This is a genomic window from Candidatus Palauibacter sp., assembly GCF_965222475.1.
Taxonomy (GTDB): domain Bacteria; phylum Gemmatimonadota; class Gemmatimonadetes; order Palauibacterales; family Palauibacteraceae; genus Palauibacter.
Map to the genome: position 1 here is coordinate 288,358 of NZ_CBDCUB010000001.1, position 704,143 is coordinate 992,500.

Sequence of the window (704,143 nt, forward strand, 5' to 3'; positions counted from 1 at the left end):
GCACGCGGCCCGTCACCGTCGACGACTCCTGGGCAGCCAGGGCCACCGGCGCGAGACACATCGGTGGGAGACACAATGTGACCGCCGCGACGGACACGGAGCAGACGGCCGACCACCGCCCGCCATTGGCGCGCCGGACATTGCAGCGCCGGGCATTACGGCTAATGTCGTCAAGTGCAAGCACGCCCCTACCCTGCCGCACTCCGAGGTGCGTCGGACGGCGTAGCGCGCAGCAACTGCTCCACGCTGTCGACGTACCTCCGCAACGCCATTCGCCCAGTGTCGGTGACCCGGTAGCGGGTCAAGGGCTTCCGTTCCACGAAGTGCTTGGTGACATGCAGATATCCGGCCTCCTCGAGTCTGCGCAGGTGAGCGCCCAGGTTGCCATCGGTGGCCTTGACCTGCTCCCGCAGGTACGTGAACTCGGCGTCGTCGACGCTGACGAGGATGGCCAGTACCGAAAGCCGGATCCTCGAATGGATGAGCGGGTCGAACTGGCGGTAGTCGTAGTTCGTCATGCGGTCACATGGAGCCGAGGGGTTGTACGGCGACGCGCTCGCAGCACCAGCCCGGGCATGAGCATGAACAGGATCGGCGCGCAAACGAACACGAAGTTCGATCCCAGAGAGGGACGGACCAGCAACGCGCTGCCCACGATCCACCACGCGGCCGCAAGCGCCCAGTAGGCGGTCCGGTTGAAGAGCGGAGCCGATGCGAAGAACGCGCACCCGATGATGACACTCTTGGCGCCCGGCGTGACCGCAGACGGCAATGACCCGGGGCCTGCTCCGAGGAACCCCACGAGCGTCAGCGAAAGCCCGCACCCAACCCAGATGGCAGCCAGAACCCGGTTCACGAGCGAGTTGACCGGAGCGCTCTTTTTCAAGCGGCGTGCGAGCAGCCAGGAGCCCGCAAAGCCGATGCCGACCGCCACGGCCCAGATGGCACTGATGGAGACGTCGAAAGCACCTTGACGCACCAGGTATGCCAGAATTGCGGCGGTGGCCTGGAGGAACCCCCACAGAATCAGGTGCCCGCTATGGTCGACCTCCGCCTCCCGCGCGCCTTCCATCAGGCGGCGAATGAAAGCCAGGTCGTCTTCGGGATTGGGCTGCGGGTCCGTTTGGATCATGCTCGGCCTCGGCTTTCAAGGACAGTAGAGTACTCTTGAGAATAGAGTACCGTGATTACCAGAACCGGTCAAGCCACCCAAAGGTGGGTCCGCGGAACGCCTTCCCGCGCTGGTCTCCCCTCCGCAGCCCGTTGCGCCCATCCGTCGGCCGCCGTCCGATGTACCGGAGTCGGGGGCCGCGCCACGGGCTCGCGGTGACCAGGGGGGTGAGGGAAGCGTGAGCAAAAGCACGAACACGCGAAGGCCGGTCGAGCGGGGGGTGCCCGCGTTTTTCATCCCTCTTCTCTTCATGGCCTGCGCGGGTCCGGCGAGCCAGGAGGCAGGGCCCGCTTCGGGAGACAATGCGGCGGCCTCCATCCCGGTTGCTCTCTGGCAGGACGCGACCGCGGAACTCCTCCCGCCTACCGCGGAGTGGACCAACAAGGTGGAACTCGCCGACCTGGACGGAGACGGGCGCGTCGACCTCCTGTTCGCCAACGGGGGCAACTACTCCGAGCCCGGCGAGCCCGAGCCCAACCGGGCCTTCCTGAACCGCGGCCCCGGCCGGCCCTTCGAAGAACGGAGCGCCGAGGTCTTCGGCCCCGCGCCCGACCTCGCCCGCGTCATCAAGGCGCGCGACTTCGACGGAGACGGGGACACCGACATCTTCGTCGGCGCCACCTACCAGACCCAAAGCCGCCTCTACCTGGGCACGGGGGCCGGCACCGGCGGCGGCGCCTTCGAGGAACGCACGGACACCCATCTTCCGCGGCTTCCCCTCAGTCTCGGAGACGCGGAGCCCGGCGATGTGGACGGGACGGCGATCTCGATCTCGTCCTCGCCGACTGGGGGCCGGGGAACAACATGACGAACGCGGGCGGGCGCACGCGGCTCTGGCTCAACGACGGGGCGGGGCGGTTCACCGACGCGACCGACGGGCGCATGCCGGCCACCCTCGTGCGTTTCTCGTGGGATCTGGAACTCGTCGACGTGGACAACGACTTCGACCTCGACGTCCTCGTTTCCTGCAAGCGGTGCGCGGGGAGCCTCCTCTTCCGCAACGACGGGACGGGCGCCTTCGAGGAGGACCCGCGCGCGCTGCCGCAGTACACGAACAACTACGAGTTCGAGGCCATGGACCTCGACGGGGACGGCTTCCTGGACCTCGTGACCGCCAACGACGGCGACATCGTCGGCGAACGCGGCTCGAGCCGGCGCGAACACGTCTTCCGTAACGACGGCGAGGGGAGCTTCCGCGACGCGACCGACGCCTGGTGGCCCGACTCCGAGAACATCGGCGAGGATGACAACGTCGTCGCCTTCCTCGACTTCGACGCCGACGGGGACGCGGATTTCCTCATCGGTTCCCTGAGCGGCCCCGACCGCCTGCTGGTGAACGACGGCGCCGGCCGCCTGCGCGCCGCGCCGGAGGTGTTCGAGGGCGAGGACACCCCGGGCACGCTGGGCATGGCCCTCGCCGACCTGGACGGCGACGCCCGCCTCGACGTCGTCATGTCCCAGGGCGAACACCCCACCGCCGCCGACGAACGCATCTTCCTCGGCCGCGGCCTCCCCCCGGACACCGCCCCGCCGTCCCTCGGCCCCCTGCGCGCGGTGCGAGAGCCGGGCGCGATCCGAATCGAGGCCCGCGTCCACGACCGCAAGAGCCCCACCCTGGAAGCCGAGTGGCAGCACGTCGAGATCAGGTGGCGCGCTGCGGACGGCTCAGGGCCTGCGGGAGGGCCGGGCGCCGCGGCGGGGCAGGGCACCGTCCCCATGAGCTGGTACGGCGAATACCTGTGGCGGGCCGAGATCCCGCCGGATGCGACGGAGGCTACGCTCTGCGCCGCCGACGCCGCCGGCAACGAGACTTGCGCGGAACTCGAGCTTCCGCCCCGATAGGTCCGGAGGGAGGTTTCGCCCGTGGACATCAGAAGCATCGTGCAGAACTCCGATACGGCGGCCGGCCGGCTGTTCGACAAGTGCGTCATGTTTCTGATCCTGGCCTCGCTGGTGTCGCTGTCGCTGTCGACGGTTCCCGACCTGCCGCCCGTGTGGAACACGCTTCTCGCCACCGTCGAGACGGCGATCGTCGTCCTCTTCACGATCGAATACGCGCTCCGGATCTGGACTGCGGAAGACCGGTGGGGCTACGTCAGAAGCTTCTACGGTGTGGTGGATCTCCTGGCGCTGGTCCCGTTCTTCCTCACCCTCGCGTGGCCCGCGATGATCGACCTCCGCCCGGTACGGGGTCTTCGCCTGCTGCGCGTGTTCCGCGTCTTCCGGGTGGTGCAGTACAACGCCGCGATGGCTCGACTGGCCAAGGCCGTGCAGTACGCGCGCGACGAGGCGCTGGTCTTCCTGTTCGCGACTCTGGTCCTCCTCTACATCGCGGCCATGGGCATTCACCACTTCGAGTACGAGGCTCAGCCGGAGAAGTTCAAGTCCGCGTTCCACAGCCTCTGGTGGGCGGTCGTGACCCTCACCACGGTGGGATACGGCGACGCGTACCCAGTCACCCTGGGCGGCAGGATCTTCACCTTTCTGGTCCTCATCTGCGGCATGGGGATCGTCGCCGTCCCGGCAGGCTTGATCGCCAGTGGCCTGACGCGCGCTCTGGAAGACGAACGCGCCGCCCGAGAATCCCGGCCCGGAGCGGAGGGCTCTTAACCGCGACGGGGATGTGGTTCTCCAGCGTGGCTGGTTCGAGAGCTCCGTGAGCAGCTTCGGCGGGACGATCCGCGCTTCTCGCTGCGGCAGGTGGCCAAGCGCGTCGGGATTGAGCCCGCGTACCTGAGCAAGATCGAACGGGGAGAGGTCTCGCCGCCGTCGGAAGCCACGACGGTTCGGCTGGCGAACGAACTCGGTGTCGACCGGGACAGGCGGGCCAGCACCTCGCGGCGGTCGGTTTCAGCCTCGCTCCTCGCGGAACTTCGTCTCGTCGGGCGCCAGCCTGATTGCGTTGGCATAGGCTTCGTCCACGGCGGAGGCCGGTTCGCGCAGCCAACGGCGAACCCGGCCGAGTTCGCGCCAGGCCCAGGCATGCCGCCGCGGCGCGGCGTCCATTCCGAGAAGACGTTCCAGAAGCGCGCGCGCATCTTCCAGAAGCCGGAGATTATCGCTGGCGTGTCCCTCGCGATGCGCCTTGACCGCGAGCCACAGCTTGTTCTGGCCACTCTCCAGCAGCGCCCGGGGATCGTCGAGAATCACGGGTCCGGCGGCGTTGAAGAGTCGGGCGGCCAAGTCCTCGTCCCTGAGGCGTCTCGCGACGATCGCAGCCCCGACCGCCTCGCGCGCGGAGAGCCTTGAAGATTGTCCCTCCAGGAAGCGTTGCGCTCGCTCCCGCTGTCCGTCCGCGATCAGCGCCTCGAGCCACGGCACGACGACGTCGGGACGCTCGATGTCGGTGGCCAGATGCAGGTTGGTTCCAACCACGGGCTCGGCGCGGTCGAGGTCTCCCAGCGCCACGCACTGTCGCACGAACTCCTCGGCGAGAACGAGCGAATCTCGATGGGCGCGCCATGCGGTCTCGAGCTTCGCCAACGCCTCCTCCGGTCGGCCGACGGCCCTCAGTTCGCCGGCCTCGCGAATCGCCGCGGCCGCGCTCCGCCAGGCGTGGGCATGGAGAGTGGCCTGGAAGAACGTGCGCTCCTCGTCGAAGTAGAACTCCGGGGGCGGCGAACCGTTGCGTTCCATCGCCTTGTAGACCTTGTCCAAGCCCGTCAGGCGCTTCTCCGCCAGTCCGATTTCCTTGAACAGCTCGCCGACGCGCGGGTTCCGCGGTGGCACCAGTTTCGGGGTTGCCTCTCGGACGAGTGCGTCGCGGCCGACCCCGGCTACGGGCCCCGGCGTGCTTCGGATGTCGATTCGGTCCGACGTGATCCGAACCAGTGTCGTGTGCGGCGAACCCTCATCGTAGCCGCGGTGATAGAGCGCGTTCACCAGCACCTCGCGCAGCGCCTCCTCCGGGTAGCTCGGCCGGCGCGACGCCCGGACTCCGTTCGCGGGCTTGTGTATCGCCGACCCGATGACCTCGCGCCGGAGATAGGCCAGACACGCGCGGACCTGCTCCGCGAGACCTCCGCGGAAGTCCTTTTCCTCCAGCACATCGCCGCTCGCCCCGGAGCGGAGGATGCTGGTCTCGATCCTTGCACCGGAAAACCAGCGCCCCGGCTCGCGCGAGAAAAAGAGGAGTCCGACGTTGCGCGGCACTTCGTAATCGTTGATGCGCCGGACGATGTCCATCTTTCGGTAGATCGTTCGCGCGTCCGGCTCCTCCACGAGCGCGCTGCCGGAAGCCCGCAGGTGCTCCCGAACCAAGGTCTCGCTGAGGTCGTCGACCGTCGCGCCCTCTGCCGCCCGGGCATCCCACGGCACGACGGCGGACTGGTTCAGCAGTTGAGTGAGAAGCCCGCTATGCTGTGCATCCACCGTCCTCTGGTCGATTCGCACCCAGTACTTCCTGTCACCCTTGTCTCCGTCGGGCGCCTGGTGCGGCGGCGTCTCGCTCGCGGGCACCCAGACGACAAGGATGCTTCGGCCATCTACCTCTTCGTGGGAGATTCGGGGGACGTACCGCGGGACGATCCGGCGGCAGTTTCCCGAGATCCACTTGCTGGCATCGTCTAGCTGCTCGGGACTCAGTCCCCTCGGCGGAAGGTCGGCCCTGCCGTCCTTCTCCGCGACGCCCAGAATCACGTAGCCGCTCCCGTGCCTTCTGAGGTCGTTTGCGAACGCGCAGATGGTCTTCAATACCTGGTAGCCCGTCACCTTCCGGTCCCATGTCGCCTTGAACTCGATGCGTTCGGACTCGACGGTCCGGGCGTGGAGCAGGTCGTCCAGGTTGATTCGGAGGTTGCTCATCGCCTCGCGGGTCGGGGGTTACCGGTGCCGACGGTCGTGACTGCCGGGCCAGCGCGCACGGAAACTAACGAACCGCGGCAGAGACTGGCAGCCGTGGCGGTCTGGCCGAGCCGGTGGTCGGCCGGCACTCAGCCCTGTTCCTCGATTCGCTCTTTCAACCGCTGCATGGCGGCGGGCCCGTCCGTTACGCGGTCGTCTTCGACCTCGCGGAGGGCGGTTTCGGCAAGTTGGCGAAAGTGCGCTCTGACGCGCTCCAGGAGCGCGGGCGGGACCCGGGCCCTTTCCTCTTCGCTGAGCCCCTCATAGAGCCACTTCTCGAGGAGCCTCCTGTGCTGCGCTTCCTCCAGCAGGCGCAACCCGTGCCGCACGACTTCGCTCGCCGTACGGTAGTGTCCCCGGGAGACCAGGCGCTCGATGAACGCGTCCTGTTGCGGTGGAAGCGAGATGTTTCGCGTTTGCCTGGTAGCCATGCTGCAAGGTCGCACGATCGGAGGTCTGTAGCAACAGATGCCACAGTATGCGGGTGAATCCCGCTAAGGACGTTCCCGCGGGAACGTTTCGGCGGGGAGAGGCCCTCTTGCTGAACGACTTGGGGAACGTCGACCGATGAACGAGACGCTTAGGGACGAACTTCTGGAGATGGCCCGGCTGGACCGGACCGTTCGCGCCGAACTCGCGGCCTCGGGCGAGCTCTTCGACGTTGGCTACGAACCCCGGATGGCCCGCGTCCACGAGCGGAACGCGAGGCGTCTTCTCCGGATCATGGAATCGGTCGGCTGGCCGGGAACGGACCTCGTCGGTCCCGACGGGGCAGAAGCCGCCTGGGTCGTCCTCCAGCACGCGATCGCGGAGCCCGATCTGCTCCGGCGAGCGCTGCCTCTCCTCCAGACCGCCGCGCGCGAAGGAAGGGCGTGTCCCCGGCACGCGGCGCTGCTGGAGGACCGGATCCGATTCTTCGAGGGCCGGCCGCAGCGCTACGGGACGCAGTTCGATTGGGACGCCGAAGGGAATCTGTCGCCGGGCGAAGTGGAAGATCCGCAGCAGCTGGGCGAGCGGCGGCGTGCCGTCGGACTCCCGCCACTGGCCGAGCAGATGGAGGAAGCGCGCATCCGGGCGACCTCCGAGGGAGACCGGCCGCCGGCCGATTACGAGGTGTACGCAAGAGCCCGCGACGAGTGGGCGGCAAGCGTCGGATGGCGCGCCGACTGAATGCCCGACCTCGATCGGAGTCCGCTCATCACGTTCCCGCGGGAACGTCTTCTTGCGGCGCAGATGTCGGATCGGTTGCGGTGATGGCGGATGCTCCCATCGAGGCTAGATTGAACCAACGCCCGACCGCAGATCTTGGAGGTGGCGAATGAAATATCGGGTGGCGCTCGAGGAGTCCGAAGAGGGGTTCTACGTGTGGGTTCCGGGTCTTCCGGGCTGTGTGTCCCAAGGGACGACGGAGGAGGAAGCCCTAGCCAACATCGCAGATGCCGTCCGCGAGTATATGGAGGTGGCGGCGGAGAATACGGCCGGCATGATGATCCGGGAGATCGAGGTCGGCGCATAGGCCGTGCCGAAGATTCCCGGTGTCAACCATGTCCGGGCCGTGCGGGCGCTTGAGAGGGCAGGCTGCCGCGTCGCGCGCTAGGGGAAGCACATCGTCATGACCGATGGCGAGCGTATCGTCACCGTTCCCCGCAACAACCCGGTTAACGCATTTACCATGGGCCGCATCGTCCAAGACGCCGGCCTTACGGAACGCGAGTTCCGGGATCTCCTCTGACACGAATCCGCAACTTCCATGGATAGCGAAGCATTGCTGGCGCGCGCGCCGGACCGCATGGTGAGGCGGAGCGTAGGGACTGGCAGGCGAGCACAGCCCGGACAGGGCTGAACGTGTACCAGCAATCCGGAGGAGCCTGACGTGGCAGCTTACATAGTGATTCGGACGAAGGTTCATCCCGGATCCTGCATTGGCGGATAGTCGTGGGCCGGGGGCGTGATTATGACCGGCGGGTGCGGCGGTTCGGTGCCGGGAGGGGCATTTTCGAGGCGGCCGCGGGCGGCGGGGACGGCCCGGGGGCACTCGGGGAGCGTCCCCGGCGGCTCGCGGAGACACGGGGAGTGGGCACCGCCGCGCGGCGCCTTCGGAAGGCCGGGGCCGGGACCGGTCAGGCGGGTGCGGGCGGCGCGAGCCCCGTCGCGATGGTTCGGAGCGCCCGCCCAAGGAGGCCGAGGGCCGGTTCGGCGCGCGCGAACCGGAGCGAGGTTCGGCGGGCGTGGGAGGTGATCCTGGCGGGGGCGCGCAGCAGGCGCAGCCGGATGCCGCGCGGCTGCACGGCGCGCCAGCGGCCGCCGAGGCAGTTCGCGCGCAGGATGTGGAGGAGTTGGTAGGCGAGCACGGCGAGGCTCCACAGCAGGGCGTTGCCGCCGAGATCGTCCACCGCGGTGCGGCCGGCCGAGAGCTGGCCCAGCTCGCCGATCCGCTGCTCGACGACCGCCCCCGCGTTGTAGGCGCGCCACGCCTCGACGGGGCCGATGCCCTCGATGTCGGTCGGAACGTCGGCGCTCATCGTGGTCTCCCACGCCGCGAGATCGAGTTCTCCCTCGTCCGGCCCGACCCGTCTCCGCCTCTCGACCGAGAGAAGCCGCGTCCCCCACAGATCGCCGGAGGCGGTCCTCAGCTCCCGGCCCTCCGCCTCGTCCGCGGCGGCGGTCTCCCAGGCGCCCCGGAAGCCGCCGAGCCAGGCGTGCCGCGGCACCTTGAGCGGATAGGACACGCCGAGCGCCTCCATGCGCCGCGCGATGGACTTGGAGAAGAACCCCTTGTCCAGCCGCACGGCGATCCGCCGCACCCCCGCCCCCCTCAGGCGGGCCACCAGCCCGGCCAGCCACGCCTCCGCCCCCCGGGCCGTGTGCGCGCCCCCCGGCCGCCAGCGCACCCCGAGGCAGTCGCCCGTCTCCAGGACGTAGGCCAGCAGGGGGTGGTGCGAGGGACGGCCCGGCTTCTTCGGGTTGTAGCCCCGCTCCGCCCCCGCCTGCTTCAGCCCGTAGCGCACCACGACGGTCGAGTCCATCACGATCGTCGCCGACCGGGGCGCCCCGCCGGCCATCTCCCAGCGCCGCCGCACCATCCGCCACAGCAGATCGTCGAGCAGGGGGGACATCACCGCGGCCGAGCACCGCGGCCAGCGCCCGAACGTGGCCGGGTGCGGCACCCGCGCCCAGCCGAAGATGCGGCGCACGCCCCGCCGCTCCAGAAGCGGCAGGTCGTCCATCGCCCCGCCGCCGTACAGGAGCGGCACCACCCACGACTCGACCATCAGCGACGGCCGGTAGCGGCCGGGGACCTCCCGCGCCCGGTCGTCGATCCAGCCGCCCAGCCCCAGCGCGTCCCACAGCTTCCGCACCACGACGAGGCCGCCCGCGTCGGTGATCCGCCCGCCGCCCCCGCGGACCCTCAGCGCGGCCGCCGATCCTTGCACGTGCGGCCGCGGTCCGGTATAGTCGTTTCCACGCACCATTCGGGTGTCCTCCGTTCCGGGGTGAACTCTCGTACAGTCCCCCTGAACGTAGGGCCCCGGGCGGTGCTTTTCCATAGTCCGGCACTATGTTTCCAATATCCCGTCCCCGGCCGCGGCCACCCTCCCCGGGCCAGCCCCGCGCCGACGATCGCAGGATCCGGGTTCATGATCCCGAGGCGCATGGCGCATTCACGGCGGCGGCGACGGCGCTGTTTGCGCAATCCGACGGTGAATTCGTGGTTCGGGCGCGCGAGTGCGAGACGCTTGAGGGCGAGACGCCCGATGTCGTCGTCGTCCAGCGTTTTCCCGACGCCGCGTCCGCGCAGGCGTTCTACGACAGCCCCGGGCATCAGCAGGCTCTGAAGAGCGCCGGCGGAGCCTTTACCCGCGAGGTCGTGATCGTCGAGGGAGCCTAGCCCCCGCAGGACTTCGCCGATGACGGATGACCGGCGTGCGTTGAAGGTCGCACTGAGAGTGGCCGGTCATCTGGCAGCCATCGTGCTCATCTATCTCATGTTCTCGTTCTCGCTGTTTCTTGGGCTCCAGGTCAGCGTGACATACGGGAACATCGGCATGGCCGTAACAGCCGGAGCAGCCCTGGTCTACGTCCTTCGGTGTATCCGAAGCCGTTGACGTATTCCTGAAACCCGGACTCCGCCCTCCCCGTCCGGTTCTACTATAGTCTCCGCACGCGCCTCGATCCCGGCGCTGGGACCAGCCTGCGAACGAAAGGCGGCCGACGCCATGCTTGAGATCCGGAACCTCGTCAAGGTCTACCCCGGCCCCGTTGCCGCCCTGCAGGGGGTGTCGCTCGACGTCGGGCAGGGGATGTTCGGGCTCCTCGGCCCGAATGGGGCGGGGAAGACCACCCTCATGCGCATCGTCGCCGGGCTGCTCGAGCCTACCTCCGGCACCGTCCACTTCGACGGCGAGGACATCGTCGCCGATCCGCGCCGCATCCGGCGGCAGCTGGGCTACCTGCCGCAGGACTTCGGCTTCTACCCGCACCTCACGGGCGAGTCGATGCTGCGCTTTCTGCTCGTGCTCAAGGGGGTGGAGGCGCCGCAGGGGGTGAAGCGGCTCGCCGCGGAACTGCTCGACCGCGTGAACCTCTCCTACGCCGCGAAGCGCAAGGTGAAGGGCTACTCGGGCGGCATGCGGCAGCGGCTCGGGATCGCGCAGGCGCTGGCGGGCGACCCGCGGCTGCTGGTCGTGGACGAGCCGACCGCGGGCCTCGACCCGGAGGAGCGGCTCCGCTTCTACCGCCTGGTCGCGGAACTGGCCGAGGACCGCACCGTCCTCCTCTCCACGCACATCGTGGACGACATCTCGGTGCTCTGTCCACGCGTCGCGATCATGTACGGCGGCCGCTTCGTGGCGGACACGACGCCCGCGGAGGCCCGCAACCGCCTCGCGGGCACGATCTACCAGGGCGCGGTCGAGAAGGAGGACCTGCCCGCGGTCGACCGCGACTACCGGGTCACGCAGGCGATCCTCATCGAGGGCCGCAACCAGGTCCGCATCCACCTCCCCGAGGGCCCGCCCCCGGCGGGCTTCGAAGCTGCCGGCCCCACGCTCGAGGACGCCTACCTCCTGCTCGCGCAGGCCAATGGCGCCCAGGCGAACGGCGCCGGGGGCGACGCCGCTGAGGAGGGTACGGCGTGAACGCGTTCACGCGGTGGTGGGAGGTCACCCGCCGGGAATTCCTGGCGGCGTTCCGCCGCCCGGCCCAGTGGGTCCTCCTCGTGATCCTCGCGCTCATGGCCATCGGGCTGGCCCAGGGGTCGGTCGTCATGTCCACGGGCAGCTTCGTCCCCGGCGCCGAGCGGCCCCACATCACCTCGGTCTACAACCAGAGCATGATCCAGGGCATCGTCATGCTCGCGATCGCGGCCTGGTTCCTGGCCATCTCGTGCGGGATGGTCGTCATCCGCGACCTCGAACTCCAGGTGACGGAGGTCTTCCACTCCACGCGACTCACGCCACGGGAGTACGCGTGGGGCAAGTTCTGCGGAGCGGTGGGCGCGTTCGCGGCCGCATGGCTGCTCTTCCTCGTCTTCCTGAGCTTCTTCGCGCACATCGTGCGGGGGTCCGGAGGGTCCGAGTACATCGGCCCCTTCTCCCCCTGGAACTACCTCTTCCCGACGCTCCTCTTCGGGGTGCCGCAGATTCTGCTCTTCGGGGGCGTCGCCTTTTTCCTCGGCACCTGGACGCGCCGTCCGATCATCGTCTTCGCCTTCCCCATGGCGTCGCTCCTCGTCACCCTCACGTTCCTGGCCACCTGGTCGCCGGACTGGCTCTCGCCGGACGTCAACCGGGTGCTCATGCTCATCGATCCCTCCGGCTTCCGGTGGCTGGACGAGACCTTTCTTGCCGTCGACCGGGGCGTGGAGTTCTACAACACTCAGCCGCTGCGGCCCGACGCCGGATTCGTCATCAGCCGGGTGGTCGTCGCGCTGCTGGGACTCGCGGCCGTAGCGGGCGCGGTGCGCAGCTACGCCCGCAGGATGCTGGCCGGCGGCGTGGAGTTCCGCTTTTTGCGCCGGCTTCGGCGCCGAAAGGCCCCCGTCGCCGCTTCAGCCGCCGATCCCGTTCTGACCCCGAGCCAGGCGGCGGCGACAACCCTGACGGACCTCGAGATGACGACCCGCCCCATCGGCTTCCGGAAGGGGGCCGGCGTCATTGCGCGGGGCGAGATCCGGGACCTCGTGGTGCGGCCGGGGATGTACCTCTTCGTCCCCCTCATCCTCTTCACGGCGGTCAATGCGACGCTGTTCACGATCGGTCCCTTCAGTTCCCGTCTCCTCTACACGCCGGGCGCGATGGCGGAAGCCCAGCTCAACACGCTCAACCTCCTCCTCTGCTTCCTGCTCCTCTTCTACACCGTGGAGTCGCTGCACAAGGAACGCAGCCGCCGCATGCACGAGATCTTCGCCGCCACGCCCGTCGGCACCGGGGCCGTCCTCCTCGGCAAGACGCTGGGGAACAGCGTCATGGCGGGTTTCATCCTGCTCATCATGCTCGTCGCCAACGCGGTCGTCCTCCTCTACCAGCAGATCTTCGGCGGGAGCCCCGTGGGGTCCGACATTTTCCCCTTCGTCGTCGCGTGGGGGGCCGTCCTCATCCCCACCTTCATCTTCTGGACGGCGCTCGTCACCGCCCTCTTCTCGCTGCTCCGCAACCGGTACGCGGTGTACGCGCTCGGGGTCGGGCTCATCTTCTACACGATATTCGACGTGCGGACGGGCGACGGGATGACGTGGGTGACCAACTGGCTGGGCTGGGGCGTCCTCAGCTGGAGCGACATGGGTACGTTCACCCTGCACGGGACCCCGCTTCTCCTCAACCGCCTCCTCTACCTGAGCCTCGTGCCGCTCCTCGTCGGGCTCTCCGTGAAGTGGTACGGGCGCCAGGACTTCGACGCGGTCGGGATCATCCACCGCCTCCGCCCGAAGCCGCTCCTGCTCGGCGCCCTCCGCCTCCTGCCCTTGGGAATCCCCGCCATCGTCTTCGCCTCGATCCTCGCCGCCGGGGGCGAGCGGGGCTACCAGGGGGACGCCGCGGGGGAGTGGGCGGAGGACTACTGGGAGCGGAACACCGCCACCTGGACCGACTTCCGCATGCCGTCGGTCTCCCGCGTGGACCTCGATCTCGACTTCGAGCCGAGCGAGCGCTCCGTCGCCGTGAAGGGGGAATACACCTTCTTCAACCACCGCGACTACGCGTACGAGCGGTTTCCGATCACGGCCGGGCCGTGGGATCCCATCGAATGGACCTTCAACGGCGAGGCGTACGAACCCGAGGACCGCGCGAACCTGTTCATCTTCACGCCCGAGGAGCCGCTGGCGACCGGGGACACGCTCACGATCGGCTTCGAATACGACTTCGTGTTCATGGAGGGCATGAGCCAGGGGCCCGGCGGGGCGGGGCAGTTCATCCTCGAATCGGGGATCGTGCTCACGGCCTTCGGGCCGAACTTCGTGCCGGTGCCGGGATATCTGCCCGGGATCGGCGTGGACGAGGACAACTCGGCCGAACCCCGCGACCAACCCGACGACTTCTACGAGGGGGAGACGGAGCCGATGTTCGGCTGGGGCGGCGGGCCGTTCACGGTGCGGACGCGGATCACGACGCCCGAGGCCTTCACCGCCAACGGCGTCGGCCAACTGGTGAGTAGCGAGGTCGCCGACGGCCGGCGCACGGTGGTGTGGGAGACCGACCATCCCGTGACCCTGTTCAACGTGATCGCCGGCAGGTACGAAGTGATCGAGGGGGACGGCACCGCCATCTACCATCACCCGGAGCACGACTACAATATCGAGGAGATGTCCGCCGCCCTCGACGCGGCGCGCAGGTACTACTCCGAGTGGTTCTATCCCTTCCCGTGGGACCTGCTCAAGATCTCCGAGTTCCCCGACTACGCGGGCTACGCCCAGGGCTTCCCCACGAACATCTCGTTCAGCGAGGGGATCGGGTTCCTGGCGAAGAGCGACCCGGTCTCACACGTGGCGTTCTTGGTCGTCGCGCACGAGGCCGCGCACCAATGGTGGGGGAACCTGCTGGTGCCCGGCGACGGCCCCGGCGGCAACATCCTCTCCGAGGGCATGTCCCACTACGCCACCATGCTCCTGCACGAACAGGTGTACGGCGACCGCTACCGCATCGAGTTCGGCAAGCGGACCGAATCGCAGTACGGCTTCCGACGCTTCGTCGACTCGGAGCGCCCGATGGTGAGGACGGACGGCAGCCGCGCCGGCGACGGCACCGTCACCTATGAGAAGGGCGCCTGGGTGATGTGGATGCTCCAGCAGGAGATGGGCCGCGACAACATCCTCGCCGGCCTCCGCGCCTTCATCGAGAAGTACAACCCGGACCCGGACTTCCCGGTGCTCCAGGACATGCTGGCCGTCCTCCGCGGCTTCGCGCCGGACACGGCGAGGTTCGACGCCTTCGCCGACCAGTGGTTCTATGACGTGGTGGTGCCCGAGTACGAGTTCGAGGACGTGACGAAGACCCTTGAGAGCGCCGGGGCGGGCGCTGGCGGCGGCGAGGACGTGTGGGTCGTGCGGGGGACGATCCGGAACGTCGGCAGTGGGGAGCTGACGGTGGAGGTGGCGGCGACGGCGGGTGACCGCTGGTCCGACGAGGGAGACGACCGGGAGCGCTCTGTAGTCGCGGAGGGCTACCGCGACGCGCGCACCGAGGTGACGCTGGGTGCCGACCAGTCAGCCGAGTTCGAGATCCGCGCCGGGTTCGACCCCGAGCGCGTGCTGGTCGACCCGGACGTGGGGGTCCTGCAACTCAACCGGGACGCGGCCGTGTTCGACTTCTGAGGAGGGATCCGCCCGAAGTCAGCCCCCGGAAGCTGCGCCAGCGCATGCGCGCGGGTATGGAGTGGGCGGTGGCGATGGACCTTCGGCCCGACAACCCCTGCGCCTCGGCGAAGTGGCGTCGGCGATCCGCAGCGTGCGTGCGTCGAACGGGCGGCCCGTGGTGAAGCTGGCCTTCGAGTTCCTGGTGCTGACGGCGACGCGCTCCCGCGAGGTCCGCGGGGCGCTGTGGAGGGAGATCGACCCGGACGGACGCTCGGTCGGGGCAACCGGCTTGTGTTTCCGGGTTTGCATGGAACGCCGCTCGGGCGCACAGCAATCTGGGAATTGCTCAGGGCGTGTAAGGTTCGAGACCCGCAGGTTGTCAGTTTGACGCGACCAGGGCCCGGTACTCCCCCACGTCCCTGAGGCCGTAGTCCTCTCCCGTGACCTGGAGGACGCGGACCCGGTACCGGGCGAGCTGGCCGCGGTCCGGCACCCGGAAGCGCAGGAGCGGGCCGTCCTCGAGCGAGCCCGCCACGACGATCCGATCGCGCCCCGGCGCGGCGGAATGGTAGAGCTCGAGACCGGGAGCCCCGACGACGGCTTCGATGCCGGGACCCTCGAGCTCCAGCAGAACGCCGGTGGCGCGGCCGGCCGCCGGTGCCGTCCACTCGACGGTCAGGAACCCGGGACCCGCCTCGGCGGTTGCCGGGGAAGGCTGCTCGACGGCCGGAGAGCCCGGATCCCGCTCGGCGGCGGCTGGCCCCACCAGATCGCCGGTGCACGACCACGCCGTGGTGGCCGCAAGCAGCAGGGCGAGCGCGCAGGCGGCCCTGCGCGCCGGGCGGGGCTCGGAGCCGCGCCGTCTCGGGCGCCTGGGGGTCCGGCGGCGTCCGGCCGCGGCGAGCCCGAGCAGGGCGGCGGCCGAAGCGGGACCGCGATCCGTGGGAGCTCGTCCGCAGCGTGCCTCACCCCGCCCACAGCGATCTCTCCAGGAGAGCACGTCGCCGAGGTCGTAGCGGCCGTTCCGGTTGCCCAGGCGGTCGAGCGCCTCCAGTTGGGCCTCGCCGAGGGTCCGCTCGCCGACCAACGCGGCGGCGGCGTGATCCGGGGTCACGCCGTCCAGGACGTCCAGCGCGTCGTCTAGCGGATCGTCTGCCACGTCCCCGTTGGCCGCGTCGCCCGCGCTCGACGAGGCCGCGTCGACGACCTTCGCCGACAGCGAGTGCGACAGCGGCCGGTCGTCCTCGGTACAGATCGCGTCAACCGCGTCGCAGTCGGTCGTCTCCGGCAGCGTGATGATCACCGTGTCGTTCGCCGAAGTCGGCTCGACCGTGATGTTCCATGCCAGGTTGCTGCCCCGCTGTTGGCGCTGGGCCTCCCGCACCTCGCCACCCGTCACCGCGAACGCGGTGTCGCGCAGCGTCACGTAGCCGACCTCGACCTCTTCGCTGAACGCCAGCCCGAACGTGAACTCCCCGCCCGTGTGCGAGGCCGGCATGTCGCTGAAGCTCGCCGTCAGCGGCGGCAACGCGTCGTCGTTGTCGTTGATCGTGCCGGTGGCCGTCGCGTCGCCGAGCGTCGCGTTCGCCGGGCTCGACAACGTGAGCGTGAAGGTCTCGCTCTCTTCTGCCACCGAGTCGTCCGTCGTAGCAACCTCAACGGTCTTCGAGGTCTCGTTGGCCGCGAACGTCAGTGTTCCCGACGCCGCCGCGAAGTCGGCCCCGCTCGTCGCCGTGCCGTCCGATGTCGCGTACTCGACCGTCACCTGCTGGCTGCTCGCCGCCGACAGCGACACCGTGAAGGGGACCGCATCGCCCTCGGCCGCGCTCGCGTCGGACACGCCCACCGTCGGAATGATCACCGGTCCCGCGACCACGTTCGACAGCGAGTGCGACAGCGGTCGCTCGTCCCCGGTACAGATCGCGTCAACCGCGTCGCAGTCGGTCGTCTCGGGCAGCGTGATCGTAACGGCGCCCTGGCCGTCTGGGTCGACCGTGATGTTCCATGCCAGGTTGCTGCCCCGCTGTTGGCGCTGGGCCTCCCGCACCTCGCCACCCGTCACCGCGAACGCGGTGTCGCGCAGCGTCACGTAGCCGACCTCGACCTCTTCGCTGAACGCCAGCCCGAACGTGAACTCCCCGCCCGTGTGCGAGGCCGGCATGTCGCTGAAGCTCGCCGTCAGCGGCGGCAACGCGTCGTCGTTGTCGTTGATCGTGCCGGTGGCCGTCGCGTCGCCGAGCGTCGCGTTCGCCGGGCTCGACAACGTGAGCGTGAAGGTCTCGCTCTCTTCTGCCACCGAGTCGTCCGTCGTAGCAACCTCAACGGTCTTCGCTGAACGCCAGCCCGAACGTGAACTCCTCACCTGCTGGTGTGCGAGGCCGGCATGTCGCTGAAACTCGCCGTCAGCGGCGCCGCGGCCTCGGTGTTCCGGATCGTCCCCGTCGCCTCCGCATCGCCGAGGGCACGCGGTGTCGCGCAGCGTCACGTAGCCGACCTCGACCTCTTCGCTGAACGCCAGCCCGAACGTGAACTCCTCACCCGTGTGCGAGGCCGGCATGTCGCTGAAACTCGCCGTCAGCGGCGCTGCATTGTCGTCGTCAAGGATCGTCCCCGTCGCCTCCGCATCGCCGAGGGCGGCACCCGAGGCGTTGCTGAGGGTGAGCGTGAACGTCTCCCCCCCGTCGACCTCCGTGTCGTCCGTGATCGGCACGGAGATCGTCTTCCTTGTATCGCCCGCCGTGAACGTCAGTGTGCCGCTCATCGCGGTGTAGTCCTCTCCCGCCGTCGCCGTGCCGTCCGACGTGGCGTAGTGCACCGTCACCGTGTCGCTCGCGGCCGGGGTCAGCGTCACCACGAACTCCAGCGCGGCGTCCTCTTCCTCGGTCGCCTCCGCGTCGGCCACCGACAGGCTGCTCGAGTCCCCGCTCGGACCGGGGATCGTCCACGCCGCCGGCACCTGCGTCAGCACCGTCCCGCCGGCCGTGCAGATGCCGCCCGAGGCGCACGCCGCGTCCGCGACCAGCGCAAACGTCACGTCGCTGTTCCCGTCCGGTGTCATGAAGAACATGTAGGCGTTCTCGAGCCCGTCCTCCGTGTGTGCCTGAACCGACAGCGCCGACGCCCCCGTCACCGTCACCGACGGCGTGTTCCTATCGAACGACGCCACCGGCTCGCTGAACGTCACCACCACCTGGGGGCGGTCGTCCGATCCCGCGTGCCGCTTCGAGGTGAACGCGCTCTCGGGGAAGTCGGCCGAGAGTTCGGCGGCGGTCTCGGTGTCCCGGATCGTCCCCGTCGCCTCCGCATCGCCGAGATCGGCGCCCGAGGCGTTGCTCAGGGTGAGCGTGAACGTCTCGCCGCCGTCGTCCTCCGCGTCGTCGGCGATCGACACGGAGATCGTCTTCGTCGTATCGCCCGCCTGGAAGGTCAGCGTGCCGCTCGTCGCGGTGTAGTCCTCTCCCGCCGTCGCCGTGCCGTCCGACGTGGCGTAGTCCACCGTCACGGTGTCGCTCGCCGCCGGGTCGAGCGTCACCACGAAGTCCAGCGTGCTGTCCTCCTCCTCGGCCGCCTCGATGTCGGCCACCGACAGCACGCTTGAGATGGCCACCGCCACCGGGTCCGTCGCGGCGCTGACGCGCGTCTCCCGCGAGCCGCCGTCGTCGGTAAACGTCACCCGCACCTTGACGGTCTTGCCCGCGTCCGCCGGAACCGGCGTGTAGGTCGAGTCCGTCGCGCCCTCGATGTCGGTGTCCGCGCCCCCGTCGTTCGACAGCCACTGGTAGGCGAACGTCGCGTTCTCAAGACCGTCCTCGTCCTCGATCCCGTCCACCGACGCCGTCAGCTTCTCGCCCACCCGCGGCGTTCCGTAGATCACCGGCAGCCCGGTCGTCGCCGTCTCGTCCCCCTCCTTCACCGTGAACGACACGGTTCGCGTTCCGAGCGCCTCCCCTGCGCCGTCCGCCTCCGTGTACGCGGTCCCGCTCAGCGTGTAGCCGCCGGCCGGCAGCGCCTCGCCCTCGACCGTGCCGCCGCCGTCGCCGTAGAGCGAGTACGGCGACGCGTTGTCGGTGTGCGCGACCGACTTCGCGCCGGTCAGCTCGAGCCGGACGCTGCCGATCCCAGGCGCGGCCTGGGCCACGATGCCGTAGCGCCCGTTCGCCGGATCGGCCAGCGTGACCTCGGTCCCGTCCGCGAGCGATCCGACATCCGTGCCCGACGCCGCGTCCACCAGCGTGAAGCCCGCGACCACGTCCTCATGGTTATAGATCCAGCCGCCTGCGTACTTGTCTCCGAGAAGCGCGCCAGAGACGTTGCTCAGCCGCAGCCAAAACCACTCGCCGCTGTCCTCCACCGCGTCGTCGACGATCGGCACCGACACGGTCTTTTCCGTCTCGCCCGGCGCGAAGGTCAGCGTCCCGTCCGTCGCCCGATAGTCCGCGGGCGCGGTCGCGGTGTTGTCCTCGGTGCGGTAGTCCACCGTCACCGTCGAGTTCGCGGCCGGGTGGAGTTGCACCGAGAAGTCGACAGTCGCGTCTCGGCCTTCCGCCCCCAAGGCCCTCCAGGTTCGGATCGTCGGGTTAGCCGACACCGCCGTCGTGCCGTCGACGCTCCCCGCGCGGCCGTTGCCCACCGCGTTCACCGCGCGCACCTCGAAGGTGTATTTCCTCCCCGCATCCGAGAGCCCGCTGCTGTGCGTGTAGCTCGTCGTGGTCGGCCCGCTGCCCCGGATATTGGACCAGGCGGTGAAACCGGGGCTGGCTCTCGTGCGCCGGTACTGGTACTTCGTGATTGCCCGGCCGCGGTTGCCCGGCGTCCTCCACGTCAGCGTGATCGACCGGTCGCCGGGCCTCGCGAAGAGCACCGGCGCGGACGGCACGTCCGGCGTCGTCGCGCTCCGGCTCGCCGCCGCGGAGCGCGACGTACCGGCCCGGATCCGCAGCTCGACCGTGTAGGCGGTCCCGTTGGCGAGGCGGCTCACGGTGTGGCGGGTGGTCGTCGCGTCGCTTCCGGCAATGTCGGTCCAATCGCTCCAGGTGTCGCCGGCGTCGGTGCTCAGCCGGTACTGGTACGCCTCCACGGCCACGGTCGAGGCCGCCGCCGTCCACGCCAGATCCACCTTGCGGATGCCCGCCGTCGCCGTGAGGCCACTCGGTGCGTCCACGGGCAGGGCCTGCGTTGTCGCCCTCCGCTGGGCAGACGCCCCGGCGCCTTCGGGATTCACGGCCCGCACCTGGATGTCGTAGGGGGTCTCGTCCGCCAGCCCGGTCAGGGTGTGGCTGGTGGTCCGGTAGTTGCTGTTTGGAATCCTCGTCCAGGAGGTGTAAGGCTGCTCACCCGATCGATAACGCACTTGGTAGTAGTCGATACGGTTGAAGGTGGCCCGCGGCGTCTCCCACGACAGCGCCACGCGCCGGAAGCCGCCCGCGGCGACGAGCTCCACGGGTTCGTTCGGCCGCCCCTCGTCGACGGACGTGAAGGTGATCGAAGCGCGCGGTCCAGCTTGGGTGTTCACCGCCCGGACCTCGAAGGTGTAATCGTCACAGGCGAGGGTGCCCAAGGTCACGTAAGTGAGAAGCGGATCACCCAAGTCGGAAGACCGGGAACCGAAGGATCCATTCCGTTTCCTGTAACGGAACTCGTACTTCGTGATCGCCTTGCCGCCATTCGATGCCGGGGCCGACCAATACAGGTCCACGTGACAGCTGTGCGATAGCGTCACCCTGAGGTCGGTGGGCGCGCCGGGCGCGCCCTTGTAGCCGCTCGGCAGGTTGTTCGTTCTCGCGGTGGTTCTCGCCGCATCGGAGCGCACCGAACGGGCCCGCATCCGCAGTTCGACCGTGTACCCGGTCGCGTCGGGAAGGTCGCTTATGGTGTAGGCGGTGGTCGAAACGTCGCTGCCGGGGATGTCGGTCCAGAAGCTCCAATTGTCGCCGCCGTCGGTGCTCAGCCGGTACTGGTACCGCGCCACGGTCACGGTCGAGTCCGGCGCCGTCCACGCCAGGTTCAGCTTCCGGAAGGCCCCCGTCGCCGTGAAGCCGCCCGGTGTCTCGACGTTCGGGATCAGCGGCCCGTGCTTTATGTATTGACCCGGACCGAAGCCGACGTTGTTCACGGCCCGTATCATGAATGTGTACTCCTGCCCGTCGCTCAGACCGGTCACGATGTAGGTGCGCGCGGCCGCGCCGCCGGGAACATCCTCCAAGACGATGTCCAACGGCGAGTTGAGGTAGTAGCCCCACTGGTACTTCGTGACGGGCGGGGTGCCCGAAACCGCGGGCCAATCAAGTTCCACGCGGCCGATGCCAGCCCGTGAAAGCAAGGCCACCCCGTCCACCGTCGCGGTAAAGGGGTTGTCGACGGAAAAGTCCGTGAACGACAAGGTCTCGTTGCCCGCCGCATCCTGCAGCGGGTTCGTCGCGGGCTTCGTGTAGGAGACCGTCACCGTCTTGCCGGCGGATACGAACTGGGTGAGGTGGGTCTGGATCGCTATGCAATCCCGGCCGCAGAAACCAACTTCCCTCGCGGGGCGCGCCGTGCCGTCGATCTTGACCGTGAACGCAGACGGGTGCGGCAACGAGGTCCGATCGAGATCTTCGTCGGTATACAGGCGCAGAACCCTCTCGATATACACCGTCGCACTCGCCGGCCCCGGCGGGGTGTTGTCCTGCGCGGAGGCGCCGGGGGCGGCCACGAGCAGCACGGCAGCCGCGAGAGCGCCGGTGCGAGAGGCGATGGTCCCGACCCGGCCGGTGAACCCGGCTCTCCGCCCGTCCCGCCTGCCCGGCCGTGCTTTCAACCGCGCCATCCGGCCGGGCCCGGCGAGGGAAGCGCCGGCGCCCGCGGAGCAGGCCCGGAAGGGCCGGAAGGTCGAGGGCTTGGATCTGCTCGCGTGGCGAGGTGATCGTGTGGACATGGTCGCTACTCGCTGACTCGGGAGGACGGTGTCGGCGGCGCGGCCTGGACGGGCGTGCCGACGGGACCGGTCTCGAGCCCGCGCTGCGGGGGGCGCGGCGGAAGATGGCGGTGGGGCAGGTCGGGAAGAGGCGTCCCGCGCGCGGGGCATCGTCATGGCCTCGGCGCGGCGTAGAGTGGACACCGCGAGAGCGCGCGCGAGGCGCGAACGCAAGAAGGCGTACCGGGGCCGGGCGGGGGCGGAGGCGCGGCGACCCCGTCGGGTGGCGACGGGAGCCGCAAGGCGGGGGACAACCCGCGCCGCACGGCCGGCCGCGGCGCGGGAAGCGCCGGCGCCCGCGGAGCGGGCCGGACGGGCCGGACGGTCGAGGGCTGTGGATCTGCTCGCGTGTCCAGGTACTCGTGTGGACAAGGTCGCTCCTCGCTGACTCGGTGTGGAGTCGTCCGGTTGGCTTTCGGCGTTGCCGTGCTTGACCGCGCCCGATAACTGGAGCCATCGCGAGCCGAACGCTTCCGATGCCCAGGGCGCGATCGACTCCAAGCGCGTCCCATTCCCGCATCGGAACGCAGTCTCCTGCCGAAAGGACACGGGGCGCGGTCTCCCGCGCGGCGCGCACGTCGGGGGGCCATCCTAGCCGAAGGCTTCAGTGCAACTGCAACGTGATCACGGCCCGGTACTCCCCGGGGTCCCTGAGCGCGTAGTCCTCGCCCGTGACCTGCACGACGCGGACCCGGTAAAGGGGCAACTGGCCGCGATCCGGCACCTTGAACTGCATGAGGGGACCCGACCGCAGCGACCCCGCCACCACGACCTGATGCCGCCCGGGCGCGCTGGATTCGTACAAGTCGAGACCGGGAGCGCGGACGGTCTCGATGCCGGGACCTTCCAGCTCGATCAGAACGCCGATGTCGCGAGCGGCCGCCGGCCCAGTCCACTCGACGGTGAGGAAGCCCGGACCCCGCACGGCGGCGGCCGGGGCGGCCGGCCCCACCGAACCGTCGGTGCAAGACCAGGCCATGGTGGCGGCGAGCAGCATGGCGAGGGCGTAGCCGGCCTTGCGCGCACGGCGGCGCATGCCCCGGACCGGTGACCGCCCGCGGCGCCCGGAGTCGCCCCGTTTCGGCTGCTTCGAGGTTCGCCGCCGTCCGGCCGCTGCGACGCCGAGCAGGGCGGCGGAGGAAGCGGGACCGGGATCCGTGGAGGATCTTCCGCAGCGCGCCTCGCCCCGCCGGCAGCGCTCGATCCAGGAGAGCACGTCCCCGAGGTCGTAGCCGCCGTTCCGGTTGCCCAAACGGTCGAGGGCGGTCAGTTGGGCCTCGCTCAGCCTCCGCTCGCCGAACAGCGCCTGGGTGGCCTCCTCCGGGGTCACGCCGTCCGCCACGGCCAGCGCGGCGTCTAGCGCGTCGTCTGCTACGACTCCCTTGGCCGCGTCCCCCGCGCTCGACGAGGCCGCGTCGACGACCGTCGCCGACAGCGAGTGCGACAGCGGCTGGCCGTCCCCGGTGCAGATCGCGTCAACCGCGTCGCAGTCGGTCGTCTCCGGCAGCGTGATGCTCACCGTGTCGTTCGCCGAAGCCGGCTCGACCGTGATGTTCCATGCCTGGTTGCTGCCCTGCTGTTGGCGCTGGGCCCTCTTCACCTCGCCACCGGTCACCGACGAACGCGGTGTCGCGAAGCGTCACGTAGCTGAGCTCGACGTTTTCGCTGAACGCCAGCCCGAACGTGAACTCCGCGCCCGTGTGCGAGGCGGGCATGTTGCTGAAGCTCGCCGTCAACGACACGTCGTCGTCGACGATCGTGCCCGTGCCCGTGGCGTCGCCCAGCGTCGCGTTCGCCGGGCTCGACAACGTCAGCGTGAAGGTCTCGTCCTCCTCATCGACCGAGTCGTCCGTCGTCGCAACGCTCACGGTCTTGGAGGTCTCGTTCGCCGCGAACGTCAGCGCCCCGGACTGCGCCGTGAAGTCGGTCCCGCTCGTCGCCGTCCCGCCCGACGTCGCGTACTCGACCGTGACCTGCTGGCCGCTCGCCGCCGACAGCGACACCGTAAAGGCAACCGCATCGCCCTCGGCCGCGCTCGCATCGGACACGCTCACCGCCGGAGTGCTCACCGGGCCCGCGACCAAACTCGACAGCGAGTGCGACAGCGGCCGGCTGTCCCCGGTACAGATCGCGCCGCTCGCGGCACAGTCGGTCGTCTCCGGCAGCGTGATGGTCACCGCGTCGTTCGTCGAAGTCGGCTCGACCGTGATGTTCCATGCCCGGTTGCTGCCCTGCTGCTGGCGCTGGGCCGTCTGCACCTCGCCACCGGTCACCGCGAACGCGGTGTCGCGCAGGGTCACGTAGCTGAGCTCGACGTCTTCGCTGAACGCCAACCCGAACGTGAACTCCCCGCCCGTGTGCGAGGCCGGCATGTCGCTGAAGCTCGCCGTCAATGGCGTTGTTGCCACGTCATCGTCGTTGATCGTGCCGGTCGCCGTCGCGTTGCCGAGCGTCGCGTTCGCCGGGCTCGACAACGTCAGCGTGAAGGTCTCGTCCTCCTCCTCGACCGAGTCGTCCGTCGTCGCGACGCTCACGATCTTCGAGGTCTCGTTCGCCACGAACGTCAGCGTCCCGGAGTGCGCCGTGAAGTCGGTCCCGCTCGTCGCCGTGCCGCCCGACGTTGCGTAGTCGACCGTCACCTGCTGGCTGCTCGTCGCCGAGAGCGACACCGTGAAGACCACCGAATCGCCCTCCGCCGCGCTCGCGTCCGAGACACTCACGGCCGGCGGCTCCGCCTGGTCCTCGGTGTTGCGGATCGTCCCCGTCGCGACGGAGTCCGCGATGAGCACGCCGGCCTCCTCCGAGCCCCACGCACGACTAGTCCGGTTGTACGGGGGATCGGCGTTGGACAGCCGCAACGTGAGCGTTTCCGGGGTGTCCTGCACCGTGTCGTCGATGACCGGCACCGAAACCGTCTTCGCCGTCTCGCCGGACGCGAAGGTCAGCGCGCCGCTCGTGTCCGTGTAATCCGAGCCCGCCCGCGCGGTGCCGTCATGGGTCGCATAGTCCACGGTCACCGTCCATGCCGCCGCCGGCGCGAGCGTCACCACGAAGTCCAGCGACGGGTCCTCGCCCTCCGTCGCCTCGGCGTCGGCCACCGCGAGCTGCTTTACGACGCCGACGCCGGATGACTCGATGTTCACACCGATCGTACCGTATGCTGGGCCGCTGTTCACCCACTCCTCCCCGCGGAACACCATGAACGACATCGTCTCCTGGTCCTCCTCCTGGCCGTCGGCAAGCACCTTCACGGTCACGTCCAGGGAAGTTGAACCGACCGGCACCTCCAGGTCGAAGTGCTGCGCGGGGAAATCGCCGCCGTAGTTGAGGAACGTGATGTCCTTCGTGTATCCCTGTACGTTGTTGCCGTCCACCCGAATCTCGTAGTCTTCGGGATCCGCCCCTTCGATGGTCGTGGACGCGAACTCGATCTGGCCTATGACCGCCAGGGTCAGCGGCTCCGGCGCCGAGTAGAAGCCGACCGCGTTGCTGGTGGCGATGCCCAGCGTCACGTCCTCACCCTCGTGGACCGAGCGCCGGTTCGTCGACACCGACCAGCGCGGCGCCTCCGGGGTCTGCCGAATCTCCGCCGCCCTCCCGAAGCCGCTGCCGCCGCGGCGGACGCGGAGCTCGAACGCGTAGCGCGTCCCGTTCTCGAGCCCGGTCACCGTGTGGCTCCGCGCGTTCGGTCCGCCGGGGATGTCCCGCCACTGGCCGTACTCCCCGCCCTCCGCCCCGTAACGGAGCTGGTAGGCGAGGTCGGGATCGCCCGGCACCGCCGCCGGCGGCTCCCATTCCAAGTGTACTTCGCCGTCGCCGCGGCGCGCCTTCAGCGAGCCCGGCGTGCCGGTGGCGTAGGTCACGGTGATCGCCGCCTCGTCGCCGTCGCCGTAGCCGAATGTGAGGCCGTTCACGGCGCGGACCTCGAACGTGTACTCCGTCCCTTCGGTGAGCCCGGTCACCGTGTGGCTCGTCGTGGTCGGCCCGCTGCCGTCGATGTCCTCCCACGTCGTCAACGCGGAAACGGACGGACCCGCCTCGTGGCGCACCTGGAATTTCGTGATGTCGTCGCCGTTGTGCCACGGGGTCTCCCACGTCAGGTCCATCGCGCCGACGCTGGCGCCGGGTCTGGCCGCGAGGCTCCCCGGCGCCTCCGGGGCGGTGGGGGTGAGGTTGTTGTACACCTCGATGTCGGTGAACGACGCCACCTCGTTGTCCGACGCGTCCTTCAGCGGGTTCGACGCGGGTTTCGTGTAGGAGATGCTGAGGTGCTCGCCGGGGCGCAGATACGGGTCCGTGCTGAACCCGACGAACACCACGTTGTCGCTGATCGTCACGCTGGTGACGGTGATGGTGAAGGTGCGCACTGTTACTTCGACCGTGACCGTGAATTGCGACTTGTCCGGCACCGAGGTTTGGTCGAGGTCCTCGCTGAAGGTGAGTGCCACCGTTCTACCGAAAATTAGGACCGTACCACCGTCCAGGTCCAGCGTCGGCGCGGTGGTGTCCACGAGGCTGACGGCCGTCCCGAGCACTTCGGCGATGCCGTTGCCCAGCACGTCCGTGACCGCGTCCGCGGCCAGATCCACCGTGATATCGGTGTCGGTACTCAGCAGGGCCGTCATCAGCGTGATCTCGACCCTGGTGCTGTTGGTCGAGTTGATCGCGGCCCCCGTCGTGGTCTGGTCCGTGCCGCCCTTCTTCACCGTGATCTTGGTGTTGTCGACCGTGCCGATGGCCTCGCTGAAGGTCAGGATCACCTTCGTGCCGTCGGCCGAGGTCGTCGGCGCATCGGTTCCGGTGGTGACGAGCGTCGGGCGGACGCCGTCGACCTTGTGCCCGGCGTCGATCGACACGGCGCTGTGGTCGAGGTCGGCGGCGGTCGTGCTGCCGGTGGCCGTGATCGTGCCGCCGTTCAGCGTCAGCGCGTTCGCGGGGACCCAGATCCCGTCCGTGTCCTCGTTGCCCGCCGCCACCTCGTAGTCGAACTGCAACGTCTGGGTGCCGCTGCCGCTCGCGTAGTTCGCCTGCAGCGTATCGGTGCCGATCTCCAGCCCCAACTGCGGCGTGCCGGTCACCGTCACCGCCGCGCTGAACGTCACGTTCACCGATATCGTGTCACCGAGGTTGTACGTGCTGTCTAGCGAGACCCTGCTTATTGCGAGGACCCTCTCCGCCGTCTGGGCGGAGGCGTCGCCGGGGGCGAGCAGCGCCATCCCGGCGAGGACGGACAGCGCGAGAGCGCGCGCGAGGCGCGAACGCGGGAAGGCGTACCGGGGCCGGGCGCGGAACGCGCCGGCGCCCGCGGAGCGGGCCGGGCGAGCCGGAAGGTCGGGGGCTGTGGATCTGCTCGCGTGGCAAGGTGATCGTGTGGACATGGTCGCTACTCGCTGACTCCGTGTGAGGTCGTGCCGTGGGCTCTCGGCGTCGCCGTGCTTGACCGCGCCCGACAACTGGAGCCGTCGCGAGGCGAACGCGCGCGATGCCCACGCGGTAGAACCGTTGCTGATCCTCGAGCGGAACCAGAGGAGGATGCCGTCCCAGTGCTTCCCGATGGTCTTCGCCGCGTCGATCGGGACCGCGGTGTGGTCGAGGTCGGCGCTGACGGTCGTGCTGCAGGTGGCCGTGATGGTGCCGCCGGTAAGCTTGTTCACCGTGATCGCGATGCCGTCCGGGGCCGAGTCGCCATCCGCCACCGTGTAGCTGCACACCATCGCGGTCGTGTTCGTGGCGGCCGCGCAGGCTGCCGCTTTCGCGGTGCCGTCAAAGTCCAGCTCCAGCTGCGGGGTGCCGGTGATGTCGACCGCCGCGTCGAAGGTCACCGTCGCCTCGACCTCGACATCTTCGCCGCGGTGGTAGGCGGTGTAGACGGGGGTGGAGGTCAGGGCGATGCCGGGTCACCGTGGGGCGGTCTGGATGAATTTTCATGACTATGAATGAACGGATGGGGGCGAGGATTTCCAGATGGGTTTTTCCCTGGCTCTAGTGTCACGTCACACATCAAACGTCGGATAGAGACGCTTGAGCTTGACACGTGCGTCGTCCGTGGTGAATTGCCAGTTGACCTTGGCTTGGATTCGGTCTCTGGCCGCCTGCCAGGCGGCGACTTCGGCGCGTAGGGTGTCGATGGAGTCGATGCGGCGATTGAGGCATTGGCGGATCATGACGTTGAGTTCGACCTCGGCGACATTCAGCCAACTGCCGTGCTTGGGAGTATGGACGAACTCGAAGCGATCCCAAAGCGCCTTGGCCTCGGCGGGTTCGAAGGTTTCGTAGAGCGCGCCGGGGCGGTGCGTGTTGAGGTTGTCCATCACCAGCGTGATTCGGGTGGCGTCGGGGTACTGCGCGGCGATGTCGCGCAGGAAGCGGGCCCAGTCGGTTTTGGTCCTGCGCTCGGTCACCTTGGTCTGGCGTCGGCCGGCCAGTGGTTCGGTGGCCATGAACACGTTGCAGGTGCCGAGGCGCCGGTACTCGTAGTCTTCGCGGGCCGCCCGCCCCGGTGCCGGCGGGACGGGCGTGCGCGTCTCGCCGATCAGCTGGCGCGGCGTCTCGTCCATGCACACCACCGGGAAGTTCGCATCGTACGGACGCCGGTAGACGTCGAGCACCCGCTCCATGCCCGCTGCGAAGTCGGCATTGCGCCGCGGCGGGATCACCCAGCCGACGCGCCGCCACGGTTTGAGGGCGTTTTTTTTAGCACCCGCCGCACCGTCTCGTGCGAGACGCTGTCGATATAGCCAAGTTCCACCGCGCGGTCCGCCAACAGGCGCAGCGACCACTGCGCGCGCCCCTCGGGCGGATCGCCGCAACTGAGCGCGACCAGCCGCGCCTCGAATTCGCCGTCCGCCTTGCGAAGGTATTTCGCGCGACGACCCTGCCGGCCCCCAAGCGCCGCATCCAGACCGTCCTCCACAAACCGCTTCTTGACCCGGTCCACCCTGCGCGCGCTGATCCGCAACACCCCGGCGATCGCCCCGCCGGTCGTGCGCCGCTCGTTGAACTCGCCCTCGTCGCAATTGAGCAGAACCAGCGCGTTGATCACCTTCCGCGAACGATGCGAACCCTTGCGTGTCATCGCCGCCAACGCCTCGCGCTCCCCCGCTTCCAACTCCACCGAATACCGTTTCATGCCAGCCTCCCCGCCATCGTGAACCGGCAAGAAGTCTATCACGATCCTTACGACATATCACGTGTGACATGACACTAGGAGCAATTCATTTCGGGGTACGGCGCGATCGATTCGGGGGGCGCGTCCCATGCCCGCATCGGAACGCGGTCTCCTGCCGGAAGGACACATCGAGGGCGCCTTCAGGGGGCGACGGGTCGGGGTGTCGAAGGCGCCAGCGTGCAGCCGGCCGTCGCTGCGGCCCGACGCCCTCAGCCGTAGCCCTGGCCTCGCGCGGCGGGCTACCCGGCCGCATCGCTCTTTCGCGTCTCGGCCCGGAGCCAGTCCAGAAACGCCCGCGCCTCGGGCTTCTCCCCGGAGCCGGGAGCGATGGCGAGGAAGTAGCGCGCCGGGGCCGCTACGGGCGGCTCGAACAGCGCCACCAGCGTTCCGCGCTCGAGATAGGGCGCGATCAGCAGGGAGTGACCGAGCGCGACGCCCATGCCCTCGAGCGCCGCCTGGACCATCATCGAGTACAGACGGTATCCCGACGCCCGGGACATGTCCGGCGCGCCGGCCTCCCTGCAGGCCAGCCAGTGCGCCCAGTAGTCCTCCCAGGCCAGGTCGTACAGCAGCGGCCATCCATGCAGATCGGCCGGGTGTACGGGCCGCCCCTTCGATGCGAGCAAGCCCGGGCTGCACACCGGGACGAGTGTCTCCTCGAACAGCACCTCGCTCTGCACGGTGCGCGGGACCCCGGCGACGAATGCGATCCAGACGTCGAACGCGCGCCGTGCGGGATCGACCTCATGGTGATCGGTCTCGAACTCGATGACGATCTCGGGGTGTGCGCGTCGGAACGCGGCGAGCCGCGGCATCAGCCACAGTTCGGCGAAGGCCTCCACTGCGACGAGCTTCAGCGCCCCGGCGTTCGCGCCGGCACGAAAGCGCTCGGTGGCGTTGTCGAGGGCGGAGAGGGTGTGCTGGACCTCCACGAGGAACGCCTGCCCGCGCCTGCTCAGGGCGACCCCTTGCGGTTGGCGTTCGAACAGCTGCTCCCCGAGGTAGTGCTCGAGCGTCCTGACACGATGGGCGACGGCGCCGGACGTCATGCCGAGTTCGCGTGCCGCCTTGGCGAAACTCTGGTGCCGCCCGGCCACGTCGAAGAAACGAAACACCTCGAGCGGCGGCCTGCCTGCCGCCTCATCCATAATGCCGATCCCGGCTCCCGCTCAGACAACTCCTCTCTGCCAGCACTCGCGGGCCCAACCACGCGGGAACTTGTTCAACCCACTCAAGACATCTTGAACGGGTAGTCTGAGGACTTCAAGATGGTTGTTCTTCTAGCCCTAGGCGCAAGTTCATTCCGGGCGCGGCACGATCGATGCCGGATTGCTCCACCACGTAGAGGAGGATCTCCTCGAGTTCGTCCTCAGCGGCGTGGCTGAGCCGGTAGCCCGCCGGCACTCAGCCCTGTTCCTCGATTCGCTCTCTCAACCGCTGCATGGCTGTGGGACCCTCCGTCACACGGTCGTCCGGGACTTCGCGAAGAGCGGTGTCGGCGAGTTGGCGGAAATGGGCTCGGACACGGTCCAGGAGTACGGGTGGGATCCTGTCCCTTTCCTCTTCGCTCAGCCCCTCGTAGACCCATTTCTCGAGGAGCCTGCGGTGCTCCGCTTCCTCCAGCAGGCGCAACCCGTGCCGCACGACTTCGCTTGCGGTGCGGTAGTGCCCCAGCGAGACCAATCGCTCGATGAAGGCGTCCTGCTGCGGTGGAAGCGAGATGTTCGTCTCCTATTCCCCGTTCGAAACATCGACCCCCCGCAACGACGTCCATACTCTCCACACCCACTCGACCCGCAATGGGAAGGGGATTTCGTGCGCGGACTGCGTTCCATCCCGCTGGCTCTCACATGCGCGCTCCCGCTCGCGCTCCCGGCGCAGGAGCCGGAGCCGGTGGCCCGGCCCCCGGGAGTCGTCACCGTCGACATCGAGGATCTCACGGCCGAGATCCGGAAGATCCTCGACGAGAACCGAATCCCCGGCGCCTCGATCGCGCTGGTCGACAGGGACCGGACGATCTGGGCCGGCGGCGTCGGAAAGGCGGACGTCGCGACCGGAGTCGACGTGACGGCGGACCACCTGTTCCGGGTCGGCTCCATCTCGAAGAGCTTCACGTCGCTGGCGGTGCTGCGGGCCGTTGAAGGGGGTCTCCTCGACCTCGACACGCCGGTGCGCGCGCTGGCCCCCGAGGTCGGCTTCAGCAACCGCTGGGAGGCGACGCACCCGGTCACCGTGGCCACGGTCATGGAGCATACGGCGGGGTTCGACGACATCCACTTCCGCGAGTTCGCGAAGGTCGATGATCCCGGGATCACCCTGTTCGAGGGCCTGGCCTACAACCCCAACTCGCGGATCAGCCGCTGGCGGCCGGGCACGCACATGTCGTACAGCAACTCAGGCCCCGCGATCGCCGCGTACATCGTCGAGAAGCTCACGGGGGGGAACTTCGAGGACTACGTGCGGGAGCAGGTGTTCGACCCCCTTCGCATGGAGAACTCGACCTTTCGCCTTCCGGACGATCCGGCCCTGCTCGCGAAGGGCTACGGGGCGGACGGGGTCACCGAGGCGAACTACGACCACATCATCCTCAGACCGTCCGGCGCGTTGAACACGTCCGCAGCGGAGATGGCGCGCTATCTGCGCATGATGATCAACCGGGGAACGCTCGACGGCGTCCGGCTGCTCGCCCCGGAGACCATCACGCGGATGGAGACGCCGACGACGACGCTCGCCGCGCGCGCGGGCTTCACCTACGGCTACGGACTCGGCAACCGGGCGTTGATCGTGAACGGGCACGTGTTCCACGGCCACGGCGGGGGCATCACGGGGTTCTCATCGAGGAGTGCCTATTCTTCCGATCTCGGCGTCGGGTTCTTCGTGTCGGTCAACAGACCGAGCGGCGGGATCGGGGACATCTGGGACCTCCTCGCCGAGCGGCTGACCGAGGGGTTCGAGAAACCCCCCGGCGCGGTCGCGGCACTCTCCGACGAGGAACTGCGAGCGATGACCGGCACGTATCAGAACGTGACGCCGAGGCTCCAGCTGACGTATGTCCTCAGTCGCTTCTTCGACATCCGGCGCGTCACTCTCGAGGAGGGAAAGCTCTTCATCCAGGGAATCGGCGGCGACCGGAAGAGAGAACTCGTTCCGGTCACGGCGAAGAGCTTCCGGTACGAAGATGAGCCGGTGGCGAGCGTATTCAGCGTCGTCGATGAAGATGGACATCAGGTCCGCCAAGCCGGACCCAACGACCGGCGGGTCTCCGCCGTCTGGCCGGCCTTCCAGCTCTCGGCCGCCGGGACGACGCTGGCGCTGCTGATCTCGGCCCCGCTCTTCGCGCTGGTGTGGGTGCCCGCCAGGTTCCTGGGCCGCATGAAGACGATCCCTCTCCGCACGTTGCTCCTGCCGCTGCTGGCGACGCTCGCGCTCGCCGTCTCGTTCATATCGTTCATCCTGCCGTTCGCTGTGGGCGGCGTGAGCGAGGCCTTCGGCAAGTTCTCGGGGGTGTCTTTCGGGATCTTCGTCGGGTCGCTGGGGTTCGTGGCGCTCACGGCGCTGAGCCTCTACGTCTCGTTCCGCTCGCCCGCTGCCGAGACCGGGCGGTTCGTCCGGCTACACGGCAGGCTCGTGAGCCTCGCCTGCACCGTCGCACTGATCTACCTGTGGAGCCACGGATTGATCGGCCTCCGGACCTGGGCGTACTGAGTCGGCGTCGCGGCGTTCCCGCGGGAACATTTCCGCAGTCGGCGTGTTGACAAAACGCACACAATGTGTGACTAATGGCACATGGCCGTGGGCTTCGATTGGAACCTGGAGAAGAACCAACAACTCGCCGGGCAACGGGGCATCTCGTTCGAGCGGGCCATCTCCGCGATCGAGCGAGGCGGCCTGGTGGACGTGCTGGAACACCCCGACCAGAGGCGGTATCCGGGCCGGATGATCTACGTCGTGGACATCGAACGGTACCTCTATCTCGTGCCGTTCGTGACCGCCGCGGACGGCACGCGGTTCCTGAAGACGATCATCACCAGCCGGAAGGCGACGCGGGACTATCAGAGGAGGCGATCGCCATGAGCGACCAACTGAACCAGGAAGAGCGGGAGATCCTGGAGAAGTTCGAGCGGGGTGACTTGCGCCCCGTTTCCGGCGTCGAAGTCGAAATGACGACCGCCCGTGACGCGGCCCGCACGACCTTCAAGAAGACCCGGCGCGTCAATCTTCGGGTGACCGAACGCGACTTCGACCTCGCCTACGCGCGGGGTCGAGAGGAGGGAATCCCGTACCAGACGCTGCTCTCAAGCGTGATCCACAAGTACCTGTCCGGTCGCCTGACCGAGGAGAGATAGCCGTGCCGCCGCCGACAGTCACCTACCAGCTCAGAGTCGTCCTGAAGGGGACGAGCCCTCCGATCTGGCGCCGTGCACCGTTCGCGTGCCGTCTTCCGGGCAGTGTGTACAACGTCGAGTATGGTCACTGCCTGGGCGGGTTCGTCAACGAAATAGTAGAGGACGTGCCTCATGACGAATCGCCCACGGATGTCCTCTTCCTCGAAATTGCCCACCACAGGGAACGCATGCGGATGAGTTTCGAGCGTAGCCACGCAGCGCATGATCTTCGCAAGCCAATCGCCGGCGCGGCCGCGACCGGCATCCTGCGCGATGTAGTTGGTGATCTCGCGAAACGAAGCAAGCGCTCTACGTGAGAATGCGACTTCGTAGCGCGTCACAGCTACACGTCGAGTTCATTCGCCAGCCGTTCGATAGCTTCCCTCGCGGGGATGCCTCGCTCGCCTGCCCTGTAGGCTCGGAGCGCCTCGCGCCACAGGTGGCCACGCTCGACCGAATGGATCAGGAAGTCGTAGCGCTCCGGACTCATGACGACCATCGCGGCTTCGCCGTTCTGGGTGATGGTCTCGACCCGCCCATCCCGGATCCGCTTCAGATGTTCGCTTGTGCGCTGCCGGAAATGACTCAACGGGTACGTGTCTTGAGTGCGGTGCACGGTTCCTCCATACGTTATTCATACTGAATTCAGTATGGTAGGAGTTGAGCCGCGCGTCAACCCGGGAGAGGTGCCAGACGCAGCCGGCAAGCCGAGCACGTTCCCGCGGGAACGTCTCCACGAGGTCGCTTCGAGACTCGTCAGCTGGGGCCCAGCGACTTGTGCGAACCGTGTGCTCGCCCGCAGGGTCCACGAAGCTCGGGCTCTGGCATGAGCCGAGCCCCGACACCGACAGCCCCTGAGCGGAATCGCGGAAACGGAGTAGTGATGTCCCGAGCTTTGCAGGGTCCCGTCACGGCGGTCCTGGCGGCGGGCCTTTCCGTCGCCAGCTTCGGTTGCCGCCAGGCTCCTCCGGGGGCGGCATCCCCCCTGGTCACCGTCGATTCGGCGGGGGTGGAGATCCTCCGCCTCTCCGATCTGCACGCCCTGGACCTTCCTTCGATCGAGGCGCGCCTGGTCTACTCCACGGCGGCGGACGTTGAACTCGCCAGCGTAGCGGGCGCGGTCTTCCTCCCGGATTCGTCGCTGGCCATTGCCGACCGCCAATCCGCCGAGATCGTCTTGCTCGAGCCGGACGGACGTGTTCGCGCGCGCTCCGGCCGGGAGGGGGAAGGGCCGGGAGAATACACCTTCATCGAACGGATCGGCGTCGGCGCGGATGGAACCCTCTTCGTCTACGATCGACGCCAGCGGCGCTTCACATTTCTCGACTCCCGGGGCGAGCTGACCGGCGTCCAGCAACTCGAACAGGGCACGGGGCTCGGAGCGGCCGTGCCCCTCGTACGTCTGGCAGGCGGGGAGGTTCTCGCCGCGTTCGAGACGCGGCCACCTCTACCCCCGGGGTTGCAGCGGGCCCCGGTCTTTCTCGTGTTCGCCGACGCCGCGGGGGTGATCGTCGACACTTTGGCGCAGCGGGCCGGCAAGGAGCGCCACGTCACGCGGGACGGGTGGAACCCGGTCATGTTCGGGGCCACGGCGCTCTTTGCGGGACGCGGAGTACACGCGCTCATGGGGACGAACGATTCACTGGACGTGACCCTCTACCGGGGCGTGGAGCCGGTGACCCGGATTCGCGGAGCGTATTCCCCTCGCACGATCACCGCCCCGGAACGAGACGCCTTGACCGAGCGCTCTCTCGGAAGGTTCCCGGAGGAAGTTCAGGCCAGCTGGCGTCGAAGGCTGGATGAGTCGACCGAGCGCGAGGCGTATCCGGCCTACGAGGCGCTCGCCGTGGATCCCGCGGGCAGGATCTGGATCGGAGATTATCCCCCGCCGGCCGATCCGGAGCGCCGATGGACGGTTCTGGAACCCGATGGGCGTCCGGTGGGTGTCCTCCGTCTCCCCGTGCTGCACGCCAGGTGGGGGCCCCTGGAAACCGTCGCCATCACGAGCGAGCCGCACGAGCTGGTGGACGTCGCCCACGGCCGCATCGCCGTCCTCCGCCGCGGCGAGTTCGACGAGGAGTTCATCGAGGTGTACGAGGTCGAGCTTCCCGGGTAGGCAGGACACCGTCGCCCGACGGCGTCCCCCGCCGCTGTGCTCCCCAGGGGTTACATTCGCATCGTCCGATTCGCCAGTTCCGAGAGGAAACGAGGTTCGAGGCAACATTGAACACGAACGCGATACATCGTTGGATCCCCCCCTCCATGCTGGCGGTGCTGGCGGTCGCGCCCGCCATGGCGTGCGGCGGGTCGGATGGAACCACACAGCCGATCGCACCTCCGCCGGTCGTACGGAATCGCCCCCCGACGGCGGTCACCATCCCGACCCGGGAAGTGGTCGTAGGCGACACGCTGCGCCTCCCCGCCGCCGACTACTTCACGGACCCGGACGGGGACCGGCTCAGTTACCAGGCATTCACCTCGAACGATGAAGTGGCGGTCGTCCGGGTCGAAGGTGACTTCCTCGTCATCGAGGCGCTGGCCCGCGGGCGTGCCGTGCTGGCGTGGTGGGCGGAAGACCCGTCCGGCGCGAGCGCGAGTACGCAGTTCGTTCTCCATGTGGTCCTGCCGCGCTCGGAAGACCATGCCGTATTGGTCGCGCTCCACGAGGCGCTCAACGGCCCGGAGTGGGGACGCACGGAGAACTGGCTGAGCCATGAACCGATCAGCGAGTGGGAAGGCGTGAGCACGGACGGCGACCGGCGGGTCACGAGCCTGTGGCTGTCATACAACAACCTGCAGGGCGCCTTCCCGTCCGAGATAGGTCGGTTGACCGGACTTCAGTCCCTCGGCCTGGCCGGAAACAAGTTGACCGGTACCCTCCCCGAGGTACTGGCCAACCTGCCGGGCCTCCAGTCGTTGTCCATTAACCACAATCAGATGAGCGGGGATCTGTCGGTGCTCGACAGGCTCGACCAGTTGACCGATGTCAACGCGCGCAGCAACTCGTTCACCGGCCCGATCCCCGAGTCGTTTACCAGGCCCCGCAACATGTGGGCCATCGACCTGGGCAAGAACCGCCTTACCGGCTCGATTCCCGCCGGCCTCGGCAACCTGAGCAAGACGCACACGCTGTACCTGGACGGCAACGAGTTGACCGGCCCCATTCCGCCCGAACTCGGGCAGTTGCCGCTACTGTCCCAACTGGACCTCGGAGACAACAACCTGACGGGTCCGATCCCGCCCGAACTCGGACAATTGTCGTTCCTCTATACGCTGGACCTCGGCGACAACAACCTGACGGGTCCGATCCCGACCGCGCTGGGGAGCCTGCCCCGGATCTGGGACCTGTTCCTCGGCGGAAACGACCTGGAAGGAGGCGCGCCGGCGGAACTCTCCTATCTGCGGGGTTCGCTTGAAGTGCTGGATATCTCGCGGAACCCGAAGCTCACCGGTCCCATCCCGTCTTCATGGACGGACCTTCGTCTCCGGCGCATGATGGCGAACGACACCGACCTGTGCCTTCCGTCCACGGAAGAGTTCCGTGAGTGGCGCATGTGGACGCCGCGCGTCATGGTGCGGCCGTGCGGGGCGGGCGCCTTCCCGCTGTACCTGACACAGGCGATCCAGTCGTTCGACTACCCTGTACCGCTCGTCGCGGGTGACTCGGCGCTCCTGCGCGTGTTCCCGACCACGGACGGGGATGGAACCTTCCCCGCGGTCACCGCGCGCTTCTACCTGGATGGCGCGGAAGTCCATGTGGTCGACATCCCCTCGCGCGCCGACCCGATCCCCGCGCGAGTGGACGAGAGCGACCTGTTGAACTCGGCCAATGCCGTGATTCCCGCCGACGTCATCCAGCCGGGGCTCGAGGTCGTGGTCGAGGTCGACCCGGACGGCGAAGCCGATGCGTCGCTGGGGGTGACGCGACGCATCCCCGAGACCGGCCGCATCCCCGTCGACGTACGCGCCATGCCGGCGTTTCACATGATGGCGGTTCCGTTCATTGTCGACGCCGCGGACGACGCCCATATCGCGCAACTGGTCCAGGACCTGCACCCCGATCACGACTACCTGTGGCCGATGCGGGACCTGATGCCGATCGGCACGGTGGAGATATACCGGCACGATCCCGTCCAGGTATCGGCCCCGAGCGTTTGGCAACTTCTCGATGAGATAGAAGTCATCCGCGTCCTGGAAGGGACGAAGCACTACTACGCGGGGTTCGTGAACGCCAACGGCAACGGGATCGCGTGGATCGGGGGCAAGGCCTCGGTCCAGGACCCGGAGAAGCCCGAGGTTCTCGCGCATGAAATCGGGCACAATTTCAGCCTGAATCATGCGCCCGCGTGTGATGCGCCGAGCGTCGATCGCGCGTACCCGCATGTGGACGGGACTACGGATGTGTGGGGCTACGATTTTCGTGCCGACTCCCTGCGCCCTCCCGACTGGCCCGACGTGATGGGCTATTGCGAGTCCAACTGGGTGAGCAGCTACCACTTCGCCAACGCCATGGCGCATCGCGGGCGGGTCGAGGCTTGGGACAGCGCGTCTCCGGCGCGCGTAATCCTCGTGAGGGGCGGCGTCGACGGAGAGGGCGCGCCGTATCTGCGCCCCGTGTTCGATCTCGAGGCGTATCCGTATCTGCCGCGGGAAGACGGACCCTACACGGTCACCGGCTACGCGGCGGATGGCGCGGCGCTGTTCTCGTACCGGTTCGACATGCAGCGCGCGGCGGACGGCGGCGGCGCGGGTTTCGCGTTCGCGCTCCCCGCCGAAGCCCGGCGGGGTGGCCGGCTGGCGCGGGTCACGCTCTCCGGGCCGGAAGGGACCGTGACGCTGGACGGTGCGACCGATCGGCCCTCGGCCATCGTGCGCGACCGGTCCACCGGCCAGGTCCGTGCCATCCTGTCCGAACGCACTCGAGGGTCGCTCGCCCGATCCGTGGACGCGCTCCTCCTCGACGACCCGACACTGGACGTGACCCTGAGCCGAGGCATCCCGCGCTGAGCAGGGGCATCGATGCATAGTCGCCTGGCCGCAGTCCCCGTCCTCGGGATATGGCTCGTCACGAACGGCTGCCAACCCGGCGACGCTCCGATCCACAGCACCTTCCTCGTCCGCGACAGCGCCGGAATCGAGATTGTCGAGAGCACGGCACCGGAGTGGACCGGCGATGCCTGGCGACTTTCCGACACGCCGAGTCTGGTCATCGGGCGGATGGAGGGAGATGAGCGCTATCTCTTCGGGAGGGTCGCCGGGGCCATGGTGCTGCGCGATGGCCGGATCGCGGTCCTCGACGGACAGAGCGCTCTGATCCAAGTGTATTCCCCCGAGGGGGAGCACATCGAGGACTGGGGAGGACAGGGGGAGGGCCCGACGGGCGACGAAGAGGGGCCGTCCTCCATGACGGAGTTCTTCGTCTTCGGCGGCGATGGCCGGCACCCGGGCGTCGTCGAAATGCACAGGAATCTCCGGGTGTTTCAAATTGGAGCGGAGTTCATTCTCGGGGCGGTGAGGGACGATCTCGGTGTGGACTACGTTCACATGTATCGGATAGAAAAAGTGAGGCGGGCGGATTTGGAGCTTCGCGACGGTTGGCTCGGGACCATGCGACGGGAAGGCGGGAGGAGCGCGCTTCTTCTCAAGGCGGCCGTCTCGCTGACGCTGGCGATGGGGATCCCGCAACCCGTGGCGGCGCAAGATGCGCCGTACCGGATGGGGTGGGTCACGCCGGAAATCGTGTGCCGCGCCGGGCCCTCGTATTCCACGGATGCAACGTCCTGTCAAGCCGCAACCGGGGGCACGCTGAAGTCGTCGAGGCGTCAGCCATCCGTCGCGGTGGATCTGGTCGCGACGCTCGCCGGAGTGAGCGATGAAGACAAGGCGCCGCTGGTCCATGCCCTGGGCGCACTGGAGGCGTGTGCGGCGACCATGCGATCGCGCCCCGGACCAGAATCGGACGGGGGAGTGGGAGGCGTGATCCCCCTTCGCTGACGCGGGGCGAGGGGTACGAGCTAAGCTAGTTCACCTGGAACGTCACCCACTGCGAGACCCAGACCGCCGTGACCCTGTCGCGGTTCATGGCGGGACTGAACGTCATCGTCGGGGCCACCTTCCGCGCCGCCTCGTCGAGCACAGGGTTACCGGAAGACGCCTTGATCTCGACCTTCTCGACGATTCCGTCCTCCGTCAGGTACAGCCACAGTTCGACGCGTCCTTCGATCCCGGCTTCCTTCAGCGTGCGCGGGTATTCCCGTTCCAGCACCCGCAGTACCTCAGCCTGATTGAGCAGGACGGGGTTCGTGTCGTAGGGGATCACCGTCGGGCGGTCCGCCGGATCGGCAGCCGCGGGCGCGGGGGGAGGAGGCCCCTCCGGGAAGTAGTCGGGGGTCGTGGGTGCGATCGTGATGTCCGGGGAGATGTCGACCCGGGAGACCCTGGGCATGGCCGGACGTTGGATCGCCTCCGGCGGAGGCGGCATCCTGACCTCCGGCGGGAGATTGATCGACTCCATTTCCGTAACGACGACGCCCATGTCCGCGGCCTCGAACGGCTGCACGAGGACGAAGAGCCCCAGGTGAAGAAAGACCGCGACCAGCAAACCCACGCGTGTGCAGTGCGGGCTTGCCATCTTGAACCTGTCGTTCGCGGTGAGACGAATGCCGGTGCCTTCCATCAGAATCACCTCCCCGGTTTCTTGGCGGGCCCCCGCATAGCCCGTCGGCTTACGGGAGATCGGCTGGTTCAGAGACCGGCCGGCGCCGCCCTTGCCCGACATTGACCCAGACTCCCGGCGGGCGGCTCGGGTCACATCCGATGGACGCGGCCCCCGCTCAGACAGCCTTCGCGTTTCAGCGCACGATCTCGTAGCGGACCACATAGGGGATGTCGAGCGCGTCCCTCTCCATCACCCGGCATTCGGATGGGTTCGCGAACGCCACATACGAGCGGGAGGGAAGCCGAAGCCGGCCAGCCGCCGATCCCGAGCCGTCCAGAACTCCCGCAGAGCGTCCGGTGGGTGTCCTCCGTCTCCCCGTGCCGCACGCCAGGTGGGGGCCCCTGGAGACCGTTGCCATCACGAGCGAGCCGCACGAGCTGGTGGACGTCGCCCACGGCCGCATCGCCGTCCTCCGCCGCGGCGAGTTCGACGAGGAGTTCATCGACGTGTACGAGATCGAGCTTCCCCGATAGGGCGGGACGACGGTCCCGCCTCGGGATCTTCCCGCGCACTCTTCGGTAGGACACCCGATTGCGCCACCACTCGGCCCTGACGCGAAACCACGGAGGGAGACGATCTCATGCGAGACGAGCGCAGGCCCGTGCTCGGAGTACTCCTGCTGGCCATGGCTTCAGCGACGATTCACGGCGAGGCCGGCGGCCAGGGCGTCGCGGGCACTGCGGGCGACGCACCGAACTGGACGGTGAGCCCGGAAGCGGAGCGCGTACACGGCTGGATGGAGGGAGAGCCGGACAGCGATTTCTCGGACATTGTCGGCGTGATCCATGGCCCGGACGGAAGCATCGCCGTAGCGGATCGTCTGCTGGCGCGGATCACCGTCTTGTCCGCCGGCGGGACGGTCCTCGCCGCGATGGGGCGCGAAGGTGATGGGCCGGGAGAATTCCGCAGCCTCTCGGGGCATCGTCGTGGACGGAGAGGGTCGGCTCTTCACGTTCGACGACATGCATCAGCGGCTCTCGGAATGGACCTTCGACGGCACGTTGGTGAGAGATACGCGACTCAGTCGCGAGGCAACTGCCTGCTGGCCGGTGCCAGCGACGAACCGGTTCTTCGGATCTTCGACCCAACCGGGGCAGCGCTCGGTGAGTTGCGCCTCGAGATCCGGGTGGATCGTGCGACGGAAGACCACCGACAGGAGTGGGTCTCGGAGTCCATCGCGTCGTTCGCGCGTCTGTTCGGGGACGAGGTGGGTCCCCAGCAGCGCCAGATGATCGAGGGGATGGGAGAAGCAATGGGGATGGCCGAGCGGATCCCGTTCGCCCACGACCTCATCGTGGACGACCTGGGATATGTGTGGGCCCAGCCTCATGAACTTCCCGATGGCCCGGGCAGTTCCGAATGGCGGGTCTTCGCGGAGACCGGCCAGGCCATCGGCACCGTTCACCTGCCCGTGGGTCTTCGCGCGCTGGCCATATCGACGGACGCCGTCGTGGGCGTCCGGACCGATGATCTCGGCCGACAGTTCGTGCAGGTCCACGCCCTGGACCGCCGCGGCGATGTCGAGAGCCGCCCGCTCCCCCCGGGGTGTGGCTGAGCCCGTAGCCCGCCGACGCCCCGGAGGACGTTCCCGCGGGAACGTTTTCTGTTGACAAAACGCACACAATGTGTGACGATTGGCTATGAGCGTTGGCTTCGATTGGAACCCGGAGAAGAACCGGCAACTTGTTGAGCATCGGGGCATCTCGTTCGAGCGCGTCATCTCCGCGATCGAGCGAGGCTGCCTGGTGGACGTGCTTGAACACCCCAATCAGGAGCGGTATCCGGGCCAGTTGATCTACGTCGTCGACATCGAACGATATCTCTACCTCGTCCCGTTCGTGACCGCTGCGGACGGCACGCGGTTCCTGAAGACGATCATCCCCAGCCGGAAGGCGACGCGGGACTATCAGAGGAGGCGGTCGCCGTGAACGACCAACTGAATCCGGAAGAACGAGAGATCCTGGAGAGCTTCGAGCGGGGCGAGTTGCGCCGCGTTCCCGACGTTGAAGGCGAAATGGCGACCGCGCGTCACGCGGCCCGCACGACCTTCAAGAAGACCCGGCGCGTCAATCTTCGGGTGACCGAACGCGACTTCGACCTCGCCCACGCTCGGGCGCGTGAGGAGGGGATCCCGTACCAGACGTTGTTGTCAAGCGTGATCCACAAGTACTTGTCCGGTCGCCTGACCGAGCCGAGATAGCCAGGAGCGGCCCAGCCGCCGCGGCCAGGCCCCGCAGGTGCATTGTCGCGGACTCACCACGCCCCAGCCCAGTATGGAAGTACCGGGAGCCGCCATGTCGAACGTCGGTCCGGCAGACAGCGAAATCACACTGACGCTGCCCGACGGCTCCCGGCGCACCGTCGCGGCCGGCACGCCCGCCGCAGCGGTCGTCCGCTCGATCAGCGAGGGGCTTCTGCGGCACGCGCTCGCCGTGGATGTGGACGGGGAGGTGCTCGATCTCGTCACCCCCCTTCGGAAGGGCGGCGCCTTCCGCGTGCTCACGGCCAGGGACGCGCAAGCGCTCGCCGTCCTCATGAACCCTTCACGCCGGCGGACCTCGAGGCGGTCGAGGAGGAGATGCGGCGCGTTTCCGCGGAAACGTGTCCCTTCGAGCGCGAGGAGTTGAGCCTCGAGCGGGCGCGCAGCCGCATGGCCGACGACCCCCTCAAGGTCGAGCGTATCGCCGACTTCGATGCGTGCTCGGAAAGCGGCTCAACCTCTTCCACTTCCATCCGTCCGCGCCGGGCGCCGTCTTCTGGACGCCCCGGGGCACGGTGCTCTACCACACGCTACTCGGGTTCGAGCGTGCGCTCCAGCGGCGGGATTTTCTCGAGGTCAAGACGCCGCTCATGTACAACAAGGCGCTCTGGGAGACGCTCGGATCTCGTCCACGCTCCCGATCGTCACGACGCGGCGGAGGGTCCACTCCGGTGGCTGGCCCGGGACCTGGTCAGGCGCCCCCGAGCCGCCGCACGCGAGAGCGAGCCCCGGAAGGAGGCACGGGAGGAGGGATTCGATGGTCCGTCGCGCTCGCGTGGCGTGGTCGCCTGTCACCGCACGTTTCCGCGGGAACGCCTCGGCAGCCACCGGCCGACCCGCTCCCTGTAGGCCGCGTACTCGTCGCCGAACTTCCGGGTGAGCTGCGGCTCTTCGTAGAAACGCACGAAGAGGGAGAAGATGACGAACCAGGCGGCCGCGTACGCCGCGAGGATGCCGGCCCCGAATAAGACCGCCCACCCCGCGATCACGCTCAGCACGCCCACGTACATGGGATTTCGCGAGTAGCGGTAGAGCCCCCGGATCACGAGCCGTTTCGGCTGGTCGATCGGCGCCGGCGTCCCCTTGCCGGCCACCACGAAATCCCACGCGCAGCGCAGGAAGATCGCGGCCCCGAGCGCGAGGAGGAGGAGAGCCGCGCCCAGCGTCACTCCGCTGGCGGCCGCGCGCCCGCGGACGATGAGGAGCGGGAGGAACACGGCGACCATCCCGGGCGCCACGACGGAAAACAGCGCGGTCTTCAGGAACAGCTTCGTGTTGTGCTTCATACTCCGTCACCCTACGCGACGGAGCGTCGGGTCGCACGCTACCGGCACGCTACGGGCAGAGACGGGCGGTCCCTCGGGCCGGCTTCCGGGGGAGGCGGAGGAAGTGCCCGCCCCGGAACCTCGGTCGCCGGCGATTCGTCGGAGATCTCGATCTGGGGATCCTGGGGGCGGCCGGCCGGGCGATCGCTTCCGGCGGAGGCGGGATCCTGACCTCCGGCGGGAAGTTGATCGACTCGATTTCGTTGGCGCCGCCCCCCAGGTCCGCTGCCTCGAACGGCTGCACGAGGACAAAGAGCCCGAAGTGGAGACAGACCGCGACCAGCAAGCCGACCTGTGTCCATTTCGGGCTTGCCAACTTGAACCTGTCGTTCGCGGTGCGCCGAATGCCGGTGTCTTCCATCAAAATCGCCTCCCGGTTCCTGGCAGCGCCGCGCAAAGCCCCTGCTGTGTTCAAGGTTCAAGCGGCGGCTTCCCGACTATCCCGGAACGGACCCCGCCGGCTCGTGTTTGTTTCGCCCCGGCGCTCACCGAGGCCGGTGGAAGAAGACGGTTTCGGCGATCCGCTCGAAGAGGTCCCAGCCCAGGAGTCCGGCTTTCAGCGCCCGAGCCACGGGGAGGTGGTCGAAGCCCCAGCGCGCGGCGCGTTTGAGGGCGAGGTTGGGATACGCGCGGCGAAGGACGGCGCCGGGGTGGGGCCCGCCGTCCAGGTGATCCGCGAGCGCGTCCGCGGCGAGCTTGCCGAACCGATAGGCTTGATGGATGCCACCGGCGGTGAGGGGTGACACCATGCCGGCCGCGTCCCCGACGAGCAGGACGCGGTCCGCGTAGAAGTTCCTGAGCAGGCCGCCGACCGGGATGACGCCGCCGCGTTTCTCCAGCACGCGTCGCCCGGACAAGCCGAACAGATGGTCGATCTTCGCGCTGAACTTCTGCACGTCCGCCCTGCGGTCGCGATAGACGGCCAACCCCACCTGGGTCGCCGAGACGCCGGGCACCACCCACCCGATGTAGCCGGGCGCGCACTCCGGATCGATGAAGCAGTGCAGGCAGTCGCCGTCGCCGCTCCGGGGTTCGTACTCCCACTCCACTCCCTTGAGAAGCCGGCGGTTGCGGTCGAGGCCGAAGCTCTCGGCCACTCTGGAGCGCGCGCCGTCGGCCCCGACCAGGAACCGGCAGGTGACGCCGGGACTGTCGCCGGAACTGACGCCGGAAGCGGCGCCGGAACCCGCGAGCGTCAGCGGAATCCGTCCCGGCTCCACGCCCTCGTAGAGTGCCCCGAACCGGACTTCGGCGCCCGAGCGCCGGGTCTCGTCGACCAGGTGTCGCATGAGCCCCGCGGTGTCCGTGGCCATGAAGAAGTAGGCGTCCCGCTCCAGTTCCACGAAGCGGTGGCTCGGGTCGTAGACTCGCACGCGGCTTATCCTGCGGACCAGGGACTGAGGTGCGGCCCATTCGTCCCACGCCTCCTTGACCAGGATCCCGGTCGTGTGGATGCGCTCCCCCGGCTCGGACTGCCGCTCCACCACGAGCACGGAGAGGCCGCGCTCCGCCGCCCGCCGGGCGCAGGCGAGCCCCGCGAATCCGGCCCCGACCACGACGAGATCGTAGTCGGCGGACTCCTGTAGCGGGCCGATTCCCGTCAAGGTCCGTCTGGTTGTCTCAGGAATCGTTCTTGCGGGAACGTCGGGGCCGCTGGCTCTCGGCGGGCGGCCAATCGGGCATCGCGCGCAACATGTACCGATCAAACATTGGGACGGTGAAGGCCGTGAGTCCGTGTGAAGGGCTCCAGATCATCCCCTTGGCAATCAGGCCGGTCCGGCGGGGCCCGGCGGAGGTGACCGCAATGCCCAACTCTGCCGCCACCTCCCCTGAACGGTGCGGACCAGGGCCCAACTCCGCCATCGCTCTCAGGTACTCCTGCTCTTTCGGCGTCAAGCGATCGAAGCGAACGCGGAAGAAGCTCGCATCCAAGGCCGCCACGGCCTTGGTGCCGGCCGAGACAACGTCCCGGCGAGTGATGCGTGATTCGGGCGCGGCGTCCCAGGAATGCGCTCCCCACTCCTGGAGGAAATAGGGATAGCCTTCGGTACGTGCACCGATCTCCGACAGAGCGTCATCGCTGATGCTGGCGCCCGCCTCCTCGATCGGAACGCGAATGGCAGTCTCTATGGAGCTCTCATCAAGCGGACGGACGTTGGGGAAAGCGAAAAGACGTTCCGCATAGCTCTTGGCCTCTCCGGACACGGCCGCGAGCTGCGGCAAGCCCGCTCCGAGCATGATCAGGGGCAGTGCCCTCTGACTGATTCGGTGAAGCGCCACAATGAGGGCACTCAAGTCTTCGTCGTTGAGATATTGAACCTCGTCGATCAGGATGGCCGTCGGCTGATCGGCGGCCTTTGCGGCCTCCCCAACCAGGATCAGGAGGTCCGTCAGATCGGTTTCGAGGTCTCCCGATGAGGCCAAGCCGGGCTCGGCATTCACGCCGACTTCCAGCCCCGCGTAGGATACCTTGAAGGCGCTGGCGAAATTGCGAAGGGCGCCAAGGGCCTGGTTGGAAAGGATCCGGGCCTTCTCGCTGCGGCTGAGCCGGTAGAGCAGGCTGCGAAGCCGGGGGACGAGGAGCCCTGCCAGGCGGCGCTCCTCCGGAGCCTCGATCAGGGCGGTCGCGTAGCCCGTAGCTTCTGCGAGTTCCCCGATCCGGACCAGGAGAACCGTCTTCCCCACGCCACGGAGGCCGAGGAGCATCATACTCTTCGCGTGGCGTCCAGCCTGGATTCGTCGCAGGGCGATGTCAGCCGCTTCGAGCAACTCGTCGCGACCGGCCAAGGCAGGGGGCCTCGATCCCGCCCCGGGTGCGAAAGGGTTGGCAACCGGATCCATCGAACCTCCGCAAGAAGTTAGGGGAAGTTATGCACATCTAACGCAGTATTCTCCATAACAACCCCTAACTCTGTCAAGAAACGGGCCCGCCCGTCGGTGAGGGAGGTTCACGGTGCCGGGGATGTGCTCGCGCGCATAGGTTTCCGCAGAACGGCCGTCGGCCACGACCACGGGCTCGCCCCCGGACAGAGCTTCGTGGACGTCCCACGCGTCGGTCTCGAAGGCGAGTCTCTGCTTGTAGTGGTTCATCTGATCGGTGTTCATGTATCGCCCCGATTCCTCCTGGAATGGTGTGGAAGGGGACCGGATCCCGGCAGTTGCCGGCGCCTCGCTCACGGCGGAAGCGCCAGCCAGCTGCGGGGCGCCACGCTCGTTGTACCGTAACGGACGACCCAGTGTAGATGGGGGCCGGTGACGCGGCCCGTCGCTCCCACGAGGCCGATGGGCGTTCCCGCGGGAACGTGTTGCCCCGTCTCCACAAGTTGCTGGCTGAGGTGAAAGTAGCCGCTCAGCAGGCCGCCCCCGTGGTTGAGGTAGACGATGTTCCCCGCCAGCAGGAACTCGTCGACGAGGGCCACGATCCCGTCCGCCGCCGCCGTGACGGTGTCTCCCCAGCGCCCGGCGAGGTCGAGCCCCATGTGACGGCTCGAGATCTGGCCGTTGAACTCGCGGCCGGTGCCGAAGGCGCTCGTCACGCGGGAGTCGCGAGGGCGCCGTACCTCGGATCCCCACAGGCGGGGCGTGGCGTGCGCGCCGCCCGCGACCCAGCCCGCCTTGAAGCGGTCGCGCCGCAGCCGCACCTGGTCTTCTTCGTTCGGAGGAGATCCGAAGCGGGGGGCGACGGTGAGCCGCTCGTGTTCGTACTCGCCTTCGAGCACGGGGATGCGCAGCGAGTCCGTCTGCGTGCGACCGTCCTCGTAGGTGGCCGTGACCCAGGCGTCCACCGTGTCGGTGGCGTCGATCGGTACGGCGGCGAGGCTCTCCAGAATCGTCGCAACTGAGTCTGCCGATGTGGCCGACTCCGGCGCGTCGGCCGGGGCGCCGGGGTCGCCTGGGCCGCGGGTGTCGCTGGAGCCGCCGCCGTCGCTCGCAACCCGCGAGTCGACGCGATGGAAGCGTAGCGTCTCTCCTCCCGCGCTCCCGGTCGCCGACGCGATCCCCGATCCCGGCGGAAACGTGGCCCGGATGAGGAAGAGGTGTCCCTGCACCGGCTCAGCCGGCGCCCACGACACCTCCAGCGGAGGCAGGGGAGGGGGCGGCGGCGGCTCGCAGCCGATCGCCAGCGCCGCGGCTGAGGCCAGCACGCCGCTTGCGGCCAGCCGGGTGAGGGCAGGTTTCAAGTCGAGGAACCCCGGGGTGATCCGTTCCAATAGTGATGTCGCGGTCGACACGGGCGACGACTCACGGCGCGATCATGATGGCGCCGCGGGCGTCCGAATTCCACCGACACTCCACTCGCCGGGCCGAGGGATCGTCGTGTCAGGACAGGTTGACCTACCTCACCCGCGACCTGCTGCCGGACACGATTGTGCGGATTCCCGGGATCGCACGCGAGGGCGCGTCGCTGGGAGAGGACCTTCTGCTGAGAATGACTCTCACGGCCGAGCGCCCCGTGGGCATTTCGCGGTTCGTAGACCGGCCCCGGCTGTTCCATCGCCTCGCGGGAAGCGAGGTGGCGTGGAGCGCGTTCCGCCTGCCGTTCGTGCCGAGGGAGAGATCGTACTGGCGTTCGTTCGTCTGGTTCCCCTTCGCCGTGGCGGGCGACTCCATCTACGTGGCGTCTTCGTTCCGATACCCGGTCGTCATCCTGAGTGCCGCCGGCGATTCGATCGGAGAGATCGGCGCGCCGTCCGCCGCGTACCGGCCGTTCCCCGTTCTTGAGCCGGGATCCCTCTCGCCTGGCAGGTACGCGGAGCAGCTTCCCAGGCTGTTCGGGGGCAGCAACACGCTCACGAGGATATCCGTGCTGGGTTCCCGTCTCGTTCTCACGCACGGGGGTCTTCCGATATCCGAGTGCCTCCGACGCCTTCACCGCCTTCGGGTCCTACCACGCGTCGCTGGACATCTACGACCGGCACACGGGCACGAAGCTGTATGAGGACATCCCGCTGCCGGAGGGATCGAGGGTTCTGGGAGGCGGCCGCTACCTCCATGTGCTCGACGACCGCGGTTTCCCGCCATGGCGGATCACCAAGCTGAGCTTCCGCGAGACCCCTGCGGACGGCTGAAGCGGTAGCTTGCCGTACCGAGAGTGGCGCTTCCGGCAACGGCTACCGATCTCAAGCTCACGGTTTCCCGGCGGTCACCCCGGCTGCGGGTGAGACGTTCTCGGATGGGATCGAAGCGACTCGGGCGAGTCGTCGGTGCGGCCACCTACGGGAGCGATCGAAAGATGCAGCCTGCCAAACCGGCGGTCAGGATGACCGGTTTCTGTCTACTCGCGGGATTTCCGGTCGGCGGTTCGTCGGCCTGCGGCGATCTCGCCGTGGAGTCGGAGGCAGTGCGGATCAGCCCTGAACCCCTGATCGAGATCGGGGAGATGGAGGGCGCCGAGGAGTACCTGTTCAGTTCGATCGGTCAGGCGTTTTTCCTCGAGGACGGACGCCTCGTCGTCTCGGACCAGGGGGTGAACGAGATCCGGGTGTTCGACCCCGACGGAACCTTCCTGAACACCATCGGTCGAAGCGGTGAGGGGCCCGGAGAGTTCAGCGATGTCACGGGACTGTGGCTCACGCCCGAAGGCCTGATCGGACTGTGGGACGCCGGGAACCTGCGGATCTCCGCCTTCCGCGCGGACGGCGAACTCGTGAGCGCGGGCCGCGTGCGAGTGGAGGAGGAAGGGGAGTATTCCGCGCCCCCCGAGGTCCTGTTCGGCTCCTTCGGGAACGGCGACATCGCGCTTGCGTCGCTGGAGTTCGGAGGACCGCCGGACACCCCGGGGGCGATCCCGGACCGCTGGGTGCTCGCGCGCTTCGGTCCCGACGGCGAGCCGCGGGGCGCGCTGGGAGACCTCCGGGGGATGCGGCGGCTGCGCGGGCAACCCCTCCCATTCACTCCGCTGCCGCGCGTTGCGGTGCTCGGCGACTCCCTCTTCGCGGCGGACGGATACGAGGCCGGGATCGACGTGCGGGGGCCGGACGGGGGCGTCGGACGCACGATCGCCCTGCCGGCGGTCGATCGCTCGGCGGACACGGACGCGGTGTGGTCCGCGCTCGAAGACGAACTCCGCGCCCGGAATCGGGAGATGTACCTTGGGATGCTGGAGCGCCTGCCCCGGAGCGACGAGTTCCCGCAGATCGGCGGCCTCCTCGCCGACGACCGAGGCCTTCTGTGGGTCAAGCTCTACGACGTCCCGGGCGACGCGCTCTGGCTCGGTCAGGCCATGCGCCCCGGCGCCGGCGGAGAGTGGCGCCTCGTCCGCCCGGACGGCGAAGTCCTGGGCACGGTTCGGATGCCGGACGGGCTGAGCCCGCTCCACATCACCGAGGAGCGCCTCGTCGGAGTCCAGCGCGACGCCCTCGACGTGGAGCGCCTCGTCGTCCACGGCCTCGAGCGCTAACGCCCCTCGCTCCCGGACGGCTCCGGGTTCGACTCACCCATGAGGACGCGGATGGTTTCTCCGGCGGGGGCGCCTGGCTCCGAAACGGGGTGGGCCCGGATCGCGTCGCGCAACAGGCGACCCTGTTCGTCTCGATCCGGCCGCTCCGTAGGCGCTTGAGGTGTTCGCGGGTGTGCTGCCGGAAGTGGCTCAGCTTCATCTCCGGGATTGAGAGACAACTTCGTAGCGATAGAGCCGGTCGAGTTCCCGGAACTCCACACTAACCGAAGATTATGCAACCACTTCCATAGACGGCAGCAATCCCCCGCCGGCTTCGCCGAAAGGGCGCCCGCTCTGGCGTTCACCGGGTAGCCAATGGCAAGGCTGCCGCCTAATTTTTTGGGGGAGGGGGAGGGGGATCCTGTCTCGGCGTCCTGCCCGTGGCGAGGACGGGCCCTTCTTCCGCACCTTCGGCCGCTGCGGTAAGACACTTCAACCAAGGAGGCACTATTTGTCGGCGCTTCTCGCTCTTCCGGTCTTGACCTCGCTTGCCCTCACCCCGGCCCAGACCCCGTGCGAGGGTTGGACGACCGAGGAGTTCTGGGAGGCGGTAGATCCGACGACGGTAAGAGAGTGCGTTTCCTACGGGTACAGCGTTGACGATCGGTCCCCCCTCAGGAACGCAACGCCGCTGCACTGGGCAGCGGCGTTCAGTGATAATCCCGAGGTGATCAGCGTGCTGATCGAGGCGGGGGCCAGCCTGGAGGCTTCGTCGCACGACGTTCGAACGCCGCTGCATTTCGCAGCTCGGAGCAACGGGAACCCAGAGGTGCTACGCACGCTCCTCCAATACGGGGCTGACGTCTACGCCAAGAACCCCAGGGGCCGTACACCCCTGCACCTTGCGGCCTTGTACAACGACAACCCCGCCATCGTGGCAGAACTCGTCAGGGTGACCCACGTAAACGTCAGAACGAGGGCCGGAGAAACGCCGCTGCACGACGCTACCAGGAAAAGAGGGTTTCCCTCAATCGGAGACCCGAACCCGGCCGTGGTGGCAGTGCTGCTTCGGAACGGCGCCGACCTCTCGGCGGCGGATAACGATGGTGCTACCCCGGAGCGTTGGGCCGAAGACAGACGTGTGGTCGAGATGATCCGGGAAGAGGGAGTACGCAGGGAGGCGATACGGGAGCGGTTCCTTCAGGACGTGACGACCAGAGTGGCCGTGGGAAGCCTCGTGCTCGGCTTGCTGGGGTACCTGTTGGAGCGCCTCTGCGGAGCCCGACGAAGACTCTCTGACGCCTGAGCCGCGGAGGGCTCGGAGAGGACCGATTTCTCCACTCGATGTTGCGGCATCTTGCGGAGAATTGTATGTAAGTGTTCAAGATATCTCATGCCTCTACCTATCGAAGGGTTCATGACGAAATCGATCTACAAGGAGTTGGTGGCGGCCTCTTCGCGCCCGATGGTGCTGTCCATCCTGGCCGGCGGAGACCAGTACGGCTACGAGATCATCAAGCAGGTGAAGCGGCTGTCCGGTGGCGACCTGGAGTGGTCCCCCGGGATGCTCTATCCCCTGCTGCACCGGCTGGAGCGTGATGGGCTTGTCGCAGGCTACTGGGAACTCACCGACGAAGGGCGACGGCGCAAGTACTATCGGTTGACCGCCCGCGGTCAGCGGCAGATGTCGACGGACAGGGAGAGCTGGCGCTCGGTTCACGAAGCCTTGGAGATATCCTGGCGAGGCGGCGGTGTTTCAACTGGATGACGAAGTCCGGCGGTGGCGAAGTCGTCTGGAAGATCGGGGATGGTTCTCACCGCTCGAACTGGATGAACTCGAGGATCACCTGCGGGCCCACGCCGCTCTGGAACTGGAGTCGGGTCCCGCGCCGACCTTCGCCCGCGCCTTCGAAGGCGCCGCCCGTGAAGAACTCGGCGAGCCGACCGCACTCTTTCGGGAGTTCGCGAAGTCGGAGACGCCCGGGTGGAGGCGTCTCCTCCTGGCGGGCTGGGGGCTGTACGCGCTGTCGCTTCTTCTCCCCGGGTTCGGCGCCGTGGGGTTTGAGGCGTCCCCCCCGCACTTCGGGACGTCGCTCTCGGGATACGAGTCTCTGCGACTCGCGCTGACAAATGGCTGGATCCTGGCGCTCTTGCCGAACCTGGCGATGGTCATGGCCTTCCCGGCCCTCGGGCGCACCCGACGCTCGATCGATGCGTGGCTGTGGCGCGTGCTCGGAGCCGTAGGTGCTTCAGCCCTTGGAATCGGATTGTTCAGTCTCCTTCGCCCGCTCCCGATCACGGTCGCTGGCGATCTCGTCGCGCACGGACAGCTGGGTCTCGCCTACTGGGTGTGGTCCGCAGCGTTCGCACTGGCGGCCGCCGCCCTGTGGCTACGTGACCGCGAGTGGACCTCCGCCCGCCCGACGAAATCGGTGGCGTAGCCAGCGAGCTTCCGCCGCCGTTCGGTCGCCGAATCGGAGACTCAAATGGGAATGATCGGCATTTTCGCGGGCACGCTTGACGACGCGGGGCTCATAAGACGGGCGGCTGGAGGCGTCGCTCGCGTCATCCACACAGCGAGCGAACTCGCGGCCGACGACCTCGACATCGATTGTCTGGTGTTCAGCAGCCGCAGCCGGGTCCTTGTGGAGAGGATCGCTCGCCTGCACGAGTTCGAGCGGCAACTCCCGTGGGTTCCGGTGATTCTCGTGACGGACCGCGAAATCGCCATCGCGCGCGTCCTGAGCAGGGTGCAGGTGGCGGATCTCGTCTGGTTCGAGGACATCGAGAGTCAACTCGCCGCGTGCATCGAGTCCGCGTGCGGAGCGTCCGCGTTAGTGCAACTGGCGGAGAAGATCCGGCGATCGACCGCGCCGCCGGCCCTCCGCTCCGCCCTGGTGCACAGCCTCCGCGAGGCGCGACGCACGCCGGTCCGCAACGTGCAGGCCCTGGCGGCGGCGGTAGACTGCTCCCCCGTCACGCTGTTCCAGCAATTCCGCGCCCGCGCCGGGGACCGGACGACGTTCAGCCGATTCCTGGGCGCAATCGCCGTCTTGAGAGCGCGGCAGCTTCGGGCCACGGGTGCGACGTGGAAGCACGTGAGCGCGAAGCTCGGATCCCCACGCGGAACTCTCGGGCGGAAGTCGAAGAGGTGGCCGGGCTGCACTCTTTCGGAACTCGAGCGCATTGCCCCGGACCAACTCCTCGCCGCCTTCGCCTCGGAGCATTTCGCCCCGCTGCTCGACGCGTCGCCCTCCGACGCCGACCGCCTCCACTGGTTTGGGCACGATCTGCCCTCTCCCTCTCGCTGAGCGATCATCGGAGTCGTCCCCAAACCGTCTGATGTGCCTTTCATTCATATAGTTACGCTCTTTCCCCCCACCTCGAACCGGGCGCAGATTGGAGCGGACGCCGTCCAGCAGTTCTCCTGTGTAGCGCAGCGAACAGGGACTAACCGGAGGGTGAAGCCATGAAGCACTCCCGTTGGCTCTCTGGACTTCGGTGGGGGATCGCCCCCTGCTCGCGGTGGCCGTCTCCAGGTCCCGATCTCCAGGGCCAGACCCTCGTGGCGGCGGAAACTCGCCTCGCCGAGGCCGTCGCCCCGCCCCCGTCCGTCCAGGCCAGCCAGTTCTTGGCGACACCGGTCGGCGCATGGGGTGGGTTGGCGCTGAATGACACCCGGGAACCGACCCTTGAGTCGCATCTCGCGGCGCAGGATGGCGAATCGTGGGTGGACTGGGGGTTGGTGTTCATCATGACCCTGGCCGGAGCCGGGGCCGGTTACTTCAGTTGCCATGACGAGGAGGCGCGAGAGCTTGGAACTCCGCCCCGTCGCCGGCCGTAGGGAGGGACCACCTGTCTTGCGGCCGACGCCCACCTTCAGGGGACGGGGGGACGGCCGAGGGTTCGAGCGCGCAAGGAGCTTTCTCATGACCGGAGATTCGATCCGGATCGGGATCTGGGGCGCAGTCCTTTTCTCGACCGCGGCCTGCGCCGGAGGCGACGCGCCCGCGCCGGAGGCCGATGTCCCCACCTTCGAGGGGACGGTGGACCTCGAGATCGGCGAACTCGAGGGGGAGGACGCGTACCTGTTCAGCCGGATCGCCTCGGTCGCGGCGGATCCGCTCGGGCGGATTCTTGTCGCGGACCGGGGGGTGAGCGAGGTTCGCGTCTTCGACCCCGGCGGCCTCTTCCTCTTCCGGTTCGGCGGGGAAGGGGATGGCCCCGAAGAGTTCAGGAATCCGTGCTGTCTGGGGTTCTCGCCCGAGGGCGAACTGTGGGTGCGCCAGGAGGCGCGCTACACGGCCTTCGAACTGGGCGACGCGGCCGCCATCTATCTGCGCGTCCAGAGGCGGCTCTTCGGCGGGCAGGGAGGCGCCGCCCCCGTCACCTTCGACGCCGCCGGGCGGCTCGTCGATATCGGCTCGCTCCCGGATTCGGACGGAAGGTTCGCCTACGGCCGCCTCCATGTGAACGCGGACGGGAGCGCGGATACCGTTGTGCTGCGCGAACCGGAGGCGGCGGCGCAGGGGCACAGGACGGTGGCGATCGAGTTCAATGGCTTCCGGGGGGAACTGTACCTCTATCAGCCGTTCGGGCCCCTCTGGCAGCACGCGCACGGGCCCGGGGGCGCATGGGCCAGCGCTGCGAGCTCCACCTACGCGGTCGAACTTCACGGGGCCGACGGTTCCGCGATGCAGATCACGGGCGCGCCCGGCGCGGGCCCGCCCCTCAGCCCCGAGGAGCAGGAGGACGCCCGGGGCCGCCTGGAGCGAGACATGGAGCGCGGCAACCTCGACGAACCCGCGTTCGAGATACCGGAAACCAAGGCGCCGCTCGCCGATCTCTTCTTCGATCAGGCGGGGCGGCTGTGGATCGAGAAGTCGGCCCCGGACGGAGAGGGGATGGTCGAGGCGGACGTCTACGAGGGGACGACCCTCGTCGCGCGCTACCGCTGGCCGAGCCGAGTGAACCCGGGGTCCGTGCCCTGGGCCACGGAGACGGCCCTGTACGGCACGACGACGGACGAACTCGGCGTCGAGCGGGCCGCCCGCGTACGCTTCGATCGGAGCCCGTGACTCCGGCCGGGCCGTAACGACCGCACGAGGAGACCAGTGAGCAAACGACGACCAAGCCGAGTCGGAACGTGGAGTGCGATCCTCTTCTGCACGGGGGCCTGCGCCGGGGGCGACGCGCCCGCGCCGGAGGCCGATGTCCCGGCTGTCCCGACCTTCGAGGGGTTCGTCGACCTCGAGATCGGGGAAATCGATGGGAATTATATCCTTCGCTTGACAAACCGCTCTCAAGTGCTTATACTTCAATAGGATGAGAAACGGAGCGGAGGCCCCAAAGATGACCGAAACGAACGAACTGAAGACTCCCCACACCGGCCCCGGCAAGTCGCACCGCAAGGGCATCACGCTGGCCCAACTCACGCGGATGTTCCCGAACGAGGCAGCGGCCGCGGAGTGGTTCGAGGGCGTGATCTGGGCGTCTGGGCGGTTCTGCGGCAAGTGCGGCTCGGTCAACACGCACCGGGTCAAGAGCGGCAAGCCGATGCCCTACCGCTGCCGGGATTGCCGGGGCTACTTCTCGATCCGCACCGGAACGGTGATGTCCCATTCGCATATCAGCCTCCAGAACTGGGCGTTTGGGATCTACCTCGAAGTGACGAACCTGAAGGGCGTCTCCAGCATGAAGCTGCACCGCGATCTCGGGATCGGCCAGAAGGCCGCGTGGTTCATGCTCCACCGCATCCGCGAGACGTGGGACCACAACATCGCGCCGTTCGTCGGCCCGGTCGAAGTGGACGAGGCGTACTTCGGCGGGTTGGAGAAGAACAAGCACGCTAACAAGAAGCTCAACGCCGGTCGAGGGCCGGTCGGCAAGACTCCGGTCGTGGGCGTCAAGGACCGTGCTAGCAACAAGGTAGCGGCCCATGTGGTGGACCGGGTGGACGGCGAGACCTTGACGGGGATCGTCCTAGCGCATACCGAAGAGGGGTCAACCGTCTACACCGACGAACACGGCGGCTACGAGCAACTCGGGGGACGCTACGAGCACGAGACGGTCAAGCACTCAGTTGGCGAGTACGTCCGGGGCATGGCCTCGACCAACGGCGTCGAGTCGTTTTGGGCCATGCTGAAGCGCGGCTACCACGGCGTCTACCACCAGATGAGCCCCAAGCACCTTCAGCGCTACGTCAACGAGTTCGCCGGGCGTCACGGGCAGCGCGACCTCGACACCATCGACCAGATGTGCGCCGTCGTTGCCGGGTTCATGGGCAAGCGGCTCACATACCGGGAACTGGTCGCCAAGTGACGCCGCTCACCGTTGAGCGGAAGATCAAGATCCGCGCGGCCGTGAACGATTGGATATCGCGGAGCTTCCCGGTTCACCGGAAGCAGTTGCTTCATGGCCAACCGGAGTACAGTCCGGATCGCGATGCTTGGGCGATCCAGATCGAGACCAGACCCAGTGGTAGGGTGTCGGTAATCCTTGGACACCTTCTCATCACTGCCGATGCCACCCTTGTGGAGGCTACAGAACCGGAGCGGGTTGTCGAGCGACTGCGATCAGCCCTTCGCAACGCAGACGAGCCCGTGCCGGTCGGTGCGGCCAATCTCATTGGAGACAGCTATGAGTTTCGACTAGGGGACGGGCTGGTTGGCACGAGCGAGCTAGACCCTCTTTCCGTTGACCTGTTGCTCACCGATCCCCCCTACGGCATTAGTCGTCCGTACACCTGCGAGAATCAAGTACCCCGCAGGCTACGAAAGAACGGCGCGGATTTCATCATGCCCAAAGGCTCGTTTGGCGACTGGGACGGCGCGGTTGATACGTCATGGCTCGACGCAGTGCTCCCAAAGGTGCGGGGCTGGGCCGTGACGTTTTGCGCCCAGGCGCAGATCGGCGAATACTCGGCCATCCTCAAGGATCATCGCTTCGTCGCTGTTGGAACACTCGTGTGGCAGAAGACGAACCCGGTCCCATTCAACCACAAGTACAAGCCGATCAATGCGTGGGAGGCGCTGGTTGTCGGTAAGCGATCCGGTACGAAGTTCAATGGCCGTGTTGTGCATAATGTTTTCAGATATAAGTCGCCCGCGCCGCAGCACCGGATTCACCCCACGCAGAAGCCCTTGCCGTTGATCGAGAAGTTCATCTCGCTATTCAGCGATGAGGACGATCTTGTGTTCGATCCGTTCGCTGGAAGCGCAACGACCGTCCTCGCAGCGCGAAATCTGCGACGGCAAGCTCTGGCATACGAGAAAGACCCGACGATCTATCACAGCGCTTGCGCGCGGATCGTCAACAGCGTGAGCCTCATCCCGTGATGGGGTTAGATGAGTTCGCGGCGACGTTTGATACGGAAACCAAGATCTACAAGGTGTTCCGCATTCTCAAGGATATGGAGTGGCATTGTCGAGGATGCGAGTACGGCCACGTCCGCACGACACAGATAGCGGGCGGCTCTGGAATCCAAGGCTTACAGCGCGGGACGATTAGTCGGCCCGGAATGGTCATCTCAAGCGATGACCATCTGTGCATCCAATGCGATAAGAAGACGCGGCAAGACAAATGGGAAGGGGCTTGGCATCCCAACACGACTGGGGCAGGGATGCCGACGGCATTCAGACGCCGGGTAGTGGCGTTGTTGGGGAATCGCGATATCATTGAGCAGACGGAACGAACCCCGGCTCAACTCACGGTTGACCACAAACTCCCGATGATACGGTGGAGCCCCGATACCGTCGCTGATCTGACACGCTACGCAGACATGACCGATGGGGATGTTCAGGCTAACTTTCAGTTGCTGAAAAAGTCAAATGGTAGCGTTAGCCATAATCTTCTCAAGAGCCGCGCGTGCGAGCGATGCTATCAATCCGGCAAGCGCGGCACTCCATTTGGCATCCGCTTTTTCTACGCCGGTTCTGATAGATGGGAACCGGACAACAAGCAAGACGCCAAAGGCTGCGTCGGCTGCGGGTGGTACGATTTCGACACTTGGCGCGAAGGCCTGAACCAAACATTGACGGAATCCGGAAATGACGAAGCCAACTAAGAACGATGAGCCTTCCAGCAACCCGCGCTATCTGGGCCGGACGCCCGAGGAGGTCGCGAAGGTCATCATGACCCCGCGCCCGGCGAAGGATAACGGCAAGCCGCTCCAGCGGGCCCCGCCCACCACGAAGTGACGCCACCCCCAAGCAGGATTTTGGTGCCGTGGCCGGGTCGCTCCCGGCCCATGCTCCGTCAAGCGAAGGATATAATTCCCAAATCGATGGGGATGATCCCTACCTGTTCAGCTACATCTTCTCCGTGGCCGCCGATCCGCTGGGGCGGATTCTGGTGACCGACAGTCGTGCTCATGAAGTGAGGGTCTTCGATCCCGATGGGAACTTTCTCTTTCACCTCGGCGGTGAAGGGGACGGGCCTGGCGAGTTCAGGTTCCCATGCTGTGTCGGCTTCTCACCCGACGGCGAGTTGTGGGTGCGCGAGCGGCCACGCTACACAGTATTCGAGTTGGAGGATTCCGGGGCGCGCTACGTGCGCGCCGTGAGGCGACTCGCTGCCGGGCAGTTGGGCGCGTACCCCGTCGCCTTCGACGCCGATGGGCGGATCATCGATCTGGGCTTGCTGCCGGGGTCGGACGGACGGTTCGTCGAGGGGCGCCTTCACATCAATCCCGACGGGAGCGCCGACACGGTCGAGGTGCTGGAACCCGCGGCCGCTGCGGAGGCGCGAAGGACCGTGGAGACCGAAAGCAACGGCCGTTCAGGTTTCCTGTTCTTCTATCGGCCCTACGGGCCCGAGTGGCTGCGGGCGTACGGCGGTCCGGAGGGCGTGTGGGCGACCGCCGCGAGTTCCGCGTATGAGGTCGAACTTCACGGTCCCGATGGTGCCATCTCGCAGCTTACCGGTCCGCCCACGCCGGGCCCGCCCCTCAGCGCGGACGAAATGGAATATGCTCGGGGACGCCTGGAACAGGATATGGAATACGGCAACGTCGACGCGCCGATGTTCGATGTCCCGGACAGCAAACCGCCGCTTGCCGCGCTCTTCTTCGACCGCGTGGGTCGGTTGTGGGTTCAGAAGACAGCGGCGGACGGGGCCGAGATCATCGAGGCGGACGTCTACGAGGGGGACACGCTCGTGGCGAGGTACCGCTGGCCGAGCCGCGTGCGGCCGGGGCCGATCCCCTGGGTTACGGAGACGATGCTGTACGGCACGACCACGGACTCGCTCGGCGTCCAGCGCGCGGCTCGCGTGCGTTTCGAACAGAGACCGTAACTCAAGCCAACCTCGTCGTAGGCGTACTCCTTCCGGCTCATTGCGCCGCTTCGTGCGAATCCGTACGCTGTGGGTCACATTAACTGCGAGACTGTGTCCATGAGGAATATTACCGTATCCGTGGATGAGGAGACGCATCGGCTGGCGCGCATCCGGGCCGCGGAGTTGGATACGTCGGTTTCGGCACTCGTGAGGGAGTACCTGAGAGATCTTGCCGGGGAGCGTGGTGCGTCCGTCGGCCGGACGTCCCAGGTCGCGGAGACGCCCCGCGAGCGCAGCCGAAGGATCCGAGAGGAACTGCTGGACGACATTCGCGCCACGCGCGGCGGATTCCGGGCGTCGGACAACGTTTCCCGCGAAGAACTCTACGAGCGTCGTGCGCTTCGTTGATACGAACGTTCTGATCTATGCGGTAAGCCCCTCTCCCGGGGAAGACGAGAAGTGTCGTGCGGCCAACGATCTATTGGACCGCAAGGACCTGACCCTGTCCGTGCAGGTCCTGCAGGAGTTCTACCATCAGGTTACCAGACCCAGCCGGCCACAGGCCCTGACACCCTCGCAGGCGTTGAGGTTCATCGAATCGCTCGAACGTTTTCCCATCCAGGAGATCACGTTCGACCTGTTCCGCGCCGCCGCCGGCATCAGTCGGCGCTTCCAACTGTCGTACTGGGATGGCGCGATTCTGGCCGCGGCCCGCGCCCGCGGCTGCGATGTCGTGTACTCGGAAGACTTGAGCGCCGAACAGGACTACGGCGGTCTGCGAGTCATCAATCCGTTCGCCGAAGCGCGCTGAATGAAGCTCGGCCCGGGCGGGCGCATCCTCATCGGCATGCTCGCCGGCGTCGCCCTGGGCGCGGTCCTCGGTCAGCGCGCCGCCGCGATCCAGCCGCTCGGCGACCTGTTCATCACCCTTCTGGTCTTGGCCGCCGCGCCGCTCGTCTTCTTCAACCTCCTCGCGGGGCTGACTTCCCTCGCCGACACGCGCACGCTGGGGCGGCTCGCCGGGAAGACCATCGGCTACTTCCTCGCGACGGAACTCATCGCTCTCTCTCTGGGGCTGGGGGCGGTCGCCCTCCTCCGCCCCGGCGACGGGATGCGGCTCACGGGGTCGGCGGCGGAGCAGGTCGCGGGGCCGGTGGGCGAGGCACCCTCCGTGGCGGACGTCCTTCTCGACATGATTCCGACGAATGTGTTCCGGGCGTTCGGCGACGGGAACGTGGTGCAACTGGTCGTCCTCGCGCTGCTGCTGGGCGTCGCGACGCTGGCGCTGCGGGAGGGCCCCCGCGAACGCCTTGCCACCTTCTACGAGGACGCGGCGCGCCTCTTCCGGCGGCTCGTGTACATGATCCTCTGGACGGCCCCGATCGGGATCGGCGCCCTCGCCGCGGTCACGGTGGGCCGCTACGGGGCGGAATTGATCGGCCCCATGGCACGCTTCCTCGCGGGACTGTGGGGCGCGCAACTCATCATCGTGGCCGGGTACATGCTCCTCCTCAGGTTCTTCAGCGACTTCCGCCCCGCGCGCTTCCTGCGCGCCACGGGCTCGCTGTGGGCCACGACGGCCGCCACCACGTCCAGCCTCGCCTCGCTCTCCGCCGGGATGGAGACGGCCGGTCGGCTGGGGCTCCCGCGCGGCGTGTATTCCTTCGCCCTCCCGTTGGGGGCGCAGCTCAACAAGGACGGGACCTCGGTCATGCTCGGGGCGGTCCTTCTCTTCACGGCGCAGGCGGCCGGCGTCGCGTTCGCACCGGCGGACTTCGTCACGATCCTGCTCCTTGGTCTCCTGCTCTCGCACGGGACTGGCGGGGTCCCGGGCGGCGGTTTCGTGGTCGCGCTCGTCTACGTGCAGGCGCTCAACCTCCCCATCGAGGTCGCGGCGATCGTGGGCGGCATCTACCGTCTGGTGGACATCGGCAACACGACCGTGAACATCATGGGCGACATGGTCGGCGCGTCGATCGTCGCCCGCTCCGAAGCCAGGCGGAGCTGAGGCCCGCCCCGAGATGAACCCCGAGGCGTTATGAATCCGGAAGTCAGAGCCCTGTTCCCCGGCGCGAGCGAGCAGCCCTACTTCGACATCTCGGCGAATTCTCTGATGGCCGTGCCCGTGCGAGCGGCCACCGAGCGGCACCTGGCCGGGCGGACATCGGGCCGGGGCGACAAGGCCGAGATGGTGGCGACCGTCAATCGCGCGCGGTCCTCGTTCGCGTCGCTGATCGGCGCGGAGCCGGAAGAGGTCGCGATCACCAAGAATGTCTCCGACGGCCTCAACCTGTTCGGCGCGAGCCTCCCGTGGCGGGCCGGGGACAACGTGGTGCTGTGTCCCGCGCTGGAGCACCCGAACAACATCTATCTCTGGTACAGTCTGGCCCGCTCGCACGGCATCGAGGTCCGGTCGGTCGCCCCGGAGGACGGGCATATCCCGGTTGCGGCGATGGGCGCGGCGATGGACGAACGCACCCGGCTCGTGACGCTTCCCAGCATCACGTTCGCCCCGGGATTCGTGACCGACATGAAGGCGATCGCGACGGCGGCCCGGAAGGTCGGGGCACTGACGCTGGTGGACGCCGCGCAGTCGATCGGGGCGCACCACACCGACGTCGGCGAGTTGGGCGTCGACGCACTCGCAGTCGCGGCTCAGAAGGCCCTCCTGTCGGTGTACGGGTTCGGCTTTCTGTACGTCCGGCGCGAACTGGCCGAGACGATGACGCCCGTGCATGTGGCGCGCTTCGGGATCGAACTCGACGGGGCGCACGAAACGGCGTACTCGGAGGACGAACTCCGCTTCCGGACCGGCGCCCTCCGCTTCGATGTGGGCAACTACAACTATCTCGGCGCGGCGGCGACGGCCGCGGCCCTCGACCTTCTCTTCGACTGGGGCGTCGAGCGCGTCGAGGCGCACGTACGCGGTTTGGCGGCCGACCTGGCGAGCCGACTGCTTGAACTCGGCCTCCCGGTGGTCGGAGGACGACCCGGGCCCCACCTGGCGCACATCGTCTCCGTGGGAGAGAGCGGCGGCGGACGCCACTATACGGCCGACGACCCCGCCATGAACTCGCTCTACGATCACCTCACCGCCGCCGGGATCCGCCTCGCGATCCGCACCGGCATGCTCCGCTTCTCCATCGGCGTCTACAACGACCAGAGCGACATCGGCCGTGTCGTCGAGGCGGCGCGAGACTGGCGAGCGAGGAGGGGCTATCTTGCGAAGGTCAGTACTCGATACTTGTGAAGGCTACGGGGCCGGCGCGGTCCAGCGGCCTTGCTCCGGAGTCTACGCATTCTGTCGATGGTGACCAGTACATGAGCACGATTCTTCCGTTCAACCCTGACGATCTCCTCCGTTTTCGGGGCGTCGAGTCAGAGCGAGTGGAGTTCAAGGCGTCGTGGGATCCGGATCGCACCGGCCCTCAGGTGCTGCGGACGATCTGCGCCTTCGCGAACGACTACCACAACCTGAACGGCGGCTACGTTGTCATCGGGGTCGAGGAACACGATGGCCGCGCGGTCCTCCCTCCGCGTGGCCTTTCCGATGAAGCCGTCGACGCCGCACGGAAGTGGATACGCGGCCAGTGCAACCGTCTCGACCCTGCCTTCCAGCCTGTTCTTTCTCCAGAGATGGTCGACGGCCACCTGATCCTCGTGATATGGGCGCCGGGGAGTGACATGCGGCCCCATCGGGCACCCGCTAGAGATGGGTCGCGCCGATATTGGGTCCGTCTGGGCGCCGAAACTGTGGACGCCGAACGGCGGACAGGCTTGCTCCAAGGGTTGATTGAGCAGACTGCTCGCGTCCCTTGGGATGACCGACGTGCTCCCGATGGGAGGATTGACGATCTGCGCGAGGCAAAAGTCCGCGAGTACTTACGGGAGATAGGAAGCGGCCTGCTGGAAGAAGGAAGCGAGGCGGACATCTATCGGCGGATGCGGATTACTCTCAAGGTCAACGATCACGAGACGCCCCGAAACGTGGGGCTGCTGTTTTTTTCGAGAGACGCCGGCCGATGGTTCCGCGGGGCGAAGATCGAAGTCGTCCACTTCGCAGCGGATCGGGCCGGAGATGTGCAGGAGGAACGCACATTCGGCGGCGGTCTCGTCGACCAGGTTCGAGACTGCCTGAACTATCTTGAGAACCTTTCCACCTACCATCTGAAGAAACAGCGAGACCGCAGCCAGGTGCGTGGCTGGGTGAGTTACCCGCTGCAGGCGTTCCGCGAGACACTTGTGAATGCGGTCTATCACCGCAGCTACGACCAGGACCAGCCGGAACCCACCAAAGTCCATCTCTATCCGGGACGAGTGGAGATTATTAGCTACCCAGGGCCGGTCCCGGGAATTGAACTGCGGCATCTGCTCCCAGACGCGGAGGTTCGACCGGTACCGGCCCGGAATCGTCGTATCGGAGAGTTCCTGAAAGAGTTGGGGCTTGCGGAGGGTCGGCTTACGGGATTGCCGAAGGTGTACCGGGCGATGGAGGCCAACGGTTCGCCACCGCCGAGATTCGATTTCGACGAGCAGCGGACTTTTTTCCGCGCCACGCTACCTGCTCACCCGGAGTATGCTGCGCTGTCCGCCATCCGTGATGCGGCCCACCTGCGAGGACTCGGGGAACACGCAGAAGCATTCCGGCGCATCGAAACCGCGTGGCGTTCTCAGCCCGCATCCGCAGTCCTGGCGTCGGAACTGATAAGGGGCTATGCCAGACGCGGCGAGGTACGCCGGGCGGAAGATGTTCTTGACTCCTTCTCGGAGGAGGGACCGGCAAGCGCCCTTGCTCATGTCGCGAACACGCTCGTCGAAGTACTGCTTGAGGCCGATCAGGATGAGAAGGCAAAACAACTGCTTGCTCAGAGAAAGGGTGTTTGGTTCGGCCAGGACGCGATCGACGCTGCCATTCTCGCTCGGCGCGCAAGGGACTCGCGGACTGCTCACCGCTACTTCGAGAGCGCGGGAGATGCAGTGTATGCCGACCCTCGCGCGCTCCTCGAGTTTGCCCAGACCAAGATCTGGCTGGCGGGCGAAGCGCATGAGAGGCATCGGCGAGATTCGCGCCGCAGATTCCTCACGGAGGCCCGGGAACTGCTGGAGCGAGTCATTCGACTCGACGCCTCGCCGATTCGCCATGCCTGGGCCTGGAGGGAACTCGCTCGAACCCTCCGGTTCCTGCAGATGCCGAATCGAGATGTGGAGGAGGCCTATCGAAGGGCTGTCGCGCTTGCTCCCGACGAGCCGAGGTTCGCCGAGGAACTAGAGCGATTACGAGGACGGGGCCGATGACGTCTCCCACCGGGGACCTCGTCAGCGATGCCGGGATGACTGGAGTTTTGGGGCCCGAAGGCCAAGAACGTATCCTCAAACAGGCGGGACTCGGACCGATGAAGTTGCATTGAAATACGCGGCCGTCATCGAGAAGACCACAAACGGTTACTCCGGCTATGTGCCTGATCTGCCCGGATGCGTGGCCGCTGGAGACTCGTGTGCGGAGACGGAGAGACTGCTCCGTGAAGCGTGTAGGCCCACTCCCTCCGGGCGCACATCGCCTCGCTGGGCGACCGCTGCGGGCTGCCCCCTGCTCGGCGATTGCTCCGCTTCCACTCAACCCTCATGCTTCGGGACCAACCAACCGGCATAGGGGGTGACGCGGTGTCCAGGAACGATGCGAGAGACTCCATGACTCCGGGCGCCGCGCCCTTGGATCGCCGCGCCTTCATGGCGTCGCTGTCGGCGCTGGGGCTGGGAGGGACCGCGCTTCCGGCGGCGCTGTGGGCGCAGACCAACGGGGCGCGGGACGCCGTCACCCGGGCGGACATCGCCGCCGCCGTGCGCGTCGCCGGGCTCGACTTCAGCGACGAGGAAGTCGACCTCATGGTGGAGGAAGTGAACGGGATGCGGGAGCGCTACGCCCAGCTCCGGACGATGCGGATGCCGAACTCCGTCGTGCCGGCGCTCCACTTCGAGCCCGTGCTCCCGGGGACATCCTACCCGGCGCCATCGGCGTCGACCGTCTTCCGCTACACGCGGCCCCGGGGGCTCGAGCGGCCCGCCGACCTCGAGGAACTGGCTTTCCGGCCGGTGACGGAACTGGCCGAACTCGTCCGCGCCCGGCAGGTGACGTCGACCGAACTCACGGAGATGTACCTCGGCCGGCTGAGCGCGCACGGCGACACGCTGCTGGCGGTGATCGCGCTCACCGAGGAGCTCGCCATGCGGCAGGCGGCCCGCGCCGACGCGGAGATCGCGCGCGGCTACTACCGGGGTCCGCTGCACGGGATCCCCTGGGGGGCGAAGGACCTCCTCTCGGAGGACGAAACCCTCACGACGTGGGGCGCCAAGCCGTATGAAGACCAGTACATCCCCGAGGATTCCACCGTGGGACGCCGGCTCGAGGAGGCGGGCGCCGTGCTCGTCGCGAAGCTCACGCTGGGGGCGCTGGCCCGCGGAGATGTCTGGTATGGCGGACTGACCCGAAACCCGTGGAACCTGGAGCAGGGGTCGAGCGGGTCCTCCGCCGGCTCCACGGCGGCGGTCGTGGCGGGGCTGGCCGGGTTCGCGATCGGGAGCGAGACGCTGGGCTCGATCGTCTCTCCCTCCACCCGCTGCGGCGCCTCCGGGCTCCGGCCCACCTTCGGGCGCGTGAGCCGGGCGGGGGCGATGGCCCTCTCGTGGTCGATGGACAAGCTGGGGCCGATCTGCCGCAGCGTGGAGGACTGCGCGATCGTTCTCGACGCGATCCAGGGCTCGGACGACCAGGATCCGACGGCGCGCGACGTCGCCTTCGACTGGGACCCGGAGCGGCCGCTCTCCGACCTGCGGGTCGCGTACGTGCCGTCCGCCTTCGCGGAGGAGCGCGAGGATGAGGAGTGGAAGGCGTTCGATGAGACGTCGCTCGAGATCGTGCGCGGGCTCGGGATCGACCCGGTGCCGCTCGAACTCCCCGATGATCTCCCCTACGACGCGATGCGGATCATCCTCAGCGCGGAGCAGGGGGCGGCCTTCGACGACCTCATCCTGAGCGGACGCGAAGACCTGCTCGTGCTGCAGCCCAACGCGCGGCCCAACACATGCGCACCGGCGGATGATCCCCGCGGCCGAATACATCCAGGCGAACCGGGCGCGCACGATCGCCATGCACCGCTTCGCGCAGGCGATGGAGGGGATCGACGTCGTGGTCACCCCGAGTTTCGGGGGATCGATGCTCCTCCTCACGAACCTCACGGGGCATCCCCAGGCCGTGATCCCGAACGGATTTCGCTCGGAGGACGGGACGCCGACGAGCATCTCCTTCGTCGGAGGGCTGTTCGCCGACGCGGAGACGCTGCGGCTCGCGAAGGCGGTCCAGGACGCGACGGACCACCACCTGCGGCGCCCGCCGCTGTTCGCCACGTGAGCGCCGGGGCAGGGACCGTGATCGACCTCCGCAGCGACACGGTGACGCGGCCCACGGAGGCGATGCGGGCGGCGATGGCCGCGGCGCCGGTCGGGGACGACGCGTACGGCGACGACCCGAGCGTCCTCGCGCTGGAGCAGCGGACCGCGGAATTGCTCGGCAAGGAAGACGCGGTGTACGTCCCGACGGGCACCATGAGCAACCAGATCGCGCTCCGGACGCACACCGAGCCGGGCGACACCGTGCTCATCGGCCCCGGCGCGCACGTCTGGTTCGGGGAGGCCGGTGCGCCGTCGCCGATCTCCGGGGTCGTCGTCCGCCCGCTCGAGGGCCCGCGCGGCATGTTCGGCGCCGCCACGCTGCGCGCCGCGCTCAACATCGACATGGGGCCCGTGCGGGCGCGCATGCAGTCGCCCGTGCGGCTCGTGTGCGCCGAGAACACGCACAACGGCGCGGGCGGCGCCGTGTGGCCCCTCGACCTGCAGCGCGAGATGCTCGCCGCCGCGCGCGAGGCCGGCCTCGCCACGCATCTGGACGGTGCCCGCCTCTGGAACGCGACCGCCGCCACCGGGATCCCCGAGGCGGACTTCGCGGCGGGCTTCGACACCGTCAACGTCTGCTTCTCGAAGGCGCTCGGCGCCCCGCTGGGCTCGGCCCTGGCCGGCCCCCGCGATCTCATCGAGCGGGCCCGGCGCTTCAAGCAGCTCTACGGCGGCGGCTTCCGCCAGGCCGGCATCGTCGCGGCCGGCGCCCTCTACGCCCTCGAGCACCACCGCGCCCGCCTGCCCGAGGATCACGCCCGGGCCAGGACCCTCGCCCGCGGTCTCGCAGAAATCCCCGGTCTGGCGGTCGATCCGGAGGCCGTGGAGACGAACATCGTCCGCTTCCGGACCACGGCCGTGGCGGCACCCGACTTCGCGACTCGGTGTCGGACGGGGAATGGCGCGGGCCGCGTTCTCCTCAACGCCTACAGCCGGAGCGACCTGCGCGTCGTGCCCCACCTGCAAACGACGGACGAGGACGTGGAGCGCGCACTCGACATCTTCCGCTACGCCGCCGCGGCGTAGACGGCTCCACGTAGAGGGCTTCCGGGCGTGGTCTACGCGTCGCCGGATCGCCCCATGGCGAGGGCGACCTCCGCGTCGATCGCGGACGTGATCTCGTCGGAACGCTCGGAGCCCAGCATGACGGCGATCCAGCGCGTCGTCTCGCTCGTCCCGAGGACGATCCGGAACATCACGGTGAGGGGCACCGAGAGCAGCATCCCCACCGGTCCCAGCACCCAGGCCCAGAAGACGAGCGAAGCGAAGACGACGAGCGTCGACAGGCCCACGCTGTACCCCAAGACCCGGGGCTCGACGACGTTGGCCCAGAAGATGTTGATGACGAGGTAGCCGGCGGCGGCGGCGAGCGCCGTGCCGAGCCCGATCTGTAGCCACGCGAGAAGCACCGCCGGCACCGCGGCGATGAAGGACCCGATGTTGGGCACGTAGTTCAGCAGGAACGCGAGTACGCCCCACAGGATCGGGTAGCTGATGCCCAGGAGCGCCGTGAGTCCCATGACGGAGAGGCCGGTCGCGAGGCTGATCACGGTCTTGAGCCCGACGTAGCGACGGACCGCCGTCCCCACCTTCCCGAAGTTGGCCCGCGCCTCGGTCGCCTCCGCCTCGCCGAACGCGACGCGCATCTTGGTGGGGAAGCTCGAGACCTCGAGCAGCATGAAGACCATCGTGAGGATGATCAGGAACCCGTTGGCGAGGATCAGCCCGAGGTTCTCCACGAGTTGCCGCAGAAAGCCGAGCAGCCAGCTGGGAGAAAGGAGTTCGCCGATGTCGATCTGGCGCGCCTGGAGCCCGAAACGGGCCAGCCAGGCTCCGAGCGTCACCTCCAGCGCCTCGACCTGCTCCGCAAAGAGTCTGTCCAGCTGTGCTTCGGTGCTTCCGAGTTCGACGACGAGGGTCCCGAACAGGCCCCCGATTACGGTTCCCACGGCCAGGATCACGAGGACGAGGCTGAGGACGGCGACGAACTTGGGCACCTTGTGGTCCGTCATCCACCGCAGGGGCGTCGAGCACAGGACGGCGAGAAACAGCGCGAGCAGGAAGGAGACGAGGAGCGCCGAGGCCGCTCGCATCCCCGCGATGATGATGACGAAGGCCGCCAGGTTGAGAAGAATCCGGTGTACTCGTGTCGCGTCGTCGCGCATGGAACGAGGGTGCGGCAGGGACGTGCCCGAAGCAAGTGGGGCGATGCCCCCGATCCTCGTTGCAGGCCGCGCCGTTGCGCCGATACCTTCGACGCGTCCCCAGGAGACCCCGAAAACCGAGGGAGAACGCTTGATCGAGCGGAAGATCCGGGTGCTCGTCGCGAAGCCGGGTCTGGACGGCCACGACCGCGGCGCGAAGGTGATGGCGGCCGCCCTGCAGGACGCGGGGATGGAGGTCATCTACACCGGACTCCACCAGACGCCCGAGATGATCGCCGCCACGGCGCTGCAGGAAGACGTGGACGTGGTCGCGCTCTCGATCCTCTCCGGGGCCCACATGACGCTCTTCCCGCGGGTGAGGGCGCTGCTCGACGGGCAGGGCCAGGCGGAGGTTCTCGTCACCGGGGGCGGGATCATTCCCGGCGAGGACATGGAGGCGCTCCAGGAGGGGGGGGTCGGCCGTCTCTTCGGCCCCGGGACCGCGACCTCCGAGCCCGTCCGGTACATCCGCGCCTGGTTCGAGGAGCACCGGCGCGAAGCGGCCGAGCCGAGGGGATAGCCGCCGACTCGTGAGCGAGAGCCGGATGGGCGCGCTGGTCGCGGAACTGCGTGAACTCGAGGCCCGGATTCAGCGCGGCGGGGGCGAGAAGCGCGTCGCGCGGCAGCACGCGCAGGGCAAGCTCACGGCCCGCGAACGGGTCGATCTCCTCATCGACGACGGGGGCGGCTTCCTCGAGATCGGCCTCCTCATCGCCCATGACCGGTACGATGGCAAGGCGCCCGCGGCGGGCGTCGTCACCGGGGTGGGGGAGGTGTGCGGGCGCGAGGTCGTCGTCGTCGCCAACGACCAGACGGTGAAGGCGGGCAGCTGGTGGCCGGAGACGATCACCAAGATTCTCCGCGCCCAGGAGATCGCGATGCGGTGCCGCGTGCCGATCGTGTATCTCGTCGACTCGGCCGGCGTGAACCTCCCGTATCAGGGCGGCGTGTTCCCGGGCCAGTACGGCGCGAGCCGCATCTTCTACTACAACTCGATCATGCGGCACTACCTCGAGGTGCCGCAGCTCTCCGCCGTCATGGGCCAGTGCATCGCGGGCGGCGCCTACCTGCCGGCGCTCTCCGACGTGATCGTGATGGTCGAGGGGACGAGCTTCATGGGGCTCGGCGGGCCCAACCTCGTGAAGGGGGCGACGGGGCAGGAGGTCGAGGCGGAGGACCTGGGCGGGGCGCTGATGCACAACCGGGTGAGCGGTGTCGCGCACTACCGGGTGGCGGACGACCCGGCGTGCATCGAGAAGCTGCGCTCGCTGGTGGAGGGGCTCCCGCCCGCGGGCCGCACGGGTCCCGCCGTCGAGCCGCGGGATCCGCCGCGCCCCCCCGAGGAGGCCTACGCGCTCCTCCCCGGCGACCATCGCCAGCCGTTCGACATGGAGGCGGTGCTCGCCACGATCCTCGACGAGGGGCCGTTCGAGGAGTTCCAGGCGGACCACGCGCCGGAGATGGTCACGGGCACGGGCCACCTCGACGGCTTCCGGGTGGGCGTGATCGCGAACCGCCGCGGCATGTTCATGGGGGAGGCGGGTGAACCTCCGAAGTTCGGCGGCATCGTGTATACGGAGAGCGCGGAGAAGGTCGCCTACTTCATGGATCTCTGCGACCGGCACGACACGCCGCTCCTCTTCGTGCAGGACGTGAGCGGGTTCATGGTGGGCCCGGAGGCGGAGCAGTCGGGGATCATCCGGGCGGGTGCACGCATGGTCGAGTCGATGGCGACGGCGCGCGTGCCCAAGCTCGTGCTCACGGTCAACCACGCGAGCGGGGCGGGGTACTACGCGATGGCGGCGCAGGGGTTCGACCCGGACTTCATCTTCACCTGGCCGACGGGACGGATGGCGGTAATGGAGGGGGAGGCCGCCGTGCAGGCCGCCTTCGGCCGCAAGCTGGCGGAGGCGGCGGAGGGCTCCGGCGAAGGGCTGGACGAAGAGACGGCGGCGGCGATCGAGCGCACGCGGCAGGACTACGAGCACCAGCTCGACGCGAAGTACGCCGCCGCGCGCGGGTTCGCGGACGCGATCCTCTCGCCCGAGGACACGCGGCCCGCGCTCTCCCTCGCGCTCCGCTGTTCGCTCGGCAACCCGGGCCCGCACCTCGGCCCCTTCACCCTCCCCGACACCCTGTGACCGGGCGGCGCATGGCGGACGGCCCATGACCGAGTCGGTGGTGCTCGAAGCGGACGCGGCCGCGGTGGCGCTCGAGGAGCAGCCGCTCCCGGCGCGGATCGGGCTCGGGGAGGACCGCACGGTGCGGGTGGCCTCGGGGCAGGGGTTCTGGGGCGACTGGCAGGAGGCGCCCAAGCTGCAGGTGCGCCGGGGCGCGATCGACTACCTGATGCTCGACTACCTGGCCGAGATCACGATGTCGATCATGCAGAAGCAGCGGGCCCGCAGCCCGGAGGCGGGGTACGCGCGCGACTTCGTTCTCCTCATGGATGACCTCATCGAGGACCTCATCGCCGGCGAGATCCGGGTCGTATCGAACGCCGGCGGCGTGAACCCGGAGGGGTGCCGGAACGAACTGGGGTTCGCGTTCGCGGACCAGTCGCTCCCGCGCAGGCCCCGCGTGGCCGTGATCACGGGCGACGATCTCATGGACTCGCTCGATGACCTCATCGCGGCGGGGCACGGGTTGCGCCACATGGAGACGGGCGCCCCGCTCTCGACCGTCCGCGACCGGGTGGCCGCTGCGAACGCCTACCTTGGCGCCGAACCGATCATCGAGGCGCTGGAGCAGGAGGCCGACATCGTCGTTGCCGGCCGCTCGACGGATACCGCGCTCACCTACGCGCCCCTCATGCACGAGTTCGCGTGGGCCTCCGACGACTGGGACCGGCTCGCGCACGGGGTCGTCGCCGGACACATCAACGAGTGCGGCTGCCAGGCCTCCGGCGGGAACTCGCTCGTGGACTGGCGCGAGATCGATCTCACGCTCCCCGGATACCCCATCATCGAGGCCGAGGCGGACGGTTCCTTCGTCGTGACGAAGCACCGGGGGCTCGGCGGGCGGGTGACCCGGGCCACGGTCACCGAGCAACTCGTGTACGAACTCGGGGACCCGCGCGAGTACATCACGCCGGACGCGATCGCGGACTTCTCGACCATCCGGCTCCGCGACCTCGGTGGGGACCGGGTCCGGGTCGAGGGTGTGGCCGGCCGGCCCCGCACGGACCAGCTCAAGGTCTCCATCGCCTACCACGCCGGCTACAAGGCGGTCGGCACCCTCACCTACGCGTGGCCGGACGCGGTGGAGAAGGCGCGGCGCGCGGACGAGATCCTGCGCGGGCGCCTCGCGCACCTCGGACTCGTCTTCGATGAGATCCGGACGGAGTTCGTCGGGGCGGGGGCGTGTCACGGGTCGCTGGCGGGCGAACCGCCGGAGGACCTGCCCGAGGTCACGCTGCGGGTCGGCGTGCGCAGTCCGGACCGCCACGCGGTGTCCCGCTTCAGCCGCGAGATCGCCCCGCTCATCCTCGCGGGCCCACCGAGCGTGACCGGGTTCGCGGGGGGCCGCCCGAGGGTGCAGGAGGTCGTCGCCTACTGGCCGGCGCTCATCGACCGGGAGGTCGTCGAGAGCCGCGTCCGGGTGGAGACGATCGAGCTGTGAGGGTCCGCCTGGCGGAGGTCGCGTATGCCCGCTCCGGCGACAAGGGTGACACCGCGAACGTCGGCCTCATCGCCTTCGATGAATCTATTTATCATGTTTTAGTGAAGGAAGTTACGGCAGAACGTGTCAAGGATCACTTCAAGGGAATCTGCGAGGGCGAAGTGGAGCGCTTCGAGCTTCCGAACCTGCGCGCGCTCAACTTCCTGCTCCACCGTTCGCTGGGCGGGGGCGGCACGGTGTCGCTCATGCTCGACGCGCAGGGGAAGACGTTCTCCACCGCTCTCCTGAGGATGGAGATCGAGATCCCCGACGGCGCGGGGCGTCCGGAGCCCGACTGAGGTACCCATGTTCGAATACCTCGACATAGACATCGACGAGCGGACCGGTGTGAACCGGATCCACCTCGACCGGCCCGAGCGGCGCAACGCGCTCAACGGGGCGCTGGTCGCCGAACTCAAGGAGGCGCTCGCGCTCGCCGACGCGGACGAGCGGGTGCGCGTGATCGGGCTCGGAGGGCACGGCCCGGACTTCTGCGCCGGGGCGGATCTGGCCGAGGTACAGGCCTCGGTCGAGGAAGGCGTCCTCGCGAGTCTGCGGGAAGCGGAGGCGCTGGGGGAACTGTTCACCCTCCTGCGGAGACTCTCGAAGCCGGTCGTCGCGGTCGTGCACGGTCGCGCGCTCGCCGGCGGGTGCGGGCTCGCCACGGCGTGCGATCTCGTGCTAGCCGCGGAGAGCGCCCGCTTCGGCTATCCCGAGGTGCGGCTCGGCTTCGTCCCCGCCATGGTGACGGCGATCCTGCGCCGGAACGTGGGCGAGAGGCGCGCCTTCGAACTGATGGCGCTCGGAGACACGATCGACGCGCGCGAAGCGGCGCGGCTCGGCCTCGTGAACCGGGTCTGCGCCGACGCGGCGTTCGAGATGGAGACCGCCGCGTTCCTGGCCGAACTCGCGGGCCGGAGCGCCTCGGCGCTCGCCTTGACCAAGCGGCTCCTGTACGGCGCCGACGCGCAGAGCTTCGAGGCCGCGATCGCGGCCGGCGCCCGCGTGAACGCGCTCGCCCGCATGACCGACGATTGCCGGGCGGGCATCCGCAAGTTCCTCTCCCGCGACAAGAAACAGGACGACAGGAAACAGGACGAAGGGAACACAGCATGAGCGACAGCGACGTCGTTTCGCGGCCGGGTTCGGCGTTCCTGTGGCGGGCGGGGGCGCTCGCCTCGGGCGCGGCGGGCCTCTTCCTCCTCACCACGGGCGGGGAGTCGCTCAGCGTCGCCGTCCTGCTGCTCGTCGTCGCGCTGGCCGCGGCGGGCGTGCTGCTCGGCGGCGGGGCGCACGGCCCCGCGGTCGAAGGCCGGCTCGACCTGAGCGCCCGGCTCGGCCTCGGGCTGCTGGGCGGGAGCCTCGCGGCCGCCGTCTCCGCCGCGGCCCTCTCGGTCTTCGCGGCGATCGGTCTCACGGGCGCACTGGGCGTGGGGCTCACCTCGGCGTGGAGCGGGCCGGAGTTCCTCGCGCACCTGGGGAGCGGCGCCGTGTGGGGCATGGTGCTCGGGATCCTGTACCGCGAACTGCCCGGGGCATCGCCAGCCGCGCGGGGCGCGCTGTTCAGCCTCGTGCCCGCGCTCTACCTCCTGCTCAAGGTGTATCCCGTCGACCGAGACCTCGGCCTCTTCGGCGTCGAACTGGGGGCGCTCACCTTCGTCTTCGTCCTCGGGCTCAACTTCCTGTGGGGGATGATCGCGGGGTCGGTCATCGGCTGGGGCGAGGCGGGCGACGAGACGCCCGTCGCCCGCCCGATCGACGAGTAGACCCGGGCCGCGCGTGGAGACCGAGACGCCAGCGGAGACCGGGCCGCAAGCGGGAGCCGGACCGCCGCCGGACGCCGCGCCCGTGGACGAGGCCACCGAGAGCCGCGGCTGGTGGCTCAGGCTGCAGCTGGGACTCGGCCTCGCCGGGGGTGCCGCGTGGTTCGCGGGCGCGTTCATCGAACAGGACTTCCTGGCCGGCGCGGGGTGCGGCCTCATCCTAGCCGCGCTCGTCCTCAGACTGGGCCGGAGGAAAGCCGACGCCGACTGACTCCGGCGGGGGCTGACTCCCGCCGAGGTCCGGCACCGGAGCCCACCCGACCGGGACGTTTGATACGCCGTTGATCGGGCGGGGCATCTCGCGGGTGTGAGCACCCTGCAGCAGGCCCGCGACCTCCTGAAGGCCCGATTCGGCTACGACGACTTCCGCCCGGCCCAGTCGCGCGTCGTCGAGGCGGTGCTCAGCGGGCGCGACACGCTCGCCGTGCTGCCGACGGGGTTCGGGAAGTCCGTCTGTTTCCAGATTCCGGCCCTGCTGCGTTCGCGGCCCACGCTCGTCGTGTCGCCGCTCATCTCGCTCATCGACGACCAGGTCGGAGGGGCGGGGCGGCGGGGCATTCAGGCCCTCGGCTGGACGAGCGCCACGCCCCGGGACGTCGTGGACGAGGCGCTCGAGCGTGCGCGGCACGGCGGTCTCGATCTCCTCTACCTCGCGCCCGAGCGGCTGGAAAACCACGCCGTCTGCGAACGGCTGCGGAGGATCGGCCTCGGCGGGATCGCGGTGGACGAGGCGCACTGCGTGTCGCAGTGGGGACACGACTTCCGGCCGGCCTACCTGGGGATCGGCGTGGCGCGCGAACGGCTGGGGAACCCGCCGCTCACCGCGCTCACGGCCACCGCCACGGCGCGCACCCGGCGGGAGATCGAGCGTCTCCTGGGGATGGACGGGCCGATCCGCGTGTTCGTGTCCAGCGACCGGCCGAACCTGCGCTACTTCGTCGAGTCGGCACCCGACCTGAGCGCGGCGTACGAGCGGGTCCGGCAGGAGGTCACGGCGTGCCGCGGATCGGCCGTCGTGTACGCGCGCACGCGGGGGCTGAGCGCCCAACTCGCGATCGCGCTGTCGCGGTCGGGCGTCACCGCCGCCCCCTACCATGCGCGCCTGCCGATCGAGCGCCGCCAGGTGACGCAGCGGGCCTTCCTGGACAGCCGCATCCGCGTGGTCTGCGCCACGACGGCCTTCGGGATGGGGATCGACCACCCGCACGTGCGGCTCGTGGCGCACCTGGGCGCTCCCCAGTCGCTGGAGGAGTACGTTCAGGAAGCGGGTCGCGCCGGACGCGACGGCGAAGCGGCGCGGTGCGTGATGGTCGCGGTGCGCGCCCCGCGGCGCGGCGTCCTGCGGTTCGTCCGGCGCGAGCGGGCCCGGCCGGGCGGCCCCCCGGGCGGCGTGCGCGGCGAGGAGCCCCTCGACCCGGAACGCGCCGCGGCCGAAGCCGTGCGCCGGGCGGCCATGCGCGCCTACACCGAGACGGCCGGGTGCCGGCGCGCGGCGATCGCCGCCTACTTCGGGGAGCGGGCCCCCGCGTGCGGCGGCTGCGACAACTGCAAGCGCGGCCGGGCCGGCCGCGCGCCCCGGCCGGCCCGGCACATCAGAACGACCACGCCACGCCGAGCACGGCGATCAGCGGAAGGGAGCCGAGCGGCACGGGGTGCGTGACCGCCTCCTCCGGCCCCGCCCGGTAGAACAGGGCGTCCCGGCGATCGAGCGCGTTCAGCACCCGCACATAGGGGGCGATGACGAGCGGGGAATCGCCCAGGCTCGCGACCCAGCGCCGGGAGACCTCCGCGTCGACCCTCAGATACGAGTCTTCCGGCGCCCCCGACAGCGTGGGCACGGGATCGTCCCCCGTCACGGCCCCCTTCGCGTCCCGGGTCACGGTCGCAAACGGGAGGCCGGCCCCATAGGCGAGCCGGATACCGAAGTCGAAGTCCTGCGCCTCCGTCGAGAGCCCGCCGCTCAGCAGGTGCCGGCCGACGAACGGCGTCTCTTCCTCCGGGTCGTTCGTCCATACCCAGGCGATCGAGTAGCCCACCCAGCCGCGCACCGGGCCTTCCTTCGCCTGCACCCACACGTCCAGACCCGAGGAGAAGAGGTGATCGGCCGTGTTGGGCAGGTCGTCGAAGGACTTGAAGTAGCCCTCGACGCCGACGTCGATCCCGTTCTCGAGCGCGTTCGAGAACCCGACCACGACGTGTGATGCGCCCGCGACGTTCGACGCCGCGTTCGGGGTGGGAGGGGTGGAGTCCCCCGCGGGGAGAATTCGGCCCACGGTGGGTCCGGTGAGGTCGCCGGAGAGGATGGACTCGGGGCCTCGCACGACCTGGAAGAATCTCCCCGCCGAGAGCCGAAGGTCCGCCGCCTCCGTGATGTGCCAGGTCACGGTGGCCCGCGGGGCGAACTTCGCGCGCCCGGCCGGGGCGAAGTAGCTGGCCCGGAACCCGCTCCTCACCTCCAGCTCCGGCGCCACCTGCCAGATGGCCTCGCCCCACGCCGCGGTCACGTTGGCCCGGGTGACGGCGTGGGCCAGCAGGTGCGACGTCTGGCCTCCGAGCACGTTCCGCTGGTCGAGCGTCGTCTCGTGCGTGTCGAAGCCGCCCCCCGCGGCCCAGCGGATCTTTCGGCCGCCCGATTCGAAGAAGGCCTCGGCCCGCGACCGGGACGTGCGTCCGAGCGCGTCCGCGAAGAAGACACGGGCGTCGAGTTCCTTGTCGCGGGGCAGCGGGAGCCCGGTGTCGAACCGTCCGTACGCACCTCGAAGCGTGATCGTCCCCTCGCCCACGGCAAGACGATAGCTCAGCGAACCCGCCAGGTTGCCCCAGTAGGCCGACTCCACCGCCCCGGTGTCCTCCAGCCGCCCGATGTCGAGGAGGACGGACTCGCGGTTCCAGAACCCCGTTCCGGACAGTGTCCCGGGCCCCAGCCGGTAGTCGATGCGACCCAGGACGTCGCCGTACTCGTACGGCATCTGCCGTTCGTCCGTGATGAACCGATACCCCAGCCCGTGGAGCGCCCGTCCGCTCACGAGTACCCGTCCCGCGCGACCGATCGGGCCCTCGATCCGGCCTCCGCCCCCGAGGAGGTCGGCCGAGCCGGCGGTCCGAAAACGTTCCGCGTCGCCCTGGCGGGTCTCGAGATCCAGCACGTACGAAAGCCCCCCGTCGTAGCGGGCCGGCGTCCCGCCGATGTAGAGCGACGCGTCCTGGAGCACGCCGTCGGGAAAGGCGTCGAGCAGGCCGCTGAGATGGAAGGGCGCGTATACGGGCGCGCCGTCGAGGAGCACGAGCTTCAGGTCGGACGCGGCCCCGCGCACGTAGAGCACGCTGGTCGGATCGTTTGGGTCGGTGCCGCGCCCGTCGACCGTGAGGCCGGCCTCGGCTACGCCCGGGGACGAGTCGAGCGCGCGGAGTTCCGTCTCCCCTTCTTCGCGGAATCCGTCACGGGTCATTCCGGGCACGGTCAGCCGCCGGGCGGCGACCTGGGCGAAGAGGCCCGGCATGACGACGGGCTCTCGCTCGAGCGCCAGATCGAGCGGGACGTCGCCGCCTGCGGGGACGACGACGCCGGTCTGGAGCGGCGCGCGGTCGAGCGCCCGGGCCAGGACGAGCACGGGCCCCGGCGGGAGCCCCGACACCCGGTACGCGCCGTCCGCGTCCGTGATCACGAACCAGGTGGTGCCGGGGAATCGGATCTCGACGGACGCGCCGTCGAGCGGTATCTGGGTTTCGGCGCTCAGCACCCGGCCGTGGACACCGCCGCTGGCGGGTCGGTCCGGCTTCGCCTGGGCGAAGGCCCGGGGCGTGGGAAGCAGGACGAGACCCAGCAGGCAGAGGAGCGCGCCGCGCGATGCCGCGCCAGCGCGCGGTCCCGTGGGATGGGAGACGCGCCCCGACCTGCGGTGCATGGGGTTCGTCATCCCGGGACCCGCCTTCGAGGCTCGTTAGATCTTCGCGTCGCTACCCGTCGTCCGCCGCGACAGCCCGCTGCTACCCGTCGGTGCCGAGAAGGATCTGCACCGGGCTCGCATCGGCCGATGCCGTGCGGCGCAACTCACCGCCTTCGAGACGGACGACTTCGCTGTCGTCGATCATTACAGAACCCGAAGCGGCCCCGCGAGGCAAGGTCACGAGGATCTCATCCGCCGCGCCGGTGATTTCGATGACGCCCGGTTCCACGTGGAAGTTCGCGTCGCGGGCCCGCACCGAGGCCTGCTCCCCGTCGGTGAGCCGGATCGTGAGCCGCAGGCCTTCACGCCCGCCCGCGACCGCGACCCGCACCGACCCGTCGTCCGGCTCGACCGACACCTGGCTCGGCCCGGCCTGGCCCGGCCCCTCGGGTCCGCCCGCGATCCACGCCGCGAGGGTTTCGATCCCGTCGTCGACCCAGCCGCGGACCGGCGACCCGGGAACGGCGTAGGCTCCCGCGGCCAGCAGGAGCGTCAGGCCGGCGGCCACCGCGACGGAGCGGCGGCCCATCCACCCGATGCGCCATCCGCTGCGCGCCGCGCGGGCGCTTGCGAGCGGGACGGGCGCGGATCGCGCCGCCTCGCGCAACGCCTCGGGCATCTCGACCCAGGCGGCCGGTACGTCGATGACCTCGAGTGCCGCCGTCACCCGTCGCGCCGCGAAGCGCAACTCATCGCGCCGCGCGGCGCAGACCGCGCAACCCGTCGCGTGGTTCTCGACGCGTCGCCGCTCCTCGGCGGAGAGTTCCCGGTCCAGGAGCGCGAGCAGCGCGCCGTCGTCGACATGCGGATTTCTGTGGTGGCTCATCTTCACGACCTCCCAACACGTCCTTCTCACTATCGTTCAGTCACCGCCGGGGGAGCATCACCCCCCGCGACGGGCCTCGTCCTCCGCGATGCGCGGGTCCAGCGCCTCCACGAACCGGGCCAGAGCCCGCGCGAGCAGCGTCCCGACGGATCCCGGCGCGACCTCGACCGCCTTCGCGATCTCCGCGTAGCGGAACCCTTCCTCCCTCATCAGTAACAGCTGCCGGTCGCGCTCGGGCAACTGCGCCAGCGCGGCGCGCACCGCCGCGATCCTCTCCGATCTCACGACCGACCGATCCGGAGCCTCCAACGACTCGCCTGTCAGCTCCGACTGCTCATACTGCTGCGCCAGCAACCGCCGCCGCCGCGCGGTCATGCGCGCGTCGTCCCGCACCAGATTCGTCGCGACCGTGAACAACCACCTTCGCACCTCATCATCGGGAATGGCCTGGTCGAGCAGCCGCACAAACGACTCCTGGGCGACATCCGCCGCCAGATCCGAATCGCCGACCAACCGGTCGACGTACCGGAAGAGGGGCACCCAATGGCTGTTATACGCCGCCTCGAAGTCCACGGTTCTCCCATCCACACCGTTTCCGGCACGCGCAGAGCGCCGTGGGCCAAACCCCTGCCACTCATACGGTCAACGCGCGCGGAGCCCGGATCGTGACGTGTCCGGCATGATCCGGACGTTTCGGCGGGATGCCCGCCTCCGGTAGGTTAGGCGCCCGGCGCCCGGCGGGATACTGCCGTTGGAGAACGCGTGCGGCGCCGGGTGTGGCGACACCTGCGGAAAGGATTCGATGGGCGGGTCGAACTATCAACTGGAAGACCATCACGAGATGATGCGCGATCTGGTGCGCGAATTCGCCGAGGCGGAGATCGCGCCGATCGCTGCGGAATACGACGAATCCGAGGATTTCCCGTGGGAGACCGGCGCGCGGATGGCCGAACTGGGCCTGTTCGGCATCCCGTTCGAGGAGGAGATCGGCGGGGCGGGGATGGACCTGCTGGGTGCGGCGATCGCGGTGGAGGAACTGGCCCGCGTGGACGCCAGCCACTCGATCATGATCGGAGCGCACACCTCCCTCGCCGCGACGCCGATCCACCGCTGGGGCACGGAGGAACAGAAGGAGCGCTTCCTGCGTCCGCTGGCGAGCGGACAGGTACTCGGCGGGTTCGGGCTCACCGAGCCGGGATCCGGTTCGGACGCCGCCTCCATGCGGACGACGGCCCGCAAGGTCGGCGACCGGTGGGTCCTGAACGGGCGCAAGACCTGGATCACGCACGGCGGCGTGGGCGAGGTGTTCGTCCTCGCCGCGCTCACCTCGCCCGAGAAGGGCTCCCGCGGCATCACCGCCTTCCTCCTCACGAAGGAGACCTGCGACCTGGCCGATGCCGAGCGCGTCGGGTTCGGACACTCGCCCGACCTCGAGCCGATGCCGGGGTTCGTCACGGGAGAGAAGCTCCGCAAGCTGGGCTGGAACGCCTCCGACACGCGCGAACTGGTGCTGGAGGACGTGGAGGTCCCGGACGAGAACGTGCTCGGCGAGGTGGACCACGGTTTCCCGATCTTCCTCGACACACTCGACGGCGGTCGGGTGGGGATCGCGGCGCACGCGATCGGCATCGCGCAGGGGGCGCTCGACCAGGCGGTCGGCTACACGGCCGAGCGGAAGCAGTTCAACAAGCGGATTCAGGACTTCCAGGGCGTCCGCTTCATGCTTGCGGAGGCCGAGACGCGCATCCACGCCGCGCGGCTCATGATGCATTACGCCGCCCGTCTCCGGATGTCCGGAGGGAGGCACAAGAAGGAGGCGGCCATGGCCAAGCTGTTCGCCTCCGAAACGGCGATGGACGTGACCTCGATGGCGGTGCAGCTGCACGGCGGGTATGGCTATTCGCGCGAGTATCCCGTCGAACGGATGATGCGCGACGCGAAGATCACGGAGATCGGCGAGGGGACGAGCGAGATCCTCAAGATCGTGATCTCCCGCGAGATGCTCCGCGAGGCGGGCACGCTCGCCTGAATTTCCCGCGGGACCTGCCGCCGGCCGACGCCAGCGTGGCCGGCGACGGGCTGTTATCTTGGATCGCAGCCGATCGTACCCATCGTAACCGAAACCACGCCGTACGATCAGATACATGGACGCCCGGCCCCCGGCCGACCCGTCCACCTGAAAAGACGCGAACAACAGGAAGTCGATCCTCTGCTAACGCAATCGGGGACGGCGGCCACGCGCGCACGCTGACGGCTTGCGCCGCGAGATCGTCGTCAACGCCACGACCCGCGAGAAACGGGTCGCGATCCTGGAAGACCGCCAGCTCGTCGAGCTCATGTATGAGCGGCCGGACGAGCGCCGCATCGTCGGGGACATGTATCTCGGCGTGGTCGAAGCGATCGTGCCCGGTCTTCAGGCCGCGTTCGTCGACATCGGGGCCGAGAAGTCCGCCTTCCTCCACGCCTCCGACCTGGAGCCCGACGAAGACGAAGACGAGGACGAGGCCACGGACGCGAACGGGGCCGGCGGAGGCCGGCGGCGAAGTCGGGACCGGTCCCATCCTCCGATCCAGGACCTGCTCTCCAAGGGCCAGTCGCTCCTCGTCCAGGTGACGAAGGAGTCCATCGGCACGAAGGGCCCTCGCATCACCACCCAGATCTCGCTTCCGGGCCGGTTCCTCGTGTATCTCCCCGGCTCCTCTCATATCGGCGTCAGCCGCAAGATCGCGGAACGGGAGGTGCGGGCCCGCCTGCGCAGGATGGTGCGGGAAATCCTCGGGGATGAGGGTGGGGTCATCGTCCGCACCGTCGGCGAGGAGATGACGAAGGAGGCCTGCACGGGGGAGCTTCGCGCCCTGCGGAAGGCGTGGACGAAGATCCGCCGGAAGCAGAGGGGTGTGAAGGCGCCGGCCCGCGTGTACCAGGACGCGCGCTTCACGTCCGGCGTGATCCGGGATCTGTTCTCCGACCGGATCGACCTCCTGACCGTGGACTCGGAGGATCTGCATCACGAGATCAAGTCCTACCTGGGGCAGGTGGACCCCGGCGGGCTCGACCGGGTGCGGCTCTACGAGGATTCGAAGCCGGTCTTCGACGAGTTCGGCATAGAAGAGGAGCTCCGGCGCGCGTTCCGGCGCAACGTTCGGCTCCCCGCCGGCGGCCACGTCGTCATCGAGCAGACCGAGGCGCTGGTGTCGATCGATGTGAACACCGGGCGCTATACGGGTCGCCGGGATCCCGCGCAGACGATCCTCAAGACGAACCTCGAGGCGGCGACCGAGATCGCGCGCCAGCTCCGCCTGCGCGACGTCGGCGGCATCATCGTGATCGACTTCATCGACATGAACGACGAGGAGTCGCGCCAGAAGGTCGTGCAGCAGATGCGGACGCTTCTGGGCCGGGACCGCGCCCGCACGAAGGTGTTCGGCCTCTCCGAACTCGGGCTGCTCCAGCTGAGCCGGCAGCGGGTGAGCCCCAGCCTGCACCAGCGCATGATGGAGATCTGTCCGTGCTGCGAGGGGGAGGGGAGGATCCTCGCCTCCGAGACGGTCGTGCGCCGGGTCGAACGGGCGCTGGACCGCGTGGCCGCCGCCGGCAAGGAGCGGGGGATCACGATCCTCGCCCACCCGGTCATCGCCCTGCACCTCCTGGAGCGCGAGCGCGAGTTCCTGAACCGGAAGCGAGCCAGCGCCGGGATCCCCCTCGAACTGCGCGACAACCCGCTCCTCCGCCTCGACGAGTTCCGGCTCCTCGCCCACCCCGCCGAGTCCGACGTCACGAAAAAGTACATTTCCAGCGCGTAGCCTCCCACCGCCGTGGGTCGAGGGGCGCGGACGGCGATTTATATTGCTAATTTAACATATAACGTTAGATTAGCGCGCATGATCGAGCGGAATCACAAGCACCGAATAGGACGGAGCCTCGAGGAGGCCCCCGCCGTGGTCCTGCTGGGTCCGCGCCAGATCGGGAAGACTACGCTCGCGCGCGAGATCGCGTCTGAGTCGCCCGGCAGCGTCTACCTCGACCTGGAAGACCCCGCGGACGCGGCTCTCCTGTCGGATCCCGGGCGGTACCTGGATCTGCACGCGGGCTCTCTGCTGATTCTCGACGAAGTCCAGCGCGTGCCGGGCCTGTTTCAGGTGCTGCGAGGCCGGATAGATGCGCGCCGCCGCGAGGGCCATCGTACCCGGCAGTTCCTCCTCCTGGGCTCGGCGTCAACGACCCTGCTGAACCAGTCCGCCGAGTCTCTGGCCGGACGGGCCCTGTACTACGAGTTGCCCGGCCTGGACGCGACCGAGGTCGGCGGCAGGCGCGATGCGCTGTGGGTTCGCGGCGGGTTCCCGGACGCGTTCACCGCCGCGAGCGATGCCGGCTCCGGGCGCTGGCGGCTCGCCCTCATCCGCACCTATCTGGAGCGGGAGATCGCTCTGTTCGCCACGCGCCTTCCGGCCGAGACGCTCCGCCGTTTCTGGACGATGCTGGCGCACCGACAGGGAGGTCTGCTCAATGCCTCCGCTCTCGCGCAGAGCCTGGGCGTTTCGTCTCCCACCGTCTCCCGCTACGTGGATCTCCTCGTCAACCTCATGCTCGTGCGCCGCCTCCAGCCCTATTTCGCGAACGTGGGAAAACGGCTCATCAAGACTCCGAAGATCTACATCCGCGACAGCGGTATCGTTCATTCACTGCTGGGTTTGCGCACCCTCGAAGATGTGCTCTCCCACCCCGTGGCGGGGCCGAGCTGGGAGGGATTCGTGGTCGAAAACCTTCTGTCGGCGGCCCCCTTTGGTACCGATGCGTGGTTCTACCGCACTCGCGCCGGCGCCGAGATCGACCTGCTGCTCGCCCCGCCGGATCAGCGGCTGCGGGCAATCGAGATCAAGCGGTCCTCCGCACCGAGAACGAGCAAGGGCTTCGAGATCGCGACCGGAGACCTTGACGTCACGGAGCGGTTCGTCGTCTATCCCGGCAACCGGGAGTTCCCTCTGTCCGCCCGGACGCTCGCCATTCCACTCGAGGCCCTCATGGAGCGTCTCGCCTACCCGGATTTTGTTTGACACATCCGCTGCGCGCGGATAGACTCGTCGGTCCGTCTTCCTTCGTTTTTTCGGTGATGGTCTGACGATATGTACGCGATTTTCAAGGCCCAGGGGAAACAGTTTCGCGCGGTGGAGGACGCGGTGCTCCGCATCCCCTCGCTCGAGGCCGAGCCCGGCGACACGGTGACGTTCGGGGAGGTGCTTCTCCTCGAGCGGGAGGGCGACGTTCAGGTGGGAACCCCGTCGGTTGCGGGGGCCTCCGTGGCGGCCGAGGTGGTGAGCCACGGCCGCGGCGACAAGATCATCGTCTACAAGATGAAGCGGCGGAAGGGCTACCGGCGGAAGCAGGGCCACCGACAGGGCTTCACCGAGATCCGCATCCTCGGCATCGACCTGTCGGACGGAAAGCAGGCGGCCGCGAAGCCCAAGGCCGCGCCGAAGCCGGAAGCTGCGGCCCCCGCGGCCGAGCCGGAAGCCGCCGCGCCTCCGTTCGACATCACCGACGCGGCGCGTGAGTTGGCCGAGGCCCACGGTCTCGACCTGGCCGCGATCGAGGGGACGGGCAAGGGCGGCCGCATCCTGAAGAAGGATGTGGACGCGGCGATCGCGGCGGCGGAGGGAGACGACTGATGGCACACAAGAAAGGTGTCGGATCCAGCCGCAACGGGCGCGACTCGAACCCACAGTACCTCGGCGTCAAGCGCTACGGCGGCGAGCGCGTGGTCGCGGGGCATATCCTCATCCGGCAGCGGGGGACGCCCTTCCATCCGGGCCGGAACGTCGGCCGGGGGAAGGACGACACGCTGTTTGCGCTCTCCGACGGCGTGGTGGAGTTCCACCGCCGGCGCGGGCGCCGCTTCGTCAGCGTGGTGACACCGGGGGCGTAACCGCCACCCAGAGCCGGCCACGGCCAGCACCCGGCGCAGGCTGCCAGCCGCACCGCCACCGGCTGCCAGCCCCGCCGGGCACACCCCCGGCGCTATTCCCTCCAGGGGTCCCGTCAGGAGCCTCTGAACTCGGGCTTTCGCTTCTCCAGGAAGGCGCCGACGCCTTCCGCCATGTCGTCCGTCGAGAAGAGGAGCGAGAACCAGCTCCGCTCGAACTTCAGCCCCTCGTCCAGCGGCATCCGGCGCGCGGCCAGGATGGATTCCTTGGCGGCCTGAAGGGCGAGCGGGCTGCGGCCGGCGATCTTGGCCGCCAGTTCCATCACGTGGCCCTCCAGCTCCGCAGGGGCCACGGCGGCCTCGACGAGCCCGATCTGCTCCGCCTTCTCGCCGGAAATCAGCTCCCCGCTCATGATGAGCCGCATCGCCCAACCCTCGCCGACGAGCCGCGGAAGCCGCTGCGTACCGCCCGCGCCGGGGATGAGTCCCAGGTTGATCTCGGGCTGACCGATCCGGGCCGCCGTCGACGCGACCCGCATGTCGCACGCCATGGCGAGTTCACACCCGCCGCCGAGACAGAACCCGTTGATCATGGCGATCACGGGCTTGGGGAAGCTCTCGATCGCCCCGTAGATGTCGCCGCGCTGCATCGCGCGGTACTGCTCGACGGGCCGCGCGTCCTTGAACTCCGAGATGTCGGCGCCCGCGATGAACGCGCGGTCGCCCGCGCCCGTGAGCACCACGACGCGCACATCGTCGTCCGCCCCGAGGGCGTCGAGCGCGCCGAAGACGGCGCACCGCACCTGGCCGTTCAGCGCGTTCAGCTTGTCCGGCCGGTTGACCGTGATCCTGGCGATATGTCCGTCGAGTTTCTCGACGAGAAGGACGTCACTCATGGCCACTCCGAGGCTTCACGTTGGCTGGTTTCGGGCGTTTCCGGGGGTCCCGGCGGCCCGCCGGTCGAACGGTATCACCCGAGACTCCACCGTGCTATGCGCCGGCGTCCTCGCCCCTTCATCAGATCACCAGCGCACGACGGAGGGCTTCTTTCACCGCGATGCCATCTTCCTCCGGCAGCCTGCCGATTCTGCGTATGATCAGGGACTCGTCGAGGGTGAAGAGCTTGAGGCGAACCTTGCACGGCACATGAAGACCGGCTTCGCGCCAGCGCCGAATCGGTACATCGCTGGACCACTCCGCACGCGTCGTCGTGATCATCGCCAGGATCGATTGCCGATGCCCGGCGTGAAAGCTCTTCGACGAAACGACGAGTGCCGGCCGCCGCCGCGATGTGCCTCTGTCCGTGAACGGGAAGGGAACGATGACCACGTCGAGTGGCTCAGAGGTCACGCCATGCTTCCTCGTCTTCCGGTGAGGCCCATTCCGTCATGGTCTCCGAGAGACTGCGCAGGTAGCCATCGGGACTCGGTGCCACCTTGCGAACGATCAGGTGCTCACCCGCGATCTCGAAGGCGAGTATATCGCCCTCGATCAACCCCGCCTCATCGCGGATCTTCTTGGGAATAGTTGTCTGACCACGCGCTGTGATCCTGGAGAGATTCATCTGCGTACCCCCGCTGCGTACCCCGCTAACGTTTCTGATTCGTCAGAAAATAAGAAAATCTTATCCGGGACGCACCTGCACACGGATGCAAACCGACACCGAAGCTACGGGGTTTGGGCCCGTCTCCCGCCCGCAGCGCGCAGGTGGGCGACCTTGCCGAGGAGGTCGAACCAGAAAGGCGCTCCAAGACTGACGGCCGAGATCGTGATCAGCCAGCCGAGCACGCGCGCAATCCAGTCGAGGAAGCTCCAGTCACCGAGGCCCGGGCCGTCGCCATCGTGTCGGGCTCGATGTGGGACGGCAGTTTTCCGTCCCTGGCGAGATTGGCGATCGGCGGATGCGCGTAGACCTTCTCCGCGTACTCCTTCCCCAGCGGCGTCTCGACGCCCGCCCGAAGGTTCTTCGACCGGAGTCCGAGCAGAGCCGATATCCACTCCGTGATCGCCGACGCCGCGAGGCTGAGGACGACGTAGAGCAGCGCCAGGCCCAGCGCGACATCGACGACCGGTTGATCCAGCATCCGCCCCCCTGTGGGCTCAGGCCTCGTGCGTCGTGCGGCCGCCGACGACGGTGCGGACGACCTCTATCTCCTTGATGGCGTGGGGATCGGTCGTGTGCGGGTCGGCGCCGAGGATGACGTAGTCCGCCAGCTTCCCCGCCGTGATCGAACCCTTGAGGTCCTCCTCGAAGGAGGCGTGGGCGCCGTTGATCGTGCAGATGCGGAGCGCCTCGGGGACGGAGATCTTCTGGCTCGGGCCCCACTCCCGGCCCTGCATGTCCGTGCGCGTGACCATGCTCTGGATCGCCATCGGCGCCTCGAACGGACCCGGCGGATAATCGGACGCCCCGGCCACCGGAATGTCATAGTCGAGGAACCTCCGGTGCGCGAACATCCATTCCATCTTCTCGGGCCCGTATTCGCCCCACTTGTTTCCGTGGAAGTGGACGTACGTGTAGAAGGGCGTGGGGATGGCGCCGATGTCCTTGATGCGCTGGAGGAGCGGGTCGTCCACCAGGGAACAGTGCTCGAGGCGGAAGCGGGGGTCGGCCTGCGGCATCTCGCGCTGAGCCCGCTCGTAGGCGTTGAGGCACATGTCGATCGTCTTGTCGCCGTTGGCGTGGATCCCGATCTGGAACCCGGCCCGGACGGCGTCGTCCACCGCCTCGTGGACCTCCTCCTGGGTCATGGTGAGGATGCCGTAGTCGTCGGGGCGGCCGATGTACGGCGTGCGCATGGCCATCGTGCGCTCCGAAGCCGAGCCGTCCGCCCCGTACTTGACGGCCCCGATGCGGAGGTTCTCATCGCCGAAACCGGTCCGGATCCCCGCCTGCTTGAGCGCGCTGAACAGTCCGCCGCCCCCGGAGGGGAAGTAGTACATGCGGAAGCGGAGGTCCCCCGCGTCGTAAGCGTCCTGCAGCGCGGTCAGCCCCTGGCTGCTCCCGCCCGTCTCGTGAACCGAGGTGATGCCGGCGGCGGACATCAGTTGCCCGATGAGGGCGACGCCCTCCGCCCGCTGCTCGCGCGTGCTCTCGCTGGGAACGAGGCGCTGCAGGGGGCGGCGCGCGCGTTCGGCCACCTTGCCCGTCAGGTCGCCGTCCTCGCGGTAGAAGTGCCCGCCGGGCGGATCCGGCGTGTCGACCGTGATCCCCGCCAGTGCGAAGGCCTTGGAGTTGTAGACGCTCGTGTGCCCGCCCCGGTGCGTGACCTGCACGGGGTGGTCGGATACCGCCTCGTCGATGTCCAGGCGGTTGAGGGGCCGGCCCTCCTCGATCTTCGTGTCGTCGTAGAGGAAGCCGACGACCCAATCGCCCGGGGGCGTGTTCTGGGCCCGCTCGCGGAGGGCGGACTTCATCCCCTCGATGGTGCGGATGTTCATGTCCACCTGGGTGAGGTGCCGCATGCCGGCCGAGGAGGGGTGGTTGTGCGAGTCGATGAATCCGGGGACGACCGTGCCGCCGCCCGCGTCGATGCGCTCGGTGCCCGGCCCGACGAGGTTCGCGATGTCGCTGTTCGAGCCCACGGCGAGGAAGCGTCCGCTCTTCACGGCCAGCGCCTCGGCCCGCGGGTTGTCGTCGTCGACCGTGTAGATCGTGGCGTCGGTCACGACCTGGTCCGCGTGGCCGGAGCCGCCCCCGGAGGATCCACCGCTCCCGCCCGGCGCTGCACAACCCGCCAACGCGGCGCCCCCCGCCGCCAGTCCCGACAGCGCCACGAACTCCCGGCGATTGACCTCGCTCATCCTCGTCTCCCTCATCTCAGGCTTCCATCTCAGGCTTCGTACGTCGTTCGTCCCCCGACGACGGACCGCACGATCTCGATCTCCTTGATCGCGAAGGGATCGGCGGCGTGCGGGTCGTCGGCGAGGATCACGAAGTCGGCCAGCTTGCCCGCCGTGATCGATCCCTTGATCCCTTCCTCGAACGCCGCGTGCGCGCCGTTGATCGTGCACACGCGCAGCGCTTCCTCGACGGAGATCTTCTGGCTGGGGCCCCACTCGCGCCCCTGCATGTCCGTGCGCGTGACCATGCTCTGGATCCCCATCAGCGCCTCGAAGGGACCGGGGGGATAGTCGGAGGCGCCCGCCACCGGGATCCCATAGTCGAGGAAACGGCGGTGCGCGAACATCCATTCCATCTTCTCGGCGCCGTATTCGCCCCACTTGTTACCGTGAAAGTGGACGTAGGTATAGAAGGGGGTCGGGATCGCGCCCACGTCCCGGATCCTGCGCAGGAGGTCCTCGTTCACGAGCGAACAGTGCTCGAGCCGGAAGCGGGGGTCGGCCTGCGGCATCTCGCGCTGTGCGCGCTCGAACGCGTTGAGGCACATCTCTATGGCGAGGTCGCCGTTGGCGTGGATCCCGATCTGCCACCCGTTCCGCACCGCGTCGTCCACCGCCTCGTGGATCTCCTCCTGGTCCATCGTGAGGATCCCGTAGTCGTCGGGACGCCCGACATAGGGCGTGGACATGGCCATGGTCCGCTCCGAGGCGGAGCCGTCGGCCCCGTACTTGATCCCGCCCACCTTCACCCACTCGTCCCCGAAGCCGGTGCGGATGCCCGCCGCCTTGAGGGCGGGGAAGAGACCGGATTCGTCGCCGCCGTTGGGGAAGACGTAGGCGCGGAAGTGAAGCTCGCCCGCGTCGTAGGCATCCTGATAGCTGACGAGGTCGTTGCCGGCGCCGGTCTCGTGGACGGACGTGAGGCCGGCCGCGGCCATCCGTTCGCCAATGAGACGGATGCTCTCCTGCCGCTCCGCGCGCGTGGTGCCGGCGGGGATCAGGCTCTCGAGCGGTTCCTTGGCGCGTTCCGCGACGCGCCCCGTGAGTTCGCCGTTCTCACGGTAGTACATGCCGCCGGGCGGGTCGGGCGTGTCGGCGGTGATCCCGGCGAGTTCGAACGCCCGCGAGTTGTAGACGCCGGTGTGGCCGCCCCGGTGCGTGACCGAGACGGGGTGGTCCGGGACGGCGTCGTCGATATCGGCCCGCGTCAGTGGCCGTCCGTCTTCGAGCTTCGTGTCGTCGTACAGGAAGCCCTGCACCCACTGCCCCGGCGCCGTGTTCTGGGCCCGCTCGCCGAGCGCGCTCTTGATGGCCTCGATCGAACGGACGTCGAGGCTCACCTGCTTGAGGTGCTTCGTGCCGGAGTAGAAGGGATGGTTGTGGGCGTCGATGAAGCCGGGGACGACGGTCATCCCGCCGCCCTCGATGACCTCGGTGCCGGGGCCGATGAGGTTCGAGACGTCGTCGCTCGAGCCCACCGCGAGGAAACGCCCGCTCTTGACCGCGAAGGCCTCGGCCCGGGGAGTGTCGTCGTCCACCGTGTAGACGCTCGCGCCGCGGACGACGATATCGGCGTGGCCCCCGGCTGCCCCACCGCTCCCCGCGCGGCTGCCGCCTCCGGGTGAGCAACCGGCCGCGACCGCACCGCCCGCGGCAAGGCCGGAGATCGCCATGAAGTCACGCCGCGTGAAGTCGCTCATGTTGCCCTCGCTACTTTAGTTCGACGAGTTGATCGGGGTCCACGCGCACGACGATGTAGGTGATCGTCTCGGTGATCTCGCTGAACCCGTGCGGCGAACCGGCCGGGATGATGAGCATGTCGCCGGGGCCGATCTCCTGACTCTGCCCCCCCACGATCCCGCCCACGGAACTGGGTCCGGTGAGCGTCCGCACCGTCTGCCCCTCCGGATCCAGATCGCGTGCGTCGGAAAGATCGCCGCCCGTCACGAGCGTCCCGCGCCCGGAGACGACGTAGTAGACCTCGGTCTGCCTGTGGTGCTGGATCGCCCCGAGCGACGTGGTCGGCGGGCGCTGGACGACGCCGACGCCGGCGTTGTGCCCGCCCGCGTCAATATGCCGGATCTGCTGGTCGCTGACCCGGCTCTCAGGCGCGTTCTCGATCGTGGCGAGGATGTCGGCGGCGGAGATGTACGTGGCCGCCGGGTTGTCCTGCGTGCCCTCAGGCGGGTCGGCGGGCATACCGCTCCAGAGAGTCCCCACCGCGAGGACGGCGAAGGTCAGCTTCGACATGGTCTGGCTCCGGCGTTATCCGAGTCCGTAAGCGTTCGTGGGCGACCCGCATCTTATGGGCAGTGCCATCGAGGGGTCCACTGCTTGACAGGCGATGAACCGGTTCCTGGACACCGTGGTCGTCTGTCCCGTCACGACGACGCTGCACCCCCAATGGCGGTCTCGCGTCCAGATTCGATGTGCCGGGAAGGATGCCGAGATCGCCGTAGACCAGATCCGTGTCATCAGAAAGCAGCGCCTCAGAAACCGGCTGGACCGGCTGACCGCGGAGGAGGCGGCCGCGCTCCGCCGCCTCATCACGGAGATGTACGGAGAGTAGCCGGCTTCCGTACTCCCGGGCGACGTTCCCGCGGGAACGCCTCCGGGCCCGCCGCTGTACCGCGGACAGGTTTCGGACGTACGTTCCGAGAGTCTGTGACGGGCCGAAAACGAGAGGGATCAGGAGGACCGGATGCACGCGTGGAGCCGCCGTAACTTCGTCAAGACGACCGCCGCCGCCGGACTCGCCCTGCCCGCCGCGCCGGCCCTGGCCGCGACCGACCGCGGGGCCGCCGCCGAGCGCGTCGCGGGCCCGATCCCAGGCTCGCGTTCGGACGATGATCCCTTGGGGATCCGGGGTCAGTTTCCCGTCACCGAGGAACTGGCGTATCTGAACACCGCCTCCACGGGGCCGGCGCCGCTTCCGGTGCGCGAGGCGCTCGTCGCCTACGCGGATGAGAAGATGACGTACCGGGATCCCGGTAGCCGCAGGCGGGCCGTGGACCGGGCGCGGAGCCGCTTCGCCTCGCTGTTCGGCGCGGACGAGGACGAGATCGCCTTCCTCTTCAACACGAGCGACGGCGAGAACGTCGTGGCCAACGGGATCGACTGGCGGCCGGGCGACAACGTCGTCATCGACGAACTCCACTTCGTCACCGCCTTCGTCGTCTACCGCGAACTGGAGAAGCGCGAGGGCGTCGAACTCCGGATCATCCCCCCGCGCGAGGGACGCGCCCACCCCGAGGACTACGACGCGTACACCGACGACCGCACACGTCTCATAAGCGTGGCGTGGGTCTCGAATCGGAACGGGTTCCGGCACGACCTCCCGACGCTGGCCGAGATCGCGCACGCCCGGGGCGGATATCTGTTCGCCGACGGGATCCAGGCGTTCGGCACGTTCCCGACGAACCTCCACGCCGAGGGCGTCGATTTCGCTTGCGGCAACGGCTACAAGTGGCTCCACGCCGACTTCGGGTGCTCGATCCTGTACGCGCGGCGCGAGCACCACGACTGGATGCAGCCCGACCGCTTCGGCCACGCGCAGGTGGCCGAGACGCTCCCGGAGCACCAGTACCGGCTGAGGACGGACGCCCGGAAGTTCGAGCACGGAAGCCTCGCCCTGGGCCCCGTCGCGGCCATGGACGCCGCGCTCGGGTTCATCGGCGAGGTGGGGCTGGAGCGGATCGCGGAGCACACGCACGCGCTCGCCGGCGAACTCCGCGAGGGCGCGGCGGGGCTGGGGATGAAGCTGTTCACGCCGCCGGCGAATCCGTCCCCGATCGTGAGCTTCTACCACGGGATGGACCCGCAGGAGCTTTCCGACGCGCTCAACGCGGAAGGGGTCCGGTTCACGTACCAAGAGGGAGGAGAACTCCTCCGCGCCGCCGTCGCGATGTTCAACAACCGCGACGACGTCGACCGCCTGCTCGGAGGGATCGCCGCCCGCGTGTAGAGGTCCCCCCGCCGGACCCGGCAGCCGTTCGCGCATTTCCCTGGCCCGCGGCCATTCCTGCCGCTGATGGCGCGCTATTGCTGTCGGTGAAGTTACGCCATTTCTGTCGGAATGCGCACGGTAACGACGGTCCGTTTCTTCGGCGTCATATCGGTGCTCTCGGGCCGTAACTCCGTGGGACCGACTGTTCCCGACGCTACGCCAGCGGATCGATCACGCTGAGGAACGGGAAGCGCCCAAAACCGGCGTCGCGGGTGCAAATGCGACTGATTCCATGCTCGCGCATCAGGACGGCGGTGTGCAGATCGTGCATCTGGTTGCCGCGGACCCCCGGAAGCTCCGCAACCGTCTGCGCGAGGACGGTCGCGTGACGCCGTGTCGCAATCAACAGTTCGACCCCGGGCGATTTCAGTAGTGCCGAAAGAAAACGCCACGCGTCCGGAGGTCGCTGCGGTGACGGCATCACACGCGGGTGAGTGGTCACCCGCAGAAATTCGTAGCAGACGCTCCATGTGAGGAAAGTCGGCGACGGGCCGCGACGTGCGTCGTCCAGCTGTCGGCGGCAGGGGAGATAGAATTCCGAATCTTCGTTCGCCGCGTACACGAGTACGTTGGTGTCGAAGACCACCTCACTCTTCCTCCATCACGCGGTAGAGCGCGTCCCGGTCGGAGATGTCGACCAGGGGTTGACCGCCCCGCCAGGAAGGAAGAGGTGCGAGCGCAGGCGCCGCGTCCACAGCGAGTGGCTCGGCCAGCACGCGCCTGAGTCCCTCCTCCGCGAGTTTGGACATGGTGGTCCTCCGCCGCGCCGCCTCATCGCGCAGGCGCCGCATCACGCCGTCGTCGATGTTCAGCGTTGTTTCCTCATAGGGCGCCCGTCTCTCCCGCACTGACGGGAGTCCGCTGCTCCCTTCACGAGATCCGGGTGCATCGTATGGATCGACGCTGACTTCATCCTGGCGTCTCCGGATCCGGGCTATGTCATAGGACGTCTGCATTCGCATCAGCGTCTCCATCGGCACGCCGAATGCCTTCTCCATGCGCAGCGCCATCGTGCCGGACAAGTCCGAGCGACAGTTCAGGAAGGCCGACAACGCAGGGCGCGAGACGCCGAGCGCCGCCGCGGCCTCGACGACAGTCAAGTCACGGGGCTCGATGATCTCCGTCCTCACGAATTCGCCCGGGTGGGGCGGATTCGCCATAGTTCCGCGGATCATCCGTAAATCGTAGCGTTACGGGTAACGTCCGTCAAGCGGAGTAGGCCAGTCCACATGCTGTCGGGATTCGGAGTCCGCAAGCGTTGTCCTCTTGAAGCTCGGCGCCAGAGACACACCCGGCAGGGGGCAAGGGGAGGAACGCATGAAGGCCGTCGCGCTGCTCCTGGGACTCGGATCGTTGGCGGCGGCCCCATCGGCCGCAGCGCAGGAATGTGATCCGGCGTCCCTGTTTGGTCCTCCGGAGAAGTCCATTTTCGGGGAGGGGGAGATAGATCGCTTTCGCACCTGCCTTACTGCCGGGCTGGACGTGCGGGCGGTCTTCGATCCAGAGGGACGCACCGTGCTGCATGCTGCGGCAGCCAGAGCTCACAGTGCTGCCTCCATCAGATTCCTCCTGGAGGCAGGCGCGGATCCCAACGCCAGGGACGCGAGCGGCGAGACACCGCTGTTCGATGCGGCGCAACACAACCACAACATCGCCGTGGCGGAGGCGCTGCTGGAGGCGGGCGCGGACCCGAGCACGAAGGACGACTACGGTTACACCCCCATGTACTTCTCGGTACGCAACGAGAACCCGGGAGTCCTGCTCGCTCTGGTCGAGGCGGGGGCGGACCCAAACGAGGCGCACGGCTGGGACCGGATGAGCCTGCTGCACCGCGCGGCCCTGTGGAACGGGGGTCCGGCGACTGCTCGCGCTCTACTCTCGGCCGGTGCGGATGCGAAGGCGAGGGCTTCCGACGGACAAACTCCCATACACTATGCCGCGCGGAACATGAGCAAGCCCGCTGTGGCGGACCTCCTGTTGGAGGCAGGCGTGCCGGCGTTGCCGCTCCACGCCGCCGCGCTGACCGGCGATGCGGCCACCGTGGCGGCCCTGCTCTCGGATGGTACCCATCCGAATCTCTCGGACCGGGCCGGGTGGTCCCCGCTGCACTTCGCGGCCACGAGGAACGAGACCGAGATCCTCGCTCTGCTGCTTTACGCGGGTGCGGATCCAAATGCGAAGGTGCCCGAGTTCTTGAACGCCACGCCCCTGCACCTCGCGGTGCTCACTCGTACGGACGTCGATGTCGTCCTCGAGTTGCTGAAGAGCGGAGCGGCCCCCAACCAGGCGGCGGCCGGGGGTAACACGGCGCTGTATTTCGCCGCCTGGATGGGGCAGGACCCCGCGGTGGTGGAAGCGCTCCTGGATGCGGGAGCGGACCCGGCCATCAGAGGCAGCAAGGGCTACAGCCCGGCGGATCGGGCCAGGAACAACCCTGCGATCAGTGAGTCCGACGTCTTCGAACGGCTCCGTTCCGGAGGCAGGAAACCGCCGCGCTCGCCCCCAAGCCTCTAGCGAATCTCATCGCGGATCGCGGCGAGTTCCTCCGCCGCGCCCTCGGGCGCCTGGGTGAACAGGCTCACGCCGATCGTCACGGCGAATCCCGCGGCGAAGCCCGGCAGCATCTCGTAGAGGTCGTAGAAGCCCTCCTTGAAGAGGACGACCCACAGCATCGTCACGAGGAAGCCGGCGATCATGCCCGCCACGGCGCCGGCGCGGGTCGTGCCCGCCCAGAAGAGCGAGCACAGCACGACCGGGGCGAACGCCGCCGCGAGGCCGGACCAGGCGAAGAGGACGAACCAGAAGATCGCGCGCTCGGCGGTGAGGGCGAGCAGGAGACCCGTGATCCCGAGCACAACCGTCACGGCCTTGCCCAGAATGGAGAGAGCGCGCTGCCGGGCGTCGGGGCGGAAGATCTTCTGATAGACGTCCCGCACCGCCGCGGAAGAGGCGAGGATCAGCAGCGAATCGGCCGTCGACATGATGGCGGCGAGGACGACGACGAGGACGAGCCCCGTGAACAGATCGGGCAGCAGCCCGGACGCCATGGCGGGGAGCACCGTCTCCGGGTCGGCGAGCCCCTCGTACAGCACCCTCCCCGCCATCCCCGTGAACACGGCCCCCAGGTCGAACACGATGATGCAGCCGACGGCGATCGGGCCCGCCTTCCGGATCTCGCGCTGGTCCCGCGCCGCGAGGAAACGCGCCAGAAGCTGCGGGGCGCCGAGGAACGCGAGTCCGACGCCCACGAACCCGGCCGCGCTCGCGATCCCCAGCGGGGTGAGCCCGAGCCCGCCGTCCAGCCGCAGGAGGTCGGCCCCGGCTGCCTGAAGCCCCTCGAAAGCGGCGAGCGGTTCGGCCGCCCGCAGCCCGTCCATGAGCGCGCCCCAGCCCCCCACCGCGCTGATCCCGACGAAGGGGAGGACCAGCAGGCACGTGAACATGAGCACGCCCTGGGCGAAGTCGGAGTACGCCACCGCCTTGAACCCGCCCACGACGGTATAGAAGAGGACCACCGCGAGTCCCAGGAAGACGCCCGCGTGGTAGCCGGTGCCGAGGAAGGCGTCGAACGCCTTCCCGGTGGCCGTGAGCTGCGCCCCGACGTAGAAGGCGACCATGGAGAGGACGATGACCGCCCCCACGATGCGGAAACTGTGCGTCTTGTCCCGGAAGCGGTCCTCGAGGTAGTCGGGGACGGTGATCGAACCGTACCGGTCGGTGAACGCCTTGAACGGCCGCGCCACGTAGGCCCAGGCGAGGGCGACGCCGAGCACCTCCCCGAGCACGACCCACAGCGCGTGCATGCCGAGCGCGTAGCCGATCCCCGTGAGCCCGAGCAGGAGCCAGGCGCTCTCCCCGGTCGCGTTCGAGGAGAAGGCGAGCACCCACGAGGGGAGCTTCTTGCCGGCCGCGTAGTAGCCCTCGACGTCGTGCGATTCCTTGCCGCCCCACACGCCGATCACGAGGAGGAAGAGGAGATAGGCGACGACCACGCCGATGATCACGGGCGACATCCTATTCCTCCCAGCCGGAGTCGACGGCGGCGACCATCTCGAACGGTCCGGCCGGCCAGCGGTAGCAGTCCTTCAGCAGCCGGTCCACCTGTTCGGGCGTGGCCACGCCCTCGGCCACGATCTCGCGCGCCTCGCGAAGCGCGGCCGAGAACACCCGGTTCGCGACGAAGCCCCAGGCCAGGGGCTGGTCCTGCACGACCTCGGGGTTCTTGCCGCAGCGGCGGGCGAGGGCCACGACGGCATCGCGCACCGCGTGGGCCGTCCCGCGGTGGACGACGATCTCCGCCACCCGGATGACCGAGGCCGGCGTCGCCCAGTGCCACCCGATGACGCGTTCGAGCCGGTCCGTGGCGCCGGCGAGGGCCCCGATCGAGAAACCCGAGGTGTTGGAGGCGAGGATGGCGTGGGGCGGGGCAGCGGTGTCCAGCCGGCGGAAGAGGCGCGTCTTGAGCTGGAAGTCCTCGTACACCGCCTCGATGACGAGGTCCGCGTCCGCCACGGCTTCGGAGAGGTCGGTCGTGCGTGAGAGGCGGCCAAGCGCGGCCTCGGCGACGGCGGGGTCCACCTTTCCGATCTCGACGCCCTTCCGGATGCCGAAGCGCCCGTGCTCGATGCGCTTCGCGGCCCGGTCGAGCGCCTCGTCGGAGAGATCGTTCATCACGACCTCCAGCCCGCCGAGCGCGAGCACCTGCGCGATCCCCGCCCCCATGAGCCCGGCCCCGACGACGGCCGCGCGCCGGATGGTGTCGACCGTCACGTCCCCGGCCCCGGCCTCCTGCTCGGCCGCCCTCGTCTGGTGTACGCGAATCCCCGCCAGTGGATCACTCATGGGCTTCCCCGGTGTCGTCGTCGAGATCTGATCGGCGCCCGGTCGGCACCTCGGCAGCAGCAGGCTCGCGGCTGCGATCGTCCGGCGTCGGAGGATGCCACGCCGTCCCGCTCCCCGGAAAGGCTGTCACTCGGACTCGCCCCTTCCGCGGATCCCGTTCCGTTTCCGCGCAACCCTCCCCATCTTGGGTCTGTCTCCATACCGGAGACGCTGCGCGGACGGCCACAGGAGCGACATCGATGAAACGGTATCTGGCCCTTACCGGGGTGAGCGTGATGGTCCTCGCGGCGTGCGGCGACGCCCGCCCGCACGCGGAACTGATGGCGGACGCTGCCTCGGACGTAGAAGCCATCGAACTGGAGCGGGCCATGGTCCGCTACGACTCGGCCCGGACACGATCTCCAGACGATGCCGAGGCGCACCGGCAGTATGCCACGCTGGCCAACTACTTCAGTCTCAACTCGGAAGCCGCGCAGGCGTGGGAGCGGGCGCTCGAACTCGAGCCCGACGACTCCGCTGCCTGGGAGGGATACGTCCACGCCCTCCGTTGGGCCGGCATCTTCGAGACGGACCGGAGGTATGGGGAGAAGATCCTGCGGGTTCTCCCCGAGGCACTCCGCCACGCTCCGGACCGCCCCGTCATCTACGACGATGCGGAGGAGGCGGCGTCGGATCTCGGACAGCTCGAGGCATACGGCGCGATCCTCGCCGAGTACCAGGCCACGCGGCCGGACGACCAGATCCTGCTCCACTCCCTGGGAGCGCTCCACGTCGCACTCGCCAACCAGGAGGAGGGCGACCGGGGCCAGGTCGTGAGGGACTCGATCGGGGTCGCGCTCGACGCGCTCGCGGCCGAGACCGAAGGCGATCCGAGTGTTGCGGCGCCCGTTCTGTACCGGCTCGCGGCGGGATACGACTTCCGCATGCTCCGGCGCGAAGACGATGCGGACCGCTGGCTGGAACGTCTCGAAGCGGCTCCCGATCGCGGAGTCCTGGCGGACGACCTGCGGTACTGGGATCTGGCCATCGACTGGCAGGACGCCTTGTACGGCGATGATGCAGGGGACCGGGCGGTCGAAGTGTCCCGTCTCGTAGCCGAGGGACTCAAGTCAAAGCAACTTTCGGAACGCGCCGCATGGTTTGTCCGGCGCTACGCGACGGTACAGGCGGAGGTGATCGCCTCCCTGGATCCGGAGCCGTCGTCATCCGAACTGAACTACCCGCGCATCGCGGCCGAACCGCCGGGTCCGGCGCTCGATCCTGAGGTCGCCGAGTCCCTGTTCACCGCCGTGATGGAGGAGATCCAGTGGCAGGACGGAGTCTACGGTTCCAGGCTCGCCACGCTGCTCTACTTCGGCATCCGGCCCGAGGTCGTGCTCGAGAAGGCGGTCGCGCTCGAGGAGGCGCTCCGCGCGCACCGCCCTGGATACCTGTATCCGGGAAGCCGAGGCCAGGAGCGGGAGACGTCACGCCGGAGCTTCATCGATCAGGCCCTCGTGATTCAGGCCCGTGCACTCACCCAGCTTGGCGAGATCGAGGCGGCCGGAGCACTGTTCGAGGAGCTTGCCACCGAGTCGCGCCGCAGCTGGACGCTGGCGGAATACGGGCGGCACCTCCTTCGCGAAGATCGGCTGGAAGAGGCGCTCGACGCCTTCGTGGAAGCCACCGCCTTCCGCGGATGGTACCGCCCCGCCGCCGTGGAGACCGCCGCGGCGACCGGCCTGTCCGAGGAGGCCGTGGAAGAGCGACTCGCAGTCCGCGGTCCGGCAGTCGAGAGAGAACTGGAGTTGCGCGAACTCGGCCAGCGCATCGAGCGCGAGGCGCCCGAGTTCGCGCTCGCGGACCAGACCGGGGTCGAGTGGCGGGTGAGCGAACTCGAGGGGAAGATCGTCGTGCTCAAGTTCTGGGCGACGTGGTGCGGCCCCTGCATCGAGGAGTTCCCGCACTTCGTCGAACTCCTGAAGACGTATGAGGACGATGAGGAGGTCGTGTTCCTCACCGTCGCCACGGCGGGGTCTCCGCGGGACCAGGTCGCCGAGCAGATCGAGGAGGGCGGCTTCACATTCCCCATCCTCTTCGACGAGCAGGGCCTCGCCCTGGACTACGAGATCCTCGGCTATCCGACGACGCTGTATCTGGATCGGGAAGGGATGATCCAGTTCAAGCGCGAGGGCTTCGAGGAGTCCGGCTACGAGGCCGGCGTCGCTCGCCGCATCGACGCCCTCCGCGGGGAGGATTTCTAGAGTTCCACTACCCGCACGCTCTTCCGCACCTCGCCGGCGGGCGGGCAGAAGGGGTCGGTGCTCTGGAGCACCACGCTGGCCACGATCCAGACATCCCTTGCCTCGGCCGGGGCGCGGTAGACCACACGGTGGGTCCCGTCGCCGACACCATCGAGCTCCCCGTACCTTCCGAGCACGCGGTCCCGACCGGTGTAGTACCATGAAACGCAATCCGACGACGTGGGCCGATCCGTGTTCCGGCCGCAGAGCCACCAATCGACGTTTCGGGGTATTCCTCCCTCGAGTGCGTAGATCGCCTCCCCATTGACCTGCACCGTGTCCGGTCCCTCGACGCTGTACGGCACGAGGGTCGTGACATCCCTGCAGCCGTCGAGGACAAGCTCTTTGTCACATCCCGAAGGCAGCAGCGCCAGCAGCAGTATCCGCTTCATACCGTTCTCCGTACCCGCACGGGTCCATCCGGGGTCCCGGGGTCGTCCGAAGGCGTTCCCGCGGGAACGCCTCTGGGAGTCGGTCAGTCGTTCCGACTGCCCGTGTGCTCGGCGACGATGGCACTGCGGCGGATCTTGCCGGATTCGTCCCGGGGGAAGGCGGCCACGAGTTCGAAGCTCTTCGGCACCTTGTATGAGACGAGCCGCGCGCGGCAGAAATCCTCCAGTTCGGCCGCTGGCGGGGAGGTGCCGTCCACGGGGAGGATGACGGCGTGGACGCGCTTGCCCCACTCATCGTCGGGCAGGCCGATCACGGCGACGTCGCGGACATCCGGGTGCTCGGTGAAGACGGCCTCGACTTCCTGGGGGTAGACGTTCGCGCCGCCTGAGATGATGAGGTCGGTGCGACGGTCGGCCGGGAAGAGATACCCCTCGGCATCCACCCAGCCGAGGTCGCCGACGGTGACGAACCCGTCGGGCGTCGTGGGCGCGGGCGGAGAGCCGCGATACTCGTAGGCCGGGGGCTCCCGCGAGGCGAGACGAAAATGGAGTTCGCCCACTTCGCCGCTCGGAAGTTCACGTCCGTCTTCGCCCAGGACGCGGATTTCGCAGCCGGCGGGACGGCCGACGCTCCCTTCGCGCGCGAGCCACTCGTCGCCGCGGATGATCGTCGCCCCGATCGCCTCGGTGGCGCCGAACGCCTCGAACACCTTCTCGGGCCCGACGAGGTCCATCCAGCGCCGCTTGACCCAGGGCGGGCAGGGCGCGGCCGTATGCATGAGCCCCTCCAGCGCGGAATAGTCGTGCTTCTCGATCCCTTCGACCCGCGCCATGCGCAGCATCATGGTGGGGACGAGCGTCGTCCACCCGATCCGGTGCCGCTCGAGGAGGTCCAGGGCCAGCGCGGCGTTGAAGCGCTCCATGAGGACGACGGTCGAGCCCTCGAACAACGCCCAGTGCGACCAGCAGTAGGGCGCGTTGTGGTACAGGGGGCCGGGGACGAAGACGTTCTGCCCCTCCCGCATGCCGACGCGCCCGCCCAGGCCCCGGAAGGTGTCGCCTGGTTCGGCGGCCCAGGGGCGGGGGTCGATGATGATCTTCGGGCGGCCGGTGGAGCCGCCGGACCCCACCGCCTTCCCGGGATGGGAGATGCGGTCGGGAAGGGGCCCGGCGTCGAGGGCTTCGGCGGCCTCGAGGTCGGCGAGCCCGAGCCTGGGCCGGTCCTCGCGATTCGACTCCGCGCGATTCAAGTCCGGGAGATCCCAGTCCGCGACGACGAGGGCGGGGTCGGCGAGCGCGAGGAGTCCATCCCGCTCCGCCGGCGGGAGACGCGCGCTGAGCGGGAGGACGCAGGCGCCGAGCTTCCACCCGGCGAGGGTGGCGAGGGTGTGCTCGGGACAGTTGTAGAGGCCGATGACGAGCCAGTCGCCCTCCCGCAGTCCGTGCGCCGCGAAGAGGCGGGCGAGGCGGTTGCTCGCGCGGTCGAGTTCGCGCCAGGTGTAGCGGCGTTCTGTCCCGTCGCGGCGCGCGAAGACGAGGGCGGGGGCGTCGGGTCGCTCGCGGGCGAGGTCGCCCAGCCGCCGCCCGTACGAGATCGCGTCGGGTGAAATGGCGCCTTCGACGTCACCCACCGCGCGGCCTCCGGGGGCTCAGTAGAACTCCGCCATCCACGGGACGGGGCCGGCGAAGGCGTCGCGCAGCGTCCGGCGGGTGTCCGCGTCGACGCCGGGGAGCAGCCCGGCCCGGGCGGCCGTGTCGGCGGTCAGCTGCCCGGTGAACAGCCCGGCCAGGACGCGGACGTCAACGCGCGCGGCCGACCGGCCGGCCCGGTCGGCCGGCCCGGCCGGGGAGCCGTCTCGCGCCGGGCCGCTCACGCGGGCCCGCCCGTCCACGATGCGGACGGCGATCGGACCGGCGTTGGCGGGCAGCACGTCGTCCTCGATCCACAGGTACAGGTCGGCCCCCACGTCCTCCGGATAGCCGCGCGCCGCCAACGCCGCCGGCACGTCGACGAGCCGGAACATGCCGGCCATCCGCCGGGCGACGGGCGGCGCGAGCCCCGTGAGCACGAGTTCGATCGGATCCGAGGGCGGGCCCGGCCACAGGAGCCGCTGTCCCATCCCCGCGTGGCCCCGGACGAAGTTAAGCAGCGCCGCCAGGGCGGCAGGCCCGTCCCAGTAGAAGTCGCGGCAGTCCAGATCGAAGCCGTACGGCAGCGTCCCCGACGACGGTTCGTGCGTGTAGACCATGTAGCCGCACACCTCGCCCCCCGACCGGGCCAGGTACCGGTACGGGGTGCGGCCGGAGCGCGGGGCGAGGACGCGCTCCTCCCACCATGCCTCGTCCCGGTCGAAGGGCCCGTTCTCCCCCGCGGCCCGGCTCCGGTAGAAGGCCGACACCGCCTCGAGATCGTCCTCCTCGAACGGCTCGACGCTCACCTCGGCGGTATCCGGCGCACGCCGCCACGCCAACTCGGAGATCGCCAGAGCCCGTCGCTGGTGGGCGAAGGCGAACTCCCACCCGTAGCGCCGGTACACGCCGCCGTGGACGGGGAAAAGGCTGGATGCCGCGACCCCCTCGGAGCGCAGCGCCTCCAGCACCTCCCCCAGAAGCGCCCCGCCGTATCCGCGCCCGCGGGCCTCCGCCGCGACCTTCACGGAAGAGATCGCCGCGCACGGCACGGCGCGTCCGCCGAAGAACTGCCCCAGCTTCTGGACCCGGAGGGAACCCTGGACCGTTCCCCCGTCCTCCACGACCCAGCCCTGCTCGAGCGGATAGTTTCCGGCGATCGCGATCCGCTCCGGGGGGAGCATGAACGCCTGCTGCTGCAGGTGCGCGACCCGCGTGCGGTCGCCTTCCGCCAGCTGTCGGACGATCGTCACGGAACCAGGGCTCGTCGCTCGGGACACGGCCCGCCCCCCGCTCCGTTTCGGGGGGACGATGAACGGGGCACATTACCGAGGCCGGACGGACGCCGCACCCGCGCCCTCCGCCGCAGGCCGCAGTTCACGCGGGAGAGTTGATGTCGACGCTGGGACCTGTCACCAAAGCGCACCGCTTCGACGAACGCCGCCTCGCCGACTACCTGTGCGCGCAGGGTCTGGACGACTTTCGCGGCGGACTAACGGCGCTCCAGTACCAGGGCGGACAGTCCAACCCCACCTTCCGCCTCGAAGGCGGCGGGCGGCACTTCGTGCTCCGGAAGAAACCGCCGGGCGACCTCCTCCCCTCCGCGCACCTCGTCGAGTGCGAGTACCGCGTGATGAAGGCGCTCGCCGACACCGGCGTCCCCGTGCCGGGGACGCGCCTCCTGTGCGAGGACCCCGCCGTTCTCGGGCAGACGTTCTTCGTCATGGAACACGTCGAGGGGCGCGTGCTCCCCGCCCCCGACCTCCCCGAGGCGGCGTCTCCCGCCGAACGGACGGCGATCTACGACGCGATGAACCGAACGCTGGCGCGGCTCCATTCGGTCGACTGGCGAGCGGTCGGCCTGTCGGACTTCGGAAAGCCGTCCGGCTACGTGGCGCGCCAGATCTCCCTCTGGACGAAGCAGTACGAGGTGTCCCGGCACCGGGAGGTGCCGGCCATGGAGGCGCTCATCGAGTGGCTCCCGGCGAACATCCCCGACCGCGGCGGGGGTGTCGGCAGCGGTGCGGGACCCGCCGGCAGCGGTGCGGGGCCCGCCGCCGCCGGCGCGGGGCGGGAGGAGACGACGATCGCGCACGGCGACTATCGTCTCGACAACATGATCCTCCATCCGACGGAACCGAGAGTCGTCGCCGTCGTCGACTGGGAACTGTCGACGCTGGGCCATCCCCTGGCGGACCTCGCCTACAACTGCATGACCTATCACCTGCCGGAGGGTCCGCTGTGGAAGGGGCTGGGCGGGGCGGACTGCGAGGCGCTCGGCATCCCGTCGGAGGAGGATTACGTGGCGGCGTACTGTCGGCGAACGGGGGGCGACGGGGTGCCGGACTGGAACTTCTTCATGGCCTTTGGACTCTTCCGCCTCGCCTCGATCTGTCAGGGCGTGTACGCGCGCGCCATGCAGGGAAACGCGAGTTCCCGGAACGCGCTCGAGATCGGCCGGAAGGCGCCCACCCTCGCCGAGACGGGGTGGCGCATCGCGCGGAGCCAGGCGGGCGGATCGAGTGGTCGCTGAGGCCCGGCTGAACAACGCGAGATCTCGAGCCATTGTGGGCGTCTCGGTGCCCCTGTGTCGGCCTATGCCAATTGAAAATCCGACTTTCGATTGGCATAAGGGTTCGCAGGGTTTCCAGCAACACCCCCAACGCCTCGCGGAGCTACGCGTTGCTCGGCGCGAACGGGTGCTCGGCGCGGGCCGGTCGCTCGGGCGCGGGCGGGTCGCTCGGCGCGGCCGGGTGCTCAGCCTCTCAGTTCGAGCTTCGCGATCGCCTCCAGGTGGACCTCGTCAGGGCCATCGGCGAGGCGCAGGGTGCGGGAGTGGGCGTAGGCGGCGGCGAGCCAGATGTCCGGGCTCACGCCGAGCGCGCCGTGGACCTGGATCGCCTGGTCCAGCACGCGGCACGCCATGCGCGGGGCCACGACCTTGATCATCGCGATCTCCCGCCGCGCCGCCTTGTTCCCGACGGTGTCCATCATGTGGGCGGCGTGCAGCGTGAGGAGGCGCGCCTGTTCGACCGCGATGCGGCCCTCGGCCAGCGCGTGCCGGAGCGCGCCCTTCTCGGCGAGGGGGCCCGAGAAGGCGACGCGCGTCTTCGCCCGCTCGGCCATCGCCTCGAGCGCGCGCTCGGCGACCCCGATGAGCCGCATGCAGTGGTGGATCCGTCCCGGCCCCAGCCGTCCCTGGGCGATCTCGAACCCCCGCCCCGGGCCGAGCAGGATGTGATCCTCCGGCACCCGCACCCCGTTGAACCGCACCTCGCCGTGGCCCAGCGGTGCGCTGTCGTATCCGAACACGTCCAGGTGGCGCACGACCTCGACCCCCGGCGCGTCCCGCGGCACGAGGACCATCGACTGCTGCAGATGGCGGGCCGCGTCCGGATCCGTCTTCCCCATGAAGATGAATATCCCGCACTCGGCCCGGGGCGCCTGCGTGGCCCACCACTTGTGCCCGTCGATCACCCACTCGTCCCCCTCGCGCACGATCGACGAGCGGATGTTCGTGGCGTCGGAGGAAGCGACGTCCGGCTCCGTCATCGCGAACGACGACCGGATCTCCCCCGCGAGCAGCGGCTCCAGCCAGGTCGCGCGCTGCGCCTCCGTCCCGTAGCGGGCGAGCGTCTCCATGTTGCCGGTGTCCGGCGCGTTGCAGTTGAACACTTCCGGCGCCCATTCCACCCGCCCCATCGTCTCGCAGATGAGCGCGTACTCGAGGTTCGAGAGGCCCGCCCCGTAGCGGGCCTCCGGGTCGTCGCCGGGCTCCGCGTCAGGGGGGAAGAAGAGGTTCCACAGTCCTTCGTCCCTCGCTCGCCCCTTGAGTTCCTCGAGGATCGGCGGGGTCGAGAACCGGTTCGTCGCCGTCTCGAGCTGGTGCTCGAAGGTGGTCTCGTGGGGTTGGATCCACGCCTCCATGAATGCGCTCACACGCGCCTGGAGTTCGAGGGAGCGTTTCGAGAAGAGGGCCGGAGCGTTCGATTCGGCATTCGATTCGGCGTTCATCTGTGGGCGGGACTCCCTTCGGACGCGAGGCACGGGGGACGACGACCGTGACAACGTCACGGCGTGCGCCGAAGATTAGCGCGGTCTCCGTCCGAGACAATCGCGACCATCGCGACCATCACGGGGACCCACCCACGCGGAAGCGCTCGACACGGAATGAACGAAGGGCACGAGCGGCACCTGGGACTCTACGGCGCGACCGCGCTCGGCGTGGGCGCGATCGTGGGGGGCGGCATCCTCGCCCTCGCCGGGGTCGCCTTCGCCACCGCGGGCGCCGCCGCCATCGTGGCCTTCGGCCTCAACGGCGGGATCGCGTTCCTCACCGCGGTCAGCTTCGCCCGACTGGCGCGCCGCTTCCCGGAGTCCGGGGGCACCTACACCTACGCGAAGCGGGTCCTCTCGATCGAGGTCGCGTTCGTGGTGGGCTGGGTCGTCTGGTTCGCCTCGATCGTGGCGGGCGTCCTCTACGCCCTCGGCTTCGCCGCCTTCTCCGTCGAAGGGTTGCTGCGACTCCTCCCCGGGCTCGCGGAGTCGTGGAGCTGGGTCGGGGACGGACGCGGGGAACTCGTCATCGCTCTCGCGGCCATCGGGGTCTACTCCTGGTTGCTCGTGGAGCGCACGGCGGGCGGCGGCAACGCGGCCACGATCGGCAAGGTCATCGTCTTCATCGTGCTCCTCGGCGGGGGCGCGTGGGCGTGGGTCGCCGGCGCCCCCGCGGAGGCGCTTCGCCATCTGAGTCCGTTCGCCCCGGCGGGCTCGCTCGGCGTGCTGCAGGCGATGGGCTACACCTTCATCGCCCTCCAGGGGTTCGATCTCATCGCCGCCGTGGGAGGCGAAGTCAAGGACCCGCGGAAGACCCTGCCCCGCGCGATGTACCTCTCCCTCGGGATCGCGCTCGTCATCTACATCCCCCTGCTCATCGTCATCGCCACGGTGGGGGCGCCCCCCGGCGGGATCCTCGCCGCGGCGGAGGCGAATCCCGAGGGGCTCGTCGCGGGGGCCGCGGAGCGGTACATGGGCGTGGCGGGCTACTGGCTCGTGATCGGGGCCGGACTCCTCTCGATGCTGTCGGCGCTGCACGCGAACCTGTTCGGGGCCTCCCGGGTCGCCTTCTCGATGGCGCGCGACCGGACCCTCCCGCGGCGCGTGGGGGAAATGCGCGGGCGGACGGGCACGCCGGCGATCGCCGTGGTCACGACCGGCGCCATGATGGCCGTCATCGCGCTTGCGGTCGGCAACGTCGCCGCGGCGGGCGCCGCCTCCAGCCTCATCTTCCTCGTCTCCTTCGCGATGGTCCACTGCACGGCGATCCTCGCGCGTCGCCGGGCGGGCGACCTCCGCATCCCGTTCGTTCCGGTCGCCGGAGCCGTCCTCTGCCTCGGGCTGGCGGTATTCCAGGCGGTCGCCGTCCCCGCGGCGGGGCGCGTCGCGGTCGTGTGGCTCGGCGTCGGGATCGCCCTCTACCTGATGGTGCTCGCCCCCGGGGCGCGGCAGGCCGACGCGAGCGCGGAGGCCCGGGATCCGGACCTGGCCCGGTCGCGGGGACGGAGTCCGCTCGTGCTCGCCCCGATCGGGAACCCGGCCAGCGCGGCGAGCCTGACCGACGTGGCCGCGACCGTGTGCACGCCGAACGTCGGCCGGGTCCTCCTCCTCTCGGTGCTGCGCCGGGACGCCGTTCCGGACGACGCGGCGATCCGCGACGCGCAGGACATCCTGTCGGAGTCCATGGGACGGAGCCTCGAGAGCCCGGCGCGCCCCGAGACGCTGTTCACGATCGCGACGGATGTGTGGAGCGAGATCGCCCGGGTCGCGGACTCGCACCGCTGCGAGACCGTACTCGTGGGCCTGCCCCACATCACGGAACCCGGCGTCGAGGCCCGGATGGAGGGGTTGATCTCGAACATCGAAGCCGATGTGGTCATCGTCCGCGCGCCGCTTCGCTGGAGGATCTCCGAAGCGACGCGCATCCTCGTGGCGGTGCGGGGGCGGCCCGAACACAGCCACCTGCGGGCTCGCCTGCTCGCCAGCCTCTCGCGTTCCACCGCTCCGACCCTGACCTTCGTGCGGGCCCTGCCCTCGGGAACGGGGGCGGAGACCCGGCGCAGGTTCGAGCGCGACCTCCATCGCCTCGCGCGGGATGAGGCCGCGGGTCCATATCGGGTGGAACTCGAATTCACGGATGACCCGGTCGATTGCATTGCGCACCGCGCGGAGGCGAACGACCTCGTCGTGATGGGGATGGAGAACCGCGGCCGGGAGAAGCCCTCCATCGGCCGCTTCGCGCTCGAGGTTGCGAGGAAGACGATGGTCCCATTGATCCTGCTCGGGCGGCGCGCCGACGCCGGCTCCTTCGCGGCGCGGGGCATCGCGCAGGCTGTATCCACGATCCAGAGGCCGATCCGTTGAACGAGACATGTTGAACGCCGACGTCTTCATCGTCCTCGCGATCATCGCGGTGGCGGTCGTCCTCTTCGTGACCGAGTGGGTCCGCTACGACGGCGTGGCGCTCATCGTCCTCCTGGCGCTCGCGATCAGCGGCGTGATCCCCATGTCCCGCGCCATCGAGGGGTTCGCGAATCCGGCGGTGGTGACGATCGCGGCGGTGCTCGTGCTGAGCGGGGGGCTGTACCGGACGGGCGTCGCGAACCTCGTCGGGGCCCAGGTGATGCGCCTCGCCGGAGACTCGCCGGTGCGCGTGACCGGGCTCATGATGCTCACCGCCGGGCTCATGTCCGGCCTCATGAACAACATCGCCGCGACCGCGCTTCTCCTCCCGGTGGTGCTGGACATCGCCCGCCGCCTCGGGATGCGGCCCTCGCGGCTCCTCATCCCGCTCTCCTTCGCCGCCCTCCTCGGCGGGATGACGACGCTCATCGGGACCGGACCCAACATCCTCCTGTCGACCGTCCTCGAGCGCTCGGGCGAGGGTTCGTTCGGCCTCTTCTCGTTCACCCCCGTCGGTGCCGCCGCACTGGTTCTGGGCGTGTTGTACATGATCCTCGCCGGACGGCATCTCCTCCCGGATCGGCCCACCGATGGCGACGAGGGTGCGGGCGACGTCGACCTGCGCGGCCGCTACGACCTCGGCGAGACGCTCTTCTCCCTGCGGATTCCGCGCGGCTCGGCGCTCGACGGGAAGTCGCTGATACAGGCCCGCCTGGGTCGGGCGCTGGGGATCGACCTGCTCGCCGTCCGCCGGCACGGACAACTGCTGCGCGCCCCGGAGCCCGAGTTCCTCCTCGCGAGCGGTGACATCCTTATCTTCGAGGGTCGCCGGGATGCCGTCGACGGTCTGCGCGCGTGGGGCCACCTCGCGAACCACGAAGAGTCGGAGGACACCCTGTGGCGGCTGGTGGAGGACGCCACGGCGCTTGCGAAGATCGAGATCGCGCCCAGCTCCGGCCTCATCGGGAGCACCGTGCGGAGTCTGGATTTCCGCAACCGCTTCCAGGCCCACATCGTGGCTCTCCGGCGAGGGGATGAAATCCGGAGCGCGTCCTTCCAGGAAACCCGCCTGGAGGCGGGCGACACCCTCCTCCTCCTCGGACGGGAAGACCGGCTGCAGCAGTTGCGCTACGAGGACGAGTTCTCTTCGCTCGGCTGGACCGACATCGGGACGGCCACGCGCGAGTACGACCTCCAGCGCTGGCTGATGCGACTCCGGATCCCTGAAGGATCGGCTCTCCACGGCCAGACGCTCGCCGAGTCTCGTCTCAGTCACGCCTTCGACCTCACCGTCCTCGAGATCCAGCGCGAAGGAGGATCCGGAAACGGGAACATCTTCCTGCCCCGGGCCTCCGATGTCCTGAGATCGGGCGACGGACTGATCGTCGAGGGGAATCCGGAAGCCTACGCCGTCCTCGACGCGCTCCAGGCGCTCGAGCCGCACGACGCCCCGCCTTCCCTGCGAGAACTCGAGTCGGAACGCGTCGGATTCGGCGAGGTCACGCTCGCCCCCAGTTCGAACATCGTGGGGAAGACGCTGGGCGAGATCTTCTTCCGGGAGTCCTACGGCCTCACGCTCCTCGCGATCTGGCGCGGCGGCCAGACCATCCACTCCAACATCCGCCTCGGCGAGACGCGGCTCCAGTTCGGAGACGCCCTCCTCGTGTACGGCGTGCGGAAGAAGATCCAGCTGCTGGCGCGCGACCCGCGTTTCCTGGTGCTCACGGCCGAACTCCGCGAGGTATTCCGGGCCAGGCGGGCGCCGGTCGCGAGCGCGATCATGGTCGGCGTCATCCTCGCGGCCTCGCTGAACCTCCTGCCGGTGTACATCGCCGCGCTCCTGGGGGCGCTGCTCATGGTGTTCAGCGGGTGCCTCAAGTGGAACGAGGTGTACCCGCTCATCGAGTGGCGCGTCGTCGTGCTCCTGGGCGGGATGCTGGCCCTGGGCCTGGCGATGGAGGAGTCCGGCACCGCCGAACTGCTCGCGCGCGAGGTCGTCGGGAGGGCGGCGGAGGCGGGTCCCCGGGTGCTGATCGCGACCCTTTTCCTTCTCTGCGCCCTCGCGGCGCAGTTCGTGCCGACCTCGGCGGTGGCCGTGCTCGTGGCGCCGATCGCGCTCAGCACCGCGACCGAACTCGACATCTCCGCCCGGGCGCTGTTCATGGTCGTGGCCGTGGGGTCGTCGTGCGCGTTCCTGAGTCCCTTCGGCCACCCGGTGAACCTCCTCGTCATGGGAGTCGGCGGGTACAAGGTGACGGATTACACGCGCGTGGGCGCGCCCCTCTTCCTCCTCCTTCTCCTGCTCGTCGTCTTCTTCCTGCCCGTGGTGTGGCCGATATGAGTGCGTCGCTCTCGTGAGTGCGTCGCTCTCCTCGCGGCCGGTCTACATCGCGGGCGTCGCGGAGACGGCGCTGGGCGAGGTGTTCGACCAGACGGAGATGTCGATGGTCGCGCTCGCGGCGCGCGAGGCGCTGGGCGAGGCGGGACTGAAGCTGGCCGACGTGGACGGCCTCTTCGTGAACTACATGGGAGAACAGGGGAGCGTGCAGGTCGGCGAATACCTCGGGATCCAGCCGCGCTACGCGGACTCGTCGGACCTCGGGGGGGCGGCGTTCGAGGCGTTCATGCACCATGCCATGCTGGCCGTCGCCGCCGGCCGCTGCGAGGTCGCCCTCATCGCGTACGCGTCGCGCCAGCGCTCGAAGCGCGCGCGCCGGCTGTCGGTCTCGAGTTCGGGGAGCGGGGCGTACGCGCCGGACCCGTACCACCTCACGGACCAGTTCCAGGCTCCGTACGGGATGCTCATGCCGATCGGGCCCTTCGCGCTCGTCGCGGCGCGGCACATGCACGAGTACGGGACGACGCGCGAGCAACTGGCCGAGGTCGCCGTGGCGGCGAGCCTGTGGGCCGAGCTGAACCCGAAGTCCTGGCGGCGCACGCCGCTCACGCCGGCGGAGGTGCTGGGCTCGCGCCCGATCTCCGAGCCGCTGCACCGGCACGACTGCTGTCTCGTCACCGATGGGGGCGGGGCGATCGTCGTCACGCACCGGGACCGCGCCCGGGACGCGGCGAAGGCCCCCGTGCGCGTGCTCGGCGCCGGCGAGAGCCACGCCTTCTGGCATGTGTCGGAGGCCCCCGGCCTCACCCGCTCGGCGGGGTATCTCGCCGCTTCCGAGGCGTTCGGGATGGCCGGCGTGTCGCCCGCCGAGGCGGACTTCTTCGAGGTCTACGACGCGTTCACGATCAACGTGGTCACCCACCTCGAGGAACTCGGACTCTGCGGTCCGGGGGAGGGGGGACCGTTGATCGAGGGCGGTGCCCTCCGCCCCGGGGGATCGATCCCGGCCATGACGTCGGGAGGCGGGCTCTCCTACTGCCATCCGGGCGCGCTCGGCCTGCTGCTGTTGATCGAGGCCGTACGCCAACTGCGCGGGGAGTGCGGCGAGCGCCAGCTCCCCGATCCCCGGATCGGCGTCTGCCACGGGATGGGCGGCGTCTCGGTCCGCTCCACCGTCGTCCTGGGGCGCGAATGAGCGGCCGGGGCGGCTCGGGCGCGCGGGGCGGCGGGCCGGACGGCGGCGCGGCGCCGCACGAGATGGGCTACGGGGACGCGCTCAGCCGGCCCTACTGGGCAGCCGCGGCCGAAGGACGGCTCCTCGTCCAGCGGTGCACGGTGTGCGGCGCGCACCAGTTCTATCCGCGCCCCTTCTGCCTTGCCTGCCAGGACAAGGTCGAGTGGGTCGAGACCAGCGGCCGCGGCAAGATCTACTCGCTGACCACGAACCACCTGAAGACGACACCGGAACTGGAGCCCCCGTACTACGTGGCGCTCGTCCGGCTGGAGGAGGGCCCGGTCCTCCTCACGCGCATCGTGGACGCCGCTGGTGCCCCGCTCGCCGAGGGCGCCGCGATCGGCGATGAGGTCGTGGTGGCTTGGCACCCGCGCGAGGACGCCCCCCCGCTCCCCGTCTTCACGATCATCCACCAGCGTGATGGCACGGCGTCCACTTGAACGAAGAAGGGGCCGACTCGTGAACCGCTGCGCCTCCATCGCCCTCGTGGCCCTGACCTCCGCCGCCTGCGGACAGGAGGGGACAAGAGTGCCGGCCCCCAGGGTGGAGATACGAGACAGCGCCGGAATCCGGATCGTCGAGAATCCCCGTCCCGCCGAAGGATCCCGCCTGGCGTGGCGAATCGGTCCGGAGCCGCTGGTTTCGATCGGCGTCCTCGAGGGCGAAGAGGCGTACATGCTTTACGGGGCCCTTGACGCCACGCGGCTGTCCGACGGCCGGATCGTGGTCGCCAACCTGGGCACGAACCAGCTGCGCGTCTTTGACGCGTCGGGGACCCACTTGGAGAATTGGGCGGCGGAGGGGGAGGGGCCCGGCGAGTTCACCAGCCTGAGCCGTGTCGAACCCTGGCCGGGCGACTCGATCGCCGCCTGGTGGACCCGGACCGCGGGCATCTCGGTCTTCGATTCGGACGGGAACTACGGTCGCACGTTTCGACTCGGCGGCAACGACGAGGATCCGAAATGGCTCGCCCTGCGCCCGCAGGCGGCCACGAAGGCGGGATCCGTCCTCGCAACATGGCGTTGGCGGGATGCCGACACGATCGTCGTGCATCTCAGGGACGGCGAAGGTGATCTCGCGGCCTCGCTCGGTACTCATCCGGGTCCTGACCTCCACTGGGCGGATCTGGGGAATGGCCGGTACAGGACCTGGGAGAAGATCTTCGGTCGGAGGCTCGTACACGCACCGTGGGGCGATCTCGTGGCCATCGGCGTGACGGAGCGGTACGAAGTCAAGGCGTTTCGCGATGATGGCGCGCTGGCACGGATCGTTCGGCGGCAGCACGACCTCCGGCCCCCGGGGCCGGCGGACGTCGAAGCTCACATCGAGTTGGTGGTCTCCTACGTACCCTTGGGGCTGTCTCCGCAGGAGAAGGAACGGTATCAGGAGGACCTGCGCCGGGAGCTTGGGGCCGTGCCGGTGGTCGAGCACCTGCCGGCTCTCGACTCCATGATGGTCGACGCGCTGGACCATCTCTGGGTGAGGGAGTTCGAGTCCCCCGCGGACGTCAGGCCCGGGATTCTGTGGACCGTCTTCGACCCGGAGGGACGCGTGCTCGGATTCGTAGAGACACCGGAGGAACTGAACATCTACGAGATCGGGGGCGACTACATCCTCGGTCATTCCGCGGACGAACTCGAGGTGGAGTCCGTACAGCTGTGGCCCCTGGACCGGCGACCCGCCGCCGAACCCGGCTGACCGACTCGTCTAATTCAGGCGGGTGAGTTCCGTTTCGACTTCCTCCCAGGCTTCCATCAGTTCTTCGAGTTCCGCCTGTCGGGCCGTGCGCTCGGTCTCGAGTCGGCGAACACCCTCCGGAGCGGTGCGGTCGTAGAAGGCGGGGCCGGCGAAGATCGCGTCGATCTCGGCGATCCGGGTCTCGGCGGCTCCGATGCTGGCGGTGATCCTGTTACGCTTCGTGCGGAGAGCCCCGCCCCGGTAGCGGTTCCTGTTCCCCCTGGGAGTGGCCGTGCCGGCGTTGCGCCGCCCCGCGGACTCGCCCGGAGGGTCGCTGGCGCCGCGAGTTTCGGCCGCCGAAGCGCGGGCCGCCCGCTTTTCCCTCCGAGCCCGGAGCACGACCGTGTCCACGTCGAGGTGGTCGTCCCCGCAGTAGTGGACGTATTCCTCGTAGCTGCCGCGGAAGTCGCGGATCCCCTCCTCGGATATCTCCACGATCCGCGTCGCGAGTTGCGAGACGAACCAGCGGTCGTGCGAAACGAGGACGACAGTCCCGTCGAACGACCGGAGCGCCTCGACCAGCGACTCGATGGACTCGAGGTCGAGATGGTTGGTGGGCTCGTCGAGGACGAGCACGTTGGGCCGCTCGATCGCCATGCGGCAGAAGACCAACCGCGCCGCCTCTCCCCCCGACAGCTGGCCGAGCCGCTTCTTCGCGTCGTCGCCGGAGAAGAGGACGCGCCCCATCTCGCCGCGCACGAAGCCGAGGGTCCGCCCCGCGCAGAAGCCGGCGATCCAGTCCTCCGCCGTCTGTCCCGGTGACTCGAAGCGGGCCTCCTGGTCCTGCGCGAAGTAGCCCGGCCAGGTCTCGTAGCCCCACGCCACCCGGCCCGCGTCGGATGCGAGTTCGCCCATGATGATCTTGAGCAGCGTGGACTTGCCGATCCCGTTCGGTCCCATGATCGCGAGGCGATCGCCGCGATCGAGCGTGAGGTCGACGCCGTGCAGAACTTCGTTGTCGCCGAACGCCTTCTTCACCCTTTCCACCTCGATCACGGTGCGCCCGCTCGGGCGCCGCGACTCGAAGCGGAACCCCGGATAGCGGCGCGAGCTGACCGGGAGCGGTTGCAGCGTCCCCGCCTTTTTCTCGATCAGCCGCAGTTTGCTCTGCGCCTGCCGCGCCTTGCTCGCCTTGGCCCGGAAACGGTCCACGAACTCGCGGTGGTGGGCGATCTCCCGCTCCCGCTTCGCGAGTTCCTTTTCGCGCCGGTCCCGGTCTTCTTTCTTTCGAATCAGATAGTCGTCGTAATTCCCTGGATAGACGGTGACTGTTTCATAGTCGATGTCTAGAATATGCGTCGCGACATTGTCCAGGAATCGGTGGTCGTGGGAGATGACGACGATCGCCCCCTTGAACTCGCGCAGGAATTTCTCGAGCCAGCGGATCGAGAGGATGTCGAGGTGGTTCGTGGGCTCGTCGAGGAGGAGGACATCCGGCGCGCCCGCGAGGATCTGCGCCAGCAGCACCCGGAGCTTGAAGCCGCCGGAGAGGGTCGAGAGAGGCCGGCGGTGGATCTCGCTGGGGAAGCCGAGGCCCTCGAGGATCTCGCCGGCGCGAGCCTCCGCGGTGTAGCCGTCGTGTCGCTGGAAGGTCTCCTCGAGTTCCGAGAACCGGTCGGCGTCGAAGGCCCCGTCTTCCTCCGCGATCAGAGCCTCGCGCTCGACCATCGCCCGCCAGAGTTCGGGGTTTCCCATGAGCGAGACGCCGAGGATCGGGTCGTCCTCGTACAGGAAGTGGTCCTGCCGGAGGACGCCGAGCCGGAGTCGCTTCGGCACGCTGACGGAGCCCTCGGTCGGATCTTCGGTGCCGCCGAGGATGTTGAGCAGCGTCGTCTTGCCGGAGCCGTTGGCGCCCACGAGTCCGTAGCACTCGCCGGGGTTGAGCAGAAAGGTCGCGTCGCCGAAGAGGACCTGGCCTCCGAACGCCTTCCCCAGGCCCGAGACGGTGATCATCGACGGCGAGAGGTTGCCGGCGGCTCCCGCCGCCCGCGGACGGAATCCCGGTTCAGCAGGACACGCAGTTGTGGTTGTTCTTCGAGCCGAGGCTCTCGAGCAGCGCCACCGCCTCCGGGAAGGGCTGCGTGCGCTGGTAGGGGCCGTTCGCCATGTCGGCGGTCGTCTGGCCGACGCGGCTCACGGCGGTGACGTCCGCGCCGTGTTCGACGAGGAACCGAATCACCTCCAGGTCGCCGCGAGAGGCCGCGTTGTGGAGCGGCGTGTAGCCCTCCTCGTCCCGCTGGTTCACGTCCGCGCCCAGTTCCTCGACGAGATAGCGCACGGCGGGCAGCCAGCCGTCGGGGACGTACCGGTGCGCGTTGCTGGGGAAACCCTGGCCGTAGCCGATTCCGGTCGCGGCATGAATGGGATAGTCCGCCGGCCCGCCCACCGGAACGGGCGGCACTCCGGACAGGTCCCGCTTCTCGCGGTCCCAGGCGGGGAGGCTCCGAGGCGGCACCCTGATCGTGGCGAGGTCGGGGTCCGCTCCGTACTCGACGAGCAGCTTCATGGCCTCCACGTCGAGCGCGTAGGCGGCGCGCCAGAATGCGGTCGCGCCCTTCAGGTCGATCTGGAGGAGGTCGAAGTTGTAGGAGACCCACCACAGGTGCTTCTCGAGGCGCGCGTCGGGGTCGACGCCCGCGTCGAGCAGGCGCCGCATGACGTCGAGATAGCTGTGTCGCTGCTGGCCGTAGGCGTGCTGCTGCGGATAGCGAGACTTCGGCGCCCATTGGGCGTTGAGGGCCGCGAACAGCGGCGTCGTGCCGGCCGCGGAGGCGAGTCCGGGGTCGGCGCCGGCCTCGAACAGCTCCATGGCGAGGTCGAAGTGACCGTTGATCATCGCGATGAGCATGGGGCTCGTGTGGTCGCCTCCGCTCGCCTGGTTGATGTCCGCCCCGCCCTCAAGCAACGCGCGGACGGTGCCGGCGTGGCCCTCGCGCGCTGCGTGGAGGAGAGCGGTCATCCCGCCGTGACCGCCGATCAGGTCGCCGTAGCCGAGGGGTTCGGGCTCCTCGATCGGGCGCTCGTAGTCGTTCTCAGCCTCGTCCGCCTCGAGGCGCGCGCCCGGGGCGTCACGCCCCGCCGCCAGCGGCCGGTCGGAGGGGGCGGGGCGGGGCGGCACCTCGGGCGCCTCCTGCCCGCGCATGCGCGCGCTGCGGGCGCGCCGGTCCGCCTGCGACCACTCTGCCATGGCCGTGATGTCGGTCACCCAGGTGGCGAGGTTCGGGTCCGCGCCGCCCTCGAGGAGCGCCCGCACGGCCTCCTCGCGGCCGCGGGCCGCCGCGTACATGAGCGGGGTCTGGCCCCAGCGCCGTTCGCGGGCGTCGGTCTCTCCGTCGTGTTCGAGCAGGAGGCGGACGGCTTCCGCCGCGCCGGCCCCGGCCGCGAGGTGCAGCGGGGTCGCGCCCCCGACGTCCTCGGTCGTCGCGGTCTGGCGTGCGCCGGCGGCGAGGAGCAGGCCGACGACCTCGGCGCTCCCGACTTCGCTCGCGAGGTGGAGCGCCGTGTAGGCCCCGATGCGCGTCGTCGCGGCCACATCCGCGCCCGCCCCGAGAAGCAGGTGGGCGAGCGCGACGTTCGAGGCGCGCGCGGCCCAGTGGAGCGCCGTCATCCCGTCGCCCTGCGGCGCGCTCACGTCCGCGCCGTCGGCGAGCAGCGCCTCCACCCGCGCCATGTCCCCCGCCATCGCCGCGTCCGCGACCGGTGAGTCCGGCGCATGTCCCGCGGTCAGCAGCGTCGCCAGGAGCGCCGCCAGGAGCCCGGCCGCCGGCAGCCGCACCGCCGCGCCGTGCCGCACCCGCTCGCCGCGCCGCACCCGCTCGCCCCGCCTCACGATCCGGCCGCGCTCGTGTCGGGAGCGGAGAGCGACAGCGCCCCCGTGCTGTCCCCGAAGTGGTCGGCGTCCTCCACCCCGAGCGCGTGCATGAGCGAGAGCATCGCGTTCGCCATCGGCGTGCCGGGCGCGGCCCGCACGTGCATGCCTCCGTCCAGCTTCCCGTTCGCCCCGCCCGCCACGAACAGGGGGCAGCGCTTGTGGTTGTGCACGTTCGGGTCGCCCATCGGCGAGCCGTAGACGACCATCGTCTTCTCGAGCAGGTCCGTCTCCCCGTCCATCGTGTTCCGGAGCCGGTCGAGCAGGTAGGGGACCATCGACACGTGGAAGCGGTTGATCTGCGCAAAGTCGTCGATGTTCCCCTCGTCGGCCCCGTGGTGGGAGGCCGGGTGGAACGGCTTGTCGACGCCGCTCTCCGGGAAGACCCGGGCCGAGGAGTCACGCCCCAGCTTGAACGAAAACACGCGCGTCATGTCCGACTCGAAGGCGAGCGCCTGGAGGTCGAACATCAGCTGCACGTGGTCGACGAACGAGTCGGGCACGCCGGCCGGCGCCTCGGGCAGCGTCCGCTCCTCACCGCTCCGGTTCTGCGCCTCCACGCGCTGGATGCGGCGCTCGATCTCCCGCACGTTCTCGAGGTAGCGGTCCAGTCGATTGACGTCGTTCGGGCCGAGTTCCCGGCGCAGTTCGCCGATGCGGCCGGCGATGAAGTCGAGCACGCTGCGGTTCGCCCGCCGCCGCGCGGCGCGCTCTTCCGAGCTCCCCCCGGCCCCGAACAACTGGTCGAAGGCGATCCTCGGGTCGCGGATCATGGGGAGCGGCTCCGTGGGCGACTTCCAGCTGATCGTGTCGGTGTACACGCAGGCGTACCCGTACGCGCAGCCACCCGACTGGTCGACGTTCTCGATGCAGAGCTGCATGGAGGGGATCGGCGTGTCCTGCCCGAACCGCTGCGCGTAGATCTGGTCCAGCGACGTCCCGGCGAAGATGTCGGAGCCTTCCGTCTGCCGCGGGTGCGACTGGGTCAGGAAGGTCGCGCTGGAACGGAAGTGGTCGCCGCCGATCTCCTTCGGGATCCTCGCCTCCGCCGACGCCACGTCGGTATCGCTGATGATCGTGAGCCGGTCGCGGAACGGTTCGAGGGAGGCGAGCGCCCCCGTGCTCAGGTCGAAGTCTCGTCCCGCCTCGAGCGGCGACCAGTAGCCGCGCGACGCCCCGTACGCGGTCGAACCGGCGGCGCCGTGCACCATCTCGATGCAGATGAGACGCGTCGGATCGTTCGGGCGGATCGAGCCCCAGAGCCGTCCCGCGGGAACCATGGCGTCCAGCATCGGGAGCGCCATCGTGGCGCCCACTCCCCGAAGGAAGGTCCGGCGCGGAATGTATTTCCCCGTGATGATGTCCATCGGCTCCTCTAGTTCCCGCTGCCGGCGTCCGGTTGTTCGATCCCCTGCTCGACGACGGCCCCGCTCCGGCTCATGAGGAACGCCGGGCTCTGCGCCACACCGAGGATGAAGGCGGACATGCGATAGTCATCGGCCTCCGCGCGCCGTGTGATCTGACGGATGGTCGGCATGTCGAAGTACTCGACCCGGCGCCCCAGCGCGTAGGCCATGAGATTCTCGGTGAACGTCCTCGCCAGCGACTCGCGCCGGGAGAGGAGGGCGGTCCGCAGGTCCGCGGGGCCCGACAGCGGCGTGCCGTCGTACAGTTCGCCGCTGGGATCGACGGCGCGCCCGCTGTCGTTGATCCGGTGGGCACCCGTCACGTCGAAGTTCTCGAGCGCGAGCCCGAGCGGATCGATGACGCGGTGGCACGACCGGCAGGCCGGGCTCGCGCGGTGCATCTCCAGCCGCTCTCGCACGGTCAGGAAGCGGCCCTCCTCCGCCTCCTCGATCGCCTCGAGATCCGGTACGTCCGGTGGCGGCGGCGGCGGCGGCGTCCCGAGCAGCACCTCCATGACCCACTTGCCGCGCAGCACCGGCGAGGTGCGGTTCGCGTGCGAGGTCGAGGTCAGGATGCTCCCGTGCCCCAGCACGCCGCGGCGGCTCTCGTCGGGATAGGCGATCTTCCGGAAGTGCGTCCCGGCCACGCCCGAGATCCCGTAGTGCCGCGCGAGTCGCTCGTTCACGAACGTGTAGTCCGCCGTCAGCAGCTCGAACACGCTGCGGTCCTCGCGCACGAGGTGCTCGAACAGCAGTTCCGTCTCGCGCCGCATGTCGGCGGCGAGCTGCTCGTAGAAGTCGGGGAAGCGCAGCGCGTCCGGGTGCACGTTGTCGAGGTCCTGGAGGCGCAGCCACTGCGCGGCGAAGCGCGACGCCAGCCCCTCGGCCCCGGGGTGCGCGAGCATCCGCCGCACCTGCGTCTCGACCCCCGCCTCGTCGGACAGCCCGCCCGTCCGCGCGGCTTCGATCAGCGCGTCGTCGGGCGGCATCCCCCACAGGAAGAAGGAGATCCGCGAGGCGAGGTCGAGCGGCGCGATCCGGTACAGGCCGTCCGCCGCGTCCCCCGCCTCTCCGGCCGGCGGTTCCTCGAAGCGGAAGATGAAGTCCGGGCTGGCGAGGATCCCCTGGAGCACCGTGCGCACCCCCATCTCGAAGCCCCCGTCGCCGGTCCCCGCTTCGTACAGGGCCATGAGCGGATCGATGTCACCGGCGTCGACGGGCCTGCGGTACGCCTGGCGCGCGAGCCTCTCCACGATCTCGCGGGCGCAGCGCGCTTCCGCCTCGGGGTCGCTCGCTTCGGGGTCCCCCGCTTCGGGCCGGCAGGTGAGAATCCGGGCGCGGGTCGGGGTCTCGGAGATCCCGGTGACGCCGAACGGGCCGCGGACCGTGAGGTCGCGCAGGTGGGCGACGACCGTGATCCCGTGCGAATAGCCGATCTTCTTGTCCGCGAGGCTCCATTCGTGCGGCGACACGAGGTCTTCGATCGGCCCGTCGAAGCGCTTGATGAAGGCGGCCGCCACCCGGTGCGGGCCCGCCGTCACGTGGATCGGCTCCGTCTCGACCTGGACCCCGTTCGGGTCCTGGCGGTGCATCCAGCGGTCGATGTCGATCAGGGCCATGCGTTCGCCGTCGATCGAGAGTTCGACCTGCTCGTCGAACGGCGTCGTCTGTCCGAAGAAATTACCGGTGGACTCGTGCTGGAAGGCGAGGCGGAAGACGTAGTCGCCGTCCGCCACGAAGTTGTGCACGACCGCGATCCCGCCCCGCGTGCCGATCGGCGTCCCCGGGACGTGCTGCCGCTGCTCGGCGTAGCGCGACACCTCGTACTCGGTCTCGCTCGGCGTCAGGGAGAGGTCCCCGAGCGCCAGCCGGCTGATCTCGCCCGCCGCGGTCAGATACCCCTCGAGCAGCGTCGCGGAGAGGTTCTGCACGTCCGCGATGTTGTCGAAGCCCGCGCTGATCGTCTCGTTCGGGAGGTAGGCGGAGGCGTCGACCTCGAGCCCCAGCAGGGCGCGGATCGAACGCTCGTATTCCGCCCGGTTCAGACGCTGGAAGGAGCGGGCGCCGGGGTCCGGGCGGGCGGCGGCCGCGGCGTCGACCCGCGCCTCGAGCGTCATGGCGAGTTCGAGCAGGTCCTCTGCGGGCGGGCGCTGGATCCCGGGCGGCGGCATCATCCCCGCCCGCAGCTTGCGGATCATCTTCTCCGCCGTCTCCGCCTCGAGGTGGGCCGTCTCCACGACGAACCGTTCGAGAGACATGTTGCCCAGCAGCCGCCTGTCGTTATGGCAGTTCGTGCAGACCTGGCTCACGATCGTCTGCGGGATCGTGTCCGGGACGAGGCCATGCGCGTGCGCCACCGGAGGGGCGAAGCACGACCACCCGCCGGGAAGGGCGGCGATCAGCCCCCAAAGCGCGACGCAGGACAGCGCAACCAGGAGTTTCTTCATGTGATTCGCCCGTCCCTCTCGGCCCCGACGCGACCTAACCCTTCAATATAGGACGGCGGACGCGATCCCGCCCTAGCCGTCGCCGCCCCCGGCGGACCCGCCCCGCGCGGCCGAGGCCCGCTTGCGGAGGCGATACATCCCGAGCGTGAGCAGGGGGAGGACGAAGATGAAGAGGAAGGCCCAACTCAGGGCGCCGAAGCCCGTGGCGATGAGGTCGATGATCCCGAATCTGGAGAGAGCGGAGGCGAGGAGCAGGAGGATGACGGCGACCGCCGGCCGCACCGCCGCCGGCATGTGGGCCTTCCGCGCCGCGAACACGCCGTCGATCCGTTCGTTGAAGGCGTGGATCAGGCCGGTCCCGGACTCGATGAGGGTGCCGAAGAGCACGACCTGAAACGCGATCTGGAACCCGCGGGACCCGAGCAATTCGAGCAGGTGATTCGCCGGCACGGGACGGTCCAGAATGCCCGGGTACTGCCCGCTCATCGCCACGAAGAAGAGAATGGCGGGGATCATCGCGATCGGCCCCGTCAGCGCGCCCGCCCACAGCGCCTCCCGTCGCCGCCGGATGTGTCGTGTGGCGAAGAGCATCGCCGGCACGAGCGAGAGCTGGAGCACTCCGTACCGGAATCCCGACAGCGCCCAGCCCTCGCGTACTTCGCCCGACCCCAGCGCGGCTCCGATGCTGCCCCCGAAACGGCTGATCGCCCAGGCGAAGAAGACGATGTAGACGCCGTACAGGAGGAACGACCAGCCCGAGAAGAAGCGCTCGATCGTTCCCGTCCCCCGGAAGACGAGGAAGCCGATGGTGAGGAGGAGTCCGACGACCCCCACCCAGTACGGCAGGCCGAACGTTTCGAGAAGCAAGGTCCCCGCGGCCGATCCGATCACGGCCAGGATGAGGAGCACGGCGCACAGGAAGCCGATCTCGTAGATGAACCAGCCGCGCCCGAGCAGCCGCTGGAAGAAGGTCCGGTAATCGTACGTTCCGAAGACGCGCACGAACTCGAACGAGGCCATCGACGTGAGGCTCACCAGAAGCATCGACGGGAGGAGCATGCCGAGCAGCCCACCCAGCGGTCCGAAGCGGAGGAAGAACTCGACGAGCTCCCGTCCCGTCCCGTAGCCCCCCGCGATGATGATGGACTGGAACACGAACCCCGGCAGCAGGTACCGCCGAAACCACGAAGTCATCCGCTCATCCTGACCTTCCAACGTCCTGAACCTGGCCACGAGGGTGCCGGAGCGGCTCACGGCGATACTCGACCAGCGCCGACCGGCCGACGATCTCGAGTGCCCGGATCCAACGCTCGCTCCCGTCGCCGTCCTCCAGGTGAAGTTCAGCGCCCGGCCGAATGTACACCGACCGCTGCAGTTCCCCAGTGACCTCTCCAGTGACCTCTCCATTGACGGCGATATTCTCCGCCCGGATGCGTGCCGCGCCGAGCGCCGTGTCGAACGGCGCGACGAACGCGGACGAAGAGCCGCCGCCAGTGATGGTCAGACGCCCCGCCAGGCCCGGAATGTCACCGGAACCCTGCGGGAAGATGACGCCGCCGCCTCCCGGGAGCCGGGCGAGGTCGACGGCGATCGCCCGCTCCGCCGGGAGCCATTCGCGCTCCAGCCGTGCCTCGAAGCCGGGAGCGGCCACGAACAATGTCAGTGGCAGCGTCAGCGGCAGACTCGGTAGCAGATGACGAGCGTCCAGGTCGAGGATCGCCTCGCCCCGCGCATCGGTCCTCGCGGACTTCCACCTCACATTCGGATGATTCGGAGACACCACAAGGATGTCCGCAGCAGCGACAGGCCGCCCTCCCGAGAGTACTTGAACGACGCCGGCCCCATCACGCAGGGCCGCGGCCCGGACCATCCGCCACGGCAGGAGTTCGCCATCGGCCCACCGCTGGCGCTCATCGCCGCCGTACACGACGACGGGATCGCTGGCGGGCGGCTCCGGGAGGTGGTCTCGCACGCGCCGGACGGTGCGCAACATGTCCGGTGAGGGCGCACCCGCGGCCCTCGCCTCGAGCAGGGTTCGTCCCCTCGCGTTCTCGATCACCAGATCCGCCTCGACGCCGTTCCGGTCCCGATAGAAGGTCAAGCCCCGCTGTCCCAGACCTAGATTGGTCCGGTTCTTCAACGCTTCCGAGACTACCCAGGTCTCGAAGATGGGGCCGCGCAGCGGATGGGTACGAAGCTGGCGCAGTTCGTGGATCCCCAGGAGCCAGCAGAGCAGGCCGGTGTCGCAGAAGTAGAGCTTCGGTGCCTTCACGAGACGCTTGCGGATGTTGCCGTGGAACGCGGGCAGACGGAAGACGATGACGCTCGTCTCGAGGACGTCGACCCACTGCCTGGCCGTCGGCCGGGATATGCCACAGTCGTTGGCAAGCGAAGAGTAGTTGAGGAGTTGGCCCGTGCGGCTTGCGCACGATCCGACGAATCGTTGAAACGTCGCGAGGTCGCCGACGTTCAAGATCGTTCGAACGTCGCGCTCCAGATACGTACCGATGTACTCGCGGAGGAAGGCAGTCGGATCGAGTGCATGATCGAGGATTCGCGGATAGCCCCCGGTGAAGATCGCTTCATCGAGACTGGCGGGGGGGTGGGCGAAGCGTCGGATTTCTCCCCATGTCAGCGGCAGCAGTTCGTGTAGTTCGGTGCGCCCGGCCAGCGATCGGCTGATGGACTCCAGGAGGAGCAGGTCCTGGGAGCCGGCGAGGATCCAGCGGCCGGGCGCCGGGTCGTCGTCAACGATGCCCCGCAGGTGGGACAGCAGGTCCGGCGCGCGTTGGATCTCGTCAATAACCGCGCCCTCCGGGAGTTCGCCGAGGAAGCTGCGTGGATCGTCGAGCGCGAAAGCCCTCGCGTCCGGCCCTTCGAGCGTCCGGTAGGCATGCCCGGGGAACAGAGCCCGGCACAGCGTCGTCTTCCCACTTCGCCTCGGCCCCGTGAGCGTGACGACGGGCGTGGTCGCCGCGGCCCGTCTGAGCAACGGCGCGAGATCTCGAGCGATCATGGGTGAGTCAGCGCCCCTGTGTCGACTTATGCCAATTGCAAGTCTGATCTTCAATTGGCATAACGCTCTACAGGGGGTCACGCAACACCCACGGGCACGAACCACACTCGCGTTCGCTCGGGTTGCCCCTCGGTTGCCGGGCGGAGCGGCTACCCCGGGCCCGGCTTTGCGAGTCCGTCGCGCCAGGTCGCGAGCGGGATTGGACTCGGCCGTCGCTCGCGTATCGAGGAGGACAGCAACTCCAGCACACGCATCGAGATGCCGCCCAGGCGCTCGCGCCACCGCTGGCGGCGTTCCTCCGCCGGCTCTCGGCAGCGCGCGAGATCGGGCTCGAGTATGCGCTCTCCGATCTCGCGGACGAGACCGGGCGCGCTCGTGATGAGCACGACCTCCGGCTGCATGCGAAAGCTCACATAGTCGAAGTTCGCCGAACCGAGCACGACCGAGTCGTCGATCCGCATCACCTTGGCGTGCGTCATGGGTCCGGGCAGCATGAGGACCTCGAAGCCTTCGCGTCGCGAGGCGTCGAGCGTGCCCCATTTCATCACGGCCCGGTTGTGCGCCTCCGGCATCATCACCGTGACGTGTACGCCGCGGCGCTGCGCCCGGCCGAGGGCGCTCCAGAACGGCTCGCTGACATACGGGCACTGGACGACGATCCGGTGCGTCGCCCGGTCGAGCGCGCGGGAGACCGCGTCGCGCAGCCCGGCATTGCCCCGGCCTTCTCCGATCACGATCTCATCGCCGTCGATCTCCGCCGCGGCCACCCGGTCGTCTCCCCGCCACGTGTGCTCGAAGTCCTCGCGCAGGAACGCGGCGACCCCCGGGCTTTCGATGCGGATCATGAAGTCGTGCCAGGCGAAGTTGTGGTCGCTGAAGTTGATCCCGCCCAGGTAGGCGATCCGGTCGTCGATGGCGATGAGCTTCTTGTGGTTGCGGGCGATGAGTCGGTGAAACCGCCGGCCCACCGGCCAGGTGAACCTCACGGGCACCCCGCCGCGCTCCAGCCGGTCACACATGTCGCCGGTGGCCGCGACCTCACGCTGGAGGACCGCGTCGCGGCGTGCGGCCGGCAGACCGATGAAGCGGTCGTTGATCAGGTACTTCGTCACGGCGTCCACGACGATGCGCTTTCGGGGCGCCGCGCAGGCCAGCAGGGCCTCCGCCAGACCCAGCCCGGCCGCGTCGCCCTCGAACGAGAGCGTCTGCACGTAGACATAGTCCCGCGCCGCGCGGATGTCGCGTTCGAGGTGCTCCCAGAACTCGCGGCCGCCGAGGCAGAGTCTCATCGAACGAGATGTGGGCTCGCCCGTCCCTTTCGCGCCGCCCATCCCATTCACGTCGCCCACCCGTTCACGCAGCCGCGCCTTTCTCGTCCGCTCGGACGCCATGTACGTGTCGCCGCGCCTCGACGAGCAGCACGAACGCTCCCAGGATCGTCCCGAAAAACGTCGTGAGCAGCCGCCAGCCGACCACCCACAGCACCGTCACCTCGGCGAGCAGCACCCGATTCATCAGAAGCCCCGTCGAGGCCTCGGCGATGCCGGAGGCACCCGGCGTCGGCGAGAAGTAGAGGACGATGTGCTGAAGAAGCTGGAGTCCCATGAAGGAGAGATCGACCGGCCCCTGGAGCGCCGTCGCGAGGACGTAGCCCATGAAATATTTGTTGAGGAAGAGCAGGGCGGTCGCGGAGCACACCCAGACGAGCGTCACTTTCCCGCGCGACGCGACCGCCCGGATCCCGCAGGCCAGACGCTCGACCTCACGGCTCAGTAGACGTCGGCCCGCCGCCGCCCAGCGCCGGACCCGCGTTCCCCGTCTCGAGACCGCGCTGAGGGAGCGTCGAATCAGCCGAACCGTACCCCGCTGCGCGACGACGGCCGAAGTGAGCAGACCCGCCAGCGCCGTGATGACCGCCACCGTGATGACGAGCGCGACCAGCACGCCTCGGGACAACGCCTCGGGCGGCACGCACGCCAGAGCGGCGAGACCGCCGAGCGCGAAGAAGAGCAGCGTGGCGACGAACGTCAGGATCGAGGCGAGAATCGCTTCGGACAACCGCGCCCCGCGCCTGCACAGCACGTAGAACTGCGCGGCACCGCCGCCCGTCTGCGCCGGCGTGATCGCGCCCAGCAGCATGTTCGCCCAATTCGCTCGCATACAGTGCCAAAGCGAGACGTGCGAAAAGACACGGCCGTCGAGAAGCAGTCGATACCGGAGGCCGCCGAGCGTGAAGTCGACCGCCAGCAGCGCCAGCAAGGCAATGACGAAGGCCGGCGTGATGCGGGCGAGGATGCTGCCGAGTTCCAACGGAGGGCGCCATCGGATGAGCGCCGCGAACCCCAGCAGCGTGAGCCCGCCGAACGTGAGGCCGCCAACGATCAGCTTGCCTCGCGTCGGCATGGTGGGGCTTGGTTGGGGACTCGCCACTCGTCCTTCTTCTTCTGCTGCCGTGGTTTATGCGCGCACAACACTATCGGCGCGGGGGCCGGCGGGGGAGGGCCGTGACATTCGGCGGGCGGGTCGTGAGCCGCGCGGCGTGGCCGCTCGCTTCTACATGCCGGCGCGGCCGATCGACTCGCGGATCTTCTCGACCGTCAGAGCGGTCCGGTAGGCCTGCAGCTTGCGGCCGATCTCGATCGTCTTCTCCTTCGGGGCGATGGGAACGCCGTTGATCTTCGCGAGTCCCGCCTTCACGCGCTGCTCGTAGCGGACGACGGTGGGGTCGACGGTCATCATCAGGCTCGTGATCCCGAAGCTGTCGTGGATCCCATCGTTCTCCGTCTCCACGATCCCCAGCTCGGATTCGAGGAAGTCCCCGCCCCCGTAGCGGTAGTACTCGGGGATGTGGTGGGCGTGCGCGTCGTCCCAACGCTCGTTGAGACGGGCGGCGACGTTGGCCATCCCCTGCACGTTCCCGCCGCTGTCGCCGATGAAGATGATGTGCTCGAAGCCGTGCGCGCGGAGGCTGGAGGCGACGTCATCGAGCACGGCCTCGAACGTCTCCTGTCGGAGCGAGATCGTGCCGGGGTAGCGCATGTGGCTCGACGGCTCGTCGATGTCCCCCTCCGGGACGAGCTTCATGATCGGCGCGCAGAGCGCCTTGCCCAGTTCGCGGGCGATGGCCTCGCACGTCCCCTGGAGGACGTAGTTGTGCTTGCCGGTCGCGACGTAGGGTCCGTTCTGCTCGATCCCGCCGGTGGAGACGATCGCGATGTTGTAGCCGTCCGCCATCATGTCGCGGACTTCCATCCACGTGAGTTCCTCGATCCAGATCGAGTCGAACATCTCGATCGGCCGCTCGGAGACGAGTTCGGTGTCGATCCGGGCCTCGTACTCGGCCATGACGCGGGCGCGCTCCTCCGGCGTCATTTCGCGGTTCTGGGCCGCGCCTCCTGCGGGGAGCGCCAGGGAAATCGCCGCGATGGTGAGAAACACGGTCAACGCGGTCAATACAGGGCGGGCGTCCTTCATCGTCCTCCTCCTGTTTCTTTTCGCCGGACCACCAACCATCGACAGCGGAAGCCAGGGGCCCGAGCATGAGCGGCGGTCCGCACGCGCCGCCGGAGAGCGAATGTCCGCCCGACGGAAGCACGCGGGCAAGGGTGCAGCTAGGGTCCGAGGATGAGGTCGAAGGCGTCGAGCGGGTCCACCAGCTTGTCCCGCAGCGCCTCGGCGAGCGCGGAGGGCGTCAGGTCGCCGTCGGAGCTGGCCTCGAAGGCGACGCGCGGGAGCTCCAGCACCCGGACGCGCCGCCCGGACACGTGGAACACCTGGTTCCGGGCGGGGCAGCCGGTCTCCGCGAGCCACGCGACGAGATGGGCGATGTGCTCGGGCCCGAACGGGTCGTACCCCGTCTCGTCGGGTCCGCCCAGCTGATCGGCGCCGGACATGCCCGCCACCATGCGCGTGCGCGCCGAGGGCGAGATCACGTTGGAGCGCACGCCGTAGGGGAACCCCTCGATGGAGAGGACCCTCGAGAGGCCGACGACGCCCATCTTCGCGGCTCCGTAGTTCGCCTGGCCGAAGTTGCCGCACAGGCCGGAGGAGGAGGTCGTGTGGATGACGGAGGCCCGGCGCGGCCGGCCCGCCTTCGCCTCGGCACGCCACCAGGCGAGCGCGTGCCGGCTGGGCGCCGCGTGTCCCTTGAGGTGGACATCGACGACCGCATCCCATTCCCGCTCGGACATGTTGAAGAGCGCGCGGTCGCGGAGAATCCCGGCGTTGTTCACGAGGATATCGAGCCCGCCGAAAACGTTGACCGCGTGCGAGATCAGATCGCGGGCCTCATCCCAGTTCGAGACGTCGTGCCCGCTGGGGACGGCTTCGCCGCCGGCCGCCCGGATCTCCTGGCACACGGCCTCGGCGGGTCCGCCATGCGCGCCCTCGCCCGCGATGTTCACGCCGAGGTCGTTCACCACGACGCGCGCGCCGCCCGCCGCGAGGGCGAGCGCGTGCGCCCGTCCGATGCCGCGGCCCGCACCCGTGACGATCGCGATGCGCCCCGCCAGGCGGCTCACCGCGCGTCGTCCCGCCGAGTCACCGAGCGGCCGCGGGCCATCAGCCGTCGATCCGCCGGCAGGCGGCTCCGAAGCGGCGGATCCCTTCGTCCAGTTCCTCCTCGGTGATGAGGAGGGAGGGGCCGATCCGGATCACCTGTCCGTTGAGTCCGCCCCGGCCGATCAGGAGGCGCTCCTCGCGCGCGGCTTCGAGCAGGGCTCCGGCGCGGTCACCGTCCGGCGTCTTCCTTGCGCGGTCCGTCACGAGTTCGACGCCCTGCATGAGGCCCAGGCCGCGCACGTCGCCGATCCAGGTGTGCGCGCTTCGCAGCGCCTCGAGCCCGGCCCGCAGTTGCGCCCCGCGTTCCGCGGCGCGGGCCGGGACGTCCTCGCTCCTCATCACCCCGAGCGTGGCCCGCAGCGCCGCCATCGAGATCGAGTTCCCCCCGTAGGTCGAGATCGACGGGCCCTGCCACGCCTCGGCGATTTCGGGGCGGGTGACGGTCGCTCCGACCGGATAGCCGTTCGCGATCCCCTTGGCCATCACCATGATGTCCGGCTCGACGCCCCAGTGCTCGATCCCGAACCAGTGCTCGCCCGTGCGGCCGAACCCGGCCTGCACCTCGTCGCCGATGAAGAGGCCGCCGTAGCTCCGGATGACCTCGGCCGCCCGCTGGAAGTAGTCCGGCGGCGGCACGATGACGCCCGCCACGCCCTGGATCGTCTCGGCGAAGAAGGCGGCCGGCTTCCCGCCGGTCGTCGTCTCGATGACCTCCACGAGGTCGTCGATGAAGAAGTCGGTCGCCTCCGGGCCCCCGCCGACCGGCGACCGGTAGGCGTACGGGGAGCGGGCGTGGACCACGCCGTCGGTGCCCCCGCCCGGAAGCCGCCACGCGCCCTGCGCGGTCATGTGGCTGGTCAGCGTGCTGCGCCCGGAGTACGAGAGCCGCAGCGCCACGATCTCGTGCCGGCCCGTGTACAGCCGTGCCGTCGCGACCGCGGCCTCCACCGCCTCCGTGCCGCTGTTCGTGAAGCAGGTCGTCCTCAGCGATCCCGGCGTGATCTCGGCGAGCGCGCGCGCGGCCTCGATCTGGCCTTCCGTCACGTAGAGGGCGGAGGTGTGTCCGAGCCGCTCCATCTGGTCGCGCACCGCGTCCAGCACGGCCGGGTTACAGTGGCCGACCGACGTCGTGAGGATGCCCGCGAACAGGTCGAGGTATTCGTCCCCATCCACGTCCCGCACCCACACGCCCTCTCCCTCGGAGAGCGCGAGGGGCTCGCTGTAGTAGGGACGGACCCAGGGGAAGAGATAGTCGGCCTGCGCCGCGGTCAGGGCTCGGGCTCGGGACTCCGTTTCGGGGGCGGTCTGTACGCTGCTCAAGGGACTCTCCTGCGCTGTTCGGTCAACTCCATCGTCATCGTCATGTCAATCTTCAATCTTCCCTACAATCTTAATCTTCGCGCGCGCGCGAGGCGCCGCCGCAGGCGCCGATTCTACCAGATCCCGGCGCTGGCGCGCCACGGGGGAACGGTCGTGTCAGCCGTCCTTCCAGTCGTAGAAGCCGCGGCCGCTCTTCTTCCCCAGGTGGCCCTCCGCCACCATGCGTTCGAGCAGGGCGGGGGGCTCGAACACCGGCGACTTCAGTGTCTCGTACAGATAGCGTGCGATGTCGAGCCGAACGTCGAGTCCGACCAGATCTCCGAGCTTCAGCGGGCCCATGGGATGGCGGTAGCCGAGCCTCATCGCGGTGTCGATGTCCTCGGGGCTCCCGACGCCCTGCTCGACCATGCGGATCGCCTCGAGTCCGAGTGCGACGCCGAGCCGCGAGGAGGCGAAACCGGGCGAATCGGCGATCACGATCGGCGTCTTCCCCATCCGTTCGGCGGCCTCGCGGGCGCGGGCGACGGTCTCGTCCGAGGTCTCGGCGCCGCGCACGATCTCGACGAGCGCCATGATGTGGACAGGGTTGAAGAAGTGCATCCCGACCACGCGCTCCGCAGATGGGAGCCCATGCGCGAGGTGGCTGATGGAGAGGGAGGAGGTGTTCGTCGCGAGCACGGCGTGATCGGCCGCAGCCTCCGTGCAGGCGAGGAGAATCTTCCGCTTGAGATCGGGCTGCTCCGGCACGGCCTCGATCACGATGTCGACCTCGTCGGCCGCTTCATTCAGGTATCGGGTGAAGGAAAGCGCGTCGAGGACACGCTCCCGTTCATCGGGCGTCACCTTCCCGCGCTGGATCCCCTTCCGGAGATTGGCATCGATCCTGTCTCGCGCCGCGTCGAGCGCCTCCGGCAGGATGTCGAAGAGACGCGTCTCGTAGCCGGCCATGGCCGCGATCTGGGCGATCCCGTGGCCCATGGTGCCGGCCCCCAGGACGGCGAGCGCGGGGCGGAGGGCGGGGGCGTCGGGCCGGGAGGCCACCTCAGTCCTCCCAGTTCGTCGTCGGTTCGGGGCGGAGCGGGTATCGGCGCACGACCTCGATCGGCTCGAAGCCGAGGTCGTCGGCGACCGCGTTCGCGATCAGGTTGTCGGCCCCCAGGAACAGCCGGACCTCGTCGATATCCCAATCCGACGCCCACTCGAAGGTGGCCTGAAGGAGGCGCCGCAGATAGCCGCGCCGCCGGACTTCCCGTCTCACGAACGGGGTCTGAATGCGGACGTAGCGGGGGGGATCGAACATGGGTTCGTTCTCCTCGACGGAGCAGACGATCATGCCGTCGAGGCCGCCTTCTGCCGCCGCCAGCACGAACACGGCGCTCGTGGCCTCCTCGATATGCCGCCGAAACATGCGGCGGCGAGTCTCGAGCGCGTCGGTTCGGATCCGCCGGTACGCGGGGTTGAGCGCGTGCACGCGCATGTACTGGGTCCACATCGCGACGAGTTCCTCGATGTCCCCGATCACCGCCTTCCGTACGACGATTCCGTCAGACATGTCTGTCGGCCTCCGCTGGTCTTTCCGCCGGTCTTTCAGTTGGTTTTGCGCCGAAGTCGGGTTTGCGCTTCTCGACGAACGCGCGAACCCCCTCGAGGGCGTCGTCGGACGCGAAGCAGGCCCGCTGCGCGGCGGTCTCGTAGTCGAGCATCTCCTCGAAGCTGGCGGCGAGGGAGCGCCGGATCGCCTCCTTCGCGAGCCGCAGCGGGAGGGCGGGCTTACGCGCCAGGCGCCGCGCCCACTCGCGGGCCAGCGGCATGAGTTCATCGGCCGGGACGACGCGGTTCACGAGGCCCATGCGCTCGGCTTCCGCGGCAGGGATCATCTCGGCGAAAAAGAAGAGTTCCGCGGCGCGCGCGGGGCCGGCGAGCCGGGGCACGACGTAGGTGCCGCCCCAGTCGGGGTGGAGCCCGATGCGGTTGAAGGTCTGGCCGATGGTCGCCGTCTCGGAGGCGAGCCGGAGATCGCAGGCGAGAGCGAGATTCGCGCCCCCGCCCGCCGCCGGGCCGTTGATGGCGGCGATGACGGGCTTCGGCATGGCCCGGATCGCGGTGGCGACCTCGCGGCCCCCCTCGACGAGGGCGAGGGCCTCTTCGACGTCCTGTCTCTCGATGAGGCCGGTCATGTATTTCACGTCGGCGCCGGCGCAGAAGGCGCGGCCGGCCCCGGTGATGATGACCGCGCGTACGGCGTCGTCCGCGCCGAGCGCTTGGACGCCGCGGGCGATCTCGGTCCGCATCTCGCCGATGAAGGCGTTGAGCTTCTCCGGCCGGTTGAGCGTGAGCGTGCCGACGCCGTCTTCGATATCGAGGAGGACGTGCGTCGCGCTCATGCCGAACCCGCCCGTGTCATGTCGTCTCCGCGTCGCGGTGCACGAGGAGGGCGATCCCCTGGCCGACGCCGATGCACATCGTCACGAGGCCGTGGGATGCATCGCGCCGCCGCATCTCGTGCACGAGCGTCGTGATCAGCTTCGCGCCGGTGCAGCCGAGCGGGTGGCCGAGCGCGATCGCGCCGCCGTTCACGTTCACGCGGTCCGGGTCGAGTCCGAGTTCGCTGATGCAGGGGAGCGACTGCGCCGCGAACGCCTCGTTGAGTTCGATGAGGTCGATATCCTCGACGGTCAGCCCCGCCCGCCGGAGCGCCTTGCGCGTGGCGGGCACGGGTCCGATCCCCATCCGGTCCGGGTCCACGCCCGCGATCGCGGAGGCCCCGACCTCGGCCATCGGCTCGAGGCCGAGTTCCTCGGCGGCGGCCCGGCTCGTCATGAGGACCGCGGCCGCGCCGTCGTTGATGCCGGAGGCGTTCCCGGCCGTCACCGTGCCGTCGGCGCGAAACGCCGCCCGCAGCCGGGCGAGTTGCTCCGCGGTCGTGCCGGGGCGGGGGTGCTCGTCGCGCGCCACCCGCACGGGGTCGCCCTTCCGCTGCGGGACCTCGATCGGCGCGATCTCGTCGTCGAACCGCCCGGCCTCGATCGCCTCGGCGGCGCGCCGCTGGCTCTCGACCGCGAACGCGTCCTGGTCTCCCCGCCCGACGCCGTGCTCCTCCGCCACGACCTCCGCCGTCTCGGCGAGCGGGATCGTCCAGCGCTCGGGCATGGCGGGGTTCGCGAAGCGCCACCCGACGGTCGTGTCCGCGATGTGCGGAGGGACGCGCGAGAAGGCCCGGTCGGTCTTGAGCATCACCCAGGGGGCGCGGGACATGCTCTCGACCCCGCACGCGATGAAGGCGTCGCCCTCGCCGGCCCGGATCGCGTTCGCCGCCGTGACGGCGGCCTGCACCCCGGACCCGCACAGGCGGTTCACGGTCTGGCCGCCGACCTCGACCGGAAGGCCGGCCAGCAGCCCGGCCATCCGGGCCACGTTGCGGTTGTCCTCGCCCGCCTGGTTCGTGCACCCGGCGATCACGTCCTCCACGCGGCCGGGCGGCACCCCGGTCCGCTCGACGAGGGCGCGGATGGCGTGGGCGAGGAGGTCGTCGGCCCGGATCGAGGAGAGCGCGCCGCCCGCGCGCCCCACGGGCGTCCGGACGGCGTCGATGATGACCGGGGTGCGGTCCGCGTCGTTCACCGTGTCTCCCTCACCGCGTCTCCCACCGTGCCGGCGCGGCCCGAAGCGTCTCCGGCACGCCTGCCGCCGATCCCGCCACCCCTACCGCCCGGCGAACTCGGGCGCGCGCCGCTCCACGTAGGCGGCGAGGCCCTCGCGCGCGTCGTCTCCCTGGAAGAGGAGTTGCTGCAGTTCGCGCTCGATCGCGAGACCCTCCGAGAAGGGCACCTCGACCCCGCTGCACACCGACCGCTTGATGCGGCCCACGGCCCGCGACGCCTTGTGGGGCGGCGTGAACTGCCGCGCATATTCCATGATCTGGGCGTGGAACGACGCGTCGTCTCCCTCGAAGATCTTGTTGACGAGCCCCAGCTCGAGCGCCTCGTCGAAGCCGAACGTGCTCCCTTCCGCCATGAGTTCGATCGCCTTCGACTTGCCGAGCAGACGGCCGAGCCGCTGCGTCCCGCCCGTCCCCGGAAGCACGCCGAGGTTCACTTCCGGCAGCCCGATCTTCCCCGCGTCCGCCCGGGCGATCCGGATGTCGCAGGCGAGCGCGATCTCGAGCCCGCCCCCGACCGTATGTCCGTTGAGGGCGCCGATCACGAGCTTGGGCGTCTGCTCGAGGCGCGACAGCGTCTCGTTCGCGTGCAGGCAGAAGAAGTACTTGAAGTAGGGGTCCGAGGTCTGGAGCATCTTGATGTTCGCCCCGGCGGAGAAGAACCTGTCTCCCTCGCCCCGGATGACGATGACGTGTACGCCCTCGTCAAAGCGCGCGCGCAGGATCGCGTCGTCCAGGTCGCGCATCATCTCGTACGTGTACGTATTCGCCGGCGGGTCGTCGATCGTGAACACCGCGACGCCGTCCGCGACCGCATATCGAATCAGTGTGTCGGGCATCGTGTCGGGCATCGTGTCGGGCATCGTGTCGGGCATCGTGTCAGCCATGGATTCCTTCCTCTTGAGAACCACCCTGAAGATGACGTGCGAGAGGCCTCCGCGCGGGGGGGGTCCCCGGCTTCCGGCGGAGGGTCAAACTATCCCGGCTCACACCCGACGGACAGTGAGTTCGCCGACGGGATCGACCCCGCTCCGAACCGCAACGCGAACATCGTCCGGGGTGTCGTCACCACTGCGTCCTCGCGAACATGGAGCGTCGCGGTCGAGGCCCCGGCTGAAACGCGCGGGGCACGCTCCGAGGAGGAGAAGATCGGCTTGAAGCACGGGATGACCATCAGAACCGCATGCTGAGACGCGCCGGGCTCGGCGTCCTGTTCGGGACGGTGATGGTGGACATGATGGGCTTCGGCATCGTGCTCCCTCTGCTCCCGTTCTACGCCGAGGAACTGGGCGCCTCGCCGCGCTGGGTCACCCTCATCATCGCCTCGTTCTCCATCACGCAACTCGTGTCGGCCCCGATCTGGGGAAGGTTCTCCGATCGACTGGGACGCCGGCGTCTGCTCCTGATCGGGCTCTTCGCCTCGGCTCTCTCCTACCTCCTGTTCGCGCTGGCGGACAACCTGTGGCTGCTCCTGGTCTCGCGCGCGACGGCCGGCGCCGCCGGCGGGACGCTCGGGATCGCCCAGGCCTACGTTGCCGACTCCACCGAGGGGGAGGAGCGGGCCCGGGGTCTCGGCTTCATCGGAGCGGCGTCCGGTCTCGGCATCATGCTGGGTCCTGCCATCGGAGGGGCCTTCAGCCGCTTCGGACTGGGGGTCCCGGGCTTCGTCGCCGCCGGCCTGTGTCTGCTCAACCTGACGGCGGCCATGGTCCTGCTGCCGGAGTCGCGGCATTTCCGCTCCGGCCGGGCCGACGCGTCGAAGGGGGAGGCCGCGACCTTCAAGCTGTGGCTGCGGTCGCTGAGCCGCTTCCCGCTGCGCGTGCTGCTGGTCGTCTATCTGCTGACGATCGCCTGCTTCACCTCGATGACGTCGGTCCTCGCCCTCTACACGGAACGCGTGTTCGCGATGACGGCGGCGGACATGGGTCTCGTGTTCACCCTCGCGGGCGGCGTCACCGTGATCGTCCGCGGCGGGCTCGTGGGACGGATCGTGAAGCGGTTCGGCGAGCCGTCCACCGTGCGCGCCGGATGCCTGCTGCTCGCGCTCGGGGTGGGGGCGATCCCGTTCCTCTCCGACCGCTGGCAACTGTGGGTGCTCGTGCCGAGTTGGGCGTCGGCGACGGGGCTCATCTTCCCATCGCTCCACGCCCTCATCTCGCGGAACACGGACGAGCACTCGCAGGGTTCGGTGCTGGGAGGGAGCCAGGTGGCTGGCGGCCTGGGCCGGGTGGTGGCGCCACTCGCGGCGGGTTGGCTGTTCGAGTTGTACTCGATCAAGAGCCCGTTCCTGGTCGGGGCCGCGGCGTCGGCCGTTGCCCTGTGGCTGGCGCTCCGGATCCCCGCGGCGGTCGTCTCCAAGGCGGCTGAGAAGCTCGATCCCACCGATCGCTGGACCGGCCCGGTCGCCGCACACGAACCGCGCGACCAGCCGGACACCAAGTCGCCGTGACTCCGGCCGCGTCGTGAGCCCGCGGCCTCCCCGTGCCGCCGCCGGTGTCGGGCCGACGCACCGCTTCGCCGAGCAGGCGCAGTTCGTCTCGCTGCGCTGGGGGGAAGTGTCGGCGCTCCTCGTCCGTCCGCGCGAGCCACGGGCGATGCTCGCCTTCGCGCACGGGGCGGGGGCGGGGATCGAGCACGCCTTCATGTCCGACATGGCGCAGCGGCTGGCGGGGCGGGGGATCGCCTCGTTCCGGTACCACTTCCCCTACATGGAGGCGCGGGCTCTCTCCGGGCGCCGCCGGCCTCCCGACCGTCCGCCGGTGCTCGTGGAAACGGTGCGGGCCGCGGTAGCGAAGGCCGCCGCTCTGGGTAACGGGCTACCTCTCCTTGCTGGCGGAAAATCGATGGGCGGCCGAATGACGTCGACCGCCGCCTCCGAGGCCCCGCTCGCGGGCGTGGCCGGTCTCGTCTTCTTCGGCTTCCCCCTCCACGCCCCCGGCCGCCCGGAGTGCGCGGCCGAGCGCTCGGCCCACCTGGGTGACGTCTGCGTCCCCATGCTGTTCCTGCAGGGGACGCGCGACGCCCTCGCCCGCTGGGATCTGATCGAAGAGACGTGCGCTTCGTTAGGACCGCTCGCCACGCTGCACCGGCTCGAGGGCGCCGACCACTCCTTCCGCGTCCTCAAGCGAAGCGGCCGCACTAATGAGGATGTGGCAGACGACGTTGTGGCCCACGTGTCCGCTTGGGCTTGCCAGCTCGGCCCGGAGGAATAGCAGAGAGGCGTACCCTATTCTGCTAGAGCGCGAACGACCGCCTCCGGTTCGCGGTCGATGACGGTGAGCAGGACACGGGCCGCGCGGTCCGGGACCCGCCGCCCTTGTTCCCATTCCTGCACCGCCCGGACATCGAGCCCGAAGCGATCCGCGAACTTCTGGCGGCTCAGCTTCAATCGCTTTCGGAGCGCCACGATGTGCTCGGCGGCGGGGTCATCGACGATTCGGCAGGGAAGCGGCGTCGTGCCGCGCACATGAGCGAGCACTTCGCCGAGAGCCGCTTCCACCTCGCGCCCCACCTCCGTTCGCCGGGTCGTCATCGGTCTCGTTCCTCCTCCTTGATCGCGGCCGCAAGCCGCGATAGCACCTTTCTGTCCGCTGGACTCAGGTCTTCCTGATCCGCCTTCGCGTAGGCGGTCAGCAGGTAGATCGCGTCCGGACCCGCTTGACGGAAATAGATCGTGCGGATTCCACCCCGCTTGCCCCGTCCCGAGCCCGCCCAGCGCAACTTGCGAAGCCCTCCGGTTCCCCGGATGACGGGCGCGGCTGCCGGGTTGGCGACGATAGCCGCTTCCATCGCCCGCCGGTCTGCCTCTGGCAAGAGTTTGCGGACGGCGCGTTCGTAGGTTCGCGTAGTGAAGATTCGCATCGGCGAATGTGCGGCACTGCCGCATGGCTTGCAAGCAAGAATATGTCGGCTCCGGCGTCGAAGAATCCCTTCTGCCTCCAGCGACGCCGATGTGGCCGGCTCCCATAACCCATTTTCGAGTATACGTCCAGGTTATCAACGGCACGTATACGTTCAGCCGGGAGCTGAGGAATGAAGACCAAACTGACGATCACGATGGACTCCGACGTGGTCCGGGCCGCCAAGCGATACGCGCACGGTCGGCGTGTCTCCCTCTCATCGCTCATCGAAGCGTCGCTCAAGGAGATGGTGGAGGACGAGGATCCCTGCTTCACAGAGCGCTGGAGAGGACAGTTTCGAGCCGCGAGTCATGACGATCCCCGGTACAAGGCACTCGTCCGGAAGTACGTCTGATGGCCCCGGACACGGAGACCGTCGAACTCCTGCTACCTTGAGACCCCCGGCGCGGGGGTCCCGATGCCCGACTTCGACCTGTCCGTTGACGCTCGCGTCTGGTAGCCTCTTGCCCGTGGGGCAAGGCGACGGCCTCGCAGTGGGATCACACGGGTCGAGACCGAAGAGGCGCCGACCTGCACGATGACGTTCCCGCGGGAACGCCTTGTCACGACGCAATGCGATGCACGACTCCGAGAGGAGGAGCAGTGATATGAGCAAAGTGATGCTCGTCACCGGAGCTTCGGCCGGGATCGGCCGGGAGGTGGCGATCCTGCTGGCTCGGGAGGGCCACACGGTGTACGCCGGCGCCCGCCGGCTGGCCCGCATGCAGGATCTGACCGAACACGGCATCGCGCCCTTCCAGATGGACGTCACGAAGGAGGACGACAACGAGCGGGTCGTGAGCCGGATCATCGAGAGCGAAGGACGGATCGACGTCCTCATCAACAACGCGGGCTTCGGCCTCTACGGGCCCGTCGAGGACATTCCGCTCGAAGACGCGAGGTACCAGTTCGAGGTGAACCTGTTCGGCCTCGCCCACCTCACCCAGCTCGTCCTGCCGCACATGCGGGCGCAGCGCTCGGGCCGGATCATCAACGTCTCGTCCGTGGTGGGGAAGATCTTCGTGCCTCTCGGGGCCTGGTACGTGGCCACCAAACACGCGCTGGAAGGCTGGTCGGACTGCCTCCGCCTCGAGACCGCGCCGTTCAACATCCAGGTCGTCCTCGTCGAACCGGGCGCGATCAAGACCGAGTTCCTCGACGTGACCAGGGTGCGGTTGAACGAGTACTACGACGACACCGCGTACAAGGCACAGTTCGAACCGTTCTTCAAGATGTTCGACGATTCGAAAGCCATGGGCCGGAGCACCAGGGCCCACGTACTTGCCGAGGTGTTACTCGAGGCCGCGATGGCCCCCAGGCCCCGCCGGAGGTACGTCAAGGGCTCGATGGCGCGGCCCGCGCTCTTCATCAGGAAGTGGCTCGGCGACGGGATCTACGAATTCCTGCTGCGCCGCGCGTTCCGCTGACCCATAGGTTGGGGTTTTTGGTGCGACACCACCCGACCATCGAAAAGGGCGCGGAACCAATGGCGATCTGGAAAGCTGGAACCGGGACTTCGGGTCCTCTGTTGATGGCGGTGGCGGTCGTACTCGCGGGGTGCGGAGGTTCGACACCCGCGGACGAAGCGTTTCTCACCCGCGCGGAGCGCACGGAGTATCGCGAGACGAGTTCGCACGCCGATGTCGTGGACTTCCTGGAGCGCGCCGCGGCGAGCGATGTCGAAGATCCGAGTCCGGAGGCCGTCCGGCTTCCGGCAAGACGGTGGTCTACCTGCAGGGCAACATCCACGGGGGCAAGGTGTGCGGGAAGGAGGCGCTCCAGATGCTCCTGCGCGACCTCCTCGCCGGCCGGCACGGAGAATGGCGGGAGTCGATGGTCCTGCTCATCGCGCCGATCTACAACGCGGACGGGAACGAACGGGTGAACCTCGTGAACCGGCGGAGGACGTGCGGCGCATCGTCGCCGATGCCGATGCCGCCGGCGTGGCGGGGGATTCGCTCGCGCTGCGCGCCGCCCCCGAGCGCTCGGCCGCACCGGTCGACATCCTCATGGGCGCCACGTCCGAGGAAGCGCACCCCCCCACCGGGCGCCCGCTGCTCCTTCGGAGCGATACGCAGTACGTCGAGCCCATGTACGAGTACGGGACGTTCGCGCCGACGTTACGCGGGCGCGTGCCCGAGGCCTACCTGATTCCCGCCGGTCTGGGGGATGTCCTGACCCGGCTCGCGGCGCACGGCATCGCGCTCGAACCGGCCGGGGCGGCGCCCGTGGATGTAGAGGCGTTCCGCATCGATTCGGTGGGCACGGCCGAGCGACCGTTTCAGGGACGGAACGAGCAGACGCTCTTCGGCGCCTACGAGTCGAACCGAGTCGCGCCGGCCCCGGGCGACATGCTGGCGCGAACCGACCAGCCGCTCGGTTCCGTCTCCCGCTCAGCGATCTCCGGCCGGAGCGGACATACGGCTGGCGCTCAGCCGCTGGAGTCCGGGCTCGGCAAGTAGTAGGTGCGGGTGTCGAAGTCCGTCGTCCAGGATCCGTCAGCCGACGGGGACGACGACTCCCGCATGGATCGCGACGAACCTCGTGCCCTTGTAGCTCGAGAGCGCCGTCAGCCCGTGATAGGAGACCGCGTCCACGCCGATACTCAAACGGCCGGAGACCGCAAGTTCGACACCTCCGCCGACGGCGACGCCGGCGTCCGGCATGTCGGCGTTGAAGCGACCACATCTCCCGTCCACTCCCCGGCCGTCCTCTCCGCACCACAGCCGGATCGCAACCCACGGGCCGAACAGGATGCCCACCGACAGCCGACCGGAAGTGCGTGCGCGCAGAAGTGACGAGAGCTGCAGGTAGCTCGGGGAGACCCGGCCGCGCAGAGGCTCGCCGTTGGCGGCGCGCCCAACCGCGGCGCCCCCCTTTGCGGCGTACGTAGCGCCGACCCGCATTTCGACAGCATCCGAGAAGATTGGGACGCCAGGTCCGCTCCGAAGGTGAACGCACGCGCGGAATCGGTGAGGAAGCCGGGGCAGTCACTGTTTGGCGGACATGGTCCGAACACGACATCGTCCGTCACGACCATCCGCGCACTGCCCATCCCGGCGCGGAGGCCAAGGGTCGTCTGCGCGGCCGCAGGCAGCGCCATGGGGAGCAGAACCAGAGCAACCGCGATTCTGCGCAGGAGAACTCCCTCCCGCCGTCTGGAGAAGGGGACCGAGAGCTCGGGCCGCCCTCTCTTCAATTCGTCCCGTGCCGCCGCCGCGGAGCGTTTCAGGTATGACACGCGGCTCACCCGGGGGAGGGAGACATGGCGACGAGAAAGGCCGGGCTGGCGGTGCTGGCGCTCGCCATGCTGCCGGGCGGCTGCCTGGATTCGATCGGGCCGCACGTTCCGAATGAGGAGGATCTCCAAGGTGTGAGGGCACAGGCGACGGTCGCCATCCTCACGGAGACTCCGCCCACGGTCCGCGTCAGCGTGGATCTCCACAACAAGGGAACCGATCCGGCGATCTACCACTACTGCTCGATCACGGCGCGCGCGTACCGTGAGGGAGCCACCCGGCACAGCTACGAGGAGACTCCGTGGTTCGGCTGTACGTTCGGGCGCGGCCGCCGCACGCTCCAACCCGGGGCAAGCGTGAGGCTCAGGATCCAGCCCGTGGTGGAACTCCCCCCATTCCGCGGCCTCCCGCGGACCTACGTCGTCACCGCCTACCTGTCACGCCTCTACATCGGGCGCTGGGTGCGGGAAGAAATCGAACTGCATGCCGGTCGCGTGACCGTGGAGGAGCCTGGCGGGGGCTGAACGCCCGACCGAGACGGTCCAGCGCCGCTAGGGATCGCGCGCCAGGGACCTGAGCAGTCCGGCGATCATGAACAAGAGCACGACGCCCACGGGCAGGGCGGCGGCCATGGCTGCGGTCTGCAGGGCCTGGAGACCATCGGCAAGCAGGAGCACGGCGGCCACCACTCCCACGCCGAGCCCCCAGACGATGCGGAAACGCCGCGGGGGGTGAGGGTCGCCCATGCTCAGGAGGGTGGTGATGACCAGAGTGCCGGAGTCCGAAGACGTGATGAACCATGTCGCCAACAGGAGCGTGGCCACAGCGGACATGGCCCAGGCGAGCCAACTGATGTCGCTCATCCGGTCAATGGTCGCGTAGAGCGCGGCTTCGTAATTCGCACCCCGCACCAGTTCGATGATCCCGGCCGTTCCGACGCCGCCCGGGGCGTTGAGTTCCAAATGGATGGCGTTGCCGCCAAAAACCCCGATCCACAGCAGCGCCAGGCCAGTCGGGACAACCATCACGCCCAGGATGAACTCGCGCAGCGTGCGCCCGCGGGAGATGCGGGCGATGAACGTGCCGACGAAGGGCGCCCAGGAGATCCACCATCCCCAGTAGAAGATCGTCCAGGCGTTCTGCCACGCGGCGTGCCCCGGATCATCGGCGATCCACAATCCCATGGGCACCACGCGCCACAGGTACTCGCCGAGGGAGGTGGCAAGGAATTCGACGAGCCACGTGAAGGGGCCAAGAAACAGGAAGCACCCCAGCAGGAGAACGCTCAGACCGATGTTCCACTCGGACAGGATGCGGATCCCGCGGCTCACTCCGGATACCGCCGACAGCGTGGCCGCCAGCGAGATGGCGGCGATGAGCGCGACCTGCGTGACGAGACCCGGATCAACGCCGAGCAGCACGTCGAGTCCGGTGGCCATCTGGCTTGCCCCGAGGCCCAGGGAGGTCGCAATGCCGAAGACCCCGCCGAACACCGCCAGCAGGTCCACGAGGTCACCGATCGGGCCGTAGATTCGCTCGCCGATGAGCGGATACAGAGCAGAGCGCGGCGTCAACGGCAGCTTCTTGCGAAATCCGAAGTAGGCCAGACACAGTCCGACCACGACATAGACGGCCCATCCGTGTATGCCCCAATGGAAGTAGGCGACGCGCATGGCGTGCACGGCGCGCCGCTCGTCCAGCAACACGGCGCCCGCCAGGTCGGCGCCTGGGTTGTTGGGGTAACCCGCGGCATGGCTGTTGTCGAAATAGAAGATCGGTTCAGCGATGGAGAAGAACAGCAATCCGATCCCGACACCTGCCGAGAACAGCATGGCGAGCCAGGAGGACGTGCGGAACTCGGGTGAGGAAGCCTCGTCGCCGAGCCGGATCCTGCCGAACCGGCTGCAAACCAGGAAGAGGCAGGTGAACACGCTGGCGCAGACGGCCAAGACATAGAACCAGTCAAGCGTGCCCTCAATCCAGGCGCGGACGCGGTCGAACACGGCGCCAGCGGCGTCCACGTCCCAAACGGTGGCAAGGACGAAGACCAGAACGAGGCCCTTGGCGGCCAGCGCCATCCGGGGATTCAGCCCCTTCCACGGCCCGGCATCCGCCGTGGCTCGCCGGTGCCGCCCCCGGCTCATGGGTCCACGGTCGACGCGCTCACCACCTGTTGAAGATCAGTCCCTTGTTGACGCATCCCTGTACCGTAGCCAGGCGCGGGTGCAAGGGGAATCCGGCAGCCGCGGGAGAGCGCGATCCCGAAGCCGCCGAAAGCTCAGCCGGACGTTCCCGCGGGAACGCCCTCCGAGCTTGCGGTGCGGCGCTGTCATAATGAAGCCGATTCCAATACAATACGCCTTCATCGCGACGCTGGCGCAGGGGGACGACACTTGGGAGTACTCACGATCCGGAACGTGGACGACGACGTGATCGTCGCGCTCAAGCGGCGGGCCAAGGCCAACCATCGCTCGCTGGAGGGCGAACTGCGCCACCTGCTGGCCCGTCACGCGATCCGGCAGCCCACGCTCGGGGTCGTGCGCGAGCGGGCCCGGATGGCCGACGGCGGAGGATGGTTGGGGGCCATGAGCGACGTCGGTGAGATCGTCGGCGACATCGTCTCGCCGGCAGCCGATCCCTCCGAGTGGGCCGCACTGCGCCCCGAGGCCGCCAACCCGGACGACGATCAGACGCGGTGAAGCTGCTCCTCGATACCCACATCTGGCTCTGGAGCCTGCTGGATCCGGACCGGCTCTCCGCCCGGGCCCGCAGCGCCCTGGCCGACCCGGCGAACACCCTGGCGCTGTCCCCCGTAAGCGTCTGGGAGGCGTTGGTGCTCGCCGAGAAGGGACGTGTGCTTCTCCAGCCCGATCCCTGGAGCTGGATCCGTACGGCCCTCACCGTCCGGCCCGTGCACGAAGTCCCCGTGACATTCGAGGTCGCGTTCGGCAGCCGCGGCATCCGCCTCGGGTATGGGGATCCGGCCGATCGCTTCATCGCCGCCACCGCCAGGATACACGGCCTCACGCTGGTCACGGCGGACGCGTCGCTACTGCGGTGTCCCGACATCGGAGTGATCCCGGGCGCCTGACACCTTCGCTGCAACTGATAGGTTGGGTTGATCGTGTGACAGGATCCGACCTATGGAAAAGCGCGCGGAACGCATGGCGGCATGGAAGGCTGGAGCGGCGACTTCGGGTCGGCTGGCGGCATACACGGCGGTCGCGGCCGTACTCACGGCGTGCGACGCCGCCGCGCCCCCGGACACTGCGTTTCTCACGCGCGCGGAGCGCACAGAGTATCGGGAGACCAGTTCGCACGCCGATGTCGTGGACTTCCTGGAGCGCGCGGCGGCCAGCGATCCGTCGGTCCACTACACCACATACGGCTATACGAACGAGGGACGGGCGCTTCCCCTGGCCGTAGTGGCCGACGTCGAAGATCCGGGTCCGGCGTCCGTCAGAGCTTCCGGCAAGACCGTCGTCTACCTGCAGGGCAACATCCACGGCGGCGAAGTGTGCGGGAAGGAGGCGCTCCAGATGTTGCTCCGCGACCTTCTCGCCGGCCGCCACCGCGAATGGCGGGAGTCGATGGTCCTGCTGATCGCGCCCATCTACAACGCGGACGGCAACGAACGGGTGAGCCTCACGAACCGCGGCCGTCAGCACGGGCCGATCGGCGGGATGGGTCAGCGGCCGAACGCCCAGGGCTATGACCTGAACCGCGATCACATGAAGCTCGACTCGCCCGAAGCGCGGTCGGTGGCGCGGTTGTTCAGCGAATACGATCCGCACGTAGCCATCGATCTGCACACGACGAACGGGACGCGGCACGCCTACCATATCACGTACTCGCCCCCGCTCCACCCGAACACGCCGGCCGCGATCGACGACTTTCTCCGGGAGGGACTACTTCCCCACGTGACCGGGGAGATCCGGGCCAAGCACGGCTGGGAGTACTACTACTACGGGAACGCGTCCGCGCGCGGTGGGGACGCGCGCGGCTGGTACACCTTCGACCACCGCCCGCGGTTCAACAACAACTATCTCGGTCTCCGCAACAGGATCGGGATCCTGAGCGAGGCCTACGCCTACGCGAGCTTCGAGGAGCGCGTGCTCTCGACGCTGTACTTCGTCGAAGAGATCCTGGACTATGTGCATGAGCAGGCGGACGAGGTCCGCCGAATCGTCGCGGATGCCGATGCCGCCGGAGTGGTGGGCGATTCGCTTGCGCTGCGCGCCGCGCCCGAGCGCTCGGCCGCGCCGGTCGACATCCTCATGGGCGCCACGACCGAGGAAGCGCACCCCCTCACCGGGCGCCCGCTGCTGTTGCGGCGTGATACGCAGTACGTCGAGACGATGTACGAGTACGGGACGTTCGCCCCGACCCTGCGCGGGCGCGTGCCCCGGGCCTACCTGATTCCCGCCGGTCTGGAGGAAGTTCTGACACGGCTCGCGGCACACGGCATAGCGCTCGAGCCGGCGGAGGCGACGCCGATGGATGTGGAGGCGTTCCGTATCGATTCGGTACGGACCACCGAGCGGCCGTTCCAGGGGCGCAACGAGCAATCGCTCTTCGGGCGCTACGAGCCGGGCCGAGTCACCCCGGCCCCCGGAGACATGTGGGCCAGGGCCGACCAGCCGCTGGGACGTCTGCTGTTCAGCCTGGTGGAGCCGCAGTCCGACGACGGCTTCGCGAACTGGGGGTTTCTTGCGGACCGGCTGCGCGCCGGGGAGCTGTATCCGATTCTGCGGGTCCCGGGCGGCTGACGAGCGTACGCCAGTTACGGCAGACGGCATTAGCCACGATTATCCATCCGTGGATAACTATCCATTCGTAACTAAACCCGGATAACGACTAGCCCCTCCCAGCCCTCCGTTTCGCGCCTCGGCAGCAGCTCCGTCTGGGCCCGGCCTCGCTTCGGCACGTCGTGGCAGCGGCGGCAGCGCGCCTCGTAGGACTCGGAGCCTCCCACCTGGATCGTCGGTCCCTCAGCGGGCGCCGGCTTCCCGTCGATGAGGCGCTGGTTCCTCGTCGCCGGATCGCCGCACACGACGCAGATCGCGTGCAGCTTGTCGATCCGCTCCGCGCGCGCCAGGAGCAGACCCATGGGGCCGAAGGGCTCGCCGCGGAAGTCCATGTCGGTGCCGGCCACGATGACGCGCATCCCGGCATCCGCCAGCGCATCGGCAACCTCGCAGACGCCGTCGTCCAGGAACTGGGCCTCGTCGATGGCGATGACCTGCGTCGCCGGGCGAACCTTCTCGGCGATCTGCACGGAGTTGGACACGGGCTCGGCGTCGATCTCCCGGCCGTCGTGGGACGAGATCTGGAACTGGCCGCCGTAGCGGTCGTCGAGATGGGACTTGAAGAGCTGAACGCGCCGGCCGGCGATGAGGGCGCGCCGTACGCGCCGGATCAGCTCCTCGGACTTTCCGCTGAACATGACGCCGGCGACGACCTCGATCCACCCGTGTCTCGCCCTGTGCAGCATGGCTATTCCCGCCTACCGGTCATGGAATCCCTTCCCATCAAGCAGCCCCGCTTGTTCGACTTCGATCGCTTCACGCGTGTAGGCTTTAATCCTCTCTGCCATCCGCGCGACGTCCTCACCGCTGGTGAAGCGCATGCGGAACCCGGCACGAGAGTTGGGCCCCTGCCTCTCGAGAACGCCGTCCGGGTCTCTCAGCAGTGCGCCCTTGAAGAACAAGAGCGCGAGGAAGTCCTTCATTCTCTGGATGATGCAGATGTTCCTGCCGTCATGGGCGTAGCAAGGATTCCCCCACTTCAACTCTTCGGTCAGGCCGCATTCCAGGAGGATCTCTCGCAGCTGATCCGCTTCCTGCCGCCAACGCATGGCGTTGCTGAATGCCTTGTCGACCTCGGGGTTTCCGGCCATCGCTTTCGCCCCTCCGTGTTTCAGTTCTTCCGGATCTCCCCCAACGCTAACATCGTGTCGACGCCCTCGAACATGAACCGGGTACGGGCCGCGGGCGCGAAGGCGGCACGAGCCGAGAGAAGGAGCAGCGCCATGCACAAAGTCATGCTGGTCACCGGAGCATCGTCCGGCATCGGCCGTGAGGTCGCGATCCTGCTGGCTCGGAAGGGTCACAGCGTGTACGCTGGCGCCCGCCGTGTGGACCGCCTGGAGGATCTGGCCGAACACGGCATCACCCCCGTCGAGATGGACGTCACGAGGGGCGACGACAACGAGCGGGCCGTGAGCCGGGTCATCGAGAGCGAGGGATGCATCGATGTCCTGATCAACAACGCGGGCTTCGGCCTCTACGGGCCCGTCGAGGACATCCCGCTCGACGACGCCAGATACCAGTTCGAGGTGAACCTCTTCGGCCTCGCCCACCTCACCCAGCTGGTGCTGCCGCACATGCGGGCGCAGCGCTCGGGCCGGATCATCAACGTCTCGTCCATGCTGGGCAGGGTCTTCGTGCCCCTCGGGGCCTGGTACCACGCGACCAAGCACGCCCTGGAGGGCTGGTCGGACTGCCTCCGCTTCGAGACCGCACCGTTCAACATCAAGGTCGTTGTCATCGAACCGGGCGCGATCAAGACCGAGTTCGGCGACGTGATGAGAGCCCAGATGAGGAGATACTCCGGCGACACCGCATACAAGGCGCAGGTGGACTCGTTCCTCAAGCGGATGGACGACCCGCGCGCCATGGCACGCGGGACCGAAGCGGAGGTATTTGCCAAGGTGTTGGTCAAGGCCGCTACGACCGCAAAGCCCCGCCGGCGATATGTGGGCGGAGCGATAGCGCGGCCCATGATGTTCCTCAGGAGGTGGTTCGGCGACGGGATCTACGAATTCGTGCTGCGCCGTGCCTTCCGATGAAGTCACGGCCGCCACGGGAGAGGTCGCCGAGCCGACACACGTCTCGACACACGTCCAAACGTATGATACCATATCACTATGTCACGTGATACTACAGTTCGAGAATCCAGCCCCTCAGGCCGCTTCGTGCTTCGTATCGACCCCGGCCTGCACGGTGCGCTGCGCTCGGCGGCGCGTGCCGCGGCCACGTCGCTCAACGAGTACTGTGCCCGCAAGCTGGCGTCTCCCGGTGCGTGGCTGGACGAGGAGGCCTCCGACCTGATCGGGCGAGCGGCAAGACTGCTCGGCGAATCGCTGGTGGGTGTCGTCGCCTTCGGCTCATGGACGCGCGGCGAGAGCCGAGCGGCTTCGGACTTCGATGTGCTGTTGATCGCCGAGGAATGTGTCCCGATTACGAGGGAGCTGTATCGACGTTGGGACAGCGAGCCGGCACTTCATTGGCGCGGTCACGAGGTCGAGCCGCACTTCGTCCACCTCCCGGCGGAGGGAGCCGTACCTTCCGGTACGTGGGCGGAGGTGGCGACCGACGGCGTTGTGCTGCATGAGCGGGGTCTGGAGGTATCGGAACGGCTCGCGGGTATCCGCGGAATGATCTCGGCAGGCCGGATCTCCCGCCGCCGCGCCCACGGACAGTCGTATTGGGTGAGGGCCGGTTGATGCGGAACGTCGGGCTGGCCGCGGACTATGTCCGGCGGGCGAAGATCCGGCTCGGGGCCCTGGACGTGCTGTTCCGGGAAGAAAGCTGGCCGGACGTCGTTCGGGAATCGCAAGAGATTGTGGAGCTGGCGCTGAAGGGGCTACTGCGTTGGTGCGGTATCGACCCGCCCCGGATCCACGACGTCTCGGACGTGCTACTCACAGCGAAGGATCGCTTGCCGGCGGACCTGGCCCGCGAAGCCGAGGCACTGGCGGCAGCGTCCCGCCACCTCCGCAGGGACCGCGAACTCGCCTTCTACGGGGCCGAGGACCTGACGCCGAGCGGATTCTACTCGAGGGCGGACGCGGTGAGCGCTCGCGACGACGCGCGCCGAACGGTCGACGTGGTGTATCCGCATGTGATGGAAGGAGAGGGTTGACGCCGCCACAGTCCCGGCGGATGGTCGCGCCGATCGTGGGTTGACGAACTCAGGATGTGGTATCATGGTGTATGTATCATGATGACACGAACGCAACTCTCGTTTGAATCGGAGATGCTGCACGAAGCGCGTCGTCGCGCGCGCCGCCTCGGGATATCCCTGGCCGAGTACGTGCGACGGCTCGTGGCTGCGGATCTTGGCGGGGACGAACCGGCGGCGGACCCCAGCGCGGTCTTCAACCTCGGGCGCTCGCAGGGTTCCGATATCGCCCGGCGCAAGGACGCGATGGTCGCCGAGGCGTTCTCGGGCCAGCGGGAGTGACGCTCTTCGTTGACACCTCCGTCTGGTACGCTGCAGCCGACGCCGGGGATGAGAGCAACGCACGGGCGCGGGAGCTTCTCGGCACCGGCGAGCGGCTTGTCACCTCCGATCACGTTCTCGTGGAGAGTTGGACGCTCCTTCGGTTTCGCATTCACCGCGCTGCGGCCGAGACATTCTGGGACGGCCTGCGGAGCGGGATCGCACGGATCGAGACCGTGGGGCCCGCCGACCTGCACACCGCCTGGGCCGTTGGGCAAGCCTTTCCGGATCAGGATTTCTCACTCGTCGACCGCACCAGCTTCTCCGTGATGGAACGCCTGGGTGTCCACCGCGCCGCATCCTTCGACAACGACTTCGCGGTCTACCGCTTCGGCCCCCGGCGCGCCCGGGCCTTTCAGGTAGTGCGCTGACCCGGCCCGGTTGCGTCAAGCACCCCGCGAACCGTTACGAGGTGCTGGCCAGGAAGTACTCCCGCGCGTTGTGCCGACATTCCCGCGGGAACGCCTCGACGTCGACCCGCCACGGCGCCGCGCTCAACAGGCGATGCGCTGGGGCCGGCAGCCCGGGATTGCCGTTCTGCGTACGTAGCGGGCCACCTCGCCCATTCCGTCGACGCCGATTCGGGCTCCCAGCGTCTGGTTGTAGTTCGTCGTGCCGTTGATGTCGTACGTGTAGCGGTGGCCCCACGCGTCCCGCACGTATTCGATGCCGGCGATCTCGATCCCCTCCTCGTTGCAGAGCCGGATGTACCGCTGCACCAGCGGGTCATCCTCCGCGACCGGCGAGGGGTTGAAGAGACCGGGGCCGGTCGGGCACACCTGGAGCTTCTCTTCCTCGTCCCTCCCGGAGGGCATCGGATTGCACGCATCCGAGGGGCAGAGCTCGAACCCGCCGACCGTGGAACTCCGCATGGCGAACACGAAGCGGCCGCCCACGATCTCCACTCGCGTGATGAACGGTTCCGGGGCGCGGATGTACTGCTGGAGGATCATCCGGGCGCCGGGCCCCGCGTCAAAGCCGTCGCCGTCGAGATGCCCCTCGAGTTCACCGGCGTCGTGGAAGAGATGGATCCCCAGGCCCTTGCCCCCCTGGTCGTGCTTCGTGATGAACGGGCCGTCGAAGGTGGCGGCCGCTTCGAGCAGGTGCTTCCTCCCCACCGCCAGCACCGTGCGAGGGGTCCGGATCCCGTGCCGCCGCAGGACGAGGTCTTGCCGGAGCTTGCTCATCTCCAACTCGAAGGCGCCGAGCCCGTTGATCACGCGGCGGCCGTGGGACTCCAGCCAGTACAGGAACTGCCGCGCCAGCTCCACCGTGTGGACGTGGCCCCGCGTGTGCGACGATGGGCTGATGCGGTTGATCCAGACGCCCTCGGGAGGAGGTTTGGCCGGGTCGACGAGCCCCTCGTTCACATGCACGAGGCGGACCCGGAAGCCCTCCCGCGCGAGCGCCTCCTGAAGGGGCGGAATCCAGGCCGGGTTTTCGTACAGGACATGTATCTTCGGCAGAACGGGGCGGATCATGGGTTTTCTCCCAGGTTGAACCGGTTGAACAGGTTGAACAAGCTTCGGGACGAGGCGGAAGACGACGGCGGGCGGCGCATCAGGGCACAAAAAAACCGCCCGGGTCGGCGGACCGGGGCGGCTCGAAAACGGTTTGAGCTAGAGGCTCAGCGCATCAACACACCCGGATCCACGCGTCGTGGAGACACGAACACATACAGGTACAGACGCAGGTCGCTCCGCGGGCGCGGAGAGGTCGGATGTCGGGCGCGTGGATCATGGCGCGAGAAGATGCGTGGGTGGGCATCGCGGAGCAACTTTTTGGCAGCAGGAGGATGAGTCATGGTCCCGTGGGTTGGTAGCGCTGGACCGCGATTTCACTCGTGCGGGCCCGCATCCGCGCGGCGTCGTGCCACGCCTGCATCCGCAGCAGCATGTCCATGCTCACGCCGAACGCCTTCTCAATGCGCAGCGCCATCTCCGGGGAAAGCGCGGCCTTGCCGTTCAGGAGTGAAGAGAGCGTCGCTCGCCGCACGCCGAGGATCCCGGCGGCCTTCGTCACGTTCAAGCCGAGTTCATCGATGACCTCGGTGCGAACGAACTCGCCGGGATGGGAGGGAGTCATGTTCACCTTGATTCCGCGATCAGACATCAGTGGTACTCCTCTCCGCCCGCTCGCCGTGCCTGTGCGAGTTCATAGCTTGCCTGCATCCGCATCCAGTGATCCGCGCTGCCCCAGCCGACCGCCTCCAACGCCAGGGCCATTTTGGCGGAAACGCCTGCCCTGCCGTTGAGCAGCCGCGACAGCGTCCCGCGCTCGCACCCCAGACGGGCCGCCGTCTCGGTCACATTCCATCCGACCTCTTCCATGCTCTCTCCGATCAGCTCGCCCAGGTGCGGGGGACTTGGCATCGGCGCCACGCGCTCGCTGTTGACGTCGTTCATGCTCTGTTCTCCCTTCCGGGCTGTTGGAGCCAGCGTGTGCGCACGCGACTACGCGAGTCCTTGGCGATGCGGACCAAAGCTTTCCCCAAGCAGTCGCAATATCGTTACCTTGGAACTTGCGGCGACTCCGCCGAGGCGACGACCCTGGCCGGCGGTGTGGCGGCCGAAACTGGAACTCCGATGGACAGGTTGAACAAGCCCATGAACTGGCGAGACCACATTACCGTCGATCCCGAGATCTGCCACGGAAGAGCCTGCATCACCGGCACTCGGGTCCTCGTGACGACCGTACTCGATAATCTAGCGGCGGGACTGGATTCCCAGGCAATCGTCGAAAGCTACCCTTCGGTCACACCCGAAGCCGTCCGCGCGGCGATATGCTACGCCGCCGAGCTGGCCAAGGAGCGGGTTCTCTCGTTCTCCGGCTAGGAGATCCAGCGTGAAGTACAAGCTGGACGAGAACCTTCCTCGGGATCTCGCTGCGCTGTTCCGTGATTCCGGACATGACGCGGTGACGGTTCTCGACCAGGGACTGAGTGGAGCGAGCGATTCCCGGCTCGCGTCGATCTGTGTCTCGGAGGATCGTGCCATCGTGACGCTCGACAAGGACTTCTCGGACATCCGCGCCTACCCGCCAAGCCGGTTCGCCGGGCTGGTGGTTTTTCGACTTCAAAACCATGCACGGGACCATGTGCTCAGGATCGGTCGCCGATTCCTGCGGGCGGTGCAAGACACCGATCTCCAAGGCCAACTCTGGATCGTGGAAGAAACGAGAATTCGCGTAAGAGACTGACCCGCCGAAGTGCGTCCGGCGTAGCGCGGAGAGCATTGTGAATCGGAGCTTAGTGAGCGACGAATGGTGACGATCCCATGAGCGTCCGTCTGGTGCCCGGCTTCGTCCGCATTGCGCATGGCGGTACGGGAGATGTCGAATTGACTCTGCGAGCTCCCCAGGATCTTGTACGCGCGCAATCCCTACTTGACAGGAGCTATCACGAGGCGGGGGAGAGCCTATGACCCATACGGAGATCGTCAGCTTCATCTGGGATGTCGCGAACCTGATTCGGGACACCTTCAAGCGGGGGAAGTACCAGGACGTGATCCTCCCGCTGACCGTGCTGCGGCGGCTCGACTGCGTGCTCGCGCCGACGAAGGCGAAGGTGCTCGCGCGGAAGGCCGAACTGCGGGGGCTGGGCCTCGAAGACATGGACGCGCAGCTCAAGAAGGCCTCGGGGTTCGCCTTCTACAACACGTCGCGATACGACTTCGAGCGCCTCCTCGGCGACGCGCCGCAACTGGCCGCGAACCTGCGCAACTACATCGTCGGGTTCAGCGATGACATGAGGGAGGTCATCGAGCGGTTCGACTTCGACAACACGATCAGCAAACTCGACGAGTCGCAGCTGCTGTACCAGGTGGTGGAGCGGTTCGGGACGCTGGACCTCCATCCCGACGCGATCGACAACGCGACCATGGGAACGATCTTCGAGGAGCTGATCCGGAAGTTCAACGAGGCGCTGGACGAGAACCCCGGCGAGCACTTCACGCCGCGGGACGTCGTCCACCTCATGGTCGAGCTGATGCTGGCGGGAGACGAGGAGGAACTCTCGCGCGTGGGCACCGTGCGCAGCGTCTACGACCCCTGCTGCGGCTCCGGCGGCATGCTGATGATCGCCAAGCAGCGCATCCTCGAGGGCAGGGAGGAGAACGGCGAACTCCTCCGGCGTCCGATCAATCCCGATGCGGACATCCACCTGTTCGGGCAGGAGGTGAACCCCGAGACGTGGGCGATATCGAGGTCGGACTTCTTCATGAAGGACCCGGAGGGCCACGACGCCAAGAGGATCGCCTTCGGCAGCGTGCTCTCCAACGACCGGCACGCGGGCCAACGCTTCGACTACCTGATCGCCAATCCTCCCTACGGAAAGGACTGGAAGCGCGACAAGGACGCGGTCAAGGCGGAACACGAGCGCGGGGCCGCCGGCCGTTTCGGTCCCGGACTCCCGAGGATCAGCGACGGGCAGACGCTGTTCCTCCTGCACATGCTCGCGCGCGCGAAGCCGCCGGAGAAGAGCGGGACGCGGATCGCGATCATCATGAACGGCTCGCCGCTCTTCACCGGCGACGCGGGCAGCGGCGAGAGCGAGATCCGCCGTCACATCCTGGAGAACGAGCTGCTCGAGGCGCTGATCGCGCTCCCCGAACAGCTCTTCTACAACACCGGCATCGGCACCTACATCTGGCTCCTCACGAACCGCAAGGCGCCGGAGCGCGCGGGCAAGGTCCAGCTCATCGACGCCACATCCTTCTGGTCGCCGCTCAAGAAGAGCCTCGGGGACAAGCGGCGCGAGATCCCGCCGGAGGCGGCGGTAGACATCCTGACGCTCCTGCGGGGGTGCGAAGACGGCGATACCCGCCCCGTGCCCGGCGACGATGGCGAAGAGGACGTGACAGTCAGCCGCGTCTTCCCGGCGACGCGATTCGGGTTCCGGAAGATCACGGTGGAACGCCCGCTGCGGCTCAACTTCCGGGCGAGCGGGGAGCGGATCGCCCGGCTGGACGAGCAGACGACGTTCGCGAACCTGGCCAAATCTCGAAAGCGCGGCGAGGCGGGGAAGCGCGAGGAGGCGGAAGGCCGGGCGCTGCAGGCATCGATCAAGGCGGCGCTCGGGACGCTGCCGGACGCCCTCTACAAGAATCGGGAGGCGTTCGCCGCCGAACTGGACGGGGCCATGGAAGGGACGGGGATCAAGCTACGGGTTCCCCTGCGGAAGGCGATCCTCAAGGCGCTCTCGGAACGCGACGAAACGGCGGAGATCTGCCACGCCGCGAACGGCGATCCGGAGCCCGACCCGAAGCTTCGGGACACCGAGCGCGTCCCGCTCCCGGATGGCGACGACCCGGTGGACGACGACGGGATTCCGGAAAGCGTGCGGGAGTTTTTCGATCGAGAGGTCAAGCCGCACGCGCCCGACGCGTGGATCGACGCGACGAAGCGCGACCGGCACGACGGGAACGTCGGTATCGTGGGATACGAGATCAACTTCAACCGCTACTTCTACCGCTTCAAGCCGCCCCGCCCGCTCGAAGAGATCGAAGCGGATATCGGGACAATCGGAGCCGAGATCGTGGAGATGCTGCGGGAGGTGGCGCGGATTCCCTACACCCCGGAGGCCTGACCCGCGCCGGCGTCAACGGAATTGTTGACAACGAATCTGTTGACGACGCGCCTCCTCCCGCGAGGCAACCTTCGCGGCGACCGTCGCTCCGTCACCGACTCGTCTCGGATCGCACGGCTGATTTCAGCCGTTTCAGATCCGCAAGCTCCCGCCGGATGTCCTCCGCCACCTCCCGGACCTCGATCGCGACTCTCGGTTCCAGGCCCATCTCAAGTTCGAGAGCGGTCGTGAGAGGAAGAAGTAATGTGGACGACGGGGATTCCCGGATGAGAGCGGCCATTTGGTCGAAGCCGAGAACCGGGCTCGCGGACACCACGTCCCCGATCAATCCCTCGGGAAAGCCGTCTAGCTGTGGGAGGATTCCGAGGACGGTCCGGATGTCGCCGACTGCTGATGGATATTCGCCCAACCGGATGCATGCCTGAAAGCGAAGCATGTGTACGTGAGCCCGCTGGTCCAGCGCATCCATCCTCCGGCGCTCGGGACACTCGCCCGCTTCGGCAAGTCCATCGGTCTCGGCCAGGCGTCGCAACATTTCATCATACGTCACGCGCTGCTCCAAACCACGGTTCAGGCTGCTGAATACAGTCGCCTTCAGAAAAAGTCCGTAGGCCACTACGTCTCTTATGTCAGCGACCGAACTGTCTCCGAAATGCTCCACGAGTTTCTCGAGTTCCGCGATCGATTCGTCCGGGCGCTCCAGATTGAAAAGGTGTTCCGCGTTGAGGACGCGCGCTTCTGCGAGGAGACCGCGCGCGCGGGTCGTGAGTTCGTCGCCGGACCCAAATCGGCGCTCGAGCTTACCATAGACTTCCACCTCCTCGGCGGTTCTTTCCATCTCGCGCAGCACGCGCGCGCGCGTGATCATCGCGACCGCCACCGCCTCGGCGGGATCATTCCTGTCGAACCTACGGATCAAATCGTCGCAGGCTCCGAGGGCTTCGTCCGATCGCCCCAGCTCGTGCAGGCAAAGTGCCTTGCACTGCAAGACGGCAGCGAACTCGTCGCGAAGCGCGGCGGATGTCTTCGTCGCGTGACGCCCGATCGCCTCCCACTCGTGCAGCACGCCGTCCCAGATCTCGAGCGCGCGAGCCGTATCGCCCCGTTCAAGCGCTTCCGCAGCTCGGTCCCGACGCTCCGCGGCCGCCTCGATGGCCTCCGTCACATCGTCGTCCGCGTATCGGGGGTGTTCCCGAACAAAATGCGGCGCCAGCAGGGGACTTCGACCCAGGCGGCGTAACGTGACATCGTGGAGGCCTTGGACGGCCGAATCCAGGGTGGGTGCGTCCGCCATCATCCGATCCACGAGCCCTTCCAGTTCTCGTTTCGCGTAGTACGCCTCCATGAACGCCACCAGCGCCTGGGCCAACCCGTCCGTCCCTCGGCTTTGGCGGAGCAGATAATAGATGGCGTAGAGACGCTCGCTGACGTAGTACTGCTTGCGACGGGCCGTTCCGCCCGCCTCCGACACCACACCGCGCCCGATCAGGCGCCTGAGCTGGGCGCTGCACGCGCTCGTTTCGATTCTGGCGCGCTCCGCGGTTTCCCGGGCCGTCGACGGCTTCCATAGTTCGAGGAGCGCCAGGTAAACTCGGCGTTCCTGGGCGGGCAGTGATTCCAGGTGGCTCTTGAAATAGGCGGTGTGTTCGTCGACCAGATCCAGAAGATCGGCCATCAGGGCGCCGAAGGACGTCTCCGCGGCGAAGCGTGCCATGATGGCCAGCAAGCGGGGGCTTCCGCCGGTAATGATCTGAAGACGACGGGCGGCGCCGGGCTGCACGGGCCGGCCGGCGACCGTTTCGCACAACACTGCGCTCTCCTTCCGGTCGAGCGGGCGCAGCGTCAACACCCGAAAGAGGTCGTATAGCGCCCGGTCGGGCCGGTCGATCTCGCCGAACCTGCTCGTCGCGCTGCCAACCAACATGATCTGCGGCTCGGTCTGGAGCGTCTGCCTCAGGCACCATCCCGCGTCGCGGTCCGTCATGTCGGAGAACATCATATTGAGGTTCTCCACGCCCAGCACCAGCCGCTTTCCCTCGCGCTCGGCGAAGTCCAGCACTGCGCCGAGGCACCGTTCGCGCAGCCTGCGGTCATCCCGCTCCTTCCGCAGATCCTCCAGGCTAAGGGAGAGATTCACCCCGCCCCTCTCACCCGGTACCTGGCGGGAGAGGTGGGACAGACACTCCAGCCAGAACTCGCCGCAGGTGCCGACTCCGTAGCTTTCCTCCGCGAACACGATCGGATACAGGCGGGAGGAGAGTTCGGGATCGGACCGGATCTCCGACGCTACGCGCAAGAGGAGCATCGTCTTTCCGCTCCCGCGCGGGCCGATCACGATGACGTGCTGGTTGGAGGCGCGCGTGTTCTCGCGAAGGGTCTCGATGATCGACCGGAACTCGCCCGTCCTGACGCAGAACGTCGCCCTCAGGTCGGCGTCGGAGAGGAAACCCGGATTGTAGTTCTTCGCCGCGATGCCCATGAGTCGAGCCTCCTCTCTAGTTCAACCGCCGGTCGAACGGCACGAAGCCATGTGAGTGGCGACCCCTCCACCAGTCCTCCACCAGCCCGGAGACGAAGCGGTAGCCGTCTTCGAGCCGGGCGAGGTATCCATCGTGTTCCAGCACGTGAAGCACATCTGCGACTCGGACCGTCACGCGGTCGGGCAGGGAAGAGAGGTACGCGCCGCACTGCGCGATTGACTGCTCACCGAGCACCCCGCCGCCCGCCGCGGTCTCGGTCAGGAGATCGATCGCGACACTGTAGCCTTCATCGCCCAGGACCATGCGCAGGCGACTCTCGTAGTGTTCGAGGTGGATTTGCCCCCGCACGCCGAGCATCTCCTGTGAATACACTTGGGACACGTCATCCGGTGTTGCTTCGCGGCGCCCGGCCCGGCGCAGATACTCGTGGAACTTGTCGAAGAACTGCTGGACATGCTGCGGGACGCAGCAGCGCAGCCGGCGGCACATCCTCCGGCACACCTCCTCCGGGAGCTGGAGATCGTAGGACCCGGCCAGTGCGCCCAGGCACTCGATCGCCGTCTCCTCATCCCACGGCTTGAGGTCGAAGGGAGCGAAGATGTTGGCGTGAGCACTCAACTCGGCCCGCTTGAGGATCGGTTCGAGACCCACGCTGCCGGACACGATCATCGGGATCCGTCTTCCGTGCGCCTGCCCGTTCTTTCGGAGCCAGCTCAGGAATTCATCCGCGTCTCTCCTGCGCTCGGGCGTCATTTCGAAATCGTGGCCCTGCAGCAGCCGATTCACGAGGATCGGGAGTTCATCGATCGCGAGGACCACGGGTCTTCCGCTCTCGGCCAGCGACGCAAACACCGCGTCACCCTTCGTACGCCAATTTCCCGCGTCGACTCGAGCGCGCAGCTTCACCCTGAGTTCGCTCATACCGAGTTCTTCGATACGGTCCACCGCCGCGCTCGAGGACTGCCCGATCCAATCCGTCATGCGGCCCCAGGTGCTCCGAACCCCCCTCGCCGCCGCAGCGATCTCCACGACGGCGTCCGCGGCCGTCACCGCATCCTCGAGATCGACGAACACCGTCGCGAAGTCGCCTTGAACCCGCAGGCGTCGAAGGAGTTCTCGGACCAGACTCGTCTTGCCCATCCGGCGCTGGGCGGTGACCAGCGTATGGATCCCGTCCCCGACGCGCTCCATGAGCGCCTCGATCTCGACTTCCCGGTCGAAGAAGCGGTCGCCCTCGACCCAGTTTCCTCCCGCCTTCCTCAGGTTCATATTTTTCTCCCAGCAACATTGTTGGAAACAAAATTGTTGGCAACAATACCGTTGGGGACCGGACGTCGCAAGGGGGCGAGCGGCATGTCGCCGGAAGCCGACAGCTTCACGCTCAAGGGCGTGACGCTTGACTCGAAGTCCATACGCAAGAAATTGTCAGCATTGGTTTACAGTTGCCGACTTTTTTTGACTCTGGTTGCCCGATGATCCCAAAATCCCCGAACGACGAGCGCCTCTCCGAGACGGGTCTCGGTACGTTCTTCCGTCCTTGCGACGCGGAAGCGGTCGGCATCGGCTACCACGAGCTTCGGCGCCTGGAGGACCTCGGTCTGGTCGAGCGCGAAGGTTGGGGCCTCTACCGGCAGACGCGTGCCGACATCACGAGCCACCATACAATCGCGGCCGTGTGCGCACGGGCGCGGCAGGCAGTCGTTTGCCTGCTCACGGCGCTGGAAGTCCACGATATCGGAACGCAGATGCCGCACCAGGTCTGGATCGCGATCCCCCACAAATCGCGCGTCCCGGCGCTCGGGAAGCTGCCGGTTCGCATCACGCGCTTCAGCGCGGCGTCCCTCACGTACGGTGTGGTGGATACGGAATTCGACGGCGTGCGCGCGAAGATCACGACTCCGGCGCGGACCGTGGTGGACTGCTTTCGGTTCCGAAGCAAGGTCGGACTCGAACCCGCGCTCGAGGCATTGCACGAGGTCCTTGATGACGGCAAGGCTACGCCCGATCAGATATGGCGAGCCGCAGAGATGTGCGGTGCCCGCTCACTGCTCCGACCGGCGCTGAGAATGCGGACGTACTGATGCGTCACAGGCCGATTACGAGTTCCCGCACTTGAGAGAAAGGAAGCATCGACACGAATGAGTGAGAATCGCGCTGCACCCCCGCCGTCCGCGCCGCGATTCGAACGCTATCGCGAATACCGCGAATCCGGCGTCGGATGGCTGGGGGAGATTCCGGCGCACTGGGAGGCGAAGAGGACGAAGTTCGCGGCCACGCTGCGGTCGGGGCACACTCCAAGCCGACAGAAGGCCGAATACTGGCAGGACTGCACGATTCCGTGGTTCAGCCTCGCGGATGTCTGGCAGGTTCGCGACGGACGAGTCGAGTACGTACACGAGACGGCCGAGAAGATCAGTGAGATCGGACTGGCGAACTCTTCGGCGAGGCTCCTCCCGGAGGGCACGGTGGTTCTTTCTCGCACTGCATCCGTAGGGTTCTCGGCGATCCTCGGCGGTGACATGGCGACGACGCAGGACTTCGTAAACTGGGTTTGCGGACCATCGCTACGGCCCGAATACCTGCTGTACGTCTTCCGTGCGATGGGGCCGGAGTTTCGGCGCCTGACGATGGGCTCGACCCATCAGACCATCTACATGCACGACGTCGGTGGTTTTTCGACGCCGGTCCCGCCCGTTCCAGAGCAGGACCAGATCGTCGCCTTCGTCCGCAAGGAGATCGGCAGGATCGATGCGCTGGTCGCGAACCAGGAGCGGCTGATCAATCTACTGCGGGAAAAACGCACCGCGCTCATCAGCGACGCCGTGACGAGGGGCCTCGACCCGGATGCGCCGATGTGGGACTCCGGCCACGAATGGCTGGGGGATGTCCCCGAAGGCTGGAAAGTTCTGCCTCTCAAACGGCTTGCTCTGATTCGCTATGGACTGGGCGAACCACCGCCCGAGCTTTCCGACGGGCTCCCTCTTATCCGAGCGACCGATATCTCCAATGGGCGGATTGCCGCGAGCGGCATAAGACGGATAGATCCTAAACAAATACCGAGGGATCGCGAGGTAAGACTCGAGGCCGACGATATCATCGTTGTTCGGAGCGGGGCGTACACGGGGGATTCGGCAATTGTGCCAAAGGCTCTTGAACATGCGATTGCCGGATACGATATGTTCATGCGCGTACGCAACGCCGCCCCAAAGTTCATCGCTTGGGCGCTGCTCAGTCGTCCGGTGCTGAACTCACAGATCGACCTGATGCGAGCACGCGCCGCCCAGCCCCATTTGAATGCGGAGGAGTTGGCGTCCGTAATGATTGCGGTTCCGCCGTTGGACCAACAGGCAGCGATCGTGCTGTTCTTGGACCGAAGTGTGGCGCGGATCGAGGAGGCGGTCGCAAAGGTGGACGAAGCCATTGGCCAACTTAGGGAGTACCGGACGGCTCTCATTTCAGCCGCGGTTACCGGCAAGATTGATGTTCGCAATCACCGTGACGGCCGGACCGTCACTGACCTCGGTCAACCAGGGCTGATGTTGTGACCCCCGTGACCGTGTCCGAACGCGTTCTCGAGGAGGTGATCGAGTGTGCGCTGCTTCGCTGGGGGCCTGACGCATGTGCCGAGAGCGGCCACGCCGTCCAAGAGAGCCCATCGGGCCCGTACGGCAATGGCTTTGCGCCCGGTGGCTACCTGCGGCGTGACTCCAAAATCCACTACGACCGGGACCTCTGCCTCCTTCTGCCGGATGTCATCGATTTTCTCGTTGCTACGCAGCCGCGCATGTGGGCGCGGCTGAAGCAGCACCACGGAGATGAGGTTCGGGACCAGTTCCTAAAGCGTCTATCGAAGGAACTCGAGCGGCGGGGGGCACTCGATGTGTTCCGCAGGGGCGTCAAGGATTCGGGGTGCAAGTTCCAACTGGCGTACTTTCGGCCGGCGAGCGGACTCAACGAGGAGACTGGCCGGCTCCACGCGGCGAACATGTTCTCCGTTGTCCGACAGCTCCGCTACAGCACCAAGAGCGAGAGGAGTCTCGACCTAGCGCTGTTTCTGAACGGCATCCCCTTCTTCACGGCCGAACTCAAGAATCCGCTCACCGGGCAGAACGTTCAGGACGCGATCCGACAGTACCGGCACGACCGGGATCCCCGCGAACCGCTCCTGACGCACGGGCGTTGCCTCGCACACTTCGCCCTGGATCCGGAGCTGGTGTACGTGACCACGCGGCTCGAAGGACCCAGGACCCGGTTTCTGCCCTTCAACCAAGGCAGGTTCGGCGGCGCTGGTAACCCACCCGTCGCTCCGACGCAGAACGGATACGCCACGGACTACCTCTGGAACGACGTGTGGGCCCGCGACAGCGTCCTCGATCTGATTCGGCAGTTCATCCACCAGGTGGAGGATGAGGACGGCGCGGGCCAGAAGACGAAACGCCTGATCTTCCCCCGCTACCAGCAACTCGATGCGGTACGACGCATGGTGTTCCACGCCCGGAGCCATGGAGCGGGAGAGCGCTACCTGATTCAGCACTCCGCCGGGAGCGGGAAGAGCTACACGATCGCGTGGCTCGCACATCAGCTCTCCACGCTCCACGACGCGGAAGATCGCTCGGTGTTCGACTCCATCGTCGTCGTCACCGACCGCCGCGTCCTCGATCGTCAGCTTCAGCAGGCCATCACCCAGTTCGAGCAGACGCTCGGCGTGGTCGAGAAGATCGACAAGGATTCGAAGCAGCTCCGCGGGGCGCTGGAATCCGGCAAGCGGATCATCGTCACGACGCTCCAGAAGTTCCCCGTGATCGCCGAGGAGATCGGTTCGCTTCCCGGGCAGCGCTTTGCCGTGATCGTCGACGAGGCGCACTCCTCCCAGTCCGGCGAGAGTTCGAAGAGCCTCAAGGCGGTGCTCGCCGCCGGGAGCCTCGAGGCGGCGGAAGAGGAGGAGGCTGGCGCCGCGACGCCGGAAGAGGAACTGGAGGCGGCGGTCCTCGCCGAGATGGAGAAGCGCGGGCCCCTGCCGAACCTCTCCACCTTCGCGTTCACGGCGACGCCCAAGGCGAAGACGCTGGAGTTGTTCGGCGTCAAACGGGCGGACGGCCAGTTCGAGCCGTTCCACCTGTACAGCATGAAGCAGGCGATCGAAGAGCGCTTCATCCTCGATGTCCTCGCCAACTACACGACATACTCGGCCTACTGGCGGCTCTTCAAGACGATCGAGGACGACCCGCGCTACGAGAAGGGCAAGGCCGCCTATCTGCTCAAGTCCTTCGTCGAACTGCACCCGCACGCGATCGGACGGAAGGTCGAGATCATGGTCGAGCACTTCGCCGGGCAGGTGCAGGACAGGATCGGCGGCAGGGCCAAGGCGATGATCGTCACCCGCTCCCGCCTCCACGCCGTACGCTACAAGCTCGCCGTGGACGCCTATCTGGCCGAGAAGGGACATCCCTGGAAGTGTCTCGTCGCCTTCTCCGGCAAGGTGAACGACGAAGGCAAGGAATACACCGAACCCGGCATGAACTCGGCCGGAGGACCGCACCTGATCGGAGAGCAGCAGACCGCGGCCGAATTCGCCACGCCCGAGTACCGGTTCCTGGTCGTGGCGAGCAAGTTCCAGACGGGCTTCGACCAGCCGCTCCTCCACACCATGTACGTGGACAAGAAGCTGGGCGGCGTGAACGCCGTGCAGACGCTGTCGCGCCTGAACCGGACCCAGCCCGGGAAGGACGAGACGGCGGTCCTCGATTTCGCCAACGAGACCGACCACATCCGCGAGGCGTTCGAACCCTACTACGACACGACGCTGCTCTCGGAGGCCACGGACCCCAACCTGCTCTACGACCTCCAGGGTGAGCTTCTCGGTTTCCACGTCTACACCGAGGCGGAGGTGGACGCCTTCGCCCGGGTCTACTTCGGCGAGTACGCCACGCAGGACCAGCTGTACGCCCTGCTCGCCGAGCCTGTGCAGCGTTCCCGTGACCTCGAACCCGAAGCGCGGTCGGAGTTCCGTGGCGGGCTGCGGAAGTACACGCGCCTGTACTCATTCCTGGCGCAGATCCTGACCTTCAAGGACGCGGATCTCGAGAAGCTGCACGTCTTCGCCCGCTACCTCCGGCAACTCTTGCCGGCGGATGGAAGCGAACTCCCGCGCGAAGTACAGCGGAACATCGACATGGAGTCGTACCGCATCCAGCAGACCGGGAAGGGAGGAATCACGCTGCCCCGGGGTTCCGGCACCATCGATCCCCGGAAGACCGGCATCCAACCGGGAGCGGCGCAGGAAGAGATCGAGGCCCTGTCACGGATCATCGCGGAGCTGAACGACCGCTTCGGCCTCAACCTCGGACCGGAGCACCGCGTGACCCTCACTCAGCTGATGGACAAGCTCGAGGACGACGCCGCGCTCGCCGCCGCGGCCCGCGTGAACACTCGAGAGAACGTGCGCCTGACGTTCGACCACAAGGTCGAAGAGGTGATCCAGGGCATCGTCGACTCGAACTTCGACCTCTACAAGCGAATCACCGACGACCACGCGTTCGGCGAACTCGTGAAGACCCTCCTCTTCGACCAGTACCTGCGCGGCCACCGGAACGCCGAGGAACTCATCAAGCGTGGGGAGTCGAAGACGCTGGAGTTCAAGTCGACCCTACGCTGGAACCTCAAGGAGGACCGCAAGGACAACCGCGTGACCCACGCCGCCCTGAAGACGATCGCGGCCTTCCTGAACACGGAGGGTGGCGATCTCCTTGTCGGCGTCACGGATGATGGCTCGGTCGTCGGCATCGAGCGCGACGGCTTCGACAACGACGACAAGTTCATGCTCCACCTGGTCCAGGTCGTCCGAAACGCGCTGGGTGATCGCGCGGGGACGTGCATCGACCCTAGGGCCCAGATCCTGAACGGAGCGACGGTCTGCGTCGTAAGCTGTCAGCGAAGCCCGGAACCCCTCTTCCTTCGGTGGAAGGGCTTCGAAAGCGCCGAGGAGGGCGACTTCTTCGTACGCAGCGGCCCCGGCACCGTGAAACTATCGGCAGAAAGCACCCAGAAATACACTCGCACGAGGTTCGAGCGCGCTCGTGGCTAGGAACGGATCTGAACTCCACGAAGCTATGGAACTCGGAGGCAGCCGGAACTCCGCTCGTACCGCCCCGCCGCGCCAGTGACCTTGGATGTGGCGGGCAGATCGTCACGCGTCGGAGCTGACTTCGGGTGGTGGGGTGGACTCGGTCCCGAGTCGTCGAATCTCGCGCGCCACGTAGGGGAACGCTCGCTCGACTTGGCGGAGACGCCCGTGCGTCTTGAACCTCGTGAAGTGAACCTCTCGCGCCGATAGCCAGGCGGGGCCATTGAGGTCCAGCCTGCTGATCGTGGCCTTGATCCTCGCTTGGAGGCACGGGTTCAGGTTGGGATTGGGGAACAGTCGGAATTCCACGGGCTCCATGTGGAACCACGCCTCGCCGTTAGCGTCGACTTCGAAGGGGTCCAAGACATCCTCGGAATCGCCTTTGCGATGATTCAGTATCTTGCAGGCGAGCCGCAGGTTACTCCACTCGTACACCAGTCGCCAATTCTTCGACTTGGGCACCATATGGTCGATTGTCAGACGGTGATCGTCCGTCGGCGGACAGGGAGTGCTCACCCGGAGGCCCGAGAAGGCGCACGTCTGATCGTACGTTCGCAGTAGATCGTTTCGCGCCCGGCGCCAATGCGAGCGTAGGTGCCTGCCCGGAATGCTCTCGCGATCGGGGAAGGTCTCATCGGGGTTCATCCGTCCTTGGCCGGGCAACGGGTCTTCGCCGACCAGCTCGGCCATGTCGCTCAAACCGGGCCTTCGCACGATTCGGTCGAAGGCCTCCGGTTCCGTGCGCAGCGCCACGCGCATCACTTCCGCTCTGTCCGCCTTCTCCGCCTCACGTCGTCGACAAAATACCCCCACCGGGCAAGGAACGGATCGTTTACCTCCAGTTCCCGAACAAGCTCTTCGTTCAGGGACTCCACGTCGTCAGGTTCGAGTTCCGCGATGTCGCGGACCAGCAATTCCCGCGCCTTCAGGATCATGGCCTCGGCGTGTGTGTTGCCCCGATCCGTGGGCAAACCGAAGGCATCATCTCTTGCCAGCCAGTGCCCGACGGTGCCCAGGCGCTCGAAGGGAGGGCTCCGCAACTCGACGAAGTCCGGCTGGCCGCCGGAATCCGGACCTTTAGCGAGCGCGAGGTCGAACCAGCGGTCCTTGTTCTCGTCAAAGAAGCGTTCGGCAGCGGACATAACCAGAGGTGAGTGGGTAGTCACGACCACCTGCATGTCGAGTTGTACGCCGAGTTCGGACACGGCATCGACCGCGATTGGGAGCGAATGGAGGATCATCCGCTGCCAGCGCGGGTGTAGGTGGCTCTCGATCTCGTCCACGAGGAGAACGATCCCCTCGCAGGCGTCGCGACCGAGGCGCCGGGCCGCCAGGCGGTGCTCACGCCACGTCAACGCGAGCATGTAGGCGAGGCTTGCGACCCGACGCACCCCCGCCGACGCGTGGAGGATGGGCACGGGACCGGCATACCGGGTGATGATCGTGGGGATGTCGCGCGAGTCCGAGAGCGATATCCTCGTCGGCTCGCCAACCTGGACCGGACCGAGAAAGGCTTCCTCAGCCACCGCGTTGAGCACGGCCATCATCCGGTCGTGATCGCGGTTTCGGGCCGCGGACCATTTTACCCAGTCGCTGATCAGGCCGTTGCACAAATGCACCGTCTTGCCCCGCTCCTTGACCGAGGACCCGTTGTACACCTCGTCCGGGGTGAGGACCAGGGCCGGTCGTCGCTGCGGGCGGCCGTCCTGGCGCGGCGGACCGTGCCGCAACGGGTCCCACGAGGAGAACGACCCGTCGGCGTGGGCGTAGACCACCAGGTTGGTGGCGAACGGCTCCTTGAAATCAACGTGGAACGGATCGACCGATTGGTCCGGCCGCACCTCAATGGTGCCCTCGCTCGAGGCCGGTATCCAAGCCTCCTCCGAGGGTTTGTACGTTACCTCGAACGCCGCACCCCGTTCAGGCTCTCGAACCCACGCCGTGATGCTTGCGGTCTCGGTCGGATCGCGCGGCTCGGCCATGTACCCGGTACCCATCCCGCTATTGACCTGCTGCGGCCAAGTGCGGGTCAGCACCCACCAGATCACGTCGAGAAGGAAGCTCTTCCCCAGACCGTTGTCACCGGTGACGATGTTGAACCGAGGAGCTAGCTCCATCACCATCCGGGGAGCGGGCCCGACGTTTTCTAGGCGGAGCTTTCGAACCAACCGCCGGCTCTTTGCTCCATCGGAACTGTGCAAGGTCTGGACTCCTCATGGCTGCGGGACGCGGGTGCCGCAGTTTCCGTCGATCATCATCACCGCGGGGCCCGAATCCCGTCAAGGTCGGCGCATAACCTCGTCGCCCCGCATGTACACCGTGAGCAACACCAATACCGCAGAAAAGAAATGATACGAGGCAACTTGGTGCTAGTGGTTGGTGTCGCGACCCTGTCGTACCGCAGTAGAAATGTCCTCCCTTAGCGCAGTAGAAATGTCCTCTTACGGTCCATGTTCGGTTTGGGGGCTTCGAACATGGTCCGGGAGAGGAGCTGATGGAGTTGAGTCTGAGGGAGAGGGACCGCGTGTCGGTACTTCGACAGGTGAGCGAAGGCGTGCTGACGGGAGCGGCCGGGGCGGCGCGGCACGGGGTGACGCCTCGTCACTTCCGGCGTCTGCTTCGGCGGTTCGAGGCGGAGGGTGACGCCGCGGCGGTGCACGGCCTCAAGGGGCGGCCATCGAACCGGTCGCTGCCCGCGGCGGTGCGGGAGCTTGCGCTGTCGGTGGCGGCCGATCCGCTGTACGCGGACTTCGGCCCGACGCTGCTGGCCGAGCACCTCGGGCGGCGCTGGGCGAACCGGGACAGTGGGACAGCTCCGCGCACCCGTGGCTGGAGGAGAGGTCGCCGGGGAGCCAGACGCTGATCTCGATCCACGACGACGCGACGAGCCGTCTGCTCATGGCCCGCTTCGTGGCGCGCGACAACGGGGCGGAGAACCGGCGGGCGATCATCGAGTATCTGGGGCGCCACGGCCGGCCCGTGGCGGTCTACACCGACCACGCGGGGCACTTCGGGCAGTGGCTGTCGAAGCGGGAGGAGCGCACGGACACGATCATTTCGCGCGCGCTGGGCGAGCTGGGCGTCGAGGTGATTCTGGCCGGCTCTCCCCAGGCCAAGGGACGGGTCGAGCGGAGCTTCGGCACCGCGCAGGACCGGCTGGTCAAGGAGATGCGGCTGGAGGGGATCGCCACGCTGGAGGCGGCCAACCGCTTTCTGGAGGACTACTGGGTCCCGTTCTGGAACGAGCGCTTCACCGTCGAGCCCGCCGATCCCCGCGACGCGCACCGCCCGCTTCCGGCCGGCGTGGACCTCGAGGCGCTCTTCGCCGAGACGGAGAGGCGCGTCGTGGCGCGCGACTTCACCATCCGGTTCGCCAAGCGGCGCTGGCAGATCCCGGAGCGGGAGGCCGGCGGCATCGTCCCGTCCGCCGAGATCGTCGTCGAGCGCCGCCTCGACGGTGAGGTCCGCTTCCGCTTCGGTGAGCGCTACCCGGAGGTCGAACCCGTATGCCAAGCCTCCGCCGCTTCCCCCAACGACGCGCCCGCCAAGCCGGTAAAGCCGCGGTCCGCACCTCCGAAGCCCGCTCCGGACCACCCCTGGCGCAAGCACTTCCAAGCCAGTGCCCAACAGGCCATCGCGCGCCGGAACCTCCGCCGCGAGAGAGAAGGGATATCCAACGAAAACGAACGGCCCCGCATCCCCGAAGCGACCGGAGCCGGGGCCAAAACCGGAACCCCCGGGGAGGACATTTCTGTTGCGCTCTAACCCCGGACATTTCTATTGCGGTTTGACACCCGTCGGGAAATGTTCGGATGTTGTCCTACTCAAGGGCAGCTTCAGGAGTCGGAGGGCGACGTGGACGGCCGCGGCACTCTCCGGGGGTTCGCGACACCGTATGCTGGTGGTCGACGCTGGGGCTAAGGCGTGGCCGAACCGTAGGGCAAAAGGGTCCGATCCACGGAGGTCGTGCGGCGGGCATGTGGGTTCGAAACCCCACCCCTCCGTACCTAGATTATGTTCGGGCGGCCTCGTCTTGACAGCCGTGGCCTGTTTACTCTTCTCCCGTCACCCCGCCGCTTGAGGGGACTGCACGGCCGTAGCCATCTCAACGATCCTTGGGCTCCCCACCCTCCCTTACTCGGCGACGCCCTTCTCGTTCAGGACCTCCCACACCCGGTCGGGGGTGATCGGGATGTCCATGTGCGTAACGTCCAGTTGGGCCAGCGCGTCCACCACCGCGTTGGTGATCGCCGCCGGCGCCCCGACCGTCGCCGACTCGCCGACGCCCTTTGCGCCGAGCGGGTGGTGCGGTGACGGGGTGACCGTGTGCGCGGTCTCCCACGCGGGCGTCTCCATGGACGTCGGGACGACGTAATCCATGAACGAGCCGGCCAGGTTGTTGCCGTCCTCGTCGTAGGGGATCTCCTCGAACAGGGCGGGCCCGATGCCCTGTGTGAGGCCGCCGTGGATCTGCCCCTGCACGATCATGGGGTTGATGATGTTGCCGCAGTCGTCCACCGCCACGAAGCGGCGCACCGTGACCTCACCGGTGCTGCGGTCGATGTCCACGACGCAGATGTACGTCCCGAAGGGGAAGGTGACGTTGGGCGGGTCGTAGTAGTTCGTCGCCTCGAGCCCCGGCTCCATCCCCGGCGGCAGGTTGGTGTAGGCGGCGAAGGCGCAGTCCGGGATCGTCACCGACCTGTCCGGCGCGGTGTCGGTGTCGCCATCATCAACTCGCTCGTCGAGGCCGCCAAGGCCAGAGCCCACGGTTATTATGGCAGCCCCGCGCCGCCAATCGGGACCGCTCGCCCGTTCTCCCGGGGGCTCCCCGACCCTCAACCCGGCTCTGCTGCCCCGGCGCCCATTTCCTCCAAGTGATTCCGACCCGCCGAGGTGAGCCGGAACCGCTGGTTTCGGCTGCTTGGTTTTTCCGGGATCGTCATCTCGATCCAGCCCTCCTGGAGACAGGGCCTCAGATATCTCTCTCGCAGATTTCCCACATCCCGGAGTTTGAGGGCGGTGAGGAGTTCTTGTCGGCTCATTTCAGCGGAGATGGCCAGTAGCAATCTGTCCGGAGACTTGGCCGCGGACGTTCGTGCAGCGGACTCCGGCACATGCCCGACGGTGCAACTTTCGGGCTCGTCCACGCGGTCCTCGCGCACTTCCCAGTTCTCGGCCAGCGGAAGGTGGTACTGTCCGGATTCGGGTCGTGAAGGCGGTGCGGGCGCTTGGGCTCGCAAAGGGCCGGCGCGAAGAATCCGTCGCAATACGTCCGGGGTCTTTGGGTTCGTCCAGGCTTCGGCACCGCGACCAAGCAGGTCCTCAAGGCCCTTGGAGCGCTCGCCGTCGGCGCGAGCGTATACAGGCACGAATCTCAGCTTGTCCAGCTGCTCCGTCGCGCCCGCCCATGTGCCGCCACGCCCTCGGTCCGAGTTCACACCAGGGCCGCGTCGGACAGCGCGTAGATGAGCTTGTTGCGCTGCATGGCATGGCCCACCAGGAACCGGGCCGCGGGATCGTAGGGACAGACCAGAACGAGCCGTCCGTCCATCAAGAAGTTGCGATTGCCTCGGTTCAGGGCCGCCCGTTCGAGGCCGTTGGCCAAGACGCCGACGGACCGGCCGCCGGCCTCCAGCGCGCCTCTCATTGCGGCCTGGTCCGTTCCGCGCGCGCCGCCCGAGACAATAGCCATCTTCGCTCCCGCGGCGAGCCGACCCACATCCTCCGCATACTTGATGAGGTCCTCGTTCACTTCGCGCGAACCGACCACCGCCAGTCCGCCACCGTTCAGAATCGTGCGATCGCCGCAACCGTAGAGAACTGGGGGCGCGTTTTCCCGCAGCCGCACCTTGAGCTGTTGCGGATAGTCGGGATCGGCCCGGGTCGTGATCCACAGAGCGCGAGCCCGCCAACGCTCGACCGCCTGCGCCAGGAGAAACCCGCGCCCGAGGAGCCGCCGGATTCTCTCCCTGTCCAGGTTGGTGCCGGATGCGCACAACGTTTCCGTCGCGTCGCTACCGAGCAGGTCGGCGGGTTCCCGCTGGACTGCCCGTAGCCGGCGGGCGAAGTCACGGTACTCGGCAGCGCTCAACGGCTTCAGATTCGGGGGTGGGGCGCGTTTCCCCCCGGTCTGCGGTCTCTTGGAACGCCTGCGCCCGCCCGCAAGGCGCGGTCAAGAAAAGGATTGCCTGCGCGTTCGGACTGAAGTCCGCGTTCATCCGCTTCTGCTCTGCGTGCTCCCCGGTCTGCCCCAGAACCGCTTCGGCACCAAGTCGCAGGGCCAGATCTCATCGTCCGGAATCTCGTCACGTGGACGGGCCTCGAATATCATGCCGCCAGATCGCTGAGGGGGCACGCCGGATCGAAGAGCTTCACGGTCCAGGGGCTGCCGGTGCCCAAGGATCGGCGTAGTCGAACGATTCCGGGCGATCCGATCACGCCCGTCAGCTTCGTGCCGGTGCTTCGCACCGTCCTGGATACCGTCCCGGGTCCCGGAGGAGCCGGTTCACTCAAGGCCCCACTGCGCGCGCAGCCAGTCCGCCCACTCCCGGCCGCGCTCAAGATCTCTGCCGGTTATCGCCGGAAGGTCGAGGAACACGATCTGCGACACGCGTCGCCGGGTGCCGCCCACGGACCTCTCGTAGCCGATCACCCAACGGAAGATCGATCCGGGCTTCATCTTCAGCCGGTCCTCGTCCGAGACCTCCTCCAGAGGGATGACCGCATCCTCGCGCTCAACCGCATCTCCGGCGGTCAGGTCCAACAGACGCGCTCCGAATTCCTCGTCCCCGATATCGGTGACGTATCCCTCCCACTCCTGGAGGGCGTGAAGCGACGCGGCCGGAACCGGCGCGACGAGCCGCCGCAGGATGTCGACTCCGCCATTTCGCGGAACACGGATTCCCTGGCCCTCGCTGTGAGTCGGCTGCACGGGGGCGTTGGCCGAGAGCCCGAAACGGTCGGCCGTGGGCGAACCGTCGGCCGCGGGTGCCCAAATGGACCGAAGGCCTTGCTTGTGCACGGATCCCCCGGGGATGGCGCGCGATACGTCCGCATCGGAGGTAGGAGATGCTTCAAGCGGTTTCACCGTCAGTTCAACACTCACCGCCACCTGATCAGCCTCCCTGTCTCCCCGGTGCCGCGAGCTCGCAGGGTCTCCAATTCCTGGTCCAATGTCGGTCGGTCTGCACGTGACCGATGCGAACGCTCTTGCAAACGTTGTCCCGGAACTCCTTCGCCGGGAAGCGTCGCGCCAAACGCAACACGACACCCTCGCGCTCCCCGCCTAGCACGGACGGCTCGCGGTGGGCGTGCTCCACGAAGGCACGTGCCTCTCTCACCGAGGGGAAGACTCCCTTGAAGAGGACAGGCACCACGGGAATCGCCAGGCGCTTCGCGTACGCCTCCACATCCGCAAAGGCAGCAAACGCGCCGTCGCCGTCGCGAAGCGCAAACGCACGGAACGTCTCGTGCTCTGCCACGGGCTCGTAGGTGATGCTGTGCACTCCGTAGATATCCTCCCCGTAGAGGTAGACATCCGCCTCATCGACCTTCCATGCGTGGTGCTTCTTGACCATCGCCATCCACTTACCGCATGAGGGCGCCGCGATGCTACGCGAGTAGACCTCGCCGGCATGCAGCAGCGTGTTCCCTCCGTCGAGTTTTTCCGTCACGACCACGGATTCACCTAAGAATCGACCGGGATTGGAATGAACGGCGTCTGCGCGGCCCAAGCTCGGCGACCACGGCCAGTAGGGCGTGCCGGGGTACTTCAGCCCCCGCGGAACACCGGAATCCCTCTTCACTCGTCGTGCTCGCCTCGCCCCTTCGAGGCGTGTTGTGGACAAAGTTGACTGACCTCCACCCCCAACGCGTCCAGCAACCGGTCGTGTTCATCCCAATCGCTGTCCGTCGCATTCAGAACGACCGCGCGTGCGACCACCGCGACCGCAAGGAACTTCCGATCCGACGGGTCGAACGCATTCTCGGGTAGGACGTCGAATCCGCGGCGATCATCATCCGATGGAGTCACCTCAACCATCCTGACCCGATCATCCCGATACTGGTGGTTCAGTATATGTTTGTAGAACATGTCACCCACGCCAGGCATTCCCGACGGTCTCAGGTGTCGTCTATACTCATTCAAGATCGCGTGCCCGTCGTCGATCGCAACGATCTCCCGCGCGACCACCGATTCAAGCTTCTCCACGCAGGTCAACCGACACCTTCTGTCGGCGTGAGTTCCACGTCCGTTGGCCGCGATCGCGACGTTGGTGTCCACAACGTAAGGTGTCATTCCGTCTCTTCAATCTTGCGTTTCAGAGAGGCCTTGGAGATCGCCGCGATCTCGCCCATTTCGTCGCCAAAAAACTTGTCGGGCCAGTTCTCGATTTCACCCCACTCGTTGAGGAGCAGATCGGAAACCCGCGCTTCGCCTCGATGCGCGGAAACGAAGTACAACTTGACGTCTTCGGGCGAGGCCTGTCGTTCAGCCACTCGACGTTGCAGCCGCCGCATCAGGTGCTCGCTGTGGCTCTCGACCACGATCTGCACGTTTCGTGCTTTCGCGACGTTCAACATGAGGTCAGCCAAGCGACTCTGCACCGCCGGATGGAGATGGATTTCGGGCTGTTCCATCAGCACCGTTGAACCCTCCGGAACGTAATAGAGTAGCACTAGCACTGGAAGCACTTGAGAGACACCGAACCCAACATCGGTCAGTGATGTCGGCACACTCCAACTAGATGCTTTAGCCATCGCCCGATACAGATTAGTTCCCTTGGCAATCTCTTCCAAATGGAACTCGCGAATCAGTCCCAATCTGTGGAGCCAGTATGCGATCATCTCCTGGAACGTCTTTTTCCTCCTCCTGTATCCGAGACTCCAGTTTTTCCCTTGAAGCGTGGCGGCCAGCAGCGCGTCTATCGTACGCTCCCCACGCTGACCCACATCTTCAGGGCGTGAGCCAGCCCAGTGATATTCCCGTTTCGGATACTCGCGGAGGGGACCGAGGTAGTAGATCGAATCCATGAGGTTCTCATATGCCAACTCGAAATCACCCAGGAAAGCCGTATTCTGGTAATAGCTCCTTGCCTGAGTCGGGAACAGATGCGTCTTGACCGGTCGCGGTAATGGCCAGGCGCGGCCAGGGTTGCGAACAAACGAGAAAGTTGGCGTGTCTGCTAGAAGCCTGAACTTTTGTTTCGAGCTAGCCATTGGCTGCAGGAGGAAGTCGACATCATCGAATCGGTATCCCAGTTCACCGGGCAACAAGCGAGCCTTTTCGAAGCCGACTTCATACCGCGTCTGAAGCGTGTCGCCTTCGAAGAGGGGCGTGGAGGGTCGCCTCAACGGGTCTCGGATCGTCAACGTCTTGGGCAGCTTCCATTCGAGGAGCCAACGGATCACCTTGGCCTCGTCGTTTCGGTGAACGACGTCCGCGAAGGTTCCCAAGTTCACCAATTCCGTCTGGCCACCGAAATCGAGAACGACGTTTCGGTCAGTGGCATTCTTGGTCTGCTTGAGTAGCAGGAGCAAGTGGAAGAGGCTGCTCTTCCCGGCGCTGTTGGCTCCGAACAGGCCGGTCACTTTGCCGAACGTGAGATCGGCTTCTCGCCAGGCCTTGAAATTCTCCAGCTTCACGCGTGTCAGCATTCTCGTTGCTCCATTAAGGGACTCCATAGCCCGAACACGGGCCAGCGTCCGTGCGGCAGTGCAAGCGCTGGATTTCAGTTGGTCGCGACGGCTCGATGCGGGGCGTCGATCAAGGCACCGTTAACAGGTTGCGCCAAGCCTCTCACTGCTCGTCGGCGATCCGCGGGGGGCTCGCCGAGAACCGCAACCGAACTACTCGGCGACCCCCTTCTCGTGGAGTACCTCCCACACCCTGTTGGGCGTGATCGGGATGTCGAGGTGCGTCACGCCGAGGTGGGCGAGCGCGTCCACCACCGCGTTGGCGATAGCCGGCGGGGCTCCCACCGTCGCCGACTCGCCGACGCCCTTGGCGCCGAGCGGGTGATGCGGTGAGGGCGTGATCGTGTGCCCGGTCTCCCACGCGGGGGTCTCCATGGCCGTGGGGACGAGGTAGTCCATGAACGAGCCGGCGAGGTTGTTGCCGTCCTCGTCATAGGTCATTTCCTCGAACAGGGCGGGGCCGATGCCCTGCGTGAGGCCGCCGTGGATCTGGCCCTGCACGATCATGGGGTTGATGATGTTGCCGCAGTCGTCGACCGCGACGAAGCGGCGCACCGTCACCTCTCCCGTGCCGCGGTCGATGTCCACGACGCAGATGTACGTCCCGAAGGGGAAGGTGAGGTTGGGCGGGTCGTAGTAGTTCGTCGCCTCCATGCCCGGCTCCATCCCGTCGGGGAGGTTGGTGTAGGCGGCGAAGGCGCAGTCCTGGATCGTCACCGACCTGTCGGGCGCGCCCTTCACCGAGAACTTCCCGGGCTCCCAGTCGAGGTCCTCCTCGCTCACCTCCATCAGGTGCGCGGCGATCTTCGCGGCCTTGGCGCGGATCTGGCGCGCCGCCATGACTCCCGCGGCGCCGGCGGTCGGGGTCGAGCGGCTGGCGTAGGTGCCCAGCCCGTAGGGCGCGGTGTCGGTGTCGCCCTCCTCGACCTGGACGTGCGCGGCCGGGAGCCCGAGTTCCTCGGCGATGATCTGCGCGTAGGTGGTCTCGTGGCCCTGGCCCTGCGACTTGGTGCCGAAGCGGGCGATCGCCTTCCCCGTGGGATGCACTCGCACCTCGGCCGAGTCGAACATCTTGATGCCCAGGATGTCGAAGTCCTTGGACGGTCCCGCGCCCAGCACCTCGGTGAAGCTGCACACGCCGATTCCCATCAGCTCGCCGCGCTCGCGCTTCTCGGCCTGTTCCCGGCGCAGGTCGTCGTAGCCGATCATCTCCCTGGCCTTGTCCATCGCGGCCTGGTAGTCGCCGCTGTCGTACTCCCAGCCCAGCGGCGAGTGGTAGGGGAAGGCCTCCTTCGGGATGAAGTTCTCCTCGCGCAGCTGCGCCGGATCCTTTCCGATCTTGTGCGCCAGCGTGTCCACGACGCGCTCCAGGCAGTGCACGGCCTCGGTCACGCGGAAGGAGCAGCGGTAGGCGACCCCGCCCGGCGGCTTGTTGGTGTAGACGGCGTCGACCTCGGCGTACGCCTGGTCCATCTCGTAGGAGCCGGTGCAGATCGAGAACAGGCCGGCGGGGAACTTCGAGGGCGCGGCCTGCGCGTCGGCGTAGCCGTGGTCGGCGAGCGTCTTGATGCGGAGCCCCCGGATCCGGCCGTCGGCGTCGGCCGCGAGTTCGGCGTCCATGTGGTAGTCGCGCGCGAACGAGTCGGCCTGGAGGTTCTCCATCCGGTCCTCGATCCACTTGACCGGCTTGCCCAGCACGACCGAGGCCGCGATCGCGACCACGTAGCCCGGATAGACCGGCACCTTGCCGCCGAAGCCGCCCCCGATGTCCGGCGACACGACGCGGATCTTCTCCTCGGAGAGCCCCACGTGTCCGGCCACGAGCGCGAGCACGGTCCGGATCGCGTGCGGCGCCTGCGTCGTCATGTAGACGGTGAGGTGGCCCTCGACGGGGTTGAAGTCGGCCACGCAGCCGCACGTCTCGATCGAGGCGACGTGGATGCGCGGCACGTGCATGCTCTCGCGCACGACGACGTCCGCCTCCTCGAAGACCTTGTCGGTGGCCTCTTTGTCGCCGGCCTCCCAGTGCCAGATGCGGTTGTCGGTCTGGCCCTCCTTGTCGGTGCGGAGGACGGGCGCGTCTTCCTCGAGCGCCTTGAAGGGGTCGATGACGGGCTTCATGGTCTCGTAGTCGACCTCGACCGCGGCGACCCCGTCGGCGGCCGCATAGCGCGAGGTGGCGATGACGGCCGCGACCTCCTGCGCCTGGTACATGACGGTGTCCGTCGGGAGCACCATCTGGGTGTCCGACATGAGCGTCGGCATCCAGTGCAGGTTGTACGCCTCGAGGTCCTTGCCGGTGAGGACGGCGAGCACGCCGGGGACCTCCAGCGCCTTGCTCGAGTCGATGCCCTTGATCTTCCCGTAGGCGATCGGGCTGCGCACGATGTCGAGCCACAGCATGTCGGGAAGAACGATGTCGTCGATGTAGTTGCCCTTGCCCTGCAGGAAGCGCGGATCCTCCTTGCGCTTCATGGAGTGCCCCATGCCGCAGATGTCGGCGGAAGTCTTCGGTGCCATCAGCTGTCCTCCCCCGCGTCGGCGGCGGTAGCGGCGAGTTTGTCGGCGGCGTATTGGACCGCCTTCAGGATGTTCACGTAGCCGGTGCAGCGGCAGAGATTACCGGAGATGGCCTCGCGGATCTCGCCCTCGCTCGGGCTCGGGTTCTCCTCGAGCAGGGCCGCGCCGGTCATGAGCATGCCCGGCGTGCAGAAGCCGCACTGGAGGCCGTGCTTCTCCCAGAAGCCCTCCTGGAGCGCGTGCATGCCGTCGGCGCCGGCGAGTCCCTCGACGGTGCCGATCTCGGCGCCGTCCGCCTGCACGGCGAGGACGGTGCACGACTTGGTCGGCTTCCCGTCGAGCAGCACCGTACAGGCGCCACAGTGGGTCGTGTCGCAGCCGATGTGGGTGCCGGTGAGCCGGAGTTCGTCGCGGATCAGGTGGACGAGCAGCGTGCGCGACTCGACCTCGGCCGCGTGCGCCTCGCCATTCACGGTGACGCTGATCTGATGTGTCGCCATCGCTCTATCCTCCCGCTCGCGCGAGCGCTTGACGTATGGCTCTCGCCGTCAGCACGCGGGCCATGTTTCTCTTGTACTCGACCGAGCCGCGCCGGTCCTCGACGGGCTCGGTGACGTCGGCGGCGGCCTGGGCGGCGGCCGCGATGATGTCGTCCGCGTCGGGCGCGTTCGTGATCGCGTCGCGGACCCTCTCGATGGCGCCCCGCAGCCCGCCCGCCGGCACGAAGTCCGCGCCGAGGAGCGTCTCTTCGGCGGCGGTCGCGCGGATGGGGGCGAACCCGAGATTCGTGAGCCCGACGCCGGCCTTCGTCACCACACCGTCGTCGTCGAGGGTGAGCTGCACGGCGGCGCCCGCCACCGCGTAGTCGCCCACCTTCCGCTCCAGCTTGACGTAGGCGCCGCCGCTGTGGGCGGGCGGGACCGGGACGTGGATCTCGGTGAGGATCTCGTCCTCCGCCAGGGCCGTCATGAAGAGGCCGTGGAAGAAGTCGTCGATGCCGATCGTGCGCTCCCCGCCCGGCCCCGTGGCGACGACATGGGCCCGCAGCGCGAGCATCGTCGCCGGGTGGTCGTTGGCGGGGTCGCCGTGCGCGAGGTTGCCGCACACGGTGGCGCGGTTCCTCACGAGCGGGTCCGCGATCACGCGGGCCGTGTCGAGGAGGATCGGATAGCGCTCCGCCACCGCCGCGGATTCCTCCAGCTGGGCCTCGGTCACGAGCGCCCCGATGCGCAGACAGCCGTCCCTCTCCTCGATCGTGTCGAGTCCGGGGATGCGGCCGATGTCGATGATGTGGGCGGGGGAGGCGAGACGGAGCTTCAGCATCGGGAGGAGGCTCTGGCCGCCCGACATCACCTTGGCGTCGTCGAGTTCGCCGAGCAGGCCGAGCGCCTCGTCCAGCCCGCCCGGCGCGTGGTAGTCGAACTGCGGGGGAATCATGCCTCTGCCTCCTTCGCCTGGTCCGTAAGCGCGCTGGTGAGTCTTCCGACGAACTCCTGTAGCATCCGTTTGGACACGACCTGGGTCATGCCGCGGCCGAGCTGCGCGAGGATCCCGCTGACGGTGACGTCCGAGTCCATCGTCACCTCGCTCCCGCCGTCGGGAAGGGCCGCCACCCGGCTGTTCATCGTCATTTCGGCGGTGCCCATGCCGGCCTTGCCCTGGCCCCGCGCGCGGACGACCGCGGACAGCTCGTCCTCGTTCAACACGAAGGATACAGTGCCGGTGTACGCCGCCACGAGGGGTCCCACCTTGACGGTCATGCCGCCCTCCCAGGTGGTGTCGTCGATCCGCTCCGTGATTTCCGCCCCCGGCAGGAGTTGCGAGAGCTGTCTCGGGTCGGAAAGAACCGCCCACACGTCGGCGGCCGGCGCGTCGATCGTGAACCCTTCCTCGATTCTCATGCGGACTCCTCGGTGGTCGTCAAAGGGTCTTCGTCAACGACTGGGGCTGGTACCGCTCGACGTTGATCCGGTCTTCGCCCTTGCGCGCCTGCACGAGGTCGTAGCTGCTCTGCCGCCGCAGCCAGAACTCGGCATTGGACCAGCCCGCCTTCTCCAGCCGGATGGCCATCTCCGCCGAAATCGCCGCGTGACCGTTCAGGACGCGAGAGAGGGTGTGGCGGGCGACGCCGAGCACCCGGGCCGCCTGGGTGACGTTCAGGCCGAGAGGGTCCAGGCAGTTCTCCCGGATGCTGCGACCGGGATGAGGAGGACTCTTCATCGCCATGTTCACTGCCTCCGCTAATGGTAGTCGACCAGGTAGACATGACTGGCATCGCCAGCGTCGAAGCGAAAGATCATGCCGAGTCCCTCCGGGCTAGGCAGTGAGCATGGGAAGTACGGCTTCCAGCGATTCCGCATTGTGCGCGGAGACCAGCCGGTCGACGTGGGGCAGGGCGGCCTTCATGCCCTTCGCCTCCGGTCGGTAGCGGGGGTCTCCCATCAGGGGATTGAGCCACAGGACCCGGCGGGCGCGCCGCCGGATAGTGAGCAGGGCGGTCTCCAGGGACTCGATGTCACCCCGGTCGAGTCCGTCGCTCAGGATGAGCACCGTGGTGTCGGCGCTCACGGTCTCGCGCAGGTAGTCGTCGGCGAAGGCGAGCAGGCACTCGCCGATGCGGGTGCCGCCGGACCAGTCCTCGACGTTGCGGGCGAGGCGCTCCAGCGTGGCCGGGATGTTGCCGGTGGTGATCCAGGGCGTGAGCCGCGTCAGCGACGTATTGAAGGCGAAGCTCTCGACGCGGCCGGTGATGCGGCGGAGAGAGAGCACGAAGGTGAGAAGAAAGCGCGAGTAGGCATCCATGGAGCCGCTCGTATCGCAGAGCACGACCAGGTGCGGCCATTCGACCGCCCGGGCGCGACGCGCCAGTTCCATGAACTCGCCACCGCAGGCGAGCGAGCGCCGGAAGCTGCGGCGCATGTCCACGACCGCGCCGCGAGGGGCCGGAACCATACGGCGGCTGCGCCGCGTGGCGATGCGGCTCGCGAGTTGCGCGAGCAGGCGCTCCATCTCGGCGAGATCCTCCCGGGTACATTCGTCGAAGTTCTTGTGGCGCAGCAGCGCGCGTGGGCTGTAGCCGGGCCGCTCGCCCTCCGTCTCGGCGGCATCCGTATCCTGATCCTGTCCCGCCAGGCTGGCGTCCAGCTGGCGGCGGATGCGCATGATCGGCGGTTCGCTGTGCTCGTCGCCCCGCCAGCGTGTCCGCGGTGGGCGGTCCCCGCGGTCGTAAGCGGCGTCGGGGGACGCGGCGCGCCGCCAGAGCCGGTCGAACAGCAGGTCGAAGTCGGTCCACCAGCGGTAGGGGATCTTGAGCGCGGTGCGCAGTGCGAGCCGGACCTCCCGGGGGTCGCCGATGTCCACGAAGCGGAGGGCGCCGGCCGCATCGATCTCGTCGCGGAGCCCCACGGGCACGCCGAGTCGCCGCAGTTCGCCGGAGAAGCGGACCAGATGGGCGACGATCTCTCTCCTGGCCTCCCTCTCGGCCGCGGGGGCGGTCGCCGGCATCAGCTCGCCCGCGCCGCGGCCACGAGCGTGTCGATCTCGGCCGCGCGGAACTGGCCGCTGTCGTGGTAGTCCTTGACCAGACAGCCCAGCGTCTCGGAGACGATGTCCGCGTCGAGGTGGTCGCAGTGGAGGGTCACGAGCGCGCGCGCCCAGTCCAGCGTCTCCGCCACGCCGGGCGGTTTCATGAGACGGCGCCCGCGCAGTTCCTGCACGAGCCGCGTGATCTCGTCGGCGAGCGCTTCGGAGACGCCGGCCACCTTCGTGCGCACGATCTCGACTTCCTTCGCGAAGTCGGGGTGCTCGATGTAGAGGTAGAGGCACCGGCGGCGCAGTGCGTCGCCGATCTCCCGCGTCCGATTCGACGTCAGCACGACCAGCGGGCGGTGCGTGGCGCGGATGGTGCCCAGCTCGGGGATCGTCACCTGGAAATCGGACAGCACCTCGAGAAGGAAGGCCTCGAACCCCTCATCCGCCCGGTCGATCTCGTCGATGAGCAGCACCGGCGCCGCGTCGGGATGGGTGATGGCCCTCAGCAGCGGGCGCTCCAGCAGATAGCGGCGGCCGAAGATGACGTCTTCCAGCCGATCCGCGCTTCCATCGCCTCCATCGCCTCCATCGCCGGCTTCCATGCGCAGCCGCAGCAGCTGCCGCTGGTAGTTCCACTCGTACAGCGCGGTGTTGGCGTCGAGGCCCTCGTAGCACTGAAGACGGATGAGTTCGGTCTCCATGACGGCGGCCATGACCTTGGCGATCTCCGTCTTGCCGACGCCCGCGTCCCCCTCGACGAGGAGCGGCTTCTCCATCGAGCGCGCGAGGTGAACGGCGGTGACGATGGACGGCTCGGCGATGTAATCCAGGCCGCGCATCGCCGCCTGCAGCCGGCGGACCTCGGGCCTCACGCCGAGCCTCCCGCGGGGCTGGAGGCGTAGGCTTCCGGCGTCGCCTCGAAGCGGGTTCGGCAGCCTTCGCAGCAGAAATGGACCGGTTCGCCCTCGAAGACCGAGGAGGGCGCCCCGGCGACGGAGACCGTCATGCCGCATACCGGGTCGATGGCCCGCGCTTCGGAGGGGGCAGCATCGGCCTCGGCGGAGGGCTCGGCTGCGTCCCGCTCCCGCTGCCCCGCCGCCAGTTCGACGATTTCGGCGAGGATGCTGACGGCGATCTCCTCGGGGCTCTCCGCGCCGATATCGAGGCCGGCCGGTCCGCGCACGCGTGCGATCTCCTCTTCGCCCAGCCCCTCGGCGGCCAGGACGCGGCGCACCTCCTCCATGCGGGTGGGGGAGGCGATCACGCCCAGGTAGTCAGGTTTCGCGGCCGCCAATTCGACGAGCGCGCGCTCGTCGCTCCGCCCCATCGTCGCGACGAGCCCGCACAGCCTCGCTCCCCCGGACCGTCCGGCGTACCGGCCGGCGGCCCCGGCGAGATCGTCCAGAACTTCGTCCGCCGCGTCCGCGAGCGCCTCGTCTTCCGGCGTGGCGGCGACCGTCGTGTATCCCATCGCGCGCCCGAGACGTACCAGGACCAGGGCGATCGGAGAACTGCCCGCCACGAGCAGGACGGGGGGCGGCAGGACCGGATTGATGTGCACTTCCACCTTCCCTCCGCTGCTGCAGGACATCGGTACCTGAACGACGTCGTCGGGCCGCCCGGATGTCGAACCGAAGGCGAGCAACCGGGCCTCCCCGCGATCGAGCGCCTCCAGGGCGTGGCGGATCACCTCCGACCGGGTACAGCTGCCGCCGATCCAGCCGTGCATGCCTCCGCGCGCCGTGATCAGCGCCGTGTTGCCGGGCTTGCCGCTGGTGGGACTCTCGCTGCGCACGACCGTCGCGAGGGCGTACGGCCGGCCCTCCGCGCTCAGGCGCGCCGCGAGATCCACCAGATCCCTACGCATCGGCGAGTTCCCGCCGGGCAGACTCGTATTCGTCCGGCCGGTCGAGGTCCCGCAGCCGGCCGGCCGGCCAGTCCACGTGGACCGCGCGCTCCCGGTGCCGGCGCACGACCTCGCGCCCGCACCCCTGCTTCATGAGGGCGACTTCGTCGAACAGAGTCCGGTCATACAGGATCGGAGGCGCGCTGACCTCGCCGCCATAGGTCGACACGACCAGCGGCGCGTTCGTCTCTCGATAGCGCGCGACGAGCGTGCGCACCATGCGACCTGTCACGAATGGCATGTCGGCCAGCATCACGACGGCCGCCTCGGCATCGCCCGCGACCGCGGCGACCCCGGCCGCCGCCGAGGTCTGGATGCCGGCCGCATGATCGGGATTGAAGACCGGGACACAGGCGAGGTCCCTCACCTCCCGCTCGACCGCCTCCCGGAAACGTCCCGTGACGAGGATGACGGGATCGAGGTCTGCTTCCCCGGCCAGGCGCACGGCGCGCCTCACGAGACTCTCGCCGCCGATCTCCAGCAGGAGTTTGTTACGCCCCATGCGGGTCGACGAACCGGCGGCGAGGACGATCCCCGCGACCCGGCGCGCGTCCGGCGCCCGGGGGCTCACTCCTCCGTCTCCGACGACGTCCCGGCCTTCCGGAAGTGTCCGCAGGCGAAGATGCCCGGGATCTCGAACGGTAGCGGACCCAGTTCCCGGGCGTACCGTTCGCCGAGGTCCATCATCGCGATGCCCTCGACCGTGTCGAAGCCGGCCGCCGCCATCAGCGCGCTCATCCCGGCCAGACTGAACTCGGAGACCATCGGCTCGCCTCTCTTGGCCACGTATGCCTCCAGCGCCGCGCGCTTGCCGCGGTGCTCGGGCCACGCCGACGCGTCGTCGAGCATGTGGTCGAGGATGACCTCGGAGCCCGCCACCACACCCTCCGCGATGGAACCGGCGGTCGTCGCGATGACCTCCGGCGTCAGGTAGTATGTGAGGCCCAGGAGCGAGAAGAAGGCCCGCCGCCCGGGGTCGAAGTCCGATCCCGCCAGCGCCGCCATGACGGGCAGCTGCGCGAGATCCGCCGCCACGAAGTGCAGCCGCGGCGGCACCTGCAACCCAGCCCGCGCGAGCCGCTCCCGCTTCACCGCCTGCATGGCCGGAAGGTCGATCTCGAACACGTCGAGGTGCTCCATGAGGTCGGAGCGCCGGAGCGCGAACGAATCCAGCCCGGCGCCGATGATCACGTACTGGGTGATCCCGTCGCGGACGGCCGCCTCGAGCGCCTGCTCCGCATGACGGGCCCGGATCAGCACCCCGAGGATGGACGGCTGCAGGTCCCGGAGGAGCCAGCGGGACGCGATCCACGCGGCGGGGCGGATCGTCACGAGGAGGCGCAGGGGACGGCCGCACAGCCGGAGAGCGTAGGGGTCTTCCACGAGGCGGACGCGATCGTGCTGGTGATGGGCGCGGGCCGCCGCCACGAGTTCGGCCGTCGTGGCTCGTGTGTTCATCACTTGCCGATATCCCTCACGCTCACGCGCTCACGCGGATTTCCGTCGCCGGCGCCGGGGCAGCCCGCGCGCCAAGGCCACCCCCGACAGGATGACGGCGGCCCCGATCAGTTGCTGCCCGGTGGGCGTTTCCGACAGCCACAGCCACGCCGTCGCGAGCGCGATCACCGGCACGAGGTTCTGGTACACCGCCGTCCGACTCTGTCCGATTGTCCGCACGCCGCGCGACCAGAGCAAGTAGGCGAGCGCGATCCCGAACACCCCGGTGTACGCCGTCCCGAACCAGATTCCGGCCGGCATCGCACCCCAGTCGGCCCGCAGAAGGTCGGGGATTCCGGCGAGGACGATCACTGGCAGACCCGCCCACAGCGTCCACGCGGTCACCTCGAGCGCCCCGCGGCGCTTCGTCATCCGACGTCCGAACACGGTGTACGCGGCCCACGACACGGCGGCTCCGAGTACGAGCAGATCTCCGAGCCCGGCGCCGCCGACCTCCCGGTTTCCGCCCATGACGAGAATGGCCATCCCCGCCAGCGCGGTCACCGCGCCGCACAGGATCGCGAGGCTGAAGCGCTCCCTTCCCAGCGCGGAGGCGATCGCGAGCACCCACACGGGACTCGTGGAGAGGAGGAGCGCCGCGTTCCCCGTGAGCGTGGCGTCGATCCCGAAGACGAACAGGATCTGGAACGCGACGTGGCCCACCAGACCCAGCGCCGCCACCCGGCCCCATTCCGTGCGTGGCGGTAAGGCAGAACGCCCCGTGGCACGCAGCAGGACCAGGACGGCGAGCGCCGCGAACGGGAAACGCAACGCGTTGAAGCCGAGTGGGTCCATGTGCCCGAGGATGAGTTTCACGACCGAGAAGTTGATCCCCCAGATCACGGCCGTGAGCAGCAGGCCGAGATCAACCGTCAGGCTGTGTCGACGCCGCCGGACGGGCCGGTCACCCATCGAGTTCGTCAATCGCGCTCGCCGTAGGGATGGGGACGAGGGGGCCCCGGCCGAAACCCGGGGCGGGACAGGAAGAGTATATTCGGGGAGTACTCCGGGAGTCGAACGCACACCCTTTGGCGAAACGAGCGTCCCGATGAATGACGAGCTCATGACGCGGGCCATAGAGCTGTCGGAACGCAGCGTGGAGGCGGGCGGCGGGCCGTTCGGCGCCGTCGTAGTGAAAGACGATAAGATCGTTGCCGAGGGAACGAATCGGGTCACACTGGACAACGATCCCACGGCCCACGCGGAGGTTCTGGCGATTCGAAACGCCTGCGATCGTCTGAACACGTTCGATCTCGGCGGCTGCGAGATCTACGCCAGCTGCGAACCGTGTCCGATGTGTCTGGGGGCCATCTACTGGAGCCGGATGCGTCGGGCGTACTACGCGAACACCCGGGAGGACGCGGCGCGCATCCGGTTCAGCGACGAAGACATCTACGACGAATTCTCCAGACCCTTGCAGGAGCGCAGGATCGTCTCGCTGGTGCGGATCCCCTCCGACAGGGCGCTGGATGCGTTCGACCGCTGGATCCGCAAGCGGGACAAGACGCCGTACTAGAGATCGGCGACTTCCGGCGTTTCGAGAGCCCGGCCGGCCGGCGATAGGGAGATCTCCGCTACGGGCGCTCGCCCACTCGCCCATGAGTTGACATTCGACGGCCACCCCCGTAAGACTGCCCTGTACGACAACTCATCGAGACCGGCTGAGGGACAGGCCCTTTGACGCCGGGGCAACCTGTGGGAAGTGGCATTCCCGCAAAGGTGCCAACTCCTGCGGTGGACTCGCCGTCCACCGTAAAGATGAACCGCCCGCCGCCTTTCAGGTGGCAGCCAGTAGTAGCAGGGTGTCGAATCTCCGGAGTCCGATGAGGCAAACTCGAGACTCGGAGAGGTCATCATGGCCAACTGCTCTTCCGCTCGCGTTGCCTCGCATGCTGCGCTCGCCTCGCATGCTGCGCTCGCGCCAATCGCGCCCGACTCGACGACGCACGTTCGTGCGGGCGTCGTACGCTCCAGCATACGCTTCGATCACCTCGGAGCGCGTTCCGTGTCGATCGCGTACGAGGCGCAGGGGCCGGCCGGCGCACCGGCAACCGTCGTCCTCGGTGGCATCTCCGCGGGCCGTCACCTCGCGCCCACGGCCTCCGATCCTTCCCCTGGATGGTGGCCCGGCGTGGTGGGAGAGGGCGCAGCACTCGACCCGGCGCGCCATCTGCTCGTCGGCATCGATTACCTCGGCGGGAACTCGGAGGATGGCCTCCTCCGCCCCGTGACAAGCCACGACCAGGCGCGAGCCATCGCGGCCGTGCTCGACGAGCTCGGCATCGCCGCCGCCTCGATCGCGGGCGCCTCATACGGCGGCATGGTCGCGCTGGCCTTCGCCGAACTCTTCCCGGCACGCGTGGCGCGGCTTGTCATCCTCAGCGCCGCCCACCGCACGCACCCCATGGCGACTGCGATCCGCTCGGTTCAACGTTCGGCCGCGGAGCTGGGGGTCGCCACCGGACAGGCGGCCCGGGGCCTCGCGCTGGCCCGCGCCCTCGCGATGACCACCTACCGGAGCACGCGGGAATTCGAGGAGCGGTTCGAGTCCGGCCCGCTCAGCGTCGGCAAGCCGGGGCAGTCGCCGTCGTACTTTCCCGTCGAGCAATACCTGAACGCGCGTGGCGCCGATTTCATCCGGCGGTTCGACACCGAGCGCTTCCTCGCCCTCTCCGAGTCGATCGACCTGCACGCCACCGCAGCCGCATCGCTGCTGCCGCGGACCAGTCTGGTGTCGTTCGACACCGATGTTCTGGTCCCGCCCTGGCTCGTCGATGAGCTGGCCGCGCGTAGCGGCAGGTGTCCGAGACACATCACCGTCCCGTCCATCTTCGGGCACGACGCCTTTCTCAAGGAAGTCGACGCCGTAGCGACTCTCCTCGAGGCGGGCATCCCGGAGGTAGTGCGATGAGCAAGCTGAACCGTCCCCGTCCTTCCACGTCCCCCGTCACCCGCGCCGTGCGGGCGGGGCTCGGCGCCGACTCGACCCATCGGGCCGTCATGCCGCCGATCCATCTCTCCACCAACTTCTTCTTCGACGCTCCGGGCGTGTGCGGGACGTACGACTACACCCGCACGGCCAACCCGACGCGCGACCTCGCGGCCGAAACCATCGCCGAACTCGAGGGAGGGTGCGGTGCCGTGGTGACCTCTTCCGGGATGTCGGCGATCGCCGTGGCGACGCGCCTGCTCTCGGCGGGTGATCTGCTCCTAGCGCCCCGCGACTGCTACGGAGGCAGCTACCGCCTCTTCTCCGCCGAGTCGAACCGTGGCACGTATCGCGTCCGGTTCATCAGCCCGTGGGACCCCGAGTCGCTCGAACTCGCCCGCCAACTCCGGCCCCGGATGATCTGGATCGAGACGCCCAGCAATCCGCACCTGCGCATCACGGACATCGCTGCGTGGGCGGCGGTGGCGCGCGATATCGGCGCCATCTGCGTGGCCGACAACACCTTCCTCTCACCCGTCAACCAGCGTCCGCTGGAGTTCGGCGCCGACCTTGTCGTGCACTCGACGACGAAGTTCCTGAACGGGCACAGCGACGTGGTGGGCGGCACGGTGGTGGCGGCCGATGAAGACCTGCTCGAGGAAATCGCCTGGTGGACCAACGCCATGGGCGTATCGGGGGCTCCGTTCGACTCGTATCTGACGCTCAGGGGCATGCGGACCCTTCACGCGCGCAGCCGCGTACACGAGGCGAACGCGCTCCGCATCGTGGATCTGCTGGACCGCAGCGACATCGTCACCCGGGTCCATCACCCGAGCCTGCCGAATCATCCGGGGCACGATATTGCGCGGCGGCAGCAGACGGGGTGGGGCAGCCTCGTCTCGTTCGAGCTGCGCGGAGCACGGGTGGCAGTGGATGCTTTCGTGGACGGAATCGAGCACTTTGCACTGGCCGAGTCGCTGGGCGGTGTGGAGAGCCTGGTCACGCACCCGTGGACGATGACGCACGCGTCGATGGACGAACCCGCGCGCCTGGCGGCGGGGATAGGCGAGGGACTGCTCCGGTTGTCGGTGGGGATCGAGGCATCCGAGGACCTGGAGGCCGATCTGAACCGGGCTCTCGCGCGCGCGCAGGCGGCCGCCGGGGCAACCCGCGGAGCAGCGGCCCGGACAGCCCGGGAAGCGGCCGCAGCGGTGACGGCCCAATGAAATCCGTGCTGAAGCGCTCGGTTCGCGGTGCCCCCCATGGCTTGCCCGGGGATCCCGTCCATGTGCTCAAGTTCGGCTCTTCGGTCCTGGCTGGCCCGCAGGACTACCCCGGTGTAGCCGAGATGATCGGACGCAAGGTGGCCCGCGGACGCGCGGTCGTCGCGGTGGTCTCCGCCATGGGCGACACCACCGATTCTCTCCTGGCGGCGGCCCGCTCGGTGGCCACGGCATTGCCCGACCGTCTGATGGGTGCGCTGCTTGCGACCGGGGAGGAGGCGTCGGTGGCACTGCTGACCCTGGCGCTCGCGGGTCGGGGCGTGCGTGCCGTGGGATTCAACACGTGGCGCCTGCCCGTACGCACGCAGGGGTCGTTGTGCGATGCCGATCCGGTCGCGGTGGATGCGGCGCAGATCCGCGCGACGCTGGCCAGTCACGACGCGGTCGTGTTTCCCGGCTTCGTGGGAGTGGACCTGACGGGTGTTCCCTCACTTCTGGGACGCGGCGGATCCGACCTGACAGCGCTTTTCCTCGGTGATGCCCTGGGTGCCGCGGAGGTCCGGCTGGTCAAGGACGTGGACGGCATCTTCCCCGTGGATCCACGTTGCCGGGGCCCCGGTCCGCACCTTTCCGATGGTCCGGGTGCGCGCCCCGCGGAAGGCCAGGCCCCCTGCTCCCAGCTGACCTGGGCGCAGGCGCGTACCATCGGCGGGGGAGTGGTGCAGTCGAAGGCCATCGACTTCGCGGAGCGTCGGAAGCTCGACTTCCGGGTCACGGGGCTGACGGGACAGGGGACACGAGTAGGAAGACCAGGCCGATGGGCGGCAGCGCGATGAGCGGCGGCGTGATGAGCGGATCGGACGGATCCCCCACCATACCGGTTGCCGTCCTCGGCGCGACCGGCATCGTTGGCCAGCGGTTGGTGCGGATGCTCGACGGGCACGCTCTCTTCCACCTGGAGGAGGTCGTCGGTTCCGAACGGCGCGCCGGGCGGCACTATGCGGGAGCGACGCCGTGGGCCATCGGCGGCGATCCTCCGCCGGGTGCAGGAGCGCTCCGTCTCCTGGCTCCCGGCGAGCCGCTGAGGAGCCCGTTGGTGCTCTCGGCGCTACCTGCGGCCGTCGCGAAGGAGACCGAGTTGGCCCTCGCCCGCTCCGGGTACGTCGTGTGCACAAACGCTTCGGCACATCGAATGCGAGCCGATACGCCGCTGATCGTCCCGGAAGTCAACGGCGAGGCGATCAGCGCAATTGCGGCGCAGCCATGGTCGCGGGCCGGCGGAGCGCTCGTCGCAAACCCGAACTGCGTCGTCGTGGGGCTGGCGATGGCGCTCGCCCCGATTCAGAGGGCGTTCGGCATCGAATCGGCGACGGTGGTCACCCTGCAAGCGCTCTCGGGGGCGGGGCTCAGCGGCCTCAACGCGGTGGAAGTCGCGGGGAACGTCATCCCGGGCATCCGCGGGGAGGAGGAGAAGATCGGTCCCGAGCTCAACAAGATCCTCGAGGCCGACATCGAAGTGTCCGTGGCGGTGAATCGTGTGCCGGTCCTCGATGGCCACACCGCGCATGTCTTCTGCAAGCTGCGAACGCCGACCACCCATCTGGACGCAGCCCGAGTGCTGCGTGACTTCCGGCCGCGCCTGGAACCGGGTTCGCTGCCGACGCTCCCGGCGCGACCGCTCGCGGTCCGAACCGAGCCCGACCGTCCCCAACCCCGCCTGGACGCGAACGCCGAGGGGGGCATGGCCGTCACCGTCGGGCGGATCCGGGCGGCTTCCCCGCCGCACGACCTCGCGCTGGTGGTGGGCGTCCACAACGGGATACGGGGCGCGGCGGGGGCCTGCCTCGCCAACGCGGAACTGTGCCTGGCCCACCGGGGCGCGGGCTCGCTAATTGTGCGTAACAAGGACGTTGGTGACCGGTAGCTCCACGAGACGCTGGAAGGGAGTACGGCGTCCAATGCGCGTATGCCGCCGCCCATCTGCCGCCGCCCATCTGCCAGCGCCTGGCACCACCCGAGGGAGCAACCTGAGGTACCCGGGGGTTCCTGGGAGTCCCTGTGAAGTGTTAAGCCAATTGAAGATTGAACTTTCAATTGGCTTAAGCCGATGCAGGGGCGCTGACTCCTCCCACGAGTGCTTGAGATCTCGCGCCGTTGCTCAGGCGGGCCGCGGCGAACCATGCCCGTTGTGACGCTGGTGTGAGGTCCTTGCCGGAAGCTCTCTTCCTACTCGTAGATTCGGTGAACAACGATCCTGAAATCCAAAGCTAATGACGTAATTCGCGAGCACGACCAGGTGTTCGGCGGGTCACCCCCCGGCGTCCGCCAGCGCCTCCAGCACCACGCCGGCCAGCTTCGGCAGGTGGGTGCGCATCTGCGATTCGTCGGAGTTGATCTGAATCGAGACGGCCGCGCCGTGGTCGGGGTAGTACGCGACCAGCGAATTGTATCCGGGCCAGAAGCCCCCGTGGCCGTAGGTCAACCCGTGTTCGCTCTCGGCGACGGACACCGCGAGGCCATATCCCAGGTGAGGCTTCGTGCTGTCCGTCGGAAAACCCACTTCGAGCAATTGGGGAAGGTCGTCCCCCTCGATCGCGTCGCCCTCGTACAGCAGCTTCGCCCAGCGCACCATCGCCTGGGGATTGTTCACGAGGCCGCCTCCCGTCCACTCCTGAAGGGGATGGAGGATGAACTGGCCGTCCACGACGACTTCGAGCGGCGTTCCGTAGAGTCGCGAGCTTGCGTGCGCATAGCCCTGGGCCAGTCCCGGCAGGTCGCGCCGGTCGGCCGCAAGCGTGAGATCGAGATCGAGCGGATCCAGGAAGAACTCGTCGAGGAGGTCGTAGTAGGCGCGGCCCGTCGCCTCTTCGATGGCCAGGCCCGCCAGCGTGTAGTGCACGTCGCTGTAGTGGTATCCCCCGCCGGCGGGGAAGAGCGGCTCCGCGTCCAGGACCGTCTCGGCGATGAACTCTTCCGGGGTCATGTAGGCGTCGGGATCGCTGAACACCTCGCCCAGTCGCACGGCGAAGTCGGGGTCCTCGAAGTACGGCTGGATCATGCCGGCCGAGTGGTTCAGGAGGTTGCGCACCGTCAGGTCCGCGTGATTGGGGACCCGGGAGAACCAGTCCTCGTCGCCGAGCCAGGTCGAGACCGGCGCGTCGAGATCCAGATCCCCGTTCATCGCCAGCTGCAGGGCGACTGCGGCGACGTAGGTCTTCCCGATGCTGCCCGAGCCCATGCGCAGCTCCGGGGTCATCGGGATGTCGTCGTCCATGTCCGACTCCCCCGTGGCGAAGCCGAACACGCGCCCGTCCGGGAGGATGAACGCGGCGGTCGCGCCCGGGAAGTTCTCGTCGGTCTCCCGGGCCTGCGCCCAGGCCGCGTCAAGCTCGGCCTGAAAGCTCTCCACGAGTGCCGCGGTGGCTTCCGGAGACAGGGAAGGCTCCGCCTCGGCCGCGCCATCCGAGCCGGAATCCGGCGCTGGCCCGCAGGCCACAGTGAGGCAGATGCCCAGCCAGGCCAGGCGCAGGTCGAAGAGTCGAGCAGTGCATGGAGACATCTTTTCAACGCTCCTGGAGACATTTTTGCAACGCAAACAGGAACAAGATATCAACACGGCCAGGAACAGACATTCGACGAAGCGACGGCGGTGAGGGACCGCTCGCGCCCTCGGCCCGGGGTCCCGGTGTATTGCGCGGGTATCTCCGCAGTGCAGTTTGCGGGCGGAAGCCCGTCATCTTCCCGTTTCCGAGGCAGTACCATGAAAGCAGCCCGAGTTGTTGCGCTCTCAGCGGCCGGTCTCCTCTTCGGCGCCGCTGCCGGCGCCGCCCAGTCCGCGCTCGAGACGGCCCTCTCCCATCTCGAGTACCGGGAGATCGGTCCTGCCCTCATGGGGGGAAGGATCGCCGACATCGCCGTCGTCGAGGCGAAACCGCAGATCTTCTATCTGGGCACGGCCACCGCCGGTGTGTGGAAGACGGAGAACCACGGCACCTCGTGGACCCCTCTCTTCGACGACCAGCCGACGAGTTCGATCGGGGACGTGACTCTGCACCAAGCCAACCCAAACCTCGTATGGGTCGGGACGGGCGAGCCGCAGAACCGCCAGTCCTCCCCGTGGGGGAACGGGGTCTACAAGTCGACGGACGGTGGAAACACGTGGGCCCACAAGGGGCTCGAGGGGACGAAGCACATCGCCCGCATCCTCATCCATCCGCGGAATCCCGATGTCGTCCATGTGGCGGCGGTCGGCGACCTGTGGGGGTCGAACGAGGACCGGGGCGTGTTCCGGACCCGCGACGGCGGGGATTCCTGGGAGAAGGTCCTCTACATCGACCAGCACACGGGCGCGATCGACCTCGCGATGGATCCCGCCGACCCGAACACGATCTTCGCCGCCATGTACCAGCGGCAGCGGACCGGGTGGGGCTTCAACGGCGGCGGGCCCGGCAGCGGCCTCTACCGGACGGTGGACGGGGGCGAGAACTGGACCGAGCTCACCGAGGGTCTGCCGGAGGGGGAGAAGGGCCGCATCGGGATCGACATCTACCGCCACGACGGGAACCTCGTCTACGCGCTCGTCGAGGCCGATCCCCGCGAGCCGGGTCAGGGGTTCCGCGGCGGCGGAGGCGGTCCGCGCCAGGGCGGGATCTTCCGCTCCACGGACCGGGGCGAGACGTGGGAGAAGATGTCGGACACGAACCCGCGTCCCATGTACTACTCCCAGGTCCGCATCGATCCGGGCAACCCCGACCGCATCTACGTCCTCGGGACGCAGCTTTCGATCTCGGACGACGGGGGGCGGACCTTCCGGGACGATGGCTCCGTGCAGATTCACGTGGACCACCACCAGCTGTGGATCGACCCGGCGGACTCCGACCACCTGATCCTGGGCAGCGACGGCGGGGTCACGGCGACATGGGACGGGACCGCGCACTGGCGCATGTTCGACAACATCGCGCTCGGCCAGTTCTACGCGATCGGGCACGACATGCGGACGCCCTACGCGGTGTGCGGGGGACTGCAGGACAACGACGCCTGGTGCGGGCCCTCGGACACGCGCTCGTTCCACGGCATCCGGAACCAGGATTGGTACGAGACGGCCTATGGCGACGGCTTCTTCACGATCGTCGACCCCACCGACTCCACGATCGTGTACTCGGAGTCGCAGGGCGGGAACATGAACCGCTACGACCTGACGACGGGGGAGAAGATCCCCATGCGTCCCATCGTCGGGCCGCGGGCGGACGGCGACACGACGAAGGCGTACCGCTACAACTGGAACTCGCCGCTCCTCCTGTCGCCGCACGATCCCGCCACCGTCTACCTGGGTGCGAACTACCTGCTGCGCTCGCGGGACTACGGGATGTCGTGGGAGGAAGTCGGGGGGCTCGACCTCACGAAGCAGATCGACCGCGAGGAACTCGAGATCATGGGCGTCCCCGGCTCCGAGCCGCAGATGTCGCTCAACGACGGGATCTCGACGTACGGGAACCTGACCTCGGTCGAGGAGTCTCCGCTCGTGCGGGGGCTCATCTACGCGGGGACGGACGACGGGAACCTGCAGGTGTCACGCGATGACGGCGCCACGTGGGAGAACGTGGCCGACCGCCTCCCGGGGCTGCCGGAGCGGACGTACGTGAGCCGCGTGGAGCCGTCGGCGCACGCGGAGGGCCGGGTGTACGCGACCTTCGACGGACACCGCAACGGCGACTACGCACCCTACGCCTACGTGAGCGAGGACTACGGCCAGAGCTGGCGTGCGATCGCGAACGGGCTTCCCGACGGGTGGTCCGTGAACGTGATCGTCGAGCACCAGCGGGCGCCGAACCTCCTCTTCATCGGAAACGAGGTCGGCGTCTTCGTCTCCGTGGACCGCGGCGAGAGCTGGGTGCAGGTCAAGAACAACCTGCCGACGGTGCCGGTCGACGACATCCTCGTACACCCGCGCGAGAACGATCTCATCGTCGGTACGCACGGGCGCAGCGTCTGGATCCTCGCCGACGTGACGCCGCTCGAGCACCTCTCCGGGGGGATGCTGGCCGACGCCGGGCGGGTGTTCGGCGACCATTCGATCATGTGGACGGAGCGCGGGGACTGGCCCTTCTACGGCGCCACGTACAGCGCGCCGAACCCGCCGCGCGGGGCCCGGATCCGCTACTACCTGCGCGACGCCGAGGACGAGGCGATGGCCGAGGACGAAGAGGAGGGCGAGCACGAGGACGGCGATGGCGACGACGACGGCGACGACGACGGCGACGATGACGGTGACGACGACGGTGATGACGATAGCGAGGGCGAGGAGGGTGACGACGAGGACGACGAGCCGTCGTTCGCCCTCACGATCACCGATGCTTCCGGTGCGCACGTGCGGACGCTGGAGGCGCCGCGGGAGCAGGGGATCAACGAGGTGATCTGGGACTGGCGCTACGACGCGCCGTATGAGGCCGAGGACGGCGGCGGTCCGGGCGGTGGCGGCGGCGGCGGGTTCTTCGGCGGCGCGCCGCGGGGGCCGATCGTCCTCCCCGGCACGTACACGGTGAGCATGGAGGCGGGGGGCGAGACGTTCTCGGCCGAGGTCGAGGTCGTCGCGGAGCCGCGGCGGCCCATGAGTGCGGCCGACCGGATGGCGCGGCAGGACGCGCTCATGAGCCTCCACGCGATGGCCGGTCCCATCTACGAGGCCGGGCAGGCGGCGAACGCGCTGGACGAGCAACTCTCCGCGGCGGAGGAGCTGATCGAGGGCGCGGACGAGGCGCCGGAAGGGCTGGAGGAGGAGCTGGACGCGATCGAGGAGGAACTCGAGGAGATCCGCGAGAAGCTCGGGGAAGCCCGGGGGAACGCGGGCGTGGCGAACGCGATCCAGGGCTCCTCGACGGTGCCGACCGACGACCACCTGTGGCAGGTGGACGAGGTCTGGAACGTGATGCCGGAGGTGCTCGACCGGCTCAACGCGCTGATCGAGACGCGGGTGCCGGCGCTGAACGCGCAACTCTACGCCGACGCCGTGCGTCCGCCCGCGGGCGAGCCGGTCGCGATGCCGGAGAGGCCGGGCGCCTGACCCGCGGCGGCGTTAGGTTGCCGACCATGGCGAACAGACAGTTGGTGTCCGGAACGCTGGGGTTGCCCGGGCTCGCGCTTGTGCTTGTCGCGGTGTGGGCCCCGGGGGGCTCCCCGGCGCCGGGCGCGTTCGCGGCGCCGCTCGCGCAGGCGGCGCCCGGAGTCGTCCGCGTCCCGATCACGGGCACGATCGAACTGGGCGTGGCGCCCTTCGTGGCCCGCGCGCTCTCCGAGGCCGCCGCGGCCGGGGCGTCGGCCGTGATCCTCGACCTCGACACGCCCGGCGGCCGGGTCGACGCGGCCTGGAAGATCATCGACGACCTCCGCGACGCCGAGGTGCCGGTCTACGCCTACGTGAACCGGCGTGCGCTCTCGGCCGGCGCGATGATCGCCCTCGCGGCGGACCGGATCTACATGCGGCCGGGCTCCACCCTGGGTGCGGCGACCCCCGTCACCGGCGACGGCGAGAAGGCCTCGGAGAAGATGGTGAGCGCGATGCGGTCGGAGTTCCGGGCGCTCGCCGAGGAGCGCGGGCTCGACCCGCGGATCGCCGAGGCCATGGTCGACGAGAGCGTGGAAGTGCCCGGGGTGAGCGAAGCCGGGAAGCTGCTCACGCTCACGACCGAGGAGGCCACGGCGCTCGGGGTCGCCGACGGCGAGGTGCGGGACCTCCTCGAACTGCTCGAGGTCATCGGACGGCCCGCCGCGGCGGTGCGGGACATCCAGCCCAACTGGGCGGAGGCGATCGTCCGCTTCCTCACCAACCCGGCCGTCGCGCCCATGCTCCTCAGCCTCGGATTCCTGGGCATCCTGATCGAGATCAGGACGCCGAGTTTCGGGATAGCCGGCGCGATCGGGCTCGTCGCGCTGGCCGCGTTCTTCGGCGCGCACCACCTCGTGCACCTCGCGGGACTCGAGGAGATTCTTCTGTTCGGCGCCGGCGTCGTGCTGATCGGGCTCGAGATCCTCGTCATCCCGGGATTCGGGGTCGCCGGGATCCTGGGGACGGGGGCCGTGCTCTCGGCGGCGGTCCTCGGCATGGTGGGCCAGGTGCCGACCTTCGATCAGGTGTTCAACGCGGCGGGGCTCGTCGCGCTCTCCATCATCCTCGTCGGGGTCGCGGGGTGGGCGCTCATTCGCCACCTGCCGCGCAGCAACCGTCTCACGGGGCTCTTCCTGCGCGATTCGACGAGCCGCGAGACGGGCTACATCTCCGCGCCCGAGCGGGAAGATCTCATCGGAAAGCTCGGCGTCGCGACGACGGACCTGCGGCCGGCGGGCGTGGCCCGCGTGGGCGACGAGCGGATCCATGTCGTGACCGAGGGACCGTGGCTCGAGGCCGAAACGGCCGTCCGCGTGCTCGAGGTGGCGAGCGGCCGGGTTCTCGTACGCCGCGCCGGCGAAACCAATACTTTGGAAAACAGGAACGAGGCCTGATATGGAACCACTCGCGGGAAGCGGCATCATCCTCCTCATGGCCATCGCGCTCGGCCTTGTCCTTCTGTCATGGATCATACCGGTCCGGCTCTGGATCACGGCGATGGCGTCGGGCGTGCGCGTCGGGCTCGGGAGTCTGGTGGGGATGCGCCTGAGGAAGGTCCCTCCGCCCCGGATCGTCTATCCCCTCATCAGCTCCTACAAGGCGGGGCTTCCGCTCGACACGAACGAGCTGGAATCGCACTTCCTGGCGGGGGGCGACGTGCAGCGTGTCGTGAACGCGCTCATCTCGGCGGACAAGGCCAACATCGAGCTGCCGTTCCGTCAGGCCGCCGCGATCGACCTCGCGGGCCGGGACGTGCTCGACGCAGTGCAGGTTTCGGTGAATCCCCGGGTCATCCAGACGCCCAAGGTCGCCGCCATGGCGAAGGACGGGATCCAGCTCATCGCGACGGCACGCGTGACGGTGCGGGCGAACATCAACCGCCTCGTCGGCGGGGCGGGGGAGGAGACGATCCTGGCCCGGGTCGGCGAGGGGATCGTGTCCACGATCGGGTCGGCGGTATCCCACAAGGCGGTGCTGGCGGACCCGGACAACATCTCGAAGACCGTGCTCGCCAAGGGGCTCGACTCCGGGACCGCGTTCGAGATCCTCTCGATCGACATCGCGGACGTCGACGTCGGGAAGAACATCGGTGCCGAGTTGCAGACCGACCAGGCCGAGGCCGACAAGCGCATCGCACAGGCGAAGGCGGAGGAACGCCGCGCCATGGCGGTGGCGTCGGAGCAGGAGAACCTCGCGCTGGTCCAACAGATGCAGGCCGACGTCGTGAAGGCGGAAGCGTCAATCCCCCTGGCCATGGCAGAGGCGTTCCGTGAAGGAAACCTCGGGATAATGGATTATATGAAGTACCGTAACATCCAGAGCGATACTCAGATGAGGAAGTCCATCGCGAAGCCGCCGGAAAAGGAGAGCTAAACGCCATGACTGGCGGATCGCGAGTGCGGGAGGGGCCTGATGCCTGATTTCGAGGGCGTACTTCCGCTCATCGCGATCATGATCTTCCTGTGGATACGGGCGATGGGCGCGGCGAGGAAGCGGAGTCGCCAGCGGCAGGAGCAGGCGCTGGCCGAGGCCGATGGAGGATTCGAGGGTGTGCCCGCGAGCCCGGAGGCCGAGGTCGGGGCGGCTCCGGGGGCGAGGCGGCCCGGCCTCCGCGAACAGCTGCGCGACATGGGCCGGCAGTTGGAGCAGCAGATGCAGCAGGCGGCGGAGGAGGGTCGCCCGGGCAGCATGGTCGGACATGTGGAGCCCGGGGAGACGCCGGAGACGCCGGGGATGCTCAGGCCGACTCGATCCGCCCCGCGACCGCCGGCCCCGAAGCCGTCAGCGAGGCCGGCTCGTCCGGTTCGTGCGGCGTCCCGTGGTACGGCTGCCGAACCAGCCCTCGAGGTGGCTCGCTCCCGGGGAGGGGCGCAGCCGCTGGCACGGCTCGAGCGCTACTCCCCGCTCGCGCGCGCCGTGATCCTGTCCGAGATCCTCGGTCCGCCGCCGGGCCTCCCGCGGGAACCGGAGAACTGAGGTAGCGGGCCGAGGCCCGCTACCCCGTTCGGCCCGTCACATGTCGGTCCGTCACATGCTGTGCAGAGCGAACCCGGCTCCCTGAGGGTCGATGCCGTGCAGGATGTACTCCTCGTCGCCCGGGATCTTCATGGGCGGCGTCACGATCGTCCCGCCGAGAGCCTCGATCACCTCTACCGACGCGTGCACGTCCGGCACGTGCATGTAGAGGAACCAGCACGGCGGGGGCATCTCCGGGCTTCGCGTCATCATGCCGCCCAGCGGCCGGCCCTCGCGGCCGTACATCTGGTAGATGCCGTGGCCGCCCATGTCCATCTGCTCCGTCTGCTCCCAGCCGAAGAGTTCCGAGTAGAACGGCCAGGAGATCTCCCAATCCGCGGAGATCAGTTCGTGCCAGGAGCACTCGCCGATCGCGGGCGGGCCGTCATGTCCGGGGGTGATGCCGGAGGGTTCGTACGCCGTGAAGACGGCCCCGCCGGGATCGGCCACGATCGCGAGGCGACCGATGTCGGGGAGTTCCATCCGGTGGTGTATCCGGCCCCCCAGGCGCGCGGCCTGCTCCGCCGTCGCGTCCACGTCCGGCGTCGAGATGTAGGGCAGCCAGTGCGGCGGTACGCCGTTGGCGAGAGCGTTGTCCGGAAGCGTCATCACGCCGCCGATCGGAGTGCCGGCGTTGATCCAGGTGATGTAGGGCGGGCCTTCTCCCTCCCAGCTTCCCGTCTCCCAGCCGACGACCTGCCGGTAGAACTCCTGCGCGCCTTCGAGGTCCGTCGTGAGAAGCTCGTACCAGCAGAAGCGGCCCAGGGGCGTTTCGGACATTGGTTTTCCTCCGATCTTAGAGGGTGAATGGTGGGTACCGCCGGCTCCTACTCGCCCTCGTCGAGGTCGTCCAGGAAGGGCGATTTCCTGGGTTGAGGCTTGTAGTCGTCCCCGAAGGGGGAAGCGCCCGATCCCTTTCTCTGCGTCCGGGTCTCGGGGGTCGCGCTGCCGAATATCGTCTGAAGCTCCTGCTCGCTGAGCTCGAACGGGTCGTCGCCCGCGTACAGCGGCGGACGTACGCGGCAGGGCGGGTTGGGGTTTCCGGGCAGGGGTTCGAACCGCCACTCGGCCCGCGACGAGACGCGGATCTCCCAGCGGTTGCCCCCGCGGTCGGAGAATTTTCGATGACTCACGATGTCTTGCTCCCGGACGACGCCTTCCCTCCCGGCGGCGCCCTCCCGATGGACGAGGATCGAAGGAGAATCGCCGTCCCGCCCAGCGCGATGACGGCGAACGAGAACCATTGGATCGCGTAGGAGAGGTGCGGGCCGGCATCGGTCTCGACCGCCCGGGCGGGCCCGAGGGCGGCATCCGGGGGCGGGTCGTCGGCGCGCAGCACATGGGGGGTGGGGTCGAGCGCCGTCTCCTCGCGGATCAGCGCGAGGTCGAGGCCGGCGATCGCCAGATGGGCCCGGCCGGCGATCTCGACCCGGAGCGGCTGGCCTCCCCGGCCGTCGCGCGAGGAGACGAAGACCCTCGACCCGAGCCGGCGGATCGGCGTCGCCGGCGCCGATGGCGGGTCGGTCCAGGCGGCGGCCAGGTCGGGGCGCAGGCCGTCCGGCGCGGGCAGCCAGCCGCGCAGGACCATCACGACCGGCCCGGACTCGCCGCCGACGAGGAACGGGGTGAGCAGTTCCGCGCCGGCCCGCCCGTCCAGGGTGCGGCTCCGGAGGACCACCTCGGCGGCCCGGTCCCAGCGGCCGATGAGCCGAGCGCGGCGGCCGATGAGGCCGGCCGTGTCGGGGGGCACGTCGCCGGGTCGGGTCCACTCGAGCCGCGGGGCCTCGGCGCGCTCGGCGCGCCCACGCAGCCCGGCGCTCCGCTCGCCGTGCCGGTCGATTTGCCAGAACCCGAGCCGGACGAAGAGCGCGCTCAGCGCGATCGCCACCGCGCACAGCAGGATCTTTCGGCTCAGGCTCAAGGCATCCCCGGGGGTTGGCGCCGCTCCGGCCGCGACCCGCCGCCCTTCGGCGGGTGGTCCGGCGCTCGGCCCACGAGTCTATCGGGTCGGCGGGGGCGGCGCAGCCACGCGCGCGAGCGCCCGCCGTCTTGCCGCGTCCCGGCTGGTTCGCCGATCTTCCCGCGTCCGTCACGGGCGGGGGAAGCCGCCCGCATTGCCGAACCGAAAGACGCCGCCATGATCTTCGAGAGTCCGCATCCGCCGATCACCGTCCCCGCACAGTCGTTCTCCGACTATCTCCTGGGCTCGCTGGGCGACCGGCGCGACAAGCCCGCCTTCATCGAGGGGCCGACGGGCCGCGTCGTGACCTACGGACAGCTCCGGGACCAGGCGCGGGCGGCGGCGCGGGGGCTCGCGGCGCGGGGGCTCGGGCGGGGCGGCGTGGTGGCCATCTGCAGCCCGAACCTGCCGGAGTATGCGACGGCGTTCCACGCGGTGGCGATCGCCGGCGGGTGCAGCACGACGCTGAACCCGCTGAGTACCGACGACGAACTCGTCGAACAGCTGAACGACTCGGGCGCGCGCTGGTTCATCACCATCCCCCCGCTCCTGGAACGAGCACGGTCGGTCCAGGCCCGCACCGGGATCGAGGAGATCATCGTGTTCGGCGAGGCCGAGGGGGCGACGGCCTTCGCCGACCTCATCGCCGAGGGGCGGGGAAGCGACGCGGAGTTGGCGGGCGTGGCGGACCCCGCGGAGGATCTCGTCACCCTCCCGTATTCGAGCGGGACAACGGGCCGCTCGAAGGGCGTCATGCTCACGCACCGCAACGTCGTCGCGAACATCGAGCAGTTCAGCGCCTTCGGGCTCGTGAAGCGCGACGACGTCGTACTCGCGGTCCTCCCCTTCTTCCACATCTACGGGTTGGTCGTGATCATGAGCGGTGCGCTGCGGGAGGGCGCGACGGTGGTCACGATGCCGCGCTTCGATCTGGCCGAGTTTCTGGACACGATTCAGCGCCATCGCGCGACCTCCCTCTACGTCGTGCCGCCGATCGTCCTCGCCCTCGCGAAGCACCCCGTGATAGACAACTACGACCTCTCCTCCGTGAACTGGATCATGTCCGGTGCGGCGCCGTTGGGCGAAGAGACGGCCATCGCCTGCCAGGAGCGGATCGGGTGCCGCGTCTTTCAGGGTTACGGCATGACCGAGGCGAGCCCCGTGACCCACCTGTGTTTCGGCGAGGACGAGGACACCGGGAAGATCGGGACGGTGGGTCCGACGATTCCCGGCACGGAGATGATGATCGTCGACCTCGAATCGGGCGAACCGCTGGGACCCGGTGAGGAAGGGGAGGTGTGGGTCCGCGGACCGCAGGTGATGAAGGGCTACCTCAACAACCCCGAGGCCACGGCGGACACGGTGGACCACGAAGGCTGGCTCCATACCGGCGACGTGGGGCGGGCGGACGAGGACGGCTACATCACGATCGTGGACCGGGCGAAGGAACTCATCAAGTACAAGGGCTACCAGGTGGCCCCGGCGGAACTCGAGGACCTTCTCCTGTCCCATCCGTCCGTCGCCGACGTGGCGGTGATCCCGGTTCCGGACGAGGAAGCGGGGGATATTCCCAAGGCGTTCATCGTGCGCGCGGGAGACGTGGACCCGGAGGCGCTCATGGACTACGTGGCGGAACGGGTGGCTCCGTACAAGAAGGTCCGTGTGGTGGAGTTCCTGGACGAGATCCCGAAGTCGGCTTCCGGCAAGATCCTCCGGCGGGTCCTCGTCGATCGCGAGCGGGCCCAGGTCGCGGCCGACGCGGAGGGGGCCGCCTGAGGAGGGCAAGCGAGCCCGTGAAGGAAGGCGAGGCGACGTGAGCGAGGCGCTGCAGGAGAGATACGCGGCCGAGTCCATCTGCTTCGGGTGTGGTCAGGCGAACCCGGAGGGGCTCCGGCTGCGGACGTTCCCGGATGGCGACGAGGTCGTGGCGGAATGGACGCCGGGGCCGAACCACCAGGCCTTCCCCGGTGTCCTGAACGGCGGGATCATCGGGACGCTGCTCGACTGCCAGTGCAACTGGTGCGCGGCGCACTACTTCATGCGGACGCGCGACCTCGATCATCCTCCCGTCACGGTGACGGCGGAGTATCGGGTCCGGCTGTTCAGGCCGACGCCCTCGGGGGAACCGGTACATCTCCGCGCGCGGATCGCCGAGGGGGGTGAGCGCAGGGTCGTGGTCGAGGCGGAGTTGAGTTCGGGCGGTGAGCGGACCGCCGCCTGCTCCGGGACGTTCGTGGCGATCCGCGAGGGGCATCCGGCGCATGGGGCGCGGTAGCGTGCGCGGGCGCGGACCCCGCGGGAGAGCGGCCGTCTCCGAGGTCGCCGCCGCGCGCGTCGTCGCCGCGCTGGCCCTGGGCTGGCTCGCGGTGTCACCGGCTCCGCTCCGCGCCCAGACGCCGGGCGATGACGCGGCGGCGGGCTTCGACGTCGCGGAGGCCTCGATCCCGGAGCTTCAGGCGGCGCTGGAGTCGGGTCAGGTGACGTCCGTCGACCTGGTGGACGCCTACCTCGCCCGGATCGCGGCCTACGACCGGTCGGGGCCGATGCTGAACGCCATCGTACGCGTGCATCCGGAAGCGAGGGCCCAGGCGGAGCGGCTCGATCTGGAGCGCGTCGAGGGCCGGGTACGGGGGCCGCTGCACGGGATTCCGATCCTCCTCAAGGACAACTACGATACCTTCGACATGCCCACGACGGGGTCGACGCTCGCCCTCGCGGGATGGGTGCCGCCGGATGACGCCTTCCAGGTGCGGAAGCTGCGGGAGGCGGGGGCGGTCATCCTCGCCAAGACGAACATGCACGAGTTGGCGGCGGGGATCACGAGCATCAGTTCGCTCGGCGGGCAGACGCGGAACCCGTATGACCCGGCCCGGAACCCGGGCGGGTCCTCGGGCGGGACGGGCGCGGCGGTGGCGGCCAGCTTCGGCGCGGTGGGGTGGGGGTCCGACACCTGCGGTTCGATCCGGATTCCGTCGTCGGTCCACAATCTGGTCGGGCTGCGGCCGACGAAGGGGCTGTCGAGCATCGACGGGATCATCCCCCTCTCGCACACGCAGGACACGGGCGGGCCGCTCGCGCGTTCGGTCGTGGATCTGGCGATCGCGCTCGATGCGACGATCGGCGCGGACGCGGCGGATCCCGCCACGGAGGCGATGCGGGACCGCGAGCCGATGGGCTTCCGCGCGTCGCTCGACGCGGGGGCGCTCGAGGGGGCCCGCATCGGCGCACTCACGGAGTGGCTGGGGGAGGGGGCGGACGCGCCGGTCACCGACGTGGTCCGCGCCGCGCTCGACGCGATGGCCGCGGCGGGGGCGGAGATCGTCGATTTGGAGATTCCGGACCAGGACTCGCTGCTCGCGCGCACGAGCGTCATCGGACTCGAGTTCGCCCTGGACCTCGCCGATTATCTCGCCGCCGCGGGCGGCGCGCCGGTCGCGTCGCTCGGAGAGATCGTGGCGCTGGGGCTGCACCACGAGCAGCTGGACGGCACGTTCCGCCGCCGAAGTGAGGCCGGCCCGCGCGATGAGGCCGAGTACGCCGAGGCGCTGGAGCGGCGGGGGGCGCTGCGGGAGGCGATCGTGGCCTTCCTCGACGAACAGGGCCTCGACGCGATCGCCTACCCGACCCTGCGGCGGGATCCGGCGCTCATCGGCTCCCCGCCGGTCGGCGGAACGTGCCAGCTCGCGGCGCACAGCGGGCTGCCGGCGATCAGCGCCTCGGCGGGCTTCACGCGGGCCGGGCTGCCGACCGGCGTCGAGCTGATCGGCCGCCCGTTCGACGATGCCCGGCTGGTCTCGTTCGCCTATGCGCTCGAACGGGCGATCCAGCCGCGCCGCGCGCCCCACCGCACGCCCGCGCTCGTGGACGGCCGGGCCCCGGCTGCGCTCCGGTTCAGCGTCGCCGGCGACGGCGGATGGGCCGGGCGGCCCGCCGCCCCTCGGCTCGAGGGCAGCTTCAGCCTCGACCTGCCGCGCGGCACCCTGCACTACGTCATCTCCACCGCCGGCATCGGGGCGGCGGGCGTCCACGCCATCGTGCTCCGGCGCCGGGGCAGCGGGACCCGGCCGAACGCGGTCGTGCGCCGCCTCTCCGGCCCCGGCCTCGCGTCGGCCGAAGGGACCCTCGCGCTCAGCGCCGCCGACCTGGACGACCTGCTCGGAGGACGTCTCGAACTCGCGCTCTATACCGCCGATCGGCCCCTCGGCGCGGTCCGGCTGCCCCTCGACCCGGGGGGCTGAGGGGCGGGGCCCCGAGGCGCCCAACGAGGGGAGCGGGCGGCCGCAGCCCCCGGGGTCAGCGAACCTCGGCCGACAGCCTCCGCACGACCACGCGCGGCACATCGAGTTCGTCGAGCTCGATGAACGCCGCGAGTCCGTCCGGGCCGAAGGCGTCCGGCATCTCGGTCGCGCCGACCGCGTAGGTGCCGACGTACGCCCCTTCCGCCGTCAGGACATCGATGGGTCCGTCGCTTTCCGGTTCCTCGCCGCGGCGTTGCACCCAGATGCGGCCCTCCCATGTGGTCGCCAGGCCGCGCAGCACGGGAATCTCGTGGTAGTAGCTCTCCTCCAGCTCGAAGGTGGCCTGCGGCCGGGGATTGTTCCCCTCGGCTGCTCCGACCAGTTGGAGGCGCCTCGGCCCGCCGGTCCCGCCGAGTGCGCGCCGGGCGGCTGCCGTCCTCTCCTCGTGCGCCTCCTGGACCGCCTCAGTCACGGGCTCGGGCTCGAACGGCCGCCGGATGATGCGTGCGACGCCCTGTGCTCCCGGCGGAGTGACCTTGAGTGCGTACGCCGATGAATCGGAGTGAACGATGCCGCCATCGGGAAGGACGCCCACGAGGAACCCGGGCTCGAACACGGTGGGCATGGCCATGCCGCGAAGCATGGCCCGAAGCTCGGCGGGGGCCGGGCTCGTCGCGAGATCTTCGAGATCGGTTTGTGGCGGCAGCCAGCCCTCCGCCACCGTATCGGCGCGCACGACCTCGCCGTCGAGGCCGACCCGCAGCACCGGGCGGGAGGTGGGCGGATCCGCCGCTCCGCCCGCCCGCATGTCGATGGAGCCCGCGCTCCCACCGGCAAAGACGGCTCCACCGCGCGGGTCCGGCTGAATGTCGTGGGCTCGGATCGCCACGGCGTCGGGCCCCTCGTCCGCCCGGACCATGCGCTGAAACTCGCCGGAGGCGTCGAAGAGCTGGTAGGCGCGGTGGCCGACATCGCTCACGACCACGGTGCCGTCCCGCAGCACCGCGAAGCCCATCGGCTGGTTGAACTCGCCGGGACCTCCGCCCGAGGAGCCGAATTCGCGCACGAACCGCCCTGCCGCGTCGAACACGAGGACCCTCATCTCCCCCGAACGCACCAGACCGACCCCCCCGAACCGCGTCATGCCGCCAGTCCCGTCGAAGACGTAGAGGTTGCCCTGCGCGTCGAAGGCCACCTGGGCGACCTCGGCGAACATCTCCCAGGACTCGCCGTCGACGACGCCGACCCGGTACACCTCCTCGAACGCGGGATCGATCAGCCGGTCCCGGCCCGTGACTTCGATCACCTCCTGGGCCAGGAGGGCCGGCACCGCGAAGGGGGAGTTCGCGAGACCGAAGACGATCCCCAGGGCGAGGCGGCTCAGTCGAGTCTTCGTCATTCTGGATTCTCCTCAGAGAGCTGACGTGCCACGCGTGTGACAGCCACAACTAGGCCGTTAGTTGCCCGCCAGGTCTGGGATTTCGCGAGCCATCATGGGAGTGTCGGTGCCCCTGCGTCGGCCTATGCCAATTGAAGGTGTGACCTTCAATTGGCATAAGGCTTCACAGGGACTTCCAGCAACAACCCCCAGGCAGGAACCTCGGGTCGCGCTCGTGATGAGGACGATCCGGCCATGGGGCGAAGATCGGCCAGCTCATGGCCGACAACGGAGCTGTGTACGTACCGCCTATCGGCCCGAGACCCCGGGAAGGCCGTTCGGCTCGTCGTCCCACCACCACAGGGGAGCCAGGGGGCGCTGCCGGGGATAGACCTCGTCGAGCGTGTCGCCGTCGTACAGGCGCCCGTTCATCATCACCTGCTCGACCGCGTTCGTGTTGCGCAGATCATCGAGTGGGTTCGCGGCGAGGATGACGAGGTCGGCGAGCTTGCCCGCCTCGATCGAACCGAGATCCTGGTCGAGCCCGATGGCCTCCGCGCCGAAGATCGTGGCCATGCGCAGCGCGTCGTGCGCGTCCATGTCGTCGGCCGCCATGGCCCACAGCTCCCAGTGGTAGCCGAGTCCCTGCAACTGCCCGTGGCTCCCCACGCCCGCCTTGCCGCCCGCCTCGACCAGATCCCTCACGAACGCGCCGTGCCGGGAGAACACGTGCTGGTCCTCGCGGAACCACTGCGGCCGGCGCAGCGTGCGCGAGTCGACCTCATCGTGCGGGATGAAGCGGCGCAGCTTCGGATCGTCGTGCGGGTTCTCGCGCGAGTAGAAGTAGTTCTCCGCCCACGGTCCTCCGTAGGAGACGAGCAGCGTCGGCGTGTAGACGCGCCCGGTCTCCGCGAAGAGCCGCACGTAGTCGCCGTACACCGGGAAGATGGGGATCGAGTGCTCGAGACCGGGATACCCGTCGACCGTCTCCGTGAGGTTCTGCCGGATGTTGAGCGATCCCTCCGTCGTCGGCATGAGGCCCAGTTCGCGGGCCGCCATGATGATGTGCTGCCGGCCCTTCCGCGCCGCCGCGACGTACATCTTGATCGTCTTGGTATCGAAGTAGTCGGAGTAGCGCGAGAGGACGTCCTTCGCCTCCTCCGCGGTGTCGATCCCGTCCTGCCAGAAGACGCCGGGTCCGGTCGAATAGACCCGCGGGCCGAGGACGCTCCCGGTGCGGACCATGTCGGCGTAGGAGAGGACCTCCGTATTGCCGGTCTGTGGGTCCCGCGTCGTCGTGACCCCGTACGCGAGGTTGGCGAGGTACGGCCACACGTCCGTCCGGTGGAGCCGATCCCGCGCCCGCAGGTGCGCGTGGGTGTCGACGTACCCCGGCACGACGGTGCGGCCGCTGATGTCGAACTCGACCGCGCCCTCCGGAACGGTCACGGAGCCGCGCGCGCCCACCGCCTCGATCCGGTTGTTCCGGATCACGATGTCCGCGTTCTCGATCACCTCGTCCCCGTTCATCGTGATCGCCCGCCCGCCCCGCAGTACGGCGACTCCGGTCGGACTGTCGCGCGGCGCCTCGATGAGGATCCGATGCTCGACCGCGCGGTATCCCTCGTCCTCCTCTTCTTCGTCCTCCGCCTCTTCCGCCTCTTCCGCTTCTTCCCCTGCTTCCTCCGCTTCCTCTTCCTCGTCCGTCTCCGTCTCCTCGGCCTCCGCCGCCTCGACGCTGTCCTCGTACGCCTGGGCGGCGTCGAGGTCGTAGGCGAAGTGCGCGTTGCCGAGCGAGAAGTGGACCATCCGCCCGTCGCCGCTCCAGGCCGGGAACTCGCCGCCGATGTCCGTCACCTTGCGGGCCGGGAAGGAGGCGTTGTCCGGGTTGGAGACGTTGATCGTCGGTGTGACCCCGGCCCGCGGGACCGTGACCGTGTAGATCTCGCGCTGCAGTTCCACCAGCGCCTGGTCGCCCCGGGGCGCCATCTGGATGTTCGAGGGGGAAAGCCCCTGGCTCGAACCCTGAAGCGTGGCCCCCCGCACCTTCACATGCTCCTTCTCATCCGTCCCGTCCCAGCGGATCGAGACGAGCGCGTCGGGGAACCGGAAGAGGTGGATGCGGTCGTTCCCCTCCACGAAGTGGGGGTTGGCGCGGCCGTCCGTCGGTGCGATCGGCGTCGCCGGTCCGCCCTCGGAGCCATCGGGGTCAGCGGACACCCACACCATTTCCGTTCCGGGCGCGCCCCCTTCGCCCTGCGTCTCGTAGGCCCGGACGAGTCCCCGCACCGCCACGATACGGTCGCCGGGACCCCAGGCGGGGGCGAAGTACGTCGCCGCGTCGCGCGTGAGGCGCACGGGGTCTCCGCCACCATCGGAACGGGTCTTGTAGAGGTGTCCCTCGTTCCCGTCCCAGGTCGAGTAGGCGATCCACTCGCCGTCCGGTGACCAGACCGCGAAGTGCTCGGACATGTCCGCGTCGGTGAGCCGCTCGGGGTTCGACCCGTCGGCCGCCGAGACCCAGAGCCGGTCCAGCGCGGTGAAGGCGAGCCGGTCGCCGACGGGGGAGGGCGCCGCGTCGCGGATCTGCCGCACGGTGAAGGTCCGCGTGTCCTCGATGGGATAGTCGAAGTCGACCCTCGGCCCGAGCGCGAGGTCGAACTGGACCCGGAAGGGGATCTCCTCCGCCTCGCCCCCCTCGACGGGGAGCTTCCAGATCTTTCCTCCATAGGAGGCGACGAGGAGTCGGGAGTCGGGCGTGAACGACATGCCCGGGAGCACGTCCAGCGTGGCGCGCGACTCCTGGTCGTCGTGCTGCACCGGATAGGCGAGCCAGCGCTCGTCGCCGCTCTCCAGATCGCGGAGGACGAGCCCGGTGTGGTCCTCGTGACGGGTCCCGAAGGCGAGCCAGCGCCCGTCCGGAGAGAGCGTGGGCCGGATGGCCGAGCCGTAGCGGGACGACCTCGTGTAGCGCTCGCCCGTGTCCCGGTCGTACGCCTCGAGCTGGTACTGGGGGAACTGCGCGTTGTAGGTCCAGTCGCCGGTGCGACGCGCGTACCAGATATACCGGCCGTCGGGGGAGACCGCGGCCCCGAGCATCTTCAGGTTGTCCGGCTCCGAGACGAGTTCGATGCCGCTCCCGCCGTCCACGTGGAACATCTTCAGCTTCGGCAGCCCGCCCCCGCGGAAGCCGCCCATGGACGCGACCACGTAGTTACCGTCCGGCAGCCACTCGGGCGACTCGGCGCGATTGGCGGAGCCCTTGGAGATCTGCGTGGTGTCGGATCCGTCGAGCGAGCGGATCCAGATGTTCTGCCCGCCGTCGTAGTCCGAGCTGTAGACGATGCGCGTCCCGTCAGGGGAGAAGCGGGGCTGCGCGTCGAACGCCATCCCCGAGGTGAGCTGCGTCGCCGCCCCGCCTTCGATGGGGATCGTGAACAGATCGCCGAGGTAGTCGAAGACGATCGTCTCACCGTCCGGACTCGCGTCGAGCGAGATCCAACTGCCCTCCGTCATGTCCATGGCGACGGTGCGGTCGACGGAGAGCGGCAGGTCTTCGTTCTCCGGCTCCTCACCTTCCCCGGTACTCTCCTGGCTCCGGACGCCTCCCGCGGTCGCGAGCAGCAGTCCCAGCGAGAGAGTGTACGGAGTGACCACGAGCATGACGCGGTTCATGAACGAAGACTGTTTCATCTGACGACTCCTGGAAGTGTTGCCCGGCGCCTCGCGTACGTCGGTTCTGGTACTGAAGTGGTACGGCGAATACTTCCGTCACGAAACCGCGGGCCGCATGCCCTGGGTGTGCCCCACAGGAATCCGGTGCGCTGCGGCGTGCCCGCGGGAACGTCGCTGAGGGCCGAACAGGTTGCGGTTTGCGCGGCGTCTCCCCGCTGCGCACTCTCCGGCCCATGACACACCCTGTGGCCGCGCCTCCGACCTCGAACGCACCGCGGATCTCCATGCTTGCGATGGCGGGCAGCCAGCGCCGCCGCTCGTTCAACCGCGCGCTCCTCCGTGCCGCGCTCGAACGCATACCGGAGGGCGTCGAGAGCCGGGAGTTCGATCCGTCCCGGCTCCCGTTCTACGACGGAGACCTGGAGGCGGCCGGCGACCCCGATCCGGTGAAGGAACTCAAGGAAGCGGTGCGTGCGGCCGACCTCGTGCTGCTAGTGACGCCGGAATACAACGGCGGCCTGCCCGCGGTGTTGAAGAACGCCGTGGATTGGGGGTCGCGTCCCCCGCGTCCCCAGGCCTGGGACGGAAGACCCGTCGCCATCATGGGCGCGACGCCCGGCCGCCTGGGGACGGCGCTGGCGCAGCGCTCTCTGCGTGAGTCGCTCGCCGGCCTCAACGCGCGCGTCATGCCGCAGCCGCGCATCCTCCTCGCCGGAGCCGGCGCCCTGTTCGACGGCGATCTCAGGCTGGCCGACGAGGCGATCGGACAGCGCCTCGACAAGTTCATGTCCGCGGCGGCGGAATGGGCACTCCGGTTCCGGTAGAGGGGAGGGGAGGGGTCTTGTCCGACACCAACGGGGCCAGGATCGTGTTCGAGAAGCTGGCGCCCGATGTACGGGTTCCCACACGCGCCACGGAGCAGTCGGCCGGCTACGACATCCGGGCGCACCTCACGTGCGGCCCTGTCCGCATTCATCGGGGCGAGAGCCGCGAAACCGTCTCCGTCACCGCGACTTCCGGTGAAGACGGCCCACCCTCGATCGTGCTCGAGTCCGGCGACCGGGCGCTGGTGCCGACGGGCTTCCGGGCCCGCCTCCCCGACGGCTACGAAGCACAGATCCGGATGCGATCCTCGCTCGCGTGGAAGCGCGGGCTTACCGTGCCCAACGCACCCGGCACGGTGGACGCCGACTACCCGGACGAATGGTTCGTCCTCGTACTCAACGCGGCGCCGCACTCCATCCGGATCGAGCACGGCGAACGGATCGCCCAGGCGGTGCTCCACAGGTACGAGGTTGCGCGCTGGGAAGAGGGGGCGGTCACGATCTCGACGGACCGCGCCGGCGGGCTGGGCAGCACCGGCGAGCGATAGCCGGCCCATCACCACCAGGGAGAAGAATCAAGGAGAAGACGAGATGCCCGAACTGAAGGAGTGGTTGCTCGCCATTCCCGTGCTGATCACGCTGGTCGTCATCTTCCTCGTCGAGGTCACGGAGCGTTGACATGACCTCCCGCGGGGGGTTCTGCCTGGGGCCGCTGGCGCTCGCCGCCACGGGGCCCCGCCTCGCCGCGCAGGAGATCTTCGCGCAGGGGCTGAACGGACACGTCTGGATGTCCGAACCTACCGAAACGGCTCCGGGTGCACGCGCTCCACCGGTTCCGTCTCCTCCAGGCGGTCCACCTCGATAGTGTCCGCCTGCGGGCAGGCGACCGAGCGCGACGCGGTGCCTTCGACGATCAGACTGTCCCCGGTCTGTGCGTCTTCCAGGTCGCCCGTCAGCGTGTAGGAATAGCCGTCGAGATCCTCGAACATGACGCACCCGTTCTCCTGCTCGACGATCGTTCCGGTCCTCTGCACCCGGCCGCCGGTATCGGTGACGTGGAACGGATCGGAGAGCCCCGTCGGCGCGAAGTTGCCGTTGAAGATGATGAAGACGACCGCGCGGTCCCACGCCGCCGTCTCCGGTACCCGCACGGTGGCGCCGATCTCGCCGAACTCGCCCTGATCGCCGGTCCCCAGTTCCTCGAAGCCCGTGCCGATGGCTCCGAGGCCGACGACGACCCTCGCCTGCAGGGGGATGTTCTCGGTGTAGAGGCTCACCTCGGTCCCGGGCGGTCCCATGCGGGGCTCCATCATCTGGATCTGGCGGAGCGAATCGGGCGTGGCGGGGTTCGGGTGTGCCTGGGCGAACGCGGAGCCGGCGGTGAACATCAGGAGCGGCAGCGCGCCGACGCCCGACAGGACGCGTCGTTTGCGGCATCGATTCATGGTGGCCTCCCGGCGAAGTTCCTCACCCCATGCTGGCCCCGCGGCCGTGCCGCCCGCAAGGCGAAACGCCCGCCCGCGGGGGCGAAACAGCCCACTCTTCTGCCCCGCCCGCCGCCAAGGCGTTAGCTTCCCGGTCCCGCAGCGCGCGCCGGGGTGGCGAAACTGGCAGACGCATCGGACTTAAAATCCGAAGGGGTTCATCCCCGTGTGGGTTCGAGTCCCACCCCCGGCATCCGAATCACCCGTCCGGGGCGCGGGGGCCGCTCACGCCCCCGCGCCCACGGTCACGGGCTCCCCGGCCGCCAGGCTAGAACGGGCTGAAGTCCCAGCGCAGCCGGGCGAGGATCACCCGACCGATCGCCGGCGCGCCCACCATGCTCTGGTACGCCTTGTCGAACACGTTCGAGACATCCACCTGGAACCAGAGGTCGTCGTACCCCGGGACGCGGAAGCCGAGATTCGCATCCAGCGACGTGACGGCTTCCAGATCGCCCACCCACGGCCCGGAGTCGAACGGATAGGCGTTCTGCGCCCGGAACCGCAGGCCTCCGTTGAAGCCGGCGTCATCGTTCCGGTATGTGAGCGACGCCGTCCCTCTCACGGTCGGCGAGTTCAGCGACACCTGGCGGACGAGTTCTCCGGCGGTCTCGAAGCTGTTCCGGTTGATCAACGAGAGCGACGTGGCCAGCTCGAGCTGATCGCTGAGCAGGAAGCCGGCGCCCAGTTCGCCCCCCATGACGTCGAACCCTCCGACGTCCTGATATCCGAGCACCATCGCCGCTCCGGTGCCGCCGGCGCTCGTGGGCGACACCGTGCCCAGCGGAACCTGGCCGGCCAGGCCGGCGATGAACTGGGCCGTGGCGAGCGCCACCGGCTCGTTGGGGAAGGCGACCCCGACCAACTGCCGGAACACGCCCTCCAGGTACGGCCGCAGCTGCGCGCCGTTCAGGAAGATGTTGGGCGAGAGCAGGCGCAACGGCGAGATGTAGCTGTCGTAGCGGGTGAACCACGCGTTGGCGCCGAAGGACCCCCGGTCCCCGAACACGCCCTTGTAGCCGACCTCGAGTGTGTTGCTCACGGTCGGACCGAGCGCCTCGATGTCCTGAAGGGCGGCGAGGTCGACGGCCTGGCAGAACGGGGGCGCCACGCAGTCCGGCGGCGGCGCGCCGCCGCCCGCAGTCTCCGTGTCGAGGAGCAGGGCCAGGAAGCCGACCTGGTCCGCGGACGGGGCGGGGATCAGGGGCGCCAGCGCCGCCAGTTGCGGATCGGCGGCACTGAGCAGCGCCATCGCCGTGGACCAGAGCTGGGCCGTGGTCGTGGGCAGGAACTCCCGCGGGCTCCCGCCCAGCAGCACGTTGAAGGGAGACAGGTGCATGGGGATCCCGTTCGAATCCCTCATGTACATGTACCCGTTGCCACCGGCCCCGGTGGCGCGGAGGTCGTAACGGAACGGCAGACCCGGGATCGGGATCGTCCCGCCCGAAATATCCAGGAACTGGTTCGTGGACGACGGGGTGGAGAAGGCGCGGTTGAAGGTGACGCGGAACGAGTTCGCCGCGTTCGGCTTGTAGACCAGCGCCGCGCGCGGAGAGAAGACGGGATCCGCGAGGCTGCTGTTGTAGTCGTACCGGAACGCGGCGGTGAGGTCGATCTTCGAGTTCAGCGCCCATTCCCACTGGACATAGCCACCGACTTCGGTCGTCTGGTCGTCGTCCTCGAACTGTCCGTTGATCGACCCCTTGCTGTCCGGATTGGTCCCCAGATAGTCGACTCCGTAGATGACCCGGTGCGCCGAGCCGAACCGCGACTGGTACTGCAACTGCCCGACGAGCAGCGACGAGTTGTCGAAAAGCGGGCGGCCCGAGCGGAGGAGGAAGGTCTCGTCGTTCGTGTTGTAGTTGTAGAACACCTGCGCGAACAGATCCCTGTGCCGGAAGCGCGCCTGCCCGTAGGTGACTCCCCAGTTGGTGACGTTCGCCGCCCCCAGGCCGGTGAGGTTCGTGGCTTGCGCGGCTACGTTCCGCCCCGCCGCGAGGACGAGCGATGTCCCCGGGGACGGCTCGAAGTCCATGCGGGCGTCCACGCCCCAGTTTCGGTGGCCGGAGTCCCGCCCCATGGCCACGTTCTCGGCCGACTGCTGCAGGATGCCCTGATCCGTCGGGTTCGTCAGGTCGAGTCCCGCGGTGAACGCCTGGCAGGGCGCGGCGGTGAGGTCGAACCCGGCCCCGACGCATGCATGCCCCGCGTCCCGCGCCTGCGCCTCGACCACATCGTCGAAGACGTATTCGGTCGCGTCGAAGTATTGTCCCGAGATCTTGAACCCGAACTTGTCGCTCGGGGCCACCGCGATTCGCCCGTCGAACTGGAACAGCCCGGCGTCCTCGCCCTGGACGGGGAGGCTGCCGAGGCCCGGCTCGTTACCCTGCTGCCGGAGGCCGCCTCCCACCGAGAAGCTCGCCCCGGGCGAGCGAATGGGTGACTTCGTCAAGTAGTGGATGACGCCGCCCGCGGCGTTCGGTCCGTAGAGGGCCGATCCCGGGCCGAGGACGGTCTCCACCCGTTCCATGTCGAGTTCCGACGTCGGGTTCAGGTAGAAGACGTTGACCCGCAGCGAGGCCACGCGCGCGATCCGGTTGTCGGTCATGAACAGCGTGCGGCCCGAGAAGATGTTGTTGAAGCCGCGCAGCACCGCGTAGCGGCCGCGGATCCCGGTGCGGGACACGTCCACGCCGGGCTGCTGCTCCACGTGCTCCACCGGAGAGGTCACCTGGCGTTCCGCGATGTCGCGCGCGGAGACGACCTCGACCGCCGCCGGCGCATCGAGCGCCTTCTCGAACGTGCGGGAGGCGGTGACCGTGAGTGGGTTGAGCGCGAAGTCCTGCGCCGTCATGGTCGTGGAAACGCTACTCGACTGCCCGGAGACGGCGGCCTGCGACTCCATGACCACGGTGCTCCAGCCCGGCGATGAGAACCGGATCGAGTATGTGCCGGGCGCCACGCCGTCGATCTCGTACGCTCCGCCGGGTCCGGTGGTCGCCCGCGCGACGACCGTGTTGGCCGCATCGGCGACCTCGACCAGCACGGCGGCGAGCGGCGTGCCGGTGTCTTCGTCCGTCACCATACCCACGATCCGGGCCTGGGCCCAGACGGCGCCGGGGATCGCCCCCAACGCGATCGCCGCCGCCAATAGCAGACCCCCGAACCTCGCGCTCCGGCCGACACGCACCCCGAGTCCATTCATCTCGAACTCCCTCCTTGTGACTCCGTCCCGCTGGCCAACCCCTGGTCCTCCCTCACCCGACGCAAGCTAAACCCGGGTGCCGATCCTGTCAGCGGCGCCGTCCGCTTCACCGGACCCGGGCGAAGCGGACGTCGCGCGTTCGGACGTTCGACAGATAGAAGCCCACCACCTGTCCGTTGCGGTCGCGCTCGAACGAGAACGAGAAGCTGCCGCCCGAGAATTCGTCCTCCTCCCCCGGCGTCAGCGTCGCCCGATCCAGCCGCCGATGGTGGAACGCGAGTTCCTCACCCTCCAGCACGATGTCGTAGAACGTCTCCAATTCCTCGCTGTAGAACCGCCCCTCGAAGGCCCCAAGTTCCCCCGCCGCCGGCGCCCACGCCTCGGCCGCCTCGCCCTCGAGACGAGTCGCGTGGTTGTCCCCGTTCTGGTGCATCGTGAGCCCCTCCACCTCACCGTCCTCCCCGCGGAGGAAGGTGACGGACGCCTCCACGGCCAGCAGCCGGAAGGTGGAGTCCGAGGTGGGCACGATCTCGAGCCGCTGCTGGCCCGTGGCCTGGGTATGGAAGGTGTCGTCCTCGCGGGTGAAGGTGAGGATGAAGTCTGGCGCCGCGTCGAGCGCGTAGCGGCCCGCGAACTCGTCGAAGTCCTCGGCGTCGTACGCCGCGGGATCGAACTCTCCGGCGTCCGCGGCCGGCACCTCCTCCTTCAGGGCGTCCTCGAAGAACGCCGAGGCCAGTTCGTAGGCCACGCCGCTGTTGAACTGGGCGTGGTTGCTCTGTGTGGTGAGGCCGGCGTTGATCTCGGGGAGGTAGACGAGCATCGAGCGGTGCGCCACATCCGCGCCCCCGTGGCTCACCCGCTTGAGCCCGCCCTGCTCGCCGACCGAGAGTCCGTACCCGTAACCCGTCTCCTCACCGTCGTTGAGCACGAAGGAAGTCATCATTTCATCGATGCTCTCGCGCGTGCCGACGCGAGGGTTCGCGTAGTTCTCGACCCAGGTCTGAAGATCCGCGATCGTCGTGTAGACCGTCCCGGCCCCGACCGCGCCCCCGAGGTCGCCGATCTGGCGGTATCCGTCCGGGCCGGGCGTGTAGCCCTCGGACATGTCCGGGACGATGTGGCGGTTGGAGGGCCGCACCATCGAGCGGGTCATCCCCAGCGGACCGAACACGTTCTCCTGCATGAACAGGTGGAAATCCACCCCCGAGGTGCGCTCGACGATGACCGCGGCGAGGCCGAAGGCCGTGTTGTTGTAGTTGTACTCCGCGCCGGGGACGTTCTGGAGCGCGGGCTGGCGCTGCACGATCTCGATGAGTTCCCTGCGGTCGATCCAGTCCCCGTGATCGGTGCGGCGTCCGGTCATGCGCAGGAGGTTGAGAAACTCGCGCAGCCCCGAGGTGTGCGTGATCAGGTGCCGGACCCGGATCGTCTGGTCGAACTTCGGCAGTTCCGGAATGTGCTTGCGGATGTCGTCGTCGAGGGAAAGCAGGCCGCGCTCCGCCTGCAGCATGATCGCGAAGGCCGTGAACTGCTTGGAGGTGGAGCCGATGTTCGTGCGCGTGTCCTCCTCGAAGGGGATCCCGTAGGCGAGGTTCGCCATCCCGTAGCTCTTCGAGAAGAGGGTGCGGCCGTCGCGCCACACGCGGACCGCGGCTCCGGGGGAGTCCTCGCCGTCGAAGCGCGCCATCAGCTGATCCGTGAGCCGGCCGGGGTCCGCGGCGACGGGTTCGTGCCGCACCAGAGTGATCTCGAACTGGCCGCCCGGGCCGCCGCCGTCATCCTCGTCCCGCGGGGCCGCGAATACCTCCACGGTGTGGGTGCCGGCCGCCGCAGTCCGCCCCGCGATGCGTTCCACTCCCTTCCCGAGTCCGCCGAACATCCCCAGTTGCGCGCCGTCGGGGCCCAGGACCCGGATGTTGACGTCCACGGAGAGCTGGTTCACCTCTCCGAGCAGGAACGTCCCTTCGTCCGCGTCGATCGTGTAGCGGACGGTGTCTCCCGAGGCGAGGCTGCCCGGGACCGTGCGGCCCCGCTGCAACTCCGCCGCCTGGGCCGAGATCTCGCCGGCCGCGACGAATGCCGCGACAAGTGCCGCGACGAACGCCCCGAGGGGCGCGGAGGTCGGAAGACGGAAACGGAGACGGTCGAAACGCGGGTTCATGGGATGACTCCGGTCGAGGCGCAGCGATGCAGAGGGTCGAAAAACGTTACGACGGGCCGGCGCGGATCAGCAACGGCGCCACGTGCTCGAGAAGGGCACGCCGTCCCCGCTCGCCAGGGAGAGCGACGAGGAGGCGGGCGGCGGCGGCGACGAAGCGGAGGCGGGTGAGGCCGACTCGGGGGACGTCGTCGTGAACATCGATTTCGACGGGCTCGATCAGCGCATCCTCGCCCTCCCGCCGCCCGAGGCCGGCTATGCGAACCTCCAGCCCGGCGACCCGGGGCAACTCTTCTACATCAGGAGCAACACGGCGAGCGGCTTCGGGAGTCCGGGTTCGGGACCCGGCCTGCGCCGTTTCTCGCTCTCCGACCGCGAGGAGCAGTCCGTGGTCGAAGGGACGCGCTTCTACGATCTGTCGGCGGACCGCAAGAGCGTGCTCTACGCGACCGCGGGCGGCTGGTTCATCGGCAACGCCGGCGGCACGGACATCGGGTCGGGGGCGGACCGGCTGGCCGTGGGCGACGTGGAGATCCGGATCGATCCGCGGGCGGAGTGGCGGCAGATCTACGACGAGGCGTGGCGGATCAACCGGGACTACTTCTACGACCCGAACATGCACGGGGCGGACTGGCCGGCCCTCAAGGAGAAGTACGCCGTGTTCCTGCCGCACCTGGCCACGCGCGCGGACCTCAACCGCCTTCTGATGTGGCTCCATTCGGAGATCGCGGTCGGACACCACCGGGCCGGGGGAGGCGACTTCCTCCACGACGCGGAGAACGTGCCCGGCGGCCTGCTCGGCGCGGACTTCGTCGTCGACCAGGGGCGGTGCCGGTTCGAGAAGGTGTACGGCGGGCTCAACTGGAACCCGGGACTCCGGTCGCCGCTCACCGAGCCGGGGATCGAAGTCGAAGCGGGCGAATATCTGCTCGCGGTCGAAGGCGCCGAGTTGCGCGCGCCCGAGAACGTCTACGGCCGGTTCGAGAACAGGGCGGGGAAGATCGTCTCCATCACGGTGGGTCCTTCGCCGGATGGAGCCGGCGCGCGCACCGTCGACGCGGTGCCGGTGGCGAACGAGGGGGCGCTGCGGAACCGGGACTGGATCGAGGGGAATCTGGCCCGCGTCCGCGAGGCGACGGACGGGCGCGTGGCGTACGTGTACGTGCCGAACACGGCGGGGGCGGGGCACGAGTACTTCAAGCGCTACTTCTTCCCGCAGACGAACCGCGAAGCCGTGATCGTCGACGAGCGCCACAACGGAGGCGGCCAGATCGCGGACTACTACATCAACATCCTGCGCCGGCCGTACGTGTCGCACTGGGCGATGCGCTACGGCGCCGACCTCATCACGCCGCAGGGGGCGATCCCCGGTCCGAAGGTCATGCTGATCGACGAAACGGCGGGATCCGGGGGCGACATGCTGCCGTGGATGTTCCGCAAGCTCGGTCTGGGCACGCTCATCGGCCGACGCACGTGGGGCGGGCTCGTCGGTACTCTGGGGTTCCCGATCCTGATGGACGGCGGGTCCATCACCGCGCCGAACCTCGCGATCTGGACCGAGGACGGGTTCATCGTCGAGAACGTGGGGGTGCCGCCGGACATCGAGGTGGAACAGTGGCCGGCCGAGGTCATCGCGGGGAGGGACCCGCAACTGGAGCGGGCGATCGAGGTCGTCCTGGAGCAACTCGAGGCGTCACCGGCCAAGCAGCCGGTGCGGCCGAACTTCCCGATCCGGGTGCGCCGACCCTAATCCGACCTGGCGGGCCGGGGCCGGCGCGGGGGTCTCCAGCATGAGGGACCCCCGCGCCCCTGGGTCATAGATCCTGCCGGGTCAGCGGCAGGTCTCCGGGTCCACCGCGACCGTCACGGCCTCGGCGCTGAGCGAGTTCCGGGTCTGCCGCCAGTTGACCAGCGCGTTGGCCCCCAGCCGCCTCGCATCGGCAAGGATCTTCTCGAGCGCTTCACGGAACTCCCCGCTCCGGATCAACTCGGTGGCGCGGTCCCGTTCGTTCGTGTCGTCCGAGAGGGCAGCCTCGGCCGCGCGCGAGGCTCCGGAAATCGTCGCCTGGACCTGTCCGAGCTCCTCCTCCTTCGGACAGCGATTCAGTCCCTGCCAGCCCGGGTCGCAACGAAGGAGCCGCGAGTACGTGAGGTTGACCGCGTTGTCGTCAACGCCGAAGCAGGCCCAGATCCGGTCGTCATCGTTGCCGCCCCCGGCCGCGCCGGCGAGGGAGAAGACGAGGTCCATCCGCGTGATCGGATCCGTGAGGCTGGCCGCCGTCACGCTCCCGCCGGCGTTCCCGAACGTCGGCTGCACCGCCAGCTCCACCTCGAGTGGCACGTAGCAGAGCACGTAGCCGCCGTCGAATGCGGTCTGGCCTTCCGTGCGTCCCGCTTCCCCGTCCGCTTCCCACGTCACGACGACGCCCGCGCCAGGGAGCCCCATCTCGCCGTCCTCGTCCATGACGGCCCCCCACAGGGCGCCCGTGCCATCGGGCGAGTCCGGACAGACTTCGTTGAGTTCCTGAGCCATCGCGGTGGGTACGGCGCCCGCCAGCGCGAACGCGCCCGCCGCGACTCCCAATCCGAATCGTCTCATCGTCCTCTCCTGCGGCAATGGTACATCGCTTCCGCGCAGATCAGTTGCGCGTGTACTTCGTCAGCCCGCCCTCGGCGGCCTGGCGCGAGTTCGGGCCCTCGGCGGCGTAGACGTTTCCGTCCGCGTCGACGGCCACACCCTCGCCGGCCTCGCCCTGCGGATCCTCGGACTCGTGCGGTGGGATGAAGGCCGTCACCACATCCTCCGACGCGTGGCCAATGCGGACTCCCGTCAGCCAGTCGGAATGCTGGTTGGGGTTCGACTCCGAGTCGATCGCGTACACGTTGTCCTCGTCGTCGATGAACAGCCCGCTGACGCGGCCGTACTGGTAGTGCGTATCCAGCAGGTTCCCGTCCTGGTCGAAGATCTGGACGCGGTGGTTGCCGCGGTCCGCCACGAACAGCCGGCCCTGCGAGTCGAACTCCAGCGCGTGCGGCGTCCGGAACTCGCCCGGCCCGTCGCCGATCACGCCCCATTCCATGACGTACTCGCCCTCGGGCGAGAACTTGATGATGCGGCCCGTGGAGCCTTCCGGCGGGTTCGCGTTCTGCCCGCTGTGCCCATCGGACACGAAGATCGACCCGTCGGGGGCGATGATCACGTCGCACGGCTCGTTGAAGAAGGTGCCGGGCTCGCTCGAGCGGACGCCGGTCTGACCCAGCGTCATGAGTACCTCGCCCTCGGGCGAGAACTTCACGACGGTGTGGCCCTTGTCCTCCGTGCCCTGGGAGTCGGTGATCCAGACATTCCCGTCCGCGTCAACGTGGATCCCGTGCGGAAGCACGAACAGGCCGGCCCCGAAGCTGGCCAGGATCTCGCCCGTCTCGCGGTGGAACTTGAACACCGGATCGACGATGTTCTCGGCGCATCCGCCCGCGAGCGCGATCCCGCCGCAGCGGTCGTAGGCCCAGATGTGGCCATCGATGGGATCGATATCGATGCCCGCCGTGGAGCCCCACTCGCGGCCGTCCGGGAGCTGGGCCCAGTCCTTCGTGACGACTGGATTGGGATTCGGAAGTCCCGCCGCCGCCGGATCCACGACATCCGCCGGATCCATCATCTCCACTTCGGCGGCATCTTCTCCCGCACAGGCCATGATCCCGAGGAGCGCCGCCACCATGGGGACGCGCGCCAGTCTCGCTACGCGCAGGCTCTGCATGTCTCCTCCGTAACGTTCAGTGTTGCGGAACCCGACCCGCACCGCGCCGCCCATTCCTGAATGTGTCTCTCCCGCCCCGATCTGGCCAGACAATAGACCGGGTCGCAGTTTCGGTCCGGTCCACACGCAAGCACGAAAGTGCAACGAACCCGGAGGTCGATGCCGATGGCGAGCGTCTGCAGAAAACGCGGCTCCCGGTGCGAGAGGGGAAGGATTCGAGGCGGGCGCCGCAGCTCGTTCGGTCTCCTCGTGCTGGTGCTCGGGGCCGGCGGCGCGTGCGCGCCCGATGACGGCATCCCGCGGACCCCATCCGGCCGCCCCGACTTCAACGGCATCTGGGCCGCCCTCGGCAACGCCTACTGGGACATCGAACCGCACATGGCCCGTCCGGCGCTGGCCATGCAGGAAGGTCCCGTCGTGCCCGTCCCCGCGAACGAGGTCGTGGGGCTGGGCGCCGTCGGCTCCGTGCCGTCCGGCCAGGGGATCGTCGTCGGCGGGCGGATCCCGTACCTGCCGGAGGCCCTCGCGCGCCGCGAAGAGAATCGCGAACAGTGGCTCGAGCGGGATCCGGAGATCCGCTGCTACCTGCCCGGCGTCCCGCGCGCCAACTACATGCACCTCCCGTTCCAGGTCTTCCAGAGCGACTCGAAGTTCTTCATCGCCTACGAGTACGCGGGCGCCGTCCGCGACATCTATCTCGAGGACCCCGGCCCGCCGCAGGTCGATTCGTGGATGGGCCAGTCCGTCGGCCGCTGGGAGGAAGACACCTTCGTCGTCACCGTGAACGGCTTCAACGGCCGCACCTGGTTCGACCGGGCCGGGAACCACCACAGCTACCAGCTCGTGGTCACGGAACGCTGGACGATGCTGGGGCCCGACCACCTCATGTACGAGGCCACGATGGAGGACCCGGAGACGTTCTCGGAGCCGTGGACGATTCGCCTGCCCCTGTACCGCAACGTGGACCCCGACGCGCGGCTGGGGCAGTTCAAGTGCGTCCCCTTCGTGGAAGAACTGATGTACGGCCACCTGCGCAAGAACCCGATCCCGCGCTAGGAGAACCCGCATGAACTCCGTGAGCTGCCGGAGATGGATCGCGACCGGGTGGCTGACCGGCACCGCTCTCGGATCAGCCGCCTGCTCCACGGGCGACGAAGCCCGGCGCGGAGACGGGGACGGCTGGGTCGTGCCGCGGACCCCGGATGGCCGGCCGGACCTCCAGGGGGAATGGACGAACGGCACCATGACCCCCCTTCAGCGGCCCGAGGGCGAGCCGCTGGTGCTCACGCCGGAGCAGGTGGCCGAGCGCGAGGGCCGGCGCCAGGAGCATATCGACGAGCGAAACGCGCCCAGCGACCCCGATCGCGAGGCGCCCCCCGTCGGGGGCGACGGGTCGACCGGGGCCGCGGGCGGCGTCGGCGGCTACAACTACTTCTGGATCGACGCGGGCGACCGCGTCGCCGTGTTCAACGGAGAGCCCCGAAGCTCGCTCATCACGCATCCCGAGGATGGCCGGATCCCCGCCCTGACGCCCGATGGCCGGCAGCGCCGGATGCGGGCGTTCGCGCGGCTGGCGGGAGAGTTCGACAACCCCGAGAACCGGCCCGTCGGCGAGCGCTGCATCCTTTCGTTCGGCTCCAACGCCGGCCCGCCGATGCTCCCCAACTACTTCTACAACAATAGTTACACGATCGTTCAGACCGCCGATCACGTCATGATCATGACCGAGATGGTGCACGATGTCCGCATCATCCGCATGGGCGAGCCGAAGCCGCTCCCCGATGGCGTGCGGCCGTGGATGGGCGATTCCCGGGGCCGCTGGTCGGGCGACACCCTCGTGGTCCGCACGACGAACCTGAACCCTGACCAGATGGCGGCGTACGCCTATCTCTTCGCCCCGGGCTCGGAGAACATGACGGTGACGGAGCGCTTCACCCGGGCCGATGAGCACACGATCAACTACGAGTTCACGGTCGAGGACCCCGGCACCTTCGAGAGCGGCTGGCGCGGGGAAGTGCCCTTCACGCGGCTCGACGGCCAGCTGTACGAGTACGCCTGCCACGAGGGCAACTACGCCCTCTCCAACGTCCTCAGCGGCGCCCGCGCCCAGGAGAGCGCCGCGGCTCGCGCATCTGGTACCGAAGGCTCACCGTAATTACTTTGTACTTACAGGATAACGATTCGAGGGCGGGCAAGGCATGGAAACGCGACTCATCCAAATCGGTAACTCCCGGGGCATCCGGATCCCGAAGGCTATGGTCGAGGCGGCGCGGCTGGACGAGCCACTCAGGTTGCGCGTGGTGGATTCGGGCTTGCTCATCGAACGTGTGAACGAACCCCGGGCCGGCTGGGCCGACGCAGCGCGAGAACTTGCGGACCGGGGGCACGACGGACTGATTGACGATCCGGTGCCTACCGCCTTCGATGAATCCGAGTGGGAATGGGGGTAGGGGAACCGAGGCGCGGTGACGTCTACCTCGTGGCGTTGGATCCCACCCTCGGCTCCGAAATCAGGAAGACCCGGCCGTGCGTCATCATCTCGCCGGATGACCTGAACCCCTCACTGGGGACATACCTCGTGGCGCCGATGACCACCGGCGGCCGCGCCTATCCGTTCCGGATAGCCTGTCGATTCCGGAATCGCGATGGATACGTGGTCGTGGATCAACTGCGTGCCGTCGACCGCGTCCGCCTGGTGCGACGCCTCGGGCGGCTGTCTCGCAAGACCATGGCCGACGTCCTCAACGTCCTTCAGCGAATGTTCGCTCCGTGACCTGAGGTCGCGGAGCTTCCCTCCTGTTTGTTACCTTGCGGCAAGCACTGCTGACCGGCGTTTTCGCGCCGGACTGTTGAACGAAACCCGGGTGAGACCGATGCGGAAGCTGAGCTTGTATCTCCTGGCGGGCGGGGTCGCGCTGGCTGCTGCGGCGCCGCTCATCGCGCACCACGCCTTCGGGGCCGAGTTCGACCGAAACGCCCCCATCCGGCTGCAGGGTGCGGTCGTCATGCTGGAATGGGTGAACCCCCACACGTGGATTCACCTCGAGGTCGAGACCGACGCGGCGTCCGAGGTCTGGATGGTCGAGGGCGGGACGCCCAACACCCTCCTCCGGCGCGGCCTCCAGCGGGACTGCCTCGCGCCCGGCACCGAACTCATCGTCGACGGCTACCAGGCCAAGGACCACTCGCTGAAGCGCGCCAACGGCCGCGACGTGACCTTCACCGATGGCACCAAGTTCTTTATGGGTTCCTCCGGCGCCGGCGCCCCTCCCGGCGGTGCTCCGAGGCCGAACGAGCCCGGCTACCAGAACAATCCCTGCCAGCCGCCCCCCGGCTGGGAAGGCGAAATCCTGGACGTCACGAGCCACAGCATCCTCGAGGAGCACGACTAACACGAAATGCTTGGCCCAGGGTGAAGAAGTTTCGGTGGATCAGCGCTTGGGTCGTCGTACTTCTGGCCGCCTGTGAAGGCGGCGGCACGATGGTCCCGCCCCCCCCTCCCGTAGCACCCCCCCCGCCGCCGCCCATCGCAGCAAGCGTGGTCATCGAGACACGGAAGATCATTAAGGACTACCTGAGTGACGTCGTGCTGGACTTCAACGAGTGGGTGAGCGCGGACACCTTGATCATCCGTCCCGGCCTCACCTCCCCGGTAATCCGCGTCACGGCCAAGCAGGAGGACGGGAACCCCGTTACCGATGTGGAACCGGTAGTAAGGTTCTCAACGGGCACAGATGCGGTGACGTATCGCACGCTTGTCGGTGACAGCCTGAAACAGATATCGCTTCAGCGGGAAAGCCACCAGTACTGGACCATCTTTGACGGCGGAACTCCCGCCGAGACGCAGATTCTCACGGTTACTGCAAGGCTGGGGGATGTAGCTAACAGCCTCGTGGTGGTCTACCCGACCACGCTGGATGTCGCTACGGATCCACAGACACTGCCCGAAGGCGTCAGCCTGGACGACGTAGGGGAGCGCGTGTCCACGCCGCTTAACTGGTTTACCTCGCGCGCGGGTGCCGCTGAAATCTCCTACGAGTTCCATGTAGGCGAGACTCCGGACGACGACGACAGTGGTCCAGCGATCCTCGACGTCATGCAGAACGGCAACGGTGAGCTGGAGATCGCGGCGGTTGGGCGAGGGAGACGCTACTTGCACTACCGGGCGCTATCGTCCGCCTTCGAGCTGCGCACGGGGCGGATCCTGACGGCGGTCGATGACTGCTACCCTCCGGAGCTGGAGCGCCGCCCCGTCTACGACCGCGCCTCCACGGGGTTTCGGGTTGATCTGGTGTACGAGGAGCCGGAAAACTGGTCGCGGTGCGCCAAAGTGTTGATGGATCACGCGGTAGGATTCTTCGAAGCCGCGTTGAAGGACAACACCAGCCCTCCGGATTTCCGGGTCTTCGTGTTCGACGGGGTCGAAGACTGCGCGGGTTCAGCGTGCGGCGGACCGCGAGGAACCCTCGTGGACCGAGGGGAAGGTGCCGGGGTCTACTTCCCCGCTGGCGGACTCTACTGGCCCGTGGAACGCCCATACGCCCCGGGGCCGTTCGGCCGCGTCCCGGACAACGTCACATACGAGACGATGCTGCACGAGCTGGCCCATGCGTTCGGCATCGGGACGTATTGGTGGTACTCCGGCGTCGTGCAGGTTGTGAACCTCCCCAGCGGGGGGGGGACAAGGGATACCCATTTCCCGGGACCGAACGCCGTTGCCGCGTTCGATGAGGCTGGCGGGAGCGGTTACCTCGGTGGGAAGGTGCCGTTGACGAACTACCCCGACGATACCGGCGGGCATTGGCGCGCTGTTTTGTGCGGTGAGATCATGACCCGAGGCTACTGCCCGGTGACGGAGCTGAACTTCGTTTCCGCCATCACGTTGGCAGCACTCGCTGATTTCGGGTGGGTCGTGGACATGTCGGTGGCCGAGGACTACACGCTCCCCTCCAGGGACATGGCCGCGTCGGTTCAGGCCGATACGGTCAGCGGTCACGACGATGTACTGATTCGAGTAGAGCCCCGCGATAGGCGCTGAGAAGCGCTTCAGGCGGAGAATCCGATCCAGCGCCCGGCGGCCGCGACCGTAAACCAGAGCCCCAGGGAAATGAAGGCGATGAGCCGCGTGCGCCAGTTCGCGCCACTCGGGGCTGCGGCCACCACCCACTTCCGGGCCCCGAAGGTGAAGCCGAGTGCGAACGGGAGCGATATCATCTTCACCCAGAAGGACGTGTTGTAGTAGCACTTCACGGCTTCCGACAGGAACAGCGGGATCCCGGTCAGAAACATCAGCGCTACCCCCGCCATGAGCCACGGACGCCCGTGCCGCACCACGGCGGAGATCGGCTGCCGCGTGAGCCCGGTCCCCCACAGCCGGAGATCCACCAGGAGCAGCGCCCCTCCGAGCAGCCCCAGCCCCAGCAGGTGGACCGCCTCGATGACCGGGAAGGCCCAGATCGATTCGCGGACGACGATGCCGAGGGCCGTGTTCTCCAGCCGCTCGAAGAAGGGAAGCCACGCTTCCGGGGCGAACTGGCGGCCTCCCATCAATGCTCCCCTCCGTTATTGCGTCTCATGGCGTTTACCTTCGGAGAAGTTGGTCGCACGGAGCGTCGTAAACGGGCTGGCGATCGTCAAGCGCCACGCCGCCCGATCGGGCGGATGGCGTATGGTATCCCGGGTGTGTTCTCCCCTATACTCGGGGCGTCGACGCCCCGCCGCGGGCGTGCACGGGAGCCAAACTCACGGAGATTGGGGATGTTTCGCTTTGGGATGCGCTGGCTCGTCGTGTCGGGCTTCCTGTCGGCAGCGGCGGCAGAGGTTCACGCGCAGACGCTGTACTCGGAGAACGGGATCGAGGTGCGCGCGTCGGCGAGAATCATCGAATACGGTGCCGAGAGGTGCCAGGTCCTCGAGGAGCACGAATCGGCGGCGTCATACAGGCGGAAGAGGGGAAACGAGGGCCAGCCGATCGACATCTGGCAGATGGACTACTCCGTGTACAACGGGTCCGAAAGGCCACTCGGTGAATTGACCGCCGTCTACCGGGTCGAAGCGCACGAGCCGCCGTGTACGCTCTGGGGCCTGCGCGCGAGCCGGAACCTGCCCGGTCCGGTCCGGCTGAAGGCCGCGTTCGGCGAAATCCTGCGCGCCGCGGGCGACGACCCGCTGCCTCCCGGCGAAACCCTGACGGCGACAAGCTACGTGTACGTGTTCCGCGGACACCGTGCCTGGTTCGCCAACTGGAACGTCAATTACCAGTTCGCGGCGGTCCCGGTCGTTGTCCAGCGTGCGCCCGCACCGGTCCGGGCGCCTGAAGGAGCGACCCCCGCGCAGCCTCCCCCGACGCCCGCGGTGCCGGAATTCGTCCCGCCGGACATCCCCCCGGTGGCCCCGGCGAATGTGTTCAGCGACTGCTCGGGGTGCCCGCAGATGGTGAAGGTGCCGGCAGGCACGTTCACGGTGGGCTCTCCGGCATCGGAGAGAGACCGGGGCGACGACGAGGGCCCGCTGCACTCGGTGACGATCGGGGCCCCGTTCGCGGTGGGGATGTACGAGGTGACGTTCGCGGAGTGGGACGCCTGCGTGAGGGCCGGGGGCTGCGACTACGAGCCGGACGATGAGGGTTGGGGCCGGGGGGACCGTCCGGTGATCAACGTGAACTGGCCCGACGCCCAGGCGTACGTGCGGTGGCTGTCCCGGCATACCGGGCGGCAGTACCGGCTTCCGAGCGAGGCGGAGTGGGAATACGTGGCGCGGGCGGGCTCGCAGACGGCGCGTTACTGGGGCCAGAGCCGGGCGGGCCAGTGCCGGTACGCGAACGGGGATGATGATTTCGCATCGTGTACGGATGGGCATGAGTACACGGCGCCGGTGGGGTCATTCGCCCCGAACGCCTTCGGCTTGTACGACGTGATCGGGAACGTGGCCGAGTGGACCCGGGATTGCCGGAACGACGACTATTCCGGTGCGCCGACCGACGGGGGCGCCCGGGAGTCGGACGATTGCACATATCGGATCCTGCGCGGCGGTTCCTGGCTGAACGACTCGCGGGACCTCCGCTCAGCGCGGCGGGACTGGAACAATGCCGCTTACCGGTTCAGCAGCTTCGGTTTCCGCGTCGCCCGAACGCTGAATTGATCCAGCGGGGGACCGGCATCAGCGCAGAGGTGCCCTCGCGACATACGGCACGTCCAGCTCGTCCGCGATCCAGGTGTAGATGTGGCCGTGGCGGACCCGGAGGGGCCCGGCTGCCTCGAACCCCAGGCGAACGGAACCCAGGTAGTCGCCGTCCTCGGAGAACAGGTCGTAGAACGCGGGGGCATCGGCAGGAGTGACCCTTCGCACCCAGAGCCGTCCCTCCTCGTCCACGAACAGACCTCCGAGGATCGGCTTGACGTCCGGCATGAGCGATGCGACCTCCTCGGCGTAGCGCCGCATTTCCGGGGCCCCCTCGGCGATCCCCTCGACGTACGCCGCCGGGAAGGATACGCGTGGGGTCCGCTTTGGCGGCGAGTCCTGAGAGACGCATGGATCGACCTTCCCTTGCCCTTCAGTCCCCCGCCACGGGGCAGCCGGCCGCCCAGTTCACCCAGTCCGGCTGGCCGGGGATGTCACAGTCGAACCAGTTGTAGGCGATGAGTCGGCCGGAGACGATGATCAGCGCCCACGCCGCGAGTGAGATCGCGCCGGCCGCCCGCGCCCGCCCCGGGAGGACGGGAGAGCGCTCCCACTCGAGCACCCGGCGGTGGATCCCCCGATGAAAGACGAAGGCGTTCAGTCCCGCGACTATGAACAGAATCACTTTCAATCGAAAGAATATATTGTGGTAATAGCGAACGGGGTTGGAGTAGAAGATAAGAAGTCCGGTGATGACCATGATCGTGAACCCGATCCGGGTCCACGGGAGGAGGCGGCCGGTGACCTCCGAGACGGGGACGCGCCGCATGGTCCAGCCGAGGAGCCGGAGGTCGTTCATCATCACGGTCCCGAAGAAGAGCGCCACCGCGAGGACGTGCGTGGACTCGATCAACGGCCACGCCAGCGTGGACTCCAGCAGGGCCACGCTCCAGGGCGTGCTCCCGAGCCACTCGAGGAATCGTTCCATTTGCGCCTAGCGGCTCCCCTGATCGTCCGTCGTATCGCCGGTCGACGTGTCTTCGGCCACGGCCCCCAGGGAGTCGGCAGGCGCGGTGCTGCGGGGGTCGCTCGGCCTGAGAGTCTCGGCGGCGTATCGGGCGTGGCAGTCGCGGCAGGCGTAGTAGACCTCCGCACCCGCGTCGAACACGGCGCCGGCGTCTCGTCGGTCGACCGCCTCGAGCGCCAACCGGCCCGCATCGACCATGTCGCGGGAATGGGCCATCCAATCCCCGCGGTCCCGCACGCGCCCGTCCATCATCAGCAGGTTGCCCGACTCCGCCAGGATGAACGCCGCGTTGCGGAGCGCCGTCCAGTCGTCGTCGGTGAGCGGGCGGATGAGGTGTACGCCCTCTTCAACGAGGATCTCCCCCACGCCGTCCCAGTAGGTCTCGGCGGCGGGTTCGAGCACGGAGATCATCAGGTCCGTCACGTCCGCGACCGCGACCGGCCGTTCCGGGGCTTCCCCCGAACACGCGGCGGCCAACCCGGCGGCGAATGCCACGGCCGCGAGCGAGATGCCCGTGAGGCGAACCCGTCCTTCGGTTTCCTTGGGAGAATTCGAGATCTTCATGGGCGGGGAACCTATTCCTTCGGAGCGGCCCGCGCCCCTCGCGGCTAACCCCGCGACCGGCCGATGTCGGTGTCCCGCCACGCCCGATCCGCCGGCTCATCGGGATCGGAGCGCAGGAACCGGATGAGTTCCGCATGGAACGGCTCCGGGATCTCGAACTGCGGCGAGTGGCCCACTTCCGGGAAGATCACGAGTTCGGCGTTCTGCAGTTCCTCTGCCACGTTCCGCGCCAGCGCCGGATAGTCGGCCACCAGCCGGTCCTCCGCGCCCCCGATGACGAGCGCCTTGGTCGCGATGTGCTGCCACTCGTAGACGACGGGGTCCTCGTACAGGATCTGTCGCTGCGCCGCGCGCACCCGTGCCATGCGGGGCCAGTCGCCGCTCAGCGTGAGGCCGTACTGGACCTTCACCCACTCCAGATACTCCGGCCGCCAGCCGTTCGGGTAGTAGCGCATGTGCCCCCGGAGGACCGATTCGTACGTCGTCCCGGTGAGGACGGATTGATACGTCTCCGCGGGGTCGGTCCACGCCCGTCCCGGCCGCGAGTCCGCGAGTCCGATCTGGTTCACCATGGCGACGTGCGTCGTGGTCTCCGGGTACGTGGACGCGAAGCGCGTCGCGACCATGCCGCCCCTCGAGTGCCCGACGATCGCGGCGCGCTCGATTCCCAGCGCGTCCAGCAGCCGCTTCGCGTTCCTGGCCGGAATGTGGAGGTTGTAGTGGATGATGGGCTTCGAGGACCGGCCGAACCCCAGCCGGTCGATCGCGATCACCCGGAATCCCTCGTTCCGCAGGGCCTCGATCGTGGGCCGGAACCCCCCCGCGAAGAAGTTCATCCCGTGGAAGAGCACGACGGCCTGTCCGTTCGCGGGGCCGGCGGGGGGCACGTCCATGTATGCGAGCCGATAGGGGTCTCCATAGACCTCGACATCGAGGTACGACACCGGGTGCGGGTACGGCACGTTGCTGTAGTCGATCGCCGTGGCTTCCCAGTCGGCGGGCGGGGCCGAAGGCGGCTCCGTCTGGGCCGAGACGGGCACGGCCGCAAGCGTGAGAACCGCTGCAGCGCGGGGCGCGAGGCCTCGGTGCACGGCGACTCTGCGGGCTTGCCGACGGAGGCCGGGGTGGCGGGCATTCGACATGGCGATCCTCCCTTCCGGACGGTTGCGGTACCACCGTGAGCGAACCTACGGTGCGCAACAGCGGATGTCCCCTCAACGACCGGCCGTCACCAGGCTCGGCGCTGCTCCCTGGAGGTTGTCCATGCGCACGCGTTCCTTCACTTCATTCCGCGTCGCCGCCGCCGCGCTCTGGCTCGGGGCTGCCGTGCTCAGGCCCGGGGCTGCCGTACCCGCGCTCCAGGCGCAGGAGGCCCCCGCCCGGGACGACCCGATCGCCTCCCTCGTCGGCCGGCTGACGCTCGACAACTACAAGACGACCCTCAAGGGGCTGACCCAGTTCGGCGACCGGCGTCAGGGGACACAGCGCAACCGCGACGCGGTCGACTGGATCGAAACACAACTCCAGGCGTTCGGCTGCACGAACACGGAGCGCATCTTCTACACCTATCCGCCGCCGCCTCCGCCCGACGCGGCGCCTCGCGGGACACCGCCTCGGGGGGGCGGCGTCCGCCGCCGGCCCGGACCGAACGAGGGCGACCTGACCACGGCGACCGGCGGGCTGGTGGGCCGGCGCGGCCCGGGCTCGGGCGGCAGCACGCTCTTCGGCTACCGGGGCCCCACCGGCGTCAACCGCGACCTCATGGCCCAGCCCGACGAGCGCATCCGCGAACTCAACCGCGAGGAGCCCGTCGACGGCGAGCGCTCCGAGGTCTACTGCACGAAGGTGGGGACGACGCGCCCGGACGAGATGTACATCATCGGCGCCCACATGGACGGCCACGGCGTAAACGAGGCGGTGAACGACGACGGCTCCGGCACGGCCCTCGTCATGGAACTCGCGCGCGTGTTCAGCGCGCCGGACGTCGAGACCGAACGCTCGATCCGTTTCGTCCTCTGGAACAACGAGGAGACGGGCCTCAACGGGGCACGGGCCTACGTCGCCCAGCGCCAGGAACTGCAGGGGATCGAGAATCCGCCCGGTTCCGGCCAGTATCCGGAGCCGCGCTGGGTCGGGATGGTGCAGCACGACATGATGCTGTGGGACCACGGCGCCCCCGGCCCGGACGGCCTGGTGAGCCGGAACCAGCGGCCCGAGGCGGACGTGAACATCGAGTTCCAGTCGAACTCGGAGATGGCGGACGAGTCAATGAAGCTCGCCTTCTTCTTCAAGGCCGCGAACGAAGACTACGCGACGGACTATCCGGCCGCGGTCGGCCCGCACATGACGAACACCGATTCCACGCCGTTCATGGACATCGTGCCGGCGATCAGCCTGCGCGAGAACGAGCGGGGGGCGCAGGTCGGCGCCGGGTGGGATCCCAACTGGCACCAGCCGACGGACGTCTGGACCACGTACTCGGACGACGACTTCCGGCTCGGCCTCAACGCCGCCCAGACGACGCTGGCCGCGCTCGCCCAGCTGACCGCCGCCAAGCTCGACAACTGACCGCGCCCATGGCCGGGGGCATGTACAAGACCTGCCTGTTCTGTAACAGGTCGCTCCGCAGCAACGAGGTGGTGGAAGCCTTTCCGGTGGGTCGGAGGCTCGCCTTCGATTCCGCCAAGGGACGACTGTGGGTCGTGTGCCGGCATTGCCAGCGCTGGAACCTGACGCCGCTGGAGGAGCGCTGGGAAGCCATCGAGACGTGCGAGAAGCTCTTTCGCAGGACGCGGGTACGCACGTCGTCGGACAACATCGGACTCGCGCGCCACCCCGAGGGCCTGGAACTGGTTCGGATCGGGGAGCCCCTGCGCCCCGAGTTCGCCGCGTGGCGATACGGCGACCAGTTCGGGAGGCGTCGCCGACGCCAACGGCCATCAACATGTGGAGAGCGGTGGCACAGATCGCCCGTTTCCCCCACTCCGACGGCAGCCCGCGAATTCTGAATCAGGCCGTTCGCAGTACGACGAGAGTGGCTCCCGTGGATGACGAGATAGGCTTTCGCGTGGAGACCCACCTCGGCAAACACCTGCGCCGGGGCGACGGTCGGTTCTGGGCCGACAAGAGAGAGTGGTACGAAGGCGAGGACGCGCGCCGTGCCATGAACAGCATCCTCTCGTTGATCAATTTCGGAGGCGGGCGGTCCCGGGACGTGGCGCACGCCGTGTCCCGGATCGAAGACCATGGGCACTCACAGCGGTTCCTGACCGCCACCGTGGAAGAGCAGGAGCGATACGCGTCGAAGGGGATTCCGGGGTGGATCCACAAGATGCCCAAACCGACCCGGCTCGCGCTGGAGATGGCCGTCCACGAAGAGGATGAACGCCGCGCGCTGGAGGGCGAGCTGTGGCGTCTGGAGCGGGCATGGCGCGATGCCGAGGCGATCGCGGCGATCGCGGACAACCTGGTGCTGCCGAAGGGCGTGGCCGAGTCCGAGGCCAGGCTCAAGGCTACGGTCGGCGATGAAGCCGACACTCGCTGAGGCGGCGGTACACTGGATGTGCGTCACAAGGACATCGGTGACGCGTAACTCCACGAGGCGCCGGAAGGGGGTCGCCGCTCCGTTGTCGGCCATGAACTGGCCGATCTTCGCCCTATGGCCGGATCGTCCTCGTGATGAGTGCGCCCCGGCGTTCCTGCCTGTGGGTGGTTGTTGGAAGTCCCTGTGAAGCCCTATGCCAATTGAAGATCACACTTTCGATTGGCATAGGCGAACACAGGGGCGCCGACACGCCCACCACGGCTCGAAATCTCGCGCAGTTGCTCCGCGGGCCGTGGCGACCAGGCCCGTTGTGACGGGAGGGAGGCTTGCGTCCGCGCCCTGGAGTTGGGAGCGTCGGTTACTCGGCCTTCTCGTGAACAACCATCGTGGCATTTACAGCTAAAGGCGTCGGCTACTCCTTGCGTTGGACCCTCACGACCCGCACCGGGGGCGTCAGTTGCTGCGCCTCATAGGGTGCCCGGTGGATCGCCAGCACCACATCCATTCCGTCCACCACCCTCCCGAAGGCCGCGAAGCCCTGCCCGTCGGGGTTGCGCATGCCGCCGAAGTCGAGCGACGGCTGGTCGCCGATGCAGATGAAAAAGCTCTGCGTGGCGCTGTCGGGGCCGCCGCGCGCCATCGAAACCGCCCCGTCGACGTGCAGGATCCCGGTCTCGCTGGTGCGTTCCAGCGGGATGGGCGGGAAGGACTCGGCTTCGGTGTCCGGATTCCGTCCCCCCTGGACGACCGCGATCCGAATCGAGTCATTGGGCTGGTTCTCCGCGTGCACGGTCCGGAAGAAGGTGCCGCCGTCGTAGAACCCGCCGTCGACATAGCGGAGGAAGTTGGCGGCGGTGACGGGTGCCCGGTCGATATCCACCTCCAGTTCGAGGGCGCCCACCTCCGTCTCGATGACGACCCGGACGGGGTCCTCCGCCGGGGGCGGGTGGGCGCGGCAGCCGGCGGCCCCGACGCCGAGCGCCAGAAGAATCGCGGTTAGCACGCATCGAGTTCGCACGCTTGCCCCTCCTTTTGCCGACCTGATCGGCACAACCTTACGTTTTCGAGCCAGCCCGGGGCGACCTCGCCCGCGAACCGGCGGCCTGAATGCACTCCCAGCGTGAGCGACAGTGATGAGCGAAACGAAGTCTGGTCCCACGTCACCCACCGCCGGTAGCCGGCGGAAGTTCGTCAAGTCCGTAGCGGCCGGCTCGCTGCTCGCGGCGGGCGTGCCATCGCGCCTGGCCGCGTCGGATTCGGCGATCCGCCGGACGATGGCCCGCCGGACCCCGGGGCGGCGGGTCGCACCCTCCGACAGCATCGGACTCGGCATCATCGGCGCTGGCGGGATGGGCATGGCGGACGTATCGACCGCGCTGCGCATTCCCGGAGTGGAACTGGTGGCCGCCTGCGACGTGTTCGACGGACGTCTCGAGGCCGCCCGTGAGCGCCACGGAGACATCTTCACCACCCGCGACTATCGGGAGGTCCTGGCCCGCGACGACGTGGACGCCGTCATCGTGGGCACGCCCGACCACTGGCACCAGCCGATCTCGGTCGACGCGCTGCGCACCGGGAAGGCCGTCTACTGCGAGAAGCCGATGGTCCACCGGATCGAAGAGGGGCACGACCTGATCCGCGCCGAGCAGGAGTCCGGGTCCGTCTTCCAGGTCGGGAGCCAGGGGATGAGTTCGCTCGGCAACGAGAAGGCGAAGGAACTGTACGAGGAGGGGGCCATCGGCGAACTCAACTACGCCGAGGGCTTCTGGGCCCGCAATGACCCCATCGGCGCGTGGCAGTATCCCATCCCGGCCGACGCGTCCGAGGAAACGGTCGACTGGAAGGGCTTCCTCGGGCCCGCCCCCGACCGGCCGTACGACCCGCTGCGGATCTTCCGCTGGCGCAACTATCGCGACTACGGGACCGGCGTGGCGGGAGATCTCTTCGTGCATCTCTTCTCGAGCCTCCACTTTGTCGTGAGTTCGCGCGGCCCCACCCGAATCCAGGCCGCCGGAGGTCTCCGCTACTGGAAGGACGGCCGCGAGGTGCCGGACGTCCTGCTCGGCGTGTTCGACTACCCGGAGACCGAGACACACCCCGGCTTCAACCTGTCTCTGCGCGTGAACTTCGTGGACGGGACCTCCGGCAGCACGTTTCTGAGATTGGTGGGGAGCGAGGGGGCGATGGACGTGACCTGGACCGAGGTCGTCCTGCGCAAGAACGTCGCCGTCGACCCGATGGACGCCTTCTCTCAGGAGAAGATGGCCGAGGCCGCGGCGTCTGCGGACGGGCTCCCGCCGCGGGTCCGCATGCTCCCGCCGGCCGAGGCCCGGTACGAGGTCGAGCGCGGGTATCGGGGGGCTCACGTCGACCACTTCTTCAACTGGTTCGAGGCGATTCGTGGCGGGCCACCCGTGCTGGAGGACGCAACCTTCGGGCTCCGCGCGGCCGCGCCGGCGCTCGCCTGCAACCTGAGCTACTTCGAGGACCGCATCGTGCGCTGGGATCCCGACACCATGAGGCTCGTCTGATGCGCGCCCCGCGAAGGACGCGACGCGCGACGGGATTCGCTCCCCTGCTCGTCGGGGCTCTGGTGCTCGCCTGCTCCGAAGCCCCGGAGACTGCCCCGGAAGCCTCGCCGGACACGGCGGAGACGCCGCCCAACACCCTCACGGATGCCGAGCGCGAGGCCGGCTGGCGCCTCCTCTTCGACGGCGAGACGACGGCGGGCTGGCGCGGCTACAACCGCGAGGCGTTTCCCGACACGGGCTGGGCCGTGATCGACGGGGCGCTCGTCGTGGGCGCGACCGCCACCGACCCCGACGTGGCGGTCGGCGGCGACATCGTGACCACCGAGTCCTTCACCGACTTCGACCTCAGGTTCGAGTTCATGCTCTCGGAGGTCGCCAACAGCGGCGTCCTCTACCGCGTGATCGAGGAGGAGAGCGCCGCAATCTGGTACAACGCGCCCGAGTATCAGGTGCTGGACGACCCGGCGTACATCGAGATGGGCACGATGGACATGCACACGCACCTGACCGGCGACAACTACGACCTGCACTCAGCGGGCGAGACGACGCTGCATGGGCCGGGCGAGTGGAACGAGGGCCGGATCCGGATCCAGAACAACCTCGTCGAGCACTGGCTGAACGGGGAGAAAACGGTCGAGTACGAACTGGGGTCCCCCGAGTGGGAGGCGCTCGTCGCGGCGAGCAAGTTCGCTCCGTATCCTCGCTACGGCCGCGCCGCCTCGGGGCCGATTGGCCTACAGGACCACGGGCGGAACGTCTGGTACCGGAGCATCCGGATCCTTCCTCTGGAATCCATCTCAATCTTCAACGGCGAGAACCTCGACGGCTGGCGCGTGCACGGGACCGAGCGCTGGTACGTGGAGGAGGGGGAAGAGGGCGGGGAACTGGTGTGCGAGAGCGGGCCCGACGCGGCGTACGGCTATCTCGTGACCGAGGAGACGTACCGCGACTTCGACCTCACCGTCGAGTTCAAGCAGGAGGCGGACGGAAACAGCGGCGTCTTCCTGCGCTCGAGCGTGGAGGGAACGACGGTGAGCGGCTGGCAGGCCGAAGTCGCGCCCCCGGGCCTCTTCACCGGCGGCATCTACGAATCCTACGGCCGCGGCTGGCTCGTGCAGCCCGACCCGGCCCTCGACGCCGCGCTCCGCATGGGCGACTGGAATACCATGCGGATCCGGGCGGATGGCGACCGGGTCACCACGTGGCTGAACGGCACGATGATGGTGGATTTCGAGGATGAGAAGATTGGACAGGCGGAGGGATCGATCGCGCTCCAGATCCACGACGGGGGCGGCATCAGGGTCCGCTGGCGCAACCTTCGACTCACGAACCTCGGTAACTGAGTCGAACCTGCGGGTCTCGCGGGAACTCGGAGTCCGCAGGTGCGTATGTCACGCAGTGTCGACCGCCGCCCAGGAGGCGCCATAACGTTCCGCGCAGGTCCCTGTCTGTTGAACGCTATCCTCCTTTCTGCCTCCATGAGTGTTCCCGCCCGGGCCCAGGAGGTGATCGATCTCCCCGGCGTGGACCGGCCGCTCGCTGCCGATTTCGAGGAGGTCTATCGCATCGGCTCGATCGCGGCCGAGGGCTGGGATGCGTTCACGGAGATCGCGGGCCTGGCGTTCGACGCACGAGGCTACCTGTACGTCCTCGATCACTCCGATGCGGAGGACCGCGTGGTCGTGGTGAACGCAACCGGAGGATTGGCGACCGAGTTCGGCCGCTCCGGAGGGGGTCCGGGGGAATTCCTCGACGTGGAACACTTTGCGGTGTGGCCGGACGGCAGGACGGTCATCGTCGACGCCGGACACGGCGCCTACCAGATCTTCGGCCAGGACGGGGAGTACGAGCGCCACGTAAGGATTGCTGACCGGCGCGCAAGGGGTTTTGCGTCCTCCGTGAGGGCCGCCCGGGACGGCGAAGCCGTCTTCCTGACCCGCCAGCCCGTTGTGAATCTGAGCCACGCCGAGTTGGAGGTTGATCTGGGCGACCGCACAATCTATCGCGTGCCGCTGCTCGAAGAGGTTGCCGTCGGTACGTCTTTTGCCGAGGGCTGGGTGCCCCGCGGAAGAGATCAGCGGTCGGTCGAAGTCCGCGACCCTAAGGAGGCGTTCGCTTCAATGGGCAACGCGATTACGTATTTCGAACCGCGTCTCCTGTTCGACGTCCTCCCAGATGGTGGCGTGGTCTATTCGGATTCCTCCGGCTACGCGATCAAGATCCAAAGCCAGCCGTCGTCCCGGAGTCTGATCCTGCGTCGGCCGCTGACACCCGAAATCGTCACGGACCGTATACGTACCCGTGTGCGACAAATGGCTCTCGAAGTCTTCGAGGAAGAACTCGAAGTCGATGGCGCTGGGGTGGACGGGCTGCCTCCGCGAGCTCGGGCGGAGGCGCAGGCTCTGATCCGGTCCATGGTGGATGGCTTGAGGGCGACTGTGGAGCAGGCGCCTTTCATGCCCGAGGTTCCGGTCGTGCGAGATGTGAGGACCACGTGGTTGGGCACGATATGGGTGCAGCGCCGGGCGGCCGATCCCGTGAAGGAAGCCTCGAGCATATTGAGGCGGGCCACGGAGGGACCGGCTGGGCCGATCGATATCCTTGCCCCGGATGGGCGCTACGTCGGCACGTTCGCGCCGGACGAGACACCCATGCCGAGGGCTTTCGGGCCTGGCGGCTTGGTCGCCTTCGTCGAGACGGACGAATTCGATGTCCCGACGATCATTGCCAAGAGGCTACCGCAGGCCGTCCGCTAAGGGGGCTGTGCCGCAAAGCACCGGTCGTGGTGGTCAAGTGGGTCGATCCCCGGAGACGGGCTGTTCACCGGCGGCAACAAGATTCGGTCGCGAAACCTGCGGATCCCGGACCCGATAAGACGCGATCGACTCGGGAGGCTGATTCATGAGATTTCGTTGCGCTGTGTTCGTGACGCTGCTGGCGGCCTGCGGCGGCGAAACCGACGGCGGGTCCGCTCCGCCGGCGGGTAAGGACCGTCCGCTGGAGGCCGATTTCGAGGGGGTGTACCGGATCGGCGGGATCGCGGCGGAGGGGTGGGACGCGTTCACGGAGATCGCGGACCTGGACTTCGATGCGGGCGGCCGGCTCTACATCCGCGACGAAGCCGGATCCTCGACCCGCATCGTGGTCGTGGACGCGGTCGGAGGCCTGGCGGCGGAGTTCGGGCGCATGGGCGACGGCCCGGGCGAGCTCCGCGACGTGGGGCACATGGTGGCCCGGCCCGGGGGCGGGGTCGTGATCGTTGACGACGGTCACGGCGCGTATCTCCTGTTCGGCTCCGATGGGTCGTTCGAGAGCGCGATCCGTTTCGCGATCGAGGGGGCCTCCGAGACCGCTTCGGCGCAGACCGTGCGGTCCGCCCGGGAGGGCGGAACGCTGTTCCTGACCCGAAGTCCGGCCGCGCGCTTCAGCAGCGGAGAAGTGTCCGTCGAGACCGGTGACCGCACCATCTACCGCATGTCGCTCGCCGAGGCGGAAGAGGCCGCCGCGGTGCCGTTCGCGGGGGGGTGGGAGGCGCGCCCGGAGCGGGCGGTCAGGATGGAGGCGGAGGATCCGTCGGAGATGTTCGGTGCTCTCGGCGAGGCGTTCACTGGATTCGTGCCCGACCTCGTGTTCGATGTCCTCCCCGGCGGTGGCGTGGCGTATTCGGATTCCTCCGCATACGCGGTCAAGATCCAATCTGCCTCCGGCGCCCCGGCGCGCATCGTAGGCCGCCCCCTCCACCCCGAGCCTGTCACGGAGCCGCTGCGGGAGCGCGCCCGGGCTCGGATGATGGAAGCCATGGAGTCCTCGGCTACGGGAGACGTAAACGGGCAGTCGCTGGACGATCTTCCGCCAGCCCTTCGCGCGCAGGTCGAGGCCATGATGGAAGAGATGCTGGCCGGCATGCGCGACGCGTTGGCGAATGCGAGCTTCATGCCGGAAGTGCCGCTCGTGCGGGACCTTCGGACGACTTGGGACGGGATGATCTGGGTCCAACGCTGGGGGAGCGATCCCTTGGCGCAGATCGATGCGCAGACGGCGCTCGCGGGTGGAGACCCGGAGGGGGAAGAGGCTGCCGACGGCTGGATCGATGTCCTCTCGCTGGAGGGCGAGTACGTGGGCACCTTGTCGCTGGAACAGACGCCTATGCCCGACGCGTTCGGGCCCGGCGGCCTCGTGGCCTTTGTCGAGACGGACGAATTCGATGTCCCGACGATCATCTTGAAGCGGCTGCCGGAGACCGTCCGCCCGGAGCTGGGGTCGCCGACTTCGGGCGCCGGTCCCACGCAAACGAGCGCCTTCCGTGATCGATGACGGCTCGTTACGGCGTTGAACAACTGACTTCGATCCGCTGAGCGCTCCTTTCGTCGCTTATGGAGCACTGCAGCGTATGAGTCGTACTGAAGTCCTCGTCATACACGACTCTCACCCTGGTGACGTCCTCCGGCGGTTGGGGCGTCGCGCCGAAGTTGAAATCCGCCAACTCCACGCGACCTTCGTCGGCTGTGATGGGCTGATCGTTGGTGAATTCCCAGGTGGCGGCGTCATCCCCGGTGATGATGTAGACCTCCAAGTCGAACTCATCGGCGAAGAACGTGGGATCGGCCAGCACCCTGAAGGCATCGTTCGGACCCTGTGAAGGCTCGATTCGAAGGTCCACTTCGAACGCGGGAGGTGGTGGCTGGTCCTCGACGGTCACCGCCGCGCTCTGCGCCGCCGTCAGCCCTCCCGGGTCGGCCGCCGTCACCGTGACCGTCGCGCTCCCCTCGGCCACCGCCGTCACCGTCAGGCTGCTGCCCGACGCCGCGGCCGCGACCACGGCCGGGTCGCTCGACGCCGCCTCGTAGGTCAGCGCGTCCCCGTCGGGATCGGCGAAGAAGGAGGAAACGTCCAGCGTCACCTCGTCGCCCGCCGTCATCGTCCGGGCCGGAATCGTCCCCACCGCCTCCGGCGCCTGGTTGGCCGCCTCGACGGTCACCGCCGCGCTCTGCGCCGCCGTCAGCCCTCCCGGGTCGGCCGCCGTCACCGTGACCGTCGCGCTCCCCTCGGCCACCGCCGTCACCGTCAGGCTGCTGCCCGACGCCGCGGCCGCGACCACGGCCGGATCGCTCGACGCCGCCTCGTAGGTCAGCGCGTCCCCGTCGGGATCGGCGAAGAAGGAGGAAACGTCCAGCGTCACCTCGTCGCCCGCCGTCATCGTCCGGGCCGGAATCGTCCCCACCGCCTCCGGCGCCTGGTTGGCCGCCTCGACGGTCACCGCCGCGCTCTGCGCCGCCGTCAGCCCTCCCGGGTCGGCCGCCGTCACCGTGACCGTCGCGCTCCCCTCGGCCACCGCCGTCACCGTCAGGCTGCTGCCCGACGCCGCGGCCGCGACCACGGCCGGATCGCTCGACGCCGCCTCGTAGGTCAGCGCGTCCCCGTCGGGATCGGCGAAGAAGGAGGAAACGTCCAGCGTCACCTCGTCGCCCGCCGTCATCGTCCGGGCCGGAATCGTCCCCACCGCCTCCGGCGCCTGGTTGGCCGCCTCGACGGTCACCGCCGCGCTCTGCGCCGCCGTCAGCCCTCCCGGGTCGGCCGCCGTCACCGTGACCGTCGCGCTCCCCTCGGCCACCGCCGTCACCGTCAGGCTGCTGCCCGACGCCGCGGCCGCGACCACGGCCGGGTCGCTCGACGCCGCCTCGTAGGTCAGCGCGTCCCCGTCGGGATCGGCGAAGAAGGAGGAAACGTCCAGCGTCACCTCGTCGCCCGCCGTCATCGTCCGGGCCGGAATCGTCCCCACCGCCTCCGGCGCCTGGTTGGCCGCCTCGACGGTCACCGCCGCGCTCTGCGCCGCCGTCAGCCCTCCCGGGTCGGCCGCCGTCACCGTGACCGTCGCGCTCCCCTCGGCCACCGCCGTCACCGTCAGGCTGCTGCCCGACGCCGCGGCCGCGACCACGGCCGGATCGCTCGACGCCGCCTCGTAGGTCAGCGCGTCCCCGTCGGGATCGGCGAAGAAGGAGGAAACGTCCAGCGTCACCTCGTCGCCCGCCGTCATCGTCCGGGCCGGAATCGTCCCCACCGCCTCCGGCGCCTGGTTGGCCGCCTCGACGGTCACCGCCGCGCTCTGCGCCGCCGTCAGCCCTCCCGGGTCGGCCGCCGTCACCGTGACCGTCGCGCTCCCCTCGGCCACCGCCGTCACCGTCAGGCTGCTGCCCGACGCCGCGGCCGCGACCACGGCCGGATCGCTCGACGCCGCCTCGTAGGTCAGCGCGTCCCCGTCGGGATCGGCGAAGAAGGAGGAAACCTCCAGCGTCACCTCGTCGCCCGCCGTCATCGTCCGGGCCGGAATCGTCCCCACCGCCTCCGGCGCCTGGTTGGCCGCCTCGACGGTCACCGCCGCGCTCTGCGCCGCCGTCAGCCCTCCCGGGTCGGCCGCCGTCACCGTGACCGTCGCGCTCCCCTCGGCCACCGCCGTCACCGTCAGGCTGCTGCCCGACGCCGCGGCCGCGACCACGGCCGGATCGCTCGACGCCGCCTCGTAGGTCAGCGCGTCCCCGTCGGGATCGGCGAAGAAGGAGGAAACGTCCAGCGTCACCTCGTCGCCCGCCGTCATCGTCCGGGCCGGAATCGTCCCCACCGCCTCCGGCGCCCGGTTTTGCGGGGGCGGGGTTGGCGGGGGCGTCCTGGGTGTCGGTGCTGTGCCGTCCGTCCCTCCGCAGCCGATCAGTGAACCCAGTAACGCTAGCGCGGCTCGTCTCATGAGTGTCTCTCCAAATTCCGGCGGTCAGCTCAACCGGTGAACGCAACGGTCCTGGCGAAGACCTGACATGGTTTCAGCCATCCGAGCGTTTGTCGAGGGCGACCCGTTGGGCTCAGGAATCGATCGACTGGGTCCAATACCCGAATCGCCGCTCCGATCTCGGCCTGTGTTTGCCCGCCCCTGATCCGTTTTCTCGACCTTGAGCCGGTCCGCTTTGTCCAGTCTCCAGTACTTCCGGACGGGGCCGCGGGAACGCCTTCGGGGTGAAGCACGACCGCGCGCGCCTGGACCGGCGGAGATCAAGCGGCGCTCTGGCTGTCACGTGCCACCGCGCTGAGTCGTCTCCTCTCTGTATCCCGGCTCCTTGCCCGGCTACCGTTCACGACACGACCGGGGGCGACAGCATGACCAAACGCAAACGTCCGGATCCGACCGATCGCGTGCGCTACGCCGCGCGCCGCCTCCGATCCTCCGTTTCGGGAGCCCTTCTCCTGTTGGCTCCAGCCGGGTGCGGAGAACCCTTCACCGGTCCGTCCGGCGGTGTAGACGAGATCACGCAGCTTCCGCGCGCGTTGAGCGCCGCGGAGATCGAGCTCATCGCGGCGAACAACCGTTTCGCCTTCGGCCTCCTCGCGCAGGCCAACCGCCCCGGCGCCAATCTCTTCCTTTCGCCGCTCTCGGCGTCGATGGCGCTCGGGATGACCATGAACGGAGCGGCGGGGGAGACCTGGAACCAGATGCGCGACGCGCTCGGGTTCGGGAGCCTCACCGAGGAAGAGATCAACGCCTCCTACGAATCCCTGCTTGAACTCCTCTCCGGCCTCGATCCCGCCATCGAGACCGCGGTCGGGAACTCCGTGTGGACTCGGCAGGGCTTCCCCGTGCATGCGGACTTCCTGGACGCCGTGCGGGAGGCCTTCGACGCCGAGGTGGCGGAACTCGATTTCGCGCACCCTTCGGCGTCCGAGCGGATCAACGAGTGGGTCGAAGCTGCGACGCGCGGCCGAATCGAGGACATGGTTCCCGCCGCGATTCCCAACGCCGTCGTGATGTACCTGATCAACGCAATCTACTTCAAGGGTTCGTGGACCCTCCGTTTCGATCCGTCCGACACGCGATCCCAGCTCTTCCACCTGGACGACGGTTCCACCCTGACGGTTCCACTGATGACCATCGCGACAGACCTTCCCTATCAGGAGAACAGCCGATTCCAGGCCGTGGACCTGCCATACGGCGGCCGTGCTTTCTCGATGACCGTGCTCCTTCCGAAGCAAGGCGTGAGCGTGGACGCTCTCGCGGCATCCCTGGACGCCGGGGAATGGGAGGATATCGCCGCCGGCTTTCGCGAGACCGATTTGCAGCTCTTCCTTCCACGCTTTCGGATGGCCTACGAACGCACGCTCAACGACGACCTCGCCGCCCTGGGCATGGTCGACGCGTTCGATCACCGGGCGGATTTCACAAGACTCTCGCCGGTCGGCGGCCTGTGGATCTCCGAGGTGAAGCAGAAGTCCTGGGTGGATGTCAACGAGGAGGGTACCGAGGCGGCCGCCGCAACCGTGGTCTCGATCGTTGAAAGATCGGGTCACGTCGTTCGCGCCGACCGGCCCTTCCTCTTCTTCATTCGGGAGCGCCTCTCGGGCACCATCCTCTTCGCCGGCAAGCTCTCGAGCCCTCCGGGGGACTGACGGCCCCGGGCACCGATGTCGGCGCGTGCCATAGTCGGCGACGGCGTCTCGGGGATCCGTACCGGATCGGACCGGTCCCTGTTTGACCGACTGTCGCTTCCTCGCGTACCCTTCGCGTGAGAGTCCCTCGCAGACCGCGACCTCACCGACGCCGAGCGAGTCGCTTCCTCGCGTACCCTTCGCGTGAGAGTCCTCTCACAAGGAGCCATGCGATGCCGCACGCGATGCGGACCCCATCCTTTGCCGGGAGACTTCTGGTCTTGGTCGCCGTTTTCCCGGCCGCGGTCGCCGGTCTCGCGGGGCAGAACGGCGAGCCCGTCGCCGCGGCCCGCCACATGGCGGCCCCCGCGAGCGCCGATGGAGCCGTTGACGTCACGTTCAGCCGCGACATCGCGCCCATCCTGCAGCGGGCCTGCGTCCGCTGCCACCGGGAAAACGGCGTCGCTCCGATGCCGCTCGTCACCTACGCGGACGTGCAGCCGTTCGCGAGCATGATCGCGCGCCGCACGCAGATCCGGGACCGGGCCGGGGCCATGCCACCGTGGTACGTCGAGAAGGGCATCGGGATCCAGCACTTCAAGGACGACATGTCGCTCGACGAGTGGGAGATCGAGGCGCTCGACGCGTGGCGCCGCGCGGGCACCCCCGAGGGCGACCCGGCCGACCTGCCGCCCCCGCTCGAGTTCAACGACGACATCCTGTGGGCCGCGGGGGAACCCGACCTCATCATCCGCCTCCCCGGGGTTCTGGTTAAGGACGACGCCCCCGACTGGTGGGGCGATATCGAGAACGTCCCCACCGGCCTCACCGAGGACCGCTACGTGAAGTCGGTCGAGATCCGCGAGGTGAACGACGTCCCGCAGCGGTGGGACGGAGAACACGGGGGGCGGCACACGGTCGGCGGCCGCTTCGTCGTGCATCACATGATCTGGAGCACGCGCGTCATCGAGGGCCAGGAGACGGGGCCCGGGTCGGACCGCGCGGCGACGGACACCGGCTGGCCCGTGCACGAGGTCGGCCGCGAGCCCGATCTCTTCGACGAGGACGCGGGCCGGCTCCTGCGCGCGGGCTCCTCGGTGGTCTCGAACTCCGTCCACCTCCATTCCAACGGCCGCGACACGCGCGCCCACCTCGAGATCGGCTTCCGCTTTCATCCCCCGGACTACGAGCCGAAGTACCGGCGCTCCATCCTGGGGCTGGGGAACGGGAGCGACATCGACATGCGGCCGGGCGCGGCGGGACAGGAACTCCACGCCTACAAGGTGCTGAACCAGCACACCAAGCTCGTCACCTTCGAGCCGCACCTCCACGCGCCGGGGATGCGCATGTGTCTCGAGGCGATCTGGGGCTTCAACGTCGAGACGCTGAACTGCGTCGGCTACGACCACAACTGGGTGCGCGGCTACACCTACGCGCAGGACCACCAGCCGCTCCTCCCGAAGGGGACGATCCTCCACATCATCGGCTACATGGACACCTCCGAGGCGAACCGGAACGTCCCCGACACGCGCAACTGGCAGGGCTCGGGGAACCGCTCGGTGGCGAACATGTTCATCGACCTCGGCATGCGGGTGGAACTGTCCGACGAGCAGTTCGTGGAGGAGATGGCGATGCGGCGGCACCGGCTCGCGCTCGGCCCCAACGACCACGTGATCGGCTGCCCGCTGTGCATGGTCATCCCCGAGAACGGCGATATGAGCTACTTCGCGGACGCGGAGTGGTGGCAGCCCGACGCCGCCACCGAGGCCGACGCCGATTCGTCGGAATCGTCGGAGGAGTCCGGCGACCGGGGCGGTTCGCGCGGCGGTTCGCGGGAGCGCTAGAGGTGTCGGAAGGGCCTTCCCGGCCGCGGGTCGCGCCGCTCCTGGCGCTGATCCTCGCCGCGTCCGGGCTCCCCACCGACTCCCATGCCCAGACCTACGCCCGTGGCCAGAACGCGGCGCCGGCGTTCGAGGGTTGGGAGAAGAACGACGAAGGCTCGTTCAACTTCCTGTTCGGGTACATGAACCGGAACTGGCTCGAGGAGATCGACGTCCCCGTGGGCGAGGACAACATGTTCTCGCCGGGCCCTGCCGACCGGGGGCAGCCGACCCACTTCCTGCCGCGCCGCAACCGCTTCGTGTTCAAGGTCCGCGTCCCGGCGGACTGGGGCGACAGGGAACTGGTGTGGACGCTGACGAGCCAGGGGGTCACCGAGCACGCCTACGCCCCGCTGCGGCCCGACTACATCGTGGACAACACGGTGATCATGTCGGAGACCGGGGCGCTCGGCGCGGGCTCCAGCAACGCCGAGATGCGGGCCAACGAGCCGCCCAGGATCACGCTCGAGGGGGAGCGCACCCGCGAGGCGATCGTCGGCCAGCCGGTCACCGTGACCGTTCTGGTCGAGGACGACGGCCTGCTCAAGCCCCGCCGCCGGCGCACGCCGCAGCCCCCGGATACGGCGGAGGACTCCGCCCGGGTCGACTCCATCGCCCGCGCGCACCCCAGCCTCAGCCGCCGGCAACTCACGGCCCCTTCCCGGGTGACCGTCCAGAAAGTGAACGGCCTCTTCATGTCGTGGTTCGTCTATCGCGGCGAGGGGGAGGCGACCTTCGACCCGCCGCAGGTGAAGGTGTGGGAGGACACGCGCACCGGCGCGAACTCGCCCTGGGCGCCGCTGTGGCGTCCCCCGGAATCGCCGGAGGACGACCGCTGGACGGTGACGGTGACGTTCTCGCAGCCCGGGACCTACATCCTGCGCGGCCGCGCCGACGACGGCGGCCTGTTCGCCGACGAGGAGATCACCGTCGTGGTGCGCCCCGCCGCCAGCTAGCTCGGCGGCTCTTCGGGACTAGGCGCGCTTGCGCCAGTAGCGGACGAGGCCCCACCAGGAGTCGCGGGCGCCGAACGCGTTGATGTAGGTGTCGACCGGCTCGGCCGGCATCCGGGCGCGCAGGTCTTCCTCCACCCACGCCGCGAACTCTCGGGCCCGCGCGGCGTCGGCGCCCGTGTCGGGGTTCGCCGGATCCTCGCCCGCCAGCGACGCCCGCACCTGCTCGGCCCAGTTCGCGAGTTCCTCGCGGAGTTCGGCGAAGTGCGCGGCAGGATCGTCCACGGCCCCGAAGTGGGTCGGGACGATACGATCCGGGCTCCACTCCATCACCCGGGCCATGGTTCCGTTCCACGCCTCGACGTCGACATCGGGCGGGGGGGTGACCGGGATCACGCCGCCGGGCGGGATGCGGATGCCGGCGTCGTCGCCCACCCAGGCCGTGCCGGTGTCCTCCTCGAAGTAGGCGACGTGGTGTTTCGCGTGGCCGGGCGTGTAGGCGACGCGCAGCGTGCGGTCGCCGAGTCGCACCGTATCGCCCTCGTCCACTTCGGTGACGGAGTCGGCGGGCACCGGAAGGAACTCGCCCCACAGCGTCTCCATCTGGTCGCCGTAGATACGGCCGGCGGAGGCGAGGAGCCGCTCGGGCCGGATCATGTGGATCGCCCCGATCGGGTGGACGTACACCCTCGCCTCCGGCACCTCGCGCACGATCGTGCCCGAGGCGGTGGCGTGATCGAGGTGGATGTGCGAGAGGAGGATCGCCCGCACGTCGGAGAGTTCGAACCCCGCCTCCGCCAGGCCCGCCTTCAGCGCCCCGAGGCAGGTCGTGGGACCGGGGTCGACGAGCGCGATGCCGTCGCTGGATTCCAGGACACCGGTACCGATGGCGAGGTCGAATCCCCGGAATTGCAGGTCGACGATCGTCGTTCGCGCGTCCAGCGTATGGTTCCTCATTCCCTCTCCTCCCGATTCCACGCCTCGGCGTCCGGGATACCGCTGCTGAACAGCACCTCGAGGCCCGGTTCGGGCGAACGCGCGGCGACGGTGTCCACCAGGGTCGAAGCGGACCCGCCGAGGTCCCGCAGGATGCCGCGAACCCGGCCACTCAGGGGGTCGCGCAGGATCACGGCCGGAAGATCGCTGTCCGCGTCCAGCGTAACCGATCTCCGGGGACCGAGGAGCGTGATGCTCACCAGGTTGTCCTCCCAGTCCGGGCCAACGGGCAACACGAACGCGAAGCTTGAACTCCCGTTGCCATCGATCGCTTCGGACATGCCGGCGCTCAAGCTGAACAGTTCGCTCCCGTCTCTCGCTCGACCGCTCAGCCGATAAGGGCCGTCCGTCCGCGGCAGCGCCGGCGGCGCTTCGACTACGAACGCCGGTTCCAGAAAGGGTACGCTGTCGGCGGCCACGCCGCCCCACAGGAGGAGCGATTTCTGCGGTGCGGCCACGACCGAGGCGTCGGTCTCGACTTCATCTTCGAGTCTGTAGCGGAGAGCGTTCGAGAAGTGATAGTCGCTGATCCACTCGTACTCGAAGGTGCAGTAGGACATCAGGTCACGCACATTGGGCGGAACCAGGCGTTCGGCCTCGAAATCATATCCCCAGGCGCCGATCCGGCCGTTCGCGTGAGGGTAAGCGTAGTCGGGGTTACCGGCCCGGCAGCCCTCGGGATGCTGGAGGCTCATGTTGTGCCCCAGTTCGTGTGCGATGACGAACTCCGATCGCTCGCCCTTGTCGATCTTCGCGAAGCTTGTTCGGGACCCAATCCCAAGTGCCAATCCATCAACTCCCCGGAACTCCCCGGTCATCGTCCCCACGTAGTGGCCCCGTTCGCCTTCGAGCACCCGAATCGCTTCGGTCTCGAAGATCAGCGCGCGGGAGCTGTTGTGCGAAGTGATCACAGGTTCATGTGCCGTCACCGCGAGCTCCCCGATCGGCAGAAGCTCCCGGGTCATTCGGAGTAGTTCGTGGCCGTCCGGGTCGTCGGCCATCGCCTCCACAAGATCGAGGACCAGGGAATCCGGCCGAGGACTCCACAGGAACGGAATCATGGTCAGCTCGAGCGTGGGCATGACCTCCACGTCCACTGCGAGGCGGCCCGTCTCGGGGATTCGCCCGGCGACCCCCAGCCCCGGGTCCAGCGTCCCCTCCGGGTCCACCTCGATCACCATCTCAAGCCCCGGCCGCACGACCGATCCCGGGACCTCGACGTTGGCCGAGTTCGAGAGATTGCCCTCGGATACCTCGGTCGGAATCGGCCCGGACGTGCCGGGGACGTTCGCGACGTGAGCCTCCCGGTCGTCGATGTAGAACCGTGCGCGGACCGGGGGAATTCCGGCGCTGGTGGTTCGAGCGGCCGTGGGGAACACGCGCAGCAGGGCCTTCGCGCCCGCGACGAGCGGCACGGGGAACTCCAGGGACTGCACCGCCTGCGTCAGATACGCCGCCGCCGGTTCCGCCTCCGCGCACATGGTGATGCGGCGCTTGCGGATACCGCCCAACCATGCGAGGACGGTGGGATCCATGGGCGCGCAAAGGCCGGTGCCGCCCGCCAGCAGCGTCTCGAGCAGGCCCAGAGCCGTAAGGCCGTCCGGGAGCGGACCGTCCAGCGCCTCGTTGTTCGAGAGGATCAGCGCCCGGAGGCTCGTGAGCGCGGCGAGTTCCGGGGGCACGGAGCCTGACAGGTCGTTGTTGCCGAGAAGAAGTTCCCCGAGCACCGACAGACTACCGAGTTCTGGCGGGATCGGGCCCGTGAGATCGTTGGCCTCCAGCCACAGCGTCCCCAGGCTAGTGAGGTTGCCGAGTTCCGCCGGAATGGGGCCCGTGAGATCGTTGAAGCGAAGGTCCAGCCACCTCAGGCTGGCGAGGTTGCCGAGTTCCGCCGGGATCGGGCCCGTGAGATCGTTGGCGCCGAGCCACAGCAACTCCAGGCTGGTGAGGTTGCCGAGTTCCGCCGGGATCGGGCCCGTGAGATCGTTGGTCTCCAGCCACAGCGCCCCCAGGTTGGTGAGGTTGCCGAGTTCCGCCGGAATGGGGCCCGTGAGATCGTTGAAGCGAAGGTCCAGCCACCTCAGGCTGGCGAGGTTGCCGAGTTCCGGCGGGATCGGGCCCGTGAGATTGTTCCCGGTCAGCTGCAGGTTGACCACCCGGCCCTCGCCGTCAATAAGGACGCCGAACCGCTCCCCCAGCGGCGCGTCGGTCAGCCAGTTGTCGTTGTTGGTCCAACTCGGTCCGCCGGTCACGTCATAGAGGACATCGAGGATGTCGCGGTCCGACAGGGGCGCGCACTCGACCCCCGTGCCCGCGTGCGCCGGAATGGTGTTCAGCCATGCCTGAAACGCTTCCTCGACCGGGACGCACAACTCGGTTTCCGCGTACTCGAACTCGACGAGTGGAAGACCGGCCAGACGAGTCGGTAGTCGGCCCGAGATCTCGTTGTCCCCGATCCGTAGTACGGTCATTCGGGTCAAATCGCCGAGCGTCGCCGGAAGCCGCCCCGCAAGGCTGTTGCCGTGTAAGTCGAGCTCGGTCGCGTTACCGAGGGAATCAGCCGTGACCCCATGCCATTCCTCGGGAACATGATCGCTGAGCCATCCGCGAGACTCCGTCCAGCCGCTTCCACCGGTGGCTTCATACAATGATCTCAAGGCCGTAACATCGGCTGCGTTGCACCACTGGGATGCCTCGGCATCATGTAATTGGAGTCCCTGCAGCCACGCAGCGAAAAAGGACGTCCCGGGCACGCACAGTCCGGTGAACTCGATACTGAGAGCCTGAAGCCTCCCAAGTCTCAGGAAGCTCGACGGAATCGGCCCCCAAAGACCGGTTTCCTTTAGGGACAGCGACTCCAGGCTGGCGAGGTTGCCGAGCTGTGGAGGGATGGATCCGACCAGGTCGTTCGCGCTGAGTCTCAGCCCCCTCAGGCTGGCGAGGTTGCCGAGTTCCGCCGGGATCTCGCCTGTGAGGCTGTTCCGGGAGAGTTGCAGCTGCTCCAGGTGGCTCAGTTCGCCGAGTTCCGGTGGGATCGGGCCCGTGAGATCGTTGAGCCCGAGGGACAGCCACCTCAGGCTGGCGAGGTTGCCGAGTTCGGGCGGGATCGGGCCCGTGAGTTCGTTGCCCCCAAGGTACAGCTCCGTGAGGCTGGCGAGGTTGCCGAGTCCTGTGGGGATCGGGCCCGTGAGATCGTTGGTTCCAAGGTCCAGCCGCGTGAGGCTGGCGAGGTTGCCGAGTCCGGGCGGGATCGGGCCCGTGAGTTCGTTGAGCGCAAGGTCCAGCCGCGTCAGGCGTCCCTCGCGATTCGTCGTCACGCCAAACCACTCACCCAGCGGCGCGTCGGTCAACCAGTTCTCGCTGTTGTGCCAGTTCGGACCGTCGGTCGCCTCGTAGAACGCCGCCAGCGCCGCCCGGTCCGGGTTGACAACGGTGATCTCGGACGTTCCCCTGGCGCTCCCCGCCGTGGCGGCGATGGTCGCCGTCCCCTCGGCGACACCCGTCACCAACCCCGCCGCGTTCACCGTGGCCACCGAGACATCGTCCGATGACCAGGCGAACGCCGCACCTCCGACCATGTGCCCGTTCGCGTCGAACGCCGCCGCGACAAGCCGGAGCGTGTCGCCTGGCGCCACCGTGTCGGCTGGTGGCACCACGACGACCGATCCCGCCGACTGCATCACACTCACCAACGCTGCGCCGGATGCCTCGCCCGCCGTCGCGGTGATCGTCGTCACGCCAGCGCCCGCCGCCGTCACCAGCCCTGCGGAGTCGACCGCCGCGACGGTCGTGTCGGCGCTCGACCAGGACACGGCTACGCCCTCCATCACGCGGCCGGCCTGGTCGCGCACCTCGGCGGCGAGTTGGGCGGTCTGTTCCAGAGCCGTCAGCGCCACCGTGTCGGGCGTGATCGCCACGGTTGTCGGCGCCGGAGCCACGACCGTGAGTTGCGCGCGGCCCGTGATCCCCGCTGCGGTGGCCGTCACCTGCGCCTCGCCCGCGCTGACAGCGGTCACCAGGCCGGAGGTGTCCACCGCCGCCACCATCGTGTCGCTCGATGTCCACGAGAACTCGGTCCCCGCGACGGGATGCCCGTTCGCGTCGGTGGCCTCGGCCGTCAGGCGCAGCGTGTCGCTGCGGACCAGCGTGTCGGCGGCGGGCGAGACAGCGACCGAGTTCGCCCGCTGCATCACGGTCACCGATGCCGTGCCGGTGGCCGGCCCCGAGGTTGCCGTGACCGCCGTACTTCCGTTGCCAGCCGCCATGACCAACCCGGAGGCGTTCACGGTCGCGACTGCGGGGCTGTCGCTGGCCCACGCGACGGTTGCCCCGGCCATCTCCCGCCCGTTCTGGTCCCGCACTTCCGCAGCGAGACGAACTGTGTCGCCCAGCGCCACGAGGGAGACGTTCGCCGGAGTGATCGAGATGGATGTCGCTCGCGGGGTTTCCGGACGAGGAGGAGGGGGTGGTCCGGTGCTTTCCTCGCCGCCGCAGGCGAGCAACATGGCCGCGGCCAATCCCATCGACCCGAGGGCGGCCGGGGCGAAGGGCAGGCGATACGCCTTCAATCGCTCCCGGAGGGTCGCAGCTCGATCCACAGCCCGCCGGCGTTTCCGAGCACGATGTTGTCGGAGACCGATCCGGGGCCGCCGCGGACGGTGAGCGACACGACGGGCGCCGAGCCGGGGTCGGCGAGCCACAGGAGCGCGTCCACGATGTACACGGTCCCGCCCCGGATCCCGACGGCCCGGCCGTAGAGGTGTTCGGGGTGGCGGGACGGGCCGCAGTCGCGGGCCCCGAACGCGAGGAGGAAGCGGGTGAGGCGCTCTGGATCTTCCACCATGACCCAGACAGCCTCCAGGCCCTGCGCCCCATTCGCGTGGTCCGGCGTGCCGGGGGGCTCCGGTCGTTCCCGGTCGGGGTCGACGAAGAACACCGCGTGCAACGGATGGTCCGGAGGGAAGGCGGCCCGGCTGGGCGCATCCGTCTCGGCGACCGCGAGTTCCGGCTCGAGGTCCGCCGCAAGGACGAGGACTTCGTCCAGGCCGGGCCCGGAGACGGCGAGGTAGGCCCCACCTCCGCCATCGGCAATCAGATCCATATATCGCCCGGTCTCCGCGACGCCGGGCCCGTCCGGATCAGCGGGGCCCTCGACCGTCTTGAGTTCGAGGTGCGTCCCGTCGCCGAATGCGATCTCCGCCGTCTCCAGTCCGTTTGCGTCGCGCCTCCCGGCCTGGACCTGGAACCCGAACTCGTCGGTGAGCCGCAGGGACAGGGCGTCGAGATCGCCCACGGCGACCGGCACATGGTCAAGTCGCAGCGAGGAGCCGGGCGCCACGCACGTCGCCGGCGTGTCCTGTGCCAGCGCCGCCGGGGCCGCCCCGAGCAGAACGAAGGCGGCTCCCGCGAGGGCGCGCCACGGCAAGGCCGTCACCCTGCGGCTCCCGCGCCGTCCTCTCGCTTTCGTGTTTCGGGTGGGGGATCGTCGGCCGATCATGGCGCACAAGATGACGCGGCGACCCCGAGGTCGATAGCTTGCCCGCCATGAGACGCCCCGGACCTGACGAACACGCCGATTACTACGCGCAGTACATCGACCGCGTACCTGCCGACCGGCCGCTGATCGACGTGATGCGGGAAGCGCCCGACGCGCTGGAGCGTCTCCTCGCGGGGCTGCCCGCGGAACGCGAGACGTTCGTGTACGCGCCCGGCAAGTGGACGTGTCGGGAAGTACTGGGCCACGTGATCGACGCCGAGCGCCTCTTCTCCTACCGCGTCCTCCACATCGCACGCGGAGACGGTGCCGAACTGCCGGGCATGGACCAGGACGAGTGGGCCGCCGCCTCGAACGCGGGCCAGAGGTCCGTGGCCGACCTGCTGGACGAGTTCCGGGGCCTGCGCGCGGCCAACGCGGCGCTCTTCGCCTCGTTCGACGACGAGACGCTGTCGCGCCGGGGGACCGCGAGCGGCTTCGGGTTCACGGTGCGGGCGCTCGTCCACATCATCGCCGGGCACGAACTCCACCACCGGGGCGTACTCAGGGACCGCTATCTGACGTAATCCGTCCCCTGACGGGGACCCGCCGGCAATCCAGGAGGCCGCAGTGACCGAGGTTTCGCTCTTCTACCAGCGCCCGGGCTGAACGAGCTGCAAGCGCACCCGGGCGGTGCTCGACGACACCGGAGCCACGATCGCCGCGGAACGTTCCGCGACGAAGGCTCCGCTAACGGATGACGACGTACGGGAACTCCTCGCGGTCGCCGAGAGGGTGGTCATCGCGAAGGGGAGGAGCCGGCGCGACCTGGATCCGGCGGAGACCGATCTCGATGCGCTGAAGGGACCCACCGGGAAGTACCGCGCGCCCATCCTCCTCGCGGGCGGCACGCTCCTGGTCGGCTTCAACGCCGAGGCGCTGGCCGAACTCAAATCGTAGGCCGGCCGCACGATTACGGGCAGATGCCCACGGCTTGAGCGCGGGCGCTGGCCTCACCGCCCTCATCACGGGCCTGATCGCAGGGCGTGCGTCCTTGCGCGTCCTTCGCCTGCGGATCGGCCCCGGCGCCGAGGAGAATCTGGAACATCTCTTCCGAGACGCCGTCCGCCGCCGCGTAGTGCAGTGCCGTCCTGCCCCACCGGTCCGCGAGGCTCGCGTCAGCCCCGGCGGCCAAGAGCTTCGCCGCGATCTCGGGCTGGCCCAGTGACACCGAACGGCTCAGGGGAGTATCTCCCACCCGGCTGGAGAGGGCGTTGGGGTCGGCACCGGCCCCCAGCAGAGCGTCAAACAGCAGTGGGTCGCGCTCTGCCCACGCTGCCCACGAGAGCACGGCATAGAGGGCGGTATCTCCCACTTGGTCGCCAGCTTCCAGATCCACGCCGGCCGCGACGAGGGCTTCGAACAATGCGAGGCGCGGATCGAAGACACTCATCCGGACAATGCGGTGGAGAAGCGGCTCTCCGTCGGGATACCGCAGATCGGGATCACCCCCGGCCTCGAACAAAGCCAGCAAAGCGTCCGGTCGCTTCCTCGAAACGGCACGGTGGACCGGTGTCTCACCCTCTTTGTCGGTCGCCCCAAGATTCGCACCCGCCTCGGTTAGCACGCGAATGACTCGGCCTGCGTCTTGGGGCTCCCCGGCCGCCAAGTGGAGCGGCGTGGCGCCTTGACCATCGGTGGCATTCACATCCGCACCCGCCTCCAGCAGAGCGCCCGCGATCTGGTCCTGCCCTCGCTCCGCCGCACCGTGGAGCGGTGTCGACCCCTCGCCGTCGCGGCTGTTCGGGTCGACGCCGGCGTCGAGCAGGAGCCGAACCGTTCCGGCATCTGCCCACTCGACTGCGCGCCGGAGCGGAGTCTGGCCATCTTCGCCGGTCACCGCGAGGTCCGCGCCGGCGTCGAGCAGGATCCTGACGAGGGCCGAGTCAGGCGAGAACGCACGCACGGCGTAGTGAAGAGGCGTGTATCCGACAGTGTCTCGCGCGTTCACGCCGGCGCCCGCTGCCAGGAGAAGCCGGGCCGCCAGCGCGTCCGCTCCGTGCAGCGGTGTGCGATCGTCCTCGGCGCGGGCGTAAGGATCCGCGCCCCACTCGATCAGCACCCGGGCATGACCGCCCGAAGCCGCAAGGTGAAGGGGTGTTTCCCCGTTCTCCGACCGCGCCTCGATGCTGGCCCCGGCCTCGAGAAGCACCTGCGACACGCTTCCCTCCGGATCGGCCTCCCTGCTGTCCGTCGCGACCCGATGAAGAGGCGTGTATCCGTCCTCGTCTACGGAGGCCGGATCGGCACCCGCATCGAGGAGGGCGCGGACCACCGAAACACCACCTCGGGCAGCGCCGTGGAGTGGCGTTGATCCCCGGTCGTCGCGCGCTTGGACATCGGCCCCTGCTGCGAGCAGGACGGGTACCGCGCGGGCGCGACGATCGTACCGTGCCGCCGTGTGCAGCGGGGTCTGGCCCTGATGATCCCGCGCATCAAGCTCCGCCCCCGCAGTGAGCAAGGTCGAGATCAGCGATTCGTAGTCGGTGTCCTCGCCGCCAAAGAGCGTGTAGCCGTGGCCCGGCTCCGCGTACGGCCTCATGTGGAGCGGCGTACGCCCCAGAATGTCGCGCGCGGTGGCGTCGGCACCGGCGTCAAGGAGGAACTTCACGACCTCAACATCCCCCGGCAGTGCCTCGTGGAGTGGCGTGCGGCCCACGAGGTTTCGGCCGTTGGGGTCTGCGCCCCCCCGAACCAATGCGCGGACGATTCGGAACGACCGGTCGAGAAGCTCACTCGCGTCCAGCAGATTTGCAACAACCGCCTGCAAGCGGGCCGCGATGATCAGGGGTGTGTTTCCTCGCTCGTCGCGCAGGTCGAGATCCGCCCCCGCCCGCAGGAGGGCGCGGACCAGGCCGAGATCGACGTCGGGCCCGGCCGCCCGATGGAGCAAGGTCCCGCCTTGGGCATCGCGAGCGTTCACGTCGCAGCCGCCGGCGACCCCTGGCGCGACAGCGGCGGAGTCGACGCGACCCGCCCAGCACGGCTCTGCCGCGACCGTGCCTCCCTCGGCGTTCCGTGCTCCGGGGGTCACGCCGGCCTCAGCCAACGCCCTGGCGATCTGGCGGTATCCTCTTCGGTTGGCAACGTCAAGCGGCGTTGCACCCGCCTCGTTCCGCGCGGTGGCGTCGGCTCCTCCCTCGAGCAGGAGGATCGACGCGATACTCTCCCGCCCCAGCCCGACCTGGTGATGGAGGGGCGTGTTCCCGGCGATGTCCCGAGCCTCCGGGTCCGCACCCGCCTCCAGCAGGGCGCGGGCCGCAGCCTCCAGGTACGGAACGAAACCACCACCGACGATATGCACATCGCCCACCTGATGTCTGGCCAGGTGGAGTGGACGCCTGCCGTCGGAGTCGGGGACCGAGGGGTCTGCGCCGGCCCGAAGAAGCAACTCAACGACAGCGGTGTCGCCGAGCGCGGCCTCGTGAAGTGGGGTGCGGTTGTACACGTTGCGGGTGTTCGGATCGGCCCCGGCCCCGAGGAGAAGCCGGACCGTCACCTCCTTGGAAAAGTCGGCTGCCCTGAACAGGGGCGTCTCGCCCCTCTCATCCTGGACATCGGGGTTCACGCCCGCGTCGAGCAGAAAGCGCGTGATGGCCCCGTCGCAGTCCCGGGCCCGGGCTGCTCGATGCAGCGGCGATCCGCCCACATCGTCTCTGGCGTTCAGCTGGGCTCCCGCGCCGATCAGCAGCGACGCAGATTCGATGCTGCACCGTCCCGCAGCGAAGTGCATAGGCGTGCTCCCGTCGTCCGCCTCCGCGCCGGCGTTGGCCCCCGCCCGCAGAAGGAGCTCAACCGCTTGTGGGTCGCCGATGTCCGCGGCGCGGTGGAGAGGAGTCCAGCCCTTCCGATCCCTGACCGTTACATCGCAGCCGGCGGACAGCGAGGCGCTAACGGCCTGCGCATCGAGCGTACCCTCCCAGCACGAGGAAGCCATCGCCCGGGCATCGTCGGGCCGCGTTGCGGGCTCCTGGCCCGCGACAGCACCTGCAGCGACCGTGAGCAGTGAGACCAGCACCTCTCCCGCCAGATATGCGAGGTTGCGTTTCATGGGCACGTACCGGAACTGGGAAGGGAAGCGTAGGCCCGGGATCTGAGAGTCCCAATGGGAACACCGGACCTCCTCAATGCTCCACGCACCCGGACAACGTGCGGAGCCCGGTTCATCGGACAGGTCGGACTAGGGCGTGGAGCGCACCGTGAAGCCGAAGTCGCCGCGGATCGTGTGGCCGTCCTGCGCCATGGCGCGCCACATGACCTGATAGTCGCCGTCCGCGAGCGTCTCGCTCACGTCGAGCACGACGACGGCGGGGTCGTCCTCCTGCGCGGTCGCCGCCTCGAGTTCGAGCGGCTCGCCCCCCTGCGGCAGGAGACGGACGGACGTCCCGGCCATCTGCGGGGCCTGCGTGAACCAGAGCGTGACGATCTCGGGGCTGGCGTTCACCGTCTCGTCCTTCTTCGGAGAGGACTCCTTGAGGGCGAGATGGGGGCTCGCGGCGGCGCCCATCGCCATGATCCCGAGCATGACGGCCATCGCCACGACCGGCCCTCCGCTTCGAATCCACCTGCTCACTGGTCTCTGCCTCCTGGCATTCGCTTACCGGACCTTGTGCCGTCCCTGCGCTGATCCGAGGCCGGACGACTGCGGATCCACCGTCCGCTCCCCCGAGGACAATCCCGGAACGCTACCCGTTTAAACTTGCGTGGCAAGACACCCCAGGCTGGACAGACGGCCGGACAGGAGCGCTTCTTGACTGCCCCTGCCGCCCCCGCGCAGCTTGAAGGCCGATCTTGAGTGCGCTGTGAAGGCACCCGGCATGTACTCTGGCGGCATAGCCTTGAAGCCGATTTCTCCTCAGCTGCGGGATCCGCGCCGGTTCGGCGTTCTGGCGCTCGTCCTCCTGCCGGCGGCGATTTTCGCCGTCCTGCCGGCGGCGGATGTGGTGCTTGAGGCCGGAGCCGGGAACGCCGGCGCTCACATGGCGCACATCGAAGGGGAACACAGCGAGCACTGCGACCCCGGCCACAGCCACCTGCTGTGCCAGTTGTCTCGCACGGTGTCGCTGGGGGTTCCCCCGCTGATCCTGTCCGATCTGCCGCTGGTATCCGAAGCCAGCCCCGACGCCCCGACCGCGACCGACTGGCGTCGCCGCCCGATTCCGCCCGGCGGGAGCGGTCCCAGGGCCCCTCCTCCAGCCTGACCCGCTTCCGGGCAACTCGTCCCGGAAGCTCCCCGACCGCCCCGCGAGCGGCGGATCGCACGCCACCCGAAACACACGTTATCCGCTCAAGCACTCGCTGAGCCGTCCGCTGAAGCAACTCGGCGAGACGCGCCACGCTGCTTGATCGGGAGCGGTCACTGGTGGGTCTCGAACAAGGCTGTGCATGGAGACTAGGCGTCTGGCCGGTTTCGTCCCGGCCGTACTGGCAATGGCTCTTGGAGCCGTCGGCTCGTCCGCGCAGGTTGAGCACGCGGGCGAGATCGAGGGTGTCGTACGCGATGTCGACTCCAAAGAGCCTCTCGCCGGCGCCCTCGTCTCCATCGTAGCGTCGGGTGGCAGGGCGGTCTCGCACGGTGACGGCACATTCCACATCCCGGTGCCGGGTCTGCGCACCTACGCGGTTCGGGTCGAACGCCTGGGCTACCGCACGGTTTCGCTGGAGGTGGATGCGTCGAGGGAGGAGATCGTGGTGGTGGAGATGGAAGCCAATCCCATCTCCCTGCCGGACCTCGTGGTCACCGGATCGGTGGTGGCGCGCGCGGTAAATGAAGTGTTGCGCCCAACCAGCGTGTTCGCGGGAGAGGATCTCCAGCGTCGCCTGGCCGGAACCCTGGCGGAAACGCTGTCCTCCGAGCCTGGACTGGCGGTGAGCAGCATGGGGCCGGGCTCCGCGCATCCGGTGATCCGGGGCCTGAGCGGAGACCGCATCCTGATGCTCGAGGACGGGGAACGGGTCGGCGACGAGTTTGCGAGCGGGTCCGACCACGCCACGGCGCTCGACGCATCGTCGGCGCGTCGCGTCGAGGTGATCCGCGGACCGGGAGCGATTCTGTACGGCAGCAACGCACTGGGGGGCGTCATCAACGTCGTCCGCGATGACGTGCCCTCCTCGGTGCCGCACCATCTTACGGGCGCGTTCCACCTTCAGGGTCAGAGCGTCAGCAACGCAGCGGGCGGAAGCCTGAATCTCACGTACGGCCTGACGGATCACATTCCCGTGCGGCTGGAGCTCTCGCGTCGCAGCAGCGGCGACCTGGAGACCCCGGTCGGATCCCTGGAGAATACCAGCACGGATATTCGGGAGATTTCCGGCGGCACTTCGTGGGTGGACGACTGGGGCCATGCCGGCGCCACCTTCCGCTACTACGGCAACGACTACGGCATCCCCGGAGGATTCGTCGGAGGTCACGAGGCCGGGGTTCGCGTGGAGATGGAGCGGACGGCAACCAGGCTGCGCAGCGTACTCCGGCCCCGGGGGGCCTTCGAGAGCATCGAGATCGATGCGGGACACACCTGGTACGAGCACAGGGAGATCGAGCCCCCCGACATTCTGGGAACGCTCTTCGAGCGCCGGACGGTGAGCGGCGAGATCCTGGCCCGCCACGGCGGCTGGGGCCCTTTCTCCTCGGGAGGAGTGGGGACGCGGACTTCCTGGGAAGACTTCGGATTCGGGGGCACACTCTTCACCCCGAACTCCACGCATACCTCCTTTGCCGTATTCGCGCTGGAAGAGGTCGATCTGAATCCGATCCGCCTGGAAGCGGGCCTTCGCTACGACTGGGCACGCGTGCGGCCCGATCGGGAAGACCCCACATCCGAAATCGGCCACATCCGCGAGAGATCTTTCGGCGCGGCATCGGGATCATTCGGGGCTCTGGCACAGCTGACTCAGAACCTCACGGTGGGCGGCTCCGCCGCGCGGGCCTTCCGCACGCCCAGCGTCAACGAGCTCTTCTCGGAAGGTCCTCATCTGGCAGCCTACGCCTTCGAGGTGGGGAACCCGTCGCTCGAGATGGAGCGCGGGACCGGTATCGACCTGTTCGTCCGGCTAACCGGGAATCGGCTGAACGCCGAGATGACGTGGTTCCACAACGCCATTGCGGACTACGTCTTCCCACTCGAAACGGGAGAGCTGAGCCGCGTGCGGCTGCCGATCTTCCAGTTCCAGGGAGAAGACGCGGTGCTCACCGGATTCGAGAGCGCGCTCGAGTGGGCGATGGTCGGGGATCTGACCGTGGAGGCGGTGGCTTCGTACGTCCGGGGCAGGATCAAGGCGACCGACGAACCGCTTCCCCTGATCCCGCCGCTGCAGGGGCGCTTCGCCATCGGCTACGCCCCTCGCAACTGGTTCGTCGAAGCCGAAACACGGGTTGCGGCTCGTCAGGACAGGACAGGTCCCTTCGAGAGCCCGACTGATGGATATGCGGTTTTCGATCTCTCCGCCGGAATACGGATCACGGTCATGGGGCGGCTGAACGTGATCACCGTCCGGGGAGAGAATCTTGGCAATACCGAATACAGAAACCACCTGTCGCGCGTGAAGGAGATCATGCCCCAAGCGGGGAGATCCATCAGCGTGGCATATCGCGTCGTCTTTTAGCTTCGCGCCGCGAACAACAGACACATCAACACAACGAGGTGAAGAAAAATGAGACACTTCAAGCCGAAACTGCCCATTGCCCTGCTGACCGCGGGAATCCTGGTACTCTCAGCTTGCGGCGACAGCGCCACTGAACCCGATGACGATCACGACGATCACGGCGGAGAGGTGGAGGGCGTGACCCTGACACTGAGTGGCCAGACCGTGGCGTCCTACGATGGAGATGATGGAGCCTGGACCGGAGAACTGGAGGTCGAGCCCGGCGAGGAAACCGCCCACATCTCCGTGCAGTTCGTGGACCACGACGGGAATACGGTTCGACTCGACAGCGACTTCTACCTGCAGGTGGACGTCGCGAACGAATCCGTCGCGGAGTTCGAGCAGGACACCCCCGGTGAGTTCGGAGGACACCTGCACGGGGGGATGGAGGGCGATACCGAGATCACCTTCAGCCTGATGCACGGCGCGGTCGGGTCGGGACACGCGGACTTCGTGACCGCACCACTCCACGTGCATGTGCACGACTAACGGAACTCAACCCGTTTCGTGAGTGAGAGCAACCCCTCCCCGGAGCGATTGCCGGGGAGGGTTTTTCTTTGCTCGCGAGGCAGGTCTCACCCGCGGGCCCCGTCGCTTGACCGCCGGATTGGGCGCGGCTCATGTTCAGCGCCCGTGTGCCGCCGCCCGTCCGCGGCCACGTCGACTGTCCCCCCATATGAGAGGTCTCGATGAGCAGAGCGCGCTCAACATCCCCTGCGCCGCCGTCCGTATTCCGCGGTGTCCCCCTCCTGCTCGCGCTCGGCGTCGCCGTCGCGGGCTGCGCGGAAGGTGGCGGGAGCGCGGCGGATGACACCGAGTGGAAGAACATCGCGGGCAACGACATGGGGCAGCGGTACTCGTCGCTGGACCGGATCGACGCGGAGAACTTCGAGAACCTCGAGGTCGCCTGGACCTGGGACGGGTCGGACTACCCGGCCGTCAACGCGCGCGCGACGCCGATCTACGTGGACGGTATGCTGATCTCCGTGGCGGGCGAGAAGCGGCATACCTACGCGATCGACGCGGGCACGGGCGATAAGATATGGGAGTACGTAGAGCCCGAGACCTTCCGCTGGGAGTACTCGATGCGGAAGAACCACGGGAAGGGCGTCGCGTACGGCGAGATCGACGGGCGCGCGGTCGTCTACATGGTGAGTCCGGCCTTCTTCCTGCACGCGCTGTGGGCCGATACGGGGGAGCACGTGGAAGGCTTCGGCGGGCCTGTCGGCGTGGACGGGTTCCCGGACTCCGGCGTCGTCGATCTGCTCGCGGGGCTGGGCCACGAGTACGACCCGTACGACGGCATCCCGCTCGAGACGGGCTACATCACGAGTTCCTCACCGGCGATCGTCGTCAACGGCGTGATCGTGGTCGGGAACTCCGCCGAGCAGGGCTACAACCAGTCGCGCCACGAGAACGTCCCGGGCGACATCCTCGGCTACGACGCGTGGACGGGCGACTTCAAGTGGAAGTTCAACGTCCTCCCGGGCCCGGGCGAGTTCGGGCACGAGACGTGGGAGAACGATGCCTGGTCGTGGACGGGCGACATCTCCTCGTGGGCACCGCTCTCGGCGGACGAGGAGCGGGGGATCGTCTACATCCCCACCAACGGGGCCACGCAGGACTTCTGGGGCGGCTTCCGGCCCGGGGACAACCTGTTTTCGACGAGCCTGATCGCGCTGGATGTCCAGACGGGAGAACGGGTTTGGCACTATCAGCTCGTGCACCACGACATCTGGAACTACGACACGCCGCAGATCCCGGTGCTCATGGACGTGACGGTGGACGGCGAGGAGATCCCGGCCGTCGTGCAGGTCACGAAGCAGGCCTTCGCGTACGCGTTCAACCGGGAGACGGGCGAACCGATCTGGCCGATCGAGGAGCGGCCCGTGCCCGAGGGATTGATGCCGGGAGAGGCGCTGTCGCCGACGCAGCCCTTCCCAACGAAGCCCGCGCCGTACGACATGCAGGGGCTCACGCACGACGACCTCATCGACTTCACGCCCGAGCTGCGGGAGGCCGCGATCGAGGCGCTCGACGACTACGTGATCGGACCGCTGTTCACGCCGCCGCTGCACCGGGACAACGACCTCGGCAAGGTGGCCTCGCTGTGGTGCCCCGGAGACGTGGGGGGGACGAACATCGACGGCACGCCGGCGGCGGATCCGGAGACGGGGATCCTCTACGTGACCTCGCAGAAGGGGTGCGGGTCGCGGATCATGGTGCCGGGCGCCGAGCGGGACGCGCGGGAGGACGCACCCACGGGAACGACGATCAGCAAGTTCGCGGTCGGCGGTTTCGCGGGCGTGCGGCGGGTGCGGGGCCTGCCGCTGTTCAAGCCTCCGTACAGCCGGATCACGGCGATCGACATGAACACCGGCGAGCACCTGTGGTGGATCCCGGTGGGAGACACGCCGGACCGGGTGCTGGAGCACGAGGCGCTGGAGGGGATGCACATCCCGAACACCGGGACGGGGCGGCAGGCGGCGCAGATCGTCACGAGCACGCTGCTCATGTACACGGGGGAGGGCGGCGATGGGACGTCCTACCTGTACGCCGTGGACAAGGCGACGGGCGAACGGCTGGGTCAGGTGGCCCTCCCGGCGCTGCCGCGGTACGGGATGATGACCTACATGCACGAGGGGAAACAGCACGTCGTCATCCAGGCCCCGAACACGCTGGTCGCGTTGCGCCTCGCCGACTGAGCCCGGGCGGAACGTCCTCGACGCGCTCGTGTGACGTTTCGCCCCTCCGGGGCGTCCAACAGGCATGGTGAACTCCGCTCGGACCTGGTGCGCGGTGGCCGTCATCTGCCTGGGATGCGCGTCTTCCGCGGCGGCCCAGACGATCAGGGGCACGGTGCGCGAGACGGATGGCGGCCCGCTCATCCCCGGCGCCTTCATCAGCCTGCTGGACAGTTCGGGCCGGACGGTGCGGGCCGACTTCACGACGGTCGAGGGCGCCTTCTCTTTCGCGACACCCGGCCCGGGCGAGTACCGCCTCCGCGTGGAGCGTATCGGCTACGCCACCTGGGTGACCGAGCCCTACGCACTCGCGGCGGGGCAGATCCTTCCCGTCACGGTCGAAGTCCCGCCGCGGCCCATTCGGCTCCGCGATCTCCGCGTAGAGGTCACCGGAGCCTGCTTCGACGATCCGAATCAGGGGCATGCGTTGGCGACGGCCTGGGAAGAGCTGCGCAAGGCGCTGGAGACCGCGGTGTGGGCCGAGCGGCGGGGCGAACTGAGGTTCAACTTCACGCGCTGGGAGCGCATCCTCGAGCCCCGGACCCTCGCGGTCCGCGAGGCGACGAGTCGCATGTATCGGCACAGACCGCTTCCGCCCTTCGAGAGCGTGCCCGCCGATCAACTCATGGAGTCCGGCTTCGTCGTCCAGGTGGCGGACTCGTCGGAGTACCGCGCGCTCGACGCGAACGTCCTGCTCTCGCGGGAGTTCCGGGCGGCTCACTGTTTCGGCCTGCAACGGGCGACGGTCGGGGGCGTGCCCAAACTCGGCATCACGTTTCGCCCCCGCGAGCGGCGGCAGGTCGTCCAGATCGAGGGAACGCTGTGGCTCGACGAGGAGAGCGCGGAACTGGACCGCGTTCAACTCTCCTACCGCAATCTCCCGGTGGCGCGCCGCGTAGACCGTCGATTGATCGGTGCCGAAGTCGTGTTCGACCGGCTTCCGGACGGTCCGTTCTACGTGAGGGACTGGTGGATCCGCTTCCCGTTCCACGAGGACGGGTCCTTCACGGGCTACAAGCAGGGCGGCGGCGCGGTGAAGCGCGCCTCGGGGGGCGGCGTTGCCTGGGAGATAGGGCAGGGAGTGGTGGCCGGCATCGTACGCGACAGCGTAAGTCGCGACCCGCTACCGGGGGCGGATGTGATCCTCCGAACCTGGGAGGCCGCGGCGGCCTTCCTTCCGCCGCCCGATCCGGCGGATACGCCATTCAGCACGATTGCCGACGATGACGGCCGGTTCGTTGTGGGCGGACTCCCGGACGGGATCTACGCCCTGCGTGTGGATCACCCGAGGCTTTGGACGGTCGGCGTGCGGCCGAACGAGACTCGCGTGGTCATCGAAGATCGGACTGTGGTTGAGCTGGAGGTCTGGACGCCGTCCGCCGAGACCCTCCGTGCGCGGCTCTGTCCCGGTTCGTCCCTGTCCGAAGGCGTGGGCGCCGTGGTCGGAATCACGCGTGAGGAAGCGACGGGCCTGCCGGTTCCGCGAGCCGAGATCGAGGCCGCATGGAGCGTGCGCCTCGGACGGAGAATCGCGCGAGGCGTCTACGAGTCTGCCGTGTCGGACGAGCAGGGCCGTTTCGCCATCTGCGGCGCTCCCCTGGGGGAGACGATCCAGTTGCGCGCACCGGGTGCCAGCGACGCCCTGACGTTCAAGCAGGACGCCGCTGTCGTCTGGCGAGACGTGTCTGTAGTGCCCGATCAGTCGGTGGACGGCCGGCGCGACTTCAGGTAGTCGAGCAGCAGGTTGGACATCGCCCGCATGCCGATCGATATCGAAGCGTCGTCCGCCCGGAAGTCGGGCGTGTGGTGACCGCCCGAGCCGAGTTCCGGGTTCACCGAACCCAGTCGGTAGAAGAACCCCGGTACCTCGTTCGCGAAGTAGGCGAAGTCCTCGCCGCCCATCGTGGGGTCGATCACGAGCACGTTCCCCTCGCCCACGATCTTCGCGAGCGTCGGCGCCATCTGCGCGGTGAGGCCCAGGTCGTTGATCGTCGCCGGCGTGCCGCGATCGTAGTCGAGGACGTAGCTGCCGCCACCCGCCCGCGTGATCCCGTCGAGGATCTCATCCATCCGCCGTTCGACGGCGTCCCTCACGTCGGGGTTGTACGTCCGGACCGTGCCCTCGAGCCACATCTCCATCGGGATGATGTTGAAGCGCTCGCCGCCGCGCATGACACCGACGGTGACCACGCTGGGTTCGAGCGGCGAGAGGTTGCGCGAGCGGATCGTCTGGAACGCGGTCACCGCCTGCGACGCCATCACGACGGGGTCGATGCTCGTATGCGGCTGGGCGCCGTGCGCCTGCTTGCCGATGATCCGGATCTTGAAGTGGTCGACCGCCGCGAGCGCGGGCCCCGGCGTGTAGCCGAGCGTCCCCACGTCCAGCCCGGAGAAGGTGTGGAGTCCGAAGATGGCGGACGGGACGATGCCCTCCAGCGCGCCCTCACGCACCATCATGTCGGCGCCGCCCTCCTCGCCCGGGGGCGGTCCCTCCTCCGCCGGCTGGAAGATGAACTTGATCGTGCCGGGGATCTGGTCGCGCATGGAGGCGAGGACCGACGCGACTCCCAACTGGACCGCGGTGTGCACGTCGTGGCCGCAGGCGTGCATGACGCCGACTTCCTGGCCGCCGTACTCGGTGCGCACGGTCGAGGCGAAGGAGTATCCGGTGTCTTCGGTCACGGGGAGGGCGTCCATGTCGGCCCGCACCGCGACCACGTCTCCGGCGAGACCGCCCTTGAGGATCCCGATGACTCCGGTGTGCGCGACCCCCTCGATCACCTCGTCAAAGCCCAGCTCTCGCAGGTGTTCCGCGACCATGGCCGCGGTCTCGAACTCGCGGTTGCCGAGTTCGGGGAACCGGTGGATCTGATGGCGCATGCCGGTGATCTGGTCGATCACGCGATCGACCGCCGCGTCCACGGCGGGATCCTGCCCCGCCAGCGGGGTGGCGAGCGCGCCGGCGAAGAGCGAAACGGTCCACAGCGTGCAGCGTGTGCTTCGAGACGTGCGCATGTTCTGTCCTGGTTGCGGATTCACACGGGTCGGCCGCCGGGGCCCGGGCCCCGGAACGGGGCGATGAACGTTGTCCGTCGCAGGCAGCCAGGCAACGGCGCCCGGTCGCTGGCGGCGTCGACTGCCAGGGGCGAAACTTGACGCGCGCTACGGAGGTCCGGTTTGGGAGGTGTTTCGTGCACAAGAAAACCCGCCATCGCGTCGGTCGGGGGTTCGCGGCCCTGGTGGTGTCCGCGGGGTTCGCGGGGTTCGCCTCATGCACCTCGTTCACCGTGCGGCCGGGAGAGCCGGGGCCGGAGGGCGATCGTCTCCCCATGCCCATCGTGGCGCCCGCCACGGAGCCGGGAGCGGACCCGCGGATCACGACGAGCGGCGACATCGGCGTAGAGCCCCGGAATCCGCGCGACTTCGCGATTGAAGCCCTCCACGAACTGCTACGGCTTCAGGACTCGTATCATCGGCGGCACGCCCGGTACTCGAGGTTCCTGGAGGACCTGGACTATCGCGGGAGTCCGGGCGTCAGCGTGCGGATTGTGCGGGCGACCCGCGACGGTTGGTCGGCCATCGCGAGGGTGACGCAGGTCAGGCTGGAGTGCGCGATCTTCCAGGGACGGGTGTCGGCGCCGCGGCCGTACGCGAGCCGCGCGGGTGTGCCGGCCTGCCCCCCGTGATCTCGCCGCCCCCCGCTCCGATCTGAACGCCGTCCACTCTCTCGCTTGCGTCCTTCTGTCGTCTCGTTCGTCTTACAGGGCAGAGGACGACGACAGAAAACGAACTCGAGTGAACAACCCAGGGAGACTGTGACATGCGACTGCAACTCGCCCTCAACGTGAGGGACATCGACGAGGCGGTGGACTACTACGGCAAGCTCTTCGGCGCGACGCCGCACAAGCGCCGCCCGGGGTACGCGAACTTCGCCATCGATGAGCCGCCGCTGAAACTCGTGCTGTTCGAGAAGCCGGACGCGGAGGAGCGTCTGAACCACCTGGGCGTGGAGGTGTTCGACGACGCGCACGTCCACGAAGCCGGCGACCGACTGGACGCGGCCGACATCCTCACGGAGGTGGAAGAGGAGACGGTGTGTTGTCATGCGACGCAGACGAAGGTCTGGTCTCATGAGCCGCAGGGGCTCCGCTGGGAGTGGTACGTGGTGACCGACGACGCGCCGGATGGCGAGGCTCTGATCGCCCCGGCGGCGGTGGCCTGCGGCGCCGCCGGGGATTGCTGTGCCTGAGGTCGCGTCCGGGCGGGCCATGCCCACGTGGTCGGAGTTCCAGACCCGATTGCGGCGCTACGTGGGCGGTCGCGTCGATCCGTCCTGGGTGGATGATGTGACGGGGGACATCCTCCTGCGGCTGCTTCAGCGACAGGACAGTCTCGCGGAGGCGCGGGACCCGCTCGCCTGGCCCTACCGGGTCGCGGCCAACGTCATCGCCGACCACCACCGGCGTCGCTCCGTCGAGGTCCGCGCCTTGGAGCATCTGGGGGCGGAGGCCGCTGCGCCGGATCCGGCCCCGGACGAGAAGGACCACGAAGCCCTGCGGCTGGATCTGGAGGCGTGTCTGCTGCCGTTCGCGCTGAAACTGCCGCCGAAGTACGCCGAAGCACTGCTGCCGACGTCCTTCCAGGGAGTCAGCCAAGTCGAGGCCGCACAACGACTTGGATTGAGCGTCTCGGGCATGAAGTCTCGGGTCCAGCGGGCGCGGGCCATGCTGAAGGGACGACTCCTGGACTGCTGCGATTTCGAGCTGGACCGGCGGGGCGGGGTCATCGACATGCGACCCCGCGGCGCGCCGGGAGAGCCGAGGCCCGCCGACGCCCGATGCCAGTCGGCCGCTCGGTGAGGGTCGCCGTCGTCGGAGGCGGCGTCATCGGGCTGTGCGTCGCGCACTACCTCGAACGCGGAGGAGCCGAGGTCATCCTCATCGAGCGGGCCCGGGTCGGCGGCGGCTGCTCCGACGGAAACGGCGGCTGGGTGTGCCCCTCGATCTCACGGCCGCTCCCCGCGCCGGGTCTGACCCTGACCTCGCTGCGCTGGCTGCTGCGCTCCGACAGTCCGCTCTATATCAGGCCGGCCGCCATCCTGGATCTCGCGGGCTGGCTGTGGGCCTTTCGCGGCTACTGCAACGCGGAGAGCTACGCGGCGGGCGTCGCGGCGCTCGCCGCGCTCAACGCGACGACGGATTCGCTGTACCGCGGCCTCGCGGAGGAGGGGGTCGAGTTCGAGCGCGCGGAAGCCGGCACGATCCTCGCCTATGACAACGAAGCGGAACGCGATCAGGCCTGTGCGCTGCTGGCGAAGCTGGGGGAGGAGCGGGTCGGACGGGTCGACCTGCTCGACTCCCGGGCGCTGAGGGAGGCCGAGCCGGGTCTGCGCGGCGACCTGATCGGGCTGCACGTGCGCGGCGATACGCATGTGCGCCCGGAGTCGCTCTGTGCCGGGCTCGCCGCGAGCCTGGAGGCCCGCGGCGTCCGCATCCTGGCGGGCGTGGAGGTCGTCGGTTTCGCCCGCGAAGGCCGCCGCGTCCGGATGGCGCTGACGGCCGGTCCCGCCACGGAGGGAGCAGCGAGCGGCCGGCAGCCGCGCGAGCCGATCGAGGCGGACCTCTTCGTCGTGGCGACGGGCGCCGAGGCGGGTGCCCTCCTGGGCATGCTCGGATGCGCGCTTCCCCTGCAGGCGGGGAAGGGGTACAGCATCACCGTACGGGACGCGCGGGCCCGCCTGAGGCAGCCCGTGCACGTGGCGCCCGCCAGGATCGGTTTTACGCCGTTTCGCGGCGCGCTGCGCATCATCGGCACGATGGAGTTCTCGGGCATCAACCGGCACCTCGACCGCCGCCGGGTCGCCCTCCTGGAGCGGGCCGCGCGGCGTTACGTGCCCGGCGCCCTGGACGGAGGGGAACGCGTCGACTGGGTCGGCATGCGCCCGGTCCTGCCGGACGGCCTGCCGGCGATCGGCCGGCTGCCCGACATGGACAACGTGCATGTGGCTACGGGGCACCAGATGCTCGGCGTCACCCTCGCCCCGTCGACGGGGTGGGCGCTGGCGCAACTCGTGCTGGAAGGCCGGTCCGACATCGACCTCACCCCCTTCGATCCGGCCCGCTTCGCCTGACGTTGGGCCCCGCGGGTTCACAGCCCCCGGGTTGACCGCCCGCGCCACCCGACGAACACTATCCACCGATTGACGGATCCCCCGCACCCGGGTAGCCCGAGTGAGCAGATTCAAAGACCTGCGCGCACACCTGAGAGCGATCCGCACCCTCATCAGGGGCGTAGCCCGCGGCCTCCCGACACTCGAGGCGTCGGGCGATCCCTACGAGCTGTTCGGCCACTGGTTCGAGGATGCCGAGGGATCGGGGCTGCTGCTCCCGGAGTCGCTGGCGCTCGCCACGGCGAGCGCCGATGGACGGCCTTCCGCCCGCATGATCCTGCTCAAGGGCGTGGGGCCAGACGGCTTCCGCTTCTTCACGAACTACGGGAGCCACAAGGCGGCTGAACTCGACTCGAACCCGCAGGCAGCGCTCTGCTTTCACTGGTCCGTGCTCGAGCGGCAGGTGCGGATCGAAGGTCGGGTCGAGCGCCTCTCGACCGAGGAGTCCGCGGCGTACTTCGCGACCCGGGGGCGCGGAAGCCAGATCGGCGCGTGGGCTTCAGACCAGAGCCGTCCGATCCCCGACCGCGCAGAGCTGCAGGCGCAGGTGGCGGAGATCGAAGCCCGGTTCGCCGGGAAGGACATCCCGCTGCCCGACTTCTGGGGGGGATACCGCCTCATCCCCGATCGCTTCGAGTTCTGGCAGGGCCGCGCCAACCGGTTGCACGACCGCCTCGCCTACACACCCCGAGACGGCGGCTGGGAGATCACCCGGCTCCAGCCGTAAGCCGGGCTCCTGCCGCGGCGGGCTAGCCCAGCAGTCCGAGGCCGGCCAGTACGACGAGCCCCACCGCGACCGGAACGAGGAAGCGCATGACGGGGCCCCACGCGCCGGTGATCCGGAAGCGGCCCGCGCCCTGATTCGTCTCCGCCCGAAAGCGCTCGAACCCCCACGCGGTCGCCACATAGAGCGAAATCAGGAGCCCGCCCACGGTGAGGAAGAGGTTCCCCGACACGTAGTCCGCGAGTTCGAACAGCCCTCGGCCGCCGATCCGGACCGCCGCCCACGGCCCGCCTCCGAGCGCGATCGGCACGCCGGCGAGCAGGATGATCGCCAGTACGGCCCACGCCGACCGCCTGCGGCTCCAGCCGAACGAGTCCATGGCACTGGCCGCCAGCGCTTCCAGTAAGGCGAGGCCGGACGTGAGGCCGGCGATGAAGACGAAGAAGAAGAAGAACGCCGCCGCGACATCGCCCGCCGGCAGACGGCCGAAGAGCCCGGTCATGGTGACGAAGAGCAGCCCCGCGCCCTGGTCCGGCTCCAGTCCGAACGCGAATAGGGCGGGGAACATGACGAAGCCCGCGAGGACCGCGGCGAGCGTGTCGAGGGCCACGATCGTGGCGGCGCTCCCCGGAATGTCGCTCTTCCGGGGGTGGAGATAGCTCCCGAACACGAAGGCGCCCATCATCCCCACCCCAATCGAGTAGAACGCCTGTCCGAGCGCCGCGAGCCAGGTCTCGGGGCCGATGGCCGAGAAGTCGGGCGCCAGGTACCACCGGACCCCCTCCCACGCGCCCTCGAACTGGAGCGAGACGATCCCGAGCCCGATGAGGAACAGGAAGAGGACGGGCATCAGCAGCCGCGCCGCGCGCTCGATCCCGCGCCGCAGCCCCCGGGTGATGATGAAGCCCGAGAGCAGCATCACCGGGATCGTGTAGGCCAGGACCAGGCCCGGGCGTCCGGTGAAGGCGGCGAACGACTCGGTCGCGGCCTGCACGCTCCCGGCCCCGTACCCGCCCTGGAAGGCGCGGATGAAGTAGGCGGCGATCCAGCCCATGATGAGCTGGTAGTAGGCCATGATGAGGAACGCGGCGCCCAGGCCCAGCCAGCCGATGAGGCGGAAGGGACTGCGCCCCGCCAGCTTCCGCATCCCCGCGAGCGGCGTCGCCTGCGCGCGGCGCCCGAGGCTCATCTCGGCCGTGAACAGGGGGATCCCGATCAGCACGGCGAGGAGGACGTAGATGAGGAGGAACGCCCCGCCGCCGTTCTCGCCGACGAGATAGGGGAACCGCCAGATGTTCCCGAGACCCACGGAGAATCCGGTCGTGGCGAGGACGAAGCCCAGACGACTTCCCCAGCGTTCGCGGACTGCCTTCATGGTATCACCCGTTGGCGCATCGCCGTCGAAGTCGCAAGACATGGCGGAGTTGCCCGCGCTCGGGGGCGCTCCCAGAGTAACCTGTCCACGAGGAAGTGTGCGATGGCGGGAAGGAGGGGCCCCTGAAATACGACCTTCGTACGCTCCGCGGAGATATCTTCGGTGGCCTCACCTCGGCGGTCGTCGCGCTGCCCGTGTCGCTGGCTTTCGGCGTCGCGTCGGGCCTCGGAGCCGCCGCGGGCCTGTACGGGGTGATCGCGGTCGGCTTCTTCGCTTCCGTGTTCGGCGGCACGCGCTTCCAGATCTCGGGCCCCACCGCTCCCATGACCGTCGCCATGGCGGTCATCGTCACGACACACGCTTCCACGCTCGGCGAAGCCTTCACCGTGGTCGTGCTGGCGGGACTCATGCAGGTGGTGCTGGGGTTTCTGGGGGCGGGCCGTTTCGTCGTCTACACCCCGTATGTCGTGATCTCGGGCTTCATGACCGGGATCGGGATCATCATCATGCTGATGCAGGCGCTGCCCTTCCTCGGCGCTCCCACCGCGACGGGAGGGGCCATGGGCGCGCTCCGGGCGCTCCCCGATGCGATCGGCACCATGAACGTGAGCGCGGTCGCAGTCGCTGCGGCGACGCTCGTGGCCGGCGTCCTCTGGCCCCGGCGGCTGTCGCGGCTCCTCCCCGGGCCCCTCGTGGCGCTCGTGGTCGGGACGCTGCTCGGCGTGCTGTGGCTGACGGACGTGCCGATCATCGGAGAGATCCCGAGCGGCCTGCCGGGGATCCAGTTGGGTCTGCCCTCCGTCGGCTTCCTCGCGAGCGCACTGCAGCCGGCGCTCATTCTCGCCCTGCTCGGATCCGTCGACAGTCTTCTGACGTCCCTCGTGGCGGATTCGCTCACCGGCACGCGGCACAACTCGAACCGGGAACTCGTGGGGCAGGGGATCGGAAACATGGTCTCCGGGATGTTCGGCGGCCTCCCGGGCGCGGGTGCCACGATGGGTACGGTGGTCAACATCCGCGCCGGCGGCCTCACGCGGGCTTCCGGAGCGTTGCGTGCCGTCTTCGTCCTCGCCGTGCTGCTGGGGCTGGGCCGGCATCTCGAACCGATCCCCCACGCCGTCCTCGCCGGCATCCTGATAAAGGTCGGGTGGGACATCATCGATTGGCCCCTCCTCCTCCGCATCCACCGGATCCGGCGCGACCACCTCTTCGTCATGGTGATGACCCTGGGCCTGACGGTGTTCGTGGATCTGGTCACGGCGGTGGCGATCGGCCTCATCATCGCGGGTATGGCGCACGCGCGGCAGCTGGAGGGTCTGGAACTCGACAACGTGCTCTCCGTCCCCCTGCTGGACCGGACGTTCTTCGCCGGACTCGAGGGCGCATCCACGATGGACGAGTACTCGGCCAGGGTCGGCCTCGTCCAACTTCGGGGCGCCTTCACCGTCGCATCCTCCCACAAGCTGGTCGGCGTCATCGGAAAGGACATCAGCGAACACGAGATCGTCCTGTTCGATTTCTCCAAGGCGACGTACCTGGACGACAGCGCGGGCATGCTGATCGGACAGCTCCTCGACGTGGCGGCGAAGGGGGACACCGAGGTCATCGTGACGGGGGTGTCGGGCGCCATCGCGAAGACCCTGGAAACTCTCGACTTCCTCTCGGCCGTACCCGAGGGTCAGGTCGTCGACACGCTGGATGAGGCCCGGGAAGTCGCCCTCGGCCTCCTCAGAGCCTGATCGCCGGAATACCCCCGTCTTCTCGGGCTCACTTGAAACCCTTCCGGTCGGTCCTACGTGATCGGTAGGGAGCCGAGGCCGAGTCCCGCTACGCCGAGGAGAGAGCAAGGACGATGACTGCCCTGACTACGGCTATCCAGCAAGCAGAAGCTGCCGCATCTCCCTTCTCCGTAATCGACGAACTGGTACGGCTACTAACAATCGGCGCGTACGCAGTCATCGTGTCTTGCGTTACTACCGTAGTCCTGCTCGTCCTCATTCTGCGGAATTGCGTATTGCTTCGAAAAGCTATGACGACCGAGTAACATGCGTCCTCGACTGAAGGAGTTGTCGCGATGGGAAAGATTCTCTTCGGAGCGGGCGTGCTCACCGGCATCTTCGCTGCCGGCCACGGTCTACAGGGTCAGGATGTTCCGCTGTCGGCCGACTTTCCCGAGGTATACCGCGTGGGCGGATTCGACGCGCCGGAGTGGGCGGAGTTCAGCGGGTCGCCGTCCGTGAACTTCGACGGGGCCGGTCGGCTGTACGCGCTGGACGGCTCCGCGGGGCACGTCGTCGTGATCGACCCGAGCGGGTCGCTGGTCCGCATCGTCGGCGGGCCGGGGGAGGGACCGGGAGAGTTCAACCAGCCCCAGGACTTCGTGGTGTGGCCGGATGGGCGCCTCGCCGTCTCCGATGTCGGCCACAATGCCTTTCAGGTCTTCGGCCCGGACGGCGAGTTCGAGCGCTTCGTGCGCATGGGTAGCGGGAACGACCTGTTCAGCGGCATGTCCAACATGCGCTCCAGCCTTCGGCCCGATCCGGCCGGTCCGGCTGTCGTGGCCCGGGGTCTCCGATCGCAACTCGGCGCGTTCACCAGCCTCCTCGGTGAACTCGCCGGCGCGGAAGCTGCGGAGGAGGGGGGCGTGGACGACAGGGGACTTGAACGGCTCTCTCTCGGTGGCGAGGAGGTAGTCGCCGAGACGATCCTCGAAGCGTGGCGCCCACCCGTCGAGGGCGACGAACCGGAGGACCTGTCGCTGTCCGATCTGACGGACCCTGCGTCGATGTTCGGCATGATGATGGGCGGCGAGAGATGGTTCGAACCGGACCTCCTCTGGGACCTCCTGCCGGACGGCGGGATCGCCTACTCGGACTCCAGCGCATACAAAGTCAAGGTGACGGATCGTACGGGGCGGGTGACGCGAACCCTGGGCCGCCCGCTCGTCCCGGAACCCGTCACGCGGCGGATCCAGTCGGCCATGCGCGCTCACGAACTGCAGAGCCTGGAGGAGGGGTCAGGCGGGGGCGTTTTCGGCGGCCTGGGCGCGGCGGGGGCGGAAGGGGCACCGTCGTCTTTCCTGGATCAGATGAAGGAGGCGGCCCGCGAAGAGATCGAGAACCGCGAGTTCTTCGAGGAGATCCCGGTACTGTCCGTACTGCGGGCGACGTGGGACGGAACCCTCTGGATTCAGCGGCGCGGGGAGGAGCCGTGGGACGCATCCGGCCCCATCGATGTGATGCGCGTGGACGGCGAGTACGCGGGGACGTTCGCGGCCGGCGCCACCGAGATGCCGGCCGCGTTCGGGCCGGACGGCCTGGTCGCCTTCATCGAACTCGACGAACTCGACATCCCCAGCATCGTGGTCCGGAGGCTGCCGGCCGCCGTTCGGTGAACTCGGTCGCTACCGTGACCGCGGGGCGTTCGAAACGCCGCATGAGTCGGGTCAGAGGATCGGTGCCGACTCCGTGACGGCCACGACGCCGCAGTTGGTCAGAAGGCGCTGGGCGTCGGCCTTCCCCGAGTCCGAGGGGGCGATCTGGTTCTCGCCCTGCTCCTCCTCGTCGTCGAGGCCGCTGATGAGGCCGATGTCGTGGTCCGCGACCCGTGAGGCGACGACCCTGATGTGGGTGTTCCCCGTGGCCGGGTTGTCGAACACGCTCGCCGTGAGGATGTCGTGGTGGGCGGCACCCGTGAAGAGTTCCTGCACGACGCCCGAGGTCTGCTTGCGGCCCCGGATGAAGCCGGCCTCCAGATTCCCGTCCTCGATCGTGTAGTCCATGAGGTTGAGTTGCGCGACCGCGCACCGATACGCGGTCTCGAGACCGGGCGGGGCGACGCCCTGGAAGGAGACGGGCGCGGTAGCGCAGCCCGCCAGCGCAACGACGGCCAGGATCTGGACGGATATCTTCATGACCCCGCAACTTCGGAGTGTGCCGTCCTCATCGCCAGTCGCAGCCGGTCACACGTCCGAAAGAGAGCCATCGACCGCATGACGCCCCGATCCCGCCGCATCGTTCTGCCCGCCGCCGCGCTGTCCGCGGCCCTCGCTTTGGTTCCGGCTCCGAATGCGACCCACGCGCAGGGGACGCCGAAGATCCTCTTGATCGGGATCGACGGCGTGCGCCCGGACGTCCTGGCGGAGGTGCCCACTCCGGTCATGGACTCGCTGGCCGCGAGCGGCTGGTACACGGCGGGCACCCGCACGACGACCCCGTCCGTGAGCGGACCCTCATGGTCCTCCATGCTGACCGGCGTCTGGCCCGCGAAGCACGGCGTGACCGACAACGGCTTCGAGGGGCGGCGGTACTCGGAACACCCGGATTTCCTGACGCTGGTCGAGCGGGAACGCCCCGAACTCACGACTTTCGCCGCCGTCGACTGGCTCCCTCTCGCCTCTCTCGAAGGAGGCGGTCCGGCGCTCTCGATCGCGATCGATACGCTGGTCGCCGTGGACGGATATGAACTCGGGTGGGCGGCAGCGGACAGCGTCGTCGCGGCGCGCGCGGCGCAACATCTCGCCTCGGCATCGGCGGATGCCGCCTTCGTCTACCTTGGAAACCCGGATGAGACGAGCCACCGGCACGGATCGATCGGGGTCGAATACCGGGACGCGATCTCCCTCTCGGACCGCCACGTCGGCTGGCTGATGGAGGCTTTGCGGGCGCGGCCCGCCTGGGAGGAAGAAGACTGGCTCGTGCTCATCAGCACGGACCACGGGCGACGCGAGGATGGCGGCCACGGCGGGGACTCGCCCGAAGAGATGACGACCTTCATCCTCGCCAGCGGAGGGGCGACCGGGAGTTGGCCCGTCGCCGGGCCGACCTTCATCGTCGACGTCGCGGCCACCGCGCTGCATCACCTCGGCGTGCCGAGCGAGATCGCCGCGGAGCTGGACGGACGATCCCTCGCCGCCCCCGGCGAAGGACGCCCGATCCGCTAAGTCCCGCCCGCCGTCCCGACGGGCAGAAGCTCGTACAGGACGAGGCTCTCCACGCCCAACTCATCCCTGAACACGCCCAGCGCGCGGCCCTGCGCCACGTCCAGGAGTCGGACCCCTTCCGGTGCCCGCACCTGCCCGAGCCAGGTCCCGTCGGGGGCGAGGATCGAATAACCCGACACGCCGCTGACCTGCGCGCCGACGGTGTAGTGTCCCAGCCACAGCCGGCCCTCCCGGTCGCCGAACGGCCGGGTGAAGAGGGGGAGAGGCTCGTCCGGCGCGAACTCGTACCGGGACAGGACCCTCCGCATAAGCTCCTCGAGCTCGGCCTCGGACTGGATCTGCGGGTTCGCCGGACGGAGCAGGGTTCGGGTCGAGGACTCGAACAGTTTCCAGTCCTCCTCGTCCGGATAGGCCGGAGGCGAGCGCCACCGCACGATCTGGTGCATCGTCCCGTCCGGATTCCGCCACACCACCTCGGGCCGGTCGGTGCGCATGTACACGAACCTCCCCGCCACCGCGGCCACGAGGCCGACCGTCCCGAACGGGTTGACCGGGCCCTCTCGGGGCGAAGCAGGCACCCAGTCGTACGCCGCGACGGTATCAGCGACGACGGAGTCGATGTCGAAACGGACCATGTGTCCCCGCAGCCAGGGCTCCGGGAACCCGGGAAGGTAGGAAGAACTCGCCATCAACAGGCGCCCGGCCGAATCAAGCCCCAGCACCCGCAGACTCCGGTTGAGAGAACGCGTATCGACCTCGCGTGCGACGGCGCCGCGGCCGAAGAAGGTGAGTCGCGCGTGGCCGTGGTCGTCCACGAGAAGCGTGTCTCCGCCGAGGGAGAACACGCTGCTGGGGCGATCGAGTTCACCGGGACCGTCTCCGCGACCCGCGAGCAGCCCCCGGAACATTCCGTCCGGTGCGATGAGAACGATTTCCGCGCTCAGGGCATCGATCACCGCCGCGCTCCCGTCCGCGAGCAGGGCGCCCCGCCAGATGCTCTGAAACGGATAGTCTTCCGGTCCGGCGCCGTACCGGTAGAGAGGCTGGGAGGAGAAGACGAAGGGGGTCGCGAGTTCCGGCACCGCACCGTATTCGACGATCCTGATGCCCGCGCTGTCTCGCGCCGAAACCTGCGATACGGGCGCCGAGTCCACCTGGCAGGCGGTCAGCGCGGAGAACAGGAGACACGTTGCGGCGCGGGCTTTCATGCAGCCTCCTCAAGCTTGTCGAGCGGTCGGTCGCACGGTCGACACCGCGATGTCTTCCGACAGTTGCACGGCCGCGGACACCGACTCCGCCCGGATGCTGGCGGGAGGCACCGATGTCGCGCCAGTTTGGGGCAGGAAAGACTCACACCAGCCAACGGGGGATGAGATGTCCGAGATGAATCGTCGCGGTTTCATCGGCCGGGGCCTGAGCCTGGGCGCGGCGGCGGCCGTCGCGGGGTCCGTGCCGGCGCGGCCAGCCAGCGGGGCGGCGCCATCGCTCCGGTCGAGCGGGCGGGCCAGAACGCCGATGATGATCACGAGCCATACTAACGACACGGGCCGGCGCGCGGCCACGGCGGCGTGGGAGGTTCTGTCGGGCGGCGGCGCGGCGATGGACGCGGTGGAACGCGGCGCGAACATCGTCGAACTCGACCCGGACGGAACGGGTGTGGGCTGGGGCGGTCTGCCCAACGCCGCTGGCGTGGTGCAGCTCGACGCGTCGGTCATGGATGGGGCGACGTACAACGCGGGGTCGGTGGCCGGCATCGAGGGGATCCGGACCCCCGCCTCGGTCGCCCGTCTCGTGATGGAGCGCACCGATCACGTCATGCTGATCGGGGAGTACGCGCAGCGCTTCGCGGTCGGCTTCGGGTTCGAGGTCCGGGACCTCATGACGCCCAAGTCGCGCGAGATCTGGCTCCGCTGGCGGGAACGGCTCTCCGACACGGACGACTGGGGGCCCCCGGACCATCTGCGCCGCCCCGGTGGCGGCTCCGGTGGCGGAGGCCGCGCGGATGCCGGCTTCGGCGGCTTCGGAGAGGACGCGATCCGGCGCGAGGCCGAGGAGTGGGCCGAACTGCTCGACCTCCCCGGCCGCGACGGTCGGGACCGAGACTACGTCCTGGCCGAGGCGCTGATCCACCGCTACGGGACGACGAACGTCCTCGCCGTGGACGCGCAGGGGAACGTCTCGGGCGTCACGACGACGAGCGGACTCGCGTGGAAAGTCCCGGGCCGGGTCGGCGACTCGCCGATCATCGGCGCCGGACTCTACGTCGACAACGATGTCGGCGCGGCCGCAGTCACCGGGCGCGGCGAGGACGTGATCAAGTCCTGCGCCGGCTACTTCATCGTCTCCCGCATGGGTGCCGGCCGCACCCCGCAGCAGGCGTGCGAGGACGCGGTCGGGATGATCCGGCACAAGTACCGGAACGTGGCCCCGGACTTCATCCCGTCCGAGAAGTTCGTCGCGATCAACAAGGACGGCGACTACGGCTGCGCGTGGATGCCCTTCCGCGACACGCCGCCGCGCATGACGGTGGCGAACGAGGACGGAATCCACACCTACGAGGGCGTCAGCGTCGCCGACTGACGGCTCCCGCGGCTCGATCCTCGCGCCCGGCGTGATCGTCAGGGAAGCGGCACTCGAGGACATCGGCCGGCTCGCGCCCCTGTTCGACGGCTACCGACAGTTCTACCGGCAACCGTCGGATCCGGAGGGCGCGCGCCGGTTCCTCGCCGAGCGCCTCGGCGCCGGAGAGTCGCGCGTCTTCGTGGCGGAGACCCCGAAGGGAAGGGCGGTGGGTTTCGTGCAGCTCTTCCCCTCCTTTTCCTCGGTCTCGATGAAGCGGCTCTGGATCCTCAACGACCTCTTCGTCGTGCCGGAAGCGAGGAAGACCGGGGTAGGGCGCGCCCTCATGGAGCGAGCGCGGCAACTCGCGGTCGAGACCGGAGCCAAGGGCCTGATTCTCGAGACCGAGTCCCACAACGCGCCCGCGAAGACGTTGTACGAGGACCTCGGCTGGGAACTGGACGGCACCCACCACTACGAGTTGCGGGTCTGAGCTCGGCTGGCCGGGTGCGCACCGGACTTACGTTTCCCGCCTTCGTGCCGCTGGCGTGCCTGATGGCCGCGCTCTCCACGCAGGATCTGCGCCTGGCTCTGTCGCTGGGAGAGGCACCCCCGACCGCCGGCACGCCCATCGCCCTGGAGCTGACCGCCACCAACGATGGCGAAGCTCCGCTCGTCCTCGACTTCCCCGACGGGCAGCGCTACGACTTCGAGGTGTTCTCGGAGCACGGCGCCTCCGTCTGGCGTTGGGCCGAGGGCATGTTCTTCGCCCAGATGCTGGGCCGGGAGACGCTCGAGCCCGGGGCCTCGCTGCGCTGGACCGCACGAATCGAGAGCGGGTTGCCGGCCGGCGTCTACCGCGTGGTGGCCACGCTCACTACGGTGGCGCCGCACACCGTCGAGGGCACCCTCACCGTGGTCCCGTAGGAGTCCTGCCGACCTTGCACGAGAAGAAGAGCACGACACGAAGAGAAGGAGATCGACACACATTGAATGAGATGACGCTGGCCGCGGGTCCCGCCGCGCTCGAACCCGACCTCCTGGATTCGGTCTCCTTCGACGCGGGCTGGGCGATGCTCGAGCGGTTCTCGACGCTGGTGCGCGAGTCCGGGAGCGAGGACGAACACGTCGCGGCCGAATACATCGCCGCCGAGTTGACCCGGATGGGCGTGCCGTTCGAGATGCACGAGCCCGACCTCTTTCTCTCGCTCCCCCGCGAGTCCTCGGTCGAATGGAGCGGGGGCTCGATGCGGGCCAAGCCGCCGTCGTTCGCCGTGCCGACGCCCGACGGAGGGCTGGAGGCGGAACTCGTGTACGTCCCCGCGGCGGCCGCGACGGGCCAGCGGGACCTGTTCGCCCGACGGCTCGGCGGCGACCTGCCCGATGTGGCCGGCAAGATAGTGCTCAGCGAGGGCTACGCGATGCCCGGCATGGTGTCGGCCTTCGAAGAGGCGGGGGCGGCGGGCCAGGTCTTCATCAACCCGGGGACGAACATCCACTGGGGGATCTGCACATCCATCTGGGGGACACCGACCACCCGGAACCTGCCGTCGAAGCCCTCGACGCCGGTCGCAGCCTTGAACAACCCGGACGGAGAGCGCCTGAAGGCGGCCGCCGGCGAGCGCGTGCGGATCGAGGTCCGGACGGAGGAGGGCTGGTATCCGTGCAAGCTTCCCGTGGCCCACATCCCCGGGGCCTCGGACGAGTTCATGCTCGTGCACGGGCACTACGACTCGTGGGACGTCGGGATCGGAGACAACGCGGTGGGGGACGCGACGCTGCTCGAACTCGCGCGGATCTTCCACGCTCAGGCGGAGAGCCTGAAGCGGTCGTTGCGCATCGCCTGGTGGCCGGCGCACTCGACCGGGCGCTACGGCGGCTCGACCTGGTATGCCGACGCCCACGCGCTCGACCTGCGCAAGCGCTGCGTGGGGGCGATCAACATCGACTCCCCCGGCTGCTGGCACGCGACGGAGTACGACGACGTGATGTGGATGGCCGAGGCGGGGCCGCTCTGCGCGCGGGCGATCGCCGACGTGACCGGGAAGACCGCGAAGCGACTGCGGCCGCTGCGGGCGGGCGACTATTCGTTCAATCAGATCGGGCTCACGTCGTTCTACATGCTGCTCTCGAACATTCCAGCCGACGAGCGCGAGGCGCTGGGCTTCTATCCGACCGGCGGGTGCGGCGGCAACATCGCGTGGCACACGGAAGACGACGTGATGGACGTGGCCGAGCGCGCGAACCTCGAGCGCGACCTCGGCGTCTACGTGGCGTCGATCGCGCGGGTCCTGAACGCGCGGGTGCTGCCGTACGATTTCCGGGAGACAGCGGCGGAACTGTCGGGCTTCGTCGACGGCTACGTGGAGGCGGGGGGTGGACAGCTCGATCTGGGCGAGGTGCGGGGCGAGCTTGACGACCTCGCGGCTGCACTCGGCGATCTCTACGCGACGATCGAGTACCTGGACCTCGATGGCTCGGAGGCGGACGGCGACGTGGACGCCCTGAACGCACTGCTCATGGAACTCTCCCGCATCCTGGTGCCGATCGGCTACTCGGAGGGTGGGCCGTTCGACCACGACCCGGCGCTGCCCCGGACGCCGATCCCGCGGCTGGCCCGTGTCGGGGAGCTGTCGAGCCTCGCCGAGGCGGGGTCGGAGCTGCTCCCCTTCCTGCAGAATGAGCTGCGCCGCGAGGCGAACCACGTGGCCAACGGGTTCTTCGAGGCCGCGCGGGCAGTGCGCCGCGTCCAGACACGGCTGGCGGCATCCGGGGCCGCGGGCTGACGCGCGTGCGACGCACCGGGGCGCGACCGGCGGGGCTGCGTACCCTCGCGGCGGCGCTCACGGCGCTGGCCGGGCTGCTGATCGCGGCCCCGGCGGCGGCACAGACGACGGACACCGTGTTCGTCGAACTGCGTACCGACGCGGCCCACGTGCGGCAAAGCCTGATGCCGGACAGCGGCGCCGTGCGGGCCGTCGCCATGCGGCTCGACGAGCAGACGCTGTCGCTGACCGGGGCGACGCAGGACGGCGAGCCCATCGCCGGCATCGAGGTCGCTCCGACCCCGGAGGGCTGGGCCTACCGGATCGATGTCGCATCCGCGGCCCCCGTCGTCATCAACTACACGGTGCGCGGGCGGCTGGACCGGATTCCCCTCTTCGTGGCGGGGGGGCGGGCCGAGCAGACCGTCGTGCACAAGGCCGCCGAACCGTGGCTCATCCGCGTGGAGGGCGATCCGGCCGCGCTCGACGGGCTTGACCTGTCGACGAGCCTGCCGCGCTTCACCCGGGCCGGCGAGGGCGCCGTTACGGCCACCCTGTCGAGCGTGCCGGGGCTGCTCCGGCTGTCGCGCGGCGGCGCGCTCTCGTTCGCGCGCGTCGCCGACCTGGTGGTCCTCGCGCTGCTGCTGAGCGCCGCGATCTGGACGTGGCGGAACGCGCGAGTCCGCCGCGAGGGCAGCGAATCCGGCCGATGACGATCATCCTGATCGCGGCGGGCTTCTTTGCCCTGGGCCTCACGATGGTCTTCCTGTTCCGGTCGGCCGTGAACAGAGACGACGAACTCGACCGGCGCTGGGCCGAAGTCGTGGGCCAGCGCTCGGAACGCGAGAGGTCGCCGTCCGCGGACGGGTCCGCCGCGCGACCCGCAAGCCACGGCGCCGGAGAGGATGCCGCTCCGCGTTCGGCGTCCGGGACCTCGGACTCAGGCGAAGACCCCGGATGAGCGGCGTCTTCTTCGTCGTCCTCGGGGTGTACATCGCCGTCATCATGGGCATCTCGATCTGGAGCTACTTCCGGACCGAGACCGAGGTCGACTTCCTCGCTGCGGGCCGCTCGATCGGCCCCATCGTCGGCGGGGCCGTCCTCGCGGCCACCCAGATCTCGGCCGGCACCTTCGTCGGCACGGCCGGCCGTCACTATCTGGCCGGCGTCTCGTGGGTCTTCCCCTGGCTCGGACTGTGGACCGGGTGGCTCGTCTGCGCCTTCTTCGTCGCCCCCAAGCTCCGGCGCCTCGGCGCGCTCACCGTCCCGGACTACATCTCGGCCCGCTTCGGAAGTCCGCTGGCCGGCGCGCTCGCGGGCGTCCTCATCGTCGTCGCCTACACGATCTACCTCGTGGCCCAGTTCCAGGCCGGCGGCGAGGTGGCGGAGGTCGTGTTCGGGATCCGCCCGCTCACCGCGATGCTCATTATCGTAGCCTCGACCGCGCTGTACACTCTCCTCGGCGGGGTCCGCTCCAGTTCGTACATCGACTTCCTGCAGACGATGATCATGATGGCGGCGCTGGTCGTCGCGGTCCCCGTGCTCCTCAACCAGGTCGGGGGCGGAGATCCGCTCGCGGCGGTCCAGCGTTCGCTCGGCTTCCTCGACACGCTCGACGATCGCCTGGTGGGCTGGTACTACAGACCCCGGGAGTTGCTCGCGTTCGCGATCGCGTTCGGCCTCTCGATCGCCGCCGCCCCCTACGAACTCACCCGCTTCTACTCGATGCGGGACGAGCGCACCGTGCGCCGCGCGATCTTCATCGCGATCGGGTTCCAGGTAGTGATCGCGACCTCCATCATGTCGATCGGCATGCTTACGCGGGTGCTGTTCCCGAACCTCCCGTCCCAGGACCAGGCGACGGCGACGATGGCGCTCCACGTGCTGCCTCCGGTGGTCGGGGCGCTGCTCCTCGTCGCGATGCTCTCCGCGATCATGTCCACGGTGAACTCCGTCCTCCTCGTGACCGGCGCCGGCGTCGCCCACGACCTGTACGGGAAGTTCATCCGGCCCGGCGCGAGCCAGAAACACCTCGTGAACGCGAACCGGGTGGCGATCGTCGTCCTCTCCATCATCCCGCTCTACTTCGCGCTCCAGAAACTGGGGGACGTGCAGGGGATCGTCCTCGAGCAGGCGAAGTTCATCGCCTCCTTCTTCTTCGTCCCCATCGTCATCGGCCTCAACTGGAGGGGAGGCACGGCGAAGGGGGCGGTCGCGGCCATGATCGGGGGGTTCCTGGCGTGTCTCGTCTGGACGCTGTTCTTCCAGGAGCATTACTTCCCCCTGTACGGGATCGATTCCGTCGAACCGGGCGTCGCGGTCAGTCTCGTGCTGTTCATCGTCGTCTCGAAGCTGACGAAACCGAATCCCGGCCAGAAGCTGGAAGTGTTCTTCGCGGAGCAAGAGAAGGCACGGAAGAAAAAACATTAGGAAAAGAGGAGAAACGCCTGATGTCCGATGTACTTACACGACTCGTTGAAGAACTGAACGCCGGAACGGTGCGGGTGGTCGATCTCACGATCCCCCTCGGCCCGGATACCGTCGTCATCGATCTGCCGCCCATGTTCGCGTCCTCGAAGGGGGTGACGATCGAGCGGATCTCGAGGTATGACGACGACGGCCCCGCCTGGTACTGGAACAACCTCACGCTCGGCGAACACACGGGGACGCACTTCGACGCCCCGATCCACTGGATCACCGGGAAGGACCTCCCCAACGGGACGACGGACACGATCCCGCCGCGGAAGTTCGTCGGGCCGGCATGCGTGATCGACGTGGAAGCGGAGGTTGAGGCGGACCCCGATTTCCTCCTCACTCCGGCGGCGCTCGAGGCGTGGGAGGCGGAGCACGGGCGGGTGCCGGAGGGGGCCTGGGTCTTCCTGCGCACGGGCTGGAGCCGGCGCGACGGGAAGGAGGCGTTCCTCAACGTGGGGGAGGACGGGCCGCACTCGCCCGGCTTTCGCCAGGAGACGTCGGCCCTGCTGGCCCATGACCGCGCGGTGCTCGGGGTCGGCGTGGAGACGGTCGGGACGGACGCGGGTCAGGCGGGGACGTTCGATCCGCCGTTTCCCAACCACGGGACCATGCACGGGGCGGGGAGGTTCGGACTCGCGAGCCTGTGCAACCTCGACCAACTGCCCCCGACGGGCGCCGTGGCGATCGCCGCCCCCCTGAAGATCGTCGAGGGGAGCGGGAGCCCGCTGCGCGTCATCGCCCTGGCCCCGGCGTAGCGGCGGGCAACGGGGAGGGAGATCGCACGATGGACCGTGCCGAGCGGCAGCGATCCGCTTACCGAAAGGTCCTGGAGGCGCTGGACGAGGCCATCTTCCGGCTGGGGCGGGTGTCGGCTGCGGATCCTGATGACGACGGTGCCGAGCGGCAGGGGACTTTCCGCCTCGGAGAAGCGGGAGGGATCGCCTTTTCCGCCCATTTCCCGGGAACGAACTCGGGGGCCCTCTTCGACGAGATCTCGGACGCTGCCGAGGCGGAGGATCTGGACAGGCTCCGCCAGGTTCGGAGCCTGGTCGAGTCGAGGCTGCGCTCGGGCGAGGACGCGGATGGGGGAGCTTCCGCGCAGGATGCTCTCGACTGGGATGCGGGCTATCTGCAGGTCCTCGCTGTCCTGAACGAGACGCGGCAGGCCCGGGAAGAGGGCGACGCTCACCGATACTGGATCATGACAGGTTTCCTCGCCGGCTTCCTGCACTGGGACACGAGACGGGGACCATACGAGCCCGGATCCCTGCGAGACGAAGTGATCGCCGCCTGCAATGAGGGGTTGGGGGCGACCCTGTGGACGGAATGGGAGGCGATCCAGGAAGAGTGGTTGGCTGACGACTCGCCGGAGTCGCCGCAGGACCCGGATCTTCTGCTGAGGTGGTTGGGCCTGCGCCTGGCCGCCGCCGACCTGATGACCGATTCGCTCTCTCTCAGCCGCGTCGGCGGGGCGGACGACGAAGGGAGCGAGGAGGCGTCGGATGAGAGGGCGTGCTTCCTGCGGTGCGAACGCTCGACCCGGCGCGCGCAGAACTTCGGCAGGAGACGCGCCAGCGGCCCGCGTTGAAGCTGGCGGGCCTGCGGGTAGAGGCGTACGCGGCCTTCGGGTATCCGGCCTTGTTGCAGTACGTGGTCGGCGCAGTGGAGGTCGTGGCCGGCCTCCTCCTGTTCGGGAGGGTCAGCCGTTTCTACGGCGCGATTCTCGTGATCCTCTTGATGGTCGGGGCCATCTTCACGTTGGGGCGTGAGGGCGAATTCGCGCAGATCGCCGTGCCGCTGGTGTGGCTGCTGCTCGCGCTCTTCGTCTGAAGGCATCTCGTCGGGCCTGAGAAAAGTTCCCGACGCGAACCGGGACGTTCCCGCGGGAACGTCGAAGCCGGCGGTCTGGCCATGGACGAAGGACGAATCAAGGTTCATGAAGCGGCCCGGAGCCGGGCCACGTACCCCAACGGGAGGAGCGCTCAGTGGTGACCGACGGAAACGCAGGCAAGGCCGTAAAGGTGGCGTCGATCCTTCTGGCACTGCTCTTCCTTCTTAACGGCGGCATGAAGGTCGCCGGGATGATGGTCGATCAGTTCGCCATGTGGGGATACCCCGCCTGGTTCCAGTACCTGATCGGCGTCGCCGAAGTGCTGGCGGGGGTCGCGTTCCTGCGGCAGAGCACGCGGTTCCTGGCGGCCGTCGCCGTGATCCCGATCATGGCGGGCGCGATCTACACCCTCGTGAGGGCGGGCACGGCGGCGAATTCCGTGGTCCCGGCCGTGGCGCTGCTGCTCGCGCTCTTCGTGGCGAAGAAGTCGCGGTAGAAACCGCCGCGGCTCGGCGCAGGGGTTCCCGCGGGAACCCCCCGGCACTGTCCCGGAACGGCTTCAGTTGATGTCGGCGGTCTCCAGCAGCTGGTCGCCGACGAGCCGGACCACGCGGACGCGCTGAATGTCGAGTTCGTCCCGGTCGATGTAGGCCAGCAGGCCATCCGGCCCGAACGCGGCCGGAATACGGAGTCCGTCGGGGGCGATGGTGCCGAAGTACTGCCCGTCCGCGGTGAGAATGTCCGTGGGACCGGGCTCTCCCATCAGGGCCGAGCGCTGGACCCAGATGCGGTCGCTCCAGTCCACCGCCAGTCTCGAAATGACCGGGACCTCCTCCGGGAAGGCCATGTTCTCGATCCGATCTTCCCGCATGCGGCGCATCGCGTCCGGGTCGGGACCGCTCGGGCGTCCGCCGCCCGCTCCGGCCGAAACCGTGCCCGAGATAATCATGGTGGTCGCGCCTCCGCCCCCTCCTCCTCCGCTCCCGCCCTCGGCCAGGGCGGCGAGCCGGCGTTCGCGCTCCGCATCCCGGACCTCGTCGGTCACGGCGACCGGCGGGATGGGCCGCTCGAGCGTGCCCGTCGCCTCCCCCGAGCCATCGAGGATCTTGACCCGATAGCCGACCGAATCGGCCAGGACGACGCGGCCATCCCGGAGTACGCCGAAGCTCAGGGGAAGGGGGAAGGCCTCCATCCCCGACATGATGATCCGCACGTCTCCGGCCTGCGCGTCGGTGTCCTCGACGGGCGGCCCTGCCCAGGCCGAGTGGAATTCGTCCTGCGTCCCGTCGAGCCGATACCGGCCGATGGGTCGGCCTTCCGGCTCCTCCTCTTCCTCCTCCCCTCCCAGGAGCGCGCCGAACGAACGGGTGACCATCCCCGCGGAGAGGAGGCTGTGGTCCGGCATGGCGAACATCCGCGGGCCGGGCATCCCGGTCTGGAAGGTGAAACCGGCCTCCTGGAGTGATTCACCCTCGCGGCTGAAGACCTTTATCCCCCGATTCATGTCGTTGACGGCGATGCGCCCATCGCCGAGCACCGCCAGTCCCACCGCCTGGTTGAGTTCCCCGGGCCCCTCGCCCTTGTTGGAGATCGTGCGCACGAACTGGCCCGCCGGATCGACGACGACGACGTGCCCCGCGTCATTGTCGAGGATGAAGAGCGAGCCGTCTTCCCCGAAGGCGACGCCACTCACGCTGCCGAACATCTCCCACGCGGCGCCATCCAATACACCCACGGTATAGACCTCCTCCACGCCGGGCTGGAGGGGGATGTCGGGGCTGTCGAGCCCGGCGGTGGCGGGATCCCCGTCCCCGCCGCAACCAGCGGCCGCAAGCGGAGAGGCGATAAGGACGACGTGACGCGTGCGGTTGCGGATGTTGCGCATGAGGCTTCCTTCCATGTGACGGGGGCGACGCCGGTGACGGCGACGAATCCGGGCGCGGGCCGGACATCGGGTGTGACAGTGGAGGCCGGGGCAACGGTTGTCCACGGCCGGCATCATGGGGCGCCCTCCAGCAGTGCGCCCGCCGCGAGCCGGACCACGCGGACGCGCTGGACGCCGAGTTCATCGGTCTCAATGTAGGCCAGCAGGCCGCCCGGCCCGAACGCAGCGGGGATCCGCGGGCCCTCGGGCGCGATCGTTCCCAGGTAGCGTCCATCTGCGGCGAGAATGTCGGTGGGACCCGGTTCGCCGGGAAGCGCCGTGCGCTGGACCCAGATCCGGTCGCTCCAGTCCACGGCGACCCTCGCGATGACCGGCACTTCCTCGGGGAACACCATGTTTCCGACCTGCCGCCGGTACGTGTCGCGCAGGGACGCTTCCAGGGCCGCTGGATCGGGTGGACCGGAGGATCCGCTCGGGGGCCGGATGAACACCGTGGCAATGCCCTCCATAAGCACGTCCTGGGACACTTCCTCGGAATCCAGCAACGCAAGCCGCCGTTCGCGTTCGGCATCGCGGACCCGTGGCGTGACCTCGGCCGGAACCAGAGGGCGCTCGAACGTGGTGACCGCTTCTCCTGCCGGGCCAGCCGGGGCGAGGATCTTGATCCGGTATCCGACCGAGTCGACGATGACGACTCGGCCATCCCGCAGCGCGCCAAGTTCGAGCGGAGGCGGAAAGGCCTGGATCGGGCGCATCTGCAGGAAGATCGCCCCGGATTCCAGGTCTTCGAGTCGTGTGTCGTCAATCGGAGGGCCGGGCCAGGCCCCGTAGAGCAGCTCGCCGCTCCCGTCAGGTCGGAAGCGCATGATGGGCCGGACTTCGCCGGATCCATCCTCCTCCACGGAGCGGCGAAAGACCTCAGCCGTCACGACGCTATGGTCGGGCAGCGCATGGAAGGGGGCCCCCGGGATCCCCTCCTCGGTCGCGAATCGGATCCCTTCCAGGAAAGCGCCGTCGCGACTGAACAGCTGCAGCCTGACCTTCGCGTAGTCCATGACGCCGATTCGTCCGTCGGAAAACACGGCCAGACCTGCGGGCCGGCCCAACTCCCCGGGTCCCTCGCCCTCGTTCGAGACTGTCCGCACATACCGGCCCGCAGTGTCGATCACGACGATGTGCCCGGCCCCCTCGTCGAGGATGAACAGGGTACCGTCGGCATCGAACGCGAGGCTCGATACGCTCCCGAAGGTCTCCCACGGTTCGCCCACGACGGCGCCCACGGTGTAGACGGCCTCCACGGCTGGCTCGATGGAGAAATCGGGACTGTCGAGCCCTGCCGAACCAGGCGAACCATCGCCGGAATCGACCCCGCAACCGGTGCAGAGGAGTATCGCGGTTAGACCCACCCGAGGGGTTGGTGGGCCCATGGCGGCCAGACCGTGGGAGGGATCAGGCAACCGCATGGGCTCCGCTCCATGGCTGAATCGTGCGACAGTCGGCAATCCCGGGATGGAGCAGAAGCTACTATTCGGTTAGTAGCACGAAAAGTCCCACGACGGGATCCTACCGTCCGCTCTCCAGGAGTCTGCCATCGGCGAGGCGGATGACCCGGACGCGCTGGACGTCGAAGGCGTCCCGTTCGACGTACGCCAGCAGCCCGTCCGGTCCAAATGCGGCAGGGATTCGCAGGCCATCCGAGGGGATGGTGCCGAGGTATCGCCCGTCCGCCGTGAGGACGTCCGTCGGGCCGGTCTCGCCCGCAAGCGCCGTTCGCTGAACCCAAATGCGGTCGCTCCGGTCCACGGCGATGCTCGCGATGACCGGAATCTCCTCGAGAAAGATCATATCGCGGATGCGATCTTCCGCCCGGCGCATCGCCTCCCGCAGCGCGTCCCGCATCGCCTCCGGACTGACATCGCCGGGGCGCCCGCCGACTTGCTGGACGGATACGGGCACGCTCCCATCCTGCGATCTCAGCGCAGCGATCCGCCGAGCGCGCTCCGCCGCGCGTATCTGCTCGGTCACGCCGATCGGCGTCAGGGGCCGTTCAAGGACGTCCATCACCCGACCCGACGAATCCAGAAGCTTGATCCGATATCCGATCGAATCGACCAGCGCGATGCGGCCATCCCGGAGCACACCGAGGCTCAAGGGCGGACGGAACGCCTCCATCGGACTCGCCACGACCCTGGCCACCTGCTCCCTCGCCCCGCTCTCGAGCGCCGCTGGAGGCGGGTCGTCCCAGGCGGCGTAGAATACCTCGCGGGTCCCGTCGAGGCGGAAGCGCGTGATCGGCCGACCCTCGTCCGCTCCAATCATGGTGGAGACCGAGACCCCGATCAGTTCGGGTGAGAGGAGGCTGTGGTCCGGCAGGGCGTAGGTCGGCGATCCGGGCATGCCCTCGGCGACGCTGAACGGGACGGCATCCAGAAAGTCACCGTCACGGCTGAAGAGCTGCAGGCCCCGCTTCGCGAGATCGTTGACGCCGATCCGGCCGTCGCCGAAGACAACAAGTGCGATCGGCTGGCCAAGCTCGCCGGGCCCGTCCCCATTGCGCGAGATCGTTCGGACGAAGTCGCCGGCGGAATCGATGACCACGATGTGCCCGGCGAGGTCATCGAGGATGAACAGCGTGCCGTCGGCGTCGAATGCGACATCCGAGATGTGGCCGAACATCTCCCACGCGGCGCCTTCGACCACTCCGACAGTAAAGATTGTTTCGACAGCGGGGGAGATGGGCCTGTCAGTGTCGGCGACCTGCGCCGCGACGGGGCCGCCGCCCGGGCCCGCTGCGGCGAGCGAGAGCGGGACCAAGGCCACCCGACAGATGCGGCCGTGAGCACGATGCATGGTGCCACCTCACCGTACAGGGGCGACCTCGACGCCCGGAAGGATCTCCCGGCACCGGTCGGACGTTTCTGGGACAGACGAAGCTGCGTGGTTGGTTGTCCTTGATCCGCTAGAGGCGGCGGGCTAGCGCGTCTTTCCGAGTTCGAGTCCGGGGATGAGCGCCGGCGTGCTCGCCTGGTATTCCCGATAGGCAGGGTATTTCTCCGCGGAGATCGACTCGGTGAGGCGCATCGACGGGATGAGCAGCGCCGTGAGCAGGATGAAGCCCAAACCCGTCCAGTGGATCCACTCCCCGGAGGCCGAGACGGCGAACAGGTAGAGAACCCACCACATGCCCAACTCGCAGAAGTAGTTCGGATGGCGGCAATAGCGGAACAGCCCGGACGTCATGAAGGGTTGCGCGACCTCTTCCCCGGCCGCGATCCGCCGTTTCTTGTCCTGCTGGAAGCGCCACATCTGCTCGTCGGCCACGGCTTCACCGACGAACAGGGCGAGGAACAACGCGGCTGCCGTGAAATCCAGCCAGCCGAGCGGGGTCTCGTTCCACTGCGCGGCCTGGTGCACCGGGGAGGTGAACAGCCAGATCAGCAGCATCTGCCCGAAGCTGACGAAGGTGACGTTCAGAAGCTGAAACCTGACCGGCCCGAGCTTCTCACGGACGGCGATCCAGCGGTAGTCCACGTGACCCGGCCGGAAGGCCCCCTTGCGCACGGCGTTGAAGGTCAGGCGCGCCGCCCAGAGGACGATGAGCAGGGTCATCAGGTTCACGCGCCGCGAGCCGAAATCGAGCGCGGCGGCCACCATCACGCAGTACACGGGCGGACACAGCGTCCACAGGCGGTCCACCCAGGAGTAGTCGCGCGTCAGGACCGACACCAGCCACGCCAGGGCGGCGAGGATCAGGCACAGGTCGAGCGCGGTGCCGAACGGCGTCCCCGTCAACGGGTGCGGGATCAAGTTCACGTGGGGATCCCGCTCACGTCGCGCTCAGGCGGCGGACGAGCGCCTGCAACTGCTCGGCGACCGCCCGCACCTCCTCCTGAAGTTCCTCGTGGCGCGCGTAGGCGTCCGCGCCGGGCGCCTGGTCGGCCCGGGACGTCATGCCCGCGAGGTAGTTGAGCTGACTCAGCAGCATGGGCCGGGGATAGCTGCCCTCCGCGTCGTTCACCTGCGCGTCCAGCGCCTCGAGGTCCGCCGCCAGTTCGTCGAGCGTACGGTTTCCGCCGCCCCCGGCGTCCGCGCGCCCCTCCGCGATGCGCTCGCGCAGGTCGTCGATGCCGTTCGCGACCTCTCGGGCCGCCGCCTGCGTCTCCCGCACGGCGAGGTTGAAGCGGTACTGCTCCTCGAGGTCGGCGACGGTCACTCCCTCGGCCGCGACCCGCGGATCGATCCGCAGTTCGAGCCCGGTCTCGGCCGTCGCGTTCCCCGCCGAGAGGCGAACCGTGTAGTTGCCCGGCGGCACGATCGGCCCGCCGCGGCCCTCTCCCTGCGAGCGCATATCCCACCGCAGCCGGTGCATGCCGGGGGCGCTCGAGACCGCAGCCATGCCGCCGCCGCGTGGGGCCATGCGCTGCATCGCCGGCCCTCCCGCCCGGCCCGCGCCGCCGCCCGCGCCGCTGGCATACGAACGGATCACGTCACCGTCCGCGTCGAGGACCTCGATCTGCACCGCCTCGTCCGGGCCCGGATCGGGTGAGATCCAGTAGCTGATGTCCGCGCCGCCGCCGCGGTACTGAGGCCGCGCCGTGTTCGAGGACCACTCGAAGCCCGAGTTCCGTCCCGGTCGCGTCCGGTACTGCGGCCGCCCGTCGAACAGATGGACCGAGCCCGCCCCGGCGACCGTCCCGTCCGCGTCGATCTCGTGCAGCGGCGTGACGTCATCGAGAACCCAGAACCCCCGGCCCATCGTCGAGAGCGCGAGATCCTGCCGGTACACCTCGATGTCCGTCACCGGCGTCACCGGAAGATCGAGCTGGAACGACTGCCACGTCGCCCCGTCGTCGAACGAGATGAAGAGCCCGAACTCCGTCCCCGCGTAGAGGAGCCCCTCGCGGTCCGGATCCTCGCGCACGACCCGCACCGGGAAGTCGGCCGGGATCCCGTTCGTCCCGTCCGCGAGCAGCGTCCACGTCTCGCCCGCGTCCTCGGTGCGGTAGACGTAGGGCCGGAAGTCGCCGAGCAGGAGACGGTAGCCCGCCACGTAGACCTTGTCCGGGTCGTGGCGCGAGATGTCGATCGAGTTCATGCGGCCCTCCGCCGGCATGTCGGGCGGCGTCACGTTCTCCCACGACTCCCCGCCGTCCATCGTCACATGCACGGGGCCGTCATTCGCCCCCGCCCAGATCACGTCCGGGTCGTGCGGCGACGCCTCGATCACGTACAGCGTGGAGTAGTGCTCCTCGCCCGTCGCGTCGCGGGTGATCGGCCCCCCCGACACCATCTGCCGCTCGGGGCGGAACGCCGTGAGGTCGGGCGAGATCCGATCCCAGGTGCGGCCGCCGTTCGTCGTCCGGTGCACGTACTGGGAGCCGTGGAAGACCAGATCCGGGTCGTGCGGCGAGACCTCGATCGGCACCACGCGCTGAAACCGGTAGGGCAGGTTGGCGGGGTTCGTTCCGTAGATGTTCACCGCGCCGACGTAGTACTGCTGCTCCTGTCCCGTGCGCTGGTTATAGACGCCGAAGCGTCCCTTGCAGTTCGCGTAGACGATGTCCGGGTCACCCGGTTTGGGCACGGCGGGTCCCGTCTCGCACCCGCCGGGCGAGCGCCAGTAGGCATCCGGACCGCCCGGGGCCGACAACGACGGCTGCCGGCTGGGCACGGAGACCGTATAGGAGTCGTCCTGCTGGCCCGCGTAGAGCCAGTACGGGAAGCGGTCGTCCACATCGACCTGATAGAGTTCGGCGGTCGGCTGATTATTGACCGGCGACCACGTCTGCCCGCCGTCCAGCGTGACGACGCCCCCGCCGTCGCTCCCGTGGACCATGATCCGCGAGTCGTCCGAATTGATCCACAGGTCGTGATCGTCCCCGTGGACGTTCGGGATCGTACTGAAGGTGCGGCCCCCGTCCGTCGACTTCCAGGTGGAAAGGTTGAGGACATAGACGACGTTCCCGTCCGTGGGGTCCGCGGTGACATTCGTAAAGTAGAAGGGCCGGTGCATGAGCTGGTTGCGCGGGTCGTCGTTGATCAACCCCCACGTCTCACCCGCGTCGTCCGACCGGTACAGGCCCTCGATCGGCTCCGGCGCCTCGACAAGCGCGTAGACCCGGTCGGGCATGTCCGCCGAGACCGAGAAGTCCACCTTGCCGATGAGTCCGTCCGGCAGCCCCGCCGTGACCCGGCGCCAGGTGTCGCCCCCGTCCGTCGTCTTCCAGATTCCGTCTTCCTCGCTCGACCCCGAGATAATCGACCAGGGCTGCCGCTGGGCCCGCCACATCCCGGCGTAGATGACGTTGGGGTCCGCGGGATGAAACTCGAGATCGACCGCTCCGACGGAGTCCGAGGTGAAGAGGATGCGCTCCCAGTCGAGACCGCCGTTAGACGAGCGATAGACGCCGCGCGTCTCATTGTTGATGAACGGGTTTCCCATCGCGGCCGCGTAGACGAGATCAGGGTTGTCCGGGTGGGCTTTCACGGAAGCGACCTGCCCCCCGTCCTCGAGCCCGACGTGTTCCCACGTCTCGCCCGCGTCCGCGGACTTGTAGACGCCCTTGCCGATGATGATGTTCGAGCGGATCCCGTCCGAACCCGTCCCCACATAGATGATATTCGGGTCCGAGTCGGCCACCTCTATGTGTCCGATGGAGGGGGAGGCGAAATATCCGTCGGAGATATTTTCCCAGCTCATTCCATAGTTCGTCGTCTTCCACACGCCGCCGCCCGTCGCCCCCTGATAGAAGGTGTGGGGGTGCGAGCGATGGCCCTCGACCGCCGTGACCCGCCCGCCGCGCGAGGGGCCGACGAAGCGGAACGAGAGACCGCCGAAGAGACTCGGGTCGACGGTGTCCGCGGTCGGGGCCGGCGCCTGAACGCCGGCCGGGAGTCCGCTCTCGGCCGGGAGGGCGCCGCCGGCCCCACCGTCCTGCGCGGCGAGGGACGACGCGGGGACGACGAGCGCCCCGGGCACGAGGAGAGAGACGAGAACGGCCCGTGTGCCGGGCACTGGAACGGGGAATCGCATGGTGACTCCTGGTTTCTTTCCGTCGGCCGGACGGTCAGCGCGCCGTGACGAGCGCTTCGCCGGCCAGAGCGTCCGTGAAACGGCCTGCATCGATCGCGAGCGTCCCGTTCACGAGGGCGTATTCGACCCCTTCGGCGAGGCCGTGTGGGTCTTCGTAGGTGGTGGTGTCGCGGAACCCGTCGAGGTCCACGACGAGGATGTCCGCGAACGCGTCGGGCTCGATGACGCCGCGGCCCTCGATCCCGTAGATGCGGGCGGGGAGCGCGGTCATCGCGTGGATCGCCTGTTCGAGCGTTGTGACGCTTTCCTCCATGACGTACTTCCGGATCCGGCGGGGGAAGGCGCCGAACCCGCGCGGGTGAGGGTGTCCTTCGCCCGGCACCCAGAGCGAGCCATCGGAGGAGGTCATCATCCAGGGCTGCGACATGAGGCGCTCGATGTCCTCGTCGTTCATGTTGAACGAGGTGAGTCCGGTGCCGCCGCCTCCGTCGCGGGCCTCCACGAGGAGGGCGAGCGCGGTTTCGACCGCGTCCATCCCGCGATCGTCCGCCACGTCCTGGAGCATGCGGCCGCCGTGGGGTCCGCCCTGGAGCATGAGCCGGTCGGCGCCACCCCGGCGGTCGAGGTTCTCCCACATGTCCGCCACGAGCCGGGCGCGCTCCTCCGGATTCTCCATGCGCGCGTAGAGGGCCCCATCCTCGCCGGCGAGCGCCCAGCGCGGGACGAGGGCCCCGACGATGCTCGTACCCGAGGCCTCGTACGGGTACTGGTCCGCGTAGACGGCGAGACCTTCGGCCCGAGCGGCCTCGATGTGGCGGACGACGTCGGCGGACTGGCCCCACACCCGGGGCCCGAGCGCCTTGATGTGCGTGACGACGCCCGTGATCCCGGATCCCCGCGAGATCTCGATGACTTCGTCCACGGCGCCGAGCAGGCCGATCGAATAGTCCGACTCGTCGCGGATGTGGCTCTGGTACACGCCCCCGAACTCCGCCGCCACCTTCGCGAGTTCGACCACCTCGCCCGTGGGCGCGTACGAGCCGGGGGAATAGTAGAGACCGGAGGAGAGGCCGAATGCGCCGCCGCTCATGCCGTCGCGGACGATCGCCCGCATGCGGTCGAGTTCTTCAGCGGTGGCCTCGCGCGCCTGCATGCCGAGTACCGCGCGGCGGACGCTGCCGTGCCCGACGAACGCGCCCACATTGACCCCCACGCCGGGATCCCGGATCCGCGCCCGCTGGTCGGCGAGGTCGACCGTGCCTCCCCCGTCGGGGTTGGCGAAGATCGTCGTGATCCCCTGCGCGAGGAGCGGCCGGGCGGTCCGCAGTTCGTCGCGGAGCAGCGCGGGCATGGCGTGGGAGTGCGTGTCGATGAAGCCGGGGAAGACGTGCCGGCCGGTCGCGTCGATCACCCGGTCGGCGGTCGCCGCGCCGAGGTCGCCCACGGCTGCGATCCGCGCGCCATCGACCGCGACATCGTCGGCTCGGGCCTGTCCGCCGGAGCCATCGACGAGGATGCCGCCGCGGATGATGAGGTCGTAGCTCTGCGCCGCGGCGGGCCGCGCCATGGACACAGCTCCGGCGAAGAGGGCCAAGGCGAAGAGGACGCTGAACGCCCGCCCGGCGTAGCGGGACGAGATCGGGAAAAGCATGTTGTATCGCATGCGATCGAATCTGTCGGCCCGGATGGGAACCGCACAAGCAAAGCTCACGCAGGCACGCTCATCGGAGGCACTCATGCGCCGGTATCGTCTTCCGCTCTCGCCCCTCGCCGTCGTCGGACTTCCGCTCGCCGGCCTCACGCTCGCCGGGCTCGCCCTCGCCGTGGGCTTCGGCCTCGCCACGCCGACGGCGCTCGAGGCCCAGTCCTTCGAGGATACCCGCGGGAACATGTCGATCGCCCTCGCGGGCGACGCGATCATCTCGCGGAAGATGTCTCCCTACCGGGAGCCCGAGTTCCTCGCGCTGCGCGACATCATCCGGAACGCGACCGCCGCGTTCGTGAACCTCGAGATCCTCTTCCACGACTACGAGGACGACGTGATCCCGGCCGCGGCGAGCGGCGGCACCTACATGCGGGCGGAGCCGGAGATCGCGCACGAACTCGCCTGGTTCGGCTTCGACATGGTGAGTATCGCGAACAACCACACGATGGATTTCGGCGCCGGCGGGGCGCGGCGTACGGTGGAGGCGACCGAGGCGGCGGGCCTCGCGATCGCGGGCTTCGGCGAGAACCTCGCGGAGGCGCGGGCTCCGGTGTACGTGGACACGCCCGGGGGGCGGGTGGCCCTGATTTCCATTGCCTCGACCTTCAACGATGCGATGCGGGCCGGCCACCAGCGCCCGGACATGCGCGGGCGTCCGGGGCTAAGCCCCATCCGCTACGAACGGCACGTGACCGTGACGGCGGACCAGATGGCGGGCCTCCGCGACGCGCTCTCGGCGGCGGGGCGGGGCGGCGGCTCCGGACCGAGGCTGAACTTCGGCGGCATGACGTTCATGGTGGGCGACAAGCCGGGCGTGAAGACGATGCCGCACGCCGGAGACCTGGCGGAGATCGTCGAGGTCGTGAAGGAAGCGCAGCGTCAGGCGGAGTGGGTCATCGTCACGAGCCACACGCACGAGGGTGCGGACCGGCGCGAGGTACCGGCCGACTTCATCGTCGAGGCGGCGCGGGCGTTCATCGACGCGGGCGCGGACATGTTCGTGGGCCACGGCCCCCACATCCTGCGCGCGGTCGAACTCTACCAGGGCAAGCCGATCTTCTATTCGCTGGCGAACTTCGCCATGCAGAACGAAACGGTCGAGCTGCAGCCGCAGGACAACTACGAGGCCCAGGGACTGGGGTACGAGGATCTTCCGGGCATGTTCCAGGACGTGCGGATCGAGCGCATGGGCGCCGGTTCCTTCCCCGCGGGGAAGGGGTTCTGGGAGAGCGTCGTCCCCGTCGTCGAGTACGAGGGCGGGATGCTGACGGAGATCAAGCTCTACCCGATCACCATGGGCTGGCAGTTGCCGCGGCCGGTGCGCGGGCGGCCGATGATGGCCGACGACGCGCTCGGGAAGGAGATCCTCGAGGGTCTGGCGCAGCTATCCGCCGAGTTCGGGACGACGATGACGATCGAGAACGGCGTCGGCGTCATCCGGCCCTGAGCCGAACCGCCCGCTCCGTGCCTGAGGTGCGGCCCCGCCGCGCGGGATCAGACCGGGGCTGGCTGGATCTTCTTGCGGGGCGGGGGATAGGCGCGCGGGGACGGCCGAACGCCCGTGGCCGCGAACGATTCTGCCGCCTTGAGCGCCGCGAGCACCGGGTTGATGACCGGCACGCCGAGCCGCTCCGAGAGCGTCCGGGCCACGTCCAGGAACCCCATCGTCATGCAGCCCAGGACGAGCGTGTCCGCCCCCGCCCGGAGCGCCGCGTGCGCTTCGATCTCCATCGTCTCGAGCACTTGGTCCGCGCGTTGCCTGAGTTCGAGTACGGGCACATCAACGGCCCGGATGTCCGCCACGAGTCCCTCGAGCCCGTAGCCCCGCATCTGGCGGCGGATCGCCGGGACGACCTCCTCGACCACCGTGACGATCGCGAAGCGCTGCCCCATCTGCGCGGCGGTGAGCGCCCCCGCCTGGCCGGGACCGATGACGGGGAAGTCCACGAGTTCGCGTGCCGGGGCCAGCCCGGGGTCGCCGAAGCAGCCGATGATCATCGCGTCGAACCCTTCCGCCTCCAGCCGCGGCGCCGCCTCCAGGATGCCGGGCACCGAGAGATATTCCTCTGCGGACGACTCGACGGATGCAGGGCCGTTCTCCGTCTCGCGAACCTCGACCTCCGTCCCGTGGAATGCGTGCTGGTTCAGGAACGCTTCACGCCGGACGAGCTCCTCCGGCCCGAGTGGGCCTCGGGACATGGGTCCGGGGAGGAAGTAGACAATGCGCATGGTCTTGCCCGCAGTCTGGAGCCTGGTCTCGTCGTCGGGCGGAATATAGCAGCATGAAGAGCGTTCGTCTGGACAGGCGGGCTGTCGCGTTGCTGGCCGGGGAGGAAGGGGAGGGGACTCGGCTTGCCATGTCGATTCTCGCACGTATGGCCGAGGTGGTAGGAGCGCGAGAACTGCTCGACATCACCGCGGCGCACATCGATTCCTCGCTGTATCAGGGACCCGCAACGCTCGAGTTTGCCGAGCGCCTGGCGGAGGGCGGGGCGCGGGTCCGCGTGCCGACGACCCTCAACGTCTCGGGGGTGGACGAACACGGCTGGCGCGACTGGGACGTGCCGGAGACGTGGGCCGAGCCGGCACGGCGGCAGATGGAGGCGTACGAGGCCATGGGCTGCGAGCCTACGTGGACGTGCGCGCCATACCAGACACAGCCCCGACCAGCCAGGGGAGAGCAGGTGGCCTGGGGCGAATCGAGCGCGATCGTGTTCGCGAACTCGGTGCTCGGTGCGCGCACCGAGCGCTATCCGGACCTGCTGGACATCTGCTGCGCGGTCACGGGCCGGGCTCCGGCCGCCGGGCTGCACCTGACGGAGAATCGGGCCGGAGAGGTCCTCGTCGACCTGTCCGGGGTTCCGGAGGCGTTGTCGTCGGAGCCGGCGCTCTATCCCGTGTTGGGGCACTGGGTCGGGTTGCGCGTGCGCGGGCAGGTCCCGGTATTCGACGGACTGCCGGCGAGGCCGGGCGAAGACGACCTCAAGGCGCTGGGGGCCGCGATGGCTTCGTCCGGCGCGGTGGCGCTCTTCCACTGGATCGGCCTGACGCCGGAGGCACCGGATCGAGCCACGGCGTTCCAGGGGCGTGAACCCGCGGAGGTGCTGAGCCCCGGACCCGCGGAGTTGCGGGGGGCGCGGGACGAACTCGGCTCCGGGCTCGTGGATGCGGACGGTCTCGACCTGGTCGTACTCGGGAGTCCGCACTTCTCGCTGTCGGAGTTCGCGGCGCTCGCGCGGCTTGTGGAGGGGCGGCGCAGACACCCGGGTGTGCGACTGCTCATCACGACCGGGCGGGCGGTGCGCGAACTGGCGGGGAGAGCCGGCTACCTGGGGGCGATCGAAGCGTTCGGCGGGGAACTCACGGTCGACACGTGCATCCTCACGACGCCCATGCTGCCGGACGGGATCCGGCGGCTCATGACGAACTCGGCCAAGTACGCCTGGTACACGCCGAGCCTGCTCGAGCGCGCCGTCGCCTTCGGGAGTCTGGCGGACTGCGTGGACTCCGCCGTCGCCGGGCGCGTCACGCGTGACGACGGCGCCTGGACCGCCGAGCCGTGAGCGACGAACCAACCACCCCCGGCTCCGATCCGCTGATCGGCCGAGCGCTCGTCGCGGGCGCTGCGGAAGGCGCCGTTCTCTACTCGTCCGAGCCGCTCAGCTTCTGGGGCGGCTACGACGCCGAGACCGGGGAGATCATCGACCGGCGCCACCCGCTGGCCGGCCGAACCGGCACGGGCCGCATCATGGCCATTCCGGCGACCCGCGGGTCCAGCACCACGACCGCCGTCCTCCTCGAGGCCATCCGCCGCGGCACGGCCCCCGCGGCATTCCTGACCCGCGGCCCCGACACCTTCCTCGCGCTCGCCGCCATAGTGGCCGCTCAGCTCTACGGCCGGACTCCGCCCGTCGTCGCCCTCTCCCCCCGTGACTTCGAGACGCTTCGGGCAATCACGCGCATCCGGCTGGAAGAGACCGGCGCAATATTCGCCTACTGACGCATCAAATCCAGAGTGAGCTCACGCGCGCTTGAACGCCCGGCCACGCGATCGTCGCCCCGGGTTCGATGTACACCGGGCACCGTCCACTTCAGGCGGGCGGCCGTCCATGCGTCCCCCAAATGGGGGATGGCGGTCTCCGGACCCAGGCTGTCGAAACCCGGACCCAGCCTTATGTGGGGAGCGGAACCGAAATCGCGGGCGACTCCGAATTCCTCCACAGACTGCGGATGCTGAGCCGCTATCCCCAAGGCGTCGACGATCAGCTGCTTGCCCGCCTCGAAGCGACGTACGGCGAGATGGAACGATACTCCGGTGGAAGGGGGCTGGCTCTGCGGTTACAACCGTAGCCGCAGTCCGACGCCCACCGCAGGGTGCCCACCGCTGCCCCTCAGGTCGAGAATTGGACTGAAGGCGGGTTCGGTACCGTCCGGCGGCATGAGTTCCCACCGTTCCCCAACCCGGAGCAACGCCCCAACCGCCAGGCCGAGTCCGGCCCCGGCAAGGGCCCCGCCCGCGGCGAAAAGCGGGGTGTAAGGGTTTATCTCTGTCGGGCAGCCTCCGATGCAAATGTTGGCCAGGCCCGCGCCGAACAGCCCCCCCAGAACGGCGAACAGCTTCCAGAACGACCTCGTCCCGCGGCTCCTCTCCAGACGGAGGATGTCGGTACGGGAGACTGTGTGAAACGGGCCTTCCAGCGCAGCCAGTTCGAATCCGTCCAGGGCCACGTCAAGTCGGTCGTTGCTCACCCCCGCGATCTGGCCGATGAGCCTGCCGCCGCTCGTCGTCACACGCACGCGGTCGCCGACAGCCTGCGGGAGCAGGGTCTCCGGCATGGCCACGAGGCCGACCGCCATGAACAGCAAGACGCTGGCACTCTTCATGACAGACCTCCGTTCCGGGAGATGTTTGTTCCGGCCCTTCCTGTTCGGTCCGACTCGGATCCGGAAACGGGTGACGCGGGGGGCAGCACGACGTTGCAAGCGTTCTTGCGGATCCCCCTCCAGTCCCCCGACACGGCGTCAATGATCAAGGACAAAAACATAGTAAACGGGCCGAGGAACAGGTCGGCCACGAACCATTTCTCATGGACCCCGGAATAAAGTTCGCACACGGCATCCGCGTGCCCTTCCTTCCTGAACACGACATTATGGGATGCCTGGTTGTCGAGTTCCAGGGACAAGGGCGTTTCTCCGAGCAGGATCCCGTCGATCCAGACCTCGGCCTGCGCCGGACTCGAATACATCCCGACGGCTTTGACCTCGTCGTTGTAAAGACTGGCACAGGCCGTGGTCGAGACCGTGGCAAGAAACAGCGCCGGCAAATGCTTCCTCATTCTTGTTTCCTCCATGGTTGCGCAACGAGGCAGGCCTACGAAGCAAGATCGTACCCGCGAGTAATCAGCTATCTGTCTCATTCGTTGCGGATCAGGCGCACGATGCGGCCGTTGCGGTCGTGCAGCGTAATCGGCCCCTTGAACACGTCGTCGCCGTAGTCGAGCATGCGCTCGGGATCGGCTCGCTCGGCCCCCGGCTCCGGCAGGCTGTATGACTCGGCCTCGGAGGCGTCGACCGTGTAGCCCATGTCGGCCAGAGCCTGGATCGTGATGTTACTCAGAGGGGACCGCATGCCCCGGTTGTATGTTGGCGACATGAGTTCTCCGCCGAGCAGGATGTCTCCCTCACGACAGTTGCTGTCCCCTACTTCCTCGCTCCAGTAGAGTTCTCTCCAGTGGGAATCGCCCGAGCCCGAACCCTTGCAGTTCTCGAGCGGCACCTTGTCCCCGCCCGTGTAGTTCGTCCCCCCCGCCTCGTCGAAGGCCTCGGCAGCCAGTGGGCCGATGAAATGCGCGTCCTCGCCCGGGCTGTGTGCCCAAGTGAATATGAACCACGTCAGAGTCGGATTGGCGAGAAGATCGAATCGACGCCAGTAGAAGCGACTGATCCCCAGGGTGTGACCCATTTCGTGGAGGATGACCTCCTCGAGCCCGCCGTCGGCTTCGATTTCGCTCAGATAGTTTACGCTAAACTTGACGCTTCCCATCCAGGGAAGCAGCGAATCGGCACGCCAGCGGCAGGAGCCCGCGGCCGCAATGGTGCGGGGATTGTCGAACGTGCCGACCCCTACGACCAGGAGGAGGTCGTCGACCCTGTCGACGCGCCGGTCGGAGATCTCGCCCCAGCAACCAACGGGAATCTCGGCTCCAACCGGCATGTCCGGCAGTTCCGTATCCGCGAGCACCCGCATCCATTTCTCGGCCGCGTTTCGATACGCCGCCGCCCGGGACTCGGTCATCGGCGTGATGGATATGAGATCGATGTCGTACGACCCGATATCCGCCTCCACGACGGCCACAGAGAAGGACGACTCGGCTTCCAGGCCGCCGGGGTCCGCGGAGGTCACAGTAAGCGTCGCTGTTCCGCGGGTCCCCGCCGTGAGGGTCAGCGTGCCGTCCGACGCCGAGGCGGTGACGGCGTCGGCTGCGGAGGTGGCGGCATTGTAGGTCAGTGCGTCCCCGTCCGGATCGCTGAAATACGGGGACATGTCGACCTCGGCCGACTCGCCCGCCGTGAGGAAGAAGGCCGGGATATCGCCCCGAGACTCCGGAGGCCGGTTGTTTCTTCGACCCGTCACGGTCACCGCAATTTCCTGCCGGGCGGAGGCGCCGTCCGCGTCGCTCGCGGTCACGGTCACGGTCGCCGTCCCGGGGGCCTGCCCGGAGATCGTCACCTCGCTGTCGACCCTGGAGGCCGTAGCTACGCCGGAGTTCGAACTCGACGCGGCGAAGGTCAGCGCATCGCTGTCCGGGTCGGTGAAATACGACGACACATCGAGCGTGACGGCTTCGCCGGCCTCGATCGTCCGCCCGGGGATCGTGCCGCTCGTTTGCGGGGGCCGGTTCCCCTGTTGGACCTCGACGCTGACTTCCTGAGTCACGGCCGCGCCGCCGGGGTCGCTTGCCGTCACCGTCACGGTCGCCGCGCCCGGGCTCACCGCCGAGATCGTGACCACGCTCCCCGAGACCGAAGCCGTTGCCACCGCGGCGTCCGAGGTTGCCGAAGCATACATCAGTGCGTCGTCGTCCGGGTCGCTGAAGTAGGACATCACGTCGATGGAGCCCGAGCTTCCGGCTTCCAGGGTCTGCGCCGGGATCGTGCCGGCCGCCTCCGGCGCCCGGTTGGTCGCCCTCACCGTCACGTCGGCCCTCTGCCGGGCCTCGAGGCCTCCGGGATCGCGGGTCGTGATCGTCACGACCGCCGTGCCCGTGGCCACCCCCGAGATCGTGACCGTGCTGCCCGATACGGCGGCGCTCGCCACGGCGGCGGCTGCCGACTCTGCGGCGTAGGACAACTGATCTCCATCCCGGTCTCGGAAATACGAGGAGGCGTCGATGGTGGCCGACGCGTTGACCGCAATCGTCGTGGCCGGGATCGCCCCCATTTCCTCGGGCGCGCTGTTGCGCACCGTCACGTCGAACGCCTGCGTGGCTTCGAGCCCGCCCAGGTCGCGGCCGGTGATCGTGACGGTGGCGGTGCCCCGCGCCACGCCCGTGACCGTCACGCTGCTTCCGGACACGGAGGCGGTGGCCACTCCCGTCTGCGACACAGTGGACGTGTACGTCAGCGCGTCCGCGTCCGGGTCATCGAAGTAGGAGGACAGCTGTACCGTGACCGACTCGTCGGCGTTCAGGGTCTCGTCGGGGATGGTGCCCGTCGGCTCCGGCGGCTGGTTGTCGGGGCGCGCGACGCTCACCGCGATCCCCTGCGTCGCCGCCAATCCGCCCGGATCCGCTGCCGTCGCCGTCACCGTCGCGGTTCCGGACGTCACGGCCCGGATCGTCAGCGTGTTGCCGATCACGCCGGCCGTCGCCACGCCGTCGCTGTCCGATGATCCCGCGTACATCAGTGGATCTCCGTCAGGGTCGGAGAAGTAGGAGGACAGGTCCAGCGTGACCGACCCCGCCTCGGTCAGCGTCTGCGCCGGAATCGTGACCCCCGAAGGCGGGCGGTTGGCGCGCGGCTGCACCGTGACCGCGACATCCTGCGAGGCCGCCAGGCCACCTGGATCGCGGGCGGTCACGGTGACCGTGTTGGCGCCTGCGGCCACCGGCCGGATCGTCAGCGTGCTGCCCACGACGCTCGCCGTCGCCACGCCCGTATCGTTCGAGGAACCTCGGTAGGTCAGTCGGTCCCCATCCGGATCCGAGAAGTAGGACGACAGACTCACCTCGGCCGTCTCCCCCGCACTGATGACCTGCGCTGGAATCGAACGGCCCGTAGGAGCGCCGTTGGGGACGGTGACCCGAATCCTCTGCCTCGCCGACAGCCCGCCCGGATCGCGTGCGGTGACCGTGATCGTCGCCGTGCCGCCGGCTGCAGCCGAGATCGTGACTCGGCTGGCCGACACGGTGGCCGTGGCCACGGACGCGTTCGATGTCGTAGCCGAGTAGGTCAGCCGGTCATCGTCCGGGTCGCGGAAGCTGGAGGACACGTCGATCGTGACCGAGTTCCCGGCATCGATCGTCTGCGCCCCGATCGTCCCCACGGACGTCGGGGCCTGGTTGCCCTGCTCCGACTGCACCGTCACGGCGACGTCCTGCTCGGCCGCGAGCCCATCGGGATCGCTCGCGCGCACGGTGATGGTCGCGGTGCCCTCGGCCACGGCGTCGATCGTCACCCTGCTGCCGGATACCGTGACCGTGGCCACGCTCGCATTGGAGGTGGTGGCGGAGTACGTCAGTCGATCCCTGTCCGGGTCGTCGAAGTACGCGAACGCGAGGAACCAGTAGTCCTCGCCGGGTTCGAGCGTCTGGTCGGGGATCACATCCGTCGATTCGGGTGGCCGGTTGGGCTGGATAACCTCAACGCGCGTGCGCTGCCGGGCTTCCTCACCCTCCGGATCGCGGGCCGTGACGGTAATGGAGGTGCCCCCGTCCTCCAGTCCCTCGACCGTCATGACTGTGCCCGAAATCGTGACGCCCGCCCTGTCGTCGAAGAACACTTCGGCCGTGTACGTGAGCGGATCTCCGTCCGGATCGGTGAAGTAGGGGTGCAGATCGACGGAGAACGTCTCGCCGACGTTCAGCGTGAACTCGGGTAGGCTCCCCACCTCCTCGGGCTCGCTGTTGGGCACGGTGACGCCGAACGATTGCCGCGCCTCGAGCCCACCTGGATCGCGGGCTACGATCGTGATCCGCGCCGTTCCCTTGGCGACCGCGGCGATCACTACCCTCCGCCCCGAGGTGGAAACCGTGGCCACCGCCGGATTCGATGTCTCGGCCAGGTAGGTCAGGTCGTCCCGGTCGGGGTCCTCGAAATAGAAGAACATCGACAGGCTCTCGGTATCGCCCAGTTCGACGGTCTGGCCGGGGATGGCATCCCTGATCGTGGGAGGCCGGTTCGGCTGGATGACGGTCAGATAGGTTCGCTGCGAGTCTTCCATACCGTCCGGGTCGCGGGCCGTGACGGTGATCGAAGTACGGCCATCTTCCAGTCCCTCGACGGTCATGACGCTCCCCGCCACGGTCGCGCGGGCCCGGGACTCGAAGAACACGTCGGCCGTGTACGTGAGCGGGTCTCCGTCCGGGTCCGTGAAGTAACCGGAGAGTTCCACGGTGGTTGTTTCCCCCACATCGACGGTGTCGTAGGGGATGTCACCGACCGCCTCCGGGGCGCTGTTGGGGACCGTGACCGTGAAGGACTGCTGGGCTTCCAGCCCCTCCGGATCCCGGGCCGTCACCGTGATCCGCGCGGTCCCCCGCGAGACGCCCTCGACCGTCACGCTCCGGCCCGACACCGTCACGGAGGCGACCGCTTCATCCGATGATACTGCCGTGTAGGTCAGCGCGTCCCGGTCCGGATCGTCGAAATAGAAGTACATCGATTCGCGGTCCGTACGCCCCGCTTCCACGGTCACATCGGGGATCGTCCGAGTCGCCGCGGGGGGACGGTTGGGCTGACGCACCCTGACCCGGGGCCGCTGGCTCGCCTCGAGGCCCGCCGGATCGCGCGCCGTAATCGTCACGGAGGTGCTTCCCTCGCCGACCCCGACGATCGTCAGGGTGCTGCCCGACACCGTCGCCGTGGCCACATGCTCGAAGAACGGCTCGGCAGTGAAGCTCAGAGCGTCTCCATCCGGATCCGTGAAATGCTCCGATAGATCCAGCGTGACCGTAGCGCCGACATCCAGGGTGTCTCCCGGAACAGTCGCCGTCTCCTGAGGCGCGTTGTTCGGCACGGTCGCCGTGAAGCGCTGGCTGGCCTCCAGGCCTCCCGGATCCCGTGCCGTCACCGTGATTTCCGCGGTGCCGCGGCCGACCCCCGTCACTGTCGCGCGGTTGCCCGTCACCGCGACCGTCGCGACCGCCGCGTCCGAGGTTGCGGCCGAGTACGTAAGGGCATCCCTGTCGTCGAAGTAGGAGCCCAGATACACGCTCCTCGTCCTGCCCCCGGTGAGTGTCAGGTCCGGAATAGTACCCCGCGACACAGGAGGCTGGTTGGGCAGCCTAACGGTCACACGCGTCCGCTGCGTGGCTTCGTTTCCGTCTGGATCGCTCGCCGTGACGGTGATGGTTGTGTTCCCCTCCGCGACGCCTTCGATGGTCATCGTGCTCCCGGATACCGAGACTCGCGCGATGCGTTCGAAGGAGGCCGTCGCCGTGTAGGCCAGCGAGTCTCCATCCGGATCGGTGAAGTACCCGGACAAGTCGACTGCGGCCGTCTCTCCCGTCTCGAGCGTGTCTTCGGGGATCTCGCCCACGGCCGCGGGAGGACCGTTGGCCACATTCACGCCGAAGGAGAGTGTCGCGGGGAGATTCCCGGGATCTCGCGCGGTCACGGCCACCGTTGCCTGCCCCTCGGCCACGCCCGTAAGCGAGAGGGCGCTGCCCGATACGGCGACAGCGGTCACGTCCGGATTCGATGTCCGGCCCGAGTAGGAGAGCCGGTCGCCGTCCGGATCGAAGAAGTAGGAAAACACGTTGAAGGTTATCGTCACGCCCGCGGGGATGGTCACGTCGAGGAACGGCAGCGTCCCTTCCGGGGCCCGGTTCGACCCGTCCGAAACGGTGACATCGACGGTTTGCGACGCGGTCAGGGCCCCCGGGTCGCGCGCCGTCACCGTCACCGTCGCCGTGCCCGCGGCCACCGCCGTGATCGTCACCGTCGAACCCGACACCGACGCCGTCGCCACCGATGCGTCGGTACTCTCCGCCGCGTAGGAGAGAGCATCGCCGTCCGGATCGCTGAAGTAGGACGGCACCTCGAACGTCAGGTCATCCCCCGCCGCCAGCCCCACCGGCGGGATCGAGCCCACTGCCTCCGGCGCCCGGTTGGCCCGCTCCACCGTCACGGCCACGTTCTGCACGGCGGTCAGGCCGGCCGGGTCGCGCGCCGTCACCGTCACCGTCGCGCTTCCGGCGGCCACTCCCGTGATCGTCACCGTCGAGCCCGACACCGACGCCGTCGCCACCGATGCGTCGGTACTCTCCGCCGCGTAGGAGAGAGCATCGCCGTCCGGATCGCTGAAGTAGGACGGCACGTCGAACGTCAGGTCATCCCCCGCCGCCAGCCCCACCGGCGGGATCGAGCCCACCGCCTCCGGCGCCCGGTTGGCCCGCTCCACCGTCACGGCCACGTTCTGCACGGCGGTCAGGCCGGCCGGGTCGCGCGCCGTCACCGTCACCGTCGCGCTTCCGGCGGCCACTCCCGTGATCGTCACCGTCGAGCCCGACACCGACGCCGTCGCCACCGATGCGTCGGTACTCTCCGCCGCGTAGGAGAGAGCATCGCCGTCCGGATCGCTGAAGTAGGACGGCACCTCGAACGTCAGGTCATCCCCCGCCGCCAGCCCCACCGGCGGGATCGAGCCCACCTGCCTCCGGCGCCCGGTTGGCCCGCTCCACCGTCACGGCCACGTTCTGCACGGCGGTCAGGCCGGCCGGGTCGCGCGCCGTCACCGTCACCGTCGTGCTCCCCGCGGCCGATTCCCGTGATCGTCATCCTGTCGAGCCCGACACCGACGCCGTCGCCACCGATGCGTCGGTACTCTCCGCCGCGTAGGAGAGAGCATCGCCGTCCGGATCGCTGAAGTAGGACGGCACGTCGAACGTCAGGTCATCCCCCGCCGCCAGCCCCACCGGCGGGATCGAGCCCACTGCTTCCGGCGCCCGGTCGACGTTCTGCACGGCGGTCAGGCCGGCCGGGTCGCGCGCCGTCACCGTCACCCGCGGCGGCCACTCCCGTGATCCGAGCCCGACCTCCGGTACTCTCCGCCGCGTAGGAGAGAGCGTCGCCGTCGGTCCGACGTAGGACGGCACCTCGAACGTCAGGCATCTCCCGCCGCCAGCCCCACCGGCGGGCGAGTCCGGCGCCCGGTTGGCCCGGCCGTCACGGCCACGTTCTGCACGGCGGTCAGGCCGGCCGGGTCGCGCGCCGTCACCGTCACCGTCGCGCTTCCGGCGGCCACTCCCGTGATCGTCACCGTCGAGCCCGACACCGACGCCGTCGCCACCGATGCGTCGGTACTCTCCGCCGCGTAGGAGAGAGCATCGCCGTCCGGATCGCTGAAGTAGGACGGCACCTCGAACGTCAGGTCATCTCCCGCCGCCAGCCCCACCGGCGGGATCGACCGCCTCCGGCGCCACGGTTGGCCCGCTCCACCGTCACGGCCACGTTCTGACGGCGGTCAGGCCGGCCGGGCGCGCGCCGTCACCGTCACCGCTTCCGGCGGCCACTCCCGACGTTCTGACGGCGGTCAGGCCGGCCGGGTCGCGCGCCGTCACCGTCACCCGTCGGCGGCCACTCCCGTGATCGTCACCGTCACCGACACCGACGCCGTCGCCACCGATGCGTCGGTACTCTCCGCCGCGTAGGAGAGAGCATCGCCGTCCGGATCGCTGAAGTAGGACGGCACCTCGAACGTCAGGTCATCTCCCGCCGCCAGACCCACCGGCGGGATCGAGCCCACCGCCTCCGGCGCCCGGTTGGGCGTTTCGGGTCTGTCGGGTACGAGCGGGCCCCCGCCCCCACCGCCTTCGCCGCAGGCGGCCGCCCAAGCCACCAGGAGCGTGGCCATGCCCCAGGCGGGGACCTTCCGGCGGAAGCCTGAATGGTCGGCACTCATGCGGGCGTTTCGTCTCTCGGGCCCATGGTCGGGGAGGATCGAAGTAGCCGGGTGCCCATGGAACTGCTACCGACACCCACGGTCGGACCTGGTCACCCTCCGAACGGAATCACGACCCCGGCCTGGACCGCAAGACTCCGATTTCTTGATGCCACCATCACCACCGAGTTCCGCGAGTCCGATCGAGTACACCAGATCGAGACCCACACGGAGGCCCTCGGAAACCGCCAGTTCCACGCCGGCGCCAGCCGCGATTCCGAAGTCCGTCCCCTGAACCTCTCCTGCGATCGTGTCGTCCCGACACGATTCGGAAACATTCGTCGAGCCGAATTCCCCGAGATCGAGACTGGCGCTGACATCGCAGGAGAGGTTGAAGGCTGCCCAGGGGCCCAGCAGCACGCCGGCCGAAAGTCCGCCATCTCGCGGCGATCCCATTCTCGCCAGGGCCGACAACTGAAAATAGTCCATTTGGAGACTGAACGACTGGAGACTGAACGACCCGAAGCCTTCCTCCGATGCGCCGGAACCCTTCTGCGCGTACGCGCCCCCGACCCGAAGCTCGACCGCACTTGCCAGGGGAAGCGCCACATCGATTCCAGCGATCATGCCCATGCGGGCATCCTGGTCTGAAGAGTCCTCGACGGAGATCGTGGACCGGTTCAACCCGGCTCGGACGCCGACCATCGTTTGCCCCATCAGCGGAGCCGCGACAAGCAGCGGAAGCAGTGACGTAAGGATCCTGCGCATGATCATCATTTCCTTTCCCTTGTGAACCATCTGGCTGGCTACGGGAGCCGAATGCGAACCCCTAGCTCCAAGCCGACACGTCGCTCGGGGCCGAACCGCGGTAGCAGAAGGCTCAGGCGTCCCGGACGGCCGTCAAGCGGAACCGCGGCCCACTCTTCACGATGAATGAAAATGCCGGCAATGCCACCGACGACGGCTCCAATCGGTGCTCCGACCACCATGATTGTGACGCCCGGTATGAAGCAAAAAACATAGGCAACGACAGATACGACGGGACCCCCGCCCGCGTCGCCCACGATTCTCCCGCAGCCCACGATCAGCTCGGAACCAATGCGTAATGGAATCATCGCACCCCTTGCCGCCCCTTCGAGCCACAGGCGCTTCCTACCGACGCTCCGGTCCAAGCTCTCGATCAATCGGTAGTCGAAGGAGAACAGTGTGCTGTCCCGAACGATTTCGAACCCTTCGCCGCTAACGGCGGTCACTTCGCCGATCGTCGTAGAATCCGGGAGCACAACGCGAACGCGGTCTCCGACCTGCTGCGCTCGTACCGGTGTCGCAGCGCCTATCAGCGCCAACGCGAAGATCGCTGAAGCGGAACGGAAGGTCTTCTTCATGTCCCTACTCCTCGCGGGATGCTTGCGGTTCCACAGGGGCCCGACGCCGGACGACGCGGCTTGTCCAAAGAACATGATCGACCAATCGAATGCGGTGTAACTCTATCGTCAATGGTCGCATCTATATTATTCCAATGCCGTAGTTCTCTTAGCTCACCGCCGCCTTCGTGCGCGCGGTCCGCCGACCCGGCGTATACGGCGACGGCCGCCGCGATCATCGTCTCCAGGCAGCGGCATCCGGGATCCCTCGGCTGAACAGCACTTCCAGACCCGGCCCGGCCGCGTCCAACGCGGCGTCCATGGCGGCCTGGGTCGGGGTTGGCACGTCCCGCAGGATCCCGCGCACCTGCCCGTTGCCGGGATCGCGCAGGATGGCCATGAAACGGTCGCTTTCGCCGTCGAGGGTGGCCGATCCGCCGGGTCCGGAGAGCGTGATGCTGGCCAAGTTCCCTTCCCAGCCGGGTCGAACCGGCACAACGAAGACGAAGCTCGAACGGCCGTCGCCATCGGCCAGCGAGGGCATGTCGAAGCGGAGCGAGAACAGTTCGACGCCGCCTTCGGTCCGGCCTGTGAGCTGGTATGCTCCACCGGACCGGGGCAGCTCGGGCGGTGCGTCGACGACGAACGTCGGCTCCAGGAACGGCACACTGTCGGCGTCCACTCCACCCCACAGGAGGAGTGACGTCGTGGATGGAGCGAAAGCCGCGCTTTCCGATGGCCCCTCGTCGACCAAGCGGAAGCGCAGCGCGTTGGTGAAGTGGTAGTCGCTGATCCAACCGCCGCAGTAGGACATCAGATCCGGCCGGAACGGGTGTATCAAACTGCCGCCGCCGCGGAAATCGTAGCCCCAGGCACCGATCGTTCCGCCCGGGTATGGGAACCCGGCGTCTGGGCCGGGGGCGTTGCCGCACGGAGCATGGCCAAGGTTGAAGTTGTGGCCCAGTTCGTGCGCGATCGGTCCCCCAAGGCCCTCCTGCAGCTCGACGAAGCTCGACCGGCCCGGCCGATACGACACGCCCTGAGCGACTGCAGACTCGATCATGCCCATATAGTGACCGTTGGCCCCCTCCATGACCCGGATCGTCTCGGTCTCGTGGACCAGCCTGAACCTGTCGTTGGTGGTGGTCAGTACCGGTTCGTGTGCCTTTACCGCCAAGTCGCCCACGGGCAGGACCGCGAACGCGCCGCGCATCAACTCGTGGTTCTCGGGGTCCGCCGCCATCTCCTCCACCCAATCCACGACCGTCGAGTCGTGGTGTTGACTCCAGATGAAGGGAATGAGCGTCAGGTCGAGGAGGGGCATGGTTCGGATGTCCACCACCAGGCGGCCCGTCTCGGGGATGCGCTGGGCAACCCCCAGCCCCGGGTCCAGAGTCCCCTCCGGGTCGATCTCGATCACCATCTCGAGTCCCGGCTGAATCTCCCGGCCTGGAATCTCCGCGTTAGCCGATTTCGCGAGATCGCCTTCGTCCACCTCGGTCGGGATGGGCGTGGATTTGCCAGGGATGTCTTCCAGGTGCACTTCCCGGCCGTCGCGGTAGAAGCGGGCCCTGACAGCGGGAATGCCTTGGCTGCTGGTGCGGTTGGCCACCGGGAACACGCGTAGCAGCGCCTTCTCGCCGGCGACCAAAGGGACCGGGAACCCTTCCGACTGCACCGCCTGGGTCAGGTAGGCCAGCGACCCATTTGCCTCCACGCAGCTCGCGATCCAGCGTTTGTCGACTCCATCCAGCCAGGTCTGGAAGTCCGGGTCCGAGGGCGCGCACAGCGACGTCCCTCCGGCCAGGAGCTCGTTGAGTCCGCCAAGAGCCGTCAGTTCGGGTGGAAGGACGCCCGCCATCTTCGGGTTGTTGGCAAGGTTCAGTTGCTGCAGATCCGCCAACCTGCCGAACTCGGAAAGCACCGGGCCCGACAGGTCGTTGTTGTCGAGAAACAGCTGTTGCAGCGCCGAGAGTTTCCCCAGTTCAGGCGGGATGGGTCCATTCAGGCTGTTCCACCCGAGGTCCAGCCGAACCAGGTTGCCGAGGCCTCCGAGTTCGGGCGGGATCGGGCCCGTGAGTTCGTTTCGCCGCAGGTCCAGCCGAACCAGGTTGCCGAGGCCTCCGAGTTCAGGCGGGATCGGACCGGTGAGTCTGTTTCCGTCGACGCGCAGCGTTCTCAGTCCGCGGAAGTTGCCGAGTTCGGGCGGGATCGGGCCCGTGAGTTCGTTTCGCCGCAGGTCCAGCCGAACCAGGTTGTCGAGGTCTCCGAGTTCGGGCGGGATCGGGCCGGACAGGGCGTTCCCTGAGAGCTCCAGCGTTGCCAAGCTGCTGAGGTCTCCGAGTTCGGGCGGGATCGGGCCGGACAGGGTGTTGTAGCTGAGCCAGAGATGCCCCAGGTTTCCGAGGTTGCCGATCTCGGCCGGGATCTGGCCGGATAGTGCGTTGCCTTCGAGCGAAAGTATCGTCAGCTTGGCGAGACTCCCCAATGCCGACGGAATGAGGCCCGTCAGGTTATTGCTTCCGAGAGAGAGCTTTGTCAGGCTGGAGAGACTGCCGAGCTCGGGCGGGATCGCACCCGTAAGGTTGTTGAATTGGAGGGATAACGACACGACGCGCCCTTGCCCATCAACTTCGACTCCGTACCACTCGCCCAACGGCTCGTCGGTCAGCCAGTTCTCGTCGTGGTTCCAATTCGGCCCGTCACCCGCCTCATACAGTCTTTCAAGGATGTTCCGTTCCGACTGCGGCTCGCATTCCAAGCCCGTCCCTTCGTGCGAGGCAATGCGGTTTATCCAGTGCCGGAACGCGTGCTCGACAGGAGCGCACAGCCCGGTCTCGGCATAGTGCAACTCCCGTAGCGGAAGCTGCGTCAGGGACGCGGGCAGGCGGCCGGATAGCGCGTTGCCGTCCATTCGAAGGGTGGTCATGTGAGCCAGGTCACCCAGATTCGCCGGAAGCCGGCCGGAGAGCCCATTACGGCTCAGGTCGAGTGTCTCGACTCGCCCTATCGAGTCCGTGTCAACGCCGTACCAGTCTTCCAGCGGCCGGCCGCGCAGCCAGCCTGTCGCGTTGATCCACGCATCGCCTGCGCTGGCCTCGTACAGGGAACCCAGAACAGCCCGGTCGGTCGCGTCGCACGAACTCACGGCTCCGGTATCGCGCTCCCGAATTCCCAGCAGCCACGTTGCGAAAGCGGAGGTTCCGGGCACGCAGAGCAACGCATTACCGGAAGAGTAGAACCGATCCAGGTTGTCGAGTTGTACAAAGCTCGGCGGGATCGGGCCTGAGAGTCGGTTGTTGTCGAGAAACAGCCGTTGCAGCGCCGAGAGTTTCCCCAGTTCAGGCGGGATCGGGCCTGAGAGTCGGTTGTTTCGGAGGGCAAGGGAGCTGAGATTTCTGAGGTTGCCCCATTCTGGCGGGATCGGGCCCGTCAGGTTGTTGTAGCTGAGGCCCAGCCATGCTAGCCTCACGAGTTGTCCCAGTTCGGCGGGAACCGGACCATCGAGGCTGTTGATAAACAGTCGCATGTCCTCCAAGTTGACGAGTTTGCCGAGTTCGGGTGGGATCGAGCCCGTCAGGCTGTTAGCGTAGAGAGCAAGGCGCGTCAGATTCGTGAGCCCCCCCAGTTCGGCCGGGATCGAGCCCGAAAGTCTGTTGGCGCCGAGATCCAGAACTCGCAGACTGGAAAGACCGCCGAGTTCGGGCGGGATGGCATCCGCAAGGTCGTTCCCCGCGAGTTCCAGCTCCCGTAGGCCGGCAAGGCCACCGAGTTCGCGCGGGATGGGGCCGAAAAGCGCGTTTTGGCTGAGCCGCAGCCACCTGACGTTCGAGAGACTGCCTATCTCGGGCGGGATCAGGCCCGACAAGCCGTGCCGTATCCACACGGAGTTCTCGCTATCCCACTGGCCGCTGAGGTCAATGCCGAGAACCCTCCCGGAACCGTCGACCGTCACCCCGTACCAGTCCCCCAGCGGCGTATCGGTCAGCCAGTTGTCGTTGTTGACCCAGTTCGATCCGTTCGTGGCTTCGTAAAGGGCCACTAGCGCCCCCCGGTCCTGGTTGGCCGACTGGGCCACCGTCACCGTCGCGGTGCCCGACGCCGAGCCCGCCGTCGCGGTGATCGTCGCCGTCCCGTTGCCCGCCGCCGTCACCAGCCCGGATCCGCTGACCGTGGCCACGGCGGCGCTGCCGCTGGCCCAGGTCACCGCGGCACCCGCCATCGCCTGTCCGTTCTGGTCTCGGACCTCGGCGATGAGCTGCACGGTGGCGCCCAGGGCGCCGAGCTGGGCGGTCGCGGGCGTCACCATCACGGATGTCGGCCGCAGGGGGTCGGGGGGAGGGGTCGGAGGTTCCGTGGCCCCGTCGCCGCAGGCGTACGCCCACAGAGTCGCCGACAGCACCGCTACCACGAGGAGGCCGCGCCCGACAGGTGTACCCCAAGCCAAACGTTCCATGAGTTCTCCGTTGCCGGATTGCCGTCCACTTCGTCTCCGCCTGCAATTCGAATCTCAGGGGCAGGTTAGGGCAATAGCGTATTCCTATTATGTTTATGCCGTATTTGTGTTTGGCCCAAAGAAGTCGCTCGAAGGCCAGCTTGGCAGAACCGGCCGGACACCCCTAGACCGCTGCGGACGCATCCTCAAGGCCAACGAGGGAGCCAGGCACATCCTGCTGAGACGCGATGGGCTGCACGAAGACAATGGTGTTCTGGTTGCCGCCAATCGGGCGGAGAACGCGGAGCTTGGGCGCATGCTGGCGCGAGCGCTTCCCCGGTTCGGACTTCAGGGTGCCGGGGGCTCGATAGGGATCACTCGGGGGAAGGCGCAATCGCCGTTGATCCTTGAAATCCATCCGGTGCGGGGAATGAGCCGGGATCATCCCACCCGGGAGGTCAGGGTACTGGTGCTGATTGTCGACGCTGAAGCAAGACCCCAGGCAGACGCACAAATGGTTGAGGCGGTTCTGGGCTTGACGCCCGCGGAGAGCCGTGTGGTCGCAGCGCGTACGGCCGGTCAGAGCGTGGTTGAGATCGCGGAGGGGCTGAGCTGCGCGGAAAGCACTGTCAGGACACACCTTAAACGGGTTCACCGCAAGCTGGGGATTCGCAATCAGACCAACTCGTGCATAGAGTCATGTCGCTGGAAGCCCTGAGAGGATCTTTCCGCTAAGAGAGAGTCCACGCGGCGGTCCGGCTACACCCGACGCCACCGCGGAGACGGTTACACGAGATGTAATGCGGAATGCCGATTACACTCATAGTGTCCCGCGTGTCATGCGCTACTCTTGAGGCACAGTATGGTTTTTGAGTACGCCAATCTCGGCCCTGCCTTTCCGAACCGAGTTCAGCGGCGGTAGTCGAGCGGCGGCGGGCGGTCTCCCAGCAGCGCGGTGTACTCGAAGTCCGTGCCGCGGCGCTCCGCCAACTCCTCCCACGCGGCCGCGATCACATCCGGGCTCTGGAAGAGTTCGATCATGGTTCGGGCAAGCGTCTTGGCCGCGACCATCATCCCCTTCGTGCCGATGTTGGTCCCCCCGGCCGCCACCGCCTGCCAGCTGTGCGCCGAGGTACCCGGTACCCAGGTAGCCGTCGACAGCCCCGTGGTCGGCACGACCCAGCTGATATCGCCGACGTCGGTCGAGCCGCCGCCGACGCCCTCGACTCCGAACTCCCGGATCTCGCCCTCGGATCCCAGCGGTCGGGAAGGGCCGCCCTCGAACGTGGCCTGGATCTGCCGGGCGAAAGCTCGCTCCGCCTCGGTGTACTCCACGCCGCCGACCTTGCGGAGGTTGGCGTCCATCACCTGCCCGAGCGCGACGTTGGGCACGAGGTCATACAACCCGTGAATGACCTCGTACTCCAGTTCCGTCCCGGTGCCCATCGCGGCGCCCTCCGCGGCCCGCGCGACGCGCTCGAACAACTCGAGCACCGTGGGGGCGTAGGGATGCCGCACGTAGTAGTAGACCTCGGCGAAGTCCGGCACGACGTTGGGCGCGAAGCCCCCCTGCGTGATCACGTAGTGAATGCGCGTTTCCTGCGGAACGTGCTCGCGCATGAGGTTGACCATGTGGTTCATGGCCTCGACCCCGTCGAGCGCGCTGCGCCCCCGCTCCGGCGCCCCCGCGGCATGCGCGGAATATCCCCGGAAGCGGAACTTGGCGGACTTGTTGGCCAGCGAGCGTCCCGCCTGCGCGCTATTCTGCGCACCGGGGTGCCAGTGCAGCGCGACGTCCACGTCGTCGAACAGGCCGTCCCGCACCATGTACACCTTGCCCGCGCCGCCCTCCTCGGCCGGCGTACCGTAGAGCCGGATCGTCCCCTCGTGGCCGGTCTCGTCGAGCCAGTCCTTCACGGCGATCGCCGCCGCCACGGAGCCGGTGCCGAACAGGTGGTGCCCGCAGGCGTGGCCCGCGCCCCCTTCGATGATAGGCGAGCGCTCGGGCACCGCGTCCTGCGAGATGCCCGGGAGGGCATCGTATTCGGCGAGAAGCCCGATGATCGGCCCTCCGGAGCCGTAGGTCGCCACGAAAGCGGTGGGCATGCCCGCGACGCCGGACTCGACCGAGAATCCGGCCGCCTCCAGTTCGCCCTTCAGCAACTCCGAACTCTGCTCCTCCTGGTAGCCGACTTCGGCCCACTCCCAGATCTGGCGCGCGACTCCCGCGTAGTGGTCCCGGCGCGCCTCGATTCCCTCGATCTGCGTTTCCTGGAGGGCGCCGAGAGGCGTGGGGACGAGGGCGACGAGGGCTCCGGCGACGAGCCAACGGCCACGGAGGTTCCGGTTCACGACGGGACAACCGGCTGACATGCGCATGCTTGTGGAACTCCTCGAAGGGGAACGAATAGAACGATCGGGAGAAGCTGGCCCACCGAAGCGTCGCCGGCTAGCCTTTGTCCGCGTTTCCAGTGTCGATCACGGGGGTTGAGGGGTGGAATACATGAAGTTCTTCGCGAGGTGGGGAACCGCGTTCGGCATGCTGCTGGCCTTTGCTCCGTCGCTTGCCGCCGCGCCCATCCAGGCTGCGCCCGCCCAGGAAGAGACCGACACCAGCTGGGCCTACAGCGCGGAACTGAGCCTGCTGTTCACGTCGGGGAACTCGACGGTCCGAACCTTCGGCCTCGGCGGCTCGGCCCGGCGGGACTGGGCGCGGGGCGAACTGTCACTCCGTGCCGGCGGCCTGCGCACCGAGTCCGGGACGACGCAGCGGATCGCCGTCGGCACCGAGGATGACTTCATGGTGACCGACTACTCCGACCCGAAGCCGATGGCCGAGAACTACTTCCTGCGAGGTGAGTTCGAGCGCTCGTTCTCGGATCACGTCCATTTCACGACCGGCGCGGGGTGGGAGAGGAACACCTTCTCGGGGTTCGAGAGCCGTTTCTCGCTGGTCACCGGCCTCGGCAACATGTGGATCGAGACCGAGACCACCCGGCTCAAGAGCGACTACGGGATCACGTTTACCGCCCAGAACGATGTTGTGGACGACCCCGACAAGAGTGCGAGCTTCGGCGGCGTCCGCGTCTCCACCAACTTCCGCCGCCGCCTCACGGAGACGGCCGACCTCGAGAGCACGCTGACGCTGGACGAGAACCTCACCGATGCCGCCGATTTGCGGGCCGATCTCGCCAACTCGCTCGCGGTGGACATCAACCATTCGCTGGCCGTCAAGACGGGCCTGCGACTCGTGTGGGACAACGTGCCGGCCCTGACGAATGCGCCGCTCGAGCAGCCCGCCGGCACCCCGACCGGCAAGATGGTACTCGTGCCCCGCCACAAGCTGGATTCGACCTTCACGATCGCCCTCGTCGCCAACTTCTAGCACCGGCTCGAGCGTCTATGGGCGGAGGCGGATCTCCGTGACCCGGCCGGTCACGCGCTGGCCGGCGGTCATGCCCCCGACGATGAAGGCGCGCCCGTCGGCGATGACGATGCCGCGGTGGTCCATGGTGGGCGTGTCGGGTGCGGGAAGTTCGGACCACGCCCCGGTCGCGGCGTCGAAGGCGAAGGCGCCCGACCAGGGTTCCGCCTGGCGACCGTCGTAGCCGATTCCGTTGTAGTTGTACGGGTTGTCTGATCCGCCGGCGAAGACGACACGAGTCCCGACGGCGACCGCGGCCGCGCGGTAGAGCCCCGGTCCGGGATGGCCCGGGACGCGTTCCCATGAGATGCGGGTGGGCTCGGCCGGATCGATACGTCCCTGCCAGGAAGAGGTCTCGAGGACGAAGGTGCGGGGCTCCGCCTGCACGCGCGCGCCGTCGATGTAGACGATGGCGTCCCCTGCGATGCCTCCGGCGTGTCCGAATACGGGAGGTCCCGGGATCGGTGTGCCCTGTGCCCAGGCGTCCCGCGCCGGGTCGTAGATCTGGACTGCGGCCACGTTGTCCGAGTCGTGCCAGCCGGAAACGACGTAGATGAGCGAGTCGCGCCACACGCCGGAGATCGCGTCGTCTACCGGCGTGGGCATGGGGGCGGCCCGCGTCCAAACTCCGGTTTCCGGGTCGAGCACATCGACCTGCGGCAGGGACTGTTCCGCTCCGCCCTCCGCCACGGTGTAGCCGCCGAAGAGGAAGATCCTGCCGTCGAACGGCTGGGCCGTCGCGGCGAGGCGGCCGGGGCCGGGTGGGGGTTCGATGGTCTCCCACTCCGAAGCGCCGAGATCCCAGCGGAACGATGCCGTCGTCACGCCGGACCAGAGCTTCGTCGAGTCGATGCCGAGGAAGGAGAAGACGGACCACCCCGCGGATGTTTCGAGTGCCGCGACCGCGTTGTTCGCCACCGGCATCGGGAGTCGGGGCGGCGGCGACTCCGCCTCGGAGCCGCGCTGTTCCTCCGGTTGTGCGCAGACTGCGGCGGCCGCGGCGAAAGCCGCGGCGATCACGGCGCGAGGCAGACGGGGCGGGTCCACGCTAGACCCGAAAGAGTCCCAACTGGTCCGGTAGCGCCTCGCCCGGCGGGGGGCGACGTCGCCACTCCCCACGTCCCCGGAGCGGCGCGTCGAGCGGCTCGGTGCATGAGGGCTCGTCGACGGCGACGCGGTTGACCCGGCGGCTGACCGCGAACACCTCGAGCGCCTCCGCGTCGAAAGATTGGAGCGGGTCCATGGTCCGCTCCGACATGTCGAGGTCGAGCCACATCTGCGCGCCCTCGCCCTCGAGGATGACAGGCATTCGGTCGTGCAACGGTTCGAGCAATTCGTTCGCGTCCGTCGTGACGATCGTGCAGGAGCCGACCGGGCCGTCCGGCCCCCGCCAGATGTCCCACAGACCGGCGAGCGCCATCGGCGTCCCGTCGCGCCGCCGCACGAAATAGGGCTGCTTCACGCCGCCCTCGGTCCGCCACTCGTAGAAGCCGTCGGCGAGCACCGCGCAGCGGCGATCCAGGATCAGATCCCGAAACGCGCGCCGCGTCTCCAGCGATTCCGAGCGCGCATTTATCATGAGCGGGAGCGAGCCCGGGTCCTCGGCCCAGTTCGGGATCAGCCCCCAGCGCAGCGGGACGAGTTCGCGGCCGCCGCCGGCCCGGCGCAGGGCGATGACCTCGTCGGTGGGCGCCACATTGTAGCGGGCGGCCCACTCGGCGAGCCGCGTCGGGTCGGCCTCGAAGAGTTCCGCCAGGTCGGGGACCGGGGTCTGCAGGCTGAATCGTCCGCACATGCGCGCAAGGTAGTGGATCGATCGCCCCGTTGCGGGTCGTGGCGCGCTCCCCGACAATCCTCCGACTCAAGCGGCGGCAGCCGCTCCACCCCGACCCGGACGGCCCAGGCATGAAGATCGCACTCGTCCAGCAGTCCGCCGCACCCGACCGCATCCACAACCTCGAACGCGCGCTGGGCGCGATGGGGCGCGCGGCGGCCGAGGGGGCCGGGCTCGTCGCCTTCCCCGAACTCGCCATCGACCGCTTCTTCCCGCAGCGCCCCGACGACAGGGCGGCGGCGGATCTGGCGGAGCCGATCCCCGGGCCCACCTCGGACCGGGTCGCGGCCCGCGCGGCCGAACTCGGCCTCGTCACCGTCTTCAACCAGTATGAACTCGGGGTCGGCGGCCGGTGCTACGACAGCACGCCCGTGTTCGACGCGGACGGCTCGCTGCTCGGGGTGACGCGGATGATGCACATCACCGAGTACGCCTGCTTCCACGAACAGCACTACTACGCGGAGGGGGACACCGATGCCCTCGTCTACGACACCGCGGTGGGCCGCGTGGGCGTGGCCATCTGCTACGACCGCCACTACCCGGAGTACATGCGGCGCCTGGGCGAACTCGGTGCCCAACTCGTCGTCATCCCCCAGGCCGGTGCGATCGGCGAGTGGCCCGAGGGGCTGTTCGAGGCCGAAGTGCGCGTGGCCGCCTTCCAGAACGGCTACTTCGCCGCCCTCTGCAACCGGGTCGGCGAGGAGCCGCGCCTCACCTTCGCCGGCGAGTCCTTCGTGGTCGATCCCGAGGGCGTGATCCTCGCGCGTGGCCCGGGACTCGAGGAGACGATCCTCTACGCCGAGGTGGATCTCGCCCGCTGCGAGACGTCCACTGCGCGCCGCCTGTTCTGGCGCGACCGGCGCCCCGGCGTGTACGCGCGCTGGGCCGAGCGGTTCGCCGCCGCGTCCCTGCCCGGTTCCTGATCGCCGTCCGCCCGCGCCCGCCCGTGGAACTCCTCGTTGTCGTGGCCGCCGTGGTCGGCCTCCTCGCGGTCGTCCACCTGTGTCTGCCGCGCCTGGCCCCCTTCTTCGTGTTCTATCCGGAGCCGCTGGAACCGCACGAGACGCATCCCCGCTACTGGGGATTCGTGGACGCCTCGGAGGTGTGGATCCCCACGGAGGACGGCCCGCGGCTGCACGCCTGGTGGTTTCCCGCCGGCCGCGACGAACCCGGGCGGGGCGCCGCGATCTATTTCCACGGCAACGCTGGACACCTGGGCGATCGCGGCACGGTGGCGGCGGCGCTCTCGAATCTGAATCTCGATGTTCTGCTGCCGGACTACCGGGGCTACGGTGCGAGCGAGGGAAAGCCCTCGGAGGAGGGGCTGTACGCCGACGCGAGAGCCGCCTACCGCTGGCTCGTGGACGAGAAGGGGGTTGGCCCGGGACGGCTGATTCTGTTCGGGAACTCGCTGGGGAGCGCCGTGGCCGCGGAACTGGCGATCGGCCGGCCCGTCGCCGGCGTCGTCCTGCTTGGCCCGTTCACGGACATCCCGTCCATCGCCCGGCACCGGCTGTCATGGCTGCCGGAATGGTATCTGGACTGGCCGCGTCCTCGCTTCGACACGGTGGACCGGGCCTCCCGCATCGCGGCGCCCACGCTGGTCGGCGCGGGGGCGGACGATCGCGTGATTCCGCCCGGCCAGAGCCGCGAGGTGTTCGAGGCGCTCGGCGGCCCCGGCCGCTGGCTGGAGATCCCCGGGGCGGGGCACAACGACATCTTCTCCCAGCAGGCGCTATGGCAGACGCTGCACCGCTTCACGCGCGAGGTCCTGCCCGACGGGCCGCCGGCGAACGGCTGAACTGTCCGCTAGGGTTGAACCAGCGTGGCACCACTCGCCGCGGCTGCTTCACAGAGTCGGCGGTCAAGAGAGGCGAGAGGGAGAGATCGGCGCAGGGCGGTTTCCAGGTAAGCGGCATCGTACACCGACAGGCCGTGCGTCCTGGCCAAGTTGAGGATGACACGGTCGTCGTGATCGTGGTCGGCCGAGATCCGCATCTCTCGCAAGTCCGTCAGCCTCGCCCGTGTGTGTTTCGCATCGATGCGGCCACGCCGTTCGTTAGTCAACAACGCGTTCCGGACTTCATACCGCCAGATGCCGGGAACCACCGCGCCGTTCTCCAGCGTCAGTTCCATCGACTGATCCGCCAGGGCGTGGTCTTCGTCCGCCATGCACCAGCACACGACGACCGATGTGTCGATTACGATGGGCGTCAATACCGGTGCCCCTCGTGAACCGTCGCCATCAGTTCCTCGAGCGACGCTTTGTTCTTCAGACGGCGGCGACTCTCGCGGATGCGGCGAGCCGCCTCGTGAGCTCGGGCGCGCTCGTCCTCTTCCACGGGCACCAATCGGGCGACTGGACGTCCGTGTTTGGTGATGGTCACGCTCTCGCCGGCCATGACGCGTCGCAACAACCGGGGCAGGTGAGTCTTGGCTTCGTAGGCGCCGACGCTGTCCATCGGACTCTCTCGCAGTGGACGATTCAGACCAGACGATACGACTAGTCTAATGGGGTTGGCTCAGTGACGACAGCCTCACCTCCAGGCTCCGGTCAACTGCCTTCCAGCAGCCACGCCGCGGCGGCGGCGAGGTCGGGCACGATGTGGACCGGGTCGGCGTCGTCCGGCAGGGGCTGGGCGTTGCGGTTGACCCATAGCACAGGAACCCCGAAGCCGGTCGCGGGGACGATGTCGTGGAACAGGCTCTGCGCCACGTGGAGCCAGCGATCGAAGCCGGCGGCCCACTCCCGCCCGCGCTCGAAGTGCGGCGCGGCCGGCTTGTAACTCCGCAGTCTCTGAGCCGTCCCGAGGAGAGCGAACTCGATCTCGAAGTGTTCGAGCGTCCCCGCGAGCAGGTCGTCGTCGATGTTCGACAGGATGCCGAGCGTAACTCCAGCCGCGGCGAGTCGTGAAAGGGCGTGGTTCGTGTCGGGGAACGGCTGCCACGAGGGGATGCTGGCGGGAACGCGGGCGGCCGGAGCCTCCGAGGCGTCCCAGTCGTTGGCGCTCGCGACTTCGGCCGCGGTCTGGGTCAGCAGCTGCCGGTAGGGTCGGTAGTCGCTCGTCTTGAGGCGGTCCTGCGCCGCCAGGAACTCGCCCAGGAGCGCCTCGTCCGCCACTCCGGCGGCCTTGGGGTAGGCGGCCCGCAGCGCGGCGAGAATCCCGGCTTCCCAGTCGATCAGAGTGCCGTAGCAGTCGAACGTGAGGAGCGTTCCCGGTCCCGCCGTTCCCTCGAACCCGCGCTCGAATCTGTTCACCGTCTCCCTCGGGGCTGCTACGTTGCGCGCATGAACGAAGGCGAGATCCTATCCGGCGCGGCGGAGAACGGCCACCGAGAAGGCAGCGGGGCTTCGCCGCGGGCTGCCAACCCCTTCGAGGACGTTCGGGCCCGCACCGCGATTCCATGGGTCATCCTCGGAGGCCTGGTGCTCCTCGCCGTCTTCTACGTCGTCGCGCTTCTGACACCCGTGGATGCGGGCGGCCCGCAAACGTTCGAGGTCCTGTTCGGGCTCGCCCTCTATGGTGCCCTCGCGACGTGGATCGTCTGGGCGTGCCGCCGTTCGGACGTCGATCTCCTCCGACTTGGGGGCACGCTGCACGGGTACGACGGGTGGTCCTGGGTCCGCCTGGCGGGCCTTCTCGTCGTCACCATGGCGTTCTCGCTCGGCTCGGCGCTCGTCTGGGCGTATGCACTTTCCTATCTGGCGCCAGGAGTGCTCGAGGTTCTGATCGAGGCGCTCAGTACCGAGCCGGACCCCGCCGTCGCCTACCAACTGGCTATGGTCGTGGAGGCCATCATCCTGGCACCCGTCCTGGAAGAAGCGTTTTTCAGAGGCATTCTCGTCAACCGCTGGGGATATCGATGGGGGGTGCCCACGGCCCTGATCGCATCCTCGATCGCCTTCGGGATCCTGCATGCGAACCCGATCGGGATCGGGATCGTGGGTCTCGTCGCGGCACTCCTCTACCTGAGGACCAGGACGCTGATCGTGCCCATCGTCTTTCACGCCACCAACAATCTCGTCGGGATAGTGGGGGGGGTCCTGTCGGATGCGAGCGGACCCCTCGATGTCGCCGCGGAAATCCAGGCGGCACAGGACGATGGCGCCCTGGGCGCCATCCTCGTCACGGTCTCCCTGCCGATCCTCGTCTGGTACGTCATCCGGCGGTGGCCGGCTCGCGACGCCGCGCTCCCGTACGCAGGCGCGGACGAGGTCGATGGACGATGAGGGGAGCGCCGGGCCGAAATGCCTCGCCGCTCGAAGACGGCGGAGCTCCGCGACGCGCCGCCAACCCCTTCGCGGGCGGCGGCCTCGACCGGGCTACGCACCTCCGGGCCGACCCGAAGTGGCTCGCCGACCGGAAGTCCGATCCCTCCTCGCGCGTCGTCGCCGTGTGGCGCTCGCGCAGCCTGGTGCGGGAAACGGCGGGTGCTGGCGCCGGGGGAGCGGGGGATCTCGCCTACGAGCCCGGACTCCTCCCGCCCGCTGCGGCGGTCTCCCACGTAGAGCCCCGGGAAGATTGGATCTTCCTCTGCCTCGAGGGGGGGAGGCGGCGAAGGGAGGCGGCGAGGGGAGGCCGCGAGGGAGGTCGCGCCCTGTTCGCCGCGGAGGTGCCGGGAGGCGGGGCCGCGGCGCCCGCCGGGATCCTCGAGGGGGCGGGGGAGTTCCTCGATCTCCGCGGGGTCGGGGCCATGCTGGGGCAGCGGGAAGGATCGCTGCTCGCTTACGCCCGCGCGGTCGTCACGTGGAGCCGCCGGCACCGCTTCTGCGGAACGTGCGGGGCCCCGACCGAGCCTCGTCAAGGCGGCCACGTGCGGCGCTGCACGAGCGAGGCGTGCGGGGAAGCGCATTTTCCCCGCACCGACCCGGCCATCATCGTCCTCGTCACCGACGGCGACCGATGCCTGCTGGGGCGAAAGGACATCTGGCCGGAGGGCGTCTACTCCACGCTGGCGGGCTTCGTGGAACCGGGCGAGAGCCTCTCCGAGGCGGTCGTCCGCGAGGTCCGCGAAGAGTCCGGGATCGAGGTGGGCTCTATCCGGTATCGTTCGTCGCAGCCGTGGCCCTTCCCGGCGTCGCTGATGCTCGGCTTTCGGGCCGAGCGCGTGGGCGGCGAACTGAGCGTGGCGAGTCAGGAACTCGCCGACGCGCGCTGGTTCGAGCGCTCGGACTTCGCCCGACGCCGCGAGATCGGGCTCCGGCTCCCGGGCCGCGTGTCGATCTCGCGCCGCCTGATCGAGGATTGGCTCGCCGGATAGGCGGACCGCAGAACACGTTTCAGCGGAAACGTTCCCGCGGGAACGTCAACGACGGCAAGAACAAGAGTCAGGAGTTGCACATCCCATGACCGACGAATCGAACCTGACCGCCCCGATTGACCGGACGATCGAGGTCGACGCCTCGCCCGCCCGCGTGTGGGCAGCGCTGGCCGACCCCGACGGGCTGGCCTCGTGGTTTCCGGACCGGGTGGAGGGACTCGCGCCGGAAGAGGGGGCCACGGGCTGGCTGGTGTGGGACAACCACGGGCGGTACGCGATCGCGATCGAGTGGATGGAGGCCGGCCGCCGACTCGTGTGGCGCTGGGCCCGGAAGCCCGAGACGCCGCTCGAGGGCGGCTACAACACGACCGTCGAGTGGACGCTCGCCCCCCGCGACGGTGGCGGGACGATCGTGCGCCTGGTCGAGAGTGGGTTCCGGACCGAGAACGACCGCCAGGACAACGTCGGCGGCTGGGAGCACGAACTCGGCGAACTCGTCGAGCACCTCGCCGCCGGCTGATGCGGCCCCTCCAGCAGCCCGCTATGACTTCGGAATGTCCTTACCGGGATCCACGAAGGGTCGGGGCACGACCGTGGCGTCGCGTTCCCCGTCCGGCGTGGTCACGCTCAGGCGCGTGCCCAGCTCTCCGGAGGCGGCAGGCACCAGGGCGTAGCCGATGTTCCGCCCGAGACGCGGCGAGTACACGGCGGAGGTCACGAAGCCCATCTCCTCCCCATCCCGGCGCACGGGCCAGCGGTCCATGTTGAGGTCGAGCGGGGCGCCCGCGATCTCGATTCCGGCGAGGAGTCGCCGGGGCCCTTCCTCGGCGATCCGGGCCAGCGCGTCCCGGCCGATGAAGTCGCCCTCCTGGTCGAAGTCGACCTGCCATCCGAGCCCGACTTCGTAGGGGTTGGTGTCCAGCGTCATGTCGACGCCGTAGTTGAGGATGCCGGCTTCGATGCGGCGGATGTCGGACGGGCCGGTGGGAGAGATGCCCAGGTCGCGTCCTGCCTCCATCACCCGGTCCCAGAGTTCGACGCCCCGGCTACCGTCCCTGAGGTAGATCTCGTAGCCCACTTCGCCGCTCCACCCCGTGCGGGTCACGATCACCGGGATTCCGTCCAGGTCGGTCTCCAGGAACCAGTAGTAGCGGAGCTTGAGGACGTCCTCCCCGAGCAGCCTGCGCACGACTTCCTTCGACTTCGGACCCTGAACCTGCATCGGCGAGACGTCCGGCTCGCGAATCTCGACGTCGAGGCCGGCGTTGAGCGCGATGCCCTTCGCGTACAGCAGGACGTCGCTGTCCGCGAGCGCGAGCCAGAAGTGGTTCTCGGCCAGGCGCAGCAGCACGGGGTCGTTCACGATGCCGCCGTCCTCGGCGCCGATGAGGACGTACTTGCCCTGGCCGACGGCGCACTTCGACAGGTCCCTGGGGGTGAGCAGGTTCGTGAACTCGAAGGCGTCCGGCCCGGTGATCTCCACCTGCCGCTCGACGCTCACGTCCCACACCGTGACACCGGTCAGGAGCTTCTCGTATTCCGCGTGCAGGTCGTCGTAGCGGGTCGGGAGCAACATGTGGTTGTAGACCGTATAGCTCCGGCAGCCGGCTCGGAGGGTGGCCTCGAAGTAGGGTGAGCGGCGGAGTCGGGCCCCGCGCTGTATCAAGGCCATGTCGAAGGTCTCGGTCATGAGGTCTCCCCCTGGATCCACGGTTGGGTCGGACGGATGGGCGTGCGGCGCGCGAATCATATGCGCCGACCCGAACGGACGGCCAGTCCGAGGGGAAAGAGTGGTTGTGAACGTCGGCTGCAGCTCGGCCGACGCGGATTCCCGGACGATCGAGGCCATTCGGTCGACTTCGACAACGAAATCGTTGGCAACGAGCTTGTTGGGAAATCCTGTCACCAGTCACCCCATGGGCTCTTGCTCGCGAACCAAGCAGCCTGTACCCGGAAGTGATGGGTAGGCCAGCTCTTGCCGTCGGGACACAAGATATGAATCGCCGCACGAACAACCTTGCCGGTGTGGACAACGTCATCCCCCGTCCGGGGATGCTGGCCACCGTGCGGAACCGACGCGGGACGGTGACGTCGGTCTCCCCCTTCGACGGCGAGACGGGACGGCTACACCTCGTTCATGTCGAATACCGCGACGGCAGCTCGCCGTCCGACGAGCGGCTGCTGTGGGAACTCGAGCCGCGCAAGACCCTGCTTGAGCCGACCGCATTGCCGGACCCTTCCCGCTCCGATCCCATGCCTCCGGCCGACTTCGACGCTCTGGTGCGGGCCGCGCGATGGACGGCGTTGTCGCCGTATCTCGGTCTCGATGGCGAGGGTCGCGAGGAAGGGGAGGAGGTAGTCGCGAGTCCATTCCACGGCGGCGTGCGCGTCGAGGATTTCCAGCTTGTTCCTCTGCTGAAGGCACTGCGGATGCCCCGCGTCAGCCTGCTCATCGCCGATGACGTAGGGCTGGGGAAGACGATCGAGGCGAGCCTCATCCTCACGGAACTCCTGCTCCGGCGCCGGATCCGGCGCGTCCTCGTGCTCACGCCCGCCACGCTACGCGACCAGTGGAAGGAGGAGTTGTGGGAGAAGTTCTCGTTGTCCTTTCAGGTCGTCGACCGCCAGGCGACCGAAGACCTCCGGCGGAATCTCGGCATAGATGCCAACCCGTGGCGGTCGTTCAGTCGGATCATCGCTTCGTACCACTACCTGCGGCAGCCGGATGTGTGTGAGCAGTTTCTGTCGGCGTGCGTGACCCCGGAGGGGACACCCCACCTGCCCTGGGATCTGTTGATCGTGGACGAGTGTCACAACCTCATGCCGGCGGCGTTCGGGGAGGACAGCCAGCTCTGCCGTACGCTCGGTCTCGTGGCGCCCCGCTTCGAGCACCGCGTGTTCCTCTCGGCCACGCCTCACAACGGCCATACGCGCTCGTTCACGGGACTGCTCGAAATGCTCGATCCCGTTCGCTTCACGCGCACGAGCCGAATGGGTCCCGCCATGCGCCAGCGGATCGACGATGTGGTCATTCGCAGGTTGAAGCGGGACATCAACGCAGGTGCCTCGGGGCCCCGCTTTTGCACTCGAAACCCGCCCCGCGCCTTATCCCTCGCGACCAACCCGCGCGAAGCCGAACTGGCGGCCGCCTTTGACGCGTTTCGTACTGCGGTAGGGCGGCTTGTCGCCACCGGAACGAAGGGCCGCCGCCGGGCCGGCACGTTCGCCGTGGAGGTGTTGAATAAGCGGCTGCTTTCCTGCCCCGCCGCGTTCGCGGATTCCTGGCAGCGCACGATGCGGGGGCTGTCCGAGGAAGCCGTCACGGATACCGACGTCGCAGTGGCCGAGCGGGTCGTGCGGCGCAGGACCGGAGACGACAGGGAAGCGCAGCAGCGCCAGGCGACGGCGGCCGCCGTCGTCGGTGGCTGGCTGAGGAACTATCGAGACGAACTCGAGCAGGAGATCCGGCGCATCCAACGCGCCGTCGAAGCCCTCGGATTCGACGACGACGAGCCACCGCCCACCGAACGAACGCCCACCGACGATGCGCGCTTCGACAGGCTGGTGGAGGTGATCGAGGAGTTGTTGAGGCAGGAGGGAGGATTCCGGGATGACGAACGACTGGTCGTCTTCACGGAGTACAAGACGACGCTGGACTACTTGGCCAACCGGCTGCGGCGGCGGTATCGGGAGGACCGGGTGTTGACGCTGTTCGGAATGGGCGGTCCGGGCGGCATGGGCACGACCGAGCGCGACAGCGTCAAAGCCGCGTTCAACGATCCGGACGCGGATGTGCGCATCCTCGTTGCCACGGATGCCGCTTCGGAAGGCCTCAACCTCCACCGCACCGCCCGCTATCTTCTGCACTACGACTGCCCATGGAATCCGTCCCGTCTGGAACAGCGGAACGGACGCCTCGACCGCTACGGGCAGGCCCGCGACGTCACGGTGCATCATTTCGACAGCACCGCCGACGCCGACGTTCGCTTCCTCGGCCATGTGATCCGCAAGGCGGACGAAATCCGTGAGGATCTGGGTTCCGCCAACGAGGTCTTCGATCGCGCCGTCCGGCGCCGGCTGATCCGGGGGGAGGATTCGAGCCTCGTGCAGAACGCTCTCGATTTGGGCATTGGCGCCGTACGAGACGACGGGCTGAGCGGGTTCGACGCATCGGTTGCCGTGCGCGACGGACATGATCATGTGGTCGACCCGCTTGAAGCGCTGGCTGACGCCATCGAGCTGACCGGCCCCGCGATGGCGGAGACGCTGGAGGCCGCGATGGCCGTCTCGGGTCCGCCGCCACAGCTTGAGTCCTCCGGGGAGCCCGAGCTGTACACACTCCGGCATCCCGACCTTCCCGGGTGGCGGAATGTGATCGACCGCTCCGTGCGCAGATCTCCGGCAAGCGCGATGGGTGCGTTGGAACCCGTCCGCAAGATCGCGTTCGGCCCGGGTCCGTTCATCGAGCGGCTCGGAGACTTCGATGTATTCCAGACTCGACCGGATGCGCTCCTGCTGCACTTGGCGCACCCGATGATGAAGCGCGCCCTCGGCTCGCTCACCCGGCGGCGCTATCCGGGCGAGGGCGGCGTGTCGCGTTGGATGGTGCGGCTGGGTGGCGTGAACCCCGGCGATGAAGCCCTCATCCTTCTCAGCTTCGAGGAGCTCGGCGTGAACGAACTCCGGGAAACGTTTCACCACTGGGTAGGGACAGTCGCCTTCCCGGTCCGCGATGGACGGATCGGGAGTCCGTCCCTGGATGTGTCGCGAGACAGGCTCGGGAATGGGTGCGCCACGAACGATTCCGGTGACCGGGACCGCGCGCGCGAACTGCTCGGCGATGCGAGTCCGCGCCTGCGGCAGTGGCTGCGGACGCACGAGAGCGACCTTACGCGGAGGCTGCGGATCCAACTGGAGGCCGATCAAGCGGCGGCCAGGAGCCGGGAGGACGAGCGTTACCGCAGTCAGGAGGGCGAGGTGTCGGCGCTGATCGAGCGCTCCACCGTCGAGCGGCTCACGCGCGAAATCGGCGACCTCAGAACCAGGCGCCAGCAAGTCCACCTGTTCGAGGATGCGGCCGATCTGGAGAGGCTGGAGCAGTCGATCGACGAGAAGCGGCAGGAAATCGAACGCCGCCGCGCACACTACGAGGAAATCCGCGGGCAGCTTCGCCGGGAGCGGACGCGTATCCGCGACCGCCTGCTCCCCGCGCGCTTCGCCCTGGCGGGTGAGGCGAGGGTGTTCCCCGTTACGATCGAGGTCCGCCTCCCCGACCCGGTCGCCGACGGAAGCGGCGCGAGATGAGCGCCCGGAGCGGCCCGGCCCGCGAACCCGTCCCCGGTTGGAACGAACTCCGCCACACCGGGTTGCTGCTGGACGGTCCTCGCCTGCATTCCCTCTCCCCTCACGTTCCGGGGGGGCTGGACGAACATGTCGAGCGGCGGCTCCGGGGGCGCGCCGCCACGGTGCTGGCGGGTGTGGACGATGGCGCCGGGACCGTCGGCGTGTCCGAATTCGTTTCCTTCGTCCTGGAGGAGGTCTGCGGCTTTGCGGCGGACTCCGGTGATTGGCTGCGCGGGAGCCGTGTTCCGGCTACCTGGGGCAGGCGCGCGGTAACGGGCGAAACGGTCAAGCCACGCCACCTGTGGAGCGGTCCTCGCGGAGCGGCGCTCCCCGTCTTCATCGATGACACCAAGCGCATTGGCGTCGGCCGGGGACGGCGCGCCGTGAGCCGAGTGCTGGGCTGGCTGCGCGCGGGCGGCGAGCACCTCGCGCTTGTGACCAACGGCCGGCAGTGGCGGCTGGTGTTCGCCGGCCTCGACTACGACGCCTGGTGCGAGTGGGACGCCGAACTCTGGTTCGAGGAGGGCGGGCTCGCCCCCCAGGCGACGGCGCTGAGGACGCTCCTGCGGCCGGAACTCTGGACGCCTGCGGAGGAAGGCGTCGCGCCGCAACTCCTCCAGGCCATCCGGGGAACCCGCAAGGGACAGGCCGACCTGTCCGAAGTGCTTGGCGAGCGGCTGCGGGAGGCGGTGGAGATTCTGGTTCGGAGCCACGGCGAAGTGCTGAGGGAGCTTGCGGATGGCGACGATGGCGTGTCGCCCCCCGACATCTATCGCGCGGCCTGCCGGATGGCGATGCGCTGCGTCGTCATCCTGTTCGCGGAATCGCGCGGTCTCCTCCCCCGAAGCAACACCGTCTACCACGAGGGCTATGGCCTGAACGGTCTTTTCGGCCAGCTTGAACGGCGCGCGGCGCGCGGGGACGCGATGGGCGAGGCCTTCGGCGCGTGGCCCCGGATACTGTCCCTCTTCCGGCTGGTGTCGGAGGGTTCGCACCACCCCGACCTGCCGGTGACCGCGTACGGCGGGGAACTGTTCGCCCCCGGACGCACCGATGCCCGGAACGGAGTCTCCCGCACCCTGCATGTGTTCGAGACGGCATGCTTCGGTGGCGACGTGCTCGCGGATCGCGATGTGTACTCGATGCTGCGCCTCCTCACCCGCACGAAGGCGAAGATCCGGCAGGGGCGCGGCGGTATGTGGGTGACCGTGCCGGTCGACTTCTCCGATCTCTCCTCCGAGTACATCGGCATCGTGTACGAGGGCCTGCTGGACTACGAGCTGAAGACGGCGCCGGACGGGGATCCGGTGGTGTTTCTCGCCGTGGGAGACCGCCCCGCGCTACCCCTGTCCCGCCTGGAGGATATGGACGACAAGGCCCTTCGCGGCCTGTTCGAGAAACTCAGGAAGGACGCTTCCGGAGACGAACCCGAGGCGGACGAGGACGAGGCCGCCCGGCCGGACGAAGCCCCCACGGCGGAGGATGTCCCGGACGAAGCAGCGTCGACGCGCGAAGACGACGTGGACATGCGCCGAAGCAACCGTACGCGCGCCGAGAGGTGGGCGCGGCGTGCGGCCGAAGTGGCCGGGTTGGTTCGGAAGCCGCGCGGTCGAATCACGCCGGAACGGCGGTTGGCGCACGAGCGGAAGGTCGGGGAGACGGCTCGCAAGCTGGTCAACGAAGTCGTGCTCCCGGGCGAGTGGTATCTGGCCCGGTGGGGCGGAACGCGGAAGGGATCCGGGAGCTTCTATACGCGGCCGGGACTGGCCGTTCCCACCGTTCACCGCACGCTGCGGCCGCTGGCGTACGATCCGCCTGCCGACCTGCCCCCCGAGGAGGCGAGGCATGCCCCGCCCGCCGAGTGGATGCCCAAGCCGCCCGAGAACATTCTCGCGCTCAAGGTCTGCGATCCCGCGTGCGGGTCGGGCTCGTTCGTCCTGGCCGCCCTGCGGTTTCTCACCGAGGCGCTGTACGAATCGGTGCGGCACCATGGGCGGATCGAGCGCGACGGCGAGCGATCGCTCGTCCGGGTTCTGGGGATGCGGGGCGGGGAAGGCGACGACCACGAACGCCTGAGCGACGAGCAAATCCCCTGCGCGCCCGACCACGAGGACTTCGAGCCGCGCCTGAAGGCCCGTCTGCGCCGCCATGTGGTCGAGCGCTGTCTCTATGCCGTGGACATGGACCCGCTGGCCGTCGAGCTGTGCCGTCTCTCGCTGTGGATCGAGACGATGGACCGCGAACTGCCGTTCGGGTTCTTGGACCACAAGGTCAAGTGCGGCAACGCGCTGGTCGGCGCCTGGTTCGATCAGTTCCAGCATTACCCGGCGATGGCCTGGAAGAACCGGGAAGGGGGGGACAAGAACCACTCCAACGGTGTGCACTTCGAGAAGAACGCTCGGGGCAAGGCGATCAAGGCGTTCCACAGGGATCAGCTGACGCCCGACATGAAGCGGTTTCTCGAGGGCCCGACGCTATTCGAGGAGGACCTTCTCGATGCGGCCGCCACGGCGCACCAGGACGCGATCGAAGTGCTGGCCTACATGCACGACCTGCCGATCCACGACGCGGCGGAACGAGCGGACGTGTACCGCAGGGACCTGCTGGGCTCGAGCGCGTGGCGGTCGCTGAAGGATGCGATGGACCTGTGGTGCGCGTGCTGGTTCTGGCCGGCCGACGAGATCGAGCACGCGCCACTGCCGACGAGCTTCGCGGACCCCCCGCAGGAGACGCGGGCGGTGGCGAGGGACGTTGCTGCAAGTTACCGCTTCTTCCACTGGGAGCTGGAGTTCCCCGACGTGTTCTGCGAGGAGGGGGCCGGCTTCGACGCGGTGGTGGGGAATCCGCCATGGGATATCGCCAAGCCGGCCTCCATGGAGTTCTTCTCCAACCTCGATCCCCTCTACCGCTCCTACGGCAAACAGGAGGCGCTGCGCAAGCAGACGGAGTACTTCGAGAACGAGGCGGTAGAGCGAGGCTGGCTTGACTACTGCGCCGACTTTCGTGCTCAGTCGAATTTCATGGGCCGAGCGCGGAATCCGTTCGGGGACCCCGAGAAGACCGACAAGAGCCAGAACAGGATATACTTCGGAAAGGGCAACGTCGAGCTCCATCGAGTCTGGCGCTCCGCGCGGGGGCGCACCACGGGATTCGCGGATCCGCAGCACCCATTCCGGCATCAGGGTTCGGCGGACCTCAACCTCTACAAGCTCTTCCTCGAGGCCGCGCACGCGCTGACCAAGGCGGGGGGCCGGATCGGGTTCCTCGTACCCTCGGGACTCTATTCTGACAACGGCACCGGGGCTCTGAGAACCCTCTTGTTGCAGAATTGCCGCTGGGAGTGGCTGTTCGGGATCGAGAACGGAGGGAAGATCTTCCCCATTCACTCGAGCTACAAGTTCAACCCCGTCATCATCGAAAAGGGCGGCACCACCGAGGTGATCCGGACCGCCTTCATGCGCCGCACCTTGGAGGATTGGGAGCGCGCCGAGGCTCTGGCCACGCCCTACACCCGTGCGCAGGTGGAACAGTTCAGTCCGAAGAGCCGCGCCATCCTCGAAATCCAGTCCCCGCGCGACTTGGAGATCTTGGAGAAGATCTACGCCGACTCCGTGCTGCTCGGCGATGACGGGCCGGATGGGTGGGGGATCCGGTACGCCACGGAGTTTCACATGACGAACGACTCCAAGCTCTTCCCGCCCCGCCCGAAGTGGGAGGAGAAGGGCTATCGCCCCGACGAGTACAGCCGCTGGCTGAAGGGCGATTGGCGTCCCATCGAGGAGTTGTGGGCGGAACTGGGGGTGGATCCAGATGACCCTGTCCCGGGCGTGATCGAACTGGAGGATTGGCTGTTCGACACGACCGCCGGGCCCGAGCGACGTGAGGCGGAGGCGCAGTTCGTGCACGGCCACCTGCTCAAGCCAGGGGACGTGGCCCGCTCGGAGTGGGCCGTACGGTGCGCACAGCCGCCGCACGACGTGCTGCCGGTGCCGCGCGTGGCGATTCCGCCCGGGATCATCCTGTCGCGGAACGGGACCGAGTGGATCAGGGAGGATGCGGGCATCAAGGATGTGGCGTTGCCGTTGTACCAAGGCTTGATGTTCTACGACAGGCTTCCGAATGTGGCACAACATGTGAAAGGGGCCGGGCGAAGGGCTGAATGGCATAAGCCGGGTGATCCGTTCGCGCCAATCCAGCCACAGTTTCTGATGTCACAGGAGGAGTATCGCACGAATAACAAGGTAGCGCTCTACGGAAGCAAGATCGGGATTCGTGCGCTGTCCAGGGCTACTGATGTGCGCACGATGATTCCGGGGATGATCCCGGATCTTCCGGGAGGACACTCTATCAACTACTTGACACCCCGAGCGGCAAGGCTTCGTCACCCGTGGTTTGTCGTCCTCTCGTCGCTCGTGATGGACTGGCAAGTGAGAATGCGAGTCGCCGGGACAAACCTAACGTACCATTTTCTTGAGGAAATGGCCGTTCCCCGACCCGGCACTTTCGGTGGCCATACGTGGCCCACGTTCCTATCGGGACTGGGTTTGGCTATCTCAGGACAGGCCCCATCCCGAATCGAATTGGGCGTGCCAGCCCTGCAGTTGCTACGAGCCGAGCGGATCCGGTGCGGCGTAATCGCCGATGCGCTCGTGGCGCAAGTCATGGGCTTGACGTACGACGACATGGTCGGGATGCTCGAGGATGTCGACCATGCGCAGCCCCGCGGTGCCGCTACGGGTTTCTGGAGGGTGGACAAGGACACGGCCCCAGAGCTCCGCAGGACCGTCCTGACCCTCGTGGCGCTACACCACCTCGAAGCGACGATCGGAGCCGCTGAGGGTCCTCACAAAGCGGGAATGCGGTCATTCCTCTCAACGAACTGCGGCGAAGGCTGGTTGCTGCCCGAAACGGTCAGGCTTTCTGACCACGGTCTCGGGCACGACGACCGCGCTCGTGTGCATCAGCCCGTCGCCAGTCGTCTCGGTCCTCGCTTCTACGATTGGCAGCTCGTCCAGAGCGCCGAGGAAGCTCGACGCGAGTGCCACCTGCATGCGCGCAATCTGCTGGGTCGAGCGGAATACGTCGAACTCCTCGGCCGGTTGATCGAACACCGAGAGCTGCACGGACAGGAGCACCACGATCTCCTCTTCGACGGTTTCACGCGCGACCTGGTCGGCGACACCTCGTCGATCTCTGGCAAGGAGTTCGTTTACCCCGAGGCAGACCGGATTCTCGAGGAGGGAGGAGAGGCGCGGCGCGCCGCCGAAGCGGGTCCGGGCTACTCGACCGCGCCCTTCCCGGGAGCGGGTCAGGCCGAGATGTTCCCCAAGCCTCAAACCGAGCTTCCCCTGTAGGAGACAGCACCGTGTTCGACACGCCCGACCAGATCCTGCGCCAGCTGCGAGCCGGGGAGGACAGCCGCGCCGAGTTCAAGGAAATCCGTTTCGGCGAACGAGGCGTCATCTCCCCGAACACGGAGGATTTCGCCGCGGAGATGGTGTCCTTCGCCAACGCGGAGGGCGGGACGATCTTCCTTGGCGTGGATGACGACGGGGAGGTCGTCGGCGTGCCCCGGGAGCAGTCGCAACTCGTGGAGCAGTGGGCGCTGAACGTCGCAACCCAGAACTGCGATCCGCCCCTCCGACCGGAAGTCAGGCGGGAGGCCCTTCAGGCCGCAGGGGAGAACGGCCTGTCCATCATCATCGTGACCGTGCCGCAGGGACTTTTTGCCCATTGTACTTCCGGCGGCCGCTATTACGTCCGCCTCGGGTCGACCAGGCGCCGTCTCACTCCGCCGGAGCTGGCTCGCCTGTTTCAGGAGCGGGGCCGGGGGTATGTGTTCGACGAGCAGCAGGTCTTCTCCGGCGCGGTGGAGGATCTGGACTGGAACCGGTTGGAGGCGTTCTTCGGCCGCTCGCCGAGGATCCCATGGCTTGACCTTCTACGGAACACGCGGGTGACCATCCGCGACCCAAACGGCGTAGATCGGCCTACGGTTGCCGGGTTGCTCGCCTTCTCTTCGGATCCGGCCCGTCTGTTGCCATCCGCGTACGTTGAGGCGGCCTGCTACGGCGGAACCCGCCTCACGTCTGATGACCTAGTGCATGCCGAGCGCCTCGCCGGTCCGGTCTCCGACCAGATCGACGCGGGCATCGCCTTCGTCATGCACTTCATGAACGCCGAACGCGCCGCCGAGGGCGAGGACGCCTACGACATCGATGTCGTGGACGAGGCCATCGTCAACGCCGTGGCCCACCGGGACTACTCCGTCTCCGGCTCGAAGATTCGCCTGTTCCTGTACGCCGACCGGCTGGAGCTGTACAGCCCCGGAAAGCTGCCCAACGGGCTGACGATCGAGGAGATGCCCTATCGCACGTTCACCCGCAACCAGCTTCTGGTCAGCTTCCTCTCGAAGATGCGCAGCAAGCGCACCGGCCAGGTCTTCCTGGAGTCACGAGGGGAAGGCGTGCGGAAGATCCTCGACGACGGCGAGGCCCACGCGGGCCGCCGTCCGGAATACGAGCTGTTCGGCAACGAACTCCGCCTGACAATCTGGGCACCGGCGTGATGTTGCCGCGGACACGGCCGCCATCGACGCTCCGACCCAATCACGAGCCCGTTGGTTTTCCCTTCCGGCGCTGTTCGCCCTCCCATCGAAGGGCTCTCTCGCCAGTCGTCCGCCGGCCGACCTGCTTTATGTGACCCTTCTCCCAGCCCGGCTGCCGCTGGTGTTCGCTTTCCCGGCGTTCGAGATCGTTCGTGATTCCCGAATGAACGACCTTGTTACCACGCTTGAATTCGTACTTGTAGGTGTTGCGTGGTTTCGACATTCGCGCCTCCTCGTGTGATGTCGGAGGGATATGACCCCCAGATCCTGGACACCCCACCATTGTGACGATTGACCTCCGGGCGTGGTGCCGCGCAGGGTAGAACCTGGCAGACCGGAGGGAGGTTGTCATGGCACGGCGGCGGTACACGCCCAAGCTGAAGGCGCGGGTGGTGCTGGAGGTCTTGGGGGGCGAGAAGACGCCTGGGCAGGTGGCCAAGGCGTATGGGGTGCACCCGAACTCGGTACAGCTCTGGAGGCGGCGGTTCGTGGACCGGGCGCCGGAGGTCTTCGCCGAGGAGACGACGGTGAAGGAGTACGAGCGCCGGATCCGGGATCTGGAGCAGCTGTTGGGCAAGAAGGAGGTCGAGATCGCGCTGCTAAAAAATTTCTTGGGCCGGAGCGGCTGAGCGTGGCTGAGAAGGTGGCGCTCGTCTCCGGCACGCGCGAGGCGTACGGCCTGGCGCCATCGCTGCGGGCGGTGGGGTTGGCGCGCTCGACGTGGTACCACCACACGCGGACGAGGGTCGCCTACGCACGGAAGTACGCGCACCTGGAGGCGCCGCTCAAGGCGATCGCCGAGGCGCACCCGGAGTATGGGTACCGGCGGACCACCGCCGAACTCCGGGAGACATACGGATACCGGGTGAACCGGAAGGTCGTGGCGCGGCTGCACCGGCTGTGGGATCTGTCCTTGAGGCGCACGGTCACGCGGCCGAAGCCGAGCGCGGTCCGGCGGGCCATCGACGCGGCGGGTCCGCGCGCCAACCTGTTGTCGGGACGGCCGAAGGCGGAGATCGGAGCGCTGGAGGTCTTCTACACGGACTTCACCGAACTCCTCTACGCCGGCGGGACCCGGAAGGCGTGGCTGATCCCCATCCTCGATCACCAGGCGAAGTACGTGCCGGGCTTCGCCGTTGGAGCGTCGGCCAACTCCGATCTGGCGCTCTCGGCCTGGACGGCGGCGGAGCGGGCCCTGGCCCGCCTCCGGAACTCGCTGGACGGGATCATCGTCCACCAGGACCGGGACCCCGTGTTCACCGGCTACGCATGGACCGGCCGGCTGCTGGCGGCGGGTGCGCGGCTCTCCTACGCACTCCGCGGACCGAGGGACAACCCGGAGATGGAGAGCTTCTTCGGACGGTTCAAGGTGGAGAACCGGTCGCTGATCCTCGACGCCGGCTCGCTCGAGGAGCTCGCGGCCGTCGTGCGGGATCGGATCAACTACTACAATCGGGTGCGCCGTCACTCCTCCCTTGGAGACCGGCCACCCATGACCATCATCGAGGACTTCTACCGCGAGGGCTGAGCAGCACAATAAACCCGGAGGTCGGGTGTCCAACTTTTGGGGGTCACTTCAGAGATGCACCTCAGCGGTTCGCACATCGATGTGACGATCCGCGTCTTGATCACGAGTTGGTTACCGCGATCCAGTCACGGCTCGATCAGTATGCTATGGTCGGCGGCGGCGTGCTCCGGATCCACGACCCGTCGCAGGTCGGTTATGAGCGACCGGTGGCACTCACGGAGCCTTCTACCGCTCCCGCAGGGACAGGTTTCGTGCCCCCCGGGATCACTTGGGCGGGCCAAGAGCCGCATGAAGTTCGTGATCACGGGGGGCTCCATGGAACCGAGCGGTGTGAGCAGTTCTCGATAAGCCTCTATGATACCTTCCACGCCGTGGGACCGTCCAAGGCCGGGAGGCCAGTGGCCATGGGCTTGGTAGTAGGCTTGGCCTACGAGGAAGGGCTGCACGAGGACTACCAGGAAATCCGTGAGGTCCGACCCCGGCGGCCAGTGCTTCCTGTATTCCGAGGAGACGCAGAGGCAGGCGATTCCGGACTCCGGATATACGTGCCGATCGATTTCCCACGGAATCTCCTTGGGATCCAGCCTCAGCTTCGGGATGCCGCGAGGGTAGTTGCCGGGGATCTCCAAATGGATGCTGAATCCAATCCCGGAATCGAGCCTGAGCGTCCCCGTTACGACAGATGGGACGCCGGAAGTGTCCAGCTCGAGCGTGGGAAACGCCTCGGAAAGCCGCGCTCGCTCGGCGGTTGCCACTTCCGGCTTCATCAGCGCTTGAAGGCCGAGTCGTGGGCATACGGCTGCGGTGCGGACCCGAGCGAGGCGGCTGCCGCAGCGGTCGTGGCTCGCTCCTCGCGCTCCGCCTCGGCGATCCTTTCGTCGAAGAAGTCGGTGCGGAACACCCCCTTCCAGATCTTGAGAGCCTTAGCTCCCGTGCAGTTTGGCCGGTCGAGTTCGCTCAACGCTTGGACCGCCCGCCCGAGAAGGTCGCGGAGTTCTCGCGTCTTGTTTTTGGAATCCGCGTCGATGAGCCATTCCCCCTGTACGACCGGATGTCGGACCCACAGGCTCGAACAGAGCCGAGCGTACACGGCTCGAATGATCCCGCGGAGATCCATGTCCAGTCGTCGATGAGTCGTCTGGTAGCACTCCGTGATCAGGACGGTCAGCGCGAAGCCGCTCGGCAGGGAGTACGATTCCCGATTCTTGCAGATACTCTTCAGCAGGCGGATCAAATCGCGGGGGTGTCTTTTTCCGTTGGCTTTCGCCTGCCGGATCCAGCCTTGGAACCACGCGTTCACGCCATCGGGATCCGATTTCTTCCACTCCGCCCCCGCCAACTCGTAGTACGTCCGGCCCAGCAGGTCCTGCAGTGACCGGTAGACGGGGATATCGACATGCGGTCCGTCATTGTAGTACACGCGAACGCAGTTCGTCCTCACCTCGGGAGGGGTCGCGAACGAGTCGCTGTGAACCGCGTCGCATACCATCTTGCGGGCATCGAGGGATGATTTCTCGCCGCCGAACGGACCCCTCAGTGATTCCTCGGTGAAGACCGCGCCATCATCGATGTCGTAGGCGCGTTTCGGCTCCTGGATGACCGTGCGCATGGCGAATGACCCCTGCTCGACGGATCTTGTTGGTTCTGGGTCGTCGTTCTTCGCCAACCCACGCCGCAGTCGCGCCCGGTTACTGTCGCGGCGCTCTTCCATTTCTCGTCGCTGATCCGCTGTGAGAGCGACTCGTTCTCGGTGGTAGGCCCGGATATCGCTATCGCAGTTCTTCATCTTGCGTCTTCCTCTCTGGTCTGGTGTTGGAGGTACGATCAACCTCCGGCATCCGGTGGAAAATCTCGGTCAGCCACCTGCCGCGTTCATCGTCCTCCAGCTGACACCATCGATAGGTCTGCTGCGCATCTTCGTTCCCCAAGCTCCTCATCAGGCTCAACGCCTGTTCCGACGCCGAGTCGAGTTGGAGGAGGTCCGTGTAGTCCTCGGAGGGGCTCGTTTGCTCGCAGCGGAGGATGCTGATGCGTTTGCCCAGGCGTCTCAGTTCCGCGCCAAGGAGCGTGGCGGCGTACGTGGCCGCTCGGCTTTGCGTGTTCATGGCGAGCTGGATTGGAAGGACACCGGCACGCCAGCCAATGATCCCGAGGTCCATGTCCTCGCTGGGGCGAGACCCGGGGGTCGGCGGGCAGGTGCCGACCGACAGTATCACGACGCGCTGCTCGGGCTTCGATACAGCGAGGCCCTCGATCAGCCCCATGAGCACCGGGTTGTTTACCCACAAGCCTCCGTCCGCGTAGACCTGATCGGGTTGGTCATCGGCGGTGATCGATGCCAGAGGCAGGTAGATCGGGGCTGCGCTGCTGGCGAGGCACGCATCGGCGAGCTTGAGTCCATCGTCGCGGTCCTTCTTCTCAAGATGCGCCGTCTTGAAGACTCTCGGGTGGTGCTGAAGGAAGCCGGTGGCCGAGACGCAGAGTCCGATACCGCGTCTCGAGTAGACCTGTCCGAACGTTTCGTTGCCGAAGATCCGCTGAAGTTCGGACTTCAGAACCGCGTTGGAGTTCGCAGGTCTGTTTCGGTGGCGGAATGCCCACCGGAGAAACCGCACTCGCCTGAGCCTCGACGAGTTGTCGTAGCGCGGTATGGGCTCCACGAAGATTCGTGGCCCCGCTCCTTCGTAGAGGGCCGTGACCCGGTCAAGGGGAACCCCGGCCGCGATGGCTGCCGCGAGGATTGCCCCCGTGCTCGTTCCGACGGCGAGGTCGAACCCCTTCCCAACGTCGAGTTGATCAGTCTGCCGGGACGCCGCAAACCGGCTTGCGAGCGAGCGCAGCACCGTGGCCGTGTACAGGCCGCGCATCCCGCCGCCGTCGAGCGTCAAGACTCTGATCGCGTTCATACCCCAGTATAAGCTGGCATCAGCGAACGATCAAGCTTGAGCGATTCGGCTTAGGTTGCGCGGTATCTTGGAGCGGTCAGAGCGAGAGCTGACTCGAAGGTGGGGAGAGAACGGTGAGCCGGATTCTCGCGACGGCCCGGTTTACTTCGAACGTATACGCGAGCACGCGGGCAGCGCGCTCTCGGTTGGACGCGGGGAGTTCGCGCAAACGCAGGGCGCCGCGTTCTTCAAGTAGCGGTTTGACGCATGCCTCAACGAGTCGTTGCGGCAACAACAGCCCGCCGATCGCTTGGTTTGCCTGCCACTCCCACCACTTCCCGTCGTATCCGTCATAACCGCGCCTGAGGTCTTCCGCGCGGCACATGATGCGTCGGCGTTCGTAGTCGAAGCTCCCGTCGAGCAGCGGGTGGGATTCATACGCTGCGGCGAACAGCGTGGCGTGTAGCAGGCCATGACCCGCCTCGTGGGCCAACGTGGACCGAACTCGACGCTCGCCGATCGAGCCGCCGTCGAACAGAGACCTCGCCGCCCCCACCGCCTCCACACGTCCGTTGGCGTCAAACTCAGCGAACCCGAGCACACCGGGCTTGATTTCCTCGTAGAGGATCCGGCACTCGAAGTACTTCTCGATGAAGAGTTCGATCTCGATGGGTGCTGGCTCAGACGGAAGGCAACCGGATACCTCCAACGCGTCAGCGCAAATCTCCTCGATCTCCCCGGCGGAGAAGTAGAGTCGGCGACCGAACGGCGCTCCCGGTTTCGCGACCTCTCTCACGGATCCGAAATCACTCTTCCTCGTCATCGGCCGTGAGCTTCTCGAGAAGCTTCTCGGGCGTTAGCTGTCCCGTTTCGATCTGTTCGGCCGTGGTCCGCAAAGCGACGCCCCATGCGGGATCCGTCTGGGACCACCGCTTCAGCGCGGAAACCGACTCCCGGAAATCGTATTCCCGGAGATGACTCGGGTCCACGCGGAGTTCCGACGCGATGGCGGCGAGCACGTCAGCTGAGGGGAAACGTCTTCCGAGTTCAACATCGGAGATGAATGGTGCGGATTTGCCGACTCTGATCGCCAGCTGTCTGAGCGGAAGATTCCGTTGCAGTCGGAGTTCGCGAATTCTCTCGCCCAGGGTCTTGGCGTCCATTTCCGCTCTCCGAATAGGTAGTTGGATGTCTGAAAGGTTGGGCCGATCACGTCCGTTCGTCAAAACTCGAGTCTGCGGGGCGCAACCTACCACGCTGGTTTCGAGGGAACGTCGGCCATGGGATATCACACGGCCGCAGGGCCACCCGCGCCGGACCTCATCGCTGGCATGCGCAGCCGCTTGCCCTCTCTCTCGGCTTCGTCGGAATCCAGGAAGGCGTGGCACGCTTCCAGCTCCCGTTGCGTTTCTCGAAGCGAGGTCCAGTCGACGGCAAGAGTCCAGCGCTGGGCGTAGTAAAGCATGTCGATCAGAGGCTGGGGCCGGCGGTCCGTTCGGGACAGCGCGCGGAGCGCGGCAAGGTAATTGTTTCGGAAAACGGTCGGGATGATGATCCGCTCCTCGCCGGCCGCTACGAGTTCCGCGTTCATCATGACACGCGCGACGCGTCCGTTTCCGTCCGCGAAGGGGTGTACCTCGGCTACGAGAAACATCATGTAGACCGCCCGCGCAAAGGGCGACTCGAGGCTGTGATACAGGGAGAAACCCTGCTCCAGCGTTCCCGGTACCAGGTGGGGCAGGACAAAGTGCGTGTTACCGGCCTGGTTCGGAGCGTCCTTGAATTCGCCGGGCCGCATTTCGGGACGTCCCGCCATGATCTGCCGGTGGCGGTCGCGCAGTAGACTCGTAAGCCCCGCCGGATCTCGCGGTGTGCGCGTCATCTCCTGCGGATCGGAGACGAGGCTCCACGTTCCGACCACATCGCGAGCGTCCGCGGGTCGACGCTGTGGAATCTCGCCCTCGAAAACGATTCGCACGGCCTCGTCAACCAGGAACTCGGTGCCTTCGACGAAGTTCGAGAAGTATGCCTCGAAGAACGCCAGCGTGGCTCGGCCCTGCGCATCTCGGCGCGGCGCGGATCGTACGCTTGGGGGGTGATCGCGGAGCGCCCGATGCAGCTTGTGAAACAACTCCATGCGGTCGGGATCGTAGGCGTTCCCTCGGCTGCGGGCCCGCGCAAGCGGTGAATCGAGCTGACTTCTGCGGGTGCCAAGGAGAGCGCCGATGAGAGCGTCGAGGCGGACTGCCTCCGTCTCCAAGCCGAGTTCGGCGGCCACAACACGGGCTTCATCCCGCAAATGATTTACGGCCGTCTCCCCTCCCTGGCGGATCAGGCGATCGAGAGCTTCTTCGATTTGAGCCTGTGAAAACGTGCGCGGCACGCGACCGCTCCGGGCCCGGGACGGACGCAAGTTCTGCAAGTAGGCCCGGGCCCTCGAACTCATGTGCAATCCGTTGACGAACGACATGTCGGATGCGGTCGGCCCGGATCCGCGCCTCGGACGCAGCACGATTCCGGGCAACTCGACGGTCCTGCCCCGCTCGCTGACGAGGCATACGGACCCGTCGGGGGCGGGGGTCATATCGAGAGCCGTGCGGTCGGCGACCAGAGCCCCGGGAAAGTACCCGGCGACGATGGTCCACAGGTTGCGCCTCACGACGTCCTCAGGCGGATCGTCCAGGTTCTTCGTGTAGAGGCGAGAAGCGAGCTTCCGCAGCGTTCCGGCCTTCACGGCACGCGACACGTCGCGACTGATCGCCGTATGCGACACAAAGGCTTCGGGCAGTTCGTCCAGCGCACGATTCATGGAATCTTCCGAGAATTAACGTTGCGAGATCGCGGGAAACGGGAATTATCCTAACATAAGAAGCCCAAAATGCGAAAAAAATGACCTTATCGTTCCCGGGCGATCCCTGGACGGAATGCTGCTTCCCGCGCGAGCCCGGCCCACGACGATTTCACACGCCGGGAAGCGTTTCGTAGGTTTCAGGTATCGACAACTCAACCACTTGGCTTCCATGGCCCTGAATCCCGTCGCCTACATCGAGAAGGTCGCGAAGAGCTTCCTCCGCTACCAGCTCACGGCCTACCCCTTCTCCGACCCTCACCTCCTGGGGCAGATGCGGGAACTGCTCTCGCTGGACCACACTCGCGCCTCCCCCCTTCTCAGGGGACCCTACGTGAGCCTCTCGCGCCCCTTCCGGGCTGGGGCATCGGTCGAACAAATGGTCGACGAGGGTCTGCTTCACCCGCACCTGGCGAGCCGGATCCCGTCGCAGATCACGCACTTCTACAGCCATCAGGAGCGGGCGATCCGGGCCATCGCGGAAGGTCGGACGACGCTCATCTCCACCGGGACCGGATCGGGGAAGACGGAGTGTTTCCTCTATCCCGTCGTCAGCCAGGCCCTGAGCCTGAGGGATGAGTCCGCCGCCGCGGGCGTCAGTGCCGTCATTGTGTATCCGATGAACGCGCTGGCCGAGGACCAGCTCATGCGGATTCGAGGTCTCCTGGCCGGTACCGGCGTCCCGTTCGGGATTTACGTCGGTAAGACCCCGGAACGCGAGTCCGATGTCGTCGGCGCCAGGCTGCGGCCCGGATCGTCGCGGGAGGACTACCTCGCGCGGCTTCAGAAGGCCAGGCGAGACGGGACGGGCGAGTCCGTGTACCCGAGCGAGGAGGTCTGCTCGCGCCAGACTATGAGAACGCCGGGAAAACAGCCCAGAATCCTCCTGACCAACGTCAAGCAGCTGGAGCTCCTTCTTACGCGGCAACAGGACATCGAGCTGTTCGAGGACGCGCGCCTCGACCACCTGGTGTTTGACGAGGCGCACACCTTCACGGGCGCCATGGGCGCCGAGACGGCTTGTCTCATCCGCCGCCTGCGGTCGTTCTGCAACATCGATCCGGGCCACACGACGTGCATCGCCACCTCGGCGACCATCGCCGACTCGCGGGAGCCGGGTGCGGCCCGCGATTTCGCCGCGCGCTTCTTCGGCGTCCCGGCCGGCGAGGTCTTGATGGTAGGGGAAGACTACGAAGCCGAGACCTGGGCGGAGCCGCGCGTGGTGCCGCCGACGCCGCCCGGAGACCCGTCACAGATTCTGGACCAGAGCGTCCGGGCGGTTGAGGACGAGGACGCCACGGGCGCTGACGTGGCACGAGCCTATCGTTCGCTGTCCGGCGGCGATCTGCCCGCGCAGGATGATGGCGACTGGCCCGGAGCGCTGCACACCGCGCTCGCCCACAACGAGCTTGTCTATTGCCTCAACGAGCAACTCGCCGCGCCGCGCGCGCTTGATGAACTGCCGGAGGCGCTGGAAAAACACATCGGGCGGCCGGTCACCGAAGCCGAAATTCTTGCTTGGCTGACCCTCGGGGCGGCCGCGCGCCGCACGGGACGTCCCTTGCTGCGGCCGGTGATCCACGGATTCGTGCGAGGGATCGGCGGAACGGTGGTCTCGTTTCCGGAGGGCCGGGAAGGCGCGCGGCTGCGGCTCACGGCACGGGACGACGCTCCTTCCGATGTATCAGGCGACACACGAGAGCGCTCTGGCGACGGGTACGCGCATCTGCCGGTCACCACCTGCACGGTCTGCGGGCAACACTACTATATCGCGTTCCTCAAGGACTTCTCGTTCACGAGAAGGAGTCCCGGCGGTGGGGAGGCGGGCGGCGACGGCAGGCACTGGGCGCCGCTTGACGAAACGCACGGCGGCAAGCGCGTCGTGCTCGTGGATCGTCTGATCGGTGAGACCGAGCGCGACGGCGAGTCGTCCGCCCCGCGGCGGACGGCCGTGCTATACCTGTGCCGCCGCTGCGGCGCGGCCCACCCGAACCGCGCAGACCGTTGTCGCGCGTGTGGCCGCATCGGCGAAACGGTGGAGCTGCACGCGATTCGACAGAAGCGGGAGAACCCCGGCCGCCTGACCAGCTGCCTGTCCTGCAGGTCCAACGGCCGCCGCGTGATGGGACGCTACCGCGAACCGGCGCGGCCGGTGCGGGCGGTGACCGTGGCCGATGTCCACGTCCTGACTCAGGACATGGTGCATCACGCTGAGCGCTCCCGGCTGCTCGTATTCTGCGACAACCGCCAGGATGCGGCGTTCCAGGCGGGATGGATGAAGGATCACGCCCGCCGGTTTCGGCTCCGAGCGCTGATGGCCGAAGGGATCAGGAAGCACCCGGGAGGCTCGGTGGGCGATTTGGCCGCCTATCTCGACGACCGACTGGAGCGGGAGGAAACGCTCTCGCGGGCTCTCGTCCCGGAGGTCTGGCAGGTGGCTCGACGAGAAGGATCGGGGGGACGCCACGCCCGAGAGCGGCGGAAGTACCTTCGCATCCAGGTGCTGCGCGAGGTCGCTCTGTCCGCCCGTCAGGCGCTCGGGCTGGAGCCGTGGGGGCGGCTGAGGGTCGAATACGACGGGCTTTCCGCGTCGCTCCCCTGGGTACAGGAACAGGCGTATCGGTTGGGCATCCCCGCAGACCGCCTCCGTGACGGCGTGTCGAGCGTTCTCGATCACTTCCGCCGCCGAGGCGCGTTCCTCGACCCCGAACACAACCTCTTCACGAGGTATTGGGACGAGGGCTCCCTCGAAGTCCAGCAGGGCTACCTGCCCGGATTCGTCAAGCCGCTGGGTTTGAAACTCCGCCGCGGAGCCGATGAGAGGAGCGAGTGGGTCATGCAGTGGCTGAGCCGAACCGGCGACACGACCATGCGGCAGATCGCGAGGAAGTGGGGCGAACCCGCTGACTCGCTCGAACCTTTCCTGGAGGGCCTCTTCGCTTTTCTGGTCCGGTGCGGGCTCCTCAAGCCGGTCCGCCTTCTGGGTGCGAGGGGCAGGCCGCTGCCCAACCTCGAAGACGTGTATCAGGTCAGCGGCGATGCTCTGCGGCTCGACCCCAACACCGGCGTGGCACGCTGCAGGAAGTGCCGCCGCACGACCACGCGCGAACTGCCTCGCCGCCTCTGTCCTGCGTGGCGCTGCGACGGCGAGTTGGAGTGGATCCGCGAGAATCCGGACGACTACAACCTTCAGCTGCTCGACCAAACCTATTCGATGCTCCGGCCCGAAGAGCACACGGCCATGGTCCCGCATGACCACCGCGAGCGGCTGGAGAACTGGTTCAAGGGGGAGTCGAACGCCGTCAACTGCCTAGTCTGCACGCCGACGCTCGAACTCGGGATCGACATCGGCCGCCTCGATTCGGTCCTGATGCGAAACGTGCCGCCGCTGCCCGCCAACTACTGGCAGCGCGCCGGGAGGGCGGGGCGCCGCCACCGCATGGCGGTCAACATGACCTATTGCCGCCCGGTCTCACACGACCGCGCCTATTTCGCCGAGCCCCCGAAGCTGCTCGGCGGCCGGATCGACCCGCCGGCATTCAACCTCCGCAACGAAGTGATGGTGGCCAAGCATGTCCACGCCACCGTCATCGCCGCTCTCCACCGCTATGGCCGCGACCCCCGGCGGCCCGAGGCGGAGCGCAGAACGACGCGAGAAGTGCTGGCCGCCTGTCTTCCACAGCGGGTCAACCCGTACTTGTTCGACCGGGGTGTTGTCCGGGGCGAGCCCTTCGACTTCGATCCGCTGCGCGAACTCGTCCGCAAAAACAGACCCGATTTGGTGGACAGGGTTTGCAGCGTCTTCAGTGCGGGCTGGCCGGAGGAGGATTCGGACGTCGTGGCGCCTGACGCTCTCCGGGCGCATGTGGACGCGTTCGCCGACGAATTGAAGACTGTCGTGACACGTCTGCGCCGCCGCCTGCGGTGGGCGATGGACCAGATTCGGCGCCTGAACGCGCTGCGGGAGAAGCACGGTACCCTTGGAGGCGAGGACGAAGCGCTGTTCAGGCGCTGCGGTCGCCTCGTCGCGAGGCTGAAGGGCGAGGATCGCGGACGTCGCCACGCCGAAGGGCACGATTCCTCGATCACGTTCAGCGTTCTGGCGGCGGAGGGCTTCCTCCCCGGCTACGGCTTGGAGACCGGCTATGTGATGGCATGGGCGGAGATCCCGTTCTGGCTTCATGGCGCCATGGACTTCGTCCTGCCCAGGGCACCGGCGACGGCGCTGCGTGAATACGTTCCCGGCAACCTCATCTACGCCAACGGGCACCGCTTCGTCGCGCGACGCTTCCACCGTGACTTCGCCGACGAACACGTCGAAATGCCCGTGTACGAGGTGTCGTCCGCGCACCAGGCCGTTAGGGAGATGTCAGTCGGTGCGTCATCGTCGCTTGCCGGCGAGACGCTCCAGGCCATGGCGGTGTGCGATGTCGATCTGAGCCACACATCCCATATCTCCGACGACGAGGAACTGCGCTTCCAGCTGGGTGTCGCCGTGTACGGCCTCGAACTCGGGCAGCACAGCGGAGGGAGGGCGTATGGCTGGGGCGACAAGCCGCTGCTCGTGCGGCGGGGCGTACGCATGCGCCTCGTCAACGTCGGCGCTTCGGAGCCGATCAAGGCAAGAGACCGCTTCGGCTATCCCGTCTGCACGATCTGCGGCCAGAGCGTGTCGCCGCTGTCATCTCAAGCACAGCGCCGGAGCTTCCGCGAATCGCACGAGGAACGTTGCGGCCGGGAGCCGAGGCGGATCGGGTTCTACGCCGATATCGCGGCGGACGCGTTGTCGCTCCCCGAGTGCGTAAACGCGACCCAAGCCTACAGTGTGCTCGAGGCGCTGCGAATCGGCGCGACCCGCATCCTCGACATGCACATGGAGGACCTGCAGATCCTCGTCATCGGGGAGATCGGACACGACGAGGTGCTGGGGCTCCTGTGGGATCCGATGCCCGGGGGGTCTGGCCTCCTCGACCGCGTATGCGAGCGCTTCGCCGAGATCGTAGCCGTCGCCCGCGAAGTCGTAGAGGGTTGCCCGAGCGTCTGTGGATCATCGTGTATCGATTGCCTGCAGACCTTCCGCAACGCGTACTACCACTCCAGCCTGGATCGGACGGTCGCCCTGGACGCGCTCAGGGAGTGGGGAGAGCGGCTCGCGTTCCGGCACGATATCCCGCCGAAGCAACCCGCAGCCACGCCCGCCGACGACGCGGTGCCCGTCAATCTGGCAGAGAGGAAGCTGCGCCATCTTCTCCTCCGGGCAGGATTTGGGGAGGGCACGCGCGGAGAACAGATCCGGCTGGACCGCGCCTTGGGCACCACGACTCCCGACGTCATCTACCGCCACGACGATGACGGTTTCTGCGCGGGCGTGTGCATCTACCTCGACGGAATGAGCGCGCACTTGCACGGCAATCCGGAGACCGCCGCGAGGGATCGGGAGATTCGAACCTGGCTGCGAGGCAGCGGCTACGAAGTCCTGGAGATTCCGGCCAACGAACTCGACGACGAGGGCGCCATGACGCGCCATTTCCGTCGCCTCGCGAACTATCTGGGCCAGCCCGACCGTGGGCGGGACCTGTCCGACGACCGGAGTTGGTTTGCGGACCACGATTCATCGGCGAAGACGGACGATCCAGCGGACATCCCGCGTTTGCGCCTGGTTACTCCCACTCCCGAGAGTCGCTACCGAACGTGCGTTCCGCTGATGCCGCTGCGGGCGGCGGCGGGCGCGTTCGGCGATCCGAACGAGCTGCTTGACGAGTGGGATCGAGACTGGGTGGCCGTGGACACGGTTCGTGGGCTCCGGGACGGGATGTTTGTGGCTCGCGTGACCGGGCGCTCGATGGAGCCGCGTATTCCCGATGGCTCGTATTGCCTCTTCGCGAGTCCGGTAACCGGCTCGCGCCAGGGGCGCACGGTGCTGGTCGTCATGCGGGACGATGTGGATCCGGAGACGGGCGCCCGGTTCACGGTGAAGCGATACCGAAGCGAGAAGACGGAAGACGAGAATGGCTGGCGACACGCCAGGATCATCCTGGAGCCAACCAACCCGGATTTCGACCCCATCATCCTAAGAGTGGATGACGAGGCGGCGGTGGGCGTCGTGGCGGAACTCGTTGAAGTCATCGGTCGCGACCCCCCTGACCCGCGATTGGGTACGGCCCCGGAGCTGATCCGACGCATGGGGGACGACTTCGACGAGCCGCTCCCGGATTTCTCCGAGTATCAGTGAGTGAAACTCCTCACCGACACGCACACGCTGCTGTGGGCCATCGGGTCGCCGGAGAAGCTGAGCGATCGTGTCCGGGAGATGCTGATCTCCACCGAGAACTAGGTTGCTTTCAGCACGGTCAACCTGTGGGAGATCGCGATCAAGATCAGCATCGGCCGCCTTGAACTCGACGCCGATTGGCGGGAGGCCATCGAATCCGGCCGTAAACACCTTCGCGCTCGCTGGTTGCGCCCGGAGCCGGAACACTGCGGCCTAATCGCCTCGCTGCCTTGGCACCATCGCGATCCCTTCGACCGTATGCTCATCGCACAGGCCATATCGGAGGGCATGACGCTCCTAAGCGGGGATCAGGTGCTGGACGAATACGCGGTGGACGTTCTCTGGTAGCGCCCCGGCGTCGATCCTCGATGAACGATGGGCTGTCAGCGCGGCATGCGAAGAGGCTGGCCCTCCAACTCCGCCTCATCGGAATTCAAGAAAAACGAGAATTATCCGCACGTTAAGAGTTCCACAGGCTCGAAAATGAGAATTATCGTAACATAAGCAGCCCCAAATGCGAACAAAACGGCTTTAGTCTGTGGGGCGACGCCGATTCCGGATTGGAATCAGGGTCTTCTATCGGCCGTCCATGACCTGGGCCCACCGGCCGGGGATACTGGTCCACTTCTCGGGCGCGGTAGCCTTGACAATCGGGGAGGGGTGATACGATTCCACCAGACGCAGGTCCATTGCCAGGCCCGCCACCTTCGCCTTCGCTCTGGCGGCGTGTCCACCGACGAACACGACGCAGCCGAGCAGCGGCAAGAGTCGAATAAGCTGTTCGACGCGTTCGATCCCCGCGTTGCGTTCCGCGTTGGTAACCTTCCGGGTGCCGTTCCACCACGGGATCACGTTCCAGAGTACGGTTTTGTAACGTGGAACCCCCGCGTCGCGCATGAAGCAGAAGGTCGCCTCCGCCGTATGGTCGTCGTTGTCCCGGCTAATGAAGCCGGATCCGCCTTCGTCAGGGCTCGTCTTGGGTCCGGGCTTTTCGAACAGGAAGAGAACCCGGGCGGTGGTGCCTCCGTCCAACGGATCGAAGCAGGGAACAAAGGTCTCCGGCTTCTCGGCCCGCAACTTCTTTGTGAAGTCGGTCAGCGGCCGAATGTGCGGCAGGTCGAGAAGGCCTTGCCGGCGCTTACACTCCTCGGCGTCGCGGAGCGTGCGCGTCGTCGTCGGGTGCACGCCCGCATACCTGATCGCTCAGGCGGGGATCCCGTGCTTCACCGCGTGGGTCATCGCGTCCACGAAGCGGTCAAGTTCCTCGAGCGTCGAGTAGGTGGACGGCGAGATCCGGAGCCCCGTGAACTCCGCGTGGTTGATGCCGACCGTAAAGATCCGGTGCTTGTTCCACAGCCAGTTGCGGAGCGCGCTCGTTTCGATCCCCTCCACCTGGACATTCGCGATTCCGCACGCGAAGCCCGGCTCGAGGCTCGTGTTGAGCCTCACGCGGTCGTGCTGGAGAAGCGGTTCGGCCCAGTAGTTCCGCAGGTAGACGAGTCTCGCCTCCTTGCGCTCGCCGCCGATGAGCTGGTGGAAGGTGAGCGCCTCCCCGATGGCGAGGAAGTTGGCCTCGGGGTGCGTCCCCGTCTCCTCGAACTTGCGGATGTCGTCGTCGCGGCCCTCGGCCGCGGCCTGCAGCGGCCAGATCTCCGGGATCTTCTCCCGCTTGACGTAGAGCAGGCCGGTGCCGACCGGAGCGTGCAGCCACTTGTGCAGGCTCACCGCGTAGTTGTCGCAGTTCAGTTCGGAGAGCGTGAACTCGTGGTGCGCGAGCGAGTGGGCGCCGTCGACGATGACCGGGATGTCATAGCCGCGCGCCATATCCACGACCTCGCGCACGGGGAGGATCTGCCCTGTGATGTTGATCATGTGGCACATGAGGATGAGCCGCGTGCGAGCGGTGATCTGCTCCTCGAACAGCCGGACGATCTCCGCCGGATCCTCGGCCGGGATCGGAATCTTGAACTGCTTGAGCACGATCCCCTCGCGGCGCTCGCGCTGCTTGAAGGTCGTGACCATGCGCCCGTAGTCCTGGGTCGTCGTCACGACTTCGTCCCCGCGGGCCAGGTCGTATCCGCACTGGAGGATCTGGAGGCCTTCGGACGCGTTGCGCGTGATCGCGATCTCCTCGGCGTCCACGTCCCACTGGCGGGCGAGGCGGGCGCGGACGCCCTCCCGCTGCGGCTCGAGGATCTGCCACCCGTTGTAGACGGGGATCTGGTTCGCGAAGTCGAGGTCCCGCTTCATCGCCTCGAGCACGTGGGCGGGCGTCGGGCTCACGCCCCCGTTGTTGAGGTTGACGAGGGAACGGTCGGTCGTGAACGCCTTCTGGATTTCGATCCAGAACTCCTCGTCGCGGGCGATCTCCGCGGGGCTCCCGGGCGTAAGCGACAGGTCGCGGGCCGTCGCGATCGCGGTGTTCCACTTCGTGGGCACGGCGGTCATCACTCCGGCGGCTGCGGCGGAGCCCCCGAGGCGGGCGAGAAATCGTCGGCGGGTGGGCATACGGCCTCCTGGCTGGTTCGGCTTGCATCCTGCTGCTGCCAAATAGACTGCTTTCGACGCCGTGAGCAAGTCCGAGGGCTCCCGGGCGCCCGGCCTCGGAGCAGGGTCCGGCCCCGCGTGGACGGTAAGTGCTACCGTCCCCACGCGAGTTCGTCGGGAAGCCCGCGGCTGAACAGCATCCGTAGGTGCCGCGCTTGTGAGAATGCTCCCGCGGCGTCAGCGCTCGTCCTCGCGGCGGGGTCGCGGAATATGCCGCGCACGCGCCCGCTCAGGGAATCCAGCAGGATGGCCATCGGGCGATCGCTTTCTCCGTCCAGAGTTGCGGATCCCTCCGGTCCGGAGAGGGTGATGTTCGCCAGAGCGCCGGCCCAACCGGGCTGAACAGGAACGGCGAAGACGAAGGAGGAACTCCCGTCGCCGTCGGCTGTGACCGCCATGTCGAAGTTCAGAGAAAACAGTTCGTCTCCATCAGCCGTGGCTCCGGTCAGCCGATAGGCGCCGCCCGGGGGCGGCAGGACCGTCGGCGCCTCGACGACGAATGCCGGGTCAAGGAACGGGTTACCTGCGTTGTCGACGCCGCCCCACAGAAGTATCGACTTGGTCGGCGACGATCCCGCATGGGCCGCGCCGCGACCGGCAGCCAGGCGGTAGACGACCATTTTGTTGAAGTTGTACTCACTGACCCAGCGCGGGCTGCAATAGGACATCAGCGCTCCGGTACGAGGCGACACAAGCGCGTTCGTGCGAGGATCAACCCCCCAGACGCCGATTCTGCCATCGCGGTGGGGGAACGACAGATCGGGACCGGCGGCCCCGCCGCACGGTGCATGAAGCAGATTCAGGTTATGTCCAGCTTCGTGCGCGATCACGGACGGTATGGGTCTGGATGCCTGTGACCGGCCACCAAGCTTGGCGATTCCGCGAACAGCGCCCGGTGCCGACGGCGGGACGAGGCCGAGGTAATAGCCGCCAGCGTCCTCCAGTACCCGGATCGCCTCCGTCATCTGTAGAACTTCGCCCGGCTCGACGCTCGTTGCCGAAACAGCCTCGTGTACATCCACAGCCAGATCTCGAATAGGTAGCAGCGAACCCAAATCCCAAAGTAGTTCAGACTCCGCGTTCAGCCCCTTCGTCAAGTCAAGGAGGGAGGAATCCGGCTCCGACTCCAGCAGGAACGGAATCACCGTCAATGCGAACGGGGGGACCTCGCGTACGTCCAGCTCGAGTCGGCCGGTCGCCGGGATACGGGACTGGACGCCCAAGCCGGGATCGAGCGTCGCGCCGGGGTCGATCTCGACCACCATCTCCAGGCCGGGCCGTATCTCGGACGCTGGAATCTCCGCGTTGGCCGACTGCGCGAGGTCACCTTCGTCGATTTCGGTCGGGATGGCGGCGGACCCTGTGGGGATATTCACTACGTAGGTCTCCGTATCCCCGACGTAGAAGCTGGCGCGCACGGGCGGAATGCGCGCCCTCGTCGTACTCGAGGCCCTGACGAACACGCGCAGCAACGCGCTCTCCCCCGCCACCAGCGGGACCGGGAAATCGTTTGACTGGACGGCCTGCGTCAGATATGCGATCGATCCCTCGTCGGAGCCGCAGCGGGCCACCCGGTGCAACTCTATTCCCCTCAGCCAGTCTCTGAAGGTTGGCTCCTGTGGCGCGCACAGCTGTGTGCCCCCGAGCAGCAGCCGATCGAGGCCCTCAATGGCGGTGAGGCTGGCGGGGAGGGGCCCGCGCATGCCCGCATTGTGGGTCAGCTCAAGCGTTTGCAGTCGCGTCAAGCGCCCCAGTTCGCGCGGGATTCCGCCCGTCAGTTCGTTGAGGTCGAGCCGAAGAATCTCAAGGTTGGTCAGATTTCCGATCTCGCGTGGGATCGCGCCGGTCAGTTTGTTGTTGCCCAGTCCCAGGCTCGACAGGCGAGAAAGCTTGCCGAGTGCTGCCGGGATCACGCCGGAAATCCGGTTCGAATGGAGCCGCAGCTGGGTCAGGTTGGACAGGTTGCCAAGGCCGGGCGGAATCGTACCTGTAAGGTGATTCCGGTGGATGGCAAGATGCTCTAGCGCCTCCAACTTGCCGAGTTCCGGCGGGATACCGCCGATCAGTACGTTATCGAAGAGATATAGTCCCCTCAGACTCGACAGGGCGCCGAGTTCTGGCGGAATCCGACCGGTCAGGGCATTACCGTACAGGCTGAGACGCTGAAGGCCGACGAGGTTGCCTATCTCGTCAGGAATATCACCTGTCACACCTGTAGTTGTCAGGTCCAGCTCTTCCAGCGTGGCAAGGTCACCGAGCTCCGGCGGAATACGTCCTCCCAGGCTGCGGTTGGACTGGAGCCTGAGCGATCTCAATGCCGAGAGGTTGCCCAGCTCCGGCGGGATGCCGCCCCTGAGATCGTTGAAGCTGAGGTGAAGGTGGCTCAGCTTGGGCAGTTGCCCCAGGGTCGGCGGGATCGGTCCCGTGAGGGCGTTGCCCTCGAGGCGGAGAGATTCCAGCTCAGACAGAAAGCCGACTTCGTCCGGGATGCGACCGACCAGGTTGCTTGATTCCAGACCAAGACCGGTGACCCGGCCTTCCTCATCCGCATCGACACCGAACCAGCTCCCCAGCGGTGCGTCGGTCAACCATCCCTGGCGGGCTCTGGCTCTCCAGGAATCACCGTTGGTCGCTTCATAGAGCGCCCGCAGAACCGCGTGATCGGAGAGGGGCGAACAATCCAGATCGGTGCCCTGATGGTGCGGAATAGCGTTCAGCCATTCCAGGAAGGACGGCTCGGGCGGAGCGCACAGTTCGGTCTCCGAATAGTCGAACTCCCGCAGGCTGAGTGCGATGAGTGCGAGCGGCAATGGTCCAGAAAGAGCGTTGCCGGCAATCCTCAGCTCGGTCAATGCCGCCAGTTGCGACAGCGGCGAAGGGAGTTGGCCCGTAAGTCCGTTGCGGCTCAGATCGAGGCGCCGGACCCGGCCGATGGAGTCCGTTTCAACGCCATACCATGCGCTGAGTGGTTGCCCTCCGAGCCAGCCGTCGGACATCGCCCAATCAGCCCCGCCGGTGTCGTAGTAGAGTTGCTCGAGTACCGTTGCGTCGGACTCGTTGCAAAAGCGCCCGCGATGTTCCGAGATACGGTCCAGCCAGGCGGTGAAGCGCGCCGTGCCCGGGACACAGAGACCCTGGTTTCCCTGAAAGAGAAACCTGGTCAGTCGGCCGAGTCGGAGGAGACTCGGGGGAATCGGCCCGTCCAGCACATTGTAGCTCAGTTCCAGTTCGCTCAGCGCGGAGAGGTCTCCGAGTTCGGGCGGGACGAAGCCGGACAGACGATTCCTGTCCAGGACAAGGGTTTTCAGGCGGGCGAGCTTACCCGTTTCGCGCGGGATCGCACCGGTCAGGTGGTTCCCGTTGAGAGTCAGCATCGTCAGCCGCGACAGCTTCCCGATCTCGGGCGGGATTGTGCCCCCGAGGCTGTTGGCGGAGAGTCGAAGAACTCTCAGATTGGCGAGATTGCTCAGGGTGGGCGGGATGATTCCCCGAAGTCCGTTGACGCGAACGTCCAGGTACTGGAGGTGGCTGAGGCTTCCAACCTCCGGCGGGAGGACACCCGCCAGTCCGTTGTCGAATAGTCTCAGTTCGACAACGCGTCCCTCATGATCGACCCGCACGCCGTGCCACTCTCCGAGGGGCGCCTCGGTAAGCCAGCCACTATTGTCCTTCCAATTCGGTCCATCGGCCGCATGAAAAAAGGCGGCCAGAGTCGCGCGGTCGGAGGTTCCAACCCGGACTCGGGCGGTCGCCGAGACGGCTCCGGCCGAGGCGGTGATCGTCGTCGCGCCCTCGCCCGTGGCCCTCACGAGTCCCGTCGAGTCCACCTCGGCCACCGCCTCGTCACCAGACCGCCAGAGCACGGTCGCGCTGGCGACGGTGTTCCCGTTGGCGTCCGTCGGGTCCGCGAGCAGGCGCGCCGTGTCGCCGACGGCCCGAAGCGTGACGGTTTCCGGCGACACGGTTATGGTGCTGACCTCCTGCGTCACGGTGATCTCGGCGGTCGCCGAGACGGCTCCGGTCGAGGCGGTGATCATCGTCGCGCCCTCGCCGGTGGCCGTGACCAGTCCCGTCGAGTCCACCTCTGCCACCGCCTGGTCACCGGACCGCCAGAGCACGGTCGCGCCGACGACGGTGTTCCCGTTGGCGTCCGCCGGGTCCGCGCGCAGGCGCGCCGTGTCGCCGATGGCCCGCAGTGTGACGGTTTCCGGCGAGACGGTTAGGGTGCTGACCTCCTGCGTCACGGTGACCCCGGCGGCCGCCGAGACGGCTCCGGCCGAGGCGGTGATCGTCGTCGCTCCCTCGCCCGTGGCCGTGACCAGTCCCGTCGAGTCCACCTCTGCCACCGCCTGGTCACTGCTCGCCCAGGCGACTGTGGCACCGGGGATCACCCGCCCGTCCTGATCTCGGATTTCCGCACCGAGTTGAGCCGTCTGGCCGATCGCCGTCAGCTGGATCTCGCGTGGAGTTACCGTGATTGTGGCCGGGCGAGGCGGGGCCGGAGGAGGCGGAGGCGGAGGCGGGGGACCGGTGGTGGCATCTTCGCCGCATGAGAGAACGGCGATCAAACACAGGACCACCACAGATGGCGCCGTTCGCCCCACCATGGAGCGAACGAAATCTGCCAGATGGAATGACAGGTGCCGGGAGAAGCGCGATCTCACCGGTTCACGCTTGCGGTTCCTCGCCTGGAAGCAAGGGTCATGTAGACGTGGAGGTTCCACGACCGCTGCCCGGGATCGGTGGTCTATCGGCCGGAGCCGTGATCATCGAGAGGATAGAGTCGATCGCGTTGTCTGCCAGCTGCTCGAGTTCCGCCCTGGTGCGGTTCTGGATCGGGTGCGGGACCCACACGATGCCGGGGTGGAAACCGAGGGAGCGCGACTGGCTCTCGACGGCCTCCGCGAACTCGGTCGTGACGACGAAACAGCCGGGGATCCCTCTCTCGTCCAAGTCCTTGAGGTCGTGCAGACCGCACGACGTGCAGGACCCTCAGTCGGCTAACGCCTGGACGACGACGTTTGCCTCCGTCGCGATGCGCTGCAGGAGTTCGACGGGGGCGCGCCGGGCGTTCGTCGGCTTGTCGGTGCGGATCGTCTCAATGCCGCGCGCGTCGAGGCGGGTCTTCAGGTGATCGAGGAACTCGTCGCTGCGGAGCTTCCCGATCCCTTGTAATGCTACGACCCGGCCCTCGAGGGAGTTGGGCGGCACGAGTCGCGGCCGCATCTCCGAGGCCAGTTCGGACGTAGGGTCGTGCAGGATAATCGCCGGGCCTGCGGGGGACGCGGAGGTCATGTCTCGATCTCTTTCGTCACGGGGTGCGATTCCTGCCAGGCGCGGCCGCCGGGCCAACCGGCGAGGATGGCGGAGTACAGTCCGGCCGCGCCGCCGGCGCGGGCAAGGAGCAGTCCACCGGGCGGGAACTTGGGCACCTGGCGTCGCGTCTCTGACTCCGGGACGCCCTCGGCCAGCCAGCCCGCGCCGCGCGCGACCTCGCTCAACGGCCGCGTTGTGGCCTCCAGCAGCGACTCGGTGATCCGCGCCCGGTCCCAGCCCGCCTCCCGGTAAATGGCGTAGTGCTCGGGCGACAGGAGGAGCACGGCGTGCGCCCACTCGCAGATCTTGGGGTGGCAGACGGCCAGGAGGCATGTGGCGAGCGACGAGGTCAGCTCCTCGGGCGTGCGCGAGCGCTGGTCCATGATCCCCTGCACCCCCTCGCCCTGGAAGAGGGTGACGGCGCTGGCCCCCCGCGGGACGCTGCGTGACACGGAGAGCGGCTCCCACTCCTCGTCCGACTCGTCTTCGGCGAAACAGAAGGTGTACTTGCTGGGTGCGCCGAAGGTGGATCGGTCGATCTCCCCGGGCCGCCCGCCGCCCACGTTGCGCACGATGAGGTTGAGGGCGCGTCCGATCGTGGCGTTGGCCCGGTTCCCCTGGCCCAGGACGTTGAGCCCGGAGTTCATCCCGATGCGGCGGGCGATGGGGCCGTTGACGATGATGAGGGGCGCCGTGAAGCAGGTGCTGCACAGGATCCCGTGCAGCGTGAAGTCCGGATCGAGCGCGGCTTCGAGCGCCGCGATCACGACGGGCATGTACTCCGGCTTGCAGCCCGCGAGCACGGCGTTGATCGCCACCTTCTCCACCGTGCACTCGGCGTAGTCCGGCGGCACATCGCCCACCACTTCGTCGGGGGCCCGACTCGTGCCCGCGAGCATGCGCAGAATCCGTTCCGGGGTCGGCGGGATCACAGGCAGCCCGTCGGTCCATCCGCGGTCGTAGCACGCTTCCACGGCGTCCGCATGCGGCTCCAGCGCCACCTGCCGTGCCCGGAGCCCCGTCTCCCCGAAGCGTGCGCGCAGGCGTTCCTCCGCACCCGGTTCGACCGAGAGGGAGCCGCAACCCGGACGGAACTCGGGAAGCTCCGCGCCGAGATCCGGCGTTGCCGTCAGCGCGCGCCACTCCTCGCGGTTCCAGCCGAGGGCGCGCCCCGTCTCCTCCCCATCCTCGAAGCGCACGAGGGTAGGGACGGTCTCGATGTCGAGGCGGAAAGAGTGCTCGAGCCGGGTGTCGTCGGCCACGCCGTGCACCGCAGGGGGAAACGCCGGATCATCCTGGCTGAAGACGGTGACCACGTCAGCGTTCCCCGCGAGTCGTTCGAGCACCGGCTCGACCAGTCGACACGTCGGACAGTCCCGCTTGACGAAGACCGCAAGACCCTCTTGCGGGAGCGGCCTGGGCTTCATGCAACAACGCTAACGGGTCGAACCGGTCCCGCCAACAACGATGCCCCTCTTGTACTCCTCATGCCCTTGTGCAGCCCGGGATGCGATGGCGACTCCGCGCTCGCCTTGGGCGCGGAGAACGACTCTCCGATTCCGCCCACCAATCGAGAGTGCGCTTGAAGGGCCTGTGTCCGTTCCGCACCACAACGGCAACTCTTCCTTGAAGCACGCGCCCCTGGTCCCGGCCGGCGACATGGCCCCGAGGGTTCCCCCGCGCTGAAAGCGGGAGACAGAGCGGGACACGCCTCGTCGGATCCACCAGGGAGGAGGATTACTTGCGCTCGGGCGGCGAAGTCTCGAGACTGCATATGGATAGCACCTCTACATAAGTCGGTCTACAACTGCCTCACGGTGCCCGTTCAGGGGTTAGACGGAGGAATCGGAAATGCAGCACCGGAATCCAGCGCGTCGTGTAGGTCGTCTGTTTCTCACCGCCGGTATCGGCCTCGTTGCCGCTTGCGGCGAGGATCCAATGACCCCGACCCCTCCTCCTCCCCCGCCGCCCAGCGCACCGCCGACGGTCCGACCGGTGCCCGCCCAGGCGATCTGGATTGGCGACACCGTTGAGTTAAGCATGACCACCTACTTCACGGACCCGGAGGGCGAGGCCCTGACCTTCCGGGCGACGTCGTCGGACGACGGCGTCCTGACCACCGCTCTAGCCGGCCCTGCGCTAACTCTGGAAGCCGTGGGCGAGGGTTTGGCCGACGTGACGTTGAGCGCCCGCGATTCGGACGGCCAGGTCGCCGTGACAGCGTTTCGGGCCACAGCGGAGTACGGCGACTCGGCTTCGGTGGCCGCACCTGTGACGCCAGGCGAGACGATAACCGCCGAATTGGGGCCCGAAGACAACGATTGGTTCGCGGTCACGGTCCCGACGGACGGCTTCCGGCTGAGTATGAGCACGGAGGGCGAGATCGACACTGCGGGGACCCTGCAGGATTCGGCGGGCACGGTCCTCGCATTCAACAACAACTCCGCCCAGGGTGACGGTTTCCGCATCGTGCGGCAGCTGTACGCCGACCGAACGTACTATCTGCTCGTCCGGGGATTCAGGGGCGCCACGGGGAGTTATTCGCTGATTCTGGAGGAGGTGACGGAGTCCGACGACGATCACGGCGACTTGCCCCTGACGGCCACGCCGACGGCCCTCTTGGGTATGGCGCACGGCGTTCTGACACCCTCGGACATCGATATCTTCGAGATCACAGTCCCGGCGGACCACCGGCTGCTTGCGTACACGACGGGCGCTACGGACACGTATGGGCATCTGTACGACGCGGACGGCGCAGTCATCATCAGCGATGATGACTCGGGGCCGGGCAACAACTTTCGGGTCACCGCGGACGTGAGTGCCGGGACGTACTACGTGGGTGTCCGGGGGTTCCACGACAGCGACGGGGAGTATACACTGAATCTCGAGGAGAGAGAGCCCGACGATCACGGCAACGGGATCGTGACGGCCACGACCGTGTCGGTCGGCGATACGGTGCACGCGAATCTGATCCGGGACGACCAGGATTTCTTCGAGGTCGCGATCCCGTCGGACAGCTTCCCGCTGCGGGTATTCACGGAGGGCACCTCAGACACCTATGGGCATCTGTACGATGCGGATAGCGACGAGATCGCGAGGAATGATGACGACGGCGCAGGGACCAACTTCCTGATCGACGAGACCCTGGCTGCCGGGACGTACTACGTGATGGTGCGTGGGTACGAGGGCCAACCGGGGGACTACACGCTGATCCTGGGGGAGGGGGGCGACGCGGACGCCGATCGCTTCCGAGATCCCTTCGGAGGGGTTCCCAAGGCGATGCCCGAGGCGGTCCAGAAGGACCAGGAGGTTTTCCCGGGTCGTTTCCCGCGGCTGCGGCAGGGAAGAGCGAGGCGGCCGGGTACCATGTTTCGGTAGTCCCGGTTTCCCGCAACTGGCCGGGCGGCTTGACCATCAGGCCGCCCGGGGGCTGAATTGCCCACGGGTGAGGGTGGTGCCACACGCCCGTGCGTCGCCGTTCCGACCCTTCGAGCGGGTGCGCCCCCGGCGACCCATCTCTTCCGACCTCCCGGCGATCAGGAGCCTCGTCAACCTAAGGATGCAGCACGCCGCCGGGTTCCGTCGAGCGCCGCCGCGTCGCCATGATGACGCCGTTGACGACGGCCGTCACTGAACGGAGATTCTCGTCCGCGTGTTCTCAAGAGACACGCTGGGAAGGATCCGCCCAACCACGGGGACGGATCCTCAACGATGGACCCACTGGGAAGGAAGTACCTCTGATGAACCGAACCGCACTCGCGCGCCGATGGGCGGGCGGGGTGGTCCCGGGCCTGCTCCTCGCGCCGCTGTTCGGGCTCGCCGTCCCGGCGCCCGCGGCCGCGCAGTACATGCCGAGCCAGACCCCGGTCCCTCCCCCGTTCTTCGCCCTCCAGAACGCGCGCATCGTGACCGGCACGGGCGCCGTGATCGAGAACGGCACCGTCGTCGTCGCCAACGGCCTGATCGAGGCTGTCGGCGCCGATGTCGACGTCCCCGGCGACGCCTGGGTCATCGACGCCTCCGGCCTGACCGTCTACCCCGGCCTGTTCGACGGCCTCTCGCAGGTCGGGATGATCTCCCAGGGAGGCAACGGCGGCGGCGGCGGCGGAGGCGGAGGGGGCAACCCCTTCCTCCTGCTCGCGCAGCAGGGGAACCAGCCCCGCACCGTGAGGCCCGAGGACCGCCCGGCGACCAATTCGTGGCTCAACGCCGCCGACATGCTGGACCCGGACTCCGACGCGATCGCGACTTGGCGCAGCGCCGGGTTCACGAACGCCCTGGTGGCGCCGGACGACGGGATCGTCACCGGGCAGGGCGCCGTCGTGAACCTCGCGGGCGGCGCGCAGGAGATGGTCGTGAAGGCGCCCGCGGCGCTCCGCATCACGATGAGCGGCGCGGGTGGGTTCCGCAGTTTCCCGGGCTCGCTGATGGGCGTGATCTCCTACGTTCGGCAGCTCTATCTGGACGCGGAGCACAGCCGGCAGTACGAGGCGCGCTACATGGCGAACCCGAGCGGGCAGCCGCGACCCACCTACGATCGGGCGCTCGGCCCGGTGCAGGCGGCGATCGCGGGGGGCTGGCCGACCGTCATGCCGGCGAACGAGGTGCGTGAGATCCGCCGGGCGATCAAGCTTGGGCGCGACACGGGCGCCCGGCCGGTCCTCGCCGGCGGGCACGAGGCCTACGAAGTGGCCGACGAGATCGCGGCCGCCGGGGTCCCGGTCCTCGTCAATGCGGACTGGCCGGAGCGGAACCGCGACGTGGATCCGGAGGCCGAAGAGTCGCTCTCGTCGCTCAAGCGGCGGGCCTACGCGCCGACCACGCCGGCCCGGCTCGAGGAGGCAGGCGTGGAGTGGGCCTTCTACAGCGGCTCGGCCGGCAGCCCACGCGCGCTTATGAACAACGTACGGACCGCGATCGAGAACGGGCTCACCGAAGAGGCCGCGCTCGACGGGCTCACCGGCGCGCCGGCTCGGATCTACGGCGTGGACGCGATGCTGGGCTCCGTCGAGGCCGGGAAGATCGCCAACCTCGTCGTGACCGATGGCCCGCTGTTCGACGAGGACACCGAGATCCGGATGGTCTTCGTCGACGGCCACAGGTTCGAGGAAGAGGCGCCCGAGCCGCGGCCCACGGAGGCGCCGGCGGTCGACATGAACGGCACCTGGCTCCTCTCCCTCAACAACGATTCGCAGGAAGCGACGGCCGAACTCGAGGTGTCGGAGGACGGCACGATCAGCGGCGTCATCCAGGGCGAGCGCGGTGAGCAGCGGATCGTCGACGGCTGGGTGAGCGGCAACGAGTTCAGCATTACGGTGACGGGCTCGATGGCGCCGGGGCGCGAGGTCGAGATCGTCTACACCGGCACGGTCGAGGGCGATTCCATCGAAGGCAACGCCTCGGTCGAGGGCAGGTTCAACATGGACTTCACGGGCACGCGGCCCGGGGGAGGTGTCCGATGAGACACAGCATCAAGCGGGTCGGTGCCGGGTGGCTGACGCTCGGCCTCGGGCTCGGAATCCCGGGCGGGATGGCCGCGCAGGAGCAGCCGATCCTCATCAGGGGCGCGACGATCCTCACCGCGGCGGAAGCCGGGAAGATCGAGGACGGCGCCGTGCTCTTCCAGAACGGGCGGATCGTCGCCGTGGGGCCTTCCTCCGAGGTGGAGGCGCCCTCCGACGCGGTCGTGATCGACGGGACGGGCAAGTTCGTGACGCCCGGGATCATCGACGCCCACTCACACATCGCGGCCGACGCGATCAACGAAGGGGCGGTCTCCGTCTCCTCCATGGTCTCGATCCACGATGTGATCGACCCGACCGATATCGCGATCTATCGCGAGGCGGCGGGCGGCACGACGACGTCGCACGTGATGCACGGCAGCGCGAACCCGATCGGCGGGAACAACGCCGTCATCAAGCACCGCTGGGGCGCGAACGCGCAGGGCCTCCTGTTCCAGGGTGCTCCGCCGACGATCAAGTTCGCGCTCGGCGAGAACCCGAAGCGGGCCGGCAGTGCCACGATTCCCGGGCAGGAGTCGCGCTATCCCGCCTCGCGCATGGGGGTGATGGACGTGATCCGGCAGGCCTTCATCGAGGCCACCGAGTACAAGGCGGAGTGGGACGCCTATCGCGCGCGGGTGGCCGGCGGCGAACGGAACGCGATCCCGCCGCGCCGGAACCTGACCATGGATCCGCTGGTCGAGATCCTCGAGGGTACGCGCTACGTCCACGCGCACAGCTACCGCGCGGACGAGATTCTGCAGCTCATGCGGGTGGCGGAGGAGTTCGATTTCCGCATCCACACCTTCCAGCATGTGCTCGAAGGCTACCGCGTCGCCGACGAGATGGCGGAGCACGGGGCCCACGCCTCCACCTTCTCGGACTGGTGGGCCTACAAGATGGAGGCCTACGAGGCGATTCCCTACAACGCGGCGATCATGACCCGGCGCGGGGTTGTCGTCTCCATCAACTCCGACAGCGGGGAAGAGGGACGGCACCTCAATCAGGAGGCGGCCAAGACGATGAAGTGGGGCGGCCTGAGCGAGGCCGAGGCGCTCGCGCTCGTGACGATCAACCCGGCGATCCAGCTCATGATCGACGACCGGGTGGGGTCGCTCGAGGAGGGGAAGGACGCGGATGTCGTCCTGTGGGAGAACTATCCGCTCTCCTCCTACGCGAAGGTTCGCACGACGTATATCGACGGCGAAATCGTGTTCGATATCGACGCGGACATGGCGATGCGCGCCGCGATAGAAGCGGAGAAGGCGGAACTGCGAGAGATGCTCGGCGAGGCCGGCGACTCCGGAGATTCCGGAGACGAGCGCGATCCGGGCAGGCGGTCGGGAGGTGGACGATGACTCGTAGATCCGGAAACACCCTCGGGAACAATACAGACGACAGGATCGACACCATGGTGAAGTCGATAATCGCGACCGCGGCGGTCCTCGGAGCTGTCGGACTTGCCCTGCCGGCCGAGGCCGTCGCGCAGGAGGGGGGGACGTTCGCGGTGCGCGGGGCCACGATCCACACGGTGGCGAACGGCGCGATCGAGAACGGGACGATCATGCTCAGGGGCGGCCAAATCATCGCGGTCGGGCGCGACGTCGAGATCCCGGCCGACGCCGAGATCATCGACGGGGAAGGGAAGCACGTCTTTCCCGGGATGATCGACGCCTTCAGCTCGCTGGGGCTCACCGAAGTCGGAGCCGTCGCGGTGACGAACGACGCGAGCGAACTGGGCCGCTGGAACCCGCATCTCAACGCGCATACAGCGATCCACCCGGCGAGCGAACACATCCCGGTCGCGCGCGCGAACGGGATCACGCACACGATGGCCGCGCCGGGCGGCGGCGGCCGCTTCGGCGGTGGCGGAGGCTCCGGCATCCAGGGCCAGGCGACCCTGATCCATCTCGACGGCTGGACGGTGGAGGAGATGGAGATCGAGAAGACCGCGGCCATGGTCATCGGATGGCCCACCCTCTCGGCCGGCGGCGGCAGGTTTGGCGGCTTCGGCGGCGGCGGGGGAGGGCGTTCCTTCCGTCAGGCGCAGGAGCGCTTCGACGAGGAAGTCGCGGAGATGGACTCGTGGTTCGTCGCCGCGCAGCACTACAAGCAGGCGGTGGAGTCCGGCTCGGACCGCGTGGAGCGTAACATCCAGCTTGAGCACCTCTCGCGCGTCCTCGACCGCGGGATGAAGGTCATCGTGCGTGCGAACGGCTGGCGGGAGATGGAGTCGGCGATCGAGTTCGCCGAGAAGTGGAACCTGGACCTCGCCATCGCGGGCGGAAACGGTGCGCGCGAGATCGCGGGCACGCTGGCCGAGAAGAACATCCCGGTGATTCTGGGGCCGGTGCAGCGGCTGCCGCAGGGTGAGGACACCGGGTACGACGATCCCAACACGCTGCCCGGTGTGCTCCACGATGCCGGGGTCGAGATCGCCTTCGCGACCTTCAACTCGGCCGACTCGCGGACGCTGCCCTACGAGGCCGCCAACTCCGTGTCGTGGGGGCTTCCGCAGGACGCCGCGCTTGAAGCCGTTACGCTGGCGCCGGCGCGCGTGCTCGGGGTCGATGACCGGTTGGGGTCGCTCGAGGTCGGCAAGGTCGGCAACCTGATCGTGACGGACGGGGATCCGCTCGAGATCACCACCGCGATCGAATGGGTGTTCATCAAGGGCGTGCCGTCCGACCTGGACAACAAGCACCGCAGTCTGTGGGAGAAGTACGACAACCGTCCCGCGCGGCGGGCCGTCACGACGACGACCTGACCGGCAAGCGTAGCGGGGGTCCGTCAGGGCTCCCGCTGCGCGCAGTTGTCGATTCAGCCGTCGGTATCGACCATCGCCTGACGGAGGGCCTCCACGCGCCAACCAAACTCCTCGGCGAGCCCTCCCGTGGCGCCGCATTGTACGTACCGGACCTGGCCTTTCTCATCGGCGAAGAGGCTGAACGGCCAGCCCCGAACGCCGACCCGAGCCGAGTAGTCGCCGTTCATGAGGACCTCGAAGTCCAGCCCGCGTTCGTCCATGAACTCCATGGTTTCATCCCGGTCCTTCCTGTTGCCCCGAGAACCGTGGATTGACAACACGCGCACGTCGGGATCTTCCGCGTAGCGCCGGGCGAACTCCCGAAAGTCGGGCAACTCGGGGATGCAGGGTGGACACCATGTGCCCCAGAAGTGCAGGACCACGATCTTGTCCTGGAGGTCGCGCGAGTCGAGCCGTCCGCCCCCCAGGCGGCGAAGCCTGAACCGGGGATAGGGCTCCGTATCCTCGATGCGTCGGCTCAGAACCCGGTCCCGCCGCTGCTTCGCGGCGATCACATCGAGCGTCGAGAGGTATGATTCGACCCCGTCCCGAGACCCATTCCGGCGCTCGTATAGTGCTTCGGCCGCTCCGCCGGATGCGTTCTCCCCATGCGTAACGAAACCGATCCCCGCCACGTAGGCTGCCTCGGCCCTTATCAGCCACTCGTTTGCCGTCGCGGGGTCGCCCGCCGCCTGGAAATCGTCCGCCAGCGCCTCGTACACCTGGCCGAGGCGGTAGTAGGCCCGCGTATTGGTGGGGTCGGCTTCCAGCGCCAGGCCCAGCGTCTCGACCGCCTCCTGCCACGCACCGGCCTCATAGTGACCCCAAGCCACTTCGTCGAGGGAAGCGCCGAGCCTCGCTTGCGTGCGGCTCTCGCCTCCGAGGGCGCACCAGTCCGGCGCAATCTCGACCGCATCCAAGTCGTGGAAGGGCACGACACCCGCGCCTCCGTCCGCGCCCGGCAGGAGACAGAGGAGGGGGATCCCCACCCAGCGGCCCGCGCCGCCCAGCCGGAGCCTCGGTCGCATCACAACCTTGTTTCCGGGCGTCATTGGCATCTCCTCCAGAGTCCCGATACTCCCAATATTCAAGCTAGGCGGGGCATCTGACGGGCAGCAAATCTCAGGCCTCGTCGGTGCCCGGGCGACGGCGCTGCTTCTTCGTGAGAGAGCGGCGCCGTTTCTTGTCCAGCCGCTTCTCGTGGGCCGCTCGCGGCGTCTTCGTGGGGCGGCGGGGCGGTCGCACCCGCTCGCGATCTTCCAGAGCGGTGCGCAGCCGGGCAAGGGCGCGGGCTCGGTTGCGGTGCTGGCTGCGAGAGTCGCGGGCGGTCACGACGATGCCGCTCGGGTGGTGTGTGAGCCGGACGCCCGACTCGGTCTTGTTCTGGTGCTGGCCGCCCGGCCCACCGGCCCGGAACGTCTCGACCTTGCACTCGGCGAGAAGCTCTTCGTCGCTGCGTGACTCCGGGGAACTCACCGACGCCTCCTCTCGGGCCGTCGCCTACCTTGCCGACCTCGATCTCCGACACGGGAACCGCGCGAATGCCGTAACTTGGGGCCATGAACGAGTCGACGCATCGCTTGCCGCCCGAGAACTTGCTGCCAACGATCCCCGAGCCCGCCTCCGTCGGGATCGCGGACGGGGTGCGGCGCTCGCTCGATCCGCGAGCGATTCCCCTCCACCGAGTGGTCGGCTGCATCGTCACGGCTTGCGTCTCGCTCCCGCTGGGGGCGGCTGTCGGCGTGCTGTGGGGGGTCTTCGGCCCCCCGGCGGGCGTGGCTGCGCTGCTCGTGGGCACCTGGGCCACGATCACGGGCGCGCTCGGCTGGTGGCTACACAAATGGCCGGTGCTCCACCACCGCCACGCCTCGTACACCGTGAACCCGGACGGCATCGAGATCCGGAACGGGGTCGTGTGGCGGAAAGCGATCAACGTGCCGCGCTCCCGCGTACAGCACACCGACGTCTCGCAGGGGCCGCTCGAGCGGCGCTACGGGCTCGGGACGCTCGGCATATACACCGCCGGCACCGACTACGCGAAGGTGTCGCTCGACGGACTCGCCCACGAGACGGCGCTCGAGATCCGGGATCACCTCCTGCCGCTCGAGGGCGCCGATGCCGTCTGAGAGGCCGGAATCGGCGCAGCCGCGAGACCCGTCCGAACACCGGCTGCATCCGCTGTCGATCGGGTTCCTGCTCTGGGGCCAGATCCGGCGAGCCATCCTTCCGCTGATCTTCGGCGCCGCGTCGGCCCGCTTCGTGGGCGGCGTGGGGATGCGAACGGTCTTCCTTGTTGGTCTCGTGCCCTTCGCCCTGGCGTCGGTCGTCCGCTACTTCACGTTCCGCTATCGCTACGAGGCCACGGAACTCGTGATCCGGAGCGGTCTTTTCTTCCGGCGCGAGCGCCACGTGCCGTACGCCCGGATCCAGAATCTCGACGCGGTGCAGGGCGTCCTCCACCGCCTGTTCGATGTCGTCGAGGTGAAGATCCAGACGGGCGGAGGAGACGAGCCGGAGGCGACGATGACGGTTCTGCCCCTGTCGGTCCTCGATGTACTCCGGCAGCGCGTTCTCGAGGGGAGGGAGGGGGCTGTCGGCGGCGCACCGGAGCCGTCACCGACGGAGACCGCCGGCGGTCCAGAGGCGGCGGTCGACCCGGCACCCGCCGGCGTTGAGGGAGCGCGGACACTGCTGCACCTCCCGCCACGGGAACTGATTCTCCACGGCTTGATCCAGAACCGGGGCATGATTCTCATCGCGGCGGCGTTCGGCGTCGCGTGGGAGACCGGGCTGTTCGAGAGGCTGACGGAACCGTTGGTGGACGACGAGTCCGCGGTGCCCCGCCTGATCGAGGGCTTTGCGGCGGACGTCACGGGTGCGGGGGTCGTCGCCGCGGTCATTGCGGCGGTCGCTCTGGTCATCGGCCTCCTGCTGTTCGCACGGCTGCTGTCGATGGCGTGGGCGCTCGTCCGGCTCCACGACTATCGCGTCGTGCGCTCCGAGGAAGGGCTGCGAACCACGTTCGGCATGCTTACGCGCGTGGCGGCGACGATCCCCCTGCGCCGCGTCCAGACGGTCACGATCCACGAGGGGCCGCTCCACCGCTGGGCCCGGCGCGTCGCCGTCGGAGTTCAGACCGCGGGCGGCAAGCAAGCCGGCGAGGAGGACCCCCGCCGGCAGCGGCTCGCGCCGATCCTCCGGCGAGCGCGTCTCTGGACCTTCCTGCGTGAGGTCATGCCCGAACTTGGAACCGACGAGCCGCGCTGGGAGCCCGTTTCGCCGGGCGCGTTCCGGCGGGTCGTGAAGGAAGCGGCCTTCGTCGCGACGCTGGTTGCGGTCCCGTCCTATTTCTTCTTCGGAGCATGGGGCGTCGCGATTCACGCCGCCTTCCTCGCGTGGGCGGAGCTCTACGCCCGGAAGTACGTGGACCACCTCGGCTGGGCGCTCAAGGACGACATGGTCTGGTTCCGGAGCGGCTGGCTGTGGCGCCGGACTACCGTGGCCCGGTTCGCCAAGATCCAGGTGGTGGCCCTGCGCGCGACGCCCTTCGACCGACTCCGGGGGATGGCCCGACTCAGGGTGGACACGGCCGGAGCCGGAGCGGCCTCGCACAAGGTGGAGATCCCCTACCTGCCCCTGGGCACCGCCCGCGAACTGCGGACCCTCGTCGCGGCGGAGGCCGCCCGGACCGAGTTCCGCTGGTAACGCGAGGGCGGGAGTCCTCGCCCCTGTCCGTTCAGTTCAGGGGCGGCCGTCGGACGCCTCGTGGAGGGCTTCGACGCGCCACGTGAACTCCTCGTCCAGCTTCATCGTGCTGCCGCGCTGGACGAACCGGATATAGCCGGCCCGGTCGACAAACCAGGTCGTCGGCCAGCCCGCTACGCCCGCCCGCTGGACATATCCGTCATCGACCAGCACCTCGAAGTCGAAGTTGTTCCGTTGGAGGTACTCCTCGACGACGTCACGGGACGCGTCGTTGCTGATCGAGAGTACGCGGACATGGGGGTCATCCCGGTACCGGAGGTCGAACTTCTGGTATTCCGGCATCTCCACGACGCAGGGACCGCACCAGGTCCCCCAGAAGTGAAGCACGGCGATCTTCCCTTCGAGTTCCGCCGAGTCCACGAGCGAGCCGTCGAGCCGGGCGAGCTGGAACGGCTCGTACGTCCCGGTGGCCTCGACGCGGGCTTCGAGGATCCGTTCCCGCCGTCGGAGCCGGTCACGCTGGCCAAGCGTCGCCAGGTACTCTTCGATCCCGGCGCGGCCCCCTTCCCGCCGCTCGTACAGCGCCTCGATTGCGGCTTGATTGGGATTCTCGCCTCTGCGGGCGTTCGCGAGGCCCGCGATATAGTGATCTTCCGCCCGATCCAGCCATCTTGCGGCTACGTCCGCTTCTCCAGGCTCCCGCTCCTGCGTCGCGAAGTGCTCGTAGACCTGGCCGATGTGATATCGGGCCTCGCGATTGCGTCCCTCGATCGCCAGTGCACGCTCGAGTACATGACGCCCGTCCTCGGCTCGCCCCGCCTTGAAGTAACCCCACCCCATCGCGTCGTATACCTGGCTCAGCTGGAAGCGCAGCTGTTCCTCGAACTCTCCCTCGGTCCTGAATAAGTGCCGATCCATCGACACCGCATCCACCACCGTCTGCAGACCGCTGCGCGCGATCTCGGCCGCCTCCCGCGCGTACGGCGTATGATCGGCCATGGCGGCCGCCCCGATCCCGAAGGCGTTGACAGGATAGGCGCGTTCGTAGGTGGCGAACCCGCGGACGGCCTCGGCGAGCGGTTCGGCCGGCACCGGGTCCATCGAATTCAACGCCTCAAAGAGGATGCTGTACGCGCGGGCCCTGTATTTGTTCGCGTAGATTGGACGGTCGAGATACCGGTCGACGGCATCGCGAACAACCTTGAGTTGCGCCCGGAAGGCGGGCGAATCGTGGCCTTCCTCCCGGTACAGCCGGACCATTGTGTCGCCGGCCTCCAGGTATTCGTTCTGGTAAATCAGCGTCGCGCGAAGGCTGTGGGGGGCGCGCTCGACGACCCGTGTCTCGAGTTCGGCCGCCTTCACGCCGTCTCCCAGCCTTCGATACGCCTCCGCCATCGCATACAGACCCCGGGCGGTCTCGGGAGCCGCGTTCACGAACTCGGCCATGCTGGCCTCGACCGCCGGACGCCGCTGCTCCGCGGGCAGGCTCGATCCCGCCAGGATCCGCCAGTGCAGGGAGCGCGCGTCCCCGGATCCGGGCGTGCGCGCCAGAGCCCGCTCGACAAGATGGAGCGCTTCCTCCGCCCGGTTGGCCCTGAACAGGTTCTCCGCCGGACGCAGGTAGCCGTCGATGTGATCCGGCCACCGGTCCCGCAGCTCCGCATAGCTGGCCATGCTGGAGTCCGCCCGGGTCGGATCACCGAGTTCGTATCGGGCTTGGGACGCGATCTCGGCCCGCATCGCCAGGATCTCGGGCGCGGCGAGGGTGGCCGAATCGAGCGTGCCGAGGAATGCGAGGAGATGTTCCGCGCCGCGCGCTCGAATGGACTCGATGTGCGCGGCGAGAAACTCCGGGCGGGGTGAAGCCGCCCATGCCCCCAGGCTGGGCTCGGAGGCGGCCGAGTACTCCCTCTCCGCGAGATAGGCGAGGGCGCGGACGTAGAGACCCCAAGGGTCGTCCTCGTCTTCCGAGAGGATGCGATCTGCCTGCGCGTGAAGTTCCCTGAACAGCCCCCAGCCCGCCAGTTGACGCGCGTAGAGCGCCCGCAACTCGCCGTCATCGGGAACGCGCGCGACCCACTCCTCGCCGAACGGCAGACCGGCCTCGAAGGTGCGGAGCCGCGCATGGTCCCTGAGTTGGGCCTTCGCCGCTTCGAGTTCCGCCGCCGAATGGGGCGGCGGAGCGCTCGCGTCCTCACATCCGCACACGATGGCGAGGATGACGACGGGTCCAGCCCACCGTCCTGCCCCCCCCGGGCGACCGGATATTCGGATCCGCCCGAGGAGCCGCCGCGCCGCGAATGTCAGCCTCACGGGGTGCCGGTGTCCTCCCGAATCGCCTCTACGCGCCACGAGAACTCCTCGTCGAGCTTCATCGTGCTGCCGGTCTTTACGAATTGCACGTAGCCTTCCCGGTCCACGAACCAGGTCGTGGGCCACGCGGACACGCCCGAGCGGTTCACGTAGCCGTCATCCACCAGCACGGTGAAGTTGAAATTGTTCTTCGCGAGGTACTCCTCGATCACGTCGGTCGCCTTGTCGTTGCTGATCGAAAGCACCGCGACCTCGGGGTCGTCGCGATAGCGGGCGTCGAACTTCTGGTATCCGGGCATCTCGGCGATACACGGCCCGCACCACGTCCCCCAGAAGTGCAACACGGCGATCTTCCCCTCGAGGTCCGCCGAGTCTACGAAGTCGCCGTCCAGCCGGGCGAGCTGGAACGACTCGTAGGTCCCCGCCGCCTCGACCCGCGACTCGAGGATGCGCTCGCGGCGCCGGATCCGGTCGCGTTCATCGAGCGTCGCGAGGTATTCCTCGATCCCGTCACGCGTCCCGCGACGACGCTCGTACAACGCCTCGAGTGCCGCCTCGTTCAGGTTCTCTCCTCGCGTTCCGCCGAACCCGGCGATATAGGAATCCTCGGCCCGGTCCAGCCACTCGACCGCCTGCTCTTCGTCCTCTCTCTCCTCGGCCTCGGCGGCCAGGTGCTCATACACTTGACCGACGTGGAACCGGGCCTGCCCGTTCTCCGAGAGGACCAGCGCCCGCTCGAGCGTGTGCCGTGCGTCCTCGATCCGCCCGGCCTTGAAGTAGGCCCAACCCATCCCGTCATAGACGCCGCTTAGAGAACCCCGAGCCGCCTGCTCCAGTTCGCCCTCCGTGTCGAAGATGCTCCGCAGCCTCCGGACGTAGTCGATCGAAGCCGTAAGCCCATTGCGCGCGAGTTCCGCGGCCTCCTCGGCGTACGGGGTGTGGTCGATCATGGCGCGCAGGGCCGTCCCGTAGGTGATGTGGGGATTCAGTCGTTCGTACTCCACCAGTCCCCTCACCGCCTCGGCCAGTTCCTCCGCCGGGATCGGGTCCATGTCCTGAAGCGCGTAGAAAAGGTCGATGTAAGCGCCGCCGAGGTAGGTGTCATCGTAGTGTGGCCGTTCGAGGTACTCGTACACGGCGTCGCGGACGACTTCGAGTTGGGCGCGGTACTCGGGCGAGTCCTCGCCGTGGTCCTCTCGAATCCGACGCAATTCCTGGCTTGGAGCCCGCGCCTGACGCAGGTAGACGAGCGATGCGTGACGGCTCGTGGGATCCCGTTCCACGATCGCCGCTTCGAGTTCCCGCGCGCGCTGTTCGTCTTCCAGATCGCGGTACATGGCCGCCAGCGCGGAGAACCCCCGTACAGATTCGGGTGCCGCGTCCTGGAACTCGGCGATGCTCGCCTCGACCGCCGGCCGCCGCTCATCGGCCGGAAGCACTTCCGACTCGAACAGAATCCACCAGTGCCACTGCCGCACGTCCACCGAGCCCGGGGAAAGGGCTACCGCCTGTTCGATCAGCGGCAGCGCCTCTTCGGACCGATTGGCGCGGAAGAGATCCTCGGCCGGACGCAGGTAGCCATCGACATGATCCGGCCACCGCTCCCGCATCTCCGTGTACGTGGCGAGGCTCGAGTCCGCCCAGGCGGGATCCTCGCGCCGATACCGCGCCTGGTTCTCCAACGCGGCCCGCGCCGCGAAGAGTTCCGGCGTGTCGCGAGTCTCCGCGTCCAGGGTTTCAAGGAAGTCGAACGCCGCTTCGAAGTCACTGTAGCCGAGCACCTGAAGGTACGTGGCGGCGAATTCCGGAAGCGGTAACGCCTCCCAGGCCCGGCGACTTGGCTCTACGGCTGGATCCCAGTCACTCCCGGCAAGATGTCCAAGCGCCTGGATATGGAGGCCCCAGGGGCTGTCCGGATCGTCGGTGAAGACGGCGTCCGCCTGTTCCCGGATCTCCCTGGACAGCCGCCAGCCCGCGAGCTGTCGGGCGTAGAGCGCCCGGAGTTCGGCATCGTCCGGGGCGCGCGCGACCCATCCCTCGCCGAACAGGAGACCGGTCTCGAACGTACGGAGCCGCACATGATCCCGAAGCTGGGCCGTGGCCGCTTCGAGGTCCTCGGCCGTGTAGTCGGGTGACGCGCCGCAACTCGCGTGCGCTGCGCAGGCGAGCAGGAGTCCGACCCGGAGGGCGGACCGTGGAGATCGGAGCGACATGATGTACCTCCTGAAGCCCTGTGTCCTGATCGCCGGTTGCGTCCCGGTCAGGGGCTGGTGGTGTCTTCGCGGATCGCTTCCACGCGCCACGAGAACTCTTCGTCCAGCTTGAGCGCGGTGCCGATCTTCACGAACTGCACGTAGCCGTCCGGGTCGACGAACCACGTCGTCGGCCACGCGTTCACGCCGGCGCGGTCCACGTAGTCGTCGTCGACCAGCACCGTGAAGTCGAAGTTGTTCTTCGCCAGATATTCCTCGATCACGTCGTTCGTGCGGTCGTTGCTGATCGAGACCACCCGCACCTCAGGGTCTTCCCGGTAGCGCTCATCGAACTTCTGGTACTCCGGCATCTCGACGACGCACGGCCCGCACCACGTTCCCCAGAAGTGGAGCACCGCGATCTTCCCCTCGAGGTCCGCCGAGTCGACCAATTCGCCATCGAGCCGGGCGAGATGGAATGGCTCGTACGTCCCGGCGGCCTCGACCCGCGACTCCAGGATACGCTCGCGGCGCCGGATCCGGTCCCGTTCGTCCAGGGTGGCGAGGTACTCCTCGATCCCCTCGCGGCCCCCGTTGCGGCGCTCGTAGAGAGCTTCGAGGGCGGTTTCATTGGGGTTCTCGCCCCGGCCGGCTCCGAAGCCCGCGATATAGGAGTCCTCGGCCTGATCCAGCCACTCCGTCACGGCCTCGGCGTCTCCCTCCTCTTCCCTCTCGGCGGCCAGTTGCTCGTACACCTGCCCCAGGTGGTACCTCGCATCCCGGTTACGGTCGGCGATCGCCAGGGCACGCTCGATCGTATGGCGCCCGTCCTCCGTGCGGCCGGCCTTGAAATGGGCCCACCCGATCACATCGTAGATGCCGCTCAGGGCGCCCCGGAGGGCCTGGTCGAACTCGCCTTCCGTGTCGTAGAAATCGCGCGACTCCATGACGCGCTCCAGCATGATGGGCACGCCTTCGCGCACGAGGTCCGCGGCTTCAAGCGCGTAGGGCGTGTGATCGATCATGGCGAGCGGGGCGTCCCCGTACGTGATGTGGGGATTGAGGCGTTCGTACTCCACCATGCCCCGGATGGCCTCGGCCAACTCCTCGGCCGGGACGGGGTCCATCGCCTTGAGCGCAGAGTAGAGGTTGATGTACGCGCCGCCCTTGTAGGTGTCGCCATAGAGCGGCCGGTCCAGGTAGTCATGGACGGCGTCTCGCACGACAGCGAGCTGCGCACGGTATTCCGGCGAGTCCTCCCCGTGCTCCTCTCTGAGCTCGTAGAGCTTTTCGTCCTCCCCCCGCATCTCCGCCAGGTAGACCATTGAGGCGTGATAGCTTCCCGGGTCACGCTCCACGACCCGGGCCTCGAGTTCGGCCGCGCTCTCTTCGTCGTCCATCTCCCGGTACATGGAGGCCATGCCATTCAGGCCGCGCAGCGTCTCGGGGCTCGCCTCCCGGAATGCCCCCATGCTCGCTTCCACGGCCGGGTGGCGCTCTTCTCTCGGGAGGAGTTCGGACATCCACAAGCCCCGCCAGTGCTGGCGCCGCACTTCCATCGACCCCGGCGCGAGGTCGAGGGCCGCCTCCATGAGCGGCGTCCACTCGTCCATGCGACGGGCGTTGTAGGCTTCGTTTGCCAGCCTCATGTATCCGAGCACATGGTCGGGAAACATCTCCCCGAACTCCGTCCAGGTCGCTCGGCTGGAGTCCGCCCATGTCGGATCCTGCAGTTCGTAGCGGGCCTGCGACTCGAGTTCGGCCTTCATGCGGAAGACCTCCGGGGTGGCTCGGGACTCCTCATCCAGCGCCTCGAGAAACTCGCGCGCCGCTTCGAAATCGTCACGCCGCAGCGCCTGGATGTAGAGAAAGGCGAACTCCGGCCGCGGCGAGGCCTCCCACGCCTTCAGGGCCATCTCGTGGGCCGGTTTCGCTTCGCCTTCGACGAGGAGCGCGTAGGCTTTCGTGTAGAGACCCCAGGGATCATCGGGATCGTCCGCGAGGATCGCGTCGGCTTGCTCGTGGACCTCTCTGGACAGCCCCCAGCCCACCAGTTGGTAGGCATAAAGGCCTCGGAGTTCCGCGTCGTGCGGCGCGCGGGCGACCCATTCATCGCCGAACACCTTGCCGGTTTCGAACGTTCGGAGCCGCGCATGGTCCCGAAGCCGGGCCTTGGCCGCCTCGAGCTCCTCGGCCGTATAGTCGGGCGGCGCGCCACCGCCCCCGCACGCGCCGCAAACCAGAAGGATCCCGGTGAGCAGAAGTCCGACCCTCGGGCCGGATCGGGGGGAACGCGTCGACATCGGACACCTCCGGGGCAGGGACATTCTGAGCCACGCGCCGCCTGACTCCTCAACCTGTACAGACGTCGGTATCGCAGAAAGGGTTTCGCGGCGCGCGGGACCTCGCGCGTCTGCCGTCCGCGGGCCCGCCGTTGCGATCCGGTTGAGCCGCGAGCCGAGACTGGTCGTATGTTTGCCGCCATGATCGAACTCCGAACCCCCGACCCCGGATCCGTCCTGCGCGACGTGTTCGGCTACGACGAATTCCGGCCGGGGCAGGCGCACATCATCGACGCGGTGCTGGCGGGGCGGGACTGCATCGGGGTCATGCCCACCGGGGCGGGGAAGTCGCTCACCTTCCAGATCCCGGCGCGCCTCATGCCGGGAACGGTCGTCGTCCTCTCTCCCCTCATCAGCCTCATGAAGGACCAGGTCGACGCGCTGCGCGACCTCGGGTTCCGGGCCACCGCGATCAATTCCTCGCTCGCGCCCGACGAGCGCTGGCGGCGGCTCGCCGGCTTCGAGCGGGGCGCCTACGAACTCGTGTATCTGGCGCCGGAGGCCCTGTCGCCCCGCATGCGCGAGCGGCTGCGGCGGGCGCCGGTGTCGCTGATCGTCGTGGACGAGGCGCATTGCATCTCCCAGTGGGGACACGATTTCCGCCCTTCCTACCGCGCGCTCCAGGGGCTGCGGGACGAACTCCTCGCCGCCAGAGCCGCCGAGATCGGCGAGAACGGGGGCGAGCGTCTGCCGATCCTCGCCCTCACCGCGACCGCCACCCGCCGGGTGGCCGCGGACATCCTGCGCCAACTGGGGATGCGGAAGCCCGACGGATACAAGGGGTCCTTCTTCCGTTCCAACCTGCGCGTCGTGTGTCGAAAGAAGGGGGAGGGGAATACGCGCGCCGAGATTCTGGGGCTCATCCGCCGCCACCGTGGCGAGAGCGGGATCGTCTACTGTCTGTCGCGAAAAGCCGTCGAACAGATGGCCGAGTTCCTGCGCCGCGAGGGGGTCGACGCGGTGCCGTACCACGCGGGGCTCGACGACGATGCGCGGGCCGAGCACCAGGACGCGTTCGCGCGGGACGAGGTCGACGTCGTGGTGGCGACGATCGCGTTCGGGATGGGAATCGACAAGTCGAACGTGCGCTTCGTCATCCACCGCGACATGCCGTCGGACATCGAGTCGTGGTACCAGGAGATCGGACGTGCGGGGCGGGACGGGCTGCCGAGCGACTGCGTCCTCTTCTACTCGTGGGCCGACGTGAAGGTGCGCGAGCGCTTCCTCGACGAGATCGACGACTCGACGGTCCGTGAGGGGAAGCGCAGGGCGGCCGTCGACCTGTTCCGCCTGGCGGACCGCGACGCGTGCCGCCACCGGGGGCTGCTCGCCTACTTCGGCGAGGAGTTCGAGGCGTGCGGGGAGTCGTGCGACGTCTGCACGGGTGTCGGCGTGACCGACCTGGTGGACGTGCTCCCCGTCCTCAAGCGGAAGACGCGGACCTCTAGTGCCCGGCCGCGGACGGCTGCGGTGGAAACCGACCGCTCGCCATCCGACCCGACCTTCCAGCGTCTCCGCACGCTGCGGAAGCAACTGGCCGACGCGCGCGGCGTCCCGGCCTACATCGTGTTCAGCGATCAGGTGCTGTGGGATCTGATCGACCTCCGTCCCCGCACGCCGGAGGACATGCTGCGCGTCCCGGGCATCGGCCCCGCCAAGCTCGAGCAGTACGGCGACGTGTTCCTCGACGCCCTGCGCGACGGCTGAGACGTCGGATACGTATCGCTCCGTCCCGCTAGGCGCAGCGAGATTCCGGAGTTCTTCACGTGTGAGACTATTTGGTCCAGATCACGACGACGCCGCACCCGGAGGCGTATCCGCCGAACTCCGCCGGAAGCGACGCGGCGCCCTTGTATATTTCGAGGCCCGCGATCTCGACCGGTATGACAAAGTCGTCGATCGTATCTTGCGGATTCCGGTTGATCCAGGAGCCGTCGAGATAGATGCTCATCACGCAGTCTTCGTTCGCGAAGCCGACAGACCGTCTCGTATTGACCAATCGGCACTTGGAACGACGGATTCCGCAGGTAAGCTTGATCCCGGATTCATCCGAGATCATGTGAGAGATGAGCACGGGACGGCGGCGCTCGATGTCGGCGGCCGTGTAGAAGGTGCCTCCACTGACCAGCTCTCCCCAGTATTTTCGCTCATAGAAGCCCTTGACTTCCAGCCGGCGCACCCTCGTTGCCGTCGCTACAAGTGGCTCCATCTCCGCCGGGTCCGGAACCAGCCCCACCTCGATGTCGGTGGTGATGCCGAGCGATACGCTGATGGGATGAGAGAGCGGCGCGTAGCCGAGGTGCCGCACGGAGAGTTCGTAGACGCCGACCGGGACGCCGCTCATGATGAACCGTCCGCGCCGGTTGGTCTGGACCGTCTCGGGACGTCCGGTGAGCGACACCGCCGCCGCCGCCACCGGGTCTTCCGTTCTGGCGTCTCGTACCTGGCCGATGAGTCTCCCGGTCCTCCCCGACGCGACGAGGAGTCTGAGTTCGACGTCGCGCGTAACACCGGGTTCCAGGGTGACAACGGCCTCCCCGCTCGAAGCATCGGCGAACTCCGCCCACAGCGTAGCCTGCCGAGTCTCCCCGGGCGCGCAGAGAAACAGGCGGCCATCGGGTTGAGTGAGCTGTCGTACAGGCCTCCGCACCGCCTCCGCCTCCGTCCAGCGCAGCACGACCGTTGCATTGGGAATCGCAATCGACCCGGACTCGTCTCGCACAGCGATCCGCAGGGAGGCCCGGCCGTGGCAGTCCTCCTGCTGGGCCTCCCCGCCCATCGGACTTGCGGCGAGTTGCAATACGAGCAGAGCCGCCCCCGCCACGCCTCGTCGGTGGTCCATGGCAATCCCTCGGGGTTGGCCAGGCGAGATCGTCCCGGCCGCAGCCAAGCGCTTGTACATTCGTCCGGACGACCGGGAGACGCCGGAATCCACGTCGGCGTCACATCGCTGCTATTCTGCGTGCGTCCTGGCGTACGGCGCACCGGCGACCTCCCGCTGCTCGCGGTGGACATCGGGCACTTCCGCTGGCTCGGTGCGGCGCTCGGAGGCTTCGGCGTCTACCTCTATCTCTGGTCGGCCGCGCGCCTGCTCCGGAGGCGGACGTCCGCAGTCCCGGGGGTGGTCCCCACCGTACTCGTGAAGGACGGCTGGTATGCGCAGACGCGCCATCCGCTCCTGCTCGGCGTCGTGCTGGTCCTCCTCGGCGAGGCCGTGTTCTTCTCGTCTGCGTGGCTGCTCGCGTACGCGCTCGCCTACTGGCTGTGGCTGACCGCCTTCGTCGTTCTCAGGGAGGAGCCGGATCTGCGCCGCACGTTCGGCGAGCCCTTCAACGCGTACTGCCGCGGCGTTCCCCGCTGGATTCCGCGGCCCCGTCGCTCGGCGGAGCCTCGATGAGGCCGGACGTCTATTTCCACGTCGGGGCGGGGAGGGCGGCGTCCCGGTGGCTGCAGGAGCAGGTCTTCCCGCGTTTCCGGGGCGTGCGCTACATGCCGCGCAACCGGTTCCGGAAGAGCGCCGGGATCATCGCCAGGGGCGGAGATCTCCCCGTTCTCGTGTCGCGGCAGTTGGGATACCGCGAGTTCACGCCGTCGGTGACGTGGTTCGCGCGCGCGGCGCCGTCGGCTCGGCCGATCCTGATCCTCCGCCGCCACGACGGATGGCTCCGCTCGGTGTACCTGCGGGAGATCAAGGAACTCCGCTACGTCCCGTTCGAGAGCTTCATCGATTTCGAGCGGGACGAGGGGGTCCGTCCCCAGGCCTCGGCCCTCTTCCGTGAACGCATACGCGTTCTGGAAGACCACTTCGAGCATCGACCGCTCGTGCTCTTCTTCGACCGGCTCGTGGCGAATCCGCGGGAGTGCGTGCGCGCGATCGCCGACTATGTGGGGGCGTCGTACGACGAAACGGAGATCGCTTTCCGCCCCGTGAACCGCTCGTATGGCGACAGGCAATACCGGTTCCTGCGGGAGGTGGGCCGGCTCCGGCCGCTCACACGGCGCCACGCGTCCGAGCACCCCGCGCGTCGCTGGCTTCGGGTGCGGTCGCGACGGCTCGCCTGGCACCTCGGCGTGGGTCTCGGACGCGTGGCGCCGGAGTGGGTCCTGAGCCCCGAGCCGCTGCTCACCGACGAACAACTCGAGACGGCCAGGGCTTTCTACGAAGCGGACTGGGAGGCCTGCCTCCAATACGCCCGGGAGCACAATCCGTCTCCCCGGATCGCCGGCTGACGCCACGGCGACGCCCGCGCCCGGCGGTAGTCCCGGACTCGCCGGCCGCGCGCGTTATCCGCACATTCCGGCTCCCGTACTCCAGTTTCCGACCATCCGTGAGGTAGAGATGCTCCCACCGCGTTCACGTGCACCGAGGCCGGCCAAGGACGAGTTCCTGCCGGGGCTTCCGTCCTGGAGGCCGGTAGGTGTGATGGAGCTGTACAGCCCCGGTGTGCTGATCGAGGTCAAGGTGATCGCGGCGGTCGATGAGGACGGCTGACCGGGTGCACGTGCCCCGGGCGGCAGTCGGGGCGCTCGTCATCGGACTCGCCCTCGTCGGTTGCGGCGCGCCCGAGACCCGGCCCGTGGAAGGCGGGTCGACGGCCGCAGCGTACGCGAACGAGAACTGGCCTGTGTACGGGGGCGATCCCGGAGGCCTCAAGTACTCTTCCCTCAACGATATCGACCGCTCCAGCGTAACCGAACTCGAGGCGGCGTGGACATGGGAGACGGGCGAGACGCCGGTCCCCGACGCGGCCAGCCCCATCCAGGGCGAGCGGGTGGCGCCGGGGGCGTTCGAGGCGACGCCGATCGTCATCAACGACACGATGTGGCTCTCGACCCCCTACAACCGCGTCGTCGCCCTCGACGCGGAGACGGGCGAGGAATTCTGGAGCTACGATCCCCGCTCCCGGGAGTGGGGGAACCTCCACTGCGGATGCCGCTTCTGTCACCGAGGGATCGCGCAGTGGAGCGACGGTGGGGAGCGGCGGATCTTCCTCAACACCCGCTGGCGGCTGATCGCGCTCGACGCCGCCACCGGAGCGCCGGTCCCGGGCTTCGGCGACGGGGGCGAGGTCGACCTCACCGAGGGTCTCGCCTGGGACGCGAACCGGCTCCACATCTCCAATACCTCTCCCGCGGTCGTGTTCGAGGACATCGTCATCGTGGGCAGCGGGGTCCCGGACAACCGGATCTACCGGAACAACCCTCCCGGCGATGTACAGGCGTTCGATGCGCGCACGGGCGAGTTGCTGTGGACCTTCCACACGATCCCGAAGGATGGCGAACTCGGGGTCGAGACGTGGGAGGACGAGTCGTGGTCCTACACCGGCTCGGCGAACGTATGGGCGCCGTTCTCGCTGGACGCCGAGCGGGGACTCGTCTACCTGCCCGTCTCCACCCCGAACAACGACTTCTACGGCGGCCACCGGCGGGGGGCGAACCTGTTCGCGGAGTCGCTCGTGTGCCTCGACGCGCGCACGGGCGAGCGGGTGTGGCACTTCCAGACGGTGCATCACGGGCTGTGGGACTACGATCTGCCCGCGCCGCCGGGCCTCGTCACGATCGAGGTGGACGGACGGCGGATCGACGCGGTGGTGGCCGTGGGGAAGACGGCGTTCACGTACGTGCTGGACCGCCTGACGGGCGAGCCCGTGTGGCCGGTCGAGGAGCGCGCCGTGCCCGAGAGTACGGTCCCGGGAGAGGTGCCGTGGCCGACGCAGCCCTTCCCGACGCGGCCGGCGCCTTTTTCCCGGCAGGGCATTACCGAGGATGACCTGATCGACTTCACGCCGGAACTGAGGGCGGAAGCGCTTGAGGTGTTCCGCCGCCACCGGACGGGTCCGATCTTCACGCCGCCCTCGGTCGAGGGGACGATCATGATGCCGGGTCTCATCGGCGGGGCGGGGTGGGGCGCCGCCGCCATCGATCCCGAGAGCGGGCACATGTTCGTGAAAGCGTACGACGACCCGTTCCTCGCCCGGGTCGCCGAGGGGGAAGCGGGCGCCGGCGACGCGGACTATCTGCCGAACTTCGCGAGCACCCTTTCGGTGGCGGGCGGGCTTCCGATCCTCAAGCCGCCGTACGGCACGCTCACCGCGATCGACCTCAACACGGGCGAGCACCTCTGGCAGCGTCCGTTCGGGGACGACTCGGCGATCCGCCGGCACCCGGCGCTGGCGGGGCTCGACCTGCCCCCCATGGGAGGCACGCCGCAGAGCCACGGCACGACCTCGGGCCCGCTGGTGACGGCGGGCGGGATCGTGTTTCTGGCCGGCGGGACGCCGTGGCTCGAAGCGATGGATGTGAGCGACGGCCGCACGCTGTGGCGGGGCGATCTGGCCGGCGGCCTGGGGCGCGGCAACCCGATGACGTACCGCACTCGTGCCGGGCGGCAGTTCGTCGTGGTCGCGACCTCCGCAGACGGGCAGGTCGATTCGAAACTCCAGGCCTTCGCCCTCCCCCCCCCGGTGAGTGGAGCCATGGGCACAGGCGACCAAGTGAGCCTCAAGGGACAGATCGCCCTCGTTACCGGGGCGAACTCCGGTGTCGGCAAATCAACGGCGGAGTTGCTCGTCCGGGCGGGTGCGGACCTGACCATGATCTGCCGCAGCCGCAAGCGCGGAGATGCGGCGCTGGCGGAGATGCGGCGGGCAGGTGCCGCCGCGGGCGCCGAGGTTCGCCTCGAAATCGCCGATCTGTCGCGCTCGGCCGATGTACGGGCGCTCGCCGGGCGCCTGGCCGCTCGGCTGCCCGCGATCGACATCCTCGTGAATAACGCCGGCGTGTGGCTGCACCGCCGCGAGATCTCGCCGGAGGGTTTCGAGATGATGTTCGCGACCAACCACCTTGGCCATTTCCTCCTCACCCACCTGCTCCTCGACGGCCTCGCGGCCGGGCGCGGCCGGATCGTCAACGTGAGTTCCGATGCGCACCGCTACGGCGATCTGCGGCGGGCCGGGCTCGAAGCCATCGCGCGCGGCGACGCCTGGAGGGGAGGCTTCAAGTCCTACGGAGACACGAAGCTGGCCAACGTCCTCTTCACGTTCGAGTCGATTCGGAGGTGGGAAGACCGGGGGATCACCGCCAACACCCTGCACCCGGGGACGCTCCGGACGCGGATCGCGAGCCGGAACCGGAGTACACTGGGTCTCCTGATGCGCATGACCAGGAGTTTGCTGACCCGGCCCGAGGTCGGAGGCCGCGCCGTCATGCGGCTCGTCGCGGAACCCGCCCGCGACGACGTGACCGGACGGTACTTCAAGGTCGAGGAGGAAGTCCGCGCCCAGGCGCAGGCGTACGATGCCGATCTGGCCCGGGAATTGTGGGAGCGCAGTCTTGCATGGACCGGCGCCGCGTGATGCCCCGGCTCCGCGTGATGCCCCGGCGGAGTCCCGCGCTCCTCGCCCTATGCGCCCTCGCGGCCCTTCCGTGCACCGCGCGCGGCGTCAGCGGCCAGCAGGAGCGGACGTTCCGGCCGCTCGGCCCGCTCGGTCCCGAGAGCCGGCTCTCGGCCTCGGTCAGTCTGGGCGACGTGGACGGCGACGGCGCGCTCGACATCGTCGTCGCCAACGGCCGCCACTGGCCCGAGCAGAACCGGATCTTTCTGAACGACGGACGCGCGGGTTTCACGCTGGCCCGCCGGCTGGGGGACGAGGAGGACGGCACGTACGCGGCCCCCCTCGCCGACTTCGACGGGGACGGCGACCTCGACATCGCGACCGGGAACGATCGCACCCGTAACCTCGTGCTCCTGAACGATGGGGCCGGACGCTTCGAGAGGAGCGGCACCTTCGGCACTCCGAGTTCGACCCGGAGTCTCACTCTGGCGCACCTGGACGGCGACGCGAACACGGACATCCTCGTCGTCAATCGGGGTCGGCAGAACTTCATCTTCCGGGGCGACGGGGCCGGCGCCTTCGACGAGGGGACGCCGTTCGGGGCGGGGGACGACTCCACGATCGATGTCGCGGCGGCGGATCTCGACGCGGACGGGGACCTGGATCTCGTCCTCGCCAACCGGGACGGCGGGGCCAACGCGATCCACTGGAACGACTCCGGCGTCTTCGATCGGCGCACGGTCTACGGCACCGGCAGCGACGAGACGCGCGGCGTCGCGGTCGGCGACGTGAACGGCGATGACTTCGCCGATGTCGTCGTGGCCAACATCGGTGAACTACTTCAACCGGGGCACGCAGACGGGCGAACCGTTGGAGGAGTTCCGGTTCGGCTGCGAGGACTGCAGTACCTACGGGGTCGCGGTCGGCGATCTGAACGGGGACGGTTTCCCCGAGATCATCACCGCGAATTCGGGTGCGCCCAACCTGATCTTCGCCAACCTGCCCGCGAGCGGAGAAGAGCGCCGCCAATCCTTGCGACGTTCGCTGCGAGGGAACTTTTTTCTTCCGATCCTCCTATATGAGAACGAGTCTCATTGTCGGTATCCGTGTCACTATCAGCGCAGGGGTAACCAGATGACCGCTCGCCTGCCCCGGACGCGTACGCCGAACGCTGCTCTCGCCGTGCTCTGGGCGTTGAGCGGATGCGCGTCCGCGAACGTGTCTCCCCGGTTCGCCGAACCTGTCGCGGGTCCGGAAGCCAACCCGCCATCGGCCGCCGCCGAGACTCGTCCCGGGGTTCTCGTCATGGCCCACGGGGCGGGTGAGGACTGGAACGGTCGGGTAGAGGCCGCCCTCGAGCCGCTACGCGACCGGATCCCCGTGGCGCTGGCTCTGGGCATGGCGGACCCGGGCACGCTGCAGGCCGCGCTGCATGTCCTCGAGGATGAGGGGGTCAACACCGTGGCCGTGGTGCGACTGTTCGTCTCGGGCGCCTCCTTTCTGCACCCGACGGAATTCCTCCTCGGACTGCGCCCCGACGCCCCGCGCATGGCGATGGTGGGGCACCGCATGGTCGACGGGTCGGAACTCGACCCGCTTGCAACGAGCGGCCGGATCCTGCTGACGCGGGAAGGTCTCGCGGGTTCCGACGAGGTAACGGGCATTCTCCTCGACCGTGCCGGCTCGGCCGGCCCACACCCGCCGGAGACCGGCCTCCTGCTCCTCGCGCACGGCATGGGAGCCGAGGCGGAGAACCGGCAACTCCTCGATGCCATGCAGCGGAGTGCACGGGCGCTGCGGTCCGCGGGATACGGCGAGGTGCGGTTGGCCACCCTCAGGGAGGATTGGGCCGAGGCAAGGGCGGAGGCGGAGCGGGGGATCCGGGCGGCGGTCGCCGACATGGGCGAACGCGGACGCCGGGTCCTGGTGGTCCCGTACCGCGTATCGGGGTTCGGCCCCTACGCAGGGGTCCTCGAAGGTCTCGAATACACCCCGACCGAGGGCTTCCTTCCGCACCCCCTGATCACAAGCTGGATCGCAGCCCGGGTCACTTCGGCCCTCTGTTCGGCCGACCTGTTCTCGCCGCTCGCGCCGTGCGAGAGCGTGGCCGGTGAACCCGCACGTCAGCCGGGCCTGTGACGGCTATCGGGATCCTTCAGCGGCAGTAGTCGGCGGCGGCCTCGGCGAGGATTTCGGCGAGGCGCGCGCACGAGTCGAGGTCCACCCATTCCACGTCCGCGTGGGCGCCTGCGCCGCCCGGTCCGATCACGACCGAGTCGACCCCCGCCGCCTGCGTCAGGGCCGAGTCCATCCAGGGGGCATCGCCGATCACCGCCGGATCCCGGCCCAGCACCCGGCGAGCCGCGTGCGACACGCAGGCCGCGATCGGCGCCTCCGGCGTGGTCTCGAAGGGTTCGCGGTGGAAGAAGGTCGACCCTTCGACCTCCAGCGACGGGTCCTCCGCGCGCAGATCGTCGAGAAGGCGCGAGATCTCGCCTTCCACGGAGGCCTGTGTCTCGGGCGGCACGGTGCGCCGCTCGATCCGGAGCGTGCAGCGCGGGGAATAGGTGCTGATCCCGGTCCCGCCCTCCACGAGCGCCGCGTGCATCGAGGGGGGGCCGAGCAGCGGATGGCCCGGGCGCGCGAGGAGTGCCTCGATCAGCGCCTCCAGCCGGTGCAGGACGCGGCCCATGCGAAGGTTCGCGTCGATGCCATCGCGGTAGCGGCTCCCGTGGACGGCGCGGCCCCGGGTCGTGATCTCGATCCAGGTGAAGCCGCGGTGAGCGACGCAGAGATCCAGGGAGGTGGGCTCTGTGATGATCGCCGCGTCGAAATCCAGTTCGCCCCGCGCGCGCCGCGCCACCAGGTCGGCGGTGCCGAGGCTCGCGTACTCCTCGTCGGCGACCGCGGCCACGAGGACGTCCCCGGCGAGGCGGGTTCCGGAGTCCCGGAGGAGCCGCGCCGCCTCGATACAGGCGGCGAGCGCGCCCTTCATGTCGTAGGCGCCGCGCCCGTACAGCCGGCCGTCCTCGACCCGGGCCGCGAACGGATCCTCCATGCCCTCCACGCCCACCGTGTCGTAGTGCGCGTTGAGCATGAGGGTGGAACCGCCCCCCGTGCCCGGAAGGCGTCCGACGACGTTGGGGCGGCCCGGCTCCGGTTCGTAGCGGTCCACGGTGAGCCCCGCCTCGCGCATGTGGCGGGTCGTCACGCCGGCGATCGCGGCTTCCCCCGGGGCTCCGGGCACGAGGGTCGGGTTCACCGAGTCCGTGGAAACGAGGTCCGCGAGCACGGCCGTGAGGCGATGGGGGTCGACGGAGAAGGTCATGATGGCATAATGTTCCATGGGAGGATCGGGACAAGCCCGCCCGGGCACCTGGCCCGCCGCGCCGGGTAGTTCAGGTGGACATCGCGAAGCTTCCGGGACTCACTCCAACTCCCGGGCAGAGACCGTGCCCGCCGCGGAAGAAGGGAAGACGGTGCGGACGACCTCGAGACTCCTTCACGCTCCCCTCACGATCCCCGTTCTCGGTCTCGCACTCGCCACTCCCGTCGCCGCCCAGCGCACGCTCTCCCCGGAAGGTCCCGCAGGCGGCCCCCGGCTCATCCCCCTGCTGACGTCGGGCGCGGCGGCCCCGAGGGCGCTGCTGGTGGACCCCCTCCGCTACCGCGTCGTGGCCAGCCTCCCCACCGGCCCCGACGCCCGCGGCGTGGCTCTGAGTCCGGACGGCCGCTTCGCGTACGTGACGAGCTACGCCTGGGAGCCCGAGCCGGCGGGGCGGCGGGGCGCCGCGTTGTCGTCGGATGGAGGTGCGGGCGCGCCGTCTCTGAGGCGCGGGGTGACCGTCATCGACCTCGAAGCACGGAGCGTCCACGCGGTCTTCCAGCCGCGGGACTACCGGCAGCTCGGTGCGATCGCGGTCGGAGAGGGCGGGGCCCGGCTCTGGATGACGAGCGAAACGGAGCACGGCGTGGTGGAGGTCGACGCGCGGACCGGCGAAGTCATGATGCTGTGGAGGACCGGGGGAGAGGGCGCGACCGACATTGCGGTCAGTCGCGATGGACGTCGCGTGTTCACGACGAATTCCGGGTCGGACGACGTCGCCGTGATCGACCGCTTGACCGTCCTGTCGAGGCGGGTCCCGACGGGTCGGCGGCCGGGCGGCGTCGCGGTCGCACCGGCGGGCGACGAAGTGTGGGTCGTGAACAGCGGAGATCACACGATCAGCGTGCTCGGCGACTTCGACGATCCTCGAGAGTTGAGGCGGTTCCCGAGCGGCGGTGAGGAACCCGTGCGGATCGCCTTTCATGCCGGGCGACAGGAGGCGTGGATCTCGCACCGAGCCAGCCGCACCGTCACCGTTGCGGCCATGGCCTCCGGGGAGAGGATCGGCGAGATCTACCTGCCCGGCGAGCCACGGGAGATCCTCTTCTCCGACGATGGGGCGCGCGCCTACATCCTGTCGCCGGCCAGCCAGCGCGTGTACACGATCGCGGTGGCGTCCCGTCGCCTGGTGAGTTCGTCGGGCCCGGCCGCTACGCCGCGCCCGCAGCCGTCCGCAGGCGCCCGCGGCCCCTGGTGACTCAGGGGCTCGGGAGGCGCTTGATTTCGCGCCTGCCCGCCGCGACCCCGGCCCCGATTCCGATGCCGAACAAAATGGCGGTGATCGGGTTCAAGATGGGAAGAACGGCGGCCGGCAGTGCGACGGCCCAGCCCGCGACGCCTGCCAGGACGGGAACGCCGCGCCGGTGCACGCCGTCGACGAAGCGCAGGCGTCGGTGGACGAACTTCTTCATCGTCACGTACCCCCCGATGGACAGCACGCCCGTGACGATGAGCCAGAGAAAGTTTCCAATGAAATCGAGCATGTGGCACCTCCTGAAGAACCCGTACGCCCCCCGTCCGGGAGCGGTTTCAGCGGCGCGAGGCTATGTTTGCAGCGTTCGTCTCCAGCCGGAGGGAGCGTGATGAGCCTCGAAGAAACCCGCGAAGAAACGCAACTCCGCTGGAACGGCGGCCTCGAATTCACGGCCGAACGGGCCGGCTTCGAGACGCGGATCGACGGGGATCAGCGGGTCGCCCCGAGCCCCGTCGCCCTGCTCGTCGAAGCGGTCGCCGCGTGCGCCGCGATCGATGTCGTCCACATCCTGCAGAAGGGACGCCAACCCCTCAGCGCGCTCTTGGTCACGACCCGGTTCCGTCGCTCGGACACGGTGCCGCGCTACGTGAAGGGGCTGAAGTTCGAGTTTCACTTGGCCGGGCAGGTGGACGAGGCGAAGGCGCGGCGCGCCGTCATGCTCTCGTTCGAGAAATACTGCTCGGTCTACCATTCGCTCCGGAAGGACATGGAACTCGAATGGACGCTGTCCCTGAACGGCGAGCCCGCGGGCGGGCGGGACTGACGACGAAACCCTCGCGGGTCGCCCGGGATCGGGGCTACTCGAACGGCTCGGGGAGGTCGCCGGCCCAGTCCAGAAAGCCGGGGCCGCCCGGCGTCCACACCACGATCGCGCCGCACGTGGAGCCCGTGCGCAGGAACTCCATCGGCGTCTCGACGTCGCGCTTGTAGACCTCGACCGCGCCCAGGTCCTCCTTCGGGAGATCGTCGAACTGCATCCCCGACTGGTACATCCCGTCGAGGTAGAGCGCCGGCGGACACCCGAGCCGGGCCCCCTGCCCCAGATAGACTTCGGCGCGCCCGTACTCGATGCGGCCGACGGAGACGTTCGGTTCGCCGCGCAACAGATCGCTGGGGAGTCGCGGGTTCCGGGTCCTGATCTCGCGCGGCGTGTAGAACGTCCCGAACCCCTTCTCCATGCGCTCCACGAAGCCGGTCAGGTTCCGGGCGCGGCGGGTTTGCCGAACCTCGACCGTCAGGTCCGCGATGCGAACGACGGTGCGGGAAAGCGTCAGCGTCACCCGGGTCGTGAGGTCGGGCTGAAGTTCGAGGACGGCGTAGCTCGGTTCGTAGCCGATGAAACGGATCTCGAGCGAGTCGCTCCCGGCGGGCGCATTGGGGATCCGGAAGTTCCCCCCGGCGTCGGTGATCGCGCCGGCCAACCTCCCCATGAACTGGACCGTGGCGCCCTCGATCGGGAGCCCGGTCGAGGCGCTCACCACCTGGCCGATGAGTTCGCCGGTGCGCCGTTCCGCTTCTTCCTGCGCCGAGATCGACCCCAGCGGCACGACACCCGCCGCCAGGGTCAGCGCCGCGAGCAGGCCCCACCTGATTCGTAACCGCAATACACTCACGTTGCCCCCGCCTGTCGAGGCCCGGACCGTCTCCCCGAGGTCCGGACCGTCTCCATAAGGATGGCGATAATGATGGCGATTCCTCGCCTCCGGTTCAATTCCCGGCCACCTCGGGCCGATCGCCGCCGGCTGTTACACCCGGCAGGCCATATCCTGCCCGCAGCACATCGGCGACTTCACCATGCCGTGGCCCGCGGGGCATTTCGAGACGTGGACGGCGCTGCCGTCATCCTTGACCAGCGTATCGTGGGCCAGTGCCGCGCCGCACTGGCCGCACGTCATCGTCCCGATGCTCATCCCGCACTCGTCGCAAGCGTAAGCCGCCATTCGAGGTTCCTCCTCCGAGGGGTTCATGAATTCAAAACGTTTGACATGGTCTCCGGAATACGGTTCAGCGCCGCGTCATCGCCAACACGGTGGGGGGGGCGCCGCCGCTCCCGTGAATCGTCACGCGCAGCTGGTCCTCCGCCGGACTCTCGTAGGTGAACCACAACAATCCGTTCTCGGGGGGCTCCGGGGCCGTATTCCGGAACGTCGCCTGGCGCCCTTCCAGCTCCGTGAGACGAAACTCGAGCGCAGTCTCCTCGCGGGGCGTCCAACCGCGTCCCACGTGCTTGAAGCGATAGTAGATCTCGCCGTCGTCGTCCTGCTCGAGCAGAAGCAGCTCATACATGATCGCGAGACCGTCCCGCACGAGCCGGAAGGACCCGGACATCGACCGGCCGGCCGGGCTGAACCACGCCTCCTCGATCTGTCCCCCCATCGCCTCTCCGCCCCAGTGGCCCGCGATCCAGGCGAGATCTTCGAGATTCGCCGCCCCGCTCCCGGTCGTAATCCCGTCGGCCGACGCGTCGTCGGCCGGGGCCGCGAGCGCGAGGCCGATGACCGCGAGCGGGATGCCGATCCAACTCAAGGCGACGGAAGCCGTTGGCCGCCTGCGGGACGAGTGTGGTCTCATCGATTTCCTCCGGGACGACGCCTCGCGCGGTGGCGGGCATGGGCGATTCGAGATTTGAGAAACTGCGAAACGAACCGCATCTTCGCACGCCATGAAAGCCGCCGTAAAGATCACCGTGAAGATCACCGGGTCGATCGTCGTGTGCCTGCTGGCGGGTCTCGTCGGACTGGCCCTCGTGTTTCGCGACCTGCCGGTCGGTCCGGGAGCGGGCCTCATCGCGCTCGGTGGTCTGTTCTACCTCGCCGTCGGATTCGCACTCACCCGGTGGCACGGGGGGGCGCGTCCGCTCCTCTGGGGGCTGGCTCCCGGCTGGGGTCCGGGCCTCCTCGGCCTCATCGGCGTCTGGGTCTCCGCCACGGATCCCGCGTCGGGCCACTGGGCCCTGGCTCTCCTCTTCCTCCTCGGTCCCGGGGTCGCGGGCCTGGCCGGGGCCTCTCTGGCGCGAAGAACGCTCAGCGCCTGACGCGCCGCGGGTTTGTGAGTCGCCTCCCGCTGGCCCGGCGGGCCGCGCCGAGGTAGACGGACCCCAGCGCCCGGGGTACGCCGGGCATGATGAAACGCTCGAGTTCGGTGATCCGGAACCCGGCGCCCTCGATCTCCTCGTCGATCTTCCGGTTCACGTTGCAGCCGCAGGCGACGAGATTCTGAATGGGATTGACGGCATCCTGCAGGCGGGCCACCCACGGCCCGCCGTTCCTCCCGTGTTCGAGGAAGAGGAGTTCCCCCGCGGGCTTGAGTACCCGTCTCATCTCGACGAGCGCCGTCGGCAGCCGCTCGATCGAACACAGCGTCCAGGTGCTCGCCACGGTGTCGAAGTGGCCGTCGGGGAAAGGCAGTCGGTCCGCCGCGTCGCGCGTGATGCGCTCCACGCGGAAGGGGGCCTCGGCGACGCGCCCGCGCACGCGGCGTTCGAGCACCGCCGCGGGATCGAGGCCGGTGACCCGGCGCACGGACTCCGGATAGCAGTCGAGGTTCAATCCGGTCCCGAAGCCGACCTCCAGCACCTCTCCATGCGCGCGAGCGAGCGCCCGGCGCCGATAGCCGCGGTGCACTTCGCCCTTGAGGCCGCTCTCCATGAGACGCGGGAAAATGTGCTCGGAATAGATGCCCATTTGCCGGTCCGGTGACGTCGTAGCCTATTGAAACGTCTGCTGAAACATAGACGTAGCACTCCCTGGCGGGATGCATCCACGCTCGAGGGCGGTCGGGTCGCTCATGAGCCGCCGACCGGAACGTCTTCACGAGGGATGGGATTGAATCGAGCGCGTCGCGCCATGTGTGCCCTCTCGCTGGCGGCCCTGTGGCACGCCTCCGGCGGGTCGGGCGACGCGGACGCCCTCCAGGAGCCGCCGCCGACCCCGGGCGCCGCCGGTTTGCGGCAGGTGCCGGCCGACGCCTACGCCGACGACGGCGTGGCGGCCCTGATCGAACGCGCGCGGGCGCAACGCAAGGCCCGGGCCGACGGACTGACCAGCTTCGAACTGACGTACCGCGAGCGGATCTACGCGGGGCTCGGCGGCCGGGCGCTCCGGCGCGAACGGGCCATGTTTCACCAGGAGCGCGCGGCGCGCATGCGCTGGGCGGCCGAGGGCGACCACATCATCCGCTGGCTGGGGGTGCGGCGGGGCGTGCCGATCGCCGGCCTGGGCGTCGAGTTCGAGGACGACCTGCGCGAGGATGACGCCTTCGACCTCGACTTCGACATCCTCGATCCGGCCAGCGAACACGTGGCGATCGGCTCGGACTGGGCGCTCCACCCGCTGGCCGACACGGCCGCCCTCCACTACCGCTACCGCTCCGGCGACACGCTGAGAATCCGCTTTGCCGGCTCGGACCGCACGGTGACCCTGATCGAAGCGGTCGTGGAGCCGCGCGAGGGCCGCTTCGACCGCATCGCGGGCTCCTTCTGGTTCGATGCCGATGCCGGCGTCCTGACCCGGGCCGCCTACCGTCCCGCGATCGAGTACGACTTCGACCGAGAGCAGCCGGAGGATGCGGATGACGTGCCAGGGTTCGTGAAGCCCATCCGGGCCAGGGTCGACTTCATCACGATCGACTACGGACTCCAGGAACTCCGCTGGTGGCTGCCGAACCGTATGGCGTTCGACGCCACGGCCACCGTGGCGGGGCGGTGGAGCGTGCCTGTGCGCTTCGAATGGACGTTCGAGGACTATCTCGTCGACCGGGAGCAGACACTCGATCCGGGAGAGACTCTCCCTCCGGGCTGGACCCGCTGGGTTGACCGGGACGAGGAGACCCCGACTTCCGAAGCCGACACGCTTGAGGCTTCCGCGGTAGGGACTCGGGTCGGGATTCGGGTCGGGCGCCGGGCGGAGCGCCGGGGGGAGCCCGACGCCGAGCGGACCCGCGACGACCCGCTCACCGCGGAAGCGGATTCGCTGCCGGAGAATTCGCGGCCGGTGGTGATCATCGTCCCTCCCATCAACGAGCTCGTCGCGGCTCCGGAACTGCTGGAACCCCTGTTCTCCCCGGGGGTGGTCGCGTTCGAGGCGAACGAGCTGAACCAGTTGAAGGATCGCCTCTCGTCGCTCCGCATCCCGGCGGCCGGCGCGCTCGCCCCGCGTCTCGACCTGATTCCGGGGCTGGGCAGGCTCCGCTACAACCGGGTCGAAGGTCTATCGCTGAACGCCCGGTTCGGCTGGCCCACGGGCAATTCCTCGGAGTTCGCGGTCACGCCCCGGATAGGGATCCCCGAATGGGAGCCCGGGGTGGAAGTCGGGTGGCGCCGGCAGACCGCGCGCGGCGGCTTCGGGATCACCGCGTACCGTCGGCTGACCGACCTCGGGGACTGGGGTCGACCTCTCTCGCTGGGGAACTCGTTCAACAGCCTGATGCTGGGGTACGACGAAGGCCTCTACTTCCGCGAGACCGGGTTCGAACTCTCGGCCAGCCGGCAGGGTGCCCGCACCCGGGTCGAGGCGACGCTGTTCGCGGAGCGCCACCAGAACGCCCCCAAGCGGAGCGACGCGTCGCTCCCGAACCTCTTCGGCGACGCGACCTTCCCCGATAACATCTTCGCCGAGCGTGGCGACATCGCCGGCATCTCGGGCCGATGGCGGGCGTTCAGTTCCGTCGACCCCGGGGTTCCGGTCCTGAGCGGTTCGGCGTGGGGTGAAGCCGCGACGGGAGACTTCGGCGACTACGGCCGGGTGGCGGTCTCGGCGGCACTCCAACTCCCTCTGGGGCTGTGGAGCCTGGCGCTGGAGGGTGCGACGGGAAGAGTGTTCGGCGAGCCGCCGCTCCAGCGGCACTTCCACCTCGGCGGGTCGTACACGCTGCGGGCCTTCGACCCCGGGGCGGCCGCCGGGGAGAGCTTCCGGCTCGGCCGCGTCGAACTGGGACGCGGTTTCCGGATCGGCGACCCCGCGTACGACGTGGGCGGCAGCGCGTTGCGTGTGACGGCCTTCTGGGATGCGGCATGGGCGGGGCCCCGGGACGGCTTCGGAACCGAGGGCTGGCGCTCGAGCGTCGGGGCCGGCTTTTCGATCATGGAGGGTCTGTTCCGGATCGACATCGCCCGCGCCGTACGCGGCGGCGATACCTGGCGGCTCCATCTCTACACCGACGGAATCATGTAACCTTCCGGCGCAAGGGGCGCCGGCAGTCCCCCCGGGAGGTCAGGTGATCATGGCACGAAATCGGAAAACGAAGCGGCCACCCGCTCCGCCACGGTTCAGCCGGGCGTGGTTTGTCGGTTGGACCCGCTCGCTGACTCTCGCGGCCGTCATGCTGTTCTTCTTCCGGACATTCCTCTTCGCCAGTTTCGTCATCACGTCGGGATCGATGAGAGAGACACTGCTCGTGGGTGACTTTCTGCTCGTGAACAGGGTGTCGCTGGGCTCCACGATCCCGTTCACGGACTTCCGGGTTCCGGGATACGCCGAGCCGGAACACGGCGGCATCATCGTGTTTCGAGCCGATCACTCGCCCGGGCTCGACATCGTCAAGCGCGCCGTCGGCCTTCCCGGCGACACGCTCCACATGGCGCGCGGCGTCCTCTACCGGAACGGAAGCGAGGTCGACGAATCCTACGTGCTCCGGGACGCTCGGATCCCCGACGCATCGGACATACGGATGATGTGGCAAACCGCGCATCTGTTACCCGAGGCACGGCCAGGGTACCAGCCCACGCGGGACAACTGGGGGCCGATCGTCGTTCCCCAACAGCGCTATTTCATGCTCGGGGACAATCGCGACGACAGTTTCGACTCGCGGTTCTGGGGATTCGTCGAACGAAAAAAGATGCGGGGGACGTTGTTCTTCATCTACTACTCGTACGACCGGAAGGCACCGAAGCCGGCGCGCTTCCTGACGACGATGAGGCCGGAACGGATCGGTCCCTCTCCCGACTAGCCACCTCAATTGGCCACCTCAATGGTTTGCGCGGCGGACGCCGGGCTCGCAGAGTAGCGTCCCCTCGATGACGATGAAGCCCGGCGCCGCAGGTGCCACTGGAACGAGCGGCGGAGAGTAATGGCACGAGGCCGGAAAGCGAGAGACACGATCCGCGAAGGGAGCGAAGACGAGGGATCGAAGCGGAAGCGTCCGCCACCGCCCCCGCGTTTCAGCGGCGCCTGGTTCCGCGACTGGGCCCGCACCCTGCTCGTCGCGGCCATCATCTTTTTCGTTTTCCGGAGCTTCCTGCTTGCGACGTTCGTCATTACGTCGGGCTCGATGGAGGGCACCCTGCTGGTCGGCGATTTCCTGCTCGTGAACAAGATGTCGCTCGGCTCGCCCGTTCCTCTCACGGACTTCCGCGTCCCGGGGTACAAGGAACCGAAACACGGCGACATCATCGTATTCCGGGCCGACCACTCCCCTGGACTCGACATCGTGAAGCGTACCGTGGGCCTGCCGGGGGACACGCTGTGGATGGAGAACGGCGTCCTTCACCGGAACGGGGCCGCGATCGAGGAGCCCTATGCCCTCCGGAATCGCCGCCAGCCGGATTCCGGGGACCCGATGATGTTGTGGCAGACCGATTACCTGGTGCCGGACCCGGCTCGCGAGGAATACGAGCCGACGCGGAACAACTGGGGACCGATCGTCCTCCCCGCGGAGCGCTTCTTCATGCTGGGGGACAACCGCGACTCGAGCTTCGACTCGCGGTTCTGGGGCTTCGTGGAGCGGAAGAAGATGCGGGGCACGCCGATCTTCATCTACTACTCGTACGACCGGGAGGCGTTGAGGCCGATCCGCTTCCTCACGGCGATGAGACCCGGCCGGGTCGGGCCATCCCCGGACTAGCGGCGCGAGGCAGGGTCACCCCGGCGGTACGGAGCCGGAGCGGGTCCGGCGACCGCCTTCAGAGCTTCTTCAGCAGCTTCCGAATGACGAACGCGGCGACGAGAATCGCGATCTTCCTCATGGTCTCCTTCTCCCTTCTCAGGGGGTGTGGACGCCAATGTGGAGCGTCCGAGCGTCGCCGAACAATACGGAGAGCTTCCGCGCAGCGGTTTCAGTCGTGCTGCGACCGCGACCATATTCGAACGGTGACGGGACGGGGCCGGCCCGCTTTTCCGGGAGGTGTCATGCGAGTGATCGGGACCTTGACGCTGCTGCTGATCGGGGGCGGGGCCGCCGTCCCGCACGGAGCGGTCGCCCAGGAGGCGGTCCGACGGATCACGCTCCCCGAAGCACTCGAGTCGTTTGCTCGCAACAGTCTCGCGCTGCGAATCGCGCGGGCCGAGTCGGCCGAGATCGCGGGAATGGCGCGCCAGGACCGGGCGTACGCGAACCCGACGCTGGTGGTGGGCCGCGAGTCGCTGGGCCACGCGGGCGCGGACTACTGGGAGACGACGGCGGGGCTGGTGCAGCAGGTGGAGTGGCCGGGCCGAACCGCTGCCCGGGGCCGACTCGCCGCCCACGCTACCGATGGGGCGGCCGCCCGGTTCCGCGCCGATTCGATACGCCTGGCCTTCGAGGTGCGCGAGGCCTACGCACGGGCCTGGTACGACGAGGAGGCGGAGCGAGCCGCCGAGCAGGCCGCGTCCGTGATCCGGACGGTGGCCGAGGCCGCCGAGCGCCGCCTGGAGGCCGGAGATATCTCCGCCTACGAGGCGCGGCGGTTGCGGATCGAGCGCCTGCGCGTCGAACAGGATCTGGCCAACGCGGTACTCCGGGCCCGCGCCGCCCGCCGGGCGCTGGCCGTGCTCGTCGTTCCAGAGGCCGAGGCGCGGGAGGTGGGCCCCTCGGAAGGGCTTGAAGGCGTCCCGCCGCCGGTCACGCGTGGAGTCGCGCTGGACGCGATGGCCGGGCGACCGGACCTCGAAGCGGCGGCGCGGGAGGTGGATGCGGCGGCAGCGGCGACGGCGGTGGCGAGCGCGGCCTGGGCCCCGAATCCGACGCTGAATCTGGGCTACAAGGAACAGGCGGATGGGTTTACCGGCGCGACCTTCGGCGTGAACCTCCCGATTCCGTTCTTCGACCGGGGAGGGGGAGGGCGGGATGGCGCCGCCGCGCGCGAATCCGCGGCGGTCCACCGGCTGGATCTTCGCCGCCGGCAGGCCGAGATCGACGTGCTGACCGCGTCCGATCTCCATGAGTCCGCCCGTGGCCGGCTCGAAGCCGTCGGCGACGACCTGTTCGCCGACGCGGACGCCCTTCTCGCGGCGGCGCGGGCGGCCTACGCGGAGGGAGAGATGACGCTGGTGGAGGTTCTGGACGCGGCGGACGCCTTTCGGGACGCCCGGCTGACGGCGCTCTCCCTTCGGGCCGGCGCCTGGGTCGCCTACTACGATCTCCTGCGCGCCATGGGGCGGGCTCCGGAGGCGGAAGGATGAGGCCCGATGTCCGCTTGTCCCGTGCGGCGACCCTCGCCGCGGTCCTCTGGAGCGCCGGCTGCGGCTCGCCGGCCGCCGACGCTGCGGCCGCGGCCGACCATTCCCACGCCGGAGGCGGCGTCGTCACGCACTGGACGGAAGCGCTCGAGCTCTTCGTCGAGTATCCGCCTCACGTGCGCGGGGTCGCGAGCGATCCGTGGGACATCCACCTCACGTGGCTGGAGGAGTGGAAGCCGGTGAGCGAGGGCCGCCTCACGCTGGTGCTGCGCGGCCCGGGCGGAGCCCGCGAGGAGATCGTGCTGCAGGCCCCGTCGGCGCCGGGCGTCTACAGCCCGACCCCGACCCTGCCCGAGACCGGCATCTGGCGCGCCGACCTCACGCTCTCGGCCCGGGGCGCCGAGCACGCGATCCCGGTGGGACAGTTGCAGGTCTTCGCCAGCGCGGAGGCCCTGCCGCACGACGTGGAGGTGCCGCCACCGGGGCTGATCGCATTCGCGAAGGAGCAGCAGTGGTCTATGCCGTTCGAGGTGGCCGTCGCGGACGAGCGGCGGATTCCCGGCTCGATCACCGCCACCGGGGAGATCGTGGCCGCCGGGAACGGTCTCGCGCACGTCTCGACGCCCGTGGCGGGGCTCGTGCTGGTGCAGGGGCCGTCGCCGGTGCCCGGGGATGCGGTCCGGGCGGGGGAGACGCTGGCGCTGATCGCGCCTACGGATGTCGATGCCTCGTACGCGCGCATGCGCCATGACGTGGCGCGGGCCGAGCGGGAGGCGGCCCGGGCGGAGCGCCTCTTCGCGGCCGGCGCCATCGCCGAACGCCGCCTCGAGGAGGCCCGGCACGATCTCGAGCTGGCGCTGGCGGCGTTCGAGACGATCGGCGGCGTGCGGGAGGGCGCGGATGGAGGCGGTCCCGATCCGAACGTCTACCGGCTCCAGAGCCCGATTCGCGGCGTCATCTCCGACCGCCATGTGGCCCCCGGCCAGCACGTCGAGGTCGGGACGCACGCCTTCACCGTCGTAAACCCGGACACGCTCTGGTTCGTGGCCCGGGTCCCGGCCCGCCACGCCGAGGCGGCGAGCGAGGTGCGCGGCGCGTGGTTCACGGTCGAAGGCGCGTCGCACACGCACACCGCCTCTCGCGTCGTCTCCGTGGGCACCGTCATCGATCCCGCGAGCCGGACTCTCCCCGTGCGCTTCGCCGTCTCCAACGCCGATGCCGAACTCAAGGTGGGGCTGCTGGCGGAAGGACATCTCATCCTGGGCGCACCCGTGGCAGGCGTGGCCGTTCCGACGCGTGCGATCGTGGATGAGGACGGGCTCTCCGTGGTCTACGTCAAGCTCGGCGGGGAGGCGTTCCAGCGCCGGGTCGTGGAAACCGGACCCTCGGACGGATCGTGGACGATCGTACTTACGGGCGTGGCGAGGGGGGAACAGGTCGTCGCGGAGGGCGCGTACCAGGTGAGGCTGGCGTCGCTCGGAGAAGCAGAGATCTCTGATCACGGACATCCGCACTGAGGCCGTCCGGAATGAACGCTCCCGGGCACATGGGTCTCCTCGACCGGCTGGTCGGCGCCTCGCTGCAAAACCGCTTTCTCGCCGTGTGCGCGGCGGTCGTCGTCCTGGGGAGCGGGAGCTGGGTCGCGGCCAACCTGCCCGTCGATGTCTTCCCGGACCTCACGGCGCCCACCGTGACCGTGCTCACCGACGCGCACGGGTTGGCGCCCGAAGAGGTCGAGAGCCTCATCACCTTCCCGATCGAGACGGCGGTGAACGGTGCGGCCGGCGTGCGCCGGGTCCGATCGAGTTCGGCCCACGGGATCAGCATCGTGTGGGTGGACTTCGACTGGGGCACGGACATCCTGCGCGCGCGCCAGATCGTGAACGAGCGGCTGCAGCTCGCCGCCGGCCAGCTGCCGGAGGACGCGAGCGCTCCCGTGCTCGCCCCCGTGAGTTCGATCATGGGCGAGATCCTGCTCGTGGGGATGAGCGCGCCGCCGGCGCAGCTCATGGAAGCGCGGAGCCTGGCCGACTGGACGGTGCGCCGCAGGCTGCTGGCCGTGCCGGGGGTCTCCCAGGTGATCCCGATCGGCGGGGAAGTCCGGCAGTACCAGGTGCTGGTCCATCCCGAGCGGCTGCTCGCCTACGGCGTGGGGCTCGACCAGGTGCTGGAGGCCGCGGCCGCCTCGAACCGGAACGCGTCGGGGGGGGTGTATCGCTCCGGCGGTCGCGAGATCCTCATCCGCGGCATCGGGCGAGCGCGCGGCCTGGAGGAGATCGGCCTCGCCGTGGCGGCGGTGCGGGATGGCGTCCCGGTCCTCCTCGAAGACCTCGCCGATGTGCGGATCGGTCCCGCGGTGCGCCTCGGCACCGCCTCCGTGAACGCGGCACCCGCCGTCATCCTTTCCATCCAGAAGCAGCCCGACGCGAACACGCTCGAACTCACCGAGCGAATCGACGCCGAGCTGGACGAGCTCGAGGCGGACCTCCCCGAGGGGGTCGCGTTCGAACGCACCATCTTTCGGCAGGCCGATTTCATCTCGCTCGCCCTGGAGAACGTGACCACGGCCCTCCGCGACGGCGCCCTGCTGGTCGTCGCGATCCTCCTGCTCTTCCTCTGGGACGCCCGGATGACGGCGATCTCGGTGCTCGCGATCCCGCTCTCGCTCGGGCTCGCCATGCTCGCGCTGCGGCTGCTCGGGGGCACGATCAACACGATGACGCTGGGGGGGATGGCGATCGCCATCGGCGCTCTGGTGGACGACGCGATCATCGTGGTCGAGAACGTGCACCGCCGCCTGCGTGAAGACCGCCGGCTCCCCGCGGACCGGCGCCAATCCCCGTTCGAACTCATCCGTCGCGCCGCGCGCCAGATCCGGGATCCGATCCTCGACGCGACCGTCATCATCTCGATCGTGTTCGTCCCCCTCTTCTTCCTGTCCGGCGTCGAGGGACGCATGCTTCGGCCTCTCGGCCTGGCGTACATCGTGAGCATCCTCTCATCGCTCCTCGTGGCGGTCACGGTGACGCCGGCGCTGTGCCACATCCTCCTGCCGCACGACCGTGCGCTCGACAGGAAGCGCGAACCGTGGCTGATGCGACGGATCGAAGTGGCGTACCGACCCCTTCTGGACTGGGCCCTCCGGCGGTCGGGTCCGGTGCTGGCCGGTGCCGTCGTCCTGCTGGCGGGCACGCTGGCGGTGTTCCCCCTGCTGGGCCGGTCGTTTCTGCCCGAGTTCCAGGAGGGCGCCTTGACCGTGTCCGTGGTGAGCCCGCCGGGCACCTCGCTGCAGGAGTCCGATGCCATCGGCGCCCGCGTGGAGCGCCAACTGCTGGCGCACCCGGCCGTCGTCTCCACCTCGCGGCGCACCGGCCGGGCCGATCTCGACGAGCACGCCCAGGGCGCCAACGCCTCCGAGATCGACGTGCCCCTCGATCTGTCCGAGGTCGAACTGGCCGAGGTCATGGCCGCGTTGCGGGACGATCTCGCCGGGCTCCCCGGCACGAACGTCACGATCGGCCAGCCGATCGGACACCGCATCGATCACATGCTCTCGGGGACGCGGGCCGCCATCGCCGTCAACCTGTTCGGGCCCGACCTCCAGCAGCTGCGCGAACTCGCGGGCGAGATCGAGACGGTCGCCACGAGCGTGGCGGGGTTGGTGGACATCGCCGTCGAGCGGCAGGCCGAGATCCCGCAGCTCCAGATCCGGGCCGACCGCCGGGCCATGGCGCGGTACGGCGTCACGCCGGGAGCGATGGCGGCGGCCGTGGACGTCGCCTTCCAGGGGGAGGAGGTGTCGCTCATCCGGGAAGGGGACCGCGCGTTCGACCTCGTGGTTCGCTACGCGGACGAACACCGGACGGACCCGGAGGCGATCGGCGGAACGCTGATGACGACCCCGTCGGGGGCCGCGGTGCCCCTCTCCCAACTGGCGTCGATCGAGCCGGCGCGCGGGCCGAACACGATCAGCCGCGAGAATGTCCAGCGGAAAATCGTGGTCAGCGCCAACGTCGCGGGCCGCGACGTTGGTGGGGCCGCGGAGGAGTTGCAGGCGCGCGTCGGGGCGGAGGTCGCGCTGCCGCCGGCCTATCATGTCGAGTACGGAGGACAGTTCGAGAGCGGCCAGGAGGCCACGCGGCGGATTACGATCCTGTCGCTGTTCTCGATCGCCGCGATCTTCCTCATCATGTTCCGCACCTTCCGGAGCGCCCGGATCGCCGCGCTGCTCATGGTCAACCTCCCCCTGTCGCTGGCGGGAGGCGTGCTCGCCGTCCTCCTCATCGGCGGGACGGTGAACATCGCGACGCTTGTCGGTTTCATCACCCTGTTCGGGATCGCCGTCCGCAACGGGATCCTCCTCGTGAGCCGCTACCAGGATCTCCGCGGGGACGGCCACGCGCTCATCGAGAGCATCCGGCGCGGTTCGATGGAGCGGCTCAGTCCGATCCTGATGACGGCCTCGACGGCGGGCCTCGCCCTCATCCCGCTGGCGCTGGGCCTCGGGGAGCCCGGCAAGGAGATTCAGGCGCCGCTGGCCGTCGTCGTCCTGGGGGGGCTGTTCACGTCCACCACGCTGAACATGGTCGTCGTCCCGGCCCTCTTCCTGCGCTTCGCCGGGGGAGGCTCGCCGGTCCGTGATCGTTCGGGAAGCGACCCGAGCTGACAACCCGGATCCATGGCTGACAACCCGGATCCATGGCTGAGCCTCGGAGTAACGCAGGCGCGGGCCCCGGGCCATCTTCGGCAGGCTGGCGTACGAACCGGAGGGCGGAACGGAACCTGCGACATCTCGGTCCGGATCGTCTCGCGGATGGATTTCGGCGCGCTGTCGCAAACGGGCCGCGTATCCGGCGAAAGCTGCGGCAATACGGTGGACATGGACCTCCGCGGGCCGATGATTCCCGAGGGATAACGGACAACGGCCCCGTCCAGCCCGTCAGGCAGCTCCGCGTCGAAAACGGTCGAGGGATAAAGGGGCCAGATCGTGGGGCGGGTGATCGTCGGTCAGGAGATCCGCCATGAGCGCCCCGAGGACGGGCATGAATTTGAATGCGTGGCCCGACCCTCCGGCGAACACCACGACCCGGGGATGGCAGGGGTGGCGGTCGAGGATGAAGTTCTCATCGGGCGTGTTCGTGTAGAGGCAGACGGAAGCGTGGACGAGAGGTCCGGCCACCCCCGGGGCGTATCGCGCGAAGAGCCGTCGTAGCGCCTCCGTCTCGGAATCTTCGACCTCGCGGTCCACCCGGTCCACTTCGGTCCCGCGCCCGGCCTGAAAATGCATCCCCGCCTTGAGCCCGCGCGCCGTCGGAGGGAAGCCGTACCAGGTCCCCTCCCGGTCGAGTTCCCACACCCAGGCGGGTCCGTCGGCGAGTGCGGGAGCATGGGCTCCGGCGGGCTCGAACCAGTACTGCACCGTCCGCTCCACCTCGAGTGGGAGCGCGAGTTCCGGCACCAACCCTGACGTCCAGGCTCCCGCGGCGATCGCGAGGCGGCGAGCGCGGTACTCCGCCCGCGCCGTGCCGATCCGGACGCCGGATGCCGAGGCGGACCACTCGAGTACCGGCTCGTCGAAGCGGAGATCCGCCCCGGCCGCCGCCTCCAGAGTCGCTTCGAGACAGGCCTCCAGCGCCAGGACGGCGGCCCCCGGCTCGTAGATGGTGATCGTCCCGGGATCGGGCCGCAGCCAGGGGAAGTGCCCGGCCACCTCCTGCACGGAGAGCGAGACGCGGCCGGTGTCGGGTCGAGTCACGCTCGCGAGGGGGTTCCCCGCGAAGACGCGGCCGTCTGCGGGCCCCATCATGAGGGCTCCCGCCGTCCGGAGCAGAGTCCTGCGGGACCTGCGCTCGAGGCGTTTCCAGCGCGTCCAGGCATCCCGGACCAGGGGGACGTAGGGCGACCCCTGATACCAGGCCTCCCGGATCATGCGCGTGTCGCTGTGCGCCGAACCCATGGTGTGGGGCGGCCGATACCGATCGAAGCCGACGACCGAGTGCCCCCTCCGGACGAGTTCCGCCGCGGTGGCGCTCCCGACGGCTCCGAGTCCGGCGACGGCAAAGTCGTACATGTGGCGGCCGCGCGGCGGCTCAGCCTCCGATCCTCGGGAAGGTCAGGCGTTGGCCCGCCTCCACGATCGAGACGGCGCTGGCCGCCCGGTCCTGGATGTCGAAAACGAGCTGCACCGCTGAACCGTGCAACAGGAAGACGATCGGCGACTGCGGAAGCAGCCGGAAGGCCTCCTCTCCCGTGCGGCCCGCCAGGAGGACGCCGTCTTCGAGGGTCACGGTCAGCGTGGTGGCGGGGTCGATGCGGTACTCTCCCGTGAGAGGCGCCAGTTGTTCCGGATCCAGGGTGACGACCGGAAGCCGGAGGGCGAGATCGGGCTCCACGTCGAGTTCGGCCAGCCGCTCCAGCAACTCGGGCATGCCCGGATTGTAGGTGAGCGCCGCCTCGATGTGGGTCGTCGCCGCTGCGGGATCCCCCGCCTGTTCGTGAAGTTCGGACAGTGCGAACCGGATGCCGGGCGCCTCCGGCGTCCCCGCCACGTAACGCTCGAGGATCGCGATCGCGGTACCTGGATCCTCCTCGCGAAAGTGGCCGGCCAGCATCAGGATCTGTCGGGGAGAGTAGTCGTAGTCGTCGGGGCGCGTGCGGTGCCAGTTCTCGAACCGGGACATCGCCGCCTCGACGCCGCCCGACACGATGATCGGGAGGAGCCGCTCCGCGATCGACGGTTTCGGGGCGACGGCTTCGAGCCCCCACAGGACGTTCGTCAGGCCCTCCACGATCGGTCGCAGGTCCGAGGACGTGTTGTCGAGGAGGACGATGAGACGCCGGTGGTTCGGGAAGACGCGGAGGTACGATGTGAAGCCGAAGATGCCTCCGGAGTGCTCGACCACGCGCACGCTGTCCTCATGTCCGATTTCCCGCGCCCGCACGACGAGTCCGTACCCGTATGACTCCCGGCCGGGCGTCATCATCCGGCGTAGCGTCGCCGAATCCCGGAACAGGCCACCCGCGGCGCCCGCAGCCACGCTATCGGCCGCAGCGCCGGCGTTCCCGTGGTCCCGGCGGAGCAGGGCGTCGGCCCACCGGGCGAGATCTCCTGCCGTTGAATAGAGCATCCCGGCGGAGTAGGGAACCGACGGATCGATCAGGCGCGCCGGCCGGTATCCCGCCAGGTCGCGCGTATGTCCCGCGGCGTGGCCTTCCGGCGGGACCCGCGCGTGATCGTATCCCGTGCCGGTCAGTTCCAGGGGCCCGAGCACCCAGGTCTGCAGCGCCTCCTCGTAGCTCATCCCGGTCACCCGCTCCGCGATCCAGCCGAGCAGCACGTAGCCCGAGTTCGAGTACTCGAAGTCCGTGCCCGGCTCGAAGGAGAGGGGCTCCTCCCACGTCAGGGCCAGGATCTCGCCCGGCGAGTGCGGCACGGCGGCGCTCGCCTCCATGAAGCCCGGGATGTTCGTGTAGCTCGGCAGGCCCGAGGTGTGCGTGAGCAGTTGGTGGAGTGTGATCCGGTCCCCGTTCGCGGGCGGGTACTCCTCGATGTAGTGGCCGACCGGGTCCTCGATCCTGAGAAGACTGTCTTCTTCGAGGCGCAGGATGAGCGCGGCCGTGAACTGCTTGGTCAGCGAGGCGATGCGGAAGCGGGTGTCCGCGGAGTTGGCGATGCCGCCCGCGAGGTCGGCCGGGCCGAAGGCGCCCTCGAACAGGACCTCTCCTTGGTCGACGATGAGCGCCGCGCCGTTGAACAGCCGCAGGTCGTGGAAGGATCGCAGGTAGGCGCCCGCCCGGTCCGCGCGCGACTGGGCCTGCGCACCCGACGCGAGCGCGACGGCGAGCGCCGCCGCCAGCCAGCTTCTTCGAAGCGGATACATCCGGGATCCTCCGGCTGCTGTTCCCGTTTTGAGCTACTCCGTCCCGGACCGCCTCGGGGCGCGCCCGGCATCCTACGGCGAAGACGGCAGGAAAGCTCGCGCCACCCGATGGGAGGGGATAGGATCGCATCATGCGCTCGATCTCAAGTGGGCAGCGGTCCCGGATTCTCAGACTGGAGGAGGCAGCGCGGCCGCTCGAGCCCGACGCGGGCGAGCGCGACCGTCTCATGGGGTCCGCGCATGCCTATGCCCAGCGGCTCCTGAACGAGCTGCCGGAACGCCCGGCCTACAACCACGACAAGTCGGCTGCGGCGGCCCTGCGGAGCTTGCGGGCCGGGCACGAGACGCTGCCGATCGAAGCACTCATCGAGCGGGTCGACGAGTCGGTCGTGCGGCCTGGGCTTCTGCCGTCGCACGGCGGACATCTCGGCTACGTGCCCGGTGGCGGGATCTACGCGTCGTCGCTCGGCGACTACCTCGCGGCCGTGACGAACGAGTACGCCGGTGTCCGGTTCGCGGGACCGGGATCCGTCGAGATGGAGGACCTGATCCTCGACTGGATGGCGTCGCTCGTCGGCTTTCCCGCGGCTGCCGACGGGAACCTCGCCTCGGGCGGCTCGATCGCCAGCCTGATCGCGGTCGTCACGGCGCGAGAAGCGGCCGGGCTCCGAGGGCGGGACTTCGAGCGCGCCGTCGTCTACGCTTCCGCCCACACGCACCATTGCCTGCACAAGGCGATCCGGGTCGCCGGCATGGGAGAAGCCGTCCGGCGCGAAGTCGCGCGCGACCGCCACTTCCGGCTGCGCCCGGACTCTCTCGCCGAACTCGTCGCGGCGGACCGCGCCCGGGGACTCCGGCCGTGGCTCGTACTCGGATCGGCCGGCACCGCGGACACCGGCGCGGTCGATCCGCTCGCCCGCATCGCGGAGGTGTGCGAGCGAGAGGGTCTCTGGTTCCACGTCGACGCCGCCTACGGGGGCTTCTTCGCCCTCGTCGAGGTGTGCCGGCCGCTGCTCGCCGGCATGGAGCGTGCGGATTCGCTGGTCCTCGATCCCCACAAGGGGATGTTCCTCCCCTACGGCACCGGCGCCGTCCTGATCCGCGACGGCGAGGCCCTGCAGGACGCGCACGCCTACTACGCCAGCTACCTGCAGGACACGGTCGAGTCCGAGTGGGGAGGGCGCTCGCCCGCCGCCGTCTCGCCCGAACTCACGAAGCACTTTCGCGGGCTTCGGGTCTGGTTGCCGCTCCTCCTGTATGGCGAGGCTCCCTTTCGGGCCTGTCTCGAGGAGAAGCTGGAACTCGCCCGCTATTTCCACCGGGAGATCGAGGCTCTCGGGTTCGAGGTCGGTCCGGAGCCCCAGCTCACCGTCGTGACCTACCGCTGGGTCCCCGAGTCGGGTGACGCGAACGCGTTCAACCAGGCGCTCGTCGAGGAGACGCACCGGGATGGGCGGGTCTTCCTCTCCTCGACGACCATCGACGGGACGTTCGTGCTGCGGATGGCGGCGCTGGCATTCCGCACCCACCTCGACATGATCGACCTGGCGCTCGAAGTCCTCCGCGAGGCCGTCGAGAGGCTCGAGGCGCGCCCCGAGCTGTGGCGCCCCCGGGTAGCCGCCGGCAAACGGGGCTGATGGCGGCTCCGGCGCGGGCACCACCCGACAGGACGTACGCTACGAGCCCACGGAGCGCCCCCCGCTCCCGATCACCGCCGGACTGGGGTTCCAGTACGCCATCCTCTGTGTCGCCAGCGTCGTCCTGACCCCGACGGTGATGATCACCGTCGCGGGGGGCAGCGATGCCTACCTGTCCTGGGCTGTGTTCGCGGCGCTTGTGATCAGCGGGCTCACGACGGCGATCCAGGCGCGAAGACTGGGGCGCATCGGGGCCGGGTACATCCTCGTCATGGGGAGTACAAGCGCCTTCCTGGCCGTGAGCGTCTCCGCGATCGAGCAGGGCGGGCCGGGGATGCTCGCCACGTTGATCATCGCTTCGTCGCTCATCCAGTTCGTTCTGGCGGGGCGGATGGCGCTGCTGCGAAAGATCTTCACGCCGACCGTCGCGGGCACGGTGTTGATGCTCATTCCGATGACGCTCGCCCCGCTCATTCTGAACAAGCTGGCCGACGTGCCGGCGGATGCGTCGCCGGCGGCGGCTCCCGTCACGGCGGGGGTGACCCTGCTGCTTACCATCCTCCTGCCGCTGCGGTTCTCGGGTGCGCTCCGACTGTGGGCGCCCGCCATCGGCATCGTCGCCGGCTGCCTGACGGCCGGCCTGGGGTTCGGGATCTACGACACGGCGAGGTCGCCGAAGCCGCCTGGATCGGCTTGCCGGAGCTCGCGTATCCCGGGGTGGATCTCCACTTCCGGCCCGAGTTCTGGGCCCTCCTGCCGTCCTTCATCATGGTGACCCTCGTGGGTGCCATGGACACGCTCGGTGACAGTATCGCGATTCAACGGGTCTCCTGGCGTCGACCCCGCGCGATCGACTTCCGCTCCATCCAGGGAGCGATCGCGGCGGATGGCCTGGGCAACCTGCTCTCGGGTCTGGCCGGCACCGTCCCGAATACGACCTACGGCATGAGCATCGCCGTCGCCGAGCTTACCGGGGTCGCCGCGCGCCGCATCGGCATCTGCGTGGGGGTCGTCTTCGTCGCACTCGCGTTCCTGCCGAAATTCGTCACCGCCATCATCGCGATACCAGGGCCGGTGGTCGCTGCGTACTTCGTGATCATCGTGGCCCTGATCTTCGTCTTCGGGATGAAGATCCTTCTGCAGGAGGGACTGGATCATCGGAAGGGTCTCATCGTCGGGGTCGCGTTCTGGATCGGCATCGCCTTTCAGCTCGACTGGATATACCCGGAGTACTTCCAGGGGGCCTGGGAGGAACTGCTCGGCAACGGGATGACCGTCGGCGGGTTCACCGTGATCCTGCTCACGCTCTTCGGGGAGGTGCCCGGAGGGCGCCGGTCGCGTCTGAGGACCCGGCTGACCGCGGAGACCTGGCCGGAGATCGACGCCTTCCTGTCGAAGTTCGCCGCCCGGAGGGGGTGGGGTGAAGAGATGGAGATGCGCCTGAGGGCGGTAGGCGAGGAGACGGTGCAGATCCTGACCCGTGGGGAGGCCGGAGAGTTGCCGGAAGTGAGGCGACGTCTGCTGCTCATCGCGCGCAGCGACGGGAACGCGGCGGATCTGGAGTTCATCGCGACGACGGATGAGACCAACCTCGAGGATCAGCTGGCCATGCTCAGCGAGGCGGCCGCAAGCGTGCCCGTCGAAGCCGAGACCCCGCTCCGGCTGCTACGGCACTATGCCTCGTCCATACGTCACCAGCAGTACCACGACATCGACATCCTTACGATCCGGGTCGAAGAGATCGGCTAGCGGAGGGGCGCCTGAGCGGCGCACGCCGTGACATCCCTGCCTCAGCCCGCGAGTTCTCATGGCACGGCTGGACGCGTATCATACCCGCCAACCAGCCGTGGAGAAGAGATGAAGACCGATCGCACGAAGTTCCTGCCTTTCGTACTGGCGGCCGTCCTGTGCGGGTGCGCCGCCGAGGCGGAGCGGAAGATGTCGCTCACGCGCGGAGATGTCGAATTCGAGCGGCCATCCGGCAGCGGCGAGCCGCATCTGTCGATGGGCGCGCGAGGGCGCGCGGTGCTGACCTGGATCGAGCCGGATGGGCCGGATGGGGAAGCGAGCGCGGTGCGACTCGCGATCCGTGACGAATACGGTTGGTCCGCGCCGCGCACGGTGCGGGCCACGGACCAGTTGTTCGTCAATTGGGCAGATTTCCCTTCATCCGCGGAGATGCCCGACGGTACGATCGCCGTGCACTGGCTGGAGAAGGTCGCCGAGGCGCCGTACGCGTACCACGTGATGCTCGCGCTCTCCCCGGATGGCGGGGCCACCTGGAGCGAGCCCTTCCCCGCGCACGACGACGCGTCTCCGACGGAACACGGGTTCGTGTCCATGGTGCCCTGGAGGACCGGCGCCGCGCTCACCTGGCTGGACGGACGCGCGATGGTCCCGAATCCCGAGGACGGGGCGCGCGGCGCCATGAGCGTGCGCTTCCGCACGCTCGAGCCCGATGGTCACCTCGGGCCCGAAGTCCTGCTCGACGATCGGACGTGCGAATGCTGCCAGACCGCGCTGGCGCGCGTGGGTCAAGGGCTGGTCGCCGCCTACCGCGACCGGAGCGAATCGGAGGTGCGCGACATCTCGGTCGTTCGCGGGGCGGGGGAGCGCTGGACCGAGCCCGCCGCGCTGTCGACCGATGGCTGGACGATCCCGGGCTGCCCGGTGAACGGACCGCAGCTGAGCGGCGACGAACAGGCGATCGCCTCGGCGTGGTACACGGGGGTCGGCGGTACGCCCCGGGTGTACGCCGCGTTCTCGGACGACGGCGGCGCGACCTTCGGCCCGCGCATCCGGGTCGACGACGGACTGCCGCTGGGCCGCGTGGACATCGAGCGCCTCGACGACGGCTCGGCGGTGGCCGTGTGGCTGGAGGCGTCGGATGCCACCCCGCGCATCCTCGCGCGGCGCGTGTGGCCGGACGGTTCGATGGAGGTACCCCTCATGATCTCCGAGACCGCCGGCGAACGCTCGAGCGGCTTCCCCCGCATGGTTCGGATCGGCGACGAGTTGCTCGTCGCGTGGACCCTCGCGACCGACGACGGCGGGGTGCGCGTACGGAGCGTCCGCATCGCCGACTGACCGCCGGACCCCTGCCTCAGGCGACCCGAGCGAGGGCCGAGAGCGCCGGCACGAACGGACCGCAGCGCGATCGGACGAGTCTATCATCATCTACGACAATGGATGAGGTATGTATTGACAAATAATTGTGGTGCATACTCTTGAAGATGATTGCACCACTCGGATTTACGGCTCGGAGGGCGGCCGCGAAGCCACGCGGAGCGCCGGTGCAGTCGACGACGAGATCGTTGGCCCTCGGGGAGCGAGGCCGCCACTCGGGCGGTGAGGCCCGCAGCGCGCGCCCGGGCCACGCTGCGCTCAGAACGGCCCGCCACCTCGAGCTCCGGCAGTCGGCCGGCCAGCACGAGCGCTACGAGTTGGCCCAGTCTGCCCGCGCCCCCACCCAGCCCGGCGGGCCCCGCCGGTCATGCTCCGCGCCGCTCGAGGATCGCGCGGAAGGAGCGGGTCTCGATCTCCTCCACCGACAACCCTGTCTTCGCCGTTTCTTCGGCAGTCAGGGCGCCGCTCGCGAGCCCGCGCAGGAAGAAGTTCAGGAGTCCCTGTCCGGACGCCTCATCGTCGAACACCGACCCCGTGAGGATAGCCTGGCCCGCGCCGGCCACGAAGCGCTCGAGGCGACGCGACGCCGCGTCGAGTCCCTCCAGGAAGAAGGAGAAGACCGCGGCATAGCGCGATATCAACTGCGCCGGGTGCAGGTCCCAGCTCTGGTAATAGCCCTGGGCCAGCGAGCGCCGGACGTCGGCGTAGTGGCGGCGCCAGGCGTCGTGCACCACGGCCTGATTCTCCGCGCGCCCGGCATCGGAGAGGGAGGCGCTTCCGCGGTGCGGCTCCACGGGCAGGAGGTTCGTCGCGCCGTCCGAGAGCTGCACGCCGGTCTGCGCGAGGGAGAGCTTGAGGATCTGCCGCGCCACATCGCACAGCGGGTGGTCCAGCGTCTGCTCCTCCGCCGCGACCGCAGACGCCCCCGTAAGGTCGTAAGCCCCGAGGTGTGCGGCCCGGCAGCGTCCGTCGGCCGCCTCCACGAGACCGGGTGTCGCCACCCCGCCTCCGGGTCCGACCAGCGACTGCGGCGTCTCGATCATGATCTCGATCGCGACCGCGCCCGCCTCCAGCCCCAGCTTCTCCTCCAGCCGGTCGAGTGCGCGCGCGAGTACGGTCACCTGCTCGGCGCACACGATCTTGGGAAGGAGGACGAAGAAACCGTCCGGGAGGGACCCACCGGCTTCGGCGAGGGCGGTCAGGAAGAGGTCCAGCGTCCGGAGCGCCCGCCCGCCCGTGACGCCCGCGAGGGGCTTGATGCGGATTCCGAGACAGGGAGGCAGGCTCCCCGCGGCGACCCCTTCCGCCGTCTCGTCGGCCGCCTCGAGCGCTGCCGCGTCCTCCTCTTCGTCCGGGCGGGTGCCGAAGCCGTCCTCGAAGTCGATCAGGAAGCTCTCGACGGGCTCACGCTCGAGCTTGCCTCGCACGCGCCGGTATACGACCTCGGCGAGCCCGGGCGACCATGTGCCACCGAGCGCATCGGCCAGGGCGACGGGGTCGCCCGCGTATCGGTCCAGGTACCCGCGCGCGATCCGCCCGAGCTTCGCCGCCGTGTCGCGTCTGAACAGCTGCGCGCCGCCGGCGACCGTATGCACCGGCTGCCGCCGCCCGGCGTCCCCCGGATAGCGGGCCTGGTGCTTCGCGAGTGGCTCTTCGAGGCCCGTGAGGAGCCGGATCATCTCGTCCGGGCGGAGAGAGACAGCAGGTCGTCGGTACATCGGCGTAACTTTCGACCCGTACCGGCACCGGAGCAACGCGCCGCCGAAAACTGGCGACCGTACCGTTCGTTCTTTAGGATTCGGAGCCATTTGTCTGACGACGTGACGCACGGGACGGGGGAGCCGTGGGCCGGTCGCGCGGGGTCGGCCCCGAGGAGAGACGGTGGAGCCAACAAACGTCGCGAATCCCGACTACTACCATAAGGTCGTGGATTGCCAGTGGGCGTGTCCGGCCCACACCAACGTACCGGGCTATATTCGACTCATCGCGCAGGAACGGTACGACGACGCCTACATGCTCAACTGGGAGTCGAACGTCTTCCCGGGCATCCTCGGCCGGACGTGCGACCGCCCATGCGAGCCCGCCTGCCGCCGCACACGCGTCGAAGACAAGCCGGTGGCGATCTGCCGCCTGAAGCGGGTCGCAGCCGATCTTCGGGGCGACGTCACCCCGCGCTTCCCGACCATCCCCGTGGGCAAGAACGGGAAGAAGATCGCCTGCGTGGGGGCGGGGCCCGCGTCCCTGACCGTCGCCCGCGATCTGATGCCGCTCGGCTACGAGGTCACGATCTTCGAGAAGAACGACCGGCCGGGCGGCCTCATGTGGACGAACATCCCGCAGTTCCGCCTGCCGCCCGAAGTCCTGTGGGAAGAGATCGACTACATCCTCGACATGGGCGTGGACATCCGCTACAACGCGCCCGTCAAGAGCATGAAGTGGCTCCTCGAGCAGGGGTTCGACGCCATCTTCGTCGGTTCGGGCGCCCCGCGGGGCAAGGAACTGCGCCTGCCGGGTCGATACGACACCGACCACATCCATATCGGCATCGACTGGCTCGAATCCGTGGCCTTCGGGCACACGAACTCGATCGAGGAGAACGTGCTCGTCATCGGGGTCGGGAACACGGCCATGGACTGCTGCCGGACGTCGAAGCGCATCGGCGGCACGAACGTCCGGGTGATGGCCCGCAAGTCCAAGCCGTATTTCAAGGCGTCGCCGTGGGAACTGGAGGACGCGGAGGAGGAGCAGGTCGACATCGTCGAGAACCACTCGCCCACGGAGTTCGTGGTCGAGGACGGCATCCTCAAGGGGATGAACTTCGACATCGTCGAATGGAACGAGAACGACGACGGCCGCCTCGTGGCGACCAAGCTCGATGAAGCGTTCTTCCCGGCCGACGCGGTCATCCTCGCCATCGGGCAGGAGACCGCCTTCCCCTGGATCGAGGACGACGTCGGGATCGAGTTCAACAAGTGGCGCGAGGCGGTCGTCGACCGGACCACATTCATGTCGACGTGCGAGGGGGTGTTCTTCGGCGGCGACGCCGCGTGGGGCCCCGAGAACATCATCTGGGCGGCGGAGCACGGACATCAGGCGGCCATCTCCATCCACGCCTACTGCCACGGAGAGGAACTGCACAAGCGGCCGCCGGACCGCATGAACCTCGTCAGTGCGAAGATGGGTCTGCACGAGTGGAGCTACTCGAACGACTACGAGTACGCGGCGCGGCGCAAGATGCGGCACGTGCGTCTCGAGGAGCGGCTCCAGAGCATCGGGACGGAGGTCGAGGAGGGCTTCGACCTCGAGCAGACGCTGACGGAGGTCGAACGCTGCCTGAACTGCGACCTTCAGACCCACTTCACGGGCAGCCTGTGCATCGAATGCGACGCCTGCATCGACATCTGTCCCCTGAACTGCCTGACGATCACCCACAACGGCGAGGAAGCGGACCTCCGCGCGCGACTGCTCGCGCCGGCGGAGAACCTGGAGCAGGATCTGTACGTCTCCGAGGCGCTGCCCCAGACGGCTCGCGTCATGGTGAAGGACGAGGACCTGTGCATTCACTGCGGGCTGTGCGCGGAACGCTGCCCGACGGCGGCGTGGGACATGCGAACGTTCGATCTGCTCAAGCCCTACGCGGGACGGGACGAGGACCACCCCTACTCGGGGATGGGGATCGATGCCATGGCTCCCGGCGGCCTCGCGCAGGCGGCGCCCTGACGCCATGAGCGGCATGAAATCCGGACGCGTCAACGACTTCGCGTTCAAGATCGCGACGGTGAACGGCACCGGGTCCGCGAGCGCCAACGGGCTCATCATGCAGTCGATCTTCCGCATGGGAGTGCCGGTGTCGGGGAAGAACGTCTTCCCCTCGAACATCCAGGGTCTCCCCACCTGGTACGAGATCCGCGTCAACGGGGCGGGGCACGTCGCGCGCACCCCGGAGTTCGACCTCATCGTGGCCATGAATCCGGAGACGTACGCGCGCGACATCGAGGAACTCGTCCCCGGCGGCTGGCTGCTGTACGACTCGAGCTGGCCGATGGCGGACACGCTCAAGCGGGAGGACGTGCATTTTGTCGGGGTGCCGCTGGCCGAGATGTGCGTGAAGAACTTCGAGGGCGGCCGCACGCGCATCCTGATGAAGAACATCGGCTACACGGGCGCCCTCGCCGCGCTCCTCGATCTCGACATGGAGGCGATCCGCGAACTCCTGGAGGAGACGTTCGGGGAGCGGAAGCGGCACCTGCTGGACGCGAACTTCAAGGCGATCCGTCTGGGGTACGATCACGCGGCGGAGCATTTCGAGTGCCCGCTCCCCATCCGGCTCGAGCGGATGGACGCGACGCGCGATTCGATCCTGATCGACGGCAACACCGCGGCGGCGCTGGGCTGCGTCTACGCCGGCGCGACGGTCGCGGCCTGGTATCCGATCACCCCCTCCACTTCGCTCGTCGATGCCTTCACGGCCTATTGCCGGCGCTTGCGCGTCGAGGAGGGGACGGGCCGGAGTCGGGCGGCGATCCTCCAGGCCGAGGACGAACTCGCGGCGGCGGGCATCACGATCGGCGCCGGGTGGGCGGGCGCGCGCGCCTTCACCTCGACGAGCGGCGCGGGCATCTCCCTCATGACCGAGTTCATCGGACTCGCGTATTACGCGGAGGTCCCGTGCGTGTTCTTCGACGTAGAGCGGGTCGGCCCCTCGACCGGGATGCCGACCCGCACCCAGCAGGGCGACATCCTGTTGTGCGCCTATGCGTCGCACGGGGACACGAAGCACATCTGTCTGTATCCGAACGACCCCGCGGAGTGTTTCGAGTTCGGCGTGCAGGCGTTCGATCTGGCCGAGCGCTTCCAGACGCCGGTGTTCGTGCTCTCCGACCTCGACATCGGGATGAACGACTGGGTCGTGCCCCGGTTCCGGTGGGATGACGAATACCGGCCGGACCGCGGCAAGGTGCTGGATGCGGAGGCGCTGGAGGAGATCGACACCTTCTACCGCTACCTCGACGTGGACGGAGACGGGATCCCCTATCGGACGATCCCGGGCGAGCATCCGAAGGGCGCCTACTTCACGCGGGGCTCGGGTCACACCAAGTACGGCAAGTACACCGAGGACGAGGAGGAATACCTCGAGGTCATCGACCGCATCGCGGCGAAGATCGAGAGCGCGGCCGACGCCGTTCCGGCTCCGGAGGTCCGATCGCGTCCGGGCGCCCGGTGCGGGCTCATCACCGTCGGCGGCTGTGACGGAGCGGTGCGAGAGGCGATCGAGGAGTTCGAGGAGGAGGGTCTGCGCTTCGACTACATGCGGATCCGGGGTTTCCCCTTCGCGCCGGAGGTCACCCGCTTCATCGAAACGCATGACCTCAACATCGTCATCGAACAGAATCGGGACGCGCAGTTGAAGTCGCTGCTCACGCTGGAGACGTCGGTTTCGAAGGACCGGCTCGCCTCGCTCCGCCGGTACGGGGGCCTGCCGCTGAGTGCACGCCACGTCAGGGAGGGCGTGCGGGATCGCCTCGGCCTCGCGGCGGAGTCCGCGGAAGGAGTGGGCGCATGACCTACATTGCGAAGCCACGCGTCTTCCACCCGAGTCTGGAGAAGAACGAACTCGGCCTCACGCGCCGCGACTACGAGGGCGTGATGTCCACGCTGTGCGCGGGGTGCGGCCACGATTCCGTCACGGCCGCGCTCGTCGAGGCGGCGTGGGAACTCGAGATTCCGACCCACAGGGCGGCCAAGATGAGCGGGATCGGCTGCTCGTCGAAGACGACCGCGTACTTCATGTCGGAGTCGCACGGCTTCAATTCCGTGCATGGCCGGATGCCGTCGGTGGCGAGCGGGGCGAACGCCGCGAACCGCGATCTCGTCTACATCGGCGTCTCCGGAGACGGGGACTCGCTCTCGATCGGACTCGGGCAGCTGTGTCACGCGGTGCGGCGGAATCTCAACCTGCTCTACATCATCGAGAACAATGGCGTGTACGGGCTCACGAAGGGCCAGTTCTCGGCCTCGGCGGACATGGGCTCGAAATCGAAACGCGGCGTGCCGAACGAACAGCCTCCGATCGACCCCGCGCTCCTCGGGCTCTCGATCGGCGCGACCTTCGTGGCCAGGGGCTTCTCCGGCGACAAGAACCAGCTCGTTCCCATCATCAAGGCGGGGATCCGGCACCCGGGCCTGGCCCTCGTCGACGTGATCTCGCCCTGCGTGACGTTCAACGACCATGTGGGTTCGACCAAGAGCTACGCCTACACGCGGGAGCACTTCCGCGAGGCGGTCGAAGCCGCCTTCGTGACGCCGAAGGACTTCGTCCCGCAGCGCGAGGAGATCACGGCCGACATCGGATCCGATGATGTCCACGACGTCCACATGCACGACGGCAGCACCGTGCGATTCCGGCAGATCGGCGCCGACTACGACCCCACGGACCGCGATACGGTGTACAGCTATCTGCGTGCGCGGCAGGGGGCGGGCGAGGTACCGACGGGGCTCCTCTTTCTGGACCCGGACTCGCGGGATCTCCACGATGTCCTGGGTACGGTCGACCGGCCGCTGTGGGATCTCCCCTACGAAGAGCTGTGCCCGGGGGCGGACGCGCTGGACGCGCTGATGGAGAACTACCGATAGGGGCCGAACGGCCGGCGGTCCGCTTCGAGGCGGTCCGGCCCGTGCTTCCGTCGCGCGATGTCGCGGCGGCGATCGGTTTCTACGTCGGCCGGCTCGGGTTTCAGCTCGCCTTCGCCGATTCCATCCGCGATCCGGGGTACGCCGGTGTGAGGCGGGACGGGATCGAGTTGCACCTCCAGCGGCACGACGCCGAGGAATGGTCCCGGGTCGAGCGGCCCATGCTCCGTTTCGTCGTCCCCGACGTGGAGGGTCTGTTCGAGGAGTACCGGGGGCAGGGGGTCTTCCACGATCGTACCGCGCTGCGGCGCACGGCGTGGGGGACGCGGGAGTTCGCCTTCTACGACCTCGACATGAACGGGCTCACCTTCTATCGCGATCTGGCCGCGGGCGAGACGGCGGACCCGCCCCCCGGTGAGGACGGCGGGAAGTGATCGACGTGATCCTCCGGCGGTTCGGGGAGCCGGACGAGGTCCGCGAACTCGAACTCGGCCGCTTCGAGGTCGTCCACATCGGAGGGCTCACCATCGGGCGCGCGACCTACGAGCCGGGGTGGCGCTGGTCGGAGCACGTATCCTCCGACGAGCCGCTGTGCACGGTCGAGCACGTGGGGCTCGTCCTCGCGGGCACCGCCACGGCCGCGTTCGAGGACGGTCGGGTGGTGGAACTGCGGACCGGCGAACTGTTCCACATCCCGCCCGAGCCGCACGACTCCTGGGTCGTCGGAGACGAACCCTACGTCTCCCTCCACTTCATGGGCGCCGACCGCTACGCGGCCCGCTAGCCTCCAGGGTCCGCACCGGGGCCCCACATGTATTTTGCGAGCCGCGCGCCGGCCAGGGCCCCGAGGACGGGTCCCCACACGTACGGCCACGAGAGAGACCCGATCCCGAGCGCGACGGCCGGGTTGAGGACTCCGTTGGAACGGTGAGCGGCCCAGGATATCGCCACGACCAGGGCCGTGCCGATCACGGCTCCGGTCAGGCGGGAGGGGATCCGGTCCATGAAGACGGCCGCGACGGTGAAGGTCAGCAGCGCCGCCCCCAGCAGTTCGGCGACGCCCGTCATCACGGAGCCGTCCACGAGCAGCGGGAGGGCCCGAGGGAAGAGCAGACGCCCGAGAGCGAGGGCGAACCCGGCCCCCGCGAACTGGGCCGCCACGAACGCGCCGGCCACCGGAGCCTCCAGCTTTCCGACCGACCAGACGCCGATCGTCACCGCCGGGTTCAGCAGGCACCCCGACACCGGGCCGAGCAGGTGGACGAGGAGTCCGAGGGTGAGCCCCGCCATCGCCGGAGTCGGGATGGGAAACCCCGGGTTGTGGATGGATATCGAGACGGAGAGCGTAAGCGCGAACGCACCCAGCATCTCGGCGGCGACGGCCCTCGGGGTCATGTCTCCTCCTGGAGCGTCAGTCGTCGCCGGCGGGACGAGTCGCGCTGACCGGAGCGGGGAGCCGCGGCGGAAGGTAAGATCTCCAACATCACGATACACCGATCACTCGATCGTCGGCCACCGCAGTTCGAGGGCATCACATGACCTGGGCACCCCCTGAAGACTGGCTCCGCATCACGACCATCGACGCCCACGCCGAGGGAGAGCCGCTGCGCGTCATCGTGGCCGGTTTCCCGGAGCTTCCCGGGGCGACCGTGCCGGCCCGGCGTCGCGCCGCGCGCTCCGACTGCGACGACATCCGCCGTGCTCTGATGTGGGAACCCCGCGGCCATGCGGACATGTACGGGTGCCTCGTCATGCCTCCGGCGACGCCGGGTTCGGACTTCTCCGTCCTGTTCATGCACAACGAGGGCTTCTCGACCATGTGCGGCCACGGGATCATCGGCGTGACCAAGATCGCGGTCGAAGCCGGCTGGTTGGACGGGGCGGGGAATACGCGATCCGTCGCCATCGACACGCCCGCCGGACTCGTGCGAGCCACCGCACTCCTCGATGGGGACCGCGTCCGCGAGGTCCGGTTCGTCAACGTCCCGTCCTTCGCGCCCCTCCTCGACGGGGTCACCGAAGTCGACGGCCTGGGGTCGGTGCCCCATGACGTGGGGTTCGGCGGCGCGTTCTACGCCTTCGTCGACGCGGACGCCCTGGGCTTGCCCCTGACGCCGGCCGGAGCCACCGAACTCATCGATGCGGGGCGCCGCATCACCCGCGCGGTCTCGGCCACAGCCGCGGACGCGATCCGACATCCGGACGACCCTGATCTCGGATTCCTGTACGGCACCGTGTTCACCGGAGCGGCCGCGGATCCGGGGCGCCACTCTCGTCATGTGTGCATCTTCGCCGACGGGGAACTCGATCGGAGCCCGACCGGGACCGCCGTGAGCGGGCGTCTGGCCATACTTCATGCGCGAGGCGAGATGGCCGGGGACCGCGAGATCGTCATCGAGAGCATCATCGGGGGCCGGTTCACCGGCAGGATCGTCGACACGGCCTCCGTCGGAGAGCACCCGGCCGTCGTCACCGAGGTCGGGGGCCGCGCCTGGGTCACGGGGCGGCATGAATTCGTCATCGATCCGGAAGACCCGTGGAGGGACGGCTTTCTCGTGCGCTGACCCGCCGGTCCCCGGCGCGGGACCCGCCAGCCGGAGGTCGCAACCATGCCACATATCAGGACCCTGGGCGCCGATGAGGCCACCGGCCTGCTCGCGCGGGAGTACGAGAAAGCCATCCGGCGCGCGGGGCGCGTCTTCAACGTCATCGGGATCCAGGGTCTCAACCCGCCGGTGCTCAGCGCATCGGTCCGGCTCTACGAAACGCTGATGCTGGCCCCCGGACCGCTGGGCCGGGACTTACGCGAGATGCTGGCCACCGTCACGTCGCGCGAACTCGACTGCTTCTACTGAACGGAGGCGCACGGGGAGGATCTCCGTCAGGTTACGGGAGATGATGAGTTGGCCCGCGCGGTCCGGATCGACTACCGAACGGCCGGGCTCGACCAGAAGACACGTCGGCTGCTGGACTTCGCGGTGGCGATCACGCGCGATCCCGCCTCGACCGGCGCGCGGGAGATCGAGGAACTGCGCGCGGCGGGGTGGACGGACGCGCAGATCCTGACCGCGACGGAAGTGATCGGTTTCTTCAACTACTACGTGCGGCTGGTCGAGGCGCTCGGCGTCGAACCGGAGCCCGAAATGAGGCGGGATCCGGACGTGTGGCCGGACCCCTGATGGCGTGAGGCGCCGGTGGCCGGACGTTCCCGCGGGAACGTCCGGCTCGTACCCGCTAGCCTCCGGACCGCCCGCGAGCCCGCGCGACGCCGGTCGACCGTGAAGCGCCGCCGGATCGCCGCACCACGCCGCCGGATCTCGAGACGCCTCCGCTTCGGATCGTCGGCCTCGGTAGCCGTGGCGCCGTCGGCCGGGCCACGGGTCTCCGCGTGGCGGGAATACCGCGGACCGCGGGGCGCGTCGATCCCGGCATGACGGGCCGCGCAGTCGGCCTCGGCGTGAACGGGCGGGCCGTCGGTCGCGCGGTGCCGCCGCTGTGGCGTGTCGCGCGCTGCAGGACCGACCCACGGATCGTCCGCTCGAGGCGCTCGCCGACCGACGAGGGCCGGCGCTGCACGCCGGTCGAGCCCGACCGCGCCGTCGGCCGAGTGACCGGGCCTGCCGGGCGCCGTGCCGCGCTCGACGCGTCCCGTGCGGTCGGCCGGAGGACAGCCGCTCGAGCGCCGCTCTCGCTCGTCGGCCGGGGCCGGCGCTGCACGCCCGGTCGCTCCAGCCGCGGCGATCGGCCCTCGATCGGGCGCACCGTCGCTCGGACGGGCGGCTCGCCGTTCGCCCGTGCCGTGCCGGCCCGCGTCCCGGCCTCCGGCCGCCGGGCCACCGCGGAACGGCCGTCACGGCCCCGCAGCGCGACCCGTTCGATGCCCTGCGGCAGGCGCGTCCCCCGGTCGATGAAGCCGTTCGCGTCGACCGCCGCGCGCCCGTCGCGCGGCACGGCGCGCCGCAGACCGGCCAGCGTCTCGGCGGGACGCCGCCATGCGTCCCGCCCCAGCGAACGGGTATCGGTGAGCAGCACACCGCGCTCGATCGCCCGGCGCCCACGGCCGAGGTCCGAACCGCCCACCGAGTAGAAGTACTGTCGCCGGTGCCCCAGCCGCCCGTGCGGCAGGAACGTCCAGTGCCGATAGCGCCCGAAGCTGCCCCCGATGTGTCCGTAGACGCCGAAGTGGAATCCCCATCCGCTTCCGTAGGAGTTGCGGTAGTGGCGCCAGTAGTATCCCGATGGGATCCAGCCCGCGTAGCTCGGGCCCCAGTACCAGTAGACGTGCGCCCCGGCGAACTGTCGTCCCGGGAACCACACCCAGCCCCAGCTCGGATGGAGGTCCCAGTAGCCGTAGTGGTAGGGGACCCATCCCCACGGCTCGTAGGAGACCCAGAACAGGCCGCTCGGCGTGTGCCTCCAGCGCCCGTCCCGATACGGCGCCCAGCTGGAGGACACGCGCGGACGCCAGGCGACCCCGGCGTCGACCTGCACCCACGCCCCGTGTCCGCTCAGTGAAGACGCCGCGTAGTGGAGGTCCGGGTCCACATGCGCCGCGTATTCGCGGTCCGCGTAGTCGCCGAGTCCCGGACCCCACGCCTCGAGGCGGTCGAGATCCGGGGCGGCCGCGAAGTCGAGGCGCTCCCCCTGCGGTCCCTCGACGAAGAGGCGCTCCCCGCGTCGGACTTCGGCCGCCTCGCTCGGCGTCGTCACATCCGCCACTCCCTCGCGAACGATGACCTCGCTCCGCCGATCGTCATCGACGGCGATGAGGAAGGATCCCGCCCCCCGCGCCCGAATCGTCGCATTCGGCGTCACGACGGCCGGGAACTCCGACCCCGGTTGATCCGGGGACACGACGAGTTGCAGCGTCCCCCGCGCGAGTTCGATCACGGACGCCGGGTCGTTCCTGTCGCCTGAGTTGGCGAGCGCCCGGAAGAGCAACTCCGCGCGGTCGCCGACACGGAGGATGTTCCCGTCGGCGAGCAGGACTTCGATGCGCGAGTCACCGGACGAGAAGAGCCGGTCGCCGGCGAGGATGGGCTCGTTGACCGAGACCCCGACGCGCTCTCGGGTGTCGACCTGGATCAGCGTGCCGGATCCCTCGAGCGCGCGGATGTATCCGTAGCTCCCGTCGATCCCGCTCTGAGCTATCGCCGCGTCGTAATCGATCGGGAACTCCGCTTCCTGGGCGGAGATCGGGGGCGCGGCGAACGTCACACCCCACACCAACCCGGCCACCCGTGCCCACCGCAGTCCCCACGACCGCCATGGGCGGCCAGAGCCCTTCATCGCCTCTACCGAACCCATCCCTGGACTCCCATCTCCTCTGGTCTCCAGCCCCTACGCCGTCGCCGGGGGGGCCATCTTCAGAGGTTAGACGACCGCCGGGAGCGACCCGTCACTCGGGCAGTTCGTCGATCCACTCCGCGATGAAGAGGTTCGTGTTCCCCTCGTGGGAGCCGTGCCGGTTCGACCCGAACACGAGACGCCGACCGCCGGGGGTGAACATGGGGAAGCTCTCGAACTCCTCGCTGAACGTCACCTGCTCCAGCCCCGTCCCATCCAGGTCGATCATGAACAGATCGAAATTGCGGCTGTCGGGGTCGTGCAGATTCGAGGCGAAGATCACCTTCTCCCCGCTCGGGTGGAAGAAGGGAGCGAAGTTGGCGGCCCCGTTGTCCGTCAGACGCACGCGGTTCGACCCGTCCGCGTCCATCACGTAGATGTCGAGGACCCCCGGGCGCACGAGGTTGTCGGCCAGGAGCGCCTGGTAGTCCGCGAGTTCTTCCTCACTCTCGGGGTGTCTCGCCCGATACACGATCTTCGACCCGTCCGGCGAGAAGAAGGGGCCGCCGTCGTACCCCGGCTCGTCCGTGAGCTGGCGCACGTCGGATCCGTCCGGGTTCATCGAGTAGATGTCCAGGTCGCCGTCGCGCGTCGACGTGAACACGATCCGCGAACCGTCCGGCGAAATCGTCGCTTCCGCGTCGTAGCCCGGGCTCGAGAAGATCGCCTGGACGTCGGAACCGTCGGGGCGCGCCGTGTAGATGTCGTAGTCGTACAGCGCCCACACGTAGCCTTGGCGCAGGTCCGGGGGTGTGGGACAGGCCTCGCTGGCGTGGTGGGTCGAACTGTAGACGATCCGCGAATCATCCGGGAAGAAATAGGCACACGTGGTGCGGCCCAGGCCGGTGGATACGAGGTTCCGGTCTCCGCCTTCGACGCTGATGGTGAAGATCTGGTCGCACTCGTACTCGCCCTCGTACCGGCGCTGGAAGATCAGCCGCTCCCCGTCCGACGAGAAGTAGGCCTCGGCGTTCTCCCCTTCGAAGGTGAGTTGCGTCAGGCTGGCGAAGCGCCTTTCGCCCGGGAGCGGGTCCCGCGCCACGCCTCCCGTGTCCTGTCCCGCCTCGGCCGTACAGGCGGCCACACCGAACGCCGCGAGCAGCGCCACCAGGGCGCGGGTCGGCCCCAATGCTACATATGTTGGGTTCAAGAGAGCCTCGGTCTGTTGCGTCACGTCGTGTTGGATTGTGAAGAGAGACGCCCGCGGAGGGATCTGCGCCGATCTCCGAGGATCCCGGCGCCGACCCCGGTGCGGCCCACAGGGTACGGATCGCGCCCGCGCAAGGCCAGCTTCCGGTGGTCCCCCGTTTCACGTTCCCCCGGGAGACGCGTTCGTGAAGTGGAAGAGGCTCGCAATACGGCGCGCGGTCCCGACCATGAACGCCGACGAGAAAGGGGCGGATGACGACGCTCACGGAGGGAAGGGTACCGGTGGATTCGTGGTCCGAGCGCTACGGTCCCGAACTCGAGCGGCATGTAACCTCGATGCTCGGTAACGAGGACGAAGCCCGCGACATCGTCCAGGAGCTGTGGGAGACGGCGCTCCGCACGCGGCCCGAGTCCGGCGAGGGCGCGAACATTCGCGCCTGGCTGTACCGTGTCGCCACCCGGCGGGCGCTGGACGTGATCTCGGCTGGTCGACGGCGGTCGGAACTCCTGGCGGCGCGTTCCGGCGATGTCGAACCGACCCGTCCTCCTCCGCCGGACGAGATGTTCGGCCGGCTTTCCGCCGCGGGTGCCGCCCGCGTTCGGGAGAGCATCGCACGGTTGCCTCCGAGGCAGAGAAACGCGGTCTGGCTGCGCTGGATCGAGGGACGGGGCTACGCGGATGTCGCCGCGCGCCTGGGCTCCACTCCGGAGACGGCGCGGGCGAACGTCTATCAGGGGATCAGGAAGCTGCGCCGCGACTTGGCCGGCGTCTGGGACGAGGAGATGATGAAATGACCGGGCCCTGTTCGGACTACCGGGACGAGGATGTCGTCGCCTGGGTGCTGGGAGATTCGGATGACTCGAAGGCGCAGGATCTGGCCGAGCATCTGGCCTCCTGTCCCGCCTGCCGCGCCCGGGCCGCCGAGTACCGGGCCCTGGACCGTTCCGCGGGGGCATGCCGGGAGGGACCGGTCATCCGCTGGCGCGGCTTCGACTCGCCCTTCGGCGCCATGCGCGTCGCCGCGAGCCGGGAGGGGCTGGTCGCCCTTACGTGGCAGGCGGAGAGTGACGATGCCTTCGTCGCCGGGCTCGAACGCCGCTACCGCGCGGCGCCCGTCGTCTGCGACGGCGACGAACTCTCGGACGCCGAGGCGCAGTTGATCGAGTACTTCGGCCAGCGTCGTCGAGCGTTCGAACTGCCCGTCGATCTCGGCGGCCTCACCGAGTTCCAGCGCGAGGTGCTCACCGCGACCGCTCGTCTCGGATTCGGCGAGACGGTGACGTACACGGAGATCGCGAGCCGCATCGGGCGGCCCCGCGCTTCGCGGGCCGTGGGCAACGCGCTCGGCCGCAATCCCATCCCGGTCGTCGTACCGTGCCACCGGGTCGTGAGGACCGACCGATCGCTGGGCGGCTATACCGGCGGACTCCGCTACAAGGAGGCGCTGCTCGACATCGAAGGGTGTGCCGATCTCCTGACCCCCACGGCGCGCCGGATCCGTAGCGGACAATAGTTCTCCGTTACGGCCCGGCACCCCACCGGCCACCGCGGGTACGCCCCCGGCAAAGGGGAGCTTCCACGGGAGTCACAGCCATGTCCGGTTTTTCCAGAGCCATCGCCGTCTTCGGGGGTCTGTTCACGCTCATCGCGGCCTCCGGCGGTCCCGCCGGCGATTCGTCCGGCCACACCACGACTCAGGTCGGGACAGCGCAGCCGCGGCTTGCGGCGGCGATCCCGCGAACGGACCCCGGGCGCCTGGAGACTCGACGGATTCGGGGTCACCTGCTCGACGTCGAACGTGCGCTGAGGGGGAGGGCGACGGGCGCTCTTACCGAGGCGCAGCGGGAGAGACGGAACGCGGCCCTGCACTGGCTGCGCGAGTACCGGGAACGGGGGAGCTTCCCGCACAACCATACGCATGCCGGCGGCCGGGTACCTGTCTTTGTCGACGAACACGGGACGCCGTGCGCGGTGGCCTACCTGCTTCAAAGGTCCGGCCGGGAGAATCTCGTCACGGAGATCGCGGACGCGGACAACAATGTGTACGCATGGGAGCTCGCGGGCGACGCACGCTTCTCCGAATGGCTGGATGAGACCGGTCTCACGCTGGAGGAAGCGGCGAGGATCCAGCCCGGCTACGCCGACGGGTGCTTGTGCCCCAGGGATGACGCGTCCAATACCTGGCGATACGTCGCCCCGCTGTCCGCGGGGTCGGCCCTCGTCAGTCACCTGGCGAGACCCGAGGGGTGGGCGAGACCCGTGGTTGGCGCACTTAACGGGGCCTTCGCCGTGGCGCACGCGGGCTTTGTGTGGCACGCGGTGAATGAGTGGGAAGAGTCGAGCATCGGGGCCGAGCTCTCGGCTGCCGCCAACACCGCGTTGGCGTTCGCGTCCGCCCTTACGGCGTGGAGTCTGTTGCGATCGCGCCCGGATGAGCCTTCCGCATCTGGAGTCGGGGCGCAGACCCTGAGCGCGATGAAGTCACGGGGCCCGCGGCTTCTTGCCCCCGAAGCGGCCTGGGTCGGCGGGAGCCTGGGCCTGCAGGTGCGCCTGGTACACTGAGTCGGGCGGCCGCTCGGGCCGGGGAGGCGCGCTACGCCCGCTCTTCGACGAGCTGGATGAGGCGGCGCAGGCCGAGGCCCTCCGGACCCCCGACCCGAACCCGCAGCGTCCGGCGCTCCCGCTCGGCAAGAGCCCCGAGGTCCCCGAGCGCCTGCGCGCGGATGAGTCGCCGGAAGGTGAAGTCGGATTCGGGCACGTGGACATGCGCGCCCGCGTCGTCGACGAGCTGCAGGAAGACACCGTTGTCGGCGCCCCCCTTGTGCAGCTGGCCGGTCGAGTGGAGGAATCGCGGACCGTAGCCCAGCGTCGTGGCCGCGCCCGTGGTCCCGGCCAGCGCCGCACGCAGGGCCGCGAGCAGATCGTCCTCCTCTTCGCCGCCCGCGAGATACGCCTGCACGGCGATGTAGTCCGTGGGCTCCACCTCGTCGAGGAAGTCGTGTACCCGGGTGCGGATCCCGTCCACGTCGGGCGGCGGCGGGTTGCGGGGCGGGGCGTGACCGAAGCGTGGCAGTTCCCAGACAAGGTCCACCGTCTCGTCGGCCTCAGTGTCGGCGTCGGGGTCGGCCTCGGCGTCGACCTCGGAATCGGTGTCCGGGTCGTCCGGACGCGTCCCGTCCGACGGCGCTTCACCCGCCATGGCGCGGCGCGCGAGGCGCTTGGCGAGCTGGACGTCGGGCTGGTTGAAGGGGTGGATGCCGAGGATTGACCCCGCCGTGGCCACCCCCACCTCCCAGACGAAGAAGAGGGCGCCCAGCTCCCCGGGCTGTTCGAGGCGCATGCGCACGACCGGGTGACCGGCCTCCTCGAGCGCGTCGAGCCGAGCCGGCGTCTCGTCGGCGTCGCCCCATTGCTCCGCCTCGCGGGCCGCCTCTCCCGCGAGGATGAGGCCGACGAAGACGCGGTCATCCCCGTACGCGGCCGGATCCCGGGGCGGTTCGTCGATGATCGGGATGATGCCGCGGCCATCCTTGCCGAGACTCTCGGCCACGAGTTGCTCCGCCCAGTCGGGGAACGCCGCCCAGTCCGGGCTCGCCTCGAAGGTGAGCTTGTCCCGCCCCGCTAGCGCGAGTTCGCCCAGCGCCGCCCCGAGCAGGAAGCCCGGATTGTGGCGGATGTCGTCCCTGCACGCGTCCGCGGCCACGACGGCTTCATCGAGGAGCGCCGGAAGATCGGCCGCCGCGAGCGCGGCCGGGACGAGACCGAACGGGCCGAGGGCGGAGTAACGGCCGCCCACATCCGGGGGCGCCTCGAACACCGCCCGGAACCCGCGCTCGCGAGCGAGTTCGGCGAGAGGCGAGCCCGGATCCGTGATCGCGACGAAATGTTCGCCGGGATCCTCAACGACCTCGGCGGTCCGCGACCAGAAGTGGCTGAAGAGCGAGAGCGTCTCGATGGTCGTACCCGACTTGCTGGACACGACGAAGAGCGTGTTCGCGGGACGCAGCCAGTCGAGGTCGCGGATCGCCCCCGGGTGCGTGGTGTCGACGAGCGTGAGCGGCAGCCCTTCGCCCGGCATGATCCGGGAGATCACCTCCGGGGCGAGGCTGGAGCCCCCCATGCCGAGCAGGACGAGGTCGGTGAACCAGAAGGGCACGCTCGCCCGCAGTGCCTCGATCGGGCCGAGTGCCCCGGGCGACGTCTCCGGGAGGTCGAGCCAGCCGAGCCGGTCGGCCAGTTCGGGCGTCTCCGGGTCCGACGACCACAGGGTGGCGTCCCTCCGCCAGAGGCGCGCGACGGCGTCCTGCTCGGCCCACTCCCGGAGCCGGCGCTCCACATCCTCCCCGTGACGCCCCGGCGACAGCTCGATCTCGATCATGTCGTCAGAAGAGCCCGACCACGCTCCCGTCCTCGACGATCCGGATGCCTTCGGCGGCAGGCACCCGCGGGAGCCCCGGCATCGTCATCACGGTGCCCGCCCGCGCGACGACGAAACCGGCGCCCGCCGAGGGCCGCACGTCCTGCACCGTGATGCGGAAGCCGGTGGGGCGCCCCAGCCGGCTCGGGTCATCGCTCAGGCTGTTTGGCGTCTTGGCGATGCACACGGGCGTATCCCCAAGTCCCGCCGCTTCGAGTTGGCCTATGTCCTTCGCGGCGCGCGCGGTGTAGTCGACGCCGTCGGCCCCGTACACCTTCGTCGCGATGGCCTCGATCTTGTCCCGGACCGGCGCCTCGGCGTCGTACCTGGGCCGATACCCGCCCGAGCCCGCCTCCAGCGCCCCCAGAACGGCGCGGGCCAGGTCCTCGCACCCCTCCCCGCCACGCGCGTGACCCTCCGAGCGGGCGTAGCGCACGCCCAGTGGCTCGCACGCCTCCGCCACGGCCGCGATCTCCTCCTCGGAATCGGTCCCGAACACGTTGATCGCGACCACGGGCTCGATTCCGAAGCCCCGCACATTCTCCACGTGCGCGCCGAGGTTAACGAGCCCTCTGCGGACGGCCCCCGCATCGGGCGTCGAGAGCGCCGACCGGTCTCCGCCGCCGTGCAGCTTGAGCGCCCGGATGGTGGCCACGAGCACCGTGGCCTCGGGGTTGAGCCCGCCGATGCGGCACTTGATGTGGAAGAACTTCTCCGCCCCCAGATCCGACCCGAAGCCGGCCTCCGTGATCACGACATCGCCGAACGCCAGCCCGGCCCGCGTCGCCATGAGGGAGTTGCAGCCGTGGGCGATGTTGGCGAAGGGTCCGCCGTGCACGAAGGCCGGGGTCCCCTCGAGCGTCTGGACGAGGTTGGGCCCGATCGCCTCGCGCAGGAGGAGCGTCATCGCCCCGGCCACGTTCAGTTCGCGCGCCCGCACCGGCTCGCCGCCGTAGTCGTATCCGACGATGATGCGGCTCAGCCGCTCCTCCAGGTCCTCCAGGCTGGCGGCGAGACAGAAGATCGCCATCACCTCCGAGGCGGCGGTGATCATGAAGCCGTCCTCGCGCGGGACCCCGTTGATCCGGCCCCCGAGCCCGACGACGATGTTCCGCAGCGCCCTGTCGTTCATGTCCACGGCGCGGCGCCACGTGATCTGGCGCGGGTCGATCCCGAGCCTGTTCCCCTGCTGCAGGTGGTTGTCGAGCGCGGCGGAGAGGAGCGCGTGGGCCGATGTGATCGCGTGCAGGTCACCGGTGAAGTGGAGGTTGATGTCCGACATCGGGATCACCTGCGAATACCCTCCGCCCGCGGCGCCGCCCTTGACGCCGAACACGGGCCCCAGGCTCGGCTCGCGGATGCAGAGGACGGAGTTCGCCCCTACGCGACGCAGGCCGTCGGCGAGACCGACCGAGACGGTCGTCTTGCCCTCGCCGGCGGCCGTCGGCGTGATCCCCGTGACGAGGACGAGCCGGCCCGAGCCGGGTTCGCGCGAGAAGATGGACTCCGGCCGGACCTTCGCCTTGTAGTGGCCGTAGGGCACCAGTTCCTCGAGGTCCAGTCCGATCCTCGCCCCGATCTCTGCGATCGGCCGGGGGGTGGCGGCTTCCGCGATCTGTACGTCGGTGAGCATCCGTACCGTCCAATCGGTTGCTGTAGCTTGATCCCGCTCCGAGGAGGATCGGACGCGGAGTTTTCGACCGCAGACTCTACCGCGCGCGTCGCGTCGGCAAAAGCGCCGGCGAGAATCGCGGCCCGTTCGGGTCCGGCTTTTCCCGCGGACCGCTACCCGGCGGCGGACTCCGTCCGTCCCTGATCGGAGGGCCGGGCAGGGAGGCTGACCAGACTCCCGACGAGGAGGACAATCGCGGTCCCGACGACGTTGTACCATAGCCACGCGATATCCGTGAACCGGGACACCGCGAGCACCGAACAAATGGCGAATATCAAACCGTAGAAGGCCCCCGCCGCCGTCGCGCGCCTCACGAGGAAGGCGAGCAGGAAGACCCCGAGCAGAGACCCGTAGAAGATCGAGCCCACCTCGTTGACCGCCTCGACGAGAGACCCGAGTTGGCCGACGTAGAGCGCGAACAGGACGGCGAACCCGCCCCACGCGAGCGTCGCGAGTCGGGATACGAGGAGATAATGGGCATCGCTGCCGTCCGGCTTGAAGTGTCGCCGGTAGAAGTCGATGACCGTGGCGCTCGACAGCGCGGTGAGTTCCGAGTCGAGCGACGACATCGCGGCCGCGAAGATGACGGCGATGAGGAGACCGAGGATCCCGGCCGGCACATACGTGATCAGATAGGACGGAAAGACATAGTTCACATCGTTGGACGAGGCCCCGCGTACTTCGGCGACCAGTGTCTTGGATTCCTCGCGCAGACGTTCGAGTTCGTCGTCGTAGGCGGCGATCCGCCGTTGGGGGGAAGCGAGAGCGTTCCCGCTTCGCCGGGCCTCCAGCAGTTCAAACGTCGCGGCGCGGCGGAGTTCGTGCGTCCTTTCGTGCGCCGCCTCCAGCCCGGCGAACTCGTCCCTCCGTTCGCTCTCCTCCACCACGGCGACCTCGGCCGAGTTGAAGACCAGCGGCGGCCGCTCGAAGTGATAGAAGACATAGAGCAGCACCCCGATCGCGAGGATGAAGATCTGCATCGGGACCTTGACGAACGCGTTGAATATGAGAGACAGTCGACTCTGCCGAAGTGAACTGGCGGTGAGATAGCGCTGGACCTGGCTCTGATCCGTTCCGAAGTAACCGAGCGCGAGGAAGAGTCCGCCGATGAGCCCGGACCACAGCGTGTAGCGGTCCGTCGGATCCCACGACAGGTCGATGCTCTTCCACATCTCGTGGATGCCCCCGATATAGGCCACGTCGGCCACGCCGACTCCCTCCGGAAGCGTCGCGAACAGTACCGCCAGCGCGATTCCTATACCCGCGAACATCACCAGCATCTGTATGACGTCCGTCCAGATGACCGCGGTGATCCCGCCCATGATCGTGTAGGCGACCGTGATCACTCCCATGACCAGGATCGTCACGCGTTCGTCCCAGCCCATGATGACGGAGAGGACGATGGCCGGGGCGTAGAGCACGATTCCCGCCGACAGTCCGCGCGACATCAGAAACAGGAAGCTGGTCATCGAGCGGGTCTTCGCGTCGAAGCGCCGCTCGAGGTATTCGTAGGCCGTATAGATCTTCGATCGGTGGAAGAAGGGGACGAACAGGACGCAGAGGACGACCATCGCGATCGGCTGGCCCAGATAGAACTGGACGAACTCCATGCCGTCGTCGAACGCCTGCCCGGTCGTCCCGATATAGGTGATGGCACTCGCCTGCGTCGCCATCACGGAGAGACCGATGGCGCCCCAACCCATGCGGCGATTGGCGAGGAAGAAGCCCTCGACGCCCCGGTTGCGTCGGCTCTGGTACCAGGCGAACGCGACCACGGCCCCGAAGTAGACCGTAAAGACCAGCCAGTCGACTGCGCTCACGGCACGCTGAAGTCGAGCAGTCGCGTGACGAGATAGAGGACGACGATGAGCGCGAACGTATAGGCGATGACCGACACATAGAGGGCGCGCCAGCTGCGAAAGATGCCGATGCGGTCGTCCTTCACGGCGCGGTGATCTCCCGCCAGCGGCGCCCGTCGAGCGAGATCAGGTTCGCCCACAGACGAAAGGCGCCCGGGACGCCGGCCCGCAACTGTCGAAAGAAGGACAGCGACGTGTGGATGTACAGACCGCGGCCGACCGGCGCGGCGAGGAGGCTGCCGCGCCGGGGAGGTTCGCCCGGGTCGGCCATTTCGAGCAGCACCTGGTATTGTGGATCCCATTCGGAGGGGAAGTAGAGGCCGCGTTCCTGGACCCAGCCCTCGAAGTCACCCGGGCCGAGACGGTTGGGCTCCAGGAGGAGGGGCGCCGCCTCGTCGAGGAGGGTGACCGGCGCGCCCTCCCGCGTCACGCGCGGGGCGGGTCTCCCGATCGTGATCGGATACGGCGCGTAGGCGCCCCGGTTGAACTCGTAGCGATTGTACTGGACGACCGCGGTGCCGCCGCGCTCGACCCAGTCCAGCAGTGCCGCGTTCGCCGCGATCAGATCCTCGCGCACCTCGTAGGCGCGGACGCCGAGCACGATCGTGTCGAACCGGTCGAGCCGTTCGGCCTCCCAGTCGCCGGGTTCGATCAACTCGACGTCGAGCCCGAGCTGCCGGATCGCCTCGGGACCGGCATCTCCCGAGCCCATCACATAACCCACCCGCCGGTCGGCGACCCGAACGGGGAAGCGAACGATGCGCATCGCGGGATCGGAGGCCAGCAGCCTCGGCTCGATGTGTGGATAGTCGATGATCGTCGCGTGGAGCGCCGCGTCCTCTCCCCGTTCCGTGCGGAGTCGGGGTCGCGCGAGGAACTCGCCCTCGTCGGCCCCGGCGGGCGGCTCGACCGAGAAGCTCACGCCCTGGACGCTCCCTTCGCCGGGCAGCTCGAACCGCACCCGTTTCGGCGTCGCCCGCCACCCCGCCGGAAGCTCGAGTTCCACCTCTCCCGATACCGGATCCGGGGCGTGGCTCTCGAGTCGGAACGCGATGTCGCGCGCCCCCCCACGATCCGTCGGCCAGATCATCGTCCCCGTCTCCGGCTCGACGGACATCCGCGGAGCCACCAGCACCGGGCGCCAGAACTCCCCGGTGACGCCGTCCACGCCCCGGAATCGCACCGGGTCCTCGATCTCGACGCGGAGACGTTCTCCCCCGGTCGACAGGGTGGCGGCCATGCGGCCGCGAAGGGACGGAGGGCGGAAGGGGAGGGCCCGGATCTCGGGCTCCTCCGGCCATTGGTACAGGTCGCCGTCGCGCGCGAGGTCGAGAAACCACGGGGAGGTGGGCCGAGCGTCCTCCGGCGCCGTCACGGCGTAGCGCCACAATGCGAGTTCACCCGCCGCGATCCGGGTGGCGGCGGCGGGGTCCCGCACCGTGTCCGCCTCCCGGAAGAAGCGCGCGAATGTTCCGAGATCGTCGGGCTCCGCCTCCGCCTCCGGGCCGAGCCCCTCGACAATCCACCCGGCGGGCGCCTCGATGAGCGGCGGGTCGAGTTCGATGGCGGTGCCCGCGCCGCTCCACACCCGCGCCTCGACGAGGACGGTCTGGCCCGGGACGAGGACATCGTCGCGCGCCCGGAGTTCCATGCGCACCCCGGTCAGGGCGAGGATCGCCCGCTGCAGCAGCAGGGCGCGCCGGTCGAGTTCGCGGCGCACTTCCCGCTCGGGGTCCGCCGGGGCCATGTCGCGCAGGGTGTCCAGCCGCCGCAGCGCGTCGGCCAGCGGTGGCAGCGCCGCTGCGGGACGGGTCGCGACCAGCGTCTCCGCGGCCCAGCGGACCGCCTGCCGGTACGCCCGGATCTCCGCCTCGCCGGCTGCTCCGAGGTCGGCGGCCAGCGCCGCCAGCGTCGTATCGACCCCGGCCAGCAGGGGCGCGTCGGCCTCGGCCCCGACGCGCGATGCCACGAGCGACAGGCGGGTGGAGCGGGGTCCGGGGGGCAGGGCCGTCCCGAAGTCCTGGGACCGGTGCTGGCTGCGGCTCGCCATCGCGACCTGATGGTGCGAGAGGCCCAGCAGAGGGTCTAGAGTGCCGGTCTCGATCCCGATCGCGGTGGCGCCGGGTTCGAAGAGCGGACGGCGGTACAGTTTCAGCGGCGCCCACGGCTGCACCCCCTCCGCGAGTTGTTCCGGGAAACGCGCCGTGTCGCCCGCGGCCTCGAAGGCCTCGTGCGCCAGCATCCCCGAAACCTGGTGATGTCCGTGCCCGTCGCTCGCGGTCCCGCTCCACATGGTGACGAGCACATGGGGACGGAAGTGCCGGATCGTCCACACGAGGTCGGAGAGGACGCGTTCACGCTCCCACTTGGAGAAGGTCTCTTCGGCGGACTTGGAGTAGCCGAAGTCGAACGCGCGGCCGAAGTACTGCCGCGCTCCGTCGATGGCTCGAGCGGCCAGAAGTTCGCCGGAGCGGATGATGCCGAGTCCCTCGCCGAGTTCCGTCCCGATGAGGTTTTGGCCGCCTTCGCCCCGCGTGAACGAGAAATAGGCGGCCTCGACGCCCCAGCCGCGAGCGAGCGTCGTGAGGAGCGCGGTGTCCTCGTCATCGGGGTGGGCCGCGACGACGAGTACCCGCTTCACGCCGTCCACCTGCCGCAGGATGAGGCCGGCTTCGATCGCGCCCGGCAGCCGGGATCCCTGCGCGTGTGCGAGCGTCGGAAGGAGGCCGCAGGCCGCGGAGGCGATCAGGGCGCACATCACTCGGGGTCGCATGGACGGGAAGCTAAGGTCGGGGCGGGGGCCACGGTACTCGTCGCTGCGAGCCGTCTTCGCCCGGCCCGACACCTCGTCCGCCCGAGAGGGTCGAAGATGGGCGCGCCGGAAAAGCCCGGACGCCCCGTGGGCGGCCCCCACTCCATCAATAAATTGAGTGGAACAGTTGACTTGGAGGAACGAGGGTTGGAGTTTGCCACAGATGATCATACTCCACGCCGGCCGCGTCCATACGGGACGCGTGCCATGCCAAGGAAAGGGAGACAGCATGAGCACCCTGAATGAGACCGTCATGCAGTTCATAGAGAAAGAACTCGGGAATGACCCCGGGGTGAAGAACGCGACCCTGTTCGCGGGCGCCTGTGCGATCGACGGGAGCATCGAGGATCTCACTGCGAGACAGTTTCACGCCAAGTATCCGCTGCAGGTGAAGCGTCGGATGGCCGCGTCGGCGGCCGCCGAGCAGGAGCCCCCTCCCGAGCCGCAAGCTGCTCCCGCGCCCGCCCCCGCGGCGGCCCCCGCCCCCGCGTCGGCCCCCGCCCCCGCGTCGGGCGAGGACGTCATGGAGTTCGTGGTGCGCACTCTCGATGAGAATCCCGACGTCAAGAACGCGGAGTTGTTCGCGGGCGCCTGCGAGATCGATGCCTCCATCGCGGAACTCTCCCCCAGACAGTTCCACGCAAAGTACCCCCTGCAAGTGAAGCGACGGTTGGCGAGGGCCGAGGCCGAGGCGCGGGCCGCGGCGGCTCCGGCGGCTCCGGCAGCCCCGGCCGAGGAGGCGCCGCCGGCCGAGGAGGCCGCCGTGGCCGAGATCCCTTCCGTGGGGGAGGGCGATCCAATGGCAGTGCGCGGCCTGCTGCTGGATCTGGCCCTTGAACTCGCGAACGCGGGGAGCCAGGCGGAGACGATCGAAGTCATGGCGCGGCTGGACGTCTATGTGGCCCACATAATGGAGGCGGCTCGAAGCTGAGCGACATCGACCGGCCCATGTCCGGCGGCCGGTCTCCTTCACCCAGGATCTCGAGGGCCCGGCGCACCCGCGTCGGGCTCTCGTTATTCGTCGCGGTCGCGATCGGGTTCGCGGGCGCCGCTCCGGCGGCGGGACAGTTGCGGCGCGACGGACTCGTGCAGGGCGTCGGTGCGGCGCGTGCCGGCGATGCGCTGATCGGCGTCGGCGTGACGCGCGTCAGCAACGCGGCGTTCCCCCTGGGTGGATTGCGGGGAGACCTTACCTCCGCGCCCGTGGTCCACGCCATCTGGGCGGTCGGACCGCGAGTCGTGTTCCAGGTACGGGGGGCCGCCCGGCAGGTCCTGTCCATCGAGGCGCGTGACCGGCCGGCGGCGCTGGAACTCGACCCGGTGGTCCGGGAGGGGACGACCCGGGACGTGGGCGACTTCGAGCTGGCGGTTTCCTTCGCGCCCCTCGGGGGGCCGATGGGCTTCTCGGCGGGCGGCCACCTCGGTGTGAAGCTCCCGAACTCCGACGAGACCCGGGGGATCGGCCCCAATACGACCGACGTCACGGTCGCGGCCCTGTTTTCCTGGGTCTCTGCCCGCTGGCGCGCTACGGGATGGTTCGGGGTCGGCATCCTGGAGGCGCCCACGCGGTCGTTCGAGCAGAACGATGTCTTCGCGTACGCCTTCGAGTCTCTGTGGCGGGTGGGTCCGAACTGGGGGCTCTCCCTCGGGACCCGCGGGCGGGCCAGTACGAGGCGGGTCTCGCCCATCGGAGCGGGCGACCTCGGAGAAGTCCGGGCGAGCGTCGAGTGGCGGCGTGGAAAGCTCGCGATCGACGCCGGCCTCGGGCACGGGTACTCGGAAATGAGCGGAGACTGGAGCCTTCGCGCCGGCGTCGCCTGGGTGCTCGGCGGCGGGGTCTGGCAACCCGTGGCGAAACGTGGCTACGTTCGCGACGATGTCCGCACTGCCGCCGGTCTGGTGCCCCTGGGATGCGGGGTCCGGGTCGCGAGAGTATCCGACGAAGGTCCATGCATGTGAGCGAAGCCATGATCCGCCGGATGTCGGCCGACCGGGCGGCGAGGATCCGCCGTCTGGAGCTGGACGCGATGGTGACCGCGTTCTACGCGGACGACGCCACGCTCATGCCGTCGGGCGGTGCGACGGTGAGGGGCCTCGACGCGATCCGCGATTTCTGGCTGACGGCCCCCGAGCGCGGCCTCGTCGGGCTCACGATCGAAGCGCGCGAGGTGCAGGCCTCCGGCGACCTTGGCTACGAGATCGGCCGCTTCAACCGCACGCTGCGCCCACCCCATGGCGCGCTGCTCCAGGAACACGGGAAGTACCTTGTCATCTATCGGGCGGGATCCGATGGCGTCTGGAAGGCCGTCGCGGAGATATTCAACAGCGACTCGCGGGGGTGAGCGTCGCCGACGAATGCCGGCACCGGCACACAACCACTCGAAGAGGAGAGAACATGAGCGAGGCGAAAGCCCGGCTGTTCAAGTGGAAGGAACTGCCCTGGGAGCCTGTGACCACGCAGTTGGGACGCCGTATGGTCACGGGGGAACGGGCCATGATCGCGCAGGTCCTGCTCGAGAAGGGCGCGGTCGTCCCCACGCACTCCCATGAGAACGAACAGTTCACCTATATCCTGGAAGGCGCGCTTCACTTCTGGCTGGGCGAGGACGGGAGCGACGAGGTCGTCGTGAACGCCGGAGAGGTTCTCCATATTCCATCTCACGTTCCGCACAAGGCGCTGGCGCTCGAGAAGACACTGGACCTCGATATCTTCTGTCCCCCGCGAGCGGACTGGCTCGACGGGACGGACAGCTACTTCCACGACGCGGACGACTGATCGACTTCGGAATCGAGGGCCGCGTCGCCCTCGTCGCCGCCTCTTCGCAGGGGCTCGGCCGGGCCGTGGCGGAGGAACTGGCTGCCGAGGGCACACATCTGGTCATGTGCGCGCGCGGACAGGAGGCGCTGGCGGAGGCCGTCGCCTCGGCCGACCGGCGGGGTCCGGGGGAGGTGCTGGGGATCCCCGCCGACCTCTCCGATCCCGCCCAGGTGGCCGCGCTCGCCGACGCGGCGCTCGAGCGGTTCGGGCGCGTCGATATCCTCGTGAACAATGCCGGCGGACCGCCGGCGGGCCCGTTCGAGGCGCACGATGCGGCGGCCTGGCAGGCCGCCGTCCGGCTCAATCTCGAGAGCGCGCTGCAACTGACCCGCGCGGTGCTTCCCGGCATGAAGGAGCGCGGGTGGGGGCGGATCCTCAACATCACCTCCGTCGCGGTGAAGGAACCCGTCGACGGCCTCATCCTCTCGAACAGCGTGCGCGCCGCCGTGACCGGCTTCGCGAAGTCGCTCGCGAACGAAGTCGCGGCCTTCGGCGTGACGGTCAACAACGTGCTCCCGGGTTTCACGCGCACCGCGCGGCTGGATCAACTGGCCCGCGTACGCGCCGAAGCCGGCGGAATGTCGATGGAAGAGGTGGAGGCGGGGTGGAACGCGGCGATCCCCGCAGGGCGTCTCGGTGAAGCGCGCGAATTCGCCGCGGTCGTCGCGTTCCTCGCGTCGGAGCGGGCCGGCTACGTGACGGGGGTGTCCATCGCCGTGGACGGGGGTCGCACCCGGGCCCTCTACTGATGCGGAGCGCGACCGCCGCGTTGTGGCTCCGGGTCGGGGCGGCGGTGCCCGGGCTGGCCACCGGGGCGGCGGCCGCGCAGGAGGCCGCGCCGTGCACGCCCGACGAGGCGGGAGCGGTAGTGGCGAGCCCGGACCTGTACTGCATGACGCTCCTCCCCACGGCGCGAGTCCCCGCCGCCACCGGTTCGGTCGAACTCCGCCGCCCGGCGGGTCCGTTCTCCATGGCGGTGACGCCGGACGGGCGGCTGCTCTACGACGCGGTGATCACGACCGACCTGCCGCCGCCTGCGACGCTCGGTCCGTACGACCGGTACGTCGCCTGGGCGTCCACGCAGGTCCTGTCGCCCATCGAGCCCCTCGGCGAAGTGCCGGCGAGCGGGCGCGTCGCCGTCGGGCAGGTCGGCTTCAACAAGTTCATCATCCTCATCACGGCCGAGGCGACCGTGGGCGACGAACCGGCGGGGCCGTACGTCCTGCGGGCGCAGTCGCCGTCGAACCGAATGCAGCCCGCCGACTTCCTCGAGTTCGCGCTCGGCGCCTCGAGGATCGACCCGGACGTGCCGCTGCCCGGTGATCCCGCCGCCGTCGGCCACGCCGGCCACGCGATGTCGCCGGATGACCCGTGGGCCGACGTGCCGATGCCGGAGGGCGTGATGATGCTTCCCTCGCTCATGCAACTGCGGCCGGACGTGGAGGCCTGGCTTCCGGGCGACGGCTGGGAGGGCGAGATCGTCAACGCGCGGCCGCGCGAGCTGATCGAACTCCGGGACGGCGACTCCCTGGAACTCGACGCGGTCTACGTGCGGCGGCGGGTCGGGAACCGCGAACTCCTCGGCTACGGCTTCAACGGGCAGATCCCCGGACCCCTCCTCTGGGTCCCCGAGGACGCGACCGTGACGATCGACTTCACGAACCGAATCGACTGGCCGACCGCGATCCACTGGCACGGCCTCCGCCTCGACAACGCCTCCGACGGCGTGCCGGGCGTCACGCAGGACCCGATCGAGCCCGGAGAGACGTTCCGCTACACCGTGCGCTTCCCGGACCCGGGCCTGTACTGGTATCACCCTCATCACCGGGAAGAGGTGCAGCAGGACCTGGGGCTGGCCGGCAACCTCATGGTCCGCTCGGGAGATCCCGACTATTACGGCCCCGTCCATGTCGAGGAGATCGTCATGCTCGACGACCTCCTCCTGGGCGAGCACGGGCTCGTCCCCTTCGGTCTCGAGCGGGCCACGCACGCGCTCATGGGCCGCTTCGGCAACACGATGCTCGTGAACGGCGAGCCCGACTACGAGTTGAGCGTGCCGCGCGGCGCCGTCGTGCGCTTCTTCTTCACCAACGCGTCGAACACGCGGACCTTCAACCTCTCGTTCGATGGGGCGCCGATGAAGCTGGTCGGCGCGGACATCGGGAACTTCGAGCGGGAGGCGTGGGTCGAGAGCGTCGTCATCGCGCCGGCCGAGCGCTACATCGTCCACGTCGCCTTCCCCGAGAGCGGGGAATACCGGCTGTTGAACGGGGTCCAGGGGATCGACCACGTCGGCGGGAGCTTCTTCCCGGAAGAGGACGTGCTCGGCGTGGTCCGGGTCGGGCCCGAGGCCGCGACGCCCGACCTCGCCGCGGCCTTCTCGGTGCTGCGCGAGGACGCCCGGGCGCGAGAGGAGATCGCGCCCTATCGCCCGCTCTTCGACGGTCCGATCGAGAAGATGCTCGAACTCGACATGACGGTGCGCGACCTGCCCCTCGTCGTCGAACGTCTGATGCAGGTGGACTCGGCGTACTTCCACCCCATCGAGTGGTCGGGCACGATGCCGATGATGAACCTCATGGCGACGCCCGAGAACGTCTCGTGGACGCTCCGCGAACCCGCCACGGGACGCGAGAACGAGGCCATCGAGTGGACCTTCCGGGTGGGGGATGTCGTCAAGCTCAGGATCCGGAGCCGCCGCGAAACGCTGCACCAGATGCAGCACCCGATCCACATCCACGGCCAGCGGTTTCTCGTGCTGGCGACGAACGGCGTCGCGAGCGAGAACCTGGCGTGGAAGGACACGGCGGTCGTCCCCGTGGGCGGCGCGCTCGACATCCTGCTCGAACTCTCGAACCCGGGGCGCTGGATGCTGCACTGCCATATCGCGGAGCACCTCGAAGCGGGCATGAAGATGGTGTTCACGGTGGAGCCGTGACCCGCTCGCCCGCTTCCTGCCGCCGGCGGAGACCCCGGGCGTGGAGGGCATCCGGCTGCCGGGATGGCGGGCCCGCGGTAGGTTTCCCGAATCGGATCGTACGGCTTCGCCCCGACGCCCCGAGGAGATTGCAATGAAGAAGTTCATCGCCACGCCCGCCGCCCTCGTCCTCCTGCTCGCGCCGGCCCCCCTGCCGGCCCAGGCCGCGGCCGAACTCGCCCCCGAGACCTCCGACTTCGTGGCCATCGCCGGTCCGACCGTCGTGCTCACCGGCGTCAAGGTCATCGACGGCACCGGCGCGGGCGCGCGATCGAACCAGACGGTCGTCATCGAGGGAAACCGCATCACCGCCGCGGGTCCGGCCGGCACCGTGGACGTGCCCGCCGGGGCGGACGTGCGCGACCTGTCGGGACACACCGTGATTCCCGGCATGATCGGGCTGCACAACCACATGTTCTTCATGGGCGCCGGCGGCCGCATGTCCCAGGGCATGATCTCGTCGCCGCGCCTCTACCTCGCCTCGGGGGTCACGACGATTCGCACCACGGGCAGCGTGTCGCCCTACGCCGACCTGAATGTGAAGTCGAACATCGAACGGGGGCTCGCCCCGGGGCCGCGCATGCATGTGACCGCCCCCTACGTGACCGGACCCAATCCGGCGCTCGGAGACATGGCGCAGGTGACGACGCCCGAGGAAGCCCGGCGTTTCGTTCGCTACTGGGCCGGGGAGGGCGTCTCCTGGATCAAGGCGTATACGACGATTCGCCGCGCGGAACTCGCCGCCGTCGTCGAGGAGGCGCACGCGCAGGGGCTTCGGGTCACGGGACACATCTGCTCGATCACCTTCCAGGAGGCCGTCGACCTCGGGATGGACAACATCGAGCACGGCTTCGGGACCGCGACGGACTTCGACCCGCGCAAGCGGCCCGACGAGTGCCCGCCGAACTCGATGGTCGTGGTCGGCGAGCAGGGGGACCCGACCGGGGAAACGGCGCGAGCCCTCATCCTCTCGATGGTCGAGAACGGGGTGGGGATGACGTCGACGATGGCCGTGATCGAACCCATGACCAAGGGCCGGGCCGTTCTGGAAGAGCGGACGCTCGAGGCGATGGCGCCTGAGGTGCGCGAGGACTACCTGGAGACCGTGGATGCGATCGAGGCGAACCCGGAATGGCCCTTCACCGAGGCGCACCTGCAGAAGAACATGGCGTTCGAGCGGGGCTTCGTCGAAGCGGGGGGCGTGCTCGCCGCCGGCGTGGACCCGACCGGGATCGGAGGGGCGATCGCGGGCTTCGGAGACCAGCGCAACTACCAGCTCCTCATTGAGGCGGGCTTCGATGCGCCGACCGTCGTGCGGATCATGAGCGCCAACGGCGCCCGCATCATGGGGGTGGACGATGACCTCGGGACGATCGAACCCGGCAAGCTCGCGGATCTCGTCGTGCTCGAGGGCGACCTCGAGTCGGACTCCGAGATCATCAGGAACGTGACCGTCGTGTTCAAGGACGGCGTGGGCTACGACTCGGAGAAGCTGATCGTTTCCGTGAAGGGGATGGTCGGGATCCGCTGACGCTGGATCGGGGAGAGAGAAAATGACGATGTCCAGGATCTTCGCGGCGCTGACCGCGGCGTCGATGGCGGGCGGGCTCGCAGGATCGCTCGCGGGCCAGGGCTACGACCGGCTGTCCGAGGAGACGCGCGACTATGTGGTGGTACGCGAGCCGATCGTGGCGCTCGAGAACGTCCGCGTCGTCGATGGCACGGGCGGCCCCATTCTGGACGACCAGACCGTACTGCTGCGGGATGGCCGGATCGCCGCCGTGGGTCCATCCTCGGCCGTCAGCGTGCCGTCAGGCGCCGAGCGGCACGATCTGAGCGGGCACACCGTGATTCCGGGCATGGTCGGCATGCACGACCACCTCTTCTACACGGCGGTGGGGGGCCGCCGCGTGCAGCTCGGCTACAGCGCGCCGAGGCTGTACCTGGGGTCCGGGGTCACGACGATCCGGACGACCGGCAGCGTCACGCCGTTCGCGGACGTGCACCTCAAGGAGGCGATCGACCGAGGCGACTCGCCCGGGCCGCGCATCCACCTCACCGCGCCCTACATCACCGGCTCGTCGGGTGCCCCACACCAGGCGCGCATGACCTCGCCCGAGCAGGCGCGACGCTTCGTCGAGTACTGGGCGGGGGAGGGCGCCACCTGGGTGAAGGCGTACACGTCGATCGGAAGCGCCGAACTGGGAGCCGCCATCGAGGAGGCGCACCGCCTGGGGCTCCGCGTCACCGGGCACCTGTGTTCGGTCAGCTTCCAGGAGGCGGTCGAGCTGGGCATCGACAACCTTGAGCACGGCATGCTGACGGCCTCCGATTTCGTCCCGGACAAGGAGCCCGATCGCTGCCCCGGAAACATCATGCAGCGTGCCGGCGGCTCCGATCCGACGGGGCCGGTTGCGATGGAGACCATCGAGGCGATGGTGGAGGCCGGCGTGGGACTCACCGCCACGCTGGCGGTCTACGAGGCGTTCTTCCCGGACCGTCCCGTGGTGGATGATCGCACGCTCGACCTGATGACCCCCGACCTGCGGGAGGCGTACCTCGACGAGCGCGGCAGAATCCAGGAGGTCGGTCCGGATCCGTCCAACTTCCAGAACGAACTGCGCTTCGAGAAGGCGTTCGTCGACGCCGGCGGACTGCTCGCCGCCGGGGTCGATCCGACGGGGAACGGCGGGGCTCTCCCCGGCTTCGGAAACCAGCGGAACTTCGAACTCCTGATGGAGGCCGGCCTCTCCACGGCGCAGGCGGTCCAGGTGGTCAGCGCGAACGGCGCCAGGATCCTGGGGGTCGACGAGGAGCTGGGCACCATCGAGGCGGGGAAGGTGGCGGACCTCGTCGTGCTGGCCGGAGATCTGGAAGCCGACCCTTACACCATCCGCGCGGTCCGCTGGGTGTTCAAGGACGGCGTCGGGTACGACTCCCCCGAGCTGATCCAGGCAACCCGCGGTCTCGTGGGGATCCGCTGATCTCTCTGTCCGCGCGATGATGGACGGCGGCTCGTACCGTCCGGTCCCGCTCTCGACCTTCACGCGGCGCGACGAGGTCGAGATGGCGCGGCGCGCCCGGGCCTTCCGGGACGAGATGCGGCGTCGGCGGACCGTCCGCGACTACTCCCCCGAACCGGTGCCCGGGGAGGTCATCGACGCCTGCATCGAGGCGGCGGGCACGGCCCCCAACGGCGCGAACCGTCAGCCCTGGCACTTCGTCGTGGTCGGCGACCCCGCCGTCAAGCACCGCATCCGGGAAGCGGCCGAGCACGAGGAGATGGACTTCTACGAGCACCGCGCCCCGCCCGAGTGGCTCGAGGCGCTCGCCCACCTGGGGACGGACGAACACAAACCGTTCCTCGAGACCGCGCCCGTACTCATCGCCGTCTTCGCCGAGAAGTACGAACTGCGCGGGGAAGAGAAGCTCAAGAACTACTACGTGACGGAATCCGTCGGCATCGCCACCGGCATCCTCATCACGGCGCTACACCACGCGGGACTCGCCACGCTCACGCACACACCGAGTCCGATGGGCTTCCTCAACGAGATCCTCGACCGGCCCCCGAACGAGCGGCCCTTCCTGCTCCTCGTCGTCGGCTATCCGGCGGCGGACGCGCTCGTTCCCGACATCACCAGGAAGCCGCTGGACCGCATCGCCTCCCGCCGCTAGCGGCGTGGCGGGCGAGGAACCCCTGGGCGTGACGGTGGGCTGCGTGAAGCGGGGACTCTCCGGCGGCGGCCGCCTCCTCGAACATCTCCCGCAGCGCCGACCCGAGCCGCTCGACGCGGGCCCGGAGGCGGGCCGGGTCCCGCTCCCCATGATGGATGTGGCCGAAGGCGACGGCCCCCCCGGCGTTGATCACGTAGTCGGGCGCGTACAGGATCCCGCGCTCGTGCAGCGCCTCGGCGTCGGCCTCCGAGAGGAGCTGGTTGTTGGCGGAGCCCGCGACGATCGAGCACTTGAGCCGGGGGATCGTGTCGGGGTTGAGCGTCGCCCCGACCGCGCAGGGCGCGTACACGTCGACCTCGACGTCCCACATGCGGGCGCCGGACACCACGGAGCCGCCGAAGCGCTCGCTCGCCTCGAGGGCGGCCGCCTCCCGAACGTCCGTCAGATGGAGCGTCGCGCCGGCCTCGGCCAGCAGTCCCGCCAGCGGGAGTCCGACGTGGCCCAGCCCCTGGATGAGCACCGATCGGCCGGCGAAGTCCGCGTCACCGAAGCGGTGCTCGAGGGCGGCGCGCATCCCGGCGAACACGCCCAGCGCCGTGTACGGCCCCGGGTCGCCCGGCTTTCCGTCGACCAGACCCACGGCGTAGCCCGAGATGGCCCCGATACGGACCATGTCGTCGGGCGTCGTCCCGAGGTCGACGCCGGTCTGGAAGGCGCCCCGAAGCGAAACGAGACGCGCGGCGTACCGGTCGATGAGCCCGGCGCGCGCCTCCGGATCCAGCTCCGCGGGGACGGCGAGCACGGCCTTGCCGCCGCCGAAGCGCATCCCGACACTCGCCCACTTGTATGTCATGCCCTCGGCCAGGCGCATGGCGTCCACGAGCCCGTCCACCGGAGTCTCGTACGAGGTCATCCGCGTGCCGCCCGTCGCCGGCCCGAGCCGCGTGTCGTGCATGGCGATGAAGACCCAGCTGCCGGTAGCGCGGTCGTGCCAGGAGACGACGGCCTCGCCCCCCCAGGCTTCGATGCGATCGAGGAAACTGCGGGTCATTTCCTCTCCGTACGCAGAAGGTTGCGAGCGTGGACCGGAGTATCGTACGCATCCCTGGCCGGCGACGTTGCGGAACTCGGGGGGCAGGTCGAGCGTATCGGTTGGACAGGGGCGTACGACGCGGGATCGGAGGGCGGTGGGATGACATTGTTTTTCGGAGATATGCTGCCGCCGTCGGCGGAGGACGAGCGCCGCCGGGAACACGTCCTCGTCGGCACCGCCTCCCCCGTCGAGCTCGACGTCCACCCGGTCGAACACGATCTGACGCCGAACGGCGCCGTGTGCATCGGATCCTTCCACGAGAAGCGGGCCATCGGCCGCTGCGCGATCCCCGCCGGGAGCGCTCGGGATTTCCTTCGCATGGACCTCTTCGACAAGCCGGTGGCGCTCGCCCTCAATGTCCGGAAGGGCGGGCCGGGGCTGGAAGGCAGCCTGCTCGCGCTCGTCCCCATGGAGCGGGCCACACGCGGGGGGCGTGAACCGGACGAGCCCTGGAAAGCGAGCGTACCGGGGTCCGGGTACGACGCGGCGTCCGGGTCGGACGGCGACGACTCCTCGTCCACGCAACTCGTCGGCATCTTCCTCGGCGAGGTCGTCCGCTTCGAGGGGGACCGTCGGGAGCCGGCGTCGCTGCTGCGCGAGGCCGCCGACATGCTCGCCTGCGTGATCCGCGGACAGGTCGCGAGCGTCGGCGGCCGCGTGATCGAACACCTCACCGCGCCCCCCCGGAGCTGAGCCCGACAGGCGACGGCCTCTCCCGCTGTACGTGGGCGGGTCGCGAGGCGCGCATGGTGGCGTATCACGACACCGAGTGGGGCGTTCCGGTGTCGGATGATCGCATTCACTTCGAGTTCCTCGTCCTCGACACGTTCCAGGCCGGTCTTTCGTGGGCGGTCATCCTCCACAAGCGGGAAACTTTTCGTCAGGCGTTCAAAAACTTTGCTCCTTCTGTTGTATCGTTGTTTACGGAAGATGATATAAAGCGTCTTCGAGGTGATGCATCCATTGTTCGCAACCGGGCGAAGATCGAGGCGACGGTGACGAACGCGGCGCGCTTCCTCGAGATTCAGGAGGAGTTCGGGACGTTCGACGCCTTCGTCTGGTCCTTCACGGGGGGACGGACGCTCCGCAACCGCTGGCGGGAGCCGAGGGAAGTGCCGGCGTCCACGCGGGAGTCTGAATTCATGTCGAAGGCGCTACGCCAGCGAGGGTTTCGCTTCGTGGGGCCCACGATCTGCTACGCGTACATGCAGGGGGCCGGCATCGTGAACGACCACGTCACGCCGTGCTTCCGGCACGAGGAGGTCCGTCGGCTGGCGCGCCGTTGAAGCACAGATCGGCCCCGGGCCGGCAGTGGCACGAGGTGCGGCGGGGAAGACCCGGAACCTCGACCCCCAGCGCCGCCAGCGTCAGATCCGCCAGCACCTCGGCGAACGCCTTGTCGTCGTGCGGTACCCCCACGCGCTCGAACTCGAGGCCGAGTTCCGCGGCTTCCGCCGCCAGCTCCACGTCCAGCTCCATGAGCGTTTCCGACTGCTCGTGCATGAAGCTGATGGGGTCGACGACTACCTTCGACACGCCCGAGAGGCTCTCCATCGCGGCCTCGATCCCGGGCTGGGTCCAGGCGATCCCCCGGTTCGAGTGGTTCTGGTAGCCGAGCGTCCACGCCGCGACCCCGAGTGCGCGGGCCAGGGTCTCGCACCACTCCTCGACATAGTCCACGTAGCGAGAGCCCTCCTCGACGTAGCGAAGCGGCGTTCCGTGCGCGCTGAAGACGAGGCGCAGGGCCGGGTCGTTCAGGCTCCAGCCCGCGTCGGCCGCGGTTCGGCGGATCGCTTCCGCGCGTAGCCCGACGTAGCCGGGGTGCCGATGCCAGCCCGTGACGCGCCGCACCTCGGGACGCCAGCCGAGTCGGTCGAGCGCCCCGTCGACTTCGGCCAGAGCCGCGACCGAGGTGGACGGGCCGCAGAGGGGGTAAACCGGCACGGCCACGATCGAGGCGGCACCACGCCCCCGCAGCCCGGCCAGCGCCTCCTCGATCGAGGGGTCGGTGAACTGCATCCCCACCGCGCTGTCCATCGGGCGACCACGAGCCTCGAGGGCCCGCTGCAGCGCGTCCGCCTGGGCGGCCGCCTGCCGGTCGAGCGGCGAGCCCCCGATCCGCTCGTAGGCTTCGAGCAGGCCCGGGGTTCGCCGCCGCGCGAGTTCGCGGCTTCGTTCGCGTGCGGCCGCCGCGTCGACCTCCGGTTCCAGTCGCGCGTTGGCGAGGAAGATCCGCTCGAGGAAACGGGTGACGGCGCCGGAGTCCGGCGTGCCCGGTTCACCGAAGTTCAGGAGCAGGACGGCGGGTCGGGGGGCGGGGCTCGGCATCTGTCGTCATCTCGGGGTCCGTGACGACCCCGCCGGTTACGGGGGGGCGGGGCGCGGGAAGGGAACATATCGGCCGCGTCCCCGGCTTGCCCGTCTCGCAACCGCTCGGGAGCTTGCCGCCTCCGGTCGGCGGTCTGAAGGGGGAGGGCATGCGAGTCGGAATCATCGGCGGAGGGATCACCGGGCTGGCGCTCACGCACGCGCTCGCGAGACTGGGCATCGACTCGATCCTGCTCGAGAAGTCCGGGGAAGTCGGTGGCGTGATCCGGACCGCGCGCCACCGCGGCCGCGTGGTCGAACTCGGCCCGCAGCGGACGCGGCTCGTGGCGCCCGTGCGGCGACTCGTGGAGGACCTCGAACTCGGTTCGGAGATCGTCGAGGCGAAACCCGGAGCGCGGCTCTTCATCTGGGCACGCGGGCGGCTGCGCGTCGTGCCGACCCGCCCCTTGGGACTCCTGGCGGGGGACCTGCTGTCACCGGCGGGGCGCGCGCGGGTGGCGCTCGAACCGTTCACCGGCGGGCTCGATCCGGGCGAGTCGGTGGCCCGCTACTTCCGCCGCAAGGGCGGGGGCGAAGCCTACCGGCGGCTGTTCGGGCCGCTCATCTCCGCCACCTTCGGGTCGGATCCGGAGGCCATGCCGGCGGGCCGCGTCCTGCCGATGCTCCTCGGGCCGCTCGGCGTGAGGCGCAGCCTGCTCGCGGCGGCCCGCCGCTGGCAGCCCGAGGCGTCGCGCGCCGCGTGCACCTTCCGCGCCGGCATGTCGACGCTGCCATCGGCGATCGCGGCCCGGCACCGGGAGCGGGTGCGGCTTTCGGCCCCCGTCGAGCTACTTCGGCGCTCCGGACGGGGGTTCGAGATCGGCCACGGCGGCGCGCGTCCCGACGCCGAGGTCGTCGACGAGGTCATCATCACGACGCCGGCGCCCGACGCGGCCCGCCTCCTGCGGACCGTGTCGCCGGAGGCCGCCGACCGGCTCTCCCGGCTACGGTACAACCCGATCGTCGTGTGCCCGCTCGAAGTCGAGGGGGCGGGGGAGGGGTTCGGCTTCCAGGTCGCGTTCGGCGAAAGCTGGCGCATGCGCGGCGTGACGTGGAACGCGTCGCTGTTCGGGCGTGAGGGTGTTTGCACCGCCTACCTCGGGGGTGGTCTCGATCCCGAGGTCGCCGGCTGGGACTCCGCTCGTCTCGCCTCGACGGCCGCTGCCGAGTACGAGGCGATTCACGGGGCGGCGGCGGCCCCGATCTGCACGGCGCGCCCGCGCCTGCCGGCGTACGATGCCTCGTGGCGGGCGCTCGACGGTCTCGAACTCCCCCGCGGGATCACGCTCGCGGCCGGCTACACCGGGCGCCTGGGCATCTCGAGTCGTATCGCCGAAGCCGAGGCCGTCGCCCTGCGACTCGCCGCGAAACGGTAGGGCCGCGTTCCCGCGGGAACGTCCCCGGACGCTCTCTCGGCCTCAGCCCGGCGTGCTCCAGCGGTGCACTTCATCGACCACGGCAGCGATCACGCGGGGGTCGGAATCGGGGTGCAGGCCGTGCCCGAGGTTGAAGATGTGCCCCGGCCGTCCCCCGGCGCGGCGCAGGACGTCGCGCGTTCCGGCCCGGGCCGCTTCCTCGCCGGCCAGGATGCGGGCCGGGTCGAGGTTCCCCTGGATCGCGCGTTCCGTGCCGATCCGCTCCCACGCTTCGTCCAGGGGCAGGCGCCAGTCGACCCCGATCGCGTCTCCGCCGGCTTCCGCGAAGGCCGGGTGCGCGGCGCCGTAGTGCACGGTCGGAATCCCGCGCTCGGCAAGTCGTTCGAGGAGGCGCCGGGAATGGGGAAGCACATGGGCTCGATAGCTGTCGGGATCGAGCACGCCGCACCACGAGTCGAACACCTGGATTGCGCCGGCGCCCGCTTCGTGCTGCGCGATGGCGAACTCGGCGAGGTGTTCGGCCCAGAAACCGGCCAACCGGTCCCACAACCCCGGGCAGCGGAGGATGAAGCCCCGCAGTTGCGCGAGTCGGCTGTCGCGCGGCCCGCGGGCCAGGTACGAGCAGAGGGTGAAGGGGGCCCCGACGAATCCGATCACGGGCCGCTCCGCGTCGGCCGCGAGCAGGCGGATCGCCTCGAGCACGAAACCGAGACGCTCCCGCGGGTCGAAGGGGCGCAGCCGGTCCACGTCCTCGAGCCCCCCCCACGGAGGCAGGGGGACGGGTCCCACGCCGGGGCGGAGTTCCACCTCGACCCCGGCCGCCTCGAACGGCGTCGACAGATCCATGAACAGGACCAGCGCGTCCACGTCGAAGTAAGCCAGCGGCAGCCGCGTGACGTGCGCCGCCGCCTCCGGATCGCGGACGAGTTCGAGGAAACCGCGCTCCCGCCGCAGCTCGCGGTACGCGGGGAGAGAACGGCCGGCCTGCCGCATGAACCACACGGGAGTCCGTTCGACGGGTTCGCGCGACAGCGCGCGGAGAAGGAGATCGTTCATCGCTCGCCGATCTACGGCGGCCACCCCCGAGGCGCAAACCGGCGGGTTGGACCCGTGCGTGCGCGGGCGTAGCTTGGCGGTGCGAGAGCCCGGGTCCATCACAGTGGAGCGATCATGAACCGCCGCGCCGCGCGCACGCTGCTGTGTGCCGTCACCCTCGGAATCGTCAGCTCACCGCCTCTTTCCGCGCAGGAGGGGGCGCAGAACCAGAGCTTCGACGTCGTCCTGCGCGGGGGGCGGGTGCTGGACGGCACGGGGAACCCGTGGTTCCGCGCGGATGTCGGGATCCGGGGCGGCCGGATCGCTGCGGTCGGGGATCTCTCGAACGCGACCGGCGCGCGCGTGATCGAACTCGACGGGCGGCACGTCGTCCCCGGATTCGTCGACATCCACTCGCACGCGGACGACGACCTCGACGCGGAGGGAGATGACGGAAGCGAAGGCGCGCGCCGCCGCGCGGCCCCCAACCTGGTGAGCCAGGGCGTCACCACGGTTGTGGTCAACCAGGACGGCCGGTCTCCGTGGCCGATCGCGGATCAGCGCGCGCGTCTGGAGTCCCGCGGTCATGGGCCGAACGCGGCGCTCATGGTCGGCCACAACACGATCCGCGGCATGGCGCTCGGCGACGACTTCATGCGGCCCTCGACCCCCGCCGAGGTCGAGCGCATGACGGAGATGGTCGAGCAGGGGATGGCCGAGGGCGCGTACGGCCTCAGCGCGGGACTCGAGTACGTTCCGGGGATCTGGAGCGAGACCTCCGAACTCTTCCCGCTCGTCGAGGCGGCGGGGCGGGGAGGCGGCGTGTACATCGTGCACGAGCGCAGTTCCGGCATGACGCCGATGTGGTTCTGGCCGAGCCAGGACGATCCGGGGCCGCCGACGATGATCACGACGGTGCTCGAAGACATCGAGGTCGCCGAGCGCACGGGCGTGACGACGGTGGCGACCCACATCAAGGCGCGAGGCGCGGACTTCTGGGGCGCGGGGCGGGCCCTCGTGGACCTGATCGAACGGGCCCGGGCGCGCGGGGTTCCGATCTGGGCCGACCAGTACCCGTACAACACGACCGGCAGCGACGGGAATACGGTCCTCCTCCCCCGCTGGATCTTCCCGAACCGCGGGCCCGGCGGGAGCCTCGCGGGCGGGCCGGGCGCCGAGGTCGACTACGCCGAGGCGCTGCGCGAGGCGCTCGGGGATCCCGAGCGGGGCGAACAGGTCCGGCTCGACATCGCGCACGAGATCGGCCGCCGCGGCGGGCCGGAGAACCTCGTCATCATGGACCATCCCGAGGAGAGTCTGGTCGGAAAGACGGTGGCGGAACTGGCGGCCGAGTGGGACGCGTTCCCGGTCGAGGTGGCGATCCGGCTGCAGCTGGAAGGCGACCGCGCGCGGCCGGGCGGGGCCCGTGTACGAGGGTTCTCGCTGTCGGAGATCGACGTCGAGGAGCTCTCCGCCCATCCATGGCTGGTGACGGCCTCCGACGCCGGGATCGCGCTCCCGGGGGATGGCCCGGTCCACGCGCGCTTCTACGGGACGTTTCCGCGCAAGATCAAGCGCTACGCGATGGACCTGCGCGTCCTTTCGGTGGAGAGTGCGGTCCGCTCCATGACCACGCTTCCAGCGCAGGTTCTCGGGCTCCGCGACCGGGGCCTGATCCGGCAGGGGCTCGTGGCGGACATCGCGGTCCTCGACCTCGATGAGCTTCAGGACAACGCAACGTTCTTCGAGCCGCACCAGTACGCCTCGGGCGTCGACTACGTGATCGTGAACGGCACCTTCGTGGTCGACGACGGCGAGCTGACCTGGGCGCTGCCGGGCGTCGTCCTCACGCCGGACGCGGGCGACGGGGGTTGACGGGATGATGACCGGGCGGGGCGCCGTCGCCCTCGTCGCGCTGATCGGACTCGGGTGCGGGGCGGGCGACGAAGCGCCGGACGCGGCCCCGGCCGAGGTGCCCTCGGGGGCGAAACGCGCGCCCGACGCGACCTTCCGCACCCTGGAGGGCGGCGAGGCGAGCCTCCACGACCTGAGGGGCAACGTGGTCATCGCGAACCTGTGGGGCACCTGGTGCCTCCCGTGCCGCGATGAGCTGCCGGAACTCGTCGAGCTGGCCCGGTCCTACGCCGACCGGCCCGTCATCGTCCTCGGACTCGCCGTCGAGTCCGGCGACCCGGAGGAGATCCGCGATTTCCTCGCCGGCTTCGGCGCGGACTACCCCAACTGGATGCTCGGGATGGACGACGCCGTCGCCACGTTCGAGGCAGTGGGTTTCCCCACCACCCTGATCGTGGACCCCGAAGGGTGGATCCGGAAGGCGCTTCTCGGTCCCCAGACCGTCGAGTCGCTTGGCGAGGAGATCGACGCCCTCCTCCCCTGAGCCTGACCCCTCCGCAGGGCCGGACGGCCGACTACGCGAGCTGCTGGCCCTCGTACAGGCGGGCGTACAGTTCGCAACGGTCGATGAGGTCGTCGTGCGGGCCGAGGTCCACCAGCCGTCCGCGATCCAGGACCAGGAGCCGGTCGGCGCGCCGCACGGTGCGCAGCCGGTGCGCGATGATGACCGTCGTACGCCCCTCCGAAGCGGCCTGCAGCGCCTCCTCCACCAGCGCCTCGCTCTCCGCGTCCAGACCGCTCGTCGCCTCGTCGAGGATGAGAATCGCGGGTTCCTTTAGGAGGACGCGTGCGATCGCGATCCGCTGCCGCTGGCCGCCCGAGAGCCGCACGCCGCGCTCGCCGACCATCGTCTCGTAGCCGTCCGGCAGGCGCTCGATGAACTCGCGCGCGTGCGCCCCCGCGGCCGCGACCTCGATCGCCGCGTGGTGCGCGCCCGGCCGGCCGTAGGCGATGTTCTCCGCGATCGTCCCGGCGAAGAGAGGGTGGTCCTGCGGGACGACGCCGATCCGTGACCGGAGCTCCGCGAGGCCGCACTCGCGCACGTCCACACCACGCACCCGCACCCCCCCTCGCGTGACATCCCAGAAGCGGGGGATGAGTGAGGCGAAGGTCGTCTTCCCGGCGCCGCTCGGGCCCACCAGAGCGAGGACTTCGCCCGGAGCGATCGTCGCGCCGATCTCCTCCAGGGCCCAGGGTTCCTCCTCTCCGTACCGGAACCACACGTCTTCGAAGGCGATCTCCGGCGGTCCGTGGCCCGCGAGTGACCTGGGGTCGGCCGGTTCGACGATCGTGCTCTCTCGATCGAGCAGGTCGAACACGCGGCGCGCGGCGCCCTGCGCCTCCTGGTACGAGCCCCAGAGCGAGGCCAGCGCCATGATCGCCGCCGCCACGGAGAAGGCGTAGAGGAGGAACGACACGAGCTGCCCGGCCGTGATCTGGTCCGCGAGCACGAGCCGCCCTCCCTGCCAGAGGACGATCACGATGCCGCCGAACGCGGCGACCGTGAGGACCCCGAACAGCACGGCGCGCACGACGGCCCGCGAGAGCGCCGCCTCGAGCGCGGCGTCGATTCCGGCGCGGTACCGCGCGCGCTCCCACCTCTCCCGGACGAAGCTCTGCACGATCTCGATCTGGCCGAAGGCTTCGTCCGCGACCGCGTGCGCCGCGGCGAGACGGTCCTGCACCTCGGTGCTCCGCCGCCGGAGCAGCCGCCCCAGCGCGAAACCGGCGAGCACGACGATGGGGGCCACCGCCAGCGTCGTCAGCATGAGTTGCCAGTGGAGGAGCGTGAGCAGCACCAGCGCGCCGACCAGGAAGAGGATCTGCCGCACGAGTTCGGCGATCTGGTGCCCCATGATCTGCTGGAGCGTCGAACAGTCGGAAGCCAGCCTGGAGGTGAGTTCACCGCTCGGCCGGCGGGCGTGGAACCCGGGAGAAAGCCCGACCAGTTTCGAGAACAGTTCGTCACGCAACCGGGTCACGACGCGCTCGCCGGTCGCCCCCAGCCAGTACGTCTCCCCGAAGTTGAACAGGCCCTGGAGCGCGAAGAGTCCCAGCAGGCCCAGCGCGATCGCGCCTAGGAGCGCCGCATCCCCGTCGCCGAACGCGGCATCCATCAGGTAGCGTACGACGAGAGGGAAGACGAGGCCGATCGCGGTGCTCAGGAGGAGACAGATCGCGGCCCCGGCGAGGGCGGGCCGATGAGCCCGCAGCCTCGGGGCGAGCCGCTTCAGCGCGAACAGCGAAATGCGTGCTCCGGAGTCCGACATCGCGCTTGGCCTCTCCACCGCCCCCGTCTATCTTCCGCGCCCCGGTGTTCCCGGCAGGAGCCGGAAGTTCGCACGGGCCACGAAGCCGGCGCAACGCGCCGCGGAGACCTTGAACACACCGCCCCACATCCACATCGGATCGCCGCGCGACGCGCGCCTCGTCGCGGCCTGGCTTCTCGTCGGATGCGTCCTCGTGGCGTCGACGCTGATCCTGGGGGGTGTGACGCGCCTCACCGGATCGGGCCTCTCGATGGTCGACTGGGAGCCGGTCGGCGGAGCCGTTCCGCCCTTCACCGTGGAAGCCTGGGAGCGGGAGTTCGCGGCCTACCAGGCCTCGCCCGAATACCGGCTCGTGAACCGGGGGATGTCGCTGGCGGAATTCAAGCGCATCTTCCGGTTCGAATACGCGCACCGGCTGCTGGGACGCGTCATCGGGCTCGTCTTCATCGTGCCCTTCGCGGTGTTCCTGATTCGCCGGATCATCCCGCGTCCGCTGATCCCGAGGCTCCTGCTCATCTTCGCGCTCGGGGGGGCGCAGGGGCTACTCGGCTGGTGGATGGTGCAGAGCGGGCTCGTCGACGTCCCCCGCGTGAGTCCCTACCGCCTCACCGCGCACCTCGCGCTCGCCGTCCTCGTCTATGCGATCACGCTGTGGACCGCGCTCACGCTCCTGCGGCCCCGCGCCGGGGCCGCGGAGTTCGACTCGGGATCGGGAAGGAGGCTCGGGATCGGGTCCGCCGTCGTCCTCGGCCTCGCAGCGCTCACCATGCTCTCGGGCGGCTTCGTGGCGGGGCTCGACGCCGGGCTCGTCCACAACACATTTCCCAGGATGGGGTCCGACTGGATCCCGCCCGACCTCTTCGCGGCCAGCCCCTGGTGGCTCAACCCGTTCGAGAACCGGACCACGGTGCAGTTCGATCACCGCGTCCTGGCCTACCTTCTCCTCGCGGTCGTGACCGCCCTGTGGTGGGGCTGCGCGCGGCATGCACCAGGGGCGGCCCTGAAGTGGGCGCACGCGGGCTTCGCGGCCGTATGGATGCAGGCGGTGCTCGGGGTCGCCACGCTCCTCCTCTTCGTCCCCATCCCCCTCGCGGTGCTCCATCAAGCGAACGCGCTCGTCCTCTTCACCGCGCTCCTGGGCCTGACCTTCGAACTGCGGCGCTGCTAGCAGGACTCCAGCAGCGCCACGTGGCCGAGACCCCCGGCGGCGCAGACGCTGACGATGGCCCGCGTCCCGGCCGGCCGGTCCGCGAGTTCGACCACCGTCTGGGAGAGGATGCGCGCCCCGGTGGCGCCGAAGGGATGACCGAGAGCGACGCTGCCCCCGTTCGGGTTGATGCGTTCCCGAGGGAACGCGCCGAGACCGTCCTTCGCCGGCGAGCGCGCCGCGAGCCATTCCGGACTCTCGAGCGCGGCCACCGTGCACAGGACCTGCGCGGCGAACGCCTCGTGGATCTCCCACAGCCCGATGTCGTCCAGCGACAGCCCGTGGCGGTGCAGCAACTGCGCGATCGCGATCGCGGGTGCGATGAGGAGCCCTTCCCGCTCCGGGTCGATCGCCGCCTGCCGCCAGTCGACCAGCCGGGCCCGGGGCAGGGAATCCGGAAGCGCCGACAGACCCGCTTCCGAGGCGACCCAGCACGCCGCCGCCCCGTCGGTGAGCGGCGACGAGTTGCCGGCCGTGAGCGTCCCCGCCGAACGGGAGAACGCGGGGCGAAGGCCGGCGAGCTTCTCCGGCGAGGTGCCGGGGCGGGGCAGCGTGTCGCCGTCCACCGGGAAGGTGCCGGGGGTCACGAGGAGGGATCGGAAGAACTCCCCGCCGTTCCGGGTGGCCCCCTCGTGGCTCGCGAACGCGAAGCGGTCCTGCGCCTCCCGCGGGATCCCCCATTCCCGCGCCATCTCCTCGGCGTGCTCACCCATCGTCTTCCCCGTGGTGCGCTCCGCCACGGCGGGCACCGAAATGCGGAGGTCGCGCGGGCGGATGCCGCCGAGCGTCCGGACCATGCGGGGGAAGCTGCCGGCGCGCCCGGCCCGCCGGATCTTCCTGCTGAGCCCCTGCGAGAGTCCGATCCGAGTGTGGCTCATCGACTCGACGCCGCCGCAGAGCACGAGGTCCGCTCTCCCGGCCCCGACCTGTCCGGCCGCGTGGGTGGCGGCGGCGAGCGAAGTCGCGCACGCCTGGACGATGCCCTGCGCCGGCACGGCGGGGTCCAACCCCGAATCGAACCAGACCTCCCGGCCCCAGTTACTCACGGTGAGGGAGGGGATGACGGCGCCCCACAGGACGAGGTCGATCCCCGCCGCGGCATCCCGGCCCGGTCCGCGGTCGCCCGCGACCGTTTGCTGGATGACCGGCGCGGACAGGGCGAGGCCGTCGTAGCGCGCCAGTTCACGATCCATCTTCGTGAACGGGGTGCGCAGGCCGGGGAGGACGAAAGCCGAACCGGGACTCATGCGTGGCATCCTATCGAAGGTCCTCCCAAGATGGAACGTCTCGCGGCGTCCGCCGCCTGATTGAAGATGGAGCCTAAAGGGAGCACAAAGGGAGCATAGATGACCGTACGGGTGAGGTTCGCCCCCAGCCCCACGGGGTTTCTACACGTCGGTGGGGCGCGCACCGCGCTGTTCAACTGGCTCTTCGCGCGCGGGGAAAGGGGCGTCTTCCTCCTGCGCGTGGAGGACACGGACCGTGCGCGGTCGCGCCCGGAGCACACGCAGGCGATCCTCGACGGCCTCGCGTGGCTGGGGCTGGACCTGAACGAGGGCCCGGTGTTCCAGGCCGACGGGATCGATCGTCACCGGGAGGACGCGTACCGCCTCCTGGAGCAGGGCGCCGCCTACCGCTGCTTCTGTACGGCGGACGAACTGGCGCGCCGCCGCGAGGAGGCGAAACAGGCCGGCTCCGGGTACGGGTACGACGCCCGCTGCGGTCGCCTGGACGCCGCCACCTCGGGCGCGCGGGCCGAGGCGGGCGAGCCGTTTGCGCTGCGGGTCCGGGTGCCGGGGGAGGCGATCGGCTGGGAGGACATGATCCACGGACCCATGTCGTTCCCGGCCGGCTCGATCGACGACTTCATCGTCCTCCGCTCCGACGGCACACCTGTCTACAACCTTGCCGTCGTCTCCGATGACGCCCATGCCATGATCTCGCATGTCGTTCGCGGGAATGATCATATCTCGAATACGCCGAAGCAGATTCTCCTCTATCGAGCGCTCGGGGCGCCGCTCCCCGCCTTCGGGCACGTGCCACTGATCCTCGGACCCGACGGCCGGCGACTCTCGAAGCGCCACGGGGCCGTGTCCGTCCTGGCCTACCGCGACGAGGGCTACCTGCCCGCAGGGATGGTGAACTTCCTCGCGCTCCTGGGCTGGTCTCCAGGGGACGACCGCGAGCGGTTCGATGTGGGCGGTCTCGTCGAGGCCTTTTCGATCGAGCGCGTGCTCCGAAAGAGCGCCGTGTTCGATCTCGACAAGCTCGGGTGGCTGAACGGGCGGCACATCGCCGCGTCGCCGCCGGCCGTTCTGGCCCACCCCGTGATCGGGATCCTGCGCGCGGAGGCCCGGGAAGCGGGGTTGCGTCTGGCCGAGACGCACCCGGAACTCGAAGCGTCGGCCGACCGCCTCGCGGCGATCATCGACCTCGTGAAGGGGCGTCCGCGCACGCTCCCCGCGCTGGCGCGGCAGGTGTCTCCCTTCTTCGCGGCCTCGGTCCGCTACGAGCCGGACGCGGTGCGCCGTTTCTGGAAGCGTCCCGCGGAGACCGCCGAACACCTGCGACAGCTGGCGGCGCGGCTGGCGGAGGAAGCCGCCTTCGGCGACGTCGAGACGCTGGAGGCCGAGGTCCGGGGGGTGGCGGCCCGGCTCGGTGTGGGGGCCGGGCGCGTCATCAACCCCCTCCGCGTCGCGCTCATGGGACAGGCGGTGAGTCCCGGGATCTTCAAGGTACTCGGGGCGATGGGGCGCGAGCGCGTCCGGGCCCGGCTCGAGGCGGCCGTCCGCTTCCTCGAGGCGGAGGCGGTGACCGCGTGACCGACACGCCGCCTTCCGGCCCCGCCGACCACGAGGCGCGCATGCGACGGGCGCTCGAGCTGGCGGCCCGGGGCGGCGCGCGCGGGGAGGTGCCCGTGGCCGCCCTCCTCGTCGACCCGGAGGGCCGGATCGCGGCCGAGACGCACAACCGGACGCGGGAGCTTGCCGACCCCACGGCCCACGCGGAGGTCCTCGCGCTCCGCGCCGCGGCCGCGAAGCTCGGCGACTGGCGCCTCGAGGGCTACACCCTCTACGCCACCCTGGAACCGTGCGCGATGTGTGCCGGCGCGGCCGTACTGGCTCGCGTGGGGACCCTGGTGTTCGGGGCTTCCGACCCGAAGGCGGGGATGTGCGGATCGCTCGACAACCTCGTGCAGCATCCGCGGCTCAACCACAGGGTCGAACTCGTCACCGGCGTCCTCGCGGGGGAGTCGGCGCGCCTCCTGCGGGATTTCTTTCGCGCGCGCCGGTAAAGCCCGGCGACCGGGCGGGTAGCGGGTCAGGCGCGGGCGGGGACGGGCCTCCCGACGAAGCGCATGACGGCAAGCAGGCCCCCGATCCCGAGGACGTAGGCGACCCAGGGCGGCAGCCCGTACGACGTGCCGACGTGCCCGAAGAGCATCGCCGCGACGGCCACGATGAGGGCGTACGGAAGCTGCGTACGCACATGGTCCATGTGGTCGCACGCGGACGCCATCGAACTCAGCACCGTCGTGTCCGAGATGGGCGAGCAGTGGTCGCCGAAGATCGACCCGGCGAGGACCGAACTGATCGAACTCACGAGCAGCCCGCTCCCCGCCCCCGTCTCGAAGCCGCTCGCCCCGCCGAGCGCTACGATGAGCGGTACGACCAGCGGGAGCAGGATGCTCATCGTGGCCCACGACGTGCCGGTGCAGAAGCTGACGACCGCCGCCGTCGCGAAGGTGAGGACCGGCACCAACTCCGGGGCGAGGCTGCCCTCGAGCACCTGCGTGAGGTACTGCGCCGTGGCGAGTTGGTTCGTCACTTCGCCGAGCGACCAGGCCAGGGTCAGGATCACGAAGCCCATCGTCATGGCGCGGATCCCGGAGAGCCAGCCCTCCAGCGCCTCGCTCAGCGAGAGGATCTTCTGCGACGTGGCCAGCCCGATCGCGACGATGCAGCCGGAGAGCGAGCCCCACAGGATCGCCTTGAACGGGTCCGCCGCCCCGAACGTGTCCCAGATCGAGGCGCCCGCCCCCGCCCCGCTCCGGCCATCGAAGTACAGCCCGAGGAGGACGACGAGGACGACCGTGACGACGGGGATGGCGGCATTGTACCAGCGCAGGGGTACTCCCTCCGGCGCGTCGAGGCCGGTCTCCTCCGTGTTGACCATCAGCTGCGACCCGGGACGGAAGACGCCGCCTCCGGTCCGCGCCCGCGTCTCCGCCGCGTGCATGGGGCCGAGGTCCCGCTGGGTCACGATGACCAGGGCGACCATGACCAGGGCGAGGATGGGATAGAAGAGGAACGGGATGCTGCTCAGGAAGACCGTGAACGGACTCGCCGCGGCGAGGGCGCCGGCCAGCGCGGGGTCGGCCGTCTGCTCGGCGGCGATGCGCAGTCCGTCGCGGATGAGCGAGATCTCGAACCCGACCCAGGTCGAGACGAAGACGATCGTCACCACCGGCGCCGCGGTGGAATCCACGAGGTAGGCCAGCTTCTCCCGCGACACCTTCAGCTTGTCCGTGATGGGGCGGAAGGTGTTTCCGACGATGAGCGTGTTCGCGTAATCGTCGAAGAAGATGCCGATGCCCGCGAAGAAGGTGGCCAACTGCGCGCGGCGCGGCGTGGTGGCCAGCGGGCGGACGGCCTCGACGATCCCGCGTGTCCCTCCGGAGCGGGAGATGACGCCCACCATGGCGCTCAGGAGCGCAGAAAAGATCAGGATGGAGGCGTTGTCGGCGTCGGCCAGCGACGGAACGATGAAGGTGTCGATGGACCGCCACAGTCCGGCCAGGGGGTTGAGCCCGGCGATGAAGAAGCCGCCGAGCCATACGCCGAAGAAGAGCGACACCACGACGTGGCGGAAGATGAGTGCGAGGGCGATGGCGATGAGCGGCGGCAGGAGGCTGATCCAGCCCGGGAACCGCGGCGGGTCGACCGTTTCCCTGGCCGAGCCCTGATCCGCCTCGATCTCCACGGTGAGGGGCAGTCCTCCGCCCGCGACGCGGAGTCCGTCCACGTTCGTCTCCGCCCGGATCGGCAGGTTTCCGGCCGCGAGTTCGCGCCCGTCGGCCGAGCGGACGCGATAGCGGGCGTTCTCTCCGTCCTCGGTACGAAGCGTCAGCGAGAACGGCACGTTGGTGAGGACGACGGCGGGGCCGTCCACGGTGAGAGCGGGGCCTTCCTGCGCGAGCGCCGCGCGCGGCGATAGCCCCAGCGCCGCGAGGCCCAGGGCCGCGAGCCCCAACCCCGCGCGACGCGGAACGTCGGATCGGATTCGCATGCCCGAACCTACCCGAGGCGTCCCGGGAGGGCTATACTGCCGCCCGATCGAGGCCGACCGGCAGCCCGTGGCAAAATCCCGCGTCGCACCGAGAGCGGGAAGCGTTCACGCGCGATGGATCGCCGCTCGAATGCAGCGGGGCTCTTGCCACGGGCTGCCAAGCGCCGCGCCGCCGTACCGGATCGACCGAAGCCGAGACCAAACTGACGCGAAACGTCCTCGACGAGGCCGCTGCCAGGACCCTGCTGGCGGAGCTCTCCGCGCAGCTCGAGCGGGCCATCGAGCCCGCCGCCCGCCTCATCCTCGTCGGCATCCGCCGTCGCGGGGATGCCATCGCGGCGGAGATCGGTCGTCACCTCGAACCCTCGCGCGGGCCGGTCCCGATCGGTTCGCTCGACATCACGCTCTACCGGGACGACTTCGGGCAGGTCGGCGCGCTTCCGGTCGTGGGGACGACCGAGATTCCCGAGTCCATCCAGGACGCGCACGTCGTGGTCGTCGATGATGTGCTCCACACCGGGAGGACGATCCGGGCGGCGCTCAACGAACTGTCGGACTTCGGGCGGGCCCGCTGCATCCAGCTCTGCGTCCTCGTGGACCGGGGCGGGCGCCAGCTGCCGATCCAGCCCGACTACGTCGGACGGGTGATCGATCTCGGTCCCGGCCAGGATGTCGCGGTGCGCGTGGCGGACACGGACGGGGCCTGGGGCGTCGATGTGGTCGACGTGAACGGCTCCGCCCCGGAGGAGGAAGCATGACGACCGGGGGCAGGGACCTCGGCCTCGGGAAGGACCTCGTCGGCCTCGAGTCGCTGAGCGGCGCCCAGATCGAGGCGATCCTCGACACCGCGGAGCCGTTCAAGGAGATCAGCGAGCGGAAGATCAAGAAGGTGCCCGTCCTCCGCGGGCAGACGATCGTCAACCTCTTTCTCGAGCCGTCGACGCGGACCCGCATCAGCTTCGAGTTCGCCGAGAAGCGGCTCTCGGCCGACACCGTCAACATCTCGGCGACCGGCTCGTCCGTGCAGAAGGGCGAAACGCTCGTCGACACGGCGCGCAACCTCGAGGCGATGCGGATCCACATGGTCGTCGTTCGGCACGGTTCGTCGGGGGCCGCCAGGTTCCTCGCCGACCGCATCCCCTCGAACGTCATCAATGCCGGCGACGGGCAGCACGAGCATCCGACCCAGGCCCTGCTCGACCTGCTCACGATCCGGGACCGGTTCGGCGCGATTGCCGGGCGGCGCGTCTGCATCGTCGGCGACATCCGGCATTCCCGCGTCGCGCGGTCGAATATCTGGGGTCTCGTGAAGTGCGGCGCCGAGGTGGCCGTGTGCGGGCCGCGTACGCTGATCCCCGCCGGCATCGAGGAACTCGGGGTCCGTCGGCTGCACGCGATCGAGGAAGCGATCGAGTGGTGCGACGTGCTGTACGTGCTGCGACTCCAGCTGGAGCGGATGGAGGGGGGCTACGTCCCCTCGCTGCGGGAGTACAATCGGGTGTTCGGGGTCAGTTCCGAGCGGCTGGCGCGCGCCCCGGACGAGATGGTCGTGCTCCACCCCGGGCCCATGAACCGGGGGGTCGAGATCGACTCCGACGTGGCGGACGGCCCGCGTTCGGTCATCCTCCCGCAGGTCACGAACGGCGTAGCGGTGCGCATGGCCGTCCTCTACCTGCTCGCCGGCGGTCGCCCGGAACTGGCGGAATCCGCCAAGGTGGGTGGCGCGTGAGCCGCTCGCTCCTTCTCGCCGGGGGACGGGTGATCGACCCGTCCGCGGGGACGGACGATGTGCTCGATGTGCTCGTGGAGGACGGGCGGATCGCGGCCGTGGCGCGGGGGATCGCCGGGCCGGACGGGGTTCCGCGGGTCTCGGCGGAAGGGCTCGTCGTCGCCCCCGGGCTGATCGATGTGCACGTCCACCTGAGAGAGCCGGGGGCCGAACACAAGGAGACGATCCGCTCCGGAGCCCGGTCGGCGGCGGCCGGCGGCTTCACCACGGTGTGGGCGATGCCGAATACCGATCCGCCGCTGGACGACCCCGCCGCCGTCGGCTTCGTGCGCGAGGAGGCGCGGCGCTGGGCGCGGAAGGGAGAGGGCGGCGCGCGGGTCAGCCCGGTGGGTGCCGCATCGCGGGGTCTCGCGGGCGTGCAGATGACGGAGATCGGCGGCCTCGTGGAGGCCGGTGCCGTCGCCGTCACCGACGACGGGCACCCGATCCATGACCCGGCGCTCATGCGGAGGCTGCTGGAGTACAGCCAGTCGTTCGACATCCCCGTACTCCAGCACGCGGAGGACATGGCGCTCTCGGCCGGCGGCGTGATGAATGAAGGGGCCGTGGCCACCTCCCTCGGTTTGCGCGGGATTCCCAACGCGTCGGAGGCGACCGTGGTCGCGCGGGACATCTATCTCGCCGAACTCACCGGCGGGCACGTGCATATCCAGCACGTCTCGACCCGCGAGGCCGTCGACCTCATCCGGTGCGCGCGCGAGCGCGGGGTTCGCGTCAGCGGGGAGGCCACGCCTCACCACCTGACCCTCACCGAGGAAGCGGTGCGCGGGTATCGGACCGAGGCCAAGATGAACCCACCCCTCCGCTCGGAAGCCGACCGCCTCGCCGTTCGCCAGGGGGTCATCGACGGCGTCATCGAGTGCATTGCGACGGATCATGCGCCGCACCACTACGAGGAGAAGGAACGGGAGTTCGATGAAGCACCCTTCGGCATCGTCGGGCTCGAGACCGCGCTGGCGCTCTGCATCGGCGAACTCGTGACGCCGGGGGACCTTACGCTCCCGCACCTCGTCGATCGCATGTCGACGGCGCCCGCGCGTACGATGGGGATCGACGGCGGTACGTTGCGCCCCGGCAGCCCCGCGGACATCGTCGTGTTCGATCCGCACGACAGGTGGACCGTCGAATCGGCCGGCTTCCGCTCGCGAAGTCGCAATACGCCCTTCGAGGGCTGGGAGGTGAAGGGTCAGGTGCGACGCACCATCGTAGGCGGTGAGACCCGGTACGAGCGGCGGTGAGCCCCGAGGAGGTGGAAGAAGGCATGACGGACCCGGATTCCGCAATCCCGCAGGAAGTTCGTCGGCTGGCGGAGGCGTCGGAGGAGATCCTCCGGTGGATCGATCGTTTGACGGATCGCGCCCTGGAAGCGCGGCCGGAGGTCGTGGAGCGGATCCGCCGGGACTACCAGGTCCGGCTTCGGTCGGCGGACACCCGGCTCGCCGCGCAACGCCCGCTTCTCGTCGAGATCGTCTCCGAGCGGGAAGCCTTGCAGGAGTCGCTGCGCGCGGAGATGGGGGCACACGCGTCGGACCTCGAGGAAATCGAACTGCGGCACGACATCGGGGAGTTCAGCGAAGCCGAGCTGAAGGCGCGACGGGCGCCGATCGAACGGGAGCTGGCGGATCTCGGCATGCGTATCGAGAGAGAGAAAGAGATGATCGCCATGTTGTCCGGCGTCATCGAACGCACCACCGTCCCCGACGCCGAACCCGCGATCGACACCGAACCCGTGATCGAAGCCGAACCTGAAGTCCACGCCGAACCTGAAGTCCACGCCGAACCTGAAGTCCACGCCGAACCTGAAGTCCACGCCGCGGCTGAAGCCGACAGCGCGTCGGAAGTTGACCCCGAGCCGGCCGTTGACCCCGAAGCGGTGGCGGACGAAGGGGAGCCGCCGTCCGACGCGGCCGGGGCCGGCGGCGAGTTCGCGGACGAACTCGACTTCCTGGAGTCGCTTTCGCTGGGAGAGACCGGTCCCTTCGACGCGGTTTCCGCCATGCTGGATGAAGAGGAGAGGTCGGACGAAGGCCCGAACTAGTCTCGCATCACGGGCTGGAGTTCCGCCCGCGGGCGGGTGGGGCGGGTGCGGATCAGGCCAGGTCCCGGACGTGCCGCGAAGCTCGTGCCTTCTGTCGCGCCGCTGTGTTCGGCTTGAGGACATTGCCGCGGGTCGCCCGGTCGAGCGCCTGATACAGTTCGGACAGCGCGGGTTCCGCCTCTTCCCTGGAAGTCATCGCGAAGAGTTTCTTGCTTCGCGTCCGGATCTCGGATCGCACCTGCCGGTTCCGGAGTCTCCTCATCCGGGACTGGCGCAGTCGTTTCGCCTGGCTCGCGTTATTCGGCACTCGGTACTCCACTCCTCCGCGGGGATTCGAGGGCGCAGACCATACTTCGCCCCCGAGGGAAACGCAAAATAGGGGAGTCGGTGGTCAACTTCCAACTCCGCGTCCGCGCCGACGCGCCGTGACCTTCGTCGTGTTACATTGTCCGCCCGACAACCATTGTCCGCCCGACAACGGGCACCTCGCTCGTTCGGTCCGGACAGCATGGCCGGCGAGGCACCCCGCGAACCTCCGGCCGGAGTGTGGAGGGGAGGACTGTTGACGGCGGTTCCCAACCGACTGCCCAGCCAGCAGGCGGCCCAGCCGTTCGTCGTGGAACTCGACCGGTTCGAGGGTCCCCTTGATCTGCTCCTCCACCTGATCCGGTCGCAGGACATCGACATCTTCGACATCCCCATTTCCCGGATCACCCGTCAGTTCCAGGAGGCGCTCGCCGTCGGGATCGATCGGCTACAACTCGACCGGGCCGGCGAATTCCTCGAACTGGCCGCGACGCTCGTGCGCATCAAGGCGCGGCTCCTGCTCCCGGGACGGCGCGACCCGGAGTGGGAAGACGACCCGCGGGCGGAACTCGTGCGTCGGCTCCTCGAGTATGAACTGTTCCAGGAAGTCTCCCGGCTGCTGGGCGTGGCGGAATTCGAGCGCCGGCGCCTCCTGGCCAAGGGGTTTCTGCCTCCGTCCCCGGTCCGCGAGCGCGAAGGCGTGGAGCTGTCGACGACGCTGGAGGACTTCCTGGCGGTCCTCGTCGACATTCCGGAACCCGATCCGGTCACGAGACATGTCGCACCGATCCGGACCGTGACGGTCGAAGAGAAGGTCGGGGTCATCCGTCGGCTGCTCGGCGAGGATGAGCGCGTGCCCTTCACCCGGCTCTTCTCCTCGTGGCGGGAGCGGCATCATGTGGTGGCCGCGCTCCTCGCCTGCCTGGAGTTGGCCAAACAGCAAGTCCTCCGGATCGAGCAGACGCGGCGCTTCGGCGCGATCTGGCTCTTCGGCCGCCCGCGGCGGGCCGGGGCCGGAGACGAGAGCGGATGAGTCCCGAGCAGATCGTCGAAGCCGCGCTCTTCGCCAGCCAGACGCCGCTTACGGCGAAGGACCTGGCGCGCGCCGACGAATCGCTCGACGTACGGCGGGTGCGAGAGGCGCTCGATGCGCTCCGGGCGCACTACGAGGACGAGGGCCGGGCCTTCCAGATCTACCAGCTCGGAGACGGGTTCCAGATCCTCACCCGCCCGGAGTTCGCGCCCTACCTCGAACGGTTCGATTCCGTGCCGCGACCTCCGACGCTGTCCCGCGCCGCGCTCGAGACGCTCGCGATCATCGCGTACCGGCAGCCCATCGGGCGCATCGAACTCGAGGAGATCCGGGGGGTCGCCTCCACGTCGGTGCTGCGTACGCTCCAGGACTGGGAACTCGTGGAGGTCACGGGGCGGGGCGAGGGCCTCGGGAGACCCCTCCTCTACGGCACGACACCGCGGTTTCTGGATCATTTTGCCCTGCAGTCGCTCGCCGACCTGCCGACGCCCGACGACCTGTCGATCGCCCTCGCCCGGCCGGAGTCGGCGGAGGTCGCGCTACCGGTGGACCCGACGGGCGACGGCGCGGCCGGGCGGCCCTGAGCCGCGCGGTCCCGGTTCCGGCTCGTGCGTCTCCAGAAATTCCTCGCCCGGGCGGGTGTGGCCTCCCGCCGCAAGTGCGAAGCGTTGATCACCGCGGGCCGGGTCCGGGTGAACGGACGCGTCGTCACGCGACTCGGCACCCGCGTGGACCCCGAGACGGAGCGCGTCGAGGTCGACCATCGACGGGTCGCACTCAAGCCGGCGCGCTGGCTGGCGCTCCACAAGCCGCCGGGATACGCCTGCACGCGACGAGATCCCTCCGGGCGTCCGACGATCTACGATCTGGTGCCGGCCGACGCGCACCACCTGCCCCACCTGGGTAGGCTCGACTTCATGAGCGAGGGGTTGATCCTGCTGTCCAACGAAGGCGATCTCGCGAACCGGCTGCTCCACCCGAGTGCGGAACTGGACCGGACCTACGTCGTCGAACTCATCGAGCCGGTGGCGGCGGACCTCCCGGCCCGGCTGCGGGAGGGGGTCGCGCTCTCGGATGGCCCGGCGCGGGCCCGGCGCGCCCGCTGGGCCGGAGGACCCGGAACCCGCCGTCCGGCCGTGGAGATCGTCCTCGCCGAGGGACGAAACCGCGAAATCCGGCGCATGCTGGCGCGTCTCGAGGTCACGATCCGGCGTTTGCGAAGGACCTCGTTCGGCCCCATCGAACTCGGCGCCCTGGCGGCCGGGCACTCCCGCGATCTGACGCGGGCAGAGCGCGCGGCGCTCGAGCGGGCGGCTTGCTCCCGCGTCGCGCGGGAGTGAAGTATCGGGCTGCCGATTCGCGGCGAGGATTCCGCCGCCGCGCCGGCGGGCGAAACGGTGCTTGCCTGACGAGGCGCGAAGATGGAGCATAGCAACGCCATGCGGCACGGGCTGTTCGCCTCCAGACGCTAACCGCGCACCACGAGAGAGTGCATGAACGCACAAGCCGGGACGGCCGAACGGATCTCGGAGGAGGCCCTCGAGACCCAGACCGCATCGATTCGCGAGGCCGGGTCCTTCATACCCGATGTCCGGAACGAGTTGGGGAAGCGCATCGTCGGACAGCATCTCCTCCTCGACCGCGTTCTCATGAGCCTGATCACGGGCGGCCACATCCTGCTCGAGGGCGTGCCGGGTCTCGCCAAGACCCTCACGGTCAGCACTCTGGCCGAGACCATCCACACGACGTTCAGGCGAATCCAGTTCACGCCGGACCTGCTTCCGGCCGACGTCGTCGGAACGCTGGTATGGGAAGAGAAGACGGGGACGTTCACCGCGAAGCGCGGCCCCATCTTCGCGAACATCGTCCTCGCCGACGAAATCAACCGCGCGCCGGCCAAGGTCCAGTCCGCACTGCTCGAGGCCATGCAGGAGCGTCAGGTGACGATCGGGGAGGAGACCCACCCTCTTCCCGTCCCGTTCCTCGTCATGGCCACGCAGAATCCGATCGAACACGAAGGGACGTACCCGCTCCCCGAGGCGCAGGTGGACCGCTTCATGTTCAAGACCCGCGTCGACTACCCCGCGCCGGAGGAGGAGCGTTCCATCATGCGCCTCATGGCGGGGGAGGATCCGCCACCCGTCCAGCCCGTCGTGGAGCCGGATCGCATCCTGGCCGCGAGGGCCGTGCTCCCGGACATCTATCTGGATGAGCGGCTGGAGGACTACATCCTGGCGCTCGTGCTGGCGACGCGGGAGCCGGCTTCGCACGGTCTCGGGGACCTCGTCGACTGGATCGAGTTCGGCGCCTCCCCGCGGGCGACGATCTACCTCGCCAGGGCGGCCCGGGCCCATGCGTTCGTCGAGGGCCGCGCCTTCGTGGTTCCCGAAGACGTGAAGGCGATCGCCCGCGATGTCCTCCGTCATCGGCTCGTTCTGACCTTCCAGGCGCAGGCGGAGCAACTCGATGCCGAGCACATCCTCGACCGTCTGCTGGAGACCGTCCCGGTGCCGTGAGGCTCCGTGATCTCCTGTGGCGCCCGCTCCGGCCGGCGTCGACGCCCGACCCGGCCACGGCCTCGAAGGAAGTGAGGCGGCTCGAGTTGAAGAGCCGGCGGTTCATGGACAACCCCGCCCTGGGGCCGTACCCGTCGCTCTTTCGCGGGCACGGGATCGAGTTCTCGGAGGTCCGCGAGTACCAGCCCGGCGATCCGTTCCAGGCGATCGACTGGAAGGTCACGGCGCGCATGCGCCGCCCGTACGTCAAGCGCTTTGTCGAAGAACGCGAATTGGCCGTCCTCCTCGTCGTGGACGTTTCCGCGTCGAACGAATTCGGTACGCGCGGGACGCTGAAGCGCGACCTGGTGGCGGAAGTCGCGAGCGTACTGGCCCTGGCCGCGATACGAGCCGGCGATCCCGTCGGGTTGCTCCTGTTCAGCGACCGGATCGAGAGCTACGCCCGTCCCGCCCGGGGCCGTAACCGCAACCTCCGTCTTCTGCACCAGCTCCTGACGGTCCAGCCGGAAGGGAAGGGCACCGACGTCGATCTCGCCCTCGTCACCGCGGCGCGCATGCTCACCGTGCGCTCCCTGGTGTTCGTCATCTCGGACTTCGTGGGGGCCGCCGATCTCGCCCGCCCGCTGCTCGCCCTCTCCGGCCGCCACGATGTGGTCGTGCTCGCGGTGGACGACCCCGCGGAGACGACGATCCCCCAATCGGGCTGGGTGGAGGTCGTCGATCCCGAGACGGGCCGGCGCGCGGTGGTCGACCTCGGAGATGACGCAGTGCGCGAGAGGCTGACCGGTCGCTCGATGGCGCGGGACCGCAAGCTCGAGCTGCTCTGCGCGCGCTGCCACGTCGACCTGATGCGGCTTCGCACCAACGTGCCGTACGAATCGCGACTTGCCGGTTTCTTCGCGGCCCGAGGTCGGCGGAGGCTGTGGTGAGGCGGGGTGCCCGGCCTGGTTTCGGGCTGCTGGTCTGGGCCGCGTGGGGCCTCGCGCCGGATCTGGCGGGCCAGGCGGCGGTGGACCTCGGAGCGACCGTGGAGGCGGATTCGGTTCGCGTCGGCGAGCCGTTCACGGTCCGGTTCGTCGTCCGGCAGGCGCGGTCCGGGGAGGTGCGGTTCCCCGCGCTCCTGGACCTCCCCGAGTCGCTCGAGCAGGCGGCACCGGCGCGGATTCTCTCGGCCGACGACGGACGCCGCTGGGAGGCCGAATACACGCTCGTCGCCTGGCGGGCCGATACGCTCTCCATCCCGCCGGTCGAGGCGCAACTCGTCGGCGCGGGCGGCGTGACCCGCACGCTCGAGCCGCCGGTGGTGGCCGTCTTCAGCGTCCTCCCCGGCGACGAGGCCGCGCTCGAGTTGCGCGACGCCCGTCCGTTCCTGCGCTTTGGTGCGTCTCCGTGGTGGCTCCTCGCGCTCCTGGCGGCGGTGGCCGGACTCGCCTGGTGGGCGTGGGGCAGGCGCCGCTTCGCGACTCCCGGCCCCGAGGGGCCACTTCACCCCGGTGACCTCGCGCTGCGGGAATTCGCGCGCCTCCGCCGCGTCTGGGTCGAGCGCCGGCTGACCGGGGACCGCTTCTACGATGGGTACGAAGCCACCCTCAGGCGCTACGCGCGCGAGACGCGCGGCTGGGCGCCGTCGAACGAACTGCTCGGACTCGGCGACTCCGATACGGGGCTGATCTCGGCCCTGCGCCACTCGATCATGGCCAGGTTCGCGCGGCTGCGGACGGACCGGCACGGCCCCGTCGCCGACATCGAAGTCGGCGAGGCGTTCGTGCGCTCGGAAATGCCGGAGCCGGACCCGGACCCGGAAGAGCCGCACGCCGACGGGGAGGACGCGGGATGACCGGTTTCGCGCTCCCGGGCTGGCCCTTCCTCCTCCTCCTGCTCCTCCTGCCGCTGGGGTGGGCGCTGCTCCGCGCCGGCCGGATCCGGCTCCCCTATCCCGACATCGCGCGTCTCGCCGGTTCCGGGGGACGGGGTCGCTTCTGGTGGTGGCTCCCGCCGGTCCTGCGGACGATCGCCCTCGCCCTCGTCGTGATCACGCTCGTCAACCCCGTTCGCGTCTGGGAGCGGGTCGAGTCGGAGCGCGAGGGCGTGGCGATCATGCTCGCCGTCGACATCTCCAGTTCGATGCTGGCGGAGGACTTCCGCCCGGACAACCGGATCGAGGTCGCGAAGAGGGAGGTCGTCCGCTTCATAGAGGGACGCGAGTCCGACTGGATGGGCCTCGTCGCGTTCGCGGGTGAAGCCCTCACCATGGTTCCCGGGACGCTCGATCACCCCGTGGTCGAGAGCGCCGTCGAACGCCTGGAAGCGGGACAGTTGCGGGACGGGACCGCGATCGGCGTCGCGCTTGCCACCGCTTCGAACCGCCTCCGCGACCTCGAGCCGGAATCGCGCATCGTCGTCCTGCTCACCGATGGAGACAACAACAGCGGCGGCATCTCGCCCGAGGAGGCGACAGCCGCCGCGGCGTCACTGGGCATCCGCGTCTATACGATCGGCGTCGGCCGGGACGGCGTCGCGCCGGTCCCGGTCGCGCGCACCGCCTTCGGCTACCAGTACGCGAACATCCGCGTGAACGTGAACGACGAACTGCTCGAGCGGATGGCGGCGCGCACCGGCGGCGTCTACTTCCGCGCCACCGACCCCGAGGGCCTGACGCAGATCTACGAACGGATCAACGAACTCGAGACCACGCCGATCAAGGAAATCCGGACCGAGGAGCGCGTCGGGATGCGGAGGGAACTGCTCATCGCCGCGCTGGCCCTGATCCTGTTCGAGCTTCTTCTGGCCGCGACGCGCGCGCGCCGGGTGTGGGTCTGATCGTGGCGCCTCTCCCGATCGCCCTTCTCGCGGGCGCGCTCGCCGTCGGGTTGCGGCTGCTTGCGACCCGGCGCTCGTCCACCGACCGGGCGCGGCTCGCCGACGCGTCTCTGCTCGAGCGGTACGTGCGGCTCCCGGCCGACGCGATTCCGTCCGTGCGCCTGGCCCTCCTCGCGCTGGGCGTCATCGCCGTCGCCCTCGCCTCCGGGTCCGGCGGGAGGGAGGCCCGACGCCTGGACGAGAGCGGCGTGGAGACGATCCTGCTCCTCGACGCCTCGAACTCGATGCTGGCGGGAGATGTCGAGCCGAGCCGCCTCCAGGTCCAGCGTGAACTCGCGGCGCGCCTCGCGACGCGCCTCGAAGGACGGATCGGCGTCGTCTACTTCGCGGGCCGGGCGTACGTGCTCTCTCCGCTGACCACGGATGTGAGCGCGATCGAGATGCTGGCCGAGGGAGTGCGGCCGGCCGCGGTGGGGCTCGGCGGGTCGTCGCTCGCCTCCGGTCTGACGCAGTCGATCGATCTCCTCGCCGGCGGGGAGGAGGGGGCGAAGAAGTCGATCGTCGTCTTCTCCGACGGCGAGGAGACCGCCGGACCGCCGTTCGGCGAGGCGATCGGCCGCGCTCGGGACGCCGGGATCGTGATCCACGCGGTCGGGATCGGAACGACCGCCGGCGGGCAGATCCCCCTTACGCGTGAGGCGTCGCTGGACCCGACGATGGCGGCGCGCCGGAGGGGCGGGGCGTCCGTCCTGCAGGGCCCGGACGGCAACCCCGTCGTCACGAGGCTCGACGAGGCGTCGCTGACGGAGATGACGACCGCGACCGGCGGCCGCTATGTTCGCGGGGACGAGGGCATCGCGGAGATCGACGACGAACTGGCCCGTGGCACGCGGGATCCGGTGACGTCGACGGACGACCTGGCCGTGGCCGTGTTGCTGCTGCTCGCCTTCGTCAGCCTCTGGGGCGAAGGGTTTCTCTTGCCACGTGGGTGAATCGGGAAGCATGCGCAAGATTCCTGGCCTGGCGGTCGCGACGGCCTTGGTCGTCGTCCTTACGGCGGGGGTCCGGCAGGCCGCCCCGCCGGGGGGTGCGCGCCAGCCGGCGGAAGGCGAGCGCCCGACGACCGAATCAGAGGTCGTCGAACGCTACCGCGAGCGGGCCGCTTCCTCGAACCGGCCGATCGACCAGTACAACTACGGGACCGCCCTCCTCAACGACGGCCAGGTGTCCGAGGCGCAGGTCCCCCTCCAGCAGTCGATCGGGAGCGAGCGCGAAGAGGTGCGGCAGAGCGCCTTCTACAACCTCGGACTCAGCTCGGCGCTGGACGGCCGCTTCGCGCAGAACGACCCGTCCGCGAGGCGAGCCGCCCTCCAGTCCGCGCGAGAGGCCTTCCGCGCCGTCCTCCGCGCCCGGGCGGACGACGAGGACGCCCGCTGGAACCTCGAACTCATCGAGCGCTGGCTCGAGGAGGAAGGCGAGAGCGGCGGCGACGACCAGCAGAGCGGCGAAGGACAGTCGCCTCAGGGAAGCGGGGCGGGCGCGGCGGCGGCGGCCGGCTCCGGGGAGCTTCAGATGCTGTCTCCGGAGGAGGCGGCAGCCCTCCTCGACCAGGCGGGCGATGCGGAGGCCGCGATCCGCGACCGCGTGATGGGCCGCAACCGCTTCCAGGATCCCGTGGTCGAGCGCAACTGGTAGAACGCCTGCGGGACGCCTCGCGTCACCGTAGCTTCGGCCCCATGAACTCGCCTTCGGCCGAAGCCGCCCGTCTGACCCAGTATTCCCACGGAGCCGGCTGAGCGTGCAAGCTCGGCCCGGAGGATCTGGGCCGCATTCTCGAGCACGTTCCGATCTTGCCCGATGACCGGCTCCTCGTGGGACTCGAGGGTCCGGATGACGCCGCCGTGTATCTGCTCGAGAGCGGGGAGGCGATCGTCGCGAGCCTCGATTTCTTCACCCCGCTCGTCGACGACCCCGCAGATTTCGGCGCCATCGCGGCCGCGAACGCGCTCGGCGACCTGTACGCGATGCGCGCCCGACCCCTGTTCGGCCTCAACATCCTCGCCGTCCCGTCCGAAACCCTGTCCCACGAGACGGTGGGCGCGATCCTGCGCGGGGCGGGGGAAGTGTGCGCCGAGGCCGGGATCCCGGTGGCCGGCGGGCACTCGATCGACGACGCCGAACCCAAGTTCGGGCTGGTCGCGATCGGACTCGCCGACCCCGATCGCCTGTGGCGCAAGGGCGGCGCCCGACCCGGGGATGCGCTCGTGCTCGGCAAGGCGCTCGGGACGGGGGTCGTGACGACGGGTGTGAAGCGCGGCGTCACGCCCGCGGCCGATCTCCAGGTCGCCATCGCCTCAATGCGGCAACTCAACCGCCAGGCGACTGCGGTGCTGTCGGGCTTCGAGGTGCACGCGGCGACCGACGTGACCGGGTTCGGGCTTCTCGGCCACCTGCTCGAGATGTGCCGGGCCTCCGGCGCGAGCGCGCGGATCCGGGCTTCGGCGCCGAAAGTCCTCCCCGGCGCGCTCCGCCTCGCGGAAGAGGGGTGCGTCCCCGGCGGGACCTCCCGCAACCGCGGCGCGGTCTCCCCGCACGTCCGCTGGGACGAGCGGATCCCCGGGGCCCTGAGGGACATCCTGCTCGACCCTCAAACCTCGGGTGGACTGCTCGCGGCGGTCCCGCGGGACCAGGCCGCGGCCGCGACTGCGGCGCTCGAGGCCGGCGGGTACGCGGCCGCCCTCGTCGGCGAGGTCGCGGAGCGGACCGGACCGGAGATCGAGATTGAAGTCACGGCCTGACCGGCGGCCAAATGCCGACGTTGGTCCGCCGCGCTCCGCCGCGTACGTTTCGCGGGCGTCGCGAGAGGCCGCGACGCGCCCGGGCCCGTAGCTCAGCCGGTTAGAGCAGGGGACTCATAATCCCAAGGTCGCAGGTTCGAATCCTGCCGGGCCCATAGTTCCCCGAACCAGACAAGGATGCGCCCATGCGGCCGCCCCGCATTCCCGCTTCCCGACGCCGCTCCGGCGGATTGTTCGCGATCCTCGTACTGCTGTCCGCCGGCACGGCGGATGCGGTCGCCCAGTCCCAGGCCACGACCGGCATCATTCGCGGGGTCGTCCGGGACCCGCTGGGAGCGCCCGTGGCCGGCGCGGCCCTCGTCCTCCAACATCGCGCGACGGGGCTCACAACCACGGTCGAGACGACCTCGAACGGAACCTTTGCGCGGACGCTCCTCCCGCTCGGAGTCTACGACGTCACGGCGCGCGCGCTCGGTCGGTTCGGGGCGGAACGCGTGGAAGGCCTCGTGCTCCGGGTCGGCGAGACGCTCGACCTCCTGCTCGAGTTCAAGCCCGTGTCGGTGGCCGAAATCACCGTGACGGCGGAGGCGGCCCCCCTGGTCGACACCGGGGATGCCTCGAGTACCCATCGTCTGCCCGAGGAGGTCGTCGACAACCTGCCGAACAACGGCCGCAACTTCCTCGACTACACGCTTCTTACGCCCGGCGTCTCGGTGTCGCAGGGGCCGGATGGGGAGGTCCTGAACATCGGCGGGCAGCGAGGGATCTTCAACAACGTCTCCGTCGACGGCGCGGACTTCAACAACCCCTTCTTCGGCGAGCAGCGCGGCGGCCAGCGGCCCGCCTTCACCTTCAATCAGGACGCGATCGAGGAACTCGTGGTCGTGAACCAGGGAGCCTCGGCCGAGTTCGGACGCTCGGCGGGCGGCTTCGTGAACGTGATCACGAAGTCCGGCACCAACGACTTCGTCGGATCCGCGCACTACTTCGGCCAGTGGGACGCGATCTCCTCCGCGTACCCGAGCGCCCGGGGGGGTGACAAACCCGAATTCGGGCGCAGCCAGTTCGGGTTCACCTTCGGCGGCCCGATCGTGCGCGACCGGGCGTTCTTCTTCCTTGCGTACGACCAGCAGGAGGCGAGCGAGACCAAGCAGTTCACGCGCAATGTGGCGAACCCCCCCGAACTCCAGAAGCTGGAGACCTTCCTCCAGGCGCAGTGGCCCGGCCTGTTCGAGGACGAGTTCGGCCCCATCCGGCGGACGGACGACAACCGGGCCCTCATCGCGAAGCTCGACTTCAACCTCAGCGACCGGCACCAGGCGTCGCTCAAGTACAACTACACCTGGTCGCAGCAGGTGAACGGGACGTTCGATGTCGATTCATGGGGGCTGAGCGCCAACGGACTGGAGGAGGACTTCTCGCACGCGGTGAACGCGAGCCTCCGGTCGCAACTCTCCAACACCGTGTCGCACGAGTTCCGGTTTCAGTACGCGCGTGAAGACCGGCCGCGCGGCTACGACGGACCGCTGGTCCCGGGCGCCGCGGCGCCGCCGCAGCCGGCTTTCGCCGCGATCGGTGGTCGTCCGTTCCCGGATATCGCGATGGACTTCGCGGACGGATTCCGGATCGGGCTCCCGTTCTTCCTCCCCGTCGACCCGGGATACGACACCCGCGTCCAGCTCGTCGACAACCTCTCCTTTCTCGCCGGCGACCACCTGCTCAAGGTGGGCGTGGAGTACAACCGGACGGGCGTCGGGCAGCAGTTCATCGGCTTCGCGAACGGGCTCTACAAGTTCGCCTCGGTGGACGGGTTCATGAACTTCGTCACGCAGGGGAACCGCTACGTGACCTGCTCGGACGGCTCCGACAGCGCGGCGGGCGTCTGTCCCGACGGGACGACGATCACGGGGCCGGTCCTCCTCTACCTGCAGGCGCTCACGCTGGGGGACACGCCGCAGGAACAGCTCGGACTGCAGGACTTCCCGATGGACGAGCTGGGGCTCTTCATCCAGGACACGTGGCGCCCGCGGAGCAACCTGACGCTGAACCTCGGCGTGCGCTGGGAAGGCTCGTGGCACCCGGAGACGTTCATCGACCCCGAGGACACCTTCTACGGCCCCTGGCTCGGGCACCCGGCGTTCCCGTCGGACGGGACGATTCCGGACGACCTCGACAACTTCCAGCCGCGCTTCGGGCTCGCCTGGGATCCGGGGGACGACGGCCGCACGCTCCTGCGGGTCAACGCGGGGTCCTACTTCTCGCGCCTCCCGATGCTGGTGTTCGCGCAGCACCGTACGACGAACGGCGCCTTCCAGGGGACGCTGTTCGCGAGCAGCGATTCTCCGTTCCTTCCGCCCCCGCCGCAGATCGGCGATTTCCTCACGCCCCCGCCGCCGGGGACGCCCCCCTTCCAGCCGGGAGTGAACGTCGCGGATCGAAGTCTCGAACTCCCGCGGACCTGGTCCTTCAACGTGGCGCTGGAACGGGCGGTCAGTGACGCGGTGGCGTTCACGCTGTCCCTGCAGCACGCGCGGACGGACAATCTGTTCCGCTTCGTGGACCGCAACGCAGGGGAACTGGGCGCTCCGTTCGCGGAAGGCGCCAGCGGGCTGGGAACGCTCACGGTCACCGAGAGCAGCGCCCGCTCACGCTACAACGCGCTCACGCTCGGGCTTCACGCGGACGAGGCGCTCGCCGGCCGGCTGAGCTTCGAGGCGAACTACACGCTGGGTTTCGACAGGTCGGACGACGACAACGAGCGCGATCCGTTCAACTTCTTCTATGCGACCGCCTCCGATTTCGAGCCGGAGTACAACTGGTCCGTCCGCGACCGTCGCCACCAGTTCACCGGCTTCGCGCTCTTCGATCTCGGGCGGGGCGTCGTGCTGAACCACGTGTTCCGGGTTCTCTCCGCCTCGCCCGTGTCGGAGAGCTGCGGGCCGACGGTGGCGAACCCTCTGGCCGCGCCGGCGGGGGAGCGTGCCGGGGCCCCGGCGGACCGGGTGTGTGCGGACGGTTCCGTTCTCAGGCGCAACACGCTGCGCCGCGAGAACGACTTCTTCACCTGGGATCTGCGGATCTCGAGGGCGTTCGACCTCGGCGGCGGACGGACGATCGAGCCCATCTTCGAGGTCTTCAACCTGACAGGCGCCGACAACTTCCTCGACACGGCGCAGACCGGTCTCCTGTTCAACTTCGACGGCACGATCCGGAGCGGCCTCGGAGACACCCGCCGCGCGCAACTCGGTGTCCGCCTCCGCTTCTAGGAAGGCGTGGATGATCCCCATCCTCGATCGCCAGGCGAAGTACGTGCCGGGCTTCGCCGTTGGAGCGTCGGCCAACTCCGATCTGGCGCTCTCGGCCTGGACGGCCGCGGAGCGGGCCCTGGCCCGCCTCCGGAACTCGCTGGACGGGATCATCGTCCACCAGGACCGGGGACCCCGTGTTCACCGGCTACGCATGGACCGGCCGGCTCCTGGCGGCGGGCGCGCGGCTCTCCCACGCGCTCCGCGGACCGAGGGACAACCCGGAGATGGAGAGCTTCTTCGGCCGGTTCAAGGTGGAGAACCGGTCGCTGGTCCTCGACGCCGGCTCGCTCGAGGAACTCGCGGCCGTCGTCCGGGATCGGATCAACTACTACAATCGGGTGCGCCGTCACTCCTCCCTCGGAGACCGGCCACCCCTGACGATCATCGAGGACTTCTACCGCGAGGGTTGAGCAGCACAATAAACCCGGAGGTCGGGTGTCCAACTTTTGGGGGTCACTTCAAACGCTTATCTCAGTTCCGAGTCAGGCTCGCTCCCACGACCATTCTGCCCCAAGACTTCCTCCAACAGGCGTTCTGTCTCCGGCTCAAAGGGCCGAAAGCGACCGCCCCAGTATGCTCTGACCAACCCATCTGCGTCTATGAGCATAGTCTGCGGCACGAAAGGTGAGAGGTCTAACGCATTAGTAACGACCTCGGCCTCGCCTCTCAGGTTAGGATACGTAACCCCGGATCCTGCATTGGCGGATAGTCGTGGGCCGGGGGCGTGATTATGACCCGCGGGGGCGGTGGTTCGGTGCCGGGAGGGGCATTTTCGAGGCGGCCGCGGGCGGCGGGGACGGCCCGGGGGCACTCGGGGAGCGTCCCCGGCGGCTCGCGGAGACACGGGGAGGGGGCGCCGCCGCGCGGCGCCTTCGGAAAGCCGGGGCCGGGACCGTTCAGGCCGGTACGGGCGGCGGGAGACCGCCCTCGATGGTCCGGAGGACCCGCCGGAGGAGGCCGAGGGCCGGTTCGGCGCGCGCGAACCCGAGCGAGGTTCGGCGGGCGTGGGAGGTGATCCTGGCGGGGGCGCGCAGCAGGCGCAGCCGGATGCCGCGCGGCTGCACGGCGCGCCAGCCGCCGCCGAGGCAGTTCGCGCGCAGGACGTGAAGAAGCTGGTAGGCGAGCGCGGCGAGGCCCCACGGGAGGGCGTTGCCGCCGAGGTCGTCCACCGCGGTGCGCCCGGCCGAGAGCTGGCCCAGCTCGCCGATCCGCCGCTCGACGACCGCGCCCGCGTTGTAGGCGCGCCACGCCTCGACGGGGCCGATGTCCTCGATGTCGGTCAGCACGTCGGCGCTCATCGTGGTCTCCCACGCCGCGAGATCGAGCTCCCCCTCCACGGGCCCGACCCGTCTCCGCCTCTCGACCGAGAGAAGCCTGGTCCCCCACAGCTCGCCGGAGGCGGTCCTCAGCTCCCGGTCCCCGGCCCCGTCCCGGGCGGCGGTCTCCCAGGCGCCCCGGAAGCCGCCGAGCCAGGCGTGCCGCGGGACCTTGAGCAGGTAGGACACGCCGAGCGCCTCCATGCGCGCGACGATGGACTTCGAGAAGAACCCCTTGTCCAGCCGCACGGCGATCCGCCGCACCCCCGCCCCCCTCAGGCGGGCCACCAGCCCGGCCAGCCACGTCTCCGCCCCCCGGGCCGTGTGCGCGCCCCCCGGCCGCCAGCGCACCCCGAGGCAGTCGCCCGTCTCCAGGACGTAGGCCGGAAGCGGGTGGTGCGAGGGACGGCCCGGCTTCTTCGGGTTGTAGCCCCGCTCCGCCCCCGCCCGCTTCAGTCCGTAGCGCACCACGACCGTCGAGTCCATCACGATCGTCGCCGACCGGGGCGCCCCGCCGGCCAGCTCCCAGCGCCGCCGCACCATCCGCCACGGCAGATCGTCGAGCAGGGGGGACATCACCGCGGCCGAGCACCGCGGCCAGCGCCCGAACGTGGCCGGGTGCGGCACCCGCGCCCAACCGAAGATGCGGCGCACGCCCCGCCGTTCCAGAAGCGGCAGGTCGTCCATCGCCCCGCCGCCGTACAGGAGCGGCGCCACCCACGACTCGACCATCAGCGACGGCCGGTAGCGGCCGGGGACCTCCCCCGCCCGCCCGTCGATCCAGCCGCCCAGCCCCAGCGCGTCCCACAGCCTCCGCACCACGACGAGGCCGCCCGCGTCGGTGATCCGTCCGCCGCCCCCGCGGACCCTCGGCGCGGCCGCCGATCCTTGCACGTGCGGGCGCGGTCCGGTATAGTCGTTTCCACGCACCATTCGGGTGTCCTCCGTTCCGGGGTGAACTCTGCTCAAGTCCCCTTGAACGTAGGGCCCCGGGCGGTGCTTTTCCATAGTCCGGCACTATGTTTCCAATATCCCGCCCCCGGCCGCGGCCACCCTCCCCGGGCCAGCCCCGCGCCGACGATCGCAGGATCCGGGGTAACGTTCAACTCATCCAAGAAACGCTCCACAATCGAACTGTGACCTTGATCGATCGAGAGCCCCACAACCGAAAAAGCAGCGTGAGAATACCGATTGTGTAGCTCCTGAAGTTCTGGCATTTCGTCCCGACATGGGATACACCAAGTGGCCACAAGTTCAATACAACTGCCTGCCCCCGAAATTCGTCCAAGTGAACGCTATCTCCTCCGAGGTCGACAAGTTGCAGCGAAGGAAGCGGTTCGTTGAGGGTAGGCACTCGCCCCCGCAATTCCCGGGCGCCTGAGTCATCGCTGCATCCAGAAGCCAACGCGACAAAAAACAAGCATGTGAACAGGAGCCCTGGGCTCAATGTCGCCCACCGAGTCTCTAACAACGAAAGCGCGGTCACTCCGGCATCCTCCCTAAAGGCTACTGCATCACCAATCCGATTCCCCCGACCGCGACATCCCGCAAAACGCACCCCCGCCCCGTACACTCGTTCTGGGTTGCCGGGCAGGGGTGCGTCGGAGAGAACTTCACGGCACGGACGACATTGGCCCTTCGTGTCATGTTACTTGATCGCTAGTCACGCAGCGGCAAGGCTGCGTCATTCGACCGCAGCTTAACCAACTCCCCAGCAATCATAGCACTTTTGCCCGACGCTTATATGGAGTTACCCCGAGTTGGTGGACACCTTTGAGCGTTGGTCACAACGAGGAGGTGTCGCATGTCGGGACGGAGATACGCGCCGGAGTACAAGGCGCGGATGGTGGATCTGGTCCGTGCGGGGCAGAGCGCGGACCAGTTGGCTCGCGAGTTCGAGCCCTCGGCGACGGCGATCCGGCGCTGGGTGGAACAGGCCGATCTGGACGAGGGGCGTCGCACCAACGGTCTGACGACGGCTGAGCGCAAGGAAGTCCGGGAACTGAAGCGCGAACTGCGCCGTGTGAAGATCGAGCGCGACATACGACATATTGGCAAAAGCCACGGCCTGGTTCGCCAAGGAGAGCGGATCGATCCCCCGAGGGGGTTCCGGTTCGTGAGCGATCACCGGGCCGCCTATCCGGTGCGCGTGATGTGCCGCCTGCCGGGACTCTCCCCGAGCGGGTACTACGCGTGGCGGACGCGGGAGCCGTCGGAGCGGGCGCGTGCGAACGCGGCGCTCACCGAGGAGATCCTTGAGATTCACGCCATGAGCGACGGAACGTACGGGGCGCCGCGGATCCACGCCGAGCTGAGGGCCCGGGGCCGCGAGGCGGGCGTGAACCGGGTCGCCCGGCTGATGCGGGCGGCCGGGGTCGAGGGCGTGAGCCGGCGCCGCAAGGGCAGTACGACGAAGCGGGCCGCGAAGTCCAGGCCCGCGCCGGATCTCGTGGACCGAGACTTCTCGGCCTCCGGACCGGACGAACTCTGGGTGGCCGACATCACGTACGTGCCGACCTGGGCGGGCTTCCTCTATCTGGCCGTCGTGCTCGACGCCTGGAGCCGCCGCATCGTGGGCTGGTCGATGGCGACGCACCTGAGGACGTCCCCGGTGCTGGACGCCTTCGACATGGCGCTGGCGCAGCGGCGCCCCGAGGAGGTGATCCACCACAGCGACCAAGGCAGCCAGTACACGTCCTACGCCTTCGGCGGCCGCTGCCGGAGGGCCGGGGTCAGGCCCTCGATGGGCTCGGTGGGCGACGCCTACGACAACGCCATGTGCGAGTCGTTCTTCGCCACGCTGGAGTGCGAACTGATCTCGCGGCGCTCGTTCCGGACGCCCGGCGAGGCCCGCCGGGAGGTGTTCCGGTTCATCGAGGGCTGGTACAACCCGCGCCGGCGGCACTCGAGCCTCGGCTACGAGTCGCCCGCCAGCTTCGAGGCGCGCGAGAAAGGGGAGGCGGCGTGACCCCCGGGCCGCGTCCCTCTCCCACGGTCCGCCACGCCTTCGGCGCGGCGACCGCTCTTCTCTCCCGCGAGGTGGCGAGAAAGGAGGAAACCACCACTTTCACCTGTCCACTGAAACGGGGTAAGCCCAGGACCACCCGTTCTACGCGGCTTTGGACAAGCTTCTGCGCAAGAGCGGCTTCGACGAGTTCGCCGAGGAGGCGTGCCGGGAGTTCTACGCGGCGCGGATGGGCCGGCCGGGCCTTCCTCCGGGCGTGTACTTCCGGATGCTGATGGTGGGATACCTGGAGGGGATCGGCTCGGAACGGGGCATCGCGTGGCGGTGCCGGGACTCGATCTCGTTGCGGGAGTTTCTGGGCTACGGTCTGGCGAAGACGCCGCCGGAGCATTCCACGCTGTCGAAGACGCGCAAGCGGCTGAGCCTGGAGGCCCACGGCGCGGTGTTCGGCTGGGTGCTGGAGGTGCTGCGGGAGTCGGGGCTGCCGCGGGGCAAGACGGTGGGGGTGGACTCGACGACGCTGGAGGCGAACGCGGCGCTGCGCGCGATCGTGCGGCGTGACGACGAGACGGAGTACGACGCGTGGCTCGAGCAGCTGGCGCGGTCCTCCGGGATCGAGACGCCGACGCGGGCCGACCTTGCGAAGCTGGACCGCAAGCGCCCGGGGAAGGGGTCGAACAGGGACTGGAAGCATCCGCACGACCCGGAGGCGCGGATCACGAGGATGAAGGACGGCCGCACCCGCCTGGCGCACAAGCTCGAGCAGGCGGTCGACATGGAGACCGGCGCGGTGGTCGCCGTGACGGTGCAGACGATGGACGGCGGCGACTGCGCCTCGCTGCCGGTGACGCTGGACGAGACGGAGCGGCGGCTGGCGGAAGTGGGTGCGGAGCCGAGGGAAGTGGTGGCCGACAAGGGCTACCACTCGAACGCGATCATGACGGGCGTGAAGGAGCGGGGACTGCGGAGCTACGTGAGCGAGCCGAACCGGGGCCGCCGGAAGTGGAAGGGCAAGCGGGACGCGCGGAAGGCCGTGTACGGCAACCGCCGCCGGATCCGGGGCGAGCGGGGGAAGCGGCTGCGGCGCGAACGCGGAGAGAAGCTGGAGCGCACCTTCGCCCACCTCCTCGTGACCGGAGGGTTGCGCCGCGTTCACGTCCGCGGGCAGGAGGAGATCCGAAAACGGATGCTCGTTCACGCCGCCGCCTTCAACCTCTCGCTGGCGATGCGCGGCCGCTTCGGCTTCGGCACCCCGCGCGGCCTGCGGGGCCTCGCGGCGGCGGCCGCGGCCCTCTCGGACGCCTCCGCACGCGACTTTGCCGCCTTTCTTGGCCGAATCGGGCGCATTCTCGGCCTCCCGGGCGCAAATCGCGGCTTTCACCGCCCCCCGGGCCGCCTTTTGCATAACAGTGCCCAAAACATCCGCCACTTTCCGCTTCCACAGTCAGCCACGCCGGCGACCACTTCTTCCACGGCCTGCTAGCCAACCAATCCCCAAAGCCTTCCGTTGCGGTACCCCCATCCATGGCATGCCGGATGACGCCGGAGGCATCGAGGACCAGAATCGTCGGAAACATGCGGACGCCAATGGCAGCCGCCACGTCTCGGTTCATTGCTCCATAGGCCACACCCTCTCCGCTGGCTTGTTGGAAGCGATCCAAGTGTAAGGGAATGCTGTCTTGCTGGATGGCGAGGGCCACGATGCGGATGCGACCTTCATGCTGCCTCTGGAGGTTACCCCATTCCACGGCCTCCCCAAAGCAGTGGCCGCACGCTGTGTTGAATAGTACGACGGCAACGAAGGAAGGCGAACGCGCTGTGAGAAGCGAGTCAAGCGTTTGCCGAACTTCCGGTTCAGCCGTGAGTGGGGCGAGGCCCCATGTGACTTGCGTGGCATCAGTCGTGCCGTCTTGTGTCGGCTCGAGGCCGGACGGTCCAAGTGGTCCGACCACCCGGCCCGCCGCAATGCCAGTTCCTAGCACGACGAGGCTGCAAATGAACCAGAATGCAATTCTACGCATCACGGAGCCTCCCCTCATTCCGATCCGAGACGAGCGACGTTCACTGCCCGATCAGGATAAGTTCGTATTCGCGGACGTGCGGATACGGCTCTAGTTGGAACGCAAACAAGTTGCCTGTGTGCGGTGACAGAGTGAAACGAGACCGGAACAAACCGTCGGAAAACAGAGGAGAGGACCCCTGATAATCGCCCTCGCGATCGAATCGTGCAACCCAATGGCCTGGCTCCCCCAGCTCCTCGGGGTCCGCATCCGGAAGGGGGGAGATTTGGTAGAAAAGCACGGTTTCCCCAACCGGCGTCACTCCAATCCCCCTCGGGCCTACAGCGACCTGACGAGACTCGAATCCGGACGGTTCTAGCTCGCTATGAAGAAGGCGGGTATCCGGGAATAGCTCGACACCGCGCGACGCCGAGGGAGGATCGTCCAAGCCTCTCCAACGCCCGACCACGGGAGAAGCAAACAGAACGCCGCGAGCCGTCGGTGCCATGATCCCCGGTTCTCCGAACGCTGAGAACTCTGCCTCCCGTTCCGTAACCGGAAGGATCTCTCTCAGAATTGTTCCGTCCTGCCGAAAAAGGGTTGCGCTGTACCCGGCAGCACCATACCACCGTGTAACAAGAACACCGCCAAGCGCAAACGCGACATCCATGGCCCGGAAATCTATCTGGAAACTATCTTGGAATCCTTCCTCCGTGTCGAAGAAAGAGACGCGTCTCGTACCGGCATCGAGGACCGCGAGCAACCCCGACGGCGAAATCGCGAGACTCCACGGTCTTATGAATTCGCCGGGGCCCTGTCCATACCCCCCCATGATAATACGTTGGTACACGCCATCAGAGTCGAACTCGACGATCTTCTGGTAGTCCCAATCGAGAACATAAACATGTCCACGGGGACCCACCGCGAGACCGACCACCTTCAGACCCAAGACGCCAGCCCCGTGACGCCGCTCCCAATCGGTCATGTGTGCAACAGAGTCTGCGAGTGAGCCCCAGCCGTAGGTGCTGACTAGTTTCAATTCATATTGAGATGTTGCTTGAGGGGCGGTCGCGGACTGGACGATGCTAGCGCGGGGCACAACGGTAGCTGTGGGGGCCGACTGCGCGAGGCCAGAGTTGAGTGCGATGACCAGAGCCAACGTGCCGACAACGGCGAGGGCAAGGATGAGTCGGGTGGCCTTGGGACGGTACATTGTCGTACACTCCTCTCTCGCTACGGGTTAAGGGTCACCGTGAGATCCCCGGATCCCCTAAGGCGGAGGGGCCGCGGCGCCTGCCGTGCTGACGAAGGACGCTGGTAGCCACGGAACGATTCTCCTCCTCAGGGGTAGGTTATGTCTTGGCGCGTCGACAAGCCAGCAAACGATTCTCCTCGCCGGGATTCCTCCAGCCGTATGCGGGAGGAGGTCCGCAAGGTACATGGAAGGGCACTTAGCGCACCTAGGAGGATTTAGCAACACCTTAGCCTCCAACTGTAAGGAGCAAATGAAGTTGTCCGGTTTTGTAGCACGTAACATGTCCGGTTTGAACATCTGAGGTGGTCTTACTTCGTTGGACAGTCCGAGGGCAAAGTTAAGGTGGATTCCGAGTGGTTGTGAGAGCCCTCGGGAGCCTTCTCCGTGTGTTCTCTCGGGGTGGATGCTCTGAGGTGGTCTTACTTCGTTGGACAGTCCGAGGGCAAAGTTAAGGTGGATTCCGAGTGGTTGTGAGAGCCCTCGGGAGCCTTCTCCGTGTGTTCTCTCGGGGTGGATGCTCCACCCATGGGTCCTCCCCCGGCAGGGGAGGGACAGGTTCCAAAATGAACCCCGGCCGGCGGGAGGGGAACCCGGTCGGCGACGGGGGCTTGGCCGCGGGCGGAACGAGGTGCGCGGCATGGGGAGATCCCAGGCTTCTCCCGCGCCCCGCTGCTGCTTTGCGAAGGCGACCGTCGGCGCACGCCGAGATCCGCCGTTCACACCGCCCCCGTGCCGTTGCGGTAGGCCTCGCCCGGCGTCCGTCCGCCGAGGGACGAATGCGGACGCACCTCGTTGTAGAAGTCGAACCACGAGCCGATGATCCGTTCGGCGTCCAGCCCGTCGCGGAGTTCGTGAAGGTACACCGCCTCGTACTTCAGCGACCGCCACAGCCGCTCGATGAAGATGTTGTCGAGGAAGCGGCCCCGGCCGTCCATCGAGAATGCCACGCCCGCGCCCAGCACCCGGTCGGCGAACGCCTCGCTGGTGAACTGGGCGCCTTGATCCGTGTTCAGGATCTCCGGAGCCCTCCAGCCCAGCGCGTGGTCCAGGGCTTCGACGCAGAACGACGCGTCCATCGTGTTCGACAGCCGCCACGCGAGCACGTGCCGGGTCGCCCAGTCCATCACGGCCACGAGGTAGAAAAAGCCTTGCGTCACCGGAACATAGGTGATGTCCGCGCACCACACGTGGTCCGCCCGCGAGATCGTGAGGCCGCGCAGCAGATAGGGGAAGACCCGGTGCTCCGGACCCGCCACGCTAGTGCGCGGCCGCCGGTAGGTTGCCTCCACCCCCATCAGGCGCATGAGCCGCCGGATCCGGTGCCGGCCCGCGGCAACGCCCTCGCGACGCAGATGCCGCACCAGCTGCCGGCTTCCGTAGAACGGATACGCCATGTGCAGCTCGTCAATGCGACGCATGAGCGCCAGGTTCTCCGCGCTCTCCCCCCTCGGCCGGTAGTACAGCGACGACCGGCTCACGCCCACCAGCGCGCACTGCCTCGAAAGACTCAGCGGTCCGTCCCGCTCGATCATCCGCCCCCGCTCCGCCCGGCTCAGCGCTTGAGCCCGCGCCGAAAAAAATCCCGCTCGACCGTGAGCTCCCCGATCTTGGCGTGCAGCTCCCGGACCTTCGCCTCGTGCTCCTTGGCGAGCTTGCGGCCCGCGCCCCCGGCGAACACCTCCGGCAGCCCCTCGAGCAGCTGCCGCTTCCATGTGCTCACCTGGTTCGGATGAAGCTCGTGCCGCCTCGCGATCGCCTGCACGCTGTCGTGCTCGCGCAGCGCCTCCAGCGCCACCCGCGCCTTGAACTCCGGCGTGAACCGCCGTCTCTTCCCAGCCATCTCGGTGCCTCCCGTTCCGTCCTGGAATCCACCTTAACGACCTGTCCAAAAAACTGGGACCACCTCACTCCACCCATGGGTCCTCCCCCGGCAGGGGAGGGACAGGTTCCAAAATGAACCCCGGCCGGCGGGAGGGGAACCCGGTCGGCGACGGGGGCTTGGCCGCGGGCGGAACGAGGTGCGCGGCATGGGGAGATCCCAGGCTTCTCCCGCGCCCCGCTGCTGCTTTGCGAAGGCGACCGTCGGCGCACGCCGAGATCCGCCGTTCACACCGCCCCCGTGCCGTTGCGGTAGGCCTCGCCCGGCGTCCGTCCGCCGAGGGACGAATGCGGACGCACCTCGTTGTAGAAGTCGAACCACGAGCCGATGATCCGTTCGGCGTCCAGCCCGTCGCGGAGTTCGTGAAGGTACACCGCCTCGTACTTCAGCGACCGCCACAGCCGCTCGATGAAGATGTTGTCGAGGAAGCGGCCCCGGCCGTCCATCGAGAATGCCACGCCCGCGCCCAGCACCCGGTCGGCGAACGCCTCGCTGGTGAACTGGGCGCCTTGATCCGTGTTCAGGATCTCCGGAGCCCTCCAGCCCAGCGCGTGGTCCAGGGCTTCGACGCAGAACGACGCGTCCATCGTGTTCGACAGCCGCCACGCGAGCACGTGCCGGGTCGCCCAGTCCATCACGGCCACGAGGTAGAAAAAGCCTTGCGTCACCGGAACATAGGTGATGTCCGCGCACCACACGTGGTCCGCCCGCGAGATCGTGAGGCCGCGCAGCAGATAGGGGAAGACCCGGTGCTCCGGACCCGCCACGCTAGTGCGCGGCCGCCGGTAGGTTGCCTCCACCCCCATCAGGCGCATGAGCCGCCGGATCCGGTGCCGGCCCGCGGCAACGCCCTCGCGACGCAGATGCCGCACCAGCTGCCGGCTTCCGTAGAACGGATACGCCATGTGCAGCTCGTCAATGCGACGCATGAGCGCCAGGTTCTCCGCGCTCTCCCCCCTCGGCCGGTAGTACAGCGACGACCGGCTCACGCCCACCAGCGCGCACTGCCTCGAAAGACTCAGCGGTCCGTCCCGCTCGATCATCCGCCCCCGCTCCGCCCGGCTCAGCGCTTGAGCCCGCGCCGAAAAAAATCCCGCTCGACCGTGAGCTCCCCGATCTTGGCGTGCAGCTCCCGGACCTTCGCCTCGTGCTCCTTGGCGAGCTTGCGGCCCGCGCCCCCGGCGAACACCTCCGGCAGCCCCTCGAGCAGCTGCCGCTTCCATGTGCTCACCTGGTTCGGATGAAGCTCGTGCCGCCTCGCGATCGCCTGCACGCTGTCGTGCTCGCGCAGCGCCTCCAGCGCCACCCGCGCCTTGAACTCCGGCGTGAACCGCCGTCTCTTCCCAGCCATCTCGGTGCCTCCCGTTCCGTCCTGGAATCCACCTTAACGACCTGTCCAAAAAACTGGGACCACCTCAATCCTGCCCGGGGAGGCGGGCGCGGCGAGCCGGAAGGGGCACGATGAACCGCCTCACGCCGATGTCCCCCTCGTCCCGTTGGAGGCGGCCAGCGGACGATCCTCCCGGTCGTCGCGGCCCAGATGGAGCTTCTCGTGGAACACCGACAGGCTCCCGTCCTCGTACTCGTGAACCCGAACCTTCGCCCGGACGTAGTGGATCCGGTGCGGCTGGGGCGCGATCCGGAGCCGCTTGCCCCGGTACGACACGCAGTTGTCGTTGCCCACCGTCCGCGTCTCCCGCAGGCACGGGATGTCGTCCAGCCCCACGTCCGGCAGCGGCACGAACGCCGTCCCCTCCCCGGCCGCCTCCACCCCGAACGCCGCGTTGAACCGCGGCCAGTACCCCGCCAAGTACTCGTTCGCCCCCTCCATGTCCGTGATCCCTTCGCGCGCCAGCTCGTTGGGAAGCCGCCCCTGAAGCGTCCGGAACAGGCGTTCGCACCGGCCCCGCGCCTGCGGCGAGTACGACGGAATCATCTCGATCCCCAGCTCCCCCATCGCCCGCCCGAACTGGGTCGGCTTCCCCTTGTCCACCTTCTCCCCGGCCTTCGGCGTGTGCCAGTAGTGAGACCCCCGGTCCGTGTACAGGCTCGCGAACACCCCCTTCGCCTCCACCGTCTCGCGCACGCCCCGGAAGCTCGACCAGGTCCCCTCCTCCTCCACGCAGAACCCCGAGTACACCCGCCCCGTCGCGTCGTCCGACGTCACGATGAGATCCCACGCCCGCCCCGGCACCCACGCGTGCGTCGAGCCGTCCCGGTGTACCATCAGCCCCTCCAGCGGCTTCCGGGGCCGCCTCAGGCGGTGCCGTCCGCGCCGCCGCCCGGGCTTCACGAGGCCGGCCGCCTGGAGGCGGTTCTTCACCCACGTGTACGACCGCCTCCCGCCGTGATCCGCCGCGTACCGCTCGTGGAAGTGCCGCACGCTCCAACCCTCGTACCCCTCCCGGTACAGCGCCTCCAGCGCCGACACCTCCGCGGCCGGCGCGCGCCGGTGCGAGCCTCCCGCCACGCGCCCGTCACGCAGACCTTCCGGACCCTCCGCCTCGTACCGCGCCGCGTAGCGCCGGAACGTCCGCTCGCTCACCCCGAGGACGGCCGCCGCCCACGCCTGCGTCGTCCCTCCCCCCGCCCACGCCCCGTACACCTCCTCGAACCTCAACGTCCGCACCGCGCGCAGTAGCTCCGTCCGGTCCATCCCGCCTCCTCCGAGACCATGTTGAAACCGGACAGATTATGTGCTAACCAACCGGACAGATTATGTGCTCGTAACAGAGCGTGCTCCGTGGCGAACTGATGGCTGCCAATGGCACGGCCTTGAGCGCGATCACGCTGGGGGCGCTGGCGGATCTGGGGTACGAAGTCGACGTGAGTCGGGCCGATCCCTACGAGTTGCCGGCGCTGGACCGCATCCCGCCCCTGGACGTGGCGGCGGAGTCGGAAGCGTGGTTCGCCGATGACGTGATCGAGGGTCCGGTCGTCGTGGTCGACGAGAACGGCAACGTGGTGCGCGTCATCCGCAACTGAGCCGGGGCGCGCCGCTTCCCACCGGCTCCCCCGAGCCGGCCCTGTCCGGTCCCCGGTAGGTCCTCTTGGACGCTCGACCTGTCGGTCTTCCTGCTCGGGCACCTCTTGCCCAGCCCGACGCCGGCACGGTATCGGTGATACGGCGCGTGCCCGGATTCGCACCTCATTCTTTATCGCCCAACTCCATAATCTCCTGTCACGCGGCTTCTTACGGATCGCTTGGCCCTCCGCGCGGGCGGCGACCCAGGCGATGGCTCCATCGTCGGAGAACGAAGTTTGGCCTCTTCGCGAGATATAAGAATAGGAGGGGCATCCCTCCCGTGCCGCCCCATCGCGGGGCCACGAGAACGCGAAACGAGCGGAGGGACATTGGACGTGCCCCGACCCATTTCGAGTGGACGGCCGCCGGACAGGACACCCCGGCCGCCGCCGCCCCGCGCCGCGACACGTCGCCGGGGCCGAACCGGCCTCCGCCTTCCCATTCCCTCGCGAGGACACACTCCCATGACACCCGTCTCCATCGCCGAACCTTCGTCCGTCCAGACCCCTGCTCACCGGCCGCGCCCACGTGCCGCCCTTCGGATCCTCGGGGCCGTTGCGCTGCTACTGGCGGGCGCCATGCCATCGGAGGCTGCGGCACGCGTCCGGGGCGGCCCCGCGGCGGTCAAGCAGTCGACGGACACGGTCTCCGTCACGTTCGCCGCGCCCGCCGGCGGGACGGTGGCCGAGGGCGACACGGCGCACTTCGAGGTGGGGGTGGCGGGAGACACGAGTGCAGGTGCGGTGACCGTCCAGTACGCGGTGTCGGGCACGGCGAAGCCGGACGAGGATTACGCTGAGCCCTGGCGGTGGATGGCGTCGATGCGAACGGCCACCCGATGCCGCCACGCGCGTTCCGGTGGGTCTCGATCGACTCATCCATCGCTACCGTCGACAGCGCGGGGCTGGTCACTGTCGCCGGCAACGGGAGCGCAACCGTGACCGTCGAGTCGGGAGACATCCGCGCCGGCGTGGAAGTCACGGTGTACGATCATCAGGCGGCCCTCGCCGAGAACCGCGATGTGCTGATGATTCTCTACGACGCCACGCGAGGGGACGCTTGGCGAAACGGCTCCAATGAGAACTGGGGCAGCGAGAAACCGCTCGACGCGTGGTCCGGCGTGTCCACAGCCGAAGATGGACGCGTCACGGGCCTGGCCCTCTACGCGAACAGGCTCTTTGGTATTCCGCCGCCCGAACTCGGGAAGCTTGGCAGGCTGGAGACTCTCCACCTACAAAGTTTGACGAAGCTGAAGGCCCTGAATCTGGTGAATTCCGGCGTGAGCGACCCTCTTCCCCCAGAGTTCGGCAACCTCTCAAGCCTGACGTCGCTGATGCTCGGCAGCGACTACGCCAACAGTCCAATGCCAGTCTGGCTCGGGAAGTTGAGCCATCTCGAATTCCTGGAAATTCGCGGGGGAGGGATGACCGGTCCCATCCCGCCTGAACTCGGCAATCTCGTCAATCTCAAGCAGCTGCAGCTCCTCAAGGCCGGGCTGATCGGATCGATTCCTCCCGAACTCGGAGATCTCCCCAAACTGGAGTTTTCTGGACCTGGGCGGGAATGACCTGGGCGGAACCATCCCCGCACGCCTCGGACGCCTCAAGCGTCTCACGGGGCTGCGTTTGGGCAGGAATGACCTGAGTGGATCCGTCCCGCCGGAAATCGGGAATCTCGATAGTCTCGAAGTGCTGGGCGTTTCATGGAACTCCACGTTGACGGGACCGCTGCCATCAGCCGCCACGCGGCTCGGCGCGTTCAGCACCCTGTGGCTGGACGAGACGCGCCTCTGCGTGCCGCGGGATTCCGCGTTCGACGCATGGCTGGCCGGGCTCGAGAACTTCAAAGGGAACCGATGTTCCCGACCAGCTGAACCAACGCTCCGGGTTGCCAGTGTTGCGTCCCGGAAACTCGCGCTCGAATAGCCGAGACATTTCCGGGACGCGACACGGGTCTCTCAGGGGTCGAGGATTTCGTCGATCCGGGCCCGCGCGTCGCGCAGGTGCAGTTCCGTCGTACGGTCCAGGTCGCGGCGCAGCGCGCCTTCGATCGCCTCCTGCAGCCCCGTGAGTTCGCCGCGCACGAAGGCGCGGATGTCGGACTGCGATACGTCGACCGACGTGAAGAAGTCGGACAGAGCGGCGAAAACGAAGGCCGGGAGGGTGAGTTCCGACGTCATGAGGAATTCGAGCCGCTCCAGGTGGCCCCGCTGCAGGTTGCGCCGGTAGACGCCGATCGGCGCCCCCGTCTCCAGTTCACCCCAGATCGCGTCCCTCAGGTCCCCGAACATGTCGCCGAGGCTGTAGTGGTCGTCCCCGTTCCGGGCTTCCGCCTCGATGAGCCGCTGCATGCGTCCGGGGTCGAGGATGAGGTTGACGACGCGGACCTGGATGCCCCGCATGCGGTCCACCGTCGACGGGTTCTCGATCCTGGACAGGATCTCCTCGTCGATCATCCACGTCGGCGGTTCGAAGGCCTGGCGGGCGAAGAAGTCCATGGCGCGCCGCTGGGTCGCCTCGTCCACGAACTCGTAGACGGGCCCCTCCTGGCCGATCCGCTTCCGCGTCCGCGTGACTCCGCCGACGACGGTGCCGACGTGACCCATGTAGCGGTTCCACTGCCCGATCACGTTGTTGTAGAGTTCGCCCAGTTCCTCGTAGTTCTCCCCCTCGCGTCCGTCGCTGCTCCACTCGATGAGGTTGGGCAGGATCCGCTTCAGGTTCTCGATCCCGAGGTCGCTCGCCTCCGTGGCGTCCGAGCCGATGGCCTCCGTCTGGGCGCTCGGATCGATCGGGGTCGAGTTGCCGAAGTAGTAGACCGGGTCGTCCTCGACCTCGCGGATCCACGCGTCGAGGGTGGGTCGCTCTTCATCGGCGTCGCCGTCGAGGACCGGACGGTAGCCCCAGTTGATCGCGAAGCGGTCGTACTCGCCGATCCGCGGGTCCGTGCACGCGCCCTCGTCCTCCGGCTGTGCGACGTAGTTGAAGCGGGCGTAGTCCATGATCGAGGGCGCGACTCCCTGGCGGCACACGAAGCCCGGCGCTCGCAGCGAGTCGACGGGGAAGGCCGAACTCGACTTCATGTTGTGCTGGAGTCCGATCGTGTGGCCCACCTCGTGCGCGGCGACGAAGCGGATGAGTTCTCCCATCACGTCGTCGTCGAAGAGGGCGCGGCGGGCCGCCGGGTTCACGGCGCCCGTCTGAATCAGATACCAGTTCCTGAGAAGGTTGGCGACGTTGTGATACCACTGGATGTCGCTCTCCAGGATCTCCCCCGTGCGCGGGTCGTGCACATGCGGGCCGGAGGCGTTCTGGACCTGCGACGGGAGCCAGCGGATCACCGAGTAGCGCACGTCCTCGGGGCTGAACTCCGGGTCCTCCTCGAACGAGGGCGGCATGCGGCCCTGGATCGCGTTGGAGAAGCCGGCCGCCTCGAACGCCTCCTGCCAGTCCTCGATCCCCTGGATGAGATAGGGCCGCCACTTCTCGGGGGTCGCCGGGTCGAGGTAGTAGACGATCGGCTCCACGGGATCGACGAGTTCGCCGCGCCGGAAGGCCGCCGTGTCGCTCGGCTCGAGCCGCCACCGCGTCACGTACGTGCGGGTGACGACCTTCTGGTCGCTGCGGCCGTAGTCGACCTGGCTCACGTTGAAGAACCCCACGCGTTCGTCGTACAGGCGCGGCTCCATCGGTTCGTCCGGGAGCAGGATCATCGACTGGTTCATCTCGACGGAGATCGCGTTCGTCGTCGCGTTCGTCGGGGGCGTCTGCGCGGTGTAGGTGAGCACGTGCCTCACCTCGACATTGCGCGGGAAGCTCTTCGCCCAGTCGACGTAGGTCCGGTCGGAGTCGAGCGACCGGATCCGGTACTGGTCGCGGAAGCTCTGGCGCAGCCCGAGCATGGGGATGTCGGACTCGAACAGGGGGGTCGCGTCAATCACCACGCTCGTCGAATCGTCGTTCAGCGCCTCGATGTCGAATGCGCGCAGGATCGCCTCGAAGTTCGCGCTCCGCACGGCGCGGGCGACGGGGAGCGCCTCCTCCGCCACGTTCGCGTGGGTCACGACGCGGAGAAAGATGCGCTCGTCGTTCGAACCGTTCCGCTCCCAGCGGACGACCTGTGTGTTGAGCTTCTGTCCGCCGTAGCCCATCCCGTCGGGGACGGACGCGGTGCGCGTCACGAGGAGGATCTCCCGCTCGAGGAGATCGTTCGGGATCTCGAACAGGATCTGGTCGTCGACGCGGTGGACGTGGACCATCCCCGAGTCGGTGACGGCCTCCTCCGTCACGACCTCCGCATAGGGCGCGGGGCCGTCGTCATCTCCCCCGTCGCCGCCCGACGCCGAAGGCCCCGCCGAGGGCCGCGCGAAGGGTCGCACGCACCCCGAGGCCGCGAGGAGCAGAATAAGCGGGAAGACGAGCGCGAGTCGGCGTGCGGTGCCGGAGGTGCGAACCATGGCGTGTGTCGTCCGTTTCGGGAGAATCGCGTGATGCGTCGCGGCGGGCCCCTGGCCCCGACGCCCAAGCTATCCGCGGTTCGGAGGCCGGGCCAACCCGGAATCCGGCGGCCGGGCCGGCGTGGGCGGACCCTGATCGCATTGACGGATCCGCATGCGTCAACGTACCGTCTCAAGTAGTTCCGTTCATACCTGGTTGACGATCCCCGCGCGCTGAACAGACGCACGCCGCAGGGTCACGACGGTTCTTGCCGAAGGAGGTACCCCGATGCGTATCCGCACCCTGGCTCCCCTCGCCCTCGCCCTGACCGTTGCGTGCGGTGAGCCTGCGACGGACGACGCCGCGATGACGGATGACATGGCGGAAGCCATGCCCGACGCCGAAGCGGCGATGACGGAAATCACCGACTACTGGCAGACCCACTTCAACATGGGTCACGGCAGCATGGTCGCGAGCAAGTACGCCGAGGACGCGATCCTGTGGGGCAGCTCGGGGGCCATGCTCTACGGCAGGGAGGCGATCGGCGCCGGCCTCCAGGCGCGGATCGACGCGGAGGGGTCGCAGATTGCGATCCATCCCGGTGAGACGATGGGATTCGGCGACCAGCTGGTGGCCCGGGGACACTACGTGCTGACCGGCGAAGTAGATGGACGGGCGGCGACGAACTCCGGGTACTACATGGCGCTGGCTGACAATACGGATGGCGAGTGGTCGCTGAAGGGAATGGTGAGTAACCTCGACACCCCCGACCAGACCATGTCCGCGGGCGAGATGATGGAGCAGACGGAGGGAATGGGCGGCGACCTGATCCAGGCGAGCGGGGACTACTTCGTTACCCACTACAACATGGGCCACGCATCGATGGTCGCCGACACCTACACGGAGGACGCGGTCGCGATGATGGCAGGTGAGCCGGCCCGTGAGGGACGCGCCGCGGTCGAAGAGGGTCTGCAGGCCATGTTCGATGCTGGTGTGACCTTCACCGGTATGACCGCCTGGTCCGCGCACGACCTCGACGAGGGTCATGTAGCGGGCGTCGGCACCTACGGGACCGAGGGTCCGGACGGGGCCGGCGGGGGCCACTTCGCGGCGCTGTACGCTCGCGGTGAGGACGGCAGCCTCATGCTGCACTGGCTCCTGACGGGCGCCCACCCCGGCATGTAACCACACTCGAGACCGGCCGGGTCGTCTCACGGGCGATCCGGCCGGCCTCCCTCGCTTACGGGCCCGCCACCGCCCAGTCGGGCAGGACGCCGGGTTCGATCCCGAACAGCAGCGGACCCACGGCGCGGAAGATCAGCGTGATCACCACCGCGCCGAAGAAGTTGAGCACGATCCCCACCCGCGCCATCTCCGCGATCTTCACGCGGTCGCTCCCGAACACCACCGCGTTGGGCGGTGTGGCCACCGGCATCATGAACGCGCACGACGCGGACAGCGTCGCCGGGACCATCAGCAGGAGCGGGTGAATCCCGGTCGACACGCCGATGGCCGCGAAGATCGGGAGCACCATCTCGGTCGTCGCCGTGTTCGAGGTGAGTTCGGTGAGGAACGTCATCACGAGGCAGATGACGAAGATGAGGAGGAGCGGCGGCACCGCGGCCAGACCGCCGAACGCGTCGCCGATGAGGCGGGCGAGTCCGGTCGCCTGGAAGCCGTGCGCGAGTGCGAACCCGCCTCCGAAGAGGAGCACGATGTTCCATGGCAGCCGCAGCACGACCCCCGGCCCCATCACGGTGGGCGATTTCGCCCCGGGTGACCGCGTCGGGATGAAGAAGAGGATGCCGGCCATCGTGATCGCGATCGTCCCGTCGTCGATCAGGTGACCGTACGGCAGGAGGGCGGACCAGCCGGGAATCGTGATCGCTCCGAGCTCGAGCGGTGCGCGGAAGACCCAGAGCACGGCGGTGAGCACGAACACCACGAGGATCGCCCGTTCCTCGAATCCGATCGGACCGAGCTTTCGTATCTCCGACTCGACGACCGTCCGGTCGACGGTCACCTCCTCGGGGACGCGGAAGAAGACGTGCGTGATCAACGCCCACGCGAGGGCGAGCATGATCGCCGCGATGGGCAGCGCCATCACGAGCCACACCCCGAAGGAGATGTGCGGTGCGTCCGGGAAGGTGATCTGGAAGATGCGCTGCAGCGAGAGGTTCGGCGGCGTGCCGACCAGCGTCGCGATGCCGCCGGCCGAGCAGGCGTAGGCGATCCCGAGCATGATCGAGACGGAGAACGCGCGCGTCCGGTCGCGCCCGAACTGCTCCTCCATCCTCAGGATCACGGCGAGCCCGACCGGGAGCATCATGATCGCGGTGGCCGTGTTCGAGATCCACATCGAGAGGAAGGCGGAGGCGAGCATGAACCCGAGGACGATACGGGCCGGCCCGCCTCCCACGGAGCGGATGACCCAGAGGGCGATCCGCCGGTGCACGTCCCACTTCTCCATCGTGAGGGCGATCATGAAACCACCGAGGAAGAGGACGATCGTGCTGTTGAAGTAGATCGGCGCCGTGTCTCCGGTCCGTTCGATGCCGAGGAGCGGGAAGAGGAAGAGGGGAAGCAGGGCGGTGGCGAAGAGCGGGATCGCGTCGGTGATCCACCACGTGGCCATGAGGAGGGCCACCGCGGCCATGCGCGTGATCTCGGGGCGGCCCGGCTCGAGGTCGAGCAGGAGCATGAGCAGGAAGAGCAGTGGTCCGAGCCACAGGCCGATGCGCTGGCCGCGGGACCGGCCTTCGGGGGTCGGCCGCGCGGAACGATCGTCTTGCGAAGTGGTTTGGGCCATGCGGTGCCTCGCGGCTCCGGGTCCGGGTCGCGGCCCCGCCCGCGCGGGACCGGGGCGCGGCGCCCCGCCGGAGCACGCGCCGCAGCGGAGGGAACCTACCACGCGCCGCGAGCGGCCGCGTAGTTTCCTCATGGGGGTCGCTTGGCTAGCTTTGCCTCCCTTTGCCACTTGGCGGCGACGACGCCGGCCGGTGCGCGGGCCGTCCAGGCCCCGCGGCGGCCCGCGATCACGAGACCCACGAAGAACGGTGATGATCTAGATGTTCAGTTCCGTACGATGGCGGTTGATCTGGATCGCCGTCCTGGTAGCGCTCTGCGGCTTCGCCCTCGTGCCGGAGACCGTGGTGGACGAGGAGACGGGGACGTCGGATCTGCTCTGGCCGCTGAAGCTGGGGCTCGACCTGCAGGGCGGGATGCACCTCGCGGTCGAGATCTACGATCCGGAAGGAACGCTGACCGGCGAGGATCTGAACGACGCGGTCGAACGAACCCTGACCACGATCCGCAACCGGATCGACGAGTTCGGGGTCCGCGAGCCGACCATCCAGCGGTCGGGCGACCGCATCATCATCGAACTCGCCGGCGTGGACGACCCCGAGCAGGCGAAGCGGATCGCCACCGAAACCGCCTACATGGAGTTCAAGATCATCACGGACGGCCAGGCGTTCCTCTCCGCGCTTGAACGCCTCGACCGCGCGATCGTGAACGAGGTCGGGATCGAGAACCTGGAGGTCACCTCGCTCGAGACGGAGCCCGAGGTGGACCTCGGCGAGATCCTCGGTACCGTGCCGGACTCCGCGGAGGATGCGGCCGTCCCCGACTCGATGGCGGAGACGGATGACCCGGCGGAGACCGTGGACCCCGCCACGGCGCGGCCCCTGAGCGCGTTGCTGGGCCAGGGCCGGGTCCCCGGAGAGTTCCTGGTAGCGTCCGAGGATCAGCCGACCGCGGCGGCGTGGCTCGAGCTGGACGGCGTCCGGGAGGTGATCCCGCGGGAGGTCACGGTCCACTGGGGCGTCGAGGATGTGGGGGCGGGCGGCAGTTCGTACGTCCCGCTCTACGTGCTCGAGGCCGAGCCGCTGATCACCGGCGACCTGCTGCAGGACGCCGGGCCCGCGAACCGGGATCCGACCTTCAACCAGCCCCTCGTGCCGTTCGAAACGACGCGCCGCGGGGCGCGGATCTTCGAGCGCGGGACGGCTCGGAACATCAATCAGAACATGGCCATCGTGCTGGACGACCGCGTGCAGAGCTACGCGGTGATCCGGCAGACGCTGAGCCGTCGGGCGCAGATCGAGCTCACGCCCGGCTCGTCACTGCAGGAAGCCCAGGAGCTCGCGCTCGTCCTCCGCGCCGGCGCCCTCCCGATGCCGATCCAGGTCGTCGAGGAGCGGAACGTGAGCGCCTCGCTGGGTGAGGACTCGATCCGGCAGGGGCGGACCGCGTTCATCATCGGGATCGTCAGCGTCATCATCCTCATGATGCTCTACTACCGGGCGGCGGGCGTGCTCGCGGTCGGCGCCCTGGTCGTGTACGTGGTCCTCATGCTGGGCGGCCTGGCCGGCCTCGACGCGACGCTCACGCTGCCGGGGATCGCGGGTCTCATCCTGTCGATCGGGATGGCGGTGGACGCGAACGTCCTCATCTTCGAACGGGTCCGCGAAGAACTCGCGGCCGGGAAAACGCCGCGCACCGCGGTGGAAGCCGGGTTCGGCAACGCGCTCTCGGCGATCGTCGACGCGAACCTCACGACGCTGATCACGGGGATCATCCTCTTCCAGTTCGGCACCGGCGCGGTGCGGGGCTTCGCGGTCACGCTGTGCATCGGGATCCTCGCGTCGTTCTTCTCCGCGATCTACGTGACGCGGACCTTCTTCATCATGTACCTGAACCGACGGGGCTCCCGGGAGTCCGTGAGCATATAGGGCGGCGGCGATCATGCGGGTCTTCCAGAACGCGAACCACAGGTTTCTTTCCATGCGTCGGCCGGCGTACTTCGCCTCGGCCGCGATCATCACCATCGGACTCGTGTCGATGGCCTTCCGCGGCGGGCTGCGGGCGGGGGTCGAGTTCACCGGCGGCGTCCTCCTCGAGGTCCAGTTCTCGCAGACGACGGACATCGCCCAGATTCGCGACGCGCTGAACGCGGGGGGTACGAGCGGCGTTCAGATCCAGCAGCTGCGCGCGGTGGGCCAGGAGAGCAACGACTTCCTGCTGCGGGTGCCGATCGGGGACGACGAGGACCAGAACGAGACGCGGGACCAGATTCGGGCGAGTCTCGAGACGGAGTTCGCGGCCGGGAGCTTCGAGATCGCCCGCGGGGATGCGCTGAGCGCGAAGGTGGGCGGCGAGTTCCAGCGCACCGCGGTCCTCGCCGTCCTCCTCTCCTTCCTGCTGACGCTGATCTACCTTGCGTTCCGCTTCGAGTGGCGGTTCGGCGTGGCCGCGGTGATCGCGACGGCGCACGACATGCTGATCACCTTCGGGTTCATCTCGCTGTTGAACATCGAGATGAGCCTCGCCACGGTGGCGGCCCTCCTCACGATCATCGGGTATTCGCTCAACGACACCATCGTCGTCTTCGACCGGGTGCGGGAGAACCTGAGGAAGAAGCGGAAGGAGTCCTACGATACGACGCTTGACCGCAGCCTGAACGAAACGCTGCCTCGCACGGTGCTCACCAGCGGTACGACGCTGATGGCGCTCGTCTCCCTGGTCGTCATCGGCGGCGCGGTCATCCGGCCCTTCGCCGGGGTGCTCATCATCGGCGTGCTGGTGGGGACGTACTCCTCGATCTTCGTGGCCTCCCCGGTGCTGCTCGAGATTCACGACCGGGCGCGCAGGCGAGCCGCCATGGCCGCTCGCCGCGCGGGGTGACCCGGCCGGCCCTATTCGACTCGCATCTCCATCTGACGGCGGTCCGTTTCTCCACGGATCGCGCTGAGGTCGTGGAACGGGCCCGGGCGCGCGGTGTGGGCGGCATGGTCACGATCGCGTCGGATCCCGAGGACGCCCGGGCCGCCGTAGCGCTGGCCGCGCGGACGCCCGGGCTGTGGGCGACGGCGGGCCTGCACCCGCACGAGGCCGACCGGAGCTCGCCCGCGCTCATCGAGGCGATCGAACGGATCGCGGCCGCGACCGAGGTCGTCGCGATCGGCGAGACCGGGCTCGACTTCCACTACGACAATGCGGCCCGGTCGGCGCAGCTCTCGAACTTCGAGGCGCACCTCGGACTCGCCGCCCGGCTCGGGCTGCCGATCGTCGTACACTCGCGCTCGGCGGAGGCCGACACGGCGGCCCGGGTGGCGGAGTACGGCGACGGCGTGACCGGGGTGCTGCACTGTTTCACGGGCGGCGAGGCACTCCTCGATGCGGCCCTGGCGGCGGACTGGTACGTCTCCTTCTCGGGGCTCGTCACTTTCGTCTCCGAGCTGGCCGAGTCGGTCCGTGCGGTGCCGGCCGACCGCCTCCTGATCGAGACCGATGCCCCCTACCTGGCTCCGGTCCCGCGGCGCGGGCGTCGCAACGAGCCGTCGTTTCTCCCGCACACCTGCGAGCGGGTGGCCGAACTGCGCGGCATCTCGTTCGAGGAGGCGGCCGCCTTGACGACGTCGAACGCGCGCCGCTTCTACGGGCTGGAGGAGGCGGCATGACGGGTTCCGATCCGCGCCGGATCGAAATCCTCCCCGACCACGTCGCGAACCAGATCGCCGCGGGAGAGGTCGTCGAGCGTCCCGCTTCGGTGGTGAAGGAACTGGTCGAGAACGCGATCGATGCCCGCGCGCGGCGCGTGGAGGTGGCGCTTCGCAACGGGGGCAAGACCGAGATCCGCGTCTCCGATGACGGGAGGGGGATGGGCTCCGATGACGCGCTCTTCGCCATCGAACGTCACGCGACGAGCAAGATCCGGAGCGCGGACGATCTGCGGAGGGTGCGCTCGTTCGGGTTCCGCGGCGAGGCCCTCCCCTCGATCGCGGCGGTGAGCCGCTTCGAGCTTCACACCGCACTGCGGGCCGGGGAAGGCGTACGCGTGCGTGTCGACTTCGGGCGGATTCGCGGGGTCGACCCGGTGGCCCGCCGACGAGGGACCACGGCGACGGTGCGGGCGCTGTTCCACGACCTGCCGGCCCGGGCGAAGTTCCTCAAGAGTTCGGCCGCCGAGACGCGGGCCGCGGGTGAGGCGCTCGTCCTCCTGGCACTCGCCAACCCCGGGGCGGGGCTCCGCCTGGAGTCGAACCGGCGGACGAAGATGAATCTCGCTCCGGCGAAGGGCTGGCTCGGGCGCATCGGTCAGCTGTGGGAGGATCTCGCGGGCACGCTGATTCCGGTCGAGGACGCGGAGGGAGCGGTCCGCGTGCGGGGCTTCGTCCAGCGACCCGACGCGGCGCGGGCCCGGGGAGGACGCCGCTACACCTTCGTGAACGGCCGCCCCTTTCGGGATCTCGCGCTTCAGCGCCTCGTGGACCAGGCCTTTCGGACCACGGTCGTGGAGGGCGTGAGGCCGAGTCTCTTCCTGTGGGTCGAGGTTGCGCCGGAACGAGTGGACGTGAACGTGCATCCCGCCAAGGCGGAGGTACGCTTCCGCGATCGCGCGCACGTCGAGAGCGCGGTACACGACTCCGTGCGGAGGGCGCTCGCCCGCCTCGACTCGACGAAGCCGATCGGGGTCTCGACCGTCGCGGATCGAGCCCGTCCGGCCGTGCCGCGGGGGACCGCCGCAGGGTCCGTCGAGATGCCGCAGTTCGCGCTCTTCGTCGCGGGCCGGGACGTGCCGGATCAGGGGTCCGACGCCGCAGGATCCGGCGCCCCTCCCGCCTCCGACGTCGGCGAAGTCTTCACCGGCCCCGAGCTGTGGCAGCTCCACGATCGTTACATCCTCGCGGCGACGCGCGAGGGCCTCATCATCGTCGACCAGCACTCCGCTCACGAGCGCGTCCTCTACGAGGAGATCATGGCGCGGTTCGAGGGCGGGGTCGGCACCTCGCAGGCGCTGCTCTTCCCGGTCACGCTGCAGTTCTCGCCCCCCGAACACGCGGCGCTCGAGGACCTGTCGGGGTTCCTCGGCCGGCTGGGGTTCGAACTGGAGCCCTTCGGCGACCGGACGTGGATCCTGCGGGCCGCGCCGCTGCCACACGCGCGCTTCGACGCGGAGCGCTGTCTGCGCGAGATGGTGCGTGAACTCGCGGAAGGGTCGCCGCTCGTCAACTCCGCGCGGAACCAGCACGAGCGGATCGCCAAGAGCATGGCGTGCAAGGGCGCGATCAAGGCGGGGGAGCACATCTCGCCGGAAGAGGCGCGGGAGCTGTTCGACCGCCTGTTCGCGACCGTACTGCCCGGACACGACGTCCACGGCCGCCCGACGATCGTGCGCCTCGGCGTCGAAGAGCTGGACCGCCGCTTCGGGCGCCACTAGCGGGGCGGGGGAGCGCGGTCGTGGGGACGCCGCCGGTGCCCGCCATCGTGGGGCCGACCGCGTCGGGCAAGACGGCGATCGCCGTCAACGTCGCGCGCGAGCTGGGCGGCGAGATCATCTCGATGGACAGCCGGCAGGCATACGACGGCTTCGCGATCGGGACCGCGGCGCCCACGGCGGCCGAGCTGGCGGCGGCGCCGCACCACGGCGTCGGGCTCCTCGATCCGCACGAACGCTACGGGGCGGGGCGCTTCGCGCGCCTGGCCACCGCCTGGATTTCGGACATCCGGGGTCGAGGCCTGGTCCCCATCCTCGCCGGCGGGACGGGACTCTTCCTGCGCGCCCTCACGCACCCGATGTTCGAGGAGCCGGCGTTCGACCCGCAACGGCGCGGGCGGCTCCACGACTGGCTGGCGGAACTGGAGCGGGGGGAACTCCTGCGCTGGGCGACCCGGCTCGACCCCTCGCTGGCCGCTCGCAAGCGCCCCCTCGATCGCCAGCGCGCCGCCCGGACGATCGAACTCGCTCTGCTGTCGGGCGAACCCCTGAGCGGCTGGATGACGTCCGGAAGGACGGAGCGTCCCCCGCTGCGCACCGCGACGTGGGTGCTGGAAGTGCCCGCGCCACTCCTGCGCGAGCGGATCCGGCGCCGGGCCGATGGGCTGATCCGGGGCGGCGCGTGGCCGCTCGAGGTCCGCGGCCTGCTGTCACGGGGCCTGGCGGATTCGCGGGCCTTCAACGCGCTCGGCTACGCCGACGTCGCGGCCTTCGTGCGAGGACGCGCCGGCCTCGAGGAGACGATCGAGCGCGTGTGCGCCGCCACGTGGCGCTATGCGCGCCGGCAACGCACCTGGTTCCGGCATCAGCTCCCCGGGGACGCCGTCGCGCTGGACGGCTCGACGAAGTCGGGGCAACTTGCGCGCCGCATCGCGCGGGAATGGCTGGAATCCGCGTCGAGAGCGGGGGATGGCCGGGAAATCGGGGAATGAAGAGAAGATGAAGATCGGCATCACATGCTATCCAACGTATGGCGGCTCGGGAGCCGTGGCCACGGAACTCGGCCTCGGTCTCGCCCGCCGCGGACACGAGGTGCACTTCATCTCCTACGCCCAGCCGTTCCGCCTCACCCAGTTCATCGACGGCGTCTACTTCCACGAGGTGGAAGTGAACCGGTATCCCCTGTTCGAGTACCCACCCTACTCGCTCGCGCTCGCCGTGACGATGCACGAGGTGACGCGACGCGAAGGACTCGATCTGCTTCACGTGCACTACGCGATCCCGCACGCGACCGCGGGCTGGATCGCGAGGGACATGCTGCGGGCCGCCGGGGGCGACGTGAAGCTGGTGACGACGCTGCACGGTACGGACATCACCCTCGTCGGACAGGATCCCTCATATCGCTCGATCACGCGCTTTTCGATCGAAAAATCGGATCGGCTGACCGCGGTGTCCGGCTGGCTGCGCGACCGCACCCACCGTGACTTCGAGTGCGACCGCTGCGCGATCGACGTGATCCCGAACTTCGTCGACCCCGACGTCTACGATCGGGAGCGTTACCGGGAACGGCACCGGCTCGCGGGGCCCGGCGAGAAGGTGGTGATGCACATCTCGAACTTCCGGGCGGTCAAGCGCATCCCGGACCTCATCGAGATGTTCGCACGAATCCGGCACGAGGTCCCGGCTCGGCTCGTACTGGTGGGGGACGGTCCCGAACGCCAGCGGGCGGAGGAACTCGCTGCGGAGTTGGGCATCTCCGGGGCGGTCGTCTTCCTCGGCAAGTTCGACTCGGTCGCCGACCTCCTCGCCAACGCCGACCTCTTCCTTCTACCCAGCGAACAGGAGGCGTTCGGGCTCGTCGCACTGGAGGCCCAGGCGTCGGGCGTCCCCGTGGTGGGATCCTCCGGCAGCGGTCTGGACGAGGTGATCGAGGACGGCGCCACGGGCTACCTCCATCCCGTGGGCTCGGTCGACGCCATGGCACGGTCGGCCGTCTCTCTGCTGACCGATGGCGTCCTCTGGACCGGGTTCTCTCGCGAGGCGCGGCAGCGGGCCGTCGAACACTTCGCCCTCGATCGCATCGTCCCCCGCTACGAAGCGCTCTACCGAAACGTCCTCGGTCTCGACGACGCGTCGGGGGTCTCGGCCGCGTGACGCTGCTCGAGGCCGTCATCCTCGGGTTCGTACAGGGCATCACCGAGTTCCTGCCCGTGTCGAGTTCCGGGCATCTGGTGCTCGGGCAGGCGCTGTTCGGGATCGAACTTCCCGGTGTCGCGTTCGAGGTCACCGTGCACCTGGCGACGCTGTGCGCCGTCTGCTGGGAGTTTCGAGCGCGGCTGGCGACCCTGGTTCGCGGCGCGTGGTCGCGAGACCGCCGGAGCCTGGCCTACATCGGGCTGCTGGCCGTGGCCACGCTGCCCGCCGCGGCCGTCGGAGCGGGGCTGGGGGATGCGCTCGAACCGGCGTTCGAGCGTCCCCTGATCGCGGCCGCGATGCTGCTCCTGACCGGCGTCCTCGTCTGGTCGATCCGTTACTTTTCCCGGCGCGCCACGCGCGGGCGGCCGACCCTCGCCGGAGCCGTGGGGATCGGACTGGCTCAGGCGCTCGCGATCCTCCCCGGCATCTCGCGCTCGGGGAGTACGGTGGCCGTCGCCACGGCCGCGGGCGTCGATCCGCGCCGCGCGGCCGAGTTCTCCTTCCTCCTTTCGATCCCGGCCATCGCCGGGGCCGCGGTGCTCCAGGCACCGGCGCTCGGGGAGGCCGGGGCCGTGCTCGGTTCGGTGCCCCTCGGCGCCGCCTTCCTCACCGCGGCCCTGTCCGGGGTCCTGGCCATTCGTATCTTTCTGCGAATGCTGGAACTGCGCGTCTTCCACCGCTTCGCCTGGTACTGCTGGATCGCCGGCGGAGCCTACCTGGCCGCAGCCGCGATCTGGCCGGCGCTGCGCGGATGACCGAGACGTGACCGAAGTCGGGGTGACCATGCTCCCAGGACAGGTCGACCGCTGGGCCGGAAAATCGGCCGCCGCCCTTCGCCGGCGGTGGGAGAGGGACGCGGTCTACCCGTTCGACAGCATCCCGTCCACGAATGACTTCGCGCGCGGGTTGGCCGCGGCCGGCGCGCCGGCGGGTTCCATTGTCGTGTGTCGCGAGCAGACGGCCGGACGGGGGAGGAGAGGCCGCTCATGGAGTTCGCCCGCGGGGGCGGGCCTCTACCTGAGCATGCTGTTCCGTCCCGGGGCCGACATCCTGCCGCCGCTCCTGACCATCGTGGCGGGGGTCGATCTGGCGCGTGAACTCAACCGGCGCTTCCCCGGTCTCGGGGCGGCCGTGAAGTGGCCCAACGACCTCATGGCGGGCGACCGGAAGTTGGGCGGCATCCTGGCCGAGGTCACCAGCGGCGGGGAGGGGGAGGGGCTGCTCATCGTCGGCGTGGGGATCAACGTCGAAGCCGGTCGCCTGCCCGCGGACGTGAAGGAGGCGGTGGCGCTCGACGAGCGTGTGGGGCCGGCGCGGCTGATCGACGTCGCCGACGCCGCGGTCGCGGGGCTGGAGCGCCGCCTGCCGACCGCTCCGGACGCGCTCGACGCGGCTTCGCTGGACGAACTCGATCGCTTCGACTGGCTCCGCAACCGGTGGGTGGAGCACAGGCTCTCGGACCGCAAACCCGCGGTCGGACTCGCGGCCGGGATCGCGCCGGACGGAGCGCTCCTCCTGAGGCCGCGGGGCGAAGCCCTGCGCCGCGTGGTCGCGGGCTCGATCGAGGTCGGCGGGAGCTGATCGGCGTGCTCCTCACCGTCGATATCGGGAACACCGAGTCGGTGCTCGGATGGTTCGAGGGACGCACGCCCGTCCACGTCTGGCGGCTCGCGACCGACCGTCGCCGGACCGGCGATGAGATTGCCCTCCAACTCCGTGGTCTCCTCGCGGCGCAGGATCTCCCGTCACCCGGGCGGGTCGTCGTTGCGTCCGTGGTTCCCGCGCTGCAACGAGCGTGGCTGGCCGCGGGCCGGATGCTGGATCTTCCGCTCCGTTTCCTCGACGGCGCGTCGCCGGTCCCGGTGCGTCTCGATGTCGATCACCCGCTGGAGGTCGGCGCCGACCGGATCGCGAACACCCTCGCCGCGGCGGAACTCTACGGCCGCGACACCGTCGTCGTGGACCTCGGGACGGCGACCACGTTCGACTGCATCACGGCCGACGGCGTCTTCCTGGGCGGCGTGATCGCGCCCGGCCCGACCACGGGTCTCGACCAGTTGGCGAGGGCGACGGCGCGTCTCCCCCAGGTCGAGGTGGAAAGGCCCGGGCAGGTGATCGGCCGCAACACGCTGGACTGTCTGCTGAGCGGCGGATTCTACTCGGTGGTGGATGGGATCGACGGGATCGTCGACCGGATCGTGGAGGAGTGGGGGCGCGAGGCGCTGGTCGTGGCGACGGGGGGGCTTGCCCGGGTCGTGGCGCCCCACTGTCGCACGGTCGATCGCGTCGAGCCGGCGCTGACGATCACGGGTCTGGCGATCGCCGACCGCTATCTGTTCCCGGGACCCGGCCCGGCGGACGGTTAGGAGCCCGTGGCGAGGGCGCGGCAGGGGCCCGGCTGCGGACTTCTAGCGCCTGAACGCGCGGAAGGCGCCGGCCCCGCAGCACTTCCCCTTCAGCTTGTCCGCGAACTCCGGGTTGATCAGACGCAGGACGAGGTACGCGACCGCGATGAAGATCACGACCTTCAGCGCCATGCCGACGAGGGGCAGGACGACTCCGAAGAGAATGCCCGTCACCCAGAACCCCACGGCTCCGGCGGCGACAAGGACCAATGCTGATCGAATCATGTTGACCTCCCTTGTTCGAGTCGCCCCTACGTTACCGGCATCGGCGGGGTTTCATAACCCCCGGACCACCCTCGCCCGCGCGCGCCTCGGGTACAGTGTTTTCCAATACGGAGATGAGCCTGAACGAGGAGTCGTGAGCCGTGGCCGCGGGGCCGTTGGCGTTCGATTCTCTTCCGGATAATCCTCGGTGGAGGGAGAGCCGCGCAACGGGGTTCGGGGGGGCGGACACGGGGACTCAGGCGACCGACGCGACGGGGTCGAGGGAGCGGAAGAGGTCGCGGCGGGCCTCGCGGACGGTCTTGGCGGCCTGGAGGCCGGAGGTGGCCGCGGCGACGCGGTCGAGTTCCTCGAAGGTGACGCCGGGCCGTAGGAAGTCTTCGGCGCCGTCGAGGGACTTGAGCTTCTCGTAGGGGGTGGCGACGTCCTGTTGGCGGTAGCGCTTCTTGATGCGGCCGCGGGGGCCCTCGACCGCGGAGGGGAAGAGGCAGGGCCGGTGGAAGTTGAGGAAGGGGCGGAGGTGGTCGCGGAGGAAGCCGTTGACGGCGGGAGCGTCGTCGGCGGGGATGTGGGCGCGTCCGAGCCACCCTCTACCGCCACCGTCCTTCCCGACAGTCCCGAATGGATACACGAGCATCGAGGCTCGCACGACAAGCACGGGAGAGGGAACCGATGACCGGACGCAACCGTCGGGATCGACATCTCGAAGGCCCACCTCGACGCGCATGCCGCGCCCGCGGGCACGGCGGCCCGCTTCTCGAACGACGCGGCCGGGTTCCGGAAGCTGATCGCCTGGATCGGCCCGGAGACGGACCGAGTCGCCTACGAGCCAACCGGCCCCTGGCACCGCGACTTCGAGGAGGCGCTGCTCGGCGCCGGAGTCCCCATCTACGCGATCAACCCGTACCAGGTGCGCTGCTTCGCCAGATCGCGGGGGCGGCGCGCCAAGACCGATGCGGTGGACGCCCACACACTGGCGCAGATGGCGGCCGCGATCGACGATCTCCGCCCGACCCGCCCGATGTCGCGGGCCCGGCGCGACCTCGCCGAGTTGCAGCTCGTGCGCGACGCGCTGGTCGCGGACCGGACCGCCACGCTCAACCGCGGCAGGCACTTGCGGCACGACCTGTCCCGGAGAGTCAACGAGGAGCGGCTGGCGCAGATCGAGGACCAGCTCAAGCGGGTCGACGGCGAGATCCGGAAGCTGCTCGGAAGCGAGGAGAAGCTGAAGCGCACGTCGGAGATACCGGCCTCGATCCCCGGCGTCTCCAGCATCACCGCGGCGGGGCCGATCGTCCACATGCCCGAACTCGGCACGCTCTCCGGGCCCCGGGCCGCCAGCCTCGCCGGCCTGGCGCCGGTGACCCGGGAGTCCGGCAACTGGAAGGGGCGCGCCTTCATCCAGGGGGGCAGACAGAAGGTGCGGCGGGCGCTCTACATGCCCGCGCTGGCCGCGATCCGCTGGAATCCCGGGCTGAGGCGGAAGTACGAGGCGCTCCTCGCCGCCGGCAAACCGCCCAAGGTCGCCCTCACCGCCGTCATGCGGAAGCTCATCGTCCTCGCCAACGCCCTCGTGCGGCAGGACCGCCTATGGACTCCCGAGCCCCCGGTTGCGGCCTGACGTGGCCGCGCGAACGCTCTGCGTCGACCCCGGTCGCGAACCCCTCGACCCGCTGCCCTACCGAGGCATCCCTTGCGACATGGATACTCACCTCCCGGTGGAAACCCGTTTTCCGTTCAGGCTCACTTCCCGTTGGACAAGACTTCCCCGAGGTCGGGTCAATAGGTGTGTAAACGTCATCAGGCGGCGACCCTTTGCCGACCTTCCGGGACGGGCTTTCCGTCCTCGAACCTTCTTCCCTCGTACACCTCCCCCAGTAAGTGGGGAGCGGTGAGCTTCCCGGACCTCTTCTCGGCCACCAGCAGCAGCCGCCAGATCAGCGCCGTGGCGTTGTCGACCCGCTTGAACCGCTTCGCGGCCGTCGTGCGGAGCCGGACCGAGGCGAACGGGCTCTCCACCACGTTGGTCGTCCTCAGGTGCCGCCAGTGCTTCTCGGGGAAGTCGTAGAAGGCCGTCATCCGGTCCCAGTCGTCCTCGAGCACGGCCACCGCCTTGGACTGCGCGTCCGCGTAGCGATCCCGGAACGCGTCGCGCGCCTCCTTCGCCGCCGCCCGCGAGGGCGCGTACGCCGCCGCGCGCAGCAACGCCTTCGCTTCGGCCTGCTCCCTTTTCGGCAGCCGGTCCGGCACGCCCAACGTCTTGTGGTTCCAGCACCGCTGCTCGGCGGTCTCCGGCCACACCTCCCGCGCCGCGCCCCAGATGCCCAGGTTCCCGTCGGCCACCAGAAGCTTAGGCGTCCCGAGCCCCCGCGCCTTGAGGTCCCTGAGCACCGCCGCCCACGACTCGACCGACTCCCGGTAGCCGGGCGTGACCGCCAGGATCTCCTTGGTCCCGTCGCTCATGGCGCCGATGACGACCAGCAGGGCCGCCTTGTCCTTCTCGATACCCGCCTTCACGTAGATCCCGTCCGCCCACGCGTACACGAGTTCCCGGTCGCCCAGCGGCCGCCGGCTCCACGCCTCGTGCTCCGCCGTCCACTTCGCCCCGAGCCGCCTCACCGAGGACTTCGACAGCGGCGCCCCGTCGCCCAACAGCCCCCGCAGCGCCAGCTCGAAGTCGCCCTCGGCCAGCCCGTGCGGGTACAGCTCCGGGATCAAGTCCCCCACCTCCCGCGTCCGGCGCGCGAACAACGGCAGCACCCGGCTCTCGAACCGTTCCTCCAGGCCCCTGACCCGAGGCCGCCTGACCTCGATCGTCCCCGAACTCATGGCCAGACGCCTCGGCCTCCCGTACCCGTTCCGGTAGCCCGGAGGCGCGTCCACCGCCGCCCGCCGTTCCGACTTCACCCGGCCCAAGAGCTCCGTCACCTCCTCCCCGGCGCCTGCTGGATCATGTCCCGCGCCCGCTCCCGCACCCACGCCCCGGCACCTCCCACGCTGGCCCGGCCAACCTCTCCCGCGTATCGTTGCCATGAGGCGATGTCCTTTCTCCGGGTCTCCCCCGGATCGCTGGTAAACGGTCAGCTGAAGGTACGTCGCCTCCCTTTTTACACACCTTTTGGTCCTACCTCGACTTCCTTGCCCCCCCCCCCTCGGGGCCGGTATCGTTCACGCTTCCGCAACCTTGGCGATGGTGCGCGACCGTGAGCGAGACAACAGTCATAAGCGATGACAGAGCCTTCGGTGTCCTCCGTCGATCCGATGCCTTGAGGTTGTTGCTTGGCGCAATCGCGGCGGTGATGTTTCTGGGCGGGTTCTCGCTCGGGGCAGTGGCGGTGTTACCGGCCGTCCTGCTGCTCGCGGCCTCGGCGGGCTGGTTGGCGCTTCATTCGCCGTGAGGAATCAATGCGATCCTGTCGCTCTCCCACCCGTGGGGTGGAGACAGCTCGGTTCCACGTTACTTCTGGTCGGGTCCCGGCATGTTCGTGGCCGGGACCGTGCTGGCGAGTGTCCTCTTGGGACTACTTGTTGCGGCGGTCGCTGCTCTGATACCGAACGGCGATGTCGCGATCACCGCGGTGCTTCTCTTCGTTCTTGTTTGCGTGGTCGCAGGTGTGGCGGCAACCCAGCTCCGCCTGCCGTATTCTACTTGGGTTGTGCCGCGCGAATGGAACCAGCTTCCGCGGGGCGTACACGCGTTCGCTTTCGGTGCCGCCCTTGGCCTGGGCGTGGCCACGCGGATCCCATTTGCCGCGATGCACGTCGTGATGGCCACCTGCCTCTTGGTGGGTTCTCCGCAAATGGCGCTGGCGAGTTTCGGAGCCTTCGGACTCGTGAGGGCCGCACCGATGATTCTTGTTTCCCGGGGCTTGGCGACACGCGGGGACTCCGACATCATTGCGGAACTTGATCGGCTACGCCGGGCCGCGCCGTGGCTGTCGAGACTGGCTGTCGGGCTGACCGGCGGGTTGGCGGGCACCCTCGCCAAGCAACTCCTGGCAACTTGATCAACTCCTGACGAACGGGCGCATCGCCCCAAAGTAGAAGGGGGAAGAGTATGTTGTTTCGCGCATTGTTCAGGACGCTCCGCGGGACCGCCGAGTGGATTCAGGACGAGGACCGCCACCCGCGAACCGCCCGCCTGAGCCGACGAACCTTTGGGAAACTGATCGGAGCGTTCGTGCTGCTGGACTTGGTCCGGCCCGCCGGTGCACAGGCATCGATCTTCGGGGAGTGCTCTAAATGCAACGGCCACCGCTGCCCGGAAGGGTGCATGATCCGTACCGGGAGATGTCCACCTGTGGGTAACGTCGGGCCAAACTGCTGGTGCGAGGGCGATACGGACACACCCTTCATCGTGTGCGACTGCGATTGCGAGAAGAAGTTGTGCGAGTGCACGGACGAGAGCGACGGCAATCCGTGCCGTGGCGGCGGCAGACATCCCGGTGACCTGTATTGAGATCGAGTCCGGCCGGTTCGGCGCAGGAGACGGTCAGGGGCGCAATTGATCTGACGATAGGCCGGACCGAGGCGGACGAGCGGTATCTCTTCGGGCGGATCCTCGGCTTGGCGTTGGACGCTCTCGGTCGGATCTACGTGTCCGACCGACAGATCGGCTCGGTGCGCGGATACGGATCCGCGGGCGAGTTTCTCTTCCAGTTGGGTCGGACCGGCGACGGGCCGTTGGAATACAAACGCTACCCAAGCAGCACGGCCATCCTGCCGGACGGGCACCTATGGATCGTGTCGTTCGAGGACAAGGTGCTGCGGGCCGACCCGGCGCAGAACGACGTATCGGCAGGTCTGGAGGTGGTACCTGTCGGATCGAGCCGGAGTTGGTTGTACGATGGTTTGTTGGCCCTCGATGCCGAGCGGATGCTCATCGCCACGGGAGGCGAGCCGGATCGGCGCGACGGACTCCGCAGGCGGCGCGTTTCCCTGCGCGATGGAAGAACCGTGTCGAAGACCAACCCCTGGGCGCTTCAACCAACGCCGGAGGAGATGGGCTGGCGGTTGTCGCCGAAGTTCTCGCGGGCGGAGCTGGCAGAGGCCGAGGAGTGGAATGCGGTGGGGTACCTGTACGGGCTGGGCGGCCCTCCCCCATACGGAACCGACCGGCTGATGGCGTTCTCGACCGACGGACGGGTCGCCTTGGCGGTGACGACGACCTATCGCGTCGATATCTACGATTCCCTCCTGCGCCCCGTGACGGTCATCGAGCGGGACGAGCGGGGACCGCAGCTGACGGCCGCTGAACGGCGGAACGCGGGCGTGCTCATGGCGGATCGCCGCCGCGAAGAAAAGTACTACCCCTATGGAGACGGCGATATCCCGGATCGGAAGCCGCCTCTGCGAGATCTGTGGTTCGACCGGGATGGGCGCCTGTGGGTCGAGCGCTACCTGGCGAATGAGCCGCGGGAACAGGGAGCCGACGTGTACGGTGCAGATGGGAACCACCTCTTTTCGACGGAGTGGCCGCGTGGCGTCGACTTCGGTCTCGGAGCAATCCGGGGCGACACCGGCCTCGGCATCCAGACGGACGCACTCGGGATCCAGCGCGTCGCGCGCGTTCGGTTCGGCGGCGAGGAGGCGGACGCGTGACCGGCTCTCGGCGTCGGCCCGGGGGGGCCGTTCGAAGCGGTGACGGGCTTCCGGATGGGGTCTGAGGGGACGGTGTTCTGGGTCACATACACGCTGCTCTGGTTGCTCGTCGCCATCTTGGCGTTCGCCGTGATGATGCTGCTGCGGGAGCATGTCCGAACCCTTCGGAGTCTCCGGGAGGGGAGGTCGCTGCTCGGCGGGCCGCCCGAAGGCGCCCGAGCGCCTGACCTGCCCGAAGAGGCCCGGGTTCGTGGGAGGAATGTCCGGGCGGAGCTTCCCCGGATCGTCGTGTTCCTGGGTGTCCGGTGCCAAGCGTGCTGGGGTCACCGCCCCGCGGTCAGTGCCTTCGCCGAGGATCGCGCGGACCTCGTCGAGGTCGAGGTGTCCTGCGTAGGCAGCCGAACGGAAGTGGTGGAGTTCGTTGAAGAAATGTGGAATGGCGTACGCGTGTACGCGGATCCGGAGGGCCGGATTTCGGGTGCGTGGCGCGTATTCATGACCCCCTTCGTGGTGGCGGTTGACGAGGAGGGCCGCGTGAGCCGGAAGCTCGCCACGCCGAACTTTGACGATCTCGTGATGCTGCTCGGAGAGATGCGGGATGGGCGTTCCGGCGATGGTCGGGACGAGGCGCGCCGTGCAGGCTGACGTCCTCTTCGTCTTGCGCTGTTGCCTTACGGTTACGTTTCTCGGCGCGGCGGTCGGCAAGCTCCGGAATCGCCGTGGGATCGTCGCGGTAATCGGGGAGCTGCTCCCCATCGTTGACCGACACCGAGCCGCTGGAGTCGTGGCGCTTGGTGGGTTAGTCGCCTTGGAGACCGCACTTGGACTCGGATTTGTCATCGGGGTGCGGCTTCGGCTTGTCGCGCTCGCGGCGACCGCGAGTCTCGTCCCCTTCACATGGGCGTTGCTCCGTTTGCGGAAAGCCGAGTGGGGACAGGGGTGCGCCTGCTTCGGGGTTAGCGATACCGCGACTCGGATCGGGTGGGTCCACATCGCCCGTAACCTGGTTTTGGCCGGAGCGAGTGGAGCGGCGGTTCTGTTGTCGGGGAGGCCGTTGGCCGAGCCGTTGTGGCGGCAGGCGGATGCTCACCTCCTGGCGACGGCACTGGCGGTTGGAGTGGCGGCGGCACTCGCGTATGGCCTTGTGGAAGGATTGTGGCAAGTGTCCGCACTGCGCCGGGTGGAACCGGCGGACGCAATGACCCCGGAGTCAACCTGATATACAGTGTTTTCCAATGTGGAAACCCGTTTTCCGTTCAGGCTCACTTCCCGTTGGACAAGACTGGTACTTGATCGACGCCGGTGCGCCGACTATGTTCCCCCCATCTTGGCACTCGGCAGCAAGGAGTGCTAACAGCCGCGAGATCCCTCGCGGCCGCGTTCAAGCGATGATCAACCGGAAACCGAAGCGTCAAGGAGGAGGCAAGATGGCAACCGCCTCGAACACGAAGCTCAGCATCTCCCCGATGGCCGATCGAATTGTCATCGAGCCACTCGAGGAAGCCGAGGAGATGCGCGGTGGGCTGTACATTCCCGACACCGCGAAGGAGAAGCCCCAGCAGGGCACCGTCGTCGCCGTGGGCCCCGGCCGCCTCAACGACGATGGCGTGCGCATCCCGATGGAGGTCAAGACGGGAGACCGGGTCCTCTACGGCAAGTACACCGGGACCGAAGTCAAGCTGGATGGCGGGGACTACCTGATTGTCAAGGAAACCGACGTCTTGGCCGTCCTGTAAGGCGTGGGTCGTAACCCAACCGATCGATCCTGAAGACAGAGGCGCCCGAAGTGGGCGAAGGAGATGAAGATGGCGAAGGATCTGGAATTCGATACCGCGGCGCGGCAGCGCCTCAAGGCGGGCGTGGACAAGCTTGCCCGCGCGGTGAAGGTCACGCTCGGCCCCAAGGGGCGGAACGTGGTCCTGGAGAAGAAGTTCGGCAGCCCGACGATCACCAAGGATGGTGTGACCGTCGCGAAGGAAGTCGAGCTCGATGACCCGGTCGAGAATCTCGGCGCGATGATGGTCAAGGAAGTCGCGACCAAGACCTCCGACGCGGCGGGCGATGGCACGACCACGGCCACGGTACTCGCGCAGTCGATCTTCACCGAGGGTCTGAAGAGCGTGACCGCGGGCGCGAACCCCATGGCGCTGAAGCGCGGGATCGACAAGGCGGTCGGGGCGATCGTGCGGAACCTGCACTCGATCTCCGTCGAGACTTCGGGCAAGACGGAAATCGCCCAGATCGCGGCGATTTCGGCCAACAGCGACCAGGAGATCGGCGAGCTTATCGCCGACGCGATGGAGAAGGTCGGGAAAGACGGCGTGATCACGGTCGAAGAGGCCCGCGGCCTCGAGACGGATCTCGAGACGGTCGACGGGATGCAGTTCGATCGCGGCTACCTCTCCCCCTACTTCGTCACGGATCCGGACAAGATGGAGGTCGTCCTCGACGAGCCGATCATCCTGATCCACGACAAGAAGGTCTCGGCCATGAAGGACCTGCTCCCGGTCCTCGAGAAGGTGGCCCAGATGGGCAAGCCCCTCCTGATCGTGGCGGAGGATATCGAGGGCGAGGCGCTCGCCACGCTCGTCGTCAACAAGCTGCGCGGAACGCTCAAGGTCGCGGCCGTCAAGGCTCCGGGCTTCGGTGACCGCCGCAAGCAGATGCTCCAGGACATCGCGATCCTCACCGGCGGCCAGGTGATCTCCGAGGAACTCGGCTTCAAGCTCGAGAACACGGTGGTCGGCGACCTGGGCCAGGCGAAGCGGATCGTCATCGACAAGGACAACACGACCATCGTCGACGGCGCCGGGGACACGGACCGGATCCAGGGCCGGATCAGCGAGATCAAGGTCGCGATCGACAAGTCGACGTCCGACTACGACCGCGAGAAGTTGCAGGAGCGGCTGGCGAAGCTGGCCGGTGGCGTGGCGGTCATCAACGTGGGCGCGGCGACCGAGACCGAGATGAAGGAGAAGAAGGCTCGCGTCGAGGACGCGCTGCACGCGACGCGCGCGGCGGTCGAGGAAGGGATCGTGCCGGGCGGCGGCGTGGCGCTGCTGCGCAGCCAGGGTGCGCTGGACGGGGTAGAGGGCGCCGATTCGGACGAACAGATCGGGATCCGCATCGTGCGCCGCGCGATCGAGGAACCGATCCGCATCCTCGCCTCGAACGCGGGTGCCGAGGGCTCGATCATCGTCGAGAAGGTCCGCGAGGCCGAGGGGCACAACACCGGCTACAACGCGGGGACCGGTGTGTACGAGGACATGGTGAAGGCCGGCGTCATCGACCCGACCAAGGTCACGCGCACGGCGCTCCAGAATGCGGCGTCGATCGCGGGTCTGCTCCTCACGACCGAGGCGGTCGTGGTCGAGCGTCCGGAGAAGGAGGATCCGGCGGCGGCGGCCGGGATGCCCGGCGGTGGCATGGGCGGCATGTACTAGCCGCCCGCCTGCCGAAGGCCCGCGGGACGGTGATCTTCGTCCCGCGGAAGGGAAGTACGGGAAGGCCCGGCTCCGGCCGGGCCTTCGCGCATCCGGGCGGCGCGGTTACGATGGAGCGCGATGACCTCGATACCATGGCTCCCCCGCATGCCGGCAGGGACCGGCGTTGCCCGGCCGGTGGCGCTCGGTCTCGCCGCGCTGCTGTCGCTCGCGTGCGCCGACGCCACGGGGCCGGACGGGTCGCCCTGCCATGTGGTCACGCGCCGCGGCGGGGCCGAGTTGTCGCTGTCGCTGGCGCCCGGAGAGATGTGCTCAGTCCCCGTGGACGATCTCGTGTCCATGGAGATGGAATCGGGCACCACCTCCGCCCAATATCTCATCGTGGTACAGAGCGGTTTCAGGTCGCCCGGCGCGCGCACCCGCCTCCGCCTCTCGGCCAGGGGGCGCGAGGCGACGGCCGCACAGGTGCCGGCGCTCACTTCCGCTCCCCGTCTGATCTCGACTGAGGGGCGGCGTCTGGAAGCGGCATCGTCGGCTGAACTGACCCTGCGAGCATCCGCGCGACGCGCTCTGCTCGGAGCGAGACCGTTGAACGCGACCCGGCCGGGCGGGCCCCTTCCCGCGGAGTGGGCGTCCGGAGCGGAGTCCAGGGGCGCGACACGACCCCCCGTGGCCGGGGATACGGTCGTCTTCCGGAACGCGGTGCATCCGGATCTCAGCGTCGATTGCGCGGGGATCCACGACGTCACCGCGGTCGTTCGCGCCGTGGGCCCGAACCTGGCGGTCGCCGAAGATGTGGAGGGGTCCGGGTGGGTGTCCGACGCGGAGTACGCGGCCGTGATCCGGGGGCTGGAGAACACCGTCTTCCCGGTGGTCACGGCGTACTTCGGCGAACCCGCCGACATCGACGGGAACGGCGTCATCTGGGTGCTGTTCACTCCGGTGGTGAACCGGACGACCCCTCGCAACAGCACGACGCGGATCTCCGGCTTCTTCAACCCCGTTGACCTGGCCGACCCCGAGAGCTGTGCGGCCTCGAACGGCGGCGAACTCCTGTGGCTTCTCGCGGCCGATCCCGACGGCCGGTACTCGAAACCGGTTCCCGCGTCCTTCGCCACGACCCGGGCGATCGGGGTCGCCGCGCACGAACTCGAACACCTGATTTCAGCCGAACGGCGCGCCGTACTCGAGGGTGGGAGCTTCGCCGACCTCGAGGCGGTGTGGTTGAGCGAGGGACTCGCCCATTCGGCGGAGACCTTCGTCGGGATGTCCCTCGGCAGGCTGCGTCCCGGCCGCAACTACGGCTTCGATGAACTGGCCGCGGGTCCCGAGATCTTCCGCACATATTTTTTTCCGAACTTCCGGCGGGCCGCGTACTACCTGACCGATCCCCACCGGACGCCCGCGCTCGGAGACGAGGATGGCCGCGATCCGTCCGGTGTTCCCTCGCTGGCCATGCGAGGCTTCGGCTGGCTCCTGCTCCGCTGGTTCGCGGATCAGTACGCCGTCGGCGCAGGGGGCCTGCTTGGCGGTCCCCCCGAGGAAACCATCTTCCGCGACCTGGCGGGTGGCGGCCCGGGCCGGACACGTGGCGTGGAGAACCTCGAACGGGTCGCGGCCTCTGTGGGCGCGCCGGGGGACTGGGAAGCACTTCTCGCGACCTGGGCCCTGGCTCCCATCGCGGACGATCGGCAGGGAGAGACCCCCCTCTCGGCCCAGGTCACGAGCCTGCAACTGCGGGACGCGTTCGCCGCGCTACACCGCGCACTGGAGGGCGAGGAGCCCTTCGACCACGAGTTTCCGCTCTTCACGACCGGCATCGCGCTCGCGGCCGGCACCGACATCCGGGTCGATTTCGAACTGAACGCGGCGACGGGCCGGTACTTTGTGCTCGAGAGCGACGGACCGCACCCGCCACTCCGGGTCCGGCTGACGACCCTGGCCGGTGGACGCACGCCCGGATCGGCGGGGGTCCGGTTCGTCGTGCTCCGCACCCGCTAGCGGGCGACTTGGGCGGCGAGTCCATATCTTTGGCCGCGAGAGCTGCGGTCGGGCCGCGCCGGGCGTATCGGGCGGTCGCGGACAGACCCGTGGCGGAGAAACAGGGAGTGAGCCAGGGATGAGACCACGCGACCGGTGGTGGCCGTGCAGGGCCGGGTTCTCCGGCCTCGTCCTTGCGGCCTGCGGAGGAGAGGGTACGACGGATCCGCCGCCCCCGCCGCCCCCGGTCGTCATGGGGTGCAGGGCGGGTGCGGCGGAGACGCCGGTGTCCGGTTCGATCGGCACCGTGGACATTGCGCCGGGCGAACTCGTCACGCTGGACTCTCCCGGCGACGTGCGCGCGTTCCGGCTCGCCGGCGGCGAGGAGCCCCGCAACTACGAGGTCATCGTACAGAGCACCTCGATCGTACCGGGGCTGAGCACGCAGGGCTGCATACGCGTGCGCGCCGAGCGTGCCTCGGCGAACGTGGCGCCCGCCCGCCCCGAACCGCTCGCCCCCGTGAGTGGGTTCACGAGCCGCGACCTCCGGCGCCGGGCCTCCTGGTTCGAGAACGAGCGTCTGCTGCGGGAGCGGGAGCAGGAGGAACTGGCGAGGGTCGGCGCGCGACCCATCCGGCAACGCACGCGGAGGTTCGACGCGGCGGCTCCGATGGCGGCGCCGGCACCGCCCGGGCTCGGCGACACGCTCTCGTTCACCATCGGCGTGAACTCGGAGTTGAGGGTCGACTGCCGCAACACGACGCTCATTCGGGGCGAGGTCCGGCATGCGGGCGAGCACTTCACGGTCGTGGAGGACCTCGAGTTCGCCACCCAGCCGGCGAGCGACCGCTTCACGGAAGAGGAATTCGAGACCATCGGACGGCAACTCGACGAGATCGTGTACCCGATGGACGTCGCCTACTTCGGGGAGCCGGGGGACATCGATGACAACGGGACGGTGTTCGCCCTCATCACGGCCGAGGTGAACAAGCTCACCCCCGCCGGCGAAGAGAGCATCGTCGCCGGCTTCTTCCTCGCACAGGACCTCACATCGGCGAGCAGCTGTCCGGCGTCGAACGAGGGGGAGATCTTCTATCTCGTGGGACCCGACCCGGACGAGGACTACGGTACGGACATCAGCCTGGATTTCGCGAACGCGCTCGCGCGCACGACGGTCGCGCACGAGTTCGTCCACCTTCTGAGTACGCAGCAGCGGGTCACGCTCGGCAATGGGACCCTGAGCGACCGCGAGGTGGCTTGGCTCGACGAGGGGATGGCCCACCTCGCCGAGGAGATCGCCGGCCTGCGGACGGGGGGCTTCGGAACCCGCGAAAACCTGGACCTCGAGGCGATCACTGCGAGCGAGGAACAGCTCACCGTCTACAATCACTTCCACCTGCTGAATCACATCCGGCTGGGTCGCTTCCTTCGGGGCGGCTGCCCGACCCCTGATCCGGACGGCCCCGCCGCCACGCTGGCACTCGGCGACTCCGGGGGAGAGGATCCGGGCGGGGTCGAATCGCTCGCGTTTCGGGGCTTCGGCTACAGCCTGATGCGCTGGCTCGGAGACCAGTTCGGGGAGTCCGGGAGCGGGGGCGCGCTGCCGGGCAGCCGCGAGGAGGGGTTGTTCCGCGAACTGTCCTCGGGCGGACCGGCGCACATGAGAGGCGTCGCCAACGTGGAGCGGGCGATCCGCGTCGTGGCGGGATCGAACCTGTCGTGGGATGACCTCCTTCCCCTCTACCTGGCGTCGCTGGTCGCGGACGACAACGCGCCGGCGGAAACGGATCCGCGCGCGCAGTGGCGGACCTGGCACCTGAGGGGCCTGTACGGGCAGCTGAACGACTCCAACCTCGGGGACGAATGTCCGTTCACACGCGACTTTCCGCTCTTCCCCTCGAGGGTGTCGCTGCACGCGGGGACGAACAGCGCGATCGAGTTCATGGTGAACGCGTCCACCGGGCGCTTCGTGTCGCTGAGGGGTACCGGCGCCCACCCCGACGTGCTCGTCCAGATCACGGACGAGGACGGGGGGAACCTGCCGTCCCGGGCGAGGCCGCAGGTCACGATCCTCCGAGTCCGGTGAGTCATCGGCATCGCCATGCCGGTGGGATGGGACGCCCCGTCCTCTATTGGTTGCTGGTGTTTCTGCCGGGGGCGGCCACGGGTTGTGCGGCTCAGACGAGACTCGGCGAAGGCCCGGACCGGGTGGGTGAAATCGGCCCGGCGTCGTTCGAGGGAAGGGTGCGAGTGGTTGGGAGCGACCCGTTCCCGTACACGGTCGTTGAGGCGGAAGACGGCCAGTCGCGGCTGGTGACCGGCGTTCTTCTCGAAGAGATCCGGCGACTGGCCGGGGCCCGGGTGCGCCTCACGGGTCGGCTTGTGCGGGCCGAACTTCCGGGCACGGCTCTCGAGGCCTCGTCCTGGGAAATCCTCTCGGTAGACGGCGAGCGACCCCTGATCGGTCGACTGGAACGCGACGCGGACGGCTTTCGTCTCGTTCGGCCCCGCGGAGAAGTGCATCGGCTCGGTTTCGTTTCGGGCGCGCTCGCCGACCGTTTGGGCGCGTTCATCTGGGTCGTAGTCGATGAGAGAGGAGGCGTCGTCCACTACGGAGTCGTGCGGGATTCCGAGGTCGGGCCCTGACCCGGACTTGGTGATCCCCTGACCCGACCCTAGCTTCCGCGTCCACCGACATCCGACAGCATCGTCCATCGACGGGTAGGCCGATGAACGACCCCCACATCTCCATCTCGCTCCCCGACGGCTCGCCGAAGGAACTGGCGTCCGGCGCCACCGCGGCGGACCTCGCCGCCGCCATCGGGCCCGGGTTGGCCCGCGCCGCCGTGGCCGCGCGCATCGATGGGCAGCTCTCGGATCTGTCGGCGCCGCTCCCCGACGGGGCGGAGGTGGCGATCGTCACCCGTGACGACGGCGACCCCGACGCGCTCTACGTGCTCCGGCACTCCGCGGCGCACGCGTTGGCGACGGCCGTCCGCGAACTCTATCCGGGGGCGGGGATCGGCTTCGGCCCGCCCATCGACGACGGTTTCTACTATGACTTCGACGTCCCCGCGCCCTTCATGCCCAAGGATCTGGACAGGATAGAGCGTGCGATGGCAGAAGTCGTCACGGCGGACGACCGGTTCGAGCGCCGCGAAGTAGGACGCGACGAAGCGCGGGAACTGTTCGCCGACGATCCCCTCAAGCTGGAGCGATTGGCCGAGATCCCGGAGGATGAGGCGATCTCCGTCTATCGCAACGGCCCGTTCCTCGACCTCTGCCGGGGGCCGCACGCGCCGCGGACCGGCGAGATCCGGTACTTCAAGCTTCTCAGTGCGGCCGGAGCCTACTGGCGCGGCGACGAACGGCGGCGGATGCTGCAGCGCATCTACGGCACCGCCTTCTATTCGGGCAGCGCGCTCGATGCATTCATCACCCGCCGCGAAGAGGCGCGGAAGCGCGACCACCGGAAGCTGGGCCGCGAACTCGACCTGTTCTCGATTCAGGAGGATATCGGTCCGGGGCTCGTGTGCTGGCACCCGAAGGGCGCGCGCATACAGCAGGAACTGCGGCGCTGGATCGAGGACCTGCAGCAGTCGCGCGGCTACGATGTCGTGTACACGCCCCACCTCTCGAGCGAAGCGCTCTTCCGGCGCTCCGGACACCTGCCGAACTACGCGGAGAACATGTATCCCCGCATGGAGGGCGCCGAAGGCGAGGCGTTCCGCGTGAAGCCCATGAACTGTCCGGGGCACATCACGATCTACGCGGCGCGCCCGCGCAGCTACCGGGACCTCCCGGTCCGGCTGTCGGAGGTCGCGAACGTGTACCGATACGAGCGGTCGGGGACGCTGCACGGGCTGCTGCGCGTGCGCATGCTCACCATGGATGACGGGCACGTCTTCTGTACCCCGGACCAGATCGAGGACGAGATCTTCATCTGTCTCGAACTGGTGGACACTGTGATGACGACCCTGGGCCTCGACTATCGGTTCGATCTTGCAACGCGTCCCCACGGGGAGAAGCGGATCGGCGGCGACGAGGTCTGGGATATGGCGGAGGCCGCGCTGCGCGAGGCGCTGGACAGGGCCGAACTGGAATATGAAGTGGACGAAGGCGGGGGCGCCTTCTATGGCCCGAAAATCGACATCAAATACCAGGATGCCATCGGGCGGGAATGGCAGGGAGCCACGATCCAGCTCGACTTCAACCTGCCCGACCGTTTCGACCTCGAGTACATGGGCCCGGACAACAAGCCGCACCGGCCCGTCATGATCCACCGCGCGATCTTCGGCACGCTGGAGCGCTTCACCGGCGTCCTCATCGAGCACTTCGCCGGCGCGTTTCCCCCCTGGCTCGCGCCGGTGCAGGTCCGCGTGATCCCGATCACGGACGTGCACGCACCCGCCGCGGCCGGGATCCGCGACCGGCTCGCCGCGCGGGGCCTGCGCGTCGAACTCGACGACCGCTCGGACACGCTCGGCTACCGCATCCGCGACGGAGAACTGCAGAAGATCCCCTACCTGCTCGTCGTCGGAGACCGCGAGATCGAGGCCGGCACGGTCGCCGTGCGCGCCCGCCGCGCGAGCCGGAAACAGGAGATCGTCTCCCTCGACGACTTCATCCGCCGTATCTTCGACCGCGTCGCAACCCGCTCCCTCGAGGCGTGATCCGTCTCGGGCGGCGAGGGTTTCATTGACACCGGGGTGCCGGTGAGGCAGGTTGACGGGGTCGAAAAAAAACGGAAGCGGGGCCGCGATGCCCCCACCCTATCGGCGCACGGGATCGTGTTGCTGCCGGGTCAACGGCATACCCCCGCTGAGGGGCGTATCGTCGTGCCCGGTCGGCCGGCGCCGAACCGGGCTTTTTTTATGAGGTGAAGTGAACGGAGACCCACGAGTCAACGACAAAATCCGGATCAGCCCGATCCGGCTCATCGACGAGAAGGGTGACCAGCTCGGAATCGTCGCCACGGACGAAGCCCGCGCGCTGGCGGCCGAGCGCGGACTGGACCTGGTGGAAGTAGCGCCCGCGGCGCGGCCGCCCGTCTGCCGGCTGATGGATTTCGGGAAGTACAAGTACGCGCAGGCGCGGAAGGCCCGGGAGGCGAAGAAGAAACAGCACATCATCACCGTCAAGGAGGTGAAGCTGCGGCCGAAGATCGAGACGCACGACATCGACTTCAAGATGCGCCACGCGCGCAGGTTCCTGGGTGATGGTGACAAGGTGAAGTTCACGCTCATGTTCCGCGGACGCGAGATCACGCACCCCGAGCGAGGGAGACGGATTCTCGACCGCGTGAAGCAGGAACTGCAGGATATCGCGGTGGTGGAGTCGGACATCGCGCACGAAGGCCGTACGATGACCATGCTGATGGGGCCGCACCGGACCTAGGCCGGCTCGCGGGAATCGGAGATCGATCCTCCGTCGCCGGACGGAGGCCAGACGGAGTGGACGCCATATGCCGAAGATGAAGACGAACCGGTCCGCCGCGAAGCGGTTCCGAAAGACGGGGAGCGGCAAGTTCCGGCGCCAGCGTGCCTACCACAGCCACATCCTCACGAAGAAGAGCCCGAAGCGTAAGCGTCGGCTCCGCCAGGGGACGCTTGTGGCGAAGGCGGATGAGAAGCGGGTGAAGCGACTTCTGGGGACATAGCAGTCCGTGGCGAAATCCCGCGTCGCTCGAATGCAGTCGGGGTTTCGCCACGGGCTGCTTTAGCCCGCCCCGACTTTCCAGCACAGTAGCAGGAGGTGCGGTCATGCCACGCGTGACGAGCAGCGTTGCACGTAACCGTCGCAAGAAGAAGATACTCAAGGAAGCCCGCGGCCAGTTCGGGGCGCGGTCGAAGCTCTATCGTACGGCCAAGAATTCGGTCGAGCGCGGCTGGGCCTACGCCTACGTGGGCAGGCGCCGAAAGAAGCGCGATTTCCGACGCCTGTGGATCGCCCGCATCAATGCCGCGGCCCGGCAGCACGGCATCTCCTACTCGCGTTTCGTCAGCGGGCTCAGGACGGCCGGCGTGGATCTCAACCGCAAAGTGCTCGCGGACCTGGCCATTCGGGACCCGGTCGCCTTTACCAAGCTTGTCGAGGTGGCCAAAGCCAACGCCCCATGACCCCGGCCGGAGCGTCTCTCCTCGATCGGCTCGCCGGGATCGGGGCGGAGGGGCACGCCGCGATCGGGGAGGCGAGTGACGCTGCCGCTCTCGAGTCGGCCCGGGTGGAATACCTCGGTCGGAACGGGCAGTTGGCCCGGGTGATGTCCTCCATCGGGACGGTCGAGCCGGCGGCCCGGCGGGAGGTCGGGCAACGCGCCAATGCCGTGAAGACGTCGCTGAGCGAGGCGCTCGAGCGGCAGGACCGGCATTTGGCCGCAGCGGCTCGCGCTCCGAGCGGCGGCGTCGACCTCACGCTGCCCGCGCGCGGGCGTTGGGTCGGCGGCGTCCATCCCGTGACCCGCGTGATCGACGAGATCTGCGACATCTTCGCGGAACTCGGCTTCACGCGCGTGCTCGGACCGGAGGTCGAGTCGACGTGGTACAACTTCACCGCGCTCAACATCCCGCTCGATCACCCCGCCGCGGACATGATGGACACGTTCTACCTGGACGACGACACCGTGCTGCGTACCCATACGTCGCCCGTCCAGGCGCGCGTCATGGAAGCGTTCGCGCCGCCCGTGCGCGTCGTCGTCCCGGGACTCGCGTACCGGCGGGATTCGTTCGACCCTTCGCACGCCCCGGCGTTCGAACAGATCGAGGGTCTCGCGGTCGATGAGGGCGTGGACTTCGTCGAGTTCCGCGCCGCGATCCAGCACTTCGTGCGTCACTTCTTCGGCGCCGGGACGAAGAGCCGGTTTCGGCCTTCGTTCTATCCGTTCACGGAACCCTCCGCCGAGGTGGACGTGTCGTGCGCGGTGTGCCGGGGGAGCGGCTGCCCGACCTGCAAGCGCACCGGCTGGATCACGATCATGGGCAGCGGGATGGTGGATCCCGCCGTGTTCGAGGCCGTCGGCTACGATCCGGAGCGCTACACCGGCTACGCCTTCGGCATGGGGCCGGCGCGGATCGCCATGGTCCGGCACGGCATTCCCGACATGCGGCTTCTCTACGAGGGGGAGATGAGTTTCCTGAGGCAGTTCGTATGAACATCTCCTTCAACTGGATCCATGAGTTGGCGGGGTTGCGCGGCGAGCTGCGGGATCCGCGGGTCCTCGCCGAGCACCTGACCATGACCGCGGCCGCCGTGGGGAAGATCGAAACCGTTGGACAGCGGCTCGACGGCATCGTGGCGGCGCGCGTGCTGGAGCTGGCGGCGCATCCGAACGCGGACCGGCTCACGCTGTGCAGGGTGGACCGGGGCGGCGGCGAGGTGCTCGATGTCGTTTGCGGAGCACCCGTCATCGAGCGGGGCGGGCTCTACGCCCACGTGGCGCCCGGAGGCCGGCTCCCCGGCGGATTCCGGATCGAGAGTCTGAAAATCCGCGGCGAGTTGAGCCACGGGATGCTCTGCTCCGAGGCCGAACTCGAACTCGGCCGCGACAAGGGGGGAATCATGCGGCTCGGCGACGACCTCGAGCCGGGGGTCTCTCTCGCCGGAGCCCTCGGCCTCCCGGACACCCGCCTGACGCTCGACCTGAATCCGAACCGCGTGGATCTCGCCTGCCACATGGGCGTCGCGCGGGAATTGTCCGGAGCGCTGGCGCCGCGCGACTTCGGCGGAACGCGCTGGACCCCCGAATGGCGCGACGGAGACGCGGAGGCGGAGGGCGCCGGGGTGAGGGTCCGCATCGAGGCACCGGAGCGCTGCTCGCGCTACATGGCCGCCGTCGTGCGCGGCGTGAGGGTGGGTCCCTCGCCCGCGTGGCTCGCGGGCCGTCTCCTGGCGGCGGGCGCACGCCCGATCAGCAACGTCGTCGATGCCACGAACTACGTCCTCCTCGAACGCAACCAGCCGCTGCACGCCTTCGACCTCGCGCGGCTGGCGGGGGCCGAGATCCGCGTCCGCGCGGCCGTGGCGGGCGAGCCGCTGACGACGCTCGACGGCGAGGAGCACGAACTGGCGCCGGACCAGACGGTCATCGCCGACCGGGATCGCGCGGTCGCTTTCGCCGGCGTGATGGGCGGGCTCGACACCGAGGTCACCGCGGACACGGTGGACCTGCTGATCGAGTGCGCCGCCTTCGATCCCGCGGGGGTACGGAAGACCCGCTCGGGCGCCGGGCTGTCCACCGACGCGTCCTACCGCTTCGAGCGGGGGATCGACGTCCACGCGCAGGAGCAGGCGCTCATTCGCTGCGTCGAGTTGATCCTCGCCGCGGCCGGCGGCGAGGCGGACGCGATCGGGCTCCGGGTGGGGCCCCGCCCGTCGTCCGCGGCACCCATCGAGTTGCGGGTCGGGCGTGTGGACCAGGTGCTGGGGTTCCGGCTCACCGGCGCTGACATTCTCGACGCGCTGCGGCCGATCGGCTTCGAACCCCTCCCGCCGGCCGAGTCCGGCGGCGACGGAGACCGCGTACAGGATCGTGTGCGGGTCTCCGTGCCCGGCTGGCGTACGGATGTGGAACGGGAGATCGATCTCGTGGAGGAAGTGGCGCGCCGGGTCGGGTACGATGCCGCCTCCGGGCAGGATCGCAGATTCAGGCCCAGCGCGGTGCCCGAAGACCCCCGGGTCGCGAAGGAGGCCCGGGCGCGGAGGATGCTCACCCGGCGCGGACTGCTCGAAGCCCGCAGCCTGAGCTTCATGCCGCAGGATTTCCGCGGCAACCGGGCGATCGTCGCGGTGCCGAACCCTCTATCCGCCGAGGAGAGCTGTCTGCGTTCCGCCCTCGTGCCGGTGCTCCTGCGGCGCCTGGAGCACAACTACGCGCGCGGCAATCGAGACGTGCGCCTGTTCGAACTGGGTACCGTATTCGGTTACGCCGGGGGGAACGGGCCGTCCGGCGAGACGGGCCGAACCTTCGGGGAGGCGGGGCGCGTGGGCGCGCTGATCACGGGTGCGCGGCGGCCGGATCACTGGTCCGGAGCGAGTCTCGACTTCGATCTCTGGGATCTCAAGGAGATCGCGGACGTGCTCGCCCACCGGTGCGGGGCCGAACTGGAACCTTCGCCGGGCGTTGCGGAGGGGGCCGCCGCCGTCCCGGGACCGCCGCTGGCCGGGCCCTGGCTCGCGGACGGCGGGTTCCGGGCCGTCAGGGACGGTCGCGTGATCGGGGTGGCGGGAGCCGTGCACGCCGCGTGCATCGACGCGCCGCCGTGGGCGGCCCCCGCCTTCGCGCTCGAGTTCGATCTGGACGCCGTGGAGGGACGCGCCGTTCCCCGGTACCGCCGGACATCATCCTTCCCCGCAGTGCGCCGGGACCTCTCGATGACGGTGCCTCGGGGCGTGGCCGCGGCCGCCATCGAACGAACGGTACGCGAACACACATCGGATCTGTTGCGCGAGGTCCGCCTCTTCGACGTCTATTCCGGTGACGAGATCGAGGGCGGTCGTCTCGGGCTGGCCTGGACGTTCCGCTTCCGTGCCCCAGATCGCACGCTGACCGATCAGGACGTAGAGTCGGAGATGTCCGCGCTCTCAGCTGCCCTGGAGGAACGAGTCGATGCCAGAATCCGCCGGTCCTGAACGTCGCCGGGAGGTCGAGAGGGTGCTCGAGCGCCTGTCCCGAGCCGTGGACGCGGTCGGAGAGCACGTCGAGGGCCTCCTGCGGGGCGCGCCCCGGAGCGCGGAACCGGACGGCGGGTTCGAGGAGCGTCTCGGCGCGCTCGAAGACGAGAACCGGCAGCTTCACGAGACGCTGGTGCGCGCGAAACGGAAAGCCGAGCGCCTGCGCACCCGGCTCGCGCTCGTGGAGGATGAGGTATGAGTGCCGCACGAGGAGCGTCGCCGGTGCGCGTGATGATCTTCGGCGAAGAATACCAGATCCGCACCAACCGCCCGGAGTCGCATACCCGGGCCTGCGCGAGATACGTGGACGACGCAATCCAGCGGGCTCACGTCCGGGGGGTCGCGGAGCCGCACCGCGCCGCCATTCTCGCGGCGCTCCAGATCACCGATGAGCTGCTCGAGGAGCGCCGTGATGCGGAAGCGCTGGCGCAGGCGGTCGAGGTTCGGCTCGTCGAACTGGCCGAACGCCTCGAGGCGCTGGTCGGGGCGGGCGCCGCGGCTGAGGCCACGCCCCGCGAGGCCCCCGAGGTCCCGGAGGCCGACCCGGCCTGAAGGCCGCCCGCGCGCCTTGCGGCGTCCAGATTCGAACGCGACGTTTCGTTACGGAAGCAAGTCGGTGTCGTGCTGTCCGTAAAGGCGGCGTCGCGTGAGCGTCGCGGCATCTCGAGATAGATGGTCGAACGGAACGAAGGCATCCGTTCGACCTGAGCGGCATGCACCGGTGGACATGTTCCGCCGGTTTTTTTTGTTCATAGATCGATCGAGGATTGGAGTCTGGCTGTGCTGGAATCCATGAACGTGCCGGCCATCCTGCTGGCGATCGCGGGTCTCCTGGCGGGGGGCATCGCGGGGATTCTGATAGAGCGCCGGGGTCTGCGCCGGACACGCAGCCGGATGGAGACGGAGGGGCGCGGCATCATCGAGTCCGCTCGCCTCGAAGCGCAGAGCGTGCGCAAGGCCGCGGAACTGGAGGGAAGGGAGGAGGCGCAGCAGCTGCGCGAAGCGTGGGCGAGCGAGGCCGAGCGGCGCCGGTCCGAGCTCGAGCGGCTGGAGAAACGGACGGTTGAGCGCAGCGAGACCCTCGAGCGCAAGCTGGAGATTCTCGACCAGCGCCAGGAACGCCTCGATCAGCGTCGTGACGCGGTGGACCGGGAGCGGTCGGAACTCGAGGCCACGGCGGATCGGCTCGACGAGCGCGAGCGCATCGTCGGCCGCCGGCTGGAGGAGATCGCGGGGCTCGATCGGGAATCGGCTCGCCGCGAACTCATGGGCCAGATTCGGGACGAGGCGCGTGCGGACGCCGCGCAGCACGTGCGCGAGGTGCGCGAGCGCGCCCGAAGCGAAGCCGAACGCGAGGCCCGCAAGATCATCTCCCAGGCCATCGAGAAACTCTCGGTGGATCACTCCTCCGAAGCCGCCGTGTCCGTCGTCACGCTGCCCAGCGATGACATGAAGGGCAGGATCATCGGGCGCGAAGGTCGCAATATTCGATCGTTCGAGGCCGCGACCGGGGTCGACGTGGTCGTGGACGACACCCCCGAGGCGGTCATCCTCTCCTGTTTCGATCCGGTTCGACGCGAGGTGGCCCGCCTCGCCATGGACCGGCTGATCGGCGACGGACGGATCCACCCGGGGCGGATCGAGGAGGTGGTCGAGAAGGCGAAGGACGACGTCCGGAAGACGATGCGCCAGGCCGCGGACGAAACGCTCTACGAGCTGGGGATCCACGATCTGCACCCTAAGCTCCACGAGGTGCTCGGAGTGCTGCGCTTCCGGACGAGCTATGGGCAGAACCAACTCGCGCACGCGCGCGAGGTCGCGCTGATCGGCGCCACCATGGCGGCGGAGCTGTCGCTCGATGCCCGGATCGTGAAGCGGATGGGGCTGCTGCACGACATCGGGAAGGGCCTCACGCACGAGAAGGAGGGAAGTCACGTCGAGATCGGTTACGATCTCTGCAAGAAGTGCGGAGAGAAGGATCCGGTCCTGAACGCGATCCGCGCCCACCACGGCGAGGAGCCCGCCCGCTATCCGGAAACGTTCCTCGTGACCGCGGCGGATGCGATCTCGGGCGCGCGCCCCGGCGCCCGGCGCGAGTCGTTCGAGCACTATGTGAAGCGTCTCGAGAAGTTGGAGGCGATCGCGAGTTCGTGGGACGGTGTGGAGAAGGTGTACGCGATCCAGGCGGGACGGGAGATCCGCATCATGGTGACGCCGGACAAGATCTCCGACGAGGAGATGGCGGTCCTGTCGGAACAGACGGCACGCCGGATCGAGAACGAACTGCAGTATCCGGGGCAGATCAAGGTGGTCGTCGTGCGCGAGTCGCGTACGGTGGACTTCGCACGCTGAATCCTCACGCTCAGGCACAGGAGGCCGGCTCCCGAAAAGCGGAGCCAGGCCCGCGGCAACGCTCAAAGAGGGAGAAACGGGGAATAGATGGCGGCGCAGATCCTGGATGGACGGCGAATCGCGGCCGAGATTCGTTCGGAGGTGGCGTCCCGGGTGCGGGTCCTTTCCCGGACCGGCGTGCGGCCCGGTCTCGGCGTGGTGCTCGTCGGGGACGACCCGGCGTCCCACGTCTACGTCCGGATGAAGACCCGCGCATGCGAGGAAGCGGGGCTCCACGCGCGCGATATCACACCGCCCGCCGATATCGGACAGGCGGACCTCCTCTCGATCGTCGATGAACTGAACGCGGACCCGGAAATCCACGGGATCCTGGTGCAGCTTCCCCTGCCGCGGCACCTGGACGAGCGGGAAGTGACCGAGAGGATCGATCCGGCCAGGGACGTCGACGGATTTCATCCCGTGAACCAGGGGCGCATGGCACAGGGAGACCCGCACGCGTTCCGGCCCGCGACGCCCGCCGGCGTGCAGGAATTGATCCGGCGGACGGGCGTCGACACCTCGGGGGCCCACGTCGTGATCGTCGGCCGCTCGAACATCGTCGGGATGCCGATGTCCCAGATCATGTTGCAGAAGGAGCCGGGCGCGAACGCCACGGTCACGGTCGCCCACAGCCGGACCCGGGACCTCGGGGCGGTGACCCGCCAGGGCGAGATCCTGATCGTCGCGGTGGGGCGGCCGGAGATCGTTCGCGGCGACATGGTGCGGGAGGGCGCCGTCGTCATCGATGTGGGCGTGAACCGGGTCGAGGATCCTTCGCTCGAGCGGGGATACCGGCTGGTCGGCGACGTCGCGTTCGACGAGGCCGCGGAGCGCGCGAGCTGGATCACGCCGGTCCCGGGGGGTGTGGGGCCGATGACGATCGCCATGCTGCTTCGGAACACCGTGACGTCGGCGGAGCGGATCGGGTGCGTGGCACCGGCGGAGGCCGCGCGGGCGGCGGGATGAGCACGCGCGGCCAGGCCTCGCTGTTCGGGGAGGGGGAAGGGGAGAGGGACATCCGGGCGGAGCCCGCGGCCGCCGCCCCGCCGCCGGTCCGCGACGGCCGGTCGCCGGAGTCTGCGGTCACGGTCTCGGAACTCAATGAGGCCGCCCGGGGGACGCTGGAATCCCGCTTCGGGAACCTCTGGGTGCGCGGCGAGGTCGCGAACTGGAGGGTCTCCCCCGCGGGTCACCGCTACTTCTCGCTCCGGGATCAGGATCGCGACGCGAGTGTGTCGTGCGTCCTCTTCCGCGGTGACGCCTGGCGGCTGCCGGCGGATCCGGACGCGGGGATGGAGGTCTTCGTGCAGGGGCGCCCCACGCTCTATCCCGCGCAGGGTCGATTCCAGCTGCGGGTCCGCTCGATCGAGATGGCGGGGGAAGGGCTGTGGAGGATCGCGTTCGAGCGGCTGCGCCGGCGTCTGGACGCGGAGGGACTGCTGGCGGCCGATCGAAAGCGGCCGCTGCCGCCGTTCCCGCGCCGCATCGGCGTCGTGACCGCGCGAAAGGGCGCGGCGCTCCAGGACGTGCTCATCGTGCTCCGGCGGCGGGCCCCGTGGGTCGATGTCGTGGTGCGCAACTGCCGGGTCCAGGGCGAGGGGGCGGCGCTCGAGGTTCGGGATGCGCTGCGGCGTGTCGCCGAATGGAGCGCGCTCGGCCCCGGCTCGACCCTCGACGCGATCATCCTGAGTCGGGGCGGTGGGTCCACGGAGGACCTCTGGTGCTTCAACGAGGAGACCGCGGTGAGGGCGGTCGCCGAGAGTCCGGTCCCCGTGATCTGCGCCATCGGGCACGAGGTCGACGTGACGCTCTGCGAGTTGGTGGCCGACCTGCGGGCGCCGACCCCCTCGGCGGCGGCGGAACTCGCGGTGCCGGACATCCGGCGCGTGCGGGACTCGCTCGACACGACCGGAAGAGGGCTGGCACTAGGGCTGCGCCGCTTCGTCACGCGCGGACGGGATCGGGTAGATGCGATCGGGCGACGCCTCCCGGCGGCCGCCGGCCATGTGCGGGACGTCGCGAAGCTGCGGCTGGAGGGCGTCGAGAAGCGACTCCCGCCGGGGATCGATCGAGCCCTCGCCCGGTCGCGTGCGCGCCTGGCCGGTCTCGCCGCCACTCTCGCCGCCCTCAGCCCCCTCGAGACCGTGGCCCGCGGATACGCCGTCGCCACAGACCTCGAGGGCCGGCGCCTCACGCGTGTCGAGGACTTCGAGCCCCGAACCCGCTTCCGGCTCCGCGTCCGCGGAGGCCGGGTCGACGCGACCGCCGATGCGGTGGAGTCGGAGACATGACGGCGTCGTCCGAACGCGAGTTCGAGTTCGAGCGGACGGTCCGCGAACTGGAGGAGATCGTCGAGCGTCTCGACCGGGAGGACATCGGCCTCGACGAGGCGATCCGGCTCTTCGAGCGGGGCATCGAACGCCTCGGGGAGGCGCGCCGCTGGCTCGAGGCGGCGAGCGGCAAGGTCGAGGAGCTGATCGGCACCTCGACGGGGAGGCTGGACACGAAGCCTCTGGAGGCGGACGGACCGGCGGTCCACGGGGCCGGCCCGGGGTCGGAGGCGCCGGAGGCCCCGGCGTGAGGCCGAGTCTCGAGGCCGCGCGCGCCTCCGTGGACGAGGAACTGGCGACGTGGCTGGGGGATGCCCTTCGGGAGGCCGGACCGATCGCCGAGCCCATCCGCCACGCCATCCTCGCGCCGGGGAAGCGGATTCGGCCCCTTCTCCTCATCGGCGCGTGGGAGGCGGCCGGGGGCTCGCCGCGGGGAGGCGCGGCGGATCGTCCGAGTGGGCTCTACCGCCTGGCGCTGGCCCCCGAGCTGGTCCACGCCTACTCCCTGATTCACGACGACCTCCCCTGCATGGATGACGACGACCTGCGCCGGGGGCGGCCGACCCTGCACGTGCGGTACGATGAGCGCGTCGCGATCCTCGCGGGCGCGGCGATACAGCCGCTCGCGATCCTCGCCGTCGGCGACGGAGCCGCCGGACTCGAGCTGAGCGACGAGATCACCGCCCGGCTCATCAGGGTCCTGGCCCGGGCTTCCGGCGGGGTCGGCATGGTGGGAGGGCAGCTTCTCGACCTGCGGGCCGAACGGGAGGACGTGAGCTTCGAGACGCTCGAACGCATTCATCTCGGCAAGACCGCGAGCCTGATCAGCGCGTGCTGCACCATGGGCGGGATTGCGGCCGGGGCGCCGGAAGAGGCCGTCGACCGGCTGACCCGCTTCGGGGTCGCGATCGGCCTCGCGTTCCAGACCGTGGATGATATTCTCGATGTCACGGGATCGTCCCACCGGATGGGGAAGGCCGGGGGCCGCGACGCGGCGCTGGGAAAGGCCACGACGCCGTCGGTGCTGGGCCTCGGGGGAGCGAGGGAGAGGGCGGAACAACTGGGCCGCGGCGCGTTCCGGGAGCTGGCGTCGTTCCAGGCCGCCGACCGGCTTGGAGAGATCGGACGCCTCATCCTCGAGCGCGACCGTTGATACGGGGCTGAGAGCTTCGAGGAAGCAGGTTTACCATGCGCTTCGCCATCATCGGTAATCCCGAATCTCCGCACCTGGAGCCGTTGCTCGCGCGCGTCGAGCGGAAGGCGGCCGAGTTGGGCATCTCGCTCGTCTTCGAGCCGTCGCTCGCGACGGACGGCCGCCGCGAGTGTGCGCCGCTGGAGGAGATCGGAGAAGATGTCGCCCTCGTGCTCACGCTCGGAGGCGACGGGACGCTGCTGCGCGCCGCGCGGTTCGCGGCACCGCTCGGGATTCCGGTGCTGGGGTGCAACCTGGGCCGACTCGGGTTCCTCACCCTGGTTCCGACCGACGAACTCGAAGCGGCCATGTCGAGCGTGGCGAGCGGAGAATACGACCTGGAGGAGCGGCTTACCCTGCGCATCGAGGTGCGCGTGAACGGGTCCGGCGCCCCGGAGTCGAAGAGCTTCCACGCGATCAACGACGCGGTCATCCACAAGAGCGGCTTCGCCCGCCTCATCAGCTACCGGGTGCTGGCGGACGACGACCTGGTCGGCCAGTACAGCGCGGACGGGATCATCCTCGCCACCGCGACGGGTTCCACGGCCTACAGCCTCTCGGCCGGCGGGCCGATCGTCTCGCCCACCATGGAAGGGATCGTGGCCACCCCGATCTCCCCGCACACCCTGGCCGTGCGGCCGGTCGTCTTTGCGGGCGACACGCGAATCTCCGTGGAACTGCTTTCGGGCGATCGCGACCTGCAGCTCACCGTCGACGGACAGCGCGGGTGTCCGCTATCGGTCGGCGACCGCGTGCAGGTCGTCCGCTCACGGCATCCCGTGCGCCTCGTGCGCCTGCCCGACTACTCGTTCTTCACGGTGCTGCGACGAAAGCTGCACTGGGGAGACGTGCGCGCACACCCGTATCCCGAATCCGGCGGCGGCGCCCATGGGTGAGAGATGCTGACCGAGCTTCGCGTTCGGAACTTCGCCGTCGTCGAGGAGGCCGTCCTCGAGTTCGGGCCGGGACTCAGCGTCCTCAGCGGCGAGACCGGGGCCGGGAAGTCGATCCTCGTCGAGGCGCTCGCGCTGCTGGTCGGCGGGCGCCCCTCCCCGGACATGATCCGGGCCGGGGCGGGCCGGGCGCGGATCGAGGCCCGCTTCGAGGTCGAGGGCGTCGAGGGCATCGCGTCGCTGTGCGAGCAGGCGGGCGTGGATCACGACGACGGCTGGCTGATCCTCCGTCGCGAGCTGCGCCGCGAGGGGCGCCACCGGGCCTGGGTCAACGGTTCTCCGGCCACCACGAGGCTGCTGCGCGAACTCGGGGAGCGGCTCGTCGAACTGCATGGGCAGCACGAGCACCAGCGTTTGCTCGACCGAGGCCACCAGCGGCGGATCCTCGACGCGTTCGGGCGCCATGAAGCGCTGGTCGCGAAGACGGCGGCGGCCTTCGACACGTTGCGCGACCTGGACGCCCGGCTCGCGCGAGTCCGCCAGACGGTTCGCGAAGGGCGGGAACGCGCCGACTACCTGCGCTTCAAGTGCGATGAGATCGCGGCGGCCTCGCTCTCGCCCGACGAGGATGAGGTACTGGAGACGGAGGCGCGCCGGCTCACGCATTCCGAGGAACTCATCGAGCTTTCCGGTCTCCTCCACCACCGCCTGTACGAGGCGGAAGGCTCCGTCGTGGACCAGCTCGGGGAACTCGGCAACCGACTCGACGCCCTCGTCACGATCGACCCCGCCGCGAGCCTGTTCCGTGACCTGCACGAAGCGGCGCTCCGCAGCGTCGAGGAACTCGGACTGGGTCTCGCCCCCTATCGCGACGCCATCGAGCACGACCCGCGCCGTCTCGACGAGATCCGCCTCCGCCAGGATCTCCTCTACCGGCTGAAGCGGAAGTATGGAGACTCGCTCGCCGAGGTCATCCGGACGGGAGAGGAAGCCCGGCGCGAGCTGGAGCGGATCGACGGAGCCGACGACGAAATCGCCCGCCTCGAGGCGGGCCGGGAGGAGGCGGCCGCGGAGCTGGCCGAGCGGGCGTCCAGGCTCTCCGAGCGGCGGCGGCGCACCGCCGAGGCGCTCTCCGAAGCGGTCAACGCCGCGCTCCCCGACCTCGGGCTGCGGGGCGGCCGCCTCGCGGTACAACTCGTCGGAGACGGGGAAATCCGGCGGCTGGGAACGGAGCGGGTGGAGTTTCTCGTCTCGCTGAATCCCGGCTTTCAGCCGGCCCCGCTCCGCCGGGTCGCGTCGGGAGGTGAGATGAGCCGGCTCATGCTGGCGCTCGAGGCGGCGCTGATCGAAGTCGATGAACTCCCGATCCTCGTGTTCGACGAAATCGACGCCGGCATCGGGGGCGAGGTGGCGCACCGCATCGCCGACCGGCTCATCCGCCTCTCCGCCGCGCATCAGGTGCTCGTGGTGACGCACCTGGCGCAGATCGCGGCCCGGGCCAATGCGCACTACTCCATCGGCAAGACCACGGAGGGCGAGGCGACCCGGACGTCGGTGCGCGCGCTCACCGGGGGCGAACGCGTGCTCGAGGTGGCGCGCATGCTCGGAGGCGACCCGGACAGCCGCGCCTCGCGCGCCCATGCGGAGGAGCTGCTCGCCGGCCAGATCTGACCGGACGGCCCGGGGAACGGCTCGCTAGAAGATGTTGATCGGGATGCGGAAGTCGGCGCCGAATCTGAACGAGGCGGGCGTCTGTCCCCCGGAGCCGGCGATGGCCCGTCGCAGCGAGATCCCGAACCGCCAGGGGTTCCGCACCGGGCGCGCGCCCGACCGCAATTCCTCCCGACCGCCCGCCTCGGACAGGTCGACGATGAACCCCAACCCGACGCGGTGGCGCGTCTGCGATCCCTCGGCCGCAACGAGGCTCGGGTCCTCGATCTCCGACTCCGGGTCGGTGAGGGCGTAGTAGGGATCCCCCAACTTGAAGTAGTCGTACTCGAAGCCGATCCGCATCGCCGAGTTCAGACGCAGCGTGGGCCGGACGAGAACCCGGACGTACTCTCCGAGATCCCGGAACAGGAGCGTCTGGCGCGATCCGCTCACGTACGGCTGATCCGGGGGGGTGACGTGGAGCACGTACGCGTCCGACTGCTGGATCCCGTAGTGGCCGGCCGCCTGGATCATGAACACGCGCCCGAACGCGATATCCTGATAGAGCGCCAGTTCGATATCGGTCTGTCCGTCCCCGAGAGGTATGTCGGCGGAGTTGGAGGGATCCCGGAACGGCGGGGCGTTCTGCGACTGGATCGGGACGCGCAGGAGTCCGCCGACGGTGGTTCGGAACCGGATGCCTCGCTCCGGATCGTCGGGCCCCGTCGCGCCGGGAATCGGACGACGGCGGGTGATCTGGTCGATGAGGTTGACCCGCGCGAAGACCTCGATCTCCCCGAGGGCGAGACCGTTCCTCGAATTCGCCGGGAGGCGGTCGGCGAGTCCCGCCCCGAGGAAGAGAGCCTCGAAGTCGGCTTCACTGGAGAACTCGGGAAGGGCGAGTTCCGGCAGCGAGAGCCCGAGAGCCTCGAACGCGGCCGCGAAGCCCCCGAACCGCCCCAGCATCTGCGATCCCGCCGTGCTCGGAGCGGTGGGAATCAGGCCCCCCCCGCCGGCGCGCCGCTCCAGCGCATTCAGGAAGGCCGAGGTGTTGTCCCGTAACGCGATGGCGTCGGAGAGCGCCGGGCCGGTGAGCGCACCGCTGTCGATCAGCTGCCGGAGTGATCCGAGAGCGGCCCGCGCGTCCGTGCTGAACGCGTCGCCGGGCCCCAGCCCGGACGCCGCGCCGGTGACGGTCGCGGCGGTCGAGTCGAAGGCGAATCCGGTCGTCATGTCCGTCAGAGTGAAAGGCGCCCGGAAGCCTACACTGACCCAGTCGAGGACGCCCACCTCGGCCCCGAGCGCGAGCCGCCGGATCTGGGCCCGCATCACCGAGAAATCGAGGTCGCCGAACGAGAAGTCTTCGAGCGTCACCGGATCGAAGCCGAGTGCGACGGCATCCGCGTTGAGCCCGTCGACGAGGGCGTCGGGGGCCGGGAACATCCGCCCGGCGAGCGGGCCGTCGAAGTGGCCCGCCAGCGGCTCCCGGTCGCCGTCGGCGATCGAGTCGGTCGAAGAGTCGAGGGCGAACTGCTCGGACCAGTTGAGCAGGGTCGGCGCCACCTGGAGCCACAACTGCCCGGACCGCGGCAGGCGGGCGTCGCGAAACTGCGCCTCGCAGGGTACCGAGAGCGCGATGAGGGCGAGGATGGCGAGGGGGAGGGCGCGTGGGCACCGGATCTCCGGAAGCATTGCGCGAGTATAGCAGTCCATGGCCGAACCCCGCTACGAGCGGGGTCCTCCCCCGAGGAGGGCACGCCGCCGCGCCCCGGCGTCCGGAGACTTTCCGGGGGATGGTCGGCTCATTAGGCTGTGCGATCTCCGGCGCCGTGGCCGAGTGGTTAGGCAGGGGCCTGCAAAGCCCCCTACTCCGGTTCGAATCCGGACGGCGCCTCTCTTTCTCCGCTCAGGACCGGCGACCGAAGGGGAGGTGGGGTTGGCCTTCAGACTGAAAGCGGACAACGCCCTCTACCTGTTCCTCGTCTTCATTCCCATCACCCTCGTGCTCGAGTACGTGGTCCATGCGTCTCCGACCACGCTCTTTCTTACCTCGGCGGTGGCGATCGTTCCCCTCGCCGGACTCATGGGGAAGTCGACGGAGATGCTGGCCGAGCATGTGGGGGCCGGACTCGGGGGGCTGCTGAACGCGACGTTCGGGAACGCCGCGGAACTCATCATCGCCATCTTCGCCCTCAAGGCGGGCCTCCACGAACTCGTGAAGGCGTCGCTCACGGGGTCGATCATCGGGAACATCCTCCTCGTGTTCGGGCTCGGCGCGCTGCTCGGCGGTCTGAAGTTCCGCCGACAGGTGTTCAACCGCACCGCCGCGAGGCTCGGCGCCACCCTCCTCCTGCTGAGCGCGGTGGGCCTCATCATCCCCTCGCTCCTGCACTTCACGCGCGGCGGGCCGGGTGCGGCGGCGGCAGGGGATGCAGCGACGGTCTCGGGCTCACTCAGCCTCGAGATCGCCGTCGTCCTCATCGTGTGCTACGTGCTCTCGCTCGTGTTCGCGTTCACGACGCATGCGGACCTCTACCGCGGCGCGTCTCACCACGGGGACCACGGGGAGGGCGGGGAGGGCGGGCACGCGGCGGGGGCCGCCTGGTCGAAGGGGAGGTCGTTCGCGGTCCTCCTGACGGCGGCGGCCTTCGTCGGCTGGATGAGCGAGATCCTCGTGGGCGGGGCGGAGGAGGCGGCGCACGCCCTCGGGATGAACGAGGTCTTCGTCGGCGTCATCGTCGTCGCCCTCGTCGGGAACGCGGCCGAGCACTCGACGGCGGTCCTCGTCGCGCTCCGCAACAAGATGGACCTGTCGCTCCAGATCGCGGTGGGCTCCTCGCTCCAGATCGCGCTCTTCATCGCGCCGCTGCTCGTCTTCCTCTCCTACGCGATCGGTCCGGCTCCGATGGACCTCGTGTTCACCCCGCTCGAGGTTGCGGCGGTCGCGATTTCGGTCATCGTCGTCGGACAGATCTCCGGCGACGGGGAGACGCACTGGATGGAGGGGGTTCTTCTCCTCGGCGTGTACGTGCTCCTGGGCCTGGCCTTCTTCAACCTTCCGGGGTAGCCCCGCGCGGCCGGTCGCCAAAGCAACGCTTCACGGGTTCGTGGCGTCTCAGTGTCGCGACCCCGAGGAACACTCGATGCACTGCGGGGTCGGGTCTGTGGGTGGTGAACGACGCCGGGGCGCCGGGTCACCCTCCTGTGGCAGGGAAGAAGTGGGGATGAAGTCCATTCTACCGAAGTGATCGCGCGCGCCCCGGCGTCACCCTTCCTCTCGCCCCGCCCGATCGGGGCCTTCGATTCGAACCAGTTCGACGCGATCTGCAAAGCGGCGAAAATCCTTAGGGTTCAGCGTGAGGAGCCGGTGCTCCCCGTAGGCGAGCATGGTAGCGGCAATATTGGCGTCATGGACCCGCTTTCCGGCTAGAGGTACGTCCCGACACAGCTCCGCAAGCGTGCTCATGACCCGCGGCCCGTCCTCGAGGATCTCGAAGACTCCGCACATCCGCTCCACGTCACCCAGGGCCTTCGCCATGTCGAGCGGGGTCGACCAGGCCTGGGGCCGTGTAACCGTAGCCAGGTATTCCCGGATGATCTGTCGGCTGATCCGGAGCCGTTCAGGACCCTGCAAGGCTCTCGAGATCGCGCGCCGGGCGATCCGGGACTGAGGAGCTTCCGGAACCCGGGCCGCTACGATGACGTTGGTGTCAATGAACAGGGCGGGCTCCTATCGGCCTTCGTCGCGGTAGATCTCCTCGCGGCTGCAGCGGAATCCCTCCGGCCAGGGCCCGAAGTCGTGGGGCGTGAAAATGTCGTCGACCGAGAACCGCCGACCACGGTCGGAATCGGTCGACGCATGCGTCGCGTCTCGTGCCGTCGCACCCTCACTCCGCACAAAGATCAACGTCTCCGCTTCCATGTCCACGGATTTCGTCCTCCATCCTGCGGCCACCCACGAGAAGGCGTGGCTGTGACCGCCGCTCCGACCGGGATTCGACCACCACGGCCGGTGAATGCGCGCGGAACCCGGAAGGCCGAAGCCGAGGATTCTCTCGAGTTTCGAGAACGTCGTGCGCCATTCGTGCCCGCCACGGGCGCACAAGTGCGCGTAGAGCGGTGCGTACTTGCCGCGCGACGCCGCCTCACGAATGAGCATCGTACGAGGTTCGGTCATCGTATCATCACCGGGCCGAAAAAAAACAAGTACTTATATAATCCCGGGGGACAGCGTGGCAGTCAACCACGGGCTGGCGACCTCCCCTTCGATTTCGACTCTCCCCTACGGTGGGTTGTCGGTTGGGGCGTTTCTCCGCAGTCTGAGCCCTCGGGGCAGCCCGGGCCGAGCCGGGATCGGCCCATCTCAGCCACAGGAGGCGCGAGTGTCCGAGAAGCACGACGGAGCGGGCGACGGAGCGGAGGCGGAGGCCGCGGACCGCTGTATTCGGCGGCGGGGCTTTCTGAAGGTCGTTGCGGCGGCCACGGCGGCCGGGGCGCTGGATCCGAGGACGCTGGTGGCCGCTGGAACCGCTGACGTCGGCGCTTCCCGCGCGCCCGCGTGGCTGCGGGCGCAGGAAGCTGCGCAGGAGGAGACGATCCCCCTCCGCAACGGCGAGCCGCCGGCCCTCCAGTTCCAGGCGTATCCGGGCGGGACCGGCGCGCTGCTCGAGAAGTACTGGCGCGCCGGGCTGAACCCGTTCGAGCGCACGCCGATCGAGCTCGATCCGTGGCAGGGGGCGGTGCCGTCGAGCGAGGAGGAGGTCGCCTTCCTCCCGGTGCACCGCCTCGCGGCCCTCGTCCGCGAGCGCCACGTGTCCCCGACGGAGCTGTTCGAGATCTACATGGAGCGCATGAAGCGCTACGACCCGGTCCTCCTGTGCGCGGTCACGATCATCGAGGGCAGGGGGAGGGAAGAGGCCGAGCAGGCGGAGGCGGAGATCCGGGCGGGAGAGTGGCGGGGGCCCCTGCACGGCATCCCCTGGGGTGTGAAGGATCTCTTCTCCACCGAGGGGGCGCGGACGACGTGGGGCTCGGCGGCATTCCAGACCCGGATGATCGAGGAGGATGCCGAGGTCGTGCGCCGGCTGCGCACCGCCGGCGCCGTGCTCATCGCCAAGCTCGCCACGGGAGAGTTCGCCCGCGGCGACCGCTGGTACCGGGGCCGGACGCTCAATCCGTGGAACCTCGCCTGGGGGTCGAGCGGATCATCGGCCGGCCCCGGATCGGCGACTGCGGCGGGCTGCGTCGCCTTCTCCATCGGGACGGAGACGCGGGGTTCCATCGTCTCGCCCAGCCGGCGCTGCGGGCTGAGCGCCCTCCGCCCCACCTTCGGGCGCGTGAGCCGTTACGGCGGGATGGTGCTCTCCTGGAGCATGGACAAGACGGGACCCATGTGCCGCACGATCGAGGACTGCGCGCTCGTGTTCAACGAGATCCATGGGGCCGACGAGAAGGACCCCGCCTCGGTCACGCTGCCCTTCCGCTTCGAGCGGTCGCCGGATCTCGGCTCGCTCTCGATCGGCTACACGGAGAACGCGCCCAGCTCCTTCGTCGAGAAGCTGGAGGAACTGGGGGCGCGGCCGCGGCTCATGCGCGAGCTGCCCGCCCAGTCGGCCAGTTCGCTGGGGGCCGAGTCGTCGTCGGCCTTCGACTTCCACGTCGCCCCGAACGGAGAGCTGCCGCCGGTGCCGGAGGGGCTCAGCGAGCAGGAGCAGCGTGATTTTACGCGCTTCCGACGCGGCCGGGACGGGCTCGCGATGGACTACGTCCATGCCCAGCGGCGTCGACACATCGTGATGAAGCGCATGGCCGAGGCGATGGACGGCTTCGACATGTTCGCCACCGGTTCGGGCGAGGTGGGGCTCACGAACGAGACCGGGCACCCGGCCGCCGTCGTGCAGTACGGTTTCGGCCCGGCCGGGCCCGAGGATGAAGAGGCGGACCAGCCGCTGACCACGACCCTGATCGGAGATCTGTTCGCGGACGACAAGATCCTGAGCGTGGCGCACGCCTTCCAGACGGCGACGGACTGGCACACGCGCCACCCGGCGCTCGATTGATGGGGCTCGACTGAGGGAGGACGAAGGATGAACAGGATGCCCAAACGCCTGCTCTGGGGCGTGCTGCCCGTGCTCGTGATCGGTGTCGCGCTCGTCGTGCGCGGGGCCCCCGCTTCGACTGCGGTCGAGAACGGAGGGGGTCGACTCGAGCGCTTGAGCGAGTCGCTGGAGACGTACGTGGAGGAGGGGCGGCTGGCGGGCGCCGTGGCCCTCGTCGCGCACGGCGGCGAGACCTCGTACCTGCAGGCCGTCGGCCAGCGCGACATCGCGGCGGGCGACCCGATGGAGACCGACGACATCTTCCGCATCGCCTCGCAGAGCAAGGCGATCGTGAGCGTCGCGGTCATGATGCTGCAGGAAGCCGGGGATCTCCTGATCTCCGACCCGCTGGGCCGCTATCTGCCCGAGTATCTGGAGACGACGGTGGCTGTCGCCGATGGCGCGGGCGGCTACGAGATCGTCCCGGCCAGCCGCCCCATCACGATCCGCGATCTCCTCACGCACACGGCCGGGATCGGCTATGGCGGCGGTCCCGGGGCGGAGCTGTGGGCCGACGCGGGCATCCAGGGCTGGTACTTCGCGCACCGCGACGAGCCGATCCGCGAGACGGTGCGCCGCATGGCGGCCCTCCCCATGGACGCGCAGCCGGGCGAGCGCTTCGTGTACGGCTATTCGACCGACATCCTCGGCGCCCTGGTGGAGGATGTGTCCGGTGAGCCGCTCGACGCGTTTCTGCGCACCCGCATCTTCGAGCCGCTGGGCATGGTGGACACGCACTTCTACCTGCCCGAGGAGAAGCGGGACCGCCTGAGCGTGGTCTACTCGGCCTCGGCCGACGGTCTCGCGCCCGCGCCCGACCCGGGCGGCATGGTCGGGCAGGGGGCCTACGTGGATGGCCCCCGCACCAGCTTCTCGGGAGGCGCCGGCCTCCTCTCCACCGCGCGCGACTACGCCCGCTTCCTGCAGATGATGCTGAACGGCGGCGAACTCGACGGGGCCCGCATCCTGTCCTCCAAGAGCGTGGAGCTCATGACGGTCAACCATGTGGGGGACAGGTTCGGCTGGGAATCGGGGGGTGGCTTCGGCCTCGGGTTCAGTGTGCTCCGCGATCTCGGCGCGCGCGGAACGCCGGGCTCGGTCGGCGAGTACGGGTGGGGAGGGGCGTACCATTCCACCTACTGGGTGGACCCGGACGAGGATCTCGTCGTCGTCTACTTCACGCAGCTCATCCCGACGGGCGATGTCGACGATCACGCGAAGCTGCGCACCCTCGTGTACCAGGCGATCGACGAATTGCAATAGCGAGCCTCGGCCCCGCGTGGTAGATCTCGGGGCCCCGTTCGGGAGCCGGAGTGGCGGAACTGGCAGACGCGCCGGACTCAAAATCCGGTGGGAGCAATCCCTTGAGGGTTCGAGTCCCTCCTCCGGCATCGACCTGGACTCCCGATGGAGGAAACGGGTGATGATTCCCGGGAACTCATCCTCGGCCGCGGCACCGCCGCGCCGCCTCGTCCCGTTCACCGTGGCACTCGCGCTCGTTGCAGCCGCGTCTTCCGCGGATGCGCAGGAGCGCAGGAGCGCGCGCGATCTGGGCATCGTGGTGGGCGTCCTGCCCACGGGGCCTCTCAACCAGATCACGGATGTGGCGGGGGTGCGGGTGGGGCACGTCACCGTGACGAGCGGAGACACGATCAACACCGGGGTCACGGCCATCCTCCCGCACGGCGGCAACATCTTCCGGGAGAAGGTCCCCGCCGCCTTCGTGGCGGGGAACGCGTTCGGAAAGTTCGCGGGCACGACCCAGGTGCAGGAACTGGGCGAACTCGAGTCCCCGGTGGTCCTGACGTGCACGCTCTGCGTGCCGCGGGCCGCCGACGCGGTGATGACGTATCTCCTCGGGCTTCCCGGCAACGAGGAGGTCCGGTCCGTGAACCCGGTCGTGGGCGAGACGAACGACGGCTTCCTGAACCGGATCCGGCTGCGCCCGATCAGCGAGTCGGACGTGCTCACGGCGATCACGGAGGCGGAGGCGGGGCCGTTCGAACAGGGGAGCGTGGGCGCGGGTCGCGGCACGATCGCCTTTGGCTGGAAGGGCGGCATCGGCTCGGCGAGCCGCCGGCTGCCGGAGAACCTCGGCGGCTGGACCGTCGGCGTGCTCGTCCAGTCCAATCACGGCGGGGTCCTCACGATTGACGGGGCCCCGGTGGCGGAGGCGCTGGGCGGCGCGCCCTACGGCGGGGCGGGACCGGATGCCCCGTATCCGCGGGCGGGGATGCGTCCGCGGGCGGGCGGCACCGGTGACGGAGGGGCGTCGGAGGCGCCGCGGGCCCCCGCGTCCCTCGAGGATGGCTCCATCATTATGGTCGTCGCCACGGACGCGCCGCTGGAGCACCGCAACCTGGAACGCCTCGCGCGCCGCGCGCTCCTGGGGCTGGGGCGGGGCGGCGGCAGCATGAGCAACGGGTCGGGCGACTACGTGCTCGCCTTCAGTTCGGTCCCCCTGTCCCGGCTCTGGGACGAGGAGCGGGTGTCCAACGCGGCGATGAGCCCGCTCTTCCAGGCCGCCGCGGAGGCGACCGAGGAGGCGATCCTAAACTCCATCTTCCTCGCGACCACGGTCGAGGGAGACCGCGGCACCGTCGAGGCGATCCCGCTCGAACCGACGCTGGAGATCCTGCGCCGACACGGCGTCGTCCCCCGCTGACTGACCGCTGGTGGCAGGGCTCCCCTCCCGGCGCTGTCGGACATTGGATCGCCGATCCTGTTGAGATTATGTTGAGATCTACGGGGAGGTCGAGTGGCGTAACCCGGTGGGCATGCCCCGCCGCCGCACTCGGACTTCCAGCATGAGGCTCGACGGCATGGAAACGGATACGATGGGAATCCTCGGCGTGTTGTTGGCGGTCATCGCTTCGGCGATCAGCCTTGCCGTGTTCACCCGAGGGGCCGCGAACAAACTTGACGACAGGATCACGGAGTTGAGGGGCGAGGTTGGCAAGGTGCGCACGGAGTTGGGCGGCGAGATCGGCAAGGTACGCACGGAGTTGAGGGGCGAGATCGGCAAGGTACGCACGGAGTTGAGGGGCGAGATCGGCAAGGTACGCACGGAGTTGAGGGGCGAGATCGGCAAGGTACGCACGGAGTTGAGGGGCGAGATCGGCAAGGTACGCACGGAGATGGGCGGCGAGATCGGCAAGGTGCGCACGGAGTTGAGCCGCGAGATCGGCAAGCTACGCACGGAGTTGAGCCGCGAGATCGGCAAGGTGCGCGCCGAAGTGATCGAGACGCGGGTGGCCATGACGGACCGCGTCGCGCGGCTGGAGGGCCACGTATTCGGCACCCCGCCTCCAGAGGCCGCTGCCGAGACCGCCTGAGCCGGCTCTGTCAGGCAAGGACGGAGGCCCGCGGAGCCTGACGCTCCGCCGGGGGTTTCCCCTTCGCCCCGGTTTCCCCGGCGTCCGCCCGCCTCGCCGTGCCCGGGCCCCTCAAACGCCGGGCGACGCGCGGGTGTCTTCCGTTGCGTCGGGGGAGTCCTCCACTTTGACTCCGTTGTGCCCTCAGGGATCACTACAGTCAGGAGCCGCGAACCATGCTGAAGCGCGTCTTTCTTCCCGTCTTCCTCGCGACGACCGCCCTCCCGGGCCAGATGGCCGGCCAGCAGGCGGTGGCCGACGAGGACTTCATGTCCGAGATGGAGTGGCGCTCGATCGGTCCCGCGAACATGGCCGGGCGCGTCACCGACATCGAGGGCGTCCCGGGCACCGGGACCTTCTTCATCGCCGGCGCCACGAGCGGCATCTGGAAGACCACGAACCACGGAACCACCTTCCGGCCGGTGTTCGACAACGAGCGGGTCATCTCGATGGGCGACCTCGCGATCGCGCCGAGCAACCCCGATATCGTGTGGGCCGGCAGCGGCGAGGAGGACTCCCGCAACTCGATCTCGCCCGGAGGCGGGATCTACAAGTCCGTCGATGGCGGCCTTACCTGGGAGTTGAAGGGGCTCGAGGGGACGCAGGCGATCGGACGCATCGTCGTCCACCCGACGAAGGCGGACTGGGTCTACGTCGCCGCCCTCGGACATCCGTGGGGCGACAACGAGGAGCGCGGGCTGTACCGGACGAAGGACGGCGGCGACACGTGGGAGCGCGTGAACTTCGTCTCGGACAAGGCGGGCTTCGTGGACATCGACATGCACCCCCGGAACCCGGATATCCTCTGGGCCACGAGCTGGGAAAGAGTCCGCGGCCCGTATTTCCTGCAGAGCGGCGGTCCGGGGAGCGCGATCTGGAAGTCGACCGACGCCGGCGACACGTGGGAGAAGGTCGAGGGTAACGGCCTCCCCGAGACCATGCTCGGTCGGCTCGAGATCGCCATCGCGCCCAGCTATCCCCGGATCATGTACGCGGTGGTCGAGGCGGAGGCCCCCGACGAGGCGGATGAGAACGGCGACCGGAACGCGTCCGGGCTCTACCGTTCCGAAGACGGCGGCGAGACGTGGGAGTTCATGAACGCGAGCAACTCGCGGCCCTTCTACTATTCGGGCGCGTGGGTGTCGCCGGACGACCCGGATTTCCTCTACTGGTCTTCTCTTTTCTTCTCGCGCGACGGCGGGCGCACGGTGGGGAATCCGGCCCAGGGCGTGCACGTCGACTATCACGCACTGTGGTGGGACTCTTCCAATCCTGACCATTTCATATTGGGCAACGACGGCGGGATCGCGATCACGTGGGACCGCGGCGGGAACTTCGAGTTCCCGAACCGTATTCCCATGGGACAGTTCTATGCGGTCAGCTACAATATGGATACACCCTATCGCGTCTGTGGCGGTCTTCAGGACAACTATACCTGGTGCGGTCCGAGCGAGCGCGCGGGCGGCGCCATAGACAATCACATGTGGTATTCGATCGGGGGCGGCGACGGCTTCTACGCGCCGCAGGACCCGACGAACCCGGACATCGTGTTCGGGGAATCGCAGCAGGGGCGCATCTACTGGCGCAACACGCGCACGGGCGAGCGGCATCAGCTGCGGCAGCCCGACTGGCGGGAGCGCACGCAGGCCCTGCGGGACTCGATCGCGGTCCTGTCGGGGGACGATCCCGACGACCCGCCGGCCGCGAACGTGGCGCAGATCGAGGAGCTCCAGGCTCTCGTCGCCCAGGATTCCGCGCTCTTCGACATGCGCTTCAACTGGAACACGCCGCTCGAGATGTCGCCGCACGATCCGCAGACGCTGTACATCGGGGCGAACCGCGTGCTGAAGTGGACGTACGACACGGATGAGATGACCCCGATCTCGGACGACCTCACCTACGCGGATCCGGAGAAGATCGAGGTCGCGTACGGTACCACGGGCGGGATCACCCCGGACGTCACCGGGGCGGAGAACTTCGCCACCCTCGTCTCGCTCGCCGAGTCGAAGATGAACGAGGGCGAACTCTACGCGGGGACCGACGACGGTCGCGTGTGGCGCACCCCGGAGGGGGCGGAGTGGATCGAACTCACCGATCGCTTCGAGGGGGTCCCCGAGGGGACGTACGTGAGCCGCATCGAGCCCTCGAGCCACGATCCGAACCGCTTCTACGTGACCTTCGACAACCACCGGCGGGACGACTACATACCCTACGTGTACGCGACGGACGACGGCGGGGAGACGTTCCGGTCCATCGCGTCGAACCTGCCCGCGGGAGCGCCGGACTTCGTGCACGTGATTCGCGAGGATCCGGTGAACCCGGACCTGCTCTTCGTGGGGACGGACGTGGGCGCCTACATGTCGACCGACCGCGGCGGGTCGTGGTCGCGCTTCATGAACGGGCTCCCGACGGTGCCCGTGCACGACCTCAGGATCCACCCGCGCGAGCGCGAGATCATCGCGGGCACGCACGGCCGCTCGATCTTCGTGGCCGACATCTCGCTCCTGCAGGAACTGGACGGCGGGCGCCTGCCGGAGGCGATCACGGTGTTCGACCCGAAGACGGCGATCCAGTACGGCGATCCGCCGGTGGGCGGCGAGTTCATCGCCCAGAGCGCCTTCCAGGGACGCGGGAGAGTACGGGGCCGAGGTCTCGTATTTCATCCCCGAGGATGTCGCCGATCAACTGGCGGAAGCGGCCCGTGAGGAGCGGGAGGCGCGGCGAGACGAGGCGGCGGAAGGGCGCGCTCCGGGGGACCGGGCCGGTCTTGCCGCTGTCCGACCTGGCGGTATGGGGCCCGCGGGAGCCGGCGGGCGGGGAGCCGGTCTCGGCGCCCAGGCCTCGGTCGCGATCCTCAACGCAACAGGCGACACCGTGCAGGTGCTCAACGGGTCGGCCTCGGCCGGCGTCAACCGGGTCCGGTGGACGTTCAACCGGCGAACCGCGCCGGCGGAGCCGTCGCCCGCGGACCGCGCCGACAGCATCCGCAACGCCCGCATGTACGCTGCGGTCGGCGATTCGCTGGTCGAGCACGAAGAGGTCGACCGCGAGGTCATGGACCAGGTGCTCGAGATGATGCAGGGCGGCAACCAGGCCGGCCTGCGGCGCATGTTCGGCGGCGGTGGCAGAGGCGGAGGCGGTTTCGGCGGCGGCGGCGCGGGCGGGTGGCAGGACCGGCCCGCCGAGCGCTATCCGCGGGCGGGACAGGCCGCGGGCGCCCGGGGCGGAGCGGCTGCGGCGGCGAGCGAGGCTCCCGCCGGCGGTGGGGCCGGCGAGGGCGGTCCCGATCCGGCGAGCATGCGGCAGGTGTTCCAGCAGCTGACACAGGCCATGCGTGAGCGCGGTGGCGGAGGCGGATTCCGGCGCTTCTTCGGCGGTGGCGGAGGTGGCGGCGGCGGCCTGGCCGACCCCGGCACCTACACGGTCGCGATCACGCTCGGCGAGGAGACCTTCACGACCACGCTCGAAGTCGTTCGCAAGGAGGGCTTCGGCTTCTGGGACGAGCCGGACACGGAAGACCGGCGATAGCGGAAGGGTACCGCGCGGGCGGCGAACCTCCGCGGCCCGCGCGGTGTCCCAAGACTCGACAGCCGATCGAAGGGCTCTGCGAACGGCCACCGGGCGCATGGACAGCGGCAGCGGGCGGAAAATGAGCGAGACGGGCGGAGGAGAGGGGACGGACGCGTCGATCCCGGGGAAGATCCGGAAGCGACGCATGCTGCAGATCGCGCTCATCTACCTGGGCGCGGGGTGGCTGTGCGTCGAGATCACCGACTTCATCGTCGGGAACTACGGGTTCTCCAGGAAGATCCTCGACACCGTCGTCTTCCTTTCCATTCTCGGCTTCCCCGCCTTCCTCATCATCGGTTGGTTCCACGGCGAGAAGGGCCCGCAACGGATCCGCCGCGCCGAGAGGTGGCTGCTGGTCACGCTGGCTTCGCTGGGGGCGATCGGCACGTACCGAATCGCCACGGCCGAACCCACCGCGGGTGACGGCGTTGAGGCCCCTGCGGTCCGGGCTGCCGCGGATGGGACGGGAGATGCGATCACCGCCGCCGGGGAGATGCCCGACCTGGGCCCGAGTTCGCTGGCGGTCCTCCCCTTCCGGAACAACGTGCCCGATCCGGAGCTGCAGTGGCTGGGCGCGGGCCTCGCGGACCTGCTGACGACCAACCTGGCGCAACGGCCCGACGTGGTGGTGGTCGGGCGGCAGAGTCTGTACGACATCCTGACCGAAGGCGGACTCTCCGAAGAGGAGGAGATCCCGGAAGCGCTGGCGATGACGGTCGCGCGGAGAGCCGGGGCCCGGCTGCTCCTGTGGGGAAGCGTGACCGGGGCCCCCGACGACATGCGCATCGACGCCCACGTGATCGAACTCGAGGGCGGCACGATCTGGTGGGCCGATTTCGCGCGCGGCGGCGACGTGTTCGAACTCGTGGATTCGCTGACGGTGGGCCTCGCGACCCAGCTGACCGGCGTGCGGCCGCCGCTGGAGGCTGCCCGCATCAGCCACCTCGGCACACAGGACCTGGAGGCGCTGGGCGCGTTCCACCGCGCAAACGCCCTCGCCCGGGCCGGCCGACTCGAGGAGGCCGAGGCGCACTTCGAGCGAGCCGCTACGATCGACAGCGCTTTCGCCCTCCCCCTGCTCGCATCGCGCGGCGAGTTCGCGAGCGACGAAGCCGAGCCGTCCGAGGAGGACCGGACGGAATCCGAGCGCCGTCGAGCCTCATGGCGGGAGCGCCGCGAGGCTCAGCTCTTCCGGCGGCTGCCGGATGAAGTGAAGAGCCGACTCGCGGGTCTGAGCGGCGAGGCACTGCGCGCCGCCGTGGACTCGCTGTGGGCCCGCTCCCGCTCCGCTCTGGACCTGCTTTCCGGCCAACGTCCGCCCGGCGGGACGCGACCGACCGGCCCGCCCCCGAACCGGCCGCCACCGCGCGACCCCACACAATCCCGATAGGCCGTCGGCACGATTCCGGCGCTCGGTGGGCTCTTCGAGCTTGCCTGCCGCGCCACGCCGTGCCACTACGTACGCCATGAGCGGAACCAACAAGAAGCTCACAAATGCGGTGGAGCAGTACTTCACCGACCTGCGGCGGATTCGCGCCTCCGGCGGCGCCACCGGAGAGAGGTCGAGCTATCCGGCGCTGTCGAAGCTCCTCGACGCCGTCGGCGCGACGCTCAGGCCCAAGGTGTTCTGCGTGGCGGACATGGCCGACCAGGGCGCCGGCCACCCCGACTTCGGACTCTACAGCCAGCGACAGTTACAGCGGGGCGTTCCGCGAAAAGGACAGGCTCCCGAGCGCGGCGTCGTCGAGGTGAAGTCGCCCGGCGACGACATGCAGGAGACATTCCGAGAGCAGGTGGCGCGCTACGGCGAACGCTACCGGCTGGTCCTGGCGACGAACCAGAGAGAGTTCCGGCTCACCGCCGTCGAGGCGGGCGGAGTCACTTCGACGCTCGAGTCCTTCAGTCTCGCAGGCACCGAGGCAGCCTTCGCGCACAAGCTGGAGCATCCGCGCGCCTTCGCCCGCGAGAGCGGAGCCGGGCTTGGGGAGTACCTGTCTCGCGCGCTGTCCCATCGGGCTACGCTCGTCGACCCAAAGGATGTCGCTTGGCTCCTCGCCTCCTACGCGCGCGACGGGCTCGCGCGGGTCGAAGCGGCGGGCGACCCGCCTTCGCTGAGAGGGCTGCGCTCGGCGCTCGAAGAGGCCCTGGGCGTCCGGTTCGAAGGCGCGCGGGGCACGCGCTTCTTTCACTCCACGCTGGTACAGACGCTTTTCTACGGCATTTTCTCCGCGTGGGTGCTTTGGTCTCGCCACGACGGATCGGATGATGCCCAGTCCGTGACCGAAGGCGGCCCGGCGCGGTTCAGTTGGAGGGAAGCCGTGTGGCACCTGCGCGCTCCGGTTCTCCGCGCCCTGTTCCAGCAGGTCGCCGATCCCGGGCGCCTGCAACGGCTGGGCCTCGTCGAAGTTCTGGATTGGACGGCGGCGGCGCTCGACCGGGTGGACCGGACGGCCTTCTTCTCCCGGTTCAATGAAGGCGAGGCCGTGCCGTATTTCTACGAACCGTTTCTGCAGGCGTTCGATCCCGAACTGCGAAAGCAACTCGGCGTGTGGTACACACCCATCGAGGTCGTTCGCTACATGGTCGCGCGCGTGGACAAGGCGCTGAAGGACGATCTCGGTATCGCCGACGGGCTCGCGGCGGAGAACGTCTACGTACTCGATCCCTGCTGCGGCACCGGGGCCTACCTGGCGGAGGTGCTCCGGCGGATCGGCGCCAATCTGGAGGGACAGGGCTTCGGCGCGCTTACCGGCGCGAGGGTGAAGCAAGCCGCGACCGAAAGGGTGTTCGGTTTCGAGATCATGCCTGCGCCCTTCGTCGTCGCGCACTTGCAGGTCGGCTTGACCATGCAGGATCTGGATGCCGCGCTCTCAGACGACGGCGCGGAACGGGCCGGAATCTTCCTGACCAACGCTCTGACCGGCTGGGAGCCTCACACGAGCAAGCCGCTGCCGTTCCCGGAACTGGAGGAGGAACGCGACCGGGCCGAAAACGTGAAGCAGGAGACGCCGATCCTCGTGATCCTCGGCAACCCGCCCTACAACGGCTTCGCGGGCATGGCGGTGGACGAGGAAAGGGAACTGTCGCTCGCGTACCGCAAGACGAAACGCGTCCGCAGGCCCGAAGGGCAGGGGTTGAACGACCTCTACGTCCGCTTCTTCCGCATGGCGGAGAGGCGCATTGCCGAGAAGACGGGGCAGGGAGTGGTCTGCTTCATCTCCAACTATTCCTGGCTCGACGGACTCTCCTTCACCGGGATGCGCGAGCGCTGCCTGGAGGCCTTCGACGAGATCCGCATCGATTGCCTGAACGGCGACAAATACCGAACCGGCAAGGTCGCCCCTGACGGCTCGCCCGACCCGAGTATCTTCTCGACGGAGGGCGATCCCGTCGGCATCCAGGTCGGAACCGCCATCGCGACTCTCGTGCGCAAGCCTGAGCACGCGCCCGCCACCGACGTTGCTTTCCGGCATCTGTGGGGACGAGCTAAGCGGACGGAATTGACCGCCACGGCGGAAACGGAACCCTCCGCACTCTATGAAGGGGTCGGACCTATCTTGCCGCTTGGCCTCCCCTTTTCCCCGGTGGCGGTGAGTAGCGATTGGTTCAACTGGCCGAGGTTGCCCGACTTGCTGCCGACGGCATTTCCGGGCGTGCAAACCGGCCGCGACGCGTTTCTCGTTGACATCGATCTGGACCGACTGAAGTCGCGCGTTGCGGACTACTTCGATGCGGGGATCGGCCACGAAGAAATCGCAAGGCGCTATCCGAGAGTGATGAAGACGACGGCGCGTTTCGATGCCCGCGGCGTTCGCAATGCGCTGGTTGAACGTGGCGGGCCCGATACCGCCGGGTTCATCCGCGTCGCCTACCGACCCTTCGACAACCGTTGGCTCTACTGGGAGAAAGACACTGAGCTGCTGGACAGGAAGCGCGCAGAGTACCGCCCCCACGTGTTCGAAGGAAATCCGTGGTTGTCCGTGGCGCAGCACCTGCGGAAGGGAGCGGTAGAACCGCAAACGGTGTTCACTGAAGAAATGGGTTCGCGCCACCTAATAGAACGGGGCACGCTAATGTTCCCCGCTTGGTTGCGCGATGACGGGCTGGGGTTGGACCTGAGCGGATCGCGACGAGCAAACCTTTCCGCAAAGGCGCAGGGCTATCTGGACCAGGTCGGTGCCGGCGTTGACGACCTCTTCCACCATGTCCTGGCAGTGCTCCACGATCCCGGATACCGCGAGGCAAACGCTGGGGCGCTGCGCATGGAATGGCCGCGCATACCGCTTCCCGGCTGGCCCGATGGCGAAGCCGAGTGCGCTGCGCAGGCCTTCGCTGAATCGGCGGAGCGGGGCCGCAGACTCGCCGCACTGCTCGACTCGGAAGTGCCCGTCCCAGGCGTTACGCAGGGCAGCTTGTCTCCAGCCATGGCCGCCATTGCCGTCCCCGCCACGACGGACGGTCGAAACATGGCGAGCGAAGACTTCGCGGTCACGGTCGGGTGGGGGCACTTCGGAGCCGGCAAGGCCGTGATGCCCGGCCAGGGTCGTGTCGTTGAGCGTCCCTTCTCCCCGGCGGAGGGCGAGGCAATGGGCGACAGCCTGCCTGCGCTCGGAGAGAGCACCTTCGATGTCTATCTCAACGCACGCGCCCTCTGGCGCAACGTTCCTGCTACGGTCTGGAACTACAAGTTGGGGGGTTATCAGGTCCTCAAGAAGTGGCTCTCCTACCGCGAGAGCGGCGTCCTCGGCAGGTCCCTGCAAATCGAGGAGATCCAGCACTTCACAGCCACGGCCCGGCGCATAGCCGCGATCGTTCACGCGGTTTCTGACCCGGAGAGCCCGCTACGCTCGTACTGGCAGCGGAACCAGTGAGCGTGATCTTCTTCTTCGCGAAGTTCCTTGCCAAGGAAGCGTACGTCCATGACGTCATGGCTGGCAGGCTCCACGTGAATCGTCTGGCATGTTTCAAGGACTTCGAGGAAGAAGCGACCTGCAACCGCGGCGACAGGCATGAAGGTGTTGTACACTGGCTTCAGCCTGATGGGATACGCCTTGTTCTCAACGGACGCGACCTGACCCCCGATCTTGCGGGACCAGTCGAAATTGGAATGAGCTGGCTCAATCACATTCATGTATTCTGTCTCCATGCGGCTCACAGCGGCAGCTTAGACCTAACCGACTTGACTTCTGGTACGATTGATGGCCTGAGGGAAAAGCTGGAGATACCCAGTGAATGTCGACAACTCGGCGAACATGCAATTATAATCAGAAACGTTCGACAGTTTATTGATCGGATTGAGACTGCCGCCAAGCTCAAGGACCACCGAGTCCATCGGGGATTGGTCCGATACTACAACCCAGACACGTTCCATGGACGCTTCGATGGCATCGAAGCGGCATTCAGAAAACGTGATGAATATAGACACCAACGAGAATACCGATTTGCCATCGATACTCGGACTACTGGCGTTGATCCTCTGATTCTCAATATCGGAGATATCAGCGACATCGCAATCCCCTGCAAAACAGCCACTATCAATGATATGTTTTTGCGTGGCAGCATTGAGATCAAACGCCCAAGTCGAGGGGGGGCGATCTGAAGGGCGATACTTGTGGACTCCTGCGACAAGGAGGATCGACACCTGAACTGGCTACGCGTCAGGCGTAGGTCGGTACTCGACGAGCGCGGACTGGCCGACAATGCTGACGGTCCGGACGAGCCGTTCGGCGCCGTCGGGGTCGGTGACCCGCAGTTCCTCACCCGGGAAGAAGTCGACGGGCTCACGTCGTCCCTCGTCGATGGCGAGGTTGCTCGCGTAGAGGTAGGTGCGGTCGAGCTTGTCCCGGATCGGGTTGAGGCTGCCCCTCAAGCCGGGGATCTCGCCTGTGCGTTCGCGAAAGATCGCCGACCTGCCAGCCGGCAGGGCGGAAAGCTCGATATCGAGCGGACCGTGGCTTGGAATCCATTCGGTCTCGACATGCGCCGCGTACCCCGCGGCGGCGGCGAAGACCGTCAGCGGAAGCTCGGTCGCATAGAGGTCGACGGTGACTTCACCGCTTTCGCCGGTAGTTGCCGCCCTCCAGGTCTCGTTGGGGAACAGGACGAGCAGGTCGATGCCGGGCAACGGAGCACCGGCCTCGTGCGCGCGGATCAGGGCGGTCGCCGGGGTCGGCGTGGTGGGCGCGGCGGGAATCGTGAGGAACAGATCCGCGTCATCGACGACTCGATACAGGGGCTCCTCGCCACTCAGACGGCGGGTCTCTCTCATGATCGTCGGGACGCCGTCACCCCTTCGTTCCATGAAGAACTGCCGTCCGCCAGAACCGAGGATCTTCCCCGCCGGTATGCGGCCCAGCATCGAGGCGAGCGTCTGGTTACGGGTCGCCTGCCGGGAGGCCATGCTCTCGACCGTCAGGTTGTTCGGAAGAGCGCCGGGCGAGTTGATCTCGATGCGGTCGGCAAACATGGAGAGCCGTATCCGGCTACCGCGAATCGAGTAGTCTCGGTGCGCCACCGCGTTGACGACCGCTTCGAACAGCGCCCTCTCGCTGTACTGCGGCAGATCGACACGGGCGGGCTGTTTGTGCGCGCCCACTCGCATATTGCGGACGGCGAACCTGACGGCCTCGGCGATCTGGCGGTGTAGCGGTCCGGTAATCGTGTGGGCATCCAGCTGGCCGGACGCCTGGTCCACGCCCCGGTATTGCGTGGCGCTGATGCACGCGTTGGGCAGCCATTCCTCGGGGGCGGCGGCGCACAGCAGCACGCCGGCGACCGTGGCGCGGAGGATCCCGCCCTCGTCCCGCGCCAGAAGCCCCATCTTCTCGAGGGCAAGTTTGGGATCGGCGGCGCCCTCCGAACTCAGCAGCGGCCCCCACAATGTCTTGTCCAGCGTGCGGAAACCGGTTCCCGGAACGGGCTGCTCGTCGAACCACAGAAAGCGCGCCTGAGACCACCTCTGGGCGAGACGCAGACTCTCGTCGCTCGTCATCCTCCGCTTGGAACTGCCAAGACGGCGAAATGCGCCCCCCGGACTCTCGTGCAGAGCATAGCCGGGAGGGACCTCCACGATGAGAAGCGGCTTGCCGTCGATCTCTCCCCGGGAGGTGTCGATCTCGATTGGTGGCTTGACCGAATCGGTGCAGAGATTGACCACGAGCTGTTCCAGCGCGTCCAGTTGGCGGCGGGTCATCCCCTGCACTTCGCCAGCATCGGTGACCCCGCAAAGCATGGCTCCGCCCCTGGCGTTCGCGAAGGCCGCCAGCTCGTCCGCGATGCTCTGCCCGTCCGGCCGGGCCGGGCGGTCGCCCCTGAACTCGAACTCCTCGAACTCCCAGTGGCTGTCTTGGCCCAGGCGGAGCCGTCGCCGGATCTCGTTTTCGTCGAATGTCATGGGTCTGCTCCGATGCCGGTCCCGCGCGCCATGCACGGGTACGAGCTTTCGGCGAAGGGTAACGGCCCGAGCGCGCCGGGTGGTAGCATCCCCCAGGCACGCGGTGGCCCGTTGATTGGACCTTTGACGCGGCGCGACCGGGCCCTTGGCGGGTGGACGAAGGCTGTGACAGCAGCCATGTTTCGAGAGACATGAGAGGATGGACGCGCGCCGCCTGTCCCGGGGGCGGCGTCCTCAGGGAACCAGGGAGGCCACATGAAGCGAAGGGCGTTTCTCCGAACCGGACTCACGGGCGCCGGCGTTGCCGGCATCGCCGCCGCACCCCTTGCCGCACCCCTCGCGGGGGCGACGGCGGCGCGCAGCCTCGACACCATCTTCAACCCCCGCCGTCCGGGACGTGACTACAACGGACCCGTCCGGCTGAGTTCGAACGAGAACCCGCTCGGCATCGCCCCGTCGGCGCGGCAGGCGATCGTCGACGGACTCGACGAGGCGAACCGCTATCCCGGCGCGACCGGCGAACTCGTGCGCGAGGCGCTCGTCGCGCGCCTCGGCGTCAAGCCGGGCCAGCTCTTCTTCGGCTCCGGCTCGACCGAGATCCTGCGCATCGCCGCGGCGGCGTGGGCGGCGCCAGGTGGCCGCCTCATCTACGCCGAGCCGACGTACGAAGACGTCCCGAGGTACTCGCAGCCGTTCGCCTACGATCACGTCACGGTTCCGCTCACCAGCGACTACGCGCACGACGTCGACCGCATGCGCGAAGAGGCCGCCAAGTCGTCCGCGCCGAGCGTGATCTACTTCTGCAACCCGAACAACCCCACCGGTACGCTCACCTCGTCCAAGCCGATTGCGGACTGGATCCGCGACGAGAGCGAGCAGCACCTCTTCCTCGTCGACGAGGCGTACTTCGAACTCGCGGACGATCCCGGCTACGAGACGTTCATCCCGCTCATCGAGCGCCATCCGAACCTGATCGTCGCCCGCACCTTCTCCAAGGTGTACGCGATGGCCGGGATTCGTCTCGGCTACGGGATCGCGCACGAGGCCACCGTCCAGCGGGTCCTCCCGTTCGCGACGCGGAATGCGCCCAACCACGTCGCGGGCGTCGCCGCCATCGCCTCGCTCGCCGACGCGGACTTCTTCGCCAAGAGCGTCGAGACGAACAACGAGGCGAAGGCGGTCATGCACGACGCCCTCGGCCAGCTCGACATCGAGGTCCTGCCGAGCCACACGAACTTCATCATGCACCGCATCAAGGGCGAACTCGCGACCTACAACGAGCGCATGTACGAAGCCGGGTTCAACGTGGGCCGGCCCTTCCCGCCGATGACGGACTGGAGCCGGCTCTCGATGGGGCTCCCCTCGGACATGGAGAACCTTGCCGAGGTGATGATGGACTTCCGCAGGAAAGACTGGATCTGAGACGAGGGCGGCGTCGCGAAGGCTGCGGCGCTGCCCTTTCTTTACGGGGTCCCGGGGCTCTCTTTCGGGCCGGGAATCGACCCGTCAGCGCGCGGTGGAGCGGCCGAGCGTCCTTTCCAGGTAGTCCCGGATGTGGCTCGCGGTCTCGGCGGAGATCCAGATCGAGCGGAGTTCGTCGTCGAGTTCGGCCGCGCGGCCCGGGGCCCGTGAGAGCTGTCTCTTCGTCAGGTCGTAGGTGGCCGCCGGGATCGAGGCCAGCTCCGCAGCCACCTTCCGCGCCCGCTGGATGAGCCGCTCCGCCGGTACGATCTCGTCCACGAAGCCGCGTTCCGCCGCGGTCTCCGGGCCGTAGGAGCGGCCGAGGAGCAGCACCTCGCGGTGATATCGCTGCGGAACCGCGGCGCGCACGATGTCGAGCGCCACCGCGGGGAAGGGGACCCCGACCCGGAGTTCGGGCAGTCCGATGCGGCCGTTCCCCCGGGACATGACGCGGTAGTCGCACGCGCAGGCGATGACTCCGCCGCCGGCGATCGCGTGCCCGTTCACCGCCGCCACGACCGGTTTCGGAAAGGCGCGCAGCTTCGAGAACAGCACCCCGAGGCTCGCGAGCAGCGACTCGACGTACGCCGCGCCGCCGTTGACGACGCGGAACAGCTCGACCCCCGCCGAGAAGGCCGACCCCGTGCCCGTGAGGATGATCGCCTCGACCCCGCCGTCGTTCCGCACGCGATCGAACTCGGCGTTGAGCGCGTCCGAGAATTCCGCCGTGAGGACGTTCGCCGGCTCGCGCTCCATCCGGATGAGAGCCACGCCGCCGTCATCATTCCGCTGGATCATCACGCCTCCCGATCGTAGACCGTCGCGAGCCGGGCGTGGGTGGCCCTGTCACCCCTGACGATCTACTAAGAGATTAGTTGACAACACCCTCCGCCACATCTACGCTAGGGCCCAAGCGAGGCGGCGTCACGGCGGCGCGGAGGGGACGGAAGCGGGGCCGCCGTCCCGTGGATCTTTCTCTCCCCCGGGTCCGTACAACGCTTCGTGTCGATGGCGGTGTCGAAGCCATGATCAGGTGATTTGATAGTTCGTTGAGAGTCTTGCGATAGATACAACGCGCCGCGGCGGGGCGGGATGCAAGGTCTGCACCCGTCCCGCCGCCGCGATATCGTTGGGGCGCCGTCGAGGGAGGATCGGAGGGCCGGCGGCAGGGAAGAAACATTCGGTGCGAGGCTTATGAAGGCACGTCACTGGGTCACGTTGATCGTCCTGCTCATCGCCGGCGCCGCCGTGGTCGGCATATTCATGCGGCTGAACGAGAGCGAGGAGGATGGGCCGCTCACGTTCGGGGACGCCGCCGCCGATTCCGTCGCCGAGGAGGTGCGGGGGACGGCTTCGGCGGCCGCCTTTGCGACGGATATCTGGCTCCCGGTCGAAGGGGCCGTGATCCAGCGCGACACCTTCGTCCTCTGGGTCACGGCGAGCGGGCGGGCGGCTTCTCTCCGCTCGGCGCCGCTCCACTCCGAGGTCCAGGGTTCGGTGGCCACGGTCCCGGTCCAGGAAGGCGAGCAGGTGCGGACGGGACAGCTCCTGGCGCGGATAGACCCGACCCTCTACGAGATCCGCGTTCAGGGGGCCCAGGCCGCAGTCGACCGTGCGCGGGCTGATTTCGAGGACCGCGTCCTGTTCGACGAGCACCTGGCCGATTCGGCTCGGATGGCGAGGGCCGAGCAGGCGCGCATCCGGGCCGGTCTTCCGGCGCAGGAGGCGTCGCTCGCCGAAGCTCGCTATGAACTCGACAAGACCCGGATCGTCGCGCCCTTCGCCGGCCGCGTGGCGAACCTCGGTGTCGCGCAGGGCAGCCGGGTCGGCGCGGGCGACTCGATCGCGACGATCGTAGACCTGTCGCAGATCGACATCGACGCCGGAGTGCTGCACTCCGAACTCCCGCTCATCGAGGTGGGCCGGGAGGCGACCGCCACCTTCCCCGCGCTGCGGGGCGAGGTGTTCCAAGGGGAGGTCGTGAGCGTGAACCCGCTCATCGACCCGGAGACGCAGACGGCGCGGGTCACGGTGCGGCTCTCGAACCCCGAAGCCCGAATCGTCCCCGGGATGCCCGGAAGCGTGCGGATCGCGGGCCGTCAACTCCCCGACCGCACGTTCGTGTCGAAGGACGCCGTCGTCGAACGGAATCGGCGACAGGTCGTGTTCGTGTTCGAACCGAGCGGGCCGGGGGCGGAGACCGGGCGCGCACAGTGGGAATACGTGACGCTCGGGCTGGAGAACGACACGGAAGTCGAGATCATCCCCAACCCGGACGGCGAGGACACGTTCGTGCCCGAGGGCCGAGAAATCGTGCTCGTGGACGGACACGCCACCCTTACCCACGACGCCCAGGTCCGGATCGAGAACCACAGCGACTTGATGGCTGAGGCTGAGCCGGTCCCGGCTCCGAAGGGTTCCCGATGAGTCTCGGGTCTCGGCGACGTGGGCGTCGGCTCCTCGCGGGACTCGCGCTGGGGGCCGGATGGCTCGCCGTCGCGGCGCCCGCGTCGGCCCAGGCGCGCCTCCTCCCGGACACGCTCGACATCACGCGGGCCCTCCGGATCGCTCTCGCCGAGAGTCCGGTCCTGCGCGTGTCGCAAACACAGGCGGATCAGGCGGGCGCCGACCGGCTCGCGGCGTGGGGGGCTTTCCTTCCGACCGCGACCGTCAACGCCGGACTTAGGCGATCCAGCTTCTCCCGTACGACCTTCGTCGGCGAGGAAGGCTTGTCGGAGAGCCTCCCTGAAATCCTCACCTCTTCGAGCCAGGGTGCGAGCCAGGGGCTGGACCTGAGTTGGACGGTGCTGGACGGCGGGAGGCGCTTCGCCGCCCTCTCGCAGTCGCAGGCTAGCCTCCGGGCTGCACATCGACGCTACGACGACCAGCAGCGCGCCGTGGTCACGGGCGTCCGGCTCGATTTCCTCAATGCCCTGAGGCGCCAGGAGCTTCTCGAACTTACCCGGGCGCAGATTGCCGACCGCGAACTCGAACTCGATATCGCCCGGCGACGATACGCGATCGCGGCCGTGGAGCGGACGGACGTGCTGGGCGCCGAATCGGCCCTTCTGGACGCCCAGATCACGCTTCTGAACGAGCAGAATCTGCTGCGGATCGGGCTTGAGCAGCTCGTCGTCTCGATGGGTCTCCCTCCCGAGGCGGGCGAGGGCATGGTGCTGGCAGGCGACGAGGGCATGCCCGAGGGCATGGCGGACATCGAGAGCATCGTGCGTGCGGCCGTCACCTCCGATCCCGAACTCCTTGCACTCGACGCCGACCGGTCCGCGGCGTCGGCGTCAATGTGGTCGGCTCGCACCCTCTACCTGCCGAGTATCACCGTCGGTTTCGGCTGGGGGCGGAGCGAGAACTTCGGCCCCGGGGATTCGTTCTGGCAATTCAGGCCCGGCGACACGGACCATGGTTTCCGTGTGTCGGCCTCCTGGAGCCTGTTCGACCGTTTCAACCGGGAACAGCAGAACGCCCGAGCCTCCGCGGCCAGGCGGCGGGCGGAGGAGGACTTGCGCCGCCGCCGAATCGAGATCGAGCGCGACGTGAGGCGCTTCGCGGCGGAGATTGAACAGTTGGCGCAGACGCTGGACCTGCTGGAACAGAGGTTAGCCCTCTCGCGCGAGCGGCTGGAGATGGAGCAGGAACGGTACAGGAACGGGACCGGGAGCTTCATCGCTCTTCAACAGGCGGCCGGCGCGGCGAAGGGCGCGGAGACCCAGTTGATCCTGCAGCAGTACGACTACCTGATCTCCTGGTCGAATCTCTCCGAATACCTTGAGGGCGGGCCCTAACTTGGCGCTCCCCGACCTGTCGCTCCGACGGCCCGTGGCCACGGCGATGCTCTACGTGGGCATCGCGGTGGTCGGCGTGGTGTCGTTCCTCCGGCTCCCGATCGACCTCCTCCCCGATGTCGCCTTCCCGACGCTGTCGGTGTGGACGACGTATTCGGACGCGGGGCCCGCCGAGGTCGAGCGCTGGGTCACGGAACCCATCGAGCAGTCGCTGTATTCGGTCCCGGGGGCGCGGGGCATCTCCTCGCGCTCGCGGGAGGGGCAGTCGCTCGTCCAGCTCGAGTTCGGCTGGGGCACGGACATGGAGTTCGCGACCCTTCACACCCGCGAGAACCTGGACAACCTGTCGGAGAACCTTCCCGATGGGGCGGATCGCCCCACGATCCTGAGATCGGACCCGACCAGCGATCCGATCATGACGCTCGCGGTGAGCGGGGCAGATCTGCGCAGCCTGCGCGACCTCTCGGAGGTCGTGTTCAAGCGTCGGCTCGAGCAGCTCGACGGGGTGTCGCTGGCGGGGCTGACGGGCGGGCCCGAGCGCGAGCTGCGGGTCATCGTGGATCCCGAGTACCTCGACGTGCACGAGGTCTCGCTCGCGCAGATATCGGCCGCGCTCGACCAGGCGAACTACAACGCCCCCGGAGGCACGATCCGACGCGGGCGCTTCGAGTACAGCCTGCGCACGCTGGGCCAGTTCCGGGAGGTGGACGAACTCCTCGAAGTGGTGATCCAGCGGCCGGAACGCGCGACCGGACGTCCGGTGGTCCTCGCGGACGTCGCCACGGTGGTCGATACGATCGCCGATCTGGAGACGATCGCGCGCTTCAACGGAGCGTCGGCGATCGGACTCCAGGTGTTCAAGGAGGCGGGGACGAACACGGTCCGCGTGGCCGACGCGGTGCGCGAGACGCTGGACCAGCTGCGCGAGGAGTTCCCGGAGATCTCGATCGAGATCGCCTCCAGCCAGGCGGCCTTCATTCGGGATGCGATCTCGAACGTCGTCACCGCCCTCCTGTTCGGCGGCGCCCTCGCCTTCCTCGTGCTCTTCCTGTTCCTGCGCGACCCCAGATACCCGCTCGCCATCGGCCTCGCGATCCCGATCTCGGTGATGGCGGCGTTCGCCCTCTGCTACGCGTTCGACGTGAGCCTCAACATCATGTCGCTCGGCGGCCTCGCGCTGGGCGTCGGGCTCCTGGTCGACAACTCGATCGTCGTGCTGGAGAACATCTTCCGGCACCGCGAGGAGTCCGGGGAGGGAGCGCGGAAATCCGCCGCGCGCGGAGCCCGGGAGGTCGCGGCGGCGATCACGGCGTCGACGCTGACCACGATCGCCGTGTTCGGGCCGGTGCTCTACGTGGAAGGGGTGGCGGGCGCCCTGTTCGGCGATCTTTCGCTCGCGGTGACGTTCTCGCTCCTCGCCTCGCTGCTCGTCGCCCTGACGCTCCTGCCCGTGCTGGCCGCGCAGGTGGCGCGACGGCGAGCGGGAGCGGGCGAGGCGCGCTACTGGGGCGAAATGTCGGCCCCGGAGCGGCGGCCCGAGGCGCCGGAGAGCGCGCGGGCGGGCTTCGTGCGCCGGTGCGCCCGCGCGGTCCGGAACGGCATGGCCGCGAGCGGGCGCGGGGTGGGGCGCGGGATCGTGTACGTCGTGCGTTCGGTCCGGCTCACCATCGTCGACCTCGCGACGGCGGCCGGGAGGCTCCTGGCGTGGCTGTTCGGCCCCTTCCTGCGCGCTTTCGAGCGGGGTTTCCTCCGCTTCGCCGCGCGCTACGAGCGGACGCTCGAGTGGGCCCTGGGGCACCGCCTGGCGATCCTCGCCATCGCCGCGGCCGCCCTCGCCGGCGCGTACGCGATCGCCGGCACATTGCCGCGCGAACTCATGCCGCGCGTGGACGAGCGGCAGTTCTGGGTCGAGATAAACCTTCCCCAGGGGACTCCGATCCGCACGACGGACGAGGCGGCCGGGGACATGGAGCGCATCCTCCTCGACATGGATGTCGTGTCGGGCGTCTTCACCCGGGTAGGCCGGAGCCGTGGAAGCGAGCTTGCGGCGCGGGACCTGACGGGACTGAACAACGCGGCCCTCGATGTCCAGTTGGCCGGATCCGAGCGACCCACGCCGGAGGTGATCGCCGAGTTGCGGCGGCGGCTGGCGGAGAGCGGCTTCGATCCGGCCTTCGTGTCGATCGAGACGGGGCGGGCGACCTCGCTCGGCCGGGCGCTGGCGATCGGCGAGGCGGACCTCGCGGTCAAGGTGCAGGGTGGGGAGCTGGAGGATCTCGTCCCGGTGGCCGCGGCGATCGAGACGAGGCTGGAGGGCGTAGGGGTGCTCGCCGACGTGCGCCTGGATTTCCTGCGTACCCAGCCGGAACTGGTGATCGAGGTCAACCGCGAGGTCGCGTCGCGGCACCAGATCACGGTGACGTCCGTGGCGCAGGCGATCGAGGACTACCTGCGGGGCTCGGAGACGGCCAACGCCTACTCCGTGTTCGCCGACAAGGTCGATATCCGGGTCACCATCCCGGAGACGGCGCGGCGGGAACTCGCGAACGTCCTCGCGCTACGGTTGGAGGGCGTCCCGATCGGTGAGCTCGTCACGGTCCGGCAGGGGTTCGGGCCCGTCGAGATCCGCCGGGAGGACCAGAACCGCACGATCCAGGTGCTGGCCGATGTCGCCGTAGGCGGGCTGCGCGCGGCCGTGCAGGAGGTCGAGGCCGAGATCGCCGACATCCCGCGACCCGCGCTCACGACGGTACGGGTGGGCGGGGAGAACGAGGAGATGCAGAACAGCTTCCGGTCGCTCACCTTCGCGTTCGGGCTCGCCCTCGCCCTCGTGTTCCTCATCATGGCGGCGCAGTTCGAGTCGCTCGTCCAGCCGCTCGTCGTCCTCACGGCGGTGCCTCTGGCCGGCATCGGGGCCGTGACCGCATTGTGGCTCGCGGGCGGCGGGCTCAACGCCATGAGCGGAATCGGACTCGTGATCCTCATCGGCATCGTGGTGAACGACGCGATCATCAAGGTCGACTTCATCAACCAGCGGCGACGGGCGGGCCTGCCCAAGCGGGAGGCCATCCTCGAAGCGGGCCGGCTCCGGCTGCGCCCGATCGTGATGACGACGATCACCACGGTCGTCGGCCTTCTGCCGCTCGCGGCCGGTCTCGGGGCCGGCGCCGACCTGCGCGCCCCGCTGGCCGTGGCGGTCATCGGCGGGCTCATCTCGGCGACCTTCCTCACGCTGATCGTCGTGCCGGTCGTGTACTCGCTCATGGTCGAGCCTTCGGTGTCCGTCGATCCGGAACCCGGGCCGCGGCCCACCGGCCGGGCTCCGGCCGCGACCGAACCGAGATCGGGATACCCGTTGGGCGGGCGTCCCGGACCCGCCGCGCCGGGCATGGCCCGGGGGAGCGTCGAGCCATGATCGATCTTGCGATCCGCCGGCCCGTGGCCACGGCCGCGATCTACGTCGCCCTCTTCGCGCTCGGCGTGTGGAGCTTCCGCCTCATCCCGGTGGAGGACGTCCCGGACGTCGAGTTCCCGCGCCTCACGATCACCGCCACATGGTCCGGGGCCTCGCCCGAAGCCCTCGAGGCGTTCGTCACCGCGCCGCTCGAGACGGTCATCCAGCAGGTCGGGGGGGTGGAACGCGTCGTATCGGAGTCCTCCGCCGATCGGCGCGGGACCGGCTCCAGTGCGCGTATCGACGTCGAGTTCGAGCGCGAGACGCGCATGGAGTTCGCCCGGCTCGCCCTCGGCGAGCGGATCAACTCGATCCGGGACGAACTCCCGGAAGGCGTGGTTCCGGACATATCGCCGTACGTGCCGCAGGAGTTCGCCGAGGAGTCGGAGGAACTCCTCAGCTTCTCGCTGACCGGGCCGTATACCTTCTCGCGACTCGGGGAGATCGCCGACGAGGAGATCGCGGCCGCGCTCCGGGGGCTGCCCGGCGTGTCGGCGGTACAGGTGCGGGGTGCCGAGCGCCGGGAGATCGCGATCGAACTCGACCGCGGCCGGCTGGAGGCGCTCGGCCTGCGGCCCGAGCTGGTCCGGGGACGGATCCAGGAGCTGTCTACGCCGAGAGCCCCCGGATCCGTGGAACTCGACGGGCGTCAGCTCGCGATCTCGGTGCGCACGCGGGCGATCGAGGTGTCCGACATCGAGGACATGATCGTCCTCTCGCGCCCCGATGGCCCGGTCCGCGTCGGCGACCTGGGCCAGGTCCGCGACCAGACGGAAGACCCGTATTCCTTCTGGCGCATCAACGGCCAGCCAACGATTACGCTGGGGGTCTATCGGCAGTCGGGGACGAACGTGATTCGCGTGGCCGAGCGCGTGAAGGCCGAGATGGCCGAAATCGCGGAGACTCTGCCCGCCGGCACGCATATCGAACTCCGGCGAGACCAGAGCGACAACATCCGCGAGCAGATCACGGACCTCCGGCTCCGCGCCATCGCGGCCGCCCTCGTGATCTTCCTCGTGCTCATGCTCTTCCTGCGCTCGCTCGGGGCCGTGCTCGTCGTGTTCGCCACGATCGGGTTCAGCGTGCTCATCGCGGTGAATTTCCTCTATCTGGGGGGCTTCTCGCTCAACCTGCTCACGCTGGCGGGACTCGCGTGGGGCTTCGGCCTCGTCGTCGACAACGGCATCGTCGTGCTCGAGAACGTCGAACGACACCGGCGCGGCGGGGCGTCCCCGCCGAAGGCCGCGAGCCGGGGGGCGCGTCAGGTCGTGCTCCCCGTCATCGCGGCGACGATGACGACCGCGATCGTGCTCGTCCCGTTCCTGTTCCTCCAGGGGGAACTGCGGGTCTACTACCTGCCGCTCTCCTACGCGGTCGGCTTCTCGATCATCGCCAGCCTGTTCGTCGCGTTCACCTTCGTGCCGGCGCTCGCGGCGAGGGTGACCCGAATGGGGGGTGCCCGACGCACCCCGGTGGCCCCCCGGACGGCCGCTCCGGGTGCCGAGCCCTTCTATATCCGGGGATATCGGGCCCTGCTCGGCTTCGGGCTCCGGCACCCCGCCATCGTCGCGCTGGTGTGCCTCGGGAGCCTCGGAGGGAGCTGGTATCTGTTCGACACCCACGTCAGCAAGGGCACGAGGTGGAGCGGCTTCGGCGGACGGGACACCTACATCCGGATCATCATCGAGTTCCCGCGCGGAGCCGGATTGGACCGCACGGACGAACTCGCGCGCTCGTTCGAGGCGAAGCTGGCCACGCTGGACGAAGTCGAGCGCTACGACGCGCAGGTCCAGGCGAACTTTGCCCTCATCAATGCGTGGTTCCCGGACGAACTGGAGCTGACCTCCGTGCCGGTGGCCATCAAGGACCAGATGGTGGCCTACAGTTACGGCTTCTCGGGCGTGGACGTGCGCGTGTACGGGTTCGGCCCCAGCTTCTACGGTGGCGGGTCCAGTCCGCCCAACTACAGCATCCAGGTCCTCGGCTACAGCTACCTGACGGTCCAGGAGATCGCGGAGGAGCTGGCCTCGCGACTGACCCGCTTCTCGCGGATCCGCGATGTGGATCCGAACGCGAGCGGCAGTTGGTTCACTCGGGACAAGGAGTTCGAGTACTTCGTCGAGCCGAACCGGGATGAACTGGCGGCGTACAACATCTCGGTATCGGAGTTGCTCGACTATGTGGCGGCCAATATTCAGGGCCAGCCGCAGAGAAGTCGAATCCGCGTGGGCGGCGAGGAGGTGCAGTTCGCCGTCAAGCTGGATGGCTATCGGGACTTCGACTTCTTCGACCTCAGCGACCTGCGCGTGCCCGTGGAGGCCGAAGAAGAGGTGCGCCTCGCCGGCGTAGCGAACGTCGGGCGCAGGGATGTAATGGCGAGCATCCTGCGCGAGGACCAGCAGTACCAGCGCACCGTCGCGTGGGAGTTCCGGGGCCCGCCCAAACTCGGGGACCTGGTCCGGGACGAGGTCATCAACGCGATGGAACTCCCGCCCGGGTACCGGATCGAGAAGTCCCGCTACGGTGGCTGGACGACGGAGGAGACGACCCAGATGTGGCTCGTCCTCGCGTTCTCGATCCTGCTCATCTACATGGTGACGGCGGGGCTGTTCGAGTCGCTCGCGGCCCCCTTCGTCGTGCTCTTCTCGCTCCCGTTCGCCCTCATCGGCGTGTTCCTGATCTTCTTCTACACCGACGCGACGTTCACGGACACCGCGTTCATCGGCACGATCATGATGGGCGGGATCGTCGTGAACAACGCCATCCTCGTGGTCTATCACATCGGGGCCCTCAGGGAACGTCTGCCCACGATGGACGCGATCGTCCAGGGGACGCTGGAGCGGGTCCGCCCCATCCTCATGACGACGCTGACGACGGTGTTCGGTCTCCTCCCCCTCGTCCTCTTCGCGTCCTCGCAGGACCAGAACATCTGGAACGCCCTCGCGCTCGCCACCATCGGGGGGCTGATCTCGAGTACGTTGTTCGTGCTCGTGGCCATTCCGGTCGCGTATCGTTACATCGTGGCACGCCGGATCTGACGGCGGTCGGGCCCTTGCCCGGCCGGACGCATGCGGCTACGAAACACGCGAACACAATCCGATGGGGGTCTCATGGGGGTCGAGATGACACGGTCGTGTCGGTCAAGGATAGCCTTGCGATTCCTCGGGTGTCTGGTGGCTCTGGGTGGTTGCGACAGGAGATGCGGAAGTGAGCGAATCGCTGGGGGAGCCGGCTTCGGCCGAGCTGAACATGACGGCGCCGGAGACGTTCCGGGCCCGATTCGAGACTTCGAAGGGGACGTTCGTCGTCGAGGCGCACCGCGCCTGGTCCCCGAACGGGGTGGACCGCTTCTACAACCTCGTCCGGAACGGCTTCTTCCACGAGGTGCGTTTCTTCCGCGTCATCGACGGCTTCATGGCGCAGTTCGGGATCAACGGGAGACCCGGAGATCCAGGGCGCCTGGCGCTCGGCGAACATCCTCGACGATCCCGTCGTGATGGGGAACACGCGCGGGCGGGTGAGCTTCGCCATGGCCGGTCCGGACACGCGCAGCACGCAACTCTTCATCAACTTCGGCGATAACTCGCGGCTCGACGAGATAAGTTTCTCGGCCATCGGCGAGGTCGTCGAGGGGATGGAGGTCGTCGACGCGCTCTACGCCGGCTACGGCGAGGGAGCGCCGAACGGCAACGGCCCGGGCCAGGGAAGGATCCAGGAGGAGGGCAACGCCTACCTGGAGGCGGATTTCCCGCTCCTCGACCACATCGAGCGGGCGGTGATCGCCAGTGAGAACTAGCGGGCTGCGCCGAGCGGAACGCGCCGGAGACGACGCAGGACCGCTGAACGGCTGAGCGGCGAGCGGACCCATGCGCATCGTCATCGTCGGGGCAGGCCAAGTCGGATTCCACCTGGCTGCGAAGCTGTCGAAGCAGGGGCAGGACGTGACCGTCGTCGACGCCGACCCCGAGTACCTCCGCGGCGAGCATCGCGAACATCGGCCCGGGGCGGGGCGGCTCGAGCTGTTCACCGTCCTGCTGCTCTTCCACCCCGACTTGTGGCGGCCCCACGGGACGAGGGGCATCTTGCGGCGCGCCTGACCCGGAAGGAGAGGCCGGTCCGTGGAATCCCTGATCCCGTCGTCTGAGCAGCCGCCATTGCCGCACGACCGCTTCATCGTCGAGGGGGAGCCCGACGAGGAGGCCGTGCCGCTCGATGTCCTCTTCGTGGGCGGGGGGCCGGCGGGTCTGGCGGGGGCGATCCGGCTCGCCCGGCTGGCGGCGCGCGACCGGGCCGAGGGCGGGCCCCTGGCCGATGTCGAGATCGGGGTGCTCGAGAAGTCGGGCGAACTCGGGGAACACTGCCTCTCCGGGGCGGTCGTGAATCCGGAAGGCTTCCGAACGCTGTTTCCGGACCTCGAGGAATCCGAATTTCCCTTTCGAGGGCCCGTACGCGGCGATCGGGTCCTGCTCCTGACCGAACGCGGGAAGGTCCGGCTGCCCACGCCGCCCACGATGCGGAACCACGGCCATCACGTGGCTTCGATCTGCGAGATCGTCCGCTGGCTGGGCGCGCGGGCGGAGGCGTTGGGGGTCAACGTGTTCACCGGTTTCCCGGCGGACGCGATGCTCATGCGCGGGGGGCAGGTCGTGGGGGTTCGGACGACCCCCGCGGGCCTCGACCGGGAAGGGAATCCGGGCGGCGGGTTCATGCCGGCCACGGACCTGTCGGCCCGCGTCACGGTCCTCGCGGAGGGGGACGCGCGGGCCGCTGAGCCAGGCGTGGCTGGAGCGGGAGGGGATCGGGTCCGCCAACCCGCAGATCTTCGCCCTCGGGGTCAAGGAACTGTGGGAGGTGCCGCGGCCGCCCGGCGCCGTGACGCACACCCTCGGCTGGCCGCTCCCGCGCGACGCCTTCGGGGGCAGCTTCATCTATCCCATGGGCGAGAACCTCGTCTCCCTCGGGCTCGTCGTGGGGTTGGACGCGCCCTACGTCGACCTCGACGTGCACGCCCTCCTGCAGCGCTTCAAGCGCCATCCCCTGTTGCGGCAGATCCTCGCGGGCGGCGAGCTGGTGGAGTGGGGAGCGAAGACGATCCCGGAGGGCGGGTATTACGCGATCCCGGACCGGCTGAGCAGCGATGGGCTGCTCATCGCGGGAGACGCCGCGGGTCTGGTCGATGTCGCCTCGCTCAAGGGCATCCAATACGCGATGCGCTCGGGTATCCTCGCGGCGGAGGCGATCGGCCGCGCGCTGGCCGCCGACGATGTGTCGGGCGCCCGGCTGTCCTCGTACGACGCCGCCCTGAGAGAGAGCCTCGTGACGGACGCCGTCTACCGGAACCGGAACCAGCGGCTCGCCTTCAAGTCGGGGTTCTTCGCGGGGGGGGTCCGGGCGGGACTCATGCAGGCGACGGGGGGGACGTTCCCGGGGCGGCGCATCGGGAGCCGCTCCGACGCGGACGAGCCGCGCGCGAAACGGCTGGGGCTCGCGGGGGCGTACGATGGGGCGCACTCGGTGGCGAAGGTCGACGCGGTCTTCCGCTCCGGCAACGCAACGCGCGACGATATCCCCTCACACCTCGTGGTCGGCACGCGCGTGTCCCCGGAGATGGCGGATCTCTATGAGAGCCTGTGTCCCGCCGAGGGTCTACGAGCGGGACGGCGACCGCCTGGTCGTGAACGCCCCGAACTGTATCGACTGCAAGGCGACGGACGTCCTCGGGCCGCGCTGGACGCCGCGCGAAGGCGGGAGCGGGCCCGCGTACAAGGCGGATGTGAGTGCGGGGGCGGGCCGGGAACGGCGCGTCAGCCGCCGGAGGCCGAGCGGGCCGCGGGGCTCGCGCGCAGGTCCAGCAGGGAGAAGGCGTCCGCCACCTGTTCGTACCCGGTCCGCATGAGGAACGCGGAGTTCTTGCCGAAGCTCTTGGCGCCGAGGATGAAGAAGCCGGGTTCGGGGCTGAGCAGCGCTTCGGGTCCGAGCGCGTCCTCGGCGATCAGGCAGTCGGCCGGCCCGTCGCCCCGCGCCGCACGGAGGGCCGCCGAGACGCCCATCGGACCGAGGGAGGCGTAGCAGGTGTGGATCTGGAGTTGCCGGTACAGCCGGTCGTCGGGCTCATAGCCGACGCTGGCCACGATGCGGTCGAAGTGGTCGTGCCGCACGGTCCCGGCGACCTCCAGTTCGACGTCGAACTCCCTGCCCGGAGGTTCGCTTGGCGGCGAGGAGCCTGGCCGCGGGGAGCCACGCGCAGCCGGGGGGCGGCCCCGACGGCGACGGCGTTGGCCCGGCGCGTGAGTTCCGCGCGCTCCGGGAGCGGGTCCTCGTCGATCGGCCGCAACGGGACGTCCGAGACGCGACGGGAGGCCCAGGTGAACCGCGTGCCCGGGATCACGCGGGCGAGGGCGGCCAGCGCGACCGCCGTCGTGGCCGCGGAGTGGCCGGCGCCGAGGAGCAGCGTCCGCCGCCCCGCGTAGCGATCGCGCTGCGCCCCGAGCGGGTCCGGCAGGTGGTACTCGATCGCCCGTCGCGCGGCGCGCTCACCCCGTGCCGGCGCGCCGCCCGGGCCGGCCCAGCCGGGCTGGCCCCAGGTTCCGGAGCAATCGAAGACGGCCCGCGCGAACACCTCGGTCTCGGCGCCGTTCTCCTCCACGAGCAGCCGGAAGGGCCGATCGGCCCGGGCGACGGATCCGAGCGCCTCGCCCTTCAGCCGGTCGGCCCGCGCGACATCCCGGACGCGCGCCCCCTCCCGGATCTCGATGCTCGATCGCACGGCCGCGGCCAGCGGCAGCAGATACCGCGTCCGGAGCTCCTCGCCCGTGAGAATCGCCTCCGGCGCCGGCAGCCGAACGCCCCGGCCGCGGAGCAGCCCCAGCCCCGCCGGGCCCGCGTTGAGTTCGAACGGCGAGAAGAGGCGCACCCACCGCCAGGTGTGCACGTGCTGCGCGACGGCCCCGGCCTCGAGCACCACCGCGGAGAGGCCGGCGCGCGCGGCCCCGGCCGCGGCCTCGAGGCCCGTCGGCCCCGCGCCGATGATGGCGAGATCCGCTACGCGCACGGGGTCCGACTCCGGTTCCCGGCGATCCGGAACGTTATCGACCGCTTGGCCTTCCGGTCTTCCATACGGAAACCTACTCTCCTTCGATGAGCCATCGCGAGGACCCGACCCGAAGGGGTGCGCCGCCAGGGGGATACACCCCGGGCCCGATCACCCGGTGGTCGACGCCGGTCACCCGGTGGATCATCACGAATGTCGTCGCGCCCCCCTGCGTGTTCCTCCTCTTCGGTCTGCTCAACCGGACCCGGGTCTACGGGCGCCGACGCCTTCTCCACGCCCGCAATACCCTGCTTCTCGCGAACCATCAGTCGATGATCGACTCCTTTCCGATCGCCTACTTCCTCTTCTACCCGGAGAAGGCCTTCAGGCCCCATATCGCGCCGTGGAACGCCGCCGCGGCGGAGAATTTCTTCAAGAGCCCGCTCCTGGCGTGGATATTCCACCAGTTCAAGTGCATCCCCGTGCGGCAGGGACGGCACGATCCCAGGGTCCTGCTTCGGTCCGCGCGGGTGCTCCGCGAGGGTACGATGATGCTCTTTCCCGAAGGCACCCGGTCGCGCGATGGCCGGGTCGGTCGGGGGCGGCCGGGCGCCGGGATGGTCATCCTTCAAACGGGACCCGCCGTGATTCCCGTCACGATCGACGGCATGGATCGCATCCTGCCCATCGGCACGCGCCTCCCCCGGATCGGGCAGCGGCTGTCTATCTATATCGGGCGGCCGATCGCATACCGGGACCTCGCCGCGCAGGGCCACTCGCGCGCGATCGCGCAGAGGATCGTGGACCGGGTGATGGATCGCATCAGCTTCCAGCGCCGCGTACTCTCGCGGTTGCACCGAACCGGGTAGCACCCGATCCGGGACCTCGTGCGGCCGGATCTGGACATCGGCGCTTGAATCCGGCATAGTGACGACATGAACATTACACTCTACTACGTTCTCGTGACTCTTCTGCTGGGATCGCTCGTGGGTCTCCTCATGGGCGGCGGTTTCGCGTTCGGATGCCGGCTCCGGGAGCTGGATCGACCGGGTGGAGACAAACCGCCGGGATGATCGGGCCGTGCAGCCCCTGCGGGCCGCTCCGAGCCTCGACCTTCTTCCCGATCTCGTGATCAAACACTATCTTCCTATGCTGCAACTTGAGCCAATCGAGGCCCGATACCCTCCGTTTCCCGCTCCGGTTCGGGGTATTCCGAGCCTCCCGAGGTAGACATGACGAAGACTTTCCAGGACGACGATGGGCGCCGGTGGAAAGCGTGGCTCGCTTCACGCGAGGTTTTCTGGCCGGACCCGGACGAGCAGGCGCCGCCGGACAATCTGGAAGCGGTCGTCTTCGTCTGCTTCTCGGACCCGTTCCAGACCCAGAGGCGGCTCCGGCTCCCGCAGGGTTCGTTCGAACAGCTCAGCCTTGACGACCTCAAGGAACATTTCAAGAAGGCGAAACTCGATCCTGCCATCCGCTAGCGGCTCGCCACGATTCCCGTGTCAGCGATCCGCGACAGGACTCCTGCCACCGCCGGCCGGGCGAGTTCTCGCCGCCGACCGGAGCAAGATCGACCTCCTCCGATACCGAAAGGCCTCGTGACAGAATGACCGCCGCCGCCGGGAAAGGGCTAGAAGGCGTCGTCGCCTCGCAAACTTCACTCAGCTTCATCGACGGCCTCGAGGGTGTGCTCGTCTATCGGGGCTACAACATCCATGAACTCGCGCCGAACGCCTCGTTCATCGAGAGCGTGTTCCTGCTCTGGAACGGGCGGCTGCCCACCCGCCCGGAACTCGATGCGTTCGAGGCGAGGCTGGCCGGGCTGCGCGCATTGGACCCGAGGACCCTCGATGGGCTGAGGACGCTCCCCGGGGACGCGGTGCCGATGTCGGCGCTACGCACCGGGATCTCGCTCGAGGGGATGCACGATCCCGACGCCGAGGACAACTCCGCCGAGGCGAACCGCCGGAAAGCGGAGCGGCTCGTGGCCCGGACGCCCACCATGATCGCGGCGATCCACCGCATCCGGCAGGGCAAGGAGCCGCTGGCGCCGGACCCGGCGCTCTCGCTTTCCGCCGACTTCGTACGCATGGCGAACGGGGAACCGGGCACGGAAGAGGCGGTCGAGGCCCTCGACCGCACGCTGCTCCTCTACCTGGACCACGGGTTCAACGCGTCGACGTTCGCCTGCCGCGTGATCGCCGCAACGCTGGGTGACATGCACTCGGCGGTAACGGGCGGGGTGGGTGCGCTCAAGGGCTCGCTGCACGGTGGCGCCAACGCGAGGGCGATGCACACGCTGCTCGAGATCGGCAGCCTGGAGAACGTGGGGCCGTGGCTCGGGAAGGCCTTCGCGGAGAAGCGGAAGATCATGGGCTTCGGGCACCGGGTCTACAGGACGGAGGATCCCCGCGCGACGCACCTGCGCGAGATGTCCCGCGTCCTCACGAACCAGGCGGGGCTCGGGGAGTTCTACGAGATGTCGCGCGAACTCGAGGATCAGATGATCGCGCAGAAGGGCATCAACCCGAACGTGGACTTCTACTGCGCCACGGTGTACTACGCCCTCGGGATTCCGATCGACCTCTACACGCCTCTGTTCGCGATGGGGCGCATGGGCGGCTGGACGGCCCACGTCATGGAGCAGCACGGCGACAACCGGCTCATCCGGCCCCGAGCGGAGTATGTGGGGGAGATGGACCTTACCTGGGTGCCGATAGAGGATCGCTGAGCCGGCACCTCGTGGCTGGACGCTCGCCACGGGAGGCCGGTGTCGCCAGAGGGGCCCGGGCGCTACGGCGCCGGGCGTCGACGGTCGCAAACGGAAGCGGGCCACGGGGCTTTGAGGGCTGCCGGGTCCGCTTCTTTCGTTGACACGCACACTGCCGAAACGAGGCTGAGGGTGGTGGAGATCAGGTCCGGGATACCGGTCGAAAGAGAGGTCGAGGCGTTCGTCGTCCCGTGGTTCGACGACGCGGCCTCGACCGGAGAGTCGTGGGAGGAGGCGGCCGCGCGGTGGCTCGAGGGCCGCGGGCATTCCGGGGAGGCCTCGGCGTGGGTCCGGCTGGGCGCGCCGGATTCGCCGGATGTCTTCATCGCGCGGCTCTCCGCCGGAGAGCGGCCGGTCGCCGAATCCTGTCGAAGAGCGGCGGGCGCCGGGGTGCGCGCCGCGCGCGCGCGCGGCTTCGGTTCGGTCGGGTTCCGGGTGCCGGAAGGGGCGGATGCGGCCGTGTGGCAGGCCTCCGCGGAGGGCCTCTCCCTCGGGGACTGGCGCTACGACGGCTTGCGTGACGCGAAGGGCCGGACCGCGCCGCCCGAGACGCGCGTCCTCTTTGCGACAGCTTCGGTACCGGCCGAGGCGCCGGCGGCGGTGCGCCGCGGCTGTATCCTCGCCGAGGCGCAGAACGTGACGCGCGAACTCGTGACGCTGCCCGGAAACACGGTGACCCCGCGCTACCTCGCCGAGACGGCGGAACGGCTCGGCCGCGAGCACGGTTTTCGCACCGAGGTCCGCGGCAGGGACCGGCTGGAGGAGGAGGGGTTCGGCGCGCTGCTCGCGGTATCCCGCGGGTCGGTCGAGGAACCCTGCTTCATCGAGATGGAGCATGAGGGCAGCGGCGGAGCCCCCTTCGTGGTCGTCGGCAAGGGCGTGACCTTCGACGCGGGCGGGATCTCGCTGAAACCGGCCTCCGGCATGGAGGACATGAAGTACGACATGGCGGGGGCGGCGGCGGTTCTCGGCATCCTGACGGCGGCGGCGCGCCTCGACATCCCGCAGCGCGTGATCGGCCTCGTGCCCGCGACGGAGAACCTCCCGTCGGGGAATGCCGTGAAGCCGGGCGATGTCGTGCGCGGACTGTCCGGGAAGTCGATCGAGATCATCAACACCGACGCCGAAGGCCGCCTCATCCTCTCCGATGCGCTGACCTACGCCCAGCGGCTCGACCCGGCGGCGATCATCGACATGGCTACGCTCACGGGCGCCTGCGTCATCGCGCTCGGGCATCACGCGGTGGCCGTGCTCACGGCGAGCGACGGTCTCGCGGACGAACTCGCCGCGGCGGGCGAACGGACGGGGGAGCGCACCTGGCCCCTGCCGCTGTGGAAGGAATATCGCGCCCAACTCGACTCCCACATCGCCGACATCAAGAACATCGGCGGGCGCGGGGGCGGCACGATCACCGCGGGGTGGTTCCTGCGCGAGTTCGTGGCGGACGACGTGCGCTGGGCGCACCTCGACATCGCCGGCACGGCTTGGGCGGAGGAGGCGCGCGGCTGGCAGCCGAAGGGCGCCACCGGGGTCGCCGTCCGGCTCGTGCACGAGTGGCTGCGCTCCCACGGACGAGGGTGAACCGACCGCTCGCGGGCGGCTGTGCCGCTCTCCTGCTCGTGGTCGGAGGCGTGGCCCCGGCGCGCGGTCAGGATCCGCCGCCGCCGCCGCCGGACTCGCTGGAGGTCCCGCCCGACTCGGTTCTCGAAGCGTTTGCCGACACGACGCCGCCCCGGGCGCCGCAGTTCCCGGAGCGGCTGACGGCGCTTCGGGGTCCCGGCCACGAGGTCTTCGACTGCGACCGCGAGTGCGTCCACGCCTCGCCGGCGTTCTCCCTGCTCGAGCTTCTGCTCGAATACGTGCCGGGGATGACGGGCCTTCGCGGTGGTTACTTCGCGGGACCGCACCACGCCTTCGACGGCGCCTTCGGCCCCGGCTTCGTGACGCTCTACGTGGACGGCCGCGAAGTTCCCTCGCTCGAGCGCGGGCAGACCGACCTTCGGCGCGTCTCGCTGAACTACGTGGATCGGGTGCGGGTCTATCGCGGCGCCGATGGTCTGGTGATCGATGTGGATCTCATCCGCCACGACGGGGTGCAGGCCTACTCGAGGATCGGGGGCGGGACCGGGGATCCCAGAACGGAGATCCTCGACGCCGTGTTCGCCAACCGGCTGGGCAGCGCCGTCAACGTCGAAGTGTCGTTCGCACGCCAGGACATCAACGAGCGCGACGCCGAGAGGGACCGCTTCGGGGCGCAGGGACGCCTCTCCTGGATGCCGCGCTCGAACAACTTCGGGGTGCAGCTGGAGTACCGGACCGAGAGCGCGAACCGGTTCGCGCTCGACACGATGGAGATCAGGCGGAAGGAGGTCGTCCTCCGCACGCGCGCAAATTTGGGTGACCGCGCGCAACTCGAGGCCTACGGACACACGACCAGCTTCAACGAGGTGATTCCGCGGCTGCCGGACAGCATCCCCGCGCCCCGGCAAGGCGCGGATGGCGTCGGGTTGCGGCTCTCCGCCCGGCCCGGCGCGGGGGCGGTTTCGCTCGGGCTGCGCTTCGCCGGCCGGGATGCCTACGCCTCGCGGGTCGCGGACCTGGCCGCCTGGCAGCCGATCGGACCGCTCGCCCTCGAGGCCGGGGCCGAACTCGCGAGCTGGAACGAGTTCGCGACCGAGTCGTGGCGCGGCGGGCTGGCCTTCCGGGACACGTTGTTGTTTCCCGTCGCGCTGCGGGCCTTCGCGGCGGGAGGCACCCGGGGCGTCGGGTTCCCCGGGCATCCCATGGTGGCGGACAGCCTCGAGGATCTCGAACTGGTCGCGGCGGACAGCGTCCGCTTCAACGCCCGCGGGGCCTCGGCCGCGTTCACGATCGGGCCGTTCGACCTCTCGGGCCGCTACTCGCAGCAGCGGCTGGACCGGCAGTTCGGCTTCGGCGCGCCCTTCGACCGGCTCGTGGTCGCCGACTCGGGCGAGGTGGACGTCACCTCGCTCGAGGCCCGCTTCGAGGGCCCGGTCGTCCCTCTGGGCGTCCTGATCCGGGGCCTCGCACCCATCCGCCTTCGGGCATCGTGGCGGAAGTTCACCTCCGATGGCGCCGCGTCGCTCTTCCTGCCCGACCGGCTGTTCCGCACGGAGTTCTTTCTGCACGATTCCTTCTTCGAGGAGAACCTCACGATCTGGGTCTCCCTGTTCATCGACCGCCGGGGCGCGCGCCTCGTGCCCGGAACGGGGTTGGAGGATCCGGTGATGCTGGAGTCGGACAGCTGGATGGGCGGGAAGTTGATGTTCAAGATCGGCGACTTTCGGTTCTTCTGGCACTTCGGCAATCTGGGCGCGGGAGACGTGGGGGATTTCCCCGGTACTCTGTTCCCCGTGCAGGTCAACGTGTTCGGACTTCGGTGGGAGTTCTTCAATTGATCCGGAGCATGACGGGTTACGGGGCGTCCACGGTGACCGGGGCGGAGGGGACGGTCACGGTCGAGGCGCGGTCGGTGAATTCGCGCGGCCTCAAGGTGGTGGTGAAGGCCCCCCCGGGCGCCGAACGGTGTGAGGGCGAACTGCGGGAGCTGGCGCAATCCCGGGCCGGGCGCGGCCGGCTCGACCTCTTCGTGCGCGTGGAGACGGGGCCGGCGGAGGAGGGACGGGCTCTGGACGCGACGCGCGTGCGGGAGGTGCTCGACGCCTGCGCGCGCCTCCGGGACGAGTTCGGGGTCGCCGGGGAGCCCGACGTGGCCTCGCTCCTCCACGTCGGGGGGCTGTTCGCGAGGGGAGGCGCCGAGGGGGTCGAGTTCGCGCCGGATCCCGACGGGCTGAAGCAGGCGGCGGCGGAGGCGCTGGATGACCTCGTCGCCATGCGGGACCGCGAAGGTGCGCGGCTCGCGGTCGATCTCCGCGAGCGCCTGGCCGGGATCCGGCGCGCGGTCGACGGGGCCGCGGAACTCGCGCCGCAGCGGCTGGAGCGCGAACGGACACGCCTCCAGGCCGCCGTGACGGAGTTGGCGGGGAAGGGGCTCGACGAGGATCGCCTGACGCGGGAAATCGCGCTCATCGCGGACCGCTGGGACGTCGGCGAGGAACTCGTGCGCGCCCGATCCCACCTGGAGGCGTTCGAGGAATTCCTCGAGGCCCCTATCGATGAACCGGTGGGGAAACGCCTCGGCTTCCTCGTTCAGGAGCTGCAGCGCGAGGTCAATACGTTGGGCGCCAAGGCGAACGATCCGGGCATCTCCCGGCTCGTCGTCGAAGCGAAGAACGAGATAGAGAAGCTCCGGGAGCAGGTGGAGAACGTCGAGTGAGCGGTCCTCCGCTCGCCGCGCCGCCCGCTCCATTCCCGGTCATCCTCGCGGGACCCTCCGGCGCGGGGAAGACGACGCTACGCGACCGCCTCCTCGACGAACCCGGATCCCCGTACCTGTTCTCGGTCTCGATGACGACACGGTCGCCGCGCCCGGGGGAGCGGGAAGGCGTCGACTACCGGTTCGTCTCGCACGCCGATTTCGAAGCCCTCGCGAAGGACGGGGCGCTGCTCGAGCACGCCGCCGTCCACGGCGAACGGTACGGGACCCCGCGGGACAACCTGGACCGGGCCCGGGAGGCCGGGGCGCGCCTCCTGCTCGACATCGACGTGCAGGGGGCACGGCAGGTCCGTCGGGCCGCGCCGGAGGCCGTCTCGATCTTCATCGTGCCGCCGACCGCCGACCGCATCGTCCGGCAGCTCCGGGGCCGGGGGAGCGAAACGCCGGCGCAACTGGAACGGCGGCTTGCGGGAGCCCGCGCCGAACTGGAGGCGGCGGCGGAGTTCGACTACCTCGTCGTCAACGACCGGATCGAGGACGCCGTGGCGGCGGTGTCGTCCGTCGTGGCCACGCACCGCGGCCCGGCGGGGCGCCTCGGGGCTGCGGACCGCGAGTACGTGGCGCGGATCGTTCGGGAGTTGGATCGGATTCGAGGCGAGTGGTAGGTTCAGGAGTCAGGAGTGCGCGCCGCCGGTTCGGGGGCGCGATCTCGATGGGACGATGGAGAGGATGACGGAGAGCTAGAATGAAGGTGTTCACACCGGACGCCGTCGCGGAGGCGGCTTCGAACAAGTATCTGGGCGTGCTCGTGGCCGCGAAGTATGCGCGCGAGCTCAATGCGCTTCCGCTCGAGAGTTCGCCGTACGGGGCGAACAAGCTCACGACGGTCGCGGCCGAGGCGCTGACGTCGGGAGAGAAGAAGCTGCAGTACCGGCTGGTCCGAACGCGCTCGTCCTTCACCCGCTAGCCGGCTGCGGGATCGACCGTGCGACCCTTTGACGGTCGTCGCGTCCTCCTTGTCGTCTCCGGCGGGATCGCCGCCTACAAGAGCGCGGTTCTCGCGCGCCGGCTGATCGAAGGGGGCGCCGCCGTTGACGTCATCCTGACGGAATCGGCGGAGCGTTTCGTCGGTCGGGTGACGTTCGAAGGCATCACGGGCCGGCGCGCGAACACGTCACTGTGGGACCGGCCGATGGCGCACCTGGACCTCGGGCGCGAAGCGGACGTCGTCGTCATCGCGCCGGCCAGCGCCGACCTCATCTCCAGGCTCGCCGCCGGCGCCGCCGACGATCTGGCGACGGCGACCGTGCTGGCCGCGCGCGGCCCCGTGATCGTCTGTCCCGCGATGAATACGCGCATGTGGGAGCACCCGGCGACCCGCGCGAACGTGGGGCGGCTGGTCGAGTTCGGCTGCACGATCGCGGGTCCGGCCGACGGGCCGCTCGCCGAAAGAGAGAGCGGGCCGGGGCGCCTCCTCGAACCCGAACGGATCGTGCCGGCGATCGCGCGGGAGCTGGAGTCCGCGAAGGGGCTCCGGGGGCGCAAGGTGGTGGCGACGGCGGGTCCGACGCGGGCCGCGCTCGATCCGGTGCGTTTCATCTCGAACCGTTCCTCCGGCCGCATGGGGTTCGCGCTCGCCGAGGCGGCGTGGCGGCGAGGGGGCGATGTGACGCTGATCAGCGGGCCCGGCGCCGCGCCGCGTCCCCCCGGCCCGCGGCTGGTGGAGGTCGAGACGACCCGGGAGATGCTGGCCGCGCTGGAGACCGCGTTGACGGACGCCGAGATTCTTCTCATGGCTGCGGCCGTGGGTGATTTCGAGCCGGCCGCGGAAGCCGCCTCCAAGATCAGGAAGACGGATGGGGGGCTCGATCTCACCCTGCGTGAGGGACCGGACCTGTTGATGGAGACCCGCGCACTCCGCGCCGAGAAGCGTATCTTCACGCTCGGCTTCGCGCTCGAGACGGACGACCTTCCTGCCCGCGGCCGGGAGAAGCTGGAGCGCAAGGGGATGCAGCTCGTGGCGGTCAATTCGGCCCTCGAGCCGGATGCGGGCTTCGAGTCCGCGACGAACCGCATCACGCTCATCGATCGGGCGGGGGTGTCGGAGGAATTGCCGCTGGCGAACAAGACCGAATTGGCGGACCAGCTCCTGGACCGGATCGAGGCTTCGATCGCGGCGGCGGAGGCGTGAGCCGGCCGGCAGCGGAGGCCCGGGCGCGCGCCCGGACGTTCCTGGCGCAGACGCTGTCCGCCGAGGGGAACGTGCTCATGCTCGAACACGCCACGCGAGATGAGGTCGTGCGGCGGCTGGCGTCCGCGGGACGGACCGCTCCGACGCGAGGCTCCGTTGCCCCCGGCGGCGGCGCCGCGGTGGAGGTCACGAACGCACGGATCGCGGAGGCGCCGGACCTGGAGGGGCTGGCGCGGCTCGTGGCGAGCTGTTCCCGGTGCCCGCTGCACGCGACCCGCAAGAACGCCGTGTTCGGCGAGGGGGCGGCGGAGGCCCGCGTCGTGTGCGTGGGGGAGGCCCCCGGCGCCCGCGAGGACGAGACGGGACGTCCCTTCGTGGGTCGGGCCGGCAGCCTGCTCGACCGGCTCCTGATGTCGATCGGTCTCCCCCGAACGTCGGTCTACATCTGCAACGTCCTGAAGTCCCGTCCGCCGCGGAACCGCGACCCGCTCCCCGAGGAAGTCGCCGCCTGCGCGCCGTATCTCGTGCGGCAGCTCGCGCTCATCCAACCCGACGTGATCGTCGCGTTCGGTGCCTTCGCGGCGCGCACCCTGCTCGAGACGAAGTCGGCGCTGGGCCGGCTGAGGGGGCGCGCACACCGGTATGCGGGATATCCCGTCATCGTCACGTATCACCCGGCGGCGCTCCTCAGGAACCCGGGCTGGATCCGGCCGACCTGGGAGGACCTGCAGAAGGTGCGCCGCATGCTCGACGGCGCCGACGAGAGTGAGGTACGCCTTGGCTGATACCGCACTCAGCCTCCCGAGCGAGTCCATCGGCGGACGTCGGGCCCCCTGGTCCGAAGAGGCCGAGCTTTCGGTCCTCGGAGCCATGCTGATCGACGCCGACGCCGTCGCCGTGGCGCTCGAACTCGTCAACGACGCCGGGTTCCACCGCGAAGGGAATCGACGGATCTTCCGCGCCATGGTGCGGCTCTACGGCCGCGGCGACGTGATCGACGCAGTCACACTCTCGGACGAACTGAAGACGGCGGGGGAACTCGAGGCCGTCGGCGGCATGGCCTACCTGGCGAGGCTCGTGGATGCGGTGCCCACCGCCGCCAACGTCGCCTATCACTGCCGCATTCTGCGCGACAAGTCCGTTCTCCGGCGCCTCATCTCCAGCGCCACCGAGATCATCCAGGAGGCGTACGAGGCGCCCTCGGGCGAGGTCGACGAGACGCTCGACCGGGCCGAGCAGAAGGTCTTCGAGATCGCGCAGGCCGAGGAACGCGGCGGCTTCGCCCGCATCAAGGAAATCCTTCGCTCGACGATGGACCGGATCGATGAATTGACGCGGAATCCGGGCTCGATCACGGGTGTTCCGACCGGGTTCCCGGAGCTGGACCGGATGACGGCGGGCTTCCAGCCGGCCGACCTCATCGTCCTCGCGGGCCGTCCCTCGATGGGGAAGACGGCGCTCGCCCTGAACATCGCCCAGCACACCGCGATCGACGAAGATGTGCCGGTCGCGATCTTCTCGCTCGAGATGTCGCGCGAGTCGCTCGTCCAGCGGATGCTGTGCGCCGAGTCGAAGGTGGATTCGAGCCGCGTGAGGACCGGGCGCCTGTCGACGGACGATTTCACGCGGCTGGCGCGCGGGGCGGGACACCTGAATACGGCCCCGATCTGGATCGACGACACCCCGGGGATCTCGCCCATCGAGCTTCGGGCGAAGATTCGGCGGCTGCACGCCGAGGCCGGCGTGGGACTCGTCGTGCTCGACTACATGCAGCTCATGTCGGGAGGAGACAGGGCCGAGAATCGACAGCAGGAGATCAGCGCCATCTCCCGTTCCCTCAAGGGGATCGCTAAGGAGGTCGGCGTGCCCCTGCTCGCGCTCTCGCAGCTGTCGCGGGCGCCGGAACAGCGCGAGGGGAACCGCCCGCGGCTCTCGGACCTGCGCGAATCGGGAGCCATCGAGCAGGACGCCGACGTGGTCCTCTTCATCTTCCGGGAGGAGATGCATCGCAAGCCCGAGGAGATCGAGGAGAAGGGGCTGGCGGGGAAGGCCGAACTCATCGTCGGGAAGCAGCGCAACGGGCCGACCGGGAGCGTGGATCTCTACTTCCACAAGGCCTTCACGGCGTTCGAATCCGTGTCCAGGCGCGCGGAACCCGACTAGTGCGGGTCGGGGCGGTCATCGTCGCGGCGGGACGGGGCCGGCGGTTCGGGGACGGGCGACCCAAACAGTTCGTGGAGCTGGGCGGCGCGCCCGTGCTCGCGTGGTCGGTGCGGGCGTTCGCGGCGCACCCGGAGGTGGAGCGGGTCGTCGTCGTGCTGTCGCCGGCGCGGGCGGCGGCACCGCCCGCGTGGCTTCCGGAAGGGGTGACGGTCGTGCCGGGCGGCGTGGCCCGGGCCGATTCGGTTCGGGCCGGCGTCGGCGCCCTGGCGGAGGAGATCGATGTCGTCCTCGTGCACGACGGAGCCCGGCCCTTCCCCTCGGCCGCTCTCATCTCCCGCGTCATCGGATCGGCGGGGCGCGGTCCGGTCATTCCCGTGATCGGGATCGAGGACACGGTGAAGCGGGTCGATGGCCGGGGACGGGTCGCGGAGACGGTCCCGCGCGAAGACCTCCGGCGGGTGCAGACGCCGCAGGGGTTCCCCCGTGAGGTGCTGGCGCGGACCCACGCGCTCGGGGACGGGGCCGCGTGGGCGGAGCACGACGCGGCCAGCCTCACGGACGACGCGATGCTGTGCGAACTTCTCGGGATCGACGTGGCTACGGTCGAGGGCGATCCGTCGAACCTGAAGATCACGACGCCCGGGGACCTCGCCATCGCTCGGAGGATGGTTGAGAGCGGCGTGATCCCGGGCGGGACATAGCGGCCGGGGCGGAGTGTGATCGACATCGAGATCGAGGCGTTGCGCTGGTGCGAATGGGGAGGGGTCGGCACGGGTTCCGGAGCGTCCGCGGCGGCGGTGCAGCGCGGGGCGGGGAGGCCGCTGGCGGCCGGAGTCGATGCGCTTGAACGGGCGGTGGCGCTGCTGGAGGCCGGCGGCGTGGTGGCCCACCCCACGTCGACCGTGTACGGGCTGGGCGGGCGCCCGGCCCGCGGGGTCGACGAGCGGATCTCGGCCCTCAAGCGGCGTCCGCCGGCGCCGCTCATCCGGCTCGCGGCCAGCCGCGAGGCGCTCCACGAAGCCCTGCCGGGCGTACGGTGGAGCGGTGCGGCCCGGCGGCTCGCCGATGCCTTCTGGCCGGGGCCGCTCACGCTCGTCCTGGATGACGGCAGCGAGGCCGGGATCGCGGCGCGCGTCGATCCGCATCCCGTCGTGCGGCGGCTGCTCGAGCGGGCGGGGGGACTCATGACGTCGACAAGTCTCAACGAGACGGGGCGACCGCCGGCGCGGACGCGGCGGGAAGCGCGGGAGGCGCTGGCGTCGATGCGGCCGCAGGACGGACCGGTCGGGTGGCTGGACGCGGGAGACCTGGAGGCCTCCCCTCCGTCGACGCTCGTGCGGTTGCGCGGCGAGACGGTCGAGGTGCTGCGCGAGGGCGCCCTTCCGGCGCTCGAGATCGAGCGGATCCTGAGGCGGTCGGGTCGCTGCGGGGCTCCGGGATGAAGCTGCTCTTCGTCTGCACGGGGAACACCTGCCGGAGCCCGATGGCCGAGGTGATCGCGAGGGCCGCGGCGGAGGCGTGCGATCTGCCGGGGGTGTCGTGCGGCTCGGCGGGCACGTTCGCGTTCCCCGGGAACCCCGCCTCCGGCCCCGGCGTCGCGGTGGCCGCGGCGCGCGGGCTCGATCTCGCCGGGCACCGGTCGCGCGAGCTCTCGCTCGAACTGCTGGAATGGGCCGACGTGATCGTCGGGATGGAGGCGTCGCACGCCGAGGCGGTCGCTCGCTGGGCTCCGGACGCCTCCGTGCGGGTCATGACGGATTTCCTCCCCCCGGGCCACGGGCGAGCGGGGGGCGGGGTACCGGACCCGTATGGCGGCGACCTCGAGACCTACGAGGCGACCTGGGCGCTGCTGGCGTGCGCCATGCGCGGGTTCTTCGACTGGCTCCGTGACGCGGAGCAGGTGCCGGACGGGCCGTGACGCTCCGCTACGCGCTCCTCGGAGACCCCGTGGACCATTCGATTTCGCCCGCCATGCATCGGGCGGCCTTCCGGTCGTGGGGGCTCGACGCGGAATACGTTGCCCGAAAGGTCGCGTCGGAGGACATCGGGCGGGCGATGCGCGATCCGGACCTCGCGGGAGGCAATGTCACGCTTCCGCACAAGCTGCGAGCGGCCGAGGCGCTCGTGCGGCCGAGCCGCGCCGTACGGGCCACGGGGGCGTGTAACTGCTGGTGGCGGCGGGCGGATGGGGAACTCGAGGGCGATAACACGGACGTGGGCGGTCTCCGCCTCGCGCTCGAACGGGTCGGCTTCGAGGCGGGCGGGGCGCGCGTGCTCGTGCTGGGGGCCGGCGGCGCGGCGCGAGGCGCCGTCCATGCGTTGCTCGAGGGGGGCGCGTCCTCGATCGAAATCCTCAACCGGACGGCCGCCCGGGCGCGCGCGCTCATGGAGGCGGCGGGGACCCGTGCGGTACGCGTGGTCGAGGCGCCGGAGCTGGGGGCGTCCTACGATCTCGTCCTCAACGCGACGAGCCTCGGGCTGGCGGCGGCGGATCCGCTGCCACTCGCGCTGGACCGGGGGCGGTTCGATCTCGCGTACGACCTCGTGTATGCGGCGGGACGGACGCGGTGGGTCCGCCACGCCCGGTCGCTCGGCATCCGGGCGGGGGACGGGCTCGAGATGCTCGTGGGCCAGGCGGCGCTGTCGCTGGAGCGCTGGTTTCCCGGGCGCGCGACGCCGCACCACGCGATGCGGGCCGCGGCCGTGCAGGCGCTGGACGCGCGGGCGGGGCGGGGATCCGGCCGCGGGAGCGGCGCATGAGCGTGATCGCGCGGCGGAGCGCCCTCGGCCGTCTCGGGCGGACGGCCGCGGCGGCCTTCGATGCGCTGGTCCCGGCGGCGTGCGTCGGGTGCCGCCGGGGTGTGGAGTCCGCCGGCGCGCCGCTGTGCGGCCTGTGCCGCTCGCGGCAACCGCGGCTGCCCGTGCCGCGCTGCACGCGGTGCGCGCAGCCGCTCGGCAACATCGCGGCTGCGGCGGGCGAGCGGGTGCGCTGCGGCACCTGCGAGTCGTGGCCCGAGGTGCTGGTCGCCGCCGACGCGCCGTTCGCCTTCGACGGCGTGGCCGCCCGGACCGTACGCGCCCTCAAGTACGATCGCTGGGTGGCGCTCGCTCCGTACATGGCCGCGAGCATGGCGGCCGCCGCGGAGTCCGTCGCGAACCGGCTCGGCGCCCGGGACGCCGCCTGCCTCGTCCCCGTGCCGCTCGCACCGGCCCGGTTGCGGGAGCGGGGCTTCAACCAGGCGGAGGAACTCGCCCGCGCCCTCGTCGCGCACGGGCTCGGACCGCTGCGGCCGGCCCTCGAGCGGCGGCCGGGCGGCGGCCGTCAGGCCGGCCTCCGCGGCGCCCTGCGGCGCGCCAACGTGCAGGGCCGCTTCCAGCCCCGGGCCGGCTTCGATGGCGCGGGGGGAGTGGCGATCGTGGTCGATGATGTGCTCACGACCGGGGCGACGGCGGTCGCCTGCGCGGAAGCTCTCGCCGAGGCTGGATTTCGCCGTGTGGCGGCAGTTAGTTTTGCGCGTACGCTACGTCCCCTGGACGGGGACCCGTCACCGACTCGGGCTTCCCGCCCGTAATCCGCCCATAAGAGGATTCCCCATGAGTGTGAGGGTTGCAATCAACGGCTTCGGTCGCATAGGCCGGAACATCCTGCGCGCGGCGCTCGAGAATCCGCGCGGCGACCTCGATTTCGTCGCCATCAACGACCTCACGGATGCGGCGACGCTCGCCCATCTGTTCAAGTACGACTCCGTGCACGGCCGCTTCGCCGGTGAGGTGCGCGTCGACGGCCAGGATCTCGTCGTCGGCGAAGAGCGGGTGCGCGTGCTCTCCGAGCGGGATCCCGTCGATCTGCCGTGGTCGGCGATGGACGTCGATGTGGTGATCGAGTCGACCGGCATCTTCCGGCGGCGTGAGGACGCGGCCAGACACATGGCGGCGGGCGCGAGGAAGGTCATCATCTCCGCTCCCGGCGTCGAGCCGGACATCACGCTCGTGCTCGGCGTGAACGCCGACGAATACGACCCCGATCGGCACGATGTGATCTCGAACGCGAGTTGTACCACGAACTGCATCGCGCCGGTCGTCAAGGTCCTGCTGGACGAGTTCGGCTTCGAGCGGGGGCTGATGACGACCGTCCACGCGTACACGAACGGACAGCGGCTGCTCGACCTCCAGCACAAGGATCTGCGCCGCGCGCGCGCCGCCGCGCTCTCGATCATCCCCACGACGACGGGGGCCGCCAAGGCGGTGGGGCTCGTCATCCCGCAGGTTCGGGGGAAGCTCGACGGGATGGCGATGCGGGTCCCGACGCCGAATGTGTCCATCGTCGATCTCGTGGCCACCGTATCGCGGGCAGCGTCGGCGGAGGAGGTCAACGCGGCGTTCCGCGCGGCGGCCGGGGGGGCTCTGGACGGCGTGCTCGAGTACACCGAGGAGCCCCTTGTGTCGGTCGACTTCACCGGGCACCCGGCGAGCGCGATCATCGACGCGCAGTCGACCTCGGTCATGGGCGGCACGCTCGTGAAGGTCATCTCCTGGTACGACAACGAGTGGGGCTACTCGAACCGCTGCGTGGACCTGGCGAGCTTCGTCGGAGAGCGGCTGCCCGCGGCCGTCGAGGCCTGAACCGGCCCGAACCGCTCGAATGATCAGGACCCTCGCGGATCTCCCGGCCGATCCGGCCGGGAAGCGAGCGCTCGTGCGCGTGGACTACAATGTCCCGCTCGAGGCGGACCGGGTGGCCGACGCGACCCGCGTCGAGGCCACTCTGCCCACGCTGCGGTGGCTGCTGCGGCACGACGCCCGGCCGGTCCTGCTCTCGCACCTCGGCCGCCCCGGGGGGCGTCCGAACCCCGCGTTCTCGCTCGCGCCGGTGGCCCCGGTCCTCGCCGGCCTGCTCGGCGTCGAGGTGGACTTCGCCGCCCCGTGCGACGGCGCTGCGGCGCTCCGCGCGAGTCGCGGGCTCGCCGCCGGCCGGGTTCTCCTCCTCGAGAACACCCGCTTCCTGCCCGGAGAGGCGGCGAACGACGGCGCCCTGGCCGGGCGGCTGGCCCGCCTCGGCGACTTCTTCGTGAACGACGCGTTCGGGACGCTCCACCGCGCGCACGCGTCGACGACCGGGGTGCCGGCACGCCTCCGCCCGGCCGCCGCCGGCCTGCTGGTGGAACGGGAACTCGCCGCGCTCGATGCCCTCCGGGACCCTCCGCGTCCTTTCGTGGTCGCGTTCGGGGGAGCGAAGATCGGTGACAAGATCGATCTCATGCGCGGGTTTCTGGAGCGCGCGGACCGTATCCTGGTCGGCGGCGCCATGGCGAACACCTTCCTGCGGGCGCAGGGGGTGGAGACCGGGGCGTCGCTCGTCGACGAGGCCGCCCTGGAACTCGCCCGCTCGATCCTGGCCGCGAGTCCGGACAGTATCCGGCTGCCGGTCGACGTGAGGGTCACCGAGCGGCCGGCGGATGCCGGCGGATCGGTCGCGGACGTGGGGGTGGAGGCGATCGGTCCGGGGATGGCCGCGCTGGATATCGGTCCGGCCTCGCGGGCACAATACGCGGAAGAGATCCGCGGCTGCGCCTCGCTCTTCTGGAACGGACCGATGGGGCGGTTCGAGGACCCGCGTTTCGCGGCGGGGACGTTCGCCATCGCGGAGGCCGCGGCGGAGATTGCCGCCGCCGGCGCCTTCTCCGTGGTGGGCGGCGGCGACTCGGCGGCAGCCGTGGGGCGCGCCGGCCTCATGGACCGCGTCTCGCACGTCTGCACCGGGGGCGGAGCCGCGCTCGAGTACCTGGCGAGCGGACGGCTGCCCGGGCTCGACGCCCTCGCCGACGCATGACCCGCGAGCTGACCCGCGAGCCGAAGACGCGAACTGAAACGAGAAAGGAGTGCCTCTTGAGCGAGCCCCGCACGCCCGTGTTCGCCGCGAACTGGAAGATGTGCCACGGCCCCGCCGAGACCGCGGCGTTCATGGAGCTGTTCAGGCGGCGCCACGCGCCGCGCGAGGACGCGACGGTGGTGGTGTTTCCCCCCGCCATCAGCCTGCCGGTATTCGCCGAGGCGAGCGCCGGCCGACCCGATCTCCGGTTCGGCGTGCAGGACGTGCACACGGAGGTCGAGGGAGCCCACACGGGCGCGATCTCGGCCGCCATGGTGCCCGCGACCGGCGCCACGTGGGGGCTGGCGGGCCACTCGGAGCGCCGCCGCGAGTTCGGAGACACCGACGCGATGGTCGCGCGCAAGCTGCGGCGCCTCCTCGACGCGGGTCTGCGCCCCGTCCTGTGCGTGGGCGAGACGCTCGAAGAGCGGGAGGCGGGAAGACTGGAGGCCGTGCTCGAGACGCAGATTCGCGCGGCGCTGTCCCCGCTGGACGCCGAAGGTCGTGCCCGTCTCGTCTACGCGTACGAGCCCGTGTGGGCGATCGGGAGCGGGCGGACGGCGAACCCGGCGGATGCGGCCGAGGCGCACGGCATCGTGCGCGCCCGGCTCTCGGGGTTCGAGGGCTGCGACCCGCCGCGATCCGTGATCCTCTACGGCGGGAGCGTCAAACCGGCCAACATCGGGCAACTGCTGGCGGCTCCGGGGGTGGACGGCGTCCTCGTCGGCGGCGCCAGCCTCGATCCCGACAGTTGGGCCGCGATCTGTGCGGCGGGCGCATGACCGCGAAACTGGCCCCGGGCCCGCGCCGGCTCTAGCTTACGCGGATGTTCACGTTCCTGGTCGTATTGATTTCGCTGATCGCGCTCCTCCTCTGCATCATCATCCTGATCCAGGCGGGGAAGGGGGGCGGGCTCGCCGCGTCATTCGGCGGCGCCTCGTCCTCGACCGACTCCTTCATGGGGGGACGGCAGGCCGCCAACGCGCTGACCAGGATGAGCTGGTACGGCGGAGGGGGATTCCTCTTCCTCGCGCTCGTGCTGGCCGTGCTCTCGGCCCGGCCGAACGCGTCCCCGGAGTCGATCCTGCGCCAGGGGATGCCGGCCGGGCAGAGCCTGCTGGAGGCGCCGCCCTCCCTGCTGGAGGCGCCGCCCGACCTGGGGGACGCCGCAGCGCCCGCCGACGAGGGTGCGGCGCCGGAGGGAGGGGAGGAGCCGGCTACGGAAGAGGACCCCGGGTCCGGAAGCGGGAACCCCGGCCCCTAAGAGGGGCGTCAGACGGGGGGCGGCCGGGGATCCGCCTCGAACGCCGGGTCGGGCAGGTCGAGGAAGTCCAGGAACTGTTCCCTCTCTTGCGCCTCGGCCAGCCACGCCTCGAAGCCGGAGGGAACCAGCCCGTCGGTGCCGCGGCGCTCCCGGGCCGCCGTATTGGCCAGCCGGTCCGCATAGGTGTTCTTCACATCCTCCGCGTGCCCCTTCGTCCAGCGCCATTCCACCCGGTGCCGCGCGGAGGCCCGCGCGAGTTCCCGCCACAGGCCGAGGTTCTCGATCGGGCCGCCCTTCCGCCGCCAGCCGCGCCGCGCCCAGGTGTGCACCCATTCCTTCATCCCGCGCACCAGGTACTGGCTGTCGCTCGTGAACACGACCCGGCAGGGCCGCTTCAGCGCGCCGAGGCCGACGATCCCGGAGACGATGGCCATCCGGTTGTTCGTCGTGTCGGGGTCGAAGTGGGCGAAGTCGCGCCGGTGCCAGCCCCGACGCTCGTCGAAGCGCTCGATCAGCCCCGCCGCGGCGCCGGGATTCGCGCGTTCTTCGAACTGGTTGCCGAGGCACGATTCGTCGGCGAAGATATGGACGAGCGGATCCTCGGCCCCACCCCTCGGAGTGGGCTCGGAGTCGGGTTTCACCACGCCTCCCCTCACTTCGGATTTCGGATACGCGCGGGCGGCGGGCCGGTGCCCGGTCCCCCGCACATGCGAACGCCACATTGGACGCGCACGTGAGCGACAGGCAAGCACGCCCCGGATACCTCCTGCTGGAGGACGGCCGCCGGTTCGACGGCACCTACGTGGGGCCCGAGACGGAGACGGCCGGCGAAGCCGTCTTCACGACCGTGATGACGGGCTATCACGAGGTCCTCACCGATCCCTCCTTCGCCGCGCAGATCGTAGTGATGACCGCGCCCATGCAGGGAGTCTACGGCATCCGCGACCCCGACGTGCAGTCTCGGCGGCCGTGGGTGGCGGGGTTCATCGTACGACACCTCTCGCGGGAGGTCGGCTCGGGGCCGGCGGACGCCACGCTCCCGGAATATCTCGCTTCGCACGGCATCCCGACCCTCATTGGAGCGGACACGCGGGCCCTTACCCGCCACATCAGGGATGCGGGCGCCATGCGGGCGGTCCTGGCGCACGACGGGATCGAGCCGGGCCGGGCCGCGGAGCGACTCGCCGCGGAACCCGAGATGTCGGGACGCGATCTCGCGACGACCGTGTCGACCCCGGAGCCCTACGAACTCCACCCGTCCCCCGGCGCCGGCGTCGGGGGCCCCGTGCTGTGCCTCGACTACGGCGTCAAGACCCGAAGTCTCGATCTCTTCCTGCGCGAGGGATACCGGGTGCGCGTCGTCCCCTGCGAAACCGGGGTGAACGAACTCCTGGACGCGCGGCCGAGCGGGGTCTTCCTCTCCAACGGTCCGGGTGATCCCGAGGCCGTCCCGGGCGCGGTCGACAGGATCCGGGCTCTGAGCGACGCGGGAATCCCCCTGTTCGGGATCTGCCTCGGGCACCAGCTCATCGCGCGGGCGTTCGGGGCGAGGAACTACAAGCTTCCGTACGGACACCGGGGAGGGAACCATCCGGTCCTGAACTACGCGACGGGCGCCGTGGAGATCACCTCCCAGAATCACGGTTTCGCGGTTCTGGAGGAGGACGGGCGCATCGAGGGCGCCGACGCCCTGGAGGTGACGCACCGGAATCTCAACGACGGCACGGTCGAGGGGCTCGCGCATCGCGAGCGGCCGGTGTTCGCGGTGCAGTACCACCCGGAGTCGGCGCCGGGCCCACACGACAGCCGGTACCTGTTCAACCGCTTTGTCGAGACCATGCGGGAGAGCGCAGCCTCGGCCACACGTTGAACGTCGGCGTCGCGTTCTCTACGTTCCATCGAAGCTCCTCCATCAGTGGAGATCGTCGCTCCTTCGCGGAGCGAACTCGATATGTGGTGCGCGGCTAACGCTCGGAGGAGGGGGAGATGACGAAGGCGGATCTCATTGAGCAGGTGCATGAGGCGATCGGTCCCGGCGTAACGAAGAAGGATTGCGCGGCGGTCGTCAACGCGTTCCTGAACGCGATCAAGGGTGCCGTCATCGAGGGACGGCACATCGAGATTCGGGGCTTCGGCACGTTCAAGGTCCGGGAGCGGCGGACGCGGATGGCGCGCAATCCCCGTACCGGCGAACCGGTGCGAGTCCCGGAACGAAGAGTGCCCGTGTTCAAGCCCTCGCGCCTGCTGCGGGAAGAGGTCGCCGCAAGTCACGAGGGCCGGGCCTGAGCGGGTGGCCGGAGCCCTGGAGGGTACCGGCCACCCTACCCGAAGAAGTCGGCGATTCGGGCCAGCCCCTTCTCGAGGACGTCTCTCTCGACCGCGAAGTTGAACCGGAGGTGCCCCGGAGAGCCGAAGGGCTCGCCGGGCATGCAGGCGACGGAGGCATCCACGAGCAGCCGCTCGGCGATGTCGAGCGATGTTTCGGTCGGGTCCGTGAGGCGACCGTAGAAGTAGAGCGCGCCGTCCGGCGGCGTGGCCTCGATCGAGTCGATCTCCGCGAACCCCGCCAGCCCGACCTCCCGCAGGCCGGTGAGCCTCGACAGCAGATCGGTGATGAACGCCTCGCGCGCGCCGCTCTCGCCGAGGGCCGCGGCGGCGGCGTACTGGGACGGCCCCACGGCCCCGGACGTCGTCTGTCCCTGCAGGTCCGACATCTTCCGGACGAGTTCGCGCGGCCCCACGGCGTAGCCGATCCGGAATCCCGGCATGCAGAACGCCTTCGACATTCCGTCGAGCAGAACCGTCCGCTCGCCCCGCTCCGTGATATCGAAGACAGACGGCGACGGCTGTCCGTACGCGAGTCGCCGGTAGATCTCGTCGGAGAGCACCCAGATCCCGTGCCGTTCCGCCCAGCGCAGGATGTCGCGCAGAAGACCGCGGGGGATCACGGCGCCCGTCGGGTTGCCGGGGCTGTTCAGCAGGAGCCCGCGGGTGCGCCCGGTACGCGCGGCCTCGAGGTCCGCCACGGAGGGGAGGAATCCGGCATCCCACCCGGTCTCCACGACGACCGGATCCGCCCCGGCGAGCCGCACGATCACCGGATAGCTGGGCCAATAGGGGGAGGGCACGAGGACCTCGTCGCCCGCTCCGAAGAGAGCGTAGCAACAGTTGAAGAGCGACTGCTTCACGCCGGCGCCCACGATCACCGAACCCGGGTCCACGCTACCGGCCCCGGTCGTTTCATTCAGATAGCGCGCGATCGCCTCTCGCAGTTCGGGGAGGCCGAGCGTGGGCGGATAGCCCGTCTTCCCCGCCTCCACTGCCCGTATCCCGGCGCGGGCCGCAAACCGGGGGGCCGGGTATTGGGGTTCGCCGGCCGAAAGGTCGATCACAGGCACGCCTTCCGCCTTCAGCTTGCGGGCGCGCGCGGCCAGCGCCAGCGTGGCCGACGCCTCGAGGCGCGCGACGTTGGACGAGAATTCCGTGTGGGGCACGCTGGGACGGCCTCTACCGAAGGTGTCGACGAGTTTGTTCGAGAGATTTGAGCGCGATGGGGCGGGGCCCTATTCTTCCCGCAGGATGATGGTACGCCGGGAGAACCGATGACGACAGAGACCGCCAGCGCCCTGGCGCCGGGCGATGTACTCGCCGCGGCGCGGGATTTCTTCCTCGGTGCGAACCGCATGGCCGACGCCTGGATCGACACCGAGAGCGACACGCACATCACGTTCTGCACGTTCCGCGGCAACCTCTCCGTCGCGGCCTTCGCGGACCCGCAAGCGCCGGACGCGACCCGCGTGCGGGTCACCACGCTGCGGGAGGAAGGGATCGTGCCGCGACTCCTCGCCTACATCGCCCTGGCGGGACGATCGTGACCGGGCGGATCTCGGTGCGCACGCTCTTCTTCGGCGTATACGGGGAACTGGCCGCACGCCGGGAGGGCTCCGCCGAACTCGCGACCGACAGTACGGTGGAGGACCTCGTGCGGGCGCTGCGGGGGCCGGGAGGACTGGACTGGCTCCCCGAGCGCGTCGTCGTCGCGGTCAACCAGCGCTACGCGGAGTCCGGGACGCGGCTGGCGAACGGGGACGAAGTCGCCCTCATTCCTCCCGTGGCGGGAGGCTGACGGTGCCGTGCGCGGACAAGGGCCCGGGAGCGGCGGACCACCGCGTGCGGACCTGGATTACGCGGGAAAGTCTGGACGGATTCGAGCCCTTCGCGGAGTTGGGCACCCAGGCGGATGGCGCGGTCCTGGTATTCCAGGGGAGGGTGCGCGAGACGAACCGCGGGCGGGCCGTCGCGAGTCTCACGTATGAGGTCTACGGAGAGATGGCGGAGCGCGAACTGGCGGCCATCTGTCACGAGGCGCTCGAACGATTCGACATCGGGGCGGCGTTCGCGGCGCATCGCGTCGGCGAACTGGGTCTGAGGGAGGTGAGCGTGGCGATCGGGGTCGCGGCGGGGCACCGCGACTCGTGCTACCCGGCTTCACGCTGGATTATGGAAACCCTCAAGGCTAAACTGCCTGTGTGGAAACACGAACACTATCAGGATGGCGACTCGCACTGGGTCGGTGCCCCGCAGGCCGGGGAGACGGTCGTGGAAGGCCGATCCTCGACGGGGTAACGTCGGGTCGAGCCTTGAGCCGATCTTCGAATCACGGTCGGGAACCTAAGGATTGGTCACGGATGGCCGGTGGTGTCCGGGGGTAAGGGACCTTCGGCCCCGGCATCCAACTCGAGGAGGAAGAGATGTTCAAGATGATTCGGAACGTGTTGGTCGTCTGCATGATTGCGACGGTCTCCTTCGCTGGGGACTGCGGCGATGACGATGACAACATGATGGGGATGGAGAACGCCGTTACGGCCGAAGCCTAGCCGTCACATCCGGGGGGACGGCCGCTTCCGGCCGTCCCCTCTCTCCTCCAGCAGTCCCGAACCCCGAAACAGCGGATCCCGGATCCCCGGGACTGTCGGTGAGAGGGAACTTGCGTTCATCTTCGGTGCCATGAGAGACCAGTTCGGCCGCCGCATCCAGTATCTTCGCATCTCGGTCACGGACCGGTGCAACCTCCGGTGCACGTACTGCATGCCGGAGGAAGGGCTCGCCTGGATCCCGAAGCCGGAGATGCTCGCGTACGAGGAAATCCGGGAAATCGTCCGCCAGATGGCGGATATGGGCCTGGAACGGGTCCGCATCACCGGCGGAGAACCCCTCGTCCGCAAGGACCTCCCGGACCTCGTCCGGATGATCGCCGCGGTGCCCGGCATTAACGACATCTCGCTCTCCACCAACGCGATCCTGCTGCCGCGATTCGCGGAGGCGCTGCGAGAAGCGGGCGTGCATCGGGTGAACATCAGCCTCGATACGCTCGACCGCGATCGCTTCGTCGAGATCGCCCGGCGCCCGGCGCGGCGCTTCGACGAGACGATGACGGGGATCCGCGCCGCCGAGCATGTGGGGTTCGCGCCGATCAAGATCAACTGCGTCATCATGCGGGGGCTCAACGACCACGAGGTGGCCGACTTCGCCGCCATCACCCGCGAGCGCCCGTGGCACGTTCGCTTCATCGAGCTGATGCCGGTGGGGGAGAACCTTCATCTGACCGACCGGTTCATATCCACCGACGAGGTGCTGGAACGGATCCGCGCCATCGACCGGTTGCTGCCCGACCCGGGGCCGCGCGGCAATGGACCCGCGGTGTACTACCGCTTCCCGGACGGCGCGGGCACGGTGGGTGTGATCACCCCGTTGTCCCACAACTACTGTGAGCGGTGCAACCGGATGCGGCTGACGGCCGACGGCAAGCTGCGCACCTGCCTGTTCGGGGATCACGAAGTGGACCTCAAAGGGCCGCTGCGCGAGACGGGCAGCATCGAGGCTGCGGTAGCGCGGGCGCTCGCCGGCAAGCCGAAGCGTCACTATCTGGAGCTGGGTACGGCGGCCGGAAGCGGGGGGCTCGCCGCGCTGAGCCAGGTGGGCGGCTGATGGGCCGGGCCGACGTGCGACTCGCGGGTTCGGAGGGCGTTGCATGAACTACGAGGAGCGCCTCCGGCACCGGGACCTCACGGAGCGCGCCACGCGGCTGCGCGAGAAGTTGGAGGAAGGGGATGATGGCGGGGCCCTCCTGCTCCGCACGGAGGGGCGCGAACTGGTGGTGCTCCTGGAAGAGACGCTGGCCCAGATCAGCCCGGAACGCTGGGACCGGATCATGGAAGCCATCGTCGACGAGGCCACGCGGCGAACCCGCGCTCCCTCGTTGTTCGACTGATCGCCGCCGGTTCGCAGCACCGCCGTCTCCTCGGGTTCGCTTTCCTGCTCGCCGGCCTGGGGGTGGTCGCGAGCGCCTTCGGGGCGCACACCCTCGAGGACCGCCTGGCGGCGGACGCCCTTGCCGTCTTCGAGACGGCGGCCCGCATGCACATGCTGCACGCCCTCGGTCTGGCCCTGCTCGGCCTGGCGGCCGCGCGCTGGCCCGGCGCCGGCTGGCAGGGCCCCGCGGTACTCATGCTGAGCGGCGTGGCCGTGTTCAGCGGCAGCCTCTACGCCCTCTCCCTGTCCGGAATCGGGTGGCTGGGCGCGATCGCGCCGATCGGCGGCGCGGCGCTCATCGCCGCCTGGGGCTGGGCGTCCTGGATCGCATTCACGCGCACCTGACAACCCGAGAGGTCCGATGGCGATCAAGAGCGACGGCTGGATCCGCCGCATGGCCCGCCAACACGGGATGATCGAGCCGTTCGCCGACCGCCAGGTCCGCGATGGCGTCATCTCCTACGGCGTGAGCAGCTACGGCTACGACATGCGGGTGGCAGACGAGTTCCGGATCTTCCACAACGCGCTCTTCCCGGTGGTCGACCCCAAGGCGTTCGATGAGCGTTCGTTCCTCGAATTCAACGGGGATGTCTGCATCATCCCCCCGAACTCCTTCGCACTCGCGCGCTCGATCGAGTACTTCCGGATCCCCCGACAAGTGCTCACGATCTGCGTCGGGAAGAGCACCTACGCCCGCTGCGGCCTCATCGTGAACGTGACGCCCTTCGAGCCGGAGTGGGAGGGGCACGTGACGCTGGAGATCTCGAACACGACCCCGCTTCCCGCCCGGGTGTACGCGAACGAGGGGATCGCGCAGGTGCTCTTCTTCGAGTCGGACGAAGTGTGCGAGGTGAGCTACGCGGACAAGGCCGGCAAGTACCAGGGCCAGACCGGAGTCACGCCGCCGAAGCTCTAGCAGCCCGGGGTAAGGCCGGCGGCCAGCTCCGCAAGCAGGCGGGCCAGCCGCCTCGGGTATTGCTCGGTGAGCACATGCCCCCCGTCGGGATAGACGGTGATATCGCACCCGAGGCGTGCGGCGAGGCCCCGGGCCGCGACGACCGGAATCCGGGGGTCGCGCGCCCCCGTCACGACGTGTGCCGCGAGGGGCCGATCCGGCATGCGGCCCTCCAGATCGGCCGGCCGCCAGTCGGCGAGGATGCGCATGAGCGTGCGCGCGCGCGCCGGATCCGCCCAGGGTCGGGCGTACGCCTCCACGAGGGCCGGCGGAGCCCTGAACGCGGGACCGCCCGCGCGCATCAGCACCAGACGGCCGATGTGCCCGTGCAGCGGCGCGAACATGTTCCCGACGGCCCGCCTTACCGGTTCCGAGCCGAGGAGGCCGAGGACCGGAGGGCGGCGGATGTCGGTCGCGACCGGATTCGCGAGCAGCAGCCCGCGGACGGCCGGCTCGACGCCGGCGAGCGCCAGCGCCACGGCGGCGCCCTGCGAGTGGCCGGCGACGAGCCGCGGCGCCCCCCCGTGCGGAGCGAGCGCCCGGATGACTTCTCGAATCCGGCGTACTTCGTCGTCGAGGGTGTAGGACAGCCCCGGAGACGCCTCGGAAGCCCCCCGACCGAGCAGGTCGGGGAGCCAGCACATCCAGCCGGGATGCTCCGCGACGAAGGCCTCCGCGACCGAGCGCCACGCGCGGCCGTGGGCACTGACCCCGTGCAGGAAGAGGACGGGGCGCCCCTCACCGAGGATCGTTACCCGCACCGTACCATCGCCGATCTCGACGTCCCGGACGAGGCAGGTCTCCTGATCGGGGCGGTCGGCTGCGGTCGGCCCGGGACTCACGGAAACCGCGGAATCTTCCGCAGGTACTCCCGGTATTCGGCGCCGTACTGCTCTTCCAGCCAGGGCTCCTCCGCGAGCGGTGCCTCGCGGAAGATGAAGGCGAGGAACAGGTGGGTGATCCACACGAACAGGGAGTTCGCCATGAAGCCTACACCGACGAAGAAGACGATGTCTCCGAGGTACTGCGGGTTTCTCGTGAACCGGTACGGTCCCGAGGACACAAACCTTCCCCTCACTCCCGATGTGTTCGTCCACCCCGCCGTGGCGACCGCCCAGGCCGCGAGCAGTCCCCCAAGCAGCGTCAGAGGGATGCCGGCGACGAAGCGCAGGGGACTGCGGAAAACCCAGGAATTCCAGTCGAAGAAGAGCAGGGCGGCTCCGATCCCGAAGGCCGCGTAGAAACCCATCCATATCAGCCGGTACTGCCAGGACCGCGGCTGAGGGGGAGGCCAGATGCGCCTTTCCGGCCAGACCGCGGACGCAACAGCCCCGACCAGCAGGAGGCCGAGAATGACGACATCCACCGCGAACAGGATGACTGCGATGTCCGGGTTCATACTTCTTCTCCGCACGATTACGGCCCGAGCCCATGGAGAGCGTAAGCCCTCCTCTGACGCGCCCGCAAACCGTCGAACGGGCGCCGTTCCGGGCCCCCCGTTCACGCTTGCCGGGCCTACTCCTCCGCGATACCTTCGCGGCGCGGGAAAGTGAAGAAATTCACAAGCTCGCACGAGAGGAGCGCACCCCCTTGCTCGACCCATATCTCGGCATCCTGATCCTCGGATTGGTCGGCGTGCTGAACGCGGCCGCGATGATGGGCGTATCGCACCTTCTGGGCTCCCGGCGGCCGACGCCGGTGAAGGCGAGCCCGTACGAATCGGGGATCCCTCCCCTCGGAAGCACGCGAGAGCGCTTCTCCGTAAACTTCTACATCGTGGCGATGCTATTCATCGTCCTCGACATCGAGACGCTCTTCCTGATTCCGTGGGCCGTGATCTTCCGGGAACTGGGGATGGTCGGCTTCCTGGAGATCACCGCGTTCCTCGGCGTCCTCGGCGTCGGCCTCGTGTACGCGTGGAAGAAGGGGGCGCTCGAGTGGGATTGAGCACGGACGTGAACACGGGACTGCGCACGGCGGCGAGGGGAGAGACCGGATGAGGACGCTCGACACGCTGCCCCCCGGCGCGCATCCCGAGGAGGGGCGTCTCGATACGGGGATCCCGCGCAACTGGATGACGACGCGGCTGGACTACGTCGTCAACTGGGCGCGGCGGAACTCGCTGTGGCCGATGCCGTTCGGCACCGCGTGCTGCGCGATCGAGATGATGGCTTCCGCCGCGAGCAAGTACGACATCGGACGCTTCGGGATGGAGCGCATGTCGTTCAGCCCCCGGCAGGCGGATCTGATGATCGTCGCGGGAAGGGTCACCTACAAGCTGGCGCCGGTGCTGCGCCGCGTCTGGGACCAGATGCCGCAGCCCAAGTGGTGCGTGTCGATGGGCGCCTGCGCGAGTTCCGGCGGAATGTTCGACAACTACACGATCGTACAGGGGATCGACACGATCATCCCCGTCGACGTGTACGTACCCGGCTGCCCGCCCCGTCCCGAGGGCCTCATCTACGGCCTCCTCATGATCCAGGAGAAGATCAAGGGAGAATCGCTCGCCGACCCCCGCCCGCGGGACGAAGCGGTTGCGGCCGTGGGCCAGCCGAACCTGCCGCCCGAGACGATTGAACTCGTGGCCCAGCCCTTCGGCAACTCGACGAACCAGAACCGCATGAGCGGGCTCGGGCCGACCTCCGAGGTAGCCCGGTCACGCGACCGGCGCGAGCGCCGGCTCGAACACCGGGATTGATCGGGGCGCCCCGGCAGTGACGACCGCGACGACGGCCGCGTCGCCCGGCATGGTGAGCGCGGCGCCATTCGACGGGGACGCCGCGAACCACCCCTCGGTCCGCGCGCTGCGCGACCGCTTCGCCGACGGAGTCCGGCGCGTGGAGCGTGACGCGCTCGGCTACCCCGTGGTGTGGATCGATCCTCGCCTCAACGCCGAGGTCCTCCGCTTCCTGCGCGAGACGCCGGACCAGGCGTACGACTTCCTCGCCGACATCATGGGTGCGCACGCGGGCATCGGCGCTCCCATCCAGGTCTGGTACCAGCTCTGGTCCATGGGTCACGGCCGTCAGCTCCGGGTCGCGTGCGAGGTGCCGCTGCACGACCTCGAACTCGACACGGTGACGGACCAGTGGCTCACGGCCGACTGGCTGGAGCGCGAGACGTGGGACATGTACGGCGTGAGTTTCCGGGGCCACCCCGACCTGCGTCGCATCCTCATGCCGGAGAACTACGAGGAGGGCTTCCCGCTCCGGAAGGACTTCCCCCTCCGCGGCCGCTTCAGCCGCTCCGCGCAGGTGAGCCGGGCGCTCTCCCGCGACCTCGTCGACATCTACGCCGTCGAGGAGCTGGAGATGGCGGGCTACACGGTCACCGAAGAGGGGGACGTGCGGCCGCCGCCGGCCGGTGAGACGGAGGCCGGGATCCGGGAACTGGAGCTCGGCGAGAAGCCCGAGGACGCGCTGGAGGGCGCGCCGATCCTCATCAACATGGGGCCGCAGCACCCGGCCACGCACGGCGTGCTGCGCCTCGTGCTGCAGCTCGACGGGGAGCGCGTGATCCGCTGCGTCCCGCACATCGGCTACCTCCATACCGGCTTCGAGAAGACGTGCGAGTACCGCGAGTGGAACCAGTGCGTCCCCTACACGGACCGCATGGACTACCTCGCGCCGATGCTCTACAACATCGGCTACGCGGGGGCCGTGGAGGCGCTCCTCGGCGTCGAGATCACGGAGCGCTGCCGCGTCGTCCGGGTCATCCTCGGCGAACTGAACCGGATTCTCGGACACCTCCTGTGGCTGGGGACGACGGCGATCGACATCGGCGCGTTCTCCGTCTTCCTCTACACCTTCCAGGAGCGCGAGCGCATCTACAACCTGCACGAAGCCTACACGGGGGGGCGGATCACGACCTCCGTCACGCGGGTGGGCGGGATGATGGCGGACCTGCCGGTCGGCTGGACGGCGGCGGCGCGCGACTTCGCGGCCACCTTCCCGGCCACGCTGGACGAGGTCGAGCGCCTCCTCTCCCGGAACGCGATCTGGCAGGGCCGCACGATGGACATCGGCCTGCTCGAGGCGGACGAGGCGATCAGCTACGGCATCACGGGCCCGACGCTGCGCGCGAGCGGCGTGGCGTACGACGTGCGGAAGGCGCGCCCCTACCTCGGCTACGAGGAGTACGACTTCGACGTACCGGTCGGCACCACGGGCGACGTGTACGACCGGTATCTGGTCCGGGTCGAGGAGATGAAGCAGAGCCTCCGCATCATCGAACAGGCGCTCGACCGGCTCCCGGGCGGACCCATCAACATCGACGACTACCGCATCGTCCTGCCCCCCAAGGGGGAGGCGATGGGATCGATCGACACGATGATATCGCACTTCAAGCTCGTCATGGAGGGCGTCCGCGTCCCCGCCGGCGAGACGTGGTATTCCATCGAGAGTTCGAAGGGGGAACTCGGCTTCGGGATCATCTCCGATGGTGGGACGAAGCCCGTCCGCTGCCGCTTCCGCGGCCCCTCGTTCGTGAACATCGCGGCGTTGCCCGAACTCGTGAGGGACGAACTGGTGGCGGACGTGGTCGCGATCAACGCCTCGCTGGACGTCGTGCTCGGGGAGATCGACCGGTGAGCCGGCGCCTCCATCCCGCCGTCGTGGGGGCACAGCCCTTCCAGTTGACGGCGCGGAAGACGTTCGACGGTCCCATCTTCGAGACGGAGGAAGGGAAGCGCCGCCTCGAGATGGCCCTGTCCCGCTATCCGACGAAGCAGGCGGCGCTCCTCCCCATGCTCGGCTTCGTGCAGGCGGAGAAGGGGTGGATCGAGCCGGGGGACATGGAGCAGGTCGCCGGGGCGCTGGATCTCACGCCCGCCTACGTCCATTCGATCGCGACCTTCTACACGATGTACAACAAGCACCCGGTCGGGCGTCACTTCGTCCAGGTGTGTACGAACATCTCCTGCCACCTGAACCGGGGGGAAGAAGTGCTGGAGCGCTTCCTCGCGGAGACGAAGACCCGGCAGGGCGAGATCTCCGACGATGAAGAGTTCACGGTGATCGAGGCCGAGTGCCTCGGGGCGTGCGGCTTCGCCACGGTCGTGCAGGTCAACGCCCGCTACCTGGAGAGCGTGACGCCGGACTGCGTGCCGGAGATCGTCGCGAACCTCCGCGGCGCGCGCGACGGCGCCGGGTCGGGCGGGGAGGGGGAGGCATGAGCTTCCCGCACCGGAGCGAACTCGAGACCACGACCCCGCTCTCACGGCATCAGGGCGAGGCGGAAGCGCGGACGCTCGACGGATGGCGCGCCGCGGGCGGCTACGAGGCGCTGCGGAAGTCGCTCGGCATGGCGCCCGATGAGGTCACGGACGTCGTGAAGGCCTCCGGGCTGCGCGGACGCGGCGGGGCCGGGTTCCCGACCGGCCTCAAGTGGAGCTTCATGCCGAAGGACGATGGCAAGCCCCACTACCTGTGCTGCAACGCGGACGAGTCCGAGCCCGGCGCCTTCAAGGACCGCGAGGTGATCCGCTGGACGCCCCACCTCCTGATCGAGGGCTGCCTCATCGGCGCGCGCGCGATCGGGGCGGAACACGTCTACATCTACGTGCGGGGCGAGTTCTTCGAGGAGACGGCGGTGCTCAACCGGGCCGTGATCGAGGCCTGCGAGGCCGGGCTCATCGGCCCCGACATCCTCGGCTCCTCCTGGTCGTGCGATCTGACCGTGCACGCCGGCGCCGGCGCCTACATCGCGGGCGAGGAGACGGGGCTCATGAACTCGCTCATGGGCAATCGCGCGGAGCCGTGGGCCAAGCCGCCCTTCCCGGCGCAGGCCGGGGCGTTCGGGATGCCGACCACGGTGAACAACGTCGAGACGCTGGCCGCGGTCCCCATGATCCTCGAGAACGGCGCCGACTGGTATCGGCAGTGGGGGAGCGAGAAGTCGCCGGGGACCAAGCTGTGGAGCTGCTCCGGACACCTCGTGCGGCCGGGGAACTACGAGTTCGCACTCGGCCTTCCGCTGCGGGACATCATCTTCGAGGCCTGCGGGGGCACGCCGTCGGGCAAGCCCGTGAAGGCCGTGATCCCGGGCGGATCGTCGACCGCCTTCCTCACCGGGGACGAACTGGACTGCGCCACGACGTACGAAGGGCTGGCGGAGGCGGGAAGTGCGCTCGGCACGGCTTCCCCGATCGTTATGGACGCCGATACGGACATCGTGGCGGCGATGCGGCGCATCGCGCAGTTCTACGCGCACGAGTCGTGCGGCCAGTGCGTGCAGTGCCGCGAGGGCACCTCCTGGGTCGTGCGCATCCTGCAGCGCATCGAGGCGGGCGACGGCCGCCTCGGCGACATCGACACGCTGTACGAGCTGTGCGAGCAGATGACGGGCCGCACGATCTGCGTGCTGGCCGACAGCGTCGTGTTCCCGCTCCGCTCCTCGCTGGACAAGTTCCGCGCCGACTACGAGGCGCTGATGAAGCCGACCCTGGTCGCGGCGGGGTGACGCATGGCTGAGAACGGAGCCCGGGCGACGATCACGCTCACGATCGACGGCGTCGAAGTCACGGTCCCGCGCGGGACGCGCGTCATCGAGGCCGCGGAGCGCGTGGGCGTCGTGGTGCCGCGCTACTGCTACCACCCCGGGATCCCGACGCGGCCGGCGCAGTGCCGGATGTGTCTGGTGGAGGTCGACGGGCGGCCCAAGCTGGAGGCGTCGTGCACGCTGCAGGCGATGGACGACATGGTCGTGCATACGGCGAGCGACACGGCCCGCACGGCCCGGCAGGCGGTCATCGAGTTCCTGCTCGTGAACCACCCGCTCGACTGCCCGATCTGCGACGCGGCGGGGCAGTGCATGCTGCAGGACTACGCCTACGTCACGAACCAGCTCGAGAGCCGGGTCGACGAGCCCAAGCGGGTCATGGGGCGGGACCGGATCGCCGACGACATCCTCTACTTCGCGGACCGCTGCATCATCTGCACGCGCTGCGTCCGCTTCATGCGGGATGTCGCCGAGGACGACGCGCTCATCGTCGCCCAGCGCGGCGACAAGGCCTACATCGACACCTTCCCGGGCCGCGAACTCGATAACCCGTTCCAGGGGAACATCGTCGACGTGTGTCCGGTGGGGGCGCTCGTGCACGAGGACTTCGTGTTCAAGGCCCGGGCCTGGGACATGGACGCGACGGCGAGCGTGTGCCCGGGGTGCCCGACGGGCTGCAACGTCACGATCGACACCAAGGAGAACCAGATCGTACGGGTCAAGCCGCGGCACAACGCCGCGGTCAACTCCTGGTGGATGTGCGATTACGGCCGGCGCCACCTGGTGATGACGAACCGCGGCGTGCGGGCCGAGGTGCCGCTCATCCGCGACGGAGACGCGCTGAGGCCGGTGGACTGGGCCACAGCCCTCGACTGGCTGGCGCGAAAGCTCAAGGCGGTGGGGGCCCCGGGCGGTCGCGCGCTCGTGTCGCCGGACGCCTCGAACGAGAACCTGTTCTACCTCGGGCGGATCCTCGCGCGGCTGGGCGTCGAGACGGCCGAGTTCCAGGTGAAGCAGGGGGAGACGGCGGCGCTGCCCACCGTGCCGACGCTCAAGCTCCGGGCCGACCGCGCGGCGAACGTCGCGGGGGCCGGGATCTTCGGGGCGCAGCGCGTCGCGGCCCTCTCGAGCGGCGCGGAAGCCGGGGCGCTCGTGGTGCTGGACGACGCGCTGGAAGGCGCCGGCGAGGACTTCGGCGAGGCGGCCGACCTCTTCCTGTACCTCGGGACGCGGCTCCCGGCGGCGGCGCGCAATGCGGACGCGGTGTTCCCGATCGCGACCTTCGCCGAGATGGACGGGTCGTTCACGAACTTCGAGGGGCGCGTGCAGCGCTTCCACCAGGCGCTCACGCCGCCCGGGTCGGCCCGCCCGGCCTGGATGATCCTCAGTCGCGTGCTCGCCCGCCTGGGAGACGGCACGGCCGTGTCCGATATCCGGACCGCGTTCGAGCGGATGGCGGCGGACGTCCCGGCCTTCGAGGGCCTGACGTGGGACGGGATCGGGCTCAAGGGCGCCCCGGCCGCCGGCACGGCCGCCGCGGCCCCGGCGGAGGCCGACGCATGAGCCCGGTTTCCGGCGGCGCCTTCGCCGTGGCCACGCTGCTCAAGGTGGCCGCCTTCTTCACCGTGCTCATGCTCGCCGTCATGCTGTCGACGATCGTGGAACGGAAGGTGGCGGGCTTCATCCAGGACCGGAGCGGCCCCAACCGCGTCGGCCCCTGGGGGCTGCTCCAGGTCATCGCCGACGGGATCAAGAACCTCATCAAGGAAGAGACGATGCCGGCGGAGGCGGTCAAGCCGTTCTTCCTGCTGGCGCCGGTGCTCGCGATCCTCCCGGCCACGATCCTGTTCGCCGTCATCCCGTTCGGCTCCCCGCTCCCCACGCCGTGGGGGCTCGTGGAGATGATCGTGGCGGACGTCCCGATCGGCTTCCTCTACGTGCTTGCGATCGGCTCGATCGGCGTGTACGGGGTCGCGATGGGCGGCTGGGCCTCCGGCTCCAAGTACTCGCTCCTGGGCGGCCTGCGCGGCTCCGCGCAGATGGTGAGCTACGAGGTCGCGCTCGCGCTGAGCCTCGTCCCGCTCATCCTCCTCACCGGGGATGTGCGGGCGCCCGAGATCGTCTCGATGCAGCAGACGTTCACCGCCGGACCCGCGACCTACGCGACGTGGTTCGTCTTCCCGCTCCTCGTCGGACTCTTCTTCTTCTTCATTTCGGGTCTCGCGGAGACGAACCGGCTCCCCTTCGATCTGCCGGAAGCCGAAGCCGAACTCATCACCGGATACCACACCGAATACTCGGCGATGAAGTTCTCGATGTTCATGATCGGCGAGTTCGCGCACGTGATCACGGTCGCCGCGCTCGTCACCGTCTTCTTCCTCGGCGGGTGGGACATCCCGTTCTGGCAGGGGGACAATATCCGGGTGCTCTCCGACGGGACGGTGATCGGGACGCCCACGTGGTGGAAGACGCTCCTCACGCTGGGCGCCTTCGCGACGAAGACGGCGCTCGTCGTCCTCGTCTTCGTCTGGATCCGCTGGACGCTGCCGCGTTTCCGCTACGACCAGCTCATGGATCTGGGCTGGAAGTTCATGCTCGAAGCGGTGACGGTGTACATCCTCGTCATCGCCTTGGTCATCCTCGGGATCGAAGCCGTGGGGATCCCGGCCGGCGGCTGGTACGCGTTCGTGCTCTTCGTCGTGAACCTGGCCCTCGCGGGGGCGATCTTCTTCGCCATGGACCGGGGGACGCTGATTCGCGGCGCCGCCAAGGGAACGACACAGCCCGGCGATGCGCCGGAAGGCCACGCAGGCGGCGGCGAAAGCCAGGGAGGTTAGATGCCAGGGGAAGTCAGGATTGTGGAGCGGCCGCGCGCCGAAGGCTCGTACGTGAGGGCGGCGGCGAAGGGGATGTCGATCACGCTGCGGCACCTCCTCAAGCCCCGCACGAAGACGCAGCAGTACCCGGACGAGAAGTGGGAACTCGCGCCCCGTACGCGCGGCACCCATCGCATGGCGGTACACGAGGACGGGCGCGCGAAGTGCGTCGCCTGCGGCCTGTGTCCGACCGTGTGCCCGGTGAACTGCATCAAGCTCGTGCCGGCGGAGGACGAGAACGGCGAGCGCTACGCGGCGATCTACGAGATCGACGAGTTCCGCTGCATCTTCTGCGGCTACTGCCAGGAGGTGTGCCCGGTGGAGGCGATCCACCTCGGGGTGCACTACGAGAACGCGGAGTACTCCCGCGAGCGCTGGGTCTACGACCTCGAGCGGCTCGCCGAACAGGAGCACCCCGTGACGGCGCTGTGGGATCCGCAGGACCCGGCGTCGCAGTGACGCCGCGGTTGCTGTCACGGTTGATGTCGCGATGATCGAGGACTTCCTCTTCCAGGCCTTCGCGGCGAGCGCGATTCTGGGGGCCGTGCTCATGGTCACGCGCCGGAATCCCGTCACCGCGGTCGTCTTCCTGGTCGCCGTCTTCTTCGCCACCTCCGGCATGTTCCTCATGCTGGACGCGCACTACATCGCGGCGATCAACGTGATCCTGTACGGCGGGGCCATCATGGTCCTGTTCCTGTTCGTCATCATGCTCCTGAACCTCGGTCACGCGGAGTGGCGCGATCTGCGCGGGCCGATCGGCGGCCTCGTGGGCGGATCCATCGCGATCGCGTTCCTGGGGGTGCTGACGCGGCTCTTCGTGGGGGGGGCGGAGGCGCGGCCGGCCGTGGAGGTGGCGGGGAATGCGCTGCGGGCGGCCGCCGCCGAACAGGGCGTGATCGGCATCGTGGCCCGGCCGCTCTTCCAGGAGTACGTCATCGTGCTCGAGGTGACCGGCGTGCTGCTCCTCGTCTCGATCGTGGGCACGATCCTCCTCGCGCGCAGGGAACGGACGTGAGCGAGGCCGGGCTGGCGGGCGCCCTCGGGCTGCACGGGCTCATCGCCCTCTTCGTGAGCGCGATCCTGTTCTCGGTCGGCATCATCGGGGTGCTGCTGCGCCGGAACGCGATCATCGTGTTCATGTGCGTCGAACTGATGCTCAACGCGGCGAACCTGTCGCTCGTCGCGTTCTCGCGCATGCACGGGATCGAGGGCCAGATCTTCGTCTTCTTCGTGATGGCCGTCGCCGCGGCCGAGGCCGCCGTCGGGCTCGCGATCATCATCGCGATCTTCCGCCACTACGAGGTCGTGGACCTCGATCGCTTCCGGCTGCTGAAATGGTGAGCATCGCGAGCGGGGTCCTGAGCGGGGCGGGGGCGCTTCCGCCGGGAGCCGCCGCGCTCGCGGCGCAGGAGGGCGCGGGAACGGCGTTCCATCCGGTACTCCCGTGGCTCATCCTCGCTTTGCCGCTGCTCGGGGCCGTCGTCAACGGTCTCGGCGCCTTCCTGTGGCGGGACGACAAGCGGATCCCGTCCATCGTCGGACCCGCGGCGCTGCTCCTGAGCTTCAACGTCGTCCTCATCAACTTCATTCGGATGAACGGCGCCGAACTGCACGGGGCGGAGGTGGTGCGCCTGTGGAGCTGGATCGTCTCCGGGGATCTCCATGTCGGCGTCGATCTGCAGTTCGACCAGCTCTCGATGCTGATGTGTATGGTCGTGACCGGGGTGGGAAGTCTGATCCACATCTACTCCGTCGGCTACATGCGCGATGACCCGGGCTACTCGCGCTACTTCTCGTACCTGAACCTGTTCGTCTTCTTCATGCTGGTCCTCGTCCTCGGGGCCAGCCTGCCGCTGATGTTCGTGGGCTGGGAGGGCGTGGGGCTGTGCTCGTACCTCCTCATCGGCTTCTGGTACGAGAACCGGGAGTACGCGAACGCGGGCAAGAAGGCGTTCATCATGAACCGGATCGGCGACGCGGGCTTCCTCGTCGCCATGTTCCTCCTCTTCGTGAGCTTCGGGACGCTCGACTTCGTCCCCCTCCTCGGTGCGGCGGAAGGGACGCTGGCCTACGGCGGGGTCCTCGTGACCGGGATCACGTTGCTCCTTTTCCTGGGCTGCACCGGGAAGTCGGCGCAGATTCCGCTCCACACGTGGCTGCCCGACGCGATGGCGGGGCCGACGCCCGTCTCCGCGCTCATCCACGCGGCGACCATGGTGACGGCGGGCGTCTATCTCATCGCGCGCACGAGCGTGCTGTTCGCCCTCGCGCCCGTGTCCCAGGGCGTGGTGGCGGCGGTGGGGGCGGGGACGGCGCTGTTCGCGGCCTCGATCGCGATCCGGCAGTACGACATCAAGAAGGTCCTCGCCTACTCCACGATCTCGCAGCTCGGCTACATGTTCCTCGCCATCGGCGTGGGGGCGTTCACGGCCGGCGTCTTCCATCTGATGACGCACGCCTTCTTCAAGGCGCTCCTCTTCCTGGGCGCCGGCGCCGTGATCCACGCGGTCCACCACGCGTGGTCGCACGGCGCCGGCGGCGACGCGCACGGCGATGGGGAGGGGGACGGACAGCACGGGGATCCCAACGACATGCGGAACCACGGGGGCCTGCGGGCGTTCATGCCCCGCACGTGGATCTTCATGTGGATCGCGACGCTCGCGATCGCGGGGGTGCCGCCGCTGGCCGGGTTCTTCTCGAAGGACGAGATCATCTGGTACGCGGGTGCCTACGGGTATCCCGTCCTGTGGGGGGTCGCGCTGGCCACGGCGCTCCTCACGGCGGTGTACATGACCCGCCTCATGGTCATGACCTTCCACGGGAAGAACCGCACCTTCGGCCACGCGGGAACGGCGGAAGCGGGACGGCGACTGCACGAAGTGCCGCTGGTCATGTGGGGGCCGCTGGCCCTGCTCGCCCTGCTCTCGGTGGTGGGCGGCTGGGCGAACATCCCCGAGGCACTCCCCGTGCTCCCGGCCGTCGACTGGCTGCACCACTGGCTCGAGCCCGTGTTCGAGCCCGCGATCGCGATCGCCGAGGCGAGAGGCCTCGTGGCCGAGCACCACGCGCCCGCGGGCGGCGGGGAAGCTCTGTGGGCCGGGATCTCCGCCGTCATCGCGATCGTGGCCGTGACCGCGACGGTCAGGGTCCTCTCTCCGAAGCCCGTGCCCACGGAGGCCGAGGCCGTGGCGCCGACCGGGTTCGCGCGCCTGCTGCACGACAAGTGGTACGTCGATGAACTCTACGACCGCATGATCGTGCGGCCCTCGCTCGCCCTGTGGCGCGCCTGCTGGCGGATCGTGGACGCGGGGCTCATCGACGGCGCCGTGAACGGGGTGGGGCGCGGCGCCCGCCTCCTCGGCTGGGCCGGCGGACAGCTGCAGAGCGGCCGCGTGACGACCTACCTCGTCGTGTTCATGCTCGGCGCCCTGCTCGTCCTGAGCGTGCTCGCATGACGACCCTGTACGAGGGGCACTGGATCCTGACCGCGCTCGTGGTCCTCCCGCTGCTCGGCGGGGTGGCCTGCCTCCTGGCGCCTGAAGCGCGGGCGAAGATGATCGCGCTCGGCACGACGCTCTTCCTGTTCGCGCTCTCGCTGCCGCTGTTCTGGACCTTCGACACGGCCGAGCCGGGCTTCCAGAACCAGGTCTCGATCCCCTGGGTCGAGGCGTGGGGCATCTCGTACTCCGTGGGCGTGGACGGGATCTCGATCCTCATGATCCTGCTCACGACCTTCATCATGCCGCTCTCGGTGGCGGGTCGTTCTCCCATATCACGCGGCGGGAGCGGGCCTTCTACGCGATGCTGCTCTTCCTCACGACGGGGATGATCGGGGTCTTCGTGGCCCTCGATCTCTTCCTCTTCTACGTGTTCTGGGAGATCATGCTGATCCCGATGTACTTCCTGATCGGGATCTGGGGCGGGAAGCGGCGCATCTACTCCGCGGTGAAGTTCTTCCTCTACACGGCGACGGGATCGCTCCTCATGCTGGTCGCGATCGTGACCCTCGCGTGGCTGTTCCGGAGCGGCGCCGGGGGGTGGAGCTTCGCCTACGAGGACCTGCTCTCGGTCGATCTCGCGCGCCGCACGCAATTGTGGCTCTTCGCCGGCTTCGCGCTCGCGTTCGCGATCAAGGTCCCCCTCTTCCCCTTCCACACCTGGCTTCCGGACGCGCACGTGGAGGCGCCCACGGCGGGTTCGGTGATCCTGGCGGGGGTACTGCTCAAGATGGGCGTGTACGGGTTCCTGCGGTTCGGGCTCCCCTTCTTCCCGGCGGCGGCGACGGACCCGGCGGTCGTGAACACGATGATGGCGCTCGGCGTGATCGGAATCCTCTACGCAGCCTGGGTGGCGGCGGTCCAGCCCGACGCGAAGAAGCTCATCGCCTACACGTCGGTGGCGCACCTCGGCTTCGTCGTGCTCGGCGTGTTCGGACTCACCACGCAGGGGATCGAGGGCGGGATCCTGCAGATGGTGAACCACGGCATCTCGACCGGGGCCCTCTTCCTCCTCATCGGGATGCTGTACGAGCGGCGCCACTCCCGCCTGATCGCGGACTTCGGCGGCATCGCGAAGGTGATGCCGCTGTTCGCCTTCGCGCTCGTGGTCGTCGCGCTGTCGTCCGTGGGCCTTCCGGGCACGAACGGCTTCGTGGGCGAGTTCCTGATCCTGCTGGGGACGTTCCGCACCCACCCGTGGATCGCCGCCGTCGCCACGACCGGCGTCATCTTCGCCGCCTGCTACATGCTGCCCATGGTGCAGCGCGTGCTGTTCAACCGGCTGGAGCGCGACGAAAACCGGTCGCTGCGCGACGTGAACGGCCGCGAACGGCTGATCCTCGCGCCGCTCCTGGTGCTGATCCTCCTCATGGGGGTGTGGCCGGGGCCGTTCCTGAACCGGACGCGGGCCTCCGTAGAGGCCCTCATCGAGCACGTGGAGGCGCGGACGGCCATCGTCCAGGTGGATGCCGCCGAGGCCGGGGGAGGGGAGTGACGTGAGGGTCTTCGACTTCGCCTCGCACGGCAGCTACTGGTTGGCACTTCTGCCGGAAGTCATCCTCTCGATCGCCGCGATGGCGATCCTGATGCGTGACGCCTTCGTGCGCGCGGGCGAGGCCCCGGGCGGCTCCGGCGGGGACGGGCGCATGTCGGTCGACTGCCTCGTGACGCTGTACTCGATCGCGGGCGCGCTCGTCGCGAGCCTGTGGCTCATGGATGCCTCCGGGCCCCCCGACGCCATGATCGCGCTCGACGGTTTCCGGGTTGCGGCCGACGTGATCCTCCTCGGCGGGGGGCTCCTCGTCGTGTCGCTCGCGCGCGACTACCTGAGCCGGGAGGGGCTGCGGTCGCCCGAGTTCCACGCGCTGATCCTCATGGCGCTGGTCGGGATGTTGGTGCTCGTGGCCGCGCGCGACCTCATCCTGCTCTTCGTCGGCCTCGAGCTGATGTCGATCTCGGTGTACGTGCTCACGGGGTACTCGCGGAAGGACCCGCGCTCGTCGGAGGCGAGCCTCAAGTATTTCCTCGTCGGGGCCTTCGCGAGCGCCTTCGTCGTGTACGGGATCGCGCTCCTGTACGGGGCCACCGGGACGACGCGGCTCGCCACCGCCGCCGACCGGATCTCGGCCGGGGCGGGCGCCGGGGGCGACCTCCTCCTCGTGGCCGGCATCGGCCTCCTGCTCATCGGCTTCGCGTTCAAGATCGCGGCGGTGCCGTTCCACATGTGGGCCCCCGACGCGTACGACGGGGCGCCGACGCCGGTCACCTCGCTCATGGCCACCGGCGTGAAGGCCGCCGCCTTCATCGCGCTGCTGCGCGTGCTGACGGTGGATCTGGGCGGTGCCGCGGAGGTGTGGCGGGGCGCCGTGTGGTGGCTCGCGATCCTGACCATGATCGTGCCCAACCTGATCGCGCTCGCGCAGGACGACGTGAAGCGGATGCTCGCCTACTCCTCCGTGGCGCACGCCGGGTATCTGCTCGTGGGCGTGGCGGCGGCCTCCGAACTGGGGCGCTCCGCGTCCCTCTTCTATCTGGCGGCCTACACCGTCGTCACGGCGGCGAGCTTCGCGATCGTCTTCCACGTGGCGGGGAAGGGTGACCGGAACCAGCGGGTGCGGGACTACCGGGGGCTGGGCTGGCGGCGTCCCGTCCTCGGGGTCGCGCTCCTCGTCTTCCTGCTCTCTCTGGCGGGTTTCCCGCCCACGGCCGGCTTCGTGGGCAAGCTGTACCTCCTCAGGGCGGCCGTCGACGCGGGAGAGACGGCGCTGGCGGTGACGCTCGTCCTCACGAGTCTCGTCGCGTACTACTACTATCTGCGCGTGGTGTGGAAGATGTACTTCGAGACGGCGCCCGAGGACGCCCACACGCCACCGTCCCCGAAGCCGGGGTTCAATCTCGTGATCGGGACCTGCGTGGCGCTCATCCTCCTGGCGGGTCTCTTCCCGGGGCGGATCATCGATCGGGCGCGCGAGGCCCTCCCCGACGGGCCCGCCGCCGGCGTAACCATCGCCGGCCCCGAGTCCGACGCCCCGTGACCCGTTAGCCCTCCGGGGCGACCAACGAAGACGCCGTTTTTCGGGCCCGCGCTCCGGCGGCCCGCGCTCCGGCGGCCCCCGACCCGTGACCCGAGGCTCCATGCGCATAGATCCCGGAATCTTCCGCGAATACGACATCCGCGGCATCGTCGGCGACGATCTGACGGAGGAGGCGGCCGAACTGGTCGGCCGCGCCTTCGGGACCGAACTCGCGGACCGCGACGCGCCGCGCGTCGTCGTCGGCCACGACAACCGACCCTCCTCTCCGGGGCTCGCGGCCGCCCTCTGCCGGGGCCTGTGCGCGGCCGGCGTCGACGTGACGACGGTGGGGACCGTGCCGACGCCCGTGCTCTACTTCGCGGCCATCGAGTTCGACGCGGACGCCGGTGTCCAGATCACCGGATCCCACAATCCTCCCGAGTACAACGGGATCAAGATGGTACGGGACGGCGGGGCTCTGTACGGGGATGCGATCCGTTCGCTGCGGACCCGGATCGAGGCGGGGGATTTCGCCAACGGTGCCGGAGAGGTGAGGGAAGCGGAGATCCTCGATCGGTATGTGGAGGAGATCGCGGCGCGCGGTCGGGTGGACGGGAACGTGCGCATGGTGCTCGACTGCGGGAACGGCGCGGGGAGCGTCGTCGCGGTGCGGGCGCTCACCGCCGCCGGGATCGAGGTGGACGGCCTCTACTGCGAGTCGGACGGCACCTTCCCCAACCACCACCCGGACCCGACGGTGGATGAGTACATCCAGGACCTCATCGCGCGAGTGCGGGAGACGGGGGCGGACCTCGGCGTGGGGCTCGACGGCGACGGCGATCGCATCGGTGCGGTGACCGAGGAGGGCACGATCGTGCGCGGCGACCACCTGCTCCTGCTCTTCGCGCGGGAGGTGCTGGCGGAGCGGCCGGGGGCGGAAGTCGTGTTCGACGTGAAGTGCTCGCAGGCGCTGCCGCGGGTCATCCGGGCCGATGGCGGCGTGCCGGTGATGTGGAAGACGGGGCACTCGCTGATCAAGGAGCGGATGCGGGCCGCGGGATCGCCCCTCGCAGGGGAGATGAGTGGACATATCTGCTTCGCCGACAGGTTCTACGGGACGGATGATGCGATCTATGCGGCGGCGCGCCTGGCGGGGCTCGTGGCCCGCGCCGGGCGGCCGCTGTCCGAACTGGCGGCCGGGATTCCGAGCTATCCGTCCACGCCCGAATTGCGCCTCGACTGTCCGGAAGACCGGAAGTTCGCGGTCGTAGCGGAGGCGGCGCGCCACTACCGGGAGCGCCATGAGGTCGTCGACATCGACGGCGCCCGGGTGCTGTTCGACGGCGGTTGGCTCTTGATCCGGGCGAGCAATACGCAGCCGGTGATCGTGGCGCGGATCGAGGCGGACACGCCCGAGCGCATGCGGGAGATCGCGGATGACGCGCGCGGGTTCCTCGCCGGCCAGGGAGTCGAACTGCCACCGGTGTGAGGTCGCCGGCGGGCCGCCGGTGGCCCCCGCGGCAGGTGAACGCGACATTGAGGGGCCCCGGATTCGGGCCTTCCAGCGGAGAGTCGAACGACGATCGGATGAACATTCATGAATTCCAGGCCAGACGGATTTTCGCGAACCATGGCATCCCGGTGCCGGACGCGGAGGTCGCGACCACCCCCGCCGAGGCGGCCGCGGCGGCCGAGCGATTCGGCGGGAGGGTCGTGATCAAGGCTCAGATCCACGCGGGGGGGCGTGGAAAGGCGGGGGGCGTGAAGCTGGCGGCCTCGCCGGCGGAAGCCCGAATAAATGCCGAACGAATTCTGGGCATGAAGATCAAGGGCATCGAGGTGCGGCGGGTCCTCATCGCGCCGGCCGAGGAGATCGCATCGGAGGCCTATGTCGGCATCGTGCTCGACCGGGCCCGCCGGGCGGACACGATCATGGTCTCTTCGGAGGGCGGGGTCGACATCGAGGAGGTCGCCGCCACGATGCCGGAGGCGATCCGCAAGCTGGCCGTCGACCCGCGTTACGGTCTCCTGAATCATCAGGCGACGCTCCTCGGCCACCATCTCTACGACGACCCGCGCGCGGCCCGGCAGGCGGCCTCGATCCTCGGCAAGCTCTACGAGGCCTATCGGGCGAGCGGCGCCACCCTGGCGGAGATCAACCCGCTGATCGTGCACCCGGAAGGGGAAGTGAAGGCGATCGACGCCAAGATGAACATCGACGACAACGCCCTCTTCCGACTGCCCGACATCGCGGCGTTGCGCGACCTCGAGGCGGAGAACCCGGCCGAGGTGCGGGCGCGCGAGGCCGAGCTCTCCTACATCCAGCTGGCTGGGAACGTCGGGTGCTGCGTGAACGGGGCCGGACTCGCCATGGCCACGATGGACCTCGTCAAGTACTACGGCGGGGAGCCTGCGAACTTCCTCGATATCGGCGGTTCCTCCAACCCGGACAAAGTGGTGACGGCCCTCGAACTCATCACCGAGGATCCGAACGTCAACTCGATCCTGTTCAACATCTTCGGCGGGATCACGCGCTGCGACGACGTGGCGAACGGGATCGTGGAGGCGACGAGCCGCATGGATCTGCGGGTCCCGATCACGATCCGTCTGACGGGGACGAACGAGGAACTGGGGGTGGCGATCCTCGCGGACCACGGCTTCGAGGCCATGATCGACATGGACCGGGCGGTCGAGACCGCCGTCCGGCGGGGAAGCTGAATGGCCATCTTCGTTGGAGAGGATACGAGGCTCGTCGTCCAGGGGATCACCGGACGCGACGGTTCATTCCACGCGCGGCAGATGATGGAGTACGGCACGCGGGTCGTTGCCGGCGTGACGCCGGGCAAGGGCGGACGGCGGTTCGATGGCGCCGTACCCGTCTTCGACACGGTCGAGGAGGCGGTGGCCCGGGCCGGCGCGAACACGAGCGTGATCTACGTGCCCGCCCGCTTCGCCGCGGACGCGATATTCGAGTCGGCCGACGCGGGGATCTCGCTCATCGTGTGCATCACGGAGGGCGTTCCGGTCGGGGACATGCTCCGGGTGCTGCCGTACGTGCGGGAGAAAGGGGCGCGGCTCATCGGGCCCAACTGCCCGGGCGCCATCGTGCCCGGCCGCTGCAAGGTCGGTATCCTCCCGGGCCAGATCGTGCGTGAGGGGCCGGTGGGCATCGTGAGCCGTTCCGGAACGCTGACCTACGAGGTCATATTCCAGCTCACGCGGGCGGGGATCGGGCAGTCGGCCTGCGTCGGCATCGGGGGCGACCCGCTCATCGGCACGGATTTCGTCGATTGTCTGGCCGCGTTCGAGGACGATCCGGAGACGGAGGCCGTCGCCGTGATCGGCGAGATCGGCGGGACCGACGAGCAGGTGGCCGCGGAGTTCGTGGCGCGCGAGATGAGCAAGCCGGTCGTCGGCTTCATCGCGGGCCAGACGGCCCCGCCGGGCCGGCGCATGGGGCACGCAGGGGCGATCATCTCGGGTTCCGAGGGGACGGCGGAGGAGAAGATTCGCACCTTCGAGCGGAACGGAATCGGCGTGGCGCGCAGACCGGCCGACCTGGTCGGACTCATGCGCGACCGCCTGTAGGCGTGACCCGGTACCGCCGGGTACGCGAGGCCGGGCGGCGGAAGGACGCGGAACACCAGGAGGCGGGCGATGGAAGTACGGGAGATCATGACCCGCGAGGTGACTACGGCCGAACCAGGCATGGCGCTCAGGGAGGCGGCGGCCGTGATCGTTCGCCGCAGGTTGCGCGCGGTGCCGGTGATCGATGATGAAGGGCATGTGCTCGGCATGCTCACGGACCGCCAACTCATGACGCACTTCCTTCCCCAGCTCGAGCGGGCCCGGGCCGGGCGCCCGGACGTCGGCTTCGGCACGGGCAGCGTGCGGGACATCATGGAACGGACCGTGATGTGCGTGAACGAGGCCGCACTGCTGGCCGACGTCGTCCGGCTCATGCTCGACAAGGAGATCGAGCGGCTGCCGGTCGTCCGCGAGGGTCAACTGGTCGGCTTCCTCACGCGCGGCGACATCATCCGGCGACTCCTGCGCCGCGACGTCGCCGAGCTGGACTCGGACATCGACACGAACGAGGAAACGGAGGGGGTGTGAGGCCGTGCAGAGGATGACGCTGGCGATCATCAAGCCCGATGCGTTCGGCTCGGGGAAGGCGGGCAAGGTACTCGCCGTGCTCGACGAGGCCGGGTTCACCATTCGGGGGGCGAGGGTCCTGCGGCTCGGGCGCGCCGCCGCGGAGGCGTTCTATGCCGTGCACCGGGAGCGCCCCTTCTTCGGGTCGCTGGTCGAGTTCATGACGTCGGGGCCGTGCATGGCGCTCGCCCTCGACCATGAGCGCGCGGTGCCGTACCTCCGCGAGGTGATCGGGGCGACGGATCCCGCGCAGGCGGCGCCGGGAACGGTGCGCGCCCTCTACGCGGAGAGCAAGGAACGGAACGCGATCCACGGATCCGACTCCGATGAGAACGCGAGGCGGGAACTCGGCTTCTTCTTCGGGGAGGTCGACCTCATCTCGACGGGGTGAAGCAGCGGCGCGACCGGAAGTTCGTGACGGAGCCGACGCGGATCGGACTCGCCGGGCTCGACGAGGGCCCGATCGAACGGACGCTCCGGCTGGAGGTGCCGCGGGAACCGCTCGGCGAGTTGCCGCTCGCCTTCGAGCGCGTGGATCTGGAAGTGGAGATTCGTCGCGCGAGCCGCGACGGAGTGCGGGTGCGCGGAAGGCTCGCCGCGCGTACCACGGTCGCGTGCCGGCGCTGTCTCGCCCCGACCCGGGCGGAGGTCGTCGCGGAGTGGGATGTGATGTTTCGCCCGTCCGCCCGGATCACGCCCGGTGAAGAAGGCGTCTGGGCCCTGGAGGCCGAAGCCGGCGAGCTGGATCTGGCGGGGCCGGTCCGGGAAGAGTTGTGGGTGCACGCGCCGGCCTGGGTCGAGTGTTCGGCCGAGTGTCCCGGCCTGTGCCCGGGGTGCGGCGCGCGGCTCGCCGACGAGAGCTGCGATTGCCCGCCTCCGGGGCCGGATCCGCGCTGGGCGGCGCTCGAGAACCTCGGAGGTTGACATTCGAAGCGAGAGACCGCCACTTCACCTGTTCAGCCCGAACCGCATAGGAGTGAGTTGACGATATGGCCGTTCCCAAGCGACGCACGTCGAAGCAGCGCAAGCGAAAGCGGCGTACGCACCACAAGGCGCAGGACACCGCGCGGCAGGCGTGCCCGAACTGCGGAGATCCCAAACGCCCGCACCGGGTCTGTGCGACCTGCGGCCACTACGCGGACCGCGAGGTCGTCCAGGTCGAAGACTTTTGACCCGCGCCCGCGGTCGCCCTCCCCGGGCGACCCGGCTCCGTCGACCGACCCGCATATGATTCGTGTAGCCCTCGATCTCCTGGGGGGCGACGCCGCGCCCGACGCCGCCCTGTCCGGCGCCCGGAGCGCGCTCGCCGCGTGGCCCGACGACATCTTCCTCGTGCTCGTGGGGCCCGACGACACGGCGGCCGGTGCGTTGGAGGGGTTCCCGGGCGATCGCGTCGCCTGGCTCGCGGCCGAAGAGCGGATCGATCCGGCCGAAGCGCCGGCCCTGGCGGTGCGCCGGAAGCCGGACAGCACCGTGGTCCGCGGGCTCGAGGCGGTCCGGGATGGCGAGGCGGACGCCTTCGTCTCCGCAGGCTCCACGGGGGCGACCGTGGTGGCCTCCGTGCTCACGCTCGGACTGCTCCCGGGCGTCGACCGGCCGCCCGTCGGCGCCCTCTTCCCGACCGCGACGGGCCGCGTACTCGTCCTCGACGTGGGGGCGAACGTCGACGCGCAACCGCACCAGTTGCACCAGTTCGCCCACCTCGGGTCGATCTACCTCCGGCATGTGCTCTCGGTGGAGCGCCCGCGGGTCGGGCTCCTGAACATGGGCGAGGAGCAGGAGCGGGGAGGGGGGGTGGTCATCACGGCCCACGGGCGCCTCGCCGCCGACCCCGACCTCGAGTTCGTCGGCAACGTGGAGGGGCACGACATCGTGACCGGAGCCTGCGATGTGCTCGTGTGCGGCGGCTTCGTCGGGAACGTCCTCCTCAAGTTCTACGAGTCGATCGCGGAGTTCGTCCTGCAGGTGTTTCGGAAGGCGGGCGTCGGGGCGGGAGGAGAACTCGGTGAGGCGCTGCGTTTTCTCGACTACACGGAGTATGGCGGCGCCCCCCTGCTCGGCGTGGATGGCGTGTCCGTGATCTGTCACGGCGCCTCGCCGGCACGGGCGATCATGAACGGGATCCGGACGGCGGCCGATGGCGCCGCGTCGGGATTCACCGCGGGGATCGGGGCGGCGCTCACCCGGGAGGGTGGGGCGTGAGCGGCGCCGCTCTCCTCTTCCCGGGCCAGGGGTCCCAGTGCGTGGGCATGGGCCGGGATCTGGCGGAGGACGATTCGTCGGTCCGGGAGCTGTACGAGCGGGCCGATGATGCGCTCGAGATGCGGTTGAGCCGGCTCTGCTGGAAGGGCCCCGAGGAGGAACTGCGGGCCACCGCGAATGCACAGCCCGCGATCATGCTCCATTCGTGGGCCGTGTGGCGGTTGATCGCCGGGAGCACCGGCCCCGTCGCGGCCGGGGCGGGGCACTCGCTGGGCGAGCTGTCCGCCTATCTCGTCTCGGGCGCGTTCGGATTCGAGGACGGTCTTCGGATCGTAAGGGAACGCGGCCGGCTGATGGGGGCGTCCGGGGCCGCCCGGCCGGGGACGATGGCCGCCGTCCTCGGACTCGACGCCGATGCCGTGGCCGAGGTCTGCGAGCGGGCGGGTGGCCGCGCGGGCGTCGTCGTGCCCGCCAACCTGAACGCGCCCGGCCAGGTCGTGATCAGCGGCGATGTGGAGGCGGTCGCCGCGGCGGGCACGCTCGCCCGCGAGGCCGGCGCCCGGCGCGTGGTCCCCCTGAACGTGAGCGGCGCCTTCCACTCGCCCCTCATGGGGGCGGCCGCCGAGGGACTGGCTACCGCCCTTGAAGCGGCGGCCTGGTCCGACCCATCGTTCCCGGTGGTCTCGAACACGACCGCGGCCTGCGTGACGGACGCGGGGACCGCCCGCAGCACCCTCATCATGCAGTTGACGTCCCCCGTGTGCTGGGCGGAGGGGATGGCCCGCATCCGCGAGCAGGGGCCATCGCGCTGGCTCGAGGTGGGGCCCGGCAACGTCCTCTCCGGCCTGGCCCGCCGCATCGATCGCGGCCTCCGGGTCACCCCGGTGGGCGACTCGCCCTCGGTGGATGCCTACCTCAAGGGGGTGGAATGAGCGAACTCACCGGTGAGGTCGCGATCGTCACGGGTGCGACGCGAGGCATCGGCCGCGGGATCGCGGCGGAACTGGCCGAGGCGGGGGCCCGGGTGGCGGTCGTCGGCACCGCCGCGGACCGGGCGCGGGTCGTGGCCGAAGGGCTCCCCGGTTCCGGACACGCGGGCTTCGGTTGCGACGTGTCGGACCCGGCTGCCTGCCGGAGTCTCGTCGAGGCGGTCTCGGAGCGGCTCGGAGTCGCGACGATCCTCGTGAACAACGCGGGGATCGCGCGCGACAATATCGTGCTGCGTCTCAAGGATGAGGACTGGCAGGCCGTCCTCGATACGAACCTCTCCGGCGCCTTCTATCTCGTGCGAGCCGTCGCCCGCGGGATGATGAAACGGCGAGGGGGGAACATCGTGAACATCTCCAGCGTCGTGGGCTTGACGGGCAACCGGGGCCAGTCCAACTATGCGGCGGCCAAGGCGGCCCTGATCTCGTTCACGCAGAGCATCGCCCAGGAACTGGCGAGCAGGGGCGTCCGGGCCAACGCCGTCGCACCGGGGTTCATCGAAACCGACATGACCTCGGGGCTGCCCGAAAGCGTGCGCGAGGCGATGTCCGCGAAGATTCCCCTCGGTCGGCCGGGATCCCCGTCGGATGTCGCCACGGTCGTCCGCTTTCTGGTCGGTCCCGGGGCTTCGTACGTCACCGGACAGGTCATCGTCGTGGACGGCGGAATGGTGATGCATCCGTAGGAATTCCGCGGGACGCTTGGCAAGGCGGCCCGAGAGCGCATATTACGCGCTCGCAGCAGACACCGGTGGGGCCGCGCGCCGGCCCCCTTCTCGCAAGGAGAGCACGCAATGCAGGATACCGCTGCACGAGTGCGGGAGATCATCGCGCAGGAACTCGGGGTGGAGCAGGAGAAGGTGGTTGACGAGGCCAACTTCGTCGATGATCTCGGCGCCGACTCTCTCGACACCGTAGAACTCGTGATGGCCTTCGAAGAGGAGTTCGGGATCGAGATTCCGGACGAGGATGCGGAGACGATGCAGACCGTCGGGGAGGCGATCGAATACCTGAACTCGAAGGCATAGACGCCCCGACTGCCGCGCATCGAATGAAAAGACGTGTTGCGATCACCGGGGTCGGGATGGTCACACCTCTCGGCCTCGACCCCGACGCGACGTGGGACGCCCTCCTCCGAGGGGTCAGCGGCGCGGGGGGCATCACCCTGTTCGACGCTTCCGATCAGTCCGTCCGCTTCGCCTGCGAAGTGAAGGACTTCGACCCGGCGCGGTACATGGACCGGAAGGAGGCCCGCCGGGCGGACCGCTTCCTCCAGTTCGCGATGGCGGCCGCCGATCAGGCGATGACGCAGGCGGGTTTCGCCGACGGCTTCGGCGACCTGCCGTCCGATCGCGCGGGTGTGCTCATCGGGGTCGGCATCGGTGGGCTCCCGCTCCTCGAGGCCCAGCACAAGAAACTGCTCGAGGGTGGGCCGCGACGCGTTTCTCCCTTCTTCATCCCCATGTTCATCCCGGACATGGCCTCGGGGATGGTGTCGATGCGGTATGGGGCTCAGGGTCCCAACTACGCGACCGTCTCGGCCTGCGCCTCCAGCGGACATTCGGTCGGACTCGCCTTCCGCTCGATCAGGAACGGAGAGGCCGACGTCATGATCACCGGAGGCAGCGAGTCCACGATAACGCCGCTCACCGTGGCCGGGTTCGCGTCGATGAAGGCGATGTCGACGCGTAACGACGACCCGGAGCACGCTTCCCGTCCGTTCGACGCCCAGCGGGATGGCTTCGTGCTCGGGGAAGGGGCGGGGATGTTCATCCTCGAGGGGCTGGACCACGCGCAGGCGCGCGGGGCGGAGATCCTCGGGGAGATCGCCGGGTTCGGGCAGAGCGCGGATGCGTACCACATGACGGCTCCGGCGCCGGGTGGCTCCGGCGCCCGCCTGGCGATGCAGCACGCGCTCGACGACGCGGGCTTCGTGCCGGCCGACATCGGATACATCAACGCGCACGGGACTTCGACGCCCGCCAACGACGCGACGGAGACGAAGGCGATCAAGGATGTGCTGGGAGACCACGCCCGGTCGATCGTGGTCGGCTCCACGAAGTCGATGACGGGGCACACGCTGGGGGCGGCCGGCGCGATCGAGGGCGCGATCTCCGCCCTCGTGTGCCGAACCGGCGTCATCCCGCCCACGATCAACTTCGAGGAGGCCGACCCCGCCTGCGACCTCGATTACGCGCACGGAGGGGTGATCGAACGGCCGGTCGCCGCCGCCTTGTCGAACTCCTTCGGCTTCGGCGGCCACAACGTGTGTCTGGCCATACGCCGCTGGGACGGGGAGTAGACGCCCCGCGCGCGAGTGTCGCGCGCTACGGGCGGTCAGCCGGGAGAAGGCGCCGGGAGAAGGCGCCGGGAGAAGGCGATGAGTTCAGTGCTGGTGATGATGGGGTCCGAATCGGACATGCCCACGATGGAGAAAGGCGTGTCGATCCTGCGTGAGGCAGGGGTCGATGTGCAGGTCGAGGTGAGTTCGGCGCACCGGCAGCCCGAGCGGACGGCGGCCCTCGCCGCGGGCGCGCAGGCGGCGGGCCACGCCGTCGTTATCTGCGGAGCGGGATTGTCGGCGGCGCTGCCCGGCGTGGTCGCGGCGCGCACCTCTCTCCCGGTCATCGGCGTCCCGGTCTCGGCGGGAACCCTCGGGGGCCTCGACGCGCTGCTCTCGTGCGCGCAGATGCCCCCCGGCGTCCCGGTTGCCGCCGTCGGCATCGACAACGCGAAGAACGCGGCCCACCTCGCCCTCCGCATCCTGGGCGTGGCCCGGGGCTGAGCGGCGCCCGCGGGGATCGGTCCTAACGTGAGGGTCGGCGTCGGCTTCGACTCTCATCGCTTCGATGAGACGCGGCCGCTCGTGCTGGGCGGCGTGGTCATCCCGGATGTCTCCGGTTTGAAGGGCTACTCCGACGGCGATGCGGTCGCGCACGCGATCACGGACGCCGTCCTCGGGGCCGCGGGCCTCGGCGACATCGGCGCCATGTTCCCCGATACCGATCCCGCCCATGAGGGAGCGGACTCGGTCGCCCTGCTGGCCGCCGCGGTGCGGCGGTTGGGGGGGCGCGGGTTCTACGTGGGGAACGTCGACGTGACAGTGGTCACCGAGCGGCCCCGCATCGCGCCGCACGCGAGGGCCATGCGTGAGCGGCTGGCGGAGGCCCTCGACGTGCGCCCGGCCGCCGTATCGATCAAGGGGAAATCGAACGAGGGGCTGGGCTGGATCGGGCGGGGAGAAGGCCTGGCCGCGATCGCGGTCGCGACGGTGGGCCGCGGCCCACCCGGATCCGAAGGGGCGGCGGGCGGTGCCTGAGGTTCCCGGCGTCCAGGCTCTCCTCGATTTTCTGCTCGGGATCCCCGAGGTCGTCGCCTACGCGCTCATCGCCCTCGGCTCCGCCCTCGAGAACATCTTTCCGCCGATCCCGTCCGACACGTTCGTGGTTCTGGGCGCGGTCCTCGCCGATCGGGGCTCGCTCGAGCCGGCCGGCGTGCTCCTCGCCGCCTGGGCAGCGAACACGGGCGGCGCGCTGTGCATCTTCGGGCTGGCCCGACGGCACGGCCCGGCCATGTTCCGCACACGCTGGGGCAGGCGGCTCCTCCGCCCGCACCAGCTCGACCGCATGTCCCGCTTCTACGAGCGCCACGGCCTGTGGGCGATCTTCCTTTCCCGCTGTCTCCCCGTGCTGCGCGTCATCGTCCCGACCTTCGCCGGGTTCGCGAGTCTCGGGGCCGTCCGCGCTCTGGTCCCGCTCGTCACGGCGTCGCTGCTGTGGAACGCGCTCATGGTCGCGGGCGGGATCCTGGCCTCGCGCAACGTGGACCGCCTCTTCGACCTCCTGGGCCGGGTGAACGCATGGCTCCTCGTCGTGGCCGCCATCGTCCTGGGCGTCGTACTCGGGTGGTGGATTCGGAGCCGCCGCGAGGAGCGGGAGGAACGCGAGGAACGCGAGGAGGAGGAGTGACGGAGCGCGGCCTCGACGCGGGACGCGCGTATCACCTGGAATCGTTCCGCGACCATCTGGCCTTCGATCGCGGCCTCTCCCCCCGTACGATCGATGGCTACCTGCGCGAAGCGCGGCGCATGGCGGAGTTCGCCATCTCGCGGGGCGCCGACTCGCCGCGCGAGGTCTCGTACGAGCTGCTGCGCGATCACGTCGCGCGCCTCGCCGAAGAGGGAAAGGCGGCTTCGAGCGTGGCGCGGGCCGTCTACGCGTTGCGGGGATACTTCCGGTTCCTCGTCCTCGAAGGGGTCATCGAAACGGATCCGAGCGAGCGGCTCGAGGCGCCCCGCGCCGGACGTCATCTCCCGGATGTCCTCTCGGTGCCCGAGATCGAGGCGCTGCTCGGCGCGATCCCGCTCGACGACCGCGCCACTCGCCGCGACCGGAGCATCCTCGAACTGCTCTACGGGTGCGGGCTCCGCGTGTCGGAACTCATCGACCTCGGAGTCCGCGACCTCGACCTCGAGGAGGGACTCGTCCGCGTGCGGGGCAAGGGTTCGAAGCAGAGGCTGGTCCCCGCCGGGGCCGCTGCGCGGTCGGCGGTACGCCGATACCTTCGGGAGTCGAGACCCGAACTCGACCGCGGGGACTCGGAGGGGCGGGTATTCCTCAATCTTCGGGGGCGTCCGCTGAGCCGGATGGGGGTGTGGAAGATCCTCCGGCGTCATGTCGAGCGCGCCGGAATCGGGAAGCACGTGACGCCCCATACGCTGCGCCACAGCTTCGCGACGCACCTGCTCGAGGGAGGCGCCGACCTCGCGTCGGTCCAGGAAATGCTCGGACATGCGGATATTTCGACGACCGAGATCTACACGCACGTCGACCGGTCGCACCTCCGGCAGGTGCACCGCAGTCACCACCCTCGTGCCTGACCGCCGATGCGGCTGACCCGCCTGCTGCACCTCGCGCGGAACCGGCGCCGCGTCCTCCGCTTCGACGACCGGCTGGTCGCACCCGACACGGTCGAAGCCGTGCTGGAGGCCGCCCGCTACGCGCCATCCGCCCGGGAGGCGCAGCCGTGGCGCTTCGTCGTCGTGCAGGAGGCGCTCGCGCGGCACCGGATCGCCAAGGCGGCCTTCAACCATCCCCACGTGCGGCTCGCCCCGGTCGTCATCGTGTGCTGCGCGCGCATCCATTCGCACGTGAGCGGGACGGGCCGGCAGAGCTTCACGGGGGACCTCGCCGCCGCGATCCAGACGATGGTGCTCACGGCGGCCGACCTCGGGCTGCAGTCGAGCTGGATCTACGGTTTCCGGGAGCCCGATGTCCGGCGGGTGGTCGGCGTCCCGGAGGATGTGCCCGTCGTGGCGCTCTTCTGCCTGGGCTTTCAGGACGGGCTGGCCGAACTGGCGGAGCGGCGCCCGCGCGACGAGGTGATCGCGTGGGACCGCTGGAGCGCCGGCGCGAAGATCGCGCCGTGATGCGCCGCGGGCGCCGGCCCTCACGTAAGCCGTTCCGGCTGCTCCGCCGTCCCGCACTCGGGTTCGCGGCGGCGCTGGTCCTTGCGCTACCGGGCCCGGCCAGCGGCCAGCAGGTGCGCCTGGCCGGCGAACCGCGCTCCGACGCTCAGGAGGCCCTCCGAAGCTTCCTCGAGGCGAATCGCTTCGACCTCTGGGTGCGCGACACGGTGCTCGCGAGAGCCGACACGGTGCCCGGGTCCGTCCTCGTGCTTGAAGGCACCGCCCGTATCGCCGGACGGATCGCGGGCGGCATCTACGTGGTGGACGGTGACCTCTTCCTCCGGGGCGGCGCATCGGTGGCCGGCGATGTCCTCGTGCTTGGGGGAGGCTTCTACGACTCCGGCCTCGCCGAGGTCGGAGGCGCTATCACCTACCGGCCCAACGAACCGCTCCGCGTCCGGCCCACCGGCGGCGGCTTCGAGATCATCTCTGAAGTCGAGCCCGAGCCACCCTTCGAACTCGACGGCACCTGGGGTGTCCGTCTGCCCACCTACGACCGGGTGAATGGCCTGTCCCTCCCGGTCGGCGCGCTGGCCCGCGTGTCGGATGCCCCCGGCCGTCCCGAACTTGCGGTGGGCGGCATCTGGATCCCCGCTCGAGGAGATGTGGATTTTCGTTTGCACAATTGGTGGCACCTGGGCGAGCGGGTCCGCCTGGGCTTGTTCGCGACCAGCGCTGTGGTCAGTAATGACGGCTGGATCCACCCGACGTGGTACAACAGCCTGGCGCATTTCGTCGCGGGCGATGACGGCCGGAACTACTACGATTCCAGGCAGTTCGGCGTCGAACTGGAGTGGACCTCGCCGGAACCGCCGGTATGGGAGAACTCCCCCGGGTGGCGCTTCGCGGTCTCCGGCGGACGGGAACACGCTGAACGTCTCCGCCGTCGTGACGTGACTGTTCTTTTTGGAGACGAGCCCCCCGACACGGTTCCGTGGTTCGAACCGGCCCTGTGGGTCGAAGAAGGAGGCCTCTGGTTCGCGCGCGCCGCTTTCGAGTGGTCGGTGCAGAGCCGGAAGGGCCGCGCGGCGTTCGGCTTCGGCGCAGAAGCCGGTCTCGAGGACGAACTCCGGCGGATCGTCGTCCTGACGGGATCTGACGCCATCCGACCTTCGGTCGCCCGCGGCGATGTGAGCGTCGACAGGTACGATTTCCTGCTTGTCGAGGGGCGCGTGTCGCTTCGTCGCGTGACGGCGTGGGGACACGCGGTGGATGCGTTTGCCATCGGTCGGGCGGACGTGGCTGGCCGTTTGCCCGAGCGGAGGTACTCGACGATCGGCGGCCTGGGCACGCTGCCCACCATGCCGCTGCGGGGATTGCACGGTGCCCGTATGGTCTACGGGGAAGCCGCCTACGCCGTGCCCCTCATCGGAGACGCGGCCCTCGGCGGGCTGGATGTATTCGCGCGCGGGAGCGCAGGCGGCGCCGGATCGCCTCGGTACGACTTCGAGCTGCATGCGGCGATCGCGGGCGGGCTGGCCGTTCGGCTGTGGGACTTCCAACTGGAGTTCGGCGCCGCCGCGGGGTCCACCGCCGAGCCCGACGATCCCGGCGTCATCGGGTTCATCGACGTCCGCACGCGCCGGTCGGCGCGACCCACCCGGATGCCGCCGCCGCGCTGAGGTCGATCAGCCCGCGTCTCCCGGTTGCGCCAGGGGGGATCTTCGCTCGACGCGCTGTTCAATTTCCCGGGCGAGCCGCCTGAAGTCGTCGAATGCCTGTGTCGCGGCGACTGCATGGCTACCAATCGCACCATCGGCTGGCGAGAGTTTGAAGATCGGCTTCCGGGCGTCCTGCCCAAGCGGGATGAGGCTTCGGTAGTGTTTGACCGTGGCTATGCAGTGCGGGTCGGACTCGGCGGCCGGGCAGCCGGCTCACAGTCCAGCACGCTCCGGGCATACTCGCCCGGCATCCTCCTGGCCCAGCGATCGTACGCCTTTACAGGCCGACTGAGTCGCACTCCGTGCTGCTGGATCACGTACCCGATCGGCTCCATTTTCCCGTGCGGCAGGTCGAATTCCGGAGAATCCCGGTTCTGACGACGCTTGCCCCATTCGCTTCGCCAGCGACGCAGGGTCGGTCCGAGGTTCCTCAGTCCCTGCCGCGAAAACAGGTCGGCGCCCAGGGGTACCACAACGAAGTCCGTCGCAATCAGCGCGGACCGGTTTATCGCCCCGAGGCTCGGGCCAACATCGACGAGGATGATATCCGCCTCGCACTGCCGGGCGCCTCGCTGAATCACGAGCCAGAATGCCGTGACGACGCGAAACGCTCGATAGAGGTTGTTGTTGTCGAGGCAATTGGGCCATTGCGCCGAGAGCAGGTCCTCGAAGCCGGACAAGGCGAGGTCGCCCGGTATCAGATGGAGGCCGTCAGATAGGCGGCGCAGGCGCGGTTCCCGGATATCGCCCCCCTTGGTGAGCGGAGAAATGCACTAGGCGATTGTGTCGGCCTTGTCGGCGGAGGATTCCCAGAGCCTCTCCACGTCGCCTTCCGAAAGAAAGGCGGCAGTGAGATTCGCCTGCGGATCGAGGTCGACGGCGAGAACGGAGCGATCCAGCTCCGACAGCATCCAGGCCAGGTGATAGACCAGTGATGTCTTCCCCACACCCCCCTTGTTATTGAAGAACGTCAGCGCCGGTACGTTCATGGCCGGGCTCCGACGATACAGCTTACCCACTGCCGGTTGACATTGAATGCCGGTTCGGGCTGACCGTTCTCGCTCAGCGTGCGGCGCGCAATCGGAATGCCCACGCCGTATCGCTGAACCAGGCCGAGCGCGCGCATCGCCTCCGCGAGGTTGGGGTTCCGGTACGACACGATTCCCGGTTGTCCGAAGTTCGCGATCGTTACTCCTCCATACGGACCGCCCGGGCTGCCGGTCTCGATACGATCGTCGAACCAGTACACATGCACGGGAGCGTTGGTTTCGTCGTAGGCCCGGTGCATCACCGCGTTTCTTGCCAGTTGTTGCAGCGCCTGCAACGGATAGGTGGATCGGTGTCGGTCTGTCCGTCCGGAAGTAATGTCAACCGCCGTTCGGTTGTGCGCTGACAGCTTCTCGTCCAGACGGCGCATCATGTGCATGATCGGTCCGTCGCATCGAGCTTCGTCTGCAATGTCATCGGCCAGGGCCGTTCCCGCGATGCGCAGGAACTGCACATAGGCGCCCGGGAGAAAATCCTGTGGCCGGGTTCCAAGCACCGGAATCCCGGTTACGGTCGGAGTCGGATCTTCCGCCGTCGCAACCATCTTCGTAGCCGCCAGCCGTTGAAATAAGCTACGGTCATTGCTTTCGAGCACAGCGCGGTTGACTGCCTGCGGAAGATATTCCTCTTCGAAACGCCGCAAGTCCAGATGATCGATGTCGGCCGTGGCAAGAGGTTCGGCGTCAAAGGGAGTATCGCCGTACCGTCGTTTCTCATTCAGGAGACGCTCGTCCTGTGTTTCCGTCCGTCTTGATGTCCGCGAGTTGTCGTAGTAGCGAATCCGTGATCTCCAAGCCAGTTGGTTCGCCGGCATCGTTCGCGCCTACGAAGACCACGCCCGGACGCTTGTGGCCAGGCAGATCGTTCGCGAACGCGCACACAGCTTGCCGGATCTTCCTTGGGGCATCGCCCCGAAGTGACTCCCTTCGCTCCGCGAACTCGGACTCGAGGTCTCCCAGCATTGCCTCCAGTTCGCGGTTCGAATAAGGGCTCATCTCTCACACCGGCTCGGATTGATTGGCAGCGCCGCGACGGACGGGGCGGCCAGGACCGCTATGATATGGGTTACTTTCGCGTTGGCGCGAGGTTGCGTCGGGCTCGAACGCCGGTCACGGCGCCCGCGGCGTCATCGCGTTTGCCGACGGTCGCACCCGGCGATCCGTTGGGCCTGTCCGGATGCTGATCTGACGCTCCGATTTTGACAACCCCGGAGCGCGCGCCTAGCTTCTTGCGATGCCGCTCCAAACGAATCAAACCTGCCGCCGATGGGCGTGATCTGCGTCCTTCCCGCTCGACTCTACAGCACACGTATCTCCAGGAAGCTCCTCCAGAAACTTGCCGGCCGCACCCTGCTCGAGTGGTGCTGGCGCGCCGCATCGGCCATCCGCGTCTTCGACGACGTCGTGGTCGCGACGGACAGCGGTGAGATCGAGGCCTGCGCGCGCGGGTTCGAGGCGAAGGTCGTCAGGACGCGATCCGACCACGTCTCGGGTACCGACCGCGTGGATGAGGCCGCGGATCTGCTCGGCGCGGGCGAAGACGATGTCGTGGTCAACTTCCAGGCCGACGAGCCTTTCGTGGACGGCGGCGCGATCGAGGGTGCCGTGCGGAGAGCGGAGGAAGTCGCCACCATCGCGGCCCCGATCGGCTCGGAGCATGAGTGGCGGTCCTCCGCGGTGGTCAAGGTCGCTCGGGCCGCCGACGGACGGGCACTCTACTTCAGCCGGAGTCCGATTCCGTTCTGGCGGGACGAGTCACCGGAGTTGGGGACCCACGCGCGCCTGCGCCACGTCGGCGTCTACGCGTACCGCCGGTCGGCGCTGAGGCGCTGGGCGGCGCTGCCCGCATCGACGCTCGAGCGGGCGGAGCGGCTGGAGCAACTGAGGGCGCTGGAAGCGGGCATGCGGATTCACGTCGAACTCGGTCCCTGGACCGAACCCGGTGTCGACCTGCCCGTCGATATCGAGCGCGCGGAGCGGATATTGTCCAGCAGGGGAGAGCAAAGGAGGCGGGGATGACGGATCACGGATCGCCGACCAAGTACATCTTCATCACCGGGGGCGTCGTCTCCTCGCTGGGGAAGGGGATCACCGGGGCCTCGATCGGGCGTCTGCTCGTGGAGCGCGGCCTGCGCGTGACGATCCAGAAATTCGACCCCTACCTGAACGTGGACCCCGGCACGATGTCGCCCTTCCAGCACGGCGAGGTGTACGTGACGGACGACGGGGCCGAGACGGACCTCGACCTCGGACACTACGAGCGGTTCATCGACGAATCTCTCTCCCAGGCGAACAACGTCACGACGGGTCGCGTCTATCAGAACATCATCACGAAGGAGCGGCGCGGTGACTTCCTCGGCGCCACGGTCCAGGTCATTCCGCACGTGACGGACGAGATCAAGGACGCGATCCGGCGGCTGGCGCCGAATCACGACGTCGTGATCACCGAGATCGGCGGGACGGTGGGCGACATCGAGTCGCTCCCCTTCCTCGAGGCGATCCGCCAGTTCCGACAGGACGTGGGGCGGAAGAACTCCCTCTTCATCCACCTTACGCTCGTGCCCTGGATCGCGGCCTCGGGCGAACTGAAGACGAAGCCGACGCAGCACTCGGTGCGCGAACTCCTGGGGATCGGGATCCAGCCGGACCTGCTCGTGTGCCGAACGGAGCACGATCTGGAAGACGGCATCAGAAAGAAGATCGCCCGCTTCTGCAACGTCGACGTGAGCCGCGTCATCGAGTCGCGCGACGTGGCGACGATCTACGAACTCCCGCTCGCCTATCGCGCGCAGGCCGTGGACGACCGCATCTGCGAGCAGTTCGGGTTCACGTCGAGGCCCCCCGACCTCCGCAGCTGGGAGGCGATGGTCGAGAGGATCAAGAACCCGAGGGACGGCAGGGTCCGGATCTGCGTCGTGGGCAAGTACACGGAACTCGTCGACTCGTACAAATCGATCGCGGAGGCCCTCATCCACGGCGGGATCGACAACGATGTGGAGGTCGAGGTCGCGTGGCGGTCGTCGGAGGAGGTGGAGGAGGGAGGGGCCGAGTTCGTCGACCGCTTCCACGGCGTGCTCGTGCCGGGCGGGTTCGGGATCCGCGGTGTCTCCGGCATGCTGGAAACGATTCAGCTCATCCGCGAGCGCGGAATCCCGTACTTCGGAATCTGTCTCGGCCTGCAGTGCGCGATCATCGAGTTCGCACGCAACGTGTGCGGTCTGCCGACCTCCCATTCGTTCGAGTTCGACGCGAAGACGAGCGATCCGGTCATCTCGCTCCTGGATTCGCAGCACAGGGTGACGGAGATGGGCGGCACCATGCGGCTGGGGGCCTACCCCTGCCGGCTCGCGGCGGGGTCGCTCGCACGGCGGGTCTACGGCGCGAGCGAGATCTCCGAGCGGCATCGTCACCGGTACGAGGTCAATCCCCACTATATGGAGCCCCTGCGCAGGGGCGGGATGGAGTTCAGCGGGATGTCGCCGGACGGCGGGCTCGTCGAGATGCTCGAGCTTCCGGATCATCCGTTCTTCCTCGCGACCCAGTTCCACCCCGAGCTGAAATCACGGCCGAACAAGCCCCACCCGCTCTTCTCGGCCTTCGTCGAGGCGGCGGTGACGCGCCGGGACGCGGTGGCGGCTGCACAGCCGACGCGGACGCGCACCGTGGGCGAGTGGGAGGAGTCGGAGGCGTCGGCCCGGACGAACGGGGTCACGGCCGCGAGATGACCCCCGGACGTGCTCCCTTCTTCTCCGGTCGCCGCCGGACGGCGTCGGGCCCAGAGGGGAAGCCCTGGACTTCTCTCTTCCTGATCGCGGGACCGTGCGTCCTCGAGGACGACGGCTTGAACTTCGAGATCGCGGATCATCTCGCCGAACTCGCGGACCGGCTCGACCTCCCGGTGACGTTCAAGGCCTCGTTCGACAAGGCGAACCGGAGTTCGGCTTCGTCGGCGCGGGGGCCGGGACTCGATGCGGGTCTCGAGGCGCTGGCGCGGGTGCGCGAGCGATCGGGTCTTCCCGTGCTCACCGACATCCACCTCCCCGAGCAGGCGGCGCGCGCGGCCGCGGTCGTGGACGCACTCCAGATCCCGGCTTTCCTCTGTCGCCAGACGGACCTGCTGCGCGCGGCCGGCGCGGCGGGTCGTCCCGTCAGCGTCAAGAAGGGACAATGGATGGCCCCCGGCGACATTGGGGGCGCGATCGGCAAACTGCGGGAGGCGGGGGCGCGCGAGGTGGCGGTGACGGAACGGGGATTCGCCTTCGGCTATGGACGGTGGGTCGTCGACATGCGGAGTTTCGCGGTCATGCGGGAGACGACGGGGTGCCCGACGGTGTTCGACGCGTCGCATGCGGTGCAGTTGCCGGGAGGGGAAGGCTCGGTGAGCGGCGGCGAGCCGGAGCACATCGGTCGGCTGGCGGCGGCGGCGGTCGCCGCGGGTGCGGATGGGCTGTTCGTGGAGGTGCATCCCGATCCGGGCGCGGCCCCTTCGGACGGATCCAACATGCTGCCGCTCGCTGAACTCGGAGCCGTGCTCGAGCGCGCGATGCGCGTGCGCGAGGCTGTGGCGGCCTGACGTGAGCCCTCGCGGTGCGCGGCCGGACCCGAGAGGCGCGTCATGACGCCGGTGCTCGACCCTCGACGGGCGAAGGCCGTACGGCTGGTCTCCCTGGACGTCGACGGCGTCCTCACGGATGGCTCGATCTGGATCGGTGCGGACGCGGCGGGCCGGACCGAGATGCGTCGCTTCCACGCCCTCGACGGGATGGCGATCCGGCTCATGCAGCGGGCGGGCCTCGTGGTCGCCTTCGTGAGCGGGAAGCGTTCGCTGGCGGTGGGGCTGCGGGCCCGGGAGCTGGGGATCGAAGAGGTTTCGCTCGGAGCGCCGGAGGGAAAGCTTGCGGCGCTGCGGGGTATGCTGGCGCGGCGTGACTGGACGTTGGCCCAGGCCGCCCACCTGGGCGACGATCTCGCGGATCTCTCCGTCATGGAGCGGGTAGGGCTTCCGGCGGCGGTCGTCGGCGCGGCGCCCGAGGTGCGCGCCTCGGCGGCCTGGGTGGGCACGGTACCCGGCGGAGAAGGCGCCGTGCGTGAGTTCGCCGAGGCCCTGCTGGCAGGGCGTGGGGAGTGGGACGATCTGGTGGCGGAGTTCCGGGAAGGAGGACGGTTTGCGGTTCGAGTACGTGATGCGCGGGGGCGGTGAGCGTCGGGGCGCGCGGGGGGGCGGCCCGCCGCCGCTGGCGGTGCTGGTCGCGCTCTTCGCGGCGTGCGAACCGGACAGCGCGCCTCCGACCGCCGGCCAGCTCCTCCCCGAAGGCGTCGAGATGGCGCAGACGGCGATGCGTACCGTCGTGACGCGCCAGGGGATCCGGCGCGCGGTCGTGGAGGGGGATACGGCCGAATGGCACGGAGAGAACGAGGTCCACCTGCGCCCGATGAGGATCATCTTCTACGACGTGAACGGGAATCAGTCCTCCGAAGTGACCTCGGTGTACGGCATCTACGATGAACTCACCGGGGATCTGCAGACGGAAGGAGACGTGGTCGCCGTGGACTACGTCGATGGTCAGAGGCTCGAGACCGAACGCATGCGATACGTGAACGCGGAGGGGCGCCTCTACGGCGACACGCTGTTTCGGCTCTCGCGGGACGTGGGGACGATGCTCATCGAGGGTTCGGCGTTCGAATCGGATCCGGCCCTCGATTCGGTCATCGTGCTGAACCCCGAGGGCGAGACCCGACCCCCGATCATCACCGTCGCGGACACGACCCCTGCGGCCGCGGACACGACGCCTGCGGCCGCGGATACGACTCCAGTCTCGCAGGATACCGTCGAGACGGAGGTTCCGGCGTTTGTGGCTGAGGACACCGAGGCGACCCGTCCGGATACGATGGCAGCGCGGGATTCGCTGGTTGCGCCGCCGGACAAGACCGTCGCGCGGGATTCGCTGGTCGCGCCGCCGGACAAGACCGTCGCGCGGGATTCGCTGGTCGCGCCGCCGGATACGACCGTCGCGCGGGATTCGCTGGTCGCGCCGCCGGATACGACCGTCGCGCGGGATTCGCTGGTTGCGCCGCCGGATACGACCGTCGCGCGGGATTCGCTGGTTGCGCCGCCGGATACGACCGTCGCGCGGGATTCGCTGGTCGCGCCGCCGGACAAGACCGTCGCGCGGGATTCGCTGGTCGCGCCGCCGGATACGACCGTCGCGCGGGATTCGCTGGTTGCGCCGCCGGATACGGCCGTCGCGCAGGACACCACGGGTGCACCCCCGGATACCACGGCGCGCCGGTGAATTGCGTCCGCTCCCGCCTCCCGGCTCTGCTCGCCGCCACGGTGTGGCTTGCGGGTCCGCTCTCCGCACAGGAGCCCGACTCCATTCCGGCGCAGGAGGAAACCCGGGAGGGCATCGCCCCGGCGATCGGGGAATGCACCCTGAGGTGGCGCCCGCTCGAAGCCGACACGCGAAGCTTCACGAACCGGGATGTCGCGGGTGAGCACGTCACGCACCTGAGTGGTCGTTACCTGTGGACCTGCGGTTCGGCCACGATGGAGGCGGACAGCGCCATCAAGCGAGATGGCCCCCGGCAGGTGGAACTCCTTGGCAACGTGGTCTACGAAGACACGATCCGGACGCTGAACTCCGACCGTCTCCTCTACTTCCAGCTGTCCGATTTCATCATCGCCGAGGACAATGTCGAACTCGTCCGGATCATGGACGGATCCACGCTCACCGGTCCCCGCGTCGAGTTCCTGCGGGCGGTCTCCGGCATCGACGCGTCCACGACCGCGCCGGGCCGACCTACGGTTACCTTCTATCCCGAAACGGGAGAGTCGCGCGAACCCTTCGAGGTGAAGGCCGATTTCGCCGTGTTCGCGGGAGAGGACGAGGCCCGGTTTTCGGGGGATGCGGTGATCGTCCGCAGCGACCTCAGCGCGCGAGCCGACACCGCCTATCTCACCAGAGAGGACGGACTCGGCGTGCTGTGGGGGGACCCGTGGATCGAGGCGGAAGGGATCCGGCTCGAAGGCGACACGATACGGTTCCGGTCCGAGAACGAGGAGCTCGAGGCGGTGCAGGCGATCGGCGGGGGGTACGCGTCGGGAGAGAACTTCGAGGTGCGGGCGGAAGCGATCGACATCGAGATGGGAAACCGGGAGGTGGAACACGTCTGGGCCTACGGCGACGGGGTCGGCGAAGCCATCTCCGGCACGCACCTCCTGTATGGCGACTCGCTTCACTTCGTGATGCACAGGAGCCAGATCGACACGGCGTACTCGGTGGGGGATGCGGTCGCGATCCAGCGTGACACTTCGTTCGCCGCGTTCGCCGCGGACGATGCCGCGGAGGCGCAGGCCGAGGACGCCGCGGGAGAAGCCGCCGGAGACTCGACGGCGGCCCGGCCGGACACCGTTCCGGCGGAGTCCGATTCGGCCGCGGCCTCCGGGGACCCCGCGGACTCGGCGGGCTTGGCGGCCGACTCCGAGGCGGAAGCCGAGCCGGACGGTGCCGAAGGGCCGGAACTCGCGCTCGACGGCTCCATGAACTGGGCGCGCGCGGACACGCTCGTGGCCATCTTCGAGCGATCCGACGAAACGGCGACCGACTCGGCGGCTGCCTCCGCACCGGCCATGTCTCAGCTCATCCTCGCGGGAGGGGCGAGCGCCCTCTACCGGATGGTCCGGGATTCGACGGCTACGGCGCGGTCCTCCCGCAACTACCTCGTCGGCCTCCGCATCCAGGTGGATTTCGAAGATGGGCAGCCCCTCGCCGTGGTCGGCGAGCACGCGATCGGCGTGTACCTGGAACCGCGGGAGGTATTCGGGGAAGAAGAGTCGGCCGACAGCACCGAGGTGGCGGGTGATACGCCGGCGGACACGACGGCGACCGGGGAGGCGGCGGGGACGGCGCCGGGCGATTCGATCCGTGCGCTACCGGACAGCGTGTCCGCGCCACCCGATACGTCGTCGGCCCCGCCGGATACGTCCTCCGCCGTCCGCAGATCCAGGAGAGTGTGGTGAGTGACCCGCAGCCGCCCGCCGACGGTCCCGACCCCCGGCCGGAACCCGAACTCGAAGCCGAGACCGGGCCGGAGGAGACAACGATCGAGAACGGGAGCGTACTCCGGGCCGAGGGCCTCGTGCGCTCGTTCAAACGCCGCTGCGTGGTGAACGAGGTGGAGATCCAGCTGCGCCAGGGGGAGGTCGTCGGGCTACTCGGTCCCAACGGGGCCGGTAAGACCACGACCTTCTACATGATCGTCGGACTGCTCAAGGCGGATAGGGGCCGCGTCTATCTGGATGACGAGGAAGTCACGAAATGGCCCATGTACCGCCGCGCGCGCGCCGGGATCGGGTATCTGCCGCAGGAGGCTTCCGTCTTCCAGAAGCTCACGGTCGAACAGAACGTGATGGCGATCCTCGAAACCCAGAGGTTGTCGCGGCAGGAGCGACGGGACCGGCTCGAGGAACTGCTCGACGAACTGTCGATCAAGCACCTTCGGGCGAACAAGGCCTACTCGCTCTCCGGTGGCGAACGCCGCCGCCTCGAGATCACGCGGGCGCTCGTGACGCGGCCCAAGTTCCTCCTCCTCGACGAACCGTTCACCGGAGTCGACCCGATCGCGATCGACGACATCCAGCGCATCGTGAAAGACTTGCGGGACAAGGGGCTCGGGGTCCTGATCACGGACCACAACGTGCGCGAGACGCTCTCGATCACGGATCGCGCGTACCTGTTGTTCGAGGGCAAGATCCTCGTGCAGGGGGCGGCGGATCGCCTCGTCAACGACCCCGAGGCGCGCGAACTGTATCTCGGGACGGACTTCAGGCTCTGACATGCCTCTCGACGGGCGACCCGGTCTCTCCGCCGGCCTCGAGCTGCGGCAGGAACAGAAGGCCCATCCGCGCCTCTACCAGGCGATGGATCTCCTGCACATGCCGCTCCTCGACCTTCAGGCGCGCCTGAGACAGGAACTCGTCGACAATCCCTTCCTCGAACTCGTCGAACCCGGCGACGAGGATGTCGAACCCGGCGACGAGGTGGATTGGGAAGAGGTGCTCCTCGACGACTTCGATCCCGGGGGGCGGCGGGAGGAACACGAGGAGCGCGAGACCTTCACGCCGACGGTGACGGCGACCCGAAGCCTCTGGGACCATCTCCACGATCAGTTGAACCTCCTCCGGCTCGACGAACGCCAGGCGCTGATCGGGGAAGAGATCATCGGGAATATCAACCGGGACGGGTTTCTCTCCTGTGCGCCGGACCGGATCATCGAGGCGGCCGAGGCCCGCCTCGGGGATGCGGCGGACGTGCGCCGGGACGAGGTCGAGGAGATCCTCGCGGGGGTCCAGACCTTCGAGCCGAGCGGCATCGGGGCGCGGGATCTGTGCGAGACGCTCCTCCTTCAGCTGCGCGACCGCGGGCGGGAGGGATCGCTGCCGTGGCGGATGGTCCACGACCACTTCCGCGAACTCGCGGAGCACCGCTGGAGCGACGTGGCGCGGGAATACGGAATCACGCCGCGCGAAGTCCAGGAGGCGGCCGACGAGATCGCGATGCTGGACCCCAAGCCGGGCCTGAAGCATGCCGGCGGCCCGGACGCCTACGTGATCCCGGACCTGACGGTGGAGAGAGTCGGCGGCCGCTACGTGGTCTCTCACGGTGATACCTCTCTGCCTCGCCTGAGACTGTCTTCGACCTACCGGAAGATCGCTGCGGATCGCGCGCGGTTCGACGGAGAGAACCGGACATTCATCTCGGAGCGACTCAACAGCGCGCAGTGGCTGATCCAGGCCATCGAGCAGCGCCGGCAGACGATGCTGCGCGCCATGGACTTCATCGTGGAGCGGCAGCGGGAGTTCTTCGAGAAGGGGGTGGAACACCTGCGGCCTCTCAAGCTGCGCGAGGTCGCCCGACACCTCGAGGTGCACGAGTCGACCGTGTCCCGGGTCGCGAACGAAAAATACGTGCAGACGCCGCGGGGGCTCTACCCGCTCAAGTTCTTCTTTTCGGGCGGCTACGCGACCGATGGGGGTGCGGACGTGTCGGCCAGGGGCGTGCAGGCCCAGATCCGCAAGCTGGTGTCCGAGGAGGATCCGAGGGCGCCGCTGAACGATCACCAGATCGTTGATCGGCTGAGACGGGGCGGCGTGAAGATCGCCCGCCGTACGGTGGCGAAGTATCGCGACAGGCTCGGGATCCTCTCGGCCCGCATGCGCAAACGCCTGTGAGGGGTCCATGAAGGACGAGCCACCCCGCGTCTCGGTCATCGTGCCCGCGTACGACGAGGCGGAGAACATGCCGGAGCTGTTCTCGGAACTCGCGGCGACGTTCCGGGCGCACGAACTGTCGGCGGAAGTCGTCCTGGTCGACGATGGTTCCGGCGATGGCACGGCGGAAGCGGCGCGGGCCGCGGCGGCCTCCGCGGGACTCGACGCGGCCGTGGTGCTGCGGCACCGCGCGAACCGCGGCAAGACGGAGGCCATGCTCACCGCCTCGGAAGCCGCCCGCGGCGAATATCTCGTCCTCTTCGACGCGGACCTGCAGCATTCGACGGAGGAGATTCCGCGTTTCGTGGCGATGCTGGACGAGGGGCACGACCTGGTCGCGGGGCGAAAGGTCGGCCGCTACGAGAAACGTTTCGTGTCGTCGGTCTACAACAGGCTCGCGCGCGCCATCTTTCGCGTGCCCGTGCGGGATCTGAACTCGATGAAGGCGTTTCACGCCGACGTCCTCGCCGGTCTCACGCTGCGCCACGACTGGCACCGCTATCTGGTCGTCCTGGCCCACGCGCAGGGCTACCGTCTCGGCGAGCTGGACATCGAACTGCACCCGAGGCGGCACGGCGAGGCCAAGTTCTCGGGGCGGCGCCGCATCGTGGTCGGGATGCTCGATCTCGTCTCCGTGTGGTTCCAGCTCGTGTTCGGACGCAAGCCGCTGCTCTTCTTCGGCACGACCGGACTCGCGCTTATCGGCGCCGGAGGGCTAACGGGCCTCGTGGCCCTCGTACTTCGGTTCGGTTTCGGCCTCGGCTATCGCCCGCTGCTCACGCTCGTCGTGCTTCTGATCGTGGGAGGGCTGCTTCTCTTCATCCTCGGTTTCCTCGCGGAGATGATGGCCCAGCTGCGAGACGAACTGGACGAACTGAGGCGGGATCGGCGCCCTTGAGGGTGGATCAGGGCCGGGCGAGTTGAGCGCCGCGCGCAACGGGTATGCCGACCAGGGCGCGGTACCGGCGAGTGACCGAGCGACGGTGGAAATCGGAGGGTTCGGCGAGTGATTGACTACGCGGGGAGGGACCTCGAGGCCATGTCCGAAGCCGAAAGGTATCACCGCGAGATCGTGGGCCGGTTCTCCGCGTACCTCGGAAGCCGGATTGTGGAGGTCGGAGCCGGAAGCGGCAATATCTCCCGACTGCTGGTTGAGCGGAATCCCACGCACCTGTACGCCCTCGAACCCAGTGACAAGATGTACCGGCTGCTGAAGAAACGGCTGCGGGGCGTCCGAAACGCGAGTGCACACCATTCGTTTCTTTCGGATTTCATCGCCAATGAGGACGTGACGGAAGTGGATTCGATATTGAGCGTCAACGTTCTGGAGCACGTGGACGATTACGCGGGCGAGTTGGAGGTGATGCGATCCGTCCTGCGTGCCGGAGTCTACCTTTGCCTGTGGGTCCCGGCGCTCCCCGGACTCTATAGCCGGTTCGACAGGTCGCTGGGACACTTTAGACGATACCGCAAGACGGACGTCGCGGAGAAGCTGGCGGCGGCCGGTATTGAGACTGTTAGACTGGCGTACCGGGATGTAGTCGGGATGGTGGCGTGGTTTCTGGCATGCAGGTTGATGGGGCAGGAGTTGACTCCGGGAAAGGTTCGTGTCTATGACCGCTTGGTGATGCCGGTCACGTCAGTGTTTCGGCACCGCATTGACCCGCCTTTCGGAAAGAATGTGGTGGCCGTGGCCCGGAAGGTGTGACCGGACGATGGGTGATCGGACTCGATCCGTGCCTCTCGTGACCCGGGAGACCAAGTGCCGACCGGCGTTTCCCGGCGGCCGATGCGCGATCGGAGCGACCATGATTGTGGCGGCGGATCGGCCCTCATGAAGGTGCTGCACGTCGTCACCGCCTTCCCGCGGCATGATGCCGACGTGATCACGCCCTGGCTGGGGCGACTTCTGCTCGGCCTCCGCGAGCGGGGGCTCGAGGTCGAGGTCCTGGCGCCCGCCTATCGGGGCGGGGGGGCGACGGAGTGGCGCGGCATCCCGGTCAGGCGCTTCCGCTACGCCCCCGCGCGCCTGGAGACGCTCACGCACGACGAGACCGTCCCCGATCGGCTGCGCTCGCAGCCGGCGTACCTGGCGCTCCTCCCCGCGTATCTGCTGGGTGGGAGCCTCGCTTCGATCAAGGCCGGGTCATCGGCGCCGCCCGACGTGGTGCATGTGCACTGGCCGGTCCCGCACGCGTGGTTCGGCGGTCTCGCGCGCGCGTCCTCGGGGGGCACGACGGCGGTCGTCTCGAGCTTCTACTCAGTCGAGATCCGCTGGATCGAGCGCCGACTCGGCTGGGCCGTCCCGTTTCTCCGCTGGTCGATCGAGATGTCGGACGCCGTGACGGCGATTTCCTCGGCCACGGCCTCCGCCGTGGCGCGCTACACGACGCGGGAAGTGCCCGTGATCCCGTTCAGCGCGGCGGTGTCGGGGTTCGCGCCGGATTCGTCGACCACGACGGGTCGTGCGCCTCGGCGTGACGGGTCGTTCCGTCTCCTCTTCGTCGGGCGGCTTGTGGAGCGGAAAGGGATCCATATCCTGATACGTGCGCTGGCCCGGGTCAGGGAACGCGTCGACGCGACACTCACGGTCATCGGCGAGGGGCCGGAGGTCGCCGCGCTGGAAGCCGAGGCCGTGCGGGTCGGTGTGGAGGCGTCCGTGCGTTTCGCGGGCCGCGTCGATGAGACGACGCTGAGCGAGGCGTACCGGGCGAGCGATCTCTTCATCCTGCCGGCGGTGGTGGACAGGAAGGGGGACACGGAGGGCCTTGGTGTCGTCCTGCTGGAGGCGCTCGAATTCGGATTGCCCGTGATCGCGTCGGATATCGGAGGAATCCCGGACATCGTGAGGCACCGTGAGACGGGCCTGCTCGTACCGCCCGGCGACGCCGCCGCGCTGGCCGGCGCCATCCTGGAATCGATGGAGAACCGCGCCGAGACGCGCGAACGAGCCCGGCGCGGGAGGGCGCATGCCCGGGGACGGTTCGCCCTCCCCGGGGTGGTCGACCGTCTGACAGGCTGCTACGAGCAGGCGATCGCCGCCCGCCGGGGAGAGGCCTCGGACCGAAGCGGCCCCACCCCCGAAACCGCCCCGGAGCCCACGCGATGACCGCGCCCGCGGGCAACGGCGGTCGCGGACGAGTACGGGACAACTTCAACCTCGCGGCGGCGGGACTCGCGATCCTGCATCTGCTGCTGGGCGTCCTCGTCTTCGAGCCCACCCTCTTCCCGGGCGGCGACAACGCGGGATACCTGATCATTGGCGACGCACTGCGGAATGGGGAAGGGTATCGTGATCTGCACCTGCCCGGCACTCCGCTGCACGCGCGCTACCCACCGCTCCTGCCGCTGCTCCTCGCGGGGCTGGGGTGGCTCGGCGGTGTCGGCGTGGCCAAGGTCGCCATGCTGCTGCTCACGACCGTCTCGGTATGGGCGACGGCGCACTTCGGGCGCGGCTGGGTCGGGCCGGGACCCGCGCTCGGCGCGGCCGGGCTCCTGGCGGTCAACCCGACGCTGCTCGAGTACGGCCACTACATACTGAGCGAAGCGCCCTTCACGCTGTGCGTCGTCGTCGCCCTCTGGCTCTCGCGGCGCGAGGACCGCACGGGCGCTGCGCTCGCGATGCTGGCTGCGGTCGCGGCGTTCGCGACGCGTAGCGCGGGCATGACGATCCTTGTCGCGCTCCCGCTCGCCTGGCTACTCGAGGGGCGGCGGCGCCGGGCGCTGTGGTCGGGCGCCGTAACGGCCGGGGCGCTCGGGGCGTGGGCGCTCTACCAGCGCCTCGCGGCGGCGGAACAGCCGGGATATCTGACGGAACTCCTGCTTCTGGATCCGTACACGCCGACGGCGGGCTCGGTGGGTTTCGCGGGCCTCTTCGCCCGTGCCGCCGACAACTGCTGGGCCTACGTCAGTCGGGTGATCCCGGAGACGCTCCTGGGTCCCGGCGGCGCGGGGGGCGGAGGGGCCGCGCTCGGACTCGTCGTGGCCGCGGCCGCGCTGGCCGGGTGGACCATCCGCTCGCGCGAGCGTCTCCGCGCGCCGGAAGTGTTCGCCGTCCTGTACGCAGGGCTGATCGCGGTCTGGCCGTCGGTGTGGACCGATCGGCGTTTCCTGCTCCCGCTCGCGCCCGTTATCCTGCTGCTGGCTCTTGTGGCCGTGTGGCGGCTGCCACTGCCCGCCGGCCGCTGGCTGAAGTGGGCGGCGCCGGTGGTGATCGCGGCTTTCGGAGTGGCCTGGGTGACCGACACGGGCCCCGGTCGCGTCGCGTGCGTGGCGTCGTATCGGACGGGAGATCCGTGCGACCCTCCCGCCAACGCGAGTCTCTACGAGGCGGCGCGCTGGGCCCGTGACAACACGCCGCCCGGCGCGATCATCGCGAACCGGAAGCCGCGTCTTTTTTTCTGGTACGCCCGCCGGCAAGGGGATCTCTACCCCTTCTCGGGCGATCCCGCAGCCGTCATGCGGGGTCTGGAAGCGATGGGAGCGGACTACGTCGTCGTCGACCAGGTGAGCGGGACCACCCAACGCTACCTTGTCCCCGCGATTCGCGCCCACGAGGACCGCTTCGAGGCCGTGTACGTGGGTGGAGAACCGCCATCCGCGATCTTCCGCCTTCTCCCGCCCGCAGCCAATGCCGACTGACGTCAAGGGGCCCACGGAGGGTCGCGACCGCACGGTCTGGTGGTTCCTGGGGGCGGCGGCCCTCGTGAGCGTGCTCTTCTACCGTGACTTCATCTTCCACCCGGAGCGGTTGATCTTCGGGTCGGACATGATGTTCGAGGGGATCTCGCTGCGACGCTTCTTCGTGGACGAAATCCGCGCCGGCCGGGGCGTACCGATGTGGGTGCCGAACATCTACGGAGGCATGCCCTTCGTCGGGCTCCTGCCCGGGCCGATCTTCTACCCCTCCACCATCCTCTACTTCTTCATGCCGCTGCACCGGGCGATCGGGTGGACGTTCGTCCTGCACACCTTCCTGAGCGGCGCCTTCGGGTACTTCCTCGGGCGGTCGTTCCGACTGCGGCCGTCGTCGGCCGTGGTGTGCGGCGCCTCGTTCGTGCTCACGGGCTATATGACGTCGCACCTGTGGGGTGGGCACGACGGGCGGATGTTCGCCATGGCGCTCATCCCGCTCGCCCTGGGTCTCCTGAACCGCGGCCTCGAGACCGGCGAGGCGCGCTGGTTCTGCGGCCTTGCCGTCACCATCGCGGCCCAGGTCTTCACCCCGCACACCCAGGTAATGTACTTCTCCAGCCTCACGCTGGCCCTGTTCTTCGTCTTCCATCTCCTGTTCCGGATCCCGCGCCCGGGCGGAGAAGGCTGGTGGAGGGTCTATGTCCCCCCCGTGGCCGCGTTCTCCCTGACCGTCGCGGCTTCGATCGCCATGGCCGGGCCCCAACTGTTTCCGGTGCTGGCGCTGCTCGGGGACGTGACGCGCGCCGCAGCCGAAACCGGCTACGAATTTGCGGCGTCGTGGGCCTTGCCGCCGCAGGAATTGACGGCCTTGTTCCTTCCGGATCTGATCAGTTCGCTCCCCGGGACGTATTGGGGAGAAAACCCGATCAAGCTCCATACCGAGTACCTCGGCGCGGTGCCCATCGCGCTCGCGATCCTGGGAGTGGCCGCAGCGTGGGGCGGCGGACTGCCCCGCGAGCAGCGGCGGACGGTGGGGTTTCTCGCCGTGGCCAGCCTGCTGGGCATCCTGTTCGCGCTGGGGGCCGCGACCCCCATCCACCGCATCGCCTACGCGCTGCTGCCACTGATCGGGAACCTGCGCGCGCCCGCCATGATGCTGGGTCCGGTTGCCGTGTTCGTCGCGCTCCTGGCGGCCTGCGGCTGGGAGGCCGTTCTCGAGGGGCGGAAGGCCAACCCTCGCGTGTCCCGTGTGGCGCTCGGACTACTCGGGGGGCCCATCGTGCTCCTCGGGGCCTGGGCCGCGCTCGACCCGGCCGGGCTGGGGAACTTCGCCATGCTGTCCTGGTATCCGGCGGGCTGGCCGAGACGGCCCGATCCGGCCCTCGCGCCCCTCCTGCGGACGAACGGCCTGCTCCTGCTTGCCGGGTTCGGGCTCGCCTGGGGAGGAGCGTGGGCCGTATCCCGGCGGCGGATCGCGCCATGGGCCCTGGTGCCCGTGCTCGTGTTCGGCATCCTGGACCTGTGGCGCGTCGATGCCCGCTACCTGGACGTTCGGGACGCGGACGCCGCGCTGGCGACGGATCCCGTCATCGCCGTCCTCCAGGAGGACGCGGGCCCGGGAGACCGGGTGTGGGCGCCGAACCTCGCGGGTTCGGTGCGTAACTACCGGCCGAACGAACTCGCCTACCACGGGATCGCGTCGGCCACCGGGCTACAGAAGTTCCTCCTTCAGCCGTACGCGACGCTCGTCGGTGGGATCATCCCGGACCAGGGGCTGGGCCGCGACCCGGTACGCAGGCTCCTCAACGTGCGATACCTCATCATCCCCGGCGCTCAGGAGGATGTCGCCTCGCTCGCCGAGGCTTCCGGTCGCCACCTGTATTCGATCCCGTCGCCGCCGGGATACGCGTTCTTCCCGGCCGAAATCGAGTGGACGGCGGATCCGTACGAGGCGGCGACCCGGACATGGGACAATCCGAATCCACTGAGTCTCTCCGTCGTCGAATCCAGGATCGGCCTGGATCCACCGGAGGCGGGGCAGGGCACGGCCGCCATCATCCGATACGAGCCGGAGGTGATCGAGCTCGACGTCCAGGCGGAGCGGGCGGGGCTTCTCGCGGTGAGCGAGATTCACAACGCCGGCTGGCGCGCCTTCGTGGACGGAGAGGAGGCGACAATCTGGCGCGTGAACACCGCCTTCCGCGGCGTCGAGATCCCGGAGGGGCCGCATCGCCTCACCTTCGCATACCGGAGTTCGTCGTTCCGGATCGGCGTGGGGACGAGTCTGGCCGCCGTCCTCCTCATCGGCGCCGTGCTCCTTCGGTCCCGGTTCCCGGCCCGTACCCGGCAAGGGGATGCCTGACCGGGAAGCCGGACGGAAACCGGGGCGACTTCCGCCACGCTTCGCCATACTGGCCTCGATCGCCTTTCTCCTCGTCGCGCTCGCGGCCGTGGCGTCCGCACTGTCCGGTAGCTGGGGCGCCTGGTTGGAGATGGCGGGGTCGGGGGGCGCGAAGTGGCGGGTGCGGCCACTGTGGCTCACCGGGGCAGTCGCTTCCGGTACGGCGGCTCTTTGGATCAGCGGTGCCACCTGGGGTTCCATGTTCAGAGCGACGGGCGGACGGGCGCACCTCCCGGAGGCCGCCGCCGTCTGGCTCGGCTCGAACCTCGGCCGGTATCTGCCCGGAAAGATCTGGCAGGTGACGGGCCTGGTCGGCTACGTCCGGGCGCACGGGGATTCGGGGGCGGGGGCGCTGGCCACGCTGCTCGTGTTCCAGGGCGTGATACTGGTCACGGGAGCCGGAATCGGCGTGGCGGCGCTCGGCACGGCAGCGTTTGAGGGACTCGGGCTGTGGCCCGTTCTGCTCGGTGCTCTCTGTGTGGCTGGGGTCCTCGCGCCTCCCGTGTTGCGGCTGGTCGTCAAGCTCGGGCATCGATTGCTCCGGGAACCCGGAGACCCCGAGCAGGTATCGCTTCCAGGGAGCCTGCTCATCCGGGCGGTCCTCGGCGGCCTTCTGGTCTGGTCCCTCCATGGCTTTGGTTTCTGGGCCCTTCTGGAAGGGCTGGTCGCGGGCAACCCCGTCGGACCCTTCGTGGCGTGCGGGGTATTCTCGGCCTCGTACGTCGTCGGCTACTTGGCCGTGATCGCGCCCGGGGGGATGATCGTGCGGGAGGGCGCGATCGCGAGCCTTCTGAGCGCGGCGGTGGCGATTTCGCTCGGACCCGCCGCGGCCCTGGCGCTGGCCGCCCGCTTGTGGTCAACGGTGGCGGAACTCGTTGCCTTCGGCCTTGGCCTCGGGTTCGCTCGGGTCGGGCGGAGCACCGGCCAGCCACGACGCCAGTGACGCGTTCGCAGCCGCAGGGTCGGGGCCGCTAGGTTGTCGGCGCCATGAGCACCGACACGCCTTCTTCCCCCGCACCGGATCACGGTGAGGGACCCGAGTCCGATCCCGCCGTGGACAGGCGCGGCCTCGTCATCCTGCCTACCTACAACGAGATCGACTCGATCGCCGGCATCATTTCAGCCGTGCTGGCCCGGGACAGCCGGCTATCGGTGCTCGTCGTCGACGACGCCTCGCCGGACGGGACCGGCGCTCTCGTGGACTCGATCGCTGCCGAGGAACGCCGCGTCCACGCCCTGCACAGGGAAGGGAAGTCCGGGCTCGGGTCGGCCTACGTGGCCGGGTTCCGCTGGGCGCTGGAGCGGGATTTCGACCTGATCTTCGAGATGGACGCCGACGGATCTCACGACCCCCGCTACCTGTCCGACATGATCGCGGCGACCGCCGCTTTCGATGTGGTCGTCGGCTCTCGCTATACTGCGGGGGTGAACGTGATCAACTGGCCCATGTCGCGGCTGCTCCTCAGCTACTATGCGAACAGGTACGCGCGCTTCGTCACGGGTCTGCGGCTGGCCGACTCGACGAGCGGGTTCAAGTGCTTCACGCGGCCCGTGCTCGAAGCCCTCGACCTCGATGCCGTGGGATCGACCGGGTACACCTTCCAGATCGAGATGAACTTCCGCGCCTGGAAGAAGGGGTTCCGAATCGGCGAGGTCCCGATCGTGTTCACGGATCGGGTGGCGGGCCGGAGCAAGATGTCGGGCGCGATCGTCCGCGAGGCGGTGTGGCGCGTGTGGGCCCTCCGACTGCGGTCCCTGCTCGGGAGGCTGTAATGGCAGTAAACCGGACCATGTCGTACTTCCCGTCGCGGCGGGAGCCGGTGCGGCCGGCGATCGATTACGAGCGCCACCCCGTCTTCTCCACGCGGCCTCGGTGGAGGTGCGAGGCGCACCGGATCATCTTCGGCAACCTGACCCCGGCCGGCCGGCTGTTCGATCTCGTTCTGATCGGCGTGATCGTGGCCAGCGTCGTCGTGGTCATGCTGGAGAGCGTGAACGAACTGGCGGTCGGCGCGCGGTCGGCGCTGTGGACGCTTGAGTGGCTGTTCACGGGGCTGTTCACGATCGAATACGTCTTTCGGCTCATCTCGGCCGAGAAGGGGACCCGGTACGCGCGCTCCTTCTTCGGGACCGTCGATCTGCTCGCGATCCTGCCCGGTTTCCTCGGCCTCTTCGTCCCGGGCGGGCAGGCGCTCGCCGTCATCCGTCTTCTGCGCGTGCTGCGCGTCTTCCGGGTGCTGAAGCTCGCGCAGTTCGTGGGCGGGGAACGGCTCCTGCTCCACGCGCTGCGTTCGAGCGCGTACAAGATCGCCGTCTTCCTCATCGCGGTGCTCGTCGTCGTCAGCCTCGTGGGCTCCGCGATGTACGTGATCGAAGGGGCTGCGGCGGGCTTCAGCAGCATCCCGCGCGGCGTTTACTGGGCCATCGTGACGGTGACTACGGTGGGGTTCGGGGACATCACGCCCCAGACCACGCTGGGCCAGATGCTCGCCGCGTTGCTCATGATCCTCGGGTACGGCGTGATCGCCGTGCCGACGGGCATCGTCTCCGCCGAGATCGTAGGTGGGCGCCAGAGTCTGCGGACCGCGCTCGAGCGGATCTGCCTCCGCTGCGCCACGCCGGGTCACGATGCCGATGCCCAGCACTGCAAGCACTGCGGCTCCGAACTTGTCGAATGACGATCCCTTCACCGGAGGCCGAGGCTGTGGAGCGGGACTACTACGCGGCTTTTCTCTCGAGTCCGGAGTACAGGAAGAGCCGTGTCCGGAAGGCGGCCGTGGTCGCGGCCATCATCGACGATGAGATCCGGTCGGCGGAGGTGATCGGCGACCTCGGAAGCGGAACCGGCCTGCTGAAGCGTGAACTCGAGAAGATGGGCGGAAAACCGATCTTCGGCTTCGAGATCGATCGCGAGGTGGTGATCGAACGGGAACGGACCTGTGTGGCGGACGGAGGGCGGCTGCCCGTCTCCAACGCCACCTTCGACTTCCTGATCGTGAATCACATCTACGAACATGTCGCCGAGCCGCGGCGACTGTTCGAGGAAGTGTCGCGGGTGCTCAAGCCCGGTGGCCGCGCCTACGTGACCGCGGGGAGTCGGTGGGCGACCCTCGAGCCCCATTATCGGCTCCCTTTCCTCAGTTGGCTGCCGGAGCGTCTCGCCGACCGGTACGTGCGCCTGACGCGGCGCGGCGACAGCTACAGCGGTATCCGCTTCCTCGGATATCGGCGGCTGCGGTGCAAGCTGAATGTGGCGGGTCTCCACACCAGCGACATTACGGAGCGCGCGCTTCGCTCCGTGTTGGGAGGCGGGGGCGACTCGAAGTGGAGACCGGTGTGGCGGCTGCTGTCACTTCTCCCCGCGCCGGTGCGGCGGGGGGTTCTACGCTTGGCTCCGCAGTGGTTCTTCCTTCTCACGCGTCACGATTGAACCTCCGGGCTCGCCGGCGTGTCATCGGACTCGCCTGCATCGCGCTGGGCTCTCCGTTCGCGGCGCCGGGGCTCGCGGCCCAGGCCGGCGGGGCGGGGGAGGTGGACGTCACGTCGCTGCGCTCCAGCGTCCCGGTGCCCATCCCCCGGATCGCCGGAGAGATCGAAGTGGACGGGATCGTGGACGAGCCCATCTGGGACACGATCGATCCGCTCCCCCTGTTCATCATGTCCCCGACCCACGGCGGCGAGCTGACGGAGCGGACCGAGATCCGCCTCGCGCACGATGATCGATACCTCTATGCCTCGGGGCGGATGTACGACTCGAACCCGGACGGGATCCGCGTAAGCACCTTCTACCGTGATATCTACAGCGGAGACGACCTGCTCTCGTTCGTGGTCGACAGCTACAACGACTACGAGACCGCGCTCTGGTTCGCCACCACCCCCGCCGGCGTCCGCCACGACCGCTCGATCTCCAACGACGCCGAGTTCTCGGGTGACCTGCCGCCGTTCAACCAGGACTGGAACGCGCATTGGGATGTCCGTACGACCCGGAACGGGGAAGGCTGGTTCGCGGAGTTCCGCATCCCGTTCTCGACCCTGGGGTTTCAGGCGCAGGGCGATGAAGTGACGATGGGCATCACCATCTATCGCTACATCAGCCGCAAGAACGAGCGCCAGGTGTACCCGGCCATCGCGCGGGAATGGGGCAGGCTCGGGTTCATGAAGCCGTCACAGACCCAGCGCATGACCGTGCGCGAGGTACGTCCCACCACGCCGGTCCATGTGACCCCCTACGTGCTCGGAGGCCTCAGCCAGACGCCGGTGCTCCGTGAACCGTCCGACGCGGTCTCGTACTGGGCGACGGAGCGCGACCGGACGACCGAGCCCGGGATCGACCTCAAGTATTCGCCGTCCTCCAATCTCGCCATCGACCTGACGGTCAACACCGATTTCGCCCAGGTGGAGGCGGACGAGCAGCAGGTCAACCTGACCCGCTTTTCGCTCTTCTTTCCGGAGAAACGGCAGTTCTTTCAGGAACGTTCCTCGACCTTCGACTTCGGAACCGGGGGCTTCACGGATCGCGTCTTCTTCAGCCGCAGGATCGGGCTCGAGAGAGGGGAACTCGTCAGGATCTACGGCGGCGCGAGGGTCGTCGGCCGCGTCGGTGGGCTGGACTACGGCATCCTTGACATGCAGACCGCTCCGGCCGCGGGGCGTTCGGGCGAAAACACGGGCGTGCTGCGGCTGAAACAGCAGGTGTTCAACCCGTATTCGTTCGTGGGCGGGATCGTGGCGACGCGACTCGGGAACAACGGACAGGACAACGTCGCGTACGGCGTGGATACGCAACTGCGGCCGTTCGGGAACGAGTACCTCACGCTCACCTGGGCGCAGACCTTCGACGAACAGGTCGTCGAGCGGAACGTGCTCGACGCGGGTCTGTTTCGCGCCCGCTGGGAGCGGCGGACGGACCGCGGGCTGTGGTACAATCTCTTCTACCGGCGCGTGGGGCCGGACTACACGCCGCGTCTCGGATTCCAGCTGCGGAGCGACTTCGCGCTCTTCGGCGGGCAGCTCGCCCATACGTGGCTCCAGGGCTCGAACGCATCGCTCAACAACATCACCCTCTCGGTGATGGGCGAGAGCTACTACCGGAACGCCGACCTCACGCCCGAATCCCGCTCGATCCGCCCGGAGTTGGAGTTCGACTTCAAGTCGGGCTCGACGATCACGGTATACTCGAACACGCAGTTCGAGGACATCCGGATCCCGTTTCACGTCGCGGATGTGTCGATCCCGCGGGGCGAATACTGGTTCCAGGAAGCCGGCATCGACTGGATGCTGCCGCGCACCGCGATCTTCCGCGGGGACATCAAGACGACCGTGGGGCGCTTCTACGACGGGCGGCGGGCGGGCCTGATCTTCAACCCGATCTGGAGCGCATCCCGCTACGTGGAGATCGGCGGCGGCTACGAAATCAACCGGATCGAGTTTCCCGGCCGGGGCGAGGCCACGACGACCCAACTCGGCCGCGTGAAGCTGTCCTTCGCCTTCAACCCGCAAATCTCCTTCAGCACGTTCGCGCAGTACAACAACCTCGACAAGCGGACCGGCATCAACGCGCGCTTCCGCTACCACTTCCGGGAGGGCACGGATCTCTGGATCGTCTACAATGAAGGGTTGAACTTCGAGCGCGACCGGGGATTCGATCCGAGGCTGCCGCGGTCGGCGGGGCGGACGATCATGGCCAAGTACTCGCACACCTTCAGCTGGTAGGCCGCAACAGCGGACCCGCCAACGCACGGGGATTGAACCCTCAGCCTCGCCGGAGTGTTTTGGCGGTAGACGAAGAACCTCCCGGAAGCACTCCCGACCCCGGATACATGCCGTTGGCCCCCACCCGTCGTCGACTTCAGCGAAGCCCGGCTCCGCTCGCGTGGATCGTGCCGGCATGTCTGCTCCTGACCCCCGGGCTCGCCGCGCAGACCGGGGACCCGGACGAAGTGGACGTGACGTCGCTCCGGTCGAGTGTGCCGGTGCCGATCCCCCGGATTACGGGAGAGATCGACGTCGACGGGGTCGTGAACGAGCCCGCCTGGGACGCGATCGAGCCACTGCCGATGTTCATGTGGGCCCCGACCCACGGGGGCGAGATGACGGAGCGGACCGAGGTCCGGATCGCGCATGATGACGAGTACCTCTACCTGTCCGGGCGGATGTACGACTCGGACCCCGAGGGCATCCGCTCGAACACTTTCTACCGCGATGCGTTCAGCGGCGATGATCTCCTCTCGGTCGTGATCGACAGCTACAACGACTACGAGACCGGACTGTGGTTCGGTACCACACCTGCCGGCGTCCGCCAGGATCGCTCGCTCTCCAACGATGGCGTGTTCACGGGAGACGTGATGCCGTTCAACGCCGACTGGAACGCCCATTGGCACGTCCTCACCTCGCGAAGCGAAGAGGGGTGGTTCGCGGAATACCAGATCCCGTTCTCCACCCTGGGATTCCAGGCGGAGGGCGACGAAGTGACGATGGGGATCATCATCTACCGCTTCATCGCCCGAAAGAACGAGCGCCACGTCTATCCGACGATCGGACGCGAATGGGGCCAGGGAGGGTTCCTCAAGCCGTCACAGGGCCAGCGGATGACGCTGCGCGAGGTCCAGCCCACGACACCCGCATACGTGACCCCGTACGTGCTCGGGGGCCTCAGCCGAACACCGGTCCTGCGGGAGCCGTCTGCCGCCGCCTCGTTCTGGGGGACGGAGCAGGATCACACGGCCGAGCCCGGCCTGGACCTCAAGTATTCTCCGTCGTCGAATCTGGCCATCGATCTCACCGTCAACACCGACTTCGCCCAGGTGGAGGCGGACGACCAACAGGTCAACCTCACCCGGTTCTCGCTCTTCTTTCCGGAGAAGCGGCAGTTCTTCCAGGAACGCACCTCGACCTTCGACTTCGGGACGGGTGGGTTCACCGACCGTGTTTTCTTCAGTCGGCGCATCGGGCTCGAGCGGGGAGAACTCGTCCGCATATACGGGGGCGCGAGGCTGGTCGGCCGGCTTGGGGGCCTGGACTTCGGATTCCTCAACATGCAGACCGCTCCGGCCGCGGGGCGATCGGGCGAAAACATGGGCGTGCTGCGGCTTAAGCAGCAGGTGTTCAATCCGTATTCGTTCGTCGGAGGGATCGTCACGACCCGTTACGGCTCGAACGGCCAGGACAACGTCGCCTACGGGCTGGATTCTCAACTGCGTCCGTTCGGCAACGAATACCTGACGTTGACGTGGGCGCAGAGCCACGACGAGGAGGTCAGGGAGCGCAACACGCTCGACGCGGGTCTCATCCGCGCCCGCTGGGAGCGACGGACGGATCGCGGGATCTGGTACAATCTCTTCTACCGGCGCGTGGGTCCGGACTACCGGCCGCGCCTCGGTTTCCAGCTGCGGAACGACTTCACGCTGTACGGCGGGCAGTTCGCCCATACCTGGCTCAGGGGCCCGAGCGCCACGCTGAACGCCGTCACGCTTCTGGCGATGGGCGAGAACTACCACCGCAACGCCGACCTCACGATCGAGTCCCGCTCCATTCGTCCCTCGGTGTCGCTCGATTTCAAGTCGACCGCGAACATCACGGCCTACTCGAACACGCAGTTCGAGGACATCCGGACACCGTTTCCGGTCGGTACGGTGTCCATCCAGCCGGGCCAATACTGGTTCCACGAGGCCGGCATCGACTGGATGCTGCCGCGCAGCACGATCTTCCGGGGCGATATCAGGACGACGGTGGGGAGCTTCTACGACGGGCGGCGCGTGGGGCTGATCTTCAACCCCACGTGGACCGTTTCCCGCTACCTGGAAGTGGTCGGCGGCTACGAGGTCAATCGGATCGAGTTTTCCGACCGGGGCGAAGAGACGACGACGCAACTCGGTCGCCTGCGGCTGAATTTCGCCTTCAACACGCACCTCTCGCTCAGCGCCTTCGCGCAGTACAACAACATCGATGGGCGCACGAGCATCAACGCGCGCTTCCGGTACCACTTTCGGGAAGGCACGGATCTGTGGATCGTGTATAATGAAGGGTTGAACTTCGAACGCGATCAGCGGTTCGGGCCGAGACTCCCGTGGTCGGCGGGGCGGAACATCATGATCAAGTACTCTCACACCTTCATCTGGTGAGATCCGGTGAGACCGGGGTGAAGCCGGCTCGCCCGAGCGTCGGGCGCCTGGTGGGGCTCGGCCTGTGGGCGGCGCTCGCGGCCGGGATTCCGGCGCAGGCGGCCGCGCAGAACGGCGGGCGCGACAAGCCCTCCGTCCCCCTCACCAGGCTCGACGGGCACGGACACATCCACCTCGACGGCTTCGTCGACGAGCCGGCATGGGACGACATCGAACCCGTGCCCCTCGTGATGTATTCGCCCATGTACGGCGGGGAACTCACGGAGGAAACGGAGATCCGGCTCGCCTACGACGACCGGTATCTCTACGTCTCGGGCCGGCTGTTCGACTCCGACCCCACCGGGATCCGTGCGAACAGCTTCACCCGCGACGGGTTCAGCGGCGACGATCAGTTCTCCATCGTGATCGACAGCTACAACGACCATGAGACCGCCGTCGCGTTCGTGGTGAATCCGAACGGGGCCAGATCCGACCGCACCGTGTGGAGCGACGCCGAATTCACGGCGGGAACGAGGCCGTTCAACAGCGACTGGAACGCGCACTGGGACGGCCTCGCGCAGCAGACGACGGACGGGTGGTCGGCGGAGATGCGCATCCCGTTCTCGACGCTGGGGTTCCAGAACACCGGTGGGGAAGTGACGATGGGGCTCATCGTCTACCGCTCCATCTCGCGCAAGAACGAGCGCCACGTCTATCCAGACATCTCGCCCGAGTACGGCTTCTTCGGCTTCGGCAAGCCGTCGCTCGCGCAGCGCGTCACCTTCACGAGGGTGGACCGGACGAAGCCGGTGTACGTGACGCCGTACCTCCTCGGCGGGATGACGCAGATTCCGACCCTGCTCGAGCCGCCGGCCGTGCAGGCCGCGTACTGGGACACGACCGACGAGCCCACGCGGGAACCGGGCCTCGACATCAAGTACTCGCCCTCCTCGAACCTGTCCATCGACCTGACGGCGAACACGGACTTCGCCCAGGTCGAGGCGGACGACCAGCAGATCAACCTGACCCGTTTCCCGCTCTTCTTCCCGGAGAAGCGGCAGTTCTTTCAGGAGCGGTCCGCGACCTTCGATTTCGCCACCGGCGGGATCACGGACCGGGTGTTCTTCAGCCGCCGCATCGGGCTCGACCGCGGAGATCTGGTGCGTATCTACGGGGGCGCGCGCGTGGTGGGGCGGGCCGGGGGGCTCGACTTCGGGTTCCTCAACATGCAGACAGCTCCGAATTCGGGGCGGCCGGGCGAGAACATGGGGGTGCTCCGGCTCAAGCAGCAGGTGTTCAACGACAACTCATCGGTCGGCGGGATCGTGACCACCCGGGTGGACGCGAACGGCGAGCGCAACATCGCCTGGGGCGCGGACGGCGAGATCCGGCTGTTCGGCGACGAGTACCTGACGCTGAAGTGGGCCCAGACCTTCGACGACGAGGTGGTGGAGCGGAACCCGCTCGACGCCGGGGCCTTCTTCGCGCAGTTCGAGCGGCGGCGGCAGGAAGGGTTCAACTACAGCGCCCGGTACCGGCGCGTGGGAGTGGACTATCTGCCGCGGCTCGGCTTCCAGCTCCGGGACGATTTCACCCTGTTCGGCGGGTCGACCGAGTACAGCTGGTTCCTCGGTGCGGACTCGGGGCTGCGCACCGTGACACTCGGCGCCAATACCCAGCACTACTACCGGAACTCGGATCTCACGCCGGAGTCCCGGACCATCGCCCCCATGATGCGGATCGCGATGAAGTCGGGCGCGTTCGTAACGCTGACCTCGCGGTCGAGCTTCGAGAGCATCCGCGAGCGGTTCCGCGTCGCGAGCCTGGACATCAAACGGGGGGAATACTGGTTCCACGAGGCGGATGTCTCGTGGCGCCTCGCCCGCGGCGGCCGCATGCGAGGGGAACTCGGCGGGTCCGTCGGGAGTTTCTACGACGGGCGCCGCGTGAGCCTGCAGCTGAACCCGGCCTTCAACCTCTCGAGGCACTTCGAGCTTCGGCCGGGATACGACATCAACCGCTTCGAGTTTCCGGGCCAGAACCAACTGACGACGCACCTGGCCCGGCTCAGGCTGGATTTCTCGCTCGACACGCATCTGTCGTTCAGCGCGCTCGCGCAGTACAACTCGACCGTGGACCAGACGACGGTGAACGCGCGCTTCCGGTACCACTTCCGGGAGGGCGTGGACCTGTGGGTGGTGTACAACGAGGGCTACTACATGGACCGCGCGAACGGAGGCATCGACCCGCGCCTCCCGTTCTCGGCGGGGCGGGCGCTCATGGTGAAGTTCTCCCACACCTTCACGTTCTAGCAGCGCTCGGCCGGACCGTCCAGCTCCCGCGACCCGCGAATCCGCGCGATCGCCTGGTGGATCCCGTCGGGTTCTTCGCCGCGCCTGCTCAGTTCACGTCCGATGTGCTCGAGGATGGGAATCGCCCGGGGCTCGCGGAATTCTACCAGTTGCCGAGCTACGATTGCCGGGATGGGGCCGCCAAAGAACGGGTAGTGGTCCTGCGGATTATCCGCGTGGGCCAGCAGGCGAAGGAGGTGGCTGCGAATTTCCTCCGTATCTGGCGGTTCTACCCAGACCTCGCGTTCGGCGTCTGCATCGGCGGCGGTAAACACAGGGCCGATGGGGATCGGCTCGCGGCGGTCGAGTCTATAAGGATGATTGCTGCAGTACGTATAGAACGGGTCGGGGATCGGCAGATCGCGGATCTCGCAGTAACTTGAGACGGACCCCTCATGGTTTGCGCTTCCGGCCTCACCCGCGTTCGCACGGTTGAACCAGCACGTTCCGCAGCAGTCCGATCCTCCGTTGGGCAACTCGATCTCCTTCGGCTTCGTCCAGTGAGGGAGTAACGTAGTCCGGCGAGGGGCATTTTCGCATCAAGTTTACATAATATATCTTATGCGCCATTTGGTTGGTTTAGGTTTTTTCGGAACAGGCCAGATCCAACCTATCACGCTCCGTCCTGACTTGCTGTACTCTCTCTCATGTACCCTCGCGACCGTGATGGGGCGGAGGGTTACGCGACAACACGGGGGAGACCATGAAAAACCGGCAGGAAACCGAAGACTCATCTTGACCCGGCCCGGCCGCGTTCGCGACGTTCCATCAAGACGCCGTCCGGGGGATGGAAAACGCCGATGCGCTTCGCTGGGAAATGGTACGCGACGGAGATTGAGAGGGACTACCGGCCCCCGATTCGACGCCCATCGCGCACCCGATCATCCCCCCCGAGACGAATGGCCGATGATGCGTTCGGCCGCGCCGGGACGGCCCACGAATCGGGACCGCCCGCGCCTCTCCGTTGCTCATGGTGCGCGAAGCTCATCCGGGCGGACAAGCGGATCGCGCTCCCGGGGATGAGGATCGGCCGGGGCGACTACGGGAACGCCTCATGTCACCTACCCGGCGCGGAACGTCCGGACGGCCTCGGGACACCTCGCGTTCCTCCCGGCCTACGCCACCCACTCCCGCCGATGCGTTGATGAGGCCGTCGCCGCCAAGGTGGAGGCCATGCGGCCCCAAGCGGTCCCGAGCATTGCCGAACTCATCGCCGAGCGCCACGCGCAGCTAGCCGGACGGTATCCCGAGCAGTACGCCCGGGCCGACCCCTCCGGGGCGCGCTGGAGCGCCTAGAACATCCCGAACCGAACCACGCCTCGCGGGACCTTACCTCGCCTCGCCATGCGTTGCTTGACCGCGCCTCGCCTTGCCGTAGACGCCCGGGGCGACCCTCCGTCAATCCTCCGTAGCTCGCGGCGCTGGCGGCCCCTCGTACTGAGACTTGAGCGGGAGACCGACCATCGCGAGCAACGCGATCCACCCGAACAGCAAGCCGCCCCAGAACCACGGCCAGAGTCTGTGACCCTTCGCCTCAGCACCAAAGCCCGTGTAGAAGGCGATCACGACATGCATCGGAATCCAGAGCAGAACCAACAAGAACAGGTCCATTCTACTAGCGCTCCCCGGGCCTAGTACACGCTCGCATCATGTGACGCAACACGCTGTGTCACGATTGCGAATCCGGATCTGGTTCGGTAGTTGGTAGCACTTCGACGATTGGTGCAGCCGTTGCTGGTGGTGGCACCGTAAGCTGCGCAGCCAAATCCGGTGACGCAGCACAATCAGAACACACCCGAGAATCCGTTCCGGGACTCGATGTTATCGAGGTGAGTACGATAACTGCTCCACATAGGACACAGCTCAACTTCATCTGCTTATCCCCCTTCACGATTGGTCGTCCGCCCGAACGCAGCAGATCTCGCCGACGATAAGGTCGTCCTCAAGATACACTATCGGGCATCGCGAATCTCCGCCTCCAGCTCCCTGCCTCCGGCGTCGGCGTGCTGCCACCTCTTTCCTCCGACGCGTCCCACGTCCCACGTTCCCCCCCCACCGGCAACAAAAGCTACCCCACGGAGGAACCCGAATGGACGAGCACGCGGGACACCCCGAGGCGTACGAAGACTCCGAATCGATCACGGAATACAAGTGGAATTGGCTTGGGTGGGCCAACGGTCTCGTCTTCTTCGGATTCGTCGCTGCGGGTGCGTTTACCGGCGAGGATCGCGGGTTCGGGATGATGCTGGGCGCGCTGGCCGGTGGCCTCATGGCGGGCGTGTTCTGCGGGCCGCTGGCGGTCCTGCTCAACATCCGGCGTCACGTGGAAGCGATTCGGGAGGACCACGAGGCGGAGAGGGAGTAACCGTCCCACGCGTCCCACGGCGTGCCCAAACGAGGTAACCCGCGGGAACCCTGAAGAAAAAGTCCGGCGTGTAGGACAAGGATCGCCGGATTCCTGGAGCATAGTGCGAGACCCGCGTCAGCCACCTCCAGCCGCCTAGACCCCCTACCCCCCTCGAGACCGCCTCCAGACACCCCCATATCCTCGGGTAAGTTGCCCCCTTGGAGCGCTGTAGCTGGCGGATGAATATGGGGCAGATGTGGCGCCGAAAAAGTGACACACGATCGCTCGAGCGACCCCCGGATCACGCTGGCGGTGCGCGGTGACGCCGATCCCGTGCCCGGTGTCCGCGAGGCGCTGCAATCCCTCATGGAGCTGCCGGAAGATCCCGAAGACGGCGGTCGGCTCCCCCTCCGCGGACCGATCACAAATCGGTTGCGCGGCACGGATACGCGCCAAATCGGGTGAGCCTAAGTTGCTGATCTACCTTACGTTTGCGTCACATCTTCGGGTCGTCAGTTTGGAGACCATAAACGGATGAGATGGGAGCTGTGAAGCGGTTGGAGAGAAGGAGTTTAGGGGTGGTCAGCCGCTGCTGCCGGCGAGCTGGGCCTTGACCTCGCCGAGCCGGAGGCGGTAGACGCTCGCCTCGATCGGATCTTCCGCGGCGGCCTCCTCGGCGATGGCGGCGTAGATCGTCTCCGCCTCTTCCATGCGGCCCAGCGAGGTGAGGACTCGGGCCGCCGAGGCCCGCGCCTCGCGACGCTGGAACGGGAAGCGGGCCACCTCCCCCAGCCTCTGGTAGGTCGCGACGGCGGCTTCCGCATCGCCGGACACTTCCTGGGCGGCGGCCCGGAGGGTCTGTGCCGCGAGTCCCACCGGCTCGTCGGGCGCCACGGAGATCTCGTTCGCCACCCGCTCGGCCTCGACCGGCTGGCCCGCGTTGAGGTATGTTCGCGCGAGCAGGAGCCGGCCTTCGTCCGCGGCCGGCACGCCGGCGAAACGCTGGACGTACGCCTCGAGATCCGGGATCAGCATCTCGGGGCCCGTCGCCCCCAACCGGAGGGTCGCGAGTTCGGTCGCGGCCTGCTCGCGTACGGAGGCCTGGAAGTTGATGTAGTACACCACCCCCACGATGATGATCGCGATGCCGGCGCCGCCGACGAGCACCGATCGCAGGTTCCCGGTGACCCAGTCGGCGAGCCGGAAGGTGGAGCGGACGAAGGCATCGTCCCGGTGGCCCTGTCCCTCTGGTCTCTTTCCGCCGGCGAGGGCGTCCGCCATGCCCGTGCTCCCTCCTGAGGTCCGTGCGTGAACGGCGTGGAAGCTATCCGGCCCGGCGAATCGCCGCTACTTGCCGCCCGGGTCGCGCGTCCGGGCGGCGCGATCGATGGCCAGCACCGCGGCGGCCCCGAGGAGCGCGAGGCCCGCCGCGGGCCAGATTTCGCCGAGAGATGCGGGCCACCGGTTCTCCATGAGCCATTCGACCCGGCCCCCGCTGTGCGTGTACAGCTCGCGGACCCGGTCCTTCCAAGGCCAGAGCGCGTTCAGTGACCCGAGCAGGAAGCCGGTGAGGAGGCTCAGCGTCGCCGCCCGGCGCCGCGCCAGCAGCCGTCTGAGCAGGCGGCTGAAGCCGAGCAGGCCCGCGGCGACGCCGAGGGCGACGGCCATGAGCCGTAGTGCGTCGAAGCCCTGGAGGGCGCCGATCACGGGGGCGTAGGCGCCGAGGATGAGCAGGATGAAGCTGCCGGAGATACCGGGCAGGATCATGGCGCAGGCGGCCACCGCCGCCGCCGCGGCGAGAAAGAGAGGCGCGTCGGACCTTACGAGCGGGGGAAGCGCGGTCACGGCGCCCGCGAGCACGGCTCCGGCCGCACCGAGGGCCCACAGGCCGGCCCGGTGCTCGGCCACGCGGCGCCCGACGAGCGGAACGGACGCCGCCACCAGGCCGAAGAAGAAGGCCCACAGCTGAACGGGCCGGTTCGCGAGCAGCCAGTGCAGCACCCCGGCGAACCCGATGACGCTCGTGAGGATGCCGGCGAGCAGGACGGCCAGGAAGCCGAGGTTCGCCTGCTCCCAGGTGCCGCGCAGGCCCCGCGCCCGCAGCGCACCGGGCAGCCTGTGGTCCAGCCCCGCGATCGTCCCCACCAGCTCGTCGTAGATGCCCGAGATGAAAGCGATCGTGCCCCCGGACACGCCCGGCACGAGGTCGGCCAGCCCCATGGCCAGCCCCTTCGCGTAGAGCGCCGCCCACGCCTTCACCGGCCCCGTCCCCCGCCCCGCCGGGTCTCCTCGATGAGCGGCACGAAGCGGACACGGGTGAGTTTCTCGCGCGAGACGTCCCCGCTCCGCCGGGTGTAGCGGTACAGCTCCTGCCGCCGGCCCCCCACGGGGACGATCATCCGTCCGTCCTCGGCCAACTGTTCGAGGAGCGCGGCCGGCGGCCGCGCCGTGGCGGCGCCCACGATGATGGCGTGGAACGGCGCATGTTCCGGCCATCCGAGGCTCCCGTCTCCCAGCATCAGATGGGCCTCCACCCCCACCCGGGCCAGCGCCCGCGCCGCGCCCTCGTGCAGCGACGCGATGCGTTCGATGGAGTACACCTCAGCCCCCAGCGTCGCGAGCAGCGCGGTCTGGAAGCCGGTCCCCGTCCCGACCTCGAGCACGCGCTGGCCTGCCTCAACCCCTGCGCATTCGATGCTCAGCGCATGGATCGTGGGGCTGGAGATCGTCTGTCCCGCGCCGATCGGGAGCGGGATGTCCTCGTAGGCCCGGCCCCGGAGGACTTCCGGGACGAAGAGGTGCCGCGGTACGGTGTCGAAGGCGTGCAGGAGCGCGAGATCCCGCACGCCCCGGGTCCGAAGGTGCTCCACCAGGCGCCGGCGGTCGCGCTGGTATTCGGCCGTCGGTCCGTGAGCCGTCAGCTCCCCAGACCCCACGACCTCACCTCGTTCAGCAGTTCGAAGTTCGTCAGGTCCAGGTGCAGCGGCGTCACCGACACATAGCCGGCGCGTACGGCCCGGAAGTCCGAATCCGCCCTGCCCCGCCACGCGGAACGTCCTCCCCCGATCCGGAAATAGTCGTAGCCGTGCTCATCCCGGCTCCGGCGCAGGGAATCGTGATACACGCGCCGCCCGAGCGCGGTGACGACGACGCCCTCCACTTCGCTCGCCGGGCGGTTCGGGAGGTTCACGTTGAGGAACGTCTCTTCCGGAAACTCGGTCTTCCGGAGGCAGGACCGGATCAGCCCGCCGATCAGGTCCCCGTACGTCTCGAGCACCGTCTCATCATCGCCGGTGAACGAGAAGGCCAGCGCCGGGACCCCGAGGATCGTCGCCTCCATCGCGGCCGCCACCGTGCCCGAGTACAGGACGTCCTCTCCCATGTTCGGCCCGTGGTTGACCCCGGACAGGACGAAGCGGGGCGGCGTCTCGAGGATCTCCTTGAGGGCGACGAGCACGCAGTCGGTCGGCGTCCCGTCCACCATGTAGCGCCGATCATCGAGCCGCGTGAGGCGGAGCGGACGGTGCAGCGAGAGCGCATGGCTCGTCGCGCTCTGCTCGCGGTCCGGAGCCACGGTCCACACGTCGCCGAGAGCCTCCGCCACGCGGGCCAGGAGCCCGAGACCCCCCGCGTGCACTCCGTCGTCGTTCGTACAGAGGAGGACGGGCCTGGCCGCGTCGGTCACCCGGCCTCGCGCTCCTCGAGCAGCTCGACCAGCTCGTCCGCCTCGCGGCGCAGGTCGCGAATCGTCTCCCGGTCCCAGGCCACACGCGCCACCCTGGCGAGCTGTCCGCTCGCCTGCAGCTGTTCGAGCTTCCTCCGCGCGCCTTCGATCGTGTAGCGTTCCGTGTAGAGGAGGTGCCGCAGGAGCTGGACGAGCTTGATCTGCTTGCGGCGGTAGACCCGGTTTCCGGCCCGGTTCTTGGTGGGCCTCAGGATGGAAAACTGGCTCTCCCAGTAGCGGAGGACGTGCGGCTTGAGATCGGCGATCTCGCACACGTCTCCGATCGAATAGTACTCCTTCGGGGCGATGCGATCCGCCACGCTCCCCCCTCTCCGGCCTCTGCGGCCCGTGCTCCCGGGCCCCCGCGTTCGGTCCCGGCGGTCAGCCCCAGCGTTCCGGCCTCGGCTCGCGTGCCATCAACCGGGCCAGCGCCGCTCGGGGCGCGACATCTTCGTACAATATCGAATATACGGCGCTCGTGATCGGCATCTCCACGTCGAGCTGACGGCTGAGTTCGTACGCCGCCCGCGCCGTCCGCACACCTTCGACCACCTGCTCCATCTCTCCGATGGCCTCGGACGGACGGCGGCCCGACCCGATCGCGAGGCCGGCGGAGCGGTTCCGGCTCAGCCGGCCCGTGCAGGTGAGGACGAGGTCGCCGAGGCCCGCGAGTCCGCCCAGCGTCGTCTCGCGCGCCCCGAAGTGTTTGGCGAGGCGCACGATCTCCGCCAGCCCGCGGTTGATGAGCGCCGCCCGCGCGTTCGACCCCAACTCGAGCCCGTCCGAGATACCCGCGCCGAGAGCGATCACGTTCTTGAGTGCGCCTCCCAGCTCCACCCCGTCGACGTCCGGCTGCGTATAGACGCGGAAATAGCCGTTCCGGAACAGGCTCTGGACCGCAAGCGCGTGTGCCTCGCGCCGGCTCGCCGCCACCACGGCGGTCGGAAGCCGGTGCAGCAGTTCCTCGGCGAAGCTGGGGCCGGAGAGGACGACGGTTCGGGAGGACGCGTCATCGCCGAGCGTCTCCACGATCACCTCCGACATCCGCCGGTGCGTCCCGACCTCGATCCCCTTCGCGGCCGAGATCAGGATCTGGTCCTCCAGGTGCGGAGCCGCCCGCGTGAGCACCTCCCGCACCGCGTGCGACGGGCAGACGGAGACCACGAAGCGAGCGCCGCCGAGCGCCGCCTCGAGGTCGGAGGTGATCGCGTGCGGCCGGGCGAGTTCGATCCCGGGCAGGTAACGCTCGTTGACGCCCGCCTCGCGGATGGCGGCGGCGTGCGCCTCGTCGCGCGCCCACAGGCGCACTTCGTGCCCGTTCCGCACCAGCACGTCCGCGAGCGCCGTGCCCCAGCTTCCGGCGCCCAGCACCGTCACCGCCGCGCGGCTCACGTTTCGTCCCTCCGGTCCTGCCGCCGGTCCGGCCCGCGGGGTCGCACGCGTCCGCGCCGCCAGTCGATCTGCAACTCCTCGCGACGAACGATCCGCGCGAGGTTCGCCCGGTGCGTCCACCAGACCGTCACGGCGAGCAGGATTGCGTACGAGACGACCGAACGCGGCGCCGCCGAGGCTCGCGCCATGATCGGGACGAGGCTCGCGGAGACGAGGGAGGCGACGGACGCGGTGCGGGTGAGGATCACGGTCATGACCCAGACGGAGAAGGCGACCATCACCGCCACGGGCGCCAGCGCCGCCATCGTCCCGGCCGCGGTCGCGACCCCCTTCCCTCCCTTGAACTTCGTGTACACGGGCCACACGTGTCCCGTGATGGCCGCGAGCCCGTACGCGAGCGCCCACGCCCCCGTCCTCCCGTCCCAGAGCGGGAAAAACCAGACGGGCAGAAACCCCTTGAGGAGATCGACGAGGAGCACCACGACGGCCGGGAAGAAGCCGAGGATGCGGTATGCGTTGGTGGACCCGAGGTTGCCGCTCCCCTCCCGGCGCAGATCGTAGCCGTACACCCGCCCCACGAGGTAGCTGGTCGGGAACGCCCCCACGAGATAGGCGAAGAGCGTGAGGAGGGGGGCCGTCACGCGCGCTCCGAGCGTTGCTTCAGCTTGATCCGGATTGGAGATCCCTCGAATCCCCAGGCCTCCCGGAAGCCGGCGACAAGGTATCGCACGTAGTGCTCCTTCAGATCACGGGGGCGGTTGGACCAGAGTACGAACAGCGGTGGGGACGACGCCACCTGGCTTCCGTACAGCAGCCTCACGTCGCCCCGCCCTCCCTGGGGCGGCTGGCGGCGCGCGACGAGGTCGCGCAGGACCTGATTGACTTCGGCGGTCGGGATGCGCCGCGCCCGCTCCTCCTGCGCGGCGAACGCGAGGTCGATCACCTTGCGCACGCGCTTCCCCGTGAGCGCGGAACAGGTGATGATCGGAGCCCAGCGAAGATAGTGCCCCCGCTCGCGGAGTTCGCGCTCGAACCCGGCCGTCGCCGACGGTCCCCGGTCCTCGATCAGATCCCATTTGTTCGCCACGAACACGAGCCCCTTGCCCGCGTCCCAGGCCTGGTGTCCGATCCTGAAGTCCTGGTTCGCGGCACCGGCCTCGGTGTCGACGAGGAGGAGGCAGACGTCCGCGCGCTCGATCGCCGACGCGGCGCGCAGGCGGCCCAGAAACTCGAGATCGTCCGCGATGCGCGCCTGTCTCCGGAGCCCCGCAGTGTCGATCAGACACACGCGCCGGTCCCCGATCTCGAGTTCGGTGTCGATCGCGTCACGGGTCGTCCCGGCCTCCTCGTGGACGATGACCCGCTCTTCGCCCAGCAGCCGGTTGACGAAGCTCGACTTGCCGACGTTGGGGCGCCCGATGACCGCCACCCGGAGGTCCGCGCCCCCCCCTTCGGCCTCGTGGGCGGCGGGGAGCGCCTCGACCACGCGGTCGAGCAGGTCTCCCGAACCCTTGCCGCTGAGCGCCGCCAGCGGCGTGGGGTCGCCGAGGCCCAGTTCGTAGAACTCGAGGTGCTCGACGGATCCGCCGAGTTCGTCCAGCTTGTTCACGGCCACGATCACGGGCAGGCCCGAACGGCGCAGGAGGTCGCCCACATGCCGGTCCACGGGCTGAACGCCCTCCCGTCCGTCGACGACGAGGATGACCACGTCGGCATGGCCGATCGCGGTCTCCGCCTGGCGCCGTACCTCATGGTCGATCTGCTCCCCCGGCCCGTCGACGAGCCCGCCGGTGTCGACGAGCAGGAACCGGCGTCCCGCCCATTCGGCCTCCGCGAACTGCCGGTCGCGCGTCACGCCGGGCCGCTCCGCCACGATCGCCAGGCGACGGCGGAGGATCCGGTTGAAGAGGGTCGACTTGCCCACGTTGGGGCGGCCCACGATGGCCACGGTCCGCAATGCCACGGCGTCTACAGCCCGGAGAGGACGTCGACGAAGTCGTGCGAGGGCTCGACCCGGCGCCCGGGGAACTCGGCCCGCAGTTCCGACAGGCTCATGTCATCGAGGAACAGGTCGTCGTCGTTCAGCGCCTGCCCGGAGAAGAGCGCGACATCGAAGTCCCCGCCCTCGCGAAGCGCCTTCGCGTGGTCCGCACCCGGCAGCAGGCCCGCCGTGGTGACCATGGGCCCGTAGAGCGTGTTCTCGACCGCCACGGCGGACACTTCGGCCCCGGTCCGGCGGGCGATCCGATCCGCGAGGCCGGCCAGCGTAGGCCCCATCGATGGGCCGGTCACCGCGACCACGCGGCAGCCGTCGAGCGGGCCGAGATCCTCGAGCCGTCCCGCCACGCGGTCGGTCAGGCTCGAGATCGCGCCGACCCCGTTGCTCTCCAGATCCTGGTCGTCGAAATAGGCCGCGCCCGGCGGCGCCAGCCCCGCCTGCAGGTACAGCTCGTCGGCGGCGTAGCACCACCCCTGGCCGCGTTCGGCCAGCGCCCGCTCCCGGATCGCGTCCACGGCCGCGAGGGCCGCGCGACACTCGGCGGGCTCGAGGGTCCGCCCCCCGGGCGCGGCGTTCCAGGCCGTGAGTCCCACCGGGACGATGGAGAGCGACCGGATCGCCTCCCGCCGGTCGTAGAGGTTCTCGATCGTACGCGTGAGATGGTCGCCGTCGTTCAGATCCGGACAGAGGACGACCTGCGCGTGCACGAGGATGCCCCCTTCGGCCAGGCGGTCGAGGTCCTGATTGATGTTGGCGCTGCGGGGGTTCTTCAGCATCGCGAGCCGAATTCCCGGCTCGGTGGCGTGGACGCTCACATACAGGGGGGAGAGTCGCTGTTCGAAGAGCCGGTCCCAGTCCTCGGGACGGAGATTCGTCAGCGTGATGTAGTGGCCGTGCATGAAGGACAGCCGATAGTCGTCATCCTTCACGTACAGGGGAGCCCGAAGCTTGTCCTTCCTGGGATTCCCCTTCACGAAACAGAAGGGGCAGGCGTTCGTACAGCGGCGGATCTTGTCGGGCTCGGGGATGATGCCGAGCGGCTCGTCCGTCGGCTTCTCGATCTCGAACACGAGACGCTCGCCCGACGGCCGCTCCGCGAGCACCTGCAGCGACGGTTCCGCCTGATGGAAGAGGAGATCGAGGCCGTCCCGGATGGGGCGGCCGTTGATCTCGAGCACGGCGAGACCGGGCGGAAGCTCGAGGTCGGCGGCGATCGAGCCCGGCTCGACCCTGGCGATTCGAATCATGATGAAGCGAGCGGAGGGGCGGGACCCCGGCCGCCCCTCCCGAGGGAGCAACCGGTGTCCCGGGGGGTCTCTCCGGCCGGTCGGTCAGCCCCCGATGGTTCCGTAGCGGAATCCGGCCAGCGGCACGTCGGAGGTGACCTCGAAGCGGAAATTCCCCGCAGCGGCGTCCGTCGTCTGCGTATGGGTCATCGCGACCTGCCCGTTCGCGTCCAGGAACTCGAACGGGATCTGCAGCGTGCCGCTCGCCGTGCGCGCCGTGAAGTCGACCTGCACGACGTAACTCCCGCCCGACGTGGCGGCCATCTGGGCGAAGGTGAACGAGAGCGCGGCCGCCTCACCCTCCGCCATGACCGCCATCGCCTGATCGTTCATGTCTGCGCGACCCAGGGCCGTGGCGTGAAGCTGGAACGCAAGCTGATCGTAGGGATACCACGTGGTCAGGGTGTCGGCGAGGGGGATGACCGGCCCCGGACGTCCGGCCTGGGTGGAGGCGTTGACGTAGTTCTCCATCGCCTCCTTGTTGTAGGGATTCCCCTGGCGCGCGTTTCCGAACGCGGTCACCGCGTCCTCGAAGTTCTGCGCCTCGTAGAGCCCGACCCCGACCTCGAGCCACTGGTCGTAGCTGAGATCCGTGCGTCCGAGGATGTCCGCGTAGATGGCCGCCGCCTCGTCGGCCCGGTCCTGATCCGCGAGCACGCCCGCGTACCGGATCCGGATCACGACGTCATCCGGGTTCCCGGCGAGGTAGGCGTCGTAGGTTTCCGCGGCCTCATCGCCCCGCCCCGCGTCCATCAGGAGGTCACCGAGCCCGCGCACGGCGTCCCGCATCTGCTCGGCGTCGACCTCGGCCATGTCCGTCGCGAGTGCGGTGCGATACGTCTCGATCGCGGCATCGGTCGCCCCGGTCTGCGCCTGCAGGCCCGCGGCCATGTTGTACGTTCGCATGTCGGGCCGCAGCTCGTTCGCGAGCATGAACGACTGGATCGCGCCCTCGGTGTCCTGGGCGCTATAGGCGTTCACCCCCCGGTTGTAGAGCCGCACCCAGCCGTTGTAGCGCTGCGACTCCCCGTGCAACATGCACTCGGGTGGCGAGAGTTCGTCATAGCGGTCCAGGAGGTGCTCCGCGTCCAAGAAGTTCTGGAGACCGATCCCGACGTGCACGCACTCCGGGGGGTAGGCAGGAAGGTACTGCTCACAGTTCTGGACGAAGCCGCCGAGCTCGACCTGCACCTGGGCCGCAATCAGGAAGACCACCGGGTTGTCGCTGTCGAGGTCGTCCTCTAGAGCGTCCCACGCCTCAGTGAAGGCGGCGAGACTGTCCTCTGCCGCAGCTTGTTCAAGATCCTGCATCGCCTCCGACGCGCGGTTCGCCGAGTCGCTCGGATCGAACTGGCATTCCTGCTCCTGCCCGAACAACGCCGCAGGTAGGACGCCGACGACGAGAGCCGCCGTGGCCGCCGTCTTTGCGTCTGCACGCACCGTGTTGAACATCGCTCTGAACCCCTGTTGGTTGAATGATTTCTCACGCCCTTATAGATAACCGAAGTAACGTTCCGGCGCACCGTGATCGATCCACGGAGTCGATCGGCTTGCCAGGACGGCACCTGTGCCGCTGCGCCGGCTCTGCCCAACACCCCGTGCAACGCGCACGATCCGTCAACGCCGAGAACTGAGCTCCGCCCGTCTGAAACGCCTGCGCAGGCCCGCGACATCGGTGTGCGCCCAGCATTTTCGAGTAAGGGTGCGCCCCCTTCGGCGGAAACGCGCCGTGGATAACCTTGATTCCCCGCGTCTCGAGAAACTCTGCCACCGGCACAAAATCCCGATCCGATGAGACGAGCACGGCGACATCGTAGTTGTCGACCCAAGCGAGCCTGATCATGTCCGTCGCCATCCGCACATCGACACCCTCTTCTTCGGTACCTCTCATGTCTGAGCCGCAGGTCGGGCAGATGCGCACCGTCTCTTGACAGGCGGGGCACCGCGGAGGCGATGATTTCTTCTGACGTGGCATCATCGAAACGTTTACGCCGGGGAACGTATCAACCTTCGTTGTCGCCCACCGGTAAAGTTTTTTGTCCGTAGCACTGGCGGGATCGTAGGAGCCGTAGAAGTTCAACCCCTGATTACAGATAGTCTCCGGCTGAAGGGGCTCCGATGAGTCCTGCCGCCGCGCGAACCAACTCGGGTCCGAGGGTTGACCAGTCCGTCAAGAATCCCTGGTCCACTTCCCTCATGGAGAGCGTGTAGTTCCAGAAATCCACGAACACGCGTACGCGAGGGCGGAGGGTCTGAGAGGAATCATCCAGGGACATGTCGGACTCAAAAAAATACAGGGACGCATGAAGCGTCCCTGTGGTACTGATGGTCGGATCCCGTTTTCCCTATCTGGGCGATGATCCAACGGGTCTTGTTGGAATCCAACATACAAGCGAGGGGACAGCCTGGCAATCGGAAGCAGGCTCGATGCCACAGGTCCATGTCGCACGATCTCCGAATCAGGACGCGCTAGTAGGTCAGCAGGTGCGCGGTGTTGAAGAGGACGACGGTTTCTCCGTCCTTCAACTCCCCCGATCGCCGGAGTTCCCGCGCGGCGGCAAGCGTAGCGCCTCCTTCGATACACGCCCCCACGCCGGCGGCGCCAAGCTCGAGCGCCGCGGCCATCATGGCTTCGTCCGGGACGGCGACCGCTCCTCCCCCCGACTCGCGCAGCGCCTCGAGGATGAGGAAGTCCCCGAGCGCCCCGGGGACCCGGAGGCCCCAGGCCTCGGTCGACGCGTCCCGCCAGGGCTCCGCGTGCGTCCGCCCCTCGGCGTGCGCCCGCACGATGGGGGCGCAGCCCGAGCCCTGTACCGCGTACAGTCTCGTGCCACCGTCGATCATCGCCAGTTCGCGGAGTTCGGAGAGCGTCTTGTGGCTCCCGATGAGGCCGGTGCCGCCGCCGGTCGGGTAGACGATCGCGTCGGGCGGCCGCCAGTCCAGCGATTCCACGATCTCGAGCATCATCGTCTTCTTGCCCTCGATCCGGTACGGCTCCTTGAGGGTGGAGATGTTGAACGCCCCGGTCTCGGCGGCATACTCGGCGGACAGGCGGCCGCACTCGTCGATCAGCCCGTCGACCCGCGTCGTCTCGGCCCCGTAGTGCTCACAGCGCCGGGCGACGCCCTCCGGCGTGTCTTCGGGGATGAAGAGACGGGCGGACGCGCCGGCCCGCGCCGCGTAGGCCGCGAGCGCCGCGCCGGCGTTCCCCGCACTCGGGATCACGAAGTCCGTTGCCCCCTCGTGCACGGCGCGCGTGACCGCGGCGCACAGGCCCCGGTCCTTGAAGCTGCCGGTCGGATTCAGGCCCTCGTCCTTGACGAGGAGCGTCAGGCCCTCGAACTCGCCGCCGAGCCGCAGTTGGAGCAGGGGCGTGCCCCCCTCGCCGAGCGTGACCGGTTCTTCGTCGGGGTCGAGCGGCATGATCTCGCGGTAGCGCCACATCCCGGCCGGGCGCGCGGCCCACGCGCGCCGGAGCGCTTCACCGTCGCGGTCCGCGAGGTCGTACCGTGCCAGAAGGGGTTTCCCGCAGTCGGGGCAGACCGTGGCCAATGGCCGGGCGGCCGGGCGGCCGCAGGCACCGCATTCGAGGTGCCAGCTCATACGCTCGTCTCCTTGTCGTTGCTTAACCCGGCGGCGCCCCCGGGCGCTGCCGCGGCCGCGTCCAGGCGTTCCAGCGTCCGCTCCCGTCCGAGGGCGTACGCGACCTCCCCCAGGTCGGGGCCGTGGCGCTGCCCGGTCAGGGCGACCCGAACGGGCGGGAAGAAGGCCCGCCCGGGCAACCCGGCCTCCCGCATCGCCCCCCGGAGCGCCTGGGCGAGGGGCTCGGGTCGCCACGCCGTCTCTTCCCAGGCGGCCCGGGCGAGGCGGAGCGCGGCCCCCGCCTCCGGGGCCGCGAGCACCTGCCGCGCCGCCGCCCCGCCGAGCGGCGGCGCGCGGAAGATCGGCTCGACCTCCGACGAGGCGTCGGCCACGAGTCGCGTGCGTTTGGCGAATACCTCCGCGGCGCGGCGGAGGTCGGCGTCGGTCAGGCCCAATCCCTCCGCGTCGAGCCGTCCGGCCCAGCGCCGGGCCAGCCGCTCGGACGGCTCCACCCTCAGGTGCCGCCCCGACAGCCAGGCCATCTTCTCCTCGTCCACCTCGCTGTCCGCCGCCCCCAGCCGGTCGAGATCGATCCGCTCGACGAGCGCCTCCCGGCTCAGGAACTCCTCCCCGTCCTCCGACGACCAGGAAAGCAGCGAGAGATAGTTCAGGATCGCGTCCGGATGGAAGCCCCGCTCGCGGTAGTCGAGGACGCCGGCCGCCCCGCGTCGCTTGGCGAGCTTCCCTCCCCCGGGGGCGAGGACGGTCGGGATGTGGACGAACTCCGGCGGTTCCACGCCGAAGGCCCGGTACAGGAGGACCTGTTTCGGGGTGTTCGAGAGGTGCCCCACGCCACGGATCACATGGCTGATCTCCATCGCGATGTCGTCCACCGCGACGGCGAAGTTGTAGGTGGGCCGACCGTCGCTCCGTACGAGCACCATGTCGCCCAGATCGTCTCCATCGATGGCGAGCGTGCCCTTGAGGAAGTCGTCGAACTCGACCGGACCCGACGCCACATGGAGGCGGCTCGCCGGCGTGCGCCCCGCGGCCTCGTAGCGGCGCGCCTCGTCTGCCGGGAGGTCGCGGCAGCGCGCGTCGCGGCCGGTGGGTTCGCCCGCGGCGATCGCCGCCTCCCGTCGGGCCTCCAGTTCGTCCGGTGCGCAGTAGCATCGAAAGGCGTGGCCTGACTCGAGCAACTCCCGCGCCCGCCCGCGGTGCAGCGCCCCGCGCTCCGACTGCCGGTACGGCCCGAACGGCCCGCCCTCGCGCGGCCCCTCGTCGGGCCGGAGTCCGAGCCAGTCGAGCGCCTCGTAGATCATCGCCTCTCCGCCGCGGACGCCGCGCTCGGTATCCGTATCCTCCAGACGGAGCACGAAGGCGCCCCCGTGGCGGCGTGCGAACAGCCAGTTCAGGATCGCGGTGCGCGCGTTGCCGAGGTGGAGCGCCCCCGTCGGACTCGGCGCGAAACGTGTGCGGATGGGGGCCGTCATGCGGCCGTCTCCTCCGGGTCGAAGCCATCACAGCGCAGTACGGGCAGTCGGGGATAGCGCGGGAATCTCGGGTCGCGGCGCGAGAGCCGACAGAGGAGGAAGGACGAGCCGCGCTCGCTCGTGATCCAGCGCCGATGATGGCACGCGGCGCAGAGGCCGGCGGGCGGCCGCCCCCGCATCAGGAAGGCCCTGCCGGGTAGCCTTCGCCGGACCCGGATGCGCCCGTGGAACCCCACGCGTCGCCCGACTTGTAGCCCGGTTCCGGCTCGTCGGGACGGAGGGAGGAGAGGATCGAAGCCGCGGTCGCCCGGCCGATCCCGGGTGTGCGGGTGAGCTGTGCCACCGTGGCGCGGCGGATGATGTCGAGACTCCCGAAGCGCTCGAGCAGCAGTTGCTCGCGCGCCGGTCCCACGCCCGGGATCTCCCCCAGCCGCGAGCGCAGCGCGCGCCGGCGGCGGAGCGTGCGGTTGTACTGGAGCGCGAAGCGGTGCGCCTCGTCGCGCGCCCGCTGCAGCCAGTGCAGCCCCGGGTCCGTGCGCGGGAGGCGCAGCGGGACCGCCGACTCCGGCCGGAAGACCTCTTCCTCCCGCTTGGCCAGGGCCGCGGTGGGGAGGTCCGATACGCCCGCCGCATCCATCGCCTGGCGGGCCGCCGACAGCTGTCCCCTGCCCCCGTCCACCACCACCAGCTCCGGGAGGGGGCGACCCTCTCGCACGCGGCGGTCGAAGTAGCGCGAGACGATCTCCTGCATCATCGCGTAGTCGTCCGGTTTCCCGTCCTCCGATTCCCGGATCCGGAACCTGCGGTATTCGTCCTTGTGCGGGCGTCCGTCGCTGAGCCACACGCAGCTGCCCACCGATTCCCGTCCCGCCAGCGTCGACACATCGAAGCAGACGATCTCCCGCGCCGGTGCCCCCAGTTCCAGCGCCTCCCCGAGACGGGCCGCGGCCGGCGGCACGCCCTCCGCTCCGCGGTCCGTCGCCGGCTCTTCCTTGCGCTCGCTCCGGTCCCGGGCGAGTACGTGCGCCGCGTTGCGGTTCGCGGCCCGGATCAGCTCCCGCTTCGGCCCCCGCACGGGCACCCGAATCCGGAAACGACGTTCGGCGATCCCCGACAGGTATTCCTCCACGAGATCCTGTTCGTCGAAGGGCTCCGGGACCAGCAGCTCGGAGGGGACATCGTCCGCGTGCCGAAGGTAGAAGCCCTTCACGAGCGCCCCGAGCACGGCGTCATCCGCCTCCTCGCCCACGTTGCCCAGGTAATGGATCCTCCGGCCGACGAGGCGCCCCTCGCGCACCCGCAGCACGATCCCGCACACCGACCCGCCCTCGTCTTCGCGCGCGAAGCCGATCACGTCGTGGCTCCCGCCCCGCGGATCGATCGCCGCCTGGCGGCTCTCGAGCTGGTCGAGTCCGCGCAGGACATCCCTCGATTCGGCCGCCCGTTCGTACTCCATCGCGTCGGCGGCCTCCGCCATCCGCCGCTCCACGGAGCGCCGGACCACCCCCGTCCGTCCGCCCAGGATCTCGAGGATCTCGTCGATCATGCCGCGGTAGTCCTCCCCGGATTGCAGGCCCGCGCACGGAGCCTTGCAGCGTCCGATGTGGTAGTCGAGACAGGGACGCGCCGGCAGCTCCTCCGGCATTCGGTAATGGCACGAGCGCACGGTGTACATCTTCTTGATCGTGCGCAGGGCGCGGCGCATCGCCCCCACGTCCGTGAAGGGGCCCAGGTAGCGCGACCCGTCGTCGTCCAGCCGGCGGGTCACGAAGATGCGGGGGAAGGACTCGGTGACGGTGATCTTGATGTACGGATAGCTCTTGTCGTCGCGGAGCTGGATGTTGAAGCGCGGTCCGAACTCGCGGATGAGGTTCCACTCGAGGAGGAGTGCCTCGGCCTCCGAGCGCACCGGGAAGGTCTCGATGCTGTCGAGCTCCCGCACGAGACGGACGAGCTTCACGGAACGGCCCGCCTCCGCCCCGAAGTAGGAGGCGACCCGCGCGCGCAGCGACTTCGCCTTGCCCACGTAGAGCACCTCTCCGGCCGCATCCCGAAACAGATACACGCCGGGCTCGCGGGGGAGCGCCCGCGCCTGCTCGCGCAGGGCGTCGAGGGCCGCCTGGCTCGGCCGCCCCGCCCGCTTCACGCGTCCTCCCGGATGGCTCGGAGCGCGGTCGGGAGGCCGGCCACGGCCACGTAGCAGAGTCCCCCTCCCGCCAACGCGATGGCGAGCATGAGGGCGTGGCCGAGGAAACCGTCCGGCAGCGCGGCCTCGAGCCAGGCGCGCAGGAGCCACGCCACCCCACCGGCGAGAAGCGCGCCGAGCCCCATGCGGACCAGCGATCCCCGTACGGGAGCGAGCCAGCCCCCCCCGCCGCGCCGGCCCAGCCCGCGGGTCAGGAGGGCCAGGTTGATCCACGCGCCCACGGAGCCGCCGAACACGATGCCGGCCGCGGCGCGGAGCCCGAAGCCGCGCGCGTCCAGCCACAGGGCGGCGGTCGCGCCGACCGCGATACCGAGCACGACCCCCGTCGCGGCGTACTTCACCGGGGTTCGCGTGTCCTGCAGGGCGTGGAACGCGCTCGCGAACAGCTTCGTGAGGCTCGTCGCCACGAGGCCCAGCGCGTAGGCCCCGAGGATCCAGTGCACGACCGGCACGTGGTCCGGGTTGAAGTTCCCTCTCTGATAGATGAGCGACACCGCGAGGTCGCCGAGGAGGAGGAGGACGACGACGGACGGGAAGATGAACCAGGCCACGCGCCGCACGCCGGTCGCGAGGTGGGAGCGCAGCGCCTCGACGTCCCGTTCGCGGGACATCTCGGGCAGCGCCGCCACCGCGATCGAGGCGCCGAACAGCGCCAGCGGCAGGAGGGCGATCCGCTGGGCGTAGTAGATCCCGGAGAACGCGCCCTCGACGAGCAGGCTGGCGAGGAAGACGTCCGTCAGGCTCGAGATCTGGAAGATGCCCTGCCCCGCGGCGACGGGAACGGCGTTGCGCGCGACGCGGCTCGTGGGCTCGAAACCGCGGTCGATCCGCGGACGCAGCGTCCCGATGAGACGGCGCACGGCGGGCAGCTGCACGCCCACCTGCAGCAGGCTGCCGATCAATGTGGACCAGGCGAGCACCTCGATGAGCGACGCCCACCCCAGTCGCGCCCCGAGCAGGAGGCCGACGATCTGCGACAGATTCCACACCACGGGCGCGACGAAGGGGAGGAAGAAGCGGCGGTGGCTGGTCAGGATGCCGAGGCACCAGGCGCCGACGATCATCACGCCCGACATGGGGAAGAGGATGCGGACGAGCCGTGCCGTGTCGGCGCTGAGTTCCGCGTCGAACCCGGGTGCGAGGAGGGCCACGAGCCACGGCGCGGCGGCGGTCGCCGCGGCGACCACGAGCGCGGTCAGGGCGAGCAGGCGGCCCAGCACGCCCTGGGCGAGCCTCCGGGCCGACGCGGCATCGCCTGTCTCGAGCTGCGAGGAGAACACCGGCACGAAGGAGGCGGACAACGCCCCCTCGCTCAGGAGGTTGCGAAAGGCGTTCGGGATCCTGAGCGCGGCGCCGTACGCGTCCATGGCGCCGCCCAGCCCGAACGCGGCGGCGATGATGACGTCGCGCAGGAACCCGGAGATGCGGCTGGTCAGTATGCCGGCGCCGACGAGCGCCGCCGACCGGCCCTGCCCAGGCGCCCTTGCGTCCGTCAGGTCAGCTCTCCCGGTCGCCCCCGCCCGCCCGGCGCGGTTCGCTCGGCGGCAGCGCCGGGAGGGGTTCGTCCCCCTCGACCAGCGCGCGGACGAACGCCGTCTCCTCGCGTACCTCCTCGACTGTCTGTGTCAGGAACTCGATCTCCTGCTCGATGGCATCGAGGCGGGCGGACTGGACCTGGGGCGCATCGCCACCGCTGCCGATGCGGCGGGCGAGAGCTTCCGAGAGCGGGGAGTCGATCAGAATGGCGAGGACCGGGATGAGGATGATCATCCCGAGGACCAGCATGAAGGCGATAGTCATCGTGAACTGCCTCTTCGTGTCAACTTCGCCCCCGAATCCGCGTCCGTGACGGGCGGGCAAGCGGCCCCTGGAGTCACCCGCCCCCGACCGATACCCCTCAGCCGGAAAAGCTATCCGCCCGTTCCGGGCGGCGCCAAGGAGGAGGCGACCCGGCGGTCCGTTTCGTGCTCGAGGCGGTCGAGGAGTTCCGGTCCGTACCGGCAGAGAAAGGGCAGCGGGCTGAGCGTGCGCTCCTGCGGGCGCTTCCCCGGGAAGAGGTTGTCCGCGGCTCGTCGGACCTGGCCGAGGCGGACCTCGAGCCGGCGGCGGGTCTCCCGGTCGACCTGCTTCGAAAGCTCGGCGGCCGCGCCGAGCATCCCCTTCCGTGTCTTCCCCACTGCGGCCCGGAGTCCGGGCACCTGCTCGCCCACCACCTGCTCGATCTCCGCCATTCCCGACTCCGTACGCTCCCGGAGTCGGCGCAGGGCCCGGTCCAGGGTCTCGGGTCGCGCCTCCCGCGTGAGCCGGGCCACGGCCGGTTCCGCTCCCTCGGCGAGCTCCCGCGCCGAAATGCCCGTCCGCTCGAGAATCCGCCGGATGCGAGGTTCGATGAGAGTCCACGCCGCCCGCGGCTGGACGGAGGGGATCGGCACCTCGAGGGCTTCGAACAGCGGGGGCAGCTGGCTCCAGTAGGCGATCTCTCCGGGTCCGAGCACCGTGGCCGCCACCGGGAGTAGCCAGGACTCGAGCGCCGGACGCGACGCGACGTTGGGCGAGAAACGGGCCGGGGATGTCTCGAGCCGATCCCGCCACGCCCCGATGCTCTCTCGCGGTCCCGAAGGCGCGGCCCGAAAGCCCTCCCCGTCGCGCCCCAGGCGCCGCCGCCCCTCCCCATCGTCGAAGAAGAGCGGGAGGGCGCCATCGATCTCCGCGATCGGCGCTTCAAACCCCGACTCCATGACATGTCGCGCTCCGAGATCCCCCGCTTGCAGGACCGCGCCCCAGTCCTCGAGCATACGCCGATACAGCGGGACGGCCGCCCGTCCAAGCGTCGGATGGGCGGAGTCGACCCATGCGTACCCCCGGTCGCCGAGGATCGCGTGCAGAAGGCCCGCGAAGGCCTGCGAGACCGTCGCCTGCTCGGAGTACGCATCTCGGATCAACTTCAAATAAAATGATGTAAATTCAGATATTGGAAGTATTTCCGTCATTTCATCAAGAATCGACATCATGGACGGGGAGAGTCCGTGGGAGCCGACCGAGCGTCGGTCGGAACCCTCCGGCACGGAGAGTGCCAGGGTCCGAACGGCGTCCTTACGATCGAGCAGTGTCGTGCGCCCCACCTCGGCCCAGTCGTGGTCGTCCGCGGCTATCCAGAAGAGGGGCACGACGGGGCACTCGAGAGTCCGCTCGAGGTGGGCGGCCAGCGAGATCGCGGTGAGCGCCTTGTAGATGACGTAGCAGGGTCCGAGGAGGAGGATGGGCTGGTGTCCGGTCGAGACGAAATAGCCTTTCCCCCGCAGGACGGCCTCGAGGCGACTCCGGGTCCGAGGCCCGGACGTCCCGAACACCTCGGGACCGAGGCGGGCGGGCCGTGGCGGGGGTAGCGCCAGCGGGTCCAGGGCCGCGGCGCTCGGCAGCGCGATCTCGGCGCCCCCCGACAGGGCTGCGTGAGCGAGCGAACCGGGCGCGGCCAGGATACGGGAATGGATTTCGGGGGTCGCTCTCGCTGGGGCACGGGTCACCGGGCCCGTCCCATCATGAGGAGGCGGGGCGAGTCGGGTCCGAACGGGGCGCCGTCGTAGTTGCCGAACATATCCCGTATATCCAGGCCCTTCTCGCGCAGGAGGTCGCGCAACGTTTCGGGCGCGTAAAGCCGAACCCGCTCGTGGTAGACCTGAGGAGGTCTGCCCGTCCCGCCGCCGATCTCGATGCGTTTGAAGACCTGGTCTCCCTCCACCCAGCGCGTCTGCCGTACGGGAGTGCCGTTGACCTCTCCCACGGATTCGGGATCGAGGCGGTCCATGACCCAGGCGGCGTTCAGGTAGTCCATCAGGAACGGCGCCCCGGGGCGGAGGACGCGGCGAATCTCGGCGAGGACCTCGATGTCCTCGTCGTGAGTGAAGAAATAGCCGAAAGACGTAAAGAAGTTGACGAGGCCGTCGAAACTCGCGTCCGCGAAGGGGAGCGCCCGCATGTCGGCGCGTACGAGCGAGTTGGCGACGCCGAGTCGGTCCCGGGCCGCGTGCAGGAGCGGCGCCGAGAGGTCGATTCCGGTGGCGCGCAGGCCGGCGGCCCGGAGTCGCTGCAGGTGCCGGCCCGCGCCGCACGCCAGGTCCAGCACCCTGGTCCCCGCCCGAATCCCGGTCCGCTCACGGTAGAGCGAGACGGCTCGTGCGGCCTCCGCCTCATCCCGATGCGGGTACAGCTCGAGGTAGGCCTCCCCGAACCAATCCCGAAACCACTCCGCGGGTGCGCTCATGGCCCCTTGTGGTAGGGTTCGCCCCGGAGGATCGTCGCGGCGCGATAGAGCTGCTCCGTGAGGACGAGCCGCGCCACCTCGTGCGGCAGCGTCATGGCCGAGAGGGCCAGCCGGGTCCGTGCGCGGGCGAGGACGCGGGGGGCGAGTCCGTGCGCGCCTCCGATCGCGAAGGTGGCTCCGGGACGTCCATAGGTGCGCATCTCATCCAGGTAGTCGGCGAGTCTCCGCGTCGACCACGGGTCTCCTTCCCGTGTCAGCGCGACGAACTCCAGGTCGTCCGGCAGGCGGCGCTCGAGCGCGGCGGCTTCCCGCTCGCGTGCGTCCCCGGCGCGGGCATCCGGCAGGCGGGCCGGCTCTACGAGGACGCTATCGAACCTGATGTAACGCCGCAGGCGCGCCTCGTATTCCTCCGTCGCGCGGAGGATCGCGGAAGCGCGCTTGCGTCCGACGGAAGCCACGAGGATCCTCGTCACGCTCCGCCTCCCGGGTCGCCGGCCCTCCGGCCCCATGCCGCTGCGTGGAGAATCAGGCCTCTCACCTCCTCCCAGCCCGTGCCCTTCCAGGTCAGCGTTTCCGGGAGGACCCAGATCGGCAGGTCGGGGCCAAGGAACGGCCCGACCCGCGCGAGGTCCTTCCGTGTGGTCAGTACGCCTCCCCGCCCCGCCGCCGCGGCGAGGCGCTCCCGATCGCCCGGCGCGGGCGCGCGGTGATCCCCGAGGGGGATTCCCTCCCGGACCGACCCGCAGCGAGCGCCGGCCTGCGCGAAGAAGAGATTGGGCTTCATGACTCCGGTCAAGGCGAGGCGGGGAGCCGGCGGGCCGACCCACGCGTGCGCACCGGCATTCGACGGGCGCGGGGGTCCCGCCTCGAACACCGCGCTGGCGATCGGGGTCCCGATGCCCCGCCTCCGGAGTCGGGCGCGGAGTCGCCGGTCGAAGTCCGCCACCTCACGGGTCCACGGCTCCCGCCCCGTGGAGATGATCGCGTCGGCGCGGGCGGCCGCCCACGTCCAGCGCTCCCGGAACGGACCCGCGGGCAGCCGGGCCCCGTTCGTGCGGCGCAGCGCGTCGCGATCGACGAGAAGAAGGTTTAAGTCGCGGCGGAGGCGTCGGTGCTGGAACCCGTCGTCGAGGATCGCGACGGTGGCCCCCTCCGCGGCGGCGCGGCCGGCCGAGCGCACCCGGTCCGGGTGTCCCCACACGTGGGCTGCCGGCGCTTCGAGGGCGAGCAGTTCGAGTTCGTCGGCAAAGCCGCGGGCGAGGATGGCGGGGCGGTGACCTTCGGCCGCCAGCAGGCGGGCGAGGAGGGCGGCGACGGGTGTCTTGCCGCTCCCGCCCACCGTCACGCCGCCGACGGAGATCACCGGGAGGCCGGCGGCGTGCGTCCTGAACAGGCCCCTGTCGTAGAGGCCGTGGCGCGCGTCGTGGAGGAGTCCGTACGCGCCCGCGACCACCCGTAGCGGCGGTGACGGGCGGGTGCGTCTCCATTGGCTGCGGACCAGGCGCTCGGCGGCCCTCCGCAGCCCGGGCGCCCCGCTCACCGGCCGGCGCCTCGGCTGCGGGCTCGCGGACCAGCGTACGCCGCGCGCCGGCCTGCGGCGCACGATGGCGGGCGGGCGGGCCCAGCGGGCCTCCCGGGCCGCCTGTTCGCAGCGGGCCACCTCACGCGCGAGTGCAGCTTCGATGTCGGCGGTGACGATCGGGCCGGCGCGCCTCGGACGCACGGAGCCCAGCGAGACGAAGACGGTGGCACCCGGGGCCGGGATCAGGAAGCGGTCCCAGGTCGAGAGCCGCCAGCCCGCCGAGGCCGCGACCCCGACCGCCGTCACCGCCCCCCGGGCGTGGGTGGCGAGACGGGCGCCGCCGTCCTTGAACGAGCGCCGGGGGCCGCGCGGACCATCCCCGGTGAGAATGACGCCCTGCCCCTCCTTGTAGGAGCGCACCAGGTGCCGAAAGCCGGCCTCGCCGCCCCGCGTGCTCGACCCCCGGGCCACCTCGTAGCCGAGCCGGCCCAGGATCCGCGAGACGATCTCGCCATCGCGGTCCCGGCTCGCGAGCGTCGCCAGATCCTGGTCGGCGAAGAGCCACGCGAGCGGCAGGAGGTGCTCGTGCCAGCAGGCGTGGACCGCGCGCGCCGGGATCGGACGGCAGGGTCGCGCGGGATCGTCCGGGTGCCGGAAGCGCCAGGTGCGGCACAGGGGCAGGGCGATCCGCAGGATCCGGACCGCGACGCCGACGGGGATGCGCCGGGCGCTCACGCGAGAAGCTCGATCGCTCTCGCGGCGACCCGGGCCGCGCAGCCGGGCTCGCCGAGCCGGTCCCGCAGCGCCGTGAAGCCCCGCAGCATGGCGCGGCGCTCCGGGGAGGCCTCCTCGAGGAGGGGCTCGAGCGCGGACGCCATGCGTCCCGGGGTCAGCCGGTCCTGCAGCAGTTCAGGGACGATGCGGGCCCCGGTCACGAGGTTGACCAGCACGATCGAGGGAACCCGCACCAGCCGACGACCGACGGCCCATTCCAGCCGCGTCGTTCGGTACCCCACGACCATCGGTATCCCCGCGAGCGCGAGTTCGAGCGTGATCGTCCCCGACTTGGTGAGCGCCGCCGTGGCCTGTCCCAGCACCTCCTCCGGGCTCGCGGTGCGAAACCCGCTCCCCTCGTAGAGCGTCTCGGGCAGGTGAGGCGGCCGCGCCACCCGGACCTCGAGGCCGGCGTGAAGGCGGGCGAGCCGGCGCGCGGCGTCCGCGAAGACCGGAAGCATGAATCGTACCTCCTGGGCGCGGGACCCCGGGAAGAGCCCGATCACCCGTTCGCCGGCGGCCGGAGGCGGACGGCGGGCGAACTCGCGCGCGTCGAGCAGCGGGTGCCCGACGAACTCCACGTCCACCCCGTATTCCTCCAGGAGGTCCGCCTCGAACGGGAGCACCGTCAGGACGCGGTCGCAGTCGCGTGCGAGACGGCGCGCCCTTCCCCGTCGCCACGCCCACACCTGCGGGGCGATGAAATAGAGCACGCGACGCCCCTGCCGCCGCGCGGCGCGCGCCAGACGCAGGTTCAACCCCGGGTAGTCGATGGGCAGGAAGAGCCCGATCCCCTCGGCGGCGAAGAGGCGCCGGATCCGGCGCTCCAGCCCGAACAGGGAGGGCAGCCGCCGGAGGACCTCCGCCCCCCCCATGACCGACAGCGCTTCCAGGCCGGCGAGGCGCGCCACCCCCGCGGCCTCCATCTGGCGCCCCCCGATCCCGAACAGCCTCGCGCCGGGCAGCCCCGCCCGGATCGCGCGTGCGACCGCCGCCCCATGCCGATCTCCCGAGGCCTCACCGGCCGAGATGAAGATCGCCGGTTCCGGGCTCGGAGCGGGGCTCAGGAGAACCGGCCGAGATAGACCATCAGCATGAACACGAGCGCGAGGAGGACGACGAGGACGATGGTCTTCGGCCCTCGCTTGACCGCGCTCCCGAGCTTCTTCCGCTCCTCACGAATCTTGATCAACGACATGTACGAACTCCTCGATCTCGCGGGTGATCCGGGTCGCGACTTCGAGCGCTTCCCGCCCCGCATGCCCCGAAACCAGCCGGCTCGGTCGCCCGGCGATCGCATCGGCGAAGGCGTCGAGTTCCCGCGCCAGCGCTTCCCCCGGAGGGGCCTCCAGCGGGATGGGTTCGACGAGGTTCTCGACTCCGGCGACGCGCCCCACCGTTCGCGGGTCGCGACGCCGGTAGTGGTGCCCCGTTCCCTCCGCGAGGTCCAAGCTGAAGTACCCGGATCGCTGGAACAACCGCAACTGGCGGATCGTCCTGAAGGAGACCCGGCTGGCGGTGATGTTCGCCACCGTTCCGTCCTCGAAGGAGAGGCGGGCGTTGGCGAGGTCGATCCACGGGGAGATGACCGACACGCCCACCGCCCGCACGTCCGCCAGCGGCGTCCGGGCCAGCGTGAGGACCAGGTCGATGTCGTGGATCATGAGATCCAGGATCACCGTGACGTCGGCTCCCCGGGGCTGAAAGGGGGCCATGCGCAGCGACTCGATGAACCGGGGCCGGTCGAGGAAGGGTTCGGCGGCCTGCAATACCCCGTTGAAGCGTTCGACGTGTCCCACGCCGAGGACGACCCCCGTTTCGTTCGCGAGCCGGACGATCTCGTCCGCCTCCTCGAGCGTCGACGCGAGCGGCTTCTCGACGAGCGCGTGACACCCCGCCGCGATGGCCGCGACCGCCGCCGCGTGGTGCGCCGCCGTCGGCACCGCGATGACGACCGCTTCGGCGCGGGCGTGCAGTTCCGCCGCGTCGGGGAACGCCGGCACGGAGAGGGCGGCCGCGACCTCCTCCGCCCGCGAACGCGCCCGATCGTGAACCCCGACCAGTTCGAAGGCGGGGCTCCCGGCAAGGAGCCGGGCGTGCGCCGCGCCGAGACGCCCCACGCCCACTACGCCGGCGGGGATCGGGTTCATGCGGCTCCGGGTCGCGGTTCCCGCCCCTCCGGCGGCGCGTCCCCTTCCGGACGGGACCGGGCCGGTGTGATCCCCCGCCCCCCGTCGCGGATGAAGGCGACGAGTTCACGAACCTCCGGCGTCTCCTCCTCGCTCTCCAGCCGGTCGAGGATCACCCGGAGCGGCGCGGCGGAGCGGAAGATCTCCCGATAGGCCCCCTGCAGGGCGCGGATCGCCTCCGGCTCGAACCCCCGGCGTTCGAGCCCGATCCGGTTGATCCCGCAGGTGCGGGTCGTGGGGCTCCCGCGCACGAGCGTGTAGGGCGCCACATCGCGCACGAGCCGCGCGCCGCCGCCCACCATCGCGTGCCGGCCGATCCGGGTGAACTGCTGAATCCCGGTCAGCCCGCCCACGATCGCCCACTCCCCGATCTCGACGTGTCCCGCCATGGTGACGCCGTTGGCGAGGACCACGTGGTCTCCCACGCGGCAGTCGTGCGCGATGTGCACGTAGGCCATCACGAGCGTGTCGGCCCCCACCGTGGTGAGGCCGCTCGCCGCGGTACCCCGATTCACCGTCGTGAACTCGCGCACGACGGTGCGGGGGCCGACCTCCAGGAACGTACGCTCGCCCGCGTACTTCAGGTCCTGAGGGTCCGAGCCCAGGACCGCCCCCTTGGCGACCCGCACTTCGTCGGCCACCCTCGTGTCTCGCTCGATCAGCACATGGGGACCTATCCGTACCCGCTCGCCGATCTCGACGCCGGGCCCGATGACCGAGTACGGCCCGATCGTCGCGCTGGGCGCGATACGCGCCGCGTCGTCGATGACCGCGGTCGCGTGCCACCCGGGAGCGCGGCCGGTCGACGTCACCGATCCATGATCTGGCCGAGGATCGTCGCTTCGGCCACGACCTTGCCGTCCACCCTCGCCACGCCCTTGAGCCGGCCGCGGCGCCCCCGTCCCTGCAGCAGCTCGAGTTCGAGCCGGAGCTGGTCTCCGGGAACGACGGGTCTCCGGAACTTCACGTCGTCCACGGCGAGGAAGTAGATGACCTTCTCCTCCGGGTCTTCGAGCCCGCCCATGAGCAGGAGTCCGCCACACTGGGCCAGCGCCTCGACGATGAGTACCCCCGGCATGACGGGACGGCCCGGGAAGTGCCCCGCGAAGAAAGGCTCGTTGGCGCTCACGTTCTTGAGACCGACGATTCGTTTCCCCGGTTCGATTTCGAGCACGCGATCCACGAGGAGCATCGGATAGCGATGCGGGAGAACCTTCAGGATATCGGTGACGTCCATCACCCACTCTCGTTCTGCCCCGAGCCGGCTCCTCAGCCGGCGGGCGAGTTCAAGATTGCCGCGGTGTCCCGGGCGTTCCGAGATCACATGACATTGCAGTCTCGCGCCGACGAGGGCGAGATCGCCGACGATGTCGAGGATCTTGTGGCGAACGAACTCGTCCGGAAAGCGGAGTTCCTGATCGGCTTCCAGTCCCTCCGCGGAGAGGACGAGCGTGTTCTCCGGTGTCGCCCCCAGCGCGAGTCCCCGCTCGTGGAGCTGTGCGCGCCAGGCCGACAGGCCGAAAGTGCGTGCCCCCGCGATCTCCCGCACGAACGCCTCGCGGGTCAGCCGCACGCTCGCGAACTGCCGGCCGATGAGGGGATGGTCGAAGTCGATCGTCGCGGACACGCGACACGATCCGGCGGGGAGGACATCGTATCGCGCCTCGCCCACCCGGAGGCGAAAGGGCTGGTCCACGCGCAAGCGCGGCGCCTCCGCTTTCTGGACGACTTCTCCGGCTTCCAGCAGCCGCTGGCACCACGGAGCCGCACTCCCGTCCAGCGCGGGGGGCTCCGGCCCCGAGACGTCGATCCGGAGGTTGTCGAGGCCGAGGCCGTGCGCCGCGGAGAGCACGTGCTCGACGGTCCGCACGACGGCCTCGCCACGGCGAAGGGCGGTCTCGCGGTAGACCGAATCCACCGCGTCGACCGTGGCGGGGAGTTCGGGCGCGCCGGGGAGGTCCGTGCGCCGGAAGCGGAGGCCCGTGTTTTCGGGGGCGGGATGGAGCGTGACGACCGAGGCCTCGCCCGTATGCAGGCCGTGACCGCGGACCTCGATGGGGCGTGCGATCGTCCGCTGGCGCCCGGTCAAGGCGTCCCGTCTTCCGCCGGGTCCTGCCTCCCCGACCGACCGAGGCCAAGCCGCCGCTCCAGGCGCGAGACCCTTCGCAGAAGTTCGGGGAGCCTTCGCGTGTGGGCGGCCGCCTTCATCCACGCCCGCTGCGGCTGCGCGGGCGTCCCCCCGTGGGCCGCACCGGCGGGCACGTCGCGCATCACCCCGGCCTGGGCCGCGATTCGCGATCCCGGCCCGATCGTGAGGTGTCCGGCGATCCCCGCCTGACCACCCAGCTGCGCGCCCGCGCCGATGACGGTGCTGCCCGCGATGCCCACCTGGGCGGTGATGAGGCAGTCACGCCCGATGCGGACGTTGTGGGCCACATGGACGAGGTTGTCCAGCTTGGTCCGGTCGCCGATCCGGGTCTCGTCGAGCGCGCCCCGGTCGATCGTGCAGTTCGCCCCGATCTCCACGTCATCGCCGATCACGCAGCCGCCAATGTGCGGAATCTTGTGCGCCCCCTCCGGCCCGGCCGCGTACCCGAAGCCGTCCGTTCCGATACGGGCGCCCGCGTGCACGCGCACGCGGTCACCGATCTCGACGTCGTGCAGGAGGGAGACGGCGTGGCCGATCCGGCACTCGGCCCCGAGGCGGGCACCGCGCCCGATCAGCGTACCGGGCCCCACCCGCGTCTCCCGGCCGATCCGCGCCCCGGCCTCGACGATCACGCCCCGCCCCAGCGACACGCCCTCTCCGATGCGCGCGCCCCTTCCGATCCGCGCCGAAGGGTGCACGCCGGTCGGCGGCTCCCGCTCCGGGTGGAACAGCGGCACGACCCTGGCGAAGGCGAACTCCGGGTCATCGACCGTCAATACGCTGAACGCGACGCCCGACACGTCGAAGCCGGGCGGGGCGAGGACCGCCCCGGCCCCCGTCTCGCCGACCGCGTTCCGCATCGCTTCCCGGGCGAAGAAGGTGAGATCCTCCGGGCCCGCGGCGTCCAGCGAGGCGACCCCGCTCAGGGATCGGTCCGGGTTGCCCGAGACCGTCGCCCCCGCGCGCAGCGCGAGCTCGGAGACGGTGAAGGACGGCATGCGAAAGGCGCTCCGTTCGGCGGACCCGGGAGGGGGGCCGGCAGGCCCCGGCCCGCTAGCCGCCGGACGTTGAGGTGGCGCCGCCGAGGTCGATCCCGAGACGCTCGAGCACGGCGGGGGTGATGTCGAGCGCTGCGTCCGCCGCTACCACGCCGGACTCGGTCATGTCGAGCACGATCGAGTAGCTCCGCTCGGCGCGGATCTCGTCGATCACGGCGGTCACCCGTTCGAGAATCGGCGCCAGGAGTTCCGCGCGGCGCCGATCCAGCTCCACCTGCATTTCCTGCTGTCTCGTCGCGGCCTGCTGCTGCCTGTCGCGGATCTCCTGCTCCTTTTGCTGGCGTCCCGCCGGCTCGAGCAACGACTGCTGCTGCTGGTATGCCGCGATCAGGGAGTCGATCTCCACCGCGAAGGATTGAAGCTCGCTGTCGAACTCGGCGGAAATACGCTCGTACGCTACCCCCGCCGAATCGGCGCCGGGCGCGACGGGGAGGATCGCCTGCGTGTTCACGAACACGACGGGCGTCCCCTGCGGGGGAAGCGGGGCGGCCTCCGGCAGGGACGGCGCCCCCGCCTGTTCCTGCGCCGCAAGGGGCCCCGCGGCCAGCACGCCGAGCGCCAGCGCGCGGCCCAGCCCGGCGCCCGCACCCCTGTGGATCCAGTGCATATCGAATATCCCTTTTCGTATCTCTTCCCGGTTCAGAACACACGTCCGAACTTGAAGTGCAGTTGCCAACCCGGATTCGGCCGCCCCAGCACATCCCGGCGGTCGAACCCGTACGCGTAGTCGAGCCCCAGCGGTCCGAACGGTGTCACCAGGCTCGCCCCGATCCCCGCTCCCACGAGCAGGTCCGTCGGGTTCAGCTGGCTCGCGTCCAGCCACACGTTCCCCGCATCCAGGAAAGCGCTGGTGAAGATGTTGCTCGTGAGCTTGATCCCGAAAGTCACGCCCGTACGGAAGAAGGATTCCCCCACCCGGTCGAGATCGCTGAAGGGCGCGTCGTCGGGGATGTGTCCGGCCGGCGTGACGGAGGCCTCGTCGTACCCGCGTAACTGGATCCCCGCCTGGGTGCCCCCGACGTAGTACCGCTCCGTGAAGAACGGATTCCGGCCCAGGATGAGCCCCGTCTCGAAGCTGAGGCCGAAGGTGAGTTCGATGGGTGGGCTCGTGCTTCCCGGCCCCCCGCCGATCCGGCCCACGGGGACGAACCACTCACTCGTGACGTCGATCTTCTGATAGTTCCCGTCCCCCCCCAGGAAACCGCCCGTCTGACGGAACGCGAGCTGGTTCCGGGCCCCGCTCGTCGGGAAGATCGGGTTGTTCCGGTTGTCCTGGACGAGACGCCAGGAGAGCGCCGAGCGGGTCCCGGAGAAGAGCGAGAAGCGCCGCCCGATCACGTTCGTCGTATCGAGCCCCCGCACCTCGTCATCGAAGAGCGAGTAGCCCATGAACACGCGCGTCGACCGGAGCCCGAAGATCGGCGTGCCGACCTCCGTGAGACCACCCGTCTGGCGGCGGTCGCCGAGGCTGAAGCCCGTGAACTGATCTCTCGAACTCCGCAGCGAAATCATGCCCGAATAGTGGCTCCCGAGCACCTCCGGATCGGAATAGCTGATGTCGAGATCCTGCTGCCGGCGCCCGAAGATCCAGCGGAAGCTTCCCGTCTTCGCGAGTCCGAACAGGTTGGGCTGCGAATATCCGATGAACCCCGCGAGGCCGGTGAATCCCGAGGCGGTGATCCCGAAATTCAGCGTCCCCGTCTGCTTCTCCTGGATCCGAAGCGAGATGTCGATGTCTCCGTCCGGTCGCGGGCGGATGTTGATCGCCTCGTCCGGTGGCAGCGGCTCGAAGAAGTTCAGCCCCTGAATCGCCTGGAACGACTGGATCAGGCGTTCCTGTGAGTACACGTCGCCGGGGTAGATGAAGAGCCGGTTCCGGATCACCCGGTCGTGCGTGGCCGTGTTCCCCTCGATCGAGATCTCCCGGATGTAGCTGCGGGGGCCTTCGTCGATGAAGAGGTGGGCCGTGACCCGCGGCTGCTCGCCTTCGGCCACCGCGACGCGCCGCACGTCCGGTGTGATCCGGGAGGAGAGGTAGCCGTTGTTCCGGTACATGTCTCCGAGATCGCCCGGCGAGGCGTAGAAAGCCGTGAAGTTGAACGGGAGATCGGCTTCGCCGTCCCGGGGCCGGGGCTGGCCGCGACGCACGACCGGCTCGATGGCCGCCAGCGGGAAAGCCCGGTGCCCGGTGATCCTCAGGTCCTCGAGAAGGTACTGTTGCCCCTCGCGCACACGGATCTGGATGCGCCCCTTTCCGGTCAGGCGGTCCGAGATGATCGTATCCCCGAGGACCTCGAAATCGAGATAACCGTTCGAGGCGTAGAATTGCGGCAGCCGCTCGGTCAGGTCGCGCCGGAACTCGTCCCTCTTGAGCTCTCCCGAATCGAACCAGAAGAACCCCTCCTCATCCGTCGCCATCGCCGCCCGCAGTTCGGCGTCCGAGAAGGCGTCGTTCCCCTCGAAGGCGATCGCGGTGACGCCGAGTCGCGGGCCTTCATCGACAGCGAACACGACGAGGAAATCCGGAGGAAAGGCCGGGTCGGGGCGAATGAGCGTGTCCACGCTCGCCGTCGGGAACCCCTCGTTCGAGAGGAGTTCGAGCATGGTGGCGCGGGCGAGCGAGATGCGGTGCGGATCCAGCGGACTGTTGGGCGCCAGGCCGACCGTGTCGCGGATGACGTCTTCACCGACCCGCTCCAGCCCCCGGAATACGTACTGCGTGATGTAGGGCCGCTCCTCGACGCCGATGTAGAACACGCCCTGCTCCGGATCCGCGGAATCCGTCACGCCGACGACGACGTCCGAGAAATCCCCCGAACTGAACAGGCGCCGGATCGCGTCCTGGATCTGCGGCTGGCGGACGATGTTGCCCGGGCGCAGCCCGCTGCGGGTGATGATGACGTTCGCCGCGTGTCGCCGGTTCCCGACGACCACGACCGAGTCGACCCGGACGGAGAACTGGTCGAGACTCGTCTCCTGCGCGGCGACGGGCTCGGCCCCGCCGGCGGTGAGGAGCGCCCCGAGCAGCGCCAGCCCGCTCGTCATGCCGGCGGGCGGCGGCCGCCAATTCATGTCGCCGAGGACGGTGTGGGCGCGCCGAACACGAGGGCGTCCTCGTCGGCGGTGACATCCACCGAGATCCGGTCTCCGGCCTCGAAATCGGCCATCAGGATCCGCTCCGAGAGCGCGTCCTCGACATGTCGCTGGATCGTCCGCTTGAGGGGCCGCGCGCCGAACTTCTCGTCGTAGCCTCGGTCGACGAGAAAACGGACGGCCGCATCGCTCAGCTCGAGGCTGAGGCCCTCCTCCGCGAGGCGCTTCTGGACCTCCCGGAGCTGGATATGGACGATCTTGCCCAGCTGTTCCTTGCTCAGCGGGTGGAAGACGATCGTCTCTTCCACGCGGTTCAGGAACTCCGGGGTGAAGACGCGGTTGATCTCGTCCGAGACCCGGTCCTTGATCCGGGCGTAGTCGAACCCGGAGGAGTCGTCGGTGAAGCCCACGCGGGTGGAGCTGCCGATGTCCCGGCTCCCCACGTTCGAGGTCATGATGACGACCGTGTTCTTGAAATCGATCACACGACCGTAGTTGTCGGTGAGGCGGCCTTCGTCGAGGACCTGGAGGAGGATGTTGAACACGTCCGGGTGCGCCTTCTCGATCTCGTCGAGCAGGACCACGCTGTACGGACGTCTCCGGATCGTCTTGGTGAGCGAGCCCGAATCCTCGTACCCGACGTAGCCGGGGGGCGCGCCGATGAGCCGGCTGACGGAGAACTTCTCCATGTACTCCGACATGTCCACCCGCACGAGCGCGGAGTCGTCCGCGAACAGAAATCGTGCCAGCGCGCGGGCGAGTTCCGTCTTCCCGACCCCGGTCGGTCCGCAGAAGATGAAGCTGCCGATGGGGCGGTTCGGGTCCTTGAGGCCGGCACGACCGCGCCGGATCGCGCGGCTGACGGCCTCGATCGCTTCATCCTGGCCGACGACGCTCTCGTGGAGTTCGTCCTCCATTCGAAGCAGGCGCTCCGTCTCGGCCTCCTTCAGCCGCGTCACGGGGATTCCCGTCCACCGCCCGACGATGAAGGAGATCTCGTCTTCCCCGACGGTGGGACGGAACTCGGCCTGCGTGCGCTCCCATTCGTCCCGCCGGCGCTTGATCTCTTCCTGGATCTCCTTCTCGCGGTCGCGCAGGTAGGCCGCGCGCTCGAAGTCCTGGTCGCTGATCGCCGCGTCCTTCCACGTGGCGAGTTCCTCGAGCTTCGCCTGGAACTCCTGCATCTCGGCGGGCGGCACCTGTGCCGCGAGTCTCGAGCGGGCGCCGGCTTCGTCGATCACGTCGATCGCCTTGTCCGGGAGGAAGCGATCCGTGATGTAGCGCTCCGCCAGCCGGGCGGCCGCGAGAAGCGACGCGTCGGGGATCTCGACCTTGTGGTGGTCCTCGTAGTACTTCCGCAGGCCCTGGAGGATCTCGAACGTCTCGTCGATCGTCGGCGCCTCGACGATCACGGTCTGGAAGCGACGCTCCAGCGCCCCGTCCTTCTCGATGTACTTGCGGTACTCGTTGAGCGTGGAGGCGCCCACGCACTGGAGTTCGCCCCGGGCGAGGGCGGGTTTGAGCATGTTCGAGGCGTCGATCGCGCCCTCGGCGGCGCCGGCCCCCACGAGCGTGTGCAACTCGTCGATGAACAGGATGACGCCGCGGGCCTGGGACGTCTCGTTGACGATCGCCTTGAGCCGTTCCTCGAACTGTCCCCGGTACTTCGTCCCCGCGATCACCGCCGCCATGTCGAGCCCCAGCACGCGATGCCGCTTGAGGCTGTCGGGCACGTCGCCGCGCACGATCGCCTGGGCGAGGCCCTCGACGATCGCGGTCTTCCCGACCCCCGGTTCCCCGATGAGCACGGGATTGTTCTTCTTGCGTCGCGAGAGCACCTCCATCATGCGCTCGATCTCGCCCAGCCTGCCGATCGTGGGATCGAGCTTTCCCTGCCTCGCGAGTTCCGTGAGGTTGCGGCAGAAGTGGTCGAGCGCCGGCGTCTTGGACTTCCGTTCGCCCTTGGTGCCCTTGCTGGCCGGGTCTGTCACCGAGGCCGCCGTTGACGTGCCCCCGGCCGGCATATCGGTGCCCAGGAGCTTGAGCGTCTCGGTGCGAGCTCTGTCCAGGCCGATGCCGGCTTCACCGAGGACCCGGGCCGCCAAACCCTTCTCCTGCCTCAGGAGACCGAGTAGAAGGTGCTCCGTGCCCACGTAGCTGTGGTTGAGTTCCTTCGCCTCGGCCATCGCGTGCTCGAGCACCTTCTTGGCGCGCGTCGTGTAGGGAAGTTCGCCGATGGATGAAGCGGTCTTCCCGGGGCGGACGTTCTCTTCAACGAGCTTGCTCAACTCGTCCAGGTCCGCGGCGAGGCTGGCGAGCACCGCCGCGGCGACGCCCTCCCCCTCCCGGATCAGGCCGAGCAGGATGTGTTCGGTCCCCACATAGTCGTGCTCGAGGCGGATCGCCTCTTCGCGCGCCATCGCGAGCACCTTCCGAACGCGGTCGGTGAAGTTGTAGTTCATCCGAGCCTCAAGTGGCGTCGACGCGTGTCAGGGCTCTTCGAACGTACCTCGCTCGGAACGCGTCCGCATCCGTCTCGTCGAGCCAGCGGCCGGCTGCACGCGCGAGGTGCGCGGTCTGGGCGTGGATCATGATGCGGCTGATCACGTCTACACGAGGTTTCTTCAGAAGTTTCAGCGAGACGCCGAGCCGTACGCCGGAAAGGAGGTTCATCATCTCCTCGAAGGGCAGGCTCCTTGCGTGGCGCAGGAGCCCGTACGCTCGCCAGACCTTGTCCTCGAGTACGTTCGGCGCCTCCCGCAGGAGGACGGAACGCGCCTGTTTCTCGTATCCGATCACGCGGCCGACGAGGAGTGAGAGTTGATCGATCAGGTCCTCTTCCGTCTTGCCCAGCGTCGTCTGGTTCGAGATCTGGAAGAAGTTCCCCACGATCTTCGACCCTTCTCCGTATAGACCACGGTAGGTGACGCCAAGTTGCCCCATCCCTTCCAGGACCTTCCGGATCTGACGCGTGAGGACGAGGCCGGGGAGGTGGATGAAGACGGACGCACGCAGGCCGGTTCCGACGTTCGTGGGACAGGATGTGAGGAAGCCGAACTCGTGGTGAAAGGCGTACGGAAGCCGCGCGCCGATCGCCTCGTCCAGCTGGTCGACGTCACGCCAGGCCGCGGTGAGCTGAAGGCCGCCCCGGAGCGTCTGCAGCCGCAGGTGATCCTCTTCGTTGACCATGAGCCCGAACGTGCGCGTCCGCGCGAGGGCGAGGCCCGCGCCGCGCCGGGGACCGCCGCCGGGCCCGTCGATCAGCTCCCTGCTCACGAGACGCCGCTCGAGGAGCAGCAGGCGATCCCGGGGTTCGAGCCGGGAGATCTCCCACACGTCGACCTCGTCCAGGACGCCCGCGGCCGCGGCGGCGGCACGGGCCCTCTCGAACAGGGTTTCGCGCTCGTCGTCGGTCGCATGCGAAGCGAAGGGATACCCCTGGAGGTTGCGAGCCAGCCTCACGCGGCTCGATACGACGATCTCGCTGTCGGGGCCGTCCTCCTCGATCCAGCCGAGGCCCTGCTCCTCGATGGGCGGATCCGTCCGCACGATATTGGTCACGGGGCCTCGCTCAGGGTGTGGATTTCGTCCCGGAGGTCCGCCGCCGATTCGAAGTCCTCGAGCTCCACCGCGCGCTCGAGTCGGCGCCTGAGGGCGGAGAGCCGCACCTGCTCCGGGTCGGTCTCGGGCGCGGTACTCACGTACACCTTCCCCATGTGCTGTGACGAACCGTGCACGCGGCGCAGCAACGCCCGGAGTTGGCGGCTGAACTGCGCGTAGCACTGGGGACAGCCGAGCCTTCCCGACTTGCGGAAGTCGGCGGCGCCCGTCCCGCAGTACTCGCAGGCTTCGCCGCCGGCGTCGAACAGCGCGCTGCCCGCCGTCCCGCCGAGGTGCGCCAGGAGGTCGGCGATCGGGGGCGATCCGCCTCCGATCGAAACGCCCTTGAGCGTGGCGCAGGTGGAACAGAGGTTGAGGGTGCGCATGTCGTTGTTCTCGATCTCCGTGAGCGTGATCTTCGCCTTCCGCTCTCCGCAATTCTCGCAGTCCATCGTCACCCCTCCATGCCGCCGCTTCGGCAGCCCGTGGCGGCGGGCGGTCCCATCATACGACGAAAAGTTCGCCTCCCTCGAGGCGAAGCACGCGCGCCGCCCGCCCGGCCAGTTCACGGCTGTGCGTGACGACGACCAGCGCGGCTCCGTGCCGGTCGATCATCTCGAACAGCAGGTCGTGCAACCGCAGCGTGGCCTCGGCGTCGAGGTTGCCGGACGGCTCGTCCGCCAGCACGAGCGGGGGCGCGTTGGCGAGCGCTCGGGCCACGGCCACCCGCTGCTGCTCGCCCCCCGAAAGCCGGCGCGGCCGGTGGCTTGCCCGGTCCGCCAGCCCCACCTGCTCCAGCAGCGCCGCCGCGCGATCCGCGGCTTCCTCGCGCGGCGCGCCCGCGATGAGCCTCGGAAGCATCACGTTCTCCAGCGCCGTGAAGTCGCGCAGCAGGTGATGAAACTGGAACACGAATCCGACGAACCGGTTCCTCATTTCGGCCAGCCGTTCCTGCCCGAGTAGCGACACCCGCTCGCCTCCCAGCCATACGTCGCCCCGGGTCGGCCGGTCGAGAGCACCGAGCAAATGTAGCAGCGTGGACTTCCCGGACCCACTGGGGCCGACGATGGCGGCCGAGTCCCCGGGAACCACCGCCAGGTCGATCCCGCGCAGGACGGGGATGAGGCCCCCATCCGGGCTCGGGAAGGTACGCGCCAGCCCTCGAGCCTCGACGGCGGCGGGGGCGCCGTCCGGCGTCTTGGCGCTCACTCGTGCCTGATCGCGTCGACCGGCGTCAGCGCGGCGGCCTTCCGCGCCGGGTAAATCGTGGCCAGATAAGAGATAAGCACGGATCCCGCGAGGATCAGCGTGACATCGAGCGGTGCCAGCGAGATGGGGAGCCGGTCGATGAAATATACGTCGCTCGGGAGCGTGATGAACTCGTAGCGGCTCAGCGCCCAGGCGAGAATCGCCCCCAGCGTGCCCCCGATCGTGGTGCCCACGACGCCGATGAAGAGCCCCATGTTCGTGAACACCTTCCCCACACCGCGCGACGTGACACCCATCGAGCGCAGGATCCCGATCTCGCGCGTGCGGTCGGCAACCATCATCACGAGCGTCGAGACGATGTTGAAGGAGGCCACGAGGACGATGAGGACGAGCACGACGGCCATCCCGAGCTTCTCCAGCCGCAGTGCCGAGAAGAGGCTTCCGTTGAGTTCCTGCCAGCCCTGGACCCGGTACGGCCAACCGAGCCCTTCCTCGATTCGCGCCGACACCTCCGAGGCCTCCCAGGGGTCGCTCACGTCGAACTCGATGCCGGTCACCGCATCGCCCAGCCCGAGGAGTTCCTGCGCCTCCTCGAGAGGGACCATGGCGAGCTCGTCATCGTACTGGTAGAGCCCGGTCTGGAAGATGCCGGTGACCTCGAAGCGCTTGAGGGCCGGCGAGAAACCGATCGCCGACAGCGGCGTGTTCCGGAGGGATGTGGCGACGACGGGTTTGCCCTCGTAGAGCCCGAGTTGCTGTGCGAGCCCCCGGCCCACGATGATCCCCGGATCCCCCGACTCGGTGGGGCCGAAGGGCGCCCGTCCGATCACGAGGTGCTCCAGGAGCCCGGCGATGCGCGTTCCCGATGGATCGTCCGTGATCCCGCGCAGGACGATGGCCTCGTTGTAGTTGTCGCCCGCGTTGAGCACGATCTTGTTGAACACGAAGGGAGAGGCCGCCACCACAGCGGCGTCGCTCCGCACGCGGTCGAGGACCGTCCTCCAGTCGTCCATGCTGAAGCTGTTCTCGAGTTCCATCACGTGCGCGTGGGGGCCGCCGCTGAGGATCCGGTCCCGGAGGCTCTCCTGCAGGCCGTTGAGCACGCCGATCACCACGATCAGGGCCATGACGCCCACGGCCACCCCGCCCACGGCGAGACTCGAGATGAAGGCCACCAGCCTGGCGTCCCGGGCGTCCGCGGACCGGCCGCCGGCCACAGGACGCCAGGGTCGTCGCGCGAACCGCCCCAGGCTTCGCAGGGCGTTCACGACCGAGAGGCGCCGCCCCGTGCCGCGCAGGTAGCGCCGCGCGATGAACCGTTCGAAGCGGCCGCGGCCGTTCTTCACGACACCTCCTCCTCCGGGCGGAGCATCGGAAAGAGCACGACATCGCGGATCGAGGTCTGCCCGGTCATCAGCATCACGAGCCGGTCGATCCCGAGCCCGAACCCGCCGGTCGGAGGGAGCCCGTATTCGAGCGCGCGCACGTAGTCCTCGTCGATCTCCATCGCCGCCTGGTCGCCCGCATCCCGGAGCTTCTGCTGCGCCGCGAAACGGTTCCACTGGTCGAGCGGGTCGTTGAGTTCACTGAAGGCGTTCACCAGTTCGAAGCCGCACACGATCGCCTCGAAGCGCTCGGCCAGCGCCGGCTCGCCCCGCTTCGGCTTCGCGAGCGGACTCATCTCGATCGGGTGACCGTACACGAAGACGGGATCCTTGATTCGGTCCTCCACCAGGTCCGAGAACAGTGCGTCGAGGAGCTGGACCCGGGAGAGGTCCCCGGCGTCGGCGCGCCCCCGCCGCTTCGCGAGCCCCCGGAGTTCGTCGTCCGCCACGGTGTGGAGGTCGAGCCCCGAAGCCTCGGCGAAGGCCTCATCCCAGCGGACCCGGCCCCACGGAGGGGTGAGGTCCACCTCGACGCCGTCGTATACGAAGCGGGTCGTCCCCACTACTTCCTCCGCCACGTCGCTGATCATCGTCTCGGTGAGCCGCATCACGTCCTCGTAATCCGCGAAGGCGGAATACAGCTCGAGCATCGTGAACTCGGGGTTGTGCGTGCGGTCGATCCCCTCGTTTCGGAAGTCGTGGCCGATCTCGTACACGCGGTCGAGGTTCCCCACGATGAGGCGTTTCAGATAGAGTTCATCCGCGATGCGCAGGAACATCCGCCGGTCGAGGCGGTGGTGGTGCGTCGAGAAGGGACGGGCCAGCGCCCCGCCGTACAGGGGTTGAAGAATCGGCGTCTCGACCTCGAGGAAGCCGCGCGCGTCGAGCCAGCTTCGGAACGCACTGACGAGTCGGCTCCGGATCCGGAACACCTCCCGCACCTCCGGGTTCACCGCGAGGTCGGCGTAGCGCTGACGGTAGCGCGCGGCCTGGTCGCTGAAGCCGCTGTGGACGATGCGCCGGCCATCCTCCCTCATCTCTTCCTTCCCGAACGGGAGCGGGCGGAGCGTCTTCGCGAGGAGAGTCAGCGATTCCGCGCGCACCGTGACTTCGCCGCGCCGCGTCCTGAACACGGTCCCCTCGACGCCGACCCAGTCCCCGAGGTCGAGCAGATCCATGAGGGCCGATCCCGTCTCGCCGAGGAGGTTGCGCCGGAGGTGGATCTGCAGCCGTCCATCGCGGTCGCCGATGTGGGCGAAGGCGCTCCCGCCGAGGTCCCGGTAGGAGAGAATCCGGCCCGCCACCCGCACGTCCCCGAGTTCCGCCGGCTCGCTCGTCTCCGATTCCGTCTTCTCGAACGCCGCGAACGCCTCGCGCAAGTCGTGTGAGCGGGCGAAGGCGTAGGCGTAGGGTTCGACCCCCAGGTCGCGCAGACGGGCCAGCTTCTCGAAGCGGTCCCTCACCGGCTTCGGCCGGTCGCCGGAGGCGTACCAGCAGGTGAGGCAGAGGCCGTCGCGGAGTCCGGGCGGAGCGGCGCCGCAGGAGGAGCAGGTCACCCGGCCGTCCTCCCCGACTCGCGCAGGAAGGCCTGGATGAGGCCGTCGAGCTCCCCGTCGAGTACGGCGTCCACGTTGCCGACCTCGAGGTTCGTCCGGTGGTCCTTCACCATCTTGTAGGGCTGCAGGACGTAGGACCGGATCTGCCGTCCCCACTCGATCTTCGTCTTCGAGCCCTCCAGCTTCGCCCGCCGCGCCTCCCGCTCCTCGGCGGCGCGCTGGTAGAGCGCGGCCTGAAGCATCTTCATGGCCTTGGACTTGTTCTTGTGCTGGCTGCGTTCCTGCTGGCACGAGACGACGATGCCCGTCGGGACGTGGGTGATGCGCACGGCGGAATCCGTCTTGTTCACGTGCTGGCCGCCGGCGCCCGACGCCCGGAAGGTATCGATCCGGAGTTCCTCCTCGTTGATCGAGACCTCGATCTCGTCGTCCACGACGGGGTACACGAAGACCGAGGCGAAGGAGGTGTGGCGACGCCCCTGGGAGTCGAAGGGGGAGATCCGCACGAGCCGGTGCACGCCGCGCTCGGCCGAGAGGTAGCCGTAGGCGAACTGGCCATCGATGTCGAGCGTGGCCGACTTTATCCCCCCCTCCTCGGCCGGGAGGAGGTCCATGACTTCGACGCCGTAGTCGTGTTGCTCGGCCCAGCGCATGTACATCCGCATGAGCATCTGGGCCCAGTCCTGCGACTCCGTGCCGCCGGCGCCCGGATTGATCGTGACGAGCGCGCTGCGGTGCGCGTCCGCACCGCGCAGCATGTTGCGGGACTCCAGTTCGGCCACTTCCCTCTCCGCCGCGGCGAGTCCCGACGCGAGTTCCGCATCCAACTCCGCGTCGTCCTCCTCCTCGAGCAGGGCGGCCATCTCGAGCAGGTCGTCCACGCGCGACGAGCAGGAGCCCCAGGGGCGCGTCCAGCTCCGCAGGCGGTTCGCCTCGCCGATGACCTCCCTCGCCCCATCGTGGTCGTTCCAGAACCCCGGGGCCGTCATCTTCTTCTCGAGTTTGGCGATGCGGCTCAGCTTCCCGGGAATCTCAAAGATACCCCCGTAGCTCGTCGAGCCGGCCCCGAAGCGCCTCCGCGCGCTCCTTCTGTTTCGCAAGTTCCATTCTTCCTGGTCCGCCCCTCCGCACGTCACGATTCACATGATCAACGGGCCCACAATAGACCACGTTTCCCTGCGGAAGTCGAACTTTCACACGAGGTCGAAGTCGATTCTTCTCGCCTCCCGGTCCACGCGGGCCACCCGGACCTCGGCGGCGTCGCCGAGCCTGTACGTCTTCCGGGTGCGGCGGCCCCTGAGCTGGCGCTTCGTCGCGTCGGGGACGTAGTAGTCGCCCGGGAGGTTGCTCACGTGGACCACCCCCTCGATGTCGTACGCCTCGAGCCGGACGAAGAGCCCGAAGCGGGCGATCCCGCTGATCGTGCCCGCGAAGTGGTCCCCCAGGTGCCGTTCCATGAACTCGACCTTCTTCAGGTCGATGGAATCCCGCTCCGCCCGCACGGCGTTTTCCTCGCGCGCCGATGCGTGCCGCGCCGTGGCCTCGAGCGTCTCCCGCCTCAGCCTTCGCGCCGAACCCGGGTCGGCGAGCCAGCGGGACAACTGCCGGTGCACGAGGAGATCGGGGTAGCGGCGGATCGGCGAGGTGAAGTGAAGGTAGGCCGAGGATGCGAGGCCGAAGTGGCCCTCGTTGCTCGCGGAATAGCGCGCCTTCGCGAGGCTCCTGAGCACCTGCAGCGAGATGACCGTCTCCTCCACCCGCCCCTGCGCCGCGTCGAGGAGCCGCTGGAAATCGCGAGTACGCGGCTTCCTGCCTGGAAACGAGAGCCCGAACTCGTCGGCGAGGAGCCGGAGCGTCTCGAGCTTCTCCTCGTTCGGCTCCTCGTGGATGCGATACGGCACCGGCACGCCCTCCTCGATCGCCCAGCGCGCCACCGCCTCATTCGTCGCGATCATGAGGTCTTCGACGAGCATGTGGGAGGCGAGCCGGGCCCGCCGCCGAACATCGATCGGAGCCCCCTCGTCGTCGAGCACGACATGCGCTTCCGGGAGGTCGAAGTCGAGGCTGCCGCGCGCCCTCCGCCGCTCTCGAAACGCCCGGGCCACCCGGAGCAGCGCTCGCAGGTCGTCTGGCAACCCGGGATCCGCGCGGGCGGCCGCGGAGTACCGGCCGTCGAGGATCTCCTGTGCTTCCTCGTAGGCGAGTCGGTGCGCGCTCCGGATGACGGCCCTGGCGAATCGGGTGCGCGTGACCGATCCCCCCGCGTCGACCTCCAGAAAGGCCGCCAGGGTCAGGCGGTCCTCCCCGGGCACCAGCGAGCAGAGGTCGCTCGACAGCCCGTGCGGAAGCATCGGAATCACGCGGTCGACGAGATAGACGCTCGTCCCGCGTTCCCAGGCCCCGGCATCCAGCGCGTCCCCCTCTCGGACGTAGTGGGAGACGTCCGCGATGTGGACCCCGATCCGGGCCCCGCCCCCGTCGAGCCGCTCGATGGAGAGTGCATCGTCGTGATCGCGGGCGTCAACGGGATCGATCGTGAACACGCGGTCGCCGCGGCAGTCCTCGCGCCCCTCGAACTCCGCGGGCCCGACCCCTCGCGCCCGCAGCGCCCCGGCCGCCCCTTCGACCTCGGCCGGAAACGCATCGGAGAGGCCATACCCGACCTGGATCGCGAGCACGTCGACGCCCGGCTCGCCGGGGCGGCCCAGGACGCGCGCGACGCGGCCCGCCGGCCCCGGCCCCTCGTCACCCCAGTCCGTAACCTCGACGACCGCGAGGTCACCGTCCGCGGCTTGCCCGCGATCGCGTTCGGGGATGAAGACGCGGAGATCGAGCCGAGGCTCGGTGACGTCCAGCCACCCGTGCCCGCGCTGTCGGCGGAACACGCCGACCAGACGCGACCGTCCGCGCTCGAGGACCTCGACGATCCTGCCCCGGGGTCCGCGCCGCGCCCGGCGCTCGATCCTCACCGCGACCCGGTCGCCGTGCACGGCCGTGCCGATGTCGCGGGCACGGACGAAGACGTCCTCCTCCCCCTCCTCGGGGATGACGAACCCGGCCCCGCTGTCGATCTTCTGCAGCCGCCCGATCGCGAGACCGGAGGCGGGGCGGGAGGACCGGCGATGCCGGCCCCCGGAGCCTCTACGGGGGGTCAGAGAGGTCTCGCCTCGTCGATCAGCATGATCGGGATGCCGTCGTCCACCTCGTATCGCAGGCGGCAGGCGTGACAGAGGAGGGCCTCCTCACCCCCCGCCACCCTGTACTCCAGCTCACCCTTGCACTTCGGGCAGGCGAGAATCTCCAGCAGCGTCGCGTCGAGCGGCATCACGTCTCCTCCGAGGGAACCCGGAATCCGAGCAGCCTAAGGTGGTTCGTTTTCCTTCGCCAGTTGGGGAGAACCTTCACGCGGAGCTCGAGATAGACCCGTCGATCCAGGAAGCGCTCGATCTTCTCCCGGGATCGCATGCCGATCTTCCGGATCATCCTGCCCCCCGCCCCCACCACGATCCCCTTCTGGGACTCCCGTTCCACGAACACCCGCGCCTCGATGTACGTCGGGCGGCCTCCGCCGCGCTCCCGGAACTGCTCGACCCGGATGGCCACGGCGTACGGCACCTCCTCGGACAGCTCCTCCAGGCACGTCTCCCGGATCATCTCCGCCACGAAGTCGCGGACGGGGGCGTCGGAAAGCTCGTCCACCGGATACAGCGGCGGCGATTCCGGG

At 68.8% G+C, this 704,143-nt stretch carries 615 protein-coding genes, 4 tRNA genes, 9 pseudogenes and 1 riboswitch (2 of these 629 running past the window's edge); of the genes and pseudogenes, 382 read left to right on the plus strand and 246 right to left on the minus strand.

What is annotated here, in order from left to right; all coding sequences use genetic code 11:
* The 3 genes from ACOQPP_RS01240 to ACOQPP_RS01250 all read right to left on the minus strand — a co-directional run.
* A protein-coding gene (locus ACOQPP_RS01240; protein ID WP_420635712.1) for a TonB-dependent receptor crosses the window boundary here: on the minus strand, positions 1–16 show its start. Its footprint begins 2,099 nt before the window's first position; only the first 16 of its 2,115 coding nucleotides appear in the window; it begins with the start codon at positions 14–16; its stop codon lies off the left edge, out of view.
* 172 nt (positions 17–188) lie between these two features.
* Positions 189–518 carry a winged helix-turn-helix domain-containing protein gene (locus tag ACOQPP_RS01245; RefSeq protein WP_420635713.1) on the minus strand — a complete coding sequence of 110 codons (330 nt, stop codon included), beginning with the start codon at positions 516–518 and terminating at the stop codon, positions 189–191.
* Positions 515–1,132, minus strand: coding sequence for a hypothetical protein (locus tag ACOQPP_RS01250; RefSeq protein WP_420635714.1), 618 nt, complete (start codon positions 1,130–1,132; stop codon positions 515–517). Before ACOQPP_RS01250 ends, ACOQPP_RS01245 begins: the two co-directional genes overlap by 4 nt.
* 217 nt (positions 1,133–1,349) lie before the next feature.
* Here ACOQPP_RS01250 and ACOQPP_RS01255 point away from each other — a divergent pair, with 217 nt between their 5' ends.
* The 4 genes and pseudogenes from ACOQPP_RS01255 to ACOQPP_RS01270 all read left to right on the plus strand — a co-directional run.
* Positions 1,350–1,979, plus strand: a complete 630-nt coding sequence (locus ACOQPP_RS01255; protein ID WP_420635715.1) for an FG-GAP repeat domain-containing protein — start codon at positions 1,350–1,352, stop codon at positions 1,977–1,979.
* A complete protein-coding gene (locus ACOQPP_RS01260; RefSeq protein ID WP_420635716.1) occupies positions 1,976–3,013 on the plus strand; it encodes an FG-GAP repeat domain-containing protein in 1,038 nt (345 codons plus the stop codon). The genes ACOQPP_RS01255 and ACOQPP_RS01260 overlap by 4 nt, the downstream gene beginning before the upstream one ends.
* 21 nt (positions 3,014–3,034) lie before the next feature.
* The gene (locus ACOQPP_RS01265; RefSeq protein WP_420635717.1) at positions 3,035–3,781 is read left to right on the plus strand and encodes an ion transporter; all 747 of its coding nucleotides are present in this window, start codon (positions 3,035–3,037) and stop codon (positions 3,779–3,781) included.
* A 30-nt stretch (positions 3,782–3,811) separates the two neighbouring features.
* Positions 3,812–3,988 (plus strand): annotated as a pseudogene (locus ACOQPP_RS01270) (helix-turn-helix domain-containing protein); the annotation flags it as partial.
* A gap of 33 nt (positions 3,989–4,021) precedes the next feature.
* Here the strand turns inward: ACOQPP_RS01270 and ACOQPP_RS01275 are convergent.
* Together ACOQPP_RS01275 and ACOQPP_RS01280 are read right to left on the minus strand one after the other, a co-directional pair.
* Positions 4,022–5,974 (minus strand): RNA-binding domain-containing protein, encoded by a 1,953-nt coding sequence (locus ACOQPP_RS01275; protein ID WP_420635718.1) that lies wholly within the window; start codon positions 5,972–5,974, stop codon positions 4,022–4,024.
* A gap of 128 nt (positions 5,975–6,102) precedes the next feature.
* Positions 6,103–6,444 (minus strand): type II toxin-antitoxin system ParD family antitoxin, encoded by a 342-nt coding sequence (locus tag ACOQPP_RS01280; protein WP_420635719.1) that lies wholly within the window; start codon positions 6,442–6,444, stop codon positions 6,103–6,105.
* 136 nt (positions 6,445–6,580) lie between these two features.
* On the opposite strand from ACOQPP_RS01280, the gene ACOQPP_RS01285 reads away from it, so the two are divergent.
* The 3 genes and pseudogenes from ACOQPP_RS01285 (at position 6,581) to ACOQPP_RS01295 (ending at position 7,745) form a co-directional block, all read left to right on the plus strand.
* Positions 6,581–7,183 (plus strand): DUF6624 domain-containing protein, encoded by a 603-nt coding sequence (locus ACOQPP_RS01285; protein WP_419164056.1) that lies wholly within the window; start codon positions 6,581–6,583, stop codon positions 7,181–7,183.
* A gap of 148 nt (positions 7,184–7,331) precedes the next feature.
* Positions 7,332–7,529, plus strand: a complete 198-nt coding sequence (locus tag ACOQPP_RS01290) for a type II toxin-antitoxin system HicB family antitoxin (RefSeq protein WP_419164057.1) — start codon at positions 7,332–7,334, stop codon at positions 7,527–7,529.
* A 3-nt stretch (positions 7,530–7,532) separates the two neighbouring features.
* A pseudogene (locus ACOQPP_RS01295) lies at positions 7,533–7,745 on the plus strand (type II toxin-antitoxin system HicA family toxin).
* 388 nt (positions 7,746–8,133) lie between these two features.
* On the opposite strand, the gene ACOQPP_RS01300 reads toward ACOQPP_RS01295, so the two are convergent.
* Positions 8,134–9,486 carry an IS1380 family transposase gene (locus ACOQPP_RS01300; RefSeq protein WP_420635720.1) on the minus strand — a complete coding sequence of 451 codons (1,353 nt, stop codon included), beginning with the start codon at positions 9,484–9,486 and terminating at the stop codon, positions 8,134–8,136.
* A gap of 86 nt (positions 9,487–9,572) precedes the next feature.
* Here ACOQPP_RS01300 and ACOQPP_RS01305 point away from each other — a divergent pair, with 86 nt between their 5' ends.
* From ACOQPP_RS01305 to ACOQPP_RS01320, 4 genes are all read left to right on the plus strand, one after another.
* Positions 9,573–9,902 carry a DUF1330 domain-containing protein gene (locus ACOQPP_RS01305; protein WP_419164059.1) on the plus strand — a complete coding sequence of 110 codons (330 nt, stop codon included), beginning with the start codon at positions 9,573–9,575 and terminating at the stop codon, positions 9,900–9,902.
* Positions 9,903–9,921: 19 nt separating this feature from the next.
* Positions 9,922–10,119, plus strand: a complete 198-nt coding sequence (locus tag ACOQPP_RS01310) for a hypothetical protein (protein WP_419164060.1) — start codon at positions 9,922–9,924, stop codon at positions 10,117–10,119.
* Positions 10,120–10,230: 111 nt separating this feature from the next.
* On the plus strand, positions 10,231–11,151 hold the full coding sequence (locus ACOQPP_RS01315) for an ABC transporter ATP-binding protein (protein WP_419164061.1): 921 nt from the start codon (positions 10,231–10,233) through the stop codon (positions 11,149–11,151).
* Entirely contained in the window at positions 11,148–14,819 is a 3,672-nt protein-coding gene (locus ACOQPP_RS01320; protein WP_420635721.1) for an ABC transporter permease/M1 family aminopeptidase, read from the plus strand. Before ACOQPP_RS01315 ends, ACOQPP_RS01320 begins: the two co-directional genes overlap by 4 nt.
* Positions 14,820–15,180: 361 nt before the next feature.
* Here the strand turns inward: ACOQPP_RS01320 and ACOQPP_RS01325 are convergent, their stop codons facing one another.
* The 6 genes from ACOQPP_RS01325 to ACOQPP_RS01350 all read right to left on the minus strand — a co-directional run bounded on the left by ACOQPP_RS01325 (position 15,181) and on the right by ACOQPP_RS01350 (position 30,643).
* On the minus strand, positions 15,181–21,597 hold the full coding sequence (locus ACOQPP_RS01325) for a Calx-beta domain-containing protein (RefSeq protein ID WP_420635722.1): 6,417 nt from the start codon (positions 21,595–21,597) through the stop codon (positions 15,181–15,183).
* Between the two features lie 760 nt (positions 21,598–22,357).
* The gene (locus ACOQPP_RS01330) at positions 22,358–23,272 is read right to left on the minus strand and encodes a hypothetical protein (RefSeq protein WP_420635723.1); all 915 of its coding nucleotides are present in this window, start codon (positions 23,270–23,272) and stop codon (positions 22,358–22,360) included.
* The gene (locus ACOQPP_RS01335) at positions 23,229–27,575 is read right to left on the minus strand and encodes a Calx-beta domain-containing protein (protein WP_420635724.1); all 4,347 of its coding nucleotides are present in this window, start codon (positions 27,573–27,575) and stop codon (positions 23,229–23,231) included. Before ACOQPP_RS01335 ends, ACOQPP_RS01330 begins: the two co-directional genes overlap by 44 nt.
* A 171-nt stretch (positions 27,576–27,746) precedes the next feature.
* Positions 27,747–28,882, minus strand: a protein-coding gene (locus ACOQPP_RS01340) for an IS630 family transposase (RefSeq protein ID WP_419165592.1) whose coding sequence is annotated in 2 segments (ribosomal slippage) — positions 27,747–28,450 and positions 28,450–28,882 — 1,137 coding nt in all. Because the reading frame shifts where the segments join, the coding sequence is not laid out codon by codon here.
* A gap of 278 nt (positions 28,883–29,160) precedes the next feature.
* Entirely contained in the window at positions 29,161–30,069 is a 909-nt protein-coding gene (locus ACOQPP_RS01345) for a LysR substrate-binding domain-containing protein (RefSeq protein ID WP_420635725.1), read from the minus strand.
* Between the two features lie 256 nt (positions 30,070–30,325).
* Positions 30,326–30,643 (minus strand): type II toxin-antitoxin system ParD family antitoxin, encoded by a 318-nt coding sequence (locus ACOQPP_RS01350; RefSeq protein ID WP_419164127.1) that lies wholly within the window; start codon positions 30,641–30,643, stop codon positions 30,326–30,328.
* Between the two features lie 93 nt (positions 30,644–30,736).
* Here ACOQPP_RS01350 and ACOQPP_RS01355 point away from each other — a divergent pair, with 93 nt between their 5' ends.
* The 3 genes from ACOQPP_RS01355 to ACOQPP_RS01365 all read left to right on the plus strand — a co-directional run bounded on the left by ACOQPP_RS01355 (position 30,737) and on the right by ACOQPP_RS01365 (position 33,267).
* Complete coding sequence (locus ACOQPP_RS01355; protein ID WP_420635726.1) at positions 30,737–32,626, plus strand: serine hydrolase domain-containing protein; 1,890 nt, start codon at positions 30,737–30,739, stop codon at positions 32,624–32,626.
* Positions 32,627–32,707: 81 nt separating this feature from the next.
* A complete protein-coding gene (locus tag ACOQPP_RS01360) occupies positions 32,708–32,995 on the plus strand; it encodes a toxin (protein ID WP_419164067.1) in 288 nt (95 codons plus the stop codon).
* Positions 32,992–33,267 carry an antitoxin gene (locus ACOQPP_RS01365; RefSeq protein ID WP_420635727.1) on the plus strand — a complete coding sequence of 92 codons (276 nt, stop codon included), beginning with the start codon at positions 32,992–32,994 and terminating at the stop codon, positions 33,265–33,267. The genes ACOQPP_RS01360 and ACOQPP_RS01365 overlap by 4 nt, the downstream gene beginning before the upstream one ends.
* Here ACOQPP_RS01365 and ACOQPP_RS01370 read toward each other — a convergent pair.
* Together ACOQPP_RS01370 and ACOQPP_RS01375 are read right to left on the minus strand one after the other, a co-directional pair.
* A complete protein-coding gene (locus ACOQPP_RS01370; RefSeq protein WP_420635728.1) occupies positions 33,171–33,647 on the minus strand; it encodes a type II toxin-antitoxin system RelE/ParE family toxin in 477 nt (158 codons plus the stop codon). The two genes, ACOQPP_RS01365 and ACOQPP_RS01370, sit on opposite strands and share 97 nt — an antisense overlap.
* Before the next feature lie 2 nt (positions 33,648–33,649).
* Complete coding sequence (locus ACOQPP_RS01375; protein WP_419164071.1) at positions 33,650–33,922, minus strand: type II toxin-antitoxin system prevent-host-death family antitoxin; 273 nt, start codon at positions 33,920–33,922, stop codon at positions 33,650–33,652.
* A gap of 267 nt (positions 33,923–34,189) precedes the next feature.
* Here ACOQPP_RS01375 and ACOQPP_RS01380 point away from each other — a divergent pair, with 267 nt between their 5' ends.
* The 3 genes from ACOQPP_RS01380 to ACOQPP_RS01390 all read left to right on the plus strand — a co-directional run bounded on the left by ACOQPP_RS01380 (position 34,190) and on the right by ACOQPP_RS01390 (position 39,300).
* Positions 34,190–35,422 (plus strand): hypothetical protein, encoded by a 1,233-nt coding sequence (locus tag ACOQPP_RS01380; RefSeq protein ID WP_420635729.1) that lies wholly within the window; start codon positions 34,190–34,192, stop codon positions 35,420–35,422.
* A gap of 146 nt (positions 35,423–35,568) precedes the next feature.
* Positions 35,569–38,313, plus strand: coding sequence for a M66 family metalloprotease (locus ACOQPP_RS01385; protein ID WP_420635730.1), 2,745 nt, complete (start codon positions 35,569–35,571; stop codon positions 38,311–38,313).
* A 12-nt stretch (positions 38,314–38,325) separates the two neighbouring features.
* On the plus strand, positions 38,326–39,300 hold the full coding sequence (locus tag ACOQPP_RS01390) for a hypothetical protein (RefSeq protein WP_419164074.1): 975 nt from the start codon (positions 38,326–38,328) through the stop codon (positions 39,298–39,300).
* 25 nt (positions 39,301–39,325) lie between these two features.
* Here the strand turns inward: ACOQPP_RS01390 and ACOQPP_RS01395 are convergent, their stop codons facing one another.
* A complete protein-coding gene (locus tag ACOQPP_RS01395; protein WP_419164075.1) occupies positions 39,326–40,084 on the minus strand; it encodes an energy transducer TonB in 759 nt (252 codons plus the stop codon).
* A gap of 236 nt (positions 40,085–40,320) precedes the next feature.
* Here ACOQPP_RS01395 and ACOQPP_RS01400 point away from each other — a divergent pair, with 236 nt between their 5' ends.
* The 5 genes from ACOQPP_RS01400 (at position 40,321) to ACOQPP_RS01420 (ending at position 42,651) form a co-directional block, all read left to right on the plus strand.
* Positions 40,321–40,497: a hypothetical protein gene (locus tag ACOQPP_RS01400; protein ID WP_420635731.1), complete on the plus strand. Its 177-nt coding sequence runs from the start codon at positions 40,321–40,323 to the stop codon at positions 40,495–40,497.
* 107 nt (positions 40,498–40,604) lie between these two features.
* Positions 40,605–41,579 carry a hypothetical protein gene (locus ACOQPP_RS01405; RefSeq protein WP_420635732.1) on the plus strand — a complete coding sequence of 325 codons (975 nt, stop codon included), beginning with the start codon at positions 40,605–40,607 and terminating at the stop codon, positions 41,577–41,579.
* Between the two features lie 85 nt (positions 41,580–41,664).
* Positions 41,665–41,952, plus strand: a complete 288-nt coding sequence (locus tag ACOQPP_RS01410; RefSeq protein WP_419164077.1) for a toxin — start codon at positions 41,665–41,667, stop codon at positions 41,950–41,952.
* On the plus strand, positions 41,949–42,224 hold the full coding sequence (locus tag ACOQPP_RS01415) for an antitoxin (RefSeq protein WP_419164078.1): 276 nt from the start codon (positions 41,949–41,951) through the stop codon (positions 42,222–42,224). Before ACOQPP_RS01410 ends, ACOQPP_RS01415 begins: the two co-directional genes overlap by 4 nt.
* Positions 42,225–42,318: 94 nt before the next feature.
* A complete protein-coding gene (locus tag ACOQPP_RS01420) occupies positions 42,319–42,651 on the plus strand; it encodes a hypothetical protein (protein WP_420635733.1) in 333 nt (110 codons plus the stop codon).
* 424 nt (positions 42,652–43,075) lie between these two features.
* On the opposite strand, the gene ACOQPP_RS01425 is transcribed toward ACOQPP_RS01420, so the two are convergent.
* From ACOQPP_RS01425 to ACOQPP_RS01445, 5 genes are all read right to left on the minus strand, one after another.
* Positions 43,076–43,570, minus strand: a complete 495-nt coding sequence (locus ACOQPP_RS01425; protein ID WP_420635734.1) for a methyltransferase family protein — start codon at positions 43,568–43,570, stop codon at positions 43,076–43,078.
* A gap of 49 nt (positions 43,571–43,619) precedes the next feature.
* Positions 43,620–43,970: a hypothetical protein gene (locus ACOQPP_RS01430; protein WP_420635735.1), complete on the minus strand. Its 351-nt coding sequence runs from the start codon at positions 43,968–43,970 to the stop codon at positions 43,620–43,622.
* A gap of 124 nt (positions 43,971–44,094) precedes the next feature.
* Positions 44,095–45,213: an NAD(P)/FAD-dependent oxidoreductase gene (locus ACOQPP_RS01435; protein ID WP_420635736.1), complete on the minus strand. Its 1,119-nt coding sequence runs from the start codon at positions 45,211–45,213 to the stop codon at positions 44,095–44,097.
* 16 nt (positions 45,214–45,229) lie between these two features.
* Entirely contained in the window at positions 45,230–46,450 is a 1,221-nt protein-coding gene (locus ACOQPP_RS01440) for an ATP-binding protein (RefSeq protein WP_420635737.1), read from the minus strand.
* Between the two features lie 332 nt (positions 46,451–46,782).
* The gene (locus ACOQPP_RS01445; protein ID WP_420635738.1) at positions 46,783–47,820 is read right to left on the minus strand and encodes a M23 family metallopeptidase; all 1,038 of its coding nucleotides are present in this window, start codon (positions 47,818–47,820) and stop codon (positions 46,783–46,785) included.
* A 119-nt stretch (positions 47,821–47,939) separates the two neighbouring features.
* Between ACOQPP_RS01445 and ACOQPP_RS01450 the strand changes: the two genes are divergently transcribed.
* The 19 genes from ACOQPP_RS01450 (at position 47,940) to ACOQPP_RS01540 (ending at position 67,736) form a co-directional block, all read left to right on the plus strand.
* A complete protein-coding gene (locus tag ACOQPP_RS01450; protein ID WP_420635739.1) occupies positions 47,940–48,548 on the plus strand; it encodes a hypothetical protein in 609 nt (202 codons plus the stop codon).
* Between the two features lie 294 nt (positions 48,549–48,842).
* The gene (locus tag ACOQPP_RS01455; protein ID WP_420635740.1) at positions 48,843–50,009 is read left to right on the plus strand and encodes a 6-bladed beta-propeller; all 1,167 of its coding nucleotides are present in this window, start codon (positions 48,843–48,845) and stop codon (positions 50,007–50,009) included.
* 490 nt (positions 50,010–50,499) lie between these two features.
* Positions 50,500–51,294, plus strand: coding sequence for an ankyrin repeat domain-containing protein (locus ACOQPP_RS01460; RefSeq protein ID WP_420635741.1), 795 nt, complete (start codon positions 50,500–50,502; stop codon positions 51,292–51,294).
* Between the two features lie 111 nt (positions 51,295–51,405).
* Positions 51,406–51,756: a PadR family transcriptional regulator gene (locus ACOQPP_RS01465; protein WP_419164088.1), complete on the plus strand. Its 351-nt coding sequence runs from the start codon at positions 51,406–51,408 to the stop codon at positions 51,754–51,756.
* Positions 51,740–52,429 carry a hypothetical protein gene (locus ACOQPP_RS01470; protein ID WP_419164089.1) on the plus strand — a complete coding sequence of 230 codons (690 nt, stop codon included), beginning with the start codon at positions 51,740–51,742 and terminating at the stop codon, positions 52,427–52,429. Before ACOQPP_RS01465 ends, ACOQPP_RS01470 begins: the two co-directional genes overlap by 17 nt.
* A 51-nt stretch (positions 52,430–52,480) precedes the next feature.
* A complete protein-coding gene (locus ACOQPP_RS01475; RefSeq protein ID WP_419164090.1) occupies positions 52,481–53,299 on the plus strand; it encodes a hypothetical protein in 819 nt (272 codons plus the stop codon).
* Positions 53,300–53,457: 158 nt separating this feature from the next.
* A complete protein-coding gene (locus tag ACOQPP_RS01480) occupies positions 53,458–53,832 on the plus strand; it encodes a hypothetical protein (protein ID WP_419164091.1) in 375 nt (124 codons plus the stop codon).
* Positions 53,833–53,917: 85 nt separating this feature from the next.
* Positions 53,918–55,066 (plus strand): 6-bladed beta-propeller, encoded by a 1,149-nt coding sequence (locus ACOQPP_RS01485; protein ID WP_420635742.1) that lies wholly within the window; start codon positions 53,918–53,920, stop codon positions 55,064–55,066.
* A 361-nt stretch (positions 55,067–55,427) separates the two neighbouring features.
* On the plus strand, positions 55,428–56,309 hold the full coding sequence (locus tag ACOQPP_RS01490) for an IS1595 family transposase (protein ID WP_420635964.1): 882 nt from the start codon (positions 55,428–55,430) through the stop codon (positions 56,307–56,309).
* Positions 56,306–57,325, plus strand: coding sequence for a DNA-methyltransferase (locus ACOQPP_RS01495; protein ID WP_420635743.1), 1,020 nt, complete (start codon positions 56,306–56,308; stop codon positions 57,323–57,325). The genes ACOQPP_RS01490 and ACOQPP_RS01495 overlap by 4 nt, the downstream gene beginning before the upstream one ends.
* Complete coding sequence (locus ACOQPP_RS01500; protein ID WP_420635744.1) at positions 57,322–58,053, plus strand: restriction endonuclease; 732 nt, start codon at positions 57,322–57,324, stop codon at positions 58,051–58,053. Before ACOQPP_RS01495 ends, ACOQPP_RS01500 begins: the two co-directional genes overlap by 4 nt.
* On the plus strand, positions 58,037–58,186 hold the full coding sequence (locus ACOQPP_RS01505; protein ID WP_420635745.1) for a hypothetical protein: 150 nt from the start codon (positions 58,037–58,039) through the stop codon (positions 58,184–58,186). The genes ACOQPP_RS01500 and ACOQPP_RS01505 overlap by 17 nt, the downstream gene beginning before the upstream one ends.
* 28 nt (positions 58,187–58,214) lie before the next feature.
* The gene (locus ACOQPP_RS01510) at positions 58,215–59,282 is read left to right on the plus strand and encodes a 6-bladed beta-propeller (RefSeq protein ID WP_420635746.1); all 1,068 of its coding nucleotides are present in this window, start codon (positions 58,215–58,217) and stop codon (positions 59,280–59,282) included.
* Between the two features lie 99 nt (positions 59,283–59,381).
* On the plus strand, positions 59,382–59,672 hold the full coding sequence (locus ACOQPP_RS01515) for a hypothetical protein (protein ID WP_420635747.1): 291 nt from the start codon (positions 59,382–59,384) through the stop codon (positions 59,670–59,672).
* Entirely contained in the window at positions 59,659–60,075 is a 417-nt protein-coding gene (locus ACOQPP_RS01520) for a PIN domain-containing protein (RefSeq protein WP_420635748.1), read from the plus strand. Before ACOQPP_RS01515 ends, ACOQPP_RS01520 begins: the two co-directional genes overlap by 14 nt.
* A complete protein-coding gene (locus ACOQPP_RS01525) occupies positions 60,076–61,272 on the plus strand; it encodes a dicarboxylate/amino acid:cation symporter (RefSeq protein ID WP_419164096.1) in 1,197 nt (398 codons plus the stop codon).
* Between the two features lie 30 nt (positions 61,273–61,302).
* The gene (locus ACOQPP_RS01530) at positions 61,303–62,514 is read left to right on the plus strand and encodes an aminotransferase class V-fold PLP-dependent enzyme (protein WP_419164097.1); all 1,212 of its coding nucleotides are present in this window, start codon (positions 61,303–61,305) and stop codon (positions 62,512–62,514) included.
* 71 nt (positions 62,515–62,585) lie between these two features.
* Complete coding sequence (locus ACOQPP_RS01535; RefSeq protein WP_420635749.1) at positions 62,586–64,559, plus strand: RNA-binding domain-containing protein; 1,974 nt, start codon at positions 62,586–62,588, stop codon at positions 64,557–64,559.
* Between the two features lie 393 nt (positions 64,560–64,952).
* Complete coding sequence (locus ACOQPP_RS01540) at positions 64,953–67,736, plus strand: GntG family PLP-dependent aldolase (protein WP_420635750.1); 2,784 nt, start codon at positions 64,953–64,955, stop codon at positions 67,734–67,736.
* Between the two features lie 32 nt (positions 67,737–67,768).
* On the opposite strand, the gene ACOQPP_RS01545 is transcribed toward ACOQPP_RS01540, so the two are convergent.
* Positions 67,769–68,875 (minus strand): AI-2E family transporter, encoded by a 1,107-nt coding sequence (locus ACOQPP_RS01545; protein ID WP_419164101.1) that lies wholly within the window; start codon positions 68,873–68,875, stop codon positions 67,769–67,771.
* A 133-nt stretch (positions 68,876–69,008) separates the two neighbouring features.
* Between ACOQPP_RS01545 and ACOQPP_RS01550 the strand changes: the two genes are divergently transcribed.
* From ACOQPP_RS01550 to ACOQPP_RS01585, 8 genes are all read left to right on the plus strand, one after another.
* Positions 69,009–69,434, plus strand: a complete 426-nt coding sequence (locus tag ACOQPP_RS01550) for a cobalamin B12-binding domain-containing protein (protein WP_419164129.1) — start codon at positions 69,009–69,011, stop codon at positions 69,432–69,434.
* A gap of 10 nt (positions 69,435–69,444) precedes the next feature.
* Positions 69,445–71,055 carry an acyl-CoA carboxylase subunit beta gene (locus tag ACOQPP_RS01555; protein ID WP_419164103.1) on the plus strand — a complete coding sequence of 537 codons (1,611 nt, stop codon included), beginning with the start codon at positions 69,445–69,447 and terminating at the stop codon, positions 71,053–71,055.
* Positions 71,056–71,080: 25 nt separating this feature from the next.
* Positions 71,081–72,535, plus strand: a complete 1,455-nt coding sequence (locus tag ACOQPP_RS01560; RefSeq protein ID WP_419164104.1) for an acyclic terpene utilization AtuA family protein — start codon at positions 71,081–71,083, stop codon at positions 72,533–72,535.
* A complete protein-coding gene (locus ACOQPP_RS01565; RefSeq protein ID WP_419164105.1) occupies positions 72,532–72,873 on the plus strand; it encodes an AtuA-related protein in 342 nt (113 codons plus the stop codon). Before ACOQPP_RS01560 ends, ACOQPP_RS01565 begins: the two co-directional genes overlap by 4 nt.
* A gap of 7 nt (positions 72,874–72,880) precedes the next feature.
* Complete coding sequence (locus ACOQPP_RS01570; RefSeq protein ID WP_419164106.1) at positions 72,881–73,690, plus strand: enoyl-CoA hydratase/isomerase family protein; 810 nt, start codon at positions 72,881–72,883, stop codon at positions 73,688–73,690.
* On the plus strand, positions 73,687–74,340 hold the full coding sequence (locus tag ACOQPP_RS01575) for a hypothetical protein (RefSeq protein WP_419164107.1): 654 nt from the start codon (positions 73,687–73,689) through the stop codon (positions 74,338–74,340). Before ACOQPP_RS01570 ends, ACOQPP_RS01575 begins: the two co-directional genes overlap by 4 nt.
* A gap of 82 nt (positions 74,341–74,422) precedes the next feature.
* The gene (locus ACOQPP_RS01580) at positions 74,423–74,608 is read left to right on the plus strand and encodes a hypothetical protein (protein WP_419164108.1); all 186 of its coding nucleotides are present in this window, start codon (positions 74,423–74,425) and stop codon (positions 74,606–74,608) included.
* A gap of 96 nt (positions 74,609–74,704) precedes the next feature.
* Positions 74,705–76,057 (plus strand): RecQ family ATP-dependent DNA helicase, encoded by a 1,353-nt coding sequence (locus ACOQPP_RS01585; protein ID WP_420635751.1) that lies wholly within the window; start codon positions 74,705–74,707, stop codon positions 76,055–76,057.
* Here the strand turns inward: ACOQPP_RS01585 and ACOQPP_RS01590 are convergent.
* From ACOQPP_RS01590 to ACOQPP_RS01600, 3 genes are all read right to left on the minus strand, one after another.
* Positions 75,990–78,314, minus strand: coding sequence for a TonB-dependent receptor (locus tag ACOQPP_RS01590; RefSeq protein ID WP_419164110.1), 2,325 nt, complete (start codon positions 78,312–78,314; stop codon positions 75,990–75,992). The genes ACOQPP_RS01585 and ACOQPP_RS01590 overlap by 68 nt on opposite strands.
* Before the next feature lie 70 nt (positions 78,315–78,384).
* Positions 78,385–79,170, minus strand: coding sequence for an anti-sigma factor family protein (locus tag ACOQPP_RS01595; RefSeq protein ID WP_419164111.1), 786 nt, complete (start codon positions 79,168–79,170; stop codon positions 78,385–78,387).
* 57 nt (positions 79,171–79,227) lie between these two features.
* The gene (locus tag ACOQPP_RS01600) at positions 79,228–79,758 is read right to left on the minus strand and encodes a sigma-70 family RNA polymerase sigma factor (RefSeq protein ID WP_419164112.1); all 531 of its coding nucleotides are present in this window, start codon (positions 79,756–79,758) and stop codon (positions 79,228–79,230) included.
* A 214-nt stretch (positions 79,759–79,972) separates the two neighbouring features.
* On the opposite strand from ACOQPP_RS01600, the gene ACOQPP_RS01605 reads away from it, so the two are divergent.
* From ACOQPP_RS01605 to rpmA, 5 genes are all read left to right on the plus strand, one after another.
* Positions 79,973–81,199 carry an acyl-CoA dehydrogenase family protein gene (locus ACOQPP_RS01605; RefSeq protein WP_419164130.1) on the plus strand — a complete coding sequence of 409 codons (1,227 nt, stop codon included), beginning with the start codon at positions 79,973–79,975 and terminating at the stop codon, positions 81,197–81,199.
* Between the two features lie 226 nt (positions 81,200–81,425).
* Positions 81,426–82,973, plus strand: a complete 1,548-nt coding sequence (locus ACOQPP_RS01610) for an Rne/Rng family ribonuclease (RefSeq protein ID WP_419164113.1) — start codon at positions 81,426–81,428, stop codon at positions 82,971–82,973.
* Positions 82,974–83,051: 78 nt separating this feature from the next.
* Positions 83,052–84,224, plus strand: a complete 1,173-nt coding sequence (locus tag ACOQPP_RS01615) for an ATP-binding protein (protein WP_419164114.1) — start codon at positions 83,052–83,054, stop codon at positions 84,222–84,224.
* A 69-nt stretch (positions 84,225–84,293) separates the two neighbouring features.
* Positions 84,294–84,836 carry a 50S ribosomal protein L21 gene (gene rplU, locus ACOQPP_RS01620; RefSeq protein WP_419164115.1) on the plus strand — a complete coding sequence of 181 codons (543 nt, stop codon included), beginning with the start codon at positions 84,294–84,296 and terminating at the stop codon, positions 84,834–84,836.
* Complete coding sequence (gene rpmA, locus ACOQPP_RS01625; protein ID WP_419164116.1) at positions 84,836–85,093, plus strand: 50S ribosomal protein L27; 258 nt, start codon at positions 84,836–84,838, stop codon at positions 85,091–85,093. Before rplU ends, rpmA begins: the two co-directional genes overlap by 1 nt.
* A gap of 113 nt (positions 85,094–85,206) precedes the next feature.
* Here the strand turns inward: rpmA and ACOQPP_RS01630 are convergent, their stop codons facing one another.
* The 7 genes from ACOQPP_RS01630 to ACOQPP_RS01660 all read right to left on the minus strand — a co-directional run bounded on the left by ACOQPP_RS01630 (position 85,207) and on the right by ACOQPP_RS01660 (position 91,183).
* A complete protein-coding gene (locus ACOQPP_RS01630; RefSeq protein ID WP_419164117.1) occupies positions 85,207–85,986 on the minus strand; it encodes an enoyl-CoA hydratase/isomerase family protein in 780 nt (259 codons plus the stop codon).
* A 121-nt stretch (positions 85,987–86,107) separates the two neighbouring features.
* Entirely contained in the window at positions 86,108–86,419 is a 312-nt protein-coding gene (locus ACOQPP_RS01635) for a type II toxin-antitoxin system PemK/MazF family toxin (RefSeq protein WP_419164118.1), read from the minus strand.
* Between the two features lie 10 nt (positions 86,420–86,429).
* Positions 86,430–86,654, minus strand: coding sequence for an AbrB/MazE/SpoVT family DNA-binding domain-containing protein (locus tag ACOQPP_RS01640; RefSeq protein WP_419164119.1), 225 nt, complete (start codon positions 86,652–86,654; stop codon positions 86,430–86,432).
* Positions 86,655–86,862: 208 nt separating this feature from the next.
* Positions 86,863–87,174, minus strand: coding sequence for a hypothetical protein (locus ACOQPP_RS01645; RefSeq protein WP_420635752.1), 312 nt, complete (start codon positions 87,172–87,174; stop codon positions 86,863–86,865).
* Between the two features lie 16 nt (positions 87,175–87,190).
* Positions 87,191–88,894: an amidohydrolase gene (locus tag ACOQPP_RS01650; RefSeq protein WP_419164121.1), complete on the minus strand. Its 1,704-nt coding sequence runs from the start codon at positions 88,892–88,894 to the stop codon at positions 87,191–87,193.
* A 29-nt stretch (positions 88,895–88,923) separates the two neighbouring features.
* Entirely contained in the window at positions 88,924–90,633 is a 1,710-nt protein-coding gene (locus ACOQPP_RS01655) for an amidohydrolase (protein WP_419164122.1), read from the minus strand.
* 10 nt (positions 90,634–90,643) lie between these two features.
* Entirely contained in the window at positions 90,644–91,183 is a 540-nt protein-coding gene (locus tag ACOQPP_RS01660) for a cupin domain-containing protein (RefSeq protein ID WP_419164123.1), read from the minus strand.
* 94 nt (positions 91,184–91,277) lie between these two features.
* Here ACOQPP_RS01660 and ACOQPP_RS01665 point away from each other — a divergent pair, with 94 nt between their 5' ends.
* Positions 91,278–91,502: a type II toxin-antitoxin system PemK/MazF family toxin gene (locus tag ACOQPP_RS01665; protein WP_419164124.1), complete on the plus strand. Its 225-nt coding sequence runs from the start codon at positions 91,278–91,280 to the stop codon at positions 91,500–91,502.
* A gap of 132 nt (positions 91,503–91,634) precedes the next feature.
* Positions 91,635–92,897 carry an aminotransferase class V-fold PLP-dependent enzyme gene (locus tag ACOQPP_RS01670; protein WP_419164125.1) on the plus strand — a complete coding sequence of 421 codons (1,263 nt, stop codon included), beginning with the start codon at positions 91,635–91,637 and terminating at the stop codon, positions 92,895–92,897.
* A gap of 196 nt (positions 92,898–93,093) precedes the next feature.
* On the opposite strand, the gene ACOQPP_RS01675 is transcribed toward ACOQPP_RS01670, so the two are convergent.
* The gene (locus ACOQPP_RS01675; protein ID WP_419163939.1) at positions 93,094–93,525 is read right to left on the minus strand and encodes a TA system VapC family ribonuclease toxin; all 432 of its coding nucleotides are present in this window, start codon (positions 93,523–93,525) and stop codon (positions 93,094–93,096) included.
* A gap of 301 nt (positions 93,526–93,826) precedes the next feature.
* Positions 93,827–94,099, minus strand: a pseudogene (locus ACOQPP_RS01680) (HigA family addiction module antitoxin); the annotation flags it as partial.
* Between the two features lie 157 nt (positions 94,100–94,256).
* On the opposite strand from ACOQPP_RS01680, the gene ACOQPP_RS01685 reads away from it, so the two are divergent.
* On the plus strand, positions 94,257–95,453 hold the full coding sequence (locus tag ACOQPP_RS01685; protein ID WP_419163938.1) for an ankyrin repeat domain-containing protein: 1,197 nt from the start codon (positions 94,257–94,259) through the stop codon (positions 95,451–95,453).
* Here the strand turns inward: ACOQPP_RS01685 and ACOQPP_RS01690 are convergent.
* Positions 95,450–96,952 carry a sodium/proline symporter gene (locus tag ACOQPP_RS01690; RefSeq protein ID WP_419163937.1) on the minus strand — a complete coding sequence of 501 codons (1,503 nt, stop codon included), beginning with the start codon at positions 96,950–96,952 and terminating at the stop codon, positions 95,450–95,452. The two genes, ACOQPP_RS01685 and ACOQPP_RS01690, sit on opposite strands and share 4 nt — an antisense overlap.
* Position 96,953: 1 nt before the next feature.
* On the minus strand, positions 96,954–97,781 hold the full coding sequence (locus tag ACOQPP_RS01695) for a 3-hydroxyacyl-CoA dehydrogenase family protein (RefSeq protein ID WP_419163936.1): 828 nt from the start codon (positions 97,779–97,781) through the stop codon (positions 96,954–96,956).
* 239 nt (positions 97,782–98,020) lie between these two features.
* Here ACOQPP_RS01695 and ACOQPP_RS01700 point away from each other — a divergent pair, with 239 nt between their 5' ends.
* Positions 98,021–100,024, plus strand: a complete 2,004-nt coding sequence (locus ACOQPP_RS01700) for a redoxin domain-containing protein (RefSeq protein ID WP_419163935.1) — start codon at positions 98,021–98,023, stop codon at positions 100,022–100,024.
* Here the strand turns inward: ACOQPP_RS01700 and ACOQPP_RS01705 are convergent.
* The 3 genes from ACOQPP_RS01705 to ACOQPP_RS01715 form a co-directional block, all read right to left on the minus strand.
* The gene (locus ACOQPP_RS01705; RefSeq protein WP_419163934.1) at positions 100,021–100,455 is read right to left on the minus strand and encodes a hypothetical protein; all 435 of its coding nucleotides are present in this window, start codon (positions 100,453–100,455) and stop codon (positions 100,021–100,023) included. The two genes, ACOQPP_RS01700 and ACOQPP_RS01705, sit on opposite strands and share 4 nt — an antisense overlap.
* 83 nt (positions 100,456–100,538) lie before the next feature.
* Positions 100,539–102,086, minus strand: a complete 1,548-nt coding sequence (locus tag ACOQPP_RS01710; protein ID WP_420635753.1) for an AMP-binding protein — start codon at positions 102,084–102,086, stop codon at positions 100,539–100,541.
* 18 nt (positions 102,087–102,104) lie between these two features.
* The gene (locus ACOQPP_RS01715) at positions 102,105–103,337 is read right to left on the minus strand and encodes a GNAT family N-acetyltransferase (RefSeq protein ID WP_420635754.1); all 1,233 of its coding nucleotides are present in this window, start codon (positions 103,335–103,337) and stop codon (positions 102,105–102,107) included.
* 140 nt (positions 103,338–103,477) lie between these two features.
* On the opposite strand from ACOQPP_RS01715, the gene ACOQPP_RS01720 reads away from it, so the two are divergent.
* On the plus strand, positions 103,478–104,617 hold the full coding sequence (locus ACOQPP_RS01720) for a phosphotransferase family protein (protein ID WP_420635755.1): 1,140 nt from the start codon (positions 103,478–103,480) through the stop codon (positions 104,615–104,617).
* Between the two features lie 224 nt (positions 104,618–104,841).
* Here the strand turns inward: ACOQPP_RS01720 and ACOQPP_RS01725 are convergent, their stop codons facing one another.
* Complete coding sequence (locus ACOQPP_RS01725) at positions 104,842–106,098, minus strand: acyl-CoA dehydrogenase family protein (protein ID WP_419165470.1); 1,257 nt, start codon at positions 106,096–106,098, stop codon at positions 104,842–104,844.
* A 156-nt stretch (positions 106,099–106,254) separates the two neighbouring features.
* Between ACOQPP_RS01725 and ACOQPP_RS01730 the strand changes: the two genes are divergently transcribed.
* The 5 genes from ACOQPP_RS01730 (at position 106,255) to ACOQPP_RS01750 (ending at position 113,813) form a co-directional block, all read left to right on the plus strand.
* A complete protein-coding gene (locus ACOQPP_RS01730) occupies positions 106,255–108,504 on the plus strand; it encodes an amino acid permease (RefSeq protein ID WP_419165471.1) in 2,250 nt (749 codons plus the stop codon).
* A 10-nt stretch (positions 108,505–108,514) separates the two neighbouring features.
* Complete coding sequence (locus ACOQPP_RS01735) at positions 108,515–110,884, plus strand: SLC13 family permease (protein WP_420635756.1); 2,370 nt, start codon at positions 108,515–108,517, stop codon at positions 110,882–110,884.
* 13 nt (positions 110,885–110,897) lie between these two features.
* Positions 110,898–112,076, plus strand: coding sequence for an acetyl-CoA acetyltransferase (locus tag ACOQPP_RS01740; protein WP_419165473.1), 1,179 nt, complete (start codon positions 110,898–110,900; stop codon positions 112,074–112,076).
* Positions 112,073–112,555 (plus strand): Zn-ribbon domain-containing OB-fold protein, encoded by a 483-nt coding sequence (locus tag ACOQPP_RS01745; RefSeq protein WP_419165474.1) that lies wholly within the window; start codon positions 112,073–112,075, stop codon positions 112,553–112,555. Before ACOQPP_RS01740 ends, ACOQPP_RS01745 begins: the two co-directional genes overlap by 4 nt.
* Before the next feature lie 88 nt (positions 112,556–112,643).
* The gene (locus ACOQPP_RS01750) at positions 112,644–113,813 is read left to right on the plus strand and encodes a hypothetical protein (protein WP_420635757.1); all 1,170 of its coding nucleotides are present in this window, start codon (positions 112,644–112,646) and stop codon (positions 113,811–113,813) included.
* Between the two features lie 9 nt (positions 113,814–113,822).
* Here the strand turns inward: ACOQPP_RS01750 and ACOQPP_RS01755 are convergent, their stop codons facing one another.
* The 16 genes from ACOQPP_RS01755 to ACOQPP_RS01830 form a co-directional block, all read right to left on the minus strand.
* On the minus strand, positions 113,823–115,805 hold the full coding sequence (locus tag ACOQPP_RS01755; protein ID WP_419165476.1) for an ABC-F family ATP-binding cassette domain-containing protein: 1,983 nt from the start codon (positions 115,803–115,805) through the stop codon (positions 113,823–113,825).
* Between the two features lie 52 nt (positions 115,806–115,857).
* Complete coding sequence (locus ACOQPP_RS01760) at positions 115,858–117,681, minus strand: ankyrin repeat domain-containing protein (RefSeq protein ID WP_419165477.1); 1,824 nt, start codon at positions 117,679–117,681, stop codon at positions 115,858–115,860.
* Complete coding sequence (locus ACOQPP_RS01765; RefSeq protein ID WP_419165478.1) at positions 117,678–119,087, minus strand: DUF1552 domain-containing protein; 1,410 nt, start codon at positions 119,085–119,087, stop codon at positions 117,678–117,680. The genes ACOQPP_RS01760 and ACOQPP_RS01765 overlap by 4 nt, the downstream gene beginning before the upstream one ends.
* Positions 119,088–119,095: 8 nt before the next feature.
* Positions 119,096–121,573, minus strand: a complete 2,478-nt coding sequence (locus ACOQPP_RS01770) for a DUF1592 domain-containing protein (RefSeq protein ID WP_420635758.1) — start codon at positions 121,571–121,573, stop codon at positions 119,096–119,098.
* 72 nt (positions 121,574–121,645) lie between these two features.
* A complete protein-coding gene (locus tag ACOQPP_RS01775) occupies positions 121,646–122,827 on the minus strand; it encodes a hypothetical protein (protein ID WP_420635759.1) in 1,182 nt (393 codons plus the stop codon).
* Positions 122,772–124,565 (minus strand): ATP-binding protein, encoded by a 1,794-nt coding sequence (locus tag ACOQPP_RS01780; protein WP_419165481.1) that lies wholly within the window; start codon positions 124,563–124,565, stop codon positions 122,772–122,774. The genes ACOQPP_RS01775 and ACOQPP_RS01780 overlap by 56 nt, the downstream gene beginning before the upstream one ends.
* A 173-nt stretch (positions 124,566–124,738) precedes the next feature.
* The gene (locus ACOQPP_RS01785) at positions 124,739–125,878 is read right to left on the minus strand and encodes a phospholipase D-like domain-containing protein (RefSeq protein WP_419165482.1); all 1,140 of its coding nucleotides are present in this window, start codon (positions 125,876–125,878) and stop codon (positions 124,739–124,741) included.
* A 64-nt stretch (positions 125,879–125,942) separates the two neighbouring features.
* A complete protein-coding gene (locus ACOQPP_RS01790; protein WP_419165483.1) occupies positions 125,943–126,992 on the minus strand; it encodes a lysylphosphatidylglycerol synthase transmembrane domain-containing protein in 1,050 nt (349 codons plus the stop codon).
* Between the two features lie 150 nt (positions 126,993–127,142).
* Positions 127,143–128,063 (minus strand): creatininase family protein, encoded by a 921-nt coding sequence (locus ACOQPP_RS01795; protein WP_419165484.1) that lies wholly within the window; start codon positions 128,061–128,063, stop codon positions 127,143–127,145.
* 137 nt (positions 128,064–128,200) lie between these two features.
* Positions 128,201–129,109, minus strand: coding sequence for an SDR family NAD(P)-dependent oxidoreductase (locus ACOQPP_RS01800; protein ID WP_419165485.1), 909 nt, complete (start codon positions 129,107–129,109; stop codon positions 128,201–128,203).
* A gap of 40 nt (positions 129,110–129,149) precedes the next feature.
* Positions 129,150–130,469, minus strand: a complete 1,320-nt coding sequence (locus ACOQPP_RS01805; RefSeq protein ID WP_420635760.1) for an aspartate aminotransferase family protein — start codon at positions 130,467–130,469, stop codon at positions 129,150–129,152.
* A 156-nt stretch (positions 130,470–130,625) separates the two neighbouring features.
* Entirely contained in the window at positions 130,626–131,510 is an 885-nt protein-coding gene (locus ACOQPP_RS01810; protein WP_419165487.1) for a 3-hydroxyacyl-CoA dehydrogenase family protein, read from the minus strand.
* 1 nt (position 131,511) lies between these two features.
* The gene (locus ACOQPP_RS01815; RefSeq protein ID WP_419165488.1) at positions 131,512–132,021 is read right to left on the minus strand and encodes a GNAT family N-acetyltransferase; all 510 of its coding nucleotides are present in this window, start codon (positions 132,019–132,021) and stop codon (positions 131,512–131,514) included.
* The gene (locus tag ACOQPP_RS01820; protein ID WP_419165489.1) at positions 132,014–132,853 is read right to left on the minus strand and encodes an enoyl-CoA hydratase/isomerase family protein; all 840 of its coding nucleotides are present in this window, start codon (positions 132,851–132,853) and stop codon (positions 132,014–132,016) included. Before ACOQPP_RS01820 ends, ACOQPP_RS01815 begins: the two co-directional genes overlap by 8 nt.
* Before the next feature lie 16 nt (positions 132,854–132,869).
* Positions 132,870–134,090: a thiolase family protein gene (locus ACOQPP_RS01825; RefSeq protein WP_420635761.1), complete on the minus strand. Its 1,221-nt coding sequence runs from the start codon at positions 134,088–134,090 to the stop codon at positions 132,870–132,872.
* A gap of 81 nt (positions 134,091–134,171) precedes the next feature.
* Positions 134,172–135,014: an enoyl-CoA hydratase/isomerase family protein gene (locus ACOQPP_RS01830; RefSeq protein ID WP_420635762.1), complete on the minus strand. Its 843-nt coding sequence runs from the start codon at positions 135,012–135,014 to the stop codon at positions 134,172–134,174.
* A gap of 296 nt (positions 135,015–135,310) precedes the next feature.
* On the opposite strand from ACOQPP_RS01830, the gene ACOQPP_RS01835 reads away from it, so the two are divergent.
* Positions 135,311–136,576 (plus strand): MFS transporter, encoded by a 1,266-nt coding sequence (locus ACOQPP_RS01835; RefSeq protein WP_419165492.1) that lies wholly within the window; start codon positions 135,311–135,313, stop codon positions 136,574–136,576.
* 13 nt (positions 136,577–136,589) lie between these two features.
* On the plus strand, positions 136,590–137,339 hold the full coding sequence (locus ACOQPP_RS01840) for an alpha/beta family hydrolase (RefSeq protein ID WP_419165493.1): 750 nt from the start codon (positions 136,590–136,592) through the stop codon (positions 137,337–137,339).
* A gap of 14 nt (positions 137,340–137,353) precedes the next feature.
* On the opposite strand, the gene ACOQPP_RS01845 is transcribed toward ACOQPP_RS01840, so the two are convergent.
* Together ACOQPP_RS01845 and ACOQPP_RS01850 are read right to left on the minus strand one after the other, a co-directional pair.
* Positions 137,354–137,659 (minus strand): helix-turn-helix domain-containing protein, encoded by a 306-nt coding sequence (locus tag ACOQPP_RS01845; RefSeq protein WP_419165494.1) that lies wholly within the window; start codon positions 137,657–137,659, stop codon positions 137,354–137,356.
* Positions 137,656–137,988 carry a type II toxin-antitoxin system RelE/ParE family toxin gene (locus ACOQPP_RS01850; RefSeq protein ID WP_419165495.1) on the minus strand — a complete coding sequence of 111 codons (333 nt, stop codon included), beginning with the start codon at positions 137,986–137,988 and terminating at the stop codon, positions 137,656–137,658. Before ACOQPP_RS01850 ends, ACOQPP_RS01845 begins: the two co-directional genes overlap by 4 nt.
* 171 nt (positions 137,989–138,159) lie before the next feature.
* Between ACOQPP_RS01850 and ACOQPP_RS01855 the strand changes: the two genes are divergently transcribed.
* The 4 genes and pseudogenes from ACOQPP_RS01855 (at position 138,160) to ACOQPP_RS01870 (ending at position 140,488) form a co-directional block, all read left to right on the plus strand.
* The gene (locus ACOQPP_RS01855) at positions 138,160–138,381 is read left to right on the plus strand and encodes a DUF6364 family protein (protein ID WP_419165496.1); all 222 of its coding nucleotides are present in this window, start codon (positions 138,160–138,162) and stop codon (positions 138,379–138,381) included.
* Positions 138,382–138,634: 253 nt separating this feature from the next.
* The gene (locus tag ACOQPP_RS01860; protein WP_419165497.1) at positions 138,635–139,453 is read left to right on the plus strand and encodes an oxidoreductase; all 819 of its coding nucleotides are present in this window, start codon (positions 138,635–138,637) and stop codon (positions 139,451–139,453) included.
* Positions 139,454–139,583: 130 nt separating this feature from the next.
* Positions 139,584–139,904: pseudogene (locus ACOQPP_RS01865) on the plus strand (M14 family zinc carboxypeptidase); the annotation flags it as partial.
* A 29-nt stretch (positions 139,905–139,933) separates the two neighbouring features.
* On the plus strand, positions 139,934–140,488 hold the full coding sequence (locus ACOQPP_RS01870) for a hypothetical protein (protein WP_420635979.1): 555 nt from the start codon (positions 139,934–139,936) through the stop codon (positions 140,486–140,488).
* Positions 140,489–140,524: 36 nt separating this feature from the next.
* Here the strand turns inward: ACOQPP_RS01870 and ACOQPP_RS01875 are convergent, their stop codons facing one another.
* Positions 140,525–140,932, minus strand: coding sequence for a hypothetical protein (locus ACOQPP_RS01875; protein ID WP_419165498.1), 408 nt, complete (start codon positions 140,930–140,932; stop codon positions 140,525–140,527).
* A gap of 359 nt (positions 140,933–141,291) precedes the next feature.
* Between ACOQPP_RS01875 and ACOQPP_RS01880 the strand changes: the two genes are divergently transcribed.
* Positions 141,292–141,789, plus strand: a complete 498-nt coding sequence (locus ACOQPP_RS01880) for a hypothetical protein (protein WP_419165499.1) — start codon at positions 141,292–141,294, stop codon at positions 141,787–141,789.
* A 27-nt stretch (positions 141,790–141,816) separates the two neighbouring features.
* Here the strand turns inward: ACOQPP_RS01880 and ACOQPP_RS01885 are convergent, their stop codons facing one another.
* Complete coding sequence (locus tag ACOQPP_RS01885) at positions 141,817–143,343, minus strand: BCCT family transporter (RefSeq protein ID WP_419165500.1); 1,527 nt, start codon at positions 143,341–143,343, stop codon at positions 141,817–141,819.
* Positions 143,344–143,658: 315 nt separating this feature from the next.
* On the opposite strand from ACOQPP_RS01885, the gene ACOQPP_RS01890 reads away from it, so the two are divergent.
* From ACOQPP_RS01890 to ACOQPP_RS01900, 3 genes are read left to right on the plus strand one after another with little or no spacing between them, the layout of a single operon-like run.
* Positions 143,659–143,964: a FitA-like ribbon-helix-helix domain-containing protein gene (locus tag ACOQPP_RS01890; protein WP_419165501.1), complete on the plus strand. Its 306-nt coding sequence runs from the start codon at positions 143,659–143,661 to the stop codon at positions 143,962–143,964.
* Positions 143,961–144,356, plus strand: coding sequence for a type II toxin-antitoxin system VapC family toxin (locus tag ACOQPP_RS01895; protein ID WP_419165502.1), 396 nt, complete (start codon positions 143,961–143,963; stop codon positions 144,354–144,356). The genes ACOQPP_RS01890 and ACOQPP_RS01895 overlap by 4 nt, the downstream gene beginning before the upstream one ends.
* 52 nt (positions 144,357–144,408) lie before the next feature.
* Positions 144,409–146,034, plus strand: a complete 1,626-nt coding sequence (locus tag ACOQPP_RS01900) for a M14 family metallopeptidase (RefSeq protein ID WP_419165503.1) — start codon at positions 144,409–144,411, stop codon at positions 146,032–146,034.
* Between the two features lie 71 nt (positions 146,035–146,105).
* Here the strand turns inward: ACOQPP_RS01900 and ACOQPP_RS01905 are convergent, their stop codons facing one another.
* Together ACOQPP_RS01905 and ACOQPP_RS01910 are read right to left on the minus strand one after the other, a co-directional pair.
* On the minus strand, positions 146,106–146,759 hold the full coding sequence (locus tag ACOQPP_RS01905) for a thymidine kinase (protein WP_419165504.1): 654 nt from the start codon (positions 146,757–146,759) through the stop codon (positions 146,106–146,108).
* Between the two features lie 12 nt (positions 146,760–146,771).
* Positions 146,772–147,164, minus strand: coding sequence for a DUF1801 domain-containing protein (locus tag ACOQPP_RS01910; protein ID WP_419165505.1), 393 nt, complete (start codon positions 147,162–147,164; stop codon positions 146,772–146,774).
* Positions 147,165–147,296: 132 nt separating this feature from the next.
* Between ACOQPP_RS01910 and ACOQPP_RS01915 the strand changes: the two genes are divergently transcribed.
* The 5 genes from ACOQPP_RS01915 (at position 147,297) to ACOQPP_RS01935 (ending at position 149,922) form a co-directional block, all read left to right on the plus strand.
* Entirely contained in the window at positions 147,297–148,115 is an 819-nt protein-coding gene (locus ACOQPP_RS01915) for an oxidoreductase (RefSeq protein ID WP_419165506.1), read from the plus strand.
* Between the two features lie 78 nt (positions 148,116–148,193).
* Positions 148,194–148,772, plus strand: coding sequence for a toxin-antitoxin system HicB family antitoxin (locus ACOQPP_RS01920; protein ID WP_419165507.1), 579 nt, complete (start codon positions 148,194–148,196; stop codon positions 148,770–148,772).
* Positions 148,772–149,191, plus strand: a complete 420-nt coding sequence (locus ACOQPP_RS01925; RefSeq protein ID WP_419165508.1) for a HEPN domain-containing protein — start codon at positions 148,772–148,774, stop codon at positions 149,189–149,191. The genes ACOQPP_RS01920 and ACOQPP_RS01925 overlap by 1 nt, the downstream gene beginning before the upstream one ends.
* Positions 149,192–149,269: 78 nt before the next feature.
* Positions 149,270–149,512 carry a hypothetical protein gene (locus ACOQPP_RS01930; protein ID WP_419165509.1) on the plus strand — a complete coding sequence of 81 codons (243 nt, stop codon included), beginning with the start codon at positions 149,270–149,272 and terminating at the stop codon, positions 149,510–149,512.
* Positions 149,509–149,922 (plus strand): type II toxin-antitoxin system VapC family toxin, encoded by a 414-nt coding sequence (locus ACOQPP_RS01935; RefSeq protein WP_419165510.1) that lies wholly within the window; start codon positions 149,509–149,511, stop codon positions 149,920–149,922. Before ACOQPP_RS01930 ends, ACOQPP_RS01935 begins: the two co-directional genes overlap by 4 nt.
* Positions 149,923–150,045: 123 nt before the next feature.
* Here ACOQPP_RS01935 and ACOQPP_RS01940 read toward each other — a convergent pair whose 3' ends face one another.
* The 3 genes from ACOQPP_RS01940 to ACOQPP_RS01950 form a co-directional block, all read right to left on the minus strand.
* A complete protein-coding gene (locus ACOQPP_RS01940; RefSeq protein WP_420635763.1) occupies positions 150,046–151,032 on the minus strand; it encodes an ATP-grasp domain-containing protein in 987 nt (328 codons plus the stop codon).
* A gap of 319 nt (positions 151,033–151,351) precedes the next feature.
* Positions 151,352–151,663 (minus strand): HigA family addiction module antitoxin, encoded by a 312-nt coding sequence (locus ACOQPP_RS01945; RefSeq protein ID WP_419165512.1) that lies wholly within the window; start codon positions 151,661–151,663, stop codon positions 151,352–151,354.
* Positions 151,663–151,956: a HigA family addiction module antitoxin gene (locus tag ACOQPP_RS01950; protein WP_419165513.1), complete on the minus strand. Its 294-nt coding sequence runs from the start codon at positions 151,954–151,956 to the stop codon at positions 151,663–151,665. The genes ACOQPP_RS01945 and ACOQPP_RS01950 overlap by 1 nt, the downstream gene beginning before the upstream one ends.
* Positions 151,957–152,022: 66 nt before the next feature.
* On the opposite strand from ACOQPP_RS01950, the gene ACOQPP_RS01955 reads away from it, so the two are divergent.
* The 3 genes from ACOQPP_RS01955 to ACOQPP_RS01965 all read left to right on the plus strand — a co-directional run bounded on the left by ACOQPP_RS01955 (position 152,023) and on the right by ACOQPP_RS01965 (position 155,135).
* On the plus strand, positions 152,023–152,385 hold the full coding sequence (locus ACOQPP_RS01955) for a DUF433 domain-containing protein (protein ID WP_419165514.1): 363 nt from the start codon (positions 152,023–152,025) through the stop codon (positions 152,383–152,385).
* A gap of 10 nt (positions 152,386–152,395) precedes the next feature.
* Positions 152,396–152,749 (plus strand): DUF5615 family PIN-like protein, encoded by a 354-nt coding sequence (locus ACOQPP_RS01960; protein ID WP_419165515.1) that lies wholly within the window; start codon positions 152,396–152,398, stop codon positions 152,747–152,749.
* A 220-nt stretch (positions 152,750–152,969) separates the two neighbouring features.
* Positions 152,970–155,135, plus strand: coding sequence for a type I restriction-modification system subunit M (locus ACOQPP_RS01965; protein WP_419165516.1), 2,166 nt, complete (start codon positions 152,970–152,972; stop codon positions 155,133–155,135).
* Between the two features lie 91 nt (positions 155,136–155,226).
* On the opposite strand, the gene ACOQPP_RS01970 is transcribed toward ACOQPP_RS01965, so the two are convergent.
* On the minus strand, positions 155,227–157,614 hold the full coding sequence (locus ACOQPP_RS01970) for an AAA family ATPase (RefSeq protein ID WP_419165517.1): 2,388 nt from the start codon (positions 157,612–157,614) through the stop codon (positions 155,227–155,229).
* A gap of 16 nt (positions 157,615–157,630) precedes the next feature.
* On the minus strand, positions 157,631–158,884 hold the full coding sequence (locus ACOQPP_RS01975; protein WP_419165518.1) for an ATP-binding protein: 1,254 nt from the start codon (positions 158,882–158,884) through the stop codon (positions 157,631–157,633).
* Positions 158,885–159,087: 203 nt separating this feature from the next.
* Here ACOQPP_RS01975 and ACOQPP_RS01980 point away from each other — a divergent pair, with 203 nt between their 5' ends.
* Genes ACOQPP_RS01980 through ACOQPP_RS01990 form a run of 3 tightly spaced genes read left to right on the plus strand, consistent with a single transcriptional unit; the run spans position 159,088 to position 164,699 of the window.
* Positions 159,088–159,696 (plus strand): type IV toxin-antitoxin system AbiEi family antitoxin domain-containing protein, encoded by a 609-nt coding sequence (locus ACOQPP_RS01980; protein ID WP_419165519.1) that lies wholly within the window; start codon positions 159,088–159,090, stop codon positions 159,694–159,696.
* A 57-nt stretch (positions 159,697–159,753) separates the two neighbouring features.
* Complete coding sequence (locus ACOQPP_RS01985) at positions 159,754–161,160, plus strand: restriction endonuclease subunit S (RefSeq protein ID WP_419165520.1); 1,407 nt, start codon at positions 159,754–159,756, stop codon at positions 161,158–161,160.
* Positions 161,161–161,171: 11 nt separating this feature from the next.
* Positions 161,172–164,699: an RNA-binding domain-containing protein gene (locus ACOQPP_RS01990; RefSeq protein ID WP_420635764.1), complete on the plus strand. Its 3,528-nt coding sequence runs from the start codon at positions 161,172–161,174 to the stop codon at positions 164,697–164,699.
* Positions 164,700–164,801: 102 nt separating this feature from the next.
* Here ACOQPP_RS01990 and ACOQPP_RS01995 read toward each other — a convergent pair whose 3' ends face one another.
* Both ACOQPP_RS01995 and ACOQPP_RS02000 read right to left on the minus strand, forming a co-directional pair.
* Positions 164,802–165,491 (minus strand): HNH endonuclease, encoded by a 690-nt coding sequence (locus tag ACOQPP_RS01995; protein ID WP_420635765.1) that lies wholly within the window; start codon positions 165,489–165,491, stop codon positions 164,802–164,804.
* Between the two features lie 5 nt (positions 165,492–165,496).
* Positions 165,497–166,855 (minus strand): AAA family ATPase, encoded by a 1,359-nt coding sequence (locus ACOQPP_RS02000; RefSeq protein ID WP_420635766.1) that lies wholly within the window; start codon positions 166,853–166,855, stop codon positions 165,497–165,499.
* 377 nt (positions 166,856–167,232) lie between these two features.
* On the opposite strand from ACOQPP_RS02000, the gene ACOQPP_RS02005 reads away from it, so the two are divergent.
* On the plus strand, positions 167,233–167,601 hold the full coding sequence (locus ACOQPP_RS02005; protein ID WP_419165522.1) for a helix-turn-helix domain-containing protein: 369 nt from the start codon (positions 167,233–167,235) through the stop codon (positions 167,599–167,601).
* Positions 167,602–167,636: 35 nt separating this feature from the next.
* Positions 167,637–168,503, plus strand: a complete 867-nt coding sequence (locus tag ACOQPP_RS02010; RefSeq protein ID WP_420635767.1) for a hypothetical protein — start codon at positions 167,637–167,639, stop codon at positions 168,501–168,503.
* 369 nt (positions 168,504–168,872) lie between these two features.
* Here ACOQPP_RS02010 and ACOQPP_RS02015 read toward each other — a convergent pair whose 3' ends face one another.
* From ACOQPP_RS02015 to ACOQPP_RS02100, 18 genes are all read right to left on the minus strand, one after another.
* Positions 168,873–169,580 carry a molybdopterin cofactor-binding domain-containing protein gene (locus ACOQPP_RS02015; protein WP_419165524.1) on the minus strand — a complete coding sequence of 236 codons (708 nt, stop codon included), beginning with the start codon at positions 169,578–169,580 and terminating at the stop codon, positions 168,873–168,875.
* A complete protein-coding gene (locus ACOQPP_RS02020) occupies positions 169,577–169,783 on the minus strand; it encodes a Fic family protein (RefSeq protein ID WP_420635965.1) in 207 nt (68 codons plus the stop codon). The genes ACOQPP_RS02015 and ACOQPP_RS02020 overlap by 4 nt, the downstream gene beginning before the upstream one ends.
* Before the next feature lie 392 nt (positions 169,784–170,175).
* Positions 170,176–170,832 carry a DNA-processing protein DprA gene (locus ACOQPP_RS02025; protein ID WP_420635768.1) on the minus strand — a complete coding sequence of 219 codons (657 nt, stop codon included), beginning with the start codon at positions 170,830–170,832 and terminating at the stop codon, positions 170,176–170,178.
* A gap of 414 nt (positions 170,833–171,246) precedes the next feature.
* Positions 171,247–171,762: a hypothetical protein gene (locus ACOQPP_RS02030; protein ID WP_420635769.1), complete on the minus strand. Its 516-nt coding sequence runs from the start codon at positions 171,760–171,762 to the stop codon at positions 171,247–171,249.
* Positions 171,763–171,856: 94 nt separating this feature from the next.
* A complete protein-coding gene (locus ACOQPP_RS02035; protein ID WP_420635770.1) occupies positions 171,857–172,420 on the minus strand; it encodes an RNA ligase family protein in 564 nt (187 codons plus the stop codon).
* Between the two features lie 122 nt (positions 172,421–172,542).
* Entirely contained in the window at positions 172,543–173,037 is a 495-nt protein-coding gene (locus ACOQPP_RS02040; protein WP_419165528.1) for a hypothetical protein, read from the minus strand.
* Positions 173,034–174,395: a DUF3696 domain-containing protein gene (locus ACOQPP_RS02045; protein ID WP_420635771.1), complete on the minus strand. Its 1,362-nt coding sequence runs from the start codon at positions 174,393–174,395 to the stop codon at positions 173,034–173,036. Before ACOQPP_RS02045 ends, ACOQPP_RS02040 begins: the two co-directional genes overlap by 4 nt.
* Before the next feature lie 192 nt (positions 174,396–174,587).
* On the minus strand, positions 174,588–176,954 hold the full coding sequence (locus ACOQPP_RS02050) for an aerobic carbon-monoxide dehydrogenase large subunit (RefSeq protein ID WP_420635772.1): 2,367 nt from the start codon (positions 176,952–176,954) through the stop codon (positions 174,588–174,590).
* Positions 176,954–177,454, minus strand: coding sequence for a (2Fe-2S)-binding protein (locus ACOQPP_RS02055; protein WP_420635773.1), 501 nt, complete (start codon positions 177,452–177,454; stop codon positions 176,954–176,956). The genes ACOQPP_RS02050 and ACOQPP_RS02055 overlap by 1 nt, the downstream gene beginning before the upstream one ends.
* A 4-nt stretch (positions 177,455–177,458) precedes the next feature.
* Positions 177,459–178,391 (minus strand): FAD binding domain-containing protein, encoded by a 933-nt coding sequence (locus ACOQPP_RS02060; RefSeq protein WP_420635774.1) that lies wholly within the window; start codon positions 178,389–178,391, stop codon positions 177,459–177,461.
* On the minus strand, positions 178,388–178,855 hold the full coding sequence (locus ACOQPP_RS02065; RefSeq protein WP_419165533.1) for a CoxG family protein: 468 nt from the start codon (positions 178,853–178,855) through the stop codon (positions 178,388–178,390). Before ACOQPP_RS02065 ends, ACOQPP_RS02060 begins: the two co-directional genes overlap by 4 nt.
* A 19-nt stretch (positions 178,856–178,874) precedes the next feature.
* Positions 178,875–179,180: a HigA family addiction module antitoxin gene (locus ACOQPP_RS02070; RefSeq protein WP_420635775.1), complete on the minus strand. Its 306-nt coding sequence runs from the start codon at positions 179,178–179,180 to the stop codon at positions 178,875–178,877.
* 90 nt (positions 179,181–179,270) lie between these two features.
* Positions 179,271–180,458 (minus strand): vWA domain-containing protein, encoded by a 1,188-nt coding sequence (locus ACOQPP_RS02075; RefSeq protein WP_420635776.1) that lies wholly within the window; start codon positions 180,456–180,458, stop codon positions 179,271–179,273.
* Positions 180,458–181,357, minus strand: a complete 900-nt coding sequence (locus ACOQPP_RS02080) for an AAA family ATPase (RefSeq protein ID WP_419165536.1) — start codon at positions 181,355–181,357, stop codon at positions 180,458–180,460. Before ACOQPP_RS02080 ends, ACOQPP_RS02075 begins: the two co-directional genes overlap by 1 nt.
* Positions 181,354–182,352, minus strand: coding sequence for an XdhC family protein (locus ACOQPP_RS02085; protein ID WP_419165537.1), 999 nt, complete (start codon positions 182,350–182,352; stop codon positions 181,354–181,356). Before ACOQPP_RS02085 ends, ACOQPP_RS02080 begins: the two co-directional genes overlap by 4 nt.
* A complete protein-coding gene (locus ACOQPP_RS02090; RefSeq protein WP_419165538.1) occupies positions 182,345–182,962 on the minus strand; it encodes a nucleotidyltransferase family protein in 618 nt (205 codons plus the stop codon). The genes ACOQPP_RS02085 and ACOQPP_RS02090 overlap by 8 nt, the downstream gene beginning before the upstream one ends.
* A complete protein-coding gene (locus ACOQPP_RS02095) occupies positions 182,959–183,849 on the minus strand; it encodes a class I SAM-dependent methyltransferase (protein WP_419165539.1) in 891 nt (296 codons plus the stop codon). The genes ACOQPP_RS02090 and ACOQPP_RS02095 overlap by 4 nt, the downstream gene beginning before the upstream one ends.
* 30 nt (positions 183,850–183,879) lie before the next feature.
* Positions 183,880–184,812, minus strand: a complete 933-nt coding sequence (locus tag ACOQPP_RS02100; RefSeq protein ID WP_419165540.1) for a DMT family transporter — start codon at positions 184,810–184,812, stop codon at positions 183,880–183,882.
* A gap of 124 nt (positions 184,813–184,936) precedes the next feature.
* Between ACOQPP_RS02100 and ACOQPP_RS02105 the strand changes: the two genes are divergently transcribed.
* The 5 genes from ACOQPP_RS02105 (at position 184,937) to asd (ending at position 189,964) form a co-directional block, all read left to right on the plus strand.
* Positions 184,937–185,404 carry a nucleoside deaminase gene (locus ACOQPP_RS02105; protein WP_419165541.1) on the plus strand — a complete coding sequence of 156 codons (468 nt, stop codon included), beginning with the start codon at positions 184,937–184,939 and terminating at the stop codon, positions 185,402–185,404.
* Between the two features lie 129 nt (positions 185,405–185,533).
* Positions 185,534–185,653, plus strand: a riboswitch (SAM riboswitch).
* A 90-nt stretch (positions 185,654–185,743) separates the two neighbouring features.
* A complete protein-coding gene (gene metX / locus ACOQPP_RS02110; RefSeq protein ID WP_420635777.1) occupies positions 185,744–186,799 on the plus strand; it encodes a homoserine O-succinyltransferase MetX in 1,056 nt (351 codons plus the stop codon).
* Positions 186,796–188,043, plus strand: a complete 1,248-nt coding sequence (metB, locus tag ACOQPP_RS02115; protein ID WP_419165543.1) for a cystathionine gamma-synthase — start codon at positions 186,796–186,798, stop codon at positions 188,041–188,043. Before metX ends, metB begins: the two co-directional genes overlap by 4 nt.
* Positions 188,040–188,876 carry a hypothetical protein gene (locus ACOQPP_RS02120; RefSeq protein WP_419165544.1) on the plus strand — a complete coding sequence of 279 codons (837 nt, stop codon included), beginning with the start codon at positions 188,040–188,042 and terminating at the stop codon, positions 188,874–188,876. The genes metB and ACOQPP_RS02120 overlap by 4 nt, the downstream gene beginning before the upstream one ends.
* Positions 188,858–189,964: an aspartate-semialdehyde dehydrogenase gene (asd, locus tag ACOQPP_RS02125; protein ID WP_419165545.1), complete on the plus strand. Its 1,107-nt coding sequence runs from the start codon at positions 188,858–188,860 to the stop codon at positions 189,962–189,964. The genes ACOQPP_RS02120 and asd overlap by 19 nt, the downstream gene beginning before the upstream one ends.
* Before the next feature lie 384 nt (positions 189,965–190,348).
* Here asd and ACOQPP_RS02130 read toward each other — a convergent pair whose 3' ends face one another.
* On the minus strand, positions 190,349–191,599 hold the full coding sequence (locus ACOQPP_RS02130) for a serine hydrolase domain-containing protein (RefSeq protein WP_419165546.1): 1,251 nt from the start codon (positions 191,597–191,599) through the stop codon (positions 190,349–190,351).
* A gap of 201 nt (positions 191,600–191,800) precedes the next feature.
* Here ACOQPP_RS02130 and ACOQPP_RS02135 point away from each other — a divergent pair, with 201 nt between their 5' ends.
* Genes ACOQPP_RS02135 through ACOQPP_RS02150 form a run of 4 tightly spaced genes read left to right on the plus strand, consistent with a single transcriptional unit; the run spans position 191,801 to position 198,118 of the window.
* Complete coding sequence (locus ACOQPP_RS02135; protein ID WP_420635778.1) at positions 191,801–195,100, plus strand: VPS10 domain-containing protein; 3,300 nt, start codon at positions 191,801–191,803, stop codon at positions 195,098–195,100.
* 26 nt (positions 195,101–195,126) lie between these two features.
* Entirely contained in the window at positions 195,127–196,536 is a 1,410-nt protein-coding gene (locus ACOQPP_RS02140) for an NfeD family protein (protein ID WP_420635779.1), read from the plus strand.
* 1 nt (position 196,537) lies between these two features.
* Positions 196,538–197,515 carry a flotillin-like protein FloA gene (floA, locus tag ACOQPP_RS02145; protein WP_419165549.1) on the plus strand — a complete coding sequence of 326 codons (978 nt, stop codon included), beginning with the start codon at positions 196,538–196,540 and terminating at the stop codon, positions 197,513–197,515.
* 39 nt (positions 197,516–197,554) lie between these two features.
* Entirely contained in the window at positions 197,555–198,118 is a 564-nt protein-coding gene (locus ACOQPP_RS02150) for a hypothetical protein (RefSeq protein ID WP_419165550.1), read from the plus strand.
* A gap of 51 nt (positions 198,119–198,169) precedes the next feature.
* Here ACOQPP_RS02150 and ACOQPP_RS02155 read toward each other — a convergent pair whose 3' ends face one another.
* From ACOQPP_RS02155 to ACOQPP_RS02165, 3 genes are read right to left on the minus strand one after another with little or no spacing between them, the layout of a single operon-like run.
* Positions 198,170–198,937, minus strand: a complete 768-nt coding sequence (locus tag ACOQPP_RS02155) for a VOC family protein (RefSeq protein WP_420635780.1) — start codon at positions 198,935–198,937, stop codon at positions 198,170–198,172.
* A gap of 47 nt (positions 198,938–198,984) precedes the next feature.
* Positions 198,985–199,290, minus strand: coding sequence for a hypothetical protein (locus tag ACOQPP_RS02160; RefSeq protein ID WP_420635781.1), 306 nt, complete (start codon positions 199,288–199,290; stop codon positions 198,985–198,987).
* Positions 199,287–200,078 carry an SURF1 family protein gene (locus ACOQPP_RS02165; RefSeq protein ID WP_420635782.1) on the minus strand — a complete coding sequence of 264 codons (792 nt, stop codon included), beginning with the start codon at positions 200,076–200,078 and terminating at the stop codon, positions 199,287–199,289. The genes ACOQPP_RS02160 and ACOQPP_RS02165 overlap by 4 nt, the downstream gene beginning before the upstream one ends.
* A gap of 216 nt (positions 200,079–200,294) precedes the next feature.
* On the opposite strand from ACOQPP_RS02165, the gene ACOQPP_RS02170 reads away from it, so the two are divergent.
* From ACOQPP_RS02170 to ACOQPP_RS02180, 3 genes are read left to right on the plus strand one after another with little or no spacing between them, the layout of a single operon-like run.
* The gene (locus ACOQPP_RS02170) at positions 200,295–201,893 is read left to right on the plus strand and encodes a 4-coumarate--CoA ligase family protein (RefSeq protein WP_420635783.1); all 1,599 of its coding nucleotides are present in this window, start codon (positions 200,295–200,297) and stop codon (positions 201,891–201,893) included.
* A 37-nt stretch (positions 201,894–201,930) separates the two neighbouring features.
* Positions 201,931–202,392, plus strand: coding sequence for a PaaI family thioesterase (locus tag ACOQPP_RS02175; RefSeq protein WP_420635784.1), 462 nt, complete (start codon positions 201,931–201,933; stop codon positions 202,390–202,392).
* A 1-nt stretch (position 202,393) separates the two neighbouring features.
* Positions 202,394–204,355: an amidase family protein gene (locus ACOQPP_RS02180; protein WP_420635785.1), complete on the plus strand. Its 1,962-nt coding sequence runs from the start codon at positions 202,394–202,396 to the stop codon at positions 204,353–204,355.
* Between the two features lie 55 nt (positions 204,356–204,410).
* On the opposite strand, the gene ACOQPP_RS02185 is transcribed toward ACOQPP_RS02180, so the two are convergent.
* Together ACOQPP_RS02185 and ACOQPP_RS02190 are read right to left on the minus strand one after the other, a co-directional pair.
* A complete protein-coding gene (locus ACOQPP_RS02185; RefSeq protein ID WP_420635786.1) occupies positions 204,411–205,754 on the minus strand; it encodes a 6-bladed beta-propeller in 1,344 nt (447 codons plus the stop codon).
* Between the two features lie 288 nt (positions 205,755–206,042).
* Entirely contained in the window at positions 206,043–209,426 is a 3,384-nt protein-coding gene (locus ACOQPP_RS02190; RefSeq protein ID WP_420635787.1) for an amidohydrolase family protein, read from the minus strand.
* 266 nt (positions 209,427–209,692) lie between these two features.
* On the opposite strand from ACOQPP_RS02190, the gene ACOQPP_RS02195 reads away from it, so the two are divergent.
* Positions 209,693–210,232 carry an NADPH-dependent FMN reductase gene (locus ACOQPP_RS02195; RefSeq protein WP_419165559.1) on the plus strand — a complete coding sequence of 180 codons (540 nt, stop codon included), beginning with the start codon at positions 209,693–209,695 and terminating at the stop codon, positions 210,230–210,232.
* Positions 210,233–210,249: 17 nt separating this feature from the next.
* Complete coding sequence (gene dut / locus ACOQPP_RS02200; RefSeq protein WP_419165560.1) at positions 210,250–210,780, plus strand: dUTP diphosphatase; 531 nt, start codon at positions 210,250–210,252, stop codon at positions 210,778–210,780.
* Positions 210,781–211,029: 249 nt separating this feature from the next.
* On the opposite strand, the gene ACOQPP_RS02205 is transcribed toward dut, so the two are convergent.
* A complete protein-coding gene (locus tag ACOQPP_RS02205; RefSeq protein WP_419165561.1) occupies positions 211,030–211,677 on the minus strand; it encodes a DUF5818 domain-containing protein in 648 nt (215 codons plus the stop codon).
* A gap of 147 nt (positions 211,678–211,824) precedes the next feature.
* Here ACOQPP_RS02205 and ACOQPP_RS02210 point away from each other — a divergent pair.
* Positions 211,825–211,909, plus strand: a tRNA-Leu gene (locus ACOQPP_RS02210).
* A 75-nt stretch (positions 211,910–211,984) separates the two neighbouring features.
* On the opposite strand, the gene ACOQPP_RS02215 is transcribed toward ACOQPP_RS02210, so the two are convergent.
* A complete protein-coding gene (locus ACOQPP_RS02215) occupies positions 211,985–214,918 on the minus strand; it encodes a TonB-dependent receptor (RefSeq protein WP_420635788.1) in 2,934 nt (977 codons plus the stop codon).
* Between the two features lie 106 nt (positions 214,919–215,024).
* Entirely contained in the window at positions 215,025–217,079 is a 2,055-nt protein-coding gene (locus ACOQPP_RS02220; protein ID WP_419165563.1) for a serine hydrolase, read from the minus strand.
* Between the two features lie 82 nt (positions 217,080–217,161).
* Between ACOQPP_RS02220 and ACOQPP_RS02225 the strand changes: the two genes are divergently transcribed.
* Positions 217,162–218,826, plus strand: coding sequence for a PDZ domain-containing protein (locus ACOQPP_RS02225; protein WP_419165564.1), 1,665 nt, complete (start codon positions 217,162–217,164; stop codon positions 218,824–218,826).
* A gap of 81 nt (positions 218,827–218,907) precedes the next feature.
* Here ACOQPP_RS02225 and ACOQPP_RS02230 read toward each other — a convergent pair whose 3' ends face one another.
* Positions 218,908–219,675: a hypothetical protein gene (locus ACOQPP_RS02230; protein WP_419165565.1), complete on the minus strand. Its 768-nt coding sequence runs from the start codon at positions 219,673–219,675 to the stop codon at positions 218,908–218,910.
* Between the two features lie 40 nt (positions 219,676–219,715).
* Positions 219,716–220,834, minus strand: a complete 1,119-nt coding sequence (locus ACOQPP_RS02235; RefSeq protein ID WP_419165566.1) for a peptidyl-alpha-hydroxyglycine alpha-amidating lyase family protein — start codon at positions 220,832–220,834, stop codon at positions 219,716–219,718.
* A 165-nt stretch (positions 220,835–220,999) separates the two neighbouring features.
* Between ACOQPP_RS02235 and ACOQPP_RS02240 the strand changes: the two genes are divergently transcribed.
* The 6 genes from ACOQPP_RS02240 (at position 221,000) to ACOQPP_RS02265 (ending at position 225,872) form a co-directional block, all read left to right on the plus strand.
* Entirely contained in the window at positions 221,000–221,890 is an 891-nt protein-coding gene (locus ACOQPP_RS02240) for a hypothetical protein (protein WP_419165567.1), read from the plus strand.
* Positions 221,891–221,909: 19 nt separating this feature from the next.
* Positions 221,910–222,989: a hypothetical protein gene (locus ACOQPP_RS02245; protein ID WP_420635789.1), complete on the plus strand. Its 1,080-nt coding sequence runs from the start codon at positions 221,910–221,912 to the stop codon at positions 222,987–222,989.
* Positions 222,990–223,032: 43 nt separating this feature from the next.
* Positions 223,033–223,284 (plus strand): AbrB/MazE/SpoVT family DNA-binding domain-containing protein, encoded by a 252-nt coding sequence (locus ACOQPP_RS02250; protein ID WP_419165569.1) that lies wholly within the window; start codon positions 223,033–223,035, stop codon positions 223,282–223,284.
* Entirely contained in the window at positions 223,275–223,607 is a 333-nt protein-coding gene (locus tag ACOQPP_RS02255; protein WP_419165570.1) for a type II toxin-antitoxin system PemK/MazF family toxin, read from the plus strand. The genes ACOQPP_RS02250 and ACOQPP_RS02255 overlap by 10 nt, the downstream gene beginning before the upstream one ends.
* A 100-nt stretch (positions 223,608–223,707) precedes the next feature.
* Positions 223,708–224,226, plus strand: coding sequence for a DUF6152 family protein (locus tag ACOQPP_RS02260; RefSeq protein ID WP_419165571.1), 519 nt, complete (start codon positions 223,708–223,710; stop codon positions 224,224–224,226).
* 146 nt (positions 224,227–224,372) lie between these two features.
* Positions 224,373–225,872: a hypothetical protein gene (locus ACOQPP_RS02265; protein WP_419165572.1), complete on the plus strand. Its 1,500-nt coding sequence runs from the start codon at positions 224,373–224,375 to the stop codon at positions 225,870–225,872.
* 8 nt (positions 225,873–225,880) lie between these two features.
* Here ACOQPP_RS02265 and ACOQPP_RS02270 read toward each other — a convergent pair whose 3' ends face one another.
* Entirely contained in the window at positions 225,881–226,381 is a 501-nt protein-coding gene (locus ACOQPP_RS02270; protein WP_419165811.1) for a DUF6644 family protein, read from the minus strand.
* A 210-nt stretch (positions 226,382–226,591) separates the two neighbouring features.
* On the opposite strand from ACOQPP_RS02270, the gene ACOQPP_RS02275 reads away from it, so the two are divergent.
* On the plus strand, positions 226,592–227,974 hold the full coding sequence (locus tag ACOQPP_RS02275; protein WP_419165573.1) for a formylglycine-generating enzyme family protein: 1,383 nt from the start codon (positions 226,592–226,594) through the stop codon (positions 227,972–227,974).
* 18 nt (positions 227,975–227,992) lie between these two features.
* Here the strand turns inward: ACOQPP_RS02275 and ACOQPP_RS02280 are convergent, their stop codons facing one another.
* From ACOQPP_RS02280 to ACOQPP_RS02295, 4 genes are all read right to left on the minus strand, one after another.
* Positions 227,993–228,274, minus strand: a complete 282-nt coding sequence (locus tag ACOQPP_RS02280; RefSeq protein ID WP_419165574.1) for a hypothetical protein — start codon at positions 228,272–228,274, stop codon at positions 227,993–227,995.
* Between the two features lie 112 nt (positions 228,275–228,386).
* Positions 228,387–228,941 carry a DUF6644 family protein gene (locus ACOQPP_RS02285; protein ID WP_419165575.1) on the minus strand — a complete coding sequence of 185 codons (555 nt, stop codon included), beginning with the start codon at positions 228,939–228,941 and terminating at the stop codon, positions 228,387–228,389.
* 6 nt (positions 228,942–228,947) lie between these two features.
* Positions 228,948–229,544, minus strand: coding sequence for a hypothetical protein (locus ACOQPP_RS02290; protein ID WP_419165576.1), 597 nt, complete (start codon positions 229,542–229,544; stop codon positions 228,948–228,950).
* A 44-nt stretch (positions 229,545–229,588) separates the two neighbouring features.
* The gene (locus ACOQPP_RS02295; protein WP_420635790.1) at positions 229,589–230,686 is read right to left on the minus strand and encodes an alpha/beta fold hydrolase; all 1,098 of its coding nucleotides are present in this window, start codon (positions 230,684–230,686) and stop codon (positions 229,589–229,591) included.
* Positions 230,687–230,807: 121 nt separating this feature from the next.
* Between ACOQPP_RS02295 and ACOQPP_RS02300 the strand changes: the two genes are divergently transcribed.
* From ACOQPP_RS02300 to ACOQPP_RS02310, 3 genes are read left to right on the plus strand one after another with little or no spacing between them, the layout of a single operon-like run.
* Positions 230,808–232,112: a M28 family metallopeptidase gene (locus ACOQPP_RS02300; RefSeq protein WP_419165579.1), complete on the plus strand. Its 1,305-nt coding sequence runs from the start codon at positions 230,808–230,810 to the stop codon at positions 232,110–232,112.
* A gap of 20 nt (positions 232,113–232,132) precedes the next feature.
* Positions 232,133–232,552 carry a hypothetical protein gene (locus ACOQPP_RS02305; RefSeq protein WP_419165580.1) on the plus strand — a complete coding sequence of 140 codons (420 nt, stop codon included), beginning with the start codon at positions 232,133–232,135 and terminating at the stop codon, positions 232,550–232,552.
* Positions 232,553–232,587: 35 nt separating this feature from the next.
* Positions 232,588–233,088, plus strand: a complete 501-nt coding sequence (locus ACOQPP_RS02310) for a hypothetical protein (protein ID WP_419165581.1) — start codon at positions 232,588–232,590, stop codon at positions 233,086–233,088.
* 412 nt (positions 233,089–233,500) lie between these two features.
* On the opposite strand, the gene ACOQPP_RS02315 is transcribed toward ACOQPP_RS02310, so the two are convergent.
* Positions 233,501–234,106, minus strand: a complete 606-nt coding sequence (locus ACOQPP_RS02315; RefSeq protein ID WP_420635791.1) for a peptidylprolyl isomerase — start codon at positions 234,104–234,106, stop codon at positions 233,501–233,503.
* 115 nt (positions 234,107–234,221) lie between these two features.
* Here ACOQPP_RS02315 and ACOQPP_RS02320 point away from each other — a divergent pair, with 115 nt between their 5' ends.
* Together ACOQPP_RS02320 and ACOQPP_RS02325 are read left to right on the plus strand one after the other, a co-directional pair.
* Positions 234,222–235,619 carry a Gfo/Idh/MocA family protein gene (locus ACOQPP_RS02320; RefSeq protein WP_419165583.1) on the plus strand — a complete coding sequence of 466 codons (1,398 nt, stop codon included), beginning with the start codon at positions 234,222–234,224 and terminating at the stop codon, positions 235,617–235,619.
* Positions 235,619–236,962, plus strand: coding sequence for a 3-keto-disaccharide hydrolase (locus tag ACOQPP_RS02325; RefSeq protein WP_419165584.1), 1,344 nt, complete (start codon positions 235,619–235,621; stop codon positions 236,960–236,962). The genes ACOQPP_RS02320 and ACOQPP_RS02325 overlap by 1 nt, the downstream gene beginning before the upstream one ends.
* A gap of 48 nt (positions 236,963–237,010) precedes the next feature.
* Here ACOQPP_RS02325 and ACOQPP_RS02330 read toward each other — a convergent pair whose 3' ends face one another.
* A complete protein-coding gene (locus ACOQPP_RS02330; RefSeq protein ID WP_419165585.1) occupies positions 237,011–237,277 on the minus strand; it encodes a hypothetical protein in 267 nt (88 codons plus the stop codon).
* Between the two features lie 18 nt (positions 237,278–237,295).
* Between ACOQPP_RS02330 and ACOQPP_RS02335 the strand changes: the two genes are divergently transcribed.
* Together ACOQPP_RS02335 and ACOQPP_RS02340 are read left to right on the plus strand one after the other, a co-directional pair.
* The gene (locus ACOQPP_RS02335) at positions 237,296–238,375 is read left to right on the plus strand and encodes a hypothetical protein (protein WP_419165586.1); all 1,080 of its coding nucleotides are present in this window, start codon (positions 237,296–237,298) and stop codon (positions 238,373–238,375) included.
* 145 nt (positions 238,376–238,520) lie between these two features.
* On the plus strand, positions 238,521–239,933 hold the full coding sequence (locus tag ACOQPP_RS02340; RefSeq protein WP_419165587.1) for a hypothetical protein: 1,413 nt from the start codon (positions 238,521–238,523) through the stop codon (positions 239,931–239,933).
* Positions 239,934–239,940: 7 nt separating this feature from the next.
* On the opposite strand, the gene ACOQPP_RS02345 is transcribed toward ACOQPP_RS02340, so the two are convergent.
* Positions 239,941–242,358, minus strand: a complete 2,418-nt coding sequence (locus tag ACOQPP_RS02345) for an Ig-like domain-containing protein (RefSeq protein WP_420635792.1) — start codon at positions 242,356–242,358, stop codon at positions 239,941–239,943.
* A gap of 404 nt (positions 242,359–242,762) precedes the next feature.
* Between ACOQPP_RS02345 and ACOQPP_RS02350 the strand changes: the two genes are divergently transcribed.
* The 3 genes from ACOQPP_RS02350 (at position 242,763) to ACOQPP_RS02360 (ending at position 246,861) form a co-directional block, all read left to right on the plus strand.
* Positions 242,763–244,046 (plus strand): serpin family protein, encoded by a 1,284-nt coding sequence (locus ACOQPP_RS02350; RefSeq protein ID WP_419165589.1) that lies wholly within the window; start codon positions 242,763–242,765, stop codon positions 244,044–244,046.
* Between the two features lie 260 nt (positions 244,047–244,306).
* Positions 244,307–245,869: a hypothetical protein gene (locus ACOQPP_RS02355; protein WP_419165590.1), complete on the plus strand. Its 1,563-nt coding sequence runs from the start codon at positions 244,307–244,309 to the stop codon at positions 245,867–245,869.
* Between the two features lie 2 nt (positions 245,870–245,871).
* Positions 245,872–246,861, plus strand: a complete 990-nt coding sequence (locus ACOQPP_RS02360; protein ID WP_419165591.1) for a hypothetical protein — start codon at positions 245,872–245,874, stop codon at positions 246,859–246,861.
* A gap of 18 nt (positions 246,862–246,879) precedes the next feature.
* On the opposite strand, the gene ACOQPP_RS02365 is transcribed toward ACOQPP_RS02360, so the two are convergent.
* Genes ACOQPP_RS02365 through ACOQPP_RS02375 form a run of 3 tightly spaced genes read right to left on the minus strand, consistent with a single transcriptional unit; the run spans position 246,880 to position 253,288 of the window.
* A complete protein-coding gene (locus ACOQPP_RS02365) occupies positions 246,880–247,815 on the minus strand; it encodes an MBL fold metallo-hydrolase (RefSeq protein WP_420635793.1) in 936 nt (311 codons plus the stop codon).
* Positions 247,812–252,422, minus strand: a complete 4,611-nt coding sequence (locus ACOQPP_RS02370) for an Ig-like domain-containing protein (RefSeq protein ID WP_420635794.1) — start codon at positions 252,420–252,422, stop codon at positions 247,812–247,814. Before ACOQPP_RS02370 ends, ACOQPP_RS02365 begins: the two co-directional genes overlap by 4 nt.
* A complete protein-coding gene (locus ACOQPP_RS02375) occupies positions 252,419–253,288 on the minus strand; it encodes a VOC family protein (RefSeq protein ID WP_419165595.1) in 870 nt (289 codons plus the stop codon). Before ACOQPP_RS02375 ends, ACOQPP_RS02370 begins: the two co-directional genes overlap by 4 nt.
* 110 nt (positions 253,289–253,398) lie before the next feature.
* Here ACOQPP_RS02375 and ACOQPP_RS02380 point away from each other — a divergent pair, with 110 nt between their 5' ends.
* Both ACOQPP_RS02380 and ACOQPP_RS02385 read left to right on the plus strand, forming a co-directional pair.
* Positions 253,399–253,914: a DinB family protein gene (locus ACOQPP_RS02380; protein WP_419165596.1), complete on the plus strand. Its 516-nt coding sequence runs from the start codon at positions 253,399–253,401 to the stop codon at positions 253,912–253,914.
* A gap of 106 nt (positions 253,915–254,020) precedes the next feature.
* Positions 254,021–254,287, plus strand: a complete 267-nt coding sequence (locus ACOQPP_RS02385; RefSeq protein ID WP_419165597.1) for a hypothetical protein — start codon at positions 254,021–254,023, stop codon at positions 254,285–254,287.
* Between the two features lie 13 nt (positions 254,288–254,300).
* Here the strand turns inward: ACOQPP_RS02385 and ACOQPP_RS02390 are convergent, their stop codons facing one another.
* Together ACOQPP_RS02390 and ACOQPP_RS02395 are read right to left on the minus strand one after the other, a co-directional pair.
* Positions 254,301–257,438 (minus strand): ankyrin repeat domain-containing protein, encoded by a 3,138-nt coding sequence (locus tag ACOQPP_RS02390; RefSeq protein WP_420635795.1) that lies wholly within the window; start codon positions 257,436–257,438, stop codon positions 254,301–254,303.
* A 129-nt stretch (positions 257,439–257,567) separates the two neighbouring features.
* Positions 257,568–257,921: a copper resistance CopC family protein gene (locus tag ACOQPP_RS02395; protein ID WP_419165812.1), complete on the minus strand. Its 354-nt coding sequence runs from the start codon at positions 257,919–257,921 to the stop codon at positions 257,568–257,570.
* A gap of 304 nt (positions 257,922–258,225) precedes the next feature.
* Here ACOQPP_RS02395 and ACOQPP_RS02400 point away from each other — a divergent pair, with 304 nt between their 5' ends.
* From ACOQPP_RS02400 to ACOQPP_RS02420, 5 genes are all read left to right on the plus strand, one after another.
* Positions 258,226–258,588 carry a hypothetical protein gene (locus ACOQPP_RS02400; RefSeq protein WP_419165599.1) on the plus strand — a complete coding sequence of 121 codons (363 nt, stop codon included), beginning with the start codon at positions 258,226–258,228 and terminating at the stop codon, positions 258,586–258,588.
* 184 nt (positions 258,589–258,772) lie between these two features.
* Positions 258,773–260,989, plus strand: a complete 2,217-nt coding sequence (locus ACOQPP_RS02405) for a TonB-dependent receptor (RefSeq protein ID WP_419165600.1) — start codon at positions 258,773–258,775, stop codon at positions 260,987–260,989.
* A 48-nt stretch (positions 260,990–261,037) separates the two neighbouring features.
* Positions 261,038–261,517 (plus strand): hypothetical protein, encoded by a 480-nt coding sequence (locus tag ACOQPP_RS02410; RefSeq protein ID WP_419165601.1) that lies wholly within the window; start codon positions 261,038–261,040, stop codon positions 261,515–261,517.
* 200 nt (positions 261,518–261,717) lie between these two features.
* The gene (locus ACOQPP_RS02415) at positions 261,718–263,733 is read left to right on the plus strand and encodes a hypothetical protein (RefSeq protein ID WP_419165602.1); all 2,016 of its coding nucleotides are present in this window, start codon (positions 261,718–261,720) and stop codon (positions 263,731–263,733) included.
* A gap of 64 nt (positions 263,734–263,797) precedes the next feature.
* The gene (locus tag ACOQPP_RS02420) at positions 263,798–265,504 is read left to right on the plus strand and encodes a carboxypeptidase-like regulatory domain-containing protein (protein ID WP_419165603.1); all 1,707 of its coding nucleotides are present in this window, start codon (positions 263,798–263,800) and stop codon (positions 265,502–265,504) included.
* Here ACOQPP_RS02420 and ACOQPP_RS02425 read toward each other — a convergent pair.
* Positions 265,471–266,787 carry a M20 metallopeptidase family protein gene (locus ACOQPP_RS02425; protein WP_420635796.1) on the minus strand — a complete coding sequence of 439 codons (1,317 nt, stop codon included), beginning with the start codon at positions 266,785–266,787 and terminating at the stop codon, positions 265,471–265,473. The two genes, ACOQPP_RS02420 and ACOQPP_RS02425, sit on opposite strands and share 34 nt — an antisense overlap.
* Positions 266,788–266,963: 176 nt before the next feature.
* Between ACOQPP_RS02425 and ACOQPP_RS02430 the strand changes: the two genes are divergently transcribed.
* From ACOQPP_RS02430 to pdxH, 5 genes are all read left to right on the plus strand, one after another.
* Positions 266,964–267,458 (plus strand): hypothetical protein, encoded by a 495-nt coding sequence (locus ACOQPP_RS02430; protein ID WP_420635797.1) that lies wholly within the window; start codon positions 266,964–266,966, stop codon positions 267,456–267,458.
* Between the two features lie 134 nt (positions 267,459–267,592).
* Positions 267,593–268,021 (plus strand): ArsI/CadI family heavy metal resistance metalloenzyme, encoded by a 429-nt coding sequence (locus ACOQPP_RS02435; RefSeq protein WP_419165606.1) that lies wholly within the window; start codon positions 267,593–267,595, stop codon positions 268,019–268,021.
* Complete coding sequence (locus ACOQPP_RS02440; protein WP_420635798.1) at positions 268,014–268,631, plus strand: sigma-70 family RNA polymerase sigma factor; 618 nt, start codon at positions 268,014–268,016, stop codon at positions 268,629–268,631. Before ACOQPP_RS02435 ends, ACOQPP_RS02440 begins: the two co-directional genes overlap by 8 nt.
* Positions 268,610–269,902 (plus strand): NAD(P)/FAD-dependent oxidoreductase, encoded by a 1,293-nt coding sequence (locus ACOQPP_RS02445; RefSeq protein WP_420635799.1) that lies wholly within the window; start codon positions 268,610–268,612, stop codon positions 269,900–269,902. Before ACOQPP_RS02440 ends, ACOQPP_RS02445 begins: the two co-directional genes overlap by 22 nt.
* 118 nt (positions 269,903–270,020) lie before the next feature.
* Positions 270,021–270,668 (plus strand): pyridoxamine 5'-phosphate oxidase, encoded by a 648-nt coding sequence (pdxH, locus tag ACOQPP_RS02450; RefSeq protein WP_420635966.1) that lies wholly within the window; start codon positions 270,021–270,023, stop codon positions 270,666–270,668.
* 22 nt (positions 270,669–270,690) lie between these two features.
* On the opposite strand, the gene ACOQPP_RS02455 is transcribed toward pdxH, so the two are convergent.
* Positions 270,691–272,040 (minus strand): sodium-dependent transporter, encoded by a 1,350-nt coding sequence (locus ACOQPP_RS02455; protein WP_420635800.1) that lies wholly within the window; start codon positions 272,038–272,040, stop codon positions 270,691–270,693.
* 95 nt (positions 272,041–272,135) lie between these two features.
* On the opposite strand from ACOQPP_RS02455, the gene ACOQPP_RS02460 reads away from it, so the two are divergent.
* Both ACOQPP_RS02460 and ACOQPP_RS02465 read left to right on the plus strand, forming a co-directional pair.
* Positions 272,136–273,779: a SulP family inorganic anion transporter gene (locus tag ACOQPP_RS02460; RefSeq protein ID WP_420635801.1), complete on the plus strand. Its 1,644-nt coding sequence runs from the start codon at positions 272,136–272,138 to the stop codon at positions 273,777–273,779.
* A 335-nt stretch (positions 273,780–274,114) separates the two neighbouring features.
* Positions 274,115–275,434, plus strand: a complete 1,320-nt coding sequence (locus ACOQPP_RS02465; protein WP_420635802.1) for a 6-bladed beta-propeller — start codon at positions 274,115–274,117, stop codon at positions 275,432–275,434.
* Positions 275,435–275,485: 51 nt separating this feature from the next.
* Here the strand turns inward: ACOQPP_RS02465 and ACOQPP_RS02470 are convergent, their stop codons facing one another.
* On the minus strand, positions 275,486–275,953 hold the full coding sequence (locus tag ACOQPP_RS02470) for a hypothetical protein (RefSeq protein ID WP_419165612.1): 468 nt from the start codon (positions 275,951–275,953) through the stop codon (positions 275,486–275,488).
* Positions 275,954–276,031: 78 nt separating this feature from the next.
* On the opposite strand from ACOQPP_RS02470, the gene ACOQPP_RS02475 reads away from it, so the two are divergent.
* Positions 276,032–276,982: an alkaline phosphatase family protein gene (locus ACOQPP_RS02475; protein WP_420635803.1), complete on the plus strand. Its 951-nt coding sequence runs from the start codon at positions 276,032–276,034 to the stop codon at positions 276,980–276,982.
* Here the strand turns inward: ACOQPP_RS02475 and ACOQPP_RS02480 are convergent.
* Positions 276,979–278,190: a hypothetical protein gene (locus tag ACOQPP_RS02480; RefSeq protein WP_420635804.1), complete on the minus strand. Its 1,212-nt coding sequence runs from the start codon at positions 278,188–278,190 to the stop codon at positions 276,979–276,981. The two genes, ACOQPP_RS02475 and ACOQPP_RS02480, sit on opposite strands and share 4 nt — an antisense overlap.
* Before the next feature lie 175 nt (positions 278,191–278,365).
* On the opposite strand from ACOQPP_RS02480, the gene ACOQPP_RS02485 reads away from it, so the two are divergent.
* The 11 genes from ACOQPP_RS02485 (at position 278,366) to ACOQPP_RS02535 (ending at position 287,108) form a co-directional block, all read left to right on the plus strand.
* The gene (locus ACOQPP_RS02485) at positions 278,366–279,562 is read left to right on the plus strand and encodes a N(4)-(beta-N-acetylglucosaminyl)-L-asparaginase (protein WP_420635805.1); all 1,197 of its coding nucleotides are present in this window, start codon (positions 278,366–278,368) and stop codon (positions 279,560–279,562) included.
* 31 nt (positions 279,563–279,593) lie between these two features.
* Positions 279,594–280,034, plus strand: a complete 441-nt coding sequence (locus ACOQPP_RS02490; protein ID WP_420635806.1) for a GNAT family N-acetyltransferase — start codon at positions 279,594–279,596, stop codon at positions 280,032–280,034.
* A 14-nt stretch (positions 280,035–280,048) separates the two neighbouring features.
* Positions 280,049–280,468: a BsuPI-related putative proteinase inhibitor gene (locus tag ACOQPP_RS02495; RefSeq protein WP_419165617.1), complete on the plus strand. Its 420-nt coding sequence runs from the start codon at positions 280,049–280,051 to the stop codon at positions 280,466–280,468.
* 71 nt (positions 280,469–280,539) lie between these two features.
* The gene (locus ACOQPP_RS02500) at positions 280,540–282,327 is read left to right on the plus strand and encodes a M28 family peptidase (RefSeq protein ID WP_420635967.1); all 1,788 of its coding nucleotides are present in this window, start codon (positions 280,540–280,542) and stop codon (positions 282,325–282,327) included.
* A gap of 5 nt (positions 282,328–282,332) precedes the next feature.
* The gene (locus tag ACOQPP_RS02505) at positions 282,333–283,019 is read left to right on the plus strand and encodes a hypothetical protein (RefSeq protein ID WP_419165618.1); all 687 of its coding nucleotides are present in this window, start codon (positions 282,333–282,335) and stop codon (positions 283,017–283,019) included.
* Positions 283,016–283,267 (plus strand): hypothetical protein, encoded by a 252-nt coding sequence (locus ACOQPP_RS02510; protein ID WP_419165619.1) that lies wholly within the window; start codon positions 283,016–283,018, stop codon positions 283,265–283,267. The genes ACOQPP_RS02505 and ACOQPP_RS02510 overlap by 4 nt, the downstream gene beginning before the upstream one ends.
* Positions 283,264–284,736: a sodium:solute symporter family protein gene (locus ACOQPP_RS02515; protein ID WP_420635807.1), complete on the plus strand. Its 1,473-nt coding sequence runs from the start codon at positions 283,264–283,266 to the stop codon at positions 284,734–284,736. Before ACOQPP_RS02510 ends, ACOQPP_RS02515 begins: the two co-directional genes overlap by 4 nt.
* Before the next feature lie 20 nt (positions 284,737–284,756).
* Entirely contained in the window at positions 284,757–285,536 is a 780-nt protein-coding gene (locus ACOQPP_RS02520) for a cyclase family protein (RefSeq protein ID WP_420635808.1), read from the plus strand.
* Positions 285,537–285,565: 29 nt separating this feature from the next.
* On the plus strand, positions 285,566–286,369 hold the full coding sequence (locus ACOQPP_RS02525) for a hypothetical protein (RefSeq protein ID WP_420635809.1): 804 nt from the start codon (positions 285,566–285,568) through the stop codon (positions 286,367–286,369).
* Entirely contained in the window at positions 286,366–286,611 is a 246-nt protein-coding gene (locus ACOQPP_RS02530; RefSeq protein ID WP_419165623.1) for a DoxX family protein, read from the plus strand. The genes ACOQPP_RS02525 and ACOQPP_RS02530 overlap by 4 nt, the downstream gene beginning before the upstream one ends.
* Positions 286,612–286,769: 158 nt before the next feature.
* Entirely contained in the window at positions 286,770–287,108 is a 339-nt protein-coding gene (locus ACOQPP_RS02535) for a DoxX family protein (RefSeq protein WP_419165624.1), read from the plus strand.
* A 63-nt stretch (positions 287,109–287,171) separates the two neighbouring features.
* Here ACOQPP_RS02535 and ACOQPP_RS02540 read toward each other — a convergent pair whose 3' ends face one another.
* From ACOQPP_RS02540 to ACOQPP_RS02565, 6 genes are all read right to left on the minus strand, one after another.
* Positions 287,172–288,497, minus strand: a complete 1,326-nt coding sequence (locus ACOQPP_RS02540) for a 6-bladed beta-propeller (RefSeq protein WP_419165625.1) — start codon at positions 288,495–288,497, stop codon at positions 287,172–287,174.
* 113 nt (positions 288,498–288,610) lie between these two features.
* Complete coding sequence (locus ACOQPP_RS02545) at positions 288,611–289,795, minus strand: 6-bladed beta-propeller (protein ID WP_419165626.1); 1,185 nt, start codon at positions 289,793–289,795, stop codon at positions 288,611–288,613.
* Positions 289,796–290,060: 265 nt separating this feature from the next.
* Positions 290,061–291,347, minus strand: a complete 1,287-nt coding sequence (locus ACOQPP_RS02550) for a 6-bladed beta-propeller (protein ID WP_419165627.1) — start codon at positions 291,345–291,347, stop codon at positions 290,061–290,063.
* A 123-nt stretch (positions 291,348–291,470) separates the two neighbouring features.
* Positions 291,471–292,310 carry a DUF1295 domain-containing protein gene (locus tag ACOQPP_RS02555; protein ID WP_419165628.1) on the minus strand — a complete coding sequence of 280 codons (840 nt, stop codon included), beginning with the start codon at positions 292,308–292,310 and terminating at the stop codon, positions 291,471–291,473.
* Between the two features lie 13 nt (positions 292,311–292,323).
* Positions 292,324–295,530: a VPS10 domain-containing protein gene (locus ACOQPP_RS02560; protein WP_419165629.1), complete on the minus strand. Its 3,207-nt coding sequence runs from the start codon at positions 295,528–295,530 to the stop codon at positions 292,324–292,326.
* 34 nt (positions 295,531–295,564) lie between these two features.
* Entirely contained in the window at positions 295,565–297,181 is a 1,617-nt protein-coding gene (locus ACOQPP_RS02565; protein WP_420635810.1) for an N-acyl-D-amino-acid deacylase family protein, read from the minus strand.
* 85 nt (positions 297,182–297,266) lie between these two features.
* Between ACOQPP_RS02565 and ACOQPP_RS02570 the strand changes: the two genes are divergently transcribed.
* Positions 297,267–298,682 carry a CapA family protein gene (locus ACOQPP_RS02570; protein ID WP_420635811.1) on the plus strand — a complete coding sequence of 472 codons (1,416 nt, stop codon included), beginning with the start codon at positions 297,267–297,269 and terminating at the stop codon, positions 298,680–298,682.
* A gap of 47 nt (positions 298,683–298,729) precedes the next feature.
* On the opposite strand, the gene ACOQPP_RS02575 is transcribed toward ACOQPP_RS02570, so the two are convergent.
* Entirely contained in the window at positions 298,730–299,464 is a 735-nt protein-coding gene (locus tag ACOQPP_RS02575) for an aspartate/glutamate racemase family protein (RefSeq protein ID WP_419165632.1), read from the minus strand.
* Between the two features lie 53 nt (positions 299,465–299,517).
* On the opposite strand from ACOQPP_RS02575, the gene ACOQPP_RS02580 reads away from it, so the two are divergent.
* Entirely contained in the window at positions 299,518–300,798 is a 1,281-nt protein-coding gene (locus ACOQPP_RS02580) for an aconitase X (protein ID WP_419165633.1), read from the plus strand.
* Positions 300,795–301,235, plus strand: coding sequence for an aconitase X swivel domain-containing protein (locus tag ACOQPP_RS02585; RefSeq protein WP_420635812.1), 441 nt, complete (start codon positions 300,795–300,797; stop codon positions 301,233–301,235). The genes ACOQPP_RS02580 and ACOQPP_RS02585 overlap by 4 nt, the downstream gene beginning before the upstream one ends.
* 338 nt (positions 301,236–301,573) lie before the next feature.
* Here the strand turns inward: ACOQPP_RS02585 and ACOQPP_RS02590 are convergent, their stop codons facing one another.
* The 10 genes from ACOQPP_RS02590 to ACOQPP_RS02635 all read right to left on the minus strand — a co-directional run bounded on the left by ACOQPP_RS02590 (position 301,574) and on the right by ACOQPP_RS02635 (position 316,157).
* Positions 301,574–302,119, minus strand: a complete 546-nt coding sequence (locus ACOQPP_RS02590) for a hypothetical protein (protein WP_420635813.1) — start codon at positions 302,117–302,119, stop codon at positions 301,574–301,576.
* Entirely contained in the window at positions 302,116–302,571 is a 456-nt protein-coding gene (locus tag ACOQPP_RS02595; protein WP_420635814.1) for a PEGA domain-containing protein, read from the minus strand. The genes ACOQPP_RS02590 and ACOQPP_RS02595 overlap by 4 nt, the downstream gene beginning before the upstream one ends.
* 77 nt (positions 302,572–302,648) lie before the next feature.
* A complete protein-coding gene (locus ACOQPP_RS02600; protein ID WP_420635815.1) occupies positions 302,649–309,107 on the minus strand; it encodes an Ig-like domain-containing protein in 6,459 nt (2,152 codons plus the stop codon).
* Entirely contained in the window at positions 309,067–309,198 is a 132-nt protein-coding gene (locus ACOQPP_RS02605) for a hypothetical protein (protein WP_420635816.1), read from the minus strand. Before ACOQPP_RS02605 ends, ACOQPP_RS02600 begins: the two co-directional genes overlap by 41 nt.
* A gap of 33 nt (positions 309,199–309,231) precedes the next feature.
* Complete coding sequence (locus tag ACOQPP_RS02610) at positions 309,232–309,552, minus strand: hypothetical protein (RefSeq protein WP_420635817.1); 321 nt, start codon at positions 309,550–309,552, stop codon at positions 309,232–309,234.
* An 8-nt stretch (positions 309,553–309,560) separates the two neighbouring features.
* On the minus strand, positions 309,561–309,851 hold the full coding sequence (locus ACOQPP_RS02615; RefSeq protein ID WP_420635818.1) for an Ig-like domain-containing protein: 291 nt from the start codon (positions 309,849–309,851) through the stop codon (positions 309,561–309,563).
* Positions 309,852–310,019: 168 nt separating this feature from the next.
* Entirely contained in the window at positions 310,020–310,358 is a 339-nt protein-coding gene (locus ACOQPP_RS02620) for a hypothetical protein (protein WP_420635819.1), read from the minus strand.
* A 66-nt stretch (positions 310,359–310,424) separates the two neighbouring features.
* Positions 310,425–311,105 (minus strand): outer membrane beta-barrel protein, encoded by a 681-nt coding sequence (locus ACOQPP_RS02625; protein ID WP_420635820.1) that lies wholly within the window; start codon positions 311,103–311,105, stop codon positions 310,425–310,427.
* A gap of 38 nt (positions 311,106–311,143) precedes the next feature.
* Positions 311,144–311,722, minus strand: coding sequence for a hypothetical protein (locus ACOQPP_RS02630; RefSeq protein WP_419165639.1), 579 nt, complete (start codon positions 311,720–311,722; stop codon positions 311,144–311,146).
* A gap of 214 nt (positions 311,723–311,936) precedes the next feature.
* A complete protein-coding gene (locus tag ACOQPP_RS02635) occupies positions 311,937–316,157 on the minus strand; it encodes an Ig-like domain-containing protein (protein WP_419165640.1) in 4,221 nt (1,406 codons plus the stop codon).
* A 493-nt stretch (positions 316,158–316,650) separates the two neighbouring features.
* Between ACOQPP_RS02635 and ACOQPP_RS02640 the strand changes: the two genes are divergently transcribed.
* Positions 316,651–316,854, plus strand: coding sequence for a helix-turn-helix transcriptional regulator (locus ACOQPP_RS02640; RefSeq protein WP_419165815.1), 204 nt, complete (start codon positions 316,651–316,653; stop codon positions 316,852–316,854).
* A gap of 191 nt (positions 316,855–317,045) precedes the next feature.
* Here the strand turns inward: ACOQPP_RS02640 and ACOQPP_RS02645 are convergent, their stop codons facing one another.
* On the minus strand, positions 317,046–318,509 hold the full coding sequence (locus ACOQPP_RS02645) for an amidohydrolase (RefSeq protein WP_419165816.1): 1,464 nt from the start codon (positions 318,507–318,509) through the stop codon (positions 317,046–317,048).
* Positions 318,510–318,639: 130 nt separating this feature from the next.
* Here ACOQPP_RS02645 and ACOQPP_RS02650 point away from each other — a divergent pair, with 130 nt between their 5' ends.
* A complete protein-coding gene (locus ACOQPP_RS02650) occupies positions 318,640–319,521 on the plus strand; it encodes a DUF481 domain-containing protein (protein WP_419165641.1) in 882 nt (293 codons plus the stop codon).
* Between the two features lie 15 nt (positions 319,522–319,536).
* Here the strand turns inward: ACOQPP_RS02650 and ACOQPP_RS02655 are convergent, their stop codons facing one another.
* Complete coding sequence (locus tag ACOQPP_RS02655; protein WP_419165642.1) at positions 319,537–320,607, minus strand: Kelch repeat-containing protein; 1,071 nt, start codon at positions 320,605–320,607, stop codon at positions 319,537–319,539.
* A gap of 1 nt (position 320,608) precedes the next feature.
* Positions 320,609–321,355 carry an SOS response-associated peptidase gene (locus ACOQPP_RS02660; protein ID WP_419165643.1) on the minus strand — a complete coding sequence of 249 codons (747 nt, stop codon included), beginning with the start codon at positions 321,353–321,355 and terminating at the stop codon, positions 320,609–320,611.
* 110 nt (positions 321,356–321,465) lie between these two features.
* Here ACOQPP_RS02660 and ACOQPP_RS02665 point away from each other — a divergent pair, with 110 nt between their 5' ends.
* Both ACOQPP_RS02665 and ACOQPP_RS02670 read left to right on the plus strand, forming a co-directional pair.
* Positions 321,466–322,317, plus strand: a complete 852-nt coding sequence (locus ACOQPP_RS02665; RefSeq protein ID WP_419165644.1) for a carbon-nitrogen hydrolase family protein — start codon at positions 321,466–321,468, stop codon at positions 322,315–322,317.
* A gap of 23 nt (positions 322,318–322,340) precedes the next feature.
* Complete coding sequence (locus ACOQPP_RS02670; RefSeq protein ID WP_420635821.1) at positions 322,341–323,195, plus strand: alpha/beta hydrolase; 855 nt, start codon at positions 322,341–322,343, stop codon at positions 323,193–323,195.
* An 8-nt stretch (positions 323,196–323,203) separates the two neighbouring features.
* On the opposite strand, the gene ACOQPP_RS02675 is transcribed toward ACOQPP_RS02670, so the two are convergent.
* The 3 genes from ACOQPP_RS02675 to ACOQPP_RS02685 all read right to left on the minus strand — a co-directional run bounded on the left by ACOQPP_RS02675 (position 323,204) and on the right by ACOQPP_RS02685 (position 324,653).
* Positions 323,204–323,611 (minus strand): type II toxin-antitoxin system VapC family toxin, encoded by a 408-nt coding sequence (locus ACOQPP_RS02675; protein WP_420635822.1) that lies wholly within the window; start codon positions 323,609–323,611, stop codon positions 323,204–323,206.
* Entirely contained in the window at positions 323,608–323,856 is a 249-nt protein-coding gene (locus ACOQPP_RS02680) for a type II toxin-antitoxin system Phd/YefM family antitoxin (protein WP_419165647.1), read from the minus strand. Before ACOQPP_RS02680 ends, ACOQPP_RS02675 begins: the two co-directional genes overlap by 4 nt.
* Before the next feature lie 92 nt (positions 323,857–323,948).
* Positions 323,949–324,653: an HAD family hydrolase gene (locus ACOQPP_RS02685; RefSeq protein WP_420635823.1), complete on the minus strand. Its 705-nt coding sequence runs from the start codon at positions 324,651–324,653 to the stop codon at positions 323,949–323,951.
* A gap of 30 nt (positions 324,654–324,683) precedes the next feature.
* Between ACOQPP_RS02685 and ACOQPP_RS02690 the strand changes: the two genes are divergently transcribed.
* From ACOQPP_RS02690 to ACOQPP_RS02700, 3 genes are all read left to right on the plus strand, one after another.
* The gene (locus ACOQPP_RS02690) at positions 324,684–325,625 is read left to right on the plus strand and encodes a CPBP family intramembrane glutamic endopeptidase (protein ID WP_419165649.1); all 942 of its coding nucleotides are present in this window, start codon (positions 324,684–324,686) and stop codon (positions 325,623–325,625) included.
* On the plus strand, positions 325,622–326,656 hold the full coding sequence (gene nudC, locus ACOQPP_RS02695) for an NAD(+) diphosphatase (RefSeq protein WP_419165650.1): 1,035 nt from the start codon (positions 325,622–325,624) through the stop codon (positions 326,654–326,656). Before ACOQPP_RS02690 ends, nudC begins: the two co-directional genes overlap by 4 nt.
* An 85-nt stretch (positions 326,657–326,741) precedes the next feature.
* Complete coding sequence (locus ACOQPP_RS02700) at positions 326,742–327,176, plus strand: SRPBCC domain-containing protein (protein WP_420635824.1); 435 nt, start codon at positions 326,742–326,744, stop codon at positions 327,174–327,176.
* A gap of 21 nt (positions 327,177–327,197) precedes the next feature.
* On the opposite strand, the gene ACOQPP_RS02705 is transcribed toward ACOQPP_RS02700, so the two are convergent.
* Positions 327,198–328,346: a glycine cleavage T C-terminal barrel domain-containing protein gene (locus ACOQPP_RS02705; protein WP_420635825.1), complete on the minus strand. Its 1,149-nt coding sequence runs from the start codon at positions 328,344–328,346 to the stop codon at positions 327,198–327,200.
* Between the two features lie 305 nt (positions 328,347–328,651).
* Here ACOQPP_RS02705 and drmD point away from each other — a divergent pair, with 305 nt between their 5' ends.
* Genes drmD through ACOQPP_RS02720 form a run of 3 tightly spaced genes read left to right on the plus strand, consistent with a single transcriptional unit; the run spans position 328,652 to position 338,567 of the window.
* Positions 328,652–331,960: a DISARM system SNF2-like helicase DrmD gene (gene drmD / locus ACOQPP_RS02710; protein ID WP_420635826.1), complete on the plus strand. Its 3,309-nt coding sequence runs from the start codon at positions 328,652–328,654 to the stop codon at positions 331,958–331,960.
* Positions 331,957–337,353 (plus strand): hypothetical protein, encoded by a 5,397-nt coding sequence (locus tag ACOQPP_RS02715; protein ID WP_420635827.1) that lies wholly within the window; start codon positions 331,957–331,959, stop codon positions 337,351–337,353. The genes drmD and ACOQPP_RS02715 overlap by 4 nt, the downstream gene beginning before the upstream one ends.
* 11 nt (positions 337,354–337,364) lie before the next feature.
* Positions 337,365–338,567 (plus strand): ATP-binding protein, encoded by a 1,203-nt coding sequence (locus ACOQPP_RS02720; RefSeq protein ID WP_420635828.1) that lies wholly within the window; start codon positions 337,365–337,367, stop codon positions 338,565–338,567.
* Between the two features lie 40 nt (positions 338,568–338,607).
* Here ACOQPP_RS02720 and ACOQPP_RS02725 read toward each other — a convergent pair whose 3' ends face one another.
* Entirely contained in the window at positions 338,608–338,829 is a 222-nt protein-coding gene (locus ACOQPP_RS02725) for a hypothetical protein (RefSeq protein ID WP_420635829.1), read from the minus strand.
* Positions 338,830–338,956: 127 nt separating this feature from the next.
* Between ACOQPP_RS02725 and ACOQPP_RS02730 the strand changes: the two genes are divergently transcribed.
* Both ACOQPP_RS02730 and ACOQPP_RS02735 read left to right on the plus strand, forming a co-directional pair.
* A complete protein-coding gene (locus ACOQPP_RS02730) occupies positions 338,957–339,235 on the plus strand; it encodes a transposase (protein ID WP_420635830.1) in 279 nt (92 codons plus the stop codon).
* 2 nt (positions 339,236–339,237) lie between these two features.
* Entirely contained in the window at positions 339,238–340,134 is an 897-nt protein-coding gene (locus tag ACOQPP_RS02735) for an integrase core domain-containing protein (protein WP_420635831.1), read from the plus strand.
* 125 nt (positions 340,135–340,259) lie between these two features.
* Here the strand turns inward: ACOQPP_RS02735 and ACOQPP_RS02740 are convergent, their stop codons facing one another.
* From ACOQPP_RS02740 to ACOQPP_RS02765, 6 genes are all read right to left on the minus strand, one after another.
* On the minus strand, positions 340,260–340,901 hold the full coding sequence (locus tag ACOQPP_RS02740) for an SEC-C metal-binding domain-containing protein (protein ID WP_420635832.1): 642 nt from the start codon (positions 340,899–340,901) through the stop codon (positions 340,260–340,262).
* Positions 340,901–341,920, minus strand: coding sequence for a cyclic GMP-AMP synthase DncV-like nucleotidyltransferase (locus ACOQPP_RS02745; RefSeq protein WP_420635833.1), 1,020 nt, complete (start codon positions 341,918–341,920; stop codon positions 340,901–340,903). Before ACOQPP_RS02745 ends, ACOQPP_RS02740 begins: the two co-directional genes overlap by 1 nt.
* Positions 341,904–343,040 carry a CBASS cGAMP-activated phospholipase gene (locus ACOQPP_RS02750; RefSeq protein ID WP_420635834.1) on the minus strand — a complete coding sequence of 379 codons (1,137 nt, stop codon included), beginning with the start codon at positions 343,038–343,040 and terminating at the stop codon, positions 341,904–341,906. The genes ACOQPP_RS02745 and ACOQPP_RS02750 overlap by 17 nt, the downstream gene beginning before the upstream one ends.
* 76 nt (positions 343,041–343,116) lie before the next feature.
* Positions 343,117–343,842, minus strand: coding sequence for an ImmA/IrrE family metallo-endopeptidase (locus ACOQPP_RS02755; RefSeq protein WP_420635835.1), 726 nt, complete (start codon positions 343,840–343,842; stop codon positions 343,117–343,119).
* Positions 343,826–344,182 carry a helix-turn-helix domain-containing protein gene (locus ACOQPP_RS02760; protein ID WP_420635836.1) on the minus strand — a complete coding sequence of 119 codons (357 nt, stop codon included), beginning with the start codon at positions 344,180–344,182 and terminating at the stop codon, positions 343,826–343,828. Before ACOQPP_RS02760 ends, ACOQPP_RS02755 begins: the two co-directional genes overlap by 17 nt.
* Positions 344,183–344,307: 125 nt before the next feature.
* Positions 344,308–345,828, minus strand: a complete 1,521-nt coding sequence (locus ACOQPP_RS02765) for a Fic family protein (RefSeq protein ID WP_420635837.1) — start codon at positions 345,826–345,828, stop codon at positions 344,308–344,310.
* A gap of 211 nt (positions 345,829–346,039) precedes the next feature.
* Here ACOQPP_RS02765 and ACOQPP_RS02770 point away from each other — a divergent pair, with 211 nt between their 5' ends.
* Both ACOQPP_RS02770 and ACOQPP_RS02775 read left to right on the plus strand, forming a co-directional pair.
* A complete protein-coding gene (locus ACOQPP_RS02770) occupies positions 346,040–352,099 on the plus strand; it encodes a DEAD/DEAH box helicase (RefSeq protein WP_420635838.1) in 6,060 nt (2,019 codons plus the stop codon).
* 117 nt (positions 352,100–352,216) lie between these two features.
* Positions 352,217–352,486 (plus strand): annotated as a pseudogene (locus ACOQPP_RS02775) (type II toxin-antitoxin system VapC family toxin); the annotation flags it as partial.
* Positions 352,487–352,714: 228 nt separating this feature from the next.
* Here the strand turns inward: ACOQPP_RS02775 and ACOQPP_RS02780 are convergent.
* From ACOQPP_RS02780 to ACOQPP_RS02800, 5 genes are all read right to left on the minus strand, one after another.
* A complete protein-coding gene (locus ACOQPP_RS02780) occupies positions 352,715–353,323 on the minus strand; it encodes a uracil-DNA glycosylase (RefSeq protein WP_420635839.1) in 609 nt (202 codons plus the stop codon).
* Positions 353,324–353,341: 18 nt separating this feature from the next.
* Positions 353,342–354,646 (minus strand): aminotransferase class V-fold PLP-dependent enzyme, encoded by a 1,305-nt coding sequence (locus tag ACOQPP_RS02785; RefSeq protein WP_419165657.1) that lies wholly within the window; start codon positions 354,644–354,646, stop codon positions 353,342–353,344.
* Between the two features lie 131 nt (positions 354,647–354,777).
* Positions 354,778–359,292 carry a leucine-rich repeat domain-containing protein gene (locus ACOQPP_RS02790; RefSeq protein WP_420635840.1) on the minus strand — a complete coding sequence of 1,505 codons (4,515 nt, stop codon included), beginning with the start codon at positions 359,290–359,292 and terminating at the stop codon, positions 354,778–354,780.
* Between the two features lie 94 nt (positions 359,293–359,386).
* Positions 359,387–359,980: a UGSC family (seleno)protein gene (locus ACOQPP_RS02795; RefSeq protein ID WP_419165658.1), complete on the minus strand. Its 594-nt coding sequence runs from the start codon at positions 359,978–359,980 to the stop codon at positions 359,387–359,389.
* Positions 359,977–361,347 carry a thioredoxin gene (locus ACOQPP_RS02800; RefSeq protein WP_420635841.1) on the minus strand — a complete coding sequence of 457 codons (1,371 nt, stop codon included), beginning with the start codon at positions 361,345–361,347 and terminating at the stop codon, positions 359,977–359,979. The genes ACOQPP_RS02795 and ACOQPP_RS02800 overlap by 4 nt, the downstream gene beginning before the upstream one ends.
* Positions 361,348–362,041: 694 nt before the next feature.
* On the opposite strand from ACOQPP_RS02800, the gene ACOQPP_RS02805 reads away from it, so the two are divergent.
* The 4 genes from ACOQPP_RS02805 (at position 362,042) to ACOQPP_RS02820 (ending at position 368,269) form a co-directional block, all read left to right on the plus strand.
* Entirely contained in the window at positions 362,042–363,379 is a 1,338-nt protein-coding gene (locus tag ACOQPP_RS02805; protein ID WP_420635842.1) for a hypothetical protein, read from the plus strand.
* A gap of 362 nt (positions 363,380–363,741) precedes the next feature.
* Positions 363,742–365,463: an amidohydrolase family protein gene (locus ACOQPP_RS02810; RefSeq protein WP_420635843.1), complete on the plus strand. Its 1,722-nt coding sequence runs from the start codon at positions 363,742–363,744 to the stop codon at positions 365,461–365,463.
* On the plus strand, positions 365,460–366,860 hold the full coding sequence (locus tag ACOQPP_RS02815) for an amidohydrolase family protein (RefSeq protein ID WP_420635844.1): 1,401 nt from the start codon (positions 365,460–365,462) through the stop codon (positions 366,858–366,860). The genes ACOQPP_RS02810 and ACOQPP_RS02815 overlap by 4 nt, the downstream gene beginning before the upstream one ends.
* On the plus strand, positions 366,857–368,269 hold the full coding sequence (locus ACOQPP_RS02820; protein ID WP_420635845.1) for an amidohydrolase family protein: 1,413 nt from the start codon (positions 366,857–366,859) through the stop codon (positions 368,267–368,269). The genes ACOQPP_RS02815 and ACOQPP_RS02820 overlap by 4 nt, the downstream gene beginning before the upstream one ends.
* Before the next feature lie 53 nt (positions 368,270–368,322).
* Here ACOQPP_RS02820 and ACOQPP_RS02825 read toward each other — a convergent pair whose 3' ends face one another.
* Together ACOQPP_RS02825 and ACOQPP_RS02830 are read right to left on the minus strand one after the other, a co-directional pair.
* Positions 368,323–369,360 (minus strand): redoxin domain-containing protein, encoded by a 1,038-nt coding sequence (locus tag ACOQPP_RS02825; protein WP_420635846.1) that lies wholly within the window; start codon positions 369,358–369,360, stop codon positions 368,323–368,325.
* A gap of 70 nt (positions 369,361–369,430) precedes the next feature.
* On the minus strand, positions 369,431–369,784 hold the full coding sequence (locus tag ACOQPP_RS02830; RefSeq protein ID WP_419165665.1) for a peptide chain release factor-like protein: 354 nt from the start codon (positions 369,782–369,784) through the stop codon (positions 369,431–369,433).
* A 119-nt stretch (positions 369,785–369,903) separates the two neighbouring features.
* Here ACOQPP_RS02830 and ACOQPP_RS02835 point away from each other — a divergent pair, with 119 nt between their 5' ends.
* Both ACOQPP_RS02835 and ACOQPP_RS02840 read left to right on the plus strand, forming a co-directional pair.
* Positions 369,904–370,434, plus strand: a complete 531-nt coding sequence (locus ACOQPP_RS02835) for a PH domain-containing protein (protein ID WP_420635847.1) — start codon at positions 369,904–369,906, stop codon at positions 370,432–370,434.
* A complete protein-coding gene (locus ACOQPP_RS02840; RefSeq protein ID WP_420635848.1) occupies positions 370,424–372,013 on the plus strand; it encodes a PH domain-containing protein in 1,590 nt (529 codons plus the stop codon). The genes ACOQPP_RS02835 and ACOQPP_RS02840 overlap by 11 nt, the downstream gene beginning before the upstream one ends.
* Positions 372,014–372,049: 36 nt before the next feature.
* Here the strand turns inward: ACOQPP_RS02840 and ACOQPP_RS02845 are convergent, their stop codons facing one another.
* Genes ACOQPP_RS02845 through ACOQPP_RS02855 form a run of 3 tightly spaced genes read right to left on the minus strand, consistent with a single transcriptional unit; the run spans position 372,050 to position 378,821 of the window.
* Complete coding sequence (locus tag ACOQPP_RS02845) at positions 372,050–374,326, minus strand: redoxin domain-containing protein (protein ID WP_420635849.1); 2,277 nt, start codon at positions 374,324–374,326, stop codon at positions 372,050–372,052.
* Complete coding sequence (locus ACOQPP_RS02850; RefSeq protein WP_420635850.1) at positions 374,323–376,539, minus strand: redoxin domain-containing protein; 2,217 nt, start codon at positions 376,537–376,539, stop codon at positions 374,323–374,325. Before ACOQPP_RS02850 ends, ACOQPP_RS02845 begins: the two co-directional genes overlap by 4 nt.
* Positions 376,540–376,586: 47 nt before the next feature.
* On the minus strand, positions 376,587–378,821 hold the full coding sequence (locus ACOQPP_RS02855; RefSeq protein ID WP_419165670.1) for a redoxin domain-containing protein: 2,235 nt from the start codon (positions 378,819–378,821) through the stop codon (positions 376,587–376,589).
* Positions 378,822–378,989: 168 nt separating this feature from the next.
* Here ACOQPP_RS02855 and ACOQPP_RS02860 point away from each other — a divergent pair, with 168 nt between their 5' ends.
* Complete coding sequence (locus ACOQPP_RS02860; RefSeq protein WP_420635851.1) at positions 378,990–380,567, plus strand: RecQ family ATP-dependent DNA helicase; 1,578 nt, start codon at positions 378,990–378,992, stop codon at positions 380,565–380,567.
* A gap of 67 nt (positions 380,568–380,634) precedes the next feature.
* Here ACOQPP_RS02860 and ACOQPP_RS02865 read toward each other — a convergent pair whose 3' ends face one another.
* Positions 380,635–381,702: a carboxypeptidase regulatory-like domain-containing protein gene (locus ACOQPP_RS02865; protein WP_419165672.1), complete on the minus strand. Its 1,068-nt coding sequence runs from the start codon at positions 381,700–381,702 to the stop codon at positions 380,635–380,637.
* 120 nt (positions 381,703–381,822) lie between these two features.
* Between ACOQPP_RS02865 and ACOQPP_RS02870 the strand changes: the two genes are divergently transcribed.
* From ACOQPP_RS02870 to ACOQPP_RS02900, 7 genes and pseudogenes are all read left to right on the plus strand, one after another.
* Positions 381,823–382,257 carry a methyltransferase family protein gene (locus ACOQPP_RS02870; protein WP_419165673.1) on the plus strand — a complete coding sequence of 145 codons (435 nt, stop codon included), beginning with the start codon at positions 381,823–381,825 and terminating at the stop codon, positions 382,255–382,257.
* Positions 382,254–383,090: a hypothetical protein gene (locus ACOQPP_RS02875; protein WP_419165674.1), complete on the plus strand. Its 837-nt coding sequence runs from the start codon at positions 382,254–382,256 to the stop codon at positions 383,088–383,090. The genes ACOQPP_RS02870 and ACOQPP_RS02875 overlap by 4 nt, the downstream gene beginning before the upstream one ends.
* A gap of 109 nt (positions 383,091–383,199) precedes the next feature.
* Positions 383,200–383,352, plus strand: a complete 153-nt coding sequence (locus tag ACOQPP_RS02880) for a hypothetical protein (RefSeq protein WP_419165675.1) — start codon at positions 383,200–383,202, stop codon at positions 383,350–383,352.
* Positions 383,339–386,215, plus strand: a complete 2,877-nt coding sequence (locus ACOQPP_RS02885; RefSeq protein ID WP_420635852.1) for an SDR family NAD(P)-dependent oxidoreductase — start codon at positions 383,339–383,341, stop codon at positions 386,213–386,215. Before ACOQPP_RS02880 ends, ACOQPP_RS02885 begins: the two co-directional genes overlap by 14 nt.
* A 17-nt stretch (positions 386,216–386,232) precedes the next feature.
* A pseudogene (locus ACOQPP_RS02890) lies at positions 386,233–387,003 on the plus strand (FG-GAP repeat domain-containing protein); the annotation flags it as partial.
* Position 387,004: 1 nt separating this feature from the next.
* Positions 387,005–387,142 (plus strand): annotated as a pseudogene (locus ACOQPP_RS02895) (FG-GAP repeat domain-containing protein); the annotation flags it as partial.
* Between the two features lie 270 nt (positions 387,143–387,412).
* Entirely contained in the window at positions 387,413–388,333 is a 921-nt protein-coding gene (locus ACOQPP_RS02900; RefSeq protein ID WP_420635980.1) for a sirohydrochlorin chelatase, read from the plus strand.
* A gap of 16 nt (positions 388,334–388,349) precedes the next feature.
* On the opposite strand, the gene ACOQPP_RS02905 is transcribed toward ACOQPP_RS02900, so the two are convergent.
* Positions 388,350–389,540, minus strand: a complete 1,191-nt coding sequence (locus ACOQPP_RS02905) for a M20/M25/M40 family metallo-hydrolase (protein ID WP_420635853.1) — start codon at positions 389,538–389,540, stop codon at positions 388,350–388,352.
* 106 nt (positions 389,541–389,646) lie between these two features.
* On the opposite strand from ACOQPP_RS02905, the gene ACOQPP_RS02910 reads away from it, so the two are divergent.
* On the plus strand, positions 389,647–390,777 hold the full coding sequence (locus ACOQPP_RS02910) for a YncE family protein (protein WP_419165679.1): 1,131 nt from the start codon (positions 389,647–389,649) through the stop codon (positions 390,775–390,777).
* 1 nt (position 390,778) lies between these two features.
* On the opposite strand, the gene ACOQPP_RS02915 is transcribed toward ACOQPP_RS02910, so the two are convergent.
* On the minus strand, positions 390,779–391,063 hold the full coding sequence (locus tag ACOQPP_RS02915) for a hypothetical protein (protein WP_419165680.1): 285 nt from the start codon (positions 391,061–391,063) through the stop codon (positions 390,779–390,781).
* Positions 391,064–391,162: 99 nt separating this feature from the next.
* Here ACOQPP_RS02915 and ACOQPP_RS02920 point away from each other — a divergent pair, with 99 nt between their 5' ends.
* A complete protein-coding gene (locus tag ACOQPP_RS02920; protein ID WP_419165681.1) occupies positions 391,163–391,597 on the plus strand; it encodes an OsmC family protein in 435 nt (144 codons plus the stop codon).
* A 34-nt stretch (positions 391,598–391,631) separates the two neighbouring features.
* Here ACOQPP_RS02920 and ACOQPP_RS02925 read toward each other — a convergent pair whose 3' ends face one another.
* From ACOQPP_RS02925 to ACOQPP_RS02935, 3 genes are all read right to left on the minus strand, one after another.
* Entirely contained in the window at positions 391,632–392,447 is an 816-nt protein-coding gene (locus ACOQPP_RS02925) for a carboxypeptidase-like regulatory domain-containing protein (RefSeq protein WP_420635854.1), read from the minus strand.
* Between the two features lie 132 nt (positions 392,448–392,579).
* Positions 392,580–392,744, minus strand: a complete 165-nt coding sequence (locus ACOQPP_RS02930) for a hypothetical protein (RefSeq protein WP_419165683.1) — start codon at positions 392,742–392,744, stop codon at positions 392,580–392,582.
* A 94-nt stretch (positions 392,745–392,838) separates the two neighbouring features.
* Positions 392,839–393,405, minus strand: coding sequence for a DUF6265 family protein (locus ACOQPP_RS02935; RefSeq protein WP_419165684.1), 567 nt, complete (start codon positions 393,403–393,405; stop codon positions 392,839–392,841).
* Between the two features lie 91 nt (positions 393,406–393,496).
* On the opposite strand from ACOQPP_RS02935, the gene ACOQPP_RS02940 reads away from it, so the two are divergent.
* On the plus strand, positions 393,497–393,868 hold the full coding sequence (locus ACOQPP_RS02940; RefSeq protein ID WP_419165685.1) for a hypothetical protein: 372 nt from the start codon (positions 393,497–393,499) through the stop codon (positions 393,866–393,868).
* Here the strand turns inward: ACOQPP_RS02940 and ACOQPP_RS02945 are convergent.
* Positions 393,858–394,517: a class I SAM-dependent methyltransferase gene (locus ACOQPP_RS02945; protein ID WP_419165686.1), complete on the minus strand. Its 660-nt coding sequence runs from the start codon at positions 394,515–394,517 to the stop codon at positions 393,858–393,860. The two genes, ACOQPP_RS02940 and ACOQPP_RS02945, sit on opposite strands and share 11 nt — an antisense overlap.
* Before the next feature lie 141 nt (positions 394,518–394,658).
* Here ACOQPP_RS02945 and ACOQPP_RS02950 point away from each other — a divergent pair, with 141 nt between their 5' ends.
* From ACOQPP_RS02950 to ACOQPP_RS02975, 6 genes are all read left to right on the plus strand, one after another.
* Complete coding sequence (locus ACOQPP_RS02950; RefSeq protein ID WP_419165687.1) at positions 394,659–397,004, plus strand: hypothetical protein; 2,346 nt, start codon at positions 394,659–394,661, stop codon at positions 397,002–397,004.
* Positions 397,005–397,053: 49 nt separating this feature from the next.
* A complete protein-coding gene (lepB, locus tag ACOQPP_RS02955; RefSeq protein ID WP_420635855.1) occupies positions 397,054–397,779 on the plus strand; it encodes a signal peptidase I in 726 nt (241 codons plus the stop codon).
* Between the two features lie 120 nt (positions 397,780–397,899).
* On the plus strand, positions 397,900–398,673 hold the full coding sequence (gene lepB, locus ACOQPP_RS02960) for a signal peptidase I (RefSeq protein ID WP_419165689.1): 774 nt from the start codon (positions 397,900–397,902) through the stop codon (positions 398,671–398,673).
* Positions 398,674–398,957: 284 nt separating this feature from the next.
* Positions 398,958–400,208, plus strand: coding sequence for a TolC family protein (locus tag ACOQPP_RS02965; protein ID WP_419165690.1), 1,251 nt, complete (start codon positions 398,958–398,960; stop codon positions 400,206–400,208).
* Positions 400,205–401,722, plus strand: coding sequence for an efflux RND transporter periplasmic adaptor subunit (locus ACOQPP_RS02970; RefSeq protein WP_419165691.1), 1,518 nt, complete (start codon positions 400,205–400,207; stop codon positions 401,720–401,722). The genes ACOQPP_RS02965 and ACOQPP_RS02970 overlap by 4 nt, the downstream gene beginning before the upstream one ends.
* Before the next feature lie 11 nt (positions 401,723–401,733).
* On the plus strand, positions 401,734–404,871 hold the full coding sequence (locus ACOQPP_RS02975; RefSeq protein WP_419165692.1) for an efflux RND transporter permease subunit: 3,138 nt from the start codon (positions 401,734–401,736) through the stop codon (positions 404,869–404,871).
* 273 nt (positions 404,872–405,144) lie between these two features.
* On the opposite strand, the gene solA is transcribed toward ACOQPP_RS02975, so the two are convergent.
* Positions 405,145–406,275 (minus strand): N-methyl-L-tryptophan oxidase, encoded by a 1,131-nt coding sequence (gene solA, locus ACOQPP_RS02980; protein ID WP_420635856.1) that lies wholly within the window; start codon positions 406,273–406,275, stop codon positions 405,145–405,147.
* 19 nt (positions 406,276–406,294) lie between these two features.
* A complete protein-coding gene (locus ACOQPP_RS02985; RefSeq protein WP_419165694.1) occupies positions 406,295–408,085 on the minus strand; it encodes a serine hydrolase in 1,791 nt (596 codons plus the stop codon).
* A 131-nt stretch (positions 408,086–408,216) separates the two neighbouring features.
* On the opposite strand from ACOQPP_RS02985, the gene ACOQPP_RS02990 reads away from it, so the two are divergent.
* The 4 genes from ACOQPP_RS02990 (at position 408,217) to ACOQPP_RS03005 (ending at position 412,809) form a co-directional block, all read left to right on the plus strand.
* Entirely contained in the window at positions 408,217–409,722 is a 1,506-nt protein-coding gene (locus ACOQPP_RS02990; protein WP_419165695.1) for a pyridoxal phosphate-dependent decarboxylase family protein, read from the plus strand.
* 82 nt (positions 409,723–409,804) lie between these two features.
* Positions 409,805–410,497: a solute carrier family 23 protein gene (locus ACOQPP_RS02995; RefSeq protein WP_419165818.1), complete on the plus strand. Its 693-nt coding sequence runs from the start codon at positions 409,805–409,807 to the stop codon at positions 410,495–410,497.
* Entirely contained in the window at positions 410,416–411,471 is a 1,056-nt protein-coding gene (locus ACOQPP_RS03000; RefSeq protein ID WP_419165696.1) for a solute carrier family 23 protein, read from the plus strand. The genes ACOQPP_RS02995 and ACOQPP_RS03000 overlap by 82 nt, the downstream gene beginning before the upstream one ends.
* A 108-nt stretch (positions 411,472–411,579) precedes the next feature.
* Entirely contained in the window at positions 411,580–412,809 is a 1,230-nt protein-coding gene (locus ACOQPP_RS03005) for a sialidase family protein (RefSeq protein WP_420635857.1), read from the plus strand.
* Between the two features lie 404 nt (positions 412,810–413,213).
* On the opposite strand, the gene ACOQPP_RS03010 is transcribed toward ACOQPP_RS03005, so the two are convergent.
* Positions 413,214–414,527, minus strand: coding sequence for a DUF6986 family protein (locus tag ACOQPP_RS03010; protein ID WP_420635858.1), 1,314 nt, complete (start codon positions 414,525–414,527; stop codon positions 413,214–413,216).
* Between the two features lie 202 nt (positions 414,528–414,729).
* On the opposite strand from ACOQPP_RS03010, the gene ACOQPP_RS03015 reads away from it, so the two are divergent.
* From ACOQPP_RS03015 to ACOQPP_RS03035, 5 genes are read left to right on the plus strand one after another with little or no spacing between them, the layout of a single operon-like run.
* The gene (locus ACOQPP_RS03015; RefSeq protein ID WP_419165699.1) at positions 414,730–416,568 is read left to right on the plus strand and encodes an FAD-dependent oxidoreductase; all 1,839 of its coding nucleotides are present in this window, start codon (positions 414,730–414,732) and stop codon (positions 416,566–416,568) included.
* A gap of 4 nt (positions 416,569–416,572) precedes the next feature.
* Positions 416,573–418,411: a 2-oxoacid:acceptor oxidoreductase subunit alpha gene (locus ACOQPP_RS03020; protein WP_419165700.1), complete on the plus strand. Its 1,839-nt coding sequence runs from the start codon at positions 416,573–416,575 to the stop codon at positions 418,409–418,411.
* Positions 418,408–419,481, plus strand: a complete 1,074-nt coding sequence (locus ACOQPP_RS03025) for a 2-oxoacid:ferredoxin oxidoreductase subunit beta (protein ID WP_420635859.1) — start codon at positions 418,408–418,410, stop codon at positions 419,479–419,481. Before ACOQPP_RS03020 ends, ACOQPP_RS03025 begins: the two co-directional genes overlap by 4 nt.
* 41 nt (positions 419,482–419,522) lie before the next feature.
* Positions 419,523–419,912 (plus strand): VOC family protein, encoded by a 390-nt coding sequence (locus ACOQPP_RS03030; RefSeq protein WP_419165702.1) that lies wholly within the window; start codon positions 419,523–419,525, stop codon positions 419,910–419,912.
* Complete coding sequence (locus tag ACOQPP_RS03035; protein ID WP_419165703.1) at positions 419,909–420,262, plus strand: cupin domain-containing protein; 354 nt, start codon at positions 419,909–419,911, stop codon at positions 420,260–420,262. Before ACOQPP_RS03030 ends, ACOQPP_RS03035 begins: the two co-directional genes overlap by 4 nt.
* Here ACOQPP_RS03035 and ACOQPP_RS03040 read toward each other — a convergent pair.
* On the minus strand, positions 420,259–420,873 hold the full coding sequence (locus ACOQPP_RS03040; RefSeq protein WP_419165704.1) for an aquaporin: 615 nt from the start codon (positions 420,871–420,873) through the stop codon (positions 420,259–420,261). The two genes, ACOQPP_RS03035 and ACOQPP_RS03040, sit on opposite strands and share 4 nt — an antisense overlap.
* 140 nt (positions 420,874–421,013) lie before the next feature.
* Between ACOQPP_RS03040 and ACOQPP_RS03045 the strand changes: the two genes are divergently transcribed.
* Genes ACOQPP_RS03045 through ACOQPP_RS03055 form a run of 3 tightly spaced genes read left to right on the plus strand, consistent with a single transcriptional unit; the run spans position 421,014 to position 422,657 of the window.
* Entirely contained in the window at positions 421,014–422,042 is a 1,029-nt protein-coding gene (locus tag ACOQPP_RS03045; RefSeq protein ID WP_419165705.1) for a proline racemase family protein, read from the plus strand.
* Between the two features lie 45 nt (positions 422,043–422,087).
* The gene (locus tag ACOQPP_RS03050) at positions 422,088–422,333 is read left to right on the plus strand and encodes a hypothetical protein (RefSeq protein ID WP_419165706.1); all 246 of its coding nucleotides are present in this window, start codon (positions 422,088–422,090) and stop codon (positions 422,331–422,333) included.
* Positions 422,334–422,381: 48 nt separating this feature from the next.
* The gene (locus tag ACOQPP_RS03055; protein ID WP_419165707.1) at positions 422,382–422,657 is read left to right on the plus strand and encodes a hypothetical protein; all 276 of its coding nucleotides are present in this window, start codon (positions 422,382–422,384) and stop codon (positions 422,655–422,657) included.
* A 55-nt stretch (positions 422,658–422,712) separates the two neighbouring features.
* Here ACOQPP_RS03055 and ACOQPP_RS03060 read toward each other — a convergent pair whose 3' ends face one another.
* Together ACOQPP_RS03060 and ACOQPP_RS03065 are read right to left on the minus strand one after the other, a co-directional pair.
* Positions 422,713–424,785 (minus strand): DUF6600 domain-containing protein, encoded by a 2,073-nt coding sequence (locus tag ACOQPP_RS03060; RefSeq protein WP_420635860.1) that lies wholly within the window; start codon positions 424,783–424,785, stop codon positions 422,713–422,715.
* 91 nt (positions 424,786–424,876) lie between these two features.
* Positions 424,877–425,974, minus strand: a complete 1,098-nt coding sequence (locus tag ACOQPP_RS03065) for a TolB family protein (protein WP_419165709.1) — start codon at positions 425,972–425,974, stop codon at positions 424,877–424,879.
* Between the two features lie 251 nt (positions 425,975–426,225).
* Between ACOQPP_RS03065 and ACOQPP_RS03070 the strand changes: the two genes are divergently transcribed.
* From ACOQPP_RS03070 to ACOQPP_RS03080, 3 genes are all read left to right on the plus strand, one after another.
* A complete protein-coding gene (locus ACOQPP_RS03070) occupies positions 426,226–426,768 on the plus strand; it encodes an RNA polymerase sigma factor (protein ID WP_419165710.1) in 543 nt (180 codons plus the stop codon).
* Complete coding sequence (locus ACOQPP_RS03075; protein ID WP_419165711.1) at positions 426,765–427,487, plus strand: methylated-DNA--[protein]-cysteine S-methyltransferase; 723 nt, start codon at positions 426,765–426,767, stop codon at positions 427,485–427,487. The genes ACOQPP_RS03070 and ACOQPP_RS03075 overlap by 4 nt, the downstream gene beginning before the upstream one ends.
* Before the next feature lie 80 nt (positions 427,488–427,567).
* Positions 427,568–428,536, plus strand: coding sequence for a hypothetical protein (locus ACOQPP_RS03080; RefSeq protein WP_420635861.1), 969 nt, complete (start codon positions 427,568–427,570; stop codon positions 428,534–428,536).
* Between the two features lie 31 nt (positions 428,537–428,567).
* Here ACOQPP_RS03080 and ACOQPP_RS03085 read toward each other — a convergent pair whose 3' ends face one another.
* The 5 genes from ACOQPP_RS03085 to ACOQPP_RS03105 form a co-directional block, all read right to left on the minus strand.
* Positions 428,568–430,352, minus strand: a complete 1,785-nt coding sequence (locus ACOQPP_RS03085; RefSeq protein ID WP_419165713.1) for a hypothetical protein — start codon at positions 430,350–430,352, stop codon at positions 428,568–428,570.
* A 4-nt stretch (positions 430,353–430,356) separates the two neighbouring features.
* On the minus strand, positions 430,357–432,024 hold the full coding sequence (locus tag ACOQPP_RS03090) for a formate--tetrahydrofolate ligase (RefSeq protein ID WP_419165714.1): 1,668 nt from the start codon (positions 432,022–432,024) through the stop codon (positions 430,357–430,359).
* A gap of 152 nt (positions 432,025–432,176) precedes the next feature.
* On the minus strand, positions 432,177–433,883 hold the full coding sequence (locus ACOQPP_RS03095) for a sodium:solute symporter family transporter (protein ID WP_419165715.1): 1,707 nt from the start codon (positions 433,881–433,883) through the stop codon (positions 432,177–432,179).
* Positions 433,880–434,008, minus strand: coding sequence for a hypothetical protein (locus ACOQPP_RS03100; protein WP_419165716.1), 129 nt, complete (start codon positions 434,006–434,008; stop codon positions 433,880–433,882). The genes ACOQPP_RS03095 and ACOQPP_RS03100 overlap by 4 nt, the downstream gene beginning before the upstream one ends.
* Complete coding sequence (locus ACOQPP_RS03105) at positions 434,005–436,680, minus strand: PIG-L family deacetylase (protein WP_419165717.1); 2,676 nt, start codon at positions 436,678–436,680, stop codon at positions 434,005–434,007. The genes ACOQPP_RS03100 and ACOQPP_RS03105 overlap by 4 nt, the downstream gene beginning before the upstream one ends.
* A 283-nt stretch (positions 436,681–436,963) precedes the next feature.
* On the opposite strand from ACOQPP_RS03105, the gene ACOQPP_RS03110 reads away from it, so the two are divergent.
* The 9 genes from ACOQPP_RS03110 to ACOQPP_RS03150 all read left to right on the plus strand — a co-directional run bounded on the left by ACOQPP_RS03110 (position 436,964) and on the right by ACOQPP_RS03150 (position 446,204).
* Complete coding sequence (locus tag ACOQPP_RS03110; RefSeq protein ID WP_419165718.1) at positions 436,964–437,665, plus strand: hypothetical protein; 702 nt, start codon at positions 436,964–436,966, stop codon at positions 437,663–437,665.
* Between the two features lie 17 nt (positions 437,666–437,682).
* The gene (locus ACOQPP_RS03115; protein WP_419165719.1) at positions 437,683–438,693 is read left to right on the plus strand and encodes a hypothetical protein; all 1,011 of its coding nucleotides are present in this window, start codon (positions 437,683–437,685) and stop codon (positions 438,691–438,693) included.
* Positions 438,690–439,076 (plus strand): YybH family protein, encoded by a 387-nt coding sequence (locus ACOQPP_RS03120; RefSeq protein WP_419165720.1) that lies wholly within the window; start codon positions 438,690–438,692, stop codon positions 439,074–439,076. The genes ACOQPP_RS03115 and ACOQPP_RS03120 overlap by 4 nt, the downstream gene beginning before the upstream one ends.
* Before the next feature lie 53 nt (positions 439,077–439,129).
* Entirely contained in the window at positions 439,130–439,510 is a 381-nt protein-coding gene (locus ACOQPP_RS03125) for a cupin domain-containing protein (protein ID WP_419165721.1), read from the plus strand.
* 11 nt (positions 439,511–439,521) lie between these two features.
* The gene (locus tag ACOQPP_RS03130; protein WP_419165819.1) at positions 439,522–440,301 is read left to right on the plus strand and encodes an SDR family oxidoreductase; all 780 of its coding nucleotides are present in this window, start codon (positions 439,522–439,524) and stop codon (positions 440,299–440,301) included.
* Complete coding sequence (locus ACOQPP_RS03135) at positions 440,301–442,490, plus strand: multicopper oxidase family protein (protein ID WP_419165722.1); 2,190 nt, start codon at positions 440,301–440,303, stop codon at positions 442,488–442,490. The genes ACOQPP_RS03130 and ACOQPP_RS03135 overlap by 1 nt, the downstream gene beginning before the upstream one ends.
* 133 nt (positions 442,491–442,623) lie before the next feature.
* Positions 442,624–444,060, plus strand: a complete 1,437-nt coding sequence (locus ACOQPP_RS03140) for an amidohydrolase family protein (protein ID WP_419165723.1) — start codon at positions 442,624–442,626, stop codon at positions 444,058–444,060.
* A gap of 22 nt (positions 444,061–444,082) precedes the next feature.
* Complete coding sequence (locus ACOQPP_RS03145; RefSeq protein WP_419165724.1) at positions 444,083–445,513, plus strand: amidohydrolase family protein; 1,431 nt, start codon at positions 444,083–444,085, stop codon at positions 445,511–445,513.
* Positions 445,514–445,529: 16 nt separating this feature from the next.
* A complete protein-coding gene (locus tag ACOQPP_RS03150; RefSeq protein ID WP_420635862.1) occupies positions 445,530–446,204 on the plus strand; it encodes a nitroreductase family protein in 675 nt (224 codons plus the stop codon).
* On the opposite strand, the gene ACOQPP_RS03155 is transcribed toward ACOQPP_RS03150, so the two are convergent.
* Complete coding sequence (locus tag ACOQPP_RS03155; RefSeq protein WP_419165726.1) at positions 446,164–447,255, minus strand: Glu/Leu/Phe/Val dehydrogenase dimerization domain-containing protein; 1,092 nt, start codon at positions 447,253–447,255, stop codon at positions 446,164–446,166. The two genes, ACOQPP_RS03150 and ACOQPP_RS03155, sit on opposite strands and share 41 nt — an antisense overlap.
* A gap of 141 nt (positions 447,256–447,396) precedes the next feature.
* Here ACOQPP_RS03155 and ACOQPP_RS03160 point away from each other — a divergent pair, with 141 nt between their 5' ends.
* Both ACOQPP_RS03160 and ACOQPP_RS03165 read left to right on the plus strand, forming a co-directional pair.
* Positions 447,397–447,990, plus strand: coding sequence for a hypothetical protein (locus ACOQPP_RS03160; RefSeq protein ID WP_420635863.1), 594 nt, complete (start codon positions 447,397–447,399; stop codon positions 447,988–447,990).
* 53 nt (positions 447,991–448,043) lie between these two features.
* A complete protein-coding gene (locus ACOQPP_RS03165) occupies positions 448,044–448,583 on the plus strand; it encodes a DNA-3-methyladenine glycosylase I (protein ID WP_419165728.1) in 540 nt (179 codons plus the stop codon).
* Here ACOQPP_RS03165 and hemH read toward each other — a convergent pair.
* Positions 448,534–449,625, minus strand: coding sequence for a ferrochelatase (gene hemH / locus ACOQPP_RS03170; RefSeq protein ID WP_419165729.1), 1,092 nt, complete (start codon positions 449,623–449,625; stop codon positions 448,534–448,536). The genes ACOQPP_RS03165 and hemH overlap by 50 nt on opposite strands.
* A 149-nt stretch (positions 449,626–449,774) precedes the next feature.
* On the opposite strand from hemH, the gene hemG reads away from it, so the two are divergent.
* Positions 449,775–451,040 (plus strand): protoporphyrinogen oxidase, encoded by a 1,266-nt coding sequence (hemG, locus tag ACOQPP_RS03175; protein WP_419165730.1) that lies wholly within the window; start codon positions 449,775–449,777, stop codon positions 451,038–451,040.
* A gap of 42 nt (positions 451,041–451,082) precedes the next feature.
* Here hemG and hemE read toward each other — a convergent pair whose 3' ends face one another.
* Positions 451,083–452,096: a uroporphyrinogen decarboxylase gene (hemE, locus tag ACOQPP_RS03180; RefSeq protein ID WP_419165731.1), complete on the minus strand. Its 1,014-nt coding sequence runs from the start codon at positions 452,094–452,096 to the stop codon at positions 451,083–451,085.
* A gap of 114 nt (positions 452,097–452,210) precedes the next feature.
* On the opposite strand from hemE, the gene ACOQPP_RS03185 reads away from it, so the two are divergent.
* Both ACOQPP_RS03185 and ACOQPP_RS03190 read left to right on the plus strand, forming a co-directional pair.
* Positions 452,211–453,950 carry an N-acyl-D-amino-acid deacylase family protein gene (locus ACOQPP_RS03185; RefSeq protein WP_419165732.1) on the plus strand — a complete coding sequence of 580 codons (1,740 nt, stop codon included), beginning with the start codon at positions 452,211–452,213 and terminating at the stop codon, positions 453,948–453,950.
* A gap of 4 nt (positions 453,951–453,954) precedes the next feature.
* Positions 453,955–454,473 carry a TlpA family protein disulfide reductase gene (locus ACOQPP_RS03190; RefSeq protein WP_420635864.1) on the plus strand — a complete coding sequence of 173 codons (519 nt, stop codon included), beginning with the start codon at positions 453,955–453,957 and terminating at the stop codon, positions 454,471–454,473.
* Positions 454,474–454,504: 31 nt separating this feature from the next.
* Here the strand turns inward: ACOQPP_RS03190 and ACOQPP_RS03195 are convergent, their stop codons facing one another.
* Entirely contained in the window at positions 454,505–456,259 is a 1,755-nt protein-coding gene (locus ACOQPP_RS03195; RefSeq protein ID WP_419165734.1) for an ABC transporter ATP-binding protein, read from the minus strand.
* Positions 456,260–456,368: 109 nt separating this feature from the next.
* Between ACOQPP_RS03195 and ACOQPP_RS03200 the strand changes: the two genes are divergently transcribed.
* Complete coding sequence (locus ACOQPP_RS03200) at positions 456,369–457,427, plus strand: COX15/CtaA family protein (protein ID WP_419165735.1); 1,059 nt, start codon at positions 456,369–456,371, stop codon at positions 457,425–457,427.
* Here ACOQPP_RS03200 and ACOQPP_RS03205 read toward each other — a convergent pair.
* Positions 457,424–458,713, minus strand: a complete 1,290-nt coding sequence (locus ACOQPP_RS03205) for an acetyl-CoA C-acyltransferase (RefSeq protein ID WP_419165736.1) — start codon at positions 458,711–458,713, stop codon at positions 457,424–457,426. The two genes, ACOQPP_RS03200 and ACOQPP_RS03205, sit on opposite strands and share 4 nt — an antisense overlap.
* A gap of 99 nt (positions 458,714–458,812) precedes the next feature.
* Between ACOQPP_RS03205 and gltX (ACOQPP_RS03210) the strand changes: the two genes are divergently transcribed.
* Together gltX (ACOQPP_RS03210) and tadA are read left to right on the plus strand one after the other, a co-directional pair.
* A complete protein-coding gene (gene gltX / locus ACOQPP_RS03210; RefSeq protein WP_420635865.1) occupies positions 458,813–460,288 on the plus strand; it encodes a glutamate--tRNA ligase in 1,476 nt (491 codons plus the stop codon).
* Positions 460,285–460,761, plus strand: a complete 477-nt coding sequence (tadA, locus tag ACOQPP_RS03215) for a tRNA adenosine(34) deaminase TadA (RefSeq protein WP_419165738.1) — start codon at positions 460,285–460,287, stop codon at positions 460,759–460,761. Before gltX (ACOQPP_RS03210) ends, tadA begins: the two co-directional genes overlap by 4 nt.
* Before the next feature lie 26 nt (positions 460,762–460,787).
* Here tadA and ACOQPP_RS03220 read toward each other — a convergent pair whose 3' ends face one another.
* Both ACOQPP_RS03220 and ACOQPP_RS03225 read right to left on the minus strand, forming a co-directional pair.
* The gene (locus ACOQPP_RS03220) at positions 460,788–462,755 is read right to left on the minus strand and encodes a Na+/H+ antiporter NhaC family protein (protein ID WP_419165739.1); all 1,968 of its coding nucleotides are present in this window, start codon (positions 462,753–462,755) and stop codon (positions 460,788–460,790) included.
* Positions 462,756–462,763: 8 nt separating this feature from the next.
* The gene (locus ACOQPP_RS03225) at positions 462,764–463,111 is read right to left on the minus strand and encodes a hypothetical protein (protein ID WP_419165740.1); all 348 of its coding nucleotides are present in this window, start codon (positions 463,109–463,111) and stop codon (positions 462,764–462,766) included.
* Between ACOQPP_RS03225 and pyrR the strand changes: the two genes are divergently transcribed.
* From pyrR to ACOQPP_RS03245, 4 genes are read left to right on the plus strand one after another with little or no spacing between them, the layout of a single operon-like run.
* Positions 463,001–463,513, plus strand: a complete 513-nt coding sequence (gene pyrR, locus ACOQPP_RS03230) for a bifunctional pyr operon transcriptional regulator/uracil phosphoribosyltransferase PyrR (protein ID WP_419165820.1) — start codon at positions 463,001–463,003, stop codon at positions 463,511–463,513. The genes ACOQPP_RS03225 and pyrR overlap by 111 nt on opposite strands.
* Positions 463,510–464,484 (plus strand): aspartate carbamoyltransferase catalytic subunit, encoded by a 975-nt coding sequence (locus ACOQPP_RS03235; protein ID WP_419165741.1) that lies wholly within the window; start codon positions 463,510–463,512, stop codon positions 464,482–464,484. The genes pyrR and ACOQPP_RS03235 overlap by 4 nt, the downstream gene beginning before the upstream one ends.
* A complete protein-coding gene (locus tag ACOQPP_RS03240; protein ID WP_419165742.1) occupies positions 464,481–465,782 on the plus strand; it encodes a dihydroorotase in 1,302 nt (433 codons plus the stop codon). Before ACOQPP_RS03235 ends, ACOQPP_RS03240 begins: the two co-directional genes overlap by 4 nt.
* A gap of 23 nt (positions 465,783–465,805) precedes the next feature.
* Positions 465,806–466,582, plus strand: a complete 777-nt coding sequence (locus ACOQPP_RS03245) for a hypothetical protein (RefSeq protein WP_420635866.1) — start codon at positions 465,806–465,808, stop codon at positions 466,580–466,582.
* Between the two features lie 52 nt (positions 466,583–466,634).
* Here the strand turns inward: ACOQPP_RS03245 and rpsT are convergent, their stop codons facing one another.
* The gene (rpsT, locus tag ACOQPP_RS03250; protein WP_419165744.1) at positions 466,635–466,889 is read right to left on the minus strand and encodes a 30S ribosomal protein S20; all 255 of its coding nucleotides are present in this window, start codon (positions 466,887–466,889) and stop codon (positions 466,635–466,637) included.
* Between the two features lie 255 nt (positions 466,890–467,144).
* On the opposite strand from rpsT, the gene ACOQPP_RS03255 reads away from it, so the two are divergent.
* From ACOQPP_RS03255 to ACOQPP_RS03315, 13 genes are all read left to right on the plus strand, one after another.
* Positions 467,145–467,921, plus strand: a complete 777-nt coding sequence (locus ACOQPP_RS03255) for a segregation and condensation protein A (RefSeq protein WP_419165745.1) — start codon at positions 467,145–467,147, stop codon at positions 467,919–467,921.
* A complete protein-coding gene (gene scpB / locus ACOQPP_RS03260; RefSeq protein WP_419165746.1) occupies positions 467,918–468,505 on the plus strand; it encodes an SMC-Scp complex subunit ScpB in 588 nt (195 codons plus the stop codon). Before ACOQPP_RS03255 ends, scpB begins: the two co-directional genes overlap by 4 nt.
* A gap of 24 nt (positions 468,506–468,529) precedes the next feature.
* A complete protein-coding gene (locus tag ACOQPP_RS03265) occupies positions 468,530–469,261 on the plus strand; it encodes a pseudouridine synthase (RefSeq protein ID WP_419165747.1) in 732 nt (243 codons plus the stop codon).
* Positions 469,262–469,414: 153 nt separating this feature from the next.
* Positions 469,415–470,437, plus strand: a complete 1,023-nt coding sequence (locus tag ACOQPP_RS03270) for an AAA family ATPase (protein ID WP_419165748.1) — start codon at positions 469,415–469,417, stop codon at positions 470,435–470,437.
* The gene (locus ACOQPP_RS03275; protein WP_419165749.1) at positions 470,434–471,366 is read left to right on the plus strand and encodes a DUF58 domain-containing protein; all 933 of its coding nucleotides are present in this window, start codon (positions 470,434–470,436) and stop codon (positions 471,364–471,366) included. Before ACOQPP_RS03270 ends, ACOQPP_RS03275 begins: the two co-directional genes overlap by 4 nt.
* The gene (locus ACOQPP_RS03280) at positions 471,363–472,274 is read left to right on the plus strand and encodes a hypothetical protein (RefSeq protein ID WP_419165750.1); all 912 of its coding nucleotides are present in this window, start codon (positions 471,363–471,365) and stop codon (positions 472,272–472,274) included. Before ACOQPP_RS03275 ends, ACOQPP_RS03280 begins: the two co-directional genes overlap by 4 nt.
* Positions 472,271–473,257, plus strand: a complete 987-nt coding sequence (locus ACOQPP_RS03285; RefSeq protein ID WP_420635867.1) for a VWA domain-containing protein — start codon at positions 472,271–472,273, stop codon at positions 473,255–473,257. Before ACOQPP_RS03280 ends, ACOQPP_RS03285 begins: the two co-directional genes overlap by 4 nt.
* A gap of 2 nt (positions 473,258–473,259) precedes the next feature.
* Positions 473,260–474,249, plus strand: coding sequence for a vWA domain-containing protein (locus ACOQPP_RS03290; RefSeq protein WP_419165752.1), 990 nt, complete (start codon positions 473,260–473,262; stop codon positions 474,247–474,249).
* 10 nt (positions 474,250–474,259) lie between these two features.
* The gene (locus tag ACOQPP_RS03295; protein ID WP_419165753.1) at positions 474,260–474,952 is read left to right on the plus strand and encodes a hypothetical protein; all 693 of its coding nucleotides are present in this window, start codon (positions 474,260–474,262) and stop codon (positions 474,950–474,952) included.
* Between the two features lie 41 nt (positions 474,953–474,993).
* Positions 474,994–476,055 (plus strand): selenide, water dikinase SelD, encoded by a 1,062-nt coding sequence (selD, locus tag ACOQPP_RS03300; RefSeq protein ID WP_419165754.1) that lies wholly within the window; start codon positions 474,994–474,996, stop codon positions 476,053–476,055.
* An 81-nt stretch (positions 476,056–476,136) separates the two neighbouring features.
* Positions 476,137–476,210, plus strand: a tRNA-Ile gene (locus tag ACOQPP_RS03305).
* A 30-nt stretch (positions 476,211–476,240) separates the two neighbouring features.
* The gene (locus ACOQPP_RS03310) at positions 476,241–479,321 is read left to right on the plus strand and encodes a TonB-dependent receptor (protein ID WP_419165755.1); all 3,081 of its coding nucleotides are present in this window, start codon (positions 476,241–476,243) and stop codon (positions 479,319–479,321) included.
* A 176-nt stretch (positions 479,322–479,497) separates the two neighbouring features.
* A complete protein-coding gene (locus ACOQPP_RS03315; protein ID WP_419165756.1) occupies positions 479,498–479,773 on the plus strand; it encodes an integrase core domain-containing protein in 276 nt (91 codons plus the stop codon).
* 486 nt (positions 479,774–480,259) lie between these two features.
* On the opposite strand, the gene ACOQPP_RS03320 is transcribed toward ACOQPP_RS03315, so the two are convergent.
* Both ACOQPP_RS03320 and ACOQPP_RS03325 read right to left on the minus strand, forming a co-directional pair.
* Entirely contained in the window at positions 480,260–481,612 is a 1,353-nt protein-coding gene (locus ACOQPP_RS03320; RefSeq protein WP_420635868.1) for a transposase, read from the minus strand.
* A gap of 32 nt (positions 481,613–481,644) precedes the next feature.
* On the minus strand, positions 481,645–481,929 hold the full coding sequence (locus ACOQPP_RS03325; protein WP_419165758.1) for a TlpA disulfide reductase family protein: 285 nt from the start codon (positions 481,927–481,929) through the stop codon (positions 481,645–481,647).
* A gap of 554 nt (positions 481,930–482,483) precedes the next feature.
* Here ACOQPP_RS03325 and ACOQPP_RS03330 point away from each other — a divergent pair.
* Positions 482,484–483,647, plus strand: a complete 1,164-nt coding sequence (locus ACOQPP_RS03330; RefSeq protein ID WP_420635869.1) for an IS3 family transposase — start codon at positions 482,484–482,486, stop codon at positions 483,645–483,647.
* A gap of 151 nt (positions 483,648–483,798) precedes the next feature.
* Entirely contained in the window at positions 483,799–485,127 is a 1,329-nt protein-coding gene (locus ACOQPP_RS03335) for a transposase (RefSeq protein WP_419165760.1), read from the plus strand.
* Positions 485,128–485,705: 578 nt separating this feature from the next.
* Here ACOQPP_RS03335 and ACOQPP_RS03340 read toward each other — a convergent pair.
* The 4 genes from ACOQPP_RS03340 to ACOQPP_RS03355 form a co-directional block, all read right to left on the minus strand.
* Complete coding sequence (locus ACOQPP_RS03340; RefSeq protein WP_419165761.1) at positions 485,706–486,857, minus strand: 6-bladed beta-propeller; 1,152 nt, start codon at positions 486,855–486,857, stop codon at positions 485,706–485,708.
* A 758-nt stretch (positions 486,858–487,615) separates the two neighbouring features.
* A protein-coding gene (locus ACOQPP_RS03345; protein ID WP_420635870.1) for an IS3 family transposase occupies positions 487,616–488,739 on the minus strand; the annotation gives its coding sequence in 2 pieces (ribosomal slippage) (positions 487,616–488,463 and positions 488,463–488,739; 1,125 coding nt in all).
* A 266-nt stretch (positions 488,740–489,005) separates the two neighbouring features.
* Positions 489,006–490,129, minus strand: a protein-coding gene (locus ACOQPP_RS03350; RefSeq protein ID WP_420635870.1) for an IS3 family transposase whose coding sequence is annotated in 2 segments (ribosomal slippage) — positions 489,006–489,853 and positions 489,853–490,129 — 1,125 coding nt in all. Because the reading frame shifts where the segments join, the coding sequence is not laid out codon by codon here.
* A gap of 120 nt (positions 490,130–490,249) precedes the next feature.
* A complete protein-coding gene (locus ACOQPP_RS03355; RefSeq protein WP_419165764.1) occupies positions 490,250–491,434 on the minus strand; it encodes an ISNCY family transposase in 1,185 nt (394 codons plus the stop codon).
* Between the two features lie 98 nt (positions 491,435–491,532).
* On the opposite strand from ACOQPP_RS03355, the gene ACOQPP_RS03360 reads away from it, so the two are divergent.
* Together ACOQPP_RS03360 and ACOQPP_RS03365 are read left to right on the plus strand one after the other, a co-directional pair.
* Complete coding sequence (locus ACOQPP_RS03360) at positions 491,533–491,763, plus strand: hypothetical protein (RefSeq protein ID WP_419165765.1); 231 nt, start codon at positions 491,533–491,535, stop codon at positions 491,761–491,763.
* Between the two features lie 848 nt (positions 491,764–492,611).
* Positions 492,612–493,370, plus strand: coding sequence for an Ig-like domain-containing protein (locus ACOQPP_RS03365; RefSeq protein WP_419165766.1), 759 nt, complete (start codon positions 492,612–492,614; stop codon positions 493,368–493,370).
* A 390-nt stretch (positions 493,371–493,760) separates the two neighbouring features.
* Here the strand turns inward: ACOQPP_RS03365 and ACOQPP_RS03370 are convergent, their stop codons facing one another.
* Complete coding sequence (locus ACOQPP_RS03370) at positions 493,761–496,259, minus strand: zinc-dependent metalloprotease (protein ID WP_419165767.1); 2,499 nt, start codon at positions 496,257–496,259, stop codon at positions 493,761–493,763.
* A 268-nt stretch (positions 496,260–496,527) separates the two neighbouring features.
* Here ACOQPP_RS03370 and ACOQPP_RS03375 point away from each other — a divergent pair, with 268 nt between their 5' ends.
* Positions 496,528–497,424 (plus strand): YybH family protein, encoded by an 897-nt coding sequence (locus tag ACOQPP_RS03375; RefSeq protein ID WP_419165768.1) that lies wholly within the window; start codon positions 496,528–496,530, stop codon positions 497,422–497,424.
* A 55-nt stretch (positions 497,425–497,479) separates the two neighbouring features.
* On the opposite strand, the gene ACOQPP_RS03380 is transcribed toward ACOQPP_RS03375, so the two are convergent.
* Positions 497,480–499,048 carry an SLC13 family permease gene (locus ACOQPP_RS03380; protein ID WP_419165769.1) on the minus strand — a complete coding sequence of 523 codons (1,569 nt, stop codon included), beginning with the start codon at positions 499,046–499,048 and terminating at the stop codon, positions 497,480–497,482.
* 259 nt (positions 499,049–499,307) lie between these two features.
* Between ACOQPP_RS03380 and secD the strand changes: the two genes are divergently transcribed.
* From secD to ACOQPP_RS03425, 9 genes are read left to right on the plus strand one after another with little or no spacing between them, the layout of a single operon-like run.
* Positions 499,308–500,972, plus strand: coding sequence for a protein translocase subunit SecD (gene secD / locus ACOQPP_RS03385; protein WP_420635871.1), 1,665 nt, complete (start codon positions 499,308–499,310; stop codon positions 500,970–500,972).
* 13 nt (positions 500,973–500,985) lie between these two features.
* Entirely contained in the window at positions 500,986–501,924 is a 939-nt protein-coding gene (secF, locus tag ACOQPP_RS03390; protein ID WP_419165771.1) for a protein translocase subunit SecF, read from the plus strand.
* Positions 501,921–502,700, plus strand: coding sequence for a TatD family hydrolase (locus tag ACOQPP_RS03395; RefSeq protein ID WP_419165772.1), 780 nt, complete (start codon positions 501,921–501,923; stop codon positions 502,698–502,700). Before secF ends, ACOQPP_RS03395 begins: the two co-directional genes overlap by 4 nt.
* A complete protein-coding gene (gene mutL / locus ACOQPP_RS03400) occupies positions 502,697–504,460 on the plus strand; it encodes a DNA mismatch repair endonuclease MutL (protein WP_419165773.1) in 1,764 nt (587 codons plus the stop codon). The genes ACOQPP_RS03395 and mutL overlap by 4 nt, the downstream gene beginning before the upstream one ends.
* Before the next feature lie 20 nt (positions 504,461–504,480).
* The gene (gene miaA, locus ACOQPP_RS03405; RefSeq protein ID WP_419165774.1) at positions 504,481–505,449 is read left to right on the plus strand and encodes a tRNA (adenosine(37)-N6)-dimethylallyltransferase MiaA; all 969 of its coding nucleotides are present in this window, start codon (positions 504,481–504,483) and stop codon (positions 505,447–505,449) included.
* Entirely contained in the window at positions 505,427–506,611 is a 1,185-nt protein-coding gene (gene bshA / locus ACOQPP_RS03410) for an N-acetyl-alpha-D-glucosaminyl L-malate synthase BshA (protein WP_420635872.1), read from the plus strand. Before miaA ends, bshA begins: the two co-directional genes overlap by 23 nt.
* Positions 506,608–507,408, plus strand: coding sequence for an undecaprenyl-diphosphate phosphatase (locus ACOQPP_RS03415; protein WP_419165776.1), 801 nt, complete (start codon positions 506,608–506,610; stop codon positions 507,406–507,408). The genes bshA and ACOQPP_RS03415 overlap by 4 nt, the downstream gene beginning before the upstream one ends.
* Positions 507,409–507,415: 7 nt before the next feature.
* Complete coding sequence (locus tag ACOQPP_RS03420) at positions 507,416–508,234, plus strand: biotin--[acetyl-CoA-carboxylase] ligase (protein WP_419165777.1); 819 nt, start codon at positions 507,416–507,418, stop codon at positions 508,232–508,234.
* Positions 508,235–508,239: 5 nt separating this feature from the next.
* Positions 508,240–509,019, plus strand: a complete 780-nt coding sequence (locus ACOQPP_RS03425; protein ID WP_419165778.1) for a type III pantothenate kinase — start codon at positions 508,240–508,242, stop codon at positions 509,017–509,019.
* Positions 509,020–509,061: 42 nt separating this feature from the next.
* Here the strand turns inward: ACOQPP_RS03425 and ACOQPP_RS03430 are convergent, their stop codons facing one another.
* Together ACOQPP_RS03430 and ACOQPP_RS03435 are read right to left on the minus strand one after the other, a co-directional pair.
* Complete coding sequence (locus tag ACOQPP_RS03430; RefSeq protein WP_419165779.1) at positions 509,062–509,283, minus strand: hypothetical protein; 222 nt, start codon at positions 509,281–509,283, stop codon at positions 509,062–509,064.
* A gap of 235 nt (positions 509,284–509,518) precedes the next feature.
* Positions 509,519–509,917 carry a hypothetical protein gene (locus ACOQPP_RS03435; protein ID WP_419165780.1) on the minus strand — a complete coding sequence of 133 codons (399 nt, stop codon included), beginning with the start codon at positions 509,915–509,917 and terminating at the stop codon, positions 509,519–509,521.
* Positions 509,918–509,974: 57 nt separating this feature from the next.
* Here ACOQPP_RS03435 and ACOQPP_RS03440 point away from each other — a divergent pair, with 57 nt between their 5' ends.
* Positions 509,975–510,901, plus strand: coding sequence for an IS110 family transposase (locus tag ACOQPP_RS03440; protein WP_419165821.1), 927 nt, complete (start codon positions 509,975–509,977; stop codon positions 510,899–510,901).
* Between the two features lie 179 nt (positions 510,902–511,080).
* On the opposite strand, the pseudogene ACOQPP_RS03445 reads toward ACOQPP_RS03440, so the two are convergent.
* A pseudogene (locus tag ACOQPP_RS03445) lies at positions 511,081–512,214 on the minus strand (IS256 family transposase); the annotation flags it as partial.
* A 269-nt stretch (positions 512,215–512,483) separates the two neighbouring features.
* Between ACOQPP_RS03445 and ACOQPP_RS03450 the strand changes: the two are divergent.
* The 25 genes from ACOQPP_RS03450 (at position 512,484) to recN (ending at position 538,450) form a co-directional block, all read left to right on the plus strand.
* A complete protein-coding gene (locus ACOQPP_RS03450; RefSeq protein WP_420635873.1) occupies positions 512,484–512,678 on the plus strand; it encodes a hypothetical protein in 195 nt (64 codons plus the stop codon).
* Between the two features lie 81 nt (positions 512,679–512,759).
* Entirely contained in the window at positions 512,760–513,287 is a 528-nt protein-coding gene (locus tag ACOQPP_RS03455; RefSeq protein ID WP_419165781.1) for a hypothetical protein, read from the plus strand.
* 448 nt (positions 513,288–513,735) lie between these two features.
* On the plus strand, positions 513,736–514,881 hold the full coding sequence (locus tag ACOQPP_RS03460; RefSeq protein WP_419165782.1) for a hypothetical protein: 1,146 nt from the start codon (positions 513,736–513,738) through the stop codon (positions 514,879–514,881).
* Positions 514,882–514,953: 72 nt separating this feature from the next.
* Positions 514,954–515,526, plus strand: a complete 573-nt coding sequence (locus ACOQPP_RS03465; RefSeq protein WP_419165783.1) for a TlpA family protein disulfide reductase — start codon at positions 514,954–514,956, stop codon at positions 515,524–515,526.
* Complete coding sequence (locus ACOQPP_RS03470) at positions 515,495–516,100, plus strand: MauE/DoxX family redox-associated membrane protein (protein WP_419165822.1); 606 nt, start codon at positions 515,495–515,497, stop codon at positions 516,098–516,100. The genes ACOQPP_RS03465 and ACOQPP_RS03470 overlap by 32 nt, the downstream gene beginning before the upstream one ends.
* Positions 516,101–516,308: 208 nt before the next feature.
* Entirely contained in the window at positions 516,309–516,617 is a 309-nt protein-coding gene (gene groES, locus ACOQPP_RS03475) for a co-chaperone GroES (RefSeq protein ID WP_419165784.1), read from the plus strand.
* A 69-nt stretch (positions 516,618–516,686) separates the two neighbouring features.
* Positions 516,687–518,324 (plus strand): chaperonin GroEL, encoded by a 1,638-nt coding sequence (gene groL / locus ACOQPP_RS03480; RefSeq protein ID WP_419165785.1) that lies wholly within the window; start codon positions 516,687–516,689, stop codon positions 518,322–518,324.
* 120 nt (positions 518,325–518,444) lie between these two features.
* Positions 518,445–520,325, plus strand: a complete 1,881-nt coding sequence (locus ACOQPP_RS03485; protein ID WP_419165786.1) for a hypothetical protein — start codon at positions 518,445–518,447, stop codon at positions 520,323–520,325.
* Positions 520,326–520,443: 118 nt separating this feature from the next.
* Positions 520,444–522,390, plus strand: coding sequence for a hypothetical protein (locus ACOQPP_RS03490; protein ID WP_419165787.1), 1,947 nt, complete (start codon positions 520,444–520,446; stop codon positions 522,388–522,390).
* A 158-nt stretch (positions 522,391–522,548) separates the two neighbouring features.
* Positions 522,549–522,950 (plus strand): hypothetical protein, encoded by a 402-nt coding sequence (locus tag ACOQPP_RS03495; RefSeq protein WP_420635874.1) that lies wholly within the window; start codon positions 522,549–522,551, stop codon positions 522,948–522,950.
* 83 nt (positions 522,951–523,033) lie between these two features.
* Positions 523,034–524,977, plus strand: coding sequence for a threonine--tRNA ligase (gene thrS, locus ACOQPP_RS03500; RefSeq protein ID WP_419165789.1), 1,944 nt, complete (start codon positions 523,034–523,036; stop codon positions 524,975–524,977).
* Between the two features lie 211 nt (positions 524,978–525,188).
* A complete protein-coding gene (gene infC / locus ACOQPP_RS03505; RefSeq protein ID WP_419165790.1) occupies positions 525,189–525,701 on the plus strand; it encodes a translation initiation factor IF-3 in 513 nt (170 codons plus the stop codon).
* 67 nt (positions 525,702–525,768) lie between these two features.
* A complete protein-coding gene (rpmI, locus tag ACOQPP_RS03510) occupies positions 525,769–525,963 on the plus strand; it encodes a 50S ribosomal protein L35 (protein ID WP_419165791.1) in 195 nt (64 codons plus the stop codon).
* Between the two features lie 103 nt (positions 525,964–526,066).
* A complete protein-coding gene (gene rplT / locus ACOQPP_RS03515) occupies positions 526,067–526,423 on the plus strand; it encodes a 50S ribosomal protein L20 (protein ID WP_419165792.1) in 357 nt (118 codons plus the stop codon).
* Positions 526,420–527,454, plus strand: a complete 1,035-nt coding sequence (gene pheS, locus ACOQPP_RS03520; protein ID WP_419165793.1) for a phenylalanine--tRNA ligase subunit alpha — start codon at positions 526,420–526,422, stop codon at positions 527,452–527,454. The genes rplT and pheS overlap by 4 nt, the downstream gene beginning before the upstream one ends.
* Positions 527,451–529,931, plus strand: coding sequence for a phenylalanine--tRNA ligase subunit beta (gene pheT, locus ACOQPP_RS03525; RefSeq protein ID WP_419165794.1), 2,481 nt, complete (start codon positions 527,451–527,453; stop codon positions 529,929–529,931). Before pheS ends, pheT begins: the two co-directional genes overlap by 4 nt.
* Entirely contained in the window at positions 529,909–530,172 is a 264-nt protein-coding gene (locus ACOQPP_RS03530) for a hypothetical protein (protein ID WP_419165795.1), read from the plus strand. Before pheT ends, ACOQPP_RS03530 begins: the two co-directional genes overlap by 23 nt.
* Positions 530,169–530,525, plus strand: a complete 357-nt coding sequence (locus ACOQPP_RS03535) for a cell division protein ZapA (protein WP_420635875.1) — start codon at positions 530,169–530,171, stop codon at positions 530,523–530,525. The genes ACOQPP_RS03530 and ACOQPP_RS03535 overlap by 4 nt, the downstream gene beginning before the upstream one ends.
* A gap of 228 nt (positions 530,526–530,753) precedes the next feature.
* Positions 530,754–532,325 carry a ribonuclease Y gene (gene rny, locus ACOQPP_RS03540; RefSeq protein ID WP_419165797.1) on the plus strand — a complete coding sequence of 524 codons (1,572 nt, stop codon included), beginning with the start codon at positions 530,754–530,756 and terminating at the stop codon, positions 532,323–532,325.
* A gap of 87 nt (positions 532,326–532,412) precedes the next feature.
* Positions 532,413–533,330 carry a bifunctional methylenetetrahydrofolate dehydrogenase/methenyltetrahydrofolate cyclohydrolase FolD gene (folD, locus tag ACOQPP_RS03545; protein WP_419165798.1) on the plus strand — a complete coding sequence of 306 codons (918 nt, stop codon included), beginning with the start codon at positions 532,413–532,415 and terminating at the stop codon, positions 533,328–533,330.
* Complete coding sequence (gene xseA / locus ACOQPP_RS03550; protein ID WP_420635876.1) at positions 533,327–534,655, plus strand: exodeoxyribonuclease VII large subunit; 1,329 nt, start codon at positions 533,327–533,329, stop codon at positions 534,653–534,655. The genes folD and xseA overlap by 4 nt, the downstream gene beginning before the upstream one ends.
* Positions 534,652–534,945 carry an exodeoxyribonuclease VII small subunit gene (gene xseB / locus ACOQPP_RS03555; protein WP_419165800.1) on the plus strand — a complete coding sequence of 98 codons (294 nt, stop codon included), beginning with the start codon at positions 534,652–534,654 and terminating at the stop codon, positions 534,943–534,945. The genes xseA and xseB overlap by 4 nt, the downstream gene beginning before the upstream one ends.
* Positions 534,942–535,847 (plus strand): polyprenyl synthetase family protein, encoded by a 906-nt coding sequence (locus tag ACOQPP_RS03560; protein WP_420635877.1) that lies wholly within the window; start codon positions 534,942–534,944, stop codon positions 535,845–535,847. The genes xseB and ACOQPP_RS03560 overlap by 4 nt, the downstream gene beginning before the upstream one ends.
* Positions 535,848–535,882: 35 nt before the next feature.
* Positions 535,883–536,782 (plus strand): NAD(+)/NADH kinase, encoded by a 900-nt coding sequence (locus ACOQPP_RS03565; protein WP_419165802.1) that lies wholly within the window; start codon positions 535,883–535,885, stop codon positions 536,780–536,782.
* A 3-nt stretch (positions 536,783–536,785) separates the two neighbouring features.
* Positions 536,786–538,450: a DNA repair protein RecN gene (recN, locus tag ACOQPP_RS03570; protein ID WP_420635878.1), complete on the plus strand. Its 1,665-nt coding sequence runs from the start codon at positions 536,786–536,788 to the stop codon at positions 538,448–538,450.
* A 24-nt stretch (positions 538,451–538,474) separates the two neighbouring features.
* Here recN and ACOQPP_RS03575 read toward each other — a convergent pair whose 3' ends face one another.
* Positions 538,475–540,142 carry a hypothetical protein gene (locus ACOQPP_RS03575; protein ID WP_420635879.1) on the minus strand — a complete coding sequence of 556 codons (1,668 nt, stop codon included), beginning with the start codon at positions 540,140–540,142 and terminating at the stop codon, positions 538,475–538,477.
* Between the two features lie 110 nt (positions 540,143–540,252).
* On the opposite strand from ACOQPP_RS03575, the gene ACOQPP_RS03580 reads away from it, so the two are divergent.
* Positions 540,253–540,323 (plus strand) — tRNA-Cys (locus ACOQPP_RS03580).
* Between the two features lie 42 nt (positions 540,324–540,365).
* Complete coding sequence (gene cax, locus ACOQPP_RS03585; RefSeq protein WP_420635880.1) at positions 540,366–541,496, plus strand: calcium/proton exchanger; 1,131 nt, start codon at positions 540,366–540,368, stop codon at positions 541,494–541,496.
* 198 nt (positions 541,497–541,694) lie between these two features.
* Here cax and ACOQPP_RS03590 read toward each other — a convergent pair whose 3' ends face one another.
* Positions 541,695–542,150: a type II toxin-antitoxin system VapC family toxin gene (locus ACOQPP_RS03590; protein WP_420635968.1), complete on the minus strand. Its 456-nt coding sequence runs from the start codon at positions 542,148–542,150 to the stop codon at positions 541,695–541,697.
* Positions 542,151–542,159: 9 nt separating this feature from the next.
* On the minus strand, positions 542,160–542,606 hold the full coding sequence (locus ACOQPP_RS03595; protein ID WP_419165806.1) for a DUF7662 domain-containing protein: 447 nt from the start codon (positions 542,604–542,606) through the stop codon (positions 542,160–542,162).
* Between the two features lie 205 nt (positions 542,607–542,811).
* Between ACOQPP_RS03595 and ACOQPP_RS03600 the strand changes: the two genes are divergently transcribed.
* The 10 genes from ACOQPP_RS03600 (at position 542,812) to ACOQPP_RS03645 (ending at position 557,070) form a co-directional block, all read left to right on the plus strand.
* Positions 542,812–544,488, plus strand: a complete 1,677-nt coding sequence (locus ACOQPP_RS03600) for an amidase (RefSeq protein ID WP_420635881.1) — start codon at positions 542,812–542,814, stop codon at positions 544,486–544,488.
* Positions 544,489–544,515: 27 nt separating this feature from the next.
* A complete protein-coding gene (locus ACOQPP_RS03605) occupies positions 544,516–545,790 on the plus strand; it encodes a serine hydrolase domain-containing protein (protein WP_420635882.1) in 1,275 nt (424 codons plus the stop codon).
* A 44-nt stretch (positions 545,791–545,834) separates the two neighbouring features.
* Positions 545,835–545,918 (plus strand) — tRNA-Leu (locus ACOQPP_RS03610).
* Between the two features lie 32 nt (positions 545,919–545,950).
* Entirely contained in the window at positions 545,951–547,192 is a 1,242-nt protein-coding gene (locus ACOQPP_RS03615; RefSeq protein ID WP_419165809.1) for a P1 family peptidase, read from the plus strand.
* 142 nt (positions 547,193–547,334) lie between these two features.
* Positions 547,335–547,862, plus strand: coding sequence for a hypothetical protein (locus ACOQPP_RS03620; protein WP_419165810.1), 528 nt, complete (start codon positions 547,335–547,337; stop codon positions 547,860–547,862).
* 215 nt (positions 547,863–548,077) lie between these two features.
* Positions 548,078–550,606, plus strand: a complete 2,529-nt coding sequence (locus tag ACOQPP_RS03625; protein ID WP_420635883.1) for a WD40/YVTN/BNR-like repeat-containing protein — start codon at positions 548,078–548,080, stop codon at positions 550,604–550,606.
* An 85-nt stretch (positions 550,607–550,691) separates the two neighbouring features.
* Positions 550,692–551,429: a hypothetical protein gene (locus ACOQPP_RS03630; RefSeq protein WP_420635884.1), complete on the plus strand. Its 738-nt coding sequence runs from the start codon at positions 550,692–550,694 to the stop codon at positions 551,427–551,429.
* Between the two features lie 121 nt (positions 551,430–551,550).
* Positions 551,551–552,861, plus strand: coding sequence for a CsgG/HfaB family protein (locus ACOQPP_RS03635; protein WP_419166603.1), 1,311 nt, complete (start codon positions 551,551–551,553; stop codon positions 552,859–552,861).
* Between the two features lie 76 nt (positions 552,862–552,937).
* Positions 552,938–556,342 (plus strand): type ISP restriction/modification enzyme, encoded by a 3,405-nt coding sequence (locus ACOQPP_RS03640; RefSeq protein WP_420635885.1) that lies wholly within the window; start codon positions 552,938–552,940, stop codon positions 556,340–556,342.
* Between the two features lie 2 nt (positions 556,343–556,344).
* The gene (locus tag ACOQPP_RS03645; protein ID WP_420635886.1) at positions 556,345–557,070 is read left to right on the plus strand and encodes a hypothetical protein; all 726 of its coding nucleotides are present in this window, start codon (positions 556,345–556,347) and stop codon (positions 557,068–557,070) included.
* A 51-nt stretch (positions 557,071–557,121) separates the two neighbouring features.
* Here ACOQPP_RS03645 and ACOQPP_RS03650 read toward each other — a convergent pair whose 3' ends face one another.
* On the minus strand, positions 557,122–558,864 hold the full coding sequence (locus ACOQPP_RS03650) for an ATP-binding protein (RefSeq protein ID WP_420635887.1): 1,743 nt from the start codon (positions 558,862–558,864) through the stop codon (positions 557,122–557,124).
* A 255-nt stretch (positions 558,865–559,119) separates the two neighbouring features.
* Between ACOQPP_RS03650 and ACOQPP_RS03655 the strand changes: the two genes are divergently transcribed.
* Positions 559,120–560,286, plus strand: coding sequence for a pyridoxal phosphate-dependent aminotransferase (locus ACOQPP_RS03655; protein WP_420635888.1), 1,167 nt, complete (start codon positions 559,120–559,122; stop codon positions 560,284–560,286).
* Between the two features lie 84 nt (positions 560,287–560,370).
* On the opposite strand, the gene ACOQPP_RS03660 is transcribed toward ACOQPP_RS03655, so the two are convergent.
* Positions 560,371–561,123 (minus strand): enoyl-CoA hydratase/isomerase family protein, encoded by a 753-nt coding sequence (locus ACOQPP_RS03660; protein ID WP_420635889.1) that lies wholly within the window; start codon positions 561,121–561,123, stop codon positions 560,371–560,373.
* Positions 561,124–561,519: 396 nt separating this feature from the next.
* Here ACOQPP_RS03660 and ACOQPP_RS03665 point away from each other — a divergent pair, with 396 nt between their 5' ends.
* The 9 genes and pseudogenes from ACOQPP_RS03665 (at position 561,520) to ACOQPP_RS03705 (ending at position 573,475) form a co-directional block, all read left to right on the plus strand.
* Complete coding sequence (locus tag ACOQPP_RS03665) at positions 561,520–562,752, plus strand: efflux RND transporter periplasmic adaptor subunit (protein ID WP_419166596.1); 1,233 nt, start codon at positions 561,520–561,522, stop codon at positions 562,750–562,752.
* Positions 562,749–564,125 carry a TolC family protein gene (locus tag ACOQPP_RS03670; RefSeq protein ID WP_419166595.1) on the plus strand — a complete coding sequence of 459 codons (1,377 nt, stop codon included), beginning with the start codon at positions 562,749–562,751 and terminating at the stop codon, positions 564,123–564,125. The genes ACOQPP_RS03665 and ACOQPP_RS03670 overlap by 4 nt, the downstream gene beginning before the upstream one ends.
* A 1-nt stretch (position 564,126) precedes the next feature.
* Positions 564,127–567,540 carry an efflux RND transporter permease subunit gene (locus ACOQPP_RS03675; protein ID WP_420635890.1) on the plus strand — a complete coding sequence of 1,138 codons (3,414 nt, stop codon included), beginning with the start codon at positions 564,127–564,129 and terminating at the stop codon, positions 567,538–567,540.
* The gene (locus ACOQPP_RS03680; protein ID WP_419166593.1) at positions 567,537–570,617 is read left to right on the plus strand and encodes an efflux RND transporter permease subunit; all 3,081 of its coding nucleotides are present in this window, start codon (positions 567,537–567,539) and stop codon (positions 570,615–570,617) included. The genes ACOQPP_RS03675 and ACOQPP_RS03680 overlap by 4 nt, the downstream gene beginning before the upstream one ends.
* A gap of 169 nt (positions 570,618–570,786) precedes the next feature.
* Positions 570,787–571,161, plus strand: a complete 375-nt coding sequence (locus tag ACOQPP_RS03685; RefSeq protein ID WP_420635891.1) for a peptidylprolyl isomerase — start codon at positions 570,787–570,789, stop codon at positions 571,159–571,161.
* Complete coding sequence (locus ACOQPP_RS03690) at positions 571,109–571,375, plus strand: peptidylprolyl isomerase (protein ID WP_420635892.1); 267 nt, start codon at positions 571,109–571,111, stop codon at positions 571,373–571,375. Before ACOQPP_RS03685 ends, ACOQPP_RS03690 begins: the two co-directional genes overlap by 53 nt.
* Positions 571,376–571,445: 70 nt before the next feature.
* Complete coding sequence (locus ACOQPP_RS03695; protein ID WP_420635893.1) at positions 571,446–571,676, plus strand: NAD-binding protein; 231 nt, start codon at positions 571,446–571,448, stop codon at positions 571,674–571,676.
* A 721-nt stretch (positions 571,677–572,397) separates the two neighbouring features.
* Positions 572,398–572,661 (plus strand): annotated as a pseudogene (locus ACOQPP_RS03700) (electron transfer flavoprotein-ubiquinone oxidoreductase); the annotation flags it as partial.
* A 538-nt stretch (positions 572,662–573,199) separates the two neighbouring features.
* On the plus strand, positions 573,200–573,475 hold the full coding sequence (locus tag ACOQPP_RS03705) for a 4Fe-4S dicluster domain-containing protein (protein WP_420635894.1): 276 nt from the start codon (positions 573,200–573,202) through the stop codon (positions 573,473–573,475).
* 96 nt (positions 573,476–573,571) lie between these two features.
* On the opposite strand, the gene ACOQPP_RS03710 is transcribed toward ACOQPP_RS03705, so the two are convergent.
* Positions 573,572–574,630 carry a hypothetical protein gene (locus tag ACOQPP_RS03710; RefSeq protein WP_420635895.1) on the minus strand — a complete coding sequence of 353 codons (1,059 nt, stop codon included), beginning with the start codon at positions 574,628–574,630 and terminating at the stop codon, positions 573,572–573,574.
* A gap of 86 nt (positions 574,631–574,716) precedes the next feature.
* Here ACOQPP_RS03710 and ACOQPP_RS03715 point away from each other — a divergent pair, with 86 nt between their 5' ends.
* The 20 genes from ACOQPP_RS03715 to secG all read left to right on the plus strand — a co-directional run bounded on the left by ACOQPP_RS03715 (position 574,717) and on the right by secG (position 593,166).
* Complete coding sequence (locus tag ACOQPP_RS03715) at positions 574,717–575,478, plus strand: lysophospholipid acyltransferase family protein (protein ID WP_419166589.1); 762 nt, start codon at positions 574,717–574,719, stop codon at positions 575,476–575,478.
* 363 nt (positions 575,479–575,841) lie between these two features.
* On the plus strand, positions 575,842–576,093 hold the full coding sequence (locus tag ACOQPP_RS03720; RefSeq protein ID WP_419166587.1) for a hypothetical protein: 252 nt from the start codon (positions 575,842–575,844) through the stop codon (positions 576,091–576,093).
* A 125-nt stretch (positions 576,094–576,218) separates the two neighbouring features.
* A complete protein-coding gene (locus ACOQPP_RS03725; protein ID WP_419166586.1) occupies positions 576,219–577,343 on the plus strand; it encodes a citrate/2-methylcitrate synthase in 1,125 nt (374 codons plus the stop codon).
* Positions 577,344–577,514: 171 nt separating this feature from the next.
* Positions 577,515–578,963, plus strand: a complete 1,449-nt coding sequence (locus ACOQPP_RS03730; RefSeq protein ID WP_419166585.1) for a leucyl aminopeptidase — start codon at positions 577,515–577,517, stop codon at positions 578,961–578,963.
* Entirely contained in the window at positions 578,960–580,801 is a 1,842-nt protein-coding gene (locus tag ACOQPP_RS03735; protein ID WP_420635896.1) for a TonB-dependent receptor plug domain-containing protein, read from the plus strand. The genes ACOQPP_RS03730 and ACOQPP_RS03735 overlap by 4 nt, the downstream gene beginning before the upstream one ends.
* Positions 580,798–581,679: a YicC/YloC family endoribonuclease gene (locus ACOQPP_RS03740; protein WP_419166583.1), complete on the plus strand. Its 882-nt coding sequence runs from the start codon at positions 580,798–580,800 to the stop codon at positions 581,677–581,679. The genes ACOQPP_RS03735 and ACOQPP_RS03740 overlap by 4 nt, the downstream gene beginning before the upstream one ends.
* Positions 581,676–582,344, plus strand: a complete 669-nt coding sequence (gmk, locus tag ACOQPP_RS03745; RefSeq protein ID WP_419166582.1) for a guanylate kinase — start codon at positions 581,676–581,678, stop codon at positions 582,342–582,344. The genes ACOQPP_RS03740 and gmk overlap by 4 nt, the downstream gene beginning before the upstream one ends.
* A gap of 80 nt (positions 582,345–582,424) precedes the next feature.
* Entirely contained in the window at positions 582,425–582,646 is a 222-nt protein-coding gene (locus ACOQPP_RS03750) for a DNA-directed RNA polymerase subunit omega (RefSeq protein WP_419166581.1), read from the plus strand.
* 18 nt (positions 582,647–582,664) lie between these two features.
* Positions 582,665–583,870 carry a bifunctional phosphopantothenoylcysteine decarboxylase/phosphopantothenate--cysteine ligase CoaBC gene (coaBC, locus tag ACOQPP_RS03755; RefSeq protein WP_420635897.1) on the plus strand — a complete coding sequence of 402 codons (1,206 nt, stop codon included), beginning with the start codon at positions 582,665–582,667 and terminating at the stop codon, positions 583,868–583,870.
* Positions 583,867–584,655, plus strand: a complete 789-nt coding sequence (locus ACOQPP_RS03760; RefSeq protein WP_419166579.1) for a uracil-DNA glycosylase — start codon at positions 583,867–583,869, stop codon at positions 584,653–584,655. Before coaBC ends, ACOQPP_RS03760 begins: the two co-directional genes overlap by 4 nt.
* Positions 584,648–586,033: a replicative DNA helicase gene (dnaB, locus tag ACOQPP_RS03765; protein ID WP_420635898.1), complete on the plus strand. Its 1,386-nt coding sequence runs from the start codon at positions 584,648–584,650 to the stop codon at positions 586,031–586,033. Before ACOQPP_RS03760 ends, dnaB begins: the two co-directional genes overlap by 8 nt.
* On the plus strand, positions 586,033–586,734 hold the full coding sequence (gene ispD / locus ACOQPP_RS03770) for a 2-C-methyl-D-erythritol 4-phosphate cytidylyltransferase (RefSeq protein ID WP_419166577.1): 702 nt from the start codon (positions 586,033–586,035) through the stop codon (positions 586,732–586,734). Before dnaB ends, ispD begins: the two co-directional genes overlap by 1 nt.
* A 15-nt stretch (positions 586,735–586,749) precedes the next feature.
* Positions 586,750–587,475, plus strand: a complete 726-nt coding sequence (locus ACOQPP_RS03775; protein WP_419166576.1) for an L-threonylcarbamoyladenylate synthase — start codon at positions 586,750–586,752, stop codon at positions 587,473–587,475.
* On the plus strand, positions 587,472–587,951 hold the full coding sequence (locus ACOQPP_RS03780) for a low molecular weight protein arginine phosphatase (RefSeq protein WP_419166575.1): 480 nt from the start codon (positions 587,472–587,474) through the stop codon (positions 587,949–587,951). The genes ACOQPP_RS03775 and ACOQPP_RS03780 overlap by 4 nt, the downstream gene beginning before the upstream one ends.
* On the plus strand, positions 587,948–588,793 hold the full coding sequence (locus ACOQPP_RS03785; RefSeq protein ID WP_419166574.1) for a shikimate dehydrogenase family protein: 846 nt from the start codon (positions 587,948–587,950) through the stop codon (positions 588,791–588,793). Before ACOQPP_RS03780 ends, ACOQPP_RS03785 begins: the two co-directional genes overlap by 4 nt.
* On the plus strand, positions 588,790–589,605 hold the full coding sequence (locus tag ACOQPP_RS03790) for a ComF family protein (RefSeq protein WP_419166573.1): 816 nt from the start codon (positions 588,790–588,792) through the stop codon (positions 589,603–589,605). Before ACOQPP_RS03785 ends, ACOQPP_RS03790 begins: the two co-directional genes overlap by 4 nt.
* A gap of 22 nt (positions 589,606–589,627) precedes the next feature.
* Entirely contained in the window at positions 589,628–590,656 is a 1,029-nt protein-coding gene (gap, locus tag ACOQPP_RS03795; protein ID WP_419166572.1) for a type I glyceraldehyde-3-phosphate dehydrogenase, read from the plus strand.
* A 19-nt stretch (positions 590,657–590,675) separates the two neighbouring features.
* The gene (locus ACOQPP_RS03800) at positions 590,676–591,863 is read left to right on the plus strand and encodes a phosphoglycerate kinase (protein WP_419166571.1); all 1,188 of its coding nucleotides are present in this window, start codon (positions 590,676–590,678) and stop codon (positions 591,861–591,863) included.
* A gap of 56 nt (positions 591,864–591,919) precedes the next feature.
* Complete coding sequence (gene tpiA, locus ACOQPP_RS03805) at positions 591,920–592,684, plus strand: triose-phosphate isomerase (protein WP_419166570.1); 765 nt, start codon at positions 591,920–591,922, stop codon at positions 592,682–592,684.
* 44 nt (positions 592,685–592,728) lie between these two features.
* Entirely contained in the window at positions 592,729–593,166 is a 438-nt protein-coding gene (gene secG / locus ACOQPP_RS03810) for a preprotein translocase subunit SecG (protein ID WP_419166569.1), read from the plus strand.
* An 8-nt stretch (positions 593,167–593,174) separates the two neighbouring features.
* Here the strand turns inward: secG and ACOQPP_RS03815 are convergent, their stop codons facing one another.
* A complete protein-coding gene (locus ACOQPP_RS03815) occupies positions 593,175–593,807 on the minus strand; it encodes a ribonuclease H family protein (protein ID WP_419166568.1) in 633 nt (210 codons plus the stop codon).
* Between the two features lie 92 nt (positions 593,808–593,899).
* On the opposite strand from ACOQPP_RS03815, the gene carA reads away from it, so the two are divergent.
* The gene (carA, locus tag ACOQPP_RS03820; RefSeq protein ID WP_419166567.1) at positions 593,900–595,036 is read left to right on the plus strand and encodes a glutamine-hydrolyzing carbamoyl-phosphate synthase small subunit; all 1,137 of its coding nucleotides are present in this window, start codon (positions 593,900–593,902) and stop codon (positions 595,034–595,036) included.
* Positions 595,037–595,152: 116 nt separating this feature from the next.
* Positions 595,153–595,452, plus strand: coding sequence for an HU family DNA-binding protein (locus ACOQPP_RS03825; protein ID WP_419166566.1), 300 nt, complete (start codon positions 595,153–595,155; stop codon positions 595,450–595,452).
* Between the two features lie 35 nt (positions 595,453–595,487).
* Here the strand turns inward: ACOQPP_RS03825 and ACOQPP_RS03830 are convergent, their stop codons facing one another.
* Positions 595,488–596,660 (minus strand): pyridoxal phosphate-dependent aminotransferase, encoded by a 1,173-nt coding sequence (locus tag ACOQPP_RS03830; protein ID WP_419166565.1) that lies wholly within the window; start codon positions 596,658–596,660, stop codon positions 595,488–595,490.
* Positions 596,661–596,768: 108 nt separating this feature from the next.
* On the opposite strand from ACOQPP_RS03830, the gene ACOQPP_RS03835 reads away from it, so the two are divergent.
* The 8 genes from ACOQPP_RS03835 to dcd all read left to right on the plus strand — a co-directional run bounded on the left by ACOQPP_RS03835 (position 596,769) and on the right by dcd (position 600,394).
* Positions 596,769–597,041 carry a hypothetical protein gene (locus ACOQPP_RS03835; protein ID WP_419166564.1) on the plus strand — a complete coding sequence of 91 codons (273 nt, stop codon included), beginning with the start codon at positions 596,769–596,771 and terminating at the stop codon, positions 597,039–597,041.
* Entirely contained in the window at positions 597,038–597,292 is a 255-nt protein-coding gene (locus ACOQPP_RS03840; protein WP_419166563.1) for a MoaD/ThiS family protein, read from the plus strand. The genes ACOQPP_RS03835 and ACOQPP_RS03840 overlap by 4 nt, the downstream gene beginning before the upstream one ends.
* 2 nt (positions 597,293–597,294) lie before the next feature.
* Positions 597,295–597,792, plus strand: a complete 498-nt coding sequence (locus ACOQPP_RS03845; RefSeq protein ID WP_419166562.1) for a molybdenum cofactor biosynthesis protein MoaE — start codon at positions 597,295–597,297, stop codon at positions 597,790–597,792.
* 125 nt (positions 597,793–597,917) lie between these two features.
* Positions 597,918–598,043, plus strand: a complete 126-nt coding sequence (locus ACOQPP_RS03850) for a hypothetical protein (RefSeq protein WP_419166561.1) — start codon at positions 597,918–597,920, stop codon at positions 598,041–598,043.
* A 130-nt stretch (positions 598,044–598,173) separates the two neighbouring features.
* Positions 598,174–599,154, plus strand: coding sequence for a GTP 3',8-cyclase MoaA (moaA, locus tag ACOQPP_RS03855; RefSeq protein ID WP_420635899.1), 981 nt, complete (start codon positions 598,174–598,176; stop codon positions 599,152–599,154).
* A 43-nt stretch (positions 599,155–599,197) separates the two neighbouring features.
* Positions 599,198–599,437, plus strand: coding sequence for a hypothetical protein (locus ACOQPP_RS03860; protein WP_419166559.1), 240 nt, complete (start codon positions 599,198–599,200; stop codon positions 599,435–599,437).
* A 62-nt stretch (positions 599,438–599,499) separates the two neighbouring features.
* Complete coding sequence (locus ACOQPP_RS03865) at positions 599,500–599,823, plus strand: DUF423 domain-containing protein (RefSeq protein ID WP_419166558.1); 324 nt, start codon at positions 599,500–599,502, stop codon at positions 599,821–599,823.
* A gap of 16 nt (positions 599,824–599,839) precedes the next feature.
* Entirely contained in the window at positions 599,840–600,394 is a 555-nt protein-coding gene (gene dcd / locus ACOQPP_RS03870) for a dCTP deaminase (RefSeq protein ID WP_419166557.1), read from the plus strand.
* Here the strand turns inward: dcd and ACOQPP_RS03875 are convergent.
* Entirely contained in the window at positions 600,391–601,275 is an 885-nt protein-coding gene (locus ACOQPP_RS03875) for an alpha/beta fold hydrolase (RefSeq protein WP_419166556.1), read from the minus strand. The genes dcd and ACOQPP_RS03875 overlap by 4 nt on opposite strands.
* Positions 601,272–601,832 carry a methyltransferase family protein gene (locus ACOQPP_RS03880; protein ID WP_419166555.1) on the minus strand — a complete coding sequence of 187 codons (561 nt, stop codon included), beginning with the start codon at positions 601,830–601,832 and terminating at the stop codon, positions 601,272–601,274. The genes ACOQPP_RS03875 and ACOQPP_RS03880 overlap by 4 nt, the downstream gene beginning before the upstream one ends.
* A gap of 191 nt (positions 601,833–602,023) precedes the next feature.
* Between ACOQPP_RS03880 and ndhC the strand changes: the two genes are divergently transcribed.
* From ndhC to ACOQPP_RS04040, 32 genes are all read left to right on the plus strand, one after another.
* Positions 602,024–602,380 carry an NADH-quinone oxidoreductase subunit A gene (ndhC, locus tag ACOQPP_RS03885; RefSeq protein ID WP_419166554.1) on the plus strand — a complete coding sequence of 119 codons (357 nt, stop codon included), beginning with the start codon at positions 602,024–602,026 and terminating at the stop codon, positions 602,378–602,380.
* A 127-nt stretch (positions 602,381–602,507) separates the two neighbouring features.
* Complete coding sequence (locus ACOQPP_RS03890) at positions 602,508–603,131, plus strand: NADH-quinone oxidoreductase subunit B (protein WP_419166630.1); 624 nt, start codon at positions 602,508–602,510, stop codon at positions 603,129–603,131.
* Between the two features lie 16 nt (positions 603,132–603,147).
* The gene (gene nuoD / locus ACOQPP_RS03895; protein WP_419166553.1) at positions 603,148–605,022 is read left to right on the plus strand and encodes an NADH dehydrogenase (quinone) subunit D; all 1,875 of its coding nucleotides are present in this window, start codon (positions 603,148–603,150) and stop codon (positions 605,020–605,022) included.
* Positions 605,019–605,606 (plus strand): NAD(P)H-dependent oxidoreductase subunit E, encoded by a 588-nt coding sequence (locus ACOQPP_RS03900; RefSeq protein ID WP_419166552.1) that lies wholly within the window; start codon positions 605,019–605,021, stop codon positions 605,604–605,606. The genes nuoD and ACOQPP_RS03900 overlap by 4 nt, the downstream gene beginning before the upstream one ends.
* Positions 605,603–606,892, plus strand: coding sequence for an NADH-quinone oxidoreductase subunit NuoF (gene nuoF / locus ACOQPP_RS03905; protein WP_419166551.1), 1,290 nt, complete (start codon positions 605,603–605,605; stop codon positions 606,890–606,892). The genes ACOQPP_RS03900 and nuoF overlap by 4 nt, the downstream gene beginning before the upstream one ends.
* A gap of 3 nt (positions 606,893–606,895) precedes the next feature.
* Positions 606,896–608,494 (plus strand): molybdopterin-dependent oxidoreductase, encoded by a 1,599-nt coding sequence (locus ACOQPP_RS03910; protein ID WP_419166550.1) that lies wholly within the window; start codon positions 606,896–606,898, stop codon positions 608,492–608,494.
* Positions 608,491–609,768, plus strand: coding sequence for a complex I subunit 1/NuoH family protein (locus ACOQPP_RS03915; protein ID WP_419166549.1), 1,278 nt, complete (start codon positions 608,491–608,493; stop codon positions 609,766–609,768). The genes ACOQPP_RS03910 and ACOQPP_RS03915 overlap by 4 nt, the downstream gene beginning before the upstream one ends.
* Before the next feature lie 72 nt (positions 609,769–609,840).
* Positions 609,841–610,266 (plus strand): NuoI/complex I 23 kDa subunit family protein, encoded by a 426-nt coding sequence (locus ACOQPP_RS03920; RefSeq protein WP_419166629.1) that lies wholly within the window; start codon positions 609,841–609,843, stop codon positions 610,264–610,266.
* A 31-nt stretch (positions 610,267–610,297) separates the two neighbouring features.
* Positions 610,298–610,825 carry an NADH-quinone oxidoreductase subunit J gene (locus ACOQPP_RS03925; protein ID WP_419166548.1) on the plus strand — a complete coding sequence of 176 codons (528 nt, stop codon included), beginning with the start codon at positions 610,298–610,300 and terminating at the stop codon, positions 610,823–610,825.
* Complete coding sequence (nuoK, locus tag ACOQPP_RS03930) at positions 610,822–611,151, plus strand: NADH-quinone oxidoreductase subunit NuoK (RefSeq protein WP_419166547.1); 330 nt, start codon at positions 610,822–610,824, stop codon at positions 611,149–611,151. Before ACOQPP_RS03925 ends, nuoK begins: the two co-directional genes overlap by 4 nt.
* Complete coding sequence (locus tag ACOQPP_RS03935; RefSeq protein ID WP_420635900.1) at positions 611,148–613,265, plus strand: NADH-quinone oxidoreductase subunit L; 2,118 nt, start codon at positions 611,148–611,150, stop codon at positions 613,263–613,265. Before nuoK ends, ACOQPP_RS03935 begins: the two co-directional genes overlap by 4 nt.
* Entirely contained in the window at positions 613,262–613,639 is a 378-nt protein-coding gene (locus ACOQPP_RS03940) for a hypothetical protein (RefSeq protein WP_420635901.1), read from the plus strand. The genes ACOQPP_RS03935 and ACOQPP_RS03940 overlap by 4 nt, the downstream gene beginning before the upstream one ends.
* A complete protein-coding gene (locus ACOQPP_RS03945; RefSeq protein WP_420635902.1) occupies positions 613,612–614,802 on the plus strand; it encodes a complex I subunit 4 family protein in 1,191 nt (396 codons plus the stop codon). Before ACOQPP_RS03940 ends, ACOQPP_RS03945 begins: the two co-directional genes overlap by 28 nt.
* 1 nt (position 614,803) lies before the next feature.
* Positions 614,804–616,342 carry an NADH-quinone oxidoreductase subunit N gene (locus tag ACOQPP_RS03950; protein WP_419166544.1) on the plus strand — a complete coding sequence of 513 codons (1,539 nt, stop codon included), beginning with the start codon at positions 614,804–614,806 and terminating at the stop codon, positions 616,340–616,342.
* A 100-nt stretch (positions 616,343–616,442) separates the two neighbouring features.
* On the plus strand, positions 616,443–617,810 hold the full coding sequence (locus ACOQPP_RS03955) for a phosphomannomutase/phosphoglucomutase (protein ID WP_419166543.1): 1,368 nt from the start codon (positions 616,443–616,445) through the stop codon (positions 617,808–617,810).
* A 98-nt stretch (positions 617,811–617,908) separates the two neighbouring features.
* Positions 617,909–619,039: an ADP-forming succinate--CoA ligase subunit beta gene (gene sucC, locus ACOQPP_RS03960; protein WP_419166542.1), complete on the plus strand. Its 1,131-nt coding sequence runs from the start codon at positions 617,909–617,911 to the stop codon at positions 619,037–619,039.
* Positions 619,040–619,909, plus strand: coding sequence for a succinate--CoA ligase subunit alpha (sucD, locus tag ACOQPP_RS03965; RefSeq protein ID WP_419166541.1), 870 nt, complete (start codon positions 619,040–619,042; stop codon positions 619,907–619,909). It abuts the gene before it with no gap.
* A 69-nt stretch (positions 619,910–619,978) separates the two neighbouring features.
* Entirely contained in the window at positions 619,979–620,437 is a 459-nt protein-coding gene (locus ACOQPP_RS03970) for an HPP family protein (protein WP_419166540.1), read from the plus strand.
* 13 nt (positions 620,438–620,450) lie between these two features.
* Complete coding sequence (gene ndk, locus ACOQPP_RS03975) at positions 620,451–620,867, plus strand: nucleoside-diphosphate kinase (RefSeq protein ID WP_419166628.1); 417 nt, start codon at positions 620,451–620,453, stop codon at positions 620,865–620,867.
* Entirely contained in the window at positions 620,864–621,400 is a 537-nt protein-coding gene (locus ACOQPP_RS03980) for a YceD family protein (RefSeq protein WP_419166539.1), read from the plus strand. Before ndk ends, ACOQPP_RS03980 begins: the two co-directional genes overlap by 4 nt.
* 65 nt (positions 621,401–621,465) lie before the next feature.
* Positions 621,466–621,648, plus strand: a complete 183-nt coding sequence (rpmF, locus tag ACOQPP_RS03985) for a 50S ribosomal protein L32 (RefSeq protein WP_419166538.1) — start codon at positions 621,466–621,468, stop codon at positions 621,646–621,648.
* A gap of 55 nt (positions 621,649–621,703) precedes the next feature.
* Positions 621,704–622,678 (plus strand): phosphate acyltransferase PlsX, encoded by a 975-nt coding sequence (plsX, locus tag ACOQPP_RS03990; RefSeq protein ID WP_419166537.1) that lies wholly within the window; start codon positions 621,704–621,706, stop codon positions 622,676–622,678.
* A complete protein-coding gene (gene fabD / locus ACOQPP_RS03995; RefSeq protein ID WP_420635903.1) occupies positions 622,675–623,610 on the plus strand; it encodes an ACP S-malonyltransferase in 936 nt (311 codons plus the stop codon). The genes plsX and fabD overlap by 4 nt, the downstream gene beginning before the upstream one ends.
* Positions 623,607–624,350, plus strand: coding sequence for a 3-oxoacyl-[acyl-carrier-protein] reductase (gene fabG, locus ACOQPP_RS04000; RefSeq protein ID WP_419166535.1), 744 nt, complete (start codon positions 623,607–623,609; stop codon positions 624,348–624,350). Before fabD ends, fabG begins: the two co-directional genes overlap by 4 nt.
* Before the next feature lie 108 nt (positions 624,351–624,458).
* Positions 624,459–624,692, plus strand: a complete 234-nt coding sequence (locus ACOQPP_RS04005; protein ID WP_419166534.1) for an acyl carrier protein — start codon at positions 624,459–624,461, stop codon at positions 624,690–624,692.
* Between the two features lie 23 nt (positions 624,693–624,715).
* Entirely contained in the window at positions 624,716–625,966 is a 1,251-nt protein-coding gene (gene fabF, locus ACOQPP_RS04010) for a beta-ketoacyl-ACP synthase II (protein ID WP_419166533.1), read from the plus strand.
* Between the two features lie 78 nt (positions 625,967–626,044).
* Positions 626,045–626,449 (plus strand): 5-(carboxyamino)imidazole ribonucleotide mutase, encoded by a 405-nt coding sequence (gene purE / locus ACOQPP_RS04015; protein ID WP_419166532.1) that lies wholly within the window; start codon positions 626,045–626,047, stop codon positions 626,447–626,449.
* A gap of 27 nt (positions 626,450–626,476) precedes the next feature.
* The gene (ispF, locus tag ACOQPP_RS04020) at positions 626,477–626,983 is read left to right on the plus strand and encodes a 2-C-methyl-D-erythritol 2,4-cyclodiphosphate synthase (protein ID WP_420635904.1); all 507 of its coding nucleotides are present in this window, start codon (positions 626,477–626,479) and stop codon (positions 626,981–626,983) included.
* Positions 626,976–627,632, plus strand: coding sequence for a DedA family protein (locus ACOQPP_RS04025; RefSeq protein WP_419166530.1), 657 nt, complete (start codon positions 626,976–626,978; stop codon positions 627,630–627,632). Before ispF ends, ACOQPP_RS04025 begins: the two co-directional genes overlap by 8 nt.
* Positions 627,629–628,543 (plus strand): site-specific tyrosine recombinase XerD, encoded by a 915-nt coding sequence (xerD, locus tag ACOQPP_RS04030; RefSeq protein WP_419166529.1) that lies wholly within the window; start codon positions 627,629–627,631, stop codon positions 628,541–628,543. The genes ACOQPP_RS04025 and xerD overlap by 4 nt, the downstream gene beginning before the upstream one ends.
* 6 nt (positions 628,544–628,549) lie before the next feature.
* Positions 628,550–629,092, plus strand: coding sequence for a nitroreductase family protein (locus ACOQPP_RS04035; RefSeq protein ID WP_420635905.1), 543 nt, complete (start codon positions 628,550–628,552; stop codon positions 629,090–629,092).
* Positions 629,053–630,753: a hypothetical protein gene (locus ACOQPP_RS04040; RefSeq protein ID WP_420635906.1), complete on the plus strand. Its 1,701-nt coding sequence runs from the start codon at positions 629,053–629,055 to the stop codon at positions 630,751–630,753. Before ACOQPP_RS04035 ends, ACOQPP_RS04040 begins: the two co-directional genes overlap by 40 nt.
* A gap of 212 nt (positions 630,754–630,965) precedes the next feature.
* On the opposite strand, the gene ACOQPP_RS04045 is transcribed toward ACOQPP_RS04040, so the two are convergent.
* The 4 genes from ACOQPP_RS04045 to ACOQPP_RS04060 all read right to left on the minus strand — a co-directional run bounded on the left by ACOQPP_RS04045 (position 630,966) and on the right by ACOQPP_RS04060 (position 632,834).
* Complete coding sequence (locus ACOQPP_RS04045) at positions 630,966–631,472, minus strand: ParA family protein (protein ID WP_419166526.1); 507 nt, start codon at positions 631,470–631,472, stop codon at positions 630,966–630,968.
* A gap of 93 nt (positions 631,473–631,565) precedes the next feature.
* Positions 631,566–631,781: a ParA family protein gene (locus tag ACOQPP_RS04050; RefSeq protein WP_419166525.1), complete on the minus strand. Its 216-nt coding sequence runs from the start codon at positions 631,779–631,781 to the stop codon at positions 631,566–631,568.
* Positions 631,778–632,653: an ATP-binding protein gene (locus ACOQPP_RS04055; protein ID WP_419166524.1), complete on the minus strand. Its 876-nt coding sequence runs from the start codon at positions 632,651–632,653 to the stop codon at positions 631,778–631,780. The genes ACOQPP_RS04050 and ACOQPP_RS04055 overlap by 4 nt, the downstream gene beginning before the upstream one ends.
* A complete protein-coding gene (locus tag ACOQPP_RS04060; protein ID WP_420635907.1) occupies positions 632,553–632,834 on the minus strand; it encodes a helix-turn-helix domain-containing protein in 282 nt (93 codons plus the stop codon). Before ACOQPP_RS04060 ends, ACOQPP_RS04055 begins: the two co-directional genes overlap by 101 nt.
* A 276-nt stretch (positions 632,835–633,110) precedes the next feature.
* On the opposite strand from ACOQPP_RS04060, the gene kdsB reads away from it, so the two are divergent.
* The 20 genes from kdsB to ACOQPP_RS04160 all read left to right on the plus strand — a co-directional run bounded on the left by kdsB (position 633,111) and on the right by ACOQPP_RS04160 (position 659,555).
* On the plus strand, positions 633,111–633,857 hold the full coding sequence (kdsB, locus tag ACOQPP_RS04065) for a 3-deoxy-manno-octulosonate cytidylyltransferase (RefSeq protein ID WP_419166523.1): 747 nt from the start codon (positions 633,111–633,113) through the stop codon (positions 633,855–633,857).
* Positions 633,854–635,563 (plus strand): CTP synthase, encoded by a 1,710-nt coding sequence (locus tag ACOQPP_RS04070; RefSeq protein ID WP_419166522.1) that lies wholly within the window; start codon positions 633,854–633,856, stop codon positions 635,561–635,563. The genes kdsB and ACOQPP_RS04070 overlap by 4 nt, the downstream gene beginning before the upstream one ends.
* Positions 635,560–636,411 carry a 3-deoxy-8-phosphooctulonate synthase gene (gene kdsA / locus ACOQPP_RS04075; RefSeq protein ID WP_419166521.1) on the plus strand — a complete coding sequence of 284 codons (852 nt, stop codon included), beginning with the start codon at positions 635,560–635,562 and terminating at the stop codon, positions 636,409–636,411. Before ACOQPP_RS04070 ends, kdsA begins: the two co-directional genes overlap by 4 nt.
* 42 nt (positions 636,412–636,453) lie before the next feature.
* Positions 636,454–637,038, plus strand: coding sequence for a KdsC family phosphatase (locus ACOQPP_RS04080; RefSeq protein ID WP_419166520.1), 585 nt, complete (start codon positions 636,454–636,456; stop codon positions 637,036–637,038).
* The gene (locus ACOQPP_RS04085) at positions 637,004–638,131 is read left to right on the plus strand and encodes a hypothetical protein (RefSeq protein ID WP_420635908.1); all 1,128 of its coding nucleotides are present in this window, start codon (positions 637,004–637,006) and stop codon (positions 638,129–638,131) included. Before ACOQPP_RS04080 ends, ACOQPP_RS04085 begins: the two co-directional genes overlap by 35 nt.
* Positions 638,128–639,858, plus strand: a complete 1,731-nt coding sequence (locus ACOQPP_RS04090) for a hypothetical protein (RefSeq protein WP_419166518.1) — start codon at positions 638,128–638,130, stop codon at positions 639,856–639,858. Before ACOQPP_RS04085 ends, ACOQPP_RS04090 begins: the two co-directional genes overlap by 4 nt.
* Before the next feature lie 83 nt (positions 639,859–639,941).
* Positions 639,942–640,673, plus strand: a complete 732-nt coding sequence (gene lptB / locus ACOQPP_RS04095) for an LPS export ABC transporter ATP-binding protein (protein WP_419166626.1) — start codon at positions 639,942–639,944, stop codon at positions 640,671–640,673.
* Position 640,674: 1 nt separating this feature from the next.
* Entirely contained in the window at positions 640,675–642,069 is a 1,395-nt protein-coding gene (rpoN, locus tag ACOQPP_RS04100) for an RNA polymerase factor sigma-54 (RefSeq protein ID WP_419166517.1), read from the plus strand.
* Positions 642,070–642,076: 7 nt separating this feature from the next.
* Positions 642,077–643,006, plus strand: coding sequence for a glycosyltransferase (locus ACOQPP_RS04105; protein WP_419166516.1), 930 nt, complete (start codon positions 642,077–642,079; stop codon positions 643,004–643,006).
* 108 nt (positions 643,007–643,114) lie between these two features.
* Positions 643,115–643,816, plus strand: coding sequence for a class I SAM-dependent methyltransferase (locus tag ACOQPP_RS04110; protein ID WP_419166515.1), 702 nt, complete (start codon positions 643,115–643,117; stop codon positions 643,814–643,816).
* Positions 643,817–643,942: 126 nt separating this feature from the next.
* Complete coding sequence (locus ACOQPP_RS04115; protein ID WP_419166514.1) at positions 643,943–645,217, plus strand: glycosyltransferase family 4 protein; 1,275 nt, start codon at positions 643,943–643,945, stop codon at positions 645,215–645,217.
* Complete coding sequence (locus ACOQPP_RS04120; RefSeq protein WP_419166513.1) at positions 645,214–646,749, plus strand: hypothetical protein; 1,536 nt, start codon at positions 645,214–645,216, stop codon at positions 646,747–646,749. Before ACOQPP_RS04115 ends, ACOQPP_RS04120 begins: the two co-directional genes overlap by 4 nt.
* Positions 646,739–649,105 (plus strand): YfhO family protein, encoded by a 2,367-nt coding sequence (locus ACOQPP_RS04125; RefSeq protein ID WP_419166512.1) that lies wholly within the window; start codon positions 646,739–646,741, stop codon positions 649,103–649,105. The genes ACOQPP_RS04120 and ACOQPP_RS04125 overlap by 11 nt, the downstream gene beginning before the upstream one ends.
* Complete coding sequence (locus ACOQPP_RS04130) at positions 649,098–650,087, plus strand: hypothetical protein (protein WP_419166511.1); 990 nt, start codon at positions 649,098–649,100, stop codon at positions 650,085–650,087. The genes ACOQPP_RS04125 and ACOQPP_RS04130 overlap by 8 nt, the downstream gene beginning before the upstream one ends.
* A gap of 44 nt (positions 650,088–650,131) precedes the next feature.
* Positions 650,132–650,917 carry a polyprenol monophosphomannose synthase gene (locus ACOQPP_RS04135; protein WP_419166510.1) on the plus strand — a complete coding sequence of 262 codons (786 nt, stop codon included), beginning with the start codon at positions 650,132–650,134 and terminating at the stop codon, positions 650,915–650,917.
* A complete protein-coding gene (locus ACOQPP_RS04140) occupies positions 650,917–651,822 on the plus strand; it encodes an ion transporter (RefSeq protein ID WP_419166509.1) in 906 nt (301 codons plus the stop codon). Before ACOQPP_RS04135 ends, ACOQPP_RS04140 begins: the two co-directional genes overlap by 1 nt.
* The gene (locus ACOQPP_RS04145; protein WP_419166508.1) at positions 651,819–652,574 is read left to right on the plus strand and encodes a methyltransferase domain-containing protein; all 756 of its coding nucleotides are present in this window, start codon (positions 651,819–651,821) and stop codon (positions 652,572–652,574) included. The genes ACOQPP_RS04140 and ACOQPP_RS04145 overlap by 4 nt, the downstream gene beginning before the upstream one ends.
* Positions 652,571–654,856, plus strand: coding sequence for a DUF5916 domain-containing protein (locus tag ACOQPP_RS04150; RefSeq protein WP_419166507.1), 2,286 nt, complete (start codon positions 652,571–652,573; stop codon positions 654,854–654,856). The genes ACOQPP_RS04145 and ACOQPP_RS04150 overlap by 4 nt, the downstream gene beginning before the upstream one ends.
* 113 nt (positions 654,857–654,969) lie before the next feature.
* On the plus strand, positions 654,970–657,264 hold the full coding sequence (locus ACOQPP_RS04155; RefSeq protein WP_420635909.1) for a DUF5916 domain-containing protein: 2,295 nt from the start codon (positions 654,970–654,972) through the stop codon (positions 657,262–657,264).
* A 17-nt stretch (positions 657,265–657,281) separates the two neighbouring features.
* Positions 657,282–659,555 (plus strand): DUF5916 domain-containing protein, encoded by a 2,274-nt coding sequence (locus ACOQPP_RS04160; protein WP_419166505.1) that lies wholly within the window; start codon positions 657,282–657,284, stop codon positions 659,553–659,555.
* On the opposite strand, the gene ACOQPP_RS04165 is transcribed toward ACOQPP_RS04160, so the two are convergent.
* Positions 659,552–660,070 (minus strand): hypothetical protein, encoded by a 519-nt coding sequence (locus ACOQPP_RS04165; RefSeq protein ID WP_419166504.1) that lies wholly within the window; start codon positions 660,068–660,070, stop codon positions 659,552–659,554. The genes ACOQPP_RS04160 and ACOQPP_RS04165 overlap by 4 nt on opposite strands.
* A 697-nt stretch (positions 660,071–660,767) precedes the next feature.
* Here ACOQPP_RS04165 and ACOQPP_RS04170 point away from each other — a divergent pair.
* Positions 660,768–660,890, plus strand: coding sequence for a hypothetical protein (locus tag ACOQPP_RS04170; protein ID WP_419166503.1), 123 nt, complete (start codon positions 660,768–660,770; stop codon positions 660,888–660,890).
* Between the two features lie 102 nt (positions 660,891–660,992).
* Here the strand turns inward: ACOQPP_RS04170 and ACOQPP_RS04175 are convergent, their stop codons facing one another.
* Complete coding sequence (locus ACOQPP_RS04175; protein ID WP_419166502.1) at positions 660,993–661,205, minus strand: hypothetical protein; 213 nt, start codon at positions 661,203–661,205, stop codon at positions 660,993–660,995.
* A gap of 478 nt (positions 661,206–661,683) precedes the next feature.
* On the opposite strand from ACOQPP_RS04175, the gene ACOQPP_RS04180 reads away from it, so the two are divergent.
* Both ACOQPP_RS04180 and ACOQPP_RS04185 read left to right on the plus strand, forming a co-directional pair.
* A complete protein-coding gene (locus ACOQPP_RS04180; protein WP_419166501.1) occupies positions 661,684–661,959 on the plus strand; it encodes a hypothetical protein in 276 nt (91 codons plus the stop codon).
* A gap of 252 nt (positions 661,960–662,211) precedes the next feature.
* Positions 662,212–662,406, plus strand: coding sequence for a hypothetical protein (locus tag ACOQPP_RS04185; protein WP_419166500.1), 195 nt, complete (start codon positions 662,212–662,214; stop codon positions 662,404–662,406).
* A 117-nt stretch (positions 662,407–662,523) separates the two neighbouring features.
* Here the strand turns inward: ACOQPP_RS04185 and ACOQPP_RS04190 are convergent, their stop codons facing one another.
* From ACOQPP_RS04190 to era, 38 genes are all read right to left on the minus strand, one after another.
* Positions 662,524–663,222 (minus strand): hypothetical protein, encoded by a 699-nt coding sequence (locus ACOQPP_RS04190; RefSeq protein WP_419166499.1) that lies wholly within the window; start codon positions 663,220–663,222, stop codon positions 662,524–662,526.
* Between the two features lie 66 nt (positions 663,223–663,288).
* Positions 663,289–664,200, minus strand: a complete 912-nt coding sequence (locus ACOQPP_RS04195; protein ID WP_419166498.1) for a DUF368 domain-containing protein — start codon at positions 664,198–664,200, stop codon at positions 663,289–663,291.
* Positions 664,197–664,877: a protein-L-isoaspartate(D-aspartate) O-methyltransferase gene (locus ACOQPP_RS04200; protein WP_419166497.1), complete on the minus strand. Its 681-nt coding sequence runs from the start codon at positions 664,875–664,877 to the stop codon at positions 664,197–664,199. Before ACOQPP_RS04200 ends, ACOQPP_RS04195 begins: the two co-directional genes overlap by 4 nt.
* Positions 664,859–665,626 carry a 5'/3'-nucleotidase SurE gene (surE, locus tag ACOQPP_RS04205; RefSeq protein WP_419166496.1) on the minus strand — a complete coding sequence of 256 codons (768 nt, stop codon included), beginning with the start codon at positions 665,624–665,626 and terminating at the stop codon, positions 664,859–664,861. The genes ACOQPP_RS04200 and surE overlap by 19 nt, the downstream gene beginning before the upstream one ends.
* Entirely contained in the window at positions 665,623–665,985 is a 363-nt protein-coding gene (locus tag ACOQPP_RS04210) for a MerR family transcriptional regulator (RefSeq protein ID WP_419166495.1), read from the minus strand. The genes surE and ACOQPP_RS04210 overlap by 4 nt, the downstream gene beginning before the upstream one ends.
* Positions 665,986–666,046: 61 nt before the next feature.
* Positions 666,047–667,057 (minus strand): NAD(P)H-dependent glycerol-3-phosphate dehydrogenase, encoded by a 1,011-nt coding sequence (locus ACOQPP_RS04215; protein ID WP_419166494.1) that lies wholly within the window; start codon positions 667,055–667,057, stop codon positions 666,047–666,049.
* Positions 667,054–667,698: a glycerol-3-phosphate 1-O-acyltransferase PlsY gene (gene plsY / locus ACOQPP_RS04220; RefSeq protein WP_419166493.1), complete on the minus strand. Its 645-nt coding sequence runs from the start codon at positions 667,696–667,698 to the stop codon at positions 667,054–667,056. The genes ACOQPP_RS04215 and plsY overlap by 4 nt, the downstream gene beginning before the upstream one ends.
* The gene (gene der, locus ACOQPP_RS04225; RefSeq protein WP_419166492.1) at positions 667,695–669,020 is read right to left on the minus strand and encodes a ribosome biogenesis GTPase Der; all 1,326 of its coding nucleotides are present in this window, start codon (positions 669,018–669,020) and stop codon (positions 667,695–667,697) included. Before der ends, plsY begins: the two co-directional genes overlap by 4 nt.
* Before the next feature lie 5 nt (positions 669,021–669,025).
* Complete coding sequence (locus ACOQPP_RS04230; RefSeq protein WP_419166491.1) at positions 669,026–670,303, minus strand: DUF512 domain-containing protein; 1,278 nt, start codon at positions 670,301–670,303, stop codon at positions 669,026–669,028.
* Between the two features lie 84 nt (positions 670,304–670,387).
* On the minus strand, positions 670,388–671,782 hold the full coding sequence (locus tag ACOQPP_RS04235) for a tetratricopeptide repeat protein (RefSeq protein WP_419166490.1): 1,395 nt from the start codon (positions 671,780–671,782) through the stop codon (positions 670,388–670,390).
* A gap of 43 nt (positions 671,783–671,825) precedes the next feature.
* Positions 671,826–672,320 carry an NYN domain-containing protein gene (locus ACOQPP_RS04240; RefSeq protein WP_420635969.1) on the minus strand — a complete coding sequence of 165 codons (495 nt, stop codon included), beginning with the start codon at positions 672,318–672,320 and terminating at the stop codon, positions 671,826–671,828.
* 491 nt (positions 672,321–672,811) lie between these two features.
* Positions 672,812–673,945: a threonine synthase gene (locus ACOQPP_RS04245; RefSeq protein ID WP_419166489.1), complete on the minus strand. Its 1,134-nt coding sequence runs from the start codon at positions 673,943–673,945 to the stop codon at positions 672,812–672,814.
* Positions 673,942–675,417 carry a glutamate--tRNA ligase gene (gltX, locus tag ACOQPP_RS04250; RefSeq protein ID WP_419166488.1) on the minus strand — a complete coding sequence of 492 codons (1,476 nt, stop codon included), beginning with the start codon at positions 675,415–675,417 and terminating at the stop codon, positions 673,942–673,944. The genes ACOQPP_RS04245 and gltX (ACOQPP_RS04250) overlap by 4 nt, the downstream gene beginning before the upstream one ends.
* A gap of 178 nt (positions 675,418–675,595) precedes the next feature.
* Positions 675,596–677,563 (minus strand): excinuclease ABC subunit UvrC, encoded by a 1,968-nt coding sequence (gene uvrC / locus ACOQPP_RS04255; protein WP_419166487.1) that lies wholly within the window; start codon positions 677,561–677,563, stop codon positions 675,596–675,598.
* Positions 677,560–679,119, minus strand: a complete 1,560-nt coding sequence (gene murJ, locus ACOQPP_RS04260; RefSeq protein ID WP_420635970.1) for a murein biosynthesis integral membrane protein MurJ — start codon at positions 679,117–679,119, stop codon at positions 677,560–677,562. Before murJ ends, uvrC begins: the two co-directional genes overlap by 4 nt.
* 1 nt (position 679,120) lies before the next feature.
* The gene (locus tag ACOQPP_RS04265) at positions 679,121–679,423 is read right to left on the minus strand and encodes a hypothetical protein (protein WP_419166486.1); all 303 of its coding nucleotides are present in this window, start codon (positions 679,421–679,423) and stop codon (positions 679,121–679,123) included.
* Between the two features lie 110 nt (positions 679,424–679,533).
* Positions 679,534–681,147, minus strand: coding sequence for a bacillithiol biosynthesis cysteine-adding enzyme BshC (gene bshC, locus ACOQPP_RS04270; RefSeq protein WP_419166485.1), 1,614 nt, complete (start codon positions 681,145–681,147; stop codon positions 679,534–679,536).
* The gene (locus ACOQPP_RS04275; RefSeq protein WP_419166484.1) at positions 681,144–681,884 is read right to left on the minus strand and encodes a class I SAM-dependent methyltransferase; all 741 of its coding nucleotides are present in this window, start codon (positions 681,882–681,884) and stop codon (positions 681,144–681,146) included. The genes bshC and ACOQPP_RS04275 overlap by 4 nt, the downstream gene beginning before the upstream one ends.
* On the minus strand, positions 681,881–682,357 hold the full coding sequence (locus ACOQPP_RS04280) for a 23S rRNA (pseudouridine(1915)-N(3))-methyltransferase RlmH (protein ID WP_419166483.1): 477 nt from the start codon (positions 682,355–682,357) through the stop codon (positions 681,881–681,883). Before ACOQPP_RS04280 ends, ACOQPP_RS04275 begins: the two co-directional genes overlap by 4 nt.
* The gene (locus ACOQPP_RS04285) at positions 682,354–684,141 is read right to left on the minus strand and encodes a tetraacyldisaccharide 4'-kinase (protein ID WP_419166482.1); all 1,788 of its coding nucleotides are present in this window, start codon (positions 684,139–684,141) and stop codon (positions 682,354–682,356) included. Before ACOQPP_RS04285 ends, ACOQPP_RS04280 begins: the two co-directional genes overlap by 4 nt.
* On the minus strand, positions 684,138–685,247 hold the full coding sequence (locus ACOQPP_RS04290; protein WP_420635971.1) for a lipid-A-disaccharide synthase: 1,110 nt from the start codon (positions 685,245–685,247) through the stop codon (positions 684,138–684,140). Before ACOQPP_RS04290 ends, ACOQPP_RS04285 begins: the two co-directional genes overlap by 4 nt.
* Positions 685,244–685,378, minus strand: coding sequence for a hypothetical protein (locus ACOQPP_RS04295; RefSeq protein WP_420635910.1), 135 nt, complete (start codon positions 685,376–685,378; stop codon positions 685,244–685,246). Before ACOQPP_RS04295 ends, ACOQPP_RS04290 begins: the two co-directional genes overlap by 4 nt.
* Positions 685,356–686,330, minus strand: a complete 975-nt coding sequence (locus ACOQPP_RS04300) for a Gfo/Idh/MocA family oxidoreductase (RefSeq protein ID WP_419166480.1) — start codon at positions 686,328–686,330, stop codon at positions 685,356–685,358. Before ACOQPP_RS04300 ends, ACOQPP_RS04295 begins: the two co-directional genes overlap by 23 nt.
* Positions 686,327–687,181 carry an acyl-ACP--UDP-N-acetylglucosamine O-acyltransferase gene (lpxA, locus tag ACOQPP_RS04305; RefSeq protein WP_419166479.1) on the minus strand — a complete coding sequence of 285 codons (855 nt, stop codon included), beginning with the start codon at positions 687,179–687,181 and terminating at the stop codon, positions 686,327–686,329. The genes ACOQPP_RS04300 and lpxA overlap by 4 nt, the downstream gene beginning before the upstream one ends.
* A complete protein-coding gene (gene lpxC / locus ACOQPP_RS04310; RefSeq protein ID WP_419166478.1) occupies positions 687,178–688,458 on the minus strand; it encodes a UDP-3-O-acyl-N-acetylglucosamine deacetylase in 1,281 nt (426 codons plus the stop codon). Before lpxC ends, lpxA begins: the two co-directional genes overlap by 4 nt.
* Positions 688,455–689,516, minus strand: coding sequence for a UDP-3-O-(3-hydroxymyristoyl)glucosamine N-acyltransferase (gene lpxD, locus ACOQPP_RS04315; protein WP_420635911.1), 1,062 nt, complete (start codon positions 689,514–689,516; stop codon positions 688,455–688,457). Before lpxD ends, lpxC begins: the two co-directional genes overlap by 4 nt.
* A gap of 55 nt (positions 689,517–689,571) precedes the next feature.
* Positions 689,572–690,183, minus strand: a complete 612-nt coding sequence (locus ACOQPP_RS04320) for an OmpH family outer membrane protein (RefSeq protein WP_419166476.1) — start codon at positions 690,181–690,183, stop codon at positions 689,572–689,574.
* A 32-nt stretch (positions 690,184–690,215) separates the two neighbouring features.
* Positions 690,216–692,621, minus strand: a complete 2,406-nt coding sequence (bamA, locus tag ACOQPP_RS04325; RefSeq protein WP_420635912.1) for an outer membrane protein assembly factor BamA — start codon at positions 692,619–692,621, stop codon at positions 690,216–690,218.
* A 23-nt stretch (positions 692,622–692,644) separates the two neighbouring features.
* A complete protein-coding gene (locus ACOQPP_RS04330; protein WP_419166474.1) occupies positions 692,645–695,131 on the minus strand; it encodes an ATP-dependent Clp protease ATP-binding subunit in 2,487 nt (828 codons plus the stop codon).
* Between the two features lie 7 nt (positions 695,132–695,138).
* On the minus strand, positions 695,139–696,230 hold the full coding sequence (locus ACOQPP_RS04335; protein WP_419166473.1) for an ATP--guanido phosphotransferase: 1,092 nt from the start codon (positions 696,228–696,230) through the stop codon (positions 695,139–695,141).
* The gene (locus ACOQPP_RS04340; protein WP_419166472.1) at positions 696,227–696,721 is read right to left on the minus strand and encodes a UvrB/UvrC motif-containing protein; all 495 of its coding nucleotides are present in this window, start codon (positions 696,719–696,721) and stop codon (positions 696,227–696,229) included. The genes ACOQPP_RS04335 and ACOQPP_RS04340 overlap by 4 nt, the downstream gene beginning before the upstream one ends.
* 52 nt (positions 696,722–696,773) lie before the next feature.
* The gene (locus ACOQPP_RS04345) at positions 696,774–697,478 is read right to left on the minus strand and encodes an ABC transporter ATP-binding protein (protein ID WP_419166471.1); all 705 of its coding nucleotides are present in this window, start codon (positions 697,476–697,478) and stop codon (positions 696,774–696,776) included.
* The gene (locus ACOQPP_RS04350; RefSeq protein ID WP_419166470.1) at positions 697,475–698,824 is read right to left on the minus strand and encodes an FtsX-like permease family protein; all 1,350 of its coding nucleotides are present in this window, start codon (positions 698,822–698,824) and stop codon (positions 697,475–697,477) included. Before ACOQPP_RS04350 ends, ACOQPP_RS04345 begins: the two co-directional genes overlap by 4 nt.
* Positions 698,821–700,419 (minus strand): lysine--tRNA ligase, encoded by a 1,599-nt coding sequence (gene lysS, locus ACOQPP_RS04355; protein WP_419166469.1) that lies wholly within the window; start codon positions 700,417–700,419, stop codon positions 698,821–698,823. Before lysS ends, ACOQPP_RS04350 begins: the two co-directional genes overlap by 4 nt.
* Positions 700,416–701,526 (minus strand): peptide chain release factor 2 gene (prfB, locus tag ACOQPP_RS04360; RefSeq protein WP_419166468.1). Its coding sequence is split into 2 segments (ribosomal slippage): positions 700,416–701,462 and positions 701,464–701,526, totalling 1,110 coding nucleotides; the frame shifts between segments, so codons are not numbered across the junction. Before prfB ends, lysS begins: the two co-directional genes overlap by 4 nt.
* Before the next feature lie 86 nt (positions 701,527–701,612).
* Positions 701,613–703,649 carry a ribonuclease R gene (gene rnr / locus ACOQPP_RS04365; protein ID WP_420635972.1) on the minus strand — a complete coding sequence of 679 codons (2,037 nt, stop codon included), beginning with the start codon at positions 703,647–703,649 and terminating at the stop codon, positions 701,613–701,615.
* Positions 703,571–703,744: a Trm112 family protein gene (locus ACOQPP_RS04370; RefSeq protein ID WP_419166467.1), complete on the minus strand. Its 174-nt coding sequence runs from the start codon at positions 703,742–703,744 to the stop codon at positions 703,571–703,573. The genes rnr and ACOQPP_RS04370 overlap by 79 nt, the downstream gene beginning before the upstream one ends.
* A protein-coding gene (era, locus tag ACOQPP_RS04375) for a GTPase Era (protein ID WP_419166466.1) crosses the window boundary here: on the minus strand, positions 703,744–704,143 show its 3' portion. 506 nt of this gene lie beyond the right edge of the window; the window shows 400 of its 906 coding nt (coding positions 507–906); its start codon lies beyond the right edge, outside the window — the gene reads right to left on this strand; it ends in the stop codon at positions 703,744–703,746. Before era ends, ACOQPP_RS04370 begins: the two co-directional genes overlap by 1 nt.

What these genes read in the sequence shown, in the direction of transcription:
- ACOQPP_RS01630 (WP_419164117.1), bottom strand. Translation starts at nt 85,986, where the DNA reads ATGAGTGACGTCCTTCTCGTCGAGAAACTCGACGGACATATCGCCAGG.
- ACOQPP_RS01390 (WP_419164074.1), top strand. Translation starts at nt 38,326, where the DNA reads ATGCATAGTCGCCTGGCCGCAGTCCCCGTCCTCGGGATATGGCTCGTC.
- ACOQPP_RS02765 (WP_420635837.1), bottom strand. Translation starts at nt 345,828, where the DNA reads ATGAATCGTGCGCTGGACGAACTGCCCGAAGCCTTTGTGTCGCATACG.
- ACOQPP_RS03890 (WP_419166630.1), top strand. Translation starts at nt 602,508, where the DNA reads ATGACGACGCGGCTGGACTACGTCGTCAACTGGGCGCGGCGGAACTCG.
- ACOQPP_RS02065 (WP_419165533.1), bottom strand. Translation starts at nt 178,855, where the DNA reads ATGAGAATCGAGGAAGGGTTCACGATCGACGCGCCGGCCGCCGACGTG.
- ACOQPP_RS03285 (WP_420635867.1), top strand. Translation starts at nt 472,271, where the DNA reads ATGACCGGTTTCGCGCTCCCGGGCTGGCCCTTCCTCCTCCTCCTGCTC.
- ACOQPP_RS01790 (WP_419165483.1), bottom strand. Translation starts at nt 126,992, where the DNA reads ATGCCGACGCGAGGCAAGCTGATCGTTGGCGGCCTCACGTTCGGCGGG.
- xseA (WP_420635876.1), top strand. Translation starts at nt 533,327, where the DNA reads ATGAGCACGCGCGGCCAGGCCTCGCTGTTCGGGGAGGGGGAAGGGGAG.
- ACOQPP_RS02975 (WP_419165692.1), top strand. Translation starts at nt 401,734, where the DNA reads ATGAACGCTCCCGGGCACATGGGTCTCCTCGACCGGCTGGTCGGCGCC.
- ACOQPP_RS03330 (WP_420635869.1), top strand. Translation starts at nt 482,484, where the DNA reads ATGTCGGGACGGAGATACGCGCCGGAGTACAAGGCGCGGATGGTGGAT.
- ACOQPP_RS03295 (WP_419165753.1), top strand. Translation starts at nt 474,260, where the DNA reads ATGCGCAAGATTCCTGGCCTGGCGGTCGCGACGGCCTTGGTCGTCGTC.
- ACOQPP_RS02240 (WP_419165567.1), top strand. Translation starts at nt 221,000, where the DNA reads ATGGCGAGCGTCTGCAGAAAACGCGGCTCCCGGTGCGAGAGGGGAAGG.
- ACOQPP_RS02150 (WP_419165550.1), top strand. Translation starts at nt 197,555, where the DNA reads ATGCCTGATTTCGAGGGCGTACTTCCGCTCATCGCGATCATGATCTTC.
- ACOQPP_RS01365 (WP_420635727.1), top strand. Translation starts at nt 32,992, where the DNA reads ATGAGCGACCAACTGAACCAGGAAGAGCGGGAGATCCTGGAGAAGTTC.
- ACOQPP_RS01875 (WP_419165498.1), bottom strand. Translation starts at nt 140,932, where the DNA reads ATGCGGGTCGGCGCTACGTACGCCGCAAAGGGGGGCGCCGCGGTTGGG.
- ACOQPP_RS02595 (WP_420635814.1), bottom strand. Translation starts at nt 302,571, where the DNA reads ATGAGGAAGCATTTGCCGGCGCTGTTTCTTGCCACGGTCTCGACCACG.
- ACOQPP_RS04070 (WP_419166522.1), top strand. Translation starts at nt 633,854, where the DNA reads ATGACGGATCACGGATCGCCGACCAAGTACATCTTCATCACCGGGGGC.
- ACOQPP_RS01480 (WP_419164091.1), top strand. Translation starts at nt 53,458, where the DNA reads ATGAAGCACTCCCGTTGGCTCTCTGGACTTCGGTGGGGGATCGCCCCC.
- ACOQPP_RS03455 (WP_419165781.1), top strand. Translation starts at nt 512,760, where the DNA reads ATGTTCGTGGCCGGGACCGTGCTGGCGAGTGTCCTCTTGGGACTACTT.
- ACOQPP_RS02475 (WP_420635803.1), top strand. Translation starts at nt 276,032, where the DNA reads ATGACGCCCCGATCCCGCCGCATCGTTCTGCCCGCCGCCGCGCTGTCC.
- ACOQPP_RS01485 (WP_420635742.1), top strand. Translation starts at nt 53,918, where the DNA reads ATGACCGGAGATTCGATCCGGATCGGGATCTGGGGCGCAGTCCTTTTC.
- ACOQPP_RS02395 (WP_419165812.1), bottom strand. Translation starts at nt 257,921, where the DNA reads ATGGCCGTCATGCTCGGGATCATGGCGATGGGCGCCGCCGCGAGCCCC.
- moaA (WP_420635899.1), top strand. Translation starts at nt 598,174, where the DNA reads ATGAGAGACCAGTTCGGCCGCCGCATCCAGTATCTTCGCATCTCGGTC.
- ACOQPP_RS03670 (WP_419166595.1), top strand. Translation starts at nt 562,749, where the DNA reads ATGAGTCTCGGGTCTCGGCGACGTGGGCGTCGGCTCCTCGCGGGACTC.
- ACOQPP_RS02820 (WP_420635845.1), top strand. Translation starts at nt 366,857, where the DNA reads ATGACTCGTAGATCCGGAAACACCCTCGGGAACAATACAGACGACAGG.
- ACOQPP_RS01615 (WP_419164114.1), top strand. Translation starts at nt 83,052, where the DNA reads ATGATCGAGCGGAATCACAAGCACCGAATAGGACGGAGCCTCGAGGAG.
- ACOQPP_RS03915 (WP_419166549.1), top strand. Translation starts at nt 608,491, where the DNA reads ATGAGCCCGGTTTCCGGCGGCGCCTTCGCCGTGGCCACGCTGCTCAAG.
- ACOQPP_RS01690 (WP_419163937.1), bottom strand. Translation starts at nt 96,952, where the DNA reads ATGTCGCCCGTGATCATCGGCGTGGTCGTCGCCTATCTCCTCTTCCTC.
- ACOQPP_RS02625 (WP_420635820.1), bottom strand. Translation starts at nt 311,105, where the DNA reads ATGCGCAGGATCCTTACGTCACTGCTTCCGCTGCTTGTCGCGGCTCCG.
- ACOQPP_RS01705 (WP_419163934.1), bottom strand. Translation starts at nt 100,455, where the DNA reads ATGAAGCGGATACTGCTGCTGGCGCTGCTGCCTTCGGGATGTGACAAA.
- ACOQPP_RS02055 (WP_420635773.1), bottom strand. Translation starts at nt 177,454, where the DNA reads ATGGCGACACATCAGATCAGCGTCACCGTGAATGGCGAGGCGCACGCG.
- ACOQPP_RS02580 (WP_419165633.1), top strand. Translation starts at nt 299,518, where the DNA reads ATGAAGAGCGTTCGTCTGGACAGGCGGGCTGTCGCGTTGCTGGCCGGG.
- xseB (WP_419165800.1), top strand. Translation starts at nt 534,652, where the DNA reads ATGACGGCGTCGTCCGAACGCGAGTTCGAGTTCGAGCGGACGGTCCGC.
- ACOQPP_RS02190 (WP_420635787.1), bottom strand. Translation starts at nt 209,426, where the DNA reads ATGAAACAGTCTTCGTTCATGAACCGCGTCATGCTCGTGGTCACTCCG.
- ACOQPP_RS02215 (WP_420635788.1), bottom strand. Translation starts at nt 214,918, where the DNA reads ATGAATGGACTCGGGGTGCGTGTCGGCCGGAGCGCGAGGTTCGGGGGT.
- ACOQPP_RS02745 (WP_420635833.1), bottom strand. Translation starts at nt 341,920, where the DNA reads ATGAAGAACTGCGATAGCGATATCCGGGCCTACCACCGAGAACGAGTC.
- ACOQPP_RS03105 (WP_419165717.1), bottom strand. Translation starts at nt 436,680, where the DNA reads ATGTGCGCCCTGATCGCCTCCGCGGCCTGCGGCCTCCTTCCGACGCTC.
- ACOQPP_RS02280 (WP_419165574.1), bottom strand. Translation starts at nt 228,274, where the DNA reads ATGCGGCGCTACGCCGAGGAGGTCGCATCGCTCATGCCGGACGTCAAG.
- rpmI (WP_419165791.1), top strand. Translation starts at nt 525,769, where the DNA reads ATGCCGAAGATGAAGACGAACCGGTCCGCCGCGAAGCGGTTCCGAAAG.
- ACOQPP_RS03835 (WP_419166564.1), top strand. Translation starts at nt 596,769, where the DNA reads ATGACGACAGAGACCGCCAGCGCCCTGGCGCCGGGCGATGTACTCGCC.
- folD (WP_419165798.1), top strand. Translation starts at nt 532,413, where the DNA reads ATGGCGGCGCAGATCCTGGATGGACGGCGAATCGCGGCCGAGATTCGT.
- ACOQPP_RS02865 (WP_419165672.1), bottom strand. Translation starts at nt 381,702, where the DNA reads ATGGACCACCGACGAGGCGTGGCGGGGGCGGCTCTGCTCGTATTGCAA.
- ACOQPP_RS03220 (WP_419165739.1), bottom strand. Translation starts at nt 462,755, where the DNA reads ATGCGAATCCGATCCGACGTTCCGCGTCGCGCGGGGTTGGGGCTCGCG.
- ACOQPP_RS01885 (WP_419165500.1), bottom strand. Translation starts at nt 143,343, where the DNA reads ATGGCGCTGGCCGCCAAGGGCCTCGTTCTGGTCTTCGTCCTTGCCACC.
- ACOQPP_RS03665 (WP_419166596.1), top strand. Translation starts at nt 561,520, where the DNA reads ATGAAGGCACGTCACTGGGTCACGTTGATCGTCCTGCTCATCGCCGGC.
- ACOQPP_RS02155 (WP_420635780.1), bottom strand. Translation starts at nt 198,937, where the DNA reads ATGTCCGAAACGCCCCTGGGCCGCTTCTGCTGGTACGAGCTTCTCACG.
- ACOQPP_RS02465 (WP_420635802.1), top strand. Translation starts at nt 274,115, where the DNA reads ATGGGAAAGATTCTCTTCGGAGCGGGCGTGCTCACCGGCATCTTCGCT.
- ACOQPP_RS03635 (WP_419166603.1), top strand. Translation starts at nt 551,551, where the DNA reads ATGAGCGAGACGGGCGGAGGAGAGGGGACGGACGCGTCGATCCCGGGG.
- ACOQPP_RS03535 (WP_420635875.1), top strand. Translation starts at nt 530,169, where the DNA reads ATGAGTGCCGCACGAGGAGCGTCGCCGGTGCGCGTGATGATCTTCGGC.
- ACOQPP_RS02565 (WP_420635810.1), bottom strand. Translation starts at nt 297,181, where the DNA reads ATGCTTTTCCCGATCTCGTCCCGCTACGCCGGGCGGGCGTTCAGCGTC.
- ACOQPP_RS01660 (WP_419164123.1), bottom strand. Translation starts at nt 91,183, where the DNA reads ATGTCGAAGCTGACCTTCGCCGTCCTCGCGGTGGGGACTCTCTGGAGC.
- ACOQPP_RS02520 (WP_420635808.1), top strand. Translation starts at nt 284,757, where the DNA reads ATGTCCGATGTACTTACACGACTCGTTGAAGAACTGAACGCCGGAACG.
- ACOQPP_RS02095 (WP_419165539.1), bottom strand. Translation starts at nt 183,849, where the DNA reads ATGAACACACGAGCCACGACGGCCGAACTCGTGGCGGCGGCCCGCGCC.
- ACOQPP_RS03195 (WP_419165734.1), bottom strand. Translation starts at nt 456,259, where the DNA reads ATGTCGGACTCCGGAGCACGCATTTCGCTGTTCGCGCTGAAGCGGCTC.
- ACOQPP_RS02350 (WP_419165589.1), top strand. Translation starts at nt 242,763, where the DNA reads ATGACCAAACGCAAACGTCCGGATCCGACCGATCGCGTGCGCTACGCC.
- ACOQPP_RS02390 (WP_420635795.1), bottom strand. Translation starts at nt 257,438, where the DNA reads ATGAAACGCAACCTCGCATATCTGGCGGGAGAGGTGCTGGTCTCACTG.
- ACOQPP_RS01795 (WP_419165484.1), bottom strand. Translation starts at nt 128,063, where the DNA reads ATGAAGGACGCCCGCCCTGTATTGACCGCGTTGACCGTGTTTCTCACC.
- floA (WP_419165549.1), top strand. Translation starts at nt 196,538, where the DNA reads ATGGAACCACTCGCGGGAAGCGGCATCATCCTCCTCATGGCCATCGCG.
- secD (WP_420635871.1), top strand. Translation starts at nt 499,308, where the DNA reads ATGTTCAGTTCCGTACGATGGCGGTTGATCTGGATCGCCGTCCTGGTA.
- ACOQPP_RS02880 (WP_419165675.1), top strand. Translation starts at nt 383,200, where the DNA reads ATGCTCCCACCGCGTTCACGTGCACCGAGGCCGGCCAAGGACGAGTTC.
- bshA (WP_420635872.1), top strand. Translation starts at nt 505,427, where the DNA reads ATGGCCGGGAAATCGGGGAATGAAGAGAAGATGAAGATCGGCATCACA.
- ACOQPP_RS02020 (WP_420635965.1), bottom strand. Translation starts at nt 169,783, where the DNA reads ATGAGCCGACAAGAACTCCTCACCGCCCTCAAACTCCGGGATGTGGGA.
- ACOQPP_RS01830 (WP_420635762.1), bottom strand. Translation starts at nt 135,014, where the DNA reads ATGGCTGACACGATGCCCGACACGATGCCCGACACGATGCCCGACACG.
- ACOQPP_RS02690 (WP_419165649.1), top strand. Translation starts at nt 324,684, where the DNA reads ATGAACGAAGGCGAGATCCTATCCGGCGCGGCGGAGAACGGCCACCGA.
- ACOQPP_RS01410 (WP_419164077.1), top strand. Translation starts at nt 41,665, where the DNA reads ATGAGCGTTGGCTTCGATTGGAACCCGGAGAAGAACCGGCAACTTGTT.
- ACOQPP_RS02075 (WP_420635776.1), bottom strand. Translation starts at nt 180,458, where the DNA reads ATGCCGGCGACCGCCCCCGCGGCCGAGAGGGAGGCCAGGAGAGAGATC.
- ACOQPP_RS02660 (WP_419165643.1), bottom strand. Translation starts at nt 321,355, where the DNA reads ATGTGCGGACGATTCAGCCTGCAGACCCCGGTCCCCGACCTGGCGGAA.
- ACOQPP_RS01560 (WP_419164104.1), top strand. Translation starts at nt 71,081, where the DNA reads ATGACCGAGTCGGTGGTGCTCGAAGCGGACGCGGCCGCGGTGGCGCTC.
- ACOQPP_RS02405 (WP_419165600.1), top strand. Translation starts at nt 258,773, where the DNA reads ATGGAGACTAGGCGTCTGGCCGGTTTCGTCCCGGCCGTACTGGCAATG.
- pheS (WP_419165793.1), top strand. Translation starts at nt 526,420, where the DNA reads ATGACCCCGGCCGGAGCGTCTCTCCTCGATCGGCTCGCCGGGATCGGG.
- ACOQPP_RS01515 (WP_420635747.1), top strand. Translation starts at nt 59,382, where the DNA reads ATGAGGAATATTACCGTATCCGTGGATGAGGAGACGCATCGGCTGGCG.
- ACOQPP_RS02525 (WP_420635809.1), top strand. Translation starts at nt 285,566, where the DNA reads ATGGACCGTGCCGAGCGGCAGCGATCCGCTTACCGAAAGGTCCTGGAG.
- ACOQPP_RS03270 (WP_419165748.1), top strand. Translation starts at nt 469,415, where the DNA reads ATGAACGCACAAGCCGGGACGGCCGAACGGATCTCGGAGGAGGCCCTC.
- ACOQPP_RS03925 (WP_419166548.1), top strand. Translation starts at nt 610,298, where the DNA reads ATGATCGAGGACTTCCTCTTCCAGGCCTTCGCGGCGAGCGCGATTCTG.
- ACOQPP_RS02920 (WP_419165681.1), top strand. Translation starts at nt 391,163, where the DNA reads ATGAGCCTCGAAGAAACCCGCGAAGAAACGCAACTCCGCTGGAACGGC.
- ACOQPP_RS02560 (WP_419165629.1), bottom strand. Translation starts at nt 295,530, where the DNA reads ATGCGATTCCCCGTTCCAGTGCCCGGCACACGGGCCGTTCTCGTCTCT.
- ACOQPP_RS01465 (WP_419164088.1), top strand. Translation starts at nt 51,406, where the DNA reads ATGACGAAATCGATCTACAAGGAGTTGGTGGCGGCCTCTTCGCGCCCG.
- ACOQPP_RS02750 (WP_420635834.1), bottom strand. Translation starts at nt 343,040, where the DNA reads ATGAACGCGATCAGAGTCTTGACGCTCGACGGCGGCGGGATGCGCGGC.
- rpmF (WP_419166538.1), top strand. Translation starts at nt 621,466, where the DNA reads ATGGCCGTTCCCAAGCGACGCACGTCGAAGCAGCGCAAGCGAAAGCGG.
- ACOQPP_RS02860 (WP_420635851.1), top strand. Translation starts at nt 378,990, where the DNA reads ATGTTTGCCGCCATGATCGAACTCCGAACCCCCGACCCCGGATCCGTC.
- nudC (WP_419165650.1), top strand. Translation starts at nt 325,622, where the DNA reads ATGAGGGGAGCGCCGGGCCGAAATGCCTCGCCGCTCGAAGACGGCGGA.
- ACOQPP_RS03940 (WP_420635901.1), top strand. Translation starts at nt 613,262, where the DNA reads ATGACGACCCTGTACGAGGGGCACTGGATCCTGACCGCGCTCGTGGTC.
- ACOQPP_RS01315 (WP_419164061.1), top strand. Translation starts at nt 10,231, where the DNA reads ATGCTTGAGATCCGGAACCTCGTCAAGGTCTACCCCGGCCCCGTTGCC.
- ACOQPP_RS02195 (WP_419165559.1), top strand. Translation starts at nt 209,693, where the DNA reads ATGCTTGCGATGGCGGGCAGCCAGCGCCGCCGCTCGTTCAACCGCGCG.
- ACOQPP_RS03140 (WP_419165723.1), top strand. Translation starts at nt 442,624, where the DNA reads ATGAAGAAGTTCATCGCCACGCCCGCCGCCCTCGTCCTCCTGCTCGCG.
- ACOQPP_RS01430 (WP_420635735.1), bottom strand. Translation starts at nt 43,970, where the DNA reads ATGGAAGACACCGGCATTCGGCGCACCGCGAACGACAGGTTCAAGTTG.
- ACOQPP_RS02540 (WP_419165625.1), bottom strand. Translation starts at nt 288,497, where the DNA reads ATGCGCAACATCCGCAACCGCACGCGTCACGTCGTCCTTATCGCCTCT.
- ACOQPP_RS03880 (WP_419166555.1), bottom strand. Translation starts at nt 601,832, where the DNA reads ATGAACCCGGACATCGCAGTCATCCTGTTCGCGGTGGATGTCGTCATT.
- ACOQPP_RS03790 (WP_419166573.1), top strand. Translation starts at nt 588,790, where the DNA reads ATGAGCGTGATCGCGCGGCGGAGCGCCCTCGGCCGTCTCGGGCGGACG.
- plsX (WP_419166537.1), top strand. Translation starts at nt 621,704, where the DNA reads ATGATTCGTGTAGCCCTCGATCTCCTGGGGGGCGACGCCGCGCCCGAC.
- ACOQPP_RS01915 (WP_419165506.1), top strand. Translation starts at nt 147,297, where the DNA reads ATGCACAAAGTCATGCTGGTCACCGGAGCATCGTCCGGCATCGGCCGT.
- pheT (WP_419165794.1), top strand. Translation starts at nt 527,451, where the DNA reads ATGAACATCTCCTTCAACTGGATCCATGAGTTGGCGGGGTTGCGCGGC.
- ACOQPP_RS03595 (WP_419165806.1), bottom strand. Translation starts at nt 542,606, where the DNA reads ATGACCGAACCTCGTACGATGCTCATTCGTGAGGCGGCGTCGCGCGGC.
- ACOQPP_RS02470 (WP_419165612.1), bottom strand. Translation starts at nt 275,953, where the DNA reads ATGAAGATATCCGTCCAGATCCTGGCCGTCGTTGCGCTGGCGGGCTGC.
- ACOQPP_RS02040 (WP_419165528.1), bottom strand. Translation starts at nt 173,037, where the DNA reads ATGACACCTTACGTTGTGGACACCAACGTCGCGATCGCGGCCAACGGA.
- ACOQPP_RS03110 (WP_419165718.1), top strand. Translation starts at nt 436,964, where the DNA reads ATGAGCACCCTGAATGAGACCGTCATGCAGTTCATAGAGAAAGAACTC.
- ACOQPP_RS01570 (WP_419164106.1), top strand. Translation starts at nt 72,881, where the DNA reads ATGTTCGAATACCTCGACATAGACATCGACGAGCGGACCGGTGTGAAC.
- ACOQPP_RS01455 (WP_420635740.1), top strand. Translation starts at nt 48,843, where the DNA reads ATGCAGCCTGCCAAACCGGCGGTCAGGATGACCGGTTTCTGTCTACTC.
- ACOQPP_RS03060 (WP_420635860.1), bottom strand. Translation starts at nt 424,785, where the DNA reads ATGGGTTCGGTAGAGGCGATGAAGGGCTCTGGCCGCCCATGGCGGTCG.
- ACOQPP_RS02640 (WP_419165815.1), top strand. Translation starts at nt 316,651, where the DNA reads ATGGTTGAGGCGGTTCTGGGCTTGACGCCCGCGGAGAGCCGTGTGGTC.
- ACOQPP_RS01970 (WP_419165517.1), bottom strand. Translation starts at nt 157,614, where the DNA reads ATGGGCATCGCGGCGAAGAACTACAATCCGGGTTTCCTCTCCGACGCC.
- rpoN (WP_419166517.1), top strand. Translation starts at nt 640,675, where the DNA reads ATGCCTCTCGACGGGCGACCCGGTCTCTCCGCCGGCCTCGAGCTGCGG.
- ACOQPP_RS04145 (WP_419166508.1), top strand. Translation starts at nt 651,819, where the DNA reads ATGACGATCCCTTCACCGGAGGCCGAGGCTGTGGAGCGGGACTACTAC.
- ACOQPP_RS03680 (WP_419166593.1), top strand. Translation starts at nt 567,537, where the DNA reads ATGATCGATCTTGCGATCCGCCGGCCCGTGGCCACGGCCGCGATCTAC.
- ACOQPP_RS03800 (WP_419166571.1), top strand. Translation starts at nt 590,676, where the DNA reads ATGATCAGGACCCTCGCGGATCTCCCGGCCGATCCGGCCGGGAAGCGA.
- ACOQPP_RS03145 (WP_419165724.1), top strand. Translation starts at nt 444,083, where the DNA reads ATGACGATGTCCAGGATCTTCGCGGCGCTGACCGCGGCGTCGATGGCG.
- ACOQPP_RS02045 (WP_420635771.1), bottom strand. Translation starts at nt 174,395, where the DNA reads ATGCTGACACGCGTGAAGCTGGAGAATTTCAAGGCCTGGCGAGAAGCC.
- ACOQPP_RS04230 (WP_419166491.1), bottom strand. Translation starts at nt 670,303, where the DNA reads ATGATTCGAATCGCCAGGGTCGAGCCGGGCTCGATCGCCGCCGACCTC.
- ACOQPP_RS02305 (WP_419165580.1), top strand. Translation starts at nt 232,133, where the DNA reads ATGTACAAGACCTGCCTGTTCTGTAACAGGTCGCTCCGCAGCAACGAG.
- ACOQPP_RS03320 (WP_420635868.1), bottom strand. Translation starts at nt 481,612, where the DNA reads ATGGTGCGTGGAAACGACTATACCGGACCGCGCCCGCACGTGCAAGGA.
- ACOQPP_RS03530 (WP_419165795.1), top strand. Translation starts at nt 529,909, where the DNA reads ATGCCAGAATCCGCCGGTCCTGAACGTCGCCGGGAGGTCGAGAGGGTG.
- ACOQPP_RS01650 (WP_419164121.1), bottom strand. Translation starts at nt 88,894, where the DNA reads ATGAGCGAGGTCAATCGCCGGGAGTTCGTGGCGCTGTCGGGACTGGCG.
- lepB (WP_420635855.1), top strand. Translation starts at nt 397,054, where the DNA reads ATGGCACGAAATCGGAAAACGAAGCGGCCACCCGCTCCGCCACGGTTC.
- ACOQPP_RS01720 (WP_420635755.1), top strand. Translation starts at nt 103,478, where the DNA reads ATGTCGACGCTGGGACCTGTCACCAAAGCGCACCGCTTCGACGAACGC.
- ACOQPP_RS01530 (WP_419164097.1), top strand. Translation starts at nt 61,303, where the DNA reads ATGAATCCGGAAGTCAGAGCCCTGTTCCCCGGCGCGAGCGAGCAGCCC.
- ACOQPP_RS01980 (WP_419165519.1), top strand. Translation starts at nt 159,088, where the DNA reads ATGATCCCAAAATCCCCGAACGACGAGCGCCTCTCCGAGACGGGTCTC.
- groES (WP_419165784.1), top strand. Translation starts at nt 516,309, where the DNA reads ATGGCAACCGCCTCGAACACGAAGCTCAGCATCTCCCCGATGGCCGAT.
- ACOQPP_RS01730 (WP_419165471.1), top strand. Translation starts at nt 106,255, where the DNA reads ATGAACGAAGGGCACGAGCGGCACCTGGGACTCTACGGCGCGACCGCG.
- ACOQPP_RS03340 (WP_419165761.1), bottom strand. Translation starts at nt 486,857, where the DNA reads ATGTACCGTCCCAAGGCCACCCGACTCATCCTTGCCCTCGCCGTTGTC.
- ACOQPP_RS01380 (WP_420635729.1), top strand. Translation starts at nt 34,190, where the DNA reads ATGTCCCGAGCTTTGCAGGGTCCCGTCACGGCGGTCCTGGCGGCGGGC.
- ACOQPP_RS01950 (WP_419165513.1), bottom strand. Translation starts at nt 151,956, where the DNA reads ATGAACGACGTCAACAGCGAGCGCGTGGCGCCGATGCCAAGTCCCCCG.
- ACOQPP_RS04135 (WP_419166510.1), top strand. Translation starts at nt 650,132, where the DNA reads ATGAGCACCGACACGCCTTCTTCCCCCGCACCGGATCACGGTGAGGGA.
- ACOQPP_RS03490 (WP_419165787.1), top strand. Translation starts at nt 520,444, where the DNA reads ATGAGACCACGCGACCGGTGGTGGCCGTGCAGGGCCGGGTTCTCCGGC.
- ACOQPP_RS01605 (WP_419164130.1), top strand. Translation starts at nt 79,973, where the DNA reads ATGGGCGGGTCGAACTATCAACTGGAAGACCATCACGAGATGATGCGC.
- ACOQPP_RS03750 (WP_419166581.1), top strand. Translation starts at nt 582,425, where the DNA reads ATGAAGGTGTTCACACCGGACGCCGTCGCGGAGGCGGCTTCGAACAAG.
- ACOQPP_RS04050 (WP_419166525.1), bottom strand. Translation starts at nt 631,781, where the DNA reads ATGAACGTACCGGCGCTGACGTTCTTCAATAACAAGGGGGGTGTGGGG.
- ACOQPP_RS03850 (WP_419166561.1), top strand. Translation starts at nt 597,918, where the DNA reads ATGTTCAAGATGATTCGGAACGTGTTGGTCGTCTGCATGATTGCGACG.
- ACOQPP_RS01300 (WP_420635720.1), bottom strand. Translation starts at nt 9,486, where the DNA reads ATGGTGCGTGGAAACGACTATACCGGACCGCGGCCGCACGTGCAAGGA.
- ACOQPP_RS03125 (WP_419165721.1), top strand. Translation starts at nt 439,130, where the DNA reads ATGAGCGAGGCGAAAGCCCGGCTGTTCAAGTGGAAGGAACTGCCCTGG.
- ACOQPP_RS02205 (WP_419165561.1), bottom strand. Translation starts at nt 211,677, where the DNA reads ATGAATCGATGCCGCAAACGACGCGTCCTGTCGGGCGTCGGCGCGCTG.
- ACOQPP_RS03050 (WP_419165706.1), top strand. Translation starts at nt 422,088, where the DNA reads ATGCCACATATCAGGACCCTGGGCGCCGATGAGGCCACCGGCCTGCTC.
- ACOQPP_RS02260 (WP_419165571.1), top strand. Translation starts at nt 223,708, where the DNA reads ATGCGGAAGCTGAGCTTGTATCTCCTGGCGGGCGGGGTCGCGCTGGCT.
- ACOQPP_RS01545 (WP_419164101.1), bottom strand. Translation starts at nt 68,875, where the DNA reads ATGCGCGACGACGCGACACGAGTACACCGGATTCTTCTCAACCTGGCG.
- ACOQPP_RS03970 (WP_419166540.1), top strand. Translation starts at nt 619,979, where the DNA reads ATGGAAGTACGGGAGATCATGACCCGCGAGGTGACTACGGCCGAACCA.
- ACOQPP_RS02250 (WP_419165569.1), top strand. Translation starts at nt 223,033, where the DNA reads ATGGAAACGCGACTCATCCAAATCGGTAACTCCCGGGGCATCCGGATC.
- rplU (WP_419164115.1), top strand. Translation starts at nt 84,294, where the DNA reads ATGTACGCGATTTTCAAGGCCCAGGGGAAACAGTTTCGCGCGGTGGAG.
- ACOQPP_RS01850 (WP_419165495.1), bottom strand. Translation starts at nt 137,988, where the DNA reads ATGCGAATCTTCACTACGCGAACCTACGAACGCGCCGTCCGCAAACTC.
- ACOQPP_RS02070 (WP_420635775.1), bottom strand. Translation starts at nt 179,180, where the DNA reads ATGGCGATGAAGAGTCCTCCTCATCCCGGTCGCAGCATCCGGGAGAAC.
- ACOQPP_RS03630 (WP_420635884.1), top strand. Translation starts at nt 550,692, where the DNA reads ATGGGGCCCGCGGGAGCCGGCGGGCGGGGAGCCGGTCTCGGCGCCCAG.
- ACOQPP_RS01910 (WP_419165505.1), bottom strand. Translation starts at nt 147,164, where the DNA reads ATGGCCGGAAACCCCGAGGTCGACAAGGCATTCAGCAACGCCATGCGT.
- ACOQPP_RS01425 (WP_420635734.1), bottom strand. Translation starts at nt 43,570, where the DNA reads ATGAAGCACAACACGAAGCTGTTCCTGAAGACCGCGCTGTTTTCCGTC.
- ACOQPP_RS02365 (WP_420635793.1), bottom strand. Translation starts at nt 247,815, where the DNA reads ATGAGGAACCATACGCTGGACGCGCGAACGACGATCGTCGACCTGCAA.
- ACOQPP_RS01945 (WP_419165512.1), bottom strand. Translation starts at nt 151,663, where the DNA reads ATGTCTGATCGCGGAATCAAGGTGAACATGACTCCCTCCCATCCCGGC.
- ACOQPP_RS03150 (WP_420635862.1), top strand. Translation starts at nt 445,530, where the DNA reads ATGATGGACGGCGGCTCGTACCGTCCGGTCCCGCTCTCGACCTTCACG.
- ACOQPP_RS01505 (WP_420635745.1), top strand. Translation starts at nt 58,037, where the DNA reads ATGACGAAGCCAACTAAGAACGATGAGCCTTCCAGCAACCCGCGCTAT.
- ACOQPP_RS03160 (WP_420635863.1), top strand. Translation starts at nt 447,397, where the DNA reads ATGACATTGTTTTTCGGAGATATGCTGCCGCCGTCGGCGGAGGACGAG.
- ACOQPP_RS01930 (WP_419165509.1), top strand. Translation starts at nt 149,270, where the DNA reads ATGATGACACGAACGCAACTCTCGTTTGAATCGGAGATGCTGCACGAA.
- ACOQPP_RS02425 (WP_420635796.1), bottom strand. Translation starts at nt 266,787, where the DNA reads ATGCGCACGTCTCGAAGCACACGCTGCACGCTGTGGACCGTTTCGCTC.
- ACOQPP_RS03660 (WP_420635889.1), bottom strand. Translation starts at nt 561,123, where the DNA reads ATGATCCAGCGGAATGATGACGGCGGCGTGGCTCTCATCCGGATGGAG.
- ACOQPP_RS02005 (WP_419165522.1), top strand. Translation starts at nt 167,233, where the DNA reads ATGGAGTTGAGTCTGAGGGAGAGGGACCGCGTGTCGGTACTTCGACAG.
- ACOQPP_RS04130 (WP_419166511.1), top strand. Translation starts at nt 649,098, where the DNA reads ATGCCTGACCGGGAAGCCGGACGGAAACCGGGGCGACTTCCGCCACGC.
- ACOQPP_RS02665 (WP_419165644.1), top strand. Translation starts at nt 321,466, where the DNA reads ATGAAGATCGCACTCGTCCAGCAGTCCGCCGCACCCGACCGCATCCAC.
- ACOQPP_RS02990 (WP_419165695.1), top strand. Translation starts at nt 408,217, where the DNA reads ATGCGCTCGATCTCAAGTGGGCAGCGGTCCCGGATTCTCAGACTGGAG.
- ACOQPP_RS01785 (WP_419165482.1), bottom strand. Translation starts at nt 125,878, where the DNA reads ATGAGACTCTGCCTCGGCGGCCGCGAGTTCTGGGAGCACCTCGAACGC.
- ACOQPP_RS01475 (WP_419164090.1), top strand. Translation starts at nt 52,481, where the DNA reads ATGATCGGCATTTTCGCGGGCACGCTTGACGACGCGGGGCTCATAAGA.
- ACOQPP_RS01665 (WP_419164124.1), top strand. Translation starts at nt 91,278, where the DNA reads ATGAACCGGTTCCTGGACACCGTGGTCGTCTGTCCCGTCACGACGACG.
- ACOQPP_RS01700 (WP_419163935.1), top strand. Translation starts at nt 98,021, where the DNA reads ATGAAACGGTATCTGGCCCTTACCGGGGTGAGCGTGATGGTCCTCGCG.
- ACOQPP_RS04190 (WP_419166499.1), bottom strand. Translation starts at nt 663,222, where the DNA reads ATGGCGGACGCCCTCGCCGGCGGAAAGAGACCAGAGGGACAGGGCCAC.
- ACOQPP_RS04005 (WP_419166534.1), top strand. Translation starts at nt 624,459, where the DNA reads ATGCAGGATACCGCTGCACGAGTGCGGGAGATCATCGCGCAGGAACTC.
- ACOQPP_RS03920 (WP_419166629.1), top strand. Translation starts at nt 609,841, where the DNA reads ATGTCGATCACGCTGCGGCACCTCCTCAAGCCCCGCACGAAGACGCAG.
- ACOQPP_RS03075 (WP_419165711.1), top strand. Translation starts at nt 426,765, where the DNA reads ATGACCGGGCCCTGTTCGGACTACCGGGACGAGGATGTCGTCGCCTGG.
- ACOQPP_RS03205 (WP_419165736.1), bottom strand. Translation starts at nt 458,713, where the DNA reads ATGAGTCCCGGTTCGGCTTTCGTCCTCCCCGGCCTGCGCACCCCGTTC.
- ACOQPP_RS02715 (WP_420635827.1), top strand. Translation starts at nt 331,957, where the DNA reads ATGAGCGCCCGGAGCGGCCCGGCCCGCGAACCCGTCCCCGGTTGGAAC.
- ACOQPP_RS03650 (WP_420635887.1), bottom strand. Translation starts at nt 558,864, where the DNA reads ATGACATTCGACGAAAACGAGATCCGGCGACGGCTCCGCCTGGGCCAA.
- ACOQPP_RS03470 (WP_419165822.1), top strand. Translation starts at nt 515,495, where the DNA reads ATGGTCGGGACGAGGCGCGCCGTGCAGGCTGACGTCCTCTTCGTCTTG.
- sucC (WP_419166542.1), top strand. Translation starts at nt 617,909, where the DNA reads ATGAACATTCATGAATTCCAGGCCAGACGGATTTTCGCGAACCATGGC.
- ACOQPP_RS03080 (WP_420635861.1), top strand. Translation starts at nt 427,568, where the DNA reads ATGTCCGGTTTTTCCAGAGCCATCGCCGTCTTCGGGGGTCTGTTCACG.
- ACOQPP_RS01940 (WP_420635763.1), bottom strand. Translation starts at nt 151,032, where the DNA reads ATGATCCGCCCCGTTCTGCCGAAGATACATGTCCTGTACGAAAACCCG.
- ACOQPP_RS02085 (WP_419165537.1), bottom strand. Translation starts at nt 182,352, where the DNA reads ATGCGTAGGGATCTGGTGGATCTCGCGGCGCGCCTGAGCGCGGAGGGC.
- ACOQPP_RS02220 (WP_419165563.1), bottom strand. Translation starts at nt 217,079, where the DNA reads ATGAACCCGCGTTTCGACCGTCTCCGTTTCCGTCTTCCGACCTCCGCG.
- ACOQPP_RS03135 (WP_419165722.1), top strand. Translation starts at nt 440,301, where the DNA reads ATGCGGAGCGCGACCGCCGCGTTGTGGCTCCGGGTCGGGGCGGCGGTG.
- mutL (WP_419165773.1), top strand. Translation starts at nt 502,697, where the DNA reads ATGACGGGTTCCGATCCGCGCCGGATCGAAATCCTCCCCGACCACGTC.
- ACOQPP_RS03655 (WP_420635888.1), top strand. Translation starts at nt 559,120, where the DNA reads ATGAAGCGAAGGGCGTTTCTCCGAACCGGACTCACGGGCGCCGGCGTT.
- scpB (WP_419165746.1), top strand. Translation starts at nt 467,918, where the DNA reads ATGAGTCCCGAGCAGATCGTCGAAGCCGCGCTCTTCGCCAGCCAGACG.
- dcd (WP_419166557.1), top strand. Translation starts at nt 599,840, where the DNA reads ATGGCGATCAAGAGCGACGGCTGGATCCGCCGCATGGCCCGCCAACAC.
- ACOQPP_RS01670 (WP_419164125.1), top strand. Translation starts at nt 91,635, where the DNA reads ATGCACGCGTGGAGCCGCCGTAACTTCGTCAAGACGACCGCCGCCGCC.
- ACOQPP_RS01640 (WP_419164119.1), bottom strand. Translation starts at nt 86,654, where the DNA reads ATGAATCTCTCCAGGATCACAGCGCGTGGTCAGACAACTATTCCCAAG.
- ACOQPP_RS04330 (WP_419166474.1), bottom strand. Translation starts at nt 695,131, where the DNA reads ATGAACTACAACTTCACCGACCGCGTTCGGAAGGTGCTCGCGATGGCG.
- hemH (WP_419165729.1), bottom strand. Translation starts at nt 449,625, where the DNA reads ATGCCGAGCCCCGCCCCCCGACCCGCCGTCCTGCTCCTGAACTTCGGT.
- ACOQPP_RS01305 (WP_419164059.1), top strand. Translation starts at nt 9,573, where the DNA reads ATGTTTCCAATATCCCGTCCCCGGCCGCGGCCACCCTCCCCGGGCCAG.
- ACOQPP_RS01310 (WP_419164060.1), top strand. Translation starts at nt 9,922, where the DNA reads ATGACGGATGACCGGCGTGCGTTGAAGGTCGCACTGAGAGTGGCCGGT.
- gltX (WP_420635865.1), top strand. Translation starts at nt 458,813, where the DNA reads ATGACCGTACGGGTGAGGTTCGCCCCCAGCCCCACGGGGTTTCTACAC.
- ACOQPP_RS01920 (WP_419165507.1), top strand. Translation starts at nt 148,194, where the DNA reads ATGTCACGTGATACTACAGTTCGAGAATCCAGCCCCTCAGGCCGCTTC.
- ACOQPP_RS02855 (WP_419165670.1), bottom strand. Translation starts at nt 378,821, where the DNA reads ATGTCGACGCGTTCCCCCCGATCCGGCCCGAGGGTCGGACTTCTGCTC.
- ACOQPP_RS03185 (WP_419165732.1), top strand. Translation starts at nt 452,211, where the DNA reads ATGAACCGCCGCGCCGCGCGCACGCTGCTGTGTGCCGTCACCCTCGGA.
- ACOQPP_RS02050 (WP_420635772.1), bottom strand. Translation starts at nt 176,954, where the DNA reads ATGGCACCGAAGACTTCCGCCGACATCTGCGGCATGGGGCACTCCATG.
- ACOQPP_RS03715 (WP_419166589.1), top strand. Translation starts at nt 574,717, where the DNA reads ATGAGCCATCGCGAGGACCCGACCCGAAGGGGTGCGCCGCCAGGGGGA.
- ACOQPP_RS01955 (WP_419165514.1), top strand. Translation starts at nt 152,023, where the DNA reads ATGCGGACCAAAGCTTTCCCCAAGCAGTCGCAATATCGTTACCTTGGA.
- ACOQPP_RS02930 (WP_419165683.1), bottom strand. Translation starts at nt 392,744, where the DNA reads ATGAGCATCGGGACGATGACGTGCGGCCAGTGCGGCGCGGCACTGGCC.
- ACOQPP_RS01845 (WP_419165494.1), bottom strand. Translation starts at nt 137,659, where the DNA reads ATGACGACCCGGCGAACGGAGGTGGGGCGCGAGGTGGAAGCGGCTCTC.
- ACOQPP_RS01655 (WP_419164122.1), bottom strand. Translation starts at nt 90,633, where the DNA reads ATGAGCGACTTCACGCGGCGTGACTTCATGGCGATCTCCGGCCTTGCC.
- ACOQPP_RS02945 (WP_419165686.1), bottom strand. Translation starts at nt 394,517, where the DNA reads ATGGGCATCTATTCCGAGCACATTTTCCCGCGTCTCATGGAGAGCGGC.
- ACOQPP_RS01860 (WP_419165497.1), top strand. Translation starts at nt 138,635, where the DNA reads ATGAGCAAAGTGATGCTCGTCACCGGAGCTTCGGCCGGGATCGGCCGG.
- ACOQPP_RS01595 (WP_419164111.1), bottom strand. Translation starts at nt 79,170, where the DNA reads ATGAGCCACCACAGAAATCCGCATGTCGACGACGGCGCGCTGCTCGCG.
- ACOQPP_RS04115 (WP_419166514.1), top strand. Translation starts at nt 643,943, where the DNA reads ATGAAGGTGCTGCACGTCGTCACCGCCTTCCCGCGGCATGATGCCGAC.
- ACOQPP_RS03720 (WP_419166587.1), top strand. Translation starts at nt 575,842, where the DNA reads ATGACGAAGACTTTCCAGGACGACGATGGGCGCCGGTGGAAAGCGTGG.
- ACOQPP_RS01275 (WP_420635718.1), bottom strand. Translation starts at nt 5,974, where the DNA reads ATGAGCAACCTCCGAATCAACCTGGACGACCTGCTCCACGCCCGGACC.
- thrS (WP_419165789.1), top strand. Translation starts at nt 523,034, where the DNA reads ATGAACGACCCCCACATCTCCATCTCGCTCCCCGACGGCTCGCCGAAG.
- ACOQPP_RS01745 (WP_419165474.1), top strand. Translation starts at nt 112,073, where the DNA reads ATGAGCGGCCGGGGCGGCTCGGGCGCGCGGGGCGGCGGGCCGGACGGC.
- sucD (WP_419166541.1), top strand. Translation starts at nt 619,040, where the DNA reads ATGGCCATCTTCGTTGGAGAGGATACGAGGCTCGTCGTCCAGGGGATC.
- ACOQPP_RS03575 (WP_420635879.1), bottom strand. Translation starts at nt 540,142, where the DNA reads ATGGACTGCTATACTCGCGCAATGCTTCCGGAGATCCGGTGCCCACGC.
- ACOQPP_RS02705 (WP_420635825.1), bottom strand. Translation starts at nt 328,346, where the DNA reads ATGACCGAGACCTTCGACATGGCCTTGATACAGCGCGGGGCCCGACTC.
- ACOQPP_RS04060 (WP_420635907.1), bottom strand. Translation starts at nt 632,834, where the DNA reads ATGAGCCCTTATTCGAACCGCGAACTGGAGGCAATGCTGGGAGACCTC.
- ACOQPP_RS02320 (WP_419165583.1), top strand. Translation starts at nt 234,222, where the DNA reads ATGAGCGAAACGAAGTCTGGTCCCACGTCACCCACCGCCGGTAGCCGG.
- ACOQPP_RS02170 (WP_420635783.1), top strand. Translation starts at nt 200,295, where the DNA reads ATGATCTTCGAGAGTCCGCATCCGCCGATCACCGTCCCCGCACAGTCG.
- gltX (WP_419166488.1), bottom strand. Translation starts at nt 675,417, where the DNA reads ATGACGGCCCCCATCCGCACACGTTTCGCGCCGAGTCCGACGGGGGCG.
- ACOQPP_RS02805 (WP_420635842.1), top strand. Translation starts at nt 362,042, where the DNA reads ATGACCACCTACTTCACGGACCCGGAGGGCGAGGCCCTGACCTTCCGG.
- ACOQPP_RS02905 (WP_420635853.1), bottom strand. Translation starts at nt 389,540, where the DNA reads ATGGAACATTATGCCATCATGACCTTCTCCGTCGACCCCCATCGCCTC.
- ACOQPP_RS02295 (WP_420635790.1), bottom strand. Translation starts at nt 230,686, where the DNA reads ATGTCGAATGCCCGCCACCCCGGCCTCCGTCGGCAAGCCCGCAGAGTC.
- ACOQPP_RS03235 (WP_419165741.1), top strand. Translation starts at nt 463,510, where the DNA reads ATGACGACCGGGGGCAGGGACCTCGGCCTCGGGAAGGACCTCGTCGGC.
- ACOQPP_RS03165 (WP_419165728.1), top strand. Translation starts at nt 448,044, where the DNA reads ATGGTGGCGTATCACGACACCGAGTGGGGCGTTCCGGTGTCGGATGAT.
- ACOQPP_RS03640 (WP_420635885.1), top strand. Translation starts at nt 552,938, where the DNA reads ATGAGCGGAACCAACAAGAAGCTCACAAATGCGGTGGAGCAGTACTTC.
- ACOQPP_RS02570 (WP_420635811.1), top strand. Translation starts at nt 297,267, where the DNA reads ATGCGCCGGTATCGTCTTCCGCTCTCGCCCCTCGCCGTCGTCGGACTT.
- ACOQPP_RS02645 (WP_419165816.1), bottom strand. Translation starts at nt 318,509, where the DNA reads ATGTCAGCCGGTTGTCCCGTCGTGAACCGGAACCTCCGTGGCCGTTGG.
- ACOQPP_RS01285 (WP_419164056.1), top strand. Translation starts at nt 6,581, where the DNA reads ATGAACGAGACGCTTAGGGACGAACTTCTGGAGATGGCCCGGCTGGAC.
- lpxD (WP_420635911.1), bottom strand. Translation starts at nt 689,516, where the DNA reads ATGCCGTCCTTCACCGTCTCCGAGCTCGCGCTGCGCGCGGGGGCGACG.
- ACOQPP_RS02740 (WP_420635832.1), bottom strand. Translation starts at nt 340,901, where the DNA reads ATGAAGCCGGAAGTGGCAACCGCCGAGCGAGCGCGGCTTTCCGAGGCG.
- ACOQPP_RS03040 (WP_419165704.1), bottom strand. Translation starts at nt 420,873, where the DNA reads ATGACCCCGAGGGCCGTCGCCGCCGAGATGCTGGGTGCGTTCGCGCTT.
- ACOQPP_RS02840 (WP_420635848.1), top strand. Translation starts at nt 370,424, where the DNA reads ATGCCGTCTGAGAGGCCGGAATCGGCGCAGCCGCGAGACCCGTCCGAA.
- ACOQPP_RS02135 (WP_420635778.1), top strand. Translation starts at nt 191,801, where the DNA reads ATGAAAGCAGCCCGAGTTGTTGCGCTCTCAGCGGCCGGTCTCCTCTTC.
- ACOQPP_RS01360 (WP_419164067.1), top strand. Translation starts at nt 32,708, where the DNA reads ATGGCCGTGGGCTTCGATTGGAACCTGGAGAAGAACCAACAACTCGCC.
- ACOQPP_RS01345 (WP_420635725.1), bottom strand. Translation starts at nt 30,069, where the DNA reads ATGGATGAGGCGGCAGGCAGGCCGCCGCTCGAGGTGTTTCGTTTCTTC.
- ACOQPP_RS03245 (WP_420635866.1), top strand. Translation starts at nt 465,806, where the DNA reads ATGACGGACCCGGATTCCGCAATCCCGCAGGAAGTTCGTCGGCTGGCG.
- ACOQPP_RS01645 (WP_420635752.1), bottom strand. Translation starts at nt 87,174, where the DNA reads ATGCTGGATCAACCGGTCGTCGATGTCGCGCTGGGCCTGGCGCTGCTC.
- ACOQPP_RS04170 (WP_419166503.1), top strand. Translation starts at nt 660,768, where the DNA reads ATGCGGCCCCAAGCGGTCCCGAGCATTGCCGAACTCATCGCCGAGCGC.
- ACOQPP_RS02290 (WP_419165576.1), bottom strand. Translation starts at nt 229,544, where the DNA reads ATGAAGATCTCGAATTCTCCCAAGGAAACCGAAGGACGGGTTCGCCTC.
- ACOQPP_RS01925 (WP_419165508.1), top strand. Translation starts at nt 148,772, where the DNA reads ATGCGGAACGTCGGGCTGGCCGCGGACTATGTCCGGCGGGCGAAGATC.
- ACOQPP_RS03860 (WP_419166559.1), top strand. Translation starts at nt 599,198, where the DNA reads ATGAACTACGAGGAGCGCCTCCGGCACCGGGACCTCACGGAGCGCGCC.
- ACOQPP_RS01770 (WP_420635758.1), bottom strand. Translation starts at nt 121,573, where the DNA reads ATGAAGAAACTCCTGGTTGCGCTGTCCTGCGTCGCGCTTTGGGGGCTG.
- ACOQPP_RS04245 (WP_419166489.1), bottom strand. Translation starts at nt 673,945, where the DNA reads ATGAGCTGGCACCTCGAATGCGGTGCCTGCGGCCGCCCGGCCGCCCGG.
- ACOQPP_RS03020 (WP_419165700.1), top strand. Translation starts at nt 416,573, where the DNA reads ATGAGCGGCATGAAATCCGGACGCGTCAACGACTTCGCGTTCAAGATC.
- ACOQPP_RS04055 (WP_419166524.1), bottom strand. Translation starts at nt 632,653, where the DNA reads ATGCCGGCGAACCAACTGGCTTGGAGATCACGGATTCGCTACTACGAC.
- asd (WP_419165545.1), top strand. Translation starts at nt 188,858, where the DNA reads ATGGGCGGCAGCGCGATGAGCGGCGGCGTGATGAGCGGATCGGACGGA.
- ACOQPP_RS01280 (WP_420635719.1), bottom strand. Translation starts at nt 6,444, where the DNA reads ATGGCTACCAGGCAAACGCGAAACATCTCGCTTCCACCGCAACAGGAC.
- ACOQPP_RS02130 (WP_419165546.1), bottom strand. Translation starts at nt 191,599, where the DNA reads ATGTCTCCATGCACTGCTCGACTCTTCGACCTGCGCCTGGCCTGGCTG.
- ACOQPP_RS02970 (WP_419165691.1), top strand. Translation starts at nt 400,205, where the DNA reads ATGAGGCCCGATGTCCGCTTGTCCCGTGCGGCGACCCTCGCCGCGGTC.
- ACOQPP_RS01490 (WP_420635964.1), top strand. Translation starts at nt 55,428, where the DNA reads ATGTTCCCGAACGAGGCAGCGGCCGCGGAGTGGTTCGAGGGCGTGATC.
- ACOQPP_RS02380 (WP_419165596.1), top strand. Translation starts at nt 253,399, where the DNA reads ATGAGACGCCCCGGACCTGACGAACACGCCGATTACTACGCGCAGTAC.
- ACOQPP_RS03115 (WP_419165719.1), top strand. Translation starts at nt 437,683, where the DNA reads ATGTCCGGCGGCCGGTCTCCTTCACCCAGGATCTCGAGGGCCCGGCGC.
- fabG (WP_419166535.1), top strand. Translation starts at nt 623,607, where the DNA reads ATGAGCGAACTCACCGGTGAGGTCGCGATCGTCACGGGTGCGACGCGA.
- ACOQPP_RS01395 (WP_419164075.1), bottom strand. Translation starts at nt 40,084, where the DNA reads ATGTCGGGCAAGGGCGGCGCCGGCCGGTCTCTGAACCAGCCGATCTCC.
- ACOQPP_RS02120 (WP_419165544.1), top strand. Translation starts at nt 188,040, where the DNA reads ATGAAATCCGTGCTGAAGCGCTCGGTTCGCGGTGCCCCCCATGGCTTG.
- ACOQPP_RS03090 (WP_419165714.1), bottom strand. Translation starts at nt 432,024, where the DNA reads ATGCTCACCGACGTACAGATCGCGGAAGCCGCCACCCCCCGGCCGATC.
- ACOQPP_RS01905 (WP_419165504.1), bottom strand. Translation starts at nt 146,759, where the DNA reads ATGCTGCACAGGGCGAGACACGGGTGGATCGAGGTCGTCGCCGGCGTC.
- ACOQPP_RS03695 (WP_420635893.1), top strand. Translation starts at nt 571,446, where the DNA reads ATGCGCATCGTCATCGTCGGGGCAGGCCAAGTCGGATTCCACCTGGCT.
- ACOQPP_RS01260 (WP_420635716.1), top strand. Translation starts at nt 1,976, where the DNA reads ATGACGAACGCGGGCGGGCGCACGCGGCTCTGGCTCAACGACGGGGCG.
- secG (WP_419166569.1), top strand. Translation starts at nt 592,729, where the DNA reads ATGTTCACGTTCCTGGTCGTATTGATTTCGCTGATCGCGCTCCTCCTC.
- ACOQPP_RS03705 (WP_420635894.1), top strand. Translation starts at nt 573,200, where the DNA reads ATGAGAGCCTGTGTCCCGCCGAGGGTCTACGAGCGGGACGGCGACCGC.
- ACOQPP_RS01405 (WP_420635732.1), top strand. Translation starts at nt 40,605, where the DNA reads ATGCGAGACGAGCGCAGGCCCGTGCTCGGAGTACTCCTGCTGGCCATG.
- ACOQPP_RS04340 (WP_419166472.1), bottom strand. Translation starts at nt 696,721, where the DNA reads ATGGACTGCGAGAATTGCGGAGAGCGGAAGGCGAAGATCACGCTCACG.
- ACOQPP_RS03435 (WP_419165780.1), bottom strand. Translation starts at nt 509,917, where the DNA reads ATGCTCGTGTATCCATTCGGGACTGTCGGGAAGGACGGTGGCGGTAGA.
- ACOQPP_RS02420 (WP_419165603.1), top strand. Translation starts at nt 263,798, where the DNA reads ATGGTGAACTCCGCTCGGACCTGGTGCGCGGTGGCCGTCATCTGCCTG.
- ACOQPP_RS03485 (WP_419165786.1), top strand. Translation starts at nt 518,445, where the DNA reads ATGACCTCGATACCATGGCTCCCCCGCATGCCGGCAGGGACCGGCGTT.
- ACOQPP_RS02230 (WP_419165565.1), bottom strand. Translation starts at nt 219,675, where the DNA reads ATGAGACGATTCGGATTGGGAGTCGCGGCGGGCGCGTTCGCGCTGGCG.
- ACOQPP_RS02825 (WP_420635846.1), bottom strand. Translation starts at nt 369,360, where the DNA reads ATGACGCCCGGAAACAAGGTTGTGATGCGACCGAGGCTCCGGCTGGGC.
- ACOQPP_RS01420 (WP_420635733.1), top strand. Translation starts at nt 42,319, where the DNA reads ATGTCGAACGTCGGTCCGGCAGACAGCGAAATCACACTGACGCTGCCC.
- gap (WP_419166572.1), top strand. Translation starts at nt 589,628, where the DNA reads ATGAGTGTGAGGGTTGCAATCAACGGCTTCGGTCGCATAGGCCGGAAC.
- ACOQPP_RS02060 (WP_420635774.1), bottom strand. Translation starts at nt 178,391, where the DNA reads ATGATTCCCCCGCAGTTCGACTACCACGCGCCGGGCGGGCTGGACGAG.
- ACOQPP_RS01755 (WP_419165476.1), bottom strand. Translation starts at nt 115,805, where the DNA reads ATGATCACCGTCTCGGGCCTGGGGAAGGCGTTCGGAGGCCAGGTCCTC.
- ACOQPP_RS02935 (WP_419165684.1), bottom strand. Translation starts at nt 393,405, where the DNA reads ATGAGACCACACTCGTCCCGCAGGCGGCCAACGGCTTCCGTCGCCTTG.
- ACOQPP_RS02650 (WP_419165641.1), top strand. Translation starts at nt 318,640, where the DNA reads ATGAAGTTCTTCGCGAGGTGGGGAACCGCGTTCGGCATGCTGCTGGCC.
- solA (WP_420635856.1), bottom strand. Translation starts at nt 406,275, where the DNA reads ATGTACGACTTTGCCGTCGCCGGACTCGGAGCCGTCGGGAGCGCCACC.
- ACOQPP_RS03620 (WP_419165810.1), top strand. Translation starts at nt 547,335, where the DNA reads ATGAGGCTCGACGGCATGGAAACGGATACGATGGGAATCCTCGGCGTG.
- ACOQPP_RS03375 (WP_419165768.1), top strand. Translation starts at nt 496,528, where the DNA reads ATGCGTATCCGCACCCTGGCTCCCCTCGCCCTCGCCCTGACCGTTGCG.
- ACOQPP_RS02270 (WP_419165811.1), bottom strand. Translation starts at nt 226,381, where the DNA reads ATGGGAGGCCGCCAGTTCGCCCCGGAAGCGTGGCTTCCCTTCTTCGAG.
- lepB (WP_419165689.1), top strand. Translation starts at nt 397,900, where the DNA reads ATGGCACGAGGCCGGAAAGCGAGAGACACGATCCGCGAAGGGAGCGAA.
- ACOQPP_RS02965 (WP_419165690.1), top strand. Translation starts at nt 398,958, where the DNA reads ATGCGAGTGATCGGGACCTTGACGCTGCTGCTGATCGGGGGCGGGGCC.
- ACOQPP_RS02885 (WP_420635852.1), top strand. Translation starts at nt 383,339, where the DNA reads ATGAGGACGGCTGACCGGGTGCACGTGCCCCGGGCGGCAGTCGGGGCG.
- ACOQPP_RS02105 (WP_419165541.1), top strand. Translation starts at nt 184,937, where the DNA reads ATGAATGACGAGCTCATGACGCGGGCCATAGAGCTGTCGGAACGCAGC.
- ACOQPP_RS04265 (WP_419166486.1), bottom strand. Translation starts at nt 679,423, where the DNA reads ATGACTATCGCCTTCATGCTGGTCCTCGGGATGATCATCCTCATCCCG.
- ACOQPP_RS02485 (WP_420635805.1), top strand. Translation starts at nt 278,366, where the DNA reads ATGAATCGTCGCGGTTTCATCGGCCGGGGCCTGAGCCTGGGCGCGGCG.
- ACOQPP_RS01590 (WP_419164110.1), bottom strand. Translation starts at nt 78,314, where the DNA reads ATGACGAACCCCATGCACCGCAGGTCGGGGCGCGTCTCCCATCCCACG.
- ACOQPP_RS03690 (WP_420635892.1), top strand. Translation starts at nt 571,109, where the DNA reads ATGGCCGGTCCGGACACGCGCAGCACGCAACTCTTCATCAACTTCGGC.
- ACOQPP_RS04080 (WP_419166520.1), top strand. Translation starts at nt 636,454, where the DNA reads ATGACGCCGGTGCTCGACCCTCGACGGGCGAAGGCCGTACGGCTGGTC.
- ACOQPP_RS02325 (WP_419165584.1), top strand. Translation starts at nt 235,619, where the DNA reads ATGCGCGCCCCGCGAAGGACGCGACGCGCGACGGGATTCGCTCCCCTG.
- ACOQPP_RS01440 (WP_420635737.1), bottom strand. Translation starts at nt 46,450, where the DNA reads ATGGATCCGGTTGCCAACCCTTTCGCACCCGGGGCGGGATCGAGGCCC.
- ACOQPP_RS01575 (WP_419164107.1), top strand. Translation starts at nt 73,687, where the DNA reads ATGAGCGACAGCGACGTCGTTTCGCGGCCGGGTTCGGCGTTCCTGTGG.
- ACOQPP_RS02785 (WP_419165657.1), bottom strand. Translation starts at nt 354,646, where the DNA reads ATGCCCACCCGCCGACGATTTCTCGCCCGCCTCGGGGGCTCCGCCGCA.
- ACOQPP_RS04295 (WP_420635910.1), bottom strand. Translation starts at nt 685,378, where the DNA reads ATGTCGTTGATCAAGATTCGTGAGGAGCGGAAGAAGCTCGGGAGCGCG.
- ACOQPP_RS02185 (WP_420635786.1), bottom strand. Translation starts at nt 205,754, where the DNA reads ATGACGAAGACTCGACTGAGCCGCCTCGCCCTGGGGATCGTCTTCGGT.
- ACOQPP_RS02620 (WP_420635819.1), bottom strand. Translation starts at nt 310,358, where the DNA reads ATGAGTGCCGACCATTCAGGCTTCCGCCGGAAGGTCCCCGCCTGGGGC.
- ACOQPP_RS04140 (WP_419166509.1), top strand. Translation starts at nt 650,917, where the DNA reads ATGGCAGTAAACCGGACCATGTCGTACTTCCCGTCGCGGCGGGAGCCG.
- ACOQPP_RS02445 (WP_420635799.1), top strand. Translation starts at nt 268,610, where the DNA reads ATGCCAGTCGGCCGCTCGGTGAGGGTCGCCGTCGTCGGAGGCGGCGTC.
- ACOQPP_RS03625 (WP_420635883.1), top strand. Translation starts at nt 548,078, where the DNA reads ATGCTGAAGCGCGTCTTTCTTCCCGTCTTCCTCGCGACGACCGCCCTC.
- ACOQPP_RS02940 (WP_419165685.1), top strand. Translation starts at nt 393,497, where the DNA reads ATGAAAGCCGCCGTAAAGATCACCGTGAAGATCACCGGGTCGATCGTC.
- ACOQPP_RS01725 (WP_419165470.1), bottom strand. Translation starts at nt 106,098, where the DNA reads ATGAACGCCGAATCGAATGCCGAATCGAACGCTCCGGCCCTCTTCTCG.
- ACOQPP_RS02635 (WP_419165640.1), bottom strand. Translation starts at nt 316,157, where the DNA reads ATGGAACGTTTGGCTTGGGGTACACCTGTCGGGCGCGGCCTCCTCGTG.
- ACOQPP_RS02000 (WP_420635766.1), bottom strand. Translation starts at nt 166,855, where the DNA reads ATGGAGCTAGCTCCTCGGTTCAACATCGTCACCGGTGACAACGGTCTG.
- ACOQPP_RS02730 (WP_420635830.1), top strand. Translation starts at nt 338,957, where the DNA reads ATGGCACGGCGGCGGTACACGCCCAAGCTGAAGGCGCGGGTGGTGCTG.
- fabF (WP_419166533.1), top strand. Translation starts at nt 624,716, where the DNA reads ATGAAAAGACGTGTTGCGATCACCGGGGTCGGGATGGTCACACCTCTC.
- hemE (WP_419165731.1), bottom strand. Translation starts at nt 452,096, where the DNA reads ATGAACGATCTCCTTCTCCGCGCGCTGTCGCGCGAACCCGTCGAACGG.
- ACOQPP_RS02410 (WP_419165601.1), top strand. Translation starts at nt 261,038, where the DNA reads ATGAGACACTTCAAGCCGAAACTGCCCATTGCCCTGCTGACCGCGGGA.
- ACOQPP_RS02810 (WP_420635843.1), top strand. Translation starts at nt 363,742, where the DNA reads ATGAACCGAACCGCACTCGCGCGCCGATGGGCGGGCGGGGTGGTCCCG.
- ACOQPP_RS01835 (WP_419165492.1), top strand. Translation starts at nt 135,311, where the DNA reads ATGCTGAGACGCGCCGGGCTCGGCGTCCTGTTCGGGACGGTGATGGTG.
- ACOQPP_RS02345 (WP_420635792.1), bottom strand. Translation starts at nt 242,358, where the DNA reads ATGAGACGAGCCGCGCTAGCGTTACTGGGTTCACTGATCGGCTGCGGA.
- ACOQPP_RS02480 (WP_420635804.1), bottom strand. Translation starts at nt 278,190, where the DNA reads ATGAAAGCCCGCGCCGCAACGTGTCTCCTGTTCTCCGCGCTGACCGCC.
- ACOQPP_RS02255 (WP_419165570.1), top strand. Translation starts at nt 223,275, where the DNA reads ATGGGGGTAGGGGAACCGAGGCGCGGTGACGTCTACCTCGTGGCGTTG.
- ACOQPP_RS02755 (WP_420635835.1), bottom strand. Translation starts at nt 343,842, where the DNA reads ATGACGAGGAAGAGTGATTTCGGATCCGTGAGAGAGGTCGCGAAACCG.
- ACOQPP_RS04240 (WP_420635969.1), bottom strand. Translation starts at nt 672,320, where the DNA reads ATGATGCCACGTCAGAAGAAATCATCGCCTCCGCGGTGCCCCGCCTGT.
- ACOQPP_RS03005 (WP_420635857.1), top strand. Translation starts at nt 411,580, where the DNA reads ATGAAGACCGATCGCACGAAGTTCCTGCCTTTCGTACTGGCGGCCGTC.
- ACOQPP_RS03190 (WP_420635864.1), top strand. Translation starts at nt 453,955, where the DNA reads ATGATGACCGGGCGGGGCGCCGTCGCCCTCGTCGCGCTGATCGGACTC.
- ACOQPP_RS03430 (WP_419165779.1), bottom strand. Translation starts at nt 509,283, where the DNA reads ATGATTCGATCAGCATTGGTCCTTGTCGCCGCCGGAGCCGTGGGGTTC.
- kdsA (WP_419166521.1), top strand. Translation starts at nt 635,560, where the DNA reads ATGACCCCCGGACGTGCTCCCTTCTTCTCCGGTCGCCGCCGGACGGCG.
- ACOQPP_RS02285 (WP_419165575.1), bottom strand. Translation starts at nt 228,941, where the DNA reads ATGGAACGATTCCTCGAGTGGCTCGGGAGCACGCCCTGGAGCGTGGCC.
- ACOQPP_RS02140 (WP_420635779.1), top strand. Translation starts at nt 195,127, where the DNA reads ATGGCGAACAGACAGTTGGTGTCCGGAACGCTGGGGTTGCCCGGGCTC.
- ACOQPP_RS03825 (WP_419166566.1), top strand. Translation starts at nt 595,153, where the DNA reads ATGACGAAGGCGGATCTCATTGAGCAGGTGCATGAGGCGATCGGTCCC.
- ACOQPP_RS01245 (WP_420635713.1), bottom strand. Translation starts at nt 518, where the DNA reads ATGACGAACTACGACTACCGCCAGTTCGACCCGCTCATCCATTCGAGG.
- groL (WP_419165785.1), top strand. Translation starts at nt 516,687, where the DNA reads ATGGCGAAGGATCTGGAATTCGATACCGCGGCGCGGCAGCGCCTCAAG.
- ACOQPP_RS03025 (WP_420635859.1), top strand. Translation starts at nt 418,408, where the DNA reads ATGACCTACATTGCGAAGCCACGCGTCTTCCACCCGAGTCTGGAGAAG.
- ACOQPP_RS01965 (WP_419165516.1), top strand. Translation starts at nt 152,970, where the DNA reads ATGACCCATACGGAGATCGTCAGCTTCATCTGGGATGTCGCGAACCTG.
- ACOQPP_RS03010 (WP_420635858.1), bottom strand. Translation starts at nt 414,527, where the DNA reads ATGATCCGGCTCCTCACGGGCCTCGAAGAGCCACTCGCGAAGCACCAG.
- purE (WP_419166532.1), top strand. Translation starts at nt 626,045, where the DNA reads ATGAGTTCAGTGCTGGTGATGATGGGGTCCGAATCGGACATGCCCACG.
- ACOQPP_RS01385 (WP_420635730.1), top strand. Translation starts at nt 35,569, where the DNA reads ATGCTGGCGGTGCTGGCGGTCGCGCCCGCCATGGCGTGCGGCGGGTCG.
- recN (WP_420635878.1), top strand. Translation starts at nt 536,786, where the DNA reads ATGCTGACCGAGCTTCGCGTTCGGAACTTCGCCGTCGTCGAGGAGGCC.
- ACOQPP_RS03045 (WP_419165705.1), top strand. Translation starts at nt 421,014, where the DNA reads ATGACCTGGGCACCCCCTGAAGACTGGCTCCGCATCACGACCATCGAC.
- ACOQPP_RS02875 (WP_419165674.1), top strand. Translation starts at nt 382,254, where the DNA reads ATGAGGCCGGACGTCTATTTCCACGTCGGGGCGGGGAGGGCGGCGTCC.
- hemG (WP_419165730.1), top strand. Translation starts at nt 449,775, where the DNA reads ATGCGAGTCGGAATCATCGGCGGAGGGATCACCGGGCTGGCGCTCACG.
- ACOQPP_RS02590 (WP_420635813.1), bottom strand. Translation starts at nt 302,119, where the DNA reads ATGAAGAGTGCCAGCGTCTTGCTGTTCATGGCGGTCGGCCTCGTGGCC.
- ACOQPP_RS02275 (WP_419165573.1), top strand. Translation starts at nt 226,592, where the DNA reads ATGTTTCGCTTTGGGATGCGCTGGCTCGTCGTGTCGGGCTTCCTGTCG.
- ACOQPP_RS03615 (WP_419165809.1), top strand. Translation starts at nt 545,951, where the DNA reads ATGATTCCCGGGAACTCATCCTCGGCCGCGGCACCGCCGCGCCGCCTC.
- ACOQPP_RS03085 (WP_419165713.1), bottom strand. Translation starts at nt 430,352, where the DNA reads ATGATCGAGATCGAGCTGTCGCCGGGGCGTCACGGGGAGGATGTGGAG.
- ACOQPP_RS04370 (WP_419166467.1), bottom strand. Translation starts at nt 703,744, where the DNA reads ATGCCGCTCGACGCGACGCTGCTGGAGATTCTCGCCTGCCCGAAGTGC.
- ACOQPP_RS01685 (WP_419163938.1), top strand. Translation starts at nt 94,257, where the DNA reads ATGAAGGCCGTCGCGCTGCTCCTGGGACTCGGATCGTTGGCGGCGGCC.
- ACOQPP_RS02915 (WP_419165680.1), bottom strand. Translation starts at nt 391,063, where the DNA reads ATGCTCGATTTCATTGGAAACTTTCTCTGGCTCATCGTCACGGGCGTG.
- ACOQPP_RS03605 (WP_420635882.1), top strand. Translation starts at nt 544,516, where the DNA reads ATGAACAGGATGCCCAAACGCCTGCTCTGGGGCGTGCTGCCCGTGCTC.
- ACOQPP_RS01815 (WP_419165488.1), bottom strand. Translation starts at nt 132,021, where the DNA reads ATGTCTGACGGAATCGTCGTACGGAAGGCGGTGATCGGGGACATCGAG.
- ACOQPP_RS02815 (WP_420635844.1), top strand. Translation starts at nt 365,460, where the DNA reads ATGAGACACAGCATCAAGCGGGTCGGTGCCGGGTGGCTGACGCTCGGC.
- ACOQPP_RS01540 (WP_420635750.1), top strand. Translation starts at nt 64,953, where the DNA reads ATGACTCCGGGCGCCGCGCCCTTGGATCGCCGCGCCTTCATGGCGTCG.
- ACOQPP_RS03725 (WP_419166586.1), top strand. Translation starts at nt 576,219, where the DNA reads ATGACCGCCGCCGCCGGGAAAGGGCTAGAAGGCGTCGTCGCCTCGCAA.
- ACOQPP_RS04035 (WP_420635905.1), top strand. Translation starts at nt 628,550, where the DNA reads ATGCGGCTGACCCGCCTGCTGCACCTCGCGCGGAACCGGCGCCGCGTC.
- ACOQPP_RS01975 (WP_419165518.1), bottom strand. Translation starts at nt 158,884, where the DNA reads ATGAACCTGAGGAAGGCGGGAGGAAACTGGGTCGAGGGCGACCGCTTC.
- rplT (WP_419165792.1), top strand. Translation starts at nt 526,067, where the DNA reads ATGCCACGCGTGACGAGCAGCGTTGCACGTAACCGTCGCAAGAAGAAG.
- ACOQPP_RS03370 (WP_419165767.1), bottom strand. Translation starts at nt 496,259, where the DNA reads ATGGTTCGCACCTCCGGCACCGCACGCCGACTCGCGCTCGTCTTCCCG.
- ACOQPP_RS03310 (WP_419165755.1), top strand. Translation starts at nt 476,241, where the DNA reads ATGCGGCCGCCCCGCATTCCCGCTTCCCGACGCCGCTCCGGCGGATTG.
- ACOQPP_RS02680 (WP_419165647.1), bottom strand. Translation starts at nt 323,856, where the DNA reads ATGGACAGCGTCGGCGCCTACGAAGCCAAGACTCACCTGCCCCGGTTG.
- ACOQPP_RS02790 (WP_420635840.1), bottom strand. Translation starts at nt 359,292, where the DNA reads ATGGTGGGGCGAACGGCGCCATCTGTGGTGGTCCTGTGTTTGATCGCC.
- ACOQPP_RS02455 (WP_420635800.1), bottom strand. Translation starts at nt 272,040, where the DNA reads ATGAAGGCAGTCCGCGAACGCTGGGGAAGTCGTCTGGGCTTCGTCCTC.
- nuoF (WP_419166551.1), top strand. Translation starts at nt 605,603, where the DNA reads ATGAGCTTCCCGCACCGGAGCGAACTCGAGACCACGACCCCGCTCTCA.
- ACOQPP_RS03910 (WP_419166550.1), top strand. Translation starts at nt 606,896, where the DNA reads ATGGCTGAGAACGGAGCCCGGGCGACGATCACGCTCACGATCGACGGC.
- ACOQPP_RS03155 (WP_419165726.1), bottom strand. Translation starts at nt 447,255, where the DNA reads ATGACCCGCAGTTTCCTCGATCGCATCGAAGCCTGGGGGGGCGAGGCC.
- ACOQPP_RS04125 (WP_419166512.1), top strand. Translation starts at nt 646,739, where the DNA reads ATGCCGACTGACGTCAAGGGGCCCACGGAGGGTCGCGACCGCACGGTC.
- ACOQPP_RS02760 (WP_420635836.1), bottom strand. Translation starts at nt 344,182, where the DNA reads ATGGACGCCAAGACCCTGGGCGAGAGAATTCGCGAACTCCGACTGCAA.
- ACOQPP_RS01250 (WP_420635714.1), bottom strand. Translation starts at nt 1,132, where the DNA reads ATGATCCAAACGGACCCGCAGCCCAATCCCGAAGACGACCTGGCTTTC.
- ACOQPP_RS03780 (WP_419166575.1), top strand. Translation starts at nt 587,472, where the DNA reads ATGAAGCTGCTCTTCGTCTGCACGGGGAACACCTGCCGGAGCCCGATG.
- ACOQPP_RS02510 (WP_419165619.1), top strand. Translation starts at nt 283,016, where the DNA reads ATGACGATCATCCTGATCGCGGCGGGCTTCTTTGCCCTGGGCCTCACG.
- ACOQPP_RS02340 (WP_419165587.1), top strand. Translation starts at nt 238,521, where the DNA reads ATGAGATTTCGTTGCGCTGTGTTCGTGACGCTGCTGGCGGCCTGCGGC.
- ACOQPP_RS02010 (WP_420635767.1), top strand. Translation starts at nt 167,637, where the DNA reads ATGGCCCGCTTCGTGGCGCGCGACAACGGGGCGGAGAACCGGCGGGCG.
- drmD (WP_420635826.1), top strand. Translation starts at nt 328,652, where the DNA reads ATGAATCGCCGCACGAACAACCTTGCCGGTGTGGACAACGTCATCCCC.
- ACOQPP_RS03945 (WP_420635902.1), top strand. Translation starts at nt 613,612, where the DNA reads ATGCTGCTCTTCCTCACGACGGGGATGATCGGGGTCTTCGTGGCCCTC.
- ACOQPP_RS01855 (WP_419165496.1), top strand. Translation starts at nt 138,160, where the DNA reads ATGAAGACCAAACTGACGATCACGATGGACTCCGACGTGGTCCGGGCC.
- ACOQPP_RS04120 (WP_419166513.1), top strand. Translation starts at nt 645,214, where the DNA reads ATGACCGCGCCCGCGGGCAACGGCGGTCGCGGACGAGTACGGGACAAC.
- ACOQPP_RS03380 (WP_419165769.1), bottom strand. Translation starts at nt 499,048, where the DNA reads ATGGCCCAAACCACTTCGCAAGACGATCGTTCCGCGCGGCCGACCCCC.
- ACOQPP_RS03955 (WP_419166543.1), top strand. Translation starts at nt 616,443, where the DNA reads ATGCGCATAGATCCCGGAATCTTCCGCGAATACGACATCCGCGGCATC.
- ACOQPP_RS04275 (WP_419166484.1), bottom strand. Translation starts at nt 681,884, where the DNA reads ATGAGCGCACCCGCGGAGTGGTTTCGGGATTGGTTCGGGGAGGCCTAC.
- ACOQPP_RS01535 (WP_420635749.1), top strand. Translation starts at nt 62,586, where the DNA reads ATGAGCACGATTCTTCCGTTCAACCCTGACGATCTCCTCCGTTTTCGG.
- ACOQPP_RS04320 (WP_419166476.1), bottom strand. Translation starts at nt 690,183, where the DNA reads ATGCACTGGATCCACAGGGGTGCGGGCGCCGGGCTGGGCCGCGCGCTG.
- ACOQPP_RS02515 (WP_420635807.1), top strand. Translation starts at nt 283,264, where the DNA reads ATGAGCGGCGTCTTCTTCGTCGTCCTCGGGGTGTACATCGCCGTCATC.
- ACOQPP_RS01820 (WP_419165489.1), bottom strand. Translation starts at nt 132,853, where the DNA reads ATGAGCGCGACGCACGTCCTCCTCGATATCGAAGACGGCGTCGGCACG.
- ACOQPP_RS04175 (WP_419166502.1), bottom strand. Translation starts at nt 661,205, where the DNA reads ATGGACCTGTTCTTGTTGGTTCTGCTCTGGATTCCGATGCATGTCGTG.
- secF (WP_419165771.1), top strand. Translation starts at nt 500,986, where the DNA reads ATGCGGGTCTTCCAGAACGCGAACCACAGGTTTCTTTCCATGCGTCGG.
- ACOQPP_RS02575 (WP_419165632.1), bottom strand. Translation starts at nt 299,464, where the DNA reads ATGCGCATTGTCTACTTCCTCCCCGGACCCATGTCCCGAGGCCCACTC.
- rpmA (WP_419164116.1), top strand. Translation starts at nt 84,836, where the DNA reads ATGGCACACAAGAAAGGTGTCGGATCCAGCCGCAACGGGCGCGACTCG.
- ACOQPP_RS04105 (WP_419166516.1), top strand. Translation starts at nt 642,077, where the DNA reads ATGAAGGACGAGCCACCCCGCGTCTCGGTCATCGTGCCCGCGTACGAC.
- bamA (WP_420635912.1), bottom strand. Translation starts at nt 692,621, where the DNA reads ATGACGAGCGGGCTGGCGCTGCTCGGGGCGCTCCTCACCGCCGGCGGG.
- ACOQPP_RS01695 (WP_419163936.1), bottom strand. Translation starts at nt 97,781, where the DNA reads ATGAGTGATCCACTGGCGGGGATTCGCGTACACCAGACGAGGGCGGCC.
- ACOQPP_RS04300 (WP_419166480.1), bottom strand. Translation starts at nt 686,330, where the DNA reads ATGAACCCGATCCCCGCCGGCGTAGTGGGCGTGGGGCGTCTCGGCGCG.
- metB (WP_419165543.1), top strand. Translation starts at nt 186,796, where the DNA reads ATGAGCAAGCTGAACCGTCCCCGTCCTTCCACGTCCCCCGTCACCCGC.
- ACOQPP_RS02850 (WP_420635850.1), bottom strand. Translation starts at nt 376,539, where the DNA reads ATGTCGCTCCGATCTCCACGGTCCGCCCTCCGGGTCGGACTCCTGCTC.
- ACOQPP_RS02415 (WP_419165602.1), top strand. Translation starts at nt 261,718, where the DNA reads ATGAGCAGAGCGCGCTCAACATCCCCTGCGCCGCCGTCCGTATTCCGC.
- ACOQPP_RS02550 (WP_419165627.1), bottom strand. Translation starts at nt 291,347, where the DNA reads ATGCATCGTGCTCACGGCCGCATCTGTCGGGTGGCCTTGGTCCCGCTC.
- ACOQPP_RS03565 (WP_419165802.1), top strand. Translation starts at nt 535,883, where the DNA reads ATGCGCTTCGCCATCATCGGTAATCCCGAATCTCCGCACCTGGAGCCG.
- ACOQPP_RS01900 (WP_419165503.1), top strand. Translation starts at nt 144,409, where the DNA reads ATGGAAAAGCGCGCGGAACGCATGGCGGCATGGAAGGCTGGAGCGGCG.
- ACOQPP_RS02725 (WP_420635829.1), bottom strand. Translation starts at nt 338,829, where the DNA reads ATGTCGAAACCACGCAACACCTACAAGTACGAATTCAAGCGTGGTAAC.
- ACOQPP_RS01525 (WP_419164096.1), top strand. Translation starts at nt 60,076, where the DNA reads ATGAAGCTCGGCCCGGGCGGGCGCATCCTCATCGGCATGCTCGCCGGC.
- ACOQPP_RS01880 (WP_419165499.1), top strand. Translation starts at nt 141,292, where the DNA reads ATGGCGACGAGAAAGGCCGGGCTGGCGGTGCTGGCGCTCGCCATGCTG.
- ACOQPP_RS02235 (WP_419165566.1), bottom strand. Translation starts at nt 220,834, where the DNA reads ATGCAGAGCCTGCGCGTAGCGAGACTGGCGCGCGTCCCCATGGTGGCG.
- ACOQPP_RS03355 (WP_419165764.1), bottom strand. Translation starts at nt 491,434, where the DNA reads ATGGACCGGACGGAGCTACTGCGCGCGGTGCGGACGTTGAGGTTCGAG.
- ACOQPP_RS02770 (WP_420635838.1), top strand. Translation starts at nt 346,040, where the DNA reads ATGGCCCTGAATCCCGTCGCCTACATCGAGAAGGTCGCGAAGAGCTTC.
- ACOQPP_RS03360 (WP_419165765.1), top strand. Translation starts at nt 491,533, where the DNA reads ATGGCTGCCAATGGCACGGCCTTGAGCGCGATCACGCTGGGGGCGCTG.
- ACOQPP_RS02435 (WP_419165606.1), top strand. Translation starts at nt 267,593, where the DNA reads ATGCGACTGCAACTCGCCCTCAACGTGAGGGACATCGACGAGGCGGTG.
- ACOQPP_RS02985 (WP_419165694.1), bottom strand. Translation starts at nt 408,085, where the DNA reads ATGTATCCGCTTCGAAGAAGCTGGCTGGCGGCGGCGCTCGCCGTCGCG.
- ndk (WP_419166628.1), top strand. Translation starts at nt 620,451, where the DNA reads ATGACGCTGGCGATCATCAAGCCCGATGCGTTCGGCTCGGGGAAGGCG.
- ACOQPP_RS04180 (WP_419166501.1), top strand. Translation starts at nt 661,684, where the DNA reads ATGGACGAGCACGCGGGACACCCCGAGGCGTACGAAGACTCCGAATCG.
- metX (WP_420635777.1), top strand. Translation starts at nt 185,744, where the DNA reads ATGGCCAACTGCTCTTCCGCTCGCGTTGCCTCGCATGCTGCGCTCGCC.
- ACOQPP_RS02500 (WP_420635967.1), top strand. Translation starts at nt 280,540, where the DNA reads ATGACGCTGGCCGCGGGTCCCGCCGCGCTCGAACCCGACCTCCTGGAT.
- ACOQPP_RS03070 (WP_419165710.1), top strand. Translation starts at nt 426,226, where the DNA reads ATGACGACGCTCACGGAGGGAAGGGTACCGGTGGATTCGTGGTCCGAG.
- ACOQPP_RS02630 (WP_419165639.1), bottom strand. Translation starts at nt 311,722, where the DNA reads ATGAAGAAGACCTTCCGTTCCGCTTCAGCGATCTTCGCGTTGGCGCTG.
- ACOQPP_RS01985 (WP_419165520.1), top strand. Translation starts at nt 159,754, where the DNA reads ATGAGTGAGAATCGCGCTGCACCCCCGCCGTCCGCGCCGCGATTCGAA.
- ACOQPP_RS02700 (WP_420635824.1), top strand. Translation starts at nt 326,742, where the DNA reads ATGACCGACGAATCGAACCTGACCGCCCCGATTGACCGGACGATCGAG.
- ACOQPP_RS01765 (WP_419165478.1), bottom strand. Translation starts at nt 119,087, where the DNA reads ATGGACATCATCACGGGGAAATACATTCCGCGCCGGACCTTCCTTCGG.
- ACOQPP_RS01290 (WP_419164057.1), top strand. Translation starts at nt 7,332, where the DNA reads ATGAAATATCGGGTGGCGCTCGAGGAGTCCGAAGAGGGGTTCTACGTG.
- ACOQPP_RS02300 (WP_419165579.1), top strand. Translation starts at nt 230,808, where the DNA reads ATGCGCACGCGTTCCTTCACTTCATTCCGCGTCGCCGCCGCCGCGCTC.